The organism is Streptomyces sp. NBC_01508 (genome assembly GCF_045040315.1).
Taxonomy (GTDB): Bacteria; Actinomycetota; Actinomycetes; order Streptomycetales; family Streptomycetaceae; genus Streptomyces.
This window is the reverse complement of record NZ_CP109419.1, coordinates 2,754,731-3,671,329: the sequence shown is the minus strand read 5'-3', so window position 1 is coordinate 3,671,329 and position 916,599 is coordinate 2,754,731. Positions and strand designations below refer to the sequence as shown.

Genomic DNA, 916,599 nt, shown 5'->3' with positions numbered 1-916,599 from the left:
GCCAGGAACGTCAACTGGCCTCGTGCCCGCAGTCGTTGAACGCCGTCCCGCTCGTCCAGCGTGATCCGGGTCCGGGTGAGCCGGTGCAGCGCGACGGCGACCGCCAGGGCGACCCCGAGCGCCACCCCCTCCAGGACGCCGGTGAACACCACACCGGCCAGCGTCCCGACATAGACGGGCAGTTCGCGATTGCGCCGCACGCTGCGCACATGCGTGACCTTGACCATCTGGATACCGATGACCATGACCAGTGCGGCGAGCGAGGCCAGCGGGATCAGGTCGAGCACGGACACCAGGAAGAGGGCGGCGACGGCGACCCACAGCCCGTGCAGCATCGTCGAGTGCCGACTGACCCCGCCTGCCGCCACATTGGCCGCGCTGCGGACGCCGCCTCCCGCGATCGGTAGTCCGCCGAGGGCGCCGGATACGACGTTCGCCGCGCCCTGCCCGGTCAGCTCCCTGTCGAGCCGGGCGCGCGGAATCTGGACGTCCGGGTCCTTGCGCGCGGCCACCAGCTTGTCGACGGCGACCGCCGACAGCAGTGACTCGACGCTGCCGACCAAGGTGACGGTGAGGACGGCGGCGATCAGACCGAGCACCGGCCCGTGCGGCAGCTCGGGCAGCGTATGGCTGCTCCAGGAGGGCAGATCGACCCGGTCGAGGCTCAGCCCCGCGACGGCCGCCACCGCGGTCGCCGCCGCCACCGCCGCGAGCGCGGCGGGCACCTTCCGTACGATCCGGCCCGTACGCCCGGGGATGCGCGGCCAGGCGAGCAGGACGCCCACGGTCAGCGCGCTCACGGTGACCGCGGCCGGGTGCAGGTCGGCCAACTGGGCGGGCAGCGCGCGAACGTTGGCGACGGCGGAGCTCTGCGGGCTGCCGCCGAGGACGATGTGCAGCTGGGCGAGCGCGAGCGCGACGCCGATGCCGCCCAGCATGCCGTGCACGATCGCCGGGCTAACGGCGAGCGCGGAGCGGGCCACGCGCAGGGCGGAGAGCCCGAGTTGGGTCAGGCCCGCGAGCACCGTGATGGCGCAGGTGGTGCGCCAGCCGTACTGCTGGATCAGGGCGGCCGTGACGACGGTCAGACCGGTCGCCGGACCGCTCACCTGGAGTGGCGTCCCGCCCAAGCGGCCGACCACCAGGCCACCCACGGCCGCCGCGACGAGACCGGCCTGGAGCGGGGCGCCCGTGGCGAGAGCGATACCGAGCGAGAGCGGCAGCGCGATCAGGAAGACGGAGATGGAGGCGGAGAAGTCCGCTGCGGCGATCCGCACCCCCCGCCGCCGGCCGGGCGGGGAGTCACCGGGCGGAGTGCCGCCGTGCGGGGTATGGCCGGGCGGCGGACCGTGCGGGCGCATGAAGCCGGGGAGTCGCGACATGCGTGATGTGCGTGATGTGTGGGTGGTGCGGGCGGTGCGAAGGGCACGGGGGTGGTGGATCCGGTCTTCGCGGGTGTGGCTGCTGGCAGACATGGCTTCCCGTCCTCTCCGGGGCGGCGCGGTCGCGGGGCAAGGGGTACGCGGCCGTGGGTCACGGCGTGCAGTGGCGGGATCATCAACGCTCAGTAAATGGATCGTAATGGAGAGTAAAGATTCAGGCATGACTTTCAGGGCAAATGGGGCAAAGTTTCACCCGTGCCAGTGATTAGTCATTTTGTCCGGCTTGTCATACCGGATCCCCTCGGGTCCCAGTGCGACGTTGTCGGCGCTCGGCGCCGTGCCCGGCGTTTCGACGCTTCAACGCACAGAACCTGAGGGAAGAGGTGGGCGGATGCTGGCCGCCACGAAGAGGATCGCCTGCGGCGCGGCTGTCACGGCACTGGCCGTGGGACTCGCCGGATGTTCCGGGTCCGGTTCACCGGAACCGAAGGCCAGGACCAAGGCCGAGGGGGGTGCCCACGGAGCCAAGAAGGGACCGCCCAAGAACGCGGTACGGCTCATCGGTGACGGCTCGACGGCGTACACCGGCGCCCAGCCCGGAACCCTCAAGCCGGAGCGCCTGAAGCCCGGTCAGAAGCCGCCGCAGTTCGTGGTGTTCTCCTGGGACGGCGCCGGCGAGGACAGCCAGAAGCTCTTCTCCCACTTCCGCGAGGTGGGCAAGAAGTACGACGCGAAGATGACGTACTTCCTCAGCGGCGTCTATCTGCTGCCTGAGGGCAAGTCCAAGCAGTACAGCCCGCCGCAGCACGCCGCCGGGCGCTCGGACATCGGCTTCAACGACGCCGAGGGGATCAAGAGCACACTGCGCGAGCTGCGCGCCGCCTGGCAGGACGGCAACGAGATCGGCACCCACTTCAACGGGCACTTCTGCGGCGCGGACGGCGGGGTCGGCAACTGGTCCGTCGAGGAGTGGAAGAGCGAGATCAGCCAGGCCAAGTCCTTCGTCAAGAACTGGAAGACCAACAGCGGCCTGACCGCCGAGGCCCCACTGCCCTTCGACTACGAGAAGGAACTCGTCGGCGCCCGCACCCCCTGCCTGGAAGGGCAGAAGAACATGATGCGGGCGGCGCGGACGATGGGCTTCCGCTACGACTCCAGTGGCGTCGGCAACCAGGTCTGGCCGAAGAAGACCGAGGGCATGTGGGACATCCCGCTCCAGCTCGTCCCGGTGCCCGGCCGGCAGTTCGAGACGCTCTCCATGGACTACAACTTCATGTTCAACCAGTCCAAGACGGTCAACGGCGACCCGTCCCAGCACGAGTACTGGGGCAATCAGATGCGTGACGGTCTGCTCCAGGCCTTCGGCCGCGCCTACGACGGCAACCGCGCGCCGCTGATCATCGGCAACCACTTCGAGTCGTGGAACGGCGGCACGTACATGCGCGCCGTCGAGGAGACGATCAAGACCGTCTGTGTGAAGGACGGCGTGCGGTGCGTGACGTTCAAGGAACTCGCGGACTGGCTGGACGCGCAGGACCCCGAGACGCTCGAAAGACTGCGGGGGCTGGGCGTGGGCGAGAAGCCCAAGACCGGCTGGCAGTCGTATCTGACGGCTGCCAAGGCGCCCGCTTCACCGGCCGCCCCGGTGGCTCCGGGCTCGGCGCCGGCGCCGGCCGACGGCCCCGATTCGGATTCCGGCTCGGGCTCGGGCTCTGAGGAGGGTACGGCCGAGAACTGAGCCAAGTGCTCGGCAGGTCCGAGCGGTTCGAGCGGTTCGAGCGGTGGTACGGGCGGCACGTCGACGTGCCGCCCGTACCACCGCGCCGCTCAGCTCGGCTGCGGAACCGCCGCGTCCTCGCGGAGTACGAACGACGGGTCGACCTGTGCGGCCAGGTCCGCGCCTGTCTTCGCATTGCCCCAGCTCTCCGCGTTCTTGAGGTGGAAGTGCACCATCTGCCGCGTGTAGCGCTCCCAGTCGCGGTTCGCGTACGAATCCTCCGCCGCGTCCTCCAGGACCTGGAGCGCCACCCGGTTCTCCGCCTCCAGCAGTTCGAACCGGGCCGGGCGGCCCTTCTCCATGGACCGCACCCAGTTGGAGTGGCCGACGGTCACGAGCAGGTCGTCGCCCACCTCGTCCTGGAGGAAGTCCACGTCGTCCTGGGCCTGCACCTTGTTGCCGACGACGTTCAGCGCGATGCCGAAGTCCCGCGCGTACTCCTTGTACTGCCGATAGACGGACACGCCCTTCCGCGTCGGCTCCACCACCAGGAATGTCATGTCGAACCGGGTGAACAACCCGGACGCGAACGAGTCCGAGCCCGCCGTCATGTCGACGACGACGTATTCGTCCGGGCCGTCGACGAGATGGTTCAGGCACAGTTCCACCGCGCCGACCTTGGAGTGGTAGCAGGCCACCCCCAGATCGGACTCGGTGAAGGGGCCCGTGGCCATCAGCTGGATGTCGCCGTCGTCCAGCCGGACGGTGCGGGCGCAGGCGTCGTACACCGGGTTGGACTCGCGGATCCGGAGCAGCTGGGAGCCCTCGCCCGGAGGCGTCGTCTTGATCATCGAATCGGCGGACGTGATCCGCTGGTTGGTGCCGCGCAGATACTCCTTGATGAGCGGCAGATGCGCGCCCATCGCCGGCAGCGCGGTGGTCTGCTCCTCGTCGAGACCGAGCGCGGCCCCGAGATGCTGGTTGATGTCGGCGTCCACCGCGATGACGGGGGCCTCGTTGGCGGTCAGATGGCGGATGAAGAGCGAGGCCAGCGTTGTCTTGCCGCTGCCGCCCTTACCCACGAAAGCGATCTTCATGTTCACCTAGCGTAGTGCTCGAATTGCTGTGCGCTGTCACTTCGACCGGAGAAGACCACTCCAACGTGGGGCGTGCGCTGCGGGCGCGTAGCCTTGCTACCTATGAGTACGACAGCCCCGAACGCTTCTCCCGCTCCACGAGGGCACGACCCTCTCGTCACTCTGGGCTCCCTGCCGGGGGTCCCCGACGCGGTGGACTCGGTGCGCGCGGCGGTCGACCGGGTCTACGGGCACCGTGTGATGAGACGGCGCGGCAACGAGGTCACCTCGGAGGCCGCGCTGCGTGCCGCCCGTGGGTCGGCGGCGCTCTCCGGCGCGGACTGGGCGCTGGAAGAGGTGCGCAGGCGCAGCGACTTCGGCGCTGGGGCCGGGGCCGACGCGCTGACGGTGGGAGCGGCGCTGCGATTGACGGCCGAGGCGGGCCAACTCCTCTCCATCTGGCGGCAGTCGCCGGTGCGTGTGCTGGCCCGGCTGCATCTGGTGGCGGCCGGTGGTGCTGGTGCGGGGGCCGCGGCTGCGGAGTTCGCGGGTGAGACGGTCGGGCGGCCGAGGCTGGCCGGTGAACCGGTCGTCGAGACACCGGGGCCGGACAGTCCCGAGCCGCTGATCGAGGCCCCGCTGCCGGGCGCCGACGAGGTGGCCGGACGGCTGGAGGGGCTCTCCGAACTGGTGGTCACGGGGAGTTCGGCCCCCGCGCTCGTCATGGCCGCCGTGGTGCACGGCGAACTGCTGGCGCTGCGGCCCTTCGGCTCGTACAACGGCCTGGTGGCGCGGGCCGCCGAACGGATCGTGCTGATCGGCAGCGGGCTCGACCCCAAGTCGATCTGCCCGTCCGAGGTCGGGCACGCGGAGCTGGGGCGGGCCGCGTACGTGGCGGCGTTCGACGGCTATCTGTCGGGGACGCCGGAGGGGATGGCGGCCTGGATCGCGCACTGCGGGCGCGCGGTCGAGCTGGGTGTCAGGGAGTCGACGGCCGTGTGCGAGGCGCTGCAGCGCGGCGCGGCCTGAGCCCCGTCCGGGCGCACCTGGCCGGCCGCCGGGCGGGCTTCGGTGTGGGCTCGTCGCCGAGCGCAAATGCGGCGGTACCGCAGAGGTACCGCCGCTGGCACGTCCACCGGGTTACCAAGCGTCCTCGTAGTTTGCCCATCAGGTCGGGTACTTCGCCCGTCCCTGGTGCGGCTGGCCCGTAATCGACGGGTCGACGTCGCGTGGGTACTCGGTTTTCATGCTCGGTCCGAGGGGCCTTGTGCGTCAACAGGTCATCCTCGCGGATGTCCTTGGTCTCGCGGGCCGTTGATTCCTTTCTACTCCTGTCCGGGGAGAAGCGAAAGCCCTCGCTCCGCAACTTTACTTTTGGGTTCAAATAGGGGCGAACCGCCCGGCTGTCGTCGGCCCGCTCACGCGGAGGCCGCCTGGCGCCGCCGGCTCGCGTACCAGACCAGTCCCGCCGTGGCCGCCGCCGCACCCACCGCCGCCGCCGCGACGAGCGCCGGCCGTGGCGGCATCGAGAGGGCGGGCAGCCGCTGCTTGAGCCGGACCGGCCGATCGAAGACGAGAATCGGCCAATCACGGGCCACCGCCTCACGCCGCAGTGCCCTGTCGGGATTGACCGCGTACGGGTGGCCGACCGACTGGAGCATCGGCAGGTCGGTGACGGAGTCGCTGTACGCGTAACAGCGGTCCAGGTCGTATCCCTCGGACGCGGCGAGCGCCTTGACCGCTGCGGCCTTGGTCGGCCCGTACGCGTAGTACTCGATCTCACCCGTGAAGCAGCCGTCGGCGCCGACGACCATGCGGGTCGCCACGACCCGGTCGGCGCCCAGGAGTTCACCGATCGGCTCGACGACCTCCGCGCCGGATGTGGAGACGATCACCACATCGCGTCCGGCCGTGTGGTGGTCCTCGATGAGGGAGGCGGCCTCGTCGTAGATGATCGGGTCGATGAGGTCGTGCAGCGTCTCGGCGACGATCTCCTTGACCTGCTGGACGTTCCAGCCCTTGCAGAGCGCGGAGAGGTACTCGCGCATGCGCTCCATCTGGTCGTGATCGGCGCCGCCGGCGAGAAAGACGAACTGCGTGTATGCGGTGCGCAGTACGGCTCGGCGGTTGATCAGTCCGCCTTGATAGAAGGACTTGCTGAAGGTCAACGTCGACGACTTCGCAATGACCGTCTTGTCCAGGTCAAAGAAGGCCGCTGTGCGAGGCAAGGAGTGGTTTTCCACGAAGCCGAGCATAGGCGCCCACCATTCGGCGTAAGGTACGGCGCGTGGGTTTGCCTGAGAAGGCTCTCGGGTACACCATGGAAGTCACGGATCGTTCGCGACCGTGCTCACCTGGTCCGGCTCCTCCCCCCCCCCCGAGTCGGTCTGGGGGACGACCCCCGCTCTCCCCCCCGGCGGGGGTCGTCGCATGTCCGGACGCGTTTCTGGCGCCCGGCTTCGTGGCTTCTCCATATCCCCTTCTCTCATGGCGCTTCGCGTGCGTGGGTGTGATCCGCACTCTACTCGTCACTGTGTGTAGTTGCCAGGGCGCTCTCGGAAGTCACCGGTTCGAGCTACGGAGATATTCACAACCGGTGAGTTGTCCACAGCTTTTGAGCAAGATCCACACGTTTCTTCCGCGCGGTGCACGGTGATTTCCCACCGCGAAAGTTCGCGGTAGCCGGAATCACAGATGCCGGATCACTTCGAGATCGCTGAGAGCCCGCTCCGCGGACGCCCTTCGGGTGTCTCCGGATGGTGTGGGCGCGCGCCTTCGGCGCGACTGCGGACGTCGATCCGGGATCGCGGTAATAGGGGGTGGAGAGAATGGCTGGATTCAGGACGTCCGACCGCTCGCCGGTCGCCGAAGGGCGCCGGGCCGGGCCGCTGATCGTGACCGAGGACGTCGACCTGCTCGACGATCTGCTGCGGCTGTGCGCCGCCGCGGGCGCGGAGCCGGAGGTGCACCACACGGTGCCCGAGCGCCGGGGCGGCTGGGAGTCCGCGCCGCTGGTGCTGGTGGGCGACGACGCGGCCGTACGGTGCCGGTCCGCCACCCGGCGCCGGGACGTGCTGCTCGTGGGCCGGGACCAGGACGACCCGGACGTATGGCGGCGGGCCGTCGAGATCGGCGCCGACTGTGTGCTGCGCCTGCCCGATGCCGAGAGCTGGCTCGTGGACCGGATCGCCGATGTCGCCGAAGGGGTGGGGCGGCAGGCGCTCACCGTCGGGGTGATCGGCGGCCGGGGCGGGGCCGGGGCTTCGACGCTGGCCTGTGCCCTGGCGGTCACGGCGGCCCGCCAGGGCCTGCGGACCATGCTCATCGACGGCGACCCGCTCGGTGGCGGGCTCGACGTGCTGCTCGGTGGCGAGCGGGCGGAGGGCCGCCGGTGGCCGGATTTCGCCGCCTCCAAGGGGCGGGTGGCGGGCGGTGCGCTGGAGGAGTCACTGCCCCGGCTGCACGATCTGCGGGTACTCAGCTGGGACCGGGGCGATTGCGTGCTGGTCCCGCCGGAAGCCATGCGGTCCGTCCTCGCGGCGGCCCGCAGGCGGGGTGGCGTCGTGGTCGTGGACCTTCCGCGCCGGGTCGACGAGGCCGTGGCGGAGGCGCTGGCGCAGTTGGACGTCGGACTGCTGGTGGTGCCGGGGGAGTTGCGGGCCGTCGCCGCCGCCGGCCGGGTCGCGTCCTTGGTGGGCATGGTCCTGCCGGACCTGCGGGCGGTGGTCCGTGGGCCGTACGCGAACGGGCTGGACGACAGCTGGGTGGCCGACGCGCTGCGGCTGCCGCTCGTGGGTGAACTTCCCATGGAGCCAGGCATGTTGGCGGCCCAGGAGAGCGGGTTGCCGCCGGGGGCGAGTGCGCGGGGTCCGCTGGCGCGCTTCTGCGCCGCGTTCTGGGAGCGGGCGCTGGCGGGTGCCGGGGACGGGAGCGTGACCGCGTGAGCGCCGTGGCGCGGGCCAGGGGCGCGCAGGTCGGTGGAGCGCTCCTGGACGCCGTACGACAGCGTCTGGCGGAGAGCGGGGCCGAGCCGACCCCTGCGCGCGTGGCGGCGGCCCTGAGGGCCCAGGGGAGGCTCCTGGGGGACACGGAAGTGCTCGGCGCCGCCGAGGAGTTGAGGTGCGAGCTGGTCGGGACGGGGCCGCTGGAGCCCCTGCTGGCCGATCCCGCGGTGACCGACGTGCTGGTCTCGGCGCCCGACCGGGTCTGGGTGGACCGGGGCGGCGGGCTGGAGCTGACGGACGTGTCGTTCGCGGACGCCGCGGCCGTACGGAGGCTGGCGCAGCGGCTCGCCGCCGTGGCGGGCAGACGGCTGGACGACGCCCGCCCGTGGGTGGACGCCCGGCTTCCCGACGGGACACGGATGCACGCGGTGCTTCCCCCGGTGGCCGTCGGATCGACCTGTCTGTCACTGCGGGTCGTGCGCCCGAGGGCCTTCTCGCCCGCGGAACTGACCGCCGCCGGGACGGTGCCGCCGGGCGGCGAGCGGCTGCTGCGGGCGCTGATCGAGGCCCGGGTGTCGTTCCTGATCAGCGGCGGTACCGGCACGGGAAAGACAACCCTCCTTTCGAGCCTGCTCGGCCTGGTGGGGGAGCGCGAGCGGATCGTCCTGGCCGAGGACTCGGCCGAGTTGAGGCCCGACCACCCGCACGTGGTGCGCCTGGAGGCGCGACCCGCCAACCAGGAGGGCGCGGGCGAGGTGACCCTGGCGGACCTGGTGCGGCAGGCACTGCGGATGCGGCCCGACCGGCTGGTGGTCGGGGAGGTGCGCGGCGCCGAGGTGACCACCCTGCTCGCCGCCTTGAACACGGGTCACGAGGGTGGTTGCGGAACGGTCCACGCGAACGCCGCCGCCGACGTGCCCGCGCGGCTGGAAGCCCTCGGGACGGCCGCCGGGCTCGACCGGGTGGCCCTGCACAGCCAGTTGGCGGCGGCGCTGTCGGTGGTGATCCATCTCGTACGGGACCGGTCCGGTCGGCGCCGTATCGACGAGGTGCATGTGCTGGAGCGGGACGCGGCGGGGCTGGTGGTGCCGGTGCCCGCGCTGCGCTGGGGCGTGGACGGGTTCGCGTACGAACGGGGCTGGCCGAGGCTGCGGTCGCTGATCGGGGGTGCGCTGTGACGGCGATGGAGAGGGTGTTCCCGATCCCGGTCCCCATCAGTGTCACCGCCTTCTGTGCCGCGGTGTGCGCGGGGCTGGCGGTCTGGCAGTCGGCGGACCGGGGGCGGGTGTCGCGGCGGGCGGAGTCGCTTTTCGGCGGTGACCGGGCCGGAAGGACCGGCTCCGCTGCGGGGCGGAAGGACGCGCCGCCCTGGAAGCGCGGGGCGCGGGCGGCCCGTGAGCGGCTGATGGGACTGACGGCGCTCTCGAAGGAGTGGTTGTGTCTGCCCGTCGCCGCGGTGATCGCCCTGTGGGGCGAGTCGGTACTGCCACTGGTCGCCGGTGCGGTGGCGGTGCCGTTCGTGCGGCGTCGGCTGCGGGCCGGGGAGCGGCGGCGGGCGGCGGAACGGCGGGCCGAGGCCGTGCGGGGTCTGTGCGACGTGCTCGTCGGGGAGTTGAGGGCCGGGGCACAACCGGCCGAGGCGCTCACGACGGCCGTCCGGGCCGTCGGCCGTGAGCCGAGCGGCCCGGAGTTCGCCCTGGTGGTCGCGGCTGCCCGCTTCGGCGGCGATGTCCCGGCCGCCCTGCGCGAGGCGGCCCGGCAGCCGGGTGCGGACGGTCTCGTCGGGGTCGCGGCCTGCTGGCGGGTCGCGGTGGACGGTGGCGCGGGACTGGCCGCCGGTCTCGACCGGCTGGGTGCCGCTCTGCGGGCGCGGCAGGAGCAACGGGAGTCCATGCGGGCACAGTTGGCCGGCGCGTGGTCCACGGTCGTGGTGCTGGCGCTGCTGCCCGTGGTGGGCCTGGCGATGGGCTGGGCCATGGGCGCCGACCCGATGAGCGTGCTGCTGCACACCCCGGCCGGTCTGGGCTGCCTGGTGGTGGGCGGGCTGCTGGAGGCGCTGGGCTTCTGGTGGGCCGGGCGCATCGTGCGGGGCGCGGGTGCCGACGGGAGTGCCTGCCGGGCCGTCAACGCGAGCGCGGGCGGGGGTGCGTCGTGAACGGCCGGTTCGCGCAGGGGGATGTCCTCCACGGCATGTGGGTGGCCGCCTCGCTGCTGGCGGCGGTGGTGTCCGTGGTCCTCGCGTGGTCGGGGTGGCGGCGCGAACGGGCCGCGCGTGGGCGGTTGGTGGCGCTGCTGGCCATGGAAGCCGCGCCTGTTCGGCGGCGCGAGCGACCGGCGTACGGGGCGTGGGCCAGGCGGTGGGGTCCGCCGCTGGGGGTCGGGTGCCTCGGCTGGGCCCTGGTCGGCGGGGTGCTCGGCCAGGTGGTGGGGCTCGCCTGCGCCTACGGCGTCTGGCGCCGGCTGCGTACCCGTAAACCGGACTCCACCGCGGCCACGGACGAGGCCGTGCGGCAACTGCCTCTCGCGGCGGATCTGTTGGCCGCCTGCGTCTCGGCCGGCGCGGGTCCGCGCGAGGCGGCGGAGGCCGTGGGCGAGTCGCTGGGCGGGCCGGTGGGCGACCGCCTGGTGAGTACGGCGGCGGCGCTGCGGCTCGGGGGTGAACCGGTCGAGACCTGGGGTCGGTTCGGCGAGATACCGGGCGCCTCGGACCTGGCCCGCTGTCTGGAGCGGGCCGGTTCCACGGGAGCGCCGGCGGCGGAGGCCGTCGCCCGGCTGGCCGACGGCCTCAGGGCGGAGCGGGCCCGGCAGGCCGCCGCGCGTGCGGGCCGGGCCCAGGCGCTGATCACCGCTCCGGTGGGGCTGTGCTTCCTGCCCGCCTTTCTGGCGGTGGGAGTGGCCCCGGTGGTGATCGGCCTGGCGGCCGGGCTGCTGCGGGGCAACTGAGCTGTTCTCAACTGTGCTGATCCAACGGGAGGTTGACATGAAGATGCCGATGGGGCTGGCGGGACGACAGACGTGGCGTGTGGTGGAGGAGGCGAGCAGGATGAGCCGGCTGTGCCGCAGCAGGGTCCGGGTCGGCGGCGGCCCGCGAATCCGTACCGGTCCCCGGATCCGTACCGGCCTGCGGACGGACTCCGGAAATGTGAGCGCCGAGTACGCGATGGTGACGCTCGCCGCGTGCGGCTTCGCCGCGGTGCTCTACAAGGTGGTCACGGGTGGGTCGGTCACCGGAGCCCTGGAGTCGGTCGTCGGGAACGCCCTCGATGCGAAGTTCTGAGTCCGGGACCTCCGATCGGGGGTCGGTGACGGCGGAGGCGGCCGTGGCGGTACCGGCGCTGGTGGTGTTCGTCGCGGCGCTGCTGTGGGCACTGATGGCCGCCGCCGCGCAGATCCAGTGTGTGGACGCCGCCCGGGCGGGGGCTCGCGCCGCCGCCCGGTCCGAGCCCCCGGCCGCCGCGGTGGAAGCCGCCCGCTCGGCCGCCCCGGAGGGTGCCGAGGTCACTCTGGGGCGGTCGGACGACCTGTGGCGGGTGCGGGTGGAGGCCCCGACCCCGGGGCCCTCCGGTATCGGGCTGACGCTCGCCGCGGAAGCGGTGGCACCGGCCGAGGACACGGCGGCGGCGGGCGTGGCGGGGTCTGCGGGGGAGGTGCCGTGAATCGGGACCGGGGGTCGGCGACGGTGTGGGCGGCCATCGCGACGACCGCGCTGTGTGCCGTGTTCGCGGTGGTCCTCGCCCTGGGCCAGGCGGTTGTGGCCAGGCACCGCGCGGGCTCGGCGGCGGACCTGGCGGCGCTGGCGGCGGCCGAGTACGCGCCCCGGGGAGCGGAGGCCGCCTGCGCGCGGGCGGCCGAGGTGGCCGGGGCGCAGGGCGCGGAGGTGGTGCGGTGCGCGACAGCCGGTGACATCGCCGACGTGACCGCGCGGGCGGCCTTCGGCCCGTACGCCCCGACGGTCAGATCCCGCGCGGGCCCACCGGACGCGCTGCCCGTGCCGGTGTCTGCGCCCGTGTCTGCGCCCGCGACGCGACCGGCGACGGCACCGGCAGCCGGCCGGCCGGCCTCCGGGGCCGGGCCACCGCCCGGCAGGCCGTAGTCCGGTGGCCGGGAGCGTCCACCGGGTCGCGGGACTCCCGGGCCGCGCCGGTCCTCAGTCGCCGGACGGGCTGAGCAGCCCGCCGGGCCGGACCTGGCCCGTGACCTCGGCTCCGGCCCTGGCCGCGCGTGGGCCGGGCAGGGGCGGAGCCTCCGGCGGCGGGGGCGCCGACTTGAGGAGTTCGCCCAGGAGCCGTACGGCCGCGCGCTTGTGCAGGGGCTCGTTGCCGTTGCCGCACTTCGGGGACTGGACGCACGACGGGCAGCCCGCCTCGCACTCGCACGAGGCGATCGCCTCACGGGTCGCGGTGAGCCATTCACGCGCGGTGTGGAAGGCGCGCTCCGCGAAGCCCGCGCCGCCGGGGTGGCCGTCGTACACGAAGACCGTCGGCAGCAGGGTGTCCGGGTGGAGCGGCACGGACACACCGCCGATGTCCCGGCGGTCGCAGGTCGCGAACAGCGGGAGCATCCCGATGGACGCGTGTTCGGCGGCGTGCAGGGCGCCGCCCAGCTGCTCGGGATTGACCCGGGCCGCGTCGAGTTGGTCCTCGGTGACCGTCCACCAGACGGCACGGGTGCGCAGTGTGCGGGGAGGCAGATCGAGCTTGCTCTCGCCCAGAACCTCGCCGGTGATGAGGCGGCGGCGGAGGAAGGAGACGACCTGGTTGGTGACCTCGACGGAGCCGTAACAGAGGTGCCCGCCGCCCCACGGGATCTCGGTGTCGGTTTCGAGGACGGAGATGGTGGTGGTGTCGCGTGCGGTGGTGGAGTACGGCGGGACGGCCTCCTCGACCAGCGCGACCGAGTCCGCCAGGTCCAGCCGCTTCACCAGGTAGGTGCGGCCCTGGTGCAGATGGACGGCGCCGTCGTGCACGGCGGTGTGGGAGGCCGCTTCGTCCACCGTGCCGAGGAGCCTGCCGGTACCCGCCTCGACGATCTGGACCGGTCGGCCGCCCTCGCCCCGGATGTCGGCGAGATCGGCGGCCCGCTCGCGGCGGGTCCAGTACCAGCCGGTGGTACGCCGCCGCAGCAGGCCAGCCGTGACGAGCTGCGGCAGCAGTTCGGGCACGGCGGGGCCGAAGAGTTCCAGATCGGCCTCGGTGAGCGGCAGTTCGGCGGCGGCGGCGCACAGATGGGGGGCGAGTACGTACGGGTTGTCCGGGTCGAGCACGGTGGACTCGACGGGCTGCTGGAACAGCGCCTCGGGGTGGTGGACGAGGAACGTGTCCAGCGGGTCGTCCCTGGCGACCAGGATGGCCAGCGCGCCCTGGCCGGCCCGTCCGGCGCGGCCCGCCTGCTGCCACAGGGACGCGCGGGTGCCCGGATAGCCGGCGATGACGACGGCGTCGAGGCCGGAGACGTCGATGCCCAACTCCAGGGCGGTGGTGGCGGCGAGGCCGAGAAGCTCGCCGGAGTGCAGGGCGCGCTCCAGGGCGCGGCGCTCCTCGGGGAGGTAGCCGCCCCGGTAGGCGGCGACGCGTTTCACGAGGGAGCGGTCGACCTCGGCGAGGCGTTCCTGGGCGATGACGGAGACAAGTTCGGCGCCGCGCCGGGACCGTACGAAAGCGACCGAGCGGACGCCCTGGAGGGTCAGGTCGGTGAGGATGTCGGCCGTTTCCGCCGTGGCGGTGCGACGGACCGGCGCGCCCTTCTCGCCGTGGAGTTCGGTGAGAGGGGGCTCCCAGAGGGCGAAGACGACCTCGCCTCGTGGCGAGGCGTCGTCGGCCACCTCGTGGACGGGCAGACCGGTGAGCCGGCCGGCGGCCGACGCGGGCTCCGCGGCGGTGGCCGAGGCGAGGAGGAAGACGGGATCGGAGCCGTACCTCGCGCAGACGCGGCGCAGCCGGCGCAGAACCTGCGCGACGTGGGAGCCGAATACGCCGCGGTAGGTGTGGCACTCGTCGATGACGACGTAGCGCAGGGATCGGAGGAAGGAGGACCAGCGGGGGTGGGCGGGGAGTATCCCGCGGTGCAGCATGTCGGGGTTGGTGAGTACGTAGTTGGCGTACTGGCGTACCCATTCACGCTCTTCGACGGGGGTGTCGCCGTCGTACACGGCCGGGCGCACGCTGTTGCCGAGCGGTGCGGCCAGCGCCTTCACGGCGCGGCGCTGGTCGGCGGCGAGCGCCTTCGTCGGGGAGAGGTACAGGGCGGTCGCGCCACGGCCGTTGGGCGCCTCGGAGCCGTCCAGCAGCGTGGTGAGCACCGGCGCGAGGTAGGCGAGCGACTTGCCGGACGCGGTGCCGGTGGCGATTACGACGGATTCGCCGTCCAGGGCGTGCTCGGCGGCGGCGGCCTGGTGCGCCCACGGGTGGTCGACCCCGGCCAGTTGAATGGCGTTGATCACTTCTGGCCGGATGCGATCGGGCCAGACTGCATGTCTGCCCGCACGCGGGGGCAGGTGCTCCGTATGGGTGATGCGCGCAGCCCGGCCCGCCCCTGCGGTGAGCCGGTCCAGGACCGTACCGGGGGAGGGGCGGGAGTCCCCGCTCTCGGGCGGCCTGCCAGGACCGTGATTCGTGGCCATCGGCACCGAGTGTGTCACTGGCGTGGCGGACAATGGTCCTAAGGCGTCGTGCACGGCTGCCGGTAAGTGATTGAATGCCATCGCGGCTGGCGATACGCCCCCTGGCTCCGTCGGGAGAGACCCGAGGGGCGACCGCTCGATTGCAAGGTGCTGGAGGATCCGTGGACCTGTCCCTGTCGACTCGCAATGTGTCCGGCCCTGGTGGCGACCGTACGGTCGTCGAGGTCGGTGGCGAGATTGATGTGTATACCGCGCCCAAGCTGCGCGAGCAGTTGGTCGAGTTGGTGAACGACGGCAGCTATCACCTGGTCGTCGACATGGAGGGTGTGGACTTCCTCGACTCGACCGGTCTGGGCGTGCTCGTGGGTGGACTCAAGCGCGTGCGTGCCCACGAGGGCTCGCTGCGTCTCGTCTGCAACCAGGAGCGCATTCTCAAGATCTTCCGGATCACTGGCCTGACCAAGGTGTTCCCCATTCACACCACGGTCGATGAGGCCGTCGCCGCCACCGACTGAGTCCGGCCGGAGGCTTTCGGAAGGAAGGGCAGGGGGCACCGGGCGTCATGCCCGGGGCCACCCGAGCCCCAGATTTCGCACGCTCGTACGTCTGAGGGGGATCGCATGGCCACCGTTGAACTCCGCTTCAGCGCCCAGCCCGAGCACGTCAGGACGGCCCGTCTGGTGGCGGCTGCCGTGGCGCGCCGGGCCGGTGTCGACGAAGCAGTGTTGGACGAGGTCAGGCTCGCCGTCGGTGAGGCGTGCAGCCGCGCGGTCGGTCTGCACCGCAGCCACGGCATCACCGCGCCCGTGCGGGTCGTGCTGACCGAGGAGGAGAAGATCTTCTCCATCGAGGTCGGTGACGAGGTGCCCGCCCCGGGCACCAAGGCCGCCGCAGAGAATGTGCCGGTCTCCCGCCGGGCCGTGCTCGCGGGCGATCTCTACGAGACGGACACGGGCGACGGCGAGGACGAGATGGGCCTCGCGGTCATCAGCGGCCTCGTGGACGACGTGGAAGTGACCTCCGACGAGAGCGGCGGCACCATCCGGATGAGCTGGCCGACCGCCTCGGCGGTCGCGCTCCCCTGAATACGCGTCTGCGTACGGCCCGCGGCGGCCGGTCGGCCCATGCGGGGCGGTCCGTCTCCGAAGTGGCCGTGAGAGTGTGATCCAATTTCTTTGAGGGCCCTGCTGAGCAGGGCCTTTTCTATTCCCCGGAGATAATGGATCACCAGTCAATGCGTTCATCCCATTACGCATTTCGGAGCGCTTTTCGGGGTCCGATCATTTGCGGGTCCACAAGTCAAGGTCAATTACACGCGGCGCACTCTGTTTTGATCAGCTCCCGCTCCCTACAATCCGTCCATCTTGAGCGCTGAGCGTCAAGGAGGACGAATGGCGGGGCACATCGATCCACAACTGTCCGAGCAACTGTCCGAGCACCCCACTTCTCTCGCTGCCGCGATACTCACGGACGGCAACAGACTGATCGTGATCGTCATCGCGGTCATCGCGCTGGCGGCGCTGCTCGTCGCCCAGCGGCTGGTCCGTCAGGTGCTGGCGGCCGACGAGGGCACCGATTCCATGAAGGAGATCGCGGCGGCCGTACAGGAAGGCGCGAATGCCTATCTGGCACGGCAGTTGCGCACCCTCGGCATTTTCGCCGTCGTGGTGTTCTTCCTGCTGTTGTTGCTTCCGGCCGACGGCTGGTCGGAACGCGCGGGACGTTCGTTGTTCTTCCTGGTGGGTGCGCTTTTCTCGGCGGCCACCGGATACTTCGGCATGCGTCTGGCCGTACGCAGTAATGTGCGCGTCGCCGCGGCGGCGAGAGAGGCAACCCCGGCGGAGGGCGAACCGGAAAAGGATCTGACAGCCGTCGCGCACAAGGCGATGAAGATCGCTTTCCGCACCGGTGGTGTGGTCGGCATGTTCACGGTGGGCCTCGGCCTGCTCGGCGCCTCCTGCGTGGTCCTCGTCTACGCGGAGGACGCACCGAAGGTGCTGGAGGGCTTCGGCCTCGGCGCCGCGTTGATCGCCATGTTCATGCGTGTCGGCGGTGGCATCTTCACCAAGGCCGCCGACGTCGGCGCCGACCTCGTCGGCAAGGTCGAGCAGGGCATCCCCGAGGACGACCCGCGCAACGCGGCGACCATCGCCGACAACGTGGGCGACAACGTCGGCGACTGCGCCGGTATGGCGGCCGACCTCTTCGAGTCGTACGCGGTGACGCTCGTCGCCGCGCTCATCCTCGGTACGGCGGCCTTCGGCAACTTCGGGCTCGGCTTCCCGCTGATCGTCCCCGCGATCGGTGTCGTCACGGCGATGATCGGCATCTTCGCCGTCGCGCCGCGGCCCTCCGACCGCAGCGGGATGACCGCGATCAACCGCGGCTTCTTCATCTCCGCGGTGATCTCGCTCGTCCTGGTGGCCGTGGCGGCGTACACCTACCTGCCGTCCACGTACGCGGAGTTGGACGGAGTGAGTGCCGAGGAGATCACCTCGCACCCCGGTGACCCGAGGACGTTCGCGCTGGTCGCCGTCGCCATCGGCATCGTGCTCGCGGCGCTCATCCAGCAGCTCACGGGCTATTTCACGGAGACCAACCGGCGCCCGGTGCGCGACATCGGCAAATCGGCGCTCACCGGGCCCGCCACGGTCGTCCTGGCCGGTGTGGCCATCGGTCTGGAGTCCGCGGTCTACACGGCGCTGCTGATCGCTCTCGGCGTGTACGGGGCGTTCCTGCTCGGCGGTACGTCGATCATGCTCGCGCTCTTCGCGGTGGCGCTGGCCGGCACCGGACTGCTCACCACCGTCGGCGTCATCGTCGCCATGGACACCTTCGGACCCGTCTCCGACAACGCCCAGGGCATCGCCGAGATGTCCGGGGACGTCCAGGGCGCGGGCGCGCAGGTGCTTACGGACCTCGACGCCGTCGGCAACACCACGAAGGCCATCACCAAGGGCATCGCCATCGCCACCGCCGTACTGGCGGCGGCGGCGCTCTTCGGCTCGTACCGCGACGCCATCGCCACGGCCGTGAAGGACGTGGGGGCGAGGGCCGACGAGATGGGCCTGAGCCTGGACATCTCCCAGCCCAACAACCTCGTCGGACTGATCCTCGGCGCCGCGGTCGTGTTCCTCTTCTCGGGGCTCGCGATCAACGCCGTGTCGCGGTCGGCGGGTTCGGTGGTCTACGAGGTGCGGCGGCAGTTCCGCGAGCACCCCGGGATCATGGACTACACGGAGAAGCCCGAGTACGGGCGCGTCGTCGACATCTGTACGAAGGACGCGTTGCGCGAGCTGGCCACGCCCGGTCTGCTCGCCGTACTCACCCCGATCGCCGTGGGCTTCTCCCTCGGTGTCGGCGCGCTCGGCTCGTTCCTGGCCGGCGCGATCGCCACCGGCACGCTGATGGCCGTCTTCCTCGCCAACTCCGGCGGGGCGTGGGACAACGCCAAGAAGCTGGTCGAGGACGGCCACCACGGCGGCAAGGGCAGCGACGCCCACGCCGCGACGATTATCGGCGACACCGTCGGTGACCCGTTCAAGGACACGGCGGGACCGGCGATCAACCCGCTGCTGAAGGTCATGAACCTGGTGGCGCTGCTCATCGCTCCGGCGGTGGTGCAGTTCAGTTACGGCAGCGACGCCAACGCCGGGGTGCGCGCGGTGGTGGCGGTGCTGGCGATCGCCGTGATCGTGGGGGCGGTGTACGTCTCCAAGCGGCGCTCGGTGACCGTGGACGACGGCGGCGAAGGGGGCGACGAAGGAGGCGGATCCGTCGGCGGTACGAGCGAGTCGCCGGATCCGGCGGTGGCTTCGTAGGCGTTGCGTAGCCGGACGGTGGCTGAACGTAGCCGTCCGGCGGTCATCCGGTGGCCGCCTTGTGGTGGCGTTCTGCGGCAAGTGGCGGGCGGGCGGCGCGTTCTGACGTGTCGTCCGTCTGTCGTTCGCCCGTCGTCCGGCTGTCCTCCGCCTCGTCTCCGCGCTGCGGAGGGTGGCGGCGTGAGGGTTCTCTCCCTTGGTGCAAATGGCTGCAATAGCCCATTGATCGGACACTCGGCGTGCGGTAGTCGCCCACTTGGCGTGTATGTTCCGGGGCCGAGAGCCTTGGAAGGGACCCAATCCGGTGAACAAGAAGCTCGCAGCCGCACTGTCCGGCGGTTCGGTACTGCTCATGACGCTGTCGGGATGCAGCGACGACAGCGGCAACAAGGTCAACGACTGGGCCAAGAAGGTCTGTGACCAGGTCCAGCCGCAGCTGACGAAGATCGCCGGCGCCAACACCTCGATCCAGCAGGCGACCTCGGACAGCAGCAAGCCCGCCGACGTCCAGAAGACCGACGCGGCAGCCTTCCAGTCCATCTCGGACGCCTACAAGGCGCTGGGCGCCGCCGTGAACGCGGCGGGCGCCCCGCCCGTCGACGACGGCGAGAAGACCCAGAAGGAGGCCGTCAGCGAGCTCAACGCCACCTCCAAGGCGTACGCAGACCTGAAGGCCGACGTGGACGACCTCGACATCAAGGACCAGGCGAAGTTCGCGGACGGCCTCAAGGGCGTCGCCGACGAACTCGACAAGCTCAGCACGAGCGGTGACGAGGCGCTCCAGAAGCTTCAGTCCGGGGACGTCGGCGCGGCGATGGCGAAGCAGCCCGGCTGCCAGCGGCCGGAGACGTCCGCACCCGCCGGCTCCGGATCGGACACGGCCTCGAAGGAGCCGTCCGCGGACACGTCCTCCTGAGTGAGCCCGCCGGCCTGACGCCACCTCTGTCCTGCCGACCGATCAGAAGAACGCCCCGTCGTACGTAAGGCCCGCGACACCGCTCTCGGACGCGTATCCCGCGGCCCGGCACCCCACCCGGGGAGCCGGGCCGCAGGCGTTTGTCGGTGGCAGCGGCCACAATGGACAAGTGAGTACGACCAGCCTTCCCGCGCCCGACCACTCGCCCCGGCTCCGCGACGCCCTGCTCGCCGCCGACTTCACCGTCGACGGCCTGCTGGACTTGCTCGGCGCGCCCGCGTACGCCGCGCTGGCCCGCAGTGAGACCGTGCCCGCCCTGCGGGCCACTCGCGGCGACACCCCGCTCGAAACGCTCGTCAGACTCTTCCTGCTCCAGCGACCGGTCCCGGCCGAGCGGGCCCGTGCCGTGCTCCCCCTGGGGGAGTGCCTGGCCGGCGGCTGGGTCGTGGAGGGAGCCGCCCCGGACAGCGGTACGGGCGGCGGCGAGGGTGGCCCGGGCAGTGACGCGGGCACTGATGCGGGCGGCGCGCACGTCAGCGCCACCGTGGACGTACGGCCGTACGGCGGCCCGGAAGGAGAGGACTGGTTCATCGTCTCCGACCTCGGCTGCGCGGTCGGCGGCGCCTCCGGGGCGAGCGGCCACGGCGAGGGCGTGGTGCTCGGCGTCGGCGGGGCGTCCACGACGCTCGCCGGACTCACGGTCCGTACGCCGGTCGCCAAGGCCCTCGACATCGGCACCGGGTCCGGCATCCAGGCGCTGCACGCGGCCCGGCACGCCACCGCTGTCACGGCGACCGACCTCAACCCGCGTGCGCTGGAGTGCGCCCGGCTGACCCTCGCCCTGTCCGGGGCGCCGGCCGCCGAGCTGCGCGCGGGGTCGCTGTTCGAGCCGGTCGACGGCGAGACGTACGACCTGATCGTGTCGAACCCGCCCTTCGTGATCTCGCCCGGCGCCCGGCTCACCTACCGCGACGGCGGCATGGGCGGCGACGACCTGTGCCGGACGCTCGTCCAGGAGACGGGCGACCGCCTCGCCGCCGGGGGGTACGCGCACTTCCTCGCCAACTGGCAGCACGTGGAGGGCGAGGAGTGGCAGGACCGGCTGCGGTCCTGGGTGCCGCGCGGCTGCGACGCCTGGATCGTGCAGCGCGAGGTGCAGGACGTGACGCAGTACGCGGAGCTGTGGCTGCGCGACAGCGGCGACCACCGGGCGGACCCGGAGGCGTACGCGGCGCGGTACGACGCGTGGCTGGACGAGTTCGAGGCGCGGAAGACCAAGGCCGTCGGCTTCGGCTGGATCACCCTCAGGAAGTCGGGGTCCGAGGGGTCCGAGGGGTCCCACCACCCTTCGGTGGTCGTGGAGGAGTGGCCGCACCCCGTCGAGCAGCCGCTCGGCGACACCGTACGGGCCCACTTCGAGCGGCAGGACTATCTCCGCACACACGACGACGCCGCCCTGCTCACCGCTCATTTCGCGCTGGCCCCCGAGGTCGTCCAGGAACAGGTCGGGCTGCCCGGCGCGGAGGACCCCGAGCATGTGGTGCTCCGTCAGAACCGCGGCATGCGGCGGGCGACGAAGGTGGACACGGTCGCCGCGGGCTTCGCCGGGGTCTGCGACGGCACGCTGAGCGCCGGGCGGATCCTGGACGCGATCGCCCAACTCATGGGCGAGGACCCGGTGCTGCTGCGCGACCGCACGCCGCAGGCGATCCGGCTGCTGGTGGGGGAGGGCTTCCTGGTGCCGGTGGCCGGTTCGTGACCGGTCGCCGGACGGGCGGGTTCCGGTCCGTCCGGGGTCGATCACGGGCCGTGGCGCCGGCTGATCCCCGGGCGGACCGTTGCGGCGTGCGCCGGGGCGGGGGCCGCGTACCGGCACCCGGCGGACGCCGCGCGAGTGAACCCCCGCGCCGTTCACGCGGAATTCGCGCCAATGACGTACCGAGGTGCCAGCCTCTGCCTCCGGAGCCTCTCGGCGCCGGGAATCGAACGGGGTACGGGCATGGAGAGCGGGCCGGCGATCTTCGCGGGAGCGGCGTTCGCGCTGTTCGGAGCCGCACTGCTGGTGTGGACCGGGGCGCGCGTGCTGCACCGCGCGCCCGTGGCGCACGGTGTCAGCCCCGGGACGTCCGTCGCGCTCGCGGCCTCGGCGGGCGCGGCGTTCGTGGCCCTCGGCCTCTGGTGCTTCGGCCGGATCTGATCCCTGGCCCCTCCGGCACGGCCGATGCCCCTTCGGTGACCGGCGCGCCCGACGAGTCGTACGGTGCCGGAACGCGCCGGGATCCCGCCCGGGGTATGCCCGCCGCCGACCCCCGGGACCTGCGGTGAAGCCCTTCCCGCGGTCCGCCGCCGACCGGGTCCGTACGGCGCCCCGGCGCCGCCCCGCGCGACGGCCGTAGTGGGTCCGGGCGGCGGAAACGTCCGGACTCGGGTTACCGTTCGAGTGGCCGTTGCGGTCTTCCGCCCGTTTGACACGGGGGCGGGTTGTACCGTCACACTCCGCAGCGAAGCAGCGTCATAGCGGGTCATGTCATGCCCCGCGGTGCCGTACTGCCGTACCGCGGTAAGGCTGTACGGGCCACCGAGTGCCGACCGGAGAGAAGAGCGAAGTTGTCCCCGACCAGCGAGACCGGACACGCCGGCCGCCGACTCGTCATCGTCGAGTCGCCTGCCAAGGCGAAGACAATCAAGGGCTACCTCGGCCCGGGATATGTCGTCGAGGCGAGCGTCGGGCACATCCGCGACCTCCCGAACGGCGCCGCCGAGGTGCCCGAGAAGTACACCGGCGAGGTGCGCCGTCTCGGCGTGGACGTCGAACACGACTTCCAGCCGATCTACGTCGTCAACGCCGACAAGAAGGCCCAGGTCAGAAAGCTCAAGGAGCTGCTGGCCGAGTCCGACGAACTCTTCCTCGCCACCGATGAGGACCGCGAGGGCGAAGCCATCGCGTGGCATCTCCAGGAAGTCCTCAAGCCCAAGGTCCCGGTCCACCGGATGGTCTTCCACGAGATCACCAAGGAAGCGATCAGGGCCGCCGTCGCCAATCCCCGCCAGCTGAACAAACTGATGGTGGACGCGCAGGAGACCCGCCGGATCCTCGACCGGCTGTACGGCTACGAGGTCTCGCCGGTCCTGTGGAAGAAGGTCATGCGCGGCCTGTCCGCCGGCCGCGTGCAGTCCGTCGCCACCCGCCTCGTCGTCGAGCGCGAGCGCGAGCGCATCGCCTTCCGCTCCGCCGAGTACTGGGACCTGACGGGGACCTTCGGCACCGGCCGTACCGGCGACGCCTCCGACCCCTCCGTACTGAACGCCCGGCTGTCGGCTGTCGACGGCCGCAGGGTCGCCCAGGGCCGCGACTTCGGCTCGGACGGACAGCTCAAGTCCGACCAGGTGCTGCATCTGGACGAGGCGAACGCGCACGCGCTGGCCGCCGCCCTCCGGGACGCGTCGTTCGCCGTCCGCTCGGTCGAGTCGAAGCCGTACCGCCGCTCCCCGTACGCCCCCTTCCGTACGACGACGCTTCAGCAGGAGGCCTCGCGCAAGCTGGGCTTCGGGGCCAAGTCGACGATGCAGGTCGCGCAGAAGCTGTACGAGAACGGCTTCATCACCTATATGCGTACCGACTCCACGACGCTGTCGGCCACCGCCGTCTCGGCGGCGCGGGCGCAGGTCACGCAGCTGTACGGGGCGAGCTACCTGCCCGACAAGCCGCGTACGTACGCCGGCAAGGTCAAGAACGCGCAGGAGGCGCACGAGGCGATCCGTCCCTCCGGCGACCGCTTCCGTACGCCCGCCGAGACCGGTCTGACCGGCGACCAGTTCCGGCTCTACGAGCTGATCTGGAAGCGGACCGTCGCTTCCCAGATGAAGGACGCGGTCGGCAACAGCGTCACCGTCAAGATCGCGGGCACGTCGAGCGACGGCCGGGACGCCGAGTTCTCCGCGTCCGGCAAGACGATCACCTTCCACGGCTTCATGAAGGCCTATGTAGAAGGCGCCGACGACCCGAACGCGGAGCTGGACGACCGCGAGCGCCGGCTGCCGCAGGTCGCCGAGGGCGACGCGCTGACCGCCGAAGGGATCACCGTCGACGGCCACGCCACCAAGCCGCCGGCCCGCTACACCGAAGCGTCGCTGGTCAAGGAGTTGGAAGAGCGCGAGATCGGCCGTCCATCGACGTACGCGTCGATCATCGGCACGATCCTCGACCGCGGCTACGTCTTCAAGAAGGGCACGGCGCTCGTCCCGTCGTTCCTCTCCTTCGCCGTGGTGAACCTGCTGGAGACGCACTTCGGCCGGCTCGTCGACTACGACTTCACCGCGCGGATGGAGGACGACCTCGACCGCATCGCGCGGGGCGAGGCGCAGTCCGTGCCGTGGCTCAAGCGGTTCTACTTCGGCACCGGTGACGGTACGGACGGCGCGGGGGACGCCGCGACCGCCGCCGCTGCCGCGGGCAACGGCGACGGGGACCACCTCGGCGGGCTCAAGGAGCTGGTCACGGACCTCGGCGCGATCGACGCCCGCGAGATCTCGTCCTTCCCGATCGGCGACGGCATCATGCTGCGCGTCGGCCGCTACGGCCCCTACGTCGAGCGCGGCGAGAAGGACGCGGAGGGCCACCAGCGGGCCGACGTGCCCGAGGATCTGGCGCCCGACGAGCTGACGGTCGAGTACGCGGAGGAGCTGCTGGCCAAGCCGAGCGGCGACTTCGAACTCGGGGTCGACCCGCAGAGCGGGCATCAGATCGTGGCGAGGGACGGCCGTTACGGCCCGTACGTGACGGAGGTGCTGCCCGACGGCACCCCGAAGACCGGCAAGAACGCCGTCAAGCCGCGGACCGCCTCGCTGTTCAAGTCGATGTCGCTGGACACGGTGACGCTGGCGGACGCGCTGAAGCTGATGTCGCTGCCGCGCGTGGTCGGCACGGACGCCGAGGGCGTCGAGATCACCGCGCAGAACGGCCGCTACGGCCCGTATCTGAGGAAGGGCACCGACTCGCGGTCGCTGACCGCCGAGGACCAGCTCTTCGACATCACGCTGGACGAGGCGCTGGCGATCTACGCCCAGCCCAAGCAGCGGGGCCGGGCGGCGGCGAAGCCTCCTTTGAAGGAGCTGGGGACGGACCCGGTGAGCGGCAGCCCGGTCGTCGTGAAGGACGGCCGCTTCGGGGCGTACGTCACGGACGGCGAGACCAACGCGACGCTGCGGACGGACGACAGCGTCGAGGAGATCACGCCGGAGCGCGGTTACGAACTGCTCGCCGAGAAGCGCGCCAAGGGACCCGCCAAGAAGAAGACGGCGAAGAAGGCACCAGCGAAGAAGGCCCCGGCGAAGAAGACGGCCGCCAAGAAGGCTCCTGCCAAGAAGGCGACCGCGGCGAAGAAGACCGCGGCCAAGACGACGACGGCCGCCAAGAAGACCGCGGCGAAGAAGTCGAGTGCGTCGTCCGGGACGAAGAACGACGAGTAGGACGAGAGTGGGCTGTGCGCGCCTCCGTACGGAGGCGCGGGTGTCGTACGACCGCCGCGCGGAGACTCCACGGAGACCCGTGCGGCGGTCGTATGTTCGGGCGGGCCTCCGAGGACCCGCGGGCTCCGGATAGGCTGGGCGGATGACGCGAGCCGAGCAGCCAACGGTCGTGAGCCCCACCTCCGACTCCGACGCACTTGCCGCAGACTCACGAGAGCGTGCCGTACGAGCCTTGTTGCGCTTCCCCCCGCTACGGCGGTTGTGGGGCGCACAGCTCGTGGGCGGCATCGGCGATGCACTCGCCCTGCTCGTGCTTCTGCTGCTGTCGTTGCAGGCGGCGGTCGCCGAGGGCTCGTTCGGGACGGGATACCGGGGGGTGGCGCTCGCCGTCGCCGCGGTGTTCGGTGCCCGGATCCTTGCCACCGTGCTCTTCGGAGCCGTACTCCTCGGACCGCTCTCCGCCCTCACCGCACCGGGGTCAGGCGCGACGGCCGGCGCCGATGCCGGCACCGGTGCGGGCGCCAAGGGCGGCCCGCTGGACCGTCGCTGGACGATGATCGGGGCCGACGGCGTACGCCTCGCGCTGCTCATCGTCGCGCCGCTCTGGCTCGACTGGAGCCCCGACAACGCACTGCCCATCCTTCTTAGTACGGTCTTCGTCGCCGGCGTCGCCGAGCGCTTCTGGACGGTGGCCAAGGAGAGCGCGGCGCCCGCCCTGCTCCCTGCCCCGCCGCCGGAGGGCGACGCCGTACGCCCGGTGCCCGACCACCTCGACGCGCTGCGCCGGCTCTCGCTGCGCACCGGCTTCGTCGCGATCCCCCTGGCCGCCGCCGTCCTGCTCGTCGTCACGCTGATCGGCAACCTGCTGGGCACGGGCATCGAATGGTTCTCGCTGCACCAGGCGGCCCTCGGCAGTTACGTCGCGGCCGGTCTGTTCGCCGCGTCCGTGTCGACCCTGTTCATGCTGGAGCTGCCCGGCGGCCGCACCCCGCGCCCGCGCTCGCCGCTCGAAGGGCTGCGCCGCCCGACGACCGGAACCGGCCCCGACAAGGGCCGTACGGGCGCCGTGCCGCTGCTTGTCGTCGCCTGTGCGACCGTCGCCGCGGCCATCGCGTCCGCCGCCGCCGTCTCCGTACTGCACGCGAAGGATCTGGGCGGCGGCCCCGTCGCCTTCGCCCTCCTGATCCTCGCGCTGACGGGCGGCGTGGGCGTCGGCATCCGCGGCGCCGCGAAGGTGCTGCCCGGATTCTCCCGCCGTCGGCTGCTCGCGCTGGCGATCGCCGTCACCGGGGTCGCGCTGCTCGTCATGGGACTCGTCCCGGACACGGCGACCGTGCTGTTCTTCGCTGTGCTCGCCGGTGTGTCCGCCGGTGTCGCGGCGAAGACCGGCCACGAGCTGATCGATCAGGAGACCGAGGAGTTCCGGCGCGGCCGGCACACCGACCATCTCCAGGCTGTCGTCAGGGTCTACGTGGCGCTCGGCGCCGTGGTGGCGCCCGTCCTGGCCGCCGCGATCGGACCGCGCCGACTGGCCTCCGGAGACTTCGTCTTCGCGCACGGCGGCGCGGCCTTCACACTGATGCTGGTCGGCGCGCTGCTGCTGCCGGTGGCCGCCGTCGTACTCGCCAAGACCGACGACCGGGCCGGCGTACCGCTGCGGCGCGACCTGCGTGACGCGCTGCGCGGCGGGGCCGACCCGGCGCAGGCTCAGGCGGCGAACGGTTTCTTCCTCGCCCTGGAGGGCGGCGACGGCGCCGGGAAGTCGACCCAGGTCGAGGCGCTGGCGGAGTGGATCCGCGCCAAGGGCCACGAGGTCGTCGTGACCCGCGAGCCGGGCGCGACGCCGGTCGGCAAGCGGCTCCGCTCGATCCTGCTGGACGTGTCGAGCGCCGGTCTGTCCAACCGCGCGGAGGCGTTGCTGTACGCCGCCGACCGCGCGGAGCACGTCGACTCGGTCGTACGCCCCGCCCTGGAGCGCGGCGCGATCGTCATCTCGGACCGCTACATCGACTCCTCCGTCGCCTACCAGGGCGCCGGGCGAGATCTGGCGCCGACCGAGATCGCCCGAATCTCGCGCTGGGCCACGGACGGTCTCGTACCGCACCTGACGGTGCTGCTCGACGTCCCGCCCGAGGCGGCGCGCGAGCGCTTCACGGAGGCGCCGGACCGGCTGGAGTCCGAGCCCGCCGAATTCCATCAGCGGGTACGGGACGGCTTCCTCACGCTCGCCGCCGCCGACCCGGGCCGCTACCTGGTCGTGGACGGGGCGCAGGAGCCCGAGGCCGTCACCACCGTCGTACGGCACCGGCTCGACCAGATGCTGCCGCTCTCCGCCGCCGAGGTGCAGGCCCAGGAGGACGCGCGGAAGGCCGCCGCCGAGGAGGCGCGGCGCCGGGCCGAGGAAGAGGCGGCGCGCAAGGCCGAGGAGGAGCGACAGGAGCGCGAGCGGCAGGCACAGCTCGCCAAGCTCCGGGCCGAGGAGGAGGAGCGCAAGCGCCGCGAGCTGGAGGAGGCGCGGCAGCGCGAGGCCGACCGGCAGGCGATGGAGGCGAGGGCGCGGGCCGAGGAGGCGCGCAGGCTCGCCGAGGAGGAGCGCGTACGGCGCGAGGCCGAGGAGGAGACGCGGCGCGTGGAGCAGGCGCGGCTGCGGCGGCTCGCCGAGGAGGAGAGCCGGCTCAGGGCCGAGGCGGAGGAGCGTCGGCGCGAGAAGCAGCGCAGGGCCGAGGAGGCGCTGCTGCGGGCCGAGGAGGCGCGGCGGCTGGCGGAGGCCTCAGCTGCGGCTGCCGCGGCCGAGGCGGCGGCGGCCGAGACGTCCGCGAGGGCCGAACACGCGGAGTCGGACAGCGAGTTGACGGTCCCGACGCCGATGGTGAAGGACCCGTCGGCGGGTGCCGCCGGGGGGAAGCGGGTGGTCGCCCCGGACGACGCGACGCAGGAGGTGCCGACGCAGTCGGGCGCCGGCTCGACCGCCGGCTCGGGTGCCGGCTCGGGTGCGGACAACGACGAGACGCGGGTGATCCCGCAGGTTCCGGACCCGGCGGACTTGGCGGACCGGGCAGACGCGGCGGATCGCGCGGATCGGGGAGACCCGGCGGACCGCGCGGCCGACGAGACGGCCGTACTGCCTCCGGTACGGGACGTTCCCGAGGCGCGGCCGGCGGACCGGGCGGCCGACGAGACCGCCGTACTGCCGCCCGTACGGGACGCGGACCCGGCCGACCGGGTGCCGCCCGGCTACTTCCGGGACGACGCACAGGGATCGGCGCCCGCCTCGCCCGCCGAGCCGGGCGCGGGCGACGACCGGACGCGCGAGCTGCCGCAGGTCGATCCGGACCGGTCGGCACGGCGGCGTTCGGACTGGGCGGAGGAGACTCCGCTGGACGATCTTCCGACGCTCGCCGACGAACTGCTCGGTCCGCACGACGAGGACGACGAGACCGGTGGGACGCGCGGCGGTCGCGGTCGCTGAGAGCCGGGGCAGGGGCGAGTGGGATCGGAATGTCGGCCTCCGCCCAGGTGGGACGGGATTGTCAGACCCTGCCCCCACAATGGATCCCGGAAGTCGGCATCCGGTCCCGATCCCGGTCCGGATGCCGAAGCGCGCAACTCGGAGGTGGTGACGGCGCATGACCGTATGGGACGACCTGGTCGGGCAGGACCGCGTCGCCGAGACGCTCACCGCGGCGGCCCGTGACGCGGATGCCCGGGTCACGGCCGAGTCCTCGGGCACCGCACCGCCCGAGGCGACGAAGATGACGCACGCGTGGCTGTTCACCGGCCCGCCGGGCTCCGGCCGTTCCACCGCGGCCAGGGCCTTCGCCGCCGCCCTCCAGTGCACCAGCCCGGACCGCGCGCTGGGCGGCACACCCGGCTGCGGGTTCTGCGACGGCTGCCACACGAGCCTGATCGGTACGCACGCCGACGTCGACGTGATCCGCACCGACCTGCTCTCCATCGGCGTCAAGGACACGCGGGAGCTGGTCCGCCGCGCCCAGCTCTCCCCGGCCGTCGGCCGGTGGCAGGTCATCGTCCTCGAAGACGCCGACCGTCTCACCGAGGGCGCGGGCAACGTCCTGCTGAAGGCCGTCGAGGAGCCCGCGCCCCGCACTGTCTGGCTGCTCTGCGCCCCCTCCTTGGAAGACGTCCTGCCCACCATCCGCTCCCGCTGCCGCCATCTCACGCTCCGTACGCCACCGGTGGACGCCGTCGCGGACGTCCTCATGAGGCGCGACGGCATCGAGCCGGAGGCCGCCGCCGCGGCGGCGCGCGCCACCCAGGGGCACATCGGCCGCGCCCGCCGTCTCGCCACGGACGAACGGGCCCGCGCCCGCCGGTCCACCGTCCTCAAGGTCCCGCTGCGCGTCGAGGACATCGGCGGCTGCCTCCGGGCCGCCCAGGAACTCATCGACGCGGCGGGGGAGGACTCCAAACAGGTCGCCGAGGACGTGGACGTCAAGGAGACCGAGGACATGAAGGCAGCCCTCGGCGCCGCGCCGGGCGGCCGGATGCCGCGCGGTACGGCGGGCGTCATGAAGGACCTGGCGGACCGGCAGAAGCGCCGCTCCACGCGTACACAGCGGGACAGCCTCGATCTGGCCCTCACCGATCTGACGGGCTTCTACCGGGACGTGCTGGCGATCCAGTTCGGCTCGCGGATCGGGCTCGCCAACGAGGACGTACGGGACGCGCTCGACCGGATCGCGAGAGCGTCGACGCCGGAGGCCACGCTGCGCCGGATAGAGGCGATCGTGGCCTGCCGTCGGGCGCTCGACCGCAATGTGGCGCCACTGCTGGCGGTCGAGGCGATGACGGTGTCGCTGCGGGCCGGCTGAGCAGGCTCTGTCGGCCCGCGGGGGAGTCACCCGTACGGACACAGAAAAGGGACAGTCACCGCGCGACGGCTAGGCTCCTCGAATGGACTTCAGGCGCCTCCTCCGTCTCTCCGCCACCGGGCTCGCCGCAGCCGGCCTGCTCGTCTCCGGCTGCACCTCCGGTGGTGCGTCGTCGGGCGGGGCGTCGCCGGAGTCCGGGGCGCCGACCGAGCTGAAGAGCTTCTACGGGCAGAAGCTCGACTGGCGTGACTGTGGTGTTCCCGGCTTCCAGTGCGCCACGATGAAGGCGCCGCTCGACTACGCCGAGCCGGACGGCACCGAGATCAAACTCGCCGTCGCCCGCAAGAAGGCCACCGGCCCCGGCAAGCGCCTCGGCTCCCTCCAGGTCAACCCCGGCGGCCCCGGCGGCTCGGCCATCGACTACCTCCAGGGGTACGCGGGCATCGGCTACCCGGACCAGATTCGCGCCCAGTACGACATGGTCGCGGTCGACCCGCGCGGCGTCTCCCGCAGCGAGCCCGTCGAATGCTTCACCGGCAAGGAGATGGACGCCTACACCCAGGTCGACCAGACCCCCGACGACCAAGCCGAGAAGAACCTCCTGGCGGCCTCCTACAAGAAGCTCGCCGAGGGCTGCGAGAAGCGCTCGGCCGAGGTGCTCCCGCACGTCTCCACCGTCGAGGCCGCCCGCGACATGGACATCTTCCGGGCCGTCCTGGGCGACAAGAAGCTGTCGTACGTCGGGGCGTCGTACGGCACATTCCTCGGCGCCACGTACGCCGAACTCTTCCCCACCCGCGTCGGCCGCCTCGTCCTCGACGGCGCGATGGACCCCTCCCTGCCGGCCGACGAACTGAACCGCGACCAGACGGCCGGCTTCGAGACCGCCTTCAACGCGTTCGCGGCGGACTGCGTCAAGCAGCCGGACTGCCCTCTGGGCACCGCGTCGGCGGGTGACGCGGGCCATCGCATGAAGTCCTTCCTCAACACCCTCGACGCCGAGCCGATCCCGACCGGTGAACAGCGCGAACTCGGCGAGTCCCTGGCCACGACGGCTGTGATCAACGCCATGTACGACGAGTCCGCCTGGCCCGGCCTCCGCGACTCCCTCACCGGCGCGATGGACGGCGACGGCTCCGGGCTCCTCGCCCTGGCCGACAGCTACTACGAACGCGAAGGCGACGGCTCCTACACCAACCTCATGTACGCCAACGCGGCCGTCAACTGCCTTGACCTACCGGCCGCCTTCACCGAACCGGCCGACGTCGAAGCGGCGGTGCCCTCCTTCCAGCAGGCCTCCCCGATCTTCGGCACCGGCCTCGCCTGGGCCTCCCTGAGCTGCGCCTACTGGCCCACCAAGGCAACCGGCACCCCCCACCGCATCGAGGCGAAGGGCGCACCCCCGATCCTCGTGGTCGGCACCACCCGCGACCCGGCAACCCCGTACAAGTGGGCCCGGTCCCTCGCCGACCAGCTCTCCTCCGGCGTCCTGCTCACCTACGACGGCGACGGCCACACGGCGTACGGCCGCGGCAGCGACTGCGTCGACACGGCGATCAACACCTACCTCCTCGAAGGCACCCCACCCAAGAACGGCAAGAAGTGCTGACCACGCCCCCTCCCCGCCCACGGGCTTGGTGCGGGGCACCCCTGAGAACCCTGTAGACTTGGCGCCGCTGCTGATGCGAACCTGACCGTGCGCGGACAGACAACTCCGCAGCTTGCCGCCTTAGCTCAGTTGGCCAGAGCAACGCACTCGTAATGCGTAGGTCTCGGGTTCGAATCCCGAAGGCGGCTCCGCTTAAGCCCCAGAACTCACTCGCCGTGATCTGGGGCTTTTGCTTTTACCGGATGTGTCGGCGCTGTCGTGTGCGGTGCTCCGGCTGGCGGTGGTCTCATTTGTGCGGCACTGGGGGCGAGGGTGGTCCGGGAGTGCTGCGTCGGCTGAAAGGCGCGCGAGCCAGAGCCGGCGGGATCAGGTGTCCGAGTCTCGCCGGGTTGCCCGGGTTTCGTGTGGATCTGCTTCTTATGTCGTCACCGGTGGTGCGCCACCGGGGGAGGGCTGCCGTCCCGGCTCCTCCGTCCCCGCCAAGGACAGGGCGATGTGGAACTGCTGCTCGGCCGCGGCCTGGTGGCCCGCTGCCGAGTAGGTATGTGCGAGCCGGTGGCGGACCTCCATCTCCAGGGGCCTGCTGGTGTGCTCGGTGAGCGTGGTCAGGGCTTCTTGTTGATGGGTGATGGCCAACGGCAGGTCTCCGTGGCCGTGTTCCGCGGCGCCGAGCAGGGACAGGCTCGACGCGCGCAGTTGCAGGTCGCCGACCTCCTGGGCCAGGTCCGCCGCGCGTCTCGCCAGGCTTTTGACCTCCGTGTGGCGGCCGAGTGTCAGGTGGGTCTCGGCGATGAAGCACAGGGTTTTGCTGATCATTCTGGGGCGGCCGATCTTCTCGGCGAAGGCGAGGGAGGTGGTGTAGTACGTGAGTGCCTCCTCGTGCCGTCCCCGCTGGTGGTGGAGGGCGCCGAGGTTGCAGCTCGACATCCCGGCCAGCCAGTCGTCGTCGAGCCGGGCCGCCAGTTCCATGGCCTCGCTCAGGTGGGCGACCGCCTCCGGGACGCGGCCCAGAGCACGCTCCGCGGCGCCCAACCCGGCAATCGCGCGGGCCTGTTCGCGCGAGTCGCCCTGGTGGCGGGCGAGGCGCAGCGCGTCGACGCCCCAGGCGTGGGCCTGCTGGAAGCGCCCCTGGTAGAGGTCCGCGATGGCCATGCGGTTGCGCAGGGCGGAGGGCATCCGCCGGTCGTCGGCCACGTCCGCGCTGGGCAGTGCGAGCTCCAGGGCGGAGCGGCACTCGTGGTAGCGGCCCTGCCGGACCAGCGGGTCGACCAGGGATTCGGCGATCCAGCAGGCCTGGTCGTGCTGCCCGGCTGCGGCCGCGTAGGCGATCACGTCGAGCAGTTGGCCGCCCGCGGAGTCCAGCCACGCGTCGGCGTCCCGCCAGTTCGAGAAGGGGGAGTGGGAGACGTCAGGGCCGGTCGGGAAGCCCTCCGGGCCCCAGTCGCTGGTGATGCGGCCGGCGGCGGTGTAGAGGTGCAGTACGGCGGCGCGGGCCGCGGCGGTCTCCTCGGGTACGGCGGCGGCCAGGCGGCGCGTGTGGTCGCGTACGAGATCGTGCAGCCGGTAGCGGCTGGGCCGCGGCTGCTGCAGCAGGCTCGCGTCGACCAGGCGCTCCAGGAGGTCCTCGGTGTCCTGGCGCGAGCGGCCCAGCATGACGGCGGGCGTGAGCCCGTCGAACTCGGCGGTGGGGGACTGACCCAACGCCCGGAAGCAGCGCCGGAGTTCGGGGGTGAGCTGGTCGTAGGACATCCGGAAGGCGGCTTCCACGCTGCGGTCCTCGGCCCGGAGCTCGCCCAGGCGGCGTTCGTCGTCCGACAGCCGGCCGACCAGGTGGGCCAGTGTCCAGGACGGACGGTTCTGCAGCCGGGCCCCGGTGATCCGCAGTGCCAGCGGCAGGCCGCCGCAGCGCCGTGCGAGTTCCCGCGCGGCCTCCGGTTCCTGTCCGGCGCGCGTCCCGCCCAGCAGACGTGTGAGCAGCGTGACAGCCTCGCCCGTGTCCAGCGGCTCTACGGTGACCCGCCGGTCGGCGTCGAGGCCGGGCAGCCGCTGGCGCCCGGCCACCAGTACGCGGCTGCCCGGGCCCGCGGGCAGCAACGGGCGCACCTGTTTCGCGCTGCGGGCGTCGTCCACGACCAGCAGCAGTTTCAGGGAGCTGGTGGCCGCGCGCCAGGCGGTGACCAACTCGTCCAGTTCGTCGGGCAGTTCGCCGTCGGCGCCGAGGACGGCACGGAGCAGCTGGTGCAGTGCGCGCTGCGGGCGCAGGCTCTCGTGGGCGACGCTGTGCGCGTGCAGGTCCACGAACAGGCAGCCGTCCGGGTACTGGTCGTGCAGCGTCCAGGCGGCGCGGACCACCAGCGCGGTCTTGCCGACGCCCGCCGTGCCGTCGACGGCGGACACGGCGACGGAGCCGGCGGGCACGGGGGCGGTGAGCAGGGCGAGTTCTGTCTCCCGGCCGACGAGCCATGATGTGTCGCCGGGGAGTTCGTTGCGGCGAGGTCGTGGCGGGGACGGGGGACGCTCGGGTGCCGACGACGGTGCGGGTGCGGCTGTGGGTGCGGCTGTGGGTGGCGGAGCCGGTGTTCGTGCTGTGGCGGATCCGGCGGTGCGGGGCTTCGGCGTCCGGCCGAGCAGCATCAGGTCGTCCCGGCGCAGTACGCCTTGGTGTACCTGGCGCAGTTCCTCGCCGGGTTCCACGCCCAGCTCGTCGCGGAGCCGGTCCCGGGTCTCCTGGTAGGCGGCGAGTGCCTCGGCCTGCCGGCCGTCGCCGTACAGCGCGCGCATGCGCAGGGCGGCGAGCGGTTCGTCGTGCGGCAGCGCCGTTGGCGCGGCCAGGAGCTCGTCCAGAGCGTCCGTGTACCGGCCCAGGAGAACCAGGCACTCCGCCCGCTCATGGCGCAGGGTGCGCCGCTGCTGGGCGAGGCGCTGCCGCTCGGCGTCGGCGAACGGCCCGGGCAGGCCGGCTAACGGCTCCCCGTGGAACAGGTTCAGTGCCCGCGTACAGCCGTCGATGGCGGTGGTGAGGTTGCCCGCGGCCTTCGCCCTGCGGGCAGTGGCGGCCTGTCCGGCCAACTCGCCGATGTCCGAGCGGGTTTGGCCGGGTACGAAGCGGTAGCCACCGCGCTCGCCGCGGATCATGGATGCGGCGGGGCGGGCGCCGGGCGCGTCCAGTGTCTTGCGCAGGGGGTAGATGTAGCTGGGCAGGACCCGGCGGCCCGTGCCCGGCGGTTCAAGTCCCCATACGTCGTCCAGCAGTTGCTGGTGGGAGACGAGCGTTCCGGCGCGCAGGGCCAGCGCGACCAGCACCGCCTGACGTCGTACGGGTCCCAGATCGAGGGCCGTCTCGCCGCGGTGGGCGCGGATCGGACCGAGCAGGTCGAGGCGCAGCCGGTCCGCCGTATCCTCCGTACCTGTCGTACCCGCCGTACCCGACGTACCCGGTTTCTCTGTCGCGACCGTCGTGCCGGTCGCCTCCGCCCGATCCCATGCGTCCACGCCTGAACCGACTGTGTTCCCTGTGTCCGTGCCCACGCCGAAGTTCCCCATGGTCCCTGTAGTACCCCGTTTCCCGGCTGCGACAGAGTCCGCTGTTTCAACAGAATTTCATCGGATCTGCATTGTCTCGCGAGAAGATCCGGCACGTGGTGTCGGGTCTCGGCCGATTGTTGCTCCGGCCTGGCCCCATGGGACGGATTTCTGTCGGTTCCCGAGGCTGTAGGCCGTACGAAAGCGAGCTGCTCCATGAGTGAGGCCCCACAGGTGGACCCCCGGCTGGCCTTCGGCAAGAACCGTCCCACTCAGCCGCTCGGGCGGGGCGCGCCGGCTTGGGGACCCACGGCGCGGGGCCGCCCCGGCCAGCCGCCGCCCTCCGTCCCGCCGCAGCCGCCGGGTGGCCCTTCGGCCTGGTCGCAGCCGGTTCCGGCGGGCGGTCCGGGCAACCAGGGCCCGCGCGGCGGCCGTTCGCGCGTCTGGCTGATCGGGGGCGCCGCGGCGCTCGCCGTGGCCGTGATCGTCGGCGTGGTCGTCGCCATGTCAGGGGGCGACGACAAGGGCACCGCGTCGGGCAGACCCTCCGGCGCACCGGGAGGTGCCGCCGAGCCAAAGGTGCCGTCGGGCAAGGCGTTCACCGAGGTGCCCAAGGGGTGCGAGTTGATCAAGGCGTCCACCATCGAGAAGATCGCGCCCGGAGGCGAGTGCACGCCCGGCTTGATGGACGACAAGGACCTGGCCTCGATGATCACCAGGATGCCGAGGTGGGAGCCCCCCGGCTACGACGCTGACTATCAGAGCCTGAGTGTGACCCTAACCGTCTCCCCGAGCGCCAAGAGCGGTTACGACACCCGCAAGAAGACCGCTCTCAGTGACTTGGGGGATCTGCGCACGGTGCTGGACTCCCGGTCGGTCGGCGGGCTCGGCGAGGAAGCCTTCGTGGTCTACTCCGTCGGCACGGACGGGTCGCCGGCCCAGGCCGAGGTGATCGTCAATGAGGGCAACGCCACGCTCACCGCGGATCTCACCTACAGCCGGGATTCCTCCGACCGAACCCAGAAGCAGGCCGAGGACGACGCCATCACCGCCGCCCGTGATGTGCTGGCCTCGCTGAGCTGACGACCGAGGCAACGACGTGCACACACCCCCCAACGGCGGCATCGACTCCACGGCCGCGCGGCCCGCGCACACCGCGGTGCCGCAGTCGCCGGCCGCGGCGCTCCGGCCGTTCACCGCCGTCCCGCGACCTCCCGGCCAGGTCCCCCAGCAGCACAGCCCTGCCCGGATCGGCCCGTACGAGGTCTTCCAACTCCTCGGCGAGGGCGGCATGGGCAGGGTGTTCCTGGCCAGGTCGCCCGGATCGCGCCTGGTCGCCCTGAAGGTCATCCGGCCCGAGTACGCCGAGGCACCGGACTTCCGCGGGCGCTTCCGGCGCGAGGCCGAATCCGCCCGCCGGGTGAGCGGGTTCTTCACCCCGCCGGTGCTCGACGTGGACGCCGATGCCTCCCAGCCCTGGCTGGCCACGGCCTACGTTCCCGCGCCGTCGCTGCACGATGTCGTACGCGGCTTCGGCGTGCTGCCCGAGCCTGCCCTGCGGGCCCTGGGCACCGGCCTCGCGGAGGCGCTGCTGGCCGTACACGACGCCGGTATCGTCCACCGTGACCTCAAGCCCGGCAACGTACTCATCGCCGAAGACGGGCCTCGCGTCATCGACTTCGGCATCAGCAGGGCGGTGGATGCCACCCAGCTGACCCGGACGGGCGCCGTGCTGGGGACGCCCGGGTTCATGGCACCCGAGCAGATCGTGTCGAGCCACGAGGTCGGACCGGCGGCCGACGTCTTCTCCCTGGGCTGTGTCCTGGTTTTCGCGGCCACCGGGCGGGGCCCCTTCGGTACCGGAGGCGCGGCCGAGATCCTCTACCGGGCTATTCATCAGCCGCCCCAACTCGACGGCCTTCCCCGGGTGTTGAGCCAGCTGGTCGGTGCCTGTCTGCACAAGGACCCCGCCCGCAGGCCGCCCGCCGCGTCGGTGCTGGCGGCGCTGGGGGCGCTGGGGGCCGCCGACCCTGCCGCGCTGCTGACCGAGGGCCTGCGGGAGGACCTGGCGCGGCGGGCGGCGCACGCCGCCGTTCTGGTGGCCGCACCGCCCATGCCCACGACGTCCCTCGCCACCACTGCCCCGAGCGGGCCGAGCCGCCGCGGGTTCCTGTGGATCGCCGCGGCCGGTACCACCGTCGCGGCGGGCGCGGGCGCCGCGGCGCTGGCCGGGTGGCGGTCGAAGCCCGGCCGGACCCCGGACCGGGCCGACGCCGGCGCGGGCACCACCGGCCGGCCCGCGCCCAAGATTCCGGCCGGGCCGAAGCCCCGGTGGTCGGTCCCGCTGAAGAAGCTGGATTACGGACAACTGCGGCTCCTCGGCGACACGTTGGTGTGCTGGGACCAGCGCGGTGCGATCGCCTACGACACCGCGACCGGGAAGGAACGCTGGACGGGTTCGCTGCGCCCACCGTCCGATGTCTCGGGGGAACCGACGTGGTTGGGCGTTCACGGATCGATGCTGTTCGCCGAGGCGTGGGGCGGCGAACGCGGCTATCTGCTCGGTGTCGATGCCGCCGGCAAGCAGAAGTTCGCCCACGCGGTCACCGAGCGGACCGCCGGCGGCCAGTTCGCCGGCTTCGTCCAGAGCGTCCTGTCCGTCGCCGGTTCGGTCGCCGTCGTGGGCACCAGTGACAACGGCGGTTACGGCGTGCTCGCGGTCGATCTCGACTCGGGCAACGTGCTGTGGTCGCGCACGGTCGAAGGCAGCGACTTCCAGGCCCGCGCCGACGGGAGCCGCTGCTTCCTGCAGGACAACGGCACGCTGCGCGGACTCGGCCTGCGCTCCGGTACGGAGCGGTGGAAGGTCCGGGACGTCATCGAGCCCGGCGCCTATCCGCGCCTGGCCACCGACGGCAAGACCCTGCTCGTCACCAGCACCAAGGTGCAGGCGTTCCGCGCCGCCGACGGCGAGAGACTGTGGACGGCCGTCAACGAGACGACCACCATCAGCCCGGCCGGTGTCCGCGGCGAGCGGGCTTATGTCCACGACGGTCAGGGCACCGTGTTCGCCCTGGACACGCGCAGCGGTGAGCAGGTGTGGCACACCGCGAGCCCGGTGGACCTGACGTCCACCGGTGCCGCGCACGCCCAGGGGCCCACCGTCTCCGCGTCCGTGGTGGCCATCGCCACGTACGGCGCCGGAGACGTCCCGGGGTTCGTTGTCCTGCGCGCCTCCGACGGCAAGCCGCTCTGGGCGCACCAGCCCTCGGGGAGCGGAGCCGGGGGCAAGGAAGCCTGGCTGCTGCAGATCTCCGGCAGCACCCTGTTCGCCGCGTCCGAGACCACCCTCCACGCCTTCCGGAGCGACACCCCATGACCACGCCGACCACGCCGCCGTTCCCCTCGACGCCGTCCGCGCTTCCCCCGCAAGCCACCGCCCCCGCCTCGTACATCGGCCCCTACCGGGTGATCCGGGAACTCGGCGCGGGCGGCATGGGCCGGGTCCACCTCGCCGCGTCGCGCAGCGGCCGTGCGGTGGCCGTCAAGGTCGTACGTCCCGAACTCGCCGCCGACCCCGACTTCCGCCGCCGCTTCAAGGCCGAGGTGGACGCCGCCCGCGCGGTCTCCGGCGCCTTCACCGCGCCGGTCGTCGACGCCGACCCCGAGGGGCCGCAGCCCTGGCTGGCCACCGCGTACATCCCCGGCCCCTCCCTCACCGAGGCCCTGGACGCCCACGGGCCCATGCCCGAGCCCACCCTGCGCGTGCTCGGCGGCGGCCTGGCCGAGGCGCTGGCCGCGATCCACCGCGCCGGGCTCATCCACCGTGACCTCAAGCCGTCCAACATCCTGCTCACCCCCGACGGCCCCCGGGTCATCGACTTCGGCATCAGCCGGGCCGTCGACGCAACCGTGCTCACCGTCGAGGGCCAGGTCCCGGGCTCGCCAGGTTTCATGTCGCCCGAGCAGTCGACCGGTGGTGAACTCACCGCCGCCAGCGATGTGTTCGCCTTCGGCGCCGTGCTGGTCTTCGCCGCCACCGGCAGCCCGCCCTTCGGTACCGGCGCGGCCCACGCCCTGATGTACCGGGCCGCCTACGAGGAGCCGCGGCTGGACGGCGTCCCGCACGGCCTGCTCGACATCGTCGCCGCCTGCCTCGACAAGGACCCCGCCCGCCGCCCCACCGTCGAGCAGCTGCGGTCCCGGCTGCGCCCGGAGGCCACCGCCGGATGGCTCGGCGCGGTCGAACTGCGGGTGACCGAGGACGAGCGCACCCTGCGGGAGGCGGTACGCGCCCCGCTGCTCAGCCGCCGCCGGTTGCTGACCGGCGGCGCGGTGCTCGGCGTCACCGCGGTCGCCGGGGGCACCGCCTGGTTCCTGAACTCACGGGGCGAGGACCGTGAGGACGGCAAGGGCGGCACGGTCGCCACCCCCGAACTCGACTGGACCAAGGAGCTTCCGCGGCCCGCCATGTTCCTGAGCGCGGTGACCCGGTCCACGCTGCTGTGTAGCGAATCGGCCTTGGGCGCCTCCTTCGACCGGGACACCGGCAAGCTCCTGTGGAAGGACCTCGGAGGCCAGAACACCGATGTCCTCACCGACGAGAAGAACGTCTACACGGTACGTACCGACGGCAAGGTGCACGCTTTCGACGCCCGGTCCGGCGACAAGCTGTGGGACGCGGCCCCGGCCGGGGACAGCGCGCCCGAGCTGAACTTCTCGGACGGCGAGTTGGTCGTGACCATGAGCGGCGGACGCTTCCAGGCCCTGGAGGCGTCGAGCGGGAAGGTGCGGTGGACCTCGCCCGAGGGGGACAGAGGGTTCATGGTCGAGGGCGCCACCCCGGCGGGCGCGCTGCTCGTCTGGGGCGGCGCGTCGAAGACGTACCCGGCGGCGACGCTCGGCGGATACACGGCCCTCGACCCGGACACGGGCAGACGCGTATGGGCGAAGGATCTCGTCACCCTGTATCCACCGGTCAAGAGCAAGGTGCTCTACGGCATCGACGCCGGCATGAAGCTGCTCGCCCTCGATCCGGACAACGGTGAGACGCTCTGGAGCGCACCCACCGAACTCCCGCCGACGAACAGTGAGACGCTCGGTTTCCCGGGGTCCCTGAGCCTGAACGGGGGAACCCTGTTCTGCTACCCGAGCACCAACTTCAACGGCTCGACCCGCGGCTTGCTCGCCGCCTTCGACCCGGCGTCGGGCAAGACCCTGTGGACGGTACGGACCGCCGCCCGCGGCAACCGCGGCTACGCACGCGTCGGCGCGACCGTCTGCTACTTGGACAAGAAGGTGCTGCGCGGGATCGACGCCAAGACCGGCGCGAAACGCTGGACGGCCGGGTCGGACCTGGCTGACCTCACGCTCCTGGGCACCCTGCGCGGACTCTTCCTCGCCGCGGGCAAGAAGGGCCTGTACGCCTTCCACCCCGACACCGGCAAGCAGGTCTGGCACTACCGGGCCACCGGCGGCTCCGGCTCCTGGTCGACGCACGCCACCGGCGACCACCTGTACGCCACCTGGTCCGGCAAGCTCTTCCGCTTCTCGGTGCCCAAGGCGTAGGCGCACGCGCCCCGTCCGATGTGGCTACCGTGGACGGAGCGCCACGCGCCGGGGGCTCGGGCGCCTGGGGCTCGGACATCGGCGGCTCGGACATCGGGGGATCGAATGAGTTCGGGGGATCATATGAGTGAGGACGTCGTGCGGCGGCTCTACTTCGGGCGTGACGACGCCGAAAGCGACATCACCGTCGGCCTGTTACGTGCGGGCTTCATGCGTACGGCCGCGTACGAAGAGGCGTTGAACGGCCGGAAGATGCTGGTCATCGGCCGCAAGGGCTCGGGCAAGAGCGCCATCCGCGTACGGCTGGCGGGCGACGGCGACCGGCCGGGCGGGACGGTCGTGATCACCCCGGACGACGCGGCCGGAGACGAACTGCGCAGATTCGAGCTGCAAGGGCTGACCGGCGACACCGCCAAATCCCTCATCTGGCGGTACGTGTTCGCCGTCCACGCGGCCCGGTATCTGGTCGGCCACTACCGGGAGCACCGCCGGCGCGCCCCGGGATCGGTGAAGGCGCTGCGGAGCTTCCTCGTGGCGAACGACGAGGCGCTGGACGAGCGGCTCTACGACCGGCTGGTCAAGGGCGCCCGCGGCCTGGAGACGTCGCTGTCGCTGGAGGCGTTCGGGGTCAAGGCGGCGATGGATGTACGGGGGGCTAGTGAAGGCTCCCGCGCCACGCGCCAGTTGGAGATCCTGGAGAGCGGTGTCGCGCGGGCGTTCGCCGATCTGGACTGCGCCGGGCGGCACGCCCCGCTGCTGCTGATGGTGGACAAGCTGGAACAGGTGTGGTCCAACGACCCCGACAGCAACGCCATGGTCATCGGTCTGCTGCTGGCCGCGCAGCACACGGCCGGCGCGTACGGCGGCGCGCTGCGCTGTCTGCTGTTCCTGCGGTCGGACATCTACGACAGCTTGCAGTTCGCCGAGGGCGACAAGTTCCACGGTGACGAGATGCGGATCGACTGGACCCGCTCCGCCCTGCGCGAGATGGCGGTGGCCCGCGCCCAGGCGTCCATGGGGCCCGAGGTCACGCCCGACCGGCTGTGGCGGGAGATCTTCCCGGTGGAGGTGGGCGGTGAACCCACCTTCGACTATGTGTACTCCCGTGCGCTGCCCCGCCCCCGTGACGCCATCCAGTTCCTCAACCTGTGCCGTGACCGGGCGGTCGCGGGGGAGCACGACCGGATCCACGAGGAGGACGTGGTCGAGGCGGCCCAGCAGTTCTCGGAGTGGAAACTCGGCGACCTCGCCAAGGAATATCTCGTCAACTACCCGTATCTCTCAGCGCTGTTCGAGATGTTCCGCAACAGCGGCTATGTGGTGATGCGCAGCGGTCTCGAAACCCGCCTCGACGAGATGGCCGACACGTTGCTGCGGCAGTTCCCCGAGTACGCCGACGGCCTGTCCGGGCCCGCCGTGGTGGAGTCGCTGTACGCGGTGAGCTTCCTCGGGGTGCGCCTGGGCAACGACGTGGTGTACGCGACGGACCGGCACCGCGCGGTCCAGCCGTACGAGAACGAGTTCCACATCCACCCGTGCTTCCGCCCCGCGCTGAACGCCGTCAACGCGGTCGGTCTCCACCCGTACGAGCCGCACCACGCTGCCTCCCGCGTGGTCAACTCCTTCTCTCCCAGCCGTCAGTCACCGCGCGTCGGCGGGCTGGGCGTCGGCCGGGACTTCGGTCTGATGGAGGATCTGGTCCGGGCGTGCGACCGGATCCTGCGGCAGATGAGCCGGGCCACCTCGATGCCCGTCGAATCCCGCGACGAGGTGGCCCGCGAGGTCGGGCGGGTGATGGAGGACGCGCGGGAGTCGCTGATCCAGCTGCGCGAGGGGAGGCCCGTCGACGCCTCCCCGCATGTGCTGCGCGCGGTGAACTACCTCGAATCGCTCGCCGGGCAACTCCAGGCCAACGGCCTGGACCACGAGACGGGCACCGAGAGCGTCGCCCGGCGGGTCCAGGACGAGTGCCGCCGGCTGATCCGGATGGTCGGGGGCTCGTCCGGGGGCTCGGGGTACAGCAACTCGTAGTTCGGGAACTCGTGGTGCGGGAACTCGTGGTGCGGCAGCCCGTGGTGCGGGAACTCGTGGTGCGGCAACTCGTAGCTCGGGACTTGTGGTGCGGCTGCCCGTGGTGCGGGGCGGCGCGGAGGCCCGGCGTTCAGAACACCGGCAGCGCGCTGAGCGAGGTGCCGTCCAGGAGGAACACCCGGTTCGCGTCCGCCTCGATCCAGTAGGCGTCGGGGTTCTCGATGAGCCGGAACACCCACGGCTGCCGGACGTCGGGGGAGAGGTCGACGACGTTGATCCCGCCCGCCGTCTTGTTGACGGCGACCGACCAGAGTCCGCTGCCCTGGACGATCAGCGGGCTGGGCGGATCGCATTCGATGAGGCCCGCGTGCACCCAGTCGCTCGGTTTGCCGTCCCGCAGGTCGTAGCGCATCGGGAATTGGAGGACCGAGGCGTACACATGCTGACCGTGGATGGTCGGCGGACCCCAGGACACCTCTGAGCCGTCCCGGGGTTCGGGATTCTCGGCGGTCCAGATCTCCTTGCCGTCGAGCACGCCGAGGGTGGACAGGTTCTTGCCCGTCACGCACAGGGAGCGTCCCGACAGGGCGAGTTTGGCCCGGCCGTGCGCGCCCTGACCGGGCTGTTCCCACACGGTGCGGCCGTCGTCCGTGCCGAGGGCGACGACGCCGCCGTCCGCCGTGGCGATGACGAGGCGGCCGTGGTCGGCCAGGGCGCGCGAGGCGGCCTTCGTGCCGAGATCCGCGTCGATCCCGACGGTCCAGCGGATCTTGGCGTCGCTGCGGCCGACGGCGCGTACCCGGTCGTCCTTGGTGATCAGATACACCGCTTCGGCGTCGGCGGCGAGCAGCGACGCGGCGTCCGCGGCGCAGGTCCACTTGGGCTCGCCGGTCGACGCGACGAAGGTCTTGAGCGTGCCGTCGCGGTCGGTGGCCGCCACCAGCGCGTCGGAGAGCGACAGGTATCGCTGTTCGGCCACCGTGTCGGGCGCCGACCAGCGGACCTTGCCGTCGACGACACCGCGTGCGGCGATGCCGCCCTTCGGTGCCCCGACGACGATGACGTCACCCACGGGCAGGGGCGCGGGTGTGGTCCTGGCGAGCGCGGACTCGACGCTCCAGAGCGGGTCGGGGGTCTCGCCGAGTACGTAGTCGCCCTTCTTCGCGTCCAGGACGCGGGCCTTGGGGGCGGGCACGGCCTTCGGGATGTCGAAGGAGCTGTCGCGGTTCGCCCACCACCACGCGGCGGCGGAGCCGCCCACGGCGAGTACGGCCCCGCCGGCCGCGACGCCCGTCAGCAGCCGGCGCCGTGAGACGTCGCGCGGTGCGACGCCGCCCGGCACCGTGGTCAGCTGGTGCAGGCCGCGCTTGTGGGTCGAGATGTCCCGCGCGATCGCCCCGCTCCGCCAGGCCCGTTCGGCGCCTCGCGGCGGGGCGAAGGCCCGTGCTATCTCGGCCGGTTGGGGCCGGGCCGCCGGATCCTTGGCGAGGCAGGGGCCGATCAGCGGCTGGAGTGCGGGTGGGACGCGGTCCAGGCGTGGCTGGCCGTGCACGACCTCGTACTGCACGGCGGCGACGTGCGGGCCCTCGTAGGCGCGCTGTCCGCTCGCCGCGTACACCAGTACCGCCCCCAGCGAGAAGACGTCGGCGGCCGGGCCGACGCGTTGGCCGAGCACCTGCTCGGGCGCGCCGTAGCCGGGGGTGACCGGGGCCTGGCCGGTGGTGGTGAGGGTCAGGCCGTGTTCGGGACGGGCGATGCCGAAGTCGATGACGCGGGGGCCCGCCGCAGTGAGCACGATGTTGGCGGGCTTCAGGTCCCGGTGGACGAGGCCGGCGGCGTGGATGTCCCGCAGCGCGTGGGCCAGCGACGCCGCCAGGGTCCGTACGGTCGGATCGTCCAGCGGCCCGTGGGAGTGGACGGCGTCCTCAAGTGTGGGCCCGGTCAGGAACTCGGTGGCGATCCACGGGCGCCCGCCCTCCATCTGGGCGTCCAGCACGCGGGCCACGCCCGCGCCGGTGACGGCCCTGGCCATCTCGGCCTCGCGGACGAAGCGTTGGGTCAGATTCCGGTCGTGCGCCAGGTGCGGGTGCAGCACCTTCACGGCGGCGGAGCGCCCCTCGGCGTCCTGGCCGACGTAGACCCTGCCCATGCCTCCTTCGCCCAGCACCGCGAGGACGCGGTACGGACCCAGTCGGATCGGGTCACCGGATTCCAGGGGCTTCATGCCTGTGACGCTTTCTGTGAGTCATCGGAGGGGATACGCGGCGGTGTACGAGTCACCCAGGGCGATCAGCCGCCGGGCGGACTCATGGGCGAAGTACCGTGCCCCGGCGGCTTTGAAGGGCCGGGCCGCGGCGCCGGTCCGCAGGTCCGCGGCGACCAGTCCGGACGGTCCCTTGCCGTACACGTACGCGCTGCCGACCACGGGCGGGGTGTCGAGGTTCGCGGCGGTGACGGCGCGGCTCTTCTCCGCCCACTTCAGGGCGCCGCTGCCGGCGTCGACGGCGACCATGCCGCGGCCCTCCTGGACCGCGTACACGACACCGTCCTTGACGGCCGGCGGGCTGTACCGCGCCTCCGGGGCTCGTTCCTCGAAGCGCCAGGCCTCCTCGCCGTCGGTCAGGCGGAGCGCGACGAGCTCACCGGCCGACGGGTAGACATGCCGGCTGTCGACCGCCAAGTGGGCGCGGTTGATGGCCGGTTGGTCGCCTTCGAGGGGCCGGTCCCAGCGGGCCTCGCCGGTCAGCGCGTCGCGTACGACCAGCCGCGGTTCCCCGTCCGCGGACTGCTGGACGAGCACCAGATGCTCACCCACGACCCGGGCGGACAGGAAGTGCAGCCGCTCGGACTTGTCCGGCCGGGCGGGAAGCGGGACCTCCCAGAGCTTGTCGCCGGAATCGATGTCGACGCCGAGCAGGAACCACGTCTGGTCCTTGCCGAAGCCGGTCTTCGTGTGGCGGCCCCGGCCACCGGTCAGATAGACGGCGCCGGTCGTCGCGCAGAGCAGCTGGGTTCCGTAGAGGATCGCCCGCAGATCCTTGAGTTCGGCGAACGCCTCACCGACCGAACCGTCGGCGGTGTTGACGGTGGCGACGGTGAGCGGTTCGGCCTCGTCGAGGGTGTAGTCGGCGGTGTAGATCTGTTCGCCGTGCGCGGCCAACCGGCGTCTGAAGTAGACGTCGGGGTATTCGGGCCACTTCAGCTCTCCCGTCCGGGGATCCAGGCCCTTCACGTCGGTCTCGCCCACGACGATCAGTCCGTCCAGCATGAGCGGCGCGGGGAGGATGCGAGGTTCGGCGTAGTAGGTGTCCGCCTGCCAGAACAGGTCCCACTTGGGGGCCTTCGGGGCGTCGGCGGGCGGTGTGCGGCCGGTGGTGTCCCGACGTCCGAGCCAGGTCCAGGCACCGGCGCCGGCGGCGGCCGCGCCGAGTACCGAACTCCCGCCGAGCGTCAGGAGCTTGCGGCGGGACATGCCGGATGTCCGGGAGGCGGGCGACATCGGGGACGTGGCGGACGGGGCGCTGTTCGGACGGGTCTCGGCGAGGACGTGGGGTGGAGCCGGCAGCCGGGGCGGCATGGCGTGCCAGACGCCGCCGGCGCGGCGGGCGATCTCGATCAGCAGGGGCTCGGGGAGGCGACCGGCGAAGTCGCCCTGCGAGTAGCCCAGTTGGGCGGCGAGTTCGGTGGTGGTGGGGCGGTCGGCGGGGTTCTTGGCGAGGCAGCGGGTCAGGACCGGGAGCAGGGCCTGCGGGACTCCGGTGACGTCCGGGTCGGCGTAGCGGACGCGGTAGAGGAGGTCGGCGGGCTGCCCGCTGCCGAAGGGGCCCCGGCCGGTGGCCGCGTAGACGAGGAGGCCGGCGAGGGCGAAGACGTCCCCGGCGGAGGTGTGTTCCTGGCCGGTCGCCTGCTCGGGGGACATGAAGGCGGGCGTGCCCGCGGCGGCGCCGGTGCGGGTGAGGTGGATGTCACCGATGGCGCGGGCGATGCCGAAGTCGATGACCTTGGGGCCGTCCGCCGTGAGCATGATGTTGGAGGGCTTCAGATCGCGGTGGACGACGTCCGACGTGTGGAGCTGGGCCAGTGCCGCGCAGAGCAGGGTTCCCAGGGCGCGTACGGCGGCCTCGGGAAGCGGGCCGGCGAGGGCGACGGCGTCGTCCAGGGGCGGCCCGAGTACGTACTCGGTGGCCAGCCAGGGGGTTTCGGCCAGCGGGTCGGCGTCGAAGACCCGGGCGCCGTGGACGGGGCCGATGACCCGGGCCGCGTCCACCTCCAGGCGGAAGCGGGTGCGGAAGGCGGGGTCGGTGGCGATGGGGGCGTGCATCGTCTTCAGCGCCGCCGTACGGCCGGTGGCCGAGCGGGCGAGATAGACGGTGCCCATGCCGCCGCTGCCCAGCCGGGCGATGAGGCGGTAGCCGCCGAGCCGGTGCGGGTCGTCGTACATAAGAGGGGAGAGCATCAGCCGTCGGTCCAGGGCGGTGTGGGCGGGACGTCGGCCGCGAGTACGGCCGCCGACTGGCGTGCGAGGGCGGCCACCACGGGCGCCGGCAGGGGGATCGGGCCGGCCGTGTCCAGGACGGTGGGCCGGTGCGCCGCCGGACTCCTGGCCGACTCCAGGCCGGTGAGGACCTGGTGCGCTCGCGGGCGGCCCGCAGGGTCGCGGGCGAGGCAGGCGGTGATCAACTCACCGACGGGGGAGGGGAGTTCGCCGTCTCCGAGGACGGTGCGGCCGGTGCCCGCGTAGGCGAGTACCGCCCCCAGGGCGTACACGTCGCCCAGTGGCCGGGGCCGTCCGCCGTCGGCCTGCTCCGGGGCGAGACTGCCGGGGTCCAGCCCCGGCAGACCGCCGCGCCGCTCGCCGTCCGGGGCCGCGGCCCGTACCGCACCGAAGCAGCTCAGCCGCGGGCCCTCGGTGGTGAGCAGTACGGCGGCGGGGGACAGTCCCGCGTGCGTCACGCCGTGGGCGTGGGCGGCGGCCAGCGTCCGGGCGAGGGCGGTGCCCAGGATCCGTACGAACCGTTCGGGCAGCGGACCGCCGTGGGCGCGCAGGGCGGCCGGGAGCGGGAGGGCGGGTATGTACGGCGTCGTACACCACGGGAGGTCCGCCGTGCCGCCGACTTCCTCGACCGGCAGGAACCCCGGTATGGAGAGCTGCCGGGCGCCCTGCGCCTCGACGGCCCAGCGGGCCGGGTCGGCGTCGGCGCGCGGGAGGCAGCTGAGGAACGTGCGGTCGCCGTCGGCGCCGCGGGCGATGTAGCGGCGGGCGGGGACGGCCTGCTCGGACTCCGCGTCGAACCGGGCCAGGACGCGGTGCGGCCCGGTCCGTGGAGGGTCGTCACGGCGTAGTGGTTCCATGCGCGGACTCCCCCCGGATCCTTGCTGAGCTCTTGCACTGAGCCAGGACAGCTTACGCAGACGGTGGTCAGGGGCCGGAGGGAGGTACCGCGCCGGCCGTGGCAGGGGCCTGGGACGGCGTCGGCCCCCGGGACGGGTCCCGGGGGCCGACGGTACGTGGCTACCGTGAGTCGACGGTACGTGGCTACCGCGAGGCGCTGGTCAGTTGGAGTTGACCAGATCGTGCGCCGGCACCTTCACCGTACGCGCGCCCGGCTTGCCGCCAAGGACGACCTTGCGCAGCGCGCTGTTGTTGGTGTGGCTCGTCTCCTTGAGACGGTTCTCCGGGTTGGCGAGCACCTGGATGTAGTAGGTGCCGTTCGCCAGGTTGGTGATGTCGAAGGACTGGCCCGGCAGATCCTGGGTGTACGTGTCGCCGGAGCCGACGTCCAGCACCTCACGGACGGAGATGGAGTTCTCCTGGCCGCACGCGGTGGACAGGTCGGTGTTGTCCGGGTGCCAGTTGGCGTTCTTCACCGTGTAGTCGACGGCGTCGGTGTTCGCCAGGCAGAACGCCTCCTTGCCGCTGCGCACCTCTTCCTTCTGGTCCGCCTTCAGCAGCCGGTAGCTGGCGAAGTCGGTGAAGTGCCAGTGCTCGTGGCCCGGACGCGGGTCCCACTCCATGGTGCCGGTCGGGGTGTAGCCGACCTGCTTGCCGTCCGCGTCGTAGAAGTACTGGTAGGCGTCCATCAGCTCCTTGCCGGGCTTGCGGAAGCCGTCCACGACGAGCTGCGCGGGGCCCGCGTTCCAGACGTTGGCGCTGAAGGCGAGGTAGTCCTTGCCCTTGACCTCCTGGTCGCCGTCGCTGATCTCGATGCCGTAGGCCGGCAGCGAACGCAGGTCGGGCTTCGGGACGTCGGGGACCACCGCCTTGCCGGTCGGGCGCTTGGCGTTGGGCTCCGCGCCGGGCGCCTGGCGGGAGCCGTCCGTGCGGCCGGGGCCGTCACCGACGGGAGCCGTCGCGGCCCGCAGCGAGGACTTCTTCAGCGCCCACGGCAGGGCCGGGGGCGCGGGGACGAGCGGTCCGTGGCCCACGTTGTACGAAGGGCCGGCGCCGCTCGTCGGGGCGGCGGGGGCCGCGGGGCGCATCGAGCCGTGTCCGGCCGCGCCGCCCTTCATCTTCGACATGTCGTGACCGCTGTGGCCGGACGCCGCGCTCTTGGCGCTCATGCCGACGCCGCCCTGCTCGTTTTCCCAACTGCGCTCGCGCACCGTCAGTTTGATGATCTGCGGCTTGCTGGAGATACCGAAGAGGTCGCGGTAGCGCTTGGCCACCGACACCTTCGCGATGTACTTGCCGGCGGCGAGCTTGACCGGCGCGGACTCGTAACCGGCGTACGTGTTGGACGCCCAGCCCTGCTCGACGCCCCACACCGAACCGAGGGTGAAGGCGTTCTCCGGGCAGCTCTCCGGGTACTTCGACTTGGCGGGACCGTCGGGGTCGATGCGACCGGCCGCGTTGTTCGGGCAGTACTTCTCGGTCCTGTTGACGACGACCTTGCGGTTCGTGTCGGTGATGGTGATCTGGGCGAAGCCGGGCAGCCCCGAGAAGTCCTTCACCAGCCCGGCCGGAAGGGCCTTGGTGCTGGTCTTGCCGCCGCCCTCGTGGATGACCTGCTCGGCGACGACCGGGTCCTTGTACGACTTACGGGTCACCTTCAGCTCGAAGGGTCCGCCCTCGGACGTGAGGTAGGTCCCGAGGTCGAGGTAGACGCCCGGGTCCTCCTTCCACGAGTCGAGGGTCAGCGATTTGGTCGCGGCGATCAGGCCGAGCTTCGGCGTGGTCTGCGCCGCCGTGTCGCCGTGCGCCGCGGCCACGAGCCCTGCGGTCACGGCGAGCGCCGCGGTGGCGGCCAGCACCGAACGCCGGAGCCGTGTCTTGCGCTTTCTGGTCATCGTTCCTCGATTTCCGAGCTCTCCGAATGCCTGCGTGGACGGTGGACGAACAGCCGGCGCGAAGTACGTTCTCTGGTCGCGGAACTGTCTCCCCCGTACTGAGAGACGGGGGAGGGGCTGTGGGTTGTCTGTGAACCGGCGCGAAGTGAATCGTTGGCCGAAAGCAGCCCTCTGGCGACGGATCCGGCCATGCCACGTCCAGGAGAGGGCGTCGGGGAGAAGGCCGGCACAGGAGAAGCTCAGTCGAGGTCGCGCTCGGGCGACGACGCCCACCAGTGCACGAGCTGGTAGACCGTCGCGTAGCCCAACTCGGTGCGCAGATTGGTCAGATGGACGTTGATGGTGCGCGAGCTGTAGCCCAGGGCCGTCGCGATCTGCTGCTGGTCCTGCCCGGCGACCAGCGCGCGCAGGATCGTGCGCTGGAGCTGGGTGCTGACGGCGCTGCCCGCGGTGGCCTCCGCGGACTGCTCCGGGGCGCGCCACTCCTGTGCGAGGGTCCACTCCTGCTCAAAGGACTGGGCCAGGTACGCGCACACGGCCGGGTCCCGGACCAGCCACGCGCCGGCGGAGTCCGGGCGCCCTTTCAGATGGTCGGAGAAGAAGGCCACCTTCCGGTCGAACACGAGCACGCGCAGGAACGGCCTGGCCAGGGTGCGGAACAGCGCCCCCTGTGGCGCCAGGATGGCCACCCGCTCACGCACCGTGGGGTTGGTCCGGGCGCTCACGTGGTAGAGCGTGCGCATCGTGACCCCCCTGTTCACCGCGCTCAAGTCGCGGTTGAGCGTCTGCGCGAGGATGCGCCGCGTACGGGGGCCGGGCTGCGCGGCCAATACCTCGTGGGCCTCGACGGCCGCCTCGGTGATGTGGCGATTGACGGCGTCGATGCCCGCGATGTAGCGGGACCCGGCCCGTAACGCGGCCTCGGCCACCGACGGTTGGTGTGAACGCAGTTCGCCGAGCAGTGCCGGAATCTCGTCGAGGCGCGTGGCGGTCCGTGCCAACTCACCCTGCACGGAGGCGCGCAGACGGCGCTCCAGTCTGTCCAGACTCACGGGGACGTAGCCGCAGATCGGTTCGGCCGTGACGGCGCCCAGCGCGAGGAGGGGAGCGATCCCTGGTACGTCCCCCGACACTCTCTCGCCCGCGATGAGGCGTGCGTAGAGCGCCCGTGCCTCGGGCGGAAGGATCGAGTCGACATCGACATCGAGCGGGTCAGTGTCCGTGTCCGTGGTGGCGTCCGCGTCTGATTCCGTCGCCTTCGAGTTCATCTCAGCCGTCATCGCTTCTATGCCTTCAAATCCCGGAACTTCCGACGTCTGAACCCCCATATTTCTTGATCCGGGCTGCGGGACCAGACAGCCTAACTTCTCACCGGTCGCTCGCGCTTCGCAGGGCCAGGTCCACTCGACAGGCCCGAGAAGCGCGGACAGGCGAAGGTGAGTGCACAAGCAAGGGGGAGCCAATGAACATTCAGCTTCTGGGCTCGATCGAACTGTCCGACCGCAGGCGCGGCATTCCGCTGCCGTCCGCCCGTGCCCGCGGTTTGCTCGCGGCGCTGGCCTGGCAACCGCGCACCGTGGTCACCGACGCGGCACTGATGGAACGCATCTGGGGAAGCGAGCTGCCGGAGAATCCGCAGGACTCGATCTATACGTGCGCGAAGCGGCTGCGACGGGGTTTGGAGGCCACTGGCTTCGCCGACCGGCTGGTGCGGCTCCGTGGCGGCTATCTGCTCGACGTGAGCCCGGCGGAGGTCGACATCCACCGCTTCCGGTCCCAGGTCGCACTGGCCAGGGAAGTCGTGCGCCGTGGCCTTCTGCGTGAGGCGAACGACGCGTTCGAGTCGGCGCTGAGCGGCTGGCCCGGCACGGCGCTGGCCGACATCGAGAGCTCCTGGGCGGTGCGGTGCCGCGAGACGCTGGGCCGGGAGCGGCTGCTGGTCCAACTGGCCGCCGTCGAGGTCAAGGTGAGGCTCGGCAGGCACAGCGAGGTGGTGCCCGAGCTGTCCGAACTGACGGTCGAACATCCCTTGGACGAAGGCGTCGCGGCGCTTTTGATGATCGCGCTGCACCGCTGCGGTCTGCGGGGCGCGGCACTGGCCGTGTACGCCGACGCCCGTCGGCACCTCGTGGGCGAGCTGGGCGTCGAGCCGGGGCACGCGCTGTGGCGGGTGCACCAGGAAATGCTCGGTGAGAGCGGTGCTCCGCACGGGGGAGGGGGAGCGGACGCGGACATTGCCGCGAGCGCCGACGTGCCGGCGACGGCGTCCGCGCGGCTCCGCCTCGCCGGGTGATCTCATTCGGCGCCGGGGGGTCGCGGCAGGTCGAGGAACCCCCGCTGCCGCATTCGTTCGAGCGCCGGGGTGATCTCGGCGACCTCACGGCCCACCCGCCGCGCGAGCGCGTCCGGGGTGAGTGTCCCGTCGCACGCCTCCAGCAGGTCTCGGAGGCCGGGCGGGATGCGCGACGAGCGGACGCGGTCGCCGGATCCGGGCGCCAGTACGTAGTGGATGCGCTTCGCCACCGTGTTGCCGTTGCCGTTGCCGTCGCCGTCGCCGTCGCCCGCCCCGCCTCTGTCGTCGATGCCGATGCCGATGTCGGGAAGTTCACCGGTGTTGAGAACGTGTCGGCGGACGTCGCCGACCACGCAGCTGAAGGCGGCCAGCAGTACGCCGGGACGCAGAGCGGGACCGACCGGCGGCGATGTGCCGGTGGCGGGGGCTCGCGAGTGGGCCGGGCCGGCCGCGACCTCGTAACGGAGGGTCTCGAAGTGGATGAGGTCGCGGAGCGTGACGAGCCGCCGGAGTTGAGCGGCCGCACCGCCCTCGTACCCGATCCCGTACCTGGCCATGTCCCACAGCTTCCGGCCGAGGGCCGCGACGGCCGCCGGTGAGTCCAGCCGTTCGCCCACGGGCGTGTACTCCAGCAGTGGCCGCGCCTGGGGGAGGGTGTCCGCCACCGCGATCGACGCCGGATAGAGGGACCTGATCAGCTCCCGGACCTTGTGGCCGCCCACCCACGCCGTGACCTGGACGCCCTGCGGTCGCAGTGCTGCGAGGGCCTGGGCGTCCTCCTCGCGCAGTCCCCGGCGGGCGGCGAACTCGGCCGTGTTCTCGTGCAGTTCGCGCAGCAGGTCCGGATCGGCCAGGAGTTCCGCGAGCGCTTCCTGGAGCGAGACCGGCGCAGACGTCATCGCGTCGCCTCCGAACCGGCTCCGGAGCCCGGGCCGGCGTGGGTGTGGGTGTGGGCGTGCCGTGCCAGTACCTCCCGCGCCTTCCCGAGGTCAGCCTCGATCTCGTCGAACGCACCGGAGAATCCCGCGTCCCGCTCGATCATCACGGCGGGCGGCGAAGCCACTTGGCCCAGGAGCCGGTCCAGCAGGCCGAACACCTGGTCCCCCACCGGCGCGTCATGACTGTCGAGCAGCATGCCGCCCACATGGGCCGCGTCGCTGTTGCCCGCGAGATGCACCTGGACGACCCGGTCGAGCGGCAGCGAGTCCAGGTGCTCGGCGGCGTCGAAGCCCTGGTTGACCGAGTTGACGACGATGTTGTTCAGATCCAGCAGCAGGCCGCAGTCGCAGTGGTCGAGCACGGCGCGGACCATCTCAGCCTGGGACAGCTCGCCCGGCATCTCGATGTACGTGGCGATGTTCTCCAGCAGGAAGGGACGGCCCACCCGGTCCTGGACCCGCTGGGCGTTCGCGGCGATGGCGCGGGCCTTGGCGGCCGTACGCACGGTGGGGACGAGGTTCCCGAGGTCGATGCCGTTGTCGCGAGTGAAGCAGAGGTGGTCACTGAACCAGGGCGCGTCGACCGCGTCCGCCACCCGCGCCACGGCGTCGACGTACGCCAGGTCGAGTGGCCCGTCGGAGCCCACGGACATCTCCAGGCCGTGCGGGACCAGCACGAAGTGCTCCCGCAGCGCGACCAGTTCGGCGAGCAGGTCGTCCCGGCAGAGGTACCGGTCCGTCACGATCTCCAGCCAGTCGACCGCCTCGCGGTTGACCATGATGGCTTCGTGCAGTTCAACGCGGTGGCCCAGTCCCACTCCGAGCGTGGGCAAGGTCGTCGGCATGGGCTTCGGCGTAGGCATGGCTCTCCTGACTCTCGGTACTTTTCCCGCTCTCGGTGATCCGGCCCCGCTCCATGACGATCACCCGGTCGGTGGGCTCCAGTTGGGGAATCCGGTGCGCGATCATGACCAGCGTCTTGTCGTGGCAGTGCGCGCGGAGCGCGTCGTCCACGGCGCGAGCCGTGTCGGGGTCCAGGGCGCTGGTGGCCTCGTCCACGACGAGCATCCGGCAGGGGGCGAGCAGGGCGCGGGCGATGCCGAGGCGCTGGCGCTCGCCGCCCGAGAGACGGTGGCCGCCACCGCCGACCCGGGTGTCGTAGGTGTCGGGCAGCGAGGCCACCAGTTCGTCCAGGCACACGGCTCCGAGCGCCGCGTCCATGTCGGCGGTCGTCACGTCGTCCCGCGCGAAGGACAGGTTCTCCCGCAGCGTGCCGTCGAAGAGGGTGGTGTGCTGCGGGACGAGAACGACGGACTCCCGGAGCCCGGCCGTGCCTGTGCCCGTTCCGGTGTCGGTACCGGCACCCGTCGTGAGGTCGACCGTGCCGCTGTGAGGGGGCAGCAGCCCCGCTAGCAGCATCGCCAGGGTGCTCTTGCCCGAACCGGTGCGCCCGACAACGACGTTGACCGAGCCGGGGGCCAGATCGAGTGTGACACCGTCCAGTGCGGCACGATCGGCCCCCGCGTACCGCCAGGAGACCTCCCGCAGCCCGACCGCCAACGGCGGGCGCGAGACGCGGTGGGCCGGGGCCGTACCGGCCGTACCGTCCCGCTCCTGGAGCGGCAGATCGAGGAATTCGATGATCCGCTCGAACATCGCGACCGACGCCTGGAGACTCCCGCTCAGGCTCAACAGGCTCTGGATCGGCCCCGCGAGCCGGGTCTGGAGGATGACGAGGACCACGATCGTGCCGATCGACAGATGTGAGAACCAGGTTCCGGCGAGCCAGTACACAGCGGGGGGAACGCACGCGAACGACGCGGCGATGAAGGTGAGGGCGGTGGCCCCCGCCATCCGCTGTTCGTATGTCACGTCCCGGATCTGCTCGGCCTTCTCCACGAACCTGGCCCGCTGCCGGTGCGTACGTCCCAGCGTGCGGCCGAGCACGATCCCGCCGAGGCTCAGATCCTCGGAGACGTAACGCAGCACCGACGTGAGATGGCGCTGCCTGCGGCTGAAGAGGGAACGGCGTTTCTGGGCGTACCGGTTGTTGAGCGAGCTGAGGGCGGCGGCCAGGGCGACCGACACGACCGCGATGGGCCAGCTCAGTATCACCATCACCACCAGGGCCGACGCGAGCGTGGTGAACGAGGCGAGCAGAGACTGGGCCGTGCCGGTCAGGAAGCGGCTGACGCCCTCGATGTCGCTGACGAGCCGCGCCTGGATCCGGGACTCGCCGTGCTCGCTGTAGAAGTCGAGGCTCTGGGCGCGTGCCCGGTCGAACACATCGATACGCAGGCCCGCGGTCACGCGTTGGCCGACCCACTGGGTGAACGCGGTCTCGGCGACGCCGAAGACGCTCGTCAGCACGCCGAGGACCAGCATGGTCGAGCAGAGCAGCGCGAGCGTCCCCGGGTCGCGGTCCGGCAGGGCGTCGTCGATCACCTTGCCGATCAGCAGATGGGTCACGATCCCCAGCACCCCGACCAGCACCACCAGCAGCAGCGAGGCGGCGACCTGCCACCGGTACGGGGTGAAGCGGCCCGCCATGCGCCGTGCGACACGCCAGGTGGTCAACGGGGGCGCGGCGGACGCCTCCTCCGGCTCGCCTCTTCCAGTCAGCACGCCTCTCCCATTGCCACCATGAAGAGATGCCGGTCTGCCGGGGCGGTGTCGCGCAGCGCCCGGGTGACCGGGTTGCTCGCGCCTCCCCAGAGGGAACAGTCGAGGCCGTGGGTGCGGGCCGCCAGCCAGATCGCGTGGCCGAGGGCGCCGGCCCGTACGAGAAGTCCGGCGTACGCCGCGGGGTCGACGTCGCGGGGGGAGCCGCAGATCATCACATGGGCGGGTGCGGGAGTGTAGGCGTCGGCCAACTCCTCGATGAGGAGAGCCGATCGGGGATCACTGGTCGTGAGCGGGGTGAACCCCGAGTCCGGGTTCCAGAGGTGCGGGCCCCGGCTCAGCTCAGCCACCCGGCCCGCCGCCACCACCGTCCGCAGCCCGGCGGCGCCGTGCCGGGGGCGCGGCCACTGCCTGTCCTGCGCGAGGTGGGCACGCGCGAGTACATCGGACAGCGTCCGCGCCGCGACGGCACGTGGGGCGAATTCGCGTACGGACCGGCGCCCGCGCAGTACCTCTTCGAGCGGCTTCAGCCCTTCCGTGTAAGGGAGTTGGGCAGTGGGGGAGCCGTACTGGCCTGCTGGGTCACCGGTGCGGCCCGCCGCCGGGAGCCCGGCACGCCGACGCTCGACAAGATCGATCAGCCGGCGCTCCAGGTCGGCCTCGGCAACGAAAGGCATGGCGGCGATCCCTTCTACGCGTGGTCTTGAGGGCGGTTCCCCAGGGCGGCGACCGCGGTGACGTACTGCTCGCCGGGCATCAGATCGAGAAGGTCGGTGAAGCCGTCCGGCCAGCGGGAGGCGAAGGCCACCGGCACGCCGTGGGCGGTGAGCACGGCGCAGAGCTGTGCGGTGGCGGAGCCCGCGTCCAGGTGGGTGAGGCGGCCGGCGAACGTCTCGTACTTCTGGGCCACCCGGCTGTGCGCGGCCACCATGAACAGCGCCAGCGGGGAGCCGGCGGACAGATCCGTGCCGCGCAGGGCCTGTTGGACGGAGATCGCGTCGGGCCTGACGGCGATCAGCCCGTGCCGGGTGTCGTCGTAGCGGAAAACCGTTCCCGGCAGTCCGGGGAAGCCCGCGTCGGCGACCAGATACAGCTCCACGGAGGCGAGCGAGCCGCCGTTGGGGGCCCAGCGGGTGTGCGGGCGGCCGGTTTCCGGATCCGCGTCGGCGCGGAAGCCGCCGACGCGGGCGAGGACGTCGGCGATCAGCGCCTCGTCGAGAGGCGCGCCGGCCCGTGGCCGCCCGGGGTCGGACCGGGCTGTGGCGCCGTAGGTTCCCGGTGTGGTGAGCGAGGCGGCCGGCAGCGCGCGGCGCGGCCGGGTCATGTAACGGATGTCCGGCCGTTCGCCGGTCAGCGTCGCCCATTCGGTCAGGTCCTGGAGGGTGTCGACCGGTCGTACGGCACGGGGCGGCGGGCGCTCGACGGACCACTCGTACAGTTCGAGCGGCCACGACTCCCCGCCGGGCGTCTCCCAGCCACAGTCGGGACAGCCCGCCTCCGGAGCCACCAGGAAGCGCTCGGACGTCCAGTCGGCCAGGGACACCCTGCGTATGCCGCGTGCCGGGGAGTGCGAACTCGACCCGCTCAACAGGGCCAGCGCCTCGGCACCACCCAGACCGGCGGCCAGATCCGCGGCCACGGCGAGGTCCGCCACCGCCGGTCGGGCGGCCTCCGGCGCGCCCCACCCGATCGCCGCGCGCCCCGCCCGGAAGCAGCTCACGCACGCGGTGTGGCCGGCCAGGAACACCGGACCGACCTCCACGTGCGTCCGGTCCAGGGCGACGCGCAGGACGGGCACGCCGATCGCCGCGCCCCGCTCCGCCCACCGTTCGAGCAGGTCCGGCGGTCCGGTCCCGTCGTCGGTCGGCACCACGAGACGGCACCGGCTCTCCGCGGGAACGGCCGTTGGGTCGGCCGTTGGGTCGGTCATGGGATCGGCCCACTCGCTCAGGAACCGCGCCCCCGCCACACCGCTGACCCGGAGATCGGCCGCGACCGACTCGCCGATCCCCGGAGCCCCCACGACGGCGACCCCGCCGACGGCGAGCGCGTCCAGGTACCCGCCGACGCCGCTGTACCGCTCGGTTGGGTCCAGTGTGCGCGACAGGTAGTCGCGTACATGTGCGGGAGCCGTTCCGTACCGCGGAGGCGTGGCGTCCTCCAGCAGCCGCCGGTCCGCCAACATGCCCAGTATCTGGCGGAGTTGGGTGACGCCGAGGCCCGAATCGCGGCACAGGCCGAGGAGGGAGCGCCGACCGTCCAGCAGCGGTAGCAGACCGGGGAGCACCGTCCGGGCCGCCTTCCCACGGAAGACGTGGCGGCGCTCGCCGCCCTGGACGATGAGCCGTCCGTCGTCGGCGGTGAGCGCCAGACCGCGGCGCAGCCGTGGTTTCTCAGACACGAGTGGACTCCAAGTCCCGTACGCCGAGCAGGGATGCCAACCGGTCGCGCGGTGGCGGCGGCGCTCCGCACCGGTGGCAGCCGTGCCGGGAGACGACGGGATGACGGGAGAGAGCCAGGTTCCGCTTATCGACCCCGGTCACCCGGCCGACGTGCCCCGCCGGCCGGGACACGATGCCGTGCGCGATCGCCGCGGTGATCCTGACATGGCTGGGGAGATGACCCGAGGGGCCGAACTCCGGGTCCTTGTCGTACGCGTCGTACACGGCGCGGGTGTCCTCACGGTGTGTGTCGTGCTGGACACGTCTGTCGCTGTAGCAGCGGAAGCACGGTCCCGCGCCGGGAGCGACATAGGGGCCGATCAGCAGAGCGGGATGTTCGTCCGAGACCAGCAGCCAGGGAACGCCCGCCGCGTGGGCGAGCCCGTCGACGCGCTCGCAGAACGCGGGCGCGGGCCGCCACAGGGCCACGACGAGACAACTCGTACGGGAACGCGCACCGGCCCCGAAGACCTCGTCCACGTCGCTCGGCGCCACGGTGCGGGCCGCCCCCGGGAAGCGGGCGGCGAGCAGGTCCACCAGGTGGGTGCCGAAGTCACCGAAGCCCAACAGCGCCGTGGTGGGCGCCGAATCCGCACTCATCGTTGTCTTCCTCTCCGTTCCTTGACCGGCCGTACGGCCCGCGAGCCCCGGCACGCTGTCTGCCGAGTGAGCGCTCGGCAGACAGCGTCAACGCATTTCGGGGGGACTTCGCCGGACCTACTGCGTGGCCCCGGCACCGCCGACGCGGCAGCCGGAGGCCGATCCCGCGCAGGAGGGGCCGTTGGGACGCATCAGGCCGGACTCCTCGTAGTCCTCCGCTTCCAGTTCCAGTTCCAGCTCATCGGCCATGAGGTTTTCTCCTCTTCGTCGTACGGATCGGACAGGCCCACTCTGTTCCGTCCACCGGTCCGGCACCGGTCTGCGGCCGGTCGTCCGCCGGTCACCGGGAGACCGGTGCGGGACCGCTGCCGGACCGCTGCCGGACCGGCGGACGTCGCATGCTGATGCGGCCCCGCGGCCATGTACGCGGGTGGTCACGTACGCGAGGAGACACGCATGCCCGAGGCCGCAGAGCCGCCACCTCCGCCACCGCCGCCGTTCTCCCCACCCCCGCCGGACCTCCGGGCTCTCGACCCGCTGGTGTCGCCCTACGGCGTCGTGTCCGGCGTGAGTGACCCGCGGCGCTCGTCCCTGCTGGGACGCTCCTACCGGTCCACGGCCCACGTCGGAGACCCCGCCGGGTCGCGGGGGAAGGGCTCCGACCGGCAGGTGGTGGCCGGGGGCCGCGCGCTCGACTCCACCGGCCTGGCGCGGTTCGTCGCCCTCGCCGAAGCCGCCGAACGCTACGCGGGCTGTGACGTCCTCGGCGAGGAGCACTTCTGGGCCACTGCCCGTGACCTGGCCGGTGACCGCGTGACGGGTGACTGCCTGGAGTTCGAACGCTTCCCCACATGCTCGGCGGCGGAGTACGCCCATCCGTCCCGCCGGATCGTCCCGTTCGACCCCGACGCCCCGATCCGGTGGACGCGCGGGACGGACCTGATCACGCGCCGGCCGGTCTGGGTGCCGGCCGTGATGGCGTGTTACGGAATCACGGACCAGACCCCCGAGGAGCTGTTCAACTACCCGATTTCCACCGGCTACGCGGTCCATACCGACCCCGTCGAGGCGGTGGTGCGCGGTATCGCCGAGGTGGTGGAGCGGGACATCGTCGCGGTCCTCTGGCTCCAGCGACTGCCGCTGCCGTCACTCCCGCCCGCGACGCTCGGCGACGAGGTGTTCCGGCTGGTCGCGAACCTGGAACGGCGTTTCGTACGGCCGTACTTCTTCGACGCCACCACCGATTTGGGCGTGCCCACGGTGTACTGCGTCCTGGTCGCCGAGCACGACCGGCTGGCCCGTACCACCGTGGCGGCGGGCACCGGCCGGGGCCTCGCCGAGGCGGCGCTGAAGTCCGCGCACGAGGCCGTCGCGATCATCGAGTCCCTGCACGAGGGCGGCGACCACCCCGCGCCGGAGGAGCCGGCGGACCTGCGCGCCCTGACGGACGCCGCCCGCTACATGGCGCGGCCCGACAGGGCCGAGGCGTTCTCGTTCCTCCTCGACGACGCCGACGAACGTGTCGCGACGGGGCCGGGAGCCGAACTGCCCGCCGACCCGGTGGCGGCCCTGGACCTCCTTACCACCCGGCTCGCCGACGCGGGCGCCAGGCCGGTCGTCATGGACCGGACGACGCGAGAACTGGCGGACTGCGGGTTCACGGCCGTCAGCGTCGTCATCCCCGACCTCCAGCCGATGAGCGTCGACCCACTGATTCAGTTCAGGGGCCACCGGCGCCTGTACGAGTCCCCGGCGAGGATGGGGTACGGGGTCCGCACGGAGGCCGAACTCAACCCATGGCCGCAGCCGTTCGCGTGAGCACGACCCCCGCTCCCCGCTTCCCGCTTCCCGCGCTACCGCAGCCGTGCCGTCAGGCTGGCCCCGTGTGCCTGGTGGGTGTTCACGTCGATACGGGTGCCGCCGAGCACCCTGCGGACCCGGACCCCGTCGTCGGACGACACCGCGCGCAGCCAACGCCCGCGCACGGTGACCGAGACCGAGTCCCGCTCCGTCGTCGGGTCGGACACCGCGACCGAGAGCGTGCCGTCGCGTGACGTCCGCAGGATCACGGACGCGGCGCCGTCGATCGACAGGCGGTCGGCGCGGTGCGTGCCGGGCGTGAACGTGTTGGCGGCGAGGAGGGACAAGTCGCGGTGTGCGACGGCCTGTACGCGGGTGGTGTTGGCGACGACCGACAGCGGTCCACGCCCCCGGCCGCGCCGCCCGTGCCCCGCGCCGTACGCCTTCAACTGCCCTTCCGTGGCGTTCGGTACGAGCGCGTGCGCCATCGACAGCCGCCGCGCGCCCGCCGGCTGGCCGACCGAGAGTGAGAACACCCGCTTGGTGACCGGGGTGTCGGGGTTGGCCGTGCGCACGAGGCGGCGGCTCCTGGTGACGGTGTCGAGCGCGGCTGTCGGAAGGCCGCCCCTGTCCCCGCCCCCGTTCCCGCCCCCGTTCCCGCCCCTGTCCCCGTCCCCGTCCCCGTCCCCGTCCAGGAAGACGTACCCGACGGAGACGCCCTGCCCCGCGTCCGCGTACCGCAGCCAGGCCACCGGGCCCGGAGCCGTACCACCGCCCGACCACGACGCGCCGTCGCGGAGCCGCCCCGTCACCGTGACGGCGTCCGACGCGGCGGCGATCCTGCTGTCGAGCGTGGTGGTCACGGCGCGTCCCGCCGCGTCACCGACCCCGGCCGCCAGGACGACGATCTCGTCGTCGAGCATGAACCACGACTTGGTGGCGGTGGCGTTGCGGTACGCGACGAAGTCGTCCGGCAGCTCGCCCGCCCGCTTCGCGGCGTACGCGACGTCGTCGCCCAGCACGAGGGCGACCGCGCCGTACGCGCCGAGGCGGGCGCCCCCGGAGAGGGTGTTGGTGCCGCGCGGGAAGTAGACGTACGTGTTCTGCGACTCGGACGACGGGGTGAAGCCGCGCTCCGGGTTGTCGTACCACGCGGTGCCGTACAGCTCGGGGACCGTCCGCCGGGTCTCCTCGGGCGCGGTGACGCCCGCCAGCCGGTACGGCGACACGGTCGTGTAGTAGTCGATGCCGAAGGCCTGGGTCTGGTCCTGGCCCGCGAGGTACAGGTAGTGCGCGCCGTCGCCCTGGAACCAGGGCATCAGGTTCTCGCCGCTCATGTACTCGTACTTGCTGATCCGGTCGGAGCTGCGCGCCAGCGCGAACGCGTAACCGGGGCGCCGGTGCACGGTCTTGTCCATCGCGTTGAACGCGGTGTGGCTCTCGGCGTCCCCGAGGTCGCGGGCCGGCACGGACGTGTCGGCGAGGATGTCGGCGTAGCGGGCGACGCTGACCGGTGAGACGAAGACGGCCGGGTCGAGCGCGGCCTTCGACGTCTGCCGGACGAATTTCACGTACCCCTGGAGCGCGGTGGCGTCGGCGCCGGTGGTGTACCCCGAGAGATCGACCACGGCCTCCACGACGACGGCGACGTCCGTGTAGCCGGTCGCCGTCCGCGACACTCCGCGGCCCTTGACGACCTCCATCATCCAGCCCTCGAAGATGAGCGGGGCGAAGCCGTCGGCCACCCAGCCCTGTACGACGGCCACCAGGTCGCCGGTGCCGGTGCCGGTGGCAGTGGCAGTGGCACCGGCAGTGTCGAGGTAATCGGTGTCTTGGAGGATCTTGACGGTCTGCACGGCGCGGGTGAGCAGCACCTTGCCGTACGAGCCGGTGTAGGCGACCGAGTCGTGCTGGATGAAGGAGCCGTCGGCGTAGAAGCCGTCGGTGACGCCGTGCCGCGGGTGGTACGGATCGACCGTCGCGTACACCGTCAGCTGGTCGGCGACCGCCTTGACGACGCGTGCGTCGTCGCCGGTGACGGCGCCCTGGAGGATCCGGTTGGTGGTGATGTCGGCGAGGTTGGCGCCGGTGTGGAAGCGCGAGTCGAGGTCGACGTCGCCGTCCTTGCCGTTGCGCAGGTACGCGTCCATCGAGGCGAGGTAGGTGGCCGTCAGGTCCGGCTTGTAAGCGGCGAGTTCGTCCTTCAGCAGGACGAGAGTCTTGCTCACGCTCGCGGAGATGCCGATCTCCCAGTGGAACCAGTTGCCGTAGTAGCCCTTCGACTGGTCGCCGTAGTACGTGTCGTGGAGCAGTGCCAGGCCGTCGATGACGCGGCGCTGGACGCTCGTGTTCTCCCGGAGGTCCGAGGCGGCGGGGCCGGGGGTACGGGTGGCGAGGGCGATCTCGTACAGGTACTGGTACGAGGTGTTGAGGTTCGCGTCGCTCGTGCCGAGGGCGACGCCCTTGAACAGCTCCCCGGCCCCGGCGCCGTCCAGGGCGGCGAGGCGGGTGCGCGCCGTCGAGGTGAGGGCGGCGAGCTTGGCGGCGACCTCGGGGCGGGCGTTGGACTCGGCGGTGCCGGCGAAGATCGCGACGGTGTTGGCGAGGAGCGCGGCGTGGTTGGCGCCCGCGGTCGTCGTGGCGCTCGCCGTCGTCGTGGCGGTCCCGGTCGTCGTGGCGGTCGGCCGCGCGGCGGCCTGGGCGCGCAGTGGCGCGGCCACGGCCAGCAGGGCGGACGCGGGCAATATCGTCAGAAGGGTGCGGCGCGAGAGCTGCAAGGGAGTGCTCCAAACTCGGCCAGAAAGCGCTTGCTGCATCCAAACAACCGGGGTTGCGCCTGTCAATGAATCGGCGCCGCCGCCCGTTGTCCCAGCGGCGCCCCTTTGCCGCCCCCCCCGCTATACACGGCGTGTATACGTCGTGTGTAGAGTGGTCGCCATGTCAATCGGACACACCCTCCTCGGGCTCCTCGAATCCGGCCCCCAGCACGGCTACAACCTGAAGCGCGCCTTCGACGACTCCTTCGGCCACGATCGCCCCCTGCACTACGGGCAGGTCTACTCGACCATGTCCCGGCTGCTGAAGAACGGGCTGGTCGAGGTCGACGGCATGGAGGCCGGCGGGGGACCCGAGCGGAAGCGGTACGCGATCACCGAAGCCGGCATCACCGATGTCGAGCGCTGGCTCGCGCAGCCGGAGAAGCCCGAGCCGTACCTCCAGTCGACCCTCTACACGAAGGTCGTCATCGCGCTGCTCACCGGCCGCAGCGCCGCCGACCTGCTTGACACACAGCGGGCCGAGCATCTGCGGCTGATGCGCGCCCTGACCGAGCGCAAGCGGCACGGCGACCTCTCCGACCAGCTCATCTGCGACCACGCGCTGTTCCACCTGGAGGCGGATCTGCGCTGGCTCGAACTGACCGGCGCCCGCCTCGACAAGCTCGCCGCGGAGGTACGCCGATGAGCCCCGCGCCCAAGCCCAAGCCCACGCCCAAGCCCGAGCCCGCAACCCCGTCGTCGTCCGGGTCCCGCGCCTCGACCACCCCCGCCGCCCCCGAAGGCTCGCTGCTCACCGCGTACGACCTGCGCAAGACGTACGGCACCACCCCCGCCCTCGACGGTGCCTCGTTCTCGATCCACGCCGGCGAGGTCGTCGCCGTCATGGGGCCTTCGGGATCCGGCAAGTCGACGCTGCTGCACTGCCTCGCCGGCATCGTGCCCACCGACTCCGGGACCATCACCTACCAGGGCCGTGATCTCACCGGCCTGTCCGACAGCGCGCGCAGCACCCTGCGCCGTACGGACTTCGGCTTCGTCTTCCAGTTCGGCCAACTCGTACCCGAGCTGACCTGCCTGGAGAACGTGGCGCTGCCGCTGCGCCTGAGCGGCACCCGCCGCAAGGAGGCCGAGCGGATCGCGCTGGAGTGGATGGAGCGCCTGGAGGTCGCCGACGTACGGGCCCAGCGCCCCGGTGCGGTCTCCGGCGGTCAGGGGCAGCGCATCGCCGTCGCCCGTTCGCTGGTCACCTCGCCCCGCGTGCTGTTCGCCGACGAGCCGACCGGGGCGCTCGACTCGCTCAACGGCGAGCGCGTGATGGAGCTGCTGACGACCGCGGCCCGGTCGGCGGGTACGGCCGTCGTCCTGGTCACGCACGAGGTGCGGGTCGCCGCGTACTCCGACCGCGAGGTCGTCGTACGGGACGGGAAGACGCGCGACATGGACCACTACCTCGGTGGCGGCCAGGGCGGGGGCCAGGGCGGCGACGTGGGGTGTGCCGCATGACGCTCCTCGACCGGGAGGCGCCACCCCTCTCCCCGCCGCCACCGCGCCCGGCCGCCGCCGCGCCCACCGGCGTCCGCGCCTGGGCGCGGGACCTCGCGCTCGGCATGCGCTTCGCCGTGTCCGGCGGGCGGGAGAGCTGGGCGCGTACGGCCCTGACCGCCGTCGGGGTCGGCCTCGGCGTCGCGCTGCTCTTCGCCGCCGCCGCCGTGCCGCAGCTCCTCGACACCCGTGAGAGCCGGTCGCAGGCGCGCGACACCACGAACGCGAGCTCGCAGAAGCCCGGCAAGGGCATCACGGACACCACCTTCCTCTGGGTCGAGGCGAGCACCGAGTACCGCGGCGACCCCGTGACCGGGCGGCTGCTGCGCCCGGAGGGGGCGAACGCGCCGGCGCCGCCGGGGGTCGCGAAGATCCCCGGCCCCGGCGAGATGGTCGTCTCACCCGCGCTGCGCGAACTGCTCGCGTCGTCCGAAGGCGCGCTGCTGGCGCAGCGCCTGGACGACCGGATCGTCGGCACGGTCGGGGACGCCGGTCTGGTCGACCCCGGCGAACTGCGCTTCTACGCGGGCAGTGCGATGCTGACCGTCGAGGGCGTCGGCGTCCGGTCGTCCGGCTACGGCGTCGAGGAGTCCGCCGCGCCGTTCGATCCGATACTCATGGTGCTGGTCATCCTGCTGTGTGTCGTGCTGCTGGTGCCGGTGGCCGTCTTCATCGCCACCGCCGTCCGCTTCGGCGGCGACCGCAGGGACCGCAGACTGGCGGCGCTGCGGCTGGTGGGGGCCGATGCCAGGACGGTGCGGCGGATCGCGGCGGGAGAGACCCTGTTCGGTGCGGTGGCCGGGCTGGCGGTCGGGGCCGTACTCTTCCTGATCCTGCGTCAGGTGGTGGGCCACGTAAGGCTCTGGGGGTACAGCGCCTTCCCGGCCGACGTGACCCCGGCGCCCCCGCTGGCCCTGTTCATCGTTCTCGCCGTGCCGGTCGCCGCCGTCCTGGTCACCCAGGCCGCGCTGAGTTCGGTCGCCATCGAACCCCTCGGGGTCGTACGGAATACCGGCCTGCGCGAACGCCGGCTGTGGTGGCGGCTGTTGCTGCCCGTCATCGGCGTCGCGGTCCTCGCGTCGACCGGGAGCGTGGACGCGATGACGCAGACGGTCGGGCCGGTTCCCATCGTGGTGGGCGCCAGTTGTGTGCTGATCGGGCTCGCCGGGCTGCTGCCCTGGGTGCTCGAAGCGGTCGTCGGGCGGCTGCGCGGCGGTCCGGTGTCCTGGCAACTGGCCATCCGCAGGCTCCAGTTGAGCAGCGGTACGGCGGCGCGGGCGGTGAGCGGTATCACCGTCGCGGTGGCGGGTGCCATCGCCCTGCAGATGATGTTCGGCGTGATGCAGAAGGACTTCCTGCAGATCACCGGGCAGGACACCGAGCGGGCCGACTTCTACGTCACGAGCGAGTACGGCGACTCCGCGCTCGCGGAACGGATGGTCCAGGAGTTCCGCGAGACCAAGGGCGTCAGCGAGGTCATCGGCACCGTCGAGACCTATGTGGCCGGCACCGGCGCCCCCAGCAAGCACGGCTGGCAGCCGATTACGACCCTGACCGTGGGGAGCTGCGCCATGCTGAAGGAGATCGCCCGGCTGCCCTCCTGCCGGGACGGCGACGCCTTCGTGTCGCACATCGGCGGCGGATCGGCCGGAGCCAAGGAACAGAACGGCCGCACGGACGAGGCCGCCGTCCCCGGTGAGCGGATCGACCTGACCGGCGGCGACGGGGCACGCACGGGCAAGCCCGCGCTGTGGACACTGCCCAGGTCGGCCCGCACGGTCGTGGCCTTCCCCGACCCGATGGGCGACGTGCACGACGGCATCCTCGTCACACCGGGCGCCCTCGGCTCCCGCGACCTGCCGTCGACCACGACCAAGGCGTCCATCAAGGTCGACCCGAAGGTGCCGGACGCGGCCGAGTACGTACGCGGAACGGCGGCGGACATCGACCCGACGCTGCGGATCAACGCGCTGAAGAACCTGGAGCGCGACAAGCACTACACAAGCGTCCAGTCCGGGCTGCTCGTGGGCGGCACCCTCACGATGATGCTGATCGCGGCGAGCCTGCTGGTCTCCCAGTACGAGCAACTGCGCGAACGCAAGCGGCTGTTGTCGGTCCTGGTGGCCTTCGGCACGCGGCGCGGGACGCTGGCCTGGTCGGTGCTGTGGCAGACGGCAGTGCCGGTGGTGCTGGGCACGGCCCTCGCGGTCGCCGGCGGCCTGGTGCTGGGGAACTTCATGCTGGGCATCATCGGGAAGTCGATCGGTGACTGGTGGGTCTTCGTCCCGTACGCGGCGGTCGGCGCCGCGGTGATCATGCTGGTGACGGTGGCGAGCCTGCCGCCGCTGTGGCGGATGATGCGGCCGGAGGGGCTGCGTACGGAGTAGGCGGAGCAGGTGGAGCAGGGGGTTCCGGTGGCGGGGGCCGGGCGGCGCGCCCGGCCCCCGCGCGTGGCTACCCGCGGCTGAGCAGTTCGCGGCCGAGGGCGTCGGCCCACCACCGCTCGACCCGCTCGGGCGGCCAGCCGCGTTCCTCGGTGAGCGTGGTGTACACGTCGATGTTGCACATCGCCGCGTACACGTCGACGGCCGACGCCACGTCAAGACCCTGCCGCAGCACACCACCGGCCCTGTCGGCCCTGTCGGCCCTGTCAGACCCGTCCGACCCGTCCGACCCGTCCGGCCAGGACGAGAACACCTGGGTCCGGGTCTCGTCGGCCTGACGCCGCCCCTCGCGGTAGCCGGCCGCCAGGGCGGGCTCGGTGCGGCCCGCCTCCCGCAGGAGCAGAATCACGTCACCGGCGCGCTCGAACAGCCGGCGGTCGTAGGCCGCCATGGCGGCGAGCTGCCGCCGGGGACCGTCCGACGCCGGACCGGCTGCCGTGCCCTGCGCCGCGTCCTCCAGTTCGGCCAGCATCCGTGGCACGTCGGCCGCCAGGTCCGCCGCGTCGGCCAGGGCTCGTACGAGGCCCACCTTGTCCCCGTACGCCCCGTAGACCGTCGGCACGGACACGCCCGCCTCGCGCGCCACGTCGCGCACCGTCGTCTCCGCCCAGCCCCGCGAGACGAACAACTCCCGCGCGGCGCGGGCGATCTCGGCCCGGGTCTCCCGCGCCTGCGCCGCGCGGCGCAGCGAGTCGTAACGGCGCCGTCCTGTCTCTGCGTTCATCGATTGCCCTTTGACTTTCTGCTCTCTATATTCAATATATGACTCACCAAGTGAAAACCGGGATGCCCACCCCGGCCTTCTCGCGGATCTGCGGCTTCGCCGGTGTCGGCTTCGCCCTCCTGATCGTCCTCGGCAACGTGGTCATGGTGCCCGCCGGTCTGCCCGTGACCGGTACGGAGACGGACGAGGTGATCACGTTCTTCGGTGGGAGCACGGGCGCCGACGCCGTCGCGCTCGCGTCCGTGCTCACCCCCCTGACCTGGATCCTGGCCACGCTCTTCGGCGCTGGCGCGGTGGCCGTGCTGTGGCCGTCCGAGCGCGAGCGCGGTGAGGCCTGGTCCCTCGCCGGTCTCGCCGGTCTGGTCCTGCAGAACGGCGCCTTCGCCGCCGTCATCGCGCTCCGTCTCGCCCTCGCCTCGACGGCCGGTCGCGACGACGGCGCGACCGCGGGCCTCTGGGCGCTGCACGACGCGCTGTTCACACTCAACGGCACCTTCCTGGCGCTCGCCCTCCTCGGTCTGACCCTCGCCGGCCTGCGCTCCGGCCTCGTCCGCCGGTGGCACGGCGGGCTCGGGCTGCTCTCCGCCGCCCTGCTGTTCACCTCGGCCACCCTCACCCCCCTGGTCACCGACCACGCCGGCCCGCTCGGTCTCCTCGGCCTCACGGGCTGGCTGCTGTGGGTCGTCTGGCTCGTCGTCTACGGGATCAGCCTGGCACGTAATCCACTCGCGGCCCGGACGCCCGGTCCGGCAGGCTTCCGCAATGGAGACTCATATCTGGCCCCTGTACGGACTGCGGATCACCACCCCGCGCCTTGATCTGCGGCTCCCGGATCTGGACCGGCTGTCCGAACTGTCGGCGCTCGCCGCCGCCGGGGTGCACGACGAGGACTGGATGCCGTTCTCCGCGGCGTGGACGGACGCGAGCCCCGAAGACCGGGGGCGGGGGACCTTCCAGCACCTGCTCGGTACCGTGGCGGGCTGGACGACCCGGAACTGGTCGCTGAGCCTGGCCGTCAGCTGCGAAGGGCTGGTGGTCGGGCGCCAGGATCTGGGCGCGACGGACTTCGCGGTGACCGGCGAGGCGCAGACCGGTTCGTGGCTGGGCCGGGCGCACCAGGGGCGCGGCATCGGTACGGAGATGCGGGCGGCGGCGCTGCACCTGGCGTTCGAGGGGCTGGGGGCGCGGTATCTGACGTCGTCGGCGATGACCGACAACGCGCCGTCGCTGCGCGTCTCGGAGAAGCTCGGCTACCGCCCGGACGGGCTGGCGGTGGTGTCGGTACGGGGGACGGCCCGCACCCAGCGGCGGCTGCGCCTGGACCGTGCCGGGTGGGAGGCGCACCGTACCGTCCCCGTCGAACTGCACGGCCTGGAACCGTCGTTGGCGCTCTTCGGGGTGTAGTGGCCAGCCGGTGCGCGACGCGGGTGTGGCCGGGGGCGGCGCGCGCCCCCGGCCATGTGTCCCGTCTTCGCGGGCGTCAGCCGGCCGTCAGCCGGCCGTCGGCAGGCCCGCCCGGATCTCGCGGGCCGCCGCGACCAGGTTCTCCAGCGACGTACGGACCTCCGGCCAGCCGCGCGTCTTGAGGCCGCAGTCCGGGTTCACCCACAGCCGTTCGGCCGGAATCGCCTCAAGTCCCTTGAGCAGCAGCGCCGTTGCCTCGGCCGTGCTGGGGACGCGCGGCGAGTGGATGTCGTACACGCCGGGTCCCGCCTCGCGCGGGTAGCCGTGCGCGGCGAGTTCGCCCGCGACCTGCATGTGGGAGCGGGCCGCCTCCAGGCTGATCACGTCCGCGTCGAGATCGTCGATGGCCTGGACGATGTCGCCGAACTCCGCGTAGCACATGTGCGTATGGATCTGGGTCTCCGGCCGGACACCCCCGGTGGTGAGCCGGAAGGACTCGGTCGCCCACGCCAGATACGCGGCCCGTCCGTCCGCGCGCAGCGGCAGCGTCTCGCGCAGCGCGGGTTCGTCGACCTGGATCACCGAAGTGCCCGCCTCCTCAAGGTCGTTCACCTCGTCGCGGAGGGCGAGCGCGACCTGCCGCGCGGTGTCACCGAGCGGCTGGTCGTCCCGGACGAAGGACCAGGCGAGCATCGTGACCGGTCCCGTCAGCATGCCCTTCACCGGGCGGTCGGTGAGCGACTGCGCGTACGACGTCCAGCGCACCGTCATCGGCTCCGGGCGCGAGATGTCCCCGGCGAGGACCGGCGGGCGTACGTAGCGGGTGCCGTACGACTGCACCCAGCCGTGCCGCGTGGCGACGTACCCGGTCAACTGCTCGGCGAAGTACTGCACCATGTCGTTGCGTTCGGGCTCGCCGTGCACCAGGACGTCCAGCCCCGCCTTCTCCTGAAAGGCGAGGACGTCGCGGATCTCGGCCTCGATCCGCTCCTCGTACGCCGCCGTCCCGATCCGGCCGGCCCGCAGATCGGCCCGCGCGGTACGCAGTTCGGCGGTCTGCGGGAAGGAGCCGATCGTGGTCGTCGGCAGCGGCGGCAGACCGAGGTGCGCCCGCTGGGCGGCGGTCCGTACCTCGTACGGCTGCGAACGGCGGGCGTCCGCGTCGGTGACGGCCGCGGCGCGGGCGCGCACGGCCGGGTCGCGGGTGAGCGCCGAGCCCGCGCGGGAGGCGAGCGCGGCGCGGTTGGCGGCGAGTTCGGCCGTGATGGCGCCCGTTCCCTCGGTCAGGGCGCGGGCCAGCGTGGCGACCTCGGCGCTCTTCTGGCGGGCGAACGCCAGCCAGCGGGCGATCTCCGGGTCGATGTCGCGCTCGGCGGTCGCGTCGAGCGGGACGTGCAGCAGGGAGCAGGACGGCGCGACGTCGACGCGGTCGGCGAGGCCGAGGAGCGTGCCGAGGGTGGCGAGGGACTTCTCGAAGTCGTTGATCCAGACGTTGCGTCCGTCGACCACGCCCGCGACCAGCCGCTTGCCGGGCAGCCCGCCCACGGCCGCGAGAGCGGCCAGATTGGCGGCGGCGGCCGATCCGGTGAAGTCGAGCGCGAGCCCTTCGACGGGGGCCTTGGCGAGCACGGGCAGCGCGTCGCCGAGCCGGTCGAAGTAGGAGGCGACGAGCAGTTTCGGCCGGTCGGTCAGGCCGCCCAGGTCGCGGTAGGCGCGGGAAGCGGCGTTCAGCTCGGCCGGGGTGCGGTCCTGCACCAGCGCGGGCTCGTCCAGCTGCACCCAGTCGGCGCCGGCCGCGCGCAGGTCGGCCAGGATCTCCGCGTACACGGGAAGGAGCCGGTCGAGCAGCGTCAGCGGCTCGAAGCCGGCGGCCACGCCGGGGGCGGGCTTGGCCAGCAGCAGATACGTGACGGGGCCGAGGAGCACGGGCCGGGCGGTGAGGCCGAGCGCGAGGGCCTGCGTCAGCTCGGCGACCTGCTTGGCCGAGTCGGCGGAGAAGACGGTGCCGGGGCCGACCTCGGGGACCAGGTAGTGGTAGTTGGTGTCGAACCACTTGGTCATCTCCAGGGGTGCCACGTCCCGGGTGCCGCGCGCCATCGCGAAATAGCCGTCCAGCGCGCGGTCCTGCGCGGTGGCCCGGGCGGTGTCCCGCGAATCCCGCGAATCCCGCGAATCCCGCGAATCGTGCGGCGCGTCGTCGCCGACCGCCGCGCGGTGCCGCTCCGGGATCGCGCCGACCATCACGCTGGTGTCCAGGACCTGGTCGTAGTACGAGAAGTCACCGGTCGGAACCTCGTGGACACCGTCGGCGACGAGCTGCTCCCAGTTGGCGCGGCGCAGCCGCGAGGCCACGTCCCGCAGGGCATCGGCGCCGACCGCGCCCTTCCAGTAGCCCTCGACGGCCTTCTTCAGTTCGCGGTTCGCGCCCTGGCGGGGGTAGCCGTACACGGTGGCGCGCGCTGCCGCGGCTGCGGACTTGTCTGTCACGGAACTCTCCTTCGCGAGTTGTCCTCCTGCGATCCCGGTGACGGATCGCGGACACGAAGGGGTACGGAACCGGACGGGCCGCCCGTACGTACGCGTACGTACGCCTGCCCGCCGATAGGTACGCCGACCCGCCCACGAGGTCACCGGAATCCCCGTACGCGATCGGTCGCGTACGCACAGCGGGCAGGTCTTCGGACTCGTGGGCACGCCGGTCGGGTGCGGACACCCGGCGGACACCTACTGACCGTCGCTTCCCAGGCCCGGCACGGGCCCAGTGCTGATGACGGCGGTCGTTCCCACTCACCGCTGCGGGGCAGTCCCGGATTCTCACCAGGTTCCCTCTTGCGACGTTCCCGCCCGTCGGACGGGAACGAACCAGCTGCACCGACCAGCCTAACCCGTGCCCATCAGCTCCCTCGAAGGCTCACCAGATATTCATGAACGGCGTAATCCCCCTGCTTCCGGGGCGAGTTCACGCAACGCGCGGAAGCGCGGTACCTCCTTGACACACATAATTGGTCTAAGCCACCATCCGATTGGCCTGTACCAAGTTCAAGGGCGGTTCGCTGAGCCGGCCGAGCGATGCGCCTTCGGAGGACCCGCATGGAGCCAAGCACCCGGCCGAACAGCCAGCCGAACAACCAGCCGAGCAGTGAGCCGCGCGCCACGCCGAGTACTGCGTCCAGCACCCGGCGGAGCGCCACGTCGAGCGGCCGTCGCGACCGGCTGACGCGACTCGCGGAGTCCACGCTCCAGCCCGGATTCGTCGGCACGACCCTGCCCGACTGGGTCCGCCGCGGGATCGCCGGCGGCCTCACCTCCGTCGTCCTGTTCGGCCGGAACATCGTCGACCCCGAACAGGTCGCGCGCCTCACCGCCGAACTACGCGCGGAGAACCGCGACCTCATCATCGCCATCGACGAAGAGGCCGGCGACGTCACCCGGCTCGAAGCCTGGACCGGCGCCTCCCGGCCGGGCAACCTCGCACTCGGCGCCGTGGACGACGTGGAGCTGACCGAGTCCGTCGCCCGCGACATCGGCCGCGAACTCCACGCCGCCGGCGTCTCCCTCGACTACGCGCCCAGCGCCGACGTCAACTCCAACCCCTTCAACCCGGTCATCGGCGCCCGCTCCTTCGGCGCCGGCACGGACGTCGTCTGCCGGCACACCGCCGCCTGGATCCGCGGACTCCAGTCGGCCGGCGTCGCCGCCTGCGCCAAGCACTTCCCCGGCCACGGGGACACCTCGGTCGACTCCCACCACGGCCTGCCACAGGTCTCGGCGAGCGCCGAGGAGATCGCCGCCACCGCGCTGCCGCCGTTCCTCGCCGCGATGGAGGCGGGCGTACGCGTGGTGATGACCGGGCACCTGCTCGCGCCCGCGTACGACACCGAACTGCCGGCCACCATGAGCCCCCGCATCCTCGTGGACCTGCTCCGCGGCGAGCTGGGCTTCGACGGCCTGGTGGTGACGGACGGCATCGAGATGAGCGCGGTCACCGCCCGCTACGGCATCGACGGGGCCACCGTACGGGCCGTCAAGGGCGGGGCCGACGCGGTGTGCGTCGGTGGCGAGAACGCCGGCGAGGCCACCTTCGACCAGCTCGCCAACGCCCTCGTCCAGGCCGTGGTCGACGGCACGCTGCCCGAGGCGCGGATCAGTGAAGCGGCGGCGCGCGTCGCCGAGTTCGCCGCCTGGTCGGGCAGCCGTACGCGCGCCGTGGCCACCGACGCCGCCGCGTCCGACATCGGCCTCGTCGCCGCCCGGCGCGCACTGCGCGTGCGGACCGAGGGCGACCGGGGCTCGGTGCTCCCGCTCGTCGGCGCTCCCCATGTGGTGGAGCTGGCCCCGACGATGAATCTGGCGATCGACGGACAGACCCCGTGGGGCGTGGCGGCCCCGCTGAGCGATCTGCTGCCCGGCACCACATCCGTACGGCTGACGGAGACCGACCTGAGGGAGTCCGGCGACCTGCTGGACCGCAAGGGGCTCGACCCGGCGGCCGAGCGTTCGCTGGTCGTCGTGGTGCGGGACGCGGCGCGGCACGGCTGGATGTCGGCGGCGATGGAGCGGCTGCTGGGGAGCAGGCCCGACGCGGTGGTCGTGGAGATGGGCGTACCGAACGGCGCGGCGCCCGGCGCCGTCCACCTGATCACGCACGGCGCGACCCGTGTCTCGGGGATGGCGGCGGCGGAGTTCCTGGCGGGGCGCCGCTGACCTCGGCGGGGAGGGCGGGCGTTGGAGACCCGGGGTCCCCAACGCCCTTGCTCCGGTGGTTACCCGGCCGCGTCCGGTACGACGTTGTCGTACGGCTGCGTGATCACTTCGAGGTAGTGACCCGCCGGGTCGATGAAGTACACACCCCGGCCGCCGTAGTGGTGGTTGATCTCGCCGGGGTGCTTCCGCTGCGGATCGGCGTAGAACGCGACTTCGGCGTCCTTGATCCGCCCGAGGATTCCGTCGAAATCCTCCTCGGGCACGAGGAACGCGTAATGCTGCGGGGCGATGGATTCCTCGGGGACGGTCGCGAAGTCCAGAGTGACGCCGTTTCCGGTGTCGACCGGGATGAAGGGGCCGGATTCGGTGCCGGTCTCCAGATCCAGGATGTGCGCCAGGAATTCGGCGGAAGCCCGGTTGTCACGGGCGTGAACGATCGTGTGATTCAACTCTACGGACACAGTGGAATGCCTCCAGAGGCATCTCACGGGAACCTCCACGCCTCACCCAGCCGGTGACCGACGCGCGATGCCCACCGGGGATCGTAATGCTCGGACAACGCTGATCCAACTCGTGGGCCGCCCTGTTCGGTTGACCTCCGGGCCTGGCTCTGTCGACCAGCGGTGACGTCACTCGTCGATTTGGTCAAGATCATGCGTGTTTGGGTAGTTCCAGTGTCCACTCTCGTTGTTCGGCGGTGTCCGGGACGGCGAGGCCCCGGGCTTGTTCGAGCCGGCTCCACGCTGTTTCGGGATCGACGCCGTTGAGGATGAGGAGTGCGGCGGCGAGGAGGGACGCCCGCCCTATGCCGAAGCGGCAGTGGGTGACGATGTGTGCGCCCTCGCGCAGCCGTTCGGCGAGATTGCGAAGTGTGGGCAGAACCGTGGGGAGATCGGGGACGGTGCGGTCGGGTATGGGGATCGCGACGAATTGCAGCCCTGCGGCCGCGGCTTCTTGATCTTCCGTCTCAAGCCCGAGTTCGTCGAGTTCGAGCCGAGTGAGCGCGCATACCAGGATGTCAACACCAGCGGTGCTCAGCGCGTTCATTTCGTCCGCGAGCCAGTCCATGCCCCGGGGCTTGGCCATGGTGCTCAGTTGTCCGGGACCGGGGAGGTCGACTGTGAACAGGGATGGTCGCATGTCAGCAGCACTTTCGATCGGTGGTGTCGGTGGGTGACCGGATGGTTGGTGGCAGGGGACGACCGGGTTCGGCGCGTAGTTCACGCGGAGTTCACGCGGAGTCGGACCGTCGGGAGTGGCGACGTCGGCGAGACGCTCAAGCAGGGTGTCCAGGGCGCTCCGGCCGTCATCGACGGCGGCGCGTTCCTCATCGGTGAGCGGAATGCTCACGAGCATGCGCACGGGAACGACTGCCCGTGCTCCCGCTCCCGCAAAGCGCTCCGTCGAAGACTGACAAAGAGCGCCTGATCCTGGTGACCCCCGAGCTGGCCGACGTCCCGAGTCGCATCGTCATGTGGGTCCGCGCCAGCAACGGCATCGTCGCATCGGTTGCCGCCTATGCCCCCCACGAACGCATCTGTAACCCGCCGATGCCGCTGCTGTTCCAGCATCGCATCGGCATCGAAAACCGGGCGATGCACCCGACCTGCCTCCGAAAGCACCTCGGTCAAGCCCTGGCCAGCGCAGGTCTGACCGACGCGAGCGGCAAGCCGCTGACCATGCAGCCGCACGACTTCCGAAGAATCTTCAGCACGGACGCAGCCATGAACGGAATGTTGCCGCACATCGCGCAGCTCGTCGCCGGCCATCGCGTGATCGACACGACCATGGGCTACCTCGCGGTCTACCCCCGTGAAGTCATCGAAGCGCACCGGGCCTTCACCGCCCGCCGCCGGCCCACCCGGCCCGGCGAGGAATACCGCACGCCCACCGACGAGGAATGGGACTCCTGCCTCGGCCACTTCGAGAAGCGCAAACTCTCCATCGGCACTTGCGGCCGGGCCTTGTCCATTTCTCGCATTCATGAGCACGCCTGTTTGAGATGCACCATGCTCCGGCCCGACCCCGCCGAGCGTCCCCGGCTCGTCGAGATCCGCTACAACCTAATCGACCGCATCGCCGAGGCTGAAGACGGATACGCTTCGGCGACTGGGTAGATCGGTAGCGCAAATTTCGGGGTGCCATGAGTCGGCCGCTGCTGTTCCTCGACATCGACGGACCCCTGAATCCCTATGCGGCAAAGCCTGAGAAGCGCCCCGAGGGCTACATCACCCTCCGTGTCCCGCAGGAGAGCGGGGCAGCTGGGGAGCCTGGGAGACCGCGGACCCACAGGAGGTCACTCCGAGTATGGCTCAATCCCGATCACGGGCGAGTTCTGCTGGCTCTCGGCTATGAGATCTGCTGGGCCACAACCTGGATGGGTGACGCGAACAAGTGGATCGGACCTGTGCTCGGTCTGCCTGAACTGCCGTTCGTCGACTTCGGTCACGCCCTGCTCAACGAGCGCCCTGATGGCGTTCATTGGAAGTCTGAGCCACTGGTGGAGTACGCAAACGGCCGACCGTTCGCCTGGGTGGACGACGAACAGAGCGACGCGGATCATGCGCACATGGTTGCCAACCACCGCGCACCCGCCTTGCTCCACCACGTCAATCCGCGGATCGGTCTGCTGAACGCCGACTTCGCTACCCTCGCGGCCTTCGCAACGTCCATCGACACACCGACCGGCACTCCCTGAGTGGCAAGCAACCATGCCTAGTTCAGAGAACCCGAGACCTTGATCACTTGGGCCGCCATCACCCTTATGACCCGACGGCTCACCCGCCGGGCAGCACGGCGAACCGCACATCCAGAGATGTGGATGAAGTGGCTACCGTTCAGATTGAGATAGGTGCGGGCGGGCAGGTCGCCCAGTCACGAGGGCACTTCCGTGAACTCGCTGTCGTCCAGGTGAAGCCCGGTGAGGGCGGTGAGTTGCTTCAAGGACGCCGGCAGGTCAGTCAGCCGGTTACCACGGAGCACCAGGCTTTTGAGTGCGGTGAGATTTCCCAGCGAGGCGGGCAACTCGGTCAGCTGATTACCACTGAGGTCGAGTTTCGTGAGTGCCGTGAGTGCCGTGAGCTCGCTCAGCGACGAAGGTATGACGTTCAGGTCGAGGAAGCCGAGGTCCAATGATGCGACGCCGCCGAGAAGCGCCTCGCTGATACGTTCCTCGGCCTCCTCCAGCGCATCCATCTCTGCCATCTCTGCCATTTCCTCCAGCCCATCCTCGAGCAGTTCGTCATACTCGGACATAGCGATCCTCAGGAAGCAGCCCTCGGGAAAGTGAAGATCCGATTCTGTCACGAGGCGGCACCCTTGCACTGGGCTCACCTGCGTGGGGCGTTGGTCTGGCTTCACAGCCTCTGCCCCACCACGTGATCACGACCGAGGGCAGGTCATGGTCCCGGAGCAGGTAACACCTCGGCACGGCATGGTCGGGCTGTTACCTACTGAGTTCCGGTTTCCAGCGCGAGCCCGCGTGGCGGGCGAGGGCGTCGACGAGTGCTTGGTGCTGCTGCTCGGTCATGGGCCCGAGGGCGCAGAGCGGCAAGCGTCCTGCCGTGCCTTGAGGGGAGCGTGGGTGGACCATGCCCGCAGGGCTAATCGAGCTGATCTGCGGCTCCCTTCCTTCGGACTGAACGCTCAGCGCAATGTAGCGGGGGCCCAGCGGAACTCTGAGGCGTGCTCCAACGTGACGGCTACGACGAGGCTCCAGTCGTACACCCGGTGACCTGCGGGGCCGCCGACGGGTGTGACTTGGCGCGGGTCCCTTGTGGTGATGCCGGCAGCGTCAACACGAAGTGACCAAGGGCGCCTGTCCTTGAGCGCGCGCTGGTGCCGCCCCCAGCCCAGGGTGGCCGCCCCGAGATGCCGTCCGTACAGGAGGTAGAGCAGAATCGGGTAGAGCACAGATCCGACGCACACGGCCACCGGAATGTCAGAGAGTTGCGTGTCGTGAGGGTCGTTTGAAGTGACCAGCAGCACGAATACCAGCCACGCGTGGAGAAACGGCCATGCGAGGACGGCGAAGAGAAGCCAGTGACGTCTCAGCGAACGACGACTAGATGTCGCGTAGCTGGAAATGGGGTCCTTCCCGGTCCAGGTGATCTCGAAGGCGCCTTCGGTGGCAGCCGTCTCACCTGTAAGGATCCGGGTCGGCGGTGTCCGTGGCGGACGCTCGGTTTCGGATTCGCGCGCTGCCGTGTCGGACATGGTGGCGGAGGGCCGGAGTTGCTCCAGGCGTTCGTAGACGACTGACGCACTGTGGGGCCGTTGGTCCGGGTCGCGCTGCAGCAGCTCGGTGAGCAACTGGGCAACGGTCTCCGGCGCATCGGGGCGCAGGCTGCTCAACAGCGGCGCCTCGTCGTCGAGTTTGCGACGGATGACGGAGAGCGGGGAGCCGTCGCCGAAAGGAGGCTTGCCGGTGAGCAGGGCGAAGAGGACGCTGCCGAGGGCATAGAGGTCGGAGCGTTCGTCACCGCGCTGGTCGAGGAACTGTTCCGGTGCGCCGTAGAGGGCGGTACCGGCGGGGGCGAGCATGGAGGTGGGGACGACGGTGAAGGTGTGGGCGTGGGTGTGGGTGAAGCCGGCGATGCCGAAGTCGACGACTTTGATGCGGCTGTCAGCGGTGAGCATGACGTTGGACGGTTTGATGTCGTAGTGACGACCTTGGCCCGGTGGGCGGCGGCAAGGGCGGCGCAGATCTCCTGGGCGATCTCCAGCGCCCGCGCCACGGGCATGGAGGTCTGCTCGTGCATGTGGTGGGCGAGCGTGGTGCCGTCGATGTGTTCCATGACCAGGAACTGCAGGCCGTCATGGATGCCGCGGTCGTAGAGGGCGACTACGTTGGGGTGTTTGATCTGTGCGGCGGCCACGGCCTCGCGCTCGAAGCGATGGAGCAGGTCCTGCGCGGCGTCGTTGTCGCGTACAAGCAGTTTGATGGCCACGCTGCGGTGGAGATCGCGGTCGCGGCCGGCCCAGACCTCGCCCATCCCGCCCCGGCCAAGCCGCTCGCCCAGCTCGTACTTGCCCGCGATCAATGTGCCGCGCTCCACCTGCACTCCAATCGCCTGTGTTGTGACCCGTAGCTGACGGACACCAGTGTCACGGACCACGCCTGGAGGTGAAGGGTGGTTCCCGATGGTTGCCCGGTCGAGCACACCGACCGAGCAACCGCAGGAGTTGAACCCCTGAGGGGAGCAACTCAGGCGACATTCGAGGCGCGCAACCCGGTCAACGTTCCGGTCACAGCCCTAGGTTCTGTCCGGACAGGGCCTAGCAGGGCTTTGTTACGTCTCTGCGCACGTGGCTGTTCTGGTGGTTTCCTGCTGGTATGAGGGCTCATGAACTCGCTGCGTGGCGGAGTCGGTTGGAGGAGTTCGCCGGGGAGGTGTTCGCGCCGTAGACGCGTGCTGATCAGCGGGTGAAGGGCGGGCTGTACCTGCGGGGTCTGCTGCTGGACGGCCGTCGGAAGTCGATGCGGCCGATGGCTGGGCGGCTCGGTGTGGACCATCAGCAGTTGCGGCAGTTCATGACCTCGTCGACCTGGCCGGTGGACACGGTCCGAACCGGGTTGGCCCGGCGGGCGGTGGCGGTGGTGCGGCCGCAGGTGTGGGTGGTGGACGACCCAGGCTTCCCGAAGGACGGGACATCCTCGCCCGGGGTGGCCGGGCAGTACTCCGGCACCCTGGGGGCCTGTATTTCAATTACTGCTCGGTGAACGGGTGTTGGCGGGACACTGAGGCGTGACTGCGTGTGCGGCTGCTCAGGCTTCGGTTGTGGCTCTGAGGGCGAAGTTCGACCAGTTCCTTCCTCATCTCGATGAGCGACGCCGGCGGATCTACCTGGCCAGCGAAGCTGCCGCGCTTGGCCACGGCGGGATCGCGTTGGTGGCGGCCGCTTCTGGTGCCAGTGCGGCCACCGTCGCACGCGGGATCGCCGAGTTGTCCGGGCACCCTTTGCCATCCGGGCGGATCCGGGCTCCAGGAGCCGGCCGCAAACCGCTGACGGTCACCGACCCCGGTCTACTGCCCGCGCTCGAAGCTCTGATCGAGCCGCACACCCGGGGTGATCCGGTCTCGCCGTTGCGCTGGACCACGCTCTCACTCCGTTCGCTGGCCTCTGCGCTGACCATGCAGGACCACCCGGTCGGCGCGGCGACCGTCGGACGCCTGCTGCACTCTCTGGGATACAGCCTGCAGGGCACCGCCAAGACCACGGAAGGCGCCAGTCATCCGGACCGTGATGCCCAGTTCACGCACATCAACGCCACCGCCGCGGCGTTCCTCGAGGGCGACCAGCCAGTGATCAGCGTGGACACCAAGGCCAAGGAATGGCTCGGTAGCCGTGATCGACCCGGACGGACCTGGCGGCCAGGCAAGAACCCCATCCGTGTCGACTGCCACACGTTCATCACCAGTGACCAGCCCGTGGTCATCCCCTACGGAATCTACGACATCGCTCGCAACACTGGCTGGGTCAACGTCGGGACCGACCACGACACGGGCGAGTTCGCGGTGGAATCCATCCGCCGCTGGTGGCGGCAACGTGGACGGGACGACCACCCGGACGCCGCCCGGCTGCTGATCACCGCCGACTGCGGTGGTTCCAACGACCCCCGCCGCTGGACATGGAAGAAGCACCTCGCCGCCTTCGCCTTGGAAAGCGGGCTCGAGATCACGGTCTGCCACTTCCCACCCGGCACATCGAAGTGGAACAAGATCGAACACCGGATGTTCTGCCACATCACCGCGAACTGGCGTGGCAGGCCCCTGACCAGCTACAAGACCGTCATCGAGACGATCGCCGCCACGACCACCCGCGCCGGGCTCAGAATCGGCGCCGAACTCGACACGGGCCGATATGACCTGGGCACCGAAGTGCCACCCGCCGAGTTCCATGCGCTGCCGATCACACCCCACGCCTTCCACGGCGGCTGGAACTACACTCTGGCACCGGTCGCACCCCGGCTTCCCGAGCCGGCACCGAGCCGACAGCGGATCGATCCCGCCCTGACGGCAATGCTCAGCGACCCGGCCCTGACCGGGATGTCACGATCCGCGTTCGACCTCCTGGTCACAGTCTCGGAACCGTACTGGGACGCCTTGGCCGAGGCAGCATTCCAACGACGCTTCCACCGCCCACGCAGCTACCTCCACCCACAGATCAGCAGCCTCGACCACTACCACCGCCTACTGACTGCCCTGTTACGGCGCCGCCGAGCCGTCACCAGCACCCTTCTGGCCGAGCTCCTGAACGTCACCCGCACCAACCTGTCCAACCAATTCCAAGACGGTCACCGCCTTCTGGACCTGCACCGCATCGCGGTCACACCGCTACCCGGAACCCCGGCCCGCACCCTGTCCCAACTCCGAGCCCGCCTACCGTCACACGGCGACACCTGCGCAGATCAACTCTGACAGTTATTCAGACACAGGCCCTGGGCAAGGTCGGCAACTGCCAGATCGGGGTCAGTGTCCATGCCGCGTCCGACACCGCTTCGTGCCCGCTGTCCTGGCGGCTGTTCCTGCCCGGCAGTTGGGACGGGTCCGTGGCTGCCGGCCGGCGGGCCCGCTGCCGGATCTCCGAGGGCGAGCATCACCGGTCGAAGTGGCAGCCGGCGCTGGACATGCTCGACGAACTGGCCGCCGTCGGACTGCGGCCCGCGGTGCTGGTCGCGGACACCGGTTACGGGGCGAACGCCGACTTCCGCCACGGCCTGGAAGACCGCGGCCTGGCCTACGCACTGCGGGTCAAAGGCGAGATGACCGCCCACGCCGAGTCGGCCGTGCCGCTCCAGCCGCTTTACGGCGGGCTCGGGCCGCGTTCGCTGCCCCGCTACCGCACCCACCCGGTCAGCCTGCGCGAACACGTCCTGGCCCAGGGACGCGACAGGGCGGCCGCAGATGATACGGAGGCGGACCGGGCAGGGCCTGCCTGACGGCGCGTGTTGAAACTGGGCTCGTGGCACCATCGACGGCGCACGGCTGACCTTGCCCTTTATGCTGCTCTGCGTGGACTCCAGTGCAATAGCACCTGCCAAGGCCCGATCGCGTGCACGACAAGCGAGCGGTGTGACAGCGCTGCTTCTCCTGTCACCTTTCGGTGTTTTGCTGTTGGTGCCGGCGGACCATCTTCGGGCCGAGGCGTCTGTGCTCTGTGCCTTGGTGGGCAGCCTCGTGGGGGGCTTCATGCTTCTGGAGCAATGCCAGGAAACCCGGGTGATCCGGTGCTCGATGTCCCACATCACCGCGCAGACCTGGACCGGCCGGCGCTCGGTAGATCTCACACTTATCAGGGATGTCCGTCTGCTCACTACCTTCAGCTCCGGCGGGTCCTACCGCGCCGTCCTGGTGCGCGACCAGAACGGCGTGCGCCTGGGTCTCACCTCAACAAGGAGCAAGCGCGCTCTGGTACGTGCGCTGCGCAACGCCCCTGTTGACGGGCGAAGCAGGCCGAGAGTCAGTTCCGCGGCACGCGCGCACCTCGGCCTCGGGGCTCACCGAACTCACATGATGCATACCGTCATCAGCTTCTTGGCGCTGGTGACTTCCATCTGTCTGTACAACGGGCTCGTCCTCAAGCTCGCGGGCTTCTAGCCTCCGCCCGACGAGCCACCTGTGTCAGCGAGGTGATCCGGCTCAGTTCGCGAGCCTTCAATCCCCTTTGCAGATCGAGGTCTCCGCTGATCACGCCCCGTACGCCTGGCACGGCACCTCGCTTCGTTGTCGGCGTTTTCGAAGGCATCCGAGTACGTCCAGTACGAGGCCGATCCTCCGCCTTGCGATGCACTGCACCGGACGCCCCGGCCTGGTCCCCGAAGATCCGCCGGACAGGCCCTAGGGCGTGTTGCGAAAGTCCCGCCTGGCCGACGACGCCTGGCACGCACACTCGCCGCGTTGTCGGACTCGTCCAAGTACGCCCAGTACGAGAACGATCCTCCGCCTTGCGATCGCACGCACCAGACGCCGTCGGCCCCGCCCTTCGGGCGGACGGCGCTACTTTCGCAACACGCCCTAGCCGCTCGGGTGGCCCGGTAGCCGGGCAAGCCCCGCTTCACTTCGCGTCCGAGTACCGCTCCACCGTGGCGGTCGTGAAAGGAAAACGCACCGGCGTCTCCCCGAAGGCGATCCGGCCCGCCAGCTCGCCGGCCTCGCGGATCGCCACCGCCACCCGCGCCGCCTCCTCCCGCGGGCAGTGCACGATCACCTCGTCGTGCTGGAAGAAGACCAGCTCCGCCCGTATCCCGGCGGTCGCGCTCCGCAGCGCCGCCAGCATCAGCAGCGCCCAGTCCGCCGCGCTGCCCTGCACCACGAAGTTCCGCGTGAAGCGGCCACGCGCCCGTGCGTTCGTCGACGCGTACCCCGGCGTGAACTCGCCATCGCCGGAAGGCACTTCGTCGGACTCCTGTGGGATGCCCGCCTCGCCACCGTCCCCCGAAGCGGCCGCCGGCGGACTCGTCCGGCCCAGCCACGTCCGTACGAGCCTGCCCTCCTCACCCGCCCGCGCCGCGTCGTCGACGTACGCGACGGCCTGCGGGAACCGTCTTCGCAGGGCGGCCAGATTCTTCAGGCCGTCGCCCGACGTCTGGCCGTAGATCGCGCCCAGCAGCGCGAGCTTCGCCTGCGCCCGGTCACCGGAGAACGCCCGGTCCGACAGCACCTTGTACAGATCGTCGTCGTGCCCCGCGACCTCCATCAGCCCCCGGTCCCGGGAGATCGCCGCGAGGACGCGCGGCTCCATCTGGTCGGCGTCCGCCACGACCAGCCGCCAGCCCTCGTCGGCGACGACCGCTCCCCGTATCACGCGCGGGATCTGCAACGCGCCGCCGCCGTTGGTCGTCCAGCGGCCGGAGACCGTACCGCCCGGCAGATACTCCGGGCGGAAGCGGCCGTCCCGCACCCAGTCCTGGAGCCAGCTCCAGCCGTGCGCCGTCCAGATGCGGTACAGCTTCTTGTACTCGATCAGCGGAGCCACCGCCGGATGGTCGATCTCCTCCAGCTCCCACCGCCGCGTCGACTTCACCTGGAACCCGGCCCGTGTGAACGCCTTCACCACGTCCGCCGGCAGATCGGGCCGTACGCGCCGCCCGAACGCCTCCGAGACCTGATCGGCCAGCTCCGCCAGCCGCCGTGGCTCGCCCCCGCCCGCGTACCGCTCGCCCAGCAGCTCGTCCAGCAGGGCGCGGTGCACATCCGCCCGCCACGGCAGACCCGCCGCGCGCATCTCGGCGGCCACCAGCATCCCCGCCGACTCCGAAGCCGTCAGCAGCCGCAGCCGTCCCGGATTCTCCGCCTCGTCATGTCTGCGCTCCTGCTCCGCGTACACCTCCAGCAGCCCCTCGAACGGCACCTCCGCGCCCGCCCGCGGCTGGAAGAGCGAGGACTGCGAACCCGGCTCGGCGGCCCGCTGCGGCGGATCGGGCGGTACGGGCCCCCGCCGCAGCCGCGCCCAGGCGGCCGCCGCCGACCGGGGCTCCCCGAGCCGCCCCTCGTGGCCGAGCAGCAGCAGCTCCGCCGCCTCGATGTCGTAACACCGCTCCACCCGTACCCCGGCGGCCAGCAACCGGGGCGCCAGCTCGGCGGTGGACCGCCACACCCACCGCGTGACCTCGGGCAGCCGCGTCCGGACCGCGTCGACCAGGTCGGGCTCGCGCAGCACCGGACCGGCGGGGCGCGCGTCGGCACCCAGCGGCGCGAGCCACGCGCCACCACCCTCCGCCGGGGCCACGGCCCACCGTCCGCTCATGGACCCGAGTCTCGCAGCAGGGTCTGACAACGGGCGGTCACGGAGCTGCCGGTGTTGCCGGAACTGACCCGGGCGGAACTTTCGAGAGGCGGCCGGGGCTGTACGCGGCGACCATCGAAATGACTCACACGAATCGAAATGGCTCGTACGCAACGTGTCAATCACATCGCACCGGTTCAAGAGGAAGTGCCGAGCGCCCCGCGACGTCGGTGGGCTCGCATCTACGGAGGCTGACATGCAGGCGATCGTTTTCGAGGAGTTCGGCGGTCCTGAGGTGCTTCAGCTCAAGGACATCGAGCAGCCGCAACCGGGTCCCGGCCAGATCCGCGCGTCCGTCCGGGCGGCCGGGGTCAACCCGGCCGACGCGAAGATCCGCAAGGGCTGGATGGCGGAGGTCTTCCCGACGGCGTTCCCCGCCGTCCCCGGCAGCGAGTTCTCCGGAGTCGTGGACGCCGTCGGCGACGGCGTCATCGGACTGTCCGTAGGGGACGAGGTCGTCGGCTGGTCGATCAGCGGCGCCTACGCGCAGTACACGCTGGCGACCCTCGTCGTACCCAAGCCGGCCGGGCTGAGCTGGGACGTGGCGGCGGCGCTGCCGGTCGCGGGCGAGACGGCCCGGCGGGTGCTGGACGACCTGGCCGTCAAGGAGGGCGAGACCCTGCTCGTGCACGGCGCGGCCGGATCGGTCGGATCGATGGCCGTCCAGCTCGCCGCGGCGCGTGGCGCGACGGTCGTCGGCACCGCCTCACCGGCCAACCACGACTACGTACGGCTGCTCGGCGCCACCCCGGTGACGTACGGCGAGGGCCTGGTCGAGCGCGTCCGTGCCGTCGCGCCCCAGGGCGTGGACGCGGTCTTCGACACGGCGGGCAAGGGCGCGCTGCCGGACTCGATCACCCTGCGCGGTGGCACGGCCGCCCGTGTCATCACGATCGCCGACCCGACGGCCGCCGAGCACGGGGTGCCGTTCTCCTCGGGCGGCTCCACCCCGGAGGAGAGCCGCGCGGGCCTCGCCGAACAGGCCCGACTGGCGGCGGAGGGCACGCTGCGGGTCCTGGTGGCACAGACCTCCCCCCTGGCGGACGCCGCCCAGGTCCAGTCGGCGAGCGAGTCGGGCCACAGCCGCGGCAAGCTGATCATCAAGCCATGAGCTGACGGGCCATGCCTGTCCTCGATCACCGGACGGCCGCACGCTCGACCCGTCCGGCGGGCCTTCCCAGCCCGTCCGGCGATCGCGGGCACCGCCCACCCACCGGATCCATTTCAGGCCCGTCGGCGATCGAGGACGAACCGACGGCCACCGGCCGGACCCCGTGAACCCTCGTCGCGCGCCCCGCTCTCACTCCAGCCTGCGGATCACCCGCGCCGGGTTGCCGACCGCCAGCACCCCGGCCGGCAGATCCTTCGTGACCACGGATCCCGCGCCGACCACCGTGTTCTCGCCGATCGTCACTCCGGGGCAGACGATCACGCCACCGCCGAGCCACACGTTGTCGCCGATCGTCACGGGTGACGCCCGCTCCCAGCCCGCCCGGCGGCGCTCGGTGTCCAGTTCGTGGGTGGGCGTGAGCAGTTGGACGTTCGGGCCTATCTGGACGTCGGAGCCGACGGTGATCGGCGCCGAGTCGAGGAAGATCGCGCCGAAGTTGACGAATGTGCGCGCGCCGATGCTGATGTAGGTGCCGAAGTCGCAGTTGAACGGCGGCCGGATCCGTACTCCCTCACCCACCGAGCCCAGCAACTCGCCCAGAATCCGCCGGCGCCCGTCCGCGTCGGGCAGCTCGTTCCCGCCCGTCCCGTTGTACGCGGAGCACAGGTCGACCCGCCGCACGGTGTCCGTGCCCAGCTCCTCGTCGTCCGGCAGGTACCACTCGCCGGCGAGCATCAGCCGCTTGTTCTCGCCCATGTGGGGCCATGTCCTCTCGTCGGGCGTTTGGGAGTCCCACCACGGTAGAGCGGTGTGCCGGATCATGTGCCGTACCCCCTCAACCTGTGGACAGACACGAGACCGTGCAGGTCGCGCAGTATTTCGATATGCACAGGCTGTGGATAACCTGCCTTCTGAGACCATGGACGACGGCCCGACGTCGCGACGGTCGGGACCGGAACGATCAAGAGGCAACAGGGGCGAGGGGAGACGGTTCCATGCCGACCGCGCAAGGTACGGTCGACGGCGCCTTCGCCGCCGCGCTCTACGCCGACCCGGCGGTGGACGGCGGCAGGGGACTGGACACCGGCGCCTCGCTGCTCGCCGCCGACCCGGCGGCCGACACCGAGCTGCGCGGGCGGGGCGAGCGGTTCCTGCGCCGGGCCTGGGAGCGCGGCTGGCAGCCCGCCGACGTCGTACGGCTCGTGCGCCGCGACCTCGACGAGCCGCACGCGTGCCTCGTCGCCGAACTGATCACGGCGGAGGCCGTCCGGTACGAACGGGTGGCCCCGCGCTGGGGTGCCCAGCTCACGGAGATCGCGGCGGACCTCGAAGCCGACCGCGGGGCCGGGACGGCGCCCCGCTTCACCGACCGCTTCTCGTACGCGACCACCGCACTGGAGCTGTACCGGCTGCTCGTCGGGCTCCCGGCGATCGAAGCGGTGGGGCCGGTGCCCGGCACGCCCGTCCATCTCCCGGTGGCCGACGGCGAACCGCGCATGCTCACCCGGATCCGCGCCCTGCTCGCCAAGGCCGAGGGCACCGGCTTCCCCGAAGAGGCCGAGGCGCTGAGCGCCAAGGCGCAGGAGCTGATGGCCCGGCACAGCATCGACGAGGCCCTGCTCGCCGACCGCGCGCACCGCGGCGACGTACCGGCCGCGTGCCGGATCGGGGTGGACGCGCCGTACGAGACGGCGAAGGCGATCCTGCTCGACGCCGTCGCGTCCGCCAACCGCTGTCAGTCGGTGTGGAACAGCGGTCTCGGCTTCTCCACCGTGGTCGGTTTTGAGCCGGATCTGGAGGTGGTGGAACTGCTGCACACGTCGCTGCTCGTGCAGGGGACCGCGGCGATGACCCGCGCGGAGGCCGCCCAACGGGCTTCGGGCCGCAGGCGGACGAAGACCTTCCGGCAGTCGTTCCTCATGGCGTACGCCCACCGCATCGGCGAACGGCTCGCGTCCGCCGCCGAACAGGTCACCGCCGACGTGGCCGGTGCCGAGGCCGCCGCCGGGGCCGGCCCCGGCGGTGACTCCACACGAACGGCCGGCGGGGGAGGCCGGTTGCTGCCCGTCCTGGCGGCACGGGAGATGGCCGTCGCCGACCGCGCGGAGCGGATGTTCCCCCGGACGGTGCGCACGAGGGTGCGCGGCGTGAGCGACGGCGAAGGCTGGGCGCACGGCACGGCGGCTGCGGACCGGGCCCATGTCCCCGGTGGCGGGCGGACCCGCGGCGGTGGCGGCACCGGGGCCGCCCCGCACCGCCGGCTCCGCCCTGGAGCCTGACCGCGCCCCCGCGGACGCCACCGCCTCATAAGGAGGGTGCCGGGTTCACCTGAACTCGGCGCCCTCCTTATAAACCCGGCGCCGTCCCTATGAGGAGAAACGCCAGAAGAAAGCGGTCTCCGTCACGGCACCGGGATGTCCGTCGGCAGCCCATCGGGCAGCTCACCCGGCTCTGTCTTGGTGAGGCTGTCCTTCGTGCCGCCCTCCCACGAAAGCACCAGTTTCTTCCCGTCGTTGGAGTCGATCGACCCCATCGTGCGGTCGGTGTTCCCGTCGGCGCACTTGAGCGCGAGCATCGGCTCGCCGCCCATGTCCTGGACGTCGCCCTGGCAGATGTGCTCGTCGGCGATGAGGGCGACCTTGCCCTCCTTGACGGACAGCGCGACGGCCTTGCCCGCCGTCATCCCGGCCCAGCTGCCTTCGAGGCTGTCGGCCGTACCCCCGGCGTCCGGTGTGGCTTCGGCGTCGTCGGCGTCCGGTTCGCCGGGAGCCGGGGCGGTGGTGCCCTTGTCCTTGGCGGAGTCGTCACCGCTGTCACCGCCGCCGCAGCCGGCGAGAGTGAGCGCGACGGCGAGTCCGGCCGCGGCGACACTGGTTCGTACGAGCTTGTGCACGACGAAGTCCCCCTTCAATTCCACGACCGCGCCAAGCTACCAGGGCGGCCGCCGTATACCTCGCCGTCGAGTTCCGGACGAGTATCTGAACACTTGGCACCGAAAGGGCTTTCCATGCGTCTCATTCACTGAGGCATGCGTCGAGGCATCCGCTCGTGAGTCTGTAGTCAAGGGAACACCCCGCGTGCACGTGCATCTGCTCATGCATTGGCATGTGAACACAGCTATGATCCGAGCTAGTTGACACCTGCACCATGCAACTCGGGGAGCGTCCTGTGCACCACGCGTACAACGGCATGGCGGCCACCGAGCTTCACGGAGTCGTCTGGCACAAGAGCAGGCACAGCAATTCGCAGGGGTCCTGCGTGGAGTTCGCCAAACTGCCCGGCGGGGGTGTGGCGGTGCGGAATTCACGCCACCCCGAAGGCCCGGCCCTCGTGTACACCCGGGCCGAGATCGTGGCCATGCTGGCGGGTGTGAAGGACGGGGAATTCGATCATCTGACGGCCTGAGACCGAGCCCTCACGGTCCTCGAACCGCCCGTCGTCATTCGGTCCGCAGCCGGAACAGCGCCCAGACCACTTTGCCCTGCAGCGAACCGGCGAGCGGATGCCAGCCCCACGTATCGCTGAACGAGTCCACCAGGAACAGTCCTCTGCCGGACTCCGCGGCGAAGTCCTCGTCCGACTCGCGCGCCGTGGGACCCGCGTGGCTGGGGTCGCGCACCGCGCACACCAGCCGGGTCGTCCAGCGCATCAGATGCAGTCGTACGGGTGGCTCCTGCGGTTCGCGCGGGGTGTCCGAAGGAAGGGCGTGCCGCAGCGCGTTGGTGACGAGTTCGGAGACCACCAGCGCGACATCGTCGAAACGGTCGTCGAGTTCCCACTGACAGAGCGTCGTCCGGGTGAACTGCCGTGCCCCGCGCACCGCTTCGTAGCGGGCGGGCAGTGCGCACGACGCCGAGCTGGAGACGGCCGCGGGATCGATCGGCGGAAGCCCCTGCCTTAACGGCTCGAGCACGGTCGATCCATTCGTCCCCATGCGAGGCACTCCCCGGGATTCGCGGCCGTAGCGATACTGCGGTGGTACAGCGTCACAACACGTCAAACACGAACGAGCACGCAGGTGCGGCGAGGACCATGGTTCCCAATGCGCACAGCAGATGCAAGGGCAGATGCACGTGCACGCGCCCGAATTGGCCCAAGATGGGGCGTTCCGCGATTGTTTCTTCTGCCAACCACTTTCCCGCTCTTCCCAAAGGCTTCCCATTTCTGTAATCGAATGAGTACGGGCTGATGCGTTTGATGGCACAATCCGGCTTCTCAGGGTTCGGGGGTACTCGGAGGGCGTCGAGGGCGAAATAGTGGGAGATGGACCGTATGGGGAGGGTTGGAGACGTGACCGCAGTCGAACCGGGCGGATCCGTGGTGCGGCGCATACTGCTGGGCTCGCAGCTGAGGCGGCTGCGTGAGTCGCGCGGCATTACGCGCGAGGCGGCCGGATACTCGATCCGCGCGTCCGAGTCCAAGATCAGCCGTATGGAGTTGGGGCGGGTGAGTTTCAAGTCCAGGGACATCGAAGATCTGTTGACGCTCTACGGAGTCGCCGACGAGATGGAGCGAGGCTCCCTGATCGGTCTCGCCCGGGAGGCCAACGTCGCCGGCTGGTGGCAGAGCTTCGGCGACGTCCTGCCCGGCTGGTTCCAGACGTACATCGGACTCGAAGGTGCCGCCTCGCTGATCCGTATCTACGAAGTCCAGTTCGTGCACGGCCTGTTGCAGACCGAGGCGTACGCGCACGCCGTCGTCAAGCGCGGTATGCCCAACGCGCCCCAGGCGGAGATCGACCGCCGCGTCGCGCTGCGCCAGGAGCGTCAGAAGACGCTCGTCTCCGAGCGCGCCCCGCGCCTCCACGCGGTGCTGGACGAGGCCGCGCTGCGCCGCCCGTACGGCGACCGGGCCGTGATGCGAGGCCAGTTGGCCCATCTCATAGAGATCTCCGAGCATCCGACGGTCACGCTCCAGGTGATGCCCTTCAGCTTCGGCGGCCACGCCGGCGAGAGCGGCGCCTTCACGATGCTGCGCTTCCCCGAGTCCGATCTCTCCGACCTCGTCTACCTGGAACAGCTCACGAGCGCGCTGTATCTCGACAAGCAGGAGGAAGTCACCCAGTACGAACGCGTGATGACCCGGCTGCACCAGGACAGCCTCGGGCCGGCCGAGAGCCGCGACCTGCTGCGGGGTCTGCTGCAACTCTCCTGAACGACCGCCATCGGCCCGAAGCCGTGCGGGCAACGGGATCGGACGTATCCGAAGCTCCTCAACTCCGATGTGGCATACGTATGATGACGTGACATCAGCTTTCCGGATCTGAGGTTAGGGATTCCATGTCCTTCTTCACCGAACTCGCCCAGCAGTACATCGACGGCGAGTGGCGGCCCGGCAGTGGCTCATGGGACATCATCAACTTCAACCCGTACAACGGGGAGAAGCTGGCGTCGATCGCCGTGGCGACGGCCGACGAGGTGGACCAGGCGTACCAGGCTGCCGAGCGCGCACAGGTGACGTGGGCGGAGACCAACCCGTATGCCAGGAGGTCGGTCTTCGAGCGCGCGCTGCGCGTCGTCGAGGACCGCGAGGAGGAGATCGCCGAGGCGATCATCGCCGAGCTGGGCGGTACGCGCCTGAAGGCGGCGTTCGAGCTGCACCTCGCCAAGGAGTTCCTGCGCGAGGCCGTACAGCTCGCGCTGCGCCCCGAAGGCCGCATCATCCCCTCGCCGGTGGAGGGCAAGGAGAACCGGGTCTACCGGATCCCCGTCGGTGTGGTCGGCGTCATCAGTCCTTTCAACTTCCCCTTCCTGCTGTCCCTCAAGTCGGTCGCCCCGGCGCTGGCACTGGGCAACGCCGTCGTCCTCAAGCCCCACCAGAACACGCCGATCTGCGGCGGGTCCCTGGTGGCCAAGGTGTTCGAGGACGCGGGTCTGCCGACCGGACTGCTGAACGTGGTCATCACCGACATCGCCGAGATCGGCGACGCGCTGATCGAGCACCCGATACCGAAGGTCATCTCCTTCACCGGATCCGACCGGGTCGGCCGGCACGTCGCGGTCGTCTGCGCGAAGAACTTCAAGCGCTCCATACTCGAACTCGGCGGGAACAGCGCGCTGATCGTCCTCGCGGACGCCGATGTCGACTACGCGGTCGACGCGGCGGTCTTCAGCCGGTTCGTGCACCAGGGCCAGGTCTGCATGGCGGCGAACCGCATCCTGGTGGACCGGGCGATCGAGAAGGAATTCACCGAGAAGTTCGTCGCCAAGGTCAAGACGCTGACCGTCGGTGACCCGGCCGACCCGAAGACGATCATCGGCCCCCTCATCAGCTCCCAGCAGGCCGACGCCGTCGGCGCGCTGGTCGACCAGAGCGTCGCGGCGGGCGCGACCGCGCTGGTGCGCGGCACCGTCGACGGCCATCTCGTCTCACCGTCCGTGCTGACCGGTCTGGCCGCCGATTCCCCCCTGTTGTCGCAGGAGATCTTCGGCCCGGTCGCGCTGCTGGTGCCGTTCGACGGCGTCGACGAAGCGGTCGGCATCGCCAACGACACGCCGTACGGCCTCAGCGGCGCCGTGCACACCAGCGACATCGAGCAGGGTGTGCGGATCGCGCAGCGGATCAAGACCGGCATGATCCACATCAACGACGGCACCGTCCATGACGAGCCGATCGTCCCGTTCGGCGGCGAGAAGCACTCCGGGAACGGACGGCTCAACGGCGAGTCGATGGTCGACGCCTTCACCACGCAGAAGTGGATCTCGGTTCAGTACGGGCGCTCACGCTTCCCGTTCTGATCTTCCGTCCGACGCCGGAGTCACCCGTTCCGGTCCCCGAGTGACTCCAGCAGCTCCGCGGCCCGCCCCGCGTCCTCACTGACCTCGGTGCGCTCGTCCTGCGTCAGCTCGACGGCGGCGGCCCTGCCGAAGAAGCCGCGTGCCTCCTCAAGGTCGCCGAGGCGCTGGGCGACGTCGCCGCGCAGCACGAGGATCCGGTAGAGCTGCACGGCGGTCGGCGACGCGCCCTCCTTACGGATGCCGTCGTCGCCCGCTTCCTTGCTCACTCCGTCGCTCACTCCACTGTCCACCCCGTCGCCCGCCTCGGCGTCCCTGAGCGCGCGGTCGAGGATCTTCACCGAGGCCCCCAGGTCCTGCTTCGAGTCGGCGAAGACCATCGCCAGATGCAGGGCGCGCGCGTACGGCTCCTTCGGAGGGGGCTGATGGTGCCCGTCGCTCTCTGCGTCGTTCGGCTGCCCGATCCGGATGGTGTTGCCGCCCGGGTCCGTCATGAGGAACTGCCGCACGCCGTACGACATGTCCTTCACCGGCCCGATCCGGGGCAGCCCACGGGTCGGGATCCTTCCGTACGCCGCCTTGAGCCCGGCCCGGAAGGCGCTGTGCGTCCCGTCGACATCGTCGGTCAGTACGTAGCAGCCGCTGAACGACTCGGTGGGGTCGTACTTCTTCATCCCGAAGAACTGCAACTCCACGTCGCCGCGCTCGACGACCGCGTACGCGTAGGGGCTCTTCTGTAGGAAGGTGACCTCGAAGCCGAGTGCCGAGTAGAAGTCGATTACCGGTTGGATGGTCTGGCAGGGAAGCAGCGGGATGGTCTTCTCTCTCATACCGAGCAGTCTAGTCAAAGTTGAATAGAAAGGGTACGGCGATGTCAGCGATCCGGCTGCTGGTGCTCGGCGCGGTGCGCCTGCACGGCCGCGCGCACGGCTATCAGATCCGCAACGACCTGGAGTTCTGGGGTGCGCACGAGTGGTCGAACGCCAAGCCGGGGTCGATCTACCACGCGCTGAAGCAACTGGCGAAGCAGGGCGAGCTGCTGGCGCACGAGGTCGCGCCGAGCACGGCGGGTGGTCCGCCGCGCACGGAGTACGAGATCACGGAGGCCGGGACGGTGGAGTACTTCCGGCTGCTGCGTGAGTCCCTGGTCGCCTACGACCAGAAGATGGACGTGCTGTCGGCCGGCGTCGGCTTCATCGTCGACCTGCCGCGCGCCGAGGCCGTCGAACTGCTGAAGGAGCGTGTGCGGGCGATCGGGACCTGGCGGGCGTCGGTGACCGAGTACTACACGCCCGAGAGCGGTCCGGAACAGCTCGGGCACATCGGCGAGATCATGAACATGTGGATCAGTCAGGCCGACTCCGGGGCCGAGTGGACGCGCGGGTTCATCGAGCGCATCGAGGGCGGGGCGTATGTCTTCTCGGGCGAGGGTGACCCGTTCGTCGGAGTGATCGTCGAGCGCGAGGACAACCCGTACGCGACGGGCGTCCCCGCCGAGGGTGACGACGACTGATCCGGCGCGGAATCCCCGCTAATCAAGTTTGACTAATCTTCCCTCCAGGGATACCTTTCCGTATGTAGTCAAGTTTGACTACATGGTGCGGGGGCTGGAGGCGAAGGCATTGAGCGACGCGACAGACGCGATCGTCATGGAAGGCGTACGCAAGCGGTACGGCGAGAAGTCCGCTCTCGACGGGCTCGACCTGGTGGTGGCGCGCGGCACCGTGCACGGGGTCCTCGGGCCGAACGGAGCGGGCAAGACGACGGCCGTACGGGTACTGGCCACGCTGCTGCGGCACGACGAGGGCGTGGTCCGGGTGGCGGGGCACGACATCCGTACGGAGGCCCGAGAGGTGCGCCGGCGGATCGGGCTGCTCGGACAGCACGCGGCGGTGGACGAGGAACTGAGCGGGTGGCAGAACCTGGACATGTTCGGGCGGCTCCACCACCTGGGCGCCCGGCGGGCGGCGGCACGCGCCGACGAACTGCTGGAGCGCTTCGGGCTCGCCGGCACCGGGCGCAAGTCGATCAAGCAGTACAGCGGGGGCATGCGGCGCCGCCTCGACCTGGCGGCCTCGCTGATCACCGATCCGGCGGTGCTCTTCCTGGACGAGCCGACGACCGGACTCGACCCGCGCGGGCGCGCCGAGGTGTGGGCCTCCGTGCGCTCGCTGGTCGGCGGGGGCACGACCGTACTGCTGACCACGCAGTACCTGGAGGAGGCCGACCAGTTGGCGGACCGGATCTCGGTCGTCGACAACGGACGCGCGATCGCCGAGGGGACCGCGGACCAGCTGAAGGCGGAGGTCGGCGGCGACCGGGTCGACGTCGTCGTGCGCGACCCGGGGCAACTGGCCTCGGCGGCGCGGCTGTTCGGGGACGAGGCGACGGTGGACGAGGACCGCCGGCTGGTCAGCGTGCCCGCCGCGGACCGGATGGCGACGCTGGCCGGCGCCGTACAGGCACTGACGGCGGCCGGGATCGAGGCGGAGGACATCGTGGTGCGCAGGCCGACGCTGAACGAGGTCTTCCTGGAGCTGACGCAACGTACCAAGGAGGCCGTATGAGTACGACGAACGCCTGGGTGCTCACCGACTGCTGGACGATGACACGGCGCGAACTGGCCCACTGGCGGCGGCGGCCGGCACAGGTGGTCGTCGGGCTGATCTTCCCGGTGATGCTGCTGCTGATGTTCGGCTACTTGATGGGGGCGGGGCGCGGCGTCGACGGGGAGTACATCGGCTTCCTCGTCCCCGGAATGCTCGCGCTGACGATGGCCTTCGGGCTGGAGTCGACGATGCTGGCCGTCACCCAGGATCTGGGCAAGGGAGTCATCGACCGGTTCCGCTCCATGCCGATGGCGTCCTCGGCGGTGCTGGTCGGCCGGAGCGCCGCGGACATGCTCCAGTCGGCGGTGAGCCTGACGCTGATGATCGGGGTCGGTTACGCGGTCGGCTGGCGCTGGAACGGCGGATTCGCCGCGCTGCTGGGGGCGGTGGGGCTGCTGCTCCTGCTGCGGTTCGCGATGCTGTGGCTCGGCATCCATCTGGCGATGGTGGCGGGCAAGCCGGAGATGGTGCAGGCGGTGCAGATCCTGGTCTGGCCGATCGGTTTCCTGTCCAACGCCTTCGCCGCGCCGGAGTCCATGCCGGGCTGGCTCGGCGCCGCCGTCGAGTGGAATCCGATGTCGGCGACGGCTGCGGCGGTCCGCGATATGTCGGGGGTTCCGGGGCAGCTGAGCGGTTCGTGGGCGGCGGAGAACGCGCATCTGCTGGCGGTGTTGTGGCCGGCGCTGCTGGTCGCGCTGTTCTTCCCGCTCGCGGTACGGCGCTTCCGCGGACTCAGCCACTGACCCGACGGCGATCGGTCGGCGGCCGGCCGCCGACCGATCGCCGGGCGGGAACCTCCTCGGGCTCGGCGGTGTATCAGAGGCAGAACCGCAAGCGGCGCGTCGTGTGCCGCGGACCTCGGGGGGAATCCATGCGCAAGATCTCTACGCCCACGCGCCGGTCAATGGTGGAAGGCCGTGGCCGCCGACTTGTCCCGGCCCAAGGGGTGCGGCTGGCGCCGCAGTTCGGGCAGCAGCAGCCGCAGATCGGCGAGCAGCATCGCGGCCAGGTCGGCCGAGAATCCGTTGCGGCACACCACGCGCAGGACGGACAGATCCTCGCGGTTGGCGGGGAAGGTGTAGGCGGGCATGAGCCAGCCGTGCTCCCGCAGCCGCCGCGAGACGTCGAAGACGTCGAAGTTCGTCACGTGGGGAGCGGTGGTGAAGGCGAAGACGGGCAATTGGTCGCCGTGGGTGAGCAGCCGGAAGTCGTCCATCGCCCCGATCTTCTCGGCCAGCCCGCAGGCCACGTCCCGCGCCGCCTGCTGGACGGCTCGGTAGCCGTCCCTGCCGAGCCGCAGGAATGTGTAGTACTGGGCGACCACCTGCGCGCCGGGCCGGGAGAAGTTCAGCGCGAAGGTGGGCATTTCCCCGCCCAGGTAGTTGACGCGGAAGACCAGTTCTTCGGGCAGTTCGGCCGCGGTGCGCCAGAGCGCCCAGCCCACACCCGGGTAGACCAGGCCGTATTTGTGCCCGGAGGTGTTGATCGAGGAGACGCGCGGGAGCCGGAAGTCCCAGACGAGATCCTCGTCGAGGAACGGCGCGACCATCGCCCCGGACGCCCCGTCGACGTGGACGGGGATGTCCAGTCCGGTGCGCTCCTGGAGCGCGTCGAGGGCCGCGCAGAGTCCGGCGACGGGTTCGTACGAGCCGTCGAAGGTGGAGCCGAGCACGGCGACGACGCCGATGGTGTTCTCGTCGCAGAGATCGGCGGCGGCCTGCGGGTCGAGGTGGAAGCGGTCGCCCTCCATGGGGAGGAGGCGGGCCTCGATCTCCCAGAAATCGCAGAACTTCTCCCAGCAGACCTGGACGTTGACGCCCATCACGAGATTGGGCCGGGCGCTGCCCGGATAGCGGTCGCGGTTCTTCGCCGTCCAGCGGCGCTTGAGCGCGAGCCCGGCGAGCATGCAGGCCTCGCTGGATCCGGTGGTCGAGCACCCGACGGTGGCGGACGGGTCGGGGGCGTTCCAGAGGTCGGCGAGCATCGTGACGCACCGCCGCTCCAACTCGGCGGTGCGCGGGTACTCATCCTTGTCGATCATGTTCTTGTCCTGGCACTCCGCCATCAGCACACCGGCCTGCGGTTCCATCCAGGTGGTGACGAAGGTCGCCAGATTGAGCCGGGAGTTGCCGTCCAGCATCAGCTCGTCGTGGACGAGTTGGTAGGCCGTGGACGGCGGCATGGGGCCGTCGGGCAGCCGGTGCGTGGGCGGGGCGGACGTCATGTCGCCGATCGGGTCGGCCTCTCCGAAGAAGGGGTTGAGCGACAGCCGGCGACGCTCGGTGTGGTCGTCCGCCGGATCGTCCGACGGGCCTCTCATATTGCCCTCGGTGCGCTGCGCGCCGTGTTGGAGTGGCATCGGCTTCCCTGTCTCCCGTGGTCTCTCGCCTCAGCTGCCGAGGCCGGCCTTGATGGCGCGGGTGAATTTCACGACCCGTTCGGCCTGGACGCGGGCGGCGGTCAGCGTCTGGTCGTTCACCGGGAGGTCGCCCTGCCCGGAGATGTGCGAGGTGCCGTACGGATTGCCGTCGACGAACTTCGACGGGTGCGTGTAGCCGGGGGTGACGAGGATGCCCCCGAAGTGGTGGATCGTGTTGTAGAGCGCGAGCAGGGTCGTCTCCTGGCCCCCGTGCGGTGTCGCCGACGCCGTGAAGCCGCTGTAGACCTTGTCGGCGAGCTGCCCCTCCTGCCAGAGGCCGCCGAGGGTGTCCAGGAACTGCTTGAGCTGGGCCGCGACGTTGCCGTAGCGGGTGGGGGAGCCGAAGATCACGGCGTCCGCCCAGCGCATGTCGTCGGGTGCGGCCTCGGCGATGCCGGCGGTCGCCTCGATGTTGGCGCCCCAGGCCGGATTGGTGTCGATCGCCGCCTGCGGGGCCAGTTCGGCGACCTTGCGGAGCCGTACGGCCGCTCCCGCCGCCTCCGCGTCCTCGGCGATGGCCTTGGCCATCGTGGCGAGGGTGCCGGTGGCGGAGTAGTAGATGACGGCGACGTTCACGGACGTGGGCATGGCGGCTACCTCGGTGGTGGGGCTTCGACGGCAGGGATGTCAGGCGCGACGATACGGACAAAAGGGGTGATCGGCTCGCCGGGTGTCGGGCGGGTGGCCGTCCGGGTGGCGGTCGCCGTCCTTCACCGCAGGGCCGCGCCGTCCTGGTCGAGCTGCATCCTCGGGCGGCCGGTCACCAGCAGCCAGGCGGGCAGGGTGGCCACGCACAGCAGGGGGAGCAGGTTCGGGTCCGCGGCGAGTACGGCCGCGGTGAACAGGCTCAGCCATCCCTGCCGGGTGACGGCGAGCAGCACCCCGAGCACACCGCAGACGACCGCCACGGTCGGATGTACGGCGGGCACGAGCGCGTGGGCGCACAGCCCGAGGGAGACGCCGATGAAGACCGCCGGGAAGATCCGCCCGCCCCGGAAGCCGCAGGCCGCCGCGACCGTAAGCGCGACCGTCTTCACTCCCGCCATCAGCGCGAACTGCCCGGCCGACCAGCCGTCCGGGTCGGCGGCCAGCGTCTTCACCTCGTCCAGCCCCTTGAAGAGGGTGAGGTATCCGCCCAGCGCCCCGAGGAGGCCGAGGAGCAATCCACCGAGGGTCAGGGCGAGTACGGGACTCCCGAGGCGCCGGAAGGCGGTGTGGATGTACGGGAAGGCGTACACGGCTGCCATACCCAGAGCCGCGGCGACCGGCGCGATCACGAGCGCGGCCAGGGCGTCACCCCAGCGGGCGCCCGAATAGGCAGGCAGGGACAGATCGAAGGTCGGATGGTCGATCAGCACGGTCGTCAGCCCGCCCGCCCCGGCGGCGATCAGCGGCCCGAAGAGCTTGTCCCAGAGTGAGCCGGGCCCCGGCCGGGTCGCGAAGGTCTCCGTGAGGATCAGCGCGGCGGCCACAGGCGTGCCGAAGAGCGCCCCGATCGTGCCGGCCGCGGCCAGCGCGACCCAGAGCGCCGCCGGGGTGGTGGGAGCGGCCTTGCGGCCGAGCCAGTAGGCGAGCGCGATGTTGGCCGCGGTGATCGGATTCTCCGGCCCGAGGCTCACCCCGCCCGCCAGTGCCAGCCCGGTGGCCAGCAGCAGACCGGGCACGACTCCGGGCGGCAGCGGAGGGTCGACGAGCCCGGTCGTGGCGGGGTCGGGTCCCGCGTGCCCGTACACCTGGCGTACGACCAGGCCCACCGCGAGTCCGGTCGCCGTGAGCATCACGATCATCCAGAGGGAGGAGTGCGGGCCGATGCCGAGCGCGTCGGGGAGTCTCTGCCAGAGCACATCCTTCAGCAGCCCGGCCAGCTCACTGACCCCGAGCAGGACAAGGCTCGCGACCACACCGACGACCAGGGAGGGAAGAATCAGCGGGAGGAGCGTGCGCCCGGACGGGGCGGGCGGAGCGGACGGAGTGTCAGTGGCCACGCGCACACCGTATCGGCATAAATGCGACAAAGTGGCGCCCGCGAAAGGGAGCTTGCACCTCACGTGGCGTGAGGACTGAGGCTGATGCCGTACCGAACACCACCGGCCGACGGCGGCCCGGTGGACGGCAAAGAGCGGGGAAGGCCATGAGCTATTCCGTGGGACAGGTGGCGGTCTTCGCCGGAGTCACGGTACGCACGCTGCACCACTACGACGAGATCGCGCTGCTCTCCCCGAGCAGCCGCAGCCACGCGGGCCACCGGCGTTACGACGACGCCGACCTGGACCGGTTGCAGCAGATCCTGTTCTACCGGGAGCTCGGCTTCCCCCTCGACGAGGTCGCGGCGCTTCTGGACGATCCGGACGCGGACCCGCAGGAGCACCTGCGCCGCCGGCACGAGCTGCTGTCGGCCCGTATCGCGGAACTGCGGAAGATGGCCGAGGCCGTGGAGCACGCCATGGAGGCGAAGAAGATGGGCATCAATCTCACGCCCGAGGAGAAGTTCGAGGTCTTCGGGGACAAGGATCCCGAGCGGTACAGCGAGGAGGCCGAGCGGCGCTGGGGAGGAACGGAGGGATACGACGAGACCCGGCGGCGGGTCGCCCGCTACGGCAAGGCCGACTGGAAGCGGATGCGGGACGAGGTCGCCGACTGGGGCGCGCGCTACGAGGCCCTCATGGCGGCGGGCGAGCCCGCGACCGGCGAACGGGCCGCGGACATGGCCGAGGAGCACCGCCGGCACATCACCATGTGGTTCTACGACTGCACGCGGGAGATCCACCGGGGCCTCGGCGACCTGTATGTGTCCGACGAGCGGTTCCGGGAGTTCTACGAGTCGATGCGGCAGGGCCTGGCCGAGCATCTGCGGGAGGCCATCCACGCGAACGCCGACCGCCGCGCTTGAGTCCCGCCGCGAGCGCGGGACGGAGGGGTGGACCGGGGACGAAAGGCGCGCTTCGGTCTCGGTCCCACCGATCGCAAGCGGTGGGGGCCGGGTGGAACCTCAGTCAGGGGCAGAGCGTTGATAGCTTTGGGCAGCCGACAACCGCCAATGGCGGTTGGACGACGCTGATGCAGCGACGGCCGATTTCGACGATCGGCCGACTATCGACTCAGGAGCCCGGACCTCGTGACAACCCTTGCGCTCGGACCGAGCTGGCTCGACCCGGACTATCTGATCGGGACCTTCGGTCTGATCGGCGTCCTGGTCATCGTGTTCGCCGAATCCGGCCTGCTCATCGGCTTCTTCCTGCCGGGCGACTCGCTCCTGTTCACCACCGGACTGCTGGTGACGTCCGGCGTGCTCGGCCACCCGCTGTGGCTCGTCTGTCTGCTGATCGTGCTGGCGGCGATCATCGGCGACCAGGTCGGCTATCTCTTCGGCCGCAAGGTCGGCCCCGCGCTCTTCAAGCGTCCCGACTCCAAGCTCTTCAAGCAGGAGAACGTCGAGAAAGCGCACGAGTTCTTCGAGAAGTACGGCCCCAAGTCGCTGGTGCTGGCCCGCTTCGTGCCCATCGTGCGGACGTTCACGCCGATCATCGCGGGCGTCAGCCGCATGAACTACCGCTCGTTCGTCACGTACAACATCATCGGTGGTGTGCTCTGGGGTGCGGGCGTCACACTGCTCGGCGCCGCGCTGGGCAAGATCGACTTCGTCCACAAGAACATCGAGATGATCCTGATCCTGATCGTGGCGCTCTCGGTGCTGCCGATCGTGATCGAGATCCTGCGGGCCCGTTCCAAGTCCAAGAAGGCCGCCGCGGCCGGCCCCGCCGAGTCCGTGGATCCCGCGCGCCACACGCCGCACACCCAGCAGCCGCAGGACTTCCAGACCCAGCAGCTGCGGGTCACGCGCGACGAGTACGGCGCCCCCCGCCCGTACACCACGCAGGACGACGACCCTGAGACCCCGCCGCGCGGGCGCCACGCCAGGCGCTGACGGCACCGGCGGGAATCCAGGCCCGAGACTCAGAAGCCGCGCGTCCGCTTGGCCGCGCGGCGGCTCGATCCGCGGCCCGGACCCGGCACCTTCAGGAACAGCCGGGAGATCTCGCCGCCGAAGTTCACCCCGATGGCGATCGCCATGGCCAGCGCCGCGGCCTTGGACAGCGAGGCCAGCCCGTCGTCCACATGGTTCTGCGCGAGACCGAGCAGACCGAAGTACGTCGCCGAGCCGGGCAGCAGCGGCCCGATCGCGGCGGTGACATACGGCAGCGCCGACGCGAATTGGTATCGGGAGAACAACTGCCCGAAGAGCCCCACCAGACCGGCGGCGACCGCGGTCGCCGCCACCGGCGAGATCCCGCCGGTGACGTGCATCGCCCCGTAGACGGTCCAGGCCACGCCCCCGTTCAGGGACACCATCAGGACGGTGGACCGTTCCTGCTGGAGCAGGATCGCGAAGGCGAAACTGAGCGCCACGGCGGCGCAGATCTGGAGCACCGGCCGCCCCTCCCCGGCCTGGAGCGCCGCGTCCGGGTCGAGCTGGGCGTCCAGCTGGACGCCCAGATACAGCGCGATCAGCACCCCCATCACGATCGCGATGAAGAAGTACATGACTTCGAGCAGTCGCGCGGCGGCGGTGATGTAGTAGCCGGTCAGACCGTCCTGCACACCCGCCACCAGGGCCCGTCCCGGCAGCAGCGCGAAGAGCCCACCGGTGATCACGGCGGACGGCCGGCCCTCCCAGTTCATGGCCGATCCGGCCAGGGTCAGTGTCACGCCCATCGCGGCCGGTGGCATCGCGGCGGCCACGAACTGGTAGAACTCCGGGATCCCGCGCCCCGCGCACAGCCACGCGAGCCGGTCGCCGAGCATCGCGCCGATCATCGCCGCGACGAACACCAGCAGCCCACCACCCACCAGCACCGACGCGGAGCCCGCCAGCAGCCCGCTCGCGGCGGTCAGCGCCCACCCCGGATACGGGTGCCGGTTACGCCTGATCTCGGCCAGCCGCCGGTACGCCTCCTCCAGGGTGACGTCCGTGTCCTCGGTGGTGATGTCGTCGATGAGCGTGTACACGGCGGCGAGCCGGGTGTAGTCGGTGCCCCGCCTGCGTACGGTCCGGCTGGCCGTCACGGGGTCGTCCACCAGCGACGGCTGGTAGGAGATCGACAGCAGGGTGAAGGTGACGTTCGGCTCGCAGCGGTCGAGCCCGTACGCGCGGCTGACCGCGAACATCGCGGCCTCGACGTCCTCGGCCCCCTCGCCGCCCGCCAGCAGCAACTCGCCGATACGCAACGTCAGGTCGAGCACCCGCGGTACGGCTGGCCCGGAGTCGTCGTGCCGCTGCACGACCTCCGCCACCGGCCGGTCCCCGACCGGCATCCGCAGCAGCGTGCGCATCTGGTCCTGCCAGGGCGCTTCCTTCGTCATCCGTATGACGGGCACGCCCTCCGCGGGCGTGAACGCCTGGGGCGACCGGCGTGCGCGGTAGGTACGCGGCGGGTCGAAGGCCGACCGCTCGGTCTCCTGCGTGCTCTCCGGACTCAGCCCCTCCGGAACCGCGAACTCCGAGGTGGGGCTGTCCTCCTCGGGGGCGGGCACCTGGTCCGTCCCGGACGGCGGAGTGAAGGCGCTGTGCGCCTCGTCGGACGGCGACTTACGGTCCTGTGCCCCGTCCCGCTCGGCCACCACTGCCTTCGACCTCACTCACGCTCGTCGGTGCCGCTGCGGCACGGTTCGCACGGCCATCCGTTCAGTATGGACACGGGCGCGAGCCCGGGCGCACGCGAGCGGCGGACGGCGCACCCGTATGGTGCGCTGCCCGCCGCTCGCGTACGCCGGCTCCCGGCCCCTCAGAGCCCGGTGGCCCGTGAACCCCGGTCCGTGGGACGCGCGGTCAGTGCGCGCCGCCCTGTGCCTCAAGGCGCTTGTACGAGGCCTCGATCTCGGCCTCCGCCTCGGCGCGGCCCACCCAGTCCGCGCCCTCGACCGACTTGCCGGGCTCCAGGTCCTTGTAGACCTCGAAGAAGTGCTGGATCTCCAGCCGGTCGAACTCCGACACGTGGTGGATGTCCCTCAGGTGCTCCACGCGCGGGTCCGACGCGGGGACGCACAGCAACTTGTCGTCGCCGCCGGCCTCGTCCGTCATCCGGAACATGCCGATCGCGCGGCACTTGATGAGACAGCCGGGGAACGTCGGCTCGTCCAGGATGACCAGCGCGTCCAGCGGGTCGCCGTCCTCGCCGAGGGTGTTCTCCACGAAGCCGTAGTCGGCCGGGTAGCTGGTCGAGGTGAAGAGACGACGGTCAAGGCGGATCCGGCCGGTCTCGTGGTCCACCTCGTACTTGTTTCGCGAACCCTTAGGGATCTCGATGGTGACGTCGAACTCCACGGGTGGCTCCTCCATGATCAACACAACTGTCGGTGATGCTGCTGTCGGTGATACCGCACGTCACCGGGGCCGGCCCCAGGGCCGACCCCGGAGCCGAGCAGGATCGGCCATCGCTGGCCGGGGCATCGTGCTCGTGGCGACGCGCAGTGATTAAGTGTCCCCCACGCAGCTGTGTGATCGCGAAAGGGGCTGGTCAACCGTGCTTGAGCCGAAAGTGTGGCAGCTCACGGCAGGTTCCGCCGTGCTCGGCCTCGTACTGGCGGCCGGGGCGGTGGCCATGGCCGGCCCCTGGGACTCCGGTCAGCGTAAGGCCGAGCGCGAGTGGGCGGCCTCTGCGGGCCGTACAGGTGGCGCACATCACGACGGACGGGGCGCGAACGAACCGGCGCCCGCGCCCAGCGCCGCCGGCGTACTGGACGCACTCGGTACGTCGACCGAATCCCTGTCCGCGCCCGCCGACCTCCCCGCCGATCTCAGGAAGAGCCTCGGGCCGCTGCTCGGATCCGAGGATCTCGGACCGGCGCCCGCGGCGTCCGTGGTCGATGTCGCGACGGGTGAGCAACTGTTTGGGGAGCGCGCCGACCGGCCGATGGCACCGGCCTCCACGATCAAGATCGCCACAGCGGTCGCCGCGCTCTCCGCGCTCGGCCCCGACCACCGCATCCCGACCACTGTGGTCACCGCCGACGACGGCAAGGGCGACAACGACAAGGGCGACAGCAAGGGCGAGGACAAGGGCGACGACTCGGCGGAGATCACCCTCGTCGGCGGCGGCGACGCCACCCTCGACCGCAAGGGCCTGCGCTCCCTCGCCGAGGACACCGCCAGAGCGCTGCGCGACCGCGGCGTGCACCGGGTGACCGTCCGCTTCGACGTCTCCCTCTACACCGGACCCCGCGAACACCCGATCGGCCCCAACGACAACATCGCCCCGGTCACCGCCCTGATGGCCGGCCAGGGCCGTCTGGACAACTCGGCCCGCGACTCCTTCGGCGGCCCGGCACCGCGCAGCGGCGATCCGGCGGGCGACGCCGCCGACGTCTTCGCCGACCTCCTGCGCGACCGCGGTCTCAAGACCTCGGGGCCCCCGGCCGCGCGCAAGGCCCCCAAGGACGCCGACCGTCTCGCCGTGACGTACTCGCGCCCCGTGTCCGCCCTGGTGGAACGGATGCTGACGAACAGTGACAACGACATCGCCGAGTCGCTGGTCCGGCGGACCGCGATCGAGGCGGGCCGGCCCGCGAGCTTCGCCGGTGCCCAACAGGCCGTCCAGGCCGAGCTGAAGAAGCTGAAGATGCCCGTCGACGGCGCGCTCCTGCGCGACGGCAGCGGTCTCAACCGCCACGACAGGATCACCGCCGGCCTGCTCACCGCGCTGCTCGCCCACGCGGCCGACCCGGACCGGCCCGAACTGCGCCCCGTCCTCACCGGCCTCCCGGTGGCCGGATTCAGCGGCACGCTCCAGGGCCGGTACACCGACGCCGACGCGATCACCGGCAGTGGCCTGATCCGCGCCAAGACCGGCACGCTGACCGGTGTGAACTCCCTGGCCGGCACGGTCGTGGGCCCCGGTGGACGGCTTCTCGCCTTCGCCTTCCTGGCGGAGAAGGCCCCGGCCCCCGATACGGCCCAACGGGCCCTGGACCACCTCTCGGCGGAACTGGTGTCCTGACCGGCCCGGCCCCCGCGCGTCGACAGACACCGGCACGCGCCGGCCGGGACGCGAACAGCCCGGCCGACACCTCACCGCCATTCGGCCCGAGCACGTACGGTTGACGCATGACGAGCATCGGTGGGGCCGAGATGGTGGACTGGAATCTCGCGGTCGCGACCGCGACCCGCCTCGCGCGGCCGGGACCGGAAGTGAGCCGGGACGAGGCACGCGAGATCGTCGCCGAGCTGCGACGGCACGCCAAGGCGGCCGAGGAGCACGTGCGCGCCTTCACACGGATGATCCCGGAGGGCCACGAGCCACCGGACACCCCGGTCCTGGTGGTGGACCGGGCGGGCTGGATCAAGGCGAACGTCGCGGGCTTCCGTGAGCTGCTCAAACCCCTCCTCGACAAGATGCAGGACCGCCGGTCGAGTTCGGCGGGCGGCGTCGTCCTCGGCGCGGTGGGCGGCAAGGTGACCGGCGTCGAGCTGGGCATGCTGCTGTCGTTCCTGTCCTCCCGCGTCCTCGGCCAGTACGAGACGTTCGCCCCGCCGAGCCGCGACCTCCCTTCGGGTGACGGTGGCGGCGGCCGTCTGCTGCTCGTCGCGCCGAACATCGTCCACGTCGAGCGCGAACTGGAGGTGGACCCGCACGACTTCAGGCTCTGGGTCTGCCTGCACGAGGAGACCCACCGCACGCAGTTCACCGGCGTGCCGTGGCTCCGGGATCACCTTGAGGGCGAGATCCAGTCATTCCTTGAGGAGACGGACGTCGACCCCTCGACCGTCGTGGAACGCCTGCGTGAAGCGGCCCAGTCGCTGACCGGCAGCCGCCCCGAGGGCGAGGAGGCCGACGACGGCCGGAGCCTGGTCGAGCTGGTGCAGACCCCCGGCCAGAAGGAGATTCTCGGCCGCCTCACCGCCGTGATGTCCCTGCTCGAAGGCCATGCCGACTACGTGATGGACGGCGTCGGGCCGCAGGTCGTGCCGTCGGTGGCCGAGATCCGCGAGAAGTTCCAGCAGCGCCGGGCCAAGGGCGCCAGCCGTCTCGATCAGGCGCTGCGCAAGCTGCTGGGGCTGGACGCGAAGCTGCGCCAGTACCGGGACGGGGAGCGTTTCGTACGAGCCGTGGTGGACGAGGTCGGCATGGACGGCTTCAACCGCGTCTGGACCTCGCCCAACACCCTTCCCACGAAGGCGGAGATCGCCAAGCCGGCGGACTGGATCGCACGGGTGCACCGCAAGGCCGACTCCTAAGGAGAGCGTCGCCGGCGCGTCGCGGGCGCTCGGCGAGAGCGCGGCGAGAGCGCGTGCCGGATGTCAACGTCCACAGGTGTCCACCGGAATGGGCCAGCATCACCCATCCGAGGGACCGTGGGCGGTGGGTAGGCGTGCAATGCTCGGGGAACGGCCCGGTTCTGTCACCATCGACGCACTCTGTGTGACTGAACCCCGTCCCTACTCCGACCGAGGCACCCCCCCCAAACATCACGAAGGGCACCGGACATGGGTCCCCATCCTGCGGTCGCGGCGATACGCCTGGCGGTCCGCCGCGTACTCCACGACGTCATCACCGAATGCTCCGAATTCGAGAGCTCCGACACCGACACCGACACCGAGCGCTCCCGGCTCACCCCGCTGACCGGCGCCGACCGCGCCGCCGCGCCGCCCCCGGCCGACAGCTGGCCGCTGGTGCTCGTCGCCTGCTCCGGAGGCGCCGACTCCATGGCGCTCGCCTCCGCCCTCGCCTTCGAGGCCCGCAAACTCTCCGTCCGCGCGGGCGCCGTCACCGTCGACCACGGCCTCCAGGCCGGCTCCGACCTCCGCGCCGCCGAGGTAGTCTCCCGGCTCGCCGCCATGCGGCTCGACCCCGTCGAGTCCGTCGCCGTGACCGTGGGCCGTGACGGCGGTCCCGAGGCCGCCGCCCGGGACGCGCGCTACGCGGCCCTGGACGCCGCCGCCGAGCGGCACGGCGCCGTGGCCGTCCTGCTCGGTCACACCCGCGACGACCAGGCCGAGACCGTCCTGCTCGGCCTCGCCCGCGGCTCCGGCACCCGCTCGCTCTCCGGGATGGCCCCCGTCTCCGGCGCCACCGGACGCTACCGCCGGCCCTTCCTCCAACTCGACCGGCAGACGGCCCGCAAGGCCTGCCTCGTCCAGGCGATCCCGGTCTGGGACGACCCGCACAACGCCGACCCCGCCTACACCCGCTCGCGCCTGCGCCACGAAGGGCTGCCCGCCCTGGAGAAGGCGCTCGGCAAGGGCGTTGTCGAGGCCCTGGCCCGTACGGCGCAGCTCTCCCGCGACGACGCCGACGCCCTCGACGCCTGGGCCGCCGACGCCGAGTCCGCCGTACGGGACGACGCCGGACAGCTGGAATGCGCCAAGTTGTACGCGCTGCCGCCCGCTGTCCGGCGCCGCGTCCTGCGCCGGGCCGCCGTCGTCGCGGGCGCGCCCGCCGGGTCGCTGTTCGCCCGGCACATTGAGGAGGTCGACCGGCTGATCACGGGCTGGCGGGGCCAGGGGGCCATCAATCTGCCGGGCCGCGTCGAGGCCCAACGGCAGGGTGGCAGACTGGTCATCCGGCAGGGCTGAAGCGCTCAAGCACGACGGCTGTGTCTCCCGGGTGGCGAGTTCCGGCCTCCTGGCCGACAACGAAAGTGATGCGGGTGGACCACAAGGACATGGGCACCGACCTCCAGTCGGTGCTCATCACCAAGGAAGAAATCGACGCCAAGCTGGTCGAACTGGCCGCCAAGATCGACGCGGAGTACGTGGGCAAGGACGTCCTGCTCGTCGGCGTCCTCAAGGGCGCCGTGATGGTGATGGCGGACCTGGCGCGTGCCCTGTCCACCCCCGTGACGATGGACTGGATGGCCGTGTCCTCGTACGGCGCCGGGACGCAGTCCTCCGGTGTGGTCAGGATCCTCAAGGACCTGGACACCGACATCAAGGGCAAGCACGTCGTGATCGTCGAGGACATCATCGACTCGGGCCTGACGCTCTCGTGGCTGCTGTCGAACCTCGGCTCACGCGAGCCGGCTTCGCTGGAAGTCTGCACGCTGCTCCGTAAGCCGGATGCCGCAAAGGTCGCGATCGATGTGAAATGGATCGGTTTCGACATTCCCAATGAGTTCGTCGTCGGCTATGGCCTCGATTACGCGGAGAAGTACCGCAACCTTCCATTCGTCGGCACACTCGCCCCCCATGTGTACGGCGGCTGAGCCGGGCGCCGGGCCGGGCCGGGAACCCCCGCACCCGTCTCGCCGTTGGAGCATGGGAAGACCGGTTTACCGGCAGTCCCGTGCGGTCGCGGGTGACAATGCTGGGGTACGGTCCGAAGAACAGTCTTTTCTCACAGCGGCATTTACCTACGGGCAGGAGGGACGGGGCGTTCTCGCTCCGTATGGATGGACGTGAAGCGATACTTCCGTGGGCCGGTCATGTGGATCGTGCTGGCCGTCCTCGCCGTGGTCGTGTTGATGCAGGTCGTCGGCTCGTCCGGCGGCTACAAGACGGTGGACACCGGCGAGGTCGTCCAGGCGATCGACAAGAACCAGGTCGACCAGGTCAAGCTGACCACCGGCGACGAACAGATCATCAAGATCGACCTCAAGGACGGCCAGAAGGTCCAGGGCGGCAACAAGGTTCAGGCCAGCTACATCGGCTCCCAGGGCGCCGATCTGGCCGGCAAGCTGCAGAGCAAGTTCGAGAGCGGCGACATCAAGCAGGGCTACACGGTCTCGCCCTCCAAGCAGAGCCCGTTCGTCTCCGTGCTGCTCTCCCTGCTGCCCTTCGTCCTCATCGTCGTGGTCTTCCTGTTCCTGATGAATCAGATGCAGGGCGGCGGCTCCCGAGTCATGCAGTTCGGGAAGTCCAAGGCCAAACTCATTACGAAGGACACCCCGAAGACGACGTTCGCCGATGTCGCGGGGTCCGACGAAGCGGTCGAGGAGCTCCACGAGATCAAGGAGTTCCTCCAGGAGCCCGCGAAGTTCCAGGCCGTCGGCGCCAAGATCCCGAAGGGTGTGCTGCTCTACGGCCCGCCCGGTACGGGCAAGACGCTGCTCGCCCGCGCGGTCGCCGGTGAGGCCGGCGTCCCGTTCTACTCGATCTCCGGTTCCGACTTCGTCGAGATGTTCGTCGGCGTCGGTGCGTCCCGAGTGCGTGACCTCTTCGAGCAGGCCAAGGCGAACGCTCCGGCGATCGTCTTCGTCGACGAGATCGACGCCGTCGGCCGGCACCGCGGTGCGGGCATGGGCGGCGGGCACGACGAGCGCGAGCAGACGCTCAACCAGCTGCTCGTCGAGATGGACGGCTTCGACGTGAAGGGCGGGGTCATCCTGATCGCCGCCACGAACCGGCCCGACATCCTCGACCCGGCGCTGCTGCGCCCGGGACGTTTCGACCGCCAGATCGCGGTCGACCGCCCGGACATGCTGGGCCGGCTGGAGATCCTGAAGGTCCACCAGAAGGGCAAGCCGGTCGCCCCGGACGTCGATCTGGGCGCTGTCGCCCGTCGTACGCCCGGCTTCACCGGCGCGGACCTGGCGAACGTGCTGAACGAAGCGGCGCTCCTGACGGCGCGCGGCGACAAGAAGCTCGTCGACAACCACGCCCTGGACGAGGCGATCGACAGAGTCGTGGCGGGCCCGCAGAAGCGGACCCGGATCATGTCCGAGAAGGAAAAGAAGATCACCGCGTATCACGAGGGCGGCCACGCCCTGGTCGCCGCGGCGTCTCCGAACTCCGACCCGGTGCACAAGATCACGATTCTGTCCCGCGGCCGGGCACTGGGTTACACCATGGTCCTGCCCGACGAGGACAAGTACTCGACCACGCGTAACGAGATGCTCGACCAGCTCGCCTACATGATGGGCGGGCGCGCGGCGGAGGAGCTGGTCTTCCACGACCCGACCACCGGCGCGTCCAACGACATCGAGAAGGCGTCGGCGACGGCGCGCGCCATGGTCACGCAGTACGGCATGACCGAGCGGCTCGGCGCGATCAAGTTCGGCAGTGACAATTCGGAGCCCTTCGTCGGACGTGAGATGGGCCACCAGCGCGACTACTCGGAAGAGGTCGCCGCGCTGGTCGACGAAGAAGTCAAGAAGCTGATCGAGACCGCGCACAACGAGGCCTGGGAGATCCTGGTCGAGAACAGGGACGTTCTCGACAACCTGGTCCTCGCGCTGCTGGAGAAGGAGACGCTCAACAAGGAGCAGATCGCCGAGATCTTCTCGACGATCGTGCGGCGCCCGGCCCGTCCGGCATGGACCGGCTCCTCGCGGCGTACGCCTTCGACGCGTCCGCCGGTGCTCTCGCCCAAGGAACTGGCCCTCACCAACGGAGCGACCGGTACCAACGGCGCGATCCCCGGTCTGACGACCGGCGAGTCGGCGGCCGAGGCCGTTCCGGAGGACCGTCCGGAGAGCTGATCGCACGCCTCTCACCAGGCCCGGAATAGATGCCGCGCCCCACAGGTCTTAGCCTGATGGGGCGCGGCATTCCTGTTGCCGCGCACGGAACGGCAGAGGAACGAGGCCCAGATGACCAACCCCGTGAAGCTGGACGGCGAGGGTGTGATCGGCGAGTTCGACGAGAAGCGGGCCGAGAACGCCGTACGTGAGCTTCTGATCGCGGTCGGGGAGGACCCGGATCGCGAGGGCCTGCGCGAGACTCCGGGGCGGGTGGCCCGCTCGTACAAGGAGATATTCGCGGGGCTGTGGCAGCGGCCCGAGGACGTTCTGACGACGACGTTCGACATCGGCCACGACGAGATGGTCCTGGTGAAGGACATCGAGGTGCAGAGTTCCTGCGAGCACCATCTGGTGCCGTTCCACGGTGTCGCGCACGTCGGATACATCCCGTCGGCCGACGGGAAGATCACCGGGCTGTCGAAGCTGGCGCGGCTCGTGGACGTGTTCGCCCGCAGGCCGCAGGTCCAGGAGCGGATGACCACGCAGATCGCGGACTCGCTGATGAAGATCTTGGAGCCGCGCGGTGTGATCGTGGTCGTCGAGTGCGAGCACATGTGCATGTCCATGCGCGGGGTGCGCAAGCCCGGCGCCAAGACGATCACCTCGGCGGTACGGGGGCAGTTGCGCGACCCGGCGACCCGTAACGAGGCGATGAGCCTGATCATGGCGCGCTGAACCACCGGGATCGGGTGACCGCCTGATCCGGCTCGGGTCGGTCCGGCTCGGGTCGGTCCGGGTCAGGTCAGGCGCGGGCGGTGCCCTGGCCCTCGTCGTCGGGTCCGTCCGGCAGCTTGCAGACGCGCTCCAGGAAGAACGCGGCCGCGATCACCGCGATACCGGCCAGCACCGAGAACCCCGCGTAGTACGCCTGGTCGCGCCGGGCGGGGATGTCCAGGGAGCCGAGCAGGAAGACGCCCGTCCCGCCGTACATGCCGGCGACGAGCGCCGCGACCAGCGCGCTCGCGTGGCCGAAAACGACGGCGCGGGCCGCCATCATCGGCTCCACGCCCTTGGCGCCGGGCCGGCGCTCACGCTGGGCGCGCAGCCGGGACCGCAGCGAGAGCGCCGTCGCCGTGAGGACGACGGCGATCACCGCGAGCACGATGGGCGCGGCGAGGGGGACGCTGGGCAGGGTGCCGAGCGAGTCCCAGAGGCGCGTACCGCCCCACGACAGCACCCCGGCCACGGCGAAGAGGCCGAACAGCACCCCGATCCGCAATTCCCTCACCGCGAGAGCCGCCCTTCACCCGTACTCGTCACTGACACACATCACCGTCGCGCCCGGCACCCACTCACCGACCGGTTCGCAGAACCTAACGACTAGTCGGGCAGGCGGAGTTCCAGGTCCGCGCGTGGTTCCACGCCGCCCTGCTCGACGACGGCGAGCAGTTCGGAGACCGTACCCCGCCCGGCGAGCAGCGCTTCGGGCTCCACGTCGTGCCAGGGCACGAGCACGAAGGCCCGCTGGTGGGCGCGCGGGTGGGGCAGGGTGAGCGCCGGGTCGTCCGAGACGACGTCCGCGTACGCCACGATGTCGACGTCGATCGTGCGCGGCCCCCAGCGCTCCACGCGGACACGGTCGAAGGCCTCCTCGACGGCCTGGGCGCGCTCCAGCAGGGACGAGGGCGGCAGTGTGGTCTTCACCACGACGACCGCGTTGAAGTACGTGGGCTGGGAGCCCGGTTCGACGCCCCAGGGCGCCGTCTCGTACACCGGGGACACCGCCTTGACCCGCAGGCCCGGGGTGTCCTCCAGCGCGTCGATGGCGCCCTGAAGGGTCTCCAGCCGGTTGCCGAGGTTGGAGCCGAGGCTGATCACGGCGCGCTTCGGGTTGGACAGGGTGACGTCCGCCGCGTCGACCTGGGCCACCACCGAGGCCGGCACCGGCTGGACGGTCGGGTCGCTCTGGGGATTCATACTCGGCTCCGGGTGATGGTGATGGTCACATCGTCGAAGGGCACCGTGATCGGGGCGTCCGGCTTGTGCAGCGTCACCTCGACCTCTTCGACGCCGTCGTGCTTCAGGCACTGCTCGGCGATGCGCTCGGCGAGTGTCTCGATCAGGTCGACCGGCTCGCCCCGCACGACGGCCACGACCTCCTCGGCCACGATTCCGTAATGGACGGTCCTCGTCAGGTCGTCACCGGCCGCCGCGGGGCGGGTGTCGAGGCTCAGCACCAGATCCACGATGAAGGTCTGCCCCTCCTCGCGCTCCCGGGGGAAGACGCCATGGTGCCCACGGGCCTTGAGGCCGCGCAGCGCGAGACGGTCCACGCGAATCACTCCTGCTGTCGTTGGTCAAGTGGGGCACTATGCCGTATGCGGACGGCGGATGTCCCCGGTCGAATCTACTCGCGGGCACCGACAGGGCCTGCCCGTGGGGCCTCGGGCGCCGCGGACGGGACCCGCGGCGGGCTCCGGGCGACTGGCACCGCAGGTAGTGCCAGCGGGGCGGAACCGGCCCTCGTAAGGTCGTCTACCCACTCACGCGGGAGTTTCGTCGTCCCGCTCGTCATCGGTTTCGGCCAGAACGGGCGAGCCGTGGTGGGACCAGACCCGCCAGCCGTCGGAGGTGCGGCGGAACACGTTCGTGGCGACCACCAGCTGGCCCACGAGCGGGCCGAGCGCGCCGCTCTCCTCCGCCGGTCCGCCGCTGAGGATGTTCTCGGTGCAGGTCACGAGAGCGGTGTCGCCCGCGACGGAGACCACGACATCCGTAAGGAAGAACTGGATGTACTCGGTGTTGGCCATGATCAGCGCGTACGAGCGCAGCACCTCGCCGCGGCCCGAGAGCACCGGCCAGCCCGGGTGGACGCAGCTCACACCGGGGCTGTCGCCGTCCAGCCAGAGCTCGGACAGTTCGTCGAGGTCGCCGCGCTCCATGGCTTCGTAGAAGGCCGTGTTGAGGGCGTCGACCTGTTCCCGGTCGGTCCCGCTCGGCAGGCGCTTCACCGGGCTCCCTCGACGGCGCGTGCCACGCGGACGGCGTCGGCCGTCGCGCGTACCTCGTGCACCCGGACCGCCCAGGCGCCCTCGTGCGCGGCGATCGCCGAGACGGCGGCGGTGGCGGCGTCCCGCTCGCGTGCGGGCGGCGGGGCGCCCTCACCGGCCAGCACACGGCCCAGGAACCGCTTGCGGGACGCGGCGACCAGCAGGGGCCTGCCCAGCGCCCGCAGGTCCGCCTGGTGGGCCAGCAGCGCGAGATCGTGCTCGGCGTCCTTGGCGAAGCCGAGGCCGGGGTCGACCACCAGACGCTCGGGGGCGATGCCGCCGGCGATCACCGCCTCCATGCGCTCGCGGAGTTCGGCCACCACCTCGGCGACGACGTCCGAGTAGACGGCGCGGTTGTTCATGCCCTGGCTGAAACCGCGCCAGTGCATCACGACGAAAGGCACGCCCGCGGCGGCGACGGCGGGCACCATGGCCGGGTCCGCGAGGCCGCCGCTGACGTCGTTGACCAGCACCGCGCCGGCGGCCACCGACCGTTCGGCGACGGAGGCCCGCATGGTGTCCACGGACACCGTGACGCCCTCCGAGGCCAGGCCCCGCACGACGGGCACCACGCGCCGCAGCTCCTCGTCCTCGTCGACCCGCGAGGCGCCGGGGCGGGTCGACTCGCCGCCGACGTCCACCAGGTCGGCGCCCTCGGTGACCAGGTCGAGGCCGCGTTTGACGGCGGCGGTGGTGTCGAACCAGCGACCGCCGTCGGAGAAGGAATCGGGCGTCACGTTGACGACCCCCATGACCGCGCAGCGGTCCCACCGCGGCAGGCCGTCGACCGTGCCCCTTCCGCCCTGCGGGCGCAACGTACTCATACGTCCCACCCTAGGCCGTGTTGCGAAAGTCCCGCCCGGCCCAGGGGCGCGGTCAGGACGCGGTGATCTGGGCGACGGTCTGAAGTTCGACCTCGGTGCGGGGGATCGCGTGCGCGTCCGCGTCGATCGAGCGGCGCAGCGCCTCGTGCAGCCGGGCCGGGGTCAGCACGCCGAGGAAGCGGCCCGTCTCCTCCTTGTCGATGACGGCGATCCAGCCGGCGTCGTGCTGGAGCATCGTGGAGAACGCCTGCTTGAGCGAGGCGCCGACGGGCAGCCAGGCCTCCATCCGGCGGGCGTGCTCCCGGACGGTGCCCGAGGAGCCGGTCTGCTCGGTGGAGATCCAGCCGTGCAGATTGTCCGCGGCGTCCAGGACGACCGCCCAGCGCGCGCCCTCCTTGGAAAGCTTCGCCGCCGCGGCCCGCAGCGGGTCGTCGAGATGCAGGACGGGCGGCTGCTCCAGGTCGCCCTCCTCGATCGGGGTGACCGAGAGCCGCTTGAGGCCGCGGTCCGCGCCGACGAAGTCGGCGACGTACGGCGTGGCGGGGGTGCCCAGCACGGCGGCGGGGGCGTCGAACTGCTCGATGGTGCCCTGTCCGTAGACGGCGATCCGGTCGCCGAGCCGGACCGCCTCCTCGATGTCGTGCGTGACGAAGAGCACGGTCTTGTTGACGGCGGCCTGGAGCTTCAGGAACTCGTTCTGAAGATGCTCGCGGACGACGGGGTCGACCGCGCCGAAGGGCTCGTCCATCAGCAGGACGGGCGGGTCGGCGGCGAGCGCCCGTGCCACGCCGACGCGCTGTCGCTGTCCGCCGGAGAGCTGTTCGGGGTAGCGGTCGCCGTAGACGGACGGGTCGAGGCCGACCAGGTCGAGGAGTTCGGCGGCGCGCGCCCGGCCCTTGCCGCGCTGCCAGCCCAGGAGATGGGGGACGGTCGCCGTGTTCTCCAGGATCGTCTTGTGGGGGAACAGGCCGACCTGCTGGATCACATAGCCGATCCGGCGCCGGAGCTGGACGGGGTCGATGGTCGATATATCGTCCCCGTCCATGAAAATCCGGCCTTCGGTTGGTTCGATCAACCGGTTCACCATCTTCATGGTGGTGGTCTTGCCGCAGCCGGACGGTCCGACGAGCGTGACCAGCTCGCCCGCCGCGACCTCCAGGCTGAGGTCGTCGACGGCCGTGGTGCCGTCCGGGTACCGCTTGGTGACGTGCTCGAATCGGATCATGATTTCCCCATTGTGACGCGTCTTGTGTGAAGGCAATGTTGCTGGAATGTGGCGGCCTTCCGCGATTGTCGGTGGTCGGGGATAGGGTCGCCGAGACAAAGACACCAGACATACGTTCGGGGAGATAGGGGAGGCGGGGGTGGATGAGCGCTCAAAGCTGCCTGGCGGCGAACGAATGGATCTGCGGAGAGTATCTGCGCTCCCGTAGCCAGGAGTTGATCGATGCGACGGTCCAGCACATCTGGATCACCGTCGTCTCGGTCCTCATCGGGCTGCTTGTCGCCTTTCCGCTCGCGCTGCTCGCCCGCGGCAAACCGGCTTTCGCCGGTCCCGTGCTCGGACTGACGACACTGCTCTACACAATCCCGTCGCTGGCGATGTTCTCGCTGCTGCTGCCGTTCTTCGGGCTGTCGTCCGCGCTGGTGGTCACCGGCCTGGTGCTGTACTCCCTGACGATCCTCGTGAGGAACATCATGGCGGGCCTCGACTCCGTCCCGGCCGAAGCCAAGGAGGCCGCCCGAGGGATGGGGTACGGCTCCGGGCGGCTGCTCTGGGAGGTCGAGCTGCCGCTCGCGCTGCCCGCGCTGATGGCGGGTGTCCGGATCGCGACGGTCTCGACGATCGCGCTGACGACCGTCGGCTCGATCGTGGGGCGCGGCGGGCTCGGCAATCTCATCGAGGACGCGCTGCCGAGCCTCTTCAAGGCGCAGGTGCTCGCCGCCTCCGTGCTGTGTGTGCTGCTGGCGGTCACCGCCGACCTGCTGCTCCTCGGAGTCCAGCGGCTGCTCACGCCCTGGACGCGGATCGGTACGGGCAAGGGCCGCGCGTCACGCCCGGCGGGCACGGGCCGGGCCGGCCCGCGCCCGGCGAAGGTGGGGGGCTGACCCATGGGTGTGCTGGGAGACGCGTGGACCTGGTTGATCACCGGCTCCAACTGGTCCGGTGAGGGCGGGGCGCTGGCCAGGCTCGGCGAGCACGTGTACGTCAGCGGGGTCGCGCTCGCGCTCGCCTGTGCGATCGCCCTGCCGACGGCCTTCTACCTCGGGCACATCGGCAAGGGCGGCGCGCTCGCCGTCAACATCTCCAACGTGGGGCGGGCGATCCCGGTCTTCGCCGTGCTCGCCCTGTTCATGCTCTCCCCGCTGCGCAACGCCGGTTATGTGCCGACGATCGTCGCGCTGGTGCTCTTCGCCGTGCCGCCGCTGCTGACCAACGCCTATGTGGGCATGCGGGAGGTGGACCGCGCGGTGCTCGAAGCCGCCCGGGGCATGGGGATGTCGGGGCGCCAGCTCTTCGTCCGGGTCGAGCTGCCCCTCGCGTACCCGATGGTGATGACCGGCCTGCGGTCGGCGTCCGTGCAGGTGGTCGCCACGGCCACGATCGCGGCGATGGTGGGGCAGGGCGGCCTCGGGCGGATCATCACCGCCGGCTTCAACACGTACGACACCCCGCAGGTGGTCGCCGGCGCGCTCCTGGTGGCGCTGCTCGCGCTGCTGGTCGAGGGCGTGCTCGTGGCGGTGGACCGGGTGCTCGATCCGTCACCCGCCATCGGCGCCAACCGGGCACGGGTGCCCGGCAAGCGGGGCGGTGCCCCGGACGGTGCTCCGGACGACGGCCTCCGTACCGACGGCGTGTTCCCACGAGACGCGGGTGACCGGGTGACCAAGACCGTGTGACGACGACCCGAGTGACACGACGACCGTGTGACGACCGAACTTTCTCGGCCTCCCTGTGGGCCTCGACGAATGGTGAACTCTCATGAGCAAGACCTCACGCATGGCGGGTGCGGTACTTGGCGTTGTCGCCCTGACCGGGTCGCTCGCCGCGTGCGGCGGCGACAGCCTGGAATCGGACAGCGGCTCCGACAAGGGCTCGGGCTCCGACAAGAAGGGCTCCCTCGTCGTCGGCGCCGCCGCCTTCACCGAGTCCAAGGTGCTCGCCGAGCTCTACGCGCAGCTCCTCGGTGACGGCGGATACGACGCCTCCGTCACCACGGTGAAGAACCGCGAGCTGTACGAGCCGTCCCTGGAGAAGGGCGAGATCGACGTCGTCCCGGAGTACGCGGCGACGCTCACCGAATTCCTCAACGCCAAGGTGAACGGCGCGGACAAGGCCGTGGAGACCCCGCTCGCCTCCAGCGACCCGGCCGCCACGGTCGCCGCCCTGGAGAAGCTGGCCGAGCCGCGCGGGCTGAAGGTGCTCCCCGCCGGCAAGGCGGTCGACCAGAACGCCTTCGCCGTCACCAAGGAGTACGCCGAGAAGAACAAGCTCAAGACCCTTTCGGATCTGGGTGCTTCGAAGCTCAAGGTGAAGATCGCCGCGGGTGACGAGTGCGAGGTACGGCCGTTCTGCGCGCCCGGTCTCAAGGAGACGTACGGGATCGACGTCACCGGCATCGACCCGCAGGGTGTCGGCACTCCGCAGGCCAAGCAGGCGGTGAAGGACGGCAAGGACCAACTGGTGCTCACCACCACCACCGACGGCACGCTCGACAGCTTCGGTCTGGTGGTCCTGGAGGACGACAAGAAGCTCCAGAACGCGGACAACGTACTTCCGGTGGTCAATGCCAAGGACGCCGGTTCCAAGGAGATCGCGGACCTTCTCGGCAAGCTCACCGACGCCCTCACGACAGAGGATCTCGCGAAGCTCAACCTGAAGGTCGACGCGGAGCGCGCGAAGCCCGCGGATGTCGCCAAGGAGTATCTGGAGTCCAAAGGCCTGATCGGCAAGTAGCCGGAAGCAGAGGGAACAAGCGGGAACTGGCGTTGGGAAGTCGAGGGATGGGAGTGGAGTCGGCAACGGACGGGGAAAGATTGTCCGGCCGACCCCCATTCCCCGCCCACGCGCGGTAAATTTTGGGCCATGCCACGTGGACGCCATCGCCATTCCCCGCCCCTCCACAGGATTCTGCCGCCGTCGGCCGTGGCCGGGGCTGCCGCTCTGTGCGCCGCGGGTGCCTGGCTCCTCGCGGAACCCGTGGCGCTCCGCGGCCTGGTGGCTGTCACCGCGGCCGCCGCCGCCACCGGCGCCTATCTCATGCGCAGTTGGGACTCGGCGGCGGGCCGGCGGGTGGCGGAGCTGTTGCGCGCGCAGGCGAGCGAGGAGTGGAAGGCCGAGGAGCGAATAGCCGAACTCGAAGCCGATATCGACGAATCGCGCGAGATTCGCACCAGGCTCGACAGCAAATTGCGCGCCAAGCGGGTCGAACTCGCGAAGCTGCGCGGTGAGCACGCCGCGCTCCTGCGCCGGTACGCCACGGCGGAGACCGCGCGGGCCAGCGCGCTGGAGGGCCGGCGCCGGCTCGCCATCGAAGCGGCCCAGGAGCCCAAGGCGCTGCCCCGCGCGGGCAGTACGCCCAGCGCGGCGGTGTACTTCCGCGCCGCGCAGGCCCTGGCGGACCTGACCCGCAACGGCGTGGCGCAGCACACCGAACGGATCCTCGAAGAGGCCCGCCGGATCGAACTGGCGGAACGCGCGACCCGCGAGGCCGAGGCGGCGGCGGAGTGGGCGAAGCAGGCCGTGGCAGCCGAGGAGAAGGCCCGCGCCGAGAAGGCCGAGCGGGAGAAGGAAGCCAGGACGCGGCAGGCGGCGGAAGCGGCGGCAGCCGCCGAGCACACGAGCCCCTCGTCCAGGCTTCCGCTGAAGGCCCGGCCGACGGCGTCCCTGCCCGCCACCCGCCCCCACCCGGGCGCGTCGGCGATCGTCCCGTACAACCGGCGGCACCGGCTGCAACGGGGTCCCGAGGGAGGTTTCGACTTCTTCGGTACGCAGAAGGGCGGCCCGGCGGCGATCGAACCGCCCGCCGACGCGACACAGGACGGCCCCGCCGACCCGGCGGCCGTGGACACCGGGGCCGGACGGCCGGAGCCGGCACAACTGGAGCGGGCGCAGCGCGAGGATCTCGCCGATGTGGTCGGCGAGGAGGTTCTGGCCGTCCAGCGCAAGGCCGAGGACCGGGCGGTGGGCCAGGTCATCGACCTGACCGAGCACGACGAGACGGAGCCGCTGCCGCTGGGGCAACTGCGCAGCGCGATCGGTTCCTAGGCACCGCGTCTTCAGAGTCCCGCCGGGCCGCGCTACTTGTCGATGTCGCCGACGACGAAGAAGAGCGATCCGAGGATCGCCACCATGTCCGCGACCAGCGTGCCCGGCAGCAGCTCGGTCAGGGCCTGGATGTTGTTGAAGGACGCGGAGCGCAGCTTCAGCCGGTACGGAGTCTTCTCGCCCTTCGACACCAGGTAGTAGCCGTTGATGCCGAGCGGGTTCTCGGTCCAGGCGTACGTGTGGCCCTCGGGCGCCTTGAGGACCTTGGGAAGCCGCTGGTTGATCGGACCGGGCTCCAGGTCGGCGATGCGGTCCAGGCACGCGTCCGCGAGGTCGAGCGAGTTGTGGGTCTGGCCCAGCAGGCACTCGAAGCGGGCCAGGCAGTCGCCGTCCTCGCGGGTGACGACCTTGAGCGTGTCCTGGAGGTCGCCGTAGGCGAGATACGGCTCGTCGCGGCGCAGGTCGAAGTCGACGCCCGAGGCCCGCGCGATCGGCCCCGAAACCCCGTACGCGTGCACGGCCTTCGCCGAGAGGACGCCCACGCCCCGGGTCCGGCCCCGGAAGATCTCGTTGCCGAGGACCAGCTTGTCGTACACGTCCATCCGCGAACGGACCTCGGCGACCGCGTGCCTGGCGCGGGCCTGCCAGCCCGCGGGCAGATCCTCCTTGAGACCGCCGACCCGGTTGAACATGAAGTGCATCCGGCCGCCGGAGATCTCCTCCATGACGGCCTGAAGCTCCTCGCGCTCCCGGAAGGCGTGGAACACCGGGGTGATGCCGCCCAGTTCGAGGGGGTAGGAGCCGAGGAACATCAGATGGTTTAGCATCCGGTTCAGCTCGGCGAGCAGTGTGCGGGTCCAGACGGCGCGCTGCGGCACCTCCATGCCGAGCATGCGCTCGACGGCCATCACCACACCCAGCTCGTTGGAGAACGCCGACAGCCAGTCGTGGCGGTTGGCGAGCATGATGATCTGGCGGTAGTCGCGCGCCTCGAACAGCTTCTCGGCGCCGCGGTGCATGTAGCCGATGACCGGCTCGGCGGACCGAATCACCTCGCCGTCCAGTACCAGACGCAGTCGGAGCACACCGTGCGTGGAAGGGTGCTGGGGCCCGATGTTGAGCACCATGTCCGTGCTCTCGGCCGCGCCGCCGATGCCGACCGTCGTACGGGTGGTCTCCGTCATGGGGCCCAGTCTCTCAGAGCCGTACCGACGGGCCGCATCAGCCAGCCGAAGTCCCCGAGGCCGCCACGGGCGGTCAGTTCGGCGGCCTGGCCGGCGGTGGCGAGCGCGCTTATGTAGGAGGCGGGGTCAGTCGTGGCGAGGGAGAGCGGCGGGCGCTCACCGCTGACACCGAGGCGGTGCAGCGCCTCGCGCTGACTCAGTACGAAGGCCCCCGAATCGCCCCTCCCGCCCCCGTCGTCTGCGGCTGCCGCATCGCCCGCCGCCGCGCACGCGTCCAGCGCGACATGGGCGGTGATGTCGCAGCTCCCGTCCGGCACCGGGCGCACCTCGCGGCCGTCCCGGAACCCGGTCAGCGTCCCGAACAGCGGCCGGTCGCCCCGTACATGCGCGTAGTCGACGGCCACCGCCAGCCCCCGGTCCAGCGTCGCCACGGCGGCGGCCCACGCCTCGTCACGGGTGCGGCCGATCTCCGCCCGCGCGCCCGGCTCGGCCATCGGCCACCAACGGGTCAGCCACGCGGCGTCCGCGCCGTCGACCCGGGCGCCCGGGCGCTCCGTCCCGTCGGGGCCGACGAGGACGTGGCGCACCGTCCCGTCGGGCCCGGTCTCGGCGACGTCCACCGGCACGTTGTCCAGCCACTCGTTGGCGAACAGCAGCCCGCGCACACCGGCCGGCGGCCGGTCGGTCCACTCGACGCGCGGATCCAGTCCCGGCGGGCGCGCGGCCCGTTCGACGGCGTACGGCCTTACGGCCAGCCCGTCCGGTACGGCGGCCAGGACCCCCGTCAACAGCTCCCCGCGCCCCGCCCCGACGTCGACCAGCGCGACCTCGTCGGTGTCCAGCGCCTCGGCGGTCGCCACCAGCAGCCGCGCGACGGCCGACGCGAAGAGCGGGGAGGCGTGCACGGAGGTACGGAAGTGCCCCGCAGGACCCTCAGGGCGCCGGTAGAAGCCCTCCGGGCCGTACAGCGCGTCCTCCATGGCCGCGGCCCACCCACGCGGCTCCACGCCGCGCGGAGCCCCGTGGGGCTCGTCGCACTTACACGTCTCATCCGTCACAGGCCCAAGTCTCCACCTTGGGGAGTACGCGCCGACCGACCGGATCGGCCCTCCGGTTGACCCTTCTGCCTTTCCGGCTTCCCTACGCTGGGTTACGTGCAGCGTCTCTATGATTTTCTCCGCAGACACCCGACGGGCGTCGACAGCTTCTGGGCTGTGGTGCTCTTCGGGTGTTCCGTGCTGTGGGTGGGGGCGCAGAGGGACATCCGCGCCGAGCCGACCGTCGTGGCCCTCGTCGTCGTTCTGCTGCTGTCGCTGACCGTGGCGCTGCGCCGACGTGCCCCGGACAAGATGCTGCTGCTCACGGCCGTCCTGGGCGTGGTCCAGCTGCTGACCGACGTCAGCGTCAATCCGGCCGACTTCGCCATGCTGGCGCTCATCTACACGGTCGCCGCCCGCGGCGGCCCTCGTTGGGCCTCCCGGCTGGGGCTGATCGGCGGACTGGCCGCGGCGCCGCTGGCGACGCTGCGCTGGCCCACCACCGAGGCGGGCATCGGCGGGCAGATCTTTCTCACCGTCGTGCTCACCGTGCCCTTCCTGCTCGCCTGGGTGCTCGGCGACTCCATCCGTACCCGCCGCGCCTACTTCGCCCAGTTGGAGGAGCGCGCCACCCGGCTGGAGAAGGAGCGCGAGGCGCAGGCCAAGGTGGCCGTCGCCGCCGAGCGCGCCCGGATCGCCCGCGAACTGCACGACGTCGTCGCGCACAACGTGTCCGTGATGGTCGTCCAGGCCGACGGCGCCGCCTATGTCCTGGACACCGCGCCCGAGCAGGCCCGACAGGCCCTGGAGACCATCTCGGTCACCGGCCGGCAGGCGCTGGCGGAGATGCGTCGGCTGCTCGGTGTGCTGCGGACCGGGGACGTCAAGGAGAGCGGCGAGTACGTGCCGCAGCCCGACGTCCAGCAGATAGAGGACCTGGTCGAACAGGTGCGGTCGGCGGGGCTCACCGTGGACTTCAAGGTCGAGGGCACCCCCCGGTCGCTGCCGAGCGGGGTGGAACTCACCGCGTACCGGATCGTGCAGGAGGCCCTGACGAACAGCCGCAAACACGGCGGTCCCGATGTGGGAGCCAGCGTCCGTCTGGTCTACTTCGACGACGGGCTCGGACTCCTCGTCGAGGACGACGGGCGCGGCGCGGGCCACGAGCTGTACGTGGACGGTGGCGCGGACGGCCGGGGACACGGTCTCATCGGGATGCGCGAGCGCGTCGGCATGGTCGGTGGCACGCTCGACGCGGGCCCGCGACCGGGGGGCGGCTTCCGGATCAGCGCGCTGCTTCCGCTGAAGCCCGCGCACTGAGCCACGACCGCCGTCACGCCGCCCGCTCTTCCGCGACCGCCCGTCCCACCGACCGACCGCCCTGGACCGCCCGTCCCACCGACCGACCGCCCTAGACCGCCCGTCCCACCGACCGACCGCCCTGCACCGTCCGCCCCACCGACCGACCGCCCCGCCGAAGGAGATGGAACCCGCCGATGTCGATCCGCGTGATGCTCGTCGACGACCAGATGCTGTTGCGCACCGGCTTTCGCATGGTGCTGGCCGCCCAGCCGGACATGGAGGTCGTCGCCGAGGCGGGCGACGGAGCGGAGGCGATCGAGAATCTGCGCGGTACCGCCGTGGACGTCGTCCTGATGGACGTCCGCATGCCACGGCTGGACGGTGTGGAGGCGACCCGCCGCATCTGCGCGGAGCCCGACCCGCCCAAGGTGCTCATCCTGACCACGTTCGACCTCGACGAGTACGCCTTCTCGGGGCTCAAGGCGGGCGCCAGCGGCTTCATGCTCAAGGATGTGCCGCCGTCCGAACTGCTGACCGCGATCCGCGCCGTGCACAGCGGTGACGCGGTCGTCGCGCCGTCCACGACACGGCGGCTGCTCGACCGCTTCTCGGCCATGCTGCCGAGCGCCCGGCAGGACAGCGCGGCCAGCGGCGCCCTGGAGCGGCTGACCGGCCGCGAGCGCGAAGTCATGCTGCTGGTCGCCCAGGGCCTGTCGAACGGCGAGATCGCCGCCCGGCTGGTGCTCTCCGAGGCGACCGTGAAGACGCATGTCGGCCGCATCCTCACCAAGCTCGGACTGCGCGACCGGGTGCAGGTCGTGGTGCTCGCCTACGAGTCGGGGCTGGTACGCGCCGGGGGCGGAGCCCACTGATGCTGCTCTGGATCAATGGACCCTTCGGCGGCGGGAAGACGCAGACCGCACACGAGATCGCGCGGCGGCTGCCGGGCAGCGTCGTCTGCGACCCCGAGCATGTCGGGTTCGGGCTGCACCGCATGACGCCCGCCGGACTGCGCGGCGACTTCCAGGATCTGCCCGTCTGGCGGCAAGGGGTGCACGACGTGCTCGACCTGACCCTGCGGAAGCACGACGGCACGGTGGTCGCCCCCATGACGCTCGTCGACGACGGCTACTTCAAGGAGATCGTCGGCCGGCTGCGCGAAGAGGGGCACGACGTACGCCACTTCGCGCTGCTCGCCGAGCGGGAGACCGTACTCAAGAGGCTCGCCGAACGCGGACTCGGGCGGGGGCTCAAGTGGGAGAGTTTCGCCGTCGCCAAGCTGGACCACTGTCTGGAGAGGCTGTCCCGGCCGGAGTTCGGCGAGCACATCCGTACCGACGAAGTATCGGTCCCCCAGGTCGCCGACACCGTCGCCGCGTCGGCCGGGCTGCGGCTTACGCCGAACACCGACAGCGCGCTCCGCCACCGGCTGCGGCGCACCTGGACCGGTGTCAAGCACATCCGCCTCGGCTGAGGCCGCATCCGGAACCGGGCGTCAGCGCAGCACGCCCTCCAGGAAGTCGCTGCCGAGCCGGGCCACGATCGTCACGTCCAGCTGATGCAGCACATAGCGTCCCCGGCGGCGGGTCGTCAGCAGCCCGGCCTTGCGCATCACGGACAGATGCCGGGACACCTCCGGTGCCGTGATCCCGTACGTGTCGGCCAGCTCGCCCGTCGTGTACGAGCCCCGCGCGAGACTGCGGCAGAGCCTCATCCGCATGGGGTGCGCGACCGCCTCCATCCGCAGCTTGACCACCTCTACTGAGGGCGCGCCGCCCGACGGCTCCGGGCTGTCCACCGGGTACTGCACGACGGGCTGCCAGCCGGGCGCGTGCAGCGCGAGCAGATGCGGCCAGCCGAAGGCGGTCGGCAGGAAGGTCAGGCCCGATCCGGCGGCGCTCGTGCGGCCCGAAGTGAGCTTGTCCACGACGACGGCGGTGACCGGCCCCGTCTCCTGAAGGCTCACGGCGGACGAGACGCCGGCGACGGCCTCCGCGAGGCCCTTGCGGCGCAGCAGCTCGGTCTTGTGCCGGGCGTCGGCGGCCAGTTGGACCCGGACGCGCCGCCAGGTGTCGGCGAAGAACGCCTCGTCGCAGTCCTCCAGGAGCCGCCGTATCCACGCCCGGACGGCGGGCGGGTCGGACAGCATGCGCCGGATGAACGCGGACTGGCGCGGCCCGCGCGCCGCCGCCAGGTCCAGCACGCGCCGCCGCGTCCCGGCGTCCACCAGCGGGGACGGCGTGCCCGTGGCGTACTGACTGGCGCAGGAGATCTCCAGCGCCGCCGCCACGTACTGCTCGTCCGGCATCGTGTCGAGGTCGTCCAGCTCCTCGGCCAGCGTCTCGCGGGGACGGGCGGGCAGCAGGATGTCGGAGCGGGTGGAGCGCCACAGGAAATCCGCCTCGTGCAGCCGGTCGGCCAGCTCGGGTTTCAGACCGGCGGACGTGGACGTGACCCAGCCGTGGAGCCTGGCGTGGTGGCCGGGCTCGGACAGCGCGTGCAGGGCGGCACCCAGCTCCGCGAGCGGGGACGGTCCGAAGACGATTCGCTCGTGGGGCAGCCCGGTGATGTCGATGGTCACGCTCATGCCTCTATGCTGCACGCCCCCACTGACAACGCGGCGGACGATTGACGGCACCGGTCAATCGGCGGGCGCGGCGTCGCGCCCGCCGACGCGCCCGTTCTCCGACTTCACGCGCGCCATGAATTCCCGTACGGCTAGCCGGACATCGTCCGCCGTCCACTCCAGCCCGGCCGACCCCACCGTCACCTCCGTCATCGCCACCCCCGGCGGACCCGCGCCCGACTCGAACCAGCGGCGGAACAGCGTCACACCACTCTCCTCGGCCTGCCGCACCGCCGCCTCGTTCAGCACCCCCGCGTCGTACGGAAGCCAGACCTGGAACTGGTGCGTGTGCGGTCGCCGGGGATGTACGCGGAACCAGGGCGCCGCCGGCGGCTCCGCCCGCGCGCCCGGCACCGTTTCCGTTTCCGTTTCCGCGAAACCCTCCGCCAGCGCCGCCGCGACCACGCGTGCGTGCGCCACGTACGAGGGCAGCCTCGGCAGCTCCCGTTCGAGCCCCAGCAGCGCGGACAGCGCCGCCGGATACTGCTGGAAAAGCTGCCCTCCGTACCGATGCCGCCACACCCGCGCTTCCTCGACCACCGCCGAAGGCCCCACGAGCATCGCCCCGGACATCCCGTCCAGGGACTTGTAGAGGGACACGTACACGCTGTCCGCGAGCCCCGCGATCTCCTCCAGCGGCCGGCCGAAGTGCGTCACGCACTCCCACAGCCGCGCGCCGTCGAAGTGCACCACCGCGTCGCGCTCGCGGGCCGCCGCCACCACAGCGACGAGTTCGTCCCACGTCGGCAGCACGAACCCCGCGTCGCGCAGCGGCAGTTCCAGCATCAGCGTGCCGAACGGCTCGTCCGAGGCGTGGATCTCCGCCGCCGTCGGCAGCCGGGGCGCGGCCGTCGGGTGAACCGTACGCAGGCCACTGACGACGGACAGGGCGCCACCCTCGTGCACCTCCGGGTGCGCCAGCGGATGCAGCGCCACGGTCGCGTTCCCGGTCCGCCCCGCCCAGCACCGCAGCGCCACCTGCTGCGCCATGGTCCCGGTCGGGAAGAACGCGGCGGCCGGGAAGCCGAGCAGGGCCGCGACCCGGCCCTCCAGTTCGGCGACGACCCCGCCGCCGTACACGTCCGTCCATTCGTCCAGGTCGTAGACGGACGACGCGTCGTCCGTCAGCGCGGCCAGCCGCTCACCGACGGGCCGGTCGGCGGAACTTCGCCACAGGGTCCGTCCGGAGGTCCGCCAGGCGGCCAGCCGCCGTCGCCGTTCGTCCTGTTCGCTCGTGTCTTCCATGGGGCGATCATCGTCCACGGCGGGTGGCCGGCCCAGTGCTTTCGCCGGGGCCGCCCACAGCCTGTGGACAGTCGGGGAATGCCACGAAACGCTGGCGTAGCATGGCGAGAAATCGTCCGGTACCCGTCGCGGACTGGAACGGAAGGCCCCGCCGCGTGAACGCATCAGCAGTTCCCACCGATCCTCGTGACCCCCGGGACAGGCCCGCCCGGCTCACGGTCGGAGTCGTCGGCTCCGGCCGTGTCGGGCCGGCGCTGGCCGCCGCTCTCCAGTTCGCCGGCCACCGCCCGGTCGCCGCGTCGGGTGTCTCCGACGCCTCCAAGCGGAGGGCGGCCGTCCTGCTCCCCGACGTGCCCCTCGTGACGCCCGCCGAAGTGCTCGCCCGCGCCGAACTGGTGCTGCTGACCGTCCCGGACGACGCGCTGCCCGCCCTGGTCGAAGGGCTCGCCGAGACCGGAGCCGTACGCCCGGGGCAGCTGCTGGTCCACACCTCGGGGCGGTACGGCACGAAGGTGCTGGCGCCCGCCCTGCACGCGGGCGCGCTGCCGCTCGCGCTGCACCCCGCGATGACGTTCACGGGCACCTCCGTGGACGTCCAGCGGCTGGCCGGCTGCTCCTTCGGGGTCACGGCCCCCGAGGAACTGCGGCTCGCCGCCGAGGCGTTGGTCATCGAGATGGGCGGCGAGCCCGAGTGGATCGAGGAGGACGCCCGCCCGCTCTACCACGCGGCCCTGGCGCTCGGTGCGAACCACCTGGTCACACTGGTCGCCCAGTCGATGGAGCTGCTGAGCAAGGCGGGGGTCGAGGCTCCCGACAGGATGCTCGGCCCGCTCCTCGGCGCGGCCCTCGACAACGCGCTGCGCTCCGGCGACGCCGCGCTCACCGGACCCGTGGCGCGCGGCGACGCGGGCACCGTCGCCGCACACGTCGCCGAGCTGCGCGAGCACGCGCCCGCCGCCGTGCCGGGCTATCTGGCGATGGCCCGGACGACGGCCGACCGGGCGCTCGCCCACGGCATGCTCAAGCCGGGACCGGCCGAGGAGCTGCTGGACGTCCTCGCCGAAGGCGACCACCAGCGGGGGAGCGGCCGATGAGCCTCGAACTGGCCTCCACACGTGCGGAGCTGGACCGGTTGCCGGCCCGGCACCGCGACGCGCGGGCGGCCGTCCGACAGCAGGCACCGGACGGCCCCGGGCCGGACGGACCCGAGCCCGTAACGGCCGCCCGTACCGCCGTCGTCATGACGATGGGCGCCCTCCACGACGGCCACGCCGCGCTCGTGCGCGCCGCCCGCGCGCACGTCGGCCCGGCCGGCTCCGTCGTCGTCACCGTCTTCGTCAACCCGCTCCAGTTCGGCGCGGGCGAAGACCTCGACCGCTACCCCCGGACCCTCGAATCGGACCTGAAGACGGCCGAGGCGGCGGGCGCCGACGCCGTGTTCGCACCGTCCGCCGAGGAGGTGTACCCGGGCGGCACGCCCCAGGTACGGATCTCCGCCGGCCCCATGGGGGAGCGCCTCGAAGGCGCCGCGCGGCCCGGACACTTCGACGGCATGCTCACCGTCGTCGCGAAACTGCTGCACCTCACCCGTCCCGACGTCGCCTTCTACGGACAGAAGGACGCCCAGCAGCTCGCGCTGATCCGGCGGATGGCCCGCGATCTGAACTTCCCGGTCGAGATCGTCGGCGTGCCGACGGTCCGGGAGGACGACGGCCTCGCGCTCTCCAGCCGCAACCGCTTCCTCTCCGCCACCGAGCGCCGCACGGCGCTCGCGCTCTCCCGCGCGCTCTTCGCCGCGCGGGACCGTCTCGGCGCCCAGCACGCGCTGGGCGCCCGCGCGGAGTCCGCGCCCACGTCCGACGCCCGTGCCGCCGCCCTCTCCGCGCTCGGCGAGGCCCGTGCCGCCGCCGACGCCCACGCGGTGGCGCACGCCGCCTCCCGTACGCCGCAGGCGCGGGGCTGGGGCGCGCACGCCGTACGGTCGGCGGCCCGCGTCGTCCTCGACCAGGCGGTCCGGGACAGCCCGTCCTTCACGCTCGACTACCTGGCCCTCGTGGACCCGGCCGACTTCACCGAGGTCCCCGACGACCACACCGGCGAGGCCGTCCTCGCGGTGGCCGCGCGGGTCGGCCGGACGCGGCTGATCGACAACATCCCCCTGACGTTCGGAGCCTCCCAGTGACCGCCGAGTCCATACGGGAGCCGGGGCCCGGCCTGCCGGCCGGCATCCAGCTCACCGCGCCCGTGCCCGGCTGGTCCATCGACGCCGACGTGGTCGTGGTCGGCTCCGGCGTCGCCGGACTCACCACGGCGCTGCGCTGCACGGTGGCGGGGCTCAGGACGGTCGTCGTCACCAAGGCCCGCCTCGACGACGGCTCCACCCGCTGGGCACAGGGCGGCATCGCCGCCGCCCTCGGCGAGGGCGACACCCCCGAGCAGCACCTGAGCGACACCCTCGTCGCGGGCGTGGGCCTCTGCGACGAGGAGGCCGTACGCACCCTGGTCACCGATGGGCCCGACGCCGTACGCCGCCTGATCGGGACCGGCGCGCGGTTCGACACGTCGGAGGCGGGTGATCTCCAGCTGACGCGCGAGGGCGGCCATCACCGCCGCCGTATCGCCCACGCGGGGGGCGACGCGACCGGCGCGGAGGTCTCCCGCGCCCTGGTGGACGCGGTGCGCGACGCCTCCCTGCGTACGGTCGAGAACGCGCTGGTCCTCGACCTCCTTACGGATGAGCAGGGCAACACCTCCGGCGTCACCCTCCATGTGATGGGCGAGGGCCAGCACGACGGCGTCGGGGCCGTCCGCGCGTCCGCCGTCGTCCTGGCCACCGGCGGCATGGGCCAGGTCTTCTCGGCGACGACCAACCCCGCCGTCTCGACCGGCGACGGCGTGGCCCTCGCGCTGCGCGCCGGCGCGGAGGTCTCCGACCTCGAATTCGTGCAGTTCCACCCGACGGTGCTCTTCCTCGGCGCCGGATCCGAGGGCCAGCAGCCGCTGGTGTCCGAGGCGGTACGGGGCGAGGGCGCGCATCTCGTGGACGCCGACGGGGTCCGCTTCATGCTCGACCAGCACGAACTGGCCGAGCTGGCACCCCGCGACATCGTCGCCAAGGGCATTACGCGCCGCATGCTGGAGCAGGGCGCCGAACACATGTATCTGGACGCCAGGCACTTCGGCGCCCGGATGTGGGCGACCCGCTTCCCCACGATCCTGGCCGCCTGCCGGTCGCACGGCATCGACCCGGTCACCGAACCGATCCCGGTCGCGCCCGCCGCGCACTACGCGTCCGGCGGCGTCGTGACGGACCTGCGCGGCCGGACGACCGTGCCGGGCCTGTACGCGTGCGGCGAGGTGGCCTGCACGGGCGTGCACGGCGCGAACCGGCTGGCCTCCAACTCCCTCCTGGAGGGACTGGTGTTCGCCGAGCGCATCGCGGCCGACATCGCCACCGTCGCCACCGTCGCGGCGGCCCCCCGCCCCGTGCCGCCCGCCGTACGAAAGGCCACGACCCGCGCCCGCGAGAGCACCCTCCTGCCGCTCATCGCGCCCGAGGCACGCCTTACGATCCAGCGGATCATGTCCGAGGGCGCGGGGGTCCTCAGGTCCGCCGCGAGCCTGGGCGTGGCCGCCGAAGCCCTGGAGGCCGTGTATCAGGACGCCCTGCGCCCCGCGGACCCCGGCAAACCCGCTCAGCCGGGCGTCGAGTCGTGGGAGACCTCCAACCTCCTGTGCGTCGCCCGTGTCCTCGTGGCCGCCGCCCTGGCCCGCGAGGAGACCCGAGGCTGCCACTGGCGCGACGACTTCCCCGAGCGCGACGACGCCGACTGGCGCCGTCACCTCGTCGTACGCCTCGGTACGGGCCGCACCCTGGAGCTGAGCCGCACCGACACCTCCGCATTTCCCGCCGTACAGCCCGTAGATCCCCCCGCCCCCAGGGAGCCGTCACCGTGAGCACGCCCGAAGACAGTCCGCGCCCAGAGGCCGTGGACGTACCGCTCATCCAGATCGGCGCGCCGGCCCCGGCCGCCGGGGGCTGCGGCGACGGCTGCGGCTGTTCCGACGGCGAGGACTCCGTGGAGTGCGGTCTCGACCCCGCGCTCGCCGCGCTGCTGGCCGACGCCGGACTCGACCCGGTCCAGGTCGAGGACATCGCCCACGTCGCCATCGGTGAGGATCTCGACCACGGCGTGGACGTGACGAGCGTCGCGACCGTCCCCGCCGACGCCGTCGCCACCGGCGACTTCACGGCCCGCCGAGGCGGCACGGTCGCCGGACTGCGCGTCGCCGAGGCCGTCCTCTCCCTCGTCTGTACGGAGGACTTCGAGGTCGAGCGGCACGTCGAGGACGGCGACCGCGTCGAGGCCGGTCAGAAGCTCCTCAGCGTCACCACCCGCACCCGCGACCTGCTCACCGGCGAGCGCAGCGCGCTCAACCTCCTGTGCCGGCTCTCCGGCATCGCGACCGCCACGCGTGCGTGGGCCGACGCGCTCGAAGGCACCGGCGCGAAGGTCCGCGACACCCGCAAGACGACGCCCGGTCTGCGCGCCCTGGAGAAGTACGCGGTGCGCTGCGGCGGCGGCGTCAACCACCGGATGTCGCTCTCCGACGCCGCGCTCGTCAAGGACAACCACGTGGTGGCGGCCGGCGGGGTCGCGGAGGCGTTCAAGGCAGTCCGGGACCAGTTCCCCGACCTGGCGATCGAGGTGGAGACCGACACGCTCCAGCAGGTCCGCGAGGTGCTCGACGCGGGCGCCGACCTGATCCTGCTGGACAACTTCACCCCGGCCGAGACCGCGGAGGCCGTCGCTCTCGTGGCCGGCCGGGCCCTGCTGGAATCGTCCGGCACGCTGGTCCTTCGGAACGCCCGCGCGTACGCGGAGACCGGCGTCGACTACCTGGCCGTCGGCGCCCTCACGCACTCCGCCCCGATCCTCGACATCGGCCTCGACCTGCGTGCGGCGGGTGTCTGATGCTGCTCACCATCGACGTCGGCAACACCCACACCGTCCTCGGCCTGTTCGACGGCGAGGAGATCGTCGAGCACTGGCGCGTGTCCACCGACGCGCGTCGTACGGCCGACGAACTGGCCGTCCTCCTTCAGGGGCTGATGGGGATGCATCCGCTGCTCGGCGACGAGCTGGGCGACGGCATCGAGGGCATCGCGATCTGCTCCACGGTCCCCTCCGTCCTGCACGAACTGCGCGAGGTGACCCGCCGCTACTACGGGGACGTGCCCGCCGTCCTGGTCGAACCCGGCATCAAGACCGGCGTCCCGATCCTGGTGGACAACCCCAAGGAGGTCGGCGCCGACCGGATCATCAACTCGGTCGCCGCCGTCGAGCTGTACGGCGGCCCCGCGGTCGTCGTGGACTTCGGCACGGCCACGACGTTCGACGCGGTCAGCGCGCGCGGGGAGTACACGGGCGGGGTCATCGCGCCCGGCATCGAGATCTCCGTCGAGGCGCTCGGCATCAAGGGCGCCCAGCTGCGCAAGATCGAGCTGGCGCGACCGCGCAGCGTCATCGGCAAGAACACGGTCGAGGCGATGCAGTCGGGCATCGTGTACGGCTTCGCCGGCCAGGTCGACGGGGTCGTGACACGGATGGCGCGCGAGCTGGCCGACGACCCGGGCGAGGTGACGGTGATCGCGACGGGCGGTCTGGCGCCGATCATCCTCGGCGAGTCGTCGGTGATCGACGAGCACGAGCCGTGGCTGACGCTGATCGGGCTGCGGCTGGTGTACGAGCGGAACGTGTCGCGCATGTAGGCGCCGGGTCGGACAGGCCCGTGCCCGACCGGCAGGCCCCGGCCCCCAGCACCCGGCCCCCGATCGCCGGACGGCCCGGAAAGGGGCCGTCCGGCGGCGCCCGGTACCGCGGCCGCTGCCGACGGATCCGCGGCGGATCCCGCCGCGCCGCAGCTGTCGTGTTTAGACGATTTTGTGCGATTCGTGAGTATCGTCACCCCATGCCCACGCCCTACGGATCCCGCGGCGGCATGGCGTTCGGCGCAGACGAGCTGCGAGTGCTCCGAGGCGCCCTCGCCGTCGCCCTCCACCCCGCTCCCCTCCCCGACGAGGACGTCCAGGCCTGCCTGCGCCTCGCCGAGTCCGTGGACGAGGCGGTCCGCGAGGCCGGCCGGCTGCGCGCGTTCCTCCTCGCCGACCTCGCCCGCTACCGCGCCGCGCTTCCCGGCTCGGCCGCCGGATATCTGGAGCTGCTCCAGGACGCCCTGGCCGCCGGGTACGACCCCCGCCCGGAGGACCTCATGGCTCTGCGCACGCTGCGCCCCGCACCCGTCGCCACCGCGCTGCTCGACCGCTGTCAGCGGATCGCGGAGAACTCCGTACGGGCCCGGCTCGCCGGCCGTTCGCCCGCCGCACCCGCGCCCCGTACCCGGCTGCTGGCCCTCCAGGGGGGCCGCGCCGCCGCCGACCCGGAGCAGCCGAATGAGGAGCCCGGGAAGGCGCCGGGAAAGGCGCCGGGAAAGGCACCCGCCCCGCCCCGCCGCCCGGCGGCCCCCGGGCACCCCGCCACCGAGCGCCCGATGCCCAAGCCGTCCGAAGTCTTTCCGCCGCGCCGTAAGCCCGCGCCCCCGGCGGAGCGGCGGGCCGCCGGATAGCTACTCTGGTGCCATGGACTACGTATCCGCACTCCTGCCTCCCGTGGTGATGGCCGCCTTCTTCATCGCCCTGGTCGTGACGATCGTCAAGAGTCAGGGCGGGGACAACAAGGCGAAGGAGGACGCGGCCGTGGACGCGGCGATCGCCCGCGCCGAGGCCGTGGAGCAGCCGGGCAGCCCGTCCGGCGCCTGACGGCACCGCGCGGTAGATCAGGACGTACGACTTCCGCCAGGTCGTACGTCCTTTTTGTATCGTCAATATCCGGCTATTCGGACATCTCGCACTAGGGTGGCGATGTGCCCCGCCAATTGGGAGACCTGGAAGACGCCGTCATGAGCCGCGTCTGGCAATGGAACCGTCCGGTCACCGTCCGGGAAGTCCTCGAAGACCTTCAGCGGGAACGGTCCATCGCCTACACGACCGTCATGACCGTAATGGACAATCTCCATCAGAAGGGCTGGGTGCGCAGGGAAGTCGACGGCCGCGCCTATCGATATACGGCGGTCTCCACCCGGGCCGCCTACGCGGCGGCGCTGATGAACGAAGCCTGGTCGAAGAGTGACAACCCGGCGGCCGCTCTTGTCGCCTTCTTCGGGATGATGTCGCCGACGCAGCGCGACGCCCTGGAGGACGCGGTCCGTATGGTGCGCAGCGACCGGCCGGAAGTCACTCCCGAAGCCGTCCCGCCCGAAGCTGTCCCGCCCGAGGGCGCCGACCGAGAGCATCCCGCAGGACGATAGCGTCCAGTCATGTCCTCTGAAGTTCCGAAAACCGCGGCGAATGCCATCACCGTCCGGCGGGCCAGGACGAGCGATGTGTCAGCGGTCCGTCGTCTCGTCGACCCGTACGTGAGTGAAGGCATCCTGCTCGACAAAGCGACGGTGACTCTTTACGAGGACATCCAGGAGTTCTGGGTCGCCGAACGCGACGACGACTCGACGGTCGTCGGATGCGGCGCACTCCACGTCATGTGGGAAGACCTCGCCGAAGTGCGCACACTCGCGGTGGATCCACGGTTCCGGGGGGATGGCGTCGGGCGTCATGTGCTCGACAAGTTGTTGCAGACCGCCCGGTGGCTCGGTGTGCGGCGCGTATTCTGTCTCACCTTCGAAGTCGACTTCTTCATCAAGCACGGCTTCGTGGAGATCGGTGAGACTCCTGTCGACGGAGATGTCTACAGCGAGCTGCTGCGTTCCTATGACGAGGGTGTGGCCGAGTTCCTCGGTCTCGAACGGGTGAAGCCGAACACCTTGGGTAACAGCCGGATGCTTCTGCACCTGTGAGCGGCGGAAGAACCCGGAGCCCTATGTCCGAATCGCGCACGTTTCCCGTGTTCTTGTGCTACAGAACCTCTGCCGGGGGTTTGTGTTTTCCTGAGAAAAGCGGTTTCCTTTCGGCGTACTGCATTTTCGATGAAAGGAAAACCGGTGGCACAGAAGGTTCAGGTCCTTCTTGTTGACGACCTCGACGGTGGCGAGGCGGACGAGACCGTCACGTTCGCGCTGGACGGCAAGACCTACGAGATCGACCTCACGAACGCGAATGCGGACAAGCTCCGTGGGCTGCTCGACCCGTACACCAAGAGTGGCCGTCGCACCGGTGGTCGCGCGGCCGGTGGCCGTGGCAAGGGCCGCGCCGCCGCGGGTGGGAACAAGGACACCGCGGAAATTCGCAAGTGGGCCAAGGAGAACGGCTACAGCGTCAACGATCGCGGTCGCGTTCCGGCCGAGATCCGCGAAGCCTACGAGAAGGCCAACGGCTGAGATTTCGGACCCGTCGTTTCTCCACGAAGCAATCGGGCCCGGTGGCACTCAGCCGCCGCCGTGTCCACGAGCCGAACGAGATCGGGGACATCCCCACCCCTGTCCCCGCCTCCGGCGCTGCCTCCGGGGCCGTGTCCGAAATGGGTGAGAGCCGGCAGTGTCGGTTCCACCTCGCGTCCCGGCTCGGGGGGCCGCAGCCATACGGCGGCCCCCTGCTCCGCCCCCGGACGCCCGCCCGGCGCCCCGCCTCGCGGCGGAATCCCCGTCGGCCCCCGGGGTCCCCGAGGCCCGCTCGGCGGCCCTCCTGGTGGTTCCGGAGCGGTCATCCGGCCGTCGGCGCCCACAGCGGTCAGATCGAGCGCGATCCCGCCCCACTCCAGCCAGTCGAGCAGCCCCGGCAGTTCGTCCGCGCCGCCCGCGGCCATCAGCAGCCGCATCCGGCCCGCCACGAGTGCCACCGGCCCGGTCCCGGCCGCGCCGATCCGGCGGAGCACCGCGGCACCCGCGTCGGCTGGCAGCTCCAGGACGTCGAAGCGGAGCCCGGTCAGCAGCGCGACGGGAGGCCCGGCCTCCGTGGCCCAGCCCAGCTCGTGCTCGTACCAGAAGGCGGTGCCGCCTTCGACCGGCAGCGGCGCGCGGGGGAGCGGAACGGGGAGGGCCATGCGCGGACCAACTCCCCACCGCGGCCTTGGGTTACGCGGTGTCGTCGCGTACTCACTGTCGGTGTTCGCCGTGGGGGCGTGCGGAGGCATTCGGGAGTGCGAGGGTGTTCGCCCGTAGCGGAGGGAACCGGGGTGCGCCGCATGGAGTGTCAGTGCTTACGGGTAAGACATTCCTAGTGGGGAGGGGCGACACGCGGTTCCGGACGTCTCACGTTCGCCATCGGCGTACCGATAGCGGGGGTATCTGTCTGGCCTGCGGGAACATCGTCTCGCACCATCAGGTTGGAGCAGATGTCGGCTCTTCGTGAGGAAAGTTCGCCGTCGAGGCGGGGTGATCGCGGCGGATGTCGGCAGTTGGAATGAGCGGTCCCCGCTTGCGGGACTAAGCTGCGGAAGGACAGGGAGGGGACCGACCCCTTTACTGCCTGACCGCTCTGAGGAGCGATTAACGATGTTCGAGAGGTTCACCGACCGTGCGCGGCGGGTTGTCGTCCTGGCTCAGGAAGAAGCCCGGATGCTCAACCACAACTACATCGGCACCGAGCACATCCTCCTGGGCCTGATCCACGAGGGTGAGGGTGTCGCCGCTAAGGCCCTGGAGAGCCTCGGGATTTCGCTCGAGGCGGTCCGCCAGCAGGTGGAGGAGATCATCGGGCAGGGCCAGCAGGCTCCGTCCGGCCACATCCCCTTCACACCCCGTGCCAAGAAGGTCCTGGAGCTGTCGCTCCGCGAGGCCCTTCAGCTCGGCCACAACTACATCGGCACCGAGCACATCCTGCTCGGCCTGATCCGCGAGGGCGAGGGCGTCGCCGCCCAGGTCCTCGTGAAGCTGGGCGCCGATCTCAACCGGGTGCGGCAGCAGGTCATCCAGCTGCTCTCCGGTTACCAGGGCAAGGAGGCCGCCACCGCCGGCGGCCCGGCCGAGGGCACGCCCTCGACCTCCCTCGTCCTGGACCAGTTCGGCAGGAATCTCACCCAGGCCGCCCGTGAGTCCAAGCTCGACCCCGTCATCGGGCGCGAGAAGGAGATCGAGCGGGTCATGCAGGTGCTGTCCCGCCGTACGAAGAACAACCCGGTCCTCATCGGCGAGCCCGGCGTCGGCAAGACGGCGGTCGTCGAGGGACTGGCGCAGGCCATCGTCAAGGGCGAGGTGCCCGAGACCCTGAAGGACAAGCACCTCTACACCCTGGACCTCGGCGCCCTGGTCGCGGGCTCCCGCTACCGAGGTGACTTCGAGGAGCGCCTGAAGAAGGTCCTCAAGGAGATCCGCACCCGCGGCGACATCATCCTGTTCATCGACGAGCTCCACACCCTCGTGGGTGCGGGCGCCGCCGAGGGCGCGATCGACGCGGCTTCGATCCTGAAGCCCATGCTCGCCCGTGGAGAGCTCCAGACCATCGGCGCCACGACGCTCGACGAGTACCGCAAGCACCTGGAGAAGGACGCCGCGCTGGAGCGCCGCTTCCAGCCGATTCAGGTGGCCGAGCCGTCGCTGCCGCACACCATCGAGATCCTCAAGGGCCTGCGGGACCGTTACGAGGCGCACCACCGCGTGTCCATCACGGACTCCGCGCTGGTGGCAGCCGCGACGCTCGCCGACCGCTACATCTCGGACCGCTTCCTGCCGGACAAGGCGATCGACCTGATCGACGAGGCCGGCTCACGGATGCGCATCCGCCGGATGACCGCTCCGCCGGACCTCCGCGAGTTCGACGAGAAGATCGCGAACGTCCGCCGCGACAAGGAGTCGGCCATCGACTCCCAGGACTTCGAGAAGGCAGCTTCGCTCCGCGACAAGGAGAAGCAGCTGCTGGCGGCGAAGACCAAGCGGGAGAAGGAGTGGAAGGCCGGCGACATGGACGTCGTCGCCGAGGTGGACGAGGAGCTGATCGCCGAGGTTCTGGCGACCGCCACGGGCATCCCGGTCTTCAAGCTCACCGAGGAGGAGTCCTCGCGGCTGCTCCGCATGGAGGACGAGCTCCACAAGCGCGTCATCGGCCAGAAGGACGCCATCAAGGCGCTCTCCCAGGCGATCCGGCGTACGCGGGCGGGTCTGAAGGACCCCAAGCGTCCCGGTGGCTCGTTCATCTTCGCCGGCCCCTCCGGAGTCGGTAAGACGGAGCTGTCCAAGACGCTCGCCGAATTCCTCTTCGGCGACGAGGACGCGCTGATCTCCCTCGACATGTCGGAGTTCAGCGAGAAGCACACGGTTTCGCGTCTCTTCGGCTCTCCCCCCGGTTACGTGGGGTACGAAGAGGGCGGCCAGCTCACCGAGAAGGTGCGCCGGAAGCCGTTCTCCGTCGTCCTGTTCGACGAGGTCGAGAAGGCCCACCCCGATATCTTCAATTCCCTGCTGCAGATCCTGGAGGACGGTCGGCTGACCGACTCCCAGGGCCGGGTCGTGGACTTCAAGAACACGGTCATCATCATGACGACCAACCTCGGGACCAGGGACATCTCCAAGGGGTTCAACCTGGGCTTCGCCGCCCAGGGCGACACCAAGTCCAACTACGAGCGGATGAAGAACAAGGTCAACGAAGAGCTCAAGCAGCACTTCCGGCCCGAGTTCCTCAACCGTGTGGACGACACGGTTGTCTTCCACCAGCTCACCGAGGAAGACATCATCCAGATCGTCGACCTCATGGTGGACAAGGTGGACGAGCGCCTGAAGGACCGGGACATGGGCCTTGAGCTCAGCCCGAACGCCAAGGCGCTGCTCGCCAAGAAGGGTTACGACCCCGTTCTGGGCGCCCGGCCGCTGCGCCGGACGATCCAGCGCGAGATCGAGGACATCCTCTCCGAGAAGATCCTCTTCGGTGAGCTGCGCCCCGGTCACATCGTGGTCGTGGACACCGAGGGCGAGGGCGACGAGAAGAAGTTCAGCTTCCGTGGCGAGGAGAAGTCGGCGCTGCCCGACGTTCCGCCGATCGAGCAGGCGGCGGGCGGCGGCGCCGGTCCGAACCTGACGAAGGAAGCGTGAGCCGAGGCTGAGCCGAGCCCCGGCCTGAGCCCAGCCAGCAGGGGTGGCCCGAGACTGTAGACGGTCTCGGGCCACCCCTTTGTCGTGCCCGGTGAGGCCCGTGCGGGGCGCCGCGCCGTGACAAGCCGCACACCCCTTTCCGCGCCTACGACACGGAATAGTGGTGAAGCGGGGGATTCCGGCGGGACCTTCGGAAAGGTCCGCCTCAGGACCTTGGTCCCGAGGCCTCGGGAGGGGGCGCGGCCCGGCCGCCCACCGGGTGTGCGCCGCCCTGACGTGGGGAGAAACGGTATCCAATGCGAACATTTCGACCCGCGATGGGGAGATGTTTCAGCTCGTCAAGGGGTCGAGTTGCCGGTGTGACGGCTACGACGTGATGTCGTAGATGGGCGGTTTGGGGTGTGATGGGCGGTCGGGTTACCAAGGGATGGCAAGACACCCGGTGCCTGAGTACCGGGTCCATTGATGCCCGGAGGTTTCTCAATGTCGCAGCGCACCACGCCCCGCCAGTCCACGCTCCGTACCCGTGCCGCCGTGCTGGCCGCCGGACTCGGAGTGACGACGGCTCTCGGAGCGGGGGTCGCGTTCGCCGCGAACAGCAGCGGCGACGCCGGCACGACCCAGGCGTCGGCCGCCGCGGCCGTCGACAAGCAGGCAGTCAAGTCGGAGAAGGCGGGCTCCGCCAAGGCCGCCGACACGGCGAAGGACAAGAAGGCCAAGAGTGGTCCCACCTGGTCCAAGCCGGTCTCCAAGTACGCCCTGAGCGCCACCTACGGCACCGGCGGCGGCATGTGGGCCAGCAAGCACTCGGGTCAGGACTTCGCCGTCAACGTCGGCACGAACGTGAAGGCCGTGCACGCGGGCACCGTCGTGAAGGCCGGACCCAATGGCGCCGGTGACGGCCCCGCGTACGGCAACGCGATAGTCGTCAAGCACGGCACCGGCCAGAGCGCGAAGTACTCGCAGTACGCGCACCTGTCCAAGGTGAAGGTGCACGTCGGCCAGAAGGTCGACAAGGACCAGAGCATCGCGCTCTCCGGCAACACCGGCAATTCGAGCGGTCCGCACCTGCACTTCGAGATCCGTACGACCCCGAACTACGGCTCCGCGATCAACCCGGTGTCGTTCCTGCGCTCCGCCGGCATCACTCTGTGACGCCCTGAGCCCGCACGATCAGATCGGTGGCGACCTCAAGGATGGCTTCTTGCTTCTCCTCGGGGTCGCCTTCGACGTCTCTGAGCGCGAACATGCCGGCGTGCATCGCGAAGATCGCGGTGAAGCAGCGCACGCGGTCGGTCATGGTGCCCTCCGGCTGCTTGAGCAGCTCCAGCAGCCGCAGCATGCGGCTCTTGAAGGTCTCGCCGACGCTCAGGTCGCGCATCGTCGCCTGATTCTCCTGCATGAAGCGGAACAGGGGCGCGGCGGCGGCGAGCGCGTCGCGATCATGGGCGCGCTGTTCACCAGCAAGGTGCGGGAGGAGATGGCGGCACGTGGCCGTGACGCGGTGACGCGGCAGTCCGCGCAGCTCGACGCGGCGAGTCTGGCCAAGCTGCCGGACGCGGCGCGGGAGGCTTACCAGGTCGCGGTGGCCTCCGGTACGCACGTGGCCTTCCTGCTCGCCGGTTCGGTCGCGGTGATCGGCTTCCTGGCGGCGTTCTTCGTCAAGGAGGTCCCGCTGCGGGGCGCAGGCCCGGAGAAGGCCGGTGCGGCGGGGGACAAGGGTGTGGCTCCGCCGGACGGGACAAGGTCCCGCAGTCCGCTTAGCACATCAGCGCCAGGGGCTGTGGACGGCGGGGAGCCGTTGTCGGTGGGGCGTGCCAGCATCGAAGACGTGAACAGTACGCAAGCAGGTCAGCCACCGCAGGTGCCCCTCACGCACCTGCGTCAGCTGCGTCTCGCCAAGGACGCCATGGACCGCGACTGGGCCGGCCCCCTCGACCTGGACGCGGTCGCCGCGCACGCCGGGTATTCGCGCTACCACTTCGTGCGCGCCTTCAAGGCGGTGTACGGGCAGACGCCCGGCCGCTATCTGTCCCACCGGCGCATAGAGCGCGCCGAGGACCTGCTGCGCTCGGCGAACGTCACGGTCACCGAGATCTGCACGCTCGTCGGCTTCAGCAGCCTCGGTACGTTCTCGAAGCGCTTCAAGCAGCAGACCGGCCTCACTCCCAGTGCGTACCGCGCCGAGCACGCGGGCCGCGGAGCCGCGCTCATACCAGGGTGCTACGTACTGCTGTGGGCGGGCGGACTCCCGTCGAAGGAGCGGTCGGCGGAGAGGTCCGCGGAGAGGTCCGCGGACCTCTCCGCCGAGGTACGCCGATCCCGGGACGAGTCCTCCCCGGACGGCGATCTCCAGGACCGCAATTCTGGAGAAGCCGGCTGAGTCGCGCGCTGCCTATCGTGGCAGGACAGGCACGGCACACACCTTCCCGAGGAGCGCGTCATGATCAAGGGTCTCGTCATCTCCACCGTCTGGGTTCTCGACCAGGACCGGGCCAAGGAGTTCTACGTCGACAAGCTCGGCCTGGAGGTCCGCATGGACATGACGCTGGGTGAAGGAGGGATGCGCTGGCTGACGGTCGGGGCCAAGGATCAGCCCGACGTGGTGCTGACCCTGATGACGCCGGGCGGGGGTTCGATGGACGAGGAGTCCACCGAGGCGCTCAAGAAGCTCATCGCCAAAGGAGTGATCGGCCCCGGGGTGCTGGCCACCGACGACATCCACGGGGACTACGAGAGGCTGAAGGCCAAGGGAGTGGAGTTCCTCCAGCCGCCGGAGGAGCGCCCCTACGGCACGGAAGCGCTGTTCCGCGACGACTCGGGGAACTGGTTCTCCTTCACCCAGGCCAGGAAGGAGGGCGACCTCGACCTGGACAAGGACTGGGCCTGCTGAGCGAGCTCCGCGGCGACGCGGCCGTCAGTCCGGCAGGGTGATCATCGGGAAGCTGCCGGTCGCCGTCGGGGCGTGCTCGGGGAGCCAGAGGACCGCGACCGCGCCGCCCGTCTCGTCCGGGCCGGGCGTCAGGCCCTCCGGCGTCGCGTTGCGGAAGGTCAGCCGAGCCCCGAGGACGCGCGCCTGACCGGCGGCGATGGTCAGGCCGAGGCCATGGCCGTGCCCCGCCCGGTCGCTCGCGCCCGTACGGAACCGGCTCGGCCCGTCGCGCAGCAGCGCGTCGGAGAAGCCGGGACCGTGGTCGCGTACGCGCACCACCCGGCCCTCGACGATCACCTCCACCGGGGTGCCGCCGTGCTTGGCGGCGTTGGCCAGGAGGTTGCCCAGGATGCGCTCCAGCCGGCGCGGATCGGTGCTCACCCAGGACTCGTGCGCGACGGTGACCCGCACGTCCGGATCGAGCAGCGCCACCCGCCGGCTGACGAACTCGCCGAGCGCCACCTCCTGGAGTTCGGCGCGTTCGGAGGCGCTGTCCAGCCTGGCGACTTCGAGTACGTCCTCCACCAGCGTCCGCAGGGCCTGCGCGCGGTCGCGCACCAGCTCGGTGGGGCGGCCGGGCGGCAGCAGCTCGGCCGCCGTCAGCAGGCCCGTCACCGGCGTACGCAGCTCGTGCGCGATGTCGGCGGTGACCCGGCGCTCCGCCTCGATGCGTTCGTTCAGCGCGTCCGTGAGGGCGTCGACCGCGCGGGCCAGCTCGTCGGTCTCGTCCCGTACGACTCCGCCGACCGCCTCCCGTACGCGTACGTCCGTATTGCCCTGCGCGACCTTGCCCGCGGCGGCGGCCGCCTTGCGCAGCCGCCGTGAGAGCTGCCCGCCGATCAGCACACCCAGCGCACAGCCGCCGACGACGACACAGACCGAGCCGATCAGCAGGGCCCGGTCGAGATCCTTCATGATCGTCGCGGAGCGGTCGGCGAACTTGCTGCTCAGGGAGAGCACCCCGCTCTCCACCGGTACGGCCGCCCAGACATCGGGCGTCCCGTCCGCCGCGTCCCGCACGAACGTCGCGCGCCTGCCCTGCTGCACCTTCTTCCGCAGGTCGTCGGGGAGCGCGGGGTCGTTCAGCTTCGTACCGAACTTCAGCTCATGGGTCGAGTCGTACATCCGCTGCGCGAACAGCAGCCGCTCCAGCTGCACCTCACGCGCGTTGTCCAGCATCGAGACCTGGGCGGCGTTGTGCACGACAAGGCTCAGCGCCATCGCGGTGAGGGCGCCGACGCCCGCGATCGCGATGCTGATCTTCCACCGGACGCCGGTGCGCAGGGCGAACCGTTTCATGCCTTGAGCTTGTAGCCGAAGCCGCGGACCGTCTCGATCCGGTCCTGTCCGATCTTGGTGCGCAGCCGCTGCACATGGACGTCCACCACTCGCGTGTCACCGCCCCAGCCGTAGTCCCAGACGCGTTCGAGCAGCTTGTCACGGGACAGGACGGTGCCGGGCGCGGCCGAGAACTCGATCAGCAGCCGCATCTCGGTCGGCGTCAGCGCCACCGGCTCACCGCCTTTGCGTACCTCCATGCCCTCCTTGTCGATCTCCAGATCGCCGAAGGACAGCGCGCCCTGCTCGTCCGCCCGCTCGTGCCCGCCCAGCTCCCCGGCGGGCCCGCCGGCGTGCCCGAAGCGGCGCAGCACGGCGCGGATCCGGGCGACCAGCACCGCGCCGTCGAAGGGCTTGGTCACGTAGTCGTCGGCCCCCGCCTCCAGGCCGAGCACCACATCGATCGAGTCGGCGCGCGCCGACAGCATGATCACGGGCACGGTCGACTCGTCCCTGATACGGCGGCACAGACTGACACCGTCGAGACCCGGCACCATCACGTCGAGCAGCGCGATGTCCGGCCGGTCGGCCCGGAACGCGTCCAGACCGGACAGGCCGTCGGGCATCGCCGTCACCACGAAGCCGTCGCGCTCCAGCGCGAGTTGGGTGGCCTCGCGGATCACGTCGTCGTCCTCCACGAACAGGACATGGGTCTCCACCATGAGGCAGCTCTCAGCTCTCTCAGTTCCCGATCGTCGCGGACGGCGCGGGGGCGTCCGCGGGGCCGTTGCCGACCGCTCCGCTGTAGTTGTTGCGCACCCGGTAACGCTCGGCGAATCTCGTGTCGGCCCAGCTGTAGGTCACGACGTCCTCGCCGGACGGAAAGGACACGGGGTCGCCCTTCGCGTACACCTGGCGGGTCACCACCAGCTCACCGCGGTCGATCGTGGCGTACACGGCGGGTTCCTCGGCGACGAAGACGCTCTCGTACCGCCGCTGGTCGGACTCGCGGTAGACATACGATCCCAGACCCACCGCGTCGTCGCACGTCATCACGTTGATCACCACGTCCGGCTCGGTGCCGCCGGTCAGATTCCCGTACGAGGTGTCCACCGGGTAGGCGTCCTTGGCGCACGGCTTGAGGTCGGCCTTCACCTGCACGCTCACCTTCGGGTCCTCCCGGAGCAGGGCCACCGGGTCGATGTCCGCGGCGGGCAGGGCCGACGCCTCGGAGGTCGGCGGCGCCACGGGATCGACGGTGGCGACGGCGGCGGCGCCCTCGTCCCTGGTGCCGGTCGCGCCGGTGGAACCGATCGCGAACAGACCGAACCCGACGAGCGCCGTCAGCGCCACGGCGCCGGTGCAGGTCGTCGCGGTCAGTGTCCGGCGGCGCGCCGTGCTCGGGGCAGGCGTGCTGTCCGTGTCGCGCTTCAGGCCGCGCACCGCTCCTGCCCCCGTCCGTCGCGACGATATCCGGCCCGCTCCACAGCGTGGGCGACCGGCGTGCGGCGCTGCTCCGGCAGTCGGTTCCCCGGCTTCCGGCGCTCCGTGTCGCGGCGCTCCAGCTCCCGGGCCTCCAGCTCCTCACGGAGTTTGGCCAGCGCCCGGTGCAGCGTGCTCTTCACCGTACCGGTAGACATCCCGAGCGCCGCCGCCGTCTCCTCCGTGCTCATCTGCTCCCAGTGCCGCAGGACGACGACGCTGCGCTGCTTCGGCGCCAGGACCCCGAGGATGTCGATGAGCAGGGCGCGCTGGGCGCGCTGCTCGGAGCCGTCCTCGACGCACGGCTCGGGCAGCTGCTCGGTGGGCACCTCTTCGAGCTTGCGCGCCCGCCACCACTCCGTACGGGTGTTGATCATGACGCGGCGCAGATAGGCGTCGGCGAGCGACTTGTCGGCGATGCCGTCCCAGCGGCCGTAGGTACGGGCCAGGGCGGTCTGGAGCAGGTCCTGCGCGTCGACGGGATCGGGGACCAGCCGCCGTGCGCTGCGCAGCAGGGCCTCCTGCCGGGTGCGTACGTACTCCTCGAATTCGAGCACCTCGCCGTGCGCCATGCCAACCGCCTCCCACCCCGTGAACTGCACCGTGTACCGCGTTGCCGCCGCCCTTGGGCGGTGCCTTACGTCCCAGAAGTTACGGAGGCGTTGTCACGGGGCCGTGCGCACCAGCCCTCGGCGGGCGCACGGACGTCCATCGGTTGTGTAACGGCGGGGATGGAACGGACGAACGGCCGGCCCGGAAGGGCCGGCCGCGGCGGAGCGGGTGGTGTGGGCGGTGCGAGGTCGGGTGATACGGGGTCGGTGGTACGGGGTCGGGGGGACGGGGTCGGGCGCGGGCGCGGGCGGTGCGGTGCGGTGCGGTCAGCTCAGCGGCAGCCGGTACAGGTCGTCGGCCATCGGCTCGACCAGCCCGTCGGCCACCAGCCCGTCCAGCGCCCTGGCCCGCTGCACAGGCTCCTCCCACACGGCGTCGAGCACCGCGAGCGGCACCGGCGCCACCGCCTCGCGCAGCACGGCGAGCAGCTTGCCGCGGACCTGGCGGTCCGTGCCCGCGTACGTCTGGCCACGCCGGGCCGGCCCCTGGTGCGCCGGTTTGCCGGCCAGCCGCCAGGCGCACTGGGACGCGATCGGGCAGCGCGCGCAGTCCTCGTTCTTCGAGGTGCACACGAGCGCGCCGAGTTCCATGGAGGCGGCGGCCCAGCGGGCCGCCGTCGGCTCCTCCACGGGCAGCAGCGCGCGAGCCAGCTTGCGTTCGGCGGCCGTCGTCGCGTTCGGCGGGTACTGGATGCCGGCGGCGGCGCGTGCGAAGACGCGCCGCACGTTCGTGTCGAGGACGGCGTGCCGTTGTCCGTACGCGAACGAGGCCACGGCGGCGGCCGTGTACTCGCCGATCCCGGGCAGCGCGAGCAACTGACCGTGCTCGCGCGGTACGTCGCCGCCGAACCGCTCCGTTATCGCCAGGGCCGCCCCGTGCAGGCGCAGCGCTCGGCGCGGATAGCCGAGTCTGCCCCAGGCGCGTACCGCTTCGCCGGGCGCCTCGGCGGCCAGGTCGGCGGGGCGCGGCCAGCGCGCGAGCCACTGTTCGTACACCGGGAGCACCCGGGCGACCGGGGTCTGCTGGAGCATGAACTCGCTGACCATCACACCCCAGGCGCCCGTGTCGGGGCGGCGCCAGGGCAGGTCGCGGGCGTGCGCGTCGAACCACGCGATGACGGGGTCGTGGAGGGCGGCCGGGTCGGTGGCCGGCGCCGTAGTCGCAGAAGTGGCAGTCATGGCAGCACCGATCCTGGCACGTTCCGGGGTGGGGGTGGTGCAGCCGGCCGCTGTACGCCGGGCGTTACCGGGGGGTGACGGGGGCGTGAAGGGGGCGCGTTGGCGGTGGTTCGCGACGGGTCGGTCAGCCGGGCGGGCGGCCGGTCGTCAGCCGTCGGCCGCCCCGCCGTGCGGGAGCCGGGTGCGCTCAGGAGCGCGCGCTGTGCCGGCCCCGCTGCCGGCGGAGCCGACGTGAGCCCGCGCCCGGCCCGTGCTCCGGTCCCTGGCCCGGCCCGTGCTCCGACTCCCAGCCAGGTCCCGAGCCGTGGCCCGAGCCGTGCCCCGACACCGCTCCGGTGGTGGGTCCGGCGGCCGGTCCCGGTCCCGCGAACCAGACCACCACGCCCGTACGGCTCGTCCGCATCGTCTCGATCAGCGCCCGCGCGGGTCGCGTCAACGCCAGGACGACGAGCGTGGCCACCAGCCCGCCGAGCAGCAGCCCCACCGCCACGTCGTGCGGGTAGTGCACGCCGACGAAGACCCGCGAGAAGGCCGCGAAGAGCGCCAGCGGGAGCGTGAGGATCGCGATCCTCCGCCAGGCGATGGCGAGGGCGATCGCCGCGGCCCCGGCGATGGTCGAGTGGTTGCTGGGGAACGACCAGTCGCCGACCGGCGGACAGGCCGCCAGTGACACCGCGGCCCCGGCGACCGCGCGGCACGGCCGCTCCTCCTGTACGGCGCTCTTGAACAACTCGCTGGCCACGTAGGCGGCGGCGGTCGCCAGCGGCCCAACTACCGCCACGGCCATGGCCCGTGAGTCCGCGGACCGGGTGCGCCACCAGCTGACGAGGAACAGAACTCCGAAGATCAGGATCACGGCCTCCGTCCCTATCTCGACGAAGTGCCCTACCCAGGAAGGCGAGTCCTGGGCGAGATCGGTAATGTCGCGGTAAAGACCGCTGGTGATGGAGGGATCCATGGTCACGGACGGTACCTTCCTCGTTGCGGCTCACGCATCTCACCATCGGCGGCCGAACCCCTGACGAAAGTGGCAAGTGGGGTCACACGGGCGGCCGTCGCATGATGATGATCCGTAAAACTTGCGAGACGAGCGGCATGTGGGGCGGGAGTTGGCCCCGAACTCTCGTAGAGTTTGCGTCGTGGGATCTATGCGCAATCCGGTCGGGCCGCTTCCCTCCTCCATCTACTGGCGACGGAGGGCGGTGGCGGCGACTCTGATCGCGCTGCTCGCGTTGCTCGTCGTGTGGGTCGTCACATCCGGTGGTGACAGCGGCGGAAAGAAGCGTGACGACGGCGCCAACGGGGAATCTCCCGCGCCCTCGATCACACCGGGACCCTCCGGATCCGGCCCCGCGATCAGCGAACAGCCGGGCGGACGCGACGATACGGGCGAAACCGGCGGCAGCGGCGGCGGCGACCAGGGCGGTACGGACGCCGGCACGGGCGGCGGCGGCGACACCGGCGGCGGAGGTACGGGTGGTTCCGCGGGCACCGGCGGCGCGGCGAGCGGCGGCAGCGGCACCGGCGGCGCGAGCGGTGGCACCACCGGCGAGCAGGTACCGGTCGGATCGAGCCTCGCCGACTGCACCGCGAGCGCGCTGACCCTGAAGCTGGAGAGCCGGAAGGTCGCCTACGCGCCGGGCGAGAAGCCCACGTTCAAGATCGTCGCCACCAACGGGTCGGCCAAGGACTGCAAGGCGGACCTCGGGCCGAAGTCCGTGGTGCTGACCGTCACCGACGCCGGGAGCGACGAGATCTGGTCCTCCAAGGACTGCCCCACGGTCGGCCGCCTGCTGCTGAAGGTGCCCGCGGGCGGGACCGTCACCCGGACCGTCGTCTGGGACCTCACGCAGAGCGCCCCGCAGTGCGCCACACCGCCGCCCGGGAAGGCCAAGCCGGGCACCTACCTGGTGGAGGCGGCGGCGCAGGGCGCGACCGTGAAGCAGGGCCAGACGTCGATCCGCCTGGACAAGGACTGAGACAGCGGCTTACGTACGAAGGAGGGCCGCACCACCGCGACAACGGTGGTGCGGCCCTCCTTCGTACGTACTGGGCCCCGCCCCGTACGTCAGACGTACCGCTCCAGGATCGACGACTCCGCCAGCCGCGACAGCCCCTCACGCACGCTGCGCGCCCGCGCCTCGCCGACCCCGTCCACCGTCTGGAGGTCGTCGACGCTCGCCGCCAGCAGCTTCTGGAGTCCGCCGAAGTGCTCGACCAGCCGCTCGATGATCGCCCCCGGCAGCCGCGGCACCTTGGCCAGCAGCCGGTAACCACGCGGCGACACCGCGGAGTCCAGCGTCTCGGGCGAGCCGCTGTAGCCCAACGCGCGGGCCACGACGGGCAGTTCCAGCAGCTCGGTGTGGGAGAGCGCGTCCAGCTCGGTCATCGCCTCGGCGACCGTACGGGACCGCTTCGCCGTCGGCTCGGGCACATAGTCCCGTACGACCAGCTCGCGCTCGGGTTCGACGCCCGCGATCAACTCGTCGAGCTGGAGGGAGAGAAGCCGCCCGTCGGTGCCCAACTCGACCACGTACTCGGCGATTTCCGTGGCGATCCGGCGCACCATCTCCAGGCGCTGCGAGACCGCCGTCACGTCCCGGACGGTCACCAGATCCTCGATCTCCAGCGCGGAGAGCGTGCCGGCGACCTCGTCCAGCCGGAGCTTGTAGCGCTCCAGCGTCGCCAGGGCCTGGTTGGCGCGCGACAGGATCGCCGCCGACTCCTCCAGGACCCGGCGCTCCCCGTCCACGTACAGCGCGATCAGCCGCATCGACTGCGACACGGAGATGACCGGGAACCCGCACTGTTTGGACACCCGGTCCGCCGTGCGGTGGCGGGTGCCGGTCTCCTCGGTCGGGATGGAGGCGTCGGGCACGAGCTGGACACCGGCCCGCAGAATCTTGGTGATGTCTTTGTCGAGAATGAGTGCGCCGTCGAGCTTGCACAGCTCGCGGAGCCGCGTCGCGGTGAACTCCACGTCCAGCACGAAGCCGCCCGTGCACATCGTTTCGACGGTCTTGTCCATACCCAGGACGATGAGACCGCCGGTGTTCCCCCGGAGGATCCGCTCCAGGCCGTCACGCAGCGCCATACCGGGCGCCACGGCGCTCAGTGAGGCGCGCATCAGCGCTTCGGTGCCGGATCCACCGGAGCCACCACCGGACTTTCCGGGTGCTGCTGCCCGGTCGTTGGCTGCCACTGCACTCCTCCGGCTCGTACGGATGGGCGAGACCAGGGCAAAGTCTACCGGCGGTCCTCGCCGTCCCGTGGGGCCTGGGCGCGACCCCGGCGCGGAAGCACGCTCAGAGCGGCCCCCATGTCGGCGACTTCCGTGACCTTCATACCGGCCGGGATCTTCCCCGGGTCGGTCGGGACGAGGGCGTGCGTGAAGCCCAGACGGTACGCCTCGGCCAGTCTGCGCTGGACCCCGGTGACCCGTCTGACCTCGCCCGCGAGGCCCACCTCGCCGATCGCGACAAGATTCGTCGGCAGCGGGGTGTCGCTCGCCGCCGAGGCCAGGGCCAGGGCGATCGCCAGGTCCGCGGCCGGCTCCGAGAGCTTCACGCCGCCGACCGTCGCGCTGTAGATGTCGCGCTTGCCCAGCGCGCTGATCCGGCCGCGCTGTTCGAGCACGGCCAGCATCATCGAGACGCGGGAGGTCTCCAGGCCGGACGTGGTGCGCCGGGGGGACGGGATCTGCGAGTCGACCGTCAGCGCCTGCACCTCGGCGACCAGCGGGCGGCGGCCTTCGAGCGTGACGGTGAGACAGGTGCCGGGGACCGGCTTGTCCCGGCGGGTGAGGAAGAGGCCGGAGGGGTCGGCGAGACCGGTGATGCCCTCGTCGTGCAGCTCGAAGCAGCCGACCTCGTCCGTCGTGCCGTACCTGTTCTTGACGCCCCGCACGAGCCGCAGCCGCGCATGCCGGTCGCCCTCGAAGGACAGCACGACGTCCACCAGGTGCTCCAGCAGCCGGGGGCCCGCGATCGCGCCGTCCTTGGTGACATGGCCGACCAGCAGCGTGGACATGCCCCGCTCCTTCGAGGTGCGGATGAGCGCGCCGGCGACCTCCCGGACCTGGGCCATACCGCCGGGCGCGCCGTCGATCTCCGGCGACGCCACCGTCTGGACGGAGTCCAGGATCAGCAGCGACGGCTTGACCGCGTCGAGATGTCCGAGGACGGCGGACAGGTCCGTCTCGGCCGCGAGATAGAGGTTGTCGTCGATGGCCTTGATGCGGTCCGCGCGCAGCCGCACCTGGCTCGCCGACTCCTCGCCCGTCACATAGAGCGTGCGGTGCTCGGAGCTGGCCGCCTTCGCCGCGACGTCCAGGAGCAGCGTGGACTTGCCGACGCCCGGCTCACCGGCCACCAGCACGACCGCTCCCGGCACCAGACCGCCGCCGAGGACGCGGTCCAGCTCGTCCACGCCCGTCGAGCGGGCCGTCGCCGTCCGGCCGTCGATCTGGCCGATCGGGAGGGCCGGGGTGCTGACCCGGCCGACCGCCGTCGTCCGCACGGCGGGCGCGCCGTACTCCTCGACCGTGCCCCAGGCCTGGCACTCGGGGCAGCGGCCGAGCCACTTGACGGTCGTCCAACCGCACTCGGTGCAGCGGTAGGAGGGCCGGTCCTTGGCGGATTTCGTACGGGCGACAGCCATGGCGCCACCGTATAGGCGACCACTGACAGTCCTTACCGCGGTGGCCACTTCGCGGGCGGTGGCCGAGGTACGGGCAGAGCGGTCGTTTCACCCGTAATGATTAAAAGTAGGCAAGCGTGGGGAGAGTCGTGCGCTCCCCTGTCTACCGTCGCCGGGTGACGAGCAGCAGACTGGAGCCCCCCACATACACCACCGGCGCACACCGTGCGCCCCGTCGCGCGCCCCGATCGGAGACGCGCCGGCCGCCCGAGCGGTACGAGCCCTATCTGGACGGGCTGTTCACGTACTGCCTCTCCGTGCTGTGCGACCACGACGCGGCCACCGAGGTGTTGGGCGAAGTCCTGGCCATCTCCGAGCGCCAGTACGGGCGTTGCCCGGCGGGCGCGGGCAAGCGCGGGGCCTGGCTGTACGCGCTCGCCCGGTGGGCCTGTCTGCGGCGGCTCGGCGAGCGGCGGGGGAGCCGCCCGGGGGCGCACACGGGCCGTCGCGAGCCGGGCGGGGGCCTCGGAGCCGACACGAGGGCCGATGTACCGACGGCGGTCGCCGAGCGCCGTCGGCGTGAACTCGCCGCGCTGGCCTGGCCCGAAGCCGCCGGTACGACCCCCGAGCAGCGCGAAGCCCTCGAACTGGCCGCACGCCACCGGCTCGGCGCGGACGACGTCGCCGCCGTCCTGTCCATGGAGCCGCTGCCGGCCCGCGAACTGCTCAACTCCGCCGCCTGCGAGGTCGAACGCACCAGGGCCGCGCTCGCCGTCGTGGAGACGGGCAACTGCCCCGCCGTCGCCCAGCTCACCGGCGACGACCAGGTGCTGCTCTCGGCCGCGCTCCGCCGCGAGCTGGTCCGGCACGTGGACGACTGCCCGCGCTGCCGCCGCGCCGCCGAGCGCGCCGAGGCGGCGGGCCCCTGGCCCGGCTCGGCCGCCTCCGCACGCGCCGCCCGGCGCACGTCGTCCGGCACGCCCTCCTGGGCCGCGTCGACCGCCGTCCTGCCGCTCGTGGCGGCCCCCCGGGCAGCGGCGTACGCCGCCATGGCGAACACCCCGCGCGCCCGTGCCACCACCCCGCGCTTCGGCCGCGACGGCTTCCCCACGGACCCGAAGGACCGCGCCGCCCGCCGGGACCGGCTGCGCGCGAGGGCCGTCACCACCACCGTCGTGGCGACCGTCGTCGCCGCGCCCGTGCTCGCCCTCTGGGCCGCGTACCGGGGCGCGCCGCCGACCGGCGAGGGCCACGGCGGGACGTCGGTCAGCGCCGGTCACGCCGAGCGGCGCGGAACGCAGGGGGGCGATCCGAACGACACGTACGAGAACGCGGGCAACGCCAAGAACAGGCCCTTCGACCCCTTCGCCCCCGGCAGCCATGACCCGGACGTCTCCGTCGAGGTCGTCAGCGACGGTACGGACACCCCGTCCGGCACGCCCGGAACGGGCACGGGGCGCCTCTTGGTCACAGCGGAGTCGACCGGCGACCGGACGAGGATCACGCTCACCGCGACCGGCGGCGAGCCCGTCTCGTGGTCGGCCTGGACCAGCGCGTCGTGGCTGCGGCTGAGCCGGGCGTCCGGCACGCTCGCCCCCGGCAGGTCCGTCACCGTCCACGTCCACGTGGACCACTCGCGCGAGCCGTCCGGCCCGTGGCGCGCCCGTATCGGGCTGACCCCGTCGGGCTCGGTGGTCGCGATCAGCGGTTACGGGTCCCGGCCGCCGCCCTCGTCGCATCCGGGCGATCCCGGCCGGCCCACGCACCCGACGCGCCCGCCGTCCTCACCGCCGCCGGGCACCGGCGGCCCCGGGCCGAGCGACCCGACCGATCCCACCGATCCGACCGGCCCGCCGCCCGGCACGGGCGAGCCGACGGATCCCGGTACCGGTGGACCGAGTGACCCGCCGCCCTCGTCCGGTGACCCGACCGATCCGGGCGGCTCGGGGACGCCGCCCACGACGCCGTGAGTGCTGTCAGTGTCCTGAGGGGGCGGGCCGCCGCCCGCCGTCAGGACGCGGGCGCCGGGGCGGGGTCCGCCGGGTGCGGAGCGACGAGCGGCAGCGCGCTCGACAGCCGTACCTCGCACAGCTCGGCCAGCGCCTCGTATCCCGCCTTGCCCATCAGCTCGGTCAGCTCGGGCGCGTACGTCCGGTACACCGGCTCGCCCGCGCCGTGCGCCGACGTCGCCGACGTGCACCACCAGTGCAGGTCGTGCCCGCCGGGGCCCCAGCCCCGCCGGTCGTACTCCCCGATCGTCACCTGGAGCACCCGCGACTCGTCGGGCCGGTCGATCCAGTCGTACGTACGCCGGACCGGCAGCTGCCAGCAGACGTCGGGCTTCGTCTCCAGCGGCTCGCGGTCCTCCCGCAGCGCCAGGATGTGCAGCGAGCAGCCCGCGCCACCGGCGAAGCCGGGCCGGTTCTGGAAGATGCAGGAGCCGTCCCAGCGGCGCGTCTTGCGGGCGCCGTCGTCGTCCGTCTCCGTCCAGCCGCCGTCCGCCCCCACGTCGTGGAACTGCCACAGCTCCGGCGTGAGGCGTTTCACGTGCCCGGCGACGCGCTTCTCGTCGTCCTTGTCGGAGAAGTGCGCCCCCAGCGTGCAGCAGCCGTCGTCGGCGCGCCCCGCCTCGATGCCCTGGCAGCCGCTGCCGAAGACGCAGGTCCACCGCGAGGTGAGCCAGGTCAGATCGCAGCGGAAGACCTGTTCGTCGTCCGCCGGATCAGGGAATTCGACCCAGGACCGGGCGAAGTCGAGCCCCTTCTCGTCGGGCGGACCCTGCTCGTGCTGCTTCTTGGCGCGCCTGGCTTTGCCCGGCTTCGCCTTGTTCGTCTTTGGCACGGCTCCAGCGTATGCGTGTCGTCGCAGTAGCGTTCGCGCATGAGACTCGGAGTCCTCGACGTCGGTTCGAACACCGTCCACCTGCTGGCGGTCGACGCCCACCGTGGGGCGCGCCCGCTGCCCGCCCATTCGCACAAGACCGAGCTGAGACTCGCCGAACTGCTCGACGCGGACGGCGCGATCGGCCCCGACGGCGTCGAGCGGCTGGTGGCGACCATCGCCGAGGCGCTTCAGGCCGCCGAGGACAAGGGCTGCGAGGCGGTGCTGTCGTTCGCCACGTCCGCCGTGCGCGAGGCGACCAACGCCGACCAGGTGCTCGCCCGGGTCAAACAGGAGACGGACGTCGACCTCCAGGTCCTCAGCGGCGACGAGGAGGCCCGGCTGACCTTCCTCGCCGCCCGCCGCTGGTTCGGCTGGTCGGCCGGGAAGCTGCTGGTCCTGGACATCGGCGGCGGTTCGCTGGAGATCGCGTACGGCATCGACGAGGAACCGGACGCCGTGGTGTCCCTGCCTCTGGGCGCCGGCCGTCTCACGGCTGGCTGGCTGACCGGGGACCCGCCCGATCCGCAGGCCGTACGGGCGCTGCGCCGCCACGTGCGGGCCCAGATCGCCCGTAACGTCGGCGAGTTCACCCGCTTCGGCGAGCCGGACCATGTCGTGGCCACCTCGAAGACCTTCCGGCAGCTGGCGCGGATCGCCGGGGCGGCCCGCTCGGCCGAGGGGCTGTACGTACAGCGGGACCTGAGCCGTAAATCGCTGGAGGAGTGGGTCCCCAGGCTGGCGACGATGACCGCCGCGCGGCGGGCCGGGCTGCCCGGCGTCTCCGAGGGGCGGGCGTCCCAGTTGCTGGCCGGCGCGCTGGTCGCGGAGGCGGCGATGGATCTGTTCGGCGTCGAGGAGCTGGAGATCTGTCCGTGGGCGCTGCGCGAGGGCGTGATCCTGCGGCGGCTGGACCAGCTGCCCACGACGGAGGTCTGACTGCCCACGAGGCAGGTCTGATGCGCGCCTCCTCAAGGAGGGCCGGTGGGTGATCCCTCCCAAGGAGGGCGAGAGGGCGGGCCGTGGGAGGGCGGGCCGTCACAGGCGGCCGTGACAGGCGCCTCGGCCCGTTGCCCTCGTCACTTTCCGCTGCGCTGCCCGCGATGCCGCCTGCCCGTGCCCGTACGCTGTCTCCGTGGCAGAACCAGTGGTGCGCATCCCGGATGCGAAGGTCGCCCTGTCGACGGCCTCCGTCTATCCGGAGTCCACGGCGACGGCCTTCGAGATCGCCGGGCGCCTGGGGTACGACGGCGTGGAGGTCATGGTCTGGACGGATCCCGTCAGCCAGGACATCGAGGCCCTGCGCCGCCTTTCCGACTACCACCACGTGCCGATCCTCGCGATCCACGCGCCATGTCTGCTGATCACCCAGCGTGTCTGGTCGACGGACCCGTGGACCAAGCTCCAGCGGGCGCGGTCCGCCGCCGAGCGGCTGGGCGCCTCCACCGTCGTCGTACACCCGCCGTTCCGCTGGCAGCGTCAGTACGCCCGTGACTTCGTCTCCGGTCTCTGGCGGATGGCCGACGAGACGGATGTGCGCTTCGCCGTAGAGAACATGTACCCGTGGCGCTACCGGGACCGTGAAGTGCTCGCGTACGCCCCCGACTGGGACGTGACGAAGGACGACTACCGCCACTTCACCGTCGACCTGTCGCACACAGCCACCGCCCGCTCGGACGCGATGGCCATGGTCGACCGGATGGGCGACCGGCTGGGACACATCCATCTCGCCGACGGCAACGGCTCGGCCAAGGACGAGCACCTGGTGCCGGGACGCGGCAACCAGCCCTGCGCCGAACTGCTCGAACGGCTGGCCGGCAGCTCCTTCGACGGGCATGTCGTCATCGAGGTCAACACACGGCGCGCGATGTCCTCGGCCGAACGCGAGGCCGATCTGGCGGAGGCGCTGGCCTTCACGCGGCTGCATCTGGCGTCGGTGGGCTCGGCCGCGGGATCCGCGGCGGGACCGCCGTCCGGGTCCTCGTCCGGCTCGCACCCGGGTCCGTCGTCGGAACCGCCGTCCGGCCCGTCGCCGGCGGAGACGCGGGCGCCGCAGCCGCGGCTGTCCCGCGGCCGGCCCCGGATCCGCCGCCCATGACCGGTACGGCCCCGCGCCGCCGTGGCCGTCCCGCACGCTCGGACGCGGAGACCGGCCCCGGCGCCCGCGAGCGGATCCTGGACGCGGCCCGTGCGGAGTTCGCCGAGCGCGGTTACGACAAGACCTCCGTGCGCGGTATCGCGAAGGCGGCCGGCGTGGACCCGGCCCTCGTGCATCACTACTTCGGTACGAAGGACGAGGTCTTCGACGCGGCCATCGAGCTGTCCTTCGAACCGGCGCTGGCCGTCCCCGCCCTGCTGAGCGGCGGCAAGGAGGTCATCGGCGAGCGGCTCGCGCGCTATTTCATCAGCGTGTGGGAGAACCCGGTGTCCCGGGCCCCGCTGCTCGCGATCGTCCGTTCCGCCATGACGAACGAGGCCGCGGCGGCCCTGCTGCGCAAGTTCGTGCTGCGGCGGCTGCTGGAGCGGATCGCGGTCGAACTGGACGTACCGGAGCCCACCTTCCGCGCCGAGCTGGCCGCCTCGCACATGATCGGGATCGCGTTCCTGCGGTACGTGATCAAGGCGGAGCCCCTGGCCTCCGTGGACACGGAGGAGATCGTCAAGCTCGTCGCGCCGACGCTCCAGCGGTACCTGACCGAAGCGTGACCGAAGCATGAGCGTGGTCTGCGCGTGGTCCGGCCCGTACCGGACCGAGTCCGACCGAAAGCTGAACGGTCGTCCCGCATTCCGGACCGACTGTCCAGATCTTGGAGCAGTGGGCGTAGGCTCGAAAAAGTCATTCCCACCGAAGGATCTGCCGAAGGAGCGAGCGACGATGCCCGAGCTGAGGTCCCGCACTGTCACCCACGGCCGCAACATGGCGGGCGCACGCGCCCTTATGCGGGCGTCGGGCGTAGCGAGCGAGGACATCGGCAAGCCGATCGTCGCCGTGGCCAACTCCTTCACGGAGTTCGTCCCCGGGCACACCCACCTCGCCCCCGTCGGCCGGATCGTCTCCGAGGCGATCAAGGCCGCCGGCGCCGTGCCGCGCGAGTTCAACACCATCGCCGTCGACGACGGCATCGCGATGGGCCACGGAGGCATGCTCTACAGCCTGCCGTCCCGTGATCTGATCGCCGACTCCGTCGAGTACATGGTCGAGGCGCACTGCGCGGACGCGCTGATCTGCATCTCCAACTGCGACAAGATCACGCCCGGCATGCTGATGGCCGCGATGCGCCTCAACATCCCCACGGTCTTCGTCTCCGGCGGCCCGATGGAGGCCGGCAAGGCGACGCTGGTCGACGGCACGGTCCGCAAGCTGGATCTGATCAACGCGATCTCGGACGCGGTGGACGAGTCCGTCTCGGACGAGGACATCCTGCGTATCGAGGAGAACGCCTGCCCGACCTGCGGATCCTGTTCGGGCATGTTCACGGCCAACTCGATGAACTGCCTCGCCGAGGCCATCGGTCTCGCCCTGCCCGGCAACGGCTCCGTCCTCGCCACGCACACCGCGCGCAAGGCGCTGTACGAGAACGCGGGCGCCACGGTCGTGGACATCACCAAGCGCTACTACGAAGGCGGCGACGAGACCGTCCTGCCGCGCAACATCGCCACCCGCGCGGCCTTCGACAACGCCATGGCGCTCGACATCGCCATGGGCGGCTCCACGAACACGATCCTGCACCTGCTCGCCGCCGCCCAGGAGGCCGGTCTCGAATACGGCCTGGACGAGATCGACGCCGTCTCGCGGCGCGTCCCGTGCCTGTCGAAGGTCGCGCCGAACGTGGCGCCCGGCGGCACGTATTACATGGAGGACATCCACCGGGCCGGCGGTATCCCCGCCATCCTGGGCGAGCTGTACCGAGGCGGCCTCCTTAATGAGGACGTGCACTCGGTGCACTCCGACTCGCTGGACGAGTGGCTCAAGACGTGGGACGTGCGCGGCGGTTCACCCTCCGAGGAGGCCGTCGAGCTGTGGCACGCGGCGCCCGGCTGCAAGCGGTCGGCGACCGCGTTCTCCCAGTCCGAGCGGTGGGACACGCTCGACCTGGACGCCGAGGGCGGCTGTATCCGCTCGCTGGAGCACGCGTACTCGAAGGACGGCGGCCTCGCCGTACTGAAGGGCAACCTGGCCGTCGACGGCTGCGTCGTGAAGACCGCCGGAGTGGACGAGTCGATCTGGACCTTCGAAGGCCCGGCCGTCGTCTGCGAGTCGCAGGAGGAGGCCGTCGAGAAGATCCTCCGTAAGGAGATCAAGGAGGGCGATGTGATCGTCATCCGTTACGAGGGTCCGCGCGGCGGCCCCGGCATGCAGGAGATGCTCTACCCCACGTCGTATCTGAAGGGCCTGGGCCTGGGCAAGGCGTGCGCCCTGGTCACCGACGGCCGCTTCTCCGGCGGTACGTCGGGCCTGTCGATCGGCCACGCCTCGCCGGAGGCGGCGTCCGGCGGGACGATCGCGCTGGTGCGGGACGGCGACCGGGTGCGGATCGACATTCCGGGGCGCTCGATCGAACTGCTCGTCGGGGACGACGAGTTGGCGGTGCGGCGGGACGCGCTGAACGGTGTGTACGAGCCCGTCGCCCGCGAGCGCAAGGTCTCCGTGGCGCTGCGCGCGTACGCGGCGATGGCTACGAGCGCGGACAAGGGCGCGGTCCGGGACGTCTCCCTGCTGGGCTGACGACCCTCGACCCCGGACCCGAAATCGGCGGACCCCGGCACCCGGTGCGTGTCACCAGGTGTCGGGGTTCTCGCTGTCCACGGCGAAGACGGACCCGTCCGGCGCGCCGGCGTAGACACGGCCGGGGGCGGTGGCGGGGGCGGGCAGCGACGCCATGTAGGCGAGCCTGCCCGACAGCAGACGTGGTTTCGTACGGCCGATCAGGGTGCCGTCCGCCGTGTCGACCGTGATCAGCTGTCCGTCGGCGGCGGAGAAGTAGAGGCGGTCGCCGGCCGTCGCGACGGGGCGCGACGCGCGGGCGACGTCGGTCTCCAACTGCCAGCGCGGCTCGGTGTTCGAGCCCGTACGGGTGGTGTCGACGGCCAGCAGGGTCCCGCCGCGTGCCAGCAGGTAGGCGGTGCCGTCGCGCACGGCGAACTGCGCGTCGGCCACGACGTAGGGCAGCGGGACGCGGCGTACGGCCCGGCTCACGGGGTCGTAGCGCACGACCGCGTCCGTCATCGAGTCCGGGGCGAGCGACCTGAGGAACAGGGTGCCGCGCTCGGTGGCCACCGGCGTGAGGTTGCCGTCGAGCCGCCGCTGCCAGGCGAGTTCGCCGGTCTCCGGTTCCACGGCGCTGATGAGCGTGGTGCGGTTGTCGTCGGACGGCTCGGCGGCGTAGGTGTGACCGGTCTCCGGACTGTGCAGAGCGAGGATGGGCGCGCTGTGTCCGGGCAGCGGATGCTGCCAACGCGTCTTGCCCGTCGCACCGTTCAGCGCCTTCACCCGTCCGTCGTTCTTCACGAGCAGGACGGTGTCGCCGGCGTGGTGGACGCCGCCCTGGTAGCCGGAGACGTCCGCGCTCCACACCGGGGTGCCGTCGGCCTTCTCGTACGCGCGCAGCCACGAGTCGTGCGACGAGGTGAGGACGGCGTGGACCAGTCCGCCGGAGACGACGGGTGCCTCCGTGCTCTCGGCGCCCGCGCCGTGCGACCAGATCACCCGACCGCCGGCGGGATCGAGCCGGGCGGCGGCGACGCCGCGCGTGGAGCAGAGCAGCGTCGCCGGGGCGCCGGAGGCGACGGGTGTGTACGTACACCTCGGCGCGGTGCCGCGCTCGGCCGTGTCCCCGATGGCCGGGGCCAGCCACGGCTTGAAGGCCGCGGCCGCGGCCGCGGTTCCCGGCGCACCGGAGCCGCGCGGGCCGGAGGCGGGCGGCCGGGTGTCGCCGAATCCCTGCGCGGCCCAGAGGCCGCCGTACACGAGCACGACGATGCCGACGGCGAGGGCAGGCCACTTGGCCCGCAGGCGACGGCCGTCGACGGTATCAGGCTCGGCCGTCGCCTGCTTCGATGCCTGCTTCGTCGCCAGTTTCGGTGCCTGCTTCGACGTCGACTTCGGCGCGGGCGACGAAGCGGACTTCGCGGCCGGCGCGCGCCCGGACGACGGGTGTCCCGACGGCCCGTGCCCATGCCCGTGCGCCCCGGCGTGGGTGCGCTGTTCCCCGCCCGGCGCCGTCAACGGCCGTTGCACGCGACGCCGTTGAGCCGGTATGAAGGCGTCCGCCTCGTACGACGGCGGGCGCAGCTCCGACATGATCTCGTCCGGCGTGGGACGCTTCCGCGGGTCCTTGGCGAGACACCGCCCGACCAGCGGCGCCAGATCGGCGGGCAGGCCGACCAGATCCGCCTCGTCGTGAACCACCTGGTAGGCGACGATGTACGGACTGTCCGAGTCGAACGGCCCACGTCCGGTCGCCGCGTGGACCAGCAGCGACCCCAGCGCGAACACATCGGCCGCGGGCCCCACTTCACGCGGGCGCTGGAACTGCTCGGGCGCCATGTACGGCGGCGAGCCGATCAACTTGCCCGTCTCGGTGCGCAGATCGCTGTCGACCGGCCGTGAGATGCCGAAGTCGATGACCCTGGGGCCGTTGTCCGTGAGCAGTACGTTGCCCGGCTTGAGGTCACGGTGCACGACACCGGCCCGGTGGATGTCCCGCAGCGCCTCGGCGAGCCCCGCCGTCAGCCGGCGCAACTCGGCGGGGGCCATGGGCCCGTTGCTCTTCACCTGCTCGGCCAGGGTCGGGCCGGGGATGTACGAGGTGGCCATCCAGGGCCGCTCGGCGTCCGGGTCGGCGTCGACGACGGGCGCGGTGAACGCACCGCTCACGCGCCGTGCGGCGGCGACCTCCTGGCGGAAGCGGGCCCGGAACTCCGGGTCCGCCGCGTACTGCTGGTGCACCACCTTCACGGCGAGCCGCAGCCCCGAAGCGGAGCGGGCGAGGTGCACCACGCCCATGCCGCCGGAGCCGAGGCAGGCCTCAAGGCGGTAACTCCCGGCGTATTCCATGTGTGAGTCCCCCGTGTCGCTTCAGCGAGCGCGACTCACGGAGCCTAGTCGATGGTGCGGCTGCGGCTGAAGGGTCTTGCTAGCCTGCGCGTCGCAGAGAGTGAACATTCAACAAGATCACCAAGAGAGCACCAAGGGGGAGAACGACGATGGCTGTTGAAGAAGCGGGAGAGCCCGGAGCGGTCGAGGAGACGGGTCCGGACACCGAGGCGGGAACCCTCGCCGCGGCGGCGGCCCGCTACCCGATCGCGCCGGGATACCGCGTCAACGTGCGCTCGGGGCCGGGGACGCACTACTCGCTGGTGCGCGTGCTGCCGTACAACGCCACGATTCCGATCTACTGCCAGAAGGCGGGCCAGTCGGTGTCCGGGCCGTACGGGACGTCGAACATCTGGGACAACATCGCCAACGGCGAGTTCGTCTCGGACGCGTACGTGAAGACAGGCAGTGACGGTTACGTCGCTCCACGCTGCGCCTGAGCCCCGGCTCTCGCGCACAGGGATAATCGCCATGTGAGCCAGAGCCAGAGCAAGAGCGAGAGTAAAGGCACGATCGTGGGTACGTCCGAGACCACCGCCGCCGCAGCGGTCACGCCGTCCGTGGACGGCGGCAGCGGCGACGGTGGCCCCGGCGGTCCCCGGCCCGAGCCCATCCGCTTCTTCGGCACGACGTGGGTCGCGCACGACGGCGGTTACGCGCTCCGCCGCGTCGCCGTCGCCGTCGGCTCGCTGGCCGCCGTCTTGGGCGCGTGCTTTCTGCTGCGCTTCTCCTACGAAGGCCTGGAGATCGCGAAGGCCGGCTCGTTCGTCGGCGTCCTCGTCATCGTGATGTTCTCGGTGTGCGGCGCCATCGCCTTCCGCAAGACCTGGGAAGGCTTCTCCAAGCGCCCCGCCGACCCGGCCCGCGAGGAGGCGCTGCGCAGCCTCAAGGGCATCGGCTTCATCGGCTCGCTGATCGCGTACTTCCTGCGCTCGCTCGCCGAGGCGCCGGGGGAGCGGCTACGGCGTACCGAGTACGAGACGGCCGTCACGCGGTACGAGCGCCGGCGCACCACCCGTACAGGCAACCCGGCCGCCCGCAAGGCCAAGCGCCCCAAGCGCACCTGATCGCCGGGCGGGCCGCGCACGCGCACGCCCCCGCGCGGCGCCCGCGGACACCGCACGCGTCAGGATGAGCCCCATGACCGATCGCGCGCTCTCCTTCGACGCCGTCGCCGGCCAGTACGACGCCGCCCGGCCCGGCTGTCCGCCGGTGCTCTTCGACGCAGTCGAGGAACTGCCCGGCCGCCCCCTCCGAGGCTCCCTCGACGTCGGTGCCGGGACCGGAATCGCCACCCGCCTGCCGCGTGCCCGTGGCGCCGACGTCACCGCCGTCGAGCCGGGTCCCGGCATGGCCGAGCAGCTGCGCCGTACGCTGCCGGACACCCCGCTGGTCAGGGGTTTCGGCGACGCCCTGCCCATCGCGGACGCGTCGGTCGACCTGGTCACGTACGCCCAGTCCTGGCACTGGACCGACCCGGCCCGCTCCATACCCGAGGCCCTGCGGGTACTGCGCCCCGGCGGCGCGCTCGCCCTGTGGTGGAACGTCTCCGACCCCGCCGTCCCCCGGGTCGCCGCACAGGAACGACGGCTGCGCAGGTCGCCGGCGCGACAGCCCACAGCCCACAGCCCCGGCGGACGGCACCGCGAGGGCCTGTCCGACGCTCTGGCCCCCGTGCGGCGCGAACTGCGCTGGACGCGCACCGTCCCGCTCGACACCCACCTCGCCAGCCTCGGCGGCCACTCCCTCTTCCGGGTGCTCGGCGACGACGCCACGGCCGCCCACCTCGCCGAGGAACGCACCGAACTGCTCAAGGTCTTTCCGGCCGGATCGGTCGAGGAGGCGTATGTGGTCGAGCTGACTGTCACAGTTCGTCCCTCCGTTTCGTCCGCTGTCCGAGGCCCGTTGTCCCGGGCCTGACGCCCGGCAGGGGAGAGGAGCGCCGACGCATGGCCGAGCTGGCGGAATTCGAGCAGCAGCGCAAGAGGTTGTGGGGCATCGCCTACCGCATCACCGGATCCGTCGCCGACGCCGAGGACGCCGTCCAGGAGGCGTGGCTGCGCTGGGAACGGCTGCCCGACGGGGAGGCGGACGACCCCAAGGCCTATCTGACGACGGTCGTCAGCAGGCTCTGTTACGACCAGCTCGGGTCCGCCCGTGCCCGCCGCGAGTCGTACGTCGGGCCGTGGCTGCCCGAGCCGGTGGTCACCGAGGGCGGGCCCGAGGACCGGGTCACGCTGGACGAGTCCGTCGGGCTCGCCATGCTCACCGTGCTGGAGCGGCTGACGCCGGCCGAGCGCACCGCGTTCATCCTGCACGACGTCTTCGCCGTGCCGTTCAAGGAGATCGCGGAAGTGGTGGGCCGTACGCCCGATTCCGTACGGCAGTTGGCCTCCCGTGCCCGCCACCGGGTACGGGTCGAGACGCCCCGCCGCTCCGTCGACCGGGGCGAGCACCGGCGGGCCGTCGACGCGTTCCTGTCGGCCGTGCTGGGCGGGGACTTCGACGGTCTGCTGGAGATTCTCGACCCCGAGGTGGTGTGGCGCACGGACGGTGGCGGCAAGGTCACGGCGGCCAGACTGCCCGTCGTCGGTGGCGAGAAGGTCGTCCGCTTCACGCGGCGCCTGATGCGCGACTTCGACCACGAGACGATGTACGCCGTCGTACGGGAGGTGAACGGCTCGCCGGGTGTGGTGCTGGTCGACCCCGTCGGCGAGCAGTGCGGCGTTTTCGGATTCAACGTGCACGGCGGGCTCATCACCGAGATCGACGCCGTGCTCAACCCGGAGAAGCTGGCCCATCTCGACCTCGGGAGTCTGTGACCGCACTCACTGTTACATCCGGACGCCCCGCGTCGTCCCCCTTGTATGACACCCACCAACGCCACTTCCTCTTCCTCTGCTTACCCGGCTTCCCCCGCTTCTCCTTCTCCCGAGGGAAAGCAGCAGGTCGTCGTGGTCGGCGCGGGATACGCGGGGCTGATGTGCGCGCTGCGCGTCGCCCCGCACGCCCACGTCACCCTCGTCGACCCCGCCGACCGGTTCACCGAACGCATCCGGCTGCACGAACGCGCCGCCGGACGCCCCGACGTGACCCACCCACTCCGCACGTTCCTCCGCTCCACCGGTATCACCCATGTCGCCGCCCGCGCGGCGGCCATCGACGCCGCCGCCCGCGAGGTCCGTACCGACGACGGCCGTGTCCTCCCGTACGACCGGCTCGTCCACGCCCTCGGCAGCCGCACCCGATCCGTCGACCCCGTCGGCCCCGGCAACCGCGAACGCGCGTACACCGTCGAGTCCGCCACCGAACTGCACACACGCCTCCAGGACGGGCCCGGCGCCCTGACGGTCGTGGGCGGCGGCCTCACCGGGATCGAACTGGCCACCGAACTCGCCGAGACCCACCCCCACTGGCACGTCGGCCTTCTTACGGAGGACGTCGTCGGTCCGGGGCTCTCGGACACGGGCCGCGCCCATGTCCGCAGGGCGCTCGCCGACCGTGGCGTACGCGTCGAGGAAGGCCGCCGCGTCGCCCGCCCCGACGACATCGACGCCGATGTCGTCGTCTGGGCCGCCTCCATGACCCCCAACACCGAACTGGCGCGCGCCGCCGGGATCGCCACCGACGCCGGGGGACGCGTCGAGGTCGACGCGGCGCTGCGGTCCGTGTCCCATCCGGAGGTGTACGCGGTGGGTGACTCGGCCGCCGGACACAGCGCCACCGCCGGTTCGCTGCGGATGGGCTGCGCCGCCGCCCTGCCCAGCGGCTCGCAGGCCGCGAACTCGATCATCGCCGAACTGCGGGGCGGGGATCCGAAGCCGCTGCGCTTCTCGTACAACCTCCAGTGCCTGAGCCTGGGCCGCCGTGACGGGCTGGTCCAGTTCGTACGGGCCGACGACTCGCCCCGCGAACGTGTCCTCACCGGCCGTCAGGCGGCCTTCGTGAAGGAGGGCATCGTCCGATCCACGGTCGGCGCCCTGAAGATGGCGTCCCGCGGGCCGAAGTTGGTCGGGCGCTTCCCGGGCTTCGGGGGGTAGCCCCGGCGCTTGACGGTGGGACGCGGACGGGAGCATTATTCATCGCATGATGAATAAAGCCGAGGCTGCCATCCGCGCCCGCGGTCTCCGCGTCGTACGAGGCGAACGCACCGTGCTGCGCGACCTCGACTTCGCCGTACCGCCCGGCCGGATCACCGGCCTCCTCGGCCCCTCCGGCTGCGGCAAGTCGACCCTGATGCGCGCCGTCGTCGGCACCCAGGCCAAGGTCACCGGCACCCTGGACGTCCTCGGCCGCCCGGCCGGCGACGCCACACTCCGCGCCCGCATCGGCTACGTCACCCAGGCACCTTCCGTCTACGACGACTTGACGGTCCGTCAGAACCTGAAGTACTTCGCGGCGATCCTCGACCCGAAACGCTCCCACCGCGCCGCCCGGGAGGAGACGGTCCACCGCGCCATCGCCGACGTCGACCTCACCTCCCACGCAGATGCCCTCGCGGGCAGACTCTCCGGCGGCCAGCGCAACCGCGTCTCGCTCGCCGTCGCCCTCCTCGGCACGCCCGAACTCCTCGTGCTCGACGAGCCGACCGTCGGCCTCGACCCCGTACTCCGCCGCGACCTGTGGGAACTCTTCCACCGCATCGCCGCCGACCGCGCGGCCACCCTCCTCGTCTCCTCCCACGTGATGGACGAGGCCGAACGCTGCGACCGCCTCCTCCTCATGCGCGACGGCCACATCCTGGCCGACGACACCCCCGACGCCCTGCGCACCCGCACCGGCTCCGAAACGGTCGAGGAAGCCTTCCTCCACCTGGTCGACGAGGCCAACGCCCACGCACTTCAGGAGACCCCCCGATGACCACCTCGGCCCCGACCCCAACCTCGACCTCGACCCCGGCCCCGGCCCGGACGTCGGCCCCCGCCCTCCGCGCCTTCTCCGGCGCCCGGACCCTGGCCACCGCCGCCCGCGTCCTGCGTCAACTCCGCCACGACCTCCGATCCATCGCGCTGATGATCCTCGTCCCGTGCGTGATGCTCTTCCTCCTGCGCTACGTCTTCGACGCCGACGCCCGCACCTTTGACTCCATCGGTGCCGCACTGCTCGGCATCTTCCCGCTGATCACGATGTTCCTGGTCACCTCCATCGCCACCCTCCGCGAGCGCACCTCGGGCACGCTCGAACGCCTCCTCGCCATGCCCATCGGCAAGGCCGACCTCATCGCCGGCTACGCCCTGGCCTTCGGCGCCCTCGCCGTCGTGCAGTCCCTGCTCGCCACCGGACTCGCCGTCTGGGGTCTCGGCCTCGATGTCGTCGGATCGCCCTGGCTGCTCATGCTGGTCGCCATCCTCGACGCCCTGCTCGGCACGGCACTCGGACTGTTCGTCTCGGCCTTCGCCTCGTCCGAATTCCAGGCCGTCCAGTTCATGCCGGCGGTGATCTTTCCCCAACTGCTGCTCTGCGGACTGTTCACCGCACGCGAGAACATGCAGCCGGTGCTCGAAGGGATCTCGAACGTCCTGCCCATGTCCTACGCCGTCGACGGAATGAACGAGGTCCTGCGCCACTCCGACGCCACCGGCAACTTCGTACGCGACATCCTGATCGTCGCCGGCTGCGCGGTCCTGGTTCTCGCCCTGGGCGCGGCGACCCTCCGCCGCCGCACGGAATAGGCCCGACCGAGCTGACCGAGCTGACCGAGCGAGCTGTCCGACCCCGTCCGCCGTTCCGCCACTCGGACACCACGAGCCCGCCCCCGCCGCCGATGCGAGGATGATCCCGGATAGTCCGTACGACGGCTCGACACAGCCCACCGGCGAGGTGCCCCGCATGACCAAGACCATCGCAGTCCTCGGTACCGGCAAGATCGGCGAAGCTCTCCTCAGCGGCATGATCCGCGCCGGCTGGCGCCCCGCCGACCTCCTGGTCACCACCCGCCGTGCCGAACGCGCCGCACAGCTCCGGGACCGCTACGGTGTCGAGCCGGTCACCAACGCCGAAGCCGCCAAGCGCGCCGACACGCTCATCCTCGCCGTGAAGCCGCAGGACATGGGCAAGCTCCTCGACGAACTCGCCCCCCACGTCGCCGCCGACCGCCTGGTCATCAGCGCCGCCGCGGGTATCCCCACGGCCTTCATCGAAGAACGCCTCATCACCGGCCTCTCCGTCGTCCGTGTCATGCCCAACACCCCCGTCCTTGTCGATGAAGGCATGTCCGTCATCTCCGGCGGCAGCCACGCCACCCCCGCCGACCTCAACCACACCGAGGAGATCTTCGGCGGCGTCGGCAAGACCGCCCGCGTCCCCGAGTCCCAGCAGGACGCGGCGACCGCTCTCTCCGGCTCGGGCCCGGCGTACTTCTACTTCCTGGTCGAGGCCATGACCGACGCCGGCATCCTCCTCGGCCTGCCCCGCGCCCAGGCCCACGACCTCATCGTCCAGGCGGCCATCGGCGCCGCGGTCATGCTCCGCGACAGCGGCGAGCACCCGGTCAAGCTCCGCGAGGCCGTGACCTCCCCGGCGGGCACCACCATCAGCGCCATCCGCGAACTGGAGAACCACGGCGTACGGGCCGCCCTGATCGCCGCGATCGAAGCGGCCCGCGACCGCAGCCGCGAACTGGCCTCCGGCAACGGCTGACCACCACGCCCCCGGCGCGGCGCACGGTCAGGCGGACGCCGCCCGCACCACGTCCTGCGCCGTCACGACCTGCGCGAAGCCACCACCGTGCAGCGACACCGCAGTCGCCCGCGCCAACTCCCGCGCCGTCAACTCCCAGCCCCAGGGCCCCTCCTGGCCGAAGGTGTACGTCGCGTCCAGCGCGAAGAACACGTCGTACCCGAGATTCCCCGCCATCCGCGTCGTGGTCTCCACGCACATGTTGGTCTGGATCCCCGCCATCACCAGCTGCCCGATCCCCGCTGCCTTCAGCCACGCGTCCAGATCCGGCGTGCCGTAGAACGCGGAGTTCACGCTCTTCGCCACCAGCAGCTCCGACTCGGCCGCGCCCTTCCCCCGCCGCCGCTCCACGTACTCCTTGAAGCCGTTCCCCTCGTATCCCGGCCGCAACGGCGAACCCGGCTCCGTCGAGTCGTGTCGTGTGAACACGACCGGCCGCCCACTCGCCTGCCACGCGTCGATCAGCGCGGCGATGTTGTCGTCCGCCTCCGGGTTGTTCCGCACACCCCAGTGCTCCACCTCCTCGAATCCCCGCTGCACATCGATGATCACCAGAGCCGCGTTCTTCGCCATGTCCATGAACCTCATGCTGCCGCCGGGCACCCGCCCCTTCCACAGGTACAGAAGTCAGCGGTCGATGGTTTACTGCCAACCATGGCCGACGTCCTCGCCTCCACCCCCCAACGCATCGCCCTCCTCGCCTTTCCCGGCATCCGCGCCTTCGACATCTCGGTCATCACCGAGGTCTGGGGCGTCGACCGCACCGACCGAGGCGTGCCCGCCTTCCACCTCCACCGCCCCGCTGCCGACCCCGCGCCCATTCCCCTGCGCGGCGGGCTCACCCTCACCCCCGACCGCACCCTCGACTGGCTCACCCGAGCCGACCTGATCGTCGTCCCCGGCCTGGACGACCACCTCACCCCGGCCCCCGCACCCGTACTCGACGCCCTCCGCCGCGCCCACCACCGAGGCACGACGATCGCCGCACTCTGCGGAGGGGCCTTCACCCTCGCCCAGGCCGGCCTCCTCGACGGCCGCCGCGCCATCACCCACTGGCACCTCACCGGACTCCTCCGCGAACACCACCCCCAAGTCACCGTCGTCCCCGACGCCCTCTTCCTCCACGACAGCAACATCTGGACCTCCGCCGGCACCGCAGCGGGCATCGACCTCTGCCTCCATCTCGTCCGCACGACCCACGGTGCCGAGACGGCGGCAACCATCGCCCGCTCAATGGTCACGGCGCCCTACCGCACCGGCACCCAGGCCCAGTTCATCGAGCGGCCCACCCCTCGCAGCGACCGGGACGAGGATGCCCTCGCCTCCGTACGCGAATACGCCCTGCACCACCTCCACCAGCCGCTCACCATCACCGCCCTCGCCGCCCACGCGGGCATGTCCCCCCGCTCCTTCGCCCGCCACTTCCAGGCCACCACAGGCACCACGCCCCTCCGCTGGCTCATCGCACAGCGCCTCGCGGCGGCCCAGAAACTCCTCGAACGCACCGACCTCCCCATGGCCGAGGTCGCGGGCCGCACGGGCTTCGGCAGCGAGGTGACCATGCGCCAGCACTTCGCCGGCCACCTCGGCACCAGCCCGCGCGACTACCGCGCGGCCTTCCGTCAGCCGGCGGGCAACAGCCCGATCGCCTCGTAGGCCGCATCCACCACCGGCCGGGCCATCCCCCTGGCCCGATCCGCACCCTCCTTCAGAATCTGGTCCACATGACCGGGATCCGCCGCGAGCTCCGCATGCCGCGCCCGGACCGGCCGCAACAGCTCGACGACGGCTTCGGCTGTGTCCTTCTTGAGTGAGCCGTACGACTCGTATACACCGGCCAGCTCAGTTGGGTTCCCGCCCCCGCACGCCGCAAGAATCTCCAGCAGATTCGCCACCCCCGGCTTGGCCACCGGGTCGTACTCGACCTCGCGCCCGCTGTCCGTGACTGCCCGCGTCACCTTCTTGCGCACCACGTCCGTCTCGTCCAGCAGATAGACGATCCCGGCCCCGGAGTCGTGCGACTTCCCCATCTTCGAGCCCGGATCCTGGAGATCCATGACCCGCGCCGCCACCGGCGGATGCGTGGCCCTCGGCACGGTGAACGTCGGCCCGTAGCGAAGGTTGAAACGCTCGGCCAGGTCCCGCGTCAGCTCCACATGCTGCGCCTGGTCGTCACCCACCGGCACCTCGTCGGTCCGGTAGACGAGGATGTCCGCCGCCATCAGCGCCGGATAGGTCAGCAGCGACGTCCGCACACTCTGCCCGGCGGCCTTGGCCCGCACGGACTTCTCCTTGTACTGGATCATGCGCCGCAGCTCGCCGTCCGTGGCCGTGCACTCCAATAGATATGAGAGCCGGGTGTGCTCGCCCACATGACTCTGCACGAACACGGTGCACCGGCTCGTATCCAGCCCGGCCGCCAGCAGCAGCGTCGCCGCCTGCCGGCTGAGCCTGCGCACCCGGGCCGGATCGTGCTCCACGGTCAGGGCATGCAGATCGACGATGCAGAACAGAGCGTCGGCCCGGAACTGATCCACCTCCGCCCACCTGCGTACGGCTCCGAGGTAGTTGCCCAACGTCATATGGCCCGTCGGCTTGATCCCGCTGAAGATCCGCGTCATCTCTGTCTTCCCACTCCTGGTCGGAGCCACCGCCGTGGGGCCGGGCTCCGGTACTCCACCAGGGGGAGAAACGCGAACGGCCGCCAGAGCGGCGGCCGTTGATCGCATACGTGTCAGCAGGCCGCCGTCAGACGGCCCGCCAGCTGTAGCTACACACATGCGTGGACATGGGTGGCAGAGTACGCGGCCAGTACCCCGATGACCCGAAGTTGACACGTCCCAGGTGGGAACGTAATGTTCTCCGAGCTGTCCGACGTGAGCATCGACCCCGGTCGGTCCCCGGACGGTCATTCCGCAAGACCACTGCAATCGCGCGACATCCGGTCGCTCTCTTTTGTGTGCGCTTTTGCGAAATGAGGAATCCGCGTTCGAAGGGACGCGAACCCCGATTAGCGTCGGGGGAGTGGTTCCGCTAAAGTCTCACTCGTCGGAACGGCCGAAGGGCCGGAAAGACAAGCCCCGCTGACTGGGAATCAGGCGCCGAAAGGTTCTGATAGAGTCGGAGACGAAGGAAAGCAAGACCGAAGGGAAGCCCGGAGGAAAGCCCGAGAGGGTGAGTACAAAGGAAGCGTCCGTTCCTTGAGAACTCAACAGCGTGCCAAAAGTCAACGCCAGATATGTTGATACCCCGACCTCGTCCACTGTTGTGGATTGGGTTGAGGTTCCTTTGATAGAAACACAGCGAGGACGCTGTGAACGGTTGGCCTTATTCCGGTCGACTGTTCCGCTCTCGTGGTGTCACCCGATTACGGGTAAACATTCACGGAGAGTTTGATCCTGGCTCAGGACGAACGCTGGCGGCGTGCTTAACACATGCAAGTCGAACGATGAAGCCTTCGGGTGGATTAGTGGCGAACGGGTGAGTAACACGTGGGCAATCTGCCCTGCACTCTGGGACAAGCCCTGGAAACGGGGTCTAATACCGGATAATACTGTGCCCCTCATGGGGGACGGTTGAAAGCTCCGGCGGTGCAGGATGAGCCCGCGGCCTATCAGCTTGTTGGTGGGGTAATGGCCTACCAAGGCGACGACGGGTAGCCGGCCTGAGAGGGCGACCGGCCACACTGGGACTGAGACACGGCCCAGACTCCTACGGGAGGCAGCAGTGGGGAATATTGCACAATGGGCGAAAGCCTGATGCAGCGACGCCGCGTGAGGGATGACGGCCTTCGGGTTGTAAACCTCTTTCAGCAGGGAAGAAGCGAAAGTGACGGTACCTGCAGAAGAAGCGCCGGCTAACTACGTGCCAGCAGCCGCGGTAATACGTAGGGCGCAAGCGTTGTCCGGAATTATTGGGCGTAAAGAGCTCGTAGGCGGTCTGTCACGTCGGGTGTGAAAGCCCGGGGCTTAACCCCGGGTCTGCATTCGATACGGGCAGACTAGAGTGTGGTAGGGGAGATCGGAATTCCTGGTGTAGCGGTGAAATGCGCAGATATCAGGAGGAACACCGGTGGCGAAGGCGGATCTCTGGGCCATTACTGACGCTGAGGAGCGAAAGCGTGGGGAGCGAACAGGATTAGATACCCTGGTAGTCCACGCCGTAAACGTTGGGAACTAGGTGTTGGCGACATTCCACGTCGTCGGTGCCGCAGCTAACGCATTAAGTTCCCCGCCTGGGGAGTACGGCCGCAAGGCTAAAACTCAAAGGAATTGACGGGGGCCCGCACAAGCAGCGGAGCATGTGGCTTAATTCGACGCAACGCGAAGAACCTTACCAAGGCTTGACATACACCGGAAAGCATCAGAGATGGTGCCCCCCTTGTGGTCGGTGTACAGGTGGTGCATGGCTGTCGTCAGCTCGTGTCGTGAGATGTTGGGTTAAGTCCCGCAACGAGCGCAACCCTTGTTCTGTGTTGCCAGCATGCCCTTCGGGGTGATGGGGACTCACAGGAGACCGCCGGGGTCAACTCGGAGGAAGGTGGGGACGACGTCAAGTCATCATGCCCCTTATGTCTTGGGCTGCACACGTGCTACAATGGCCGGTACAATGAGCTGCGATACCGCAAGGTGGAGCGAATCTCAAAAAGCCGGTCTCAGTTCGGATTGGGGTCTGCAACTCGACCCCATGAAGTCGGAGTTGCTAGTAATCGCAGATCAGCATTGCTGCGGTGAATACGTTCCCGGGCCTTGTACACACCGCCCGTCACGTCACGAAAGTCGGTAACACCCGAAGCCGGTGGCCCAACCCCTTGTGGGAGGGAGCTGTCGAAGGTGGGACTGGCGATTGGGACGAAGTCGTAACAAGGTAGCCGTACCGGAAGGTGCGGCTGGATCACCTCCTTTCTAAGGAGCATCTAGACCATCGGACCCCTTGGGTCGGGTGGTCCAGGAACCATTTCGTCGGCACCTGTCCGACGGTGGTCGCTCATGGGTGGAACGTTGACTATTCGGCACAGTGAGTCTGTGGTGTTTGCGAGTACTGCCCTTTCGGGGGCGTGGAAAGTGGATGCGGTGGGTTTGCTGGGCCGGGCGCGCTGTTGGGTGTCTGAGGGTACGGGCTTTATCGCTTGTGTCTTCGGTTGCCGGCCCCGGTGAACTCACTGTGTATGCGGTGGGGTGGCGGGTGGTTGGTCGTTGTTTGAGAACTGCACAGTGGACGCGAGCATCTGTGGCCAAGTTTTTAAGGGCGCACGGTGGATGCCTTGGCACCAGGAACCGATGAAGGACGTGGGAGGCCGCGATAGGCCCCGGGGAGCTGTCAACCGAGCTTTGATCCGGGGGTGTCCGAATGGGGAAACCCGGCAGTCGTCATGGGCTGTCACCCGCTGCTGAACACATAGGCAGTGTGGAGGGAACGAGGGGAAGTGAAACATCTCAGTACCCTCAGGAAGAGAAAACAACCGTGATTCCGGGAGTAGTGGCGAGCGAAACCGGATGAGGCCAAACCGTATGTGTGTGATACCCGGCAGGGGTTGCGCATGCGGGGTTGTGGGAGTGCACTTGATCAGTCTGCCGGCTGGTCGGAGAGTCAGAAACCGTACAGGTAGGCGAAGGACATGCGAAAGGTCCGGCGTAGAGGGTAAGACCCCCGTAGCTGAAATCTGTGCGGCTCTCTTGCGTATTTCCCAAGTAGCACGGGGCCCGAGAAATCCCGTGTGAATCTGGCGGGACCACCCGCTAAGCCTAAATATTCCCTGGTGACCGATAGCGGATAGTACCGTGAGGGAATGGTGAAAAGTACCGCGGGAGCGGAGTGAAATAGTACCTGAAACCGTGTGCCTACAAGCCGTGGGAGCGTCGCTGTATGTGCTTGCGCATACAGTCGTGACTGCGTGCCTTTTGAAGAATGAGCCTGCGAGTTTGCGGTGTGTTGCGAGGTTAACCCGTGTGGGGAAGCCGTAGCGAAAGCGAGTCCGAACAGGGCGACATAGTAGCGCGCTCAAGACCCGAAGCGGAGTGATCTAGCCATGGGCAGGTTGAAGCGGCTGTAAGAGGTCGTGGAGGACCGAACCCACCAGGGTTGAAAACCTGGGGGATGACCTGTGGTTAGGGGTGAAAGGCCAATCAAACTCCGTGATAGCTGGTTCTCCCCGAAATGCATTTAGGTGCAGCGTCGTGTGTTTCTTGCCGGAGGTAGAGCACTGGATAGGCGATGGGCCCTACCGGGTTACTGACCTTAGCCAAACTCCGAATGCCGGTAAGTGAGAGCACGGCAGTGAGACTGTGGGGGATAAGCTCCATGGTCGAGAGGGAAACAGCCCAGAGCATCGACTAAGGCCCCTAAGCGTACGCTAAGTGGGAAAGGATGTGGAGTCGCAGAGACAACCAGGAGGTTGGCTTAGAAGCAGCCACCCTTGAAAGAGTGCGTAATAGCTCACTGGTCAAGTGATTCCGCGCCGACAATGTAGCGGGGCTCAAGCGTACCGCCGAAGTCGTGTCATTCGTACATGTAGCCTCAACGGGCGTGCGGATGGGTAGGGGAGCGTCGTGTGCCGGGTGAAGCCTCCGCGGAAGCGAGGGGTGGACGGTTCACGAGTGAGAATGCAGGCATGAGTAGCGATACACACGTGGGAAACGTGTGCGCCGATTGACTAAGGGTTCCTGGGTCAAGCTGATCTGCCCAGGGTAAGTCGGGACCTAAGGCGAGGCCGACAGGCGTAGTCGATGGACAACCGGTTGATATTCCGGTACCCGCTTTGAAACGCCCAGTATCGAATCAGGCGATGCTAAGACCGTGAAGCCGTCCTGGAGCCTTCGGGCAAAGGGGAGTGGTGGAGCCGTCGGACCAGACTTGTAGTAGGTAAGCGATGGGGTGACGCAGGAAGGTAGTCCAGCCCGGGCGGTGGTAGTCCCGGGGTAAGGGTGTAGCCCGAGAGATAGGCAAATCCGTCTCTTGTTGAGGGTGAGACCTGATGCCGAGCCGATTGTGGTGAAGTGGATGATCCTATGCTGTCGAGAAAAGCCTCTAGCGAGTTTCATGGCGGCCCGTACCCTAAACCGACTCAGGTGGTCAGGTAGAGAATACCGAGGCGTTCGGGTGAACTATGGTTAAGGAACTCGGCAAAATGCCCCCGTAACTTCGGGAGAAGGGGGGCCATTTCTGGTGATCATCTTTACGGTGTGAGCTGGGGGTGGCCGCAGAGACCAGCGAGAAGCGACTGTTTACTAAAAACACAGGTCCGTGCGAAGCCGTAAGGCGATGTATACGGACTGACGCCTGCCCGGTGCTGGAACGTTAAGGGGACCGGTTAGTCACATTTCGGTGTGGCGAGGCTGAGAACTTAAGCGCCAGTAAACGGCGGTGGTAACTATAACCATCCTAAGGTAGCGAAATTCCTTGTCGGGTAAGTTCCGACCTGCACGAATGGCGTAACGACTTCTCGACTGTCTCAACCATAGGCCCGGTGAAATTGCACTACGAGTAAAGATGCTCGTTTCGCGCAGCAGGACGGAAAGACCCCGGGACCTTTACTACAGTTTGATATTGGTGTTCGGTTCGGCTTGTGTAGGATAGGTGGGAGACTGTGAAGCTTGGACGCCAGTTCAGGTGGAGTCAACGTTGAAATACCACTCTGGTCGTGCTGGATGTCTAACCTGGGTCCGTGATCCGGATCAGGGACAGTGTCTGATGGGTAGTTTAACTGGGGCGGTTGCCTCCTAAAGAGTAACGGAGGCGCCCAAAGGTTCCCTCAGCCTGGTTGGTAATCAGGTGTTGAGTGTAAGTGCACAAGGGAGCTTGACTGTGAGACCGACGGGTCGAGCAGGGACGAAAGTCGGGACTAGTGATCCGGCGGTGGCTTGTGGAAGCGCCGTCGCTCAACGGATAAAAGGTACCCCGGGGATAACAGGCTGATCTTCCCCAAGAGTCCATATCGACGGGATGGTTTGGCACCTCGATGTCGGCTCGTCGCATCCTGGGGCTGGAGTCGGTCCCAAGGGTTGGGCTGTTCGCCCATTAAAGCGGTACGCGAGCTGGGTTTAGAACGTCGTGAGACAGTTCGGTCCCTATCCGCTGCGCGCGCAGGAGTCTTGAGAAGGGCTGTCCCTAGTACGAGAGGACCGGGACGGACGAACCTCTGGTGTGCCAGTTGTCCTGCCAAGGGCATGGCTGGTTGGCTACGTTCGGGAGGGATAACCGCTGAAAGCATCTAAGCGGGAAGCCTGCTTCGAGATGAGGACTCCCACCCACTTGATGGGGTAAGGCTCCCAGTAGACGACTGGGTTGATAGGCCGGATATGGAAGCACCGTGAGGTGTGGAGTTGACCGGTACTAATAGGCCGAGGGCTTGTCCTCAGTTGCTCGCGTCCACTGTGTTAGTTCTGAGACAACGAACAGTCCGTGACATCATCCGGTTGTTCAGCAGTTTCATAGTGTTTCGGTGGTCATTGCGTTAGGGAAACGCCCGGTTACATTCCGAACCCGGAAGCTAAGCCTTTCAGCGCCGATGGTACTGCAGGGGGGACCCTGTGGGAGAGTAGGACGCCGCCGAACAATCTTTAGCCTCAGTCCCCGGACCATGTCCGGGGACTGAGGCATTTCTGCGTTCAGGGACTATTTACAGTTGGCACATGAGCTATGAACTGGTCATCTTCGACAACGACGGCATCCTTGTCGACAGCGAGCCCCTCGCCAACACCATTCTCGCCGGCTACCTCACCGAACTCGGTCATCCCACCACCTACGAGGATTCGCTCCGCGACTACATGGGCGCCGCGGTGCACCGGGTGCACGATCTCATACACGAGAGAACCGGGCAGCGGTTGCCCGAGGACTTCGATGACACGCTGCACCGTCGCGTCTTCGCTGCCTTCGAGCGGGAGTTGATGCCGGTGGAAGGGGTCACCAAGGTGTTGGGGAAGCTCGCCGCCGACGGGCGGCCGTACTGTGTCGCGTCGTCCGGGAGCCATGAGCGGATCCGGGTGGGGCACCGGAAGACCGGGCTGGACCGGTGGTTCGAGCCGGAAACCGTCTTCAGCGCGCAGGATGTCGGGCGCGGAAAGCCGGCGCCCGATCTCTTCCTGTACGCCGCCGAGCGCATGGGCGTCTCTCCCGCGCGGTGCGTCGTCATCGAGGACAGCCCGCTCGGGGTCGCCGCGGCGCGGGCGGCCGGGATGGATGTGTACGCGTTCACCGCGATGACTCCGGTCGAGAAGCTGGCGGGTGCCACCGCGTACTTCTCCTCCATGGCCGAGCTCACCGAGCTTCCGGAACTGCTTGGCTGATCCATCTACCCCTGGGTAGCGGGGAGCCATACGCTGTCCGGCCATGACAGCCAAGCCGGTCAGCACAGACGTGCGGTTGAGACACGGACGGGTGTCCCTGGCGCTGAGTTTCTTCGTACAAGGGGCGGCCTTCGCCCTCCTCGTCACGCGCATCCCGCCATCCAGGACCGGTACGGGATATCCGACGCCCTGCTTCCGGCGTTTCTGGCGGCCGTGCCGATTCTCGCCGGGGTGGGCAGTGTCCTGACCGAGAAGATCGTCGCGCGGGTGTGGCCCCGAGTCGTGCTGCGGTGGACCCAGCCGGTCGTCCTGCTCGCTCTCCTCGGCCGGCGTGGCCACCGGTGATCAGGTGTGGCAGCTCGCGGGATCGCTCGGAGTGTTCGGGCTGTCGGTCGGTGCGCTCGACGCGTCGATGAACATGCTGGGGGTGCGCCTTCAACGGGCGTACGGGCGCAGCATCATGCTCGGCTTCCACGCCGCGTACAGCCTCGGCGGTATCGCGAGGGCCTCGCTCGCCTGGGCCGGCGCGCACTGGGACTTGTCGCTGCTGGTGTCGTATCTGCCGGTCGTCGTGGTGCTGGTGCCGACGGCGTTCGTCGGGAGCCGCTGGTACACGGAGGCGGAGACCGGCACGCATACCGGCACGGATGTCGCGGTGTCGACCGGCGGCGGGAACGGCATCGTCTTCAAGGCCCTTCTGCCGCTCTGTCTCGTCATGACCTTTGCCTAATTCGGCGACTCCACCGTCTCCAACTGGAGCGCGAAGTACCTCCAGGACGTCCTGGGCAGCTCCGACGAGGTCGCCACCGTCCCCTACAACGCGTACATGGTCACCACACTCCTCGGCCGCGCGGCCGGAGACCTCGGGGTGCGGCGCTTCGGGCCCGTCGCCGTCGTGCGGTTCGGGTCGATGTTCGCCGCCGCCGGGTTCGCGGTGGTCGCGTTGGCGCCCGGTGCGTGGGTGGGGATCCTGGGGTTCACCGTGCTCGGGTGCGGTCTCTGCGTCCTCGTGCCGCAGTGCTTCGCCGCCGCCGGGCGGATGTTTCCCGAGTCCAGCGACGCGGCTGTCGCCCGGCTGAACATCTTCAACTATGTGGGTTTTCTGATCGGCTCCCCCCTCGTCGGTGCGCTCGGTGACGTGTGGAGCTATCGGGGCGCGATGCTCGTACCGATGGTGATGATCCTCGTAACGCTGTTCTGTGCCCGGTCGTTCGCCGACGGGACCGCCCGATACGGTGGCGGGCATGACCGGTCGCGCACAGCTGATGTGGGATGACGCCGTAACGGGCTACAACTTCGGGGCCAGCCACCCGATGGATCCGGTACGGCTGGCACTGACCAGGGAGCTCGTGCGCGCGTACGGGCTCGACAGCAAGATGGACGTGGTGTCCGCCCCGCCGGCCGGGGACTCCACGCTGAGACTTGTGCACCAGGGGGCGTACGTCGACGCGGTACGGCGCTACTCGGCCGACCCGAGGTCCGCCGACGGTTCGTACGGCATCGGGACGGTGGACGATCCGGCCTTCGCCGGGATGCACGAGGCGTCCGCGCTGATCGCCGGGCAGTCGGTCGGCGCCGCGGAGGCCGTGTGGGGCGGCGGCACGACCCACGCCGTGAACTTCGCCGGCGGTCTGCACCACGCGATGCCCGGCGCCGCGTCGGGCTTCTGCGTCTACAACGACGCGGCGCTCGCCATCGCCCGGCTGCTGGAGCTGGGGGCGGAGCGCGTCGCGTACGTGGACGTCGACGTGCACCACGGGGACGGCGTCCAGGCGGCGTTCTGGGACGACCCGCGCGTGCTGACGATCTCGCTGCACGAGCATCCACGCACGCTCTTCCCACAGACCGGCTGGCCGGAGGAGGCGGGCGAGGGGAGCGCGGTCAACCTGCCGCTGCCCGCCGGGACGGGGGACGAGGGGTGGCTGCGGGCGTTCCACTCCGTCGTGCCCGAACTGCTGGCGGACTTCCGGCCGCAGGCGCTCGTGACGCAGCACGGGGCCGATACGCACTTCGAGGACCCGCTGGCGCACCTCGCGGTGTCGCTGGACGCGCAGCGCGCGGTGCAGGCGTCCTGTCACGAACTGGCGCACGAGTACGTCGACGAGGGCCGCTGGATCGCGCTCGGCGGGGGCGGGTACTCGGTCGTGGACGTCGTGCCGCGCTCCTGGACGCATCTGGTGGCGATCGCGGCGCACGCGCCCATCGACCCGGAGTCGGCGGTGCCGGAGGAGTGGCGGGATGTGGTGTACGCCCGTACGCGGGAGTCCGCGCCGCGGCGGATGACGGATGGGCGGACGCCGAAGTGGCAGCCGTGGGAGGCGGGTTACGATCCGGCGGATCGGTTGGACCAGGCGGTTCTGGCGACGCGGCGGGCGGTGTTTCCGTTGCGGGGGTTGTTGGCGTGAGCGGTGGGGTTGACCGGGGCCGGTGGGGTTGACCGGTGGGGTTGACCGGGGCCGCCCGGTGGGCGGTTCGTCCTCAATCGCCGGACGGGCTTGATTTGGCCGACCTGGTCGTGTCCTCAATCGCCGGACGGGCTTGTTGTGGCGGGCGTGCTTGGTGTGGTCTGCGCCGAGTCGTGTCCTCGGTCGCCGGACGGGCTTCTTGTGGCGGAGGTGCTTGGTGTGGTGGGTGGGCGGGCTTGTTGTGGGCGGCGGGAGGTTACGCCAACTGTGGGGGGTGGCAGGCGTTTTGGTCCGGTAGGGGTCCCCGTACGGAAACATCGGGGCTGTGTTGAGTACCGGAGCCTTACGGGCCCACCTGCTGGCCGCCAGACTGGCCGGCCCCGTGGCCACCACGCGGGAGCAGAGCCTGCGCAGTTACCGGCTCTTCGCCGCCCGTGATCCGCGGGCGACGCTGGGGCTCACCCCCGAACGGGCTTGGTGCGAGCGCGACTTGCTGCGGCTCATGGCCGAGCGGTGCGGGGTCTCCGGGGACCCGGCGCATGTCTTGGGCGGTGATGTCATCGACCCCGAGCGGACGTTGAGCAGCCTCGACGCCTTTGCCGCGCGGCTCGGCGCCGCCGCCGGGCGGCGGGCTCCCGTGTTGTTCGGGACCGGGCATCCGCATCGGTTGATCGGCTTCTACGCGGGACTGGCAGACGCTTTGTCGGCGGCGGGATGTCTCGTACTCACCCCGGCGAAGGGCCGATGTATCGACATAACGACCCGGTTCGGCGTACGCACTTACCACCTCGACTACGTACGGGGAGTCGCATTGGTGCGGGAATTCGAAGCGTCGCGCGCCGGGAGTGAGACCGGCGCACACAGTCATTCCCCACTCCCCGTTCGGGTTGCTCTGGACAGTGCAGCAGAGGCCGGCGGGCCGCTCCCCGAACTGGTCGTCGGGGACCACGGATGGGTCTGCGGGGCAGGTCAGTTGGGCATTGAGGCCATCGGTCTCGCGGACACCGACGATCCGGCCCTGTTCGTGGGCGAGGCGGAGGGGCGGGTGTCCGTCGTGGTTCCCGTTGACGACGGTGTGCGATCCGATTACTACCGTCCGCTGACGCGCTATGTACTCAATCGAGCGTGTCTGTCACAGTAGGCGACCGTGTGCTGCTCCTCTTCCCCACTCGTACCACCCGCCCCTACTCTGGGTGTGAGCGCACAGCGACGAAGAGTCACCGGAGGGGAAGCCGGTGCGCGTCGGTTGCGGAAGGTACAGGTGGGTCATGGCTGCTGGCAGCGAGAGGCCTCTCAACGAGGTCAAGTTCCTTACCGTGGCGGAAGTCGCCTCGGTGATGCGAGTGTCGAAGATGACCGTGTACCGATTGGTGCACAGCGGTCATCTGCCGGCGATCCGGGTGGGCAGGTCTTTCCGGGTTCCGGAGCAAGCGGTTCACGAGTATCTCCGCGAGTCTTTCGTGGGGGTCGAATCCGCCTGAGATTTCCCTCGGATTACGTCCCTCACTCGGCGACGGGTAGGCTGGGCCAACGTAGGTCGTGTGGGCCCAGACGCCCCGCACCGAGTGAAGAGAAGTGAGCGAGGGTAGTCGTGGGCTCTGTTATCAAGAAGCGGCGTAAGCGGATGGCCAAGAAGAAGCACCGCAAGCTGCTCAAGCGCACCCGCGTGCAGCGTCGTAACAAGAAGTAGGCGACAGCTGTACGTGACATCGCGGCCCTTCCACCACACAGGTGGAAGGGCCGCAGTGCGTTCCGGCCCCGCTCTGCGGTCAGCAGTCGGGTCAGCGGTCGGGTGAGTTCGGGTCAAAGATTCGCGAAGGTGCGGAGAAGAGGCTCGTGAGGCCGTCACGCGGCAACGGGGACCCGCTACGGTGACGGCTGAGGCAAGCAATGTGCTTGGGCCAGTGCTTGGGCCTGTGCTTGGGCCAGACATCAAATTCAGGGGAAGGCGCTGATCTTGGGCAAGGTCGTGCTCGTGACCGGAGTGGCCCGCCAGCTCGGCAGCCGTCTCGTACGGAGAATCCTGCGCGACTCCGACGTGGACCGGGTCATCGGCGTGGACGCCGTCACCCCCGAGCACAGTCTCGGCGGTGCCGATTTCGTCCGGGCGGACATCCGCCAGCCCGCCATAGCGCGCGTCCTTGCCGAGCATTCCGTCGACACCGTCGTGCACATGGACGTGACGGGCACGCCGCTCGGCGCCGGCGGCCGGACGGCCGTCAAGGAGACCAACGTCATCGGCACCATGCAACTGCTCGGTGCCTGCCAGAAGTCACCCACCGTCGAGCGCCTGGTCGTCAAGTCCAGTACGAGCGTGTACGGCTCCGCGCCCCGCGACCCGGCCGTCTTCACCGAGAACACCCCGCCCAAGTCCCTGCCCAGCGGCGGCTTCGCGAAGGACGCGGTGGAGGTCGAGGGGTACGTGCGCGGGTTCGCGCGCCGCCGGCCGGACGTCGCCGTGTGCGTGCTGCGCTTCGCGAACATCCTCGGGCCCACGGCGGATTCACCGCTCGCCGAGTATCTGTCGCTGCCCGTGCTGCCGACGGTCTTCGGCTACGACCCGCGGCTCCAGTTCGTCCACGAGGACGATGTCATCGACGTCCTGCGGATCGCCCTGCACGAGCCCCGGCGGTCCACGCTCAACAGCGGGACCTTCAACATCGCCGGTGACGGCGTGCTGTTGCTCTCGCAGTGCTCCCGGCGCCTCGGCAGGCCGACGGTGCCCGTGCTGCTGCCGGCCGTGACCTGGGTCGGTTCCGCGCTGCGCACGCTCGGGGTGACGGACTTCTCGCCGGAGCAGATCCGGCTGCTGACCCACGGCAGGGTCGTCAGTACGGATCAGATGCGCGAGACACTGGGATTCGTACCCACCTACTCGACGGCGGAGGCGTTCACGGACTTCGCACGTAGCCGGGGTGCCGGGCTGTTGCCGCCGGAGGCTGTCGCCGACGCGGTCGACCAGTTCGCCGCCCTCGTCAGCAAGGAGCGCATCTGACATGGCCGACGCCAAGGTCATCCCCTTCGGGGAAGAGCCCCGGTCACGGCGCGCGGCGAAGGGCGCCGCCGCCAAGCGGGCGCGGGAACGCGGCAGCTCGGCCCCGCCCTCTTCCCCGTCCTCGGCCCCGCCCTCGTCGGCAGTGGGACCAGAACCGGGATCCCGGTCGGGGTCCGGGCCGCCCTCTCTCGCGTCCGTTCCCGATCAACCCGACGGGGTCGAGGACACCATGGCCGACGCCGCACAGCAGCCCGATCCGACCCCGCCCGCCGGCCCCCCCGAGGACGAGTCCGGCGGCGGCTCCTGGGACCGGCGGCTCGCCGAGGGGCTCGCCTTCCTGCGGCGCCGGGTCACCGGTGACTACGAGGTCGACGAGTTCGGGTACGACGAGGAACTGACCGACCAGGTCCTGATGTCGCTGATCCGGCCGCTCTACGCGAACTACTTCCGCGTGGAGGTGAAGGGCATCGAGAACATCCCCGCGGACGGCGGCGCCCTGGTGGTGTCCAACCACTCCGGCACCCTCCCGCTCGACGGGCTGATGATGCAGGTCGCCGTCCACGACAACCACCCGGCCGGCCGCCATCTGCGGCTGCTCGCCGCCGACCTGGTGTTCATGCTGCCGGTCGTCAACGAGCTGGCGCGCAAGGCCGGTCACACCCTGGCGTGCGCGGAGGACGCGGAGCGGCTGCTCCAGCGGGGCGAGATCGTCGGCGTGATGCCGGAAGGCTTCAAGGGCCTCGGGAAGCCCTTCGGGGAGCGCTACAAGTTGCAGCGCTTCGGCCGGGGCGGCTTCGTCTCGACGGCGCTGCGGCACGGTGTGCCGATCGTGCCGTGCTCGATCGTCGGGGCGGAGGAGATCTACCCGATGCTCGGCAACTCCAAGACGCTGGCGCGGCTGCTGGGATTCCCGTACTTCCCGATCACTCCGACGTTCCCGTGGCTCGGGCCGCTGGGCGCGGTGCCGCTGCCGACGAAGTGGACGATCCAGTTCGGCGAGCCGATCCCCACGGACGGCTATCCGCCGGAGGCGGCCGAGGATCCGATGCTGATGTTCAACCTGACCGATCAGGTACGGGAGCAGATCCAGCACACGCTCTACAAGCTCCTCGTGCAGCGCCGGTCGGTCTTCTTCTGACCACGACCGTGTGACCACGACCGTGTGACCACGACCTTCTGGCCACGACCGTGTGACACCACACGGAAGAGGCGAGGGCCACCGGCCCTCGCCTCTCTCGCGCACACTTCCCTCGTCAGTCCGCGTTCTCCGCGTCGATACCGAGACCCGGCAGCAGGTCGGGCAGCAGCGGCGGAATCGTGACGTCCGGAGCCGGGGGAAGGCCCCCCTGGCCGGGCGCCGACGGAAGGTCACCGTCGGACGGCGGGTTGAGCAGATCGCCGGGGGCGCCGGGCAGCAGCCCGTCGTCCTCCGAGGCTCCGGGACCCGATGGGCTCGGCTTGCCCCCGCTGTCCGTACGGCCCTTGTCGGGGGCCGACTTCGACGGCGACGGGCCGTTGTCCTTGCTGCCGGATCCGCCGGGGCCGCCTGTCGTACCGCCGCCGGGTTCCTGCGAGCGCCGGTCCTTGTCAGGAGCGCGCGGCAGCAGCGACTGCAACGGGGCGACGTCCTCGTCTATGGCGTCGAACACCGAGTTGACCTGGCTTCCCACGTCGCTCAGCTGCGGTGGCAGCCGGTCCCGCAGGCCGTTCCAGATGGCGCGGTGCGAGGCGGAGAACGAGGAGAGCGTCGCGATCGACTTGATCTTGCCGTCCTTCTCGTACGCCTGTTGCAGCAGCCGGTGGCCCTCGGTGGCGTCGTGATTCATACCGTTGAGCGCCCGGCGGATCTCGCCGAGCGATTCATGGTCCAGCGCGCCGGAGCGGCCACGCTCCAGCAGCCGGCGGGCTTCGCTCAGCCGGGTCGAGGCATGGTCGAGGTAGAGACCGCCGCGGTCGGCGTCCTCGTCGGCCATGCCGAGCTTGAAGTCCTCCATGCCACGCTTCAGCCCGTACAGCGAATCACCGGGCAGGGCGTCGGAACTGGCAGCGGCCACTCCGCCGAAGGCACCGGCGGCCACACCGACGGTGAGTCCTCCGGCCGCGAGCCCCTTCGACCAGCGGGACTTGGGGCGGAGCTTCCGGAGCGGGGACGCCCGGTGGGCTCCCCTTCCCGATGTCCGCCGCTGTTCGGGCACCGTGGGTCCCGTGGACGCGGCTCCGCCCGCCGTGCCCTCCAGCACCATGGCCTCCATGGCTGCCACGAGCTGTGCCCGTTGCACCACTTTGACCTCCGCGGCCAGCGTGGGTCTCGGTAGCTCACCGAGACCGCCGGCCAGGGCCAACAGCCGCCCCTGCTCAGTCGGTTCGGCCGACGCGGCGGGCTGTTCCCCCGCCGCGCCCTGGGGCACTTGGTCTTCCAGGGCCTGGGCGAAGGCGTTCGCCCGCCGGTGTGCCGAGACATTCGCGATCACTGGCGGCACCTCCTCTCGTCATGACGATCGACTCCCCTGGGGGTTCGGAAGGTTGCACGCCTTGAGCGCATCCACAGGGAGCCTGCATCCCGCACAACGAGCGTCGCGGCACTTGGGTTACGCGCGAAAGATGATCGGACCAGTGCGTCATCGAGGCGTCACGGACGGTGAGTTGAACCGTACGCCGGTCTGTACGCCGGTCTGTACGCCGGTCTGTACGCCGGTCTGTACGCGGGTCCGGCGGCCGGTCCGTACGTCAGCCCGGTCACCGGTCCGTGCGCCGGTCCTGTCACCGGCCGTCAGCGGGCGTCCTCCGGAAGCAGCCGTGCCAGCGTGCGCACAGCCCGGTACTGCAAGGTCTTGATCGCTCCTTCGTTCTTCCCCATCACTCTGGCCGTCTCGGCGACCGAGAGCCCTTGCAGGAAGCGCAGGGTCACGCACTCCTGCTGCTGGGGGTTGAGTTTGCGTACGGCTTCGAGCAGCGCGGCGTTCGAAAGGGACTCTAGGACGGAGTCCTCCGGGCTGCGCTCCACCTCGTTGGCATCGAGCATTTCGCCGGTGGTCACTTCGAGCCGGAAACGGCTCGACTTGAAGTGGTCGGCGACCAGATTTCGGGCGATCGTGACCAGCCAGGCGCCGAAGTCGCGGCCCTGCCAGGTGAACGTGGAGATACGCCGCAGGGCGCGCAGGAAGGTCTCACTGGTGAGATCCTCCGCCGTCGCCTTGCCGCCCACGCGGTAGTAGATGTAGCGGTAGACGGTGTCGCTGTACTGGTCGTACAGCCTGCCGAACGCTTCGGCCTCGCCGGCCTGGGCGCGCTCGACGAGTTCCATCATGCGGGCGCTGTCGCTGTCCGCCGTGGGCCGGCGGACGGGGGTGGAGGCGGCGGTGGTGCTGCTGTGTCGGCTTCCCCGTCTGCCGACCGCCGCACCGCCGTTCGCCAGGGCATAGCAAGGACCAATCGGGCCGCTCACGGCAGGGGCCGCGGCGGCGTATGCGGGGACGGCGTACGCGGTGGGGACGAAGCCGCGCAAGCGGTCGATGACCGATGCGCGCAGCGTAGCCAGGCCCGAGGCGTCAACCCCGACGTGTGGGTACACGGGACTCCCAGAGGCAGAGCTTCCATCACGTTCAGTGCGGGACCGTTCACTCGTCGTGGCGACGTGTGGGGTCCGGTATGCGTCTGAGGAGAATAACGCTTCGTATAGGCAGCGCTACACCCAGTTGCTCAAATCATCGATTACGTCGCTTCTGTTACGCCTATATGGCGAATCAAGTAGCACATCGTGAGCGGTTATTGATCGTTTGGTGTCGCGATGTGTCAGCTGACGTGATCGGTGCCGGTCGATTCGGCCCCGGGTTCGAGTTCGGTGGTCCCGGAGGCCTCAGCGCCGGCGGCGGTGCAGTGCCACCGCGGCGGCCGTGCCGCCCGCCAGCGCGCCGACCCCTGCTGCCGCCGGGATGCCGACCTTGGCCGCCTTGCGGCCCGTCCGGTAGTCACGCAGCCGCCATTCGCGGTCCTTGGCGTGCTTGCGGAGCTTGCTGTCCGGGTTGATCGCGTACGGATGTCCGACCAGCGACAGCATCGGGATGTCGTTGTGCGAGTCGCTGTACGCCGCGCAGCGGTCCAGGTCGAAGTCCTCGGCCGTCGCCAGCGCCCGTACCGCCTCGGCCTTCGCCGGGCCGTGCAGCGGCTCGCCGACGAGCTTGCCCGTGTAGACGCCGTCGATCGACTCGGCGACCGTGCCGAGCGCGCCGGTCAGTCCGAGGCGCCGGGCGATGATGGTGGCCGTCTCGACGGGCGCGGCGGTCACCAGCCAGACCTGCTGCCCGGCGTCGAGGTGTGCCTGGGCGAGGGTGCGGGTGCCCGGCCAGATGCGGTCGGCCATGTACTCGTCGTAGATCTCCTCGCCGATGGACATCAGCTCGGAGACCCGGTGGCCCTTGACGATCGACAGCGCGCTGTCCCGCGCGTCCTGCATGTGCTGCGGGTCCTCGACGCCGGCGAGCCGGAACCAGGCCTGCTGCCAGGCGAACCGGGCCAGTTCGCGGCGCTGGAAGAACTTCCGTTTGTACAGCCCGCGTCCGAAGTGGAAGATCGCGGCGCCCTGCATGACGGTGTTGTCCAGGTCGAAGAAGGCCGCGGCGCGGGCGTCCCCGATGACGGGGAAGTCGGGCACGGCGGGTTCGGCGGTGTCCGCGGTGCCGGCCGGTGCCACTCCGACGCCGTCGATCTCCTGCGACGACTTGAGTCCTGCCTCTGCTGCGGCCTCACCCGCGAGCACGCTCCGTGCTGTCGCGGAGCGCTTACGGGGGGTGAGCCATCCCAGTGCGGCCATAGCGTGAGCATAGTCAGTCTGTTCGGTACTTCCGGACGCGCCGGGGTGCCGTCGGTGTGAACTCTCCGAGAAGGGGCCGGACGGGAGCCGGGAGAGGGAGCGGGGGAGGGGGACGGGGGAGAGGGGTGGGGCGGAGGGGTGGGGGAGAGGAGGCCGGACGGGACCGGGGTGGGGAGTCGGCGGGACGGCGGAGAATGGGTGTCATGAGTCCCCTCCTGCGCCGTACGAAGAAGAAACCCGCCGAGCGCGTGGTGACGCTCGTCTCCAAACCCGGCTGTCATCTCTGTGACGACGCCCGCGCCGTCGTGAGCGCGGTGTGTGCCGAGACCGGGGCGTCCTGGGAGGAGAAGGACATCATGGTCGACGAAGAGTTGCACCGCGCCTACTGGGAGCAGATCCCGGTGGTGCTCGTGGACGGCGAACAGCACACCTTCTGGCGGGTCGACGCCGATCGGCTCCGCAAGGAACTGGGGACCTGACAGAAAGACGGTTACGATCGTGGGCGCTTTGCCGAGCTTTTTCCGAAGGGCCGGGACGACCGGCTCCGGCGGGCGCGGCGAGTGGTCTCGGGGGCGTGGTCATGAGGAGTTGTACGGTTTTGCCCCCAGCATGGGTTCAACGGGCCGGTGGGTGCGAGGGTTCCAAGATCCCTCGTACGGGTCGCGTGACCCCGGTCACTCTGTACGGACAAAGCGGACACAATCTTTGTGCACGCGTTCACAAAGGCATACCCTGCACACGACGGGGCGGTCCTGGGACATACGGCCGCCTAAAGCCCCGCTCATCCCGCAGGAGCACCGTGGCAACTGGCCGAACTCACCGACCGGCGACCCGTAGCCGAGGAATCCCCGAGGCCACGGTCGCCCGGCTTCCGCTGTATCTGCGGGCGCTCACCGCACTCTCCGAGCGCTCCGTACCCACTGTGTCGTCCGAGGAACTCGCCGTGGCCGCCGGGGTCAACTCCGCGAAGCTGCGCAAGGATTTCTCGTATCTCGGCTCGTACGGAACGCGCGGTGTCGGGTACGACGTGGAGTACCTCGTCTACCAGATCTCCCGTGAACTCGGTCTCACCCAGGACTGGCCCGTCGTCATCGTCGGCATCGGCAATCTCGGCGCCGCGCTGGCCAATTACGGCGGATTCGCCTCCCGCGGCTTCCGGGTCGCCGCGCTGATCGACGCCGACCCCGAGATGGCCGGCAAGCCGGTCGCCGGGATGCCCGTCCAGCACACGGACGAGCTGGAGCGGATCATCAGCGACAACGGCGTCTCCATCGGGGTCATCGCGACCCCGGCGGGCGGTGCCCAGCAGGTCTGCGAGCGCCTGGTCGCCGCCGGGGTCACCTCGATCCTCAACTTCGCGCCGACCGTACTGACCGTGCCCGACGGCGTGGACGTACGGAAGGTCGACCTCTCGATCGAGCTCCAGATCCTCGCCTTCCACGAGCAGCGCAAGGCCGGTGAGGAAGCCGCCGCCGCCGAGGCCGGTACGCCGCCGCCGATCCGCTCCACCGCCGCGAGCCGGAAGGGACCCGACGGGGAAGTCCCCGCCGTGATGCCGGCATGAGTCTTCTGGTCATCGGTCTGAGCCACCGCAGCGCGCCCGTGAGCGTGCTGGACCGGGCGTCGCTGTCCCCGGACAGCCGGACCAAGCTCCTTCAGGACGTACTCGCCGCCGAACCGGCGACCGAGGCGGCCGTCCTCGCGACGTGCAACCGGGTCGAGCTGTACGCGGACGTGGACAAGTTCCACGCGGGAGTCGCCGAGCTGTCCACGCTGCTCGCCCGGCACAGCGGTGTCGGCCTGGACGAGCTGACCCCTTATCTCTATGTGCACTACGAGGACCGCGCCGTCCACCATCTCTTCTCGGTGGCCTGCGGACTGGACTCGATGGTCGTCGGCGAGGGCCAGATCCTCGGCCAGATCAAGGACGCGCTCGCGGGCGGCCAGGAGCTGCACACCGCCGGGCGGCTCCTCAACGACCTGTTCCAGCAGGCCCTGCGGGTCGGCAAGCGCGCCCACAGCGAGACCGGGATCGACCGGGCCGGGCAGTCGCTCGTCACCTTCGGACTCGAACAGCTCGCCGCGGGCGCGGACGTCAACACCTGGGCCGGGGGCCGCCGGGCGCTGGTCATCGGCGCCGGGTCGATGTCCTCGCTCGCCGCCGCGACACTCGCCCGCGCCGGGGTCGCCGAGATCGTCGTCGCCAACCGCACGGCGGCGCGCGCCGAGCGGCTGGTGGCCATCCTCAACGAGCCCGGCGGTACGGGAGTCAAGGCCCGCGCCGTCGACATGGGCGCCGTGGACGCCGAGTTGACACGTGCCGACGTCGTCGTCTCCTGCACCGGCGCCACCGGTCTCGTCCTGACGGCCGACGCCGTGGAGAAGGCCCTCGCGGGCGGCCGGGAACTCGCGCTGCTCGACCTCGCCATGCCCCGCGACATCGACGCCGCCGCGCACCGTGTCGTCGGCGCCCGGCTGATCGACATCGAGTCCCTGGCCGACGCGTCCGCCGACGCCCCGATGGCCGCCGACGTCGACCAGGTCAAGCGGATCGTCACCGACGAGGTCGCGGCCTTCGGCGCCGCCCAGCGCGCCGCCCACATCACCCCGACCGTGGTCGCGCTGCGCGCCATGGCCGCCGATGTCGTCACCAACGAGATCACGCGGCTCGAAGGCCGGCTCCCCGGCCTCGACGAGCGGCAGCGCGCCGAGATCACCCAGACCGTGCGCCGCGTCGTGGACAAGCTGCTGCACGCCCCGACCGTGCGGGTGAAGCAACTCGCCGGTGAGCCGGGCGGAGCCGGTTACGCGGACGCGCTGCGCGAACTGTTCGACCTCGACCCGCAGACGGTCGCCGCCGTCAGCCGGGCCGACCGGAGCGCACCCGGCGACCGCAGCGCACCCGTCGACCTGAACGCGGTCGACGTCGACAACCGAGGGCGAGTATGACCGAGAAGACACTGAGACTCGGGACCAGGCGGAGCAAGCTCGCCATGGCCCAGTCCGGGCAAGTGGCCGCCGCCGTGGGTGAGTTGACCGGGCGCGCGGTGGAGCTGGTCGAGATCACGACGTACGGCGACACCTCCCGTGAGCAGCTGTCCCAGATCGGCGGCACGGGCGTCTTCGTCACCGCGCTGCGCGACGCGCTGCTGCGCGGCGAGGTCGACTTCGCCGTCCACTCGCTGAAGGACCTGCCCACGGCGCAGCCCGAGAGCCTGACGCTGGCCGCCGTACCGCGCCGTGAGGACCCCCGGGACGTGCTGATCGCACGCGACGGGCTGACCCTCGACACGCTGCCGCACGGTGCCAGGATCGGTACGGGCTCCGCGCGGCGTACGGCGCAGCTCAACGCGCACGCCCGCAACCACGGCCTGCTGCTGGAGACCGTGCCGATACGCGGGAACATCGACACCCGCATCGGCTACGTCCACAGCGGTGAGCTGGACGCGGTCGTGCTGGCCGCAGCGGGTATCAACCGCCTCGGCAGGACGGAGGAGGTGACCGACTTCCTGTCGGTCGACTCCGTTCTGCCGGCCCCCGGCCAGGGGGCGCTGGCCGTCGAGTGCGTGGCTTCCGACCCGGAACTCGCCGCCGCACTCGCCGGTTTGGACGATCCGCTCACGCGGATCGCCGTCACCGCCGAACGTTCCCTGCTCGCCGCCCTGGAGGCCGGTTGCAGCGCACCTGTGGGTGCGCTGGCCGACCTGTTGGGCGACGGCCAGGACACGCGATTTGTCAACGAACTGCGCCTGCGTGGCGTCGTCGGCACGACCGACGGCTCGACGCTGGTGCAGTTGTCCATCACCGGTCCCGTACCCACGTCGCACGACGACGCCGTCGCGCTCGGTCGCGAACTCGCGTCCGAGATGCTCGCCAAGGGTGCGGCCGGTCTTATGGGGGAGCGAGCACTTTGAGCCCCATCGCCGACCACCCGGCCGTCCACGCATCAGGGCACGTCACCTTCCTCGGTGCCGGACCCGGGGATCCGGGTCTGCTGACACTCCGCGCCGTCGAGGCGCTTGCCGGGGCGGAGGTACTGATCGCCGAGCCGGATGTGCTCGACGTCGTACGCGCCCATGCCCGTGCGAGTGTGAGCACGCCTGAGATGACGATTGTTGACGATGCGTCAACAGCCGCTGGTATCCCAGCGATCAGGGATGCCGTCAATCTTGTCATGGAGGCCGCACGCGGCGGCAAGCGGGTCGTCCGTGCGGTGACCGGGGACCCCGGTCTCGACGGCGACACCGGCGCCGAGATGCTGGCGTGCGCCGCCGCGGGCATTCCCTTCGAGGTCGTGCCCGGTATCGCCGCCGCCGTGGGGGTGCCCGCCTACGCGGGTGTGCCGCTGCGCGACGCGCAGGGCATGGACGTCCGTTTCGTCGACAGCCGTACGGCCGGTGAGCGCTGCTGGACCGAACTCGGCGCGAGCGACGGCACGGTGGTCGTCTCGGCGACGCTGGAGACGGTCGCCGCGACCGCCGGTGAGTTCGTCGCCGCGGGCCGCAAGCCCGACACCCCGATGACGGTCACCGTCGCCGGTACGACGACGCGCCAGCGCACCTGGTCCGCGACGCTCGGCACGATCGCGCTGACGCTGAAGCAGGCGAAGGTGCTGCCGTCCGCGTCCGGGCATCAGCCGGTCATAGCCGTGGTCGGGGAGCGCAGTGCGCCCGCGCAGCGCGACCAGCTCGCGTGGTTCGAGTCGAAGCAGCTGTTCGGCTGGAAGGTGCTCGTGCCGCGTACGAAGGAGCAGGCCGCGTCGCTCTCCGACCAGCTTCGGTCCTACGGCGCCGTACCGCACGAGGTCCCGACCATCGCGGTCGAACCGCCGCGTACGCCCCAGCAGATGGAGCGCGCGGTCAAGGGTCTCGTCACCGGGCGCTACGAGTGGATCGCCTTCACATCGGTCAACGCGGTGAAGGCCGTCCGGGAGAAGTTCGAGGAGTACGGGCTCGACGCCCGTGCCTTCGCCGGGATCAAGGTCGCCGCGGTCGGCGAGCAGACCGCCGCCGCGCTGGTCGACTTCGGCGTCAAGCCGGATCTGGTGCCCAGCGGTGAGCAGTCCGCGGCCGGGCTGCTTGAGGACTGGCCGCCGTACGACCCGGTCTTCGACCCGATCGACCGGGTGTTCCTGCCGCGCGCCGACATCGCCACGGAGACGCTGGTCGCCGGGCTGATCGAGCTGGGCTGGGAGGTCGACGACGTCACGGCCTACCGGACCGTGCGCGCCTCGCCGCCGCCCGCCGAGACGCGGGAGGCCATCAAGGGCGGGGGCTTCGACGCGGTGATGTTCACCTCGTCGTCCACCGTGCGCAATCTGGTCGGCATCGCGGGCAAGCCGCACAACGTGACCGTCATCGCGTGCATCGGCCCGGCGACCGCCAAGACGGCGGAGGAGCACGGGCTGCGGGTGGACGTGCTGTCGCCGGAGCCTTCGGTGCACAGGCTGGCCGAGGCGCTGGCGGCGTTCGGCGCGCAGCGCCGGGAGGCGGCGCGGGAGGCCGGCGAGACGGTCACCCGGCCGAGCGAGCGGCGACCGGGGTCGAGGCGGCGTCGTTCGACGTAGGGGCGTACGGAGGGGACGTACGGGGTCTGTGGGGGGCTCCCGTCCACGCGGCGTAGCGTGGACGGGGTACGGCAGTGACAGCTCCTTCCGACCATGAGGCGACTCACCATGACTGTGTACGGTTCCTTCCCCGGTGCCCGGCCCCGTCGGCTGCGGACGAGCCCCGCGATGCGGCGCATGGTCGCCGAGACGCGGCTCCACCCGGCCGATCTGATCCTGCCCGCGTTCGTGCGGGAGGGGGCGGCCCAACCCGTACCCATCTCGGCCATGCCCGGCGTCGTCCAGCACAGCCTGGACACGCTGCGGAAGGCGGCCGTCGAGGCGGTGAGCGCGGGCGTCTGCGGGATCATGCTGTTCGGCGTGCCCGAGGAGGCGAAGAAGGACGCGCTCGGGACGGCCGGGACCGACCCTCAGGGCATCCTCCAGGTGGCGATCCGGGCGGTCCGCGAGGAGGTCGGGGACGATCTGGTGATCATGTCCGATCTCTGTCTGGACGAGTACACCGATCACGGCCACTGCGGGGTGCTCGACTCCGAGGGCCGGGTCGACAACGACGCGACGCTGGAGCGGTACGCGGAGATGGCCCAGGTACAGGCCGACGCGGGCGTTCATGTGGTGGGTCCCAGCGGGATGATGGACGGTCAGGTGGGCGTGGTCCGGGACGCGCTGGACACGATCGGCAAGGAGGACGTGGCCGTTCTGGCGTACACGGCGAAGTATTCGTCCGCGCTCTTCGGCCCGTTCCGGGAGGCGGTCGGCTCGTCGCTGACGAGCGACCGCAACACCTACCAGCAGGACCCGGCCAACTCCCGTGAGTCCATGCGCGAGTTGGCGCTGGATCTGGAGGAGGGCGCCGACATGGTGATGGTGAAGCCGGCCGGGCCGTATCTGGATGTGCTGGCGAAGGTGGCCGCCGAGGTGGCCGTGCCCGTCGCCGCGTACCAGATCAGTGGGGAGTACTCGATGATCGAGGCGGCGGCGGAGAAGGGCTGGATCGACCGGGACAGGGCGATCATGGAGAGCCTGACCGGGATCAAGCGGGCCGGGGCGCAGATGATTCTGACGTACTGGGCGACGGAGGTCGCGCGGGGGCTTTGAGGTCCTTGGGGGCGCCCGCGCGCTGTCGGTTGCCGGGACCGGGCGGGCGGGCCGGGGTTACCAGGTGAGGGCGTCGGCCATCGTCGACTGCCAGTAGGAGACCGACGTGGTGTCGGAGATCATCGTGCCCTTGGGGAGGGTGAGGTTCGCGGGCGAGCCCACCGATCCCGCGTTGTCGCGGCCCGAGAAGTTGACGCTGAGCTTGTACGCCGCGATGTCGGGGGAGCCGTCGCCGCCGAGTGCGATCGAGGCATAGGCCGACTCGCCGGGGGCCAGCGTGACGACCGCCTGAGGCTTGCTGTCCTCGTTGATCTGGGTGGTGGACTGGGCGTCGTCGAAGCCGAGGAGGGGCGCGTAGTAGGCGTCGCAGTTGCCGCCGCCGGCGTTGGTGGCGGTCACCAGCAGGTGGTTGATGGGGCGGGTGACCTCGGTGATGGTGACCTTGGTGTTGTCCCCGGTGCAGGGGGTGCGGGCGTCGCTGCTCTTGCCTTTGCCGCCGCCGCCGCTGTTGTTGCCGCCGTTGTTCTTGCCGCTGTCCGTGTCCGGGGTGGTGGAGTCCTGCGGCTTGCCGGTCGCCTCGGAATCGTTGGGCGCCTTGGACGCCGGCTCGTCCGTGGAGGAGTTGGACGTGGTCTGGGGCTCCGGGTTGGAGCCGACCACGTCGTCCGGCTGGCAGGCCGTGAGGGCGAGTACGGCCACGAGAGCGGTGGTGGCGGTGGCGGCGGCGGAGCGGATTCGAAGGGTGCGCATGAGGTTCTGTCTCCCGTTTCGGTGGTGCGTTCGGTAGCGGTTCAGTGGCGGTTGATGAGCACGAGCAGGACGCTTGTGCAGGCGATGAGTACGCAGACGGCCACGACATCAACGAGGCTGTCGCGGATTCGAGTTCGGATTGCTCCTCCTCGTTCGGCGGCTGCTGCACCTACCTTGCGGGGCGGCTGGAACCGGCCGCAATCGGCAGGGGACAATGAGGGAAGCTGGAATGCTCAGACGCCTGTGACCTGCGGGAACAGTGTTTCCCTGGAACGCGTTCCTGGAACGGCCGCGCACCTGTGGCGTACCGATGTGGAGGGAAACTGCGAGTGGCGACGACCGAGGCCAAGGCTTTCGCGGAACTGCTCAGCGAGCTGAAGGAGCGTTCGGGACACAGCTACGGCGTGCTCGCCGGGAAGCTCCACGTCAGTACGTCCACACTCCACCGCTACTGCAACGGCGACGCCGTGCCGGCCGACTTCGCGGCCGCGGAGCGGCTGGGGCGGCTGTGCGGGGCGACGGGCGAGGAGTTTGTGGAGCTGCACCGGCGGTGGATCCTCGCGGACGAGGCGCGACGGCGGGGCCGGGCGGCGGCGCCGTCGCCCGTTGTCCCTGCCTCTGTCGAGGACCCAGAGGATGAGGCTGTTTCTGATCCGCCGGTCGCCGAGTTGCCAGAGCCAGAAGAGCCAGAAGAGCCAGAGCCGGAGCCCGACTCCGCCGACGACGCGTCTTCTCCACGGCGCAGGAAGCGTCTGTACGTCACTCTCGCCGCCGCGGCGGTCGTCGCGGCCGTCGCCGTACCCGCCGTCGTCTTCGGCCCGCTGAACGAACCGTCGACCGATCGCTCACCCGTCGCGTCCCAGGTCTCGCAGCGCGGTGAGTCGGAGCCGGCCCAGCCGTCCGCCTCGCCCTCCGGGTCGCCTTCACCGAGCAAGTCGCCATCGGGGAAGGCCAGTCCGTCGGACTCGGCGACCGCCGCGGGCAAGGGAAGTGGCGGTGGCGGGGACGGCGGGAAGGGAGCGGTCGCCGGGGTGCCGGTGACGGTGAGCACCAAGCCGTACGCCTTCGAGGACCCGTGCAGCCAGCGCTATCTCGTGAACCGCCCCGCGACGCGGGTCCCCCCGCCCCCCAACGAGCAGGACGCGCCCGGCTGGGTGAGTGCGCTCGGCGGGGTCGCGAGCGGAAGCCAGTACATCGAGCTGGCTCTCCAGGGCACCGGGAGCGAGACCGTCGTACTCAAGGACCTGAACGTGCGGGTGGTGGCGAGCGAGGCGCCCCTCGCCTGGAACGACTTCGGCACCGGGTCCGGCTGCGGCGGCGGTGTGACGACGAGGGCGTTCTCCGTGGACCTGGACGCGGGCCGCCCCGATGTCGTACCGCAGGGCGGGCAGCGGGGCTTTCCGTACTCGGTGAGCGAGTCCGACCCGGAGGTCTTCTACGTCACCGCGAACGTCTCGGAGCACGCGGTCAGTTGGTATCTGGAACTGGAGTGGTCCAGCGGTGGCCGGGAGGACACGCTCCGCATCGACGACCACGGCAAGCCGTTCCGTACGAGCGGTGCGCAGGGGCGGCCGTCGTACGAGTATCCGCTGGGCGGCGACTCGAAGTGGGAGCCGGCGATCGAGCAGGACCCGGACCAGTATCCCTAGATGATCGATTCCATCCGTGGCCGATCGGCCACGGAACTCAGGCCGGCCGGGCAGCCTGTTGAGGGCCTGGGGTGGCCAGCTGCTCCGTGGTGGACGCCCCGTCGGTTGCCAGCCGCTGTGTGATCCGGTCGAACAAGTCCGTCAGCGGCGCACCGATGTCCTGGCCGAACTCAGTCAGCCCGTAGGTGACTTGGGGTGGCGTCGTCGGTTCGACCTTCCGCCAGACCAGGTCGTCCCGGACCAGTGCGCGCAGTGTCTGAGCGAGCATCTTCTCGCTGATGCCCTGGATGCTGTCGCGCAGCTCGTAGAACCGAAGGTCGGTGCTCCGCAAGGAGATCAGCACCCAGACACCCCACCTGCTGGTCACGTGGTCGACCACGTCGCGCGCAGGGCAGTCGGTGTGAAACACCTCATACCGATCGCCCGCCTCGGCCTGCGTCAGCTGCGCACCTTCACTCATGTCCGGAGCTTACCTCCGGGTATGTTCTTACGAAAAGTAAGTCTCTCTCCTAGCGTCAATTGCCGCAGTGCACAACGGACTAGGAGCTGAACATGATCGTGGTGACCGGAGCTACCGGGAATGTGGGCCGGCCTCTGACGCAGGCCCTGGCCAAGGCGGGCGAGCAGGTGACGGCGGTGTCACGGCACGCGGCGGCAGTGCCGGACGGGGTCCGGCACGTGCCGGCCGACTTGGCCGAGCCGCAGGGCCTCGCCCCCGCTTTGGACGGGGCGAAGGCGCTGTTCCTCCTGCTCTCCGGCGACCTGCACGCCCCCGGAGCCAGGCCGGCCGACATTGTCGGCCTGGCTGCTGCCAGCGGGGTCCGCCGAGTCGTCCTGCTGTCTTCGCAGGGCGTGGCGACCAGGCCGCTCGGCCCGTCGCGGATCGCGATGCGCGCCGTGGAGGACGCGTTGAGGGAGTCCGGCCTGGACTGGGCCGTCCTACGGCCGGGCGGCTTCGCCTCCAACGCCTTGGCGTGGGCGGAGTCCGTCCGCACGCGAGGGACGGTCGCCGCACCCTTCGGCGATGTCGGGGTTCCGATCGTCGACCCGGCGGACATCGCCGAGGTCGCGGCGGCCTGCCTGCTGGACGACCGGCACACCGGCGGAATCTTCGAGCTGACCGGGCCTGAGGTGATCACGCCCCGCCAGCAGTCGGAGGCCATCGCCGCCGCGCTCGGCTCGCCGGTGCGATTCCACGAACTCACCCGCGAGGAGGCCAGAGCCGCGATGACCCAGTCCGTGGCGCCGCAGCTCGCCGACGACACCCTGGACATCATCTCCGCCCCGAACCCCGCCGAACTGCGGATCAGCCCCGACGTGGAACGAGTCCTCGGTCGCGCCCCGCGCCCCTTCAGCAACTGGGTCGCCCGTGGCATCGACGCTTTTCGCTGAGGCACAACTCAGCTGAGGCGCCCGGGCAGCCTCGTGCCACCGCGCGATTACGAGCACTCTCCTGGGCGCTGGGATAAGTTGCCGCCATGACTGGACTTGGACCCGTGGCCTGGCCGCCGCCGGTCCCGATCAGGACCGAACGGCTCGTGCTCCGTGAGTCCGAGGCCCGGGACCGCGCGGAGTTCATCGAGCTGTTCGCGTCGCCAGAGGTGGGCACCTATGTCGGTGGCTCCCGGCCGCGTGCCGAACTCGAACGCGCGGTGCCCGCGGTGCCCGGTCGGCGCTCCGGCCTTTTCGTGATCGACCTCGACGGAGCGATGATCGGCATGATCACGCTCGATCGGCGCGACGCGGGGCGTCCGGGGCGGTCAGGGCGTCCGGGGCACGTCCGTCCGGAGGGCGGGGAGGCCGAGTTGGGCTATCTCTTCCTGCCGGAAGCGTGGGGGCGCGGGTACGCCGCCGAGGCGTGCGCCGCGGCACTCGACTGGTTCGCCGACGCGCTTCCCGGCGAGCCGGTGGTGCTCTCCACCCAGACCGCCAACGACCGCGCGATGCGCCTCGCGGCGAAGCTGGGTTTCGTCGAGGTGGAGCGGTTCGAGGAGTACGGCGCCGAGCAGTGGTTCGGCGTGTGGCCAGGCCGCGCCATGACCTGAGGCGCTTCAACTGGGCGCGGCCCGGACGGGATTGCTCTAGGCGGTGTCCGGTGTTTCGGCCGCCTCGGGCGTCTCGGACGGTTCGGCCGCCTCGGGGGCTTCCGGCGCTTCCGGAGGCTCCGCGCCCTCGTTCATGTTCGTCTCGCCGAAGATCGTGGCGTGTTCCAGCACGTCCTCGGCCGGGTCGTCGATCTGGCCGATCGAGAGCACCGTGAAGCCGCCGTTGTGCGAGTTCGTGTGGGTCTCGTCCGCGGCGGCGCCGGTGGCCGGCAGTAAGGCGGCCAGCACCGCCGCGCCCAAGACGGTCAGGGTGTGTGTGGCTTTCATCTGGTGGTAGCCCGTCTGCTCGTCGTAGCCCTCGTGGTCCGGTCTGTCTATTGGGCAGAACGGGGGCAGAAGTCACGGCTGACGGCGTGTGTCGGGACGATATTCACTTGATCGGCGTAGCAGGCGCGACGGTCAGTTGACGATGTCCGAGGTGAAGGCGGCCCAGGCGGCGGGGGCGACGGTCAGCACCGGGCCGTCCGAGACCTTGGAGTCCCGGACATGCACGGCGGCGGGGTGCGCTGCGACCTCGACGCAATTGCCGCCTTCGCTGCCGCTGTAGCTCGACTTGTGCCAGTCGTAGGCGACTTCGAGGCAGGCACCACCCTCGCTGCCGCTGTAGCTGGACTTGAACCACTCACGTGCGGTGCTCATTACTCTCCTAGCAGCCGGTCCAACAGGCCCTTCGTCTCTTCGGTGTTGAGGGCCTGCGTCCGCAGCATCGCATATTTGCGCGCCAGGATGCTGACCTCATCCGGGTCCTCGACAAAGAGGCTGCCCCGCTGGGTCTCGACATAGGCGAGATGCTGATGATCGGGTGTCTCCAGCAGAACGAACGGGCCGTCGAGCCCCGCGTGAGTGGTCCGGCCGAGCGGCATGATCTGGAGGGTCAGGCCCGGGAGGTCGGCGCTCTCCCGGAGATGGCGAAGCTGCTCCGTGTAAACGGCCGGGGAGCCGAGCCGGTCTTTGAGCACTGCTTCGCCGATCAGGAAACTGCATGTCGGCGGGACCTTGCGGTGCAGGATCTGTTGGCGTTCGATGCGTCCGGAGACGCGGGTGTTGATCTCGTCCTCGCTGTACGCGGGCACCCTGCTGCGGAAGACCGACCGCGCGTAGTTCTCCGTCTGGAGCAGACCGGGCACCACCTGGTTCTCGTACGAGGAGATGGCGATCGCCTCCTGCTCCTGATCGATGAACGCCGCCGCCCACACCGGATACCGGTCGATCTCCGGCATGTTCTCCACCGCCGTCTCCAACGCCCCCTTCGTCTGGAGCACTTGATCCAGCAGGATCGCCAGGTCAAGCTTCAGTAGTCGCCGACCCTGCTCGATCGAGGCGATCGTCTCCGTGCCTACGCAGGCCAGCTCCGCGAGTTGGCGTTGAGTCATCCCCGCCACCTGCCTGAACAGGGCCACCAGTGCGCCCACGAGCTTCATCGCCGACGCGTTCTTCCGCTGTCGCTTCTTTTTGCTGTGCATGTCCGTCCAACTCCCCGTCCCCGTGCGTACGTCACGCCTTCACAGCCCGTACGGATTCTTTGTACGGGTGCGCGTACTGCACTAGCGTAATCACAGGCAGTGACAATCGCCCCGTGAATGAGACGAGTCCACCCCCCGCCCTGCGCGAGCGCTTCTACCGCCGCGAACGCCGATCCATCCCCGCCACCAGGCAGTTCGTACGGGAGGCGGTGATCGACTGGGCGCTCGCCGACCGGCTCGACGACGTCTTGCTGTGCGTGAGCGAGCTGGCTACCAACGCCCTGGTGCACGGAGTTCCGCCGGGACGCGGCTACCGGCTGCGGCTGTGGCTGCTCGCGGACGGGGTGTTCCGTATCGAGGTGCACGACAGCGGCGACGGGCGGCCCAGTGTCCGCGAGCCGTACGGGGAGTCGGGGCGCGGGCTCATGCTCGTCGCCGCGCTCGCCGACAAGTGGGGTGTGGGGGAGCGTGATCCCGGCAAGATCGTGTGGTGCGAGTTCGTGTGATGACGGCTCACACGGTCGAATATGCGCTGGTGCGGGGGAAGTTGGGCTCGTGCCATCGGAGGATGGTCAAGAGTCGGCTCCCCCTCACCGCGTCGGTCGGCGTCGGAGTGGCGGTCATTCTCTGGGTTGCCGCTGTCGAGCCCGGACTCGGAGCCGGGTGATGCGGTGTGCCGTCCGGCCCTGAACCCCGCCTGGACCGCCGATGTGTCCTACGAGGATCCGTACTGCACGGCGCGTGCGCTGAACGTCTGCTCGTCGAAGCGGAACGAGCGGCTGTCCGGCGCCCTGCCGCTGCCCATGCCCACGGGTGTCGCGGCGGGCGTGCTGATCCATCCGCGGTCCATCATCGATGAACGGGACTCCGAGCGGCTGAGCGCACCTGAACGCATGGAGATCAGATCGGGAACAGCGGCTGACACGCCACAAATCGCCGCGCTCCACACCGGCAGTTGGCGTACCGCCTACGCGGGCATCATGCCCACCAGCTATCTGGAGGGGCCGCTGGCCGAAGAGCACGCCGGCTTGTGGCGGGCCCGACTCCTCGACCCGGGGCCGGTCGCCGACGAGACTGCCGAGACCCCCCCACCTCCTGGTGGCGGTCGACGGCGATGCGCGGACGGCCGGATTCGCCTACCTCGTTCCGCAGGCTGACGGCCGCATCCTGCTGGACAACCTCCATGTCAGACCAGGAATCATCGGTACCGGAATTGGTTGGCGCCTGCTGTGCGGAGCGTTCGCGTGGGCCGCGGCCGAGCATCCGGGACGGCCCGTCCATCTGGAAGTCCTCAAGGACAATGTCCGTGCGAGCGACTTCTACTCCCGCCAGGGCGGCCGTCCCACCGCAGAACGTACCGAGCGATTCCCGGCCGGGTTCGAACTCGCCGAGATCGAGTACACCTGGACCATCCCCGGAAACAGGGCCAGGCCCGGCCCTAATCCCACCAGAACGTCCAGGCAGGCTGGTTGAGCACCTGGTGCGTGGCGTACGCGGGCAGCGTCGTGTGCCGGCCTTGGTCGATGTTGTCCGGGCAGAACGCGAAGTGTTCCGCCGCGACCGCCTCCGCCTCCGCCTGCGTCATCGGCGGGGCGGCCACCGAGACCACCAACTGGTCGAAGGTGAGCGCCACCACCCGTATCCCGAACCGGTCCTCCCACGACCGCAGCACCGCGCACAGCCGCGCCACGTCGCCCTCGTGGTTTGTCGGTCCCAGCCAGCCGATGGCTGCCGGTATGTCCGCGCTGCGGCGGGCGGGGACCAGGGCGAGGCGCGCGCCGTGCATCCAACTGCCTTCGTCCGTAAGGAGAGAGGCCACCTCGGCCGCTTCCTTGTCGGGGTCGGCGGCCAACTCCCGCGCGGGCGCCAGGCCTGGCCACTCGCCGTCGTCCCCCGTCGTCACGTGCTCCCAGGACTCCGAGAGGACGTCCTGCGCGTCGTGGTCGCCCGGATACGACGCCGACTCCGGGCTCAGCTCCCAATCCTCCGGCCACTGCTTGCGGTGCCCGCCGTGAACGAGCAGCGGATGCAGCCCGGCCGTCCTGCGGGCGGACAGCAGATCGGCCCACGCCCGAGGGGCCGCCGGCTCGTCCGCGTACCACAGGAGTGGCTCGTGCCAGGTCCCGTCGATGGTCGCGTCGACCAGTGTGCCGGGCGGCAGTTGGAGCCCGACCGACCGTCCCGAGGGGTCGGCGGCCAGGGCGGGCAGGGGGTTGGGGAGCGTCGCCATGCAGGAGACCCTAGAGCCCGCCACTGACAACGGAGTGTCTCCCCGGGGAACTCGACGGGGGATCCGGACGGTCGACGCGCGAACCACAATCTGAGTGACGTGACCGACTCGATACCGCCGCCCTGGGTTGACGACCTCTTCCCGTTTCCCATCCCGCCCGCGCTGCGCACGCTCGTGGACGGCGCCTGGCAGCACGCTTACGCGTTCTACCTGGAGAACGACACCTACGACCACACCCTGCTGGAAACCCACTACGGCTTCATGTTCGACCTGACCAGGACTCCGCGCCCGCTCGACGGCTGGGAGGGATACCCCGAGTTCAGTGACGATTTCCGGCGGCCGTCGATACCGATGTACGCCACACCGGAGTTCGTGTCCTTCGGCGCACTGGGCGACGGTGGCGACGTCGGCTGGCTGGTGCCCGCGCGACGACAGCCGTTCCGGAGTGCCGGAGACCAGACGGTGGACCTGCGAGGCGGACAGGTCGGTCCCGCGTTCGCGCAGCGGGGGGACCAGCTCGGTGGCCGGTTCGCGTACCGTCGCGAATTCGCGTCTGGTGCCATTGGCGGCAGTTGGAACAGCGGTACAGCCGTTGGCGCCTGGAACGATCATGGGCAGGGTGCGAGCGTGCCGACCCGGTTCTCGTACGCGCGGCGGGACTTGCGCTGGGCGGGCCGGGACCGCCGGGACGCCCTGGTCGGTCGAGACTCGCTTGTGGACCAGGTTCGCCGCTCGGGGCCGGCCCCTTCCGTACGGAGGACCGGACCCTGTCGTCATACCTTGCTGCGGCATCCGGCGAGAAGGAGGGCGACCATGCCCTTGGCGTCGGCCTGGCCGTAGTCGGGGCCGGTGATGCAGAGGTTTCCGATGGCGCGCAGGAGCGTGTAGGCGGCGACACCGGGGCGAAGTTCCCCGGTGGCGGCGCATGCGTCCAGCAATGACGCGCAGGCCGGGACCAGGGTGTCGAGCATGAGGGTGTGGAGGTTCTCCAGTCCTGGGTCACCGGACCCCAGTGCCGCACCGAGGCCGTGCTTGGTCACCAGGAAGTCCACGAACGCGTCCGTCCACAGGGCCAGAGCGGTGAACGGCGAGGCGGATTCCTCAAGAAGCCGGGGCGCGAGAGCGGTGCAGGCGTCGATCTGGTGCCGGTAGACGGCAGTGACGAGATCCGCGCGGGTCGGGAAGTTCCGGTAGACCGTGCCGACACCGACGCCGGCACGGTCGGCGATGTCGCGGACGGGTGCCTGGACGCCCCGGTCCGCGAAGACCGCCGCAGCGGCCTCCAGCACGCCACTGCGGGTGCGCTGAGCCTGTGCCTGGCGTACCCCGACCGACTCCGGCACGGATGCCTCCCATTGCTCGCGGAACAATGTTCCGCTAGTTTGGCGGAACGATGCTCCGCCAAATTATGGCATTCCGGTACTCATGGAAAGCGCAGGACCCTCATGTCCTCGTCCCACTCCCTCAGCCAGCAGATCGTCTCGGTCAAGCCCATCGTTGTTCCCTCGCCCGGGCGCGGCATTGACCTTCAGGTAAAGGTCACCGCACCCCGGTCGGGCCAGAACCTGCCTGTGATCGTCTTCTCCCACGGGAACGCGTGGTCACTGGACGGGTACGAGCCCCTCGTCGACCGGTGGGCCGCCGCCGGATTCGTCGTGGTGCAGCCCACCCACCTGGACTCCCGGCGCAACGCCATCGCCTGGGACGACCCGCGCTTCGCCACTGTCTGGCGCGTGCGGATCACCGACCTGCACACAATCCTCGACCACCTCGCAGACGTCCTGGCCCAGGCCGGCCTGGAGACTCGCGCCGACCGTGAGCGCACTGCCGTGGTCGGCCACTCCTGGGGCGCCCAGACCGCGGGCGCCCTCCTCGGTGCGCGCGTGCTGGACGCGGAGGGTGTCGCGGGAGAGGACTTCTCCCACTCCGCGGTTTCGGCCGGTGCGCTGATCGGGGCGACGGGAACCGGCGACACCCTCACCCCGTTCGCCGCCGAGAACCTTCCGTTCATGAAGCCGGACTTCTCCACCATGACCGTCCCGGCCCTGGTCGTCGCGGGCGGCAAGGACGACTCGCAGCTCTCCACCCGCGGGCCGGAGTGGTTCACCGACGCCTACCACCTCAGCCCGGCGCCCAAGAGCCTGCTCAGCATCACCGAGGCCGAGCACACCATGGGCGGAATCGCCGGCGAGAAGGTCGCCGAGACCACCGACGACGACCCCGCCCGTGTCGCCCTCACGGCCGACGCGATCTCCGCCTACCTCCGCGCGGCCCTCAACCTCGACGACGCCGAGTGGACCGCCCTCAACAGCACCGCCGAAGGCGGCGACGGTACGTGGAGCCTCGTCGGCAAGTGAGCTCAGCCTGACCGCCGGGACACACTCGGCGGTCAGCGGTCAGCGGTCAGCGGGGAGCGACTGGTACCCGCTCTCGTGCGTGCTGCTGTCTGGGCCGCCCGCCCGAGTACGCGGACCGCCTCGACGTGATGGCGCCGAGCTACGAGCCCGGGTGCTACTGGTCCTTGCGGAGCAGGTCCGCGAGGCGTGACAGGCCGTCCGCCGCGTGGCCTTCGGCCACCGCGCGGTCGAGCAGCGGCTGGAACGGGGCGAACAACTCCGTGCTGACACCCTGCGCGGCGAACGTGCTCAGCAGGTTCGGGAACGCCTCCTGGTTGACGGCCAGGCTCGACACATCCGTCAGATGCTGCCCCGAGTCGATCGCCTCCGCCCACCTCGGCGCCCCGCCGAGCATCGCGCTCACCCACGGCACCAGCAACTCCGAGAACTCGGTGGCCGGGACGGACTCCGTACCGACGAGGGCGTACGCCTGCATCACGCCCGCGATCATCCCGTACATGCCGGTGAGCAGCGCCACGTCGTACAGCGCGGCCAGGCCGGGGTCGGTGCCGACGTACTTCGTGCCGCCGAACGCCGCGAACGTCTCCTGGTGGGTGTCGAAGAGGTCCCGCGCGCCGCTGTAGAGGACGTACGCGTGCGGCCCCGCGATCATCTGCGGGACGGCGATGATCCCGCCGTCGAGATACCCGGCGTCCTCCTTCGCCGCCCAGTCGGCGAGGTCGCGGGCCTGCGCGGGGGTGCCGTTGGTGAGGTTGGCGAGGGTCTTGCCGGTGAGCTGCCCGGAGAGCGGTTCGAGGACCGTACGGACGGTGTCGTACGTGGTGAGGCAGACGACCACCAGCGGGCTCGCGGCCACGGCTTCGGCGGCCGTGTCGGCGGGGGTGGCGCCCTGGGCGACCAGTGGGCCGGTCTTGGCGGCGGATCTGTTCCACACGGTCACGGGGTGACCGGCCTTGAGGAGGGCGGCGGCCAGGGCGGTGCCCATCATGCCGAGGCCGATGACGGAGACGGGGGGCTGGGGGTTGGCAGGCATGCGGGTGCTCCTCCGGGAGGCGCGAATGGTGGTCACTTCGCTTTCGATCTTCGGCCGGGGGACGTCTGCCGACAAGTACTGACTATTTTGTGCGCTACGCACCGCGAGGTAAGGAAGCGCCGACGGGAGGGGACCGGAGGCGGCAGGATGCGCGCTTCAACTTGCTTACCAGGAGCCTCAGGAGCCCGATCTTGTCCTACGCGCACCATGGCGAGCGGTTCCACGGAACGTGGTATCGGACGAGGTGGAGTACCCGGAGGTGCGGCCGGGGGTGCGGGGCACATGTCCCCGGTTGTGTCCGCCCGCGCCTGGGCCGCCTTGAGTACTGGTCAGACCACCGACGGCAGAGCGCGGGTCAGTTCCGCGCGGTCGAAGTCCGCCGGTTCGGGCTCGGGTTCGGGTTCCGGTTCCGGCCCCGGAGCCACAGCACGAGGGGTGTACCGATCGCGACGGCCGCGAACACCGCGATCAAGATCCACATGCGGGGCGGCATGGGGTCCTTGGACAGGGCGAAGGCGATGCCCGCGACGGCCCCGGCCGAGATGCCCAGTGACGGACGCCAGTCGTCGTCCCGGATGACCGTGTCCCCGAAGAAGGCCAGTAGCCACGGCATCGTCAGCATGGCGGCGAAATGCCAGCCGCCGCCGTCAGGAACGCCGCAACCTCGACGTGATGGTCCGCAGCCGAGGTACACCGACCCGGCGAGCGCCCAACCGAGCACTCCGGCAACACCCAACCCCACGAGAAACCCCAACCCCTTTTTCCCCATGGCCGGATGCTATGCGCCGGCCAAGACTTCGGGGGCCGCAACCCAGAACTACGGCAGCGGGGTGCCCGGGGCGCCTGGGGTGTCGAGCCAGAGGTGCTGTCCGGTGGGGGTGACGGTGAGCCCGTACCGGGTGCGCTCCGGCGAACCGGCGTTCTGCCACCGGCCGTACGCGCTCTCCACCTCGCTCCAGAGCCGGCGCGGGCCGTGCTGGTGGCCGGCGTACTCGGTGGCGCCCGGGACGTAGTCGACACAGGCCCACGAGCCGGTGGTGCGGTCGGCCAGCCAGACGGTGAACTCTCCGTCGGGGCCGTGGCCCACGGTGTAGCGGCAGTCGGGGACGAGGACGCCTGCGGTGAACGCGGCGTTCTCGTCGCCGAAGACGTCGCGGGGGTCGAGGCCGGTGCGTGTGGCGGTGGCCGCGGCCTGATTCCGCACGGTGGCCATCACGTCGCGCTCGGGCGCCTCCTGCCTGTTCCACATGAACGAGCAGTCGCCGACGACGGGGCCGCTCGCCGTGCCGTCCTCACCTACGGTGAGGCGCAGGAGGACGCCGTTGTAGAGCCCGGTCCCCCACGGCAGCACGATCACCCCGCCGGGCGCGGTCTGTTCCACCAGGCCGTACGGCACCGCATGGAGCGCGTAGGTGGCGATGACGCGGTCGTACGGTGCGCGGGCCGGGCAGCCTTGGCCGCCGTCGCCGGTGATGACGGTGGGGGCGCAACCCGCGTCCTTCAGGCGTGCGCGGGCGGTGTCGGCGAGGCGGGGATCCATCTCGACGGACACGACGTGCTCGTCGCCGAGCCGGGCGGCGAGCAGCGCGGCGTTGTAGCCGGTGCCGGTGCCCACCTCCAGCACGGTCATGCCGTCGGCCACCGCGAGGATGTCGAGCATGGTGGCGACGACGCGCGGCATGCTCGCGGAGCTGGAGGGCGTGAGCGCGGTGGCCGCCTCGCCGCCGTCGTCCTCGTTTGGGACCTCGTCCTCGACCTGGGTGACGAGTGCCCGGTCGTCGTAGACGAGGGCGTTCCAACTGGCGGGGGCGGTGGTGCGGTTGACCGGGTGGTAGCGACCCTCGTCGTGGATCCAGATGCGATCAGGGATGAACCGCTTGCGGTCGACCTGGGCGAACACGTCGCGCCACGACGGGCTGAGGTGGCCCGCTTCGGTCAACCGCCTGGCGAGGGTGGCGGGAGAGCTTTCGCCACTCACCTCTTCGGTGTCTCCGGACGCTTCGGGTCGCGCGGAGGAATTGGTTTGTCGGGCTTGTGCCCGTCGCTCTCGGACGGGTCGGGCTTGCCGCTGTGGCTGCCGCTCATGTCAGCTCCTCTTCAAGTCGCCGAACGTGCTGTAGGCATATGCTAGCGGAGCGTGACGAGCGTCCGTAAGGACACTTTCGAGTGGTGGTTGGCAGGCCCTACAGCCGCTCGGGCGTGCGGATGCCGAGCAGGGACATGCCCTGGTGCAGGGTGCGGGCCGTGAGGTCGCAGAGGAAGAGGCGGTTCTCCGCGACCTCCTGGGGAGGGGCCGGCCTGACGACCGGGCACTCCGTGTAGAACGTCGAGAACAGCGACGCCAGTTGGTACAGGTACGCCGTCAGCTTGTGCGGCTCGTACGCCGTCGCCGCCTCCGTCACCACCTCGCCGAACTGGTCCAGGTGCAGGCCCAGCGCCCGTTCCGCCGGGGCCAGTTCGAGCTCCGGGTGGGCGACCGGCGCGCGGTCGCCCGCCCGGCCGAAGATCGAGCGGGTCCGGGCGTAGGCGTACTGGATGTACACGCTCGTGTCGCCCTGAAGCGACACCATCTGGTCCAGGTCGAACTTGTAGTCCCGCGACGCGGATGTGGACAGGTCGGCGTACTTCACCGCGCCGATGCCCACCTCCGTGGCGCGCTCGGTGATCTCGTCCTCGGTCAGGCCAAGGCCCTCGCTCTTCTCGCGGACGACCGCCGACGCGCGCTCGACCGCCTCGTCCAGCAGGTCCGACAGCCGTACCGTCTCGCCCTCACGGGTCTTGAACGGCTTGCCGTCCTTACCGAGGACGGTGCCGAAGGCGAGCTGGACGGCCTTGACGTCGTCGTTCAGCCAGCCGGCCCGGCGGGCGGTCTCGAAGACCATCTTGAAGTGGAGGGACTGGCGGGCGTCCACCACGTACAGCAGGGTGTTCGCCTTCAGGGTCCCCACCCGGTCACGGATCGCGGACAGGTCGGTGGCCGCGTACCCGTAACTGCCGTTCGTCTTCTTGACGATCAGCGGCGTCGGGTTGCCGTCGGGGCCCTTCACGTCGTCGAAGAAGACGCACAGCGCCCCGTCGGAGCGGACGGCGACGCCCGTCTCCTCAAGGATGCGGCAGGTCTCTTCGAGCATGTCGTTGTAGGCGGACTCACCGACGACGTCCGCGTCGTGGATCTCCATGTCGAGCTTGTCGAAGACCGAGTGGAAGTAGATCTTCGACTCGTCCACGAAGCGCTGCCACTGGGCGAGCGTCCCGCCGTCACCGGCCTGGAGCGCGACGACCCGGTCGCGGGCGCGGGCCTTGAACTCCTCGTCGGAGTCGAAGACCGTGCGCGCCGCCTTGTAGAGGCGGTTGAGGCTCGACATCGCCTCCTCGCCGGAGACCTGATCCGCGCCGCTGTGGTCCAACTCGTGCGGGTGCTCGGTCAGATACTGGATGAGCATGCCGAACTGCGTGCCCCAGTCGCCGATGTGGTGGCGCCTGATCACGTTCTCGCCGGCGAACTCCAGGATCTCGACCATCGCCGCGCCGATCACGGCGGACCGCAGATGGCCGACGTGCATCTCCTTGGCGACGTTGGGCTGCGCGTAGTCGATGACCGTCGTGCCGGGGTCGGCGGCGCGCGGGACGCCGAGGCGGTCGTCGGCGGCGCGGGCGGCCAGCGTCTCGGTGATCGCCCGGTCCGTGACGGTGATGTTGAGGAAGCCGGGGCCCGAGACCTCGACGTCCTTGATCACCTCACCGGCGGCCAGCGCCTGAACGACCTTCGCCGCCAGCTCGCGTGGATTGCCCTTCAGCTTCTTGGCGAGGGCCAGCATCCCGTTGGCCTGGAAGTCCGCCCGGTCGCTACGTCGCAGCAGCGGGTCCCCGGGGCCGGCCTCCGGCAGGGCAGCCGAGAGGGCGTCCGCGATGCGCTGATCGACGGTCGAGGCGAGGGAAGTGACCGGGGCCATGGGCTGGGAGCCGTTCCTGTAGAGGGGGTGGTGAGAGGGGGCGTCTGTGAGTCCATTCTCCCATGGGGCGACAAGTCGTTTTCGCATTGTCGTAGGGGCCTGGGACAATGGCGGTCGCCGGTATCGCCGGTATCTCAGGGATCGCAGGGCCAAGCAGAAAGAAGGACGTACCGACCGTGGCTCAGAGCACCGAGACCGACTGGGTCTCCCGTTTCGCGGACGATGTCATCGCCGAGTCGGAGCGACGTGCGCCTGGCAAACCGGTCGTCGTCGCCTCCGGCATCTCCCCCTCCGGCCCCATCCACCTGGGCAATCTCCGCGAGGTCATGACACCGCACCTCGTCGCCGACGAGATCCGCAGGCGGGGCCACGAGGTCAGGCACCTCATCTCCTGGGACGACTACGACCGGTATCGGAAGGTGCCGGCCGGGGTCCCCGGGGTGGACACGTCCTGGGCCGAGCACATCGGCAAGCCCCTGACGTCCGTGCCCGCGCCGGCCGGGTCCGCGTACCCGAACTGGGCCGAGCACTTCAAGGCGGAGCTGGTCGGGTCGCTGGCGGAGCTGGGCGTCGAGTACGACGGGATCAGCCAGACCGAGAAGTATCTGGCGGGGACGTACCGCGAGCAGATCCTGCACGCGATGCGGCACCGGGGCGACATCGACGCGATCCTCGGGCGGTATCGGACGAAGGACGCGGCGAAGGGTGGTGCGAAGAAGGCGCCTCAGCAGCAGAAGAAGGTCGACGAGGCCGAGCTGGAGGCCGCCGAGGGATCGGGCGCCGCCGCCGAGGACGACGGCGCCGGGTCCGCCGGGTACTTCCCGTACAAGCCGTACTGCGGCAACGAGGGCTGCGGCAAGGACCTGACCACCGTCACGGCGTACGACGACGGGACGACCGAGCTGAGTTACCTCTGCCAGGCGTGCGGCTTCGGCGAGACCGTACGGCTCAGCGAGTTCAACCGCGGCAAGCTGGTCTGGAAGGTCGACTGGCCGATGCGCTGGGCGTACGAGGGCGTGATCTTCGAGCCGTCGGGTGTCGACCACTCGTCGCCCGGCTCGTCGTTCGTGGTCGGCGGGCAGATCGTGCGCGAGATCTTCGACGGCGTTCAGCCGATCGGGCCGATGTACGCGTTCGTGGGGATCTCCGGGATGGCGAAGATGTCGTCCTCCAAGGGAGGCGTGCCGACCCCGGCCGACGCGCTGCGGATCATGGAGGCGCCGCTGCTGCGCTGGCTGTACGCGCGGCGCAGGCCGAACCAGTCCTTCAAGATCGCCTTCGACCAGGAGATCCAGCGGCTGTACGACGAGTGGGACGCCCTGGAGCGCAAGATCGCCGACGGGTCGGTGCAGGCGGCCGACGCGGCGGCGTACTCACGGGCCACGCGCACGGCGGGCCGTGAGCTGCCGCGTACGCCGCGTCCGCTGTCGTACCGCACGCTGGCCTCCGTCGTGGACATCACGGCGGGCGCCGAGGAGCAGACGCTGCGGATCCTCGGCGACCTGGACCCGGCCGACCCGCTGACCTCCCTGGACGAGGCGCGGCCCCGGCTGGACAAGGCGGAGAACTGGATCACCAGCCAGGTGCCGGCCGAGGCCCGGACGGTCGTGCGGGGCGAGCCCGACCGGGAGTTGCTGGACTCACTGGACGAGCAGACGCGCGAGGCGCTGCGGCTGCTGCTGGCCGACCTCGACACGCACTGGTCGCTGGACGGGCTCACGACGCTCGTCTACGGCGTACCGAAGGTACTGGCGGGGCTGGCGCCCGACGCGAAGCCGACGCCCGAACTGAAGGCCGCGCAGCGGTCGTTCTTCGCCGTGCTCTACCGGCTGCTGGTGAGCAGGGACACCGGGCCGCGGCTGCCGACGCTGCTGCTGGCGGTGGGGGCGGAGCGGGTGCGGGTGCTGCTGGGCGGGTGAGCCGCGCCAGCCACTGAGCCGCGGGGCGCCTAGGGCGTGTTTCGAAAGTCCCGCCTGGCCGACGACGCCTGGCACGCACACTCGCCGCGTTGTCGGACTCGTCCAAGTACGTCCAGTACGAGAACGATCCTCCGCCTTGCGATCGCACGCACCAGACGCCGTCGGCCCCGCCCTTCGGGCGGACGGCGCTACTCTCGCAACACGCCCTAGGCGATGTGTTCGGAGTCCTGGGCGTCCAGCTCTTCCTGGTAGCGGCGCGGGTAGCCCTTCATGTAGTTGCGCATGGAACTCTCGCTCAACGGGCCGCCCGTGCGGCCCGTCACGCCGTACAAGTCCTGCAAGTAGACCGCGAGTTGGCGGGCGTTGGGCATGTCCTTGCGCTCGCTGACGTATCGCCGGAAGGCGTGGAAGTACGCCTCGTCACGGGACATGCCCTCGGGGAGCGTGGGGCCGGGGAGTTCCTCCGGCTCGGGCTCGGGCTCCGGCTCGGCTTCGGGCTCCAACTCGACCGGGGGCTGGGGGCCGAGCGCGCGGCGGTGTGGGGCCTGCTGTCGCTGTTCTTGCTGCTGCTGTCGCTGGTCTTCGTACTGCTCGTACTGCTGCTCGTCGTATTGCTGCTGCTCGTACTGCCGGGGGTCGTACATCGGGTCGTACGAGCCCTCGTACGGACCCTCCTGCGCTCGCTGGGAGGCGAACCAGGGGTTCTCCTGGCTCTGCCGCTGCTCGTGCTCCCGCGCCCACTGCTCTTCCTTCTGGCGCTGGATCCAGTCTTCTTCGGTGAGTTCGGGCGTGGGCGTGGGCGCCGGCACGGATGCGGGGAGGGACGCCGGGGCCGGCTCGATCGCCGTCGCCGTCGCGGGGGCCGGGGGGAGCAGGGCCGGTTCGATGCCGGCGGCGGCGAGGCCGGCCGGGGCGGTGTCCGCGAGGGGGACGCCGTACTTCGCGAGGCGCAGCGGCATCATCGCCTCGATGGGAGCCTTGCGGCGCCAGCCGCGGCCGTAGCGGGCCTGGAGGCGGGCCTGGTAGATGAGCCGGTCCTGTTCGAGCTGGATGATGTCCTCGTAGCTGCGGATCTCCCACAGCTTCATCCGGCGCCACAGCTTGAACGTCGGGACGGGCGAGAGCAGCCAGCGGGTGAGGCGGACACCCTCCATGTGCTTGTCGGCGGTGATGTCCGCGATGCGGCCGACCGCGTGGCGGGCCGCCTCGACGGAGACGACGAACAGGATCGGGATCACCGCGTGCATGCCGACGCCGAGCGGGTCGGGCCAGGCGGCGGCGCCGTTGAAGGCGATGGTCGCGGCGGTGAGCAGCCAGGCGGTCTGGCGCAGGAGCGGGAACGGGATCCGCATCCAGGTCAGCAGCAGGTCGAGCGCGAGCAGGACGCAGATGCCCGCGTCGATGCCGATCGGGAAGACGACCGAGAACCGGCCGAAGCCCTTCTGCTCGGCGAGTTCGCGCACCGCGGCGTACGACCCCGCGAAACCGATCGCGGCGATCAGAACCGCGCCGGCGACGACGACGCCGATGAGTATTCGGTGCGTGCGAGTGAGCTGCATCGCGGCCACCCGTTGCCCCTCCCGTCCTGGACAGCTGGCCGGACGTCTGGCTGGACGTCTGGCGGGGCACAGCCTGGCACATGTGTACGGGTGCTGTGTCCCGGGGAGCCGTGCGGCGCCGGGGAGTTGGGGCGCGAGAGGCCGGTGGGGTGGGGGGTCTGCCCTCAATTGCCGGGCGGGATCGGGTGGGCCGAGGCGCGGGTCGGGGCGCGGGTCGGGCCGGATGCCGGGCCGCGTACCGGCGGCCCGGCCGCGGCTTACTCCTTCGCGGCCGGAACCGACGCCACCGCTTCCTTCGCCGCCTTCGTCGCGCCCTTGACCAGATCCGACGCCGCCGGGGACTTGGCGCCCGCGTAGCCCGCGCCGTTGTACGTGAGCGTGATCACCACGTTCTCGGAGCGCGTCACGACCGTCGCGTAGCCGAAGGTCTCGCCCGTCTTCGACAGGCTGTAGGTGATGGTCGTCGCTTCCGTACCGACACCGGACGCCGGGGCCGCCTTCGGGCTCTTCGCGCCCTTCGTGGCCTGCGCCTTGGCGACTTCCTTCTTGTAATAGGCCGCGGCGCGGTCCTGGCCCGAGCCGATGCCCTGGTCGGAGTCGTACCGCATGAAGGAGAGGTCCAGCCAGCGGTACTGCGAGCCCTTGACGCCGTTGTCGTCCAGGCCGTTCCACGAGCAGCTGCCGCGCGTCGTGATGTCCGACGACTTGCCCGCCGAGCCCGACTTGTCCTTCGCCTCCGGCACCAGGTCCGCGGTCGTCTTCGCGGCGATCGCCTTGCACGGGTCGGCCGGCAGCGTCGTGAACTTCGCGGGGGCGACCTTGGCCGCCTTGGAGGCCGACGCAGACGGCTTGTCCTTGTCCTTGCCGCTGTCGGAGCCGGAGTCGGAGCCGGAGGAGCAGCCCGCGGCGACGATCATCACCGGGACGGCCGCGCAGGCGAGCATGCGAACGCGGTTGCGGGTGCGGGAGCGGCTGGGTCGCGAGGCTGATCGCTGCATGGTTCCTTCAGTCGGTAGTCGTACGGTCCGATCGGCCACGGTAACCGCCCGCGGCGTGACTCCGGGCCCGGGCGGCGGACTCGGCCCCGGTCGGACGCCCGGTGGGAAGGTGGCCCCGGCCCCGCTACTCGTTGAGCTGGTCGGCCAGCTTGCGGGCCAGTCCCCTGGCCTTTTCCTGGAGTTCCTTGCTGTCGGGGACCGTCGTGGAGTGGGCCGGCTGCTCCGCGTACCGCACCGTCACGACGACATTCGATGTGCGGAAGACCACGCTGACCGTACGGCGCTTGGCGGCCGAACCGGACGCGACGAAGACGTCGTCCACGAAGGCGGCGTCGGCGAGGTCGTCCAACAGGCGGGGCTGGAGACCGAGGGGCGTCGCGCTCTCGGCGGGAGTGGTGGTCGCCGTCCCGGCGTTGGGGGTCTTGCCGTCGGAAGGCGATCCGGAGGGTGATCCGGACGCCGATTCGGACGCCGATTCGGACGGGGCGGTGTCGTCGCCGGTGTCGTCGCCCGCCGTGCCGGGGTCGACGGGAGGCGGGAGGGAGGCGTCGTCCTCCTTCTTCGCGTACACCTCCTGCGCCTTGTCGGCGTCGCTCACCGCCGGGTCGTAGGACACGACGCGCTCGACATCGATCGCCAGATGGCGCGAGGCGTCCGGGGAGTCGGCCGACCACGCGCACCCGACGCGGCGGTCGGTGTCGTACGTCACCGCCGCCGTGCCCTCGTACGCCTTCTCGCGCTGCTCCTCGGGGAGCTGATCCACACCCGGCAGCAGATCCCGCAGCGTGGCGCGGTCCACTGATCCGCACGGCTCGCGCAGGGTGCGGTACTTGCCCGGAGGCGCGGTGGTGGTGGTGGGGGCACCGGCCTTGAAGTCGATGTCGGAGCCGTCGCCACCGGTGCCGGAGGTGCAACCCGCGACAAGTGTCACGAGCAGCGCCGCCAGGCCGGGTACGTACGCCTTTCGCTGCACGGTCCCGGGCTCCCTTCTACGCGATGTGTACATGAGTTCTAAGCGGTCGTACTGATGAGAACTACGCAGGTGCCGTACTGGTTCCAGGTCGGGCACAGATGGCGAGTTCACGCGAAAAGCGTTTGCCGCCGCATGGCGTGCGGTGGACACAATGTGTACCTCACGCATTGCCGTGGATGCCGGTTCGCTGTCTGGTTTGGCGGTCCTGGTTCCGGTTTTTGCTGTATCAGACTTTCGGGGGAATCGAGGAACTATGTCGTACGTGGAAGTGCCGGGCGAGAAGGTCCCCATCCGCATGTGGACGGACCCCGCGTCGGTCGAGGACGTCGCGATGCGGCAGCTGCGGAACGTGGCGACCCTGCCGTGGATCAAGGGCCTCGCGGTCATGCCGGACGTCCACTTCGGCAAGGGCGCGACGGTCGGCTCGGTCATCGCGATGCAGGGCGCGGTCTGCCCGGCCGCGGTGGGTGTGGACATCGGCTGCGGCATGTCGGCGGTCAAGACGTCCCTGACGGCGAACGACCTGCCGGGCGACCTGTCGCGCCTGCGCTCGCGGATCGAGCAGGCGATTCCGGTGGGGCGGGGGATGCATGACGACCTGGTCGAGCCGGAGGGGGTCGGGGCGAGCTGGGACGACTTCTGGGGACGGTTCGACGGAATCGCGGAAGTGGTCAAATTCCGTCAGCAGCGGGCAGTAAGGCAGATGGGAACGCTCGGCGGCGGAAATCATTTTGTCGAGTTCTGTCTCGATTCGACCGAATCTGTCTGGTTGATGCTGCACTCCGGCTCCCGGAACATCGGCAACCAACTGGCGGACTTCCACATCGGTGTGGCGCGGGGCCTTCCGCACAACCAGGACCTGATCGACCCCGACCTCGCGGTCTTCGTCTCGGACACCCCGGAGATGCGGGCGTACCGCAACGACCTGTTCTGGGCGCAGGAGTACGCGAGTTACAACCGCGCGGTGATGATGGACCTCTTCAAGAACGTCGTCCACAAGGAGTTCAAGAAGGCGAAGGTCACCTTCGATCCCGTCATCTCCTGCCACCACAACTACGTCTCCGAGGAGCGCTACGACGGCATGGACCTGCTGGTCACCCGCAAGGGCGCGATCCGCGCCGGCAGCGGTGACTACGGGATCATCCCCGGCTCGATGGGCACGGGTTCGTACATCGTGAAGGGCCTGGGCAACGAGGCGTCCTTCAACTCGGCGTCCCACGGCGCGGGCCGCAAGATGAGCCGGAACGCCGCGAAGCGGAAGTTCACGGTGCGGGACCTGGAGGAGCAGACGCGGGGCGTGGAGTGCCGTAAGGACTCCGGCGTCGTGGACGAGATCCCGGGCGCGTACAAGCCGATCGAGAAGGTCATCGACCAGCAGAAGGATCTGGTCGAGGTGGTGGCGAAGCTCAAGCAGGTGGTATGCGTGAAGGGCTGACGGGACGCCGTCCGGGGGGTGTGGGGGTACCGCGCGTCGCGGTACCCCACAGGTGTGTCACGACAGGTGTGTCACGACTCGTGCGAGTGGGCGGCCGCGGCCCGTGTCGACGCCTGGTAGGTCCGTTGGACCAGGCCGATCTCCGCGACGTTCTTCGCCAGTTCGAAGTTGAGCCAGCTCGCCACGTGCACCAGCTCCACGTTCTCGCCCCAGGGCAGGCCCTTCGTGCGGTCCGTCGAGTCCAGTTCGGCGTCGGTGAGTTGGAGCAGCTCGGTGCGCCAGGAGTCCTTCAGGGAGTGCAGCCAGGCGGTTGTGGTGTCCGCCGTGCCCGGCCAGTGGAGGGACTCGCGGGGTGGGGCTCCGGCGCCGAAGCAGTGGGTGAGGGTGGTCGTCCACCAGTAGCCGATGTGCCAGGTGAGCCAGCCGATCGAGGTGCTGGGGACCGGGTCGGGCTCCGGGACCTGCCAGTCGGCTACCCAGTCGCCCTCGGCGTTCGGGCGGACCGTCCAGCAGTCGGGGGACGGCTCCCAGAGGCAGGCCTGGTCGGTCAGGTCCTTCTGGTAGTACTCGAACAGGGCCCAGACCATGTCGAGTTGGCGGACCAGCAGGTCAACGCGGGGGACAGTCGTCGTCATGACGGCGAGCGTTCCATCGGGGCCGGGGGGCGGGCAAACGGTTTGTCGGGGGGCGGGTGCGGTGGTGTTGACTGGCGGGAGTTCTGCCGTCCGAGCCGGGAGTGCCCTCCTCATGTCCGATCGACCCAATCTGCTCGCCGACTGCGGGAGCTGCTTCGGGCTGTGCTGCGTGGCGCTGCCCTTCGCCGCTTCGGCCGACTTCGCCGTCGACAAGAAGGCCGGGCAGCCGTGCGTGAACCTGCGGAGCGATTCGCGGTGCGGTATCCATACGCGGCTGCGGGCGAAGGGCTTCCAGGGCTGCACGGTGTACGACTGTTTCGGCGCCGGGCAGCAGGTCTCGCAGGTCACCTTCGGTGGGCGGGACTGGCGCGAGGACCCTGCGACGGCGCGGCGGATGTTTGCCGTGTTTCCCGTGATGCGGCAGTTGCATGAGCTGCTGTCGTATCTGGGCGAGGCCCTGACGACGGGGCCCGCCCGCGAGCCGCACGGCGAGCTGCGCCGCGATCTGCTGGGCGCGCTCGACGCGACCGAGCGGCTGGCCGCGAGCGAGCCCGAGACCCTGCTGGAGCTGGACGTCGCCGCCCACCGGGCGGGAGTGAACGAGCTGCTGCTGCGCACCAGCGAACTCGTCCGCGCCGGGGTCCGCCGCAAGCGGATGGAGCGCAGGGGCGCCGATCTGATGGGCGCCAGGCTCAAGGGCGCCGACCTGCGGGGCGCGAATCTGCGGGGTGCGCTCCTCATCGCCGCCGACCTGCGCGGCGCCGATCTGCGGACCGCCGATCTGATCGGCGCGGATCTGCGGGACGCGGACCTGCGGGGCGCCGATCTCACCGGCGCCCTGTTCCTCACGCAGGCGCAGCTCGACGCGGCGAGGGGCGACGCCACGACCGTGCCGCCGGCCGCGCTGGCGCGCCCCTCGCACTGGTGAGCACGGTGACCCCGGGCGCGGTGACCGGCTCAGCCGCGCCGTTCCGCCGCGTGCAGGTCGCGCGCCCGTGACACGGCGTCGTCGAAGTCGCGCTGGGTGTCGTCCGACCAGTGCCGCAGGTCCGCCAGCAGGCGCGTAAGTGTCTCGCCGGGGCTGCGGCGCCAGCCGTCGCCGGACAGGGTGTACGTCTCCAGCGCCGCGCTCGCGCGGCGGACGGCGGCGTCGCGGCGGGCGTCGTCCGTCATCCGAGCTCCCGGTGCACCTTGGTGTTGGAGGCCTGCGCCCGGGGGCGTACCACCAGGAGGTCGATGTTCACGTGGTGGGGGCGGGTGACCGCCCAGGTGATGGTGTCGGCGACGTCCTCCGCGCTGAGCGGTTCGGCGACCCCCTCGTACACCTTCTGGGCCCGCGCGGTGTCCCCCCGGAAGCGCGTGGAGGCGAACTCCTCCGTCTTGACCATGCCGGGCGCCACCTCGATCACGCGGACCGGGGTGCCGACGATCTCCAGGCGGAGGGTTTCGGCCAGGACGTGTTCCGCGTGCTTGGCCGCGACATAGCCGCCGCCGCCCTCGTACGTGGCGAAGCCGGCGGTCGAGGAGAGGATCACCACCGTGCCGTTGCCGCTCGCGGTGAGGGCGGGGAGCAGGGCCTGGGTGGTGTGGAGGGTGCCGATGACGTTCGTCTCGAACATCTGGCGCCAGTCGTCCGGGTCGGCGCTGGCGACCGGGTCGGCGCCGAGCGCGCCGCCCGCGTTGGCGACCAGGACGTCGACGGAGGGCAGGCGGCCGAGCTCGGCGGCGAAGGCGTCGACGGCCGCGCGGTCGGTGACGTCGAGGACGTGGGCGGTGGCCGAGTGTCCGGCCGCGTTGATCTCGGCGGCCAGCGCCTCGATGCGGTCCTTGCGGCGGGCGGTCACGACGACGTGCAGGCCCGCGGCGGCGAGTTGGCGAGCGGTGGCGGCTCCGATGCCGCTGCTGGCTCCGGTGACGACGGCGGTGGGGATACCGGCGACGGTCATGGCGTGCTCCTCGCGCGTGTGGGCGGCTGTGGGTGAGTGACTGATCGACTCCTGGTCAGGATAGGCGCGCGGTGGGGACGGCCGGGAGCGCGGGGGTCGGGCGCAGGGCGCCGGGCGCCGCCGATGCGGGCCGGGGGCGACTCGCCACGCTGACAGTTGGTCAGGTAGCGAGGCTTGTGAGGGTATCTTCCGATTATGGGTGTAATGCGTAGAGCGATGACGGTGGTGTCCACCGCGGCCATGGCCGTGGCGCTGAGCGCCGGTTCGGGCGTCGGCCAGGGCTTTGAGCAGGTTTCTGAACGGGGTCTTGAACAGGGTCTTGAACAGGGCGGCCCTGCGGAGGCCGACGTCGCGCACCACGGGCACGTCTCCTTGTGGGGCGGGCGCCTCGTCCTGCGGCTGTCGACCGGTAACCACGGCCCCTCGGACCTGTCCGGCGCCACGGCCAGGCTCGCCTTCTCCGAACCGCTGGCCGTCGGGCAGAAACTGCCGGCCGCCTGCGTGTGGGGCGGGAACCAGGTCGTGTACTGCCAGGCGGGGCCGCTGCGGGCGGACGGGCGCGACAGCGAGTTCCTGCTCGACCTGCGGACGCTCGGCGATCCCGCCGAGGTGTCCGTGGACATCGCCACCGTGTGGAACGGCGGCGCCGACGACCTCAACCCGGACAACGACAAGCACCGCGTGCTCGTCCCCGCCACCGGCGATCTGTACATGTACTGAGCGCCGGGCTTGAGCGCCGGGCTACCGAGCGGCGCCGCGCGTGGGGCCGGGCAGTCCGCCGAATTCGCGTACGGCCTCCTCGACGATCGCCGCCAGGCGCGCGTGGTGCGCGCCGCGCCAGTAGACCCTGCCGCAGGCCGTGCACTGCGCGAACACGTCGTACGTACGCTGCGTGCCCTGCTCCAGCCGGCCCTGCACCGAGTCCTTGTCGGCGGCCCCGAGCCGGCCGTTGCACGCCGTGCAGCGGGTCCAGGGGGCGAGCGCGGGCGCGAACCGCTCCAGTACGTCCCGGAGTTGGTCGTCCGTGCGGTCGCTGTAGATATACGCCCCCGCCCAGATCTCCCGGCGCCGCAGCAGGCCCCGGTCGCGGGAGAGCATGACCCGCCGCTCCTTCGCGGAGAGCGTGGCCAGCGCCGGATCGCCGATGTCCTCGCTCTCGTACGCCGCGTCGATGCCCAGCAGCCGCATCCGGCGGGCGAGCGTGCCGAGGTGGACGTCGAGCAGGAAGCGCAGCGGCGCCCCCGGTACGCGCTGCGGCCGGGCCACCGCCCGTACCTCCACCGACTCGCCCGCCGACGGGATGTGCGACGTGGCCACCGGGCTTCCGTCGACGAGGAGTTGGCCGGCCTCGGTGAGCGGGACGCCGAGGGATTCCACGACATGGCCGAGTGTGGACGAGCCGTCCGTGGTCACGGCCGTGGGCCCGCCGCGCCGCCCGGCCGGGACGAAGACGTGCAGCTCAGGGGCGAAGGTGAGGTGGATCTCCGGTCCGTTCACGTCGTCAGCATGACATCGGGCCGGGAGGCGGGCCAGGTTTCCAAGCGAGTGCGACCGGCTCCGGTCCGCTCTACCGCGCCTCAAGGTCCAGCCGCCACTCGTTGCACCGCATCAGGTGGCCGACCGGATACTCGAAATCGCCCTCCCCGAGCAGTTCGAAGCCCACCTTGCGGCACACCGCGTTCGACGCGCCGTTGCCCACCGACGGGTACGCCATCAGACAGCGGTGCCCGCCCTCCGCCCGCGCCCGCTCCACCACCGCCCTCGTCGCCGCCACCGCGAGCCCGCGCCCCTGGAACTCACCGAGCACGCCCCAGCCCGTCTCGTACACGTCCTGCCCCTGCCAGGTGGTCTCCCAGAAACCGGTGTTCCCCACCGGCTCGCCGTCCGGCAGCAGGACGATGCGGAACATCCGGCCCTTGCCCGTCCGGTCGGCGCTCAGGGTGACGTACCGGTGGTGCCTGACGAGCAGCTGGTCCTCGGTCTCGGGGCCGCCGAGATGTTCCATCAGCTCCGGCGCGTTGGCGGCGCGCAGCAGGTCGAGATCCCCCTCCGACCATGGCTCCAGGCGCACCTGGGGTGCTTTCATCTCCATGGGACCGACTGTAGGCCGGGCCACTGACAACGGGGACCGGCAACGGGGACCGGTGATGGAGACCGGTGATGGAGACCGGCGACGGAGCGGGAGGTGGGAGCACGTGAGTTACACCGGCGTCTGGTCGGTCGGCGCCGTACCCGACGCCGACGTCGTCGCCCTGCCCCGGCGGTTCGCGCATCTCGACGAGACCTGGACCGTCCCGGCCGGCTGCGCCGACGATCTGCGCTGGTGGCTGGGTGGCGGCGACCGCGAGCCGTACTTCACCCCCGAACCGACGCCCGCCGCGCACCGCTTCGCCGCGTTCGCGCGTGGCGGCGGCCCCTCCGCGCCCGCCGTGGTGGCCATGAAGGACGCGGCGACCGACCTCCTGTACCGGGCCGAGGCCGAGGGCACCGACCCGGACGGGCTGTTCGCCGTGGCCGTACGCGAAGGGGAGCCCGCGACCGCGCTGCACCACGGTCTCGGGGCCGAGGCGTCCGCCCAACTGCCGGGCTGGTTCGGGGACTTCCTCCTCACCGCCGACGAGGTGCGGGCCGTGCTACCGGGCGCCGAGGCCGTGCTGGGCGCGACGGGGCCGCGCCGGACGGAGGTACTGGCCCGCGTCGACGCCTGGGCGTACGCCATGACCGACTCCCCCCAGGGGGAGTTCGACGCCGCCGGACTGCTGGCCGGGCCGCTGCGGGTGCTCCGGTACGCAGCCGCTCACGGCCTGGGCGTCGTCGCCGTGACCGGGAGCTACTGAACCGCTCGCGCGTACGCGGTCGGCGGCACGCCCACCGTCGCCGTGAAGTCCCGCACCAGATGCGCCTGGTCGCTGTAGCCCAACTCGGCGGCCAGCGCCGCCCAGTCGGGTTCGCCGTCCGCCTCGGCGCGCTCCAGCGCCTCGTGGATGCGGTGCCGGAGGATGACCCACTTCGGGCCGACTCCCACGTATGCGGCGAACAGCCGCTGCAACGAACGCACCGAAAGACCGGCCGCCGTCGCCAGTTGCGCCGCGCGCCGGATCGTACGGTCCTCGCCGACCAGGCCGACCACCCTCATCGCCTCGTCGGCCCCCGGGTCCGGCCGCGCGCCCAGACCCAGCAGGTACGTGTCGAGCGCGGCGACCCGCGCGTCCTCGCCGGGCGGGTCCAGGATCGCGCCGACGTCCGCGTCCGACGTGGGCAGCACCTCGGCGACCGGCACCCGCCGCCCCGACCACGCGGACACCGGCCACGCGGGCGCGAACGGCCGGAAGCCGCCGGGGCGGAACTTCACCCCGCACACCCGCCCGCGTGCCTCCAGCTTCTGCGTGAACAGCTCCAGGCCGATCCCCGCGACCTCGCCCCAGGGCGGGGCCGCGCCGAACCGCTGGAAGACCACGTTCACGGCGGGGTGCGGGACGACGTGGGATGCGTACGGCTCCGGCAGATCCCAGTCGATCAGCCAGTACAGCTCCACGTAACGGCGCAGCTCGGGCGCCGGCAGACGGCGGCGGAAGTCGACCCGCTCGAAGAGCGTGGAGGCGTCGACGATGCCTTTGGTGTCGCGCCGCGGAGCTGCCATGGCGGGATCCTATGTCGCGTTTGTTCAAGACGCGCGGGGTGCGCCCTCCGTAGCGTCGGGGCCATGGACGACAAGATCAGCACCCTCCTGGAGAGGGCCGCCGCAGGCGCTCTGCCGGTGCTGCGCGGTGTGCGCGACGACCAGCTCACCCTGCCCACCCCGTGCGCCGAGTACGACGTGCACGGCCTGCTCGACCACCTGTTCCAGGTGGTCACCAGCTTCCAGGCGCTCGCCGCCAAGGGCGAGTCCGACTTCGGCTCCCCGCCCGAGCGGCTGGCGGACGACCGGAACGAGCGCTTCACCGCCGAGATCGACCGGCTGATCGAGGCATGGGCCGCTCCGGGCGCGGAGGACGGGCTCACCGGAGCCATGAACATGCCCGCGCGGACCGTCGGTGTGATGGTCCTCGGCGATCTGATCGTGCACGCCTGGGATCTGGCCCGCGCGACCGGGCAGCCGTACGAGCCGGACGCCGCCGTCGTAAGGATGCTCGGCGTCGAGTTCGCGGCGTTGGCGCCTACGGCTCGGTCGATGGGGGTCTTCGGGGAGCCGTTCCCGGTGGGCGAGGGCGCGACGCCGTTCGCGTCGTTGCTGGCGGTGACCGGGCGGGACCCGGGGTGGGGCAGGCCGTAGGGCGGTTCGCCGGGGGGGGGCGTTGGCCCGGTCCCGCCGGGTGGATGGGTGTCCTCAATCGCCGGACGGGCTTGGTGGGGCGGGCGTTGTCTTCGTGGTGCGGGCCGTGGGTGGTGTCCTCAATCGCCGGACGGGCTTGGTGGGGTCGGGGCGTTCTCAATCGGTGGACGGGCTTGACGGGCGCGCTCGTGTGATTGCTGATTCCACCGCCGCCACGCGGTCCGCCAGCAGGCCCAGCGCCGCGACCGCCCGTGTCATGGGGTCGTCCTCCGGGCCGCCGAGTGACTGCCTCCTTACGTAGGCCGTCTTGATCTGCGCCCAGCGGTCGGCCTGTTCCGGTGTCAGGGACGACCGCAGCTCGGCCAGCCGCAGCAGATTCGACTCCGCGCCCGTGGTGAGGGTCTGGGCCTCGCCCGCGTAGTGGTCGTCGATGACGGCCGCCAGCTCGGCGTCGTTCATCACCGGGTCGATCCGCGCCGCGATCTTGTTCATGTTCCGGTACGAGCCCTGGAGCTGGAAGGGCGGTGCGGTACGCGACTCGTCCGTCCGCGCCGCCGACGCGATGTACGCCTCGTTCACGGCGATGACCGTGTCCCGGGCGGTCAGCAGATGCCGCAGGACCGCGACGACGCGCTCCAGTTCGGCGGCGGCGTACGGGTGGACCAGGGCGTCCGGCGTGGCGCCGGGGGCGCCCGCCGCGAGGCGCACCAGGACGTCGAGATCGCGCCGGTCGCGGCCCGCGAGGGGCGCGAGCACCGGGTTGGAGGTGAGCGCGTTCTCCACGAAGCTCAGCGCGAACACGTCCTCCTTGCCGGTCAGTACGTCGCCGAGGTTCCACACGTCCGCGCGGTTCGCGAGCATGTCGGGGACCCGGAAACGCCCGCCCGTCCCGGTGTACGGGTTGCCGGCCATGCAGACCGCGAACCGCTTGCCGCGCAGGTCGTACGTGCGCGCCTCGCCCTCCCACACGCCCTCGATACGGCGCTGCGCGTCGCACAGCGCGATGAACTTCTGGAGCAGCTCCGGTGATGTGTGCTGGATGTCGTCCAGGTACAGCAGTGTGTTGCTGCCCGCCGCCAGCGCGAAGTTGATCTTCTCGACCTCCTGGCGCGCGGTGGCGTTCGGCGCCTCCGCCGGGTCGAGCGAGGTGACGGCCTGGCCGAGCGCCGGCCCGTCGACCTTCACCAGGAGCAGGCCGAGCCGGTCGGCGACGTACTCCATGAGCGTCGTCTTGCCGTAGCCGGGCGGTGAGACGAGCAGCAGCAGCCCGTTGGTGTCGGTGCGCCCGCTGTCGCCGGAGGTGCCGAGCTGTTTGGCGAGGTTGTCGCCGACGAGCGGCAGGTAGACCTCGTCGATGAGGCGGTTGCGTACGAAGGAGGACATGACCCGGGGCCGGAACTCGTCCAGCCGCAGCCTGGCCCGCCCGGCGGCCACCAGGGCGGTGCGCTGCCGCTGGTAGGCGCGGAAACCGGGCACCGTGCGCTCGCGGAAGTGCCGCGTCCTCAGGAGGAGTTCGTCCAGCCGTATGGTCATCCGGCGCCCGGTGATACGCGGGTGGCTGCCGAGCAGGCCGTCGACCTCGGTGGTGAGGTCGGCCGTGGAGGCGTACCGGTCGAGTTCCGGGCAGAGTTCGACGGCCACCGCCTCGGCCAGGTCGCCCGCCTCGGTCAGGTCGCCCGTGTCGGTCCCGCCGCGTGCGGCGCCGTACGACGTGAGCCACGCCTCGACCAATTGCCGCCGGGCGGCCAGGCTGTCGTCCAGGGCCTGCTTCAGGTCCTCGTTGAGGGCGGCGCCGCCCGGCGAGCGGTGGAATCCGTCGAGCAGCGCGCGGGCCGCCGCGCCGGTGGCGAAGCCGGGCGGGCCGCTCGTCAGCTCCTCGAAGAGGTAGTCGGCGACGTGGAGGGGGTCTGCGCCGTCCGAGGCGCCGTTGGTCGTGCCTTCGCCGAACTCCCGTACCGCCGACGCCACCTCCGTACGGAAGGCGTCGATCGCGACGGCCGGTCCGAACGTCTCGCGCACGCGCGCCAGCGACACCGCCCGGCGGGTCCAGTCCTCCCGTGCCGGGGCCGGCACGCCGTGCGCCCAGAACAGTTGGGCCGCCGCGCGGGCCGCGGGCGGGTGGCGCAGCAGGCCCGCGTCGGCGTGCAGGCGCAGCAGCGCGGTGAGGACCGCTGTCGCGTCGTGGTCGTGGACACCGCGCTGGTGGCCTTCGTCGTACGCGGCCTCCGCCGCCGCGCGTACGAGCGCGGGAAGGTCGTCCGTGGCCCGGAGCCCGGCCGCGCCGTGTTCGGCCAGCAGACGGGCGGCCAGGTGCTCGGCGCGGTAGACGTCGGGGGACTCGGAGGGCAGCAGTTGGTTCCAGTACGGGCGGGTCGCCTCGAACGCCGGGTCCGTGACGGGAGCGCGGTAGTCGGTGCCGGTGAGCGTGAGCGCCGTGCGGTCGCCCTGCGGGACGAGGGTCAGCTCCGGGGTGCGGGTGTTCACCGCGAAGGTGTGGCGGCCGAGCCGGATCGTGGCGCCGCCGTCCGCGTACAGGTCGGTGCGGTCGCGCAGCGCCCGCGCCGCCTCCTGGCGGGCCGAGGTGAGCCGCCCGTCCAGCTCCTGCGCCCGCACCCGGTCGCCCAGTTCCCGCAGCTCGTCGGCCGTGCGGCGGACCTTGGCGACCATCGGGTCGGAGGCGAAGTAGGTGTTGACGGCGTCGGTGTCGGCGAGGGAGGAGAGCCGGCGGGTGATGGAGCCGAGCACGCGGACGGCCGAGTCGGCCAGCCGTTCGGCGCGCCTGGCGCGGGTGTCCTGGAGGGTCTGCCTGCGGGCCGCGAACGCCTCGTACACCTCGGTGCGCTTCGCGTCGAGTTCGGTGAGGAAGCCCTCGTACTCGACGAAGCGCGACTCCAGGTCTTCGAGCTGGAGCAGCAGCCCGGCGAGCTGTTCGTCGCAGGTCTCGGGGGTGTCGGCGGCGGCGAGCGCACCGGTCACCGACTGCCCCAACAGGGCGAACTCGGCGGCGAACTCGGCGCGGCCCTCGTGGTCGAGGAGTTCGGAGCGGCGCGCTTCGAGGGTGGCGCGGGCGCGGTTGACGCCACCGAGGACGTCCGCGACGCGCTCCAGGACCGACGTACGGACGACGGTGTCGCCGATGTCGAGTCCCGTGACGACCTCGGTGACGGTCCGCAGCCCGGCGGCGTGCTCCCGGAGGCGGTCGGCGACCGGCACGGCCTCGGCGACCGTGCTGATGGCCTCGGCGTCGGCCGTCAGGCGCTCGACCTCGGTGTGGTGGCCGGCGAAGGCGTCCTCGCGTGCGAGGAAGGCGACGGCGCGGCGCGCGGCGGCTTCGATGTCGCCCCCGGTCGCCGTGACGAGGGTGTCGATGCGGTCGGTGTCGGCGTACCGCATGTCCTTCAGCGTCACCAAGTGGCCCTGTGCGCGCCGCAGTTCGGTGAGCCGGTCCACCCAGTCGGCCGCGCTGCGCGGTGCCTCGCCACGGACGCGGCGGACGAGCGCGGTGACCTTGGCGGCGGACTCGGTGAGCGCGTCCGCGGCCTGCCGGGTCAGGGTCCGTACGGTCTCGAACTCGCCGAGCACCTGCTCGGCGGTGGCCCTGATCTCGGCCAAGAGGCCGTGCGGAGCGCCCAGTTCCGGGTCGGTCAGCCAGTGGTGGCGGTCGGTGGCGCGGGCGCAGGCGGTGGCGAGCGCGGCGTACGCGGCCGTCGTCGGGGTCGCGCCGGGTGCCGTCGTCCCGGCGACCGCGCGGGCGACCGCCAGGCAGTCCGCGATACCGCGCACGAGGTCGGCGTTGCCGACGCGGGCCAGCGGGCCGGTGCCGGCCGGGCGGGTCGCGGCGTACGTGTCGGAGACGTACGGCGAGTGCCAGAGCTGGAGCGGATGCACCCGCGCGGGCTCCGGGGCGGCGCGCAGGGTCATGAGGGTGCCGTCGTCGAAGACGGCGTACCCGCTGCCGGTCAGCGGCGCGGCGGCCTCCTTACGGATGACGTTGTACGGCAGGAGCAGGGTGCGGCCCTCGGCGCGGTCCTGGAAGACGTACAGCACGTCCTCCCCGTTGGGGGAGCGCAGCGCGCGCTCGAACTCCAGGTCCGCCGCGGGTCCGCTTCCCGTGCCCACCTCGAACGTCTTCGCGGTGTCGGTGGCCGCCAGGTAGTAGCCGCCCGGGAAGACGACGCCCTGGTCCTCGGGGAGCCGGCGGCAGGACCGGCCGATGCCGTCGAGGCGGGTGACCGTCCCGGTGAGCGTGTTGAGGACGAGATGGCGCCACGCGTCCTCCTTGTAAGGACGCACGCGCAGCAGGAGCAGCGCGCCCACGCGTGCGTGGGCGACATCGGCGTCCGCGAGGGACTGGAGGGGTTCGGTGACGGGCTCGGAGTAGATGCCCTCGGCCGTCTCGGTGTCGTCCTCGGCCTTGAGGGTGAGGGCGCCGCCGACCGTGGAGACGTACGCCTCGCCGCCGACGCGGATGTGCGGGTGGCGGCCGAGGACGTGGTCGTCACGGGTGGCGGCCGTCCACTCCATGTCGTGCGACGGCGGGAAGACATGGTCCCGGTCACCGCGTGCGTCCAGGAACCGGGCCGTGCCGTCGGTGCGCAGCGCCCAGCGCAGTACGCGGATGTCGCCGGCCTTCTCGCCCGTACGGAACACGGCCAGCAACTTGCCGCCCAGGTGGCGCAGTTGGAGCAGCCGGGCGCCGCGGTAGTAGCGGAACAGCGCGTCCAGCTCGCGTACGAAGGCGGGGTCGTCCAGCAGGCCGGGGACCGCGTCGTCGGGGAGCGGGCCGAGCGCGCGGTCGTGCAGGGCGAAGACGTCGGCGACGTCGGCGACGGAGGCCGTGGTGGTGTCGACGGCGTAGCCGAAGAGGAGCGCGTCACCGACCGCGACGATGTCGCGCGGCACGCGTGCGTGCGGCGTCCGGAGGTGTCCGGTGCCGGTGAGGCGCAGCTCGCTGGAGCCGAAGACCTCGGTGCGGCGGGAGTTGAGCGCTTCCGTGCGGAGGGCGAGTTCGCCGCCCCGCGCGGCGAGCCGGTCCCGCAGCACCTCGTAGGCGCCGGCGTCGATGCGGGTGTTGTCGCTGGTGTCGGTCTCGTTGCCGGCGGGCGCGCCCGCCTCGGGACCCGTAACGGTGCCCGTACCCGTACCCGTGACCGCCCCGTTGGCCGTCGTCGTCATCTCTGGTCACTCCCTGCGGGGTCGGCGAAGAAGAGCCGGAGCTGCCACACCCCCGTGGCGGCGGCTCCGGCCGGTCTTGGTGTCGTGCGGTCTGCGGCCGTCAGGCCTTGTTGAGCGCGCCGTTCAACTTCGCGCCGGGGTCCGTACCGGCCGAGCCCCTGCCGCTCAGCTCCGCGATCGGCAGGTCCGCGAGCCCCAACTGCTTCGCCTTGTCGAGCAGTTCACCCAACTGTCCGCTCCGCGACCCCGCACCCGCACCGGCGCCCGACGCCATCAGCTTCGTCAGCAGCGCCGACACCGTCAGATCGCGCACGCCGGCCGTCGACACGGACCCGAGCATCTTCGCCAGGTCGTCCGTGAAGCTCGCCGACCCGTCCAGCCACGGCCCCGCCAGCGTCCGCGCGGTGTCCGAGTGCTCCATGAAGCCGTCCAGGCCCTTGCCGAGCGAGATCGACGACACGAGCCGGTCGAAGAAGACGGTGTCCCCGCCGACGATGTTGATGTCCGCGCTCTCCAGCCCCGTCGCCAGGACGGCGGCCTGCGCCTCGGCGACCTGCCGCTGCGTCTCCAAGCCCGCGAGCCGCACCTCCTTGTCGGCCTCCAGGCGCAGCCGGTACTCCTCGTGGCCCCGCCCCGCCTCGTCCAGCGCGGCCATCGCCGCCGCCTTCTCGGTCAGCCCGACCGCCTCGGCGCGCAGCCGCGCCTCCGTCGCCCCGGCCTCCGCGCGCCCGGCCTTCTCGACCGCGTCGGCCTCCTTCTCGCGTACCTGCACCGCCGCCAGGCCGACGGCCGCCGTCTCGGCCTGGATGCCCTCCGCCAGCCGCGTCTTGGCCGTCGCGTCGAGGTCCGCCGACTTCACCCGCGCCTCGGCGAGCGTGATCTGCTCGGCGGCCCGGTGGACCGCAGCCTGCTCGGCGGCCTCGGCGGCCTTGATGTCCTTGACCAGCTGCTCCTGCGCCTCGGCCTCCGCCGCGATGACGATCGACTGGCGGTCGCGCTCGGCGGACTCCACGGCGCGCAGCCGCTTGATGGACTCCTCCTGCTCGGCGACCGTACGGTCCACCGCGATCCGCTCGCGGATCACCTCGGCGATCTCCCTGCGCTCCGTCTCGACCTCCTTCTCGGCCGAGATACGGGTCAGTTCGGTCTCCCGTTCGCGGGCGATGACCTCAAGGAGGCGGTCCTTCTCGATGCGCTCGGTTTCGATGGCGATGACCCGCTCGCGGTTCTTCTCGGCGACGGCGACCTCGCGCGCCTGGTTCTCGCGCTGGATGCCGAGCTGCTCCTCCGTACTGAGGAAGGCACTCTGCGCCCGCAGCCGCTCCTCCTCGCGCACCCGAGCCGTCTCGGCCTCCTCGCGGGCCCGTACGGTGTCGATCTCGCGCTGCTGCTTGATCTCGGCGTCGGCCTGGCGGCGCTCCAGCTCCAGGATGGCCTCGCGGGCGTCGACGTTCTGGCGGGTGGTCTCCTTCTCCTCGGTGCGCCGGAACTCGTTGGTGCGCACATGCTCGATCGCCGTCAGCTCGGTGATCTTCCGGATGCCCTGGGCGTCCAGGATGTTGTTGGTGTCGAGCTGCGCGAGCGGCGTCTGCTCCAGGTAGTCGATCGCCGCGTCCTCCAGGCTGTAGCCGTTGAGGTCGGTGCCGATGACCTGGATGATCCGGTCCCTGAACTCGTCGCGCTTGGTGTAGAGATCGGTGAAGTCGAGCTGCTTGCCGACCGTCTTCAGCGCCTCGGAGAACTTGGCGTTGAACAGTTCCTGCAGTGTCTCCTTGTCGCTGGCCCGCGCGGTGCCGATGGCCTGGGCGACCTTGATGACGTCCTCGGTGGTCTTGTTGACCCGGACGAAGAACGAGATCCGGATGTCGGCGCGGATGTTGTCCCGGCAGATCAGTCCGTCCCGGCCGGTGCGGGTGATGTCGATGGCCTTGACGGAGATGTCCATCGTCTCGGCCTTGTGGAGCACGGGCAGCACGACCTGCCCGGTGAAGGTGACGTCGACCTTCCGCATCTTCGAGACGATCAGGGCCTTGCCCTGCTCGACCTTGCGGAAGAGCCGGCTGACGACCAGGAGCAGGGTCACTGCGATGAGCAGGACGACGGCGATGAGCACGCCGGCGCCCAAGGTGATGGCATCCATGAGAAGTCCTTGCGTGGAGGCATGAGGGAGGTATGAGGGCTGCCTGCGGCCGACGAGGGACCGGGGCAGGCGGGAGCTGCGGTGGTGGCGGGAGCGGCGGTCAGGCGGCCGGGACGCGCGGGTCGAGCGCCGCGTCGTACGGTGCGACCCAGAAGAACTCGCCGGCGTCGTCGTAGGCGTACAGCAGCCCCGTGCTGCCGTTGCTCAGGACCGGCGCGTCGGCCTTCGCGGTGTCCGCGCGGTGCTGCCTGACCTGTACGACGGCGGTGGAGCCGTCCCGCGCGGTGACCTCGGCCTGGCCGAACCAGGCATCCACCCGCCCCGTGCGGATGGTGCAGGTCAGTCCCACGAAGTCGAGCCGGGACGGCCCGGGTTCATCGGGGAAGAGCGTGTGCAGCGGCCGTACGAGCAGCCGGGTCGCCCACCAGGCGAGCAGCGTCGCACCGGCCATGACGCCGAGGGTCAGCGCGGCCCGTACGAGACCGGACCCACCGAACGCGCCGAAGGCGCCGAAGCGGTGCAGAGTCACGGACGCGGCGAGGCTGCCGAACCACGCGAGCGCCGTCAGCAGCGAGAAGGCCACGGCGACCGGCACTCCGCCGATCCCGGCGGCGTCGAGGTCGACGTCCGAGTCGAAGCTGTCGGTCTCGGCGGCCCCGGCCAGCACCAGCAGCCAGAATCCGACGATCACGATCAGTGCGGCGGTGAACAGGAAAGTGGGGAATCCGAGTGCCGCGTCGATGAATTCACGCATTGCCGTTCCCCCCCTCGTCCGACGCTCCGCCGTCGTGCCCGACCGGACCGGCTCCGGATGCCGGAGTGCGAGTGCGCGCACTCCGGCACCGGAATCCGTCCCCCGTTTTCCGTGGTCCGATCCTGTCAGCCGACGGTCCTGACCCGCATTGCCGGATTCCGGCAATCTTTACGCTTCCTTCATGCCGGGTGCCGTCGCGGAATCGGCGTCTGACAGGGTGGACGGTGCGCGCGTTAAGAACGCGTCAGGACGGATCAGGAAGCCGGGGGCTCGGATGGCGGACCACATAGCAGGCCGGACCACGGACCAGGCGGGGTTCCACGAGTACCTGACCGGCTACGACGGGATCCTGTCGGACGTCGCGGCGACCGGGCGCCGCCTCACCCGCGACGAACTCGACTCACGCCGTGCGCTGGGCGAACAGGCCGCCGAGGCCGGACACGGTCTGCGAGCCCTCGTCAGCAGGCATCTGACCGCCACCCGCGCCGCCTGGCCCGTCTCCTCGGCCGACACGGCGTCCGCCGACAGCGTCCTGGCCGCCGTCGAGCAGGCGGTCGACGCGTTCGCCGAGGGGTACGAGCGGGCCCAGCGGCTCGCCGTACGCCGGGAGGAGGCGTCCCGGCGCGAGTTCATCGACGACCTGCTGCACGGGCGCAGCGACCTGGGCAGGCTCGCCGAGCGGGCCGGGCGGTTCGGGCTCCAGCTCTCCCACGCCCACGCGGTGGCCGTGGCGGTCGGGGAGAGCGCGTACGCGGAGACCGACCCCGTCACCCGGGGCGTCGAACTCGCCCTCGTCTCCCGCTTCGGCGACCGCAGCATCCTGCTGACCACCAAGGACGGGCGGCTCATCTGCGTCGCGCCCGCCGACCAGGGCGACGTCCTCACCTACTTCGCGAAGCAGGCGCACGCGGCGACGGACGGCGGGCGGGTCGCCATCGGGCGCGCGCATCCGGGGGCGGGCGGTGTCGTGCAGTCGTACGAGGAAGCCCTCAACGCGCACGACCTCGCCGGCCGCATGGGGCTGGACGAGCCCGTGCTGCGCGCGGCCGACCTGCTGGTCTACCCGGTGCTCAGCCGGGACCGGGAGGCGATGGGCGATCTCGTACGCGACACGCTCGGCCCTCTTACGGAGGCGCGCGGCGGCGCGGGACCGCTGCTGGACACGCTGTCGGCGTACTTCGACGCGGGGTGTGTGGCGGCGGAGGCGGCGCGGCGGCTGAATCTGAGCGTGCGCGCGCTGACGTACCGGCTGGAGCGCATACACAAGCTCACCGGGTCGGACCCGGCGCAGCCGTTCCACCGCTACACGCTCCAGACCGCGGTGATCGGCGCGCGGCTGATGGACTGGCCGGCGAACGAACTGTGACCGTTCCCGGCAGCCGCGGCGCCCAGGCACTATGGAGAGTGCCTTGATGCCTTGAGCCACTGTCGAACAGGAGGACGCACGATGGAGGAAGCGCGATGACCGAACGCAAGCCACCCGGCATCGACTTCGAGTCGTGGGTCGACCGACAGGTCCGCGAAGCGGCGGAACGCGGCGCCTTCGACAATCTGCCGGGGGCCGGAAAGCCGCTGGCGTCGGTGGACGCCCCGTACGACGAGCTGTGGTGGATCAAGGGAAAGATGGAGCGGGAGGGAATGTCCTGCCTGCCGCCGACGCTCAGACTCCGTAAGGAGGTCGAGGACGCGGTCGCCGCCGCCCATGAGGCAGCGTCGGAGGCGCAGGCGCGGCGGATCATCGCCGACATCAACGAGAAGATCCGTGGCGCGATCGCCAGGCCGCCGGCCGGGCCGCCGCTGAACAAGAAGCCGTACGACGTCGAGCAGATCGCGGCGGAGTGGCGCGAGCGCCAGTCGTAGCGCTGTCCGTCCTCAGACGCTGTTTGTCCTCGGGCGTTGCTCGCCCTGAGACGTTGCTCGTCCTCAAGCGTTGCTCGTCCTCAAGCGCTGCTCGTCCTCAAGCGCTGTTCGTCCTCAAGCGCCGGACGGGCTCGAAAGCGGCACTGCCATTCTGTTTGCCATTCCTTTACCATGATGTTCCGTCCCCCCGGCCGATCACGGCGGGACGCCCCGACCGCCCAAGAAGGAAGCAGCAGTTCCACGATGGAGCCTCCTAGTACCAGCCGTGCCATTTCCCCTCCGCTTTACCTGACCGGCGGAGCGGGGGTGGCACGGTGACCGAGATCTTCCTCCTCCTGATCGCCCTCGGACTGACCCTCGCCTGCGCCGTCTTCGTCGCCGCCGAGTTCTCCCTGACCACCGTCGAGCGCGACAGCCTGGAGCGCGCCGCGGCGGCCGGTGAGCGGGGTGCCGAAGGCGCCCTGAAGGCCGTCCGACGGCTCACGTTCCAGCTGTCCGGCGCCCAGCTGGGCATCACCGTCACCTCCCTGGTCATCGGCATGCTCGCCGAGCCGTCCATGGCCGTGCTGCTGCGCGGCCCGCTGGAGGCCGTCGGCCTCGGCTCGGCCGCCTCCGTGGTGGCCACCGTCCTCGGTGTCGTGATCTCCACGATCGTGCTGATGGTCATCGGCGAGCTGGTCCCCAAGAACTGGGCGATCTCGCGGCCGCTGGCCGTGGCCAAGGTCGTCGCGGGCCCGCAGCGTGGCTTCACCGCCGCGTTCGGCCCGCTCATCCGGCACCTCAACAGCACGGCGAATCGTTTCGTTCGCCGCATGGGCCTGGAGCCGACCGACGAGCTGGCCTCCGCCCGTACGCCGGACGAGCTGATCTCCCTCGCCCGGCACTCCGCCGCCGAGGGCGCGCTGGAGCAGGACTCGGCCGAGCTGTTCGTCCGGACGCTGCGACTCGGCGAGCTGACCGCGGAGAACGTGATGACGCCCCGCGTCGACGTCCAGGCGCTGGAAGCCGGTGCCACCGCCGCCGACGCGGCCAACCTGACATACGCCACCGGCCTCTCCCGCTTCCCCGTCTACCGCGACAGCCTGGACGAGGTGATCGGCACGGTCCACATCCGTGACGTCCTCGCCCTCGAACCGGAGCGGCGCGCCCGCGTGTCCGTCACCGAGCTCGCCAGCGAGCCGCTGCTGGTGCCCGACACCCTGACCGCCGACCGGCTGCTGGACCGGCTGCGCGCCGCGCGCACGATGGCCGTGGTCATCGACGAGTACGGCGGCACGGCCGGCGTGGCCACCATGGAGGACATCGTCGAGGAGGTCGTCGGCGAGGTACGCGACGAACACGACCCCGTCGAGACCCCCGACCTGCTGCCCGCGCCGCCGACCGAGGACGGGCTCGCGACCTGGGAGGCGGACGGCAGCGTACGGATCGACGAGCTCGCGCGGATCGGTCTCGTCGCCCCGGAGGGGCCGTACGAGACCGTCGCCGGCCTCCTCGCGGCCCGCCTCGCGCGCATCCCCGTCCAGGACGACACCGTCGAGCTGGACGGGTGGCGGCTGGACGTCCTGGACATCGAGCACCACCGCGCGGACCGCGTGCGCATCACCGAGCCGGCGCGGGTCGTGGCGGCCGAGTCGTCCGACGGCGCGGAGCCGCACGCGCGGCCGTACGCGGCGTCCGGGCGGGTGCCCCACTCCGGGGCGTCCGCCGACCGCGACGGCTCACCCGACACCGAAGACCCCTCGCGCCAGTACGCCGGAGAAGCCCGATGACCGCTCTGCAACTCGCCATCGGCGCCCTGACGCTGCTGACCAACGCCTTCTTCGTCGGCGCCGAATTCGCCCTCATCGCCGTCCGCCGCAGCCAGATCGAGCCGCACGCCCGCAAGGGCGACAAGCGGGCGCACACCGTGCTCTACGGGCTGGAGCACCTGTCGGCCATGATGGCCACCGCCCAACTCGGCATCACCGTCTCCTCGCTGGTCCTCGGTGCCGTGGCCGAACCGGCCATCGCGCACCTGCTGGAGCCCGGCTTCGAGGCGGCGCGGGTCCCCGAGGCCCTGGTGCACCCGATCGCGTTCGTGATCGCGCTCACCGTGGCGACGTATCTGCACATGCTGTTCGGCGAGATGGTCCCGAAGAACATCGCGCTCGCCGCGCCCACCAAGACGGCGCTCGTGCTCGGCCCGCCGCTGGTCGCCCTGACCCGCGCGCTGCGCCCGCTGATCTTCGGCATCAACGCGTTCGCCAACGTCCTGCTCCGGCTGATCAAGGTGGAGCCCAAGAACGAGGTCGCCGCCGTGTTCAACGACGACGAACTCGCCCGTATGGTCGCCGTCTCCAGCCAGGCGGGACTGCTCTCACCGGCCGACGGCGAACGGCTGCGGGACGCGCTGGAGCTGGGCACCCGCCCGGTCGGCGAACTCCTCGTACCACTGCGCCGGATGGTCACCGTCGACCACCGGGTGACCGCCGAACAACTGGAGCGGATCGCGTCGTCGGCCGGCTTCTCGCGGATCCCGGTCACCGGGCCGGCCGGCGCCGTCCTGGGCTACCTGCACATCAAGGACACCCTCGGCGTGGCCGACCGGACCAAGCCGTTCCCGCGCGCCGCGCTGCACGCGGTCACCCGGGTCCGGATCGACACCCCGCTGGACGACACGCTCACCGCCCTGCGGGCGGCGGACAGCCACCTGGCGGCGGTGACGGGGGAGGCGGGCACGGTGCTCGGGTTCGTGACGATGGAGGACGTGCTGGGGGAGCTGGTGGGGCCGGCAAAGTAAGCCCGTCCGGCGATTGAGGACAGAACACAGTAGCCCGTCCGGCGATTGAGGACAGAACACAGCAGCTCGTCCGGCGATTGAGGACAGAACACAGCAGCCTGTCCGGCGATTGAGGACGCCCCCGGAAAGGGGCTTGATTCGCCCTAGCGGGAGGCGCCGAGTAGGGGGCGGCCGGTGCGCAGATTCCATCGGCCGTTCCGCCCGCTCAACTCCGTGACCGTCAGCGGCTGTACGTCGATACGCCAGAACACCTGCGTCGGCGCCCCGATCGCGTGCACCGTCAGCGCGCGTACGACATCGGGCTCCGCCACCGCGAGTATGCGCGCCGAGTGGGGGCGCGCGTCGGCGCCCAGCGCGTCGAGCCAGTGGCCCAGGCGGATGTGCAGCGCCTTCAGCGACTCGCCGCCGTGCGGTGTCACCGTCGGGTCCGCCAGCCACGCGGCGACCGCCTGCGGATCCGAGGCGCTGACCTCGTCGAGCGACTTCCCGCGCCAGCGGCCCATCGCGCAGGTGCGCAGCTCGGGCAGGGGCTCCGCGGCCAGGCCGAGTGCTTCGGCGGTCTGGTGGCAGCGCACCGAGGGGGACGCGAACACCTGGTCGGCGCCCGCGCGTTGCTCGGCCACGGCGAAGGTGCCCCGTACGGCCTCGGCCTGGCGCAGCCCGGTCGAGTCCAGGGGGCCGTCCGCGAAGCGCGCCTCGCGGAGCGCGGTGCTGAGCGCCGGTGATATCAGCGTGACGCGTGTGGTCATGGGGCTCTCCAGGGTCGTGCGTTGGCGGGGCGCCGCCCGCGCGTGACGAGTCGCCCTCTTGGCCCACCTGCCCGATCGCGGTACGTTCGCGTCGATATCACGACGGCGAGACGGAAGTCCGGTGAGATTCCGGCACGGTCGCGCCACTGTATGCCGAGCAGCCACCGCCGCGTACGCGTGTCGGGGCGGCCCGGTGAGTCAGACCCGATGGTCGTCGTGCGAGCTCCACCGAACGGGACGCGAGTTCCCAAGGAGGTTGTGCCGTGGCTGAGTCCATCGTGCCCCCGGCCGTTTCGTCGCCCATCGGATCAGTGACATCCCCCCTGACTCCCCTGCCCCTGCGGGCGGTTCTGCCCTGGGCGGTCTTCGTGGGCACGCTGATGCTGGTGTTGCTGTACTTCGTCGGTGCCGAGCAGGGCGCGACGTCGGTGTTCTCCGGGGCGGGTGTGCACGAGTGGGTGCACGACGGCCGTCATCTGCTCGGCTTCCCCTGCCACTGATCCACGGACGGAGGTCACCCCCGGAGATTCGTTGTCATGCATACGTCCACCACGCGTACGTCCATCACGCGTACATCCACCGTCCGAAGTCTTCTCGTCCGCGGCATGATCGCGGGCGTCGTCGCCGGACTGCTCGCCTTCGCGCTCGCCTACGTGGTGGGGGAGCCGTCCATCGACTCCTCCATCGCCCTGGAGGAGTCGCAGTCCGCGCCGGCGCACGAGCACGCCGGCGAAGCGGAGGAGGAGCTGGTCACCCGGCCCGTCCAGTCGACCCTCGGTCTCGCCACCGGCGTCCTCGTGTACGGCGTGGCCCTGGGCGGCATCGCCTCGCTGGCCTGCGCCTTCTGTCTGGGCCGGGTCGGCCGGCTCCGGCCCCGGGCGACGGCCGCGCTGGTCGCGGGCGCCGCCTTCACCACCGTCTATCTGGTGCCCTTCCTCAAATACCCGGCGACCCCGCCCGCCGTGGGTAATCCCGACACCATCGGGAAGCGCACGACGCTGTTCTTCCTGATGATCGCGTTCAGCGTGCTGGTCGCTGTCGTCGCCGTCATCGCCGGGCGGCGGCTCGCGCCGGCGCTGGGCACCTGGAACGCGACCGTCGCCGCCGGCGGCGGCTATGTGGTGGTCATGGCCGTGGCCTGTCTGCTGCTGCCCGCCAACACCGACGCGGTGAAGGAGACCTTCCCGGCCGCGCTGCTCTGGGAGTTCAGGCTGGCCTCGCTGGCTGTCCAGGCGCTGCTGTGGACGGCCTTCGGGCTGATCTTCGGCGCGCTGGCGGAGCGCGTACTGCGGCCCGCCAACAGCCCGGACACCCCGGACACCCCGGACACCCCGGAGGCCGTAACGGGCGCGTCCGCGGCACGTACCGGCTGACGCCGGACAGTCGGCCTGGAAGCCGTCCGCCCCTTGTGCCGGCCCCTTGTGCCCGGCAGGAATCCCTGCCGGGCACAAGGCATGTATGGGCCATCCGTGTATGAGATCCGTAAAACGCGCCCCTCGGGCCGTATGGGACCCGTCAACGTGACTCGTGCCCCCGAAAAAAGAGGCTTTCCTCTAGAGGTCCACGAAATTCCGACCTCATTCAGGAGCTCACGATGGCCGATGTGGCCTTCGTCGTCACCACGATCGCGCTGTTCGCGCTGGTGACTTTCGTTGCCAAGGGGGTGGCGAAGCTATGACCGCGGAGAACATCGTCGGTCTCGTCGTCGCCGTCGCCCTGCTGGGCTATCTCGTCCTCGCCCTGCTGTACCCGGAGAGGTTCTGAGCCCTGATGAGCCCCGTCCTCGCCGGTGTGCTCCAGCTGCTCGCGCTCATGGTGGCGCTGGCCCTGGCATACCGACCGCTCGGCGACTACATGGCCGGTGTCTACTCCTCCCCGAAGCATTTGCGGGTCGAGAAATGGATCTACCGTGCCATCGGCGCCAATCCCGCCACCGAGATGCGCTGGCCCGCCTATCTGCGCGGAGTCCTCGGATTCTCGTTGGTGAGTGTCCTCTTCCTCTATCTGCTGCAACGCGTCCAAGGCGCGCTGCCCGGTTCGCTCGGCTTCTCGTCGATCGATCCGGACCAGGCTTTCAACACCGCCGCCTCGTTCGTCACCAACACCAACTGGCAGTCCTACTACGGCGAACAGGCCATGGGCCACGTCGTACAGACCGGCGGCCTCGCGGTGCAGAACTTCCTGTCGGCCGCCGTGGGCATGGCCGTCGCCATCGCGCTCGTACGGGGCTTCGCCCGCTCCCGTACCGGTGAACTCGGCAACTTCTGGGCCGACATGGTGCGCGGCACCATCCGTATCCTGCTGCCGATCGCGCTGGTCGGAGCTGTACTGCTGGTCGCCTGCGGGGCGATCCAGAACTTCGCGGGCATTCACTCCGTCGGCCAGTTCATGGGCGGCAGCCAGCAGTGGAACGGCGGCGCCGTGGCCTCGCAGGAGGCCATCAAGGAGCTGGGCACCAACGGCGGCGGCTACTTCAACGCCAACGCCGCGCACCCCTTCGAGAACCCCAACGGACTCTCGAACCTCCTTGAGATCTTCCTGATCCTGCTCATTCCCCTCTCGCTGACGCGCACTTTCGGGCGGATGGTCGGCAGCGTCCGGCAGGGTTACGCGATCCTCGCCACGATGGTGACGATCTGGGTCGTCTTCACCGCGCTCATGATGTGGACCGAATTCGCCCACAACGCACCGGCCTTCGACATCGCAGGCGGCGCTTTGGAGGGCAAGGAGACACGGTTCGGAGTCGGTGCCTCGTCCCTCTTCTCGGTGGCGACGACACTCACCTCAACCGGCGCGGTCAATTCATTCCTCTCCTCGTACACCGGCTTCGGCGGCGGAATCGCCATGCTGGGAATGCAGTTGGGTGAGATCGCCCCCGGCGGGGTGGGCTCCGGGCTGTACGGAATTCTCATCATGGCCGTCATCGCGGTGTTCCTCGCGGGCCTGATGGTCGGCCGCACACCGGAATATCTCGGAAAGAAGATCGGCATCCGCCAGATCAAATTCGCCGCGTGCTACATCCTCATCACCCCCGCCCTGGTGCTCTGTTTCACCGGCGTGGCGATGGCGATGGACACCCCGGCGAATTCGATGACGAACAGCGGCGCGCACGGATTCTCCGAGATTCTGTACGCCTATACGTCGGGCGCCAACAACAACGGTTCGGCGTTCGCCGGGCTCAACGCCGACACCCAGTGGTTCAACACCACCATCGGTATCGCGATGCTGCTCGGCCGCTTCCTGCCCATGGTGTTCGTCCTGGCGCTGGCCGGCTCGCTCGCCGAGCAGAAACCGGTGCCGATGACCGCTGGCACCCTGCGTACCGACAAGCCGCTCTTCAGCGGGCTGCTCGTCGGCACGATCATGATCGTCGCCGGTCTGACCTACTTCCCGGCGCTCGCGCTGGGACCGCTCGCCGAAGGACTCGCGTCATGAGTACTGCCACCTCCACCCCCACGCCCGATCCCGGCTCCGGCTCCGGCTCGGGTCCCTCGCGGGCGCCGCACTCCGACGTCCCGACCTCGCACCGGCCCGGCGGCGACGGGCGCGTCGGCGGCGGCCTCTTCGACCCCCGGCAGCTGGTCAAGTCGCTTCCCGACGCCCTGCGCAAGCTCGACCCGCGGGTGATGGTCAAGTCGCCCGTGATGTTCGTGGTCGAGATCGGCTCGGTGTTCACCACCGTGCTGGCGATCACGAAGCCCGGGGACTGGTTCGGCTGGGCGATCGCCGCCTGGCTGTGGCTGACCACGATCTTCGCCAACCTCGCCGAGGCGGTCGCCGAAGGCCGCGGCAAGGCGCAGGCCGACACCCTCCGCAAGGCCAAGACCGACTCCGTCGCACGGCGGATCGTCGGCCCCAACGAGGAGCGCGTCCCCGGCACCGACCTGCGCGTCGGGGACCGGGTGGTCTGCGAGGCCGGCGACATCATCCCCGGTGACGGCGATGTGGTGGAGGGAGTCGCCTCCGTCGACGAGTCGGCGATCACCGGTGAATCGGCCCCCGTCATCCGCGAGTCGGGCGGTGACCGCAGCGCGGTCACCGGGGGGACGAAGGTGCTCTCCGACCGTATCGTCATCAAGATCACAACCAAGCCCGGCGAGACGTTCATCGACCGGATGATCGCGCTGGTCGAAGGCGCGGCCCGGCAGAAGACGCCCAACGAGATCGCGCTGAACATCCTTCTCGCGTCACTCACGATCGTCTTCCTGCTGGCCGTCGTCACCCTCCAGCCGTTCGCGATCTACGCGGGCGCCGAGCAGTCGATGATCGTGCTGACCGCGCTGCTCGTCTGTCTCATCCCCACCACGATCGGCGCTCTGCTGTCGGCCATCGGCATCGCCGGCATGGACCGGCTCGTGCAGCGCAACGTCCTGGCGATGTCGGGGCGGGCCGTCGAGGCGGCGGGGGACGTCTCGACGCTGCTGCTCGACAAGACCGGCACGATCACGCTCGGCAACCGGCAGGCGGCGGCCTTCCTCCCGGTGAAGGGGGTCACCGCCGCCGAACTCGCCGACGCCGCACAGCTCTCGTCGCTGGCCGACGAGACGCCCGAGGGCCGTTCCATCGTGGTCCTGGCGAAGGAGAAGTACGGCCTGCGGGAGCGCAGGCAGGGGGAGTTGGGCCAGACCGACTGGGTGCCGTTCACGGCGCAGACCCGGATGTCGGGCGTGGATCTCGTTGACCTGGTGGACGTCGTCGGCGTCACGGACGCCACGGCGGGGGAGCCGGGGGCCGGGACCGGAGCCGTACGCAAGATCCGTAAAGGCGCGACCGGTTCGGTCGTCGCGTGGGTCGAGCAGCACGGCGGCCACGTCGCGCCGGACGCGCACACCCTCACCGACCGCATCTCCGAGGACGGCGGCACACCGCTGCTCGTCGCCGTCGAGGACGGGCGCGGGGCGCGGATCCTGGGCGTCATCCACCTCAAGGACGTCGTCAAGGAGGGCATGCGGGAGCGGTTCGAGGAGCTGCGCCGGATGGGCATCAGGACCGTCATGATCACGGGCGACAACCCGCTGACGGCACGGGCCATCGCGGACGAGGCGGGCGTGGACGACTTCCTCGCCGAGGCCACACCCGAGGACAAGATGGCGCTCATCAGGCGCGAACAGGCGGGCGGCAAGCTCGTCGCGATGACCGGCGACGGTACGAACGACGCGCCCGCGCTGGCCCAGGCGGACGTCGGCGTGGCCATGAACACCGGCACCTCGGCCGCGAAGGAGGCCGGGAACATGGTGGACCTGGACTCCAACCCGACCAAGCTCATCGAGATCGTCGAGATCGGCAAGCAACTGCTCATCACGCGCGGTGCGTTGACGACGTTCTCGATCGCCAACGACGTCGCGAAGTACTTCGCGATCATCCCGGCGATGTTCGCCGTCGTGTATCCGGGGCTGGACAAGCTCAACATCATGAACCTGTCCTCACCCGAGTCCGCGATCCTCTCGGCGGTCGTCTTCAACGCGCTGATCATCGTCGCGCTGGTGCCGCTGGCCCTGCGCGGCGTGCGCTACCGACCGATGAGCGCGGACCGGATGCTGCGGCGCAACATCGGGATCTACGGCGTGGGCGGCCTGATCGCCCCCTTCGTCGGCATCAAGATCATCGACCTGCTCATCTCCTCCATTCCCGGAATCGGTTGATGTCCATGAACACCTCATTCGGCAGCACCGCACGGCTCCTCGGCGCCGGGCTGCGCGCCCTCCTCGTACTGACCCTCGTCTGCGGCGTGCTCTACCCGCTCGCCGTCATGGGCATCGGACAGGGGCTCTTCAACCATCAGGCCAACGGCTCCGAGATCACCTCCAACGGCAAGGTCGTCGGCTCCGAACTCATCGGCCAGCGCTACGACTTGCCCCTCAAGAAGGGCGAGGAGACCCCGGCGCCCGACCTCAAGTGGTTCCAGCCGCGCCCGTCCAACGGCCTCGGCAGCAACAGCGTCAACACCCAGTACAAGCTGATCCTGTCCGGCGCGACCAACAGGGCCGGTGACAACGAGGAGTTGATCCAGTGGGTGAAGGACGCGAAGGCGGCCGTCATCAAGGACAACTCGGTGGACGGCTACAAGGTCGAGCCGTCGGACGTACCGCCCGACGCGGTCACCTCGTCCGGCTCCGGCCTGGACCCGGCGATCTCCCCGCAGTACGCCCAGCTCCAGGTGCACCGGATCGCGAAGCTCAACGGCCTGGACGTCGAGAAGGTCGAGAAGCTGGTGGACGAGCACACGGACGGGCGGATCCTGGGATTCGTGGGGGAGCCGCGGGTGAATGTGCTGGAGCTGAACATCGCGTTGAAGGCGCTTGAGGGCAAGTGAGGCGCTGCCAGGGCGAGTTACGTGTCACGTGGTGGTGCCCGCCGGTCGCGCGGGCACCACACCGTGGGGTCCGGCCCGGCGCCTGGACCCGGACTCTCCCACCGGGGGAGGGTCCACCACGAGGACGTGCGGGACGAGCGCGCTCCTCGATGACCTTTCGCGCGTCGAGCGCGAGGCCGTGCGAGCGCTGAGCCGCCTGGAGGGGCACTGGCATCGGCACTCCGCCGACCACTGGAGCTGCCGCGATGCCGTTGCCGCGTATCGGAGTCATCATCGTGACCATGGGCAATCGCCCTCGGGAGCTGGCGGCTCTGCTCGCTTCGGTGGAGAGGCAGGACGTCCCCGCGGCACGGGTGGTTCTGGTGGGCAACGCGACACCTCTCACCGAGGTCATGACGGACGCGACCAAGGTCCCGCTGGCAGAGAATCTGGGCTGCCCCGGCGGTCGCGACGTCGGGCTGGAACCGCTGCGCGACTCCGGCGATGCCGACATCGTCATCGAGCTGGACGACGACGGCCTGCTCATCGCCGACGACGTGTTCCGCACCGTCCGGTGACCGCCTTCCTCGGCGGCGGTCACGCGTTCTCGATGCCCATGCTCCGGCAGATCGGCCTGTGGCCGGCGGAGTTCTTCTTCGGGCACGAGGAGTCCGACCTGGCCCGGCGTCGGCTGCCGGTCCCGCTGGTCCCGGTGCATCTCGGGGTGTGGATCCTCCGCACCGTCGCGCGGACGCGGTCTCTGGCGGGGCTGAACGCGTGGTGGGGTGGCTTCGTCGAGGGGGTGCGGACGCCGTGCGGTCCGCGTGGGCCGATGAAGTGGCGCACGGTGTGGCGGATGACCCGGCTGGGTCGCCCGCCCATCCTCTGAACGGCCGTCCATTCGCGGGCCGCACCCGCACTACCCCGTCAACTCGCCCCAGGCCGCGGCGAGTCGGCGTACCAACTCGTCGATGCGGTCGGCAGCCAGGGCGAACGGGACGCGGATGTGGTCGTCGTGGGCGCCGCCCGGGTCGGTCGCGGAGCCCGGGACCACCTCGACGCCGTGCCGGAGCGCGACCTGGGCGAAGATCTCCGCGTCGGTGCCGCCCGGCAGCCGGGTCCACAGTGCCGCGCCGCCGGCGGGGCGGTGCCAGGTCCAGCCGGGGAGGCGGTCGGTGAGCCGGGATTCGAGGCGGGTGAGGCCGGATCGCAGGGCGGGGGCGCGGGAGTTCTTGATGTCGTCGAGGCGGGGCAGCAGCCGGGCGGCGAGCGCCTGGTCGAGGATCGGGGTGCCCATGTCCGCGAGCGCCTTGAGCCGGGCGAGCCGTTCCACCGTGCCGTTTTGACTTCGCAGCCAGCCGATGCGCAGGCCGCCCCAGACCGCCTTGGTGAGGGATCCGATGGTGAGCGTGTCCGCGCCGGGCGGGGCGAAGGCCGCGACCGGTGGGGGGTCCGGCGCGTCGGTGAGCCGGGTGTCGTACGCCAGGTCCTCGACCACCGGGACCCGGTGCCGGGCGGCGAGTTCGGCGATTCGCCGGCGGCGGGCGGTGGACATCAGGATGCCGGTCGGATTGTGGTAGGTCGGGGTGACATGCAGCAGCGCGGCCCCGGGGAGCGCCTGGGTGAGCCCGTCGAGGCGGATGCCGTCCTCGTCGAGCGGCACCCGGTGCGGTCGGGCGCCGGCGGCCAGGAACGCGTCGAGGCAACCGGGCCAGCTCGGGGTCTCGACGACGACGGGTGAGAACCTGCGTACGTACAACTGCGCGGTGAGCGCCAGCGCCTGCGTGGCGCCGGTGGTGATCAGAATCTGGTCGGGCGTGGTGGGCAGCCCCTGTGCGGTGCAGTGGCCGGCGACGGCCACCCGCAGCACGGGCAGCCCGCGCGGGTGGTACCCGGAATCGGCGAGCAGCGCGTCGAGTCCGTCCATGGCCGTCAACTCCGCCAGCGCCGAGCGGACTTGGGGAGCGGCCCCGGTCGAGGTCACCGCCAGCGAGATCATGTCGCCGGGACCGTCGACCAGCCGCTGCACCAGCGCGGTCGCGCCGCCGCCGGGCACCCGCCCGTCGGCGCCCCGCACCGGCCCGGTCCTGACGGAGATCCGGGTTCCGCTGCCCCGGCGGCTGTCCACGGCTCCCGTACCCCTCAGCTCGTCGTAGGCGGAGACCACGGTGGCCCGGCTGACCGCGAGGGCCGCCGCGAGGGCGCGCTCGGACGGCAGCCGCTCGCCGGGGGCCAGGTCGCCGGAGCGGATGCGGTCGTGGAGGGCGGCGGCGAGTCTGCCGTACAGGGGGCCGGGGCCGGTCATCCAGCTGCCGAGGATCTCCGTCAGCTCGGCCGGCTGCCAGGAACGGTCCACTTTCCCCTCCAATGGCCCGGTTGTTCTCGCCCGGGTGTCGCAAAGCTAGTGCTTCGGCACCGGATCACGCGGTACGCGGCTGAGAACAGCCGCCTCGACAAGGGAGAACACCCGGATGGACAGCAGACTGCGCGCGATCACCGATCTGTCGGTGGCGCGGACCCGAGAACTGGCCGGACTGCACGACTTGTACGACGGACAGGTCCAGGACCTGTCACCCGACGGCGTCCACCGCGCGCTGTCCGCCCTGGGCGGCGAGCCCTACCCCGATCCGCACGACGAGGCGCACGCCCGCTCCGCCGAATCGGCCGCGGCGGTGTACTTCGGGCAACTGGAGCAGCACCGCGGCAACCCGTTCCTCCATGTCGCCAACCTCGACACGGCCTGCTACGACCGCGCCTACGCCCCCGCCGACGAGCGCCGTTCGGCCCGAGCGGCGCATCTGCGCCGGTGGCCGGAGGCCGTGGACGCGGCGGTCACGTCCCTGGACCGGGTCCCGGCGCCGGTGGCGCGGGCCACGCTGCCCGCCGCCCGCGCGCTGGCGGACAGCGCCGCCGGGGACGAGCGGGCCCGGGCCGCGCACGCCCGGTTCGTGGCGCACCTGGAGCACGCCGCGGAGCACGGCGATCCGTCGGCGGCCATCGGCGGTGAGGCGCTGCGGCTGCTGATGTCGTCCGCCGAAGCCTGCGAAGTGGACCTGTCCGAACTCGCCGACCGCGCCGAGGCGGAGCGCGAACTCCTGCTCGGCATACTCCGCGCGGCGGGCGCGCCGGGCGACTCGGTACGGGAGACCGTACGCAAGGCACAGGCCGACCGGCCGCCCGCCGACCGCGTCGTCGAGGAGGCGCGGGTACTGGCCGCCGAGGCGGTGGCGTGGGCGGCGGCGCGGGGACTCGTCCCGTACGGCGACGGCGAGTGCCTGGTGCTCCCGGCCCCCGCCTCCCGCCGCCATGTGATGGCCGGCCTGCGGCCCGCGGCACCGGGGGAGCCGGACGCCGCCAGCCTCTTCCACATCACCCCGCCCGATCCCACCTGGCCCCCGCGCGAACAGGAGCAGTGGCTCTCGGTATTCAACCGCTCCTTCCTCGCCGCGTTCGTCGTGCACGAGGTCGCGCCCGGTCACCACTCGCACGGCCGGGCGCTGCGCCGGGCACGCGGCGATGTGCGCCGCACCCTCATGTCGGAGGCGTTCACGGAGGGTTGGGCGGTGTACGCGGAACACCTCGCCCTGGAGGAGGGCTTTCGCTCGCACGATCCCCGTACCGCCGTCGGGATCGCACTCTCCGGTCTGCAACGGGCCGTCAGGCTGTCCTGCGCGATCGGACTGCACACCGGTGCGATGACGGTCGAGGACGCGGAACACCGCTTCACCGAGGACGCCTTCCTCGAAGGCCCGGCGGCCCTGGCGGAGGCGCGGCGCGGGCTGTGGGACCCCCAGTACGGGCACTACACCTGGGGAAAGACCGCCATCCTCCAGGTACGTGAGCGGGCCAAGTCCCGCTGGGGCGCGGGCTATTCACCGGCCCGCTTCCACTCGGCGCTGCTCGCACTCGGCGCGCCGCCGCTCGGTCTGCTCGACACGGCAGTGGAGCGCGGCTGATGCCGACCGCGGCCCAACTGCTCGCGTTCGCCGGTGTCTCCCTCGCGCTGATACTCGCGCCGGGACCCAACCTGGTCTACATCCTGACGCGAAGCGTGGCGCACGGCCGCCGGGCGGGGCTCGTCTCGGCGGCCGGCGTGGAGACGGCGACGCTGGCGCATGTCGCCGCCGCCGCGCTGGGCGTCGCGGAACTGATCGCCCGCTCCGAGGCGGCCTTCCTGGTGCTGAAGTACGCGGGCGTCGGCTACCTCGCGTATCTGGGGATCAAGGCGCTACGGGGCTCCGCCGCCCCGGACCTGGAGGGGCAGGCCCAACCGGCGGCGCTGTGGCGGACGTTCCGGGACGGGGCGCTGGTCAATCTGCTCAACCCGAAGGTCGCCCTGTTCTTTCTGGCGTTCCTGCCGCAGTTCGCCGCTCCGGGGCCGGCCGCGCGCACGCACATGCTGGTGCTCGGCTCGGTGTTCTTCGCGATCGCCCTGGCCCTGGACGTGATCTACGCACTCGCGGGCGGCGCGGTGAGCGCGTGGCTACGGCGCCGCCCGCGCGTTCTCGACCGACAGCACTATGCGATCGGCGGCGTCTACCTCGTCCTCGGCGCGGTGGCCGCGCTGCCTGTGTCCTGACCCGTGAGGTCAACGAGTTTCTGGGCAGCGGTTGTTGAGCACTTCGGCCGAAACCCCGCGCATGGCTCACATGTACCGATAGATTCATCGACCCCCCACCAAGAACGCTCTATGCACTACTTGAGGGGACATCTCATGAGCCACCAGTACCCGCACGAGCCGCCGAACCAGCCGTACGGGCAACAGCCGCAGGGCGGGCAGTACGGGCCGCCGCAGGCCCCGCAGGCCCCGCAGGCCCCGTACCAGCCGGTCCCGCCGTATCAGCACCCCGAGCCGCCGAAGCAGCGGTCGTGGTTCGCCCGGCACAAGGTGATGACTGTCATCGGCGCGCTCGTCGCGGTGATGATCATCGGCGGCATCGCGAGCGGCGGCGGCGACGACACCGCATCCGACACGGCGAAGACGGCACCGGAGAAGCAGGCCGACGCCAAACCGGCCGACGCGGACGCGGCCGACAAGGAGAAGCCGGCCGACAAGCCGAAGAAGGATCTCTCCCAGGCCGACGAGTTCAAGGCGTTCGTCGGGAAGAGCGGCACGGGCCCGGAGAAGGCCGCCGTCAAGCACGTCACCAAGGTCCAGGGCGCCGACACCCAGACCGACATCCTCGACGCTGCCGACATCTACACCGACTACGCGGGTGGCCTGATGGGCCCGAACCAGGGCGACGCGAAGCTGCTCGCCTCCGCGTTCGCGGACTGGAAGACGTCGAAGAACGGGCTGGTCACGGTGTACGACAAGGACGGCGAACTGATGGCCAACGGCAACTTCTGACGGGGCCGGGCGACGCGGAACCGCCCCGCCGACCGGCCCCACCGCGACCATCCCCCCTCGCGGCGGGGCCTCCCCACAGAAGGGTCAGCGCAGCGCGTGTAGTAGTCGGCGACGTCCCTGCCGGGGACGCCGTCCGGGGAGAAGTTCCGGGTCATGGGGGCCATGGCGATCCGGCTGCGCGAGGTGAGTCCGCGGACCGCCAACGGGCGGGCGAGGGTGTCCGCGGTGCGGGGGGTGGGCGCGTCTGTCACAACAGGTCCTGTTCATCGGCGGTCGGGTATCCGTCGATCGGCAGCATCCGAGCTGCCTCGACATTCCCCCGCTTGGGCTGCCCGATGTGGTGCGGGTCTCCGGGGGAGGCGGCTCAGTCCTTCAGGCCGTAGAAGTGCACCGGCGAGTTCGGCCTGAAGCCGATACGCGGGTACACCGGTGCCCCGGCAGCCGTCGCGTGCAAGGTGGCGCGGGTCAGTCCGGTGGCCCGGCCGCCCTCGTACAGCGCCTTGCGGGTGACCGCCTCGCCGTAGCCCCTGCGCTCCCACGCCGGGTGCGTGGCGACGAGTACGACGAACAGGTTGCCCTCCGCTTCCACCGTCCCGGCGCACGTCACGGGAACGCCGTCGCGCATGCCCAGGTAGGCGTACACGTGCTCCTTCCACAGCGTGGAGCCGAGCAGCCCGGCCCGGCCGTCCGCCAGGGGGAAGCCGTAGGCGAGCGAGTTGAGGTCCGCGTAGGCGCGCAGGTGCTCGTCGGTACGCACGCGCACGAACGTCAGGTCGGGGTGGGCCGGCTCGGGGAGGGGGAGCAGGTCTCCGGCCATGCCGACCCCGGGGAAGGCGTACGCGAGGCCCACCCGCTCGGCCGCCACCGGCAGCGCCGAGCGTGCCTCGTCCTCAAGAAGGTCCTCGAAGATCCACAGGAATCCCGGCCGTTCCTTCGCCCGCATGACCTCCGCCGCCTGCGCCAGACGCTCCTCCAGCACCCCCGCGTCCGCGCCGACCTCGGTCGGCGTGACGCAGTTCCAGAACGGAAACCGGGAGTCGGCCCAGCGGACGGCGAGGCCCGGAAGGTCTCGTACATCCGCGTCCGGGTCCCGGTCGAGCGCCATGGCCCGCCAGACGACGGTGAGTTGCCGCATCGATTCGATCGAGTCCACGAGATCCGCCATGGGAACCCCTCACTTGGGCGAGCGTGCAAAGGAACTGTCCGAGAGGACAACGATCCCCGCCGGGTTTCGTGGTGTCATCAACGCCGCCGGTCCCCACGGCCGGAACCGGACGCGGCGGGCGGTTCCGCGACGCCGACGAACTGCCCGGCCACGGACCGGACGCGGACCGACCACCCCCGCGCGGTGAGGTCGTCGTCAAGCGTCCGGGCGTCGTGGAACACCTTCACGACGCGGTACCGGCTGCCGTCGCCGAGTCGGCGCAGCGCCGCCGGGGCGGGCTGATCCGCGAGGACTTCCTCCTCCGCCGCCACCGCAGGGCCGTCGTCGACGAAGACCGCCCGGCCGCCCGGCGCGAGCGCGGCGGCGACGGCGTCCCAGAAGTCGGGCAACCGGGCCGGTGGCACATGGGAGAGCCAGAAGGCGAAGAACACGGTGTCGTAGCGCCGCGCCGGCCGCCACGCGAAGACGTCGGCCTGAACGAACCGAACGCCGGGCGAGGCGGCGGTACGCGTACGCGCGAGGGCCAGCACCTCGGCCGCCGCGTCGACGGCCGTCACCGAATCCGCCCGCGCGGCGAGCAGCGGGGTCCACTGGCCCGTGCCGCAGGCCAGCTCCAACACATCGCCGGAGATGGGAAGTTCATCGATGACGGTCAGCAACTCCCGTAGCTCCGCCCGCTGCGTGTACGGCCGGTCGTACTCGGCCGCACCGGCCCGGTAGTAGGCCAACTGCTCGGCCAGCAGGGCGTCGTCATCCATGCGGGTTCCTCTCGTCCGGGACCGGCCGGAGCCAAGTACGCCCTCGGCTCGCCGACTTGATCGCCACGGACAGAGTTTCGGGCTTCCCCTTCGGGCAAGGTCAAGAACCGCGGGCTCCGGCACGGCCCGTCCTTGATCCGCCCCCGCTCACGACCGCAGAAAGCGGTACGGCTGATGCCCCGCCTCGTGCAGCCGGTGCGAGAAGCCCTGGCATTCGTGCAGTGAGTCTCTCCGGGGTGTTACCAGCCGTGCTCTGCCAGTGTTCCCGAGCCCTCCAGGTAGCCGAGGAGTCCTTCCTTGGGGTACTCGATGATGTCTTCGGGCAGTTCGTGGACGCCGAACCACTGGAGTGCGAGGCATTTCGCGGGTTCCTTGTTGACGGGGTCCCCGGTCCAGTCGGTGGCCTCGAAGAAGAATCCGATCCGTTCCACGGTCTCGCTCTGCCTGTGGTGCACGACGTGCACCAGCCGCAGGTGGGCCGGGTCGACCCGGACGCCGGTCTCCTCCAGCAGTTCGCGGGCGGCGCCGGCGCCGAGCGGTTCGCCCTGGTCGAGTTTGCCGGAGGGCAGGTGCCAGCGGCCGTAGCCGTAGGGGCCTCCGCGCTGCGAGAAGAGGAGCTTGTCTCCGTCGCGCAGGAGGACGTGCGTGTCGATGACGGGCTGCGCGGGGTGCGGATTCATGGTTCCTGGGGGGTGATTGGTGGTGTTGGGGCGGCTGACGTTACCGGCGGATGGGAGATCGCGTCGGCGATTGAGGTCGCGACCTCCGGGACGCTGCGGGGCAGACAGGAAGGGTCTGTGGTGACGAACATCGGCTTCGCGTCCTCGGTGCCCTGCACACACGTCATGTGCGGGCCTTCCTGATCCCACGACAGAACCCAGACACCGGAGGCCGTACGGACGGCTCGGGCGCGGGCACCGGCCGTCGTCTCGATCCAGGCGGGGTGGTCAGTCGTCAGAACGCCGGGCATGAATGCTCCTCATGGTGCGTGCGGTTGGTGCGCCGTAGCCTCTCGCGTTTGGCCGAAGGGAGGAGAGGAGATGTTGTGCTTCCGGCAGGCTGATCGGGCTCAGTGTGAGAGCGGCGTCGCTGTCGCAGCGGACGCAGTCGTGGTGGAAGTACAGGTCGAGGAAACCGCCGCCGGTGGCTGCCGCGAAGGCGGCGCCGAGTCGGCGCATGACCTGCCGTGCCTCGGGCCATTCCTCCAGGTGCCGCTCCACTCTCCGCACGGGTGCGCCGAGGAGGCGTGCGAGGCGGTCGGCCGTGGTGACGGTGATGTCGCCCAGGGCGATCCTGCCCTGCTCCACCGTGAGACCGGGGACGTCGAGACCGCGCTCGCGCAGCGCGGTACGCAGGGCGTCGGCGGTCTGGTGGAGCGGTGTTGTGTAGTGGGGGTGCGCATCATCGGTCGGGGTGCTCATGGAATCTCCGGGGAGTGCGTGAAGCGTTGTCCGATGGCGTTCAGCCCCGTACCGCGATGGCGGCGGTCAGCGCGAGAACGAGTCCCGTGACGCTGAGGTAGGTGTAGAGGACGTGGATCAGGACGGGGTGTTCGCGGCGAACGGCCTTGAGCGCGGTGAAGGAACGGGAGGCGGGCCGGTGGCTCAAGACAGGCCGTCCGGCTCCGCCGTCCGCCAACGGCGCAGGGACTCCAGCAGAAGTCGCAGCATTTCGGTGTCCGTCTTCGGGACGTGCTCGGCGACGGCGAAGCCGTACGCGGGCGGCTTCCCCTCCCACGACGCCCCCGGCACACGCCGCTCGCCGGTTCTGGAAGGGGCGCGGGGAGCGGGTACGGGTTGGGCCATCAGCCACTCACCGGCCCGACCCGCACCGTGCACCACGTGCAGGTCCCTTTGCGTCCCCAGTCGCGGGCGAAGTACGTCACGAGCCGCATGCCCCGCCCGCCCTCGTCCTCCGGACCCGCCTCCCGCAACTCCGGAGCGCCGGCGGAGTGATCATCGACCTCGATCAGCACCTCACCGGCGGTGTCACAAGTGATCCGGAGGGAAACTGAGTTGGCGGTGCCGTGAACGACCGCGTTCGTCACGATCTCGCTGACCAACAACTGCACCGTCCCGACCACGTCCCGATCCCTGACGCCCGCCTTCCCCAGCACAGCCGCCGTCACCCGACGCGCACGCTCCACATGCCCCGGATCGGCATCGAACGACATCGCAGCGTGCGCAGTCCTCATCGGCCGTCTCCAAGTCGCCGTCTCTCCAACCGCCGGGATCACCTCGGGACGAGCCGATAACCGCCGGAAGGGCAAGGCAGGAGCACGGTGTGCGAGTGGCGTCAGGAGCACGGGATTCCCTCCGAGGTCGTGGTACGTCCTCCTGGGCAAGCCGGAGGACTTCACCGTTCTGCTCCGGTACTCGGAAGCTTGCGAGTCCAGGGCAAGGCGTTTCGTGTGACGCTCGGACCGAAAGCCTGACAGCCACGTTCGGTAGTCGCGTCGTGACAAGACAACGGCGGAGGTGGCAGCTCAAGGAAGGAACTTCTGCCGAACTTCACTGGTCGGGGTGGGAGTTGGCTCAGTGCCTTTCCGGTCGGACTCAGGTGACCGCTCCTGGCAGGGACCTTGCCGGGCGTGCTGACCAGCGCTGTGGAACTCTTGCTGAACTTCGGTGCCCGTTATCAGGCTGAGGGACTGTGCGGCAGGGCATGCGCTGCCACACTGATCCGTGTGATGGAACTGAACGGGCGACCCGCAGACCCCGAGTCCCTGAAGGCCCTGGCGCTGGTCAACTACGGGCACTTCACCTCGATGCGCGTCGACAACCAGCGCGTACGTGGTCTGGCCCTGCACATGGAACGGCTTGCGCGGGACTGCCTGACGGTGTTCGACGCCCGTCTCGACATCGATCGCGTACGGGAGTACGTGCGTCGTGCCGTGAGCGGACAGGACGGGGCGTTCGTGGTCCGGGTATCGGTGTTCGACCCGGCTCTGGACATGGGGCGCCCCTCGTCGCCGGCGACCCCGCATGTCTTGGTGACCACCCGCCCGAGCGGTCCCATGCCCCTGCCGCCGCTGCGGGCGAAGTCCGTTCCGTACGTGCGCGATCTGCCCGGTGTGAAGCATCTCGGCCTGTTCGGAGCACTGCACGCCCGACGAGCCGCCCAGTTGTCCGGCTTCGACGACGCGCTGTTCTTCGGCCCCGACGACCTCGTGTCCGAGGGAGGCACCTGGAACGTCGGATTCATCGACGCGACCGGCTCTGTCGTGTGGCCCAAGGGGGACGTACTGCCGGGCGTCACCATGGCGTTGCTCCAGCAGCACCAGCACCACACCCACACCACCGCGCCGGTGGCGCTCGGTGCGGTGCGCGGGATGGAGGCGGCCTTCGCCACCAACACGAGTATCGGCGTCCGGGCTATCTCAGCCATCGACGGCATCGCGTTGCCCACCGAGCACCCGGTGCTCGCCTCGATGCGTGACACGTATCTGAGTCTGCCGGGCGACCCGGTCTGAGGAGCGGCTCGCCATGGGGGTAGTCCGCTGGACCGGACGCGAGACGAAGACACTGAGGCTGGCCTATCGCATGACGGTCCGGGCGTTCGCCGCCCGCATCGGCGTGAGCGACCGCATGGTCTCCAAATGGGAGAAGAGCGGCCTCGACGTCGTACCGCGCCAGGGCACCCAAGCAGCACTGGACACCCTGCTGTCCGTCGCCGGCACCGAGGTCCAGGAACGGTTTGCCACGCTGATCACCGAGCAGGCCGCATCGGGCGACGACGCGCGCACGGAGACACTGCTCGCGGCCGACGCACACCGCCATCAGCGCCACCCCGTGGACGGCAAGCTGATGGCGCTGGTCGAAGAAGGCATGTACCTCGCCGGAACCGGCGGGGAGACAGTGTGGCTACCGGCCTTCTGGATCGACGTCTTCCCCACGACGAACGCCGACTACGCCCGGTACCTCCGTGCCACCGGCCAGGCCCCGCCCCGGCATTGGGGCAGCGACGGCCGGTGCCCGGACAGCGTCTTCGACCACCCCGTGGTGTGGGTGACCTGGCGCGAGGCAACCGCCTACGCCGCCTGGGCCGGTAAGTCACTTCCCAGCAGCCGACAGTGGGAGAAGGCGGCCAGAGGCCCACGGGGCAACCCGTACCCGTGGGGCGACTCGGCGACCGCCGCCAAATGCAACGTCCGTGAATCCGGCATAGGACACACCACCCCCGTCAGCCGGTACCGCAGCGGCGTAAGCCCCCTTGGCGTCTTCGACCTCTGCGGCAACGTCTGGGAATGGTGCGCCACCGAAACCCGGCCCGGACGCTACGAACTCAAAGGCAGCGCCTTCACCAGCCCATTCGCCCTCGCCGCACCCTCCTCGTTCAACGACGCGTCAAGCACCATGCAGGACGACGACACAGGCTTCCGCTGTGCCACAGCGGCCCCTCCGAGTGGGAACCGGTCGCTCTGATGCGCAGTCTCGTGGAAGGACTCCACCGAGCACCCGGCTACGTCGACCTCTACGCCCACTCGCTGTGGGCATTGCTGGCGGCTCACCGGTGGCTTCCGCTCGCCTCTCCCCCTCTGGCGGACAGACTCGGCAGGCGGACGGTACAACTACTCGACGGCGGCCTGATCTCCTCACGAGCAAGGCAGGAACTGACCGCCGTGCATTACGTTTTACGCGAGAACCGCACGTGACAGACCGGAGGACACACCACATGGCCGATGACACGGGACAGGCGAAAGGCACGGCGGGTTTCCTGCTGGAGATGGGCATGCTCAAGCGTGCCAAGCGAAGTGGATGGTGGATCGCCGGAGTCAAGGACCCCGAGACGATCGCCGAGCACAGCTTCCGTGTCGCCCTCATCGGCTCGGTACTCGCCATGATGGAGGGCGCCGACCCGGCGAAGACGGCCCTTCTCGGCCTGTGGCACGACACGCAGGAGACCCGCGTCAGCGACATCCCGCACATCGGCCGCCGCTACCTGGACGCCGCCTCGAACGAGAAGGTCACCGCGGACCAGGTCTCCGCAGCCCACCCGGCCGTACGGGAGGGCGCCCAGCGCATCGTCGAGGAATACGAGAACGGCGACTCACTCGAAGTGATCTGCGCGCACGACGCCGACAAGCTCGAATGCCTGATCCAGGCCGTCGAGTACCGGGAACAGGGCTACTCGAACGTCCAAGGCTGGATCGACAGCAGCCTCCAGAAACTCAAGACCGCATCCGCTCAGGCACTCGCCGAGGCCGCTTTGAGTATGACCTCGGTGGAGTGGCAGAAGACCTACCTCCGCTGAAGCGATCGCCGTCGAAGAGTGGGCCAAGGACCCCATTTCCATGGGTGTATCCGGGCGCCATTCGCCGCATCGGCCGGCGGCGCGGACAGACGCCGGACGCATGCGACCGCTCGGCTGGTCCGTCAGCCGGGCGGTCGTGTGATCGTCTGAGCCGCTCGCAGGGCCGACGCGGTGCCCCGGCGGCCTGACAGTCCTACGTGGCCGCTCCTTCTGCTTGACCACGGCTCCCTTTTCAATTCCGTTCCCCGGACGCCCACTTGAGAAGGACGCCCGTACCCCGAGGAACGCGACCTCAGCGGCTCACGGCCACACCAAGCAGTACGGCTGGTGCCCCGCCTCGTGCAGCCGGTGGCTGAAGTCCTGCCACTCGTGCAGGAGTTGGTAGACGTTGTAAGCGTCCCGCGGCCCGCCCCGGTCCGGCACCGTCGACCAGATGAAGGCCGCCGCTCCCACCGACTCCTCGCCGATGCCGCGCAGCGGGTCCACCACCGTCATCGGAAGCTTGACCACCGCGTAATCCGGGTGCAGTACGACCAGTTCGAGCGGGGGGACCTTGTTCAGGGGCAGGCCCTGGATGCCCGTGAGGACCATCGCGGCTATCGTCTCGGGCTTGATCTTGGTGAACATGCCGCCCATGCCCAGCTCGTCGCCGCCCAGCTCCTCCGGGCGCATCGAAATGGGGACGCGGGCAGCCGTCGCCCCGTCCGGGGCGCCGAAGTACTTGTACGTCACGCCCACCCGGCCGCTCCCGCCGCCCGGAGGCCGGCCGCCGCTACCGCCGACGGGAGGCTGCGCGCGAGCCTCTCGCTCACGGCGCCGGTGCTTCCCCCGCCGGGCAGGGTCGGGCCCGAGGTCATCGGTACCCTCGCCCAGTCCGCCACCGCGATGCATATCTCCACCCGACCACTCGCAGCCCCGGCCGCGCAACCCGATCATCGTGACAGTGACCTCCCCCGCGAACGCCCGGTGAAACACCAGTCCGCGGATACATCGGAGCCTCTGACACCATGGATTGCGTGAGCTTCCCCTATGACGCCCCAGTTTCGCAGACGCTGGGGCCCTGACGCCCTTATGTAGTACGAGGAGACCGCGCGACCCGCTCATCGGTGGCCGAGATCCTTCGTCCCAGCCACCCGACCCCGAATCGCAGATCAGGACCAAAGTGTCGTATTCATACGAAGCCCCCGTTTCGCAGGCGCTTTTCGACCGTGCGTCGATCGTGACGCCCGGCGGAGTGAACTCTCCCGTCCGTGCCTTCCGGGCCGTGGGTGGTACGCCCCGGTTCATGGTGTCCGGTGACGGTCCGTACCTCACCGACGCCGACGGGCGCGACTATGTCGACCTCGTCTGCTCCTGGGGTCCGATGATCCTCGGGCACGCGCGGCCCGAGGTCATCGAGGCCGTCCAGGCCGCCGTCGCCCGGGGTACGTCCTTCGGTACGCCCGGTGAGGGCGAGGTCGCGCTCGCCGAGGAGATCGTCGCCCGGGTCGCGCCCGTCGAGCAGGTCCGGCTCGTGTCGTCCGGCACCGAGGCCACCATGTCGGCGATCCGGCTCGCCCGGGGGTTCACCGGGCGCGCGAAGATCGTGAAGTTCGCGGGGTGCTACCACGGGCACGTGGACGCGCTGCTCGCCGCCGCCGGGTCCGGCGTCGCGACGTTCGGTCTCCCCGACACGCCCGGGGTGACCGGCGCGCAGGCCGGGGACACCGTCGTACTGCCGTACAACGATCTGGCGGCTGTACGCGAGGCGTTCGCCGCGCACCCCGGTGAGATCGCCTGTGTGATCACCGAGGCCTCGCCCGGGAACATGGGCGTCGTGCCGCCGCGTGACGGGTTCAACGCCGGGCTCAAGGAGCTGTGCGCCGCGAACGGCGCGCTCTACATCTCCGACGAGGTGATGACCGGATTCCGTACGTCGAAGGCCGGCTGGTACGGCATCGACGGCGTCGCGCCCGACCTGATGACCTTCGGCAAGGTCATGGGCGGCGGATTCCCCGCCGCGGCCTTCGGCGGTCGCGCCGACGTCATGGCGCACCTCGCGCCGGCCGGTCCCGTCTACCAGGCGGGCACGCTCTCCGGCAATCCCGTCGCCACCGCCGCCGGGCTCGCGCAGCTGCGGCTGCTGGACGACGCGGCGTACGCGAAGGTCGACGCCGTGTCGGCCGAGATCCGCGCTCTGGTCACCGACGCCCTCCGTAAGGAGGGTGTCGCGCACCGGGTGCAGACGGCGGGCAACATGTTCTCCGTCTTCTTCACCGCCGACGAGGTGCGGGACTACGAGGACGCCAAGCGGCAGGAAGCGTTCCGGTACACCGGCTTCTTCCACTCGATGCTCGCCGCCGGCGTCTATCTGCCGCCGTCCGCCTTCGAGTCCTGGTTCGTCTCCACCGCCCACGACGACCGCGCCGTCGAGCGCGTCGCCGCCGCCCTGCCGGCCGCCGCCCGCGCGGCGGCGGAAGCGACCGGGACCGGAGTGAGCGCATGAGCGCCGAGACCACCGTCGTCCACGTCGTACGGCACGGCGAGGTCCACAACCCCGAAGGGGTTCTCTACGGGCGCCGCGACGGCTACCACCTGTCCGAACTCGGCCGTAAGATGGCCGACCGCGTCGCCGAGCACCTCGCGGACCACGACATCACCTATGTCGTCGCCTCCCCGCTGGAGCGCGCGCAGGAGACGGCGATGCCCGTCGCCAAGTCCCACGGCCTGCCCCTGAACACCGACGACCGCCTCATCGAGGCCGCGAACGTCTTCGAGGGCAAGACCTTCGGGGTCGGCGACGGAGCGCTGCGCTCCCCCGCCAACTGGCGTCATCTCACCAACCCGTTCCGGCCCTCCTGGGGTGAGGCGTACGTCGACCAGGTCGCCCGCATGAGGGCCGCCCTGGCCGAGGCGCGCGACGCGGCCCGCGGGCACGAGGCCGTGTGCGTCAGCCACCAGCTGCCGATCTGGATCGTGCGCAGCCATTTCGAGCGCCGCAGGCTCTGGCACGACCCGCGCCGCAGACAGTGCACGCTCGCGTCGCTGACGACCTTCACCTACGAGGGGGAGAAGCTGATCTCCGTCGCCTATACGGAGCCGGCGCGTGATCTCGTACCCGCGCATCTGCTCGCCGGCGCCAAACCGGTAAAGGGCGCGTCAAAAGCTTTCGGAGCGTAGCCGGTCAATCGCCCACGGTTCGGCGGGAAATGTCACATCCGCCGTTACGCGCACGCGGATTTGCAATCCCTGGAACCTGTGAGTTCCCTGTGCCATCTAACGTGTTGTCGTCCGCATGACCGGCGGGCGTGACACGGACGAGGGCGGAAAAGGGGAACGATATGCGCGACATGAGCCGAAGGAGCCTGCTCGGAGCGGGAATTGGGGCAGCCGCCGCAATCGGAATCGCGGGCTGCGGTACCGACAGCGGTACGTCCGGCAATTCCGGTACGGACAGCGGCGGCGCCGGGGGCGAGAGCGGCGGCACGCCGAGTGCCGGGCGGCCCAGCGAGAAGAATGTCCGGCTCATCGGTGACGGGTCGACCGCCGACACCGGAAAGCAGCCGCACCAGCCGCCCGCCCCCGTACCGCTGGAGGCGGGCGAGACCCCGCCGCAGTTCGTGATCTTCTCCTGGGACGGCGCGGGCGACGTCGGCAACGGCCTCTTCCCGCGCTTCCTCGACCTCGCCCAGGACCACGGCGCGGCGATGACGTTCTTCCTCTCCGGCGTCTATCTGCTGCCGGAGTCGAAGAAGACGCTCTACCGGCCGCCGGGCAACGCCGTCGGCGCCTCCGACATCGGCTATCTCACCGACGCGCACATCAAGGACACGCTGAAGTACGTACGCCAGGCGTGGCTCGAAGGGCACGAGATAGGCACCCACTTCAACGGGCACTTCTGCGCCGGTTCCGGCTCCGTCGGCAACTGGTCGCCGAAGCAGTGGCGCGACGAGACCGAACAGGCCATCGGCTTCGTCACCGAGTGGAAGACGAACAGCGGCTGGAAGGATCTCGATCCGCTGCCGTTCGACTACCGCAAGGAGCTGGTCGGCGGCCGTACGCCGTGTCTCCTCGGCCAGGACAATCTGCTGCCCATGGCGCGAAAGATGGGCTGGCGCTACGACGCCAGTTCGCCCGGCGGCCGGCAGATGTGGCCGGGGAAGCGGCAGGACGTGTGGGATCTGCCGTTGCAGGCCGTGCCGTTCCCCGGGCATTCCTTCGAGGTGCTGTCGATGGACTACAACATGCTCGCCAACCAGTCGAAGAATTCGACAAAGGGCGCGCCCGCGAATTATCCGGGCTGGCGCAAACAGGCCACCGAGGCATATCTCTCCGGATTCCGCCGCGCGTACGAATCGAATCGGGCCCCCTTCTTCATAGGGAATCACTTCGAGGAGTGGAACGGCGGCATATATATGGATGCGGTCGAAGACGCGATCAAGGGGATGGCGGGCAAGAAGGACGTACGGCTCGTCTCCTTCCGGCAGTTCACGGACTGGCTCGACGTCCAGGACCCGGCCGTACTCGCCAAACTCCGTACGCTGGAGGTCGGCCAGTCCCCGGCCGGCGGCTGGAACACCTTCCTCAAAACCGCCTGACGCCCGGCTCGGCAAAGGCCGGCAACGGGGCCGGCCAACGCCCTGACAGGGCGCTGACAGGGCGTTCCCCAGGAGTGAGGGGGGCGAAGAAGATCCCTCAATGGCCCATGCGAAACTTTTCACATGAACTTTGGCCGAGCCCTCCCAAGCCGCTCGAACCGACGCCCACGCGCCGCCGTTCCGGCCGTCGCGGTCGCGTCGGTGGCCATGCTCACCCTCGGGGCGTGCGGTGGCGGTGGCACGTCCGGCGGCGGTGGCGAAACCAACTTCGTGACCAACACCGGCGGGGTGCAGACCGTCGCCAAGGGCGAGCGCAAGGCGGTCAACAAGATCGCCGGTGAGACGCTCGAAGGCGAACAGCTCGACGTGGCCGACCTCAAGGGCAAGGTCGTCGTGCTGAACGTGTGGGGCTCGTGGTGCCCGCCCTGCCGCGCGGAGGCGCCGTACTTCGCGAAGGTCGCCAAGGAGACGGAGGCCGAGGGGCAGGACATCGCCTTCGTCGGTATCAACGCCCGCGACCCCAACAAGGGATCGGCCATAGCCTTCGAGAAGGACTACGGCGTCGAGTATCCGAGCATCTACGACCCGGCGGGCAAGCTCATCGTCAACGGCTTCCCCAAGGGCACGCTGAATCCGCAGGCCATCCCCTCCACGGTCGTGCTCGACCGGGACGGGAAGATCGCGGCCCGCTCGCTGAAGGCGCTGGACGAGAAGAAGCTGCGCGAGCTGATCGCCCCGCTGATCGCGGAGAAGTGATCTTGTGGAGGTTCTCGCCGCGGTGCCCGGCATGAATGAGACGGTCTTCAGCGGCGCGCTCGTGCTCGCGCTGCCGATCGCCCTGCTGGCCGGTCTGATCTCGTTCTTCTCGCCGTGCGTGCTGCCGCTCGTGCCCGGCTACCTCTCGTACGTCACCGGTATCAGCGGCACCGATCTGGCCGACGCGCGGCGCGGGCGGATGGTCATCGGCGCGGTGCTGTTCGTGGCCGGGTTCACCGCGGTCTTCGTCTCCGGCGGCGCCCTCTTCGGGTATTTCGGCGGCACCCTCCAGGACAACCGCGCGATCATCTCCCGGATCCTCGGTGTGCTCATGATCGCGATGGGCGTGTTCTTCATGGGGCTGATGCCCTGGCTCACCCAGCGTGAATTCCGCATCCACAAGCGGCCCGTGTCCGGGCTGGCCGGCGCACCCCTGCTGGGCGCGCTGTTCGGGGTCGGCTGGGCGCCGTGCATCGGTCCGACGTTCTCCGCGGTGAACATGCTGGCCTTCTCGGAGGCGACCGCCGGGCGGGGCGCCATACTGACCGTCGCGTACTGCGCCGGCCTCGGCGTGCCCTTCGTCCTGGCCGCCGTGGCCTTCCGCAAGGCCCTCGGGCTCTTCGGCTGGGTCAAGCGCCACTACGTGTGGGTGATGCGCATCGGCGGCGTGATGATGATCGCCACCGGGCTGCTGCTGGTGACCGGCGTGTGGGACGGCATCATGCAGGACATGCAGACGTGGACCAACGGCTTCACGGTGGGGATCTAGTTCCATGAGCAAGACAGAGACGACAGCGGCAGCGGCCGACGACCCGGTGGACGGCGCCTCCGACGACGCGGTGGCCGACGCGGTGGACACCTCCGGCGACGCGGTGGACGCGCCCGAGGCGTCGCTCACCCCCGAGGCCCGCGAGGCCCGCGACCTCGGCGCCGCCGGATCGCAGCTCTCCACGGCCCCCCGCGAGGAGTCCGCCATCGGCGGCCCCAGCCTCGGACCGATCGGCTGGGCGCGCTGGTTCTGGCGTCAGCTCACGTCGATGCGCGTCGCGCTGATCCTGCTCTTCATGCTGTCGCTCGCCGCCATCCCTGGCTCGCTCATCCCGCAGAACAGCGTCGACGAGCTGAAGGTCCAGACGTTCCAGGAGAAGCACGAGACGGTCACCCCGATCTACGAGAAGCTTCAACTGTTCGACGTCTACAGCTCGGTGTGGTTCTCGGCGATCTATCTGCTGCTCTTCGTCTCGCTCATCGGCTGCATCGTCCCGCGCACCTGGCAGTTCGTCGGGCAGCTGCGCGGCCGGCCGCCGGGCGCCCCCAAGCGGCTCGACAGGCTCCCCGCGTACACGACATGGCGTACGACGGCGGAGCCGCAGGAGGCCCGCGAGGCCGCGCTCGGCCTGCTCAAGCGGCGGCGCTTCCGCGCGCACACCGCCGGGGACGCGGTCGCCGCCGAGAAGGGCTACCTCCGCGAGACCGGCAATCTGCTCTTCCACATCTCGCTGATCGTGATGCTGGTGGCCTTCGCCACCGGACAGCTCTTCAAGTCCGAGGGCGGAAAGCTGGTCCTGGAGGGTGACGGCTTCTCCAACACCCTCACCCAGTACGACGACTTCAAGTCGGGCTCGATGTACGACACGGACGACCTGGAGCCGTTCAGCTTCGACCTCGACAAGTTCATCGGGACCTTCGAGCGCGACGGACCACAGGTCGGCACGGCCCGTGAGTTCGAGGCCCACGTCAGCTACACGACGGACGCGGGCGGCAAGGAGCGCAAGGCGACCATCGAGGTCAACGAACCACTGGACATCAACGGTTCGAAGGTCTACCTGATCGGCCACGGTTACGCCCCCGTCCTCACCGTCCGCGACGGCGCGGGCAAGGTGGTCTTCAACGGCGCCACCCCGCTCCTGCCGATCGACAACAACATCACCTCGACCGGTGCGATCAAGGTGATGGACGGCTACCGCGACAAGGACGGCAAGAAGCAGCAACTCGGCTTCAACGCCTTCTTCGTGCCGACGTTCGCGGGCGAGGGCAACGGCAACATGTTCTCCCAGTTCCCCGAACTGGACTATCCCGTGCTGGCGCTCACCGCGTACCGGGGCAGCCTCGGCGTCGACTCCGGTCTGCCGCAGAACGTGTACCAGCTGGACACCAGCAAGATGAAGCAGTTCAAGGACGCCGACGGCAACAAGCTCGCGCAGCGGCTGATACCCGGCGAGACGATGAAGCTGCCGGGCGGCGCGGGCTCGGTGACCTTCGAGAAGGACATCAGGCAGTGGGCGACCTTCCAGATCTCGCAGCAGCCGGGCAACGGGCTCGCGCTCGCCGGTGCGATCGGGGCCGTCCTGGGGCTCGTGGGCTCGCTCTTCATCCAGCGGCGGCGGATCTGGGTCCGCGCGGTGCGCGGCGCCGACGGCGTCACCGTCGTGGAGATGGCGGGCCTCGGCCGCAGCGAGTCGGCGAGGCTCCCCGAGGAACTGGGCGATCTGGCCCTGACGCTCAACGCGCAGGCGCCGACGGCACCGGAGCCGGAGCCGGACCCCGACCCGGACCCGGACCCGGACCCGGAGCCTGAAGCCGAGCCGGAGTCCGAAGAAGTAGCTCACGAAGCCGCAGAAGACACGTCCATCGCCGCCACTACCGGAGAGCCTGTCGAAGGGGCTGAGAAGTGATCCTCGCCGCCACCACCAACGAGAGCCTGGCGAACACCGCCAACGTGCTGGTCTATTCGTCCATGGCCGTCTACACCCTGGCCTTCTTCGCCCATATCGTCGAGTGGGTCGTGGGCAGCCGCAGCAAGGTGGGCCGTACCGCCGCCGCCCTCACCGGCACCGGCAAGACGGCCTCCGCCACCGTCCAGGTGCACACGGCGGGGAAGGAGAAGGGCGGCGGCACCGCCGTCCTGGAGCGGCCCAAGGTCATCACGCGCTCGGCGGCCGGTCGCCGCGACGTGCCCGACGGCCCCGGCGCGGCCGGCGGCACGTTCAAGGGCGACCTGTACGGACGGATCGCCGTCGCCCTGACCGCGCTCGGCTTCCTCCTTGAGGCGGCCGGTGTCGTCAGCCGCGCGATGGCGGTGCAGCGTGCGCCCTGGGGCAACATGTACGAGTTCTCCACCACCTTCTCCACGGTGGCGGTCGGCACGTACCTCGCCTTCCTCCTCGCGAAGAAGAACGTCCGCTGGATCGGACTGCCCCTGGTCACCACGGTGCTGCTCAACCTGGGCGTCGCGACGACCGTGCTCTACACCGACAGTGACCAACTGGTCCCGGCCCTGCACTCGTACTGGCTGTGGATCCACGTCTCCACCGCGATCTTCTGCGGCGCGGTCTTCTACCTCGGCGCCGTGGGCACGCTGTTCTACCTGCTGCGTGACGTGTACGAGTCCAAGATCGCCCGAGGCGCCACGGTCGGCCGCGCGTGGTCCTCCGTCATGGAGCGGCTGCCCGCCGCCGCCACGCTCGACAAGTTCTCCTACCGCGTCAACGCCGCCGTCTTCCCGCTCTGGACCTTCACGATCATCGCGGGCGCCATCTGGGCCGGCGACGCCTGGGGCCGCTACTGGGGCTGGGACCCCAAGGAGGTCTGGTCCTTCATCACCTGGGTCGCCTACGCCTGTTACCTGCACGCACGCGCCACGGCGGGCTGGAAGGGCCGCAAGGCGGCGACGCTCGCGCTGGTCGCCTTCGGCTGCTGGCTGTTCAACTACTACGGCGTGAACATCTTCGTCACCGGAAAGCACTCGTACGCGGGCGTCTGACCGCGTGACGAACGCACAGCGGCGCGTCCCCGGGCCGACCGGGGGCGCGCCGCTGCCGTACGTGAGGTGACGTGGCTCAGGCCGTCGGCGGGACGTCGTCGGCGCTGCCGCCCTTCTCGCGGCGCTCGATCTCGGCCTCACGGCGCCGCAGATCGGCCTCGCGCCGCTCCAGCTCGGCCGCCGCGTCCGCGTCCGGGGCCGCCGTTCCCGTATCCGGCTTGGTCTCGTCCTTGCCGTCCTTGCCGCTCTTGCCGTCCTTCTCAAGGGACTTGAGGAAGTCGGGGTTGTCGTCGGGCGCGACCCACCCGCCGCGACGGCCCGCCGAGCCGATACCGGCCGTGGGCTTCTTGCCCGCGATCAGCCAGGCGATCGAGCCGACCAGCGGGAAGAGCAGGACCAGCACGGCCCAGATGGGCTTGGGAATATGGCGGATGTCCTTCTCGTCGGTGGTGATGCAGTCGATGAAGGCATAGATGCTGAGAGCCAGCGGCACCAGAATCATCAGCACCCGAAGCATGGGCGGTCCCCCTGGGAGTGGAGATCGAGTACGGAGCGGTGGCCCCGGTTACAGGTCCAGGGTAGCGATTGACTTCCGCTCCCTCTCCTGAAGGATGGGGATTCCTGCCACGGTCGGCCGACCGTCTCGGTGGGTTCCCGCTTCGCTGCGCTGGGCCGGTACGAGTACCGGTCCTACCTGCGCCCGACAGGCTGACACCCCAGTCCGGCGGCCTTGGCGACGTTGACCGCCGCGTTGATGTCCCGGTCGAGGACGGCCCCGCACGCCGTGCACGTCCACACGCGGATGTGCAGGGGTTTTGGGCCGTCCTTGAAACACGCCCCAGCAGACCTGGGAGGTCGGCTCGAACCGGCCGATGCGTACGAAGGTGCGCCCGTACCGTGCGGCCTTGTACTCAAGCATCCCGACGAACGCGGACCATCCGGCGTCGTGGACGGACTTGGCCAGGCGCGTACGGGCGAGCCTCAGGCTGCGGGACCACTTCACCCGCACGTCCCCGGTCTTCGGCAAGGACAGGTCCTTGCCGGTCGTGATCTTCCACCGGGCGTTCGCGGTGAATCGCACGGCCTGCCGGTTGTCCTTGCGGGACTTGAACCGATGCGCTGGTGGAGTTCAACGGTGAGAACAACCACGTCCACCTGCTCGTGAACGTCCCGCCGAAGGTGGCGCTGTCCAAGCTGGTCAACAGCCTCAAGGGCGTCAGCTCCCGCAGGCTCCGCCAGGAATACCCGGAACTGGTCCGGCTCATAGTTCGCCGGATCCGTCGGCGGGGTCCACTGTCGACCGTGAAAGCAGTACATCGAGCAGCAGAACAATCCGCTCCAATCTGCCGGTCAGAGCACTGTTCAGAATCACTTCACCACCAGGCCGAAGCCCGGTGCACTGCGATTAGTCCCGGTAGCAGATACTGGGCGGCATGGCTTACGACGATCTTCGCTCTCTGCTCCGGGCGCTGGAGCGCGACGGCGACCTCAAGCGCATCAAGGCCGAGGTCGATCCGCATCTGGAAGTCGGTGAGATCACCGACCGGGTGAACAAGGCCGGCGGCCCCGCGCTCCTCTTCGAGAACGTCAAGGGCTCGGACATGCCCCTGGCCATGAACGTGTACGGGACGGACCGCAGGCTCCTCAAGGCGCTCGGCCTCAAGTCGTACACGGACATCAGCGACAAGATCGGCGGGCTGCTCAAGCCCGAACTGCCACAGGGATTCGTGGGCGTACGCGAGGCCTTCGGGAAGCTCGGCACGATGACGCACGTGCCGCCGAAGAAGGTGAAGCCCGGCAGCGCGCCCGTGCAGGAGGTCGTTCTCACCGGGGACGAGGTGGATCTGGACCGGCTGCCCGCGCTGTTCACCTGGCCCGAGGACGGCGGATCGTTCTTCAACCTCGGCCTGACGCACACCAAGCACCCGGAGACCGGCGTCCGTAACCTCGGGCTCTACCGGCTCCAGCGTCACGACAAGCGCACCATCGGCATGCACTGGCAGATCCACAAGGACAGCGCGAACCACTACCAGGTCGCCGCCAGGCGCGGTGAACGGCTGCCCGTCGCGATCGCGTTCGGCTGTCCGCCCGCCGTGACGTACGCCTCCACCGCGCCGCTGCCCGGCGACATCGACGAGTACCTGTTCGCGGGGTTCGTCCAGGGCAAGCGGATCGAGATGGTCGACTGCCGTACGGTGCCGCTCCAGGTGCCGGCCAACGCCGAGGTCGTCATCGAGGGCTGGCTGGAGCCGGGGGAGATGCTGCCGGAGGGGCCGTTCGGCGACCACACCGGCTTCTACACGCCACAGGAGCCGTTCCCCGCGCTGACCATCGACTGCGTGACGATGCGCAAGCGTCCGCTGCTCCAGTCGATCGTGGTCGGCCGGCCGCCGACGGAGGACGGGCCGCTGGGGCGTGCGACGGAACGGTTCTTCCTGCCGCTGCTCAAGATCATCGTGCCGGACATCGTGGACTACCACCTGCCCGAGTCGGGCGGCTTCCACAACTGCGCGATCGTCTCGATCGACAAGAAGTACCCGAAGCACGCGCAGAAGGTGATGCACGCCATCTGGGGCGCCCACATGATGTCGCTCACCAAACTGATCGTGGTCGTCGACGCCGACTGCGACGTCCACAACCTGCACGAGGTGTCCTGGCGGGCGCTGGGCAACACCGACTACGCGCGGGACCTGACGGTCGTGGAGGGACCGGTCGACCACCTCGACCACTCCTCGTACCAGCAGTTCTGGGGTGGCAAGGCCGGCATCGACGCGACGCGCAAACTCCCCGAGGAGGGGTACACGCGGGACGGCGGCTGGCCGGAGATGGTCGAGTCCGATCCGCAGACGGCGGAACGGGTGACGAAGCGCTGGCGGGAGTACGGCCTGTGACCAGTGCCGCCGAGGGAGCCGACGGACTCGTCGGGCAGGGACGACAGGGGCGTCCGGGACGGCAGGGACGGCGGCCCGGACCCGCGCCGTCCGGCTCCGGCTCCGGCAGCCGGACGCGGGCGTTCCTGCGGCTGGTGATGATCGAGCACTCGGTCTTCGCGCTGCCGTTCGCCTACATCGCCGCGCTGACGGCCATGTTCCAGCTCGACAAGAACATCCACTGGGGCCGGCTGCTGCTCGTCACGGTCGCCATGGTGGGCCTGCGGACCTTCGCGATGGCCTGCAACCGGATCATCGACCGCGAGATCGACGCCCGTAACCCCCGTACCGCGAACCGCGAGTTGGTGACCGGCGCGGTGTCGGTGCGCTCCGCGTGGACGGGCGCGCTCGTCGCCCTCGCGGTGTTCCTGGGCGCCGCCGCCCTGCTGAACCCGCTCTGTCTGGTGCTCGCACCCGTCGCCGTCGTCCCGATGGTCGTCTATCCGTACGGGAAGCGCTTCACCAACTTCCCGCACGCCATCCTCGGCCTCGCCCAGGCCATGGGCCCGGTCGGCGCCTGGATCGCGGTCACCGGCGAGTGGTCGTGGGACGCGGTCATCCTCGGTCTCGCCGTCGGCATCTGGATCGGCGGCTTCGACCTGATCTTCGGCAGCCAGGACGTCGAGGCGGACCGCGCGCACGGGGTGAAGTCCGTCCCGGCACGCTTCGGCATCCCGGCGGCGCTGTACGGCGCGCGGGTCTCGCACGCCGTGACCACCGCCCTGCTGGTCTGGTACGCGCTGGCCACCGGCGCCGGTCTGTTCTTCTGGGTCGGCCTGCTGATCGTCGCCGCCGCGTTCCTCTACGAGCACCAGGTCGTGAAGCCGAACGATCTGTCCCGGCTCAACCGTGCCTTCTTCACCGTGAACGGCTTCATCGGGATGGCGCTCTTCATCTGCGCGCTGCTCGACCTGCTCGTGCGCGGCCTGACCGTCTGACGTACCGGAGGGGGCGGTCAGGGTATGAGCGCGCCCGCCGGGCGCCGGGGGCGCCGGAACATGAACGCCGCCATGACGCCACCCACCAGCCCGAAGAGATGGCCCTGCCAGCTCACCGACGGGTTCGTCGGCAGGACGCCCCACAGCGCCGAGCCGTACATCACCAGGACCAGCACACCCACCACGATGTCCACCACGCTGCGATTGACGAAGCCGCGGACCAGCAGATAGCCGAGCAGCCCGAAGACGACGCCCGAGGCGCCCGCCGTGACGGAGTTGTCCGCGGCCGTGAGCCAGACGCCCAGGCCGCCGACCACCATGATCGTGAGGACCACGCGCAGGAAGCGGCCTATGCCGCTGAGCGCCGCGAGGAAGCCGAGCACGAGCAGCGGCACGGCGTTGGACGCCAGATGGTCGAATCCGTGGTGCAGGAAGGCCATCGGGATGACGTCGCGCAGCTCGCCCAGGTCACGCGGGCTCAGCCCGTACGTCCCCAGCGCGCCCGTCGAGGTGTCCACGGCCTCCAGGACCCAGAGCAGCGCCACCCAGCCCAGCATCAGGCCGGCCGCCGCCTTGATACGGCGCACCGCTGTCCTGTCGATGGATGAATCAGGCATGTCGCCCCCAAGAGTTCTCGTGCTCCCGTCCCTGGAACGTGCGAGGCACCGTCCCCGGTTCCTGCTTCCGGACGCCGGATAGGGTCTGACGCGTGAAACCCGGATCGGACCACGAGGACCAGCGGCACGCCGAGCGGCCCCGGCGGCCCTGGGTCGTCGGAGTCTCCGGCGCGTCGGGGACCCCGTACGCGGCGGCCGTGCTGCGCGGGCTGCTCGACGCCGGCGAGAGCGTCGATCTGATCGTCAGCCGCGCGTCGCGCCTCACGCTGCTCGACGAGACGGGGATCTCCTTCCGCGACGCGCACTGGCGGGAGGATCTGCGGACGTGGCTGGCCCGGGGGGCCGACGGCAGGCCGGACACCTTCACCCCCGACGTGTCGGACGTACGGCACTGGGCCGCCGGTGATCTGGCGGCCGGGCCGTCCTCGGGGTCGTACCCGGTCAACGGGATGCTGATCGTGCCCGCCTCCACGGCCTGTGTGGCGGGCGTCGCGCTCGGGCTCTCGAAGGACCTGCTGCAACGCGCGGCGAGCGTCACGCTCAAGGAGCGCCGCGCGCTGGTGGTCGCCGTCCGGGAGACCCCTCTGGGCGGCCAGACCCTGAAGCATCTGGTGACCCTGGACGAGGCGGGCGCCGTGGTGCTGCCCGCGTCCCCGGGTTTCTACGCGGGGGCGACGCACATCCAGGATCTGGTGGACTTCGTCGCCGGGCGGGTGCTGGACGCGGCGGGAGTGCCGCACCTGCTGTACCGCCGCTGGGAGGGGGAGCTGGGAGGCTCCCGTACGGGGCCGGGAGCACCCTAGTGCCGAGTCCGTACGGCTCCGCGGTACTGCCTTAGATTGCATACATCAATTTGCGACATTGCTGAACAATGGAAGGCTTCAGGCATATGGACGCCGTGGATAGGCAGCTCATCCAGGCCCTCAGGGAGAACGGCAGAGCTTCGTACGCCGAACTCGGCCGGCTCGTCGGGCTCTCCGGGCCCAGCGTCACCGACCGCATCAACCGGCTGGAGGCGGCCGGCGTCATCATCGGCTACCGCGCCAACGTCGACTCGGCCTCGCTCGGCCTCGGTGTCACGGCGCTCATCGGCATCTCGCTCTCCGACGCGGCCGACCACGAGGACGTCGCGCACCGGCTGCGCGGTCTGAGCGAGATCGAGGACTGCTGGTTCATCGCCGGCGACGACTCGTACATGCTCAAGGTCCGCGCCGGGGACGTCGACGGGCTGGAGAAGACGATCCGCCGTCTCGGCAGTACGAAGGGCGTCTCGCGGACCCGTACGACCATCGTGCTCTCCACGAAGTGGGAGAACCGGGTCGGCGAACTTCCCGACGAAACGTAGGCGTACGGTTGGTGGAGCCTGATAACCGGGCGTCCGGCGGACAAATGGCACACACAGTGGGAGGCGCCGCATGACTGCATCTGTCATGGATGTGGGGCTCAAGCGCGAGCTGGAGGAGAAGGTCAGGGCCGGTGAGCGGCTGACCCGTGAGGACGGCATCGCCCTCTACGAGTCGGACGACCTGGCCTGGCTGGGCGGTCTCGCGCACGAGGTGCGGACGCGCAAGAACGGCGACGTCGTCCACTTCAACGTCAACCGTCACCTCAACATGACGAACGTCTGCACCGCGTCGTGCGCCTACTGCTCGTTCCAGCGCAAGCCGGGCGAGAAGGACGCGTACACGATGCGCATCGAGGAGGCCGTCCGCCTCGCCACGGCGATGCGCGGCGAGAACCTCACCGAGCTGCACATCGTCAACGGGCTCCACCCGACGCTCCCTTGGCGCTACTACCCGCGCTCGCTCAAGGCGCTCAAGGAGGCCCTGCCGGAGGTCTCGCTGAAGGCGTTCACGGCCACCGAGATCCATCACTTCGAGACGATCTCCGGGCTGAGCGCCAGTGAGATCCTGGACGAACTGATCGACGCCGGGCTGGAGTCGCTGACGGGCGGGGGCGCCGAGATCTTCGACTGGGAGATCCGCCAGCACATCGTGGACCACCGCACGCACTGGGAAGACTGGTCGCGCATCCACCGGCTCGCGCACGAGAAGGGCCTCAAGACCCCGTGCACGATGCTGTACGGGCACATCGAGGAGCCCAGGCACCGGGTCGACCACGTCCTGCGGCTGCGTGAACTCCAGGACGAGACCGGCGGGTTCCAGGTCTTCATCCCGCTGCGCTACCAGCACGACTTCGTGGACATGCGGGACGGCAAGGTCCGTAACCGTCTCCAGGCGCGTACGACGATGGCCACCGGCGCCGAGGCGCTGAAGACCTTCGCCGTCTCGCGGCTGCTGTTCGACAACGTCCCGCACGTCAAGGTCTTCTGGGTGATGCACGGCGTGCAGACCGCCCAACTCGCCCTCCAGCACGGCGCGGACGACATGGACGGCTCGGTCGTCGAGTACAAGATCACGCACGACGCGGACAACTACGGCACGCCGAACAAGCTCGGCCGTGAGGATCTGCTCGACCTGATCCGCGATGCCGGGTTCCGGCCCGTCGAGCGCAACACGCGTTACGAGATCATCCGGGAGTACCCGGGCCCCGAGGCGGACCGGCGCGAGACGCCGCAGCCCATGCGGCTCTGACTCCCCGGTGCGTGTGCGTCGAGAAGCCCAGCTCCCCGAGCTGGGGCTTCTCGCGTGGTGGAACGGGGTTGAGTGGGTGGGTTCGTAATGGTTAGTGTGCTGGAATGCCACTTACATTCATCCTGGACCCGCCCGTTGATCCGGCCCTGCGCGACGGCATCGTCACACTCTGGACGGACGTCTCCGACGCGGGCGGCGCGGTCGGTTTCGTACCGCCGGTCAACCCCGGCGACGTACGGGCCGAGCTGGTCAAGCACCTCGCGTCGATGGCCGAGGGCCGGACCCGGCTGCTCGTCGGGTACGACGAGGCGGGTGCCGTGGCGGCCACCGCGTTCCTCAACGCCAACACCCACCGGCTGATGCGGCACTGGCTCTGGCTCTACACGGTGATGGTCCACCCGCGCCACCAGGGCAAGGGGTACGGCCGCGACCTGATGGACGCGACGGCCGACGCCGCCCGCGGCATCGACGGCATCGAGGCGATACGGCTCACCTGCCGGGGCGGCGCGGGCCTGGAGCGCTTCTACGCGTCGTGCGGCTACAAGGAGGTCGGCCGGGTGCCGGACGCGATACGGGTGGCGCCCGGCGACGACCGGGACGACATCACGATGCTGCTGCCGCTGCGCTGAGCCAACCCCCCTAAATGGGGCGCCGGGCGGCGTGCTTCACTGGACGGGTACGTCAGGACGGGTACGTCACCACGAAGAGAGAGGGCCGCTGTGACCGCCGCCAGAACGAGCGCCACGATCCGGTACACCGCGATGCGCCTGGGCATCTTCGTCGGCTGCTTCGTCGTCGTCGCCACCCTGGTCCAGTTCGGCGCGCTGCCCAAGGGTCTCGGAGACTCCAACTTCGTCTGGGTGCTGCTGCTCGCGCTCGTCATCTCCGCGCCGCTCAGCTTCATCCTGCTGCGCAAGCAGCGCGACGAGATGTCCGCGCAGATCGTCGGCAAGGTCGACGGCGCCAAGGCCAGGCTTGAGGCCAACCGGACGCAGGAGGACGGCGCGACGACCCCGTAGGGCCGTGTAGGCGCCGCGTAAGTTTCATCACACCCGTACGCCGGTCCACGACGCCTCAGCCCTCTCCAGGCTGGGGCGGCGGCGTTTGTGGGGTTCGATACCTCAAAGCAGACCTTTGAGTATCCCAAAGTCCCGGTGTTAATGTACTGAGCATGCAGACATCAGTGCGCCATCATGCCGCGAGCCTCCCGCTCGTGGCGCGCCTGCATGTCGATCTCTGCCGCTGCATGTCCGCGATCTGTAGCTAGGGCGGTCACGGCCCTGGGGCCGCCCGTCGGCCCGCGCGCCGACCCGAGCCCCGCTTCATGCGGCGGCGCCACTTCTGACGCACGGGCGCCGCACCCCCCAGTTCCACCCCTCGTCCCCGTCCCCGTATCTCCGTATGCCCAACTGGAGTGTGTCCGTGTCCGCGAATTCCGAGCCCGCCACCACCGGCAAGGCCGCCAAGGCCGCCAAGGCCGCCAAGCCGGCCGGTTCAGGCCCCGGTTTCTCCCTGCCCAAGGTCCCGTTCTGGGCCCAGATAGTCGCCGGTCTCGTTCTCGGCGTCCTGCTCGGCTGGCTCGCCCGCAGCCAGGACATCGGTTGGCTCTACACCACGCTCGACAACGTCGGCGGCATCTTCATCCAGCTGCTGAAGCTGGCCGTCGCCCCGTTGGTCTTCTTCGCGATCCTGGTGTCGATCACCAATCTCCGCAAGGTCAACAACGCCGCCAGGCTGGCCTCGCGCACGCTGCTCTGGTTCATGATCACGTCGCTGATCGCCGTCGCCATCGGCATCGTGATCGGCCTGGTCACCAACCCGGGCGCCGGCACCGGCCTCACCCCGAAGGACGGCGAGAAGCCGGACGGTTCGGGCTCCTGGATCGACTTCCTCACCGGCATCGTGCCGCAGGACGTCATCTCCCCGTTCGCCGAACTCAACGTCCTCCAGATCGTCTTCATGGCCGCCGTCGCCGGTATCGCCGCGCTCAAGCTCGGCGACCGCGCCGCGCCGATCCTCGCCCTCAGCGAGTCGGTGCTCGAACTGCTCCAGAAGGCGCTGTGGTGGGTCATCCGCCTCGCCCCGATCGGCACCATCGGCCTCATCGGCTTCGCCATCGCGGACTACGGCTGGGACCTGATCGGCAAGTACGCGACCTTCACCGCCGATGTGTACATCGGCTGCGCGCTCGTGCTCTTCGGCGTCTACCCGCTGCTGCTCGCGACGGTCGCCAAGGTCAACCCGATCCAGTTCTTCAAGGGCGCCTGGCCCGCGATCCAGCTGGGCTTCGTCTCCCGCTCCTCCGTCGGCACGATGCCCGTCACGGTACGGGTGACCGAGCGCCTGGGCGTGCCGAAGGAGTACACCAGCTTCGCCGTCCCGTTCGGCGCCACCACCAAGATGGACGGCTGCGCCGCGATCTACCCGGCGCTGGCGGCGATCTTCATCGCGCAGATCTTCGACGTCCAACTCGGCATCCAGGACTACCTGTTGATCGCCTTCGTCTCGGTGGTCGGCTCGGCGGCCACGGCCGGCCTCACCGGCGCCACGGTCATGCTGACCCTGACCCTCTCCACGCTGGGCCTGCCGCTGGAGGGCGTGGGCCTGCTGATGGCGATCGACCCGATCCTGGACATGATGCGCACGGCGACGAACGTCGCGGGACAGGCCCTGGTCCCGGTCATCGTCGCGGCCCGCGAGAAGATCCTGGACCACGACAAGTACAACTCGGCGTCGGCGTCCCCGATCGACGAGTTCGACCCCGAGCCGAGCGACCGCGAGAGCGCGGTCCCGGTCGCCGCCTGACGCGCCGACCGAACTCCGTTCGCCTCCTGGCGGCGCCCCCCGACCGAAGGGCCGGGGGGCGCCGCCATGTTGTGGCTCCGACCGTAGGCTTGAGCCGTTTCGGGGGCATGGGGGCATGGGGCGGGAGGACGGGCCACGTGGATTCAGCGGGTGCGGGGAAGAGTAAACGGATGCCGCGCGAGGTGCGCGAGCGGCAGATGATGGACGCCGCCGTGGCGACCTTCGGGCAGCGGGGCTACCGGGCGGCTTCGATGGACCAGATCGCCGAACTGGCCGGAGCCTCCAAGCCGTTGGTGTATCTGTATCTCAACTCCAAGGAGGAGCTGTTCATCGCGTGCATCCGCCGCGAGGCACCGGCTGCGAGTTCGCCCCCCGCTGCCCGGAGGCGGAGGCCGCGTGCGAGACGTGGCGGCCCGAGCCGGTCGCGCTGGACGGCGGAGGCACGGCGGCCTGCCGCAGGCTGCCGGTCACGACGGTCACGACGGATACCCACGCAACGACGGCCAGGGAAGGGAGCGTGCGATGAAGGACGTCGGAGAAGGCCACGCGCTGGCCGTGGAGGGGCTGCACAAGCAGTACCCGATGCCCGGCGGCGGCCGGCTCACCGCGGCCGAATCGGTCGGCTTCACCGTCCCCGCGGGCGGCTCGCTCGGCATCGTGGGGGAGTCCGGGTCGGGCAAGACGACCGTCGCGCGGATGCTGGTGGGTCTCGTACGTCCCGACGCCGGCACCGTACGGGTGGCGGGCCGGGTCCGCGAGCCCCGCGCACCACGCGGCAGGGCGGCCCGGCTGGCCAGGGCCAGGGAGATCCAGATGGTCTTCCAGGACCCGTACGTCTCGCTCGATCCCCGGCTGACGTCCCGTCAGTGTCTCGCCACCGCACTGCGGTCGCACGGCCGTGAGGACTCACTCGCCGACGGGCTGCTCGACCGCGTGGGGCTCGGCGCCCGCGAGGCCGGGGCGCGTCCGCACGGGATGTCGGGCGGCCAGCGGCAGCGGCTCGCGATCGCGCGGGCGCTGGCCGTCGACCCGAAGGTGCTGGTCCTCGACGAGGCGGTGGCCGCGCTGGACGTGTCCATCCAGGCGCAGATCCTCCAACTCCTGGGCGAGATACGCCGGGACGCCGGTGTCGCGCTGGTCTTCGTGAGCCACGACCTGGCGGTGGTGCGCCACATCACCGACGAAGTACTGGTCATGCGGCGCGGCTCGGTGGTCGAACAGGGCCGACGCGTGGGGTGCTGGCCACCCCGGACCACCCGTATACCCAGCGCCTGCTGGCGTCCGTGCCCCGGCCGGGCTGGGACCCGGCGGCGGTGGTGGGGGCGTAACCACCCGGACAAGGCAGGAGCCCTGCTCCCCGCATTGGACACGCGGGGAGCAGGGCTCCTTGGGTGCTGCGTAATATCCGTGCGATCTACCGACCCGGGCAACTAGGCCGGGGTTACGTTCTCCGCCTGCGGGCCCTTCGGGCCCTGGGTGACGTCGAAGTTCACGACCTGGTTCTCCTCAAGGGAGCGGAATCCGGTCGCGTTGATCGCGGAGTAATGGACGAAGACATCCGGGCCGCCGCCGTCCTGGGCGATGAAGCCGAAGCCCTTTTCAGCGTTGAACCACTTGACGGTTCCGGTAGCCATAAGCCCTCCTTGGGCCAAAGGGTTGCCCTGCTCCAGAACCTGCAAACAAGTCTGAAAACTACAAAAGCCTGCGGGTCACATGCTCCGCAGGCTCTGTACTGCAAGGGAAACCAAACTGCAACTTGCGGCGAGCCTAGCACGCGGCTCACGGGCAGCGGTAGGGGGAAAGATCACCCAAAGATCACCTCACCCGGACGTTTGAAGAGGGCTCCGGCGGGCTGACGTGGCGGGGTCCCCGACGGGGTGCCTGACGTGCGAGGGAGCCCGACACGGCCGCCTTCCCCGGCACCCCCGGGCGGCCCCGCCCGCCCCGCGGGGCTAGCCTCGCGTGTGTGGACAGCTCCCCTGAAAGCACAGCAGGCCCCGAGAGCGGCGGAAGCGATCACCCCCGCGTCCGGCCGCGCGTCGGCCACATCCAGTTCCTGAACTGCCTCCCCCTTTACTGGGGACTCGGCAGAACAGGCGCCCTCTTCGATCTTGAGCTGACGAAGGACACCCCGGAGAAGCTCAGTGAGCGCCTCGTGCGCGGAGATCTCGATATCGGACCCGTCACCGTGGTCGAATTCCTCCGCAATGCCGAGGACCTCGTCGCATTCCCCGATCTCGCGGTGGGCTGCGACGGTCCCGTCATGTCCTGCCTGATCGTCTCGCAGGTGCCCCTCGCTGAACTCGACGGGGCGCGGGTCGCCCTCGGCTCGACCTCGCGGACCGCCGTGCGGCTCGCGCAGCTCCTGCTCGCCGAGAAGTACGAGGTCACTCCCGACTACTACACGTGCCCGCCCGACCTCGGGCTGATGATGCGCGAGGCGGACGCGGCCGTACTGATCGGCGACGCGGCCCTGCGCGCCTCGCTGCACGACGCGCCCCGGCTCGGGCTGCAGGTCCACGACCTCGGGCAGATGTGGAAGGACTGGACGGGGCTCCCGTTCGTCTTCGCGGTGTGGGCGGCGCGCAAGGACTACCTGGCGCGCGAGCCCGAGACCGTGCGCCATGTGCACCAGGCGTTCCTCGCCTCCCGTGACGTGTCGCTGGAAGAGGTCGCGAAGGTCGCCGAACAGGCCGCGCGCTGGGAGACCTTCGACGCGAAACTGCTGGAGCGCTACTTCACGACGCTCGACTTCCGCTTCGGGCCCGAACAGCTCGCGGGGGTACGGGAGTTCGCCCGCCGGACCGGACCCACCACCGGCTATCCCGCCGACGCCCGGGTCGAGTTGCTGCCGTCCTGAGAAGGTGGGGGGACACACACGGGAACGGGGAGGGGACGGGATGCGGCCGCTCGACGCGGACGGGCCTCGCACCATCGGCGCGTACCGGCTGCTCGGCAGGCTCGGCGCCGGCGGAATGGGCCGGGTCTATCTGGCCAGGTCCGAAGGCGGCCGTACGGTCGCCGTGAAGGTCATCCATCCGCACTTGGCGCTGGACGAGGAGTTCCGGGCCCGCTTCCGCCGGGAGGTGGCGGCGGCCCGCCGGGTCGGCGGCGCGTGGACGGCGCCGGTGCTCGACGCCGACCCGGAGGCGGCCACCCCGTGGGTCGCCACCGGTTATGTGGCCGGTCCCTCGCTGACGCAGGCGCTCGCGACGTACGGCCCGCTGCCCGAGCGGACGGTTCGGGCGCTGGGCGCCGGACTCGCCGAGGCGCTGGGCGCCGTCCACGAGTTGGGTCTCGTCCACCGCGACGTCAAACCGTCGAACGTCCTGCTGGCCCTCGACGGCCCGCGGCTCATCGACTTCGGCATCGCCCGCGCCACGGATGGCACCGCCTCGCTCACCTCCACCGGCGTCTCGGTCGGCTCGCCCGGCTACATGTCCCCCGAGCAGATACTCGGCAGGGGCGTCACGGGCGCGGCCGACGTGTTCTCACTGGGCGCGGTGCTCGCGTACGCCACGGCCGGGGTGAGCCCCTTCCCCGGCGACTCGTCCGCCGCGCTGCTCTACAAGGTGGTCCACGAGGAGCCGGAACTGGGCTCGCTGGACGGCGAGTTGAAGGAACTGGTCGCCCACTGCCTGGCCAAGGACCCGGCCGCGCGCCCCACGCCCGCCGAGGTCGCCGCGCGCCTCGCGCCCGCGCCCGGCGGGGCGGTCGCGCTGGTGGACGCGGGCTGGCTGCCGGACCCGCTGGTACGGGAGGTCAGCCGGGCCGCCGTACAACTGCTGGACCTGGAGACCGCGCAGCCCGTACGGAGCGCGCCCGGCCCGCCGGTGCGCTGGCCCACGCCGCCGCCGCCCGACACGCTCCCGCCGTCAGCCCCGCTGGGCGAGTTCGGGCCGCCGACACAGCCGGACGCGCTCGCGCACCCGGTCGGCCCGCCCGGCCCCCGTACGGCCGACGGTGACGGCGGTCCCCACGACCCCCCGCTGTCCCTCTCGGTCACCGCCGGCCGGGCCGGGCCGCGCCACCGCAAGGTGAGCTGCACGCTCGCCCTCGCCGTGGCGGGAGCGCTGGCCGCGGTCACGCTGGGCGGGACGATGCTCATCGACCAGTTCTCGCAGTCCTCGGACAACAAGAAGTCCGACTCGGCCGACCAGGGTCCTGCGGGCACGGGGCCGAGCGCGTCGGACACGCCCCGCGGGGCCGCGCTTCCGGGCGTACCGAAGCGGTTCGTCGGCACCTGGAAGGGACCGACGACCGAGGACAACGGGCTGCCGCACGGCGACTACACGGTCGAGATCGGCGCGGGCGGGAAGGGCGAGAAGGTGCTCCGCTCGACCAGCGTCCTCTCGGTCCTCGGCGTCGAGGCCACGTGCTACGGCGTGGGCACGCTGGTGTCGGCCACCGCGGAGGAGATCAAGGTCGAGGAGTCGACCGATCCCGGCCGGCCCGGCAAGGCGGGGATGTGCACGACCACGACGGCCGCCGCCCTGACGTTCACCCTCACCGGGGACGGTGACCTGCGGTTCACCTCGCGGGAGGACGCGGCGGGCAACCCCACGGGCACGCTCAGGAAGCAGTAGCCCCCGTCCGGCGCACGCACGAGCCCGGCAGCCGGTCCGCCGGTAACCCTGGCGTACGCTGGATCGGACCGTAGACCCGCTGACACACCGCCGAAAGGTGACGCCCCGGTGACCGAGAAGGCCGACCAGCAGTCTGTCCTCGACCGCGCTGCCGAGGGTGGCCGGATCACGCCCGAAGAGGCGCTCGACCTCTACCGCTCGGCGCCCCTGCACGCGCTCGGCTCAGCCGCCGACCGTGCGCGCCGCCGCCGGTACGCCGGTACGGAGCACATCGCGACGTACATCATCGAGCGGAACATCAACTACACGAACGTCTGCGTGACGGCGTGCAAGTTCTGTGCCTTCTACGCGGCCCCCAAGGACACCGGCAAGGGCTGGACCCGTGACCTCGACGACATCCTGCGCCGCTGCGCGGAGACCGTCGAACTCGGCGGAACCCAGATCATGTTCCAGGGCGGACACCACCCCGACTACGGCGTGGAGTACTACGAGAAGCACTTCGGCGCCATCAAGGCCGCGTTCCCGCAACTGGTCATCCACTCCCTCGGCGCGTCAGAGGTCGAGCACATGGCCCGTATCTCGGACGTCACCGCGGAGGAGGCGATCCGCCGGATCCACGCGGCGGGCCTCGACTCCTTCGCGGGCGCCGGCGCCGAACTGCTGCCCGCCCGGCCGCGCAAGGCGATCGCGCCGCTCAAGGAGTCCGGCGAGCGCTGGCTGGAGATCATGGAGACCGCGCACGGTCTCGGTGTCGAGTCGACGTCCACGATGCTCATGGGCACCGGCGAGACGAACGCCGAGCGGATCGAGCACCTGCGGATGATCCGCGACACCCAGGACCGGACGGGCGGCTTCCGGGCGTTCATCCCGTACACCTACCAGCCCGAGAACAACAAGCTGAAGGGGCAGACGCAGGCGACGCTCTTCGAGTACCTGCGGCTGATCTCCATCGCCCGGCTCTTCCTCGACAACGTCGCGCACATCCAGGGCTCCTGGCTGACCACCGGCAAGGAGGTCGGCCAACTCTCCCTGCACTACGGCGCCGACGACCTCGGCTCGATCATGCTGGAGGAGAACGTGGTCTCCTCGGCGGGCGCCAGGCACCGCTCCAACCGGCTGGAGATCATCGACCTGATCCGCAAGGCGGGCCGGGTGCCGGCGCAGCGCGCCACGACGTACGAGCACCTTCTCGTGCACGACGACCCCGCGAACGACCCGGTCGACGAGCGCGTCGTCTCGCACCTGTCCTCCACGGCGATCGCGGGCGGCACCGCGCACCCGGAGCTCAAGCTGCTCGACGCCAACTGACCGGGTGGCGCTGACGATTCACCGGGCGGACCTGCTGCTGCCCGGCGCCGGGCGCGCCCCCGTGCCGGGCGGCGCCGTCCTGGTCGTGGGCGACGCGATCGAGGCGGTCGGCCCGTACGAGGAACTGGCACACGCGCGTCCCGCCGCACGGGTCAGACGGTGGCGGGGTGTGCTCACACCGGGGCTGCGCAACGAGTACGGCCCCGAACTGCTGGAGCGGGCCTACCACCCGGACCCGCGCGAGGCGGGCGAACTGGGCACCGAACCGCTCACCGGCGCCGCGCTCGCCGCGCTGGAGATGACCGAGACCCGCTGGGGCGCGAGCGCGCGGCGCGGGGTGCGGCGGATGCTGGCGCACGGGACGGTCGCGGTCGCCGGGACCCTGCGGCGGCACGCCGTGGTGGACGCCGTGGCGCGCTCGGGCCTCGGCGTCGATGAGCGGTACGCCGAACCGCCGGGGCCGCCGACGCTGGACCCGCTCACCGGCCGGCCGGCCGAGGACGCGTTCGTGCTGCCGCTGCTGGGCTTCGAGGGCCGCCAGGCCGACTTCGCCGTCTTCGGCGTGGATGTCCTCGGCGACGACGACCCGTACGCGGCGCTGGCGCGGGCGGGCGCGACGAGTTGCGTGGCCACGGTCCTCGACGGGCGGCTCGTGCACCGACGCGCGTAGGGCCTGTCGTTTGGATCTTGCTGGGCTCGCGGTCCCTGGCACGCACGCTCGCCGCGTTGTCGTCGGTCGCCCGAGTACGGCCGGGTCATCCACAACGCCGATCCTCCGCCTTGCGACGCACCGCACCAGACGCCGCGCCTGTCCTCAATCGCCGGACGGCTCAATCGAGCCCGTCCGGCGATTGAGGACAGACCGGCCACCGGACGGACCCGGCGGCGCGCCCGAGCCCGGCGCGTGGTGCCGTCGCCCGCCTGCGAGAATGGCCGCCGTACCGCGGTGGACCGCGGTGGACGGCGCACAGACAACCGAGACAAGTCAGGCGGAACGCCAGTGACCCGGGCCTCCCTGGACAAGCAGCCGCACGAAGTCGCCTCGATGTTCGACGACGTGGCGGCGAAGTACGACCTCACCAACGACGTCATCTCCCTCGGCCAGGCGCGGCTCTGGCGCAAGGAGGTCGCCAGAGCGGTCGGCGCCCGCCCCGCGCAGAAGATCCTCGACCTCGCCGCGGGCACCGCCACCTCCTCCATGCCCTTCGCCGCCACCGGCGCCTACGTCGTGCCGTGCGACTTCTCGCTCGGCATGCTCCGCGAGGGCAAGAAGCGCCACCCCTGGCTGCCGCTGGCCGCCGGCGACGCGACCCGACTGCCCTTCCGGGACGGCGTGTTCGACACCGTCACGATCTCCTTCGGCCTGCGCAACGTCCAGGACACGGACACCGCGCTGCGTGAGCTGTACCGGGTGACGAAGCCCGGTGGGCAGGTCGTGATCTGTGAGTTCTCCCAGCCGACGTGGGAGCCCTTCCGGACCGTCTACACGGAGTACCTGATGCGCGCGCTGCCGCCGGTCGCGCGCACCGTGTGCTCCAACCCCGACGCGTACGTGTACCTCGCCGAGTCCGTCCGCGCCTGGCCCGACCAGCCGGCGCTGGCCGGTCTGCTCCAGAAGGCCGGCTGGTCGAAGGTCGCGTGGCGGAATCTGACCGGCGGGGTCGTGGCCCTGCACCGCGGGACCAAGCCGGCGGCGCTCTGAGCGGGATCAGGGCCGGTCGAGCCTGAGCCGGAAGCGGTACGCCTCCCGCTTGCCGACCGGCGTCAGGAACGTCTCCTCCAGCTCCATGCCCAGGCGCCGGGCCACCGCCGTCGAGCGGTCGTTGCGGGCGTCGACCATCGCCACGACGGTGGGCACGCCCGCCGCCCGTACCCGCTCCAGCGTGGCGTGCGCGGCGGCCGTCACATAGCCCCTGCCCCAGTGGGCGCGGCCCAGCCGCCAGCCGATCTCGATCTCGCCGACCGGGCCGAACGACGTGTGCGGCCACGGCTGCGCGCCGGTGAAGCCGATGACCTCGTCGTCGGCGTCGAGCATCGTCCAGAGGCAGAAGCCGAGTTCGGCGGCGTGCGCGCGCTGGCGGGCGGTGAGCTCCTCGTACTCGGCGAGCGGCGCCGGGCCGCCGTGGAACTCCATGACGTCGGGATCGTCGAAGACCCGGTGCCACTCCCGCGCGTCCGCCTCGGTGGGAACGCGGAGTCGCACGACGGGGACCGGTCGGGTGATGTCGTTCATCGGAGCAGCCCTTCAACTTGTCGATCAACAGGCACCCATAGACTGGCACCTGTCCAGTGCCGAACACGTCCACAGTCGTCGGTACGCCATGTGGGGATCCGCCCGCCGGGTCCCACGAGCTTCGGGAGATCCCGCCGTGACCGAGCCCCTCTCCGAACACTCCGCGGACGTGATCGTCGTCGGGGCAGGCCCGGCCGGTGCCACCACGGCGTACCACCTCGCCAAGTCGGGCCTGGACGTCCTGCTGCTGGAGAAGACCGCCTTCCCGCGCGAGAAGGTGTGCGGCGACGGCCTCACCCCGCGCGCCACCAAGCAGTTGGTGGGGATGGGCATCGACATCTCCGAAGAGGCGGGCTGGCTGCGCAACAAGGGCCTGCGGATCATCGGCGGCGGCGTACGGCTCCAGCTCGACTGGCCCGACCTGGCCAGCTATCCGGACTACGGCCTCGTACGCAAGCGTGACGACTTCGACGAGCAGTTGGCCCGGCAGGCGCAGAAGGCCGGGGCGCGGCTGCACGAGCGCTGCAACGTCGGCGCCCCGATCATCGACGCGCGCACTGGCCGCATCACCGGCGTCAACGCCAAGATGGGCGAGGAGAAGACGCCCGTCACCTTCCACGCCCCGCTCGTCGTCGCCGCCGACGGCAACTCCACGCGGCTGTCGCTCGCGATGGGGCTGCACCGGCGCGAGGACCGGCCGATGGGCGTCGCCGTCCGTACGTACTTCACCTCGCCCCGGCACGACGACGACTACCTGGAGTCCTGGCTGGAGCTGTGGGACCGGCGCGGTCCGCAGGACCGGCTGCTGCCCGGCTACGGCTGGATCTTCGGCATGGGCGACGGCACCTCCAACGTCGGTCTGGGCATTCTCAATTCGTCGTCCGCCTTCAAGGAGCTGGACTGGCGCGAGGTGCTCAAGGCGTGGTGCGCGTCGATGCCGGCGGACTGGGGCTACACGCCCGACAACATGACGATGCCGATCCGCGGCGCCGCGCTGCCGATGGCCTTCAACCGGCAGCCGCACTACACCAAGGGCCTGCTGCTGGTCGGTGACGCGGGCGGCCTGGTGAACCCGTTCAACGGCGAGGGCATCGCGTACGCCATGGAGTCCGGCCAGATCGCGGCGGACGTCATCGTGCAGGCGCAGTCCCGGCAGACGCCGGGGCAGCGCGAGATGGCCCTCCAGCGCTATCCGCAGGTGCTCAAGGACACCTACGGCGGCTACTACACGCTGGGCCGCGCCTTCGTGAAGCTGATCGGCAACCCGAAGGTCATGAAGATCGCGACGCAGCGGGGGCTCACGCACCCGCTGCTGATGAAGTTCACGCTGAAGATGCTGGCGAACCTGACCGACCCGTCGGGCGGCGACGCGATGGACCGCATCATCAACGGCCTGAGCAAGGTCGCGCCCAGGTCGTAGCAACGGCCGTACGCGCGGAGGCTTACGCCGCGCCGTCGGCGCCGCTGACCTGGAACCCCTCGTCGGCGAGCGCGGCGAGTGACTTGCCGCCGCCGCCCTTCGCCCAGCTCCGCAGGGCGGCGGCGTCGGCGAATTTGCCGACGTTCGTGTCGAGCGGGGTGTCCGTGTACTGGTGGAACTTCCACGCGGCCTTTATGCGCGGCTTGCCCGCCGTCACGTAGTCCGCGATCCACAAGGCGTCGCCCGCCTCGCTCGTGGTGTCGTGGTTGAGCCAGAAGTCCCGGTTGCAGTACAGCCCCACGCGGTGGTCCGCGCCCCTGAGCCGCTGGACCTCCGCCAGGAAGGCGTCCTTCGACGCGCAACTGACGTCCGCGTCCTCCCAGTCGGCGAACAGCGGGTCGCCCGCGCGCTCGGCGGCCTTCTCCACGAAGTACTTGGCCTGGTCCTTCATGCTGCCGGGCCGCAGGAAGTGGTAGAAGCCGACGACCAGCCCGGCGTCCCGCGCGTGCGAAGCCTGCGCCGTCATCCGGGGGTTGAGGTACGAGGTGCCTTCGGTGGCTTTGACGAAGGCGAAGTCGAGGCCCTTCGTGGAGAACGACGAACTCTGGTACGACGATACGTCGACGCCCTTGACGGTCATCGGTGGTGCCTCCTGCGCGGTGCGTGAGTGTGGGGGAGAGTCTTTCTTCCTCTCCGATGCCCGTGATGCCACCGGGGCACTCTCGAACACCCCGGTCGCGAAAGGCCCGTCGGGGGTACGCCGGGGCACGGCCGGGTGCGCCGGGGTGCGCCGAAGGACCGGGGTACGTCGAAGGGCCGTCGCTCCCGGGCGGGGGAGCGACGGCCCTTCGGGTGCTGTCGGCCGGTCGGGTCAGAGGATACGGACCGCGCCGGTCGGCGGGTCCCAGTCCAGGGTCTTCTCGACCACCCCGGTACCGGAGTTCTGCGCGCCGATGAACTTGCCGCCGCCGGAGTAGATCCCCACGTGGTACGCGCTGCCCGCGGCGCCCCAGTAGAGGATGTCGCCGGGCTGGAGGTTGTCCAGGGAGACCGGGGTGCCGGACGTCGACTGCGGCTGTGAGGTGCGCGCCAGGTCCACGCCGATCTGGCGGTAGGCGGCCTGGACGAGGCTCGAACAGTCCCACGCGTCGGGGCCGGTGGAGCCCAGCACGTACGCGTCGCCGACCTGGGCACGCGCGAAGGCCAGGACGGCGGCGGCCGAGCCGGTGGCCTGGGTGGTGCCCTGCGAGGCCGGTGCGGCGGAGTTGGAGGACGCGGCGAGCGTGGTGCGCTCCTCGGAGCGCGAGGCGCGCTCCTGGGCGGCTGCCTCGGCGCGGGCGGCCTTCTCGGCCTTGGCCTTCGCCTCGGCCTTGCGCTCGGCCTCCGCGTGGGCCTTCTTGGCGGCCTTCGCCGCCTTGGTCGCGGCGGCGTCCTCCTGTGCCTGGAGTTCGAGGTCGATCGCGACCTGCTGGGTGGCGTCGGCGGACTGCGCGACGGCGCCGGCGAGGCCGGAGGTGAGCGTGGGCATCTCGATGGTCTCGGTCACCGGCTCGGCGTTGGCCGGAGCGGCGGCACCCGCCAGCGCGATGGTGCTGAGGACGCCACCGGCGACTCCGGACCGGATCGCGGTTTTCGACGCGCTTCGGCGGGGCTTCCGGTGGCTGGGTATGTGAGCGGTGTGGGACATAGGGACTATCGCTATCAGGGCTTTCCGGTTCCCTTCAAGAAACGTGTGTTGCGCCACAGTTACGTTCGGAATAGATCAATCCGCTTGGTAGCGCCCTTTATTGACGCCGTAACGGGCATAGCGGTCACTCGTGATCATGGCTGTGATCACGGGCTTTCGGTGAATCGCCCGGATTGCCCGGCACCTACCATCCGCTCGCTCCGATGGCCAAGCCCCGCTTTTGAGAAGGTTGAGTGAAGTGGCACAGGTCACAGAATGGTGAACGCCCGGCCGCCCGGGGGCTCGTGAACGCGTGCACGATGACCACTTCCGGCCATCTCCGCCGACGGCCGTCCACCTCCGTCCCCGAACCTCCCCCGGGCGGGTGGGGCGCGCGTTTATCACGGAGCCCGCGTCCATCTCCAATTTGCCGCTCCGCGCGCCGCCTTGATAGAGCCGCGCGCCCCCGACCAGCGGTGACTCTCCGCATTGTTACCTCAAGTGACCGCGTGGGCGCGTCCCGTACGGGCGTCCGCGGGCGCTCCGACACATGATCGATCGTCAGGTGGTGGAGATCACAAACTCGTTGGCCCACCCCGTGTCGCACGTCACAGACCGGGAGGCATAGGATGCGGGACAGTCCGGCTTGTGAACTGCCTCACATACGCGTGATCTTCGCGGGGCGGCGACACAGAAGCTCGGTTGAGGACCAACGGTCAGGGACGACTGGAAGGAGCGAGGAGCGTGAATGCCTACGCGCCAATCCTCGTGCTCGGCGCTCTCGGTGCCGCGTTTGCGATCTTCTCCGTGGTGACGGCCACGCTTATCGGCCCGAAAAGGTACAACCGGGCAAGACTCGAAGCGTACGAGTGCGGCATCGAGCCCACTCCGACGCCGGCCGGAGGTGGCCGCTTTCCCATCAAGTACTACCTGACGGCGATGCTCTTCATCATTTTCGACATCGAGATCGTCTTCCTTTACCCCTGGGCCGTCACCTTCGACGCGCTGGGGCTTTTCGGGCTCGTGGAGATGTTGCTCTTCGTGCTCACCGTCTTCGTCGCCTACGCATATGTGTGGCGGCGCGGCGGTCTGGAATGGGACTAAAGGCGCAGAGGGGCAACCAATGGGACTCGAAGAGAAGCTGCCGAGCGGATTTCTGCTGACCACCGTCGAGCAGGCCGCGGGCTGGGTGCGGAAGTCGTCCGTCTTCCCGGCGACCTTCGGCCTGGCCTGCTGCGCCATCGAGATGATGACGACGGGCGCCGGCCGGTACGACCTGGCCCGGTTCGGCATGGAGGTCTTCCGCGGATCGCCGCGCCAGGCGGACCTGATGATCGTGGCGGGACGGGTGAGCCAGAAGATGGCGCCCGTCCTGCGGCAGGTCTACGACCAGATGCCGAATCCCAAGTGGGTCATCTCCATGGGGGTTTGCGCGTCGTCCGGCGGGATGTTCAACAACTACGCGATCGTCCAGGGCGTCGACCACGTCGTCCCCGTCGACATCTACCTGCCGGGCTGCCCGCCGCGTCCGGAGATGCTGATGGACGCCATCCTCAAGCTCCACCAGAAGATCCAGGGTTCGAAGCTCGGGGTCAACGCGGAGGAGGCCGCCCGCGAGGCGGAGGAAGCGGCGCTCAAGGCGCTGCCGTTGATCGAGATGAAGGGGCTGCTGCGGTGAGCGACGAGCAGCGATCCGGGAGTTCTCCGGAGAACGACCAGCCGGCCGGGGACAATTCTCCCTCCGCGCGTGGTCAGGCCGCCGAGGTCATCGGCGTACGCAAGGGCATGTTCGGCACCGACAGCGGCGGCGGCGACACCACCGGCTACGGCGGTCTCGTCAGGACCGTCAGCCTGCCGGGTGCCTCCAACCGCCCCTACGGCGGTCGCGACGGTGTCTTCGACGAGATCGCCGACGAACTCGAAGGCGCGCTGGAGGAGCAGGGACTGCTCCCGGCGAACGCCATCGAGAAGACGGTCGTCGACCGGAACGAACTCACCTTCCACATCGCCCGCGAGCACCTGGTCCAGGTGGCCAGGACCCTGCGCGACGACCCGGCCCTGCGCTTCGAGCTCTGTACGGGTGTCTCCGGCGTCCACTTCCTGGGCGACAAGGGCCGCGAGCTGCACGCCGTCTACCACCTGCGCTCACTGACGCACGGCCGGCTGATCCGCCTTGAGGTGTCCGCACCGGACAGCGACCCGCACGTGCCGTCCCTGGTCGAGGTCTATCCGACCAACGACTGGCACGAGCGCGAGACGTACGACTTCTTCGGCCTGATCTTCGACGGCCACCCCGCCCTCACCCGGATCATGATGCCGGACGACTGGCAGGGCTTCCCGCAGCGCAAGGACTATCCCCTCGGCGGGATCGCCGTCGAGTACAAGGGCGCCCAGATCCCGGCTCCGGACCAGCGGAGGTCGTACTCATGACCACCCCCCATGCCACTCCCCGTGCCACCACCGAGGGCACCGTCTACACCGTCACCGGTGGTGACTGGGACGAGGTCGTCGAGACCGCGGCCAAGTCGGACGACGAGCGCATCATCGTCAACATGGGTCCCCAGCACCCGTCGACGCACGGTGTGCTCCGGCTGATCCTGGAGATCGAGGGCGAGACCGTCACCGAGGCCCGCTGCGGCATCGGCTATCTGCACACGGGTATCGAGAAGAACCTCGAATTCCGCAACTGGACGCAGGGCACCACCTTCGTCACGCGCATGGACTACCTGACGTCGTTCTTCAACGAGACGGCGTACTGCCGCGCCGTGGAGACGCTGCTGGGCATCGAGGACGACATCCCGGACCGGGCGAACATCATCCGCGTCCTGCTGATGGAGCTGAACCGGCTCTCCTCGCACCTGGTCTGCATCGCCACCGGCGGTATGGAACTCGGCGCGACCACGATCATGATCTACGGCTTCCGCGATCGTGAACTGATTCTCGACGCCTACGAGTTGATCACCGGCCTGCGGATGAACCACGCGTACATCCGGCCCGGCGGCCTCGCCCAGGACCTTCCCCCGGGCGCCGTCGACCACCTGCGCGAACTGCTGAAGACCCTGCGCAAGAACCTGCCGGAGTACGACAAGCTCGCCACCGGCAACCCGATCTTCAAGGCCCGCATGCAGGACGTCGGCTATCTCGACCTGGCCGGCTGCATGGCGCTGGGCGCCACCGGACCGATCCTGCGCTCGGCGGGGCTGCCGCACGACCTGCGCAAGACCGACCCGTACTGCGGCTACGAGACGTACGACTTCGACATCCCGACCGCCGAGACCTGCGACGCGTACGGCCGCTTCCTCATCCGGCTGGAAGAGATGCGCCAGTCGCTGCGGATCGTCGAACAGTGCCTGGACCGCCTGGAGCCGGGCCCCGTGATGGTCGGCGACAAGAAGATCGCCTGGCCCGCGCAGCTCGCGCTCGGCCCGGACGGACTCGGCAACTCGCTCGACCACATCAAGAACATCATGGGCACGTCCATGGAGGCTCTGATCCATCACTTCAAGCTGGTGACGGAGGGCTTCCGGGTCCCGCCGGGGCAGGCGTACGCCGCCGTCGAGTCGCCCAAGGGCGAACTCGGCGTGCACGTCGTCTCCGACGGGGGCACGCGCCCCTACCGGGTCCACTTCCGCGACCCGTCCTTCACCAATCTCCAGTCCATGGCGGCCATGTGTGAGGGCGGCCAGGTCGCCGACGTCATCGTCGCCGTCGCGTCCATCGACCCCGTGATGGGAGGCGTCGACCGGTGACCACCACACCGAATTCCGAGGTCAGCCTCGGAATGCCCCAACTCCCCGCCCCCGACTACCCGGCCGATGTGCGCGCCCGGCTGGAGACGGACGCGAAGGAGGTGATCGCCCGCTACCCCGACAGCCGTTCGGCGCTGCTGCCGCTGCTGCACCTCACCCAGTCCGAGGAGGGGTACGTCACCCGTACCGGTGTCCGGTTCTGCGCCGAGATGCTGGGGCTGACCACCGCCGAGGTGACCGCGGTCTCCACCTTCTACTCGATGTACCGGCGCAAGCCGTCCGGCGACTACCAGGTCGGCGTCTGCACCAACACGCTGTGCGCGGTGATGGGCGGCGACGCCATCTTCGACGAGCTGAAGCAGCACCTGGGCGTCGGCAACAACGAGACCACCGAGGACGGCAAGGTCACGCTGGAGCACATCGAGTGCAACGCGGCCTGCGACTTCGCGCCGGTGGTGATGGTCAACTGGGAGTTCTTCGACAACCAGACCGTCGAGTCCGCCAAGCAGCTCGTGGACGACCTGCGGGCCGGCGAGCAGGTCGCACCGACCCGCGGCGCGCCCCTGTGCACCTACAAGGAGACCGCGCGCATCCTCGCGGGCTTCCCCGACGAGCGCCCCGGCGCCGTCGACGCGACCGGTGGCGCGGGCCCCGCCTCGCTGATCGGCCTGAAGCTCGCCAAGGGCGAGGCCACCGTGGCCCGTACGCCGCGCTCGCCCGAGGGCGCGGGTCCGCAGGACGCACCGCCCCAGCCCGGTTCCGAGCACCTCAGCTCGCACGACGCGCCGCAGGACACCTCGGCGTCCGACCCCGCCAACCCCGCGGGCCCGGTAGACGGGGAGGGGAAGTGATGACCACAGCACCCGAGTTGAGCGACACCGGTCCGCAGAAGCTGCTGTCCCCGGTCCTGTCCGCGTTCTGGGACCAGCCCGACGCGTGGACGCTGGACACCTACCAGCGGCACGAGGGGTACGAGGGCCTGCGCAAGGCGCTCGCCATGACGCCCGACGACCTCATCGCGTACGTGAAGGACTCCGGTCTGCGCGGCAGGGGCGGCGCGGGCTTCCCCACCGGCATGAAGTGGCAGTTCATTCCGCAGGGCGACGGCAAACCGCACTATCTCGTCGTCAACGCCGACGAGTCGGAGCCCGGCACCTGCAAGGACATCCCCCTTCTCTTCGCCAACCCGCACTCCCTCATCGAGGGAATGATCATCGCCTGCTACGCGATCCGCTCGCAGCACGCCTTCATCTATCTGCGCGGCGAGGTCGTGCCCGTACTGCGCAGGCTGCACGAGGCCGTACGTGAGGCATACGAGGCGGGCTACCTCGGCAAGGACATCCTCGGCAGCGGGATCGACCTCGACATCACCGTGCACGCGGGGGCCGGCGCGTACATCTGCGGCGAGGAGACCGCGCTGCTGGACTCGCTGGAGGGACGGCGCGGACAGCCCCGCCTCCGCCCGCCGTTCCCGGCGGTCGCGGGTCTCTACGCGTGCCCCACTGTGGTGAACAACGTCGAATCCATCGCCTCGGTTCCCGCGATCCTCAACCGCGGCAAGGACTGGTTCAAGTCGATGGGCACCGAGAAGTCCGCGGGCTTCACGCTCTACTCGCTCAGCGGCCATGTCACCAGCCCCGGCCAGTACGAGGCCCCGCTCGGCATCACCCTGCGCCAACTGCTCGACATGGGCGGCGGCATGCGGCCGGGCCACCGGCTCAAGTTCTGGACACCGGGCGGCTCATCGACCCCGATGTTCACCGAGGAACACCTCGACGTCCCCCTCGACTACGAGGGCGTCGGCGCCGCGGGCTCCATGCTCGGCACCAAGGCGCTCCAGTGCTTCGACGAGACCACCTGCGTGGTCCGCGCCGTCACCCGCTGGACCGAGTTCTACGCCCACGAGTCCTGCGGCAAGTGCACCCCGTGCCGTGAAGGCACCTACTGGCTGGTCCAGTTGCTGCGGGACATCGAAGCCGGCAAGGGCGTGCCCTCGGACCTCGACAAGCTCAACGACATCGCCGACAACATCAACGGCAAGTCGTTCTGCGCCCTCGGCGACGGCGCCGCCGCGCCGATCTTCTCCTCGCTCAAGTACTTCCGCGAGGAGTACGAGCAGCACATCACCGGCAAGGGCTGCCCCTTCGACCCGGCGAAGTCCACGCTGTGGGCCGACCAGCACGCGCACCTGGAGGTGAACGCATGACAGTCACCACCTCCGCCCCCTCCGGCGGCGGCGAGGCGGCGGTCCCGCCCGAAGATCTCGTCTCGCTGACGATCGACGGCATCGAGATCTCGGTCCCCAAGGGGACCCTGGTGATCCGCGCCGCCGAACTCCTCGGCATCGAGATCCCCCGCTTCTGCGACCACCCGCTCCTCGACCCGGCCGGCGCCTGCCGGCAGTGCATCGTCGAGGTCGAGGGCCAGCGCAAGCCGATGGCCTCCTGCACCATCACCTGCACCGACGGCATGGTCGTCAAGTCGCAGATCACCTCGCCGGTCGCCGAGAAGGCCCAGCGCGGTGTGATGGAGCTGCTGCTCATCAACCACCCGCTGGACTGCCCGGTCTGCGACAAGGGCGGCGAGTGCCCGCTCCAGAACCAGGCCATGAGCGCCGGTCAGGCCGACACCCGGTTCGAGGGCAAGAAGCGGACCTTCGAGAAGCCCGTACCGATCTCCACCCAGGTGCTGCTCGACCGCGAGCGGTGCGTGCTCTGCGCGCGCTGCACCCGCTTCTCCAACCAGGTCGCCGGCGACCCGGTGATCGAGTTCCTGGAGCGCGGCGCGCTCCAGCAGGTCGGCATCGGCGTGGGCGACCCCTTCGAGTCGTACTTCTCCGGCAACACCATCCAGATCTGCCCGGTCGGCGCGCTCACCTCGGCGGCGTACCGCTTCCGCTCCCGCCCGTTCGACCTGGTCTCCTCGCCCAGCGTGTGCGAGCACTGCGCGGGGGGCTGCGCCACCCGCACCGACCACCGGCGCGGCAAGGTCATGCGGCGCATGGCCGCCGACGACCCCGAGGTCAACGAGGAGTGGATCTGCGACAAGGGGCGGTTCGGCTTCCGCTACGCGCAGCGGCCCGACCGGATCACCACGCCGCTCGTGCGCGGCGCGGACGGCGAGCTGGCACCGGCGAGCTGGCCGGAGGCGCTTGAGGCCGCCGCGAACGGTCTCGCCGCGGCGCGCGGCCGGGCCGCCGTCCTGGCAGGCGGCCGCCTGACCGTCGAGGACTCCTACGCGTACGCCAAGTTCGCCCGGGTCGCGCTCGACACCAACGACATCGACTTCCGGGCGCGCGTACACAGCGCCGAGGAGGCCGAGTTCCTCGCCGCCCATGTCGCGGGCCACGGCATCGACCTGGACGGCAAGGGGGTCACCAACACGACGCTGGAGAAGGCGCCGGCCGTCCTGCTCGTCGGGTTCGAGTCCGAGGAGGAGGCGCCCGGCGTCTTCCTGAGGATGCGCAAGGCCCACCGCAAGCACGGGCAGCGCGCCTTCTCCCTCGCCACGCACGCCACTCCAGGTCTGACGAAGTCGGGCGGCACCCTGCTGCCCGCCGCTCCCGGCACCGAGACCGAATGGCTCGACGCGCTCGCCTCGCAGACCGGCCTCGAAGGCGCGGGCACCCGCGCCGCCGACGCCCTGCGCGAGAGCGGCGCGGTGATCGTCGTCGGCGAACGGCTCGCGGCCGTCCCCGGCGGGCTCACCGCCGCGGCCAGGGCCGCCACCGCCACCGGCGCCACGCTCGTCTGGGTGCCGCGCAGGGCCGGTGAGCGCGGCGCGGTCGAGGCCGGCGCGCTGCCGACACTGCTGCCCGGCGGCCGTCCCGCCACGGACCCGCGGGCCCGTGAGGAGACCGCCGAGGTCTGGCGGGTACGCGAACTGCCGCACCGCCACGGCCGGGACACCGGCCAGATCGTCGAGGCCGCCGCGACGGGCGAACTCGGCGCGCTGCTCGTCGCGGGCGTCGAGGTCGCCGACCTGCCGGACCCGGCCCGTACGCGTGAGGCGCTCGCGGCCGTCGGCTTCGTGGTGTCGCTGGAGCTGCGTCCCAGCGAGGTCACCGACCACGCCGACGTCGTCTTCCCGGTCGCCGCCGTCGCCGAGAAGGCCGGCACCTTCCTCAACTGGGAAGGCAGGGCACGGCTGTTCGACGCGGCGCTGAAGCCCGAGCAGATGACCCGCAGGCTCGCCACGGACGACGCGCGGGTGCTGCACATGCTCGCCGACGCCATGGACGTACCCCTGGCGCTGCCGAACCTGAAGGCCGTACGCACCGAGATGGACCGGCTCGGCAACTGGGACGGCCCGCGCGCCGAACCGCCCGTCGAGTCGTCGCGTCCGCTGCCCCGGCCGGGCGCGGGCGAGGCGGTCCTCGCCGGTCACCGGCTGCTGCTCGACCAGGGCCGGCTCCAGGACGGTGACGAGGCCCTGGCGGGCACCCGCCACGCGGCGCTCGCCCGGCTCTCCGCCGCCACGGCGGCCGAGACGGGCGTCAAGGACGGCGACGTCCTGGCCGTGACCGGCCCCGCGGGCACCGTCGAACTGCCGCTCAGTGTCACCGAGATGCCCGACAAGGTCGTCTGGCTGCCGCTGAACTCGGCCGGCGGCGGTGTCCTGTCCGACACCGGCTCCCGGCCGGGCACGCTCGTCCGGATCGGCCCCGCCGAGCCGCAGGCCCCGGCGGACGCCCCGTCCGACGCACCGGAGGTGCGCGCATGACCGTCATCGACCGACTCGGCGCGGCCCCCGCGCAGAGCGTCCTCGCCGCCGAGGATCTCTCGATGTTCGGCACCGACCCGTGGTGGCTGGTGGCCATCAAGGCCGTCTTCTGCTTCGCGTTCCTGATGGTGACCGTACTGATCGCCATCGTCTGGGAGCGCAAGGTCGTCGCCTGGATGCAGCTGCGCGTCGGACCCAACCGGCACGGCCCCTGGGGCATGCTCCAGTCGCTCGCCGACGGCGTGAAGCTGATGCTGAAGGAAGACGTCGTCGTCAAGCGGGCCGACAAGGTCGTCTACATCCTGGCGCCGATCATCGCGGCGGTGCCCGCCTTCATGGCGATCGCCGTGATCCCCTTCGGCCCCGCCGGCAACGAGGTCTCGATCTTCGGCCAGCGCACCACGATGCAGCTGACCGACCTGCCGATCGCGATGCTCTACATCCTCGCGGTCGCCTCGGTCGGCATCTACGGCATCGTCCTCGCCGGCTGGTCGTCCGGATCGACGTACCCGCTGCTCGGGGGCTTGCGCTCGTGCGCGCAGATGATCTCGTACGAGATCGCCATGGGCGCGGCCTTCGCCTCGGTGTTCCTCTACTCCGGGACGATGTCGACCTCGGCGATCGTGGAGGCGCAGGCCGACCGGTGGTACATCATCCTGCTGCCGGTCTCCTTCATCATCTACATCGTGACGATGGTCGGCGAGACCAACCGCGCGCCGTTCGACATGCCCGAGTCCGAGGGCGACCTGGTCGGCGGCTTCAACACCGAGTACTCGTCGATCAAGTTCGCGCTGTTCATGCTGGCCGAGTACGTCAACATGGTGACCGTCTCCGCCGTGGCCACCACGCTCTTCCTGGGCGGCTGGCGGGCCCCGTACCCCATCTCCACGTTCTGGGAGGGTGCGAACCACGGCTGGTGGCCGATGCTCTGGTTCATCATCAAGGTCCAACTGCTGCTCTTCTTCTTCATCTGGCTGCGCGGCACGCTCCCGCGCGTGCGCTACGACCAGCTGATGAAGCTCGGCTGGAAGGTCCTGATCCCGGTCTCGGTCGTCTGGCTGATGCTGGTGGCCACGGTGCGTGCGCTGCGGAACGAGAACTACGACTTCCAGGACATCGTCCTGTACGTGGCCTCGGCCGTCATCGCCATCCTGCTGCTCTCCTTCGTCGCCGACGTGTTCAGGGACAAGAAGGAGAAGGCCGCCGCCGCGGCCGAACCACCACCGCCCCCGTTCGATCCGATGGCCGGTGGATTCCCGGTGCCTCCGCTGCCGGGGCAGACCCTGCCGCCCGTGCCGCGCCGACGCTCACGCGGTGAGCGCGAACTGGTTGTCAGTGGCGGAGTCAATACTGAGAGTGACGCGAGTGACGGAAAGGAGGCCGACGGTGCCTGACAACGCTTCCAAAGGTTCGAAGGGGGACGACCCCGGCGCGCGCCGGCTGAATCCGGTCGCCGGCTTCGGCGTGACCTTCAAGGCCATGTTCAAGAAGCGGCTGACCGAGCAGTATCCGGAGACGGAGAAGGTGACGGCGCCGCGCTTCCACGGCCGCCATCAGCTGAACCGGCATCCGGACGGCCTGGAGAAGTGCATCGGCTGCGAGCTGTGCGCCTGGGCCTGCCCGGCGGACGCGATCTATGTCGAAGGCGCGGACAACACCGAGGAGGAGCGCTACTCCCCGGGTGAGCGTTACGGCCGCGTCTACCAGATCAACTACGCCCGCTGCATTCTCTGCGGACTGTGCATCGAGGCGTGCCCCACCCGGGCGCTCACGATGACCAACGAGTTCGAGCTGGCCGACAGTTCGCGCGAGAGCCTGATCTACACCAAGGAGCAGCTGCTCGCCGGCCTGGAGGAGGGCATGGTCGAGTCCCCGCATTCGATCTTCCCCGGCACGGACGAACAGGACTACTACCGGGGCCTGGTGACCGAAGCCGCTCCCGGCACGGTCAAGCAGGTGGCCTTCACCAAGGGCGAGGTCCCGCAGGAAGGCGCCTCGGACTTCGGCGAGAACGAGCCGGCGTCGAAGAAGGTGATCGGCGGATGAACACGCTCGCCGCTTCCCTCACCTCGACCGGCGAGGCCGTCCAGTTCTGGATTCTCGGCACCGTCGCCGTGCTCGGCGCGCTGTGCACGATCCTGATGAGGCGGGCCGTGCACAGCGCGCTCTGTCTCGCCGGGACCATGATCATCCTGGCGGTCTTCTACCTGGCCAACGGGGCGTACTTCCTGGGCATCGTGCAGATCGTCGTCTACACCGGCGCGATCATGATGCTGTTCCTCTTCGTGGTCATGCTCGTCGGCGTCACCGCCGCCGACTCCCTCACGGAGACGATCAAGGGCCAGCGCTGGTGGGCCGCCGCCTGCGGGCTCGGCTTCGGCATCCTGCTGATGGCCGGCATCGGCAACGCGTCGCTGACGACCTTCACCGGACTCGGCGTCGCCAACGCCGGGGGCAACGTCGAGGGCCTGGCCTCCCTGATCTTCACCAAGTACGTGTTCGCCTTCGAGATCACCGGCGCCCTGCTGATCACGGCCTCGATCGGCGCGATGGTGCTCACGCACCGCGAGCGCACCGAACGGGCCCTGACCCAGCGCGAGATGTCCGAGCAGCGGATCCGCGGCAAGCACCTGCCGCCGCTGCCCGCACCCGGTGTCTACGCCCGGCACAACGCGGTGGACATCGCCGGTCTGCTGCCCGACGGCACCGCGTCCGAACTGACCGTCAGCAAGACGCTCAAGGACCGCGGCCAGATCCGGGACGTGTCCGGTGAGGCCATCGCCGACCTGAAGGCGCTGGAACAGCGGTCGACGGAGCGCCTCGGCCGCGAGGAGCGCCGGGACCGCGAGGACCGCGAGGAGGGCGTCACCAAATGAATCCGGTCAACTACCTCTATCTCGCCGCCCTGTTGTTCACCATCGGTGCGGCCGGAGTGCTGATCCGGCGCAATGCGATCGTCGTCTTCATGTGCGTCGAGCTGATGCTCAACGCGTGCAACCTCGCGCTCGTCGCCTTCTCCCGGATGCACGGCAATCTGGACGGCCAGATCATCGCCTTCTTCACGATGGTCGTGGCGGCGGCGGAAGTCGTCGTCGGGCTCGCGATCATCGTGTCGCTGTTCCGTTCGCGCCACTCGGCCTCGGTCGACGACGCCAGCCTGATGAAGCTCTGAGGGGTCGCTGAATCGTGGAGAATCTGATTGCGCTGCTCATCGCGGCGCCCCTGCTCGGAGCAGGTCTTCTGCTGTGCGGCGGGCGGCGTCTCGACCGGGTGGGCCATATCCTCGGCACGCTGCTGGCGGCTGCCTCCTTCGTGATCGGCGTCGTGCTGTTCGCGGACATGCTGGGCAAGGGCGGCGAGGAACGCGCCCTGCACCAGCACCTGTTCAGCTGGGTGCCCGTCGAGAGCTTCCAGGCGGACATCGCCTTCCAGCTCGACCAGCTGTCGATGACGTTCGTCCTGCTGATCACCGGCGTCGGCACCCTGATCCACATCTACTCCATCGGGTACATGGAGCACGACGAGCGGCGCCGCCGCTTCTTCGGCTATCTGAACCTGTTCCTCGCCGCGATGCTGCTGCTGGTCCTCGCGGACAACTACCTCCTGCTGTACTTCGGCTGGGAGGGTGTCGGCCTCGCGTCGTACCTGCTCATCGGTTTCTGGCAGCACAAGCCCAGCGCGGCGACGGCGGCCAAGAAGGCGTTCCTGGTCAACCGCGTCGGCGACATGGGTCTGTCGATCGCGATCATGCTGATGTTCACCACCTTCGGCACGTTCGCCTTCGGGCCCGTCCTGGAGTCCACCGGTGAGGCGAGCAGCGGCACGGTCACGGGCATCGGCCTGATGCTGCTGCTGGCCGCCTGCGGCAAGTCGGCGCAGGTGCCGCTCCAGTCCTGGCTCGGCGACGCGATGGAGGGCCCGACCCCGGTCTCGGCCCTGATCCACGCGGCGACGATGGTGACGGCGGGCGTGTATCTGATCACCCGGTCCGGCGCGATCTTCAACGCCTCGCCGGACGCCCAACTGGTGGTCGTGATCGTCGGAGCGGTCACGCTCCTGTTCGGTGCGATCGTCGGTTGCGCGAAGGACGACATCAAGAAGGCCCTCGCGGGCTCGACGATGTCCCAGATCGGCTACATGATCCTGGCCGCGGGCCTCGGCCCGATCGGCTACGTCTTCGCGATCATGCACCTGGTGACGCACGGCTTCTTCAAGGCGGGGCTGTTCCTCGGCGCCGGCTCGGTCATGCACGGCATGAACGACGAAGTGGACATGCGGAAGTACGGCGGCCTGCGCAAGTACATGCCGGTCACCTTCGTCACCTTCGGTCTCGGCTATCTCGCGATCATCGGCTTCCCGGGTCTCTCCGGCTTCTGGTCGAAGGACAAGATCATCGAGGCGGCGTTCGCCAAGGGAGGCACCGAGGGCTGGATCCTCGGCGCCGTCACCCTGCTGGGCGCCGCCCTCACGGCGTACTACATGACGCGCGTGATGCTGATGACGTTCTTCGGCGAGAAGCGCTGGCAGCCGGACGCGGACGGCAACGAGCCGCATCCGCACGAGTCGCCCAAGTCGATGACGATCCCGATGATCGTCCTCGCCTTCGGCTCGGTCTTCGCGGGCGGTCTCTTCTCGGTCAACGAGTCGTTCGTGAAGTGGCTGGAGCCGGTCACCGAGTTCGAGCACGGTCACCCGCCGATCAGCGCGGCGGCCGTCACCACCCTCACGGTCGTGGTGCTGCTCATCGGTGTCGGTGTCGCGTATCTCCAGTACGGCCGCAAGCCGGTGCCGGTCACCGCGCCGCGCGGCTCGCTGGTCACCCGCGCCGCCCGCCGCGATCTTCTCCAGGACGACTTCAACCATGTGGTCCTGGTCCGGGGCGGCGAGCACCTCACCCGCTCTCTCGTGTACGTCGACCACACCCTGGTCGACGGTGTCGTCAACGGCACCGCGGCGTCGTTCGGCGGGCTCTCCGGCCGGCTGCGCAAGCTGCAGAACGGCTACGCCCGCTCCTACGCGGTCTCGATGTTCGGAGGTACGGCAGTGCTCATCGCCGCGACCCTGCTGATGAGGGCGGTGTAATCAGATGTCGTTCCCCCTTCTGACGGCGACGGCGGCCCTTCCGGCGATCGGCGCGATCGTCACGGCGGCCGTCCCGGCCGCCCGGCGTACGGCGGCCAAGTGGATCGCGCTGGCCTTCTCGCTCGGCACGCTCGTGCTGGCGGCGATCGCGCTGGTGCGCTTCGAGCCCGGTGGCGACCGCTACCAGCTCACCGAGTCGCACGCCTGGATCTCCGACTTCGGAGTCAGGTACGAACTGGGCGTGGACGGCATCGGCGTGGCGCTCATGGCGCTCACCGCCCTGCTGATCCCCTTCGTCATCCTCGCGGGCTGGCACGACGCCGACCCCGTCGCTGTGTCCGACAGCGGCTCCGCCGCGGGCAAGAGCTCGCGCTGGCGGCCGACGCAGGGCTTCTTCGCCCTGATCCTGATGGTCGAGGCGATGGTGATCCTCTCCTTCGAGGCCACCGACGTCTTCCTCTTCTACATCCTGTTCGAAGCCATGCTCATCCCGGTGTACTTCCTCATCGGCGGCTTCGGGGACCGGGCCCACGCGGGCGGCGACGAGGCCGGAGCCACCCAGCGGTCGTACGCGGCCGTGAAGTTCCTCCTCTACAACCTGGCCGGCGGCCTGATCATGCTGGCCGCCGTCATCGGTCTGTTCGTACAGGCGGGGACCTTCTCGCTGGTCGAGATCGCCGAGGCCCGTGCCAACGGCACGCTGGACATGTCGACGGGCATGGAGAGGTGGCTCTTCCTGGGCTTCTTCGTCGCCTTCGCCATCAAGGCGCCGCTGTGGCCGGTGCACACCTGGCTGCCCAACGCCATGGGCGAGGCCACCGCGCCCGTCGCCGTCCTGATCACCGCGGTGGTCGACAAGGTCGGCACGTTCGCGATGCTGCGCTTCTGCCTCCAGCTCTTCCCGGAGGCCTCCAAGTGGGCCACCCCCGTGGTGCTGGTGCTGGCGCTGATCAGCATCATCTACGGGGCGCTGCTCGCGGTCGGCCAGCGCGACATCAAGCGGCTCATCGCCTACGCGTCGATCTCGCACTTCGGCTTCATCATCATGGGCATCTTCGCGATGACCAGCCAGGGCCAGTCGGGCGCGACGCTGTACATGATCAACCACGGCATCTCGACGGCGGCGCTGCTGCTGGTCGCGGGCTTCCTGATCTCGCGGCGCGGTTCGCGGCTCATCTCGGACTACGGCGGGGTGCAGAAGGTCGCGCCGGTCCTGGCCGGCACGTTCCTGATCGGTGGTCTGGCGACGCTCTCGCTGCCGGGGCTCGCCCCGTTCGTGAGTGAATTCCTGGTCCTGGTCGGCACGTTCAGCCGGTATCCGGTGATCGGCATCATCGCGACGGTCGGCATCGTGCTCGCCGCGCTGTACGTGCTGGTGCTCTACCAGCGCACGATGACGGGTCCGGTGAACGAGTCGGTCCGGAGCATGCCGGACCTGAAGTTCCGGGAGCTGGCGGTCGTCACGCCGCTGATCGCGCTGCTTCTCTTCCTGGGCGTCTACCCGAAGCCGCTGACCGACATCGTGAATCCGGCGGTGGAGCACACCATGAGTGACGTACAGAAGACCGATCCCAAGCCCGAGGTGGAGGCAGCCCCGTGAGTGCGACAGCTGTCCACAGCCTGTGGACAACGACGGCGGCCCAGGGGATCGACAAGATCCAGGCCCCCAAGATCGAATACGCGCAACTGGCCCCCGTGCTGATCGTGCTGGGCGCCGCCGTCCTGGGCATCCTGCTGGAGGCGTTCGTCCCGAGGAAGGGGCGCTACTACGCGCAGCTCTTCCTCTCGGTCGTCGCCCTGGCCGCCGCGTTCGCCGCGGTGGTCGCCCTCGCGGCGGGCGGATACGGCAGCACCAAGGCGCACCTCGCCGCCATGGGCGCGATCGCCGTCGACGGCCCCGCGCTGTTCCTCCAGGGCGTCATCCTGCTGACGGCGATCGTCGCCGTGTTCACCTTCGCCGAGCGCAGGCTCGACCCGGAGAGCCACGGCACCCGCGTCGACTCGTTCGCCGCCCAGGGCGCCTCGGTGCCCGGCAGCGAGGGCGAGAAGGCGGCCGTCAAGGCCGGGTTCGCCACCACCGAGGTCTTCCCGATCATGCTGTTCGCGGTGGCCGGGATGCTGGTCTTCCCGGCGGCCAACGACCTGCTGACGCTCTTCATCGCGCTGGAGGTCTTCTCCCTCCCGCTCTACCTCCTGTGCGCGCTGGCCCGCCGCAAGCGGCTGATGTCGCAGGAGGCCGCGGTGAAGTACTTCCTGCTCGGCGCCTTCTCGTCGGCGTTCCTGCTCTTCGGTGTCGCGCTGCTGTACGGCTACGCGGGCTCCGTGTCGTACGCGCGCATCGCCGCCGTCGTGGACGGCACGGTCGGCACCGTCGACCCGGTCCTCGCGGACACCATGGGCAACGACGCGCTGCTGCTCATCGGCGGCGCGATGATCCTGATGGGCCTGCTCTTCAAGGTCGGCGCGGTCCCGTTCCACATGTGGACCCCGGACGTCTACCAGGGCGCGCCCACCCCGGTCACCGGCTTCATGGCCGCCGCGACGAAGGTCGCGGCGTTCGGCGCGCTGCTGCGGCTGCTCTACGTGGTCCTGCCCGGCCTGCGCTGGGACCTGCGGCCGGTGATGTTCGGCGTCGTGATCCTCACCATGCTGTTCGGTGCGATCGTCGCCATCACCCAGACCGACATCAAGCGCCTCCTGGCGTACTCGTCGATCGCGCACGCGGGCTTCATCCTGGCCGGTGTCATCGCGATGACGGACGAGGGGATCTCCTCCGTCCTGTTCTACCTGGCGGCGTACTCGTTCGTCACGGTCGGCGCCTTCGCCGTCGTCACGCTGGTGCGCGACGCGGGCGGCGAGGCGACGCACCTGTCCAAGTGGGCGGGGCTCGGACGGCGTTCGCCGCTGGTGGCCGCGGTCTTCGCGGTCTTCCTGCTGGCCTTCGCCGGCATCCCGCTGACCTCGGGTTTCTCCGGCAAGTTCGCCGTCTTCAAGGCGGCGGCGGACGGCGGCGCCGGGGCGCTGGTCGTGGTCGGTGTGATCTCGTCGGCGATCGCCGCGTTCTTCTACATCCGGGTGATCGTGCTGATGTTCTTCAGCGAGCCGAAGGCGGACGGCCCCACGGTCGCCGTGCCCTCGCCGCTGACGATGACCACGATCGCGGTGGGCGTCGCCGTCACGGTGGTGCTGGGCGTCGCGCCGCAGTACTTCCTGGACCTGGCGAGCCAGGCGGGCGTCTTCGTGCGGTAGCCCGTACGTCCGTACAGGGGTGTACACGCGGCGGGGCCGCCACCGGGACCGGTGGCGGCCCCGCCGCGTCGTCCGCGTCGCGCGGCTCGTGGGCCGCGCTTGCCCTCAAGCGCCGACGGGCTGCTGTGCCGTGTCCTCAAGCGCCGGACGGGCTTCCAAGCCCGTCCGGCGCTTGAGGACGAACCGGCTACCGGCCGCTCACCCCGCGACGATCCGGCCGGTCACCTCGCCGAGGCCGACGCGGGTGCCGTCCGGTCCCGGGGCCCAGGCGGTGAGGGTGATCTCGTCGCCGTCCTCCAGGAACGTCCGCTTGCCGTCGGGCAGTTCGAGCGGCTCGGTGCCGTTCCAGGTCAGCTCGATGAGCGAGCCGAGCTGGTCCCGCTCGGGGCCGCTGACCGTGCCGGAGCCGTACAGATCGCCCGTACGCAGCGAGGCGCCGTTCACCGTCATATGGGCCAGCTGCTGCGCCGCCGTCCAGTACATGCCCGCGAAGGGCGGCTCGGAGAGCACACGGCCGTTGAGCGTGACCGTGATCCGCAGGTCGAAGCCGCCGGGCACCTCCTCGTCCGCGTCGTCCAGATACGGCAGCAGCTGGTGCGTACGGGGCGGGGGAGCCACCCGCGCCGCCTCCAGCGCCTCCAGAGGCGTCACCCAGGCGGAGACGGACGTGGCGAAGGACTTGCCGAGGAACGGCCCCAGCGGCACGTTCTCCCAGCCCTGGATGTCGCGCGCCGACCAGTCGTTGAGCAGCGAGAGCCCGAAGACGTGGTCGTCGAAGGCCGCCAGCTCCACCGCCGTGCCCATCGGCGACGGGGCTCCGACGACGAAGCCGACCTCCGTCTCGATGTCGAGCTTGACCGAGGGCCCGAAGACCGGAACGGGGTCGGCGGGAGCCTTGCGCTGCCCGGACGGGCGCACGATGTCCGTCCCGGAGACGACGACCGTGCCCGCGCGGCCGTGGTAACCGATCGGCAGATGCTTCCAGTTCGGTGTCAGCGGCTCGCCGTCCGGCCGGAAGATCCGGCCCAGATTGGTGGCGTGGTGCTCGCTGGCGTAGAAGTCCGCCCAGTCGCCGACCTCGTACGGCAGGTGCAGCGTGACCGAGCCGAGCGGGTGCAGCAGTGGCTCTATGTCCGGCCGGTGGGCGGGGACCGTGACCCAGGCGGTGAGCGCCCGGCGCACATCGCGCCAGGTCGTGCGCCCGGCGGCCATCAGCGGGTTGAGGCTGGGCCGGTCCAGCAGCGCGGCGTACGGGGAGCCCAGCGCGTGCGCGGCGGCTCCGGCGTCGAGCACATGGCCGCCGACGCGGACCCCGAGCCGGCGGCGCTCGGGCTCGTCGGCCGTGGTGAAGACGCCGTACGGAAGGTTGTGCGGACCGAAGGGATCGCCCTCGGCCAGTTCGAGCGGGCTCTGCTCGGGCATCGGTGCTGCCTCGCTTTCCGGATCGATGCGGGACACGTTACGTCGGTGTTGCCCGGTGACGGCAGTGATAAAAAGCGTGCAATGACCGAAAGGGCCTGAGTGGGGCGGGGTGTTGGGAGGGCCTTACCGGCGGTAGCCCGAACGGGCAGGGGGGTCGGACAAAGAGGGTCAGTTCAGGTCGTATTTACTGATCACGAACATACGGGCGGAGCCGGGAAGGCGCCCATGGTGATCGAAACCCGACCGGATACGCTGACTTGAATGACAGCAGCGACAGATCGACAATCCATGTGATCGTCAGCAGACAGGAGTACCCCTCGTGACCGTCGTCGGGCCGTTCGGGCTGAGCGTGCGGGACCCGGCTGTAGAAGCCGATGTCCTGGCCGGATTGTCGGCCGTGGAGGCGGGTCTCCTCGAAGCCACCAAGAGTGAGGTCCCTTTCATCACGGAGGCGGCGCAGCACCTGGTGCGCGCCGGCGGCAAGCGGTTCCGGCCGCTGGTCGTGATGCTGGCGGCCCAGTTCGGTGACGCGTACGCCCCCGGGATCGTTCCGGCGGCCGTGGTCGTCGAGCTGACCCACCTGGCGACGCTCTACCACGACGACGTGATGGACGAGGCGGACGTACGCCGGGGTGTGGACAGCGCCAACAACCGCTGGGGCAACTCCGTCGCGGTCCTCACCGGCGACTTCCTCTTCGCACGCGCCTCGCACATCCTGGCCGACCTCGGCCCGGAGGCCGTACGGATCCAGGCCGAGGCGTTCGAGCGGCTGGTGACGGGCCAGATCCTGGAGACGGCCGGACCACGCGACGGGCGCGACCCCGTCAGCCACTACCTCGACGTGCTCGCCGGCAAGACCGGCGCGCTGTTCGCCGTGTCGGGCCGCTTCGGCGCGCTGACGTCCGGCGCGGACGAGACGGTCACCGACATCCTCACGCAGTACGGCGAACGGCTCGGCGTCGCCTTCCAGCTCGCCGACGACGTCCTGGACATCGCCAGCGACTCCCACGAGTCCGGCAAGACCCCCGGCACCGACCTGCGCGAGGGCATCCCCACGCTGCCGGTGCTGCTGCTGCGCGCCAGGGCGCAGGCGCACGGCCACCCGGAGGACGTCGAGCTGGTCGAACTGCTGGACGGCGACCTGACCGACGACACCCGGCACGCGGAGGCGCTGCGCAGGCTGCGCGCCCACCCGGCGCTGGAGCAGGCGCGGCGGGACACCGTGCGCTATGCCGAGGAGGCGCGCTCGGCGCTCGCTCCGCTGCCCGCGGGCTACGCGAAGTCCGCGCTGCTTGAGCTGTGCGACGTGGTGGTCCACCGGGCGGGCTGAGTACGCCCGTTGGCCCGCCCCGGTCCCCCCGGTCCCCGGTCCGCCGGTCGGCGCCTGACGACGTGAAACCCCCCGTCCCCTACTGGATGGGTGAGGTCGCGGCCGCCGATTGTCATCCCGAAGCAGTACGCGAGGTTGATCCCGCGGGCTGACGCTTCCGATTAGCCGATTTGGTCTTATGGACAACACCACTCCAGACCAATACGGGTGAGAATGGCGGCAAGGGGTGGACGCGTGCAGAAGAGGACGGAAGCCGCCGACCACGGAGGTAGGGCACACATGGCACCGAACGACAGCGCACAGACCACCGGCGAGACGGGCGAGACGGGCGAGGCCAGGGACGTTCCGGCGGGCCGTCGCAGAGCGGCGCGCTATGTGGTCCCGGTCGCGGTGGCCGGTGTGGCCGCGGCGACCATCGGACTCGTCCCCGCGCTGGCCGCGTCGGGCGATCCGGACCTGCCGAAGATCAGCGCGCGGCAACTGATCGAGAAGATCGCGGCGTCCGACACCGAGCAGTTGTCCGGCACGGTCAAGATCAGGACGGACCTCGGCATCCCGTCGCTCGGCGGCCTCGGCGGTTCCGCCGCCGGGGCGCTCGCGCCGAAGGGGGCCGGGGGTGGCGAGGGCGGCGGTTCGGCCGCGGAGCCGACCGGCCGGCTGATGGAGCTGGCCTCCGGTGAGCACACCCTGCGGGTCGCCGCGGACGGGCCCGGCAAGCAGCGGGTGTCGATCCTCGACAGCGCCGCCGAGTACAGCCTGATCCACAACGCGGGTGAGGTGTGGGCGTACGACAGCGCCTCGAACGAGGCGTACCACGCGAAGGCGCCGACCGACGCGGCGAAGGGCGAGGGCGGCAAGGGCAAGGACCAGGCCGCTCCGAACGAGCTGCCCGCCGCGCCCGCCACGCCCCAGGACTTCGCCGAGCAGGCACTGAAGGCCGCGGGTGACACCACCTCGGTGACCGTGGACGGCACGGCGCGGATCGCGGGCCGGGACGCCTACCAGTTGCTGATCAAGCCCAAGCAGGACGGCTCGACGATCGGTTCCATCAAGGTGGCGGTCGACTCCAGGACCGGTACGCCGCTGAAGTTCACGCTCCTGCCGAGCGGCGGTGGCAAGGCGGCGATCGACGTCGGCTTCACCAAGGTCGACTTCTCGAAGCCGGCCGCGTCCACCTTCGACTTCTCGCCGCCCAAGGGCGCGAAGGTGACCGAGGCGGACAAGTCGAAGGCGGCGGGCAAGGAAGGGATCCACCAGGCGCCCGAGGGCGCCAAGGATCACGGGGTGGAGCCGAACGTCATCGGTGAGGGCTGGACCGCGGTGGTCCAGCTGGACACGGGCGCCAAGAGCCCGGCCGCCGGCGCGTCGAAGGACATGCCGGCCCAGGCGCAGTCGTTCATGGACGCGCTGGGCGACAAGGTCGACGGGAAGTTCGGTTCGGGCACGGTCTTCGAGACCCGCCTGGTGAACGCCCTGATGACGGACGACGGCAAGGTCTACGTCGGCGCGGTCACCAAGGACGCGCTGGTGAAGGCGGCCAACGAGGCCAAGTAGCGCGAAGCACCACGCATGGACGACCCGCCCCGTCGTACGCTCCGTACGGCGGGGCGGACCGCTGTCCGCCATCCGCCATCGGCTGTCCGCTGCCCGCCGTCCGCAGGGGGATACGGGGATACGGGCCGGGAGAAGGGAAGGGCGCGGGATGACCGTCGTCATAGAGACACGCGGGCTCAGCAAGCGCTACCGGGGCGGGCAGCTCGCCGTCGACCGTCTCGACCTCGCCGTACCCGCCGGCAGCGTCTTCGGCTTCCTCGGACCCAACGGCTCCGGCAAGACCACCACCATCCGCATGCTGATGGGCCTGATGGAACCGACCGCAGGCACCGCTTCGGTCCTCGGCCGCGCCATGCCGCGCGCAGCCAGGGCCGTACTGCCGCAGGTGGGCGCGCTGATCGAAGGCCCGGCGCTGTACGGGTACTTGAACGGCCGCGACAATCTCCTGCGCTACGACTCCGCCGACCCCACGGCCGATCCACGCACCCGGCGCGCCCGCGTGGCCGAGGCGCTGGAGCGGGTCGGGCTCACGGCGGCGGGCGGCAAGAAGACCAAGGCGTACTCGCTCGGTATGAAGCAGCGGCTCGCGCTCGCCGCCGCGCTGCTCCAGCCGCGCCGGCTGCTGGTGCTCGACGAGCCGACGAACGGCCTCGACCCGCAGGGCATGCGGGAGATCAGGGCGCTCGTACGGGAGTTGGCGGGGGAGGGCACGACGGTCTTCCTCTCCTCGCATCTGCTGGACGAGATCGAGCAGGTGTGCACGCACGCCGCCGTGATGGCGCGCGGCCGGCTGCTGACCCAGGGCACGGTCGCCGAGCTGGCGGCGGGCACCCGTGGGCGGCTGGCGGTCACGACGCCCGATCCGGGGGACGCGGCGCGGGTGCTGAGGGAGCTGGGAGTCACCGATGTGACGGTGGCCGGGGACCGGGTGACGGGGGAGCTGCCGGTGTCCGGCGAGGGGGAGCCGGTCGAGCCGGCGGAGCTGAACTCCGGGCTCGTACGGGCGGGGGTGCGCGTGCGGGCGTTCGGGGTCGAACGGGCGTCGCTGGAGGACGCGTTCGTGGCGCTGACGGGGGAGGGATTCGATGTCGCGGGTTGAGACGGCGGAAACGCGTACGGATACGGGCACGGGTACGGGCGCCGCCCCCCGCCGGGTGTCACCCCTCTGGACGTTCGGGCTCTTCCGCTCCGAGCTGACCACCACCTTCCGGCGCTGGCGCACCCTCGCGCTGCTGGGTGTGCTGGCCGCCGTACCGGTCCTGATCGGGATCGCCATCAAGATCGAGACGAGCGACGGCGGTTCGGCCGGCGGCGGGGGTGGTCCGGGCGGCCCCGCCTTCCTCACGCAGATCACCAACAACGGGCTGTTCCTGGTCTTCGCCGCGCTCGCCGCGACGCTGCCGGTCTTCCTCCCGATGGCGGTCGGCGTCGTCGCCGGTGACGCGGTCGCGGGCGAGGCGAACGCCGGCACCCTGCGCTATCTGCTGGTCGCACCGGCGGGCCGGACCCGGCTGCTGCTGGCCAAGTACGCGGCGACGCTGGTGTTCTGCCTGGCCGCGACCGTGGCGGTGGCGGTCTCGGCGCTGATCGTGGGGGCGCTGCTCTTCCCGCTCGGCGAGGTCACGACGATCTCGGGCACCCGCATCTCGTTCGGCGAAGGGCTGGTCAGGGCGCTGCTGATCGCGCTGGTGGTCGCCGCCTCACTGATCGGGCTCGCGGCGCTCGGCCTGTTCGTCTCCACCCTCACCAACAGCGGGATCGCGGCGATGGCGACGACGGTCGGGCTGGTGATCACGGTGCAGATCCTGGACACGATCCCGCAGTTGCACGGGATCCACCCGTATCTCTTCCCGCACCTCTGGCTGTCCTTCGCCGATCTGCTCCGCGAGCCCTACTACTGGGACGACGTGCTGCGGAATCTCGGCCTGCAGGGCGTGTACGCGGCCGTGTTCGGCTCGGCGGCCTGGGCGCGTTTCACGGCGAAGGACATCAGTGCGTGAGGGTGGTGCCCGTCAGGTTCCCAGCGCCCAGATCGCGTAGGCGATGGCGTCGCTGTTGCGGTTCAGCGCCGTGTCGTTGATGCTCGCCGTCGTGTCGCAGGACGAGTGGTAGCAGCGGTCGAAGGCCTGGCCCGCCGTACCGCCCCACTTCTGGACCTGGGCACTCGTCTTCGTACGCCCGGCGCCGGTGAACAGCCCGCCGACCGGTACGCCGATGCTCATGAAGGAGGCGTGGTCCGAGCGGCCGTCGCCCTCGGTCTCGATCTCCGTCGGGACGCCGAGCCCGGCGAAGTAGGTCTTGAAGGTCTGCTCGATGGCCGGGTCGTCGTCGTAGACGAAGTAGCCGGCGTTCGACGAGCCGATCATGTCGAAGTTCAGGTAACCGTCGAGCTTCGCGCGCTCGGTGGACGGCAGGTTGTTCGCGTAGTAGCGGGAGCCGACCAGCCCCAGCTCCTCCGCGCCCCACCAGCCGAACCGCAGATGCTTCGTCGGCTGGAGCCCGGCGCGGGACACCGCGAGCGCGGTCTCCAGCACGGCGGCGGAACCGGACCCGTTGTCGTTGATCCCGGCGCCCGACGTCACTGAGTCGAGGTGTGCGCCGGCCATCACGACCTGGTTGGGGTCGCCGCCGGGCCAGTCGGCTATCAGGTTGTAGCCGACGCGCCCGCCGGAGGTGAACTGCTGTACGGAGGTGGTGAACCCGGCCGCGTCCAGCTTGCCCTTCACGTAGTTGACCGACGCCAGATAGCCGGGCCGGCCGTGGGCGCGGTTGCCGCCGTTGGCGGCGGCTATCGAGGAGAACTGGGTGAGATGAGCCTTGACGTTGGCGAGGGATATGTCGGGCGCGGCGAGCGCCGTCGATGTGGTCGCGGCCGGCGCCGGTGCCGCCGTCGCGGCGGGAGCGACGGACGCGAGCAGCCCGCCGATCGCGAGCGCGCTGACGAGCACCGAACGAGCGGGGGTGGAGAGCGAGTAGAGCTTCATGGGTGGGGGGCTCCGGATTCCGTACGGGGACTGACGGAAGGTGGTGCGCGTGATGCGTGCTGCATGGTCGACGTTCGCTTGACTCAGCGTCAAGAGCGGGAATCGGACACGCGTGTTCGCACTCCGGATACTTGTGCCCCTGACCGGGTCGCGCGGCTCGTGGGCCGCGCTTGAGGACGAACCGTCTCCGCGTCACCGCCGGGGCTTGTCGGCGAACACCCAACGGTTGCCTTCCAGCGCGTCGTTGGGCTCGGGCAGCGGGCCACATCCGTGGCGGTGAGTGAAGTCGAAGGGGGTGTGGACCGATGTGGACCAGCCCTTGCTCCCCAGATCACCCGCCGAGTCGGGGCGCGGCTCGCCGTCGAACAGGTTGAGCAGGTCGATGCCGATCTGGTGCTTCGTGGCGGTGTAGAGCGGGCTGTCGCGGTAGTCCAGCAAGTTCTTTTCGAGCTTGACCTCGTACGCCAGGGCGCTGCCCCCCGCGCTCAGCCGGTGGACCGTGTCGATGAGGTACGTCTCGGCGGTGCCGGGCAGGTAGAACAGCAGTCCCTCCGCCAGCCAGACGGTCGGTGCGGCCGGGTCGAAGCCGGCGCCGGTCAGCGCCCCGGCCCAGTCCGCGCGCAAGTCGATCGGGACCGTTACCCGCGCCGCCTTCGGGGTGGCCGACAGCCCGCCGAGCACCTGGTGCTTGAAGGCCAGCACCTCTTCCTGGTCGATCTCGAAGATCACGCGGCCGGTCGGCCAGTCGAGCCGGAAGGCCCGCGAATCCAGCCCCGCCCCGAGCAGGACGACTTGGCGGGCACCGCCCTCGTGCACCGACCGGAGCAGGAAATCGTCCAGGACCCGTGTCCGCAGACCGAAGTAGCGCGCGAAGCGACCCCACAGCGGGTTCGCGTCCCCGTCCTCGACCTGTCGCGGGCGGACCGGCCAGCCCGCGGACGCCGGTGCGGCGAGCACGAAGTGCTCCGCGTACACGTCCCGCGCCAGGCTGTCGTGGCGGTGGGTCTCGATCGCCCGTGCCGCGGCGACCATGAGGGCGGTCAGACCGACGCCTCCGGCTACGCCTTCGGCGCCGGTGTTCAGATGCGCTGTGCCGGTCATACGTCCTCCGTCGGTACGAGCAGGGGCCTACAAGAAGCGAGCACGAGCAGCGAGCAGGAGCAGCGAGCAGGAGCAGCGAGCACGAGGAGCGAGGACTACGGATGCCGGACAGGAGGCGGCGCGCTCATCGCCCCGCCCCTCCGGGCCACCCCTCCGGGATCAGGACGGGTTTGACCACGCGGCCCGCTTCGCAGTCGCGTTCGGCCTCGTTGATGTCGGCGAGCGGGTACGTACGGATCAGCTGGTCGAACGGGAACCGCCCGGCCTGCCACAGCCCGGTCAGCCGCGGAATCAGCAGTCCCGGCACCGCGTCCCCCTCGCAGATGTGGGAGATCCGCCGTCCCCGGTCCAGCGCCCCCGGTTCGAGCGGCAGCGCGGTGCGGAGCCGGGCCACCAGGCCGAGGTGGCCGGTCGGGCGCAGGGCCAGGAGCGCGTCGTTGATCAGCCGGGCGGAGCCCGTGGTGTCCAACGCGTACCGGGCGCCGCCGTCGGTCAGTCGCCGCATACGGTCGGGCAGTCCGGCCGACGCGGCGTGCAGCGGGATCGCGCCCAGCCGCTCGGCGATGGCCAGCCGGTCCGGGTGCCGGTCGACGGCCACGGTCACCGCCCCGGCGGCGGTCGCCGCCATTACCGCCGCCAGGCCCACCGCCCCCGCGCCGAAGACCGCGAGGGTGTCTCCGGGGCCGGCGCCGAAGGAGTTGAGGACCGCTCCCGCGCCGGTGAGGAAGCCACAGCCGAGCGGTCCGAGCAGTTCGATGGGCAGCGCGGGATCGACCCGTACGGCGTTACGGGCCGGGACCATCGCGTACGCGGCGAACGAGGACTGGCCGAACCACCGGGGGGCCAGTTTGCCCCCGGCCGCGTCGGTGAACCGTGCCGCGTTCTCCTTACGCCCTCCGAAGAGGTTGAGGGAGGCGAAGGAGTCGCAGTAGGCGGGCGCCGCGCCCGTACAACTCCGGCAGTGCCCGCAGGAGTCGAAGCTCAGCACGACATGGTCGCCGACGCCCAGGCCGGTGTGCGGGCCGCCCGTCCCGGCCACGACGCCGGCGCCCTCGTGGCCGAGCACGGCCGGCAGCGGCGAGCGGCCGGCCGAACGGCGGACCGCGAGATCGGTGTGGCACATCCCGCAGCCCGCGATCCGCACCAGGATCTCGCCGTCGGCCGGTCCCGTGTGCAGGACCACCTCCTCAAGGGCGAAGGGGTCCTCGTACGAGCGCAGTACCGCCGCGCCGAACCTCGTCGTCATGTCTCCTCCGGCTCGTCATGTCTCCTCCGGGCGGTGCACGACGAACGGCCTGAGGTTTCCGTAGAGTCCCCACGGCCCGCCCGCGACGCCGACACCGCTCTCCTTGATGCCGGCGAAGGGCTGGGCGAGGGAGAGTTCCGCGTGGTGGTTGATCCACGCCGTCCCGCACTCCAGCCGGTCGGCCACCTCCTCGGCCCGGTCGAGGTCGGTACCCCAGACCGAGCCGCCCAGTCCGAAGCCGGTGCCGTTGGCGGCCTCGACGGCTTCGTCCAGGCTTCTGTACGGCAGCACCGGCAGGACCGGACCGAACTGCTCGTCCGTCACCACGGAGCTGGCGGGCGGGACATCGGCCAGGACGGTCGGGGCGAAGAAGTAGCCCGGCCGGTCGAGCCGGTGGCCACCGGCCGCGGCTCGGGCGCCGTCCGCCAGCGCCCGCGCCGTGTGGCGTTCGACCCTGGCCAGTTGGGACGCGTTGTTGACCGGCCCCAGCCGCGAGTCCGGGTCGAGCCCGGCTCCGACGACGACGGTCCTGGCGCGGTGCGCGAGGGCCTCGACCACCCGCGTGTAGAGCCGGGCGGGGGCGTAGACGCGCTTGACCGCCATGCAGACCTGCCCGCAGTTGCGGAACGCCGCCCAGAACAGCCGGTCCGCGATCCGCTCCACATCCACGTCGTCCAGCAGGACGGCGGCGTCGTTGCCGCCCAGCTCCAGGGTGACGCGGGCGAGCGACGCCGCCGCGCCCTGGGCCACGGCCCGTCCGGTGGGAATCGAACCGGTGAAGGTCACATGACGGATCCCCGGGTGGGACACGAGCCGGGCGCCGAGGGGTTCGTGACCGGTGACGATCGTCAGTACGTCCTCGGGGAGGGCGGCGGAGATGACGGACCCCAGCAGCCGGGTGGCGAGGGGCGTGAACGGAGAGGGTTTGAGCACCACCGTGTTTCCGGCGGCGAGCGCGGGCGCGAACTTCGCCGACGCGAGCTGGAGGGGGAAGTTCCACGGAACGATCGCGGCGACGGGTCCCAGCGGTCGCCAGCGGATCTCGCCGCGTACCGGCCGGCCGTCCCTGATCTGCTGGATCCCGGGATCCAGCGCGGCGAAGTAGCGCAGGCGGGCCGCCGTACGGGCGACCTCCGCGTACGACTCGGCCAGGGGTTTGCCCTGTTCACGCGTGAGCAGCGGAGCGAGGCCGGCCCCGGCCGCCTCCACGGCGTCGGCTGCCGCGAGCAACGCCTCGGAGCGGGCGTGGGAGTCCGTCCGCCAGCCGAGCCAGGCCTCGTGAGCCCGCCCGACGACGGCGTCCAACTCCTCCGGCCGCTGGCCGGGGGCCTCGTCGAACGCGTCGCCCGTCGCCGGATCGAGTACGGCGAAGCGCTCACGGCGGGTCGCCGGCGCGCGGCAGGGCCGACGTGTCGGCATGCCGGCGGTCAGCTCGCGGTGGCGACGGCAGCCGCCCGCTCCCGGGCATGGCGGTCCATCTCCGCCCGGAAGGCGGCCACCAGACGCGGCTGGATCCTCCCCGCGTCGCGGTCACCTCCCTCGCAGACCGCCCCGCGTACCCCCACGATGTCCGTACCGATGCGGGTCAGCACCCCGAGGTCTCCCACCTTGACGCTGCCCGCGAGGGCGGCGAGCAGACCGGCGTCGTGGGCCAGCCTGACGAACTCGGCGCAGACGTCGGGCGGTACGTGGTCGAACAGCCGCGTCCCGTCCTTGACCGCGGTGTCGAGCATGGCCGCGTCGCAGCCGGACCGGCGCGCGATGTCGGGCAGCGAGAGCGGGCCGACGCAGCCGATCCGGTGGGCGTCGGCGTACCCCGAGGCGACGACGAACGCGTCCGCCCGGTAGTCCTTCACCGCCCGGACGACCCCGCACATGACCTCGACGGCCTGCTCGGGCGTCGTGCATCCGTAGAGGCCGACCTTGATGTAGGTGGCCCCGGAGACCGCCGCGCCGAGCGCCGCCTGGGCCACCGTGCCGGGCTTGTACGGAACGTCTCCCACCGTGGCCGACACCGGCTTGTCCGCCGGGACCGCGTCGCGGATCTGTCTGATGACCCAGGGGAAGTTCGCACCGAGCGAGCCCTCGGCGGGTCTTTTGACGTCGACGATGTCGAGGTGCTCCGCCGCCTTCACACAGTCGAGGGCCTCGTCGACACCGTCGGGAGAGATGAGAAGCAACACCGTGGGTTCCTTCCACCGCATGTCCACCTGCCGAAGGACAGGTATGCGGGGTCGCCTGGATCACGTGCGGTCCGCTCATCATTTCCGCGGCCCGCGATGCCCGGGAGGGCGCGCGGACCACCACCCGGGTCACTGCCCCCACCTGCTCACGCCCCCGGCGCACGCGTCGGAGCGGCGGAATCCCCGGACCCCTGCCGGGCCGCTGGGGAACGGCTCCGACCGGTCGCACCGGAACGATTACATCCACAATCCATGATCGGGTACTGTCTGCCTGGGTGAGAGCGGCTACGGCCCAACTCGCCTTGCGGGCCTGCGAGTTGGGGCGATCTACGTGCCCGGCAGGACCGCCCACGGGGAAGGAAACAACCATGAACATCTGTTTGCTCAAGCGGTACGCAGCCGTCCTGGGCGGCGTCGCCCTGATCGGTGCGGCCGGCGTCCCGACCGCCTCCGCCGAGCCGGTGTCGGCGCAGGGCGGCCTCTACACCGTCTGCTCCAAGAAGCTGCTGCCCGACTACACGTTCTGCGCGTCAAGCGCGTCGTGGTGGTGGGGAATGAACGAGGTGATGGTCTTCGACAAGGAGGACGACGGTCACGACGCGCTGGTGCGCTACATCCGGCACGACCAGGGCACCACCGTGCGGACCGCCTGGGACCACAACTACGCCGACCCGGGCGGCACTCACGTCACCCTGCCCAATCTCGCGCCGACGACGGAGATCAGCGTTCAGGCGTGTCTGGGCGACTACGCCACGAAGACGGTGATCGAGGAGACGTGCAGCAAGTGGGGCAAGACCGTCGCCGACCCGTCGTTCCTGAACTGAGCACCTGATTGTCGGTGGTGGATGTGAACGCGAGGCGATGGAGCCGAGCCGGCCCCATGTCCGGCGAGCTGGACAACCCCGCGTAGCCCCTCACAGACAGCAGACAGCAGACAGCAGACAGCAGACAGCGGGCAGCAGGCAGCCCCGTTCGGCCAAGTGCCGTGCGGGGCTGGTTCGTTGGGGCTGTGCGGAGCGGTCCTGACAGCGCGCGCCGCGAACACGCCGGTGCGTTCAGAGCGCCGCCGCGGCCTCGGCCGCCCGCCGGTCGTAGTCCTCGCGGGCCGCCGCGATCTGGTTCTGGTGTTCTTCCGTCCAGCCCACCAGCGCGTTGATCGTCGTGTGCAACGTCCGTCCCATCGGCGTGAGTTGGTACTCCACGCGCGGGGGTACGACCGGGTGGACCGTGCGTTTCACCAGGCCGTCGCGTTCCAACTGGCGCAGCGTCACCGTCAGCATGCGCTGGCTGATGCCGTCGATCTCCCGGCGCAGTTCGGTGAAGCGCAGCGTGCTCACGTCGAGCAGGGCGATGACCAGTAGTGACCACTTGTCGCCGATCCGGTCGAGGATCTGCCGTACCTCGCAGTCCTCGCGGGTGTCCCACTGGAAGGGGTCCGCGTCTCCGTAGTCGCAGCAGCCGGCGGCGGTGGTGGTGGTCGCGGTGTCTCCGACGACGACGACGGCGGTGGCGGTGGTGGTGGCGGTGGCGGCGCCCACGGTACCCGTGGGGTGCCTCGGTGACTTCAAAGTGCCTTCTTCCATGACACCTCATGGTGCCGCAGGATCGCATTGGTTACAAGAGGGAACCGACCCTCGCGTGAGTAACCGATTCACCGCGCCTTCTGAGGAGACAGCCATGCCATCCGCCACCGCGGTCCCAGGATCGGTCCCAGCCATGTCCGCACGGGCCTGGGCGCTGCTGCTGGTCCTCTGCGGGACGATCTTCCTCGAAGGTATCGACGTTGCCATGCTCGCCGTCGCGATCCCCGCGATCCGGGCCGACCTGGACCTGTCGACCGGCGCCGCGGCCTGGGTGATGAGCGCGTACATCCTCGGTTACGCCGGGTTCACCCTGCTCGGCGGGCGCGCGGCCGACCTGCTCGGCCGGCGCCGGATGTTCCTGATCTGGCTGACGGTCTTCCTGCTCTTCTCCGGCCTCGGCGGCTTCGCCACCGAGGGCTGGATGATGATCGTCGCCCGCTTCGTCACCGGCGTATCGGCGGCCTTCATGACCCCGGCGGCGATGTCGATCATCACCACCTCTTACGAGGAGGGGCCGCAGCGCAACCGCGCCCTGCTCGTTTTCGCCGGTACGGCCGCCGGAGGCTTCTCGCTCGGCATGGTGATCGGCGGTCTGCTGACGCAACTCGGCTGGCGCTGGGTGTTCTTCGCGCCCGTGCTGCTGGCGGGTGCGCTGCTGATCGCCGCGCTGCGGCTGCTGCCCCGTACCGGGGCCGCCGCCGAGGTGCCCGTGAAGACGGCGAACGGTTTCGACATGCCGGGAGCCGCCGCCGCGGCGGGGGCGATGATGCTGCTGGCCGCCGGGGTCGTACGGCTGGAGCACGGCGGCTCCGGATGGCAGCTGACGGCGGGGGCGTTCGCCGCCGGACTGCTGCTGGTGTACGTCTTCGTCGCCGTCGAGCGCCGGTCGCCCGCCCCGCTGGTGCGGCTAGCGATCTTCCGCAGGGCGTCGATGGTCCGCGCGGACCTGGGCGCGCTGCTGTTCGTCGGCTCCTTCTTCGGCTTCCAGTTCATGGCCACGCTCTACCTCCAGGAGCTGCGCGGCTGGTCCTCGCTGGAGACGTCGCTCGCGCTGGCCCTGATGGGTCTCGACTTCGTTCTCGCCCCGACCCTCACGCCGCGCCTGGTCAACCGGTTCGGCAATACGCGGGTGGTGGTGGGCGGCTTCGTGGCGGCGATTTTGGCGTACGGGCTGTTCCTGCCGGTCGGCCTGGACTGGTCGCTCGGGCTGATGGCCCCGACGCTGGCTTTGACCGGTGTCGCCTTCGCGCTGGCGTACGGGCCGCTGGCCATCGCGGCGACGGACGGCGTCGCGCCGCACGAGCAGGGGCTGGCGAGCGGGCTGCTGTACACCTCGTCGCAGTTCGGCTCGGCGATCGGCATCTCGGCGGTGACGGCGGTGTACGGCCTGGCGTCCACGGCGGGTACGGGTGCGGAGGGGTCGCTGGCCGCCTTCCGGGCGGCGTTGGTGGTGCCGGTGGTGATGGTGCTGCTGGGACTGGTGATCACGGCGACGGGACTACGGCGCCGGCAGCCGAGCGCTCCTCAGCCGAGCGCTCCTCGGCCGAGCGCTCCTCAGTCGCCGGACGATGTGCTCGACTCGGCCCGTCCCACGGTCTTGACCCCGTCCGGCGACTGAGCACGGATCGCGGCCTGCGCCTCAGCCTCCGCTTGCGCCTCGGCCTTCGCCCCCGCCCGCCGCAGCGCCTCCGCCTTCCCCCGCGTACGCCGGGCCGTCCGCAGCGCGTCCCACGTCAGGATCGTCAACGCGGCCCACACCAGCGCGAATCCGGCCCACCGCTCGGCCGGCATCGCCTCGTGGAAGTACAGGATTCCGAGCAGGAACTGGAAGACCGGCGCCAGATACTGCAACAGCCCCAGCGTCGACAGCGGTACGCGTATCGCCGCCGCCCCGAAGCAGACCAGCGGCACGGCGGTCACCACACCGGTGGCCGCCAGCAGCGCGGCGTGCCCCGCCCCCTGCGGTCCGAACGTCGCGTCCCCGGAGGCCCCGAGCCAGAGCAGATAGCCGAGCGCGGGCACGAACAGGATCACGGTCTCGGCGGCCAGCGACTCCAGGCCGCCGAGGTTGACCTTCTTCTTCACCAGCCCGTACGTCGCGAACGAGAACGCCAGCGTGAGCGAGATCCAGGGCGGCTGCCCGTAACCGATCGCCAGCACCAGTACGGCGGCGAGGCCGACGCCGACCGCCGCCCACTGCGCGGGCCGCAGCCGCTCCTTGAGGAGCAGGACGCCCATGGCGATGGTGACGAGGGGGTTGATGAAGTAGCCGAGGGACGCCTCGACGACATGGCCGCTGTTGACCGACCAGATGTACAGGCCCCAGTTGACGCTGATCACGGTGGCGGCGATCACGAGCAGGCCGAGCCTGCGCGGCTGGCCCAGCAACTCCCGTACCCACGCCCAGCGGCGCACCACGAGCAGCGCGACCGCGACGACGACCACCGACCAGACCATCCGGTGGGCCAGGATCTCGACGGCGGCGGAGGGCTTCAGCAGGGGCCAGAAGAGCGGGACCAGACCCCACATGCCGTAGGCGACGATCCCGTACAGCAGTCCCGCGCGCTGCTCGCCGTCCGACTTCGCTGGCACTGGCACTGGCCCTCCCGAACCGCACACATCAGTTCGACGAAGGTAGCGCCGGGCGGGCCGGCCTGTCATGTCCGTATCGCCATACGGTCATGACACCGGCCCGCCCGTGGGAAAAGACGAGGCCCGGATCTCGTGGAGGACGAGATCCGGGCCCCGGGTCGTACGGACGGGCCGGCTCGGGTCAGCCGACGACCGTCCAGGTGTCGTTCCCGGCGAGCAGCTGCGACAGGTCGCCCTTGCCGTGCTGCTCGACGGCCGTGTCCAGTTGCTCGTTCATCAGCGTGTCGTAGACCGGCCGCTGGACGCTGCGCAGGACACCGATCGGCGTGTGGTGGAGGGTGTCCGGGTCGGCGAGGCGCGAGAGCGCGAACGCCGTGGTGGGGCTGGTGGCGTGCGCGTCGTGCACCAGGATCTGGTGCTCGTTGTCCGCCGTCACCGGTACGACGACGAGATCGCCGGTCGCCGGGTCCCGTACGACACCCTTGGAGTTGTCGGCCCCGAAGAGGATCTTCTCGCCGTGCTCCAGGCGGATGACCGCCTCCTGGGCGCGGTCCTTGTCCTTCAGCGCCTCGAAGGCGCCGTCGTTGAAGATGTTGCAGTTCTGGTAGATCTCCACGAGTGCCGTGCCCGGGTGGTCGGCCGCCTGGCGCAGCACGCTCGTGAGGTGCTTGCGGTCGGAGTCGACGGTCCGGGCGACGAAGGACGCCTCCGCGCCGATCGCCAGCGACACCGGGTTGAAGGGCGCGTCCAGCGAGCCCATCGGCGTCGACTTGGTGATCTTGCCGACCTCGGAGGTGGGTGAGTACTGGCCCTTCGTCAGCCCGTAGATCCGGTTGTTGAACAGCAGGATCTTGAGGTTGACGTTGCGCCGCAGCGCGTGGATCAGGTGGTTGCCGCCGATGGACAGCGCGTCGCCGTCACCGGTGACGACCCACACGGACAGATCGCGGCGCGAGGAGGCGAGCCCGGTGGCGATGGCCGGAGCGCGTCCGTGGATGGAGTGCATGCCGTACGTGTTCATGTAGTACGGGAAGCGGCTGGAGCAGCCGATTCCGGACACGAAGACGATGTTCTCCTTGGCCAGCCCGAGGTCCGGCATGAAGCCCTGCACGGCGGCCAGCACGGCGTAGTCACCGCAGCCGGGGCACCAGCGGACCTCCTGGTCGGACTTGAAGTCCTTCATGGTCTGCTTGGCCTCGGCCTTGGGGACGAGGGAAAGCAGCTCGTTGACCTCAGGCATCGATGGCCTCCTTGAGAGCCGTGGCGAGCTGTTCGGCCTTGAACGGCATGCCGTTGACCTGGTTGTAGGAGTGCGCGTCGATGAGGTACTTCGCCCGCAGGAGCGTGGCGAGCTGACCCAGGTTCATCTCCGGCACCACGACCTTGTCGTAACGCTTCAGCACCTCGCCCAGATTCCTCGGGAAGGGGTTGATGTGGCGCAGATGCGCCTGCGCGATCGGCCGGCCGTCGGCGCGCAGCCGGCGGACGGCGGCGGTGATCGGGCCGTACGTGGAGCCCCAGCCCAGCACCAGCGTGCGCGCGCCGTCCGGGTCGTCCACGGCGAGGTCCGGCACCTCGATGCCGTCGATCTTGGCCTGGCGGGTGCGGACCATGAAGTCGTGGTTGGCCGGGTCGTAGGAGATGTTGCCCGTGCCGTCCTGCTTCTCGATGCCGCCGATGCGGTGTTCCAGGCCGGGCGTGCCGGGCACGGCCCAGGGGCGGGCCAGCGTGTGCGGGTCGCGCTTGTACGGCCAGAACACTTCCGTGCCGTCGGCCAGTGTGTGGTTGGGGCCCGACGCGAACTGCACGCCCAGGTCCGGCAGTTCGTCCTGCTCGGGGATCCGCCAGGGCTCGGAGCCGTTGGCCAGGTAACCGTCCGAGAGCAGGAAGACCGGCGTACGGTACGTGACCGCGATCCGGGCGGCCTCGATGGCCGCGTCGAAGCAGTCCGCCGGCGTCCGCGGGGCGACGATCGGCACCGGCGCCTCGCCGTTACGGCCGTACATCGCCTGGAGCAGGTCGGCCTGCTCGGTCTTGGTCGGCAGACCGGTCGACGGCCCGCCGCGCTGGATCGCCACCACCAGCAGGGGCAGCTCCAGCGACACCGCCAGCCCGATCGTCTCCGACTTCAGGGCCACACCGGGTCCCGAGGTGGTCGTCACGGCGAGGGAGCCGCCGAAGGACGCGCCGAGCGCCGCGCCGATGGCGGCGATCTCGTCCTCGGCCTGGAAGGTGCGGACGCCGAAGTTCTTGTGGCGGGACAGCTCGTGGAGGATGTCGGACGCCGGCGTGATCGGGTACGAGCCGAGGTAGAGCGGCAGATCCGCCTGGTGGGAGGCGGCGATCAGGCCGTACGACAGCGCCAGGTTCCCGGAGATGTTGCGGTACGTGCCGGTGGGGAACGCCTTGGTGGCGGGGGCGACCTCGTAGCTGACCGCGAAGTCCTCGGTCGTCTCGCCGAAGTTCCAACCGGCCCGGAACGCGGCCACGTTGGCCTCGGCGATCTGCGGCTTCTTCGCGAACTTCGTCCGCAGGAACTTCTCCGTGCCCTCCGTGGGGCGGTGGTACATCCACGACAGCAGACCCAGCGCGAACATGTTCTTCGACCGCTCGGCCTCCTTGCGGGAGAGCCCGAACTCCTTCAGCGCCTCGATCGTCAGCGTCGTCAGCGGGACGGGGTGGAGCTGGTACGCCTCCAGCGACCCGTCCTCCAGCGGCGAGGTGAGATAGCCGACCTTCGCCATGGGGCGCTTGGTGAACTCGTCCGTGTTGACGATGATGTCGGCGCCGCGCGGCACGTCGGCGATGTTCGCCTTGAGCGCGGCCGGGTTCATCGCGACCAGCACGTTCGGCGCGTCGCCCGGGGTGAGGATGTCGTGGTCGGCGAAGTGCAGCTGGAACGAGGAGACGCCCGGCAGCGTGCCGGCGGGCGCGCGGATCTCGGCGGGGAAGTTCGGCAGCGTCGACAGGTCGTTCCCGAACGACGCCGTCTCCGAGGTGAACCGGTCACCCGTCAGCTGCATGCCGTCACCGGAGTCACCCGCGAAACGGATGATCACCCGGTCCAGACGGCGGACTTCCTTCTCACCGGGTACGCCGTGCGCACCAGGCACACCGGGCGTACCCGGTGTTTCGGGCACGGTGCGCTGTTCGCCGACGACGGACTCGCTCGCGTCGTCAGCCTCGTCGGCCTGCTCGGCTGGGCTACTGACCTGGCTGGTCACTGAACTGGACCTCCCTCGAGGCGGCTGCTGGGGCTGACCGGCGCGACCGGCACACCCAGGGGCCACCCTACGTTGGTAAGGGTCGCCTTCCCTGGACCGCTCGCATGGTGGACGTCGTTCTGAGACGCTTCGCTGTGGCAATTTGCCATGTTTTCTCCGCCCCCGGGCGCTCTGTGTTCATCCTGATCTGTGCCGATTCGAACTCAGTCTTTTGGACTAGGCCCTGTCCGGGGCTCTACGCGCGCCCGGTCCATGACCTCGGGGCCGGGGCACGCCGGGCCACCGGACGAGCACCGGAGGGGCACCGACCGGCTCCGTCACGAGTTCAGGTACGTCAGCACGGCCAGCACCCTGCGGTGATCTCCGACACTGGGCGACAGCCCGAGCTTCTGGAAGATGTTGCTGACGTGCTTCTCCACCGCGCCGTCGCTCACCACCAGCTGTCTGGCGATCGCCGAGTTCGTCCGGCCCTCCGCCATCAGACCCAGCACCTCGCGCTCCCGGGGGGTCAGACCGACCAGCACGCCCTGCTTACGGCTCCGGCCGAGCAGCTGCGCCACCACCTCCGGGTCCAGCGCGGTGCCGCCCCCGGCCACCCGTACGACCGCGTCCACGAACTCCCGGACCTCGGCCACCCGGTCCTTGAGCAGATAGCCGACCCCCCGGCTGCTGCCCGCGAGCAGTTCCGTCGCGTACTGCTCCTCCACGTACTGCGACAGCACGAGCACACCGATCCCCGGATGCTCCTTGCGCAACTGCACCGCCGCCCGGACACCCTCGTCGGTGTGGGTCGGCGGCATCCGTACGTCGGCCACCACCACGTCCGGCGCCGCGCCCTCGCGGGCCAGGTCGCCGACAGTCTTGATCAGCGCCTCGCCGTCCCCGACCCCGGCGACGACGTCATGCCCGAGATCGGTCAGCAGCCGGGTCAGGCCCTCCCGCAGGAGCACCGAATCCTCGGCGATGACCACTCGTACCCTGTCCTCCACGACCCTGTCGCCCCCATGTCGATGTGCGTACGCGCTCCGCGCCCGCGCTGCGGCCCCAGCATCCCAGCATTCGTATCTGCGTGGGGCGCACTGACAGGGAACTGGCAGGCAACTGATCAAACTGGGAGACGCGACTCCGGCGCACCGGACGATGTCCGGTGCGCCGCAGCCGCGCTCTGTGTCTGTCCTTCAGTCCGCCTGCCTGCCTGCCTGCCTGCCTGCCTGTCTGTCTGTCTGTCTGTCCTTCTGTCTGTCCGTCCGCCCGGCTGCCTGCCTGCCTGCCTGCCTGCTTGCCTGCCTGCCGACTCTCCGGGTGTCACTTCCGCCAGGGCAGCTCCGCCGTCACCGCCGTCGGACCGCCGACCGGCGAGTCGACGACCAGGATCCCGTCCACCGCGTCGAGCCGCTCCGCGAGACCGGCCAGGCCGCTGCCCGACGACATGTTCGCCCCGCCCCGCCCGTCGTCCGAGACCTGGAGCATCAGCCGGTTCCCCATCCGCCACACGTCCACCGAGGCGCGGCCGGCCCTGGCGTGCTTGCTGACGTTCTGGAGCAGCTCCGAGACGGTGAAGTACGCGATGCCCTCGATCGCCGCCGCCGGGCGGTACTCCAGGTCGACCTCGACCTCGACCGGCACGGTGCAGCGGGAGGCGACGGAGGACAGCGCCGCGTCCAGACCCCGGTCGGTGAGGACCGCCGGGTGGATGCCCCGCGCCAGATCGCGCAGCTCCTGGAGCGCGACCTTGACCTCGCCGTGCGCCTCGTCGACCATCCGCGCCGCCGCCTCCGGGTCCGCCAGCAGCTTCTCCTTCGCCAGCCCCAGATCCATGGCCAGGGCGACCAGCCGGGCCTGCGCCCCGTCGTGCAGGTCACGCTCGATACGGCGCAGATCGGCGGCGGCCGTGTCCACCACTACTCCGCGGTCCGACTCCAGCTCGGAGACGCGCGTCGCCAGCCGGGACGGGCCGAGCAGCCCGGCGACCAGCAGCCGGTCCACACCGGTCAGCCCGCGGTTCAGCCACGGCGAGGCGAGGACGATGACGAGACCGATCACGCTGGTGGCGGCTATCTCGAACGGGGTGTCCACATAGAAGTCGTTCGTGCCGTCACTGAAGACCGTGATGCCGTCCCGGTCCGTGTGTGCGGGGAAGACCCACTGCCACAGCGGATAGAGGAAGAGGGTCCAGCCGGTGACCGTGACGGTCACGGACGCGGCGAAGGAGAACACCGCCCACGGGAAGTGCACGAAGCCGTAGAGCAGATGCCGCCAGGACACCCCGCTCCTGAGGACAGCCCCGACCCACGACATCAGACCGGGCTTCTCCCCGCGCACGGGCAGCGGGCTCGCGACGTCCAGGCCGAGCAGGACCCGCGCCCTCGTCCGCTCGACGGCCCCCAGCGCCCGGCAGCCGATGAGCGAGGCGGCCAGCAGCGGAATGCCGAGGAAGGTCACCAGGAGCCCCGCGCTGAGCGAGATCATCGTCACCGCGTAGACGAAGAAGAGGATGCCCATCGGAAGGTTGAGGAGGAGATAGCCGAACTCCTTCCACGCGCGGCCCGTGAACGGAGCGCGCAGTGCCGGCGGGAGGGTGCGGCGCTGTGGCTGTGTCCGCGAGAGGTGGTAGTCCGTGGCCATCGTGTCGTCCGTTCTGCGAGCGGGGCGGGCGGTGCGGGTGGGTCGGGTGGTGGGCGGTGCGGCGGTGCGAGTGGGGTGGGCGGTGCTTCAGGCCGTATCCCTGTGTCTTTCTGTCTCTACTGTGTGTCTCTATGCTGGTCCGCCGGCCGCGCCCGCACCATGAGGCCGGTATCCGTCTTCACCCTGGGGTTTTCCCCACCCCCCGTGGTGCGGTTTCACACCCTCCGTACGGGGTCGGCGTCCGCCACTCGTCAGGACTTCTCCCGCTTTCGCCACGGCAGTTCGGCCGTGACGACCGTCGGACCCCCGACCGGCGAATCGAGCACGAAGAGACCGTCGACCGCGCCCAGGCGCTCCGCCAGCCCCGCCATGCCGCTCCCGCCGTCCAGCCGCGCGCCCCCGCGCCCGTCGTCCTGGATCTGGATCAGCAGCCGGTCCTTCGTCCGCCACACCTCGACACCGGCCGTGCGGGCACCGCTGTGCTTGCTGACGTTCTGGAGCAGCTCCGAGACGGTGAAGTACGCGATGCCCTCGATCGCCGCCGCCGGCCGCTCGTCCAGCTCGACGTCGACCTTGACCGGCACGGTGCAGCGGGAGGCGATGGAGGAGAGCGCCGCGTCCAGGCCCCGGTCCGTCAGGACGGCCGGGTGGATGCCCCGCGCGAGGTCGCGCAGCTCCTGGAGGGCCAGCTTCACCTCGCCGTGCGCCTCGTCCACCATGTTCGCCGCCGCTTCGGGGTCCGCCGGCAACTTCTCCTTCGCGAGCCCGAGTCCCATGGCGAGAGCCACCAGCCGGGCCTGTGCCCCGTCGTGCAGGTCGCGTTCGATACGGCGCAGATCGGCGGCGGCCGTGTCCACCACGACGCCCCGGTCCGACTCCAGTTCCGCGATCCGGCTCTCCAACTCGTCGGACGGCGAGAGCAGCCCGCGCACCATGGCCCGGTCGGCGTTGGTGAGACCGCGGGCGATGTGGGGCAGCACCGGCCAGAGCACGAAGAGACCCACCAGGGTGATCGTGAAGGTCAGGATCCCCCAGGGCAGCCGGATGAACTCGTACAGCGCGGTCCGCCAGGCCACCGGGTCCTTCAGCCCCGTCCACAGCCAGGGGAAGAACCCCTCGGTGCCGCGCGCCCGCCTCTCCCGGCGGCCGCGCCCACGGAGCGGGCTCGGCTCGTCGATCCGGACCCCCAGCAGGGCGCGCGCCCGCGCCCGTTCGGCCTTGCCCAGCAGCCGGGCACCGGCCAGACCGCCGGCGAGCCACGGCAGGCCGATCACGGTGACGGACAGGGCGACACCGGTGGGTACGGCGACCATGACGTAGACGAAGCCCGCGATCGAGACCGGCAGATTGGCGAGGAGATGGGCGATCTCCTTCCAGGTGTGCCGGTCGTAGGCGAAACGGGGCGGCGGCGGTCGTTCGTCGTCCGGGACGTCGGGGACGTCGGGGACGCTGTTACGGGCGTTCATAAGGCCCTAGCCTGCACGGCTGCGCGGGCGCACGCCATGGGGTGACTGGGGGACCCTCGGTGGGGATAACCCCACCACCTCCGCGAGGGCGGTGCGACCGGCGGGTGTGGCGGCGGCGGGTCGTCCGGCACCGGACCCGGCCATGACCCCGCCGTGACTGATACGCGACCGACTGCTTACGGTCCCTTTAGCAGGGCCTAGACTCCCGTGCGTACAGATCACGGACCAGGATCCAGGAAACACCGATCGGCGGAGCGAGGGGCGGGTGACGGACGTGCCGGAACCGACCGTTCTCGCGTCGGAGTACTTCCAGAGCTATTCGGTGGTCGGACTGCTCGCGGTCGTCGGCGTGCTCTTCGTCGCCGTGGCCTTCGGAGCGGGCCGGCTGCTGCGGCCGGTGGTACCGACGCCCGAGAAGCTGCTCACGTACGAATGCGGCGTCGACCCGGTGGGCGAGGGCTGGGCACACACCCAGGTGCGCTACTACGTCTACGCGTTCCTCTACGTCATCTTCGCCGTCGACTCGATCTTCCTCTTCCCGTGGGCGACGGTCTTCGCGGCCCCGGGATACGGCGCGACGACGCTCGTCGAGATGTTCATCTTCCTCGGCTTCCTGGCCGTAGGACTGCTCTACGCATGGAAGAAGGGCGTCCTGGAATGGACGTGACCCCCGCGACTCCCGCTGCCGCCGATCCCACCGCTGCCGCCGATCCCACCGCTGCCGCCGATCCCACCGCAGGCGCCGCGCCCGCGCCCGCCGCCGCACCGGTCGAGCTGCCGAACCCGCAACGCCTGGGCGTGCTCTCCCGGCTGGCACCCCAGCCGATGAAGGTGGTCCTCAACTGGGGCCGCCGCTACAGCCTCTGGGTCTTCAACTTCGGACTCGCCTGCTGCGCCATCGAGTTCATCGCCGCGTCGATGGCCCGCCACGACTTCATCCGGCTCGGCGTCATCCCCCTCGCGCCGGGCCCGCGCCAGGCCGACCTGATGGTCGTGTCCGGCACGGTGACGGACAAGATGGCACCCGCGGTGAAACGGCTCTTCGAGCAGATGCCCGAGCCCAAGTACGTGATCTCCTTCGGCGCCTGCTCCAACTGCGGTGGCCCGTACTGGGACTCGTACTCCGTCACGAAGGGCGTCGACCAGATCATCCCGGTCGACGTCTACGTACCGGGCTGCCCGCCACGCCCCGAGGCGCTGCTCCAGGGGATCCTCAAACTCCAGGAGAAGATCTCCCGCGAGTCGCTGGGCGAGCGTTACGGCTCCGAGGGCCACCGGCCCACCACCGCCGCGCTGCGCAGCGGGCTGATCGCGGCGCCGCCGACGCCGGGGGAGAGCGCGTGATGTCCTCCGCCGCTCCGGACGCGTACGACAGCCTTCCCGGCGGGGTCGCCGAGATCTTCGGCGCGGACGCCACGGCGGAACGCGCGTACGACCTCCTGACGGTCGACGTCCCCGCCGACTCCTGGCTGACCGCGCTCGAAACCGCCCGTGACGCGCTGGGCTGCACGTACTTCGACTGGCTGAGCGCCGTCGACGAACCGGGCACCGGCTTCCGCGTCGGGGTGCACGTCGCCTCGGTCGAACGCCGTTCCGTGCGGCGCCTGTTGGTCCGTACGACCGTCCCGCACGAGGCCGCGGTGCTGCCGACCGCCCTCGGGGTCTACGCGGGCGCGGGCTGGCACGAGCGCGAGACGTACGAAATGTTCGGCATCTCCTTCACCGGCCACCCCAACCTGGTGCACCTGCTGCTGCCCGAGACCTTCGAAGGACATCCGCTGCGCAAGGACTTCGTCCTCGCGGCCCGGGTCGCGAAGGCGTGGCCGGGCGCGAAGGAGCCGGGGGAGTCCGCGCCGGGACACACCGGACCCAAGCGGCGCCAGATGCTGCCGCCCGGCGTACCGGACCCGAACGAATGGGGTCCACTCAAGGGCCAACTGCCCCCGGCCGCCGCCCGCCCGGCCCGCACACCCCGCGCGGCGGGCGACCGCCCGCCCCGCCGCACCCGCAGCGCCGCGGACGGCTCCGCGACCCAACAGCCCGCCGCGCCCGCGCCGAATGCCGCCCCGGCCCCTTGGCACGACCCGCGCCCGGCGTTCGACGCTCCGCCGACGGACCAGCGGACGACAACTCCGCCGGCAGAACCGCCGGCAGAACCGCCGCCGGGGCCGACGCCGGAAGGCGAACCGATGCCCGCGCCCGAGGGCGGGCCGACACACGAGCCCAAGTCGGCGCCGGAGGCGACTCCGGACGGCGACCCCGATGCCCGCGAGGGTTCCGCCGACGCCGACGCCGACGCCGACGCCGACGCCGACGCCGACGCCGACGCCGACGCCGACCCGGACCCCGACCGCCCCGGAGGAGACGCGTGAACGACGTGCTCGATGTCGCCATCCGGCTGGTCATCGTCTTCGCCGCCTTCCTCGTCCTCCCTCTCGTCGTCGGACAGACCGAGCACAAGGTCATGGCCCACATGCAGGGCCGCCTCGGCCCCATGTACGTCGGCGGTTTCCACGGCTGGGCCCAACTCGTCGCAGACGGCGTGAAGTTCGCGCAGAAGGAAGACATCGTCCCGGCCGCCGCCGACCGCCGGATCTTCCAGCTCGCCCCCGCCGTCGCCCTGCTGCCCTACCTCCTCGTACTGCTCGTGATCCCGATCGGCCCCCAGGAGGGCGCGGTCGGCGAGATCGTCGACGCGGGCATCTTCTTCGTACTCGCCGTGATGGGCGTCGGCGTGCTCGGCTCGCTCATGGCGGGCTGGGCGTCGGCCAACAAGTTCTCCCTGCTCGGCGGGTTGCGCACGGCCGCCCAACTGCTCGCGTACGAACTGCCGATGCTGCTCGCGGCGGCCTCCGTCGCGATGGCGGCCGGCACCGTCTCGCTGCCGGGCATCCTGAACGCCTTCGAGTGGTGGTGGCTGCCCTGGCAGATCGTCGGCGCCCTCGTCTTCTTCGTCGCCGGCCTCGCCGAACTCCAGCGCCCTCCCTTCGACATGCCGGTCGCGGACTCCGAGATCATCTTCGGTGCCTACACCGAGTACACCGGTCTGCGCTTCGCGCTGTTCCTGCTCGCCGAGTACGCGGGCATCGTCGTCCTGTGCGGACTGACCACCGTCCTGTTCCTGGGCGGCTGGCACGGCCCGTTCGGCGGCGACGGACTCGGCTGGCTCTGGACCCTCCTCAAGACGTTCCTCCTCGCCTTCGTCGTCATCTGGCTGCGCGTCAGCTATCCGCGGCTGCGCGAGGACCAGCTCCAGAAGCTCGCCTGGACCGTGCTCATCCCGCTCGCCCTCGCCCAGATCGCCCTCACCGGCATCGTCAAGGTGGTGATCCAGTAAGTGCCTCCGATCCCCGGTAGCGGCCTGGCCAAGGGGCTGGCCGTCACCCTTCGTACGATGACCAGGAAGACCGTCACCGCGCGGTATCCGGACACCCAGCCCGAACTCCCGCCCCGCAGCCGCGGCGTGATCGGCCTGTTCGAGGAGAACTGCACGGTCTGCATGCTCTGCGCCCGTGAGTGCCCCGACTGGTGCATCTACATCGACTCCCACAAGGAGACACTTCCGGCCGCCGCCCCCGGCGGGCGTGAGCGCAGCCGGAACGTCCTCGACCGGTTCGCCATCGACTTCTCGCTCTGCATGTACTGCGGTATCTGCATCGAGGTCTGTCCTTTCGACGCGCTGTTCTGGTCACCGGAGTTCGAGTACGCGGAGACGGACATCCTCGAACTCACCCACGAGCGGGACAGACTCCGCGACTGGATGTGGACCGTGCCGGCCCCGCCCGCCCTCGACCCGGGCGCCGAGGAGCCGAAGGAGATCGCCGCCGCCCGCAAGACGGCCGACAAGCTCGCGGCGGCACAAGCCGCCACACCGCAGCAGGAGCAGCAGCACGAGCAGCAGCGGGAGGGCGGCGAGTGACCCCCCTCGCGTCCGCCCTCGCGGCAGCCCCCCTCGCAGCCGCCCATCCCGGCTTCCTGTCCCCGACCGGCGTCGAGATCGCCTTTCTCCTCGTCGGTCTCGTCACCCTCGGCGCGGCCGTCATCACCGTCACGACCAAGCAGCTGGTGCACGCCGCCCTCTGGCTCGTCGTGGCGCTCGGCGGCCTGGCCGTCGAATACCTGCTGCTGACGGCCGAGTTCATCGCCTGGGTGCAGGTCCTGATCTATGTCGGTTCCGTCGTCGTCCTCCTTCTGTTCGGTCTGATGCTGACGAAGGCGCCCATCGGCCGCTCCCCGGACGCGGATTCGGAGAACCGGTGGGTCGCGCTCGCGGTGGCGCTCACCGCCGCCGCCGCGCTCGTGTGGGTGGTCGTCGACGCGTTCCGCACGACCTGGATCGATCTCGACGGCCCCGCCCAGGGGTCCACCGAGGTCACCGGCCAATTCCTCTTCCGGCACTGGGTGCTGCCCTTCGAAGCGCTCTCCGTCCTGCTGCTCGCCGCGCTCATCGGCGCGATCGTCCTGTCCCGCAAGAGCGACGCCGCTCGCGGCAAGGAGCAGCGCTGATGCATCTCGCCTATCCCGCCGTGCTCGCGGCGCTGCTCTTCTGCACCGGTCTGTACGGGGTACTCGCCCGCCGCAACGCGATCCTCGTCCTCATGTCCGTCGAGCTGATGCTCAACGCCGTCAATCTCAACCTCGTCGCCTTCGACGTGTGGCTGCGCGACACCCTGCACGCCGGCCAGGCCCTCACTCTCTTCGTGATCGCCATCGCCGCCGCCGAGATCGGCATCGGCCTGGCGATCGTGCTGATGGTCTACCGCAGCCGCGGTACCTCGGACGTCGACCGGCTCCGCGACAGCGTCGAGAGCGACGCGACCGACGAAGCCGCCCGAGAGGCGGCGGCCGAATCCGCCGAAGCCCAAGCCCAAGCCGAAGCCCAAGCCCAAGCCGAAGGCCAAGCCCAAGCCGCCGCCCGGGCAGAGAAGGCTGAGGCCACCGCGTGACCACGACCACCCTCGCCGTCCTCGTCCCGCTCCTGCCGTTCCTCGGCGCGGTCGCCGGACTGCTCCTCGGCCGTACGGCCCCCGGATTCGTCCGGCCCCTGGCCGTCCTGCCGCCGCTCGCCGCCGCCGTACTCGCCGCGCTCGTCGCCGTACGCCAGAGCGACGGGCACGGCGGCACCCGCCCACCGATCGACGCCGCGACCCAGCTCACCCCGACCGGCTCGGTCCCGATCGATCTCGCCCTGCACATCGACGGCTTCGCCGCCCTCGTCGCGATCCTCGTCGGTGCCGTCGCGACCTGCGTGCAGATCTACTCGACGGGCTATCTGCGCGACGACCCGCGCTACCCCTCGTACGCCGCTCTCGTCTCCCTCTTCACCTCCGCGATGCTGCTCGTCGTCTACTCCGGCGACCTGATGGTGCTGCTGGTCGGCTGGGAGATCATGGGCATCTGCTCGTACTTCCTGGTCGGCCACTACTGGGAGACGCCCGAGGCGCGCGCCGCCTCCCTGAAGGCGTTCCTGGTCACCAAACTCGGTGATGTCCCCTTCCTGCTCGGTCTGTTCGCGCTCGCCGTCGACACCGGCACGTTCCGGATCACGGGCGTCCTGCGGGCCGTCGGCAACGGCGGGCTCGACCACCCCACCCTGATCGCCCTGCTGCTGATCGCCGGTGTCGCGGGCAAGTCGGCCCAATTCCCGCTGCACACCTGGCTGCCCGACGCGATGGCCGGTCCCACCCCCGTCTCCGCGCTGATCCACGCGGCGACGATGGTCGCCGCCGGTATCTACTTCGTGGCCCGTCTCCTCCCCGTCTTCGCCGCCTCCGCCGCGGCCCTGCTGGTGCTCGCCGTCATGGCCGCGATCACCATGGTCGGCTCGGCGATCGCCGCCCTCGCGCAGGACGACATCAAACGTGTCCTCGCCTACTCGACCATCGGCCAACTCGGCTACATGTCGGGCGCGCTGGCCGTGGGCGACCGGGGCGCGGCCGTCTTCCACCTCATCTCGCACGGCGCCTTCAAGGCGCTTCTCTTCCTCGGCGCCGGCGTGATCATCCACGCCGCCGGCACCAACTCGCTCGCCGCCATGTCCCGGATGGGCGGCCTCGCCAAACGCGTCCCCGACGCCTACTGGACGATGACGATCGCGCTCCTCGCGCTCGCCGCCATCCCGCCCTTCGCCGGCTTCTTCTCCAAGGAAGCCGTCCTCGTCGCCGCCGAACACACGGCGCTCGGCAAGTCCGACATCGCCCCGGACGTCGCGGGCTGGACCGTGCTGGTCGCCGGTCTGCTCACCGCCCTCCTCACCGCCGCCTACGCCTCGCGCCTGTGGCTCCTCGCCTTCCGCGGCCGGGGCGCCGAAGCCGCCGACCACGGCAGGCAGCCCCTGTCGATGAACTCCGTCCTGTGGGTGCTCGCCGTCCCCTCACTCGCCTTCGGCCTGACCGTCGGCCTCATCGCCCCCTGGCTGGACGCCGAGAGCCTGACCCCGACGATCACCACCTCCGTCCTCGGCACAGGCGTCGCGCTCGTCGGCGGACTGGTCACCTACGGCGCCTGGAGCCACACCACGGCACTCGCCGCGCGCACCCCCATGGGTGCCGTCGCCGCGCACCCGGACGCCGAGCCCGCCCTCTCCGAGGTCGAGGCCATGGCCAGCCACACCGCCGCCTACGGCAACATCGCCTCGGCGCCCGACCCCGCCGACCCCGGCCGGCTCCTGCTCGGCAGACTCCACCGCCACGCCGCCGCCGGCTTCCACCTGGACGCCGTCTACCGCACCCTCTTCCAACGCCCGGTCCAGGGCGCGGCCCAACTGGTCCGCTTCCTCGACCGCGAGGTCGTCGACACGTACGTACGCGGGGCGGGCACCGGCACCCGCTGGCTCGGCACCGCCGTACGCGGCGCGCAGACCGGCAATGTGCAGACCTACCTGGGCGCCCTGCTCGCCGGAACGGTCGTCCTGGCGATCGCCGCCGTACTCGTCGCCGCCGGAGCGTGAGCCGTGATCGATATCAGCCCGTCCGTGATGCAGTTCCTTCTCGCGTTCATCGTCGTCGCCCCCCTCCTGGGCGCGGCGGCGGCACTGCCGCCCGCCCCGCCCGGACTCCGGGGCACCGGCCCCGACCAGGCCGTACTGCGCCACGGCGTGACCGTGACCGGCGCGATCCTCATCGCCGCGATCGTCCTCGCGCTCGGCTTCGACCACGACCAGCCGTCGAGGATCCAGGCCACGACGGACATCAGCTGGATCCCGGCACTCGACGTACGGATCCATCTCGGCATCGACGGCATTTCCCTCCCCCTCCTGGTCCTGACCGCGCTGCTGACCTTCCTCTGCGCGCTCTACAGCTACTTCAAAATGCCGACGGGTCCCTCCCCGAAGGCGTTCGTCGCCCTGCTTCTCGTCCTCGAATCCGGCACCCTCGCCACCTTCGCCGTCCTCGACCTGCTGCTCTTCTTCCTGGCCTTCGAGATGGTGCTCATCCCCATGTACTTCCTCATCGCCCGCTGGGGCGGCGAGGAACGCCAGGCCGCCGCCTGGAAGTTCATCCTCTACACGCTGCTCGGCTCCGTGGTCATGCTGCTCGGCCTGCTGCTCGTCGGGCTGCACGCGGGCACATTCGACATGGTGGCACTCGCCACTGACAACGGCCGTGGACTGAGTACATCCGTGCAGGTCACCGCCGTTCTGGCGATCGGGATCGGCCTCGCGGTCAAGACCCCGATGTGGCCCTTCCACAGCTGGCTCCCGGACGCCCACACCGCCGCCCCGACCGTCGGATCCGTGCTCCTCGCCGGAGTCCTGCTCAAGATGGGTACGTACGGGTTCGTCCGTATCGTCCTGCCGATCGCGCCCGACGGGATGCGGACCTTCGCGCCGTACCTCGCCGCCCTCGCCGTCACCGGCATCATCTACGGCTCCCTGGCCTGCCTCGCCCTCGCCCGGCAGGGCGCGGGCGGCGACCTCAAGCGCCTGATCGCCTACTCCTCCGTCGGCCACATGGGCTTCGTGCTCCTCGGCATCGCGTCCATGACCCCCACCGGCGTCAACGGCGCGCTCTTCGCCAACGTCGCCCACGGCCTCATCACCGGCCTGCTCTTCTTCCTGGTCGGCGCGCTCAAGGACCGCTACGGCACCGCCGACCTCGACACCCTCGCCGGCGCCACCGGCGCGGCGCTGTACGGCCGCGCACCGCGCCTCGGCGCCCTGCTCGCCTTCGCCGCCGTCGCCTCGCTCGGCCTGCCCGGCCTCGCCGGATTCTGGGGCGAGATGCTCGCGATGTTCGGCGCCTTCGACCCCGCGCCCGGCCTCAGCCGCCCCGCCTTCGTCACCTTCACGGCGATCGCCTGCTTCGGCACCCTGCTCACCGCCGCGTACCTGCTGATCGTCGTCCGGCGCGTCTGCATGGGCGCGACCCACCGGCCCGCGGGAGCGGAAGAAACCGGCCCCACCCCCGAACTCGCCGACGTCCAGGGCTACGAACTCGCCGCCTGGACCCCGCTCGTCGCCCTCACCGTCCTGGCCGGCCTCTGGCCCGCCGTCCTCCTCGGCCTCACCGACCCGGCCGTGCAGAAGCTTCTCGCAGGAGGCAAGTCGTGACCGTGGCCGCTGCCCAGGACGCCGCCGACAGCGCCGCCGGCCTCGTCCAGTCCGTCGACTGGCTCGCGATCGCGCCCCCGGCCCTCACCGCCGCCGTCGCACTGATCGTCCTGGTCGCCGACCTGTTCCTGCCGGACCGCCGAAAGCCGCTCCTCGGCGCCCTGGCCATCGCCGGCCTCGCCGCCGCGCTCCTCCTGCTGATCCCGATCCGGGCCGGCGACCGGTCCACCTTCTGCCTGACGGCCGACGCCGACGTGTGCAGCTACACCGCCGACCACTTCACACTCGTCATCCAACTCCTGGTCCTCGGCGGCGCCCTGCTCACCGCCCTGCTCTCCGTCACCGAACTCGGCGGCGGCCGAAAGCCCCGGGCGGAGAAGCTCCCTGCGGGCGAATTCTGGTTCCTGCTGCTCGCCTCGGCGGCCGGCGCCGCCCTCCTGCCCGCCGCACGCGACCTCGCGACCCTCGTCGTCGCCCTCGAAGTCGCGACCCTCCCCGCCTTCGCGCTGGTCGGCCTCAAGCGCGGCGACCGCCTCTCGTCCGAGGCGGCCCTGAAGTTCTTCCTCTCCTCCGTGGCGGCCACCGCCGTCATGCTGCTGGGCGTCAGCTTCGTGTACGCCACCACCGGCACCCTGCACCTCACCGAGATCGCCACCCGGCTCGACGACGTCCCCGGGACGCTCGAAACCCTCGCCTCGGCGGGCGTCGCCCTGACCCTCGTCGGCTTCGCCTTCAAGGCCGCCGCCGCGCCCTTCCACTTCTGGGTCCCCGACACCTACGTCGGCGCGCCGCTGCCCATCGCCGCGTACCTCTCCGTCGTCGGCAAGGCCGTCGGATTCTCCGGCCTCATCCTGGTCACCGTCGTCGCCTTCCCCAGCCACTCCGACGTCTGGGGCCCGGTCCTCGCGGTGCTCGCCGCGCTCACCATGACCGTCGGCAACGTCGCCGCGCTGCGCCAGTCGGCCACACGCGCCCGGAGCGCGGTACGCCTCCTGGCGTGGTCGTCCGTCGCCCAGGCCGGCTATCTCCTGGTGCCGATCGCGGCGGCGGCGTACGCCGGCACGGACCAGATCGGCTCCACCGTCGCGTACGCCCTGATGTACGCCGTCGTGAACCTCGGCGCCTTCGCCGTCGCCGCCCTGGTCGCCCGTACGAAGCCCCTGAACCGCCTCTCGGACTACCGCGGCCTCGCCTCCGAGCGCCCGCTCGTCGCCCTCGCCATGGGCTTCTTCCTGCTCTGCCTCGCCGGACTGCCGCCCGGCGTCGTCGGCCTCTTCGCGAAGGTCACCGTCTTCTCCTCGGCCGTCGACGCGGGCCTCGGCTGGCTGGCCGTCGTGATGAGCGTCAACGTCGTCATCGCGCTCTTCTACTACCTCCAGTGGACGGCGGTCCTCTTCCGCGCCCCGGAGACGGCACGGGAGGGAACCGCGGAGGAAGCCCCGGAGGCCGAGCCGGCGCCCCCGGCCGCCGGGCCGGCCCTCCAGCCCGCCGGCCTTCTGGTCGCTTCCCGTGCCCCCGTCCCCGTGCTCGCCGCGATCGGCCTGACCACCGCCGCGGGCATCGCCCTGTCGGGAGCGCCCCAACTGGTCCTGCGCTTCGCGGCGACAGGCCTCTTCTGAGGCACGCGCCCCACCACACGCCTCAAGGAGGCGGCGCCATCCGCCCCCGCCGCCACCCGTACGGCGTACACCCCCGCGCGGGCGCGCCGGGGAACCCGTGACCCCCGCCTGGCGTTGACCAGTGAGGAAGGGTCCACTGGAGAGTGGAGCAGCATCACGTAAAGGGTTCCCCTGCCGCACGATTTGGAGGGCGCTCCGTGCACCGCCGGCACAACGGGTTGAGGACCGCCGCACTCCTCGGGGGACTGTCCGCACTCATCATCGTCATCGGCAGTATCTTCGGCCGGACGGGGCTGATCGTCGCGGTCGTCGTCGCGCTCGCCACGAACGCGTACGCGTACTGGAACAGCGACAAGCTGGCACTGCGCGCCATGCGTGCGCGCCCGGTCAGCGAGTTCGAGGCGCCGAAGCTCTACCGCATCGTGCGTGAGCTCTCCACCACCGCGCGCCGGCCGATGCCACGGCTCTACATCTCGCCGACGCAGGCCCCCAACGCGTTCGCCACGGGCCGCAATCCCCGTAACGCGGCCGTCTGTTGTACGGACGGGATCCTCCAGATCCTGGACGAGCAGGAGCTGCGCGGAGTCCTCGGCCATGAGCTGAGCCATGTCTACAACCGCGACATCCTGATCTCCTCCGTCGCCGGCGCCCTCGCCTCGATCGTCATGTTCCTGGTGAACTTCGCCTGGCTCATCCCCATCGGCCGCTCGGACGACGACGAGGGCCCCGGCCTCGTCGGCATGCTGCTCGTCATGCTCCTCGGCCCGCTGGCCGCCTCGGTGATCCAGCTCGCGGTGAGCCGTTCGCGGGAGTACGAGGCGGACGCGTCCGGCGCACAGCTCACCGGCGATCCGTTGGCCCTCGCGAGCGCCTTGCGTAAGCTTGAAGCAGGTACGAAGCAGCTGCCGTTGCCGCCAGAGCCACGGATCGAGACGGCGAGCCATCTGATGATCGCTAATCCGTTCCGACCGGGGCAGGGTGTATCGAGAATGTTCTCCACGCATCCGCCGATGGCGGAGCGGATCGCCCGACTAGAGCAGATGGCAGGTCGCCGCCCATGAAGACAATCCTCAACATCATCTGGCTCGTCGTAAGTGGCTTCTGGCTGTTCCTCGGTTACATGCTCGCCGGACTGCTCCTGTGCGTCACGGTCATCGGTATCCCCTTCGGGGTGGCCGCGTTCCGGATCGGTGTCTACGCGCTGTGGCCGTTCGGCTACACGACGGTGGAGCGCCGCGACGCCGGGTCACCGTCGTTCGTCGCCAACGTACTGTGGCTGGTCCTGGCGGGCTGGTGGCTCGCCCTCGGCCACATCTTCACGGGGATCGCGCTGTGCGTGACGATCATCGGCATCCCGCTGGGCATCGCCAACTTCAAGCTGATCCCCGTCTCGCTGCTGCCCTTCGGCCGCGAGATCGTCCGTACGGACCAGGCGTTCGCGGGCTGGTGACCCCAGGGGCTCCGTAGAGCGCCCGGTAGGCCGTACCCGCCTCCGTACGGAGGCGGGAGCGGCAAGCCACCCCGCAGCCGTGTACGCCCGCGAGCGGCCGGCCACCCGACGCCCAGCCCGCCGGTCGGCGCCTGAACGCGCCCGGCCGCTCGCGGGCGTACACGTATGTCCCGCCCGAGGCGGGGTAGTCGACGGCCGCTGTGTCGTGCGTCGCACGCGATCGATCTCCGCAACCACGCCTCGCCCCACGGACGTCTTCCCGCGAAACGCGGCACCGAAGAACGGCAGCACCGCAGATCACCGCACGAAAGGCAGGTCCACGGCATGACCATCGTCAGCTGGCTCCTCCTCGGACTCCTCGCCGGAGCCGTCGCCAAGATCCTGCTGCCCGGCCGGGACCCGGGCGGCGTGGTCGGCACGACCCTCATCGGCATCGCGGGCGCCTTCGTCGGCGGCTGGATATCGTCCCGCTGGCTGGACCGCCCGATCACCAGCGACTTCTACGACGGCGCCACCTGGGCGGCGGCGATCGGCGGCTCACTGGTGCTGCTGATCGTCTACCGTCTCCTCTTCGGCCACTCCCGCTCCCGCTGACCTCCCGCTGACCTCCCGCTGCGGGATCAACCTCCGGCAACGCCCCACGGGGCGCGTACGGCCGCCTCCGCGCCCGTACGAGCGGGACGCGACGACGGCCGTACGGGCCCGGCCAGTTGGTCAGCGGTAATTCACGTACTGGAGCGCGAACTCGAAGTCCTGCCCCTTCAGCAGCGCCTGTACGGCCTGGAGATCGTCCCGGCTCTTCGAACTGACCCGCAGCTCGTCGCCCTGCACGAGCGCCTTGACGCCCTTGGGGCCCTCATCGCGGATGATCTTGGCGACCTTCTTCGCGTTCTCCTGCGAGATGCCCTCCTCGATGGAGGCGAAGATCTTGTACTCCCTGCCGGACTGCTGCGGCTCGCCCGCGTCCAGCGCCTTCAGCGAGATGCCCCGCTTGATCAGCTTGGACTGGAAGACGTCGAGGATCGCGGTGACCCGCTCCTCGGTGTTGGCCTGCATAAGGATCTTCTCGCCGGACCAGGCGATCGAGGCTCCGACGTTCTTGAAGTCGTACCGCTGGGAGACCTCCTTCGCGGTCTGGTTGAGGGCGTTGTCGACCTCCTGCCGCTCGACCTTCGAGACGATGTCGAAACTGGAGTCGGCCATGTCCTGTGGCTCCTTGTATCGGGTGCTGGAAAGGGTGCCGCGACTCATGCCGCGACCGATGCCGAAAGTACGGTTGGGCTCCCGCAAAGCCTAGCCATCTCCACCCGCTCCCGGCCTGATCAATCCGGTGGCGGAGCACCCCCGGGCATCGGGTATCGTTTACGTCGTTGCCACGGAGCGGCGCACACAGCGCCCACCCCACGGCGACATCCCATGGCGGTGTGCCCGAGTGGCCAATGGGAGCGGACTGTAAATCCGCCGGCTTAGCCTTCCCAGGTTCGAATCCTGGCGCCGCCACACGGAAATGATGGCCCCCGGCCTGCGGAGACGCGGACCGGGGGCCATCTTCGTAGCTGTCAGTTCGTAACCGTCGGTTCGCGGCAGTCAGGTCAGGCGGACGGCGCGGCGCTCCTCACCGCTTCCGCCACCGGTACCGCGCCGCTGATCAGTTCCAGCGTCAGGCCCGCCGTCGCCGGCGTCTCCACCAACTCCGCCAGTGTCGCGGCCACATCGTCCCGTGGCACCGGGCCGCGTCCCGTTGACGGCGCGAGGTTCACCAGGCCCGTGCCCGCGTCGTTGGTGAGCATTCCCGGACGCAGGACGGTCGTGTCGAGACCCGGCTTGGACAGGACGTAGCGGTCCGCCGCGCCCTTGGCCCGCAGGTAGTGGTCGAAGACGTCGTCGCCCTCGTGGTCCGCGTCGGCGCCCATGGACGAGACGATCACGTAGCGCCGTACGCCCGCCTGTTCGGCCGCGTCGGCGAAGAGGACCGCCGCGCCCCGGTCGACGGTGTCCTTGCGCTCGGTGGAGCTGCCCGGTCCCGCCCCGGCCGCGAAGACCGCCACGTCCGCGCCCTCCAGCGCGGCGGCGGCCTCGTCCGGCGAGGCCGACTCCAGGTCGAGCACGACGGCTTCGGCGCCCGCCTTCCGTAGATCCTCCGCCTGTTCGGGTTTGCGGATGATGCCCGCGACCTCGTGGTCGCGGGCGGCGAGCAGCCGCTCAAGCCGCAACGCGATCTGACCGTGTCCTCCGGCGATGACAATTCGCATACCCACGACCGTACGTCCGGCAGGCCGCCGGCGCGCGCACACCACCTTCGTAGGAGGAGCGATTCAGGAGGGGCGATTCCAGCCGGTGCCGCCGGCTTGCGGCCGACAGTTCACGGCCGTCCCTGTCGCGGCAGGTCCAGCGCGACGGCCACCGCCGAGTCGCAGTACTCCCGCACGGCGTTCGTCCGGGCCACCACCCGGCCCCGGTGGATGACGATCCTGCTGTACGCCAGCGACAGCACCCCCTCCAGCCGCTCCCCGCGCACCGCCAGCAACTCGGCCGGAAAGCCCGCCTCCACCCGCACCTCCGGCAGCCGCATGGCCTCCCGCGCGGCCGTGCTCACCGCCTCGTACGCCTCCGCCGCCCGCAAGCCTCCTTGGGAGGCCAGCAGATACGCCGCCTCCAGCGGATCCCCGCGCCCCACCGGATTCGCCACGTCCCGCACGGCGCCGCTGCCGGCCGCCACCCGCACACCGGCCGCTCGCAGCAGCCGCACGGGAGCCACGCCCCGCTGCTCCGTGCCGCCGCAGCCCCCCTGGGGCAGACAGACGACCGTCACGCCCGCCGCCGCCAACTGGTCGGCGGCCCGGCCCGCGACGTGCGCCGGCAGCCGGGAGAGCCCGGCACAGGGCCCGACGGAGACGCCGGGCCGCAGCCCGCCGGCCATCGCCGCCAGGCGTGCGAGACGGGCGGGGTCGCCGCCGTCCGTATGAAGGTCGACGGGACAGCCGTGCTCGGCGGCGACGGTCAGCACCGCTTCCACGTATCCGGTCGGATCGGGGTCGAGGTCCGGGCAGCCGCCCACCACGCCGGCGCCCATCTTCACCGCGTCCCGCAGCATCGCGAGCCCGTCCGCGCCCGCGACCCCGGTCAGCAGGCGCGGCACGGCGACGACCGTCAGATCGCCGAGCCCGCGCAGCGAGCGCCGCGCCCCGAGCACCGCCCCCAGGGGCGCCAGCTCCTGAGCGTCACCGATCCGCACATGCGTACGCAGCGTGGTCGCCCCGTGCCCGACCTGGAGCAACGCGGCCTCGGTCGCGCGGCGCTGGACGTCCTCGGGGTCGTACGAGACGGGCCTGTCCGGAGTGACGGCGCTCAGCGCGGTGTCGCTGTGCGCGTGCGGCTCGGCGGGGGCGGGAAGGAGCAGATGCCCGTCGAGGTCCACGGACGCGCCGAGCGCGGTGAGACTGCCGGCGGTGCCGACTGCCTCGATCCGGCCGCCGCTCAGCCGTACGTCGACGGCACGGCCGTCGGTGAGCCGGGCCCCGCGCAGCAGCAGCGCGGTGGCGTTCGCCGTGGAGCCGTCCGGCGGCTGCGGCTGGCTGTCGGGCATCGCGCTCCTGGGTGGGGCTCCTGGCGGGGCTGTGGGGCTCTGGGGGCGCCGGCGTGCAAGATCACGCAGCGCGGGTCGAGCCTAGAGGCGCCCCGGTCGGCCTTCGAGGAGGAAGGGAATAGTCGTACCGGCGTGGCTCTCCCTGGTGTACGGAGACGTACGGAACACCTCCCGAGCCTCTTCCAGCCCCTTCCCGACTCCCGCCCGAGCCCCCTCCCGAGCCCTTCCCGACCCCCTCCCCGCGACCGCCCCGAGACGGAAGGGACAGGTGGGACGAGAGGCCGGGAAACGGATTTGGGTGATCGGCGACGGACCGTGTAATGTCTTCATCGCTCGCCCCAATAGCTCAGTCGGTAGAGCGTCTCCATGGTAAGGAGAAGGTCTACGGTTCGATTCCGTATTGGGGCTCTGGTGTTCGGCACTCCTCGCCTTCGGGCGAGGGGGTCCGACATCACAGCGGTGTAGCTCAGTCGGTAGAGCAAGCGGCTCATAATCGCTGTGTCACCGGTTCAAGTCCGGTCACCGCTACACACGGTAGCCGATGGTGGGGACGATCCTTCGATCGGCTACTCTTTTATGCGTTAACCCGTCAATCTGTCCGTCCAAGGAGCACTCACGTGGCTGCCACCGACGTCCGCCCGAAGATCACGCTGGCCTGCGTGGAGTGCAAGGAGCGGAACTACATCACCAAGAAGAACCGGCGCAACAACCCGGACCGTCTTGAGATGAAGAAGCACTGCCCTCGTTGCAACTCGCACACGGCTCACCGCGAAACGCGCTGAACCAGGCTCGTACCCGAGGCCGTCCCCTTAACGGGGGGCGGCCTCGTGTCGTTTGCCGTGCCCCATCCATAGTTGTGCACCAATTCATCAGGGCAGTCTCATCAGGAGGGAACGAGTCCAATGGCGCTCGACCAGTCCTTCGTCGGGCGGATCTATCCGCCCACCGAACCGTACGAGGTCGGCCGGGAGAAGATCCGCGAGTTCGCCGAGGCGGTGGGCGACGCCAATCCGGCGTACGCCGACCCGGACGCGGCGAAGGCGCTCGGCCATCCCGATGTGATCGCCCCGCCGACCTTCGTCTTCGCGATCACCTTCAAGGCGGCGCGCGAGGTCATCGCGGATCCGAAGCTCGGTCTCGACTACAGCCGGGTGGTGCACGGCGACCAGAAGTTCGCGTACACCCGTCCCGTACGGGCGGGCGACCGGCTGACCGTCACCTCGACCATCGAGGGGATCAAGTCGATGGCGGGCAACGACATCCTCGACGTCCGCGGCGAGGTGCACGACGAGGCGGGTGCGCATGTCGTGACCGCGTGGACCAAGCTGGTGGCGCGCGCCGCCGAGGGGGAGTGACGCCGATGGCCACGCAGATCGCCTACGAGGACGTCGAGGTCGGTACGGAGCTGCCGACCGGGACCTTCCCGGTCACCCGGGACACCCTGGTGCGGTACGCCGGCGCGTCCGGGGACTTCAACCCGATCCACTGGAACGAGAAGTTCGCGCTGGAGGTCGGGCTGCCCGACGTCATCGCGCACGGCATGTTCACCATGGCCGAGGCGATCCGGGTGGTGACCGACTGGGTGGGGGACCCGGGGGCCGTCGTCGAGTACGGCGTGCGCTTTACCAGACCCGTCGTGGTTCCCAACGACGGCACGGGCGCGGTCGTAGAGGTGAGCGCCAGGATCGGCGACAAGCTCGACGGCAACCGCGTGCGCGTGGATCTCACGGCGACCAACGAGGGCAAGAAGGTGCTGGGGATGTCCCGCGCCGTCGTCCAGCTGGCCTGAGCGGATGATTCCCCATCGCCGGACGGGCCGACCGGGTCCGGCGGGAGCCCACCCGGTACGGGAGTCGGCGGCCGAGGAGAAGCGCGAGACGGCGGCCGTCTGACCGCGTCCCGCGCGACGCGTCCGGATCCGGAGACGAATCGTCTCCGGATCCGAACGTACTCTTGTGCCGTGCAGGAACTCCACGACGCCCCCCTCGCCCCCCTGACCACCTTCCGCCTCGGTGGCCCCGCCGCCCGGCTGATCACCGCCACCACCGACGCCGAGGTCGTCGCGGCCGTGCGCGAGGCGGACGACGCGGGCACACCGCTCCTGATCATCGGCGGCGGCAGCAATCTGGTCATCGGCGACAAGGGCTTCGAAGGCACCGCGCTGCGGATCGCGACCCGCGGCTTCGACCTCGCGGGTACGGCGCTGGAACTGGCCGCCGGCGAGACCTGGACCGACGCCGTCGCCCGTACCGTCGAGGCGGGACTCGCGGGCATCGAGTGCCTGGCCGGCATCCCCGGCTCGGCCGGCGCCACACCGATCCAGAACGTGGGCGCGTACGGCCAGGAGGTCTCCAGCACCATCACCGAGGTCGTCGCCTACGACCGGACCACCGGCGAGACCCTGACCCTCGCCAACGCCGACTGCGGGTTCTCGTACCGCCACAGCCGCTTCAAGGAGCACCCCGGGCGCTATGTCGTCCTGCGCGTGCGGTTCGCGCTGGAGGACGCGGGCGGGCTGTCGGCCCCGCTCAAGTACGCCGAGACGGCCCGCGCCCTCGGCGTCGAGCCCGGCGACCGGGTCCCGGCGGCCACCGCCCGCCGCACCGTCCTCGAACTGCGCGCGGGCAAGGGCATGGTGCTCGACCCGGCGGACCACGACACCTGGTCGGCCGGCTCCTTCTTCACCAACCCGATCCTCGACGACGCCCAGTTGGCGGCCTTCCTCGCCCGCGCGGCGCGGCGGCTGGGCGCGGACGTCACGCCGCCCGCGTTCCCGGCGGGGGAGGGCCGTACGAAGACCTCCGCGGCCTGGCTGATCGACCGCGCGGGCTTCACGAAGGGGTACGGCGCGGGCCCGGCCCGCATCTCCACGAAGCACACGCTCGCCCTGACCAACCGGGGCGACGCCACCACCGAGGATCTGCTCGCGCTCGCCCGGGAGGTCGTCGCCGGGGTGCGCGAGGCGTTCGGGATCACCCTGGTCAACGAGCCGGTGACGGTCGGCGTCAGCCTCTGAAGCGCCCTGAGCGCCCTGAGCCGTGCTGCCCGGACCGCAGGCCCGCGGCCCGCAGCCCGCGGCCTCAGTACGCGACTCCCACCGCCCGCTTCACCACCGCCGGGTCGTCCACCATCGCGAGCATCGCGTGCGCCACGTCGGCCCGCCCGATCTTGCTTCCGGCGCGCGGGTTCCCGTCGATCACCGTGCGGTAGACGCCGGTCACGGGCCTGTCCACCAGCTGGGGCGGCCGGACCGCCGTCCAGTGGGCCCCGCTGCGCGCCAACTCCTCCTCCATCCGGGCCAGATCGTCGTAGACGGGCTTGAGCACGACCTTCACCACCCCCAGGGCGAGCTTCCCGAACAGCGGTTCGTCGCGCGGCACGGGACCGACCGGGGCCGCGCTCACCACGACCAGCCGGCGCACCCCCGCCGCGTCCATCGCCGACAGGATCGAACGCGTCACCGGCGCCGCGATGCCCGCGGCCTTGCGGCTGCTCGGCCCGATGCCCGACAGCACGGCGTCCCGGCCCGCCACGGCGGACCGCAGCTCCTCCGGGTCGTCGAACGTCGCCGCCGTGTACACCTCCAGCCCGTCACCGGTCACGGTGAAGCGCGCCGGGTCCCGCACCACGGCCGTGACCCGGTGCCCCGCCGCCAGCCCCTGCCGGACGACCTCCTGGCCGATTCCGCCGGTCGCACCGAAAACGGTGAGCTTCATCGCCGTCGCCTTCCCTCGTGGGTGAGTGTTCACTTACCTCTAGGGTGAGTAGGTACTCACCCCGCCGTCAAGCCGCGAAACGGACCACCCATGAAACCTGCGCGGGCCCGCATCCTCGACGCCGCGGCCGAGCGGATGGCCACCATCGGCCTGGCCCGCGCCACCACCAAGGAGATCGCCCGCGCGGCCGGCTGCTCGGAGGCCGCCCTCTACAAGTACTTCGCCGGCAAGGAAGACCTCTTCCTGCACGTACTGGACGAGCGGCTGCCCCGGCTCGGCCCCCTCCTCGGCGAACTGGCGAAGTCCCCCGCCGAAGGCGGGGGCGGCGGCGGACGAAGCGTCGAGGAGAACCTCGTAGAGGTCGTCCGCCAGGCCGCCCTCTTCTACGAGGCCACCTTCGCGATCGCCGCCTCGCTCTTCGCCGAACCGGCTTTGCTGCGCCGCCATGCCGAGGGCGTACACGCACTGGGCGCCGGCCCGCACATACCCCCGCGCGCCCTCGCCGCCTATCTGCGCACCGAGCGCGACGCCGGCCGGATCCGCGCCGACGCCGATCCCGACGCCGCGGCGGCGCTGCTGCTCGGCGCGTGCCAGCAGCGGGCGTTCCTGTGCGGTTTCCCCGGCGGCGAACCGGTCGCACCCGCCGAGGAGTTCGCACCCACCGTGGTCCGCGCGGCGCTGCTGGGTCTCGCCCCGTAGCGAACGACGGCGCCTCCTTAAAGAGGTCAGCCGTGCAGCAGCCACCCGTCGATCCCCGCCAGCAGTTTGTCCCGCGTTCCGGCGGGCGCCGCCGAGCCCCGTACCGACTGACGGGCCAGCTCCGCCAGCTCGGCGTCCGTGAACCCGTGGTGCCTGCGTACGAGTTCGTACTGCGCCGCCAGCCGCGAGCCGAAGAGCAGCGGGTCGTCGGCGCCCAGCGCCATCGGCACCCCGGCGTCGAACAGCGTCCGCAGGGGGACGTCGGCGGGCTTCTCGTAGACGCCCAGCGCCACGTTCGACGCCGGGCACACCTCACAGGTCACCCCGCGCTCGGCCAGCTTGCGCAGCAGCCGCGGGTCCTCGGCGGCCCGTACGCCGTGCCCGACCCGGGTCGCGCGCAGATCGTCCAGGCAGTCCCGTACGGACGAGGGTCCGCTCAGCTCACCGCCGTGCGGCGCCGCGAGCAGCCCGCCCTCCCGGGCGATCGCGAAGGCCCGGTCGAAGTCCCGCGCCATGCCCCGGCGTTCGTCGTTCGACAGGCCGAACCCGACGACGCCGCGGTCCGCGTACCGCACGGCGAGCCGGGCCAGCGTGCGGGCGTCCAGCGGGTGCTTCATCCGGTTCGCCGCGACCACGACGCGCATGCCGAGCCCGGTGTCCCTGGCCGCCGCGTCCACGGCGTCCAGGATGATCTCCAGCGCCGGGATCAGCCCGCCGAGCAGCGGGGCGTACGAGGTGGGGTCGACCTGTATCTCCAGCCACCCCGAGCCGTCCAGGACGTCCTCCTCGGCGGCCTCGCGCACCAGCCGCTGGATGTCCTCGGGGGAGCGCAGACACGACCGGGCGATGTCGTAGAGCCGCTGGAAGCGGAACCAGCCCCGCTCGTCGGTGGCGCGCAGCTGGGGCGGCTCGCCGCCGGTGAGCGCGTCGGGGAGGTGGACCCCGTACTTGTCGGCGAGCTCCAGCAGCGTCGTGGGCCGCATCGAGCCAGTGAAGTGCAGATGCAGATGGGCCTTGGGCAGCAGCCGGATGTCGCGGACGGCACGGTCGTCACGCGGGGGGCCGGAAACGTTCTCCATCCATGGATCTTGCCGTACTCACGCGGACTGCGGGAGTCCCTTTCCACCTTCGGGTCGTGGCCCGAACGAAAGCCCGAACGGAAGAACGGGCCCCCGGACGGCACCGGGGACCCGTATCTCGTCGGCGACTCTCAGTCGCGGGCCTCGGCCAGCAGCTTCTGGAGCCGGGCCACACCCTCGACCAGGTCCTCGTCGCCCAGGGCGTACGACAGCCGCAGATACCCCGGCGTACCGAAGGCCTCACCCGGTACGACCGCGACCTCGGCCTCTTCGAGGATCAAGGTGGCCAGGTCGACCGAGGTCGCCGGGCGCTTGCCGCGGATCTCCTTACCGAGGAGCCCCTTCACCGACGGGTACACGTAGAAGGCACCCTCGGGCTCCGGGCAGAGCACACCCTCGATCTCGTTGAGCATCCGTACGATGGTGCCCCGGCGCCGGTCGAAGGCGGTCCGCATCTCGTCCACCGCGTCGAGGCTGCCGGTGAGGGCGGCCAGCGCGGCGGCCTGCGACACGTTGGCCACGTTCGACGTCGCGTGCGACTGGAGGTTGGTCGCGGCCTTCACCACGTCCTTGGGGCCGACGATCCAGCCCACCCGCCAGCCGGTCATCGCGTACGTCTTGGCGACACCGTTGACCACGACGCACTTGTCGCGCAGCTCCGGCAGGATCGCGGGCAGCGAGGTGAACTCGGCGTCCCCGTACACGAGGTGCTCGTAGATCTCGTCCGTCATGACCCACAGACCGTGCTCGACGGCCCAGCGGCCGACTGCCTCGGTGTCCTCGCGGCTGTAGACGGCACCGGTCGGGTTGGACGGCGAGACGAAGAGCACGACCTTCGTACGCTCCGTGCGCGCCGCCTCCAACTGCTCGACGGAGACCCGGTAGCCGGTGGTCTCGTCGGCCACGACATCCACCGGGACACCGCCGGCCAGCCGGACCGACTCGGGGTACGTCGTCCAGTACGGCGCCGGGACGATGACCTCGTCGCCCGGGTCGAGGATCGCGGCGAACGCCTCGTAGATCGCCTGCTTGCCGCCGTTGGTCACCAGGACCTGGGCGGGGTCGATCTCGTAGCCGGAGTCACGCAGTGTCTTCGCGACGATGGCGGCCTTCAGCTCGGGGAGCCCGCCGGCCGGGGTGTAGCGGTGGTATTTCGGGTTGTGGCAGGCCTCACTCGCGGCCTCGACGATGTAGCCGGGCGTCGGGAAGTCGGGTTCACCCGCACCGAAGCCGATCACCGGCCGGCCCGCGGCCTTGAGGGCCTTGGCCTTGGCGTCGACGGCGAGGGTGGCGGACTCGGAGATTGCGCCGACTCGGGCGGAGACCCGGCGCTCGGTCGGAGGAATTGCAGCGCTCATGCGGGCCATGGTCCCAGAACCCCCGAGAGCCGGGCGCCGGGGTTTCACCGACCGGACAACGCGTGCACAGAGAGTGGACAGGTTCGGACAAGAGCCGGTCCGGTGTTACCTGTTCGACGCCGGGCGCCCGAGCACGTACACTCACTGGTCGTTGGCCCTCACCCGCCACCACCGATCCGGGCACACCGTGCTCCCGGTCGGATGCGGTAGGTTGGGGAAAACGCAAAGGGTCGTAGCTCAATTGGTAGAGCACTGGTCTCCAAAACCAGCGGTTGGGGGTTCAAGTCCCTCCGGCCCTGCTACACACTCCTCCGCCAGGATGTGTGCGCATGTACGTACTTCAATGCACCGCCGTGCGGCTCCACCGGGCGCGGCACGGCCACGACCCGGAATCAGGTGAGAGAGCGTGACGGACGCCGTGGGCTCCATCGACAAGCCTGATGCTGACGATGACGAGACCGCAGAGTCAGGCAAGAAGACCCGCAAGGGTGGCAAGCGCGGCAAGAAGGGCCCCTTCGGCCGTCTCGCGCTCTTCTACCGTCAGATCGTCGCGGAGCTGCGCAAGGTCGTCTGGCCGACTCGCAATCAGCTGACGACCTACACGACTGTCGTGATCGTCTTCGTCGTCGTCATGATCGGTCTGGTGACCGTGATGGACTACGGCTTCCAGAGAGTAGTCAAGTACGTCTTCGGCTAGAGCCGCGGAGGCGGAGGGCGCCCACAGGCGTCCCTTTCCGCATGTTCCACCCATCGTGAAGCCAGGAAGAAGCAGCCAACGTGTCTGACCCGAACCTGAACGACGCCAACGAGGCGGTCGAGTCCCGTGCGGACGAGACCGACATCGTCGAGGCGGCGGACGCTGTCGAGCCAGACCAGGCCGAAGCCGCTGACGCCGCGGCCGGCGAGCCGGCCGAAGAGGCTGCGCTGCACATCGAGGCCGAGGACGACGCGGAGCCGGAGGCGGAGTCCGCTCCCGCCGAAGCCGAAGCCGAAGCCGACGAAGCGACCGACGCGGAGGACGCCGAAGCCGCCGAAGACGGCGACGACATCGAGCTCGTCGAAGAGCCCGCCGCCGCTGCCGACCCGGTCGCCGCGCTCCGCGAGGAGCTGCGCACCCTGCCCGGCGAGTGGTACGTCATCCACACGTACGCGGGCTACGAGAAGCGCGTGAAGGCCAACCTGGAACAGCGCGCCGTCTCGCTCAACGTCGAGGACTTCATCTACTCGGCCGAGGTGCCCGAGGAAGAGATCGTCCAGATCAAGAACGGCGAGCGCAAGAACGTCCGCCAGAACAAACTCCCGGGCTACGTCCTGGTGCGGATGGACCTGACGAACGAGTCCTGGGGCGTCGTACGGAACACCCCCGGCGTCACCGGCTTCGTCGGCAACGCCTACGACCCGTACCCCCTGACGCTGGACGAGATCGTCAAGATGCTCGCCCCCGAGGCCGAGGAGAAGGCCGCACGCGAGGCGGCCGAGGCCGAGGGCAAGCCGGTGCCGTCCCGCAAGGTCGAGGTCCAGGTGCTGGACTTCGAGGTCGGCGACTCGGTCACCGTCACCGACGGCCCGTTCGCGACGCTCCAGGCGACGATCAACGAGATCAACGCCGACTCGAAGAAGGTCAAGGGCCTCGTCGAGATCTTCGGTCGCGAGACTCCGGTCGAGCTGAGCTTCGACCAGATCCAGAAGAACTGACGCGCGGTTCCGCGCGCTCGTAAGCCACTTCCGACCAGGTCAGACAGGCTCTCGCAGGCGGGTTTCGCCCGCTCGTGGGAGACGGTCTGACCTGCTCGGTTTTTGGCCGTGCAGCTATACCCGTTATCGTTGCGCGGTATGCCCGCATCCGGATGACCGGATGACTGGGCCGGAACACTCTCACTAGGACCCGGAGAGAGCAATGCCTCCCAAGAAGAAGAAGGTCACGGGGCTCATCAAGCTCCAGATCTCGGCCGGCGCGGCCAACCCGGCGCCGCCGGTCGGCCCCGCGCTGGGCCAGCACGGCGTCAACATCATGGAGTTCTGCAAGGCCTACAACGCCGCGACCGAGTCGCAGCGTGGCATGGTCGTGCCGGTGGAGATCACGGTCTACGAGGACCGCTCCTTCACCTTCATCACCAAGACTCCGCCGGCCGCGAAGCTGATCCTCAAGGCCGCCGGTGTGGACAAGGGATCGGGCGAGCCGCACGTCAAGAAGGTCGCCAAGCTCACCCGCGCACAGGTCCGTGACATCGCCACGGCCAAGATGCCCGACCTGAACGCCAACGACCTGGACGCCGCCGAGAAGATCATTTCTGGCACCGCCCGTTCGATGGGCATCACGGTCGAGGGCTGAGACCGGCCCGGCGGGCCCGCTCGGGCGCGCCAAGTGGAAGGGCCATGCGCGGCCCGTACCACGAACTCCACACCTGAATGAATCACCAGGAGCAGAAGTGAAGCGCAGCAAGGCACTCCGCAACGCGGACGCGAAGATCGACGCGGAGCGTAACTACCCTCCGCTCGAGGCCGTCCGTCTCGCCAAGGACACCAACACCTCCAAGTTCGACGGCACCGTCGAGGTCGCCATGCGTCTGGGCGTCGACCCGCGCAAGGCGGACCAGATGGTCCGTGGCACCGTCAACCTTCCGCACGGCACCGGCAAGACCGCCCGGGTCCTGGTCTTCGCGACCGGTGACCGTGCCGAGGCAGCGCGTGCCGCGGGCGCCGACATCGTCGGCTCCGACGAGCTGATCGAAGAGGTCCAGAAGGGCCGTCTCGACTTCGACGCCGTCGTCGCCACCCCGGACCTCATGGGCAAGGTCGGCCGGCTCGGCCGCGTCCTCGGCCCGCGTGGTCTGATGCCCAACCCGAAGACCGGCACCGTCACCCCCGATGTCACGAAGGCCGTGAACGACATCAAGGGCGGCAAGATCGAGTTCCGCGTCGACAAGCACTCGAACCTGCACTTCATCATCGGCAAGGTCTCCTTCGACGAGACGAAGCTGGTCGAGAACTACGCCGCGGCGCTGGAGGAGATCCTCCGTCTCAAGCCGTCGGCCGCCAAGGGCCGTTACATCAAGAAGGCCGTCATGGCGACGACGATGGGCCCCGGCATTCCGCTGGACGCCAACCGCACTCGTAACCTCCTCGTGGAGGAGGACCCGGCCTCCGTCTGAAACTGACGGCGGTCGCGTTCACGCGTGTCAAGAGCCGGTCCCGGCACCTCTGTTGAGGCGTTGGGGCCGGTTTTCGCATGCGCGGGCTGTCACATATGTGGGTTACGGTTCAACCAAGAACATCGAAAAAAGGGGTGGGGTATGACCATGTCGGCATGGGGGCGTGTTGGCGTCTCGCTGACGGCAGTGGCCGTTGTAGCGGGTGTGGCCGGCTGTCAGAGCGGTGACTCGGACACGAAGAAGACCGGGAGTTCCGCGGCCAAGGGCGATGAGCCGCAGTCGCGTTCGTCGGTGACCGAGGTCCTGACGGCTGCGTACGAGAAGACCGCGGCGGCCAAGTCGGCCAAGGTCAGCATGACGATGTCGATGCCCGAGGGCGCGGCGGGGGCCGCGGCAGGCGACATGGAGATGACCGGCGTCATGGGGTGGGACCCCATGGTGATGGACATGACCATGACCGGCTCGATGATGCAGGACGAGCCCGACGCCCCGGACGAGATCCGGATGGTGTGGGTCAAGAACGCGATGTACATGGACATGGGCGCCGAGGCGGCCAAGGACATGGACGGCAAGCGCTGGATGAAGCTGGACCTGGCCGCGGCGGCGGAAGCCTCCGGCGACCCGGCCGCCGCCAAGGAGCTCACCGGCGGCATGGAGAACATGAACCAGGACCCGGCCCAGCAACTCGCGCTGCTGCTGGACTCCCCGAACGTGAAGCACGTCGGCTCCGAGAAGATCGACGGGGTCGAGGCGCAGCACTACAAGGGCACGCTCACGGTCGCCGAGATGATGGAGTCGAACGAGGGGCTCGACGTGCTCAGCGCCAAGGAGCGCAAGGACCTGCTCGCCAACATCGAGAAGTCCGGCATCAAGGGGTACGACACCGAGGTCTGGGTCAACAAGGACAACTACCCGGTGAAGATGAACGTCGCCATGGACACCCCGCAGGGCGAGATCAAGATCGACGCGCGCTACAGCGACTACGGGGCCAAGGCCTCCGTCCAGACGCCGCCGGCCGGCGAGACCGTCGACCTGTTCGAGATGCTGGGTGACCTCGGCGCCGAGGCCGGCGCCGGTGCGGACGGCTCCGGGGCCTGATCCGGAAGTCCGACCCAGGGATCGACCCACGAATCCGGTCCGGGAATTCCCTTTCCCGGACCGGGTTTACGGTCCCGTTCGACGGATTTGCCTGACGGCGACCCCGTCACGTACTCTTCACAGGAAGCCAAAGACCGCTGGTCGTCGCCGTGCTCTCGTAAGAGGGTGAGGCGACCGAAGGATCCGCTGGAAGCGGACGACCCGCGTAGGTGACCGAGGAGAGTTCCCGGGTTCGTCCCGGTCGAGCTACGCCCCGTGCGCCTGCGCCGGGGCGTTTCGTCTTGTTCAGCCCCTTCTGAGCGGTCCTCATCACCCGGAAGGAGGCCGACGCTCATGGCAAGGCCCGACAAGGCTGCCGCGGTGGCCGAGCTGACGGAACAGTTCCGCAGCTCGAACGCCGCAGTGCTGACCGAGTACCGGGGTCTCACCGTGGCGCAGCTCAAGGAGCTGCGCCGTTCCCTCGGTGCGAACGCCCAGTACGCCGTGGTGAAGAACACGCTGACCAAGATCGCGGCCAACGAGGCCGGGATCAACACGCTGGACGACCTGTTCGCGGGTCCGACGGCGGTTGCCTTCGTCACCGGTGACCCGGTGGAGTCGGCGAAGGGTCTTCGTGACTTCGCCAAGGACAACCCGAACCTCGTCATCAAGGGCGGTGTCCTTGATGGCAAGGCGCTCAGCGCCGACGAGTTCAAGAAGCTCGCGGACCTTGAGTCCCGCGAGGTGCTGCTCGCCAAGGTGGCCGGTGGAATCAAGGCGTCGATGGCCAAGGCCGCGGCGACATTCCAGGCCCCGCTGTCGGAGTTCGTCCGCACCGCGGACGCCCTTCGCGCCAAGCGTGAGGCTGAGCAGGGCGGTGCCGGTACGCCGGCTCCCGCCGAGGCCGACGCCGAGTAGTTCGGCGCCGCGTCGCAGCGGGCCCGTACGCCCGCCGTCATATACATCCGGCACCTGCCGAAATTAGTGGAAGGACCGCCACCATGGCGAAGCTGTCCCAGGACGACCTGCTCGCGCAGTTCGAAAACCTGACCCTCATCGAGCTCTCCGACTTCGTCAAGGCGTTCGAGGCCAAGTTCGACGTCAAGGCCGCCGCCCCGGTCGCCGCCGCTGCCGCCGGTGGTGCCGCTGTCGCCGCCGAGGCCGAAGAGGTCCAGGACGAGTTCGACGTCATCCTCACGGGTGCCGGCGAGAAGAAGATCCAGGTCATCAAGGTCGTGCGTGAGCTCACCTCGCTGGGCCTCAAGGAGGCCAAGGACCTCGTGGACGGCGCTCCCAAGCCCGTCGTCGAGAAGGTCGCCAAGGAGGCCGCCGAGAAGGCTGCCGAGTCCCTCAAGGCCGCCGGTGCCTCCGTCGAGGTCAAGTGAGCTCGTAGGACCCCGCTGACACCCGTCTCAGGGAGCCGTGAGGCCGCCCGCGAGCCGAAGTGACAGCGACCGCGCCGCGAGGCGCACAGCGTTGACGAGAAGGGCGGTCACCCGTACGGGTGACCGCCCTTCTGCGTTGCCGCGAGGGGTTCCTTGCTCTTCGGCCGGCTGCGAGTATGGTGATCATCGCCGTGCCTTCCGTACGACCGGTGACGATCCGTACGGGGCGGGGGGCCTTGACGAACCGCACGCAGCGCGCAATTCTCAGGACGCGTCGCCATATCGATCCGAATCCGAGGCATGGATCGGCGACGAAGAGGGCAGGATCGATGTGCGCCTACGGCGTGGGTCTGTACGCAGTTGAGACAAGGTGTTGAGAACAACGAGGGTCTCGCAAAACCCGGCCTGGACATCAGTGTGCCAAGTGGCTACACTGACCCTTTGCGCTGCCTGTTAGCTGCTCCCTGCCCGTCACCAGGGGCACCCCCATGCATGACATCGTCGGCTGATCAGCCCTTTCGGGGCTAGTCGCCTGCTGTGTCCAGCTCGGGACCGGTACGCGCGTAGTGAGTCCGAGCCCTCGGAAGGACCCCCTCTTGGCCGCCTCGCGCAACGCCTCGACCACGAATACGAACAACGGCGCCAGCACCGCCCCGCTGCGCATTTCCTTTGCAAAGATCAAGGAGCCCCTCGAGGTTCCGAACCTCCTCGCGCTGCAGACCGAGAGCTTCGACTGGCTGCTCGGCAACGCCGTCTGGAGGGCTCGTGTCGAGGCTGCTCTGGAGAACGGCCAGGACGTCCCCAGGAAGTCGGGTCTGGAGGAGATCTTCGAGGAGATCTCCCCGATCGAGGACTTCTCCGGGTCGATGTCGCTGACTTTCCGCGACCATCGCTTCGAGCCTCCCAAGAACTCGATCGACGAGTGCAAGGAGCGCGACTTCACGTACGCGGCCCCGCTCTTCGTCACCGCCGAGTTCACCAACAACGAGACCGGCGAGATCAAGTCCCAGACGGTCTTCATGGGTGACTTCCCGCTCATGACGAACAAGGGCACCTTCGTCATCAACGGCACCGAGCGTGTCGTGGTGACCCAGCTGGTGCGCTCGCCGGGTGTCTACTTCGATTCCTCGATCGACAAGACGTCCGACAAGGACATCTTCTCTTCCAAGATCATCCCGTCCCGGGGTGCCTGGCTGGAGATGGAGATCGACAAGCGCGACATGGTCGGTGTCCGTATCGACCGCAAGCGCAAGCAGTCCGTGACCGTCCTGCTCAAGGCTCTCGGTTGGACGACCGAGCAGATCCTGGAGGAGTTCGGCGAGTACGAGTCGATGCGCGCCACCCTGGAGAAGGACCACACCCAGGGCCAGGACGACGCGCTGCTCGACATCTACCGCAAGCTGCGTCCGGGCGAGCCCCCGACCCGCGAGGCGGCCCAGACGCTGCTCGAGAATCTTTACTTCAACCCCAAGCGCTACGACCTCGCGAAGGTCGGCCGCTACAAGGTGAACAAGAAGCTCGGCGCGGAAGAGCCGCTGGACGCCGGTGTGCTCACCACCGACGACATCATCGCCACGATCAAGTACCTGGTGAAGCTGCACGCCGGTGAGACCGAGACGGTCGGCGAGAGCGGCACGCAGATCATCGTCGAGACCGACGACATCGACCACTTCGGCAACCGCCGTCTGCGCAACGTGGGCGAGCTCATCCAGAATCAGGTCCGTACGGGTCTGGCGAGGATGGAGCGCGTCGTACGTGAGCGCATGACGACCCAGGACGTCGAGGCGATCACGCCGCAGACGCTGATCAACATCCGGCCGGTCGTCGCCTCCATCAAGGAGTTCTTCGGCACCAGCCAGCTGTCGCAGTTCATGGACCAGAACAACCCGCTCTCGGGTCTCACCCACAAGCGCCGTCTCAACGCGCTCGGCCCGGGTGGTCTCTCGCGTGAGCGGGCCGGCTTCGAGGTCCGTGACGTGCACCCGTCGCACTACGGCCGCATGTGTCCGATCGAGACGCCGGAAGGACCGAACATCGGTCTGATCGGCTCCCTCGCCTCGTACGGCCGGGTCAACCCCTTCGGCTTCATCGAGACGCCGTACCGCAAGGTAGTCGAGGGCCAGGTCACCGACGAGGTCGACTACCTGACCGCCGACGAGGAGGACCGCTTCGTCATCGCCCAGGCCAACGCGACGCTCTCCGAGGAGATGCGGTTCACCGAGCCGCGCGTCCTGGTCCGCCGTCGTGGCGGCGAGGTCGACTACATCCCCGGCGACGACGTCGACTACATGGACGTCTCGCCGCGCCAGATGGTGTCGGTCGCGACCGCGATGATCCCGTTCCTGGAGCACGACGACGCCAACCGTGCCCTCATGGGCGCGAACATGATGCGCCAGGCCGTACCGCTGATCACGGCCGAGGCGCCGCTGGTCGGCACCGGCATGGAGTACCGCTGCGCGGTCGACGCGGGTGACGTCATCAAGGCGGAGAAGGAAGGTGTGGTCCAGGAGGTCTCCGCGGACTACATCACCGTCGCCAACGACGACGGCACGTACACCACGTACCGCATCGCCAAGTTCTCCCGCTCCAACCAGGGCACCTCCGTCAACCAGAAGGTCGTCGTCGCCGAGGGTGACCGGGTCGTCGAGAGCCAGGTGCTCGCCGACGGTCCCGCCACCGAGCAGGGCGAGATGGCGCTCGGCAAGAACCTCCTCGTGGCTTTCATGCCGTGGGAGGGCCACAACTACGAAGACGCGATCATCCTCAGCCAGCGGCTGGTCCAGGACGACGTCCTCTCCTCGATCCACATCGAGGAGCACGAGGTCGACGCCCGGGACACCAAGCTCGGCCCGGAGGAGATCACCCGGGACATCCCGAACGTCTCCGAAGAGGTCCTCGCGGACCTCGACGAGCGCGGCATCATCCGTATCGGTGCCGAGGTCACGGCCGGAGACATCCTCGTCGGCAAGGTCACGCCCAAGGGTGAGACCGAGCTGACGCCGGAGGAGCGCCTGCTCCGCGCGATCTTCGGTGAGAAGGCCCGGGAAGTCCGCGACACCTCGCTGAAGGTGCCGCACGGCGAGACCGGCAAGATCATCGGTGTCCGCGTCTTCGACCGCGAGGAGGGCGACGAACTGCCTCCGGGCGTGAACCAGCTGGTCCGCGTCTACGTCGCACAGAAGCGCAAGATCACCGACGGTGACAAGCTGGCCGGCCGGCACGGCAACAAGGGCGTCATCTCCAAGATCCTGCCGATCGAGGACATGCCCTTCCTTGAGGACGGCACCCCGGTCGACATCATCCTCAACCCGCTCGGCGTCCCGTCCCGCATGAACCCGGGACAGGTCCTCGAAATCCACCTCGGCTGGCTCGCCAGCCAGGGCTGGAAGGTCGAGGGCAGCGAGGACTGGATGGAGCGGCTGAAGGTCATCGGCGCCGACGAGGTCGCGCCCGGTACCAACGTCGCGACACCCGTCTTCGACGGTGCGCGCGAGGACGAGATCTCCGGTCTCTTCGAGGCCACGATCCCGAACCGCGACGGCGAGCGGATGGTCAAGGCCTCCGGCAAGGCCAGCCTGTTCGACGGCCGCTCCGGTGAGCCGTTCCCCGAGCCGGTGTCCATCGGCTACATGTACATCCTCAAGCTCCACCACCTGGTCGACGACAAGCTCCACGCCCGCTCGACCGGTCCGTACTCCATGATCACCCAGCAGCCGCTGGGTGGTAAGGCCCAGTTCGGCGGCCAGCGCTTCGGTGAGATGGAGGTGTGGGCGCTGGAGGCGTACGGCGCCGCTTACGCCCTCCAGGAACTGCTGACCATCAAGTCCGACGACGTGACCGGCCGCGTGAAGGTCTACGAGGCCATCGTCAAGGGCGAGAACATCCCCGAGCCCGGCATTCCCGAGTCCTTCAAGGTGCTCATCAAGGAAATGCAGTCGCTCTGCCTCAACGTGGAGGTGCTGTCCTCGGACGGCATGTCCATCGAGATGCGCGACACGGACGAGGACGTCTTCCGTGCGGCGGAGGAGCTCGGTATCGACCTGTCCCGGCGAGAGCCGAGCAGCGTCGAAGAGGTCTGACGGGCCGGCCGGCCGGATCCCGTATCCGGCCGGCTCTCCCCGGACCCCTCAGACCATCTGCTGAAGTGCCCCGTATTTCTCGCTCACGCGAGGGGGCTCGAACCCCCGAAAGAGGGATTGACGACAAGTGCTCGACGTCAACTTCTTCGACGAGCTGCGGATTGGCCTCGCCACCGCGGACGACATCCGGACCTGGTCCCACGGCGAAGTGAAGAAGCCGGAGACCATCAACTACCGCACGCTCAAGCCCGAGAAGGACGGACTCTTCTGCGAGAAGATCTTCGGCCCCACCCGGGACTGGGAGTGCTACTGCGGCAAGTACAAGCGTGTCCGCTTCAAGGGCATCATCTGTGAGCGCTGTGGCGTCGAAGTCACGCGCGCCAAGGTGCGCCGTGAGCGGATGGGCCACATCGAGCTTGCCGCTCCCGTCACCCACATCTGGTACTTCAAGGGCGTCCCGTCGCGTCTGGGATACCTGCTCGACCTCGCGCCGAAGGACCTTGAGAAGGTCATCTACTTCGCCGCGTACATGATCACGTTCGTGGACGAGGAGCGCCGGACGCGCGACCTGCCCTCGCTGGAGGCGCATGTCTCCGTCGAGCGTCAGCAGGTCGAGAACCGTCGTGACTCCGACCTCGAAGCCCGCGCCAAGAAGCTTGAGACCGACCTGGCCGAGCTGGAGGCCGAGGGTGCCAAGGCCGACGTGCGCCGCAAGGTGCGCGAAGGTGCCGAGCGTGAGATGAAGCAGCTGCGCGACCGTGCGCAGCGCGAGATCGACCGTCTCGACGAGGTGTGGAGCCGCTTCAAGAACCTCAAGGTCCAGGACCTGGAGGGCGACGAGCTGCTCTACCGCGAGCTGCGGGACCGCTTCGGCACGTACTTCGACGGCTCGATGGGCGCCGCGGCGCTCCAGAAGCGCCTGGAGTCCTTCGACCTGAACGAAGAGGCCGAGCGGCTCCGCGAGATCATCCGTACCGGCAAGGGCCAGAAGAAGACCCGTGCGCTCAAGCGCCTCAAGGTCGTCTCCGCGTTCCTGCAGACCAGCAACAGCCCCAAGGGCATGGTGCTGGACTGCGTGCCGGTGATCCCGCCGGACCTGCGTCCGATGGTGCAGCTGGACGGTGGCCGCTTCGCGACCTCCGACCTGAACGACCTGTACCGCCGCGTGATCAACCGCAACAACCGCCTCAAGCGTCTCCTTGACCTCGGTGCCCCCGAGATCATCGTGAACAACGAGAAGCGGATGCTCCAGGAGGCCGTCGACGCGCTGTTCGACAACGGCCGCCGCGGTCGCCCGGTCACCGGTCCCGGCAACCGGCCCCTGAAGTCCCTCAGCGACATGCTGAAGGGCAAGCAGGGCCGTTTCCGCCAGAACCTGCTCGGCAAGCGGGTCGACTACTCGGCCCGTTCCGTGATCGTCGTCGGACCGCAGCTCAAGCTGCACCAGTGCGGTCTGCCGAAGGCCATGGCGCTGGAGCTCTTCAAGCCGTTCGTGATGAAGCGCCTGGTGGACCTGAACCACGCGCAGAACATCAAGTCGGCCAAGCGCATGGTCGAGCGTGGCCGCACCGTCGTGTACGACGTCCTCGAAGAGGTCATCGCCGAACACCCGGTGCTGCTGAACCGTGCTCCGACCCTGCACCGCCTCGGCATCCAGGCCTTCGAGCCGCAGCTCGTCGAGGGCAAGGCCATCCAGATCCACCCGCTCGTCTGCACCGCGTTCAACGCGGACTTCGACGGTGACCAGATGGCCGTCCACCTGCCGCTCTCCGCGGAGGCGCAGGCCGAGGCCCGCATCCTGATGCTGTCCTCGAACAACATCCTCAAGCCGGCCGACGGCCGCCCCGTCACCATGCCCACCCAGGACATGGTGCTCGGCCTCTTCTTCCTCACCACGGACGAGGAGGAGCGCGAGGTCATCGGCGAGGGCCGGTCCTTCGGCTCCAGCGCCGAGGCCACGATGGCGTTCGACAACCGGGAGCTGTCGCTCCAGGCGAAGATCGACATCCGCTTCCCGGTGGGCACCATCCCGCCGCGCGGCTGGACCCCGCCGGTAGGCGAGGACGGTGAGGTCAACGCCGACTGGCAGCAGGGTGACCCGTTCCGGCTGCGTACGACCCTGGGGCGCGCGCTCTTCAACGAGCTGCTGCCCGAGGACTACCCGTTCGTCGACTACTCGGTCGGCAAGAAGCAGCTCTCCGAGATCGTCAACGACCTCGCCGAGCGCTACCCCAAGGTCATCGTGGCGGCGACGCTCGACAACCTGAAGGCGGCCGGCTTCTTCTGGGCGACGCGTTCCGGCGTCACCGTCGCCATCTCCGACGTCGTCGTGCCCGAGGCGAAGAAGGCCATCGTCAAGGGCTACGAGGAGCAGGACGAGAAGGTCCAGAAGCAGTACGAGCGCGGTCTGATCACCAAGGACGAGCGCACGCAGGAGCTCATCGCGATCTGGACCAAGGCGACCAACGAGGTCGCCGAGGCGATGAACGCGAACTTCCCGAAGACGAACCCCATCTTCATGATGGTGAACTCGGGCGCTCGCGGAAACATGATGCAGATGCGTCAGATCGCCGGTATGCGTGGTCTGGTGTCCAACGCCAAGAACGAGACGATTCCCCGTCCCATCAAGGCGTCCTTCCGTGAAGGCCTGTCCGTGCTGGAGTACTTCATCTCCACGCACGGTGCCCGTAAGGGTCTGGCCGACACCGCCCTGCGTACCGCCGACTCGGGTTACCTCACCCGTCGTCTGGTGGACGTCTCGCAGGACGTCATCATCCGCGAGGAGGACTGCGGCACCGACCGCGGCCTCAAGCTGCGGATCGCCGAGCGCGGCGCCGACGGTGTCCTGCGCAAGGCGGAGGACGTCGAGACGTCCGTGTACGCGCGGATGCTCGCCGAGGACGTCGTCGTGGACGGCAAGGTCATCGCGCCGGCCAACGTCGACCTGGGCGATGTCCTGATCGACGCGGTCGTGGCGGCCGGCGTGGAGGAGGTCAAGACCCGCTCGGTCCTGACCTGCGAGTCCGCGGTCGGCACCTGTGCCTTCTGCTACGGACGTTCGCTGGCCACCGGCAAGCTGGTCGACATCGGTGAGGCGGTCGGCATCATCGCCGCCCAGTCCATCGGTGAGCCCGGCACCCAGCTGACGATGCGTACCTTCCACACCGGTGGTGTGGCGGGCGACGACATCACGCAGGGTCTGCCGCGTGTCGTCGAGCTCTTCGAGGCCCGTACGCCCAAGGGTGTCGCGCCGATCTCCGAGGCCGCGGGCTCCGTCCGCATCGAGGAGACCGAGAAGACGAAGAAGCTCGTCGTCACCCCGGACGACGGAAGCGAGGAGACGCCGTTCCCGATCTCCAAGCGCGCCCGTCTGCTCGTGGGCGACGGTGACCGCGTCGAGGTGGGCCAGAAGCTCACCGTGGGTGCCACCAACCCGCACGACGTGCTGCGGATCCTCGGTCAGCGCGCGGTCCAGGTCCACCTGGTCGGCGAGGTCCAGAAGGTCTACAACTCGCAGGGCGTGTCGATCCACGACAAGCACATCGAGATCATCATCCGGCAGATGCTGCGCCGTGTGACGATCATCGAGTCCGGCGACGCGGAACTGCTGCCGGGCGAGCTCGTCGAGCGCTCGAAGTTCGAGACGGAGAACCGTCGCGTGGTCACGGAAGGCGGCCACCCGGCCTCCGGCCGTCCGCAGCTGATGGGTATCACCAAGGCGTCGCTGGCCACCGAGTCGTGGCTGTCGGCGGCGTCCTTCCAGGAGACGACCAGGGTCCTGACCGACGCGGCGATCAACGCCAAGTCGGACTCCCTGATCGGCCTCAAGGAGAACGTCATCATCGGAAAGCTCATCCCGGCGGGTACGGGTCTCTCCCGCTACCGCAACATCCGGGTGGAGCCGACCGAGGAGGCCAAGGCGGCGATGTACTCGGCCGTGGGCTACGACGACATCGACTACTCACCGTTCGGCACGGGCTCCGGCCAGGCCGTTCCGCTGGAGGACTACGACTACGGTCCGTACAACCAGTAAGAGAGTCGCTTGACCGACCGGAGGGCGGTCACCCCGTTTCGTACGGGGTGGCCGCCCTCCGGCGTGTCAGGAATGCCGTTCGCCGTGCCGCCGCAGGGCGTGCAGCCGGGCCCGGCTGTCCGGGTGCGAGGCGAGCAGCCGCGCCAGGAAGGCCGACGGACCGGTGGTCAGGTCGTCCTTTGTTCCTGTTCCTTCCGTGGCGAGCGGGCCACTGAGCAGTGCCGTCAGATGAGGCTTGAGCCCGAGGCCGCTCGCGTACCGGTCGGCCCGCAGCTCCGCGTTGCGGCCGACGGCGCGGATCAGGAACGGGGCGGCGACGAGGAGCAGGATCAGACCCTTGGTGATCACGACGGTGAACACCACACCGGCGACGAGAGTCAGGATGATCACCTCTGCGATGATCCGTGACCGCTCACGCGTTCGCACGACGATCACGTGGAGTAGACGCCAGGCGAGCCGACCGGGCAGTGAGTACCAGTACGCCAGCAGCGCCGACCAGGCGTGACCACCCACATGATGGCCCAGCTCGTGCGCGAGGACGGCCGCGAGCTGACCGTCGGGAAGTCGTTCCACGGCATGGCTCGTGACGCTCACGATATGCCCGCCGGTCGCCGACGCGTTGATGTCGCAACTCTCCTCGACCCAGAGTGTGTACGCCGACGCGTCCACACCGGCGCGTGCGGTCACCTCATGCCACAGCGGTGTCAGCCGTGCGAGTTCCTTCTCGGTGGGGTGGTGCATCCCCATGAACAGACGCGCTATCACGTTCTCGGCCGGGTGCCAGAAGGCGAGAGACCCGCTCACCGACCACAGACCGGCCCCCACCCAGGGTGAGAGAGCGGTGAGCTGCCCCAGGACGAGCGAGACGGCGATCACGATCAGCAGACTGAACAGCGCGTTGGGTATGTGCAGTGCGAGATGTACGGCCGTGGCGGCGTCGATGCCACGGCGCCGGGTGCTGATGTGTACACGGCCCTCGTGCCGTCCGAGGGGAGCGGAGTCGCGATCACCGCCGGGTGCTGTCACGGCTCACTCCTCTCCATGCCTGTGCCCGTGTCGTGGGTGGAGGGAACGGCCTTCGAGTCGTTGGGGGACCGGCCCGGGGAGGGCTGCGTCAGCACCCGGTTGATGGTCTCGGCCACATGCTCCTTGGGCTCCTCCATCTGGTAGCGCTCCAGGCCGTGTTCGCTCAGGATCTGGTCCACCAGATGGAGTTGGTTCGCGACCAGGTCCGTCTGCTCCTTGCGTAGGTTCTCCATGACCAGAGCGGTGTCCTGCGGGTGTTGGACGAGATGCAGGACCAGCATCGCGACCCCACCCTTCGCCAGTTGTTCCTCGTAGAATTTGATCCGCTCGCCGGCCATCCGCCGCTCGTACTCCTGGGCTTCGAGATCCCTGCGCAGTGCCTCCATCCGGATCCGGTGCTCAGGAGGCGTGGCGGACGCCTCGTGGTGGGCGGTGCGCAGCCGTTCGCTCTGGGAGCGTTCTCCTTGATCCGTGTGAAGCCGCACGGTGCAGTGGACGGTCAGTCCCTCCGTCGCGGCGAGTGGTGGCGCGCTGCTGAAGGACTGCTGGACCGCTGTCTCGGCCGCGCGGACCGAGTGGATCTGATGCAGACGGCTGGCCTGTCGCAGGATGTGTCCCAGGCGTGGTCCCAGCAGTGCGGGCACGTCACGTACACCGCAGTCGATGACTGCGGCCGGTTCTGTCACCTGCCAGGTGAGATCGGCGACCGCCTCGAACTGGAAGGCGTCGATCGCGCTGGGAAGGGAGAGTTCGACGCGTACAGGGTGAAGTCCCATGTCCACCTCGTAGAGAGCGATGTAGTGCTTGGTGGTGGCATCGCTACGCCGGGGGCGGTGAGGCGGCAGGAAGGTGTCGTACGTGCCCTGGGCGGTGACGAGCACCAGTGCGTGGTCGACGCGGGTGCGCGGGCGCCGCCTGGCGTACTCGAAGCGCGAGAGTTGCCGGACGGTGCGTACGGGATCCTTGAGGCCATGGCTCGGCACCGGTGCCGCAGGCCACTCGGACGGCGGTGGGATGTGCGTCATCGGGGTGCTCCTTGAGGGAGGGACGCACCTGGGACAGCGACCAGGAGTCGTTCGGCGACGGGTCCGCCGTCCGCCCTCGACACGGTGCGCAGCAGGTGTCCCAGACGGGCGCACTCCGCCGGATCCTGGGCGAGGTCCGACAGGAGGACGGACAGTGCTCCCTCCACGTCAGGCGATCGTTCGGCGAATCTGATCCACTCACCCATGGTCTTCAGCGCCTGATCCGTGTGCTGACGGTCGTTGAGCGCGGTGCGCCACAGCCCTGTCAACTCATGCGCCTCGGTGGGGTTTTCGTCCAGCGCGTCGCGGTACCACTCCAGGATGAGTGGCCGGGCCCGCGCGTCGTCGCCGACTTGTGCGCAGGCGAGCAGGAAGGCGCCGAGCAGCGGACCGCGGACCGCGTGATCGCTGCCGACCAGTTCCGACAATTCGGTGAGGACGGGACCTCGGGCGGCGAGCAGCAGGAGTTGGACGGCCTCGACCAGTTCGAGCAGTTCTTCGTTCTCCTCTCCTTCCTCCCGGTCCACCCGGTCCTTCTGACGGCCCTCGTTGCGGCTGTACTCGCGAGTGGCGGTGATCAGTGCCTTCATGGCCTTCTCGCGCAGTACCGGCCCAAGAAGCCCGTAGGCGCGGATGGCTGTCCACCGGCGGTTCTCGTCCTCCCCGACACACCAGTCGTGCAGGATCTCCGGAATGGCCGGCGTCTCCAACAGATGAGCGAGCGTGAGCGTGTTCGCGGCGGCCAGTCGCGAGCCGTACTTCTTCCCACCGGCCCAGGGTTCGACGAGATGGGCCAGACCGGACGAAAGGTCGGACTTGGTGAGCACGGCCGCCGCGGCAGAGGCTCTTGTACGGACCAGGGGCCGGCCGTCTGCGGCCAGGTCGCGGAGCCAGGAGACGAGTGCGGGTCGGGCCGACGGGTAGAGCAGCCACGCCGTGTCCAGCAGTCGGGCCGGTATCTTCCGGTCCTTGAACGCGGCCATGTACTGGTCGACGGAGCCCCAGGCGGTGGTCTCGGTCGACTGGTAGCCGCGCGCTCTGGCCAGGTTCAGACGGGTCTGCCGTGAGCTTCCGAAGACGGGGACGCCTTCCGGGCTCCCCGGATTCTCGGTCCTGTTGAGGAGCGTGAAGAGTCTGTCGCCCAACTCCGCGGCCAGCGCGTACGGCGCCTGATCGAAGACGCTCAGCGAGATGAGAAAAGCCTTGTCCCGCAGATGAGTGGTGTCCCCGGTGAGCCACGACTCGATCTGGGCCTGTGTGGTCTCCTCACTGAGGGACGTCAGTTGTTCCTCGGGTGTCGTTCCTTGGGCGACCGCGACGAGATGCCGGGCGAAGTCGGTCGCCTCGACCGGCGTATGGTCCCGGCTGAGAAAGGTACGCACCGGTGCCAGGTCTCTCACGCGCTCCCAGCCGGCCACGCCCGCGTGTGAGAGGACATGCGCTTCGAGCACCTCCCGCGCGCACGGTGGTTCCCAGGCCACATGGTCCACGTCTCGGGGTGCGGACGATTCGGCCACGGTGATCACCAGATGGCTGTGGCTGGAGACCAACTGTTCGCGGATGGCAAGCAGATGGGTCTCTTGGAGAGGCCGGGTCCTGCTGACCATGATGTCTGCCAGCAGATAGCCGGCGGACGTTTCAAGGTGATCGCGCACCGAGGCCGGTGAGGTCTCGGGAGCCAGCGACCGGATGTGGCCGAGCCCCAGACGGTGGAGCAGCATCAGCGCCGCCGCGCGACGACCGGTGGCAATGCCTCCCGAAAGGATCACGAAGTGGTCGTCGCGCAGTCGCGACAGCGCGTCCGCGAAGCGGGGACCCTCGGCGAAGACGAGGGAGAGCTGAGCCAGCGTGTTCGCGGGGATCTCACCGGACAGGGGCTGTGGCTCGGCGTAAGCACCATAGGTGCCGACCTGGATATTGACGTTCCCGTGGACCTCGCCGCCCGTCAGGCCGTATTGGCTGCCGTGGATGAGTTCGCCGCCCCGGCTGCCGTGGACGAGCCCGCCGGCCAGGTCGCGCGGGCTGTGCTCGATGAGATCCCGCCTGGCGGCCCAGGCCGGTGGGCGCTGGTCCGTATCGGCGTCGGTCTTCTCCTGCTTCTCCTCCTCACCGCCTCCGGCGGGCTTCTCGTCGTCGGTGGTCTTCTGGGGATCGGTCTGACTCACCGCTGATCCTTCCGGGGCCGGCGGTCGAGGGAGATGTTGAGGTCCCCGTGGTTGGTGCCACCGGCGATGCCGTACTGGTCGCCCATGATCTGCGTGGAGGCGGGAGTACGGGGTGATGTCGGGGCGGCATTCGCGGGGGCGGCATCGCTGCCCGGGGCGGCGGTCGACTCCGGCGTATCGCCGCCGCCTTCCTGCTCCGGGCCGGCCGAGGGGACCGGTCCGTACAGCCAGGCGGAGAGGAGCCCGTTCTTGCTCTGCGGTGTGATGTGGCTGAAGTCCTCGGGCCGGATGCCGGGATGGCCGTGTCGCACGATCCCCTGATGCACCGAGTCGGACACACAGAGCGCGAAGTCGTCGGGGCGTTCACGCAGTGCGTTCCGCAGCAGTGTCGCGTCGAGCAGTCGGCAGGCGTGGTTGAGGTCTGTGCCGACCCATCCCTCGTGGGCGTCGATGGCGACGTATCCGGTCGCCAGGACGGCACGCAATCGGATCTGGGCACTGCGGGAGGCCTTGCGATTGGTGTCGCGGAGTTGGACCGGTACTTCGGTGAGCAGTGTCCGCAGCAGAACGCTCACCGGTGCGTTGGCGTCGATCAGTTCCATCACGGAGTCGCCGCGGTCGGCGCGCTGGCGCAGGCCGGAGCCGATGCCGGCGGCGTCCAGGGTCTGATCGGCGATGTTGTAGAGCATCCGGCGCAGGTATGCCTGCTCGACATCGTCCCGGTCGCTGTAGCGCTCGATGTCCAGGAGCAGGATGGTCCGGTTCACGGGGTTGTTCATGGTCACCTCTCGGTCGGTTTGCCGAACAACGGCAGACTGGCCGGAGCGGGAGATGAACGGTGAGGGCGTATGACGCTGACGAAGTGTGACCGTGTGCACAGACGGCGCCGGGGTCCCTGTTGGGTCAGCCGCTTCCGCCCACCCGGCGCAGGACGTCCGGGCGCAGGATGGTCAGTGTGCGTCGGCCCGTCACGATGACCTCGCGCTCACGTAACTCTTTGAGGAGGCGCTGCACCATCTCCCGAGAAGCACCCACGGAACCCGCGAGTTCCATCTTGCTCAGCGGTACGGCCAGTTCGATGCCTGCCGGAACGGGGCGGCCGTGTGTCCTGGCCAGCTCCAGCAGCAGCGCGGCAAGACGCTCGCGTACGGTCAGTGAGGCGAACTCCAGTCGTCTTCGGTCGCCGGCCCGACTGCGGTCGCTGGTGAGTCCCAGGAGTTTCAGCATGGCCTCGGGCCAGTCCGCCAGGTACTTCTGGAACCCGTCGTGGTCGATCACGGCCGCCCGTACCGGTTCGAGGGCGGTGACGGTGGCCGAGCGTGGTCTTCCCGTGAGGGCCGCCGACTCTCCGATGATGTCCCCGGGGCCGCGCAGGGCCAGGAGCATCACATAGCCGTTGGGAGCGGTAGCGGTGACCTTGGTCCAGCCGTTCAGGACCAACAGGATGTGGCTGGACGGCTCGTACTCGCGCAGCAGCTCCGCGCGTGGGGCGAAACGCATTTCGCGCCCCAGAGTGAGCAGGGCGTCGCGCTCCGTCTCTTCGAGCCTCGCCAGAAACGGGACCCTGTCGTCGAGGCCGTCGTCGCCGGGAGTCGGCACACGTACCATGGCCGCCTCCCGTCCCTCGTCTGGGCCGCAGGAATCAACGTACTGAAGACATCGTCCGCCAGGGCGGGAACGGCCAACAGAGCCCTGGTGGCAAGGATCCCAGGCGCAGGAATCCGGTGCCGATCCAGCCCGCCGGCATTTGTTTTGACCGGAGTCGATGAGGTAGGTACGCTCAAGCCTTGTGCCTGGGGTGTGCCTGGGCTCCTGTGCGTGTCCTCAACCGCATGGCGAGTCCGTACAGAGGCCACCGCAATCTGCGCTTTCTCCGCCTCCAGCGGGATCTCGCAGTGTTCGACACACCCGACCGCGTGGGTCGGTGAGTGTTCCAGGTTAGTTTTACTAACGGCACACAGAAACCGGAGAAGTAGTGCCTACGATCCAGCAGCTGGTCCGGAAGGGCCGGCAGGACAAGGTCGAGAAGAACAAGACGCCTGCCCTTGAGGGCTCCCCTCAGCGCCGCGGCGTCTGCACGCGTGTGTTCACGACCACCCCGAAGAAGCCCAACTCGGCCCTGCGGAAGGTCGCGCGTGTGCGACTGACCTCCGGCATCGAGGTCACGGCTTACATTCCGGGTGAGGGACACAACCTGCAGGAGCACTCCATCGTGCTCGTGCGTGGTGGCCGTGTGAAGGACCTGCCGGGTGTTCGTTACAAGATCATCCGCGGTTCCCTGGACACCCAGGGTGTCAAGAACCGCAAGCAGGCCCGCAGCCGCTACGGCGCCAAGAAGGAGAAGTAAACAATGCCTCGTAAGGGCCCTGCCCCGAAGCGCCCGGTCATCATCGACCCGGTCTACGGTTCTCCTCTTGTCACGTCGCTGATCAACAAGCTTCTGCTCAACGGCAAGCGTTCCACCGCCGAGCGGATCGTGTACGGCGCCATGGAAGGCCTCCGCGAGAAGACCGGCAACGACCCGGTCATCACGCTGAAGCGCGCGCTTGAGAACGTCAAGCCGTCTCTTGAGGTCAAGTCCCGCCGCGTCGGCGGCGCCACCTACCAGGTGCCGATCGAGGTCAAGCCCGGTCGCGCCTCCACCCTCGCGCTGCGCTGGCTCGTCGGTTACTCCCGCGCCCGTCGCGAGAAGACCATGACCGAGCGCCTCATGAACGAACTGCTCGACGCCTCGAACGGCCTCGGCGCTTCGGTCAAGAAGCGTGAGGACACGCACAAGATGGCCGAGTCCAACAAGGCCTTCGCGCACTACCGCTGGTAGTCAGCGCCCACATCGAGACCGAGAGAAGATTGAGCCTTATGGCCACCACTTCGCTTGACCTGGCCAAGGTCCGCAACATTGGGATCATGGCCCACATCGACGCGGGCAAGACGACCACCACAGAGCGGATCCTGTTCTACACCGGTGTGAGCTACAAGATCGGTGAGGTCCACGACGGCGCTGCCACGATGGACTGGATGGAGCAGGAGCAGGAGCGCGGCATCACGATCACGTCTGCCGCGACGACCTGCCACTGGCCGCTCGACGATGTCGATCACACGATCAACATCATCGACACCCCGGGTCACGTCGACTTCACCGTCGAGGTGGAGCGTTCGCTCCGCGTCCTCGACGGCGCTGTCACCGTGTTCGACGGCGTGGCGGGCGTTGAGCCGCAGTCCGAGACCGTATGGCGTCAGGCGGACCGCTACGGCGTGCCGCGTATCTGCTTCGTCAACAAGCTCGACCGGACCGGCGCGGAGTTCCACCGCTGCGTCGACATGATCTCGGACCGCCTCGGCGCGGTTCCGATCGTCATGCAGCTTCCGATCGGTGCCGAGATGGACTTCAAGGGCGTCGTCGACCTCGTGTCGATGAAGGCCTTCGTCTGGTCCGCCGAGGCGACCAAGGGCGAGATGTACGACGTCGTCGACATCCCGGACACGCACACCGAGGCGGCCGAGGAATGGCGCGGCAAGCTCCTTGAGGTCGTGTCCGAGAACGACGACGAGATGATGGAGCTGTACCTGGAGGGCCAGGAGCCCACCGAGGAGCAGCTGCACGCGGCGATCCGCCGTATCACGCTCGCCTCCAAGGGCGCGGCCGACTCCGTCACCGTCACGCCTGTCTTCTGTGGTACCGCGTTCAAGAACAAGGGCGTTCAGCCCCTGCTCGACGCGGTCGTGCGCTACCTGCCTTCCCCCCTCGACGTCGACGCCATCGAAGGCCACGACGTCAAGGACCCGGAGAAGGTCATCTCGCGCCGCCCGTCCGACGACGAGCCGTTCTCCGGCCTCGCCTTCAAGATCGCGAGCGACCCGCACCTGGGCAAGCTCACCTTCGTCCGGATCTACTCCGGGCGCCTGACGGCCGGCACAGCGGTGCTGAACTCCGTGAAGGGCAAGAAGGAGCGCATCGGCAAGATCTACCGTATGCACGCGAACAAGCGTGAGGAGATCGAGTCGGTGGGCGCCGGCGACATCGTCGCCGTCATGGGCCTGAAGCAGACCACCACCGGTGAGACGCTGAGCGACGACAAGAACCCGGTGATCCTGGAGTCCATGGACTTCCCGGCGCCGGTCATCGAGGTCGCGATCGAGCCCAAGTCCAAGGGTGACCAGGAGAAGCTGGGTGTCGCCATCCAGCGGCTCTCGGAGGAGGACCCCTCCTTCCAGGTTCACTCGGACGAGGAGACCGGCCAGACCATCATCGGTGGTATGGGCGAGCTTCACCTCGAAGTGCTTGTCGACCGCATGCGCCGCGAGTTCCGCGTGGAGGCGAATGTCGGTAAGCCGCAGGTCGCGTACCGTGAGACGATCCGCAAGACCGTCGAGCGTATCGATTACACGCACAAGAAGCAGACCGGTGGCACCGGTCAGTTCGCGAAGGTGCAGATCGCGATGGAGCCCATCGAGGGCGGCGACGCGACCTACGAGTTCGTGAACAAGGTGACCGGTGGCCGTATCCCCCGTGAGTACATCCCCTCGGTGGACGCGGGTGCCCAGGAGGCCATGCAGTTCGGCATCCTGGCCGGCTACGAGATGGTGGGCGTCCGCGTCACCCTTCTCGACGGTGGCTACCACGAGGTCGACTCCTCCGAGCTCGCCTTCAAGATCGCCGGTTCGCAGGCGTTCAAGGAGGGTGCCCGCAGGGCGTCGCCCGTACTGCTCGAACCGATGATGTCCGTCGAGGTCACCACGCCCGAGGACTACATGGGCGATGTCATCGGCGACCTCAACTCCCGCCGTGGCCAGATCCAGGCCATGGAGGAGCGCAGCGGCGCTCGCGTCGTGAAGGGCCTCGTGCCCCTCTCGGAGATGTTCGGCTACGTCGGAGACCTCCGCAGCAAGACTTCGGGTCGCGCAAGCTACTCGATGCAGTTCGACTCCTACGCCGAGGTTCCCCGGAACGTCGCCGAGGAGATCATCGCGAAGGCCAAGGGCGAGTAGCTCGTCCCGAGCACGCTTTAGGCTTGTCACCGGCAAGCCCTGGGGCCACCGGACACCGCGTACGGGAAACCGCGCGAGGTGCCCGGTGCCCCGGGCCCCGGCATCCCAGCAAAGATCACCTGGCGCCGATGAGTAAGGCGTACAGAACCACTCCAGGAGGACCCCAGTGGCGAAGGCGAAGTTCGAGCGGACTAAGCCGCACGTCAACATCGGCACCATCGGTCACATCGACCACGGTAAGACGACCCTCACGGCCGCCATTACCAAGGTGCTGCATGACGCGTACCCGGACCTGAACGAGGCCTCGGCCTTCGACCAGATCGACAAGGCTCCCGAGGAGCGCCAGCGCGGTATCACCATCTCCATCGCGCACGTCGAGTACCAGACGGAGTCGCGTCACTACGCGCACGTCGACTGCCCCGGTCACGCGGACTACATCAAGAACATGATCACGGGTGCGGCGCAGATGGACGGCGCCATCCTCGTGGTCGCCGCGACCGACGGCCCGATGCCGCAGACCAAGGAGCACGTGCTCCTGGCCCGCCAGGTAGGCGTGCCGTACATCGTCGTCGCGCTGAACAAGGCCGACATGGTGGACGACGAGGAGATCCTTGAGCTCGTCGAGCTCGAGGTCCGTGAGCTCCTCTCCGAGTACGAGTTCCCGGGCGACGACCTGCCGGTCGTCAAGGTCTCGGCGCTCAAGGCGCTCGAAGGCGACAAGGAGTGGGGCCAGACCGTCCTCGACCTGATGAAGGCCGTCGACGAGTCGATCCCGCAGCCCGAGCGTGACGTCGAGAAGCCGTTCCTCATGCCCATCGAGGACGTCTTCACGATCACCGGCCGTGGCACGGTCGTCACCGGCCGTATCGAGCGTGGTGTGCTCAAGGTCAACGAGACCGTCGACATCGTCGGTATCAAGACCGAGAAGACCACCACCACGGTCACCGGCATCGAGATGTTCCGCAAGCTGCTCGACGAGGGCCAGGCCGGTGAGAACGTCGGTCTGCTCCTGCGTGGCATCAAGCGCGAGGACGTCGAGCGCGGCCAGGTCATCATCAAGCCCGGTTCGGTCACGCCGCACACCGAGTTCGAGGCCCAGGCCTACATCCTGTCGAAGGACGAGGGTGGTCGTCACACCCCCTTCTTCAACAACTACCGCCCGCAGTTCTACTTCCGTACGACTGACGTGACCGGCGTCGTGACCCTCCCCGAGGGCACCGAGATGGTCATGCCGGGCGACAACACCCTCATGACGGTCTCGCTGATTCAGCCGGTCGCCATGGAGGAGGGCCTGAAGTTCGCCATCCGCGAGGGTGGCCGGACCGTGGGCGCCGGCCAGGTCACCAAGATCAGCAAGTAGTCGCTGGTCGGACCTGGTAGCTCCCACACGAGCAACCAAGAAGTGGGCCCCGCACCGAAGTTGGTGCGGGGCCCACTTCTTTTTTCAGAGCCGCCGTGGACGCGCGGTCAGCGACTCTCGCCGTGCGGCGCCGTGCGCCGTGCGGTAGGCGGCCGGGGTGACGCCGTACGTACGGGTGAACCATCGGGTGAGATGGGCCTGGTCCGCGAATCCGGCCTCGACGGCGGCCGTCGACGGTGTGACGCCCTCGGCCAGCAGCGCACGGGCACGGCGCAACCGCAGATCGCGTTGATAGTCGCTGGGCGCGAAGCCGTACGCCGCGCGGAAGCCCCTGTACAGCGTGAAGCGGCTGCACCCGGCCACCCGCGCCAGCTCGTCGGCACTGATGTTCTCGGCGAATCGCCGCCGCAACAGGCATCGGGCCCGCCCCATGGAGGCCAGGTCCACCCGGCCCGGTCGGCCCGCCCGGCCCGTCGGGAGAGGTGCCGGCTTCGTCGCGGCCTCGCGGGTCAGGGACAGTACGGCGGCGGTGAGGCGTTCCTCGACGACCAGCCGGGAGGCGTCCTTGACGACCGCGCTGTGGAGCCGGGCCACGGCTCGGGTCAGGGCCGGGTCGTCCACCACGGGGGCGTCGAACAGCGGCAGTTCGGCGTGGCCGGGGCCGGGGCCGGGGGTCGCGTCGGCGAGCACGTCCCGGACAAGATCCTCGCCGATGTGGAGCATCCGGTAGCGGTAGCCGTGGTGGACGGCGGACTGTCCGTCGTGCGGGTCGTCCGGATTGAACGCCATGACGAGTCCGGCCGCGCTGACGTGCCGTTCCCCCCTGCACGTGAATGACTGCGCTCCGTCGTCGGTGACTCCGAAGGAGTACGTGTCGTGGGCATGCACCGGATAGGCGTAGTGCTCGAAGCGGGCGCCCATGGCCTCCAGCGCAAGCCCGGGAACCCGCCAGTAGGCGGCGCGTTCTCCGGAAGACGTCATGTCCCCATGGTGCATGTCCCCATGGTGCCGCACGAACGTTCAAGCCCCGGGCCTGACCGAGGCGCACCCTGGAAACCGCCCCCGCCACCACTGCCGCCGCCACCACCGAAGGAACGACAAGAATGACCGGGAACGCCTCAGCAGCACCGACGAGCCACGGGACGGAGCGGGTCCGCCTGGCCGTCTACACCGGATTCGCGCTCACCGGACAGGCCCCGAGCGTGCCGGAACTCGCCGAATCCACCGGACTCGGCCCCGACCAGGTGCGTCAGGAACTGCGCACCCTTCACGTACGTCATGATCTGGTCCTGAACCCGCAGGACAACGACAACGTCGTGATGGCCCACCCCTTCGCGTCCCTGCCGCTCGGCTTCTCCGTCATGGGGGCGCACACCCTGTGGTGGGGTGGCTGCGCCTGGGACTCGTTCGCCCTGCCCCATCTGCTCCTGGAGGAGCCCGACGTCCTGGTCGCCACCCGCTGCCCGGCCTGCGACGCCCCGCACGCCTGGGTGGTCGGCCGGGAGGCACCTCCGAAGGGCGACCAGGTGGCCCACTTCCTCACCCCCATGCGCCGGGCCTGGGACGACATCGTGCACACCTGCGCCAACCAGCGACTGTTCTGCTCCACCGACTGTGTCGACACCTGGCTGGGGAGGACGGACCAGGAGCGTGGCCACGTCATGGATCTGGGCACCCTGTGGCACTTCGCCAGTGACTGGTACACCGGACGCATGGACCCGGGCTACACGCGCCGCGACCCCGCCGCCGCCGGCGCCTACTTCGCCGGGGTCGGGCTGCACGGCTCGTTCTGGGGGCTGCCTGACTGAGCCGGCCCCGCGCACCCGGGCCATATTCGTTGGAGTGTGTTCCGCCGTGCTTCTAGGGTTGCCGGGAGAGAGGTCACGGGGCGGCGGGGGAGTGCGGGAGAGTGGTGGGCATGCGGACGGCGTATCCGAGGACGCCGCATGTGGCGTGGTCGCCCGGCGTGGGCTCCGATGATGTGCGGGTCGGGGATCTGGGTGGGTTGCGGGGGCGGGAGGTTGTCGTCACCGAGAAGCTGGATGGGGAGAACACCACCCTGTACGGCGACGGGGTGCACGCCCGGTCGTTGGACTCCGGGCATCATCCGTCGCGGGCTTGGGTCAAGGCGTTGCAGGGGCGGATCGGGGGATTGATCCCGGCCGGGGTGCGGGTGTGCGGGGAGAACATGTACGCGCGGCATTCGATCGCGTACGAGGATCTGGAGAGCTGGTTCTACGGTTTCTCCGTGTGGGACGGCGAGTGGTGTCTCGGCTGGGACGAGACCGTGCGGTTTCTGCGGCGGCTGGGGATCCCCGCGCCGCCCGTGTTGTGGCGGGGTGTCTTCGACGAACGGGTGCTGCGGAAGCTGAAGTTGGACCCCGCGCGGCAGGAGGGGTTTGTCGTACGGAGCGTGGAGGGCTTCGTACGTGAGGAGTTCGGGAAGCGGCTGGCCAAGTGGGTTCGGCCGCACCACGTACAGACCGGTACGCACTGGATGTACGCCGCCGTCGTGGAGAACGGGCTCGGGGCGCGTGCCGCGTTGTGGGACGTGCGGTCGGGTGGGGCTGTGGACGCCGGGGCGGTGGCGCGGGCCGTGGGGATGGCGGGGGACGAGGACGCCGCCCAGGAGGTTGTGGGGGAGGTGGTCGGGAAGGTCGTGGCGGAGGTCGTCGGGCGGCTCGACGGCGCGGGGCGCTTCGGGGACGACCGGCTCAGTGGTGTGCTCGCGGCGCTCTGTCACGACGTGCCGCGCGGGCGGCTAGCGGGCGCGCTCGTCGCGCCGCTCGGGATGGCGCAGGCCCGGCGGGTCGCCGATCTGGTGGGCCTGTATCCGGCGCTCCACCGGCCGTTCCCCGACGACGAGCGGCGCGGCGGGCTCGCGCGGCTGGCCGTCGCCGCCGACCTGGGGGTGCTGCACGCCGTCGCGGGTGCGCTGGCGGAAGGGCCGTCGCGGGAGCAGGTCGAGTGGTCCGCGCTGATCGCCGAGGAGGCGGGGCTGCTGGACGGCGGGGAGGCGTTGGCGGCGCTGGCGGCGTTGCGTACGGGGGTCCGTGGCGCGCTCGAAGGGCTTGGGGCGGATGTCGCCGAACGGTGTTGGGCGCACGCGCGGGACCTGTGGGTCGAGGGGCGTATCGGTTCGGTGGAGGAGGCGGTGGCCGCGACCTGGCGGTGGCGGTCCGGGGACTTTCCGCGGCTGATCCACCTGGTGGGGCCGTCGGGGAGCGGGAAGAGCACCTTCGTAGGGGTAATGGCCGGGGTCGGGGCTGGGAACGGGGTCGGGGCGCGGATCTCGCTCGACGAGCTGCGGGAGTCGCGTGGCTCGCGTGCCGATCAGCGGGGCAACGGGGACGTGCTGCGGGACGGTCTCGACCGGCTCGACCGGGCGCTGGCCCAAGGAGGCACGGTCGTGTGGGACGCCACCTCGCTCAACCGGCAACAGCGTTCCCTGGTCGGCGCGTTGGCGCTGCGGCGCGACGCGTTCGTCACGCACGCCGTGCTGCTCGTCGACGAGGCGGAGCTGGTCAGGCGCAACGCCGTACGCCCGCACCCGGTGCTGCCCGACGTACTGACGGGACAGCTGCACCGCTTCGTACCGCCGTATCCGGGGGACGCGCACCGGACGTGGTACGTGGGGGCGGGCGGCGACATAGAAGACGTGGACAGCGTGGACAGCGTTGAAGGCGGCGTGTGATGCGGACCAGTGATCAGCTGTACAACCAGGTGCGTTGGGACCCGCGCTTCGACCCGGCGCGCTTCGTCTTCGGCGTCCACCGGCGCGGGATGAGCCCCGGACGGATCCCGCTGCCCGCGTTCGTGCCCGGCGGTGACATCCCGTGGCACCGCGTGCTGTTCGTGGAGGCGGACGGCGAGGTGATCTGGGACCGGGCGACCGGCGTCGACCGTATCGACACGACGGACGCGGGGCGGGTGCGGCACACGCGGCTGCTGCGGGCGCCGTTCTTCACGGCCTGCACGCCGTACGCGTACGGCCCCGAAGGCTGGCGGCCCGTCCAGGCCCACCGGTCCGTCCGGTCCGCCCAGTCCGTGTCGTCGGCCGCGACCGCCTCGCCGCGCGTGTTGACCTGGAACACCCTCTGGGACCGCTACGACAGCGACCGCGTCCACACCGCCGCGCGGCGCCCCCTGCTGCTCGCCGCCCTGGAGGAGTCGGACGCCGATGTCGTCGCGCTCCAGGAGGTCGAGCGCGAACTGCTCGTGATGCTGCTGAACGCGCCCTGGGTGCGGGCGAGTTACACCATCGGCACCGACCCGGACGGGCGTGATGTGGAAGACGCCGGGCTGTTGCTGCTCAGCCGGCTGCCCGTACGCGAGGCGGGGCGCCATGTCCTTGGCCGGCACAAGGCGCTCGCCGCGCTCACGGTGGAGACCGCCGCAGGCCCGCTCGTCGTGGCCGCCACCCATCTGAGCAGCGACCACTCCAAGGACGGCTCGGCCCGGCGCCGTACCGAACTGGCCGGCATCGCGGAAGGGTTGGGCGGTATCGACGCCGACCTGATCCTGCTGGGGGACTTCAACGACGGCTCCGGTGGGGACGGCGGACCGGCCGCCGCGCTCGGGCTGCGTGATGCCTGGAGTGAGGTGTACGGCTCCGAGGACAGCACGCCCACGTTCGATCCGGTCGCCAATCCGCTGGCCGCGGTGGCCTCGCTGTCGGGGCGCGCCGCGCGGCTCGACCGGGTGCTGCTGCGGGGGAGCGCGGTGGTGGCCGGGGCCGCGCTGCGCGGTGATACGCCGGACGCGAGCGGGCTGTTCATCTCGGATCACTACGGGGTGGAGGCCAATGTCGTGGTGGGGGAGGGCAGTTCGGGCGTGGACGCACATGACGAACATGACATGCGCGACATGCGCGACATGCGCGACGCGCTCGACGTGGCCGGCACCGCTCGTACCGCTGTCGCCTGGATACCGCCCCGCGAACTGTGGGCTCCCCTCCAGGCCGTACGGCAGGAGCACGATCCGCAGGTCGACCGCTGGCCGCCGCATGTGAACCTGCTCTTCGGCTTCGTCCCGGAGTCCGACTTCGAGCGCGCGGCCCCGCTGGTCGCCGCTGCCGCCGCCGAGACCGTGCCCTTCGCGGCGCGGCTGGCCGGCGTACACACCTTCGGGCACCGCGAGGACGCCACGCTCTGGCTCGACCCGGCGGCGGACGGTGAGGGTCCCTGGGCGGAGCTTCGGGAGGCCCTGGAACGGCGGTTCCCGCGCTGCGGCGGGCGGCGGGCGGAAGGCTTCACACCGCATCTGACCCTCGGGCGGAGCCGCGACCCGCAGCGAGTCGCGGCGGGCATCGAGGCCGGGCTCGGTGAAGTGACCTGCGGTGTGGGCGAGTTGGTGTTGCTGTCGCGCAGGGGCGACGAGCCGATGCGGGTACGGGCGACGGTCGCGCTCGGTACGGGCGAGATCAGCTGGGCATCGGAGGACGCGCCGCCCGCCGAAGCCGCCAGGGGCGCCTTGGACGCCCACGCCGACGACACCGCGCGGCTGCTCGCGCGGACGCTGGCCGAGGGCGTCGTACACGTCACCGGCTCCCGCCGGATGGGCTGCGCGTCCGCCGGGGCGGATCTGGATCTGGTGGCGGCGCTGCCCGGCGCGGCACCGGACATGGAGGAGATACGGCGGCGGGTGACGGCCGCCCTCCCGGCCGGCGCGTCTGCCGTACGTGAGGTGGTCGGCGCACGCGTACCCGGACTCCGGTTCACGGTAGGCGAGTTGGGGGTCGATCTGGCGGTGGTCGCGACCGGGGAGATGGAACCGGCCGAGGCGGTGGATCGCCGTGCCGAACTGGGCGAGGCGGCGGCCGTCGCGCTGAGCGCGGTGAGCGACGCGGCGGCCGTACGGGACGCGGTCGGCGACCGCCACGACGCCTTCGCCGGGCTGGCGGGGGAGGTGAAGTCGTGGGCCGGGGCGCGCGGGTTGGACTCGGCGCCGTTCGGCGGGCTGCCCGGTCTGGCGTGGGCGGTGCTGGCGGCGCGCACGACGCGCGAAGCCGGGAGCCTGGCGGGGGACGACCTGCTCAGGCACTTCTTCGGGACCTGGGCCGCCTGGGACTGGGGCGTACCCGTCGGCCTCACAACAACCCTCCCCGGTAACGGAGTTACTGCCCCGGTCACCATCCTGACCCCCACCGGGCCAATTCGGAGCTGCACCGAACAGGTCGGCCCCGGCCACCGCGACCTGCTGGTCCAGGAGCTGTACCGGGCCTGGGAAATCCTGGAGGCCGACGGCTCCCCGCGCGCCGCGCCGGCGGCGCCCCCGCCACTGCACCGCAGGCACGCCGCCTGGGCGGTGGTGACCGTAAGCGCCGGTGCCCGCCCGCACACCCTGGGCCGGTTCCGGGGCCGCGTACGGGCGTTGCTCACCGCGCTCGAAGCGGCCGGGGTGCGGGACGCGCACGCCTGGCCGCGGCCGTTCGTGGCGGACGGCGGGGCGGATGCCGCGTACCGGGAGGCCCGGGAGGCGCGCGAATCCGTCACGTACGCGATCGGCCTGGGCGCCGACCCGCCGGACGCCGCCGCGCTCGCGGCGATCGTGGAACCGTGGGGCCGTGGTCTGCGGGACGTGGATGTCGCGTGGGCGCGGGGCGGCGACGTACCGACACTTCACTGAGCGGCGGCGGCGACGACGGCGGCGGCGGCGTCGTTGGCAGCGGCGGCGACCGGGCAGCCACCCCGGGAATCGGACAGCCCCAAGGCGTTGCCCCGACCGTCACGGCGTAGATACACCGAGACCTGGCGACCGCGTTCACTGACGACCACGATCCGGCGTACGCCCAGCATGGCGTCTCCTATCTCCCGCGGACTGCCCTCCATTCCTTTCAAGGTGCCGGACTCCAGTGGGCCGGCCCCGGGCCTCCCGGGACGCGGGCCGCGCGGTCGGCCCCCGGCTGGTTGTACGACACGGTGTGCGTGACGATCCGCCCGCTCGGCAGCCGCTCGCGCGTCCGCTCCAGATAGCCCGCCGCCTCCAACTCCCGCAGCGCGGAGGCGACACGCGCCTCGCTCTCCGGGAAGCGGGCCGTCAGGCACTTGATGCCGATCTGGGCCCCGGCGGGCAGCGACTGGATGTGAACGGCGAGCCCGATCGCGACGAGGGTCGGCTCGCGGTGCTGCGCGAGGTGGTTGCCGACGATCGTGTACCGCTTCGTGAGCCGGGTGTTGGCGTGCACGACACCGGATCGGGCGACGGGCCGGGGAACTGAGGACGAGGCGCGCGAGGGCGCGCTAAGGTGCTGAACATCCATCGGGAAGGTACTGCTTCCTGGGTGGTGAGGCCCTCGCTCGGGATGCCAGTCCCGGCCGGGGGCCGCTGTATGTGGTTGAGCTTGCGCCGCGAGCATATGCCCGCCAACCGGTACGAAATCCAGCCCAGTTGAACGAGTTCACCCGTGTGGGTGACGGGAGGCTGGTGGGGTCGGGAAGGGTTCTTTCTCTCCAGGTCATTGAGAGTTCTTTACGTCGTACGCCACCGCGTCGCGGCCCACCGGGTCGTGGACCTCCAAGTCGCGGTCCTCCACGACCCGGTGGGGATCGAAGGCCTCAATCGCCCGGACGAGCCCATCGGCAAGGCCCTGACGCAGTTGGGTGCGAGACAGACTGGGCTGGACGTGGCCGGGTGCGGGCGCGGCGGCGCAGGGGAGAACCCGACAGGATCGAGGCTCAGTACCAGGACACCGCCGCCGTCGATGGCCAGAAGACGGAGAAGTGATCCGGGGCATGGGCCTTGCGACATTGAAGGCGTTCAAGCCGGCCGATTTCGAGGACGCCGCAGGCGGGTACCGGGCGACAGGCGCAATGGCCACCGCGGCCAAGGACACGGTTGACAACCAAATCCGCGCGAGGATCCGTGACCAGCTCAAGGGCGAAGCGGCGGACGCCGCTCTGCGCGCGCTCCGTGAGCTGTCGAAGAACTTCCACTACACGCGGAGCGAATGCGGGCTCGCGAGTACCGCGTTGAACGGCTTCGCGTTCGAAATGGCGGCGGCCAGAAGGAAGTTACGGGCGGCCCTTGAAGATGCGCACGCCGGCAAGTGCGCGGTGGACGCGAGTGGTGCGGTCACCTATCCGCCCGGCGACAAGGAGCAGGACGGCAAGGTCCCGGCCGGCGGCACGGTGACGAGCGGGGCAGGCGGCCCGACAAACCCCATGGCGTCGGCGCTGGACCGCCAGGCGGCGGCCATCCACCCGAACCCGAATTTTCGGCAAGGCGTCCCCGTACGCGGACCGCATCGCGGACGCCCTGGGGGAAGCCACGGAGGCGGACGCGTATCTCGACACCATCGCGCCGCCGCGTCGATGAAGGTGGCCCCCGGCTTCGCCCACCGGTTGGCGTCCGACGGCTTCAGTGAGGTGGGTGCGCGCGGGTACCACTACCGGATCCTGGCCGCGCTGGACGAGTTCGGGGTGGCCAGCCAGGCCGAACTCGGTCGCCGGTGCAACATGGACCGCAGTGGCGTCGTGGCGGCGATCAACGAACTGGCCGAGCAGGGCTGCGTCGAGCGGACACCGGACCCGGACGACCGAAGGCGCAACAGGGTCACCCTCGCCACGGCCGGCCCTCGGCAACTGCGACGCCTGGACGAAGCGCTCGACCGGGTGCAGCAGGACGACCTGTTGGAACCGCTTTCGGCCGACGACAGGCAGGCCCTGACCCGCCTGCTGACCCGGCTCCTCACGCATCACCAACGGGCCTGGGGTCTGTCGTTTGGATCTTGCTGGGCTCGCGGTCCCTGGCACGCACGCTGTCCGCGTTGACGACGGAGGAGGGAGGCACGGCTCCCGCCCTGCCTCCCTCCTCCGCCTTGAGATCGCACGCACCAACGTGACATCGGCCGCTACCGCGGCGGGCGCTCCCTGAGCCGGCCTGATCCAGTACGCCTGGGGTCTGTTGACGCGGTTCGACTCGCCCGTCGCGCGTGCGCACCAGCACACCGCCGGCCTTCGACCACACCGCACACCTTCAGTCAGTGCGGCACGGCCGAAGGAGCGCCCTCAGCCTTCGGCGCGGCGGCGGTAGGTGTTGATCAGGACGCCGGACGGCGTCTGCTGCGAGGCGGTGAGCGTCAGGCTGCGCGGGCCCTCGCCATCGGCGAAGAGCCGCTTCCCGCCTCCCAGGATGAGAGGAAAGACCAGCAGCCGGTACTCGTCGACGAGGTCGTGCTCGATCAGCGTGCCGAGCAGTTCTCCGCTGCCCAGCACCACCGTCTCGGTCTCGGACGCGGCCTTGATACGGCTGACCTCCTGCGCCAGACCGGCGCCCAGGACGGTGGTGTTGGCCCACCCCGGGTCCTTGAGCGTGCGGGAAGCCACGTACTTGGGCATCGCGGTCATCGCCGCCACCGCGGGGTCGTTCATGTCGGCATACGGCCACGTGGCGGCGAAGATCTCGTACGTCCTGCGGCCCAGGAGCATGCCTCCCGCGCCGGCCGTGGCCTCGCTCATGAACCGCTCCACCACCTCGTCGACATAAGGCAGCACCCAGCCGCCCTGATCGAACCCACCGTCGCGGTCCTCGTCCGCCGAGAGGACCGACTGTATGACGCCGTCCAGCGATACGAAGTTGACCACGGCCAGCTGTCCCATGTTCTGCTCCCATTCCATGTACTTGCTTTCACCGATGTTGACCGTACCCAGGGGCGGAACTCATCGGTCCCGGTGAGACCGTGCCCGTCCCCCTGTCCGGTGCCGTTCCGCATACGACCAGGTCACCGCGGTCATCAGGGCAGGGATGGCGAACAGCGGGGCGAAGGCGAGCCACCGGACGGTCAGAGCCGTATCGCTCGACAGGTACGTCTGGCTCTCGACGGTGAAGGCGACCACGAGTTGCCACAGCGCCACCAGGACCAGGACACCCGAAGCGGTCCATGCCAGTGGGGCGAGGGTCCGGGGGCGCGGCGGCTGCCACCGGTCGCTGACGAGCGGCAGCGGAAACGGAGCGGCTGCCTCGGCGAGTACGGAGAGGCCGACGACGTACGCGATGCCCCATCCCGCGATGTCGAAGATGTCCCGCGGCACCTGATCGCTGTAGCCCACAGGAACACCGCAGGCCATGGCGGACTGCCTCCCCTATGGGGGGGCGACCGCAGGGGGAGGACCCGAGGAGATGGGGCCCACCGGGATGCGCCGAGAGCAACGACTACTTTGCCGATCCGGGGTTTTCGCGCTTGTGGGCGTTGAAGCGCGCCTTCTTCTGGCGATTCCCGCACGTATTCATCTCGCACCATCTGCGGGTGCGACTTCGGCTGGTGTCGAAGAAGGCCGCTTGGCAGGTTGGCGATGAGCACAAGGCCAATCTTCCGTCTCGTTCGCCTGTGATGATGCTGATCGCGTCGGCGGCGATGACGCCCAGGGCGTCCTCCACGGACGAAGTCGGGCCGAGTCGCCACTGCCGATTGCCCTCGGGCGTCAGGACAGCCGAGGCCCGACCCTCAGTGCTGCGGTCATTGATGACCTGGACGGCAGAGACGGGGAGGGGGGCCAGGCGCGCGGCCGCTGTCGCGGCGGCGTGAATTGATTCCCTCAGTTCCCGAGCGTGTGCGAGCTGGGCGGTGGTGCAGGACTCCACGGCGAGGCCACTCACCGCCAGCCAGTCGACGAGTCGGTTCGGCGTGGGAATGCGTTCCACAGCGGCCCCACAACGCTCGGTCAGGGTCGCCGTGAAGCTGGTCGCCAGCACCTTACCGAGACGGAAATCAGGGAACTGAGCAGGCATGGAACCACCATAGCTGGTTGCGCGCCCACATCGGGGTCTGTTAGAACCGTCATAGCCGGTTCCGACCTGTCGCAAGCAGGTTCGCCCGATGACCAGGAGGTCTCATGTCCACACACTGGTGCGCCACCGACGCCGCAGCCGCCATTGATCGCGGCGTTGTCACCACGTCCGCCCACCCCGGCGGGGGCATCTCATGAACCGTCCGGCCGGCGACGTGCAAGCGTTTGAAGCCCACGCGACTGACGCCGACCTCGACGATCTACGGGCGCGGCTGGCCGCGGCGCGGCTGCCGGAAGCCGAGACGGTCCACCGCGCCGCGCCCGGCCCGCGCCGATGGGAACAGGGTGTTCCTCTTGCCGACCTCGCGGACGTCGTGCACTACTGGCGCACCGGGTACAACTGGCGGTCGTTCGAAGCGCGCCTCAACCGGATCGGCCAGTTCCGTACGACCATCGATGGTCTGGGGATCCACTTCCTGCACCGCCAATCCACCCGCGCGGACGCCACCCCGCTGATCTTGACGCACGGCTGGCCGGGCAGCGTCGCCGAGTTCACCCATGTAGTGGACGAACTGGCAGACCCGAAAAGCGCGGACGCGCCGGCGTTCCACGTCGTGGTCCCGTCGCTGCCCGGTTTTGGCTACAGCGACAAGCCGGCCACCACCGGGTGGGGAACCGAGAAGATCGCGGCCGCCTGGGTGGAGCTGATGGGGAGGCTCGGTTACGGCAAGTTCGCAGCCCATGGCGGCGACTGGGGAGGTGTGATCACCACGATCCTCGGCGGCAGGTTCCCGCAGCACGTTCTCGGCATCCACACAACGCTCGCGCAGGCACCGCCCGGGTTGACAACGGACCGGCTGACGGCGGCCGAGCGCGAATGGACCGAGGAAACCCGCGATTTCTGGCTCCACCGCGCGGCGTACGCGAAACAGCAGGCGACCCGACCGCAGACCATCGGGTACTCGCTCGTCGACTCACCGGTCGGGCTTCTCGCCTGGATCCTTGACAAGTTCGCCGAGTGGACAGATACCGAGGACAGCCCGTTCGAGACGATTTCCAGAGACAGCATTCTTGACGACGTCACCCTGTACTGGCTGACACGGACCGGCGCGTCGGCAGCCCGCATCTACTACGAAAGTCACAACTCGCTCGACCCGGAACTCCGGGTCGACGTCCCGTCGGCAATCAGCATGTATCCCCGCGACATCGAGAAGTGCCCGCGCGCCTGGGCGCAGGAGCGGTACCGACAGATCGTCCGATGGAGGTCGCCCGAAACCGGCGGACACTTCCCGTCGCTGGAGGTGCCCGAGTATTTCGTCAAGGATCTGCGAGAAGGGCTCACGGCGGTGCTGGCCGCCAGGGGCAGTTGGTGATGACGTGGTCGACCCGGAGGGGCCGCCACGGGAGCCACGCCTTAGGGCGTGTTGCGAAAGTAGCGCCGTCCGCCCGAAGGGCGGGGCCGACGGCGTCTGGTGCGTGCGATCGCAAGGCGGAGGATCGTTCTCGTACTGGGCGTACTTGGATGAGTCCGACAACGCGGCGAGTGCGCGTGCCAGGCGTCGTCGGCCAGGCGGGACTTTCGCAACACGCCCTAGATGGCGTACGCGCCCGTGCCCGGCCTTCCGTGTTCGCGTGCGTACGGCGTGAAAGCCACCGCACCGACCCCGCGCACCGTGGTGTGCGGGCCCAAGGCCATGGGACTCAGGCCCAGTTGCTCCGCGAGCTGCGGTGCGAGGTACGCGGCGAGGTCCGTCCACTCCTCGTCGTCGGCCCCAACGTCCCCCACCGGGGTGATGCCCTCCTCCACGCAGGCGGCGCGCTCCTCGGGCAGGGGCTCGCCCAGGGTGAACCCCGCGCCGTCGTCCTCCCAGCAAGAGCCGAAGCGGCGTACGGCGTTCCCGTCCTCGGCGACGAGCCAGCCCGAACCGCCGCCCTGCTCACCGAAGTAGTACGCCTGGGCCCGGCCGTATCGGCGGCTCAACTCGGTGACGGCATGCAGCACGTCCTCCGCCCGTTGCGGATCGACGGGGTTGCACCAGGGGCCGAGCACCAGGGTCCATCCGTCCACCTCCGGGGTGACGTAGACCCTGCCGTGTTCGGCGTAGTCGTGGCTGTCGTGCGCTCCGACGCTCAGTCCCAGCTCGAACGTCGCGGGCCTCGCCTCGAAGAGGCCGAGCAGCTCCACGATGCCTTGCTGGTCGCCGGTGGGGACGGCTATCCAGGACGTGAAGCAGGTGTCCAGGGGCCGGGCCCGCTCGTCACGCACCTTGATCCGGATCAGCCGTTCCACGGCGGCGCGGTCCGCCGGCGACAGCGCCTCCTCGCCGCCGGTCGCGGCGAGGGCGGTCAGGGCGCGCGCCCGAAGCCGGCCCGGCCCATGATCACGCACCCGGCGCAGGGGCTCCTCGACGCCCGGCCCCAGCATGGTCAGCACCCACTCGGCCCGCTGAGCCACCTCCGGGTCGGGGTCCGCGAGCAACGGGATCAACGCGTCGATCACGAGGCCGTAGTCCACGCCGGGATTCGGCTCCCGGCCGAAGGCCACCGAGCACGCGGACTGGATTCCGAAAGCGGCGGAGCCGCGTACCCTCGCGGACGGATGGGACAGCGCCCCTATATACCGGTCGACCGCGCCGAACCGGGTGAACACCCGGCTGACGCGACCGCGCGACTCGTCATCCGTCGCGGCGGCCAGCGCCGCCAGCACCTCGTCGAAGGCGACCGACCCGATCCGCTCGGTCAGCACGAACTCGATGTCCCAATGCCGGACGGGTGACGTCTCGTCCAACAACTCATCGAGCAGGGGCCGCACGGCCGCGAGGCCCCTCGCGGCCAGACTCTCCCGCGCCGCCTCCCGTCGGTCGGGGTCGGCAAGGGCCTTGATCGCATCCACCGCGGTCTCCTCCTCGGGCGCGAGCGCGCTGTTCCAAGGACCCATGGTGGTGCATGGCACTGACAGTCCGCGCCCGCGAGACAGGGCCGACCGCGGGGTGCGGCCGACCCTGCCGGGGCGTGTCCGCGGGGGTGGGGGCTACTGCGTCGCGAAGATCTCCTCCGCGGCGCCGGCGATGATGGCGCGGCCGAGCCACTGCTTCAGAAGTGCGAGGTCGTCGCAGCTGGTGATGCGCTCTCGGGCTTCTTCGGGGACGTCGATGCCGCGCAGTTCCAGGATGAAGAGGATGTCTTCGGTCCGTGCTTGGACCCGCCCCTCCGCCCGCCCCTCCGCCCGCCCCTCCGCCCGCCCCTCCGCCCATGCCTCCGCCCAGTTTTCCTCCGAGAGCAGCGACTTGTAGAAAGAAAGGTCGCGGGCCATCAGGTGCCGCCGTGCGGGTGCTGTGTCCTGCTCAGTGGGCTACGCATCCGAGAAGAGATCTTCGGCGGACGGCGTAGTGATGGCGCGGCCGAGCCAGCCGAGCAGGGTCTCGGTGTCGTCGCAGCCGGTAATGCGCTCTCGGACGTCTTCGGGGACGTCGATGCCGCGCTGTTCCAGGATGAAGAGGATGTCTTCCGCCCGGCTTTCGACTCGGCCCTCGTCCCGGATTTCCTCCGAGAGCGGCGACTTGTAGAAAGAAAGGTCCACGGCCACCAGTTTCCTCCAGAGTGCTGCGGCGGGCAGGTTTCCCAGGCCCTGTGAGATGAGTTCGGCAATCGGGTTCTTGACGTTGTCCGGGGTCTCCCGCAGCGCGGTCGTCATCGCTTTGAGTATGGCACCGTGGTCCCGATCGGCACCGTGCGTAATGAGTGCCAGCATGGCGAGCGCCAGGTCCTTTCGGACCTCGGCCGCGTCGGTGATCACCGGCATGTTGTGCGGACCAACCACCAGCGGGCGCAGGGTCAGCGCTGCCCACTGCGGGAGGCCGATGTCGACGGGACGCGCGGCCCATTCAGCCGTGGCGCGGTCCTGGCAGACGACCAGCAGTACGGGCGGCAACCGGTACTTCGTGTGCAGATACGACAAATAGTACGCCCAGCTTGCGGGCTTGGCCGGGTCCTTCTTTCCTTGAGCCTCGATTGCGAGGAGATAGGACGCGCTGTCCTCGGTCTCGACCCGTAACAGCGTGTCCACACGCCGCTCGACGGGCCGGGCCTCGGTGAGGTCCGTGGGCATGACGGTGACCCCGGCGAGTAGGCCGAAGTCGACCCCAAGCACTTCGGAGACACCGGAGAGGAGATCGGGATGCTCCTGAAAGATGCGATGCATCGTCTCATGGGGCGCGCTGACCATGCAGGTTCCTGTGGGGTGAGTGAGTGGAGTTTGCCTCTGGCACATGCCAGGACTTCTATTCCGCTGAGCATAAACAGACAATCCTCCCTGGGTGTAGCTCAGTTGGGCATATTCACCCGCAAGGGTGAGGTCGCCCGTACGAGGTCCAGCTCCGCCCACACCGTCTTGCGCGGCACCGGCCCCGATGTCACCCCCCACCGGTCCGCCAGCACCTCGACCAGCAGCAACCCCCGCCCCGACTCGTCGTCCGGGGACGGTAGTTGGGGGTGGAGGCCGGGGAGGTGGTCGCCACGGGTGTCGGTCACCTCGATACGGAGTACGCGCCCGTCGTCCGTCCTGCGCAGCTCCAGCAGGAAGTCCCGCCCGGACAGCCGGCCGTGCGTGGCCGCGTTGGTCGCCAGCTCGGCGGTGATGTGTTCCGCCGTCTCGATCGTTTGGGGCAGCAGATCCCAGGCGAGCAGATGTGCGGTGGTGAGCCGGCGGGCGAGACGGGCGCCGCGTGGCGTGGGGGACAGGAGTACGCCGAAGTGGCGGTCCGAGAGGCCGAGTTGAGTGGATTTCTGATTCATGTCACTCAGCGTGGCGGTCCGTGCGTACGCTGAACAGCGATGACTCCGGTACGTAGGGTGACTGTCCGGAGCTCGTCCAGTGCTGTCCAGCCTGTCCGAAGGGGGCAGCGGTACCAAGCAGGCGGGTGTGCGGTGAGCGAGGAGCCCAAGAACGAGACGGACGAGCCGGGTTGGGAGGTCGACCCCGACGACGAGTCGGGCGCGGCGGTCGTCGCGGCGGTGGGCAGGCAGCTACGGCTCCGCCGCGAGGCGGCCGGCCTGCGGGCGGCGGAGTTCGGCCAGGCGATCGGCTACGGCGAGGACCTGGTCTACAAGGTCGAGGCGGGCAAGCGGATTCCCCGGCAGGAGTATCTGGACAAGGCGGACAGCGTGCTGCGGGCGGGTGGGCTGATCTCCGCGATGAAGGAGGACGTGGGGGAGGTCCGGTATCCGAAGAAGATTCGGGACCTGGCGAGGTTGGAGGCGCGGGCGGTCGAGTTGCTGTCGTACGGCAGTCACGCACTGCACGGTCTGTTGCAGACGGAGGCGCACGCGCGTGCGCTGTTGGGGACGCGGCGTCCTACGTACTTCGCGGATGAACTTGACCGGATGGTGGATGGTCGAATGGCTCGGCAGTCCATCTTTGGCCGGTTGCCCGCGCCCGAACTCAGCTTTGTCTTGGAAGAGGTAACCCTGCGGCGTCCGACCGGAGGGACACTGGTGCAGCGCCAACAGCTCGAACGCCTGCTGGAGGTTGGGGAGATGCGGAACGTCGAGATCCAAGTGATGCCGACGAACGCCTGGGAGCATCCAGGAACGGGCGGGCGGATTCAGGTGCTCAAGTTCGGCGACGGTTCTGCCGTCGGCCGCACCGACGACGAGTACGGTGGCCGACCGGTTTCCGACCCGAGGCGGCTCCGGATCCTGGAACTGCGTTATGGCATCATCCGGGCTGGGGCTCTCACACCGGGGGAGTCGATGGCCCTCATCGAGCGAGTGCTGGGAGAGACATGATCCGCAAGTCCTCTACCGGAGAATCCGGCGAACCTGTCTGGTTCAAGAGCAGTTACAGCGACACGAGCAACGGCAACGACTGCGTCGAGGTCGCAACAGCGCCCCGCACAGTCCACGTCCGTGACTCCAAGACCCCCCAAGGCCCCCGCCTTGGCCTCTCACTCACCGCGTGGGCGAGCTTCGTCGCGTACGCCTCGGAGCGCTGAACTTCAGTTCATCCGCCGGAACGCCGTCACGAGCAGCGTGTCAGCGATGCGCGGACCGTTCCTGGCGGCCGGTAGCCGGTCGATGGTGATCTCGGTGAACCCGGCCTCGTCCAGGATCTTCGTCCACACGTGTTCCTGGAGCACCCAGCGGCGTATGACAGCTGCTTCGCCCTCGGGCGTCTTCGCCGGAATGTCGGCAGCCACGACATCGGTCTCGGCCGGGTCGCCGTTGAGGTAGTGGGCGAGGGTGGAGAACACCAGTCGCCCACCGGGTCGCAGAGCGGCGGACATCGCTTGGAACAGCTTGCGCGGCTCGGTGAAGTCGATGGCTCCGAAGACGCTGTACAGCACGTCGTAGGCGTCCGGCGCCGCGCGCAGGTGCGCCACCACATCGGCGTGCACCAGGTGTAGGTGTGGCGCGAGGTGCGCGTACAGTTCGCTGGCCATGGCGTGCTGCGCGGCCGAGGCGTCGATCGCGACAACCTTGCCGGGCTGGTGAACGACCGCCAGGTGGGCGGCCTGCCGGGCAGACCCGGCGCCGAGGTCGGCGACACATCGGCCGGTGAGATCTCCGAGGGCTTCCGAGCCGGGCCCGCCGTCCTGGCTCCAGATCCAGTGGAAGGTCTCGGGGACGGCGCGATCACGCTCGATGCGGGTGCGGCCGTAGTGGTGCCAGAGGTCCGTGGTTGTCACCCGCCTCATCGTGGCGGGCGCCGGGCGGTGGCGGGCCGGTTCGCCCGAATCTCACCCGCGCGGGCCTCGGCGCCCCTGGCCGGCCAGCGGGGCACCGAGGGAATCGGGAGCGGTCAGTGCGAGTCGCTGCCGGGGTGGCACGGACCGCACTTCGCGGAGCGTCACGTCACGCGTGCTGCGGCATCTCGTCCTTCAGTGTCGACCGGATCTGGGCCCGTAGTTCCGCCGTGTTCTCGTGGCCGTGGACCGATGCCGCGTGTTCGCTCGCGGCGCGGACCACCTCGTCCTCCTCGCCCGTGATCGCGAGGGTGCAGTTCGTCTCGCTCGGGAAGTCGCGGCAGTCGATTACCTTGCGCATGACGCACCTCCACCTACCAGTGTCCTCCCGTGTCCTCCCGTACGGGAGGGCGAGAGTGGCCCCGGTCACATTCCCCAGCGCGCCCGCGTCAGCCCAGCGGTTGGCCCGTCACCCCGTGGGGTACGCTCTCGGGCCGCGATTGGCCAGGGCTCCGGGCCATATGGCACACTGCACAGGTTGCTCGGTTGAGTGCCGATGCTGCGCGCCTCCCGCCGGGGGGACCGGAAGCGAGTCCCACAGTACTCGTCGCCCCATCTGCCTCTCACGGCAGCGCTGAGGCGGACGTACGGGAATCTTCCGGGAAGTGTCAGCGCGGTACCGACCAGGCACCCGGTGGGGTTTCTCCCCCGGCTCGCGGTTATCAGGCCCGCACCCCTTGGCAGGGAAATCCTTCGGGATTTCTAGGTGAAGGGAATGCGACACGCCCGACCGCGTGGGTCGGAGAGAAGCGGTGCGCGGCAAGGCGAGCGCAGTGCACAGCCCGACCGGGTCCAGAGCGTTTCGAGAGACAGGACTACTGAGTAGCCATGGCGGGACAGAAGATCCGCATCCGGCTCAAGGCCTACGACCACGAGGTCATCGACTCTTCGGCGAAGAAGATCGTCGAGACGGTGACTCGCACTGGTGCGTCGGTCGCGGGCCCGGTGCCGCTGCCCACTGAGAAGAACGTGTACTGCGTCATCAAGAGTCCCCACAAGTACAAGGACTCGCGCGAGCACTTCGAGATGCGCACGCACAAGCGCCTGATCGACATTCTCGACCCGACGCCCAAGACCGTTGACTCGTTGATGCGCCTGGACCTTCCGGCCGGCGTTGACATCGAGATCAAGCTCTGAGAGGCGCGGAAGAGATGGCAAAGCAGATCAAGGGTGTCCTGGGCGAGAAGCTCGGCATGACCCAGGTCTGGGACGAGAACAACCGTGTCGTCCCGGTGACCGTGGTCAAGGCCGGACCCTGCGTTGTAACCCAGGTCCGTACGAATGACTCCGACGGCTACGAGTCGGTCCAGATCGCCTTCGGCGAGATCGACCCGCGCAAGGTGAACAAGCCCCTCAAGGGCCACTTCGCCAAGGCCGACGTGACCCCCCGCCGCCACCTGGTGGAGCTCCGCACCTCCGACGCGTCCGAGTACACGCTCGGCCAGGAGGTCACCGCCGCTGTGTTCGAGTCCGGCGTCAAGGTTGACGTCACGGGCAAGAGCAAGGGCAAGGGCTTCGCCGGTGTCATGAAGCGTCACAACTTCAAGGGACTCGGCGCCGGTCACGGTACCCAGCGCAAGCACCGCTCCCCCGGTTCCATCGGTGGCTGTGCCACCCCGGGCCGTGTGTTCAAGGGCATGCGGATGGCCGGCCGGATGGGCAACGAGCGGATCACCACCCAGAACCTCACCGTTCACGCCGTTGACGCGGAGAAGGGCCTGCTCCTCATCAAGGGCGCGGTCCCCGGTCCGAACGGCGGCCTTGTCCTGGTCCGCACCGCGGCGAAGGGGGCCTGAAGACATGAGCAGCACCATTGACATCATGTCGCCCTCGGGCGACAAGTCCGGAAGCGTTGAGCTTCCGGCCGAGATCTTCGACGCCAAGGTCAGCATCCCGCTGATCCACCAGGTCGTCGTCGCGCAGCTGGCCGCCGCCCGTCAGGGCACGCACAAGGTCAAGCGCCGTGGCGAGGTCCGTGGTGGTGGCAAGAAGCCTTACCGCCAGAAGGGCACCGGCCGCGCCCGTCAGGGTTCGACCCGTGCGCCGCAGTTCGCCGGCGGTGGCGTCGTACACGGCCCCACCCCGCGTGACTACTCGCAGCGGACCCCGAAGAAGATGAAGGTCGCCGCCCTGCGCGGGGCCCTCTCGGACCGGGCCCGCAACGCTCGTATCCACGTCGTCTCCGACGTGGTCGAGGGCGCGGCGTCCACCAAGGCCGCCAAGACCCTGCTCGGCAAGGTCAGTGAGCGCAAGCACGTGCTCCTGGTCGTCGAGCGGAGCGACGAGGCCGCGTGGCTGTCCGCGCGCAACCTCCCCGAGGTCCACCTGCTGGACCCGGGACAGCTCAACACGTACGACGTGCTTGTCTCCGACGACGTGGTCTTCACCAAGGCCGCCTTCGAGTCCTTCGTGTCCGGCGGGGCTGCGCGACAGACTGCCGACACCGAGGGGAGCGAAGCCTGATGGCGGAGATCACCAGCAAGACCTTCACGGACCCGCGTGACGTTCTCGTCAAGCCCGTGGTGTCCGAGAAGAGCTACGCGCTGCTCGACGAGAACAAGTACACGTTCATCGTCGCGCCCGGCTCCAACAAGACCCAGATCAAGCAGGCCGTCGAGGCGGTCTTCTCGGTCAAGGTCACCGGGGTCAACACGATCAACCGGCAGGGCAAGCGCAAGCGCACCCGCACCGGTTTCGGCAAGCGCTCGGACACCAAGCGCGCCATCGTGACCCTCGCCGAGGGCGACCGTATCGACATCTTCGGCGGCCCGACTTCCTAGCGGGAGTCGGATCGAATCGAAGTCCGGAATATTCCGAGGACTGAGAAATGGGTATCCGCAAGTACAAGCCGACGACCCCGGGCCGTCGTGGCTCCAGCGTCGCCGACTTCGTCGAGATCACGCGGTCCACGCCGGAGAAGTCGCTGGTCCGCCCCCTGCACAGCAAGGGCGGCCGTAACAACGCCGGTCGTGTGACCGTTCGACACCAGGGCGGCGGCCACAAGCGCGCATTTCGCTTGATTGACTTCCGTCGTCACGACAAGGACGGCGTGCCGGCCAAGGTCGCGCACATCGAGTACGACCCGAACCGCACCGCGCGCATCGCGCTCCTGCACTACGCGGACGGCGAGAAGCGCTACATTCTCGCGCCGCGTGGCCTGACGCAGGGCAGCCGTGTCGAGAACGGCCCGTCCGCCGACATCAAGCCCGGCAACAACCTGGCGCTGCGCAACATCCCGGTCGGTACGACCATCCACGCCATCGAGCTGCGTCCCGGCGGCGGCGCGAAGTTCGCCCGTTCCGCGGGCACTTCGGTCCAGCTGCTGGCGAAGGAGGGCTCCATGGCCCACCTTCGTATGCCGTCCGGAGAGATCCGGCTGGTCGACGTCCGCTGCCGCGCCACCATCGGTGAGGTCGGCAACGCCGAGCAGTCGAACATCAACTGGGGCAAGGCCGGCCGTATGCGCTGGAAGGGCGTCCGCCCGACCGTCCGCGGTGTCGCCATGAACCCCGTTGACCACCCGCACGGTGGTGGTGAGGGCAAGACTTCAGGTGGTCGCCACCCGGTCAGCCCGTGGGGTCAGAAGGAAGGTCGTACGCGTTCGCCGAAGAAGGCGAGCAACAAGTACATCGTCCGCCGCCGCAAGACGAACAAGAAGCGCTAGGAGCGGGTTTAGATGCCGCGCAGTCTCAAGAAGGGGCCCTTCGTCGACGGCCACCTCATCAAGAAGGTGGATGTCCAGAACGAAGCTGGCACCAAAACCGTCATCAAGACCTGGTCCCGTCGCTCGATGATCATCCCGGCAATGCTGGGCCACACCATCGCGGTGCACAACGGCAAGATCCATGTCCCGGTGTTCGTCACCGAGTCGATGGTCGGCCACAAGCTCGGCGAGTTCTCGCCGACTCGCACCTTCCGCGGCCACGTCAAGGACGACCGGAAGTCGAAGCGCCGCTAAGGCGGGGTGGAAACGACTATGACTCACACCGAAGGGACAACCATGGAAGCCAGGGCCCAGGCGCGGTACATCCGCGTCACGCCCATGAAGGCCCGCCGCGTGGTGGACCTCATCCGTGGCATGGATGCCACGGAGGCTCAGGCGGTCCTGCGTTTCGCCCCGCAGGCCGCGAGCGTGCCGGTCGGCAAGGTGCTTGACAGCGCCATTGCCAACGCCGCGCACAACTACGACCACCCGGACGCCACTTCGCTGGTCATCAGCGAGGCGTACGTGGACGAGGGTCCGACCCTCAAGCGGTTCCGGCCGCGCGCCCAGGGGCGTGCCTACCGGATCCGTAAGCGGACCAGCCACATCACCGTGGTCCTCAGCAGCAAGGAAGGAACCCGGTAATGGGCCAGAAGGTTAACCCGCATGGGTTCCGGCTCGGCATCACCACGGACTTCAAGTCCCGCTGGTACGCCGACAAGCTGTACGCGGACTACGTCAAGGAAGACGTCTCCATTCGTCGCATGATGACGAAGGGGATGGAGCGTGCCGGTATCTCCAAGGTGGAGATCGAGCGCACCCGTGACCGCGTTCGCGTGGACATCCACACCGCACGTCCGGGCATCGTCATCGGCCGCCGCGGCGCCGAGGCCGACCGTATCCGCGGCGAGCTGGAGAAGCTGACCGGCAAGCAGGTTCAGCTGAACATCCTTGAGGTCAAGAACCCCGAGGTGGACGCTCAGCTGGTGGCCCAGGCCGTCGCCGAGCAGCTGTCCTCGCGTGTCTCCTTCCGTCGCGCCATGCGTAAGAGCATGCAGTCGACGATGAAGGCCGGCGCCAAGGGCATCAAGATCCAGTGCGGTGGCCGCCTCGGCGGCGCCGAGATGTCGCGCTCGGAGTTCTACCGCGAGGGCCGCGTGCCCCTGCACACGCTCCGGGCGAACGTGGACTACGGCTTCTTCGAGGCCAAGACGACCTTCGGCCGTATCGGCGTGAAGGTCTGGATCTACAAGGGCGACGTCAAGAACATCGCCGAGGTGCGCGCCGAGAACGCCGCGGCGCGTGCGGGCAACCGTCCGGCCCGTGGTGGCGGCAACGAGCGTCCCGCCGGCCGCGGTGGCCGCGGTGGCGAGCGTGGCGGCGGTCGTGGTGGCCGCAAGCCGCAGCAGGCTCCCGGCGCCAGTGAGGCCCCCGAGGCTTCAAAGGCTGCTGTGACGGCTGCTCCGGCCGCGGAGGCCGCGCCCACTTCTACCGGCGGAACGGAGGCCTGACCGAAATGCTGATCCCCCGTAGGGTCAAGCACCGCAAGCAGCACCACCCGAAGCGCAGCGGAATGTCCAAGGGTGGCACGCAGGTTGCGTTCGGCGAGTACGGCATCCAGGCGCTGACCCCGGCATATGTGACGAACCGTCAGATCGAGGCCGCTCGTATCGCGATGACCCGTCACATCAAGCGTGGCGGCAAGGTCTGGATCAACATCTACCCGGACCGTCCCCTGACGAAGAAGCCCGCCGAGACCCGCATGGGTTCCGGTAAGGGTTCTCCCGAGTGGTGGATCGCGAACGTCAAGCCCGGTCGGGTGATGTTCGAGCTGTCCTACCCGAACGAGAAGGTTGCCAAGGAGGCGCTGACCCGCGCCGCCCACAAGCTTCCGATGAAGTGCCGCATCGTTCGGCGCGAGGCAGGTGAGTCGTGATGGCGGCCGTTACCAAGGCGTCCGAGCTGCGTGAACTGGGTGGCGAGGAGCTTGTCGCCAAGCTTCGCGAGGCCAAGGAAGAGCTGTTCAATCTCCGCTTCCAGGCGGCGACCGGTCAGCTTGAGAACCACGGCCGGCTGAAGCTGGTCCGGAAGGACATCGCGCGGATCTACACCCTGATGCGTGAGCGCGAGCTGGGCATCGAGACGGTGGAGAGCGCCTGATGACTGAGAGCAACGTGACTGACACGACCGAGAAGAGCGACCGCGGATTCCGCAAGACCCGCGAGGGTCTGGTCGTCAGCGACAAGATGGACAAGACCGTCGTCGTCGCTGTCGAGGACCGCGTGAAGCACGCGCTGTACGGCAAGGTCATCCGCCGTACGAACAAGCTCAAGGCGCACGACGAGCAGAACGCCGCCGGGATCGGCGACCGTGTCCTCCTCATGGAGACCCGGCCGCTGTCCGCGACGAAGCGCTGGCGCATCGTCGAGATCCTTGAGAAGGCCAAGTAGTCCAGGCCGAAGTAATCCCTCCCAGGGCATTCCCTAGGAGTAGTTCCGCCAGGCTCGGTGGGGTTCGGCCCTGAGAAGGACGGACCCCGCCGGGAACCGGCAGACGATCAGGAGATAGACGTGATCCAGCAGGAGTCGCGACTGCGTGTCGCCGACAACACTGGTGCCAAGGAGATCCTTTGCATCCGTGTTCTCGGTGGCTCGGGTCGCCGCTACGCGGGCATCGGTGACGTCATCGTCGCCACCGTCAAGGACGCGATCCCCGGTGGCAACGTGAAGAAGGGTGACGTCATCAAGGCGGTCATCGTTCGCACCGTGAAGGAACGCCGCCGCCAGGACGGCTCGTACATCCGCTTCGACGAGAACGCCGCCGTCATTCTGAAGAACGACGGCGACCCTCGTGGCACCCGTATCTTCGGCCCGGTCGGCCGTGAGCTGCGCGAGAAGAAGTTCATGAAGATCATCTCGCTCGCGCCGGAGGTGCTGTAAGCATGAAGATCAAGAAGGGCGACCTGGTTCAGGTCATCACCGGTAAGGACAAGGGCAAGCAGGGCAAGGTCATCGTGGCCTACCCCACGCAGGACCGTGTCCTCGTCGAGGGTGTCAACCGGGTCAAGAAGCACACCAAGGCCGGCCAGACCGCGCGTGGTTCGCAGACCGGCGGCATCGTAACGACCGAAGCCCCCGTTCACATCAGCAATGTTCAGCTGGTCGTGGAGAAGGACGGCAAGAAGGTCGTTACCCGCGTCGGCTACCGCTTTGACGACGAGGGCAACAAGATCCGCGTTGCCAAGCGGACCGGTGAGGACATCTGATGACGACCACAACCGCACCGCGTCTGAAGCTGCGCTACCGCGAGGAGATCGCCGGCAAGCTGCGTGAGGAGTTCTCCCTGGAGAACGTCATGCAGGTCCCCGGTCTCGTCAAGATCGTGGTCAACATGGGTGTGGGCGACGCCGCCCGCGACTCCAAGCTGATCGAGGGTGCCATCAAGGACCTCACCACGATCACCGGCCAGAAGCCGGCCGTCACCAAGGCCCGCAAGTCGATCGCGCAGTTCAAGCTGCGCGAGGGGCAGCCGATCGGCTGCCACGTCACCCTCCGCGGTGACCGCATGTGGGAGTTCCTGGACCGTACGCTGTCGCTCGCGCTGCCGCGTATCCGTGACTTCCGCGGCCTGTCGCCCAAGCAGTTCGACGGCCGTGGCAACTACACCTTCGGTCTCACGGAGCAGGTCATGTTCCACGAGATCGACCAGGACAAGATCGACCGGGTCCGGGGCATGGACATCACCGTGGTCACCACGGCGACCAATGACGACGAGGGTCGTGCCCTCCTTCGTCACCTCGGCTTCCCGTTCAAGGAGAACTGACCGTGGCGAAGAAGGCTCTGATCCAGAAGGCCGCCCGCAAGCCGAAGTTCGGCGTGCGTGGCTACACCCGCTGCCAGCGCTGTGGGCGTCCCCACTCCGTCTACCGCAAGTTCGGCCTCTGCCGTGTCTGCCTTCGTGAGATGGCACACCGCGGCGAGCTGCCGGGCGTCACCAAGAGCTCCTGGTAATTCCGCTACCTCAGCGTCGAGTTGAAGTACGGAACCAACCAGGGCTCTCGGTAAGTATCTGGTCGGCGGAAGCCCCGCTCCACATGCCGTAGGCTTGGGGGGTTGGGCGTCCGCCGCCCGTAACGCACGCGGGCCACAGCCCGCTTAGCAATACTTACTACGCCGTAGGTCCCCGCACCGCACCCGTCCCGCCACTGAGTGGGGAGAGGGATGGCGCATACAGGAAACCCCGGCGAGAGAGGCCGAAGGCCAATTCATGACCATGACTGATCCCATCGCAGACATGCTGACCCGTCTGCGTAACGCGAACTCGGCATACCACGACGACGTCGTGATGCCGCACAGCAAGATCAAGTCGCACATCGCGGAAATCCTCCAGCAGGAGGGCTTCATCACCGGCTGGAAGGTCGAGGACGCCGAGGTCGGCAAGAAGCTGACTCTTGAGCTGAAGTTCGGCCCCAACCGCGAGCGTTCGATCGCGGGCATCAAGCGCATCTCGAAGCCGGGTCTGCGTGTGTACGCCAAGTCCACCAACCTGCCCAAGGTGCTCGGCGGCCTGGGCGTGGCGATCATCTCCACGTCCCACGGTCTCCTGACCGGCCAGCAGGCAGGCAAGAAGGGCGTAGGTGGGGAAGTCCTCGCCTACGTCTGGTAGTCGGGAACGGAGGAAAAGCTCATGTCGCGAATCGGCAAGCTCCCCATCCAGGTTCCCACCGGTGTGGACGTCACCATCGATGGCCGTACGGTCGCGGTGAAGGGCCCCAAGGGGACCCTCTCGCACACCGTCGCAGCGCCGATCGAGGTCACCAAGGGCGACGACGGCACCCTCTCGGTGCTGCGCCCGAACGACGAGCGTCTGAACAAGGCCCTGCACGGCCTGTCCCGCACGCTGGTGGCGAACATGATCACCGGTGTGACCCAGGGATACAGCAAGGCGCTCGAAATCAGCGGAGTCGGCTACCGCGTCCAGGCGAAGGGCTCCAACCTGGAGTTCGCCCTGGGCTACAGCCACCCCGTCGTCGTCGAGGCCCCTGAAGGCATCACCTTCAAGGTCGAGTCCCCGACCAAGCTCAGCGTCGAGGGGATCGACAAGCAGAAGGTCGGCGAGGTCGCGGCGAACATCCGCAAGCTGCGGAAGCCCGACCCGTACAAGGCCAAGGGCGTCAAGTACGCGGGCGAGGTCATCCGCCGCAAGGTCGGAAAGTCGGGTAAGTAGCCATGGCATACGGTGTAAAGATCGCGAAGGGCAAGGCCTACAAGGCCGCTGCCATCAAGCGCCGGCACATCCGCGTACGCAAGAAGGTCTCGGGCACGGTAGCGCGCCCCCGCCTCGTTGTGACGCGTTCCAACCGCCACATGGTGGCTCAGGTCATCGACGACATCGCGGGCCACACGCTCGCTTCGGCGTCGAGCCTGGACACGTCGATCCGCAGTGGCGACGGCGACAAGAGCGCCCAGGCACAGCAGGTCGGTGCCCTGGTCGCCGAGCGCGCCAAGGCCGCCGGCGTCGAGGCTGTCGTGTTCGACCGTGGTGGCAACCAGTACGCCGGGCGGATTGCCGCTCTGGCTGACGCCGCCCGTGAAGCCGGGCTGAAGTTCTAAGCCCCGGTTCCGGAGCTAGCGGACGTAACAGAGAGAGGTAAATCCAATGGCTGGACCCCAGCGCCGCGGAAGCGGTGCCGGTGGCGGCGAGCGGCGGGACCGGAAGGGCCGTGACGGTGGCGGTGCCGCCGAGAAGACCGCGTACGTCGAGCGTGTCGTCGCGATCAACCGCGTTGCCAAGGTCGTCAAGGGTGGTCGTCGCTTCAGCTTCACCGCGCTGGTCGTGGTGGGCGACGGTGACGGCACCGTAGGTGTCGGTTACGGCAAGGCCAAGGAGGTGCCGGCCGCCATCGCCAAGGGTGTTGAGGAGGCCAAGAAGCACTTCTTCAAGGTCCCCCGTATCCAGGGCACCATCCCGCACCCGATCCAGGGTGAGAAGGCGGCGGGCGTCGTCCTGCTCAAGCCCGCGTCCCCCGGTACCGGCGTCATCGCCGGTGGCCCGGTGCGTGCGGTACTTGAGTGCGCCGGCGTCCACGACATCCTGTCGAAGTCGCTCGGTTCGTCGAACCCGATCAACATCGTGCACGCGACCGTGGCGGCCCTTCAGGGTCTGCAGCGTCCCGAGGAGATCGCGGCCCGCCGCGGTCTGCCCCTTGAGGACGTCGCTCCCGCGGCTCTGCTGCGTGCGCGTGCGGGAGCGGGTGCGTAATGGCCCGTCTCAAGATCACGCAGACGAAGTCGTACATCGGCAGCAAGCAGAACCACCGCGACACCCTTCGTTCGCTGGGCCTCAAGCGGCTCAACGACACGGTTGTCAAGGAGGATCGTCCCGAGTTCCGCGGCATGGCCAACACCGTGCGGCACCTCGTGACGGTTGAGGAGGTCGACTGACATGGCGGAGCAGAAGCCGCTGAAGGTCCACAACCTCCGTCCCGCCCCCGGAGCCAAGACCGCCAAGACCCGTGTGGGCCGTGGCGAGGCGTCCAAGGGTAAGACGGCCGGTCGTGGCACCAAGGGTACGAAGGCCCGTTACCAGGTTCCGGCACGCTTCGAGGGCGGGCAGATGCCCCTCCACATGCGGCTGCCGAAGCTGAAGGGCTTCAAGAACCCGTTCCGTACCGAGTACCAGGTCGTGAACCTGGACAAGCTGGCCGAGCTCTACCCGCAGGGTGGCGACGTCACGGTGGCCGATCTGGTCGACAAGGGTGCGGTCCGCAAGAACAGCCTCGTCAAGGTCCTGGGCCAGGGCGAGATCTCCGTAGCGCTGACGGTTTCGGTTGACGCCGCTTCCGGCTCCGCCAAGGAGAAGATTGCCGCCGCCGGCGGCTCCGTCACTGAGCTCGTCTGAGACGACTCGGACGAGTTGATGGACTGAACATCCAACCGGGGATGCCTCTCATAAGGGGCATCCCCGGTTGGTCGTTCCTAGGGAAGCAGGTACGCCGGTAAGGTGGCGTGCACTGTTGCTGTATGAACCCGGGGGTCCGCCCCCGGACCCTGAGCCACGCGGACTCTCCGCAGGGGTGGTCGCGTGGCTTTTTGCCTGATATGTATCCGTCGATCCTCAAGACCGTCACCCTTGACGCGCGAGCGCGGGGGTCGCAGGAGGCACCGTGCTCACCGCGTTCGCCCGGGCGTTCAAGACGCCCGACCTGCGCAAGAAGCTGCTCTTCACGCTGTTCATCATCGTGCTGTACCGGTTCGGGGCACATATCCCTGTACCGGGCGTCAGTTACGAGAATGTCCAGACGTGCGTCGACGCAGCGCAGAAGGGCAATAACAGCCTGTTCGGGCTGGTGAACATGTTCAGCGGCGGAGCGCTGCTGCAGATTACGATCTTCGCGCTCGGCATCATGCCGTACATCACGGCAAGCATCATCCTGCAGCTGCTGACCGTGGTCATCCCCCGACTCGAAGCCCTCAAGAAGGAAGGGCAGTCCGGCCAGGCCAAGATCACTCAGTACACCCGATACCTGACAGTCGCCCTCGCGGTGCTCCAGGGCACCGGTCTGGTGGCAACCGCCCGCAGCGGCACCCTCTTCAGCGGCTGCCCGGTCGCCTCGGAGATCGTTCCGGACCAGTCGATCTTCATCACCGTCACGATGGTCATCACGATGACCGCCGGTACGGCCGCCGTCATGTGGCTCGGTGAGATGATCACCGACAAGGGCATCGGCAACGGCATGTCCATCCTGATGTTCATCTCCATCGCCGCCGGCTTCCCCGGCGCGCTGTGGGCCATCAAGGAGAGCGGCAAGCTCGCTCAGGGCTGGATCGAGTTCGGCACGGTCATTCTGATCGGCTTCGTGATGGTGGGGCTCGTCGTCTTCGTCGAGCAGGCGCAGCGCCGGATCCCCGTCCAGTACGCGAAGCGGATGATCGGCCGCAGGTCCTATGGCGGTACGTCCACTTACATCCCGCTGAAGGTCAACCAGGCGGGTGTGATTCCCGTCATCTTCGCGTCGTCGCTGCTCTATATCCCGGCGCTCGTCGCGCAGTTCTCCAGTCAGCAGTCCGGCTGGAAGACCTGGATCGAAGCCCACTTCATCAAGGGTGACCATCCGTATTACATCGCGACGTACTTCGTCCTCGTCGTGTTCTTCGCCTTCTTCTACGTGGCCATCACGTTCAACCCCGAAGAAGTCGCGGACAACATGAAGAAGTATGGTGGCTTCATCCCGGGTATCCGGGCCGGTCGACCTACTGCCGAGTATCTGAGTTACGTACTCAACCGGATCACTTGGCCGGGCTCGCTGTACCTCGGGTTGATCGCTCTCGTCCCAACGATGGCGTTGGCAGGCTTCGGCGGCGCGAACCAGAACTTCCCGTTCGGCGGGACAAGCATCCTGATCATCGTGGGTGTGGGTCTGGAGACCGTGAAGCAGATCGAGAGCCAGCTCCAGCAGCGTAATTACGAAGGGTTCCTCCGCTGATGCGAATCGTCCTCGTCGGACCGCCCGGTGCCGGCAAGGGAACGCAGGCTGCGTACCTCGCCGAGAACCTCTCCATTCCGCACATCTCCACCGGTGACCTCTTCCGCGCCAACATCAGCCAGGGCACCGACCTCGGCAAGCGGGCGAAGAGCTTCATCAGCGTCGGGGACCTGGTCCCCGACGAGGTCACCATCGGGATGGCGCTGGAACGGATGGCTCAGCCGGACGCCGAGAACGGCTTCCTTCTGGACGGCTTCCCCCGCAACGTCTTCCAGGCCGAGGCGCTCGACAAAGCGCTCACGGCCGAGGGGTTGCGCCTGGACGCCGTGCTGGATCTGGAGGTCGACGAGGACGAGGTGGTCAAGCGGATCGCCGGTCGGCGCACCTGCCGCAACGACAGCTCGCACGTCTTCCACCTCACGTACAGCCCGCCGAAGAAGCAGGGTGTGTGTGACGTGTGCGGCGGCGAGTTGTACCAGCGGGACGACGACTCCGAGGAGACGGTCCGCACTCGGCTTGAGGTCTACCACACGCAGACCGAGCCGATCATCGACCACTACCGGGAGCAGGGACTCGTGGTCACCATCTCCGCGCTGGGCAAGGTCGCCGAGGTGACCAAGCGCGCGATGGCGGCACTTGAGGAGGGTGGCCGGGCCGCGTAGGTCCGGTTCGCCACGCGTTACCACACGCGTCACCACGCTTCACCACGTACGGCACAGTGATACGGCCGGGGCGCCCCGAGGGGCACCACGGCCGTACTGCTGTTCCGGGGACTACCGTAGATGTCCCGGCACGGACGTCGCCGGGGCAAACGTTTCATCGAGCAAGTGAGGCAGGCCGCCGTCATGGTGGAGATCAAGACCCCCGAGCAGATCGCGAAGATGCGTGAGGCGGGGCTGGTCGTCGCCGCGATCCACGCGGCGACCGGCGAGGCCGCGGTGCCCGGCGCGACCACGAAGGATCTGGACGAGGTCGCCCGCAAGGTACTCGCCGACCACGGCGCGAAGCCCAACTTCCTTGGCTACGGCGGGTTTCCCGCGACGATCTGCACCTCGGTCAACGAGGTGGTGGTGCACGGGATCCCGGACACCAAGACCGTACTGAAGGACGGCGACATCATCTCCGTCGACGCCGGCGCGATCGTGGACGGCTGGCACGGCGACGCGGCCTTCACCGCGTTCGTCGGGGGCGGTCACGCACCGGAGTTGATCGAACTCTCCCGCGTGACGGAGGAGTCGATGTGGGCCGGGATCGCCGCGATGCGGGTCGGGGCGCGGCTGGTCGACGTCTCGCGGGCGATCGAGACGTACATCCGCCGCCAGCCGAAGCCGGGCGGCGGCAAGTACGGCATCGTCGAGGACTACGGCGGCCACGGCATCGGCACCCAGATGCACATGGACCCGCACCTGCTGAACTACGTCTCGCGCAAGCGCGGCAAGGGACCGAAGCTGATCCCCGGGTTCTGTCTGGCGATCGAGCCGATGGTGTCGCTCGGCACGCCGCACACCGAGGTCCTGGCCGACGAGTGGACGGTCATCACGACCGACGGCACCTGGTCCTCGCACTGGGAGCACTCGGTCGCGCTGACGGAGGACGGCCCGCTGGTCCTCACGGCGGTCGACGGGGGCAAGGCGAAGCTGGCGGAGCTGGGAGTCACGGCGGCGCCGGATCCGCTGGGGTGACGTATCTGAGGCGCCCCTGGCGCCGAGCCCGCGAGCGGGGCGTCTGGAGGATCAGTTCCGCCGGCGCGAGCAGGCACCCCGGCGCGTTTGGGGGATCAGGGGATTGATGATCTCCGAGGGTGGGCAAACTCCACGGATTCGTCTTTTCGAGGGCCCTGTCGTAGACTGACGCGTCGGATCTGGTGTACCCGTGTGTCCACATACGGCGGTCCAGAATCGATCAAGGTAGCCGATTCGAAGGGCGAAGCGTGGCCAAGAAGCAAGGTGCCATCGAAATTGAGGGCACCGTGATCGAGTCTCTCCCGAACGCGATGTTCAGGGTGGAGCTCCAGAACGGTCACAAGGTCCTCGCGCACATCAGCGGCAAGATGCGGATGCACTACATCCGAATCCTTCCCGATGACCGGGTAGTGGTGGAGCTGTCTCCCTACGACCTGACGCGTGGCCGGATCGTCTACCGGTACAAGTAGATCTTGCCTCACCCCTTTCCCGGGGTGCCGGCACTGACCCGGAGAACCTCACACCATGAAGGTCAAGCCGAGCGTCAAGAAGATCTGCGACAAGTGCAAGGTGATCCGCCGTCACGGCCGGGTCATGGTCATCTGCGACAACCTGCGCCACAAGCAGCGCCAGGGCTGACGTACGACCCCCAGCACCTCGCAGTACTTCGCGCGACGCGAGCGAACACGTATATACGCAGTGTCCGACGTCATCCGCACCAGCTGATGGCGCCGACACCTCCGGCGGAGGCCGGGGACCCGGAGAGAGCGCAACAGTCCGGGAAAGTCACTGCGGAAGACCTCCGACACCACACAGGAGCCATGAATGGCACGCCTCGCAGGCGTTGACCTCCCGCGCGAAAAGCGCGTCGAGGTCGCCCTCACCTATGTCTTCGGCATCGGGCGCACCCGGTCCAAGGAGACCCTCGCCGCCACCGGCGTGGACCCCAACGTGCGCGTCCGCGACCTTGCCGAGGAAGACCTCGTCAAGCTCCGCGAGTACGTGGACGGCAATCTCAAGACCGAGGGTGACCTCCGTCGCGAGATCCAGGCCGACATCCGCCGCAAGGTCGAGATCGGTTGCTACCAGGGTCTGCGTCACCGTCGCGGCCTGCCGGTCCACGGCCAGCGCACGAGCACGAACGCCCGTACCCGCAAGGGTCCGCGTCGCGCCATCGCCGGCAAGAAGAAGCCGGGCAAGAAGTAGTCCTCAGCGGACGCTCACCAGCGGTCTTCGCTGTAGGACCGACCACCTCCCGTAGGAGTAATAGATGCCCCCCAAGGGTCGTCAGGGCGCTGCCAAGAAGGTGCGCCGCAAGGAAAAGAAGAACGTCGCTCATGGGCACGCCCACATCAAGAGCACGTTCAACAACACCATCGTCTCGATCACGGACCCCTCGGGCAACGTGATCTCCTGGGCCTCCGCCGGCCACGTCGGCTTCAAGGGCTCGCGCAAGTCCACCCCCTTCGCCGCGCAGATGGCCGCCGAGTCGGCCGCCCGCCGCGCGCAGGAGCACGGCATGCGCAAGGTCGACGTCTTCGTCAAGGGTCCCGGCTCCGGCCGTGAGACCGCGATCCGCTCGCTCCAGGCCACCGGCCTGGAGGTGGGTTCGATCCAGGACGTCACCCCCACCCCGCACAACGGCTGCCGCCCTCCGAAGCGTCGCCGCGTTTGATCCTCTGTACCCCTAGGGGGTACGGATCACGGGCGGTACGGGGCCATTGCCTCGTGCCGCCCGTACCCTTGTTCTGTTGGCATCAAATAGTGGGTGCCAAGACTGGAGGCATTTTCCATGCTTATCGCTCAGCGTCCGTCGCTGACCGAAGAGGTCGTCGACGAGTACCGTTCGCGATTCGTCATCGAGCCGCTGGAGCCGGGTTTCGGCTACACGCTCGGTAACTCCCTGCGCCGTACGCTCCTCTCCTCGATCCCCGGTGCCGCGGTCACCAGCATCCGGGTCGACGGGGTCCTGCACGAGTTCACCACCGTGCCGGGCGTCAAAGAGGACGTCACCGACCTCATCCTGAACATCAAGCAGCTCGTCGTCTCCTCGGAGCACGACGAGCCGGTCGTGATGTACCTGCGCAAGCAGGGTCCCGGCCTGGTCACCGCCGCCGACATCGCGCCCCCGGCCGGTGTCGAGTGCCACAACCCGGACCTCGTCCTCGCCACGCTGAACGGCAAGGGCAAGCTGGAGATGGAGCTGACCGTCGAGCGCGGTCGCGGCTACGTCTCCGCCGTCCAGAACAAGCAGGTCGGCCAGGAGATCGGCCGTATCCCGGTCGACTCCATCTACTCGCCGGTGCTCAAGGTCACGTACAAGGTCGAGGCGACCCGTGTCGAGCAGCGCACCGACTTCGACAAGCTGATCGTCGACGTCGAGACCAAGCAGGCCATGCGCCCCCGTGACGCCATGGCGTCCGCCGGAAAGACGCTGGTCGAGCTGTTCGGCCTGGCGCGCGAGCTCAACATCGACGCCGAGGGCATCGACATGGGCCCCTCGCCGACGGACGCGGCGCTCGCCGCCGATCTCGCCCTGCCGATCGAGGAGCTTGAGCTCACCGTTCGGTCGTACAACTGCCTCAAGCGCGAGGGCATCCACTCCGTGGGTGAGCTCGTGGCGCGGTCCGAGGCGGACCTGCTCGACATCCGCAACTTCGGCGCCAAGTCGATCGACGAGGTCAAGGCGAAGCTGGCGGGGATGGGTCTGGCGCTCAAGGACAGCCCGCCCGGATTCGACCCCACCGCCGCGGCGGACGCGTTCGGCGCGGACGACGACGCGGATGCGGGTTTCGTGGAGACCGAGCAGTACTAGGGCGTGTTGCGAAGGTAGCGCCGTCCGCCCGAAGCAACGCGGCGAGTGCGCGTGCCAGGCGTCGTCGGCCAGGCGGGACCTTCGAAACATGCCCTAGGATCCCGGGCTCGGGGGTGGGGCTTGTCCTCAATCGCCGGACGGGCTTGATTTTGCCGGGCGCCGTCGTTCACCGCGACGCCCGGCGGAGTAGACACTTCCGTGGGGCGACCGCCTCGCGGGAACTGACATCGGTACCTGATACGGCCGGTGCAGATATGAAGGAGTAACACCATGCCGAAGCCCGCCAAGGGTGCCCGTCTGGGCGGCAGTGCCGCGCACGAGCGGCTGCTTCTCGCGAACCTCGCGAAGGCGCTGTTCGAGCACGGCAAGATCACGACGACCGAGGCCAAGGCCCGCCGCCTGCGTCCGGTCGCCGAGCGTCTGGTCACCAAGGCGAAGAAGGGCGACATCCACAACCGTCGCCTCGTTCTTCAGACGATCACGGACAAGAGCATCGTGCACACGCTCTTCACCGAGATCGCCCCGCGGTACGAGAACCGCCCCGGTGGCTACACCCGCATCACCAAGATCGGCCCCCGTCGTGGCGACAACGCCCCGATGGCGGTCATCGAGCTGGTCGAGGCCCTGACCGTGGCGCAGAAGGCCACCGGTGAGGCCGAGGCCGCGACGAAGCGCGCCGTCAAGGAAGACGCCCTCAAGAAGGACGCGCTCTCCAAGGAGGACGCCCCCGTCGAGGACGCCAAGCCCGTCGAGGCCGAGGCCAAGGACGAGCCCAAGGACGCCTGAGCGTCCTGACGACTGTCCAGCCGGCGAACAGGCCCGCTCCCTCACGGGGGCGGGCCTGTTCCGTTTCGAGAGGAGCTGCGGGTGAGTGAGGACATCGAGGGGGCGGCGCCCGGGTTCGTGCGGGTGCGGCTCGACCTTTCGTACGACGGGAAGGACTTCTCCGGGTGGGCCCGGCAGGCCACCCGGCGGACCGTCCAGGGGGACATCGAGGACGCGCTGAAGGTCGTGACGCGGTCCGGGGAGACGTACGACCTCACCGTCGCGGGGCGCACCGACGCGGGCGTGCACGCGCGGGGGCAGGTGGCGCACGTCGATCTGCCCGCCGAGCTGTGGGCCGAGCACCGGGAGAGGCTGCTGCGGCGCCTCGCGGGGCGCCTGGCGCACGACGTACGGGTGTGGAGGGCCGAGGAGGCGCCGGCGGGCTTCAACGCGCGTTTCTCGGCGATCTGGCGGCGGTACGCCTACCGCGTCACCGACGATCCCGGCGGGGTCGACCCGCTGCTGCGCAGCCATGTCCTGTGGCACGACTGGGCGTTGGACGTGGACGCGATGAACGCGGCGTCGGCGGGGCTGCTCGGGGAGCACGACTTCGCCGCGTACTGCAAGAAGCGCGAGGGCGCGACGACCATCCGTACGCTCCAGCGGCTGGAGTGGGAGCGGGACGCGCACGGCGTCGTCACCGCGACCGTGCGGGCCGACGCGTTCTGCCACAACATGGTGCGCTCGCTGGTCGGCGCGCTGCTGTTCGTGGGCGACGGGCACCGGCCCGTTCAGTGGCCCGCGAAGGTGCTGGCCGCCGGGGTGCGGGACTCGGCCGTGCATGTCGTACGGCCGCACGGGCTCACCCTGGAGGAGGTCGGCTACCCGGCCGACGACCAGCTCGCCGCGCGCAACCGGCTGGCCCGCAACAAGCGGACCCTGGGCGGCGTGGGCGGCGTCGGCGGTGCCGCGGGCGGCTGCTGCTGAGACGGGCCTGAGGCGCGTACGGGGCCGGACCCGTACGCGCCTTCCGGTGGTCAGTCCAGCGCGCCCTTGATCTCCTTCTCCAACCACGGGGTGACGAACGCGAGGCCGGCGTCCGTGAAGTGCACGTCGTCGCCGCGTGGGTAGAGGCGCAGGCCGGCCGGAGTCTTGTCGCGGCATCTGCTGGTGTCGCAGAGCAGACCGTCGAAGTCCATCAGCACGACCTTGTCGGACGGGTCCTCGGTGAACTCCCGGACGGCCGTGTTGTAGCACTCGCCCCAGTCCGATGTGATCACGCCGTTGTAGCCGCGCTCGTTCATCAGCAGGATCCGCGCCTCCGGTGCCTGGCTGGTGATGACGGAGACGGCCTCCTTGAGCTGCTTGGTGTAGCGCGAGCGGTAGGCGGCGTCGCAGGGGGTCAGCCACTTCCCGTCGATCTGCTGCTCGGCCGCGTCCCACGCCACGTGGAGGAGCGCCACGTCGGGTTTGCTGTTCGCGAGCTGGTCCTTCCAGTACGTCTTCCAGGCGCGGCACGAGTCGAAGTTGTCGAACACCTTGTCGTTCCGGTCCCGGACGCGTTCCGGGGACATGACGCCGCAGCCGGGCTGGCCGCCGTCCACCACGGCGTACTGACTGCCGTGCTGGCTCAGCGCCGTCGCGAAGTCCTCCGCCATCGAGTCGCCCAGCGTGAGCACCAGCGGCTTGCCGTCCGGGCGCATGTTGTCGGCCACGTAGGTGGGGAGGTAGTACGCGCCGGCGCCGATGACCAGGAAGCCGACGGTGAACAGCGGTACGGCGCGGGCCGGGCGCCAGTCGCGTATCCGGTACTGCTCGGTGGTGTAGTGCATGATCATCGACAGCAGCCAGGTGAGCCCGGTGCCGAGGATGAAGAGCGCGTAGGGCCGCATGTCGGGCCAGGCCATCAGAAGCAGCCAGTACACCGGCAGATGGAGCAGGTACAGGCTGTAGGAGATCTGGCCGATCTCCATCAGCGGCTTGAAGGAGAGCAGCTTGGCGAGCGGGCCGCGGTCCGTGCACAGCACCGCCGCCAGTACGGCCACCAGCAGCGCGACGACGGCCAGCCCGCCCTCGTACAGCCACGGTTCGTGGTACGTGCTGACCTTGACGCTGACGTACAGGATGGCGGCCAGCGTGAGGATCTGGACCACGGACGCGAGCGTGATCGCGAAACCGTTTCCGGCCTTGGCCCTGCCCCGGTCCTTGCCCCGGCTCCGGTCTTCGGAGGGCGAGGGTGAGGACGCGGAGGCGGCCGTTCGGCGCTGGACGAGCAGGACGACGAAGGCCGCCAGGGCTCCGGCCATGAAGGCCACCGCACGGGTGTGGGTGGCGAGGTAGAGGAAGTCGGTGTTCTCGCCGTTCCACAGGGCGGGCGCGACCAGCGCGGACCCCGCGAACAGCAGCCCGATCAGGATGGCGACCGGCAGTACGCGGCGCCGGAAGACGGCGAAGGCCACGATCAGGACCAGCGGCCACACCACGTAGAACTGCTCGGTGATGCTGAGCGACCACATGGCGGACAGCGGCCGGATCGCGCCGAACTGGTCCCAGTAGGCGTCGCCGCGGGCGATCTGGTCCCAGTTGGCTATCTGGAGGAGGGAGCCGAGGGCCTGGCGGGAGAGTTCGGTGGCCTCCTTGAGCGGGCTGGTGAGGTAGGAGATGCCCACCACGACGGCGAGCGTGATCATCAGGCCGGGGAACAGCCGCTTGAAACGGCGGGCGTAGAACCGGCCGAGGCGGATGCGGCCGGTGCGTTCGACCTCGCGGATCAGGATCAGGGTGGTGAGGAAGCCGGACAGGACGAAGAACGCGTCCACGCCGAACAGGCCGTTGCTGAACCAGTTGGTGTGGTAGAGCAGCACGGACAGGATCGCGATTCCGCGCAGACCGTCCACCGCCGCGAAGCGCGTCTTCAGGGCGGGCGGGGGCGGGGGTGCGGGGGCGGGTGCGGGTGTGGGTTCCGGCTCGGGGTCCGGCTCCGCCGGCGGGGCCGGTTCCGGTTCCGTCCACTGCGGCTCCGTCCAGGGCTGCGGCTGCGGCTCCTCCTCCTGCCAGTGGTTATCGGGCACGTACCCCTGGGGGATGTACGGGGCGACCGGGAACTGCCCCTGCTGCGGCACCTCGTTCACGTACTGCTGAGGGGGCGGCGGCCCGTACGGCGGTGGCCCGTACGACGGCTGCTCGCCGTACCCGTACCCGTACCCATACCCGTACGGGTCGGGCTGGTCAGCGGGCGGCTGGCGATGCATGCGGTACTCCAGAGGAGGCGAGAGATTGCGCGGTGCACGGGATCGGTGCCGCGGACGTTCTGACGGCTTCGGCGGCCAGCGTCGCTCCACAGCCGATCCGCAGGCCGGAGGGCAGTTCGTTGCCCGCGCCGATCGTGGCGCCGTCCCCGACGACCACGGAGTCGAGCACGCAGTCCGCACCGACCACGGAGTGCCGGCCGATCACGCTGCGGTGGACGCGGGCGCCGGCGGCGATCCGGGCTCCCGGCAGCACGACACTGCCGTTGACCACCGCTCCCGCCGCGATGTGGGCGCCCTCGCCGACCACGGTGCCCTCGCCGAGCACGGCGTCCGGGTGGACATCGGCGCCGTCGAGCACCAGGGCTTCGCCGACGGGACCCGGCAGGGCGGGGGAGGGCACGACGCCGCGTACGAGATCGGCGGAGCCCTTCACGAACGCCGCCGGTGTGCCCAGGTCGAGCCAGTAGGTGTCGTCGACCACGCCACGGACGAACTCTCCGGAGGCGAGCAGGCCGGGGAAGGTTTCACGCTCCACGGAGACCACCCGGCCGTCCGGGATGCGGTCGATGGCGGAGCGTGTGAAGACGTAGCAGCCCGCGTTGATCTGGTCGGTGACGAGCTGATCGGGGGACTCGGGCTTCTCCAGGAAGGCCAGCACCCGTCCGTCCGCGTCGGTCGGGACGAGTCCGAAGGCCCGCGGATCGGGCACCCGCGTCAGATGCAGGGTGACGGCGGCTCCGGACGCCCGGTGGCCGTCGCGCAGGGCGGCGATGTCCAGGCCCGAGAGGATGTCCCCGTTGAACACCAGTACCGGCTCGTCGGGTCCGCCGCGCAGCCGCCGCGCCGCGTTGCGGATGGCTCCTCCGGTGCCCAGCGGCTGATCCTCGGTCACGTACTCCAGGTGCAGGCCGAATCTCTCTCCGTCGCCGAAGTACGGCTCGAAGAGTTCGGCGAGGTACGAGGTCGCGAAGACGACCCGGCCGACCCCCGCCTCCGCGGCCCGTGCGAGTTGGTGGGCCAGGAACGGCACACCGGCCACGTGGAGCAGCGGTTTCGGGGTGTGGCTGGTCAGTGGCCGTAGCCGGCTCCCCTGGCCGCCGACGAGAAGAATCGCCTCAGTCATGTGATGTGGCCTGCCTTGTGTCGCGTAACGAGTGGTCGGGGTGTGGGGGGATCACCTCAGTGGCACAGCGGGTGTGGGGAGAGAACAGCGGCGTGGGGTGGTGGGGCGGGGTGGGGGAGGGGCGTACGTCAGCGCCGGTCGGTGGCGGCGGTGGCGGCGGCGCCCGGCCCGGCGTAGTCGGATGTGAAGCACGCCTTGATGGCCTTCTCGGAGGCCGGGCGGCCGGCGAAGTCGAGCCGGGAGGCCGTCTTGTCGTCGGGGGCCGTGTTGGGGTCGTCCTGGAAGTGGATGGACCACCAATAGACGCCGCCCATGCGCCGTTGCTCGACGACGCGGCACACCGCCTTGTACCAGTTGGCCTGGACCTTGAGGTTGACGGTGTCCTTCGTGTAGAAGTCGCCGGGCGCGTGGTAGGCGCCGTCCATGGCACCGATGCCGGCCTCGGCGATCACGATCTTGGGGAGAGGCCCGGTGGACTTCTTGTCCAGCCAGGTGTTCCAGCCGTCCACGAGCGTGTCGACCGACGCGCTGTCCGGCACCTTGATGGGGAAGTAGGCGTCCACGCCGAGATGGCTGACGGGCATGTCGATCCGGCCGCGCACGTAGTTGTCCCAGTTGGCGTCGTACGAGATCTCACCGGAGAACTTCTTCTCGGCCGAGCCGACCAGGGACGACCAACCGGCCTCGCCCTCCATGGAGTTGAGTTCGGTGCCGACCACGAAGGTCGTCGCCTTCCGCTTCTCGGCGGTCTTCAGGTACGGCGTGAGGAAGTCCTCGTACGAGGCGAACCAGGCGGACCGGGACGCGGGGTCGATGTTGCCGCGCCAGCCCTTGGGCGGCTTGAGGGACTTCTCGTCCATCAGGGGCCGCACCGTCACCCGCAGTCCCGCCTCCCGGAACACCCTCAGGACCCGGTCCACGCGCTGCGGCGACGGCGTTTTGGGGCCGGCCGAGAGGGTGTTGGACGTCGGGCCCCCGGTGTAGAAGGGGAAGGAGAGCGACACCGAGTTGGCGCCGAGCCCGATGAGGTACTTCGCCTGCTTGCGCGCCTGGCCCTCGATGAACTCGTCGGACTGTGACTTCGGTTCGTCCTCCCAGTAGATCTGTACGCCCCACTGGGGCATCCCCGGCTTCCAGACCTTGGCCACCCGGTCCACGCGTGTGCCGTCCAGGTCGGACGAGCCGCCGGCGATGTCGTCGGTGGCGCCGGGCGCCTTCGGATCCGCGGTGTCCGCGCCGGAGCCGGAGTCCGCGTCGAAGACGATCTCGGGCAGGGCCGAGCCGGACTCCCAGCGCACCGGGTGGTCGCCGATGAACAGCGGCGTACCGGCGACGACGGCGATGACGGACAAGGGGAACAGGGCCAGCATGGGCAGGCGTGAGCGCTTCATCGGGGTGGCTTCCGTGCGTCAGGCGCGGCGGCGGGCGCACGCGTCGGGCGGGGCGTCGGGTGGGGATCGGTCCGGGGCCGATCGGAGATCGATCGCGGATCGGTCGGGGCGTCAGGCGGGCTTGGCGATCACGACGAACTTGTTCTCCTCACGGCGGAGGAACTTCAGGAACCCCTTGAACCCGCCGACCCCCTCCAGCACGGAGAAGACCGGTATGAGCCCGATCACGACGATCGGCTCCCACCACTTGCGCCGCCCGTTGGCCGACGCGATCGCGTTGAGCCGCAGCCCCTCCCAGTAGGTCCAGATCACATACGCGAAGTTGAGGGCCCACAGCACGGTGACGGACTGGGTGATGGGCGAGGTGTTGAGATCGCCCACGAGCAGACCGATGCACAGGACGGCGACGATGTGCTGGATCGGGCCGAGAATCCAGGTCGCCACGCAGATCGCGAGAAACCAGCGGTAGCGCAGCGGGATGGTGCGGTTGAAGCAGAGCGCCACGAGGCCCCAGGCCCACCGGTCGCGCTGTTTGACGAAGTCCCTGGCGGTGGCCGGCGAAGCGCCGTAGCAGCGTCCGTTGAACCAGTCGCTGCGCCCCGGGTAGAGACGGCAGAAGTTGAGGGCCAGCTGGGCGTCCTCCACGATCGCCTTGGGGCCGAAGTCCCAGCCGATGGTCGCCTCGATCGAGGCGCGCAGCACGAGCAGTTCGCCGTGTACGCCGGCGGCCGGGGTGCCGAGTCCGGTCAGCGCGCGGAAGCGCGCGATGTCGTCGGCGGGGCGGACCGCGTCGGCGAGCCAGGTGAACAGGTTCACCGCGTTCTCGCGGGGATAGGTCAGGATGCCCTGCGCCATGTGCTTCTGGTGCTCCGGCGCCGCCCTGCGCTGGCGGTTGATGAACTGCGCGAGCGAGGTGGCGGTGTCGGGGCCGACCCCTGTGTCGTCGTCCATGTGCAGGACCCACACATGATCGAGGGCTTCACCCTCCTCGATCCGCAGCTCGTGGGAGTAGTGGTTGGCGCGGGCCTTGAACCGGGTGCCGTTGGGGGTCGCGTACGCCTTGGGCACGGTCACCACCCGGATCAGGGGGTGCGACTCGCTCAGCCGGCGGATCGTTTCTGTGGCTTCGCAACCCTCCTCCGTGAGGACATCGACCCGCATGTACGGGAAGAGTTCGGGAAGGTGCTCCACGTACGACAGGACGGACCGCTCCAGCGCCGGATACGTGTCGTGCCGCCCGATGGTCGGCACGAGGACGATCAGGAAGTCCTCCTCGACCGGGGCGGGCGGGACCATCGTCGCCCGGCGCTTCACCCGGCGGCGAATCAGCCAGGCGCCCTGGATCCCCACCATCACACCCACCACCGGCAGGGACCACACGATGGTGAGTGCCCAGCTCAGGGGCGAGGTGCTCGGCTTGAACGACCACAGCCCGAACAGGAGCAGCAGCGCGAAGGGCACCAGGAAGGGCAGGAGTCCTGGCTTCCATTCCGCGGTTCGCTGCTGGAGTTTGGTGTTGAGACGGGAATGCGACGACCCCCCACCGACATACGTCGATGCCATGACGGCTCAGCCTCCGTTGAGTGGACCGAGCGTCGAGCGGTGAGGCCGGGTGTGACCGGGCAGGCGTCATCGCCCCGTCCCGGTCAGTCCGGCTTGGGCCCCCCCAACGCCTTCGGTGACATGTCGACCGATCAGGCACCCCCCAGCGCCTGTTCCATCACACAAAGCACACATGCTTTCACATTTGACCGAGACGTCAACACATCGAAGCTGAAATGCGCCCGATAGGTGACCAACATGTGTTTTTTATGCCGGGGGAGGCGAGTGGAGGGCGCGGCGAAACCGCGCCCCCGGTCGCCGAGATGGCGGTGAGGGCGGTGACGGCAGTGGTGGCGGAGACGGCGGAGTGGGCGGAAATGACGCGGCGCGCGCCGGGCTACTGGTCGACGGGTGCGGTGGCCGCCGCCGACGCCTGCGTCTCGCCGCGCCGGCGGATCTGCAGGAAGGTGAACTCCGCGACGTCGTCCCCGGTGGTGAAGACGTCCTTGTCGCCTTTCACGACGTTCTTGCCGTTGGTGAAGCCGCCGACCGTGAAGTACACGTACCTGCCGTACGAGTTGGTGGTCTTGCGGCAGATCGCGCCGCCCCGGCAGAACGTCGGAACGCCCGCCCCGGAGAGCGAGGCCAGCCCGCCGCTCGCCTCCTTCTTCGCCTTCAGCGCCTGCGCCTCGGTGGAGAAGACGGCGACGCCGACGGTCACCGCCGTGCCGCCACGGGTGTACGTGGCGCGGATGACCTGGTCGCAGGTGTTGGCGGCGAGGATCGAGCCGAGGGTGCCCTGGGTGGCGCCCGCGCAGTTCGTGGTGCGGTCCGTCGGGCCCTTGGCGTAGCCGCGGTCGCCCATCGTCAGCTTCGAACCGGGGAAGAGGGTGTCGGGGCCGAGCGGCAGCTTGTCCTTGTCCTCGGAAGAGATGAAGTCCTTCGGGTCCGGCGGCGGCAGCGGATCGGCGTCGGAGAAGGACGGCTCGGGGGCGGCGCTCTCGCTGGGCAGCTCGGGCGGCGCGGGCAGCTCGCTCGTGTTCTTGTCGTTCGCCCGGTCCCCGCCGTCGCCGTTCATGGACACGACGGCGGTCGCGACGATCGCCGCGACGGCGGCGGTCGCGAGCGCGCCGCCACCGATCAGCGTCCACCGCCTGCGACGCGTCCGCTGTGCCGAGGCGTCGGCGAGCGCGGCCCAGTCCGGTGTCTGCCCCTGCGGGTCCCGCGATCCGTACGGGTCCTGTGGTGGGGGCGGTCCGTAGGGTCCCCCTTGACCAAAGCTCATGGCGGGAGTTTAGACGGCGGACGGCGGGTTCCGGTTCGGGGGCGGGAGCGGAAAACGGTTGGGAGAGTGCGGCCCCGGCCGCGACAATGCGAAGCATGGGACATCTGGAGGCCGCACACCTGGAGTACTACCTACCGGACGGACGGGTGCTGCTCAACGACGCCTCGTTCCGGGTGGGCGAGGGCGCCGTCGTGGCGCTCGTGGGAGCCAACGGCGCGGGCAAGACGACACTGCTGCGGCTGATGGCGGGGGACCTCCAGCCGCACGGCGGGACGGTCACCGTGTCCGGCGGCCTCGGCGTGATGGAGCAGTTCGTCGGCTCCGTACGGGACGAGCGCACCGTCCGCGACCTGCTGGTCTCCGTCGCCCAGCCGCGCGTCAGGGACGCGGCGCGGGCCGTGGACACCGCCGAGACCGCGATCATGGAGCGCGACGACGAGGCCGCGCAGATGGCCTACGCGCAGGCGCTGAGCGACTGGTCGGAGGCGCGCGGGTACGAGGCCGAGACGCTGTGGGACGTGTGCACGGTCGCGGCGCTCGGCGTCCCGTACGAGAAGGCCCAGTGGCGCGCGCTGAAGACGCTGAGCGGCGGCGAGCAGAAACGGCTCGTGCTGGAGGCGCTGCTGCGCGGACCCGACGAGGTGCTGCTGCTCGACGAGCCGGACAACTACCTGGACGTACCCGGGAAGCGGTGGCTGGAGGAGCGGCTCAAGGAGACCCGTAAGACCGTGCTCTTCGTCTCCCACGACCGGGAGCTGCTGGCGCGCACCGCCCAGCGGATCGTGAGCGTGGAGCCGAGCCCTGCCGGGTCGGACGTATGGGTGCACGGCGGCGGCTTCGGTACGTACCACGAGGCCCGGCGCGAGCGCTTCCTGCGCTTCGAGGAGATGCTGCGCCGCTGGGAGGAGCAGCACGTCAAGCTGAAGGAGCTGGTCCGGTCCCTGGGGCAGAAGGCCAAATACAACGACGGCATGGCGTCGCGCTACCGGGCCGCCCAGACCCGGCTGCGCAAGTTCGAGGACGCGGGGCCGCCGCAGGAACCGCCGCGCGAGCAGGACATCCGGATGCGGCTCAAGGGCGGGCGGACCGGGGTGCGGGCGGTGACCTGCGCCGGGCTTGAGCTGACCGGGCTGATGAAACCGTTCGACCTGGAGATCTACTACGGGGAGCGGGTCGCGGTCCTCGGGTCGAACGGCTCGGGCAAGTCCCACTTCCTGCGGCTGCTGGCCGGCGACACCGTCGCCCACACCGGGCAGTGGAAGCTCGGCGCGCGGGTGGTGGCCGGCCACTTCGCGCAGACGCACGCGCACCCCGAACTGCTGGGGCGCCCGCTGGTCGACATCCTGTGGACCGAGCACGCGAAGGACCGGGGCGGCGCGATGAGCGTGCTGCGGCGCTACGAGCTGGAGCGGCAGGGGGACCAGCCGTTCGACAAGCTGTCGGGCGGGCAGCAGGCGCGCTTCCAGATCCTGCTGCTGGAGCTGAGCGGCACGACGGCGCTGCTGCTGGACGAGCCGACGGACAACCTGGACCTGGAGTCGGCGGAGGCCCTTCAGGACGGGCTTGAGTCGTACGACGGGACGGTGCTGGCCGTGACGCACGACCGCTGGTTCGCGAAGACCTTCGACCGGTATCTGGTGTTCGGGTCGGACGGGGTGGTGCGGGAGTCGGTGGAGCCGGTGTGGGACGAGCGCCGGGTGGCGCGGGCGCGGTGAGGCTCGCGGGGGTGGGGGCGCCTGCGGCGGGCCTGCTCCCCTACCCGCCCCTTCCCGAAACCGGGGCTCTGCCCCGGACCCCGGTTTCGGGGCTCCGCCCCGCGCCCCGCTCCTCAAACGCCGGAGGGGCTTGGGTTGGCGCCGGAGGAGCTGGGTTGGCGGCGGAGGGGCTTCGGGCGCGGGCCTCGTTTTGACCCGTACGGCGCACCCTGGGTATCCTTCTGGTTCGTTATGCGTATTGGCTTGTTCATTCTCACGTGAGAGGCCCTTACGCCGGTCCACCGGGCCGATGATCCAGCGGCAGGCACGGGTTGCGTCCCCGTACGTCTGCCAGGGCTGTCGTGATCGTCCGGGTGGCCTTGTCAGGTCTCACTCACTGAAGAAGCGAAGGCTACGACCGTGCGTACGTACAGCCCCAAGCCCGGCGATGTCACGCGCCAGTGGCACATCATCGACGCGCAGGACATTGTCCTGGGCCGTCTGGCGACTACGGCAGCGAACCTCCTCCGGGGCAAGCACAAGCCGATCTACGCCCCTCACATGGACATGGGCGACTTCGTCGTCATCATCAACGCCGAGAAGGTCCACCTCTCCGGCAACAAGAAGACCCAGAAGATGGCGTACCGCCACTCCGGCTACCCGGGTGGTCTGCGTTCCGTCCGCTACGACGAGCTGCTGGCGAAGAACCCCGAGAAGGCCGTCGAGAAGGCCATCAAGGGCATGATCCCCAAGAACACCCTGGGCCGTCAGATGCTCTCGAAGCTGAAGATCTACGCGGGGGACCAGCACCCGCACGCTGCCCAGCAGCCGGTCCCGTTCGAGATCACCCAGGTCGCGCAGTAATTCCGGCCACCGCCTAAGACGAAAAGAAATCTGAGGAACATCGTGGCCGAGACCACTGCAGAGACCCCCGTGGACGCCCCCGAGGCGGAGGAGACCTTCGAGGCGGTGACGACCTTCGAGTCGGAGACCCCCGTCGAGGGCGAGTACACCTCCGAGTCGCTGGCTTCCCGCTTCGGCGACCCCCAGCCGGCCGCCGGCCTGGGCCGTCGTAAGAACGCCATCGCCCGCGTCCGGATCGTTCCGGGTACCGGCAAGTGGAAGATCAACGGTCGCTCGCTTGAGGACTACTTCCCGAACAAGGTTCACCAGCAGGCTGTCAACGAGCCCTTCAAGGTGCTTGAGCTCGACAACCGCTACGACGTCATCGCCCGCATCTCGGGTGGCGGCGTCTCCGGCCAGGCCGGCGCGCTGCGCCTCGGTGTGGCCCGCTCGCTGAACGAGGCGGACGTGGACAACAACCGCGCCCCGCTGAAGAAGGCCGGCTTCCTGAGCCGCGACGACCGCGCGGTCGAGCGCAAGAAGGCCGGTCTCAAGAAGGCCCGCAAGGCGCCGCAGTACAGCAAGCGCTAAACGCTCGCTCGGCCTTACTTCGCCATGGCCCTTACGGTCGTACCGCGTATGTATGGCATATGTTCGCCCCGGCGGCACTCTGTGCTGCCGGGGCGTTCGTTGTTTGTTCGTTTTCCGGGCTCTTCGGGGCATTTTTCTGAGCACTTTTCGGAGGGACAGCTGTGGGACGACTCTTCGGCACGGACGGTGTGCGCGGCCTCGCCAACGGGGATCTGACGGCGGAGCTGACGCTCGGTCTGTCGGTCGCGGCGGCGCATGTGCTCGCCGAGGCGGGCACGTTCGAGGGCCATCGGGCGACAGCGGTGGTCGGGCGCGACCCCCGTGCGTCGGGTGAGTTCCTGGAGGCCGCCGTGGTGGCGGGTCTCGCGAGCGCGGGCGTGGACGTCCTGCGCGTCGGTGTGCTGCCCACCCCCGCGGTGGCGTATCTCACCGGGGCGCTGGGTGCCGACCTCGGCGTGATGCTGTCCGCGAGCCACAACGCCATGCCGGACAACGGCATCAAGTTCTTCGCGCGTGGCGGCCACAAGCTGGCCGACGAGCTGGAGGACCGGATCGAGGCCGCGTACCTGGAGAACACCGTGCACCGCACCGGTGACCCGTGGGCGCGGCCGACCGGCGCGGGCGTGGGCCGGGTCCGTACCTACGACGAGGGCTTCGACCAGTACGTCGCGCATCTCATCGGGGTGCTGCCGAACCGGCTCGACGGGCTCAAGGTCGTCCTGGACGAGGCGCACGGCGCCGCCGCCCGGGTGTCGCCGGAGGCGTTCACGCGGGCCGGCGCGCAGATCGTCACGATCGGCGCCGAGCCGGACGGGCTGAACATCAACGACGGCTGCGGGTCCACCCACCTGGAGCTGCTGAAGGCCGCGGTCGTCGAGCACGGCGCGGACCTCGGCATCGCGCACGACGGCGACGCCGACCGCTGCCTCGCCGTGGACGCCGCGGGCGAGGAGGTCGACGGCGACCAGATCCTGGCCGTGCTGGCGCTCGCGATGCGCGAGGCGGGCACGCTGCGCGGCGACGCGGTGGTGGGGACGGTGATGTCCAACCTCGGCTTCAAGATCGCGATGGAGCGGGAGGGCATCACCCTCGTACAGACGGCCGTCGGCGACCGGTACGTACTGGAGTCGATGAAGGAGCACGGCTACGCGCTGGGCGGCGAGCAGTCCGGGCACGTCATCGTCCTCGACCACGCGACGACCGGCGACGGCACGCTGACCGGCCTGATGCTGGCGGCGCGGGTGGCGAGCACGGGCCGGCCGCTGGCCGACCTGGCGGGCGTGATGCGGCGGCTGCCGCAGGTGCTGATCAATGTGCGGGACGTGGACAAGTCGCGCGTCACGACGTCGGCGGAGCTGGCGACGGCGGTGGCGGAGGCCGAGCACCAACTCGGTTCGACGGGGCGGGTGTTGCTACGGCCCTCGGGTACGGAGCCGCTGGTACGGGTGATGGTGGAGGCGGCCGACATCGAGCAGGCGCGGGCGGTGGCGGGACGGCTGGCGGACGTGGTGAAGTCGGCGCTGGGGTAGGGGAGTTGGGGTAGGGCACGCACCGGGTCCTGTCCGCCGGACAGGACCCGGTGCGTGCCCAGCAGGTCTTTCAACGCCGCAGCCGTCGGCCGCTTGGTCTCCTGGCGCGAAGCAGGTGTGCGCCCCTTACGGTTTGTTCTTCGGCGTAGCGGAGTTCAGGGCGTAGACGTGGTTGCGGTCGCCCACGTACACGGTGCCGTCGGAGACCACCGGGGACGAGAAGATCTCGTCGCGGGTGGCGTAGGACCACTTCTCGTTGCCCGTGACGGCGTCCAGCGCGTAGACTTTCTTGTCGTTCTCGCAGCCGACGTACACGATGCCGTCAACAACCGCGGGCTGTTCGGAGACTGCCCCTTCGGCACGGAACTCCCACCGCTTGTCGCCGGTTGCCGCGTCGAGGGTGATGAGGACACCTTCATCGTTGTCGGTCACGCTATTGCCAACGAGATACCTCGCGTACACGACGCCGTCCGCCACCCTGAGTGAGGGGCCACCGCTCGGCTCCGGTTCGACTTCGAGGACGGATTCCCACTTCTTCTTGCCGTCGGTCGCGTCCAGAGCGTACACAGCCTCGTCACTGCCGACGTAGACGACGCCGGCCTTCACGACCGGCGAGCCGTGGTCGCCACCCTCACTGAACTTCCATTTCTGCTTTCCGGTGGCCGCCGCAATGGCGTACACACTATGGAAGTTGGCGATGTACACGACGCCGTTGGCCGCAGCCGGTGCGGTGAGCGAGTTCGAGAAGGAGAAGTCGTCGTCGCCGCCGTCGTCGAACTTCCATTTCCGCCTTCCGGTCCGGGCGTGAACGGCGTACAGGTTTCCCTCGTCGCTGAAGCTCTCAGTGCTCTTGCTGCTGACGAACACGACCCCGTCCATCACCACAGGGTCCATGTAGACCGGGGCTCCGGTGGCGAAGGCCCACTTGCGCTTGCCGGTGGCCGCGTCGAGGGCGTACAGGCTGTAGTCCCCGCTGCCCACGTACACGACTCCGCCGGCCACCACAGGTGACGCGTAGATCGATCCACCGGTGGTGTGGACCCACTTCTCGCGACCGGTGGCCGCGTCGAGGGCGTAGAGCTTCCCCTCGCCGCAGCCGGCGTAGACCGTTCCATCGGCGACCGTGGGCGAGGAATCCAAGCCGTCTTTGGTGGCATACCGCCAACGAAGCCGGGGATCACGGAGTTTGGCGTCCGATGTGGTGGACGGCTTGGAGGAACCGGTGGCCCCGGGGGACTTGTCGTCGGAGGAGCCCTGGTCGAGGAGGGTGAGTGCCGCGGTGGTGCCGGAGGCCGCGACGCCTGCGCCGACGGCGAGGAGGAGGGCGGTGCGGCGGCTGATGTGGGGTGTGGAGGGGACCGCCGGGACTGATGTCGGGGCCGGGGTCGTCTGTGTCGGCCGTTCTGCTGTCGACATCCCCTCTGTGCTGGGCCGTTCACTCAGCATTCGCCAGACCTCGGCCGCCGACGCCGGCCGGTCGCCGGGGTCCTTCGCGAGCAGGGCCAGAACGAGTTCGTCCACCGCGGCGGGGACTTCGCTCTGGGAACAACTAGGCGCTTCGGGAGGGGTGTTCAGATGGGCGGCCATCATCGCGACGGGCGCGGTGGCCTGGAACGGCGTGTTGCCGGTGAGGAGTTCGTGCAGCACGCAGCCCAGTGAGTAGAGGTCGGAACGTGCGTCGGCCGGCTGGTCGCCGAACCGCTCCGGCGGCATGTAGGCGACAGTGCCGATGACCTTGCTCGACTGCCGGGTGGACGCCACGTACCGCGCGATGCCGAAGTCGAGGACCTTGATCCGGCCGTCCGGTGTGAGCATGAGGTTCGCGGGCTTGAGATCCCGGTGCACGATCCCGGCGGCATGGGCGGCGGCCAGGGCCGAGGCGGTCTGTGCCGCCCAGTCCAGTGCCGTGGGCACACCGGGCGGCCCGTCGTCGTGCAGCACGGTGAACAGGTCCCGGCCGTCGAGATACTCCATCACCAGGTAGAGGGCGCCGTCGTCGGGGTCCTGGCCCAGGTCGTAGACCGTGACGACACCCGCGTGGCTGAGGCCGCCCGCGGTACGCGCCTCGCGGAAGAACAGATCCACCCCGGCGGCGTCCCGGCGGTCGTGCGGAAGCAACTTGACCGCGACGCGCCGCTCGATGACCCGGTCGCGGCCCTCCCAGACCTCCCCCATGCCTCCGCGCCCGATGAACGCCACCAACTCGTAACGCCCTCCCAGGACCCGCGCGCTCACTCAATTCCCCCTGTCTGGACGCCTTCGCGACGTTATGTACGTCCGTACGGCACGACATGCCTCTGCCCCTGAAGATCCCATACCGAGCGGTCGTCCGGCCACCGATCCCATCCTGCTGCTCCAAGCAGGCGCGGGCGGTGCGGGGCGGCCGGCGGATGTGGTGAAGTCGGCTCTGGAGTACGGGAGTTGGGGAAGAGGGGGGATATGCGGGAGGGGTGGGGGCGTCAGGTGGGACGGGTGAGGTCTTGCCAGGGCGCGTCCTGATGAGTAGGACTGTCCGCGTGGGTGATCGTCGGCTTCGAATCACCGAATCGGATCACCGGATCACCGGAACACCTGGAGCCGCACGACCCCCGCCCCCTGACCCCCGCAGGAGAAGGAGCTACTCATGAGCCGTGCCCCCGCGCAGAACTCCGGGCCGAGCCGTCGCCGGGTCCTTGGCGGAGCGGCCGGGCTGGCCGTCGCCGCGGCGGGGCTGCCGTCCGGCACCGCGTTCGCGGCATCGGCGCCGACTCCGTCCGACGAGGCCCGCTGGCGTAGACACGCCGCCCGGGTCACGATCACGCGGGACGACTGGGGCGTCGCGCACATCGCGGGCGAGAGCGATGCCGACGCGGTGTTCGGGATGATGTACGCCCAGGCGGAGGACGACTTCAACCGGATCGAGCGGAACTACCTCGTCGCCCTCGGCCGTCTCGCCGAGGCCGAGGGCGAGAGCGCGATCTGGCAGGACCTGCGCCAGCGGCTGTTCCTCGACCCCGAGGAGCTGAAGAAGCAGTACGCGAAGTGTCCGGGGTGGCTGCGCACATTGATGCGGGCCTGGGCAGCCGGACTCAACTACTACCTCGCGACGCACCCCGAGGTGCGTCCACGCGTGCTCGACCGGTTCGAGCCGTGGATGCCGTTGAGCTTCTCGGAGGGCAGCATCGGCGGCGATATCGAGTCGGTGCCGCTCAGCCGGCTCGAAGCCTTCTACGGCGGGCGGGACGTGCCGATCACCGACGAGGAACGCGGGCTGCCGCTGCGTGAACCCACGGGGTCGAACGGGATGGCCATCGCGCCGAGCCGCACACGGGACGGTCACGCGCTGCTGCTGATCAACCCGCACACCAGCTTCTTCTTCCGCGCCGAGCAGCATGTGACGAGCCGTGCGGGGCTCGACGTCTACGGTGCCGCCACCTGGGGGCAGTTCTTCATCTACCAGGGCTTCAACGAGCACACGGGCTGGATGCACACGACGAGCGGTGTCGACAACATCGACGAGTTCGCCGAGACGGTCGTGACGGGGGCCGGCGGAACCCGCTCCTACCGCTACGGCGACGAGCTGCGCCCCGTCACCACGAAGACGATCACCTTGTCCTTCCGTACCGCGACGGGCGGGCAGGAGGAGCGCGACTTCACCACGTTCGCCACCCACCACGGCCCGATCGTGCGCGAGGCGGACGGCAAGTGGATCGCGTGTGCGCTGATGAACAGGCCCGTCGAGGCGCTCAAGCAGAGCTTCCTGCGCACCACGACGCGGAACTACGCGCAGTACCTGAAGGTCGCGGGTCTGAAGGCGAACAGCTCGAACAACACGCTCTTCGCGGACTCGAAGGGTGAAATCGCCTTCCTGATGCCGCAGTTCATGCCGGTGAGAGACGATCGGTTCAACCATCTCAAGCCCGTCGACGGCAGCGATCCGGCGACCGACTGGCGTGGCCTGCACAGCCTGGCCGACATGCCGCAGGCCGTGAACCCGAAGACCGGCTGGGCGTTCAACACCAACAACTGGCCCTGGACCGCGGCCGGCGCCGACAGCCCCGACGCGGCCGACCATCCACGCTACTTCGACCGCGTCGGCGAGAACCCGCGCGGGCCACAGGCGGTCCGGGTGCTGACCGCACGCGACGACTTCACCCCCCGGACACTGATCGAGGCCGCCTTCGATCCGTACCTCACCGCCTTCGCGCGGCTGGTGCCGGGGCTCGTCGCCGCGTGGGACCAACTGCCGTGGCACGACGGGCGGAAGGCGAGGCTGGCCGGTCCGATCCGCCTGCTCCGCGACTGGGATTACCGGTGGGCCGCGGAGTCGACCGCGACCTCGGTGGCCGTGTTCTGGGGTGAGGACATGTGGGCGCTCACGTCCCAGGCGGCGGTGGAAGCCGGGATGTCGGTCTGGGACTACATCGCCGACCGCGCCACGGACGCGCAGCGGCTCGGGGCGCTCGACACCGCGACGGGGCGGCTGAGCCGGGACTTCGGCAGCTGGCGGGTGGCGTGGGGAAGGATCAACCGCTACCAGCGCAACGACGGTGCGATCGTGCAGGAGTTCAACGACGCGAAGCCGAGCATCCCCGTGCCCTTCACCTCGGCGCGGTGGGGCTCCCTCGCCTCGTTCGGCGCCAAGTCCTATCCGGGAACGAAGCGTTACTACGGCACCAGCGGCAACAGCTTCGTGGCGGTGGTGGAGTTCGGGCCGCGCCTGCGCGCCTGGGCGGTGACGGCGGGCGGGGTGAGCGGAGATCCCGACTCGCCACACTTCGACGACCAGGCCGAACGCTACGCGAGCGGGCACCTGCGGCCCGTCTACTTCTATCCCGATGACCTCAAGGGCCATGTCGAGCGGAGGTACCGGCCCGGCAGGTGACCGGTGCGGTGGGCGGCCGGTGCGGTGGGCGGCCGGTCCGGCAGGTGACCGGCCGCCGGGGGACGTACCGCCACCCCCCCCGTACCGCCAACTCCCGCACCATCGGCCGACTACCCTATGGATACGCCGCGTTGCCCGTCGTGGCCGATTGAGGAGGGAACCTGTGTCATCGCCCTACGCCCCCAAGTACGCTGCCGCCGGTGATGTGAGCGCGGCCCTCATGATGGTCGACTCCCGGCTCAAGGCCGTCCATGACGGCAGGACCGAGACCGACGCCGAGCACCGGGAGCTGATCAACCAGTACGCCGCGTCGCTGGGCCCCGGCGGGGTCGATGACATGCTCGACGGCGCGTGCACGCTCATCTATGTGTACATGGAGTGGCTGCGGAAGGCTCACGAGGAGCACGACAAGGACGTCATCGAGTACGTGGTGCCCACCCTCGTGAACACGATGCGCAGGATGCCCAAGAGCGTCCGCCCCGAGGCCATCCCGACCATGGCCGGCCTGGTCATCGCGGCGGGCACCGGCCTGAGCCCCAACCTGTGGCGCAAGCAGTACGGAGACTGGACCAAGGAGGAGATGACTCCCCTGGAGGTCACCGTCTTCCTGCTCGCGGAACACATCAACCGCATCACCGAGGACCCCGACTACGCGACCCGTCTGATCACCGAGGCGCTGTCCAGCGGGGAGGAGGACTGACGCGCCGCGTCCGTCGGTGGTGCGCCGTCCGGCCGGGCCGCCCGGGGCGTACGCGCAGCCGTAGGCGAGGGACGCGAGGAGCGCGGCTGTTGTGAGGGTGGTCATGGCCGCGTCCAGCAGTGCCTGACGGCGGTCCGGCATCACCGGGTGATGTCCGTACGGGCAGGAGTACGGGGCTGGCGCGGGCACTGGGGTACGCAGACCCACAGTCGGAACACGAAGCCCCAGTAGCGCACTTCACCGAGTACGCGGCCCCTCGCGCCCAGGCGGCGTTCGCACCGTACGCAGTCGATGGCCATCTGCTGCCGGGGCGTGAGCCGGGCCGGATCGGGCAGGCCGTTCCCATTGCCCGGGGGCTCGTTCACTCCCCGCCGTCCATCTCCGGGCGCAGTTCGACCCAGATCCGCTTTCCCCACCGCAGAATCTCGGTCCCCCACCGGTCGGCCAGCGCCTCGACCACGACGAGCCCGCGCCCGTCCTCCTCGCTGTCGTCCGCGACCCGGAGTGCGGGCGCGGTACGGGACTTGTCCACGACGGCCACCCGTACCCGGTCGCGCTCGGGCAGGGAGACGATCACCCGCACCAGGTGACTGCCGCTGTGCCGTACGGAGTTGCCGACCAGCTCGGACACGACGAGCGCTGCGGCGTCGGCGAGCCCCGGCAGCCCCCAGGCGGCGCACGCGGCACTCACCAACAGCCGTGCCCGGCGGGCCGATTCGGGTGCGCAGGGCATGGTCTGGCTGTAGGCGGGGTGACCGAGGGAAGAGGGGATGACCGGGGAGGGTTCCAGGGCGGTCCTCAGGCGTGGGCCTCGGGGGGCGGCGGGGCGGGCGGGGTTGGGGCGGGGAAGTGGCATGGGGGCTCCCGGCGGCGGTTCTCTTCCTTGGGTTGGTTACCGTTGGTGACTGCTTAGTCACTCGGTAACTCGGTTCAGCGTGGGGCGTGCCGCGTGGGGTGGGCAAGTTGATGCGGGAAATCCGCGCGTATTGGTATATGTGATCGAACGAGGTAAAGCCTGTGCAAGCGGGACTTGAGGCGTGACACTCGTATCACGCACTGTGATGAGGCAGGCTTGACCCTCAAGGAGGCACGCTCGTGGCAGCACCCACAGGACCGACGGTCCGGCGCATTCAACTCGGTTACGAGCTGAAGCGGTTACGGGAAAAGGCCGGATTCACCCTGGCTCAGGCGGTGGAGGGGTTGACGTTCTCGCCGTCCAAACTGCACCGCACGGAGGGCGGAGCGACCGGTCTGCCCAAGGTGCAGGACCTGAAGGACCTGCTCGAACGGTACGGAGTCCACGACGAGGACGACGTGAACTTCTTGGTGGAGGTTCACCGGGACTCACTCAACCGGGGTTGGTGGTCCACCTATCGCAGCGTCCTGCCGTCCGGCATGGGCATGTACATCGGCCTGGAGAGTGGTGCCCGCAGTAGCCGCACCTGGCAACCCCACGTGGTCTTCGGCCTGTTGCAGACCGAACGCTACGCACGGGAGATGTTCCTCAACGCGAAGCCGGTAGACGAGACGACGACCGAGTTCGTGGAGCGTCACATCGAGATCCGTATGGGGCGGAAGGAAGCTCTGACCCGCAGGGAAAGCCCGCTGGAGCTGTGGTCCATCATGGACGAGGCAGCTCTGCGAAGAGTGGTGGGCAGTCCGGAGGTGATGTGTGAGCAGTACGAGGAGATCATCAACCTCACTCGTAGCGACAACGTCACCGTCCAAATCCTGCCGATGAGTTCGGCGGCCTACCGGACCGGGACCGACTTCAGTCTGCTGGACCTCGGAACCGCACTGCCCACGATTGTCGAAGTGGACGGCCATGGTGGCCCGACCCTCAGTGACAAGGACACCAACATCTGGTCCTTCACCCGCAGGTTCGACGCCCTGCGTGCGGGCGCCCTCTCCCCGAGCGAGACACCCGCCTTCCTGCAACGACTAGCACGGGAGATCTGACTATGACTCACCGCACGGCACTCGAAGTCGCCCCAGAGGGGGCCTGGTTCAAGTCTTCCTACAGCAACAACGAGGGCGGCGTATGCGTCGAGGTCGCCGACCTCGCCCGCACCGCCCAGGTCGGCATCCGCGACTCCAAGCACAAGACCGGACCCGCGCTCGTCGTCCCGGTCGGTGCCTGGGCGGAGTTCGTCGCGGAAGCTCAGTACGGCTTCTGACGGCGGATCGGGTTTCGCGTCCTCTTCCACAGGGCCTTCTGGATCAGGAGCGTGAGCGTCCCCGCCAGGGCGATGCCGCCGAGGTTGATCAGGAGCTGTTCGCTGGAGCCCCACACCTGGCCGAGGTCCCCGTAGCCGAGAGCGACCGCGGCGTTCGCGGCGGCGGGGACCGTGGTCACCGAGATGGCGACGCCGACCAGCAGGCCCGACTTCGCCGACGTCAGCGAGAGCATGCCGGCCACCCCGGCCAGGATCGCGACCACGAACGAGAACGGGTCCGGCGCGTAGATGAAGGCGGTGCTCGGGCGGGGCCCCTTGAGCATGGACTCGTGGAACAGTCCGAACGCGTTCATCAGCAGGCTGAAGCCGGTCGTCAGCACCATCGCGGCGGCGAACCCGACGAGCAGCGCGACCAGTGAGCGCAGGGCGAGCCGCGCGGAGCGCCGTACAACCGCCGTACAGATCCCGGCGAGTGGGCCGAACTCCGGTCCCACGGCCATCGCGCCGACGATCAGGATCGCGTTGTCCAGCACCACACCGCAGGCGGCGATCATCGTCGCGAGGGTGAGGAAGGCGAGGTAGGTGAAGGAGAGGGTGGACTCCTCGTGGGTCGCCTCCGCCAACTGGTCCCACAGCACGGCGTCCGCGCCCTCGCCCGGCGCGTCGTCCTCCGCCTTGTCCGCGTGGCGGGACAGCGACAGCGCGATGTCCTCGACGGCGATCGAACCGCTCTCGTCGATGCCGAGGTCGCACAGCGCGGCGATGAGCCCGTCGCCCGCCTCGCGTGCGACGTCGCACAGGACGAGATCGCCCGCCGGGTCGCGGGCGGCGTCCGGGACGACGACCAGGTGGGTAGTGCCGACGGTCTGTTCCACCGTACGTACGACCTGGTCGGTCAGGTCGGCGGGGACGATCAGGCGCAGATGCAGCACGGTGGCTCTCAGACGCTCGCTCAGAGCTTGCGGAGTGACAGGCGCTGGACCTTGTGGTCCGGGCCCTTGCGGACGACCAGAGTGGCACGGCCGCGGGTGGGCGCGACGTTCTGAAGCAGATTGAGGCGGTTGACGGTGCGCCAGGTGGTGCGCGCGTAGTCGAGGGCTTCGTCCTCCGAGACCTGGGTGTACTTGCGGAAGTACGAGGACGGATTCTGGAACGCCGTCTCGCGCAGCTCGCGGAACCGGTTCAGGTACCAGCTCTCGATGTCCTCGGCCCGCGCGTCGACGTACACGCTGAAGTCGAAGAAGTCGGCGAGCCCCACGCGGGTCCGGCCGTCCTGGCCGGGGAGGGCGGGCTGGAGGACGTTCAGGCCCTCGACGATGAGGATGTCCGGGCGCCGCACGGTCAGCCGCTCGCCCGGCACGATGTCGTACTTCAGATGCGAGTAGACGGGCGCGGTCACCTCGTCCTTGCCGGCCTTGATGTCGGCGACGAAGCGGGTCAGTGCCCGGCGGTCGTACGACTCCGGAAAGCCCTTCCGCGACATCAGCCCGCGCGCCCGCAGCTCCTCCATCGGCAGCAGGAACCCGTCGGTGGTCACGCGTTCCACGCGCGGGTGCTCGGGCCAGCGGGCGAGCAGCGCCTGGAGGAGCCGCGCGACGGTCGACTTGCCGACGGCCACGCTCCCGGCGACCCCTATGACGAAGGGCGTGCCGCGCTGGGCGCCGTGGCCGTTGCCGGCGTCCCCGAGGAAGGTGTTGAGTGCGCCGCGGAGTTGGCCGGTGGCCTGCACATACAGGTTGAGCAGCCGGGAGATCGGCAGATAGACGTCCCGCACCTCATCCAGATCGATGACGTCCCCGAGCCCACGCAGCCGCTCGACCTCCTCGGCGCTGAGCGGCAGGGGCGTCTTGTCCCGCAGCGCGCTCCACTCGGCGCGGCTGAGGTCGACGAAGGGGGTCGGCCCGTGCTCGGCGCGCCGCTGGACGCTCCGTGAGGGTGCTGGCGAAGGCGGTTTGATCACGTCGCCATTGTCGGGGGTGGGGGGTGGTTGTGGAGGGTGGGGTGGGTCACCTGGGGCATGTGGCGCGTGGGGCGCGTGGGACAGACCGAGTGAGGCGTGAAGATTATGTGACCACCTCGTGACCAAACGTGTCTGATCATGTCGGACTTTGTGGTCTTGATGGCCTTCCATTTGACGCGTTGACTGCTGACTTCGGTTCCTGGGGAGGGGCGGCAGACGTCGTGCGGAGCAGTAGAGGTCGTGTGCGGAGATGGATCGCCGGTCTGACGATGCTGGGATGCGTCGCCATATCGGCGCCGGGTCTTGAGGGCGGGAGCGCGATGGCCGCTGAGGCGGCGTGCTCCGGCGGCGGTACCGGATCCGACTACAACGGGGACGGCATCAGGGACACGGCGATCGCCGATCCCGAGGCCACGGTGGAGGACAAGGCGCGAGCCGGTCAGGTCACGGTGGTCCACGGCGGGGGGAAGGGCGTGACGGTCGTGTCGCAGAACAGCGCCAACGTCGCCGACAGCGCCGAGGCGGGGGACCGGTTCGGCTACTCCCTGGCGACGTACGACGCCGATCAGGACGGCTGCGACGATCTGGTGGTCGGTACTCCGTACGAGGATGTCGGCACGGTCCGCGACGGCGGCTACCTCCAGATCATCTACGGCTCCACCACCGGAATCGGTCAGGGCAAGGCGAGCAAGGCGTTCGTCCAGGGAGCGGACCAGCCGCTGGGGGGCGCGGCCGAGGCCGGGGATCTGCTCGGTTACGCGGTGGCGTCCGGAACGTCTTCGACCGGCATCCCGTACATGGTCATCGGCGCCCCGGGAGAGGACGGTGTGGGGGGTATGGACGTCGGCTTCCTGCACTACGTCAGTGGGACCTCCTACCAAGTGGCGAACGTGAGTCAGGAAAGCCTCGGGGTATGGGAGGACGCCGAGCCGCAGGACCGTTTCGGCGCATCGTTGGCGGCGACCGACCGCTACTTCACCGTCGGTGTGCCGGGGGAATCGGTGGAGGGCAAGACCTTCGCCGGTGGCGTATCGGTGTTCAAGCCGTCCCTCAACACCGAGGGGATTCCCGCTCCCGTGTTCGGCTTCTCGCAGACACGCGCGCCCGGCTCCGACGCCTCGGCCGAGGCCGCCGACCGCTTCGGCACCTCGCTCGCCATGGTCGCCAACAGGACGGCCGCCGAGACGGCGCCGACCGGTGCCCTGCTGGCGGTCGGCGTACCGGGGGAAGACGTGGGTGACCTCGTCGACGCGGGCGGTGTGGCGCTGTACCGCGTCAATCCGAACAGCACCCTCACCACGGTGAACGGCCTGCTCGATCAGGACTTCACCGACGTGGCAGGAGCCGCCGCGCCGGGCGACTTCTTCGGCCAGGACGTCGCGCTCGTCAATACGGCGCCGACCCAGGTCTCCTCCGCCACCACCGTGAAACTCGCCGTCGGCGTGCCGGGCAACGAGTCCTCCGGTGAACACCTGGACAAGGGGGGTGTGCAGGTCTTCCCCGCCGTCGCCGCCGCGGGCGCCTCCGATGTATGGCGGGAACCGGGCGACGGCATCCCGGTGGATCCCGCGCACCAGATGTTCGTCGGCACAAGTCTCGCGGCCACGCCGGCCGGGGTGCTGGTGGGCGTCGCGTACGAATCCGGCCAGGCACCAGGCGCGGTGTACGGGTTCGGTTGGACCGCCGCGGGCGACGCCGCGCCGTCGCAGACCTTCAAACCCGGTGAGGCCCCAATCCCGGCCGGTGGAGTGGCGTTCGGGGCCGAGATCCGGTGACGCGAGGACGATTCGGTGCGCTACGGAATTCAGGGGTGGGGATGAGTACGGCGACGAAGAGAAGACGTGCGTGGCGGGCCGCGACCGTGGTCGGAGCGCTGACCGCGGTACTGGCGGGAGGAACCGGGGCGCTGCCCGGAGACGGGACCGCCGCCGCGGCGGCAGTCGACAACGCTGTCGCGGAGGCCGGCAAGCGCGGCGACGCACCCACCGAGGAACTGGCGAGTGCCGCCGCCGAGGCGGAGGGGACTCGTATCGAAGTCACCGGACTGCGCCAGGAGCGGCGAGAAGTCTTCGCCAATCCGGACGGCTCGTTCACCGCTCAGGAGTACACGCAACCGGTACGTACCATCCGGGACGGCGCCTGGGTTCCGGTCGACGGCACTCTGGTGCGGAACGCGGATGGCGACTGGTCGGCCAAGGCATCCACTGTCGGACTTGAGTTCTCGGGCGGCGGAGACGGTCCGTTCGCCCGGATGACCAAGGCGGGACGGGAGTACGCGTTGACCTGGCCGTCGGGAGCCTTGCCGGTCCCGACGGTCGAGGGCACCGTCGCGACGTACAAGGACGTCCTTGACGGGGTCGACCTCGCCGTGCGTGCCGAACCGGAAGGCTTCGGCCACTACTTCGTCGTCAAGGACGCTCAGGCGGCGAACGATCCGGAACTGGAGCGGATCGATCTCGGGCTGACGCTTCGCGGGCTGACGGCCGAGGGAGGCGAGGACGGTGTACTGCGGGCGATCGACAACACCGCCGGTGGCACGGTGTTCGAGGCCGGCCGGCCGGTGATGTGGGACTCCTCGGCCACGCCGGAGGGGCCCGGCGGTCAGATGGGCGGGGATGTGCCGGCGAAGGCGGCGGGCCCTCGCACCGCAGCAGGCGCCCAGGAGGCCGCGCTCGATGCCGGCCGCGCCGGCCGAACCGCACCTGTGGGCCTCTCCGTCACCGACGACCGCCTCACGCTGGCACCGGACCAGGACCTGTTGCGAGGCGCCGACACCGTCTATCCCGTCGTCATCGACCCCACACCGAAGACCACGTCGCGCACCGGGTGGAGCGGCGTGATGTCGGGGATGCCGTCCGAGCGGGACTGGAAGTACTCGGGCAGCGCCGGTGTCGGCAAGTGCCCGATCAACTACAACCCGACCACCTGCGAGAACATCGGAGTACGGCGGCTCCTCTACACCTTCCCCACCTCGTTCTACGCCGGTAAGCAGGTCATCAGCGCCCAGTTGTCCGCCCGTGTCGAGCATGTGTACTGGGCGGACGCCAAGGCCGAGCCCATCGATCTGTACCGGATCGGAGGGAAGAACCGCGCCATCACCTCGGCCACGAACTGGTCCAACTCCACGGACGAATGGTCCGACTATCTGCTGACCATGGACAAACAGATCTCGCCGACCACCTGCTCCGGCGCCGCCAACCTTCATTTCAGCAACGGGGAGTTGCTCGACGAGATGCAGGCGGCGGCGGCCGACTCCTGGTCGAGCATCTCCCTCGGACTGCGGGCCAAGGACGAGAGCGACTACCCGGGCTGGAAACGCGTCTGCGGCAACACCTATCTGAGCATCCAGTACAACACCCCGCCCAAGCAGGTCGACTACCGGCTGATGTCCACCAACCCCGGCGGGAAATGCACCTGGGGTACCGGGCGCAAGTACACCGATGTGCTGCCCCAGCTCCGGGCCGAAGCACGGGACCCCGACCAGACGTCGTCGCGCTCGGACCCGGTGAAGATGCAGTTCCGGGTGGCCTGGAAGAACGCCGCCGGTACGGAACTCACCTATACCTATGACACCGGCTTCAAATCGCCGACCGCGGGAACCGCCTTCGTCCACACCATCACTCAACGGCCCTCGGGCCAGCCCCAGATCCCGCAGAACGCGGTCATCTACTGGGAGGCCCGTGCCAACGACGGGGACGGCTGGGGACCGTGGAGTTCGACGGGAACGACTCAGCGCTGCGAGATCGTGTGGGACAGCACCCGCCCGAAGGCTCCCCGCGTCACCTCCGCCGAGTATCCGGCGGACGAGGCGTGGCACCACGGCGTAGGCACCTCGGGCGGATTCACCTTCACGGCCGCCGACAAGGATGTGAAGGAGTTCCGGTACGCCTTCGACGGCTCACCGCTGAAGGCCGTGGCGGCCAGTGGCGGTACGGCTTCGGTGAACTGGATGCCGGAAAGCGCCGGACGCCACTGGGTGACGGTCGAGGCGTACGACGCCGCGAACAACTCCAGCGTCCCCGCCCAGTACGAATTCCTGGTCACCGACGGCAAACAGGCGGCCGGTCAGTGGAACCTCGCCGACGAGGCCGACACCCAGAGCGTGCACGACGAGACGGGCCGGCATCCCGCCGTTCCGGGTACCGGCGTGACCTTCGGAGTGCCCGGTCCCGGCGGCACCGCTGACAGCGCGGCACGGTTCGACGGGACGGCCGAAGGCTACCTCGACGCCTGGGGCACCGTGATGGACACCGGCCGCAGCTTCACGGTCAGCGCCTGGGTCCGGCCCACCGCGCTGGACCGGGACATGGCGGTGGTGAGCCAGGACAGCACCGGCGAGCCCGGGTTCGTCCTCGGCTACGACGCGACCGAACGGGCGTGGGCCTTCTCCACGCCGGACCTGGACGTCGAGTCGATGAGCCGCTGGCAGGCCACCGCGAAGGGCTTCGACGTGGTCCAGGACGAATGGACCCTCCTGACAGGCGTGTTCGACGCGTCCGCCGCGGCCGGGCCCGAACTGCGCGTCTACGTAGGCGGTACGGAGGCGGGCACGGCGGCACGCCACACGGTGTGGTCATCGCTGCGGAGCCTTCAGATCGGCCGGGCACTGGCCAAGTCCGGCTACCGCGACCACTTCGAGGGTGATGTGGCGGAGGTACGGGCGTACGACCGGGTGCTGCCGCAGAGCCAGATCGCCCAGTTGGGGACCGTGAAACCGGAACGCGAGGCGTACTGGCCGCTGGACGAGGCCGCGGGCGGCAAGTCCGCGAACGTACAGAGCGGCGGTGAGCCGGTGACGTTGCACGGCGACGCGAGCGTGTACCGCCCTGCGGATCCGCTGTTCGACGAAGCGGCGCTGGTCGGTGACGGACATCTCGCCCTCGACGGTGCCGGTGACTGGGGCGCGTCCGCGACAGCGGTGGTGGACACGTCGAAGAGCTACACCGTCGCGGTACGGGCGCACCTGACCGCCGTCGACGGCACGGCCACCCAGACGGTTCTCTCGCTGCCCGGAGCCAAGACCGACCGGCTGGCCGTCCGTTACCAAGGGGCCACCGGGCTCTGGGAGTTGGCGGTCACCGACGCCGACAGCTCCACCGCCGCCGTCACCACGGTGGCCGATGACGTCGTGCTGCCCAGCGCGGACGGCTCCGGCCAGCATCTCGCCGTGGTCTTCGACGCGCTCACCCACGAGATCCGTCTCTATATCGACGGCCAGTTGACGGCCACCGCTGTCGGGTTCGACCACACGACCTGGGTCTCTTCGGGCGGACTCCAGATCGGGCGCTCCGCGCAAGGCAGCGGCCGTGACTACTTCGCCGGGGCCTTGGACGAGGTCAGGGCGTACGCGGGAGTGGTTGATCCCATCGGTGTCTCGCGTATGAACCGGCTGCTCGGCGATTCGAATCTGTAAGTGCTGAAGTCCGTCGGTCCCGGGGCCGTTTCGGCTCGGCCCCGGCACCGACGGACCCACGACGCTCCCACCTGCCCTGAGCTCGACCGACGTGTCCTTACGGAGTTGTGTGATGTCTCTGCGTGGTCGCCCGCTTGCCGCTCGTATGCCCCGCCACACGGTCGGCGCTGTGGTGCTCGGCGTGCTGCTCGCCCTGTCGGCGAGCACCGTGCAGGCACTGCCCGCCGAACCCGGGACGGCGAAACCCCCTGGAGTCCAGGAAGACGCCGACCCCGCGACGGGCAAGAACGCCACGACCGAGCCGCGTCCGGCCGACCCGGTGGCCAAGGCCGCGGTGAAGCGACTCGGCGCGGCCGAACTGCCCGTACGCGACGTGGCCACGGTCGCCGTGGCCGACGGCACGCCCGTCAAGGTGGGCGGGCTGCCGGTGACGCTCGCCGACGTACCCACCGGATCGGGCGCGAGCGCGAAGAGCGGCCGGGGCGCGGCCACGACGTCTCCCGCCGAGGCGAGGGTGGAGGTGCTCGACCAGGACCGGGCCGGGCGGCTCGGCGCGGCAGCCGTCGTCCGGATCAAACCCACGGACGCTCCCACCGGGCCGTCCACGGTGCGGATCGCCGTCGACTACTCCGCCTTCGACGAGGCGTACGGCGGGAGTTACGGCTCACGGCTGAGGCTCGTCGAGCTTCCCGAGTGCGCGGCCACGCACGACCTGGGCACCGACGAGTGCGACGGGCGTCCCAAGGTCCTTCAATCCGTCAACGACTCGGACGCCAAGTCGCTCCGCGCGACCGTCACGCTGGCCGATCCGGCGACCGCGGAGCCGGTGAAGTCCACGGCGACCGCCCCCGGCGCACGGATGGCGGAGGCGGACGCGGCCGGCTCCACCGTTCTCGCTCTCCAGGCGGGCGACTCGTCGGACAAGGGCGACTACAAGGCCACCTCCCTTTCCCCGTCGGCCAGTTGGTCGGTCGCCAAATCGTCGGGCGGATTCTCCTGGGACTATCCGCTGCGCGCGGTGCCCACGCCCGGCGGTCTCACCCCCACGGTCGGACTGGGTTACTCCTCGCAGTCGGCCGACGGCCGAACCTCCGCCACGAACAACCAGGGTTCCTGGATCGGCGAGGGCTTCTCCTACGAGCCGGGATACATCGAGCGGTCGTACAAACCCTGTGCCGACGACGGGCACAAGGAATCCGCCGAACAGTGCTGGGCGTACGACAACGCCACCGTGATGCTGAACGGTGCGGCCTCTCAGTTGATCAAGGACGACACCACCGGGAAGTGGCACTTCGCCGCCGAGAACGGCAGCAAGATCGAGCAGCTCACCAACACCGATCGCACCACCGGCAACGGTGACAACAACGGTGAGCACTGGAAGATCACCACGGCGGACGGCACTGAGTACTCCTTCGGCCTCAACCGCCTGCCCGGCTGGACCTCCGGCCAGGAGGAGACACGCTCCACCTGGACGGCCCCGGTCTTCGGCGACGACTCCGGCGAGCCTTGCTACCAGGCGACGTTCACCAGCGCCCACTGCAAGCAGGGATGGCGGTGGAACCTCGACCACGTCAAGGACACGCACGGCAACGTGCTGTCCTATTTCTACGGCGCCGAGACCAACCGCTACGCGCTCAACGGCAAGACCGATGTCAACGGAACCGAGTACGACCGCGGCGGCTACCTCAAGCGGATCGACTACGGGCAGCGTGACGGACAGGTGTACGCCGCCAAGGCGCCGGCCCGCATGGTGTTCGACACCTCGGAGCGCTGCCTGAAGACCGCCGACTTCGACTGCGCCGAGTCGAAGTTCACCGACGCCAACGCCAAGTACTGGCCGGACACACCAGTCGACCGTCACTGCAAGTCGGCCACCAAATGCGCCGCGAGTCAGTCCACCGCCACCTTCTGGACCACCAAGCGGCTGACCGGCATCACCACACAGATGCGCAGCGGCGCCGACACCTACACGGATGTCGACGCCTGGACGCTGACCCATACGTTCACCGACAACGGCGACGACACCAAGACGCTGTGGCTGTCGAAGATCGACCACGAGGGCCGTGTCGACGGCAGCGTCAAACTGCCGTCCCTGGAACTCCAGGGGATCCATCTCACCAACCGCGTCGACAGCGACGACGACAACATCGACGCCTTCCACCGGTTCCGCCTTCAGAGGGTCCTGAGCGAGACCGGCGCCCAGTTGGACGTGACGTACGCGCCCACCGAGTGCACGGCCGGCGCCCTGCCCAAGCCCGGTGAATCCACCAAGCGCTGCTATCCCGTCGTATGGGCGCCACCCGGCAGCATCGACCCGAAGACCGACTGGTTCCACAAGCACGTCGTCAAGCAGATCACCGAGACCGACCGCACCGGTATGGGCGACGATCTGGTCACGCGGTACGACTACCAGGGACCTGCGGGCTGGCGGCACGCCGAGCCGGACGGCATCACCGACGAGAAGTATCTGACATGGGGTCAGTGGCAGGGGTACGGCCAGGTCGGTGTCGTCAGCGGCAACGGTCAGACCATGAAGAGCCGCGTCGACTACACGTTCCTTCAGGGGCTCGACGGAGACAAGAAGGCCGGCGGCGGCACCCGTACCGAGCAGGTCACGGACTCCTCCGGTACGGCGTACACCGGTCACAAGGAGTACACCGGCTTCCAGATCGAGGCGCAGACTTTCGACAAGGGCCGGGTGATCGCCAGAGCGATCACCGAACCGTGGAAGCACGACACCGCCACCCAGACCAAGTCCTGGGCCACGACCAGGGCGACCCTCGTCAAGGCGAAGACGACCCGTGGCTACAGCCTGCTCTCCACCGGTGCCTGGCGGGCGACAAAGTCCGTCCAGCACTTCGACACCGACACCCCCACCGGGCGCGTGGTCCGCACGGAGGACTTCGCCGACCTGGCCACGGCGGCCGACGACTCGTGCAGCCGGCTCTGGTACGCGGACAACCCGACGGAGAACATCTACGAACTTCCCTCGCGCAGCGAGGCCGTCTCCGTCGACTGCTCCGCCACACCGGACCGTAAGACGCAGGTCCTGGCCGACGAGCGCACGTCGTACGACTCAGGGGCCTGGGGCGCCGCCCCCACCAAGGGTGACGCGACCAGGACCGAGCGTCTGACCTCGCACAACGGCACGACCGGCACCTACCAGGTCACCGGTACGACCACGTACGACGCGTTCGGCCGGGCGACCGCCCAGGGCGACACGGCCGGGACGAAGACCACCACCGAGTACGTCGACGTCAACGGCCTGATCAGCCAGACCAAGGTGACCAACGCTCTCGGGCACGTCACGACCACGGACTTCGCGCCCGCCTGGGGCATGTCCTCGGGCCAGACCGACCCCAACGGCAAGCGCACGGACCTCGCGTACGACGCCCTCGGCCGGCTGACCTCCGTGTGGCTCCCCGACCAGCCGAAGCGCACGATCCCGAGCATCAAGTACTCGTACGCCGTCAGCCGGGACAAGCCCGTCGCGATCAAGACCGAGAAGATCGAGATCGGTGGCACCTACGGGGTGGAGTACCAGCTCTACGACGGTCTGCTGCGGCCACGTCAGAAGCAGACCGAGGGGCCGGAGGGCACCCGCCTGGTCGGAGACGTCTTCTACGACGGAACCGGAAAGCCCAAGGCGACCAACGAGACGTACAACGCGCAGGGCGCGCCGTCCGCCGAGCTGCTGACGGTGGCCAATGGCGAAGTCGGCGCCCAGTCCGTGTTCGCGTACGACGACCTCGGGCGGACCACCGCCGAGATCTTCCAGGTCGCCGGTGTCGAGCAATGGCGTACGACCACCGTCTACGACGGCGAGCTCACCCATGTCGACCCGCCGACCGGGCAGGTTCCGGTGACCACCGTCAAGGACGGTCAGGGCAGAACGGCCGAACTGCGGCACTACCGTACGAACACTCCGCTGCCCGCCGGCCCGGGTGCGCAGTACGACACCACCAAGTACACCTACGACCATGCCAGTCGGCTGAAGACGGTCACCGACGCCAAGGGCAATAGCTGGGGCTACACGTACGACCAGCTCGGCCGCGTGATCGAGAACGTCGATCCGGACGCGGGGAAGTCCACCACCGCGTACGACGCCCTGGACCGTCCCGTCGCCACGACCGACGGCCGGGGCAAGAAGATCTCCACGGTCTACGACAAGCTCGACCGGCCACTGACCACGTGGGAGGGCGAACCGACCACCGGCACGAAGCTGACCGAGACCCGCTACGACAAGGCCGGCTGGCTCGGCCAGGCCTATGCCGCACTCCGGTACACCAGCGCCACGGAGTACTTCGCGTCGGTCGTCCAGTCGATGGACGCGTTCTACCGTCCGCTTCAGACCGCGTACTCGGTGCCGGCGTCCGAGGGCGTGCTGAAGGGGATCTACACCTTCAGCACGAGCTACAACCGTGACGGCACCGTCCAGGGCAACGGGATGCCCGCAGCCGGTGGTCTGCCCGCCGAGAGCACCGACATCCGGTACGACGAACTCCAGCGTCCGACGACCCTCACGGGCGCGACGACCTACGCGTCCGCGAGCTACGGGCCGACCAGTCGGCTCAAGCAGTTGACGCTGGGCGCGGACCAGAGGGCCTGGCAGACCTTCTTCCACGAGAAGGGCACCGAGCGGCTGACGACTTCCGTCGTCGACATCGAAGGAATGACAGGACCGGCGAAGAGGTCCGACTACTCCTACGACCAGGCCGGCAACGTCCTGTCGATATCGGACACGGCCGGGCCCTCCCCCGACACCCAGTGCTTCTCCTACGACACCTCGCAGCGGCTGGCCGAGGCATGGACCCCGGCGGCGACCGGGACGGCGGCGGAGGGATCGGGAACGGTCGGCGGTCAGTTGGGCGGGAAGACGCCGACGGCGTGCTCCGCGGCACCGGGAGAGCAGCCGCTGGGAGGACCGGCCGCGTACTGGAAGTCGTACAGCGTCGACGCGATCGGCAACCGGACCAAGGAAGTCATTCACGACACAGGGCTGAACGCCGCCAAGGACACCACCCGCACCTACACCTACGGCGAGGGACCGGCCGGACCGCACGCGCTCACCAAGGTCGTCGACAACACTCCCACCGGTGACCGGCAGTCCACCTTCACGTACGACGCCGCCGGGAACACCACCGAACGTACGGTGGGCGGCGACACCCAGAGGCTGCGCTGGAACGACTCGGGCGAACTCATCAGCACCGCCGAGGCGGACGGCAAGGAGACCACGTACCTCTACGACGCGAGCGGCAACCGGGTGGTGCGCCGCGACGCTTCGGCGACCACCGTCTACCTGCCGGGTATGGAACTCAGCCTCCCCAAGGGTGGCACCAAGGTCGAGGCGACTCGCTACTACTCCCTCGCGGGCCAGACGGTCGCCGTCCGGGAGGACGGCGGAGGTCTGTCCTATCTCACCGCCGACCACCAGGGCACCAGCGGCCTCGCCATCGACGCGACCACCGGCGCGGTGTCGCAACGGCGCTTCGACCCCTTCGGCGCGGAGCGCGGTGAGGCGGGTGGCACGTGGCCGGGTGAGAAGGGCTTCGTCGGGGGAACGATCGACGCGCAGAGCGGTCTGACCCACCTCGGGGCGCGCGAGTACGACCCCGCTCTCGGCAAGTTCATGTCGGTCGATCCGGTGATCGACTACACGCAGCCCGAGCAGATGAACGCGTACGCGTACGCGCACAACAGCCCCGTCACCCAGTCCGACCCGACGGGTCTGGCCCCCGACGACTGCGCGATGACAGGCGTCACGTGCAAGCCCAACGGGGACGGCAGTTGGGTGGTTGGCGGAATCACTCCCCAGGGCTCGGCGGAGAAGGCGGTCGCGTCAGCCGAGGAACAGCAGTCGCAGGCCAAGCAGCGTGTGGTGCAGTCCGCGACAGCGCTGGTCAAAATCGTTCGTGCGCTCATCGGTGTGGACGCGGCCCTGGACTGCTTCTCCAGCGGCGACATCGGCGCGTGCGGCGAAACGCTGCTCAATATCGCGGGGAGCTTCGCGGGAGGGCTGGCCGGCAAGGTCCTCGCCAAATACGGCGTGCCGTGGAAATGGGCCGACGGCGCCAGACTCGCCAAACGAATAGTCGGCCTGGTCGGCGACCTCATCGGCGGGGTGAAGGACTACTTCAAGACCTCCAAGGCGGTCGACAAGGCGAAGAGCGCGCTCGCCACTGCCCGTGAGAAGGCCAAGGCCGCGGCGGGCAAGGGGAAGTCGGCGGACGGGCCGGGGTGTGCCACCGGCAAGGAACACAGCTTCCTGCCGGGCACGGACGTCCTGCTCGCGGACGGCACGACCAAGCCGATCGAAGACGTCGAACTCGGCGACAGGATCACGGTCACGGACCCGGAGACGGGCGGGACGACGACCCGCGAGGTCGTCGGCACGATCGTCACCGAGGACGACAAGCACTTTGTCGACCTGACGATCACGACGAAGACAGGGAAGACCGGGAAGACCGGAAAGGCCGGCGAACTGTCGGCCGCGTTGGTCTCAACGACGACGCACCCGTTCTGGGTCGAATCCGAGCGGGAATGGATCGAAGCCGGCGACCTCAAGCCGGGAATGACGCTCCGCACACCGGACGGCGACACGGCGACGGTCGAGGCGACGCGCGATTTCGACCAGCGGCAGCGGACGCACGATCTGACCGTCAGTGACATCCACACGTACTATGTGCTGGCCGGGGCAACGCCGGTCCTCGTGCACAATTGCAGTGGCGGCACGACCGTATACCGTGGAGTTTCGGAAGTGAGCGGCGAGACCGGCAGCCCAAACCCTGGTTTCGATGATGCTGTGGAAGGAATTGCAAGGCCGCGTGGTGGAGACTCGACACCTGAAATGCACCACCTCGGTATGACAGATAGTGACTACACAAGCTGGACCACTAGTCCCGCTGCTGCTATTCGGGCAGCTACTAAGGGTGGTGGTAACGGAGTTGTGATCAGGGCTACTGTCCCCAGCGCGCGTCGGCATGTTCACGTAAACGATCAACCGTGGGCGGAGCGTGACCTTCGTGGCGAGGCCGAAGTAATTATTCAAGGAGTCATGCGCGGTGAGGCCAGGGCGGCGTGGCCCGGCGCACGACTGGAAGACCTCGGGTTCGGGTAAATCGGATCTGGTGGGCGACGCCTGTGGGAGTCGCCCACCAGTGAGTTCCAATGGAGTCATCTTGGCGAGTTTGCGAGAGGTGTCCACTTCGAAGGTTGTGGAACTGCTTCAAGAGAGCGAGTGCAGGTCGTTGGCCTTGCTGCCATATTCCGTGGTACCAGAAATGTTTGAGGGAGTGTCCGACGATATTCGTGTTGGAGTCGGACCGAGAGCTACGCTTCGAGGAACGTATCGAGATCGGTACTCCACATTGGAGGACTTCCGAAAGAACAGATTCGGATGGAATGACTTCTTTACGGTTCTCGATGGTGATGGTCCTCCGGTCGGCCTGTTCGCCATCCGACGGGGTGGGTGGAGTTTTATTGCTCTTACTGACGAAAATGTGGAGGTCGTTCTTGCGGCTTTGGTTGCACCGCCTCATTCCTGTGACTGGCCGAATGGTGCCGAACTTTCCTGACGGGCCCGGAATGTGTCCTGGTGCTGGAAGCGCAGAGGAGACCGCGTCATGAAAACTTGGTGGCGCGAGATCGGTGCAGCGGACAAGCGTCGTCCAGTTTCCCCGTGACGCACGGCGAGAGGGTGAGCCTCGGTGAGAAGGGCAACCCCAGGCTTTCGAGGAGCGTGGCACGCAACTGATCGCCGGTGGCCGGTGGGCCGGGGCACCGAATTCGGAAAGCTCTCCGCCGCCGCCGACATGTGGAAGTCGAAGGCGGGGGAATTCGAAAAGGTCGAGAAGCGCTATCGGGACAGTGTCCAGAAAGTCACCCTCGGTGATGTCTGGCAGGGGGAGAGCGCGGACGCTGCCTCCTTGAACTTCGCGGCCACCCGGTACGAGTACCAGGCCGCCCAGACTCAGGCGAAGGCGACCGCGACACTGCTGCGTAACGCGCACGACCAGTTCGTCGAGTTGAAGAAGCAGTTGGAGACCGGCATCAGTCATAGCCGGGCGTGAGCGAGGCTGAGTACGCCTGCGTCGAGCCGAAGACGCTGGTGTGGAAACTCGCCGAGATGGTGAACCTCCAGCAGTCCCCGGCCGGGCGCGACGCGGCTGTCTCCGTTGTCGAGACGACCATCGGCACCGTCGAGGCGGGTCTCTCCGTGCTGGAACGTGAGGGCCCCGTACGGTCCGCCGCCGATGAGCGCGAGGTGATCCGGCAGGGCCTGGAGACGGGCGGCGGCCTCGCCGAGCCGGTGCTGTCGCTCGTCGCCGAGCTGATCTCCGAACTCCGGTCGAGCTGGCGTCTGACCTCGGCCTGGAAGGCCCACCCCGAGGACCGGGGCGGAGCGCAGACGCGCTCCTTCGCCGTCTGGGACTGCGGACCCCTCGGCTACTGGCTGCGGGAGTTGCCGAGCGAGCCCGTGCCCGAGGAGCGGATCTCTCCGGCGAGCGCCTTCAGGCTCGTCCGCGTGGACGCCAAGACTATCTGGGCGCGGATTGCCGACCTCCTGCCCGACCAGGACGAACTCCGGCACGCTGCGGCACGTTGGCCGGACCCGGACCAGGGCTGAGCGCAGGGCCGAGCGCGGGGGCAAGCGGCGTCGGTATAGCCTTCTTCGTCATGCGCATATCAGCTCGCGGGTCCGTCCTCGGGGCCGTCGCTCTCAGTGGTGTCCTTCTGCTTGCCGTCACCGGTTGTTCGTCCGACTCCGGCGAGGGGGTTGGTGGGTCGCCGTTGCTCGGTGGGCTTGCGGCTCTGGGCGGCGGCAGCGAGGACAGGCAAGTTGCCTATCTCGATGCCGCCGCCGTACGGGAGTTGAGCAAGGCGGGCTCGGAGCGGTTCAACCTCGTCGCGCAGCCCGGTGGGGCCTTGCTCAACTCGTACGGGGCGGCTCCGTGGGGGGAGAGCCTGAAGGTGACGCAGATCGACACCTCGGTCGACACCGACGAGGCGGGTCACTGGGAGGGGGCGTTCGACGCGAAGGCCATCGCCAAGTCGCTGGAGGCTGAGGGCTATAAGAAGAGTGAAGGGGATGGCGGCGGCGAGGTGTGGACGGACTCCGGGAAGTCGGGGATGGCGTTCCAGGTCTCGGAGGACGAGATTTCCTACTCTTCCAAGGGCTTCGACTCGAAGAAGGGTTCCTCCCTCGCCGACAACAAGGACTACCGGCGCGCTGCCGAGTGCCTGGGCGACGTCTACCGCGCGGACTTCAGCCGCCTTGAGTCCGGCGACCCGGTGCGGCTGGCCGTCGCCGGTCAGCGGGCGACCTCGGCCGCGAAGAACACCGAGGTGCTGTGTTTCGTTGTCAAGGACGACGAGACGGCCGAGCGGCTGGAAGCCAAGCTGAGGTCCGTCGTCAGCGACGAGGCACCGAAGTTCGACGGTACGAAGGTGACCGTGGAGAAGGGTGAGCGGCCCGTGGTGCGCGCGGTCGTCCCGGACACCGCCGAGCAGCGGCCGGGGCGGCTGGTCGTGTCCGATGTAGAGCTGTGGATGGCCGTCTCCGACCTCTGAGCCGGCCGGGGCGGTCAGGTGCGGCGGCGGAGGGCGAACAGGGCCGTGCCCGACGCCAGGACCACGACGCCCGACAGGACGTTCACCAGGACGCGGTGCGAGGATTCCGAGGACACGCTGGCGAAGACGTTCGCGGCGAGGGCGATGACGAGTACGAACCAGAGCAGCGGCTTCAACGGTTTCTCCGTAAGGGTGAGGGGGTTTTCCCGGTGGTGGGCACCACGATGCCGTGGGCGGGGGCGTCGGGGAGGAGGGCGGTGTCCCGGATCCGTGGTGCGGTGCGCTGTACCACCGAGGGGGTGGCCGCACCGTCGTGCGGCGGCGGTGGGGCTCGTAGCCTGGGGTGATGCGCGAGACACTGCGGAGTGCCGGGGCGGCCTTGGGGCAACTGCTCGTGACGTTCGGGCTGGCCCTGGTGGCGCTGATGTTTCTGCCCCTGCTGCTCTTCACGGCCGTGCTGACCCTCCTCGTCGTCGGTGCCGGTGTGCTGCCCGAGAGCGTGGTGCTGATGCGGCGCTTCGCCGGTGTCGAGCGCCGGCGGGTGCGGGACTGGACCGGGGAGGTGGTGCCGGAGGCGTACGAGCCGCTGACCGGGGGGCTGCGTGAGCGTGTGCGCACCGCCGTGGGCGACCCCGCGACGCCCCGCGAGCTGCGCTGGCTGGGGCTGTACTTCCTGTACGGCACGGGCGGCTGGCTGGTGGCCATGCCGTTGTGCGTCGTCGGGGTGGTCGTCGACGGGGTGCTGTACATGGCGGGCGGGCGCCCCGCCGTACTGCCCCTGCTGACCCGCATGGTCGACCGGGGTGCCGGCCTGTCGCGCCGGCTCCTCACTCCCGCCCCCGGCGGACGTCTCGCCGAACGGGTCGAAGAACTGACCGTCACGCGCGCCGGCGCGGTCGCCGCCCACGGTGCCGAACTGCGCCGTATCGAACGGGACTTGCACGACGGCACCCAGGCCAGACTCGTCTCCCTGTCCATGCGCATCGGGCTGGCGCGGCGCGCGTACGACGCCGATCCCACGCGCGGCAGGGCGCTGTTGGACGACGCGCAGGACCAGGTCGAGGCGGCGTTGGGTGAGTTGCGGCACGTCGTACGCGGCATCCACCCGCCGATCCTCACCGACCGGGGGCTCGTCGGAGCCGTACGGGCGCTCGCCGCCGCCAGTGGGCTCCAGGTGGTCGTGGACGTCGCCGAAGGCGCGGACGGGCCACGCGCGCCCGCCGCCGTCGAGGCCGCCGCCTACTTCGTCGTCGCCGAAGCCCTGACCAACGCGGCGAAACACAGCGGCGCCGAGCGCGCTACCGTCGAACTCGCACGGGGACCGGGTGTCCTGCGTATCGGCGTACGGGACGAAGGGCGGGGCGGCGCCGACGAGCGAGGCGGAACGGGCCTGCTGGGGATCCGGCGCCGGATCGCCGCGCTGGACGGGACGGTGCGGGTGAGCAGCCCCGCCGGCGGTCCCACCGTGGTGGACGTGGAGATCCCGAACCCCTGAGCAGGTCTTGGAGTCGCAGTGCGCGTAGTGATCGCGGAGGACAACGCCCTCCTGAGAGAGGGCCTGGTCCTCCTGCTGACCTCGGCGGGGCACGAAGTCGTCGGCGTAGCCGTGACAGGACCGGAGATCCTGCCCGCGTTGCTGGAGCACCGGCCGGACGTGGCGGTGCTCGACGTACGGATGCCGCCCGGCTTCCGCGACGAGGGGCTGCGCGCCGCGCTCGCCGCACGCGAGGCGATCCCCGGACTGCCGGTGCTGGTGCTGTCCCAGTACGTCGAGGAGACGTACGCGGCCGAACTGCTGGGCGGCGGCGCGAGCGGCGTCGGCTATCTGCTGAAGGACCGGATCGGCCGCGTGGACGCGTTCCTCGAAGCGCTGGAGCGGGTCGTGGCGGGCGGTACGGCGCTCGACCCCGAGGTGGTGACCGAGCTGCTGACGCGGCGGCACGACGATCCGATCGACTCGCTGACGCCCCGGGAGCTGGAGGTGCTGAAGCTGATGGCCGAGGGGCAGGACAACACGAGCATCGCGGCGGCGCTGGTGGTGTCCGACCGGGCGGTGGGCAAGCACATCGGGAACGTGTTCGCGAAGCTGGGGCTGCCGGCGAGCGACAGCGGGCACCGGCGGGTGCGGGCCGTCCTGGCGTATGTGAACCGGGGCAGTTAGCAGGGGAGTCGGGCGCCAGTGGTTGGGGGCCGAGTGGGGCGGTGCGGTGCGGGGTGGGTGCGGGCCGGGTGGGTGGGTGGGCGCGGGCCGGGTCCGTCCGGCGGCCGGTTCGTCCTCAATCGCCGGACGGGCTTGACTGTGGCGGGCGGGGTGTTCTTACGTGGCGGGAACGGGCTTGATTCGGCGGGCGGGCCTATTGAGCCCGTCCGGCGGTTGAGGACACCGCCGGGTACCGGCCCCGCAGCGCCCCGCGCGTCGGGAGCAGCGTCGCCGACGTCGTCGTCGCGGCCACCACCGCCACGATCAGCACCGCCTGCCCCGGCGGCAGCCACGGCAGCCTCCCCGCCGCCGACAACGCGAACGCGGACAGCGGCAGCGCCGCCGTCGCCACGCCCAGGAACAGGCCCGCCGTCGCCGTGGCCGCCGACTCCAGCCAGAGCATGCGGCGCAGCCGGCGGCGGTCGGCGCCGGCCAGGCGCAGTTGGCGCAGTTCGGGGCCGCGCCCCACGGAGATCAGGGCCAGGGTGCTCAGTACGGCGATGACGGTGAAGCCCCCGATGGTCGCCACGACCACCCCCGTGAGTACGTCACCCAGCGCCTGATCCTCCGCCCGGACCAGCTCCGGTGCGGGATCACGCTCCACCCGCGCGCCCGGGAGCGCCGCCTTCAGCGACGTGGTGACGCGGGCGGCCGAAGAGCCGGGCGTGCCCGACGCGCCCGGCGCGAGCGTGGTGAGGACGCGGAGCGCCGGCGGCGCCGACATGTGGCCGGTCAGCTCCTCGTACGAGAGCAGGAAGTCGCCCAGCGCCAGCGCCCGTTCGTATGTCGCGACGACGCGCAGCCGCGCCTCGGTGCCGTCCCCGAAGCGGAGGCGTATGTGGTCGCCGGGCCGTACGCCGAGCGTCCGCGCCCGGTCCGCGCCGACCGCGACCGTGCCCGGCCGCAGGCCGTCCGTCGTGCCCTCCCGTACGTCCGGGTCGATCGTCCGGGCGAGTTGGCGGGGTGTGACGCCGAGGACGGGCAGGCGTTCGAGGCGGGGCTCGCCCAGCTCCTTGCCCGCCAGGACGACGGTCCCGTGGGCGACGGCGGTGGCCGCCGTGACGCCGGGGAGCCGGCGGATCCGTTCGACGGCGTCGTACGGCGCGGTCCCCGCGCCCACCGACACCGCGAGATCCGCCCGCCCCGCGCCCCGTGCCTGCGCCTGCGCCTCGTGCCCGAGCGTCGCGCCGCCGCCCAACTGCACGACCACGAAGGCCGTGACCAGGACGACGGGGGTGATGGCGGCGCCCAGTCGCGTCGCGTTCGCCGTACCGGCCGCCGCCGCCAGGCGACCGCCCACGCCGAGCCGCCGCAGGGGCGCGCCCAGTACCCGCATCGCGCCCCGCGCGAGCCACGGCCCGAGCAGCGCGCAGCCGATCACCATCGTCAGGGCGGCCGCCGAGGCAGCGGCGGCGGCAGCGGCGCCCTGCTGGAGCGCGCCGGCCCCTGCCGACGCCGCCCCGATGCCGAGCAGCACACAGCCCGCGATCTGCCGCGCCCGCCCCGGCTCCTCCTCCCGCAGCGCCTCGGCGGGGCGGGTCCTCGCCGCCCGCGCGCAGCAGCCGAGCGCGGTGAGCCAGGCGATGAGCACCGTCAGAGCCGCCGTCACGAGGGGCGCGGCGGCCAGCCACGGCGGGAACGGCAGCTCCAGGCCCGCCGGGAGCGCGTCGCGCCGGGCCAACAGGCCGCGCAGCGCCAGATACGCGGGCACCGCGCCCACCGCCCCAACTGCCGCCGCCAGGACCGCGATCCGCCGGACCTCGCGGCCGACGGCGCGCCGCAGCTGCCAGGGTGTGGCGCCGACGGCGCGCAGCAGCGCGAGTTCCCGGGCGCGCTGGCGCAGCGCCTGCGACACGGTCGACGTCACGACGAGGACGCCGACGAGCACGACGACGGAGGCGAGCGAGGCCAGCACTTGGAGCAACGGCGTCCGCGCGGGCGCGGCGGCCAGGAACTCCGCCTCGCCGCGCCCGTCGCCGGTCAGCACGCGCAGGGCCGCCGGATCGCCGTCCGCGCGGTGCGGTGCGGAGGTGTCACGCAGCCCGGCGGCGTCCACCGCGTGGCGTACGCGTGCGTGCAGGACGTCGTCCGGTACGCCGCTGTCGCCGAGGACGCCGATGGCGTCGATCTCGCCGGGGCGACCGGCCAGGCGGTGGGCCTCGGCGCGGGAGAAGTACACGGAGGGGCGGCTGTCGGGTGTGCGTGCCTCGGCGGTGACTCCGGTGACTCCGGTGACCGTGTACGTCGTGGTGGATCCGTTCGCGGGGCGGTTCGCGGGGCCGTTCGCCGAGCCGTTCGCGTACGTCACCTCCAGCCGGTCCCCGACCCGCGCAATCCCGTCCCCGACCACGATCTCCCGCGCCCCGGTGGGTACTTGGCCCGCCGACAGCCGTGCGGACGCGGACGCGGACGCGGAAGTGGACGCGGATGCCAGGCGGGTGGCCTCCCACGGACGGCCGGTCACCCGCGCGCCCCGCACCGTCACCGGGAAGGCCAGGTCCGCGATGGCCGCGCGCACGCCCGGCACCTTCCGTACGACGTCCAGGGCGCGCGCCGGCACCCGTACCCGCTCGGTCAGCCCGGCGCGCACCGTCCGCGACTCGCTGCCCCACGGCTTCGCCGTGTACCGGGTGCTCTGGGCGCCCGCCACCACCACATCGGCCTGCGCGTACCGCTCCACCCGCGCGTGGCCCAGCGCCGCCGAGCCCACGGCCAGGCCGAGCGCCCCCAGGAGCAGGGAGCAGAGCGTCAGGGCCGCGAAGACGGCGGCCCACGCACGGCGGTTCGTACGCGCGCCACGGGCGGCCAGCAGGGCCACCACCGGAGGGTGTGTCACGCCGCCACCCCCTGCTCGCGCTCCTGCTCGCGGTCCCGCAGTCCGCGCATCACGCCCAGCACCGTCCCGGCGTCCGGTGCGTCGAGCGTGTCGGTGATCCGCCCGTCGGCGAGGAACAGCACGCTGTCCGCCCACGCCGCCGCAGCCGGATCGTGGGTGACCATCACGACGGTGCGGCCCTCGTGGTCCACCGTGTTCCGCAGCAGGGCCAGCACGCCCCCCGCCGTCAACGGGTCGAGCGCGCCGGTCGGTTCGTCGGCGAAGACGATCTCCGGGGCCGTCACCAGCGCGCGGGCGACGGCGACCCGCTGCTGCTGCCCGCCGGACAGCCGCCCCGGTGTGTCCGCCGCGCGCCCGGCCAGTCCGACGACGGCCAGCGCCTCCCGTATCCGCGTGTCCGGAACGTGCCCGCCCGCGAGCAGCAGGGGCAGCGCCACGTTCTCCGCGACGGTCAGCGACGGCACGAGATTGTGCGTCTGGAAGACGAAACCGATGCGTTCGCGCCGCAGCCGCGTCAACGCGGCCTCCTTGAGCCCGGCCGGATCCGTGCCCGCGATCCGGACCGTCCCGCCCGTGGGCCGGTCGAGACCGGCGGCGCACTGGAGCAGCGTGGACTTGCCGGACCCCGAGCGCCCCATCACCGCGAGGAACCGCCCGCGCGGCACGACGAGGTCGACGGGCCCCAGGGCGCGTACGCCGTTCGCGTACGCCCGGCTCACGCCTTCCAGCACAAGTGCGTGCGCGTGTGCGTGTGCGTGCGTACGCGCCGCGCCGTCGTACGAATCTCTGCCGAACACCGACAGCCCCGCCTCTCAGTGGTTCCTACGAGCCACTGAGAACGCTAGGGACGAGGACGCGACCGGCCGAGAGAGCACGCCCCCGTCTCCGGGGTACAGCCCGCACCACCACGAGCCGTCAGTCCGTGGCGACCCGCCCCCGCCCCCGCCTCCGCCGTCGCTGTCGCCACGCGCTCGCCAGTTGGCCCGCGATGTAGCACGTCGCGACCGTCGACAGCGACGCCCGGAACCACCCGATGTCCGGTGACCACCACGCGTACGCCATGACCGGCACGAACAGCAGCAGCGCGGCGACGCGCAGCACCCACCAGCGCGGTCGGCGCGGCAGCGTCGGACTGGCGGCCGGGTCGGCCGCGAAGGCGTGCGCGATGCCCGTGAAGAGGCCGCGGCGGGCCAGGATCTGGGTGCCGGCGACGGTGGTGAGTACTTCGTCGCGGGTGCCGAAGCCGGGCGGGAGCGGGGGCAGCCGGAGGGCGGTGAGCAGGGCGGACTGGCGGTCGGCCGGGGTGTCCGAGCCGCGCAGGAGGTTGCTGAGCGGGCGGAGGTCGGAGACGCCGTACGCCGTGGCCAGGGTGGTGGCCGTGGCCGTGACGGTGGCGTGGTCGGGGACAGGACCCGCGGGGTCCCAGTCGTGGTCGGCGACCATCTTGCCCCGCTGGAGCAGCGTGAAGCCGTAACGGTCGCCGGTCCGCCGCAGGATCAGCGCGGGCCAGGGTTCGCCGGTCGTGAAGTTGTCGGCGGCGGACACGAGCCGGTCCGTGCCGAGGAGTGTGGCGCGTACGCCGGGTTGGGGGTCGGCGGCGAGTTCGACGTACGAGGACGAGGACCGCCCCGGCACCGGGGCTATGAGCAGCGGGATACCGCAGAGCAGGGCGGCTTTGGCGACGGTCTGCGGTGGGGCCCCGACCAGCGCGAGGCCGTGCGGGGTGGTGGAAGAGTCAGGGGAGGCGGGGGAGGAGACGCGGGTCGCGGAGACGGGCTCGGCCGAAGGCTCGGCCTCGGCCTCCGCCTGGTACATGGCGGCCTTCGCCGGCAGCTCCGGCCGTGAGAAGAACGGCACCTGCCCCGCCACCCGGATCCGCACCCCCGCCCGGTACTCCAGGAACTCGTCCCGCGCGTCCCCGAGATACGCCCACGGAATCTCCGTCGCGTGCGCCCCCACCGCCCGGAACTCCTCCAGCGCCTCCCCCGGCCGGTCCGCCAGCACCAGCATCAGCGCCAGATGGTTGCGGATCCCGGCCACCTCCGGATCGCCATGCGGATACGCGCCCGACCGCTCCAGCGCCCGTTCCAGCGCCGCGTCGATCCGCGACCGGTCGATCCGGTCGGCCTTCGCCGGCGTGCCGGTGCTCACCACGTCGTACTCGACGGCAGCCAGCAGCGGCAGCGCGTGCAGCTTCGAGCCCGGCAGGGCGTGCTCCGCCGCGCGCTCGGCGAAGTCGAACATCTCCTGGTGCGAGCCGTACCACTTGTCGCACAGGTACTGGAGCGCCGAGAGATGGCAGCCGTAATGGTGCGGCGCGCGGGCGGTCGCCTCCGCCCAGTACGCGTCGAAGACCTCGCGCGGCGCCTGGCTGCCCCGCGCGTGCGTGAGCGCGACCTGCCACGGCACCGGGTCGGTGGGGTTCAGCTCGGCCGCCGCGCCGATCACCGGCACCGCGTCGTCGAGCAGCGCGAAGAACGCCTGGAACTGATCGCGCGAGACGCCGCTCGCGCGGGCGCCCGTCCGTATCTCCCACGCCTGCTGGACGCGGTGCTCGGCCTTCACCAGTACGGCGTCCGGATCCCGCGGCGACTCGGCGAGCCACGCGTCCAGCCAGCCGGGGTTGTGCAGCGCGCTCTCGGCCAGCCTCGGCACGTAGCCGCCGCGCCGTTTCCACTCGGCGCCGACGCGGGTCGCCGCGAGCAGGTCCCTGGCCGGGGTGTGGTCGCCCGCGTACGCCGCGGTGAGCGCGGCGCGCAGCCCGGGCGTCGGCGGGTCGAGGACGACGGCCGCGTCGGGGGGCAGGTGCGCGCCGACGGCGGCCCCGTGGCGGAGTACGCGCGGCAGGGTGATCAAGGCGCGTAGCGTCGCGGTCATCGTCACGGTCACCCATTGAAAGCGGTCGAGGTGGCCGCCACCAGAGGCTTCCGGTGACAAAGCCGTATCGCACGGAGCAGTGGGGCGGAGTGGTCGTCCCACTACCTTGGGATCGCTGCCAGGGTCGGGAGGATCCTTTCGAGATCTTCGGCTGCTGCTGTGTAGAAGTCTTGAACAGTCGTAGTGATGTCGGCCATCGCTTCAATGAAGTCGCGAGCGTACGGTCCGGATCCCCGGATCAGACGGGCGGGCGTCATCATCCAGTTCATTTCATTCGGCAGACGCAGTAAGGCTTCTGATGGCCGATCAGGCCCGCGTCCTCTTCCTCCGGGTCCTCTTCCAGAGACCTCTGGATCAGGCAGCGTGAGCGTCTCCGCGAGGACGAGTCCGGGCCGCCGTCGAATTCCGTCAGCTCGATCGCGCACAATGCCTCACCTCGCGAACTCGCTCAGGAGATCACTTGAAATCCCTGTCTATGGATCGAGGTTACGTTCCGACGATTTCCGGGAAGCAATTTTCCTGGATTACTGCTTCGATGAATTCTTCAGGAGGGAGATAATGGTGGTCGATTACGTAGTGGTATACAAGATTTGGAGCTATAAGGATCCGACCGTCTGAATCAATGACGCGCACCTCGGCGGAGCCGAGTGAGATTTTTTGATTGTCCATTTCGATCACGCAGGGATACGGAATGCGAACATCGTGAGGAAGTGTGCAAGAATGCCACCCTCGCGTTCTTGCGCGGGGGTGGCTTCGGATGATTCGAATGAGACTTCTCTTGAATTCTTCGGACGTCTCGCCGACTCGAAATTCAATTCCACTCTCCAGCCAGCCGACATTGAGAGCTGGTGAAGATCTCGGGATTTCCTCCTGGAGGTAGGAGTAAGGAGTGAGATCCTCGTAGTGAGTCACAAAAATTCACCATTATTCGATATTACTCGACGACGGATCGGCAGGCGGCCCAGTGTACCATTCCCATGTTTTCTTGTATTAGTTGGGAGAGATAGTAAGGGTTGTCCACGGTAAGGTTTCTCGGTAGCCCTAGGATGCTCAATGTGTCCGGAGGGTAAAGTGTGTAATCTGGGAGCTTCTCTCCAGGCCCATAAATCTCAAGCGGATTTGCGTGTTTTGTTCCTGTTTCTATTTGATTTCCGAGCCAGTCGGAAATTGGTTCACCGTGACGCGAGTACATGGAAATACTCGTCCCCTCCGGGACGATGACAGGCATACCGTCGCCTGCTTGTATTCCGCCATGGCCGCTGTATACAAACTGATTGTCCGGGCGTCCCAGCTTGCGGACGTCTTGAAGAGTTCCAGAAGCTTCAGCCACGAAGCTCGGGGCCGTGCCGGATCGCTGATTTGAGTCGCTTCTGCCGGGACATGGATTCAGGCCGAAACGGTCTACTTGGCTGTGTGGATTTTCGACATAGGTTGCGGGATTGGGTGCCGGGGTGAGGCCGAGGGGGTCGGGGGTGAGGTAGCGGGCGGTTTCGGGGTCGTAGTGGCGGAAGTAGTTGTAGTGGAGCCCGGTTTCGGGATCGAAGTATTGGCCGGGGAATCGGAGGGGGGTATAGGCGCTGCTTGAGGAGTTCCAGGTGGTGGTACCCCAGAGGGTGGTGCGGGTGTGCCAGGCTATGCCGCCCTGTTCGTCCACGAGTTCTGTGGGGGTGCCGACGAGGTCGGTGATGATGCTGAGGAATCGCTGGTCGACTATTTCTTGTGGTGCGTGCGCGGCGGTAATGCGCTCGGTCTGGGCGATGGGGTGCAGGCCCTGGTGGTCCCAGGTGAGGGTGACCGGATCCGGCAGCTCCGCTGATGTGGTGGTCTGCTCGCAGAGAGTCGTGCCGTCCCAGGTGAAGTTCACCTGTTCCTCGACGGTGGTGCCGTCCGCAGCGAGGCGCTGCTTTGCTGTGCGGCGGCCGAGTGGGTCGTAGAGGTAGCGCCAAAGTGTGCCGTTGGGGGTGGTGACCGAGGTGAGGTGGTCTTCGGCGTCCCAGGTGTAGCGCCAGGTGTCGGGCTTGCGGGAAAGGCGAGTCTTTTGGCGGAGGGTGATGCGACCGAGCGCGTCGTGTTCGTAGCGGACGTTGCCGGCTCGGGTGAGGCGGGTTCCGGCGTAGACGCGTGGGCCGGTGGCGTCCGCACCGGGGTGGGTGGAGGGCCAGGAGGCGGTGGTCTGGTTACCCGCTTCGTCGTAGGTGTAGTGCTCCGTCCAGTTCGCGGCCTGGACGGCGGTGACGCGGCCTGCCGGGTCGAGGTCGAAGTGGCGGGTGCCGGCGAGGTGGTCGTCTATGTCGGTGAGGTGCCCGTCCGCCCGGTAGTTGTAGGCGCGGTGCTGGAGGAGACCTGCGCTCGGGCCGTGCAGGGACTGGCCGGTGAGGCGGCCGGTCGTGTCCCACTGGCTGGTGAGGGTGATGGTGTCGCCGATATGCCGGGTCAGTTCGTTGCCCACGGCGTCGTGTTCGAAGGTGAGTGTGCGGCCGGAGGTGGTGAGTGCGGCTCGGCGTCCTGACGCGTCGTAGGCCCAGGTGCTCACCGCGCCGGATGGGGTCGTCCGGCGGATGCGGCGGCCCAGTGAGTCGTGATCGTAGGTGAGCGTGCGCCCGTTGACCGTCTCGGACCTGAGGCGTCCGAAGCGGTCGTGAAGGTAGGTGACAGTCGCGTCCGGGCCTTCCGCTTGGGCCAGTTGGCCGGCGAAGTCGTAGGCGAACGTGGTGACGGTTCCGTCGGCGTCCTTGGCGACGACTCGGTCCTGTTCGTCCCGCTCGTAGCGGACGGTCCGGCCCAGCGAGTCGGTGCGCGCGGTGAGGCGGCCTGCCGGGTCGTAGTCGTAGGCGAGGGTGCGGCCGTCGAAGTCGGTTTCCGATACGAGGTGGCCTGCCGCGTCATATGTGTAGTCCCAGGTCAGACCCTGAGGGTTGAGCACGTTGAGTAGGCGTAGCTCGGTGTCGTGCTTGAACTCGTAGCGCACCTTGTCGGGGCCGGTACGGGCTGTCATGAGGTCGAAGTGGGTGTACTCGAAGCGGGACACCGCACCCATGGCGTCGGTGTGGCTGACGCGGTTGCCCTCGCCGTCGTACATCCACGATTGCTCACTGCCGTCCGGCTCGATGCGGCGGGCCAGCTTGCCTTCTGCCGTCCATTCCAAGCGCGTTGTGGCACCGAGCGCATCGGTGAGGGCAACCGCCCGGCCGAAGGCGTCCCTTTCGCAGCGCGCGACCGCTTCCAGCGGATCGGTGATCTCGATGGGCAGGCCTGCCTCATCGCACCGGATGCGTGTGGTGTGGCCCGCTGAGTCGGTGACCGAAGTCGCGCGGCCTGCTTCATCGTATGTATACCGCATGGTGGAGCCGGACCCGTCGGTGACCGAGGTGCGGTTGCCCCGCTTGTCGAACGTCTGGCGCACCGACGTCCGGTCCGGGCGCGTCACCCTTACGGGCAGGCCGAGTTCGTTGTACGCGGCAGTGGCTTCGCGTCCGTCCGGCCAAATGACGGAAGTGAGATGGCCCGCGTCGTCGTATTCGAAGCGTGTGGTGCGCCCGAGTGGGTCGGTTCGGGAGAGGAGCCGGTTGTAGCGGTCGTGTTCGAAGCGGGTGGTCGCACCCAGTGGATCGATCTCGGCGACCACCTGGTAGCTGTCGTTGATGACGTAGCGGTGGACTGCTCCGCTGCTGCTGGTGACGGTGGTGACGCGCATCCCGCTCTCGGGATCGGTGCTCTCGTAGTCCAGGCGCAGGGCCATGTGCCCTGCGGCGCCGCCTTCGGCTGTGCACCGGTCCTGATCGTCGTAGGCGTAGTCGTACCGGCTGTTGTTGGTGTCGGTCCAGGATGTGACCCGCCCGTGGTCGTCGTACGCGAACTGGAGCGGGAGTCCTGAGGAGTTGATGACCTCGGTGAGGTGGCCGTCGGTGTAGTGGTAGCGGAGGATTTTCTGGTCGGTGCCGTCCGGGGCGGCGCCGACCAGACGCAGTGCGGTGATCCTGCCCTCGTGTGTGCTGAGCTTGAGGTGGTATCCGGCGCCGTGGACGATGTCCGTCGGAGCGCCCCCGTCGTCGTACTCGAAGGTGATCCAGTTGCCGTTGCGGTCGTCGATCTGTGCCAGGAGCGCGAGATTCGCGCTGTGGCCGGTGAAACGCCAGACCCTGCCGGTGTCCGGATCGGTGATCGTGTAGTCCCCGGCGGTGTCCAGGTCGAGGGGCCGGCGTGGGCCGTGGCTGGGCATGACCGGTACACCCGGCGCGGGGTGTGGGTAGGACAGCAACAAGCCGTCCTCGCAGACGAAGACGATCCCTTCGGAGTCGATCTCCAGGCGCTGGTCGGCGGTGGACGACCAGGACGGTCCGAACCACCGCCCCGCGCGGTAGTCGGAGGCGACCCTGCGGCGGAACACCAAAGGAAGAGTGCCCGGCAGAGCGATGTCCGTCTGCGGCAGATACATCGTTCCGGTAGCCATGTCGACCGGATCGGACGGCCCGTTCTCCACCGCCTCGTTGGGCCGGGACGACTTCGCCGGATCGTCGACACCCCTGCGCGCGGCGCTCTCGGCCCCATCGGTCGCCCCGTGCCGCAGGCCGCCTTTGATCAGGCCGCCGCCCTTGGTGCCGGCCAGTTCGGGGACGAGCCGGCCGAGGAATTCCGAGGGGTCGCCCTTGGCGGAGTCCAAGGCGTTCTTCAGGGCCCTGTCCGGGTTGGCGACGGTGGAGACGAGGCCGGCGAGCGTCGTGTTGACGCCCTTGTTGTACTCGGCCGGGTGGGTCAGGTTGTACGCGTCCGTCGGGTTGACCGAGCGGACGAAGTTCAGCAACCCCGCGGTGCCCTTGACGATGCCGCCGGCGAAGTGCGTCAGCTCCAGACTCTGCCCGACCCCGAAGTCCATGAACTCCCGCTTCGCCCGGTCCAGACCGGTGGGTTCCTTCGGAGCGTGCGCCATCGCGGCGGTGACCGCTGCCTTCGCCGCCTCGGCCGCGTCGTTACGCGCCCGCCTGGCACCCTCCAGGATCTCCCGCGCATGCCCACGCTTCACCGCACCCGGATCGGAAAACTCCCCCGGATGGGGAAGGGGAGCGTCGCTGTTGCGCGCCGCGTTGTACGCGTCGGCCTTCTTGTTGAACGCAGCCGCCGCTGTCTCGTAGTCCGCCTTGCCTTCCTTGAACAGGGCGATCGCCTCACCGGCCTTGCCCTGCGCACCGGTGACCGCCTGCGCATACGTCTCCAACGCCGTGGCCGCGGCCTCGAACGAGTCCGCCGCACGCAGCCAGTCGGTCGGCAGCGTCTCGAACTTCACCCGGAAGGCATCGGCGCCCTCACCCTTCCAGTGACCGGAGTCGAGCTTCTTCATCCCGCCGCCGACGAGATCGAATGCCTTCTGGAAGTCCCTGAGGTTCTTCACCGCCGCGCTGATCTTCTCCGGCCTGCCGTGGATCAGCTCGTTCGCTTCCCCACTCTGCCCGAGCTGCTGCTCGCCGACTTCCGCTCCGAGCGAGGAAGCGGTCTCGTCCCCCCAGTCCTCGACCGCGTCCGCCCACTCGTCCGCTCCGACCTTCTCCAGACCCGAGCCGACGACATCGGTTCCCTTGTCGATGCCCTCACCGACAAGTTCCTTGCCCTTGTCGACCAGCTTGCCGGCACCGTCGACAAGGTCGCCGCCGATCTTTCCCCAGTCCGTCATCAGCGACTCTCCCCCTACCGCGGCTGCTCGGCCTGATCAATCGTCTCTCGCGACGGGTCGAACCGCTCCTTCAGCTCCTCGTCCACCGCCGCCCGGATCTCCGGATCGAGGAGTCCGCCGTGTTCCATGGAGTCGAGTGCGGAGTCCTCCGCGTCGTAGATGGTGTTCTGCCAGGTCTGCTTCACCTCGGCGTCGGCCTCGGCCATCGACTCCGCGCTGAAGTCCGGGTTGTCGAACGCGGACTGAGTACTGATCGTGTCCCAGCTCATACGCTTGACCTCGTCCTCGGACAGGTGCGGATTGCCGTTCAGGGAGTTCACACCGATCTTGATCGAGTCCTTCACATACTGCTCCTGCTCCGCGTACGAGCCCGCTGACAACCCCACCCCCTGCGCGAAGCCGTTCCCCTTCAGCGTCAGCGCCCGCACACCCCACTCCCACCGGTCGCAGAACGTCCCGAACTCCGACGCCAGCCCACCGTGCCCCAACTCCAGCCCCGACAAGGCAAGATCCGAAAACCCACGCCCCGTCGACGCCTCACCGATCATGCCGAGATCCTTCAACTCCGCATGCGCCAGATCAATCCCCTTCACGATCGCGGCCAACGCCGCCGGCGGCACCTCAAGACCCGGACCCTCCCCGCTCACCGCATCCCCCCGGCATCCACCGCGACCGCGTCCGGCACAATCCCCGCCACCGGCGGGAACAACACCCCGCCGTCCTCACTGCCCGCATCCAAAGCCACCCCCGCAGGCCCCGGCAGCAACGGCACCACCACATCCAGCAACCGCGCACCCAACACCGCCCGGTACACCCACTCCCGCCCGGCATCCCCCCGCGCCCGCGCAAACCGCGCCAACGCCCCCTCGTCCGAGAACGCACAAACCCAACGCACCCCACCCTGCTCCGCCGACCACAAATCCCCCTCGGCATCCAGCGGCACCAACACCGCCGAACGCCGAAACTCACCCAGCAGCACAGCGAACTCACGCCGCGCGACGGCCAATTCATCCACCGACACCGGGCCGGGCGCCGAGTCGACGTCCTGAGGCGCGGTCGGTCGCTCCGCCTCGGGCCAGTCAATCAACTCGGTCAGTCTCGACGGGCGGCCAGACCCCAATATCTCTCCCCCGTTGTCACGCATAGTTGAGAGGCTGTCACGGGAGAGATTCCGCGTGCAAGCTCCTCGCCTCAGCCGGTCCGCGCCGCCGGAAAGTCGCCCGCGAGCGCTCCCGGGACCTCGGGACCGGCCGCCGTAGGCTGCCGCCCATGTGCGGAATCGTGGGATATGTCGGCGGACAGTCGGCGCTCGATGTGGTCATCGCCGGTCTCAAGCGGCTTGAGTACCGGGGCTACGACTCGGCCGGTGTCGCCGTCCTCGCCGACGGGTCACTGGCCTCGGCCAAGAAGGCGGGCAAGCTCGTCAATCTGGAGAAGGCGCTGGTGGAGGGGCCGTTGCCGAGTGGCACCACCGGTATCGGGCACACCAGATGGGCCACCCACGGCGGTCCGACCGACGCCAACGCCCACCCGCACGTCGACAACGCGGGCCGTGTCGCCGTCGTCCACAACGGGATCATCGAGAACTTCGCCGCCCTGCGCGCCGAGCTGACCGGCCGCGGGCATGACCTCTCCTCCGAGACGGACACCGAGGTCGTGGCGCATCTGCTCGCCGAGGCGTTCTCGTCCCGCGGCGAGCTGGCCGCGTCGATGCGGCAGGTGTGCGGGCGGCTGGAGGGCGCGTTCACGCTGGTCGCCGTGCACGCGGACGAGCCGGACGTGGTCGTGGGGGCGCGCCGTAACTCGCCGCTCGTGGTAGGTGTGGGCGACGGCGAGTCGTTCCTCGCCTCCGACGTCGCCGCCTTCATCGCCCATACGCGCTCCGCGATCGAGCTGGGCCAGGACCAGGTGGTGGAGCTGCGCCGCGACGGTGTGACGGTGACGGACTTCGACGGCGCGCCCGCCGACGTGCGTTCGTACCACGTCGACTGGGACGCGTCGGCCGCCGAGAAGGGCGGCTACGACTACTTCATGCTCAAGGAGATCGCCGAGCAGCCCAAGGCCGTCGCCGACACCCTCCTCGGCCGTATCAACGCCGAGGGTTCGCTGACCCTGGACGACCTGCGCATTCCCTCGCGCGTGCTGCGCGCGGCCGACAAGGTCGTCATCGTGGCGTGCGGGACCGCCTTCCACGCCGGGCTGATCGCCAAGTACGCCATCGAGCACTGGACGCGGATCCCGTGCGAGGTGGAGCTGGCGAGCGAGTTCCGTTACCGGGACCCGATCCTGAACACCCGTACCCTCGTCGTCGCGATCTCGCAGTCCGGCGAGACGATGGACACGCTGATGGCGCTGCGGCACGCCCGCGACCAGGGCGCCACGGTCCTCGCCATCTGCAACACCAACGGCTCGACCATCCCCAGGGAGTCGGACGCCGTCCTCTACACGCACGCGGGTCCCGAGGTCGCGGTGGCGTCGACGAAGGCGTTCCTGACACAGCTCGTGGCCTGCTATCTCGTCGCGCTGTATCTGGGGCAGCTGCGCGGCACCAAGTATGGCGACGAGATCCGTGCCGTCATCCGCGAACTGTCGCGCATCTCCCACGAGGTCGAGCGCGTACTGGAGACGATGGAGCCGGTACGGGCGCTGGCACGCTCCCTCGCCGACAAGCGGACGGTGCTCTTCCTGGGGCGGCACGTCGGCTACCCGGTGGCGCTGGAGGGCGCGTTGAAGCTGAAGGAGCTGGCGTACATGCACGCCGAGGGCTTCGCGGCGGGCGAGCTGAAGCACGGGCCGATCGCGCTGATCGAGGAGGATGTGCCGGTGGTGGTCGTCGTACCCTCGCCGCGCGGGCGTTCGGTGCTGCACGACAAGATCGTGTCGAACATCCAGGAGATCCGGGCGCGGGGAGCGCGGACGATCGTGATCGCGGAGGAGGGGGACGAGGCGGTGGTGCCGTACGCGGACCATCTCATCCGTATTCCGGTGACGCCGACGCTCCTTCAGCCGTTGGTCTCGACGGTGCCGTTGCAGGTCTTCGCGTGCGAGCTGGCGACGGCGCGCGGCAACGAGGTGGACCAGCCGAGGAACCTGGCGAAGTCCGTGACGGTGGAGTGAAAGGCGGAACGACGCGGTGATCATCGGGGTGGGGATCGACGTCGCGGAGATCGAACGCTTCGCGGCGTCCATGGAGCGCACGCCGGCCATGGCCGAACGGCTCTTCTCGCAGCGCGAGTTGCTGCTGCCCGGCGGCGAACGGCGCGGTATCGCCTCACTGGCGGCGCGCTTCGCGGCGAAGGAAGCGCTCGCGAAGGCGCTGGGCGCGCCGGGCGGGCTGCGCTGGACGGACGCCGAGGTGTACGTCGAGGAGACCGGGCAGCCGCGGCTGCGCGTACGCGGGACGGTGGCGGCGCGGGCGGCGGAACTGGGCGTACGGGCCTGGCATGTGTCGCTCAGCCATGACGCGGGGATCGCGTCGGCGGTGGTGATCGCGGAGGGGTGACGCCCCGCGGTTTGCGGCAGACTCGGTGCCATGCGTACTGCGTACAGCGTTGAGACCGTACGGACCGCCGAGCGGGAGCTGATGGACCGGCTGCCCGAAGGCGTACTGATGCAGCGGGCGGCGGCGGGGCTGGCCGCCGCGTGCGCGGATCTGCTGCGGCGGCGGGGGCGGGTGTACGGCGCTCGGGTCGTCCTCCTCGTCGGCAGCGGCGACAACGGCGGCGACGCCCTGTACGCGGGGGCCCGCCTCGCCCGGCGGGGGGCCGGGGTCTCGGCGGTGCTGCCGGCGGCGGGGCGCGCGCATTCCGGTGGGCTCGCGGCCCTGCTGGGCGCGGGCGGGCGGGTCGTGGACGACCCGTTCGACGTACTGGCCGCCGCCGATCTCGTCCTGGACGGCATCACCGGCATCGGCGGGCGCGGCGGGCTGCGGCCCGACGCGGTGCCGGTGGCGCGGGCGGCGCGCGGTTCGGACGCGGTGGTCGTGGCCGTCGACCTGCCGAGCGGCGTCGAGGCGGACAGCGGCGAGGTGGTGGGGGAGGCGCTGCGGGCGGACGCGACCGTCACCTTCGGCACGTACAAACCGGCCCATCTGATCGACCCGGCACACGAGTACGCGGGCGCCGTACGGCTCGTCGACATCGGGCTCGGCGCGGTGCTGCCCTCGGTGCCGGAACTGGAAGCACTCCAACACGCGGACGTGGCAAGGCTGTTGCCGGTGCCGACGGGCGAGAGCGACAAGTACCGGCGCGGCGTCGTCGGCGTCGTCGCCGGCTCGGCGCGCTATCCGGGCGCGGCGGTGCTCGCGGTGGCGGGCGCGCTGCACGGCGGCGCGGGCGCGGTGCGGTACGTGGGCGGCTCCGCCGGGGACGCGGTGATCGCCCGCTTCCCCGAGGTCCTGGTCCACACCGGCCCGCCGGCCGAGGCGGGCCGCGTCCAGGCGTGGGTGGTCGGCCCCGGCCTGGGTGACGAGCCGGGCGTACGGGACGCGCTGGCCTCCGACGTCCCCGTCCTCATCGACGCGGACGGCCTGCGCGGGCTGGACGCCGCCACCGTACGGGGGCGTACGGCCCCGACGCTGCTCACCCCGCACGCGGGGGAGGCGGCGGCGCTGCTGGAGGTGCCCCGCGAGCAGGTCGAATCGGCCCGGCTGGCGTCCGTACGCGAACTGGCCGCCCGCTACGGCGCGACGGTCCTGCTGAAGGGCTCCACGACCCTGATCGCCTCCCCCGACACCTCGCTCCCCGTCCGGGTGAACCCCACCGGCACCCCGTGGCTGGCCACGGCGGGCAGCGGCGACGTCCTCTCGGGCCTGACGGGCTCCCTGCTCGCGGCGGGCCTCACGGCGCGGGACGCGGCGTCGGCGGGCGCGTATCTGCACGGGCTGGCGGCGCGCGGGGCGGCACGGGGGGCGCCGGTGAGCGCTTCGGGTGTGGCGGCGGGGGTGCGGGGGGCGTGGCGGGACGTGATGGCGGAGGGGTGAGGGCGCCCGGAATCCGGCCCGGTTTCACTTCGCCATGGAGACGTCGTGCCGAAAGAGTCCGACTCCGTGTTCAGAGCCGTACGCCGCGAACTTGCCGGACAGGTACCGGAGTTGCTGGACGCAGCGCGACGCGCCGATCCGTGTGGCGAGGGTGAGGGAACGGCGGCCCAGTTCAGCGGCCTCCTGGACCTCGCCCCGCGCCAGCAGGCTTTCCGCTTCGTAGCCGAGGAATACGGCCTTCGTCTTGTCGCGGGCGGGGGCAGGAGACTGACACCCTGGGTGATCTGATCATGCGCACGGCGTGGCCGGCCGAGATCAATCAGGCATCTGCCGGTGTCCACCGCCAGATCGGCCTCTATGTTGGCGCTTCGTTCTGTCTCACGAAGCACGCGGTGATGTTCGCGTAACTGCTGTCTCAGGGGGTTCAGTGAAGCGCACCAGCACTTCAACGGCCATCGGTCTGCAAGGAGCCGACATCTCCTTCCGCCAGTCGACGCCGGAGGCCGTGGGTCTTCCTCCACCGGACTGCGCAGGCTCGGACATCCGGTCCGTGGCCCTTCGCCGCGTCGGCCGTGTTGGAACGGGCGGGAGCATACGACGGCAAGTGCTTCGTCCTTGGCCCCGACGGTTCGTACGACGTCCAGTTGAACCGGTTCGGGCGCGAACTCGACAGCTGGGGGGTGCGGTCGGACAACGGGCACGAGGGTTACATGCGCGACATCATGCTGTACTGCCGGTTCCTGCACGAGTCCCGGGGAGGGAAGTCGATATGGGAGACGGACAGCGCTGATCTACGCGCCTACAAGGTCGTCCGGATGCGGATGGACAACGAGAACTCGATCAGCGCTGCCACGTGGCGCCGGTCCATCGCGGCTCTCGACAAGTGGGTGGAGTGGTCCCTGTACGAGGAGCTGCTGGATCACGAGCCGTTCCGGTACATCGACAAGACGGTCATGACGCCGCAGGGCCTGAAGCGAGTACGGGTCAACGCCGAGTACGACGTGGACGACGGCCAAGAGCCCCTGCACATCGTGCAGTTCGTCGACCACCTGCTGTGGCGCAACGTCGGGCTGCTGGGCGAGCTGCCGGACGGCAGACCGGACCCGAAGCGGCGTGAGCGACACGGTGAGCGCAACGCGCTGTTCGCCGACTCGCTCGTCGCCCGGTGCCGCTGCACAACATGTGTCTGCACTGCCCCAATGCCCGACGGTCGGCGGTGCACTTGCCCCGGCTCACCACAGCACGGGACCAAGCTCTGACTGTGTTGGACCTGCCCAAGAAACAACGCAAGGCCCTGCCCCGGCTGCACTCGCTGATGGAGGCGTTCGAGCGGCTGATGCACGGGCTGCCCGAGGTCACCGACGGCAAGATCACGATCGTCAATCTGTGCACCGAGGCTGGAGTCTCCCGCGCCTCCTACTACCGCTCGCCGGTGGCGGAGGCGGTGAAGGAGATCCTGGAAGCGCCGCAGACCCGCCGCCCGGAACCGGAGGAACTGCGGGCGGAGGTATCCCGGCTGAAGAAGGCGGAGCGTGAGCTTCGCAGCGAGCATGCCGCCGAGGTCCGCGAGCTGAAGGACACCGTGGTCACCTACGCCAACCAGATCCAGGTTCTGGCATTGCGCAACGCCGAGCTGGAGACCCAGAATGCCCGCCTCCTCGAACGGCTGCGGCAGTCCGGGGACAACGTCGCGGTCCTGCCGGCCCCGAGCCTTCCTTCGCCCTGACCGGGCGCGTCACCTGCCAGTTCGCGCGGCCTTCAGCGGTGTGACTAATGTGTCGCGCGCCAGGGATATGCGTCCTGCCCCGGGGAACACGATCCTCCCCGGAACGGGGTGCATGGACCTTTGTCCTGGCAGAGCACACGGTCCGGGCGAGTGGGTATGCGAGCAATCTGGTGATGCGCGAGCTGGACGAGACGGCCGGCGGCGGCCCGATTGGGGCCCGCCTGGCCGCCTGGCGCCGCCACCGGGAACTGACCGGGGGTGACCTCGCCTCCCGCACCGGCCTGGGGCTCGATTACCTCGCCGGGCTGGAGACGGGCCGGGAGTGGGTCGACCGGCGCGGGCCGCTGGCGGCCCTTACCGCCGCCTTGCGGCTGGATGTTGCGGACCTGACCGGGCAGCCCTACCCGCCCCGTGGGGAGGAGCACGCGACCGTGCGGGCGGTCGCCTTCCACCTGCGGCGGCGCTTGGTCCGCCCGCACCCGGGTACGGCCCCCCTGGTACTGCTGGAAGAGCTGGCCGCGCAGATCCGGGCCGCCGCGGATGCCGAGGCGGCGGGCGATGAGCACCGTCTCGCGCTTGCGCTGCCGGACCTGATCGAGGCGGCGGACTGCGCGCTGGCCACCGCCGTGGGGCCGGGGCGGGGAGAGGCGGTGCGGCTGCGTGTGGCGGCGCATGTGCTGAGTGCTGGCCTGCTGCGGCGCCTAGGCTACAAGGACCTGGCCTGGATGCTGCTGCACCGGGCCCGCCCCGGCATCCGCGAACCGCTGCCAGTGCTGGTTGAGGAGATACGGCTGCTGATCGACCTCGGTTTGCCGGAGTATGCGCTGGCCCGCGCCGAACGCGCCGAGGACGCCGGAGCCGACTGGGAGCTGCCGACACTGGCCGCCGTCGCCCAGGCCATGGCCGGACGCCGCCCGGAGGCCGAACGCCTCCTTACCACGGCCGCCGAACGGGCCGCCGACGCACGGGAGTCGGCCCTGGTGATCGCAGCCCGCGCCGCCGTCGCCGCCGAAGTGGGCGACGCGGCCGAGGCTGCCGACCACGTACGCGCGGTGGATCATGCCGCACTCGACGGCGCCCACCGCTCCAGTCTGCTGGTGGCCGCCGCGGCGGCCGAGGCACGCCAGGATCGTGCCGACCAGGCCGCCGTCCGACTCGTCGAGGCCGACGCGGCGGCACCTCTGCGGCTGCGGCTGGACCCCTTCGCCCGGGACCTGGTCGCCGCGCTCACCGACCGCACCACCGATCACACCGCGGCGGTGCGGGATCTGGCCGAGCGGGCCGGGCTGCGGTGATCCCACCCGTCTGGCGGGAATGACCCGTGGGGGCGGCAGGCTCGTCCTACGCTACGGCTGAGGCACGGGAGTTGAGGCGGGGGCGATGAACGAGGAGCAGGCCGTCAGGATCGGCAAGCGTCTGCGCTCGGCCCGCCGCCAGCGCGGGATGAGCCTGCGCAACCTCGCGGGCCTGGCCGGGGTGTCGGTCGGCTATCTGTCGATGGTGGAGAACGGCCAGCGGCTGCTGGACCGCTCCAGCCTCATCACCTCCTTCGCCGAGGCCCTGCAGATCGCCCCGTCCGAACTGACGGGCCAGCCCTTCGCCCCGGTCGACCCGCATACCAGCGCGGCTCACGAGGCGATCCCCGCCCTGCGGCTGACGCTGATGGGCCTGACCATGGCCACCCCACCGGACCGCCGCCCACCGGGGGTTCCGGCGGCGGTGTTGACCGAACGGGTGGTTAAGGCCAACCGGCTCTATCACGGGGCCGAATACGGAACCCTCGCGGCCGGGTTGCCGACGCTGCTGGCCGACCTGCACGCAGCAGCCGAGGCCGCCGACGGCGCCGCCCGCCGCGAGCTGCTGAAACTGCTGGCGGACGCCTACCATCCAGCCTGCACCCTGTTGCTGAAAAACCTCGGCTACACCGACTTGGCGTTCATCGCGGTGACCCGTGCCGCCGACGCGATCGCGGAGTTGGACGACCCGGTCTACTCCGCGCTGTCCGGCTTCTTCCACACCCACGTGCTGATGGCCGCCGGCAGCCCCGCCCAAGCCCTGGCACAGGCCACCGCCGCTGCCAATGCCCTCGAAGCGCACCTGACGAGCCCTGACGCCCATGCGCTGCTCGGTGAACTTCATCTGATCTCCGCCACCTCGCTGACCCAGGACAGGCAGCGGCCCGGCAATACTTGCGCCGAGGAGGCCCGCGGCCATCTGGCGGAGGCCGCCAAGCTGGCCAGCCGCACCGGGGAGACGCGGGCCTGGCACCTGAACTTCGGCCCCACCAACGTCGGCATCCACAAGGTGAGCCTGAACACCGACCTCGGTCGGCACGGAGCGGCCGTCACCGCCGGGGACGTGGTCCATCCCGAGACGCTGGCGGAGGCTCCGGGACGGCAGGCCGCCTTCCACGCCGACCTGGGCCGGTCGCTGGCCCATCTGCGAGGCCACGAGGCCCAGGCGGTCGCTGCCCTGCTGACCGCCGAGAAGATCGCACCGCAGCGCATCCACGCCAACGCACCGGTGAGGAACACCGTCGAGTTCCTCACCGACCGGCAGCTGCCCGCCCACGCGGCGCGGGACCTGCGGGGCCTGGCCCACCGCATCGGCTTGCCTCTCTGACCAGCGGCTCTCCCTGATCCCGCTGAGCACATAAGTCCATACGCGGCCGGGACGGTCGGTACGTGACTTCTGCGCGGACGCCGTGCGCGGTTGAGCACGTTGGTCTGTACGCAACTCCCGCACCCGAGCCGGCGTTGCCCGCCGTCCGACCTGGATCCGGGATCGTGGGTTCACCGTCGTGAACACCTCTGCGTGCTGGGGCTCTTACTTTGGTCACGGTCCGGGCGGCTGCTGCTCGGAGGGAGGGTGGGTCCCGCGATGTCCAGCACTGTGATGCGCCATGACTTCCAGGTGATCCCCGAGGCCGAGTACGCCCCGCTGGCCCGCCGCGAGACTGCCAAGGTCCTTGCTGACTGGGGCATGACCGAGGAGGTCGTGGGCACCGCCTGCCTGATCATCAGCGAGCTGGTGACGAACGTGGTGCAACACGCGGCTGTACTTTCACCCACCGCCTCGGTCACCCTCGCTGTCGAGGAGCAGGCTGCGCTGGTGCTGGCCGTCGCGGATGCCCACCCGCTCAAGCCGAAGCCGCTGCCCGCCGCCCACGACTTCGGTGGCCGCGGCCTGTTCCTGGTCGACGCCCTGGTGAGGGAAGTCCACGGCAGAGCCGAGGTCCTCCCGGAGACCGCCACGGGCGGCAAGCGGATCGTCATCCGTCTTCCCTTGGCTCCCGTTGCGGCCTGATCCGCCTTCGGCGCCCGGACGACAGCAGCAGCGCCCGAACGACACTCCGAGAGTCCCAAGAGAGAAGGAACCTCCGCGTGTTCATCGACATCCCGAGCCAACTCGAAGCCGCTCTGATCGACCGTTCTCTCCCGCCCTGGGAACTGGACGGTTCGTTCCTGGCGAAGTCCACCATGGAGGAGTACCGGGCCGAGCTGACGGCCACCCCGCGGTTCGAGGAGACCGCCGCGACGCTGCGCCACGCGCTGACCGGGGAGGGCGGCGGATACGCCGTGCTGCGCCTGGGGAACCTCGCCAAGGCTCTGGGGACCGGCGACCGGTTCCGGCGGCTGGCGAGGGCCTTCGCGGCCGAGGTGGCCGCCCCTTTCTCGCCCTTTCCGCGGTGGCCCCTGTGGAAGGACATCGGGGTCAAGGTCGGCAAAGACCCTGGCAAGTCCAGCGGCATCGGGTACAACGCGTTCCACATGGACCTGGTGAACGCGACCCGGCCCCCGGAGTACACCACGCTCCTGTGCGTCCGCCCCGACCCGCTCGGCGGCGGCCCCAGCATCCTCTCCGACGCCCACGCGGCGGTGTCGCGGCTGTCGGAGAACAGCCACGCCTTGCTGGCCGAGACGGCCTACAACTACGGGACCTTCTTCGACCTGCACGGCGTGGGCGAGGAGTTCAAGCCGTTCCCGATCCTGGACGGCTCCGATCCGGGCGGGGGGTTCGTCCGGTTCACCGCCAAAATGCTGGAGCGGTCTCCGCTCGACCGCGCGCACGCCGAGGCCGCCCGTGAGCTCGCCGAGGAGCTCGTCCGGGGGCAGGTCTCCTTCATGCTTCAGTCCGGGGACTACCTCATCGTGAACCAGCGCCGCTTCCTGCACGGGCGGGAGACGCTCCACAGCGGTCAGGAGACCGTCCCTGACGCCGACAGGCGGCTGCTCCTCCAGTTGTTCCTGCGTGCTCAGGCCGACGACGGCCTGGCCGCGTAGCTGGGAGACGGCACCGATGACCCGCCGAGTCCCGCCCCCCCGGTTCAGCTCCCGAGCACGCGGCGCGCCCACGGGGCCGAGCCCGGCCGGGCGCCCGCGGAAACGTTCGCGCACCGGGCTCCCCGGGCCCGTGCCGGGAGCTAGATGCGCGAGTTGCGCAGCGACTGCCAGACGGCTCCCGCCAGTGCTCGCGTTGCCCGCGGGACCGACAGATGCTCGTGCTCGCGGTACAGCGACCAGTTGTACTGCACGAGGGAGAGTTTGTTGGAGGACAGGGATCCCGCCTGGTGGGCCCGGTAGATCGCCAGCGGTTCGTCCAGGCCCCGGGCGTCAGCGCCGTCCCGCATGATGCTCAGCCACAGTGCGTAGTCCTGGCGTTTGCGCATCTCCGGCATCAGCCTCGTGCCCATGACGTTGCGGTCGTACATGGCGGTGAGGGCGCCGATGTGGTCCTGGACCAGCATCGCGCGGTAGTCCACGTGCTCACGCGCCGCGCGAATCACCCGGCCGTTCGGGACCCAGTCGGTGCTCTCGCCAGGGTAGGCGGCGTCCATCTTGTAGTACGAGGTGAACGTCAACGGTGCAGTGCCTTCCGCGGCGAAGGCGAGTTGCTTCTCGGTCTTCTCCGGGAGCCACATGTCGTCGCTGTCGAGGAATGCGATGTAGTCCCCGCGGGCTCGCTCGATCGCGAGGTTGCGGGCCCGGCCCGCGCCTCCCCGCTCAGGTGCCGACTGGGGCAGGACGCGCTTGTCCTGCGCGGCGAACTCGCGCAGCAGGTCCATGGAGCCGTCGGAGGACTGGTCGTCGGTAACGAGCAGCTCCAGGTCGCTGTGGGTCTGAGTGAGTACCGATCGGACGGCTGCGCCGAGGGTGGCCGCCGAGTTGTACACGGGCATGACGACGGACACCAAGGGCACAGCGCTTCTCCTTGCAGACCAGGAATGACCGGTCCATTCAAGCACCGCCACTGAGTAGGAGCTGCCATGCAGATCGTTGTCGCGGGTCAGGGCTACGTGGGTCTTCCGCTGGCCGTACGTGCCGCAGAGGTGGGGCACCGCGTTGTCGGCTACGACGTGGACGCGCACCGCGTCCAGCAGCTCGCCGCCGGTCAGTCCTACGTGGAGGATGTGGCATCCGACCGGCTGCGCGCGGTGCTGGACTCCGGGGTCTACTCCGCGGCCGCCGACGCTGCCGCACTGGCCGGCTTCGACATCGCGGTGATCACCGTGCCGACCCCGCTGCGAGACGGCGTGCCGGACCTGACCTACATCGAGACCTGCGCCCGGACCTTGGGCGGGCACCTGCGCCCCGGTGCGACCGTGGTTCTGGAGTCCACGACCTATCCCGGCACCACCGAGGAACTGCTGCTGCCGATCCTGGAGGAGGCATCGGGCCTCAAGGCCGGGGAGGACTTCCAGGTCGGGTTCAGTCCCGAGCGCATCGCCCCGGGGAACAAGCGGTTCTCGTTCGAGGGAACGCCGAAGGTGGTGTCCGGGATCGACGCCAAGTCACTCGATGTGATCAAGGCGTTCTATGACGGCATCTTCCAGACCACGGTTCCGGTGTCCGGGCCCAAGGTTGCCGAGCTGGCAAAGCTGCTGGAGAACACCTTCCGGCTCGTCAACATCTCGATGGTCAACGAGTTGGCGACGCTGACCGAGCGCCTCGACGTGAACATCTGGGAGGCGATCGACGCCGCCGCGACCAAGCCCTTCGGCTTCACGCGGTTCACCCCAGGGCCGGGAGTCGGCGGGCACTGCCTGCCCGTCGACCCGCTGTTCCTCTCGTGGAAGATCCGGGAAAGCCTCGGCATCCCCTTCCGGTTCGTGGAACTCGCCGACGACGTAAACCGCCGAATGCCGGACTACGTCGTCCAGCGCGTCGTGGAAGCCCTCGACAAGCGCGGCATGACCATCGTCGGCTCCCGGGTTCTGCTGCTCGGCCTGACCTACAAGTACAACGCCACTGACCTCCGGAATTCGCCGTCGGCGCGCGTGGCCGAGCTCCTCATCACCCTCGGCGCTCAGGTCCGCGGCGCCGACCCGAACGTCCCGGACAGCGACACCGGCAAGCTGAACGTGCGCCGGGTCGACGCGAGCCCGAAAGAGCTCGCGGCCTCCGATGCGGTAGTGCTCCTCATGGACCACACGCGGTTCGACCTCGCCATGATCGAGGAGCACGCGCCCTACGTTCTCGACTGCCGAAACCGCCTGGCTGGAGCGAACGTCGAGACCCTGTAGCCCTCGAACTCCCCCCGCTTGCCGCTTCCACCAGAGGAGTTCTCGTGCGCGACGAATGGGAGCACGCCCACACGGACTACACCCGGCCCGCGCAGCGTCACACCCCTGTCTCGCTGGCCGAAAGCGAAGGTGACTGGCGCCGCTACCTGGAAAGTTCCACCCCCAACGGCTGGCTTATCCAGCACAGTGCGATGACCGAAGCGCTCGTCAGCGGACAGCCGATGTACTTGCTGCACACCACCAGGAACATCGACGCCATCCGCACCAGCGGGGAGTTGCACGTCTCCACCGGATGCCTGGTCGGGGCCCTGTACTGCTCGCCTCTCTCTCATCAGCGCCAGGGGCTGCGCCCGCACAACCTCGGCGCCTACCTGATGCGGACGAAGCCCTTCACCACACCCATCGTCATCGAGGTCACCCCGGACGCCCCGATCCCGCCAAAGGGCGTGGACTACCTGCACCTCGGGGCCATCCATCTGCGCACCTACCTGCGCTACCAGAGCTTCCTCTCCCCGGCAGAGAACGACCAGCTCGACCGCGCCCTGCTGGCCGGGCTGCGCGCCGCAGCCGTGTTCCTGGACCTCGCCCTGCGCAACGCGGCCGGCCGTGCTACTCCGGCGCGCGAGTTCATCGACCAGTTGTCCGGTGCCGTGGCCCACGTGCCGTTCCTCGGCTACCTGTACTTCGAGGTGCTGTCTGAGTACCTGATGCTCCACTCCGCCACTCCGGAGACCAAGACCTACGCGCAGGCCGGAGAGCTGAACAACTGGCTCTACAAACGGCTCGCCTTCGCCGCCGTGGACGGCATGGACCAGTTGTTCGACCTGGCCCGGTTCAACCCGCGTCATCACCGGCTCGTCCAGCTCATCGCGGGCTTGGAACCGGCTCTCGGCCCGGGAGTCGACGAGTACGTCCGGCGACGACTGTCCCACCTGTTCGCCCGGACGGCACTGCACCCGTCCCAGGATGCGGCCTCGTTCACCTTCCAAGGCGCTGATCTCAGCACCCTCCGGCATGCAGCGCCTGGACTGGTCGGCCAGATGATCTTCCGCGAGATCCGCTACATGTCCCGCTACCAGCAGCTTTACCACTGCTTCGAGAAGGCCAAGGCTCTTGAGGCATGGGACTACTGGAACAACGAGGGCATACCCACACCCTTTAATGGAACCCTCCCCAAGGGGGAGATAGGCATAAACCCCGCCTACCCCAGGTCGGCAGTCAGGGTATGGACGGCAGAAAGAGACAGGAAGGGCTGCCTGCATCCGGCCAAGGAAGTCAGGGCCATCCTCACCCCGCACCTGGCGTCGTGGTGGGCGCCGCCCCGCCGGCCCGGAAGGAAGATCGCCACCGCTGACCTACGAGTCGAAGTGGCCCGGGGAACCCAATCCCCACTCTCCACCCCCCGGTCATCCAGCAACGGGATCTCCGCATGACCACCAGAACGCTGAACATCGCGACCGGCATCAACCGGGCTTCCATGCCTTCGTCCGGAAGCCTGATCCTCGTCAACGATCTGTACAGCGCGATGCCCGGCACCCATACGACCTTCCTGGGCAGGACACCGGTCGATCAGACGTGGAAGGCCCCGTTCGATCACCTGATCACCCTCTCCACGGCGAAGCGCCCTCAAGGCCCCGGCTTCGATCGCTACGTCGACGAGCTGACGCGCGAAGTCGGGTCGCTCATCGAGCAGATCCAGCCGGACGCCATCCACGCTCAGTACCTCGGGTTCGCACTCAGCCTGGCCTTCACCCGGACCGCCGGCACCGTCCCGATCATCGCCATCGCCCACGGTCCCGACGTGATGATGGCCGAGCACAGCACACCGGAACGCGAGGCCATGAACGAAGTCGCAGCCGCAAGCACCGCGATCGTCACTCCGACCTCCGCCCTCGCCAACCGTATCGACCGTCTCACCGACCGCCGATTCACCGACCGCCTCACCGTCATCCCGTGGGGCATCCGACTGCCCGATGCCCCACTACACCGTCAACCGCCCACTAGAACCGGGCCCCTTTCTCTGGTGCATGCCGGTCGCCTGGACCACAACAAGTCGACGATCACCGCCGTCGAAGCCCTCGCACTCACCGATGAACCGCACCACCTGACCGTGATCGGCGACGGGACCTCACGCGAGCAACTGGAACAGCGGACGTACCAACTCGGGCTCCGAGACCGCGTTCGGTTCGAACCCCTTTTGTCCCGCGCCGAACTGTGGCGACGACTGCCGGACTTCGACGCCTTTGTCTTCACGACCAGGGGGCTGGAGGCTTTCGGGCTCGTCCTCATTGAGGCCCAAGCTCACGGACTTCCGGTTGTCTACTCCGACCTTCCCGGTGTGAGAGAAATCCTCGGCAGCACAGGCGTTCCCTACACCTCAGGCGACCCGCGCTCGCTGGCCGTGGCCCTGGACGAGATAGGCCAGGACTTCCACCGGCGCAAGGCCCTGACCAAGACGGCTCTCAATAACGCGCGCCGATACGACATCACTACTACCGGCCGCCAGCTTCGCGAACTGACGCTCCGCGTTACCTCCTAACCGCAATGTTTCGAGACCGACCCAACTCCTCGACCACAAGGACGCCTTCGAACGCGACCTGCGCCAGGCACTCACCGAGTTCAGACCCGACGGCGTCTTCGACAAAGTCGTACGAACCAAATCCATTATTGCCACCCGTCTCTGACCAGCCGTCCGTCTGCTGCTCGGCCACGACTCCTTGTCACGCGGCCAGGCAGTAGTAGCGACGTCTTGAGACACTCCCGTGCTGGAACAGGCTGACAGACCGCATAACGGCCTGGCTCATCCAGGCGCACCATCCGGGTGCCTCCTCCGTGGTCGAGTGGAGGAGTCTTTCGGCCCGCGCGAGTTCGCGGTAGCAGTCCCGGGCTTCGCCCAGCAGCACCAGCGCCCGATCCGCGCTTTCCTGCAACTACGCGGTCGGCCGCTACATCGACCCCGACGGACGAGGTGAGAGCGTCCTTGTCGGCTACAGCAAGAGCAGCATGCACTCCGAACGATCCATTGGATATCCCCTCCTCCACAATGACAAGCAGAAGGGCCTCAAGAAGGTCGACACCGTTCATCACGCCAACGACTACGACCAGTCAGTATCCCGGCACAGACGAGACGCCGAACACCAGGACGACATGGAGGAGCTCAAGTCCCGCCACGGCCGGTAGAATTGATCACCAGAATTCACCCAGAAACGCAAAGGTCCCCGCATGCACTTCGCCGTGACACCGGACGAGGTACTCACAGCATTCGGCCTGTCGGGCGTTGTCTACTTCCCCCGCTACAAGGCGGCGCACAGTCATCTCGATGACCGAACGGCGCTCTTCCTGAGTAGCGTCGGGCTCCCGGACGCCGAGTGGTTCATGTCCAAGGCCGGCCTTACCGAGGCCGACTCCATCAACCTCGCCGAGTGGTACAGCGACAAGGGGGGAGTCCCCGACGAGTGCCGCGACTGGCTGGTGCTCGGGCTCTTCGCCGAGACCACGCTCGCGCTCGCACCGGACAGCGGAACCGTCCACTCACTCGGCGACGGCGAAACGCAGCTGGTGTACGCCCCGATCCACCGCGACGTCGAATCGCTCGTCTACACACTCACGAGGTTCGAGAGCGTGCGCCGGCAACTCGCGTACGACACTGAGGACGTCGAGGCGCGCATGGACGCCTTGCGTACCGAGATCTCCGGGTTCGATCCGCTGCCCTTCGAAGATGGCGAATCGCAGTGGAACCTCGCCCTCGAAGAGGTCATCGACGGCATCTGGTAAGGAACTGGCGGCTCAGCCGCAGAAGGGACTGCGACGCGTTCCGCATCGCGAGTGGGGGGCAACTCCCGTTCTTGTGTGGCCCTGTTGGCGATCCGCTGCCACCGTCGTCGGGCAAGTTGGTGAGGGCGTCGCTCACGGCGTCGTGCCATCCGGGGGCGTCGGCGGTCACCTTGTCGGCAAGCGCTCTGGCGGCTTCGGTCCATGTGGACGCGGCGGTCGTTCGTTTGAGGGAGACTGCCAGGACGAGAACGGGTTTCGCCGTGGCACCAAGGATCGGTGCCGCTGTCGGAGCCGGCTTTGTTTCCGTCACCGTTGCTGGTCTCCGTCTGTGTCTCCGTGGGTGGTGCGGGATCAGCCGCCTCAAGACACCAACACCGGGCCGTGGCCGCCCGTTACGGCAGACTTGTGGTTCTGCCGAGCTCGCACAGGTAGGCCGCCGCATCGCGGATCTGGCCTTCGTTGAAGACTCGTACGCCTGCCCGTATCAGCAGTGCGGTGGTCACGCCGTGGCCGGGTACGCGCTTCCCCGTATAGCTTCCGTCGTGGATCCGAAGACTCCCGCAGGACGGGCTGGATTCCTTCAGCAGCGCGACTCGGGCACCGGCCTCACGGGCCGCCTCCACTGCCCGGTGGGCGCCGACGACGAAGTGCTCGGTAACGTCCTCGCCGGTCTCGGTGAGCACCTTGGCGGCGCCGTCCAGAACCGCCGCGCCGTCACCGCCGACGATCTCTGCCGGCAGGCGTGGCACGGGCAGGCCGCCGGATACCTCGGGGCAGAACGCCACCACGCGTCCCTCGGCACGCCAGCGCGTGACGTGCTCGTCGTCCACACGCTTGGCACTGCCGTCGTAGCGCACGCGGCTGCCCAGCAGGCAGGCGCTCACCAGAATCCGTTCCACCACTCCACGGTACGGCACCCGGAGCAGCACCTGGCCAGTGCGCCAAGCCGGCCGACTCGGCGTCGGTGACGTACTCGCGCTCCATCAGCGTGCCGTCTCCGCAGGAGATGGAACAGGACGGGGTGATGCCGAGGACATGTAGGCGCACGGGCTCAGCGTGTGCCGCGTCACCACGTCGGCGTACGGCATCAAGAGCGCGTGTCGGTAGGGCACTTGGTCGACAGGTCAATGCTCCCCGGATTCGTGGACGCGCGCTTCTGCGTCGCGGAGCAGGCCGGGGGCCAGGCGGCGGTGGACGGCTGACAGCGGGGGCCATATCGCCCGGCCGGGGCGGCGGCTGTAGTGCAGGAAGGTGCTCAGTGACACCTGGCCGGGGGGTGATCGGACGACCAGGGCGCAGGCCAGGCACCAGGACGCCGCCTCAAGCCGGATCCAGCGGCGCGCACTTCCTGGCCGCCGGCCACGGTGAGTTCACCCGGTCCCAGGTGCTCGGCCGGGCTGCCGATCTGCTCCTCGGCCGGCCGCGTACGCCACGGCTACGGGAGGTTGGCGACGGTGACGTGTCGTAGTTCGCGGTGGAGGCGGGTGGCGAGGAGGTTGGGGTGTTGGGGTTGGCTGTAGGGGTGGAGTGTGTCGTTGTCGGAGGCTTGCCAGCCGTGGTCGGTGAGGCGGTAGAGGGTGCCGGAGACTCCGTAGAGGTGGGGTTTGCGGACGCGGAGTACGGCGTGTTCGGTGCGGCGCAGGAACGGGCACTGGCGCAGGGAGAGTTGGACGTGCGCGGCGCACAGCGGTGGCATGGAGGTGATGGACTTCTCCGGCCAGGTCGGGGGTGAGTCCTCGCGTCGCCAGTCGATGAACAGCCAGCCGTCCCGGTCGCGTTGGGCGGGCTGGGCGCAGATCTGGCACAGCATGCGTTCCATGCAGGCGCGTTGGCGGGCCGGGTGCATGGAGTCGTAGAGCACGCGCCCCGGCGGTCCGGGGGGTTCTTCCATGCGGATCCACAGGTTGCCGTGGCTGTCGCGGTCCCCGGGGCGGGTGTGCCTGTACGCGAGCCGGGGACCCCTCGCGGTGAACTCGACGCTCAACTCAGCCTTGCGCGGACCTACATCGGTGCTGCGCGCGGCGACGTACGGGATGGCGGGCGGCATCGCTACGCCTCCTTGCCGGCGGCGGCGAGGCAGGCCGGGCAGTTCACGGCGCGCAACCACACGTCCGTGACCCCGCCGGGTTCGCCTGCCCCGCACACCGCGCGGCGGGCGTGCTCGTCAAGTACCCGCAGTCTGTGCACGGTTCGCACGTCGTCCCCGACCGTGCCGGCGACGATGTCCGCCCTGCGGCCGGCGCTCACAGCACCGCCCCCCGGCGACGGGCGTTGCGCCGCGCGATCTCGGCGTGAAGCTGTTCCGTGGCGGATTTCGGACGTAGGTTTACGGGCTCCGCCTTCCGCCGGGGCCTGCCACAGAGCGGGCGCGGGAGGCAGTGCGGGCCGGTGATCCCTCGGAACACCCCTACGCGGTCAGCGTGGTTGATGCCGACCGGGAGCGTGCCGAGGAGCGGGGTGTTCGGAGGGTGCTGTACGTCCAGGGGGACGCTCTGTCCGGGCATGAGCCGTTCCTCTCCGTAGCTGTTCCACTACCAAGGCGGCTCATCGTGACCTAGAGTTGCAACCCCTTCAACTAGCTGTGACTGAAGGAAGAGGAGAGGTGCGTCATGGTCAACCGCAAGGAGCTGAACCCGGACAGCTCGCCGATGGCCGCTTTCGGTGCCCGTATGCGACGGTTCCGCGAGGACCGTGGGTGGAGTCAGGAAGGGCTGGCCGTACATCTGTCATATTCCAGCCAGCATATTTCCGCAGTTGAAACTTGTCGGAAGCCGCCTACTCTTCCCTTCGCGCGAGAGCTCGACCGCGCCTTCGGCGCCGCCGAAACGGTCGACTCGTTCGAGCGTGAATGGCGCGACATCCGTCACGGGTCGCTGCTGGAAGGCTTCCCGGAGTACGTCGGGCATGAGGGGCGGGCGGCTGAGATCCGGTTGTTTCAGATTGGGATCGTCCCCGGCCTGCTGCAGACGCCCGCATACGCAAGCGCGCTGGCGAACGGTGATGTACGTCGGGGCAGCATCACCCCTGAACAAGCGGCCGAACGCGTCTCCGTTCTGGCAGAGCGTCAGGCGACTCTCGTACGCCGTCGGCCTCCAACGCTCCTTGTGGTGATGGACGAGAGCTGCATCCGGCGTCCAGTCGGCGGTGCCGAGGTGATGAGTGAGCAGCTTGAACGCCTCGTGGAATTCGCTGCGTTACCGAACAGCATGCTCCAAATCGCCCCGTACGCCATGGGCGAGCGACGACCGTTCAATCTGCCGATCAACTTGCTCACGCTGCTGGACCGGACGGTGATCGCGTACGCGGAGTCCCATACGCAGGGCCACTTGGACCGTGAATCCGCCTTCGTGCTACCGGTGTTGTCGGACTACCATCAGTTGCAGGCCGAATCGCTGTCGCAGACAGAATCCGTGGCCATGATCAATGAGGTACGAAAGGGCATCCCGTGACGACCCCCCGCTGGTTCACGTCCTCCTACAGCTCCAACGGTGGCGACTGCGTCGAGGTTGCCGCCAACCTCGTTGCCGTAGGCGGCATCGTCCCCGTCCGTGACTCCAAAAACCCGTGCAGTCCCGTACTCGCCTTCCCCGTCGGCTCGTTCGCCTCCTTCGTGGCTGGCGTCAAGGCCGGAGAGTTCCGCTCCGTCTGAAGCAGACCGCCCCCAATAGGCATCGGCCGTACACGGCCCGCCCCCACGCGGGGGCGGGCCTGCCTTGCGCGTTCTGCGGTGTTGTCGCCGGACAACCGATCGAGAGGGACCCCGTGGCCGGCTATCTCGCCGTACTCACCACGACGGCCGCCCGGTACGGCGAACTCGCCGCGCACATCAAGAGCGTGCACGACTACGACACCCCCGAGATCATCGTGACGCCGATCGCCGGGGCAGTACCTCGCGTGGCTGAAGTCGGAGACGAACAGCTAGTGCCCCTCCCGGCGAGCAGTTCGCCGCGCAAGCTCACAGCAGCCGAACTCGTGGTCGGCAGCCGCTCGGCAAGCGCGGCGAGCCGCTGCCGACCGAGGGTCGCCTCAGCCTCTCGCGTCACCGCGAGCGCCTTGCGCGCCATCTCCGCGCCCCGCTCGACCTTGCCCTGCGTCACATGGCGAATGTCACGCCCACATCAGGAGTGAGTGAGGGTGACGTGCCGGTCTGGATGGTGCGTTCGATCACCCGGCGGTGCCGGCCCGGCCGTCCGGACGGCTCGATGCCGCGGGGGGCGATGCGTGAGACGTTCACCGATGGCCGAGAACATGATCGACGTGACAGGTAGGAATTCCCCTACCTATAGTGTGGCCATGAACATCACACATGCCACAGTCGTCACCGTTCCCGTCGCCGACCAGGAACGGGCGAAGGATTTCTACGTCTCCACCCTCGGCTTCCAGGTGGTCGTCGACCAGCGGATGGGCCCGGTGCGCTGGCTCCAGGTCGCCCCGCCCGGAGCGCAGACCGGTTTCACGCTCGCCACCGCCGAGCAGGGCTTCACACCCGGCAGTTCGACCGGCATCGTCCTGGAGACCGCCGACCTGGACGGCGACTGCGCCGCGCTGGTCGGAGCCGGTGTCGCCGTCGAAGGCCCTACCGACCTGCCCTGGGGCCGCCAGGCCACCCTCGCCGACCCGGACGGCAACAGCTTCGTGCTCGCCGCCCGCTCCCCGGCGCGAGCCTGACCGGCCGTGCCCACCACCGAGGTCCACCAGGACCAGGTCTTCGCCGCCCTTGCCAGCCCGGTACGGCGTACGGTGCTGCGGCTGCTGAGTGAGGGCGGCCCGCAGTCGGTGAACGACCTCGCCCGCCACTTCGACATGACCCGCCCGAGCTTCTCGGAGCACCTGCGGGTACTCCGCGAGGCCGGGCTGGCCACCGAGAGCAGGTCGGGCCGTCGGCGGCTGTACCGGCTGGAGGGCGCCGCGTTGTACGAGGTGCAGGAGTGGCTGAACCCGTTCGAGCGGTTCTGGCGTGACAAGCTCCGCAGTCTCTCCGACGTGCTCGACAACCTGGACCACGATGAACCATGACCGACGACCTGACCGACGACCTGAGCGATGACGATCCGACCACCGTGCGCGTCGACCAGTTCCTCCCGCACCCGCCGGCCAAGGTGTGGCGGGCGCTGACCGAACCGGACCTGATCGCCCGATGGCTGATGCCCGGCGACTTCCGGCTCCAGGTCGGCCACCGCTACACCATGCAAGCCCAGCCCATGCCGGGCACCGGTTTCTCCGGCACCGTCGAAGCCGAAGTCCTCGCCTTCGAGCCGACGCGCATGCTGCGCATCCGCTGGCGCGACGCCGACCCCAACAGCCCCAGCCGCGCGGACTGGACCATCACCTGGACCCTGGAGCCCGAAGGCCGAGGCAGCCGTCTGTTCCTCCTGCACGAAGGTTTCGACCCCGACAGTCCGCCGCAACAGCGCGCCCGAGGCCTCATGGGCGGCGGCTGGCGCACCCACACGATGCGGCGTCTCGGCGAGGTCCTGCAACGCCTGCCAGCGCCATGACCCCCCGCCGCTTCCCATGACTGCCGCTTCCCACGACAGGAACATCCGCATGTCCGACATGGCGAACCGCTACGCACTCCTCGCCGACGCCTTCCTGACCCGCGTCCGCGCCGTCCCCGAGAATCGGTGGGACAACAGAAGCCCGTGCCGGGGGTGGACGGCCCGCGACGTGGTCGCCCACGTCATCAACGGACATCGCGGCATTCTCGCCGCCGTCCACCACACCCCACCCACCCCCGCCCACGGCGTCCTCCTCTCCCCCATGGGTGATGCCCCCGCCGTCGAGCCGGGCGCCGACCTGCCCACCGCCTTCGCCGCCTGCCGCGACGGCCTGCTCACCGTCCTCCGTGACCCCGCCCTCGCCGCCCGGCCCCTGCCCGGTGGCCCGCTCGGCCCCGTGCCGGTGGAACAGGCCGTCGACGTGATCGGCGCCCTGGAACTGCTCGGCCACAGCTGGGACCTGGCCCGCGCCACGGGGGGCGACGAAACCCTCGACCTCCACGCCGTGACCCGCACCCACACCGCACTCACCCGCCACCACCAAGCACTGCTGGCCACCGCCGCCTTCGACCCCGCCATCCCGGCACCCGAAGGCGCCGACGCCCAGACCTCGTTCCTGTGCTTCATCGGCCGTAGCCCCGAAGCGTGAATCTCTGCCGGGGAGTTCCGCTCCGTCCGCTCCGTCCGCTCCGTCCGAGCCGTCCGGTCAGAGCGGCCGGTCGCGGGGGTTGCGGAGCAGGGTGGCGATCAGGGCGGCGCCGACGGCCAGCAGCGCGGCGGCGACCGTGAGGGCGAGGGTGAAGCCCTCCGTCGCGGCGTGTTGTTGGCTGGTCGAGTCGGCCAGGGCGTCGCTGTGGCGTGCCGCCAGGGTGACCAGGACCGCCAAACCCACCGCGCCGCCCACCTGTTGGACGGAGGTGAGGACGGCCGAGCCGAGGCCGGCGTTCTCCTCGGTGGTGCCGCTGACCGCGGCGACCGTCAGGACCGGCAGGCTCAGGCCGCAGCCGAGGCTCGTGACGAGCATGCCGGGCAGCACACCGGCCAGGTAGCTGTCGCCGGGTGCCAGGCCGGACAGCAGCAGTAGTCCGGCCGCGCAGATCAGGAAGGACACGACGAGGGTCCAGCGCGTCCCGAACCTGGTCACCGCACGCGAGGCCAGCCACATGCCCGCGAGGATGCCCGCGCCGTAGGGCAGGTAGGCGACGCCCGCCGTGAGCGGGTCGTAGCCCAGGACGGTTTGCAGGTGGATCATCAGCAGGAAGGCCATCGCGTAGAAGGCGGCGGAGAACAGCATCGTCGTGCCGTTGGCGACGGCGCGGGTACGGTCGGCCAGGAACGACAGCGGCAGCAGTGGATCGGGCGTGCGTGACTCGACCACGACGAACGCCACGGCCAGGACGACGGCGAGGAGCAGCGGCCCGACGACGGCCACGTCACCCCAACTCGTCTCCCCGGCCTGAAGCAGACCGTAGACGAGGGCCAGTACGGCGCCGGTTCCCAGCGCCGCACCGGGGACGTCCAGCCGCGCCCGGTGGGTGGCCCGGCTCTCGGCGACCAGGCGCGGGAGCAGGATGAGGGCCAGGGCGGCCACGGGCAGGTTGATCAGGAAGATCCAGCGCCACGAGGTGAGGCCGGTCAGCGCACCGGATATCACCAGGCCCATCGTGCCGCCCAGACCGGCGATGCCGCCCCAGATGCTGAGCGCCTTGGTGCGCTCCCGCGTACCGGTGTACAGGAGGGTGATCAGCGACAGCGCGGCCGGGCTCGCCATGGCCGCGCCCGCACCCTGGACGAACCGCCCGACCACGAGTTGCCAGGGCTCCTGGGCGATGCCGCAGGCGAGGCTCGCGACTCCGAACAGGGCCACGCCGCTGAGGAAGACGCGGCGGCGGCCCAGCAGGTCGGCGGCCCGGCCGGACAGCAGCAGCAGCCCGCCGAAGGCGAGGAAGTAGGCGTTGACGACCCAGGCCAGGCCCGCGTCGCCGAAGCCGAGTTCGTCGCGGACGGTGGGGAGGGCGACATTGACCACGGTGTCGTCCAGGACGAGCATGAACTGCACGAGGCACAGCACGATCAGCGCCGGCCGGCGGCGCCCCGTGCCGGTGGCGAGGGTTGACTCTGTTGTCATGACGGCGTCCTGCGGTAGCGCCCGTGGCGCGGATTGATCAACATGCCATGACGTTATGAACCCCGCCCCCTTGGCCACAATCCGCTATGGGGCCATGGTGTATCGCCTTGAGGACATACGCTGGGGGCATGACCAAACCCGCTTCATGCGCCGCCCCGACCGGGGTGGGTGCGATCACCGTGGGCAACTTTCCGTTGTCGGCGGGAGAGTGGATCCCCGCGCACAGCCATCCGCAGCACCAGCTGGCCTGGACACGACGCGGTGTGCTCGGCGTCGCCGTGGACGACACGTACTGGGTCCTGCCGCCCACCCGTGCGCTGTGGCTGCCCATGGGGGTCGTCCACCGGACCGGTGCCACCCGCGACGCGGTGCTGCGCAGCCTCTATCTGAAACCGGACCGGTGCGCCCTGCGATGGACGGAACCCACGCCGGTCGCCGTCGACGGACTGCTGGCCCACCTCATCGACCACCTCAACCGGCCGGAACTCGCCGACGACGCGCGACTGCGGGCCGAGGCGGTCGTGCTGGATCTGCTGCGCCCGCTGCCGACCGTGCCCATCGACGTGCCACATCCCGTCGACGCACGCGTCCGCGCCGTGGCCGACGAACTGCTCGCCGATCCCGCGGATTCGCGGAGCCTCGACGCGTACGCACGGGTCGTCGGGGTGAGCCGGCGCACCCTGACACGGCTGTTCGCCCACGACACGGGCATGAGCTTCGACCGCTGGCGCACCCATGTGCGGCTGCGCGCCGCCCTGCCGCTCCTCGCCGAAGGCCAATCCGTGTCCCGGGTCGCGCACGCCGTGGGTTACGCGACACCGAGCGCGTTTCTCGCGGCGTTCCGCCGGACCGTCGGCACGTCCCCGGGGCAGTACCTCAACGGCGACGCCGTCACCGAGACATCGGATACGAGCGCACGCTAGGGCGTGTTGCGAAAGTCCCGCCTGGCCGACGACGCCTGGCACGCACACTCGCCGCGTTGTCGGACTCGTCCAAGTACGCCCAGTACGAGAACGATCCTCCGCCTTGCGATCGCACGCACCAGACGCCGTCGGCCCCGCCCTTCGGGTGGACGGCGCTACTTTCGCAACACGCCCTAGGCGCATATACGGTTGGTCCGAAGTGCGTCAACACCCCTGATGGAGCGGAGAAGATGGCCGGAGTTCCCGTGATCGCGGCCGACGGTGCGACGGTCACGCTGGGCGAGACCACGCTGCTCGCGCCCACGACGTTCGAGGTGCCGCCCGGCGAGTTCTGGTGTGTCACCGGCGGCAACGGCTCGGGCAAGACCACCCTTCTGCGTGCCTTCCTGGGCAGTCGGAGTCTGACGGCCGGCACGTGTTCGGTACGGGGCGAGGCCGTCGACCTGGCGAAGCCCGCGCACCGGCGTCTCGTGGCCTCGCTGGTCGAACAGGTCCCCGTCGCCCGGGACATGACGCTGCGCGAGCAGGTGACACTCGTCGCCGCCTCCTGGTACGGCAATTCCCCGAGCACCGCCGAACGCGCCGGCGAGGTCGTCGAGCGGCTGGGGCTGTCCTCGCTCGGCGAACGGTTTCCCCACCAGATCTCGTCCGGACAGTTCCAGCTCTTCAGCCTCGCGCTGACTCTGGTCCGTCCCGCCGATGTCGTGCTGCTCGACGAGCCCGAGCGTCATCTCGACAGTGACCGCGTGGAGTTGGTGGCCACACTGCTCACCGAGCGGGCGAAGGAAGGCACGGCCTTTCTGGTCGCCACCCACGAGGCGGCCCTGGTGGAGGCACGCGACGGCCGCGTGGACCTGGGATGACGGCGACGGCCGGGATGACGGCGCGGGGCGTCGCGGCCCCCGAGTCCGATGCCAGGGGCCGCGTGCACGCCGTACGGCAGCGGTACGCCCGGCGCGGCGGCCGTGCCACGGTGCGGGGACGCGCTTACACCGCCTATCTCGTCGCGCTGTTCACCGTCTTCTACCTGGTGCCGGTCTTCCACGCCGCGAGCACGTCGCCGGGGTTCGTCTCCGTGGGGTCCGCCGCCCGGGCGACGCCCGTGGCCTGCGCCATCGCGGTGGCGGTGTGCTGGAGCGCCCAACTCGTCGGCCGGTTGTGGGGACCGCTGGTGCTCCAGCCCTTCCTGCTGCACGTGTTCATGTCCACGGACATATCGCCGACGTACTACCTCGGCACCATCGCCCGGCGCCGACTGGCGTACGCGGGCGCGGTCACGCCGCTGACGGCGTGCACGGCGGCGTATCTCACGACCGACCTGTTCGACCACCTCGACACCGCGCTGCCGGGTCTCGCGGTCGCGGCGGGGGTCGGTGCCGTCGCCGCGGTGGGCTGGCTGTGGGGCCAGGTCCGGTCGGTGCCCGGCAATCTCGTGCTCGCCGCGGCGGCGGGCGTCGTGGCACTCGCCATCACCGTGCTGAGCCGGCTGGCGCCGGACGGCGGCGGCGCCCCGTGGCTGCTCGCCGGCGTGCTGGCGACCACGGCCGTGGCCCTCGGGCGGGCGGCCTTCCGGTCGATCCGTACGGTCGAACTCACCCGGCTCGCAAGGGAGTCGGCCCGCGCCTCCCAGGCCCAGGCGTACGCGTGGACGGGCACGCTCCACCACGCGCTCGACCTGTACCGGCCGGAGCCGCGCGGGCTCACCTCCGCACTGATCCGCCCGGACGGACGGCTGCGCGGGTATCTCGCCCAGGGCGCGGTCCGAGCGCTCCGCGCGCCCGGTCGCGCGAGCGCGGCGGTGCTGTTCCTGCTGGCCGGCGGTGCCGCGCTGACGCTCGGGGCGGCCGGGGCGGCCGGGGCGGCCGGGGTGGCTGGAGCGGCTGGAGCGGCGGTGTGGTTGTGGGTGGCCGGATCGGTCTGCGTGTACCTGGGCTCCGGGTGGGTGGGCGAGACCTGGCGCGGCCTGCGCGACGAGTTGACCCTGGCCCCGCTGCTCGGCGAGTGGTGGGGCGGCACGCTCACCCGCGCGCTGGCGTGGCCCGTCGCCGCCGTGACGGCCGGCGCGGGTCTGGGAGGCGGCCTCGCGCTCCTGACCCCGTGGGCACCCCACGGCGCGGGCCGCCCGGTGAACACGCTCCTGCTCGTCGCGGGGTCGCTGACGCTGGTGCTCGGTGCCAGGTTCCTGCGCGAGATGAAGCTGCAACTGCCGCTCGAACTGCTGCTGCCGATCATCACGCCGCTCGGCGATCTCTCCGGGCTGCGCGTCGTGGCATGGCAGTTCGACGGCGTCATCGCCGTGGCGGTCGGCATCGCCGTGCTGAACGCGGTCCCGTCCGCGCCCGGCGCGACCGCGCTCGCGATCGGCCTGGCCGCGTGCTGCGTCTGGGCGGGCCTGCGCCGGACCGGCTGGGCGCACCGGGGCCTGCTCTCCCGCCTCCGCCGCGCGTAGCACGTCTTCCAGCACGAGTTGAGGCGCGGGATACGGCGCGGGATACGGCACGAGTTACGGCACGAGTTACGGCACGGGTTACGGCACCGGTGATCTCATCTCGACCATGGCGGGCAGAACTCCACATGGATCTGGTCCCGTTCACGCGCGTCGAGGTCCGGCCAGTGATAGAGGGACCGGCAGACGTGGTAATTGCATCCGCCGGAAAGATACAGCTCTGTCGCGGCGGCGGGAGGGCCTTCTTTCGTGACGGCGAAAATGTGCGGAGCCGATTCCCGGAACGCCGCCGCACCGCCTGTCAGGAACAACGTCTCGGCGTGGACGTGCTGGTGGAGCAGATTCCTGTTCGCCGGATCGCTCGGAGCCGCGTACTCGATCTCAGGGGTGTCAGCCGGCAGTTCCCCCTCCGGCAGGCTCGCGGTGCGTACTTCGCGGGGAGCGTTCCCCGCACGCATGCGCGCCCGCAGCTCCTTCCACCGGGACGGCCGGAACTGCACTGCCCGGTGGGCCAGTACGAGGTCGAGCGGCGTCTCGCCCCACTCATCGCCGTAGGCGCCCCCGAACTCCTTCGCCGGGGCGCGCGTCGGCAGGTAGACCAAGGACCGCGGGGAGCGCGCGGCGAGCAGCCACAGGGCGCCGATACGCCGGCCGTCCGCCCGGTCTACATACATGTTGTACTGGTTGGTGCCGTATCGGTAGAGCGCTCCGTTCCTCAGCGGTCCGAAGGGGCTGATCACCCGGTATTCCTCGCCTCCGAGCCGCACCTTGTGGACGTTGATCTTCAGGCGCAGGCTCCGCCGTGTGAGTGCGGCCCTCGACGCGGTCATCCAGTCGTCTCCCCCGTGTGGATGTGCCCCCGGACCCGCCCGGACCCTCCCAGGGAGGTCGGCGGGCTCTGAGAGACTGTGTGTGATGACCGGAACCGTACCCACCTCGCCCCTTCGCGCCCGCGCCGAGATCGATCTCGGGGCGCTCCGTGGCAATGTCCGTGCCCTGCGGGCGCGGCTCGCGCCCGGTGCCGATCTGATGGCCGTCGTGAAGTCCGACGCGTACGGGCACGGCGCGCTGCCCTGCGCGCGGGCCGCGCTCGACGCCGGGGCGACCTGGCTCGGCACCGCCACGCCCCACGAGGCGCTGGCGCTGCGCGCCGCCGGGGTGACGGCGCCGATCCTGTGCTGGCTGTGGACCCCCGGCGACCCCTGGCGCGCCGGCGTCGAGGCCGGTCTCGACATGTCCGTGTCCGCGATGTGGGCGCTGCGCGAGGTGACCGACGCCGCGCGGGAGGCCGGGCGGGTGGCGCGGATCCAGCTCAAGGCCGACACCGGGCTCGGCCGCAACGGGTGCGCGCCCGCCGACTGGCCCGAACTCGTCGCCGCCGCCCGTGCCGCCGAGGCCGCGGGCACCGTCCGCGTCACCGGCCTGTGGTCGCACTTCGCGTGCGCGGACGAGCCCGGCCACCCGTCGATCGCCGCGCAGCTCGACGTGTTCCACGAGCTGGTCGCGTACGCCGAGAAGGCCGGCATCGAGCCCGAGGTCCGGCACCTCGCGAACTCCCCGGCCGCCCTCACCCTCCCCGAGTCGCACTTCGACCTCGTACGGACCGGCATCGCGCTCTACGGCATCTCGCCCGGCCCCGAGCTGGGCACCTCACGGGAGTTGGGGCTGCGGCCCGTCATGACGCTCACCGCGTCCGTGGCGCTGGTCAAGCGGGTCCCGCAGGGGCACGGCGTCAGTTACGGCCACCAGTACCGCACCTCCGCCGAGACCACCCTCGGCCTGATCCCCCTCGGGTACGCGGACGGCATCCCGCGCCACGCGTCCGGCCGGGGGCCCGTGCTCGTCGGCGGGGCGGTGCGGCGGGTGGCCGGGCGGGTCGCGATGGACCAGTTCGTCGTGGACCTCGGGGCGGGACCGGACGCCGACGCCGTCCAAGAGGGCGCGCCCGCCGTCCTGTTCGGGACCGGGGACGGGGGTGAGCCGACCGCCGCCGACTGGGCGGAGGCGGCCGACACCATCGCGTACGAGATCGTGACCCGTATCGGTCCCCGCGTTCCCCGCGTCCATCTGAACGGGCACGAAGACGGGCGCGAAGACGGACAAGGAGCGGGACGTTGAGCGAGAACAGCACCGCGAGCGACGTGGTGTCGGCCGCAGCCGGCGCCGGAGGCAACTGGCGGCTGGCCGGTATCGCCGGTACGGCGATAGGCGTGATCGCCGCCGGTGCCGCCGCGGGCGTCGCCATCGAGCGGATGACCGTCGGCCGCGGCATGCGCAAGAAGGCGCGGCTCGCCCTCGACTCGACGGGGCCGTACGGCGCCCTGCGCGGCACCCCCGGCACGGCCCTCGCCGACGACGGCACCGAGCTGTACTTCGAGGTCGACGACGTCGACCCGGAGACCGGCGCGGGCACCCCGCGCCGCCGCAGGCTCTTCGGCCGCAAGGCCCCGGCGCCCGTCACCGTCGTCTTCAGCCACGGCTACTGCCTCAACCAGGACTCCTGGCACTTCCAGCGCGCCGCGCTGCGCGGTCTGGTGCGGACCGTCTTCTGGGACCAGCGCAGCCACGGCCGCTCCGGCCGGGGCGCCGCGCAGCAGGGCCCGGACGGCGTCCCCGTCTCGATCGACCAGCTCGGCCGCGACCTCAGGGCGGTCATCGAGGAGGCCGCGCCGGAAGGGCCGCTCGTCCTCGTCGGCCACTCCATGGGCGGTATGACGATGATGGCGCTCGCGGGCCACTGCCCCGAACTCGTACGGGAGCGGGTCGTCGGCGCCGCGTTCGTCGGCTCCTCCAGCGGCAGGCTCGGCGAGGTCAGCTTCGGGCTGCCGGTGGCGGGCGTGAACGCCGTACGCCGCGTACTGCCCGGCGTACTGAAGGCGCTCGGCTCGCAGACCGAACTGGTCGAGCGGGGGCGGCGGGCCACCGCCGATCTCTTCGCCGGGCTGATCAAGCGCTACTCGTTCAGCTCGAAGGACGTGGACCCGGCCGTCGCGCGGTTCGCCGAGCGGCTGATCGAGGGGACGCCGATCGACGTGGTCGCTGAGTTCTACCCGGCGTTCACCGAGCACGACGAGTCGGCCGCGCTGCCGGTCTTCATGGATGTCCCGGTGCTGGTACTGGCCGGGGACCGCGATCTCGTCACCCCCAGCTCGCACAGCGAGGCCATCGCGGACCTGCTGCCGGACTCCGAGCTGGTGATCGTGCCCGACGCGGGCCATCTGGTGATGCTGGAGCACCCGGAGGCGGTCACCGACCGGCTCGCCGACCTGCTGGTACGGGTGGGGGCCGTCCCGGCAGCCACTAACGTGGGTTCGTATGGAAGCACCGCTGGAAGCGCCGGACAGCCCGGCAGCTGAGACCCGTATCCGCGTCACCGCGCGTATCACCGTCGACTCACCCGAGCGGATGAGCGAGTTGGGCTGCGGGCTCGCCGCTCTGCTGCGCCCCGGCGACCTGGTGATGCTCACCGGCGAACTCGGCGCCGGGAAGACGACGCTGACCCGTGGCCTGGGCGCCGGGCTCGGCGTACGCGGGGCGGTCACGTCGCCGACCTTCGTCATCGCGCGGGTGCACCCCTCGCTGACCTCCGGGCCGCCGCTCGTGCACGTGGACGCGTACCGGCTCGGCGGCGGTCTGGACGAGATGGAGGATCTGGACCTCGACGTGTCGCTGCCGGATTCGGTGGTGGTCGTGGAGTGGGGCGACGGGAAGGTCGAGGAGCTGTCGGACGACCGGCTGCGTGTGGTGATCGACCGCGTCGTCGGGACCGTGGACCCACTGGCCGAGGAGGACGACCGGCGCGAGGTCACCCTCACCGGCATCGGCGCACGCTGGGCGGACGTGGACCTGGCCTCGCTGGGCGCCTGAGAGATCCGTGCTTTCCGACAAGACGTCGGTAAACTGTTGCGTGTGCCGTGCGGCGCGTGGTCACATGGTAAACGAGATTTGGTTAGGTCTACCTAACCGAGCTTGCCCCCGGAGCCTCAGGAGGCATCCATGCCGGCATCAGAGAGCACCGGAGCGCGACCGTCGGAGCCGACGATCCCGTCTCCCGATCCGTCTCCCGATCCGTCGTCCGTGTCGATGAGCGACCTGCTGGCGTCGTGCGCGGCGGCCAGTGCCGTATCGACGCCGCCGACCGGGACGGCCCGCGACGACACGGACGACGAAGCCGATGAAACCGGCGAAACCGCCGAAGCCGCCGCATAGCGCTACGGGACGACGACGACCTTCGAACCGATCGTCGCGAACGTCCACATCGCGTCGCCGTCCTCCGGCGTCATCCGCACGCCGCCCGTCCTCAGCTCCGGGTCCGGGCTCGCCATCGTCCCGTCGACCGCCGAGCTGAACCCGATCGCGACCTGGTCCACGTTCGCGAACCGCACCACGTGCTCGATGTCCACGCCGTCCGAGCCGGTGATCTTCCCGGACCGTGATGTCACCTGGTACGTCCCGGGCGGCGGGCTCACCGTGCTCGGCATGACCTCGAAGGTCCGCGGCTTCTGGCTCGGCTCGCCCACCAGCCACACACGCTTGTCGTCCAGCGCGTAGACGACGCGGAGACCGGTGCCCGACTTCGCGGGCACCGCGTGCGTGTCCTTCTTCTTCTCGGGCGCGGGGGCGGCGGAGGCCGAGGAGCCGGGCTTCTTGGGCGCCGCGAACTGGTCGGGCACGCTCGCCGACGCCTGGTACGCGAGGAAACCGACAGTGGCCACGGCGAGCGCGGTGAGCCCGGCCACGAATCCCGAGCTGCTCCTGGACACCTTGATCCACCTCTCGTACGTACGTCTGCGTGGTGACGGTAGCAGCAGGCGGGAGAGGGGGCGGGGCGCCGTGCCCGGCTCCGGGGCCTCTCCGGGGAGCCGTAGGCTGTTTGTGTGCTCCTGCTCGCCGTTGATACCGCCACGCCCGCCGTCACCGTCGCCCTGCACGACGGTGTCTCCGTCCTCGCCGCCGAGAGCCAGGTGGACGCGCGCCGGCACGGGGAACTGCTGCTGCCCGCCGTCGACCGCGTCCTCGACCGGGCGGGTCTCGCGCTCGGCGCCGTCACGGACCTGGTCGTCGGCGTGGGACCCGGCCCGTACACCGGACTGCGCGTCGGGCTCGTCACGGCCGCCGCCTTCGGCTCGACCCTCGGGGTGCCGGTGCACGGGCTGTGCACGCTGGACGGACTCGCGTACGCGGCTCAGCTGGACGGACCCTTCGTGGTGGCGACGGACGCGCGCCGCAAGGAGGTCTACTGGGCGCGGTACGCGGACTCCCGTACGCGGCTGACCGAGCCCGCCGTCGACCGGCCCGCCGACATCGCGGCGGAGCTGGCCGGACTGCCGGTCGTCGGCGCGGGCGGCGTGCTCTACCCGGACGCGTTCCCGGACGCCCGGACGCCCGAGCACCAGTCGGCCGCCGCGCTCGCGTCCCTCGCCGCGGAACGGCTCGCGGTGGGCGGTGCGGCGGGTGACGGTGAAGGGTTCCTGCCCGCGCTGCCGCTCTATCTGCGGCGGCCCGACGCGCAGGTGCCCAAGAACTACAAGGTGGTCACTCCGAAGTGACCGATGCGACAGATGTGACCGACCCGACCGCCGGGAGCGACCCGACCGCCGCCAGCGACGCGACCGCCGCGACCGAGCCCGCGCTGCGCGAGATGCGCTGGTGGGACATCGAGGCCGTGCTCGCCCTGGAGTACGAGCTGTTCCCCGAGGACGCCTGGTCGCCCGGCATGTTCTGGTCCGAGCTGGCCCACGCCCGCGGCCCGGCCGCCACCCGCCGCTACGTCGTCGCCGAGGCCGCCGACGACGGCCGGATCGTCGGCTACGCCGGACTCGCCGCCGCCGGTGGCCTCGGCGACGTACAGACCATCGCCGCCGCCCGCGACCAGTGGGGGACCGGGCTCGGCTCGCGACTGCTCACCGATCTCCTCCAGCACGCCACCGCCTTCGAGTGCGAGGAGGTGCTGCTCGAAGTGCGGGTGGACAACCCCCGCGCGCAGAAGCTGTACGAGCGCTTCGGCTTCGAGCCGGTCGGCTTCCGCCGGGGCTACTACCAGCCCGGCAATGTCGACGCGCTCGTCATGCGCCTGTCACTGCTGGACGGCCCGTACGGACAAGGAACTGAGACCCATGGCTGACGAACCCCTCGTCCTCGGCATCGAGACCTCGTGCGACGAGACGGGCGTGGGCATCGTCCGCGGTACGACGCTGCTCGCCGACGCCATCGCCTCCAGCGTCGACGAGCACGCCCGCTTCGGCGGCGTCGTGCCCGAGGTCGCCTCCCGCGCGCACCTGGAGGCGATGGTGCCGACCGTCGAGCGCGCCCTGAAGGAGGCGGGGGTGAGCGCCCGCGACCTCGACGGGATCGCGGTCACGGCCGGTCCCGGACTGGCCGGCGCGCTGCTGGTCGGGGTGTCGGCGGCGAAGGCGTACGCGTACGCGCTGGGCAAGCCGCTCTACGGCGTGAACCACCTCGCCTCGCACATCTGCGTCGACCAGCTGGAGCACGGGCCGCTGCCCGAGCCGACGATGGCGCTGCTGGTCAGCGGCGGGCACTCGTCGCTGCTGCTCGCGCCGGACATCACCGCCGACGTACGCCCGATGGGCGCGACCATCGACGACGCGGCGGGCGAGGCGTTCGACAAGATCGCCCGCGTGCTCCAACTCGGCTTCCCCGGCGGCCCGGTGATCGACCGGCTGGCGCGCGAGGGCGACCCGGGGTCGATCGCGTTCCCGCGCGGACTGACCGGCCCGCGCGACGCGCCGTACGACTTCTCGTTCTCCGGGCTCAAGACGTCCGTCGCCCGCTGGATCGAGGCGAAGCGCGCGGCGGGGGAGGACGTGCCCGTACGGGACGTGGCCGCGTCCTTCCAGGAGGCGGTGGTGGACGTGCTGACGCGCAAGGCGGTGCGCGCCTGCAAGGACGAGGGCGTGGACCACCTGATGATCGGCGGCGGCGTCGCCGCCAACTCCCGGCTGCGCGCGCTGGCCGCCGAGCGGTGCGAGCGGGCGGGCATCCGGCTGCGGGTGCCCCGGCCCGGCCTGTGCACCGACAACGGGGCGATGGTCGCCGCGCTCGGTGCGGAGATGGTGGCGCGCAACCGGCCCGCGTCGGACTGGGACCTGTCGGCGGACTCCTCGCTGCCGGTGACCGAGACGCACGTACCGGGGCACCGGCACCATGGCCACGATCACGTGCACGAGGTCAGCAAGGACAACCTGTACTCATGACGGTCGCGCTGATGTGGGAGGCCAAGGCCGCCGCCGGGCGGGGCGCCGAACTGCTGGAGTGGGTACGGTCGCGGGCGCTGGCCCCCGCCCCGCAGCGCCGCGAGACGCTCACCGCGCCCGGCGGCCGGGTGCTGGTGATGACCTGGTGGGACGCCCCGTACGGCGCGGAGCTGCCCGAAATCCCGGAACCGGCTGATGAGTTGGTGGCACGGGCGGTCCACCGCTGGCGGTTCGAGACGGCGGACTGAGACGGCGGGCTGAGCCAGTGGTGAGCCGGCGGGCTGAGTCCAGCTCGTCCGCCAACACCCCAGCCGGTCCGGCGCTTGAGGACAACAGAGAACTTCCAGGAAACATCGCGGCGTGTGTCGATCCCGGCCCCGCCCGTTCGACGCAAGGGTGAGCGGCGGGGAACACCCCGCCCACGCACACCGAGGAGTCACCATGCCGCGCTTCATGACCCTGATCCACATCGACGAGTCCAACCTGCCCGCCGAAGGCCACAGCGCCGAGCTGGGCGAGCGGATGGGAAAGCTGGCCGAGGAGATGAACAAGGCCGGCGCCATGCTGGAGACCGTCGGGCTGCACCCGTCCGCCGAGGGCACCCGGGTCACCTGGTCGGGCGGGAAGCTGTCGGTCACCGACGGGCCCTTCACCGAGTCCAAGGAGGTCATCGGCGGGTACTCGATCGTCCAGGCCAAGACGCAGGCCGAGGCCGTCGAGTGGGCCAAGCGGTTCCTCCAGATCCACGAGGACTACTGGACCCTGACCGCCGAGACCCGCCAGATCGGCGAGTAGTACCGCTGCCGCGTACCGCCCGCGAGCCGTTTGCCGTCCGCCCGCCCCGGTGTTCTCATGGGTGGCCGTGACGGCAGACAGCGGCAGTGGCAGCGGCAGTGGCAGCGGCAGCGGCAGCGCGGGCGCGGTGGAAGCGGTCTTCAGGATCGAACAGTCGAGGATCATCGCCGCGGTCGCCCGCGTCGTGCGCGATGTCGGCATCGCCGAGGAGTTGGCGCAGGACGCCCTGGTCGCCGCGTTGGAACAGTGGCCGGAGTCGGGCGTCCCGGACAATCCGGGAGCCTGGCTCATGGCCACGGCCAGGCGCCGCGCCATCGATCTCGTACGCCGCCGCGAGACGTACGCGCGCAAGCTCGCCGAGGTCGGCCGCACCCTTCAGGACACGGCACCGCCGCCCGAGCCCGCCGACGCCGACGACATCGACGACGACCTGCTGCGGCTCGTCTTCGTCTCCTGCCACCCCGTCCTGTCCACCGAGGCGCGCGTCGCCCTGACCCTGCGGCTGCTCGGCGGACTCACCACGGACGAGATCGCCCGCGCGTATCTGGTGCCCGAACCGACCGTCGCCCAGCGCATCGTGCGCGCCAAGCGCAGCTTGGCCAAGGCGGGCGTGCCCTTCGAAGTGCCGTACGGCGCCGAGCGCGACGCGCGGCTCGCGTCCGTGCTGGAGGTCATCTACCTCGTCTTCAACGAGGGTTACTCCGCGACCGCCGGGGACGACCTGCTGCGCCCCGGCCTCTGCGAGGACGCGCTGCGGCTCGCACGCGTACTGGGCGGGCTGATGCCCAGGGAGCCCGAAGTGCACGCCCTGGCAGCCCTGTTGGAGCTCCAGGCGTCCCGTACGGCCACCCGTACCGGACCCGACGGCGCGCCCGTCCTGCTCGCCGACCAGAACCGCTCGCGCTGGGACCGGCTGCTGATCCGCCGCGGCGTCGACGCCCTGACCCGGGCGAGCGCGCTGGGCGGCGCCCCCGGCCCGTACGCCCTCCAGGCCGCGATCGCCGCGTGCCACGCGGGGGCGGTGACGTACGAGGACACGGACTGGGCCACGATCGCCGCGCTGTACGGGCGACTCGCCGCGCTCACTCCCTCGCCCGTCGTGGAGCTGAACCGCGCCGTCGCCGTCTCGATGGCCGAAGGACCCGAGGCGGGGCTGGCGCTGATCGACACGCTGGCGGCGGAGCCCGCGCTCAAGGGCTACCACCTGCTGCCGAGCGTGCGCGGGGATCTGCTGGCCAGGCTGGGGCGTACGCGGGAGGCGCGGGCCGAGTTCGTACGGGCGGCCGGGCTGACCCGCAACGAACGGGAGCGCACGCTGCTGGAGGAACGGGCCGCACGGACCCGGTGAGTTGGCCGAGTCCGGTCGGATCCCGGTCGGATCCCGGTCGGATCCCAGCCGAATCCCAGCCGAATCCCCGCCGAGTTCCGGCCGGATCCCGTACGGCGATAATCTCGCCGCATGTCTCGCCGTACGCCCACGCTGCCGCCCCCACCGCCCCCCGTACACATACGCACCTGGCCCGACGGCCGGGCGATGCTCGCCGACCGGGCCGGCATTCTCGGCTGGCTCGTGGGGCGCAGCATGGGGTACGCGCGGCTCGCGCAGTTCCTGCTGCTCGTGGCGGCGGTGCAGTTCGGCTGGCTGATCGTGGGCGAGGTGCTGCGGACGCTGGACAAGGGGATGCCCGATCCGTTCAGCCTGATGCTGGGCGCGTTCCTCGCGGCGTTCGGCCTCGGTGTGATGACCGCCGCCGGGATCGTCCTCGGCCTGCTGCTGCGCCGGGACGCCGCGATGCGCCGGCTGACGCACCAGTGGGCGGCGCTGGGGAGCGACCCGGTGGGCGACGCGCGACTGCGGCTGCCGGGTGTGAGCCTGTGCTGGCTGCTGATCTCGTTCCTGGCCGGGGCCTTCGGCCTGTGGCTGGCCGTGGAGACGCCCGCGACCGCGCGCCGGGGCGAGGACACGTACGCGGAAGTCGCGTACGTCATCGGCGCGGGCACCCTGTTCTGGATCGCCGGGCTGATCGGCGTGACGAAGGCGGTGGCGCACTACCGGTGGGCCGTCCGGCTGGTCGCCGCCAAGGTCCCGCGCCGCCGCGAGGATCCCGCCGGGTAATCCCGGCCCGGCCGGCGGTGATCACGGGCGGTAGCATCCGCGGATGCCCCGCACGCCGCTGCCGCCCCCTCCGCCGCCCGAACATCTGTGGTCCTGGCCCGACCACGAATCGCTGCTCGCCGAGCGGGCCCGTGCGATGGGTGAGTTGCAGCGGCGGGGACTGTCCTTCGCGCGGCTGGCGCTGCTCTGGTCGTACGGGCTGATCGCGACGCTGGGGTGGATTCTGGTCAGCCTGGGGCTCGGCGCTTTCGAGGCCCGGAACGCGGACTATGTCACCGGAGTGGTCGAACTGGTACTCGGCCTGTTCTTCCTGATGCCCGCCGTGATCGGCGTCGGATTCGACCTCGCCAGGGACCGCACCGTACGCGGCAGGCTCGATGCCTGGGCCGCGCTGCGGCCGGATCCCGGGAACGACCACCGGCTGCGGGCCGGCGGCCGGAGCGCCGGGTGGCTGGGACTGTCCGTCGCGCTGTGCCTGATCGGGCTCGTACTCGCGTTCACCGGCGTCGGGCAGCCGGGTTCCGGGGGCATCGGAGAGACGGCGTATCTCATCGGGACCGGTGTGATCGCGCTGGTCATCGGCGGGCTCGGCGTCCTGCGGGTGAGGGGCCACCAGCGGTGGGCCGGGAACGTACTGAGCCCCGTGTCCCTGCGGGAAGGCGGCGGCGCCCACCGCTGAAACCGTGAAAACCGGTGCGTTACGGGACGCGAGTGGCGCTTGTTGTCCGGATGTGTCCCGAAGTAGCCCCCCGGGCACTGAGGCCGTTCCTACGCCATCCGCTCTATCCTGTAGGGACGCATGCGCCATTTCATGGGGTGAAGGGGCGGCGGATGAACTGGCTGTGGTGGATATTCGTCTTCTTCATGGTCGGTGGCTTCAGCTGGGTCGCCGATACGGGCCGGAGCGCACTGCGCACCCGGCATGAGCGAAGAGTGGAGCGTCTCAAGCTCGTCGAGGGCGGCCGGCTGGCCCTTGAGGAGTCACACAAGCCGCCGGAGCCCGTCTGCGGGTGCGCGCACCATCTCGCCAAGCACGACAAGCAGGGCAAGTGCCACGAGAACGTGGAGGTGGCGACGGCCTGGGACGAGAACAAGAAACCGAAGCGGTACGAGCTGGCGCGGTGCAACTGTCAGCAGTACGTCGGCCCGCAACCGCTGTCGCAGATCTACGCCGACGACATCACGGACCTGGACGCCCGGATCCTGGACGCCCAGCTCAAGGCTTCCCAGCCGAAGGAGCCCAAGGAGCGGGAGGAGCGGGAGGAGCCGAAGAAACCGGACCTCGGGAAGGACGTGGACTGACCGGCGGCGGGGCAGGGCCTCAGCCGGGCGTGCCGTCGACCGCCGCGAACAGCACCACCGGCTCCTCGGCATCTTGCTGCCCCACGCCGACGGCGACCGTACGCCCGCCCACCCGCCACGCCTGAAGGTCACCGAAGTAGCCCAGCTCGCACAGGGACGCGTAGAAGGGCGCCACCGCCTCCCCTGCCAGATACCGGTTTGCGTACTCGGCCGACTCGACGGTCCGGTGCGCGCCCCACCGGGCGTCGAGGGCGTGCACGACGCCCCAGAGTTCGGTCTCGTACGCGTCGAGGACGGCGTCGTGGAGCGCGTAGTCCTCGTCCTCGTAGAAATCGGGGCTGACCCGCAGCGCGACGATCGCGAAATCCGCCCCCGAGCCGGACCGGCCCGCGTCCACGCCGTCCGACCAGGGCGGGTCGTACGGCGCGGTGGCGAGCCTTACGACGGCGGCGGTCCGCGCGTCGACCGCCGCCTTGAAGCCGAGCGCGTCGGCTCCCGCCGCCTCGGAAGTCCCGGAAGTCCCGGAAACGCCTGAAGCCCCCACCGCCCCTGAAGCCCCCGCCGCCCCCGAGGTCACAGCTTCGGCCGGTCCGCCGGGGTGGGCAGCGGCTCCAGCGCCCCCGCGTCGGCGAGCGCCTTGTGCGCGGCGAGCACCGCGTCCGTGGTGTCACCGATTTTCAGTACGACTCCGCCCGACCCGGCCTCCAGGCGTGGCGCGGCCAGGTCGGCGGGCACCCGCGCGGCCCGGTTCGCCGACAGGAAGACGGACCAGCCGCAGCGCGGGTGCGAGGCCCGCAGGCCGTAGGCGGACTTCAGGGCGCGGAACAGCTCGCGGTCGTGGGTGCTTCCGGTGTCCGCGTCCCAGACCCCGGCGACGGCGGCCAGCGCCTCCGGGAGCCGGTCCGCGAGCGGCGCGGCGGTGTCGGGGGAGCCGGGGGAGCCAGGGGAGCCGGGGGAGCCGGGGAAGAGCAGCAGTGTCGCGCTGAACGGGGTGTATCCGTCCGTACCGCCCGCCGTCACCTTGAGCTGCGCGTACCCGCCGTCCGGCCGCCGCGCCACGACGACGCCCGTGCGGCCGATGATGTCCGCGTCGTCGTGCGGGTTCGCCGCCTCCAGGGCCGTGGCGAGGGCGTCGACGTCGCGCGGTACGGGCTCGCCCGGCGTGGCGCCGTCGGTGTCCCACCGCCAGTCCGCCAGGTCCCCGCCCGACAGCTCGGTCAGCCGTTCCAGCAGGGCCAACCAGCGGCCGGCCAACTCCTCGCAGGACTCGGGCCTGGGTCCCCAGGACGCCTTCACAATGGTCTCGCTCGCCATGCCCGTCACTCCCGACACTCCGATCGTGCTCCCGCGCCTCTGCGCCTCTACGGCTTCCAGGGTGTGTGTACGACGTCCACGTCCACCCCGGCATCGTCGAACGCCTTCTGCGCGGCATCGGCGGCCTGCTTGTTGGAGAAGTTCCATTCAACCGGCTTGCCGTTCGCCGCCCGCGTCTGGCGCCGCGCCTGTTCGACCCACTTCGTGGCCTGTGCGGGTTCCAGGGTGCCATCCGGGCGGACCTTGCCCCCGTAGCCGAACTTCGCCTCCTTGTACTTCTGCCCGGCGGAGTCCCAGCCGTCGAAGTCGACGTCGCGGCCGGTGTCCGGGTCCTTCACCCCGTACTCCTTGCCGCGCTTCACCCCGGAGACCTGCTCCTGGAACCGCATCCAGCGCTCCATCGCCGGGCCGTACGCGACCGACTTCTTCGTCTTCCACTTGCCGTCGCCGAGATCCTTGGAGCCCTTGCGCGGGTTCTTCAGATCGCCGTACCAGGAGGGCTTCTTCCACTTGGCGACGGCCTTCTTGCCGGCTTCCTTCTTGGCCGCCTGCGCGGCGGCGGCGTCCTTCTTCGCCTGCTCGGCGGCGTCGATCTCCTCCTGGCTGGCGCCGTCGCACTTCTTGTCGGCCGGCAGGAGTACGGGGACGCCGTCCGCCCGGTGGACCGCCACGGTCCGACCGGCGGCGTTGACCCCGCCACTGAGGGACGGCCGCTGGGCGCCGGGGCCGCCCGGCCCGCCGGAACCGCCCGGTCCGCCCGGGAGCCGGTCGCCGATCGGGCCCGAGCTGATCAGACAGCCCTTCTCCGCCAGCTCCTTCTGGGCGTCGTCGGCGTGCTTCCGCGCCTCCTCCGCCGCCTTGTCGGCGGCCTTGACGTCGCCCTTCTCCGCCGCCTTCCGGGCCCGGTCGGCCGCCTCGCTCGCCTTGTCGGCGGCCTTGCCCAGTTTCCCGAGCTTGCCGAACTTCCCGACCTTGCCGACGACCTTCGCCGCGTTGTAGCCGGGGATGAAGAGCGAACCGACGTTCCACACGACGTCGGTGACCGCCCGGGTCTTCTCGCCGTTGTTCCACCGGTCGCGGACCTCGTCGCCGACGAACAGGTCGTCGCCGACCTTGAGGCCCGTGTTCACGGACGCGCCGCCCCAGTCGGTCAGCGCGTCGAAGTAGTCGCCCTTCTTCCACTTGTCGCCGGCGTCCTTGGCGTCGTCGGACCACTTGTCGGCCAGGCTGCCGCCGTAGTCCTTGAGGCCGTCCAGGGTGCCGCCGGGGTCGGTGACCAGATCCCAGACACCGGTGACGTCGCCCCAGACGCCGTCCACGAAGACGCCCTTGACGACCTGGGTGCCCCGGTCGGCGGCGCAGGAGAAGAAGCCCCAGCCTCCGCAGTCCTCCTTCTTCTCGCCGTCGCCCCCGTCACCGTCGTCGGCGGCGTCCTCGTCGCCCTCCCAGCCGGGTTCGTCGGCGGCGGCGTCGTTGCGGTCCTCGTCGGTCTCGACGCCCACGGGGGTGGTGGTGCCGTCGTCGCCGTTCTGCGGATCGCCCGGGTCCTCGGGACCGCCCGGACCGCCCTGGTCGCCGCCGGGATCCTCCTGGCCGTCGCCCGCCTCGACCGAGTCGCCGTCGCCGGCCGGGCACGCCGCACCCGTGATCGAACAGACCGCGGACCGGAGGCCGTTGGAAATCTGACCGCCGACGCCGCTCGCCGTGAGCCCGACGATGATCGCGGCGACGAGGACGAACAGTCCGACGTATTCGAGCGCCGTCTGCCCCCCGTCGCTCCGCCACTTGATGAACCGGGCGAACGAGAACGGCCGGTGCTCCGCCCGCCGTTCCGCGTCGAGCCGTATCCACTCCCGGCTCTCGGGGCGGCCCAGGAAGACCAGGACCAGTACCGGCAGCACGAGTTGGGTGAAGCCCTGGAACGAGCCCTCGGTGATGTTGGAGATGCCGCCCAGAACCAGCCACGCCTGTACGGCGATCAGGGCCCGCCACTCCCACACCCCGCCGGTCCACAGCCGCCGCGACAGCAGCCAGCCGGCCGTGCCGGGCGCCGCCGCCCACACGGTCAGACCGATGAGTCCGGCGTCCACCGCGTCCGCGGCGGCGGCCGAGAGCAGCAGGCCGATTCCGCCCAGCACGGTGAAGCCGAAGAGCGCTTGGATCAACCACCAAGCGATGTGGAGCGGTTGAGGCATGTCGCGCCGCCCGGCCGGGCCGGGCGGCGTCCACGCGCCGTCGTACGCCGGTGAACCCCCGTAAGAAGCCATTCCTCGCCCCAACCGCCTTCACGAACCGTGGCGTTCAGGCGGCACGCGTCAGGCCGCCCCCACAGCGGAGCTTATGACCTGAGCACATCAGAAAGCTTGGGCCCAGGGGCCCAAAACCATCCCAAATGCGTTCTGCCGCAAGCCGATTCGCGAAGATCTGCCGGACAAGGGCTATGGCGTCGTCGTGTGGATCAGGCCGGGTCGCCGAGCAGCATCGTCGGCGCGCCCGCGACCCGGGTGAGGAAGACCGTGGCCGATTTCCGCCCCTGGAGCTTCATCTTCCGCCGCAGCTCCTCCGGTTCGACCGGCGAGCCGCGCTTCTTGACCGTCAGGATGCCGATGCCGCGCTCGCGGAGCAGGGCCTTGAGCCGCTTGAGGTTGAACGGCAGCTCGTCGGTGATCTCGTACGCCGTCGCGTACGGCGTGGGGCGCAGCTCGTCCGCCGTGATGTACGCGATCGTCTCGTCGATCAGCCCGCCGTCCAGCTCGTCGGCGGCCTCGGCGACCAGATGGGCGCGGATGACGGCGCCGTCCGGCTCGTACAGGTAGCGGCCGACCTTCCGGACCCGCGGGTCGGGCAGACCGCGGCCGGTCAGGGTGAGTCCGGCGGGGAGCAGGGTGGCGCGCCGGGCGCCGGGCGTGATCGCGCCCGGACCGGACCCGCCACCGGTTCCGCCACCGGATCCCGTACCGCGCCCCGAGCCGGTCGCGTCGTGCCAGAGCACCGCCTCCTTGACGTCGCCGCCGTCGGAGATCCACTCGGCCTCGAAGTCGTCGGGGACCAGCTCGTGCGGGATGCCCGGTGCGATCTTGATGCCGCCGACACCCACCGCACGTACCGCCTCGATCGCCCAGGACAGTGGCGGCGAGTACGCCTCCGGGTCGAAGATCCGCCCCCTTCCGCCGCGTCTGGCCGGGTCGACGAAGAGGGCGTCGGGGGCCGGCCCGGAGGCCGGGGCGTACGTCATGACGTCCGCGCACACGACCGTCGCCGACGGGGCGTCGGGCGCCAGCGTACGGACGTTGTGCGCGGCGATCTCGCAGGTCGCGGGGTCACGGTCGACCGCGGTCACGGCGAACCCCGCGCGGGCCAGCTCGATCGCGTCGCCGCCCACGCCGCAGCACAGGTCCGTGATCCGCGCCGGGCGGCCCGCGTCCCCGAGGCCGATGTCCCGGAACCGGCCCGCCCGGTGGGCGGCGACCGAGGTACGGGTGGCCTGCTCGACGCCGTGCGGCGTGAAGTACATGCGGTACGCGTCCCGCTCGCCGAACTTCGCGACCGCCCGCTGCCGCAGCCGGGCCTGCGCGAGGGCGGCGGTGACCAGTTCGGTGGGGTGGTCGCGGCGCAGCCGGGTCGCCAGGGTCAGTTCCCGCGCCGGGTCGTGGTCGCGGAGGGCGGCGAGCAGGGCCTGGCCCTCCTCGGAGAGGAGTTGGGTCAGCGGGGAGGGGGTGCGGTCGGTCACCCGGCCATTGTGGGCCAGCCGGGGGACCGTCGGCGCTCCCCGGCGGTGTCGGCCGGGCGCGTGGACCGGGCGCTGACAGGATGCGGCGCCATGCAACTAGTAAGACAAAACGAAGAAAAGGCCGCAGAACGGCCGAGAAGGCATCCGGCCGGACGGGCACGCGCGGTCGTCGCCGTACTCCTGATCGCCGCACTCGGCTCCGCCTGCGCGGCGGAGTCCGGCGACCGGGACGGCGGCGGTGGCAGCCGCAGCGGGGACGGCGGTGGCGGTGGCGGCGGACCGGTGGAGTCCGCCCCCGTGAAGCCGGGCCGGGCCGGACCCGGCCCGGGGACCGGCGCCGCGGAGAAGGCCGAGACCACCGCCGTCGTCAAGGCCCAGGCGCTGCGCGCCGTCGCCGCGAAGAAGTGGAAGCTCGCCAAGACCCCGCTCGCCGCGCCCGCGCCGCCCGCGGTGAAGCCCCGGATCACCACCCGCAAGGGCTTCGAGGTCACGGACGGCGAAACCCTCCCGCCGGTCTTCACCAACGTCCCCACCAAGGACAAGGTCGTCTTCCTGACGATCGACGACGGCGCCGAGAAGGACCCCGAACTGCTGCGGATGATGACCGAGCTGAAGATCCCGTACAGCGCCTTCCTCAGCGACTACGTCATCAACGACGACTACGCCTACTTCAAGAAGATGCAGGCCCGGGGCGTCTCCCTGCACAACCACACCCTCACCCACCCCTACCTCCCCGGACTCTCCTACGAGGAGCAGAAGCGGGAGATCTGCGGCCAGCAGGAGAAGATCGAGAAGCGGTACGGCAAGCGGCCCGAACTCTTCCGGCCGCCGTACGGCAACTACAACGCCGGCACCCTGCGCGCCGCCAAGTCCTGCGGCGTCAAGGCGGTGCCGCTGTGGTCGTCCGAGGCGTTCCCCGACCACATGGAGTGGCGCGAGTGGGACCGCGACCTGCACGCCGGCGACATCGTCCTCACGCATTTCCGGGGGAAGGAGGACTGGAAGGGCTCGATGCCCGACATGATCCGGCACGTCATGAAGACGATCACGGACAAGGGTTACGCGGTGGCGAAGCTGGAGGACTACGTCTAGGGCGTGTTGCGAAAGTAGCGCCGTCCGCCCGAAGGGCGGGGCCGACGGCGTCTGGTGCGTGCGATCGCAAGGCGGGGGATCGTTCTCGTACTGGACGTACTTGGATGATTCCGACAACGCGGCGAGTGCGCGTGCCAGGCGTCGTCGGCCACAAGCCCTGGTAGCTCCGCTGCGAGGACTTCCGGCCGCCTTGCGATCGCACGCACCGGACGGCGCTCCTTCCGGGGCAAACACTGCCGGTCACGGCGCTGGCACGGGCCCCGGTCGGTCGATCTCACGCGCCGGACGGGCTCGATCCGCCCGTCCGGCGGAGGCTTCCCGGGGGCTCGACTGGCACTCAGCTTGACCGAGTGCTAACCGCGGTCATAGTGTCAGGCCTGGCACTCCCCACTGGAGAGTGCCAATGCGTGACAGGACAGGTCCGGCACCCGCGACGACGGATCATGCCCGGTCACGCCACCCAGACAGTTAACCCCGTGAGATCTCCGAAGGGGGAGGTCGGATCGTGACGACCGCCAGCTCCAAGGTTGCCATCAAGCCGCTCGAGGACCGCATTGTGGTCCAGCCGCTCGACGCAGAGCAGACCACGGCCTCTGGCCTGGTTATTCCGGACACTGCCAAGGAGAAGCCCCAGGAGGGCGTCGTCCTGGCCGTCGGTCCGGGTCGCTTCGAGAACGGCGAGCGGCTTCCGCTCGACGTTTCCGTCGGCGACGTCGTTCTGTACAGCAAGTACGGCGGCACTGAGGTGAAGTACAGCGGCGAGGAATACCTCGTCCTCTCGGCTCGCGACGTGCTCGCGATCATCGAGAAGTAATTCCACACAGTCTGCTGTGAACTGCGCCCCTGGCCCCCGCATCGCCGGGCGGTCCGGGGCGTAGTTCGTTGTTCGTTCGAGAGGACAAGAGAAAGCTCCCATGGCGAAGATCCTGAAGTTCGACGAGGACGCCCGTCGCGCCCTTGAGCGCGGCGTCAACAAGCTTGCCGACACGGTGAAGGTGACGATCGGCCCCAAGGGCCGCAACGTCGTCATCGACAAGAAGTTCGGCGCCCCCACCATCACCAACGACGGCGTCACGATCGCCCGCGAGGTCGAGCTCGACGACCCGTACGAGAACCTCGGCGCCCAGCTCGTGAAGGAGGTGGCGACCAAGACCAACGACATCGCGGGTGACGGCACCACCACCGCCACCGTGCTGGCCCAGGCGCTGGTCCGCGAGGGCCTGCGCAACGTCGCCGCCGGCGCCTCCCCGGCCGCCCTGAAGAAGGGCATCGACGCCGCGGTCGCCGCCGTCTCCAAGGAACTCCTGGACACGGCCCGCCCGATCGACGACAAGTCCGACATCGCCGCCGTCGCCGGGCTCTCCGCCCAGGACTCGCAGGTCGGCGAGCTCATCGCCGAGGCGATGGACAAGGTCGGCAAGGACGGTGTCATCACCGTCGAGGAGTCCAACACCTTCGGCCTGGAGCTGGAGTTCACCGAGGGCATGGCCTTCGACAAGGGCTACCTCTCGCCGTACATGGTGACCGACCAGGAGCGTATGGAGGCCGTCCTCGACGACCCGTACATCCTGATCAACCAGGGCAAGATCGGCTCCATCCAGGACATGCTCCCGCTGCTGGAGAAGGTCATCCAGGCGGGCGGCTCCCGGCCGCTGCTGATCATCGCCGAGGACGTCGAGGGCGAGGCGCTTTCCACCCTCGTCGTCAACAAGATCCGCGGCACGTTCAACGCCGTCGCGGTGAAGGCTCCCGGCTTCGGTGACCGCCGCAAGGCCATGCTCGGCGACATCGCCACCCTCACGGGCGCGACCGTCATCGCCGAGGAGGTCGGCCTCAAGCTCGACCAGGCCGGTCTCGACGTACTGGGCTCCGCCCGCCGCGTCACCGTCTCCAAGGACGACACGACGATCGTCGACGGCGGTGGCGACAGCGCCGAGGTCGTGGGCCGTGTCAACCAGATCAAGGCCGAGATCGAGTCCACGGACTCCGACTGGGACCGCGAGAAGCTCCAGGAGCGCCTCGCGAAGCTGGCCGGCGGCGTGTGCGTGATCAAGGTCGGCGCCGCCACCGAGGTGGAGCTGAAGGAGAAGAAGCACCGTCTGGAGGACGCCATCTCCGCGACCCGCGCCGCGGTCGAGGAGGGCATCGTCTCCGGTGGTGGCTCCGCCCTGGTGCACGCCGCCAAGGTGCTGGAGGACGGCCTGGGCAAGACGGGCGACGAGGCCACCGGTGTCGCGGTCGTCCGCCGCGCCGTGGTCGAGCCGCTGCGCTGGATCGCCGAGAACGCCGGTCTTGAGGGCTATGTCATCACCGCGAAGGTCGCCGAACTCGACAAGGGTCACGGCTTCAACGCCTCGACCGGCGAGTACGTCGACCTGGTGAAGGCCGGCGTCATCGACCCGGTCAAGGTCACCCGCTCCGCGCTGGAGAACGCCGCTTCCATCGCCGCGCTGCTCCTGACGACCGAGACCCTGGTCGTCGAGAAGCCGGCCGAGGAAGAGGGCGACGCCGGTCACGGTGGCCACGGCCACAGCCACTGACGTCCGTAGAGCGGCAGGACACGCGCCCGAGGCCCGGCGCCCCTTCGGGGGAGCCGGGCCTCGGCGCGTTCCGCCGTCCTACGCCGAGTGCCCCAGCGACGCCGGGTGTACGGGATCCTCGAACGGCAGCCCCTTCACGTACCGTTCCACCTCGTCCAGCGCGTGATCCGTCATCCGGTGGATCTCGCCGCCCAGCGAGCCCGCCACGTGCGGGGTCAGCAGCACATTCGGCAGGTCGTACAACGGCGAGGCGGGCGGCGGCAGTTCGGGATCCGTCACGTCCAGCACGGCGTCCAGCCGGCCGGCGACCAGATGCGGCAGCAGCGCGTCCTCGTCGATCAGCGAGCCGCGCGAGGTGTTGATCAGCGTCGCCCCGTCCGGCATCGCCGCGAGCTGCGCGGCGCCGATCATGTGGCGGGTGGCGGGGACCTGCGGCGCGTGGACCGACACCACATGGCCGCGTGCGCAGAGTTCATCGAGCGGCACCGGTTCCACGCCGAGCGCCGCGGCCTCCTCGGCGCTCACATACGGGTCGTACAGCAGCACGTCGAAGTCGAACGGCCGCAGCAGTTCGATCACCCGGCGGCCGATCCGGGACGCGCCGACGATGCCGACCGTACGGCGGTAGTTGCCCGCCCGGCTCAGCTCCTGGTGCCAGTCGTGCGGGGCGCGTACCTCCCGGTAGCGGTGCGCCGAGCCGAGCACCCGCTTGCCCGCGAAGAGGATCGCGGCCAGCGTGTACTCGGCGACGGGAAGCGCGTTGGCCCCGGCCGCCGAGGCGACCGTGATGCCCCGCTCCCAACAGGCCTCCGTGACATGGTGCTTGACGCTCCCGGCCGCGTGCACGACGGCGCGCAGCCGGGGCGCGGCGGCCAGCACCTCGGCGGTGAGCGGGGGCGCGCCCCAGCAGGTGAGCAGCAGTTCGGCGTCCGCGAGCGCGGAGGCGACGGCGGGGTCGAGACCGGGACCCGCCAGGGTGTCGGCGACAAGCCGCGGATCGGTGCGTACGAGGCCGGTCAGCCGGGCGAGACGAGCGGGGGTGAACAGCCGTTCCGCGATGTCCGGACTCATGGAGAGCAGTGCGGCCGGCCGATTGTCAGTGGCATCGTGCATGGTGGAAGTCGCTCTCCTCGTGGTCGGTCGATGGCGACGAGTCTGCCGTCGATACATCCGCCGCGGCAGGCCGGAGCTACCGCGGACCGTACTTGCGCCCCGTCTTCGACGTGATCCCGCCGAGCAGCCCGCGCGGCGCGAGCTTCACCGCGCCCATCAGCGCCTTGTAGCGCGGGTCGGGTACCGACACCGTCTTGCCGCGCGCCAGGTCGGCCAGCGCCGCCGTCACCAGCTTGTCGGCGTCCAGCCACATCCAGTTGGGGATGTTGTCCGTCCCCATCCCCGCCCGCTCGTGGAACTCCGTCCGCGTGAAGCCGGGGCACAGCGCCATCAGCCGCACCCCGGTCCCCGCCAGATCCCGCGAGGCGCCCTGGGTGAACTGCACGACCCACGCCTTCGACGCGCCGTACGTCCCGCGCGGCACGAACGCGGCCACCGACGCCACGTTCACCACACCGCCGCGCCCGCGCTCCTTCATCCCGGTGACCGCGGCCGACGTCAGCCGCAGCACCGCCTCGCAGTGCACCTTCAGCATGGTCAGCTCGTCGGCCATCGAGACGTCGAGGAACCGGCCCTTGTTCGCGAACCCCGCGTTGTTGACCAGCAGATCGACGGGATGCTTGCGGTCGCCGAGGCGCTTCTCGACCGCCGCGATGCCCTTGTCCGTGGCCAGGTCGGCGGTCAGCACCTCCGCCTCGATGCCGTGCAGGTCGTGGAGTTCGGTGGCCTGGCGCTGAAGGCGTTCGGTGTCGCGGGCGACCAGCACCAGGTTGTGGCCGCTTCCCACCCCGCCGGACTGGGCGGTGCCGCCCGCCGCCAGCCGCCGCGCGAAGGCGGCGCCGATCCCCGCTGTCGCGCCCGTAATCAAAGCAGTCGTCATATGCGGCACGTTAGACGGTCGCGCGACCGGCGCGAGCGACCGTCCCAGGGAGCACCCCTTACACGGCCCTCACCCGCCGCGCCGTATCGCGGTGCCACTCCCGCGCCACTCCCGCGCCGCTCCAGCCCTACGCCGCGCCGTCGCCGTACTTGGCCACGTACTCCCGCGCGGTCCTCAACTCCTCGGAATGCAGGGCCTCTCCGGCGGCCAGCAACCGCGGCAGCAGCTCGCGCTCCGTCGTCACGGCCCGGAAGGCGAGCGCCACCGTCACGTCGTGGCCGGGCCGGTGCACGATCTCGATCGCGTCGCCCGACCGGATCTCGCCGGGCTCGACGACCCGGAAGTACGCGCCGGTGACGCCCTGTCGGGTGAAGCGCCGCACCCAGCCCTGCTCGCCGAGATGGCCCGCGAACGTACGGCACGGGATCCGGCCGCTGGTCGCCTCCAGTATCAGATCCGGGCCGACCCGCCAACGCTCCCCGACCAACGTCCCGTTCAGATCGAGACCGGACGTCGTGAGATTCTCGCCGAAGCCGCCGTTGGCCAGCGGCCGGCCCAACTCCCGCTCCCAGAAGTCCAGATCCTCCCGCGCGTACACGTACACCGCCTGTTCGCTGCCGCCGTGGTGGCGCAGATCGCAGACGGCGTCCCCGGCGACACCGCTGGCCCCGGTGCCCTTCCGGCCGGGGTCGCGCACCGCGACCGGGCCGTCCACGGGGCGCTTGTCGATGCCGGTCGCGCCGCCCGGCGCGTCCGTGTACTCGGCGGCCGTGGGCCGCCCCACATTCACGGTCAGAAGCTTCATGACCAGCACGCTAACCCCGCCGCGGAGTCCGTGCCTCTCAAATGTTCCGCCCCGAATTTCTCGGTATCTCCAAGTTTCACTTATGTTTGGAGGGTGATCGAAGCCCGCCATCTCCGTGTCCTGCGCGCCGTCGCCGCCACCGGCTCGTTCTCCGCCGCCGCCCGGGACCTGGGATGCACCCAGCCCGCCGTCAGCCAGCAGATGAAAGTCCTCGAAGCGTCGGTCGGTACGACCCTGCTGATCAGGACCAGCCGCGCGATGCGGCTCACCCAGGCCGGCGAAGCGCTCGTACGGCACGCCACGGGCATCCTCTCGGGGCTCACCGCCGCCGAGGAGGAGGTCGCCGCCATCGCGGGCCTGCGCGCCGGGCGGGTCCGGCTGGTCTCGTTCCCCAGCGGCAGCTCCACCCTGGTCCCCACCGCACTGGCCGCCCTGCGCGCCGCCCACCCGGGCACGCGCGTCTCGCTCGTGGACGCCGAACCGCCGCGCTCCGTCGAGATGCTGCGCGACGGCGACTGCGACGTGGCGCTGGCCTTCCGCTACGACTCCACCGGCGGCGACGACGAGTGGGACGATTTGGTCGTACGGCCGCTGCTCACCGACCGGTTGGTGGGACTGCTCCCCGAGGGGCACCGGCTGGCCGGGGCCGCCTCCGTCGCCATCGGCGACCTCGCGGACGAGTCCTGGATCGCGGGCTGCCCGCGCTGCCGTCACCAACTGGTGGACGCCTGCGAGAGGGCGGGCTTCACTCCCCGTATCGACTTCGCGACGGACGACTACCCGGCGGTGATCGGCCTGGTCGGGGCCGGGCTCGGGGTGGCGTTCCTGCCGGAGCTGGCCATGGAGTCGGTGCTGCCGAAGGCCGCTCGTACGGTCACCGTCGAGCCCGCCGTCCGGCGCGAGATCGTCGCGCTCACCCTGCCCGATCTGGCGCGGGTCCCGGCGGTGGCGGCGACGCTGGACCAACTGGAACGGGCCGCTTCGCGCTGACGCCCCTCCTGAGGAGGCTTCCCGCCGACGCCCCCTCTTACGGAGGCTTCCCGCCGACACCTCTGTAGGAGGGCGTCGGCGGGGACGGCGTCGGCGGGAGGTGTCGGTGGGAAGCGTCGGTGGGAAGTGTCGCCGGGAAGCGCAGGAACGTTTCTGCGTTGTTCTGTCGCGGGTCAGGCGCGACCCGACCCGCTCGTCCCCGAGGTCGCGATCAACCGGGTGCGGGCGCGCCCCATCAGTTCTTCGCGTTCGTCCTCCGTGAGCCCGCCCCACACGCCGTACGGCTCCCGCACCGCCATCGCGTGCGCCGCGCACTGCGCGCGGACCGGGCATCTCATGCAGACCTCCTTGGCCGAGGTCTCGCGGGCGCTGCGTGCCGCGCCCCTCTCTCCCTCCGGGTGAAAGAACAGCGAACTGTCGACGCCGCGACAGGCCGCGAGGAGCTGCCAGTCCCACAGATCTGCGTTCGGTCCGGGAAGGCGGGAGAAATCTGCCATTGCTCATGTCCCCTTGAATCCGTGGAGGCGGATACGGGCCGCCAGGGCCTGTCTTCGGGTCAGGCTCCAGGGCGCGTGGGATGCGCCCCAGGGCGCCGGGTGCGAGCCCGACGCGCTGACCACATCGTGCTCACGACCGTACATCTCCTGTGTAAGTAGATGTAAATATGACTCATTGCGAATCTAGCCACAGACACCAGCAAAAGGGAAGAAATGGCGCTAAATGGGGCATAGCTCAGAGTGATCGAACGATGACCTGCGAGGCTCTGCTCTGTGTGCGCCCCCTCACGTAGAGTGCCGAAGGCGATTCCGGACCCGTAACTCTTTCGAGTGACCGTCGTTGAGTGGTCGAGGCGGTTGAAGGAACAAGCGATCGGGCACATGTCCGATGGCGTCAATCGCACAGGTGACCACATGTACTCAGCCTGGAGGCTCAAGGTGACGCGCATCAGCTGCGGAGGGCGGCCATGACATCCGTCCTCGTCTGCGACGACTCCCCGCTTGCCCGAGAGGCGCTTCGCCGCGCGGTTGCGACCGTGCCCGGCGTCGAGCGCGTGACGACCGCGGCCAACGGAGAGGAAGTCCTCCGCCGCTGGGGCGCCGACCGCTCGGACCTGATTCTGATGGACGTACGCATGCCCGGTCTGGGCGGTGTCGAGACCGTCCGCCGGCTGCTGTCCGCCGATCCGGGCGCCCGGATCATCATGCTCACGGTCGCCGAGGATCTGGACGGTGTCGCGCTCGCGGTCGCCGCCGGTGCCCGCGGCTATCTCCACAAGGACGCGTCCCGCGCGGAGTTGCGCGCGACGGTCACCCAGGCGCTCGCCGACCCGACCTGGCGGCTCGCCCCGCGCCGGCTCAGGTCGGCCGAGATGGGCGCCGCGCCCACGCTCACGGCGCGCGAGATCCAGGTGCTCGAAGGCATGAGCCACGGCCGGTCGAACGCGGAGATCGGGCGTGAGCTGTTCCTCTCCGAGGACACGGTCAAGACGCACGCCCGGCGGCTGTTCAAGAAGCTCGGCGCCTCGGACCGCGCGCACGCCGTGGCTCTCGGATTCCGCTGGGGTCTCGTCCGCTAACGCCTGGTCGCAGCGGTTGCGGACAGCTCGTCCGGACAGTCGCGGAACCCCGTCTGCCGTGCGGCGGGCGGGGCGGCGGAGCGGGTCACCGTGCCCGTACGCCACAGTTTCCCGCCCGATGCCGCATCCTTGAGTTGTGGAGTTCCTCGGGGACGAGTCGGGCGAGCGGAAGGGGAGGGCGCGGGAGATGAGTTCCGGCGCACCTGCTCATAACGCTTCGGTGCACAACTATGAACGCGGTGCCACGGATCAGCGGCGGCCGAGGCACGATGGTCGGATGCGCGAGGACGAGACCACGGTGATCGGTGCGCTCGTTCACCGTGCCGTCGAGGGGGACGGGCAGGCCACGCACGATCTCCTGGCCCATGTGCACCCCCTCGCGCTGCGCTACTGCCGCACCCGGCTGAACCGACTTCCCGGTGACGCCCGCCACTTCGTGGAGGATCTCGCGCAGGAGGTCTGCGTCGCCGTCCTGATGGCGCTGCCGCGCTACAAGGACACCGGCAGGCCCTTCGAAGCCTTCGTCTTCGCCATCGCCGCGCACAAGGTCGCCGATCTCCAGCGGGCCGCCATGCGGCACCCGGGCTCGACGGCGGTGCCCTCGGACGAGATGCCCGAGCGCCCCGACGACTCCCTCGGCCCGGAGGAGCGCGCGCTGCTCAGCAGTGACGCCGAGTGGGCGAAGAAGCTGCTCGCCAACCTCCCGGACAACCAGCGCGAGCTGCTGGTGCTGCGGGTCGCCGTGGGGCTGACCGCCGAGGAGACCGGCCAGATGCTGGGGATGTCGCCGGGCGCCGTACGGGTCGCGCAGCACCGCGCGCTCAGCAGACTGCGGGCGCTCGCCGAGCAGTAGGGCACCGCCCGTGGCCCTGATCACGGTGACCGATCACGGTGACCGTGGAATGAGACCCCCGCGACGCCCGTTAGCATGGACATCCGCACCGATCAAGGCCATCTGGGGAAGGTGTCATGACTGCAAACGTCGACGGAGTGCCCGAGAAGTTCGCGACGCTCGGGCTGACATACGACGACGTGCTGCTGCTGCCGGGCGCCTCGGAGGTGCTGCCCAACCAGGTCGACACCGCGTCCCAGGTCTCCCGGAACGTGCGGGTGAACATCCCGCTGCTCTCGGCGGCCATGGACAAGGTCACCGAGGCGCGGATGGCGATCGCGATGGCCCGCCAGGGCGGTGTCGGTGTCCTGCACCGCAACCTCTCCATCGCCGACCAGGCCAACCAGGTCGACCTCGTGAAGCGCTCCGAGTCCGGCATGGTCACCGACCCGATCACGGTCCACCCGGACGCCACGCTCGCCGAGGCCGACCAGCTGTGCGCGAAGTTCCGCATCAGCGGCGTCCCCGTCACCGACGCCGCCGGCAAGCTCCTCGGTATCGTCACCAACCGCGACATGGCCTTCGAGTCGGAGCGTGGCCGGCAGGTGCGCGAGGTCATGACCCCCATGCCGCTGGTCACCGGCAAGGTCGGCATCTCCGGCGTGGACGCCATGGAGCTGCTGCGCCGCCACAAGATCGAGAAGCTGCCGCTGGTCGACGGCGCCGGCATCCTCAAGGGCCTCATCACCGTCAAGGACTTCGTCAAGGCGGAGAAGTACCCGAACGCCGCCAAGGACGCCGAGGGCCGGCTGCTCGTCGGCGCCGCCGTGGGAGCGAGCCAGGAGGCGCTGGAGCGCGCCCAGGCGCTGGCCGAAGCCGGGGTCGACTTCCTCGTCGTCGACACCTCGCACGGCCACAGCGGCAACGCGCTCAGCTGGATGTCCAAGATCAAGTCGAGCGTCGGCGTGGATGTCATCGGCGGCAACATCGCCACCCGTGACGGCGCCAAGGCGCTCATCGACGCCGGTGTCGACGGCGTCAAGGTGGGCGTCGGCCCCGGCTCCATCTGCACCACGCGTGTGGTCGCCGGTATCGGTGTCCCGCAGGTCACGGCGATCTACGAGGCGGCGTCCGTCTGCATGGCCGCCGGTATCCCGGTGATCGGCGACGGCGGCCTCCAGTACTCGGGCGACATCGGCAAGGCGCTCGCCGCGGGCGCCAGCACCGTCATGCTCGGCAGCCTGCTCGCCGGGTGCGAGGAGTCCCCGGGCGAGTTGCAGTTCATCAACGGCAAGCAGTTCAAGTCGTACCGGGGCATGGGCTCGCTCGGCGCGATGCAGTCACGTGGCCAGGCCCGCTCGTACTCCAAGGACCGCTACTTCCAGTCGGACGTCTCCTCGGACGACAAGCTCGTGCCCGAGGGCATCGAGGGCCAGGTGCCCTACCGGGGCCCCCTCGGCGCCGTCCTGCACCAGCTGATCGGCGGGCTGCGGCAGACCATGGGCTATGTGGGCGCGGCCTCCATCGACGAGATGGAGCGCAAAGGGCGGTTCGTGCGGATCACCGCGGCGGGTCTCAAGGAGAGCCACCCGCACGACATCCAGATGACGGTCGAGGCACCGAACTACACCAGGCACTGAACCCTCCCGATGCCGCCGGTGGCCACTCACCGGCGGCATCGGTGTGTCGGGGATACTGGAGCCGCAGACGCAGAGGAAAGGCCCACACATCGTGACTGAGATCGAGATCGGCCGCGGCAAGCGCGGACGCCGCGCGTACGCCTTCGACGACATCGCCGTCGTCCCCAGCCGGCGCACCCGCGACCCCAAGGAGGTCTCGATCGCCTGGCAGATCGACGCCTACCGGTTCGAGCTGCCGTTCCTGGCCGCACCCATGGACTCCGTGGTCTCGCCGAGTACGGCGATCCGCATCGGTGAGCTGGGCGGTCTCGGCGTACTCAACCTCGAAGGGCTGTGGACCCGTTACGAGGACCCGCAGCCGCTGCTGGACGAGATCGCCGAGCTGGACGAGGCGACCGCCAACCGCAGGCTCCAGGAGATCTACGCCGCGCCGATCCAGGAAGAGCTGATCGGGCGGCGCATCAAGGAGGTGCGCGACTCGGGCGTGGTCACGGCCGCCGCGCTCTCGCCGCAGCGCACCGCGCAGTTCTCCAAGGCCGTCGTGGACGCCGGGGTGGACATCTTCGTCATCCGCGGTACGACGGTCTCCGCCGAGCACGTCTCGGGCGCGGCCGAGCCGCTGAACCTGAAGCAGTTCATCTACGAGCTGGACGTCCCGGTCATCGTCGGCGGCTGCGCCACGTACACCGCGTCGCTGCACCTGATGCGCACCGGCGCGGCCGGGGTGCTGGTGGGCTTCGGCGGCGGCGCCGCGCACACCACCCGTAACGTGCTGGGCATCCAGGTGCCGATGGCGACCGCGGTCGCGGACGTGGCCGCCGCCCGGCGCGACTACATGGACGAGTCCGGCGGCCGGTACGTGCACGTGATCGCGGACGGCGGTGTCGGCTGGTCCGGCGACCTGCCGAAGGCCGTGGCGTGCGGGGCCGACGCGGTGATGATGGGTTCCCCGCTGGCGCGGGCGAACGACGCGCCGGGCAAGGGGCACCACTGGGGCATGGAGGCCGTCCACGAGGACGTGCCGCGCGGCAAGCTGGTGGACCTGGGGATCGTCGGGACGACCGAGGAGGTCCTGACCGGCCCCTCGCACAGCCCGGACGGCTCGATGAACTTCTTCGGCGCGCTCAGGCGGGCGATGGCGACGACCGGTTACAGCGAGCTCAAGGAGTTCCAGCGCGTCGAGGTGACGGTCGCGGACTCGCAGCACAGCCGCTGACACCGGCCACAACGCAAGACGCGGGTGCCCCGGACCGCACACGGTCCGGGGCACCCGTGTGTGCGGCCTCTTCAGGAGGCGGACTTCTTGGCGCCCGAGAACGCCGCGAACGCGGCCAGGGCGAGGAAGAGGAACGTCGTCACGTCCTTGCTCTCGTTCCACGCCTCGGTCAGCAGACTGAAGTTGTCGAACAGCATGTCCGTCACCGGCACACCGAACTCGTCGGCCCCGATGATCGCCATGCCGAAGATCTGCCCCAGGTAGACGGCGGCCAGCGCGAGTACGGCGCTGACCACGCCGAGGATCGGGTTACGGCCGCCGACCTTGCCCGCGACCCAGCCGATGACGAAGCCGACGGCGAGCGCGGCGAAACTGATCTCGTTCTCGATGGCACCGGCGATGCCGCCGTAGATCGCGGCGGCGACGATCGCGGCACCGACCGCGGCCCCCAGACCGAGACCCACGTTGTCGCGGACCGGCGGGGCCGGGGCGAAGGGGTTACCGGGGCCGCCGGCGAAGGGGTTGCCGGGGCCGGGCGGGACGGGGCCGCCGGCGAACGGGTTTCCGGGCGGCGGAACGGACTGGCTCATGTGAAGGATCCCCCCAGGGAATGCCCGCACCGTTGTGCGAGCGCCCTGGACCATAGCAGTCCGCCACGACACCGCCGTAGGCAATTGCCTCGCGGTGCGGTACGGGTGGGCCGCCGGCTCAGAGCCGGTGCGCCGCGCCCGCGGGGCTCGCTCCCCGGGTGTCGAGCAGCAACTGCGCCTTCACGGCGAGCCCTTGGAGGTCGTACGTGCGGTGGTGCTGGAGCAGGAGCGTCAGGTCGGCGTGCGCCGCGGCCTCGTAGAGGGAGTCGGCGCGCGGCACCGGCAGATCGCGTACGCGCCAGTCGGGGACGTAGGGATCGTGGTAGCTGACGGCGGCGCCGAGGTCCATCAGCCGGCAGGCGATCTCGGTGGCCGGCGAGCTTTCCTGGTCGGCGTGGTCCGGCTTGTAGGTGACGCCGAGCAGCAGGACGCGGGCGCCGCGGGCGGACTTGCCGTGTTCGTTGAGGAGCGTGGCGCAGCGCTGGATCACGTACTGCGGCATGCGGGTGTTGATCTCCTGGGCGAGGCCGACCATCCGCAGCGGGTGGCCGGGGGTGCGGCCCGCGTGCGGGAGGTAGCTGGGGTCCATGGGGACGCCGTGGCCGCCGACGCCGGGGCCGGGGCGGAAGGCCTGGAAGCCGAACGGCTTGGTCTCGGCGCACCGGATGACGTCCCAGAGGTCGACGCCGAGGTCGTGGCAGAGCACGGCCATCTCGTTGACCAGGGCGATGTTGACGTGCCTGAAGTTGGTTTCGAGGAGCTTGACGGTCTCGGCCTCGCGCGGTCCGCGCGCCCGGACCACCTTGTCGGTGAGGCGTCCGTAGAAGGCGGCGGCCGATTCGGTGCAGGCCGGGGTGAGTCCGCCGATCACCTTGGGGGTGCCGGCGGTGCCGTGGGTGCGGCGGCCCGGGTCGAGGCGGCTGGGGGAGTACGCGAGGTGGAAGTCGCGTCCGGCCCGCAGCCCGGAGCCCTCTTCCAGGATGGTGCGCAGGAACCCCTCCGTGGTGCCGGGGCCGGCCGGTGATTCGAGCAGCACGGTGGTGTGCGGGCGCAGCCGGGCGGCCAGGGCGCGGGCGGCCTCGCCGACGGCGCTGAGGTCGAGGGTGCGGTCGGGGCCCAGCGGGGTGGGCACGCAGATGACGGCGGTACGGACCCGGCCCAGCTCGGTCGGGTTGGTGGTGGGCCGGAAGCCGCCGGAGAGCATACGGCGTACGTCGGACGCGGTGAGTGAGCCGTCGACGGGGGTGCGGCCGGCGGCCAGCTCGGCGACGGGGCGTGGATCGGTGTCGTAGCCGATGGTCTCGATGCCGGCGGCCACGGCGGCCTGGGCGAGGGGCAGGCCGAGATGGCCGAGTCCGATGACGGCGAGGTCTGCGGGCATGTGGGCCGTCCTTTCCCATAACCGGAGGGGACAGAGGGCGCAACCCGTGTGGACAGAACGAGCGAGCGCAATGTCAGACTAGGCGTAAATATGACCGATATGCGTCATTACATGGCCGTACATGGTGGGACATGTCGGCGGATTTTGCGGGCCTGATCCGATCTTCGGCCGGTGTTGTCCACAGGCGGTGGCTGAAGTCGGTGAGTCCGGACAGAATCGAAGAGCCCGAACAACACGGGGGCGACGGGAGGCACAGCGGTGAGGACAGCGACACTGGGACCGCAGGAGCGCGCCACGGCTCTGGCAGGGATGGCCGAGCGCGAGTTGGACGTGTTGGTCGTGGGCGCGGGCGTGGTAGGCGCCGGGACCGCGCTCGACGCCGTGACCCGCGGACTGTCGACGGGGCTCGTCGAGGCGCGCGACTGGGCCTCGGGCACATCGAGCCGGTCGAGCAAGCTGATCCATGGCGGACTGCGCTATCTGGAGATGCTCGACTTCGGGCTCGTCAGGGAGGCGCTCAAGGAGCGCGGACTGCTGCTGGAGCGGCTGGCCCCGCATCTGGTGAAGCCGGTGCCGTTCCTCTACCCGTTGCGGCACAAGGGCTGGGAGCGGCTGTACGCCGGATCGGGCGTCGCGCTGTACGACGCGATGTCGTTCTCGTCGGGCCACGGCAGGGGACTGCCCACACACCGGCATCTCTCCCGCCGCCACGCGCTGCGGGTGGCCCCCGCGCTCAAGAAGGACGCCCTGGTCGGCGCCTTGCAGTACTACGACGCGCAGATGGACGACGCGCGCTACGTGGCCACCCTGGTGCGTACGGCGGCGAGCTACGGCGCGCGTGTCGCCAGCAGGGCCCGCGTGGTCGGCTTCCTGCGCGAGGGCGAGCGGGTCGTCGGCGCCCGTGTGCGGGACGTGGACGGCGGCGGTGAGTACGAGATCCGGGCGAAGCAGATCGTCAACGCCACCGGGGTGTGGACGGACGACACCCAGGCGCTGATCGGCGAGCGCGGACAGTTCCACGTCCGGGCGTCGAAGGGCATCCACCTGGTCGTCCCCAAGGACCGTATCCACTCCTCGACCGGACTGATCCTGCGGACCGAGAAGTCGGTGCTCTTCGTCATCCCGTGGGGCAGGCACTGGATCGTGGGCACCACCGACACCGACTGGGACCTCGACAAGGCGCACCCGGCGGCCTCCAGCGCGGACATCGACTATCTCCTCGAACACGTCAACTCGGTCCTCGCTGTGCCGCTGACCCGTGATGACGTGGAGGGGGTGTACGCGGGGCTGCGCCCGCTGCTGGCCGGCGAGTCCGACGCGACGAGCAAGCTGTCGCGCGAGCACACGGTGGCGCATCCGGTGCCGGGCATGGTCGTCGTCGCGGGCGGCAAGTACACGACGTACCGGGTCATGGCCAAGGACGCGGTGGACGAGGCGGTGCACGGGCTGGACCAGCGGGTGGCGGCCTGCGTGACCGAGGACACCCCGCTGCTCGGCGCCGAGGGGTACCGCGCCCTGTGGAACGCGCGGGCGGGGATCGCCGCGCGGACCGGACTCCATGTGGTGCGCGTGGAGCATCTGCTCAACCGCTACGGGGCGATGGTCGAGGAGCTGCTGGAGCTGATCGCGGCCGACCCCGGCCTCGGCGAGCCGCTGGGCGCCGCCGAGGACTATCTGCGGGCCGAGGTCGTGTACGCGGCGTCGCACGAGGGGGCGCGCCATCTGGACGACGTCATGACGAGGCGGACGCGTATCTCGATCGAGACGTTCGACCGGGGGACGCGCAGTGCGCGCGAGTGCGCGGAGCTGATGGCGCCGGTGCTCGGCTGGGACAAGGGTCAGATCGAGAAGGAGGTCGAGCACTACCGGAAGCGGGTGGAGGCGGAGCGCGAGTCGCAGCGCCAGCCGGACGACCTGACGGCGGACGCTGCACGGCTGGGCGCGCCGGACATCGTGCCGCTGTGAGGTGACCTTGGTGGGGTCCGTCGCGAGGTCGGTCGTGGGCCGGTTGTATGCCGGTCGTAGGCCGGTCATGAGGTGCGTCGCGAGGCGCGTCGTGATGTACGGGGCTGTTCTGGAGGGGCGTTTGAGGTGATGTGAGGCGGGTGGGGCGCCCGATGCGATCTTTCGGAGGATTGTTTCGGGCACCCCTGTTCGAGCCCCGAACGAGGGCGTGACCAGCGGTGCGATCCTCCGCACCACGCCCAACGGCCCCGCTCCGGGCTCCGCTTGGGCCGTCGTCCCGGCGGATGGCGGACCCGGGAGCATCGCATGCGCCGGAGTGAGGGACAATGGAGGCTCTGTCAGGGCGCGTTACTGCGCTGCGCGTGGGCAGGCGTAGGGCCTGTCCTCAAACTGGCGTCGTCCGCCCGGAGGGTGGGCCGGGCGGCGTCTGGTGCGTGCGATCGCAAGGCGGAGGGTCATCCTCGTACGGGGCGTACGGGGCCGACTCCGACGACGCGGCGAGCATGCGTGCCAGGCATCGCCCGGCAGGCGCCAGTTCGAAGACAGGCCCTAGCGCGGGCGGACACCAGGGATCGCAGAGGGGACGCATGGCGGAGGCGGAGCAGTCACGGGACACGGCGCGGGAGCCCCAGCACGAGAAGGACGGTACGGCCGGGAAGGCCAAGACCGGGGGCGGGGCCGACGGGAGCCCCGAGGGACGTCTCCTCGCCGGACGGTACCGGCTCGGCGAGGTGCTCGGCCGCGGCGGAATGGGCACGGTCTGGCGGGCCGTCGACGAGACACTGGGCCGTACGGTCGCCGTCAAGGAGCTGCGCTTCCCCACCAGCATCGACGAGGACGAGAAGCGCCGGCTGATCACGCGCACGCTGCGCGAGGCCAAGGCGATCGCCCGTATCCGTAACAACGGTGCGGTCACGGTCTACGACGTCGTGGACGAGGACGACCGGCCGTGGATCGTCATGGAGCTGATCGAGGGCAAGTCCCTCGCCGAGGCCGTCCGCGAGGACGGCCTCCTGACCCCGAGGCGCGCCGCCGAGGTCGGGCTCGCGGTCCTCGACGTGCTGCGCTCGGCACACCGCGAGGGCATCCTGCACCGGGATGTGAAGCCGTCCAACGTGCTGATCTCCGAGGACGGACGCGTCGTCCTCACCGACTTCGGCATCGCGCAGGTGGAGGGCGATCCGTCGGTCACCTCGACGGGCATGCTCGTCGGCGCCCCCTCGTACATCTCGCCGGAGCGCGCCCGTGGCAAGAAGCCCGGCCCCGCCGCCGACCTGTGGTCGCTGGGCGGGCTGATCTACGCGTCGGTGGAGGGCTGCCCGCCGTACGACAAGGGGTCGGCCATCGCGACCCTCACCGCCGTCATGACCGAACCGCTCGACCCGCCGAAGAACGCGGGCGCGCTGGAAGAGGTCATCTACGGTCTGCTGGCCAAGGACCCGGCGCTGCGGCTCGACGACGCCGGCGCGCGGGCGCTGCTCCAGGACGTCATCGACACCCCCGACTTCTCGGAGTTGCTCGAGCCTGCGGCCGACGCGACGCGGGTCGTGGCGTTGCCGCCGCTTCCCCCGGAGCCCGCGCCCCGGGCCAAGGGCAGGACGAAGGACGCCGCCGCGAGCGCAAGCGTCGCCGGTGGCAGGACGAAGCCGGGCAAGGCGGTGGGTGCCGGCGCGGGAGCCGTGGGCACGGCCGCGGCGACCACGTCGCCGTCCGCACCCGCGGCCGCACCGGGCGGGGACACCGCACGGACCACGGCCACGCGGGCGTCGCTCACCGACGTCGTCCCGCGCCGCACGCTGATGATCATCGCGGGGGTCGTCGTGCTGGCGATCCTCGCCGTCGTCCTGGCCGTCGTTCTCAACGGCGACTCGGACGCGAACGCCAAGGGCGACGCGGGCAAGGACGACACCGCCGCGTCGGCCGGGGCCACGGCGGGTGGCGACGGCGCCGGAGACACGGCGGGCAAGGACAAGCAGGATTCGGCCAAGGACACCGGTGGCGACAAGCCCTCGGACGGCCAGTCGTCGGACGACGGCTCCGGCACGGACAACTCGGGATCGGGTTCCGACGGTGCTGACTCCGGCTCCGGTCCGGACGGCAAGGGCGTGCCCGAGGACTTCAAGACGGTGACGGACAAGCAGTTCCGCTTCTCCATGGCGATGCCCGAGGACTTCAGGCGCAACGGTACGGCCGGTACGAGTTCGGGCGGCATCTACAACGAGGACGGCGGATTCCCGCGTGTCCAGGTCGACTTCAACGCCAAGCCGACCGGCGACGCGAAGCGCGCCTGGGAACAGCTCGAAGGCCAGATAAAGGGCACCATGGGCAACTACAAGCGCCTGGGGATCCAGTCCGTCCAGTTCAACGGCTATCCGACCGTCGCCGACTGGGGATTCGAACGCGACCAGGGCGGCGAGCGGATGCGGGTGCTCAACCGCGGCTTCAAGGTGGACGCCACCCACGGCTACGCGATCATGATCACCTGCAAGGCGAGCGAGTGGGACGACGACGAGTGCCGGACGCTCCGTGAGACGGCGTACAGCACTTTCAAGCCGACAGGCTGACGGAGAGTCACGGCACGAGAGCGTTGCGGATGTGTCGCGAATGTGCCGCGATGGCGAGAACTCGTCGGCGGTACAACCCGTTCCGGTGATTGATGCGACTGTCGGTGAGGCGGCCCGCGTTCTGACCGGAACGGGCAAGGGCCATGACGGGCCCGGTGTGCCGGGGCGTACGGGCCCGGGTTGCCGGGAAGGTTAAGGCCCGGGTTGCCATGACCCGGCGCCATATTGGTCCGCGGCCACGTATCGTGAGAAGTCGCGGACCGTACGCAGTCACAATGGGCCGGTAAACGACCGGAATTGGCGGTTTCGCGAGGTCTCCGAAGATCCGGGGACCCAGGGACAGCGCGCGTGTGGGAGGCGTCGTGGACGACTACGCGGGACGGGTGCTTGCCGACCGCTACCGCCTGCCCCTGCCTCCGTCCGACGAGTTCGATCTCGTCGAGACGCGTGCGTTCGACACGTACAGCGGGCAGGAAGTCCTCGTCAGGCAAGTGCCGCTGCCCGAGGTCGTGGACGCCGAGATGGTCGACCCGGACGGTGCCGCGACCACGCGGCGGGTCTCGGGCCGTACGACACGCAGGCCCACGGACCCGGCGGTGCGCCGCGCCATCGACGCCGCGCAGAGCGCCGCCCAGATCCCCGACCACCCGCGGCTCGACCAGGTCTTCGACGTCTTCGCCGAGGGCGGGTCGCTGTGGATAGTGAGTGAACTGGTCGCGGCCAGGCCGCTGGCCGCCCTGCTCGCCGAGAAGCCGCTCAACCCCTACCGCGCGGCCGAGATCGCCTCGGACGTGCTCACGGCCGTACGGGTGCTGCACGCCCACGGCTGGACCCACCGGAACATCACCATCCGCACGGTGCTCGTCTGCGACGACGGCCGTGTGGTGCTCACGGGCCTGGCGACCGGCGCGGCCGAGGAGGCGCTCTGCGGCTACATGCCGGTGCCGCCGGCGCCCGAGGAGGGCGGTTTCGAGGCCGGATACCGGCCCGTCGGTGAGATCCCCGGGCCCGTCCCGGGCGCCGGGCAGGCGCCGGATCCCGAGTTGGGCACGGGCACGGACGGCGGCGCCGGGACAGCGGGCGTACCGGACGGCGGTGCGGATGTCGTGGGTATCCCGGGCGGCCGGACAGGCACCTCCGAGGCCCTGCCGCCGGGCACCGGCGCGCTGGGCGTACCGGTGGGACCCGCGTCGCCGGGTCGCGCGGCCCTGGAGACGGCCCGCTCGGCGGACGGTCCGTACGGTGACGGTTCGTACGGCGATCAGTCGTACGGCGACGGTTCGTACGGTGACCGGTCGTACGGCGAAGTCCCTTACGGTACGGACGCGTTCGGCCGGCCCGACGTGGGCCACCGTCCGGACGGCACCGGCACCGGCACCGGCACCGGCACCGGCACCGGCACCGGCACCGGCACCGAGGACGGCTCGGACGGCGGCGACGGCCGGGACGCGCCCGGCGGTACGGGAGCGGCCCCCGTCGTCCCGTACACCGGACAGCCCGCCCTGCCGGCCACTTCCTCCCGCAGCGGCCCGGCCGACACCCGCGCCGCGCGGGCCGGGGCCATCGCCGCCTATCGCGCCGGAGCGCGCGCCGCGGCCCGTGTCACCGAGGACCAGCAGCGCGACAGCGGCACCCTGCCCGCCCAGCGCCCCGTGCGTCTGCCGGACCCCTCGGCCCCCACAGGCCGAAGCGATTCCCCGGACAGCGCACCGAGCGGCCCCTCGCAGGACGAGAACCGCGACCCCGACTGGTGGGCGATGCCGCCCCGCGAGATCGACCCGCCGGGGCGCGAGACGTACGACGACGCGGCCGACGCCGGCCGCGACACGGATGACGACGACCCCCGCCCGCCCCGCCGCGTCGAACTGGCCGGCACCTGGCACGACGGCCCCTCGGGCGCCGGTGACGGCTCCCGCCCGCTGTCCGCGGGCGGGAGCACGGGCGCCACCGGCTCCGGGAGCGGCGGAGCAAGTGGCGGCGGCAATTGGCACGCCTCGGGCACCAGCGACGCCATGCGCGCCGACGCCCAGCGGCACGCGTCGAACCTGCCCGCCGTCGCCGGACCCGCCGTTCCCGCGGGCCGCTGGGACGAGGTCGTCGCGGGCGGTACGACCCCGGCGTACCGGGGCCCCGCCACCCCGCTCGCCGCCGAACGCGCCCGCCAGGCACGGATAGCCGTCGTCGGCGCGGTCACCGAGCGATGGGCACCCGAGCAGGCGGGACCGGTGCACGAGAACTGGCAACTGGCCCCGCCCATCGGCCCGTCCACCGACCTGTGGGCGCTGGGCGCGCTCCTCTACCGCGCCGTCCAGGGCCACGCCCCGTATCCGGAGGAGAACGCGGCCGAGCTGGTCCAGCTCGTCTGCGCCGAACCGCCCGCGTTCGCCGAGGAGTGCGGCCCGCTGCGCCCCGTGGTCGAGTCGCTGCTGCGTCAGGACCCCACGGAGCGGCCCGACTTCGAGGAACTGCGCGGCTGGCTGCGCTCGTTGGTGCGTTCGGCGCCCGAGCCCGACGCCGGTCTCGACGTGGTCGCCGTGCCGTCCGTGGACGAGCGGCTGCCCATCGTGCGCCGCAGGGGCGAGCTGGTCCGCAAGCGCCGGGGCTGGGGCCGTGGCGGCGACGCCGGCCGGCACCGTCACAAGAAGGGCAAGGAGCGAAAGGAGAAGGGTAAGGAGAAGGGTGGCGGCAGGTCCGCCGAGCAGCGCGGCGCCGCACGCGCGTCGCACAGCGAGGCAGAGGCATACGTCGAGCCGCGCCACGAGCCGCGCCATGAACCCCGCCGCGACCACCCGGAACGCGCTTACGGCGAACGGGACCACCGCGACGAGGACTTCGGCGACAGGGAGTACCGGGAGCCGCGGCAGAGGTCGAACGGTGGCGGTTCGCGCGGCCCGCGCGGGCCGCGTTCGCTCGGACGCATCCTGCTCTTCCTGATCCTCGCGCTGATGATCGCGGCCATCGCGTTCGCCGTGATGTTCCTGCCGAAGGCCGACGAGCAGGGGTCGCGGAGCGGCGCCGGGTCGGATCCGAGCGCGCCCGCGACACCGGGTCCGCGGAATCCCGACACCACCCCGGACAACGACAACGGCAACGGCAACGGCAACGGCGCCGACCAGCCGGAGGACCCCAACTCCTCGACGCCGCAGAGCTCCGGGCCGCCGGCCGACCTCGCCGACGGCTACGTCCTGCGCAAGGACGGCGAGGGTTTCGAGATCGGCGTGGACAAGAGCTGGCAGCGCAGCCCGATCAACGACAGCGGGCAAGTCCGCTACGGACGGGGCGACTTCACACTCATCGTGGTGCCGGGCCGGGACAGCGTGGCCGACAACGGCGACGACCCGCTTGCCTACCAACGGGAGAAGGAGCGGGAGTTGCAGCCGTTCCGGGACTCCTCCTGGGCCACCTCCACGGGGCTGCGCCGGATCGATGTCGGCCAACAGCCCATGGCCGAGGGCCAGTTCACCTGGCAGAACAGCAGCGGCCAGGAGGTCTACGTGCGAAACCTCGCCATGATCGTCAAGGGTGACTACCACGTCATCCAGGTCATCGGTCCGGAGGACGAGCGGGACAGGGTCTCCGAGATCTACCAACAGGCCATCGGCTCCTACCGGATCACCGGCTGACGGACCGGTCCGACCACCACCCGCACGTGTCACGGTGCGGTTTCGGCGGCGGGCCCAGGTTCCCTGTCGGCGCGTTCGCTCCGTAACCTGTCCTTCCGAGGAACAGGCGGGAGCACGTGGAAGATCCTGAGAAGACGCGCGAGGGGCTGGTGCTCGCCGGCCGCTACAAGCTGGGCGAGACCATCGGCAGCGGTGGGATGGGCCAGGTGTGGCGGGCCCACGACGAACTGCTCAACAGGACCGTCGCGGTCAAGGAGTTGACGGCGGCGTTGTACGTCACGGCCGCCGACCGTGTCGTGCTGCACGCCCGCACCCAGAAGGAGGCCAGAGCCGCGGCCCGGATCAGTCACCCCGCCGTGGTGACGGTCCATGACGTGCTCGACCACGGCGGCCGGCCGTGGATCGTCATGCAGTACGTGGACGGCCCGTCGCTCGCGGACGCGCTCACCCCCGACCCCATCACGCCGCGCGAAGCGGCCCGGATCGGTCTCCAGGTCCTCGGCGCGCTGCGCGCCGCGCACGCGGCCGGGGTGCTGCACCGCGACGTCAAACCCGGCAACGTCCTGCTGGCGCGGGACGGGGGCGTACTGCTCACGGACTTCGGGATCGCCGCCATCGAGGGCGACTCGACCATCACCCGGACCGGTGAGATCGTCGGCTCCATCGACTACCTGGCGCCCGAGCGGGTGCGCGGCAACGATCCGGGACCGGCCTCCGACCTGTGGTCGCTGGGTGCGACGCTGCACACGGCGGTGGAGGGGACCTCGCCGTTCCGCCGCACGTCGGCGGTGGCCACCATGCAGGCGGTGGTCGTCGACGACCCGCCCGCTCCCGTACGCGCCGGGCCGCTCGCGCCCGTGATCGCCGCGCTGCTCCAGAAGGACCCCGAGGTCCGCCCGGACGCCACCGCGACCGAGCGGATGCTGCGGGAGGTGCTGGACGGACGGCAGGCCGAGCCACGGCCGACCCCGGCTGGGCCGCCCCCGCAGGCCCAGCACCCGCACACGCCACCCCCGCGGGGCCGGCAGCCGCACGGCGCGGCGCCGGACCCCTCGCCGTACGGGCAGACACCGCCGCGGGCGTACCCGCAGGTGACCGAGCCCCTCCAGCCGCCCGCCGGGAAGGGCCGTTGGCGTGTCGTGCTCGCCGCGGTCTTCGCCGCGACGCTGATCGGCGGCGGCGTGGGCTACTACGCGATCGAGCGCGGCAACGGCAACGGCAACGGCGGTCCGGGCACGAGCGCCGGCGCGAACCCGGACCCGGGTGCCACCTCCTCGGACGACGGCAAGGATCAGAACGGGAACGGCGGCGGCGGAGACGGGGACGGCACCGGCACCGGTGACGAGGCCGACGAGCCCTCCGGGGAAGTCCCGCCCGGCTGGAAGCGGATGGACGATCCCGCGGGCTTCAGCGTCCTCGTCCCCGAGGGCTGGGAGCGGCGGGCGAACGGCGACCAGATCGACTACACCCCCGACGACGGCGTCCACTTCCTGCGTATCGCCGTGGACACCTCACCGGATTTCACGAACCCGTTCCACCACATGAAGGACATGGAGAAGGGCGTCGACGGCCTGCCCGGATACCAGCGGATCACGCTGAAACCCAATACCTTCCGAGGCCAGACGAAGGCCGCGCTGTGGGAGTTCACCTGGACCCAGACGGACGAGAAGGAGGTGTACGTCGGGCCGCGCCGTGCGATCGACCAGATGTACTTCTCCGCCGACGGCTCGACCGAGTACGCGCTCTACATGTCCGGTCCCGTCGAAGACTGGTCCACCACCCGGTCGCAGTTCGACACCATGCTGGGCGGCTGGCAGGCGGACGGCGCGGGCGGATGAGCGACCAGCCGAGCGGAGTCGTGATGTCACGGCTCTGCACCCGCTCCCGCCCTCAGGTGGATATCGCGACGCGCCTTCCGTAAAGATGTGCTCATGACGAACGACGGGGGACGCGCGAACGAGCCCACCAGCTACGGACTCCAGCCGCCGCAGCCGCCGCAGCAGCAGCCGTATCAGCCCCACCAGGGGCCGCCGCCCCAGGTGCCGCCCCAGGCTCCTCCCCACGGCGCTCCCCACGGCAGTCCCCACAGCGCCCCCCAGGGCTCCCCGTACCAGCAGACGCAGGCTGTCCAGCACACCCCCATGGAGCCCGACCCGTCGGTCGGACGCCTGCTGGGCGGTCGCTACCGCCTCGTCTCGCGGCTCGGACACGGCGGCATGGGAACGGTCTGGCTGGCGCACGACGAGATCGTGGACCGGGACGTCGCGGTCAAGGAGCCCCGCGTTCCCGAGCATCTGAGCGCCCAGGAGCGCGACACCGTCCACCGGCGGATGCGGCGCGAGGCCAGCTCGGCGGCCAGGATCGACCACCCCTCGGTCGTCACCATGTACGACGTGGTCGTCGAGGACGACAAGCCGTGGATCGTCATGGAGCTGGTGCGCGGCCAGTCGCTCGCCGACCGTCTCCAGGAGGGCACGCTCGACCCGCGCGAGGCCGCCAGGATCGGGCTCGACGTACTGAACGCGCTCACCGCCGCCCACGAGGCCGGTGTGCTGCACCGCGACGTGAAGCCGGACAACGTCCTGCTCGGGCGCGGCGACCGCGTCGTGCTGAGCGACTTCGGCATCGCCCAGGTCGAGGGCCAGCAGGGGCTCACCGAGACCGGGGCCTTCGTCGGCTCACCGGAGTTCATCTCGCCCGAGCGGGTGCTCGGCCAGCGCCCCGGACCCGAGTCGGACCTGTGGTCGCTGGGCGTCGTGCTGTACGCGGCGGTCGAGGGCATGTCCCCGTACCGCCGCTCGCACATCCCCGCGACGCTCCAGGCGGTGCTCTCCGCCGAGCCGCAGACGCCGGCCCGCGGGTCGGGTGCCTTCGGCACGATCGTGATGCAGTTGCTGCGGAAGGACCCGGCGGCCCGCCCCGCCGCCGCCGAGGTGCGCGCGGTGCTGGAGTCCGTGGCGCGTCCGCCGCAGCTGTCGCCGGAGGCGACGAGGCTCTACCAGAACGCGGGCACCGGCAGCACCGCCGCCACCGGAGGTGGCAGCAAGTGGGTCCCGCCGGTCCTGCACCGTAACCGCCCGGCGCAGTACGGCCTCGGCGGCGGTGTACTCGCGGTGGTGCTCGCGCTGGTGCTGATCTTCTTCAACCCGTTCGCGGCCGACGAGCTGCCGGAGGGCTGGGAGGTCCGCTCGGAGGTGGAGATCCTGGACGCCAAGATCGCCGTCCCGTCGGACTACCGGCGCTTCCAGGAAAGCTTGACCGAAGAGAGCAGGGTCGGCTTCAGGGATCCGAGCGGTGTCTTCACCATCTCCATGGACCAGGTCCAGAAGACTCCGGACAACGAGGTGCTGCCGCCCGAGGAGCCGGCCTGGGCGACGTACTACAGGGACGGCGGCGAGAACGGTACGGAGATCAAGGACGCGGACTTCAGGGGCGAGCCGAAGTCCACGTTCGCGGGCTCGGACAAGGCGTTCGAGAACATCGTCGACTACACGCAGTACAGCGACTCGTCCGAGGATCCGATCCGCTACCGCTACCACGAGCTGATCGTTCCCGGCACCAAGGATGTGCACTGGCGGCTCCGGGTGGCGATGCCCGCCAAGGGAGACGCCGTGAAGGACGGCGAAGAACTCTTCACGAACATCGTCAAGCACCTGGTGATCGAGAGCAGCTACCTGCCCTGAGCGCCTGATCAGGGCTTATGCGGCCAGCGATCACTGGCACGTTTGCCGCCGGTCGCCGGGCGAGCGGCGGGCGGGCGGCGAAAAGGTGTTACCCGCGGGTACCCAAAGCTCCGGATGCGGCATACCCTCGCCCTCATGACGGACTCACAGGCCCCCACGACCAACCCCGTGGCTCCGGTGCCCGCCGGCGTGCGCACCGCCGCCGACGTGGTCACTCCCGAAGTGCTCGCACAGCTCGTCCGGGGCGTCGTGGGCTCCGGACGCACCGCGAACCACACCCCCTCCACCGGCGAGAAGCTGGCCGACCTGCCCGAGTCCACGCCCGAGGACGTCGCCGAGGCCTTCTCCCGCGCCCGTGTCGCCCAGCCCCTCTGGGAGGCGACCTCCGTACGAAGGCGGGCCGCCGTCCTGCTCCGCTTCCACGACCTCCTGCTGGAGCGCCAGGCCGAGGTGCTCGACCTCGTCCAACTGGAGACCGGCAAGGCGAGGCTGCACGCGCACGAGGAGGTCCAGGCCGTGGCCGTCGCCGCGCGCCACTACGGGCGCAAGGCCCCCTCGTATCTGCGGCCGCGGCGGCACACCGGCGTCGTACCCCTGCTCACCAAGGTCACCGAGCAGCGCCTGGCGCGCGGTGTCGTCGGGCAGATCTCGCCCTGGAACTACCCGCTGGAACTCTCCGTCGGCGACGCCCTGCCCGCCTTCGTCGCGGGCAACGCCGTCGTGCTGAAGCCCGACACCGAGACCGCGCTCACCGCGCTGTGGGCGCGCGACCTGCTGGTCGAGGCCGGACTCCCGGCCGGGGTGTTCCAGGTGGTGCTCGGCGAGGGACCCGTCATCGGGCCCGAGGTCGTCGAGCGCGGCGACTACGTCTCCTTCACCGGCTCCACGCGCACCGGCCGCGAGGTCGCGCAGCGCGCGGCGAGCCGGCTGGTCGGCGCCACCCTCGAACTCGGCGGCAAGAACGCCATGTTGGTCCTGCACGACGCCGACATCGAGAAGGCCGCGGCCGGTGCGGTACGCGCCTGCTTCGCCACCGCTGGCCAACTCTGCATCTCCATCGAGCGGTTGTACGTCCACGAGTCGGTCGCCGACACGTTCGTGGCACGATTCGTCGCCCGTACGAAGGCGATGCGCCTCGGCAGCGCGCTCGCGTACGGCGCGGACATGGGCTCGCTCGCCGGTGAGAGCCAGCTCCGGACCGTGACCAGCCATGTCGAGGAGGCTGTCGCCAAGGGCGCCACGGTCCTCGCGGGCGGCGTGGCGCGGCCCGACATCGGACCGTACTTCTACGAGCCCACCATCCTGGAGGGTGTCGAGCCGCCGATGTCGGTCTGTACGGAGGAGACCTTCGGACCGGTCGTCTCCGTCTACCGGTTCGGCGACGAGGACGAGGCCGTCGAGCTGGCCAACTCCACCGCGTACGGCCTCAATTCGAGCGTGTGGACGCGCGACGGCAGGCGCGGGCACGCGGTCGCCGCCCGGCTGCGCACCGGCACCGTCAACATCAACGAGGGATACGCCCCGGCGTACGGCAGCGCCCAGGCGCCGATGGGCGGCATGAAGGAATCCGGCCTCGGCCGCCGGCACGGCGCCGAGGGCATCCTCAAATACACCGAGGCACAGACCGTCGCGCAGCAGCGCGTGCTGCCGATGGCTCCGTCTATGGGCATGGACGACGAGAAGTACGCGGCGTTCATGACCAAGAGCCTGCGCGCGCTCAAGGTCTTCCGGCTGCGCTGATCCGAGCCGGATCGAAGAAGGGGAGTCGATGTCACGGGACACCTGTGTCTCCGGCCGGGACGACGGCCAAGGAGAGAACGACGGCTTCGACTACGACGTCATCGTCGTCGGGTCCGGCTTCGGCGGCGCGGTCTCCGCGCTGCGGCTGACCGAGAAGGGATACCGCGTCGGCGTCCTCGAAGCCGGCCGCCGCTTCACACCGGGCACCCTGCCCAAGAACTCCTGGGACATCAAGAACTACCTCTGGGCCCCCGCCCTCGGCCTCTTCGGCATCCAGCGGGTCCATCTGCTCGGCAATGTCATGGTCCTCGCGGGCGCCGGTGTCGGCGGCGGCTCGCTCAACTACGCGAACACGCTGTACGTGCCGCCGAAGGCGTTCTTCGAGGACAGACAGTGGGCCGGCATCACCGACTGGCAGGCCGAACTCGCCCCGTACTACGACCAGGCGCAGCGCATGCTCGGCGTCCGGCTCAACCCGGCCATGACCCCCTCCGACGTCCATCTCAAGGCGACCGCACAGGCGATGGGCGTGGGCGACACCTTCCATCTGGCACCGGTCGGTGTCTTCTTCGGTGACGGCCAGGACGCCGACGGTACGGCGCGGGCCGAGCCGGGCGCGTCCGTCGGTGACCCGTACTTCGGCGGCGCGGGACCCTCCCGCACGGCCTGCTCCCAGTGCGGCGAGTGCATGACCGGCTGCCGCCACGGCGCCAAGAACACCCTCAACGAGAACTATCTCCACCTCGCCGAACAGGCCGGCGCGGTCATCCGCCCCATGACGACCGTCGTCGACATCACCGAGGACCCGGACGGCGGGCACCGCGTCGCGACAGTCCCCACCCACCGGCGCAAGTCGGCGCCACGGATGCTGACGGCCTGTCATGTCGTCGTGGCCGCAGGGACGTACGGGACGCAGACGCTGCTGCACACGATGAAGGACCGGGACCGGCTGCCCCGGCTCTCCGGCCGGCTCGGTGAGCTGACCCGTACCAACTCCGAGGCCCTGGTGGGCGCCCAGACCACCGACCGGCGCTACCGCGGGAAGCACGGCGCGGGAGCCTCGCGCAAGGCGGACTTCACCCGGGGTGTCGCCATCACCTCCTCCTTCCACCCGGACGCCAACACCCATGTGGAGCCTGTCCGTTACGGCAAGGGCTCCAACGCCATGGGCTCGCTCTCGATCCTCCAGGTCCCCTACAGCGAGAGCGGGCGCCGGATCGCCGGCTGGCTCGGCTCCATGGTCAGGCACCCGGTCCGCGCGGCCCGTTCGCTCTCCAACCGGCACTGGTCGGAGCGGACCATCATCGGCCTGGTGATGCAGTCCGTCGACAACTCGCTGACCACGTACCGCAAGCAAGGCGGCGTCGGAAAAGGCCTGTTGACGGCACGTCAGGGCCATGGCGCCCCCAACCCGAAGCAGTTGGCGCAGGCCACCCGGACCGCGACCCTGCTCGCCGAGGAGATCAACGGCTTCGCCGGCTCGAACGTCGGCGAGCTGATGGGCACTCCGCTCACCGCGCACTTCCTCGGCGGCTGCCCCATCGGCGCCGACGCGGAGCACGGCGTCATCGACCCGTACCACCGGCTGTACGGGCACCCGGGCATCTCGGTGGTCGACGGCTCGGCGGTCTCGGCCAACCTCGGCGTCAATCCGTCCCTCACCATCACCGCGCAGGCCGAGCGCGCGATGTCCTTCTGGCCCAACAAGGGGGAGCGGGACCCGCGTCCGGAGCAGTCGGCCGGGACGGCGTACGTACGGCAGGAGGCAATCGCGCCGAAGTCACCGGCGGTCCCGGCGTCGGCCTTCGGGGCGCTGAAGCTGCCGTTCCTCGGGATACCGGCGGTCCCGCCGAAGAAGACCCCGTAGCCGGTAGCCGGTAGCCGGTAGCCGGTAGCCGGCAGGCGGCAGGCGGATTTAGGCGGCAGGCGTGATGGCCAACAAGGAGGCGCTGCACCCCCCTCCGAGTGCAGCGCCTCCTGTCATGCGGTCCCGCTCTGTCGACGCGTGTTACGCGACGGCGTCACCTTTGCGGCGACGGAGCGCGAACAGCACACCGCCACCCGCGACGACGGCCAGTCCGGCCGCCGCGCCGATGGCCGGCAGCATGGAGTTGGCACCGGTCGCGGCGAGGTTGCCGTTCGCGGCGGCGGGCAGCGCCTTGGCGCCACCCTGCGGCTTGACGTCCGCGGGGCTCTTGCCGTCCTCGGGCTTGGCCGGCGGGACGGGGCCGGGCTTCGAGTCCGCCGCCAGAACCTCGAAGCTGTACCACTTCTCGTCGAGCGAGCAGTTGAAGTCCTCGTCGACGGAGACCGCGAAGGCGATGGCGACGGCGGAACCGGCCGGAGCCTTCGCCGAGATCTTCAGACGGAGCTTGAGCGAGTAGGTCTCGCCGGCTTCGACATCGAGGCTCCCGACGATCGAACCGCCGTCCGCGAGATCTTCGTTGACCCATTCCGTGCCGTCGAAGTACTCGAACTGCGCGTACTTCGACGTCAGGTCGGACTCGAAGAAGTCCTGGGCGTCCTTCTTGTACAGCACGACGGCACCGAGATCGATCATCGCGGTGGTCTCGCCGTTCGTGTTGTCGAGGTTCAGGTTGAACTCCTTCCACCCCGAACCGGCGACGATCTTGCTCGGGAGGCCCGAGAGCGAGGTCGTGAAGTCGGCGTCGGCGCACTCCTCGTCGGGAGGTGTGGGCTCTTCCTCACCCTCGCCGGGCGGGGGCTCCTCTTCGCCGTCGCCCGGGGGAGGCTCTTCCTCGCCGTCGCCGGGAGGCGGTTCTTCCTCGCCGTCACCCGGCGGGGGCTCCTCTTCGCCGTCGCCCGGGGGAGGCTCTTCCTCGCCGTCGCCGGGAGGCGGTTCGACCTCTCCGTCACCGGGGGGAGGCTCGACCTCTCCGTCACCGCCGGGCGGGGGCTCTGCTTCACCGTCGCCGGGAGGCGGCGGGTTCTCGTCGTCGGAAATCGTTCCGGTGGTGCCGGTGGTGCCGGTGGTGCCGGTGGTAACCGTGTCACCCTCGGCCGCGTACGCGGCAGGCGCCGCCAGGAAGGCGGCAGGGGCTATGACGGCGGTCGCTGCTGCGACGGCCATAGCGCGGCGAAGCTTCATGAAGACCTCAGTGAAGTCCGGCGCACCGCGGACAGGCGGTGCGGAGGCTAGGGGTCCTCCGACGTGGGGTACGGGTGACCGTTGTGTCGCATAGGAGACCTGTGACCTGGGGAGATGGTTGCCCCTTTACTCACAGAATATTTATGTGGCACGCGTCACACGGTCATGCCCCGGTGGGCGGCCGGGCGCGACAAGAGCCCCACGGGCCCGGTCCGAAGCGAATCGGACGGGCGCCTGTGGGGCCCTTGTCGTCGGCACCGGCGGCGTCAGGGCGGCGCGCCGGTACCGGATCGCGGCGCTGGGGGGGGTGAGCGCCGCGAGTACGGGACGGTGGACGGGGGAACGGAGGGAGCGGGCCGGGCGGTTGTGCGAACGGTCTGGACACGGGAGGGAGCCGTATCCGTATGCGGTCGGCGCCGGGCGTCCCCGGAGCCGACCGCTCTTGGTGTGACCGGGCATGCTGTCCCCTGCCGACCGGTCACTCGGCGCTGAGGCGAGGTCCCACGACGTACCAGCGGTACGTCACACGCCCCAGCGAAGCCACGCGTGGTTTGTTCGGGCCCGCCCCTGGCTGGCACGGACATCGGGACCAACGAAGGCCCGGCGGGTCCGGTCACGCGCCGTACGGGTGAGGATGCGCCCGAACCCATGTCCGTACCGTCGGGCACCCCGCCCGGCGCGCCGCCCGTGCCCGCTCAGATCCGGCCGCGCGACAGCTCCAGCAGCGTCATCGCGAGCGAGGTGCCCGGCGTGCCCAGCGCGTCCCTGAAGCGGCTCAGGATCTCGTTCTCGCGGGAGAGGTTGACCCGGCGTCCGCCGGAGGCGATACGCGCGTCCTGGATGACGGCCGAGACGGCGATGCGTTCCTGGACGAGACCGATGATCCGGTCGTCGAGCGCGTCGATGCGCTCACGTGCGCCGTCGATCACGGTCGCGGCCTCGTCGGTGCGGGCGCCGGTGCGTTCGGTGACAGTCATGAAGGGCTCCTCTGTACGAAGGGGGAGACCCGGGGCGACGGACAACCGGCCCGGACAACGCAGGACGCCCCGGGCCTTGTCGGCCCGGGGCGCCTGGGAAGTCGCTTGTCAGCTCAAGCGGAACGACCATGGCAGCCGGACGGGCCGGTGCCATAGGTAAAGACGAAGGTCGTGTGCTCGCGCATGGGGGTCAGTATGCCGGAGGGGTCCGGGAGGCCCGTGCGGGGGTTCGGATGCTGAGACGAAAAGCTGTCTTCGCCCCCCGTTAGAATCGCCGTACCGAACCCCTTCACCGCCGGAAGGCCGCGCCCGTGCCAGCAGTACCCCCCGCCGCCCCCGACGCCGTACTCGTCGTCGACTTCGGCGCCCAGTACGCCCAGCTCATCGCCCGCCGCGTCCGTGAGGCCCGGGTCTACAGCGAGATCGTCCCCTCGACGATGCCGGTGGCCGAGATGCTGGCCAAGAACCCCAAGGCGATCATCCTCTCCGGCGGCCCGTCCTCCGTGTACGCGGAGGGTGCCCCGACCGTCGACCGCGCGCTCTTCGAGGCCGGGGTCCCGGTCCTCGGCATGTGCTACGGCTTCCAGCTGATGGCGACGACGCTCGGCGGGACGGTCGACAACACGGGCTCGCGCGAGTACGGCCGCACCGAACTGCACGTCTCCAAGACCGCCTCCACCCTCTTCGAGGGCACCCCGGCCGAGCAGCAGGTCTGGATGTCCCACGGCGACGCCTGCTCCGCCGCCCCCGAGGGCTTCACCGTCACCGGCTCCACGGATGTCGTACCGGTCGCCGCCTTCGAGAACGACGAGAAGAAGCTGTACGGCGTCCAGCACCACCCCGAGGTGCTGCACTCCACGTACGGCCAGCAGGTCCTGGAGCACTTCCTCTACCGAGGCGCCGGCATCGAGCCGACGTGGACCACCGGCAACGTCATCGAGGAGCAGGTCGCCGCGATCCGCGAGCAGGTCGGCGGCAGCCGCGCGATCTGCGCACTGTCCGGCGGCGTGGACTCGGCCGTCGCCGCCGCCCTCGTACAGAAGGCGATCGGTTCGCAGCTGACCTGCGTGTACGTCGACCACGGTCTGATGCGCAAGGGCGAGACCGAGCAGGTCGAGAAGGACTTCGTCGCCGCGACCGGCGTGCAGTTGAAGGTCGTCGACGCGGCGGACCGCTTCCTGGCCGCGCTGGCCGGGGTCGCCGACCCCGAGCAGAAGCGGAAGATCATCGGCCGCGAGTTCATCCGGGTCTTCGAGCAGGCCCAGGCGGACATCATCGCCGAGGCCGAGGCCGAGCCCGGTGCGCCGGTCGAGTTCCTCGTCCAAGGCACGCTCTACCCGGACGTGGTCGAGTCCGGCGGCGGCAGCGGCACCGCGAACATCAAGTCGCACCACAATGTGGGCGGACTCCCCGAGGACCTGGAGTTCTCCCTGGTCGAGCCGTTGCGCCAGCTCTTCAAGGACGAGGTCCGGATGGTCGGCCAGGAGCTGGGCCTGCCGGACGAGATCGTCCAGCGCCAGCCGTTCCCGGGACCGGGCCTCGGCATCCGTATCGTCGGCGAGATCACGCGCGAGCGCCTCGACCTGCTGCGCGAGGCCGACGCCATCGCCCGCGAGGAGCTGACGGCGGCCGGCCTCGACCGCGACATCTGGCAGTGCCCCGTGGTGCTGCTCGCGGACGTCCGCTCCGTGGGCGTCCAGGGCGACGGCCGCACGTACGGCCACCCGATCGTGCTGCGCCCGGTCTCGTCGGAGGACGCGATGACGGCGGACTGGACCCGGATGCCGTACGACGTACTGGCGAAGATCTCCACCCGCATCACCAACGAGGTGGCGGACGTGAACCGGGTGGTCCTGGACGTGACGAGCAAGCCGCCGGGGACGATCGAGTGGGAGTGACCCCTGCGGTGGGGTCTTCAGGTCAACGCCGGTGCCGTCGCTCATTCGTTTGAGTGGCGGCATTGGCATATGCCCTGGGTAGGCTGCTTGGAGAGGTCAGACTCCGTCGCATGGGAGTAATCATGAGCGCCGCACCTGAACACGGTCTCGAACCGCGCTACCAGTGGCCGATCCCGCCCGCCCAGGGCTGGACCGCAGACGATCTCGACCGGATTCCCGGCCTCCCGCCGCACACTGAGCTGATCGACGGGAGCCTTGTCCTGATGAGTCCGCAGCGGAAGTTCCACACGCGCACGATGTGGCTGCTGGAGAACTCGCTGCTCAGCCAGGTTCCGGACGATCTGGACGTCGATCGTGAGATGACGGTGAAGCTCGGCCGCAAGGACCGGCCCGAGCCGGACATTCTCGTCTACCGCGCCGACGCCGACACCGGCCCCGAACAGACTTGGTACCACCCGGCGGACGTGGTACTCGTCATCGAGGTGGTCTCGGACGATTCCGTCGAGCGTGACCGTGACGTGAAGCCTCGTAAGTACGCGGCCGGAGGCGTGCCGTTCTTCTGGCGGGTCGAGGAGGAACACGGTCTCCCCGTTGTCTACAGCTTTGAACTCGACCCGGCTACACAGGTCTATGCCCCGACCGGTATCCATCGCGGGCGCCTGGAGCTGAAGCTCCCGTTCCCGATCGACATCGATCTCACCTCGATCGACCGTCGCCGTCGCTCCGGCGGCAGCGACGGATAATTCGTTCGCACCGCGCCGACCGCGCGTGTGAATCTCTCGACCATGTCCGACCACGACGAACTCCACGCCATCCTCGCCGCCCCCAACAACCCCCTCCTGACCTGGAACGCCCCCCTCTCCGAAGAGCACGCCCGCTCCCTCGTCGACGCCTGTGCGGTGCCGGACGGTGGGCGGGTGGTCGATCTCGGGTGTGGCTGGGGCGAGTTGCTGCTGCGCCTGGTCGACGGGGCTCCCGGCAGTACCGGTGACGGTGTGGAGAAGGACCCCGTCGCCGTGGCGCGCGGGCGGCGGCTCGCGCGGGAGCGGGGGCTGGACCAGCGGGTGACGTTCCATGAGGGTTCCGCCGACGCGTGGACGGAGACCGGCTACGACCTCGCCGTGTGTATCGGGGCCGTGCACGCCTGGCCCGGCACGACCCGTGAGGCGCTGCGCGCACTGCGCGCGAGTGTGCAGCCCGGTGGGCGGGTGCTGTTCGGGGACGCGTACTGGATCCAGAAGCCGACCGCCGTCGCCCTGAAGGGACTTGGCGACGCCGAGGAGGACGAGTTCGTCGGCTCGCTGGACGACCTGGTCCGGGCCGCCGCCGACGCGGGCTTCGCCCCGCTCCGTACGACGGTCGCCGACCAGCGCGAAATGGACGTCTTCGAGTCCAACGGCCGGGCCGGCTGGGGCGAGCGCTGGGCGCTCGAAAACCCTGGCCACGCACTGCACGCGGCGGCCCGTGCCACCGCCGCCGGGCACCGCGAGGGCTATCTCGGCGGCTACCGGGGGTACTTCGGCTTCGCGTATCTCGTGCTCGGCGTCTGACACCCTCTCGGATACGGCACAATTCCCAGTCACAGCAAGGAAGTTCACCCACAAGATCCATGGGTGCGGGGCGGGGAAGGCGGCATGCGGCGTGGCGGTGCGAGTGGCGGGACAAGGCACCCACGGCGGGGGTTGTACCTGCGGGAACTGCCCCCATGGGGCGCATGAGGGGCACCGGCGCGCGGTCGCGGCCTTCCTCGTCAAACGGGAGGAGTTCGCGGCCGGTCACGGCCTGCCCGCCGCGCTCGCCCACTCCCCGGGCGCGTCCAGGCAGTGGGTGTCCGACGAACTGACCCAGTCGGCCCGCGCCGTCGCCGACCGCAGCCGCGAGGCGGGCGACGCCTGGCTGCACGCCGTGTGGCGGCACACGCTGATCGTGGTGTGGGGCACCGTCGCGGTGTTCGCGCTCGCGCTGGCCGGGACCGCGATCGGCGCGGGCTGGACCGTCGCCCGTACGGCGGGGCTCCTCGCCGCCCTCGCCGTGGCCGGGTTGCTGACCGGCGCGGCCAGGCTGCACCGTACGCGCGGCGGCCTCCTCGCCCCGGTCATCGGCGAGGACAACCGGCTGTCGACCTCCCGCACCGTCGCCTCCGCGTGGGTGCTGCTGCTCGTGTTCGCCGTGCTGGTGCTCGCGCTCCAGCTCGCCGGGGCGTCCGGCCACGACGCCCGCGACGAGCTGATCGCCGGCCTCGAACTCGCCCGTGGCGCGGGCATGTTGACGGTGCTGGCCGTGGTGTGCGCGATCGCCGTCGTCGTACGCCGTGTGGTGGGCGTACGCGTCGCGGACCGGCGCCTGCAGAAGGTACGGGCCGAGCGTCCGCGCCTCGCCGACCTGCTCTGCGACGACGCCGGGCGCGGCAGCTTCGCCGACGTCCAGTACGCGCTGGTGACGGCCGTCGCCGTACTCTTCTCGGCGGTACGCCTCGCCCGCCGCCCCGAGCAACTGCCCGACCTCCCATGGGCGTTGGCCCTGCTGGTGACGGTCTCGGCCGCGACGTACTTCGCCGCGAAGTGGGCGGAGGGCGGTCGCCCGGTGGTGCTGTCGGTCGTCCGGGCCAGGGAGGCCGGGGACCTGGACGCGCCGATCCGCACGGGTGACGACATCGAGATCCGGGGGACCGGCTTCGTGCCGCCGGGCGGGGGCACGCCGGACCGGCTGGGCGCGATGGTCGTACGGATCGGGCCCGTCCATGTCCACGTACCGCTGGTCCCGGTCCCCGGCGGCTTCCGGAACCCGTCGGACACGGTGCTGACGGTGCCCGTGCCGGTGGACGTCGAGCCGGGGCGCCTCGATGTGCGGGTGGTGACGGCGGCGGGCGTCGAGACCAACCGGGTGCCGATCGACGTCCTTGACTGACACCGCCGGCGCGGGCCGGGGGACCCGCTGAGCGTGATGTCCGTCCCATCCGTATCCATGCGCGAGTCACGCGGGGACAATCGAGCCCTGCGAGCGACGTGGGCGGCGGAAGGGCAGGGCACGCGATGGCGCACGGATACCGGACGGACACCTACGCAACGATCGGAGGTGAGCGGCAGGGCTGGAAGGACACGGCGACGAAGTACGCCCTGCTGCCGCTGCGGATCTTCCTCGGCGTGACCTTCGTCTACGCCGGACTCGACAAACTCACCGACAGCGCCTTCATGTCGGCGAACGGGCCCGGCTCCGTCGGCGAGCTGATGCGGAGCGTGCGCGACAGCTCCGCCGTACCCGCGCTCGTCGACCTGTCGCTCAAGAGCCCCGAGGGCTTCGGATACGCCATCGCCCTCGGCGAACTGGCCGTCGGTCTCGGCACCCTCGCCGGACTGCTGGCCCGGCTCGCGGCGCTCGGCGGCGCCCTGATCTCGCTGAGCCTGTGGCTGACGGTGAGTTGGCAGTCGGAGCCGTACTACTACGGCAACGACCTCGCCTACCTCATGGCCTGGCTGCCGCTCCTGCTTGCCGGGGCCTCCGTGTTCTCCCTGGACGCCGTCCTCGCCGACAGGCGGCGCCGAATGCGGTAGTCCACCATCGACACGGCGGACGCCAGGAAGAGACCGCCGCAGACGAACGGGACGACCACGAACCACGGGGCGTCCCACCAACCCCCCGCGTCACCGGCGAACACGGTGGCCGCGCCCATCACCGCCAGGCCGGCCACCAGCCTGCCCGGTTTGAACTCATGCAGCAGCACGGGTCACCTCCACCTGTCCGACGCCGACTTCGAGCCGGAGGTCCAGTGTGCCTGCGGGCTTCACGCCCTTGGGCGGGGCCACCGTACGGGTCCGCTCCTGTGCCGGTGCGAGGTCGATGTCGTTCTTCGGCTCGCCGGGGAGCTGGATGTCGCCGAGCCCCGCCTCCGCGCGCACCTTCAGCGTCACGTCGCGCGGTACGACGACCCTCAGCTGCCCGGCGCCGACCTCCGCCCTCGTACGGAGGGTCTTGCCCGCCGGGACGTCGACACCGGCCAGGTCGAGTGTCCCGACGCCGGTGCCGAGTTCGTACGACGGCGCCACCGAGGCGACGGCCGCCGGGCGCCATGTCGTACGCACCCACTCCGTGCCGATGTCCTTCGGGATGGCCGTCGCGCCCGCGAGCAGTCCGGCGGTGAGCACGCTGAGGAAGATCGTGCCGAAGCCCGTACGCCCCAGGAAGGCGCTCACGGCGAGACCGAGACCGAACACCCCGAGCGCGGCGGCGAAGCCGATCTGGAGGCTCGTACCGAGCGGGTTGACGTCCCACGACTGCCCCAGGGCGACGCTGCCCGCGAGCAGCGCCAACAGGAAGACCGTGCCGCCGATCCCGCGCGGGCGGTCCTGGCGCCCGCGCGACGACCCGGACGGCTCGCGCCCGCCCGCCCCCCGGCGCGACGCGCCGCCCCCGCCGGTCCGGCCGGTCCCGTCGTCCTCGTCGTCCGGACCCCACAGATAGCCGGGCGGCCCCGTCGGCCCCGTCGTGCCGTCCTTGACGATCGGGTCGCGCCACCACGACGGACTGCCCGGCGTCGGCGGCGCCTTCGTCTCCGGGGGCGCCTCGGCCACGGCCGCCGCCGTCCCCGGGTCGAGCGGGCCGCCCTCCCGCGCGGTGGCGCACCGCCGCTGGGACCAGACCGCCGCGCCGATCACCGCGATCGACAGCATCGTGGCGAAACCGAGCGTGCCGCCGTTGTTGAGCATCGACAGGAACAGGCCGCAGCCCACCAGCGCGAGCAGTACGGCGATCAGGGAAGCGCCGTCGACACGGCCCGACAGCAGCCGGCGCAGCTCGTTCTCGTCCTCGCCGTCGAGCGGGACCAGCAGCCAGGCGAAGCCGTAGAAGATCAGCCCGATGCCACCGGTCAGCGTCAGCACGACGATGACGATCCGGAAGACGACCGGGTCGAGGTCGCAGTAGCGTCCCAGCCCGCCGCAGACGCCCGCGACGACCTTCTGCCGCGGCGCGCGCACCAGCTGCGGAGGTGTCGGCTGCGTCGGCGGCGTCGAGGTGTGCGGCACGGACTGAGTCATACGTCCATGGTGACCGCCCGCCCGCCCGGTCTCCACCCGTGCCGACCCTGGCCCGTCCCTGATATTGGACGCCGCGCGTACCAGGGTCGGCCGGGGGATCTCAGGGTCGTTCTCGGGGCCGCTCTCAGGGCGCAGCCCTGATGCCACGGCCCACACTGTCGTGTGACCATCGGTGGCATGCCGGTCGCCACGCCCACCCCACCCCCGTCCCCGTCGTCGTCCTCCTCCTCCGGGGGAGCGCCGGGCGCGTCCCGGAGCCGCAGCCGGGCCTCGGGGACGGCACCCGGGGCCGACGAGCAGCCCCTGCGCAAGCTCTACCGCAGCGCGGACGGCAGATTGCTGGGCGGCGTCGCACGCGGGCTCGCGGGCCATCTCGGGCTGCCGGTCGGCTGGGTGCGGCTCGTCTTCCTCGCCCTGTTCCTGGCCCAGGGGCTCGGCGCGCTGCTGTACGCCATCTTCTGGATCGTCGTCCCGCTCGGCGTCGGCGGCACCCCCAGCCGGACCCGCCCGCTGTTCGAGACGACGGACGACGGGCGGCGGCGGCTCCGTAAACCCGACCGGGGACAGACCTTCGCGCTCATCGCGCTGTTCGTCGTCGGCACCGTCTTCGTCGCGAGCGCGGACCTCGGCCGCGGCGGCGCGGGCAACTACATCTGGCCGACACTGCTCATCGGCGCCGGTGTCGTCCTGGTCTGGCGCCAGGCCGACAACGCCCGCCGCGCGCAGTGGGCGTCGCTGTCGACGGACAGCAGGCGCCGCAGGATCTTCCAACTGGCGCGCGGGCTGGCCGGTGTGGCCCTCGTCGGCATGGGCCTGACCGTCTTCATGGTCGTCCGCGGCTCGGCCGCCCAGCTCGGCAACGTCCTGACGGCGGCCATCGCCGTCGTGGCCGGAGTCGCGCTGCTCGCCGGCCCCTGGCTCGTACGGATGACCCAGGACCTGTCCGACGAGCGCCTGATGCGCATCCGCGCCCAGGAACGCGCCGAGGTCGCCGCGCACGTCCACGACTCCGTCCTGCACACGCTCACGCTGATCCAGCGCAACGCCGACGACGGGGGCGAGGTCCGGCGCCTGGCCCGTGCGCAGGAGCGGGAGCTGCGCGCCTGGCTGTACAAGCCGGAAGGCACCGGCAAGGACGAGGAGAACGAACCCGACACCGTCGCCGAGGCGGTCAAGGCGACCGCCGCCGAGGTGGAGGACTACCACGGCGTACCGATCGAGGTCGTGGTGGTCGGCGACTGCCCGCTCGACGAGAAACTGACCGCACAGATGCAGGCAGCACGCGAGGCAATGGTCAACGCCGCCAAGTACGGTGGCGAGGGCGGCGCCGTGCAGGTCTTCGCGGAGGTCGAGGGCCGGACGGTCTTCGTCTCCGTACGGGACCGGGGGCCCGGGTTCGACCTGGACGCGGTGCCGGACGACCGGATGGGCGTACGGGAGTCGATCTTCGGCCGGATGGAACGCAACGGCGGTACGGCGAGGGTGCGTTCGGCGCCCGACGGGGGCACGGAAGTGGAGCTTGAGATGGAGAGGGCGGCGGAGGCATGACCGGGACGAGCGGGACGAGCGGGACGAGCGGACCGAGCGGGACGAGCGGGACGAGCGGGACGACGGGCGGCACGAGCGGCGAAGAAGAGGTTCCGGCCAGGCACGTGCGTGTGGTGCTGGTCGACGACCACCGGATGTTCCGCACCGGCGTACAGGCCGAGATCGGGCAGACCGCGACCACGGGCGTGGAGGTCGTCGGCGAGGCCGCCGACGTCGACCACGCCGTCACGGTCATCACGGCCACCCGCCCCGAGGTCGTCCTGCTCGACGTCCACCTCCCCGGCGGCGGCGGCGTGGAGGTCCTGCGCCGCTGCGCGCCGCTGATGGCGGCGGCCGAGGACCCGGTGCGCTTCCTGGCGCTGTCGGTGTCCGACGCGGCGGAGGACGTCATCGGTGTGATCCGCGGCGGTGCGCGCGGTTACGTCACCAAGACGATCACCGGCACCGACCTGGTGGACTCGGTCTTCCGCGTCCAGGACGGCGACGCGGTCTTCTCACCGCGGCTGGCGGGCTTCGTGCTCGACGCGTTCGCCTCCACGGACGCGCCGCCGGTGGACGAGGACATGGACCGCCTCACGCAGCGCGAGCGCGAGGTGCTGCGGCTGATCGCGCGTGGGTACGCGTACAAGGAGATCGCGAAGCAGCTCTTCATCTCGGTGAAGACGGTCGAGTCGCACGTCTCGGCGGTGCTGCGCAAGCTCCAGCTCTCCAACCGGCACGAACTGACGCGGTGGGCGACGGCGCGCAGGCTGGTGTGAGCGCGCTTCCGTAGGAGGCGCGGGCCGTTCAGCTTGAGCAGAGCCATTTCGTGACGTACTCCCGGCCGTCGTGCCGGAGCACGCCCCGGACACACTCGCCGCGTGCCGTGTCGAGCGTGCCGGTGGCCGTGGTGACGCCGTCCTTTGTACGGAGGGTGCCGAACCAGCCGGGGAACGCGGTGATCCGCGGGTCCTTGCGCTGGTAGCCGAGTTGGAAGGTGGCGGCGGCGGTGTCGTCGCCACCCGCGCCGTGCCGTACGTAACGCGTCGTGAATGTTCCCTCGCCGCCCACCGGGCCGCCCTCGACGCAGAGCCGGCCGCCGGTCAGGTCGCCGCAGCCCTCGGGGGTGACACCGACCGGGGCCAGGACGAGCAGCGCGCCCAGGGTGAGCGCGGTCGCGCGGGCCGCCCGTCTGTGTCTCATGGCGTCATCGTCGTGCGACGGGTGCGGCACGGCACCCGGGCTTGGGCCGGGTGGGGGCCTCCTGGGGAGGGTTACGCGGGGCGGGCGGCGCCCGCGAACGGCATCTCGTCGATCGGGGCCAGCCGCACCGCGGCGCCGGGCCGAGGGGCGTGGATCATCTGCCCGCCCCCGGCGTAGAGCCCGACATGCGAGATGCCGGAGTAGAAGAACACCAGGTCGCCCGGTGCGAGCTGGGAGCGCGAAACCCGTTGGCCCACGTTGATCTGGGTGTACGTGGTGCGCGGCAGAGAGACTCCGGCGGCGCGCCAGGCGGCCTGCGTCAGCCCCGAGCAGTCGAACCCGTCGGGCCCGGTCGCGCCCCACACGTACGGCTTGCCGAGTGCCCCACGCGCGTACGCGATCGCGGCGGCGGCACGGGAGTTGGGCGCGGTGGCCGAAGCCGGGCGGCTCTGTGAGCGGTCGGCGCGCGGATCGGCCGACCCGGTGCTCTCGGCGTACCGGGCGCGCTCGGCCGCGGTGAGCCGGTCGAGCAGCTTCCCGGCGTCCGCGAGCTTCTTCTCGACGGTCGACTTGTGGGTGGCCAGCTCGGACTGACGGCTCTTCAGGACGGCGAGCTTGCCGTCGGCCTTCGTACGGAGGCGGCTGATGTCGCCGAGTTGGGCGCGCATCCCGCTGACGGCTCGGGCCTGTTGGAAGCCGGCCCGTTCGGCGAGCGCCGCCCCGCGCAGATACTCGTCGGGGTCGGAGCTGAGGGCGAGCTGTACGGCGGGGTCGAGGCCGCCCGCGCGGTACTGGGCGGCGGCGATCGAACCGAGCGCGTCGCGCGAGACGTTGAGCCGCTCCGTGCGCCGGGTGGCCTCGTCGCGCAGTTTGTCCAGCGAGGCGCGCGCCCGGTCAGCCTTCTCCTTCGCGCCGTTGTACTTCTCGGTGGCGGCCTCCGCCTCGTGGTAGAGCTTGTCGACCTCCGTCTTCACCTGCGCCGGGGTGAGCCGCGGTTCGGCGTGCGCGGGGCCTTCCAGCCCGGTGGCCGTCGCGGCCCCGGCGAGCGCGAGAGTCGCCGCCGTACGGCCGTACGGGCCGCTGAACGGCCGGTGCTTGGATCGTCGGGGTCGGCGGTGCGCTGCCACGGGGGCGTCCACATCCTTCGTTCCACGTGGGCCCGGATGGCCCGTACGGGAAAGGACGGTAGGCGCGCGGGTCACGGACGTGCGCCGTCATGGCCGCTATTGCCCGCAGGTGGAAGATCACCGGCGGATTGTGGTCGCTTCTCTTACCTGCGTCGGGTCACTTCCCGGCAGGACATGACCGTTCCGACGACACCGACCGCGCACCGGCCGCGCACCGGCCGCGCACCGGCCTCGGCGGTGGTCAGGTCCGCCTACGACCGCGTCGCCGTCCCGCATCCCCCGTCCACGCTCCCCGTCCGCTCGGTCACCGGCCCGCTGCGGTCGTAGGGATCCACCGCGGCACCGCCATCGGTGGCCCGCCGCTCGGTGCCGTACTCGGGGACGAGGTATCCGGTGGGGGCGTCGCAGCCGCCGTTGGTCATGTGGGCCTTGTACGAAACGAGGGAGAAGGTCCCCCGCTCGGTGATCACCTTCGCGGGATCGTCCCAGTTCAGCACCGTCTCGCGGCGCACGATCGTGCGCGCGACCTCGTCGTCGCCGCCGCTGTCCGCCGCCGCCCGTGTGACCGGGTAGACGTACGTGACGTCGGCGGTCACCTGAAGGGCGCCGCGCTCGCCCTCCCGGTAGCTGATCCGGCCCCGCGTCTTGACAACGTCCCCGACGACACGGGTGTGCTCCTTGTCGAACCGGCTGAAGAGCAACAGCGGGTCGTTCTCCTCGCTCGGCGCGCGGAACGAGGTCGCCAGATAGTCCTGGACGTCCTTCTGATGCGGATTGATCAGCGCGATCGCCTCCGCCGGCCGCGCGCCCCGCAGCACCGCCGGATCCAGACCGGACGCGGCGAGGAAGTCACGGCTCCGGTCGAGCGCGTCCTTCACCTGCGCCTCGCTCATCCACCCCGTCGCCCTGGCGGCGGGCAGCGTGATCCCGGCCGTCCCGCTGTCCCAGCGCGCCGCGGGCGACCCCCTGAACGGTTCGTCGAGCGTGGGCAGCCCGGCCGGTTCCATGGGCGGTGCCTGGTCCGGGCGCTCCGACTCCGCGGCGAGCGGCCCTCCGGCCCCGCCGTCATCGCCGAACCACCCGGTGACCCGCCCCGGATCCAGCGCCACGGCCAGCAGCGCGACCGAGGCCAGCAGCCCGACGACGTACCAGCCCTTCAGCCGCCTCGGCCGCCGGGCCGGCCGGTGCGTGCGCCACCCCTCCGGGGGCGCGGGCTCCTCCCGCAGCCGCCGTGTCACCATCCGGGCCCGTGCCGAGGGCTCCTTGGGCGCGTCGGGCACGCCGTCCGCCGACTCCCGCAGGAATCGCTCCCACTCCTCGTCGGACGTGGACGAACCGCCCTGATCCCCACCCGCGTTCATGCCGGACTCCTTCTGTCACCACCACGGTGTCGGTACCACCGCGACGGCCCCTCCCCAGGGACATCTGTCGCATGATCGCATAGGGGGTCGAAGGGAGCCCCGAGGAGCAGCCGGCCCGGAAACAGGGGCCAACGGGCTCAGGCCGGGCGCACGCTGCCGTAGATCGGCATGTAGTAGATCGACTCCTCACGGACGTTCGCGCCCGGCTTCGGCGCGTGGATCATCTTGCCGTCGCCCTGGTAGATGCCGACATGGCTGATGTCGTCGTAGAAGAACACCAGGTCGCCGGGGAGCAGATCCGCCGTGGCGACGCGCTTGCCGACCTTGACCTGGTCCCAGGTCGTACGCGGCAGCTGGACACCCGCCTCCTTCCAGGCGGCGGCCGTCAGCCCCGAGCAGTCGTACGAACTGGGGCCGGTGGCGCCCCACACGTACGGCTTGCCGATCTGCGCGCGGGCGAACGCGAGCACTTTCTCGGCCTTGGCCGCGTACGTACCGTCCGTGTCCCCCGTGCCCGTGCCCGTGTCGGTGCCGCCGCCGGCGGCGGGCGGCTGTTCCTCCTGCCGCGCCTCCTCCTGGCGCTTGCGCTCCGCCGCCTCCTCCTTGGCCTTCGCCTCGGCCTTGCGGCGCGCCTCCTGCTCCTTCTTGCGCTCCAGCTCGGCGAGGACCGCCTTCTCCTCGGCCGTCAGCTCCGACAGCAGCGACCGCGCCGCCGCGAGCTTGTTCTGGACCCTCTGCTTGCCGACCTTGAGCGACGCCTGCGACTCAGTCAGCGTCTCCAGGCTCTTGGTCGCCTTGGCGCGCTGCTTGGCCGCGGACCGCTGCTCCTTCTGGAAGTCCTCGACGGCCCCCTGCTGGCGGTCCGTCAGCCGGTCCATCAGCTGGGTCTGCTCGAAGTACGACTGAGGGCTGTCGGCGAACATCAGGGCGGCCGTGGGACCGACCGCGCCCGCGCGGTACTGCGCCGCCGCATACGTACCGAGGGCGCGCCGCGCCCCGTTCACCTTGTCGGCGCTCTTGGCGACGTCGTCCAGCACTCGCTCGACCGACTTGCGCTGCGTGTCGGTCGCTTCCTTCGCCTTGTTGTACTGCTGCGTCGCCGTCCCGGCCTGCCGGTACAGGTCGTCGACCTTCTTCTGCACCTCTTCCACCGAGGGCTTCGGCTCGGCCGGCGCGGCGGTGGCGCTCTGCGTCGACAGCAGCGTGACCGAGGCGAGCGCGGCCGTCGTGAAGCCGACGGCCGGTGTGTTCCCGCGCAGTGCGGTGCGCGTGCGCGATTTGCGATGCGACGCCAAGGTCGACATCTCCTTCCGTGGACCGCCTACCGGGTTAGCTGTCGGGTTCGGGCGGAACGGAAGGCTGCCCTACGGGCCGGGAATTACGGCCCGATTCACCCCGGTCGAACATGGTGGGTCCCCGGTTCCGGGCTGCTGTGCGCAGGCCCGGATTCGGCGCAGGCCGCCCGCTCGGCGCTGATCGCCGACGGAGTACGGACCGCCTCGGCGAGCACGCTAGCCAACCTGTGGTGCCGCTGTGAAGGTCGATGGCCGATATGCCCGATACATTTTCGTGACCTTTCGCGTAAACGTTCCTGGGCGGCCCCGCGAGGCCATGTGGCGGCGGGCTGTCAGTGCGGCACCCTAGACTCGGGAAGCGATGAGCAGCCTCTTTGACGACAGCTTCCTGGCGGACCTCCAGCCCTCGGCCGATGAGCCTCCGCCGCCGCCCGAGGACACCGCGCCGGAGCAGGTGCCCGACGATCTCTTCGGAGGGAAGTTCGACGTGCCCCCGCCCAGGGATCCGTACCACCGCGACGGCGCCCCGCGCACCGTCGTGGACCCGGCGGCGCTGCTCGAAGGGCTGAACGACGAGCAGCGCGCCGCCGTCGTGCACACCGGATCGCCGCTGCTCATCGTGGCCGGAGCGGGCTCGGGCAAGACCCGGGTGCTGACCCACCGGATCGCGTATCTGCTGGGCACCCGCAGTGTGCATCCGGGCGAAATACTGGCGATCACGTTCACCAACAAGGCCGCGGGCGAGATGAAGGAGCGCGTCGAGCAGCTCGTCGGACCGCGCGCCAACGCCATGTGGGTGATGACGTTCCACAGCGCCTGCGTGCGGATCCTGCGCCGCGAGTCGAAGCGGCTCGGCTTCACGTCGTCGTTCTCGATCTACGACGCGGCCGACTCCAAGCGCCTCATGGCCCTGGTCTGCCGCGATCTGGACCTGGACCCCAAGCGCCACCCCCCGAAGGCGTTCAGCGCCAAGATCTCGAATCTGAAGAACGAGCTGATCGACGAGGAGACGTTCGCCGGTCAGGCCACGGACCCCTTCGAGAAGACGCTGGCCGAGGCGTATCGGATGTATCAGGCGCGGCTGCGCGAGGCCAACGCCCTGGACTTCGACGACATCATCATGACGACGGTCCATCTGCTCCAGGCGTTCGGGGACGTCGCCGAGCACTACCGCCGCCGGTTCCGCCACGTCCTGGTGGACGAGTACCAGGACACCAACCACGCGCAGTACACCCTGGTGCGCGAGCTGGTCGGCCCCTCGGGCGAGGGACACGACCCGGCCGAGCTGTGCGTCGTCGGTGACGCCGACCAGTCCATCTACGCGTTCCGGGGCGCCACGATCCGCAACATCCTTCAGTTCGAGGAGGACTATCCGGACGCCAAGACGATCCTGCTGGAGCAGAACTACCGCTCCACGCAGACGATCCTCAGCGCGGCCAACGCGGTCATCGAGCGCAACGAGAGCCGGCGGCCCAAGAATCTCTGGACGAACGCGGGCGCGGGCGCCCGGATCACCGGGTACGTGGCGGACACCGAGCACGACGAGGCGCAGTTCGTCGCCGACGAGATCGACCGCATGACGGACGCGTCGGAGGCCAAGGCGGGCGACGTCGCGGTCTTCTACCGGACGAACGCGCAGTCGCGTGTCTTCGAGGAGATCTTCATCCGCGTCGGCCTGCCCTACAAGGTCGTCGGCGGTGTGCGCTTCTACGAGCGCAAGGAGGTCCGCGATGTGCTGGCCTATCTGCGCGTGCTCGCCAATCCGGAGGACAGCGTCCCGCTGCGCCGGATCCTGAACGTGCCCAAGCGGGGTATCGGCGACCGCGCCGAGGCGATGATCGACGCGCTCTCGCTGCGGGAGAAGATCTCCTTCGCGCAGGCGCTGCGCCGGGTGGACGAGGCGTACGGCATGGCGGCCCGCTCGTCGAACGCGGTGAAGCGCTTCAACACGCTGATGGAGGAGCTGCGTACGGTCGTGGAGTCCGGCGCCGGTCCGGCGACGGTCCTGGAGGCCGTACTGGAACGGACCGGCTATCTGGCGGAGTTGCAGGCGTCGACCGACCCGCAGGACGAGACGCGGATCGAGAACTTGCAGGAACTGGCCGCCGTGGCGCTGGAGTTCGAGCAGGAGCGGGCGCAGGCGGCCGGGGCGGACGACACGACGGCAGCCGCCACGGGCGCGGGCGCGACGACGGCCGCGGACACGGCTGCCGACGCGACCACGGCCGCCGACGCGACCACGGCCGCCGACGCGGATGAGGCGGCTGCCGACGCGGACGCGCCGCCCGCCGCCCCCTCCGGCACCCTCGCCGAATTCCTGGAGCGGGTCGCGCTCGTCGCCGACTCCGACCAGATCCCCGACGAGGACGAGGACGGCTCCGGTGTCATCACGCTGATGACGCTGCACACGGCGAAGGGACTCGAATTCCCGGTCGTCTTCCTGACGGGCATGGAGGACGGCGTCTTCCCGCACATGCGCGCACTCGGCCAGGCGAAGGAGCTGGAGGAGGAGCGCAGGCTGGCGTACGTCGGCATCACCCGCGCCCGCGAACGGCTCTATCTGACCCGGTCCTCGATGCGCAGCGCGTGGGGCCAGCCCTCGTACAACCCGCCGTCGCGCTTCCTGGAGGAGATTCCGGGCGAGTATCTGGAGTGGAAGCGCACCGGCCCGATGGCCGCCCCCGCCGGACCGACGTCGGGGATCACGTCCTCGCTGTCCGCGTCCCGTGCACGGTCCGGCCCCGCCGGCTTCGCCACGCGGCGCGCGACCGAGAAGCCGGTCATCTCGCTCGCGGTGGGGGACCGGGTCACGCACGACCAGTTCGGGCTCGGGACGGTCGTCACGGTGACGGGGTCGGGCGCCGACGCGCAGGCGACGATCGACTTCGGTGACTCGAAGCCGAAGCGGCTGCTGCTGCGGTACGCGCCGGTCGACAAGCTGTAGAGGCTGTTGCTGTTCGCTGTTGAGGCGCGACGGCGCCGGGACAGCCGGATGCGGCGGGCCGAGGAGGCCCGCCGCTCCCGACTAAATTTTGAGGCCGTGGCCGCGGAACCAGGGCAGCGGGTCGATCGCCGAGCCGCCGCCCGGTCGTACCTCGAAGTGCAGGTGCGGACCGGTGGAGTTGCCCGAATCCCCGGAGTACGCGATCACATCACCGGCCTTGACGGAGCCGGAGCGGATCTTCGTGCTGCTGAGGTGGCAGTACCAGGTCTCGGTGCCGTCGGCGGCGGTCACGATCGCCATGTTGCCGTAGGCGCTGTTGAATTGCGTACGGACGGTGCCGTCCGTCGCCGCCATCACCGGAGTGCCGTACGAGACGGGGAAGTCGATCCCCGTGTGCATCGACATCCAGTTGACGCCGGCCTGGCCGTAGTACGCGCTGAGAGCGTGATTGGCCACGGGGATCGCGAACTTGGGGCGGGCGGCCTCGCGGGCCGCGGCCTCCGCTTCGCGCTTCTTCTTCTCCGCCGCCTGCCGTTCCTTGAGGTCGATGCGCTCCTGGGTGCGGCTGGCGCGGTCCCCGAAGTCACGCGCGTCGGCGTCGAGAGCGGCGAGTTGGGTGTCGAGCTTGTTGTTGACCGCGGCGGGTTTGACGGCCGGCGCGTCCGCGGCGCTGATCGCGGTCGAGTCGTCCTTGGTCTCCTCGGCGCCGAGTCCGCCGACCGACGCGGCGGCGATACCGGCGACGCCCATCACACAGGCGGAGGGCACGGCGACGGTCAGCAGAGCCGAACGCTTCGCCGGTGTACGGCGCCTGCCACGGCTGCCTCCGGCCGCCCGGCGGACCGGGCGGGGGGCGATGGTCGCGGCGGTGGCGGTGGCGCCGGCCGCGGCACCGACGAGTTGGTCCGCGTGTTCGGAGTGTTCGGAGTGGTCCGAATCGGGCTCCCGCTCCGATTCCGACACCTGTTCAGGCTCCGGACCGGGCGTGTCGTACTCGTGCTCGCTCTCGGGCCGCGGGTACTCGCTCGGTACGTACTCGCCCGGCGTGAACTCCGGCTGCTCGTAAGCGGTTTCGTGCTGGTGCTCGACCTCGGGCTCGTACGTCGCCGGGTCGTAGGACTCGTACGTCGTGGTGTCGTCGTAGTACGGAGCGGGAGCCGGGGCATCGGTCTGGAACGGTACGTCCGGCTGGACCGCCGCCGCGCCCGAGTTCCAGGCGGTGGCGTCGTACGCGCCGGTGTCGGCGACGGGCGCGGCCCACTGGTCGGCGGGGACGCTCTGGCCGGCCGGGTCGTATCCGTAACTGGCCGTCTGGTTGGCCTCGTTCCAGGCGCTGGCGTCCCACTGGCCCGTCGTGTCGTACGACTGCTGGGGCTGCTGAGCCTGCTGGGGCTGTGCCGCGTACGCGTCGTACGGCTCGTACTGGGCTTGGGGTGTGTGCGGCGGCTGCGTCGCGTAGGGGTCGTAACCCGCGTTCCACTGTGCCGAGTCGTACTGACCGCTGTTGTCCGCCTCGTAAGTGACCGTGCCCACCGGGCTCGTGTCCGGAAGCGCGCCGAAGAGGGGGTCACTGTCGAAGCTGCCTGTGGAGCAGCCGTCGTGGGCGGCGTATCCGGCGTGGGGGTGCTGGTCGTTCACCAACTTCTCTCTCGCCTCGGCAGCAGAACCAGGCTCCTGGGGCCGCCTTGACGAACGGTGGGACCCAGAAGGGAAAGCAGTGGCCGCGACTGTACCCGGCGGTATGCGACGGCGACAATCTTCGGCGGCTTCCGGCCGCTCTGGAAACGGGCATTCGGCCGTCTTTCGGCGAACCGCGGACACACCTTTGGCTCTACGTTCGAAACGCGTTCGATTCGAAGGGTGTCGGTGAGGTGTCGAACCGACATCGAAATGAATGTGAACGCAACCAATTTCGATGCCGACGTTTGGGCCGTGGCTCGATCTCCACGCGATCCTCACGCCACCGATATCGCCCCGTCTGTCCGATCTCCCGCCCGTTCCGTGCCGCTTCCTGTCCATTCGGCCGACTCTGCAAGGTCTGCCGGCTCGTTGTCGTCGTGCTCCAGGACGTACCGGATGCCCGCGGCGACGGCCGGGTGCACCGGCAGCGCGAGGTGGCCGATACCGGTCACGCCCACGTTCTGCGCGATGAGGTCGGGATGGTCGACGCGGGCCGCGTCCACCGGTGACATGACCTGGTCGAGATCGCTCCAGAAGCTGACGAACCGGGTCCGGCAGCCGGGCGCCGGCTCCCGCAGCTCCTCGATCAGGTCCGAACCGGGCCGCATCTGCCGGACGACGGGATGCGCGCTCGCCAGCGGGACGGCGGCGGTGCCCGCGTGGGGCGTGCCCATGGTGACCAGGGTCCGTACCCGGCTGTCGCCGCTCAGTCGCTGTACGTAATACCGGGCGATCAGGCCGCCGAGGCTGTGGCCGACGATGTCGACCTCCCGGTGCCCCGTACGGGCACAGACCTCCTCGATATGCCGTCCCAGCACTTCGGCCGCCAGCCGGATGTCGCTGGTCAGCGGCGAGAAATTGAGGGATTCGAGATGGCGCCAGCCGTGCCGGGCCAGTGAGCGGCGCAGCAGGACGAAGACGGAGCGGTTGTCCACGAATCCGTGCAGGAGCAGGACCGGCCGGCGGGAGCGGCCCTCGGTGGGCAGGGTGGCCGTCTCGGGCGGCAGGCCGGGGGCCGGGCGTTCCTTGGTGATGCCACCCGGATAGAGGACCAGATGCCCGGCGAGGATCGCCAGCTCAAGGGCGGAGGCCCGCAGGAGGGTGACGGGCAGCTCCCAGGCCGCCGGCCGCCGCACCACGGACGGAAAGGGTGAGAAAAGCTCGGAGAAAGGCGGGATCTTCATTGACCTACCTCCCTACGCCACACGGGAAGCGGCTCCCTTGCGGCTCCCGTGCCGGGTGGGGCCGGCACGACGCAGAGTGAACATGTCCCAATGTGTGATTTCCCCCTCCCCGGCCGCCGCGAAACAGCGGGGTGCGAGATGCTGGGGATAACGTTCGTTCACCTCTCCGTCCCTCGCCGGTACGGGGACCCGTGCCAATGACGACGTAGTCGGTATGTGGAGGCAGTGATGGGTGTGACCGGTCCGATCCGTGTGGTGGTGGCCAAGCCGGGTCTCGACGGCCACGATCGCGGGGCCAAGGTCATCGCGCGAGCGTTGCGGGATGCGGGCATGGAGGTCATCTACACCGGGCTGCACCAGACGCCCGAGCAGATCGTGGACACCGCGATCCAGGAGGACGCCGACGCGATCGGCCTGTCGATCCTGTCCGGCGCGCACAACACGCTGTTCGCGAAGGTCATCGACCTGCTGGAGCAGCACGACGCGCTGGACATCAAGGTCTTCGGCGGCGGCATCATCCCGGAGGCGGACATCGCGCCCCTGAAGGAGAAGGGCGTGGCGGCGATCTTCACGCCGGGCGCGACGACGACGTCGATCGTCGACTGGGTGCACGCGAACGTCCGGCAGCCGGCGGGCGCGTAACGCGGGGGCGCCGGGGGCGGCCGGGTCGCCCGGGGCACGCGGCCGGTGGGCCGCGCTTGCCCTCAAGCGCCGGACGGGCTGAGGGGCCGGTCCGGTATCTCGGGGCCACCCGTCAGTTCCGCCATCATCGCGGCGCGCAGCCGCAGGGTGGAGACCAGCCGCTGGAACGCCTCCGACCAGTAGCCGCCCGCTCCCGGTGACGCGCCCTCCGGTTCGTCCGGGGTGGCGGTGAGGATTTCCAGGCGGGGCGCCTCCGCCGGGTTCAGACAGCGTTCGGCCAGGCCCATCACACCGCTGAAACTCCATGGGTAACTCCCGCCGTCCCGCGCGATGTCGAGCGCGTCGACGACCGCGCGGCCCAGCGGGTCCGACCACGGCACCGCGCAGACCCCCAGGAGCTGGAACGCCTCCGACAGGCCGTGCGCCGCTATGAACTCGGCCACCCAGGAAGCCCGTTCCGTCACGGGCAGGGTGGCGAGCAGCTTCGCCCGCTCCGCGAGCGACGACGCCCCGGGGCCGATCGCCGGGGACGCGGCCGGTGGTCCCAGCAGGGCGCGGGCCCAGCGGGCGTCGCGCTGCCGGACGGCGGCGCGGCACCACGCCGCGTGCAGCTCGTCCGTCCAGCCGTCCAGGACCGGCAGCGTCACGATCTCCTCCGGCGTACGGTCCCCCAGCCGGCCCGGCCAGAGCGACAGCGGTGTCGCCTCCACCAACTGACCCAGCCACCACGACCGTTCGCCCCGCCCGCTGGGTGGCGTCGGGCTCACCCCGTCGCGTTGCATGTCCGCGTCGCACTCGTGCGGCGCTTCGACGATGACGGTCGGGTCCGCGGGGCCGCCGGTGCGGTCCAGGCTCACGCACGTGGCCGCCCGCGCCGCCATCCGCGCGGCCAGCGCGGAGTCCGGCAGCGCGGACAGCAACTCCGCCGCCGTCGCGCGGACATTGCGGCTGCGGTCGGACAGCGCCTCCTCAAGGAAGGGCTCGTCGCGGTCGGAGAGTCCGGACCGCAGCGAGTCGAGGAACATCAGCCGGTCCTCGGCGCGCTCCGTCGACCACGTCGTGGCCAGCAGCGCCCGCGCGGCGTTCGTGTCCTGCGCGCGTACGGCCGCCAGCAGCGCGACACGCTCGGCGAAGAGCCCCTGCTCCCACAACTGCCTTACGGCTTCGGTGTCCTGGGAGCCGGGCAGGACGGCGCCGCCGGACGCGCCGCGCAGGGCGAACTTCCAGTCCGGGTTGAAGCGCGCGAGCCAGAGCCCGCGCGGTCCGGCGAACGCGAGGGCGTGCGGGCGCAGGTCGTTGCGCCCGCGCGCCGCGTCGAGCAGCGCGGGCAGCGCGGCGGCGGGGGCGCGGTAGCCCTGGTCGTTCGCGGTCGCGAGCCACTGGGGGAGCAGTTCGGTCAGATCAGGGGTCGTACCGCGTCTGCCTCCCGTACCGGCGGGGGCCGAGCGGTCGGCCAGCAGTTGGGCGAGGCGCCTGCTCGCGGGCTCGGGCAGCGCACGGCGGTCGTCGTGCGGCGCGGGCTCCGGCCGGGCGCCGGCGCGCGCCGGGAGCAGCCCCGCCCGCCGCCGCAGTGTGTGGAGCGCGGCGGCGGCCAGCAGCGCGCCGGGCGCGTCCTGGCCGGGCGCGACGACCTCGGCGGGCGGGGTGCGGCGGTCGGTACCGAGGAGGGCGGACGTGACGAGGTCTTCCCAGGGGGTGGTGCCGGTCATTGGATGCCTCCGTCGTACGTATAGATACAGATATAGAGGGGGACGGGTGGAGGGCCATGGTGCGGACCCGGTGCGTTGGTCAGGTTGCGCGGCTTGTGGCCCGCGCCTGTCCTCAATCGCCGGACGGGCTCAAAGGAGCCCGTCCGGTGGGCATTTCAAGCCCGTCCGGCGCTTGAGGACGTACCCGACACCAGGGACCGGTCATGTCAGGCGGACCGTCTCCGCAGAGCCCGGTGACCAGGCGGCGAGCGGGGTGAAGCCGCGATGACCGCACTCGCCGAAGACCGTGACCGGGCCGCCGCCGGAGAGCGCCACCAGCTTCCACAGGCCCGGCCGCGCGAGCGAGGCGGGTGCGATCGGCAGGGCCGACTCCCCGGCGGCGTCGGCCAGTTGCCACCCGTTCCCGTTCCCGTACCCGGCGGCCGCCCCGTCCGGGACCGGTATGACGTCCGTCAGCGTCACCGGCCACGACTCCAGCCACGGATCCTCCCGCAGCGCGGCCCCGTACGCCTCCACCCCGGCCATGGTCGTCCCGCCCGGCGGGGGCGTCCCGCCAGGCTCGGGGATGCCGACCTCCTCGCCCAGATCGGCCCGCAGCTGCCCCGCCCCCGCGTGCGGCGTCAGCTCCGCCTCGATCACCAGGCCCACCGGCAGGGCCGGTTGCGGCGAACGGCCCGCCGCGCCGAAACCGAGCACCAGTGCCGTACGCCCCGACTCCCGCCCGTACAGCCAGATCCGGCGCGTGGTGATCTTGCCGTCCGACGTGTCGTACTGCGCGAGGACCAGCCAGTGGTCCTTGACCGGTGGGCCGTCGGCGGGGGAGGGGAGCCCGACCCGCGTACGGACCGTCGTCGCCAGCGGCGCGGGCAGCCGGTCGATCCCCAGCCAGCCCAGATCCAGCAGATGCAGCAGCGCCGACTCTTCGAGCAGCCGCACCGGCCAGCCCGCCCCCGAGCCCGGGATCGAGCCCAACTCCCGCACCCGCGCCGCCAGTCCGGGCGCCTGCGCGTCCACCATGCGCGCGGCCGTCTCCTCCCACAGCCCGTATCCCGACTGCTCGACCGCCGCCAGCCCGCCGCGCAGCAGGTCCGTCAGCCGCTGCTCAAGCTCCCGCGCGCCGCCGGTGATCCGGGCCGCCCTGCGCTCCGCCCGGCGCCTGGCCGCCTCCGGATCGGCCGGCCCGGCCGCCTCGTCCTTCGCCTTCTCCTTCCGCTCCTCGCTCCGCTTGCGGCGGCCCCCCAGCCACTCCTCCGCCCAGTCGGGCGCCTGGCCGTCCCCCACGTCCGCGACCGTCCTGACGGCCGACACCCCCTCGGCCGCCCACAGCAGCAGCAGCCCCAGCGCGTGCTTGCACGGGAACTTCCGGCTCGGGCAACTGCACTTGTACGCGGGCCCTTTCGTATCTATCACCGTCTGATACGGCTTCTTGCCGCTCCCCTTGCACAGACCCCACACGGCCCCCTCGCCGCTGCTGCCCGCGTCCGACCACGGCCCGGCCGCGCTCAGCCGGACCCCCGCCTTGCGTGACGCGTCGTCAGGCGCCAGAGCCAGCACCTGATCCGCCGTCCAGCGCACCCCCGCTTCATCCATGCCCACGACGTTAGGCCGCCCCACTGACAATCGGCTCTGACCTGCGGAAACGGTCGATTGTCAGTGGCATGGTGCACGGTGGATCCCACACCCGGTCGACGATCTTCAGGGGGATCCATGACCATGCCCGAGACGAGCGCGACGACCGCCGAGACGGTCCGCGAGGCCGTCGGCGCCGAGGTCCTGCGACCGCACGCCGAGGACGCCTTCGCCGGCGAACTCAGAGCGCTCGCCGCCGCCGACGACCGGCCCCGGCCGGTCAGATGGCGGCTGTCGCCCTGGGCCGTCGCGACGTATCTCCTCGGCGGGACGCTCCCGGACGGCACGGTCATCACGCCGAAGTACGTGGGCCCGCGCAGGATCATCGAGGTCGCCGTCACCACACTGGCCACCGACCGCGCGCTGCTGCTCCTCGGTGTCCCCGGCACCGCGAAGACCTGGGTGTCCGAGCATCTGGCCGCGGCCGTCAGCGGTGACTCGACACTGCTGGTGCAGGGGACGGCGGGCACGCCCGAGGAGGCGATCCGCTACGGGTGGAACTACGCGCAGTTGCTCGCCCACGGCCCGAGCCGCGACGCGCTCGTGTCCAGTCCCGTCATGCGGGCCATGGCGGAGGGCATGACCGCCCGGGTCGAGGAGCTGACCCGGATCCCGGCCGACGTGCAGGACTCGCTCATCACGATCCTGTCCGAGAAGACCCTGCCGGTCCCGGAGTTGGGGCAGGAGATCCAGGCCGTCCGCGGGTTCAACGTGATCGCCACCGCCAACGACCGCGACCGGGGGATCAACGACCTGTCGAGCGCGCTGCGCCGCCGCTTCAACACCGTCGTCCTGCCACTGCCGGCCACCGCCGAGGCGGAGGTCGACATCGTCTCGCGGCGCGTCGACCAGATCGGGCGCTCGCTCGACCTGCCGGGCGGCCTCGAAGGCATCGCCGAGATCCGCCGGGTCGTCACGGTCTTCCGCGAATTGCGCGACGGCGTCACGGCCGACGGGCGTACGAAGATCAAGTCCCCGTCCGGGACGCTCTCCACGGCGGAGGCGATCTCCGTCGTCACCAACGGCCTCGCGCTCGCCGCGCACTTCGGCGACGGCGTGCTGCGCCCCGGCGACGTCGCGTCCGGCATCCTCGGCGCCGTCGTCCGCGACCCGGCCGCCGACCGGCTGATCTGGCAGGAGTACGTGGAGACGGTCGTGCGCGAGCGGGACGGCTGGAAGGACTTCTACCGCGCCTGCCGAGAGGTCGGCGCATGACGACGCCGGTCCAGGACACGGCCGCGTCCGCCGGTACCGCCCCGGCGGGCCGGGCCGGCGCGACCCCGGCCCGGCCCGGCGGGAGCGGGCCGTTGCTGCTCGGCGTCCGGCACCACGGGCCCGGTTCGGCCCGCGCCGTACGGGCGGCGCTCGACGCGGCGGCGCCGTCCGCCGTCCTGATCGAAGGCCCGCCCGAGGGCGACGCGTTGGTGCCCCTCGCGGGGGACCCCCAGATGCGCCCGCCCGTCGCGCTGCTCGCCCACGCCGTGGACGATCCGGGGCGCGCGGCGTTCTGGCCGCTGGCCGAGTTCTCCCCGGAGTGGGTCGCGCTCCGCTGGGCGCTCGCCCACGACGTCCCGGTCCGCTTCATCGACCTTCCCGCGACGCACTCGCTGGCCTTCACGGACGCGGACAGGAACGCGGACGGCGGGACCGCCTCCGAAACCGGCCCCGAAACGGAACCCGGCGCGGATCCCCACGCCCCCGCCCGGGCCGCCCTGCGGATCGACCCGCTCGCCGTCCTCGCCGAAGCCGCCGGCTACGACGACGCCGAGCGGTGGTGGGAAGATGTCGTGGAGCACCGCGACGGTGCCGACGAGGACCCGTTCGCGCCGTTCGCCGCCGTCGGCGAGGCGATGACCGCCCTGCGCGAGGCGTACGGGGACGGCGGGCACCACCGCGACCTGATCCGCGAGGCGTACATGCGCATTCAACTGCGCGCGGCGCGAAGGGAGTTCGGCGACGACCGGGTCGCCGTCGTCTGCGGGGCCTGGCACGTGCCCGGACTCGGCGCGAAGACCACGGCCACCGCCGACCGCGCCCTCCTCAGAGGACTGCCCAAAGTCAGGTCCGAGATGACCTGGGTGCCGTGGACCCATCAACGGCTGGCCAGACACAGCGGATACGGCGCCGGCATCGACTCCCCGGGGTGGTACGGACACCTCTTCGGCGCACCCGACCGCCCCGTGGAGCGCTGGCTGACCAAGGTCGCCGGTCTCCTCCGCGAGGAGGACCAGCCCATCTCCTCCGCCCATGTCATCGAGGCCGTCCGGCTCGCCGAGACCCTGGCCACCATGCGCGGCAGGCCGCTCGCCGGGCTGACCGAGACGACCGACGCGATCCGTGCCGTCATGTGCGACGGATCGGACGTGCCGCTCGCACTCATCAGGGACCGGCTCATCGTCGGGGACGTCCTCGGCGAGGTCCCCGACGCCGCGCCGGCCGCGCCGTTGCAGCGCGACCTGATCCGCCTCCAGCGCTCGCTGCGGCTGAAGCCGGAAGCGCTGGAGCGCGAATTGGAGCTCGACCTCCGTAAGGAGACGGACGCCGGGCGCAGCAGGATGCTGCACCGGCTGCGGCTGCTCGGCATCGGCTGGGGCGAACCGGCCGCCGGGCGCGGCGGCACCGGCACGTTCCGCGAGAGCTGGCGGCTGCGCTGGGAGCCCGAGCTGTACGTACGGGTCGCCGAGGCCGGGGTCTGGGGCACCACCGTCCTCTCGGCGGCCACCGCCAAGGCCGAGTCGACGGCGCTGGAGGCGACCGCCCTCGCCGACGTCACGGCCCTGGCCGAACAGTGCCTCCTGGCCGAACTGACCGACGCCCTGCCCGTGGTGATGAACGCCCTCGCGGACCGCGCCGCGCTGGACGCCGACGTCGCCCACCTCGCCCAGGCCCTGCCCGCACTCGCCCGCTCGCTGCGCTACGGAGACGTACGGTCCACCGACACGGTGGCGCTCGGCGACGTCGCCGCCGGGCTCGCCGAGCGGATCTGCGTCGGACTGCCGCCCGCCTGCGCGGCGCTCGACGCGGACGGCGCGGCCGAGATGAGAGGCCACCTCGACAGCGTCCACACCGCGATCGGCCTGCTGCCCGACGCCCCCGGCCGCCCCGCCGGGGACCTGTCCGGGCGCTGGGGAGCCGTGCTGCGCAAACTGGCCGCGCGGGACACCGTGCCCGGCCTCATCCGGGGCAGGTCCGCCCGGCTGCTCCTGGACGACGGGCGCCTCCCCGAGGACGAGGCGGCGCGCCTCATGGGCCTCGCCCTGTCGCCCGGCGCCCCGCCGGCCGACGCGGCGGCCTGGATCGAGGGGTTCGTCGGGGGAGCGTCCGGCGGCGGCATGCTCCTGGTCCACGACGAACGGCTGCTCGGCCTCGTGGACGCCTGGCTGACCGGGGTGCCGGACGGCTCGTTCACGGACGTGCTGCCCCTCCTGCGCCGTACGTTCTCCGCGTACGAACCGGGAGTGCGCCGCACCCTCGGCGAGCTGGTCCGGCGCGGACCGGCGGGCGGCGGCGCGCGGACCGACCGTACCGAGGCGGCGAGCCCCGGCTTCGGCGCCGGTCTCGACGAGACCCGCGCGGACGCGGTCCTCCCGGTCCTGCGCCTCCTCCTCGGCGGACCGGCGCCCCAGGACCCGCGGTCCGGCCCTGAGCACGCCAACGCCAACGACGACACCAACGACGACACCAGCGACAACGACCTCGCGGGGGTGGCCCGATGACCATGGCCGGCACGACGGACGACGCGGCCGACGAGCGGCTGAGGCGCTGGCGGCTGGTGCTCGGCGGCGACTCCGCCGACGGCACCGGGCGCGCGCTCACCGGCCAGGACGCCGCGATGGACGGCGCGTTGACCGCTCTGTACGGAGGCGACGGTGCCACCGGCCCGTCCAGGAAGAGCGGCGGCAACCGCTCCGCCGGGCTCGGCGCCTCCGCCCCCTCGGTCGCCCGCTGGCTCGGCGACATCCGCACGTACTTCCCCAGCTCCGTCGTGCAGGTCATGCAGCGCGACGCGATCCAGCGGCTCGGGCTCGCCGCGCTCCTGCTCGAACCGGAAATGCTGGAGGCCGTCGAGGCGGACGTCCATCTCGTCGGCACGCTCCTCTCGCTCAACAAGGCCATGCCGGAGACGACCAAGGAGACGGCGCGCGCCGTCGTACGGAAGGTCGTCGCCGACATCGAGAAGCGGCTCGCCACCCGCACTCGCGCCACGCTCACCGGCGCCCTCGACCGCTCCGCGCGGATCAGCCGGCCCCGCCACCGGGACATCGACTGGGACCGCACGATCCGCGCGAACCTCAAGAACTACCTGCCGGAGTACGGCACGGTCGTCCCCGAACGCCTCATCGGATACGGCCGCGCCTCGCAGTCCGTGAAGAAGGAGGTAGTCCTGTGCATCGACCAGTCCGGGTCGATGGCGGCGTCCGTCGTCTACGCCTCCGTCTTCGGCGCCGTCCTCGCCTCGATGCGCTCCATCTCCACCCGCCTCGTCGTCTTCGACACCGCGGTCGTGGACCTCACCGACCAACTGGACGACCCCGTCGACGTCCTGTTCGGCACCCAGCTCGGCGGCGGCACGGACATCAACCGCGCGCTCGCCTACTGCCAGTCGCGGATCACCCGGCCCGCCGACACCGTCGTCGTCCTGATCAGCGACCTCTACGAGGGCGGTATCCGCGACGAGATGCTGAAGCGGGTCGCCGCGATGAAGGCGTCCGGCGTTCAGTTCGTGGCGCTGCTCGCGCTGTCCGACGAGGGCGCGCCCGCCTATGACCGTGACCACGCGGCGGCCCTCGCCGCACTCGGCGCCCCGGCCTTCGCCTGCACCCCCGACCTGTTCCCGGAGGTGATGGCGGCGGCGATCGAGAAGCGCCCCCTGCCGATACCGGACACCGCCTGAGTGCGCCTGTGACAGGTATCACCGCCCAGGGGTGATCTGTGATTTAGGGGTCCACGGCCCTCGGGGATAACCTGCGAGACGGACATGCCGCGCGGGACTGACGCCTGCGCCTTCCTTGTGACAAGTGCAGTCACGTTGCCCATCGCGGCACGCCCACGCAGATTACGAACCGCGATCACTGCGAATCTCAGAAGACAGACAAGGGACGGACGCGCGTGGACCTGTTCGAGTACCAGGCGAGGGACCTCTTCGCCAAGCACGGTGTACCGGTGCTGGCCGGTGAAGTCATCGAAACGCCTGAGGCGGCGCGCGAGGTGACCGAGCGTCTCGGCGGCAAGGCTGTCGTCAAGGCGCAGGTCAAGGTCGGTGGCCGAGGCAAGGCCGGCGGCGTGAAGCTGGCCTCCGACCCGGCCGACGCGGTCGCCAAGGCCGACGCCATTCTGGGCATGGACATCAAGGGCCACACGGTCCACAAGGTGATGCTGGCCCAGACGGCGGACATCGCGGAGGAGTATTACGTCTCCTTCCTCCTCGACCGCACCAACCGCACCTTCCTGGCCATGGCCTCCGTCGAAGGCGGCGTGGAGATCGAGGTCGTCGCCGAGGAGAACCCCGAAGCGCTCGCCAAGATCCCGGTCGACGCCAACGAGGGCTGCACCCCTCAGAAGGCCGCCGAGATCGTCGCCGCCGCGAAGTTCCCGGCCGAGATCGCCGACCAGGTCGCCGACGTCCTCCAGCAGCTGTGGACCGTCTTCATCAAGGAAGACGCCCTGCTCGTCGAGGTCAACCCGCTGATCAAGTCCGGTGACGGCAAGATCATCGCGCTGGACGGCAAGGTCTCGCTCGACGAGAACGCCGACTTCCGCCAGCCCGACCACGCGGCCCTTGAGGACAAGGCGGCGGCCAACCCCCTCGAAGCCGCCGCCAAGGCCAAGAACCTCAACTACGTCAAGCTCGACGGCGAGGTCGGCATCATCGGCAACGGCGCGGGGCTCGTCATGAGCACCCTCGACGTCGTCGCGTACGCGGGCGAGGCCCACGGCGGCGTGAAGCCCGCCAACTTCCTCGACATCGGCGGCGGCGCGTCGGCCGAGGTCATGGCGAACGGCCTGGAGATCATCCTCGGCGACCCGGACGTCAGGTCCGTCTTCGTCAACGTCTTCGGCGGCATCACCGCCTGCGACGAGGTCGCCAACGGCATCGTGCAGGCCCTGGAGCTGCTCAAGTCCAAGGGCGAGACCGTCAGCAAGCCCCTGGTCGTGCGCCTCGACGGAAACAACGCGGAGCTGGGTCGCAAGATCCTCTCGGACGCCAACCACCCGCTCGTACAGCGCGTGGACACCATGGACGGCGCGGCCGACAAGGCCGCCGAGCTCGCGGCTGCGAAGTAAAGGTAAAGGTCACCAACACCATGGCTATTTTCCTGACCAAGGAAAGCAAGGTCATCGTCCAGGGGATGACCGGTGCCACCGGCATGAAGCACACCAAGCTCATGCTCGCTGACGGCACCAACATCGTCGGCGGAGTCAACCCGCGCAAGGCCGGCACGTCCGTCGACTTCGACGGCACGGACGTCCCGGTCTTCGGCTCCGTCAAGGAAGCGATCGAGAAGACCGGCGCCGACGTGTCGGTCCTCTTCGTGCCGCCGGCCCACGCCAAGGCCGCGGTCGTCGAGGCCATCGACGCCGAGATCCCGCTCGCCGTCGTGATCACCGAGGGCATCGCGGTGCACGACTCGGCCGCCTTCTGGGCGTACGCGTCGAGCAAGGGCAACAAGACCCGGATCATCGGCCCGAACTGCCCCGGTCTCATCACGCCCGGCCAGTCCAACGCCGGCATCATCCCGGGCGACATCACCAAGCCCGGCCGCATCGGTCTGGTGTCCAAGTCCGGCACGCTGACCTACCAGATGATGTACGAGCTGCGGGACATCGGCTTCTCGTCCGCCATCGGCATCGGCGGCGACCCGGTGATCGGCACGACGCACATCGACGCCCTCAAGGCGTTCGAGGCCGACCCCGACACCGACCTCATTGTGATGATCGGCGAGATCGGCGGCGACGCCGAGGAGCGCGCGGCCGACTTCATCGCCAAGCACGTGACCAAGCCGGTCGTCGGCTACGTCGCGGGCTTCACGGCGCCCGAGGGCAAGACGATGGGCCACGCCGGCGCCATCGTCTCCGGCTCGTCGGGCACCGCGGCGGCCAAGAAGGAGGCCCTTGAGGCCGCGGGCGTCAAGGTCGGCAAGACGCCGACCGAGACGGCCGGTCTCGCCCGAGCCATTCTCGCGGGCTGACACGGACTGACTCTTGGCGGTCGGTTCCGGTACGGTCTTGCGGAGTACGGCAGTTGTACCGCTGCACAACGCGCGTGGGCCCGCACCTTTCAGGTGGTGCGGGCCCACGCGCGTGCTCGTTGCGCGTGCTCGTTCCGCGTGCGCGACAGGGTTCGCGCGTCAGGGGATCCGGGGCAGCAGCCGCTCCGGCCCGTTCATGGGCACGGCGCGGAGCTTGGCGCGCAGCTTCAGATCCTGTTCGCTGAGCTTCTGCGGCCCCATCGGCACCGGGACGCCGCCGACCCGCTGGCCGGGCGCGGGCATCGGTTCGTACCGCGTCGGCGCCGTGACGGCCGTGAAGGCCGTCGCCCCCACGATCAGCACGGTGACGGCGATCGCGACCCGCGTCCAGAACGTGGCGCGGCGCTCGCTCCCCAGCCGTACGGCGGACGCGGTCGCCACGGCCGGCGCCGACACCGTCGCCGCCAGTTCGCGCAGCCGCTCGTGCAGGACCGCCGGCTCCCCCAGCTCGGGCAGTCGCTCGGCGACCGCCTCACGCGCGTGCAGCAGCCGGTTAGCGGCGGCCGGTGTGGTGGCCTCGGTCTCGGCGGCCGTCTCGGGCAGGTCGAGCCCCAGCCCGTCGTAGAGCAGCAGCGTGCGCCGGTACATCGCCGGCAGGTCGAGCAGCGCCCCGCGCAGCGCGCGTCCCTCGCGTTCGCCGGTGGCCGGGTCCGGGTGCCGGTGGGCGCGGCGGAACCGGTGCCAGGGCGATGTCGCGTAGTCGTACGCCGCCACCCGCACCCAGCCCGCGGGGTCACGGTCGACGGCGACCTCGGGCCACCGGTGCCAGGCCAGATGGAAGGCGCGCTCGACGGACTCCTGGGCGAGCGTGCGGCGCCCCGTGAGCAGATACGTCTGGCGTACGAGGGCGGGGGCGGCGTACGCGTACAGCTCGTCGAAGGCCTGGGCGGGCGTGAGACCGGCGGCCTCGGCGGCGGCTGCCCCGGCCAGGGCCTCGGCCTTCTCCTTGCGGCGCTGGGCGTTCTGCCGGGAGCGGCCGTCGGCCTCGACCGCACGGACGGGGCGGCGGTTGAGCGGCTTCTTGCGTGAGGGCGAGGGCGAGGTCGGCGCGGGCGACGACGGGGGCGCGGTCGGCGGAGGTGACGGCGCGGGCGCGGGTGACGGCTCGTCTGTAGGAGGGGTGTCGGCGGCCGGGGTCTGCGCCTGCGCAGTGGTCTCCGGTGCCGTCGTGGAGGCCGCTGCCGGCTGGCGCGCCGGCTCCTGCGCCGGGGAGCTCCCCGAGTCCTTCGACCGCCTCTTGCGCTTCGAACGCTTCTTCTCGTCGAGCTCCGCCGCGTACGCCGCCAGCAGCCGCGCGTACGCCTCGCGCTTGCGCCCCTGGGGCGTCGTACGCCCGGTCTCCCACGATCTGACCGTCGCCCGGGTGACCCCCACTGCGGTCGCGACCTGCCGCTCGGTCAGTTCCTTGGCCTCGCGCAGCCTGCGCCGCTCCTTGGGGGAGGGAAGCGGGGGCACCGAGGAGGTACGAGTGGTGCTCTGCGTCATGAAGAACTCCCCGCAGCACTGTACTGGCCGAAAAAGTACATAAACGTATATTGAGCGACACAACGGCTATCCGCCTGTTACGCGCTTTAAGCGCGTGTCGTTGGGAGCATGACGCCGTGACCCAAGTGAGCGAGCGCAGCACCACGTTGTCCTCGGCCTCGGCCGCCGAACGGGGCCGGGCCGCCGCGCTGACCGCCGCGTTCCTCCGGGGAGGGCTCGCGGCCGGCCTCGGGCTCGGAGCCCTCGCCGTTCTGGTCATCGCGGCCTGGATCAGCTCGCCGTACCCCGACAGCGGCGCCGGCGGAGCGCTGCACATCGCGGCGGCGCTGTGGCTGCTGGCGCACGGCGCGGAGCTGGTGCGGCCCGACACGCTCTCCGGGGTGCCCGCGCCCGTCGGAGTCGTCCCCCTGCTGTTCGTGGCGCTGCCGGTGTGGCTGGTCTACCGGTCGGCGCGCGACGCGCTGGAGCCGGACGAGGGCCGGCCGCAGCTCACGGCGCTCGGCGCGATGTGCACGGTCGCGGGTGGATATGTGCTGGTCGGTATCGCCGTCGTGGTCTACGCGCGGGGCGGGCCGCTCTCCACGGACACCCTCGGTACGGCGCTCAAGCTGCCCGTCCTGCCGGTGCTGTCGGCCGCCGCCGGGGTGTGGGTGGCGAGCGGCCGGCCGCTCGGTCCGCTGCTCGACCGGCTGCCCGGCCGCAAGGCGTCGGACACGTCGGACACGTCGGGCGTGGCAGGGGCGGCAGCGGCGGCAGCGGCGGTGGGGGCTGCCGGGATGCGGCGCCGGGCCGTCGTCGTGATGCGGTCGGCGACCGCCGGGGCGGCCGTGCTGCTGGGCGGTGGCGCGCTGCTGGTCGCGTGCTCGCTCGCGTGGCACGCGGATGCCGCGCAGGCGTCGTTTCCGCAACTGGCGGCGGCCTGGTCCGGACGGATCGCCGTACTGCTGCTGACCCTCGCCCTGGTCCCGAACGCGGCGGTGTGGGGCGCCTCGTACGCCCTCGGCCCCGGCTTCGCGCTCGGTACGTCGGCGACGGTCACCCCGCTCGCCGTGACGGGCAGCCCCGCGCTGCCGCCCTTCCCGCTGCTGGCGGCCGTGCCCGCCGAGGGGCCCGGCACGGCCGTGACGTGGGCGGCGGGGATCGTGCCCGTGCTGGCCGGGGTGGTGATCGCCTGGTTCACGGTACGAGTCGCCGCGCCGCCCTACGCCGAACGGGACGAGGCGTGGAGCGCACGCGACACCGCGCTCGCGGCGGCGGTCGCCGGGGTCGGGTGCGCGGTGCTGATCGCGGCGCCGGCCGCGGTCGCGGGCGGGCCGATGGGGACGGGGCGGCTGGTGGAGTTCGGACCGGTGTGGTGGCTGACCGGGGTCGCCGCGCTGGCCTGGACGGTGGGCATCGGGGTACCGGCGGCGCTGGCGGTACGGGCCTGGCGGGTGCGGGTGCGGCGCGGGACGGACGTGGTGGACGTGGCGGATAAGCCGGAAAAGTCGAACGAGTCGGAAGTGGGAGAGGTGGGAGAGGTGGGAGAGATGGACGCGACGGGTGAGAGCGCGGGCTCGGTGGATGTTCCGCCGGACGTTTCGCCGGACGCCCCGGTGGACGCGACCGCGGCGAAGGCCGCCTGGTGGCGACGGGTGCCGTGGCGGCGGGCAGGGGTGCCGCCCGAGAAGGCCGCGGACGACGGGCCGGGGCCGGTGGAGCACGAGAACGGGGGCGGCGGGGACGGTCCGCCCACACTGGACGGCGCCCACCAGACGCACGAGCCGTACGACTTCCTGCCGATGGACGCGTGGCACGACCGGGACGCGCAGGAGGCGCGCTGGGCGGCGATCAAGCAGGCGTCCGGCGGACTGATGGCCGACTTCCCGCCGAGCCCCGGCCCGTCCGCACCTGGAACCGACCCGAAGCCCGACCCGAAGCCCGACCCGAAGCCCGAGCCGGGACCGAAAGCGGCCGACTGACCGACACCACTCGACCGACACCACTCGAACGAGCGGCGGCCCCGCCCCTCCCGAAACCGGGAAGGGCGGGGCCGCCGCCGTGTGTGCCGCGTGCCGCTCGGTTACTTCTGGACGCCGAAGATCGGGACCAGCGAGTCGGGAAGCTTGTCGTTGCAGGCCAGTTGGCCCGTCTTGGTCAGCGCGTCGTTCACGCAGGTGTAGTAGTCGCGGTAGACCAGCTGCACGGAGAACGTCGCCGCCACGACCAGCAGCGCGATGGACGCCGCCACGATCCCGCTCACCGCGACGGTCGTCTGCGGCTTGTGCGACGTCGTGCCCGGTGCCGGTGCCGGTGGTGTGCCGGTGGTGGCCGGCGCGGGAGACGCCGTACCGGAGTCCGAGCCGGAACCGGAGGTCGTCGTACCCACGTCCGAAGCGCGCGCCGCCGAGCCGCGCGCCGCCGTGCCGTCGACCGACGGACGCGGCACCGGCGCCTTGGCCCGCAGCGAACTGATGCCCCAGTAGAGCGCGAGCGCCCCGAGGAGCAGAGCGATCTCCGGGAAGTCGAACAGGGCGAAGAAGAAGGCCCACATGCCGCCGAGCAGTGCGTACCGGGCGCGGCGCTGGAAGGGGTCGGTCGGGTCCCAGCGCAGGCCGCCCTTGCCGGGCCGGCCGTCCGGACCGTCCTGGCCGCCGGGGCCGTTCTGCCCGCCACCCGGTCCGTTCTGGCCACCGGGCCTGCCACCGAAACCGCCCGACGAACGGCCCGGCTGACGGCTGCTCCACTGGCTGCCCCAGGACGAACGGTCACCGCCCGACGACTGGTCGTCCGGCGTACCGCCACCGTTCTGGGGCTGGCGCGGCTGCCACGGCTGATCGGGCCTGTCCTCCGGCGGCGGCGCGAACGGGTTGTCTTCCGAGGACCCGGAGGACCCGGAGGACCCGGACCCGGAGGACCCGTCGGCCCCCGAACTGCCGGACGATCCGGACGATCCGGACGGTCCGGTGGATCCCGAGGACCCGGAAGAGCTCCCCGCCCCCGAAGTTCCGTCCGGCCCCGAAGAACCCTCAGGCCCGGAGGATCCGGCGGACGAGGACTGGCGTTCCCGCAGCAGAAGCACCGGCCCTGTGGGCTGCGGGACATTGAGTGCCGTGCGGTGTCGTCGGTCCGGCATCTGGTGAACGTCTTCCCCTCAGACCCTTGGCGCAAGGGGTCTTGTGTCGTATGGCCCATCCGGGAGACAGGTCCGTGTCCCCAGACGCTACCTCCCGGCCGCGCCCCCGTCCCCCGGGGGCCGTTCGGTGTGCCGGTATCGTTGCTGACGGTCGGCTCCTTCGTAGAGTTCCCCGATACGGCAGGCACGATTCGTTCGTACGACCACACAAACCCGCATGACCCGCACGACCCGCGAGGCTGTGCTCGCTTCCAGAAAGGCGTTCCGCCGTGGCCTCCCCGCCGTCCCCGCCCGCCCCCGACGACCCGGTAACCCCGCCGGAACCCGGCTCCCCGGTCGAATTCGGCTCTCCGGCCCGGCTCGTGGTCCTCGTCTCCGGTTCCGGTACGAACCTCCAAGCCCTGCTCGACGCCATCGCGCACGATCCACGGGCGTACGGAGCCCGCGTTGTCGCCGTCGGCGCCGACCGGGCGGCCATCGCCGGTCTGGAACGGGCCGAGCGCGCCGGGGTGCCGACGTTCGTCTGCCGGCTCAAGGACCACGCGACGCGCGACGAGTGGGATGCCGCGCTCACCGAGGCCACCGCCGCGTACGAGCCCGATCTCGTCGTCTCGGCCGGCTTCATGAAGATCGTCGGGAAGCGGTTCCTGGCGCGCTTCGGCGGCCGGTTCATCAATACCCACCCCGCCCTGCTGCCCAGTTTTCCCGGTGCCCACGGGGTGCGTGACGCGCTCGCGTACGGGGCGAAGGTCACCGGTTGCACCGTCCACTTCGTCGACGACGGCGTCGACACCGGCCCGGTCATCGCGCAAGGCGTGGTCGAGGTGCGGGACGAGGACCACGCGGACGGTGGCGCCGCTCTCCATGAGCGCATCAAGGACGTCGAGCGACGGCTGCTCGTCGATGTCGTGGGGCGTCTCGCCCGGCACGGCTACCGCATTGAGGGACGAAAGGTAACAATCCAGTGAGCGTCGAAGAGACCGCCGGACAGACCGCCGGACAGACCGCCGAAGAGGTCGTCGAAGAGGTCGCCGGAGGTACGAAGCGGCCCATCCGCCGCGCGCTGGTCAGCGTCTACGACAAGACCGGCCTGGAGGAGCTGGCCCGTGGACTGCACGCGGCCGGCGTCACGCTCGTCTCGACCGGTTCCACCGCCGCGAGGATCGCCGCCGCCGGTGTACCCGTCACCAAGGTCGAGGAGCTGACCGGCTTCCCGGAGACCCTCGACGGCCGCGTCAAGACGCTGCACCCGCGCGTCCACGCCGGCATCCTCGCCGACCAGCGGCTGGCCGCGCACCGCGAGCAGCTCGCCGAACTGGACATCGAGCCCTTCGAGTTGGTCGTCTCGAATCTCTATCCCTTCCGCGAGACCGTCGAGTCCGGGGCCACTCCCGACGAGTGCGTCGAGCAGATCGACATCGGCGGCCCGTCCATGGTCCGCGCCGCCGCCAAGAACCACCCGTCCGTCGCCATCGTGACCAGCCCCGCGCGGTACGGGGACGTCCTCGCGGCCGTACAGGACGGCGGGTTCGACCTGACGACGCGCAAGCGGCTCGCCGCCGAGGCGTTCCAGCACACCGCCGCGTACGACGTGGCCGTGGCCTCCTGGTTCGCGGCCGACTACGCCGCCGCCGATGACTCCGGGCTCCCAGACTTCATGGGCGCGACGTACGAGCGCAAGAACGTCCTGCGCTACGGCGAGAACCCGCACCAGCCCGCCGCGCTCTACGTCGGCGGCGCCGGTGGCGGGGGTCTCGCCGAGGCGGAGCAGCTGCACGGCAAGGAGATGAGCTACAACAACTACACGGACACCGACGCCGCGCGCCGTGCCGCGTACGACCACACCGAGCCCTGCGTGGCGATCATCAAGCACGCCAACCCGTGCGGCATCGCGATCGCCGGCGACGTCGCCGAGGCGCACCGCAAGGCCCACGCGTGCGACCCGCTGTCGGCGTTCGGCGGGGTGATCGCCGTCAACCGGCCGGTCTCCGTCGCGATGGCCGAGCAGGTGGCCGAGATCTTCACCGAGGTCATCGTCGCGCCCGGCTACGAGGACGGCGCCGTCGAGGTGCTGTCCCGCAAGAAGAACATCCGGGTGCTGCGCTGCGAGGGCGGCCCCTCGGCCCCCGTCGAGGTGAAGCCCATCGACGGCGGCGCGCTGCTCCAGGTCGCCGACCGCCTCCAGGCCGCCGGCGACGACCCGTCGACCTGGACGCTCGCGACCGGCGACGCCCTGTCGGACGCCGAGCTGCGCGAACTGGCCTTCGCGTGGAAGGCGTCCCGCGCGGTCAAGTCCAACGCGATCCTGCTCGCCAAGAACGGTGCGAGCGTCGGCGTCGGCATGGGGCAGGTGAACCGAGTGGACTCGGCGAAGCTCGCCGTGGAACGCGCGGGAGAGGAGCGGGCCCGTGGGGCGTACGCGGCCTCGGACGCGTTCTTCCCGTTCCCCGACGGCCTGGAGATCCTGCTGGCCGCGGGTGTCAAGGCCGTGGTGCAGCCGGGTGGTTCGGTACGTGACGAGCTGACGATCGAGGCGGCCGAGAAGGCGGGCGCGACGATGTACTTCACCGGGACACGGCACTTCTTCCACTGAGGTCGCGTGATGTGTCGTGCGGCGTTGTCGTGCGGGCGTTTTCCGTGCTGAGGTGGCCGCCCCCCGTCGCCCCCGTCGCGCCGGGGGCGGCCACCGTACGTGCCGCCGTCCGTCAGCCGTGGACGGCGCTCGCCTTGTTGTCGAAGGTGCCGAGGGACGAGGCGTAGGACTTGCCCGACAGAGACACCTGGGTCCCCGTGCCATCGGTGTACCGGGCCAGCGAGGCGCTGTCACGGGACTGGTTGTTGCGCCAGGACGAGGTCCTGTTGTCGAAGCCGTAGTTGTCCAGGTTGTGCCAGTACTCATCGCTGAAGATCAGGCGCTTGCCCCCACCTTCCGTGAACTGGTACAGGCACACCCAGTCGTTCGCGCACGCCGGGAGTGCCCGCGCGCCGCGCTCGTCGGCACGCGCCGCCAACGGGTCGGTGGCGCGGTTGTAGCCGGTCGCCCGGTCGGCGGCTTCCGTCGTGTCGTAGCAGCGGACGTCGTCCGCAGCGAACACCGCGCACGCCTGTGCGCCCTGCCACCCGGCGGCCAGATTGATGCTGCGGCCCTCGAATGTGGCCCGGACCCCCTGGTCGGCCGCGGGTCCGGCCTGTGCCGTCCCGGCCATGCCGGTGAAGGCGAGCGCGGCGCCGATCGTGAGTCCCGCCACCGCTGTACGGATCTTGCGCATGGTTGCTCCTCCCGCACCACCGGTCCGGTGGTGCTTCCCCGTCGCGCCGCCCCTTGGCGGCACGACTTCATCGTTCCGCGGGAGGCTCGGAGGAGGTACCTCAGATGTAGCAGGGTGGGCCACCGAGGCTCAACGGCTCAGCAGCACGGCAGCACGGCAGCTCAGCTGCTCAGTGGCTCAGCAGTGCTCGACCCAGCGGTGGGAGAGCGGGGCGTAGGTGCCCTTCAGATTGCCCTGCGCGTTGACCGACGTACACCCTGTCCGCCGGGTCGGCCGGGTGCGGTCGAACCCCGTGGGGACCCAGTCGGCGCCCCGGTAGTACGCGACGGCGTCCCGCCTCTTCGACTCCTGGTCGTTGTTGAAGATCGACCTGACCGGGCTGTCACGGGTCCACGCGCAAGTCTCCCGGCCGGTCAGCCAGTTCTTGTCGTCCCCCTTCCAACTGCACAGCTCGCCCTTGCCGTTGCGCTCGTTGAAGAAGCAGACAGAGCCGGCCGGGCAGCGCTCGTACCCCTGGCTGTCGGGCGTCTCGCGCGCCGTCGCCAGATAGGCCGTCGCGGCGAGCACGGCCGCCCCGATCGTGCCCGCCGCCGCGATGTTGCGACGGCGTCCGGGGCGTCGCGGGCGCAGCCGGGGCAGCCGTGGTGCGCGGGAGGTGCCCGTGGCCCGCTCCGCCCGGCGGAGCAGGGAGGCCGCGTCGTGCGCCGCGCGCCCTTCGTGGGTGCGCGCCAGACAGTCCGTGACGATCTCCCGCCAGGGGCCGGTCAGTTCGGGCGAGAGCCGTAACTCCTCATCGCCGCGCGCATAGCGCAGCAGTGTCTCCTGACGCGCGGCACGGGTGGCACCCGGCAGCGGCATGGTGCCCGTCAGGACGAGATGGGCGAGGACGCCGAATGCCCAGATGTCCGTGCTGGGGCGGGTCTGCCTGCCGCGCTCGCTGATCTCCGACCACAGCAGCTCGGGCGGTGTGTAGTCGGAGGTGGCGAAGAGGGGGGAGTAGGCGTGCGTGCCCTCCAGCTCCGCCGCGAGATTGAAGTCGCCGAGGCGGACGGTGCCGTCGGCCATCAGCAGGACGTTGCCCGGTTTGATGTCGCCGTGGACCCATCCCGCGTGGTGGAGCTGGTGCAGTCCCTCGCAGATCTGGGTGAGGAGCGTGGGTCCGGCGGCGAGGCGCGGGCTGCGGGCGAGCAGGGTGTCGAGGGAGCCCTCGGCCCGCTCCAGGACGAGCACGGTGGCGCCGTCGAGTTCGGCTGATTCGGACGATCCGGGGGCCGAGACCGTCAGCGCCTCGTACATCCGGATCAGCCGTGGGCGCTTCAGCTTGCGGTACGTCTCCAGCTCGCGGTGGGTGAGGTCCTGGAGGTGGCGTAACTGGCGCGGTGTGCGGGTGCCGGTGGGCAGGAACTTGAGCGCCGCGTGGGCGGGGAGGGTGTCGTCCGTCGTGTTCGTGGAGTCGGTGGTGTCCGTGGTGTCCGTCGTGCGGCTGGCCGCGTACACACTGCCGAAGGCTCCCGACCCGATCGGTTCACGCACCTCCCAGGCGCCGACACGGAAGCCGTACGGGACGCGGACGGCCAACGGCTCCCGCCTCATGTCGCCACCGCCGACGGTCTCGCCCCGGCGGCGGTCCGCGCCGCCGCCCCCACCTCCAGCACGGTCAGCTCCGCCTCCCGTACGAGATCGAACCGGAGCGCGAGCGAGACCAGCGACTCCTTCTTGCCGTTCAGCCGGGGACCGCAGGCCGCCGACTCCGGGGGCTGCTTCAGCCGGAACTTGACCGCCAGGTAGTCGATGTTCCACTGAACGGCCGTGCGGCTCGCCGTCGGCCAGACAGGGCGCAGCCGGTCAACGACCTGGCCGGCCGTGGGCGGCGGGGCGTGCGGCGCGCCGCGCAGCCGCGCCTCGCAGAGCGCGGCGAGCACGAGGAAGTAGCGCTTGGTGCGGTCGAGCGGGAACGCGTGCGTGGTCGGCTCGCCGCCGTGGTGACCGGTGGGCTCGTCGGCGTAGTCGTGGCGCGGCGCCCAGATGTCGAAGCTCAACAGGGCGTCGGCGGCGGGCAGGACGATTCTGGAGAACTCGAACGGGATGGGCGCCTCTATCCGGCCCGGCGCGATCTTGATGTGCTCCCCGGCGCCTTCCGGATTCTCCACGACATACGTGGACGTACGGCTGAGATTGCTCAGCGTCCAGTAGGAGCCGGCGGCGGTGATCTCGCCCGCCGTGCGGGACACGCCGGGATGAAGGATGGTCAGGAACTCGGCCGGGCGGCCGGGGGAGTCCGCGAGGGTGCCGCGGCCGAACCCCAGTGTCTCGCCGGGAGCGAGTCTCATCTGCTCGTCCGGACCCGAGGCGTCGTCCGGCACGACGATGACGCTGTACATCGCGCCGTTGCCGTTGCCGTTGCCGTTGCCGTTGCCGTTGCGGTTGCCGTTGCGGTTGCCGTTTCCGGTAGCGCCGTGGCCGCCGCTGCCGTATGTGATGCTCATAGTGATCCTTCCCCCGATGGATTCCCTTTCAGGATAGAAAGCCCCGGGGGTCAGCGTCATGGCCTTGGCGACCATCCGCCACCGCGTGTCGCCGACAAACGCCAGAAGGCCGTAAACCCCGTCGACACGAAGGGAGTTACGGCCTTCTGGCATGAGCGCGGTCACTCGCGCGTGGCGCGAGCGCGGTGCGGGTCAGTAACGCGGGCGGTTGAACCATGCCGACGCCTGCGCGTTCACCATCGAGGCGAGGATGATTCCGCCGATGGCGAGGCTGATGATGCCGCCGACCGCGCCGGTCGCCTGACCGGACGTGAAGTTGGCGAGCGAGCCCAGAATGATCAGTGACGCGTAGACGATCGTGCAGACACGGATCGCCGTGCCGCCGCTGGAGAACTTCACCGCGAGGAAGATGGTCACACCGGCGATGACCAGCAGCAGGACGACCCCGATGAACCCGATACCGGCGAGGGCGTCACCGGAGTCGGAGTCGGCCACGTCCGAGACGGCGGCGAGGGCGATGGCGAAGATGATGCCGCCGATGATCTGGAACCCGGCCATGATGTACATGAGGACGCGGGCCGCCGTCATCAGTCCCGGCATGGACTGCGGGACACCCGTCGGACCACTGGGGTAGCCGTACCCGGGCTGGACCGGGGGAGCCTGCGGGTAGCCGTAGTTGGCCGGCGGCGGCTGCTGGGGCTGGCCCTGCTGCGGGTAGCCGTAGCCCGGCTGGCCCTGGGGCTGCTGGCCCTGCTGTCCGTAGGGGTTGTTCGGGTCGCCAAAGCTCATGGCGGGATTCCTCCGTTGGTGACGCGGGGACATCGCGGATCCGAGGGAGGTACGTCACAAAACCGAGCGGTTTGCCCCCCAACACCGACCGCTTGCTGCGCCGCTCATCGTGCGGTTCGAACGGACTTTTTGTCCAGTCGGATTTCCGAGGTGTTGTGCAAGTGCAACCTGGGAGCGCGTCGTTGATCTTGGCCCCCGACGTCGCGCAGGGCTCCGCGCCGATGTCGTACGTGACCTTGGATTGGAACAGCGGCGGGGTCATCCGCGAAGATGGACGCATGACCGCCCAAATTCTCGATGGCAAGGCCACCGCAGCCGCGATCAAGTCCGACCTGACCGGCCGCGTGGCGGCCCTCAGGACGCGAGGCATCACCCCCGGTCTCGGGACCCTGCTCGTCGGGGACGACCCGGGCAGCCGTTGGTACGTCAACGGCAAGCACCGCGACTGTGCCGAGGTCGGTATCGCCTCGATCCAGTGTGAGCTGCCCGACACCGCCTCCCAGGAGGAGATCGAGGCAGTCGTACGCGAACTCAACGCGAACCCCGACTGCACGGGCTACATCGTCCAACTCCCGCTCCCCAAGGGCATCGACACCAACCGTGTCCTGGAGCTGATGGACCCCGAGAAGGACGCCGACGGGCTGCACCCGATGAGCCTCGGCCGGCTGGTGCTGAACGAGACGGGGCCGCTGCCGTGCACCCCGTACGGCATCATCCAGCTGCTGCGCGCGCACGGTGTCGAGATCAAGGGCGCGCATGTCGTGGTCGTCGGGCGCGGTATCACCGTGGGCCGCTCGATTCCGCTGCTGCTCACCCGTAAGTCCGAGAACGCGACCGTGACGCAGTGCCACACCGGCACCCGTGATCTCTCCACGCATCTGCGGCAGGCCGACATCATCGTGTCGGCGGCCGGGGTGCGTCACATCATCAAGGCGGAGGACGTCAAGCCGGGCGCGGCCGTCCTCGACGTCGGCGTCAGCCGCGACGAGAACGGCAAGATCGCGGGCGACGTCCATCCGGGCGTCGCCGAGGTGGCAGGGTGGATCTCCCCGAACCCCGGCGGAGTGGGCCCGATGACCCGCGCGCAGTTGCTGGTCAACGTCGTCGAGGCGGCGGAGCGCGCCGGAAGCGGAAGCGGGAGCGGAACGTGAAAGGGGCACCCATGGGTGCTGGTACGAGTGCGGGTGCCGAGCCCGGCGGAGCCGAGGGCGCCCCGGCCGATCCGGCCGATCCGGCCGGCGTGTCCGTGGAGGGTGCCCAACATGGGGACGGGGCGGACGGAGAGGGCGAGGCCGCTGCGGACCCCAGCACCTCGCGGCGCTTTCCGACCGTCACGCGGGACACCGCGCGCCCCGAGGGCGGCGGCCGTGCCGCCCCCGGCGACGCCCCCGCCCCCGCTCGTCAGTGGCCGCTGCTCACCGTGCTGGGCGCGATCGGGCTCGGGCTGCTGATCGTCGGGCTCGCGCCGTTCGACCAGTCGTTCCGCATCGGCACGATCCTGGTCGGTGTGGCGTTGATCACCGGGGCGATCCTGCGGCGGATCCTGCCGTCGGTCGGCATGCTCGCCGTACGGTCGCGCTTCACCGACATGGTGACGTACGGCCTGTTCGGCATCGCGATCGTGCTGCTGTCGCTGATGACGCAGCCGAAGCCGTGGCTGGAGATCCCGTTCCTGGAGGACGTGGTCCACTCCACGGTTCCGTAGCCCGCGCGGAGACAGCGGCGGACGCCGCAGACGCGGAAGCGGACGCGGCAGACACAGAAGACGGCGCCCATCCCCTCCCCCGAGTCAGGACGGGCGCCGTCGGCATGTGGCCAGAGTCATGGACGCGCCAAACGGGATCAAGGGCCGGCAGATGCCTGTGGCATGGAAGTGACCATTCCGCCATGGTGTGATCGCCGCGCAACGGATGCGAGACTGGGAAGCGGAGTCGTGGACGGCGCGCGAGGGGGCGCGGGGGACTGTCGCGAATGCTCCGGTGCACTCCCATTTCTGGAACTGACACCCCGGATCCGCGCATCCCTTCGGGTAGTCGTCGGCCGGCGTGGGGGCGCGGGCACGGCGGAGCACATTCAGGAACGTCCGGGGGGGACAAGGGGGGAAGTAATGCCTCGTTGGAAGGCACTGCCGGAGGAGCTCGACCCGCAGGTCAGGGAGTTCGCGACGCAGCTGCGCAGGCTGGTGGACAAGAGCGGCCTGAGCATCGCGGCGGTGGCGGACCGCACCGGTTACAGCAAGACGTCGTGGGAGCGGTATCTCAACGGCCGGCTGCTCGCGCCCAAGGGCGCGATCGTGGCGCTCGCCGAGGTGACCGGTACGAATCCGCTGCATCTCACGACGATGTGGGAGCTGTCGGAACGGGCGTGGAGCCGTTCCGAGATGCGTCACGACATGACGATGGAAGCGATCCGGATCTCCCAGGCGCGGGACGCGCTCGGTGAGTTCGGCGGCGACGTCGGCCCCGGCCGGGCGGGCGCAAGCCGCCCCGGCGGACGTACGGCGACACCGCCCGGTCCAGGTGCGGGTCCGGGCGGTGTACCGGGCGCGCGTACGGGACCGCACTCCGGCGCGGGTACGGGGCCGGGTCCGGCAGCGGGCGCCGGCGCGGGACCGCACGCTCCGGGTGGACCCGACGCGCCGGCCGGCTCCGGCGGCTCCGGCGGCTCCGGCGGCTGGCTCGGCCCCGAGTACGCCGGCGCGAACCGGCCCCCGACCGGCGTCCCGTCGTCGGCCCCGTCCGGCTCCCCCGACCAGGGAAGCGGAAGCGGCGGACGCGGCGGGAGCGGCGGACGCGGCGGGAGCGGTCGACGCCGGACCGCGATATTCGTGGCGGCCCTCGTCGGCGCGCTGCTGGTGATAGCCGCGGCCGTACTGCTGACCGACCTCGGTGGTGGCGGCGACGGCAAGAAGTCGGTCGCCGAGTCCCCATCGGCGAAGCCGACCACCAGCGCACCCGAACTGCCCGCAGGAGTGAAGTGCGCCGGCGGCGACTGTACGGGCGAGGATCCCGAACTCATGGGCTGCGGCGGCGAGTTCGCCGAGACCTCGACAACCGTGACGGTCGGCACGGCGGTTGTCGAGGTCCGCTACAGCGAGACGTGCGGGGCGGCCTGGGCCCGTGTCACCGAGGCGGCACCCGGTGACACGGTCGAGATAGCGGCCGACCGGGGCGAGGGTAAACCCCAGACCGGCACGGTCAACGGTGACAAGGACGCCTACACGCCGATGGTCGCGGTGGCCACCGCCGACGAGGCGAAGGCGTGCGCGACGCTCACGACGGGCGTGGAGGGCTGCACACCGGCGGGCGAGTGAGCGCCGCCGCCGGAGCGCCGCCGCCGGAGCGCCGCGCGGGTCGCGGCGTCCGGCGGCACCGCGGGCCCGCGCGCCGCGTCGGGGCGGTGGAAGCGGCTGCCGACCGCGCGGGTGACGGTCGGGGAGGGCGGTGGCGGCACCGCCCGCGCCCCGTCGCGTCCCGCTCCCGCCCCGTCGGATAGCCTGATCGGCGGTTGTCTCTTCACGCCAGGACACGATTGACCCGTCGTCGGAGAGATGGCCCGCACCAGGGGCAGGGCCGCCCCTGCCGCCCGCCGTTCCACCGCTGTCCAACGGAGACCGCCATGACTCGCACTCCCGTGAATGTCACCGTCACCGGCGCAGCCGGCCAGATCGGCTACGCGCTGCTCTTCCGCATCGCGTCCGGTCAACTGCTCGGCGCGGATGTGCCGGTCAGCCTGCGCCTCCTGGAGATCCCGCAGGGCCTGAAGGCCGCCGAGGGCACCGCCATGGAGCTCGACGACTGCGCCTTCCCGCTGCTCCGCGGCATCGAGATCACCGACGACGCGAACGCCGCGTTCTCCGGCGCCAACGTCGCGCTGCTCGTCGGCGCCCGCCCCCGTACCAAGGGCATGGAGCGTGGCGATCTGCTCTCCGCCAACGGCGGCATCTTCAAGCCGCAGGGCAAGGCCATCAACGACAACGCCGCGGACGACATCAAGGTGCTCGTCGTCGGCAACCCGGCCAACACCAACGCCCTCATCGCGCAGGCGGCGGCCCCCGACGTACCGGCCGAGCGTTTCACCGCGATGACCCGCCTCGACCACAACCGCGCCATCTCGCAGCTCGCCGCGAAGACCGGCGCGCAGGTCACGGACATCAAGCGGCTGACGATCTGGGGCAACCACTCGGCGACCCAGTACCCGGACATCTTCCACGCGGAGATCGCGGGCAAGAACGCCGCCGAGACGGTCAACGACGAGCAGTGGCTCGCCGACACCTTCATCCCGACCGTCGCCAAGCGCGGCGCGGCGATCATCGAGGCGCGCGGCGCGTCCTCGGCGGCCTCGGCCGCCAACGCCGCCATCGACCACGTCCACACGTGGGTCACCGGCACCCCCGAGGGCGACTGGACCTCCATGGGCATCCCGTCGGACGGCTCGTACGGCGTCCCGGAGGGCATCATCTCGTCCTTCCCCGTGACCACGAAGAACGGCGTGTACGAGATCGTCCAGGGCCTGGACATCAACGACTTCTCCCGTGCGCGCATCGACGCCTCGGTGAAGGAGCTGACCGAGGAGCGCGACGCGGTCCGTGAGCTGGGCCTCCTCTGAGCGGTGACCGGTAGGCGTCCTCGGACGCGTACGTAGTACGACAGAGCTCCCGGCAGCCGCGCACCCGGCCGCCGGGAGCTCTGTCGTGCCCGGGACCGGGCGCCGACCGCCGTACCCCGCGCCGTACTCCCGCCATACACGCCGCTTTGCGCGCCGTCCAACCGCCTTACAACCGCCTTACAACCGACGGGTGTTGATTTTCCGTTCGGCGCCACCGGCGGCGGCTCCTTCGCGCACACTGAGTGCATGAACGGATACGGAGAGGGGCTGCCGGCGTACCGGACCATCCGCATGACGGTGCAGGAGGGTCCGATCGCGGCATTCGCCGACGAGGAGGCGTGGCGGGCGCGGGAGCGGTACCCCACGATCGTGGGCATGGGGCTGCCGGCCTTCGTCGCCGCGCGGGAGTCGGAGCAGGGCGGCTGGGAGATCCTGGCCGCCGCCGGGGACACCCCGCAGTCTGTCCGCGACTCCCTCGCCTCGCACTTCCGCCGGCTGGCCAAGGAGGCGGCGGACGCCGGGCGCGCGGGGGACCGCAAGAAGTACCGCGCGGCGTACGAGAAGCTCGACTGGGTCGCGGTGGACGAGCTGAAGGTGCTCGGGACGCGGTATCGCGTGGTGCGGGTGGAGCAGTTCATCCGGCTGGGTCCGGACGGGCCCGAGCCGCCGAGGCCGTCCGACCCGGACCCGGGCGAGGTAGGGGAGGCGAACCGGCTGCCCGGCCGGGTCAAGGGGTTCGTCATCGATCCGTACACCGGTACGGGGATGGCGGAGGGCCTGCTCAAGTTCGACCTGATGCAGTTCGTGCTGAAGGCCGGGGCCGCGCCGCCCGAAATGCGCGGGGATTCGCTGCGGGCCGTCGAGACGCATCCGGGCGGGGTGCTGCTGCCCGCGGAGTTCGCGATCGCCGAGTGCGGCAAGGACGGGCAGTGGAAGCCGCACTCCGGTGCGGCGTCGAGTCCGCAGGCCGCGCGGGACAGGCTGGCGGTGGACTTCCGCGTCATGGCGCCGATTCAGCAGAAGCTGAGCGAGGCGGAGCAGGAGGAGTACGCGCGGGCGGCGGACCGGCTGGACGAGAAGCGTGGCGCGGGGATCGCGGTGGGCGGGCGGCGGTACCGGGTGGCGCGGGTGGAGCAGTTGGTACGGATCGGGCCCGACGGGCCTGAGGGGCCGCGGCCTTCCGACTTCGACCCGGATCCGCCGATCGAGGCGCATACGAAGCAACTGCGCGAGCAGGGCCTGCTGGACGAGGGCGACGAGGACGTGCCCGTCGAACTGAACGAGGAGATGCGGGAGATGAAGCGGCTGATGGACAAGGAGGGGGCGCGGAAGGCTGCGAGGAGAGCGGCGCGGAAGGCGGAGAGGGCCGCGAACCCTCCGGTGCCGGGGCAGCCGGGGCAGTCGGGGCCGGACATGTCCTGACGAGGCGTCGCTAGTCCTCGATCGCCGGCACCTCAAGCCCGTCAGGCGATTGAGGACTGAACGCGCAGCCCCGTCCGGCGAATCGAGGACGAAACCGGCCACTGGGCGGGACCCGGTGAACGGTGGGCGGTGCCCGTCGAACACCAAGTTGCGTCCAATGTCGGCGAGTTGACCCCCAGTTTCCCCGTTGTTTCGTCATGGACATGGTTACATCGCGCCCTTTCCGGGGGACCATTCCCGCGTCGGTCATCGCGCGTAGACCCGTGCGGCGACCGCGCCGCTCGCTCTGAGGGAAACTCCGTGTCAACCGGACGCGGAGTGTCAACACCCGTCTCCCCACCGGAGGTTTCGAAATGCGCCGACGCCTGGCCATGCCGCTCGCCGCCCTCGCTCTCGTTCTCCCCGCCACCCTGATGTCGGCGAGCCCGGCCGCCGCCGCGCCGGCCGACAAGCCGCAGGTGCTGAGCGGTTGGACGCAGACCAGCGCCGCCAGCTACAACGCGTGGGTCTCCGCACGCGGCAACCAGGGCTCCTGGTCCGCGTACGGCTTCGACTGGTCCACGGACTACTGCTCGTCGTCGCCGGACAACCCCTTCGGGTTCCCGTTCCAGACGTCCTGTGCGCGCCACGACTTCGGCTACCGCAACTACAAGGCGGCCGGTTCCTTCGACGCCAACAAGGCGCGGCTGGACAACGCGTTCTACTCCGACCTGAAGCGGGTCTGCGCCGGGTACTCGGGCGCGACGAAGACCTCCTGCGACGGCACGGCGTGGACGTACTACCAGGCGGTCAGCATCTTCGGGCGCTCCGCCGCGGTCGACGGCACCAAATCGGTCGTCTGACCGCGGGCACCGTGGCGGCCCGAGCCGCCGTGCCGACCGAGGGCCCCTCGTTCCCCCTGGTGAGGGGTCCTCGCGCTGTCCGCCGCCGTGCGCGGCCAGGTCTGTCACGAGTGACCCTGAACACTTTCGGCCATCGAACGCGCATGCTTCCCCCGTCCCTGGGCAGGGGCCCAGATCGCCAGTTGTTGCTGGTGGTGGTGTATATCGGGAACGGAAGGCCAAAGGCGAAGTGTCGGCACAACAGACTATTTTTGTGGACGGAGAGTGGCGCAAAGCTGTCTCCGGTGCCACACGGGAGATCATCGACCCCGCCGACGCCATGCCGTTCGCGGTGGTGTCCGAAGGCGGGGCCGAGGATGTCGATGCCGCAGTCGACGCCGCGCGCAGGGCCTTCGACGGGGGCGCGGGGGTCTGGCCACGTACGCCCGTCGCCGAGCGCTCCGCGCTGCTGCGGCGGGTCGCCGCCCTGCTGCGCCGGGACCGGGAAGCGCTCGGGGCGCTGGAGAGCCGGGACGCGGGCAAGACAGTCGAGGAAGGGCGGGTCGACGTCGACTGTGTCGCCGACGCCTTCGCCTACTTCGCCGATCTCGTGACGAACGAGGGCGGCGGCCGGGTCGTGGACGCCGGGTCCCCGGACGTCCACAGCGTCGTCGTGCACGAACCCGTCGGTGTCTGCGCCCTCATCACCCCCTGGAACTACCCGCTCCTCCAGGCGAGTTGGAAGATCGCCCCGGCTCTCGCCGCGGGCAACACCTTCGTCGTCAAGCCGAGTGAGATCACCCCGCTCAGCACCGTCGCGCTCATCGACCTGCTCACCGAGGCCGGTCTGCCGCCGGGTGTCGCCAATCTCGTGACCGGCGCCGGTGACCCCGTCGGCGCCCGGATGGCCGAGCACCCCGAGGTGGACCTGGTGTCCTTCACCGGCGGACTGGCCAGCGGTACGAAGGTGATGCGGGCGGCGGCGCCCGGCGTGAAGAAGGTCGCGCTGGAGCTGGGCGGGAAGAACCCGAACGTCGTCTTCGCCGACTCCTGCGCCACCGACGAAGGTTTCGACACCGCCGTCGACCAGGCCCTGAACGCCGCGTTCATCCACAGCGGCCAGGTCTGCTCCGCCGGTTCGCGCCTCATCGTCGAGGAGCCGCTGCGCGAGCGCTTCGTCGCCGAACTCGCCCGCCGCGCCGCGAAGATCCGGCTCGGCCGGGGCACCGGCGACGGCGTCGAGTGCGGACCGCTGGTATCCGCCGGGCAGTTGGCGAAGACCGAGGAGTACGTCGCGACCGCCCTGGCCGAGGGCGCCGTGCTGCGGGCCGGCGGCAAGCGCCCCGAGCCGGGTGAACTCCGTCCTGCCGCAGGGTACTTCTACGAGCCGACCGTCCTCGACCAGTGCCACCGCGAGATGCGGGTCGTCCGCGAGGAGGTCTTCGGTCCCGTACTGACCGTCGAGACCTTCCGTACGGAGGACGAGGCCGTCGCGCTCGCCAACGACACCGAGTACGGCCTGGCCGGCGGGGTCTGGACGGCGGATCCCGGGCGCGCCCGGCGCGTCGCCGGGCGGCTGCGGCACGGCACCGTCTGGATCAACGACTTCCACCCCTATCTGCCCCAGGCCGAGTGGGGTGGCTTCGGCAAGTCCGGCATCGGGCGCGAGCTGGGTCCCGCCGGGCTCGCCGAGTACCGCGAGGCCAAGCACATCTACCAGAACCTCGCGCCACGGCCGGTGCGCTGGTTCGCCGGCTGACCGGCCGCCGGACGGGCCAACCGCCTGCTGGCCGGCCGCCGGAAGGGCCGGCCGCCTGCTGACCGATCGCCGGACGGGCCGATCGCCGGAAGGGCCGACCGACCGCCGCACGGCCGAGTGTCATTACGCCTCAGCCTCATTACGGCTCACATACGGCTCATTACGCGCAAGAACCTTGAAGCACCCTAGGAAGTGGAGTAGACGACCCCCATGGCCGAATACGACGCCGAACACGACGCCGCATACGACTACGTCGTCGTCGGAGGCGGCACCGCGGGATCGGTGATCGCCTCCCGCCTCACCGAGGACCCCGACGTCACCGTCGCCGTCATCGAGGGAGGGCCGTCCGACATCGACCGGTCCGACGTGCTGACGCTCCGCCGCTGGATGGGGCTGCTCGGCGGCGAGCTGGACTACGACTACCCGACGACCGAGCAGCCGCGCGGCAACTCCCACATCCGGCACAGCCGGGCCCGGGTGCTCGGCGGCTGCTCCTCGCACAACACCCTGATCGCCTTCCGGCCACTGCCGTCCGACTGGGACGAGTGGGCCGAGGCCGGGGCCGACGGCTGGGACGCGGCGTCCATGGAGCCGTACTTCGGGCGGCTGCGCAACAACATCGTGCCGGTGGACGAGCGGGACCGTAACCCCATCGCCCGCGACTTCGTCGACTCCGCGCAGGCGGCGCTCGGCGTCCCGCGCGTGGAGGGCTTCAACAAGAAGCCCTTCCACGAGGGCGCCGGCTTCTTCGACCTCGCCTACCACCCGGAGAACAACAAGCGGTCGTCCGCGTCGGTGGCGTATCTGCACCCGTTCCTGGACCGGTCCAACCTCCGTCTGCTGCTGGAGACCTGGGCGTACCGGCTGGAGTTCGACGGCACCCGCGCGACCGGCGTACGCGTACGGGCCGCCGACGGTACGCAGTCGTACGTACGCGCCCGGCGTGAAGTCCTCGTCTGCGCCGGCGCCGTCGACACCCCACGGCTGCTCCTGCACTCCGGCATCGGGCCGCGCGCCGACCTGGAAGCACTCGGCATCCCCGTCACGCACGATCTGCCGGGCGTCGGCGAGAACCTGCTCGACCACCCCGAGTCGGTCATCGTCTGGGAGACCGACGGGCCGATCCCCGAGAACTCGGCGATGGACTCCGACGCGGGCCTCTTCGTCCGGCGCGACCCGGACGGCGACGGCCCGGACCTGATGTTCCACTTCTACCAGATCCCGTTCACGGACAATCCCGAGCGCCTGGGGTACGAACGTCCCGCGCACGGCGTCTCGATGACGCCGAACATCCCCAAGCCGCGCAGCCGCGGCCGGCTCTTCCTCACCAGCGCCGATCCCGAGGTCAAACCGGCCCTGGACTTCCGCTACTTCACCGACGAGGACGACTACGACGGCCGCACCCTCGTGGACGGCATCCGGATCGCCCGGCAGGTCGCCGCCGCGGAACCGCTCGCCAACTGGCTGACGCGTGAGGTCTGTCCGGGTCCCGACGTCACCTCCGACGAGGAGCTGAGCGAGTACGCGCGCAAGTGCGCCCACACGGTCTACCACCCCGCCGGTACCTGCCGGATGGGCGCCACCGACGACGAACAGGCCGTCGTGGGACCGGATCTGACGATCCGTGGGCTTTCCGGGATCCGAATCGCTGACGCGTCCGTCTTTCCCACCATGCCGGCCGTGAATCCGATGATCGGGGTCCTGATGGTCGGCGAGAAGTGCGCCGAACTGCTCGCCGCATCGGCCCGGTCGGCCGTATCAGCCGTATCTGCCGAATCGCACGACGACGCAGCGGGACCAGCCGCTGACACAACCGCACCGGGAGGTGATGCGTGATGACCGCCACCGAACCGGTCTTCTCCGTACGCGATCTGTGGAAGGTCTTCGGACCCAAGGCCGATCGAATACCGGGTAACAAGGAGTACGCGGCCCTGTCCGCCGACGAGTTGAGAGCGCGCACCGGCTGCACGGCCGCCGTCCGCGACGTCTCCTTCGACGTCCACAAGGGCGAGGTCTTCGTCGTGATGGGCCTCTCCGGCTCGGGCAAGTCGACCCTCGTACGCTGTCTGACCCGGCTCATCGAGCCGACCAGTGGTCAACTGACCATGGACGGCGAGGATGTCATCGCCATGGACAAGAACCGGCTGCGCGAACTGCGCAGGCACCGCGCCGCGATGGTCTTCCAGCACTTCGGTCTGCTGCCGCACCGCTCCGTACTCGACAACGTCGCCTACGGCCTGGAGATCCAGGGCGTGAGCCGCACCGAACGGCGCGCCAAGGCCGCCGCCATCGTCGCCAAGGTCGGCCTCGCCGGCCTTGAGGACCGGCGCCCCGGCCAGCTCTCCGGCGGCCAGCAGCAGCGCGTCGGCCTCGCCCGCGCGCTCGCCGTCGACCCCCAAGTCCTGCTGTTCGACGAGCCGTTCAGCGCACTCGACCCGCTGATCCGCCGCGACATGCAGGAAGAGGTCATCCGCCTGCACCGTGAGGAGGGCCGCACCATGGTCTTCATCACCCACGACCTGAACGAGGCGCTGCGCCTCGGCGACCGCATCGCGCTGATGCGCGACGGCGGGATCGTGCAGCTCGGCACCCCGGAGGAGATCGTCGCCAACCCGGCCGACGAGTACGTACGCGACTTCGTCCGCGACGTCCCGCGTGAGCAGGTCATCTCCGTACGCCGCGCCATGCGCCCCGCGCGGGACGGCGAGGGCGCGTCGGGCGTCGCCCTGAAGCCCGACACGCTGGTCTCGGACGCGATCGAGGCCGTCGCCCGCAGCGGCGAGTACTGCCGGGTCGTGGACAACGGCCGGACGCTCGGCGTCGTCGGCTACGAGGAACTGCTGGCCGTCGTCGCCGGACTGGACGACGACGAAGCGGAACCCAAGGAGGTGGCGGCGGTATGAGCGCCGCTCCCAATCCGCTGTTCGAGAAGACCGACAGGACCGACAAGACCCGGCGGGACGCGGGTGGCGCGAGCGACGCGGACGACGTACGTACGGCAAAGGCCGCCGCGTCCGACGGCGCCGCCCCCGGCCCGTGGGCCCGCCTCGCCGGCAACCCGCGGGCGATGCTGCTCATCGCCGCCGTCCTCGTCGCGATCGTCAGCGCCGCCGTCACCGGCAGCGGAGCCTGGCCGGCCGATCTGACCGTCGACATACGCTCGCCGCTGGACGACCTCAACCGGTGGCTCGTCGACAACCGCACCACCCACCCCCTCTTCCTCTACTTCCTGCTGCACATCAGCAACGCCGCCGAAAGCTCGGTCGACGGGGTGTTCAGCCTCCTGGAGAGCCTCGGCTTCATCGGTGTGACGGTGGCAGCCGTACTCATCGCCTGGTACGCGGGCGGCGCCCGCCCGCACCGCCGCGCGCTGCGCACCGCCGCCACCGCGCTCGCCACCTTCGCGGTGATCGGGCTGCTCGGCATGTGGGAACCGGCGATGGAGACGCTGGCCCTGATGATCGTCGCCGTCACCGTCGCGGCACTCGTCGGCGCGCTGCTGGGGCTCGCCGCCGGACTCTCCGACCGCTGCCAGCGCGTGCTGCGGCCGGTCTTCGACACCATGCAGGTGCTGCCCGCCTTCTCGTACCTGCTGCCGTTCGTGCTGCTCTTCGACATCGGCATCCCGTCGGTCTTCGTCGCGACCGTCATCTACGCCGCCCCGCCGATGGCCCGGCTCACCGCGCTCGGGCTGCGCGGCGCGGACGCCGCCGCACTGGAGGCGTCCGCCTCGCTGGGCGCGAGCCCCTGGCAGCGGCTGGTGACGGCGCGGCTGCCGCTCGCCCGCAAACAGATGCTGCTCGGCCTCAACCAGACGATCATGATGTGTCTGTCGATGGTCGTCCTCGCCTCGATGATCGGCGCGGGCGGACTCGGCGACGAGATCTTCACGGCGCTGTCCACCGTCGACGTCGGCCTCGCGCTGCCCGCCGGAATCGCCGTCGTCCTGCTGGCGATCTGGCTGGACCGTACGACGGCGGCGGCCGGTGAACAGCTCGAAGACCCGGCCGCGGCGCACCGCCCGAAGTGGTGGGTGCTCTGGCCCGGCATCGTCGCGGCCGTCGGCGGCGGCGCGGTGCTCGGAGCCGCGCTCGGCCGCAAGGAGTGGCCGGAGGCCTGGACCGTCGCCATCAGCGAACCGGTCAACACCGTCGTCGACTGGATCGAGCGCGAACTCGGCTCCGGCGTACCGGTGCTGGGCGGCACCCTCACGTGGTCCGAAGGCTTCGCGAACTACGTCATCAACCCGGTGCGCGACGCGCTGCTGGCCACGCCCTGGTGGGCGCTGCTGCTGGTGGCCGGTGTGCTGGCGCTGCGGACCGGCTGGAAGGCCGTCGTCACGGTGGTGCTGTCACTGGCCGCGATCGGCGCGATGGGGCTCTGGGACCGCTCGCTCGACACGCTCTCGCAGGTGCTCGCCGCACTCGTGGTGACCCTGCTGCTCGGCTTCGCCATCGGCATCCTCGCGGCGCGCGTCGAACGGGTCGAGCGGGTGATCAGGCCGGTGCTCGACATCATGCAGACGATGCCGCAGTTCATCTATCTGATCCCGGTGATCGCGCTGTTCAGCGGTGGCCGTACGGCGGCCGTCGCCGCGGCGGTCGTCTACGCGCTGCCCGCCGTCGTACGCATCACCACCCAGGGCATCCGGCAGATCGACCCGTCGGCCCTGGAGGCGGCGCGCTCGCTCGGCGCCGGTACGGGGCAGCAACTGCGTCAGGTCCAGCTGCCGTTGGCACGTCCCGCCCTTCAACTAGCCGTCAATCAGGGCGTGGTGCTGGTCCTGGCCATCGTCGTCATCGGCGGCATGATCGGCGGCGGCGCGCTCGGCATCGACGTGGTGAAGGGCCTGGCCAAGGGCGATCTGGGCCTCGGTATGACGGCCGGTGTCGCGATCGTGTGCCTGGGGCTGCTGCTGGACCGGATCTCGCAGCCGAGCGCGGCGGCGAAGGAACGCGCCCTGGTGTGAACGCCGCGGCCGGCCGGCCGCAGGTCGTACTGCTCCGTAGCCCGTAGCCCGTAGCCCGTAGCCCGTAGCCCGTAGCCCGTAGCCCGTACGACAACTGAATCCATAACTGAAACAGCGACAGAAAGAACAACGACGTGACCCACAGCAAGCGGATAAGCACCACCCTGGTAGCCGGAGTCGGGGCGCTCGGCATGCTCGCGCTCAGCGCGTGCGCCGCCGACACCGAGAAGAAGTCGGCCTCCGACGAGATCACCCTGACCGTGCCCTCCTGGGTCGGCGCGCGTGCCAACGCCGAGGTCGCCAAGGTGATCATGGAGAAGGAGCTGGACGTCAAGGTCGAGCTCCAGCAGCTCGACGAGCCGGTCGCCTTCGACGCGCTGAACAACGGCAAGGCCGACGCGATCCTGGAGGACTGGGGCGGCTCGCCGAAGAAGGAGAAGCTGTACGTCGAGGACAAGAAGACCATCGTCAAGGGCGGCGACCTCGGTGTCGACGGCCACATCGGCTGGTTCGTCCCGAAGTACTACGCGGACGCGAACCCCGAGGTCACGGACGCGAAGAACCTCAACAAGTTCGTCAAGGACTTCAAGTCCGCGAACAGCGGCGACATGGGCGAGTTCCTGGGCGCGGCGCCCTCGTACACGACGTACGACGAGCACATCGTCAAGAACCTCAAGCTGAATCTCAAGATCAAGGAGACGGGCAACGAGGCCGCCCAGATCAAGGAGATCCAGCAGAAGTACCGCGACAAGGAGCCCTTCATCACCTACTGGTGGGACCCGCAGTGGCTCAACGCGGACATCGACCTGGTCGAGGTGGAGCTGCCCGCGTACGAGGAGGGCTGCAACGTCCCGGAGACGGCGACGGCGTGCGCGTACGACAACACCCCGCTCCAGAAGTACCTCAACGCGGACTTCGCGAAGGACGGCGGGGACGCCGCCGAGTTCATCAAGAACTTCAACTGGAAGACCGAGGAGCAGAACGAGGTCGCGAAGGCGATCGCGAAGGACAAGATGAGCGGCCCGGACGCCGCCGAGAAGTGGGTCAAGGAGAACAAGTCGGTATGGGAGGCCTGGCTCCCGAAGAAGTAACCCGTGCGGGGCGGCCCGGAGAGATCAGGCTCCGGGCCGCCCGTGCGCGCGCAGGTACCTCAAGACTGGCTCAACTCTCTTGAGCCGGCCGATCCGGGACGGACAGTATCCGAAGATGAAGCGATTCGGACAGAACAAAGAGGAGTTCACGGTACTCGTCGTGCGCGAGGCCGACGAGGTTGCCGAGGCGGTGCACAGCGCGCTGAGGACCGCCGGTCCCGAGGAACGGCCTGGGCTGGAGCGCGCGGCCGCGCTCCTCGCCGCCGCGAAGGAGACCACCGACAGTGAGCTGCGGGGGAGTTGGGCGCTCCGGAAGATCACCGAGGCCGGTGTGCGGGGGCGCGCCGACTCGGTGCGGGCGGTGAAGGCGCTGCGTGAGGCCGAACCGGGGCTGAGCCTCCTCCAGGCCGTACGGCTGTCGCAGGAGGCCGCCGCGCTGGAGGACGAGGAGGACCACGGGCGAACCGCCTGACGGGCGAGAGGCGTTGGGGCTGGACGTGGTGGGGGCTGGACATGGCGGGGGAGTGTTACGCGGACTCCCGCACCACCAGCGTCGGAGTGAAGATCATCGAGGGCGGCGGGCCGCCCGGCGCGGCGATCTGCTTCAGCAGCAGCCTGGCCATCTCCGAGGTCATCTCCTCGACCGGCTGACGCACCGTCGTCAGCGCCGGATCGCAGGTCAGCGCCGCGTTGCTGTCGTCGAAGCCCACCACGGCCACGTCGTCCGGCACCCGTCTGCCCGCCCGCAGGAGCACCGGCAGCGCGCCCAGGGCCATCAGGTCGGAGGCGATGAACACCCCGTCCAGGTCCGGGTGTTCGGCCAGCAGCCGCCGCATCGCCGCCGCGCCGCCCGAGTGCGTGAAGTCGCCCTCCGCGACCGCCACGTCCTCGATCCCGTACATGGCCATCGCCGCCCGGAACCCGGCGAGCCGCTCCCGCCCCGCCGGCATGTCCTGCGGCCCCGCGACCGTACCGATCCTGCGCCGCCCCAGCCCCGCCAGACGCCCGGCGGACAGCCGCGCGCCCGCCGACTGGTCCGCCTCGACGTAGGTGAGCGGCGACGGCTGTCCGGGCCGGCCCGCCAGCACGGCGGGCAGCCGCGTCTCGTGGACCAGTCGGGGCAGCGGATCACCGGCGTGCGAGGAGATCAGGACGATGCCGTCGACGTGGCCCTGGCGCAGATACGAGAGCAACTGGCCGCGGGAGGCGGCGTCGTCGGCCAGCATCAGCACCATCTGGACCCCGGCCGGCCGCAGCACGTCGAGCAGCCCGCCCACCACCCGGCCGAAGTACGGATCCGAGAACATCCGCCCCACGAACGGCTCGGCCACCGAACGCCGTTCCCGCTCGGAGACCACCAGCGCGACCGAGTCGGTTCGGCGGGTCACCAGGGAGCGCGCGGCACGGTTCGGCACATAGCGCGTGGTGGCGATGGCCTCCTCGACGACCGCGCGCAGCGCGGGATCCACCGTGGTCACTCCGTTGATCACGCGCGACACCGTGGCGCGTGAGACGCCTGCCACGGCGGCCACGTCCTCCAGGGTCGGGCGCGCGGGCGGGGTGGCGCCGGCAGTCATGCAGCCTTTATAGCGGTTGGTACTTCGGCGCCCGGGGTGGGTTCGCGGGCTGTCGGGAGGGGGCCACGGCGCGGCGTTGCGGGGCGGCGCGTTCGAGACCGGCGAGTTCGCCTCGCCTCGCCTCGCCTCGCCTTGCCTTGCCCCGCCTCGATGAGTGTGGCGGCCTCGGAGCGCGACACCTGGGCGGAGTGCTCCAGATGGTCGCGGATCTGCACGGCGAAGACCTTCTCGAAGGCCGCGCCCTCGGCAGCCCCGGCTCCGTCAACGGCGTTCGCACACTGCCGAGTTCGGCGCGTTGCGTTGTGGTGCCGTGTGGCTCAGGCGCGCAGGCGCGCCGCGCCCTCCCGTACCGCCGCCATCGCCTGTCGCTGGAGCCCCGGACCGAAGGTGATGCGCGTCGCGCCGAGCTTGCCCAGCTCCGACAGTTCCGCCGTGCCGCACGGCGCCGCCCCGACGTTGACCGGGCCGGTGATCCCCGCCCGGAGCGCCGGGATCGCCTCGCGCGGGGCGCCGATCGGGTACACGCAGTCCGCGCCGGCGGCCACGTACAGACGGGCGCGGGCGATCGCCTCCGCCGGGTCGCTGACGCCACGGATGAACGTGTCGACGCGGGCGTTGACGAACAGCCGGTCCCCGGCCGCCGCCCGGACCTCGGCCAGCCAATCGGCGTGCCGGCGCGGGTCGTTGAGGCCGCCGGCGGCGGAGTCCTCCAGGTTGCAGCCCACGGCGCCCGTGCCGAGCAGGCGCTCGACAAGCTCGGCCGGGGCCAGCCCGTAGCCGCCCTCGATGTCGGCGCTGACGGGCACGGCCGGGTCGGCCGCGGAGACGGCCCGGACGATACGGGCCACCGCCGCGAACATCTCGTCCGGTGGCGTTGCGCCGTCCTCGTAACCGAGCGAGGCGGCGACCCCAGCGCTCGGTGTGGCGAGTGCGGGGAAACCGGCCTCGGCGTAGACGCGGGCACTGCCCGCGTCCCACGGCCCCGGCAGGACGAGCGGGTCTTCGGCGGCACGGTCGTGATGCAGGGCGCGGAACGTGGTCAGAAGCGTCATGGCTGATGCGTATCCCGGGTGAGGAGGCGGATTCGGCAGGCGGAGGACGGCGGATGGTGCGCCGGGTCCGGCCGGTGGCCGGTCTGCGCGCGGCCGACAGATCGCGAGACCCGGTCGCCGCTCCCCGGCCACCGCGTCACCGCGCCAGGGGTCACCCCTTGCGCGCCGCCGGGGTGTAGTAACCGGGGGGCAGCCTCGTCGCCACCCCGAACCGGTTCCAGGAGTTGATGACCGTGATCGCGGCGATCAGATACGCCAGTTCGGTCTCGTCGAATTGCGCCGCCGCCCGGCCGTAGACGTCGTCCGGCACGAAGCCGTCCGTCAGCACGGTGACCGCCTCGGTGAGCTCGATCGCCGCGATCTCCTTCGGCGAGTAGAAGTGGCGCGACTCCTGCCAGGCGCTGAGCTGGATGATCCGCTCCACCGACTCCCCGGCGGCGAGCGCCGCCTTCGTGTGCATGTCCAGGCAGAGCGCGCAGTGGTTGATCTGCGAGGCGCGGATCTTCACCAGTTCGTACAGCACCGGGTCGATGCCCTGCCCGATCGCCTTCTCCAGCCCGCGCATCGCCGTGAAGACGTCCGGAGCGAGCTTCGCCCACGCCATACGGGGCTCGTGTGCGGGGACGCGGTCGTGCGGGTGGGCGTGGTTCGGGTCGCTGTCGTTCGTCTTCATGGAGACGACGCTACGCGTCCGGTGGCGCAGCGGTATGGTCCACTTCCATGACCGATTCATGGGCCAATGAGGCGAGCGGCGAGGAGCCGGCCGGGGAGCGTGCGGGCAGCGGGAACCGTCAGCCCACCGCTGTCACGGTCGGCGCCGACCTCCATCTGGAACTGCGCGGTCCGGGACTCCGTACAGGGCTGATGGACGCCCTGCGCGAAGCGGTCCGCAACGGGCGGCTGACTCCCGGCACCCGGCTGCCCTCGTCCCGTACGCTCGCCGCCGATCTGGGCATCGCGCGCAACACCGTCGCCGACGCGTACGCCGAACTCGTCGCCGAAGGCTGGCTCGCGGCGCGGCAGGGCTCGGGGACGCGGGTCGCGCGGCGCGCCGCGCCGCGCACGCGGGCGCCGAGCGGCCCGCAGGCCCTGCCGGTGAGCCGCAGGCCCGCGCACAATCTGCGGGCCGGCTCACCCGACCTCGGGTCCTTTCCGCGCGGCGAATGGCTCGCCGCGGCCCGACGGGCACTGACAGCGGCGCCGCACGAGGCGTTCGACTACGGCGACCAGCGCGGGCGCGTCGAACTGCGTACCGCCCTCGCCGACTATCTGGCCCGGACACGGGGGGTGTACGCGGACCCGGAGCGGGTCGTCCTGTGCTCCGGTTTCGTCCACGGTCTGACGCTGATGGCTCAGGTACTCGCGGCCCGGCGGGGGAGTGCGGGGGCTCGCGGCGGCGCCCGGGCGAGGGCTCGGGCGGTGGCTCGGGCGGTGGCCGTCGAGTCGTACGGGCTCGACTTCCACCGGTCCGTCCTCACCGGCGCCGGGCTGCGCACCCCCGCGCTCGCGATCGACGAATTCGGCACCCGCACCAAGGAGTTGACGGCCGGGCGGGGCGGCTTGCGGGGCATCGACGCGGTGCTGGTGACTCCCGCGCACCAGTTCCCGACCGGTGCCGCGCTCCATCCCGACCGGCGCGCGGCGGTGGTGGACTGGGCGCGCGGCGCGGGCGGGCTGATCCTGGAGGACGACTACGACGGGGAGTTCCGCTACGACCGGCAGCCCGTCGGCGCGCTCCAGGGCCTGGACCCGGAGCGGGTCGTGTACATGGGTACGGCGAGCAAGTCGCTGGCCCCAGGGCTGCGGCTGGCGTGGATGGTGCTGCCCAAGGTGCTGGTGGGGGAGGTGATCGAGGCGAAGGGCGAGGTCGCGGCGGTGCCGAGCGCCATGGACCAGCTCACGCTCGCCGAGTTCATCTCCTCCGGTGCGTACGGCCGTCATGTGCGCTCCATGCGGCTGCGCTACCGGCGGCGGCGCGACCAACTGGTGGAGGCGCTGGCCGAACACGCGCCGGAGTCACGGGTGACCGGCATCGCCGCCGGGCTGCACGCCGTGGTCGAACTCCCGCCGGGCACCGGCGAACGCCCCATGATCGATGCGGCGGCCCGGCAGGGCCTGGCGCTCCAGGGCCTGTCCGGCTTCCGGCACCCGTCGGTCCCGCCGGGGCGCGACGCGCTGGTCGTCGGCTACGGCGCCCCGACGGACAGCGCCTGGGCCGGCGCACTGGCCGCGCTGTGCCGCGTGCTGCCCTAGGGCATGTTGCGAAAGTCCCGCCTGGCCGACGACGCCTGGCACGCGCACTCGCCGCGTTGTCGGAATCATCCAAGTACGTCCAGTACGAGAACGATCCTCCGCCTTGCGATCGCACGCACCAGACGCCGTCGGCCCCGCCCTTCGGGCGGACGGCGCTACTTTCGCAACACGCCCTAGGTGGTGGAGCACGCTCAGCTGCGTGGGGTCGGCGCACTGTGACGGGACGGGTGATCGTGGCGACAACGATCAAGTCCGGCTGCCCGCGCCCGTCCCGGTCTTCGTGTCCACCCCGGCCTCGCCGAAGCGGGCCAGCGCCAGCGCGCCCGCCACCGCCACGGCGAAGCCGACGACCGCTAGCCAACCCAGCCCGGCGCGCGTGCGGTCACCGAGCCAGACGACACCCACCACGGCCGGGCCGATCGTCTCGCCGATCACCATGCCCGCCGTCGCCGTCGTCACCGAACCTCGTTGGAACGCCGACGTCAGCAGCAGGAACGCGGCCCCGCCCCCGAGCAACAGGGCATATACCGCAGGGTTGGTGACCAGCTCGCCCGGAGTGAACCCGTCGATGAGCCGCACCGACACCTCGACCACCCCGAACCCCGTCCCCGCCCCGAACCCGAGCACCAGCGCCCTGGACCGGTCGGGCAGCCGGCCGGCCACCGCGCCCGCAAGCAGGACGGCTGCGGCGACCCCCAGCATGGCCGGGCCCAGCGCTGCCGGTCCGCTCTCCGTGCCCTCGGCCCCCGACGACAGACCGAGCAGCGCGAGCCCGGCACAGACCACGCCGACCGCTGCCCACTCGGCGCCGGAGAGCCGTACGCGCAGCAGCCGGGCCGCGACCACCGCCGTGACCGCGAGACTGGCCGCCAGAGCCGCGCCGACGGCGTAGATCGGCACGGAGCGCAGCGCGACGATCTGGAGCACGAACCCCAGCCCGTCCAGGGCGAGTCCGGCCAGATATCGCCACTGCCGCAACGCGCGCAGCAGCAGCGCGGCGTCCACGCCCGAGCCGGTGCCCGGTTCCGCCGCGCGGGCGGCGACGGCTTGCAGGACGGAGGCCGTGCCGTAGCAGACCGCTGAACCGAGCGCGCAGATCATCCCAAAGAGCACAAAGGGAATGTAGTTGAGGAGAGTTCATGGACCGGCTGTCCGGCGTGGCGGCCGGGCATCTAATGTTTGCGGCGAGCACGAGATTGACGGGTCGACGGATCGACCGGCAGACGGGGGAGGACGGGGCCATGGCCGCCGTAAAACAACGCAGGCTGCGGTCGAGCACGGTCGTGCTCGGCGGTATGGGGATACTCGCACTGACGATCACCTCCTGTGGTTCGGAACCGGACCGGCGCTGCGCCGACCGGAGCACCTATGAGGAGCTTTCCAGCTCCGACTGCGACAGCACCGGCAGCGGCTCGTACTACTACGGCGGCAAGAGCAGCAACGGCTTTGTCCAGGACGGCAGTTTCGACAAGTCGACGGTCGACCGCGGCGGCTTCGGCTGCTCGGGCACCGGCGGCGGCTGAGCGGGCGTCGGCGCGCCATGATGCAGCGTCGGACCATCGAGCCACGCCCCGGCTGGCAGCAGACGGTCGAGGAGCAGGGGCTCGTCTATCCGCTCACCCGCTACCCGGACGACTCCCTGCGTCCGTACTGGGACGAGAGCGCCTACTACGTCTTCTCCCTTCCCGAGGTCGAGACCCTCGAAGTCGTCGTCGAGGAACTGCACGCCATGTGCCTCGCCGCCGCCGAACACATCGTCAAGAACGACCGATTCGCCGATCTCGGCATCACCGACCGCCGACTGGCCGCGCTGATCGCCGAATCCTGGCGCCGCCGGGACGAACTGCCCTCCATCTACGGCCGGTTCGACCTCCGCTACGACGGCACCGGCCCGGCCAAGATGCTGGAGTACAACGCCGACACCCCCACCTCCCTGGTCGAGGCCGCCAGCCCGCAGTGGTTCTGGATGGAGGAGCGCTTCCCGGGCGCCGACCAGTGGAACTCCCTGCATGAACGGCTCATCGAAGCCTGGCGCCGCCAGGCACACCTCCTTCCTCCGGGACCCCTGCACTTCGCCCACTCCGACGGTGACGAGCTGGGCGAGGACCTGATGACCGTCGCCTATCTGCGTGAGACGGCCCAGCAGGCGGGTCTCGACACCGAGGCCCTGTCCGTCGAACAGATCGGCTGGGACAAGCTGACTGGCCGCTTTGTGGACGAGCGACTGCGGTTCATCCGCAGCTGCTTCAAGCTGTATCCGTGGGAGTGGCTGACCACGGACCGCTTCGGCCCCCAGGTGCTCGACACCCTCGACAACGGTGGCGGCACCGGCAGCACCTGCTGGATAGAGCCCGCCTGGAAGATGCTGCTCTCCAACAAGGCGCTGCTGGCGATCCTCTGGGAGCTCAACCCGGACCACCCGAACCTGCTGCCCGCCTATCTCGACGGACCCCGGGAACTCGCCCTCGACGGCGGTTACGTTTCCAAGCCCCTGCTCGGCCGCGAGGGCGCCGGGGTCACCGTCCACGAACCCGGCCACCCTCCGGTCGTGCGCCAAGAGGCCTGCTGCTACCAGGAGTTGGCGCCGCTGCCCGATTTCGACGGCAACCGGGTCGTGCTCGGCGCCTGGGTGGTGGAGAACGAGGCGGCGGGCCTCGGGATCCGTGAATCGGCGGGCCCGATCACGGACGAGTACGCCCGCTTCCTCCCCCACGTCATCCTGTAGACCAGGGACCAGGGACCAGGGGCTGGTGGCCGGCGGTGTGTACGCCGGTCACCGCCCCCACCCCCGTCAGCCACCGCTACCGGGTCAGGACAGCCCGCAACTGCTCCAGGCCCCAGTCCAGATCCTCCTTGCTGATCACCAGCGGCGGGGCGATCCGGATCGTCGACCCATGGGTGTCCTTCACCAGCACCCCCCGGTCCATCAGCTTCTCGGAGATCTCCCGCCCCGTGCCGTACGACGGAGAGATGTCCACGCCCGCCCAGAGCCCCCGGCCGCGCACCGCCTCCACCGCGCCGCCGGTCGCCATCAGCCCCAGTTCGTGGTGGAGATGATCGCCCAGCTCCGCCGCCCGCTGCTGGTACTCACCGGTGCGCAGCATCGCGATCACCTCAAGGGCCACCGCACACGCCAGCGGATTCCCGCCGAACGTCGAGCCGTGCTCCCCGGGCCGGAACACCCCGAGGATCTCGGCCGACGACACGACGGCCGACACCGGCACCACCCCGCCGCCCAGCGCCTTGCCCAGCACATACATGTCGGGCACCACGCCCTCGTGCTCACAGGCGAAGGTCTTACCGGTCCGGCCCAGACCGGACTGGATCTCGTCGGCGATGAACAGCACGTTCCGCGACCGGGTCAGCTCACGCACGCCCGCGAGATAGCCCGGCGGCGGCACCAGCACCCCCGCCTCGCCCTGGATCGGCTCCAGCAGGACGGCGACGGTGTTGTCCGTCATCGCGGCGTCGAGCGCGGCGAGATCCCCGTACGGAACGATCTCGAAGCCCGGCGTGTAGGGCCCGTAGTCCGCGCGGGCCTCCTGATCGGTGGAGAAGCTGATGATCGTGGTCGTACGCCCGTGGAAATTGTCGGCCGCGACGATGATCTTCGCTGTGCCGTCCGGTACCCCCTTCGTCCGATAGCCCCACTTGCGGGCCGTCTTCACGGCGGTCTCCACCGCCTCCGCGCCCGTGTTCATCGGCAGCACCATCTCCATGCCGCACAACTCGGCGAGCTGGGTGCAGAAGTCGGCGAACCGGTCGTGGTGGAACGCCCGCGAGGTGAGTGTCACCCGCTCCAACTGGGCCTTGGCGGCGTCGATGAGGCGTCGATTGCCGTGGCCGAAGTTGAGCGCCGAGTAGCCGGCGAGCATGTCGAGGAAGCGGCGCCCCTCGACGTCGGTCATCCATGCACCGTCCGCCGAGGCGACGACGACGGGCAGCGGGTGGTAGTTGTGCGCACTGTGCGCCTCCGCAGAGGCGATGGCACTCTCCGTTGTCGCCACGGGTTCTCCGTTCGGTCGGTCGAGACAAGCCATCCGGTCAGGACGCGGGGGCGCCCCTGTTTCTATCGTCACTCGCCAGTGTGGACGAAGAAACCTTGCCTCCGGCGTGCCCCGGGAGACAACCCCGCAGGCGGGTCGGGTTGGATCACATCTCCAGCAGCTGCCTGCGCGGACCCGCCTCCGGCCTGTTCCCGCCCCGTCCGAACGGCGGCCGGGGCAGTCGCCCCGCCAGCGGACGCAGCACCAGGCCCAGCACCACGCCGGCCCCCAGCGCCGGTATCGCCCACCACCAGCCGTCCGTGCCCCCGGAAGACGCCCCCGCCGCCGCGGCCCGCTGCTGGTCCTTCGCGGGCGTATCCGCCGCGCCGGCCGCACTGCCGTCCCTCTCGCCCATGACGCCGAACTTCTTCAACAGCGCGCGCAGCGCGGCCGGGTCATACGCCTTGTGCCATACGCCGGTGTCCAATCCCGACCTGTCCGTCGACGTGTATATCCAGACCGTCGAGGCGTCCGCGCTCGGATACACGCGGTCCAGCCGCCAGGGATCCACATCGTGGGCCATCCACGTCACATTGATCTGCCGGGAGCCCATCGCCGATTCCACGGACGGCGGGGGCTTCTTCTGCCCCTTCGGCAGCCCTCCCATCCCTTCGCTGCCGAGCTCCGTCGACAGCGCCTCGTACTCCCCGTCGCTGAAGTAGAACGAGGCCGTCTCCGCGCTGTCCGGGGAGGCGATCAGCACGCTCGTGGGACCACCGGCCACCGCGCTCGGGGCGAACGCCCAGGTCAGCGCCGTGACCGCGATCAGAGTTGCCAGGGCACGCCCGAGCCGTCCGACCGTGCTCGTACATCGAAGTCGCATGATTCCCCCTGCCGACGCCCGGCCCGGACCGTCCGGACCGCCTTCGCGTCACTTCCTGTACACCGCCCGAGCCGGACCGGTTCCCACTTCACCGCACCTTCTTCGGTCAGTCTCTTCGGTCAGCGCATCGACTGGGCGACAGCCGTCGCGCGCTCCACCGACGACACGCCCTCCAGCCGCAGCGTCAGCCGCTCGTCGGTGCTCCCGCTCCGGCCGCCGACCTCCCACAGCAACGTCGGACCCGCCGTCCGCGCCGACTGCGTCCAGCCCGCACCCCGGCCGTCGATCATCCGGAATCGCAGGAGATGAGGATCGGCGAACCACAGGCCCGTCGACTCGTTCACCTCCCCGGCGTTCAGCAGCACCCACTCGGGCATGTGCCGGACCTGCTTCGAGAACCCCATGTCCAGACCGGCCGGGAACTCGTCCAGCCGTATCGTCCGCCCCCTGGAGTCCGTCCAGCACAGACTCACCACCGGACGGCCCGCCGACACCGTGTCCAGCGACACCCGGTCGGGGGCGCCGAGCTCGGCCGGGATCCGTGGTGTGAACCCCGCCCGCCGCTCCACTTCCTCGATCGGCACCGGATTGGCGCAGCCCGGCACCGGCGCGCTCGGACGGGGTGTCGCCGCCGGGTCGTACCGCACCTGGACCCCGCCGAAGTCGAACCAGTCGGCCACCGCCGCCCGCACCGGCGGCGTCAGCACCAGCGCGACCAGCAGTCCCGAGAGACCGGCGGCCAACGCGCGCCACCTGCCGCGCGGCAGACGACGGAGCCGCGCCACCCGAGCCGCCCACCCGGACACCCGCGCCCGCGCCCGCGCCGGGGTCGGGGTCGGAACGGGCGCCGCGTCGGCGAGGAGCTGTGCCAGCACACGCTCGGCCATCGTCTCGCCGTCGACATCCGGGACCCGCATACCGCGCCCCAGCTCCCGCAACTCCTCGGGAAGATCGTCACGTTCGCCGTCACTCATGCCCGCCACCTCCTCTCTCTCCCGAGCCCGAGCCCGCCCCAGACCGCGGCCCCCGCTCAGAAGCGGACGCGGGCGTGGGCGCCAGCAGCCCGCCCATCAGTTTCAGCGCGCGACTCAGCCGGGACTTCACCGTGCCCCGCGGCCAGCCCAGCGCCTCCGCCGTCTCCGCCTCGTTCATCTCCAGCAGATAGCGGCACGCCACCACATCGCGGTGGTCGTCGCTCAGCTCGTCGAGCGCCGCCCACAACTCGGCGCTCCGCTCCTCCCGCACCGCGGCCACCGCGGGATCGGCCGATTCCGGTATCAGCGGCTCACCCCGCAGCAGCGCCGCCTCGCGCCCCGCCACGGCCCGCAGCCGGACCGCCGACCGCACGGTGTTCCTTGTCTCATTGGCGACGATCCGTATCAGCCAGGGCCGGAACGGCGCACCGTCCTTGAAGCTCCCCAGGGACAGATACGCCTTGATGAACGCGGACTGCACCACGTCCTCGGCTTCCGCCCCCGCGCCGCAGGCCACCGCCACCCGGAGCGCGATCCCCGTATAGGCGCGCACCAGCTCCGCATACGCCTCCCGCTCCCCGGAACGCACACGCGCGATCACAGCCGATTCATCCGCAACCGTCAGGATGCGGCCCCCCTCCAGGGTCCCCTCCCGTGTCCTCACACCCTTGATACACCGGTCACCGCAGATCCGTTCCCGGCCTGTCCCGACCTGTCAGTGCCACCTGAGAGAATGTTCTACATGGCCACTCGTCCTCGCGCGCTCTCCGGCATCCAGCCCACCGCAGGCTCGTTCCATCTCGGGAACTACCTCGGTGCGATCCGGCAGTATGTGGCGCTGCAAGAAACCCACGACGCGTTCTACATGGTCGTGGACCTGCACGCGATCACCATGCCGCAGGAGCCCGCCGACCTGCGCGCCAACACCAGGCTCGCGGCGGCGCAGCTCCTCGCGGGCGGTCTCGACCCGCGACGCTGCACGCTGTTCATCCAGAGCCATGTGCCCGAACACGCCCAGCTGGGCTGGGTGATGAACTGTCTGACGGGCTTCGGCGAGGCGTCGCGCATGACGCAGTTCAAGGACAAGTCGGCCAGGCAGGGCGCCGACCGCGCCACCGTCGGACTCTTCACGTATCCGATCCTCCAGGTCGCCGACATCCTGCTCTACCAGGCGGACTCGGTCCCGGTCGGCGAGGACCAGCGCCAGCACGTCGAGCTGACACGTGACCTCGCCGAGCGGTTCAACACCCGCTTCGGCAGTACGTTCACGGTCCCGAAGCCGCACATCGTCAAGGAGGTCGCGAAGATCTACGACCTCCAGGACCCGTTGATCAAGATGAGCAAATCGGCGTCCACGCCGAAGGGCCTGGTCAATCTGCTGGACGACCCCAAGGTCACCGCGAAGAAGATCAAGAGCGCCGTCACCGACACCGGCACCGAGATCCGCTTCGACGCCGACGCCAAGCCGGGCATCAGCAATCTCCTCACGATCTTCTCCACGCTCACGGGCGCGAGCGTCCCGGACCTGGAGCGGAGATACGAGGGCAAGGGGTACGGCGCCCTGAAGGTGGACCTGGCCGAGGCCGTGGTCGATTTCGTCACACCTTTCCGCAGCCGCACCCAGGAGTATCTGGACGATCCGGAGACGCTGGACTCGATCCTGGCCGAGGGTGCCGAGAAGGCCCGCGCGGTCGCCGCGGAGACTCTGGCCCAGGCGTACGACCGGATCGGTCTGCTGCCCGCGAAGCACTGAGCGGGTACTGAGCGGGACCGGGCAGGGGTCCGCCGACCACGGCTCGCCCGCCCCGGCCGGCCGTCGGCGCCGTACCGCATGCGCGCCGCCCGCGTACTGCTGACCAAGGACCCTGGCCAGGCGGGCGGTGTGGGCGCCACACTGGCGCAGGGACGGAATCGGCCACACCCTCGGCGCGGCCACACGAGCCGCACCACGCACGACCTTCACGACAGTCACATCCGCACCAAGGACCAAGCACGTGGCAGCACCTTGCAGCACGTAGCAGCAAGCACCAAGCACCAAGCGACACCCGCACACACACGGACTGAGGAGAACGACGTGGGGACCGTAACGCTCGGCGTTTCGATCGCGGTCCCGGAGCCGTACGGCAGCCTGCTCCAAGAGCGCCGTGTGGGCTTCGGTGACCCTGCCGCGCACGGCATCCCCACGCACGTCACGCTCCTGCCGCCGACCGAGGTCGACGCCGCGACGCTGCCCACCGTCGAGGCGCATCTCGCCTCGGTCGCCACGGCGGGCCGCCCCTTCCCCATGCGGCTCTACGGCACGGGCACCTTCCGCCCGCTGTCGCCGGTCGTCTTCATCCAGGTCGTCGAGGGCGGCTCGGCGTGCACCTGGCTCCAGAAGCGGGTCAGGGAGGCGTCGGGGCCGCTGGTACGGGAGCTCCAGTTCCCGTACCACCCCCATGTGACCGTGGCGCACGGCATCTCCGAGGAGGCGATGGACCGGGCGTACGCGGAGCTGGCCGACTACACGGCCGGCTGGAGCTGCGCCTCCTTCGGCCTCTACGAGCAGGGCGCGGACGGCGTGTGGCGGATGCTGCACGAGTACGCCTTCGGCGGTGGTACGGAGATCACGGGAGTGCCCTCGCAGAGCACCCCCGTCGACCTGCCCGCCACCTCGTCCCTCCGCCAGTAGCCGGCGTCAGCCCCCGACCCGACCCGACCCGACCCGACCCGACCCGGCCCGACCCGGCCCCCAGCCCCGGCCGGCCCCGACCCAGCACCAGCCCCGGCGCCGGAAACACGGCTCAGACCGGCAGCCGCCGGAAGAGCGGCCTCGGCAGATGCCGCAGCACCGACATCGCCACCCGCAGCGCCCCCGGCACCCACACCGTCTCCGAGCGGCGCCGCAGCCCCAGTTCCACGGCCGCCGCCACCGCCTCCGGCGTGGTGGCCAGCGGAGTCTCCTCCAGCCCGGCCGTCATCCTCGTCCGTACGAAGCCGGGCCGCACGACCATCACATGCACACCCGTGCCGTACATCGCGTCCCCGAGCCCCTGCGCGAACGCGTCCAGGCCCGCCTTGCTCGACCCGTAGATGAAATTGGCGCGCCGCGCCCGCTCGCCGGCCACCGACGACAGCACCACCAGCGAACCGTGCCCCTGCGTCTGCATCGCCGCCGCGCACACCAGACCGGCCGAGACCGCCCCCGTGTAGTTGGTCTGCGCGACTCGGACGGCGGCCGGCGGATCGGCCTCGTCGTGCGCCTGGTCGCCGAGTACGCCGAAGGCGAGCAGCGTCATGTCGATGTCGCCCTCCGCGAAGACCTTGCCGAGCACTTCCGCGTGCGAGGCGGGGTCGAGCGCGTCGAAGTCGACGGTGCGGACGTCCGCGCCCTGGGTACGCAACTGCTCGGCCGCGGTGTCGAGCGCGGGTGACGCGCGGCCGGCCAGCCAGACCGTACGCGTACGGCGCGCGATCAGCCGGCGCGCCGTGGCCAGCGCGATCTCGGACGTCCCACCGAGGACGAGCAGGGACTGCGGGATGCCGAAGGCGTCCTTCATGGTGCTGTGCTCCTTGCAGCGAGGGGTGCGGGGTGCGGGGATGCGGGTGTGCCTCACGCAGGCTGAGACGAGGCCCGAAGCGAGGACCCGGCCGTCAGATCGAGAGACGGCGGGAGAGATCGGAGACGAAGACACCGCGCGGGTCCAACTCGGCCCGTAGCGACCGGAATTCGTCCAGTCGCGGATACATCGCGGCCAGCAGTTCGGGCCGCAGCCGCGAGTCCTTCGCGAGAGCGACCCGGCCCCCGGCGGCGGCGACGTCCTCGTCCAGTTCGTCGAGGAAGGGGCCCAGGCCGGGCAGCCCGGTGGGGATGTCCAGCGAGAGCGTCCAGCCGGCCATCGGGAAGGACAGCCAGCCGGGATCACCCGCGCCGAAACGCTTGAGCACGGCGAGGAAGGAGGGGCAGCCGCGCCGGACGACGCGTCGCACGATCCGGGTCAGGGCCTCTTCCTGGCCGTGTCCGACGGCGAACTGGTACTGGACGAAGCCGCCGCGCCCGTACACCCGGTTCCAGCGCGGCACGCCGTCCAGCGGATGGAAGAAGGCCGGGATACGACGGAGTTCACCGGTCCGCCGGTGCGGCGCGCCCCGGTACCGGAGCTCGTTGAAGAGCCCGACCGCGGTGCGTCCCAGCAGCCCCTCGGGTACGTAGGAGGGCGCGGCGGGCAGCCGGCCCGGCCGGAAGGCGAGCGGCTGTCTGCGGGCGCGACCGGACAGCGCGTCGAGTGGCGTGTGGTCACCACGGATGAGGACGGAGCGTCCCAAGGAGGAGCCACGGGCGAGCAGATCGATCCAGGCCACCGTGTAACGGTGGCGGTCTCCGGACGTGTTGCCGGTCGTGTTGCCGGACGCGGTGTCGGACGTGTTGTCGGACGCGGTGAGACGGGCCATCAGATCGTCAAGGTCCGTGGCGCGTTCGGTGTCGACGGACATCAGCGAGGTCTCGACGGGGTGCAGCCGGAAGGCCGCCGTAAGGATCACTCCCGTCAGCCCCATACCGCCCGCCGTCGCGTCGAACAGGGGCGTGCCGGGCACGACCGTACGTACGGCGCCGTCGGCGGTGAGCAGCTCCAGCGACAGCACGTGGCGGGAGAACGAGCCCGCCACCGGGTGGTTCCTGCCGTGGATGTCGGCGCCGATCGCCCCGCCGACCGTGACCTGGCGGGTCCCGGGCGTCACCGGCACGAACCAGCCACGCGGCAGCAGCACCTCCATCAGCCGGTGCAGGCTGATCCCCGCCTCGCACACGACAATCCCGGCCTCGGCGTCGAGGGAGATGACGCGGTTCAGGGCGGTCATGTCGATGACGGAGCCGCCCGCGTTCTGCGCCGCGTCGCCGTACGCGCGGCCGAGGCCGCGCGGGATGGAGCCGCGCGTACCGCAGTCGCGTACGGCGCGGGCCGTCTCCTCGTGGGAACGGGGCCGTACGAGACGGGCGGCGGCCGTGGGGGCGGTACGGCCCCAGCCGGTGACGGGGACGATGTCGTCGGTGAGAGGGTCGGCGATCTCGGCAGACATGGTCGAGACGGTATCGCCCTAAACGTCATTCTTTGCGCTGTAAGCCGTATTCGCTGCTGTACTCGTATGAATGGGTGGTTCGTTGGATGGTTCGGCGGGTGTCGTCGGACGGCGACGTGAGAATCGGCATCCGGGGTACCCGACCGTTGGCTTTCCGATCCGAGGGCAGGTCTCCGTCATGGACTGGCTGAAGAAACTCCCCGTCGTCGGCCCGCTCGTGGCCCGGCTGACGCTGACGCACGCCTGGCGTTCCTACGAGACCCTGGACCGGGCCCACTGGTCCCGGCTCGCGGCGGCGATCACCTTCATCAGCTTCCTGGCGCTCTTCCCGCTGATCACCGTGGGCGCGGCGATCGGGGCAGCGCTGCTCAGCCAGGACCGGCTCGACCGGCTCCAGCGCAAGCTCACCGACCAGGTGCCCGGCATCTCCGACCAGCTGGATCTGCACGCGCTGGTCGCCAACGCGGCGACGGTGGGGCTGGTGGCGGGCGCGCTGCTGCTGTTCACCGGCATCGGCTGGGTCGGCTCGATGCGGGAGTGCCTGCGCGCCGTATGGGAGCTGGACGACGCGGAGGACGGCAACCTCTTCGTACAGAAGGGCAAGGACGCGGTCATCCTCGTCGGGCTCGGCGTCACCGGTCTCGCCTCGATCGGCGCGTCGGCCCTCGGCTCCACGACCGTCGGCTGGACCGCCGACCGGCTCGGCATCCCGGAGGGCGGCGCGGGCGGGGTACTGCTCCAGATCGCGGCGATCGCCGTGGCGGCCGTCGCGGGCTTCCTCATCCTGCTGTACGTGCTGACGCTGCTGCCCGGCGTGCACCCGCCACGGCGCCGGCTGGTCGTCGCCGCGATCATCGGCGCGGTCGGCTTCGAACTGCTCAAGCTGCTGCTCGGCGGCTATGTGCGGGACGTCGCGGGTAAGAGCATGTACGGCGCGTTCGGGGTGCCCGTCGCGCTGCTGCTGTGGATCAACTTCACGGCGAAGCTGCTGCTGTTCTGTGCCGCCTGGACGGCGACGCCGAGCAAGGCGGAGCCGGTGGGTGGGGCTGTGGCCGGGGAGCGTTGACCGGGTCCGTCCGGTGGCCGGGTTTGTCCTCAATCGCCGGACGGGCTTGGGGTGGGTTCCGGCCGGTGGGTGGTGTCCTCAATCGCCGGACGGGCTTGAGATGCCCGCCGGACGGGCTTGGGGTGCCCGCCGGACGGGCTTGGGGTGCCCGGCGGACGGGCTTGGGCTGGCCACCGGACGGTTTGAGGTGGGCGGCCACACGGCCTAGCGGCGCGGCAGGCGCTTGACCAAGTCCGGGAGCGGCCAGCGGCGGTTCACCAGGAAGACGGCCGCCGCCAGCAGCAGCAGCGCGCCGCCCGTGATGGCCACCGCGATCTTCATCCCGCTCGACCCGGACGACGCGGAAGCCTTGTCGCCCAGCGAGGCCTGGTCCGTCCCGGCGCTGCCGCCCGCCTCGCCCTTGTCGCCCGAGTCCTTCTGCCCCACGGCCTCCTTGTCGGAGCGGCCGTCGGCGGACCGGGGTTTCACCAGCGCGCCGACCGGCTTGACCTTCCCGGCGGCGGTGAAGCCCCAGTCCAGCAGTCGGCCCGTCTCCTGATAGACCGCCAGGCTCTCCTTCTCGGACGGATTCATGACCGTGACCAGCAGGACCCGGCCGTCGCGTTCGGCGACACCGGTAAAGGTCGAGCCCGCGTTGGTGGTGTTGCCGTTCTTGACTCCGGCGATGCCCTTGTAGGGCTCCAGGCCGGAGTCACCGGTCAGCAGCCGGTTGGTGTTCTGGATCTCGAAGGTCTCGCGCTTCGGGGCCTTCTTGCCCTTCTTCGCCTTCTTCTCCTCGCCGGGGAACTGCACCCTGACGGTCGAGGAGTACTCCCGGAAGTCCTTCTTCTGGAGTCCGGAGCGGGCGATCAGGGTGAGGTCGTACGCGCTGGAGACCTGGCCCTTCTCGTCGTAACCGTCCGGCGAGACGACATGCGTGTCGTTCGCCCCGAGATCTGCGGCGTGCTTGTTCATGTCGGCGACCGTCTTGGGGACGCCACCGTTCATCTCGGACAGCACGTGCACGGCGTCGTTGCCCGAGCGCAGGAACACGCCCATCCACAGGTCATGGACGGTGTACGTGCTCTCCTCCTTGACCCCGACGAGGCTGCTGCCCTCGCCGACGCCGGCCAGGTCGGCGTTCGTCACCTTGTGGGACTCGGTCTTCGGCAGCAGCGGCAGGACCGTGTCGGCGAAGAGCATCTTCAGCGTCGACGCGGGCGGCAGCTGCCAGTGCGCGTTGTGCGAGGCCAGTACCTCGCCGTTCTCGGCGTCCGCGACGATCCAGGATCGGCCGGTCAGCTTCTTCGGCAGGACCGGCACGCCGGGGGCGAGATTCACCTGGGTCCCGGGCTTGCCGAGAAGGGAGCCGCCGACCGTCGACATGGCCGCTGGTGGCTTCGGCTGCTTGTCCTCGGACTTCGCCGCGTTCGCGTCGTCCGCCAGGACGGGCGCGGCGGTCAGGATGGGCAGCAACGCGGCGGTGAGGACCGTCAACACGGCCTTTTTCAATGCGGACACGGTCGAGAACGTACATGGCCTGGCCGGTGATCCGAACACCGACGGGTGGACCCGCCGCTTCCGCCGCTGGGACAGACCACTTTCCGGCCACCGGCCCCCGGCGGGCAGCCCCCGGCGAAGCGACGGGGAGGGCTGCGGCGATACTGGAACCATGAAGCTCAGCCGCCCCGTGTCCTGGTTCCTGCTCGCCTTCGGGGTGTGGAGCTGGTTCATCTGGATCACTTTCGTCAAGAATTTGTGGCAGGACGGCAGCGGACTCGCCTTCGACGACGCCGGTGACCCCACGGGCTACTTCTGGGTGCATCTGCTGCTCGCCATTACGTCCTTCCTTCTGGGGACGGGAGTTGGGGCGGTGGGGTTCCGTGGAGTCCGCGCCTGGCGGCGCGAGTCGAGCGACGAGTTGAGCGGCGAGTCGAGCGGCAAGTTGAGCGGCAAGTTGAGCGGCGAGTTGAGCGGCGAGTTGAGCGGCGAGTCGACGTCCGAGCCGCTGCCCGATTCGAGGAACGAACCCGGCGACGAGCACGTAGTACAGAGACAGCGACAGGGATAAAGGGGATCGGCTCGTGATCGTCGTGGTTGTTCTGGTGGCGCTCGCCGCCGTCACGCTGGTGGCGGGCGCGCATTACTACATATGGCGGCGCCTGGTCCGCGACACGACCGTGGCGGGGGGTACGGCCCGCAAGGCGGGCACCGCCGTGATCATCATGCTGCCGGTCCTCGCCGTCGCCGGTGTGGGGGTGGGCCGCGCCGAGACACCATTCGCGCTGAAGCAGATCCTCGGCTGGCCCGCGTACATGTGGCTGGCGACGCTGCTGTACCTGCTGCTGGCACTGCTGGTGGGCGAAGCCGTACGGCCGCTGCTGCGCCGGGTGCTCGACCGCCGGGCGGCGGCAGCGGCCGGTACGGCCCCGGAGACGGCCCCCGTCGAGGAGCCGGCGACCGTCGGCGCGCCGTCGGCCTCGAACGCGCCGCCCCCCTCCAGCCCCGGCCCCGGCGCCGGTACCGACCACACGGCCGCCCCGGCCACCGCCCCCTCCCGGCGGCTCTTCGTCTCCCGCGTCGTCGGCGGCGCCGCTGCCGCCGCCGCGCTCGCCACCGTCGGATACGGCACGGCGAACGTGCTGCGCGGCCCCAGCGTCAAGCGCGTCACGGTGCCCCTCGCGAAGCTGCCCCGTGCCGCGCACGGCTACCGGATCGCCGTCGTCAGCGACATCCACCTCGGCCCGCTGCTGGGCAGGGCCCACGCGCAGCGCGTCGTGGACACCATCAACTCCACGAACCCCGATCTCATCGCCGTCGTCGGCGACCTGGTGGACGGGACCGTCGCCGACCTCGGCCCGGCGGCCGAGCCGCTGGCCGGGCTGAAGGCCAGGCACGGCTCGTACTTCGTCACCGGAAACCACGAGTACTTCGGCGACGCGGGCGAATGGGTCGACCACGTAAGGGAGTTGGGCCTGCACCCGCTGGAGAACGCCCGGGTGGAGATCGCCGGGTTCGATCTGGCGGGCGTCAACGACATCGCGGGCGAGGCGGAGGGCGAAGGCCCCGACTTCGCGAAGGCGCTCGGCGGCCGTGACCCGGCGAGGGCTTCCGTACTCCTCGCGCACCAGCCGGTCGTCATCCACGACGCGGTCAAGCACGGCATCGACCTCCAGCTGTCGGGACACACCCACGGCGGCCAGATGTGGCCGGTGAACTACATCGCGCAGGCGGCCAACCCGACCCTGGCCGGTCTTGAGCAGTACGGCGACACCGCGCTCTACGTGACACGCGGGGCCGGGGCGTGGGGTCCGCCGGTGCGGGTCGGGGCGCCGGCGGACGTCACCGTCGTGCAGTTGGCTTCGCGCCAGGCGTGACGCGTCGGGCCGGGCGCCAGACCCTCAGTCATAGAAAGGCGACCCTGGTGCCCTGGCTGGCGACCCAGTCCCAGAACGACTCGTGGCAGCCGACCTCGTCCCCGTCCTTGAACGACCAGGACACGACGGTCGGGGACCCGGCATCGTCCAGGACGTCGAGGTCGAACAGGAACGCCTCGTAGTCGGTCCAGCCGGCGCGTCGAGCCGGCGGTGGGCCAGGCCGTCACGTTCTCGGTCGAGGACGCGGAGCGGGACGGCTACCGCAGGCGCGCGGTGACGGTCTGGCTCGAAGGCACCGAAGGCACCGATGGCACCGATGGCACCTCGCACACCTCGTCGCTACATGCTGCTGAGTGAACGGGCGTAGCCCACCTGCCCCATGATGATCTGGAAGGAGTCCGGACCGGTGGCCGGGACCATGGTCGAGTGGTGCTTGCCGCCGCTGGTCACCATCACCTGGATGAAGCCGGTGGTCTTGCGCTCCTTCATCAGCAGGAAGAGCAGACCGAGCAGACAGAAGAGGAAGAAGACGACCGCCAGGACGATGGCGTGCGCCGGGATCTTCTCCTCCGTACGCGACATGTCCGTCGCGTTCCACACCGCGCCGCGCAGCGGCAGCGTCCCGGCCGGCGTCACGATTCCGTGGTTCATGACGGTGATGTCGCCGATCGACACCAACGGCGCGCCGCCGCCCACCGGAACGAGCTGCCCGGCCTGCGTCGGGTCGTAGCCCGGACCGCCCGCGCCGGGATAGCCGTACCCGGGCGCCGGGGCGGGGTTCGGGTAGCCGTAGCCCGGCTGGGTGGGACCCCATCCGTAGGCGCCGTCCCCCTCCGGATTCGGGTTCGGATTCGGCTGGCTCATGTCTCCCCGCTTCCCTGCTGCTGCTTGGTCGGACTGAATCCTGGCACAGAAAGGACCCGTCCCGTACGGGCCGTTACGGCTTTGTACGGAAACGGGCCCCCACCCGACAGGAACGCGCGAAGCGCGTGCGCCGGCCGCTCAGAAGCGGCGCGTGATCAGCGCGCGCTTGACTTCCTGGATCGCCTTCGTGACCTCGATACCGCGCGGGCAGGCGTCCGTGCAGTTGAACGTCGTGCGGCAACGCCACACGCCGTCCTTGTCGTTGAGGATCTCCAGGCGCTGCTCGCCCGCCTCGTCACGCGAGTCGAAGATGAAGCGGTGCGCGTTGACGATCGCCGCCGGGCCGAAGTACTGCCCGTCGTTCCAGAACACCGGGCACGACGACGTGCACGCCGCGCACAGGATGCACTTCGTCGTGTCGTCGAACCGCTCGCGGTCCTCGGCCGACTGAAGCCGCTCGCGCGTCGGCTCGTTCCCGGTGGTGACCAGGAACGGCATCACGTCGCGGTACGCCTGGAAGAACGGGTCCATGTCCACGACCAGGTCCTTGAGGACCGTGAGCCCCTTGATGGCCTCGACCGTGATCGGCTTCGCGGCGCCCGTCTTCTTGTCGAACGACGTGATGTCCTTGATCAGCGTCTTGCAGGCGAGGCGGTTCCTGCCGTTGATCCGCATCGCGTCCGAGCCGCAGATCCCGTGCGCGCAGGAGCGCCGGAAGGTCAGCGAGCCGTCGACGTCCCACTTGATCTTGTGGAGGGCGTCGAGCACCCGCTCCTTGGGGTCGATCTCGATCGAGAAGTCCTCCCAGCGGGACTCGTCGGAGATCTCCGGGTTGAAGCGGCGGATCCGCAGCGTGACCGTGATGTACGGCGATGCCGCGGATTCGGCCTCGACCTTGTCCATGAGGGGAGTTGCCATCAGTACTTACGCTCCATCGGCTGGTAGCGGGTCTGGACGACCGGCTTGTAGTCGAGACGGATGGACTCGGTGCCGTCGTCGCCGACCTCGCGGTACGCCATGGTGTGGCGCATGAAGTTCACGTCGTCCCGGTTGGGGAAGTCCTCGCGGTAGTGACCGCCGCGCGACTCCTTGCGGGCGAGCGCGGAGACGGCCATCACCTCGGCCAGGTCGAGCAGGTTGCCCAGCTCGACGGCCTCCAGCAGATCCGTGTTGAAGCGCCGGCCCTTGTCCTGGATGGACACGCGCAGATAGCGGTCACGCAGCGCGCCGATCTTCTCGACGGCCGTGCGAATCGTTTCCTCCGTACGGAAGACCATGACGTTCGCGTCCATGGTCTCCTGGAGCTCGCGGCGGATGTCCGCCACCCGCTCGGTGCCCGTGGAGTCGCGCAGCCGCTCGATCTGCGTCTGGACCAGCTCGGCCGGGTTCTCGGGGAGTTCGACGTGCTCGTGCCTGGCCGCGTACTCGGCGGCGGCGATCCCGGAGCGCTTGCCGAAGACGTTGATGTCGAGCAGCGAGTTGGTGCCCAGCCGGTTGGCGCCGTGCACCGACACGCACGCGACCTCGCCGGCCGCGTACAGACCGGGCACGACGGTCGTGTTGTCCCGCAGCACCTCGCCCTGGACGTTGGTCGGGATGCCGCCCATCGCGTAGTGCGCGGTGGGCTGGATCGGGATCGGGTCCGTGTACGGCTCGATGCCCAGATACGTACGGGCGAACTCGGTGATGTCCGGGAGCTTGGCGTCCAGCTGCTCCGGCGGCAGGTGCGTCAGGTCGAGGTAGACGTGGTCGCCCTCGGGACCGCAGCCGCGGCCCTCGCGGATCTCGGTGTAGATCGACCGGGAGACGACGTCGCGCGAGGCGAGGTCCTTCATGACGGGCGCGTACTTCTCCATGAAGCGCTCACCGTCCTTGTTGCGGAGGATGCCGCCCTCGCCGCGGGCGCCCTCCGTAAGGAGGATGCCCATGCGCCAGATGCCCGTGGGGTGGAACTGGAAGAACTCCATGTCCTCCAGCGGCAGCCCGCGCCGGTAGCAGGCCGCCTGGCCGTCGCCGGTGAGCGTGTGGGCGTTGGACGTCACCTTGAAGAACTTGCCGGTGCCGCCGGACGCGTAGATGACCGACTTCGCCTGGAAGACATGGATCTCACCGGTGGCCAGCTCGTACGCGACCACGCCCGCCGACGTCTTGACGCCGTCGATCTCCACGATCAACTGGTCCAGGACGTAGAACTCGTTGAAGAACTCCACGCCCTCCTTGACACAGTTCTGGTAGAGCGTCTGGAGGATCATGTGGCCGGTGCGGTCCGCCGCGTAGCAGGACCGGCGGACCGGGGCCTCGCCGTGGTTACGGGAGTGGCCGCCGAAACGGCGCTGGTCGATGGTGCCGTCCGGCGTCCTGTTGAACGGCAGACCCATCTTCTCCAGGTCCAGGACCGCGTCGATGGCCTCCTTCGCCAGGATCTCGGCGGCGTCCTGGTCGACCAGGTAGTCGCCGCCCTTGATCGTGTCGAAGGTGTGCCACTCCCAGTTGTCCTCCTCCACGTTGGCGAGCGCGGCGGCCATGCCGCCCTGCGCGGCGCCCGTGTGGGACCTGGTGGGATACAGCTTCGTCAGCACGGCGGTACGGCTGCGCTTGGTCGACTCGATGGCCGCGCGCATACCGGCGCCACCGGCGCCGACGATGACGGTGTCGTACTTATGGATCTTCATTGCTCTCGTCAGCCCCGGCTTTAGCGGATGTTCGGGTCGAAGGTGAAGATCACCAGCGTGCCCAGCAGGATGGTGAACGCCGTCGCGGTGTACAGCAGGCCCTTGAGCCACAGGCGCGTGTTGGGCCGCTCCGCGTAGTCGTTGATGATCGTGCGCATGCCGTTGGCGCCGTGCAGCATCGCCAGCCACAGCATCAGCAGATCCCAGGCCTGCCAGAACGGGGACGCCCAGCGGCCGGCCACGAAGGCGAAGCCGATCTTGGTGACGCCGCCGTCCAGCACCAGCTGGATGAGCAGATGGCCGATGACCAGGACGACGAGGACGACGCCGGACAGCCGCATGAACAGCCAGGCGGCCATCTCGAAGTTGCCGCGGGTCGACTTCGGGGTCTTCGCGGTGCGCTTGCGCGGCGGCTCGATGAGCGGGGCCGGGTGGTCGACGTCGAAGACGCTCACGCCCTCGACGGGACTGATCGCGGCGGTGGAACCGGTCGCGGTGGTGTCTGCGGACATCGGTCAGCTCCCCCAGAGTTCGCGTGCGGCGTGGCCGAGCACGGGGTAGATGGCGCCCAGCATCAGGACGAGCCAGACACCCACGACGGACCAGAGCATCTGCTTCTGGTAGCGCGGGCCCTTGGACCAGAAGTCCACGGCGATCACCCGAAGGCCGTTGAGCGCGTGGAAGAGGACGGCGGCCACGAGGCCGTACTCCATGACTCCGACGAGGGGCGTCTTGTAGGTCGCCACGACGTCGTCGTAGGCCTCGGGGGAGACGCGGACGAGTGCGGTGTCCAGCACATGGACGAACAGGAAGAAGAAGATGGTGACGCCGGTGACTCGATGAGCCACCCACGACCACATTCCTTCCCGGCCGCGGTACAGCGTTCCTGCCGGCACGGAAAAGCCCTCCGGGAGCGGGGATCGGGGCCGGCCGCCATCTTCTACTCGATGAAGCACAGTGGTGTCGGTCGTGCCCGGCCGGGTACGGTCCACCGGCCGCTGGCCATCGTAGCGACGCTTTGTCGGTTCGATTGCCCGGGGGCCTGTCGGTGTGATCAAACAGGCAGTCAAACAGCCACGGACGGGCTATCCGGACGGCCGTAGTCGTTCGATTCCTGCGGAAGGCGGGGTGCGGGCGGCCCGTCGGCGACGAGGCGCGCGACCCGGGAGCGGGCGAGCAGGCGCAGTTCGTCGGCGGCGACGGCGCGCTCCTCGTCGGGGTCGTGGGCGAGCCGCTCGCGGATTCCGGTCAGCACCTGGTTCAGGCGCTCCGCCGGGCGGTAGCGGTCGAGGCTGATGACGAACGCGTGGCCGAAGCTGCTCTCGTACGCGGCGTGCGCGGCCCGCAGCGCGGTCCGGGCGGCGTGCGGCGCCGCGTGGTGCGGGTCGGCCGACGTCTCGTCCGCCGGCGTCTCGTCGGCGAGTGCCCCGGCGAGATCGGTCCGGGACAGGTCGTAGCTCGCCTCGTCGGCGGCGGCGAGGAGCGCGTCGACGGTCGGATACGGGCGGTGGTCGGCGAGCCGGCGGGCCCAGTGGCGGTTTCCGCAGCAGGCCAGCAGGGCCCGCTCGACGGTGTCGGCCGGGGCGGTGTTGAAGCGCGTCAGGCCGGCGGGGGAATCGCTGGACAGCGTGGGCTCCTCGGACGCGGCGTCACGACTCGGGTGGCCGAAGCGGTACGAGGCCGAAGCGGTGACAGGAGTAGTGGGCGAGATGGTGGGAGGTGAGGGGGCAGCGGTGGGAAGCGGGGGCAGAAGTGTTGGGAGATAAGGGCGAGACGGATGTTTCGCAACGCTATCGATGGTCGGTGACCGATGCCCGACAGATGCGCGAATTTCACTCGGACGGGACAGCTCCGGCTCGCGCGATGGACGCGGACATGGGACGTTCGCCCTACTTCCTTCCTCTATCTCCATGCAAGGGATGATCACGGATGAGGTGGAACTCCCCAGGAACGCTGGTGGGCGGCGCGGCCATAGTGGCGGCGGCCGTCACCCTCACGGTGGTGGCCTGGCCGGGCGCCACCACCCCCGACCGCGGCGCGCCGGCGGGATCGGCGACCACACCGCCGGCCGCCGCCAGATCCGAGGCGTCGTCGGCACGGTCCGACACCCGCCCGGCCGCACCCACCCCCTCCGGCGGCTACGCGCTCTCGAAGGCGCCGCGCGCCGTGCCCTCGGTACGGCAGTTCGAAGCGGCCCGCGGCCCCGGCTGGCGGCCCTCCGGCGGCAGCGCCGTCGTGATCGCGAAGAACAGCGGCAAGCTGGCCGACGAAGGGCAGCTCCTCGCCAAGGAGCTGAAGATCGACTACCGGGGCGCCGTCGCGGCCGAGGCCGGTGACATCGAGCTGGCCCTGGAGTCCGGCAAGCAGGCGGGCCCCGAGTCGTACACCCTCACCACCCGTGACGGGCGGGTGCGGATCGCCGGGCCGGACGAGGCCGGGGTCTTCTACGGCACCCGTACGCTCAAGCAGTCGGTGCGCGCGGACGGCGCGATACCCGAGGGAGTCGTCAAGGACCGGCCCGACCGCCCGCAGCGCGGATTCAACCTGGACATGGCACGCAAGTACTACACCCCGGGCTGGATCGAGAACCGGCTGCGCGAGATGGCCGACCTCAAGCTCAACCAGTTGGGCCTGCACTTCTCCGACGACCAGGGCTTCCGTATCGCGTCCGACACACACCCCCGGATCGTCTCCGAGCAGCACCTCACCACGGCGGAGGTCCGGCGGATCATCGCGCTCGCCGGGCAGTTGCACATCGACGTCGTCCCCGAGATCGACTCGCCGGGGCACCTGGGCGCCGTGCTGGCGGCCTACCCCGAGCTGCAACTCCGGGACGTGAACGGGAAGATCAGCCGGGGGTCCATCGACATCTCGAAGCCCGCCGCCGCGAAGCTCATCGACGAACTGCTGCGCGAGTACGACACGCTGTTCCCCGGGCCGTACTGGAACATCGGCGCCGACGAGTACCAGGCGCTGGTGGTCGCGAACCCCGAGGCGTCCTTCCCCCAACTGGCCGCCGCCGCACGGAAGAAGTACGGCGCCGACGCCAAGATCCAGGATCTCGCGACCGGTTGGATGAACGACCGCGCGGCCACGGTCCGGCCCAAGAAGAAGGACGTCCAGGCGTGGAACGACGGCTTCTTCGCCGGCGGCGTCGTCAAGGCCGACCAGAACCTCCAAGTCCTCTACTGGACCGGCAAGGAGATCGGCGCGCGGCCCCCGCTGGACTATCTGCGCGAGGGCCGGCCCGTGGTGAACCTCAACGACGAGTACCTCTACTACGTACTCGGCCAGCCGAACGACTTCGTGTACCCGACCGGCCGGCGGATCTTCGAGCAGTGGACCCCGCTGGTGCTGCGCGGTACGGAGCCGGTGCCCGCGCGGTACTCGAAGCAGATCCTCGGCGCGCGGTTCGCGGTGTGGGGCGACATCGCGAGCGCGCAGACGCAGGACCAGGTGGCCGCCGGGATCCGGCTGCCGCTGGCGGCGCTGTCGCAGAAGGTGTGGAACCCGGTGAAACCGGGGCTCACCTGGGCGCAGTTCGAGGCGCTGGCGAACAAGGTGGACGGGTAGGCGCGCTGGTGTCTTCACTTCGATCGCCGGATGGGTGGGGAGCCCGTCCGGCGATTGAGGACACAGCGCGTGACCCGTTCGGCGATTGAGGACATAGTGTGTCGCGCAGGGTGCTTCCGCGCGTACCGACCGACATTTCTGAGCCACCAGTGACGTATTTCAGCCGCCGGGCGCTGTAAGGAGCAGTATTCCGCCCGCGACGGGAGACGTGAATGAGCCTGGTGGAACTGATAGTTCAGGCGGATGAGCGGGGCCTCGCCGCGAGCGGGGTCGCCTGCCTCGACCGCTGCCTGCCCCTGCTCGCCGACGAAGGCGAGGCGCTGCGCCCCCTCTGGTCCGGTATCGCAGACGGCGAGCAGAACTGGGCCCCGCGCCTCGCGGCGGCCAGGGAGGCGCTGGAGGCGGCCGTCATCAGCGACGAAACGGCCGTCCTCGTACGGAAGATGCTCGCCGCCGCACCCTCCGAGTGGGCGGCGGAGCCGCTGCGCGGCTGGTCGGACAGCTGCTCCGTCGTGGCGCTGGGGATCCATCAGCAGTTCGACGTGGTGGGTGACCGGGTCGTCGGCGCCCCTGGCACCAGCACCGCCGGCGCGTACAGCGGCTGGGTGGAGCGCTGCCGTACGGGAGCGGCCGCCGGAGCCGAAGAGCAGCCCGGCGTAGGGCAGTTCGTCGCCGGGCCACTGGTCTCCGGTGAACTGCGCCGCCAGATCCAGATCCTGGAGATCCTGGCCGAGACCGCCGGCGCGGCGGGGCTGCGCCAGGCGCTGGATCTCTCGACGGAGGGTCAGCGGGTGCTGCGGGCCGTGGTCTCGCGCCGGGCGAGGGCCGGGAGTTGACGCCGGGGGCTGACGCCGCGAGCTGACGCCGCTCGGAGCCGTACGGGCACGGGGGCGTCCAGTCCGTACGCGCCCCCAGGGCCGCTCTCAGCGCTCGGTGGGAGATCCTTCCCGCGTGCAGACGGTTGTCGCCGCCGTCGAAGTACACCCGGTCGCCGGTCACGGTCGCGTCGGGGTTGCCGGACGACCGGCGTGTCCTGGCCCGGGACTCGCCGGTGCGGGCGTCGGCGGCGTGCAGTGTGCCGGCTTCGGTGCTGAAGAGCACCGAGCCGTCCAGTAGGCCGTGCGGTTCGGGTTCGCCGTCGGTGTGCTCCGTCCAGAGCGGTTTGCCGGAGCCGGGGGCGACCGCGTGCACGTCTCCGTAGCTTGTGGGGTTGTCGTTGTTCTCCCCGGTGCCCCCGAGGACCACTCCGTCGGTGACCAGCGGCGGTTCGAGTCACTGCACGCTCTGGACGTCCGGTTCGTAGGTTCACAGCCGGGTGCCCCGAGAACCGCCTGCCGTACGAGTTCGGCCGGGCCGTAAGCCTCGGAGGCCAGCTTGTAACCGATCTGCATGGTGTTCCTCGTTTCCTCAAGAGCCGACAGCGGCGTACCCGCTCAGAGGTACCCTCCGGCTCTTGCGCGTAACGCCCGCGTCCGAGTGGGGCACCACTTTCGCGGCGAGCCCCTGCGGGACAACCTCGCGGCTGAGGGCGGACTGCTCGTCGGTCTGCGGGCGTGTCCAGCCGTCAGAGAGAAACGACCACGCCGGGCCGGGCGTGCCACGCACCATAAGGGCGATTCCGACGCTGCTCGGTCCAGCGGTGGTGTGCTGGTCGACCGGGCGGAGGTCGGGCCTCCGCCTGCGGGGCGGCACGGTAGCGGTGGCGGTATCGCGTTCCTCGGTGTGGGGTTGCCACTGGAGGGCATCCGTGAGGTGTTCCAGGAGCCCGCAGGCAAGGGGTCGGTATCAGAGAGGGAGGCACCGGTGAAGAAGAAGCAGAAGCTGCCGCTCGCCTACAAGCCCGTCGGGTTCGCCCTCGGCTGGGTGGGCGGAACGGTGGCCGGGCTCGCCTTCCAGAAGACGTGGAAGGCGATCCGGCACGAGGACGACGCACCCGACGCGCTGGACCGCGACCGGGGGTGGGGCGAGGTGCTGTTCGCCGCGGCCGTGCAGGGCGCCATCTTCGCCGTGGTACGCAGTGCCGTGGACCGGTCGGGCGCCAAGGCCATCGAACGGGCCACCGGCACCTGGCCGACCACGGACAAGGCCGGCCGCGACTGACGGCGTCCGCCGTCCCGCCGGGTGCGCGCGAGGGGGGCGCTTCGACGCGCCCCGGGCACGCGGGACGAGGACTTCGGTCAAGCCAAGAACCAGAGGGCTCGGGAGCAAGGCCGAGCTCCCTTCAGGAGAGTGAGGCACCCTCGTGGCACGCGCGGCGATCTTCGACGTTGACGGCACCCTGACCGACACGAACTACCTCCACGTCACCAGTTGGTGGCAGGCGTTCCGTGGGGCGGGCCACCAGGTGGCGATGTCCGACATCCACCGGGCGGTAGGGCTCGGCTCCGGTGACCTCATCGCCCATCTGCTCGGCGACAACCGCGACCGCGACGGGGATGAGGCGATCAGCGCCGCGCACAGCACGCTGTACGGCACGTACTTCGGCCGGCTGACGGCCTTCGGATCCGCCGCCGATCTCCTGCGACTGCTGGCAGGACAGGGCTGGACGAACATCCTCGCCTCCTCGGCGACCGGACCCGAACTCGACGCCCTGCGACGGGCGATCGACGCCGACGACGTCATCGCCGGAACCGCGAGCGCGGACGACGTATCGCAGGGCAAACCGGCACCCGACCCCGTGCGTGCCGCGCTGGACCTCGCCGGGGTGCCGGCGGAGCATGCGGTCTTCGTCGGAGACGCCGTGTGGGACATGGAAGCGGCGGCGAAAGCGGGCGTACGGAGCGTCGCGGTCCTGTCGGGCGGTATTGCGCGCGACGCGCTCGAAGCCGCCGGGGCCGGCGAGGTGTACGAGAACGTCGCCGATTTGCTGGCCCGGCTCGACAGCAGCGTCTTCATGGGCCTGGATTGAACAACGACCGGGCGACAGCGCAGGGGGTCCGTTGTCAGGCGTCCGGCAGGTCCCGTTTCTCCAGCGGGTGGACGGCGGGTCCCTGGCGGACCGCGCCGTCGACGTCGAAGCGCGAGCCGTGGCAGGGGCATTCCCAGACCGTCTCGGCGTCGTTGAAGGCCACCAGGCATCCCAGGTGCGTACATCGCGCGGACACGGCCCGGGCGACACCGGCCGAGTCCCGGTAGACCGCGCAGCGCTGCCCGTTCACGCGTACCACCGCGCCCGTGCCCGGCGGGATCTCCGCGACCGAGTCGACGTGGGTGGTGTGCAGCCGGTCTCCGGCGAAGTGCCTGGCGACATGGGCCTGTTGCTTCAGCAGGGCGGGCGCCTCCCGCAGTGTGCTCTTGAGCCTGCGCGGGTCGTACAGGGCGGCCCACTGCGGCTCTTCGCCGATGATCAGGCCGGTGAGAAGCCCGCCGGCCATGACGCCGCCGCTCATGCCCCAGCCGCCGAATCCGGTGGCCACGTATGTGTGGCGGGAGCCGGCGTGAAAGGGACCGACGAGGGGGATGGTGTCGGAGGAGTCGTTGTCCTGGGCCGCCCAGCGGTAAGCCGTCTCACCCACGGGGAAGCGGGCGTGCATCCAGGCGTCCAGACGCCGGAATCCCTCGCGGGGATCGCCCGTGCCGGGTGTGAAGCTTTCCCCGGTGACGATGAGCAGCCGGTGTTCCTCGTCGAGCGGCGCGGTGCGCACCGATCGCTTGCCCTCCTCCTGTGTGATGTACATGCCGGTCGGCGCGATTCCGGCCGCGATCGGGGCGGCGACCACCAGTTCCCTGCGAGGGGAGAGCCGCGCGAAGGCCAGCGCCCTGTCGAAGACGGGGAAATGGGTGGCGAGGACCACGTCGCGGGCCGTCACGGTGTGCCCCGACTCGACGGTGACCCGGCAGGGGGAGCCTTCCGACAGGCCGGTCGCACGGGAGCGTTCGTAGATCTGGCCGCCCTTGGCCCGGAGGTCCGCGGCGAGGGCGAGCAGGTACTTACGGGGGTGGAACTGCGCCTGCGCGTCCACCCGCACGGCGCCGCTCACCTCGTACGGCAGCTCGGTGCGTTCCACGTAAGTCGCCGCGAGTCCGGCCGCTGCGGCTGCCTCGGCCTCGGCCTTGAGCGCGGGGACCGCGGCGTGCTCCGTGGCGTAGGTGTAGGCGGGCGCGCGCTCCAAGTCGCAGGCGATGCCGAGCCCGGTGACGATCCCGGCCACCCGTTCCACCGCGCCCCGCTGCGACAGCGCGTACAGCCGCGCCGCGTCTTCGCTCCGTGTCCGGCGCAGCCGGTCGTAGACCAAGGTGTGCAGCGCGGACACCTTGGCCGTGGTGTATCCGCTCACCCCGGCGGCGATCCGATCGGCCTCCAGAACGGCGACCGTCCGGCCGGCGCCGGCCAGTTCCCACGCCGTGCTCAGGCCGGCGATGCCGCCGCCCACCACGACCACATCGACGCTGATGTCCTCGTTCAACGCCGGGTGGTCGGTGGCACCGGCGGTCGCCATCCAGAAGGATTCGTCCTTCCCCGGCAGGGGCTGCGAGTCGGTCATGTCAGCCTTTCCAAAAGGTCGGTCGCGACAAGGCGCAGTCTGATCCGGCGCCATGGCAACTCTGTTCGCGAGGCGAGCGACAGGCACTTCGGCACCCGCCGGTCGGGTTACTCGCTTCGTTGGTCCCCCATGTGCCGCGCGATGTCCGCGTAGGGAGGTCCGGAAGGTGCTGGGACTCCTCGAACTGCGGTGCGCCGGTCAGGGCCCGTATTTCCCAGGTGACCTGGTTGAGATCCTGGTTGTTGAGGACCGCCACGATCAGCCGGGGGTCCGGCCACTCCTGGTAGTACGTGGCGGCGGTGAGCACATCATGCCGTTCATCTGCGTGGCGCCGTCGCCGACGAGCGCGATGGCCGGCCGGTCCGGGTGGGCGGACTTGGCGCCGATGGCGTACGGCACGGCGGGCCCCACGGTGGCCAGGGTCCCGGACGGCGAACCGCGCATGCGCCCGCGCAGCAGCCGATGCGGTGTCCAGCGGGTAACCGCGGGTAACCGGCGGAGTGCGGGCGTAAACGTCACCTGAACCACGCACCCGTGGGCCAGCGGCGGCGCCGAGGACAGCGCGCTGAGAGTCTTCCTCGCGATACCGAGCGCAGTCCCGGGCTCCCCGACTCTGTGATCATCCGGTGCGGACCACGGAGGCAGGGCGGCGCGTCGTCGAAGTCTTCCGAGCGCCGCCCTGCCTCCTGTCCGACTCAGCGGCCGACGGCCTTGCGTAGTTGCTCCTTGTTCATGGACGAGCGGCCTTCGACGTTCTTCTTCCTGGCCTCCGCGTAGAGCTGGTCCCTCGTCGGGCCCTGGGGACCGCTGTGGGATCGCTCGCCCCCGCGCTGCGAGGCGGACTTGGGGTCACGGGTGGAGGTTTTGCTCGCGGACCTGGCCTCGCCCGAGCGGGCGCGTTCCTTGTTGACCGTGCGCGAGGCGATCTCCTTCGCGCGCCCTTCCGGCGTGCCGCGCTTCTCGGCGCCTTCCTTGATGTGTTCGTACTGCCGTTCTCGCTTGGGACTGGATCCTGCGGGCACGATGTGCCTCCCTTGTGGTCCTGTTCGGTGGGACCGCTATGGGTACCCCCGTGCCCACCGGTTCTCACACAGGTGAACGGGTGCCCATGAGGTCGTCTCGCATACGTGCCGTTCCCGACGCGGTGACGGCAGACTGGGCTGGTATGACCCACGCACAACGACGAACTGCCGGACCGCACACGGACGAGCCCCGCTTCCCGCCCCAGGAGTACGAGCAGCGGGTGGCCGTCACCCGTGGCGCCATGGAGCGGCACGGGCTGGACGTCTTGCTGGTCACCGCGCCGGAGGACATCCACTATCTGTGCGGCCTTGATCATCAGGGCCACTTCGCCGTGACCGGACTGGTGGTGCCCCTGGACGGTGAGCCCGTTCTGGTCGAGCGGGCGATGGAGGCGGCGACCGCCGCCGCCCAGACGAACGGCGTACGGCATTACGGCTACGAAGACGCCACCGATCCGGCCGACGCACTGCTCGCCGCACTCACCCAGGCCATCGGCGACGCGCACCGCGCTCCGCCCGCGGCCGTCGGTTACCAGGCCGACTCGCTCAGCCTGCCGCCCGCCGTCTGGGACCGGCTGCGCACCGCAGGCGGTCTCACCTGGAAGGACTTCGGCGCGCAGGTCAGCGCGCAGCGCTTCGTGCACACCGAGCGGGAGATCGCCCTCGTCCGCGACGCGGCCCGGCTGTCCGACACCGCCATGGCCGCCGGCCTGGCCGCCGCCACCGCCGGCGCCCGCGAGAACGAGATCGCGGCGACCGTCTACGACGCCATGCTGCGCGCGGGCGGTGACCTGCCCGCCTTCGCGCCCCTCGTACGCGCTACCGACCGCCTCGACCAGGAGCACCTGACCTGGTCCAGGCGGACGCTCGGCCCCCGCGACGCCGTCTTCCTCGAACTCTCCGCCGCGCGGGGCCGCTACCACGCACCCCTGGCCCGGCTCCGCCATCTCGACCCGGCGGGTGCCGTGCGCGACACCCGGGCGGCCGAAGCCTCTCGCACGGCGATGAGTGTCCTGCGTACGGCGCTGCACCCCGGCAACACCGCGGAACAAGTCTTCCGTGCCTGGCACTCCGCGATCGAGTCGGCGCTCGGGGGACCGTACGAGCGACACCACTGCGGCTACCTCATCGGTATCGGCTTCCCGCCCGGCTGGATGGGCGGCAGCCGGACCCTGCGCCCCGGCAACACCATGGAGCTTCGGGCCGGAATGACGTTCCACATCCAGTCCTGGCTCCTCGGCGGGGAGTTCGGCTCCCACGCCTACTCCGACACCGCCCTCGTCACGGACAACGGCTGCGAAATCCTCACCCGTACTCCTCTGACCGACTGAGGCCGCGCGGTACATACGCGCCGACGCCCCCGGTCCCGGGGCCATCCGGGGGGTGTCAGGTGTCGTCCTCGATCCTTATGGCCTCCTTGAGGCTGTGCACCGCCGTACCGGGCTTGCCCTCCTGCGTCTCCAGGAGTGCCGCCGCTATGGCGTCCAGCTTCAGTTGGATGGCGTGCTCCGCGCGGCGCTCGGAGTTCTTCAGCAGGGCGAGCAGCAGCAGCGTCACCGCGGTCATCGACTCGCCGGCGAGCAGCAGCCAGGTCACCTCCAGCTTGGCGAAGTGCGCGCCGATGACGATGCCGACGAGGACCATACACACACCGAAGAACGCCGGTGAGCTGGTGAAATTGGAGGCGTACTCGGCAAGGCGGGCGAACCGTCCGGGCCTGTCGCCGCCACGGTCCGCAGGGTGTTGAAGCGTCATGCGCCCGACCGTACACACGTCCTTTCGCCGCCGGACGGGATCGGACAGCCGCTCGGCCGTCGGCCGCGCTGTGTTTCGTCTCACGCATACGTTCGGATCCGAGGGGCACCCGCACTGACATCACGAACGATGGCCGACCGAATTGAACCGGACGGCGCGGACGGGAAGTCCGGCCGGGCGACGTATGACAGGTGGGGAAATGTCTACGACGGACAGCAAGGACGGCGAAGAGAAGCAGGCGCGTATCGACGTCTCCACGGCGATGCGAAAGGCCGCCGGACAACTCGCCGAACTGCTCAAGTGCGAGCCCAGCTCCGTGTCCTCGCTGAAGGCCACGGACGACGGGTGGACCGCTGACGTGGAAGTCGTCGAGATCGAGAGGGTCCCCGACACCACCAGCGTCATGGCCTCCTATCGCGTCTCCCTCGACGGTCAGGGTCAACTCGTGGGCTATGAACGAATTCGCCGGTATTCGCGGGGCCAGGTCGACCGCTGAGTCGTAGGCCAACCGTGATCGGACCGGACCATGTGTCTCAACTCATTGGAAGGAAGGTCGACGATGAGTCTCGTGCAGCAGAGCAACTCCACCAACGCGAGTGGAAGCGGATCTGGAAATCTCTACGACGTCCTTGAGCTGATTCTCGACAGGGGGCTCGTCATCGATGCCTTCGTTCGCGTTTCGATCGTCGGTATCGAGATCCTCAAGATCGACGTTCGTGTCGTCGTCGCCAGTGTCGACACATATCTCCGATTCGCCGAGGCGTGCAACCGACTTGACCTCGAATCGGGCCGCAAGGCACCGACGCAGCTCACCGACATCGTCGGTGACTCCGTCGAGAGCGGAGCCAAGGGGAAGTCGAAGGGTGCGCTGACGGGCGCGGTCGAAGCCTTCACCGACTCGTTCCAGAGCGGTCGTTCGGACTCCGGCCCCGAGGACGACGACAAGGAGAAGGAGAAGCGGCCGGCACGCAAGGCCGCTTCGTCCAGCAGTCGCCGCACCACCCAGCGCCGGGAGGAATAGCCGATGCCCACGTACATCTACGCCATCACCGCGGCCGACCACCCGCTCAGGCTGGACGGCCTCAACGGCGTCGGTGACCCGCCGTCCGCCCTGCGGACCGTCAAGACCAAGGCACTTGGTGCCGTCGTCAGTGATACGCCTCCGGACCTGCGGGCCAAGCGCCGTGATCTCGTCGCGCACCAGAGCGTGCTGGAGCGGCTGATGACCGACGGCGCGGCCCTGCCGATGCGGTTCGGTCTCGTCGGTCCCGACGACGAACAGGTCCGCACCGCACTGGAGGAGGAGCGGGAGAGCTACACCGCCCGCCTCACCGAACTCGACGGGCGCCTGGAGTACAACCTGAAGGTCTCGCGCGAGGAGCAGAGTCTGCTGCGCGAAATACTCAACGAATCCGACGAAGTGCGCCGACTGAGTGAGTACACACGGGAGAACCCCGCCGCGCAGGACGAGAAAGTCGCGCTGGGGGAACTCGTATCCCACGAGATCCAGCGCCGCCAGAGTGCTGTGGCGAGCGAATTGCTCACCGCGCTGACTCCGTCGGCGGAGCGCAGTTCCCAGGCCGACCCCACCAAGGCTCATTTTCTTAATGTGTCCTTTCTGGTGAAGCGTGACGAGGCGGCGGTGTTCTCGCAGGCCGTGTACGAAGAGGCGCAACGCCGGGGTGACGACTACGAGTTCGCTCTGAACGGACCGCTGCCCCCGTACAGCTTCGTCTGATATCCGCAGGCTCGACCGACTCCCACTGATCGGAGGATCCGCCATGGGCCTCATCACGCAGATTCTCACCCTGCCGCTCGCACCCGTGCGAGGCAGCGTCTGGGTTCTCGATCAGGTGGTGCTCGCGGCGGAACGCGAGTACTACGACCCCGATCCCGTGCGCAAGGAATTGGCCGATCTGGAGAAGGAGCTGCTGAGCGGCGGTATCAGCGAAGAGGAATTCGACCGGCGCGAGGATGAACTGCTGGACAGGCTGGAGGAGATCGAGGCACACCAGCGACGTCTGAGGGCCAATCCCTGACACGGGGAGAATGAGGTGCAAGAGAGATGACAGGCAACGCCAAGATAGGTGTCGCCCTGGTGGGTGGATACCTGCTGGGACGCACGAAGAAAGCCAAGATGGCCATCGGCCTCGGGATGTTCCTGGCCGGGAAGAAACTGAGCTTCGATCCGAAGCAGCTCGGTAGACTGGTGGCGAACTCACCCGTTCTGGGCAGTCTCAACGACCAGGTCCGCAAGGAACTGGTGGATGCCACGAAGTCGGCCGCCACCAATGCCCTGACCCAGCGGGCCTCAGGTCTCGCCGACTCCCTTCACCAGCGGACACTGGGCCTTGAAGGCAAGGATGATGGCGGGGACGGCGGCGAGGACACGCGTGCCGACGACCGCGAGGACGACGACCTGGATGAGAACGACCGGGACGTCCGCGACGATGCCGACGAGTCGGACGACGAGCCGGCGCCGCGCCGTAAGCCGGCCGCCAAGCGGTCCGCCAAGCCCGCGGCCAAGGCCGCGTCCGGAGCCCGCGGGACCGCCTCGGGCCGTACCGGAGCCGCACGAAAGAAGACCGCCGCCGGAGCGCGGAAGCCCGCTTCGTCGGCCGGCCGCAAGGAGCGGGGTGGCGGCAATGGCTGACTCGACCCTCACCAGGTTCAAGGACGACGTGGCGAAGAATCCGGCCACCGACCGTCTCAAGGAAGAGCTTCAGAACTACCTCAAGGCACGTGCGACGCACGCCGTCACCAATCTCGGACAGCGGCTCGGTGAAGGCGTCGGCAAGCTGGCCGACCCGAAGAACGGTCCCGGCGGAGCGGTGAAGAGTCTGGCCAAGGGCGGCCAGGCACTCGGCGAGGGCAAGTCGCCCGCGCAGGCGGCCATGGCGACCGGTACCTCACATCTGAAGGACACCATCAAGGACAAGGTCAAGGGTCTGTTCGGCAAGGGGCGCAAGGGTGGCGGCGGCAAGTCGAAGAGCGTCACCATCACCGAGGACATCGACGTAGGCGTACCGGTGCGTGAGGCGTACGACCAGTGGACGCAGTTCCAGGAGTTCAGCACCTTCGCCAAGGGTGTCGTGAGTGTCGAGAAGGCCGACGACACCAGCAGCAACTGGAAGGTGAAGGTCGCCAAGTCCACGCGCAGTTGGAAGGCGAACGTCACCGAGCAGGTGCCGGACGAGCGCATCACCTGGACGACCGAGGGCGCCAAGGGCACGGTCAAGGGCGTGGTGACCTTCCACGCCATCACCGACAACCTGACGCGGGTGCTGCTGGTTCTCGAATACTTCCCCAAGGGGCTGTTCGAGAAGACCGGCAACATCTGGCGCGCCCAGGGCCGCAGGGCCCGTCTCGACCTCAAGCTCTACCGCAAGTTCATCATGATGCGCGGCGAGGCCACCGACGGCTGGCGTGGCGAGATCCGCGACGGCGAGGTCGTGCTGGAGCACGACGAGGCCGTCGAGGAGGAAGAGGCCCGCGAGCGGGAAGAGGGTGAGGGCACCGAGGAGAGCGCGGACGCCCCGGAGACCGAGGCCGACGATGAGTACGCGGACGAGGAAGACGAGGAAGAGCTTCCCGAGGAGGACCAGGAGGAGCGTGCCGAGTACGACGAGGACGCTCCCGCCGAAGAGGCTCGCGCCGACGAGGACGCCCCCGTCGAGGACGGATACGAGGACGAGGCCGTCGACGAAGCGGAGGAAGAGGAAGAGGAAGAGGAAGAGCCGGCCCGGCGTCCCCGGCGCCGTACCGCCTCGGCGGGTCGCTGACAGACTCCGCCGCCAGCACAGACAGGGCTGATTCCAGTGTCCGATTCACTGGCCGGCCGTATGGGGACGTCCTCCGGAGTGTCTCCATACGGCCAGCAAGGGTCTTCCGCCAATCTCGCCGACATCCTTGAGCGTGTCCTGGACAAGGGCATCGTCATCGCCGGTGACATCCAGATCAATCTGCTCGACATCGAACTGCTTACCATCAAGCTGAGGCTGCTGGTCGCGTCCGTGGACAAGGCCAAGGAGATGGGCATCGACTGGTGGGAGCACGATCCCTCGCTCTCCTCCCGTGCCCGGCCCGCGCAGTCGGTGAACGGCGCCCACAGCTCCGACGGCTCGTCCTCGGTCGAGGGCGCCTCCGAGCCGCTGGCGCTGGAGAACGCACAACTACGCGCCGAACTGGCCGAGTTGCGCGCGGCGGTGGAAGACAAGGAGAAGCGGTGAGCAGCACCGACGCGAACTCCACGGTCCCGCCGATGAGTTACGTCTACGCGGTCACCCGCGGCGGGGCGGCGCTGGACTCCGCCCTGTCCGGCCGCGCCGGGCTGCGCGGCGGCTCGTTGCGGACCGTATCGGCCGGAGATCTCGTGGCCCTGGTGTCGTCGGTGCCTCACGACGCCTTCGATACGGATGGTCTCCGCGCCCAGATGGAGGACATCAAGCAGCTCGAAGTGCTGGCCCGCACGCACCACGCCGTGGTCGAGGCCGCCTACGAGAGCGCGACCGTCCTGCCCATGCGGCTGGCCACGGTGTATCTGGACGACACGCGGGTGACCGAGATGCTGGCCGAACAGGCTGTGGAATTGGGTGACTTGCTCGCGCGACTCGAAGGCCACGTCGAACTGGGCGTCAAGGTCTACGCCGACCCGCGCGAGGCGGCCACGGCGAGCGCGGCTGCCACGGCGGGGAGCGAACCCACGCCGGTCAGCCCCGGGCGCGCGTACCTGCAACAGCGCCGGACGCAGCAGCGTAACCACCGCGACGCCTACCGGGCGGCCGGGACGGTCGCCGCCGAGGTGCCCGCCCGGGTGGACGGGATCGTCCGCGCCCGGCTGGCGCACCGGCCGCAGCAGGGAGACCTCGCCGCGGGCGGGGGCGAGAACATCGCCAACGACGCCTATCTGGTGGAGGCGTCCCGCGTCACCGAATTCCGGGCGGCGCTCGCCGGGCTCTTTGACGACGTTCCCGGCGTACGTGTCGAGATCACCGGCCCCTGGGCGCCGTACTCCTTCGCGACACCGCTGCCGGCGGAGGACGGTGAACGACGGTGAACGGTGAACTGAACGAGGCCCTGCCGACCGTCGGGTTCGCCGAGACGCGAGACCGAAGGCCGCCAGGCGGTTTGGACGGCCCGGACGATTCCATCGAATCCCTTGCCGGACGGCAGGTCGCGCTCATCGATCTGCTCGACCGGTTGCTGACCGGGGGGGCGGTCCTGACCGGAGATCTCGTACTGTCCGTCGCCGATGTGGACCTCGTGCACATCAATCTGCGGGCGGTCATCCGCTCGATCACGCCCGACGGACCGGCCCCGTGGTGAAGGACCGCAAGAGCCCGGCGCCGGGGACGCAGAAGGAGACTCACGATGGCTGACACCACCCGCGGCGACGACTTGCAGGAGGTCGCAAGCGCGGCGGCACGGGCGTTCGATCTCGTACCGACGGGGCCCGACGACCCGGCGCTCCGCGACGGCACCGCACAGCGTCTCGCAACCGACCCGGACACGGTGGAACGAGACCTGATCAAGCTGGTTCTCACCATCGTCGAATTGCTGCGTCAGCTCATGGAACGTACGGCGCTGCACCGGGTGGACCAGGGTGATCTCCGGGAGGACCAGGAGGAGCGCATCGGTATGACGCTGATGATTCTCCAGGACCGGATGACCGAACTCTGCGAGCGATACGACCTGACCATGGAAGATCTCAATCTGGATCTCGGTCCTCTGGGTTCCCTGCTGCCTCGCGATTCGGGCTGACTCACCCTCGGGTGTTTTGGGCCCGATCGAGCGGCAACACGAACGTCATGACTGCAGAGAGCGAAGCAAACAAGGACGCCAACGGTGCGGCAGGAAAGGTGAACGCGACCGCCAAGTCCGCCGCCACCAAGGGCCGGCAGACGGCGAAGCGCACCACCGCCCCCGCAAGAAAGACCGCCAAGGCCGCGGAGAGCCGCGCGAAGACAGGCTCGGCCGTCGCGGCCTCGAACGCCAAGGAGTCGGGGCGAGCCGCCGAGAAGTCCGTTGAGAGTGGTGTGCGTTCGGCGGGCGACGCCACCAAGCGTGCCGGCCAGGCAGCCGCCACCGGCTGGGAGAGCGGACAGCAGGCTGTCCTCGCCACAGCGGGCAAGGCGGTCGCCACGGCCACCACCGCCTGGACCGTGATCAAGCACCGCAAGGCCATAGCGGCGGGCGCCGCGGCGGGAGTTGTCGGCTTGGCGGGCGGTGCCTTCGCCCTGGGCCGCCAGACGGCCAAGCCGCACGGAGGTCCCTTCACCCGTCTGACGGGTGGCAGGCTGTGACCTTCGGACTGCGGCCGGTCTGACCGCTACTCCTCGTTCTCCCCCTCCTGGTCCTCGGGGCCGCCGTCTCCCGCCTCGTCCTCTTCTTCTTCCATGGCCTCTTCGTGGGTACGGACGACCTCGCCGTCGCGGATCTCCCCACGCCACGCCTCAGGCTCCTCGTCGGTGAGCGTCACATAGCGCTGGAAGTTCTTGAAGTCGAGCCGCAGACGGCGGCCTTGAGCTCGCCAGATGTTCCCGGTCTTCTCGAAGAAACCGGACCGGTAGTACTCGACCAGATGTTCGTCACCTTCGCATCCCCACTGCCCGGCCGACCGCCACCACCCGTCAGGTCCTTGGCCCTGTCGACCACCGAGTCCTTCACGGACTTCGCCTTCTCGGAGACCGTGGCACCGGCTGGTGATTCGCCGTGCGGGATGCGGGAGCCGATCGCGGGCAACTGTCCGCCGTTCTCCGCGACATCCGTCAACTGCCCTGTCAGGTCGGTCAGTTTGCCGCCCACCCGTTCAACGGCGCGCCCTACTTGGGCGCTGACGTAGGTCGAGCCGGGCCGTAAGGCCGTCGAGGACCCGGTCGAGCCCGTACGCGAAGTCGTCGTCGCGGATCTGCTGCGGGTGCACATCCTGCTGGGCGGAGCTTCCCTCGCGCAGCCGCGGGTGTTGCCGCGTGGCTTCGTCGAAGGCCGGGCGCAGGCCCGCCACCCATTCCTGCTCGGTCTTGCCGCTGCGTGCGATCAGCGAGAGGTACGCGGCCTCGGAGGTCGCGATCCCGATGACGTATGCCGTGAGCGTCCCCGCGGCCTGGTTCTTCTCGTCCGTGGGGAAGCCCGCCGCCTCGAACTGCGCGAGCAGCCCCGATGCCATCCGCATGGCGTTCGGGCCGATGTGGACGAGGCCGACCTGGCCGAGTTCAGGGGCGATCCAGGGGTGGCGCAGGCTCATCGCCCGCAGACCGGTGGCGGTGCGGGTGACGGCCGCGCGCCACTGGGTGCGGCCCGCGACGGCCGGTACTTCCAGCTCTCCGTAGACGTCGTCCACGACCAGCTCGATCAGCTCGTCCTTGTTGGCCACGTGCCGGTAGAGGGACGTGGCCGCAGCGTCCAGACGGGTGCCGAGCTTGCGCATGCTGAGCGCATCGATGCCCTCCGCGTCCAACAGCTCGATCGCCGCAGCCACGATCTGCTCGCGGGTCAGCTGCTCCCGCTGCGTGCGGCGCGGACGGGTCCACACCGATGCGGTCGGCTTCTCGTCGGCTGGCATACGGCCCTCATCCCTGCTCGTCCCGCTGTTCCTCCCCCACGGTAGCGCACGCTGTACGCATCTTGCGTACGATGTTCTCTTGTGCGTACAGTGTTCGCATCGAAGAACGTCGTACGCATCGGGTGGGAGCAAGCATGTCGAAGAACGTGAGCTGGGACGAGCAGGGCAACTGGGACGCCAAGGGTGATTGGGGGAGTCGGGACTCGGCGGGCCAGAAGCTGGACCTCGCCCACTGGCAGGCCCGCCTCGACGAGCTGCGCGCGAAGCACCACGTCCCGGCCGCGTCGCTGGCAGTCCTCGTCGACGGGACCGTCCACGAACTGGCCAGCGGCGTACTGCACCGCGGAACGGGCGTGGAGGCGACGACCGACTCGGTCTTCCAGATGGGCTCGATAGCGAAGGTCTACACCGCCACCCTGATCATGCGGCTCGCCGAATCAGGTCAACTGGACCTGGACGCGCCGGTCGTGGACGTACTGCCGGAGTTCTCGGTCGCCGACCCCGAGGCGACCAGGGCGATCACCGCGCGCCAACTGCTCAGCCACACAAGCGGGCTCACTTGCGACTTCAGCCACGACAGCGGACGCGGTGACGACTGCCTCGCCAAGTACGTCGAGGCCGCGAAGGACGTGGCGCTCGACTGCCCGCCCGGCACCGCGATCTCGTACAGCAGCGTCGGCTACAACGTGCTCGGCCGGATCGTCGAGGTGGTAACCGGCAAGGTCTGGGACGAGGCGCTGAAGGACCTGCTCCTGGCCCCGCTCGGCGTCACGCACACCATGACGCTGCCCGAGGAAGCGCTGCGGTTCCGAGCGGCGATGGGGCACCTGGGCGAGGCGGGCCAGGACCCGGACCCGGCACCGTCCTGGGACCTGATGCCACGCTCGGCGGGCCCGTACGGCAGGGTCATCGCCACGGCTGGAGACGTCGCGCGGCTCGCGCGGATGCACCTCAACGGTGGTGTGGCGCAGGACGGCTCACGCGTGCTCTCCGAGGAGACGGTCGCGCTGATGCAGCGCCGGGTGGTGGACTCCCCCGACAAGTGGACGGTCAGCGCGGACGGTTGGGGCCTGGGCTGGACGCTGTACGACTGGGACGGCGTCCAGGGCTACGGGCACGACGGCGCCTCCATCGGGCAGTACGGTTACCTGCGCGTGGTGCCGTCAGCGGGCGTCGCAGTCGCGCTCCTCACCAACGGCGGAGGTGCGCGCGAACTGTACGCGGCGCTCTACAGGGAACTCCTCGCCGAGCTGGCCGGGGTGACGATGCCGGAGCCTTTCGCCCCGCCGGCCCAGCCGCCCGTGGTCGACTTCGCGCCGCTCGTCGGCACGTACCGGCGCGAGGGCGTGGTCATCACCGTGACCGAGCAGGACGGCGTGGGGCACGCGGTGTACGAATTCGTCGACGGCATGAAGGACTTCTCCAAACCCCTGGAGATCGATCTGGTGCCGGTGATGGAGACGGTCTTCGCCGGTACCGGGGTGGGCGCGGCGTTCAGCGAGGGCTACATGCCCGTAGTCTTCTCCACGCTGCGGGACGGCACGTGCTGCGTCTACATCGGCATGCGCTGCAGCCCCAGGACCGCGAAGGTCCGGTCCGCCCACGCCCGCAGCTACGTCCAATGACCGTCGGTCGGGTTCAGGTCCGCCCACTTCACGCGGCACGGATCGTCGCCGTGCTTCGCGAAGTCACGGCCTGCGGCTCGCCGTCGCGGAGTTGGACCGCGGCGCGTTCCCAGTCGCCCTCGTGACTGTTGCCAGGGACCAGGCTGTTGTAGGGGTAGAAGAACCAGTACACGTACGCCGAGCGCGCCGGGTCGGTGTTGTGCTTGTGATACTCCCAGTAGGCCGGTGCGTCCGGAGGCTTCGTATCGCGTTGCGTCTTGGGCGGGTCGAGATACAAACGCGCGCCGGCCTCGGTGGTGGCACGCCCCGCTCCCAGCAGCCTGTTCCCGGGGCAGGCCCGGGGCAGCCCACCGGCGTCGACGAGGGTTTTCCCACCTCGACATCCGGGTGGCGGTAGGGCTTGCCGCCGGCACGGTTGCCCAACCGCTTCGGGGCGACGGGATCGGCCACCGGTTTCTCGTCACGGCAGAAGCCGTCGTGGTCGTAGCGCAGCACCGACTGCTGGATTTACTGCGTCGCGTCCACCGGCCTCAGCGACTCCCTCTCATGGAGCTTTACCCGCGGCGCGAACTTGGCCGCAGCCGTCGCGGACCCACCCGAGGACTCGCCCGTACGGTCCTTCGGCTCCTCGGGACCGCACGCGACCAGGGCCACAGAGGCCGATACCGCCACGCCCGCCATCACCCGCATGCGAACCCTCGTCGATCCCACCGGGCACCGCCGGTCGCCGGACACCGGTCGGCAGCTCGTCAGCATTCACGCGGAATCGGCGCAACGGTTCCACTGCGCGCAACCACCCCGCCCCGTAGGGTGATCGTCCGGGGTCGGGCCCGCCCGGAAACGCATCCAGGGATCACACGCGGTTCACCACCAGTGCCGCTCCGGGACCGGGACCGGACCCCTGACGTCTAACCGAGGAGGACTGACGGAGCAGTCACCTCCTGGGGGCAGCACGCGATGAGCAGTGATGGGGGCGCGGGCCGGCCGCCGGCGCAGAGGATGACGTTCCTGGGCCTGTTCAACGGACGCGGAGTTCGAACCACTCGACACCTCCTCGGAGTACCAGGGTTCCAAGATTGTCTGGAAGGGATTCCGGGGCGGCTGGGACCTGACGTTCCGTGACGGCACGGTGTGGGTGTTCCCGCAGTACGCGCCGCTGAGGGAGATCCGGGACCGGCACGGGAACAGCACCATGCTGTCCCGCCTGAACGGCAACAAGGGCGAGATCACCCGTATCACCAGTCCCGGCGGAAAATGGATCTCGCTGACCTACGACCCCCTGCACCGCCGTGTCACGTCCGCGCAGGACAACACGGGCCGCACCACCTCGTACCTGTATGACGGCGTGGGCCGTCTGGAGACGGTGACGGATCCGGCGGGCAAGGTCAGCCGGTACACCTACGACGGCGCGTCGAACCGGGTCAGGACGGCGGTCGACGCACGTGGCATCACCTATATGACGAACACGTTCAACTCGGACGGGAGGGTGGCGGAACAGACACTCACCGAGGGCGCGAAGTACACGTTCGCGTACACGCAGAGCGGGGCGGGGAAGGTCACCTCGGCGAGTGTGACGCAGCCGGGTGGTTCGGTGCGGCGGGTGGAGTTCGACGCGGACGGCTACGGCGTCAAGGACACCGAGGCGAACGGGAGTTCGCTGGCGCGGAGCACGCAGTACCACCGGGGTCCGAGGCACCGGATCGACGCGGTGAGCGATCCGTACGGTCGGCGTACGGAGCTGGCGTACGACGCGAACGGCTACGTCACCCGCACCACCGAACTCGCCGGCACCGCGCAGGCACGCATGTCCGGCACAGCCGTCTACAACGGCCCGTACGACCAGCCCACCTCTGTTACGGACCCGTTGGGCAACACGACGGTGTTCGGCTATGACGCGGCGGGTGATCTGCGGACGGTCACCGACCCGGAGAACCGGCGCACGGCGTTGACGTACAAGCCGGACGGCCAGATCGAGACGGTCACCGACGCGTCGGGTGCTGTCACCGAATACATCTACCGCCACGGCGAGTTGATCTCCGTGAAGGACGCGGAGGGCCGCACCGGGGGTCAGTTCCTGGACGCGGCGGGCCGGCCGACGGCCATGACGGACGAGGCGGGTTCGCGAACGGCACTGACGTACGACGCGCTGAACCAGACACGGAAGATCACCGATCCACTGGGCCGCCGGTCGACGTCCCTGGACTACGACGACAACGGCAACCTCACCACGCTGACCGACGCCCGCCAGAACAGCACCACATGGGCGTACGACGACGCGGACCGTACGAAGTCGGTGACGGATCCGCTGGGCGCGCAGGCGTTGTTCGGATACGACCCGGCGGGCCGGCTGACGAAGGTCACCAGCCGCTCGGGTCAGGTCGCGACGGCCGAGTACGACGTGCTGGGCCGGGCGAAGAACACCAGGTACGGGGTGAACGCGGCGGGAGTGGCCGAGTCCACGGCCACATACGCCTACGACGCCGTGGACCTCCCGAAGACGGTCACCGACACCCAGGCCGGTACCGAGACGTTCGGCTACGACGTGTACGACCGGCTGAAGACGGCCACCGGCCCGACGGGCACGGTGGGTTACGACTACGACGCGGTGGACCGCCGCAAGGAGATGACGGCGGCCGGGACCACCACCGTCTACGGCTACGACACCTCCAGCATCCTCACCTCCGTCACCTCGGGCCAGCAGGCGGTGAGCTTCGGCCTCGATGCGGTGGGCCGGGAGAAGACGGCGACCCTGCCGGGCGGCATCACCCGCACCACCACACTCGACAAGACCGGCGTGGTCTCGGCGATCAACTACGCCCGCGCCGCGACTGCCGTCGGCGACCTCACCTACACCCGCGACACCCGGGGCCTCCAGACGGGCCTGACGGGCAGCCTGGCCTCCGTCGCCCTCCCCGCCGCCGAGACGGGCGCGGTGTTCGGCAAGGACAACCGGGTCACGTCCCAGGGCGGACGCTCGTTCACCTACGACGCCGACGGACAGCTCAAGTCCGACGGCAGGCGCACGTACAACTGGAACGCCCGCGGCCAGCTGTCGGGCGTGCAATCGGCCACCGGCGGCCCCGCCGGCCTCTTCGGCTACGACCCGCTGGGCATCCGCAGCTCGAAGAAGCTCGGCGACGCGACAAAGAAGTACCTGACCGACGGCTCCAACCCCCTGGTGGAACAGGACGGTACGGGCGCGACGAAGGCGACCGTCGCCACCTCCGGCCTGGACGAATACCTGACCCGCACGGAGAACGGCGCGACCCAGGTCTACCTGACCGACGCGCTGGGCACCGTCGTGGGCCTGGCGAACACGGACGGCACGGTCGCCACCAGCTACACCTACGACCCCTACGGCCAGCCCACCACCACCGGTACGGCCTCGACCAACCCGTACACCTTCACGGGCCGCGAGTCCGACGGCACCGGCCTGCTCCACTACCGCAACCGCTACTACGACCCCGAGACCGGCCGCTTCATCTCCCAGGACCCGATCGGCCACGCCGGCGGCACCAACCTCTACCAGTACGCACTCAGCTCCCCGACGACCTACACCGACCCCACCGGCAACACCCCGATGCTCGCCGGCTGCGTCATCGGCGGCCTGAGCGAGGCAGGCCTCGACTGGCTGGGCCAACGCCTCTCCGGCCGCAAGGTCAACTGGGGCCAGGTCGGCACCTCAGCGGCACTCGGCTGCGCCGGCGGCATGATCGGCAAAATCAAGTGGGTAGCCCCGGCCAAGACCTGCAAGATCGGTAACAGCTTCACGGCCGACACCCCGGTTCTCCTCGCGGACGGCACCCGCAAACCGATCAAGGACATCCAGATCGGCGACCAAGTCCTCGCCACCGACCCGGAAACCGGTGAAACGGGCCCCCGCCCAGTAACGGCCCTGTTCAAGGGAACCGGCGACAAACAACTGGTCGATATCACCCTCGACACCGGCAAAACCAGCACCCTCACTGCCACAGACGGTCACCCCTTCTGGGTCCCCGCCCTCGGCCGCTGGACCGAAGCCGACGACCTCACCACCGGCCAATGGCTCCAGACAAGCACCGGCACCTGGACCCAAATCACCGCCATCACCCACCACACCAAATCAACGACGGTCTACAACCTCACCGTCAACGACATCCACACCTACTATGCGCTGGCGGGGGCCACCCCGGTACTCGTGCACAACGTCAACGAAGATGTGCTCTGCAATTTGACTCTTGGGCCATCCATAAAGGGTAAGAAAGCAGAAGGAGTGACCGCTGAACGCGGTGACAAGGTTCTTGCTCACGAGCAGCGGATGATGAACGAGTTCGGTGACCGAAATGGTTGCGCTTCATGCGGAGCGAACAAATCGGGACACAAAGATGGTCACTGGACCGGTGGCCATAATCCGCCGAATAAGATTGCGCCCAACGGTCCGTGGACTCTGTATCCGCACTGCAAGGCATGTTCTAGGCAGCAAGGTGGGATCGTGCGCACGATACTCAAGGAGTATTATGACTTCCCGGTGTGGAAACCATGACAGTGGGTGGATTCAATGATGCTTTTCGCCTCGTGTGCGACGAGATTTGCGCATGGCCTTGTTGTTGCTGCTGCACCCGGGAGCGTCGACACGCATGAAGGTTGGGACCCTGCGATCGATTTGGTTCACGGAGGTACGGACTCCCTGTTCATCTCGATCCAGCAAGCCGTCAGTGGTCCAGCATCCGTCCGATGTGTGCAAGGTCCTTACCGGCCGAGCGGAAAAGTTCTTGCGTACTCGGGAGAATTGATACTTCCTCAGGCATCTCTTGAGATCTCGGATCCGAATGAATCGGTAAAGTTGCTGATTCCCGTTCCGAATGTAGAAAATCAAGTCGGCGTCTACGGGGACGGTACCGATGAGCCTGATGAGGTAGTGATCGTTCTAACTGGAAATAAATCTTGGTAACGAGAGAGTCGCGTCGAGTTCCTTCTCGGCGCGACTCTTTTCGTCCTGCGAGGTCGCATACCTGGAGTGGTGCACGAAAGCGCTTCTAATAGTGTCCGTTTGTCTCCGATCGATTCTTGGTCTGCTGCTTTTTGTGCTTGTTGAGGGAGTGAGCGCAAGTGGTGGGCACGGTGCAGCATTCGGAGGTGCTCGGCTTGGTGGGGAGGCGGAGGATGCCGGTGCGTGTGTACCGGCGGTAGGTAGGTCATGATGGTCCGTCGCTCGTCTGAGCGATTGCTACCTGGAGTGGAGGGATGTGCCGTGCGGCGTAGGACGTTGGTGGTTTCCGGGGCGGCGGCTGGGCTCGGTGCTGTGGGCGCAGGTGCGGGTGCAGTTCGCCTGAGGGGTGGTTCATCGACGGCCGATGAGCACTCCGGCGCGGAAGTGCATACCGCTGCGTCACGTGTGCTGGGAGTGCATCAGCCGGAGACCAGCGAGGGGTTCGTCGTCCTTGATCAGGGCCGGCCTGGAGAGGGAAAGGGAAATGCGGTAAGGGCGCTGGTCAGGGAGGTGCGGTCTGTCGGTCGGGGTGACGTCGCCGTCGGGTTTGGGCTGGGGGCCTCGTTGTTCGAAGGCGACCGGGCGGGGGCGCCTCGGCAGTTGAAGGTGATGCCCTCCTTCCCAGGCGATCTGCTGGATCCGGTGCAGTCGCACGGCGACCTTCTTGTGCGCGTCTCGGGGGAGGACGCCGCAGCGGTGCGGAAGGTCGTGGAGAGCGTCAAGGCCGTTGCTACCAAGGCTGATTGGGTCGTTCGTTGGGGCATTGACGGGTTCCGTGCGGAGAATCGTGTCGAGGAGGGCCGGGGGCTTGCCCGTAATCCGTTTCATTTCACCGAGGGGTTCGGGAATCCTGAGTCCGAGCGGGTGGTCGCCGACCGGGTTCTCGTCCGGGAGGGGCAGGGGGAGCCGGAGTGGGCCGTCGGCGGGAGTTATCAGGTCGTGCGCGTCATACGCTTCGCTACCGAGTTGTGGGACAAGGACTCGGTGCACGAGCAGGAGCGGATTATGGGCCGTCGGCGCGACGGGAAGTGGCTGGACGGGACGCCTGTTGGTGAGGAGCCGAACTTCGCCGCCGATCCGAAAGGCAGGCAGACGCCGCTCGACTCGCACGTACGGCTTGCCGCCTCCGACCGCCGCAACCCGCCCCCACTCGTGCGCCGCAGCTACAGCTACGACCGCGGTGACGGTGACACTGGGATCATCTTCAGCTGCTTCCAGCGGGATCTGGCCAGAGGCTTCGAGGCGGTTCAGAAACGGCTTGAGGGTGAGGCGCTGGCGAAGTACGTTCTCACCACCGGCGGCGGCTACTTCTTCGTACCCCCGCCCGGCGACGCCTGGATCGACGCCCTGAGTTAAAAGATCAGTTGGTCGAGTATTTGTTCAAGCCTGTGAGGGCCGCCATCCCCTGGCCTGTTGGACGCACAAAGAGCCTCTGAATAGGCACTCCGTGGCCTGAGTGGAAGCCGCCCGTTTCTGGCCGCTGTTGGTCACGCGGCCAACCCGTCGGGTCGGCCGCGCGGGCCGGCGCCGCCTGGCTATATTCACGAGTCGTGGCTCTGGCTCAGGTTGTGTTTGCGCCGTGAAGCGCTGTTGGTTCGAGTGGAGATGAAAGACCTGCACCAACTGCCTGTCACAGCAGGTGGGTTGAAGCTGAGGGCAGCCTGATCCGGGTGATGCCGGGGAGAGTGAGAGCGGCCCTGACAAAGCCGGCTGGAGGAGAACAGCGCCGCCGACAGCGTCCGACTCACCCCCGACCACATCGCCCGTCTGCAGAATCTGACGCCCGCGTCCGGCGCTCGCCATGCCGAGCCCGACATGGCCGTGATCGACCTTTAGAGAAGGCGCCGGGCGAAGAACTCCCCGCACACGCTCCACCGGCTGAGTCGTTCTGGCTCGACCAGGTGTCGACGGGGAGGACCGGGCACCCGAACCCCCCAATGAAGCAGGGGCGACCCTCGCGGCACGGATCGGCCGTACCGCGATCGAAGACGAACGAATGGAATTGGACATCGTGCGGAGCAAGATGATTCGTGTCGGCATCATCGGAGCCGATACGAAAGCGAGTTGGGCGGGGGCCATCCCACATTCCCGCACTCGCGGCGCAGCCGCAGTTCTCCCTGGAGGCCGTGGCGACCCGGCACGAAGAGAGCGCACGTCGCGCCGCCGAGACCTTCGGTGCCAAGCGGTGGTTCGCGGACCCCTACGAGCTCATAGGCGACCCCTCGATCGACCTCGTCACCGTCGCGGTGAAGGTCCCGGCCCACCGAGAGTTGGTGCTCGCCGCCCTGGCGTCGAACAAAGCCGTATACGCGGAGTCCCCGCTGGGCACGACCGTGGCCGAGGCACAGGAGATGGCCGAAGCGGCCGGTTCGCTGCACACCGCGATCGGTCTGCAAGGCCGGCTCAATCCATCGGTACGCCGCGCGGCGGAAATGATCGCGCAGGGGCGGCTCGGGCGACTGCTCTCGGCGCGGGTCACCGCGACCACATTCGGGAACGGCCCGGAGTCGGCGAGCGCCTACGAGTACTTCGACAAGGCGGCGGCGGGTGCCGGCTTCCTGACGATCGCGGCGGGCCATGTCCTGGATGTGATCGAGACGGTTCTCGGCGACATCACCGAGATCGACGCACGCACGGAACTCCTCTGGCCGGAGGTCAAGTTGGTCGACACCGGCACAACGACCGTCCGGGAGGTCCCGGATCATCTCGACGCCATCGGGAAGACCGCGTCGGGCGCCCCGGTCGGGGTGCAGATCCTGGCCGGCGTGCCCGTACCGGACGCCCACTTCGGTATTGGAAGTCCGTGGATCGGACGGCTGGTTGAAACTGACCGGCAGTCACCCCGCGGGCGTTCAGGTCGGCGACCTCGTGCTGTCGTCGAACGTGGACTTCACCCCGCCCGACAGCCCCGTCGCCACCGGCACCGGGCCCACCGCCGCCGAGATATGGACGGGTGCGTCCATCAACGTGGGCGAGATGTACGCCAGCCTCGCCCGCGACATCGCGAGCGGGACCCACCACACCCCGGGGTTCAAGCACGCCGCCCACAACAGCCGCCTGATCGACCGGGTCGGCCGGGCCGCGCGGACCGGTGCCCGTCAGTGACCCAGTGGGCGGCGGCGCAGCGCACTGGCCTGGGGAGGTTCGGGTGAACATCCAGACGCGTTGGTCACGCTGCTGGTCACGGAACCCATTCGGACTCGGCTTCCTGCCTGGTCAGAGAGCCGCAACTGGAGAGGACGACCGGGGCCGCCACCCCCCACAGGAGAGGCCCCGGTCGTCGTCCGGCGGGGACGCTGTGCGGCCCCGTACTCATGTCAGCGCCGGGAGAGCGTTTTCTGTCACACCGGGGGTGGTCGGCAAGTTGTTGCGGGTTGTACAAATTATGGACTTGGGCATCAGGGAGGCCGTAGCGTGCAGGAGCGCGTGGGGGCGCGCGGCAGTGACCAGCTGCGATTCAAGACAGGTTGTGTGGAGTGCTGGGGGACGACGCGGAGCTCACCGCCGCGGTGCTCGCGGCACAGGACGGGAACGAGAACGCCTTCCGGACTGTGTACCGCGCCGTGCATCCGCGGTTGTTGGCCTACATACGAACGCTCGTCGGCGAGCCTGATGCCGAGGACGTGGCTTCTGAGGCCTGGCTCCAGATAGCCAGGGACCTTGACCGATTCAGTGGCGACGCCGACCGCTTCCGTGGCTGGACCGCGCGGATAGCCCGTAACCGCGCACTCGACCACATACGGATGCGTGGCAGGCGCCCGGCGGCCGGCAGTGACGAGACGGAGCTGGCCGGCAAGGCCTCCGATTCGGACACCGCCGACGAGGCGATGGAGGCCCTGTCCACCGGGACGACGATGGCGTTGATCGCCCAACTGCCGCAGGACCAGGCCGAGGCCGTGGTGCTGCGTGTCGTGGTCGGGCTCGACGCGAAGAGCGCGGCGCGGACGCTCGGCAAGCGGCCCGGGGCCGTACGGACGGCGGCCCACCGCGGACTCAAGCGGCTGGCCGAGCTGCTGGGCGCCGAAGATCCGGAGAACCCGGGACACCGGGAGAGCCGAGCGGACCCGGTGGGTATGGACGGCGCCGACCGCCGCGTCGGGCACGGTCCGGAGCTGGGATCCGTACCGCCGCAGCGTGGCCGACACCAGGGTGCTCCCGAGCCGGCCGGTGTGACGCATTCGCCGGCGGGGACGCAGAAGGACATGTGATGGCGCACGAGCGTGAGACGTGGCTCGACCACGGCGCCGCGGAGCTTCTGCTGCGCGGCAGGCCGGTCGAGACCACCGACATACACGCCCAGGCGCAGGCCGACCGGCTCGCCAGGGTTCTTGAGGAAGCCGCGCCCGAGGGGGCGGCTTCCGCCGAACTGCCCGGTGAGGCCGCCGCGCTCGCCGCGTTCCGGCAGGCCGTCGGGACGGCGGTCGGGGCTGCGGGACGCACCGCGTCGCCGGACGTCGACGCCGACGGCATCGGGACCGTACGGCTCGGACCCGAGCGCCGTGGGGTACGCCTCCCGAGGTTCGGGCGGCCGCTGCGGCTGGGCATGGTCGCCGCCATGGCCGGATGCGCGATCAGCGGGGTGGCCGCAGGTGCCGGTTATCTGTACGCGCCCTCCGCGGGCGAGGGTCCGCCACGGCCGGCCGACTCCGTCTCGGGCGCCGTGACACCGGAACCCCTCGCGTCCGAATCGCCGGGCGACAGCAGCCCCCCGGCCGCCCCGGACGACACGCCGGGCAGCCCGCGTACGGACTCGGTCCCGCCCGGTGCCACGGGCAGCTCCGGCGATACGGCGGACAAGGGCAAGGGCCACGAGAACGACAAGGGCGACAAGGGCGACAAGGGGCAGGCGTCCACGGACGACGGCCGGAACGGCGGGCACGACGACGAGAAGTGGTACGCCAAGCTCGTCCAGGCCTGCCACGACTACCGCAAGGGCGCGATCGCCCCCGGTAAGAAGAAGCTCCTGGAGGACGCGGCCGAGGGGCCGCAGGGCGTCACCCGCTTCTGTAACCAGTTGTTGAAGGACGGCCTGGACCGTGGCGGTCATTTCGACGACGACGGCGGCGGCGACGACGACAACGGTGTCACCAGCGGCAATACCGGCGGCAACGGCCCGCACAGCGGCGGCCCCACCGATGGCAGTACAGGTGGCGGGACAGGCGGCGGTACCGGTGGCGGGTCCGCTGGGCCGCCGAGCGGATGGCCGGGCGGCGAGTACGGCGAGACCATCGGCGTTCAGCTCCCGGAGGCGGGAACGGGCCTGGACAGCGACTCCGACGCGCCCTCCGACACCGACACCGACACCGATACCGACACCGGCGAAGGCGAATCGGGTTTTCCGGCCCTCGTCCCCGACCTCTCCGCGCCGTAACCACCCGCGATTTTCAGCCAGGATCGGCACCCCGGATCCGGGTGTGACGTTTTTTCGCACCGTGACGCAGTAAAGAGTGAGCCGACTGGTCATCGGCCGCGTCAGAGCCGGGGTTCCCCCCGTACCTTCGGCTCGACGCACAGTTGGCGCGGGCGGGATACGTTCCCCCGGTCCCGCCCGCGCCTCTCACCCTCCCTCTCACCCCTCCCGTGGGTCCTCGTTCTGGCGTGAAAGCTCAACTTCCCCACGAGTGAACTCCAGTGGCATCATTTCGTCCGCATCGAACCTCTGATCGGATGGAGCGATACGCATGAGCGACAGAAAGAGCACCTCCAACAGCGACGATCTCCTCGTGTCGGTGGAGGAGATGGGGAACGTGCACAACCGCGCCTGTGCCGGCCCGCTCGACGTCACGGCGAGCGACATCGCCTGGAACATCATCTGGCTGAACACCGATACCGAGATCGTTCCGCGCATCTGAGACCCGACTCGCAGGCCGGACGGCAACGGGGCCGCGACGCAGACGCAGCGAGGTTGCGCGGCCCTCGTGCCGAGCCGCCCGAGCCGCCCGAGCGGCCGTCGTCGCCGTTCACCGTGAGGCATCAGGAGGGGCAGTGGAACACAGTCTGGTCGCCGGTATCGAAGCGGCGTTGGGGTGGGACGGGCCGGGCCGGGTCGGCACCGGATTTGCCCGGGGCAGCCTTCCCGAACCGGGTCTGGCCACACGCCTGTTGACCCCCGCCCGGCTGCTGGACCTGCTGATGCGCAGGAGCCTGGGAAGTCCGCAGATACGTTGCTTCCGGGACGGCCAGGAGCTGCACCCCGGCCTGTATCTGAGCCAGGACGTGGGCGGCGCGGGCCAGGACGCCAACCTGGTGAACATGCGCCATCTCGGGGTTCTCCTGAGCGAGGGCGCGACGATGGTGCTGGACCGGGCGAACGTCTTCGACCCCACGCTCGAAGTGGCCTGCCGGGCCGTTCAGTGGTGGTCGGGCGAACGGATCTCGGTCAACATCTACCTCACCACGAACAGCACCGACGGCTTCGGCCTGCACTGGGACGATCACGACGTGCTCGCCATCCAGCTCTCGGGCGACAAGGACTGGGAGGTACGGGGCCGGAGCCGCGCCGTACCGCTCTACCGCGACGCCGCCCCGAACCACGAGCCCAGCGAGGAAACCCTCTGGGCCGGCACCATGAACCCCGGCGACGTCATGCACATCCCGCGCGGCCACTGGCACCAGGCCGGCCGCGGCGGTCGCGGCTCGGGCCACAGCCTGCACATGACGCTCGGGTTCACCACCCGGACCGGCGCGGACTGGCTGGCCTGGCTCGCCGACTGGTCCCGCGAGAACGAGCTGTTCCGCCGCGACATGGACGTCTCGGCCGACTCGGGGCAGCACCGGGAGCTTGTCGAGGCGGCTGTCCGGCACATCGGGTCCCGCAGCCCCGCCGACTTCCTTCTGGCACGGGAGCAGAACGTCGCGCCGCCCCGGCACGTGCCCTTCCTGCCGGCGTTCGGGGATCTCGAATCCGTCGTCTGCGTCAGCGAGTTCCGTCCCCGGGTGCGTGATCTGGGCGAGACGGTCGAGGTGCTGTCGTCCGGGAAGAAGCTGACGTTCAAGGCCAAGGCCCTGCCCGCGCTGCGGCTGCTGCTGAGCGGCCGGCCGGTCCATCTGGAGCAGGCGGCCGACACGGTGGGCGACGAGGTGTACCAACTGGCGGAGATCCTGACGAAGCACGAGTGGTGCGCGCCGCTGACACCCGAGTTGGCCGCGGGCCTCTCGGGTCTCGTCGCGGACGCGACCGCCTGACGGGGCTCATCGCACAGCGGGCCGCGTCCGTCAGGCCGCGGCCCGCTCCCCGCTCGCTATCCGTAGCCGCTCGCTACCAGTAGACGACGACCTTGTCGCCGGTCCGCACCTGCTCGAAGAGCGACGCGATCTTCTTCTCGTCCCGTACGTTGACGCACCCGTGCGACGCCCCGGTGTAGCCCTGGGCCGCGAAGTCCGCCGAGTAGTGCACCGCCTGGCCGCCGCTGAAGAACATCGCGTACGGCATCGGGGTGTCGTACAGCGTCGAGACATGGTGCCGGGACTTCCAGCCCACCTTGAACACGCCCTCGCGGGTCGGTGTGTACTGCGAGCCGAACCGGACGTCCATCGTCGACATCACCTTCCCGTCGATCATCCAGGACAGCGCCCGGCTGGTCTTGCTGATGCAGAGCACCCGGCCCGTCATGCACCGTTTGTCCGGCTTGGGGGCGGGCTTCTCGGCGGCCGGCGGGCGCAGTTGGGCGGCGGTCGGCTTCTTCGTCATCCCGAGCAGCTTCTGCCAGGTGACGGTGTCGGTCGTGCCGGTGCGCGGCAGGCCGCGCTTGGCCTGGAAGGAGGAGACGGCGTCGGCCGTGACCGAGCCGTAGTAGCCGGTGGGGGCGCGGTTGAAGTGGGCGATCTGCCGCAGCCTGGCCTGGAGTTCGCGTACCTGGTCGCCCTCGGCGCCGTTCGCCAGCACGGTCTTCGGCTTCGGCGGCGCGGGCTTCTCGGTCGCGCTCCTCGACGGCGCGGCGGACGGGGTGGCCGGCGGCTTCGACGCGGTGGCCGGCTTGTCCGACGGCGTTGTCGACGCCGGTCCCGCCGGCTCGATGCGGACGCCGGTGCCGCTGCCGCCGCCCGGCTTGTCGTCGGTCCCGCCCGCCGGATCGGTCACCACCTGGGCCGAACAGCCGACGGTGAGCGCGAGCACGGCACCGGTGGCGAGCGCGACGCGGAGCGCGGACTTACGCGGCGCGGCGGAATGTGTCCGCGTTGATGATCTGGGCAACTTGGTCCCCCTGTCTGCCACTGAGCTGCTGAAGATGGCGAGTATGGCGAGTACGGCGAGTACGGCGAGTATTCGTTGAGCCGGGCCGTTGAGCTGGTCTCTTGAGCTGGTTCCTTGAGCTGGTCTCGTGAACTGGTCCGTTGAACCGGCACGTATCTCCGTAAGACAGCTCAGGCCCCGTTCCGGTTGCCCGGACGAGCGCGTCTTCGCGTAAAAACTTCCCGGCGGTGGAATTTCACCCCGGTGGCCCGCGAAAGGAAAGCACGTCCCGACCGCAGAGCCTTCCCGACAAACACCGTCGCGCGCAACCACGCGAAACCAGCAGCCCGAACGGGACCGGAAACCGGCCCCCGACACTTCCCATGGCTCATATCGCCGTGCCGACGCCGCCCGCATGATGGACGCGACGGCAACCCTGAGCAGGAGCGACGGAGGCGGAGCGGATGGGACACGAGCCCGGCGACGAGGGATCGACGCGGCGTACGGAGAGCGGTGTGCCGGTCGAGCCGGTCTACGGCCCCGAGGCGCTGGCCGGCTGGGACCCGGCCGAGCGGCTCGGCGAGCCGGGCTCGTACCCGTACACCCGAGGGGTGTACCCGTCGATGTACACCGGCCGGCCGTGGACGATGCGCCAGTACGCGGGCTTCGGCACCGCCGTCGAGTCCAACGCCCGCTACCGGCAGTTGATCGCCCACGGCACCACCGGCCTGTCCGTCGCGTTCGACCTGCCGACTCAGATGGGCCACGACAGCGACGCGCCGATCGCGAGCGGTGAGGTCGGCAAGGTCGGGGTCGCCATCGACTCCATCGACGACATGCGGATCCTCTTCGGCGGCATCAGGCTGGACCAGGTCTCCACGTCGATGACGATCAACGCACCGGCCGCGCTCCTGCTGCTGCTCTACCAACTGGTCGCGGAGGAGCAGGGCGCACCGGCCGCCACGCTCACCGGCACGGTGCAGAACGACGTACTCAAGGAGTACATCGCGCGTGGTACGTACATCTTCCCGCCGAAACCCTCACTGCGGCTGATCGCGGACATTTTTCAGTACTGCCGGACGGAGCTTCCCCGCTGGAACACGATCTCGATCTCCGGATATCACATGGCCGAGGCGGGGGCGACGCCCGCGCAGGAGATCGCGTTCACGCTGGCGGACGGTATCGAATACGTCCGTACGGCCATCGCCGCCGGAATGGACGTGGACGACTTCGCGCCCAGGCTCTCCTTCTTCTTCGTCGCGCGTACGACCCTTCTCGAAGAAGTGGCCAAATTCCGTGCCGCCCGCCGCATTTGGGCCAGGGTGATGCGCGAGGAATTCGGCGCGAGGAATCCGAAGTCGCTGATGCTCCGCTTCCACACCCAGACGGCGGGCGTGCAACTGACCGCGCAACAGCCCGAGGTGAACCTCGTGCGGGTGGCGGTCCAGGGGCTGGCCGCTGTCCTCGGCGGTACGCAGTCGCTGCACACGAACTCCTTCGACGAGGCGATCGCGCTCCCCACGGACAAGTCGGCGCGGCTCGCGCTGCGTACGCAGCAGGTGCTCGCGTACGAGACCGATGTCACCGCGACCGTCGACCCGTTCGCCGGTTCGTACGCCGTCGAGCGGATGACGGACGACGTGGAGGAGGCGGCGCTGGCGCTGATGGCCCGCGTCGAGGATCTGGGCGGTGCGGTCGAGGCGATCGAACGCGGCTTCCAGAAGGGCGAGATCGAGCGGAGCGCGTACGCCGTCGCCCGTGAGACGGACAGCGGGGAGCGTGTCGTGGTCGGCGTCAACCGCTACCGGATGGACGCGGAGGAGCCGTACGAGCCGCTGCGTGTCGACCCGGCGATCGAGGCCCAACAGGCAGCCCGGCTGGCGGCGTTGCGCGCGGAGCGCGACCAGGGCGAGGTGGACGCGGCGCTGGCGGAGCTGCGGCGGGCGGCTCAAGGAGAGACCGAGAACGTGCTGTACCCGATGAAGCGGGCGCTCAAGGCGCGGGCGACGGTGGGGGAGGTGTGCGACGCGCTGCGGGAGGTGTGGGGCTCGTACGTCCCGGCGGAGACGTTCTGACGACCGGTCACCGCCACCACACGAGGGTGGGCGGTCACGGACGGGAATCCCGTCCGTGACCGCCCACCCTCATGTGTGCGGACGGTGTGTGCCGACGTGTGTGCCGCTATTCCTCGTCCGTCCCCTTCTCGGGCCGGGTGTCGCCCACCTCCTGCGTGGCGGCTCGCAGCACACGCATGTGGAGGATGTCGCCGATGAACAGGTCGTAGATCAGCACCCCGATCACGCCGCCGATCAGCGGCCCGACGATGGGAATCCACCAGTAGTGGCTGAAGGCCCCCGCCAGGCTGCCCGGCATCGCCAGATCCCCCCATCCCGCGGCCCAGGCGAGCAGACGCGGGCCGAGGTCACGGGCCGGGTTGATGGCGTAGCCGGCGTTCGCTCCGTAGGACATGCCGATCGCCGCGACGGCGAATCCGATGATCAACGGGCCGAGGTTGGCCTTCACGGCGGTGTTGCGCAGGTCGACGACGGCGACGATGAACATCACCAGGAACATCGTGCCGACGATCTGGTCGATCAGCGGTCCCCAGATGCCGCCGTTGAAGTACGGCGCCGGGAACGTGCCGAAGATGGAGAACGACGCGAGCGTGTGACCATCGGTCTTCGGACCCTTCATCGCGGCGTCGAAGGTGTTGATGGCGTCGTGGTAGACCCCGTAGACCAGCGCGGCGCCGACGAAGGCCCCGGCGAGCTGCGACAGCATGTACGGGATGACCTTCGCCCAGGCGAACTTGCGGCGTACCGCGAACGCCAGGGTCACCGCCGGGTTGATGTGCGCCCCGCTGACGCCGCCCGCCACGTACACACCGAAGACCACGGCCATCGCCCAGCCCCAGGTGATCAGCAGCCAGTCGCCGGCGCTGATGAAGAACGTGGTGGGTCCCTCCGTGCGCCCCGAGCCGGGGAGGGCCGCGACCGCCATCGCCACGACACCGCACCCGAAGGCGATGAGTACGAACGTGCCGAGGAACTCTGCCAGGCATTCGCCTCCGAGAGTCGCTCGACGCCTGAATCGAGCGGGCTTGATCAGGGGTGAGATCTCTACGGCCATGGGTCCTCTTAGACTGTCGTCCGGTGCGCCGAAACGCGGCTGGGTCCCCTCCCTGCGATCGCACCCTAATGTCAGGTGGTCGGGTGAGCGTGGCAACGACGCGCCCACCCGACCAGCCGTCGGTCCCGCCCGACCAGGCGTGACGCGGCGGCCCCGGAAGGACGCACGACGCACGGACGGACCAGGCGCGGACAGACCGGGCGCGGACGGACCAGGTCGAGGACCGTCTAGGAGCCCGCGCCCCTCAGGCGGCGCAGGATCGTCATCAGGTCGTCCGGCGGGACGATGGAGAAGCTCATCGTCGCGTCGTCGATCTGCGTCAGACAGGTCACGGTGCCCTTGTGCCACCAGTAGATCCGGGGCGAGAGCGGCCCCGGGTTGTCCTGGTACGCCCCCAGGCCGAACGAGGCCAGATCGTTGATCGCGCCGACCGCGTGTTCGTCCTCCAGCGGGTGGAAGACGAGGAAATGCCGGCTGGGAACGGTGAACAGGGCACCCTCGTCAGGGAGTTCGCGACCGGTCAGGGTGCGTGCCAGATCGCCCAGGACCAGCGCCTTGCTCGCGACGAACATCGACCCGCCCGTCACCAGATGCAGGGTCGCGCCGCTGTCCGCCCCCACCACGTCGTGGTCGACGGGCTCGCCGAGAAGATGGGCGCGCCCGGCGGAGCGCAGCTCCTCCAGACCGGCGCGGGCGACGTCCCCGTCGTCCAGCAGCCGCAGGGAGTCGGGCAGGTCCAGTGCGAGGGCTTCGAGCAGTCCGGCCGCCACCGGACGCAGGTAGCTGAAGGACGCCGCCGCCTCGGCCGGGATGGCGTCGTCGGGTATGAGCCGCAGACACACGCGCCCGAGTATGTCCTCGGCGCCGGCGTCCGCCGAACGTGTCGCGTTGTCCAGGGCGTCGAAGTGGTGCTCCACGAGCTGGGGCCAGGCTCCGGGCTCGGCGCGGCGGCACAGCTCGGCGAGGTTGTAGAGCGAGCGGGTGCCCCGGTCGGCGTGCACGGTGTCGCCGCTGACGGTCACCGAGTCGCCCTGGCGGGCGTGGTACTGGCGCACCAACTCGCGCAGATACTCGGCCTGTTCGGTGGTCAGCGCGGGCAGGTGGGAATCGAAGGAACTCATGGGCCAAGTCTAATTACGAAGTCTCCCCACCGAGCTTCGCCAGCCACGCGCCGAGCCCCGTCGCGTCCTCGCCCGCCCAGCCGATGTAGCCGTCCGGGCGGACGAGGAAGAGCCCCTTGCCGTACGCCTCGTACACGTCCTGGTGCCGCAGGTGCCGCACGTGCACCAAGTCGCCGTCCAGCGGGGGCAGTTCGGCGTCCGTGCCGATGACGAGCAGGGTGAGGTGCGGCCCCCGTGCGCCGTTCGCTCTCGTACGTGTCGAGCAGCGCGGGCGCCGCACCGTACCGGATCACCGCTCCCAGCTTCCAGCCCAGGTTGTACGCGTCCTGGATGCTGGTGTTGAGCCCTGGCCGCCCGCCGGTGAGTGGATGTGGGCGGCGTCGCCCGCGAGGAAGACCCGGCCGACGGCGAAGCGGTCCGCGAGCGCGGCGCGCGGCCGTAAGTCCGAGGACCAGCGGACCTCGGTGACGTCCGCCTCGGTGAGATGCGTACGCGCGGCGACGAGGGACCGTACGCCCGCCGCCGAGGTGTCCGGCGTGGAGCCGTCCTTGAACTGCGCGGTGAGCTGGAAGTCCCCGGTGCCCGGCAGCGGGCAGACCGACAGGTAGGAGCCGTCTGCGCCGACGAAGAAGTGCCAGTTCAGCCGGTCCAGCGCGGTGGGGATACGGACGTCGGCGACGAGCATCGGCGCCGGGTCGACGCTCTCGCCGGTCATCGCGACGCCGAGCAGTCCGCGTACGGTGCCGCGCCCGCCGTCCGCGGCCACGGCGTACCGGGCGCGGATCGGAGCCGGTCACTTGACAGCGTCGCCGTCACCCCGTCCGCGTCCTGCGCCAGCCCGGTCAGCGCCGTACCGAAGTCGACGCTCCCGCCCAGCTCGGTCAGGCGCGCGAGGAGGATTTCCTGGGTGCGCCACTGCGGGACGAGCCAGGGACCGGCGTACGGCGCCGACGCGGTCGGCGCGACGTCCTCGAACATCCGGTGCTCGCCCTGCCGTTGACCGTCCTGCCAGACCATGCCGACCGGCGCGGGGCCGCCCGCCGCGAGCATGGCGTGGATGACGCCGACGTCGTCAAGTACCTCCAGGGTGCGCGGCTGGACGCCTTTGCCGCGCGCTCCGGGGAAGAGGTGGTCGGCCTGCTCCACGACGCGTCCGGAGATCCCGCGTCGCCGCAGGTCGCAGGCGAGGGCGAGGCCGGTGGGCCCGGCGCCGACGACGAGTACGTCCGTTTCCATGACCGTCTCCTTGTCCCCGGACAACGACACCAGTCGTCCGCCGCGCGCTGACCTGCGGCGACTGGCTTGATTGGCAAGGGATCTACGTGATGGCGCCCTTGTCCGTCGACACCGGGACGTCGCGTCGTCGCCCGCCGGACAGGGCCTAAGTTGCCCCTCGCGGCAAGGTTTGCCCCGTCGCGCCGCCCAGCACGCACGCTCGCCGCGTTGGCCACAAGTCCTGGTAGCTCCGTTACGCGTTGCCGGCTGGCGACGGCATCAGCGGCCCGGCCGTCGCCGACCTGCGTCGGCGCCAGTACGCGTACGTCAGGATGCCGAGCATGGGGCCCCACAGGACCAGAGGGACGTAGGAGGCGTAGAAGTAGACGGTCTCCCAGCCGCCGGCCTTGCTCGGGAAGTTGGCCGGCGGTGGATCGCCGTTGGTCTTGGACTGGGTGACCGTGGTGATGATCGCGATGACCGTGAAGACCAGGGGCAGGATCGTCGCCCCGATCGTGGCCGGGACGACCGCGGCGGCCGTCGGTACCCGCCGCCCACCCAATCCCGGCATCCAGCGTGGGAACACCTCGCCCGAGGAGCAGGCCATGGGTCCCGACCCGGCCTCGGGCGAGGGCGCGGGCGCGGGGGGTGCGGAGGGCTACGACCTGGCGGCCCGCGCGGAACGCCTCGCCGGTCACCCGCTGGCGGCGGCGGCCGGCTTCGAGCTGTTCGGCGACCACGACGCGGGCTTCGAAGCGGGGCTGGCGGCGGTGGTGGCGGGGGTCGGTTCACTCGTGGAGTGACAGCTCCGCCCAGACGGACTTCCCAGGCCCGTTACGGTGCTTGACCCCCCAACTGTCCGCGAGCGCGGCGACGAGCGCGAGCCCTCTGCCATCGGGCGACTCCGGGTCCGGTTCCCGGACCTCGGGCCAGTCGGGCGAGGCGTCGTGCACCTCGATGCGCAGCGTGTCGGACATCCGCAGGTACCACGTCTCGATCTCCCGCCCCGGCGAAACGCAGGCATGGCGCCCCGCGTTGGTCAGTAGCTCGGACAGCACGAGCACGGCCGACTCTTCGAGTGGCGCAAGCCCCCACCCGGCGAGCGCCCTCCGCAACTCCCAGCGCGCGAGCCCGACACAGCGCGGGTGGCGACTCCAGCGGAGCACCACCGAATCTCCGAGGCCGGAGTTCATTCGGCCACCTCCCTAAGTTGCTCTCTGTGATGTTTCACTTACAGAGTGGGGTGGTTGCCGCTAGCCTGGAAGGGTTTCGATCTTGACAACGTGTGCTTCAAGGAAGGGAGTTGATCGCATGCTGGAGGAACGGGTACCGCGTAGTCCCCGGGAGAAGTACGGGGCGGAGCTGCGGCTGCGACGTATGGCGGCGGGCATGACACAAGAGGCGTTGGCGCAACGGGTGGTGTGCTCACCGACGCTGATCAGCCACTTCGAGGCGGGGCGACGGTTGCCGAGCCCGGCGGACGCGAAGCGGATCGATCAGGCGCTGGGGACGGACGGGTTCTTCGAGCGGTGGTTGGAGGACCTGGACGCGAAGTTCGCCCAATTCTTCTCCGCTGTGGCGGAGTTGGAGAAGCAGGCGGTCGAGATCCGTCATTGGGGTCTCACTCTGGTGCCCGGCCTGTTGCAGACCGAGGCGTATGCGCGTGCGGTGTTCCGCTCGTACGACCCGAACTACCGGACAGAAGAGGTTGACCGCAAGGTGGTCAACCGGATGGAGAGGGCTCAGATCCTTGAAGGGGTGTCAGGCCCCGTAGTGTGGGAGCTGCTGGACGAAGCCGTACTGCGACGTCATGTCGGCGGGGCGGTCACGATGGCCACTCAACTGAGCAAGGTCGTCGCGATGGCCGAGACGGGACGGCTGCGGCTGCATGTGCTGCCCTTCGGGGCAGGGGAACACGCCTTGTTGGAAAGCTCGCTTGAACTGATGAGCTTCGAGGATGCCGCGCCAATCGCTTACGTTGAGGGTCTGAACACCGGGAACCTGATGGACGATCCGGCCCTGGTGAGCAAATGCCAGGCGGCGTACGATCTGGCCCTGAGTGACGCGTTGTCGCAGAAAGATTCACTGGCCCTGGTCCGGGCCGTAGCGGAGGAATACCAACATGGTGCGCAGTGAGCGCTTCACGGGGTGGCGCAAGTCGAGCTACAGCGGTGGCAGCAACGGCAGTTGCCTCGAAGTCGCGGACGGCCACCCCGTCGTCCCCGTCCGGGACTCCAAGCTCGCGCACGGCCCCGCGCTCGTCTTCCCCGCCGCCGGCTGGTCGTCCTTCGTATCCGCCGTGAAGACTGGGACTCTCACCCACTGAGGTCTCCGTCTGTTGCCGGGGGTGAACCCTGCCCGCCGCGAGGGTCGGATCCGGTACGCGAGGCCAGCCTCTAGGCTTGTCGCCCATGGCTGAACTCACCTTGCTACAGACTGCTGAAATACCCTTCGGCGCGCTCACGGACTTTCACCTCGTCACCACCCCTGCAGGGCCACTGCTGGTGGGAACCCATCCGGACGGGGCTTGTACATGGGATCCGTTGCGGGACCGGTGGGCGGTGCACCGGCTTGACAGCCCGTGGCAGTCGGGGGAGCAGGACGGCCCCGCCGTACCAACAGCCTTGCGTGCAATGGTCGTTGATGGGCGGATCGTCGTCGGCGGAGGCGCGGACGGGCTGCGGTTCGCGCTGTGGGATCTGGAGACCGGCGCGGTCCGGGTCTTCGCCGAATACGACGACTTCGACGTGGACGCGGTCGGCACGCTGGAACTTCCCGGACGGTCACTGTTTCTCGTCTCCCCCGACGCGGAGGCCGTTGCCCTGTGGGACGCCGACGGCAGTGGCACCGGGGAACGTACCGCCGAACTCAACGCCAGATGCGATCGCACCGCGGCGACAGGGGTGCTCGGTCAACGGCCCGTACTGGTCAGTGCCGACGAAGACGGTGGTCCCATCCAGGTGTGGGATCTCAACGACCGTGCGCGCCTGGTGGGGTTCGACTGGGCACTGGAAACCGAGGAGGGCGAGGAGACGTTGTTGGCTGTCGGTCTGGCGAACGTGGGCGGTGAGCGGTGTGATTGGCATGGACACGGCGGAACTCGGGATCGTGCCGTTCGGCGCCCCGTTGCGGATTCCGCCCGCCAACGGATTCTGGATCTTCGACAGAAGGCTCGTCATCGTCGAGGACTGGCACGCCGAGCTGTGGATAGACGACTCCGCCGGTCTCGCCACCTACGAGCGCGTCTGGGAATCGCTGCGGTCGTCCGCCGTGTACGGCGCCGACGCCCAGCACGTCATCTCCCGCGTGCGGCGCGAACCGTACCCCTGAGACGTCCGCCGCCGGCCCGAACATGGTTCGGGCTCGTGGCGTTCCTCCCGCCGACGCGGTCAGTTCACCTTCCCGTCGCGCGGGTTTCCTAGCCTGTCGCCGACCCGCAACCTGATCGCGGGCAGACAGACGCTGGGAGCACCATGACGAAGGTCCGCAACCGATGGCTCAGGCCGCGCGACGGGGACGGTCCGGCCGGGCCGGCCGATGGGGGCGGGCAGGTGCCGGGTCGGGGGGACCGGATCGCGCCGACCGAGCTGGACGTGTGTCTGCGGGCCTGCGCCGTGCACAGCGGGAAGGTGGTCGGCAGCCTCGACCGCAGGCGCGCCGAACTCGCCGAGAAGCTGCGCCTCGTGCTCGCCGTCCACGCGACCGGCGCCGGCGACGGCGCCCCGGCCGGGCCCGCCGCCGCGCCGCTCATCCGGCGGGCGGCCAAGAAGGTCGTCGCCGGGGCCGCCGCCACGGGCTCGCTGAGCGGCGAGCTGCTGGACGCGCTGCTGGCCGTCGGCAACAAGGCCCTGGAGTGCGGGTACGCCGACGAGTTGAAGCTGTCGCTGCTCATCAGCGACGCCGTGCTCACCCAGCGCAAGAACTCGCGGGCCGGCTGGCGGCTGCGCGCCCGCACGCTGGAGGCCATGGGCGACGAGCCGGCGACCGTCGCCGCGTACGAGCGCTACCTCGCCCTGACCGAGGAGGACGGCTTTGGTGTCGCCCCCCGGATCGCGGGTCTGCGCACCGGCGGTGCGAAGCAGGACGAGATCCTGCGACTGCTCGAACGCGGCTGCCCCCAGGCGTCGGTGTACGCGGACGGCCCCGCCACCGACATCTGGGCGGACGGTGTAGCACTGCACGAAGCGGGTGACCGGGCGGGCGCCGAGGCGCGGTTGATCGGCGCGCTGCTCGCGATGCGAGGCGACGGCAGCCCGGTGACGGACCTTCAGGTGTCCATCGGGCAGTACCTCGACCTGCGGCTCTCGCATGGCGGTCCCGTCGAGGAGACTCGCCAACTCGCCGTGCTCTACGGCGAGATGCGCCGCAACCGGCAGCGCGGACCGGTGCCCGACCCCACCTTCGGCGACGTCCAGTGGCTCACGCTCGGCGAGTTCCGCAACCAGATCGCCGGCCGGTCCATCTGCCTGATCGCCAACTCCCAGAGCGTCGGGCGCGGTTCACTCGGCCCCGAGATCGACGCGTACGACCTGGTGGTCCGCTTCAACTCGTACAAGATCGACGCGGCGGCCACCGGCAGGCGTACCGACATCCACACCTCCATCCACAAGCATGGCTTCAACTGGGACCAGAAGGTCACCACCCGGCTGATCTTCGGCGGTCTGGGCAACGACTGGAAGAACTCGCTGCGCAACCGGCTTGTCCCCGGCGCCCAGACCCACGTCAACGACGAGTCGCTGCGCTGGCCGCTGCGCAACATCGGCCGCGTCGGCAACGACGCCTGGCCCGCCATCCCCACCAGCGGCTTCAACATGCTCTGGCTGCTGGACTTCCTGGACGTCAGCCCGAAGCTCGACCTGATCGGCTTCGACTTCTACGAGAGCGGCGCCTACCGACTCAAGGAGGCGATGCGGATGCCCATCACGTCCGTGCACGAGTACACCAGCGAAAAGGCGTGGGTCATGGAACGCGCCCAGAGCGTGACCGACACAAGGATCTCCCTGCGATGACCGCCACCCCCGCCGCGCCCCTCTCTGCCAACGCCTCCAGCTCCAACGCCCTCACCGGCAAACGACGCCTGGCCTTCGCGTCCTTCGTCGACGAGAACTATCTGCCCGGCTTCCTGGCGCTGCTGCGCAGCCTCGCGCTGTCCAACCCCGGTGTGTGCGAGGACTTCGTCGTCCTCCACGACGACCTGCGGCCCCAATCGGTGGCCTCCATAAGGGCGTTGCACCCACGGATCCGCTTCCACCGCGTCGACGCCGCCCGCTACGACAGCTACGAGAAGGGCGACCAGGACAACTACCTGGTCCGCAAGGCGTACTTCATCCTCGATGTCTTCCGGCTCCGCGACTACGACACGATCATCACCCTCGACACCGACATGGTCGTCCTCGGTGACCTCTCCGAACTGCTCCAACTGCGCGAAGGACTCGCCGCCGTACCGCAGTTCTTCTACGGGCAGCACAAGCTCAACAGCGGACTGCTCGTCATCCAGCGCGAGTATCTGAGCGACGAGTTCTGCGCCCGCGTCGACGCCACCGGACGCAGCGGCGACTACGAACTCGACAAGCACGACCAGGGCATCCTCAACTCCGTGCTCGACGGCGACTTCGTCCAGCTCGACTCGCGCTACAACTTCGTCAAGCGGCGGCTCTCCGGCGACAAGCCCGTCCCCGACGACACCGCGATCCTGCACTTCACCGGACGCCACAAGCCGTGGCAGGGCGGCGAGGCCGGATACACACAGGCAGAGGACCGCTGGCGCGAATTCGACCTGACGGACGCGGAGTTCCACGCCGCGTACATGGCCGTGGCCGGCCCCCTGCACCATGACCTGGTCGTCGCGTACGGCACCGAACACGTCGCCCGCACCGGGGACGTCGAGAGCGCCCGCAAGGTCGCGCACGCGCACATCAACGCGGGCGGCTTCCAGGAAGCCGCCGACATCCTCGGCAGCGTGCACATCCCGGTCGACGACACCTGGCCGCACGAGGTGCTGGGACACGCCCTGATGAGCGTCTCCCGGTACGAGGAGGCCAAGGTCCAACTGCACCTCGCGGCGGGCTCGCCCGGCCGCGCCGCGACGTCCTTCGGGCGCCTCGCGCAGATCGCCTGGATCCACGGCGACGACGCGGCGGCGCACGCGTACGCCATGCGGGGGCTGGCCGTCGACCCCACGCACCGGCCCAACCGGCTGATGCGGCTGCGCACCCGGGACCACGGTCTGCCCGCCCCGCACGAAGGCACTCCCGATGACCAACTAGCCCAACTCGCCCATGTCGCCTTCTACATGCCGCAGCAGGGCAACGCCGGCGACAAGCTGCTGCCCGAGTCCGTACGGCTCGCGGTCGGCACCAGCACCGGTCCGCGCGACGGCGCGGACAGCGGTGCCGACACCGAGACGGGGCCGCGCCGCTGGTACTCGATCCACGCCCACCGGCTCTTCGACAAGGCCGCGCTGGAGCGCGTCAACGAGCGGCGCGGCCTGGTCATCGGCGGCGGCGGACTCTTCATCCCGGACACCGCGCCGAACGGCAACAGCGCCTGGCAGTGGAACGTCCCCGACGAGCACCTGACCGCCATCGACGTACCGATCATCGTGTACGCGGTCGGCTTCAACGCCTTCGACGGCCAGTCCTACCGCGCCGGGCGCTTCAACTCCTCCCTGCGCCAACTCGTCGAGCGCAGCGCCTTCTTCGCGCTCCGCAACCACGGCTCCATCGAGAAGGTCCGCGCGCTGCTGCCGGCCTCGCTCCACGACAAGGTGCGCTTCCAGCCCTGCCCGACCACGGTCACCCGCCAACTGGTCGACGGCTGGAGCGACCCGGCCGCCGGGCAGCGCGAGAACACCGTCATGATCAACGCCGCGTACGACCGGGCGGGGCTGCGCTTCGGCCACGACTACGGGCACTTCCTCGCCGAGATGGCGAAGGCGGTACGCGCGCTGGGCGAGCACACCGAGGTCCAGTGCGTGGCGCACTCGCTGGACGACGAGAAGATCGCGTTCGACCTGCGGCGCGAGCACGGGATCTCGCTGCCGGTCATCCCGATGTACGACTTCGACAACGACGCGATCAGGGACACGTACGCCCGTACGAAGCTGGTCATCGGCATGCGCGGCCACGCGGGGATGATCCCCTTCGGCTGCGGCACGCCGATCATCTCGCTGATCTCGCACCCCAAGATGGCGTACTTCCTGGCCGACATCGACCGGCCGGAGTGGGGCGTCTCGGTCCACGACAAGAACCTCGGGGCGCTGCTCACGGAGCGGGCGCTGGGGCTGCTGGCCGACCACGCGGGGGCGGTGGCCGATGTGCACGGCAGGCAGCGGGAGTTGTGGAAGGTGACGCAGTCCAACGCGGCGGATCTGCGGGGGATCCTGGGAGCGTGATCCGCCGGGCCGCCCGTCCGGCGGACGGTCTGTCCTCAGTCGCCGGACGGGCTGCTGCGCTGTGTCCTCAATCGCCGGACGGGCGCAGAGGCTTCAGTAATGCACCTGCGTCGGAAACGTGGCCGTGGGGCTGAACAGCGCCGCGTACGCCTCCTCGTGGTGTCTGCGGTGGCGGCCCGACCTGTTCGCCTCGGCGGCGGTCTGGGTGGACGACGGGGTCAGCATCCCGTTGTCGGCCAGGGCCTGTACGCGCAGCAGCAACGCACGGATGTCCAGGCCCAGTTCGCCGGCCACCGTCTGGAGGTCGAGACCGGACTGCCAGCTCCAGAGCAGCACCGAGTCCATGCTCGACGACCAGACCACCGGGTTGCTCTCGGCCTCGGACGTGTGGAGCACGGGCGAGGCCGAGTCCTGGTGGTAGGCCATCTCCTGGAGCGGGCTGCTCTCGGTGCGCGGATGCGGCAGGTGGACCTCTGTCGGAGACCCCTGCGAACCCTGGTGCTGCTGATACATCTGGGGCGCCTGCGTGTGTTCGATGTACTGCTCCTCCGCCGGCTGCGCGGGCGGCGCCACCGGCTGCGCGGTGGCCGCCTGCGTCTGTGCCTGCGGAATCGGCTGCGTGTGCGCCTGCGGGTAGCGGTCCAGCAGCTCTTCGGCGACGCTGCGGGCGTCGCTCTTGCCGACCGTGCGCCGCGCCAGCCGTACCTCGCGTTCGTTCAGTCCCATCAGGTCCGCTACGGCCCCGTCGTTGCCGACGGTGACGGCGAACGCGGCGAGCGTCCGGCTCCGCTCCGCCTGCGCCCCGTCCAGTACGGCCTGGGCCTGCCGCACCTGCTCGTCGCTCGCGCAGAAGGCTTCGGCGAGGACGCTGTTCCGATCCCAGAGTTCACGTGGTTCCACGCGGGTAACAACGCGGGCGAGGCGGAAGAGAATGCGACTTTCCGTCAATTACCGCCAAATGGATCAATGGGTCGCTATCTGCCGAAAGGGTGAATCGGGCTCTCAATGCCCTCAAACGCCGGGCGGGCTGGGGTGTTGTCCTCAAGCGCCGGACGGGCTGGAGGTGCCCGCCGGGTGGGGTTGGACGGGTGCTGCCCGGTGGGTGGGTGTCCTCAAGCGCCGGACGGGCTGGGGGTGGCCGCCGGGTGGGGTGCCCGCCGGGTGGGGTTGGGCGGGTGCTGCCGGGTGGGTGGGTGTCCTCAAGCGCCGGACGGGCTGGGGGTGGCGGCCGGGCAGGGTGTCTGCCGGGCGGGGCTGGGGGTGGCCGCCGGGTGGGGTTGGGCGGGTGCTGCCCGGTGGGTGGGTGTCCTCTCAAGCGCCGGACGGGCTGGGGGTGGCCGCCGGGTGGGGTGCCCGCCGGGTGGGGTTGGGCGGGTGCTGCCGGGTGGGTGGGTGTCCTCTCAAGCGCCGGACGGGCTGGGGGTGGCGGCCGGGCAGGGTGTCTGCCGGGCGGGGCTGGGGGTGGCCGCCGGGTGGGGTTGGGCGGGTGCTGCCCGGTGGGTGGGTGTCCTCTCAAGCGCCGGACGGGCTGGGGGTGGCCGCCGGGTGGGGTGCCCGCCGGGTGGGGTTGGGCGGGTGCTGCCGGGTGGGTGGGTGTCCTCTCAAGCGCCGGACGGGCTGGGGGTGGCGGCCGGGCAGGGTGTCTGCCGGGCGGGGCTGGGGGTGGCCGCCGGGTGGGGTTGGGCGGGTGCTGCCCGGTGGGTGGGTGTCCTCTCAAGCGCCGGACGGGCTGGGGGTGGCGGCCGGGCAGGGTGTCTGCCGGGCGGGGCTGGGGGTGGCCGCCGGGTGGGGTTGGGCGGGTGCTGCCCGGTGGGTGGGTGTCCTCTCAAGCGCCGGATGGGGCTTTCAGGCGCGCAGGCGCAGCACCGCCCGGCGCAGGCGCCTCGCGCGGCGCACCACGCGCCGCGCCGTCGCGTTCTGCGGGATGCGGACGAGCTGCGGGCCGACCGCGCCCGGCAGCCCGAGCGTGGTCAGCCGGCGGCGCTTGAAGTACCGCAGCGTGTGCGGGTCCAGCCGTCCCGCCAGGAAGCTCTCCGCCGCCGGCCGCAGCTCCGGGTGCATCTGCGGTTGCATCACGAAACCGACGGCCGCGACCAGCTCGGCGGGGTTCGGCTCGGGCCGGTACGTACCGCCGTCGTCCGGCCGGCCGACGCTCGGGCCGTCGTCGTCCAGCGGCGGGACCAGCGCGTGCACCAGCGTGACCGGCACCCGGTTGCTGTTCTGGTACGGCGAGAGCCGGCCGAGCAGCATATCCGTGCCCGTGCGGGCCACCGGGATACCGAAGAACGCCGACGCCGTGAACAGCGCCGTCGAGAAACACCCCACCACCAGCGCCGGCTTCAGCCGCCGGTACAGCACCTCGGCGAGCACCGGGGCGTCCAGCACGGTCAGTTGGGCGCCCAGCTTCGACGCCTCCTCCTCCAGCCGGCGCGACCAGAGCACCGGCGCGGTGGGGTGCGGCTTGAACACCACACGCGTGTGCCCGAGTTCGACCGCGCCCCGCACCATGCGCAGGTGCAGCTCCTCCTCCTCGTGCTCGCTGATGATGCCCAGCGCGGCGAGGTACTGCCCCAGCAGCAGCGCGGGTCGTACGGCGGGAGTCCCGAAGTCCTCCGCAGTGTCGCCCAGTTGGTCCAGCACCCGCAGGAAGTCCGGCGTCGGCACCGCCTGCGACGGGACGCCGAACTCGGTGAGCAGCAGCGGCACCAGGCCCGGTACGAGATCGAGGTGCAGCAGCCTGCGCACCCGCGCGCCCACCTGGAGGTCCAGCCGGTTGCGGGTGGGGCCGTAGCTCATCAGCCCGTCCGCGTACACCTCGATCCGGGCGGCCGTGAAGATCTCCGCGAGTGTGAGCGCGGGGCTGACCTGGATCGATTCGAGGACCAGCTCCACCGTGTCGTCGCCCAGGCCCCAGGCGAGCCGCAGATGGCGCTCCCAGATAGGCAGGTCGTCCGGCCGGGGGACCCAGCCGCCGGGATGGAACGGCGCGATCGTCTCGTTCCACGACAGCACCGAGTCGAAGCGGTGGCGCAGCCGCTCGAAGCCCGGCATCTCGTGGACGGCCGGGGTGAGTTCGGGCGTACCGGCGTTGTTGCTCACGACCAGGACGCTCCGGTCGGCGGCCTGGAAGAGCCCCGCGTCGATCGCGGCGGCCAGCGTGGCGGCGCCGTACAGGGTGGAGGCGTAGAAGACGCGCGTCGTACGGCGGTGGGAAGAGGTCGTCATCAGGCCGCCGCCTTCCCGGCCGCGCCCTGGCGCCTGCGCGGTCCGCGCAGTCTGCGCAATTGGGTGGAACGGTCCAGGTCCATCGAGTTCAGCGCTTCTCCCAGTACGTCCTGCGGCAGCCGTTTCATGGCGGCTGCGCTCATCGCGCGCAATTGCCGCGCCACGGCCGGTTCGAACCTTTCCCTCGCCCCCAAGTGGTGCGAAATGATGGCCAGATAAGTCCTTACGGCCTTCAGCAGAAAACGCTCACCCTCGCGGTCCGCCGCCGTTTCCTCGACGACCTGGTCGAATGCGCGGATGAAATCCAGCTGCCGTACGTCGCCGATCTGGGTGAGCGACGAAGCGACCCCGCGCCGGTAGAAGATCCCGAGCAGCCCCACGGCGGCGAAGGAATCCGCCTCCCGGTGCAGCCGCCAGATCCACGGCCGGTCCTCGGCGGTCCGCAGCCCGTCCGTGAAGTGCAGCAGCCCCCGGTCGGCCAGGCGCCGGTGGTAGATGCCGGCCCAGGCGTACGCGTAGTCCACGGACGTGGTCCGGTCGGCGGGCAGGATCGTGTCGCGCGGCTTCAGGACCTCACCGCGCGGGCCGACCGGGACCCGGTGCGCCGTCCGCGCCCTGCCGGTGAACTGGACGTGGTCCGTACGGACGAAGTCGCAGCCCAAGTCCTCGATGGTGGCCAGCAGTTGCTCGTAGTAGCCCGGCGCCACCCAGTCGTCGCCGTCGAGATAGGTGACGTATTCACCGCGTGCGGCGTCGAGCCCGGTGTTGCGCGCGGTGGCCAGTCCGCAGTTCTTCTCGTGTCTGAGCAGGACCGCGCCGGGCAGCTCGCGCTCCGCGCGGCGCAGCAGCTCCGGCGTCCCGTCGGTCGAGCAGTCGTCGACGAGCAGGAACTCGAAATCGTCTCGCGCGTTCGCGACAAGGCTTCGGAGGGTTTCGGTGACGTATGTCCGCACGTTGTAGAACGGCACGACGACAGAGAGCTTGACCACCCCGGTGACGTTAGGCGGCGGCCCGTCATTCGTTTCGACTTCCGCGAGGATGCGAGATGAACGACGGATGGCGGAAGGGTTGACCAAGCCCGTTCCCGATCCGTCCCCGGGCCATTTCGCTCTCCGTCGACCCGCTGTTAACCATTTATTGCCGCTGCGTTGGGCCGCCAAGCTCCCTGCCTTCCTAACGTCCAACACGTGCCATCACGTACCAGCAAAGCGCTACGGGTCGCCGTGCTCGCCGACTCCGACACACGGTGGAAGTGGGGCGCGCTGACCGCGCGCCGCATCGCACCCGACGACCGCGACATCGAGCTGAGCGGCTTCCTGCTGCGCGGACGAGCCACGCCCACCGCCCGCCAGCTCGCGGAGGTGGGGGCCGAGGCCGACGCGCTGCGCGAGATGACAGGCACCGAATTCCTGGACGTGCTGCGCGCGGAGCCGTACGACGTCATCGTCCTCGCCCTCGTCGGCGGCGCCGTCCAGGCGATGCTGCACGGGATATCCGCGCTCGGGCTGCCCGACCGGCCCGCGCTCGTCACCGGCTACGTCGGCGTCGTCTACGAGAAGCTGTCCGACGGGCTCCTGCTGCGCCACGGCGCCGACCTCGTCCTCGCCAACTCCCGCCACGACGCGCAGCGTTTCCGCGCCGTGTACGACGGGGTGGGCGCCGGGTCCGACTCGGTGACCGAGGCCGCGCTGCCCTTCCTCGGCGGCGCGCGGTACGCCCCCGAAGAGGGCAGGGACACCATCGTGTTCGCGGCCCAGCCGTCCGTCCCGCTGACCCGCGCCGACCGCGCGTACCTGCTGCGACGGCTGGTCGAGCACGCCAGGCTGCACCCGCGCCGCGAAGTGCTGCTCAAGCTGCGCAGCCGCGTGGGGGAGCAGACCACGCACGTCGAGGAGTACCCGTACCAGCGCCTCGCCGAGAGGCTGCCCGGCGGCCTGCCGCCCAACTTCCGCCTGGTGTACGGGAACATGGGCGAAGTCCTGGACGGCACCGACCTGCTGGTCACCGTCTCGTCGACGGCGGCGCTGGAATCGCTGCACCGTCGCGTCCCCACCGCGATCCTCACCGACCTCGGGATCCGCGAACCGCTCGGCAACCACCACTTCATCGGCTCCGGCTGCCTCGCCTCCTGGGACCAACTCGACGGCGGGCAGCGGCCGAAGGCCGACCCCGTGTGGGCCGACCGGCAGGGCGTCGCCGCCGACGGTTCGTACGCCTCCGCGTTCGACGCGGCCCGCGAACGCGTCGCGAAACTGCTGGCCGACGGCGAACTGCCGCCGATCACCCCGTACTACACGGCGACCACCGCACCCGGCTATCTGCCGGGCCTGCTCGCCCGCTACCACCTGGCACCGGACGGCACCCCGCTGACGGAGGCCAGCCGCGCCGCGACCGCCGGGACGACCGGCGTACGGCGCGTGGTCCGCGACACGGTCCGCGCGGCGGCCCGCGGCGCCTACCGGCACGGCGTCCAGCGCGTGGCCCCGGCGATCCGCCGGATGGGCGAGCTGTGACGGGGCGCGGGGTGACGGGGCGCGGGGTGGCGGTGGGCGGGGCGCTGACCGGTGCTGTGGCCGGAGAGGTTCACCGGGTCCGTCCGGTGGGCCGGTTCGTCCTCGATCGCCGGACGGGCTGGATCGGTTCGGGCCGTTGGCCGGGTTGTCCTCAATCGCCGGACGGGCTGGATGTGCGGCCCGTTCCCGCGCGGAAGACGGCCGCCCAGGGCCTGGCCGCGCGGAACCCGGCTGCCTGGAACCCGGCCGCCCGGACCCCCGCGCCCCACAACCGGCACCACGCAGCGAACCAAGGAGACCCGTCCATGACCGTCCTCGCCGTGATCCCCGCCCGCGGTGGATCCAAGGGCGTCCCCGCCAAGAACCTCGCACAGGTCGGCGGCGTCCCCCTCGTCGTACGGGCCGTCCGCGCCTGCCGCGCCGCCCGCCAGGTGACCGACGTCGTCGTCTCCACGGACGACCCGGCCATCGCCGACGCCGCCCGCGCCGCCGGGGCCGAGGTCGTCCTGCGCCCGGCCGCCATCGCCGGCGACACCGCGACCAGCGAGGCCGCCGTCCTGCACGCCATGGACGCCTACGGCGCCCTGCGCGGCACGGCGCACCGTACCGACGTCGTCCTGCTCGTGCAGTGCACCAGCCCCTTCATCACCCCCGGCGACCTCGACGGCGTCGTGTCCGCCGTCACCGAGGCCGGCGCCGACAGCGCGCTGACCGTCGCGCCCACCCACGGCTTCATCTGGCGCGCCGAGAGCGACGGCTTCGGCGTCAACCACGACAAGTCGAACCGGCCCCGCAGACAGGACCGCCCCCAGGAGTTCCTGGAGACCGGCGCCGCCTACGCGATGCGCGCCGACGGCTTCCGCGAGGCCGGACACCGCTTCTTCGGGCGTACGGAACTCGTCTCCACCGACCCCGAGCGGGTGCTGGAGATCGACGACCCGCACGACCTTCAGCGCGCCCGCGCACTCGCGCCGCTGCTGGACACCCCCGCGCTCCCCGGCCGCGCCGACATCGACGCGGTCGTCCTCGACTTCGACGGCACCCAGACCGACGACCGGGTGCTCGTCGACTCGGAGGGCCGCGAGACCGTCGCCGTACACCGCGGTGACGGCCTCGGCATCGCCGCACTCCGCCGCGCCGGCCTGGAACTGCTCATCCTGTCCACCGAGCAGAACCCGGTCGTCGCCGCACGCGCCCGCAAACTGCGCGTGCCGGTGCTCCACGGCATCGACCGCAAGGACCTCGCACTGAAGCAGTGGTGCGACGAGCACGGGATCACCCCCGAGCGGGTGCTGTACGTCGGCAACGACGTCAACGACCTCCCGTGCTTCGCGCTCGCCGGCTGGCCGGTGGCCGTCGCGAGCGCCCACGACGCGGTACGCGCGGCGGCGCGTGCCGTCACGACAACACCCGGCGGCGCCGGGGCGATCCGCGAGATCGCCGGCTGGCTCCTCGGTCCCGGTCTCGACGTCAGCACCCCCACGAACCCCCCACGTCCCATCACCGTCATCTCGACCAGCTAAGGACCCCCCAATGAGCACCAACTCCCGCCTGCGCACCCTCGGCACCCGCTCCGCGGGTCCCGGCCGCCCCGTCTACGTGACCGGCGAGATCGGCATCAACCACAACGGCGACATCGACAACGCGCTCGCGCTGATCGACGCCGCCGCCGAGGCCGGCTGCGACGCCGTCAAGTTCCAGAAGCGCACCCCGGAGATCTGCACCCCGCGCGACCAGTGGGACATCGAGCGGGACACCCCCTGGGGCCGGATGACGTACATCGACTACCGCCACCGCGTGGAGTTCGGCGAGGCCGAGTACGCCACGATCGACGCGCACTGCGCGAAGCGCGGCATCGACTGGTTCGCATCGCCGTGGGACACCGAGGCCGTCGCCTTCCTGGAGAAGTTCGACGTGCCCGCGCACAAGGTCGCCTCCGCGTCCCTCACCGACGACGAGCTGCTGCGCTCCCTGCGCGCCACCGGCCGTACCGTCATCCTCTCCACGGGCATGTCGACGCCGAAGCAGATCCGGCACGCGGTCGAGGTGCTGGGCAGCGAGAACATCCTTCTCTGCCACGCCACTTCGACCTACCCGGCCAAGGCCGAGGAGCTGAACCTGCGGGTCATCAACACCCTCCAGGCCGAGTTCCCGAACGTGCCGATCGGCTACAGCGGCCACGAGACCGGTCTCCAGACCACCCTCGCCGCCGTCGCCCTCGGCGCCGCCTTCGTCGAGCGCCACATCACCCTCGACCGCGCCATGTGGGGCTCCGACCAGGCCGCGTCCGTCGAACCGGGCGGCCTCACCCGCCTCGTCCGCGACATCCGCACCATCGAGGCGTCCCTCGGTGACGGCGTCAAGAAGGTGTACGAGTCGGAGCTGGGCCCGATGAAGAAGCTCCGCCGCGTCACCGGCGTCGTCGCCGAGGCCGCGCACGACGCACAGCCCGTGGCGGTCTGACAGCCATGAGCCGTCCCGCCGAGGTGTGCGGCCCGTCCCCTCACGCCATCGCATTCGTGGAGAGCCCGGTCCAACTCCTGAACGTGCTGGAGTGGGCGCGGGCGAGCGCCACCGGTGCGGAACTCACCGTGGTCGTCCTGTCGCCCACCGATCCCATGTCACGCGGCCAGCTGAGGCGGATGGCCGAGCTGGCCCGTGACGCGGGCTTCACCGTGCGCTGGCAGGAGGCCCGCGGCGGCGCGGGCGCGCCGCTGCGGACGATACGGGAGCTGGCTCCCCTGCTGCGCAAGGCGGAGCGGATCGTCATCGGGGACCCGTTCTCCCGCTACGTACAGCTCCTGCTGACCCTCGTCAGCAGCAAGGAGCTGACCGTCGTGGACGACGGGACGGCGACGATGGAGTTCATCGCGCAACTCGTGCACGGCGAGCCGCTGGTGCGCTGGCACCGGCGCGGCGGCCGGCGCGGACCGCGCGAGCTGGCGCTCGCGCCGGTCTCCGCCGTCGCGCGGCGCCGGCTCACGCCGTCGCGCACCCGCGGCGTCGAGGTTTTCACCTCGATGCCGGTTCAGGCCCCGGAGGGCATCACGGTCACGGCCAACACCTTCGAATGGACCAAGGCCACCTTCGGGCCGCCCCGGATCACCAAGGGCGCCGACATGGTCGGCACCTCGCTCGTCGAGACGGGCGTGGTCGACCTGGAGCGGTACGTGACGGCGGTCGGCTCGCTCGCCCGCACCCACGGCGCGACACGGTACTTCGCGCACCGCAGGGAGAGCGTGGAGAAGCTGCACCGGCTCGCCACGGAGACGGGCCTGGAGATCGTCCGCCCCGACCTCCCACTGGAGTTGATCGCCCGGCGCGGCCCGATCGGTTCGACCGTGCTCAGCTTCCCGTCGACGGTCGTCCACACCCTGCCGCTCGCGCTCGCCGGCACGGGCGTGCGGGTGGCGGTATGGGACATCGCCCCGGAATGGCTGAAGTCCACCGCTTCCCCCCGCGCCCAGGGCTTCCTGTCGGGCGTCACGGGAACGGCGAAGGACGTCCACCGGCTGCCGAGGCTGCCCGCCTCCGCGTGAGGGGGCGGGCAGCCGCCCAGCCCGGCGGCTACGAGGCCGGGATGAGCGACGGCTTGGCTTTCAGCCCGCCGTTTTCCTCGCAGCCGAGTTCCCTGGCCATGGCCATGGCGAAGGAGTGGGCGACGGTTGCGTAGGCGTTCTTGAGGGGGCGCACATCCCCCTCGGCCTCCGTGGGCATTGCCTGTGATCGCGCCCAGACACTGACATGGTCGGGGAATTCGCGAGACTCGTCCTTCGGCGAGCAAGGGAACGTGACGAACGCGGAGTCGTGAGCCGCACCGGCTTTCTCGCCCATGGGAAGCCTGGTGAATTTCAGGGCGGTGTCTTCCTTCGGAGGTGTGCTGCTCAGTCTCCAGACGACGCGAATCTCAGCGGCCGGGCCACCGGATTCGGGACGCGGATAAATGCTGCAGACTTCTCCGGTTCCGGAGCCCACGGGTGCGGCCTCGCGGGTCAACTCCCCGGCTGCGGCGGCGACAGCGGATTCCCCGCCGGTGGGAGCGAACAAGGTCGCACCGGTGATGACTTCGAGTGCACCGACCGCGGCCTTGTTCACGGCTCCCACGGCGCACAGTTTGTCGGCCGTCACGGACTCGTCGGCCGCGTTCCTGTCCGTCTCGTCGGATCCGCCGCAGCCCACGGCCCCGAATCCCAGGGAACCGGCCACGGCCACGCAGAGGAGCCCGTACGTGCTCCGGCGGGTGGTCATCATCAGCATCTTTCTCCGTAGACGTCGTGGTGACGGTGGACGGGTGCCTTCAGCCGGTTTCCGGGTCGTGGCCCTGCTGTGCGGCGCGACTGTTGCCCTTTTCATAGCCGGCCAGTTGGGATTCGGTGAGATCAGCGCCGAACTTGCCCTCGGGGTCTATTCCATTCCGTGCCAGGAATTCGTCCATCGGTGCCATGGCCCGACCTTCACCGGAGAAATAGATCGCGCGCCTTTCGTTTTCGTTCAATTCCTTGACCTTGTCCTCGTTCTCGTCCACCGATTTCTCGGAGATCGCACCGACGATCTGGCTGACGGTCCCTTCGACCAGGGGTGGGCCGGTGTCCGACGCGAGCGGGATGAGGACCGCAGCCGCGCCCACCGCTGGAGCGGCGGGCAGGAAGGCGACAGCAGCGCCAGCCCCGACAGCCGTCCCGAATTCGATCAAACCAGCGCGTTTGGCAACCGCCTTCTCGAATTCCTCATGGCTGTCGAGGTTGTCGGCTATCACCTGGTCGGCGCGTGTCTGGTCGAGCATGCCCTGCACCTCGGAGCCGACACGGATGGCGGTCCTGGCACCTCCTTCATCGACCCCGCCCGGTCCGACCTGAGCCTCCAGCACGCTGCGGGTGTAGACCTGCTCGGCGGTGGAGAGCGTGGCGTAAGCGTCGGGGTGCTGACCCACGGCGCTGAGGAAATCGCGGACGGTGCTCTCGCCGTCGCCGCCGGGGGGATAGTCGAAGTCGATGCGGCCTTCCGTCGGCCCCCCGCTGAAGACGCTGCCCGGGCCGGTGCCGGCCAGGGCCCAGTTGATGTCGTTGATGTACCCCGCGCCCATGGTGCCGAGGCTGTCCGCCAGCGCCTCCTGCTCCTTGAGCAATTCCGGGTCAGAGCCGTACTTCTCCATGACCGTCCGCATGATCGCCGCGTTGTCCGCGTCCCGGACGACATCGCCGTCCGGGTGTCCCGCCGGGTAGCCGAGGGTCGCGGCCTCCAGCGCCCTGCCCAAAGCGTCGGGCATGTGGTTCTTCGGGGTGCCAGCTGGGTTGTGCTCGTTGGTGTCGGGGAAGCCCTCCCACTTCTCTGTGCCGAAGAAGTCGAGGTAGTTGGCGATAGGGGTGTCGTCGGCCTTTCCGAGGTCGGCCGTCGCGCCCTTGTTGACCGTGCCGTCCTCGTTGTACGCGGTCGGGGGGTCGGTGAAGAACTGCTTCGCCGCGTCCGGGCTGTTGCCGAGGGCCTCCAGCATGGCGGTCATCGGGTCGTAACCCGCGCCGTTGACGCCGGAGGGGTTGAACGGGTTCGTCAACGTGCCCATCCCAAAGGGACTGAACTGGTACGGGTTCTTCTGATGGAGCTGTGCCACGTGTTCGGCCATCGGGTTGAGGAACTTCGGGTCGTAGTTCCCGCTCCGCATGATGCCGCCGAGGAGTTGGTACCCGTAGGCCCCGTTGGAGTCGCCCTTGTACAACGGGATTCGTTCCGTGCCCATCTTGCGGAGCTCCGGGCCCCACTCCGCGGTGAACGCCCTGTCGTGGGAGGCGGTGGCCAGGTTCAGCCCCAGGTTTCGCTGGAGTTCCTGTACGTCCTTGAGCCGTTGGCCGTCGACCTTGCCGTAGGTGGACGTGTCGGTGGCGAGCGCGCCGAAGAACGCGAGGGACTTCTCCGGGCCGAGCTTCTCGTAGAAGTTCTTCGAGAACTCGACGGACTTGCTGTTGTCCGCCAGCAGTTCGTTGAGCGCCTGGAGTTCGGTGTGGGTGAGGCCACGGCCCTTGCCGGCCAGGGCGGCGGCCCGTGCGGCCTCCTCCTGGTCCAGCTTGGTGTACGTCGGGCCGCTGAAGTCCTTGCGGTCGGTGACGTTGGCCTCAAGGGCGTTCTTGAACGCCACGTCGGTGTCGTCGCAGTTGTCGACGATGCGGTCGATCTTCGCCTGCCAGGCGGCGATGTTCCGCTTCTCCCGCTGGAGGATCTCCTGGTAGCCCGGGTCATGGGCGCGCTGATACGGCGTGAGCTCCTGGATCGAGTTCCGGTGGGTGACCTTGCCCTTGGCGTCCACGTGGATGCCGGCCGCCGGCCCCTCGTCGTCCCGGATGTTCAGCAACTGGTCCCTGGCGGTCTTGATGGCCGCGTAGCCGTCGTCAAGGATCTGCGTCACGCCCTTGGCCTCGGCAGCGGCGTCCGTGAACTCCTTGGCCGTCTTGGCGATGAACTCCTTGGTGACGCCCGCGTTGACGCCCTGCCACGCGGCTCTGTTCGCCGCGGCCTTCATGCCGTCCTGGGCATCCTCGGCCAGCCCGTCCAGCATGGCCTTCATCGCCTCCCATTTGTCGGCGGCGGCCTTCAGCTTCGCCACCGGGGCGTTGATGATGTCCTCGTACGTCAGCATGCCGAACGTCCCCCGTCGTTCCCCGCGTGTGGTGCGTCACTTCATGTAATCCGTCAGTGCCGAGATCGTGGCGATGTCACCCTCGATCTTCACCTCGTCCTCGGCATGCTGACACGGTCCGGTTGGGCCGAGGTCGGTGGCGCTGCCGCTCTCGGGGCCGCTGAACAAGTCATCGGAGACGTGGTCGGCGGTACGGGGCGAGGCCGGGGCGCTGAGGTGCTGGACAGGCAACCGTGGCCCTGCGGTCGCTTTGCGACGAAGTGGCGTCGGGCCGGAGAGTGCGGCCGTCAGACCTCGCCTCACCCGTGCACACCTACTCCCGCTCACCGGTTACGTGGCCGCAGGCACTACGGAGGGAATGACGGGGGGCGTTGTGCACCCCATTTCTTCCGTCACCGACTGAGCGAACGCCCTCAGCAACTCCCACCGGAGTTCCGCTCCGAGGCTCGCACCCGACACGTCGAACTGGAGCGGCAGGTCGGACGACTGCGACGCAGTTGCTCCGTGCACCGCGCATGCCGCGAGCAACTGCATTCGGGCCGGCCCAGGCTCCGGTGCCACATACACCAATTTGTTCACCTGACGCCACGTCCGGCTGTTCTTCGGATCATTCAGCAACCCGAGTGAGAGAACGGACCACTTCACCGTTGCATCAACGGTGCCGCTGTTCTGGTCTCCCTCGAACGCATCCATTCGGCAACCAGTGTAGGAGTTGTGCAGCAGATCCGACTTCTGCCACTGCTTCGCCTCCCGTACCAGACCGTCCACGAGTACATCCGCCTGAGGTGTTCCGCTCACCTCGACATCGCTTCCGCTCATCGTCTTGACGGCCGCTTCCACGTTCCCGGCACCGAGCAACGACTTGCACCGCCCCAGTTCCGGGGATTCTGCGCGGTCCTCGCCCCCGGAACATCCCGAAAGAAGACCGCCGATGACCAGAACCGCGATGGCGGTGAGCCGGTTCGGGTTGCGCAGCATCATCACTTGACCCTCCCCTGATCGCTGGCCGCGATTTTGCCGTTCCCGTAATAGGTCTCGATATCCAAGGCAAGCTGCCGCTTATCGTGTGCCGACATGCCGACGTCGTCCGCGTAGTTGAGCAGGGGGGTAACAGCGCCTTGCTCCCCTACAGCCTTGAACTTGTCAATCCCTGTCAGGGCGTCGTCATTGTTGTCATATTCGCGCTGCTTCAGGTAGTCCATCGTCTCGCCGGCGTATCCGGTGTCAATTGCCGCAGTCGCGGTATCCATGACGAGAGGAACTGCCGTAGCGGCTACTACGCCTGCGGCGGGACCCAGGACTACCGCAGTACCGACACCCACCACAGCGCCTACGCCGGAACTGACCCCGAATTTCCTCCACTCGGCATCCTTTTCCATCTCAAGTATTTTGGCATCCTCTTCGCCCTTGAACTGTTGATGAATTCCTTCAATGCGCGATTCATCGAGGATCCCATGTACCTTTGCCCCGTTGGATCCGAAGATCAATGCGGAATCCTGGTGCTCGGATCCGAATGTCTTCAGCCCGCTCGCCTCGTAGACCTGTTGTGCTGATGACAACGACTTCCAGCCCTCTTCATCGGCTGCCACCACAACCATGAACCGGCGACTCGCGGCTTCGCCGAAGTCGGTCCGCCCGGAACCATCACTGCTGTTTGCGAACAGCGAGTCACGCCCGAGTTCGTCGCCGACCGACCCGAAGTTGTACGTGGAGTAGTTCAGGTCGTCGATATATGCGGCACCCATACGCCCCAGGTTGTCCTTCAGCGCTTCGTGCCGACCCAGCAGACCCGAATCCGAACCGTAACTGTCGATGACCTCCTTCATGATGCCCGCCGTCACCTCGTCCCGCTTGAGCGTGGGCGAGGGATCGTCCCAGGCGTGTCCGGTGGTCGCCGCCTCCAGTGCCTTCCCGAGCGCGTCGGGCATGTACTTCACGGACTTCTCCTGGTCATCGCGGTCATGACCCGTGATGTCGAAGAACGGGTCGTAGTCCTCGTTCTGGAAGTAGTCCAGGTAGTTGGTGATCGTCTCCCCGTCCTTGTTCTTGCCCAGGTCGGCGGTGCCACCTTTCGGGGTGCCGTCCTCGTTGTAGGCGGTGGGAGCGGCGGAGAAGAACTCCTTCGCGGCCTCCGGGCTGTGCCCCAGGGCCTCCATCATGCTGATCACCGGGTCGTAGCCCGAACCGTTGACACCCGAGGGGTTCAGCGGATTCTCGGGTCCGGGCAGCCCCTTCGACCCGTAGAAGAATCCGTGGTCCTTCTGCCGTAGCTGGATCACGTGTTCGGCGATGGGGTTGAGGAACTTGGGGTCGTAGTTCCCGTACCGCATGATCCCGCCGAGCAACTGGTACCCGTACGGCCCGCTGTTGTCGTACTTGGACAGCGGAATGCGTTCCGTGCCCATCTTGCGGAGCTCCGGGCCCCACTCCGCGGTGAACGCCCTGTCGTGGGAGGCGCTGGCCAGGTTGAGCCCCAGGTTCTTCTGGAGTTCCTGGATGCCCTTGAGTCGGCCCTTGTCGACCTGGCCGGACCGGTAGGTGTCTGTTGATAGCTGGCCGAAGAACGCGAGGGACTTCTCCGGGCCGAGCTTCTCGTAGAAGTTCTTCGAGAACTCGACGGACTTGCTGTTGTCCGCCAGCAGTTCGTTGAGCGCCTGGAGTTCGGTGTGGGTGAGGCCACGGCCCTTGCCGGCCAGGGCGGCGGCCCGCGCGGCCTCCTCCTGGTCCAGCTTGGTGTACGTCGGGCCGCTGAAGTCCTTGCGGTCGGTGACGTTGGCCTCAAGGGCGTTCTTGAACGCCACGTCGGTGTCGTCGCAGTTGTCGACGATGCGGTCGATCTTCGCCTGCCAGGCGGCGATGTTCCGCTTCTCCCGCTGGAGGATCTCCTGGTAGCCCGGGTCATGGGCGCGCTGATACGGCGTGAGCTCCTGGATCGAGTTCCGGTGGGTGACCTTGCCCTTGGCGTCCACGTGGATGCCGGCCGCCGGCCCTTCGTCGTCCCGGATGTTCAGCAACTGGTCCCTGGCGGTCTTGATGGCCGCGTAGCCGTCGTCAAGGATCTGCGTCACGCCCTTGGCCTCGGCAGCGGCGTCCGTGAACTCCTTGGCCGTCTTGGCGATGAACTCCTTGGTGACGCCCGCGTTGACGCCCTGCCACGCGGCTCTGTTCGCCGCGGCCTTCATGCCGTCCTGGGCATCCTCGGCCAGCCCGTCCAGCATGGCCTTCATCGCCTCCCATTTGTCGGCGGCGGCCTTCAGCTTCGCCACCGGGGCGTTGATGATGTCCTCGTACGTCAGCATGCCGAACGTCCCCCGTCGTTCCCCGCGTGTGGTGCGTCACTTCATGTAATCCGTCAGTGCCGAGATCGTGGCGATGTCACCCTCGATCTTCACCTCGTCCTCGGCATGCCGCGCCTTGGTGAAGTCCAGATGGTTCGAGATCCGCGCACACGCGTCCAGCAGCGTCTTGAGGTGGGTCTGCCACCGGTCATTCACCTTGAGCAGCGCGGAACCACTGGTGAACTGCCCGTTGGTCAGCGCGATCGCCGCGTCGTGGGTGGCGGGACGCGCGTGGTCCCCGTCCTTGGAGAGCTGGACCCGCAGTTTGTACGCGTCGTTACCGATACGGCCCAGGTCGTCGCGGTTGACCACCAGATCGCCCTGACTTCCGTTCCCGGGTGCCCCGGGAGCCTGATTGAGTCGCATCTCGGTGGACTGTCTGCCGGCCGCGTCCGACTTCAGTCGTTCCCACTCGTCCCACGCCATCTGTGGCGTCCTTCCTCCGAACTCGCCCTCAAATGAAGCCCTTTGAATCCCTCCGGCGCAACGTAGCAATCGGAGAAGGACGGTTACAACGGGTTCCGGGCCGGTGGCGGCGAGTCGCCGGCAGCCGTATGTCCACAGCGGCCCGTCGCCGCCCGGGGCCGCGTGCGCCGGCCATAGCGGGAGGAGCCGGACGGGTATACCCGCCGCGTTCCGCCGCTATGCCATCCGGGCCCGGGTTTCTTCCTCTGAGTGGCTGAATTTTTGTTGATCGTCGGGCAGCCGCCCCCTCGGGGGGCCTACCCTTCAACAGGTGAACCAGTTGATGTCCCGCGAGTCCGAAGCCGACCTCTCCGGTGAGTCCAGCGCGGCGGCGCTGCCCGGCACGTTGTCCGAAACACTGCGTACCGAGCTGATCGCCTTCCGCCGCGACATGCACATGCACCCGGAGCTGGGCAACCAGGAGTTCCGTACGACCGCCGCCCTCAAGCACCGCCTGGAGCAGGCCGGCCTCGTACCGCAGGTGCTCAACACCGGCACCGGGCTCTTCTGTGACATCGGCACGCGCGACGGTACGAGCGCCACCTCCGGCGTACGCCCCATGCTCGCCCTGCGCGCGGACATCGACGCACTGCCCATCCCGGACACCAAGGCCGGGGTGGCCTACCGCTCCACCGTGCCCGACCGGGCGCACGCCTGCGGGCACGACGTGCACACCACCGCCGTTCTCGGCGCCGGGCTGGTTCTCGCCGAGCTCGACCGGGAGGGGCGGCTGCCGCAGCCGGTGCGGCTGATCTTCCAGCCCGCCGAGGAGGTGCTGCCCGGCGGCGCGCTCGACGCGATCGAGTCCGGGGTCCTGGAGGGTGTCGGCCGGATCATCGCGGTGCACTGCGACCCGCGCGTGGACGTCGGCACCATCGGCCTGCGCACCGGCCCGATCACCTCCGCCTGCGACCGGCTGGAAGTCGCCCTCGACGGCCCCGGCGGCCACACCGCCCGCCCGCACCTGACCACCGACCTGGTCACCGCCGCCGCGAAGGTCGCCACCGAGGTGCCCGCGCTGCTGGCCCGCCGGGTCGACGCCCGGTCCGGGCTGGCGCTCACCTGGGGCCGGATCGCCGCCGGGCACGCCTGCAACGTCATCCCGCAGCACGCGGAGCTGTCCGGCACCGTCCGCTGCCTGGACCTGAAGTCCTGGCGCGAGGCGCCGGACCTGGTGCACGCCGCGATCGACGAGATCTCCGCGCTCTACCACGCCAAGTCGCAGATCAACTACGTACGCGGGGTCCCGCCGGTCGTCAACGACCTGGTGACGGCCGAGCTGCTGCGCGACGCCCAGACCGCGCGCCGCGGCGCGCAGTCGATCGAGGACACCGAGCAGAGTCTCGGCGGCGAGGACTTCTCCTGGTATCTGGAGCAGGTCCCCGGCGCGATGGCGCGGCTCGGCGTACGGACTCCGGGCGACAGTGCCCGGCGGGATCTGCACCGGGGGGATTTCGACGCGGACGAACGGGCGATTCAGGTCGGCGTGGAGCTTTTCACCGCCGCCGCGCTGATCGACGGCGACCGTTCGTAACCGGCCGTGTGCCTTCGCGTAATCGGACGTCGCGGCGCTGTTCGCGACGATCCGATAACGGCTGCCGTACAGCGCTTTATATGACATCTACGCGCGTTACGATCGCGGCGAAACCAGCGCCGGAAGAGGCGCTTAGGTCGCTTTGAAGGAGCCTCCCTTGCGCCGGATCACCAGGATCGCAACCGTGGGCGTCGCATCCGCGGCGCTCGCGCTCACCGCCACCGCGTGTGGCAACACCTCCTCCTCGGACGCTGCGTCCGACTCGAAGGAGAAGAAGGTCGCCATCGCGTACGACGTCGGCGGCCGCGGTGACCAGTCCTTCAACGACGCCGCGTACGCGGGTCTGGCGAAGGCCGAGAAGGACCTCAAGGTCAAGGGCAACGACGCCGAGCCGTCCGACGGTGAGTCGGACGCCGACAAGGTGCAGCGCCTGACCGAGCTGGCCCGTTCCGGCAACAACCCGGTGATCGGCGTCGGCTTCGCCTACGCCCCGGCCATCAAGAAGGTCGCCCCGAAGTTCCCGAAGACGACCTTCGGCATCATCGACGACTCGTCGGTGACCGGTAAGAACATCGCCAACCTCGTCTTCAACGAGGAGCAGGGCTCCTACCTCGCCGGTGTCGCGGCGGCCAAGGCCACCAAGTCCAAGACCGTCGGCTTCATCGGCGGTGTCGAGACCCCGCTGATCAAGAAGTTCGAGGCGGGTTACGCGCAGGGCGTCAAGGACACCGACCCCTCGGTGAAGGTGCTCTCGCAGTACCTGACCCAGCCGCCGAACTTCGACGGCTTCTCCAAGCCGGACCTCGGCAAGGCCGCGGCGCAGGGCCAGCTCGACAAGAAGGCCGACGTGATCTACGCGGCGGCCGGTCTGGCCGGCTCCGGCTCGATCGAGGCGGTCTCGGCCGCCGGCAAGTGGAGCATCGGTGTCGACTCCGACCAGTACAAGCAGGCCGGTCTCGCCCAGTACAAGGACAGCATCCTGACGTCGGTCACCAAGGACATCGCCGACGCGGTGTTCGACCTGATCAAGTCGGTCGAGGACGGCAAGCCGCAGAACGGTGAGATCCGCTACGGCCTGGACAAGGACGGCGTCGGCCTCACCGAGTCCAACCCGGCCTACGTCAAGATGACCGAGGTGACCGCCGCGGTGGACAAGGCCAAGCAGGACATCGTCGACGGCAAGATCACCGTCAAGTCGGCTCCGTAGCCGTCTCGTGCACGGGGCCCGGAGTGGCGGCGATCGGCCATCGCCACTCCGGGCCCGCTGCTCTCCGTGTGGTTCTCCGTAAAGTTCTCCGCAGGGTTCTGCCCAGGGCTCTCCGTAAGGCTCCCCGTAAGGTTCGCCACAGGATTCTCCGCAAGATCTACGCTCACGATTCGGCAGCGCTACGCGTGTAGACGCCTCTCTGGCGCGATAGCTTCACCCCCGCCCTGCCCTCCGTCCCGCCCCAGCTCCTTTCCGGCCAAGGAGAGTGCGTCATCAACGCGTCCAGCAGTCCCCCCGCCGTAGAACTGCACGGCATCACCAAGCGGTTCCCCGGCGTCGTCGCCAACCACGACATCGGCATCACCATCGGCAAGGGCACCGTCCACGCCCTCGTCGGCGAGAACGGTGCCGGCAAGTCGACCCTGATGAAGATCCTGTACGGCATGCAGAAGCCGGACGAGGGCACCATCACCGTCGACGGCACCCAGGTCACCTTCAACAGCCCGGCCGACGCCATCGCCCGCGGCATCGGCATGGTGCACCAGCACTTCATGCTGGCCGACAACCTCACCGTCCTGGAGAACGTCGTTCTCGGCGGCGAGAAGCTGCACGGCATCGGCCAGGGGGCGCGGAAGGCGATCAACGAGATCTCCGACGCGTACGGCCTCGGGGTCCGCCCCGACACCCTCGTCGAAGACCTCGGCGTCGCCGACCGCCAGCGCGTGGAGATCCTCAAGGTCCTCTACCGGGGCGCCCGCATCCTCATCCTCGACGAGCCCACCGCGGTCCTCGTCCCGCAGGAGGTCGACGCGCTCTTCGACAACCTGCGGGAGCTGAAGGCCGAGGGCCTGACGGTCATCTTCATCTCGCACAAGCTGGGCGAGGTGCTGTCCGTCGCCGACGACATCACCGTCATCCGGCGCGGTACGACCGTGGGCACGGCCGACCCCGCGAGCACCACCACCAAGCAGCTCGCCGAGCTGATGGTCGGCAGCGAACTCCCCTCGCCCGAGACCCGCGAGTCCACGGTCACCGACGTACCGGTGCTCACGGTCGCGGACCTGCGCCTGACCGCCACCGACTCCGACGGAGTCGTCCGCGACGTGCTCTCCGGGATCGGCTTCACCATCCACCGCGGCGAGGTGCTCGGCATCGCGGGCGTCGAGGGCAACGGCCAGACCGAGCTGATCGAGACGCTGATGGGCCTGCGCGACGCGGACGGCGGCGTGGTCACCCTCGACGCCGCCGACATCTCGCACGCGCCCACCCGCAAGCGCCGCGAGGGCGGTATCGGCTACATCCCCGAGGACCGGCACCGGCACGGGCTGCTGCTGGAAGCGCCGCTGTGGGAGAACCGTATCCTCGGTCATGTGACCGAACGCCCCAACAGCCGGGGCGGACTCCTCGACCCCAAGGCGGCGCGCGCCGACACCAAGCGCATCGTGGTCGAGTACGACGTCCGCACCCCCGGTATCGACGTCACGGCCGCCTCCCTCTCCGGCGGCAACCAGCAGAAGCTGATCGTCGGCCGCGAGATGAGCCACACCCCGAAGCTGCTGATCGCCGCCCACCCGACGCGCGGCGTCGACGTCGGCGCGCAGGCCCAGATCTGGGACCAGATCAAGGCCGCCCGCCGCGACGGGCTCGCGGTGCTGCTGATCTCCGCCGACCTGGACGAGCTGATCGGGCTCTCCGACACCCTGCGCGTGATGTACCGCGGCAGGCTCGTCGCCGACGCGGACCCCGCGACCATCACCCCGGAGGAGCTGGGTACCGCCATGACCGGCGCCGCCACCGGCCATCTTGAGGCAGCCCCGGAGGACGAGGCCCGATGAAGAAGTTCGACAAGGACCGGCTGATCCTGGGCCTGGCAGGCCCGGTGCTCGCGCTGGTCGTCGCCATCGCCCTCACCACGGGGGTGCTGCTCGTCTCGGGCACCAACCCGTGGGAGCCGTACCGGATCATGTTCGAGTCGGCGAGCTACGTCGACGTACAGGTCCTGATCATCAACCAGGCCGGTACGTACTACCTCGCCGCGCTCGCCGTCGCCGTCGGCTTCCGGATGAACCTCTTCAACATCGGGGTCGACGGCCAGTACCGCCTCGCCGCGATGATGGCGGCGCTCGTCGGTGCCAGCGTGAATCTGCCGGGACCGTTCCAGATCGCGCTCATCGTCATCACGGCGATGCTCGTCGGCGCCTTCTGGTCCGGCATCGCCGGCATCCTCAAGACCACCCGCGGGGTGAGCGAGGTCGTCTCCACGATCATGCTCAACTCGATCGCCACCAGCCTCGTCGCCTGGCTGATCCTGCCGAAGAACTTCGGTGAACAGCCCCCCGGTTCCAACAACCTGACGACGGGCGAGATCCCGGAGTCCGGCTGGTTCCCCGGAGTGTCCATGGGCGCCGAGGCCGGTGAGATCTACGGTTTCACCTTCGTCGCCGCGCTCTGCGGTGTCATCTACTGGTTCGTCCTCGGCCGCACCCGCTTCGGCTTCGACCTGCGCGCCACCGGCGCCAGCGAGAGCGCCGCGCAGGCGTCCGGCGTCGACGCCAAGAAGATGGTCCTCACCTCGATGCTGATCTCCGGCGCGGTCGCCGGCCTGGTCGGTATGTCGACGCTGCTCGGCGACACCCACACGTACAGCCTCGACTTCCCCACCGGTATCGGCTTCACCGGCATCACCATCGCGCTGCTGGGCCGCAACCACCCGCTCGGCATCGCGTTCAGCGCGCTGCTGATCGCGTTCCTCGACAAGTCGTCCGCCTCTCTCGACCAGTACGGGTACGAGAAGGAGATCGCGACGATCATGCAGGGCCTGATCGTGATCTCGGTCGTGGTCAGCTATGAGCTGGTCCGCCGGTACGGGCTCCGCCGCCAGCAGCAGAAGGTCGGCGAGGAACTGGCGGCGGGTGGCGCCATCCGTACAGAGGCCGACTCCGATTCCGACGCCGGCTCCGATTCCGTATCCAAGAACGACAAGGGGGCTGCCCTGTGAGTACCAGCACCGTCACCGCAGCGAGTGCGGCTCCCAAGAAGGGCGGCGGGCGGCGCAAGCTCACCCTCCCCGTCATCCTGCTGATCATCGCGGGCGCACTGGCCCTGATCTCCCTGGTCCGGCTGATCAGCGGCGCGGAGGACATCACCTCCGTAGGACAGGTGGCCGGCGCGCTCGAACTCGCCGTCCCCATCGGCCTCGCCGGACTCGGCGGCCTGTGGGCCGAGCGCGCGGGCGTCATCAACATCGGCCTCGAAGGGATGATGGTCCTCGGCACCTGGTTCGGCGCCTGGGCCGGATTCCAGTGGGGCCCCTGGGTCGGCGTCCTGTTCGGCATCCTCGGCGGGGCGCTCGGCGGTCTGCTGCACGCGATCGTCACCGTCACCTTCGGCGTGAACCACATCGTCTCCGGTGTGGCCATCAACATCCTCGCCGTGGGCGTGACCCGCTACCTCTCCAACTTCACCTTCGCCGACGAACCGGGCGGCTCCTCCAAGCAGTCTCCACGCATCGACTCGATCACCGAGATCACCATCCCGGGACTCGCCGACGGGCTGGCAGATCTCCAACAGAAACACTGGTTCCTGATCTCCGACATCGCCGGAGTGCTCGGCGGTCTGGTGACGGGCCTGTCCCTGCTGACGATCGTCGCCCTGCTGCTGATCCCCGCCACCTGGTGGATCCTGTGGCGTACGTCCTTCGGACTGCGGCTGCGCTCCTGCGGCGAGAACCCGATCGCCGCCGAGACGCTCGGTGTCAACGTCTACAAGTACAAGTACATCGCCGTCACCGTCTCCGGCGGCCTCGCCGGACTCGGCGGCGCCTTCCTGGCCATCGTCGCCACCGGCATCTACCAGGAGAACCAGACCGGCGGCCGCGGCTACATCGGTCTCGCCGCGATGATCTTCGGCAACTGGATGCCGGGCGGCATGGCGCTGGGCGCCGGGCTGTTCGGCTTCACCGACAGTCTCAAGCTGCGCGGCGGCGCCGAGAACGTGCACGCCATGCTCCTGCTGCTGGCGATCCTGCTGGTGCTCGTCGTGGGCTGGCAGCTCTACAAGCGCAAGTACGTCTCGGCGGTCATCTCGGCGGTCGTCTCCGCGCTGCTGTTCACCTGGTACGCCCTGACGGACCAGGTCCCGAGCCAGTTCGTGGACGCCGCCCCGTACGTGACGACGCTGCTCGTCCTCGCCCTGTCCGCGCAACGGCTACGCATGCCCAAGGCCAACGGCATGATCTACCGCAGAGGCCAAGGCACATGACCGGCACCGCCGCCGATGACGGCGGCGTGGACTGGGAGGCCCTGCGCGCGGCGGCCCGGGACGCCATGTCCCGCGCCTACGCGCCGTATTCGGGCTACGCGGTCGGCGCCGCCGCCCTGGCCGACGACGGCAGAACGGTCACCGGCTGCAACGTCGAGAACGCCTCGTACGGCCTCGGCCTGTGCGCCGAGTGCGGGCTCGTCTCCGCGCTCCACACCTCGGGCGGCGGCCGGCTCACGCACTTCACCTGCGTGGACGGCGCGGGCGCGCTCCTGGTGCCGTGCGGCCGGTGCCGGCAGTTGCTGTACGAGTTCGGCGGCCCCGGACTGCTGCTGGACACCCCGGAGGGGGTCCTCCCGCTCGCCGAGATGCTGCCCCAGGCCTTCGGCCCGCAGCACCTCACCCAGAACGTCTAGAACGTCTGAACGTAAGGAAACCCATGGACGTCATCTCCGTCATCCGTACCAAGCGGGACCGCGGCGAGCTGAGCCCCGAGCAGATCGACTGGGTCATCGACGCCTACACGCGCGGTGACGTCGCCGACGAGCAGATGTCGGCCCTCGCCATGGCGATCCTGCTCAACGGCATGAACCGCACGGAGATCGCCCGCTGGACCGCCGCCATGATCGCCTCCGGCGAGCGCATGGACTTCTCGTCGCTCTCCCGCCCCACCGCCGACAAGCACTCCACGGGCGGCGTCGGCGACAAGATCACGCTGCCGCTCGCCCCGCTGGTCGCCGCCTGCGGCGCGGCCGTTCCGCAGCTCAGTGGACGCGGCCTCGGCCACACCGGCGGCACCCTCGACAAGCTGGAGTCCATCCCCGGCTGGCGCGCCCGTATCTCCAACGCTCAGATGCTGGCCGTACTGGACTCCGCCGGCGCCGTGATCTGTGCCGCCGGTGACGGACTGGCCCCCGCCGACAAGAAGTTGTACGCGCTCCGCGACGTCACCGGCACCGTCGAGGCGATCCCGCTCATCGCCTCCTCGATCATGTCCAAGAAGATCGCCGAGGGCACCGGCTCACTCGTCCTGGACGTCAAGGTCGGCTCCGGCGCCTTCATGAAGACCGTCGAGGACGCCCGCGAACTGGCCTCGACCATGGTCGGCCTCGGCACCGACCACGGCGTGCGCACCGTCGCACTGCTCACCGACATGGCCACCCCGCTCGGCCGCACCGCGGGCAACGCCCTGGAGGTACGCGAGTCGGTCGACGTCCTCGCGGGCGGTGGCCCGGCCGACGTCATCGAGCTGACGCTCGCCCTGGCGCGCGAGATGCTCGACGCCGCCGGTCTGCCGGACGCAGACCCGGCCAAGGCGCTCGCCGACGGCTCGGCCATGGACGTCTGGCGCCGTATGATCGCGGCCCAGGGCGGCGACCCGGACGCGGCGCTCCCGGTGGCGCGCGAACGCCAGGTGATCACCGCGCCGTCCTCCGGTGTGCTGACCCGCCTCGACGCGTACGACATCGGCGTCGCCGCCTGGCGCCTGGGCGCGGGCCGGGCCCGCAAGGAGGACGTGGTGCAGGCGGGCGCCGGCGTCGAGCTGCACGCCAAGCCGGGGGACACCGTGACGGCGGGTCAGCCGCTGCTGACGCTGCACACCGACACCCCGGCGAAGTTCGACTACGCGCTGGAATCGCTGACGGCGGCGTACGACATCGCCCCGTCCGGTACGGCGTTCACGCCGGCCCCGATCGTGCTGGACCGGATCGCCTGACGGGTTGTGTGTTCCGTCCTCAAGCGCCGGACGGGCCCAACTGGGCCCGTCCGGCGGGCATTTCAGGCCCGTCCGGCGCTTGAGGACAGAACCGGCCCACCGGCCGGACCCGGTGAGCGACTGCGATGAGTTCCGGACGTCGCCCCGGTCTCATTGGACGTGGAAGCCACCAAGACGATCCTCCTCGCCCTGCGCGGACCGATCACCGCGGCCGACGTCCCGCAGCTCTGCGACCAGTTGGCCGCACGGCTGAGGGACAGCGGCGCCACCGACGCGGTCTGCGACGTCGGCGCGCTCGGCCGCCCGTCCGTCGCCACCGTGAACGCCCTGACCAGACTGCAACTCGTCGCTCGCAGAGCCGGTTGCCGGATGCGGCTGCGCGGCGCCGGGCCCGAGTTGCTTCTGCTGCTGGAGCTCGTCGGCCTGACGGACGTCGTCCGGGCCGACGGGCCGCCCCGCGGCGGCCCGGTCGAGACGGGCCCCGACCCGCCGCTCGTCAGAAGGCCGTGAGGCTCTGCTCCGCCCAGATCGTCTTGCCGGTGTACGTCTGGCGGGTGCCCCAGCTCCGCGTGAGCTGCGCGACCAGGAGCAGGCCGCGGCCGCCTTCGTCGGACGTACGGGCCCGGCGCAGATGGGGGGCGGTGCTGCTGCCGTCGGAGACCTCGATGATGAGGCTGCGGTCGCGGATCAGCCGAAGGCGGATGGGGGCTTCGCCGTACCGGATCGCGTTGGTGACCAGTTCGCTGACGACCAGTTCGGTGACGAACGCCGCGTCGTTCAGGCCCCAGACGTCCAGCTGCCGGCAGGCGTCCTTCCGGGCCTTGGCGACGGCGGTGGCGTCGTGCGGCACGTCCCAGGTGGCGACATGGGCCGCGTCCAGGGCGCGGGTACGGGCCATCAGCAGTGCCACGTCGTCGGCCGGGCGGTCCGGGTCCGGGAGGAGCGCGCGGAGCACGTCGTCACACCGGTCCTCCAGGGACGGGGCCGGCCGGGCCAGTACTTCGCGCAGCGTGTCGAGACCATGGTTGACGTCACGGTCACGGGCTTCGACCAGACCGTTGGTGTAGAGCGTGAGGACGCTGCCCACCGGCAGTTCCAGCTCGGTGGCCTCGAAGGGGAGACCGCCGAGCCCCAGCGGTGGGCCGGCGGGGATGTCGAGGAACTCCACGGCCCCGTCCGACCTCGCCAGCGCGGGTACCGGATGCCCGGCACGGGCCAGCGCGCAGCGCCGGGTGACCGGGTCGTAGACCGCGTACAGACAGGTGGCGCCGATGCCGCCGGTCGGATCCTGCGCGCTGTCGGCCTCGGCCGCCAGGTGGATGACGAGATCGTCCAGATGGGTCAGCAGCTCGTCGGGCGGCAGGTCGACATCGGCCAGGGTGCGCACGGCGGTACGCAGCCGTCCCATGGCGGCGGAAGCCTGGATGCCGTGACCGACCACGTCACCGACGACCAGGGCGACGCGGGCGCCGGAGAGCGGGATCACGTCGAACCAGTCACCGCCGACGCCCGCCCGCGCGCTGGCGGGCAGATAGCGGGAGGCGACCTCGACCGCGACCTGCTGGGGGAGCCGGCCAGGCAGGAGACTGCTCTGGAGGGTGAGCGAGGTACGGCGCTCGCTGCTGTAACGGCGGGCGTTGTCGATGCACACAGCGGCCCTGCCGGTGATGTCCTCGGCCAGCAGCAGGTCGTCCTGCTGGAACGGCTCCTGGTGCCGGTGCCGCCAGAAGGTGGCGACGCCGAGGGTGATGCCGCGGGCCCGTATCGGCACGGCCAGCACCGAATGGAAGCCGTACTTCCGCACCCGCTCGGCCTGCTCCCGGGCGTCGTGCTCCCACGCGGCCAGCGCGGCGGGGGTCAAGGCGCGGATCAGCGACCGGCCCGTGGCCAGCGACTCGGCCGCGGGCGAGGTGTCCGGGCAGGTGGTCACCGTTCCGGGCCGGACCACGGCCTCGGGGATGCCCTCCAGGACGGACTGGGCGGCGACCCGGCGCAGCCTGACGGGGCTGCTCGGCGGGCCGGTGGGAGGGTCTTCGCCGCCTTCGACGGAGGGGAGCAGGTCGACGGTGACGAAGTCGGCGAACCGCGGGACGGCCACATCGGTGAGTTCCCGCGCGCTGCGGGCGAGATCCAGACTGCTGCCGATACGGACACTGGCCTCGTTGAGCAGGGCCAGCCGCTCCCGGGCCAGGTGCTCCTCGGTCGTGTCCTGCCCGACGACGAGCACCGCCCGCGCCGTCCCTCCGTTGCCCCGGACGGGGACGAGGGACAGCGTCCAGACGCTCTCGCCCTGGTGGCCCGACAGCTGAGGCGAGACCTGCACCTGGTCCGGCCTGCCGGTCTCCAGCACTCGGCGCATGAGCCGCTCCGTCCGGATGCTCCACGGGCCGGCCACGATCTCCGACACGAGCAAGCCCCGCATCGTCTCTTCGGACAGACCGACGACACGTTCCATCTCCGTGTTCGCCAGGCGCATCCGCAGGCTGGTGTCGTAGAGCGCCAGGGCGGCCGGGGACTCGGCGAACGCCCACTTCAGCAGCGCGTCGTCCTGGGCGGGCGACGGCCGGTGGGTCAGGGCGCAGACCAGGAACCACCCACCGTCACCGTCACCTTCACCGGCACCGTTGTCGCTGTCCGGCTCCCGGTGGTGGGCCAGCAGATTCACCGTGAGGCGGTGGCCGTCCTGGTGGCGCAGCGCCACCTGCCCGTTCCACCTCGGGAGCGTCTTGAGGGACCGTACGGTCCCGGCGTCCGGTTCCTCGGCGAGCAGCCCGCCCGCCGGCCGGCCGACGATCTCCTCGGGCGGGTAGCCGAGGAGCCGCCGGGCTCCCTCGCTCCATCCCGTGACCGTGCCCCGCGGGTCCACGCTGACTCTGGCCGTGGCCGCCGCCGCGACCGGATCCTCCGGCCACGGCCCCCAGTCCTCGCTGGCGGTCCCGGATCGCGTCATCGTGCCCTTCCCGCCGTCACCTCGATCCTTCCACCATGAGCCGCGCCCGCGCCGGGAGCAAACGCAGCCGCTGGTGCGGTGGCCGGGTCGCGCGGCCCACCGGGCGGACCCACCGGGCGGACCCACCGGACGGACCCACCGGACGGACCCACCGGACGGACCCACCGGACGGACCCGGTGGGCGGACCGGTGGGTGGCCCACCGGACGGACCGGGTGACCCTTCCTAGCTCGCTTCCTTCTCCAGCCGCGCCGGGAGGTCGAACAGCGGGAACCACCGCTCGGTGTCCAGGAACGAGGTGATCCCCGTGACCTGGCCCCCCTCGATCTCGATGACCATCAGCGCCCACGGCACATACCCGTCGCCGTCCGGGCTCGGGTGGTAGTGCGCGAACGCGGGCGTGCCGTTGGCGACCGTCGCCACCAGCTTGGAACCGCGGCAGATCTCGCCGACACCGAGCATCCAGCCCGCGATGTCGTCGTGCCCGCGCAGCCACAGGTCGTACGGGGGCATGGAGAGCGTCGCGTCCTCATGGAGGAGCGCGGTGAGCGCCTTCATGTCGTAGCCCTCGAAGGCGGCCACATACCGCTCCAGGAGCGCTTTTTGCTCCTCGTCGAGCGGGTTCGCCGCGTCGGTCGCGGCCGGTTCCGACTCGGCGATCGTCGCGCGGGCCCGCTGGAGCGCGCTGTTGACCGAGGCGACCGTCGTCTCCAGCAGCTCGGCGACCTCGCTCGCCTTCCACGCCAGCACCTCGCGCAGGATCAGCACGGCACGCTGCTTCGGCGGCAGATGCTGGAGCGCGGCGACGAAGGCGAGCCGGATCGTCTCCCGCTCCACCGCCGTCTCCGCCGGGTCGACCACCGACGGCAGCACCCGGCCGTCGGGCACCGGCTCCAGCCAGGTGACCTCCGGGCGTGCGTTCAGCTTCGCCTGGGACACCGGGGTCGCCTCCGTCAGATCCATCGGCCTGGCACGGCGGTTGCCCGCGTTGAGCATGTCGAGGCAGACATTCGTCGCGATGCGGTAGAGCCAGGAGCGCAGCGACGAGCGGCCCTCGAACTTGTCGAAGCTCCGCCAGGCCCGCACCATCGTGTCCTGCACGGCGTCCTCGGCCTCGAACGCGGAGCCCAGCATCCGGTAGCAGTAGCCGGTCAGCTCGGTCCGGTGTTTCTCCAGCCGGGAATCAAGATCCTGCGTCGTGGCCGTATCACTCATCGATGGTCACCCCAGTAGCCCCCTTCGAACCCATTCCCCCGGAAGCTACCCCAGCCCACTGACAATCGGCACGGTACGGCGGAAACTGCCTGGTCCAGCCCATGCCCCCAGCCCCGTTCGAGGGTGCCCGGCCCAGGGACAGCCCTTAGGGCGTGTTGCGAAGGTCGCGCCGTCCGCCCGAGGGGCGGGGCCGACGGCGTCTGGTGCGTGCGATCGCAAGGCGGAGGATCGTTCTCGTACTGGACGTACTTGGATGATTCCGACAACGCGGCGAGTGCGCGTGCCAGGCGTCGTCGGCCAGGCGGGACTTACGAAACATGCCCTAGCGGCCGGCCGCCACCACCGGGGACCGTCGCGCCACGCGGGCCGCGTGTGTCCCGTACAGCGTCACCGAGACCACACCCAGCACCGCGAGCAGTCCGAGCGCCACCGTCGCACCCCAGCCGCCGGTGTGGAACGCCACGGCGCCCAGCGTGCCGCCCGCGCTGCTGCCCACGTAGTACGCGCTCTGGTAGAGCGCCGACGCCTGCGCGCGGCCCGTCTTCGCCGTGCGGCTCACCGCCGACGAGGCGACCGCGTGGCCCGCGAAGAAGCCCGCCGTGATCAGGACCAGGCCGAGCAGTACGGCGCCGAGCGAGTCGGTCAGCGACAGCAGCAGCCCCGACGCCGTCGTGCCGACCGCCAGATACAGCGCGCCGCGCCGTCCCAGCCGCGCCACCAGCTTCCCGGCCGCCGCCGAGGAGACCGTACCGACGAGATAGACCAGGAAGATCGAACCGATGACACCCTGCGGGAGGTTGAACGGCGCCTCCACGAGCCGGAATCCGATCGCCGTGTAGACCGCGCCGAACACGGTCATGAAGAGCGCGCCGATCGCGTACAGCCTGCGCAGCAGCGGGTCGGCCAGATGAGCGCCGACGGTCCTCGCCAGCGCCCGCGGGTTCAGCGTCCCCGGCGTGAAGTGGCGGGCCCTGGGAAGCAGCAGGCGGAAGGCCACCGCGCACACCAGGGCGATCAGTCCGACCGCCGCGAGCGCGGCCCGCCAGCCCCACAGTTGGCTGATCCAGCCGGCCACGATCCGCCCGCTCATGCCGCCGATGCTGTTGCCCGCGACGAACAGTCCGATCGCGCCGACCAGGGCCTTGGGCCGTACCTCCTCCGCGAGGTACGCCATCGCGGAGGCGGGCAGCCCGGCCAGCGCCGCGCCCTGGACGGCGCGCAGCGCGATCATCCATTCCAGGTTCGGCGCGAACGGTACGAGCAGTCCGACGGCCACCGCGACCGTCAGTGAGGCGGTCATCAGGGTGCGCCGGCCGAAGCGTTCGGACAGCGCGCTGAGCGGCAGGACGAACAGCGCGAGCGCCCCGGTGGCGGCCGACACCGTCCAACTGGCCTGCCCCGCCGTCACACCGAAGTCGGCGGAGATGGCGGGCAGCAGCGCCTGCGTGGAGTACAGCAGCGCGAAGGCGGCGACCCCGGCGGCGAAGAGCCCGAAGCTCATACGGCGGTAGCCGGGGCGGCCGGGGGTCAGGGATTCGGCGGGCGCGGGCGCCGTGGACGCGGAGGCGAGGGCACCCGTGGTGACGGGCGCCTCGGTACTGAGGTGGGGCATACGACGAACGTACGGACACCGATCTCATGCGTCCAATGCATGGAATTGTCATAATCGTTCCCATGGTGCATCAACGCAGGCCCAGGCCCCGGCTGTCATCGGGCAGTTACGCACAAGACACCGTCCCGTCGAACGCGGCACCGGCCGGACCGCCGGGCACACCGCCCACCGCCGGCCTCGACCCCGAGTCCTGGTCCGCGCTACTGGCGCCCCGCCTCGCCCAGTTCGCGGGCGTCGCGCGCCACGAACACGTCACCCGCGCCGCGCACGACATGAACGTCCCGCAGTCCACGCTGTCGCGCGCCATGGTCCGGCTCGAACAGGACCTGGGCGTCGCGCTGTTCGCCCGCAAGGGCCGTACGGTCTCGCTCACCCCCGCCGGCCGCGCCTTCCTCACCTCCGTGGAAGGCGCGCTCGCCGAGGTGGAGCGGGCGGCCGAATCCGTACGGGCCGACGCCGACCCCGCGTCGGGCAAGGTCGCCTTCGGCTTTCTGCACACGATGGGCTCCGAGACCGTCCCCGAACTGATCCGCGCCTTCCGCGCCGACCATCCGCGCGTCCGCTTCCAACTCGTCCAGAACTACGGCGAGGCGATGCTCGCGGGCCTGCGCGCGGGCGAGTTGGACCTCTGCCTCACCTCCCCGGTCCCCGAGGCGCCCGACCTGGTGGCCCGCCGCCTGGACGAACAGCGGCTGCGCCTCGTGGTCCCCGACGACCACCGGCTGGCCGGCCGCCGGCGCATCCGTCTCGCCGAGGCGTCCGACGAGACGTTCGTGACCCTCGAACCGGGTTACGGGCTGCGCCGGATCACCGACGACCTCTGTGAGGAGGCCGGGTTCCGGCCGCGTGTCGCCTTCGAGGGCGAGGAGGCCGAGACGCTGCGCGGCCTGGTCGCGGCGGGTCTCGGCGTCGCGCTGCTGCCGCCCCCGGCGGTGGCCCGCCCCGGTGTCGTGGAGCTGACGGTCACCGCGCCGCGCGCCGTCCGCGAGGTCGGTGTCGCCTGGCTCGACGGCCACCCCGACACCCCGCCGGTGGCGGCCTTCAAGCGCTTCCTGCTCTCGCGCCGGGGCCATCTGCTGCCCGACTGACCCGAGTTGACGCCTCCCACGGCCGAGCCGCCCACGGCTGAACCCCCCACGGCGGGACGCCTACGGCCGCAGCGACCGCCCGAAGCCCGCCGCCAGTGGCATCCGCAGCCCCAGCGGCGGCGGCGCGGCCAGCGCGTCGGCGACGGGCCGCGAGTACGTACGCGAGAGCAGCGCCCCCAGGACGAAGTCCGTCGCCAGCGCCAGGACTTCGCCGTGGTGCTGGCGCAGCGCGTGCCCGTCCGAGTGGACCTCGAAGCGGCAGGTGTGCCGGTTGGCCTTCCGGGCCCGCTCCGCCAGCCGGAGCGACAGATCCGGGTCGCTGCGCTCGTCGTTGGTGCCGTGCACGATCAGCACCTGCCTGCCCGCCAGTTGGGCCACCGGCTCCGGCTCACCGCCCGCCGTCCCGTCCGGCAGCCAGGGCGCCATCGCCAGCACGGAGCTGACCGCCGGATGCCCGGCGGCCCGCAGCGCGGCCCGCCCGCCCATGCCGTGCCCGGCCAGACAGACCGGCACGTCGCCGTAGCGCCGTACGACCTCGTCCACCGCCCACCCGGCGTCCGCCGAGAGCTGCGCGTCGGCGCCGTTCCAGCCGCGCGAGCGGTAACGGACCAGATGCACCAGCAGCCCCTCGCCGGCGCCCGCGCGGGCCAGCGTCCGCGCCAGCGGCAGCATCGACGCGTAGGCGAGGGCCGAGGGACCGCGTGCGGACACCGGTTCGCCCGGCGGCAGTACGAGCACCACCCCGCCCACCTCCGGTGGGGCGGTCGGCGCGGAGACCGCCCGCCCCAGCCGTGCCCGTGCCTGCGTACGGCGCCCGCGCGCCCCTGCGCCGCGCCCCGGCGTGCGCCCGCCGAGGCCGGGAACTGCCCGCTGTCCCATGGCAGAACAGTCTCAGAAGGTGAGGTGTACGCCACCCGTACACACGGTCACTGTTACGTATCGGCGAGAGGTGATCTACGCGCGTAGGCGTTAGGCTGCCCAGATGACGAGCCAGACCTACCGACCGCCTACGGCCGACCAGATCCGCCGCGCCCCCAAGGTGCTCCTCCACGACCATCTCGACGGGGGCCTGCGCCCCGGCACGATCGTCGAGCTCGCCCGCGAGACGGGCTACGAGGGCCTTCCCGAGACCGAGGCCGACAAGCTCGGCCTCTGGTTCCGCGAATCGGCCGACTCCGGCTCGCTGGAGCGGTATCTGGAGACCTTCGCGCACACCTGCGCCGTCATGCAGACCCGCGACGCGCTCTTCCGGGTCGCCGCCGAGTGCGCCGAGGATCTGGCGCGCGACGGCGTCGTGTACGCGGAGGTGCGCTACGCCCCCGAGCAGCACCTGGAGGGCGGCCTCAGCCTCGAAGAGGTCGTGGAGGCCGTCAACGAGGGCTTCAAGGAGGGCGAACGGCGCGCCCGCCAGGCAGGCCGCCGGATCCGCGTCGGCGCCCTGCTGACCGCGATGCGGCACGCGGCCCGCGCCCTGGAGATCGCCGAACTCGCCAACCGCTACCGGGACTCGGGCGTCGTCGGCTTCGACATCGCCGGCGCGGAGGCGGGCTTCCCGCCCACCCGCCACCTCGACGCGTTCGAGTTCCTGAAGCGCGAGAACAACCACTTCACCATCCACGCGGGCGAGGCGTTCGGCCTCCCGTCGATCTGGCAGGCACTCCAGTGGTGCGGCGCCGACCGGCTCGGCCACGGCGTGCGCATCATCGACGACATCGAGGTCGCCGCCGACGGCTCGGTGACACTGGGCCGGCTCGCCTCCTACGTACGCGACAAGCGCATCCCGCTGGAGCTGTGCCCGAGCTCCAACCTCCAGACCGGTGCCGCCTCGTCGATCGCCGAACACCCCATCGGCCTGCTGCGCAAACTGCACTTCCGGGCGACCGTGAACACGGACAACCGGCTCATGAGCGGGACCAGTATGAGCCGTGAATTCGAGCTGCTGACCGAGGCGTTCGACTACACGCTCGACGACATGCAGTGGTTCTCGGTCAATGCGATGAAATCAGCATTCATTCCTTTCGATGAACGACTGGCCATGATCAACGACGTGATCAAGCCCGGATACGCCGAGCTGAAATCCGAATGGCTGTTCACGCAGACCGCCACGACCAGCGAGTCTCTGGGCTGAGCAATCCGATCAACGCCCCACGGAAGCGGACGGAAGCGGGCCGGGACACACTGTCCGGCCCGCTTCCGGGTGTTTGCGGGCGGTGCGCGGCGATGACTAACTTGCAGGGCCGCTCACATTCCCCATTCCCCAAGGGACGTAATTCCTCATGAAGCAGTCCGCTGCCAAGACCCTCGGCGTCGCCGCCCTCGGTGCCGCCTTCGCCGCCACCGCCGCCGGTGGCGCGTCCGCCGCGCCCGCGGTTCCGGACGCCGGCGCCGCCCTGGACGGTGTCACGCAGAACCTGCCGACGGAGTCCCTGACCGCCGGCCTCCCCGACGGGACCTCCGAGGGCCTGACCGCCGCCCGCGGCGCGGTCGGCAGCGGCGTCGGTACGATCCAGCAGACCGCCCCCACGGCCCTCTCCGCCGTCACGGCCGCCAACCCCCTCACGGGCCTGCTGGGCGGCCTCCCGGTCGGCACGCTGCCGCTGGGTTAGGTCCTGCCGCCAATCGCTCGCGGCGGGACACTTGTTGTGCCCTCGATCGCCGGGCGGCCCGCACCCGCGGCCCGCCCGGCGATCGCGTACGAACCGCCGCTACCAGGCCGTGCTCGCCGCACGCCTCTCGTTCGGCAGGAACACCCACAGCGCGATGTACAGCAGGATCTGCGGGCCGGGCAGCAGACACGAGGCCAGGAAGATCACACGCATCGTGGTCGCGGAGGTGCCGAAGCGCCGTGCCAGCGCCGCGCACACTCCACCGATCATGCGTCCCTGACTCGGGCGGGCAATCGCGGACATGATGGGCTCCTTCGCGAGTCCGTCGAGGGAGCCTCCTGATGTGCTCCCGATGACTCCATGGTGGCCCGGAGCGACCGGACAGAGCATCGCTCTACGGGGCGATGCCGACCCTTGAAATCGTCGGGGTCGTCCCCTGACTCCCCTGACTCCCCTGAGGAGCCTCTTCCCGCAGGCTGCTTCCGGGTGCGGCCCCCGTGCCCCGCGCCGTCCTCACCGGCGACGGGCCGCCCCGCCCGCGCCCGCTCCGGCGGCGCAGCCTCGCCCGTCCCGCCGGGACGACCAGCAGATGCGCGACCCCGACCCCGACCGTGTTGAGCAGCAGCGAGTCGATGTCGACGACCTGGCCGGGGACCCCGGTCTGGAGCAGTTCGATCCCCATCGAGATCAGCGCCCCGGCCGCCAGCGTGCGGGTCAGCGAGGCCAGTGGGGAGACGGTCACCCTGCCCCCCGCCATGGGAAGGAGAACTCCGAGGGGTGCCAGCAGCAGGAGCCCTTCGCCGATCCGGCGGACCGCCTGGAACGGCCCGAGGGCGAGATCGGCCTTGATACCCGCGAGCGGCTCGAAGTTCGCGGCGGTCATCCACGGCACGTCCAGCGGGCGCAACGTCAGCCACGCGACGAGCAGCAGATGCACGAGGAGGAGGATGACCCCCGCCACGCGGAAACGGAAAGCGGCACTGCCGCCCGAACCTTGGCGCTGCACGATCCCCAAGACGCGGCCACCGCCGGGATCGGTTCCGGGGAGTTCCAAATGGACGGCCACGTGAGACGGGTGTCACCCGCGGGACGTCACCCGGCTCCGTACACCGGGCGCACCCGGTGCGGCCGACCCCGCCTCCTCAGGAAGCGGACGGCAGCGGACCCGTCGTCGGCACGGCCGACTCCGGGCTGCGCTTGGTGTCGTCGTCGCACCGGTAACCGCGAGCCTCGTAGGTCCCCGGCCCGCCCAGTACCACCGAACCGTCCGTGGCCGCACCCTCGGAGAGGGTGCACACGATCTGCGCCAGCGCGGCCGTCGGCAGATCCTCCGGCTGCCGGCTCAGCCGCAGCGTCCCCGGCGGATCGCCCGCCCGAACCTCGGATACCAGCAGGGGCCCGCGTACGTACGTCGTGAAGCCCGCCTCCCGCTCCGTGTCCGACGGCTGCTCCAGCAGCTCGTCCAGGAGCGCCTGAGCCACCCGCACGGGGTCGCTGTTCCCCTTCTCGGCCGGCAGCGACGCGGCGCGCTCCACCGGCGTCAGCTCGGACGCGCACACCAGGTAGACCCTGACCGTGACCCCCGGCTGCGCCTGGGTGGTCAGATTCCCCTCCTGCACCTCGCACGGCACCCGGGAGGGCGCGTCGCCCGCGTTCACCGGCACCGTGGTCGTCCTGATGCCGCAGCCCGTCACGGAGCCCGCCAGCGCGAGCGCCCCCGCGAGTACGGCCAGGGACCGGCCCGCCGGTGTCCTCGACCTCACCGGGCCCCGCCTCCCTCTCCCCGTACGTCCCCGTGTCCGTCGTCGAAGTCCTCGGAGAACTCCTCCGATATCTCGTGCGGCAGCCGCAGGACGAACACCGCGCCGCCGTCGGGGGCGTTGGCCGCCGTGATGTCTCCTCCGTGGATGTGCGCGTTCTCCATCGCGATGGACAGCCCCAGACCGCTGCCCTCGGACCGCGGCCGTGACGCGCTCGCCTTGTAGAAGCGGTCGAAGACGTGCGGCAGTACGGCCTCCGGAATGCCGGGGCCGTTGTCCCGTACCTCGATGACCAGCTCCTGGCCGACCGTACGCACCGACACCCGTACCGGCGAACCGCCGTGCTTGAGCGCGTTGCCGATCAGATTCGCCAGGATCACATCGAGCCGGCGCGGATCGAGGCTGGCCATCATGCCGCGCGGCGCGTCCAGCTCCACCGCGTCCAGCCAGGCCCGCGCGTCGATACAGGCGGTGACCTGGTCGGCGACGTCCACGTCGTCGAGGACGAGCCGGGCGGTGCCCGCGTCGAAGCGGGTCACCTCCATCAGGTTCTCCACCAGGTCGTTCAGCCTGCGCGTCTCGCTCACGACCAGTGTCACGGCGGGCGCGATCATCGGGTCGAGGGTGTCGGCCTCGTCCTCAAGCACCTCGGTCACCGCCGTCAGCGCGGTCAGCGGGGTGCGCAGCTCGTGCGACATGTCGGCGACGAAGCGCCGGCTGGACTCCTCCCGCGCGCTCATGTCGGCGATCTTCTTCTGGAGCGAGACGGCGGCGTTGTTGAACGTCCGCGACAGGTCGGCCAGTTCGTCCGTCCCCGTCACCCGCAGCCGGGTGTCGAGCTTGCCCTCGCCGAGCTGCCGCGCCGCGTCGCCGAGCCGCTGTACCGGCTTCAGCACGGTCGTCGCCGCCGCCTGCGCGAGCAGCGCGGACCCGACGAGCGCCAGGCCCGTCGCGATCGCCAGCGACCACGCCAGCGCGTTGAGATCCTCCCGCTCCTGCTCCAGCGAGAGGAAGACGTAACCGGTCGGCCCACCGCCGACGATCCGGGTGCCGCCGACCAGGTAGGGGGTCTGTCCGCGCTGTGTGCGCTGCCAGAACATGTGGTACGGCGCCGAGTTGCCCGTCGTGATCTTCTGCCGGTTGTTCACCGCGGTCCGCAGCGACCGGGGCACGTCGTCCAGCGTGAACGCGTCCTGGTCGGAGACCCCGGCCACCGGCTTGTCCTCGGCACGCTCGCCGACCAGCAGCACACTGAACCCCGAGCCGCTGCTCTTGGCCATCCGCTGCGCCGTGTACTCCAGCTCGGGCTGGGTCGGCCGCAGCGGCAGTTGGGCGGCCTTGTCCCGCATCTCCTGCTTGAAATCCTTGAGCGCGGCGTCCTGCGTACGTGACAGCACCGACTCGCGGTTGAGCCAGTAAGCGATGCCGGACGCCGAGACGGCGGCGGTCAGCGCGACGGCCCCGAAGACGACGATCAGGCGCAGCCGCAGACTCGTCCAGCGCAGCCCCGTGAGGAACGCCCTCTTACGCGTACGCCGCCCGGCCGTGGCGTCCACGGCCCCCTCGTCGGAGCCGTCCGGTCCGTCCGTTCCGCCCGCGGCGGCCGACCGGTCCGGTCCGTCCGCGAGCGCGCCGGCCGTGTGTTCCTCGCTGCTCACGAAGGGGCGTCCAGCCGGTATCCCACGCCTCGTACCGTACGGATCAACGTCGGCGACGACGGCACGTCCTCCACCTTCGCGCGCAGCCGCTGCACACACGCGTCGACCAGCCGCGAGTCGCCCAGATAGTCGTGCTCCCACACCAGCCGCAGCAACTGCTGCCGGGACAGGGCCTGTCCGGGCCGCCGGCTCAGCTCCAGCAGCAGCCGCAGCTCGGTCGGCGTGAGCTGGAGATCGTCACCGTTCTTCGTGACGGTCATCGCCGAACGGTCGATGACCAGGCTGCCGAAGGTCGCCGAATCGGTCGACTCCCGCTCCCCGCGCCGCAGTACGGCCCGGATACGGGCGTCGAGCACCCGGCCCTGCACCGGTTTCACCACATAGTCGTCCGCACCGGACTCCAGCCCGACGACCACATCGATGTCGTCGCTGCGCGCGGTCAGCAGAATGATCGGCAACTGGTCGGTCCGCCTGATTCGACGGCATACCTCGAAACCGTCAATACCGGGCAGCATCACATCCAGAACGATCAAGTCGGGCCGCTGTTCTCGCAGCAGATTCAGGCCGTCCTCTCCCGTCGCCGCAGTGGCCACTCGGTGGCCCTGGCGTGACAACGAGAGTTCGAGGGCCGTGCGGATGGCGTCGTCGTCCTCGATCAGCAACAGGAAAGGCACAGAGGTCATTCTGGCCCATGGGGGGACCACAGTTCGACAGTCGGAGCGCTCCCACAGTTCCACCACATCTTCCGCCAAGATCCAGAACCCCTGTGACAGGCCTGTGACAGTCGGCGGACAGGCCCATGAAACTGGCCCGGCAATCTCTTGGGCAGACGGAAAAGTCACAGACTCCAGCCGACGGGGGGCGCGAGATGAACTCACTGCACAGCACGGCCTCAAGCGCAGTAATCACGCGTCTCCACGACGTCACACGGAGCACCGAGAAGTCCGGCGCCGTGAACGGGCGGGGGTGCGTTCGCGGCGCCGGGCGTCAGCATCGGCCGCCGTACATCGCGGTGGTCGACGCGGCGCGGAAGTCCGCGGCGGACGGCGCCAAGACGCGGGGGAACGAGGGCGCGGCGCACGGGGAGACCACGGGGGAGCGCACCGGGGGTACGGAGGCCACGGACGCCGAGACGGCGTTCACCGCCTACGTCCAGGAGCGCCGGGCCTCCCTGTACGCGACCGCCTACCACCTGACCGGCGACCGCTTCGAAGCGGAGGATCTGCTCCAGAGCGCGCTCTTCTCCACGTACCGCGCCTGGGACCGGATCAGCGACAAGGCGGCCGTCGGCGGCTATCTCCGCCGCACGATGACCAACCTGCACATCAGCGCCTGGCGCCGGCGCAAGCTCAACGAGTACCCGACGGAGGAGCTGCCCGAGACGGTCGGCGACACCGACGCGATGCGCGGCACGGAGCTGCGCACGGTGCTCTGGCAGGCGCTCTCGCGCCTTCCCGAGACGCAGCGCACGATGCTGGTGCTGCGCTACTACGAGGGCCGCACCGATCCCGAGATCGCGGACATCCTCAACATCAGTGTCGGCACGGTGAAGTCGAGCATCTGGCGGTCGCTCCGCCGGCTGCGCGAGGACGAGGTCCTCAGCTTCGGACGTGACGAGGAAGAATCCTTCGGCGAGCTGGTGGCCTGAAGGCAACGGGGGACGCAACACCCGGGGGACCGGGGGGAGTAACACCGGGGGAGGGGCTGTCGTCTCGGGGGAGACGGCGGGAACGACCACGGGGGCAGGGGGCACGGGGGTGCACCGCAAGGAGGACCGGACAGGCTGGGGGGCCTGTCCGGTCCTCGCGCGTTCCAGGGGGTCTCTCAGCCGGCGCGGGGGCTCGTCCCGCTGCTCAACGGCCGCTGTTCGCCCGGCGGACGGGCACGGCCGGGTCGGTCGTCGCCGTACGGGGCCGGGTGCTGCCCGCCGCGGCGTTGGCGATCCGGCCCAGCGCCTCCGCCTTCGCGCACGGATACGCCCCCAGCGCCGTCTGCCGGCCGACGATGCCGCGCTCCGCGCGCATCAGCCGCCAGCCGCGCCGCAGCAGGAACGCCACCGGCTTCCGGCCCTCGCGCAGATCCCGCAGCAGCCGGCGGCGGAACGTCGTCGACGGGCGGCCCCGCAGGCACAGCGCGTCGGCCAGCACGCCCAGCTCCTCGCAGCGCGCCACGACGTCGGCCGCGAAGATGCCCTCGGCGACGAAGAGCTGCGTACGCCCGATGTCGAGCTCCTCGGTGTCGACGCGGGAACTGGTGGCGATCGAGTACACCGGGACGGTCGTACGGCCCGTACGGCACAGCTCCAGGATGGCGGCGACCGCCGCGTCCGCGTCCCAGGACAGCGCGGAGTCCCAGTCGATGTCCGTGCTGCCCGTGACCAGCGGCAGCGTCGGGTCGTCGCCTTCTTTGTAGAAGTCGTCGAGACGGAGCACGGGCAGACCCGCGCGGGCGGCGAGTGACGACTTGCCGGAGCCGGAGGGGCCCGCGAGCAGGACGACGCGAGCGGAGGCGGTTCGGTGGGGACTCACGGGACACCAGTCTGAGGCATACACCCGCGCAGGGGACCCCCGCCTGCGGTGTTGGTATCGAGCGTCACATCTCAACTACTGTGCGTGCCATCCCCATTACTCGTCATTGCTCGTCCCTCTCGCCCAGGCAGGAATCCCATGGCACGTCATTCAGCTCCCACCTCCCGGCGCCGCGCGCTGCTGCGCGCCGGGCTGACGCTCACCGCGGCGGGCGCGGCGATCGGACTCGGCGGCGCGGCGCAGGCGGCGCCCGCCGCGCCCGTGCCCGCGTCGGGGCCCGACAGCGCGCTCGCCGAAGCCGGTTCGGCGGCCGGTGCGGGGCTCGCCGGCGCGCTCGGGCACACGGCGGCCGGGGGCCTCGGGCCGATCAAGAACCTCCAGCTCAACCCGCTGGCCAACACGGGCGTCGACCCGCTGGACAACGCGGTGGGCACGCAGGTCGCCGACTTCAAGCCGCTGTCGACGGCGGCGGTGACGGACTCGGTCACCCAGGGCGGCGGCCTGAAGGACCTGCCGCTGGTCGGACCGGCGACGGGGCTGCTGCCCGGCTGAGCGGCGGGTCGGAGCGCTTGGGGTCGGAGCGCTTACGTAAGGAGGCCCGGCCGTCGTCGTGACGGCCGGGCCTCCTTACGTAGGCGGGTGCGGGGACGGGTCAGTAGCCGGAGCCCGACGCGCCCAGGCTGCCCGTGGGGTGCCAGACCGTCTTCGTCTCCAGGAAGGCCGTCAGGCGCCCGGTGCCCGGGTCGGCGGAGAAGTCCACCGGGTGCGGGCGCAGTACCCGCTTGAGGTTGTCCGCCGCCGCGATCTCCAGCTCCTTGGCCAGGGTCTCGTCGGCGCCGTGCAGATCGATGCCGTTGACGTCCTGGTGCGAGGCGAGTGGGGCGGCCAGCTCCGCCGTACCGCCCGAGAGGATGTTGACGACGCCGCCCGGCAGGTCGGAGGTGGCCAGCACCTCGCCCAGGGACAGCGCGGGCAGCGGGGAGCGCTCACTGGCGATCACGACCGCCGTGTTGCCGGTGGCGATCACCGGGGCGACGACCGAGACCAGACCGAGGAACGACGAGTCCTGCGGCGCGAGGACCGTCACCACGCCGGTGGGCTCGGGCGTCGACAGGTTGAAGAACGGGCCCGCCACGGGGTTGGCGCCGCCCGTGACCTGGCCGATCTTGTCCGTCCAGCCCGCGTACCAGACCCAGCGGTCGACGGTCGCGGCCACGACGGCCGCCGCCTTCGCCTTCGAGATGCCCTCGCAGGCCGCCACCTCGGCGGTGAACTGCTCGCGGCGGCCCTCCAGCATCTCGGCGACGCGGTAGAGCACCTGGCCCCTGTTGTAGGCGGTGGCGCCCGACCAGCCGCCGAACGCCTTGCGGGCGGCGGAGACCGCGTCACGGGCGTCCTTGCGGGAGGACTTCGGCGCGTTGGCCAGCCACCTGCCCTTATGGTCGGTCACCTCGTACACCCGGCCGCTCTCGGAGCGGGGGAACTTGCCCCCGACGTACAGCTTGTAGGTCTTGAAGACGGACAGCCGCTCGGACTGTCGCTCGGACTCAGACATCGAGATACGCCTCCAGGCCGTGGCGACCGCCCTCGCGGCCGTACCCCGACTCCTTGTAGCCGCCGAAGGGCGAGGTCGGGTCGAACTTGTTGAAGGTGTTGGCCCACACCACGCCCGCGCGGAGCTTGTTCGCGACGGCGAGGATGCGCGAGCCCTTCTCCGTCCAGATGCCGGCGGAGAGGCCGTACTGCGTGTTGTTGGCCTTGGCGACGGCCTCGTCCGGTGTGCGGAACGTCAGTACGGAGAGCACCGGCCCGAAGATCTCGTCACGCGCGACGGTGTGCGCCTGCGTGACATTCGTAAAGAGGGTGGGTGCGAACCAGTAGCCGGACGAGGGGAGTTCGCACTCCGGCGACCAGCGCTCGGCGCCCTCGGCCTCGCCCGCGTCGGCCAGCGTCCTGATCCGGGCCAGCTGCTCGGCCGAGTTGATGGCGCCGAGATCCGTGTTCTTGTCCAGCGGGTCGCCGATACGCAGCGTGGAGAGCCGGCGCTTGAGCGAGTCCAGCAGCTCGTCGTGGATCGACTCCTGGACCAGCAGGCGCGATCCGGCGCAGCAGACCTGACCCTGGTTGAAGAAGATGCCGGTGACGATGCCCTCGACGGCCTGGTCGATCGGGGCGTCGTCGAAGACGATGTTGGCGCCCTTGCCGCCGAGTTCGAGCGTGACCTTCTTGTCCGAGCCCGCGACCTGCCGGGCGATGGCCTTGCCCACGGCGGTCGAACCGGTGAAGGCGATCTTGTCGACGTCCTCGTGCCCGACCAGGGCGGCGCCCGCGTCGCCGTATCCGGGAAGGATGTTGACGACACCGCGCGGGAGACCGGCCTGGCGGCAGATGTCCGCGAAGAACAGAGCGCTCAGCGGGGTCGTCTCGGCGGGCTTCAGGACCACCGTGTTGCCCGTGGCGAGCGCCGGGGCGATCTTCCAGGCGAGCATCAGCAGCGGGAAGTTCCACGGGATGACCTGGCCGGCGACGCCCAGGGGACGCGGGTTCGCCCCGTAGCCGGCGTGGTCGAGTTTGTCGGCCCAGCCCGCGTAGTAGAAGAAGTGCGCGGCGACCAGGGGGAGGTCCGCGTCGCGGGTCTCGCGGATCGGCTTGCCGTTGTCGAGGGTCTCCAGGACGGCGAGTTCGCGCGAGCGCTCCTGGATGATCCGGGCGATCCGGAAGAGGTACTTGGCGCGCTCGGCGCCCGGCAGCGCCGACCACTTCACGAACGCCTTACGGGCCGCCTTCACGGCCCGGTCGACGTCCTCCGCGCCCGCGCGGGCGACCTCGGACAGCACTTCCTCGGTGGCGGGGGAGACCGTCTTGAAGACCTTGCCGTCGGCGGCGTCGGTGAACTCGCCGTCGATGAACAGGCCGTAACTCGGCGCGATGTCGACGACCGAGCGCGACTCGGGGGCCGGTGCGTATTCGAAAGCCATGGAGTATCAGTCCACCGTCACGTAGTCGGGGCCGGAGTAGCGGCCGGTGGAGAGCTTCTGGCGCTGCATCAGCAGGTCGTTGAGGAGGCTGGAGGCGCCGAAGCGGAACCAGTGGTTGTCCAGCCAGTCCTCGCCGGCGGTCTCGTTGACCAGCACGAGGAACTTGATCGCGTCCTTGCTGGTGCGGATGCCGCCGGCGGGCTTCACGCCGACCTGGACGCCGGTCTGCGCCCGGAAGTCCCGTACGGCCTCCAGCAGCAGCACCGTGTTGGCCGGGGTGGCGTTGACGGCGACCTTGCCGGTCGACGTCTTGATGAAGTCCGCGCCGGCGACCATGCCGAGCCAGCAGGCGCGGCGGATGTTGTCGTACGTGGACAGCTCGCCGGTCTCGAAGATGACCTTGAGGCGGGCGGCGCCGCACTCGGCCTTCACGGCCACGATCTCCTCGTACACCTTCAGGTAGCGACCCGCGAGGAAGGCGCCGCGGTCGATCACCATGTCGATCTCGTCGGCACCGGCGGCGACGGCGTCCCGTACGTCGGCGAGCTTCACCGCCAGGGCGGTACGGCCGGCCGGGAAGGCGGTCGCGACGGAGGCGACCTTCACATCGCTCCCGGCGAGTGCGGCGACGGCGGTGGCCACCATGTCCGGATAGACGCAGAGCGCGGCCGTCGTCGGGACGGTGCGGTCGGTCGGGTCCGGGTGCAGGGCCTTGGCGGCGAGCGACCGGACCTTGCCCGGGGTGTCGGCGCCTTCGAGGGTCGTCAGGTCGATCATCGAGATGGCCAGGTCGATGGCGTACGCCTTGGCCGTCGTCTTGATCGAGCGCGTACCGAGCGAGGCGGCGCGCGCCTCCAGGCCGACGGCGTCGACGCCGGGCAGTCCGTGCAGGAACCGGCGCAGTGAGCTGTCGGACGCGGTCACGTCGGCGAGGGGGGCACCGCCCACGGCGGAGCCTGTGGGCGAGGGTGCAGTCGTGGGCATGGTCACCACCTGAGCATATCTACGCGCGTAGCAGCATGTACAGGGGGTCCGCTGCCGAGGCTCGGCGGGCGTTGTGCCGGGAGTGTCGGTGGCGTACGGCAGAATCGAAACCATGACGAGTCCCGATCAGCCCTCCGAGCCGGCCTACGCAGAGCGCGTCTTCCGGTCGCCCGCCGCCATCGCGGGCGGTGTGCTGCTGCTCGCGCTCGGCGCCTGGATCGGGATCGACGCGCTGATCCGGGGCCACGGCAGGACGCCGTGGCTCGCGCTCGCGGGCCTGCTGCTCGCCGTGCCGCTCGTCGTGGCCTTCACGATGCGGCCCGCGGTGTTCGCCGACGACGACCGGCTGCGCGTCCGGAACCCGTTCCGGACGATCGTCGTGCCGTGGGGTTCCGTGGCCGATGTGCGGGCCGGGTATTCGAGCGAGGTGTTCACGCGGGACGGCGCGAAGTATCAGCTGTGGGCGGTGCCCGTTTCGCTGCGCAAGCGCAAGCGCGCGGCGCGGCGGCAGTCGCAGACCGCGCACGACGACCCGCACAGCAGGACGTCGGTGAACGCGGACGTGACCGACGCCCGCGCCCGGACCGCGGGCGCGGACCACACGGTCGCGGGCCTGCGCGACCAGGCGGAGCGGTGCGCGTCGCGCGAGACGGCGCAGGGTGCGCCGCAGGTGCGCTGGGCGTACGAGGTGATGGCACCGGCGCTGGCGGGCCTGGTGGTGCTGGTGGTGCTGCTGCTCACGACGGGCTGAGGTGTGGTGGGTGGGCGGTTGGTTCGACCGGGTCCGGCCGGTGGCCGGTTCGTCCTCAATCGCCGGACGGGCTTGATTCCGCCGACCGGTGGGTGGTGTCCTCAATCGCCGGACGGGCTTGAAGTAGCCGCCGGGCGGTGAAGCGTTCGCCGCAGATGAGGTAGGCGGTGCGCCCGGTGACCCATGCCTCGTGGGCGGAGTGGACGCGGTCGCGTTCCGGTCCGGGGCAGAGGGTGTCCGTCTCCCCGAGCGTCGCCCATCGGTACGCGGTCGCTCCGGTTTCGGGTTCCGCGTCGTCAGGCGCGGTGAGCGGGACGATATCGATACCGAGGGGGATCTCGCCCCCCTTGAAGACGACGTCGATGCCTTCGGCCTCCGTCACACCTCTGGGTACGTGGTCCACGACAAGGATTTCCTCGGGCGATGAAGCGATCGGGAGGCCGGTTTTCTCCGCGACTTCACGCGCGTACGCCTCGTGCAGGAACTCGTCGTCCTGGATGTCGCCGCCCGGCAGTCGCCAGAAGTCCTGACGGTGCCCGGGTCGGTCGTAAGACGCGAGCAGGACGGTCAGTTGGCCGTTGACGTGCCGGGTGAAGAATCCGGCGACGCCGGTACGGCGGCGGGGCGGCCCACTACGGTCGGGTTCGAAGTACACGTCACCACACCTGTGTTGTTGACCGGGAATGGAGCGGGCCGTCGTCGTCGAGGTTCGCTTCCAGAGCGAAGACCAGGCCCTTGCCGTTCATCGTTCTGACGACGGACCATCCGGGCGCGAGGAGATCGAGCAATTCCAGCCCCCTGCCGTGCTCTTCCCATGCGCTGTACGGGAGGCGGACGGGCCGAGTCTCGCTCCGGTCGTGCAACTCGATCTGGATCGCCCCGCCGAGCGGAGCGTGGCAGATCAGATCGAACCCGCCGTCACCGGCGTGCAGCACGGCGTTGGTGGCGGTCTCGCTGACCAGCAGTTTGACCACGTCGTGGTCGATCCAGGGGAAGGGCGCGTAGGCGCGGGTCGCTATGGCGCGGGCGAGAGATACGGCGACCGCTGTGCAGGGGTAGTGCTGGACTGCCAGGACGTAACCACGTTGATCCATGACCCATGCCTTCCGGCGCGCAGGACGAGGACTACACGCTGCGGTTGTGTGTGTTCGCGGCGTGCGTGACTGAGTGTGGTGCATACTCACGTCGGTATGCAAGCTGCTGCTTTGGATTCACCCCTGAGGGGCTGTGGGGGCGTGTGGTCGCGCTACTCTGATGGCAAGGAAAGCCAGCAGGTGACGCCCGTTTGGGCCGCGACTCCAGGGAGCGAAGTGTCGATGAGCGGCAACGTCAACGCTCTTACCGCCCTTCGGGATTTCGGTGACGAGCTACGACGCCTCCGGGTGGGGGCTGGCTTCAAGACTCAGGAGTTGGCGGCAGCGAAGCTCAAGTGCTCGCAGAGCAAGGTCAGTTACGTTGAGGCCGGCAAGCGGTGGCCGGATGACGATCTGCTCAAGAAGATGTTCCGGGTGTATGGAGTGGACGCGCACCAGCAGACCCAAATCAAGGCCACCATTCGAGCGGGGCAGTCCCTCGGTCGGCCATGGTGGGACACGGCCGCATCCCGGGACGTCTTCACCCGGGGGGCCACGCAGTTGTTCGCGCTGGAGGAAGCTGCCGAAGTCATCTGGGTTCACTCCGGTACCTATGTTCCTGGACTGCTTCAGACGCGGGGCTATATCGAAACGCTCTTTGAGTTCGGTCAGAAGGCCGAGAGCGCTGCCCACCGTCGGATCTTCACCGAGGGGCGACTCAAGAGGCAGCAGGTGCTGGCGAGGAAGTGCCCGCCCACGGTTAACGCTTTCGTTCTTGAAGCCGCTCTTCGCGCGGTCGTCGGTGGGCCTGATGTCATGCGGGAGCAGCTTGGACATCTGCGTTCCGCTGCTCAGCGGCCCAATGTCACGCTGCGGGTGGTTCCCTATTCTGCCGGTGTCGCCGCGACTCTGGGAGCACCGTTCCAGGTCTACGACTTCCCGGGAGCAGAGAAGCGAAGCGTCGCCGTTCGTGAGACTTCACGTAGTGATGAGGTCGCGGACGAGGCCAGTGAAGTCGAGCAGATGCGCAGTCGATTCGCTGATTTGGCTGCGGTGGCTTGCGGCCCGGAAGAGTCCGTGCAACTCCTACAAGAAATCGAGAGGGAACTGTGAACCGAGGCAAAGATGACCTCTACGCTGCCGCGCTCGACGGTGAGTGGGTCAAGTCCAGCCGGAGCGCTGGTAATGGCGATGCCTGTGTGCGCGTCATGAAGATCGACGGTGGCGCTGCCCTTGATGACTCCAAGAGCCCTCACCGTCCCGCGCTGCGTTATACCGATGAAGAGATGCGGGCGTTCATCCTGGCGGCCAAGGGCGGCGAGTTCGACTTCCTGCTGGACACGTAGCCCGCTTGCGTCCTCCAGCGCGCCCGCCGCGCTGCCCGGCGCCACTGGCGCCGGGCAGGAGGAGTCGCGTTGCCCCGGATCAGAGGGTGAAGGTGGTGATCACCCGTCCGAGGGAGCCACGGCAGCCGTTGCCGTATTCGTGCGCGTATTCTCCCGCCGTGACTGACGCCGTGCTGAGAGTCCCCGTCGCCGTACGTGACCGCCTCGCGGTCATTGCCGAGTCCCGGGGTACGTCGATTCGTCAACTGCTCCAGGAGTTCGCGGAGAGCACTCTCATCGACGAGGAGCGGCGGGAGCGGGCGGAGCGGACTCGGGCTTACCTGGCCGAGAACTTCGGTGTCGAGGTGACGGACGAGGAGAGCGCCGCGATGGGGCGCAGGCTCCGTGAGCAGTACACCCGACAGGAGTTTGTGCGGGCTGCCTCCGCGTGATTCGGCACCATCCCGTGCTGGACGGCCGGGTTCAGATTCCGGCCGCCGTCGCCACGTCCCGCTTCAGGGACGCCAGTAGCTCCGTTCCCCGGGTCCGGGCCGCAGGCAGGTCCGCCGCCTCCCCGACCGGGATCACGACCTCCAGGTAGCATTTCAGCTTCGGTTCCGTACCGCTCGGGCGGACGATCACCCGGGCCCGGTACGTACCGTCCAGGTGGTAGCGCAGGCCGTCCGTCGGCGGGAGGCCCGGCGTGCCCGCCGAAAGGTCCTCGGCCGAGACGACCGTCAGGCCGCCCGCGAGAGCCGTCGGCGGGTGGTCGCGCAGCCGGCCCATCGCCTCCGTGATCAGCGACAGGTCCCGCACGCGCGCCGAGAGCTGGTCCGTGGCGTGCAGGCCGTGCGCGAGCGCCAGGTCGTCCAGGAGGTCCGCGAGGCCCCGGCCCTGCTCCTTCAGTTCGGACGCCAGCTCCGCGACGAGCAGCGCCGCCGTGATGCCGTCCTTGTCGCGTACGCCGTCGGGGTCGACGCAGTAGCCGAGTGCTTCCTCGTAGCCGTACCGCAGGCCCTCGACGCGGGCGATCCACTTGAAGCCGGTGAGCGTCTCCTGGTAACCGACACCCGCCGCCTCCGCGATCCGCCCGAGCAGTGACGACGACACGATCGACTCGGCGAAAACACCTCCCGCGCCCTTGTTCACCAGGTGCGCGGCCAGCAGCGCGCCCACCTCGTCCCCGCGCAGCATCCGCCAGCCGCCCTCCGCGTCCGGGTCCGGGACGGCCACCGCGCAGCGGTCGGCGTCCGGGTCGTTGGCGATGACGATGTCGGGGGCGGCGCGGCGGGCCGTGGCGAAGGCCAGGTCCATCGCGCCCGGCTCCTCCGGGTTCGGGAAGGCGACGGTGGGGAAGTCCGGGTCGGGATCGGCCTGTTCGGCCACCGGTACGGGCGCGGGGAAGCCGGCCCGCGCGAACGCGGCGTTCAGCGTCTCCGTACCGACCCCGTGCAGCGCCGTATGGACCACGCGCGCCGTGCGGGGCGATCCGGCGCTCAGGACGGCGTCCGTGCGCTCCAGATACGCGTTCAGCACCTCGTCGCCGAGGATGTCCCAGCCGTCCTCGGGGCGCGGCACCGAATCGAGCGGGCCGACCGCGTCGATCTCGGCCGCGATCTCGCCGTCCATGGGAGGCACGATCTGGGAGCCGTCGCCCAGGTAGACCTTGTAGCCGTTGTCCTGCGGCGGGTTGTGGCTCGCGGTGACCTCGACCCCGGCGACGGCGCCGAGATGCCGTATGGCGAAGGCCAGTACCGGCGTCGGCAGCGGACGCGGCAGTACGGCGGCGCGCAGCCCCGCACCAGTCATCACGGCGGCGGTGTCGCGGGCGAAGTCGGCCGACTTGTGGCGGGCGTCGTAGCCGACGACGACGAGGCCGCCGCCCTGGCCCGTGGCCTTGAGGTACGCCGCGAGACCGGCGGCGGCGCGGATGACCACCGACCGGTTCATCCGCATCGGCCCGGCGCCCAGCTCGCCGCGCAGCCCGGCCGTGCCGAACTGGAGCGTGCCGCTGAACCGTTCCGCGAGCGCGTCCAGGTCACCGGAGTCGACGAGCTTGCGCAGCTCGTCGCGGGTGTCGCTGTCCGGGTCCTCGGCCAGCCATGCCTCGGCCCGCGCGACGAGATCCTGCTGCACTGGGGGTTTCCCTTCCTGGGTCCGCTCGGAGGTCGGTCGTACGGAGATCGTACGGAGGCCGTACGGCAGGCGCTCAGATGCGCTCAAGCACCCGCGCCAGCAGGGCGCCCATCTGCGTGGCCGAGTCGCGGCCCGCCTGGAGCACTTCCTCGTGGTTCAGCGGCTCGCCCGACAGGCCCGCCGCCAGGTTCGTCACCAGCGAGATGCCCAGCACCTCGGCGCCCGCCTCACGCGCGGCGATGGCCTCCAGCACGGTGGACATGCCGACCAGGTCGCCGCCCATCACCCGGACCATGTTGATCTCGGCGGGCGTCTCGTAGTGCGGGCCGGGGAACTGGACGTACACGCCCTCTTCGAGGGCGGGGTCCACCTCCTTGCACAGCGCGCGCAGCCGCGGCGAGTACAGGTCGGTGAGGTCCACGAAGTTCGCGCCGACGATCGGCGACGCGGCCGTCAGGTTGATGTGGTCGCTGATCAGTACCGGCTGTCCGGGGCGCATGCCCTCGCGCAGCCCGCCGCAGCCGTTCGTCAGGACGACGGTCTTGCAGCCGGCGGCGACGGCCGTACGGACACCGTGTGCGACGGCCGCGACGCCGCGACCTTCGTAGTAGTGCGTACGGCCCAGGAAGACCAGCGCGCGCTTCTCGGCGATCGCGTAGGAGCGGATCGTCCCGCCGTGGCCGGCGACGACCGGTGGAGGGAAGCCCGGCAGCTCGGTCACCGGGAATTCGGCCTCGGGTGCTCCCAGCGCGGCGACGGCGGGTGCCCAGCCGGAGCCCATCACCAGGGCGACGTCGTGGGTCTCGGCGCCGGTCAGCTCGCGCAGGCGCACCGCGGCTGCGGAGGCGGCGGCATGGGGGTCGGCAGATCCGTCGGCCGTGGCCGGGATAACAGATGCGTTCACGCGGAAGAGGGTAACCGGTTTGGCCCTACGCGCGTAGATGATCGAGCGTACGGTCTTCGGATCGTTGTGTTGTCGTTTCCGACGAATGCGCGGGTCAGCCGCCCGCGACGGGACTCTCCGTACGGAGGCGGTGCCGGTCCGTAGCGAGGCGGTGCCGCTCCGTACGGATGCCGTGCCCGTTCAGCACGCGCGCTTGCGCAGTTCCATCACGTAGTCGTGCGGCGCCCCGGCCGATTCGGCCGCCTCGGCCAGCTCGCCGAGATAGCGCGCGGAGGGCAGCCCGCCCTCGTACCCGTTCAGGACGTACAGCCAGGCCGGCTCCTTGCCGTCCAGCGTGTCCACGCGCACCCGCATCCGCCGGTATATGTCGAGGCCGACGCCCTCCCAGCGGTCCATCGAGTCCTCGTCCATCGGCGCGATGTCGTACAGCGCCACGAAGACCTGCGACCGGGGCGCCTCCACGAGGGTGACCAGCGCACCCTCCCAGCCCATCTGCTCCCCACCGAAGGTGAGCCGCCAGCCGTTGAGCCAGCCGGTGCCGCGCAGCGGGGAGTGCGGGGCGCGGCGGGACATCAGCCGCGCGTCGAGGTTGCCGGCGTACGCGGCGTAGAGCGACATGGGGACGAGGGTACGGGAGGGACGCGCGTGCCCGGCGAATCACACGGGCGCGGGGCGCTGGGCGCCCGCGGGGAGGGAGCCGGGGAGGGGCCGGGGGAGGGACCCGGGGCGAAGCACCTTGATGCGTGCGGGACAATGGCGTACGTACTGCATCCTCCGGGGGCTCCCCGGACTCCCGGCCGGGACGGCAGACGGGTCGGGTCGACAACGCGAGGCGGACTTTTTCGTGACCCGGATCGTGATCATCGGCGGCGGACCCGGCGGATACGAGGCGGCCCTGGTCGCCGCACAGCTCGGCGCCGAGGTGAGCGTCGTGGACTGCGACGGCCTCGGCGGGGCCTCGGTGCTCACCGACTGCGTACCGTCCAAGACCCTCATCGCGACGGCCGAGGTGATGACCACCTTCGACTCCTCCTACGAAGAGCTGGGCATCATCGTCGCCGACGACACCCCGCCGCTCGAACAGGCCGCCCGCGTCGTCGGTGTGGACCTCGGCAAGGTCAACCGGCGGGTGAAGCGCCTCGCGCTCGCCCAGTCGCACGACATCACGGCCTCCGTCACCCGGGCCGGCGCCCGCGTGCTGCGCGGCCGGGGCCGGCTCGACGGCCGGCAGGCCACCGACGGCTCCCGCCAGGTGATCGTGACCTCGGCCGACGGCTCCGAGGAGTCGCTGACCGCCGACGCCGTACTGATCGCGACGGGCGCGCACCCGCGCGAGATCCCCGACGCGCTCCCCGACGGCGAGCGGATCCTCAACTGGACGCAGGTGTACGACCTCGACGAGCTGCCCGAAGAGCTGATCGTGGTCGGATCCGGTGTCACCGGCGCCGAGTTCGCCGGCGCGTACCAGGCGCTCGGCTCCCGCGTCACGCTGGTCTCCTCGCGCGACCGGGTGCTGCCCGGCGAGGACCCGGACGCCGCCGCCGTACTGGAGGACGTCTTCCGGCGCCGCGGCATGAACGTGATGTCGCGCTCGCGCGCCTCGTCCGCCAAGCGCGTCGGCGACCGCGTCGAGGTGACCCTCGCCGACGGCCGGGTCATCTCCGGCACGCACTGTCTGATGGCGGTCGGCGCGATCCCCAACGCCGAGGGCATGGGCCTGGAGGAGGCCGGGGTCCGGGTCAAGGACTCGGGCCACGTCTGGACCGACCGGGTCTCGCGTACGTCCGCGCCCGGCGTCTACGCGGCGGGCGACGTGACCGGCATCTTCGCGCTCGCCTCGGTCGCCGCGATGCAGGGCCGGATCGCGATGTACCACTTCCTCGGCGACGCGGTGGCCCCGCTCAACCTCAAGACCGTCTCGTCCAACGTCTTCACCGATCCGGAGATCGCGACCGTCGGCTACAGCCAGTCGGACGTCGACAGCGGGAAGATCGACGCGCGGGTCGTCAAGCTGCCGCTGCTGCGCAATCCGCGCGCCAAGATGCAGGGCATCAGGGACGGTTTCGTCAAGATCCTCTGCCGTCCGGGCACCGGGATCGTCGTCGGCGGTGTCGTCGTCGCACCGCGCGCCAGCGAGCTGATTCACCCCATCTCGATCGCGGTCGACAACAATATGACCGTCGAACAGATCGCAAACGCTTTCACTGTCTACCCCTCTCTGTCGGGTTCGATCGCCGAGGTGGCACGGCAGTTGCACAGCCGTAAGAGCGAGGACGAGGGTTGATCCAGGTCATGGGCGTGTGCGGGGGTCGAAGCCGCGCTCCTATACCACTTGGGGTCGTCCTGTACGTACACCTTCCGCATTTCGGCGTGAACCGCTGAAAGCAGACGGCCGTTGGGGTTACTGTCAGTTCCGTGTTCGCTGCAGAACGTCGCCAGTTAATCCTCGAAATGGTGCGCGCCAACGGAGCCGTGTCGCTCCGTGAGCTCGCCCGCGTCGTCCAGACCTCCGAAGTGACCGTACGGCGGGACGTGCGTGCGTTGGAGGCCGAAGGACTCCTCGACCGCCGGCACGGCGGTGCGGTACTGCCGGGCGGATTCACGCGAGAATCCGGCTTTCCGCAAAAATCCCATCTCGCCACGGCGGAGAAGACGGCCATCGCCGATCTCGCCGCGAGCCTCGTCGAAGAAGGCGAAGCCGTGGTGGTCGGCGCCGGTACGACCACGCAGGAGCTGGCCCGCCGGCTCGCGCGGATCCCCGGACTGACCGTCGTCACCAACTCCCTGCTGGTCGCACAGGCGTTGGCCCATGCCAACCGGGTCGAGGTCGTCATGACCGGCGGCACCCTGCGCGGTTCCAACTACGCGCTGGTCGGCAGCGGTGCCGAGCAGTCGCTCCAAGGGCTGCGGGTCTCCCGCGCGTTCCTGTCCGGGAGCGGGCTCACCGCGGAGCGCGGCCTGTCCACCTCCAACATGCTCTCGGCCAGCGTGGACCGCGCGCTGGTGCAGGCGGCGGCCGAGGTCGTGGTCCTCGCCGACCACACCAAACTGGGCACCGACACGATGTTCCAGACAGTGCCGACGGACGTCATCACCCGGCTGGTCACCGACGACCCGCCCGCGCACGACGACCGCGCGGCGACCGAACTCCAGGCCCTCGCCGACCAGGGCGTGCAGATCACGGTGGCGGGCGGGGCCGCGGGATCGGGAAACGGCGGTGACGGGGTCCCGCCGGGGCGCCAGCCCCGCCGGGACACCCCGCTGCCGGGCCAGCGCCGTACGCACGGGGCGGCCGGGCCGCAGCCGCTGCGCAGCGCGTCGTCGTCGGCCGGATCGCTCGCCGAGCAGCCGGGCGAGCGGGCGCGCGTCGCGGATCTGCGTCGTCGCTGACCGATCCCAGGACGGGCCGGCCGCCGGGCGGGGGCCGGGTCCGCCCCGCTCACCCAGCGTGTTCGCCGGGGGCCGCCTCACGGGTGCCTTTCAGGCCGGTCAGCGTCAGCGTCAGTAGCCGGTCGGCCAACTCCCGGTCGTCCGGCGCCTGTTCGGCGGCGAGCGCGATGGCGTTCGTCAGCTGCATCAGGTCGTCGATGGACGTGTCCGCCCGTACGGCCCCACTCACCTGCGCCCGTACGAGCAGCACCTCGCCCGCCGTACGGAGCCCCGCGCTGCACTGCGTCAGAGCCGAACTCGCGTCGTGCGAGGCGGACATGAGCGCGCGGGACAGGCCCCGGTACTCACCCGCGTGCGTGATGAGCGCGCGCAGCCAGGCCACCAGCGCGTGGCAGGGCCGCTCGGCGTCGGCGAGTTCGCGCGAGCGGGCGAGCAGATCGGTGAGCGCTTCCTGGAAGACCGCGTTCATCAGGGCCTGCCGGGTGGGGAAGTGCCGGTACAGCGTGCCGATACCGACCCCGGCGCGGCGCGCGACATCCTCCAGCGAGGCGTCGGTGCCGTGCTCGGCGAACGCGGACCGGGCCTCACCGAGCACCCGCTCGTAGTTGCGCCGCGCGTCGGCCCGCATGGGCCGGGGCGGCGCGTCACCGCTGCTGGCCATCGCGGTCCTTCCTGTCGCTACGGGTGGAGGCCGGGCCGGGGAGCCGTGGCCCGTGTCGTGCTCCAGGATGCCACCGCGCCGGGGCCGCCCGCGTACGACGACGGCCCCGCCGGTCATGCCCGACTGTTGGTCGGTCATGCCCGGCGGGGCCGTCGGTGAGGGCGTTGGTCAGTCCTTGATCTCGCAGATCATGGCGCCCGAGGTGAGCGAGGCGCCGATCTCGGCGGTGAGGCCCTTGATCGTGCCCGAGCGGTGGGCGTTGAGGGGCTGTTCCATCTTCATGGCCTCCAGGACGACGACGAGGTCGCCCTCGGTCACCTGCTGGCCCTCCTCGACCGCGACCTTCACGATCGTGCCCTGCATCGGTGAGGCGAGGGTGTCGCCGGTCGCCGCCGAGCCGGCCTTCTTCGTGGCGCGGCGCTTGGGGCGGGCACCGGCGGCGAGGCCCGTGCGGGCCAGGCTCATACCGAGGCTGGAGGGCAGCGAGACCTCCAGGCGCTTGCCGCCGACCTCGACGACGACGGTCTCGCGGCCCGGCTCGTCCTCGGTGTCCGCGTCGGTGGGGGTGAAGGCGGGGATCGTGTTGACGAACTCGGTCTCGATCCAGCGTGTGTGGATCGTGAACGGGTCCGCGGTGAAGGCGGGGTCGACCACCACGGCGCGGTGGAACGGGATGGCCGTGGCCATGCCCTCGACCTGGAACTCACCCAGCGCACGCGCGGCGCGCTGGAGGGCCTGCTCGCGGGTGGCGCCCGTGATGATCAGCTTGGCGAGGAGGGAGTCCCAGGCGGGGCCGATGACCGAACCGCTCTCCACACCCGCGTCGAGCCGTACGCCGGGGCCGGTCGGGGGCCGGAAGACGGTGACGGTGCCGGGGGCGGGCAGGAAGCCGCGGCCGGGGTCCTCGCCGTTGATGCGGAACTCGATCGAGTGGCCGCGGACCGGCGGGTCGTCGTAGCCCAGCGCCTCGCCGTCGGCGATGCGGAACATCTCCCGTACGAGGTCGATGCCGGTGACTTCCTCGGTGACCGGGTGCTCGACCTGGAGGCGGGTGTTGACCTCCAGGAAGGAGATCGTGCCGTCCGTGCCGACCAGGAACTCGACCGTGCCGGCGCCGACATAGCCGGCTTCCTTCAGGATCGCCTTCGACGCCGCGTACAGCTCCGCGTTCTGCGCCGGGGAGAGGAACGGCGCCGGGGCCTCCTCCACCAGCTTCTGGTGGCGGCGCTGGAGGGAGCAGTCACGGGTGGAGACGACGACCACGTTGCCGTGCGTGTCGGCCAGGCACTGCGTCTCCACATGGCGGGGCTTGTCGAGGTAGCGCTCCACGAAGCACTCGCCGCGGCCGAACGCGGCCACCGCCTCGCGCACGGCGGAGTCGTACAGCTCGGGGACCTCCTCCAGGGTGCGGGCGACCTTCAGGCCGCGCCCGCCGCCACCGAAGGCGGCCTTGATCGCGATGGGCAGGCCGTGCTCGCGGGCGAACGCGACCACCTCGTCCGCGCCGGAGACCGGGTCGGGGGTGCCCGCGACCAGCGGGGCGCCGGCGCGCTGGGCGATGTGCCGGGCGGCGACCTTGTCACCCAGATCGCGGATCGCCTGCGGCGGCGGCCCGATCCAGGTCAGCCCCGCGTCCAGCACCGCCTGCGCGAACTCGGCGTTCTCCGAGAGGAATCCGTAACCGGGGTGGATCGCGTCCGCACCGGAGTCCTTGGCGGCCTGGAGGACCTTTGCCATGTCCAGATAGCTGGCCGCGGGAGTGTCACCACCCAGCGCGAACGCCTCGTCGGCCGCCCGCACATGCGACGCATCCCGGTCCGGATCGGCGTACACGGCCACCGAGCCGATCCCGGCATCCCGGCACGCACGAGCAACACGGACAGCGATTTCGCCACGATTGGCGATGAGCACCTTGCGCACGATGGCTCCCTCCTGGAAACAAGCTGAGTTTAGGGACTGCCGACACGACCGATCGACCCGTCCCCAAGGGTGAGCTTGCCCACACGCAGTGTGATCCGAGGCCCACTCAAGTCGCGAAATTCCTTGTGACGCCAGGGTACGCCGGGACTCCAAGCCGCACAGTAATCGCCGTATGTGGCCAAGGTCTCTGTCAGGGAGCCCCGGCGCGTCTCGTGAATCTTTGTTGAGTTCCCACTAACGCCTGCCGGATTCTTTGCCTCTGTCCGGGGCCTTGTCCGGGGGTTTACCGGTGAGTAGCCTTCCCGGTGCCGCACGTACTTGAGGTAACAGGGGAAGAGGGTGGGTGCCGTGGTGCGCAGACCGGTGGCATGGGTGGCCGCGATCGTGCTGCTCGCGGAGGCCGTCGGCTTCGTTTTCGTCAACGGTCTGATGGCCACCGTTGTCGACAACCAGCAGATGTCACTCGCCGGACTCGACCCGGACGCCATGTCCACCGGAACGTGGGCGGCGGGCTTCGCCCTCGGCCTCTACCTGGTCGGGTGCGCGGCCCTGCTGGTGCGCGCGGCGATCACGGACCGGGGGTTCGGCCGGGTCGCGCGGTTCGTCCTGATCGCCTGCGCGGTCCTGCACGGGGTGCTCGGCGCGCTGGCGGTCGGCCTGGTGGGCTGGACGGCGTTCCTATTCATGATGGTCGTGCTGGCACTGATCGTGCTGCCGTTGGTCGCGTACGGGGAGAACGGGGAGGCCGGGGAGGCCGGGGAGGAGACCCGGGAGAGCGGGGAGACCGCGCCTCGGACAGCTCCGGCCGAGGCCGGCCCCTCCGCCGCCTGAACGCTCACGCGTCGGGCGTGCGCGCCCACAGATCGGTGATCGCGACACCGTGCTCCGCCAGCAACTCGCGCAGCAGCGGCATCGACAGTCCCAGCACATTCCCGTGGTTGCCGTCGACCGAGTCGACGAACGGCGCCGAGAGCCCGTCCAGTGTGAACGCCCCTGCCACGTACAGCGGTTCACCCGTCGCGACGTACGCGGCGATCTCCGCGTCCGTCGGCCGGCCGAACCGGACCGTGGTCGAGCCGGTCCCGGACACGGCGCGCCCCGGCACCGTGTCGATCACGCAGTGCCCCGTCCGAAGCACCCCCGACCGGCCGCGCATCGCCTTCCAGCGCGCGGTGGCGGCCTCGGCGTCGGCGGGCTTGCCGTGGGCCTCCCCGTCCAGCTCCAGTACCGAGTCGCAGCCGACGACCAGCGCACCGGCCGCCTCCGGCAGCGCGGCCACGGCCGCGGCCTTGGCCTCGGCCAGCACCCGCGCCAGGTCGGCGGGCGTGGCGGCGGAGATCGCGTCCTCGTCGACGCCGCTGACGATCACTTCGGGCGCGAGACCGGCCTGCCGGAGCAGTCCGAGACGGGCGGGGGACGCGGAGGCGAGGACGAGGCGGCGGCGCTGATCGGTCATGACGAGCAGGGTAGCCACCCGCCCCTCGCGCCACACCGCCGGTTCCGGAGGGCGGGGAGTCAGCCGGTCGCGGTGGCGCCGGGCCTCCTCCGTGTCCGGGAGGCCCGGGTCCGCCCGCTGGAGGTCGAGGCTGTCGACGTACCAGCAGCCGTGGCCCGGCAGCAGGGCGGGCGGTTCGGCACTGCCCGCCGGACGGGATCGGTTCAGCGGACCCCGGCGAAGAGCATCGCGAGAACCATCGCCAGCGCCAGAATCACACCGGCGCGGCGCATCATCGCCTGCATGTCCCGCATGTCCTTGGGAGGTTCGTTCTCAGGATCAGACCAGAGCATGCCTTCGATCCTGCGGGTGCGGCGGCCGGGACGCCTGAGTACCCGTACTCAAGCCTCCCGGCCCACGGCGTCCTGGGGCATGTTTCGAAAGTCCCGCCTGGCCGACGACGCCTGGCACGCGCACTCGCCGCGTTGTCGGAATCATCCAAGTACGTCCAGTACGAGAACGATCCTCCGCCTTGCGATCGCACGCACCAGACGCCGTCGGCCCCGCCCTTCGGGCGGACGGCGCTACTTTCGCAACACGCCCTAACCCGGCCAGTACGTACGCGCCCACGCCCGGGGACCCGGGCGGCGGGGCTCGCGGCGGGCGATGCGGGCCGGGTCCGACCAGCTCGGCGGGGGCGGCGCGGCGCCCGGCGCGGGATCGGACCCGGCCGCCGCGCGGGCCCGGACCACCGCGAGTGCGGCGGCCAGCTCCTCGGGGGTCGGATTGCCTCGTACGACCTTGATCATGCCGTCCTCCTACAGAGGGATGTTGCCGTGCTTCTTCGGGGGCAGGCTCTCCCGCTTCGTACGCAACTGCCGCAGGCCCTTCACCAGATGCGCCCGGGTCTCGGACGGCATGATGATCGCGTCTACGTAGCCGCGTTCGGCCGCGACGTACGGGTTCAGCAGCGCGTCCTCGTACTCCGCGATCAGACCGGCGCGCGTCGCCTCCTGGTCGTCGGCGGCGGCGATCGTACGCCGGTGCAGGATGTTGACCGCGCCCTGCGCGCCCATCACCGCGATCTGCGCCGTCGGCCAGGCCAGATTGAGATCGGCGCCCAGGTGCTTGGAGCCCATCACGTCGTACGCGCCGCCGAACGCCTTCCGGGTGATCACGGTGATCAGCGGGACGGTCGCCTCCGCGTACGCGTAGATCAGCTTGGCGCCGCGCCGGATGATGCCGCCGTACTCCTGGTCGACACCCGGCAGGAAGCCCGGCACGTCCACGAACGTGACGACCGGGATGTTGAACGCGTCGCAGGTGCGCACGAACCGCGCCGCCTTCTCGGACGCGTCGATGTCCAGACAACCCGCGAACCGCATCGGCTGGTTGGCCACGACGCCGACCGGATAGCCCTCGACCCGGCCGAAGCCGGTGATGATGTTCGGCGCGAACAGCGCCTGCGTCTCCAGGAATTCGGCGTCGTCCAGCACATGCTCGATGGCGGTGTGCATGTCGTACGGCTGGTTCGCCGAGTCCGGGATGAGCGTGTTCAGCTCCAAGTCCTCTGCGGTGGGCTCCAGTTCGGCCACTTCCGGGAAGGCGGGGGGCTCGGAGAGGTTGTTCGACGGCAGATACGACAGGAGCGACTTCACGTACTCGACGGCGTCCTTCTCGTCACCCGCCATATGGTGCGCGACACCCGACGTCGTGTTGTGCGTCCGCGCCCCGCCCAGCTCCTCGAAGCCGACGTCCTCACCGGTGACCGTCTTGATCACGTCCGGTCCGGTGATGAACATGTGCGAGGTCTGGTCGACCATCACCGTGAAGTCGGTGATAGCCGGGGAGTAGACGGCGCCGCCCGCGCACGGACCCACGATGAGGCTGATCTGCGGGACGACACCCGACGCGTGCACGTTGCGGCGGAAGATCTCGGCGAACAGGCCGAGCGCGACCACGCCCTCCTGGATACGGGCGCCGCCGCCGTCGTTGATGCCGACGACCGGGCAGCCCGTCTTCAACGCGAAGTCCATGACCTTGACGATCTTCTCGCCGTACACCTCGCCGAGCGAACCGCCGAAGATCGTGAAGTCCTGCGAGTAGACGCAGACCGGGCGGCCGTCGACCGTGCCGTAGCCGGTCACGACACCGTCTCCGTACGGACGGTTCTTCTCGATGCCGAAATTGGTCGAGCGGTGCCGGGCGAACTCGTCCAGCTCGACGAACGACCCCTCGTCGAGGAGCAGGTCGACCCGCTCGCGCGCCGTCAGCTTGCCCTTCGCGTGCTGCTTCTCCACCGCCCGCGCGGAGCCCGCGTGTGTGGCCTCCTCGATACGGCGCTGAAGGTCCGCGATCTTGCCCGCGGTGGTGGGGCCGTGCTCTGTTCCGCGGGCGATTTCCGGCTCGGACATGGGGATGCGGCTCCCTGCGGGTCAGTCTGGTGCGGCTCGGCGTGTGGCTACTGATCCGTAGCGTATCGGCGAGCCAGGCGTTCGGCAGTGCGTCGTTGACCACACCTAGGGTTGCCCGCATGACGGAGCACAATGCCGCGGGCAGCCGCTGGACCGACCTCGAACGCCCGCCGCTGAACACCACCGCGCTACGGCGCGGGCTGATCGTGCCGGGGCGCCTGTGGACGTCGCTCGACGTCGTCACGGCGACCGGCTCCACCAACTCCGACCTCGCCGCACGCGCGGACACCCTCCCGGAAGGCGCGGTGCTCGTCGCCGAGGAGCAGACACAGGGCCGCGGCCGGCTGGACCGCGCCTGGTCGGCGCCCGCCCGGTCCGGGCTGTTCCTGTCCGTACTGCTGCGGCCGGGACCGGACGTACCCGTGGAGCGCTGGGGGTGGCTGCCGCTGCTCACCGGCGTCGCGGTGGCGACGGCCGTCGCGCGGGCGGCGGGCGTGGACACGGCGCTGAAGTGGCCCAACGACCTGCTGGTGACGGTGGGCGGCGCGGGCGCCTCCGGCGCGGTGGGTAAGGAGGAGCGCAAGGCGGGCGGGATCCTCGCGGAGCGCGCGGGGGACGACGCGGTGGTCGTCGGCATCGGCCTGAACGTCACCCTCACCGAGTCGGAACTGCCCGTCCCCGGCGCGGGCTCGCTCGCCCTCGCGAACGCGGTGTCCGTCGACCGCGATCCGCTGCTGCGGGCGGTGCTGCGCGGCGTGGAGCGGTGGTACGGCGCGTGGCGGGACGCGGCGGGTGACCCGGCGGCGTCGGGACTCCAGGAGGCGTACGTGGCGGGCTGCGCGACGCTGGGGCGCGCGGTGCGGGCGGAGCTGCCGGGGGAGCGGCAGCTGGTGGGTGACGCGGTGGCGATCGACGGTGACGGGCGGCTGGTGATCGCGACGGAGGGTGGTGGGCGGGAGGCGGTGGGGGCGGGGGACGTGGTGCATTTGCGTGCGGCGTAGGTGGCGGGGTTGGTTGTACCGGGTCCGCGCCTTGTGGGCTCGTGGGTGGTTGTCCTCAAGCGCCGGACGGGCTGGGTGGTTGAGGTGGGCCGGGTTGGTTGGACCGGGTCCGCGTGGTGGCGGGGTCCGTCCGCAATCGCCGGACGGGCTTGGGTGGTTGCGGTGGTTGCGGTGGTGGCCGGGGGCCGTTCCGGGGTCATGCCCGGACGGCATGATTTACGGCGTCCAGCGGTCTTGAGAGAGGTACCGGCCCGGGTTGCGCCACACATCACGCCGTCCGGACACACCCACCCGCGGGCCCCGGAACCCCGCCCACGGCCGACAACCGCAACCACCAAGCCCGTCCGGCGCTTGAGGACAACGACCACCGGGCGGAACCGGCAGACGCAACCCCAGCCACCCCGCCGGACGGCACCCCCGCGGCCCCGACCTGCCGTATCGTTGAGGCGACCCATGACAGATCGGCAGGGCAGTGCGCAGGGAACGGGCAGGAGGCGGCTGGTGACGGTCGACGACACGACCTCCGGTGGGGACGAAAAGCCGCCGTCGGACCCCTCCGGTCACCCCACCCCGCACCACGCCGTCGACCACACGGCCGAGCCGACCGACGACCCCCTCGCGATCCGGCTCGAACAGCTGATCCTCGGTGCCGAGCGCCGCTACACCCCCTTTCAGGCCGCCCGCACCGCCGGGGTCTCGATGGACCTGGCGTCCCGCTTCTGGCGGGCCATGGGCTTCGCGGACATCGGCCAGGCGCGGGCGCTCACCGAGGCCGACGTCCTCGCGCTGCGCCGTCTCGCCGGTCTTGTCGAGGCCGGGCTGCTGAGCGAGCCGATGGCGATCCAGGTCGCCCGGTCGACCGGGCAGACCACCGCCCGCCTGGCGGAGTGGCAGATCGATTCCTTCCTCGCCGGTCTCACGGAGCCGCCCGAGCCCGGGATGACGCGGACCGAGGTCACGTATCCCCTGGTCGAGCTGTTGCTCCCGGAGCTGGAGGAGTTCCTGGTGTACGTGTGGCGGCGCCAGCTCGCCGCTGCCACCGGGCGGGTCGTCCAGGCCGCCGACGACGAGGAGATGGTCGACCGCCGGCTCGCCGTCGGCTTCGCCGACCTCGTCGGTTTCACCCGGCTGACCCGCCGCCTCGAAGAGGAGGAGCTGGGAGAGCTGGTCGAGGCGTTCGAGACGACCTGCGCCGACCTCGTGGCCGCGCACGGCGGCCGGCTCATCAAGACCCTCGGCGACGAGGTGCTGTACGCCGCCGACGACGCGGGCACGGCGGCGGAGATCGCGCTGCGGCTCATCGAGACCATGACGCACGACGAGTCGATGCCGGCGCTGCGCGTCGGTATCGCGTTCGGCACGGTCACCACCCGGATGGGCGACGTGTTCGGCAACACGGTCAATCTCGCGAGCCGGCTCACCTCGATAGCTCCCAAGGACGCCGTCCTGGTCGACGGCGCGCTCGCGGAGGAGCTGATCCGGACGGGCGACACCCCCGCGTCCGAGGCGGAGGCGGCGGAGGAGGCCGCGACCGCCGAGAAGGACGGCGAGGAGCCGCCCTCGTACCGCTTCGCCATACAGCCGATGTGGCAGCGGCCGGTGCGCGGGCTCGGCGTCGTGGAGCCCTGGCTCCTGACGAGACGGCCCAAGCCGGAGCACTGACCCTTCGGCGCCCGCGCGGTCGCCGCCTATGATCCCGGTCAACGATCGTTGACCGGAAGCGGGTGGATGCGGTGGGCGCGGAGAGTGACCAGCGGTTCGGGGAGTACGTCGCGGTGCGCAGGCACGGGCATGTGGCCGAGCTGGTGCTCGACCGGCCCAAGGCGATGAACGCGGTCTCGACGGAGATGGCCCGCTCCATCGGCGCGGCCTGCGCGGTGCTCGGTGCCGACCGGGACGTCCGGGTCACGGTCCTCACCTCGACCCACGCGCGGGCCTTCTGCGTCGGCGCGGACCTCAAGGAGCGGAACTCGCTGAGCGACGCCGAGCTGGTACGCCAGCGGCCGACCGCCCGCGCCGCGTACACCGGCGTCCTGGAACTGCCGATGCCGACCGTCGCCGCCGTGCACGGCTTCGCCCTCGGCGGCGGGTTCGAGCTGGCGCTCTCCTGCGACCTGATCGTCGCCGACCCGACGGCGGTCGTCGGGCTGCCCGAGGTCTCGGTGGGCGTGATCCCCGGCGGCGGCGGTACGCAACTGCTGCCGCGCCGCGTCGGGGCCGCCCGCGCGGCCGAACTCATCTTCACCGCACGGCGGTTGGCGGCGGGCGAGGCGCATGAGCTGGGCCTTGTCGACCAGCTCGTGGAGGAGGGTGCCGACCGCACCGAGGCGCTGGCGCTGGCCTCCCGTATCGCCGCGAACTCGCCGGTCGGACTCCGGGCGGCGAAGCGCGCGCTACGGCTCGGGCACGGGCTCGATCTGCGGGCCGGCCTGGAGGTCGAGGACGCGGCGTGGCGGTCGGTGGCCTTCTCCGGGGACCGTAGGGAGGGTGTCGCCGCGTTCAACGAGAAGCGGAAGCCGCAGTGGCCCGGTGAGTAGCCCCCGACTTGCGGACGGAGAGTGACGACCTCTCGCTCCGAGTGATCAAATCACCCCAAAGCGACCTAAGGTGGGGTGATGGGAGAGGACGTACGGCTACGAGCCGTGGTGGAGCTTGCCCAGGCCATGGCCTCGGCGCACACCCCGCACGAGTCCTGGCGGGCCGCCGCGCTCGGCGCGCGTGACGCGCTGGCCGGCAGCTTCGCAGCGCTGTCCGTGTGGGAGCGGGACCTCGGGCAGCTCAAGGTCCTGGTGAACGCGGGGGGCCTGGCGGAGGGGGAGGAGGAGTTCCCGGAGGACGAGTCGTATCCCGTGCACCGGTTCCCCGAGATCGCGGAGTTCCTGCACGAGCGGTGGGCGGGCGGCGGCGAGCCCAACGCGTGGGTCGAGACGGTCGAAGGACCGGCCGCAGCCGCCGGTGCGCCCGGCTACTGCCACCAGCGGGTCGCCGCGCTGCGCAGGCGTGGCCGGGGGTGCTGCGTCGTCGCGCCGATCGTGCTGCACGGGCGGGCGTGGGGGGAGTTGTACGTGGCGAGGCCGCTCGGGGAACCGGCCTTCGAGCGCGCCGACGCGGATTTCGCGACGGTCATCGCGTCGGTCGTGGCGTCCGGGATCGCGCAGACGGAACGGCTCGAAGAGGTCCGCAGGCTGGCCTTCACGGACCCGCTGACGGGGCTCGCGAACCGCCGCGCGGTGGACATGCACCTCGACGAGGCGGTCGCGCGGCACCGTACGGACGGGTCGGTCGTCAGTCTGGTCGTCTGCGACCTCAACGGCCTCAAGCGGGTCAACGACACGCATGGCCACGCGGTCGGTGACCGGTTGCTGGAACGGTTCGGCTCGCTGCTCTCCCTGTGCGGGGCACGGCTGCCGGGAGCGCTGGCCGCGCGGCTGGGCGGTGACGAGTTCTGTCTGCTGACGGTGGGGCCGGAGGCGGACGCGGTGGTCGAGGTCGCCGACGAACTCTGCCGCCGGGCGGCGGAGTTGGAGCTGGGCGAGGGGGTGGCGTGCGGGGTCGCCTCGACGGGCGACGCGATCGGGCCGCTGCCGTCGGCCCGCCGGCTGTTCCGGCTGGCGGACGCGGCGCAGTACCGCGCGAAGGCGGCGCGGTCGGTGGGGCCGGTGGTGGCGGGGCGGGACGGCGGGGTGGTCCGGCTTGCGGACGAGCCGCCGGGGGCGCCTTCGGGGGAGCGGAGGCGGTTCCGGGGGATGACGCGTGGTGGGTCGTCCGGCTGAGCGGGGGTGCGTTTGCCGGTTCCGCCCGGTGGTCGTTGTCCTCAAGCGCCGGGCGGGCTTGCGGTGAGTTGCGGTTGTCGGTCGTGGGCGGGGTGCGGGGTCTGCGGGTGGGTGTGTCCGGACGGCGTGATTTACGCCGCGTGCAACGCTCGTTGGACCCGACGGGACCGGGTTGTCCACGCGACACAAATCAGCCTGAGTGTCCGAACACACCCACCCTCCGCCCCCGTCCCCCGGCCACCGCCGCAACCACCCCGGCCCGTCCGGCGATTGAGGACAACCACCCACCGGCCCGCAGGCGCGGACCCGGTCCAGCCAACCCGGCCCACCGCAACCACCCAGCCCGGCCGGCGCTTGAGGCCAGAACGACCACCGGCCCGCAAGGCGCGGACCCGGTACAACCAACCCGGGCACCTCCTAGTGACACGTTGAGTTTCAATCCGTACGCTCCTGAATATGGATATGCACACAGTCGTCGTGGGGCCGTCCGGCACCACCGCCGAGGACGTCGTCGCCGTCGCCCGCGGCAACGCCCGCGTCGAGCTCTCCGCCGACGCCCTCGCCGCGCTCGCCGCGGCCCGCGAGATCGTCGACGCGCTCGCCGCCAAGCCCGAGCCCGTGTACGGCGTCTCCACCGGCTTCGGCGCGCTCGCCAGCCGCGCCATCGGCCCGGATCTGCGCGGGCGGCTCCAGCGCAACATCGTGCGGTCGCACGCCGCCGGCATGGGGCCGCGCGTCGAGCGTGAGGTCGTGCGGGCGCTGATGTTCCTGCGGCTCAAGACCGTCGCGTCCGGGCACACCGGCGTACGCCCGCAGGTCGCGCAGACCATGGCGGACGTGCTGAACGCGGGGATCACGCCCGTCGTCCACGAGTACGGCTCCCTCGGCTGCTCCGGCGATCTCGCGCCGCTCTCGCACTGCGCGCTGACCCTGATGGGCGAGGGTGACGCGGAAGGACCGGACGGTGTCCTGAGGCCCGCAGGCGAGCTGCTGGCCGCGCATGGCATCACGCCCGTCGAACTGCGTGAGAAGGAGGGGCTCGCGCTCCTCAACGGCACCGACGGCATGCTCGGCATGCTGGTCATGGCCCTCGCCGATCTCCAGCGGCTCTACACCTCCGCCGACATCACCGCCGCGCTGACCCTGGAGGCCCTGCTCGGTACGGACAAGGTCCTCGCCCCCGAGCTGCACGCCATTCGCCCGCACCCCGGCCAGGGCGCCAGCGCCGACAACATGTCGCGGGTGCTCGCCGGGTCCGGGCTGACCGGGCACTTCCAGGAGGACGCGGCGCCGCGGGTGCAGGACGCGTACTCCGTGCGCTGCGCCCCGCAGGTCGCCGGCGCGGGCCGGGACACCCTCGCGTACGCCCGGATCGTGGCCGATCGCGAACTGGCCTCCTCCGTGGACAACCCGGTCGTACTGCTGGGGGGTACCTCCCAGGCCGAAGGCTCTGGGGGAGGCCGTGTGGAGTCCAACGGCAACTTCCACGGCGCACCCGTCGCCTACGTCCTGGACTTCCTCGCGATCGTCGCCGCCGACCTCGGCTCGATCGCCGAGCGCCGCACGGACCGGCTGCTCGACAAGAACCGTTCGCACGGTCTGCCCGCCTTCCTCGCGGACGACCCTGGTGTCGACTCGGGCCTGATGATCGCCCAGTACACGCAGGCCGCTCTGGTCAGCGAGATGAAGCGGCTGGCCGTCCCGGCGTCCGTGGACTCCATCCCGTCGTCGGCGATGCAGGAGGACCACGTGTCCATGGGCTGGTCGGCGGCGCGCAAGCTCCGTACGGCCGTCGCGCATCTGACGCGCATCGTCGCCGTCGAGCTGTACGCGGCGACCCGCGCGATCGAGCTGCGTACGGGCCTGATGCCCGCGCCCGCCTCCCGCGCCGCCGTCGAGGCGCTGCGCGCGGCGGGGATCGAGGGGCCTGGCCCGGACCGGTTCCTGGCGCCGGATCTCGCGGCGGCCGAGGCGTTCGTGCACGAGGGCCGGCTGGTGGCCGCTGTGGAGCCGGTGACCGGCCCGCTGGCCTGAGCCTGAGCCGGGGGGACGTACGAGGAGGGGGCCGCCCGGCAGCCGGGCGGCCCCCTCCTCGTACCGCTTCAGAGCGCGGTGCGCGCGCTCCTGCGCACCGAGTGCGCGACGAATGCCGCGCCCACGCCCAGGAACACCGTCCCGCCGATCAGGTAGGGCGTGGTGTCCACGCCCGTTCCCGTGTCGGCGAGGGTGAGCCCGGCCGGGTCCTGCTGGGCCGCTGCGGCGGACTGCTGCTGACCGGTGCTCTGCTCGTCCGTGGCGTTCGCCGAGGGGACGAACCACATGGCGCAGAGCAGGATTCCGGCGGCTATGGCCGTCAGCAGCGGTCGGCGTACGACGGACACGTACACGTAATCGATCTCCCTTGGGAAGACGCCGAATTGGCTGGGTGCGCCGATGCTAGTGAAAGCAGCGGGTCGCGGGAAAGTCACCTGGGGCAAGAGGCTTACGCTCCGGTTATGAGCACTCCTGAGACATCCCGTTTTGTCCGACTGCACGTCGAATTGGTGCTGGAAATCAGCGACTCGGAAGAGCTGGCCACCGCCGCGCTGACCCGTATCGCGGCGGACGACTCCCTGCCGGACGAGGAACGTGACCATGCCAGGTCGGCGGTGCGGGACGACGAGGCCGAGGCGCTGGCGTATCTCGTGGAGCCGTCGGATCTGGTCGGCGACGTACCCGGGGTGGAGCTGGCCCAGGCCTCGTGGAGCAGTGAGCAGATCGACTACGACCCGGAATCCGTGGAATGGGATCTGGACGAGGACGAGGACGAGCGGGGGGACGAGGGTGGCGGTGAGGACGACGGGACGGACGGCGACAAAGGTGACGCGGAGGGCGTCGGCGGCGGGGAGATCGGACGCCCCGGCGGGATTTAGCGCGCGAGCGTGACACCCTTGGCCCCGGGGCGCGGTCGAATGCGAACCGGGGCTTCACATATGCGCCACTCCTGTACATCCCGAACCGCGAGTGGCGTTGCCCACATCTTCGTCCGATGTGGAACCGGGTGGACCGGTAAGGGTGTTCTTAAAGGTCAACGGCAGGGAAGCGGCGACGATGGAGAAGCGTGTGATGACGAACGGCAAGCGGCGCAAGGGCCTCACGGCCGCGTCCGCACTGCTCGGCGGAGTGTTGGTGCTCTCGGCCTGTAGCGGTGGCGACGGTGATAAAGACTCCGGAGCCGAGCGTTCGAAGGATTCGCAGGCGCAGGTGGACGAGGCCGCGGCGAAGGACACGTCGGAGGCCCAGATAGCCATCTCGCCCAAGAACGGCGCCGACAACGCGGGTATCAACAACGACGCGAAGGTCACCGTCAGCAAGGGCACGCTCACCAAGGTCGAGATGACCACCGCCGACGGGGCCGCCGTCAAGGGCACGCTGGCCGCCGACGCGAAGAGCTGGAAGCCGGACGGCCAGCTGGAGCGCTCCACGACGTACAAGATCACCGCCACGGGCAAGGACTCCAAGGGCCGTGAGGCCCACGAGAATTCGTCCTTCACCACCGTCTCGCCGAACAACAGCTTCATCGGCAACTTCACGCCCGAGGACGGTTCGACCGTCGGTGTCGGAATGCCGGTCTCGCTCAACTTCGACAAGGGGATCACCAACAAGGCCGCCGTGCAGGGCGGGGTCACCGTCACGTCGAGCAGCGGCCAGGAAGTCGTCGGCCACTGGTTCAACTCGCAGCGCCTCGACTTCCGTCCCGAGCAGTACTGGCAGGGCGGCTCCACCGTCACCCTGAAGCTGGCGCTGGACGGTGTCGAGGGCGCGGACGGCGTCTTCGGGGTCCAGCAGAAGACGATCACCTTCAAGGTCGCCCGTAACCAGGTCTCCACGGTCGACACCAAGACCAAGACCATGACCGTCCAGCAGGATGGCAAGACGATCAGGACGATCCCGATCTCCGCAGGCTCCTCGGAGAACCCGACGTACAACGGTCAGATGGTGGTCTCCGAGATGTTCAAGGAGACCCGGATGAACGGTGCGACGGTCGGCTTCACGGACGACGACGGCAAGGGTGAGTACGACATCAAGGACGTCCCGCACGCGATGCGGCTGTCCACGTCGGGGACCTTCATCCACGGCAACTACTGGGGCGACGACTCGATCTTCGGCTCGGCCAACACGAGCCACGGCTGCGTCGGCCTGAACGACGCGAAGGGTGCGAACGACCCCAACCAGGCGGGCGCCTGGTTCTACGAGAAGTCGATGGTCGGTGACGTGGTCATCGTCAAGAACTCCCCGGACAAGACCATCGCGCCCGACAACGGCCTCAACGGCTGGAACATGAACTGGGCGGACTGGAAGGCCGGCTCCGCCGCCTGATCCAGCCCTGCCCTTCCGCTCCGTCAGGCGTCGTTAAAGGAAAGCAAAGGCAAGCAGAAGCAAGCAGAAGCGAGCACCCCCGGACGGAATTCCGTCCGGGGGTGCTCTGTTTCTCCGCGTATTTACGCAGACGTCACGACGGCCCTCCTCCTCGCGTGAAAGTGGCCCGACCGGACTCTGGTTGGGCCACTTCTCGTTCCCGAGGGCGGCCGGCTGGTGATCGCCCCCCGCCTCCATCGGCCCCCCGCCCCCCGCCCTCCCCCGTCTCCCGCAGACCAAGATCGACTGTCAGTGGTGGGTGAGACGATCGGTGCATCGAGCCGGGAAGCCGGAAAGAGGGGGAGCTGTCATGTCCGTAACTCAGAACTACATCAACCACGTTGCTCTTGTCCTGGATGCCAGTTCGTCCATGTCGCACCTGAGCGGCAAGGTCGTCGAGGTCGCCGACCAGCAGATCGCCTATCTGGCCCGCCGGTCGAAGGAGCTGGACCAGGAAACGCGCGTCACGGTGTACGTGTTCGCGAACACGGTGGAGTGCGTCGTCTACGACAAGGACGTGCTGCGGATGCCGTCCCTCAAGCAGCTCTACCGGGCCAGCGGCATGACCGCTCTGCTCGCGGCCACGCTGAAGTCGCAGAGCGAGCTGGCCCAGACCGCCCAACTCTACGGCGACCACAGCTTCCTGACGTTCGTCCTGACCGACGGACAGGAGAACGCGAGCCACCGCTGCCCCGACGCCCCCGCCACGGATCCTCGGGAACTGGTCAATGCCGTGGCCGGGCTCACCCGGACGCAGGCGGACAACTGGACGCTGGCCGTCCTGGTGCCGGACCAGATGGGCAAGCGCGAGGCCATGCAGTGCGGCTTCCCCAAGGACAACATCGCCATCTGGGACGCCACGAGCACACAGGGTCTGGAGGAGGCCGGGCAGGTCATCCAGCAGGCGACCGAGAACTTCATGGTGGGGCGTGCGAAGGGCATCCGAGGGTCGCGGGCGGTGTTCTCCACCGGTGCCGACGCCGTCAACAAGGACACCATCAAAGCAGCCGGCCTCACCCCGGTGAAAGCATCCGAGTACCAGCTGATTCCGGTCGCCCGCGAAGCGGGAATCCGGGAGTGGGTCACCGAATGCGGACACACCTACCGCACCGGCTGTGCGTTCTACCAGCTCAGCAAGTCGGAGAAGGTCCAGGCGGGCAAGCAGATAGCGGTGCTTGAGAAGAAGACGGACCGTGTCTACACGGGACCGGCGGCCCGCAGCCTGCTCGGCCTGCCCGCCACCGAGGTCCGCGTCAAGCCGGACCACAACGACGACTTCACCATCTTCGTCCAGAGCACCAGCGTCAACCGCAAGCTCGTCGCCCACACCCGGCTGCTGCTCATGATCTGACGCCGGTTCTCCAGGTGAGCCCCGCCGGTTCCCCGGGTGAGCCCCGCCGGCCCGACTGGCGGGGCTCACCTCACCGCTCAGGGCCGGGCTGAGATCCGGGACATGGTCGACGTGTAGCCGCCTCCGCCGGGGTAGACCCAGTCACCGGTCGCCGTGGTGCCGTCGGCGCTGAACGTGCCCTCGTAGTAGGCCGGGCTCCCCTTGGCGCCGGCCCAGATGGTCAGCTTGTCGCCGGTCAGTTCGTAGACGTAGTCGAAGGTGTTGCCGTTCGAGTCGTAGTACCGCGACACCACGTCCGTGCCGGCCGGTTCGCCGAACGGGCGCAGGTTCCCGATCAGCTCCATGCCGGTGACCGGCTCGCCGAACTGGGTGAGTTCGACGTGCTGGATCAGGAAGAAGCCGCCGGGCATCCACTCGTACCGCACGGTTCCTTCGGCTCCGCCGGTCACCGACCAGGTGCCGACCAGGCGGTCGAGGGCCGTCAGTTCGGTGCTCGGCGGGTTGGTCTCGGACATCTCGTTCTCCTTGCTCGGTGGGTTCTCGCGGCTACCTCGGAACCGCCTGCCTGTTCTCGACATCCGAGATCTGTGGCCTGGATCATATTCGGGAGATGTCGAGATCCGGGGGGTGGCCACGAGGTAGCCGCGAGAACCCACCGGGAAGGAAGTCATGACCACCACAGCAACCACCACCACAGTCACCGCCGGGGCCCCCGCGCCTTCGGCCGCTCGCTCCACGCGCCGGCTGCTGGTCGCCGGTGCTCTCGCCGGGCCGGTCTTCGCGGCGTCGGCGGTACTCCAGATCGTCACCCGTGACGGTTTCGACATCACCCGGCACCCGATCAGCCAGCTCGCCACCGGCAGCCTCGGCTGGATCCAGATCACGACATTCGTACTCGCGGGACTCGGCGGTCTCTCGCTGGCCATCGGCATCGGACGCACCGCCCGCGACGGATTCGGGCGCCGGGCGCTGCCCATCTGCGTCGGGGTGTTCGGTATCGGTCTGATCGCCGCGGGCGTGTTCCCCATGGATGCGGAGAAGGGCTTCCCGGTCGGCACGCCGGACCGGCCGGTCGCCGAGATGTCCTGGCACGGTGTCGCGCACTCGGTCTCGGCCGCCGTGGCCTTCACCGCCCTGGCCGTCGCCGCGGTCGTCGTGACCGTACGGTGCGTACGCCGCCGGTCCGTCGTCCCGGCCGTCCTGAGCGGTGCCGCCGCTCTCGTCCTGCTCCTGCCCATGTCACCGGAGCGCATGAGCATCCAGATCGCCGTCAACGGTCTGGTCGGCTTCACCTGGACAACCGCCTTCGCGCTGTCCCTGCGGCGCACACGCTCTGAGCTGCCTTAACATCGGCCGAACACGACCGGAGAATGATCCACCATGAAATATCTGCTGCTCGGCTACACATCGGCCGCCGCGTGGGACGCATCGACCGCCGACGCCCCGTCCCCGGAAGCACTGGCCGCGTTCGCCGTGTACCAACGGTTCGAACAGGAGCTGATCGAGAGCGGCGAGCTGGTCGGCACCGAGGGCCTCGGCCACCCCGCGGTCAGCACCACGGTCCGCCGGACGCCGCAGGGCATGGTGGCGACGGACGGGCCGTTCGCCGAGCTGAAAGAGGTCCTTGCCAGCTTTGCCGTCATCGACGTGGCCGGCCGGGAGCGGGCCGTGGAGATCGCCTCCCGGATCGTCGACGTGCTGGGCGAGCCGATCGAGATCCGGCCCATCATGGGCGAGGACTTCACGGCATGACCGGCCGTCGTCCCCGGCGTGGCCCGGTGCGGGCACCGCGCCACGCGGGCCGATGAGCGACGGGCCGATGAGCGACGGGCCGTTGAGCGAGCGGTCGGGCAGCACCGTGGATCTGGAGACACTGCTGCGCGCCGAAGCCCCGCAGGTCCTCGGCGCGTTGGTACGGCGCTTCGGCCGCTTCGACACCGCCGAGGACGCCGTCCAGGAGGCGCTGCTCGCCGCGAGCCGGACCTGGCCGGCCGAGGGTGTGCCACAGGATCCGCGCAGTTGGCTGATCCGGATCGGCTACCGGCGGATGGTCGACCTGCTCCGCTCCGACGGGGCGCGGCGTCGGCGCGAGCGGGAAGTCGGGGCGGCCGAACTGGCGATGCGGGAAACGGACCGCCGGGCGGACCCCGCGCGTGAGACCGACGACGGCCTCACGCTCCTGCTGCTCTGCTGCCACCCGGCGCTGAGCCAGACCTCCCAGGTGGCGCTCACACTGCGCGCCGTCGGCGGCCTGACGACCGCCGAGATCGCGCACGCCTACGGAACGGCCGAGGCCACCATGGGAACGCGCATCAGCCGAGCCAAGGAGCAACTCACCCGCGCCGGAGCCCGCTTCACCCCGCCGACCGCCGCCGACCGGGACAGCCGGATGGCCGCCGTCATGCGGGTGCTCTACCTGATCTTCAACGAGGGCTACACAGCCTCCACCGGCGAGGAACTCGCCCGTACCGACCTGACCGGCGAGGCGATCCGGCTGACCCGGACGCTCGCCGGCACCGTCCCGGACGACGCCGAAGTGACCGGCCTGCTGTCGCTGATGCTGCTCACCGAGTCACGGCGCGCCGCGCGCACCGGCGACGACGGCGAACTGCTGCCCCTGGACGAGCAGGACCGGTCACGGTGGAACCGCGGCCTCATCCGCGAGGGCACCGAACTGATCGACGGCGTCTGGAACCGGCGTGAGAAGGGTCCGTACCAACTTCAGGCGGCGATCGCGGCCCTGCACGCGGCCGCCGGGACCCCGCAGGAGACGGACTGGCCGCAGATCGCGATGCTGTACCTGTGGCTGGAACGGCTCACCCCGACCGCGCCGGTGCGGCTGAGCCGGGTGGTCGCGGTGGCCCAGGCGTTCGGGCCGGCCAGAGGGCTGGCGCTGCTCGACGATCTCAACCGGCGCCACGGACTGGACGAGGACCCCCTCACTCGGCAACGGGAACGCGCGGTACGTGCCCACCTGGTGCAGATGACCGGCGACACGGGCGTGGCGACATCGCTGTACCGCGAGGCCGCCGGCCTGACGGACAACAGGGTCGAACGACGCTATCTGCTCGACGAAGCCGACCGCCCGGTGGAGAGGGGCGAGGACGACCACGCCTCCCAGCGGGCCGCCCCACGCGACCCTGACGGGTGACGGCGCACCGAGGCACGGCGGGCTTCCGGTGATACGTACGTCGGCTGCTCCTGCTCCGGGCCGACCCGTCATCACGGGCCGACCCGTCATTCCGACCCGTCATCCCGGGCCGGCGGCTCCGGGATCGCCGGGGTGGTGTGCCGGTGAACTCCGGGCTCGGAGGGCCGCGACTTCGTTCCGTAGCTCGGTCAGTTCCCGGTGCAGTGCCTGGATGGCGACGATGGCCACTCCGTTGGCATCGGTGCAGCAGATCGTCCGGTCGTTCTCACCGACCTCGAACGCCTTCCACCAGTCCTGCGCCATCGGGCCCAGGTGGCGTACGTGTGGCGGGTCCCAGTGGTACCGCCATGTGCTGACCGGCAGTTGTGTCAACCGCTCCAGCACCTGGTAGCCGTTGACCGGGTCGCCGCCACGTACCGCACCCGACACGGCGTCGGACGCCAGACCGGCCGCGGAAGCCCCCTGCCGCGGGCGCGTCCTGGCCAGGACCGGCCTCCATGTCCTGGTCAAGGACCCTTTCAGCCGACGGTAGTTCATCGCTCCCAGACCACCGCGGTGACGTCGGTCTTCAGCCCGCGATCCGAGAAGAGCAGGCTGCCCCCACCGCCGCGGTTCTGCGGGCTGTCCACCGGCAGCTGGACCAGACCGCTGCCCAGCCCGCTGCCGTAGGCCGTCACACCGGCCGCCGTGACCGCACGGCCCTTGTTGATCATCGTGGTGTCGTAAGCGGCATTGCCGGCCGCCAGAATGTTCGTGCTCGCGACGGCCGGAACGCTCAACGCGCCTGTACCGGCAGCCGCCGTGGCGGTCAGCACCAGCAGACGGCGGGCAACGTGCTTCCTGGACATCGGGCATCCTTCCGGCCGGGACGCCGACTGCGTCCGCGACACCCCTAACGGCCCAATGCCCCCGAAAGGCACGTGGCTTTCCGGGCCTCTTCCGCCCCCATGCCCTAGGGCGTGTTTCGAAAGTCCCGCCTGGCCGACGACGCCTGGCACGCGCACTCGCCGCGTTGTCGGAATCATCCAAGTACGTCCAGTACGAGAACGATCCTCCGCCTTGCGATCGCACGCACCAGACGCCGTCGGCCCCGCCCTTCGGGCGGACGGCGCTACTTTCGCAACACGCCCTAGCGGCGATCCCGTCCGCGGGTCCCCGCGATCGGAGTTCCGTGGACTCCTGAGCAACCCGGGGCGGGGGAAGCCGGTCTCACTGGCCGGGAAGCCCGCACAACTCGTGGGCGCGGGACGGGTAGTGAGCGTAGGTTCGGATCATGCTGATGACTCTGGGAACCCCGCCGTCGGAGGCGGAGACAGACGCCTGGCATGACGTGATCGCGGCTGCCCATCTCCAGGACGTGCCCGCGTCCGTCCCGGAACCGGGCCGCACCGAGACCGCCGGGAAGCTGCGCGTGGAGTCGCCCAACGGGCGGATGCTCCACCTGGTGTGGGCCGCGCCCGACGGATCGTACGACGGTGTCGCGACGCTGCTGCTGTTCACCGAGGAGAGCAACCGGCACACCGCCTTCCTCGACGCCCTCGTCGTGCGTCCTGAGGCCAGACGGCGGGGCGTGGGCGGGCAGTTGTGGGGTGCGATACGGGCCGAACTGACCGCCGACGGGCGCAGTTCGGTGTCCACCATGCTCGAACTGGGCGGCGCCGGTGAGGCGTTCGTCGACGGGCTCGGCTTCAGCAAGGTGCTGCCGCTGGCCTGGTACGTGCAGCGGGTCCGGGAGGCGCACGCCGAATTGCCGCAGCCGCGACTGCCCGACGGCTACCGCTTCGCGGACTGGGAGGGTGTCGTACCGGACGCGCTGGCCGACGAGTTCGCGCGGGCACACGACGTGATGCGGGACGCCCCCAGCGGCGGCGTGGACGAGCAGACGCCGAGCTGGGACGCGGAGCGGGTACGGGGCGCGGCCCGGCTCATCGACGACCGGGGCGGCATCATCCTCACCTCGGTGGTGCTGGCGGAGGCGGACGGTACGGGTACGGGCGCGGCGGACAGTGCGGGCGGTACGGGCGGTGCGGGTACGGGCGTCGGGAGTGTCGCCGCGTACACCGAACTCGTCCTGCGCGACCCGTCGCACACCCGGGCGCTCCAGTACGACACGGTGGTCGTCCCGGAGCACCGCGGGCGCGGACTCGGCCGGGCGGTCAAACGCCGTCTGCTGAGCACCCTTACCGAACGCCATCCCGGAGTACGGGAGATCAGCACCAGCGTCGCCGACGACAACGCGCCGATGCTGGCCGTGAACGCGGCGCTCGGCTACCGGCGGGAGCGGCCCGCCGGGATCTTCCAGGCCAAGTTGTAAGTACCCGGCGGGCGTTGAGCGCTGGGCGTGGCCCGTGTCAGCTGCCGGCCACCACCCTCCCCGCCCGCAACTCCAGCCGCTCGCCCGCGAATCCGCTCCGGAACCGCCGGTCGTGCGAGACCACGACCACGGCGCCTCCGTAGGAGGCGAGCGCCCGCTCCAGGTCCGCCACCAGGCTCAGCGCCACATGGTTCGTCGGCTCGTCCAGGATCAGCAGATCGGCCGGGACCGTCAGCAGCCGGGCCAGTTCGAGCCGGCGCCGCTGGCCCACCGAGAGCCCGGCCACGGGCACGCTCAGATCCTCCTCGCGGAACAGCCCGAGAGCCAGCAGCTCGTCGGTGTGCTCCTCGGGCAGCCCCCGGCGACCCGCCGCGAACGCGCCCAGCAGGGAGAGCCGGGAGTGTGCTGTCGCGGTGGCCAACTCCTGGGCCAGATAGCCGACATGGCCTGTACGGTGGGCGGTCCCCGCGTCCGGCGGGAGATCCCCGGCCAGCACCCGCAGCAGCGTGGTCTTGCCCGCGCCGTTGGGCCCGTCGACCAGCAGCCGCGCCCCCGCCTGCACCTGGAGCGCGTCCACCCGCAGCCGGTCCCCGACCACGACGCCGGACAGCTCGGCCCGCACACCGATGGCTCCGGTGGTGGCCGGGTCGCCCGTGAACATGAGCGGTTCCGGCGGCGCGGGCACCGGATCCCGCTCCAGCCGCTCCAGCCGTACCCGCGCCGCCCTGACCTGCCCGGACAGCTTCGCCTCGTGCGAACGGCGGTGCTTGCCGAAGCCCTGACCCGGATCCTTCCCGGTGGCCGCGAGCCGCTGCCCGGCGGCGGCGACCTGCTCCTTCGTGCGGGCCAGATCCGCCACGTACTCCTGGTGGTCCTGCTCCCAGCGCTGCCGCGCGGCGGCCCTGGCCCTGCGGTAGCCGGTCCAGCCGTCGCCGTACCGCGTCACGGCGCGGGTGTCCCGGTCGACCTCCAGGATCGTCGTCGCGACGCGCTCCAGGAACGCCCGGTCGTGGGTGACGGCGACCACCGTGCCCCGGTGCGCCCTGAGTTGGTCCTCCAGATAGGTCAGGGCCCGCAGATCGAGATGGTTGGTCGGCTCGTCGAGCAGCAGCAGTTCGGGCGCCGACGCCAGGACGCAGGCCAGCGCCACGCGGGACTGCTCGCCACCGGAGAGCGACCCGAGCGGGCGCTCCCGGCCGATGTGGGCGAGCCCGAGTCCGTGCAGGGCGGCGTCGACGCGGGCGTCCGCCGCGTAGCCGTCGCGGTCCTCGTAGGCGGTCAACAGATCGCCGTACGCGGTCAGTTCGGCATCGGACGGCTCCGTGGCGCCGGCGAGTGCGGCTTCGGCGGCCCGGATCCGGCGTTCCAGCTCCCGCAGATCCGCGAGGGCCGCGTCGACGGCGGCCTGGACGGAGCGGTGCGGGTCGAGCCCGAGGGTCTGGGTGAGATACCCGACCCCGCCGGGGAACAGGACGGTGACCTCACCGCCGTCCGGCCGCTCGGCCCCGGCCAGCAGCCGCAGCAGGGTGGACTTGCCGGAGCCGTTCTCCCCGATGACACCGGCCCGCTCACCGGGCCGTACGGAGAGTGACACCTGATCGAGGACGGTCCGGTCGCCGTACGACTTGGAGACGTCTTTCATCGACAATTGGGCGCGTTCGCGCATGGTTCTTCCCTGAAAGTGACATGCCCGCGAAGATGCGTACGCTTCGGCGCGCGGCGGGGCTGATTGATGTCGGTCGGGCGAGGTGACGGGGACGCCGGCGGTCCGTGGGAGGGACCTGGGCCAGGGCGTCCGTGCCCGGAATCAGCGGAAGAAGTAGTACGAGTACAAACCCATGCGGTCGAGTGTAACGAGGGGCGCCCGAAGGCGCCCGGCAATACTTCCGGCGCCGCTACAGCTTCGCGGCCAGCTCGAAGGCGTGGGCCGACACCCACGTGTACGCGGCCCGCACGTCGTCCACCACACCGCGCTCGCGCAGCGCGGCCATGGCCGGATCGCCCTGGTCGGCGGACTCGTCGATGCCGCGCCAACAGCGGTCCTGCCACCACAGGATCGTACGGACGATGCCGTCGCGGTCGTCCAGGCCGTAGGCGTCGCAGACCAGCGTGATCCGGCGGGCCGCGTCGGCCACGTCCGGCACGCGGGGGCCGAGGTCCAGATACTGCCAGCAGACGTGGGCGACATCGTGAATACGGTCGCCGGGGGCGGCCAGGTCCCAGTCGATCAGGGCCACGGGCAGCCCGTCGGCATCGTCGGCACAGACCGTGTTCCCGGGCGACAGGTCGTTGTGGCACACGACTTCGCGCCCGTCGGCGAGCGGCGATCCGGCCGTCAGGTCGTGGAACTCCCGTACGAGCCCCGCGACCCGCGCCAGCCGCGCGTCCGACACCGGCAGGGCCACCTGCCCCTCGACGTACTCCAGTACCTCGCGCCCCTGCTCGTCCACACCCCGGTACCGGGGCGCCCCGCCCCAGCCCCGCTCCTCGAACAGCCTCAGCAACTCCCTGGTGAACGCTGCACGTTGGCCGGACACCGGACGTGAGCGCCGCACGGTGTCACCGACACGTACGACCTGATTGATGAACCCGCCGGACAACTCACCGGGCAGAGGAGTCTCTTCCATACCTCCCACGATGCCAGGGTCCCGCCGCACGGAACGAGGGGACGTGGCCCCCGAGCCGGGGCCTGAGCCTGACGTCGGGTCGTCGGCTCGTCGGAGGTAGTTCGAAAGTCGTTTGTATCCGCTTGTCGGACGCGCCTACCGTCCGGCTCATGATCCGGATGGCGAATGACGAGTTGCGCGGCTACCAGGTGGGACCGGTGAACGCCGGGCTCTGTGAGCTCACGGTGAGGGACGACCGAGAGAACATGCTCGAAGGGACGCCGTACCTGCACCGTCGCTTTCGTCTGATGGGCATCGAGAAGGCGATGGCGCAGACGCCGCATCTGTATGTGCACGACCTCGACAAGCTCCGGGCCGACGTGGAGGGGCGGGCCGAGGAGTGGCTGCCGCGAGAGGTGGTTCGTGCTCGGCTGACATCACGGTGGACGCCCGAGGGCGTGACGGAGTTCGGGCATACGGCGCTCTCGGTGATGTGGTTTCAGACGACCGCGCAGGATCCCTTCTCCCACCTGGCCACGATCGTGCGTCCCCTCGACTGGACCGCGCTTGCCAGGTTCGTGCCCTTCGAGGACTGAGGGGCTGAGGACTGAGGACTGACCGTAGGCCGTAGGGCCGCCGGTTCAGACACCCTTGCGGATGCGGGCGCGCGCCTCCGAGCCGCGGATCGCCTTCGTACGGGTCGCGATGAAGAACTCCGCCGGATCGCGGCGGGAACGCCAGGGGAGCGCGTTCACATAGCCGTCGACCAGCCGGAACTGGTCCAGGGCCTCCTCGTGCCTGCCCTGCCGCGTCAGGAAGTACGCCAGCAGGTGCCGCGCCTCCGGCAGGCGGGGGTGGCCCGGGGGCGCGGCCTCCGTGTCCGCCAGGGCCGCGTCGACCAGGGCCGTCAGACGCGGGTCCGTGTAGTCACGCGGAGCCGCGGTGGAGTCGTGGTGGTCGAACCAGGCGATCAGCGGGAACGCCGTCATCAGCGTCCCCACCGGCGCGTCCGCCGTGGCCTGCGCGGCGAACTCGCGGGCCAGCTCCGCCGAGCCGTGCCAGCGCGCGCTCCAGAACTGGATCGCGGCCTCGTGCGCCCCGTACAGCGGCGCCGACGTGGGGTGCGGGGTGCGGGCCGTGATCTCCGCCCACAGCTCGCGCATCTGCTCGGGGCCGTAGCCGACGCCCAGCGCCGTACGGATCTCGACGATGTACGGCGACGGGTCGTCCGGCCCGAGCTCCGCCGCGCGGGCGGTGTCGGCGCGGGCCTGCGGCAGCAGCTCGTGGAAACGGTCCGCCTGCTCGGGGGTGGTGTGCTTGGCGTACGGCGAACCCCGCAGCACCCACGCCCGCGCGACCGTCGCCGACGCCTGGACCAGCTCCGCGTCCGCGTCGGGAGAGTCGTCGGGGCGGCTCGCGCGCCAGCCCCGCAGCCAGGAGTCCTTCCGCGCCGCGGCCTCGCCCAGCACCCGCGCGTAGAGCGCCCGCCGCTCCCAGTCCCGCTCCCGCCCCGTCGCGCCCAGCACCCCCGCCGCCACCTCCCACCGCCCCGCCCGCACCTCGGCCAGGGCATGCTCCAGGGGCGCGTCCGGCCCGGCCAGCTCCGTGTTCTGCCGGTCCCTGGGCAGCAGCCCCAGCTCCGCTTCCGTACCGACGAGCGAGGACACGCTCCGGCGGGCCTTCAGCCAGAACCAGATGCCGAACGCGAAGAGGACGAAGGGCAGAACGCGTGCCATGGGATGGCCCCCAGGGTTACGGAGAACAGGTGAAGACGTGGTGTGGGGGATCTGCGGAGTATGCACCACCCCAGGTCAGCGGGGCAATGGCGCCTTTTGGTCAGGCGGCACCGGCACCGGCACTGGGCGGGGCCTGGCCTTGGAAGGCCTCGCCTCGCCTCGCCCCGCCCCGCCTCGGCGCGGCTACTCCGGTTTCCAGTAACGGAAACCCGAACCTCTTGCGCCGTGCTCGCACAAACAGGAAGCATGAGACACCGCAACCGATCCTGGCAGGGGGAATTGCGTGAGGGTAAGGAAGCTTGTGACAGCCTGCGAACACGGGGATTGCCCAGCGCTGTACGCGACGGACCAAGACACCTTGCTCGTGCAGGGTGGAGTACCGACGGGCCACGGGTTGAAGATTCCGGCGCACGAAGCCCTGGTCGAGATCCCGATGGAACTCATCCGGAAGGCAGTACGTGATCAGCTCATCTAGCAGCCTGACAGAGCGCTTCAAGGAATTTGAACGGGAAGCCTTCCGGCTCGAAGTTCTCGCCGAGTACAACATTCCTTCGAGCGCCAAGAACCTTGAGGCGTTTCTTGCCGGAAAGCCTCAGCCGGCCAACTACAACGCCGGTTGGGTGGAAACGGTACGGACTGCCTCGCAAGCCGGGAAGCGAATGTACCGAGTGCACATCGTTTCTCGCCCGCTTACCGACTACCTCCGCTATGAACTGGGGTGGGGGTACATGGCGAACATGGCGGGCGGGGAAGAGTTCTTCATCCTCGACACCACGGAGCAGCCGAACCCGTTGGAAGATGCGCCGGATTTCTGGATGTTCGACGAAACCGGGCCGGTCGTCATGCGGTACGACGAGACTGGAGCGTTCGTGGGCCCTGAGTTCTTGACCGAGGAGCGTGCAGAAGAGTTCATCGGCTATCGGGATACAGCTCTCGCGCATGCTGAGCCCTTCCCCGAGTGGTGGGCAAAGCACGGAGGGTGAACAAGGCAGAACTTGGCGCGGCGCTGCGGGCCTTGCGGCAGGCATCCGGGAAGGAGGCCAAAGCCGTCGCCCGCGGCGCAGCCATGTCTACACCCAAGCTGTCGAAGATCGAAAACGGACATGTGGCAGCGAGTGTTGTTGATGTGGAGCAGATCCTCATAGCCCTTGGAGTGTCGGCCGAGGTCAAAGCCGAGTACATGGCTGCCGCCCGCGCTCAAGCAACTGAGGCAACGGCATGGCGACTGTACCGACGGCTGGGTTACCACCGGAAGCAGGAACAGATTCGAACCCTGGAAGCGTCGATGACACTTCTTCGCCTCTTCCAACCGTCACTGGTTCCCGGTCTCTTGCAGACCCCCGAATACATGAGGGCCGTATTTCAAAGAAAACGGCTCAGTGAGGAACAATTGACCCGGACTGTCGGCGCACGAATCGACCGGCAACGGGTCCTCTATGACACCACGAAGACCCTTCGATTCATCATCACAGAATCTGTTCTTCGCTGGCGCTTCGTTCCTTCAGTGATGCTGGCGGGCCAGTTGGACCGGATTATTTCCGCCTCGCGCCTGCCGAACGTAGACGTCCAAATTGTATGCCTCGATGTTCCCCAGTCCGACGTACCGGGGCATTCATTTGTTATCCGCGACGACCGTATGGTCACGGTGGAAACCACGCATGCGGAACTCGTCGTCACCGACCCGCGTGATGTGGCGCTGTACGTCGACAAGTTCGAGCGATTCGCTTCCGGGGCGCTTTCCGGTGATGCCATGCGAGCCATGTTGTCGGGTATGAGGGACGACTTCTTGCGTGAACAGGAAATCGGCTAGAGATGGCCGCCTCCCGGCCCGAAGATGCGTCTATGCCGATGAACGAAAGACAGCCTGCCCCCCAAGGGTGGCGCATGGACCCCATCCCAAGCCGGCCCGCCTATAGGGACCATGAGGAGAAAATCCGGATTCCTGTCTGGCTCACGAAGAACGGCCGGCACGTCACGGACACAGAAATGATCCTGTTGCCGTCCGAGGCCGAACTGCTCCGCGAGCGCTTGACCGAGGCGATGGGCAGCACACGGTCTCACCTGCACGGACTGCTGATGGACAGCCCTTCCACGGTGCTCGCGCCCGGCGCAACGCTCGTGCACAAGACAGCTTGACCAACGGTCCATATCCAGGGAGGAAAACCATGGCTCAGTACGAATTCCGGACCGCCGCCGCGTGTGGCGGACCGTGCACCGAGGGATGCGTGGAGGTGGCGACCTGTCCGGCATCGTCGCGCTTCGGGACACCAAGACCGAGGCGGTCATGCAGTTCACGCCGCAGGAGTGGAGCGACTTCCTGAGTGGGGCCAAGCGCGGGGAGTTCGACGTCTCGCTCTGACTCGCCCCGAGAAGCCAACGGCCCCCACCCCGCCGCAGTGGCGGAGTAGGGGGCCGTCTCCAACTTCATGAACGGGAGCCCCGTTGCACCATCATGGCTACCTCTGGGTCGGTGAAAAGGCACGCTTCGACACCGAGAGCACGCGTCGCCCGGCCACCTCGCTGGTAGAGCCCACGCCGACGGGTCCCCCGGAGGTTCTGGAGCGGTACCGGCATGCTGTCGCCGAGTTCGCCGTGACCGACGTCCCCCCGATCGAAACGGCCCTGTGGCTGAAGAAGCCGTCCAAGCTGATCCGGGGAACGTGGGAGGAGCCCAAGGACGCGGCGGGCTGGCTCGGTCGTCAACTCGCCGAGTACGCACCACGGTTCGCCTCGGAGCAGGACGCCGCCCAGGTGGCCCCGCGTACCGCCTCGGCGGTCGATCGGCTGGGGCAGGGCGGGGACGTGTCCCTGGGGTACTACCTGCGGAGGCCGTACTTCCTGAGCGTGTCCGTGGTGACGTGCTCCCCCCAACCGCGCGGCACCTGATCTGGTCTGCCCGGCACATTGAGCGGCAGCGGCCCCCGGCTCAGGCCCCGAGGTCGTCGAACTCGCCCGCCTTGACACCTGCCAGCCAGGCAGCCATCTCGGTGCGGGTGAAGAACACGGTGCCGGCTTCGGGGCTCTTGCTGTTACGGACGGCGATACGTCCGTCCGGAAGCGCGGCGGCCTCGACGCAGTTGCCCCCTGTGTCGCCGCCGCCTCCCGAGAACGAGCTTTTGCGCCATTGGGCACGCTCGGTACGTTCGGTCCCCGCACGGCGGCCGGGACCTGCCAGCTCTTCCCGTTCACTCAAAGCTGCTCATCCTCTCGGCGATCAGGTTCACGGAGTCGGCCCGGGAGAGTGCCAGCTCGGTGAGGATCCCGAACCTCAGTGTGCACCTTCGTACATGCTCACGATCCTCGATGTAAAACATCCCCGCCTGGCCTTCGGCGTAGCCGAAGTCCGGAATCGGCTCCGGCAGCGTCAGGAGGGAGAAGGGACCCTCAAGCCCTGGGCTCCCGCCCGCGTTCAAGGGCAGCACTTGGAGGGTGGTGTTCGGGGATTCTGCAGTGTCGAGCAGCTTCTGCAACTGCCCGCGCATGACACTCGGTTCACCGATCACACGCTCCAACACGGTCTGGTCCATGACGAAGTGCAGGTTCAGTGGGGACTTCCCCGCGCAGCACGTGTTGCCGGATCATCCGTGCGGCCACTCGGCGTTCCCGCTCCTCCGCTGAGTGCTGCGCGGGTGCGACCGCGTTCATCTGGAAGGTCCCTCGGGAGGGCGTCATCGGCCCCGGGGGTGTGCCTCGTTCAGGCGGCCCGGGGCAGGCCGGGGATCTGGTGGCAGGTGGTGAAGCGTTTGGCCATTTCCTGCCGGTAGTCGGGTGCGATGATGGGCATCGACGGGGGATGGGACGGGTGGTGGCCATGGATGATGATTCGTACGCGGCGGGCAGCGAGCTGGTCCTTCGGATGGAGGCGTCCGACGAGACCAGGAGCACCCTGCTGCGCAGAGCCGTTGCCGCGCTGGGCCAGTTCGCCGGCGAGGGCTTTCAGCCGAAAGGTGCCCGCAGTACGCGCTTCCTCAACGGGGAGGGAGAGGCTGGGATGGTCGCCCTCAAACATCCTGCTCACTCGGCACTCAACTCCTGGGTTCATGTGAGTCTCGGAGATTTCGAGCCGGATGGCGGCGGCACGATCTTCTTGACGGCCCACCTGGACGAGCCGGGGGACGTTCTCCAGCAGGAATGGGAGATGGCTGTCGCCCTGACATCGCAGCTCGTGGTGGGCCTCGGCCCGAGCCTCGCGCATCTGACGGCGTGGCACATCGACGGGTACGGGCAGATCTACCCGTCTATCGGCCTTCGGCCCGGCTCCGGCCTGCCGGACGAGTTCGGGCCGTGGACCTATGTCTCCGGTAAGGGGCTCACCGACGAGGTCCGCGTTCGACTCGCGGCCCTGCCCGCATACGCTTCCCGGGCGTTCGGCGACGGCTGGCTGGTGAGGGCGGTCGAAAGTCCCGGTGCCGAGCCGACCGAACAGTTCTGGGACGCGCTGAAGGAACTGGACACCGAACCGATCACCTACCGAGCGGCTCGTCTCGCCGCCGCTTGATCGGTTGGAGCCGCGGCGGGAGCCTGTCGAGGCGGACCGGGAGGTCTTGAACGCGAACGCCGGTCGGCTGGCACTGCACGTCGCTTGGGCGGTCGATCGGCTGGGGCGGGGCGGGAATGTGTCCCCTGGGGTACTACCTGCGGAGGCCGCACTTCCTGAGCGTGTCCGTGGTGACGTGCTCCCCCAACCGCGCGGCACCTGATCTGGTCTGCCCGGCACATTGAGCGGCAGCGGCCCCCGGCTCAGGCCCCGAGGTCGTCGAACTCGCCCGCCTTGACACCTGCCAGCCAGGCGGCCATCTCCGCGCGGGTGAAGAACACGGTGCCGGCTTCGGGGCTCTTGCTGTTGCGGACGGCGATACGTCCGTCCGGAAGCGCGGCGGCCTCGACGCGGTTGCCGCCTCCGCCGTTGCTGCCTCCGGAGAAGCTGCTCTTAAGCCACTTCGCGTACGTCGGCGCGTCTGCCTGTGACATCCGGTCACTCCTCTCGCCCCGTCTCACTCGTACGACTTCATCGCTTCGGCGATCACTCTCATGGAATCGGCACATGAGAGGGCCAGCTCGGTGAGAATCCCGAACCGAAGTGTCCACACCCGAACATGGTCTCGATCCTCGATGTAGACCATACCCGCCGGACCTTCGGTGTAGCCGATGTCAGGGATGGGGTCCGGCAAGGTCAGGACCGCGAACGGACCTTCCAGGCCCGGGCTTCCGCCCGAGTCGCGGGGGAGGATCTGGAGAGCCACATTCGGGTTGTCCGCCGTATCGAGCAGCTTCCGCAACTGACCGCGCATGACTGCCGGGGTTCCCGATGACGCGGTCCAGCACAGCCTGGTCGATGATGAAGTGCGCACGTGGCGGCGCCCCTTGACGCAGCACGTGCTGACGAATCATCCGAGCGGAGACCCTGCGCTCCAGCTCCTCTGGCGAGTACGTTCCCGGCGACACAGCGTTCATGACCGCACGGGCGTAATCGGGAGTCTGCAACAACCCGTGCAGAAGCTGTGGTTGGAAGTCCCGAAGGGCGACCAAACCTCCCTCGATGCTGAGGGGCGGCTTCACGGCATCGGGCAGCTCGCTGCCGAAGCCTGCCCACCACCCTTGTTCCGAGGCGGTGGCGGACAGCTGAACGAGATTGGTGCGCAGTTCGGTATCGGTGACGCCCTACGCGTCCAGAAGCTGCTCGGCCTCCCGAGGCTTGACGCGGTGCACGCGGGTCTCGATGCGCGAGAGCTTCGCGGCGGACCAGCGGCCCGCACCCTTCTTGAGTTCGCCGACTGCCTGCTCCTGGGTGAGCCCGGCTCGTTCACGCAGACCTTTCAGTGAGTCGGCGAGCTGCCAACGACGCACCACAGATGACCCGTTGGCCTGGCTCTGCGTCATGTCTGATGCCTTCCTGCCGTCTTCGTCGCGCGCTGCCTCTGGTGACCCGTTCGAGGGAAAAATGGAAGACCCACTATTTCCGCATCACCCATTCCCGCGTGATGTCACGTATTGAAGCGTCACCGTCACGTTCAGTGGGAGGCCATGATGTCAGTCGACAACGCCGCACGCCCCTCGGCCGTAACCCTCGTACCACCGCTCACCAAGGCCGAACTGGACACTCTCGCCGATGAGTTGGTGTACGACACCGCACCCCGGCTGTTCGCCGTAGTCCAGTCCTACGAGCCCGCGGACGGCGCGAGCGACGAGGCCGACGCGTGGGTCGCCGCCTGGGGGCTGGCGTTCGACGGGTGCGCCGAGATCGTGAGCGCGGGCGGCGGCATCCGGATGCGGGTGTGTTCGCCGGACCGGGCCGTGCGGAGGTTCGGCCGGGGGCGGGCGGACCTCAGTGCGCGGCTCGTGTGGGTGAAGCAGCCGTCCGGCGATTGAGGACGGACAACCCCTACCTGGGCAGCGTCGCCGGGTTGCCCCCGTTCGCCTCGTAGCCCGCCACCGCCAGTGCCCGGTACAGCGCGTACATCTGCGCCGGGTCCTCGTTGTGTGTCCACGGCGTCGCGCCTACGTGGCCGTCCACCCGGACGATCTGGTGCATCGCCTCCGACCAGCGCTCGGCCCGCACCAGGAAGACGATCAGCAGGTGTCGTACGTGGGCGAGCATCGGGTCGTCGGGGCGGGCCGCGTGGACCGCGAAGAGTGCGCCCTCCATCGCCTTCGACACCACCGCGCTGCGGTAGAAGTCCCGTACCAGCGCGATCTCCGGCAGGTGCTCGTACACCGCGAACAGCGGCAGCGCGGCCAGCAGTGAGCCCTTCGGGGCGCGCGCCGCCGAGGCCGTCGCGAAACGGTCCGCCTCCGCGCGTGAGCCGTGCCACTTCTCGCACCAGTAGTGCAGCGCCGCGAGATGCGCGCCCATATGGTCCGGCGCGCGGTCGATGACCTTCGCCCACAGCTGGTCGAACCGCTCGTGCGGATAGCCGAGGCCGCGGGCCACCGCCAGCTCGACGATGTACGGCACGGGGTCGCCCGGTGCCAGCAGTGCCGCGTCGCCGCAGACCGAGCGGGCCTCCTCCAGGATGATCCGGAAATCGTCCGTGCCCACCGCCGACGAGCGCCACGCCTGCTGCACCAGGAACTCCGCGTGCACCTGCGCGCCGCCCGCGTCCTTCGGCGACTGGGCGCGCCACGCCCGCAGCCACGCGCCGCCCACGCCGGGCTTCTGCTGGAGTTCCAGCGACGCCGCGCCCGCGAAGGCCTGGACGCGCTGCCAGCGCACCTCGCCCTCCTTGGCCGTCCCGGCGAGGAGCTGTGCCGCCGCCCGCCAGTCCTGGGTGCGCTGGACGACGTCGAGTACGTCGAGCAGGTCCTGGTCCGGTCCCGGGAGCCGGATGTCCAGCTCCTCCTGGCGTACGAACGCGTACGCGTCCGGGTCGGCGGCGTCGGGCGAGCCGGGCTCGACCTGGCGGATGCCACCGCGGCGGCGCCGCGCGAACGGGCCGACGACGGCCGCGACCATGCCCATCGCGATCAGGAACCAGAGAATCTCCATGCGTTCCATTGTCCCGGACGCCGACAGCTCTCTGAGCCGGGTCCGATCCGGCTACCCTCGGGCCTCATGAGCGACCAGCACAGCTTCGAGACGATCGCCATCCACGCGGGGAACACTCCTGATTCCCTCACCGGCGCGGTCGTCCCCCCCATCTATCAGGTGTCCACGTACAAGCAGGACGGCGTGGGCGGACTGCGCGGCGGCTACGAGTACAGCCGCAGCGCCAACCCCACGCGTTCCGCGCTGGAGGTGAATCTGGCGGCCCTGGAGGGTGGCCGGCGCGGGCTCGCGTTCGCGTCCGGTCTCGCCGCCGAGGACTGCCTGCTCCGTACGCTGCTGTCGCCGGGCGATCATGTGGTGATCCCCAACGACGCGTACGGCGGCACCTTCCGGCTCTTCGCGAAGGTCGTCTCGCGCTGGGGCGTGGAGTGGTCGGTGGCCGACACCTCGGACCCGGCGGCGGTACGGGCGGCTCTGCGGCCCCGTACGAAGGCGATCTGGGTCGAGACCCCGTCGAACCCGCTGCTCGGCATCAGCGACATCGTGGCCCTCGCCGAGGTCGCCCGCACCGCGGGCGCGAAGCTCGTCGTGGACAACACCTTCGCGAGCCCCTACCTCCAGCAGCCGCTCGCCCTGGGCGCCGACGTCGTCGTGCACTCGACGACCAAGTACATGGGCGGTCACTCGGACGTCGTCGGCGGCGCGCTGGTCACCGCCGACGACACGCTCGCCGACGAACTCGCCTACCACCAGAACGCGATGGGCGCGATCGCCGGTCCGTTCGACGCGTGGCTGGTGCTGCGCGGCGTGAAGACCCTAGCCGTCCGGATGGACCGGCACAGCGAGAACGCGACGCGCGTCGCCGAGATGCTGGCCCGGCACCCGAAGGTCTCGAAGGTGTACTACCCGGGCCTGCCCGAGCACCCCGGGCACGAGATCGCCGCCAAGCAGATGAAGTCCTTCGGCGGCATGGTGTCCTTCCAGGTCACCGGCGGTGAGCAGGAGGCGATCTCGGTCTGCGGCCGGGCGAAGGTCTTCACGCTGGGGGAGTCCCTCGGCGGTGTCGAGTCGCTGATCGAGCATCCGGGACGGATGACGCACGCCTCGGCGGCGGGCTCCCCGCTGGAGGTGCCGGACGACCTGATCAGGCTGTCCGTCGGCATCGAGTCCGGTGACGACCTGCTGACGGACCTTCAGCAGGCCCTCGCCTGAAGGGAGTTGGCCCGGCGGGCCGTCACCAGCCTTCCAGCGGTGGCGTCTTGTCGGACGGCGGGACCGACCACGGCTCAACGGCCCACGCCCACACCGTGAACGCGAGCACGGCCACCACGACGAGCAGCCAGAACAGCAGGCGCCCGGCGCGCCTGCGGTTCAGGACGCGGGTGCCGAGGGCGGTCGCGCGGGCCGTCAGGTCGACGGGGACCGGCGGATGCGGCAGGTCGAGCATCCGGCGGACCTCGTCCTCCTTACGGCTGTGGCCGCTCATCGCGCGGTCTGCCGGGAGAGCAGGGCCAGCAGCGACAGCGGCCAGGGCGGCGCGGGCCGCCGGGCCGGTGCGGGCCGGCGCATCGCGGCGACCGCCCGCGCGCAGATCGCGCGCACCCGGTCGACCGGCAGTCCGACCAGCGCCGCCGTCCGCTCCTCGGCGACCCCCTCGTACAGCCGCAGCACCAGGATCAGCCGCTCCTGCGGGCCGAGCCGGCCCAGCAGGCCCTCGCCGGTGCGGGGGTGGTGCCGCCAGGCGCCGCGTGCGTAGCGGGTGACGATTTCCTGGCGGGCGCGGTCGTACGGGTCTTCGCCGCGCAGCCGGTCCCAGTCCGCGTACGTACGGGCCAGGGCGGCCGTCAGCAGTTGTTCGGCGCGTGGCTTGGCGTCGGCGGGCTCACCCGTCAACAGCGTGGCGGCATGCAGCAGTCGGCCTGCCGCGCCCGCGACGAACGCCTCGAACTCCCGGGCGCGACGGCGATCCGTACCCGACTGCCGTCGTTCTCGCACACCTCATATGAGGACAGAGCCGGGCCCGGGTCAAGAGGCCGGCGGCTCCATGCCGGACGGTTCGGCGACCGGGGCCGCCCGGTGCGCGGCCGGTTCGGCGGACGCGGGGCCCGACTGCCGTGCCGACAGGGCGGTGTTGAACCGGGTGAGGAGCGTGCAGAACGAGTCCCGTTCCTCCTCCGTCCAGCCGTCCGTGACCTGCGACATCAGCTCGCGGCGCGAGGAGCGGACCTCTTCGAGGCGGTTCAGCCCGCGCACCGAGAGTTCCAGGACGACGGCGCGGCCGTCCTCCGGGTGGGACGTGCGTTTGACCAGGCCGGTGTCGACGAGCGGCGCGACCTGGCGGGTGACGGTGGAGGAGTCGATGCCCATCCCGGCCGCCAGCGCCTTGACGCCCATCGGGCCTTCCAGATCAAGCCGGTTGAGCAGCAGGTAGGCGGCGCGGTCCATGGAGTTGCGCACCTGGCCGACGCCGCCGAGGCGGGTCTGTTCGGCCCGTCGGGCGAAGACGGCCACCTGGTGCTGAAGTGCGTCGAGGAGTGGGGCTTCGAGGAGTGGGGCTTCGGCGAGTGGGGCTTCAAGAAGTGCGGCGTCGTCAGCCGTGACGACGGATTCGGTACCGACGGAAGGTGCCGGTGCGGACTCTAAAGGTGCGGAGCCGGAGGGGTCGGAACCGGAGGGTTCGGAGCCGGAGCCCGGGGAGGCCGACACAGCGGAAGTCATGTCCTGAGTAGGGGGCATGGCTGGGGCTCTCTCGTGCGGTGGTCGGTTGGTGGGGGACAGAGTACGCGGCCCCGCCCTTGTCCGTACCAGCCCCGCGTAAACCTGTGGACGCCCCCGGGTCCTGTCTTGTGGATCTTGCTGGGCTCGCGGCACCACCGCGACATCGGCCGCCGCGCGGCGGGCGCTCCCCGATCCAGTCTGATCCACAGGACAGGACCCGGTTCCGAGCGGCCGACCCGTCGATGAGCTGCGAGACTGACGGTCATGACCTTCGGTACGTCTCGTCCCACCGGATCATCGCCTTCCGCTTCTCCGCGCGGCTCCGCGCCCGCGCTGATCCTCGACGACATCCGCGGGGCACGGAAGATGCTCGCCGGGGTGGCGCGGATGACCGCGATGGAGGGCAGCCGGCATCTGACGCACCTGGTCGGCGCCCCGGTCCACCTCAAGTGCGAGAACCTTCAGCGCACCGGGTCGTTCAAGCTGCGCGGCGCGTACGTGCGTATCGCCGGCCTCTCCCCCGAGGAGCGCGCGGCCGGTGTCGTCGCCGCCAGCGCGGGCAACCACGCGCAGGGCGTCGCGCTCGCGTCGACCCTGCTCGGTGTGCGCTCCACCGTGTTCATGCCGGTCGCGGCGCCGCTGCCCAAGGTCGCCGCGACCCGCGAGTACGGCGCCGAGGTCCGGCTGCACGGTCAGGTCGTGGACGAGTCCCTGGCCGCCGCGCGGGAGTACGCGGCGGAGACCGGCGCGGTCTTCATCCACCCCTTCGACCACCCGGACATCATCGCCGGACAGGGCACGGTGGGCCTGGAGATCCTGGAACAGTGCCCCGAGGTACGGACGATCCTCGTCGGTCTCGGCGGCGGCGGCCTCGCCGCGGGCATCGCGCTGGCGGTGAAGGCGGTGCGGCCGGACGTGACGGTGATCGGCGTACAGGCGGAGGGCGCCGCCGCGTATCCGCCCTCGCTGCGGGCCGGGCGGCCGATGTCGATCGACGAGCAGCAGACGATGGCGGACGGCATCAAGGTGGGCCGGCCGGGCGAGATCACGTTCCCGATGGTCCGGGACCTGGTCGACGAGGTGCGTACGGTGTCCGAGGACGAGCTGTCCAGCGCGCTGCTGCTCTGCCTGGAGCGGGCGAAGCTGGTGGTGGAGCCGGCCGGGGCGAGCCCGGTGGCCGCGCTGCTGAGCACCCCCCGGGCGTTCCGGGGGCCGGTGGTCGCCGTGCTGTCGGGCGGCAACGTGGACCCCTTGCTGATGCAGCGGATCCTGCGCCACGGAATGGCGGCGGCCGGGCGCTATCTGGGGCTGCGGCTGCGGATCACCGACCGGCCGGGGGCGCTCGCGACGCTGCTCGGGGTGCTGTCGGTGGCGGACGCGAACGTGCTGGACGTGAGTCACGTACGGACCGATCCGCGGCTCGGGCTGACGGAGGCGGACGTGGAACTGCGTCTGGAGACCAAGGGTCCGGAGCACTGCGCGGACGTGGAGGCGGCGCTGCGCGAGGCGGGTTACACGATCCTGGGCTGAGCCGCCGACCACCACCTGGTCACCTTTACGTAGGGCTTACGTAAGTGTCTTGCCTATCGCGATGTATCGCGTTAACGTCAGGGTCTGCTTCCGTCGCCTTAGGCTTTCCCGCAGCACGGATCGCACCATTTGTACGCATGTACACAACTCTGGGAGTACCCCTATGCCAGGCGCCATCTACGCCGAAGGCCTGGTCAAGACGTTCGGCGACGTACGAGCACTGGACGGCGTCGACCTCGACGTCCCCGAAGGCACGGTCCTGGGCCTGCTCGGCCCCAACGGCGCGGGCAAGACCACCGCGGTCCGGGTGTTGACGACCCTGCTCCAGCCCGACAGCGGCAAGGCCGTCGTCGCGGGCATCGATGTGCTCAAGCACCCCAACGAGGTGCGCGGGAACATCGGCCTCTCCGGCCAGTTCGCCGCCGTCGACGAGTATCTGACCGGCCGCGAGAACCTGCAGATGGTCGGCCAGCTCTACCAGCAGAGCGCCCGCGCCGCGAAGGCCAGGGCCGCCGAACTGCTGGAGCGCTTCAACCTCACCGACGCCGCCGACCGCACCGCCAAGACCTACTCCGGCGGCATGCGCCGTCGCCTCGACCTCGCCGCGGCGCTCGTCGTCTCCCCGCCGGTGATGTTCATGGACGAACCGACGACCGGCCTCGACCCGCGCAACCGCCAGCAACTGTGGGGAATCATCGAGGAGTTGGTCGCGGGCGGTACGACGCTGCTGCTCACCACGCAGTACCTCGAAGAGGCCGACCACCTCGCCCACGACATCTGCGTCATCGACCACGGCAAGGTCATCGCACGCGGCACCGCCGACGAACTCAAGGCCCGCACGGGCGGCGAGCGCGTCGAGGTCGTCGTCCACGAACGCGACCAGATCACCCCCACCCACGACGTACTGGCCGGCTTCGGCAAGGGCGATGTGATGGTCGCCCAGCACACCCGCAAACTCACCGTCCCGGTCACCGGTGGAGCGAAACTGCTCGCCGAGATCATCAGGGAACTCGACGCCCGGGGTGTCGAGATCGACGACATCGGGCTGCGCCGCCCCACCCTCGACGACGTCTTCATCTCGCTCACCGGCCACGCGGCCGAGGAGGTCCAGGAGAACGGCGACGGACCGGCACCGGCCAAGGAGCCGGGCGCGACAGCGAGCACGTCACGGAGCGCGCCGGCCGGCGGGGCGGCGAGCACGACCACGGACCCGAAGGAGAGCGCCAAGTGAGCGCCGTAACCGAGGCCGCGCCCAAGGCCCTCGCCCCACGCCCGCGCGGCGGCATCGTCCAGTCCGTACGCGACTCGCTCGTGGTCGCCAAGCGCAATCTGATCCGGATGACGAGGATTCCCGAGGTGGTCCTTTTCGGGATCATCCAGCCGGTGATGTTCGTGGTCCTCTTCACGTACGTCTTCGGTGGCTCGATCCGAGTCGGCAACAGCACCAGCGCTGACGTCTACAAGAACTTCCTGATGGCGGGCATCTTCGCGCAGACCGTCACCTTCGCCACCGCCGGATCGGCCGCCGGTATCGCCGACGACATGCAGAAGGGCCTCGTCGACCGGTTCCGCTCGCTCCCCATGGCCCGCGGTGCCGTTCTCACCGGCCGTACGGTGGCCGACCTCGTACAGACGGCCATCACTCTGTTCGTCCTGGCGATCGTCGGGCTGATCGTGGGCTGGCGTCCCGGCACGGCGGAGCCGACCAACGCGGGGAAGATCCTGGCCGCCTTCGGCCTGCTGCTCCTGCTGGGATACGCCTTCACCTGGATCGGGGCGCTGATCGGTCTCTCCGTACGCACCCCGGAGGCGGCGACCTCGGGCGGGATCATCTGGCTGTTCCCGGTCACATTCGTCTCGAACGCGTTCGTGGACTCCAGCCAGATGACCCCCTGGCTGCGACACGTCGCCGACTGGAACCCCTTCAGCGCGGCGGTGCAGGCGGCTCGCACGTTGTTCGGCGATCCCGGCGTGTCCCAGTCCAGCGCTTGGCCCATGCAGCACTCGGTATGGGCGACGCTCATCTACTCCGCATTGATCGTCATCATCTTCCGCACCCTGTCGGTACGTAAGTACCGTCGCGCGGCCGGTTGACCACGCCTCCGCGAGCAAGCCCCCTCTCAATGGGCGAATTCGAGGGGGCTTGCGAGTGAGGAGCATCAGCCCGGCGCGGCCCGGCCTTGATCTCTCGGGCCAGTTGGCCATCAAGGTGTTTGGAGTGATCCCACTTCGTTCGCGGGCTCGTCGAGCCAGAGGGTGTGCGCCCCGTCCGTGTCGACGCTCAGGCCGTAGCGGTCGACGCTGGGGCGGCCGGCACCCACCCAGTGGGTGAGAAGGGGTTCCAGCTCGGCCCAGAGGTCCCGCGGGCCGTCATGTTCGAGCTTTGCCGTCCGAACGTCGAGTGGAGTGACGCGCGCCCAGGACGATGTGTTCGGCTCCCAGAGACAGCGGATCTCCTGGCCCTTGTCGTTCTTGAGGATGATCGTCTTGACAGTTGGGTGCGCGAGGGACGGAAGGAACTGAGCGATCTCGGCCCCGAGGCCGATCGGGAGGGAGATCTCCCGCTCGTAGCCGGCGTATGTCGTGGTCAGGTCGGTGAGTTGCTGGGGCGTGGCGCCGAGGGTGCCCGTGTCCGGCCGGGCCGCCATGAAGGCCGCCAGTTCGGGGAGGAACCGGCCCTCTGCGCGGTGATCGCAGTCGATGGTCAGGCGTGCGATGCCGTAGCCGACGTTGGCGACGATGACACCGCCGGGGCGGACCTGTTCCCGCCATGCGTCGGGGATGCGGCCGACACCGCAGGTGGCCAGCAGGCGGTCGTACGGGGCGTGCTCGTCGCAGCCGTCCAAGCCATCTCCGACAATCACCGTGGGCATGTGGTCGGACCTGCCGAGCCTGTCCCGCGCCAGGCTCACGAGGTCGGGGTCGACATCGAGCGACACAACGCGGTCGTCACCCAGGCGGTGGGCCAGTAGCGCGGCGTTGTATCCGGTGCCCACGCCGATCTCCAAGACCTTGTTGCCGTCCACCACGTCCAGGGCTTCGAGCATTCGGGCCATGAGGGAGGGGCGCGTGGAGGAGCTGGTGGCGACACCAGTCGCGTCGAACTGCGTAAGCAGCGAGGTGTCCCGGTAAGCCGCAGTGGGCCACATCGGATCAGCCTGGTCGTACGCGTGCAGGCTCCCCTCGGTCCGCACGGTGAACTTGGGCACGAAGAGGTGCCGCGGGACGCTGGAGAAGGCGGCGATCCAGCGCTCGGAATGCAACGACCCGGCGGCGGTGAGCTGGTCCGTCATCAGGCGGCGCAGCTCGTAGGCGGACGGGGTGGCGGTGCTCATGGGGCGCCTTCCAGTAGGTCAGCAAGTGCTTGGGTGATGGGGGTACGAAGCTCCGGGACGAACGCCCACTGGCCATTCGGATTCAGGTCGATCAAGTGCCACTCCCCGCTCTGGTCAACGAGGAAGTCCATGGCGGCGTAATGGAGGCCGAATGTGTTCAGCAACTTGCGAACGCCGGACGCGATGCCACAGGGCACCTCGCAGAGCTCGTAGGTGTGGCTGGCGTAGTCCGTACGGATATCGATGCGTGCGGCCTTCGACGAGGTATGGATCTTCGCCGCGAACATCCGACCGGCTACGACGGTCAGGCGAACCTCGTACGCCTTCGGTATCCACTCCTGGAACTGGTGAGCGGTGAAGCAGACAGCGTCCGTGATCTCTGCGGCACTCACCCTGGTCGTCCACAAGGCGTACGGGTCGCCGCCGATGCCGCTGGCGCCCTGAGTGCCGAGGGCTTTGTACGCGGCCACCCGGCCAGGCAGATTCCCGACGAAGGCGCGGGCCTCGTCCGGGTGGTTGGTGATCCGCGTCTCGGGAATGCTCAAGCCGCACCGAGCGGCCGTTGCCAGGGCAACAGGCTTGACACCCGCGACGGCGTTGCGCCTCGGATGATTCAGCCAGGCGCATTCCAGTGTCGCCAGCAAGCCGCCGAGGCCGGCACGGGCCTCGGCGGCTGCCCATTGCACATCGTCGCCCGACAGGTCGGGGTGGAAGCGGTGTTCCGACGGACGCCGGTAGTAGACGGAACGAACGCGACCGAAGTCCAAGTCCCGGTGCGAGCCCCGTAACCCCCCGTCCCAGTTGGCCCGGCGGGGGCCGATGCGTGCTGCCAACTTCAGGTTCTCGGGGAAGTCTCCGGGATCAAGTCGGTGTACGGATACACCTCGACCGGTGAGTTCCGCGATGACGAGATCAGCAGTCGCGTCTTTGGGGCCAGTAAGAACCAGGACAGTCATCGGTCAAATCCTTCGCTCAGTCAGCCGGTTTGTCAGTCGGTGTCGTTGGCCTTCTCCTCGTCGAGCTGGCTGTCCTCCGTGGTCTGAGCCACCGTTTCGAGGCTGGAGGCCATCGACGGGGCGTGAATGAACGGCTCCCCACCGTCCACCGTCACGCTGATCTGCCTCTCCTGGCAGAGGCGCAGCGCGGGCCACACCCCGGCGCTCGGACGAACCGGCACCGCCTTGGTCAGCCCGAAAGGGCGAACCGCCCCCGCGGCCGGTTCGGCGAACGTGTGGTCCATGACCTGACTGGTGGTCATCTGGTACTCCTTCGTCTCGTGAGATCTGCTTCGTCTGGCCGGCGTCCGGGCGGAGCCAGCAGTCATTGCTTCGAGCCGCCGGGACTACTTGTTCCCGTTCTTTTTCTTTGCGGCCTTCTCGGCGGCTCGGCGCTCTGCGCGGTTGCCGGTCGCACTGGGCTGGACACCCTGAGTCTTGGACTTGCGAGTGGTCATGCCGTCACTCGCTCCTCCGACGCCTACGTTGCGCTTGAAACGGACCAACTGATCTCCTTCCATCGCGGGTAAACCCGGCCCGGCTGGACCTGTCCTTCTTCGGGGGATGGCATCAGCCGGGCCGGGCGCTGAACCCGCCTCCTCTGGGGCTTGACCACAGCGCGGGGCGCGCGGACGGGCCTTCTACCCAGGGAGACGGGAGTCGAGGTTGGCGTCTTTGGCCGTGACGTACTGCCAGACCATGCGGTCGAGTTCGTCAAGGCACCAGGAGCAGGCGAACAGCGGAGCGTGGGCTCCACCGGACACAACCGGGCCGATCCAGATCACCGGAAGGCCAACGCGACGGCACCACAGCCAACATGCGCCCAGAATCCACTCCCTGCCATCGTCGGGGCGGGAGGGGACGGGGCGACCATCCGCCGGGTAGACCGTCAGGCCATTCGGCATCATTCGGGTCAGCCTCCCTGCCAGATCGCAAGAACCAACGCACTGCCGAGAGCCAGCACACTCACCATGTAGGCCACCTGCTGTGCCTTCTGGTTCACGTGCCCTCCTCCTCCGCCGGGGGCTCCGGCTCGACCGGCGGAAGGCCCGACGGCACGAGATACAGCCTTCGCGACTCGGCCAGCTTCGACAGCGAACTTCGGGGGTCGCGAACGGGGAGCGGCGGAGCCTTCGGCTCACTGGCCATGGAACTCAGCCCCACCCTGCTGGTCGGCGTAGGTCTCGACGAATTGGGACGTCAGTTCCGCCACATCCCGCATGTACTGCCACGCCACGACAGTGGGGTCGTCGCTCGTCGGCCGGCGGTCGACACGAAGCAGTCGGTACGCGGTCTGGTACATGCCCCGAACGGCTGCGTCGAGATCAAAGTTGAGATCTTCGCCAAGCAGGAGTTCGAGCATCCCGACAAGTGCTGCCGTGGTGGAGGCAATTCGAGGGCGGGCATCCCGCGAGACGGGCATCTCTCGGGCGGCTGACACGGTATCGCGGATCGTCCCCACGTCGATCGCGTAAGCCTTGGGGCTGGAGGGCTCGCCGATGGCTGCACTTCCAGCGCCGCTGGTGGCCTTGGGCTCGTACGTCTCGGCCTGTGTTTTCGCCTGCGACTCGATGCTCGCGCTGAACTCCTTGCTTGGAGTTGTAGTTCAAGACGATCGCTGGGTTCACTCCGGTTACTCGCCCGATCGCCCTCTGTAACAAGTGAACTGCGCAGGACCAAGATCGGTTCACACAGAACTTGCACAACGGAAGTGCCGGAGAGCGCAGTTGGGGGAACGGACCCCTTGACGTGGGAAGGTGAGGTGCATGGAGAGCACAAGCGCTGGCGAGAACATCGCCGTACTTCGCAAGGCGCGGGAGATGTCGCAGGCTCAGCTCGGTCGAGCCTCGTTGCTGAGCGTTTCCTACCTCAGCAAGATCGAGACCGGTCTCAGGCCGGTCACGCCGCCTGTCGCAGCAGCCTGCGGGAAAGCCTTGGGTGTTACCACGGCCCGCATCTACGGTCAGCCTTTCCGCGACCGCCCCCGCACGGAGGCCGAGCGCCTTGATGCGCTGCGAACGGCGGTGCGTCGGCACACACTCCCGAAGGAAGACGTGCCAGACCCCGAGGCGCTGGCCAGCGACCTGAAGAACGCGGCACATCTTCGGGCGGAGGCTCAGTACCTCGGATTGCTCGACGTCCTGCCGAAGTTGCTTGGCCAGGCAACGGCGACAGCCTTCGCCGCTGGTGGCGACGCTGTCGCCTGGGGGCAGGTCGCCGACCTCTACGGATGTGCCTACGCCGTTGCTCACCGGCTCGGGGAGCCCGACCTTGCGGACGTGATCGTTTCGCGGCAGCAATGGGCGGCGCACCAGACGTGGAATCCGGACGCGGAGGCCGCGGCGGCGTGGAACGAGGCCGGCACCTACCAGTCGGCCGGCCACTACGATGACGGGCTCACCATCGTGGACCGCGCCATCGTCCAGTACGAACGTCTCGACAGCAGCACCTCCGCCCGCGCGGTCGTCCTTGGTTCACTCCACCTGCGGGGGGTGGTTCTCGCCTCTCGGCACAAGGACGCTGCCGCCACGGAGGCCCACCTGGTTCGGGCTCGCGATCTTGCTGCCAAGCTCCCCCAGGCCGGCGATGTGCTCTTGCACAACCTGACCTTCGGGGCAGGAAACACCGCGCTGTACGAGCTCGCTGCCCACATCGAGTTGGATCAGCCAGATCGGGCGGTGAACATGGCGACGCCCCTCCTGAGCAAGCCGCCAGTGGGATTGAAACCAAACCGCATCGGCCGACTTCACATCGACGTAGCGAGGGCACGACTGGCCGTTGGAGATGTGGCCGGCTCCGAAGAGTCTCTGAAGACAGCCTTCAAGGTGGCGCCGGAGATGACGGAGGTGCACCCCATGAGCCGAGAAGTGCTCAGGGTTCTCTTCGTGATGCATCAGAGGACGCGGCCGGACTTGATGGCGATGGCCAAGCGAGTTGGGCTGACCGACTGAGCTCGTCGCTCTCAACGGGCGCCACTGGAACGACAGAAGACCCCCCAGCCGCGAGGCCGGGGGTCTTGGTCTTGCCGAGTCGGCCAGCCAGCCTTTTGGCGAGCTTCGCTTGCTGTTTCATCAGCTTCGTCTGCTTCTTGGTCTGCTTCTTCGTGGCCTTGGTGTAGGCCGCGGTGCGCTCCTTGTCGGAACGGAAGTCGACCGCCCCGAGCGTCGACAGCGACATGACCTTACGAGTAAGACCCATTTTCTCCCCCTTGCCTTCACAGATGGAAGATCATGCAGGCCCTACGCCGACCTCACGATCGTGACAGCGGCAACCCAACGACCGACAGGCGAGCCCTGAACGCGCCCGCGAATCGAGCGAGTTGAGGCGACGCTCGTACGATCTCGCCCTCAGGGTCGGCAGTTGCACTCAAGCCGTTGGGCCGCCTACGATTCTGAGACGTGTCGTATCTACCCGCGTCATCCCGGTTGACCAGAGTCCGGTCATCGCAGGGCCAAGTTGCGGGCGACACGAGCATATGAGTCGGCACTTGAAGCTCTGGCCCCTTACAAGGGCGTCTCAGCGCCCCCTCTGTACGTGCTCCCGCCGATGCACGTGACCGGCGTGGTCGACGACCAGTACACCGCCAGCCGGGCGGCAAGCGGTGGTCGGGAGGGCTGTGACTACGTGAAACATGACGAGGTTGCGGGCTGTGATCACTCGAAGACTGGAGAACTCCCTTCCCGGAGATGATCATCGGGCTGATCCAGCCCATCATGTTCGTGGTGCTCTTCACCTACGTCTTCGGCGGCTCCATCAACATCCCCGGCGCCCCCGCCGGCAGCGCCCAGGCCTACCGTGAGTTCCTGATGGCGGGCATCTTCGCGCAGACGGTGACCTTCGCCACCGCGGGCGCGGGCGCGGGCATCGCCGACGACATGCGCAAGGGGCTGATCGACCGGTTCCGCTCACTGCCGATGGCACGCGGCGCGGTCCTCACCGGACGTACGCTCGCCGACCTCGTACAGACCGCCCTGACACTCGTCGTCCTCGCGGCCGTCGCCCCTGTTCATCGGCTGGCGCACCCACGAGAACATCGGCAGCGTGCTCGCGGGCTTCGGGCTGCCGCTCTTCCTCGGCTACGCGTTCTCCTGGATCGGCGGGCTGATCGGGCTCATCGTCCGTACGCCGGAGGCGGCCACGTCAGGCGGGCTGATCTGGCTCTTCCCGCTGACCTTCATCTCCAACGCCTTCGTACCGGTCAACGGCATGCCCTCGTTCCTTCAGCACATCGCGGAGTGGAATCCGTTCAGCGCGACCGTGCAGGCGGCGCGTGAGCTGTTCGGCAACACGATCCCGGGCCGGCCGGCCTCGGTGACCGGCGCGTGGCCGATGGAGCATCCGGTCTGGGCCTCGCTGATCTGGTCCGCCCTGATCATCGTGGTGTTCCGCACGCTGGCGGTACGGCGCTACCGCTCCGCCACCGCGTAGTCCGTACCTCTTGGCTCGTACCTCTGGCTCGTTACTCCGTCCTGATCCACCGGCCACGGGGGTGCCGGTGGATCAGGACGGACAGATACGACCGGTGAAGCGCCCTAGCTAGCCCTGGTAGGGCTTGGCGGCCAGGATCTTCACCGACGCCTTGTTGCCGTTCGGCAGCTCGTACTCCGCGTCGTCGCCGACCTTCTTGCCGTTCACGCCCACGCCGAGCGGCGACTGCGGCGAGTACGTCTCGATGTCGGTGCTCGCGTACTCACGCGACGCCATCAGGAACGTCAGGGTGTCGTCCTCGTCGCCGTCGAAGGCGATCGTCACGACCATGCCCGGCTCGACGATCCCGTCGTCGGCGGGGGCCTCGCCTACCTTCGCGTGCTCCAGGAGCTGGGTCAGCTGGCGCACCCGCAGCTCCTGCTTGCCCTGCTCCTCCTTGGCCGCGTGGTACCCGCCGTTCTCCTTCAGGTCCCCCTCCTCGCGGGCAGCCTCGATCTTCTGGGCGATCTCGACGCGGGCGGGACCAGACAGGTGATCCAGCTCGGCCCGGAGCTGGTTGTACGCCGCCTGGGTGAGCCAGGTGACGTTCTCGCTGGTCTGGGTCACAGGTGCTCCTCGTAGGTACAGGTACTGGGAATACAAAGCAACGCCCTACTCAGAAGGATGGTCCTTCTCGGGTGGGCGAAACCACGAGCCTAACAATTCCGCGGCGCGTGGGCAGGACGAAAGGCGTCAGAATCACATCGGCGCAGGTCAGCGCCGTGAACCGGGGCCGAAGCCGGGGAGGGTCAGTGCCGGATCAGGTCGGGCCGCGGGCGGCCGGGCGGGAATGGACCGCGGGCGCGCTCGTCAGCCACGGTCAGCCGCCGTCCGGTGTGCACCCGACGAGCTCCGCGCTTGTCGCGCTCCTGGTCGTACGGATGGTGATGACCTCGTCGATCCGGGTCTCGGGACCCTCGACGCGGACGTCCTTGCGGCCCACCTCGGCGCCGTCCTCCGCGCGTGAGCGCAGCAGGCACGAGCCGGCCGCGTTCCGGTCCTTGCGGACTTCGAGATGCGCCTCGACCCGGGTGTCGGAAACCCGCTTGAATTTGATCAGCTCGCCCGAGACACTCTGGCCTGCCACATAGTCGTAACCGAACCAGCCGACGAGCGCGAGCAGGCCGACGCCGAGCACCGAGCCGACGATCTTGAGCTTGCGGTCCGCCCGCTCGTCCGACGAGCGGCTGTAACGGCCTTCGGGAAGAACCGGTGGGCGTACCGCGGTCATGATCTTTCCTCCCCGGAATTTTCCGTGCCTCGATTCCGTCACTATAGAAGCCGCCCGACGCGACATATCACTGAGGACCGAGTCTTGACTGACCAGCTGCGATTGATGGCCGTGCACGCCCACCCCGACGACGAGTCGAGCAAGGGCGCGGCCACCATGGCCAAGTACGTATCCGAGGGGGTGGACGTGCTGGTCGTGACCTGCACCGGTGGCGAGCGCGGCTCCGTCCTCAACCCCAAGCTCCAGGGGGACGCCTACATCGAGGAGCACATCCACGAGGTACGCAAGAAGGAGATGGACGAGGCCCGCGAGATCCTCGGCATCAGACAGGCGTGGCTCGGTTACGTGGACTCGGGCCTGCCCGAGGGCGACCCGCTGCCGCCGCTCCCCGAGGGCTGCTTCGCGCTGGAGGACGTCGACGTGGCGGCCGGCCGGCTCGTGCGGATGATCCGCGAGCAGAAGCCGCAGGTCATCACGACGTACGACGAGAACGGCGGCTATCCGCACCCCGACCACATCATGACCCACAAGATCTCGATGGTGGCCTTCGATGCGGCGGCCGACGCCGAGAAGTACCCCGAGGCCGAGTTCGGCCCGGTGTGGCAGCCGCGGAAGCTCTACTTCAACCAGGGCTTCAACCGTCCCCGTACGGTCGCGCTGCACGAGGCGCTGCTGGCGCGCGGTCTGGAGTCCCCGTACGGGGACTGGCTGAAGCGCTGGGAGGAGTTCGGGCGCGACGAGCGGACGCTGACCACGCATGTGCCGTGCGCCGACTTCTACGAGATCCGTGACAAGGCGCTCATCGCGCACGCCACGCAGATCGACCCGGACGGGGGCTGGTTCCGGGTGCCGATGGACATTCAGCGGGAGGTCTGGCCGACCGAGGAGTACGAGCTGGTGAAGTCGCTCGTCGATACCTCCCTCCCCGAGAGCGACCTCTTCGCGGGCATCCGCGACAATGCCTGATATGTATGCGACCCAGGCAGTGACGCAGCTCGTCCCGCTCGCGAAGGAGCTGGACGAGAACAAGGTGACGCCCGGCGCCCTCGGCTTCGTCGTCTTCGCCGTGATGGCGTGCGCCGTGTGGCTCTTGATGAAGTCGATGAACCGCCACATGGGCAAGGTCGACTTCCCGGAGGAGCCGGCGGACGGGGCGGAGCCCGAGGAGGCGCGTGCGGCGTCGGTGGGCGGCCGGCGCACGACGTAGGGCGCGGGCGCACCCGTACCCCGCCTTCACACTCCCGCAGACCGCCCCTTCGGGGCGCGTGGTCAGCGGGAGTGTCCGGCTTTCCCGACGCGGGTGGGCGCGGGCCGGTGACCGGGATCAGGCGGGTGCCGCCTCCACCGGGACCCCCATCACCTCGCGTGCGTGCCGGCCCGGCACCATGCCCAGGCGCCACGCCTGCCAGCCGTCCTCCAGCGTGACCCCGCGCTCCAGCATCACCGCGAACGTCTCCGCGCACTCCTCCAGCTTGCCGTCGCGCGACGGGTGCCGGGCCGCCGTCAGCTCGGCCAGCTCCTGCTCCGCCACCACGGACCCGACATCGACGCCGCCCGCCGAGCCGTACGGCAGCAGCGTGCAGCGCAGGAAACGGGCCCAGTCGGCGCCGCGGTGGTCGCCGTACGAGGTGAACAGCGCCACCGCCTCGTCGCACAGCGTCAGCGCCTGGACCGCCTTGCTGTTGCCCGCGTCGATGATCGCCAGCTCCAGACAGGTCCACGCCTCGCCGTGCGCGACACCGATCCGGCGGAAGTCCGCGCGGGCGTCGACCAGCAGTTGCCGGGCGAAACCGGAGTTGCGGAGATTGCCGGTCTGGGCGGCCCGCTGGTCGCGGGTGACCCGGCCCGAGTGGTGCCGGGCACAGGCCAGTCCGTACACGTCGCGCATCCGGGAGAACATCGAGCGCGCCCGCTCCAGTTCGCGTACCGCCTGCGCGGTGTCGCCGCACTCCTCCAGCGCCTGGCCCAGGTAGTACAGCGTCCACGCCTCGCCACGCGCGTCCTCGTTGTCCCGGTGGCGGGCCAGGGCCTGGCGCAACTGGTCGGCGGCCGACTCCGGTTCGCCGTCCACCAGCCGGCCGCGGGCCAGCTGGGTCAGCGCCCACGCCTCGCCCCGGCCGTCGCGGGTACGCCCGTACAGCTCCAGCGCCTGGCTCAACTCCCCCTCGGCGCGCCGCACATCACCCAGCCGCAGACACACCTGGCCGAGCTGGAAGTGCGTCCACGCCTCGCCGTGCAGCGACTCGCCCGCGCGGTGCAGGGTGAGCGCCGTCGCCAGCAGCCCGACCGCCTCGGTGAGATTGGCGCGGTCGCGCTCCACGGCCGCCAGCGCGTGCAGCGTCCAGGCGCGGTCGGTGCCGAGTTCGGCCGGGGCCTGGAGGTCGAGCGCCTCGCGCAGCTTCGCCGACGCCTCGTTGAGATTGCCCTGGTGGTGCAGGGTGATGCCCAGCGAGCAGAGCGCGCGGGCCACCCCCGCGTCGTGATGCGCCTCGCGGTACAGGTCGACCACGGACGTCAGGGTCGTCCGCGCCTTGTCCAGCTCACCGAGCTGCCGGGCCGCGATTCCCGTACGCCACTGCACGGAACGGGCCAGCAGCCCCTGGTCCACCGCCTGCGTCAACTCGCTGATCTCACCGAGCCGGTAGAGGTCCCCGCGCAGCAGGCAGTAGTCGCAGAGCGCGCCCAGCAGACTCAGTACGGCCGCCTGGTCGACGCCCTCCGCGTGCCGCAGCGCGGCGGTGATGAAGCTCGACTCGTCGTCCAGCCAGCGCAGCGCGGCCTCCAGCGAGGAGAAGCCGTGCCCGCCGAACTGGTCGGCGCGCGTGGACGTCTTGCCGTCGACCAGCCGGATCACCGAGTCGGCCAGCTCCGAGTAGTTCTGGATGAGCCGCTCCTGCGCGGCCGTACGGTCGGCGGCCTCCTCCTCGTCCAGCAGCCGCGCGAGCGCGAAGTTCCTTACGACGTCGTGCAGTCGGTAGCGGCTCGCGCGTACGTGGTCGATCAGACCCGCGCGGGCCAGCACGGTCAGCAGCCGCTCGGCCTCCTGCTCGTCGGCGCCCAGCAGCGCGGCGGCGGCAGCGGCGCCGAGCGACGCGCGCCCCGCCAGCGCGAGCCGCCGCAGCAGCCTGCGCGCCTGCTCGCTCTGGTCGGTGTAGCGCAGCCACAGGGCACGCTCGGCCGGGTCGACCGGGCCGTACGCCTCAAGATCCGTGGCCAGTTGGTACGACGTACGCGAACCGAGCGACGAGCCCGCGACCCGCAGCGCCAGCGGCAGACCGCCGCACAACTCACCGATCCTGTCGATGGTCTGGGCGTCGTACGGGCCGCCCACCGGCTCCTCGCCCGCGGCGCGCAGCAACTCCTCGCAGCCCGCGCCGTCCAGGGCCACCACCGGCAGCTGGTGCACCCACGCCGGGGTGTCGGGTGCCAGCTCCACCGGCTGACGGGCCGTCACCAGCACCAGGCTGTCGGAGCGTTCGGGCACCAGGGTGCGGATCTGCTCCGCGTCCGAGGCGTCGTCCAGCACGATCGTCACCGGCAGGCCGGTCAGATGCTGGTGGTACAGCTCGCTGAGGCGCCGCACCTGCTGCTCGGCCGACGACCTTTCACGGAAGAGCAGTTGCTCACGGGGCGCGCCCAGCCGGTTCAGCAGATGCAGCAGCGCGTCCCTGGTCGACAGCGGCGCCTCGCCCGCGTCGCCGCCCCGCAGGTCCACCACGCACGCCCCGCGGAACTGGTCCCGCAACTGGTGCGTCGCCCGCACCGCGAGCGTGGTCCGGCCGGACCCGGGCGCCCCGTACAGCACGACGACCGTCGGTTTCGTCTCCGTCGACGCGCGGGCCGCGTGCACCCAGCGCGCTATCTGCCCGATCGCCTCGCGGCGGCCCGCGAACGGGCCGTCGGACTCGGGGAGATGGCCGAACGACTGCTCAAGGACGCTGCGTCTGCGGGCGGCGGCGCTGCGGTCGGCGCCGCGCAACCGCGGGACGACGGTGGGCTTCTTGGTCGTACGCCGCGTCGCCTGCGTCAGCACCCGCTGCTGGTCCAGATACGGGCGGATGCCCCGTACCTCCAGCGCCGTCAGCCATTGAAGCCTCAACTGCTCGCTGTCGCCCGGCTGTCCGGCGGCCCCGGCACGTCCGGCCGGACGCCCCGCCGATGCCACCGTGGCGACGCCCGTCGCCGCACCGACGACCGCGACGATCACGCCCGTGCCGACGGCCGTGCCGGTACCGGTTCCGAGCCCGACATCGGCGGCGACGGCGGAGGCGGCGGCAACGCCCGCCACCAGCAGGGGCGTTCGCAGCGCGCCCCCGCCCAATCGCTCGGCCAGGGTCCGCCGTTCGGCGTCGGCCTGGTCGAGCGCCGCCTCGTACAGCGCGTACTCGTCCTTGGCGGACTCCGTCATGACCTCCAACGCGCCCCGCCCGCGCGACAGGAGGACGTTGCCGTCGATCCGACCGCCGGAGCGCCGCACCTCTTCCTCCACGGCGCGTACCAACAGCCTCTCCGCCTCGGTCCGATGGCTGTCCCGCATATGCGTCCCCCTCCGAGAGCATCCGGTGCTGTGGCGAACTCCGCGTCAGTGTCCTGCGCGGAGCGCGCGAGCGCGAGGCGGCCTGCCGGGCCCGCGGCGGCCAATGTCGCCGGTCCGCGAAGGGTGCCTACGCGCGCATCTGATGCGTACGTGTGCCCGTACTTCCGCGTACGGGTGCCTGTACGTCTTGCCCGCGCGGCGCCTGTGTTACGCCCGCGGCGGAAAGAGCCCGGTCAGGAGCCTCGGTGCGTGGCCCGGGGGAGGGGCCCGGCTTACGCTCGGACGGCCGGTGTGGTGCCGGCTGCCGTACCGGAGCGGAGCCGGTCCACAGCTGACGGAGGAATCCATGGGTGAAGGCGTCCTGCGTGCCGTTCCCGGTCCGGGCCGAGGTTCCGGCCACGGCCACGGCCCCGGACACGGTTCCGGACACGGCCCCGGCCGGGACAACAAGCCCGACGAGCCGCTGATGCGGGACCTCGTGGGGGCCGCGCTGCGCCGGGCCCGGCTGCGGCAGGGCCGCACGCTGCGGGACGTCGCCGACCGGGCGCAGGTGTCGCTGCCGTATCTCTCGGAGATCGAGCGCGGGCGCAAGGAGCCGTCGTCCGAGGTGCTGGCGGCCGTCTGCCGCGCGCTCGGCCTGCACTTGGTGGACCTGGTGGGCGCGCTGCACTCCGACCTGTCGACGCCGTGGGGCGCCGCCACCCCGCGCCGCGACGCCGGCCGCCGGGACGGCCGGACGATGGCCCTGGCGGCATGACGCGTCGAGGCCAGGCGCGTCGTGGCCAGGCGCGTCGTGTCGGTCACCGCCGGCCCGCGCGGCTGTCGGCGCACGATCCGCCTCCCCCGTGCGGGGGAGGCGAATCACGGACCCGGCGCCACGTACGGTCTCAGCGCCCGCGCTCCGCCAGTTCCCGGGTTGTGATCACGCCGTCGACCAGGCCGTACTCCTTCGCCTGCGCCGCCGTGAAGTACTTGTCCCGGTCCGTGTCCTCCCGCAGCCGCTCCACGCTCTGCCCCGTGTGGTGCGACAGGATGTCCTCGATCTCGGCCCTGGTCCGCAGCACCTCGGCCGCCTGGATCTCCAGGTCCGCCGCCTCGCCCTGCCCCTGGGTGGACGGCTGGTGCAGCAGCACCCGCGAGTGCTGGAGCGCCGTCCGCTTGCCGGGCGCGCCCGCGGCGAGGAGTACGGCGGCCCCCGACCCCGCCTGGCCGAGACAGACGGTCGCGACGTCCGCCCGGACGAACCGCATCGTGTCGTAGATCGCGGTCAGCCCGGTGGCCGAGCCGCCGGGGGAGTTGATGTAGAGGTGGATGTCCAAGTCGCCGCTCTCGTGGTCGAGATGGAGCATCTGCGCCATGATCACGTTCGCGACGCCGTCGTCGATCGACGTGCCGAGGAAGATGATCCGCTCGGAGAGCAGCCGGCTGAACACGTCGTAGGAGCGTTCGCCGTTCGGTGTCCGCTCGACGACGACGGGGACGGTGTACTGCCCGCTCATGCCGTCGCCCCCTGGGTCGTGGTGCCCGCGGGTCCGAAGCCGAACCCGCTCGCCGCGTCCCCGCCCAGCTCCGCCACACCGCGTACGACACGGTCCACGAAGCCGTACTCCTTCGCCTGCTCCGCCGTGAACCACCGGTCCCGGCGCTGGTCGGCCGCGATTGTCTCCAGACTCTGGCCGCAGTGCTCCGCGATCAGCTTCTGCATGGTCAGCTTGGTGTACGCGAGATTCTCGGCCTGTACGGCGATGTCGGCCGCCGTCCCGCCGAGCCCGCCGGACGGCTGGTGCATCATGATCCGCGCGTTCGGCAGGCTGTAGCGCTTGCCGGGTGTCCCCGCGCAGAGCAGGAACTGGCCCATGCTGGCGGCGAAGCCCATCGCCAGGGTGGCGACGTCGTTCGGGATGAACCGCATGGTGTCGTAGATGGCCATCCCGGCGTGGACGGAGCCACCCGGGCTGTTCACGAACAGGATGATGTCGCGCCGGGGGTCCTCCTGCGACAGGAGCAGCAGTTGGGCGCAGATCCGGTTGGCGATCGCGTCGTCCACCTGTTCACCGAGCACCACGATCCTGCCGTGTTGCAGGCGGCCGGCGATCCGGTCGTCGAACGGCACCGCGGCGGTCTCCGCCGCCGCGAGCCGCGGAACGGTCGAGAGCATGTTTCCTCCATGACCCGGCTCCCGACGGCGGGTGCTCACCCGCCTCGGCCGGTCCTGACCACCCTGCGGACGCGGCTCCGGCGGAAGCGAGTGATTCTGCCGTGCGGAGATCTGCTGCCGGCAGACCGGGGGCGACCACCGGAGGTGCCGCGGTGGCGGTCGCGCGTACTCGCCGCTCCGTCTTACGCATCGCGCGTAGATGTGCAATCTTGGCCGCGTGACCGGCAGTGCCACCCGCGCGAGCGTCAACTGACGCTCTTTCAGGTTGAGTTGAGTTCTCGTGTGGATCGGTGCGAGTCGGCATGCTACGCGCGTAGTTGACCTCCCCGCCCCCACCGAAGAGGAAATTACAGTGAACAGGACCCTCAGAAGCGCCGCCATCGGCACCTCCGCCCTCGCCCTGGCGTTCTTCTCGTTCCCCGCGCTCGCACAGGCCGCCCCCGCCGACGCCAAGGCCCCCGTCGGCGCGCTCGCCAAGCTCAGCCACGGCACCGCCGCCGCGCAGCTGGGCAACGCCGGAATCGGCATCCGCTCCAGCGGGGGCTGTTCGGACCGCAACAACCCCACCTGTACGTCTCTCGACCAGGTGAACTCCGCGACGATCCAGGGCGCGATCACCCTCAAGGGCGCCACCGGCTGCGCCATGACCGTCACCGGCGGCACCGAGACCGGCCACGCGGCGGGCGCCTACAGCCACTGGAACGGCTACAAGCTCGACTTCGCCATGTCGAGCTGCCTGACCAACTACATCACCGGCACGTTCACGTCCATCGGCGGCGGCAAGTGGCGGTCGGGCTCCGGGAACATCTACTACAACGAGGTCAACCACTGGGACGTGACCTACCACAACTGCGGTGGCTGCTGACCGCGTCCACCCCGCCGTGTGTCATCCCGCAGGGCGCTCCCTCGCGCACGGGGGCGAGGGAGGCGCCCTGTGGGAGGTGGCCTACGGGGCCAGGTGCGCGGTGTCGTCGCGAGTAAATGAACTGGCCCTGTGCGGTGGGTAGTTGATAGCGTCACCTCGTGAAAAGCACTTCCATACGCAAGCGCGTACTCGTCGCCGCGGCACTGGCCGTGGCCTTCGTCGGCGCCTCATCGACGCTGTCCACCGCATCGACACCGTCCCCCTCCGAGACGCCGTCCACCGTCGCGGCGGCCAACACCCACTGGCGGTTCACCAACCAGGTGACCGGTGACTGCCTCGCCGGAGAGGCTTCGGGGGCCGTCACGCTCGCCGGGCCCTGTAACAGGAGCAAGCATGAGTGGGACTGGATCACCAGCGACAGCTGGGAGGGCGGGAACCTCCTCATGAACGCCGAGACCGGGCTCTGCCTGACGACCAACTACAAGCCCTCGCAGACCAGGGTCTGGTCGAGCACGTGCGACAGCAAGAACCCGGGGCAGCGCTGGCGCTGGGACACCCAGGACCGCGGCATCTGGGCCGCCAAATGGGACACCCGGCTGCGCGGCGCCCCCGGCGCGACGACCGTTCACACGGACGTCCCGCAGGGCACGCGTGACCAGTGGTCGGCGTTCATCTTCCAGGTCTGACCGACCGAGGACTACGGGGCCGCGGGCCGCGCCGACCGATGAAACGGCCGGCGCGGCCTCCACCGGGCGGAAGCCGCCGGCGCACGGGGCGAACGGTCCACGGCGGAGCCGCCGCAGTCGGCGAGCTTCGCCGCCGGATCGACCGCGATCCGGCCCGTCGCGATCCGGCCCGTCGCGCGCCGGTGCGGGACTTGGCCGTCAGATGGTTCCCAAGTCCACGGTTACGGGGAAAGGCGCGGCAGCCTTGATCACGCCGGTGAACATCTCGCCGTCTCGGTATGCCTTGGTGGCGGGGTCGAGAACGTAGGTGTAGATGATGGGGACACCGGTTGCGGCCTGCTCGATGCGCCAGTAGAAGGGAATGCCCGACTTGGCGTACTGGTCCACCTTCACGATTCGGTCGGTGGTCTCCGAGCCGGGCGATACGACCTCGACGACCAGGAGTACGTGTTCGGGGCGGGTGGGCGTGAGGTCGATGGTCTCCGCCCGGTAGACGACGACATCCGGACGCCGGTTGGTGAGCGGAACGTCCTGCAGGCGGACGTCGAAGTCCGTGTCGGCGTTCCAGTCCGGGCCCGCGGCGGCGTCCAGGGCATTGGCCAGGATCCGGGCCAGCCGGTTGTGCCGCTTGGAAGCACTCGGGCTCACTACGACCATCCCGTCCACGATCTCAATGCCGGCACACTGTTCCTCGGACCAGGAGTCGTACTGTTCCGCGCTGATCTGCGTATGCATCCACGCGGGCGCCACCATCTCGGCGGTCACGGTGTACCTCCTTCGAGGAGCCTCAAACAGTTCCAGCGCCGTTGGGGCCAGCCTACTGTCCTGTGATGCCGAGACGCCCGTTCTCAGGTGGTGCGGGCGCACAGCGCGCCGCTGGAGGGAGCCCCGGGCCCGGTGCGCCGGGGCCCGGCCCGCCGTGGGCCAGGATGGGGGCATGGCCAACCGACTCGCGCATGCCACGTCCCCCTATCTCCTCCAGCACGCGGACAACCCCGTCGACTGGTGGCCCTGGGAGCCCGACGCCTTCGAGGAGGCCCGGCGGCGGGACGTGCCCGTCTTTCTGAGCGTGGGGTACAGCGCCTGTCACTGGTGCCATGTACTCGCCCACGAGAGCTTCGAGGACGAGGCGACGGCGGCGTACATGAACGAGCACTTCGTGAACATCAAGGTGGACCGCGAGGAGCGGCCCGACGTCGACGCCGTCTACATGGAGGCGGTGCAGGCGGCGACGGGTCAGGGCGGGTGGCCGATGTCGGTCTTCCTCAACGCGGCGGGGGAGCCGTTCTACTTCGGTACGTACTTCCCGCCCGTGCCCCGGCACGGCATGCCGTCCTTCCGGCAGGTCCTCGAAGGTGTCAACTCCGCCTGGACCGACCGGCGTGAGGAGGTCGGCGAGGTCGCCGGCCGGATCGTGGGAGAGCTGGCCGGGCGCTCCCTCGCGCACGGGGGCCACGGCACACCCGGCGAGGAGGAGCTGGCCCAGGCGCTGCTCGCGCTGACGCGGGACTACGACGAGAAGCACGGCGGGTTCGGCGGGGCGCCCAAGTTCCCGGCGAGCATGGTGGTGGAGTTCCTGCTGCGCCACCACGCCCGTACGGGGGCCGAGGGCGCGCTCCAGATGGCGTCCGACACGTGTGAGGCGATGGCGCGCGGGGGGATCTACGACCAGCTCGGCGGCGGGTTCGCCCGCTACTCGGTGGACCGGGAGTGGGTCGTCCCGCACTTCGAGAAGATGCTCTACGACAACGCGTTGCTGTGCCGTACGTACGCGCGGCTGTGGCGTACCACCGGATCGGATCTGGCGCGGCGGGTGGCGCTGGAGACCGCCGACTTCATGGTGCGTGAACTGCGCACCGCCGAGGGCGGGTTCGCCTCCGCGCTGGACGCGGACAGCGACGACGGACATGGAAAGCATGTCGAGGGCGCGTACTACGCGTGGACCCCCGAGCAGCTCACGGACGCGCTGGGTGAGGCCGACGGCGAGTTCGCCGCCCGGTACTACGGCGTGAGTGACGAAGGCACCTTCGAGGAGGGTGCCTCCGTCCTCCAACTCCCGCAGGGCGAAGGCGTGGTGGACGCGGCGCGCGTCGATTCCGTACGCGGGCGGCTCCTCGCGGCCCGCGACACCCGGCCCCGCCCGGAGCGGGACGACAAGGTCGTCGCCGCCTGGAACGGGCTCGCGATCGCCGCGCTCGCCGAGACCGGCGCGTACTTCGAACGGCCGGATCTCGTCGAACGCGCGACCGAGGCCGCCGATCTGCTCGTGCGGGTGCACATGGACGAGACGGCGCGCCTGGCCCGTACGTCCAAGGACGGCCGCGTCGGCGCCAACGCCGGTGTGCTGGAGGACTACGGCGATGTCGCCGAGGGCTTCCTGACGCTGGCCGGGGTGACCGGCGAGGGTGTGTGGCTGGACTTCGCCGGGTTCCTCCTCGACACCGTCCTCGACCAGTTCACCGGCGAGGGCGGGGCGCTGTACGACACGGCGCACGACGCCGAGCCGCTGATCCGCAGGCCGCAGGACCCGACCGACAACGCCACGCCGTCCGGCTGGACCTCCGCCGCCGGAGCCCTCCTCTCGTACTCCGCCCACACCGGCTCGGAGGCCCACCGCACGGCCGCCGAGGGCGCTCTCGGCGTCGTCAAGGCGCTCGGACCGCGTGCGCCGCGCTTCATCGGCTGGGGCCTCGCCGTCGCCGAGGCGCTGCTCGACGGGCCGCGCGAGGTCGCCGTGGTGGGGCCGCGCGGCGACGCGGCGACCGCCGCGCTGCACCGTACGGCGCTGCTGGGGACGGCGCCGGGCGCCGTCGTCGCGGTCGGCGAGCCGGCGGGTGACCAGGAGGCGTCGGGTGAAGACCAACAGGCTTCCGGTGGAGGGGAGTTCCCGCTGCTGGCCGGTCGGCCGCCGGTCGGCGGGCGGGCGGCGGCCTACGTCTGCCGGGGCTTCGTCTGCTCGGCGCCCACGACCGAAGTGGACGTACTGAAGGAGCAGTTGACCGTACGGGTGTAGCAACGGCCGCCCCCATAGGCACAGTTCGGGCTCTCTGTGAAGCATGCAAAATCGGACGTATTCATGGAGTTCATCGAATTGAGCCCACTGTCGTCACACTTCCCCCTTATCTTCATCACGAAGGACGCACGCAGTAATTACGCATGGGGGGCATGCGTACAGGGTGAAACCGGGGGGACCGGCGGCCAGGGGGGCCTTGCCGCGGTTCACCCTTGGCCGAGGGGGGCCATGTGGTCACGTCCGTACTCGTCGCTGCCATTTCGCTGGCGCTGTTCTGGATGGCGGCGTTCACGTTGTGGTGGCAGATGCATGCCTGGCGTACGCCGGAGACGCTGGCGGCGACACGATTCGACCCGCCTGACGGGGGGCCGGCGCGCTCGTTCTCGCTGCTCCTGCCCGCCCGTCACGAACAGGCGGTTCTTGAGCACACGATCGAGCGGCTGCTGTGCTCCAGCCACACCCGATTCGAGATCATCGTCATCGTCGGGCACGACGACCCCGGGACCGCGGCGGTCGCCGAGCGGGCGGCGGCCCGCGATCCCGGCCAGGTCCGGGTCGTCGTCGACACCCACCTGTCGAAGAACAAGCCCAAGGCGCTGAACACGGCGCTGCCGCACTGCACCGGCGAGGTGGTCGGGGTCTTCGACGCCGAGGACCAGGTCCACCCGGAACTGCTCACCCATGTCGACCACGCCTTCCGCTCCACCGGCGCCGACGTCGTCCAGGGCGGCGTCCAGCTGATCAACTTCCACTCCAGCTGGTACAGCCTGCGCAACTGCCTGGAGTATTTCTTCTGGTTCCGCAGCCGGCTGCACCTGCACGCCCAGAAGGGCTTCATCCCGCTCGGCGGCAACACCGTCTTCGTCCGCACCGACGTCCTGCGCGCCGCCGGCGGCTGGGACCCGGACTGCCTCGCCGAGGACTGCGATCTGGGCGTACGGCTGTCCAGCGCCGGCAAGAAGGTCGTCGTCGCGTACGACTCCGACATGGTCACCCGTGAGGAGACGCCCGACTCGCTGGTGTCGCTGCTGAAACAGCGCACCCGCTGGAACCAGGGCTTCCTGCAGGTCTACCGGAAGAACGACTGGCGCCAACTGGCCACACGCGGACAGCGGTTGCTCGCCCGCTACACACTGATGACCCCCTTCTTCCAGGCGATATCTGGCGTCGTCATCCCGCTCAACGTGGCCGTCGCGCTCTTCCTCGACGTGCCCGTCGGGGTCGCCTTCATCACCTTCCTGCCGGCCGTCACCGCGCTGATCACGTTCGTGTTCGAGCTGGTCGGGCTGCACGACTTCGGCAAGCAGTACGGACTCAAGGTCCGGCTCACGCACTACCTCAAGCTCGTCGCCGGCGGCCCCTTCTACCAGGTGCTCCTCGCCGGCGCGGCCGTCCGCGCCGTGTGGCGCGAGCAACGGGGCCGCCGTGACTGGGAGTTGACCAGCCATGTGGGCGCGCATCTCACCCGACAGGCCCCAGAGGCCCGAGAGACCCGAGAGGACATCCACGCGTGACCTCGACCCTCCCCGTGGAGGCGACGGAACCGGCCACCGGCCGGACCACCGACATCGCCCCCGCGAAGATCGGTCCTGCCCCGAGACCTGTCGCACCCGTCGCCGACGACGTCCAACGGCGCTTCGACAACGGGCACTTCGACAGAAGGCCGTTGGACAAGCAGCGCTTCGACAAACGACGGGTGCTGATCCGGCCCGTCGTCCGCTTCCGCTCCTCGCGCGCCGATCTGGTCCTCTGCGCGGCCCTGCTCCTGGTGATCATGGCCGTCCAGGGCTGGAACATCCAGCACTACCCGACCCTCAGCGACGACGAGGGCACCTATCTCGCCCAGGCGTGGGCCGTCCAGCAGGGCGACGGACTCGCCCACTACACCTACTGGTACGACCACCCGCCGCTCGGCTGGATCCAGATAGCCGCGCTGACCTGGCTGCCCTCGCTCGTCGCGCCCGAATCGATGACCGTCGGCACCATGCGCTTCGCGATGCTGCTGGTCAGCGCGGCAAGCGCCGTACTGCTCTACATACTGGCCAGGCGCCTGTGGCTGCCGCGCTGGGCCGCCGCACTCGCGATGGGGCTCTTCGGGCTCTCGCCGCTCTCGGTCGTACTGCAACGGGAGATCTTCCTCGACAACATCGCCGTCATGTGGATGCTCCTCGCCTTCTGCCTGGCGGCGTCGCCCAACCGGCATCTGTGGCACCACTTCGCCGCCGGACTCGCCTCCGCCGTCGGGGTACTGACCAAAGAGACGATGCTGATCGTGCTGCCCGCCGTGCTGGTCACGATGTGGCGCCACGGGCACCCCGACACCCGTAAGTTCGCGGTCACCGGAGCCATCACCGCCTGCGCGGTCATCGGCCTCTCGTACCCCCTCTTCGCCCTGCTCAAGGGCGAGTTGCTGCCCGGCGAGGGACATGTGTCGCTGTGGGACGGCGTCACGTACCAGATGGGCAGGCCCGGCTCCGGCTTCATCCTCGACCCCGAATCCGGCTCGCACGGCGTGCTCCGGTCGTGGCTCTACTACGACCGGGTGCTGCTGTTCGGCGGGATGGCCGGCGCGCTGTGGCTGCTCCTCACCCTCCGCTGGTCCGTCACCGCGCGGGCACTCGCCGGACCCGCGCTCGCCGTCGCGATCCTGACCGCCATGGCGCTGCGCCCCTCCGGCTACCTCCCGGCGATGTACGTCATCCAGGGGCTGCCGTTCCTGGCCCTGATGCTGGCGGGCGGCGCGGCCAGTGTCGCGCACGCGCTGCTGCGCCGAGCGCGCCGGCCGGACGAACCACGGGGGCTGACCGCCGTACGGTGGACGGCCGTCGCCGCGCTGGCCGTGGCCTGCGCCGCGTATGTCGCGCCCCGCTGGTACGACGGCAACCGCACCGCCCTGACCGCCGACGCCAACGCCCCCTACCGGGCCGCCGCCTCATGGATGGCCACCGAGGTGCCCGACCCGGCCGGCACCCGGGTCCTCGTGGACGACGCGATGTGGCTGGACCTGGTGCACGCCGGATACCGGCCGGGGCTCGGCGCCATCTGGTTCTACAAGGCCGACCTCGACCCCGCCGTGACGAAGACGCTGCCCGGCGGCTGGCGCGACATCGACTACGTCGTGGCGTCCCCGACCGTCCGGCGCGACGCCGTCGACCTGCCGCGCGTGCGCGACGCACTCAACCATTCGAAGGCCGTGGCCGTCTTCGGGGACGGTGCGGACCGCATCGAGATCCGGCGGATCGTGAACGTGGTGGGCGAACGATGAGCATTCTCCCTGTCCCTCCCCGGGGGTCCGGTGAACTGGGCGATCCGGCCCTGGAGTCGGCGCTGGAGTCGACCGCGGTGGCCGAGCCCGGCGCCGTCACCGTCATCATCCCGACCTTCAACGAGGCGGCGAACGTAGGGGAGTTACTGCGGCGGCTGACCCGGTCCGTACCGTCCAGACTGCCGTGCGAGATCCTCTTCGTGGACGACTCGACGGACGGCACCCCGCAGGCGATCGCCGAGGCCGCGCGGGACTGCCCGTTCCCCGTCGCCGTCATCCACCGGGACGAACCGGTCGGCGGCCTCGGCGGCGCGGTCGTCGAGGGACTGCGCGCCGCGGGCTCCGAATGGATCGTCGTCATGGACGCCGACCTGCAGCATCCGCCGTCCCTGGTACCGGAGTTGGTCGCCGCCGGCGAGCGGTCGACCGCCGACCTCGTGGTCGCCAGCCGGTACGTCCATGGCGGCAGCCGGGCCGGACTCGCCGGCGGCTACCGCGTCGCCGTCTCCCGCGCCGCCACCTGGCTGGCCAAGGGCCTGTTCCCACGCCGGCTGCGCGGCGTCAGCGACCCGATGAGCGGCTTCTTCGCGATCCGGCGCGGCGCGGTCACGGCGGACACGGACACGCTGCGCCCGCTGGGCTACAAGATCCTGCTGGAACTGGCCGTACGGTGCCGGCCGCGGCGGGTCGCGGAGGTGCCGTTCGTCTTCGGTGACCGGTACGCGGGCGAGTCCAAGTCGACGGCCAGGGAGGGGATGCGGTTCCTGCGGCATCTGGTCGAGCTGCGTACGGCGTCGCCACTGGCCCGGATGGTGGCCTTCGGGCTGATCGGGCTCACCGGCTTCGTACCGAACCTGCTCGCGCTGTACGGGCTGACAGGCGCCGGGATGCACTATCTGCCGGCCGAGATCGTCGCCAACCAGTTCGGGGTGGCGTGGAACTTCGTCCTCATCGAGCTGCTGCTGTTCCGCGGCCGGCGGTCCCACCGGCACTGGGCGGACCGGGTGGGGCGCTTCGCGCTGCTCGCCAACGCCGATCTGCTGCTGCGGATACCACTGATCGCCCTGTTCGTCGCGGAGTTCGGGATGGCGGTCATGCCCGCGACGGTGCTGGCGCTGCTCGCGACGTTCGTGCTGCGGTTCGCGGGGACGGAGACCCTGGTGTATCTGCCGAAGCGGGGGTGGGGGCGGTCACGCCCGAAGGCCCGTCCGGCGCATCCGGATCTCCCCGCCCGCGACGGGAGAAGCGTCCGATGACCTCCTTCCGCAGGCCCCCGGCGCGGGGCAGCCGCCGTACCGCGCTGCTCGCCGTCACCGCCATGACCGCCGGGCTGCTGCTGAGCTTCAGCGTCCAGCAGCCCGCCACCGCCGGTCCCAACCTCGTCAAGAACCCCGGCTTCGAGAGCCCCGGCGGGGGCGGCGGCGCCGCGCTGCCGGACTGCTGGTCGCCGTCAGGATGGGGCGACAACGACTTCACCTTCGCCACCGTCCCCGACGCGCACAGCGGCACGAACGCGCTCAGGGTCGAGCTGACCCGGCGCGTCGACGGCGACCGCAAGGCGCTGGTCACCGAGTCGGCGGCGTGCGCGCCCGCCGTTCAGGAGGCGAAGCAGTACGACCTCTCCCTCTGGTACAAGTCGACGACACCGGACACGGCGATCACGCTCTTCCGGCACGACACGACGGCCGGCTGGCAGTACTGGACCGACCTCAAGACCCTTGATCTGAGCGCCGGTTACCAGCGCGCGGAGGTCCGCACCCCCGTCGTACCGCCCGGCACCGACCGGATCAGCTGGGGCGTCTCCGTCTTCGGCACCGGCAGCGTCACCACGGACGACTACGGCATGGAGGAGGTCACCGTCCCCGCGCCCGACCCCGACTGCACGGGCACGGCCGCCGACTGCGCGGACGGCCGCTGGGAGGTGCTTCAGACGGAGAATCCGGTGCGTTCGATGCACTCGGTGGTCCTCAACAACGGCAAGGTGCTGCTGATCGCCGGTTCCGGCAACGACCCGGAGAAGTTCGAGGCCGGGACCTTCACCTCGGCGGTGTACGACCCCGAGGCCGGGACGTACAAGACGATCCCCACCCCCGTCGACATGTTCTGCTCCGGGCACGTCCAACTGTCCGACGGCCGCGTGCTGGTGATGAGCGGCAACAAGGGCTATCCCTCGGCGGACGGCACCGTCGGCTACCAGGGCTACAAGGACTCGTACATCTTCGACCCGGCAACTGAGGCCTACAGCAGGACGAATGACATGAACGACGGGCACTGGTACCCGTCCGCCACGATCATGGGCAACGGCGACGTGCTGTCCTTCGGCGGGCTGCGCGAGGACTCGACCGGCTCGGTGACGGCCGACCGGTGGTCGGCCGCCGAGGAGAAGTGGCTGCCGCAGTGGCAGGTCAACCAGACCTGGTCGTACTGGGGTCTGTACCCCGCGATGGTGCTGATGCAGGACGGCCGGCTCTTCTACACCGGCAGCCACACCTTCGGCAACGGCACACCCGGCACCGGCTCCTCGATCTACGACTACGACGCCAACACCATCACGGACGTGCCCGGTCTGCGGAACAAGGACGAGCGCGACCAGTCGGTGAGCGTGCTGCTGCCGCCCGCCCAGGACCAGAAGGTGCTGACCATCGGCGGCGGGAACATCGACTCCAACCCGGAGGCGAACCGGCTCACCGACATCATCGACCTGAAGGAGCCGAACCCGGCGTACCACGCCGGACCGCCGCTGCCGCAGGGCACCGTCGACATGGGTGCCCCCGGCGGGCCGCAGCCGCAGACCGGCGACCAGGGCAAGATGTACGGCTCCGCGGTGCTGCTGCCGGACGGCAAGGTGCTGGAGACGGGCGGCGGACTGCACAACCGGGCCAACCCGGTCTTCTCGACGTCGGTCTTCGACCCGGTGACGGAGACGTACGACACGGTGGCCACCGACCCGGAGCCGCGCGGCTACCACTCGTCGGCGTTCCTGCTCCCGGACGGCCGGGTGATGACGACGGGCGACAACCCGGGCAACAACTCCTGGAACCACCAGGTGTCGCTCTACACACCGCCGTATCTCTTCAAGGGGCCCCGCCCGGAGATCACTTCGCTGATCGACCCGGAGTGGAACTACGGCGACACGCAGCGGATCACCGTCGACCGGCCCATCACCAAGGCCGAGTTGATCCGGCCGGCGGCCGTGACGCACTCCTCGGACCCCAACCAGCGGTTCGTGGACCTGCCGTTGACGGTCGACGGGAACGGACTCACCGTCGACCTGAATGTGACGGGCAACCCGAACATCGCGCCGCCGGGCTGGTACATGCTCTTCGCGGTCGACGCGAACGGGGTCCCGTCGGTGGCCGAGTGGGTGAGACTGGGCGGCCCCGCGGCACTGGCGGACGCACCCGCGCACGGTCAAGTGCACGACTTCGCGGGCGAGTTGGCGAAGCCGGCCAAGAAGCCCGCGAAGAAGCGGAGTTCGGCGCCGGTGAGCCCGCAGATCTCGGGCTGCGACCGGCACTACGGCTCGGGGAACGTCTGCGTCCCCACGGTCTTCCCCGAGACGGTGAAGGCGACGAAGAAGAAGACGGTGACCGCGGCCCGCTGCGACTGGCTCGCCGCGAACGGCTACGGCCCGCTGAAGGTCAACGGCCAGGACGACCCACTGCGGCTGGACCCGGACGGCGACGGGCGGGCGTGCGCCTGAGGAGCCCGTACCGCTCCACCAACTGCCGGGCGGCGGCAGGCCGGGTCACTGAGCCCTACTCGCTCAGCCCCACAACTCCCCAGCCCCGCCCGGCGGTTTCGGAAAGGACGCGGCCCCACTGGCCCAGCAGGTCGGCGAACTCGTCGAAGTCGGCGACCCAGCCCTGGGAATCGGCGGCGTGCTCGTCGAACGCCTCGCGCAACCCGCCGATGCGGGGCCGCACCCGTTCCCACGTCGTGGCCAGTTCCCGCACGCTGTCCGGCGACCTCGCGAGCAGCACGCCGTACGAGACGGCGGGGTCATCGTGGAAGAAGCCCGCGTCCACGTGCCCCGCCTCACCGTCCAGCCCTCCCCAGACCAGCCCGACCAGCAAGGTGTCCAACTCGGCCCGCGTGAGCGGGTCGGCGTGCTCGCGTACGGACTCCCACCGCTTCCCGGCCCAGAAGTGCGGCTTGTACGAACCGAGGGTGCCCCGGAATTCGTAAACGGCGAAGAAGGCCCCGCCGGGCCCCCGCGGCCACTCCCAGTCGCCCTCGACAACCGGCGCGTCGTGATCCCACAGCCCCGTCTCGTCGGCGTACCACGCACGCCTCAGCCGCGACAGCCGCTCGCCCGGGGGAACCTCACCCAGCCATGACCAGTCGGCGGCCAGCACATTGATGTCCAGCCCCATACGGGCGAGCGTACAGATCCCCCGATTCGCCGCCCCGGCCAGGCGGGACTTTCGAAATACGGCTTAGTACTGCAACGGTCACGCCGTTGCAGTACTAGAGGGCCAGGCCGCCCTTGAGCGTGTCCAGCGCGCGGTCGACGAGCGCGACCAGATCGTCCCTCTGGCCGTGCTCGGCCCAGTAGATCGTCACCTCGCGCAGCGCCGCCATCACGGACGCGGTGAAGACCCGCACCTCCAGGTCGCTCTCCGCGCGCCCCGTGCGGTCCGCGACCGCGCGGGTCAGCAGGAGGGAGGTCTCCGCCATCGTCTCGGTCATCCTGGCCCGTACGGCGGGGATCTCCAGCATCAGCCTGCTGCGCTGGGACATCTCCTCGGGCTGGTCGGCCAGGATCGCCTCGACGGCCTGCCGCAGCACCGCGCGCAGCGACTCCAGCGGCGTCTCGTCGGCGGGGCGGGCGCGGACGGCCGCCTCCATGACGGGGTCGAACTCGTCGGTGAGGACGATGTCTTCCTTCGTCGGGAAGTAGCGGAAGACGGTGGAGGGGGAGACCTCGGCCGCCGCCGCGATCTGCTCGATCGTGGTCGCCTCGTAGCCCTGTTCGGCGATGAGCCCGTACGTCGCCTCGCGGATCGCGACGCGGGTCTTGAGCTTCTTGCGTTCGCGCAGGCCCGGACGGGACTGCCGCGCGTCGTCGGGAGGGCGAGGTGTGGAGGCGGCCATGCCGTTCATTGTCGGGCATCCGCCGGTACGGTCACCACGCCGTCGCCCCCACCGGTCTGCTCGGTCCCGGGTTCCGTGCGAGCGCGCCGGTCCGGCTGCGGCACCGCGACGAGCAGCGCCGCGACGAGCAGCGCCGCCAGGAGTGCCGGTCCCGGGAGTACCGGTCTCATCAGGAGTGCTGGTACGCCACCAGCGAGATCCCGACGTAGTGCACGACGAACGCGGCGAGGGTCAGCGAGTGGAAGACCTCGTGGAAACCGAACCAGCGCGGTGACGGGTTGGGGCGCTTGAGTCCGTAGATCACGCCGCCCGCGCTGTAGAGCAGCCCGCCGACGATGATCAGGACAAGGACGACCATCCCGCCCGTGCGCATGAAGTCGGGCAGGAAGAAGACCGCGGCCCAGCCCATCGCGATGTAGCAGGGGGTGTAGAGCCAGCGCGGCGCGCCGACCCAGAAGACCCGGAACGCGATGCCCGCCGCCGCCGCGATCCAGACCGCCCAGAGCAGCGTCCGGCCGGTGGAGTCGGGGAGCAGCAGCATGGTCAGCGGGGTGTAGGTGCCCGCGATGATCAGGAAGATGTTGGCGTGGTCGAGCCGGCGCAGTACGGCTTCGCCCCGAGGTCCCCAATTGCCGCGGTGGTAGACGCCGCTGACGCCGAAGAGCAGACAGGCCGTGGCGACGTAGATCGCGCAGGCCACCCGCGCCTTGGTGGAGTCGGCCAGCGCGATCAGCACGATTCCCGAGATGACGACGGCCGGGAACATCCCCATGTGCAGCCAGCCGCGCATCATCGGCTTGGCCGGGATCGGCAGCTGGATCCCGGTCGGTCCCCCTTCGGGTGGTCGGGGGTTCGCGAGCGAGTCGGACGCGGGAGAAGTCATGCGCTCATGCTACCTACGGGACCGTAGGTTCCGGATGGGTGCCGTCGGCCCACCACTCCGCGGACCGAGAGTGGTGATGCTCACGTGGGCGGCCCTCTGGACAGATGGGCGCGGGAGTCGGATGATCAAATGAGTGCGGTCGGCACCGGATGAGCGGTATCGAAGCGTCCGGGTCGCAGCCCCCACGGGGCATTTACACCTACAAACCCTCATCAAGGAGTAACCGTGGCGCGCGACGCAGGGCTTTCCAGCGGAGACCCCCTCAATCCGGAACCCGTGGCTCCCACCGCCCCGACCGGCCACCAGGAGCTGTCCTCCTGGGTCGACGAGATCGCGGCTCTGACCCAGCCGGACCGGGTGGTCTGGTGCGACGGCTCGGAAGCCGAGTACGAGCGCCTGTGCGAAGAGCTGGTGGCGAAGGGCACGTTCATCAAGCTCGACCCGATCAAGCGCCCCAACTCGTACTACGCGGCCTCCGACCCCACCGACGTGGCGCGCGTCGAGGACCGCACCTTCATCTGCTCCGAGAAGGAGTCGGACGCCGGCCCCACGAACAAGTGGAAGGCCCCGGCCGAGATGCGTGACATCTTCACCGGCGACCAGGGCGTCTTCCGCGGCTCGATGCGCGGCCGGACCATGTACGTCGTCCCGTTCTGCATGGGCCCGGTCGGCTCGCCGCTCTCCGCGATCGGCGTCGAGATCACCGACTCCGCGTATGTCGCGGTCTCCATGCGCACGATGACGCGCATGGGGCAGCACGTCCTCGACGAACTCGGCGACGACGGCTTCTTCGTCAAGGCCGTCCACACGCTTGGCGCGCCGCTCGCGGCCGGCGAGGCCGACGTGCCGTGGCCGTGCAACTCCACCAAGTACATCTCGCACTTCCCCGAGGACCGGGAGATCTGGTCGTACGGCTCCGGCTACGGCGGCAACGCGCTGCTGGGCAAGAAGTGTTACGCGCTGCGCATCGCCTCCGTCATGGCGCGCGACGAGGGCTGGCTCGCCGAGCACATGCTGATCCTCAAGCTGACGCCGCCGCGCGGCGAGGCCGAGGCCCCGACGTATCTCGCCGCGGCCTTCCCTTCGGCCTGCGGCAAGACCAACCTCGCGATGCTGGAGCCCACCATCTCCGGCTGGACAGTCGAGACGATCGGCGACGACATCGCGTGGATGCGGTTCGGCGAGGACGGACGGCTGTACGCGATCAACCCGGAGGCGGGCTTCTTCGGCGTCGCGCCCGGCACCGGTATGCACACCAACGCCAATGCCATGAAGACGATGTGGGGCAACTCCGTCTTCACGAACGTCGCGCTCACCGACGACGGCGACGTGTGGTGGGAGGGCATGACCGAGGAGCCGCCCGCGCACCTCACGGACTGGAAGGGCAACGACTGGACCCCGCAGTCCGGCACCCCGGCCGCCCACCCCAACGCCCGCTTCACCGTGCCCGCCGGCCAGTGCCCGATCATCGCGCCCGAGTGGGAGGACCCCAAGGGCGTCCCGATCTCGGCGATTCTCTTCGGCGGGCGGCGCGCCTCCGCCGTACCGCTGGTGACGGAGTCGTTCAACTGGCAGCACGGCGTCTTCCTCGGCGCGAACGTCGCCTCCGAGAAGACCGCCGCAGCCGAGGGCAAGGTGGGCGAGCTGCGCCGCGACCCCTTCGCGATGCTGCCGTTCTGCGGCTACAACATGGGTGACTACATGGCCCATTGGGTCAAGATCGGCGCCACGGCGGTGGCTCGGGGTGAGGAGTCCAAGCTCCCGAAGATCTACTACGTCAACTGGTTCCGCAAGAACGACGCGGGCAAGTTCGTCTGGCCCGGCTTCGGCGAGAACGGCCGCGTACTGAAGTGGATCGTGGAGCGCCTGGAGGGCAAGGGCGACGGCGTCGATTCCCCGATCGGCATCCTCCCGGCCAGGGGCGCCCTGGACACGGCCGGCCTCGACCTCTCGGACGCGGACCTGGACTTCCTGCTCACGGTCGACAAGGAGGTCTGGCGCGAGGAGGCGTCCCTGATCCCCGACCACCTGAACACCTTCGGCACGCACACGCCGCCGGAACTGTGGGAGGAATACGAGGCGTTGGTGACCCGCCTGTCTTCCTGACCGCCGCCCTCCGCACCCCTGCCCACCCTCTGACCACTCTCCGAGAACGGCCCCTGGAGCCCATCCCTCACGGCTCCGGGGGCCTCGGTGCGTACCCGAAGTGCTGACGTCCGCCGGCCGCGGGGTGGCTCGTACGACGATCGGAGCGCGCTGTCACCCCGCTGCACGGCGCAACCACACGGATGGGTGACTGCGCTCCGTACAGGTACCGGGTCAAGATCGAATACATGAATTCCTCCTTGATCCGCCGCGCGTGTGCCGCGGCCGTGGTGCTGGCGACGACGATGGCTCCCGCGGTGGCGGCCCAGTCGGACGACACCGCCGTACGGTCCGACACCGCCGCGCGGTCCGCCGCCGGGGCGCAGGCGCGGCTGCTGGGCGAGAAGATCGTTCCGCGCAAACTCTCCTTTCGGAACACGACAGTTGGCGGACTGTCCGGCATCGACCGCAATCCGTGCACCGGCGAGTACGTCTTGATCAGCGACGACCGCTCGGTCCTCCAGCCCGCCCGCTTCTACACCGCCGCGATCAAGGTGGACGGCGCCGGGGTGCACTCCGTCGACTTCACCGGCACCCACCCCTTCCTCCAGCCGGACGGCTCGGTCTACCCACCGGCGAGCGCGGGTGACGGCAAGGTCGTGGACCCGGAAGAGGTACGGGTGGACCCGCGGAGCTGCCGGTACTGGTGGGCACAGGAGGGCGACCGGCCGAACTCCGCGAGCAGCCCGGTGATCCAGCCCTCGATCCAGTTCGCCAACCGCTCCGGTGCCTACCGCGGCGAACTGCCCCTGCCGGCCAACTACCGCGTGAGCATGGAGGATCGGGGCCCCCGGCGGAACAAGGCGATCGAAGCGATCACGTTCGGGGACAAGGACCGCGTGCTGACCAGCGCGGTCGAGGGCCCGCTGCTCCAGGACGGCCCGGAGCCCGACCTGGAACGCGGCGCGCTGATCCGCGTCACCCAGCAGAGCCGGAAGGGCTCCGTGCTGGGGCAGTTCGCGTACCCCCTGGAGAAGATCTTCACCGCGCCCGACCCGTCCAGCCCGTGGCCCCCGGACACCGGCGTACCCTCGATCCTCGCCTTCCCCGAGGACCCCAGCCGCTACCTCGTGCTCGAACGCACCTGGGTGGCGGGCGCCGGATACAAGATCCGCGTGTACGACGCCACCACGCGCGGCGCGACCCAGGTGCGGAACATGGACTCCCTGGCCGGCCAGAAGGTCGTCCCGATGCGCAAGAAACTGGTCGCGGACTTCCACGACCTGGGCCTGTCCACGGTGGACAACACCGAGGGCATGACCTGGGGCCCGACCCTGCCGGGCGGCGAACGAACGCTGCTCCTGGTCAGCGACGACAACTTCGCCGACGACGGGGTCACCCAGGTGGTCGCGCTCGGCATCCGCGGGTAACCGGTTACGGCACCTCCTGCGAACGGGCCGCGGATTCGCTCTGCGGCCCGTTCGGCCCGTTCGGCCCGTGCGCCGCACTGGTGAGAACGCCGCTCGGCGACCGCCCCGTAGGCCACCTGGGCGGTCGCCTTCGGCCCGCACCTGGCCGGTGGCCGGTCGATCCACGGCTTCTGCCGGGCTACGCGGGCGCTTTCCCGACTGCCAGCAAGTGGGAGCTGGCGGCGAGAAGTTCGGGGTAGGGCTCGGCCATCCGCGCCGCCGTCAGAACGGACTCGAAGAGATCTTCACTCGGGTCCGGGCCGGCGTGCTGCTCCACCGCCTTGAGGATGGACCACGCCGGTCCCTCGATCCCGAACACCGCCACGTCCACCAGGCCGGCGTCGCGCAATTCGTCGGCGAGTTCTTCGGCGCGGTGGAAGTAGGCCAGGGTGAAGCCGCGCTTGCCGTCGTGGACAGCGGTGTGGAGGATCGAGGAGATCGCCGTCTGCATCCGCTCGGTGTGCAGATGTGCGAAGGCGGTGTGCTCGAAGAGCGAGGAGTACCTGTTGATCGCCCCGGCGGCCACGAGTCCGCCGGGCCGCACCACCCGCCGCGCTTCGGAGAGGGCCTGACGCCGGTCGGCCGCGTCGGGGAGATGGTAGAGCGGCCCCAGCACCTGCACCACGTCGTAGCTGGCATCCGTAGCCTCCAGTGCGCGAGCGTCGCCGAGCGATGCGGGGCAGACTTTGGCCGCTTGTTCGACATGCCGGGCGACCGGATCAATCAGGTCGACGTGATACCCGTCATCGACCAGCCACCGAGCATGGACGCCTGTGCCACCTCCTACATCCAGCACGTGGGCGGGCGCCGGTGGGAGGAAGCGGCGTAGGAGTTCCCGAGTTCGCAGCAGTTCGAGCCGTCCGTCGGCTGACATGCTCAGCCGGGCACCCTCGTCGATGACCTGGGAGTAGAAGTGCTCGATCTCTGGTGCGAGTTCTGGCGTCGGCATGTACTTCAGTATCATCTGCACCGGTGGACCAGTCCAGCACAGTGGACGACAAGGGGAGCGATGGCGCTGCTGAAGTACGAGGAGATCGCGGAATCCCTGCGCAGCCGAATCGCGTCAGGGGAGTTCGAGTCCGGCGAGACCCTGCCGTCCGGGCGTGATCTCGCGGAGCAATGGTCGGTTTCACGAGCCACTGCCGTCAAGGCTATGGACGTCCTGCGGAGCGATGGCCTTGTGGAGGCCAGGCAGGGTACGGGATTTGTCGTTGCCGAGACCCCCGTTGCGCGAGCTGCGGGTGCCCGCCGGGCCGGATCGACGCGCGTGACCGGTGGCATGCCGTTCCTGCGCGTGGGTGAGCCCGACTGGGTCGCGCCGCCGGCACACGTGGCTACAGCGCTCGGAATGGACGCCGGGGTGAAGGCCCTGCGCCGGGTGCGCGTGTTGCAACTGCCGGACGGCAGCCCTCATAGCTATATGCAGGCGTGGTTCCCGCCCGACGTGGCTGAGCCGTCTCCGCGGCTGACTCAGACGGCCCCGATCGCGGAAGGAACGACGCGGTACGTGCGTCGGCAGACCGGCCGGTTCCCCGTGGAGGGGGTGGATGTGATCACGGTGCGCCTGGCGGTGGAGGAAGAGGTCTCACACCTTGCGCTCCCGGAACCGACCGCGGTGGCTGTAGTCCTGCACACGGCCTACGACAAGGAACGGCGCCCGCTCGTCTGCGAGGAAGGTGTCACGCCGGGTGCACTCTACGAACACGCGGAGACGTACACGATGTAGCGGCATCAAACAGGAGAACTGGGCCGGTGGACCGGCCCAGATTTTTTGTGCCCAAGGCAGCCCTCTAGCTGGGCAAATGCAATGACCCCGCTCTGAAGCGGAATCCGTGGCACTTGACTGGACCGGTCCACCGGTCCACAGTCATTCGCGTAGTGCTTGTTCTCCCTCACGCACAGTGCCGGTGGGTCGTTCACTGAGACGCGGCTGCCTGTACCTGACCCCCCACCAACCCGAGGCCCTGATGAATGTGACCGCCACCGCTCGCCCCACACCCACCGGTCATCCCGGCTACACCCAGACCCTGCCGTGCACAGCGCGAAGCGCCGGCCAGGCCCGATCGCTCGTCCGCACCGCACTGGGGGCCTGGGGCCCGGAACACCTCGCCGACACCGGGGCTCTGGTCGTGACGGAACTCGTGTCCAACTCCGTTACACACACGCGTACTTACTCGATTCGTGTGACCGTCTCGCGGCCCAGCGAGACATTCGTGCGTATCGCGGTGGCGGACAACTCGATGACGATCCCGATGCTTCGGACGACGACCGGCGACCACGAAGAGACCGGGCGAGGGCTCGCGATCATCGACGCGCTGACCTGGCGGTGGGGCACGGACTTTCTCCCTGGGGGAAACGGGTCTGGGGCGACCTGAGGTGCGAGGCCGGCGAATGACCGAGGCGAAGTCCTGGGTGGGCGACCACGTACGCGACGAAGTCTCGGGTCGGCTGGCGATCCTCACCGACGTCCGCCGAGGCGACTACGTACTGCGGCCGGTGCAGGGTCCCGGTGAGTGGATCGCCGAGGATCCCACCCGGCTCCGGTTCATCGCGCCAGCGACCCTGCCGCAGCGTACACCCGAAAAGAGGGGATCGGACAGCGCCGCCGAAATGGACGCCCTCATTGGCGCGGGTGCCTTCTGGCGCCTGGCGCCCGAGTGGGTCCCGCGCGACGGATACGCGACGCCGAGCCCCGCTGTACTACGGGAACTGGAGGCCGGGTTGAAGCGGCAGGCGCAGGTCCCCGTGAGCGAGGTACCCGCGGAATCCCGTGGGACTGCCGAACAGGCCAAGGAGGAAGAATGACGCAGACACCCGCACCGTGGGGCACGCGGCGAATGGGGCCGTACGCGGCCATCACCACGGTCCCGCTGTACACGCCCATCATTGACCCCGAAACGCAGATCGCGGTGATCGTGGACGAGTCCGGTCGGACGGTCGAACTGGGCAGTCACGGCACCAGCACCAGCGGCCTGACGCCCACCATGACCACCCCCGGTGGCGGGTCCGGTCCGGGCGGTGCGGCAGTGGCAGGCCGCCGGCGAACCCCACCAGGAGGGCTTCGGTATCACGGTCTCGGCCGCCGGTCAGCGAGTGTGGCTCGGCACCGAGGACGGGCCCGGCTGGAACCTGCCGATCTGATCGTCAGTGGGCGGTGGTCAACGGCTGCGAGGAGCGGAGCGCCGCCGTGTGGGCGTCCATCCGTTCCGCCGCGAGGATCGCCGCCACCGTGTCGGCGCGTGACGCGGCGACCACCAGCGCCCGGCCCGCCAGGGCGAGCGCGCGCCGGTGCAGGGCGGTGGGGGAGTCGGTGGTGGGTGCGGTGGTGCGGACCGGCGGGGTGCCGCGCAGGCGGGTCACCTGCTGGGCGACCAGGGTGGCCGCGCGGCCGAGTCCGAGGTCGTCGGTGACGGCCAGCAGTGCCGCGAGGTGGCCGGCGAGCTGGATGTCCAGCTCCTCCTCACGGGTGCGGTGCGGGAAGTCGGTGTCCGTGCCGGCCATCGAGTGGACCGACTTGGTGCGGATCGGCTCGTACATGGGGATGGTCTCCTGGCGTCGTCAGGAGACCATCTTACATTGGAATCAGTCTAAAGTTGAGTCGAGTCGAGCCACTGGTTCTACGGCTGCGAGTAGCCGTCCAGGAAGTTCCCGATCCGCGTCACCGCGTCCGCCAGCTCCTGCGCCGCCGGGAGCGTCACGATCCGGAAGTGGTCCGGCTCCGGCCAGTTGAAGCCCGTCCCGTGCACGACCATGATCTTCTCGCGCTGGAGCAGGTCGAGGACCATCTGCCGGTCGTCCTTGATCTTGAAGACCTTCGGATCGAGCCGGGGGAAGAGGTAGAGCGCGCCCTTCGGTTTGACGCAGGTGACGCCCGGGATCTGGGTGAGCAGGTCGTACGCCGTGTCCCGCTGCTCCAGGATGCGCCCGCCCGGCAGGACGAGATCCTGGATCGACTGCCGGCCGCCCAGCGCCGTCGCCACCGCGTGCTGCGAGGGCATGTTGGCGCACAGCCGCATGTTGGCCAGGATCGTCAGGCCCTCGATGTAGGAGGTCGCGTGCTTCTTCGGGCCGCAGACCGCCAGCCAGCCGGAGCGGAAGCCGGCGACGCGGTAGTTCTTCGACAGGCCGTTGAAGGTGAGGGTCAGCAGGTCGGGGGCGATGGCGGCGGTCGGGGTGTGGGTCGCGCCGTCGTACAGGATCCGGTCGTAGATCTCGTCCGAGCAGACGATCAGGCCGTGCCTGCGGGCGATCTCCGTGAGCCCGAGCAGCATCTCGTCGCTGTAGACCGCGCCGGTCGGGTTGTTCGGGTTGATGATCACGATCGCCTTGGTGCGGTCGGTGATCCTGCGCTCGACGTCGGCCAGGTCCGGCATCCACTCCGCCTGCTCGTCGCACCGGTAGTGCACGGCGGTGCCGCCGGCCAGCGAGACGGAGGCGGTCCACAGCGGATAGTCCGGCGCCGGTACGAGGACTTCGTCGCCGTCGTCGAGCAGCGCCTGCATCGACATCTGGATCAGCTCGGACACGCCGTTGCCGAGGTAGATGTCCTCGACGTCCAGCTCGATGTTCTTGGTCTGGTAGTGCTGCATCACCGCGCGCCGCGCGGACAGCAGACCCTTCGCGTCGCCGTAGCCGTGCGCGTCGCCGAGATTGCGCAGGACGTCCTCAAGGATCTCGGGCGGGCACTCGAAGCCGAAGGCCGCCGGGTTTCCGGTGTTGAGCTTGAGGATGCGGTGGCCTGCTGCCTCCAGCCGCATCGCCTCGTCGAGGACGGGACCCCGGATCTCGTAACAGACATTGGCGAGCTTGGTTGACTGGATGACCTGCATGACGGCGAGCTTACGGCCGGGTTTCGCGAGGTGCCTGGTGTTTTTGCCCACCTCGGTCCGCACTGTGAGACGGGGCGGGGCGTGGACGCCCGGCGGGGCCCGCGTTTTGTTGAGGCAGTCTTCACCGGAGATCCCCAGGAAGTTCACCCGGTGAGCGGAGGTTCACACAACGCTGGGCGCTCATGAAGAAGCGGAGCACACTCCTCGCCCTGGCCACCGTCACCGTGCTGGCCGCCACGACCGCACTGCTCCCGTCCGCCCTGGCCACCGGCTCGCACGGGAAGCCGGGCGGCGACCGATCGGGCCGCGGCGGCACGCTCGACCTCACCCTCCTCGGCCGCTACGAGAGCGGCAGGTACGACGAGGGCGGCGCGGAGATCACCGCGTACGACTCCCGGACCCGCCGGGTCTTCACGGTCAACGCGCAGGCCGGCACCGTCGACATCCTCGACATCCGCGACCCCGCCGAGCCCCGCGGGACCGGGCAGCTCGCCACCCCCGGCGCCAACAGCGTCAGCGTCCACGACGGTCTGGTCGCCGTCGCCCAGCAGGCCGGGACCAAGACGGACCGGGGCACGGTCGCGTTCTTCCGCGCCTCCGACGGACACAAGCTGGAAGAGGTACGGGTCGGCGCCCTGCCCGACATGGTGACGTTCACCCCCAAGGGTGACCGCGTCGTCGTCGCGAACGAGGGCGAGCCCGACTCGTACTGCCCGCCGGGCGGCACCGCGCCCGCCGGTACCGACCCGGTCGGCTCCGTCGGCGTCATCGATCTGGACCGGGGGCGCGGCGGGGAGCTTCGGCGCGCCACCGCGCGCACCGCCGGTTTCGGGAAGTGGGACGGCAAGAAGGAGGAGCTGACCCGGGAGGGTGTACTGATCTACGGCCCGAACGCCTCCGTCAGCCAGGACATCGAGCCCGAGTACGTGGCGGTGTCCCAGGACGGCCGCACCGCCTGGGTCACCCTCCAGGAGAACAACGCGCTCGCGCTCGTCGACCTGCGCCGCGCCGAGGTCCACAAGATCGTCCCGCTCGGCGAGAAGGACCACTCCGAGCCCGGCAACGGCCTGGACGCCTCCGACAAGGACGGCGGCGTCAACATCCGTACCTGGCCGGTCGAGGGCCTCTACAAGCCCGACGCCATCCAGGCCTTCACCGCACGCGGCGGCTCGGGCGGTGGCTCGGGCGGCGCCGAGTACACCGTCAGCGCCAACGAGGGCGACGCCCGCGACTGGGGCTGCTTCGCCGAGGAGGTGCGGGTCAAGGACGTCGAGCTGAACCCGAAGGCGTTCCCGGACGCCGCCGCGCTCCAGAAGGACGACGCGCTCGGCCGTCTCAACATCACCAGCACCTCACCGCGCGACAGCCGGGGCCGGGTCACCGAGCTGAACTCGCTGGGCGGTCGTTCGGTCTCCGTACGCGACGCGCGGGGCCGGCTCGTCTGGGACTCCGGCGACGGCCTGGAGCAACTGACGGCGAAGGCGTTCCCGAGGAACTTCAACACCGACCACGCCGTGAACGCCCCCGACAGCCGCAGCGACAACAAGGGCCCCGAGCCGGAGGGCATCACCACGGGAACGGTGCGCGGTACGACGTACGCCTTCGTCGGTCTGGAGCGGCCCGGTGGCATCGCGGCGTACGACCTGAGCGACCCGCGCCACCCGAAGGCCGCCGGATACGTCAACTCCCGTGATTTCGCGGGCGATCCGCAAGCCGGTACGGCGGGGGACCTGGGACCGGAGGGCGTGCTGTTCGTCGCGGCGAAGGACAGCCCGACCGGTGACGCGCTGCTGGTGGTCGGCAACGAGGTGAGCGGGACGACGGCGATCTACCGGGTCGGTAGTGCGTAGATCGGTAGCGCGTAGATCGGTACCGCGCGGGGGATCAGCCGGCGACCGCGCGCAGCGCGCCCGGCCTGCGGCCCGCGAGCGCGTCCAGCGCGGCGGCGGTGGCGTCGTCGGCCGGCAGATGGACGACGAGGTGGAAACCGTGCCCGTCGGGCAGCTCCAGCGTCTCGCCCGTCAGCCGTAGCTCGCCCGCAGCGGGATGCGTCAGCCGATGCGTCCCGGTGTGCTCGGGCGCGCGCAGGGGCAGCTCCCAGCGCTCGGTGAACTCCGTGCCCGCCAGCAGGGTCAGCTCCTCGACGAGCGCCACGAGGTGCGGGTCGTCCGGCATGCAGTCGGTCCGTACGCGGGCGATCTGCTCGTCGGCGGCGCGCTCCCACCGCGGGTACGCGGCGCGGGCCCGCGGATCGGTGAACAGGAACCGGGGCAGGCTCGGCACGGGCGGGTCCAGCAGGCCGACGGGGCCGAAGAGCCGCTCGTAACCGCCGGTGCGCGCGACCACCTCGCCCAGCCGGTTCAGCAGCACGGCCGGCGCGGGCTCCAGCCGGTCGAGCAGCGCGCGCAGCGTCGGCCGCACCTCCCAGTCGGGCGGGCGGGTGGCGCCGAGGCAGAGCTTGATCGAGCCGTTCGTCACCTTCACGGCGTGCATCAGCTCACCGCGCGCCTCGACGGACAGCCGCAGCGCGTCGGCGAGCGAGGCGAGGATCTGCGGGGACGGGTGGCGGTCCCTGCCCTGCTCCAGCCGGGCCAGGTACTCGACGCTGATCCCGGCGAGCATGGCCAGCTCCGACCTGCGCAGACCGGGCGTACGGCGCCGGCCGCCGCCCGGGAGGCCCACGTCGGCGGGTGTCACGCTCTCGCGTCGCGTCCGGAGGAACCGGCCAAGCTCACTGTCGCTCACACCAGGCAATGTACGCCCGGACGCGGAGGGGATCGTAGCCCTCGCGGTACCAGCCTGGGCCCGGCCTTCCTCCCGGCCGCGGGTGCGCGCAGGGTGGGTGACCGGACGGGGTCGCCGAGTTTCGCGGCTCCCGGGCCGCGCCCGTCCGCCACCCCGTACATCTTTCGAGAGGTCCCCGTGTTCATCGCCTATGCCGTCGTCGGCATCCTGCTCGCCGCCGCGCTCAGCGCCTCGGCGTTCGCCATGGTCACCCGCCACGAGACGATCGTCGCCTCGATGACCGGCCTCGGCCTGCCGGAATCCTGGCTGCCGCGCCTCGCCTCCCTCAAGGCGGCCGGCGCGCTGGGTCTGCTCGCCGGTCTGTGGGTGCCGTTCCTCGGCGCGGCTGCGGGGGTCGGTGTCGTCCTGTACTTCGCCGGCGCGGTGATCTTCCACCTCAGGGCGAAGGACTACGCGATCGCGGTGCCGGCTGTCTTCGTCGTGCTGGCGGCCGGCGCGGTGATCCTGCGTATCGCGACCGCCTGAGGTCAGGGAGGTCGCGGAGGCCTCACGGTGTACGGCGTACCGACCGTCCCGCCAGGACGTCCGTGCGCCGTCCGTCCTCGATGACGAAACGGCCGTCGATCAGCACATGCGGGATGCCCACCGGAAGGGTGCGCGGCGACGCGAAGGTCGAGCCCGCCGCCACCGTCCCCGGATCGAAGAGCACCAGGTCCGCGCGGTAGCCCTCGCGGACCAGACCCCGGTCCGTCAGGCGCAGGCGGGCCGCCGGGCGCGAGGTCAGATGGGCCACGCACTCCTCCAGCGACAGCACGCCCAACTCCCTGGCGTACCGGCCCAGATACCGCGGGAAGGTGCCGTACGCACGCGGGTGCGGCTTCGCGCCCTGGAGGATCCCGTCGCTGCCGCCGGTGTGCACGCGGTGGCGCATGATCTCCCGCACGTTCTCCTCGTGCCCCACGTGCTGGAGGATCGTCGAGCCCAGCCGGTCGTCGATCAGCAGCTTGCGGGCGGTCAGCCAGCCGCTCTCGCCGCGCAGCCGCGCGGTCTCGGCGATCGTCCGGCCGACATGCGCCGTGAGGGCCGGATCAAAGACTCCGGAGATCTCGATGGTGTCCCACTCGATGGGCACACCGTGGCAGCCGTCCGCGCCGATCTCCTCCATGTGGTGCCGGATCTTCTCGGCCGTCGCCGCGTCGCGCAGCCGTTGGAGGATCGCGTCCTGGCCGCCCGCGCTCGCCCAACTGGGCAGCATCGCCACGAGCGTTGTACAGCCCGGTGTATAGGGATAGGTGTCGAGCGAGATGTCGGCGCCGTCCTCCAGCGCCCGGTCCAACAGGGCGATCAGATCAGGTGCCTTGCCCTTGTTCACGCCGAAGTTCATGGTGGCGTGGGCGAGATGGAGCGCGCAGCCGGCGGTGCGCGTGAGGTCGACCATCTCCTCGTACGCGCGCAGGGCGCCCGCGCCGTAACTGCGGTGGTGCGGGCAGTAGTAGCCGCCGTATCGGGCCACCACCCGGCACAGTTCGGTGAGTTCGGCGTCGTCCGCGTACATGCCCGGTGTGTACGTCAGCCCGGACGACATGCCGACGGCGCCCTGCTCCAGGGACTCGGCGACCAGCTGCCGCATCCGGTCCAGTTCGGCCGGGGTCGCCGGGCGGTCGTCCTGGCCGACCGCGTACATACGGACGGTGCCCTGCGGCACGAGATAGGCCGCGTTGACGGCGATGCCCCGGCCGTCGAAGCCGTGGTCGAGCCGGTCCAGATACTCGCCGACCGATCTCCAGTCGAAGTCGACCGACGTGTCGCCGGGGGCGCCGCCGTTCCAGCCGGTGATCGCCCGGCGGACCTCGGCGAGCGTCGTGTCGTCGACGGGGGCGTACGACAGCCCGTCCTGGCCGATCACCTCAAGGGTGACACCCTGCGCGGCCTTCGCCGAGTGGTCGGGGTCGCGCAGCAGCGCGAGATCGCTGTGCGCGTGCATGTCGATGAAGCCGGGGGCGAGGGCGAGACCGGCGGCGTCGAGGACACGGGCGCCGGACAGCGGCGCGCCCGCACCCGGCGCGTGCCGCCGGATCTCGGCGATACGGCCGTCGGTGAGGCCGACGTCCGCCCGGTAGGAGTCCTGGCCCGTGCCGTCGATGACACGTACGTCCCGTATGACGAGATCCATGACTGGCCGCTTCCGCAAGGTCGTAGGGGGTGCCGGCGGGCCGGCCGGGTTGGGGGCCGGCCGGGTGGGTGGGACCGGATCCGTCCGGTGGCCGGTTCGTCCTCGATCGCCGGACGGGTTCGTTCTTCTGACGACGCGTCAGAAGAACGTGCGGATGAAGTCCGTGACCGTGCCGTCCGCCTCCGTCAGGGGGATCAGCTGCCACTTGTCGAACGACGTGCACGGATGCGAGAGGCCGAACCCCACCCAGTCGCCCACCTCGATCACCGCGTCGGGCGACGTGTGCAGCTTGCCGTGCTGGTCGGACAGGCCGGTGACCGTGATGCCGCGCGCCGGGCGGATCTCGCCGGTGCGCGCGTCGCGCACCACCTGCGCCTCCGGGAGGTCGAGGTCGTACGCCGCGTCCCGCTTGCCCGCGTTGACGAACGCCTGCTCGGGCGACGGGCGCGAGACCACCTGGCCCCAGAGCCGGAACGCCGGCTGGAGCGCGCCCTCGGCCGGGATCCGCTTGAAGGGGGTCAGCCGCTTGTAGTGGCCGACGTCGTGGGACACGTACGCGCCGGAGCGCAGCAGCTTCAGTACGGGGCGGGACAGCACCGGGATCTCGGCGAAGACCTCCGCGACCGCGTCGAACCACGCGCTGCCGCCCGCGCTCACCACGATCTCGTCCACGGTCCCGGAGAACCGGCCCGCCGCGTCGAACTCGGCGGCCAGCGCGGTCAGCCGGCGCAGCCACGCGCGGACGGTGTCGTTGTCGGCGTGCGGCACCTCGCCCTCGTAACCGGCGACCCCGACCAGCCGCAGCGTGTCGGTGGCGGCCACCGCGTCGGCGACCCGCGCGCACTGAGTCTCCTTGCGCGCGCCGGTCCGCGCGCCCTCGCCCGCGCCCAGCTCCACGACGACGTCGACGGGGCGTGAGCCGCCCGCCGCCCGCAGCGCCTCGTCCATCAACTCGACGCCGCGCACGGAGTCGACGTAACAGATGAAGCGGAAGCCCGGGTCGCCGTCCAGCTCTGCGGAGAGCCAGCGCAGCGCGGCCGCGTCGACGACCTCGTTGGCGAGGAAGATCCGCTGGATGCCGAACGCCCGGTAGACACGCACCTGGTGGGGCAGCGCGGCGCTGATCCCCCAGGCGCCGTACTCCAGTTGGCGCGCGAAGAGCTGCGGGGACATGGATGTCTTGCCGTGCGGGGCGAACGCGAGGCCGTGCCGCTCGGAGTACGTCTGAAGGAGCGCGAGGTTGTGGGTGAGGGACTCGGCGGAGAGGGAGAGGACCGGCGTGGTGAACCCGCCGGTGAAGAGGTTGCGGCGCTCGGCGGCCAGCTCGGCGACCGTCAGGCCCTCGGCGTCGGGCGGCAGCCCCTTGAAGCGGTGGTCGAGACGCTCGTTCCTCAGGTGCTCTTCGCTGAGTCGTCCGGCGACCGCCATCGGGCCTCCTCCATCTATCCCGTTGCAACATGTGCAACACCCATTGCGTATATCGCTTGACGCTGTCTAACATCCGAGCCGTTGCCGGGTCAATGATGAGCCCCGGCACCCCGGCCGGTGAAGGCCGTCGACCCTGACGAACGAGGAGCCCCGAGTGCCCGCACCGGTAGCAGCGGACCCGACCAGCCCCGGCGACCCCGGTGCGCCCGGTGCCCCCGTCGAGGCCGTCTGCCTCGGCGAGTCCATGGTCACCTTCCTGCCCTCGCACCCCGGCCGCCTCGCGGACGTCCCCGCCTTCACCCGCACCATCGGCGGCGCCGAGTCCAACGTCGCCTGCGCGCTCGCCGCCGCCGGACACCCGGTGAAGTGGATCAGCCGCGTCGGCTCCGACGGCTTCGGCGACCATCTCGTGGAGGCGATCGGCGCGTACGGCGTGGACACCTCCGCCGTACGCCGCGACGCGGCCGGCCGCCCGACCGGCATCTACTTCCGTACCGCCACCGACCGCTCCACCACCGCCCACGAGGTCGCCTACTACCGCGCCGGATCGGCCGCCTCCGCGATGTCCCCGCGGACGATGGACCGCGCCGCCCTGTGGTCCGGCCGCGTGCTGCACCTGTCCGGCATCACGGCCGCGCTCTCGGACGACTGCCGCGCCCTGATGCGCGAGCTGTCCGAGCGCCGCCCCGGCCGGCCGCTGCTGTCCTTCGACGTCAACCACCGTCCCGCGCTCTGGCGCGAGGCGACCGGCCCCGACTCGGGTCCGCGCGTGCTCCTCGACCTCGCACGCGGCGCCGACCTCGTCTTCGTCGGCGACGACGAGGCCGCGCAACTGTGGGACCTGCACAGCCCCGAGGCGGTCCGCGCGGCGCTGCCCGAGCCGGCCGTCCTGGTGGTGAAGGCGGGCGCGGACGGCGCGACCGCGTTCGTACGGGACACGGCGGGCGGTGTACGCGGCACCGGGACCGGCACCGGGACCGGCACCGGCTCCGGGACCGGCACCGGCACCGGCTCCGGGACCGGCACGGACACCGTCACGTCCGTACCCGCGCTGGCCGTCGACGTCGTGGCACCCGTCGGCGCGGGCGACGCGTTCGCCGCCGGCTTCCTGTCCGCGACCCTCCGGGACCTGCCGACCGCGGCCCGGCTGCGCCACGGCCACCTGATGGCCGCCGCCGTACTCACCGACGCCGGCGACGTCTGCGTCCCGCCCGCCCGCGCCCACGCCGACCGCCTCGCCGCGCTGGACGACGCGGCGTGGGGGGCGCTGCGACTCGGCCCCGGCTGGACGGGCACCGCCACCGGCACCGCCACGGACGGCGCCACGCGGCAGGAATCGGTACCCACCACATGAGCCAGACCGTCGACCGCGCGCTGAGCATCCTGCCGCTCCTCGCCAAGGGCCCCGCCGACCTCGGACAGGTCGCCGCGCGCCTCGACGTCCACAAGTCCACCGCCCTGCGGCTGCTGCGCACCCTGCACGAGCACGGCCTCGTCTACCGCCAGCAGGACCAGCGCTACCGCCTCGGCGCCCGGCTCTTCGCGCTCGCGCAGGAGGCCGTGGAGAGCCTGGACGTACGTGAGATCGCCCACCCGCACCTCACGGCGCTGGGCGAACAGTGCGGGCACACCGTCCATCTCGCCGTCATCGAGGACAGCGAAGTCCTCTACATCGACAAGGTCGAGAGCCGCTACCCGGTCAGGATGTACTCCCGGATCGGCAAACCGGTCGCCGTCACCGTCGCGGCCGTCGCCAAGCTACTCATCGCCGACCTGTCCGAAGCCGAGCGCCGCGCACTCGCCGAGCGGCTCGACTTCCCCATGTACACCCCCCGTTCGATCCCGAACGCCGCCGCTTTCCTCAAGGAGCTGGCGACCGTACGCGAACAGGGGTGGGCCACCGACCTCGGCGGCCACGAGGAGTCCATCAACTGCATCGGGGCCCCGATCCGCGGCGCGGACGGCCGGGTCGTCGCCGCCATGTCGGTGTCCGCGCCGAATGTCGTCGTCACAGCCGATGAACTCCTCGCCCTGCTCCCGCTGTTGCGCCGCACCGCCGACGCGATCAGCCGGGAGTACTCAGGAACCGCGCACCATCCGGCATCCGTATCCCCTGCTCTTCGGAAAGAGATCTCATGAGCGACCAGACCGCGAAGACCGCAGTCGTCCCCACCACCCACGCCGCGCCGCCGGCCAAGTTCTCGCACGGTGTGCGCAAGGGCAACATCCTTCAGGTGGCCGGGCAGGTCGGCTTCCTCCCGGCGGTCCCGGGCGAGGCCCCGACCGTGGCGGGACCGACCCTGCGCGAGCAGACGCTCCAGACCCTCGCCAACGTCAAGTCGGTCCTGGAGGCCGGCGGTTCGGGCTGGGACGACGTGATGATGCTGCGCGTCTATCTCACGGACGTCGCGCACTTCGCCGAGATGAACGAGATCTACAACACCTACTTCGAGGAGCAGAACCTCAAGGACGCGCCGGCCGCCCGTACGACGGTGTACGTCGGGCTGCCCGCCGGACTGCTCATCGAGATCGACGCGCTGGCCGTACTGGGCTGAACCGGCCCCCGGACCGGCCGGCCGTCACCCCGCGACACCGCACGGTGCGGCGCCCCCGTACCCCGTACCTCATGGGCGCCGCACCGTGATCCCCCCTGCCCGAAGACCCCGCCCGAAAGCCCTGCCCGAGAGTTCGCCCCACACGTTCTGATGCACGGAACACGAGGTCCCCCCACATGCTGCTCGCCGCCGAAGCACCCCCCGCGCCCGAGGCCCCGCCCCGCACCGGCGGACTGCTCCTGCTGATAGACGGGACGGCCGGTCTGCTGACCGTCGCCGTCCTCGGAATCGTTCTGCTCCTCGTCCTGATCATCAAGGTCAGGCTCCAGCCGTTCGTCGCCCTGCTCGGGGTCTCCATAGCCGTCGGCCTCGCCGCCGGACTGTCCGTGACCGAACTCTTCGGCACCGTCCAGAAGTCGGCCGCCGTCTCGATGATCGAGTCCGGCATGGGCGGCATCCTCGGCCATGTCGCGATCATCATCGGACTCGGCACGATGCTCGGCGCCATCCTCGAAGTGTCGGGCGGCGCCGAGGTGTTGAGCACCCGGCTGCTCAACCTCTTCGGCGAGAAGCGCGCCCCGCTCGCGATGGGCGTCACCGGTGTCGTCTTCGGTATCCCGGTCTTCTTCGACGTCGGCATCTTCGTCCTCGCGCCGATCGTGTACGCGGCGGCCAAGCGCTCCGGCAAGTCGATCCTGCTGTACGCGATGCCACTGCTCGCCGGCCTGTCGATGACCCACGCGTTCCTGCCCCCGCACCCCGGCCCCGTCGCCGCCGCCGGTCTGTTCAACGTCGACCTGGGCTGGGTCATCCTGATGGGCGTCGTCGTCGGCGTCCCGGCCGTGATCGCCGCCTGGGTCTACGCCGCGTGGATCGGCAAGCGCCTGTTCGTCGACGTACCGCAGGACATGGTCGAGGCCGCCGCCGAGGCCAAGAACGCCGTCGCCGCCGAGCAGGAGGCGTCGGGCGTCACCCCGCCGGAGAGGCCGGTCGCCCTCGGCACGGTGCTCGCGATCATCGGCACCCCGCTGGTCCTGATCCTGCTGGCGACGTTCTCCTCCATCGCCCTGGACCCGAGCACGCTCCGGTCGGTCGTGGAGTTCTTCGGCCACCCCTTCGTGGCGCTGACGATCGCGCTGCTGCTCGCCTACTACCTGCTCGGCATCCGGCGCGGCTGGTCCCGCAAGTCGCTGGAGACCGTCTCCACCGCGTCCCTCAAGCCGGTCGGCAACATCCTGCTGGTGGTCGGCGCGGGCGGTGTCTTCGGAGCCGTACTCAAGGGCAGCGGCATCGCGGACGCGCTCGCCGACACCTTCAACGACGTCGGTCTGCCGGTCATCGTGCTGGCGTGGCTGATCTCGGTCGTGCTGCGCGTCGCCCAGGGGTCGGCGACGGTCGCGATCGTCACCACGGCGGGCATCGTCGTACCGCTGGTCGACGGCCAGGACATGTCGCAGGCGCATCTCGCGCTGATCATCATGGCGATCTCGGCGGGCTCGATCTTCGCCTCGCACGTCAACGACGGCGGCTTCTGGATGGTGGCCAAGTACTTCGGCATCTCCGAGCGCGACACCCTGAAGTCGTGGACGGTGCTGGAGACGGTCCTGTCGGTGGCCGGATTCGTGGTCGCGGCGCTGCTCAGCCTGGTGATTTAGGTACCGTACGGCTCCATGTACCCACAATCGAACCCGCATCCGAACCCGTATGCGAACCCGCAGCCGACCCCGAACCCGAACCCGTACTTGAACCCGCCACCGCAACCACCCGCGCAACCACCCGCGCAACCGTACCCGTACCCGTACCCGTACCCGTATCCGCAACCGCACGAGAACCCCGAATTCCTCGCCGCCGACAGCCGCAGCGGCATCGTCGTCGACGAGAACGGCGTGACGTTCGACTTCGAGGGCCAGACCGCCGAGTTCCCCTGGGCGGAGATCCAGAGCGTCCACTCCAAACCGGGCGGCGGCCACCGGCTGATGGTGGCCGTCGTGCTGCCCGGCGGGAAGTTCTACGAGTGCGGGGTGAAGGCCCGTAACCGCGTGGCGCTGGACCACTGGTTCCGCGACCTCGGTTACGTACTCCACGTCTATCTCGGCCGCCGGGACAATCCGGCCCCCTGGACCCCCTGAACGAGGTGGTCCCGGCGGCCGGAAACGGAACCGAGACCGCCGCCCCCCTTGCGCGATCTTCACCGTGCCGCTTTGGTGACCCGAGTCACTTACGGGGACGAGCGCGGAGGTCGACGCATGGCAGATATCACCGACAGCGGTACGGCTGCGAGCAAGTCCGGCCCGCGTAAGTCGAGTTGGAGGTACATCGGTCCCGGCATCGTCGTCGCCGCGACCGGTGTCGGCGCCGGCGACCTGGTCGCGACCCTCATCGCGGGCAGCAAGTTCGGCTACACGCTGCTCTGGGCGGCCGTCATCGGCTGTGTCGTCAAGATCTCGCTCGCCGAGGCCGCCGGCCGCTGGCATCTCGCCACCGGCCGCACCCTGTTCGAGGGCTGGCGCAGCCTCGGGAAGTGGACCACGGTCTACTTCGCGGTCTACGTCGTGGTCTGGGGCTTCGTCTACGGCGCGACCGCCATGTCGTCCAGCGCCCTGCCGATCGTCGCGCTCTTCCCCGACGGTCCCGGTCTCAAGACGTGGGCGGTGATCACGGGCCTGATCGGCCTGGTCTTCGTCTGGTTCAACCAGTACGCCGTCTTCGAGAAGGTCATGACGGTCCTGATCGGCATCATGTTCGTCGTGGTGGTGTACGTCGCGATACGCGTCGCGCCCGACATCGGCGCGAGTTTCGCCGGTCTCCTGCCGGTGCTCCCCGACGGTTCGCTGCTCTACACACTGGGCCTCATCGGCGGTGTGGGCGGCACGATCACCATGGCCGCGTACGGGTACTGGGTCAACGCCAAGGGCTGGACCAACACCGGCTGGATGAAGGTGATGCGGCTGGACAACCGCGTCGCCTACCTCACCACCGGCATCTTCGTCATCGCGATGCTGATCGTCGGCGCCGAGCTGTTGCACGCCTCGCAGATCGCTCTCACCAAGGGGGACCAGGGGCTGGTGGATCTCGGGGTCATCCTGGAGGAGCGCCTCGGAGCCACGACGGCGAAGCTCTTCCTGGTCGGCTTCTTCGCGACGTCCTTCTCGTCGCTGATCGGAGTGTGGCACGGCGTCAGCCTGATGTTCGCGGACTTCGTGGAGCGCTGGCAGCTGGACCGCAAGGGTGCTCCGGCCGACGAGGGAACGGTGGCCGAGCTCGCGGCGGGCAGGCGCGAGCGGTCGCTGCCGTTCCGCGCGTATCTGCTCTGGCTGACGTTCCCGCCGATCACCCTGCTCTTCCTGGACCAGCCGTTCGGCCTGGTCGTGGGCTACGGCGTGCTGGGCGCCTTCTTCATGCCGTTCCTGGCGCTCACGCTGCTGTGGCTGCTCAACTCCTCGCGTACACCGGCGGAATGGCGCAACGGCAAGCTGAGCAACACCATGCTGGCGGCGGGCGGGCTGCTGTTCGTCGTGCTGTGCGTGCAGCAGTTGCGCGACCTGCCCTGGTAGGGGGAGAACACGCGGTGGCGCCGTCGGGGTCCGACGGCGCCACCGGTCTGTGAGGGGTACGGAGGATTTCGGAGGCTTACGGCAGGCCGTGCACGTGCGGGCCGACCGTGTTCGACCAGGCGTTGCCGGCCGTGGCGTCCCAGTTGGTGGACCAGGTCATCGCGCCGCGCAGGCCCGGATAGGTCTTCGACGGCTTGAAGTTGCCGCAGCTGGTGCCGCGCGTCAGGCAGTCCAGCGCGTTGTTGACGACACCGGGGTCGGTGTAGCCGCCACCCGCCGCCCTGGGCGAGGCCGGCAGGCCGAGGCCGACCTGGGAGGGGTCGAGGCCGCCTTCGAGCTGGATGCAGGCGAGGGCGGTGAGGAAGTCGACCGTGCCCTGTGAGTAGACCTGTCCGTCGCAGCCGAGCATCGAACCGCTGTTGTAGTACTGCGTGTTGACGACGGTCAGGATGTCCTTCACGGCCAGCGCCGTCTTGAAGTACTCGTTGGACGTCGACTGCATGTCGATGGTCTGCGGCGCCATCGTCAGGACGAAGCCGGGTCCCGCCTGACCGGCGATCGACTTCAACGCCTGAGTCATATAAGTGGAGTTGAGGCCGTTCTCCAGGTCGATGTCGACGCCGTCGAAGCCGTACTCGGTCATCAGCGCGGACACGGACGTGGCGAAGGCGTTCGCCGACGCGGCGTCGTTGACCGAGACGGTGCCCTTCTCGCCGCCGATGGAGATGACGACCGACTTGCCCGCGGCCTGCTTGGCGGCGACGTCGGCCTTGAACTGGGCGTCGGTGTAGCCGCCGAGACCGGCCGAGTCGAGGGTGAAGTCGACCTGTCCCGGTGTGCCGGTCGCGTCCGCGAAGGCGACGGCGATGATGTCGTAGTCGTCCTGGACCTGGGCCAGCGTCTGGACGGTGGCGCCGTTGTTGAAGTTCTGCCAGTACCCGGTCACGGCGTGGGCCGGTACGGCGGCGGGGGCGGCGGCGGCCGGCGCGGGCTCGTTCGCGGCGTTGGCCGTGGGTACGGCCAGTCCGGCGACGGCGAGAGCGCCTGCTACGGCGAGGACTTGGAGCGTGCGGGGGGTGCGGGGTCGCGCATTCCTGTGCACTGCATGGCCTCCGTGGGGGGAGATGTGGGGGGAGATGTGGGGGAGCGTACGGAACGGTGGCCACCGTTTGGATGTACAAACTGGTCCAGACCATTGGCCTTGTCAAGGGTCCGGACGTGATGGGCCGTCTCCGGCCCGGATCCCGCAGCAGCGCCGCCGGGGGAGCGGCGGCGCTGCTGGTCTCTGTGTGGGGGATCGTGGGGTTCGTTACGCCATGCCTACGGCAGGGCGTGGACGTGCGGGCCGACCGTGTTCGACCAGGCGTTGCCGGCCGTGGCGTCCCAGTTGGTGGACCAGGTCATCGCGCCGCGCAGGCCCGGGTAGGTCTTGGCCGGTTTGAAGTTGCCGCAGCTGGTGCCGCGCGTCAGGCAGTCCAGCGCGTTGTTGACGATGGTCGGGGAGACGTATCCGCTGCCCGCGCCACGGGTGGAGGCCGGGACTCCGAGGCCGACCTGGGAGGGGTCGAGGCCGCCTTCGAGCTGGATGCAGGCGAGGGCGGTGAGGAAGTCGACGGAGCCCTGTGAGTAGACCTGTCCGTTGCAGCCCAGCATCGAACCGCTGTTGTAGTACTGCGTGTTGACGACGGTCAGGATGTCCTTCACGGCCAGCGCCGTCTTGAAGTACTCCGTGCCGGTCGACTGCATGTCGATGGTCTGCGGCGCCATGGTCAGGACGAGCCCGGGGCCGGCCTTGGCCGAGAGCTGCCGCAACGCCTTGGTCATATAGGTGGAGTTGATGCCGTGTTCGAGGTCGATGTCGACGCCGTTGAAGCCGTACTCCCGCATCAGGGCGTAGGTGCTGTCGGCGAACGCCGTCGCCGTGGCGTCACTGTTGATCGTGACGTTGCCCAACTCGCCGCCCACCGAGATGATCACGGATTTGCCGGCGGCCTTCTTCGCGGCGATGTCGGACTTGAACTCGGCGACCGACGAGTAGCCGAGGGCCGGGGCGAGGTTGAAGACGATCTGGCCGGGCGTGGTCGTCGAGTCGGCGAATGCCACGGCGATGATGTCGAACTGCGCCTGTACGTCCCGGAGTTTCTGGACGGTGGCGCCGTTGTTGAAGTTCTGCCAGTACCCGGTCAGCGCGTGCTTGGGGACGCCGGGGCCGCCCGGGTCGCCGCCGCCCGGTGAGGTCCGGCCGCTGACGGCCGTGGACTTCGCGGACTCGCCGACCGCGTTGGTCGCCGAGACCTGGAACTGGTACGAGGTGGCGGCCGCCAGCCCGGTCACGGTCGCCGAAGTCCCGGTCGCCGTCTGGACCTTCGTACCGTCCCGGTAGATGTTGTAACCGGTCGCGCCGGTCACCGCGTTCCAGCTCAGCGCCACCGAGGAGGCGGTCACGGCCCCGGCCGCGAGCCCGGCGGGAGTGCCGGGCGCCTGCGGGTCGGGGTCGCCGCCCCCGCCGCCGTCCGGTCCGAAGACGGACACGTCGTCCACGACGTACGCGCTCTGCCCGTACCAGCCGTGCGTGTACACGGTCACCGCACGCGTCGACGCGCCGGTCCTGAAGGTCGTGGTGAGCTGCTTCCAGCCGGTCTCACCCGGTGTCCAGGTCGACACGTCGGTGGTCCCGGTGCCGCTGGCCCCCAGGTACGCGTACCCGCCCTGCACCCACGCGCTCAGCGTGTAGGTCGAGTTGGGCTGCACGGCCACGGACTGCGAGCACCTGGCGTTGTCCTGCCCGGCGGGCGTGCCCTTCAGCGCGCCGGTACCGCTCCGTACGGGAGACCCGACGGCGGCCCCGGTCCCGCCGGAGCAGGACCAGTTGGTGAGCCCGGACTCGAAGCCGGCGTTCTTGGCGACATTGATGTCGGCGGCCTGGGCGACGCCGCCCAGCGCGCCCACACTCAGGGCCCCGGCGGCCACGACGGCCACCACCCCACTCAGCCAGCTCCGCGCCCGTCCCCCGAGAGGGTGCCGCGCTCCGGATCGGGATCTGGGTCTGCGTCTGCCGTCGGGTACGCGTTCCACTTGATGCCTCCGCTGGGGGTGTCGGGTTGGAGGTACGGGTCAGGAACGGTGGCCACCGCGCTTGGCGGTAAAAATGGTCCAGACCATTCGAGTTGTCAATACCTCTGACAGGAGATTCCGGCAGCGGGAGGATTCGCTCAGTGACGGTCGGAAGCGGGCGGAGGGTGAGGCGCCGGGGTGAGCAGGCGGCGGTATGTGGCCAGAGGAGTGCCGGGCGGGTACCGGGTGTGGGACAACCGGGGGCGGCGGTGGTGGGGGGAGCTGTACGAGCTCTGCCCCGACCGCCTCCTCGACGAGCTGAACGGCGCGGCGGACCCCGGGCGGATCACCGCGCTCCTCAAGCACTACCGGGCGCTCAGGCGGTAGTTGAGTGTGCTGCCCTCAATCGCCGGACGGGCCGCACACGCGGCCCGTCCGGCGATCGAGGACGAACCGGCCACCCGGACGGACCCGGCCAACCACCCCGGCCAACCGGCTAGTCGTCCTGGAGCCGTTCCGCCGCGTACCCCGCCACGACCCCCACCACCAGCACCGCGTTCGACATCAAGATGCCCTCGGCCGCCAGGTCCTGCCACTGCATCACCATGTTCAGCGCCTGCGCGGCCACCCCGACCGCGCAGACCGCCAGCACGTGCTGGACCTTCGTGTCGCGGAACGGCTCGCGGTGGCACCGGCCCGCCGCCCAGGTGGCCAGGGCTATGCAGAGCGCGTTGGGGAGGTGGATCAGCATCAGTCTGCCGTTGAAGGTCTCCAGGTTCTCCGAGGTGACCAGGTGGTCGTTGACCAGCGTGGTCTGGAGGTACTCCGTCAGGAGCAGGACGACGATGCCGGCCGCCCAGGCGCGTGCGAGCGCGAACACCGCCGCCCCGCGACCCTCGTCCCGCGGGGCGGATGCCCCTGGGTAGTAGCCGTACCTCGTCATCGCCAACCGCCTCCGTGAGTGCTCGTGCTGTCGGTCCGGGGGCGGGAACCTGAATCCCGCCCTCTCAGACCACCGTGAAAAGAAGAACCGCCGTGAAGCCCGCCGCCGCCAGCCCGCAGCCCGCGACCAGCACCCCGTACTGGAGCACCGGCGACCAGTGGCCGCGGCCCGCGACCGTCGCGGTGCGTTCCGGGGCGGCCGGGTCGTACGCCACCGTGACCGGGTCGCCGACCCGTATCGACCGGCTCGCCAGATCCTCGAACTCCAGCTGCCGGCCGTCCGGCGTACGGAAGGCGAAGAAGTGCCGCTGCGCGTCGGAGCGGTTGTAGGGCTCCTGCTCGATCCGCACACAAGTGCCTTCTGCCCGAATTCCCTTTCGCAGCGCCCGATTCACGCCCGAAAGGCGACGCGCGTAGTGCGTTGCCAGCCAGCCGAAAAGCAGAATCATGCCGCCGAGGAAAAGGTAATCGCCGCCCGGAACGTCCATGGTGGACCGCCTAATTGACCGTGATCGAGTCGATGATTTTCTTCAGGTCGCCTTTGCTGAGTCTGCCTTTGACCGCGTCGACACGTACGGCGTACGTCTTGTCGCCGGCGTCCAGGCCCGCGATGATCACGCCGGCGACCCGCGTGCCGGCCTTCGGATCGAGCACCCCGCCCGGAGTCCCCGCACCGGAGTCGGCCGCCGAATCCTTCTGGGTGAATTCGAAGTCGATCCGCCGGGCCTCTTCCTCGCCGTCCGGGCCGGAGACCTTGATCTCCTCCTGCTTCCCGAGCGTCGAGCCGAGCGCGACCCCCGCCTCGGCGCCGATCGCCGCCTCCTCCACCGAGTCGGCGTCCGTGAAGTCGAGCTGCACGGTGATCATGCCGATGGTCCCGCTGTTGTCGGAAAGCGTCGCCGCCGCCGCGTTGTACTTGCTGCGCTCTGCGGCGCTCTGCGGCTCGAACGCCGGCGGACGCGCCACCGTGACGGCCGGGGTCTTGAGCGTGCCCCAGCCCTCCGGCACCGTGCCGCTCCTGGCCTGCGTGCCGCACCCCGCCGCGAGCAGGAGCGTCGCGAGCGCGGCGGACGCGGTCGCGAAGGCCGCCCGTCCGCCGGGGCCGGCCGTCCTGTCTCTCGTCTTGCCGTTGTTGCCGCTCATGGCGTGTGTGCTCCTGTCCCCGGGATCAGTTCGCACAGTAGCTGTACGGGACATAACTGCGGTTGTTCCCCTGCGGCGCACCCAGGAACTGCGCGTCGTTGAGGTTCTCCTCCTTCTTCTCGGTGGAGACCGAGAAGCCGAAACTCAGACCCAGGTTCAGCTCGAACCCGTACTCCGCGGCATCGGTCTGGCCGGTGTAGGTGTTCTTGCTGGACAGGCCCTCGTCGAAGAGGAGCCGGCCGAACGGGTCGTCCGCGCCGGGTCGCTTCGTCGGTGCGTGGTCGTCAAACATGTACGCGAACGGCGCCGTGTTGTCGCCGGTGCCGTCGAGCCACGCCTGCGCGATCGCGCGCTGCTTCGCACCCTCGGCGCCCGGCTTGAGGACGACGGAGTTGGTGACGACCTCGATACCCGTCTCGTTGTCGGTGCCGCTCACGCCGCCGCTGCCGCCGCGCTTGTCCTTGTCCGTCTTGCCGTTGTCGCCGCCGACCGTGACGCCGTCCTTCGTGGCGCCCTTCTCGACGGTGCGCGTCATGTCGATACGCAGCAGCTCACCGGTCGTCTTGTCGTGGCTGACCGTGATGGTGCCGGTCTGCGTGGTGGTCGCGCTCGAATCGCCGCTGATGGGCCCGGCCTCGTAGCCGGCCTTGCCCGAGTACTCGATGGCGGCGCTGTACGTGTACGCCTTGAGGTTCCGGTAGTTGTTGTCGGTCCAGGTCACCTCGGGCGAGAACTTGAAACTGCCGCCGAGCGTCGCGCCGAGCTTCTTCTCGTCACCCGCCGACAGCTTCATACCACCGGCGGCACTGGCCTCCAGACCGACCTTGCCGTAGCTGATGTGCCGGTCGCCGAGCTTCTTGTCGATGCGCTTGCGGAGCTGCTCCTCCTCGTACATCGGACCGCTGTCGAAGAAGTACGCGATGCTGTTGCCGAGCCCGCCGCCGCGCGAGTTGGCGTGCCGGTTGGTCAGCTCGTACGTCTTCAGATCCTCGATGTCCTCGCGGAACTTGGCCGCGTCCTCCTCGCTGTCGAAGACCCAGGTGTCCCCGTTGGTCACCTTGATCCCGGCCCCCAGCTCGACGCTGTCCGAGCCGAACTTGCCGACCTTCGCGCCCGGCTTCCAGTCCTTCTTCGCGGCGACGGACGCGGCGTCGGTGAAGGTCATCATCACCTGCTGGTCCTTGTCGTCGACCTTGCCGTCCTTGTTCACGTCGCTCTTGGACTGGAAGGTCTGCTGCTGGAAGCCGTACTCCTCGCCCCACTCGATGAACAGCAACTTGCCCTTGGCGCCTGCCTTGTCGCTGATCGAGGAGATCTGGCAGAGCGGCGGCTCGTAGTCGGCATCGGTCTTGGGGGCGGCCTGGTTCTCCTTGCCGTTGCCGGGGCTGCACGGTCCGAACGTCACCAGGCACTTCAGCTGTTCGGCGATCGTCCCGTCCACACCGGTACCCACCAGTGCTCCCGCGACGGCGGCCACGACCACCACCATGCCCACGTACTCGGTGGCCGAGGTGCCGCGGTCGCCCCGTGGACCTCCGCGTACCGGTTCCCGTCTCATCCGACCGTCCCCCTCGGTGACCGCACAGCTCTTTCGTATGCGGAATCGGATTCGGAGCGTACGGAGGGTCCGGACCCGGTGGCGTGGGTCCGTGGACCCAACCCGGACCCAAAGAGGACCAGTTGTCTGGTGGGTGCTGTTGGCGTCGGCTAGTTTCGAGTTCAAATGAAACATGGGTTAACGCCTGACTGCTTCGCCCGATTTTGGTGGTGCCTACGATGTACGGGCCGTATCACTGACATCGGTGAGGTGTTCTCTGTGCCCTAAGTCGTGGATAAAGTGCTGACCAGTAGTCGCAGTTGAAGTCGGAGGACTACACGCAGGGCGGCCCGAACCGGGGCCGCCGAACACCGAGCAGCGGTACCCAGCAGGACGAGAACCGCGGCCGCCGGAACTCCGGCGGCCGAGCCGAACGGGGATTCAGGTGTCAACCGCCATAGCTGTCACCAGTCATGACCTGGTGCTGCCGCCCACCGACCAGCAGACGCCCACCGCGGCTCTGTTGCAGGCCCCCGATGCCCAGCCCCTGGAGGCTGCGCTCGCGGACATGCAGGTGCTGGTGGAGCAGCACGGTTATGTCGTCGCGGTGTATCCCGCCTCCATCCCGGTGGCGCACGAGCGGCGGCTGCACACCGTCCGTTCCGTACTGGAGAGCGACCGCATCGCCCTGCTGAAGCTGGATCTTCCGCCGCTCGGTCTCGCCGTACTCGTGCGGCAGCTGCGGCAGTTGTCGATATGCGACTTCAGCGCGGGGGTCGTCGCTTCGGCCGCCCGGCTGCTCTCGCACTACATCCACGCGGGTGCCGTCCTCAACTCGGTCACCAAGCTCGACCGTGTCCCGGTCAGCCTCAAGTCGCACGCCAAGTCCTGGGTGCCGGGCTCCCAGTTCGGCGTCCTGGCCAACCCCGATCCCCAGCTGATCAAGATCGGTTCCGGCGAGCTGACCGGCCCCGAGTTCGGCACCCAACTCCTGGTGGGAAAGGGACAATTGCAGACGGACTGGGTGACCGCGACACTCGCGCCGGCCTGGCGCGTCCAGGGTGTCCAGGAGATGGCGCTCCTCGCGGATTCCCCCCGCTGGTGGGGTACGTCCAAGATGATTGAATTCGCGGCGTTCCTGCCGGACATCTCCGTTCTCTACCAGCTGGTCTCATCCGTACGGCGAGAGGTCTGTTCCTGGTGCGGTCTCGAACTCATCGGTGATCGTTGCGGTTTCTGCTCGGCTCCGCTCTCCCCGGCAGAGAACCAAACCAACGGTTCAGGTGTCCTGAATCAAGGAACACCAACACGCCACGGGTCCTAACCCGCCCGCCAGGCGGTCCGTACGGGCCGGAGGTGGTGGCCGGAACCGCACGGCCACCCGCCCCCACCTCCTCCTCGTCACCGTGTCCGCCCCGTCAGTCCCCGTCCCACGTCTCCGAACGAGGTTGTCCCGCTCATGAATTCACGGCAACGCCGCGGCATCATTCTTCTGCTCCTCTCCGTCCTCTGCGCCTTCGGCGCCTTCGCCGGCGTGCTCTCGGTGATCAGCGACGTGAATTCGAAGGTCGGACCGGAGGTGCCCGCGTACCGGCTGAAGGCGGATGTCGCTCCCTACACGGCGCTGGAGGAGGGGCAGTTCGAGAAGATAGAGATGCCCAAGCGCTGGCTGTCGGACAACGCGGTCACCGACCTCGCGCTCGTCAACGGAAAGATCGCGGTCACCCAGCTCAAGAAGGGGTCGCTGCTCCAGGACGACATGATCGTCAAGCGGCCCGCGCTCGCCAACGACGAGCAGGAGATCGCGATCATGATCGACGCCGCGACCGGCGTCGCGGGCAAGATCAACGCGGGTGACCTGGTCAACATCTTCGCCACCTTCGCCGCCGAGAACGAGGGCGGCAAGGCGGAGTCCCGGATCATCGTGCCCAACGCCAAGGTCATCGACGTCGGTTCACTGACGCCGCTGGAGCCCAAGGAGGACGACCGGGGCAGCAACACCGGCCCCAAGTCGGCCGTCCCGATCACCTTCGCCCTCAAGACCAAGGACGCCCAGCGCGTCGCCTACGCCGAGTCCTTCGCACAGCACGTACGCCTCGCCCTGCTTCCCGACGACAGCCCCACCACGCTGCGCCCCGGGGAGAGCACCTACACCCTCGAAGGGGACAAGTGAGGGACGAATGACGACCAGAATCCTTCCGGTCGTCGGTGATGCCGACGCCGCCCGATCAGTCACCACCCTGCTCAGCCAGCTCCCCGACGCGGAGCCGGCCGGGCCGGTCGGTGATTCCACCTCGCTGATCGACACCCTGGCCAGGCTGGCCGCGGAGTCGATCGACGAACTGCCGGAAGTGGTTCTGGTACATGAGCGGATCGGTCCCGTCCCAGCTCTTGAGCTGATCCGGGAGGTGGCTCTGCGCTTCCCGGCGGTCGGGGTCATTCTGGTCACCGCCGACGCGAGCCCCGGCCTCTACTCGGCCGCGATGGACTCGGGCGCGCGTGGACTGGTCGGACTGCCCCTGTCGTACGAGGAACTCGCCCAGCGCGTCCAGGCGGCCGCCGCCTGGTCCGTGGGCGTACGGCGCCATCTCGGCCACGGCGGGGACGTGTTCACCGGTCCCGGTGGCACCGTCGTCACGGTCAGCGGGGCGAAGGGCGGCGTCGGTACGACGGTGGCCGCCGTCCAACTCGCCCTCGCCGCCAAGGCGTCGGGCAGGACGGTGGCGCTCGCCGACATGGACCTCCAGGCCGGCGACGTCGCCTCCTACCTGGACGTGCAGTTCCGCCGCTCGATCGTGGACCTCGCCACCATCCAGGACATCTCGCCCCGCGTGCTCCAGGACGCGGTCTTCACCCACCACACCGGCATCGGGCTGCTGCTCGCGCCGGGGGAGGGGGAGCGGGGGGAGGAGATCAACGACCGTTCCGTACGCCAGATCGTCAGCGCGCTCCGTAACCGCTACGAGGTCGTGATCATCGACTGCGGCACGCAGACGACGAGCGCGAACGCGGCGGCCATCGAGATGGCCGACACCACCCTGCTGCTGACCACGCCGGACGTGGTGGCGGTCCGGGCGGCCAAACGGATGGTCAAGCTCTGGGACCGGCTCCAGATCCGCAAGGCGGAGGAGACGACGATCGTGGTGAACCGCTACATGCGGAACACCGAGATCCAGCCGCCGCTCATCGAGAAGATCACCAGCACCAAGGTGTCGCGGGTGGTCATCCCGGCGAACTTCAAGGAGCTGCACGCGGCGGTCGACGCGGGCCGGATGCAGGACCTTGAGGCCAAGTCGACGGTGAAGCAGGCGCTTTGGGGGCTCGCGGGTGAGCTGGGACTGGTGAAGACTCCCGAAGGCGCGGAGAAACAGGGGAAGTTCAAGGGAGACCGGGGCTCGGTCGGAGTGCGACGCGGACGATCCAAGTGACCGGGACGGCTGCGGGGACCAGAGGGATGACGAGGCTGAGGGGGCACGTTGAACCATGAGCAATCCACAGATACGGAGAGACAGGCGCGGGGTACTCGGTGGCCACGGGGCGCGGAACGTGGGCGGGGCTCGCGGCGCACTCGGTGACCGCGGACAGGCCGCCATCGAGTTCACCGGGATGGTGCCGATCATCCTGGCCACCGCCGTGCTGCTGTGGCAGGCCGCACTGGTCGGCTACACCTTCTCCCTCGCGGGCAACGCGGCCGACGAAGCCGTACGGGCCGGGACCGTGGCCGACTCGGTGACGCGTACCCAGGCGTGCCGGGAGGCCGGCGAGAAGGACCTGCCGGACGCCTGGGACTCCACCATCGTCTGCCGGACGGACGGCGATCTCGTGAAGGCGGAGGTCGACCTCGAAATCCCGTTCCTCTTCCCCGGTTCGCTCAATCTGGGGTTCACCACCGTCCCGGGCCGGTCGGCCGCCGTAAGGGAGAGCTGACGATGCCGAAGCGATTCCCGCGCACCGAGGCCCAGTTGACGACCAGGACCGGGACCGGGGCCACGGTCAGGACCAGGACCAGGGCCACGGTCAGGACCACGGCCGAGGACAAGGGCCAGGCGGCCATCGAGTTCGCCGGCCTCATCACCCTGCTGCTCCTCGTCGGCCTCGCCGCCATACAGCTCGGCATCGCCGCGTACGCCGTCCAGCAGGCCGGCACGGCGTCCCGCGCCGCCGCCCGCGCCGCCTCTCAGCAAGACCCCGGTTACGCCGAGGTCGGCAGATCCTCCATGAGCGACTGGCTGGGCGAGAACGCGGACATCGGGCCGGCGAAGTACTTCGGCGACGAGATCACGGTCACCGCCGAGGTCCCCGTCCCGTCGATCGTGCCGCTCTTCGACTTCCCCGAAGCCAAGAGGAGCGCCACGATGCCCCGCGACTGACCGAGGCAGCGCACCCGCACCACCCGAGCACCACACCAGCACGACCAGGGAGTTGAGGACATGAGCCTGAGGGCGCGCATCAACAGCCCCGAGCCGACGAACGGGCTGAGCGAGGAGAGCCTGCTCGTCGGCGTGTACCGGGGCAAACTCCTTGAGGAGATCGACCTCGCGGAGATGTCCGCCCTGGCCGCGGCCGAGCGCCGGGCGAGGCTCGAACGGGTCCTCGGTCACATCATCAGCCGCGAGGGCCCCGTGCTCTCCTCCGGCGAGCGCTCCCAGCTCATCCGCCGCGTCGTCGACGAAGCCCTCGGCCTCGGCATCCTGGAACCCCTGCTCGAAGACGCCTCCATCAGCGAGATCATGGTGAACGGCCACGAGCAGGTCTTCGTGGAGCGCAGCGGCCGGCTGGAGATGCTGCCGATGCGGTTCACCTCCAACGAACAGCTCATGCAGACCATCGAGCGCATCGTCTCCACCGTCAACCGCCGCGTGGACGAGGCGAATCCGATGGTGGACGCGCGACTGCCGTCCGGCGAGCGCGTCAACGTCATCATCCCGCCGCTCTCCCTGAGCGGCCCCATCCTCACGATCCGCCGCTTCCCCCGCGCCTTCACCCTCCAGGAGATGATCGCCCTCGGCTCGCTGGACGACCAGATGATGATCCTGCTGTCCGGGCTGGTGCGCGCGAAGTTCAACGTGATCGTCTCCGGGGCCACCGGTACCGGCAAGACGACCCTCCTCAACGCCCTGTCCGGCCTCATCCCGGACGGCGAGCGCATCGTCACCATCGAGGACTCCGCCGAACTCCAGCTCCAGCAGCAGCACGTGATCACGCTGGAGACCCGCCCCGCCAACGTGGAGGGCAAGGGCCAGGTCACCATCCGTGACCTCGTCCGCAACTCCCTGCGTATGCGCCCCGACCGCATCATCGTCGGTGAGGTCCGTGGCGGTGAGACGCTCGACATGCTCCAGGCGATGTCCACCGGCCACGACGGCTCGCTCGCGACCGTCCACGCCAACAGCGCCGAGGACGCGCTGATGCGACTCCAGACCCTGGCCTCCATGTCGGAGGTCGAGATCCCCTTCGTGGCGATCAAGGACCAGATCAACAGCGCCGTCGACGTCATCGTGCAGCTGACCAGGCACTCCGACGGATCCCGCCGCATCACCGAGATCGCGATCGTCGACTCGCACGGCCGTGAGGAGTACCGGATCGTCTCGGTCTGCCGCTACCTCGCCCAGCCCATGGCCGCCGACGGCCGGATCCATGGCCACTTCGAGTACTACCCGCTGCCCCGCCGCATCGCGGAGCGCCTCTACATGCGCAGCGAACCCATTCCGCCCGCCTTCGGCGTCGCCGAGTCCGAGGAGCAGCTCGCGCTCCGTAAGTCGGCCGCCTGACCGCGGGATCGCCGGCCACCGGCGCCCCGCCACCGTCCCTGCCCGCCGCTCACCCAGAAGGTCCCCGCACGACATGGATAATCTTCCGCTCCTGACGATAGGCATCACACTGCTCACGTGTGTGCTCGGCGTCATCGGCGTGCACGTCTACTCGGCGGGCAAGGCCCAACGGCAGGTGCTCGTCGACCGGATGTCCCAGACGGGCCAGATGGCGGCGATCGGCGGCCGGCGACAGCGGTTCACCGGCATCGACCGGCGGCTGCGCAGGACCGGCATCGGCAAGCGCGTCGAGCGCAAGATCGCTGTGACCGGCCTCGATCTGACGGCGGGCGAATACGCCGTCTACGTGGTCGCGGGTCTGCTCGCCCTCTACTTCGTCGTCGGTGCCGTCTTCGCGCCGTTCTTCGGTGTGCTGGCGGCGCTCGTCGGCGTATGGGGCGGCAACGCGTTCCTGAACTGGCAGCGGGTCAAACGGACCGAGGCCTTCATCAACCAGCTGCCCGAGCTGACGCGCGTGCTGGCCAACGCCACCCAGGCGGGCCTCGCGATGCGTACGGCCCTGGTCATGGCGGCCGAAGAACTCGACAACCCGGCCGGCGAGGAACTGCGCAAGGTCGCCGACCAACTGGCCGTGGGCCACTCCCTGGACGACGCGCTCGGCGAACTCGCCGAACGGCTGCCCTCCCGTGAACTCGTCGTCCTCGTCACCACGTTGATCCTCTCCAGCCGCGCCGGCGGCCAGGTCGTCAGCTCGCTGCGCAACCTCACCGAGACGCTGGAGGAGCGCAAGGAGACCCGGCGAGAGGTCAAGACGATGCTCTCCCAGATCCAGGTCACCGCGCTCGCCGTGCCGATGCTCGGCCTCGGCTTCCTGCTGATGATCAACGCCACGACCCCCGGTGCCCTCGACAAGATGACCGGTTCGGCTCTCGGGCAGTTCGGCACCGTCCTCGCCTTCGGCCTCTACGCCGTCGGCTTCTTCTTCATCCGCCGCATGTCCCGCATCCAGGTCTGAGAAAGGAGGGCACACACGTCATGGAACTACTGCTCTCGGCCCTCATGGGGCTCGCCGTCTACGGCGTCTTCCACGGCATCCGGCTCTACCGCGCCGACGCCAAGCTCCCCGGCGACCTGGCCGTGGCCCTGGAGATCGGCGCCAGCCGCACCACCGCGGTGGGCTCCGGCATCGACCGTATGGGCATGCGCTACGCCCCGTCCGTACTGCGGATGATGGGCCCCAAGCGCGTCGACGCGCTGCGCCGCCGACTCGACATGGCGGGCAACCCCGGCGGTATGACGGTGGACCGGTACGCCGCCCGCCGGGCCGTCTACGGCGCACTCGGCACGATGGCCGCGCTCTCCCTGGTCGTACGCGGCCAGACGGTCATCGCGGTCGTCGCCTTCGCCTACGGCATGGTCTGGACCGACGTCATCATCCGCAGCGCCATCCGCCGCCGCCGCGCGGACATCGAGCGCACCCTGCCGGACTTCCTCGACGTCCTGGCGGTCGTGGTCTCGGCGGGCCTCGGATTCCGCCAGGCCCTGGAGCGGGTCGCGGAGAAGTACAAGGGTCCGTGGTCGGACGAACTGCGCATCACCCTGCGCCAGATGGACATGGGCGTGGGCCGCCGCGAGGCGTTCGACCAACTGCGCAAGCGCAACGCCTCCGACCAGGTGTCGATGTTCGTCACCGCGCTCCAGCAGGGCGAGGAGCTGGGCGCGCCCATCGTCGACACCCTGATCCAGATCGCCAACGACATGCGCCGCACGGACGCCCAGAACGCCCGGCGGAGCGCGGCACAGGCCGTCCCGAAGACCACGCTCGTCGTGACCATGGTGATGCTTCCGGCCACCATGATCCTGATCGTCCTCAGCTTCTACTACGGTTCCGGCGTGGACTTCGCGGAGATCCTCTCCGGAGGCTGAGGCGGCGCGTGCGCCGGACACCGGACCCACACCGAGAGACCGAGACACCGAGACACCGACACACACCCGAGCGGGAGGTGACCTCCATGGCCCCACGGACCACGACTCTGACCGGTGGAATCCGCAGCGAGATCCCGAGTTCGGCGACCACGCCGAACCACATCCCGTCGCTGCCGATCCAGGTCAACGCCCTCCAGGCGCTGTGCCGTCAGACGTTCGGCTTCCGGATGGCGATGATCGTCCTGGCCGCGCCGTTCGCCCTCGACCGCACCGCGGCGGGACTCGCCACCTGGCTCGTCGGCTCCTCCGTGCTCGTGACCTTCATGGTGTCGTACGTCCTGCTCCGGGACTGGGAACGGTTCGGGCCGATCCTGCTGCGCCACCCCTCGCTGCTCGCCATAGACATGCTGTTCGGCGCGCTGCTGCTGGTCACCGCCTCACCGGACTCCACCCTCGCGTACGTCACCATCTGTACGCCGCTGCTCGCCGGACTGGTCTACGGCTGGCGCGGCGCCACCCTCTTCGCGGTGCTCCAGTCCCTGATCGTGGCCGGCGCCTACGCCGTCAACGCCGAGGTGGAGGTGGCCTTCAACGCGCTTCTGCTGCCCGGCCTGTGCGTCATCGCGGGGGCGATCGGCAGCACGCTGCGCAATCTGATGCTCGGCTTCGGCACCGCCAGCCAGGCGCTCACCGAGGCCCGCGCCCGGCTCGCCGTCACCGGCGCGGTCGAGGAGGAACGGGCCCGGCTCGCCCGCGAGATGCACGACTCGGTGGCCAAGACCCTGCACGGTCTGGCCATGGCCGCCGACGGGCTCGCCAGCACCGCCGACCGCATGGACCCGCTCACGGTCAAGCACCAGGCGGAACTCGTCGCCCGCTCGGCCCGCCGCGCAGCCGCCGAGTCCCGCGAACTCCTCTCCGACCTGCGCCGGGAGTCCGGCCTGGACGGCGGCGTCGACGTCGTCGCCGAACTCCGGGCGCGAGCCGAGGACTTCACCCGGCGCCACGGTGTTCCGGCGTCCTTCCGCCGGCTCGGCGCGACGGTGATGCCGCCCATCCCGCACGCCGTGGCCAGACACGCGCTGACCATCGCCACCGAGGCCATGGAGAACGCCAAGCGGCACGCGCACCCGACGTACGTCGACGTATCGGCGGGCGTGGTACGCGACGTGCTGCGCATCAGCGTGTACGACGACGGGCAGGGCCTGCCCGAGGGCACCTCGCTCGAAGACCTCAGGCGGGCGGGCCACTTCGGCCTCGTCGGCATGGTGGAACGCGCGGCGTCCATCGGGGCCCGGATCCGCATCGGCAGAGGCCGGGCGGCGAAGGGCACGGAAGTACGGCTGGAACTCCCGCTCAACGCTCTGGGCCTGCCCCGGAACGGACAGCCGCAGCAACCCGCACCACTGCTCAACTGATCCGCTCGCACCTCGCACCTCGCACCTCGCACCTCGCACCTCGCACCACCCGCACCACCCGTACCAACCCACCGTTCCCACCATGGAGAGGAGGCCGCAGCCATGCCGGACGACGTCTCACGGAGTTCCGGGCAGCACTGGACGCAGCAGTCGCACGTATCGCAGCACTCGTCCTCGCACGCCACACCGCTCAGCTCGGAGCACACCGCAGGAGTCCCCTCGTCAGCACCGCCGGCGGCATCCGGAGGGTTCCCCGCCCTTCCGGCGTCGATGCCCACGGCGCCCGCGCTGCGTGTCGTGATCGCCGACGACAATCCGGTCGTACGGGCGGGTCTGACCGTCCTGCTGTCGGGCCGCGACGACATCGAGGTCGCCGCGGAGGCGGCCGACGGCCGCCAGGCATACGAACAGACCGTTCAACACCGTCCGGACGTCGTCCTGTTGGACGTCCGGATGCCGGGTGTCGACGGGATCTCCGCCCTGCCGCACCTGGTGCGGCTCGCACCGGTGCTCATGATGACGTACAGCCGGGAGAGCGAGATCGTCCATGAGGCGCTGCGGCTGGGCGCGGGCGGCTATCTCGTCCACGGCGAGTTCACGGCCGACCAACTGGTCGCCGCCGTAAGGGACATCAAGCAGGGCCGGGCACACTTCACACACTCCGCGTCCAGCGCGCTGCTGGCGAGTGTGCGCGGCGGCGGTGGCGCGGACCCGGGCGCCGGAGCGCTTCCCGAGGGACTCGGCACGGCGTTCACCGGCCCCGGCTACCAGCCCGCGCAGCCGGGTCATTCATCTGCGAACGCACACGCCGGTCATGGGCATCCGCCGTACGTTTCTCCGACAAACCGTCAAGTAACACCCGGAGATCGAGAGTTGAACCGGCAACAATTTGCTCCAGGGCCTTCGCTTTCGCAAGCGAATGTGGCACATTCTCCTCAAGGACAGGCGATGCCGGGGATGCCCGGCGCAGCCGGGCCGACCGGGTCACCGGAGGGCCTTTACTCGGAGCTGAGCCAGCGGGAGGTGGAGATCATGGACCTGATCGCGTCAGGAATGACCAATCAGCAGATCGCCTCCGCCTGCTTCATCAGCCAGAAGACCGTCAAGAACCACATCAACCGCATCTTCGCCAAACTGAACGCGGGAAGCCGGGGCGAGGCAATCGCCTTCTGGCACGGGGCACGAGGGGGGTCGGCCGGTCGTGGCTGAGCGTGCTGAGGGCCGTGCGGGCCGTGCCGGTCGTCGCAGGGGGATTCGGGCCCAATCCGTTGATTGGGCCCGGAGTTGGGCCTTGGGACCTATGTCGTGGGGTGTTGGGGCGTCGTATGTTTCTCATGTCGCCAGCGAGTCCGGCCGGGAGGAAGCCGGAAGCGTGGGCGGCACCAAGGATTCGTACGAGTCGGCCGATATTCGGCCGGCCGGCACCGAAGGGGATTCTCATGTCGAACGTCACGCTGAAGGCCGCCACCAACGTGAAGCTCTACGTCGGTACGTGGGCGAACACAGCGGTCACGGCGATGAAGCGTCGCAGCGACAGGGGTCAGGGCGCGGTCGAGTACGTGGGCGTCATCGTCCTGGTGGCGCTGATCATCGCCGCGATCGTGGGCTCGGGTGTCGCGGAGGACATCGGCACCGGTCTGTCGGACACGGTCACCGAGATCCTCAGCGGCGAGGGGTGATCCGCACTCGTTGCGAGTCAGGGCAGGCCGCTCCCATCTATACAGCGATGGTGGCCGGCCTGCTCTTTCTCGCGCTCGCGTTCTTCGCGGTCGGTCAGGCGGGCGCCACACGTAACGGCGCCCAGTCCGCGGCGGACGCGGCAGCACTCGCGGCGGCCCAGGAATCCCGGGACCAGTTCCGAGAAAACCTCCTTGGCAACCTCTTCGAGCCCGGCTACCTGGACGACATCTTCAACGGCCGTCCCCTCGGGACCTTCAACGGCTGTGCGGCAGCCGGTCGGTTCGCCGACAAGAACGAGGCGAACCTGGACACCAGCAAGCTCTCGGGCGGCTGCACAGTGACGGGTGACGGCAGGTGGGCCTTCAGGGTCGACGTCGTCACCAAGGAGCCGATGGGGGACAGCGTCCTGCCGGGCACCGAGGACAAGAAGGCCGAGGCGCACGCCACGGCGGTCGTCGTGCCTCGATGCACCTTCGAGCCGGCGGAAGAAGACGGCGTGCCCGAAGAGGAGCCCGAAGAACCTGGTGAGCCCGGCGAGGATGAGGAGGAGCCCGTTTCCCTGGGCAAACTCTTCTGCGATGGCAAACCGGGTCTGAGTATCGACCCGGTGGATTTCGTGCTGCCTGACATGTCTGTCCTGTTCTCCGTCCGACTGGCCGAGGACTGACCGCGAGTGAACGCAAAGGAACAATCACTGATGAATATGCGGCATGGAACGAAGGCCCGGAGGGCTGCGGGAAGCGCCCTCGCGGCCGTGGCGCTGACCGTGTCCCTGACGGCGTGCGGCGGCGGAGACGACGGCGGGAGCGACGAAGCGGGCAAGTCCTCGTCCTCCGCGCCGGCCGCCGACAAGTCGCAGGACGACGGCGGGAACACGGTGCCGGACACCAGCCAGACGCTGGCGACCGTCAACGGCAGCGATGGATTCCAGGTCGTCATCCACACCGCCGCGCGTGACGAAGGTGGATTCCTCACCGTCACGGGCACGATCAAGAACACCGCGGACAAGAATCAGGGCGTTCCCATCGAGTGGAACGGCAAGGAAAGCAAGGTCCAGCGGACAGGCCGTTCGCTGGCGGGCTTCACCTTGATCGACAAGGCGGAGAAGAAGCGCTACTACGTGCTGCGGGACACCGATGGCCATCCGCTGACGAGTACCGGTATCAGCCGCGTAGAGAGCGGTGCCAGCGAGACGTTCTTCGCCCAATTCCCCGCCCCGACGGACGGGACGACACAGGTCGACCTCCAGATGCCCACGATGCCCACCGCGACGATTGAGATCTCCTGATGCGGGCCATGACGCCGCGCACGGGCAGGTCTCGCGTACGACCGGCAGCGACAGCCGTCGCCGCGGCTGTTCTGTTCACCAGTGTGCAGTTGACCATGGCTTCCAGTGCTTCGGCTGACGAGACGCCCAGTACCCCACCGGGCACCGAGTCGACTCTTCCGCCGCCCGAGGTCGATGCCAATAGCCCCGGTCTCAAGCTCCGTGACGGCGCGACTCTGGCTCCGGCGAAGGTGTTGCCCATCATTTCGGTCGTCGAGTCCGAGGGTGGCGAAGAGCGCCGCGAAGACACCAGCGAGAGTGTGAAGTTCGCGCTCCAGGCCGAGGTTCTCTTCGGCAAGGACAGCGCCAAGCTCTCCGGCGCGGCGAACTCGCGGATCGCCGCCGTCGCCGCGGAGATCGAGAAGCAGGGCGCCAAGAAGGTCCGCGTCTTCGGCTTCACGGACAACCTGGGCTCGGCCGCCCATGGCGACGTGCTCTCCAAGCAGCGCGCCGAAGCCGTGCACGGAGTCCTGGAGAAGGAGCTGGCCGCCGCCGGCATCACGTACGAGATCCGGGGCTACGGCGAGCAGTTCCCGATCGCGGACAACAGCGATGAAGAGGGCCGCAAGAAGAACCGTCGCGTGGAGGTCTCCTTCCCGCGCGGTGAGGCCGACAGCTCCCAGAACTGATCGCCTCGCACGACGCAGCGCTGCCCCGGCCGTCCACCGCTCGGACGACCGGGGCAGCGCTGTGTCGCGTCGGCACACAGGCACCGTCCCGGGGTGGGGCCCAGTCCGTTGTTTGGGCCCGGGGTTGGGTCTTGGGGCCCATGTCGTGGGGTGTTGGGGCGTCGTATGTTTCTCATGTCGCCAGCGAGTCCGGCCGGGAGGAAGCCGGAAGCGTGGGCGGCACCAAGGATTCGTACGAGTCGGCCGGTGTCCGGCCGGCCGGCACCGAAGGGGATTCTCATGTCGAACGTCACGCTGAAGGCCGCCACCAACGCCAGGCTCTACGTCGGTACGTGGGCGAACACCGCTGTCACCGCGATGAAGCGTCGCGGCGACAAGGGTCAGGGCGCGGTCGAGTACGTGGGTGTCATTGTCCTGGTGGCGCTGATCATCGCCGCGATCGTGGGCTCGGGTGTCGCGGAGGACATCGGCACCGGTCTGTCGGACACGGTCACCGAGATCCTCAGCGGCGAGGGATGATCCGACCGACTCGTTGAGTGAGTGAGTACAGGGCAGGCCGCATCCATCCCCGGCCAGGGTGGTGGCGGACCTGCCCTCTCGCGTTCCCGGGGACGCGAGGCACCCTGCTTTGAGCCCTCTGTTGGGCCCTGGGGCCCATGACCCGGCCCGATTCGGCGTCGTAGCGTCGCGGGTATGTTGCCATCGGGGGTAGTACGTCGGGTTCGTCAGATCCGTCGTCGGGTGCGGCGGGTTCTGCCGCGTACCGACGTCCGGTTGATGGGCGCTCTGCGCAGGTCACAGCGGGGCCAGGGGGCCATCGAATATGTCGGCCTGATCGTCGTGGTCGCGGCGATCGTGGGCGCTTTGGTGGGTACGGGCGTGGGGCCGGCGCTCGCTGACGGGATCAGTACGCAGGTCTGCAAGATCACCGGTGGTGGCGACTGCGGTGGTGGCAGCGACAGCGTCGCTGAAGGCGATCAGGACGATCAGGGCGGTGAGGAAGTCCCGCCCGGTGAGCCCGCGGCGGAGGATCCCGCTTCCGACACCGGCAACGACAGTGGTGAGAAGTCGCAGGCGGAGCTGGACTACGAGGCCGCGCTGAAGGAGCTTCAGGACGCCCAGGCGGCCGAGAAGAGTGACAGCGACAAGGCGAAGGAAGCGGCGAAGGAGCTCGCCAAGATCCTTGCCGATGAACTCGGCATCACGGACGCCCTGGACTGCATCACCAAGGGCGACATGGGCGCCTGCACCGAGACGCTGATCAACGTGCTGACGAGTGTCGTGGGCGGGGCCGTGGGCAAGTTGGCCGCGAAGTACGGCGCTCCATGGAAGTGGAAGAAGGCCGTCGAGCTGGTCAAGAAGCTCAAGAAGCACGGCGGTGACCTGTACGACGGTCTCAAGGGCCTGATCAAGAACCGCAAGCGCGTCGATCAAGCCCAGGACAGACTTGACGACGCGAAGCGGAAACTCGACGCCGAGAAGCCGAAGAAGCCCGACGAGAAGCCCGACGACAAACCGGACGACAAACCGGAGACCTGCGCCGTCAAACACAGCTTCCTGCCGGGTACGCCGGTGCTGCTGGCCGACGGCAGCCGGATGGCGATCGACAAGCTCAGTGCCGGGATGCGGGTCGTCGCGACCGACCCGAAGAGCGGCCGGAGTGAGGCCCGCGCGATCGAGCGGACGATCACCACCCACGACGACAAGGACTTCACGCGCCTGACGGTCCTCACGGACTCGGGTGCCGAGGTGCTGACGGCGACCGACACGCATCCGTTCTGGCTGGCGGACCGTCAGCGCTGGGCGGACGCGGGTGACATCAAGGCCGGGGACGGCCTCCGTACCCCCGCCGGCACGTCTGTGCGCGTCACCGACGTCGACCGCTACACCAAGCGGCAGACCACGCACGACCTCACCATCAACGGCATCGCCACGTACTATGTCGTCACAGGCGACACACCGGTCCTGGTGCACAACAACGACTGGTGCACCGATGAGGAGCGACTCGAAGACGCCGGCGACATCGCCAACGGGCACGCGGGCGACAAGCACGCGACGGACTTCCCCGGCGTATCGCCGAAGGAGCTGGGCGACCTCGCCACCGACGTCATGACGAATCCGTCGCGGACCAAGCCCCTGGGCAGCGGTCGGAAGGCGTATCTCGGCAAGGACGGCACGACCATCGTGATTCATGATCCGATGCACCCGGACGGCGGAACGATCTTCCGCCGGGACCCGGCATCACTGGACGACTACTGGGCGGAGCTGAACTGATGGCGGGAGACGAAGTGGCGGCGAGCGCGCTGCTCGCCGAGGACGAGACGGCGCTGCTGCGGCGGGCGCTCCTGGAGTGGGGCGGTCCCGCCCGGTGCGGCGATCAACTCGCCGTCGGCATGGGCTTCGAGAGCGCGCGTGACCTGTTCGGCCAGTGTCCCCGGCTGCGCCGCGCACTGGCGGACGACGTGCCCCTCGCCCCGGTCGACTGGGCGCGGATCCTGCTGGCCGTCGAGATCGTCTTCATCAGCGACCTGGCGGGCACGGGCTACGAATGGTCGACCACCACCGGACTCAGTGACGAGACGACGATCCAGACGCTGCGGTCGATCCAGCGGAAGCTCGGACGGACCGTCAGGCCGTACTACGGGCGCACCCCGAGCGACGCGTGACGTTCCCGCGGAACCGCGCGGCCCACTCCCGTAGTCCTGTATGAGCAGAGGCTGACGTACTGGGGGAGTGGGTCGTGCATCGTTTGCGGCACAAGTTGCGCAGGGCGGCTCTGCCGCGCACGGGGGTGCGATTGCTGGGTGCGTTACGCCGGTCGCAGCGGGGCCAGGGGGCCATCGAGTACGTGGGTCTGGTCGTCGTCGTGGCGGCGATCGTGGGCGCTTTGGTGGGTACGGGCGTGGGGCCGGCGCTCGCTGACGGGATCAGTACGCAGGTCTGCAAGATCACCGGTGGTGGCGACTGCGGTGGTGGCAGCGACACCGTCGCGGAAGGTGACCAGGACGATCAGGGCGGCGAGCAAGTCCCGCCCGGTCAGCCCGCCGTGGACGACCCCGCCGTGGACGACCCTGCGGCGGAGGATCCCGCGGCGGAGGATCCCGCTTCCGACACCGGCAACGACAGCGGTGAGAAGACCCAGGCCGAGTTGGACTACGAGGCCGCGCTGAAGGAGCTTCAGGACGCCCAGGCGGCCGAGAAGAGCAACGGCGACAAGGCGAAGGAAGCGGCGAAGGAGCTCGCCAAGATCCTTGCCGATGAACTCGGCATCACGGACGCCCTGGACTGCATCACCAAGGGCGACATGGGCGCCTGCACCGAGACGCTGATCAACGTGCTGCTCAGCGTTGTCGGCGGGGCCGTGGGCAAGCTGGCGAAGAAGTACGGCGCTCCATGGAAGTGGAAGAAGGCCGTCGAGCTGGTCAAGAAGCTCAAGAAGCACGGCGGTGACCTCTACGACGGTCTCAAGGACCTGATCAGCAACCGCAAACGCGTCGGCGAGGCCCAGGACAGACTTGACGAAGCGAAGCGGAAACTCGACGCCGAGAAACCGAAGAAACCCGACGAGAAGCCGGGCGACAAACCCGAGAACTGCCCCGTCAACCACAGCTTCCTGCCGGGTACTCCGGTGCTGCTCGCCGACGGCAGCCGCATCCCGATCGAGACCGTACGGACCGGCCAATGGGTCACCGTCACCGAGCCGTCCAGCGGCCTGACCACCGCCCGTCGCGTCGTCCGTACCATCACCACCCACGACGACAAGGACTTCACCCGGCTGACGGTCCGCTCCGGCTCGGGCACCGCGGCCCTTACGGCCACCGACACCCACCCGTTCTGGCTGAGCGACCAGCGGCTCTGGGTGGACGCCGGGGACATCCGGCCGGGCGCGACGTTCCGTACGTCTGCCGGTGGGGCGCTCCAGGTCCTGGATGTCGACCGCTACACGCGTCAGCAGACGACGTACGACCTGTCCGTCGAGGGCATCCACACGTATTACGTGGGTGTCGGCGCCCGGGAAGCCCTCGTCCACAACAATGACCCGTGCGACAACCCGGATTACGACCCGGATCCGAAGTACGGCATCACGCAGAAGAAGCACGGGGAAATCGACGACCGCTACGGCATCGAGGTCGCGGATGGCGTGGACTACAACGTCCAGCGCATCAAGTCCAAGGACCGGCCGGTGGAGGGCGAGACCCCCGAGAAGACCGCGAAGCGGCTCAAGAACGCCGATGACCACATCATTCCGGGCACGAACGGCGATCCGACGAAGATGGCCGAGTACTTCGCGCAGTTCCGGAAGAAGGAATTCACCCATCACGACTCCCGGCCGCCGGACCCCGACAACCCCAATTCTCAGGGGGACGCTCTCTACGATGAAAAGAGGGGCGTTGTGATCATCAAGAACGGCACGATGATCCACGGCTACAAAATGACCCAAGAAAAATTCGACGAGCTCTACACCGAGGGAGCGAAGCGCAACTGATGATCAACGAGGTCGAGATCCGGCGCGGCCGGGAGAACGGACAGTACGTCCTGATGGTGGACGACCGTCAGTTCCATCTGTTGCGCCGGGCGGTCATCGTCTTCTCGTACGAGGAGGAGTCCGCCGTCGTCCGGGCAATCGTCACCGGCTCCGAGGACGTCATACTCGCGGAGCCGCTCCAACTGGACGCGCGTTACGGCGATGTGGTGCCGGGACCGGTGGAGCTGACGTTCGCGCAGCTTCACGCGGTGTACGGGATCCTCACCTCGCTGCCGACCGTCGACTGGGCCGAGGAAGAGTTCGTCGAGCGGGTCGGGGACTTCCGCGAGAGCGTCCTGCGGATGGCGCTTGTCCTGCGCTCGGGGCTGCTCAGCTCGGGGCTGCCGGTATGAGGAATCGGGTGCCGGTCAGCCGTACCGGCGGCGGCCTGGAAGCTCGCCTCGCGCCTTCTCAGCTTGAACTGCTGCGCCGCGCCACTGAGGCGTTCGACGTGCTCGTTCCCGACCCGCAGGAGCGGCGGTTCGTCCTGGGCGAGGGGGGCGCGGGCCTGGTGGCGCTGTTCGCCGTCGAGCACGACCCGAATCACTCCCTGTCCCTGTCCGCGACGGAACCCCAACTGCGCGCGGCACACGCGCTGTTGACGACGCTGCTGGCCATGGTCCCGTCGGAGCGCGCCTTCATGGAGCGGGTCGGCTTCTTCCGGGAGAACGCGGCGGGCGTGGCCCTCGGCCTGCGCCGCGGCGTCGGCGCGGCGACGCCCGCGGAGCCGGACGCGTCGGACACGTCGGACACGTCGGCCCGGTCGGACGCGTCGGCCGGGTCGAGGGAGCCGGGGGAGTGACGTGCCGGCCCTGATCGCAGATCCGACGCGCGGCAGCCGAGGCCGTCTTCCGCTCGCTGCCCGGGACGACACCACGCCCGTGCGAGGGGTTGGGTCCATGGACCCATGTGACGTGGCGCGAGGCGCTGTTAGCGTGCAGTACCGGCCAGTAGAGAGCGAACGGGGATTCCAATGAGGACGCGCACCGCAGGTACGTCACGGCGGACCGGCACGGTCGCCGCGCTCGCCGCGCTCGTGCTGGGGCTCACCACTGCCTGCGGCGGCGGGGGCGGTGGTGGCGGCGACGACGCCGACAAGCCGAAGAAGCCGGACACCGCGGCCAACACCACGGCCGAACCGAAGGACCCCAAGGACCCCGGCCAGGTCTCGGAGCCGCCGGCCCTGGAGGAGCAGCCGAAGTCCGTCGACCCGAAGGTGAAGGGCGTCGGCGCCGGTGGCGGCAAGGAGTTGACCAAGGCCGAGCTGGACACGGCGGTGCTCGCCACCGGCGACGTGTCGACGTTCACGGTCGCCCCCATGGACGCGCCGCCCGCGCAGGGCGAGAGCGCCGACAAGCCCGCTTGCGCGCCGCTCACCGCGATGATCAACGGCAGGCCCGAGCCCGCGGCTTCGGCGGCCGTCTACCGTCAGCTCGTCGGCGCGAAGACCGGCCGCCCCGCCATCTCCGAATTCCTCACCACCCACGGGACGCAGGGTGCCACCACCCTGCTCAGCCGGCTGAACGACGCGGTCAAGGCCTGCGAGGGCGGCTTCAAGGGAAGTGGCGCGGGCAGCCCGTCGACGTACTCCGCCGTCGAACGGCTCGACGCCCCCAAGACGGGCGACGACACCCTCGCGTACCAGGTGACGGGTGACTTCGAGGGCGATCCGGTGCCGCTGGTGTTCCATGTCGTACGCGTGGGCGGCACCGTCGCGACCTTCTACACCGCGAACTTCGAGGGCGCGAAGACCCCGGAGATACCGTCCATCCTGCTCGCGACCCAGGCGGCCAAGCTCAAGTAGCCGCTACGTGTGCACACTCAGCCGTACGCCGGGACGCACACCCCACCGCTCCATCGCCCCCGCCTCCGACTCCAGCACGTGCCGCGCCCGGAGCCGGGGCAGCGGCATCCGGCCGGGCTTCAGCGTGTGGACATGGACGACCCTCAACTCCTTGTCCAGATAAGCCACATCGATCGTGAAGCCCATCCGGAACGTGTGAACGCTGCCGCACGGCGTGATCAGCAGCGCCCCGTCGAGCCCGGTCCGCCCGAGCAGGCCGCGCCGCCGTGTGCCGTACGAGGCCGCGATCTCCAACTCCACCGGCTCGTCCCGGCCCTCGACCGTCAGCCTGCCCTTGCCGTTCTGCCATTTCCCCATGGCGGTAGACCCTACGACCACGCCCCACGGCTTCCGGCCGCGAAGGCCGGATGTGGGCCCTGGGGCGGCCGGATATGGGTCCCAGGGCCTATGGCCCGCGCCGTGGTCCACTCTAAGGTCGACCCTGTGTACGCCACGCTGATCGTTGTCGCCGTCCTCTGGGGCTCAGCCACCGGGTTGCTCCTGCCGCGTGCCGCGTACCGGCTCTCCGTCGAGCCGGAGGACGCGTACCGCGACACCTGCGGGGCCGGACACCCGATCATCGGGCCCGCGCGGGGGTGGCTCGGCACGGCGGGCTGTGCGACCTGCGCGGCGGCGGGCATCGTGGTGCCGGCCGAGGGTGCGGCCGTACGTACGGAGGCCGGCGAGGCCGCCACCACGAGTGACGCCGGCACCCCCGTCACCCCCGTCGACGGCGGAGCCGCCCGCACCGCCGACATCGGCTCCGACGCCGGCACCCCCGACCCGTCCGCCGCACCCCGGCCCGTCCTGCGCGGCGCGCGCTACGTCCCCTCCGTCCCCGTCATCCTCGTCACCGCCCTCGTCTGCGGCGCGCTCGCCGCCGCCACCGGGCCCCGCCCCGAACTCGCCGTATGGCTGCTGCTCGCGCCCTTCGCCGTACTGCTCGCGCTCGTGGACCGCAACGTGCACCGCCTCCCCGACCAGCTGACCCTGCCGCTCGCGGCGGCGTCCGCCGTGCTGCTCGGGATCGCCGCGCCGCTCCCGCACGACGGCGGCTCCTGGCCGACCGCGCTGCTGGGCGGACTCGTGCTGGGCGCCTGCTACTTCGTCCTGTTCCTGATCAACCCGAACGGCATGGGCTTCGGCGACGTCAAGCTCGCGCTCTCGCTCGGTGTCGTGCTTGGCTGGTACGGCTGGCTGGTGCTGTTCGTCGGCGCGTTCGCCGGGTTCCTGCTCGGGTCGCTGTACGGGCTCGGACTGATGGCCCTGCGCCGCGCGAACCGTAAGTCCGCGATCCCCTTCGGCCCCTTCATGATCGCCGGGGCGCTGCTCGGCGTACTGCTCGGCGCCCTCGCCGTCTGACCCGGCCGGCCACCGCCGGACACCGCGCGTGAAATGCGTTCGCGGCCGGTACGGGGCTCCTGCGACCATCCCCTGATGCGCACTTTTGACGACCTGATCGCCGAGGCCGACGCCGTCCCCGTCGACGGCTGGGACTTCTCCTGGCTCGACGGACGGGCGACCGAGGAGCGGCCTCCGTGGGGCTACGCCCGTGCCATGGGCGAGCGGCTGGGCCGCGCCACCGCCGCCCTCGACATCCAGACCGGCGGCGGTGAAGTGCTCGCCTCCGCCCCGAAGTTGCCGCCGCTGACCGTGGCCACCGAGTCATGGCCGCCGAACGTCGCCCGCGCAACCGCGCTCCTGCACCCGCTCGGCGCGGCCGTCGTGGGCGACGGCAACGAACCGCCGCTGCCCTTCGCGGACGCGGCGTTCGACCTGGTCGTCAGCCGCCACCCGGTGAAGGTGTGGTGGACGGAGATCGCCCGCGTCCTGCGGCCCGGCGGCACCTACTTCTCCCAGGAGGTCGGCCCGGCCAGCGTCTTCGAACTGGTCGAGTACTTCCTGGGACCCCTGCCGTCCGACAGCTACACCGCTCGCGACCCCGAACTGGCCAGGGTGGCGGCCGAGGCGGTGGGGCTCGACGTGGTGGATCTGCGAACGGCCGCGCTGCGCACCGAGTTCCACGACATCGGCGCCGTCGTCTACTTCCTGCGGAAGGTCATCTGGATGGTGCCCGGCTTCACGGTCGACCGGTACCGCGACCAACTCGCCGCCCTGCACCGCCGTATCGAGACCGAAGGCCCCTTCGTGGCCACCACGACACGCTTCCTGATCGAGGCGGTCAAGCCCGGCTGACCGGGCCCGCCCGCGCGCTCGTGCACTCCCCTGCGGGGGAGTACTACCCTCCGGGGAAGTAACTGGTGTCTGGCGAGGAGTTGGCAGTGGAGCGACGGCCCGGGAATCCCTACCTCTGCGGTCTCGACGCGGCGGTCGACGTCGTCGGCGGCAAGTGGAAGCCGATGATCCTGTGGGCGTTGGACGCCGCCGGCGTGCTGCGCTTCGGCGAACTGCGCCGGCACGTCGACGGTGTCAGCGAGAAGGTGCTCATCCAGCAGGTGCGCGAGCTGGAGGCCGACGGCATCGTGCGGCGCGAGGTCTACCGGGAGGTGCCGCCGCGCGTCGAGTACTCCCTCACCGAGCTGGGGCAGGAGCTGAACACGGCGCTCGCTCCGCTCGGCCGTTGGGGCCACGACCACATGGACGTCATCGTCGCGAACAAGCAGAACAATCAGAAGAAGCAGAACAATCAGAAGAAGGAGCACCAGGGGGAAGCGGCGGCGAAGAGCGTCGCCGTCTGAACCCCGGCGTCAAGCCGGCGCCACTCCCGTCATCCCTCTCCGGAGTACTCCCAACGGGTGGCGACTTCTCGCCATTCCCTGACCCCGAACAGCGCCCACAGCCCCGCTGTCCTGGGCCTTTCAGGTGTTCTCCGCACCAATCCGGCAACTCCGGAGCGTAGCGACGGCTGCCCGTGGCGCGCAGCATCACTTACGAAGGGTTATGGTGGAAACCCCCCCTCGGGCCGGTCCGTATCCCCCCCACGGACCGGCCCGTTTTTTCTTGACCGCGCCGCCGTCAGCCCCGCCCGGCCCAGATGTTGGTGCCGTCGGTGTCCACGGCGAAGGCGTCGATCTCCGTCAGCTCGTCGGCCGAGAGCGTGGCCCCGGACAGCGCAGCGACGTTCTCCTCCAGCTGCTTCACGCTGGACGCGCCGATCAGAGCCGACGTCATCCGCTCGTCGCGCAGCACCCAGTTGATCGCCAGCTGCGCCAGCGACTGCCCGCGCCGCCGCGCGATCGCGTCGAGCCCGTTCAGCCTGCGCACGACCTCGTCCGAGAGCAGGTCCGGGTCCAGGGACTTGCCCTGGGTGGCCCGCGAACCCTCGGGAATCCCCTTGAGGTACTTGTTCGTCAACAGGCCCTGCGCCAGCGGCACGAAGGAGATGCAGCCCATCCCGGCCGCCTCCAGCGTGTCGAGCAGACCGTCGTCCTCGATCCAGCGGTTGATCATCGAGTACGAGGGCTGGTGGATGAGCGCGGGAACGCCCATCTCCTTCAACAGCCGGGCCGCCTCGGCGGTCTGCTCCGCCTTGTACGACGACACACCCACGTACAGCGCCTTCCCCTGCCGCACCGCGGACGCCAGCGCGCCCATCGTCTCCTCAAGAGGCGTGTGCGGGTCGAAGCGGTGCGAGTAGAAGATGTCGACGTGGTCGACGCCCATCCGCTTCAGGGAGGCGTCCAGCGACGACGTCAGATACTTGCGGGAACCCCATTCCCCGTACGGGCCCGGGTGCATCAGATATCCGGCCTTGGTCGAAATGACCAACTCGTCGCGGTAGGCCGAGAAGTCCTGCGCGAAGATCTTGCCGAAGTTCAGCTCGGCCGACCCCGGCGGCGGTCCGTAGTTGTTCGCCAGGTCGAAGTGTGTGACGCCGAGGTCGAAGGCGCGGCGCAGGATCGCGCGCTGCGAGTCGAGGGTCCGGTCGTCACCGAAGTTGTGCCAGAGGCCGAGGGACAGCGCGGGCAGCTTCAGACCGCTGCGCCCGCTGCGCCGGTACTCCATGGAGTCGTACCGGTCGTCGGCTGCGAGGTAAGAGGGGAATTCAGTCACGCGTCCTTCCCTATCACGGACTTGTGACAGCCCGGGTTGGGCCGTCGTACCGCCCGCGCAGTAATGTGACGGCTTCGGGTGCCAGGGGCGGTCCCCTTTTGCGCGGACGGCCCTCCCCGCGGTGGACGGGCGGCCTCGCGGGCCGCCTGGCGGGCGGTCCCCATCAGAAATCGAAGAGGTGGACTCAGTGAACTTGCGCGACCTGGTGTACAGGCTCTACGCACGCCGGGTGGAAAGGCGCCTCGATCACACCCAGGTGCTGCCCAAGCACATCGGTGTCGTTCTCGACGGGAACCGCCGCTGGGCCAAGGCCTCCGGCGGTACGACGGAACAGGGGCACAAGGCCGGCGCCAGCAAGATCCAGGAGCTGCTGGGCTGGTGCGACGAGACGGACGTCGAGGTGGTCACCCTGTGGCTGCTGTCCACGGACAACTTCGAGCGCGCCGACGACGAGCTGATCCCGCTCCTCGGCATCATCGAGAACGCCGTGCGCGATCTCGCGGCCGACGGCCGCTGGCGGGTCCACCACGTCGGCACGATGGACCTGCTGCCCGCCCGTATGCAGACCGTCCTGAAGGAGGCCGAGCAGGCCACGGACGGCAACACCGGAATACTGGTCAACGTCGCCGTCGGCTACGGCGGCCGGCAGGAGATCGCCGACGCCGTCCGCTCCCTCCTGCTGGACCACGCGCGCAAGGGCACCTCCTTCGAGGAGCTGGCGGAGATAGTCGACACGGATCTGATCGCCTCGCACCTCTACACCCGCGGCCAGCCCGATCCCGACCTGGTGATCAGGACGAGCGGCGAGACGCGTCTCTCGGGCTTCATGCTCTGGCAGAGTGCCCATTCGGAGTACTACTTCTGCGAAGTCTTCTGGCCGGCCTTCCGCAAGGTCGACTTTCTGCGTGCTCTGCGTGACTACGCGGCGCGACACCGCCGCTACGGCGCCTGAGCCCGCCCCGTAAGCCTTCGGATACCCCTCCCCGGAATCCCCGCACGCCCCCCGTACGCCCCGCCGAGCGGCGTGCGCCGCCGGTCGGCCGTCCCGTCGTCCGAGGTTCACGCGCTGTCCGCCCCGCGTCGTGGCATGGCGGCGGGCGTTCGAGGGAATACCTCTCCCAGGTCGACGTCCGAGCAGAACCGTCAGAAATGACGGCGGGCGTCGAATCTCAGCGGTCGGCCCAGCCGTCCGCCCGGGAGGCCCTTTGCACCAGGACGATCGTACGGTGACACGTACGGGAGCCGTGGAGGGCCGGTCCTCGGCCCGCGCACTTGGGCCCGAGTCCGGTCCGCCGTCCGCCGTCAGGCGGGCGACCACAGCCCGTGACGCCGTCGCATCCCGACCTCGTCCGAGGGGGTACGTCCTTCCGTGGTGACCAGCACAAAGCGCCGCATGCCCGACAGGCGCACCTATGTTCTCGACACCAGCGTCCTGCTGGCCGATCCGAACGCCATGTCCCGCTTCGACGAGCACGAAGTCGTGCTGCCGATCGTGGTGATCACGGAGTTGGAGGCCAAGAGGCACCATCCGGAGCTCGGATACTTCGCCCGGCAGGCCCTGCGCCTGCTCGACGACTTCCGTATCCGGTTCGGCCGCCTCGACGCCCCCATCCCGCTCGGCGACCTGGGCGGCACGCTGCGCGTCGAGCTCAACCACTCCGATCCCGGCGTCCTTCCAGCCGGCTTCAGATTGGGGGACAACGACTCGCGGATTCTCGCGGTGGCGCGCAACCTCCAGGCCGAGGGGTACGACGTCACCGTCGTCTCCAAGGATCTGCCGCTGCGCATCAAGGCATCGTCGGTCGGACTTCTCGCCGAGGAGTACCGCGCCGAGCTGGCCATCACCGATTCCGGCTGGACCGGTATGAGCGAGATGGCGCTCTCGGCCGAGCAGGTCGACCTCCTCTTCTCCGAGGAGACGCTGTACGTGCCCGAGCTGACCGAGCTGCCCGTGCACACCGGACTGGTCCTCCAGTCCGACCGCGGCAAGGCGCTCGGCCGCGTCACCCCCGAGGGCAATGTGAAGCTCGTCCGCGGCGACCGGGAGGCCTTCGGGATCCACGGCCGCAGCGCCGAGCAGCGCATCGCGCTCGACCTGCTCCTCGATCCGGACATCGGGATCATCTCGATGGGCGGCCGTGCGGGCACCGGCAAGTCGGCCCTGGCCCTCTGCGCGGGCCTGGAGGCGGTCCTGGAGCGCCGTCAGCACAAGAAGGTGATGGTCTTCCGGCCGCTGTACGCGGTCGGCGGGCAGGAGCTGGGCTATCTGCCGGGCACCGAGGCCGAGAAGATGAGCCCCTGGGCGCAGGCGGTGTTCGACACGCTGTCGGCCGTCGCCGGCCGTGAGGTGATCGAGGAGGTGCTGGGGCGCGGCATGCTCGAAGTGCTGCCCCTGACGCACATTCGCGGCCGGTCGCTGCACGACGCGTTCGTCATCGTCGACGAGGCCCAGTCGCTGGAGCGGAACGTACTGCTGACCGTTCTCTCCCGTATCGGGGCCAACTCCCGTGTGGTGCTGACCCATGACGTGGCGCAGCGCGACAACTTGCGGGTGGGCAGGTACGACGGAGTGGTCGCCGTGGTCGAGAAGCTCAAGGGTCATCCGCTCTTCGCGCATGTGACCCTCAACCGTTCCGAGCGTTCGCCGATCGCCGCGCTCGTGACCGAAATGCTGGAGGAAGGTTAGTTCTCCGCCTGAATGCGGCAGTTGGCGCCGCCCGGCAAGGCCGCAAGAGCCTAGCCGGGCGGCGCTGTGTCGCGCCGCCATTTCCGTGAAACTGGTGTGGCAAACGGGGTGTGAGCTATCCCACTCAACGAAGAATTGCCTTGCCGTGTCGGCGTCGGGCAGAGTCTTGCTTCCGTCAGGCCCCGCATACGACACACGTGCATCTTCAGGGATGCGGAACCACCACAACTCAACACTTGACGTCGTATGCCGCCCGCGTTTCATCCGGTGCTTCCGCCATGGGAGTTGCCGACCGGGCCCGTGTCTCCCGTGACGTGCGGTACGGAGACCAGTGCCAGGGGCACGATTGCATCCGTGAGGTCACGTACACGGACGCTGCTGGAAGGAAACCGTGTGAGCCGGATCTCGGTCCGGGGATTCGCCGTGGCATCAGCTACAGCGGTCACCACCGTCGGCGCAGTCGTGGGAGTCGCTTCGGGCGCTCCCCAGACCTCGGACGACAATTTCGAGGCGACCGCAGCTGACACGACGCTCCTCGCAGACATCCCCGCGGGTCAGCACGCCCAGGTCCAGACCGCGTCATTGACGCAGCAGGCCGACGCGCAGGCCAATGCCGCCGACGTGGCAGCGAAGAAGTCAGCCGAGGAATCGGCTCGTATCCAGGCGGCCAAGGACGCCGAGGCGAAGAAGGAAGCCGCCGAGGAGAAGGTCGCGCAGGCGGCCGAGGCGAAGAAGGAGAAGGAACGCGCCAGCCGCTCGGCGACGCGTGACTCCGCCGACTTCTCGGTGCAGAGCTCGTACTCCGTCGGCGAAGTCCAGGCGATGGCCCGCCAGATGATCCCCGGCGACCAGTTCCAGTGCTTCAGCAACATCGTGGACCACGAGTCCACCTGGAACTACAAGGCGCAGAACCCGTCGTCGGGCGCCTACGGTCTCGTCCAGGCGCTGCCCGGCACCAAGATGGCATCCGCCGGCGCCGACTGGCAGACCAACCCGGCCACGCAGATCAAGTGGGGCCTGAACTACATGAACGACCGCTACGGCAGCCCGTGCGGCGCCTGGTCGTTCTGGCAGGCCAACAACTGGTACTAGACGTACCCCGTTCTTCCCCCCGGCGGCCGGTTTTCCGGCCACCGGCGCTCAACCTTGTGAAGCCCCTCCCCGTCCTACGGTGAGGGGCTTTGCGCGTGTACGGTCAGGCAGTACGACTCCGGGGAAGAAGGATTCAGCATGTCGAAACTGCCGGGGTGGCTCGGCCGGGTCGGAGCCGAACTGACCGAGCTGGGCGAGCGGTTGGGGGAACGCAGGGCCGAAGCCGCGGGGGACGACGGGGAGCCCGGACAGGGTCCGGTACGCGAGAGCGTCCCGCCCCCGCCGGACTACGCGCCCAGCGTGGCGGCCAACCCGGAGCCGGTGGCCGCCATCCCGTGGGGCATGCGGGTCGCCGCCGAGGCCGCCTGGCGGCTGCTCGTACTGGCGGGCATGCTCTGGGTGTTGATGAAGATCATCAGCGCCGTACAGCTCGTGGTGATGGCCTTCGTCGGCGCGCTGCTCGTCACCGCGCTCCTCCAGCCCACGGTGGCCAGGCTCAAGAAGTGGGGCCTGCCGCGCGGGCTGGCCACGGCGGTGACGGCCATCTCGGGCTTCGTCGTCATGGGCCTCGTCGGCTGGTTCGTGGTGTGGCAGGTCGTGGACAACATCGACGTGCTCTCCGACCGGGTCACCGACGGTATCGAGGAACTCAAACGCTGGCTGCTCAACAGCCCGTTCCATGTGACCGAGCAGCAGATCAACGATCTCGCGAAGAGCCTGAGCGACGCGATCGGCACCAACACCGAGGAGATCACCTCCGCCGGCATCCAGGGCGTGACCGTCGTGGTCGAGCTGCTGACCGGGATCCTGCTCGCCGTGTTCGCCACCCTCTTCCTCCTCTACGACGGCCGCCGGATCTGGGAGTGGTCGCTCAAGCTGGCGCCCGCGGCGGCGCGTCCGGGCCTGGCCGGCGCCGGGCCGCGCGCCTGGCGCACGCTCACCGCGTATGTGCGCGGCACGCTGATAGTCGCGCTCATCGACGCCGTCTTCATCGGTCTCGGGCTCTACATCCTCGATGTCCCGCTGGCCGTGCCGCTGGCCGTCTTCATCTTCCTCGGCGCGTTCATCCCGCTCGTCGGCGCGGTGATCTCGGGCGCGCTCGCCGTGGTCGTCTCGCTGGTCACCCAGGACGTGTTCACGGCGCTGATGGTGCTGGTCGTCGTCCTGGCCGTGCAGCAGATCGAGGGCCACATCCTCCAGCCGTTCATCCTCGGCCGGGCGGTGCGTGTGCATCCGCTCGCCGTCGTGCTCGCCGTCGCGACGGGCGGACTCGTCGCGGGCATCGGCGGAGCGGTCGTCGCGGTGCCGCTGGTCGCCGTCACGAACACCGTCGTCGGCTACCTGCGCGCGCACAGCCAGGAGAAGGCGCTGCGGAGCACTCCAGGGCCGCACGGTGCCACGGCGCACGACATCGCGCCGACGCCCGCCCCGACCGCGCCGCCCACGACTCCGGCGGACCCGGCCGCCGGTCCGGCCGCGCCGGGCTCCGACGCGGCGCCCACCGAGCCCCGGAACGGCCAGGAATGATCTCCGAACCGGAGCTTGAGGGCGAGCCCTCGACGCCGGTGCCGGGGCCGCCGCCGACACCGGCGTCGGTCCCCGCGCCGCGAGCCCCGGACCACGGCCCTGAGACGCTGGACGCCGACGGCCCGCCCCTGATCCCGGGGCCGCCGCCGCGCCAACGCCCGTGGGTGTGGGGCCTGGCCGGTGTGCTGGTGACGTCGGCGTTGTGGTCGGGCGGCCTGTGGGCGTACGACAGGGCGGGACCGGACCTCCAGGGCTACGAGGTCAGCCGCAACCTGTGTCTCGACGCCGAGTTGTCGGCGCTGTCCGCCGGCGTGGGCAGGAAACAGGACCCCTTCGCCGCGGTGAGCGAGGACACGGCGCTCGACCAGGCCGTCTGCACGGTCAACCTCGTACCGAAGCGGTCGAAGCGGCCGGAGGGGACCGAGGGCCACCCGGCGCCGACGGTGCGGGCGTACGCCGACATCACGTACACGCTGCACAAGAAGACCGATCCGGGGCCGCAGTTCGACGCGTCCCTGATCGCCCCGACCGGCCAGGGGGCGGGGAAGCGGACCCTGAAGCTCGTCCCCGGCGTGGGGGAGCGGGCCTATCTGGTGAGCCAGGCCGAAGGCGACACCCCGACGCTGGAAGTCCTCGACGGGCAGGCCGTGCTCTCGCTCTCCGTAGGCCACATGACCGACTACAACGACGTCGACCCGCTGGACTCGGACTTCGAGATCGACGACGAGGCCGTCGTGCACCTGGGTGGGCTGGAACCGGCCATGGTCGAGGACATGCTGGCGCTGATGGACGCGCTCAAGAAGAACTGACCCGCGGCAGTCGGTCCGTCGTCACCCGTCGCGTCACCCGTCGCCCAGCGCGTCCAGGACGGTCTCGGCGTCGAGCGTCGTCCCCACGGCCTGGATCACGGCCGCGATCTTGATGCCCTCCTGGATCGTCTCGCGGTCCACCTCCAGCCTCCGCAGCGCCCGTTCGTGCGCGTCCAGGCACAGGCCGCAGGCGTTGACCGCGGAGACCGCGAACGACCAGAACTCGACGTCGGCCCTCTCGACGCCCGGATGACCGAGGGCGGTCATCCGCAGACCCGTGCGCAGCTCACCGTACGCGGGGTCGGACAGCAGATGCCGGGTCCGGTGGAACACGTTGTTGACCGCCATGAGCGCGGCGGCCGACCTGGCGGCCGTGTACGCCTCGGCGGACAGCCGGGACCTGGCCTCGGGCGCCAGTTCGCGCAGCACCCGCGCCGAGCGGGCGGCGATGGCACAGGCCAGCACCGTTCCCCACAGGCGCTGTTGGGTGAGTCCGCCGTGGTCGAGGATCGCGTCGAGATTGCGCCGCAGGTCCCGGGCGTAGTCGGGAACGGAGGCCTTCAGCGCGTCGAGTGACATCGGGTTCTCCTGGGACGAGGACAGAGGCTGCGGGTACGGCTACGGTGCGCGGTCGGCGGGGGTGCCGGGGGTGCCGGGGGTGTCCGGATCGCGTCCGTCCCCGGGCTGTCGCGGAGGTTTCGTGGCCTTCGGCGGCCTGCCCCGGCGCGGGATGGGCCGCGCGTCGCCCGGGAGCCGGCCCCCCTCCGCCAGGGCCCGGCGGAGCAGGAACTCGATCTGCGCGTTGGCGCTGCGCAGTTCGTCGGACGCCCACCGTGCCAGGGCGTCGTACACCGCCGGGTCCAGGCGCAGGAGAACCTGCTTGCGTTCGGTCACTGGTAGAGCGTGCCCGTGTTCACGACCGGCTGTGCGGCCCGGTCACCGCAGAGCACGACCAGCAGGTTGCTGACCATCGCCGCCTTCCGCTCGGAGTCCAGCTCGACGATGTCCTGCTCCTGGAGCCGGGTGAGGGCCGCCTCGACCATCCCGACGGCGCCGTCCACGATCAGCCGGCGCGCGGCGACGACCGCGCCCGCCTGCTGGCGCTGGAGCATCGCCGAGGCGATCTCGGGGGCGTACGCGAGGTGGGTGAAGCGGGACTCGATGATGTGCACACCGGCCGCCTCGACCCGGGCGTGCAGTTCGACGGCGAGCTTCTCGGTGATCTCCTCGGCGTTGCCGCGCAGGGAGAGACCGTCCTCGTCGTGGGCGTCGTACGGGTACTCGATCGCGATGTGCCGGACGGCCGCCTCGGTCTGGGTGGAGACGAACTCCAGGAAGTCGTCCACCTCGAAGAGCGCCTGCGCGGTGTCCTCGACGCGCCAGACGACGACCGCCGCCAGCTCGATCGGGTTGCCGTAGGCGTCGTTGACCTTCAGGACGGCGGTCTCGTGGTTCCGTACGCGGGTCGAGATCTTGGCGCGTGAGGTGAGCGGGTTCACCCAGCGCAGACCGTCGACGCGGATCGTGCCGCGGTAGCGGCCGAAGAGCTGGACGACGCGGGCCTCGCCGGGCGCCACCATGTTCAGTCCGGACATCGCGAAGAACGCGGCGATCGCGAGGACGACGCCCAGCACGATCAGCGCCACCTTCCCGCCGGTCGCCGTCAGCGTCGCGCCGACCAGGATGAGGGCGATACCGCCGGCCGTACCGATCAGCCCGAGCAGCAGCGCGAGGCCGCCGCCGATACTGCTCGCCTGGAATTCCCGGACCCGTGGCGCGGGCATCTCGGGTAGATCGTCCACCACTGGAGTGCTGGTCGTAGGCATGACTGGTCCCCGTTTCCGCGGTTTTCGCGCCACTCGGCGCCGCTAGCATTGTGATTACACATTAACGTGCTTCGCAACCCTTGGCGCCTGTCGTGAGTCGGTTCCTCTGAGACAGGTGCTGATTGTCACGTCGGATACGACCGGATCGGGACTCTTTGTCACAGGGGACGGTGTTAGCTTTCTGAGCTGATTCCGGCAACTGGGACAAGTGACCCGGCGGACGAGGCCCGGCGGGGCGAGACCCGAGAGCGGAGCGACTGAGCGATGGGCCGAGCGGACGCGCGACAGGCCCGGCAGCGTGGAGCGCGCCGGGCGAAGAAGGCCGGCGGTATACGTGGCTTCTTCACGTTGAAGAAACTGCTCGGTACGTTCCTCGGGCTGTGCCTGCTCGGCATGGGCGCGTTCGCCGTGATCTATTTCCTGGTCCCGGTGCCGACGGCCAACGCCCAGGCCGAGATGCAGAGCAACGTCTACAAGTACAGCGACGGCACGGTCCTGGCGCGGACCGGCGAGATCAACCGCGAGATAGTCGGCCTGGAGAAGGTCCCCAAGGACGTCCAGCGGTCCTTCGTCGCCGCCGAGAACAAGTCCTTCTACAAAGACTCCGGCGTCGACATCAAGGGCACGACCCGCGGCCTGGTCAACACCCTCTCGGGCAAGGGCAAACAGGGTGGTTCGACCATCACCCAGCAGTATGTGAAGAACTACTACCTGGACCAGGACCAGACGGTCACCCGCAAGCTCAAGGAGCTGGTGATCTCGCTGAAGGTGGACCGGCAGATGACCAAGAGCGAGATCCTCGCCGGATACATGAACACCAGCTACTACGGGCGGGGCGCGTACGGCATCCAGGCGGCGGCACAGGCGTACTACGGCGTCGACGCGGCCAAGCTGGACGTCGCGCAGGGCGCCTATCTGGCGGCGCTGCTCCAGGCCCCCAACCAGTACGACTGGACCCTGGCCTCGCAGTCCACCAAGAAGCTCGTCACCGAGCGCTGGAACTACGTCCTCGACAACATGGTCGAGGAGAACTGGCTGGACGGTGCCGAGCGCGCCGGGCTGAAGTTCCCCGTACCGCAGAAGCCCAAGCCCGCCCCCGGCGCGGAGGGGCAGGCCGGCTACCTCGTAGAGGCCGCCAACAGCGAGCTGGAGCGGCAGGGCGTCACCAAGGCGGACATCGACGCCGGCGGCTGGACCATCACGCTGAGCGTCGACAAGAAGCGGCAGAAGGAACTGGTCGGCGCGGTCGACAAGGAGTTGGAGTCCAAGCTCGACCGCGAGAAGAACAAGGTCGACGCGACCGTGCAGGCGGGCGCCACGTCGGTGGACCCGAAGACCGGCGCGGTCGTCGCGCTCTACGGCGGGGTCGGCGCCACCAAACACTGGATCAACAACGCCACACGCACCGACTACCAGCCCGCGTCGACCTTCAAGCCGGTGGTGCTCGCCTCGGCGCTGGAGAACAAGTCGAAGACGCAGGACGGCGACCCGATCGGGCTCCGCACGGTCTACGACGGCACCAGCAAGCGGCCGGTCGTCGGCAGCGACACCCCCTTCTCGCCGCAGAACGAGGACGACGTCGACTACGGCGACATCACCGTCCAGGAAGCCGCCAACGACTCCGTCAACTCCGTCTTCGCGCAGATGGTCGTCGACGTCGGCCCGGCCGAGGTGAAGAAGACCGCGCTCGATCTGGGCATGCGCGACAAGAACTTCCCCGAGCGGCCCGCGATCACGCTGGGCACGATGGAAGCGTCCACCTGGGAGATGGCGGGCGTGTACGCGACGCTCGACAACCACGGTGAGAAGGTCACGCCGTCGATCCTGAAGTCCGCCGAGCACAAGGACCGCACCGTCGAACTGCCCGAGCGGATCGGCGGCCAGGCGGTCAGCCGCGAATCCGCCGACACCGTCACCTCGGCGCTCACCGGCGTCGTCAAGAACGGCTCGGCGCACGAGGCGGACACCGGCGCGTACGAGGCGGCGGGCAAGACCGGTACGTCGGAGGACAACAAGTCGGCGTGGTTCGCCGGCTACACGCCCGAACTCGCCACCGTCGTCGCCCTGTTCGGCGAATCGACCGCCGAGGGCGGCGGCCAGGTCACCCTCACCGGCACGGCCAACTCGGGCCGCGCCAACGGTGGTGGCTTCCCCGCCAAGATCTGGGCCGACTACACCCTGGGCGCGCTCGACGGCGGCTCGGACGCGTCGTTCGACCTCGATGTAGCCAAGGACACCTACCGCCCGCCGGAGCCCCCGGCCGACCCGACGCCCTCCGACGAGCCGGCGGACGACGACCCGACGACCCCGCCGCCGTCCGACGAGCCGGACCCGGGCGACACCGAGACCACCCCGCCGCCGTCCGACCCCCCGACGACCACCGAGCCGCCCGTCCCGCCGACGGAGCCGGGCGCCGACTCCGGGGGCGGTGGAGACACCGGTGGCACCGACGGAGGCGCCGACACCGGCGGTACCGGGGGCTCCGCGGGCGGCGCCGACGGGGGCGGGGGCGGCCAGCGTCCGCCCGCGCCGTAAGCCTGTCCGGACGGGCCGCGAGCGCGGCCCGTCCGGCGCGCTCGCTCAGCCGCCGTTGACCTTCGCCGCGATGCGGTCGCCGACGTTCTTGTCGATGTTGCGCCAGTACTGGAACGCCCGGTCGAGGACCGGCCGGCTCACGCCCTGGAGCAGATGACCGGAGACGTTCGACACCAGCCGGTCGCGCTGCGCGTCGTCGAGCACCTTGCGGACCTGGGCGCCCGCCTGGCCCCAGTCGTCGTCCTCGCGGCGCTTCGTGTACGCCTCACGGACCATGTCGCCCGCCGCCGCCCAGCCCGCCGGGTCGCCGTAGCGCCGCGTCTCGGCGGCCGGGCCGCCGTACGAGTTCGGGGCGTACGGCATCGCCGCGTTCGACGCGAGGTACCGCATCGGGCCGTCCTTGGCGTACGAGTTCACCGGCGAGTGCGGCCGGTTGGGCGGCAGCTGCGCGTAGTTCGGGCCGATCCGGTACCGGTGCGTGTCCGGGTACGAGAAGAGCCGGCCGAGCAGCATCTTGTCCGGCGAGGGGCCGATGCCCGGCACCATGTTCGACGGCTCGAAGGCGGCCTGCTCGATGTGGATGAAGAAGTCGTCCGGGTTCTTGTTGAGCGTCATCCGGCCGACATCGATCAGCGGGTAGTCGCCGTGCGGCCACACCTTCGTCAGGTCGAACGGGTTGAAGCGGTAGTCCGCCGCGTCCTCGAACGGCATGACCTGGACCTTCAGGCTCCAGGTCGGCGCGTTCCCCGACTCGATCGACTCGTACAGATCCCTGCGGTGGTGGTCCCCGTCAGAGCCCGCCATCGCGTCGGCGTCCGCCTGGGCGAGGTAGCCGATGCCCTGGTCGGTCTTGAAGTGGTACTTGACCCAGAAGCGCTCGCCGCCGCCGTTCACCCACATGTAGGTGTGCGAGCCGTAGCCGTTCATGTGGCGGAAGGACTTCGGGATGCCCCGGTCGCCCATCAGCCAGGTCACCTGGTGCGCGGACTCGGGTGACAGGGTCCAGAAGTCCCACTGCATGTCGTTGCTGCGCAGCCCGGTGGCCGGGTGGCGCTTCTGCGAGCGGATGAAGTCCTGGAACTTGATCGTGTCGCGGACGAAGAAGACCGGCGTGTTGTTGCCCACCAGGTCGTAATTGCCGTGCTCCGTATAGAACTTCAGGGCGAAGCCGCGGGGGTCGCGCCAGGTGTCGGGAGAGCCCTGCTCACCGGCGACCGTCGAGAAGCGGGCCAGCATCTCGGTGCGCTTGCCCGGCTGGAAGAGGTCGGCCTTGGTGAACTGGCTGACGTCGTGGGTCACTTCGAAGACGCCGTACGCGCCCGCGCCCTTGGCGTGGACCACTCTCTCGGGGACCCGCTCCCGGTTGAACTGCGCCATCTTCTCGATGAGGTAGTGGTCCTGGAGCAGGATCGGGCCGTCGGGACCGACGGTGAGCGAGTTCTCGTCGCTCTCCACCGGGATGCCGGCGTTGTTGGTCGTGTACGGGGCCTTGGGCGTCGACTCGGTCACGAGCGGCCTCCCGTCGGTAGAGGGTTCCCGCGGCGGGAGTACGGCGCCACGGGACGACAGCGGTCGTACCGACCGCCTGCCCCAGTGAAACCCGCCGACACATCGTCGGCAACATTTGACGTCAGCCGCCGGTGGAGACCGGACCGGGCCGGTCCAGGCGTCGGAATCGACGCCCGAACCGGCCCGGACAGGCCCCGCACAACGCCCTACGGACGCGTCGAGATCTCGAACCAGACGACCTTGCCGGTGGACAGCCGCGTCGCGCCCCAGCGCCTCGCCAGCCGGTTGACCAGGAACAGGCCCCGGCCACCCTCGTCCGTGTCACGGGCCCGGCGCTGGCGCGGCAACTGCGGCGAGTCGTCGCCGACCTCGCAGCGCAGCACGTCGGTGCGCAGCAGCCGCAGCGTGACGGGCCGCTCCGCGTACCGCACCGCGTTGGTCACCACCTCGCTGATCAGCAGCTCGACCGAATCGCTCAGCTCCTCCAGGCCCCAGCGCGAGAGCGCGCGTCTGGCCAGGCGCCTGGCCCGTCCCGGCGCGGCGTCCTCCGGCTCCAGGAACCAGTACGCGACATCGCTCGGCGCGATCCCGTCGAAGCGGGCGGCCAGCAGCGCGATGTCGTCGTCGCGGTCGCCGGGCCCCAGCACGTCCAGCACGTCGTCGCACAGCGCCTCCAAAGGAGGCGAGTGGTCCGGGCCGGTGAGCTGCGCCGTCGCGGCGAGCCGCTCCCGCAGTTGCTCGATGCCCGTCCACACGTCACGCAGCCGCGACTCCACGAGGCCGTCCGTGTAGAGCAGCAGCGTGGCACCGGCCGGCGCGTCCAGTTCGACGGCCTCGAAGTCCACCCCGCCGACACCGATCGGGGCACCGGGCGGCACCCGCAGCACCTCGGCCCGGCCGCCCAGGTGCAGCAGTATGGGCGGCGGATGGCCGGCGTTGGCGATGGTGATGCGGTGCGAGACCGGGTCGTACACCGCGTACAGGCAGGTGGCCATCCGGTCGGTGCCCAGCCGCTGCGCCTGCTCGTCCAGGTGGTGCAGCACCTCCTGCGGAGGCAGGTCGAGACCGGCGAGGGTCTGCGCGGTCGTCCGGAGTTGGCCCATGATCGCGGCGGAGGTCATCGAGTGGCCCATGACGTCACCGACGACGAGGGCGACGCGGCTGCCGGGCAGCGGGATCGCGTCGTACCAGTCGCCGCCCACCCGGGCCGTCTCGGCGGCGGGCAGATAGCGGGAGGCCAGTCGTACGCCCGTGGGCTGCGGCAGCCCCTCCGGGAGCATCGTGCGCTGGAGCTCGTCCGCGATGTACGCCTCGCGGCCGTACAGCACCGCCTTGTCGATGCCGAGCGCGGTGTGCGTCGCGAGCTGCGCGGCCACCAGCAGGTCGTTGGGCTCGAAGGCCGGGCGGTCGGGCCTCCGTAGGAAGACGGCGGCGCCGATGACGCGCCGCCTGCCGCGCAGCGGGGCCAGGATCGCGCGCCGGCCACCGGGCACGGCCATCTCGTCGCCCAGCAGCTCCGGCAGCGCCACGCGGGCGGCGGCGGAGTCGCCGAAGACCGGCCGGACACCGCGCAGCACCTCGGAGAGCGCGCCGCCGGACGCCACCTCGCACAGCTGCGCGGCGGGCATCACATCCGTCTGCGGGTCCAGGACCGGCACCCGGCCGGCCTCGGACTCCGGCAGCTGGATTCCCATGGCGGCGGTACCGGCCACGCCCGTGCTCTCGCCGCCCTCCTCGGTGAGCCGCAGCCGGTCCGTACGGCGCAGCCTCAGTACGAAGGGCGAGATCGGGCGCTCGTCGCCGACGGGCAGCGGGTCGCGGAGGTAGACGAGTATCGCGTCGGAGAACGTCGGGACGGTCGCCCGGCACAGACCGAGCACGATCTCGTCCAGGTCGATGCCCCGCGCGATACGACGGGTCGCGGCCCCCACGAAGCGCAGCCGGTCGCCCTCGCGCCGCGCGGCGCCCACCGGGTCCTGCGGCGACGCCGCCGAGGGCACGGGGGCCCGCTCGGCCGCGGGCGTGGGCGGCGACGGCACCGACGGCTGCGGTACGGCGGCGGACGCCTCCTGCCGTGGCCGGGTACGTTCCTGGGACCGGGCAGCCACGGGCTGCCGGCCTTCATGGGAGGTGGGATGCTCCGTCACGCGTGGGATTCCGTCCGTCCGGGCCGGTGGTGCGAGACAACCGATTCGACTGGCGATGCCACCCTTGTGCAGGGTGTCCCGGGTCTGTGCCCGCAGGGGCCTTCGCGGCCGGACCGCCCGGAGTGCCCGGACCGCCCGGACACCGGGACCTTCCGCCGGAAACTCCCCGCGCGGGGATCGCGAGCACGGATGCCAGGGCGGCAGGCGTCCTGCACGGCTCCACCCCCTCGGTCAGGTCCAGCGGCTGATGTGCGGCTGTCCTACGGCTGTCTGCGGCTTGTCGGGCCTGTGGGCTCGTTCGTCGTGCGAGTCGTTCCCGCGTGTGTCGTACGTGGTGCGGCTCGATGGTCCAGCGATATGACTCTAAGTCAGCTCCGTTGCCCCGCACGCGCGTTGCTCGGGCGCGGCCCTGCGGAGGACGATCCTACGTTTGAACCCTGGGGGCGTATCAAGGGTCTCACGACGTCGGCGAACCCGTCCCGGTGATCACCAGGTCGGTGCGGCCACCTGCCGTTCTGCCTCATCTGGTTCGAACCTTCGCCGGTTCGGGGGCCCGGTCCCAGCCCGGCGGCAGCTCGGGCACCGACCACCGGGGGTCGGGCCGCCAGTTCTCCCAGCCGTCGGAGAACGGCGCGCCCCACGCCTTGATCATGTCGACCGCCGCACTCCCGGCCTCCCGGACGCGCAGCGCCTGGCCCGCGTCCAGCAGCCCGGCCCGCTGGGCCTCGGCGAACTCGTCCTCGTCCCGCCAGAGCCAACTGCGGTCCGGATAGACCGAGATGTCGAGGAAGTGGTCCTCGGAGTCGATGCCGCCCGCCCAACGCACGCGCGGCTCCTCCAAGTTCACGTACCAGCTGCGGAACTCCCAGCCCTGTTCCCAGAACAGCCACACCGACCACGGCTCGTCGGGCCTGGCCAGCTTCAGCACACCCGTGCCCTCCCAGTGGGCGCGGGCCGTGGTGCGCGGCGCCGTGTACCGGGTGGCGAGCGGTTCGTGGTGCACGGGCGTGCCGTCGGCGAGCACCGGCTTCACGCACTCGGTGCCCGGCGCCATCCACACGGCGAGCAGGTCCTCGGTGTCCTGGACGACGGTCACCGGGCGGCAGATGTGCACATGGTGAGAGCCGTTGTCCCGGTAGCGCCAGAGAATCCGCTCGCCCCGGTCCCAGTGTCGAATGCCGTCCGCACCTGTCATGCGCAGATCTTAGGGCGGAGCCGGCGCGGGCGCTGTGAGGTGCGTCCGGACGGCTCGATCCTGTCGGCTCCGATCATGGCCCGGCCCCAGGGAGGGGCGGACCGGACCGGCCTTACGGGCGCGTCATCCGCAGCACGTCCAGCGCCTCGTCCAACTGCTCCAGTGTGAGGTCGCCGCGTTCCACATAGCCGGACTCCAGCACCACCTCGCGGATCGTGCGCCGCTCGGCCAGCGACTTCTTGGCGACCTTCGCCGCCTCCTCGTAGCCGATGTACTTGTTCAGCGGGGTGACGACGGAGGGGGACGACTCCGCGTACCGGCGGGCCCGCTCCACGTTCGCAGTGATGCCGTCGACGGTGCGGTCCGCCAGCAGCCGGGAGACGTTGGCGAGCAGCCGTACGGACTCCAGGAGGTTCCTCGCGATCACCGGCAGCATCACGTTCAGCTCGAAGTTCCCCGCCGCCCCGGCCGTGGCGACGGTCGCGTCGTTGCCGGTGACCTGGGCGGCCACCATCAGGACGGCCTCGGGGATCACCGGATTGACCTTGCCCGGCATGATCGACGAGCCGGGCTGGAGATCGGGCAGATTGATCTCGGCCAGCCCGGTGCGCGGCCCCGACGCCATCCAGCGCAGGTCGTTGGAGATCTTCGTGAGCGAGACGGCGACGGTACGGAGCTGGCCCGAGGTCTCCACGAGCCCGTCCCGCGCGCCCTGCGCCTCGAAGTGGTCCCGGGCCTCGGTCAGCGGCAGCCCGGTCGTGCGGGCCACCTCGGCGATGACGGCGGCCGGGAAGCCGGGCGGGGTGTTGATGCCGGTGCCCACCGCCGTACCGCCCAGGGGCAGCTCGGCCAGTCGCGGGAGAGCCGATTCCAGCCGCTCGATCCCGTACCGGACGGCCGCCGCGTAACCGCCGAACTCCTGGCCCAGCGTGACGGGCGTCGCGTCCATCAGATGCGTACGGCCCGACTTCACGACGTCCGCGAACTCCCGCGCCTTGCGCTCCAGGGAGGCGGCGAGATGGCCGAGCGCCGGGATCAGATCGGCGGTGACGGCGGCCGTCGCGGCGATGTGGATGCTGGAGGGGAACACGTCGTTGGAGCTCTGCGAGGCGTTGACGTGGTCGTTGGGGTGCACGTCGCGGCCCAGCCGCTCGGTGGCGAGCGTGGCGATGACCTCGTTGGCGTTCATGTTGGACGAGGTGCCCGAGCCGGTCTGGAAGACGTCCACCGGGAAGTGCGCGTCCCAGCGGCCATCGGCGACCTCGGCCGCCGCGCTCCGTACCGCCTCGGCGATGTCCGGGTCCAGCACGCCGAGTTGGGCGTTGACGGTGGCGGCGGCGGCCTTGATACGGGCCAGGGCCTCGATATGGGCGCGTTCGATGGGCCGGCCCGAGATGGGGAAGTTCTGTACGGCCCGCTGGGTCTGGGCGCGCCATTTGGCGTCCGCCGGGACCTGGATCTCGCCCATCGAGTCGTACTCGGTGCGGTGACCCGCGCCAGTGGTCGGTGTGTCCGGGTGCGTGCCCGCGTCGCTCGTCATCGTGGTGGTACCTCCTACAGAAGTTGAGCAATTGTCTTGTTCAGAGTGTTCCCAAGTCTCTTACCGACCAGTAGAAACCCCTGGTAACACTGAGATCGGGGAGGCCATGCACCGTACGAGACCCACCTTCCGAAGTACCGTCGCCACGCTCGCCGCATTCGCGACCGTCGTCGGCGGACTCGTCGCACTTACCCCCGCGGCCCAGGCGTCGGCTCCCACCGCCGCGCCCGCGGCCGCCCGCGCGTCCACCCCGCTGCCGCCCGCCCTGGAGGAGATCCGCGCGGCCGAGGCCACCCGTCTCTACGGCGACCCCGCGGAGCGCCCGCTCGACCAGCGCAAGACGGGACTCGTCTCGCTCGGCGACAGCCAGATCTCCGGCGAGGGCGTCGGCACCTACGAGCCGGGCACGGACGGGCCCGACAACTGGTGCCACCGGTCGCCCGACTCGGCCATCCACCGCACCGGGATCGCGGCGGACGTCACGTACAACGTCTCCTGCTCCGGTGCCTCGACCGTCAACGTCCGCGTCGGTGGCACGGCGCAGTACGCCGACGAGCTGGTGCAGAGCGACAGTCTCGCCGTCAAGGCGCGCAACACCAAGATCAAGATGGTGCTGCTGGTGGCGGGCGCGAACGACGATCTCCAGTTCGGTCCGGTGATGACCGACTGCGTGGTGCGCTGGTTCACCCTCCAGGGGCCGTGCGCCGACAAGTACCGGGCCGGCTGGCAGGCGCGGGTCGACGGACTCGTCCCGAAGGTCGAGTCGACCGTGGCCGACCTGCGGGGCGTCATGCGCGACGCGGGGTACGCCGACGGTGACTACAAGCTCGTCGTGATGGGCTACCCGGGGCCGCTCGCCCCCGACTTCCGCGACAATCCCCACTTCCCGGGGAAGATCCCCGGCGGCTGCACCGTCTCCGACGAGGACACCGCCTGGGCCCGGGACGGCGCCGTCCCCGCGTTCCAGAGCGGCATGCGGAAGGCGGCGAACAACGCGGGCGCGGTGTATCTGGACAACTCGCGGCTCTTCCACGGCCATGAGGTGTGCACGGACGACGACTGGGTGCGGGGTCTGTACGTCGACATCACCAACCCCTTCCCGCCGAGCGCGAATTCGGTCCGGCAGTCCTTCCACCCGAACGCCGCCGGACACCTCGCCTTCGCGTCGTGCCTGACCCAGCTGTACGACTCGGGTCTGCGCGAGGCGAGTTGCGCCGATCCGGCGAGTACGGGGCGGCCCGCCCTCCAGCCGGGCGGCTGGGACGACGCGTTTCAGCCACTGAAGAACGCGGGGACCGGCTCCTGCGTCGACGTGAGCGCGTCGAAGACCCGCAACGGCTCCAAGGTCACCGGCTACGGCTGCGGCGACGGCCGTAACCAGGGCTGGTGGTACGACACCGGCACGGGCGCCGGCGCCCGGTCGCTGCACAGCGAGCTGAGCCACGACCGCTGCCTCGACGTCCCGTCGGGCACGTACCGCGCGGGCGCCGCGCTCTCCCTGTGGGACTGCCACGGTGGCGAGAACCAGAAGTTCGTACGCGAGGCGGGCACCATCCGCCCGGCGTCGGCGGGCACGCTCTGTCTGACCCTGGCGTCGGAGCGGGACCCGCTCCGGCTCCAGAACTGCGACGGGTCGGCGAACCAGCGCTTCGTCTGACCGCTCCACAACGCTCCACAAGCCGCTACGCGCGTGCGCCGACGCGCGTAGCGGCTTGGCAGTGGCTTCCGGCCGCCTTCGGGCGGCTCCAGCGGCTTCGGGCCGCCTACGCGAGGCCGGGACCCCGCACCGGGATGCTGGTGAACGTCGGCGCCGGCGCGGGCTCGGTGAAGAAGTCGTTGCCCTTGTCGTCCACGACGACGAACGCGGGGAAGTCCTCGACCTCGATCTTCCAGACCGCCTCCATGCCCAGCTCCTCGTACTCCAGGACCTCCACCTTCCGGATGCAGTCCTGCGCGAGCCGCGCCGCCGGGCCGCCGATCGAGCCGAGGTAGAAGCCGCCGTGTGTGCCGCACGCGTCGGTGACCTGTTTCGAGCGGTTGCCCTTGGCGAGCATGACCTTCGAGCCGCCCGCCGCCTGGAACTGCTCCACGTAGCTGTCCATCCGCCCCGCCGTCGTCGGGCCGAACGACCCGGAGGCGTAGCCCTCGGGCGTCTTGGCGGGTCCCGCGTAGTACACCGGGTGATCCTTCAGGTACTGCGGCATCTCCTCGCCCGCGTCCAGCCGCTCCTTGATCTTGGCGTGCGCGATGTCGCGCGCCACGACCAGCGTTCCGGTCAGCGAGAGCCGGGTCTTGACGGGGTGCCTGGTCAGCTCGGCCAGGATGTCGTCCATCGGCCGGCCGAGGTCGATCCGTACGACGTCGTTCTCGTCGGCCCCGTCCAGCTGCTCGTCCGTGGTGTCGGGCAGGAAGCGCGCCGGGTCGGTCTCCAACCGCTCCAGGAAGACCCCCTCGGCGGTGATCTTCGCGGTCGCCTGGCGGTCCGCCGAGCAGGAGACGGCGATCGCGACCGGCAGCGAGGCGCCGTGCCGCGGGAGCCGTACGACACGCACGTCGTGGCAGAAGTACTTACCGCCGAACTGCGCCCCGATACCGATCTTCTGCGTCAGCTCGAAGACCTTCTCCTCCAGCTCCTTGTCACGGAAGCCGTGACCGGTGGGGGAGCCCTCGGGGGGCAGCTCGTCCAGGTAGTGCGCGGAGGCGTACTTCGCCGTCTTGAGCGCGAACTCGGCGGACGTGCCGCCGACGACGATCGCCAGGTGGTACGGCGGACAGGCGGCCGTACCGAGTGAACGGATCTTCTCCTCCAGGAACTTCATCATGGAGGTCTCGTTCAGGACGGCCTTCGTCTCCTGGTAGAGGAACGACTTGTTGGCCGAGCCGCCGCCCTTGGCCATGAAGAGGAACTTGTAGGCGCCGCCGTCGGTCGCGTACAGCTCGATCTGCGCGGGCAGGTTCGAGCCGGTGTTCTTCTCGTCCCACATGGTCAGCGGGGCCATCTGCGAGTAGCGCAGATTGAGCTTCGTGTACGCGTCGTAGATGCCGTGCGACAGGGCCGCCTCGTCGCCGCCCTCCGTAAGGACGTGCTGCCCGCGCTTGCCCATGACGATGGCCGTGCCCGTGTCCTGGCACATGGGCAGCACACCGGCGGCGGCGATGTTGGCGTTCTTCAGGAGGTCGAGCGCCACGAACTTGTCGTTCGACGACGCGTCCGGGTCGTCGACGATCCTGCGCAGCTGGGCGAGGTGGGCCGGGCGCAGATAGTGCGAGATGTCGTGCATCGCCTCGGCGGCGAGCGTGCGCAGCGCCTCGGGAGCGACCTTGAGGAACGTACGGCCGTCGGCCTCGAAGGTGGAGACGCCGTCGGCGGTCACCAGGCGGTACGGCGTGGTGTCCTCTCCCAGAGGGAGCAGATCGGAGTACGCAAACTCTGGCATTTCGGCCATTCCTCACTCGACGGGCGGCGGCTGGCCTTCGTCGGACAGCGCGCCTCTCAGCGTAAGACGTGGCGCGCGGGCGGACGGGGTGAGGTGAGACTCAGTAGGAGGCGGCGACGGGCGGGCGACGGGGGTCGTGGACGGGGGCGGGAGCGCGGCTCGGGAGTATGGCTCGGGAGTGCGCGTCGGGAGTGCGGCTCGGCCAACCCCGGCGGTGTCGCCCCTAGTCGCGATCTATCGCGTTTCGCTACTCTGGTGTCGTGGACCTCGAAAAGCACCCCCAGAAGCCGGTCGCGCCGGTGGAGCCCCACGCCGGTATCCGGGCCTCCGACGCCGACCGGGACCGGATCGCCGACATCCTCAGGGAAGCCCTCGCGCTCGGTCGCCTGGATGCCGAGGAGCACTCCGAACGGATCGACGCCGTCTACCGCGCCAAAACCATGGGCGAACTGGAGCCACTGGTCAAGGACTTGCCGGCGACACCCGGCGCCACCCGGCCCGCCGCCGCGGCGCAGACGTACGGCCCCGACGACGAGACCGAGCCCGCCGAGACGATGGTGGCGATCTTCAGCAGCTCGACCCGCAAGGGCCGTTGGCGGGTGGGCCGCCGTACGAATGCCTTCGCGCTCTTCGGCAGCATCGAGATCGACCTGACCGAGGCGATCTTCACCCAGCGGACGACCGTGATCAACGCGACCGCCATCTTCGGCTCGATCGAGGTCCGGGTCCCGGAGAACATCTCCCTGCGCGGCGGCGGCACCGGCGTCTTCGGCAACTTCGAGGTGCGCACGCTGGAGGGCGCCGACGGGGATGCCCCGGTCGTGGTCGTCAACGGCTACTCGGTCCTCGGCAGCATCGAGGCCAAGCCGAAGCGCGGCAAGTTCATCGCGGACCTCAACAGGCGGCTGCGCAAGCATCTGGGCCAATGACCGCCGTTCTGCGGGCTGTTGATCCGTTCCGCTTCGGGTTCCGCTTCGGCCTGCGGTCAGGTCCGGTCGGGTGCTGTCAGGGCGGCCACCGGCCGGTCCGGGGCGGCGCTTCCGCGGTTCCGTACGGCGTTCCGCGGGTCGTATCCCAGTGCCACTCAGTGCTTAGGCGTGCGCACAGCGGGTAGGGACTGCTGCATCGTCTCTCGCTCGCGAAGCCGTCGTCAGGAGTGGACCGTGCTGCCATTGCCGCATCAGCCCCTGCAGGTCGCCGCCGTACCGCCCCAGCGGAGTCCCGCTCGGGAGGATCAGGCCGGACCCTGGCATTCGGAGGCGGTGTGCCGCCGGGACGAAGCCGGGTTGTTCTTCGCCCCCTCCAAGGAGCCGACGGCCGCGAGGCTGGCGCGTGAGGAGGCCGCCAAGCGGGTCTGCGCCCGCTGCCCGGTGATGGTCGACTGCCGGGAACACGCGCTGCTCCAGCCCGAGCCGTACGGGGTGTGGGGCGGCCTCACCGCCGCCGAGCGCCGGGTGGTCCTGGCGCGCCGCAGGCGGCGCGAGATCGAGCTGCGGAACGCGGCGTCGGCCTCGGGCCGGATCGCCGCGGCGGGCTGACCGCAGTCCCGTTCGACCGGATGTGACCGGGGCGCCCCCCGCACATGGGGAGCGCCCTGGCTTCACGCGTACCGCACGCCTGCTGGGAACCGCGTACCGCTACTTCGCGCGGTCGAAGTCGATCGTGCTGTAGGCGCGCAGCTTCGACAGCCGGTGTGTCGAGTCGATCTGCCGGATCGTGCCGGACTTGGACCGCGTCACCATGGACTGGGTCGTCGCGGTCTCCGAGCGGTACCGCACCCCGCGCAGCAACTCGCCGTCGGTGATGCCCGTCGCGACGAAGAACACGTTGTCGCCGCTGACCAGGTCGTCCGTCGACAGCACCCGGTCCAGATCGTGCCCGGCGTCGAGCGCCCGCTGCCGTTCGGCGGCGTCCTTCGGCCAGAGCCTGCCCTGGATGGTGCCGCCGAGGCACTTGATCGCGCACGCCGAGATGATGCCCTCGGGGGTGCCGCCGATGCCCATCAGCAGGTCGACGCCGGTGCCCTCGCGTACGGCCATGATCGAGCCGGCCACGTCGCCGTCCGAGATGAACTTGATCCGCGCGCCGGTCTCGCGGATCTCCTTCACGATGCCGTCGTGGCGGGGGCGGTCGAGGATGACGACCGTGACGTCCTCGGGGGACGAGTTCTTGGCCTTGGCGACGCGGCGGATGTTGACCGAGACGGGGGCGTTGATGTCGACGAAGTCGGCGGCCTCGGGCCCGGTCACCAGCTTGTCCATGTAGAAGACCGCCGACGGGTCGAACATGGTGCCGCGGTCGGCCGCCGCGAGGACGGCGATGGCGTTGGGCATGCCCTTGGCGTTGAGCGTGGTGCCGTCGATCGGGTCCACGGCGATGTCGACCTCGGCGCCGGTGCCGTCGCCGACCCGCTCACCGTTGAACAGCATCGGGGCTTCGTCCTTCTCGCCCTCGCCGATGACGACGACGCCGTTCATCGAGACGGTCGAGACGAGGGTGCGCATGGCGTTCACGGCCGCGCCGTCCGCGCCGATCTTGTCGCCGCGTCCGACCCAGCGGCCGGCGGCCATGGCGGCGGCCTCGGTGACGCGTACGAGTTCGAGGGCCAGGTTGCGGTCGGGGGCCTCCGGAGAGACCTCCAGCGGCGACGGGAGTTGATGCTCGGTCATCGGAACGCACCTTTCTGCACGGCGACGGCCGGAATGAGGGTGCTGCGACTCTAGCGGTACGTCGACAAAATGAGCAGAGGGGCCCACGTATGAGCGTGAACCCTGGATGCGACGATGGGGAGGTGGCAGGTATGCGAGGCAAACAGACGGTACGGGGCATGTTCCTGTCGATGGCGGTCATCGTCGCCGTCGCCGGGGCGTTCTATCTGATCAACCCGCACGACGAGAACGCGGATCCGCTCAAGGCGGTGGACTACCGGGTCGAGTTGGTGACGGCGCAGCGCGCGGCACCGTACCCGGTGATGGCGCCGAAGGGCCTCCCGAAGACCTGGAAGCCGACATCGGTGTCGTACGTGCGGCAGGACGGCAACGCGTGGCATCTCGGCTTCCTGGACCCCGACCGTGAGTACGTCGCGGTGGAGCAGTCGACGGACCCGGCGGGGAAGTACATCGCCGACGTCACGCACGACGCCGAGGACACCGGGAAGAGCTCGCGGGTGGGCGGCGAGACCTGGCAGCGGTGGGAGGGGCCGAAGTACGACGCCCTGGTCCGCACCGCCGAGGGCGTGACGACGGTCGTGACGGGTACGGCGCCGCACGAGCGGCTCGTCGAGATGGTGGAGGCGCTGGAGCCCGGCAAGTCCTGACCGGCGCGGGACACGAGGAGGCCGCCGCTCCTTCCGGGGGCGGCGGCCTCCTCGCGCGTGGCCCGGGCGACGTGACTCAGACGTGGCTCGTGCGTGGCTCAGACGGTGGTGACGACCTCGTCGAAGGGCAGGCGCGGGGCGCGCGGGCGCCAGGCGTCCTCGCCGGGCTTGCCGATGTTCACGACCATCAGGGGCGTGTGGTCGCCGTCCAGGAATTCCTTCTGGACGCCGGCGTGGTCGAAGCCGGTCATCGGGCCCGCGGCCAGACCGGCGGCACGGACGCCGACGATGAAGTACGCGGCCTGGAGCGCGGCGTTCATTCCGGCGTTCCGCTCACGTACCGGGCGCTCGGAGAAGAACGCGTCCTTGGCGGCGGGGAACACCGGGAAGAGATGGGGGAGTTCCTCGTGGAACTCGTTGTCCGCGGCGAAGATCGCGGCCAGCGGGGCGGTGGACGTCTTGGGCTTGTTTCCATCGCTCATGTGCTGGACGAGGCGCTCGCGGGCCTCGGCGGAGCGGACCAGGACGACGCGCAGCGGTGTCTGGTTGAAGGCGGTGGGGCCGAACTTCACCAGGTCGTAGATCGCCTGAATCTGCTCTTCGGTCACCGGCTCGTCGGTGAACGTGTTGGCGGTATGGGCCTCACGGAAGAGGAGATCCTGGGCTGCGGGGTCAAGGGCGAAAGACATGGGGGCGTACCTTCCGGGACGGGCGGACCGACCAAATGATCGATCAAACAACGCCGCCAACGTACGCCTCGATGTATTAACTTTCAACTAAAACCAGGGCTGTGGTGACTCGCCTCACACACTGTTGACAATGGGAGCGCCCGGTCGATCTTCTCGGCGGACGGCCGACGGCGGACGGCCGAGAAGATCGACCGGCGACGGCCGCTTGCCTCAGGCCGCTTGCCTCAGGCCTCGTGGTCCGGCGCCGGGTCCGGGTCCGGGTCCGCCAGCGAGGCGTCGAGGCGGGCCCGCGCGCCGTCCAGCCAGCGGCGGCAGACCTTGGCCAGCTCCTCGCCCCGCTCCCACAGGGCCAGCGACTCCTCCAGCGTCGTACCGCCGGTCTCCAGACGGCGCACGACGTCGATCAGCTCGTCCCGCGCCTGCTCGTAGCCGGGCGCGTCCGCGCCGGCGGCCGTTGCTGTCCCGCTGTCCGTCTTGGCCATGTGATCCACCCTATGTGCGGTCTACGACAACGAATACGTGAGGAAAGGCATGCGCGAGTACGGGCCGAAGCCGCCCCACGGGGCTCATTCGCGGACCCGCACCGTGAACTCGCCCTCCGCTACCCTGGCCCGCAGCTCCTGGTCCGCCGAGACCTCCGCCGAGGAGCGGACGACGGCCCCGTCCGGCCGCTGGAGCACCGCGTACCCACGCTCCAGCGTCGCCGCCGGCGACAGCGAGACCACACGTGCGCGGGTGTGCGACAGCTCCGAGTCCGCGCGGTCCAGCAGATGCCGCAGCACCCGCCGGCTGCGGTCGACCAGCGCGTCGATCTCGCTCTCGCGCTCGTCCACCATCCGGTGGGGCCGCTCCATCACCGGCCGGGCCAGCGCGTGGGCCAGCCCACGCTCCTCCCGGTCGAGCAGCCCCCGCACCGTCCGCAGCGCCCGGTCCCGCAGCGCCCGCACCCGGTCCAGCTCCTCACCGACGTCCGGCACGGCCTTCTTGGCCGCGTCCGTGGGCGTCGAGGCCCGTACGTCGGCGACCAGGTCCAGCAGGGGCGAGTCGGGCTCGTGGCCGATCGCCGACACGACGGGCGTACGGCAGGCGGCCACCGCCCGTACCAACTGCTCGTCCGAGAACGGCAGCAGATCCTCCACGCTGCCCCCGCCACGCGCCACGATGATCACGTCGACCTCGGGCAGGTCGTCCAGCTCCTTGACCGCCTGGACGACCTGACTGACCGCGTTGACCCCCTGCACGGCGGTGTTGCGGACCTCGAAGCGGACGGCGGGCCAGCGCCGCCGCGCGTTCTCCAGGACGTCCCGCTCGGCCGCCGAAGCCCGCCCGCAGACGAGCCCGATCAGCTGCGGCAGAAAGGGCAGCGGGCGTTTGCGATCGGCGGCGAACAGCCCCTCGGCGCCCAGCGACTTCTTCAACTGCTCCAGTCTGACGAGCAGTTCGCCGATGCCGACCGGCTTTATCTCGGTGGCCCGCAGCGACAGCTGCCCCCTCGGCGCGTACCACTCCGGCTTCGCGTGCACCACGACCCGCGCGCCCTCCGACACGACGTCGGCGATCGCGTCGAAGACCTGCCGGTAGCAGGTGACGCTCACCGAGATGTCGTACGACGGGTCGCGCAGCGTCAGGAACACGACCCCGGCACCGGGCCTGCGCGACAGCTGGGTGATCTGTCCCTCGACCCAGATGGCGCCGAGCCGGTCGATCCAGCCGCCGATGAGGCGCGACACCTCGCCGACGGGCAGCGGGGCGTCCGCGGACGTGTTGAGAGCCATGCGGTCGAGCGTATCGGCCGCCTCCGACAACGCGGCCCACATCGGGAACGGTTGAGGACGCACGGGACGCACGGGAGGCACGGGAGGCCGTGCGCAACCCGAGGCCCGTACGGGGACTATGAAGCCTTGGGAGTCTTCGGGGGACTCGGGGGACTCGGCGCGACCGTGCCGCGACGCCACTGGATCGCGAGCACCACCAGCCCCACCGCCAGCCAGATCGCACCCACCACCTGCGCCGACCCCGCCGCCTCCACGATCACCGCGACCAGCACACCGGCACCGACCACCGGCAGCACCACATGCGCCAGGATCCGTGGCGGGCCCTCCATCCGCCGTACGGCGTACCAGCCGACCACCGACGCGTGCAGCAGGATGAACGCCGTCAGCGCCCCGACGTCGACCACCGACACCAGATGGTCCAGCCCGTCGTCGCGCCTGGCCGCCCACACGGCGGCGATCAACGTCACCACCGCCGCGAGCAGCAGCGCCACGCGAGGCGTACCCCCGTCCGTACGGGACAGCAGTCGCGGCAGCCGCCGCTCCCGGCCCATCGCGAAGAGCAGCCGGCCGGCGGCGGCCTGTCCCGCCAGCGCGGCGAACGCGGCGCCGATCGCCTTGCTCACCGCGACCAGGTCGTGCAGCCACGTTCCCACGGAGGCGTCCACCGCGTCGTAGAAGGCCGACCCCTGCTTGGCCGGGTCGGCGGCCAACTCCGCCGAGCTGAGCGGTTCGAGGAGCGCCACGAGATAGGTCTGCGCGACGAACAGCACACCGGCGAGCGCCAGACAGAACAGCACGGCCCGCGCCACCTTCCGCGAACCGCCCGTCACCTCCTCCGCGAAGGAGGCGATCGCGTCGAAGCCCAGATACGACAGCACGGCGACCGACACCGCGCCGAGCACCGCGGTCATGGAGAAACCCATGTCGCCGGTGAACGGCGACAGCCAGCCGCGCGTCGCCCCGTCCCGTACGAGCACCACGATCGCCGACACCACGAACACCATCAGCACCACGATCTCCATCGCGAGGACGAAGAAACCGACCCGCGCGGCGGCCCGTACGCCCCAGAGATTGAGCAGCGTGGTGATCACGACGGCGAGCCCGGTCCAGATCCACCGGTCGACGGAGGGCACCAGCGCCTCCATCGCGATACCGGCGAAGAGATACGCGACGGCCGGGATCAGGAGGTAGTCGAGCATCGCCATCCAGCCGGCGATGAACCCCGGCCCCTCGCCGAGCCCCTTGCGCGCGTACGCGAAGACCGAACCGGCCTGCGGCGCGACCCGGATCATCTGCGCGTAACTGAAGGCCGTGAAGGCCATGGCGACGGTCGCGAAGACGTAGACGAGCGCCACGGCCCCGTGCGACTTGGCGTCGAGCGTGCCGTACACACCGACCGGGGCCATGGGCGCGATGAAGAGGAGCCCGTACACGACGAGATCTCGGAACCCCAGCGTCCGCCGCAGCCCGCCCACCGCGTCCGCGCCACCGCCGGAGCCCCCGCCGCCCGTCAGCGGATCCGTACCGCCCGCACCGCTCGTACCGTCCGAATCGCCCGCGCCGCTGTCGGCCATCGCGTCCCTCCGTCGATCACGTAGGCCCAGTCTCGGCCCGGCCGGTGATCTCCCGCCTCTTCTGGGCGGCCTTACGATGGTGGGCATGACTGCTACGCCCAGCCCGACGCCCGCCGCCGGCCCGAACGCGGACGCCGCGCGCCGCGCGGGCAAACGCGTCCTGCTCGCCGCGCCCCGTGGTTACTGCGCGGGCGTGGACCGTGCCGTGATCGCCGTGGAGAAGGCCCTGGAGCAGTACGGGGCTCCGATCTACGTCCGGCACGAAATCGTCCACAACAAGTATGTCGTGCAGACCCTTCAAAGGAAGGGCGCGATTTTCGTCGAGGAGACGGCGGAGGTCCCGGAGGGATCGATCGTCATGTTCTCCGCGCACGGCGTGGCCCCCGTCGTCCACGACGAGGCCGCGGACCGCAAGCTCGCGACCATCGACGCGACCTGCCCCCTGGTCACCAAGGTCCACAAGGAAGCCGTGCGCTTCGCCAGTGAGGACTACGACATCCTGCTGATCGGCCACGACGGCCACGAAGAGGTCATCGGCACCTCCGGCGAGGCCCCCGACCACATCACGCTGGTCGACGGACCCGACGATGTCGCCAACGTCGAGGTGCGCGACGAGTCCAAGGTCGTCTGGCTCTCCCAGACGACCCTCTCCGTGGACGAGACGATGGAGACGGTCGACAAGCTCAAGGAGAAGTTCCCGCTGCTCATCGCGCCGCCGAGCGACGACATCTGCTACGCCACGCAGAACCGGCAGATCGCCGTCAAGCAGATGGGCGCCGACGCGGAACTGGTCATCGTCGTCGGGTCGAAGAACTCCTCGAACTCGGTACGGCTGGTGGAGGTCGCCCTCGGCGCCGGCTCCCGCGACGCCCATTTGGTGGACTCCGCCGACGAGATCGACGCGGCCTGGCTGGAAGGCGTCACGACGGTCGGCGTCACCTCCGGCGCGTCCGTCCCCGAGATCCTGGTCGAAGGCGTCCTGGAATGGCTCACGGGGCACGGCTTCGCCGACGTCGAGATCGTCAAGGCCGCCGAGGAGTCGATCGTCTTCTCACTGCCCAAGGAACTCCGCCGTGACCTGCGCGCGGAGGCCGCCGGCCTGGCCGAGAAGTAGGGCGACGGGGTCATCTCCCCGTAACGTTGCGTCCATGAACGTCTTCGGAGTGGACATCGGCGGCTCTGGCATCAAGGGCGCGCCCGTGGACCTGGAGCGCGGTGAGCTGGCAGAGCCGCGTCACAAAGTGCTCACGCCACAGCCGGCCACGCCCGACGAGGTGGCCGGCTGCGTCGCCGAGGTGGTCGAGCACTTCAGCTGGTCCGGCCCGGTCGGCATCACCTTCCCGGGAGTGGTCACGGGCCCGGTCGTCCGCACGGCCGCGAACGTCGACAAGCGCTGGATCGACACGGACGCCGGCGAACTGCTCGGCAAGCGGCTGAATCTGCCCGTCACGATCCTCAACGACGCGGACGCGGCGGGCGTGGCCGAGATGACCTTCGGCGCGGGCAAGGGCCGACAGGGCACCGTGTTCCTGCTGACCTTCGGTACGGGGATCGGCAGCGCGCTCTTCATCGACGGCAAGCTCGTCCCGAACACCGAGCTGGGCCACCTGGAGCTGAACGGCCACGACGCGGAGAGGCACGCGTCGACGAAGGCCAAGGAAGACCACGACCTGAGCTGGCACCACTGGGCGCACCGGGTGCAGAAGTATCTGGCACACGTGGAGATGCTGTTCTCGCCGGAACTGTTCATCATCGGCGGCGGCGTCAGCCGCAAGGCGGACAAGTTCATCCCGCTCATCGAGGGCGTCAAGGCGGAGATCGTTCCGGCGCGGCTTCAGAACAACGCGGGCATCGTGGGCGCCGCGATGACGGCCGCGGCCCGCTGACCACGGACCGCCGGACGCGCCGCCCCCTGAGCGGCCCGTCCGGCGCTCTGCTGCCGGACCCTAGACGCGGCGGGCGACGGCGCTCGCGGCGCTGCCGCCCGACCTCCCCGCGCTCGCACCGCGGGTGGCCGCCGCGTCGCGTGCGCGCTGTCGGCGGCCCATCTGGCGGACCTTCCGTACGGAGGCGATGACCCCGGCGACGAGCGTGCCGCCGTACAGCCAGCCCGCCTGTACGGCCAGCGCGGTCACGACGGCCATCGTCTGCCCGCCGAATCCGCCGGTCCCGCCGGAGATCGGCAGGGTGCCGAAGGCGAAGGCGATCGGCACGCTGATCGGGGCGGTCACCAGGTCGGCGGTCCGCACCCAGAGCGCCGTCAACGCGCTGACCGGCAGGAACAGCACCCCGTAGACCAGGGGCTCACCGTCGAACAGCAATTGGTCCAGGCACCCGATCAGAAGCATCGCGGCGGCGGCGAAGAGCCCGGCGCCCAGCCCCGTCAGCCGGGGATTCGGCAGTCTGCGCAGGGTGAGCACGACAGGTGGCACCCGGCGCGTGGTCGGTGCGGGAACCCGGTGGACGGCGGCGGCCTCGGCGACGGCGCCCTGCGGGCTCAGAGGGCTCTGCGGCGGCCGTGGCCGGCGCTGGGGGGGACGTGTCCTGTGCTGCTCCACCGGAACAACCTAGGTCGCATGGCTGTCGGATTCAGGCGATGGACACGCCCTTTGGGCGACCTTGGCGTTGCGTTCGACGGACGCCGGGCGTGTCGCGCCGGCGGGTGCCGCCATCTGCCGTACCGACTGCCGTCGGCCGCCGGGACGGCCCGCCCGTAAACTGGGGGATCGGCCCCTCTCCGGGCCGTACAGGCCACCCCGGCCGTACAGGCTCCGCCAGTCCTCACTTCAGGAAGTCGCCAACGTGTCGCTCACGATCGGAATCGTCGGTCTGCCGAATGTCGGCAAGTCGACCCTTTTCAACGCCCTGACCAAGAACGACGTGCTGGCGGCCAACTACCCGTTCGCCACGATCGAGCCCAACGTCGGCGTCGTCGGCGTCCCCGACCCCCGGCTCGCCGTCCTCGCCAAGATCTTCGACTCGCAGAAGATCCTCCCGGCGACCGTCGACTTCGTCGACATCGCGGGCATCGTGCGTGGCGCGTCGGAGGGCGAGGGCCTGGGCAACAAGTTCCTCGCGAACATCCGCGAGTCCGACGCGATCTGTCAGGTCATCAGGGCCTTCAAGGACGAGAACGTCGTGCACGTCGACGGCAAGGTCTCGCCGAAGGACGACATCGAGACGATCAACACCGAGCTGATCCTGGCCGACCTCCAGTCGGTGGAGAAGGCCGTCCCGCGGCTGACGAAGGAGTCCCGTCTCCAGAAGGAGAAGGTCGCCGTCCTGGCGGCGGTCGAGGAGGCCCAGAAGATCCTCGAAGCCGGCACGACGCTCTTCGCCGCGGGCATCTCGGCGGGCACGGAGAAGGGCCGGCTCCTCCACGAGCTGCACCTGCTGACCACCAAGCCCTTCCTGTACGCCTTCAACGTCGACGAGGACGAACTGGTCGACGAGGACTTCAAGAACGAACAGCGCGCCCTCGTCGCCCCGGCCGAAGCGATCTTCCTGAACGCCAAGATCGAGTCCGAACTGATCGAACTGGACGACGACGAGGCACTGGAACTCCTCCAGTCCATGGGCCAGGACGAGCCCGGCCTCGCCACCCTGGGCCGCGTCGGCTTCGCGACCCTGGGCCTCCAGACGTACCTCACGGCAGGCCCGAAGGAGACCCGCGCCTGGACGATCAAGAAGGGCGCGACGGCTCCCGAGGCGGCCGGCGTGATCCACACCGACTTCCAGAAGGGCTTCATCAAGGCCGAGGTCATCTCCTTCGCCGACCTGGTGGAGGCGGGCTCGGTCGCCGAGTCCCGCGCCAAGGGCAAGGCCCGCATGGAAGGCAAGGACTACGTGATGCAGGACGGCGACGTGGTCGAGTTTCGCTTCAACGTCTAATACGTTCAGCGAAAGGCCGTCTGACTTGCGGTGGAGCGGGTTGGGCGGCCTTTGCGGTCCGCATAGAGTCCGCAGCGTTTGACGTGTATTCGATACAGCCCTGGCGGATCCCGTTACGCTCCGACACGTGGTCGCCGGGATGGCGAGCCGACCAGGCAGAGTATGGAAACGAGTAGTGATCGAGTGGGGTTGAGTGCGGTCGGTGTGGGGGAGCAGGAGCTTCCGATGCCATTGACACTGGGGGAACTGGAGTCGTATCTGGCGAAGGCGGCTGATCTACTGCGGGGCAGCATCGATCAAGCGGACTTCAAGGCGTACATCTTCCCGTTGATGTTCTTCAAGCGGATCAGCGACGTGTACGACGAGGAGTATGCCCACGCGCTGGACGAGTCTGGTGGCGACCATACGTATGCGGCGTTCGAGGAGAACCACCGGTTTACCATTCCCGATGGGTGTCACTGGGCAGACGTGCGCGCACGCACCGAGAACGTCGGTGAGGCGCTCAAGACCGCCTTCCGCGGGATCGAACAGGCCAATCAGGGCACGCTCTACGGCATCTTCGGCGGCGCGACTTGGACTAACAAGGACAAGCTCCCGGACAGCAAGCTGATTGACCTGATCGAGCACTTCTCGATCAAGGACCTTTCGATCTCCCAGGCCGCCCCCGACGTGCTGGGGCAGGCCTACGAGTACCTGATCAAGCGGTTCGCCGACCAGTCCAACAGGAAGGCAGGCGAGTACTACACGCCGCGCGAGGTGGTCGCTCTGCTAGTCAACATCCTCGACCCCCAAGAGAACGAGACAGTCTACGATCCGGCCTGTGGCACCGGCGGCATGCTGATCGAGGTTATCCAGCACATCAAGGTCGGCGGCGGTGACCCGAAGACTGTGCTCGGCAAGCTGTACGGCCAGGAGAAGGTGCTCACCACCTCCGCGATTGCTCGGATGAACCTGCTGCTGCACGGCATGGAGGACTTCCACGTCGAGCGTCGCGACACGCTGCGCGACCCTGCCTACTTTGACCACGGCCAGTTGGCGCGGTTCGACTGCGTGATCGCCAACCCACCGTTCTCGTTGGAGAACTGGGGCCACGAGCAGTGGGCGAGCGACCCCTGGGGGCGCAGCGAGCTGGGCGGGGTGCCGCCGAAGGGGTACGCCGACTGGGCCTGGGTCCAGCACATGCTCACCTCCGCCGCACCCGCCGGTGGCAGGGTGGCGGTCGTCCTCCCGCAAGGCGCCCTGTTCCGCCAGGGAGTTGAGGGCCGCATCCGCGAGCACCTCGTCAAGGCCGGGTTCGTTGAAGCCGTCATCGGCCTGGCGCCCAAGCTGTTCTACGGCACCACGCTGGCCGCGTGCGTACTGATCCTGCGTCGCCAGCGCCCCGCTGAACAGCAGGACAAGGTGCTCTTCGTCAACGGAGATCTGCTCTTCAAGCGCGGCCGCAACCAGAACACGCTCGAGCTTGACCACGCTGAGACCCTTCTGAGGGCCTACCGGGAGTACGCCGACCAGCTCGGCGTGGCCGCGGTCGCGACCCTGGACGACATCGAAGCCAACGGCTGGAACCTGCACATCCCGCTGTACGTCGAGCCCGCCGACACCGGCGAGCAGATCAACCTGGAGCAGGCCTTGGCGAATCTGGACACCGCGCACGCGAAGGCCCGCGAGACCCGCGTAGAGCTGGAGGCCGAGCTGGCGAAGTGGGGGCTGGGCGTATGACCACGACGAACCCGAAGCGGATTACCCAGCGGGAATTGGAGTCCTACCTGTGGGGCGCCGCAGTGCTGCTGCGGGGGCTGATCGACGCTGGCGACTACAAGCAGTACATCTTCCCGCTGGTCTTCCTCAAGCGTCTATCCGATGTCTACGACGAGGAGCACGCTGCCGCCCTGGCGACGTACGGCGAGGAGGAGCTGGCCGGCCTTCCGGAGAACCACCGCTTCGCTATCCCCGACGGCGCCCACTGGTCCGCAGAGCCTCCTTGCCGCCCTCCTGATCGAAGACACGGCGGATGTCACGCAGCAGCCGCGTCTTCAGCGTCGTCTGCTCGTCCTGGACCACCTCGTTGCGCGTCATCGCCAGACAGGCGGCACGTGCCCGCGCGGGCACGTGCCCACTGGCGAGGTCGGCGACGATGACGAGCGGCTCCCAGGTGTCGGCGGCGCGGTCCTCGACGGGCATCTTCGGCACCGCGCCCGCGACGGTGCCGCGCTGCGGGACCAGCCAGTCGGCGAGCCGGTCGCGCAGCGCGTGCAGTTCCGGTACGGAGTATCGCGATCGGAACGGGGTGATCCGCTCACCCGGCTTGCGCTTCTGCATGCGGATGACGACCGCCCGGTCCATGATCGTGTCCGGCAGGTCGCCGATACCGGCCAGCGCCGCCATGGCGAAGGTGGGGAACGCGGTCGGCTTGTGCTCCGGCCCGGAGATCCGCCAGGCGGGCCGGTTGCGCTGGTGCCCGGCGTTCAGAAGGCCGCGTAGATCCTCCTTGTCGCCCGCCTTGGGGCCGAAGATGGTGTCGGCCTCGTCCACCAGCAGCGTCGGCGGGTTCTTGCCGATGACGCGGAAGACGACGGCGGGGGAGGTGTTCACCGTCATCATCGGCTGGTGGACGGTCTCGTAGAGAACGTCCAGGAGACGGGACTTGCCGCACCCCTTGGTCGGCCCGACCACCGCCAGCCGTGGCGCGTGCTGGAGGCCCGGCTGGATGTGGGAGGCCGCGACCCAGAGCGTGACGGCGGTCAGGGCCTCGTCGCTCGGCAGCACCACGTACCGCCCGATCGCCGTGCGGAGGTCGTCCAGCAGCTCGCTGCCTTCGCCTGCCGCCCCGCCGCTATCTTGGGTTTCTGGTCCGCCTGGAGCAGGATCGCCTGCGCTGTCCGACGCGGTTGTCGGGGCACCGGCCTGAGCAGGCCGCAAACCGGGTGTACTCCGATTCGGAGCATCGGAGGTCGCGCCTCCCGTGTCGGGGCGTGGTTCCGTCCGCTCCTCGCGGTTCCGAGGCAGACCCTGGCCCGGGATCGCGATCGGTGGCCAGGCAACACCGGATGCCGTCGAGGTGGCGGGGGACGTAGGGTCCTTCATAGATGTTCCTCTCGGGTGGGGGCGAGACGGGCAAGGTCTCGCCCCCGACCAGTTCGTTCAGGGATGGGCGACGTGCAAGGGGTTCTCCGGCCCTCGGCGTAGGCGCGCCGAGGGCCTTTGCTGTGTCCGGACGGGCCGGCGGCTCATGAGGCCAGGCCCCAGTCCTCTCCGCCGTCGATCAGCGCGCGCTCGTAGCGCAGCAGTTCGGACTCGGGGTAGAGCACTCGCTTGCCGACCTTGATGCCGCGCGGTCCCTTCTGGAGATGGCGCCAGTAACGGACGGTGCTTTCGGCAGTGCGGTAGCGCTCGGCGACCTCGGCGGTGGTCAGGTATCGCATGCATCCCCATTCGGCTAGGTAGCGATTCTATCTGCATAACCTGTACCTCATGATCGGCGGTTAGCCAAACCGGGAAGTCCATGTTTCAATTCGGATAGCGATGGTCGCGATGGAGGTTCGATGGCAAGCGAGAAGGCCGAGGGCGGCGAAGTGCCGCTGCTCTACAGCGAAGGCAACGTGGCCGGCCGCGTGGCCCTGGAGCGCGAGGTCAGAGGGTGGAGCACGACCGAGCTGGCCGAGCGGGTGACCAGAGCGGGCGTGAAGATGAACCAGACCGCCGTGTGGCGCATCGAGAACGGCTCACCCCGCCGCCGGATCAACCTCGATGAGGCGCTCGCCTTCTCCCGCGTCTTCGAACTGCCCCTCGAAGAGCTCATGTCACCGCCCTTGGAAGGGCTCGACAGCGACAGCCGACGGCTCGTCCAGGAAGCAGTAGAAGCGTTCTACGAAACTTGCGACGCCCGCGACCGCCTGCACCGCGCCGTGGTCGCCGTCGCCGACCACATCAAGGCACACCCCGACAGCTCACGCGCGATCAACGAGCAGTGCCTCCGCCTCATGGGCGACGAGCGGGACGCTCGCACCCTCACCAGCGACATCGAGGACGGCGGCCACTACTGACAACCCGCACGAAGGAGAAGCCACTTGGCGAACATTCAGAAGCGACCCAACGGCAAATGGCGTGCCCGCTACCGCGACCTCGACGGCAAGGAGCACGCCCGCCACTTCGACCGCAAGATCGACGCCCAGCGCTGGCTCGACGAAGTCACGACCAGCGTGGTCACCGGGCAGTACGTCGACCCGCGCTCGGCGAAGAAGCCCTTCAAGGAGTACGCGGAGGAGTGGCGGGCCAGCCAGCCGCACCGGCCGTCGACGGCCAAGGCCGTAGCCCAGCACCTGCGTTGCTACGCCTACCCCGTCTGGGAGAAACGGGCACTCGGCGCGATCAAGCCCGGTGACGTGCAGAGCTGGATCACCAGCCTGACGACCACCCACAAGCTCGCCGCGAGCACGTCCCGCACCGTCTTCAACACGGTCAACACCGTCTTCCGGGCAGCGGTCCGCGACCGCATGATTCCGCACAACCCCTGCACCGGCGCAAAGCTGCCCTCCGTGCCCCGGAAGAAGGTGGTGCCGCTCGCGGTCGAGCAGGTACGGACGCTGGCCGAGGAGATACCCGGACGCTACAAGGGCCTCGTCCTGCTGGGCGCTTGCACAGGGCTGCGCCCCGGCGAGCTCTTCGGCCTCCAGCTCCGGCACGTGGACCTGCTGCACGCTACCGTCTCGGTCGAACAGCAGATTCAGCAGACCGCCAAGCACGGCGTGTACGTCTGCCCGCCCAAGACCGCTCGATCACACCGCACGGTCCCGCTCCCCCGCATAGCGGTGGATGCGATGAAGGCCCACCTGCGGGACTTCCCCGCCGATGGGCCCGAGAGCTGGATCTTCACGGCGCCGCAGGGCGGGCCCGTGGTCTACACGCACTTCATGGACGGGTCCTGGCGGCCCGCCTGTGCGAAGGCCGGCATAGCGAAGGGCACCGGACCCCACGCCCTCCGGCATCACTACGCCAGCCTGCTGATCAAGCACGGCGAGTCCGTGAAGACGGTATCCGAGCGCCTCGGCCACACCAACGCAGCCATGACGCTGAACATCTACACCCACTTGTGGCCCGACTCCGAGGAGCGGACCCGGGCGGCCGTCGACAAGGCGTATGCGGACCGCCCTGCGGACGGCGAGGCGCCTGGCCCCTGAAGCGTTGTAGCGGCTACCCCCGCCGCTGACTGAAGCCGCTGGTGTACATGGCAACGGGGCCGGCGGCCGGTCGATGAGACCGCCAGAGCTCCGGCGCTTCTAGTAGTACTCCCGGATGTATCCCAGTGCCTTCCCAAAGACATCCTGGTCCCGGATCTTGAACTTGATGTAGAGCGCCTTGCGAAGCGCCTGTTGAACGAGGCGATCGCCTTCGTTGGTGTCCTGCCAACCGTCAAAGCGAACGGTACGGACGACGGAGTCGACCTCGTCGACGACCGTTTCGGCGGTGATCGGGGTCTCCTCACCCTTGAGCGACTCGAAGAGGTCGGTCAAGGCGGCCTTTCCACGCTCCTCCCGGGGCACCTCAGCGGCGACCTTCTCCGCTGCGACCGTGTCACGCGCCAGCGCGAAGAGCTCCTTGAGGAACTCCAGAGATGCCTGCTGAGAGTGGGTGTACTTCTCGCGCAGAGCGTTCAACCGCTGGCCAAGCTCGACGAAGGCCGGGTTGCCGACGTGCTTGGCAATGCGGGCGGTGATCCATTTCTCGACCTCGACGGGGTCGATGTCCTTGCGGTTGCCGGCCATCAGGTCCTCGATAACCTGCGCATCGAGGACGATGGTGTCCAGGTCGGTGCGGGGGACTTCGACAGTGACGTGCTCGTTTATGAGGTCAAGGGTCTTGGCGCCCAGCGTGTGCCAAACCAGTCGGCCAGTGACGTCCGTGGGTTGCACGGACTGGTAGACGTCGGTCAGCCAGCGGTAGACCGCTTCGTATTCGGACAGGCTCGAGTCCGGGGACAGGGTCTCCCACAGCTGGGCAACGATGCTGTACGCGGCTCCGAAGGCGTCGCGGGACTCATCGGAGTCGATCGCGGTCTGCGCCTGGATCAGGCCCTCATAGCCGCCGACGGTGCGGTCGACGCCCGGAAAGAACGCCAGAGCAGCCTCGATCGCAGGGCCGAGTTGCTCGCGGAGTACAGCGATGTTGGAGATGACCTGCTGGACAGACTTGTCGTCGAACTCGAAGGCCTTGGCAACGTCGTCGAAGATGCCTAGGTAGTCCACTATCAGGCCGTGGGTCTTCGCGGGCGGGTAGACCCGATTGGTGCGGCAGATCGCCTGGAGCAGGGTGTGCTCGCGCAGTGGCTTGTCGATGTACTGGGCGTAGAGGATCGGGGCGTCAAAGCCGGTGAGCAGCTTCGCGGTCACGATGATGATCTTCAGCGGGTCGGCCGGGTCGTTGAAGCGGGCGGTGATCCGCTCCAGCTCCTCACGGCCCGGGGTCCACTGCTTCCACGTCGGCCTGTCGCTGCGGCCGGCGGACATCACGATCGTGGACACGTCCGACCCGAGCAGACCGTCGAGCTCTTCCTTATACGCCACGCAGGTGGCCTTGTCGTAGACCACGACCTGCGCCTTGAAACCCTGCGATGCGACCTTGGCGGTGTAGTGCTCGGCAATGTCAGCGGCGACCTTGCAGACCCGGGCAGGAGCCTTGATCAGCGCCTCAAGGGAGGCGGCCTTCTTCGACAGGGCGGTGCGGTCCTCCTCGCTGAGCCCGTGGCGGTTAGCGAGCTCAGCGAAGGCCGTGGTGATCGCTTCCTCGTCCAGGTGGATCTCCGAGAGGCGTGGCTCGAAGTGCAGCGGCAGGGTTGCGCCATCCCGGATGGAGTCGGAGAAGGAGTAGCGCGAGAGATACCCGTACTCGTCGGCCCCGGAGCCGAACCACATGAACGTGTTTCGGTCGCGCTTGTTGATCGGGGTCCCGGTCAGCCCGAACAGGAACGCGTTGGGCAGCGCCTCGCGCATCTTGCGGCCGTAGTCGCCCTCCTGGGAGCGGTGGGCCTCGTCGACCATCACGATGATGTTGTCGCGCGCGTCCAACACGCCCGGGGCCAACCCTGACACGCTTGCCGGTGTCTTTGGTGATGGCGAGTGGACCAACAAGGACCTGCTCCCCGACGCGACCCTCTCGGACCTGATCGAGCACTTTTCGGCAAAGACGCTGTCGGTGGCGAACTTGCCCGAGGACGAGCTCGGACAAGGTTATGAGTACCTGATCAAAAAATTCGCCGACGACTCCGGCCACACTGCCCAGGAGTTCTACACGAACCGCACTCTGGTGCACCTGATGACGCTCATGCTCGAGCCCCAGCCCGGCGAGTCCGTGTACGACCCGACATGTGGTACCGGTGGCATGCTCATCTCCACCGCAGCCGAGGTCAAGCGGCAGGGGAAGGAATGGCGGAACCTGCGTCTGTACGGCCAGGAGCTCAATTACGGCACCTCTGCCATCGCCCGCATGAACCTGTTCTTGCACGGCGTCACTGACAGCCGCATCGCTCATGGCGACACCCTCACTAAACCTGCCTTCCTCAGTGCACAGGGCTTGCAGACCTTCGACGTCGTCCTGGCCAATCCGCCCTATTCCATTAAGGCATGGAACCGCGCTGCGTTTGCCAAGGATTCCTACGGGCGCAACATGTGGGGCCTACCGTCCCAGGGGCGCGCCGACTACGCCTTCTTCCAACACATCGCCAAGAGTCTGGACCCCACCACTGGGCGTTCGGCAATCCTGTTCCCCCATGGAGTCCTGTTCCGCCGTGACGAGGCCACTATGCGCGAGCGGCTTGTTAAGTCCGACCTAGTTGAGTGTGTGCTCGGCCTCGGTGAGGGCTTGTTCTACAACTCCCCGATGCCGGCCGTCGTCATCATCCTGCGGTCGCGTAAGCCCGTTGAACGGCAAGGCAAGATTCTCTTCATCAACGCCCTCCACGAGGTCTCCCGCGAAAAGGGGCAGGCATTCCTGCGCGAGACGCACCAGCATAAAATCCTCGATGCCTACCGTGGCTTCACAGACCTCAAGCAGTTCGCGACGGTGGCCACTCTGGATGATATCGCCGCTAAGGGCTTCAGCCTGGCCATTCCGACGTACGTTGAGGGCGCCAAGGACAGCAGCGTGGGAGAGCATATCGATTTCGCCGAAGCTCTCGCTGCTTGGCGTACTGCTGCGGAAACCTCTGACGCGGCCTTCGCCGATATCCTGTCCAAGATGCGAACGGAGGCCTTGGCATGAGCCTGGCCCTCGACAGGACCACTTGGAAGCGCTTCACTCTCGGAGAGGTAGTCCGGCATGTCACTGACCGGGTCGACGCCGATACTTGTGGTCTAAAGCGGTTCCTCGCTGGCGAGCACATCCCGAGCGGCAGCCTCTCGATCACGAACTGGGGTGTTATCGGGCGCGATCCGATTGGGCCGATGTTCTACAAGCGCTTCAAGCCCGGCCACGTCCTCTATGTATCCCGACGAACATACCTTCGCAAGGTCGCCGTCCCGAAATTCGAGGGGATCACAGGTGAGAAGACCTTCGTACTTGAGACCCTTGACGAGAGCCTGCTCCTCCAGGAGTTCCTTCCGTTTGTTCTCTCGGCTGAGAATTTCCATGCATACGCCATCGCCCACTCGCGTGGCTCGGTCAACCCTTATCTGAACTGGGGCGAGCTCACTGCGTATGAATTTGACCTCCCTCCAATCGATGAACAGCGGCGCCTCGCAGGCCTAGCCTGGGCCGTCGAGCGCCATCGTCTGGCCGTCGCAAAGTCGAAGGTAAACGCTGCTGCCGCAGCAGACGTGTACTTCTCCGAGATGCTAGCCAGGCATGCCGCAGAGACGGTGCCAGCGCCGGACCTCATTGACGAAATGACGGTGGGCGTCGTTGTCCGGCCAACCCAGTACTACACCGATGATCGAGTGGCAGGAGTTCCTGCTCTTCGGGGTCTCAACGTCCGGCCCGGCGGATTCGACCTGACGGACCTCGTGTATTTCCGTCCCGAAAGCGCCGCAGATCTTCGAAAGTCCACACTGCGGGAAGGCGACGTCGTCGTGATCCGAACGGGCCGCCCTGGGGACGCGGCTGTCGTGCCGAGCGAGGTCGTAGGGTACAACTGCATCGACCTGATCATTGTCAGACCTGGGCGACACATCGACTCGAAGTTCGTCGAATTGTTCCTGAACTCCGGTTATGGGCGCGCTCAGATCCTGCGCAGGTCGGCCGGAACTGCGCAGCAGCACTTCAACGTAGGCGCTCTCAAGAAGCTTCGGATCCCGGTTCTCTCTCTGGATGAACAGAGAGTGCTTGTGAGCGCAACGGCGGAGATCCAGTCAGTCTCGAACCGCTTCGCGGATGAGCTAGCCAGCCTGCGAGCCATGCGGGATGCGATGCTCAACAACGTCTTCGGAGTGGCCGAGTGACCTTCAACGAGGCGAACACGGTGCGCGATTTCGTCCGGGATCTCATGACCTCAGTCGACGTGCGGTTCGTACCGGGAAGTCATCTGCCGCGACGCACCGATGAGGTGTTGTTGGAACAGCAGGTGCGTGAGGCGTTAATCCGTCTCAACCCGAGCATCGAGGCGGATCCGCGTCTGGCCGATGAGGTGATTTACCGACTGCGCGCGATCCTGGTCTCCGCGCGCGACACGCCAAATCCAGTGGTGGCGAACGAGGAGTTCGCGGCATGGCTCACAGGGCAGAAGTCGATGCCGTTCGGGCACGACGGCGAGCATGTGACGGTCAGGCTGATCGACTTCGACCACCTCAGCGACCACAGTGCGAACGACTGGACCGTCTCCACCGAGGTGACCTACGGGGTCGGACGACTGGAGCGGCGCTTCGACCTGGTGATTTGGTGCAACGGGTTCCCCCTCGTTGTGGGGGAGGCGAAGTCGCCGGTGCGGTCGGCGTACTCCTGGATCGACGCTGCCGCGCAGGTCAAGGAGGACTACGAGGTCAACGTGCCGGCGTTCTTCGTACCAAACGTGCTCAACTTCGCCACTGAAGGTAAGGACTTCCGCTACGGCTCGGTCGGGATGCCGGTGGAGTTGTGGGGGCCGTGGCGGGCGGATGAGTCCGGTGACGACCATACGCCGGTGAAGATAGGCCTCTCGGCGGTCAAGGAGGCGGTCGAGGGCGTTCTGGATCCGGACGCGATCTTGGACTTCCTGCGGTTCTTCACGCTGTTCGCGACCGACAAGAAGCACCGCAAGATCAAGGTGATTGCGAGGTACCAGCAGCTCCAGGCGACCAACCTGATCGTGGAGCGGGTGCTGCACGGGCAGATCAAGCAAGGGCTGATCTGGCACTTCCAGGGGTCAGGTAAGTCGCTGCTGATGGTGTTCACTGCGCAGAAGTTGCGCGCAACGGCGGGGCTGACCTCGCCGACGGTGATCATTGTGGTCGACCGGATCGACCTAGACACCCAGATCACCGCGACGTTCAACGCCTCGGACGTACCGAACCTCGTCTCGACGGAGTCCCGCAAGGAGCTGCAGGAGCTCCTGGCTGCGGGCGCGCGGAAGATCATCATCACCACGATGCCATGACCTGCTCGCGGTCCTCATCCAGGACGCCGAGGCCCCGTGGGCCGAGTACGGCACTAAGGGGTTGAACGCCTACCACCTGGCGAATCTGCTGCGCGACTTCGGTATCAGCCCGGCCAACTACCGGTTCGAGAACGGCAGGCAGGCCAAGGCATACGCCCGCAACCAGTTCGTGGACGCATGGGCCCGCTACTGCCCCGACCCTGCCCCGTCGGCACCAACCGCCGAGGTCCCGGCACATCCGACCCGGGGCAGGCCGCCCGCCCCTCCGTCCGGGGCGCTGTCCACCGGCCCGCCGGGAGGGCCCGCAGGCCCCAGGCCCACTCGCTGACACCAGGTCCGCATCAATCCGTCGCATCCGTCCCCGCGCAGGTCAGCGCGGGGACGGATCTCCTCGCCGTTACGGATCACTCCGTACCTGCGGCCCTCTCCGTACCAGTGCTGACCAGCCACGCGACGGATGCGACGGATGCGACGAAGCTCCACCCCCACGACTGACGGAGCACCACCATGCCCGAATCGAACGCCGACGACACCACCCCCCGCCGCCGCAGGAAGCTGTTCAGGCTCACCCGACGACCAGCAGCAAGCTGGAGCGAACGAGCCTCTAACGAGGCTTCGTCCGCGCTTGCCCCCGCCTCAGGGGTGGCGGAGGACAAGGCCGAGCGCCAGGGGGCGCCCGAGCCGGAGGAGAGGGTGGCTGAGAGCTCCTGCCAGCCTGCTGCCGACTCCGTTCCTCGCAGTACGCCGGCCGATGTCCCACCGCTTGTCGAGCAGCCCTCCTGGCGGGACCTCGACGCGCCCGTCCTGCCCGCGCAGATGAACCGCAAGCGCACCGTGGAGAAGCGCGACCAGGAGAAGACCATCCGCTTCACGCGCACCGCGGTCCAGGTGATCAGCGCCGCCGCTCACCAGCGCGGTCAGAGGTTCGCCGGATTCGTCGGAGACGCGGCCCTGGCTGTTGCGCAGGGCAAGGCGGGGCTGGTCGGCAGTCCGGAGGACGATCCTCTCCGCCCGCTGATCGAGGCCGTCGAGGCGCACACGGTCGCGCTGAACCGCATCGGCGGCAACCTCAACCAGATCACCGCAGCCATCAACCGAGGAACCGTGCCCGAGCGCGCCGAGGCGGTTCTGGACCGCGTCGAGCAAGCAGCACAGAACAGCTTCCACCTCATGGACCAGCTCCTGACGAACGGCACGGCTCATGGTTCCTGACGTCTCCACCGGTTCCGACAGCCGCGGACTGATCGCCTACCTCTTCGGCCCCGGCCGCCGCGACGAGCACACCAACCCCCACATCGTCGCCGCCTGGGACATGGCCGGTGCTCCCGATCCCGGCCGTGACCCGGCAGCCACCTACTCCCAGCTCGCCAGGCGACTCGACCACCACGTCGACCTCCGCACTCGCGAGCTGGGCGGCAAGAAACCACCTCAGCACGTCTGGCACTGCCCTGTCCGCACCGCGCCCGGCGACCGCTACCTCACCGACGCCGAATGGGCCGAGGTCGCCCGCCGCGTTGTGCACGCCACCGGCATCGCCCCCGAAGGCGACGAGAGGGCCTGCCGATGGATCGCGGTGCGCCACGCCGACGATCACATCCACATCATGGCCACCACCGTCCGCGCCGACGGCCGCCGCCCCCGCACCCACCAGGACGGCCGACGGGCCCAAGCCGAGTGCCGCAAGATCGAGACCGAGTACGGCCTGCGCCGCCTGAAGTCCGGAGACCTCACGGCCCCCCGCGCCCCCACCGGCGCCGAACGCGCCAAGGCCGAGCGCCAGGGCCAGACCGTGACGGCACGGCACTGGCTGCGCGAGCGGGCGTACGCGGTCGCCGCCGCCGTGCATACCGAGGCCGACTACTTCACGGTGCTGCAGTCCCTCGGCATCAAGGTCAAGACGCGCCTCGGCCCCGAGAGCGGCGACGTGATCGGCTACAGCCTCGCCGCACCCGGCGACACCAACAGTGCCGGTGAACCCGTCTGGTACGGCGGCTCGAAGCTCGCACCCGACCTCTCCATCAACCGCCTCCGCGAACGCCTCCCCGACCAGGAGATAGCTCACCGACCCAGGTTCGCGGCAGACCCTGCCGAGCCGTGGCGGCACACCATCGCCGCGATACAGACGGCGCACACCGCCCTCGACTCCGATGACGATGCCACCGCCCAGGCCCACCTCGCCGCCTTCGGCGACGCCCTCTACAACATCGCCAGCGCCACACCCGGCCCGCACCGGGCGGAACTACGCGCAGCCGCCTCGGCGTTCAACCGAGCCCGCCGATCCGCTACCCGCGCGGATCACCAGGCCGCTACCGCCCTGCGCCAGGTCGCTAAGGAACTCGTCTACGCCTCCAATGAGCCCGGCGGACTCGCCGTCGCCCTGCTCTTCGCCACCGTGTACCTGGCCCGCGCCGCCGCCAAGTGGCACGAGCAGCGCGGCCACGAACAACAGGCCGCAGCGGCCGAAAAAGCCTTCCGCCACCTCCAGGCGGGCTATCAGCAGGCAGCCGCACCCGTCTTGGCGGACTTGGCCCGCCGCGCACCACGAGCCGCGACCGCCAGCCGCTACGAGCAGGACGTTCGTGCGGCCCTCCCCGACCACGCCGACCGGATCCTCGCCGACCCCACTTGGACCGCCATGACCACAACCCTCGCCCACGCCGAGACCGCCGGCCACAACCCCCGACGCCTCCTGGCCGAGGCGGGCGCCCAGCGGGAGCTCGACAGCGCCGAGCACCCGGCCGAGGTTCTCGCCTGGCGCATCACCGCTCAGCCGAACAGGAGGACGCAAGCAGCTCACAGTCGAAGCATCATCAGCGGAACATCGCCCATGCCCCCTGTCCCACACCCTCCGGCCGCACCAGCGGCTATGAGTCTCGAAGGGCGCAGTCGACACCGTTGACCCCGCTATCGCTCGATTAGGCGGAACGTTGTACCGGTCGGCCTCGCACTCAGGTGAGGTCGACCGGCGAACCACGCTTCAAGAACAGATCCACTCCTCACTGGGCAGTGCGTGCCACAGGTCGAGCCAGTCGTAGAGCAGGAAGAGGGGGCGGGTCAGGACGACCTCGTCGGCTGGCTGGGAGCGGATTGCTAGACCGAGGTCGGCGAAGACCGGATCGCCAGCGACGCTGTACGCCAGGCTGCCAAGCCGTGTTGTGCGGTGGACCAGCCAGTTCTCCACGTCAGAAGGGACGCAACCGGTCAGCGGGGTAGCGTCCAGCCTCACCTGGGGGCCGGTGAGGGCGTCGGCGGCGACGCACCCCAGGTGGTCGTCATGGAAGAGGGCCCTGATCCCGTTCTCGGTGAAGTCTGCGTATTTGAGTTGCTGGTCCTCACCGTGGTGGGAGTAGGACACGACAGCAGGTCCTTCGCCGAGGACGTGGGTGATCTCCTCCAAAGTCATCCCAAAGTGCAGGGGGCCGACTCCTACGTATGGCGTGAACGTCCACTCGGCGCGCTCCTTCTCCCGGGCAATCCGCCACGGGCCGCGGTACCCTGCCTCGCTCCCCGGGACGGCCACGGGCGGCTCGGGCGTCGGCTCGTGCGGGGCGGCCGGTATGGGCGCGGTCCGGTCCTCTCGCCGGTGACCGAATCGTTCCGGAGCCGCGGTGTCCCCGGGTTGCTCTTCCAGCCAGCGGATCGCCTGCTCCTGGTCTCGGCCGAATGGGTCCTCCGCCAACTCGCCTGCCCGGTCCAGGGCTGCGTGGCGCTCCTCCTCCGCAGTGACGAGACCGGTGACATCCTCTCCCCAGGCGGCCAGCCGTTCCCGGGCGATCCACCGGTAGTACGAGTCCGCGCTCACGGCAAGGACCTCGCGGATGGCGGGGGCGTATCGGGGTACGGACGAGGTGAGGGCGGGGTCGGCCAGGAGCAGGGCTGAAGCCGCAAGCGCGGCCTCCCTCACCAGTGGATCGTCGTCGTCGCAGAAATCCGCGATGCGGTCGTGGAGTATTGGCCTTGCCGCACGGGCGGCAGCCAGATCTTGCGCCGTGCCAACGCCGTCTTCGACGTCCAGGCGGGCGATGTCGGCGAACGAAGCAAGCCAGTTCAGCAGTTCGGCGCGAAGCGACCGGCGGCCGACCCTGCGCTCCCACCGGTCTTCGGCGAGGGTGCGCGGATCGTCAAGAAGACGAGCGAGGACCAAGGCCGCCGGAGCGGTCGCCGGAGAAATTTGCTGCCGATTGAGGAGCAGCCGATACAGGTCCTCCACAGCCCGCACCCGGCGGGCCGGGTCGGTGGCGAGCACAGCGCCGAGGATGTCCGGTGTGTCACGCACACTGTGCTGGCCCGTACAGACGTGCGGCAGCTCCTCCCAGGCGATGTAGGGGAGTTCAGCCTGTGCTGTGGGTGGCAGGGAACCGGCGGGAGTATCAGGAAGGTCCGGGGTTGTTTCGTTGATCACGGCCGCAGTGTTCCAGCCGACTCCGACATCAGCGGTGCCGATCCCCGCCAAAGACCGCAGACGGCAGACGCTCGAGCAACACGCTGGTGCCCTCGCTGCTCGTGGCAGCAAGGGCATCAGTCGTCAGACGGCGCGGGCTGTGGGTAACTGCGAGACCCACTTCGTCACCTTGGTCAGATGCTCGGGCTGCAGCCCGAGGCGTGGGTCGGGCTGAACGATGAGGGTCGGCGTTCCCCTGGAATTGCGCTCCGCCGCCCAGCCGTGGTCGAGGCTGGTGAAGTCGTCGTCGATCCAGACGGCGGGAGCTTTGCCGAGCCAGGTGTCGACGTGGTCACGTTTCCAGAGGTAGCCGTCGGGGTGACTGGTGGTGATCTGCGGGCGAGGCAGGTCGAGGTAAGGGAAGTCGGGCAGCCCTAGAAGAGGGCCGATGATCGTGGTGGCGTCCCTGCGCCAGCTCGTGCACCACACCGGGGTGATGAGTCCGCTGGTCAGGAGGTCGGCGAGAATGCTGCCCTGGCGAGGGTCGAGCCAGATGGGGACAGGGTCGTCTGGGTGCCGGCCGGTGGGCAGGACGGTGTGGCGGACGTGGGTGGGCGGGATGCTGCCGTCGGGGGCCGGGAACGGGATGAGGACGCCGTCGATGTCCAGGAGCAGGTAGGGCAGGGACATTGATGCCTCCGTCGGTCAGCGTTTGCGGGCGGTAATCAGGAGGGTGGTGGGCCACGGGTCGCGGCGCGGGTGTCGCAGCTCCTGCGTTGATGTGATGCTCAGGCCGGTCCGGGAGAGGTGTGCGTTCCAGCGGCGGGCGTCGAACTCCCATCGGGCGAGGGGCAGTCGGGTGCGGTCGGGCATGGTGACGTAGTCCTCGCGCGGACGGTCGTCCGTGGATGGATGTCTTCCGGCCCGTGCCGGGTGAGGGACGGAGAAAGCCAGGACACCACCCGGTTCCAGGCGCCGGGAAACTGTGGCGAGGAGGAGCTCGGGGGCGACGAGGCCGACGGCGCCGAAGACGGAGTAGATCGCGTCGAAGGTCTGGCCGGTGGCCTGAAGGTGGTGCAGTGCGTGGCCGGCGGCGAAGGTTGTGCCGTCGATGTGGCTGTAGTGGGAGCGGGCGCGGCGTACCTGGAGGCCGATCAGGTCCACGCCGGTGGTGCGGGCCTGGTGGTGTTTCGCGAGGTGGGCCACGTTGTGGCCGGGGCCGCAGCCCAGCTCCAGGACGCGTTTGCCGCACAGGTCCCGGCCCAGGATCTCTGCGCCGGGACCGATGCCCGCGTGGGTACTCCATTCCATCCGGGCCGGTGCAGTGAGGGCGTGCGCGGGGGCAGCGGCTGTGCGCTGGGCTGCGTGGGCGTACCAGGGGGAGACCTGGGCGAGCACCTAGACCTCCAGGAGTTGGACCACATCGCCCAGGTGGCGGCGGACGACGGGGATGTACGCGGGGTCCTTGGCCGGATCGTCGATCCAGCGAATGGCCTGCTCCATGAACCACTCCACGGCCCACATGCGATGCCAGCCCAGGGCCCATGCCTCTGCGGCCAGGCCGCCCCGCGCGGCGAGGGCGTCCTCATGACCGCCTGCGGTGACGTACTGCTCCAGGAACACCCGCATGCGGAAGGGGCTCGGCACGTCGGTGGTGCCGTGGTACGAGGCGAGGTCGATAAGGCCGGGTCCGGTGAAGGCACGTGCGAAGTCGAGGAGGCGCCAGCCGTTCTCCCCGATGTGGACGCTCGTGGGGTGGAACTCGGAGTGAACCCAGCCGAACGGGTCGAGCGTCGCCCCCTGGACACGGGCCTCGGCCGCGGCGGAGATCTTCCCCAGCGCGGTCTCGATGTCATCGCAGTCCGTCCATCGGTCGGCTTTCCGCAGCCGCTGGAGGTGATCGAGGGCTCGGCCGGGCAGAGCTGCGAGACCCGCCCCATCGAGGAGCGGCAGACCACCCGCCGGGCGGGCGGCATGGAGCATGACGGCGGCGGCGATACCGTCGAGGTCGTCGGCTTCCCGTACAGGGGTGCCGAGGTCGTCCATGAGCATGCCGAGCCACTTGTCCTGCATGGCGGTGGCGTGGAGGGCGGGGACCGGGAGCCCGCGGTGGTATGCCGCCCGCAGGGCCTGGGCCTCGCGATCGAAGGGCTCCTTGGCGTACTTGAAAACGGCCGTGGTGCCGTCGGGGAAGGTGACACGTTCGACGCCGGACATGCCCCAGATGCGAATCTCGGCACGTTCGGGGAGGGGCTTGCCGACGAGGGTGCACAGGTCGTTTAGCAGGGTGGCGGACAGGCTCTGATCCATGGAGGTCTCCAAGGGGGTTGGAGGGCTCCGGGGCGGGCGCGCGCGAGCTGGCCCGCCCCGGAGCCGTACGGGGGGCAGGGTTACTCGGCTGCAGCCACGCGGTGGACGTAGACCTGCTCGATCCAGCCCGTCTTGAACTCGGCAAGGTCGTCACGGAAGTTGGCCATCGAGGCACCGTAGGGCGCGACGACGCCGCCGGACTGGTCCGGCACGGACTGGCAGCCGTGCACGAGCCGGCCACCGAGCGCCGCATGGGCCTTGATGGACTCGATCCGTCGGTGCTCGTTGAACCAGCCGCCGTGGTAAACCTCGTCCAGCATTCCGCCCGTCGCCTCGTCCAGGTCGAAGACGACGGAAGTGGCGGCAGGGAAGAACCAGCACGGGCCGACGTTGGAGATGTGCCCGTTCAGCTCGACCTTGTTGAGCGCCATCAGCGTGGCCGCCTCGCGCAGCATGCGCAGGTGGTCGGCGGTGATCTGCGGCATGCCGAGGCCGGCCAGGTGCTCCTCGCGGAAGAGGTACGAGTACACCCCATACGCCGTCGCCAGCACGCGGGCGGCGTCGGAGGTGGACTCGCCGTGGTTCTTGATGAAGTCGAGCGCGAGCTGTTCGACCGCGCTCTCGGTGGTCTCGTCCACGTCGAGGAGCTGGGCCTTCACCAACTCCCAGTCGGCGACGAGCCAGGTGCTGGACTCGAAGCGGAAGAAATACTCGGCCGGATCGATGGTGATACGCCGGCCGTCCACCTGGATGCCGGGCAGGCGATTCCAGCGCGGGTCGAAGGCGTCGGGCAGCTCGACCGTGATGGTCGCGGTGTCGATGGTGGTCACCGTGTCTCCGTCTCTGATCGTCCGGGCCAAGGCATAGGAATGCCCGAACCCGTTGGGGCGTACGGAACTTGGGAGCCGCCCGGCCCGCGATGCCGTGAGTTGAGCGGCTGTCGATAAGTGAACCGCCCGCTACGCAGAGTGGGTACGGTGTGACCGAGGTCAAGCGGTATACACGGTTTACAGATCCGGAGCGGAGGCGATCGTGCCGGCACCGACCAGCGCCAACTCCCGCCTGCGCGACACGATCAACGCCACCGGGTGCACGTATGACGCGCTCGCCAAGGACGTACGCCGCATCGCCGCCGAGAACGGCGAACTGCTCCAGACGAACAAGTCGGCCATCTCCCACTGGGTGGGCGGTGCCCGCACGCCGACCGGCCAGTACCTCGCCGAAGCCCTCTCACGGCGGCTGGGCCGCGTCGTCACCCGAACCGAGCTCGGCCTCCACTCACCCGACACGGAGTCGCCACCAGACACCGACCCCGTCACCGCGGTCACCGACCTCGGCCGTGCGGACGTCGAGCGCCGCCGCTTCCTCGCCATCGCCGCCTTCACCACGGCCGGCGTGGCCATGCCGCTCCTGCACGACCACGAAGCCACCTCGCGGATGCTCCGTGCCCGCACCGCACGCTCCCTCGTCGGAAGCGACGACATCGACGTCGTACGACAGATCACGGCAGCCTTCAGCGCCGCCGACGAACGGCTCGGCGGCGGGCACGGCCTGACCACAGTCACCGCGTACCTCGCCGACACGGCAGCCCCCATGCTGCGCGGCCGCTTCCCCACAGACCTTACGCCAGGCCGCCTTCGGCGCCGTCGCCGAACTCGCCTACCTCGCAGGGTGGAAGCACCACGACCTTGGACACGAAGGCGCTGCCCAGCGCTACTACCAGGTCGGCTACCAGCTCGCCTGCGAAGCCGACCCCCACGGCCATGCCGCCTGGATGATGCGCGCCCTCGCCCACCAGTCCCTCAGCCTCAAGCAACCCCACCACTGCGTGGACCTCGTCAAAGGAGCCCTCACCTGCGCCCTCGGCCACGTAGACGGCCAGACGGAAGCGCTCCTCCACATCACGCACGCCCGCGCCTACGCAGCCGTCGGCGAGAACCCATTGGCCGCCCGAGCTCTCCTCGCCGCCGAAGACGCCCTCCTACGTGAAGACGGGCCCCAGCCCAGCTTCTCCCGCGTTAGCGGCCCAGCAGCAGGCACCGTGGCCAGCCACACCGCCCGCACCCTGACCGACCTCGCCGACCACATCGGTACGGAACAGCAGCACCGCGACGCGCTCACCCGCTGGGACCCGGAGAAGTACAAGCGCGTCCACGCCCTCACCCACGCCGACCTCGGCGACAGCCTCGCCGCCCAGGCCCGAGCCGACGAAGCGGTCGCGGCCTGGACCCAGGCCCTGGTCCTCATGGAGGGCATGACCTCAGACCGCACCCGCAAGGCGATCACCTCGATCCGCTCGACGCTCGCGATCTACCAGCGCCGCCGCGTCCCCGGCGCCGCAGATCTCGCCCGCCGAGCCCGCGAGGCCCTCGCTTAACATGCCCAACAACCTGCCCGACGAAGGGAACCCCGTGGCTCAGCAGACCGACAACCGCCCCCCAGCCCTCAAGCCCGCGCTCAACTCGATGACGCTGCTGGTCGCGGCCGTCATCGTCCACGACAAGGCCACCAACCGCGTCGTGCTCCTCCAGCGCAGCGAGAACGCCAAGTTCGCCCAGGGCCTGTGGGACCTCCCCGTCGGCAAGAGCGAGCCTGGCGAGCCCATCACCGAAACGGCGGTCCGCGAGCTCTACGAGGAGACGGGCCTCACGGTGAAGCCGGAGTCCCTCAAGGTCGCCCACATCATCCACGGGCGCCTGGGGCGTCGAAGCCCCCAACGGCTTCCTCACGGTCGTCTTCGCCACCTACGAATGGACGGGCGAACCCGAAAACCGCGAACCCCGCAAGCACGCCCAGGTCCGCTGGGTCGCCGCCAACGCCATCCCGGAAGCGTTCGTCGAAACCACCGCCAGTGCTCTTCATCAGTACTTGGATGGCAGTGCTCAAGTATCACTTGACGGGTGGGACTGAGCCCACGGATCCCAAGCGGGCAAATCCCGTATCAACCGATGACGACAGGGGAGACGCAAGGTGCCGGGGCCATCCGCATCACAGCATTCGATCAGAAAGTGCGAGCAGGAGTGGCTCCAAGGGGTGTCGCACCTGAGGCTGGGCGACCGGGACGCTGCGGCTAAGTCGTTTCACGCGGCCGCCACGCACGACCCGCTTGCCGCCGATGCCTGGCTGGGACTTCACGCAACGGGGCAGCTCCAGGGACAGGCGATCGAGGCCATGCACGGCCAAGCCCAGTCCTTCGGCACCATGCGCACAAGGTTCCAGGCCCCGTTGTCCTCTCGGTTCCAGATCGGGACGTACGTCACCTTCCGTCTGGAGACGTCCCGCGACCTGTGGCTCGCGCGGGCAGCGAAGTTCTTGGACGACGGCCTACTCGATGAAGCATGGAACATGCTCTCCCACGCTGTGCTCGATTGCGACGAGACCCGTTTCGTCTGCGCACGTTACGCCGTCCTGAAGAAGGACTGGCCACTCCTTCTGACCTTTGCTGAGGGAATCAGGGACTCCTTCCTGCGGGATGAGTCGCAGCTCTGTGTTGCAGCCAGCCTCATCGCCCAAGGCGTCTATCACGAGGCGCTCAACGTGCTGAATCCACTACCGCAAGCCCTTGCCGACAATGCTGGCTTCCTCGGGGAAACTGCCTATCTGCGTGGCCGTGCGTACGAGCAGCTCGGCCGGGCGGAGGAAGCTCTGAAGCAGTTCCAGACAGCCTTCCGGTACAGCCCGACCTTGGGAGATGTGGCTCAGCGAGCGAAGGTGGTTGCCTCGCCTGCTGCGCGTGTGCCCGCCCAGGCTGTTGGGGCTGTGCGGGCAGAGAGTGACGGCTCCTCCGATGTCACCTTGAGTGAGGGCGAGCGTTCGACGTTGTTGGACGAGGCGATGACCGAGCTGGACGAGATGGTTGGCCTCGCTCCAGTGAAACGCCAGGTGCGCAGCCTTTCGGCACAGCTGAGAATGGCAGTGGTGCGCAGAAATCAGGGCCTGGCTGCGGCGCCAGCTCCACAACACTTGGTATTTGCCGGGCCGCCCGGTACAGGCAAGACCACGGTGGCCCGCGTCGTCGGCAAGGTCTTCGCCGGGCTCGGTCTGCTGGCTCGAGGCCACGTCGTCGAGGCCCAGCGCGTTGACCTCGTGGGACAGCACCTCGGAGAGACGGCGATCAAGACGTCTAAGATCATCGACGAGGCTCTGGGCGGCGTCCTCTTCATCGACGAGGCATACGCACTGTCCAACACCGGGTACTCGGGCGGTGACGCCTTTGGTAAGGAAGCCCTGCAGGTGCTCCTCAAGCGAGCCGAGGACGACAGGCACCGTCTGGTTGTGGTCCTTGCCGGGTATCCGAACGAGATCGCCGAGCTCCTATCGGTCAACCCGGGTCTCGCCTCCCGGTTCAATACGCGGGTGGACTTTCCCGCCTATTCAGCAGACGAACTTGTGCTGATCGCGGAGTCGTTCCTGCGATCCCAGGGGGACGCCCTTACTGACGAGGCTGCGGTTGCGCTGCGCACGTCATGTGAGCTCGCCGTCGCCAGCGGGTTGATCGACCGTCTCGGCAACGGCCGCTTCGCGCGGGAATTCGCTCGGAAGGCCGCCGCGGAGCGGGATCTGCGGATCTACGACTTGCATGGCAGCTCCGGAGTCCCGTCGCAGGGCGAGGTCACCACGTTGCATGTGGGTGACGTCATGGATGCGTACCACGAGCTCACTCAAGACGTTCCGCTAAACCGGTGACTGAGCAGTTCCGGCTGTCCCGCAGTCCGCAGGTAGTCCGCAGGACACCCGAAAGTGACCATCGGGGGTCAACGCAAACAAACGGCGAAAATGCAGGTCAGTGCCCTGGTCGGGGCTCCGCCGCAGGTCGGGATCGGCCTGCAGACGTTCCGCTTCAACGTCTGACGCCTCACCTGGCACCCCACCGCTTCGTCGGCCTGACGGACAGTTGGGCGTGGGCGCCTCCGGAACTGTTGGGGTGATGTCCCGCGTCTGTGGTCGGTGTGACGACACGATCGGGGACAGCGAGTACACGGATGGCGCGGGCGACGGACGGCTGGGCGGGCTGCCTGGCCGTTGTCGCCGGCTTTGTCACGGGGGTCGTCGCATGGGGCGTCGGTGCGGCGCCCGGTCTGCGCGGAGCCTTCGAGGATGAGCGGGACTGGAGCCTGCTCTACCTCGACGGCCCGGTGGTGATCTTCGGCACGCCTGCCCTCGCGCTGGGGGTCTGGGCCCTGGTGGGTGGTGTGCTGCGGGCCCGGGACCGGACGGCGGCGGTGGCCGTGGTGCTCGTGCTGGCGGCCGTCGCCTGGGGGTGCGGGGAGTGGCTGGAGTGGCGTACGGATCGGTTCACGCGTGATGAATCCTGGTGAACGAACGTGACTTCGGCGAGGTTCCAGGAGGGGGAATCTCGCGGTGGGCATGATGGCTGTCGGCGTGACCGGCCGGCCACGCGTCACCAGGCCGTGCTGAGGGGGTGCACGACATGTCGAATCCGGAACCCCGCCACCACGGGGACAAGGGCGAGGTCAACGCGGTCTTCCGGCGGCCCGCGAGCACCCCCGCCGACGTGCGGTCCCCGTCGGGCGGTGAGACGCACTTCGTGGCGTCCGAAGAGCGCATGGTCTTCTTCATCAAGCACGACACGAACTGGGTGGACTGACGGCGTCGGGCGGCGAGGTGGCGCCACGGCGAATCGACCTGCCCCCCCGAGGGACTTGAGGGGGACGGGCGGTGTGGCAAAGGCCCTGCGTAACCCCCTCGTCGTCACTCCAGGTAAAGCCATGGCTCATGCTTGCGGTCAACAACCAGCGATTGCCAGGGTGTTGCCGTCTGTCAACCTGTTGGGAGTGGCCCGTGGCATTCGGTGAGCAGCCGGCCTATCTGCGCGTCGCGAGTGATCTTCGGCGGAAGATCGTCGACGGTGCTCTGCCGCCGCACACCCGATTGCCGTCCCAGGCCCGTATCCGCGAGGAGTACGGCGTCTCGGACACGGTCGCCCTGGAAGCCCGCAAGGTGCTGATGGCGGAAGGGCTCGTCGAGGGCCGCTCCGGGTCGGGCACCTACGTCCGCGAGCGGCCCGTGCCGCGGCGCATCGCCCGTTCCGGCTACCGGCCGCCGTCCGGCGCCAACCCCTTCCGGCAGGAGCAGGCCGAGGACGGGGCGCGCGGTACGTGGGAGTCGAGCAGCGACCGGGATGCCGTGGCGCCGGAGATCGCCACGCGCCTCGGCATAGAACCCGGCGACCCGGCGATGCGCACGCGCTACGTCTTCAGGGATGCCGGGGAGCCGATGATGCTCTCCACCTCTTGGGAGCCCCTGGAGGTCACGGGGCGCACGCCGGTGATGCTTCCTGAAGAGGGGCCGCTCGGGGGCAGCGGGGTCGTGGAGCGGATGGCGGCCATCGGCATCGTGGTGGACAACGTGGTCGAGGAGGTCGGCGCGCGCCCGGGGCTGGCGGAGGAGCTCCTGTCGCTCGGCGGTGTGCCCGGCCACGTGGTGATGGTCCTGGAGCGGACGTACTACGCGTCGGGCCGCGCGGTCGAAACGGCAGACGTGGTGATTCCGGCCGACCGCTACCGCATCGCCTATCACCTTCCGGTCAGATGACGGTCCGGTGAGCACCGGCTGATCGAGACGTCGCTCTCGTTCGCCCGGCACCATGGCGTGCGCCTCAACAGGGCTTCGGGCATGGGGAGATGGCGGGCGTGTACATGTGTGCGGCTTCGGTGGCGCCGAATCTTCTTGGCCAGATGTGTACCTTTTTGTGCAAACACGCATCCGCTGAGTGAAGGTCAGGCGTAGGCTCGGGCATATGCGGATTGGGGTTTCCAGGAGATCGTCCGAGTGGTGTGGGCCGTTGGCGGGAGGGGTGCGATGACCGACGGCGGCGCTTTGCTTCCCTGGCTGGTCATACGTCAGGACGACAACGGAAACCGGTACCGCGTGGGCAGGTACGCCACGAAGGACGAGGCGCAGAAGGTCGCCGACAGCCTCGGCATCAACGGCCACAAGCAGCTCTACTGGGTCGAACGTCTGGCGTAGACCGGCCGCTGACCTCGTCGGCTCCCGACAGTGACCCCCCGTCCGACGCGCCTCGTCCGTCGCGTTACGCTCCGGCGCATGAGTGAGGGCGGAGCTGCAACGGTCTTGATCGACACAGTCGCGTGGGTCCGAGTGGAGCAGGGCAGGATCCTCTGTGCGCGTTCCCGTGGGAAGGATGTGTTCTACATCCCCGGCGGCAAGCGCGAAGGCACGGAGACCGATCTGGAGACCCTGCTGCGCGAGGTCGAGGAGGAGCTGGCCGTGGCCGTCCTGCCGGTCACGACGGCCCATCTGGGTACGTACGAGGCCCAGGCCCACGGTCAGCCCGACGGCATCCTCGTCCGGATGAGCTGCTACTCCGGCGACTACCGGGGTACGCCGGCTGCCAGCAACGAGATCGAGGAGATCCGCTGGCTCTCCTACGGCGACCGGGCCCTCGTGGCCCCCGTCGACCAGCTTCTCTTCGACGATCTGAGGGCCTCGGGCGAGCTGACATGAGCCTCCGTCAAGATAATTCCTCTCGAACTTCGGGTATGTGCTGATTAACCCCCCTATAAAGGGCATGGGTCTCCCGTCAGTCTGGGGAAGTGGTCGGCTTGATCGAGGCGGAGAGCACCTACGCCGAGTGGACCTTCCCTGCCGAGCCGGATGCCGTACGTACCGCACGCCACGCGGTACGCGACACCCTCGATGTCTGGCGTCTCGACCGACCCGTTCGCGACTCGGCCGTCCTGCTGGTCAGTGAGCTGGTCACCAATTCCCTTCAGTACGCGTCCGGCCCGATCGGTGTCAGGCTGGCTGTTGTTCCCATGGGCACCGCAGGCCTCACCGGTACCGCGCTGCTGGTGGAGGTGTCCGATCCGCTCCCCGATCCGCCGACCGCACGCTCTGCCGGCCCTGACGACGAAGGGGGTCGGGGGCTCCAACTCGTCGCTTGCTCCGCGTGCCGCTGGGGTACGCGCCGGGGGAAGGCGGGTAAGACGGTGTGGTTCGAGCTGCCACTCCTTGGTTAGGAGTGTGGAGGGACAACGATCACGTCGGTCTCGGCTCAAAGAGAACGAGACTGTGCTGTGATCGTGAACGCCGTACCTGTCAGGGCCGTAGTGCTGAATACTGCGGGGATGGCCGGTCCGGTGCGTGAGCTGGAGGGGACGGTCGCGTGAGCGAGATACCTGGAACGGCGGACGGCGTCGTGTGGCAGAGCAGTCCGCCCGGCTCGATCTATGACTACATAAGAGTCGCTTCCTTCTCGATCGGCCCCGACGGGCTGGTCGACCAGTGGAGTCTGCGAGCCGCCGAGCTGTTCGGGGTCGCCCCGGACGAGGTCAGGGGCAAGGATCCGGTCGAGGTGTTCGTACCCTCCGACCTGCGTTCGCGAGGGCGCAACAAGATCGCGGAGATCCTGGACGGCAAGGAGTGGACCGGGCTGGTCCCGTTCCAGGTGCCCGGAGAACGTGGCCTTCACGGTCTCGCCGAGGTCTATGTGATGCCCAGTGAGACCGAGAACGGTGAACGGGCCGCGCTCTGCATCGTCGTTGACGTCCGTGCGCTGCGCCAGATCGAGACGGACCTTGCCTCGTCGCAGGCCGTTTTCGGCCAATCTCCTTTCGGTTTCCTGCTGTTCGGCACAGACCTCACCGTCCAGCGGGCCAACCAGCGCTTCGCCTCGGTCTTCGGCGGCACGGCTGACGACCACCGCGGGCGCACCGTCCACGACTATCTCTCCCGTCCCGAGGCCGATCGGTTGAACGCCTCTCTCAAGCGCGTCCTGGAGACCGGCGAATCCGCCACCGACATCCAGATAGTCGGCGTCGCCCCGGGCGGCAAGGAACGCAGGCACTGGTCGATCAACCTGTACCGCGTGCTCAGCGGAGCCGGCCGTACCATCGGGGTCGCCGGACTCGGCAGCGACGTCACACGCCGTCAGATCGCGGCACGTGAGGCCGCGAGCGCCCGCCGCAACCTCGCGATCCTCAACGAGGCGAGCGCCCGGATCGGCAACTCCCTCGACCTGGAGACCACCGCCAAGGAACTCCTCGGCGTCGCCGTCCCCGGCTTCTGCGACCTCGCGTCCGTCGACCTCTACCAGGGACTGTTGACCGGGGACGAGGCCCCGCCCGGACGCGGCGGCTCCTCCGGCTCCGAGTCCGGCGGTGGCAGCGCCACCCTGCGTCGCGTCGCCTTCGCCAGCGCCGTCGCCGACGCACCCCTGCTCGGGGCCGACCTGACGGGTGAAGGCGCGGTCGAGCCTCCTTCGGTCGGCGCCGTCCACCGGTACCCCTTCAACTCGCCCTGCGCGAACGCCTTGCGCACCGCCCGGGTCCAGACAGTTCCCGGCGGGGCCGGCAGCCTCATCCAGTCCACCTTCGCGGTGCCGATGGTCGCGCACGACACCGTCGTCGGACTCGCACAGTTCTCCCGGACCAAGGGCAGCGAGCCCTTCGGGGAACGGGACCGCGCCCTCGCCGTGGAACTCGCGGCACGCGCCGCCGTCTGTATCGACAACGCCCGCCTCTACCGGAGGGAGCACGAACGCGCGCTGATACTGCAGCGCAGTCTGCTCCCGCCCGGCGACCCCGAGGCCGCCGGACTGGACATCGCCTGCCGCTATCTGCCGGGCAACACCGCCACCGAGGTCGGCGGCGACTGGTTCGACGTCATCGAACTGCCGGGCCACCGCACCGCGCTGGTCGTCGGCGATGTCATGGGACGGGGACTGCGCGCCGCCGTCGCCATGGGCGAGCTGCGCACCGCCGTACGCACCCTGGCCCTGCTCGACCTGGAGCCCGCCGAAGTCCTCTCCGCGCTGGACGAGATCGCCCGCGGCCTCGGCACGCCGAGCGGCGCTCAACAGGCCTCTCGCGTCGCCCACAAGTCGCGGGACGCCGACCTCTCCGAGGTGTATCTCGCGACCTGCGTCTACGCCGTCTACGACCCGGTCACCCGCCGCTGTACCTTTGCCAACGCCGGACATCCCCCTCCCGTGCTTGTCGAACCCGGCGAAGAGGCGCTGCTCCTCGACGTACCGCCCGGCATGCCCCTCGGCGTCGGCGGAGAGCCGTTCGAACAGATCGAGGTCGAACTTCCCGAGGACGCTCTCCTCGCGCTCTACACGGACGGCCTCGTCGAATCCCGCGACCATCCGATCGACGAAGGGCTGACAGCCTTCCGCCGGGCGCTCACCAATCCCGTACGGCCCCTGGAAGACGTCTGCGACCACGTACTCAACACGCTCGACACCCGGCACGGTGAGGACGACATCGCGCTGCTGATGGCCCGTATACAGGGCCTGCCCACCGACGCCGTCGGCGACTGGCAACTGCCGCGCGAGCCTCGCTCCGTCGGCCGCGCCCGCGAGGTCGCCCGCGCCCAACTCCACTCCTGGGGCCTCGAACCGCTGGTGGACACCGTCGAACTGCTCGTCAGCGAGCTGGTCACCAACGCGATGCGCTACGGCGAGGGCGAGATCAGGCTGCGGCTGCTCCGGGACCGCACGCTCGTCTGCGAGGTGTGGGACGCGGGCCTCGTACAGCCGCGCAGACGGCGGGCGCGCGACACCGACGAAGGCGGTCGCGGACTCCAGCTGGTCGGGCTGCTCAGCGCGGCCTGGGGATCGCGCCGGACCCCACGCGGCAAAACGGTCTGGTTCGAACTCGCCCTGCCCGACGGGGACTCGACGGCGGAGCCCACCGTCGAACAGCTCCTCAGCATGTTCTGACCCCGGACCGCGTCCTCCGGCCGGCCCACGAGAACAGGTCGGCCGGGCCGTGCCCGTCATGCGCGCCGGCGGAGGCGGAGGCGTCAGCCGCTCTTCAGCGCGGCCAGCCGTGCCTCGATCTCGGCGGTGTCCCCGAGGCCCTCCAACTGCTCGAACTGGGCGTCCAACGACGAGTCGGCCAGCTCCTGCTTGCCCATCGCCCTGGCCTCCTCCCGCCGCACCTTGTCCTCGAACCGGCCCAACTCGGTCGTCGGATCCAGCACATTGATGTTTTTGACCGCGTCCATCATCTGATTCCGGACCTGCGCCGACTTGGACCGGGCCACCAACTCGTCGCGCTTCGACCGCAACTGCGCCAGCTTGGCCTTCATCTGGTCCAGCCCGGACTTCAGCTTCGCGACCACCTCCGTCTGGGACGCGATCGTCGGTTCGGCGGTCTTCGCCTCGCTCTCCGACTGGAGCTGACGGCCGAGCGCCACCTTGGCCAGCCCGTCGAACGTGTCGCCATCCCCGCCCCGGCCAGCCGAGCGCAGCTCGTCGGCCTTCCTGCTCGCGGCGAAAGCCTTCTCGCCCCACTCCCGCGCCGCGTCCACATCCTCCTGGTGGTCCAGCTCCATCAGGCGCAGATTCCCGATCGTGACGGCCACCGCCTCCTCCGCCTCCGCGATGTTGTTCGTGTAATCGCGGATGAGTTGGTCGAGCATCTTCTGCGGATCCTCGGCCTGATCCAGCAAGTCGTTGATATTGGCCTTCGCCAGCTGGGTGACACGGCCGAGAATCGTCTGCTTGGTCATCGCGCTGCTCCTTCTTCGCCTGATGGACAAGGGGAATCGCGTCAGAAACGGCCGCCGCCGCCCATCCGGCCGCGCGTGCCACCGCCCCCGAAACTGCCAGGACCAGCACCACGGCCACCTCCATGCCCTCCGCCGAAACCGCCGCCAAAGCTGCCACCCCCACCACGTCCGCCTCCGCCGCCGAACAGGCCGCCGAGGATGATCCCGCCGAGCACAGCACCGCCGAGCCCGCGTCCTGCCCCTGATACACCGCCGGGGCCGGACCGGTTCCCGAACGACCGCACATCCTGCTCGGCGAGGCTCTGCGCCTGCCTGGCCAGACCGTCCGCGTGCTGAGCCTCGGCCAGCGCGCCCGGCGCATCGCCCAGCTCCGACAGCGTTCCGGCCTGCTCAAGCCGCCGCTGGCCCTCCGCCAGCCGGGTACGGGCCTCGATGCCCACCGCGCCGCGATGTGTCGTGATGTAGTCGGTGGCCGCGCCGACCGCCGAGCGGGCGCCGAGCAGCGCCTGATCGAGCAGCGCCCGCGCCCGGCGTCCACCCTCCTCGCGCTCGCGCGCACCCGCGAGGGCTTCGTCCAGCACCGCGTCCGCCTCCTCGACCCTGCGCAGTGCGTCGATCGGGTCGTGCGGACCGGCGGCCTGCTCGCGGCGCACGTCGGCCACCACCGCCTCGGCACGCGCGATCCGCCCCCGCAGATCGGCGGTGGACGAGCCTTCCGCCGTACCTTCGAGCAGACCGTGTGCGTCCGCCAGGTCCGTCTCCGTCTCGGTGAGTGAGCCGGGGAGTTTGCCCGCGGCCTCGGCGAGTTCGAGCGAGCGCCGCTCCACCGCGTCGACCAGGGTCGTCACCTGCCCGACGGCGCTCTCCGCCGCCCGTACATGCACCGCCGCGCGGCCGTTGTCGCCCGACTCGATCGAGCGGCGCGCGTCCCGCAGATTCCTCGTCGCGAACACCAACCGGTCGTCGGCCTCTTCGACAGCGCTCCCGACCGGAGCCGAAGCCGACGCCGCCGCGTACCGTTCGCGCATCGCGGCCAGGGTCGCGGCGGCCGTGGCGGTCCTGCCGGCCAGCTCCCGGAACGCGGCCTCGGCGGCGGCCAGCGCCTCCGGGGCATGGCGCTCCATGGCGCGCAGCCGGTCGAAGTCCGCAGACTCGGCGTCCAGCCGGCTGTTGGCCTCCGTGCACCGGGCGACGATCTCGTTAAGCATGCGGCGCCGGGTTTCGTCGTCCTCCGGGAACGCGTCGTCGATCTGCTGGCGCAGCCGGAAGGCGGCCGTCAGCTCGCCCTTCGCGTACGTCACGGCGTCCTGGAACGGTCGCGCGGCGTCCTCACCGAACTGTGCCGTGGCGAAGCCGAGTTCCTCCTGGCTGGTGCGCACGGCGTCGTCCGTGTCGACGAGGGCCAGTCCCGCCCGCTGGTCGAGCTCCGGCAGCGGAGTCTGCGGCGACTGTCCCGGCTCCCCCCATCCTTCCTGCCCGCCCTTCGGTGTCGTACGGGTTGAGGCGCGCCGCTTGCGCTTGACATAGGCGTACGCGGCGAGGGCTCCCGCGCAGCCCACCAGGACGACAGGCAGGACGAGAGCGCTGCCCGATCTGTTGGAGGCGACGTCGGCGCCGGGGTCCGCCGGTCCGGGAGTGATGGCGGGCGTGGGGACGGCCGCACCGGCGGCGACCGCCCGGTAGCCGTTCGCCGCTCCGATCGCCGCGCCCGCCCAGTCGTTCTCCCGGAGAGCCGGTTCGACGGCCGTTCTCGCCACCTCGGCGAGCCGGTCCTCTGTAAGAGGACCGTCGGCGGCGGCGGAGTACGCGTACTGCTGGTCGTGGGTGGCGACGGCGAGCAGGATGTCGTCGCGGCCGAGACCGTTCCGTTCGGCGGTCGCGTCCGCCCAGCTCTGCCCGGTCCGGCCCGAGAAGTCCGGCACATAGGTGACGAAGAGCTGGATACGGCTGTCGTCGTAGAGCCGGTCGAGGGATGCGGTGACCGCGCTCTCGCGGCCGTCGAGGGCATCGACCTTGTCGGTGATCTGACCCTGGCGCGAGAGGGTGAGCGGGTCTTCGGCGCGGGCGTGAGGCGACGCGGCGGGCATCAGCAGCCACCCCGCTGTCACCAGCAGGGCCACGAGGCTCCGACCGGCTGTTCGAGCCCGGCTACGGCTTGCAGTCCGTCTCACATTTGGGAGGCTATGTCCGGCCTCGGTCGTCCGCGACCGGACCGGTGCGCTGCCTGTGGAGGCGTGTGAAGTGCCGGGCCCGGCACCGTTGCGACCGGCGCCACGCCCAAGGCGGCGCCGGTCGGTCACGGGATCCGGTGCGCGAATCAGATGCTGAAGCGCTCCTTGGCCAGCATCGGACGGATGCGCGAGGCGAAACCGCCGGTGCGGAAGGGGCGCTGCAACAGACCGGGGCTGAGTTCCTGGGCGAGAGCGGCGGCGATCATGCCTTGATCGAGAGCGAGGGTCGAGCCGCTGACATGCCCGCTCCCCACATTGACCGAGTCCCGGAAGCCGTAGCCGTCGTCGTACGCGCCGAAGTCACCCGCGATCGCCTTGAGGTTGGCGAGGGCCTCCGACCGTGCGTAGGGGAGGGCGAGGAACGAGGCGTGCGGTGTCACGACCCCATTGGTATAGGCGGCGGCGGGCGGCAGCGGCTCACCGTGCGTGACATAGGTACGGTCGGTGTTGGAGGCGTACCCGTCGATGTTCATGCCGATCGCGTCCACGCCGTACTCCTGGTACCCGCCTTCGGGCACCTCGGAGGGTGAGAACCCCCAGTAGCCGTACTCCGCCTCCTCCAGGCCGTGCTCGATCTGGGAGCGGACGAAACGCCGGTGCGTGGTGCCCCAGGAGCGGGGGGACCACTCCGGCTCGGGCACGAACAGCGGCACCATCAGGGCCTCGAACATCGAGCCGCCCCAGGTCGGGACCAGCTTGCGGCCCCGGTAGGTGTAGTGCCCCTGCCAGAGACGTACGCCGTCGATCGTGTCGTACGCTCCGCCGGGCGGCTGCTCCTGGCCGTGTTCGGGAAGCATCGTGCGGAACATGTGCCAGTAGTGGTCCGAGGGAATACTGCCGTCCGCGATGCCGAGGTAACTGGCCATGCGCGGCTCGGTGTTGAGTGCTCCGTAGTGGTGGGCCGTCGGCTCACCGGTGTCGGTCCAGAAGCCGCCGCGCAGCTGGCCGGGGTTGGCCACCGGGTCTGCGGCGTCGTACGGCGTGTAGAAGTACGACCAGTCGGCGGTGGCGAGGAGCTTGCCGACCCGGCGCCGCAGTCGGCTGTCCGCGTCGGCGGCGATGAGCAGGCCCGTCACGAGCCACGCGTTGTCGACCGAGGAGAGGAAGGGACGGACCGGGTCGCCGGTGCCGGGCCAGTTGGTGAGCACCGAGCCGTCGTGGGCGTCGTACCAGTTCAGCCAGAAGCCGTGGTGGCGTTCGAGCTTCTCGACGGCGGTGACGGTGAGGTCGAGCCGGCGGCGCAGGGTGTCCTGGTCGATGACGCCGAGTCCGGCGGCGGCGACGGCGGACCACAGCCCGCATCCGATGTTGGTCGGCGAGGTGTTCTGCGAGGGGACGGGCCCGCCCGGCGCGTCGAGGTCGATCTTGTCGGCGGCGAGACCGATGTCCGTCGTCATTGCCTCGATCGAGTGATACGTATCGCGGAACCAGCGGCGCAGCAGCGGTGTATCAGAGGCATGAACAACACGAGCACGCGACGCGGCTGCGGTCGGCGCGGATACGGCGGGTGTGGTGACGGCTCCGAGGGACAGGGCGGTGGCCCCGGTTCCCGCGGCGGCGAGAAACGTACGACGATCCATGAGAGTCCAGCTCCCCTTGGCAGATGTGGAGTTGTGGCCGGGGCCGGTGCCTGGGCCAGGTCTTTGGCCGCCGCCATGGCCAGAGGTATTACCGGAGGTCCGGCCATGGCGGCGGTGCTGGCGCGGGGGCCGACGGCGGTCAGGTGCCGCCGACCCCCGGGACTGTGGGGGCAATCAGGTGCGGGTGAGGCGCAGGAAGCGGATGCCCGGATTGGGGAGATCCACGGTCAGCTTCGCCGTGCCCGCGTCGTCGGCGACCACGGGCACGAGGGGTACCACAGGAAGCTCGTCGGCGGACCGCAGCTTCGCCCACTGGGGATCGTCGGGCCAGTCACCGCCGCCGAGGTCGTTCCAGACGGCCTGGATGTTGGCGTGCTGTTCGTCGACCCGGCGGGAGAGCGCGGTGTAGGTGGCGCCCGGCTCAAGTCCATTGATCCGCACGGTTGCCGTACGGTCCAGCAAGGCGGCGCCGTCGATCTTGGACTGGTCGAGCGTGCCGTTCCAGAACAGGACATCGACGGTGGAGCCGTCGTCCGCGCGGGTGGCCAGGGACTCCACGAGCGCCTCGGCGCCGTCACCGCCGACCGTGGCGGGGATCCGTCCGCCGGCCAGTTGGGAGAGGAGATACAGCGCCCAGAAGCGCGGCTTGCGCAGATTGCCGATGGTGAGCAGACCGAATCCGCCGTGGAAGAGCCGGGGCGGCCAGCCCAGCTCCTCGAACTGGTCGGAGGCGACCCAGTAGGCGAGCGCGTCGGTGGACGACAGGGCGCTCTTCATGCCGCGCAGGACGAACGGAGCGGCGAAGACGGAGTCGCTGACCCGGTGGAAGTGGGTGGGGGTGACGCCCCACTCCGTCCACAGGATCTCCGGCTCGGGCCTGCCGGTCGCCTCGGCGAACGCGCGGGTCATCGGACGGAAGTCCAGCGGAGCGTTGCCGTAGGTGTGGGTGGAGATGAAGTCGACGGGTACGTCGCGTTCCTGGCAGTACTCAAGGAGCGCGCCGACCCAGCCGGCCGCGGCGGAGGACGGGCCGCCGACCTTGATCCGCTCGTCGACGCCCTTCACGGCGCGGACGGCGACTTCGTAGAGCCGGTGGTAGTCGTCCTGGGTGCCGTTCCAGAAGACCTCCAGATTGGCCTCGTTCCAGACCTCGAACTCCCAGCCCGCGACGGTGTCCCTGCCGTACCGGTCCTGGAGGTGGACGGTCAACTCGCGGCAGAGATCGCCCCAGTGCTCCCACACGGCGGGCTTGGACACCAGAGCCTGATAGTCGAAGACCGTGTAGTGCGGATCGACGGCGAGTTCCTTGGGCATGAAGGAGAGTTCGACGACGGGCTGGAGGCCAGTGGCCAGGAAGCGGTCGTAGACGGTATCCAGGCCGGAGAAGTCGAAGGAGCCGTCCTGCTGGACGGTCAGCGTCTCCGGGAGGAAGGTGCCGTGCGCCCGGACGGACCGGACGCCGATCTCGTCGCGGACGATCCCCAGGGCCTGCGCGTACTCCTTCGCGACGTCCGAGCGGCCCGCACCCGGCTTGTCCCAGGTCAGCAGCGAGAAGTGCTCGGCGCCGATCATCCTGTTCCAGACCCCGGGGAGGGGCATGGGGGGTGCCGCCGCGTCCACCGTGACGGTCACTGGGGCGGGGCTGGATCCGGCGGCTCTGGCGCAGCCGGGGGCCGCTTCGGAGAGGGCGCCTGCCCCGCTGTCGGACCAGGTGGCGACCTTGTAGAAGTAGCCGCGGCCCGGTTCGGCGAGTGTGTCGGCGTACGGGGGGTGGGGCACGGCGAGTACATCGCCGCCGAGGTGGTCGAGCGGTTCATAGGGACCCTCGACGGAGTCGGCGCGGTGCACGAGATACCCGAGCGCGCCCGCCACCGGCCGCCAGTTCAGCAGCACATGGCCGGTGCCGTCCTCGGCGGACAGGCCGCCGGGGGCGGGGAGTTCCCCGATGCCGGTGAGCCGCCTATCGCTGGGCTTCCCGATACGGGTCTCCCAGTCGGCGCGAGCGGTGGACTTCTCGGTCATGGTGGTACAAACCTTTTCGTCGATGAGTGCGCGGCGGTAGAGCGGCGGCTTCGGAGCCGCGGTACGCGTCGGGAAGTGCGGAGGCGGCGGCTACTTCATGCCGGTGGTGGCGAGGCCCTGGGTGAAGTGCCGTTGCAGGACGATGAAGACCAGCAGCACCGGCAGGATGATCAGGAGGGAGCCGACCATCAGCATGCCGTTGGAGCCGTCCGACTGGTTGGGGTCGGTGGCGAAGGTGGCGAGGGCCACCGGGAGTGTGTATTTCCCCGGGTCGTTCGTCGCGATCAGCGGCCAGACGAAGTTGTTCCAGGAACCCAGGAGGATGAGGATCGAGAGTGTCGCCAACGCCGGTTTGACCAGCGGCATCGCGATCCGCCAGAAGATGTACCACTCGCCGGCGCCGTCGATCCGGGCCGCTTCCAGCAGTTCGTCCGGCAGCGACTGCATGAACTGCCGCATCAGGAAGACGCCGAAGGCCTGGGCGGCGAACGGCAGCACCAGACCCGCGTAGGAGTCGATCAGTTGGAGCTTGCTCATCAGGACGAAGAGCGGAAGCAGCATCAGGTTGCCGGGCACCATCAGGGCGCCGAGAACCAGCGCGAAGACCTTGTTCCGCCCGCCGAACCGCAGTTTGGCCAGTGCGTAGCCCAGCATCGAGCAGAACACCAGATTGGAGACGGTCACCAGGACTGCCACAGTGAGGGAGTTGAAGAAGTAGAGCTGGATGTCGAGACGGTCGAGCAGTTCCCCGAAGTGCTCCAAGGTCCACTTGGTGGGGATCCACACCGGTGGGCTGGCGGCCAGATCACGGTCCGTCTTGAAGGCCGACAGACCCATCCACAGGAAGGGCGCCGCCATGACCAGCAGACCGATCGAGAGCAGCACATAGACGCCGGACTTCTTCAGCCGTCCGCCGTCCGACTGCGGGAGGCCGCCGTCGGTCCTGGGGCCGGACCAACTCGACCCCTTGGAGTCCTTCGGGTTCTCGGGGCCGGCGGGTGCGGAAGGCGGGGGCGGGGTGGTGCGCGCGGCGCTCATTTCGTGTTGTCCTTCAGCAGACGGAGCTGGAGCACCGTGATCGCCATGATCACGACGAAGAGCACGTACGCCATGGCGCTCGCGTAGCCCATGTGGAAGAAGTTGAAGCCCTCGCGGTACATGGACAGCGACACGGTGAGCGTGCTGTCCGAGGGCCCGCCCTGCGTCATCACGAACGGCTCCTCGAAGACGTTGAGATAGCCGATGGTCGTGATGATCGTGGTGTAGAGCATCGTGGGGCGCAGCAGCGGCACGGTGATGCGGCGGAACTCCTGCCAGGTGCTCGCGCCGTCCAGCCGCGCCGCCTCCCGTACGTCGGGCGGTATCGCCTGGAGGCCCGCGATGAAGAGCACCATGACCGTGCCGAGGTTGCGCCAGACGGCCATCACGATCAGCGAGGGCATGGCGAGTGCCTCGGAGCCGAGGAAGTCCGGTGCTGTCAGGCCGACTTCGGAGGCGAGGCCCGCGATCAGTCCGTCGGACGGGTCGAGTACGAAGCGCCAGACGACGGCGATCGCGACGATGCTGGTCACGACCGGGGCGTAGAAGCCGACCCGGAAGAAGGTGCGGGCCCGGTCGATGCCGTTGTTGAGCAGGACGGCGACGACCAGCCCGAGACCGACGGTCAGCGGTACGCCGACGACCACGAAGTACGCGGTGTTGAAAAGGGCCTTGAGGAACTTCTCGTCGTCGAACAGCTTCGTGTAGTTCTCAAGGCCGATGAACTCCGCCGAGAGAGGATCGGTGACATTGCGCAGGCCGAAGTCCGTGAAGCTCATGACGAGCGTCGCGACGATCGGCAGAGCCATGAAGATGGCGAAGAGCACCAGGAAGGGGGTGGAGAACAGCCAGCCGGCCATGTTCTGCACAGCGACGGGCTGCCGCTTGCCGCGGTTCCGGCCGCCGGGTGGGGGGTGTGCCCCCGGCCCGGTCTTCACCGGGGCCGCTTCCGCGGCCGGTTCGGTCGTGGTGCTCATGACGACTACTCCACAAGCCCTTCGATCTCGGACTGGGCCTTCTTCGCGGCGTCCTCGGCGGAGGCCTTGCCCTGGGTCACCTGTGAGATGGCGTCGTCGGCCTTCGAGGAGATCTCCGTCCACTGGGGCAGGGTCGGCCAGGACTTGGCGGTCTCCATCTGCTCACGGAAGACCTTGAAGTTGGCGTCGTCGGCGAGTTCGCCGGAGTCCCAGGCGCTGGTGTTGGCCGGCAGGTCGCCCGAGCGCTTGAACCAGTCCTTCTGGCCCTCGGTACCGGTGAGGTAGCTGAGGAATTCCTTGGCGGCTTCCTTGTGCTCGCTGTCCTTGGATACGACGAGGCTGGAGCCGCCGGCCATGGAGACCGAGCCCTGGTCGGCCGGGACCTTCGCGATGGCCCACTTGTCCTTGAGGTCCGGGTAGTTGTCGTTGATGCCCGCCATGGTCCAGGGGCCGGAGTAGAACATCGGGACGTCGCCGCTGTTGAAGTCCGTCAGGACCTCGTAGCCGGGCTGGAAGCCCTTCGTGGTGAGCCCCTTCTCGAAGTACGTGCCGTACTCCTTGAGGGCCCTGACGGTCTCGGGGCTGTCCATGGCGGCCTTGCCGTCGTCACCGACGATCGAGCCGCCGGCCGAGTACAGGAAGGGGTACCAGTTCTGCACGGTGTCCAGGCCGCTGGACTGGAAGTAGACGCCCCACTTCGTGCCGGCCTTGTCCTGGAAGTCGGTGGCCGCCTGCTGGAGTTCCGGCCAGGTGGTGGGGGCCTTGGTGATGCCGGCCTTCTTCGCCAGGTCGGTGCGGTAGTAGAGGACACGGGTCTCGACGTACCAGGGGACGCCGTAGGTCTCGCCGTCCGCGACACCCTGTTCCCAGGCGGCCGGAAAGAAGGCGTCCTTCTTGAAGGTCTTGGTGTCGACCGGTTCCAGGACGCCGAGTTCGACGAACTCGCCCATGTAGCTGCTGCCCATCTGCGTGACGTCCGGCAAGGTGCCGGCGGCAGCGGCGGAGACGAGCTTCTGGTGGGCGACGTCCCAGCCGATGGGGGTGACCTTGACGGTGATGTGGGGGTTCGCGTCCTCGTACACCTTGGCCACGTCGGCGAGCTTCTCGCCCTCGGCGCCCATGGCCCACACGGTGAGGGTCTGCTTCTTGTCGGCGGCGACCCCTGCGCCTCCCGAGCTGCCGCATGCGGTGATGCCGGCGGCCATCGTGAGAGCGATGGCGGCAGAGGCGGTTCTGGCGGTGCGATGCACGGACGGCTCCTCCTTGAGCTCACCTATGTATGCGCTGCCTGTAAGCGCATACATCACTCTGCTCCAGGCGTTCCGAGAACCGCAAGAGGGGCTTTGGTCACACTCGTGCAACATGTGGGACATCCGGAATCTTCGCCTCCGCAGGCTAGATGGGCACTTTGCGTCGCGGAAGTGGCTGTGTTGATTCCGATTGTGGTCATCGGTGGCGAGCCGGGGTTGATGTCGCGCTCATGTCTGAGTTCGAGCACGGCCATCCCTTCGACCCGGCCTACGGCCGGACGCTCGACGAGCTGCTCGACATCCCGGCGCCTGCCCCTCAGGACGGATTCGACGCGTACTGGCAGGACCGCTTGGACGGCTGCCGGATCCTCGGGGTGTCCTACACCTCGGTCGGCGGGCTGCGCCTCGGAGGCTGGCTGGTGCTGCCGTCGCAGGGGGCGGCCGAGCACGGCTTCGTGATCGGGCACGGTTACGGCGGGCGCCAGGAGCCGGGTGCCGATGTGCCGCTTCCGTTGCCCCGTAGCGCCGCCATCCTGCCGTGTGTGCGGGGGATGGGCTCTCGCAGTCGGCGTCCCGGGATTCCCGGTGAGGCCGCCGGGCATGTGCTGCACGGCATCGAGTCACGCGGGACGTATGTGATCGGCGACTGCGTGGCCGATCTGTGGTGCGCGGCGTTGGCACTGCTGGAGCTGGTGCCGGAGCTGCGGGCGGGTTCCGGCCCGGCGTCGGAGGGGATGCCGGGCGGCGGCGCGCGGCTGAGGTATGTGGGAGAGAGCTTCGGGGGCGGGCTCGGGGCGCTGGCGCTGCCGCGGGACGACCGGTTCGACACTGGGCAGTCGACGGTGCCGACGTTCGGGAATCATCCGTCGCGGGTGACGCTGCCGTGCGTCGGGAGCGGGGAAGCCGTACGGGCGTACCGCGAGGAGCATCCGGAGGTCATGGACGTTCTCACGTACTTCGACGCCGCGACGGCGGCCAGCCGGATCGGGGTGCCGATGATGGTCGCGCCCGCGCTGTTCGATCCGGCGGTGCCGCCGCCGGGGCAGTTCGCCGTGTACCACGCCCTGCCCGAGCCGTGTGAGCTGCACGTTCTGCGGGCGGGGCACTTCGAGTACGTGGGTGAGGGTGCTGACACGGCGGCGCTGGCGGAGGCCCGCCGCGGCTTCTTCGCCACCGGCTGAGCTGAGCGGAGCGGGGGCGGGGCTGGGCCGGGCTGGGCCGGGAGGCGCTGGAAAGCCCGTCCGGTGGCCGGCTCGTCCTCAGCCGCCGCAGCCGCAGCTGCCGCGGCGGGCCACCGAGACCGGAAGCATCAGGGAGACCGGGGGACGGGTGGGGTCGGAGAGGCGATGGATCAGGAGTTCCACCGCCTCCTCGCCCAAGCGGCGCATCGGCTGGCGGACCGTCGTCAGGGGCGGGCGGACGATCCGGCTCAGCGGGATCCCGTCGAAGCCGGTCACCGCGATGTCGTCGGGAACCCGCACCCCGCGCCGTTCCAGCGCGTGCAGCGCGCCGATCGCCATCTGGTCGTTGGCGAAGAGGATCCCCTGCGGCCGTTCGTGCCCGGTGGCGCGGTCCAGCAGGGCATCGGTCGCCCGTTCGCCCTCCGCCTGCGTCATCATCCCGGCGCGCAGGTCCGGCTCGTCGGCGACCGGGAGGCCCGCCTCCCGGCAGGCCTCCTGATAGCCCCGGAACCGCGCCTGCGCGTCCGGTGATTCACGGTCGCCGCCCACGAAGGCGAGCCGGCGCAGCCCGTGGTCGCGGATCAGATGACGGGCCAGCTCGCGTTCCCCGTCGGAGTTCGCCACCTCGATGTGGTCGAGGTGGTCGATCTCGCGTGGCCCGGCCAGCATCACCACCGGCAGCCGCCGCGAGATCACCTCAAGGTCCTCGGTGGGCACGGTCCTCGCCAGTACGGCGAACCCGTCCACCCGTCCCGCGACCTTGGCCACCAGGCTCTCCGGCCCGCCCACCAGCGAGGCGGCGATCAGCAGCGCGTACCCGTGCCGCCGTGCCGCCCGTTCCATGCCGCGGATGATCTGGTCGGAGTAGAGCATCACCGCGGAGTCGTCCGCCTCGGCGTCCGCCTCCGCGTCGGTCTCGGCGTCCGGGTCCGCGTAGTCGGGGAAGCAGAGCCCGAGGACGCCGGTGGTGCGGCTGGCCAGGCCCCGGGCGTTGCCGCTCGGTACGTATCCGAGGGTGCGTGCCGCCTCCAGTACGCGGTCCCGGGTCTGGGCGCGCACGGAGTCCGGGTTGCGGTAGACCCGCGAAACCGTGGCAATGGAGACGCCGGACCGCTCGGCGACGTCGTACACCGTGGGGGCACTCACCCGATCCGACCGCCGCTCTCGCCGTTCTGGCTTCTGACGGGTGGCGCTCTACGTGGCCACTCCCGCTGCTTCCGCTGCTTCCGCCACTCCCGCTGCTTCCGCTGCTGTGTAAGCGCATTCACTCTAGGGCGCCGGTCTGTGCACGAGCAAGGTCACCCCCCTCAAGGCGGTCCCCGGTCTTGCCCGTGGCGCGCCCCGCCGTGCCCCGCAGCGCCACGACCGAGAAGACGGCGGCCCCCACCATGACGACGCCCGCGCCCACCGACGCGAGTGCCATCCCCTGCGTGAAGGCGTCCCGCGCCGCCGCCAGCACGCTGTCGGCCGTCTCGGCCGGGAGCCGGGCCGCAGCCGCCGCCGCGCCGCCCAGGGTCTCCCGTACGGCGTCGGCCTCGGCGCCCGGCAGCGCCGCTGTGACACTCTCCGGCAGGGCGTCGGCCATGTCCCGGCTGTAGACCGCGGCCCCGACCGAGCCGAGGACGGCCATCCCCAGCGCCCCGCCCAGTTCCTGGCCCGATTCGAGTACGGCGGCGGCCGAGCCCGCGCGCTCCGGCGGGGCGGCGCCGATGGCGAGTTCGTTGGCGAGGGTCATGGCGGCGACGAGACCGCCCACGTAGAGGGCGCCGGCTGTGAGGCAGAACCAGAGGTCCGAGTCCGGACGGATCCGGGTCAGCCAGAAGAATCCCGACGCCGAGACGACGAAGCCACCGCTCATGACGTACGCGCGGTCGACACGCTGCGCGAGGTACGCCGCCAGCGGCGCCGCCACGACCACTCCCGAAGCCGGTACGAGGCTCCACATCGCGGCCTCGAAGGGGCTCAGCCCCAGCACGGACTGGAGGTACTGGGTGAGGAACACCGCCATGCCCACCGTGGCGAACATCGCGAGCAGATTCGCGAACACCGGCCCCCCGAAGGCCCGTCGCCCCAGCAGTTCGAGGTCGATCATCGGGTGGGCGAGACGCTTCTGGCGGCGTACGAAGACAAGGCCGAGCAGCAGTCCCGCGGCGACGGCGAGGGCGGGCACCGGCGCGAACCCGTGCCGGGCCCACTCCTTGATGCCGTAGATGACCGTGAGCAGGGCGGCGAGCGAGAGCACCGCGCTCACCAGGTCGAACGGTTCACGCGATCCCTCGGCGGCGGATTCCGTCCTGGACTCCGGTACCAGGAACGGCACCAGCATCAGCAGCAGCACCATCGCCGGCAGGTTGATCAGGAAGATCGAACCCCACCAGAAGTGCTCCAGCAGCAGCCCGCTGACCACCGGCCCGAGCGAGATGCCGGTGGTCATCACGCCCGTCCAGATCGTCACGGCCCGGCCGCGCTGCTTCGCGTCGTGGAAGAGGTTGCGGATCAGCGCGAGTGTCGAGGGCATGAGGGCGGCGCCGCCGAGCCCGAGCAGCGCGCGTACGGCGATGAGGGCGTCGGCGGAGTGCGCGTACGCGGCGGCGACCGAGGCCGCGCCGAAGACCGCCGCGCCCGCGAGCACCAGCTTGCGGCGGCCGATCCGGTCACCGAGCGCGCCCATGGTGATGAGCAGCCCGGCGAGTACGAAGCCGTACATGTCGAGGATCCACAGCTGCTGCGTGGCGCTGGGCTCCAGATCCTGGCTGACGAAGGGGATCGCGAAGTAGAGGATCGAGATGTCCATCGAGACGAGGAGCAGTGGCAGCATCAGGACGCCGAGGGCGATCCATTCCTTGCGGCCCGCGAGACCGGGTGTGTTCGAGTTGTCCATGGCCGGTACGTAATCGGCTGCGCGCGTACGCGGCAAACCGCTGCCTAGTGCACCGGCGCTGATGTCCTGTACACAGGGGGAATGAGCATCCCCAGTGCACTAGTACGGTAGGGGTCATGTCCGTCGACCCGCCCTACCTCCGTATCGCGGCCGAACTGCGCCGCCGTATCGCCTCCGGGGAGCTGGCGCCCGGTGACCGCGTGCCGTCCACCCGCCGTATCACCCAGGAGTGGGGCGTCGCGATGGCGACCGCGACCAAGGCGCTCGCCGCGCTCAACCAGGAGGGTCTGGTGCGGGCGGTGCCCGGCGTCGGCACGGTGGTCGCGGAGCCGGACCGCAGTCGCGGCCGCGGCCGTGGTACGGCCCCCGGCCAGGGCCTCAGCCGTGAGCGTGTCGTGCGCGCGGCCATCGCGCTGGCCGACGCCGAAGGGCTGGGCGCGCTGTCGATGCGGCGCGTGGCGACGGAGTTCGGTACGTCCACGATGGCGCTGTACCGCCATGTCCCCAGCAAGGGCGAACTGGTGCGGCTGATGTCCGAGGCGGTGTTCAGCGGCGGGCCCTCGGGGCCCGCGCCGGCCGGCTGGCGGCCGAGGCTGACGCGCGAGATCCGGTGGCTGTGGAGCCAGTACGTGCGCCATCCCTGGCTGGCCCGTGCCATGGCGGGGCTGACCCGGCCGACGGCCTCACCGCACGCGATGAGTTACACGGAGCGGGTGTTGACGATTGTGCGCGGGCTCGGCCTCACGCCGCACGGGATGATCCACACCCACCTGGCGCTGCTCGGCTACGCCCAAGGTGTCGCGATGGCCGTCGAGTTGGAGTCGCAGGCGCGGCAGGACACGGGGATGACGGCCGAGGAGTGGATGGCGGGGAACGACGCGCGGATGGAGTCGATCCACCTCAACGGCGAGTATCCGGTCATGTCGAACCTCTTCGGGGAGGGGGAGTTCGACCTCGAACTCGGCGCGCTCTTCGAGTTCGGGCTCGAACGGATGCTGGACGGCATCGAGTCGCTGGTCGCGCGGGCGCCCGAGGGGTAGGGCCGACCCGGAGCGTTCACCGGACGGCGCCGGACGGGCTTGCGGCCCGTCCGGCGCTTGAGGTCGTTACCGGTACGCGCGGTACCCGGTGCTCAGCTGTTCGTACGGCGGCGGATCTTGTCGCCGAGCCAGACCAACGGGTCGTACTTCTTGTCCGCCACCCGCTCCTTCAGCGGGATCAGCGCGTTGTCCGTGATCTTGATGTTCTCGGGACAGACCTCAGTGCAGCACTTGGTGATGTTGCAGTAGCCGAGCCCGTGTTCGTCCTGCGCGGTCCGCTTGCGGTCCAGGCCGGTCTCCTCGGCGGCGTCCAGCGGGTGCATGTCCAGCTCCGCGACCCGCATCAGGAAGCGCGGCCCGGCGAACGAGGTCTTGTTCTCCTCGTGGTCCCGGACGACGTGACAGGTGTCCTGGCACAGGAAGCACTCGATGCACTTACGGAACTCCTGTGAGCGTTCCACGTCCACCTGCTGCATCCGGTACTCGCCCGCCGCCACTCCCGGCGGCGGCACGAACGCCGGTACCTCCCGCGCCTTCTGGTAGTTGAAGGACACGTTCGTCACCAGGTCCCGGACGACCGGGAAGGCACGCAGTGGGGTGACGGTGATCGTCTCCTCGCGGGTGAACGTGGACATCCGCGTCATACAGAGCAGTCGCGGCCGGCCGTTGATCTCCGCGCTGCACGAACCGCACTTGCCCGCCTTGCAGTTCCAGCGCACCGCCAGGTCGGACGCCTGCGTCGCCTGGAGGCGGTGGATGATGTCGAGGACGACCTCGCCCTCGTTCACCTCGACGGCGAAGTCCTTCAGATCGCCGCCCTCGGCGTCGCCCCGCCAGACCTTGAACTTGGCCTCGTACGACGTCGACGCGGTCGCCGCGGCCGACGCGCCCGGTGACGGGGACGGGACGGACGGGGCGGACGCGGCGGACGCGGCGACCGAGCTGGATGAGTCGGACGAGCCGGACGCGGCGGATGTGCTCGGAGTCGGAGTCGTGCTGGCACTCACTCGTGGAGCTCCTCTTCGGCGAGGTACTTGACCAGCTCTTCCTTCTCGAAGAGGTCGAGCAGGTCGGGACGGATGGGCTCGGTCGTCTTCCTGGAGAGGTCGATCCGGCCACGCGCGGGGTCCGTCGACGGGTCCCGCGCCGAATCGTTCAGCCGGCAGATCAGATTCACCCGCCGCCAGTCGAGAGCCATGCCGGGCCAGTCCTCGCGGGTGTGACCGCCGCGGCTCTCCGTACGCTCCAGCGCCGACAGGGCGATGCACTCGCTGACCAGCAGCATGTTCCGCAGGTCGATCGCGAGGTGCCAGCCGGGGTTGAACTGCCGGTGGCCCTCCACCCCGGCCCTCGCCGCCCGCAGGCGCAGCTCGCCCAGCTTCGCCAGCGCCTGCTCCATCTCACCCTCGCGCCGGATGATGCCGACGAGGTCGTTCATCGTCTGCTGGAGCTCCTGATGGACGGTGTACGGGTTCTCCGGCGCCCCACCGCCTTCCGCCTCCTCCGCGCCGAAGGGTCGCAGCGCCTCGGTGGCCGCCGCGTCGATCTGGTCCTCGTCGAGGACGGGCCGTGTGTCGAGCCCCGCCGCGTACTCGGCCGCGTGCAGTCCGGCCCGCCGGCCGAAGACCAGCAGGTCGGAGAGTGAGTTGCCGCCCAGCCGGTTGGAGCCGTGCATCCCGCCCGCGACCTCGCCGGCCGCGTAGAGACCGGGGACCCCCGGCGCGGCGGCGGAGTCCGAGTCGACGGCGATACCGCCCATCACGTAGTGACAGGTGGGGCCGACCTCCATCGCCTCCGCCGTGATGTCGACGTCCGCCAGTTCCTTGAACTGGTGGTACATCGACGGCAGTCGGCGCTGGATGACCTCGGGCGACATCCGGGTGGACACGTCCAGGAACACGCCGCCGTGCGGCGAGCCCCGGCCCGCCTTGACCTCGGAGTTGATGGCACGGGCCACCTCGTCACGGGGCAGCAGTTCGGGCGGGCGCCGGTTGTTGTCCGGGTCCTCGTACCAGCGGTCGCCCTCTTCCTCGGACTCCGCGTACTTCTCCTTGAAGACGTCCGGGATGTAGTCGAACATGAACCGCTTGCCTTCGGAGTTGCGCAGCACTCCGCCGTCGCCCCGTACCGATTCGGTGACGAGGATGCCCTTCACCGAGGGCGGCCAGACCATGCCCGTCGGGTGGAACTGCACGAATTCCATGTTCAGCAGCGGGGCACCGGCGAGCAGCGCCAGCGCGTGCCCGTCGCCCGTGTACTCCCACGAATTCGACGTCACCTTGAAGGACTTGCCGATGCCGCCGGTCGACAGGACGACGGCGGGGGCCTCCAGCACGAAGAAACGGCCGGACTCGCGCTCGTAGCAGAACGTGCCCGAGACCCGTTCGCCCTCCTTCAGTACGGAGGTGACGGTGCACTCCTGGAAGACCTTCAACCGGGCTTCGTAGTCACCGAATTCGCGGAAGTCCTCCTGCTGGAGGGCGACGATCTTCTGCTGGAGCGTACGGATCAGTTCGAGGCCGGTCCGGTCGCCGACGTGCGCGAGACGTGGATACTCGTGCCCGCCGAAGTTGCGCTGCGAGATCTTTCCGTCCGCCGTGCGGTCGAAGAGCGCGCCCCAGGTCTCCAGCTCCCAGACCCGGTCCGGCGCTTCCTGTGCGTGCAGCTCCGCCATCCGCCACTGGTTGAGGAACTTCCCGCCGCGCATGGTGTCGCGGAAGTGGACCTGCCAGTTGTCCCCGGAGTTCACATTGCCCATGGAGGCGGCGATGCCGCCCTCGGCCATCACCGTATGGGCCTTGCCGAAGAGTGACTTGCAGATGACAGCGGTACGGGCGCCACGCTCACGCGCCTCGATGGCGGCCCGCAGACCCGCTCCGCCCGCGCCCACCACCACGACGTCCCACTGCTCGCGTTCGAGTTGCGTCATTGCTGAAGGCTCTCCCTAGCACTAAAAGAGGCGCGGATCGTCGAAGACCCCGCTCGCGAGCAGATACACGTAGAAGTCGGCGAGGGCGACGCTGATCAAGGAGGCCCAGGCGAGCTGCATATGACGGTGATTCAGCTTCCCGACCCAGCCCCACAGCCGGTAGCGCACCGGATGCTTGGAGAAGTGCTTCAACTTGCCGCCGATGACATGGCGGCAGGAGTGGCAGGAGAGGGTGTACGCCCAGATCAGCACGATGTTGACGACCATGAGGATCGTGCCGAGGCCCATGTGGCCCCACTCGTAGTCCGAGTTCCGGAAGGCGAGCACCGTGTCGTAGGTGAGGATGACCGCCACCGGCACGGCCGCGTAGAAGAAGTACCGGTGGATGTTCTGGAGGATCAGCGGGAAGCGGGTCTCGCCGGAGTACTTCTTGTGCGGTTCGGCCACGGCGCAGGCGGGCGGCGAGGCCCAGAAGCCCCGGTAGTACGCCTTGCGGTAGTAGTAGCAGGTCATTCGGAAGCCCAGCGGGAAGATCAGGATGATCAGCGCGGGGGACAGACCCCACCAGCTGCCGAAGATCTCCAGGTTGGGGCCGCCCTTCATCGGCTCGCAATTCTCCGCGAGACAGGGCGAGTAGAACGGCGAGACGTACGGCGCCGCGTAGTAGTGGGCGTTGCCGAACGCCCGCCACGTCGAGTAGATGACGAAGGCGAGCAGCCCGGCCGCCGTGGCGGCGGGGGCCAGCCACCAGCGGTCGGTCCGCAGATGGCGGGCGGCGATGGCGGCACGCGAGGTGTCGTGCACGCCCGTGTTCAGTTGGGGTCGTTCCGTGCCTGTTGCCAACGAAAACTCCGTATGGAGATGGAGTGGGATCGGGTGGGGGGTCGAAGGGCCGGGCGAGCGATGGCGGGTGCGGTGGTGCTGTGGTGCGGCGGTGCGGCGGTGCTGTGGTGCGGCGGAGCGGTACCGGTGGCGTGAGGTGGTCCGTCGATATGGCGACAGACCCGCTAGGGGGCGCGTCGGTCCCGTAGGCCCAGACCCTCGTCGTCCGAGTCCGTCCACAGAGCCGCGTCGTAGGGCGCGTCCGGGATGGTGACCACTTCCGGACGGTCCTTGGGCGCGGGCCTGGAGGGCGGGGGCGGTACGGCTTCGTTCAGCCGGCCGACGGTCCGCTCCAGATCCGCGACGCGTTGGACGAGCTCATCGATACGACGGTGGACTGCTGTCAGATCTTCCGGCTGGGACATGACGTGCCCTCACTTCCGCAGGGGAGCGATGCCATCGGTAACGCGCCTGCGAGTGTCGCTCCTCACATCCCCGCTTGTGAAGGGACGTGCAGGGATTCCCGGCGCATACGTGAGCCGTGCGCTCCGCGTCGTTGATGTCGCGCCCCTTATTTTCGCCCTTTCGGCGGGTCTGTGTCCTGGTTCCCGTTGAGCCGTTCGGGTGGGCTTCGCGTTCCGGGCCGCCGTGTCGCCGCGATCGCCGGGAATCGGTCCTCTTCAGTGGGCGGGCAATAGGTGTGATCATCTCTAAATTCCACAAACAGGACGAAGAGGTAGAAGCCATGTCCCAGGTCGGCGCCCCACGCGGGAGGACATGCTCCCGGACCACCCGCTCCGTCGCACTACTCACCACCGGCGTGCTCGCCCTGCCCGCGCTCGCCTCGTGCAGCTCGGGCGACGAGCGGAGCGAGGCTCCGGCCGCCGCTCAGGACGTCGGGCCGGCGGCGCGGGACCGGATCGCCGACGGGGGCACGCTGCGCTGGGCGGTGGACACGGTGCCCACGACCCTCAACACCTTTCAGGCCGACGCCGACGCCGCGACGTCGCGCATCGCCGGAGCCGTACTGCCCTCACTCTTCACGCTCGACAAGAGCGGCCGTCCGCAGCGCAACCCGGACTATCTGGAGTCCGCGAAGATTATCGAGCGCGAGCCCAAGCAGGTCGTGCTCTACAAGCTCAACCAGCAGGCGGTGTGGAGCGACGGACGGGAGCTGGGCGCCCCGGACTTCGTGGCCCAGTGGCGCGCGCTGAGCGGCAAGGAGTCCGCGTACTGGACCGCGCGCAACGCGGGATACGAGCGGATCCAGAAGATCGAGCGCGGCGCGAACGACCTTGAGGTCAGGGTCACCTTCAACAAGCCGTACGCCGACTGGAAGGCCCTCTTCAGCCCGCTGTACCCGAAGGGTGTGATGGGGGCGCCGAACTCGTTCAACGACGGTGCCCGCGCCAAACTCAAGGCCACGGCGGGACCGTTCCAGCTCAAGGAGCTGGACCGCGAGGACCGCGAGGTGACGCTCGTCCGCAATCCCCGCTGGTGGGGCGCGCGGCCGAAGCTCGACACCCTCGTCCTGAGCGCCGTGCCGCGCGACAAGCGCGCCGCCGCACTCGCCGCGGGCACCCTCGATCTGGCCGAGATCGACAGCCCGGTGGCGGAGCGGATCAATCAGGCGGCCCGCGACAACAAGAGGGGCACCGGCGCGGGGCCGCAGTCCGGAGTGGCACCGAAGTCCGGGACGGAGCCGCAGTCCGGGACCGGGCCGCAGTCCGGAGCGCAGGGTCCCGGCGCGGAGATCACCGCCGCGTCGGCGATGCGCTCCTGGGCCCTGGCGAACGGCTCGGACGAGGAGAAGGCCGAGGCCGCGCAGAAGTCCCGCGCGAAGATGAACACGGCGATCGCGAAGTACGGCCGGGAGCAGCGGGGGCTGCGGGCCTATGTCGTACGGAAGTCCCTGGAGCCGGCCTTCACCCAGTTTGCGCTCAACGGGGAGACAGGACCGCTCTCCGACGAGCGGGTACGGCGTGCCGTGGCCCGCGCGCTCGACCGCAAGGAGCTGGCCGAGGCCGTACTCAAGCCGCTCGGCCTGCCGGCGAACCCGCCCGGCAGCCACCTGGCGCTGGCCGGACAGCACGCGTACGCAGACAGCAGCGACGCGCTCGGGGACCAGGACACGCAGGAGGCGCAGGCGCTGCTCGCCGACGCGGGCTGGACGGTGGGCGGTGTGCGGAAGACGGACGCCGGTACGAAGGCCGGGAGCGAGGCCGACGCCGACGGCGACAAGGAGAAGGACAAGGACAAGGACAAGGACAGCGAGAAGGACACGACCGAGAAGAGCGGCGGGGACGTAGAGAAGAAGGACAAGGACAAGGAATCCGACGCGCAGGATTCCGGTTCCGGTTCGGACTCCGAGAGCGCCTCCGACGAGGGCGCGTACATCGTCGGTGACAACAAGCCCGGACGCGGCGCCCCCGTCTCCGAGAGCGGTACCCGCGTCATCGCCCCGGCCCCCGCCGCCGCCTTCCAGGGCGCGGTCCTGACCCGGCAGTCCGAGTCCCTGGAGGACTCGGACGTCAACGCCCAGGACAGGCGGCCGGGCGGCATGGCGGGTGCGTACGCACCGCAGGGCACGGCGGCCCCGTCCGCTTCGGCTTCCGCTTCGGCCTCCTCCTCGGCCCCAGCTTCCGACTCGGCTTCCGCTTCCCCCCTGCCCGGTCCCCTCGGCAAGGACGGCAAGCCCCTTACCCTGC

Annotated in this window: 834 protein-coding genes, 5 tRNA genes, 3 rRNA genes, 28 pseudogenes and 3 riboswitches (2 of these 873 only partly in view); of the genes and pseudogenes, 532 read left to right on the top strand and 338 right to left on the bottom strand. The window is 70.1% G+C overall.

Annotation, left to right across the window (positions count from 1 at the left end):
- A protein-coding gene (locus OG700_RS16745) for a SulP family inorganic anion transporter (protein WP_405614303.1) crosses the window boundary here: on the bottom strand, positions 1–1,475 show its 5' portion. 1,180 nt of this gene lie to the left of the window's left edge; the window shows 1,475 of its 2,655 coding nt (coding positions 1–1,475); its start codon is at positions 1,473–1,475; the stop codon falls past the left edge of the window.
- A gap of 298 nt (positions 1,476–1,773) precedes the next feature.
- On the opposite strand from OG700_RS16745, the gene OG700_RS16740 reads away from it, so the two are divergent.
- Positions 1,774–3,120, top strand: coding sequence for a hypothetical protein (locus OG700_RS16740; protein WP_405614301.1), 1,347 nt, complete (start codon positions 1,774–1,776; stop codon positions 3,118–3,120).
- Between the two features lie 89 nt (positions 3,121–3,209).
- Here the strand turns inward: OG700_RS16740 and OG700_RS16735 are convergent, their stop codons facing one another.
- Entirely contained in the window at positions 3,210–4,196 is a 987-nt protein-coding gene (locus OG700_RS16735) for an ATP-binding protein (protein WP_405614299.1), read from the bottom strand.
- A 102-nt stretch (positions 4,197–4,298) separates the two neighbouring features.
- Here OG700_RS16735 and OG700_RS16730 point away from each other — a divergent pair, with 102 nt between their 5' ends.
- On the top strand, positions 4,299–5,204 hold the full coding sequence (locus tag OG700_RS16730; protein WP_405614297.1) for an oxidoreductase: 906 nt from the start codon (positions 4,299–4,301) through the stop codon (positions 5,202–5,204).
- A gap of 389 nt (positions 5,205–5,593) precedes the next feature.
- On the opposite strand, the gene OG700_RS16725 is transcribed toward OG700_RS16730, so the two are convergent.
- Positions 5,594–6,430, bottom strand: a complete 837-nt coding sequence (locus OG700_RS16725; protein WP_405614295.1) for an HAD family hydrolase — start codon at positions 6,428–6,430, stop codon at positions 5,594–5,596.
- Between the two features lie 573 nt (positions 6,431–7,003).
- Between OG700_RS16725 and ssd the strand changes: the two genes are divergently transcribed.
- Genes ssd through OG700_RS16690 form a run of 7 tightly spaced genes read left to right on the top strand, consistent with a single transcriptional unit; the run spans position 7,004 to position 12,212 of the window.
- Entirely contained in the window at positions 7,004–8,119 is a 1,116-nt protein-coding gene (gene ssd, locus OG700_RS16720) for a septum site-determining protein Ssd (protein WP_405614293.1), read from the top strand.
- 5 nt (positions 8,120–8,124) lie between these two features.
- Positions 8,125–9,297: a TadA family conjugal transfer-associated ATPase gene (locus tag OG700_RS16715; protein ID WP_405621762.1), complete on the top strand. Its 1,173-nt coding sequence runs from the start codon at positions 8,125–8,127 to the stop codon at positions 9,295–9,297.
- Between the two features lie 5 nt (positions 9,298–9,302).
- On the top strand, positions 9,303–10,274 hold the full coding sequence (locus OG700_RS16710) for a type II secretion system F family protein (protein WP_405614291.1): 972 nt from the start codon (positions 9,303–9,305) through the stop codon (positions 10,272–10,274).
- Positions 10,275–10,309: 35 nt separating this feature from the next.
- Positions 10,310–11,062 (top strand): type II secretion system F family protein, encoded by a 753-nt coding sequence (locus OG700_RS16705; protein WP_405621760.1) that lies wholly within the window; start codon positions 10,310–10,312, stop codon positions 11,060–11,062.
- A gap of 37 nt (positions 11,063–11,099) precedes the next feature.
- Positions 11,100–11,396 (top strand): DUF4244 domain-containing protein, encoded by a 297-nt coding sequence (locus OG700_RS16700; RefSeq protein WP_405614289.1) that lies wholly within the window; start codon positions 11,100–11,102, stop codon positions 11,394–11,396.
- Positions 11,383–11,775 (top strand): TadE family type IV pilus minor pilin, encoded by a 393-nt coding sequence (locus OG700_RS16695; protein ID WP_405614287.1) that lies wholly within the window; start codon positions 11,383–11,385, stop codon positions 11,773–11,775. Before OG700_RS16700 ends, OG700_RS16695 begins: the two co-directional genes overlap by 14 nt.
- Positions 11,772–12,212: an Rv3654c family TadE-like protein gene (locus tag OG700_RS16690; RefSeq protein WP_405614285.1), complete on the top strand. Its 441-nt coding sequence runs from the start codon at positions 11,772–11,774 to the stop codon at positions 12,210–12,212. Before OG700_RS16695 ends, OG700_RS16690 begins: the two co-directional genes overlap by 4 nt.
- 54 nt (positions 12,213–12,266) lie before the next feature.
- On the opposite strand, the gene OG700_RS16685 is transcribed toward OG700_RS16690, so the two are convergent.
- On the bottom strand, positions 12,267–14,819 hold the full coding sequence (locus OG700_RS16685) for a DEAD/DEAH box helicase (RefSeq protein ID WP_405614283.1): 2,553 nt from the start codon (positions 14,817–14,819) through the stop codon (positions 12,267–12,269).
- A gap of 80 nt (positions 14,820–14,899) precedes the next feature.
- Between OG700_RS16685 and OG700_RS16680 the strand changes: the two genes are divergently transcribed.
- The 11 genes from OG700_RS16680 to OG700_RS16630 all read left to right on the top strand — a co-directional run bounded on the left by OG700_RS16680 (position 14,900) and on the right by OG700_RS16630 (position 31,573).
- Positions 14,900–15,253 (top strand): STAS domain-containing protein, encoded by a 354-nt coding sequence (locus OG700_RS16680; RefSeq protein WP_003967428.1) that lies wholly within the window; start codon positions 14,900–14,902, stop codon positions 15,251–15,253.
- A 105-nt stretch (positions 15,254–15,358) separates the two neighbouring features.
- Positions 15,359–15,823: an ATP-binding protein gene (locus OG700_RS16675; RefSeq protein ID WP_405614281.1), complete on the top strand. Its 465-nt coding sequence runs from the start codon at positions 15,359–15,361 to the stop codon at positions 15,821–15,823.
- Between the two features lie 306 nt (positions 15,824–16,129).
- Entirely contained in the window at positions 16,130–18,559 is a 2,430-nt protein-coding gene (locus tag OG700_RS16670; RefSeq protein WP_405614279.1) for a sodium-translocating pyrophosphatase, read from the top strand.
- 304 nt (positions 18,560–18,863) lie between these two features.
- Positions 18,864–19,475 (top strand): small secreted protein, encoded by a 612-nt coding sequence (locus OG700_RS16665; protein ID WP_405614277.1) that lies wholly within the window; start codon positions 18,864–18,866, stop codon positions 19,473–19,475.
- Positions 19,476–19,644: 169 nt separating this feature from the next.
- The gene (locus OG700_RS16660; protein ID WP_405614275.1) at positions 19,645–21,234 is read left to right on the top strand and encodes a methyltransferase; all 1,590 of its coding nucleotides are present in this window, start codon (positions 19,645–19,647) and stop codon (positions 21,232–21,234) included.
- A gap of 240 nt (positions 21,235–21,474) precedes the next feature.
- Positions 21,475–21,672, top strand: a complete 198-nt coding sequence (locus OG700_RS16655) for a hypothetical protein (RefSeq protein ID WP_405614273.1) — start codon at positions 21,475–21,477, stop codon at positions 21,670–21,672.
- A 410-nt stretch (positions 21,673–22,082) separates the two neighbouring features.
- Positions 22,083–24,944 carry a type I DNA topoisomerase gene (gene topA, locus OG700_RS16650; protein WP_405614271.1) on the top strand — a complete coding sequence of 954 codons (2,862 nt, stop codon included), beginning with the start codon at positions 22,083–22,085 and terminating at the stop codon, positions 24,942–24,944.
- 142 nt (positions 24,945–25,086) lie between these two features.
- Entirely contained in the window at positions 25,087–28,413 is a 3,327-nt protein-coding gene (gene tmk / locus OG700_RS16645; protein ID WP_405614269.1) for a dTMP kinase, read from the top strand.
- Positions 28,414–28,570: 157 nt separating this feature from the next.
- Complete coding sequence (locus OG700_RS16640; RefSeq protein WP_405614267.1) at positions 28,571–29,776, top strand: DNA polymerase III subunit delta'; 1,206 nt, start codon at positions 28,571–28,573, stop codon at positions 29,774–29,776.
- Positions 29,777–29,858: 82 nt separating this feature from the next.
- Positions 29,859–31,385 (top strand): alpha/beta hydrolase, encoded by a 1,527-nt coding sequence (locus tag OG700_RS16635; RefSeq protein ID WP_405614265.1) that lies wholly within the window; start codon positions 29,859–29,861, stop codon positions 31,383–31,385.
- A gap of 114 nt (positions 31,386–31,499) precedes the next feature.
- A tRNA-Thr gene (locus tag OG700_RS16630) sits at positions 31,500–31,573 on the top strand.
- Positions 31,574–31,802: 229 nt separating this feature from the next.
- On the opposite strand, the gene OG700_RS16625 is transcribed toward OG700_RS16630, so the two are convergent.
- Positions 31,803–34,877, bottom strand: coding sequence for an AfsR/SARP family transcriptional regulator (locus OG700_RS16625; protein WP_405614263.1), 3,075 nt, complete (start codon positions 34,875–34,877; stop codon positions 31,803–31,805).
- Between the two features lie 246 nt (positions 34,878–35,123).
- On the opposite strand from OG700_RS16625, the gene OG700_RS16620 reads away from it, so the two are divergent.
- From OG700_RS16620 to OG700_RS16605, 4 genes are all read left to right on the top strand, one after another.
- Positions 35,124–35,990, top strand: a complete 867-nt coding sequence (locus tag OG700_RS16620) for a hypothetical protein (protein WP_405614261.1) — start codon at positions 35,124–35,126, stop codon at positions 35,988–35,990.
- A 16-nt stretch (positions 35,991–36,006) separates the two neighbouring features.
- A complete protein-coding gene (locus OG700_RS16615) occupies positions 36,007–38,286 on the top strand; it encodes a protein kinase domain-containing protein (protein ID WP_405614259.1) in 2,280 nt (759 codons plus the stop codon).
- Positions 38,283–40,475: a protein kinase domain-containing protein gene (locus OG700_RS16610; RefSeq protein WP_405614257.1), complete on the top strand. Its 2,193-nt coding sequence runs from the start codon at positions 38,283–38,285 to the stop codon at positions 40,473–40,475. The genes OG700_RS16615 and OG700_RS16610 overlap by 4 nt, the downstream gene beginning before the upstream one ends.
- Before the next feature lie 123 nt (positions 40,476–40,598).
- On the top strand, positions 40,599–42,506 hold the full coding sequence (locus OG700_RS16605) for a P-loop ATPase, Sll1717 family (RefSeq protein WP_405614255.1): 1,908 nt from the start codon (positions 40,599–40,601) through the stop codon (positions 42,504–42,506).
- 130 nt (positions 42,507–42,636) lie between these two features.
- Here OG700_RS16605 and OG700_RS16600 read toward each other — a convergent pair whose 3' ends face one another.
- From OG700_RS16600 to OG700_RS16580, 5 genes are all read right to left on the bottom strand, one after another.
- Positions 42,637–44,730 carry a protein kinase domain-containing protein gene (locus OG700_RS16600; protein ID WP_405614253.1) on the bottom strand — a complete coding sequence of 698 codons (2,094 nt, stop codon included), beginning with the start codon at positions 44,728–44,730 and terminating at the stop codon, positions 42,637–42,639.
- Between the two features lie 21 nt (positions 44,731–44,751).
- On the bottom strand, positions 44,752–46,962 hold the full coding sequence (locus OG700_RS16595; RefSeq protein WP_405614251.1) for a protein kinase domain-containing protein: 2,211 nt from the start codon (positions 46,960–46,962) through the stop codon (positions 44,752–44,754).
- Positions 46,962–47,858: a serine/threonine protein kinase gene (locus tag OG700_RS16590; RefSeq protein ID WP_405614249.1), complete on the bottom strand. Its 897-nt coding sequence runs from the start codon at positions 47,856–47,858 to the stop codon at positions 46,962–46,964. Before OG700_RS16590 ends, OG700_RS16595 begins: the two co-directional genes overlap by 1 nt.
- 201 nt (positions 47,859–48,059) lie before the next feature.
- The gene (locus OG700_RS16585) at positions 48,060–49,793 is read right to left on the bottom strand and encodes a lysyl oxidase family protein (protein ID WP_405614247.1); all 1,734 of its coding nucleotides are present in this window, start codon (positions 49,791–49,793) and stop codon (positions 48,060–48,062) included.
- A 239-nt stretch (positions 49,794–50,032) separates the two neighbouring features.
- A complete protein-coding gene (locus tag OG700_RS16580; RefSeq protein WP_405614245.1) occupies positions 50,033–51,073 on the bottom strand; it encodes a LuxR C-terminal-related transcriptional regulator in 1,041 nt (346 codons plus the stop codon).
- Positions 51,074–51,255: 182 nt separating this feature from the next.
- Here OG700_RS16580 and OG700_RS16575 point away from each other — a divergent pair, with 182 nt between their 5' ends.
- Positions 51,256–52,086 carry a BTAD domain-containing putative transcriptional regulator gene (locus tag OG700_RS16575; RefSeq protein WP_405614243.1) on the top strand — a complete coding sequence of 277 codons (831 nt, stop codon included), beginning with the start codon at positions 51,256–51,258 and terminating at the stop codon, positions 52,084–52,086.
- 2 nt (positions 52,087–52,088) lie between these two features.
- Here the strand turns inward: OG700_RS16575 and OG700_RS16570 are convergent, their stop codons facing one another.
- From OG700_RS16570 to OG700_RS16540, 7 genes are all read right to left on the bottom strand, one after another.
- The gene (locus OG700_RS16570; RefSeq protein ID WP_405614241.1) at positions 52,089–52,985 is read right to left on the bottom strand and encodes a hypothetical protein; all 897 of its coding nucleotides are present in this window, start codon (positions 52,983–52,985) and stop codon (positions 52,089–52,091) included.
- Positions 52,982–53,869: a DUF692 family multinuclear iron-containing protein gene (locus OG700_RS16565; protein ID WP_405614239.1), complete on the bottom strand. Its 888-nt coding sequence runs from the start codon at positions 53,867–53,869 to the stop codon at positions 52,982–52,984. Before OG700_RS16565 ends, OG700_RS16570 begins: the two co-directional genes overlap by 4 nt.
- Positions 53,820–55,649, bottom strand: a complete 1,830-nt coding sequence (locus OG700_RS16560) for an ABC transporter ATP-binding protein (RefSeq protein WP_405614236.1) — start codon at positions 55,647–55,649, stop codon at positions 53,820–53,822. The genes OG700_RS16565 and OG700_RS16560 overlap by 50 nt, the downstream gene beginning before the upstream one ends.
- Entirely contained in the window at positions 55,643–56,323 is a 681-nt protein-coding gene (locus OG700_RS16555) for a nitroreductase family protein (protein ID WP_405614234.1), read from the bottom strand. Before OG700_RS16555 ends, OG700_RS16560 begins: the two co-directional genes overlap by 7 nt.
- 14 nt (positions 56,324–56,337) lie before the next feature.
- Positions 56,338–58,047: a hypothetical protein gene (locus OG700_RS16550; protein ID WP_405614232.1), complete on the bottom strand. Its 1,710-nt coding sequence runs from the start codon at positions 58,045–58,047 to the stop codon at positions 56,338–56,340.
- Positions 58,040–58,687 (bottom strand): TOMM precursor leader peptide-binding protein, encoded by a 648-nt coding sequence (locus OG700_RS16545; RefSeq protein WP_405614230.1) that lies wholly within the window; start codon positions 58,685–58,687, stop codon positions 58,040–58,042. The genes OG700_RS16550 and OG700_RS16545 overlap by 8 nt, the downstream gene beginning before the upstream one ends.
- A gap of 117 nt (positions 58,688–58,804) precedes the next feature.
- Complete coding sequence (locus OG700_RS16540) at positions 58,805–58,936, bottom strand: hypothetical protein (RefSeq protein ID WP_405614228.1); 132 nt, start codon at positions 58,934–58,936, stop codon at positions 58,805–58,807.
- Positions 58,937–59,143: 207 nt separating this feature from the next.
- Here OG700_RS16540 and OG700_RS16535 point away from each other — a divergent pair, with 207 nt between their 5' ends.
- Positions 59,144–60,505: a YcaO-like family protein gene (locus tag OG700_RS16535; RefSeq protein WP_405614226.1), complete on the top strand. Its 1,362-nt coding sequence runs from the start codon at positions 59,144–59,146 to the stop codon at positions 60,503–60,505.
- A 35-nt stretch (positions 60,506–60,540) separates the two neighbouring features.
- On the opposite strand, the gene OG700_RS16530 is transcribed toward OG700_RS16535, so the two are convergent.
- Complete coding sequence (locus OG700_RS16530) at positions 60,541–63,264, bottom strand: polysaccharide lyase family 8 super-sandwich domain-containing protein (RefSeq protein WP_405614224.1); 2,724 nt, start codon at positions 63,262–63,264, stop codon at positions 60,541–60,543.
- 160 nt (positions 63,265–63,424) lie between these two features.
- On the opposite strand from OG700_RS16530, the gene OG700_RS16525 reads away from it, so the two are divergent.
- The 3 genes from OG700_RS16525 to OG700_RS16515 are packed head-to-tail and all read left to right on the top strand — an operon-like array spanning position 63,425 to position 67,193.
- Positions 63,425–63,949: a PadR family transcriptional regulator gene (locus OG700_RS16525; RefSeq protein ID WP_405614222.1), complete on the top strand. Its 525-nt coding sequence runs from the start codon at positions 63,425–63,427 to the stop codon at positions 63,947–63,949.
- Entirely contained in the window at positions 63,946–64,767 is an 822-nt protein-coding gene (locus OG700_RS16520) for an ABC transporter ATP-binding protein (RefSeq protein ID WP_405614220.1), read from the top strand. The genes OG700_RS16525 and OG700_RS16520 overlap by 4 nt, the downstream gene beginning before the upstream one ends.
- Positions 64,764–67,193: an FtsX-like permease family protein gene (locus OG700_RS16515; RefSeq protein WP_405614218.1), complete on the top strand. Its 2,430-nt coding sequence runs from the start codon at positions 64,764–64,766 to the stop codon at positions 67,191–67,193. Before OG700_RS16520 ends, OG700_RS16515 begins: the two co-directional genes overlap by 4 nt.
- A 67-nt stretch (positions 67,194–67,260) precedes the next feature.
- On the opposite strand, the gene OG700_RS16510 is transcribed toward OG700_RS16515, so the two are convergent.
- On the bottom strand, positions 67,261–67,974 hold the full coding sequence (locus tag OG700_RS16510; RefSeq protein WP_405614216.1) for a TetR/AcrR family transcriptional regulator: 714 nt from the start codon (positions 67,972–67,974) through the stop codon (positions 67,261–67,263).
- A gap of 38 nt (positions 67,975–68,012) precedes the next feature.
- Here OG700_RS16510 and OG700_RS16505 point away from each other — a divergent pair, with 38 nt between their 5' ends.
- Complete coding sequence (locus OG700_RS16505; protein WP_405614214.1) at positions 68,013–68,792, top strand: DUF4386 family protein; 780 nt, start codon at positions 68,013–68,015, stop codon at positions 68,790–68,792.
- Entirely contained in the window at positions 68,737–69,378 is a 642-nt protein-coding gene (locus tag OG700_RS16500) for a GNAT family N-acetyltransferase (RefSeq protein WP_405614212.1), read from the top strand. The genes OG700_RS16505 and OG700_RS16500 overlap by 56 nt, the downstream gene beginning before the upstream one ends.
- An 87-nt stretch (positions 69,379–69,465) precedes the next feature.
- Here the strand turns inward: OG700_RS16500 and metE are convergent, their stop codons facing one another.
- Entirely contained in the window at positions 69,466–71,865 is a 2,400-nt protein-coding gene (metE, locus tag OG700_RS16495; RefSeq protein ID WP_405614210.1) for a 5-methyltetrahydropteroyltriglutamate--homocysteine S-methyltransferase, read from the bottom strand.
- A gap of 164 nt (positions 71,866–72,029) precedes the next feature.
- A riboswitch (cobalamin riboswitch) is annotated at positions 72,030–72,260 on the bottom strand.
- A 208-nt stretch (positions 72,261–72,468) separates the two neighbouring features.
- Between metE and OG700_RS16490 the strand changes: the two genes are divergently transcribed.
- A complete protein-coding gene (locus tag OG700_RS16490; RefSeq protein WP_405614208.1) occupies positions 72,469–74,082 on the top strand; it encodes a glycoside hydrolase family 3 protein in 1,614 nt (537 codons plus the stop codon).
- Positions 74,083–74,141: 59 nt separating this feature from the next.
- On the opposite strand, the gene OG700_RS16485 is transcribed toward OG700_RS16490, so the two are convergent.
- A complete protein-coding gene (locus tag OG700_RS16485) occupies positions 74,142–74,543 on the bottom strand; it encodes a VOC family protein (RefSeq protein WP_405614206.1) in 402 nt (133 codons plus the stop codon).
- A gap of 190 nt (positions 74,544–74,733) precedes the next feature.
- Positions 74,734–75,222: a tyrosine protein phosphatase gene (locus tag OG700_RS16480; RefSeq protein WP_405614204.1), complete on the bottom strand. Its 489-nt coding sequence runs from the start codon at positions 75,220–75,222 to the stop codon at positions 74,734–74,736.
- Between the two features lie 293 nt (positions 75,223–75,515).
- On the opposite strand from OG700_RS16480, the gene OG700_RS16475 reads away from it, so the two are divergent.
- Both OG700_RS16475 and OG700_RS16470 read left to right on the top strand, forming a co-directional pair.
- Positions 75,516–76,199, top strand: a complete 684-nt coding sequence (locus tag OG700_RS16475) for a hypothetical protein (RefSeq protein WP_405614202.1) — start codon at positions 75,516–75,518, stop codon at positions 76,197–76,199.
- 26 nt (positions 76,200–76,225) lie between these two features.
- Positions 76,226–76,780, top strand: a complete 555-nt coding sequence (locus OG700_RS16470; RefSeq protein ID WP_405614200.1) for a hypothetical protein — start codon at positions 76,226–76,228, stop codon at positions 76,778–76,780.
- A 176-nt stretch (positions 76,781–76,956) separates the two neighbouring features.
- Here the strand turns inward: OG700_RS16470 and OG700_RS16465 are convergent, their stop codons facing one another.
- Together OG700_RS16465 and OG700_RS16460 are read right to left on the bottom strand one after the other, a co-directional pair.
- Complete coding sequence (locus OG700_RS16465; protein ID WP_405614198.1) at positions 76,957–77,337, bottom strand: leucine-rich repeat domain-containing protein; 381 nt, start codon at positions 77,335–77,337, stop codon at positions 76,957–76,959.
- A gap of 390 nt (positions 77,338–77,727) precedes the next feature.
- A pseudogene (locus tag OG700_RS16460) lies at positions 77,728–79,076 on the bottom strand (serine/threonine-protein kinase).
- 425 nt (positions 79,077–79,501) lie between these two features.
- Between OG700_RS16460 and OG700_RS16455 the strand changes: the two are divergent.
- The 4 genes and pseudogenes from OG700_RS16455 to OG700_RS16440 all read left to right on the top strand — a co-directional run.
- Positions 79,502–79,804, top strand: a pseudogene (locus tag OG700_RS16455) (transposase); the annotation flags it as partial.
- Between the two features lie 25 nt (positions 79,805–79,829).
- Positions 79,830–81,275, top strand: a pseudogene (locus OG700_RS16450) (ISAzo13 family transposase); the annotation flags it as partial.
- Between the two features lie 92 nt (positions 81,276–81,367).
- Positions 81,368–82,024 carry a transposase gene (locus OG700_RS16445; RefSeq protein ID WP_405621758.1) on the top strand — a complete coding sequence of 219 codons (657 nt, stop codon included), beginning with the start codon at positions 81,368–81,370 and terminating at the stop codon, positions 82,022–82,024.
- Positions 82,025–82,157: 133 nt separating this feature from the next.
- On the top strand, positions 82,158–82,682 hold the full coding sequence (locus OG700_RS16440) for a hypothetical protein (RefSeq protein ID WP_405614196.1): 525 nt from the start codon (positions 82,158–82,160) through the stop codon (positions 82,680–82,682).
- A 457-nt stretch (positions 82,683–83,139) separates the two neighbouring features.
- On the opposite strand, the gene OG700_RS16435 is transcribed toward OG700_RS16440, so the two are convergent.
- Entirely contained in the window at positions 83,140–84,831 is a 1,692-nt protein-coding gene (locus OG700_RS16435) for a bifunctional 3'-5' exonuclease/DNA polymerase (protein ID WP_405614194.1), read from the bottom strand.
- 235 nt (positions 84,832–85,066) lie between these two features.
- On the opposite strand from OG700_RS16435, the gene OG700_RS16430 reads away from it, so the two are divergent.
- Positions 85,067–85,981 carry an NADP-dependent oxidoreductase gene (locus tag OG700_RS16430; protein WP_405614192.1) on the top strand — a complete coding sequence of 305 codons (915 nt, stop codon included), beginning with the start codon at positions 85,067–85,069 and terminating at the stop codon, positions 85,979–85,981.
- A 189-nt stretch (positions 85,982–86,170) separates the two neighbouring features.
- Here the strand turns inward: OG700_RS16430 and OG700_RS16425 are convergent, their stop codons facing one another.
- Complete coding sequence (locus tag OG700_RS16425; RefSeq protein WP_405614190.1) at positions 86,171–86,737, bottom strand: sugar O-acetyltransferase; 567 nt, start codon at positions 86,735–86,737, stop codon at positions 86,171–86,173.
- Between the two features lie 239 nt (positions 86,738–86,976).
- Between OG700_RS16425 and OG700_RS16420 the strand changes: the two genes are divergently transcribed.
- The gene (locus OG700_RS16420; RefSeq protein WP_405614188.1) at positions 86,977–88,260 is read left to right on the top strand and encodes a DUF2786 domain-containing protein; all 1,284 of its coding nucleotides are present in this window, start codon (positions 86,977–86,979) and stop codon (positions 88,258–88,260) included.
- A gap of 122 nt (positions 88,261–88,382) precedes the next feature.
- On the opposite strand, the gene OG700_RS16415 is transcribed toward OG700_RS16420, so the two are convergent.
- A complete protein-coding gene (locus OG700_RS16415) occupies positions 88,383–88,898 on the bottom strand; it encodes a hypothetical protein (RefSeq protein ID WP_405614186.1) in 516 nt (171 codons plus the stop codon).
- A gap of 251 nt (positions 88,899–89,149) precedes the next feature.
- Between OG700_RS16415 and OG700_RS16410 the strand changes: the two genes are divergently transcribed.
- Complete coding sequence (locus tag OG700_RS16410) at positions 89,150–89,386, top strand: DUF397 domain-containing protein (protein ID WP_405621756.1); 237 nt, start codon at positions 89,150–89,152, stop codon at positions 89,384–89,386.
- A gap of 34 nt (positions 89,387–89,420) precedes the next feature.
- On the opposite strand, the gene OG700_RS16405 is transcribed toward OG700_RS16410, so the two are convergent.
- On the bottom strand, positions 89,421–89,915 hold the full coding sequence (locus OG700_RS16405) for an ATP-binding protein (protein WP_405614184.1): 495 nt from the start codon (positions 89,913–89,915) through the stop codon (positions 89,421–89,423).
- A gap of 338 nt (positions 89,916–90,253) precedes the next feature.
- Here OG700_RS16405 and OG700_RS16400 point away from each other — a divergent pair, with 338 nt between their 5' ends.
- On the top strand, positions 90,254–91,135 hold the full coding sequence (locus tag OG700_RS16400) for a helix-turn-helix domain-containing protein (protein WP_405614182.1): 882 nt from the start codon (positions 90,254–90,256) through the stop codon (positions 91,133–91,135).
- A gap of 125 nt (positions 91,136–91,260) precedes the next feature.
- Complete coding sequence (locus OG700_RS16395) at positions 91,261–92,718, top strand: aldehyde dehydrogenase family protein (RefSeq protein ID WP_405614180.1); 1,458 nt, start codon at positions 91,261–91,263, stop codon at positions 92,716–92,718.
- A gap of 20 nt (positions 92,719–92,738) precedes the next feature.
- On the opposite strand, the gene OG700_RS16390 is transcribed toward OG700_RS16395, so the two are convergent.
- On the bottom strand, positions 92,739–93,545 hold the full coding sequence (locus OG700_RS16390) for a bleomycin resistance protein (protein WP_405614178.1): 807 nt from the start codon (positions 93,543–93,545) through the stop codon (positions 92,739–92,741).
- A gap of 41 nt (positions 93,546–93,586) precedes the next feature.
- Here OG700_RS16390 and OG700_RS16385 point away from each other — a divergent pair, with 41 nt between their 5' ends.
- The 3 genes from OG700_RS16385 (at position 93,587) to OG700_RS16375 (ending at position 96,067) form a co-directional block, all read left to right on the top strand.
- On the top strand, positions 93,587–94,228 hold the full coding sequence (locus tag OG700_RS16385; RefSeq protein ID WP_405614176.1) for a PadR family transcriptional regulator: 642 nt from the start codon (positions 93,587–93,589) through the stop codon (positions 94,226–94,228).
- 136 nt (positions 94,229–94,364) lie between these two features.
- Positions 94,365–95,282, top strand: a complete 918-nt coding sequence (locus OG700_RS16380; RefSeq protein WP_405621754.1) for an ATP-binding cassette domain-containing protein — start codon at positions 94,365–94,367, stop codon at positions 95,280–95,282.
- Positions 95,279–96,067 carry an ABC transporter permease gene (locus OG700_RS16375; protein WP_405614174.1) on the top strand — a complete coding sequence of 263 codons (789 nt, stop codon included), beginning with the start codon at positions 95,279–95,281 and terminating at the stop codon, positions 96,065–96,067. Before OG700_RS16380 ends, OG700_RS16375 begins: the two co-directional genes overlap by 4 nt.
- Before the next feature lie 158 nt (positions 96,068–96,225).
- On the opposite strand, the gene OG700_RS16370 is transcribed toward OG700_RS16375, so the two are convergent.
- The 3 genes from OG700_RS16370 to OG700_RS16360 all read right to left on the bottom strand — a co-directional run bounded on the left by OG700_RS16370 (position 96,226) and on the right by OG700_RS16360 (position 99,728).
- Complete coding sequence (locus OG700_RS16370; protein ID WP_405614172.1) at positions 96,226–97,683, bottom strand: glutamate decarboxylase; 1,458 nt, start codon at positions 97,681–97,683, stop codon at positions 96,226–96,228.
- 30 nt (positions 97,684–97,713) lie between these two features.
- Positions 97,714–98,331, bottom strand: coding sequence for an NAD(P)H:quinone oxidoreductase (gene wrbA, locus OG700_RS16365; protein ID WP_405614170.1), 618 nt, complete (start codon positions 98,329–98,331; stop codon positions 97,714–97,716).
- 122 nt (positions 98,332–98,453) lie between these two features.
- The gene (locus tag OG700_RS16360; protein ID WP_405614168.1) at positions 98,454–99,728 is read right to left on the bottom strand and encodes an ion channel protein; all 1,275 of its coding nucleotides are present in this window, start codon (positions 99,726–99,728) and stop codon (positions 98,454–98,456) included.
- A 146-nt stretch (positions 99,729–99,874) separates the two neighbouring features.
- Here OG700_RS16360 and OG700_RS16355 point away from each other — a divergent pair, with 146 nt between their 5' ends.
- Positions 99,875–100,633: a MerR family transcriptional regulator gene (locus OG700_RS16355; protein ID WP_405614166.1), complete on the top strand. Its 759-nt coding sequence runs from the start codon at positions 99,875–99,877 to the stop codon at positions 100,631–100,633.
- Positions 100,634–100,858: 225 nt separating this feature from the next.
- Positions 100,859–101,668, top strand: coding sequence for a DedA family protein (locus OG700_RS16350; RefSeq protein WP_405614164.1), 810 nt, complete (start codon positions 100,859–100,861; stop codon positions 101,666–101,668).
- Between the two features lie 29 nt (positions 101,669–101,697).
- Here OG700_RS16350 and OG700_RS16345 read toward each other — a convergent pair whose 3' ends face one another.
- Positions 101,698–103,365 (bottom strand): threonine/serine exporter ThrE family protein, encoded by a 1,668-nt coding sequence (locus OG700_RS16345; protein WP_405621752.1) that lies wholly within the window; start codon positions 103,363–103,365, stop codon positions 101,698–101,700.
- 205 nt (positions 103,366–103,570) lie between these two features.
- Positions 103,571–104,065 carry an inorganic diphosphatase gene (locus OG700_RS16340; protein WP_003968257.1) on the bottom strand — a complete coding sequence of 165 codons (495 nt, stop codon included), beginning with the start codon at positions 104,063–104,065 and terminating at the stop codon, positions 103,571–103,573.
- Between the two features lie 199 nt (positions 104,066–104,264).
- On the opposite strand from OG700_RS16340, the gene dacB reads away from it, so the two are divergent.
- The 6 genes from dacB (at position 104,265) to folE (ending at position 111,873) form a co-directional block, all read left to right on the top strand.
- Entirely contained in the window at positions 104,265–105,737 is a 1,473-nt protein-coding gene (dacB, locus tag OG700_RS16335; protein ID WP_405614162.1) for a D-alanyl-D-alanine carboxypeptidase/D-alanyl-D-alanine-endopeptidase, read from the top strand.
- 107 nt (positions 105,738–105,844) lie between these two features.
- A complete protein-coding gene (locus tag OG700_RS16330) occupies positions 105,845–106,975 on the top strand; it encodes a zinc-dependent metalloprotease (RefSeq protein ID WP_405614160.1) in 1,131 nt (376 codons plus the stop codon).
- Positions 106,976–107,224: 249 nt separating this feature from the next.
- Positions 107,225–108,313: a tRNA lysidine(34) synthetase TilS gene (gene tilS / locus OG700_RS16325; protein WP_405614158.1), complete on the top strand. Its 1,089-nt coding sequence runs from the start codon at positions 107,225–107,227 to the stop codon at positions 108,311–108,313.
- Positions 108,314–108,381: 68 nt separating this feature from the next.
- On the top strand, positions 108,382–108,942 hold the full coding sequence (gene hpt / locus OG700_RS16320; protein WP_405614156.1) for a hypoxanthine phosphoribosyltransferase: 561 nt from the start codon (positions 108,382–108,384) through the stop codon (positions 108,940–108,942).
- A gap of 186 nt (positions 108,943–109,128) precedes the next feature.
- Positions 109,129–111,156: an ATP-dependent zinc metalloprotease FtsH gene (ftsH, locus tag OG700_RS16315; protein WP_405614154.1), complete on the top strand. Its 2,028-nt coding sequence runs from the start codon at positions 109,129–109,131 to the stop codon at positions 111,154–111,156.
- A 111-nt stretch (positions 111,157–111,267) separates the two neighbouring features.
- Entirely contained in the window at positions 111,268–111,873 is a 606-nt protein-coding gene (gene folE, locus OG700_RS16310) for a GTP cyclohydrolase I FolE (protein WP_405614152.1), read from the top strand.
- Positions 111,874–111,940: 67 nt separating this feature from the next.
- On the opposite strand, the gene OG700_RS16305 is transcribed toward folE, so the two are convergent.
- From OG700_RS16305 to OG700_RS16280, 6 genes are all read right to left on the bottom strand, one after another.
- A complete protein-coding gene (locus tag OG700_RS16305; protein WP_405614150.1) occupies positions 111,941–112,426 on the bottom strand; it encodes a DUF3180 domain-containing protein in 486 nt (161 codons plus the stop codon).
- Positions 112,427–112,518: 92 nt separating this feature from the next.
- Positions 112,519–113,115, bottom strand: coding sequence for a 2-amino-4-hydroxy-6-hydroxymethyldihydropteridine diphosphokinase (gene folK, locus OG700_RS16300; RefSeq protein WP_405614148.1), 597 nt, complete (start codon positions 113,113–113,115; stop codon positions 112,519–112,521).
- The gene (folB, locus tag OG700_RS16295) at positions 113,112–113,471 is read right to left on the bottom strand and encodes a dihydroneopterin aldolase (RefSeq protein WP_239064983.1); all 360 of its coding nucleotides are present in this window, start codon (positions 113,469–113,471) and stop codon (positions 113,112–113,114) included. The genes folK and folB overlap by 4 nt, the downstream gene beginning before the upstream one ends.
- 210 nt (positions 113,472–113,681) lie before the next feature.
- Positions 113,682–114,140 (bottom strand): nuclear transport factor 2 family protein, encoded by a 459-nt coding sequence (locus OG700_RS16290; RefSeq protein WP_405621749.1) that lies wholly within the window; start codon positions 114,138–114,140, stop codon positions 113,682–113,684.
- Positions 114,141–114,145: 5 nt separating this feature from the next.
- On the bottom strand, positions 114,146–115,012 hold the full coding sequence (gene folP, locus OG700_RS16285; protein WP_405614146.1) for a dihydropteroate synthase: 867 nt from the start codon (positions 115,010–115,012) through the stop codon (positions 114,146–114,148).
- A 52-nt stretch (positions 115,013–115,064) separates the two neighbouring features.
- Complete coding sequence (locus OG700_RS16280; protein WP_405614144.1) at positions 115,065–116,237, bottom strand: ABC transporter ATP-binding protein; 1,173 nt, start codon at positions 116,235–116,237, stop codon at positions 115,065–115,067.
- A 143-nt stretch (positions 116,238–116,380) separates the two neighbouring features.
- Between OG700_RS16280 and OG700_RS16275 the strand changes: the two genes are divergently transcribed.
- The 4 genes from OG700_RS16275 (at position 116,381) to OG700_RS16260 (ending at position 120,281) form a co-directional block, all read left to right on the top strand.
- Entirely contained in the window at positions 116,381–117,121 is a 741-nt protein-coding gene (locus OG700_RS16275) for an ABC transporter permease (protein ID WP_405614141.1), read from the top strand.
- A gap of 3 nt (positions 117,122–117,124) precedes the next feature.
- Positions 117,125–117,913: an ABC transporter permease gene (locus OG700_RS16270; protein ID WP_405614139.1), complete on the top strand. Its 789-nt coding sequence runs from the start codon at positions 117,125–117,127 to the stop codon at positions 117,911–117,913.
- An 82-nt stretch (positions 117,914–117,995) separates the two neighbouring features.
- Entirely contained in the window at positions 117,996–118,970 is a 975-nt protein-coding gene (locus OG700_RS16265) for a glycine betaine ABC transporter substrate-binding protein (RefSeq protein ID WP_405614137.1), read from the top strand.
- Positions 118,971–119,099: 129 nt separating this feature from the next.
- Positions 119,100–120,281 (top strand): hypothetical protein, encoded by a 1,182-nt coding sequence (locus OG700_RS16260; RefSeq protein WP_405614135.1) that lies wholly within the window; start codon positions 119,100–119,102, stop codon positions 120,279–120,281.
- A gap of 32 nt (positions 120,282–120,313) precedes the next feature.
- Here OG700_RS16260 and OG700_RS16255 read toward each other — a convergent pair whose 3' ends face one another.
- Positions 120,314–121,465 carry an NADH-quinone oxidoreductase subunit D gene (locus tag OG700_RS16255; protein ID WP_405614133.1) on the bottom strand — a complete coding sequence of 384 codons (1,152 nt, stop codon included), beginning with the start codon at positions 121,463–121,465 and terminating at the stop codon, positions 120,314–120,316.
- Complete coding sequence (locus OG700_RS16250; protein ID WP_405621747.1) at positions 121,462–122,445, bottom strand: SAM-dependent methyltransferase; 984 nt, start codon at positions 122,443–122,445, stop codon at positions 121,462–121,464. Before OG700_RS16250 ends, OG700_RS16255 begins: the two co-directional genes overlap by 4 nt.
- Before the next feature lie 174 nt (positions 122,446–122,619).
- Between OG700_RS16250 and OG700_RS16245 the strand changes: the two genes are divergently transcribed.
- The 3 genes from OG700_RS16245 to OG700_RS16235 all read left to right on the top strand — a co-directional run bounded on the left by OG700_RS16245 (position 122,620) and on the right by OG700_RS16235 (position 125,278).
- A complete protein-coding gene (locus tag OG700_RS16245) occupies positions 122,620–123,822 on the top strand; it encodes a sensor histidine kinase (protein WP_405614131.1) in 1,203 nt (400 codons plus the stop codon).
- A gap of 176 nt (positions 123,823–123,998) precedes the next feature.
- The gene (locus tag OG700_RS16240) at positions 123,999–124,676 is read left to right on the top strand and encodes a response regulator (protein WP_405614129.1); all 678 of its coding nucleotides are present in this window, start codon (positions 123,999–124,001) and stop codon (positions 124,674–124,676) included.
- A complete protein-coding gene (locus OG700_RS16235) occupies positions 124,676–125,278 on the top strand; it encodes an AAA family ATPase (RefSeq protein ID WP_405614127.1) in 603 nt (200 codons plus the stop codon). The genes OG700_RS16240 and OG700_RS16235 overlap by 1 nt, the downstream gene beginning before the upstream one ends.
- A 21-nt stretch (positions 125,279–125,299) precedes the next feature.
- Here the strand turns inward: OG700_RS16235 and OG700_RS16230 are convergent, their stop codons facing one another.
- Both OG700_RS16230 and OG700_RS16225 read right to left on the bottom strand, forming a co-directional pair.
- On the bottom strand, positions 125,300–126,391 hold the full coding sequence (locus tag OG700_RS16230; RefSeq protein WP_405614126.1) for a DUF5937 family protein: 1,092 nt from the start codon (positions 126,389–126,391) through the stop codon (positions 125,300–125,302).
- Positions 126,392–126,445: 54 nt separating this feature from the next.
- On the bottom strand, positions 126,446–127,675 hold the full coding sequence (locus OG700_RS16225; RefSeq protein ID WP_405614124.1) for a threonine aldolase family protein: 1,230 nt from the start codon (positions 127,673–127,675) through the stop codon (positions 126,446–126,448).
- 155 nt (positions 127,676–127,830) lie between these two features.
- Between OG700_RS16225 and OG700_RS16220 the strand changes: the two genes are divergently transcribed.
- From OG700_RS16220 to OG700_RS16175, 10 genes are all read left to right on the top strand, one after another.
- Positions 127,831–128,769 (top strand): Rossmann-like and DUF2520 domain-containing protein, encoded by a 939-nt coding sequence (locus OG700_RS16220; RefSeq protein WP_405614122.1) that lies wholly within the window; start codon positions 127,831–127,833, stop codon positions 128,767–128,769.
- Positions 128,766–129,857 (top strand): pantoate--beta-alanine ligase, encoded by a 1,092-nt coding sequence (gene panC / locus OG700_RS16215; RefSeq protein ID WP_405614120.1) that lies wholly within the window; start codon positions 128,766–128,768, stop codon positions 129,855–129,857. The genes OG700_RS16220 and panC overlap by 4 nt, the downstream gene beginning before the upstream one ends.
- Positions 129,854–131,632, top strand: a complete 1,779-nt coding sequence (locus tag OG700_RS16210) for an L-aspartate oxidase (protein ID WP_405614118.1) — start codon at positions 129,854–129,856, stop codon at positions 131,630–131,632. Before panC ends, OG700_RS16210 begins: the two co-directional genes overlap by 4 nt.
- Entirely contained in the window at positions 131,629–132,651 is a 1,023-nt protein-coding gene (nadC, locus tag OG700_RS16205; protein WP_405614116.1) for a carboxylating nicotinate-nucleotide diphosphorylase, read from the top strand. The genes OG700_RS16210 and nadC overlap by 4 nt, the downstream gene beginning before the upstream one ends.
- Positions 132,651–133,448 carry a type III pantothenate kinase gene (locus tag OG700_RS16200; RefSeq protein WP_405614114.1) on the top strand — a complete coding sequence of 266 codons (798 nt, stop codon included), beginning with the start codon at positions 132,651–132,653 and terminating at the stop codon, positions 133,446–133,448. Before nadC ends, OG700_RS16200 begins: the two co-directional genes overlap by 1 nt.
- Positions 133,449–133,678: 230 nt before the next feature.
- Positions 133,679–134,302 carry a hypothetical protein gene (locus OG700_RS16195; protein WP_405621745.1) on the top strand — a complete coding sequence of 208 codons (624 nt, stop codon included), beginning with the start codon at positions 133,679–133,681 and terminating at the stop codon, positions 134,300–134,302.
- A 13-nt stretch (positions 134,303–134,315) separates the two neighbouring features.
- Positions 134,316–134,495, top strand: coding sequence for a hypothetical protein (locus OG700_RS16190; RefSeq protein WP_405614112.1), 180 nt, complete (start codon positions 134,316–134,318; stop codon positions 134,493–134,495).
- A 104-nt stretch (positions 134,496–134,599) separates the two neighbouring features.
- On the top strand, positions 134,600–135,043 hold the full coding sequence (locus OG700_RS16185) for a BlaI/MecI/CopY family transcriptional regulator (RefSeq protein WP_405614110.1): 444 nt from the start codon (positions 134,600–134,602) through the stop codon (positions 135,041–135,043).
- 9 nt (positions 135,044–135,052) lie between these two features.
- Complete coding sequence (locus OG700_RS16180; RefSeq protein WP_405614108.1) at positions 135,053–135,586, top strand: amino-acid N-acetyltransferase; 534 nt, start codon at positions 135,053–135,055, stop codon at positions 135,584–135,586.
- Positions 135,587–135,730: 144 nt separating this feature from the next.
- Positions 135,731–136,066 carry an Lsr2 family protein gene (locus OG700_RS16175; RefSeq protein ID WP_023539576.1) on the top strand — a complete coding sequence of 112 codons (336 nt, stop codon included), beginning with the start codon at positions 135,731–135,733 and terminating at the stop codon, positions 136,064–136,066.
- On the opposite strand, the gene OG700_RS16170 is transcribed toward OG700_RS16175, so the two are convergent.
- Complete coding sequence (locus OG700_RS16170) at positions 136,045–136,728, bottom strand: SCO3374 family protein (RefSeq protein WP_405614105.1); 684 nt, start codon at positions 136,726–136,728, stop codon at positions 136,045–136,047. The genes OG700_RS16175 and OG700_RS16170 overlap by 22 nt on opposite strands.
- Positions 136,729–137,179: 451 nt before the next feature.
- Between OG700_RS16170 and OG700_RS16165 the strand changes: the two genes are divergently transcribed.
- Both OG700_RS16165 and OG700_RS16160 read left to right on the top strand, forming a co-directional pair.
- Positions 137,180–139,708: an ATP-dependent Clp protease ATP-binding subunit gene (locus tag OG700_RS16165; RefSeq protein ID WP_383641072.1), complete on the top strand. Its 2,529-nt coding sequence runs from the start codon at positions 137,180–137,182 to the stop codon at positions 139,706–139,708.
- Between the two features lie 483 nt (positions 139,709–140,191).
- A complete protein-coding gene (locus OG700_RS16160) occupies positions 140,192–140,863 on the top strand; it encodes a M23 family metallopeptidase (protein WP_405614103.1) in 672 nt (223 codons plus the stop codon).
- Here OG700_RS16160 and OG700_RS16155 read toward each other — a convergent pair.
- Positions 140,853–141,146: pseudogene (locus OG700_RS16155) on the bottom strand (TetR family transcriptional regulator); the annotation flags it as partial. The gene OG700_RS16160 and the pseudogene OG700_RS16155 overlap by 11 nt on opposite strands.
- 471 nt (positions 141,147–141,617) lie before the next feature.
- Here OG700_RS16155 and OG700_RS16150 point away from each other — a divergent pair.
- Both OG700_RS16150 and OG700_RS16145 read left to right on the top strand, forming a co-directional pair.
- Positions 141,618–142,091 carry a helix-turn-helix transcriptional regulator gene (locus OG700_RS16150; RefSeq protein WP_405621743.1) on the top strand — a complete coding sequence of 158 codons (474 nt, stop codon included), beginning with the start codon at positions 141,618–141,620 and terminating at the stop codon, positions 142,089–142,091.
- 60 nt (positions 142,092–142,151) lie between these two features.
- Complete coding sequence (locus OG700_RS16145) at positions 142,152–142,601, top strand: VOC family protein (RefSeq protein WP_405614101.1); 450 nt, start codon at positions 142,152–142,154, stop codon at positions 142,599–142,601.
- Positions 142,602–142,625: 24 nt separating this feature from the next.
- On the opposite strand, the gene cseC is transcribed toward OG700_RS16145, so the two are convergent.
- From cseC to OG700_RS16115, 6 genes and pseudogenes are all read right to left on the bottom strand, one after another.
- A complete protein-coding gene (gene cseC, locus OG700_RS16140; RefSeq protein ID WP_405614099.1) occupies positions 142,626–143,939 on the bottom strand; it encodes a two-component system sensor histidine kinase CseC in 1,314 nt (437 codons plus the stop codon).
- Complete coding sequence (cseB, locus tag OG700_RS16135; protein ID WP_405614097.1) at positions 143,936–144,640, bottom strand: two-component system response regulator CseB; 705 nt, start codon at positions 144,638–144,640, stop codon at positions 143,936–143,938. The genes cseC and cseB overlap by 4 nt, the downstream gene beginning before the upstream one ends.
- Positions 144,641–144,659: 19 nt before the next feature.
- On the bottom strand, positions 144,660–145,361 hold the full coding sequence (locus tag OG700_RS16130; RefSeq protein ID WP_405614091.1) for a hypothetical protein: 702 nt from the start codon (positions 145,359–145,361) through the stop codon (positions 144,660–144,662).
- On the bottom strand, positions 145,349–145,972 hold the full coding sequence (locus OG700_RS16125; RefSeq protein ID WP_405614089.1) for a SigE family RNA polymerase sigma factor: 624 nt from the start codon (positions 145,970–145,972) through the stop codon (positions 145,349–145,351). The genes OG700_RS16130 and OG700_RS16125 overlap by 13 nt, the downstream gene beginning before the upstream one ends.
- 306 nt (positions 145,973–146,278) lie before the next feature.
- Positions 146,279–147,190, bottom strand: a complete 912-nt coding sequence (locus tag OG700_RS16120; protein ID WP_405614087.1) for an A/G-specific adenine glycosylase — start codon at positions 147,188–147,190, stop codon at positions 146,279–146,281.
- 352 nt (positions 147,191–147,542) lie between these two features.
- Positions 147,543–148,148: pseudogene (locus OG700_RS16115) on the bottom strand (phosphatase PAP2 family protein); the annotation flags it as partial.
- A 244-nt stretch (positions 148,149–148,392) separates the two neighbouring features.
- On the opposite strand from OG700_RS16115, the gene OG700_RS16110 reads away from it, so the two are divergent.
- Positions 148,393–149,169, top strand: coding sequence for a hypothetical protein (locus OG700_RS16110; protein WP_405614085.1), 777 nt, complete (start codon positions 148,393–148,395; stop codon positions 149,167–149,169).
- 89 nt (positions 149,170–149,258) lie between these two features.
- On the opposite strand, the gene disA is transcribed toward OG700_RS16110, so the two are convergent.
- Together disA and radA are read right to left on the bottom strand one after the other, a co-directional pair.
- The gene (disA, locus tag OG700_RS16105; protein ID WP_078075735.1) at positions 149,259–150,392 is read right to left on the bottom strand and encodes a DNA integrity scanning diadenylate cyclase DisA; all 1,134 of its coding nucleotides are present in this window, start codon (positions 150,390–150,392) and stop codon (positions 149,259–149,261) included.
- A 44-nt stretch (positions 150,393–150,436) separates the two neighbouring features.
- Positions 150,437–151,849: a DNA repair protein RadA gene (gene radA, locus OG700_RS16100; protein WP_405614082.1), complete on the bottom strand. Its 1,413-nt coding sequence runs from the start codon at positions 151,847–151,849 to the stop codon at positions 150,437–150,439.
- Positions 151,850–152,004: 155 nt separating this feature from the next.
- On the opposite strand from radA, the gene OG700_RS16095 reads away from it, so the two are divergent.
- Positions 152,005–153,798, top strand: coding sequence for a BACON domain-containing protein (locus OG700_RS16095; protein ID WP_405614080.1), 1,794 nt, complete (start codon positions 152,005–152,007; stop codon positions 153,796–153,798).
- Positions 153,799–153,838: 40 nt separating this feature from the next.
- Here OG700_RS16095 and OG700_RS16090 read toward each other — a convergent pair whose 3' ends face one another.
- Positions 153,839–154,669, bottom strand: a complete 831-nt coding sequence (locus OG700_RS16090; RefSeq protein ID WP_405614078.1) for a hypothetical protein — start codon at positions 154,667–154,669, stop codon at positions 153,839–153,841.
- Between the two features lie 39 nt (positions 154,670–154,708).
- On the opposite strand from OG700_RS16090, the gene OG700_RS16085 reads away from it, so the two are divergent.
- The 4 genes from OG700_RS16085 (at position 154,709) to ilvD (ending at position 159,434) form a co-directional block, all read left to right on the top strand.
- On the top strand, positions 154,709–155,647 hold the full coding sequence (locus OG700_RS16085) for a Ppx/GppA family phosphatase (RefSeq protein ID WP_405614076.1): 939 nt from the start codon (positions 154,709–154,711) through the stop codon (positions 155,645–155,647).
- A gap of 196 nt (positions 155,648–155,843) precedes the next feature.
- Positions 155,844–156,806 (top strand): sugar phosphate isomerase/epimerase family protein, encoded by a 963-nt coding sequence (locus OG700_RS16080; protein WP_405614074.1) that lies wholly within the window; start codon positions 155,844–155,846, stop codon positions 156,804–156,806.
- Complete coding sequence (locus OG700_RS16075) at positions 156,803–157,414, top strand: TetR family transcriptional regulator (protein WP_405614072.1); 612 nt, start codon at positions 156,803–156,805, stop codon at positions 157,412–157,414. The genes OG700_RS16080 and OG700_RS16075 overlap by 4 nt, the downstream gene beginning before the upstream one ends.
- Before the next feature lie 169 nt (positions 157,415–157,583).
- Positions 157,584–159,434 carry a dihydroxy-acid dehydratase gene (gene ilvD, locus OG700_RS16070; protein WP_405614070.1) on the top strand — a complete coding sequence of 617 codons (1,851 nt, stop codon included), beginning with the start codon at positions 157,584–157,586 and terminating at the stop codon, positions 159,432–159,434.
- A gap of 51 nt (positions 159,435–159,485) precedes the next feature.
- Here ilvD and OG700_RS16065 read toward each other — a convergent pair whose 3' ends face one another.
- Positions 159,486–161,765 carry a serine/threonine-protein kinase gene (locus OG700_RS16065; protein WP_405614068.1) on the bottom strand — a complete coding sequence of 760 codons (2,280 nt, stop codon included), beginning with the start codon at positions 161,763–161,765 and terminating at the stop codon, positions 159,486–159,488.
- A 149-nt stretch (positions 161,766–161,914) separates the two neighbouring features.
- Here OG700_RS16065 and OG700_RS16060 point away from each other — a divergent pair, with 149 nt between their 5' ends.
- The 8 genes from OG700_RS16060 (at position 161,915) to proC (ending at position 168,443) form a co-directional block, all read left to right on the top strand.
- Positions 161,915–162,244, top strand: a complete 330-nt coding sequence (locus tag OG700_RS16060; protein WP_405614066.1) for an SH3 domain-containing protein — start codon at positions 161,915–161,917, stop codon at positions 162,242–162,244.
- 120 nt (positions 162,245–162,364) lie between these two features.
- Positions 162,365–162,871, top strand: coding sequence for a hypothetical protein (locus tag OG700_RS16055; protein ID WP_405621741.1), 507 nt, complete (start codon positions 162,365–162,367; stop codon positions 162,869–162,871).
- Positions 162,872–162,935: 64 nt separating this feature from the next.
- Entirely contained in the window at positions 162,936–163,724 is a 789-nt protein-coding gene (locus OG700_RS16050; protein ID WP_405614064.1) for a class I SAM-dependent methyltransferase, read from the top strand.
- 29 nt (positions 163,725–163,753) lie between these two features.
- Positions 163,754–164,626, top strand: coding sequence for an RNA polymerase sigma factor SigJ (gene sigJ, locus OG700_RS16045; RefSeq protein ID WP_405614062.1), 873 nt, complete (start codon positions 163,754–163,756; stop codon positions 164,624–164,626).
- Between the two features lie 132 nt (positions 164,627–164,758).
- Positions 164,759–165,844 (top strand): NAD(P)/FAD-dependent oxidoreductase, encoded by a 1,086-nt coding sequence (locus OG700_RS16040; RefSeq protein ID WP_405614060.1) that lies wholly within the window; start codon positions 164,759–164,761, stop codon positions 165,842–165,844.
- 46 nt (positions 165,845–165,890) lie between these two features.
- Complete coding sequence (locus OG700_RS16035) at positions 165,891–166,664, top strand: ABC transporter ATP-binding protein (protein WP_405614058.1); 774 nt, start codon at positions 165,891–165,893, stop codon at positions 166,662–166,664.
- Positions 166,661–167,476, top strand: a complete 816-nt coding sequence (locus OG700_RS16030) for an ABC transporter permease (protein ID WP_405614056.1) — start codon at positions 166,661–166,663, stop codon at positions 167,474–167,476. Before OG700_RS16035 ends, OG700_RS16030 begins: the two co-directional genes overlap by 4 nt.
- Before the next feature lie 157 nt (positions 167,477–167,633).
- Entirely contained in the window at positions 167,634–168,443 is an 810-nt protein-coding gene (proC, locus tag OG700_RS16025) for a pyrroline-5-carboxylate reductase (protein ID WP_405614054.1), read from the top strand.
- A gap of 27 nt (positions 168,444–168,470) precedes the next feature.
- Here the strand turns inward: proC and OG700_RS16020 are convergent, their stop codons facing one another.
- The gene (locus tag OG700_RS16020) at positions 168,471–169,061 is read right to left on the bottom strand and encodes a cysteine hydrolase family protein (protein WP_405614052.1); all 591 of its coding nucleotides are present in this window, start codon (positions 169,059–169,061) and stop codon (positions 168,471–168,473) included.
- Between the two features lie 75 nt (positions 169,062–169,136).
- Between OG700_RS16020 and OG700_RS16015 the strand changes: the two genes are divergently transcribed.
- Positions 169,137–170,138 (top strand): GlxA family transcriptional regulator, encoded by a 1,002-nt coding sequence (locus OG700_RS16015; RefSeq protein WP_405614050.1) that lies wholly within the window; start codon positions 169,137–169,139, stop codon positions 170,136–170,138.
- On the opposite strand, the gene trpS (OG700_RS16010) is transcribed toward OG700_RS16015, so the two are convergent.
- On the bottom strand, positions 170,105–171,103 hold the full coding sequence (trpS, locus tag OG700_RS16010) for a tryptophan--tRNA ligase (RefSeq protein WP_405614048.1): 999 nt from the start codon (positions 171,101–171,103) through the stop codon (positions 170,105–170,107). The two genes, OG700_RS16015 and trpS (OG700_RS16010), sit on opposite strands and share 34 nt — an antisense overlap.
- 759 nt (positions 171,104–171,862) lie before the next feature.
- On the opposite strand from trpS (OG700_RS16010), the gene OG700_RS16005 reads away from it, so the two are divergent.
- The 11 genes and pseudogenes from OG700_RS16005 (at position 171,863) to OG700_RS15955 (ending at position 184,304) form a co-directional block, all read left to right on the top strand.
- Positions 171,863–173,386, top strand: a 16S ribosomal RNA gene (locus OG700_RS16005).
- Positions 173,387–173,713: 327 nt separating this feature from the next.
- A 23S ribosomal RNA gene (locus OG700_RS16000) occupies positions 173,714–176,837 on the top strand.
- A gap of 81 nt (positions 176,838–176,918) precedes the next feature.
- Positions 176,919–177,035, top strand: a 5S ribosomal RNA gene (gene rrf / locus OG700_RS15995).
- Together the 16S, 23S and 5S rRNA genes form the textbook arrangement of a ribosomal RNA operon.
- Before the next feature lie 77 nt (positions 177,036–177,112).
- Entirely contained in the window at positions 177,113–177,766 is a 654-nt protein-coding gene (locus tag OG700_RS15990) for an HAD family hydrolase (protein WP_405614046.1), read from the top strand.
- A 43-nt stretch (positions 177,767–177,809) separates the two neighbouring features.
- A pseudogene (locus OG700_RS15985) lies at positions 177,810–179,042 on the top strand (MFS transporter).
- Complete coding sequence (locus OG700_RS15980; protein ID WP_405614044.1) at positions 179,011–180,171, top strand: acetoin utilization protein AcuC; 1,161 nt, start codon at positions 179,011–179,013, stop codon at positions 180,169–180,171. The pseudogene OG700_RS15985 and the gene OG700_RS15980 overlap by 32 nt, the downstream one beginning before the upstream one ends.
- Positions 180,172–180,496: 325 nt before the next feature.
- Complete coding sequence (locus OG700_RS15975; RefSeq protein ID WP_405614042.1) at positions 180,497–181,312, top strand: phosphatase; 816 nt, start codon at positions 180,497–180,499, stop codon at positions 181,310–181,312.
- A 127-nt stretch (positions 181,313–181,439) separates the two neighbouring features.
- Positions 181,440–181,652 carry a helix-turn-helix domain-containing protein gene (locus OG700_RS15970; protein ID WP_014046653.1) on the top strand — a complete coding sequence of 71 codons (213 nt, stop codon included), beginning with the start codon at positions 181,440–181,442 and terminating at the stop codon, positions 181,650–181,652.
- Between the two features lie 110 nt (positions 181,653–181,762).
- Complete coding sequence (locus OG700_RS15965; RefSeq protein ID WP_003948845.1) at positions 181,763–181,861, top strand: 30S ribosomal protein bS22; 99 nt, start codon at positions 181,763–181,765, stop codon at positions 181,859–181,861.
- A 267-nt stretch (positions 181,862–182,128) separates the two neighbouring features.
- Positions 182,129–183,166 carry an NAD-dependent epimerase/dehydratase family protein gene (locus OG700_RS15960; RefSeq protein WP_405614040.1) on the top strand — a complete coding sequence of 346 codons (1,038 nt, stop codon included), beginning with the start codon at positions 182,129–182,131 and terminating at the stop codon, positions 183,164–183,166.
- 1 nt (position 183,167) lies between these two features.
- On the top strand, positions 183,168–184,304 hold the full coding sequence (locus OG700_RS15955; RefSeq protein ID WP_405614038.1) for a lysophospholipid acyltransferase family protein: 1,137 nt from the start codon (positions 183,168–183,170) through the stop codon (positions 184,302–184,304).
- 115 nt (positions 184,305–184,419) lie between these two features.
- Here OG700_RS15955 and OG700_RS15950 read toward each other — a convergent pair whose 3' ends face one another.
- The 3 genes from OG700_RS15950 to OG700_RS15940 form a co-directional block, all read right to left on the bottom strand.
- Positions 184,420–185,637 (bottom strand): DUF5667 domain-containing protein, encoded by a 1,218-nt coding sequence (locus OG700_RS15950; RefSeq protein WP_405614036.1) that lies wholly within the window; start codon positions 185,635–185,637, stop codon positions 184,420–184,422.
- Between the two features lie 299 nt (positions 185,638–185,936).
- Positions 185,937–186,737 carry an ECF subfamily RNA polymerase sigma factor, BldN family gene (locus OG700_RS15945; RefSeq protein ID WP_405614034.1) on the bottom strand — a complete coding sequence of 267 codons (801 nt, stop codon included), beginning with the start codon at positions 186,735–186,737 and terminating at the stop codon, positions 185,937–185,939.
- A gap of 285 nt (positions 186,738–187,022) precedes the next feature.
- Positions 187,023–187,976, bottom strand: a complete 954-nt coding sequence (locus OG700_RS15940) for an HAD family hydrolase (protein WP_405614032.1) — start codon at positions 187,974–187,976, stop codon at positions 187,023–187,025.
- A 203-nt stretch (positions 187,977–188,179) separates the two neighbouring features.
- Between OG700_RS15940 and OG700_RS15935 the strand changes: the two genes are divergently transcribed.
- From OG700_RS15935 to hemB, 6 genes are all read left to right on the top strand, one after another.
- Entirely contained in the window at positions 188,180–188,455 is a 276-nt protein-coding gene (locus OG700_RS15935; protein WP_405614030.1) for a glutaredoxin family protein, read from the top strand.
- A gap of 320 nt (positions 188,456–188,775) precedes the next feature.
- Positions 188,776–189,540 (top strand): redox-sensing transcriptional repressor Rex, encoded by a 765-nt coding sequence (locus OG700_RS15930; RefSeq protein WP_069629975.1) that lies wholly within the window; start codon positions 188,776–188,778, stop codon positions 189,538–189,540.
- Positions 189,537–190,925 carry a glutamyl-tRNA reductase gene (locus tag OG700_RS15925; RefSeq protein ID WP_405614028.1) on the top strand — a complete coding sequence of 463 codons (1,389 nt, stop codon included), beginning with the start codon at positions 189,537–189,539 and terminating at the stop codon, positions 190,923–190,925. Before OG700_RS15930 ends, OG700_RS15925 begins: the two co-directional genes overlap by 4 nt.
- On the top strand, positions 190,922–191,890 hold the full coding sequence (gene hemC / locus OG700_RS15920) for a hydroxymethylbilane synthase (protein ID WP_405614025.1): 969 nt from the start codon (positions 190,922–190,924) through the stop codon (positions 191,888–191,890). The genes OG700_RS15925 and hemC overlap by 4 nt, the downstream gene beginning before the upstream one ends.
- Positions 191,887–193,542, top strand: coding sequence for a uroporphyrinogen-III synthase (locus tag OG700_RS15915; RefSeq protein ID WP_405614023.1), 1,656 nt, complete (start codon positions 191,887–191,889; stop codon positions 193,540–193,542). Before hemC ends, OG700_RS15915 begins: the two co-directional genes overlap by 4 nt.
- A 108-nt stretch (positions 193,543–193,650) precedes the next feature.
- A complete protein-coding gene (gene hemB, locus OG700_RS15910; protein WP_405614021.1) occupies positions 193,651–194,640 on the top strand; it encodes a porphobilinogen synthase in 990 nt (329 codons plus the stop codon).
- A 57-nt stretch (positions 194,641–194,697) separates the two neighbouring features.
- Here hemB and OG700_RS15905 read toward each other — a convergent pair whose 3' ends face one another.
- Positions 194,698–195,390: a DUF4232 domain-containing protein gene (locus OG700_RS15905; RefSeq protein ID WP_405614019.1), complete on the bottom strand. Its 693-nt coding sequence runs from the start codon at positions 195,388–195,390 to the stop codon at positions 194,698–194,700.
- 329 nt (positions 195,391–195,719) lie between these two features.
- Between OG700_RS15905 and OG700_RS15900 the strand changes: the two genes are divergently transcribed.
- A complete protein-coding gene (locus OG700_RS15900) occupies positions 195,720–197,039 on the top strand; it encodes a helix-turn-helix domain-containing protein (protein ID WP_405614017.1) in 1,320 nt (439 codons plus the stop codon).
- Positions 197,040–197,076: 37 nt separating this feature from the next.
- Here OG700_RS15900 and OG700_RS15895 read toward each other — a convergent pair whose 3' ends face one another.
- Positions 197,077–197,499, bottom strand: a complete 423-nt coding sequence (locus OG700_RS15895) for a winged helix-turn-helix transcriptional regulator (protein WP_405614015.1) — start codon at positions 197,497–197,499, stop codon at positions 197,077–197,079.
- A 92-nt stretch (positions 197,500–197,591) separates the two neighbouring features.
- On the opposite strand from OG700_RS15895, the gene OG700_RS15890 reads away from it, so the two are divergent.
- Both OG700_RS15890 and OG700_RS15885 read left to right on the top strand, forming a co-directional pair.
- Positions 197,592–198,431 carry an SDR family oxidoreductase gene (locus OG700_RS15890; protein WP_405614013.1) on the top strand — a complete coding sequence of 280 codons (840 nt, stop codon included), beginning with the start codon at positions 197,592–197,594 and terminating at the stop codon, positions 198,429–198,431.
- 86 nt (positions 198,432–198,517) lie between these two features.
- On the top strand, positions 198,518–199,084 hold the full coding sequence (locus OG700_RS15885; protein ID WP_405614011.1) for a GNAT family N-acetyltransferase: 567 nt from the start codon (positions 198,518–198,520) through the stop codon (positions 199,082–199,084).
- 36 nt (positions 199,085–199,120) lie between these two features.
- Here OG700_RS15885 and OG700_RS15880 read toward each other — a convergent pair whose 3' ends face one another.
- The 3 genes from OG700_RS15880 to OG700_RS15870 all read right to left on the bottom strand — a co-directional run bounded on the left by OG700_RS15880 (position 199,121) and on the right by OG700_RS15870 (position 200,607).
- The gene (locus tag OG700_RS15880; RefSeq protein ID WP_405614009.1) at positions 199,121–199,411 is read right to left on the bottom strand and encodes a hypothetical protein; all 291 of its coding nucleotides are present in this window, start codon (positions 199,409–199,411) and stop codon (positions 199,121–199,123) included.
- A gap of 132 nt (positions 199,412–199,543) precedes the next feature.
- Positions 199,544–199,783 carry a DUF397 domain-containing protein gene (locus OG700_RS15875; RefSeq protein ID WP_405614007.1) on the bottom strand — a complete coding sequence of 80 codons (240 nt, stop codon included), beginning with the start codon at positions 199,781–199,783 and terminating at the stop codon, positions 199,544–199,546.
- Positions 199,783–200,607 (bottom strand): helix-turn-helix domain-containing protein, encoded by an 825-nt coding sequence (locus tag OG700_RS15870; protein WP_405614005.1) that lies wholly within the window; start codon positions 200,605–200,607, stop codon positions 199,783–199,785. Before OG700_RS15870 ends, OG700_RS15875 begins: the two co-directional genes overlap by 1 nt.
- A gap of 113 nt (positions 200,608–200,720) precedes the next feature.
- On the opposite strand from OG700_RS15870, the gene OG700_RS15865 reads away from it, so the two are divergent.
- The 3 genes from OG700_RS15865 (at position 200,721) to OG700_RS15855 (ending at position 202,080) form a co-directional block, all read left to right on the top strand.
- Positions 200,721–201,113 (top strand): ATP-binding protein, encoded by a 393-nt coding sequence (locus OG700_RS15865; RefSeq protein ID WP_405614003.1) that lies wholly within the window; start codon positions 200,721–200,723, stop codon positions 201,111–201,113.
- A 165-nt stretch (positions 201,114–201,278) separates the two neighbouring features.
- On the top strand, positions 201,279–201,764 hold the full coding sequence (locus OG700_RS15860; protein WP_405614001.1) for a hypothetical protein: 486 nt from the start codon (positions 201,279–201,281) through the stop codon (positions 201,762–201,764).
- Complete coding sequence (locus tag OG700_RS15855; RefSeq protein WP_405613999.1) at positions 201,706–202,080, top strand: GNAT family N-acetyltransferase; 375 nt, start codon at positions 201,706–201,708, stop codon at positions 202,078–202,080. The genes OG700_RS15860 and OG700_RS15855 overlap by 59 nt, the downstream gene beginning before the upstream one ends.
- On the opposite strand, the gene OG700_RS15850 is transcribed toward OG700_RS15855, so the two are convergent.
- Entirely contained in the window at positions 202,046–202,837 is a 792-nt protein-coding gene (locus OG700_RS15850; RefSeq protein WP_405613997.1) for a DUF4253 domain-containing protein, read from the bottom strand. The two genes, OG700_RS15855 and OG700_RS15850, sit on opposite strands and share 35 nt — an antisense overlap.
- Before the next feature lie 99 nt (positions 202,838–202,936).
- Between OG700_RS15850 and OG700_RS15845 the strand changes: the two genes are divergently transcribed.
- Positions 202,937–203,677 (top strand): hypothetical protein, encoded by a 741-nt coding sequence (locus OG700_RS15845; protein ID WP_405613995.1) that lies wholly within the window; start codon positions 202,937–202,939, stop codon positions 203,675–203,677.
- Here OG700_RS15845 and OG700_RS15840 read toward each other — a convergent pair.
- Positions 203,611–204,180 carry a TetR/AcrR family transcriptional regulator gene (locus OG700_RS15840; RefSeq protein ID WP_405613993.1) on the bottom strand — a complete coding sequence of 190 codons (570 nt, stop codon included), beginning with the start codon at positions 204,178–204,180 and terminating at the stop codon, positions 203,611–203,613. The two genes, OG700_RS15845 and OG700_RS15840, sit on opposite strands and share 67 nt — an antisense overlap.
- A 102-nt stretch (positions 204,181–204,282) precedes the next feature.
- Between OG700_RS15840 and OG700_RS15835 the strand changes: the two genes are divergently transcribed.
- Positions 204,283–205,194, top strand: coding sequence for an alpha/beta hydrolase family protein (locus tag OG700_RS15835; RefSeq protein WP_405613991.1), 912 nt, complete (start codon positions 204,283–204,285; stop codon positions 205,192–205,194).
- A gap of 154 nt (positions 205,195–205,348) precedes the next feature.
- Here the strand turns inward: OG700_RS15835 and OG700_RS15830 are convergent, their stop codons facing one another.
- From OG700_RS15830 to argS, 4 genes are all read right to left on the bottom strand, one after another.
- Positions 205,349–206,227: an NAD(P)-dependent oxidoreductase gene (locus tag OG700_RS15830; RefSeq protein WP_405613989.1), complete on the bottom strand. Its 879-nt coding sequence runs from the start codon at positions 206,225–206,227 to the stop codon at positions 205,349–205,351.
- Positions 206,228–206,582: 355 nt separating this feature from the next.
- Positions 206,583–206,849 carry a hypothetical protein gene (locus OG700_RS15825; RefSeq protein ID WP_405613987.1) on the bottom strand — a complete coding sequence of 89 codons (267 nt, stop codon included), beginning with the start codon at positions 206,847–206,849 and terminating at the stop codon, positions 206,583–206,585.
- A 195-nt stretch (positions 206,850–207,044) separates the two neighbouring features.
- On the bottom strand, positions 207,045–208,205 hold the full coding sequence (locus tag OG700_RS15820; protein WP_405613985.1) for a methyltransferase domain-containing protein: 1,161 nt from the start codon (positions 208,203–208,205) through the stop codon (positions 207,045–207,047).
- Positions 208,206–208,410: 205 nt separating this feature from the next.
- Complete coding sequence (gene argS / locus OG700_RS15815; protein ID WP_405613983.1) at positions 208,411–210,180, bottom strand: arginine--tRNA ligase; 1,770 nt, start codon at positions 210,178–210,180, stop codon at positions 208,411–208,413.
- A 107-nt stretch (positions 210,181–210,287) separates the two neighbouring features.
- On the opposite strand from argS, the gene lysS reads away from it, so the two are divergent.
- Positions 210,288–212,099 (top strand): lysine--tRNA ligase, encoded by a 1,812-nt coding sequence (lysS, locus tag OG700_RS15810; protein ID WP_405613981.1) that lies wholly within the window; start codon positions 210,288–210,290, stop codon positions 212,097–212,099.
- 206 nt (positions 212,100–212,305) lie between these two features.
- Here lysS and OG700_RS15805 read toward each other — a convergent pair whose 3' ends face one another.
- From OG700_RS15805 to OG700_RS15795, 3 genes are all read right to left on the bottom strand, one after another.
- Complete coding sequence (locus OG700_RS15805; protein ID WP_405613979.1) at positions 212,306–213,667, bottom strand: DUF2637 domain-containing protein; 1,362 nt, start codon at positions 213,665–213,667, stop codon at positions 212,306–212,308.
- 248 nt (positions 213,668–213,915) lie between these two features.
- A complete protein-coding gene (locus OG700_RS15800) occupies positions 213,916–214,656 on the bottom strand; it encodes a DUF3558 domain-containing protein (protein ID WP_405613977.1) in 741 nt (246 codons plus the stop codon).
- Positions 214,657–214,780: 124 nt separating this feature from the next.
- Positions 214,781–215,629: a DUF3558 domain-containing protein gene (locus tag OG700_RS15795; RefSeq protein ID WP_405613975.1), complete on the bottom strand. Its 849-nt coding sequence runs from the start codon at positions 215,627–215,629 to the stop codon at positions 214,781–214,783.
- 253 nt (positions 215,630–215,882) lie between these two features.
- Between OG700_RS15795 and OG700_RS15790 the strand changes: the two genes are divergently transcribed.
- Entirely contained in the window at positions 215,883–217,064 is a 1,182-nt protein-coding gene (locus OG700_RS15790; protein ID WP_405613973.1) for an RtcB family protein, read from the top strand.
- Positions 217,065–217,135: 71 nt separating this feature from the next.
- Here OG700_RS15790 and OG700_RS15785 read toward each other — a convergent pair whose 3' ends face one another.
- Complete coding sequence (locus OG700_RS15785) at positions 217,136–217,699, bottom strand: DinB family protein (protein WP_405613971.1); 564 nt, start codon at positions 217,697–217,699, stop codon at positions 217,136–217,138.
- A 112-nt stretch (positions 217,700–217,811) separates the two neighbouring features.
- On the opposite strand from OG700_RS15785, the gene OG700_RS15780 reads away from it, so the two are divergent.
- The gene (locus OG700_RS15780) at positions 217,812–218,627 is read left to right on the top strand and encodes a pentapeptide repeat-containing protein (protein ID WP_405613969.1); all 816 of its coding nucleotides are present in this window, start codon (positions 217,812–217,814) and stop codon (positions 218,625–218,627) included.
- 29 nt (positions 218,628–218,656) lie between these two features.
- On the opposite strand, the gene OG700_RS15775 is transcribed toward OG700_RS15780, so the two are convergent.
- On the bottom strand, positions 218,657–218,872 hold the full coding sequence (locus OG700_RS15775) for a hypothetical protein (RefSeq protein ID WP_405613967.1): 216 nt from the start codon (positions 218,870–218,872) through the stop codon (positions 218,657–218,659).
- Positions 218,869–219,645 (bottom strand): SDR family NAD(P)-dependent oxidoreductase, encoded by a 777-nt coding sequence (locus tag OG700_RS15770; RefSeq protein ID WP_405613965.1) that lies wholly within the window; start codon positions 219,643–219,645, stop codon positions 218,869–218,871. Before OG700_RS15770 ends, OG700_RS15775 begins: the two co-directional genes overlap by 4 nt.
- Before the next feature lie 204 nt (positions 219,646–219,849).
- On the opposite strand from OG700_RS15770, the gene OG700_RS15765 reads away from it, so the two are divergent.
- A complete protein-coding gene (locus OG700_RS15765) occupies positions 219,850–220,365 on the top strand; it encodes a hypothetical protein (RefSeq protein ID WP_405613963.1) in 516 nt (171 codons plus the stop codon).
- Between the two features lie 21 nt (positions 220,366–220,386).
- Here the strand turns inward: OG700_RS15765 and OG700_RS15760 are convergent, their stop codons facing one another.
- Positions 220,387–221,142 carry a Mut7-C RNAse domain-containing protein gene (locus tag OG700_RS15760; protein WP_405613961.1) on the bottom strand — a complete coding sequence of 252 codons (756 nt, stop codon included), beginning with the start codon at positions 221,140–221,142 and terminating at the stop codon, positions 220,387–220,389.
- 70 nt (positions 221,143–221,212) lie between these two features.
- Entirely contained in the window at positions 221,213–221,737 is a 525-nt protein-coding gene (locus OG700_RS15755; protein WP_405613959.1) for a GNAT family N-acetyltransferase, read from the bottom strand.
- A gap of 103 nt (positions 221,738–221,840) precedes the next feature.
- Here OG700_RS15755 and OG700_RS15750 point away from each other — a divergent pair, with 103 nt between their 5' ends.
- Positions 221,841–222,482: a hypothetical protein gene (locus OG700_RS15750; protein ID WP_405613956.1), complete on the top strand. Its 642-nt coding sequence runs from the start codon at positions 221,841–221,843 to the stop codon at positions 222,480–222,482.
- On the opposite strand, the gene OG700_RS15745 is transcribed toward OG700_RS15750, so the two are convergent.
- A complete protein-coding gene (locus OG700_RS15745) occupies positions 222,476–223,285 on the bottom strand; it encodes a DUF6597 domain-containing transcriptional factor (protein WP_405613954.1) in 810 nt (269 codons plus the stop codon). The two genes, OG700_RS15750 and OG700_RS15745, sit on opposite strands and share 7 nt — an antisense overlap.
- Before the next feature lie 63 nt (positions 223,286–223,348).
- Between OG700_RS15745 and OG700_RS15740 the strand changes: the two genes are divergently transcribed.
- Positions 223,349–223,918: a TIGR03086 family metal-binding protein gene (locus OG700_RS15740; protein ID WP_405613952.1), complete on the top strand. Its 570-nt coding sequence runs from the start codon at positions 223,349–223,351 to the stop codon at positions 223,916–223,918.
- Positions 223,919–224,074: 156 nt separating this feature from the next.
- On the opposite strand, the gene OG700_RS15735 is transcribed toward OG700_RS15740, so the two are convergent.
- From OG700_RS15735 to OG700_RS15725, 3 genes are all read right to left on the bottom strand, one after another.
- Positions 224,075–229,093, bottom strand: a complete 5,019-nt coding sequence (locus tag OG700_RS15735; protein WP_405613950.1) for a DNA repair ATPase — start codon at positions 229,091–229,093, stop codon at positions 224,075–224,077.
- Between the two features lie 100 nt (positions 229,094–229,193).
- Complete coding sequence (locus OG700_RS15730; RefSeq protein WP_405613948.1) at positions 229,194–231,233, bottom strand: flotillin family protein; 2,040 nt, start codon at positions 231,231–231,233, stop codon at positions 229,194–229,196.
- A 100-nt stretch (positions 231,234–231,333) separates the two neighbouring features.
- Positions 231,334–231,987, bottom strand: coding sequence for a hypothetical protein (locus OG700_RS15725; protein WP_405613946.1), 654 nt, complete (start codon positions 231,985–231,987; stop codon positions 231,334–231,336).
- Between the two features lie 274 nt (positions 231,988–232,261).
- Here OG700_RS15725 and OG700_RS15720 point away from each other — a divergent pair, with 274 nt between their 5' ends.
- From OG700_RS15720 to OG700_RS15705, 4 genes are all read left to right on the top strand, one after another.
- Positions 232,262–233,353: a PucR family transcriptional regulator gene (locus tag OG700_RS15720; RefSeq protein WP_405613944.1), complete on the top strand. Its 1,092-nt coding sequence runs from the start codon at positions 232,262–232,264 to the stop codon at positions 233,351–233,353.
- A gap of 95 nt (positions 233,354–233,448) precedes the next feature.
- A complete protein-coding gene (locus tag OG700_RS15715; RefSeq protein ID WP_405613942.1) occupies positions 233,449–233,847 on the top strand; it encodes a DUF1992 domain-containing protein in 399 nt (132 codons plus the stop codon).
- A gap of 314 nt (positions 233,848–234,161) precedes the next feature.
- Positions 234,162–235,616, top strand: coding sequence for a hemolysin family protein (locus tag OG700_RS15710; RefSeq protein ID WP_405613940.1), 1,455 nt, complete (start codon positions 234,162–234,164; stop codon positions 235,614–235,616).
- Positions 235,613–236,626: a hemolysin family protein gene (locus OG700_RS15705; RefSeq protein WP_405613938.1), complete on the top strand. Its 1,014-nt coding sequence runs from the start codon at positions 235,613–235,615 to the stop codon at positions 236,624–236,626. The genes OG700_RS15710 and OG700_RS15705 overlap by 4 nt, the downstream gene beginning before the upstream one ends.
- Before the next feature lie 143 nt (positions 236,627–236,769).
- Here the strand turns inward: OG700_RS15705 and OG700_RS15700 are convergent, their stop codons facing one another.
- Positions 236,770–237,375, bottom strand: a complete 606-nt coding sequence (locus tag OG700_RS15700) for a histidine phosphatase family protein (RefSeq protein WP_405613936.1) — start codon at positions 237,373–237,375, stop codon at positions 236,770–236,772.
- A 112-nt stretch (positions 237,376–237,487) separates the two neighbouring features.
- Positions 237,488–237,579: riboswitch (cobalamin riboswitch) on the top strand.
- A gap of 74 nt (positions 237,580–237,653) precedes the next feature.
- Between OG700_RS15700 and OG700_RS15695 the strand changes: the two genes are divergently transcribed.
- From OG700_RS15695 to OG700_RS15665, 7 genes and pseudogenes are all read left to right on the top strand, one after another.
- Positions 237,654–237,875: a CbtB domain-containing protein gene (locus tag OG700_RS15695; RefSeq protein ID WP_405621739.1), complete on the top strand. Its 222-nt coding sequence runs from the start codon at positions 237,654–237,656 to the stop codon at positions 237,873–237,875.
- A gap of 36 nt (positions 237,876–237,911) precedes the next feature.
- Positions 237,912–238,748 carry a CbtA family protein gene (locus tag OG700_RS15690; protein ID WP_405613934.1) on the top strand — a complete coding sequence of 279 codons (837 nt, stop codon included), beginning with the start codon at positions 237,912–237,914 and terminating at the stop codon, positions 238,746–238,748.
- 301 nt (positions 238,749–239,049) lie between these two features.
- Positions 239,050–239,139, top strand: coding sequence for a K(+)-transporting ATPase subunit F (gene kdpF / locus OG700_RS15685; RefSeq protein ID WP_078075662.1), 90 nt, complete (start codon positions 239,050–239,052; stop codon positions 239,137–239,139).
- 6 nt (positions 239,140–239,145) lie between these two features.
- Positions 239,146–240,810 (top strand): potassium-transporting ATPase subunit KdpA, encoded by a 1,665-nt coding sequence (kdpA, locus tag OG700_RS15680; RefSeq protein WP_405613932.1) that lies wholly within the window; start codon positions 239,146–239,148, stop codon positions 240,808–240,810.
- Positions 240,807–243,017 carry a potassium-transporting ATPase subunit KdpB gene (gene kdpB, locus OG700_RS15675; protein WP_405613929.1) on the top strand — a complete coding sequence of 737 codons (2,211 nt, stop codon included), beginning with the start codon at positions 240,807–240,809 and terminating at the stop codon, positions 243,015–243,017. Before kdpA ends, kdpB begins: the two co-directional genes overlap by 4 nt.
- A 5-nt stretch (positions 243,018–243,022) precedes the next feature.
- Entirely contained in the window at positions 243,023–243,688 is a 666-nt protein-coding gene (locus OG700_RS15670; RefSeq protein WP_405613927.1) for a potassium-transporting ATPase subunit C, read from the top strand.
- Between the two features lie 245 nt (positions 243,689–243,933).
- Positions 243,934–244,556 (top strand): annotated as a pseudogene (locus tag OG700_RS15665) (glycosyltransferase family 2 protein).
- A gap of 30 nt (positions 244,557–244,586) precedes the next feature.
- On the opposite strand, the gene OG700_RS15660 reads toward OG700_RS15665, so the two are convergent.
- Positions 244,587–246,023 (bottom strand): PLP-dependent aminotransferase family protein, encoded by a 1,437-nt coding sequence (locus OG700_RS15660; protein ID WP_405613925.1) that lies wholly within the window; start codon positions 246,021–246,023, stop codon positions 244,587–244,589.
- Between the two features lie 115 nt (positions 246,024–246,138).
- Between OG700_RS15660 and OG700_RS15655 the strand changes: the two genes are divergently transcribed.
- The 3 genes from OG700_RS15655 to OG700_RS15645 all read left to right on the top strand — a co-directional run bounded on the left by OG700_RS15655 (position 246,139) and on the right by OG700_RS15645 (position 249,017).
- Positions 246,139–247,623, top strand: a complete 1,485-nt coding sequence (locus OG700_RS15655) for a DUF885 family protein (RefSeq protein WP_405613923.1) — start codon at positions 246,139–246,141, stop codon at positions 247,621–247,623.
- Complete coding sequence (locus tag OG700_RS15650) at positions 247,623–248,246, top strand: LysE family translocator (RefSeq protein ID WP_405613921.1); 624 nt, start codon at positions 247,623–247,625, stop codon at positions 248,244–248,246. Before OG700_RS15655 ends, OG700_RS15650 begins: the two co-directional genes overlap by 1 nt.
- 135 nt (positions 248,247–248,381) lie before the next feature.
- Complete coding sequence (locus OG700_RS15645; protein ID WP_405613919.1) at positions 248,382–249,017, top strand: hypothetical protein; 636 nt, start codon at positions 248,382–248,384, stop codon at positions 249,015–249,017.
- A gap of 53 nt (positions 249,018–249,070) precedes the next feature.
- Here OG700_RS15645 and OG700_RS15640 read toward each other — a convergent pair.
- The 8 genes and pseudogenes from OG700_RS15640 to OG700_RS15605 form a co-directional block, all read right to left on the bottom strand.
- Positions 249,071–249,268 (bottom strand): annotated as a pseudogene (locus OG700_RS15640) (12-oxophytodienoate reductase); the annotation flags it as partial.
- 113 nt (positions 249,269–249,381) lie between these two features.
- Positions 249,382–250,182, bottom strand: a complete 801-nt coding sequence (locus OG700_RS15635) for a GNAT family N-acetyltransferase (RefSeq protein ID WP_405613915.1) — start codon at positions 250,180–250,182, stop codon at positions 249,382–249,384.
- A gap of 77 nt (positions 250,183–250,259) precedes the next feature.
- Positions 250,260–250,940 carry a class I SAM-dependent methyltransferase gene (locus tag OG700_RS15630; protein WP_405613913.1) on the bottom strand — a complete coding sequence of 227 codons (681 nt, stop codon included), beginning with the start codon at positions 250,938–250,940 and terminating at the stop codon, positions 250,260–250,262.
- Positions 250,941–251,179: 239 nt separating this feature from the next.
- A complete protein-coding gene (locus tag OG700_RS15625; protein ID WP_405613911.1) occupies positions 251,180–251,620 on the bottom strand; it encodes an NUDIX domain-containing protein in 441 nt (146 codons plus the stop codon).
- A 267-nt stretch (positions 251,621–251,887) separates the two neighbouring features.
- A complete protein-coding gene (locus OG700_RS15620) occupies positions 251,888–252,361 on the bottom strand; it encodes a hypothetical protein (protein ID WP_405613909.1) in 474 nt (157 codons plus the stop codon).
- A gap of 40 nt (positions 252,362–252,401) precedes the next feature.
- The gene (locus OG700_RS15615; protein WP_405613907.1) at positions 252,402–252,548 is read right to left on the bottom strand and encodes a hypothetical protein; all 147 of its coding nucleotides are present in this window, start codon (positions 252,546–252,548) and stop codon (positions 252,402–252,404) included.
- Entirely contained in the window at positions 252,545–252,745 is a 201-nt protein-coding gene (locus tag OG700_RS15610) for a hypothetical protein (protein ID WP_405613905.1), read from the bottom strand. The genes OG700_RS15615 and OG700_RS15610 overlap by 4 nt, the downstream gene beginning before the upstream one ends.
- Positions 252,745–253,113, bottom strand: coding sequence for an ATP-binding protein (locus OG700_RS15605; protein WP_405613903.1), 369 nt, complete (start codon positions 253,111–253,113; stop codon positions 252,745–252,747). The genes OG700_RS15610 and OG700_RS15605 overlap by 1 nt, the downstream gene beginning before the upstream one ends.
- A gap of 513 nt (positions 253,114–253,626) precedes the next feature.
- On the opposite strand from OG700_RS15605, the gene OG700_RS15600 reads away from it, so the two are divergent.
- From OG700_RS15600 to OG700_RS15590, 3 genes are all read left to right on the top strand, one after another.
- Complete coding sequence (locus tag OG700_RS15600) at positions 253,627–254,412, top strand: aminotransferase class IV family protein (RefSeq protein WP_405613901.1); 786 nt, start codon at positions 253,627–253,629, stop codon at positions 254,410–254,412.
- 13 nt (positions 254,413–254,425) lie between these two features.
- Entirely contained in the window at positions 254,426–255,364 is a 939-nt protein-coding gene (locus tag OG700_RS15595) for an SUMF1/EgtB/PvdO family nonheme iron enzyme (protein ID WP_405613899.1), read from the top strand.
- A 250-nt stretch (positions 255,365–255,614) separates the two neighbouring features.
- Positions 255,615–256,193 carry an HD family hydrolase gene (locus OG700_RS15590; RefSeq protein WP_405613897.1) on the top strand — a complete coding sequence of 193 codons (579 nt, stop codon included), beginning with the start codon at positions 255,615–255,617 and terminating at the stop codon, positions 256,191–256,193.
- A gap of 300 nt (positions 256,194–256,493) precedes the next feature.
- Here the strand turns inward: OG700_RS15590 and OG700_RS15585 are convergent, their stop codons facing one another.
- Positions 256,494–257,084, bottom strand: coding sequence for a hypothetical protein (locus OG700_RS15585; RefSeq protein ID WP_405613895.1), 591 nt, complete (start codon positions 257,082–257,084; stop codon positions 256,494–256,496).
- A 271-nt stretch (positions 257,085–257,355) separates the two neighbouring features.
- On the opposite strand from OG700_RS15585, the gene hemL reads away from it, so the two are divergent.
- From hemL to ccsB, 7 genes are all read left to right on the top strand, one after another.
- Positions 257,356–258,678, top strand: a complete 1,323-nt coding sequence (gene hemL / locus OG700_RS15580; protein ID WP_405613893.1) for a glutamate-1-semialdehyde 2,1-aminomutase — start codon at positions 257,356–257,358, stop codon at positions 258,676–258,678.
- Positions 258,675–259,352 (top strand): histidine phosphatase family protein, encoded by a 678-nt coding sequence (locus OG700_RS15575; protein WP_405613891.1) that lies wholly within the window; start codon positions 258,675–258,677, stop codon positions 259,350–259,352. Before hemL ends, OG700_RS15575 begins: the two co-directional genes overlap by 4 nt.
- 161 nt (positions 259,353–259,513) lie before the next feature.
- Positions 259,514–260,770: a hypothetical protein gene (locus OG700_RS15570; RefSeq protein WP_405613889.1), complete on the top strand. Its 1,257-nt coding sequence runs from the start codon at positions 259,514–259,516 to the stop codon at positions 260,768–260,770.
- 123 nt (positions 260,771–260,893) lie between these two features.
- Positions 260,894–261,526, top strand: coding sequence for a TlpA family protein disulfide reductase (locus OG700_RS15565; RefSeq protein ID WP_405613887.1), 633 nt, complete (start codon positions 260,894–260,896; stop codon positions 261,524–261,526).
- A 31-nt stretch (positions 261,527–261,557) separates the two neighbouring features.
- Positions 261,558–262,295, top strand: a complete 738-nt coding sequence (locus OG700_RS15560) for a cytochrome c biogenesis CcdA family protein (RefSeq protein ID WP_405613885.1) — start codon at positions 261,558–261,560, stop codon at positions 262,293–262,295.
- 4 nt (positions 262,296–262,299) lie between these two features.
- Positions 262,300–264,201 carry a cytochrome c biogenesis protein ResB gene (locus OG700_RS15555; RefSeq protein ID WP_405613883.1) on the top strand — a complete coding sequence of 634 codons (1,902 nt, stop codon included), beginning with the start codon at positions 262,300–262,302 and terminating at the stop codon, positions 264,199–264,201.
- Entirely contained in the window at positions 264,198–265,289 is a 1,092-nt protein-coding gene (ccsB, locus tag OG700_RS15550; protein ID WP_405613881.1) for a c-type cytochrome biogenesis protein CcsB, read from the top strand. Before OG700_RS15555 ends, ccsB begins: the two co-directional genes overlap by 4 nt.
- A 76-nt stretch (positions 265,290–265,365) precedes the next feature.
- On the opposite strand, the gene OG700_RS15545 is transcribed toward ccsB, so the two are convergent.
- The gene (locus tag OG700_RS15545; protein WP_405613879.1) at positions 265,366–265,806 is read right to left on the bottom strand and encodes a PLD nuclease N-terminal domain-containing protein; all 441 of its coding nucleotides are present in this window, start codon (positions 265,804–265,806) and stop codon (positions 265,366–265,368) included.
- Positions 265,807–265,854: 48 nt separating this feature from the next.
- Positions 265,855–266,409 (bottom strand): annotated as a pseudogene (locus OG700_RS15540) (zinc ribbon domain-containing protein); the annotation flags it as partial.
- Here OG700_RS15540 and OG700_RS15535 point away from each other — a divergent pair.
- The 3 genes and pseudogenes from OG700_RS15535 to mqnP form a co-directional block, all read left to right on the top strand.
- Positions 266,409–266,538 (top strand): annotated as a pseudogene (locus OG700_RS15535) (transposase); the annotation flags it as partial. The pseudogenes OG700_RS15540 and OG700_RS15535 overlap by 1 nt on opposite strands.
- Positions 266,539–266,722: 184 nt before the next feature.
- Entirely contained in the window at positions 266,723–268,180 is a 1,458-nt protein-coding gene (locus OG700_RS15530) for a menaquinone biosynthesis decarboxylase (RefSeq protein ID WP_405613877.1), read from the top strand.
- Positions 268,177–269,157 carry a menaquinone biosynthesis prenyltransferase MqnP gene (mqnP, locus tag OG700_RS15525; RefSeq protein WP_405613875.1) on the top strand — a complete coding sequence of 327 codons (981 nt, stop codon included), beginning with the start codon at positions 268,177–268,179 and terminating at the stop codon, positions 269,155–269,157. Before OG700_RS15530 ends, mqnP begins: the two co-directional genes overlap by 4 nt.
- A 17-nt stretch (positions 269,158–269,174) precedes the next feature.
- Here mqnP and OG700_RS15520 read toward each other — a convergent pair whose 3' ends face one another.
- Positions 269,175–269,774 carry a rhomboid family intramembrane serine protease gene (locus OG700_RS15520; protein ID WP_405613873.1) on the bottom strand — a complete coding sequence of 200 codons (600 nt, stop codon included), beginning with the start codon at positions 269,772–269,774 and terminating at the stop codon, positions 269,175–269,177.
- A gap of 92 nt (positions 269,775–269,866) precedes the next feature.
- On the opposite strand from OG700_RS15520, the gene OG700_RS15515 reads away from it, so the two are divergent.
- The 9 genes and pseudogenes from OG700_RS15515 (at position 269,867) to OG700_RS15475 (ending at position 276,501) form a co-directional block, all read left to right on the top strand.
- Positions 269,867–270,577, top strand: coding sequence for a UbiX family flavin prenyltransferase (locus tag OG700_RS15515; RefSeq protein ID WP_405613871.1), 711 nt, complete (start codon positions 269,867–269,869; stop codon positions 270,575–270,577).
- An 86-nt stretch (positions 270,578–270,663) separates the two neighbouring features.
- A complete protein-coding gene (locus tag OG700_RS15510) occupies positions 270,664–271,119 on the top strand; it encodes an Lrp/AsnC family transcriptional regulator (protein WP_405613869.1) in 456 nt (151 codons plus the stop codon).
- Between the two features lie 85 nt (positions 271,120–271,204).
- Positions 271,205–272,368 carry an aminofutalosine synthase MqnE gene (gene mqnE, locus OG700_RS15505; RefSeq protein WP_405621737.1) on the top strand — a complete coding sequence of 388 codons (1,164 nt, stop codon included), beginning with the start codon at positions 271,205–271,207 and terminating at the stop codon, positions 272,366–272,368.
- A 104-nt stretch (positions 272,369–272,472) separates the two neighbouring features.
- Positions 272,473–272,997, top strand: a complete 525-nt coding sequence (locus OG700_RS15500; protein WP_405613867.1) for a GNAT family N-acetyltransferase — start codon at positions 272,473–272,475, stop codon at positions 272,995–272,997.
- 90 nt (positions 272,998–273,087) lie between these two features.
- A complete protein-coding gene (locus OG700_RS15495) occupies positions 273,088–273,387 on the top strand; it encodes a DUF4229 domain-containing protein (protein WP_405613865.1) in 300 nt (99 codons plus the stop codon).
- A gap of 403 nt (positions 273,388–273,790) precedes the next feature.
- Positions 273,791–275,173 (top strand): dicarboxylate/amino acid:cation symporter, encoded by a 1,383-nt coding sequence (locus tag OG700_RS15490; protein ID WP_405613863.1) that lies wholly within the window; start codon positions 273,791–273,793, stop codon positions 275,171–275,173.
- 107 nt (positions 275,174–275,280) lie between these two features.
- Positions 275,281–275,532, top strand: a pseudogene (locus tag OG700_RS15485) (helix-turn-helix domain-containing protein); the annotation flags it as partial.
- A complete protein-coding gene (locus OG700_RS15480; RefSeq protein WP_405613861.1) occupies positions 275,508–275,699 on the top strand; it encodes a hypothetical protein in 192 nt (63 codons plus the stop codon). The pseudogene OG700_RS15485 and the gene OG700_RS15480, both read left to right, overlap by 25 nt.
- Positions 275,696–276,501 (top strand): annotated as a pseudogene (locus OG700_RS15475) (ABC transporter ATP-binding protein). The gene OG700_RS15480 and the pseudogene OG700_RS15475 overlap by 4 nt, the downstream one beginning before the upstream one ends.
- Positions 276,502–276,603: 102 nt before the next feature.
- On the opposite strand, the gene OG700_RS15470 reads toward OG700_RS15475, so the two are convergent.
- On the bottom strand, positions 276,604–276,807 hold the full coding sequence (locus OG700_RS15470; RefSeq protein WP_017948713.1) for a cold-shock protein: 204 nt from the start codon (positions 276,805–276,807) through the stop codon (positions 276,604–276,606).
- Positions 276,808–277,139: 332 nt separating this feature from the next.
- On the opposite strand from OG700_RS15470, the gene OG700_RS15465 reads away from it, so the two are divergent.
- The 5 genes from OG700_RS15465 to OG700_RS15445 all read left to right on the top strand — a co-directional run bounded on the left by OG700_RS15465 (position 277,140) and on the right by OG700_RS15445 (position 282,769).
- Positions 277,140–278,033 (top strand): menaquinone biosynthetic enzyme MqnA/MqnD family protein, encoded by an 894-nt coding sequence (locus OG700_RS15465; protein ID WP_405613859.1) that lies wholly within the window; start codon positions 277,140–277,142, stop codon positions 278,031–278,033.
- A gap of 40 nt (positions 278,034–278,073) precedes the next feature.
- On the top strand, positions 278,074–279,759 hold the full coding sequence (locus OG700_RS15460; RefSeq protein ID WP_405613857.1) for a serine/threonine-protein kinase: 1,686 nt from the start codon (positions 278,074–278,076) through the stop codon (positions 279,757–279,759).
- A 108-nt stretch (positions 279,760–279,867) separates the two neighbouring features.
- Positions 279,868–281,067, top strand: coding sequence for a cyclic dehypoxanthinyl futalosine synthase (mqnC, locus tag OG700_RS15455; protein WP_405613855.1), 1,200 nt, complete (start codon positions 279,868–279,870; stop codon positions 281,065–281,067).
- A 10-nt stretch (positions 281,068–281,077) separates the two neighbouring features.
- On the top strand, positions 281,078–281,737 hold the full coding sequence (locus tag OG700_RS15450; RefSeq protein ID WP_405621734.1) for a hypothetical protein: 660 nt from the start codon (positions 281,078–281,080) through the stop codon (positions 281,735–281,737).
- Positions 281,738–282,067: 330 nt separating this feature from the next.
- Positions 282,068–282,769 carry a demethylmenaquinone methyltransferase gene (locus OG700_RS15445; RefSeq protein WP_405613853.1) on the top strand — a complete coding sequence of 234 codons (702 nt, stop codon included), beginning with the start codon at positions 282,068–282,070 and terminating at the stop codon, positions 282,767–282,769.
- Between the two features lie 6 nt (positions 282,770–282,775).
- Here the strand turns inward: OG700_RS15445 and OG700_RS15440 are convergent, their stop codons facing one another.
- Positions 282,776–283,300, bottom strand: a complete 525-nt coding sequence (locus OG700_RS15440; protein ID WP_405613851.1) for a GNAT family N-acetyltransferase — start codon at positions 283,298–283,300, stop codon at positions 282,776–282,778.
- Positions 283,301–283,436: 136 nt separating this feature from the next.
- On the opposite strand from OG700_RS15440, the gene OG700_RS15435 reads away from it, so the two are divergent.
- A complete protein-coding gene (locus OG700_RS15435) occupies positions 283,437–284,720 on the top strand; it encodes a geranylgeranyl reductase family protein (protein ID WP_405613849.1) in 1,284 nt (427 codons plus the stop codon).
- Between the two features lie 22 nt (positions 284,721–284,742).
- Here OG700_RS15435 and OG700_RS15430 read toward each other — a convergent pair whose 3' ends face one another.
- On the bottom strand, positions 284,743–285,360 hold the full coding sequence (locus OG700_RS15430) for a glycoside hydrolase family 25 protein (RefSeq protein WP_405613847.1): 618 nt from the start codon (positions 285,358–285,360) through the stop codon (positions 284,743–284,745).
- Between the two features lie 231 nt (positions 285,361–285,591).
- Positions 285,592–286,407 carry a C40 family peptidase gene (locus OG700_RS15425; protein WP_405613845.1) on the bottom strand — a complete coding sequence of 272 codons (816 nt, stop codon included), beginning with the start codon at positions 286,405–286,407 and terminating at the stop codon, positions 285,592–285,594.
- 723 nt (positions 286,408–287,130) lie between these two features.
- Between OG700_RS15425 and OG700_RS15420 the strand changes: the two genes are divergently transcribed.
- Genes OG700_RS15420 through nuoN form a run of 14 tightly spaced genes read left to right on the top strand, consistent with a single transcriptional unit; the run spans position 287,131 to position 303,188 of the window.
- Positions 287,131–287,490 carry an NADH-quinone oxidoreductase subunit A gene (locus OG700_RS15420; protein WP_405613843.1) on the top strand — a complete coding sequence of 120 codons (360 nt, stop codon included), beginning with the start codon at positions 287,131–287,133 and terminating at the stop codon, positions 287,488–287,490.
- A gap of 19 nt (positions 287,491–287,509) precedes the next feature.
- Entirely contained in the window at positions 287,510–288,064 is a 555-nt protein-coding gene (locus tag OG700_RS15415; RefSeq protein ID WP_405613841.1) for a NuoB/complex I 20 kDa subunit family protein, read from the top strand.
- Entirely contained in the window at positions 288,061–288,816 is a 756-nt protein-coding gene (locus OG700_RS15410) for an NADH-quinone oxidoreductase subunit C (RefSeq protein WP_405613839.1), read from the top strand. The genes OG700_RS15415 and OG700_RS15410 overlap by 4 nt, the downstream gene beginning before the upstream one ends.
- A complete protein-coding gene (locus tag OG700_RS15405) occupies positions 288,813–290,135 on the top strand; it encodes an NADH-quinone oxidoreductase subunit D (RefSeq protein WP_023539433.1) in 1,323 nt (440 codons plus the stop codon). The genes OG700_RS15410 and OG700_RS15405 overlap by 4 nt, the downstream gene beginning before the upstream one ends.
- Before the next feature lie 32 nt (positions 290,136–290,167).
- Positions 290,168–290,986 carry an NADH-quinone oxidoreductase subunit NuoE gene (nuoE, locus tag OG700_RS15400; protein ID WP_405621731.1) on the top strand — a complete coding sequence of 273 codons (819 nt, stop codon included), beginning with the start codon at positions 290,168–290,170 and terminating at the stop codon, positions 290,984–290,986.
- Positions 290,986–292,341, top strand: a complete 1,356-nt coding sequence (gene nuoF / locus OG700_RS15395) for an NADH-quinone oxidoreductase subunit NuoF (RefSeq protein WP_405613837.1) — start codon at positions 290,986–290,988, stop codon at positions 292,339–292,341. Before nuoE ends, nuoF begins: the two co-directional genes overlap by 1 nt.
- Complete coding sequence (locus OG700_RS15390; RefSeq protein ID WP_405613835.1) at positions 292,338–294,857, top strand: NADH-quinone oxidoreductase subunit G; 2,520 nt, start codon at positions 292,338–292,340, stop codon at positions 294,855–294,857. The genes nuoF and OG700_RS15390 overlap by 4 nt, the downstream gene beginning before the upstream one ends.
- A complete protein-coding gene (gene nuoH / locus OG700_RS15385) occupies positions 294,854–296,251 on the top strand; it encodes an NADH-quinone oxidoreductase subunit NuoH (protein ID WP_405613833.1) in 1,398 nt (465 codons plus the stop codon). Before OG700_RS15390 ends, nuoH begins: the two co-directional genes overlap by 4 nt.
- A complete protein-coding gene (nuoI, locus tag OG700_RS15380) occupies positions 296,244–296,903 on the top strand; it encodes an NADH-quinone oxidoreductase subunit NuoI (protein ID WP_405613831.1) in 660 nt (219 codons plus the stop codon). The genes nuoH and nuoI overlap by 8 nt, the downstream gene beginning before the upstream one ends.
- Positions 296,900–297,733, top strand: coding sequence for an NADH-quinone oxidoreductase subunit J (locus OG700_RS15375; protein WP_405613829.1), 834 nt, complete (start codon positions 296,900–296,902; stop codon positions 297,731–297,733). The genes nuoI and OG700_RS15375 overlap by 4 nt, the downstream gene beginning before the upstream one ends.
- Positions 297,730–298,029, top strand: coding sequence for an NADH-quinone oxidoreductase subunit NuoK (nuoK, locus tag OG700_RS15370; RefSeq protein WP_064070011.1), 300 nt, complete (start codon positions 297,730–297,732; stop codon positions 298,027–298,029). The genes OG700_RS15375 and nuoK (OG700_RS15370) overlap by 4 nt, the downstream gene beginning before the upstream one ends.
- Positions 298,030–298,043: 14 nt before the next feature.
- Positions 298,044–299,939 (top strand): NADH-quinone oxidoreductase subunit L, encoded by a 1,896-nt coding sequence (nuoL, locus tag OG700_RS15365; RefSeq protein WP_405613827.1) that lies wholly within the window; start codon positions 298,044–298,046, stop codon positions 299,937–299,939.
- Between the two features lie 4 nt (positions 299,940–299,943).
- Positions 299,944–301,539: an NADH-quinone oxidoreductase subunit M gene (locus tag OG700_RS15360; RefSeq protein ID WP_405613825.1), complete on the top strand. Its 1,596-nt coding sequence runs from the start codon at positions 299,944–299,946 to the stop codon at positions 301,537–301,539.
- A complete protein-coding gene (nuoN, locus tag OG700_RS15355) occupies positions 301,536–303,188 on the top strand; it encodes an NADH-quinone oxidoreductase subunit NuoN (RefSeq protein ID WP_405613823.1) in 1,653 nt (550 codons plus the stop codon). The genes OG700_RS15360 and nuoN overlap by 4 nt, the downstream gene beginning before the upstream one ends.
- A 198-nt stretch (positions 303,189–303,386) precedes the next feature.
- On the opposite strand, the gene fahA is transcribed toward nuoN, so the two are convergent.
- A complete protein-coding gene (fahA, locus tag OG700_RS15350; protein ID WP_405613821.1) occupies positions 303,387–304,610 on the bottom strand; it encodes a fumarylacetoacetase in 1,224 nt (407 codons plus the stop codon).
- Positions 304,611–304,929: 319 nt separating this feature from the next.
- Here fahA and OG700_RS15345 point away from each other — a divergent pair, with 319 nt between their 5' ends.
- The 4 genes from OG700_RS15345 (at position 304,930) to OG700_RS15330 (ending at position 309,494) form a co-directional block, all read left to right on the top strand.
- Positions 304,930–305,940, top strand: a complete 1,011-nt coding sequence (locus OG700_RS15345; RefSeq protein ID WP_405613819.1) for a polyprenyl synthetase family protein — start codon at positions 304,930–304,932, stop codon at positions 305,938–305,940.
- 279 nt (positions 305,941–306,219) lie between these two features.
- Positions 306,220–307,494 (top strand): LolA family protein, encoded by a 1,275-nt coding sequence (locus tag OG700_RS15340; RefSeq protein WP_405613817.1) that lies wholly within the window; start codon positions 306,220–306,222, stop codon positions 307,492–307,494.
- A 148-nt stretch (positions 307,495–307,642) separates the two neighbouring features.
- The gene (locus OG700_RS15335) at positions 307,643–308,593 is read left to right on the top strand and encodes an ATP-binding cassette domain-containing protein (RefSeq protein WP_405613815.1); all 951 of its coding nucleotides are present in this window, start codon (positions 307,643–307,645) and stop codon (positions 308,591–308,593) included.
- Positions 308,580–309,494 carry an ABC transporter permease gene (locus tag OG700_RS15330; protein WP_405613813.1) on the top strand — a complete coding sequence of 305 codons (915 nt, stop codon included), beginning with the start codon at positions 308,580–308,582 and terminating at the stop codon, positions 309,492–309,494. The genes OG700_RS15335 and OG700_RS15330 overlap by 14 nt, the downstream gene beginning before the upstream one ends.
- Before the next feature lie 21 nt (positions 309,495–309,515).
- Here OG700_RS15330 and OG700_RS15325 read toward each other — a convergent pair.
- From OG700_RS15325 to OG700_RS15305, 5 genes and pseudogenes are all read right to left on the bottom strand, one after another.
- Positions 309,516–310,478 (bottom strand): annotated as a pseudogene (locus OG700_RS15325) (M28 family metallopeptidase); the annotation flags it as partial.
- 192 nt (positions 310,479–310,670) lie between these two features.
- On the bottom strand, positions 310,671–311,579 hold the full coding sequence (locus tag OG700_RS15320; RefSeq protein ID WP_405613811.1) for a class I SAM-dependent methyltransferase: 909 nt from the start codon (positions 311,577–311,579) through the stop codon (positions 310,671–310,673).
- Positions 311,580–311,703: 124 nt separating this feature from the next.
- On the bottom strand, positions 311,704–312,825 hold the full coding sequence (locus OG700_RS15315) for an NAD(P)-dependent alcohol dehydrogenase (RefSeq protein ID WP_405613809.1): 1,122 nt from the start codon (positions 312,823–312,825) through the stop codon (positions 311,704–311,706).
- 15 nt (positions 312,826–312,840) lie between these two features.
- A complete protein-coding gene (locus OG700_RS15310) occupies positions 312,841–314,244 on the bottom strand; it encodes an aldehyde dehydrogenase family protein (RefSeq protein WP_405613807.1) in 1,404 nt (467 codons plus the stop codon).
- Between the two features lie 8 nt (positions 314,245–314,252).
- The gene (locus tag OG700_RS15305; RefSeq protein ID WP_405613805.1) at positions 314,253–315,008 is read right to left on the bottom strand and encodes a (5-formylfuran-3-yl)methyl phosphate synthase; all 756 of its coding nucleotides are present in this window, start codon (positions 315,006–315,008) and stop codon (positions 314,253–314,255) included.
- Between the two features lie 368 nt (positions 315,009–315,376).
- On the opposite strand from OG700_RS15305, the gene OG700_RS15300 reads away from it, so the two are divergent.
- A complete protein-coding gene (locus OG700_RS15300) occupies positions 315,377–315,832 on the top strand; it encodes a hypothetical protein (RefSeq protein ID WP_405613803.1) in 456 nt (151 codons plus the stop codon).
- A gap of 231 nt (positions 315,833–316,063) precedes the next feature.
- Here the strand turns inward: OG700_RS15300 and OG700_RS15295 are convergent, their stop codons facing one another.
- Positions 316,064–316,591, bottom strand: a complete 528-nt coding sequence (locus tag OG700_RS15295; RefSeq protein WP_405613801.1) for a winged helix-turn-helix transcriptional regulator — start codon at positions 316,589–316,591, stop codon at positions 316,064–316,066.
- Between the two features lie 133 nt (positions 316,592–316,724).
- On the opposite strand from OG700_RS15295, the gene OG700_RS15290 reads away from it, so the two are divergent.
- Positions 316,725–318,209: an MFS transporter gene (locus OG700_RS15290; protein WP_405613799.1), complete on the top strand. Its 1,485-nt coding sequence runs from the start codon at positions 316,725–316,727 to the stop codon at positions 318,207–318,209.
- Here the strand turns inward: OG700_RS15290 and rarD are convergent.
- From rarD to OG700_RS15260, 6 genes are all read right to left on the bottom strand, one after another.
- A complete protein-coding gene (gene rarD, locus OG700_RS15285; RefSeq protein ID WP_405621728.1) occupies positions 318,146–319,120 on the bottom strand; it encodes an EamA family transporter RarD in 975 nt (324 codons plus the stop codon). The genes OG700_RS15290 and rarD overlap by 64 nt on opposite strands.
- A gap of 244 nt (positions 319,121–319,364) precedes the next feature.
- Positions 319,365–320,423 carry a 2-oxoacid:ferredoxin oxidoreductase subunit beta gene (locus OG700_RS15280; protein WP_405613797.1) on the bottom strand — a complete coding sequence of 353 codons (1,059 nt, stop codon included), beginning with the start codon at positions 320,421–320,423 and terminating at the stop codon, positions 319,365–319,367.
- On the bottom strand, positions 320,416–322,407 hold the full coding sequence (locus OG700_RS15275) for a 2-oxoacid:acceptor oxidoreductase subunit alpha (RefSeq protein ID WP_405613795.1): 1,992 nt from the start codon (positions 322,405–322,407) through the stop codon (positions 320,416–320,418). The genes OG700_RS15280 and OG700_RS15275 overlap by 8 nt, the downstream gene beginning before the upstream one ends.
- A 317-nt stretch (positions 322,408–322,724) precedes the next feature.
- Positions 322,725–323,396: a LuxR C-terminal-related transcriptional regulator gene (locus OG700_RS15270; protein ID WP_405613793.1), complete on the bottom strand. Its 672-nt coding sequence runs from the start codon at positions 323,394–323,396 to the stop codon at positions 322,725–322,727.
- Between the two features lie 316 nt (positions 323,397–323,712).
- Positions 323,713–325,032, bottom strand: a complete 1,320-nt coding sequence (locus OG700_RS15265; RefSeq protein ID WP_405613791.1) for a sensor histidine kinase — start codon at positions 325,030–325,032, stop codon at positions 323,713–323,715.
- Positions 325,033–325,283: 251 nt separating this feature from the next.
- Positions 325,284–326,498 (bottom strand): sensor histidine kinase, encoded by a 1,215-nt coding sequence (locus OG700_RS15260; RefSeq protein ID WP_405613789.1) that lies wholly within the window; start codon positions 326,496–326,498, stop codon positions 325,284–325,286.
- Positions 326,499–326,763: 265 nt separating this feature from the next.
- Between OG700_RS15260 and OG700_RS15255 the strand changes: the two genes are divergently transcribed.
- The 13 genes from OG700_RS15255 to OG700_RS15195 all read left to right on the top strand — a co-directional run bounded on the left by OG700_RS15255 (position 326,764) and on the right by OG700_RS15195 (position 338,712).
- Positions 326,764–327,165 carry an NADH-quinone oxidoreductase subunit A gene (locus OG700_RS15255; RefSeq protein WP_023539403.1) on the top strand — a complete coding sequence of 134 codons (402 nt, stop codon included), beginning with the start codon at positions 326,764–326,766 and terminating at the stop codon, positions 327,163–327,165.
- On the top strand, positions 327,156–327,842 hold the full coding sequence (locus OG700_RS15250; protein ID WP_405613787.1) for an NADH-quinone oxidoreductase subunit B: 687 nt from the start codon (positions 327,156–327,158) through the stop codon (positions 327,840–327,842). The genes OG700_RS15255 and OG700_RS15250 overlap by 10 nt, the downstream gene beginning before the upstream one ends.
- Positions 327,842–328,870, top strand: coding sequence for an NADH-quinone oxidoreductase subunit C (locus OG700_RS15245; RefSeq protein WP_405613785.1), 1,029 nt, complete (start codon positions 327,842–327,844; stop codon positions 328,868–328,870). The genes OG700_RS15250 and OG700_RS15245 overlap by 1 nt, the downstream gene beginning before the upstream one ends.
- Positions 328,867–329,835 carry an NADH-quinone oxidoreductase subunit H gene (locus OG700_RS15240; protein ID WP_405613783.1) on the top strand — a complete coding sequence of 323 codons (969 nt, stop codon included), beginning with the start codon at positions 328,867–328,869 and terminating at the stop codon, positions 329,833–329,835. The genes OG700_RS15245 and OG700_RS15240 overlap by 4 nt, the downstream gene beginning before the upstream one ends.
- Complete coding sequence (locus tag OG700_RS15235) at positions 329,836–330,417, top strand: NuoI/complex I 23 kDa subunit family protein (RefSeq protein ID WP_405613781.1); 582 nt, start codon at positions 329,836–329,838, stop codon at positions 330,415–330,417.
- Complete coding sequence (locus OG700_RS15230) at positions 330,414–331,004, top strand: NADH-quinone oxidoreductase subunit J (RefSeq protein ID WP_405613779.1); 591 nt, start codon at positions 330,414–330,416, stop codon at positions 331,002–331,004. Before OG700_RS15235 ends, OG700_RS15230 begins: the two co-directional genes overlap by 4 nt.
- Positions 331,004–331,444, top strand: coding sequence for an NADH-quinone oxidoreductase subunit NuoK (gene nuoK / locus OG700_RS15225; protein WP_405613777.1), 441 nt, complete (start codon positions 331,004–331,006; stop codon positions 331,442–331,444). The genes OG700_RS15230 and nuoK (OG700_RS15225) overlap by 1 nt, the downstream gene beginning before the upstream one ends.
- Positions 331,441–333,447 carry an NADH-quinone oxidoreductase subunit L gene (locus tag OG700_RS15220; RefSeq protein WP_405613775.1) on the top strand — a complete coding sequence of 669 codons (2,007 nt, stop codon included), beginning with the start codon at positions 331,441–331,443 and terminating at the stop codon, positions 333,445–333,447. The genes nuoK (OG700_RS15225) and OG700_RS15220 overlap by 4 nt, the downstream gene beginning before the upstream one ends.
- Positions 333,448–333,450: 3 nt before the next feature.
- A complete protein-coding gene (locus OG700_RS15215; RefSeq protein ID WP_405613773.1) occupies positions 333,451–335,049 on the top strand; it encodes a NuoM family protein in 1,599 nt (532 codons plus the stop codon).
- Between the two features lie 2 nt (positions 335,050–335,051).
- Positions 335,052–336,668, top strand: coding sequence for an NADH-quinone oxidoreductase subunit N (locus OG700_RS15210; RefSeq protein ID WP_405621725.1), 1,617 nt, complete (start codon positions 335,052–335,054; stop codon positions 336,666–336,668).
- 197 nt (positions 336,669–336,865) lie between these two features.
- A complete protein-coding gene (htpX, locus tag OG700_RS15205) occupies positions 336,866–337,729 on the top strand; it encodes a zinc metalloprotease HtpX (protein ID WP_405613771.1) in 864 nt (287 codons plus the stop codon).
- Positions 337,726–338,118 (top strand): YccF domain-containing protein, encoded by a 393-nt coding sequence (locus tag OG700_RS15200; protein WP_405613769.1) that lies wholly within the window; start codon positions 337,726–337,728, stop codon positions 338,116–338,118. The genes htpX and OG700_RS15200 overlap by 4 nt, the downstream gene beginning before the upstream one ends.
- Positions 338,119–338,442: 324 nt before the next feature.
- Positions 338,443–338,712: a GlsB/YeaQ/YmgE family stress response membrane protein gene (locus OG700_RS15195; RefSeq protein ID WP_405613767.1), complete on the top strand. Its 270-nt coding sequence runs from the start codon at positions 338,443–338,445 to the stop codon at positions 338,710–338,712.
- Positions 338,713–338,832: 120 nt separating this feature from the next.
- Here the strand turns inward: OG700_RS15195 and OG700_RS15190 are convergent, their stop codons facing one another.
- Positions 338,833–339,321: a YajQ family cyclic di-GMP-binding protein gene (locus OG700_RS15190; protein ID WP_405613765.1), complete on the bottom strand. Its 489-nt coding sequence runs from the start codon at positions 339,319–339,321 to the stop codon at positions 338,833–338,835.
- Between the two features lie 215 nt (positions 339,322–339,536).
- Between OG700_RS15190 and OG700_RS15185 the strand changes: the two genes are divergently transcribed.
- Positions 339,537–339,618 (top strand) — tRNA-Tyr (locus tag OG700_RS15185).
- Between the two features lie 92 nt (positions 339,619–339,710).
- Here OG700_RS15185 and OG700_RS15180 read toward each other — a convergent pair.
- Together OG700_RS15180 and OG700_RS15175 are read right to left on the bottom strand one after the other, a co-directional pair.
- Positions 339,711–340,370 carry an SDR family oxidoreductase gene (locus OG700_RS15180; protein WP_405613763.1) on the bottom strand — a complete coding sequence of 220 codons (660 nt, stop codon included), beginning with the start codon at positions 340,368–340,370 and terminating at the stop codon, positions 339,711–339,713.
- 110 nt (positions 340,371–340,480) lie between these two features.
- Positions 340,481–341,704: an amidohydrolase family protein gene (locus OG700_RS15175; RefSeq protein ID WP_405613761.1), complete on the bottom strand. Its 1,224-nt coding sequence runs from the start codon at positions 341,702–341,704 to the stop codon at positions 340,481–340,483.
- A 335-nt stretch (positions 341,705–342,039) separates the two neighbouring features.
- Between OG700_RS15175 and OG700_RS15170 the strand changes: the two genes are divergently transcribed.
- From OG700_RS15170 to OG700_RS15145, 6 genes are all read left to right on the top strand, one after another.
- Positions 342,040–342,112, top strand: a tRNA-Thr gene (locus OG700_RS15170).
- 47 nt (positions 342,113–342,159) lie between these two features.
- Positions 342,160–342,232: transfer RNA gene (locus tag OG700_RS15165), tRNA-Met, on the top strand.
- Between the two features lie 89 nt (positions 342,233–342,321).
- The gene (gene rpmG, locus OG700_RS15160) at positions 342,322–342,486 is read left to right on the top strand and encodes a 50S ribosomal protein L33 (RefSeq protein WP_003956487.1); all 165 of its coding nucleotides are present in this window, start codon (positions 342,322–342,324) and stop codon (positions 342,484–342,486) included.
- A 120-nt stretch (positions 342,487–342,606) separates the two neighbouring features.
- Entirely contained in the window at positions 342,607–343,059 is a 453-nt protein-coding gene (locus tag OG700_RS15155) for a MaoC family dehydratase N-terminal domain-containing protein (protein ID WP_405613759.1), read from the top strand.
- Between the two features lie 5 nt (positions 343,060–343,064).
- Entirely contained in the window at positions 343,065–343,493 is a 429-nt protein-coding gene (locus OG700_RS15150) for a MaoC family dehydratase (protein WP_405613757.1), read from the top strand.
- A gap of 171 nt (positions 343,494–343,664) precedes the next feature.
- The gene (locus tag OG700_RS15145) at positions 343,665–344,720 is read left to right on the top strand and encodes a UDP-N-acetylmuramate dehydrogenase (protein ID WP_405613755.1); all 1,056 of its coding nucleotides are present in this window, start codon (positions 343,665–343,667) and stop codon (positions 344,718–344,720) included.
- A 64-nt stretch (positions 344,721–344,784) separates the two neighbouring features.
- Here the strand turns inward: OG700_RS15145 and OG700_RS15140 are convergent, their stop codons facing one another.
- Positions 344,785–345,420 (bottom strand): NAD(P)-dependent oxidoreductase, encoded by a 636-nt coding sequence (locus OG700_RS15140; RefSeq protein WP_405613753.1) that lies wholly within the window; start codon positions 345,418–345,420, stop codon positions 344,785–344,787.
- A 90-nt stretch (positions 345,421–345,510) separates the two neighbouring features.
- Between OG700_RS15140 and OG700_RS15135 the strand changes: the two genes are divergently transcribed.
- A complete protein-coding gene (locus OG700_RS15135) occupies positions 345,511–346,119 on the top strand; it encodes a TetR/AcrR family transcriptional regulator (RefSeq protein ID WP_405613751.1) in 609 nt (202 codons plus the stop codon).
- A gap of 26 nt (positions 346,120–346,145) precedes the next feature.
- Here OG700_RS15135 and OG700_RS15130 read toward each other — a convergent pair whose 3' ends face one another.
- Together OG700_RS15130 and OG700_RS15125 are read right to left on the bottom strand one after the other, a co-directional pair.
- On the bottom strand, positions 346,146–347,198 hold the full coding sequence (locus tag OG700_RS15130) for an adenosine deaminase (RefSeq protein WP_405613749.1): 1,053 nt from the start codon (positions 347,196–347,198) through the stop codon (positions 346,146–346,148).
- A 131-nt stretch (positions 347,199–347,329) separates the two neighbouring features.
- Complete coding sequence (locus tag OG700_RS15125) at positions 347,330–348,556, bottom strand: pyridoxal phosphate-dependent aminotransferase (protein ID WP_405613747.1); 1,227 nt, start codon at positions 348,554–348,556, stop codon at positions 347,330–347,332.
- 226 nt (positions 348,557–348,782) lie between these two features.
- Between OG700_RS15125 and OG700_RS15120 the strand changes: the two genes are divergently transcribed.
- The 10 genes from OG700_RS15120 to OG700_RS15075 all read left to right on the top strand — a co-directional run bounded on the left by OG700_RS15120 (position 348,783) and on the right by OG700_RS15075 (position 362,282).
- A tRNA-Trp gene (locus OG700_RS15120) sits at positions 348,783–348,855 on the top strand.
- Positions 348,856–348,962: 107 nt separating this feature from the next.
- Positions 348,963–349,253, top strand: coding sequence for a preprotein translocase subunit SecE (secE, locus tag OG700_RS15115; protein WP_405613745.1), 291 nt, complete (start codon positions 348,963–348,965; stop codon positions 349,251–349,253).
- Between the two features lie 80 nt (positions 349,254–349,333).
- Complete coding sequence (gene nusG / locus OG700_RS15110; protein ID WP_405613744.1) at positions 349,334–350,251, top strand: transcription termination/antitermination protein NusG; 918 nt, start codon at positions 349,334–349,336, stop codon at positions 350,249–350,251.
- A gap of 202 nt (positions 350,252–350,453) precedes the next feature.
- A complete protein-coding gene (gene rplK / locus OG700_RS15105; protein ID WP_405613741.1) occupies positions 350,454–350,888 on the top strand; it encodes a 50S ribosomal protein L11 in 435 nt (144 codons plus the stop codon).
- Positions 350,889–350,985: 97 nt separating this feature from the next.
- On the top strand, positions 350,986–351,708 hold the full coding sequence (gene rplA, locus OG700_RS15100) for a 50S ribosomal protein L1 (protein ID WP_405613739.1): 723 nt from the start codon (positions 350,986–350,988) through the stop codon (positions 351,706–351,708).
- 141 nt (positions 351,709–351,849) lie between these two features.
- Positions 351,850–352,806 carry a DUF6612 family protein gene (locus tag OG700_RS15095; protein ID WP_405613737.1) on the top strand — a complete coding sequence of 319 codons (957 nt, stop codon included), beginning with the start codon at positions 351,850–351,852 and terminating at the stop codon, positions 352,804–352,806.
- Positions 352,807–353,139: 333 nt separating this feature from the next.
- Positions 353,140–353,703 carry a 50S ribosomal protein L10 gene (gene rplJ, locus OG700_RS15090; RefSeq protein ID WP_078075571.1) on the top strand — a complete coding sequence of 188 codons (564 nt, stop codon included), beginning with the start codon at positions 353,140–353,142 and terminating at the stop codon, positions 353,701–353,703.
- An 83-nt stretch (positions 353,704–353,786) separates the two neighbouring features.
- A complete protein-coding gene (gene rplL / locus OG700_RS15085) occupies positions 353,787–354,170 on the top strand; it encodes a 50S ribosomal protein L7/L12 (protein WP_405613734.1) in 384 nt (127 codons plus the stop codon).
- Positions 354,171–354,766: 596 nt separating this feature from the next.
- On the top strand, positions 354,767–358,249 hold the full coding sequence (gene rpoB, locus OG700_RS15080) for a DNA-directed RNA polymerase subunit beta (protein WP_405613732.1): 3,483 nt from the start codon (positions 354,767–354,769) through the stop codon (positions 358,247–358,249).
- Between the two features lie 127 nt (positions 358,250–358,376).
- Positions 358,377–362,282: a DNA-directed RNA polymerase subunit beta' gene (locus OG700_RS15075; RefSeq protein WP_405613730.1), complete on the top strand. Its 3,906-nt coding sequence runs from the start codon at positions 358,377–358,379 to the stop codon at positions 362,280–362,282.
- A 66-nt stretch (positions 362,283–362,348) separates the two neighbouring features.
- Here the strand turns inward: OG700_RS15075 and OG700_RS15070 are convergent, their stop codons facing one another.
- From OG700_RS15070 to OG700_RS15050, 5 genes are all read right to left on the bottom strand, one after another.
- Positions 362,349–363,308 carry a M48 family metalloprotease gene (locus OG700_RS15070; RefSeq protein ID WP_405613728.1) on the bottom strand — a complete coding sequence of 320 codons (960 nt, stop codon included), beginning with the start codon at positions 363,306–363,308 and terminating at the stop codon, positions 362,349–362,351.
- Positions 363,305–364,333, bottom strand: a complete 1,029-nt coding sequence (locus OG700_RS15065; protein WP_405613726.1) for a hypothetical protein — start codon at positions 364,331–364,333, stop codon at positions 363,305–363,307. Before OG700_RS15065 ends, OG700_RS15070 begins: the two co-directional genes overlap by 4 nt.
- On the bottom strand, positions 364,330–366,498 hold the full coding sequence (locus OG700_RS15060; protein WP_405613724.1) for a hypothetical protein: 2,169 nt from the start codon (positions 366,496–366,498) through the stop codon (positions 364,330–364,332). Before OG700_RS15060 ends, OG700_RS15065 begins: the two co-directional genes overlap by 4 nt.
- Positions 366,495–367,277: a hypothetical protein gene (locus tag OG700_RS15055; RefSeq protein WP_405613722.1), complete on the bottom strand. Its 783-nt coding sequence runs from the start codon at positions 367,275–367,277 to the stop codon at positions 366,495–366,497. Before OG700_RS15055 ends, OG700_RS15060 begins: the two co-directional genes overlap by 4 nt.
- 124 nt (positions 367,278–367,401) lie before the next feature.
- Positions 367,402–368,106 carry a Crp/Fnr family transcriptional regulator gene (locus OG700_RS15050; RefSeq protein ID WP_405613720.1) on the bottom strand — a complete coding sequence of 235 codons (705 nt, stop codon included), beginning with the start codon at positions 368,104–368,106 and terminating at the stop codon, positions 367,402–367,404.
- 367 nt (positions 368,107–368,473) lie between these two features.
- Here OG700_RS15050 and rpsL point away from each other — a divergent pair, with 367 nt between their 5' ends.
- The 4 genes from rpsL (at position 368,474) to tuf (ending at position 372,847) form a co-directional block, all read left to right on the top strand.
- Positions 368,474–368,845, top strand: coding sequence for a 30S ribosomal protein S12 (rpsL, locus tag OG700_RS15045; protein WP_003948652.1), 372 nt, complete (start codon positions 368,474–368,476; stop codon positions 368,843–368,845).
- Between the two features lie 3 nt (positions 368,846–368,848).
- On the top strand, positions 368,849–369,319 hold the full coding sequence (rpsG, locus tag OG700_RS15040; protein ID WP_023539364.1) for a 30S ribosomal protein S7: 471 nt from the start codon (positions 368,849–368,851) through the stop codon (positions 369,317–369,319).
- 38 nt (positions 369,320–369,357) lie between these two features.
- A complete protein-coding gene (gene fusA / locus OG700_RS15035; protein WP_405613717.1) occupies positions 369,358–371,487 on the top strand; it encodes an elongation factor G in 2,130 nt (709 codons plus the stop codon).
- A gap of 166 nt (positions 371,488–371,653) precedes the next feature.
- The gene (gene tuf / locus OG700_RS15030; protein ID WP_023539362.1) at positions 371,654–372,847 is read left to right on the top strand and encodes an elongation factor Tu; all 1,194 of its coding nucleotides are present in this window, start codon (positions 371,654–371,656) and stop codon (positions 372,845–372,847) included.
- 84 nt (positions 372,848–372,931) lie between these two features.
- Here the strand turns inward: tuf and OG700_RS15025 are convergent, their stop codons facing one another.
- Positions 372,932–373,828, bottom strand: coding sequence for an AraC family transcriptional regulator (locus OG700_RS15025; protein WP_405613715.1), 897 nt, complete (start codon positions 373,826–373,828; stop codon positions 372,932–372,934).
- Positions 373,829–373,950: 122 nt separating this feature from the next.
- On the opposite strand from OG700_RS15025, the gene merB reads away from it, so the two are divergent.
- From merB to OG700_RS15010, 3 genes are all read left to right on the top strand, one after another.
- Positions 373,951–374,655, top strand: coding sequence for an organomercurial lyase (merB, locus tag OG700_RS15020; protein ID WP_405613713.1), 705 nt, complete (start codon positions 373,951–373,953; stop codon positions 374,653–374,655).
- Between the two features lie 110 nt (positions 374,656–374,765).
- Positions 374,766–376,541, top strand: a complete 1,776-nt coding sequence (locus OG700_RS15015) for an RNA ligase family protein (protein ID WP_405613711.1) — start codon at positions 374,766–374,768, stop codon at positions 376,539–376,541.
- A complete protein-coding gene (locus OG700_RS15010) occupies positions 376,541–379,474 on the top strand; it encodes a poly(A) polymerase (protein ID WP_405613709.1) in 2,934 nt (977 codons plus the stop codon). The genes OG700_RS15015 and OG700_RS15010 overlap by 1 nt, the downstream gene beginning before the upstream one ends.
- Here the strand turns inward: OG700_RS15010 and OG700_RS15005 are convergent.
- Positions 379,468–379,677 (bottom strand): hypothetical protein, encoded by a 210-nt coding sequence (locus OG700_RS15005; protein ID WP_405613707.1) that lies wholly within the window; start codon positions 379,675–379,677, stop codon positions 379,468–379,470. The genes OG700_RS15010 and OG700_RS15005 overlap by 7 nt on opposite strands.
- Before the next feature lie 5 nt (positions 379,678–379,682).
- Positions 379,683–380,033, bottom strand: coding sequence for a hypothetical protein (locus tag OG700_RS15000; protein ID WP_405613705.1), 351 nt, complete (start codon positions 380,031–380,033; stop codon positions 379,683–379,685).
- Positions 380,034–380,568: 535 nt separating this feature from the next.
- Between OG700_RS15000 and OG700_RS14995 the strand changes: the two genes are divergently transcribed.
- A complete protein-coding gene (locus tag OG700_RS14995) occupies positions 380,569–381,618 on the top strand; it encodes a MarR family winged helix-turn-helix transcriptional regulator (protein ID WP_405613703.1) in 1,050 nt (349 codons plus the stop codon).
- 237 nt (positions 381,619–381,855) lie between these two features.
- On the opposite strand, the gene OG700_RS14990 is transcribed toward OG700_RS14995, so the two are convergent.
- From OG700_RS14990 to OG700_RS14980, 3 genes are all read right to left on the bottom strand, one after another.
- Entirely contained in the window at positions 381,856–382,446 is a 591-nt protein-coding gene (locus tag OG700_RS14990) for a dihydrofolate reductase family protein (RefSeq protein ID WP_405621722.1), read from the bottom strand.
- Positions 382,447–382,506: 60 nt separating this feature from the next.
- Complete coding sequence (locus OG700_RS14985; RefSeq protein WP_405613701.1) at positions 382,507–382,896, bottom strand: hypothetical protein; 390 nt, start codon at positions 382,894–382,896, stop codon at positions 382,507–382,509.
- A 103-nt stretch (positions 382,897–382,999) separates the two neighbouring features.
- Positions 383,000–383,575, bottom strand: a complete 576-nt coding sequence (locus OG700_RS14980) for a CGNR zinc finger domain-containing protein (RefSeq protein WP_405613699.1) — start codon at positions 383,573–383,575, stop codon at positions 383,000–383,002.
- 193 nt (positions 383,576–383,768) lie between these two features.
- Here OG700_RS14980 and OG700_RS14975 point away from each other — a divergent pair, with 193 nt between their 5' ends.
- Positions 383,769–384,947: an epoxide hydrolase gene (locus OG700_RS14975; RefSeq protein WP_405613697.1), complete on the top strand. Its 1,179-nt coding sequence runs from the start codon at positions 383,769–383,771 to the stop codon at positions 384,945–384,947.
- 218 nt (positions 384,948–385,165) lie between these two features.
- Here the strand turns inward: OG700_RS14975 and OG700_RS14970 are convergent, their stop codons facing one another.
- The 4 genes from OG700_RS14970 to OG700_RS14955 all read right to left on the bottom strand — a co-directional run bounded on the left by OG700_RS14970 (position 385,166) and on the right by OG700_RS14955 (position 388,368).
- A complete protein-coding gene (locus OG700_RS14970; RefSeq protein WP_405613695.1) occupies positions 385,166–386,467 on the bottom strand; it encodes a HEAT repeat domain-containing protein in 1,302 nt (433 codons plus the stop codon).
- A 138-nt stretch (positions 386,468–386,605) separates the two neighbouring features.
- Positions 386,606–386,887 carry a hypothetical protein gene (locus OG700_RS14965; protein ID WP_405613693.1) on the bottom strand — a complete coding sequence of 94 codons (282 nt, stop codon included), beginning with the start codon at positions 386,885–386,887 and terminating at the stop codon, positions 386,606–386,608.
- Between the two features lie 39 nt (positions 386,888–386,926).
- Positions 386,927–387,799 (bottom strand): hypothetical protein, encoded by an 873-nt coding sequence (locus OG700_RS14960; protein WP_405613691.1) that lies wholly within the window; start codon positions 387,797–387,799, stop codon positions 386,927–386,929.
- 98 nt (positions 387,800–387,897) lie between these two features.
- Positions 387,898–388,368: an ATP-binding protein gene (locus OG700_RS14955; protein ID WP_405613689.1), complete on the bottom strand. Its 471-nt coding sequence runs from the start codon at positions 388,366–388,368 to the stop codon at positions 387,898–387,900.
- Positions 388,369–388,500: 132 nt separating this feature from the next.
- Here OG700_RS14955 and OG700_RS14950 point away from each other — a divergent pair, with 132 nt between their 5' ends.
- Positions 388,501–389,361 carry a helix-turn-helix domain-containing protein gene (locus OG700_RS14950; RefSeq protein WP_405613687.1) on the top strand — a complete coding sequence of 287 codons (861 nt, stop codon included), beginning with the start codon at positions 388,501–388,503 and terminating at the stop codon, positions 389,359–389,361.
- Complete coding sequence (locus OG700_RS14945) at positions 389,358–389,567, top strand: DUF397 domain-containing protein (RefSeq protein WP_405613685.1); 210 nt, start codon at positions 389,358–389,360, stop codon at positions 389,565–389,567. The genes OG700_RS14950 and OG700_RS14945 overlap by 4 nt, the downstream gene beginning before the upstream one ends.
- Positions 389,568–389,570: 3 nt before the next feature.
- Here OG700_RS14945 and OG700_RS14940 read toward each other — a convergent pair whose 3' ends face one another.
- Together OG700_RS14940 and OG700_RS14935 are read right to left on the bottom strand one after the other, a co-directional pair.
- Positions 389,571–390,269: a methyltransferase domain-containing protein gene (locus OG700_RS14940; RefSeq protein WP_405613683.1), complete on the bottom strand. Its 699-nt coding sequence runs from the start codon at positions 390,267–390,269 to the stop codon at positions 389,571–389,573.
- Between the two features lie 157 nt (positions 390,270–390,426).
- Complete coding sequence (locus tag OG700_RS14935) at positions 390,427–390,618, bottom strand: DUF1059 domain-containing protein (protein WP_405613681.1); 192 nt, start codon at positions 390,616–390,618, stop codon at positions 390,427–390,429.
- A 527-nt stretch (positions 390,619–391,145) separates the two neighbouring features.
- Here OG700_RS14935 and rpsJ point away from each other — a divergent pair.
- From rpsJ to truA, 31 genes are all read left to right on the top strand, one after another.
- Positions 391,146–391,454: a 30S ribosomal protein S10 gene (rpsJ, locus tag OG700_RS14930; RefSeq protein ID WP_003948644.1), complete on the top strand. Its 309-nt coding sequence runs from the start codon at positions 391,146–391,148 to the stop codon at positions 391,452–391,454.
- A 14-nt stretch (positions 391,455–391,468) separates the two neighbouring features.
- Complete coding sequence (gene rplC / locus OG700_RS14925; protein ID WP_381904643.1) at positions 391,469–392,113, top strand: 50S ribosomal protein L3; 645 nt, start codon at positions 391,469–391,471, stop codon at positions 392,111–392,113.
- A gap of 4 nt (positions 392,114–392,117) precedes the next feature.
- Positions 392,118–392,780: a 50S ribosomal protein L4 gene (gene rplD, locus OG700_RS14920; protein WP_405613679.1), complete on the top strand. Its 663-nt coding sequence runs from the start codon at positions 392,118–392,120 to the stop codon at positions 392,778–392,780.
- Entirely contained in the window at positions 392,780–393,097 is a 318-nt protein-coding gene (rplW, locus tag OG700_RS14915) for a 50S ribosomal protein L23 (RefSeq protein ID WP_078075546.1), read from the top strand. Before rplD ends, rplW begins: the two co-directional genes overlap by 1 nt.
- Before the next feature lie 47 nt (positions 393,098–393,144).
- Entirely contained in the window at positions 393,145–393,981 is an 837-nt protein-coding gene (rplB, locus tag OG700_RS14910) for a 50S ribosomal protein L2 (protein WP_023539343.1), read from the top strand.
- A gap of 12 nt (positions 393,982–393,993) precedes the next feature.
- On the top strand, positions 393,994–394,275 hold the full coding sequence (gene rpsS / locus OG700_RS14905) for a 30S ribosomal protein S19 (protein WP_112447747.1): 282 nt from the start codon (positions 393,994–393,996) through the stop codon (positions 394,273–394,275).
- A 42-nt stretch (positions 394,276–394,317) separates the two neighbouring features.
- Positions 394,318–394,665 carry a 50S ribosomal protein L22 gene (gene rplV / locus OG700_RS14900; RefSeq protein WP_364605559.1) on the top strand — a complete coding sequence of 116 codons (348 nt, stop codon included), beginning with the start codon at positions 394,318–394,320 and terminating at the stop codon, positions 394,663–394,665.
- The gene (rpsC, locus tag OG700_RS14895; protein WP_405613676.1) at positions 394,665–395,531 is read left to right on the top strand and encodes a 30S ribosomal protein S3; all 867 of its coding nucleotides are present in this window, start codon (positions 394,665–394,667) and stop codon (positions 395,529–395,531) included. The genes rplV and rpsC overlap by 1 nt, the downstream gene beginning before the upstream one ends.
- A gap of 5 nt (positions 395,532–395,536) precedes the next feature.
- Complete coding sequence (rplP, locus tag OG700_RS14890; RefSeq protein ID WP_023539339.1) at positions 395,537–395,956, top strand: 50S ribosomal protein L16; 420 nt, start codon at positions 395,537–395,539, stop codon at positions 395,954–395,956.
- Positions 395,956–396,180, top strand: coding sequence for a 50S ribosomal protein L29 (gene rpmC / locus OG700_RS14885; protein WP_078075545.1), 225 nt, complete (start codon positions 395,956–395,958; stop codon positions 396,178–396,180). The genes rplP and rpmC overlap by 1 nt, the downstream gene beginning before the upstream one ends.
- The gene (gene rpsQ, locus OG700_RS14880; protein ID WP_405613673.1) at positions 396,180–396,470 is read left to right on the top strand and encodes a 30S ribosomal protein S17; all 291 of its coding nucleotides are present in this window, start codon (positions 396,180–396,182) and stop codon (positions 396,468–396,470) included. The genes rpmC and rpsQ overlap by 1 nt, the downstream gene beginning before the upstream one ends.
- Positions 396,471–396,590: 120 nt before the next feature.
- Positions 396,591–396,959 (top strand): 50S ribosomal protein L14, encoded by a 369-nt coding sequence (gene rplN / locus OG700_RS14875; RefSeq protein ID WP_023539336.1) that lies wholly within the window; start codon positions 396,591–396,593, stop codon positions 396,957–396,959.
- A 2-nt stretch (positions 396,960–396,961) separates the two neighbouring features.
- A complete protein-coding gene (gene rplX / locus OG700_RS14870) occupies positions 396,962–397,285 on the top strand; it encodes a 50S ribosomal protein L24 (RefSeq protein WP_023539335.1) in 324 nt (107 codons plus the stop codon).
- Positions 397,285–397,842, top strand: coding sequence for a 50S ribosomal protein L5 (gene rplE / locus OG700_RS14865; protein WP_023539334.1), 558 nt, complete (start codon positions 397,285–397,287; stop codon positions 397,840–397,842). Before rplX ends, rplE begins: the two co-directional genes overlap by 1 nt.
- 2 nt (positions 397,843–397,844) lie before the next feature.
- Positions 397,845–398,030 carry a type Z 30S ribosomal protein S14 gene (locus tag OG700_RS14860; RefSeq protein WP_405613670.1) on the top strand — a complete coding sequence of 62 codons (186 nt, stop codon included), beginning with the start codon at positions 397,845–397,847 and terminating at the stop codon, positions 398,028–398,030.
- Between the two features lie 256 nt (positions 398,031–398,286).
- Entirely contained in the window at positions 398,287–398,685 is a 399-nt protein-coding gene (gene rpsH, locus OG700_RS14855; protein WP_382561741.1) for a 30S ribosomal protein S8, read from the top strand.
- Positions 398,686–398,706: 21 nt separating this feature from the next.
- Positions 398,707–399,246 carry a 50S ribosomal protein L6 gene (rplF, locus tag OG700_RS14850; RefSeq protein ID WP_405613668.1) on the top strand — a complete coding sequence of 180 codons (540 nt, stop codon included), beginning with the start codon at positions 398,707–398,709 and terminating at the stop codon, positions 399,244–399,246.
- A gap of 2 nt (positions 399,247–399,248) precedes the next feature.
- A complete protein-coding gene (rplR, locus tag OG700_RS14845; RefSeq protein WP_405613666.1) occupies positions 399,249–399,632 on the top strand; it encodes a 50S ribosomal protein L18 in 384 nt (127 codons plus the stop codon).
- Between the two features lie 46 nt (positions 399,633–399,678).
- Positions 399,679–400,281 (top strand): 30S ribosomal protein S5, encoded by a 603-nt coding sequence (rpsE, locus tag OG700_RS14840; protein WP_078075538.1) that lies wholly within the window; start codon positions 399,679–399,681, stop codon positions 400,279–400,281.
- Positions 400,281–400,463 carry a 50S ribosomal protein L30 gene (gene rpmD, locus OG700_RS14835; protein ID WP_185299084.1) on the top strand — a complete coding sequence of 61 codons (183 nt, stop codon included), beginning with the start codon at positions 400,281–400,283 and terminating at the stop codon, positions 400,461–400,463. The genes rpsE and rpmD overlap by 1 nt, the downstream gene beginning before the upstream one ends.
- 1 nt (position 400,464) lies before the next feature.
- Positions 400,465–400,920 (top strand): 50S ribosomal protein L15, encoded by a 456-nt coding sequence (rplO, locus tag OG700_RS14830; RefSeq protein WP_405613663.1) that lies wholly within the window; start codon positions 400,465–400,467, stop codon positions 400,918–400,920.
- A gap of 265 nt (positions 400,921–401,185) precedes the next feature.
- On the top strand, positions 401,186–402,505 hold the full coding sequence (secY, locus tag OG700_RS14825; protein WP_405613661.1) for a preprotein translocase subunit SecY: 1,320 nt from the start codon (positions 401,186–401,188) through the stop codon (positions 402,503–402,505).
- Positions 402,505–403,167, top strand: coding sequence for an adenylate kinase (locus tag OG700_RS14820; RefSeq protein ID WP_405613659.1), 663 nt, complete (start codon positions 402,505–402,507; stop codon positions 403,165–403,167). Before secY ends, OG700_RS14820 begins: the two co-directional genes overlap by 1 nt.
- A 183-nt stretch (positions 403,168–403,350) precedes the next feature.
- Entirely contained in the window at positions 403,351–404,187 is an 837-nt protein-coding gene (map, locus tag OG700_RS14815) for a type I methionyl aminopeptidase (RefSeq protein WP_405621719.1), read from the top strand.
- Positions 404,188–404,435: 248 nt separating this feature from the next.
- Complete coding sequence (infA, locus tag OG700_RS14810; RefSeq protein ID WP_014047798.1) at positions 404,436–404,657, top strand: translation initiation factor IF-1; 222 nt, start codon at positions 404,436–404,438, stop codon at positions 404,655–404,657.
- 55 nt (positions 404,658–404,712) lie between these two features.
- The gene (rpmJ, locus tag OG700_RS14805) at positions 404,713–404,826 is read left to right on the top strand and encodes a 50S ribosomal protein L36 (RefSeq protein ID WP_003956441.1); all 114 of its coding nucleotides are present in this window, start codon (positions 404,713–404,715) and stop codon (positions 404,824–404,826) included.
- 186 nt (positions 404,827–405,012) lie between these two features.
- Positions 405,013–405,393: a 30S ribosomal protein S13 gene (rpsM, locus tag OG700_RS14800; RefSeq protein ID WP_164252337.1), complete on the top strand. Its 381-nt coding sequence runs from the start codon at positions 405,013–405,015 to the stop codon at positions 405,391–405,393.
- Between the two features lie 64 nt (positions 405,394–405,457).
- Positions 405,458–405,862 (top strand): 30S ribosomal protein S11, encoded by a 405-nt coding sequence (gene rpsK, locus OG700_RS14795; protein ID WP_003956432.1) that lies wholly within the window; start codon positions 405,458–405,460, stop codon positions 405,860–405,862.
- A gap of 117 nt (positions 405,863–405,979) precedes the next feature.
- Positions 405,980–407,002 (top strand): DNA-directed RNA polymerase subunit alpha, encoded by a 1,023-nt coding sequence (locus tag OG700_RS14790; RefSeq protein ID WP_078075533.1) that lies wholly within the window; start codon positions 405,980–405,982, stop codon positions 407,000–407,002.
- A gap of 270 nt (positions 407,003–407,272) precedes the next feature.
- Positions 407,273–407,788 carry a 50S ribosomal protein L17 gene (gene rplQ, locus OG700_RS14785; protein ID WP_405613656.1) on the top strand — a complete coding sequence of 172 codons (516 nt, stop codon included), beginning with the start codon at positions 407,273–407,275 and terminating at the stop codon, positions 407,786–407,788.
- Positions 407,789–407,869: 81 nt separating this feature from the next.
- Positions 407,870–408,754 carry a tRNA pseudouridine(38-40) synthase TruA gene (truA, locus tag OG700_RS14780; RefSeq protein WP_405613654.1) on the top strand — a complete coding sequence of 295 codons (885 nt, stop codon included), beginning with the start codon at positions 407,870–407,872 and terminating at the stop codon, positions 408,752–408,754.
- 50 nt (positions 408,755–408,804) lie between these two features.
- Here truA and OG700_RS14775 read toward each other — a convergent pair whose 3' ends face one another.
- The 5 genes from OG700_RS14775 to OG700_RS14755 form a co-directional block, all read right to left on the bottom strand.
- Positions 408,805–411,018, bottom strand: a complete 2,214-nt coding sequence (locus OG700_RS14775; protein ID WP_405613652.1) for an acyltransferase family protein — start codon at positions 411,016–411,018, stop codon at positions 408,805–408,807.
- Entirely contained in the window at positions 410,996–412,141 is a 1,146-nt protein-coding gene (locus tag OG700_RS14770; protein ID WP_405613650.1) for a sugar phosphate nucleotidyltransferase, read from the bottom strand. Before OG700_RS14770 ends, OG700_RS14775 begins: the two co-directional genes overlap by 23 nt.
- A 128-nt stretch (positions 412,142–412,269) precedes the next feature.
- On the bottom strand, positions 412,270–413,532 hold the full coding sequence (locus OG700_RS14765) for a glycoside hydrolase family 113 (protein WP_405613648.1): 1,263 nt from the start codon (positions 413,530–413,532) through the stop codon (positions 412,270–412,272).
- 111 nt (positions 413,533–413,643) lie between these two features.
- Entirely contained in the window at positions 413,644–415,095 is a 1,452-nt protein-coding gene (locus tag OG700_RS14760; protein WP_405613646.1) for a glycosyltransferase family 2 protein, read from the bottom strand.
- A 376-nt stretch (positions 415,096–415,471) separates the two neighbouring features.
- Positions 415,472–416,359, bottom strand: coding sequence for a hypothetical protein (locus OG700_RS14755; protein ID WP_405613644.1), 888 nt, complete (start codon positions 416,357–416,359; stop codon positions 415,472–415,474).
- A gap of 95 nt (positions 416,360–416,454) precedes the next feature.
- Here OG700_RS14755 and OG700_RS14750 point away from each other — a divergent pair, with 95 nt between their 5' ends.
- The 4 genes from OG700_RS14750 to glmM all read left to right on the top strand — a co-directional run bounded on the left by OG700_RS14750 (position 416,455) and on the right by glmM (position 421,016).
- Complete coding sequence (locus OG700_RS14750) at positions 416,455–418,074, top strand: ABC-F family ATP-binding cassette domain-containing protein (RefSeq protein ID WP_405613642.1); 1,620 nt, start codon at positions 416,455–416,457, stop codon at positions 418,072–418,074.
- A gap of 399 nt (positions 418,075–418,473) precedes the next feature.
- Positions 418,474–418,917 carry a 50S ribosomal protein L13 gene (gene rplM, locus OG700_RS14745; RefSeq protein ID WP_354609322.1) on the top strand — a complete coding sequence of 148 codons (444 nt, stop codon included), beginning with the start codon at positions 418,474–418,476 and terminating at the stop codon, positions 418,915–418,917.
- A gap of 42 nt (positions 418,918–418,959) precedes the next feature.
- The gene (rpsI, locus tag OG700_RS14740) at positions 418,960–419,487 is read left to right on the top strand and encodes a 30S ribosomal protein S9 (RefSeq protein WP_405613639.1); all 528 of its coding nucleotides are present in this window, start codon (positions 418,960–418,962) and stop codon (positions 419,485–419,487) included.
- Positions 419,488–419,648: 161 nt separating this feature from the next.
- Positions 419,649–421,016, top strand: a complete 1,368-nt coding sequence (glmM, locus tag OG700_RS14735) for a phosphoglucosamine mutase (RefSeq protein WP_405613637.1) — start codon at positions 419,649–419,651, stop codon at positions 421,014–421,016.
- A gap of 126 nt (positions 421,017–421,142) precedes the next feature.
- On the opposite strand, the gene OG700_RS14730 is transcribed toward glmM, so the two are convergent.
- Positions 421,143–423,251, bottom strand: a complete 2,109-nt coding sequence (locus OG700_RS14730) for a PQQ-binding-like beta-propeller repeat protein (RefSeq protein WP_405613635.1) — start codon at positions 423,249–423,251, stop codon at positions 421,143–421,145.
- 388 nt (positions 423,252–423,639) lie between these two features.
- Here OG700_RS14730 and OG700_RS14725 point away from each other — a divergent pair, with 388 nt between their 5' ends.
- Complete coding sequence (locus tag OG700_RS14725; protein WP_405613633.1) at positions 423,640–425,880, top strand: penicillin acylase family protein; 2,241 nt, start codon at positions 423,640–423,642, stop codon at positions 425,878–425,880.
- A 163-nt stretch (positions 425,881–426,043) separates the two neighbouring features.
- The gene (locus tag OG700_RS14720; protein WP_405613631.1) at positions 426,044–426,580 is read left to right on the top strand and encodes a hypothetical protein; all 537 of its coding nucleotides are present in this window, start codon (positions 426,044–426,046) and stop codon (positions 426,578–426,580) included.
- A gap of 140 nt (positions 426,581–426,720) precedes the next feature.
- On the opposite strand, the gene OG700_RS14715 is transcribed toward OG700_RS14720, so the two are convergent.
- Together OG700_RS14715 and OG700_RS14710 are read right to left on the bottom strand one after the other, a co-directional pair.
- On the bottom strand, positions 426,721–426,945 hold the full coding sequence (locus tag OG700_RS14715; protein ID WP_405613629.1) for a hypothetical protein: 225 nt from the start codon (positions 426,943–426,945) through the stop codon (positions 426,721–426,723).
- Positions 426,942–427,313, bottom strand: a complete 372-nt coding sequence (locus OG700_RS14710; RefSeq protein ID WP_405613627.1) for an ATP-binding protein — start codon at positions 427,311–427,313, stop codon at positions 426,942–426,944. The genes OG700_RS14715 and OG700_RS14710 overlap by 4 nt, the downstream gene beginning before the upstream one ends.
- Before the next feature lie 362 nt (positions 427,314–427,675).
- Here OG700_RS14710 and OG700_RS14705 point away from each other — a divergent pair, with 362 nt between their 5' ends.
- Positions 427,676–428,539 (top strand): helix-turn-helix domain-containing protein, encoded by an 864-nt coding sequence (locus OG700_RS14705; RefSeq protein ID WP_405613625.1) that lies wholly within the window; start codon positions 427,676–427,678, stop codon positions 428,537–428,539.
- A gap of 2 nt (positions 428,540–428,541) precedes the next feature.
- Positions 428,542–428,757: a DUF397 domain-containing protein gene (locus tag OG700_RS14700; protein ID WP_405613623.1), complete on the top strand. Its 216-nt coding sequence runs from the start codon at positions 428,542–428,544 to the stop codon at positions 428,755–428,757.
- Here the strand turns inward: OG700_RS14700 and OG700_RS14695 are convergent.
- Both OG700_RS14695 and coaA read right to left on the bottom strand, forming a co-directional pair.
- On the bottom strand, positions 428,742–429,689 hold the full coding sequence (locus OG700_RS14695) for a DUF389 domain-containing protein (protein ID WP_405613621.1): 948 nt from the start codon (positions 429,687–429,689) through the stop codon (positions 428,742–428,744). The genes OG700_RS14700 and OG700_RS14695 overlap by 16 nt on opposite strands.
- 20 nt (positions 429,690–429,709) lie before the next feature.
- Positions 429,710–430,714: a type I pantothenate kinase gene (coaA, locus tag OG700_RS14690; protein ID WP_405621715.1), complete on the bottom strand. Its 1,005-nt coding sequence runs from the start codon at positions 430,712–430,714 to the stop codon at positions 429,710–429,712.
- Positions 430,715–430,959: 245 nt separating this feature from the next.
- On the opposite strand from coaA, the gene OG700_RS14685 reads away from it, so the two are divergent.
- The 6 genes from OG700_RS14685 (at position 430,960) to OG700_RS14660 (ending at position 445,700) form a co-directional block, all read left to right on the top strand.
- Complete coding sequence (locus tag OG700_RS14685) at positions 430,960–432,492, top strand: integrin alpha (protein ID WP_405613619.1); 1,533 nt, start codon at positions 430,960–430,962, stop codon at positions 432,490–432,492.
- 41 nt (positions 432,493–432,533) lie between these two features.
- The gene (locus OG700_RS14680) at positions 432,534–436,130 is read left to right on the top strand and encodes a LamG domain-containing protein (protein ID WP_405613617.1); all 3,597 of its coding nucleotides are present in this window, start codon (positions 432,534–432,536) and stop codon (positions 436,128–436,130) included.
- Positions 436,131–436,242: 112 nt separating this feature from the next.
- Entirely contained in the window at positions 436,243–443,247 is a 7,005-nt protein-coding gene (locus OG700_RS14675) for an RHS repeat-associated core domain-containing protein (RefSeq protein ID WP_405613615.1), read from the top strand.
- A 649-nt stretch (positions 443,248–443,896) separates the two neighbouring features.
- Positions 443,897–444,199 (top strand): hypothetical protein, encoded by a 303-nt coding sequence (locus tag OG700_RS14670; protein WP_405613613.1) that lies wholly within the window; start codon positions 443,897–443,899, stop codon positions 444,197–444,199.
- On the top strand, positions 444,196–444,756 hold the full coding sequence (locus tag OG700_RS14665) for a hypothetical protein (RefSeq protein WP_405613611.1): 561 nt from the start codon (positions 444,196–444,198) through the stop codon (positions 444,754–444,756). Before OG700_RS14670 ends, OG700_RS14665 begins: the two co-directional genes overlap by 4 nt.
- Positions 444,757–444,806: 50 nt before the next feature.
- Complete coding sequence (locus OG700_RS14660; RefSeq protein WP_405613609.1) at positions 444,807–445,700, top strand: hypothetical protein; 894 nt, start codon at positions 444,807–444,809, stop codon at positions 445,698–445,700.
- A 14-nt stretch (positions 445,701–445,714) separates the two neighbouring features.
- Here the strand turns inward: OG700_RS14660 and OG700_RS14655 are convergent, their stop codons facing one another.
- Positions 445,715–445,876 carry a hypothetical protein gene (locus OG700_RS14655; protein WP_405613607.1) on the bottom strand — a complete coding sequence of 54 codons (162 nt, stop codon included), beginning with the start codon at positions 445,874–445,876 and terminating at the stop codon, positions 445,715–445,717.
- A 170-nt stretch (positions 445,877–446,046) separates the two neighbouring features.
- Between OG700_RS14655 and OG700_RS14650 the strand changes: the two genes are divergently transcribed.
- Both OG700_RS14650 and OG700_RS14645 read left to right on the top strand, forming a co-directional pair.
- A complete protein-coding gene (locus OG700_RS14650) occupies positions 446,047–447,195 on the top strand; it encodes a sensor histidine kinase (RefSeq protein WP_405613605.1) in 1,149 nt (382 codons plus the stop codon).
- A gap of 18 nt (positions 447,196–447,213) precedes the next feature.
- On the top strand, positions 447,214–447,861 hold the full coding sequence (locus OG700_RS14645) for a LuxR C-terminal-related transcriptional regulator (RefSeq protein WP_405613603.1): 648 nt from the start codon (positions 447,214–447,216) through the stop codon (positions 447,859–447,861).
- Positions 447,862–448,054: 193 nt separating this feature from the next.
- Here OG700_RS14645 and OG700_RS14640 read toward each other — a convergent pair whose 3' ends face one another.
- From OG700_RS14640 to OG700_RS14615, 6 genes are all read right to left on the bottom strand, one after another.
- On the bottom strand, positions 448,055–450,736 hold the full coding sequence (locus tag OG700_RS14640) for an FtsX-like permease family protein (protein WP_405613601.1): 2,682 nt from the start codon (positions 450,734–450,736) through the stop codon (positions 448,055–448,057).
- The gene (locus tag OG700_RS14635; RefSeq protein ID WP_405613599.1) at positions 450,733–451,533 is read right to left on the bottom strand and encodes an ABC transporter ATP-binding protein; all 801 of its coding nucleotides are present in this window, start codon (positions 451,531–451,533) and stop codon (positions 450,733–450,735) included. Before OG700_RS14635 ends, OG700_RS14640 begins: the two co-directional genes overlap by 4 nt.
- A gap of 118 nt (positions 451,534–451,651) precedes the next feature.
- Complete coding sequence (locus tag OG700_RS14630; protein ID WP_405621712.1) at positions 451,652–453,613, bottom strand: hypothetical protein; 1,962 nt, start codon at positions 453,611–453,613, stop codon at positions 451,652–451,654.
- A gap of 934 nt (positions 453,614–454,547) precedes the next feature.
- Positions 454,548–459,278, bottom strand: a complete 4,731-nt coding sequence (locus OG700_RS14625) for a putative T7SS-secreted protein (protein WP_405613597.1) — start codon at positions 459,276–459,278, stop codon at positions 454,548–454,550.
- 14 nt (positions 459,279–459,292) lie between these two features.
- Positions 459,293–459,925 (bottom strand): hypothetical protein, encoded by a 633-nt coding sequence (locus OG700_RS14620; RefSeq protein WP_405613595.1) that lies wholly within the window; start codon positions 459,923–459,925, stop codon positions 459,293–459,295.
- Positions 459,922–460,422, bottom strand: a complete 501-nt coding sequence (locus OG700_RS14615; protein ID WP_405613593.1) for an SseB family protein — start codon at positions 460,420–460,422, stop codon at positions 459,922–459,924. Before OG700_RS14615 ends, OG700_RS14620 begins: the two co-directional genes overlap by 4 nt.
- A 125-nt stretch (positions 460,423–460,547) precedes the next feature.
- On the opposite strand from OG700_RS14615, the gene glmS reads away from it, so the two are divergent.
- From glmS to OG700_RS14570, 9 genes are all read left to right on the top strand, one after another.
- Positions 460,548–462,395 carry a glutamine--fructose-6-phosphate transaminase (isomerizing) gene (gene glmS / locus OG700_RS14610; protein ID WP_405613591.1) on the top strand — a complete coding sequence of 616 codons (1,848 nt, stop codon included), beginning with the start codon at positions 460,548–460,550 and terminating at the stop codon, positions 462,393–462,395.
- Between the two features lie 16 nt (positions 462,396–462,411).
- Positions 462,412–462,780 (top strand): holo-ACP synthase, encoded by a 369-nt coding sequence (locus OG700_RS14605; RefSeq protein WP_405613589.1) that lies wholly within the window; start codon positions 462,412–462,414, stop codon positions 462,778–462,780.
- Positions 462,781–462,810: 30 nt separating this feature from the next.
- A complete protein-coding gene (locus OG700_RS14600) occupies positions 462,811–464,259 on the top strand; it encodes an NAD(P)H-hydrate dehydratase (protein WP_405613587.1) in 1,449 nt (482 codons plus the stop codon).
- Positions 464,260–464,903: 644 nt separating this feature from the next.
- A complete protein-coding gene (locus tag OG700_RS14595; RefSeq protein ID WP_405613585.1) occupies positions 464,904–465,518 on the top strand; it encodes a site-specific integrase in 615 nt (204 codons plus the stop codon).
- A gap of 2 nt (positions 465,519–465,520) precedes the next feature.
- Positions 465,521–465,985: a hypothetical protein gene (locus OG700_RS14590; protein ID WP_405613583.1), complete on the top strand. Its 465-nt coding sequence runs from the start codon at positions 465,521–465,523 to the stop codon at positions 465,983–465,985.
- Positions 465,986–466,158: 173 nt separating this feature from the next.
- Positions 466,159–467,280, top strand: a complete 1,122-nt coding sequence (locus OG700_RS14585; RefSeq protein WP_405613581.1) for a helix-turn-helix domain-containing protein — start codon at positions 466,159–466,161, stop codon at positions 467,278–467,280.
- A gap of 85 nt (positions 467,281–467,365) precedes the next feature.
- Positions 467,366–468,607 carry a helix-turn-helix domain-containing protein gene (locus OG700_RS14580; RefSeq protein WP_405613579.1) on the top strand — a complete coding sequence of 414 codons (1,242 nt, stop codon included), beginning with the start codon at positions 467,366–467,368 and terminating at the stop codon, positions 468,605–468,607.
- Positions 468,608–468,865: 258 nt separating this feature from the next.
- Positions 468,866–469,291 (top strand): ATP-binding protein, encoded by a 426-nt coding sequence (locus tag OG700_RS14575; protein WP_405613577.1) that lies wholly within the window; start codon positions 468,866–468,868, stop codon positions 469,289–469,291.
- 77 nt (positions 469,292–469,368) lie between these two features.
- Positions 469,369–470,268 carry a TauD/TfdA family dioxygenase gene (locus OG700_RS14570; RefSeq protein WP_405613575.1) on the top strand — a complete coding sequence of 300 codons (900 nt, stop codon included), beginning with the start codon at positions 469,369–469,371 and terminating at the stop codon, positions 470,266–470,268.
- A 140-nt stretch (positions 470,269–470,408) separates the two neighbouring features.
- Here the strand turns inward: OG700_RS14570 and OG700_RS14565 are convergent, their stop codons facing one another.
- The gene (locus OG700_RS14565; protein WP_405613573.1) at positions 470,409–471,185 is read right to left on the bottom strand and encodes a glycosyltransferase family 2 protein; all 777 of its coding nucleotides are present in this window, start codon (positions 471,183–471,185) and stop codon (positions 470,409–470,411) included.
- 66 nt (positions 471,186–471,251) lie between these two features.
- On the opposite strand from OG700_RS14565, the gene OG700_RS14560 reads away from it, so the two are divergent.
- From OG700_RS14560 to OG700_RS14540, 5 genes are all read left to right on the top strand, one after another.
- A complete protein-coding gene (locus tag OG700_RS14560; RefSeq protein WP_405613571.1) occupies positions 471,252–472,508 on the top strand; it encodes a nucleotide sugar dehydrogenase in 1,257 nt (418 codons plus the stop codon).
- A 44-nt stretch (positions 472,509–472,552) separates the two neighbouring features.
- Positions 472,553–473,941 (top strand): hypothetical protein, encoded by a 1,389-nt coding sequence (locus OG700_RS14555; RefSeq protein WP_405613569.1) that lies wholly within the window; start codon positions 472,553–472,555, stop codon positions 473,939–473,941.
- A complete protein-coding gene (locus OG700_RS14550) occupies positions 473,938–475,047 on the top strand; it encodes a glycosyltransferase family 4 protein (protein WP_405613567.1) in 1,110 nt (369 codons plus the stop codon). Before OG700_RS14555 ends, OG700_RS14550 begins: the two co-directional genes overlap by 4 nt.
- 464 nt (positions 475,048–475,511) lie before the next feature.
- Positions 475,512–475,688: a hypothetical protein gene (locus OG700_RS14545; protein WP_405613565.1), complete on the top strand. Its 177-nt coding sequence runs from the start codon at positions 475,512–475,514 to the stop codon at positions 475,686–475,688.
- A gap of 42 nt (positions 475,689–475,730) precedes the next feature.
- Positions 475,731–476,282: an SUKH-4 family immunity protein gene (locus OG700_RS14540; RefSeq protein WP_405613563.1), complete on the top strand. Its 552-nt coding sequence runs from the start codon at positions 475,731–475,733 to the stop codon at positions 476,280–476,282.
- Between the two features lie 392 nt (positions 476,283–476,674).
- On the opposite strand, the gene OG700_RS14535 is transcribed toward OG700_RS14540, so the two are convergent.
- The 3 genes from OG700_RS14535 to OG700_RS14525 all read right to left on the bottom strand — a co-directional run bounded on the left by OG700_RS14535 (position 476,675) and on the right by OG700_RS14525 (position 478,529).
- Positions 476,675–477,181, bottom strand: coding sequence for a DUF523 domain-containing protein (locus OG700_RS14535; protein ID WP_405613561.1), 507 nt, complete (start codon positions 477,179–477,181; stop codon positions 476,675–476,677).
- A 536-nt stretch (positions 477,182–477,717) separates the two neighbouring features.
- Positions 477,718–478,329: a hypothetical protein gene (locus tag OG700_RS14530; protein ID WP_405613559.1), complete on the bottom strand. Its 612-nt coding sequence runs from the start codon at positions 478,327–478,329 to the stop codon at positions 477,718–477,720.
- A gap of 2 nt (positions 478,330–478,331) precedes the next feature.
- A complete protein-coding gene (locus OG700_RS14525) occupies positions 478,332–478,529 on the bottom strand; it encodes a hypothetical protein (protein WP_405613557.1) in 198 nt (65 codons plus the stop codon).
- A 362-nt stretch (positions 478,530–478,891) separates the two neighbouring features.
- Here OG700_RS14525 and OG700_RS14520 point away from each other — a divergent pair, with 362 nt between their 5' ends.
- The 7 genes from OG700_RS14520 (at position 478,892) to OG700_RS14490 (ending at position 482,429) form a co-directional block, all read left to right on the top strand.
- Positions 478,892–479,731 carry a Scr1 family TA system antitoxin-like transcriptional regulator gene (locus tag OG700_RS14520; RefSeq protein ID WP_405613555.1) on the top strand — a complete coding sequence of 280 codons (840 nt, stop codon included), beginning with the start codon at positions 478,892–478,894 and terminating at the stop codon, positions 479,729–479,731.
- Entirely contained in the window at positions 479,728–479,931 is a 204-nt protein-coding gene (locus OG700_RS14515; protein ID WP_405613553.1) for a DUF397 domain-containing protein, read from the top strand. The genes OG700_RS14520 and OG700_RS14515 overlap by 4 nt, the downstream gene beginning before the upstream one ends.
- Before the next feature lie 113 nt (positions 479,932–480,044).
- Positions 480,045–480,410: a divalent cation tolerance protein CutA gene (cutA, locus tag OG700_RS14510; protein WP_405613551.1), complete on the top strand. Its 366-nt coding sequence runs from the start codon at positions 480,045–480,047 to the stop codon at positions 480,408–480,410.
- Between the two features lie 165 nt (positions 480,411–480,575).
- A complete protein-coding gene (locus OG700_RS14505; RefSeq protein WP_405613549.1) occupies positions 480,576–480,950 on the top strand; it encodes a VOC family protein in 375 nt (124 codons plus the stop codon).
- A 6-nt stretch (positions 480,951–480,956) separates the two neighbouring features.
- Positions 480,957–481,298, top strand: coding sequence for an ArsR/SmtB family transcription factor (locus OG700_RS14500; RefSeq protein WP_405613547.1), 342 nt, complete (start codon positions 480,957–480,959; stop codon positions 481,296–481,298).
- Positions 481,295–481,780: an SRPBCC domain-containing protein gene (locus OG700_RS14495; protein WP_405613545.1), complete on the top strand. Its 486-nt coding sequence runs from the start codon at positions 481,295–481,297 to the stop codon at positions 481,778–481,780. Before OG700_RS14500 ends, OG700_RS14495 begins: the two co-directional genes overlap by 4 nt.
- Before the next feature lie 49 nt (positions 481,781–481,829).
- Positions 481,830–482,429, top strand: a complete 600-nt coding sequence (locus OG700_RS14490) for a TIGR03086 family metal-binding protein (RefSeq protein ID WP_405613543.1) — start codon at positions 481,830–481,832, stop codon at positions 482,427–482,429.
- Between the two features lie 57 nt (positions 482,430–482,486).
- Here the strand turns inward: OG700_RS14490 and OG700_RS14485 are convergent, their stop codons facing one another.
- Entirely contained in the window at positions 482,487–483,908 is a 1,422-nt protein-coding gene (locus tag OG700_RS14485) for an MFS transporter (RefSeq protein ID WP_405613541.1), read from the bottom strand.
- A gap of 128 nt (positions 483,909–484,036) precedes the next feature.
- Between OG700_RS14485 and OG700_RS14480 the strand changes: the two genes are divergently transcribed.
- The 3 genes from OG700_RS14480 (at position 484,037) to OG700_RS14470 (ending at position 487,280) form a co-directional block, all read left to right on the top strand.
- Positions 484,037–484,831 (top strand): helix-turn-helix domain-containing protein, encoded by a 795-nt coding sequence (locus tag OG700_RS14480; RefSeq protein ID WP_405613539.1) that lies wholly within the window; start codon positions 484,037–484,039, stop codon positions 484,829–484,831.
- 230 nt (positions 484,832–485,061) lie between these two features.
- Positions 485,062–485,694 carry an ATP-binding cassette domain-containing protein gene (locus OG700_RS14475; protein ID WP_405613537.1) on the top strand — a complete coding sequence of 211 codons (633 nt, stop codon included), beginning with the start codon at positions 485,062–485,064 and terminating at the stop codon, positions 485,692–485,694.
- Positions 485,691–487,280: a hypothetical protein gene (locus OG700_RS14470; RefSeq protein ID WP_405613535.1), complete on the top strand. Its 1,590-nt coding sequence runs from the start codon at positions 485,691–485,693 to the stop codon at positions 487,278–487,280. Before OG700_RS14475 ends, OG700_RS14470 begins: the two co-directional genes overlap by 4 nt.
- Positions 487,281–487,375: 95 nt before the next feature.
- Here OG700_RS14470 and OG700_RS14465 read toward each other — a convergent pair whose 3' ends face one another.
- Positions 487,376–488,107 carry a hypothetical protein gene (locus OG700_RS14465; protein ID WP_405613533.1) on the bottom strand — a complete coding sequence of 244 codons (732 nt, stop codon included), beginning with the start codon at positions 488,105–488,107 and terminating at the stop codon, positions 487,376–487,378.
- An 85-nt stretch (positions 488,108–488,192) separates the two neighbouring features.
- On the opposite strand from OG700_RS14465, the gene alr reads away from it, so the two are divergent.
- From alr to OG700_RS14445, 4 genes are all read left to right on the top strand, one after another.
- Positions 488,193–489,395 (top strand): alanine racemase, encoded by a 1,203-nt coding sequence (gene alr, locus OG700_RS14460; RefSeq protein WP_405613531.1) that lies wholly within the window; start codon positions 488,193–488,195, stop codon positions 489,393–489,395.
- On the top strand, positions 489,392–490,633 hold the full coding sequence (locus OG700_RS14455) for an alpha/beta fold hydrolase (protein ID WP_405613529.1): 1,242 nt from the start codon (positions 489,392–489,394) through the stop codon (positions 490,631–490,633). The genes alr and OG700_RS14455 overlap by 4 nt, the downstream gene beginning before the upstream one ends.
- Entirely contained in the window at positions 490,593–491,144 is a 552-nt protein-coding gene (tsaE, locus tag OG700_RS14450; protein WP_405613527.1) for a tRNA (adenosine(37)-N6)-threonylcarbamoyltransferase complex ATPase subunit type 1 TsaE, read from the top strand. The genes OG700_RS14455 and tsaE overlap by 41 nt, the downstream gene beginning before the upstream one ends.
- Positions 491,145–491,360: 216 nt before the next feature.
- Entirely contained in the window at positions 491,361–491,486 is a 126-nt protein-coding gene (locus OG700_RS14445) for a hypothetical protein (protein ID WP_405613525.1), read from the top strand.
- A gap of 2 nt (positions 491,487–491,488) precedes the next feature.
- Here the strand turns inward: OG700_RS14445 and OG700_RS14440 are convergent, their stop codons facing one another.
- Positions 491,489–492,016 (bottom strand): L,D-transpeptidase, encoded by a 528-nt coding sequence (locus OG700_RS14440; protein ID WP_405621709.1) that lies wholly within the window; start codon positions 492,014–492,016, stop codon positions 491,489–491,491.
- A 138-nt stretch (positions 492,017–492,154) separates the two neighbouring features.
- Between OG700_RS14440 and tsaB the strand changes: the two genes are divergently transcribed.
- The 9 genes from tsaB (at position 492,155) to OG700_RS14395 (ending at position 498,707) form a co-directional block, all read left to right on the top strand.
- Positions 492,155–492,826 carry a tRNA (adenosine(37)-N6)-threonylcarbamoyltransferase complex dimerization subunit type 1 TsaB gene (tsaB, locus tag OG700_RS14435; protein WP_405613523.1) on the top strand — a complete coding sequence of 224 codons (672 nt, stop codon included), beginning with the start codon at positions 492,155–492,157 and terminating at the stop codon, positions 492,824–492,826.
- 92 nt (positions 492,827–492,918) lie between these two features.
- Entirely contained in the window at positions 492,919–493,401 is a 483-nt protein-coding gene (rimI, locus tag OG700_RS14430) for a ribosomal protein S18-alanine N-acetyltransferase (RefSeq protein WP_405621707.1), read from the top strand.
- On the top strand, positions 493,394–494,494 hold the full coding sequence (gene tsaD, locus OG700_RS14425; protein WP_405613521.1) for a tRNA (adenosine(37)-N6)-threonylcarbamoyltransferase complex transferase subunit TsaD: 1,101 nt from the start codon (positions 493,394–493,396) through the stop codon (positions 494,492–494,494). Before rimI ends, tsaD begins: the two co-directional genes overlap by 8 nt.
- Positions 494,491–494,742, top strand: a complete 252-nt coding sequence (locus OG700_RS14420) for a hypothetical protein (RefSeq protein ID WP_405613519.1) — start codon at positions 494,491–494,493, stop codon at positions 494,740–494,742. The genes tsaD and OG700_RS14420 overlap by 4 nt, the downstream gene beginning before the upstream one ends.
- A gap of 193 nt (positions 494,743–494,935) precedes the next feature.
- A complete protein-coding gene (locus OG700_RS14415; RefSeq protein WP_405613517.1) occupies positions 494,936–495,289 on the top strand; it encodes a YciI family protein in 354 nt (117 codons plus the stop codon).
- 67 nt (positions 495,290–495,356) lie between these two features.
- The gene (locus OG700_RS14410; protein ID WP_405613515.1) at positions 495,357–496,637 is read left to right on the top strand and encodes an RNA polymerase sigma factor; all 1,281 of its coding nucleotides are present in this window, start codon (positions 495,357–495,359) and stop codon (positions 496,635–496,637) included.
- 111 nt (positions 496,638–496,748) lie between these two features.
- The gene (locus OG700_RS14405) at positions 496,749–497,405 is read left to right on the top strand and encodes a hypothetical protein (protein ID WP_405613513.1); all 657 of its coding nucleotides are present in this window, start codon (positions 496,749–496,751) and stop codon (positions 497,403–497,405) included.
- 43 nt (positions 497,406–497,448) lie between these two features.
- The gene (locus tag OG700_RS14400; protein WP_405613511.1) at positions 497,449–498,084 is read left to right on the top strand and encodes a hypothetical protein; all 636 of its coding nucleotides are present in this window, start codon (positions 497,449–497,451) and stop codon (positions 498,082–498,084) included.
- Positions 498,085–498,236: 152 nt separating this feature from the next.
- Positions 498,237–498,707: a hypothetical protein gene (locus OG700_RS14395; RefSeq protein WP_405613509.1), complete on the top strand. Its 471-nt coding sequence runs from the start codon at positions 498,237–498,239 to the stop codon at positions 498,705–498,707.
- Between the two features lie 19 nt (positions 498,708–498,726).
- Here OG700_RS14395 and OG700_RS14390 read toward each other — a convergent pair whose 3' ends face one another.
- From OG700_RS14390 to OG700_RS14375, 4 genes are all read right to left on the bottom strand, one after another.
- Positions 498,727–499,251, bottom strand: a complete 525-nt coding sequence (locus OG700_RS14390) for a hypothetical protein (protein WP_405613507.1) — start codon at positions 499,249–499,251, stop codon at positions 498,727–498,729.
- 29 nt (positions 499,252–499,280) lie between these two features.
- Positions 499,281–500,021 carry a hypothetical protein gene (locus OG700_RS14385; RefSeq protein WP_405613505.1) on the bottom strand — a complete coding sequence of 247 codons (741 nt, stop codon included), beginning with the start codon at positions 500,019–500,021 and terminating at the stop codon, positions 499,281–499,283.
- Positions 500,022–500,068: 47 nt separating this feature from the next.
- The gene (locus OG700_RS14380; protein ID WP_405613503.1) at positions 500,069–502,186 is read right to left on the bottom strand and encodes a Tox-REase-5 domain-containing protein; all 2,118 of its coding nucleotides are present in this window, start codon (positions 502,184–502,186) and stop codon (positions 500,069–500,071) included.
- Between the two features lie 293 nt (positions 502,187–502,479).
- Positions 502,480–503,751, bottom strand: coding sequence for a THUMP-like domain-containing protein (locus tag OG700_RS14375; protein WP_405613501.1), 1,272 nt, complete (start codon positions 503,749–503,751; stop codon positions 502,480–502,482).
- A 90-nt stretch (positions 503,752–503,841) separates the two neighbouring features.
- Between OG700_RS14375 and OG700_RS14370 the strand changes: the two genes are divergently transcribed.
- From OG700_RS14370 to groL, 3 genes are all read left to right on the top strand, one after another.
- The gene (locus tag OG700_RS14370) at positions 503,842–504,843 is read left to right on the top strand and encodes a polysaccharide deacetylase family protein (protein WP_405613499.1); all 1,002 of its coding nucleotides are present in this window, start codon (positions 503,842–503,844) and stop codon (positions 504,841–504,843) included.
- A 505-nt stretch (positions 504,844–505,348) separates the two neighbouring features.
- The gene (gene groES / locus OG700_RS14365) at positions 505,349–505,657 is read left to right on the top strand and encodes a co-chaperone GroES (RefSeq protein WP_185028083.1); all 309 of its coding nucleotides are present in this window, start codon (positions 505,349–505,351) and stop codon (positions 505,655–505,657) included.
- A 100-nt stretch (positions 505,658–505,757) separates the two neighbouring features.
- The gene (gene groL, locus OG700_RS14360; RefSeq protein WP_405613496.1) at positions 505,758–507,383 is read left to right on the top strand and encodes a chaperonin GroEL; all 1,626 of its coding nucleotides are present in this window, start codon (positions 505,758–505,760) and stop codon (positions 507,381–507,383) included.
- Positions 507,384–507,461: 78 nt separating this feature from the next.
- On the opposite strand, the gene OG700_RS14355 is transcribed toward groL, so the two are convergent.
- The 3 genes from OG700_RS14355 to OG700_RS14345 form a co-directional block, all read right to left on the bottom strand.
- Positions 507,462–508,496, bottom strand: a complete 1,035-nt coding sequence (locus tag OG700_RS14355) for a hydroxyacid dehydrogenase (protein WP_405613494.1) — start codon at positions 508,494–508,496, stop codon at positions 507,462–507,464.
- Between the two features lie 76 nt (positions 508,497–508,572).
- Positions 508,573–509,376, bottom strand: a complete 804-nt coding sequence (locus tag OG700_RS14350; protein WP_405613492.1) for an SDR family NAD(P)-dependent oxidoreductase — start codon at positions 509,374–509,376, stop codon at positions 508,573–508,575.
- A gap of 127 nt (positions 509,377–509,503) precedes the next feature.
- The gene (locus tag OG700_RS14345) at positions 509,504–510,181 is read right to left on the bottom strand and encodes an MOSC domain-containing protein (protein WP_405613490.1); all 678 of its coding nucleotides are present in this window, start codon (positions 510,179–510,181) and stop codon (positions 509,504–509,506) included.
- Positions 510,182–510,274: 93 nt separating this feature from the next.
- Here OG700_RS14345 and OG700_RS14340 point away from each other — a divergent pair, with 93 nt between their 5' ends.
- Positions 510,275–511,171, top strand: a complete 897-nt coding sequence (locus OG700_RS14340; protein WP_405613488.1) for a LysR family transcriptional regulator — start codon at positions 510,275–510,277, stop codon at positions 511,169–511,171.
- 173 nt (positions 511,172–511,344) lie between these two features.
- Here the strand turns inward: OG700_RS14340 and OG700_RS14335 are convergent, their stop codons facing one another.
- A complete protein-coding gene (locus tag OG700_RS14335; protein ID WP_405613486.1) occupies positions 511,345–511,668 on the bottom strand; it encodes a WhiB family transcriptional regulator in 324 nt (107 codons plus the stop codon).
- Between the two features lie 467 nt (positions 511,669–512,135).
- On the opposite strand from OG700_RS14335, the gene OG700_RS14330 reads away from it, so the two are divergent.
- The 4 genes from OG700_RS14330 (at position 512,136) to OG700_RS14315 (ending at position 516,435) form a co-directional block, all read left to right on the top strand.
- Entirely contained in the window at positions 512,136–512,747 is a 612-nt protein-coding gene (locus OG700_RS14330) for a response regulator transcription factor (protein WP_003948568.1), read from the top strand.
- 277 nt (positions 512,748–513,024) lie between these two features.
- Positions 513,025–513,600 (top strand): sigma-70 family RNA polymerase sigma factor, encoded by a 576-nt coding sequence (locus OG700_RS14325; RefSeq protein ID WP_405613484.1) that lies wholly within the window; start codon positions 513,025–513,027, stop codon positions 513,598–513,600.
- A 116-nt stretch (positions 513,601–513,716) separates the two neighbouring features.
- Positions 513,717–515,219 carry an IMP dehydrogenase gene (guaB, locus tag OG700_RS14320; RefSeq protein ID WP_405613482.1) on the top strand — a complete coding sequence of 501 codons (1,503 nt, stop codon included), beginning with the start codon at positions 513,717–513,719 and terminating at the stop codon, positions 515,217–515,219.
- A 91-nt stretch (positions 515,220–515,310) separates the two neighbouring features.
- A complete protein-coding gene (locus OG700_RS14315) occupies positions 515,311–516,435 on the top strand; it encodes a GuaB3 family IMP dehydrogenase-related protein (RefSeq protein WP_405613480.1) in 1,125 nt (374 codons plus the stop codon).
- A 71-nt stretch (positions 516,436–516,506) separates the two neighbouring features.
- On the opposite strand, the gene OG700_RS14310 is transcribed toward OG700_RS14315, so the two are convergent.
- Entirely contained in the window at positions 516,507–517,025 is a 519-nt protein-coding gene (locus tag OG700_RS14310; protein ID WP_405613478.1) for a hypothetical protein, read from the bottom strand.
- 118 nt (positions 517,026–517,143) lie between these two features.
- A complete protein-coding gene (locus OG700_RS14305; protein ID WP_405613476.1) occupies positions 517,144–518,406 on the bottom strand; it encodes a nucleotide sugar dehydrogenase in 1,263 nt (420 codons plus the stop codon).
- Positions 518,407–518,664: 258 nt separating this feature from the next.
- On the opposite strand from OG700_RS14305, the gene OG700_RS14300 reads away from it, so the two are divergent.
- The 7 genes from OG700_RS14300 (at position 518,665) to OG700_RS14270 (ending at position 533,848) form a co-directional block, all read left to right on the top strand.
- Positions 518,665–520,371: a glycerol-3-phosphate dehydrogenase/oxidase gene (locus tag OG700_RS14300; protein WP_405613474.1), complete on the top strand. Its 1,707-nt coding sequence runs from the start codon at positions 518,665–518,667 to the stop codon at positions 520,369–520,371.
- 587 nt (positions 520,372–520,958) lie between these two features.
- Positions 520,959–522,935 (top strand): serine/threonine-protein kinase, encoded by a 1,977-nt coding sequence (locus OG700_RS14295; protein ID WP_405613472.1) that lies wholly within the window; start codon positions 520,959–520,961, stop codon positions 522,933–522,935.
- A 362-nt stretch (positions 522,936–523,297) separates the two neighbouring features.
- A complete protein-coding gene (locus tag OG700_RS14290) occupies positions 523,298–526,558 on the top strand; it encodes a protein kinase (RefSeq protein ID WP_405613470.1) in 3,261 nt (1,086 codons plus the stop codon).
- Positions 526,559–526,674: 116 nt separating this feature from the next.
- Positions 526,675–528,396, top strand: a complete 1,722-nt coding sequence (locus OG700_RS14285; protein WP_405613468.1) for a serine/threonine-protein kinase — start codon at positions 526,675–526,677, stop codon at positions 528,394–528,396.
- Positions 528,397–528,489: 93 nt separating this feature from the next.
- The gene (locus OG700_RS14280; protein ID WP_405613466.1) at positions 528,490–530,241 is read left to right on the top strand and encodes a serine/threonine-protein kinase; all 1,752 of its coding nucleotides are present in this window, start codon (positions 528,490–528,492) and stop codon (positions 530,239–530,241) included.
- Positions 530,242–530,376: 135 nt separating this feature from the next.
- Positions 530,377–531,981, top strand: coding sequence for a succinic semialdehyde dehydrogenase (locus tag OG700_RS14275; protein ID WP_405613464.1), 1,605 nt, complete (start codon positions 530,377–530,379; stop codon positions 531,979–531,981).
- Between the two features lie 28 nt (positions 531,982–532,009).
- Positions 532,010–533,848: a GMC oxidoreductase gene (locus OG700_RS14270; protein ID WP_405613462.1), complete on the top strand. Its 1,839-nt coding sequence runs from the start codon at positions 532,010–532,012 to the stop codon at positions 533,846–533,848.
- Positions 533,849–533,989: 141 nt separating this feature from the next.
- Here OG700_RS14270 and OG700_RS14265 read toward each other — a convergent pair whose 3' ends face one another.
- Together OG700_RS14265 and OG700_RS14260 are read right to left on the bottom strand one after the other, a co-directional pair.
- Positions 533,990–535,072, bottom strand: coding sequence for an LAETG motif-containing sortase-dependent surface protein (locus tag OG700_RS14265; RefSeq protein WP_405613460.1), 1,083 nt, complete (start codon positions 535,070–535,072; stop codon positions 533,990–533,992).
- A gap of 713 nt (positions 535,073–535,785) precedes the next feature.
- Positions 535,786–536,067: a chorismate mutase gene (locus tag OG700_RS14260; protein ID WP_405613458.1), complete on the bottom strand. Its 282-nt coding sequence runs from the start codon at positions 536,065–536,067 to the stop codon at positions 535,786–535,788.
- Between the two features lie 311 nt (positions 536,068–536,378).
- On the opposite strand from OG700_RS14260, the gene guaA reads away from it, so the two are divergent.
- The 5 genes from guaA (at position 536,379) to OG700_RS14235 (ending at position 541,516) form a co-directional block, all read left to right on the top strand.
- On the top strand, positions 536,379–537,965 hold the full coding sequence (guaA, locus tag OG700_RS14255) for a glutamine-hydrolyzing GMP synthase (RefSeq protein ID WP_405613456.1): 1,587 nt from the start codon (positions 536,379–536,381) through the stop codon (positions 537,963–537,965).
- A gap of 122 nt (positions 537,966–538,087) precedes the next feature.
- Positions 538,088–538,708 (top strand): Uma2 family endonuclease, encoded by a 621-nt coding sequence (locus tag OG700_RS14250; RefSeq protein ID WP_405613454.1) that lies wholly within the window; start codon positions 538,088–538,090, stop codon positions 538,706–538,708.
- 42 nt (positions 538,709–538,750) lie between these two features.
- On the top strand, positions 538,751–539,515 hold the full coding sequence (locus tag OG700_RS14245; RefSeq protein WP_405613452.1) for an SAM-dependent methyltransferase: 765 nt from the start codon (positions 538,751–538,753) through the stop codon (positions 539,513–539,515).
- 91 nt (positions 539,516–539,606) lie between these two features.
- Complete coding sequence (locus OG700_RS14240) at positions 539,607–540,872, top strand: hypothetical protein (RefSeq protein ID WP_405613450.1); 1,266 nt, start codon at positions 539,607–539,609, stop codon at positions 540,870–540,872.
- A 125-nt stretch (positions 540,873–540,997) separates the two neighbouring features.
- The gene (locus OG700_RS14235; protein ID WP_405613448.1) at positions 540,998–541,516 is read left to right on the top strand and encodes a DoxX family membrane protein; all 519 of its coding nucleotides are present in this window, start codon (positions 540,998–541,000) and stop codon (positions 541,514–541,516) included.
- Between the two features lie 156 nt (positions 541,517–541,672).
- On the opposite strand, the gene OG700_RS14230 is transcribed toward OG700_RS14235, so the two are convergent.
- Positions 541,673–542,998 (bottom strand): PspC domain-containing protein, encoded by a 1,326-nt coding sequence (locus OG700_RS14230; RefSeq protein ID WP_405613446.1) that lies wholly within the window; start codon positions 542,996–542,998, stop codon positions 541,673–541,675.
- A gap of 177 nt (positions 542,999–543,175) precedes the next feature.
- On the opposite strand from OG700_RS14230, the gene OG700_RS14225 reads away from it, so the two are divergent.
- Complete coding sequence (locus OG700_RS14225; RefSeq protein ID WP_405613444.1) at positions 543,176–544,546, top strand: PspC domain-containing protein; 1,371 nt, start codon at positions 543,176–543,178, stop codon at positions 544,544–544,546.
- A complete protein-coding gene (locus OG700_RS14220) occupies positions 544,543–545,304 on the top strand; it encodes a LuxR C-terminal-related transcriptional regulator (protein ID WP_405613442.1) in 762 nt (253 codons plus the stop codon). Before OG700_RS14225 ends, OG700_RS14220 begins: the two co-directional genes overlap by 4 nt.
- 28 nt (positions 545,305–545,332) lie before the next feature.
- Here OG700_RS14220 and OG700_RS14215 read toward each other — a convergent pair whose 3' ends face one another.
- The 4 genes from OG700_RS14215 to OG700_RS14200 form a co-directional block, all read right to left on the bottom strand.
- Positions 545,333–545,728 (bottom strand): hypothetical protein, encoded by a 396-nt coding sequence (locus tag OG700_RS14215; protein WP_405613440.1) that lies wholly within the window; start codon positions 545,726–545,728, stop codon positions 545,333–545,335.
- Positions 545,729–545,799: 71 nt separating this feature from the next.
- On the bottom strand, positions 545,800–546,855 hold the full coding sequence (locus OG700_RS14210) for an NlpC/P60 family protein (protein ID WP_405613438.1): 1,056 nt from the start codon (positions 546,853–546,855) through the stop codon (positions 545,800–545,802).
- Positions 546,856–547,106: 251 nt separating this feature from the next.
- Positions 547,107–548,216: a hypothetical protein gene (locus OG700_RS14205; protein WP_405613437.1), complete on the bottom strand. Its 1,110-nt coding sequence runs from the start codon at positions 548,214–548,216 to the stop codon at positions 547,107–547,109.
- Between the two features lie 137 nt (positions 548,217–548,353).
- Complete coding sequence (locus OG700_RS14200) at positions 548,354–549,520, bottom strand: NlpC/P60 family protein (RefSeq protein ID WP_405613435.1); 1,167 nt, start codon at positions 549,518–549,520, stop codon at positions 548,354–548,356.
- A riboswitch (cyclic di-AMP (ydaO/yuaA leader) is annotated at positions 549,519–549,680 on the bottom strand. (Overlaps the previous gene by 2 nt.)
- Positions 549,681–549,872: 192 nt before the next feature.
- Between OG700_RS14200 and OG700_RS14195 the strand changes: the two genes are divergently transcribed.
- Positions 549,873–552,455 carry an ATP-dependent DNA helicase gene (locus OG700_RS14195; protein ID WP_405613433.1) on the top strand — a complete coding sequence of 861 codons (2,583 nt, stop codon included), beginning with the start codon at positions 549,873–549,875 and terminating at the stop codon, positions 552,453–552,455.
- 81 nt (positions 552,456–552,536) lie between these two features.
- Here the strand turns inward: OG700_RS14195 and OG700_RS14190 are convergent, their stop codons facing one another.
- Both OG700_RS14190 and OG700_RS14185 read right to left on the bottom strand, forming a co-directional pair.
- Entirely contained in the window at positions 552,537–554,093 is a 1,557-nt protein-coding gene (locus OG700_RS14190; RefSeq protein WP_405613431.1) for a peptidoglycan DD-metalloendopeptidase family protein, read from the bottom strand.
- A 317-nt stretch (positions 554,094–554,410) separates the two neighbouring features.
- Positions 554,411–555,319, bottom strand: coding sequence for an esterase/lipase family protein (locus tag OG700_RS14185; protein WP_405613429.1), 909 nt, complete (start codon positions 555,317–555,319; stop codon positions 554,411–554,413).
- Positions 555,320–555,547: 228 nt separating this feature from the next.
- Here OG700_RS14185 and OG700_RS14180 point away from each other — a divergent pair, with 228 nt between their 5' ends.
- A complete protein-coding gene (locus OG700_RS14180) occupies positions 555,548–555,961 on the top strand; it encodes a cobalamin B12-binding domain-containing protein (RefSeq protein ID WP_405613427.1) in 414 nt (137 codons plus the stop codon).
- A gap of 62 nt (positions 555,962–556,023) precedes the next feature.
- Here OG700_RS14180 and OG700_RS14175 read toward each other — a convergent pair whose 3' ends face one another.
- Together OG700_RS14175 and OG700_RS14170 are read right to left on the bottom strand one after the other, a co-directional pair.
- Positions 556,024–557,670 carry a DUF5691 domain-containing protein gene (locus OG700_RS14175; protein ID WP_405613425.1) on the bottom strand — a complete coding sequence of 549 codons (1,647 nt, stop codon included), beginning with the start codon at positions 557,668–557,670 and terminating at the stop codon, positions 556,024–556,026.
- 201 nt (positions 557,671–557,871) lie between these two features.
- Positions 557,872–559,260 carry an SWIM zinc finger family protein gene (locus OG700_RS14170; RefSeq protein ID WP_405613423.1) on the bottom strand — a complete coding sequence of 463 codons (1,389 nt, stop codon included), beginning with the start codon at positions 559,258–559,260 and terminating at the stop codon, positions 557,872–557,874.
- Positions 559,261–559,377: 117 nt separating this feature from the next.
- Here OG700_RS14170 and OG700_RS14165 point away from each other — a divergent pair, with 117 nt between their 5' ends.
- From OG700_RS14165 to sucD, 5 genes are all read left to right on the top strand, one after another.
- On the top strand, positions 559,378–560,514 hold the full coding sequence (locus tag OG700_RS14165; RefSeq protein ID WP_405613421.1) for an AAA family ATPase: 1,137 nt from the start codon (positions 559,378–559,380) through the stop codon (positions 560,512–560,514).
- Positions 560,511–563,015 (top strand): DUF5682 family protein, encoded by a 2,505-nt coding sequence (locus tag OG700_RS14160; protein ID WP_405613419.1) that lies wholly within the window; start codon positions 560,511–560,513, stop codon positions 563,013–563,015. Before OG700_RS14165 ends, OG700_RS14160 begins: the two co-directional genes overlap by 4 nt.
- Positions 563,016–563,017: 2 nt before the next feature.
- Positions 563,018–564,193 (top strand): VWA domain-containing protein, encoded by a 1,176-nt coding sequence (locus OG700_RS14155; RefSeq protein WP_405613417.1) that lies wholly within the window; start codon positions 563,018–563,020, stop codon positions 564,191–564,193.
- Between the two features lie 215 nt (positions 564,194–564,408).
- Positions 564,409–565,584 carry an ADP-forming succinate--CoA ligase subunit beta gene (gene sucC, locus OG700_RS14150; RefSeq protein ID WP_405613415.1) on the top strand — a complete coding sequence of 392 codons (1,176 nt, stop codon included), beginning with the start codon at positions 564,409–564,411 and terminating at the stop codon, positions 565,582–565,584.
- A gap of 20 nt (positions 565,585–565,604) precedes the next feature.
- Positions 565,605–566,489 carry a succinate--CoA ligase subunit alpha gene (gene sucD / locus OG700_RS14145; protein WP_405613413.1) on the top strand — a complete coding sequence of 295 codons (885 nt, stop codon included), beginning with the start codon at positions 565,605–565,607 and terminating at the stop codon, positions 566,487–566,489.
- A 159-nt stretch (positions 566,490–566,648) separates the two neighbouring features.
- On the opposite strand, the gene OG700_RS14140 is transcribed toward sucD, so the two are convergent.
- Positions 566,649–568,034 (bottom strand): helix-turn-helix domain-containing protein, encoded by a 1,386-nt coding sequence (locus OG700_RS14140; RefSeq protein WP_405613411.1) that lies wholly within the window; start codon positions 568,032–568,034, stop codon positions 566,649–566,651.
- Between the two features lie 116 nt (positions 568,035–568,150).
- On the opposite strand from OG700_RS14140, the gene OG700_RS14135 reads away from it, so the two are divergent.
- A complete protein-coding gene (locus tag OG700_RS14135) occupies positions 568,151–569,995 on the top strand; it encodes a DUF6350 family protein (RefSeq protein ID WP_405613409.1) in 1,845 nt (614 codons plus the stop codon).
- 101 nt (positions 569,996–570,096) lie between these two features.
- Here OG700_RS14135 and OG700_RS14130 read toward each other — a convergent pair whose 3' ends face one another.
- A complete protein-coding gene (locus tag OG700_RS14130) occupies positions 570,097–571,149 on the bottom strand; it encodes a hypothetical protein (protein ID WP_405613408.1) in 1,053 nt (350 codons plus the stop codon).
- Between the two features lie 362 nt (positions 571,150–571,511).
- Between OG700_RS14130 and purN the strand changes: the two genes are divergently transcribed.
- On the top strand, positions 571,512–572,117 hold the full coding sequence (gene purN, locus OG700_RS14125) for a phosphoribosylglycinamide formyltransferase (RefSeq protein WP_405621704.1): 606 nt from the start codon (positions 571,512–571,514) through the stop codon (positions 572,115–572,117).
- An 83-nt stretch (positions 572,118–572,200) separates the two neighbouring features.
- Positions 572,201–573,742 carry a bifunctional phosphoribosylaminoimidazolecarboxamide formyltransferase/IMP cyclohydrolase gene (gene purH / locus OG700_RS14120; RefSeq protein WP_405621702.1) on the top strand — a complete coding sequence of 514 codons (1,542 nt, stop codon included), beginning with the start codon at positions 572,201–572,203 and terminating at the stop codon, positions 573,740–573,742.
- Between the two features lie 112 nt (positions 573,743–573,854).
- On the opposite strand, the gene OG700_RS14115 is transcribed toward purH, so the two are convergent.
- From OG700_RS14115 to OG700_RS14100, 4 genes are all read right to left on the bottom strand, one after another.
- Positions 573,855–574,418, bottom strand: coding sequence for a peptidase inhibitor family I36 protein (locus OG700_RS14115; RefSeq protein ID WP_405613406.1), 564 nt, complete (start codon positions 574,416–574,418; stop codon positions 573,855–573,857).
- 177 nt (positions 574,419–574,595) lie between these two features.
- Positions 574,596–576,011 (bottom strand): protein kinase domain-containing protein, encoded by a 1,416-nt coding sequence (locus OG700_RS14110; RefSeq protein ID WP_405613404.1) that lies wholly within the window; start codon positions 576,009–576,011, stop codon positions 574,596–574,598.
- Complete coding sequence (locus OG700_RS14105; protein ID WP_405621700.1) at positions 576,008–576,799, bottom strand: FHA domain-containing protein; 792 nt, start codon at positions 576,797–576,799, stop codon at positions 576,008–576,010. Before OG700_RS14105 ends, OG700_RS14110 begins: the two co-directional genes overlap by 4 nt.
- A gap of 297 nt (positions 576,800–577,096) precedes the next feature.
- Positions 577,097–577,693: a hypothetical protein gene (locus tag OG700_RS14100; RefSeq protein ID WP_405613402.1), complete on the bottom strand. Its 597-nt coding sequence runs from the start codon at positions 577,691–577,693 to the stop codon at positions 577,097–577,099.
- 278 nt (positions 577,694–577,971) lie between these two features.
- On the opposite strand from OG700_RS14100, the gene OG700_RS14095 reads away from it, so the two are divergent.
- The 12 genes from OG700_RS14095 to OG700_RS14040 all read left to right on the top strand — a co-directional run bounded on the left by OG700_RS14095 (position 577,972) and on the right by OG700_RS14040 (position 592,835).
- Complete coding sequence (locus tag OG700_RS14095; protein ID WP_405613400.1) at positions 577,972–578,844, top strand: bifunctional methylenetetrahydrofolate dehydrogenase/methenyltetrahydrofolate cyclohydrolase; 873 nt, start codon at positions 577,972–577,974, stop codon at positions 578,842–578,844.
- Between the two features lie 11 nt (positions 578,845–578,855).
- A complete protein-coding gene (locus OG700_RS14090) occupies positions 578,856–579,398 on the top strand; it encodes a DUF3017 domain-containing protein (RefSeq protein WP_405613398.1) in 543 nt (180 codons plus the stop codon).
- Positions 579,399–579,800: 402 nt separating this feature from the next.
- Positions 579,801–581,006, top strand: a complete 1,206-nt coding sequence (locus OG700_RS14085) for an XRE family transcriptional regulator (RefSeq protein WP_405613396.1) — start codon at positions 579,801–579,803, stop codon at positions 581,004–581,006.
- Positions 581,007–581,311: 305 nt separating this feature from the next.
- Entirely contained in the window at positions 581,312–582,301 is a 990-nt protein-coding gene (locus OG700_RS14080) for a malate dehydrogenase (RefSeq protein WP_405613394.1), read from the top strand.
- Between the two features lie 246 nt (positions 582,302–582,547).
- Positions 582,548–583,723 carry a DUF5954 family protein gene (locus OG700_RS14075; RefSeq protein WP_405613392.1) on the top strand — a complete coding sequence of 392 codons (1,176 nt, stop codon included), beginning with the start codon at positions 582,548–582,550 and terminating at the stop codon, positions 583,721–583,723.
- Positions 583,724–584,076: 353 nt separating this feature from the next.
- Positions 584,077–584,565 (top strand): phospholipase, encoded by a 489-nt coding sequence (locus OG700_RS14070; RefSeq protein WP_405613390.1) that lies wholly within the window; start codon positions 584,077–584,079, stop codon positions 584,563–584,565.
- 229 nt (positions 584,566–584,794) lie between these two features.
- Positions 584,795–586,303, top strand: coding sequence for an aldehyde dehydrogenase family protein (locus OG700_RS14065; RefSeq protein ID WP_405613388.1), 1,509 nt, complete (start codon positions 584,795–584,797; stop codon positions 586,301–586,303).
- A 210-nt stretch (positions 586,304–586,513) separates the two neighbouring features.
- Entirely contained in the window at positions 586,514–588,139 is a 1,626-nt protein-coding gene (locus OG700_RS14060) for a GMC family oxidoreductase (protein WP_405613386.1), read from the top strand.
- Positions 588,139–589,206 (top strand): glycine betaine/L-proline ABC transporter ATP-binding protein, encoded by a 1,068-nt coding sequence (locus tag OG700_RS14055; protein WP_405613384.1) that lies wholly within the window; start codon positions 588,139–588,141, stop codon positions 589,204–589,206. The genes OG700_RS14060 and OG700_RS14055 overlap by 1 nt, the downstream gene beginning before the upstream one ends.
- Positions 589,203–591,272: an ABC transporter permease subunit gene (locus tag OG700_RS14050; protein WP_405613382.1), complete on the top strand. Its 2,070-nt coding sequence runs from the start codon at positions 589,203–589,205 to the stop codon at positions 591,270–591,272. The genes OG700_RS14055 and OG700_RS14050 overlap by 4 nt, the downstream gene beginning before the upstream one ends.
- A gap of 134 nt (positions 591,273–591,406) precedes the next feature.
- On the top strand, positions 591,407–592,363 hold the full coding sequence (locus OG700_RS14045) for a glycine betaine ABC transporter substrate-binding protein (RefSeq protein WP_405613380.1): 957 nt from the start codon (positions 591,407–591,409) through the stop codon (positions 592,361–592,363).
- Positions 592,364–592,478: 115 nt separating this feature from the next.
- The gene (locus OG700_RS14040; protein ID WP_405613378.1) at positions 592,479–592,835 is read left to right on the top strand and encodes a hypothetical protein; all 357 of its coding nucleotides are present in this window, start codon (positions 592,479–592,481) and stop codon (positions 592,833–592,835) included.
- Between the two features lie 55 nt (positions 592,836–592,890).
- Here the strand turns inward: OG700_RS14040 and OG700_RS14035 are convergent, their stop codons facing one another.
- From OG700_RS14035 to OG700_RS14025, 3 genes are all read right to left on the bottom strand, one after another.
- Complete coding sequence (locus tag OG700_RS14035) at positions 592,891–593,940, bottom strand: LacI family DNA-binding transcriptional regulator (protein ID WP_405613376.1); 1,050 nt, start codon at positions 593,938–593,940, stop codon at positions 592,891–592,893.
- 317 nt (positions 593,941–594,257) lie between these two features.
- The gene (locus tag OG700_RS14030) at positions 594,258–594,992 is read right to left on the bottom strand and encodes an isocitrate lyase/phosphoenolpyruvate mutase family protein (RefSeq protein WP_405613374.1); all 735 of its coding nucleotides are present in this window, start codon (positions 594,990–594,992) and stop codon (positions 594,258–594,260) included.
- A 151-nt stretch (positions 594,993–595,143) separates the two neighbouring features.
- Positions 595,144–595,665, bottom strand: coding sequence for a carboxymuconolactone decarboxylase family protein (locus tag OG700_RS14025; protein WP_405613372.1), 522 nt, complete (start codon positions 595,663–595,665; stop codon positions 595,144–595,146).
- A gap of 47 nt (positions 595,666–595,712) precedes the next feature.
- Here OG700_RS14025 and OG700_RS14020 point away from each other — a divergent pair, with 47 nt between their 5' ends.
- Positions 595,713–597,245 (top strand): PLP-dependent aminotransferase family protein, encoded by a 1,533-nt coding sequence (locus tag OG700_RS14020; protein ID WP_405613370.1) that lies wholly within the window; start codon positions 595,713–595,715, stop codon positions 597,243–597,245.
- Between the two features lie 246 nt (positions 597,246–597,491).
- Here OG700_RS14020 and OG700_RS14015 read toward each other — a convergent pair whose 3' ends face one another.
- Entirely contained in the window at positions 597,492–598,346 is an 855-nt protein-coding gene (locus tag OG700_RS14015) for a hypothetical protein (RefSeq protein ID WP_405621698.1), read from the bottom strand.
- Positions 598,347–598,486: 140 nt separating this feature from the next.
- On the opposite strand from OG700_RS14015, the gene OG700_RS14010 reads away from it, so the two are divergent.
- A complete protein-coding gene (locus OG700_RS14010) occupies positions 598,487–598,768 on the top strand; it encodes a hypothetical protein (RefSeq protein WP_405621696.1) in 282 nt (93 codons plus the stop codon).
- Positions 598,769–598,788: 20 nt separating this feature from the next.
- Entirely contained in the window at positions 598,789–599,970 is a 1,182-nt protein-coding gene (locus OG700_RS14005; RefSeq protein ID WP_405621694.1) for a glutathionylspermidine synthase family protein, read from the top strand.
- A 76-nt stretch (positions 599,971–600,046) separates the two neighbouring features.
- Here OG700_RS14005 and rocD read toward each other — a convergent pair whose 3' ends face one another.
- The 4 genes from rocD to OG700_RS13985 all read right to left on the bottom strand — a co-directional run bounded on the left by rocD (position 600,047) and on the right by OG700_RS13985 (position 603,752).
- Positions 600,047–601,252 (bottom strand): ornithine--oxo-acid transaminase, encoded by a 1,206-nt coding sequence (gene rocD, locus OG700_RS14000; RefSeq protein WP_405613368.1) that lies wholly within the window; start codon positions 601,250–601,252, stop codon positions 600,047–600,049.
- A gap of 145 nt (positions 601,253–601,397) precedes the next feature.
- Positions 601,398–602,114 carry a hypothetical protein gene (locus tag OG700_RS13995; protein ID WP_405613366.1) on the bottom strand — a complete coding sequence of 239 codons (717 nt, stop codon included), beginning with the start codon at positions 602,112–602,114 and terminating at the stop codon, positions 601,398–601,400.
- A 119-nt stretch (positions 602,115–602,233) separates the two neighbouring features.
- On the bottom strand, positions 602,234–603,088 hold the full coding sequence (locus OG700_RS13990; RefSeq protein WP_405613364.1) for a hypothetical protein: 855 nt from the start codon (positions 603,086–603,088) through the stop codon (positions 602,234–602,236).
- Positions 603,081–603,752: an RNA polymerase sigma factor gene (locus tag OG700_RS13985; protein ID WP_405613362.1), complete on the bottom strand. Its 672-nt coding sequence runs from the start codon at positions 603,750–603,752 to the stop codon at positions 603,081–603,083. The genes OG700_RS13990 and OG700_RS13985 overlap by 8 nt, the downstream gene beginning before the upstream one ends.
- A gap of 69 nt (positions 603,753–603,821) precedes the next feature.
- Here OG700_RS13985 and trpS (OG700_RS13980) point away from each other — a divergent pair, with 69 nt between their 5' ends.
- A complete protein-coding gene (trpS, locus tag OG700_RS13980) occupies positions 603,822–604,841 on the top strand; it encodes a tryptophan--tRNA ligase (RefSeq protein ID WP_405621692.1) in 1,020 nt (339 codons plus the stop codon).
- Between the two features lie 321 nt (positions 604,842–605,162).
- Positions 605,163–605,759 carry a 2'-5' RNA ligase family protein gene (locus tag OG700_RS13975; protein ID WP_405613360.1) on the top strand — a complete coding sequence of 199 codons (597 nt, stop codon included), beginning with the start codon at positions 605,163–605,165 and terminating at the stop codon, positions 605,757–605,759.
- A 112-nt stretch (positions 605,760–605,871) separates the two neighbouring features.
- Here OG700_RS13975 and OG700_RS13970 read toward each other — a convergent pair whose 3' ends face one another.
- On the bottom strand, positions 605,872–606,627 hold the full coding sequence (locus OG700_RS13970) for a decaprenylphospho-beta-D-erythro-pentofuranosid-2-ulose 2-reductase (RefSeq protein WP_405613358.1): 756 nt from the start codon (positions 606,625–606,627) through the stop codon (positions 605,872–605,874).
- A gap of 94 nt (positions 606,628–606,721) precedes the next feature.
- Positions 606,722–608,146: an FAD-binding protein gene (locus OG700_RS13965; protein WP_405613356.1), complete on the bottom strand. Its 1,425-nt coding sequence runs from the start codon at positions 608,144–608,146 to the stop codon at positions 606,722–606,724.
- Positions 608,147–608,324: 178 nt separating this feature from the next.
- Here OG700_RS13965 and OG700_RS13960 point away from each other — a divergent pair, with 178 nt between their 5' ends.
- Complete coding sequence (locus tag OG700_RS13960; protein ID WP_405613354.1) at positions 608,325–609,212, top strand: YihY/virulence factor BrkB family protein; 888 nt, start codon at positions 608,325–608,327, stop codon at positions 609,210–609,212.
- 204 nt (positions 609,213–609,416) lie between these two features.
- Here OG700_RS13960 and OG700_RS13955 read toward each other — a convergent pair whose 3' ends face one another.
- Positions 609,417–610,688: a D-alanyl-D-alanine carboxypeptidase family protein gene (locus tag OG700_RS13955; protein ID WP_405621690.1), complete on the bottom strand. Its 1,272-nt coding sequence runs from the start codon at positions 610,686–610,688 to the stop codon at positions 609,417–609,419.
- A 175-nt stretch (positions 610,689–610,863) separates the two neighbouring features.
- On the opposite strand from OG700_RS13955, the pseudogene OG700_RS13950 reads away from it, so the two are divergent.
- The 3 genes and pseudogenes from OG700_RS13950 to OG700_RS13940 all read left to right on the top strand — a co-directional run.
- Positions 610,864–611,100 (top strand): annotated as a pseudogene (locus OG700_RS13950) (SCO4848 family membrane protein); the annotation flags it as partial.
- 175 nt (positions 611,101–611,275) lie between these two features.
- Positions 611,276–612,568 carry a metallophosphoesterase gene (locus OG700_RS13945; protein ID WP_405613352.1) on the top strand — a complete coding sequence of 431 codons (1,293 nt, stop codon included), beginning with the start codon at positions 611,276–611,278 and terminating at the stop codon, positions 612,566–612,568.
- A gap of 210 nt (positions 612,569–612,778) precedes the next feature.
- Positions 612,779–612,925, top strand: coding sequence for a hypothetical protein (locus OG700_RS13940; protein ID WP_405613350.1), 147 nt, complete (start codon positions 612,779–612,781; stop codon positions 612,923–612,925).
- On the opposite strand, the gene OG700_RS13935 is transcribed toward OG700_RS13940, so the two are convergent.
- The 6 genes from OG700_RS13935 to OG700_RS13910 form a co-directional block, all read right to left on the bottom strand.
- A complete protein-coding gene (locus OG700_RS13935) occupies positions 612,908–613,432 on the bottom strand; it encodes a hypothetical protein (protein ID WP_405613348.1) in 525 nt (174 codons plus the stop codon). The genes OG700_RS13940 and OG700_RS13935 overlap by 18 nt on opposite strands.
- A gap of 138 nt (positions 613,433–613,570) precedes the next feature.
- Positions 613,571–614,350: a succinate dehydrogenase iron-sulfur subunit gene (locus tag OG700_RS13930; protein ID WP_405613346.1), complete on the bottom strand. Its 780-nt coding sequence runs from the start codon at positions 614,348–614,350 to the stop codon at positions 613,571–613,573.
- Positions 614,350–616,104 (bottom strand): succinate dehydrogenase flavoprotein subunit, encoded by a 1,755-nt coding sequence (sdhA, locus tag OG700_RS13925; protein ID WP_405613344.1) that lies wholly within the window; start codon positions 616,102–616,104, stop codon positions 614,350–614,352. The genes OG700_RS13930 and sdhA overlap by 1 nt, the downstream gene beginning before the upstream one ends.
- A 20-nt stretch (positions 616,105–616,124) precedes the next feature.
- Positions 616,125–616,616, bottom strand: a complete 492-nt coding sequence (locus tag OG700_RS13920) for a succinate dehydrogenase hydrophobic membrane anchor subunit (RefSeq protein WP_405613342.1) — start codon at positions 616,614–616,616, stop codon at positions 616,125–616,127.
- Between the two features lie 3 nt (positions 616,617–616,619).
- Positions 616,620–617,000 (bottom strand): succinate dehydrogenase, cytochrome b556 subunit, encoded by a 381-nt coding sequence (gene sdhC / locus OG700_RS13915; protein ID WP_405613340.1) that lies wholly within the window; start codon positions 616,998–617,000, stop codon positions 616,620–616,622.
- A gap of 170 nt (positions 617,001–617,170) precedes the next feature.
- Positions 617,171–618,016 (bottom strand): 2-oxo-4-hydroxy-4-carboxy-5-ureidoimidazoline decarboxylase, encoded by an 846-nt coding sequence (locus OG700_RS13910; protein ID WP_405613338.1) that lies wholly within the window; start codon positions 618,014–618,016, stop codon positions 617,171–617,173.
- Between the two features lie 17 nt (positions 618,017–618,033).
- Between OG700_RS13910 and OG700_RS13905 the strand changes: the two genes are divergently transcribed.
- Together OG700_RS13905 and OG700_RS13900 are read left to right on the top strand one after the other, a co-directional pair.
- Positions 618,034–619,677, top strand: a complete 1,644-nt coding sequence (locus OG700_RS13905) for a beta-N-acetylhexosaminidase (RefSeq protein WP_405613336.1) — start codon at positions 618,034–618,036, stop codon at positions 619,675–619,677.
- A gap of 212 nt (positions 619,678–619,889) precedes the next feature.
- A complete protein-coding gene (locus OG700_RS13900; RefSeq protein WP_405613334.1) occupies positions 619,890–620,513 on the top strand; it encodes a hypothetical protein in 624 nt (207 codons plus the stop codon).
- A 124-nt stretch (positions 620,514–620,637) separates the two neighbouring features.
- On the opposite strand, the pseudogene OG700_RS13895 reads toward OG700_RS13900, so the two are convergent.
- Positions 620,638–620,868, bottom strand: a pseudogene (locus OG700_RS13895) (PQQ-binding-like beta-propeller repeat protein); the annotation flags it as partial.
- 612 nt (positions 620,869–621,480) lie between these two features.
- Here OG700_RS13895 and OG700_RS13890 point away from each other — a divergent pair.
- Together OG700_RS13890 and OG700_RS13885 are read left to right on the top strand one after the other, a co-directional pair.
- Complete coding sequence (locus OG700_RS13890; protein WP_405613332.1) at positions 621,481–621,777, top strand: DUF4235 domain-containing protein; 297 nt, start codon at positions 621,481–621,483, stop codon at positions 621,775–621,777.
- A 142-nt stretch (positions 621,778–621,919) separates the two neighbouring features.
- Positions 621,920–622,585 carry an HAD family hydrolase gene (locus OG700_RS13885; protein WP_405613330.1) on the top strand — a complete coding sequence of 222 codons (666 nt, stop codon included), beginning with the start codon at positions 621,920–621,922 and terminating at the stop codon, positions 622,583–622,585.
- 34 nt (positions 622,586–622,619) lie between these two features.
- Here OG700_RS13885 and OG700_RS13880 read toward each other — a convergent pair whose 3' ends face one another.
- The 3 genes and pseudogenes from OG700_RS13880 to OG700_RS13870 form a co-directional block, all read right to left on the bottom strand.
- Positions 622,620–624,161 carry an FAD-dependent oxidoreductase gene (locus OG700_RS13880; protein WP_405613328.1) on the bottom strand — a complete coding sequence of 514 codons (1,542 nt, stop codon included), beginning with the start codon at positions 624,159–624,161 and terminating at the stop codon, positions 622,620–622,622.
- Positions 624,162–624,286: 125 nt separating this feature from the next.
- Positions 624,287–624,620, bottom strand: a pseudogene (locus OG700_RS13875) (thiamine pyrophosphate-dependent enzyme); the annotation flags it as partial.
- 236 nt (positions 624,621–624,856) lie between these two features.
- Positions 624,857–625,183 (bottom strand): plasmid stabilization protein, encoded by a 327-nt coding sequence (locus tag OG700_RS13870; protein ID WP_405613326.1) that lies wholly within the window; start codon positions 625,181–625,183, stop codon positions 624,857–624,859.
- A 143-nt stretch (positions 625,184–625,326) separates the two neighbouring features.
- Between OG700_RS13870 and OG700_RS13865 the strand changes: the two genes are divergently transcribed.
- The gene (locus tag OG700_RS13865) at positions 625,327–626,514 is read left to right on the top strand and encodes a M24 family metallopeptidase (protein ID WP_405613324.1); all 1,188 of its coding nucleotides are present in this window, start codon (positions 625,327–625,329) and stop codon (positions 626,512–626,514) included.
- A 55-nt stretch (positions 626,515–626,569) separates the two neighbouring features.
- On the opposite strand, the gene OG700_RS13860 is transcribed toward OG700_RS13865, so the two are convergent.
- Positions 626,570–626,938, bottom strand: a complete 369-nt coding sequence (locus OG700_RS13860; protein ID WP_405613322.1) for a low affinity iron permease family protein — start codon at positions 626,936–626,938, stop codon at positions 626,570–626,572.
- A gap of 199 nt (positions 626,939–627,137) precedes the next feature.
- On the opposite strand from OG700_RS13860, the gene OG700_RS13855 reads away from it, so the two are divergent.
- The 11 genes from OG700_RS13855 to OG700_RS13805 all read left to right on the top strand — a co-directional run bounded on the left by OG700_RS13855 (position 627,138) and on the right by OG700_RS13805 (position 633,240).
- Positions 627,138–627,434 (top strand): gas vesicle protein, encoded by a 297-nt coding sequence (locus OG700_RS13855; protein WP_405613320.1) that lies wholly within the window; start codon positions 627,138–627,140, stop codon positions 627,432–627,434.
- A 63-nt stretch (positions 627,435–627,497) separates the two neighbouring features.
- Positions 627,498–627,959 carry a gas vesicle structural protein GvpA gene (locus OG700_RS13850; RefSeq protein ID WP_405613318.1) on the top strand — a complete coding sequence of 154 codons (462 nt, stop codon included), beginning with the start codon at positions 627,498–627,500 and terminating at the stop codon, positions 627,957–627,959.
- 3 nt (positions 627,960–627,962) lie between these two features.
- A complete protein-coding gene (locus tag OG700_RS13845; RefSeq protein ID WP_405613316.1) occupies positions 627,963–628,676 on the top strand; it encodes a GvpL/GvpF family gas vesicle protein in 714 nt (237 codons plus the stop codon).
- Between the two features lie 43 nt (positions 628,677–628,719).
- Positions 628,720–628,977, top strand: a complete 258-nt coding sequence (locus tag OG700_RS13840) for a gas vesicle protein GvpG (protein WP_405613314.1) — start codon at positions 628,720–628,722, stop codon at positions 628,975–628,977.
- 26 nt (positions 628,978–629,003) lie between these two features.
- Complete coding sequence (locus OG700_RS13835) at positions 629,004–629,591, top strand: hypothetical protein (protein ID WP_405613312.1); 588 nt, start codon at positions 629,004–629,006, stop codon at positions 629,589–629,591.
- Entirely contained in the window at positions 629,584–630,720 is a 1,137-nt protein-coding gene (locus OG700_RS13830; RefSeq protein WP_405613310.1) for an SRPBCC family protein, read from the top strand. Before OG700_RS13835 ends, OG700_RS13830 begins: the two co-directional genes overlap by 8 nt.
- Before the next feature lie 36 nt (positions 630,721–630,756).
- Positions 630,757–631,167 carry a gas vesicle protein gene (locus OG700_RS13825; RefSeq protein WP_405613308.1) on the top strand — a complete coding sequence of 137 codons (411 nt, stop codon included), beginning with the start codon at positions 630,757–630,759 and terminating at the stop codon, positions 631,165–631,167.
- A complete protein-coding gene (locus OG700_RS13820) occupies positions 631,164–631,994 on the top strand; it encodes a GvpL/GvpF family gas vesicle protein (protein WP_405613306.1) in 831 nt (276 codons plus the stop codon). Before OG700_RS13825 ends, OG700_RS13820 begins: the two co-directional genes overlap by 4 nt.
- 71 nt (positions 631,995–632,065) lie before the next feature.
- Positions 632,066–632,263 (top strand): gas vesicle protein, encoded by a 198-nt coding sequence (locus OG700_RS13815; protein ID WP_383636032.1) that lies wholly within the window; start codon positions 632,066–632,068, stop codon positions 632,261–632,263.
- Positions 632,264–632,308: 45 nt separating this feature from the next.
- A complete protein-coding gene (locus tag OG700_RS13810) occupies positions 632,309–632,698 on the top strand; it encodes a gas vesicle protein K (RefSeq protein WP_405613304.1) in 390 nt (129 codons plus the stop codon).
- Positions 632,699–632,745: 47 nt separating this feature from the next.
- Entirely contained in the window at positions 632,746–633,240 is a 495-nt protein-coding gene (locus tag OG700_RS13805; protein WP_405613302.1) for a hypothetical protein, read from the top strand.
- A 26-nt stretch (positions 633,241–633,266) separates the two neighbouring features.
- Here OG700_RS13805 and OG700_RS13800 read toward each other — a convergent pair whose 3' ends face one another.
- The 3 genes from OG700_RS13800 to OG700_RS13790 are packed head-to-tail and all read right to left on the bottom strand — an operon-like array spanning position 633,267 to position 634,499.
- Positions 633,267–633,416: a hypothetical protein gene (locus OG700_RS13800; protein ID WP_405613300.1), complete on the bottom strand. Its 150-nt coding sequence runs from the start codon at positions 633,414–633,416 to the stop codon at positions 633,267–633,269.
- The gene (locus OG700_RS13795; protein ID WP_405613298.1) at positions 633,413–633,742 is read right to left on the bottom strand and encodes a hypothetical protein; all 330 of its coding nucleotides are present in this window, start codon (positions 633,740–633,742) and stop codon (positions 633,413–633,415) included. Before OG700_RS13795 ends, OG700_RS13800 begins: the two co-directional genes overlap by 4 nt.
- Positions 633,743–633,746: 4 nt before the next feature.
- Positions 633,747–634,499: a TetR/AcrR family transcriptional regulator gene (locus OG700_RS13790; RefSeq protein ID WP_405613296.1), complete on the bottom strand. Its 753-nt coding sequence runs from the start codon at positions 634,497–634,499 to the stop codon at positions 633,747–633,749.
- A gap of 134 nt (positions 634,500–634,633) precedes the next feature.
- On the opposite strand from OG700_RS13790, the gene OG700_RS13785 reads away from it, so the two are divergent.
- Positions 634,634–636,124 carry a serine hydrolase domain-containing protein gene (locus OG700_RS13785; RefSeq protein ID WP_405613295.1) on the top strand — a complete coding sequence of 497 codons (1,491 nt, stop codon included), beginning with the start codon at positions 634,634–634,636 and terminating at the stop codon, positions 636,122–636,124.
- 28 nt (positions 636,125–636,152) lie between these two features.
- Here OG700_RS13785 and OG700_RS13780 read toward each other — a convergent pair whose 3' ends face one another.
- Positions 636,153–636,401, bottom strand: coding sequence for a hypothetical protein (locus OG700_RS13780; protein WP_405613293.1), 249 nt, complete (start codon positions 636,399–636,401; stop codon positions 636,153–636,155).
- 858 nt (positions 636,402–637,259) lie between these two features.
- On the opposite strand from OG700_RS13780, the gene OG700_RS13775 reads away from it, so the two are divergent.
- From OG700_RS13775 to OG700_RS13740, 8 genes and pseudogenes are all read left to right on the top strand, one after another.
- On the top strand, positions 637,260–640,646 hold the full coding sequence (locus OG700_RS13775; protein ID WP_405613291.1) for an RHS repeat-associated core domain-containing protein: 3,387 nt from the start codon (positions 637,260–637,262) through the stop codon (positions 640,644–640,646).
- Between the two features lie 852 nt (positions 640,647–641,498).
- Positions 641,499–642,449, top strand: a complete 951-nt coding sequence (locus tag OG700_RS13770; RefSeq protein ID WP_405613289.1) for a Dyp-type peroxidase — start codon at positions 641,499–641,501, stop codon at positions 642,447–642,449.
- A gap of 674 nt (positions 642,450–643,123) precedes the next feature.
- Positions 643,124–643,813 (top strand): annotated as a pseudogene (locus tag OG700_RS13765) (Gfo/Idh/MocA family protein); the annotation flags it as partial.
- A gap of 100 nt (positions 643,814–643,913) precedes the next feature.
- Positions 643,914–644,198, top strand: coding sequence for a hypothetical protein (locus tag OG700_RS13760; protein WP_405622270.1), 285 nt, complete (start codon positions 643,914–643,916; stop codon positions 644,196–644,198).
- A 371-nt stretch (positions 644,199–644,569) separates the two neighbouring features.
- Positions 644,570–645,301: an RNA polymerase sigma factor gene (locus OG700_RS13755; protein ID WP_405613287.1), complete on the top strand. Its 732-nt coding sequence runs from the start codon at positions 644,570–644,572 to the stop codon at positions 645,299–645,301.
- Positions 645,301–646,464, top strand: a complete 1,164-nt coding sequence (locus OG700_RS13750; protein ID WP_405613285.1) for a hypothetical protein — start codon at positions 645,301–645,303, stop codon at positions 646,462–646,464. Before OG700_RS13755 ends, OG700_RS13750 begins: the two co-directional genes overlap by 1 nt.
- Before the next feature lie 310 nt (positions 646,465–646,774).
- The gene (locus OG700_RS13745; RefSeq protein WP_405613283.1) at positions 646,775–646,945 is read left to right on the top strand and encodes a hypothetical protein; all 171 of its coding nucleotides are present in this window, start codon (positions 646,775–646,777) and stop codon (positions 646,943–646,945) included.
- A 133-nt stretch (positions 646,946–647,078) separates the two neighbouring features.
- Positions 647,079–648,278, top strand: coding sequence for a JmjC domain-containing protein (locus tag OG700_RS13740; protein ID WP_405613281.1), 1,200 nt, complete (start codon positions 647,079–647,081; stop codon positions 648,276–648,278).
- Between the two features lie 73 nt (positions 648,279–648,351).
- Here the strand turns inward: OG700_RS13740 and OG700_RS13735 are convergent, their stop codons facing one another.
- Complete coding sequence (locus OG700_RS13735) at positions 648,352–649,287, bottom strand: L,D-transpeptidase family protein (protein WP_405613279.1); 936 nt, start codon at positions 649,285–649,287, stop codon at positions 648,352–648,354.
- Positions 649,288–649,730: 443 nt separating this feature from the next.
- Here OG700_RS13735 and OG700_RS13730 point away from each other — a divergent pair, with 443 nt between their 5' ends.
- Positions 649,731–651,341: a methylmalonyl-CoA mutase gene (locus tag OG700_RS13730; RefSeq protein WP_405613277.1), complete on the top strand. Its 1,611-nt coding sequence runs from the start codon at positions 649,731–649,733 to the stop codon at positions 651,339–651,341.
- Positions 651,342–651,447: 106 nt separating this feature from the next.
- Here the strand turns inward: OG700_RS13730 and OG700_RS13725 are convergent, their stop codons facing one another.
- From OG700_RS13725 to OG700_RS13700, 6 genes and pseudogenes are all read right to left on the bottom strand, one after another.
- Positions 651,448–652,395 carry an MIP/aquaporin family protein gene (locus OG700_RS13725; RefSeq protein ID WP_405613275.1) on the bottom strand — a complete coding sequence of 316 codons (948 nt, stop codon included), beginning with the start codon at positions 652,393–652,395 and terminating at the stop codon, positions 651,448–651,450.
- Between the two features lie 227 nt (positions 652,396–652,622).
- Positions 652,623–653,516, bottom strand: a complete 894-nt coding sequence (locus tag OG700_RS13720) for a hypothetical protein (RefSeq protein WP_405613273.1) — start codon at positions 653,514–653,516, stop codon at positions 652,623–652,625.
- Between the two features lie 13 nt (positions 653,517–653,529).
- A complete protein-coding gene (locus OG700_RS13715; RefSeq protein WP_405613271.1) occupies positions 653,530–653,796 on the bottom strand; it encodes a hypothetical protein in 267 nt (88 codons plus the stop codon).
- 10 nt (positions 653,797–653,806) lie between these two features.
- A pseudogene (locus OG700_RS13710) lies at positions 653,807–654,282 on the bottom strand (FAD-dependent monooxygenase); the annotation flags it as partial.
- On the bottom strand, positions 654,228–654,752 hold the full coding sequence (locus OG700_RS13705) for an FAD-dependent monooxygenase (protein WP_405613269.1): 525 nt from the start codon (positions 654,750–654,752) through the stop codon (positions 654,228–654,230). The gene OG700_RS13705 and the pseudogene OG700_RS13710, both read right to left, overlap by 55 nt.
- Positions 654,753–654,984: 232 nt before the next feature.
- Entirely contained in the window at positions 654,985–655,302 is a 318-nt protein-coding gene (locus OG700_RS13700; RefSeq protein WP_405613267.1) for a hypothetical protein, read from the bottom strand.
- A 34-nt stretch (positions 655,303–655,336) separates the two neighbouring features.
- On the opposite strand from OG700_RS13700, the gene OG700_RS13695 reads away from it, so the two are divergent.
- Entirely contained in the window at positions 655,337–655,534 is a 198-nt protein-coding gene (locus OG700_RS13695) for a hypothetical protein (protein ID WP_405613265.1), read from the top strand.
- Here the strand turns inward: OG700_RS13695 and OG700_RS13690 are convergent.
- Positions 655,520–655,924, bottom strand: coding sequence for an ATP-binding protein (locus OG700_RS13690; RefSeq protein ID WP_405613263.1), 405 nt, complete (start codon positions 655,922–655,924; stop codon positions 655,520–655,522). The two genes, OG700_RS13695 and OG700_RS13690, sit on opposite strands and share 15 nt — an antisense overlap.
- A gap of 118 nt (positions 655,925–656,042) precedes the next feature.
- Between OG700_RS13690 and OG700_RS13685 the strand changes: the two genes are divergently transcribed.
- The 5 genes and pseudogenes from OG700_RS13685 to OG700_RS13665 all read left to right on the top strand — a co-directional run bounded on the left by OG700_RS13685 (position 656,043) and on the right by OG700_RS13665 (position 662,124).
- Entirely contained in the window at positions 656,043–656,867 is an 825-nt protein-coding gene (locus OG700_RS13685) for a Scr1 family TA system antitoxin-like transcriptional regulator (RefSeq protein WP_405613261.1), read from the top strand.
- Positions 656,854–657,057: a DUF397 domain-containing protein gene (locus OG700_RS13680; RefSeq protein WP_405613259.1), complete on the top strand. Its 204-nt coding sequence runs from the start codon at positions 656,854–656,856 to the stop codon at positions 657,055–657,057. The genes OG700_RS13685 and OG700_RS13680 overlap by 14 nt, the downstream gene beginning before the upstream one ends.
- Before the next feature lie 740 nt (positions 657,058–657,797).
- Positions 657,798–658,061, top strand: a pseudogene (locus tag OG700_RS13675) (Scr1 family TA system antitoxin-like transcriptional regulator); the annotation flags it as partial.
- A gap of 143 nt (positions 658,062–658,204) precedes the next feature.
- A complete protein-coding gene (locus tag OG700_RS13670; protein WP_405613257.1) occupies positions 658,205–659,740 on the top strand; it encodes a hypothetical protein in 1,536 nt (511 codons plus the stop codon).
- Entirely contained in the window at positions 659,737–662,124 is a 2,388-nt protein-coding gene (locus tag OG700_RS13665; RefSeq protein WP_405613255.1) for a glycosyltransferase, read from the top strand. Before OG700_RS13670 ends, OG700_RS13665 begins: the two co-directional genes overlap by 4 nt.
- A gap of 93 nt (positions 662,125–662,217) precedes the next feature.
- Here OG700_RS13665 and OG700_RS13660 read toward each other — a convergent pair whose 3' ends face one another.
- From OG700_RS13660 to OG700_RS13650, 3 genes are all read right to left on the bottom strand, one after another.
- Complete coding sequence (locus OG700_RS13660) at positions 662,218–663,024, bottom strand: hypothetical protein (protein WP_405613253.1); 807 nt, start codon at positions 663,022–663,024, stop codon at positions 662,218–662,220.
- 945 nt (positions 663,025–663,969) lie between these two features.
- Positions 663,970–665,349 (bottom strand): polysialyltransferase family glycosyltransferase, encoded by a 1,380-nt coding sequence (locus OG700_RS13655; RefSeq protein ID WP_405613251.1) that lies wholly within the window; start codon positions 665,347–665,349, stop codon positions 663,970–663,972.
- Positions 665,349–666,338, bottom strand: coding sequence for a glycosyltransferase family 2 protein (locus OG700_RS13650; protein WP_405613248.1), 990 nt, complete (start codon positions 666,336–666,338; stop codon positions 665,349–665,351). Before OG700_RS13650 ends, OG700_RS13655 begins: the two co-directional genes overlap by 1 nt.
- Positions 666,339–666,536: 198 nt before the next feature.
- Here OG700_RS13650 and OG700_RS13645 point away from each other — a divergent pair, with 198 nt between their 5' ends.
- From OG700_RS13645 to OG700_RS13630, 4 genes are all read left to right on the top strand, one after another.
- Positions 666,537–667,862: a DUF6716 putative glycosyltransferase gene (locus OG700_RS13645; protein ID WP_405613246.1), complete on the top strand. Its 1,326-nt coding sequence runs from the start codon at positions 666,537–666,539 to the stop codon at positions 667,860–667,862.
- A gap of 305 nt (positions 667,863–668,167) precedes the next feature.
- Positions 668,168–669,385, top strand: a complete 1,218-nt coding sequence (locus OG700_RS13640) for a cytidylyltransferase domain-containing protein (protein ID WP_405613244.1) — start codon at positions 668,168–668,170, stop codon at positions 669,383–669,385.
- A gap of 10 nt (positions 669,386–669,395) precedes the next feature.
- Positions 669,396–670,325, top strand: a complete 930-nt coding sequence (locus tag OG700_RS13635; protein ID WP_405613242.1) for an N-acetylneuraminate synthase family protein — start codon at positions 669,396–669,398, stop codon at positions 670,323–670,325.
- 5 nt (positions 670,326–670,330) lie between these two features.
- Positions 670,331–671,401 (top strand): hypothetical protein, encoded by a 1,071-nt coding sequence (locus OG700_RS13630; protein WP_405613240.1) that lies wholly within the window; start codon positions 670,331–670,333, stop codon positions 671,399–671,401.
- Positions 671,402–671,429: 28 nt separating this feature from the next.
- Here the strand turns inward: OG700_RS13630 and OG700_RS13625 are convergent, their stop codons facing one another.
- From OG700_RS13625 to OG700_RS13600, 6 genes are all read right to left on the bottom strand, one after another.
- A complete protein-coding gene (locus OG700_RS13625) occupies positions 671,430–672,068 on the bottom strand; it encodes a hypothetical protein (protein WP_405613238.1) in 639 nt (212 codons plus the stop codon).
- Between the two features lie 91 nt (positions 672,069–672,159).
- Complete coding sequence (locus OG700_RS13620; protein WP_405613236.1) at positions 672,160–674,490, bottom strand: hypothetical protein; 2,331 nt, start codon at positions 674,488–674,490, stop codon at positions 672,160–672,162.
- Positions 674,491–674,526: 36 nt separating this feature from the next.
- The gene (locus OG700_RS13615; RefSeq protein ID WP_405613234.1) at positions 674,527–674,721 is read right to left on the bottom strand and encodes a hypothetical protein; all 195 of its coding nucleotides are present in this window, start codon (positions 674,719–674,721) and stop codon (positions 674,527–674,529) included.
- A 99-nt stretch (positions 674,722–674,820) separates the two neighbouring features.
- Positions 674,821–675,471: a hypothetical protein gene (locus OG700_RS13610; RefSeq protein ID WP_405613232.1), complete on the bottom strand. Its 651-nt coding sequence runs from the start codon at positions 675,469–675,471 to the stop codon at positions 674,821–674,823.
- Positions 675,471–677,789, bottom strand: coding sequence for a hypothetical protein (locus OG700_RS13605; RefSeq protein WP_405613230.1), 2,319 nt, complete (start codon positions 677,787–677,789; stop codon positions 675,471–675,473). Before OG700_RS13605 ends, OG700_RS13610 begins: the two co-directional genes overlap by 1 nt.
- A 36-nt stretch (positions 677,790–677,825) precedes the next feature.
- On the bottom strand, positions 677,826–678,254 hold the full coding sequence (locus OG700_RS13600; protein WP_405613228.1) for a hypothetical protein: 429 nt from the start codon (positions 678,252–678,254) through the stop codon (positions 677,826–677,828).
- A gap of 322 nt (positions 678,255–678,576) precedes the next feature.
- On the opposite strand from OG700_RS13600, the gene OG700_RS13595 reads away from it, so the two are divergent.
- The 8 genes from OG700_RS13595 (at position 678,577) to OG700_RS13560 (ending at position 687,521) form a co-directional block, all read left to right on the top strand.
- The gene (locus OG700_RS13595; protein WP_405621688.1) at positions 678,577–679,827 is read left to right on the top strand and encodes an amidohydrolase; all 1,251 of its coding nucleotides are present in this window, start codon (positions 678,577–678,579) and stop codon (positions 679,825–679,827) included.
- A gap of 157 nt (positions 679,828–679,984) precedes the next feature.
- A complete protein-coding gene (locus tag OG700_RS13590; RefSeq protein ID WP_405613226.1) occupies positions 679,985–681,034 on the top strand; it encodes a BMP family protein in 1,050 nt (349 codons plus the stop codon).
- A 305-nt stretch (positions 681,035–681,339) separates the two neighbouring features.
- Positions 681,340–682,869 (top strand): ABC transporter ATP-binding protein, encoded by a 1,530-nt coding sequence (locus OG700_RS13585; RefSeq protein ID WP_405621685.1) that lies wholly within the window; start codon positions 681,340–681,342, stop codon positions 682,867–682,869.
- A complete protein-coding gene (locus tag OG700_RS13580) occupies positions 682,866–684,032 on the top strand; it encodes an ABC transporter permease (protein WP_405613224.1) in 1,167 nt (388 codons plus the stop codon). The genes OG700_RS13585 and OG700_RS13580 overlap by 4 nt, the downstream gene beginning before the upstream one ends.
- Positions 684,029–685,294 (top strand): ABC transporter permease, encoded by a 1,266-nt coding sequence (locus OG700_RS13575; protein WP_405613222.1) that lies wholly within the window; start codon positions 684,029–684,031, stop codon positions 685,292–685,294. The genes OG700_RS13580 and OG700_RS13575 overlap by 4 nt, the downstream gene beginning before the upstream one ends.
- Positions 685,291–685,710, top strand: a complete 420-nt coding sequence (locus OG700_RS13570; protein WP_405613220.1) for a cytidine deaminase — start codon at positions 685,291–685,293, stop codon at positions 685,708–685,710. The genes OG700_RS13575 and OG700_RS13570 overlap by 4 nt, the downstream gene beginning before the upstream one ends.
- Positions 685,711–685,733: 23 nt before the next feature.
- Positions 685,734–687,011: a thymidine phosphorylase gene (locus tag OG700_RS13565; RefSeq protein ID WP_405613218.1), complete on the top strand. Its 1,278-nt coding sequence runs from the start codon at positions 685,734–685,736 to the stop codon at positions 687,009–687,011.
- Positions 687,012–687,170: 159 nt separating this feature from the next.
- Positions 687,171–687,521, top strand: a complete 351-nt coding sequence (locus OG700_RS13560; RefSeq protein ID WP_405613216.1) for an STAS domain-containing protein — start codon at positions 687,171–687,173, stop codon at positions 687,519–687,521.
- On the opposite strand, the gene OG700_RS13555 is transcribed toward OG700_RS13560, so the two are convergent.
- The 3 genes from OG700_RS13555 to OG700_RS13545 all read right to left on the bottom strand — a co-directional run bounded on the left by OG700_RS13555 (position 687,508) and on the right by OG700_RS13545 (position 692,787).
- Entirely contained in the window at positions 687,508–689,961 is a 2,454-nt protein-coding gene (locus tag OG700_RS13555; RefSeq protein ID WP_405613214.1) for a SpoIIE family protein phosphatase, read from the bottom strand. The two genes, OG700_RS13560 and OG700_RS13555, sit on opposite strands and share 14 nt — an antisense overlap.
- A gap of 224 nt (positions 689,962–690,185) precedes the next feature.
- The gene (locus OG700_RS13550) at positions 690,186–691,175 is read right to left on the bottom strand and encodes a sigma-70 family RNA polymerase sigma factor (protein ID WP_405613212.1); all 990 of its coding nucleotides are present in this window, start codon (positions 691,173–691,175) and stop codon (positions 690,186–690,188) included.
- 322 nt (positions 691,176–691,497) lie between these two features.
- On the bottom strand, positions 691,498–692,787 hold the full coding sequence (locus OG700_RS13545; RefSeq protein WP_405613210.1) for an MFS transporter: 1,290 nt from the start codon (positions 692,785–692,787) through the stop codon (positions 691,498–691,500).
- A 62-nt stretch (positions 692,788–692,849) separates the two neighbouring features.
- Here OG700_RS13545 and OG700_RS13540 point away from each other — a divergent pair, with 62 nt between their 5' ends.
- Entirely contained in the window at positions 692,850–693,875 is a 1,026-nt protein-coding gene (locus tag OG700_RS13540) for a LysR family transcriptional regulator (protein WP_405613208.1), read from the top strand.
- A gap of 60 nt (positions 693,876–693,935) precedes the next feature.
- Here OG700_RS13540 and OG700_RS13535 read toward each other — a convergent pair whose 3' ends face one another.
- Positions 693,936–694,616 (bottom strand): alpha/beta hydrolase, encoded by a 681-nt coding sequence (locus OG700_RS13535; protein WP_405621683.1) that lies wholly within the window; start codon positions 694,614–694,616, stop codon positions 693,936–693,938.
- A gap of 241 nt (positions 694,617–694,857) precedes the next feature.
- On the opposite strand from OG700_RS13535, the gene OG700_RS13530 reads away from it, so the two are divergent.
- Both OG700_RS13530 and OG700_RS13525 read left to right on the top strand, forming a co-directional pair.
- Positions 694,858–696,003 carry an adenosine deaminase gene (locus OG700_RS13530; RefSeq protein WP_405613206.1) on the top strand — a complete coding sequence of 382 codons (1,146 nt, stop codon included), beginning with the start codon at positions 694,858–694,860 and terminating at the stop codon, positions 696,001–696,003.
- A gap of 148 nt (positions 696,004–696,151) precedes the next feature.
- Positions 696,152–696,481, top strand: coding sequence for an ATP-binding protein (locus OG700_RS13525; protein ID WP_405613204.1), 330 nt, complete (start codon positions 696,152–696,154; stop codon positions 696,479–696,481).
- A 99-nt stretch (positions 696,482–696,580) separates the two neighbouring features.
- Here OG700_RS13525 and OG700_RS13520 read toward each other — a convergent pair whose 3' ends face one another.
- From OG700_RS13520 to afsQ1, 5 genes are all read right to left on the bottom strand, one after another.
- Positions 696,581–696,784, bottom strand: coding sequence for a PspC domain-containing protein (locus OG700_RS13520; RefSeq protein WP_405613202.1), 204 nt, complete (start codon positions 696,782–696,784; stop codon positions 696,581–696,583).
- Between the two features lie 91 nt (positions 696,785–696,875).
- Positions 696,876–697,487, bottom strand: coding sequence for a VanZ family protein (locus OG700_RS13515; RefSeq protein WP_405621680.1), 612 nt, complete (start codon positions 697,485–697,487; stop codon positions 696,876–696,878).
- Between the two features lie 136 nt (positions 697,488–697,623).
- The gene (locus OG700_RS13510; RefSeq protein WP_405613200.1) at positions 697,624–698,244 is read right to left on the bottom strand and encodes a hypothetical protein; all 621 of its coding nucleotides are present in this window, start codon (positions 698,242–698,244) and stop codon (positions 697,624–697,626) included.
- Positions 698,241–699,899 carry an ATP-binding protein gene (locus tag OG700_RS13505; RefSeq protein WP_405613198.1) on the bottom strand — a complete coding sequence of 553 codons (1,659 nt, stop codon included), beginning with the start codon at positions 699,897–699,899 and terminating at the stop codon, positions 698,241–698,243. The genes OG700_RS13510 and OG700_RS13505 overlap by 4 nt, the downstream gene beginning before the upstream one ends.
- Positions 699,896–700,573 (bottom strand): two-component system response regulator AfsQ1, encoded by a 678-nt coding sequence (afsQ1, locus tag OG700_RS13500; RefSeq protein WP_023539102.1) that lies wholly within the window; start codon positions 700,571–700,573, stop codon positions 699,896–699,898. The genes OG700_RS13505 and afsQ1 overlap by 4 nt, the downstream gene beginning before the upstream one ends.
- A gap of 194 nt (positions 700,574–700,767) precedes the next feature.
- On the opposite strand from afsQ1, the gene OG700_RS13495 reads away from it, so the two are divergent.
- Positions 700,768–701,547 (top strand): SigE family RNA polymerase sigma factor, encoded by a 780-nt coding sequence (locus tag OG700_RS13495; protein WP_405613196.1) that lies wholly within the window; start codon positions 700,768–700,770, stop codon positions 701,545–701,547.
- 205 nt (positions 701,548–701,752) lie between these two features.
- Here the strand turns inward: OG700_RS13495 and OG700_RS13490 are convergent.
- A pseudogene (locus OG700_RS13490) lies at positions 701,753–702,495 on the bottom strand (uridine kinase).
- Positions 702,496–702,565: 70 nt separating this feature from the next.
- Between OG700_RS13490 and OG700_RS13485 the strand changes: the two are divergent.
- A complete protein-coding gene (locus OG700_RS13485) occupies positions 702,566–702,979 on the top strand; it encodes a hypothetical protein (protein WP_405613195.1) in 414 nt (137 codons plus the stop codon).
- 100 nt (positions 702,980–703,079) lie between these two features.
- Here the strand turns inward: OG700_RS13485 and OG700_RS13480 are convergent, their stop codons facing one another.
- The 3 genes from OG700_RS13480 to deoC are packed head-to-tail and all read right to left on the bottom strand — an operon-like array spanning position 703,080 to position 706,389.
- Positions 703,080–703,982, bottom strand: a complete 903-nt coding sequence (locus tag OG700_RS13480) for an aldehyde dehydrogenase family protein (protein WP_405613193.1) — start codon at positions 703,980–703,982, stop codon at positions 703,080–703,082.
- Positions 703,975–705,405, bottom strand: coding sequence for an aldehyde dehydrogenase family protein (locus tag OG700_RS13475; protein ID WP_405613191.1), 1,431 nt, complete (start codon positions 705,403–705,405; stop codon positions 703,975–703,977). Before OG700_RS13475 ends, OG700_RS13480 begins: the two co-directional genes overlap by 8 nt.
- A 6-nt stretch (positions 705,406–705,411) precedes the next feature.
- Positions 705,412–706,389 carry a deoxyribose-phosphate aldolase gene (gene deoC, locus OG700_RS13470; protein ID WP_405613189.1) on the bottom strand — a complete coding sequence of 326 codons (978 nt, stop codon included), beginning with the start codon at positions 706,387–706,389 and terminating at the stop codon, positions 705,412–705,414.
- A 112-nt stretch (positions 706,390–706,501) separates the two neighbouring features.
- Here deoC and OG700_RS13465 point away from each other — a divergent pair, with 112 nt between their 5' ends.
- Entirely contained in the window at positions 706,502–707,140 is a 639-nt protein-coding gene (locus OG700_RS13465; RefSeq protein WP_405613187.1) for a PH domain-containing protein, read from the top strand.
- Between the two features lie 55 nt (positions 707,141–707,195).
- Here the strand turns inward: OG700_RS13465 and OG700_RS13460 are convergent, their stop codons facing one another.
- A complete protein-coding gene (locus OG700_RS13460; protein ID WP_405613185.1) occupies positions 707,196–707,795 on the bottom strand; it encodes an NUDIX domain-containing protein in 600 nt (199 codons plus the stop codon).
- Position 707,796: 1 nt separating this feature from the next.
- Positions 707,797–708,234, bottom strand: a complete 438-nt coding sequence (locus OG700_RS13455; protein WP_405613184.1) for an ATP-binding protein — start codon at positions 708,232–708,234, stop codon at positions 707,797–707,799.
- Positions 708,235–708,456: 222 nt separating this feature from the next.
- Between OG700_RS13455 and OG700_RS13450 the strand changes: the two genes are divergently transcribed.
- From OG700_RS13450 to OG700_RS13440, 3 genes are all read left to right on the top strand, one after another.
- Entirely contained in the window at positions 708,457–709,326 is an 870-nt protein-coding gene (locus OG700_RS13450; RefSeq protein WP_405613182.1) for a Scr1 family TA system antitoxin-like transcriptional regulator, read from the top strand.
- Entirely contained in the window at positions 709,323–709,559 is a 237-nt protein-coding gene (locus OG700_RS13445; RefSeq protein WP_405613180.1) for a DUF397 domain-containing protein, read from the top strand. Before OG700_RS13450 ends, OG700_RS13445 begins: the two co-directional genes overlap by 4 nt.
- A 158-nt stretch (positions 709,560–709,717) precedes the next feature.
- The gene (locus OG700_RS13440) at positions 709,718–709,990 is read left to right on the top strand and encodes a hypothetical protein (RefSeq protein WP_405613178.1); all 273 of its coding nucleotides are present in this window, start codon (positions 709,718–709,720) and stop codon (positions 709,988–709,990) included.
- A gap of 31 nt (positions 709,991–710,021) precedes the next feature.
- On the opposite strand, the gene OG700_RS13435 is transcribed toward OG700_RS13440, so the two are convergent.
- From OG700_RS13435 to OG700_RS13425, 3 genes are all read right to left on the bottom strand, one after another.
- Positions 710,022–711,674 (bottom strand): phospho-sugar mutase, encoded by a 1,653-nt coding sequence (locus OG700_RS13435; protein WP_405613176.1) that lies wholly within the window; start codon positions 711,672–711,674, stop codon positions 710,022–710,024.
- A 73-nt stretch (positions 711,675–711,747) separates the two neighbouring features.
- Complete coding sequence (locus tag OG700_RS13430; RefSeq protein WP_242573663.1) at positions 711,748–712,578, bottom strand: purine-nucleoside phosphorylase; 831 nt, start codon at positions 712,576–712,578, stop codon at positions 711,748–711,750.
- A 180-nt stretch (positions 712,579–712,758) separates the two neighbouring features.
- Complete coding sequence (locus tag OG700_RS13425) at positions 712,759–713,196, bottom strand: gamma-glutamylcyclotransferase (protein ID WP_031229841.1); 438 nt, start codon at positions 713,194–713,196, stop codon at positions 712,759–712,761.
- 226 nt (positions 713,197–713,422) lie between these two features.
- On the opposite strand from OG700_RS13425, the gene OG700_RS13420 reads away from it, so the two are divergent.
- Both OG700_RS13420 and OG700_RS13415 read left to right on the top strand, forming a co-directional pair.
- The gene (locus OG700_RS13420; RefSeq protein WP_405613173.1) at positions 713,423–714,862 is read left to right on the top strand and encodes an NAD(P)H-quinone dehydrogenase; all 1,440 of its coding nucleotides are present in this window, start codon (positions 713,423–713,425) and stop codon (positions 714,860–714,862) included.
- A gap of 167 nt (positions 714,863–715,029) precedes the next feature.
- The gene (locus OG700_RS13415) at positions 715,030–715,968 is read left to right on the top strand and encodes a DeoR/GlpR family DNA-binding transcription regulator (RefSeq protein ID WP_405621676.1); all 939 of its coding nucleotides are present in this window, start codon (positions 715,030–715,032) and stop codon (positions 715,966–715,968) included.
- A gap of 49 nt (positions 715,969–716,017) precedes the next feature.
- On the opposite strand, the gene OG700_RS13410 is transcribed toward OG700_RS13415, so the two are convergent.
- Positions 716,018–716,596, bottom strand: a complete 579-nt coding sequence (locus OG700_RS13410) for a TetR/AcrR family transcriptional regulator (protein WP_405621674.1) — start codon at positions 716,594–716,596, stop codon at positions 716,018–716,020.
- 201 nt (positions 716,597–716,797) lie between these two features.
- Positions 716,798–718,549, bottom strand: a complete 1,752-nt coding sequence (locus OG700_RS13405; RefSeq protein ID WP_405613171.1) for an acetyl/propionyl/methylcrotonyl-CoA carboxylase subunit alpha — start codon at positions 718,547–718,549, stop codon at positions 716,798–716,800.
- A gap of 339 nt (positions 718,550–718,888) precedes the next feature.
- Here OG700_RS13405 and OG700_RS13400 point away from each other — a divergent pair, with 339 nt between their 5' ends.
- The gene (locus OG700_RS13400; RefSeq protein WP_405613169.1) at positions 718,889–719,380 is read left to right on the top strand and encodes a hypothetical protein; all 492 of its coding nucleotides are present in this window, start codon (positions 718,889–718,891) and stop codon (positions 719,378–719,380) included.
- Between the two features lie 4 nt (positions 719,381–719,384).
- Here OG700_RS13400 and OG700_RS13395 read toward each other — a convergent pair whose 3' ends face one another.
- The 4 genes from OG700_RS13395 to OG700_RS13380 all read right to left on the bottom strand — a co-directional run bounded on the left by OG700_RS13395 (position 719,385) and on the right by OG700_RS13380 (position 722,398).
- On the bottom strand, positions 719,385–720,005 hold the full coding sequence (locus tag OG700_RS13395; RefSeq protein ID WP_405613167.1) for a Maf family protein: 621 nt from the start codon (positions 720,003–720,005) through the stop codon (positions 719,385–719,387).
- 203 nt (positions 720,006–720,208) lie between these two features.
- Positions 720,209–720,337: a morphogenic membrane protein MmpB gene (gene mmpB, locus OG700_RS13390; RefSeq protein WP_405613165.1), complete on the bottom strand. Its 129-nt coding sequence runs from the start codon at positions 720,335–720,337 to the stop codon at positions 720,209–720,211.
- Between the two features lie 249 nt (positions 720,338–720,586).
- A complete protein-coding gene (locus tag OG700_RS13385; protein ID WP_405613163.1) occupies positions 720,587–720,793 on the bottom strand; it encodes an acyl-CoA carboxylase epsilon subunit in 207 nt (68 codons plus the stop codon).
- A 9-nt stretch (positions 720,794–720,802) separates the two neighbouring features.
- The gene (locus tag OG700_RS13380) at positions 720,803–722,398 is read right to left on the bottom strand and encodes an acyl-CoA carboxylase subunit beta (protein ID WP_405613161.1); all 1,596 of its coding nucleotides are present in this window, start codon (positions 722,396–722,398) and stop codon (positions 720,803–720,805) included.
- Between the two features lie 119 nt (positions 722,399–722,517).
- On the opposite strand from OG700_RS13380, the gene OG700_RS13375 reads away from it, so the two are divergent.
- The 5 genes from OG700_RS13375 (at position 722,518) to hutH (ending at position 729,206) form a co-directional block, all read left to right on the top strand.
- Entirely contained in the window at positions 722,518–723,399 is an 882-nt protein-coding gene (locus OG700_RS13375) for a biotin--[acetyl-CoA-carboxylase] ligase (protein WP_405613159.1), read from the top strand.
- Between the two features lie 501 nt (positions 723,400–723,900).
- Positions 723,901–725,061 (top strand): adenylate/guanylate cyclase domain-containing protein, encoded by a 1,161-nt coding sequence (locus OG700_RS13370; RefSeq protein WP_405621671.1) that lies wholly within the window; start codon positions 723,901–723,903, stop codon positions 725,059–725,061.
- Between the two features lie 71 nt (positions 725,062–725,132).
- On the top strand, positions 725,133–725,936 hold the full coding sequence (locus OG700_RS13365) for an enoyl-CoA hydratase/isomerase family protein (RefSeq protein ID WP_405613157.1): 804 nt from the start codon (positions 725,133–725,135) through the stop codon (positions 725,934–725,936).
- A gap of 78 nt (positions 725,937–726,014) precedes the next feature.
- Positions 726,015–727,172: a diguanylate cyclase domain-containing protein gene (locus OG700_RS13360; protein WP_405613155.1), complete on the top strand. Its 1,158-nt coding sequence runs from the start codon at positions 726,015–726,017 to the stop codon at positions 727,170–727,172.
- 456 nt (positions 727,173–727,628) lie between these two features.
- Entirely contained in the window at positions 727,629–729,206 is a 1,578-nt protein-coding gene (gene hutH / locus OG700_RS13355) for a histidine ammonia-lyase (RefSeq protein WP_405613153.1), read from the top strand.
- A 68-nt stretch (positions 729,207–729,274) separates the two neighbouring features.
- Here the strand turns inward: hutH and OG700_RS13350 are convergent, their stop codons facing one another.
- On the bottom strand, positions 729,275–729,553 hold the full coding sequence (locus OG700_RS13350) for a hypothetical protein (protein ID WP_405621669.1): 279 nt from the start codon (positions 729,551–729,553) through the stop codon (positions 729,275–729,277).
- Between the two features lie 114 nt (positions 729,554–729,667).
- Between OG700_RS13350 and OG700_RS13345 the strand changes: the two genes are divergently transcribed.
- From OG700_RS13345 to OG700_RS13335, 3 genes are all read left to right on the top strand, one after another.
- Positions 729,668–730,084 carry a hypothetical protein gene (locus tag OG700_RS13345; protein WP_405613151.1) on the top strand — a complete coding sequence of 139 codons (417 nt, stop codon included), beginning with the start codon at positions 729,668–729,670 and terminating at the stop codon, positions 730,082–730,084.
- A 178-nt stretch (positions 730,085–730,262) separates the two neighbouring features.
- Positions 730,263–731,531: an Ig-like domain-containing protein gene (locus tag OG700_RS13340; RefSeq protein WP_405613149.1), complete on the top strand. Its 1,269-nt coding sequence runs from the start codon at positions 730,263–730,265 to the stop codon at positions 731,529–731,531.
- Positions 731,532–731,880: 349 nt separating this feature from the next.
- Positions 731,881–732,921, top strand: a complete 1,041-nt coding sequence (locus tag OG700_RS13335; RefSeq protein WP_405613147.1) for a vWA domain-containing protein — start codon at positions 731,881–731,883, stop codon at positions 732,919–732,921.
- 77 nt (positions 732,922–732,998) lie between these two features.
- On the opposite strand, the gene OG700_RS13330 is transcribed toward OG700_RS13335, so the two are convergent.
- Positions 732,999–733,436, bottom strand: coding sequence for a hypothetical protein (locus OG700_RS13330; protein WP_405613145.1), 438 nt, complete (start codon positions 733,434–733,436; stop codon positions 732,999–733,001).
- A 154-nt stretch (positions 733,437–733,590) separates the two neighbouring features.
- Here OG700_RS13330 and OG700_RS13325 point away from each other — a divergent pair, with 154 nt between their 5' ends.
- The 3 genes from OG700_RS13325 to OG700_RS13315 all read left to right on the top strand — a co-directional run bounded on the left by OG700_RS13325 (position 733,591) and on the right by OG700_RS13315 (position 736,072).
- Positions 733,591–734,268, top strand: a complete 678-nt coding sequence (locus OG700_RS13325) for a DUF998 domain-containing protein (RefSeq protein WP_405613143.1) — start codon at positions 733,591–733,593, stop codon at positions 734,266–734,268.
- A gap of 33 nt (positions 734,269–734,301) precedes the next feature.
- The gene (locus OG700_RS13320) at positions 734,302–734,673 is read left to right on the top strand and encodes a YciI family protein (RefSeq protein ID WP_405613141.1); all 372 of its coding nucleotides are present in this window, start codon (positions 734,302–734,304) and stop codon (positions 734,671–734,673) included.
- 67 nt (positions 734,674–734,740) lie between these two features.
- A complete protein-coding gene (locus OG700_RS13315) occupies positions 734,741–736,072 on the top strand; it encodes an RNA polymerase sigma factor (protein ID WP_405613139.1) in 1,332 nt (443 codons plus the stop codon).
- A 99-nt stretch (positions 736,073–736,171) separates the two neighbouring features.
- Here the strand turns inward: OG700_RS13315 and OG700_RS13310 are convergent, their stop codons facing one another.
- Both OG700_RS13310 and OG700_RS13305 read right to left on the bottom strand, forming a co-directional pair.
- Positions 736,172–736,582, bottom strand: a complete 411-nt coding sequence (locus OG700_RS13310; RefSeq protein WP_405613137.1) for a tail fiber domain-containing protein — start codon at positions 736,580–736,582, stop codon at positions 736,172–736,174.
- Between the two features lie 23 nt (positions 736,583–736,605).
- On the bottom strand, positions 736,606–736,920 hold the full coding sequence (locus OG700_RS13305) for a hypothetical protein (RefSeq protein ID WP_405613135.1): 315 nt from the start codon (positions 736,918–736,920) through the stop codon (positions 736,606–736,608).
- A gap of 425 nt (positions 736,921–737,345) precedes the next feature.
- Here OG700_RS13305 and OG700_RS13300 point away from each other — a divergent pair, with 425 nt between their 5' ends.
- Entirely contained in the window at positions 737,346–738,386 is a 1,041-nt protein-coding gene (locus OG700_RS13300) for a GNAT family N-acetyltransferase (RefSeq protein WP_405613133.1), read from the top strand.
- Between the two features lie 37 nt (positions 738,387–738,423).
- Here the strand turns inward: OG700_RS13300 and abc-f are convergent, their stop codons facing one another.
- Both abc-f and OG700_RS13290 read right to left on the bottom strand, forming a co-directional pair.
- Complete coding sequence (abc-f, locus tag OG700_RS13295; RefSeq protein ID WP_405613131.1) at positions 738,424–740,052, bottom strand: ribosomal protection-like ABC-F family protein; 1,629 nt, start codon at positions 740,050–740,052, stop codon at positions 738,424–738,426.
- A gap of 229 nt (positions 740,053–740,281) precedes the next feature.
- Positions 740,282–741,013, bottom strand: a complete 732-nt coding sequence (locus OG700_RS13290) for a phosphotransferase (protein WP_405613129.1) — start codon at positions 741,011–741,013, stop codon at positions 740,282–740,284.
- Positions 741,014–741,162: 149 nt separating this feature from the next.
- Here OG700_RS13290 and OG700_RS13285 point away from each other — a divergent pair, with 149 nt between their 5' ends.
- Positions 741,163–741,588, top strand: coding sequence for a hypothetical protein (locus tag OG700_RS13285; RefSeq protein ID WP_405613127.1), 426 nt, complete (start codon positions 741,163–741,165; stop codon positions 741,586–741,588).
- A gap of 45 nt (positions 741,589–741,633) precedes the next feature.
- On the opposite strand, the gene OG700_RS13280 is transcribed toward OG700_RS13285, so the two are convergent.
- Positions 741,634–742,728, bottom strand: a complete 1,095-nt coding sequence (locus tag OG700_RS13280; protein WP_405613125.1) for a hypothetical protein — start codon at positions 742,726–742,728, stop codon at positions 741,634–741,636.
- A 283-nt stretch (positions 742,729–743,011) separates the two neighbouring features.
- On the opposite strand from OG700_RS13280, the gene OG700_RS13275 reads away from it, so the two are divergent.
- The 6 genes from OG700_RS13275 (at position 743,012) to OG700_RS13250 (ending at position 745,614) form a co-directional block, all read left to right on the top strand.
- On the top strand, positions 743,012–743,203 hold the full coding sequence (locus tag OG700_RS13275) for a hypothetical protein (RefSeq protein WP_405613122.1): 192 nt from the start codon (positions 743,012–743,014) through the stop codon (positions 743,201–743,203).
- Positions 743,187–743,711 carry a DUF6879 family protein gene (locus tag OG700_RS13270; protein WP_405613120.1) on the top strand — a complete coding sequence of 175 codons (525 nt, stop codon included), beginning with the start codon at positions 743,187–743,189 and terminating at the stop codon, positions 743,709–743,711. Before OG700_RS13275 ends, OG700_RS13270 begins: the two co-directional genes overlap by 17 nt.
- On the top strand, positions 743,708–744,538 hold the full coding sequence (locus OG700_RS13265) for a helix-turn-helix domain-containing protein (protein ID WP_405613118.1): 831 nt from the start codon (positions 743,708–743,710) through the stop codon (positions 744,536–744,538). Before OG700_RS13270 ends, OG700_RS13265 begins: the two co-directional genes overlap by 4 nt.
- Positions 744,539–744,612: 74 nt before the next feature.
- On the top strand, positions 744,613–744,864 hold the full coding sequence (locus OG700_RS13260; RefSeq protein WP_405613116.1) for a hypothetical protein: 252 nt from the start codon (positions 744,613–744,615) through the stop codon (positions 744,862–744,864).
- Positions 744,865–744,949: 85 nt separating this feature from the next.
- The gene (locus tag OG700_RS13255) at positions 744,950–745,087 is read left to right on the top strand and encodes a DUF397 domain-containing protein (protein WP_405613114.1); all 138 of its coding nucleotides are present in this window, start codon (positions 744,950–744,952) and stop codon (positions 745,085–745,087) included.
- Between the two features lie 83 nt (positions 745,088–745,170).
- Positions 745,171–745,614 carry a hypothetical protein gene (locus OG700_RS13250; RefSeq protein WP_405613112.1) on the top strand — a complete coding sequence of 148 codons (444 nt, stop codon included), beginning with the start codon at positions 745,171–745,173 and terminating at the stop codon, positions 745,612–745,614.
- A 40-nt stretch (positions 745,615–745,654) separates the two neighbouring features.
- On the opposite strand, the gene OG700_RS13245 is transcribed toward OG700_RS13250, so the two are convergent.
- Both OG700_RS13245 and OG700_RS13240 read right to left on the bottom strand, forming a co-directional pair.
- A complete protein-coding gene (locus OG700_RS13245; protein WP_405613110.1) occupies positions 745,655–745,921 on the bottom strand; it encodes a DUF397 domain-containing protein in 267 nt (88 codons plus the stop codon).
- Entirely contained in the window at positions 745,914–746,273 is a 360-nt protein-coding gene (locus OG700_RS13240; protein WP_405621666.1) for a DUF5753 domain-containing protein, read from the bottom strand. Before OG700_RS13240 ends, OG700_RS13245 begins: the two co-directional genes overlap by 8 nt.
- A gap of 266 nt (positions 746,274–746,539) precedes the next feature.
- Here OG700_RS13240 and OG700_RS13235 point away from each other — a divergent pair, with 266 nt between their 5' ends.
- Complete coding sequence (locus OG700_RS13235; protein ID WP_405613108.1) at positions 746,540–747,226, top strand: hypothetical protein; 687 nt, start codon at positions 746,540–746,542, stop codon at positions 747,224–747,226.
- 242 nt (positions 747,227–747,468) lie between these two features.
- Here the strand turns inward: OG700_RS13235 and OG700_RS13230 are convergent, their stop codons facing one another.
- The 4 genes and pseudogenes from OG700_RS13230 to OG700_RS13215 all read right to left on the bottom strand — a co-directional run bounded on the left by OG700_RS13230 (position 747,469) and on the right by OG700_RS13215 (position 748,608).
- Positions 747,469–747,699, bottom strand: coding sequence for a DUF397 domain-containing protein (locus OG700_RS13230; protein ID WP_405613106.1), 231 nt, complete (start codon positions 747,697–747,699; stop codon positions 747,469–747,471).
- Between the two features lie 23 nt (positions 747,700–747,722).
- The gene (locus OG700_RS13225) at positions 747,723–748,079 is read right to left on the bottom strand and encodes a DUF5753 domain-containing protein (protein WP_405613104.1); all 357 of its coding nucleotides are present in this window, start codon (positions 748,077–748,079) and stop codon (positions 747,723–747,725) included.
- Positions 748,051–748,287 (bottom strand): annotated as a pseudogene (locus OG700_RS13220) (Scr1 family TA system antitoxin-like transcriptional regulator); the annotation flags it as partial. The pseudogene OG700_RS13220 and the gene OG700_RS13225, both read right to left, overlap by 29 nt.
- 102 nt (positions 748,288–748,389) lie before the next feature.
- Positions 748,390–748,608, bottom strand: coding sequence for a helix-turn-helix domain-containing protein (locus OG700_RS13215; protein WP_405613102.1), 219 nt, complete (start codon positions 748,606–748,608; stop codon positions 748,390–748,392).
- 147 nt (positions 748,609–748,755) lie between these two features.
- On the opposite strand from OG700_RS13215, the gene OG700_RS13210 reads away from it, so the two are divergent.
- Positions 748,756–749,097, top strand: coding sequence for a hypothetical protein (locus tag OG700_RS13210; RefSeq protein WP_405613100.1), 342 nt, complete (start codon positions 748,756–748,758; stop codon positions 749,095–749,097).
- A gap of 13 nt (positions 749,098–749,110) precedes the next feature.
- On the opposite strand, the gene OG700_RS13205 is transcribed toward OG700_RS13210, so the two are convergent.
- Positions 749,111–750,214, bottom strand: a complete 1,104-nt coding sequence (locus OG700_RS13205; RefSeq protein WP_405613098.1) for a hypothetical protein — start codon at positions 750,212–750,214, stop codon at positions 749,111–749,113.
- Positions 750,215–750,280: 66 nt separating this feature from the next.
- On the opposite strand from OG700_RS13205, the gene OG700_RS13200 reads away from it, so the two are divergent.
- Entirely contained in the window at positions 750,281–751,426 is a 1,146-nt protein-coding gene (locus tag OG700_RS13200) for a cystathionine gamma-synthase (RefSeq protein WP_405613096.1), read from the top strand.
- Between the two features lie 22 nt (positions 751,427–751,448).
- Here the strand turns inward: OG700_RS13200 and OG700_RS13195 are convergent, their stop codons facing one another.
- The 3 genes from OG700_RS13195 to OG700_RS13185 are packed head-to-tail and all read right to left on the bottom strand — an operon-like array spanning position 751,449 to position 752,725.
- Entirely contained in the window at positions 751,449–751,700 is a 252-nt protein-coding gene (locus tag OG700_RS13195) for a hypothetical protein (protein ID WP_405613094.1), read from the bottom strand.
- Positions 751,697–752,209 (bottom strand): sigma factor-like helix-turn-helix DNA-binding protein, encoded by a 513-nt coding sequence (locus tag OG700_RS13190; RefSeq protein WP_405613092.1) that lies wholly within the window; start codon positions 752,207–752,209, stop codon positions 751,697–751,699. The genes OG700_RS13195 and OG700_RS13190 overlap by 4 nt, the downstream gene beginning before the upstream one ends.
- A 30-nt stretch (positions 752,210–752,239) precedes the next feature.
- A complete protein-coding gene (locus OG700_RS13185) occupies positions 752,240–752,725 on the bottom strand; it encodes a MarR family winged helix-turn-helix transcriptional regulator (RefSeq protein ID WP_405613090.1) in 486 nt (161 codons plus the stop codon).
- A gap of 3 nt (positions 752,726–752,728) precedes the next feature.
- Here OG700_RS13185 and OG700_RS13180 point away from each other — a divergent pair, with 3 nt between their 5' ends.
- The 4 genes from OG700_RS13180 (at position 752,729) to OG700_RS13165 (ending at position 756,556) form a co-directional block, all read left to right on the top strand.
- Complete coding sequence (locus OG700_RS13180) at positions 752,729–752,857, top strand: hypothetical protein (RefSeq protein WP_405613088.1); 129 nt, start codon at positions 752,729–752,731, stop codon at positions 752,855–752,857.
- A gap of 441 nt (positions 752,858–753,298) precedes the next feature.
- Positions 753,299–754,462 carry a threonine ammonia-lyase gene (gene ilvA, locus OG700_RS13175; RefSeq protein WP_405621664.1) on the top strand — a complete coding sequence of 388 codons (1,164 nt, stop codon included), beginning with the start codon at positions 753,299–753,301 and terminating at the stop codon, positions 754,460–754,462.
- Between the two features lie 163 nt (positions 754,463–754,625).
- Positions 754,626–755,693, top strand: a complete 1,068-nt coding sequence (locus OG700_RS13170; protein ID WP_405613086.1) for an ATP-binding cassette domain-containing protein — start codon at positions 754,626–754,628, stop codon at positions 755,691–755,693.
- Complete coding sequence (locus tag OG700_RS13165) at positions 755,690–756,556, top strand: ABC transporter permease (protein WP_405613084.1); 867 nt, start codon at positions 755,690–755,692, stop codon at positions 756,554–756,556. Before OG700_RS13170 ends, OG700_RS13165 begins: the two co-directional genes overlap by 4 nt.
- A 110-nt stretch (positions 756,557–756,666) precedes the next feature.
- On the opposite strand, the gene OG700_RS13160 is transcribed toward OG700_RS13165, so the two are convergent.
- The 5 genes from OG700_RS13160 to OG700_RS13140 all read right to left on the bottom strand — a co-directional run bounded on the left by OG700_RS13160 (position 756,667) and on the right by OG700_RS13140 (position 760,254).
- The gene (locus tag OG700_RS13160; protein WP_405613082.1) at positions 756,667–757,797 is read right to left on the bottom strand and encodes a methyltransferase domain-containing protein; all 1,131 of its coding nucleotides are present in this window, start codon (positions 757,795–757,797) and stop codon (positions 756,667–756,669) included.
- Complete coding sequence (gene tgmB / locus OG700_RS13155) at positions 757,794–758,753, bottom strand: ATP-grasp ribosomal peptide maturase (protein WP_405613080.1); 960 nt, start codon at positions 758,751–758,753, stop codon at positions 757,794–757,796. The genes OG700_RS13160 and tgmB overlap by 4 nt, the downstream gene beginning before the upstream one ends.
- A gap of 32 nt (positions 758,754–758,785) precedes the next feature.
- Positions 758,786–759,055, bottom strand: a complete 270-nt coding sequence (gene tgmA, locus OG700_RS13150) for a putative ATP-grasp-modified RiPP (RefSeq protein ID WP_405613078.1) — start codon at positions 759,053–759,055, stop codon at positions 758,786–758,788.
- 736 nt (positions 759,056–759,791) lie between these two features.
- Positions 759,792–759,941 carry a hypothetical protein gene (locus tag OG700_RS13145; RefSeq protein WP_405613076.1) on the bottom strand — a complete coding sequence of 50 codons (150 nt, stop codon included), beginning with the start codon at positions 759,939–759,941 and terminating at the stop codon, positions 759,792–759,794.
- A complete protein-coding gene (locus OG700_RS13140; RefSeq protein ID WP_405613074.1) occupies positions 759,931–760,254 on the bottom strand; it encodes a hypothetical protein in 324 nt (107 codons plus the stop codon). The genes OG700_RS13145 and OG700_RS13140 overlap by 11 nt, the downstream gene beginning before the upstream one ends.
- A 304-nt stretch (positions 760,255–760,558) precedes the next feature.
- Between OG700_RS13140 and OG700_RS13135 the strand changes: the two genes are divergently transcribed.
- Both OG700_RS13135 and OG700_RS13130 read left to right on the top strand, forming a co-directional pair.
- Complete coding sequence (locus tag OG700_RS13135) at positions 760,559–761,743, top strand: helix-turn-helix domain-containing protein (RefSeq protein WP_405613072.1); 1,185 nt, start codon at positions 760,559–760,561, stop codon at positions 761,741–761,743.
- A 720-nt stretch (positions 761,744–762,463) separates the two neighbouring features.
- Positions 762,464–763,220 (top strand): annotated as a pseudogene (locus tag OG700_RS13130) (ABC transporter permease); the annotation flags it as partial.
- 108 nt (positions 763,221–763,328) lie between these two features.
- Here the strand turns inward: OG700_RS13130 and greA are convergent.
- Positions 763,329–763,826 (bottom strand): transcription elongation factor GreA, encoded by a 498-nt coding sequence (gene greA / locus OG700_RS13125; RefSeq protein ID WP_405613070.1) that lies wholly within the window; start codon positions 763,824–763,826, stop codon positions 763,329–763,331.
- Between the two features lie 253 nt (positions 763,827–764,079).
- A complete protein-coding gene (locus OG700_RS13120) occupies positions 764,080–764,490 on the bottom strand; it encodes a DUF4307 domain-containing protein (RefSeq protein ID WP_405613068.1) in 411 nt (136 codons plus the stop codon).
- Between the two features lie 84 nt (positions 764,491–764,574).
- Here OG700_RS13120 and mca point away from each other — a divergent pair, with 84 nt between their 5' ends.
- Together mca and OG700_RS13110 are read left to right on the top strand one after the other, a co-directional pair.
- The gene (gene mca / locus OG700_RS13115; RefSeq protein ID WP_405613066.1) at positions 764,575–765,456 is read left to right on the top strand and encodes a mycothiol conjugate amidase Mca; all 882 of its coding nucleotides are present in this window, start codon (positions 764,575–764,577) and stop codon (positions 765,454–765,456) included.
- A complete protein-coding gene (locus OG700_RS13110) occupies positions 765,449–765,697 on the top strand; it encodes a hypothetical protein (protein ID WP_405613064.1) in 249 nt (82 codons plus the stop codon). Before mca ends, OG700_RS13110 begins: the two co-directional genes overlap by 8 nt.
- 117 nt (positions 765,698–765,814) lie before the next feature.
- Here OG700_RS13110 and OG700_RS13105 read toward each other — a convergent pair whose 3' ends face one another.
- Positions 765,815–769,027, bottom strand: a complete 3,213-nt coding sequence (locus OG700_RS13105) for a tetratricopeptide repeat protein (protein ID WP_405613062.1) — start codon at positions 769,025–769,027, stop codon at positions 765,815–765,817.
- Positions 769,028–769,373: 346 nt separating this feature from the next.
- Between OG700_RS13105 and OG700_RS13100 the strand changes: the two genes are divergently transcribed.
- Entirely contained in the window at positions 769,374–769,784 is a 411-nt protein-coding gene (locus OG700_RS13100) for a helix-turn-helix domain-containing protein (RefSeq protein WP_405613060.1), read from the top strand.
- Between the two features lie 130 nt (positions 769,785–769,914).
- On the opposite strand, the gene OG700_RS13095 is transcribed toward OG700_RS13100, so the two are convergent.
- Both OG700_RS13095 and OG700_RS13090 read right to left on the bottom strand, forming a co-directional pair.
- Positions 769,915–770,526, bottom strand: a complete 612-nt coding sequence (locus OG700_RS13095) for an ATP-dependent Clp protease proteolytic subunit (protein ID WP_405613058.1) — start codon at positions 770,524–770,526, stop codon at positions 769,915–769,917.
- Positions 770,523–771,185, bottom strand: a complete 663-nt coding sequence (locus OG700_RS13090; protein ID WP_405613056.1) for a ClpP family protease — start codon at positions 771,183–771,185, stop codon at positions 770,523–770,525. The genes OG700_RS13095 and OG700_RS13090 overlap by 4 nt, the downstream gene beginning before the upstream one ends.
- A gap of 352 nt (positions 771,186–771,537) precedes the next feature.
- Between OG700_RS13090 and OG700_RS13085 the strand changes: the two genes are divergently transcribed.
- Complete coding sequence (locus tag OG700_RS13085) at positions 771,538–772,050, top strand: hypothetical protein (RefSeq protein ID WP_405613054.1); 513 nt, start codon at positions 771,538–771,540, stop codon at positions 772,048–772,050.
- 158 nt (positions 772,051–772,208) lie between these two features.
- Entirely contained in the window at positions 772,209–772,736 is a 528-nt protein-coding gene (locus tag OG700_RS13080; protein WP_405613052.1) for an RICIN domain-containing protein, read from the top strand.
- 198 nt (positions 772,737–772,934) lie between these two features.
- On the opposite strand, the gene OG700_RS13075 is transcribed toward OG700_RS13080, so the two are convergent.
- Positions 772,935–773,501 (bottom strand): Uma2 family endonuclease, encoded by a 567-nt coding sequence (locus tag OG700_RS13075; RefSeq protein WP_405613050.1) that lies wholly within the window; start codon positions 773,499–773,501, stop codon positions 772,935–772,937.
- A gap of 172 nt (positions 773,502–773,673) precedes the next feature.
- On the opposite strand from OG700_RS13075, the gene OG700_RS13070 reads away from it, so the two are divergent.
- The 5 genes from OG700_RS13070 to OG700_RS13050 all read left to right on the top strand — a co-directional run bounded on the left by OG700_RS13070 (position 773,674) and on the right by OG700_RS13050 (position 782,717).
- Positions 773,674–775,749, top strand: coding sequence for a thioredoxin domain-containing protein (locus OG700_RS13070; protein ID WP_405613048.1), 2,076 nt, complete (start codon positions 773,674–773,676; stop codon positions 775,747–775,749).
- 230 nt (positions 775,750–775,979) lie between these two features.
- Entirely contained in the window at positions 775,980–777,263 is a 1,284-nt protein-coding gene (locus OG700_RS13065) for a glycosyltransferase (protein ID WP_405613046.1), read from the top strand.
- 152 nt (positions 777,264–777,415) lie between these two features.
- Positions 777,416–779,014, top strand: coding sequence for an ArnT family glycosyltransferase (locus OG700_RS13060; RefSeq protein WP_405621662.1), 1,599 nt, complete (start codon positions 777,416–777,418; stop codon positions 779,012–779,014).
- Positions 779,011–780,270 (top strand): glycosyltransferase, encoded by a 1,260-nt coding sequence (locus OG700_RS13055; protein WP_405613044.1) that lies wholly within the window; start codon positions 779,011–779,013, stop codon positions 780,268–780,270. The genes OG700_RS13060 and OG700_RS13055 overlap by 4 nt, the downstream gene beginning before the upstream one ends.
- A 62-nt stretch (positions 780,271–780,332) precedes the next feature.
- Positions 780,333–782,717: a galactose oxidase-like domain-containing protein gene (locus OG700_RS13050; protein WP_405621659.1), complete on the top strand. Its 2,385-nt coding sequence runs from the start codon at positions 780,333–780,335 to the stop codon at positions 782,715–782,717.
- 55 nt (positions 782,718–782,772) lie between these two features.
- Here the strand turns inward: OG700_RS13050 and OG700_RS13045 are convergent, their stop codons facing one another.
- The 4 genes from OG700_RS13045 to OG700_RS13030 form a co-directional block, all read right to left on the bottom strand.
- On the bottom strand, positions 782,773–783,390 hold the full coding sequence (locus OG700_RS13045) for a hypothetical protein (protein WP_405613042.1): 618 nt from the start codon (positions 783,388–783,390) through the stop codon (positions 782,773–782,775).
- Between the two features lie 94 nt (positions 783,391–783,484).
- The gene (locus tag OG700_RS13040) at positions 783,485–784,111 is read right to left on the bottom strand and encodes a TetR/AcrR family transcriptional regulator (protein ID WP_405613040.1); all 627 of its coding nucleotides are present in this window, start codon (positions 784,109–784,111) and stop codon (positions 783,485–783,487) included.
- A gap of 5 nt (positions 784,112–784,116) precedes the next feature.
- Entirely contained in the window at positions 784,117–784,281 is a 165-nt protein-coding gene (locus OG700_RS13035) for a hypothetical protein (protein ID WP_405613038.1), read from the bottom strand.
- On the bottom strand, positions 784,281–784,904 hold the full coding sequence (locus tag OG700_RS13030) for a hemolysin III family protein (protein ID WP_405621657.1): 624 nt from the start codon (positions 784,902–784,904) through the stop codon (positions 784,281–784,283). Before OG700_RS13030 ends, OG700_RS13035 begins: the two co-directional genes overlap by 1 nt.
- Positions 784,905–785,270: 366 nt before the next feature.
- On the opposite strand from OG700_RS13030, the gene OG700_RS13025 reads away from it, so the two are divergent.
- Positions 785,271–787,100, top strand: a complete 1,830-nt coding sequence (locus tag OG700_RS13025) for a phosphoenolpyruvate carboxykinase (GTP) (RefSeq protein WP_405621654.1) — start codon at positions 785,271–785,273, stop codon at positions 787,098–787,100.
- Positions 787,101–787,327: 227 nt separating this feature from the next.
- Positions 787,328–788,509 (top strand): esterase-like activity of phytase family protein, encoded by a 1,182-nt coding sequence (locus OG700_RS13020; RefSeq protein WP_405613036.1) that lies wholly within the window; start codon positions 787,328–787,330, stop codon positions 788,507–788,509.
- Between the two features lie 178 nt (positions 788,510–788,687).
- Here OG700_RS13020 and OG700_RS13015 read toward each other — a convergent pair whose 3' ends face one another.
- Positions 788,688–789,497 (bottom strand): class I SAM-dependent methyltransferase, encoded by an 810-nt coding sequence (locus OG700_RS13015; protein WP_405613034.1) that lies wholly within the window; start codon positions 789,495–789,497, stop codon positions 788,688–788,690.
- A 60-nt stretch (positions 789,498–789,557) separates the two neighbouring features.
- Between OG700_RS13015 and OG700_RS13010 the strand changes: the two genes are divergently transcribed.
- The 5 genes and pseudogenes from OG700_RS13010 (at position 789,558) to OG700_RS12990 (ending at position 791,689) form a co-directional block, all read left to right on the top strand.
- Positions 789,558–790,274, top strand: coding sequence for a GntR family transcriptional regulator (locus OG700_RS13010; protein ID WP_405613032.1), 717 nt, complete (start codon positions 789,558–789,560; stop codon positions 790,272–790,274).
- A 241-nt stretch (positions 790,275–790,515) separates the two neighbouring features.
- The gene (locus OG700_RS13005) at positions 790,516–790,923 is read left to right on the top strand and encodes an ATP-binding protein (RefSeq protein ID WP_405613030.1); all 408 of its coding nucleotides are present in this window, start codon (positions 790,516–790,518) and stop codon (positions 790,921–790,923) included.
- A gap of 16 nt (positions 790,924–790,939) precedes the next feature.
- Positions 790,940–791,353, top strand: coding sequence for a hypothetical protein (locus OG700_RS13000; RefSeq protein ID WP_405613028.1), 414 nt, complete (start codon positions 790,940–790,942; stop codon positions 791,351–791,353).
- Positions 791,350–791,505, top strand: a pseudogene (tgmA, locus tag OG700_RS12995) (putative ATP-grasp-modified RiPP); the annotation flags it as partial. The gene OG700_RS13000 and the pseudogene tgmA (OG700_RS12995), both read left to right, overlap by 4 nt.
- A 61-nt stretch (positions 791,506–791,566) precedes the next feature.
- Complete coding sequence (locus tag OG700_RS12990; RefSeq protein ID WP_405613026.1) at positions 791,567–791,689, top strand: hypothetical protein; 123 nt, start codon at positions 791,567–791,569, stop codon at positions 791,687–791,689.
- A 3-nt stretch (positions 791,690–791,692) separates the two neighbouring features.
- Here the strand turns inward: OG700_RS12990 and OG700_RS12985 are convergent, their stop codons facing one another.
- Both OG700_RS12985 and OG700_RS12980 read right to left on the bottom strand, forming a co-directional pair.
- Entirely contained in the window at positions 791,693–792,085 is a 393-nt protein-coding gene (locus OG700_RS12985; RefSeq protein WP_405613024.1) for a hypothetical protein, read from the bottom strand.
- An 80-nt stretch (positions 792,086–792,165) separates the two neighbouring features.
- On the bottom strand, positions 792,166–793,377 hold the full coding sequence (locus OG700_RS12980; protein ID WP_405613022.1) for a pyridoxal phosphate-dependent aminotransferase: 1,212 nt from the start codon (positions 793,375–793,377) through the stop codon (positions 792,166–792,168).
- Positions 793,378–793,559: 182 nt separating this feature from the next.
- On the opposite strand from OG700_RS12980, the gene OG700_RS12975 reads away from it, so the two are divergent.
- Positions 793,560–795,227, top strand: a complete 1,668-nt coding sequence (locus OG700_RS12975) for a choice-of-anchor I family protein (RefSeq protein WP_405613020.1) — start codon at positions 793,560–793,562, stop codon at positions 795,225–795,227.
- A gap of 34 nt (positions 795,228–795,261) precedes the next feature.
- Here OG700_RS12975 and OG700_RS12970 read toward each other — a convergent pair whose 3' ends face one another.
- On the bottom strand, positions 795,262–796,122 hold the full coding sequence (locus OG700_RS12970) for a helix-turn-helix domain-containing protein (protein ID WP_405613018.1): 861 nt from the start codon (positions 796,120–796,122) through the stop codon (positions 795,262–795,264).
- A gap of 177 nt (positions 796,123–796,299) precedes the next feature.
- Between OG700_RS12970 and OG700_RS12965 the strand changes: the two genes are divergently transcribed.
- A complete protein-coding gene (locus OG700_RS12965; protein WP_405613016.1) occupies positions 796,300–796,647 on the top strand; it encodes a DoxX family protein in 348 nt (115 codons plus the stop codon).
- Between the two features lie 22 nt (positions 796,648–796,669).
- Here the strand turns inward: OG700_RS12965 and OG700_RS12960 are convergent, their stop codons facing one another.
- Positions 796,670–798,295 carry an amidohydrolase family protein gene (locus tag OG700_RS12960; RefSeq protein ID WP_405613014.1) on the bottom strand — a complete coding sequence of 542 codons (1,626 nt, stop codon included), beginning with the start codon at positions 798,293–798,295 and terminating at the stop codon, positions 796,670–796,672.
- Between the two features lie 138 nt (positions 798,296–798,433).
- Entirely contained in the window at positions 798,434–799,723 is a 1,290-nt protein-coding gene (locus OG700_RS12955; protein ID WP_405613012.1) for an amino acid deaminase, read from the bottom strand.
- A 244-nt stretch (positions 799,724–799,967) separates the two neighbouring features.
- Between OG700_RS12955 and OG700_RS12950 the strand changes: the two genes are divergently transcribed.
- From OG700_RS12950 to OG700_RS12925, 6 genes are all read left to right on the top strand, one after another.
- A complete protein-coding gene (locus OG700_RS12950; RefSeq protein ID WP_405621652.1) occupies positions 799,968–801,077 on the top strand; it encodes a sugar kinase in 1,110 nt (369 codons plus the stop codon).
- A complete protein-coding gene (locus OG700_RS12945) occupies positions 801,074–801,862 on the top strand; it encodes an IclR family transcriptional regulator (protein WP_405613010.1) in 789 nt (262 codons plus the stop codon). Before OG700_RS12950 ends, OG700_RS12945 begins: the two co-directional genes overlap by 4 nt.
- A complete protein-coding gene (locus OG700_RS12940) occupies positions 801,859–802,278 on the top strand; it encodes a RidA family protein (protein WP_405613008.1) in 420 nt (139 codons plus the stop codon). Before OG700_RS12945 ends, OG700_RS12940 begins: the two co-directional genes overlap by 4 nt.
- A gap of 176 nt (positions 802,279–802,454) precedes the next feature.
- Positions 802,455–803,933 carry a GntP family permease gene (locus OG700_RS12935; RefSeq protein WP_405613006.1) on the top strand — a complete coding sequence of 493 codons (1,479 nt, stop codon included), beginning with the start codon at positions 802,455–802,457 and terminating at the stop codon, positions 803,931–803,933.
- Between the two features lie 15 nt (positions 803,934–803,948).
- Entirely contained in the window at positions 803,949–804,407 is a 459-nt protein-coding gene (locus OG700_RS12930; protein ID WP_405613004.1) for a hypothetical protein, read from the top strand.
- Between the two features lie 117 nt (positions 804,408–804,524).
- Positions 804,525–805,832, top strand: a complete 1,308-nt coding sequence (locus tag OG700_RS12925) for an Nramp family divalent metal transporter (protein WP_405613002.1) — start codon at positions 804,525–804,527, stop codon at positions 805,830–805,832.
- Positions 805,833–805,908: 76 nt separating this feature from the next.
- Here OG700_RS12925 and OG700_RS12920 read toward each other — a convergent pair whose 3' ends face one another.
- Both OG700_RS12920 and OG700_RS12915 read right to left on the bottom strand, forming a co-directional pair.
- The gene (locus OG700_RS12920; protein WP_405613000.1) at positions 805,909–806,934 is read right to left on the bottom strand and encodes a chitinase; all 1,026 of its coding nucleotides are present in this window, start codon (positions 806,932–806,934) and stop codon (positions 805,909–805,911) included.
- A gap of 218 nt (positions 806,935–807,152) precedes the next feature.
- Positions 807,153–808,907, bottom strand: a complete 1,755-nt coding sequence (locus OG700_RS12915) for a chitinase (RefSeq protein WP_405612998.1) — start codon at positions 808,905–808,907, stop codon at positions 807,153–807,155.
- Positions 808,908–809,084: 177 nt separating this feature from the next.
- Between OG700_RS12915 and OG700_RS12910 the strand changes: the two genes are divergently transcribed.
- Positions 809,085–809,273 carry a hypothetical protein gene (locus tag OG700_RS12910; RefSeq protein WP_405612996.1) on the top strand — a complete coding sequence of 63 codons (189 nt, stop codon included), beginning with the start codon at positions 809,085–809,087 and terminating at the stop codon, positions 809,271–809,273.
- A gap of 109 nt (positions 809,274–809,382) precedes the next feature.
- Here OG700_RS12910 and OG700_RS12905 read toward each other — a convergent pair whose 3' ends face one another.
- From OG700_RS12905 to OG700_RS12890, 4 genes are all read right to left on the bottom strand, one after another.
- Entirely contained in the window at positions 809,383–809,829 is a 447-nt protein-coding gene (locus OG700_RS12905) for a hypothetical protein (protein ID WP_405612994.1), read from the bottom strand.
- A gap of 64 nt (positions 809,830–809,893) precedes the next feature.
- Entirely contained in the window at positions 809,894–810,277 is a 384-nt protein-coding gene (locus tag OG700_RS12900) for a DUF3592 domain-containing protein (RefSeq protein ID WP_405612992.1), read from the bottom strand.
- A gap of 49 nt (positions 810,278–810,326) precedes the next feature.
- The gene (locus OG700_RS12895; RefSeq protein WP_405612990.1) at positions 810,327–810,971 is read right to left on the bottom strand and encodes a hypothetical protein; all 645 of its coding nucleotides are present in this window, start codon (positions 810,969–810,971) and stop codon (positions 810,327–810,329) included.
- 25 nt (positions 810,972–810,996) lie between these two features.
- The gene (locus OG700_RS12890) at positions 810,997–812,529 is read right to left on the bottom strand and encodes a hypothetical protein (protein ID WP_405612988.1); all 1,533 of its coding nucleotides are present in this window, start codon (positions 812,527–812,529) and stop codon (positions 810,997–810,999) included.
- Between the two features lie 424 nt (positions 812,530–812,953).
- On the opposite strand from OG700_RS12890, the gene OG700_RS12885 reads away from it, so the two are divergent.
- The 21 genes from OG700_RS12885 (at position 812,954) to OG700_RS12785 (ending at position 831,588) form a co-directional block, all read left to right on the top strand.
- Positions 812,954–813,832 (top strand): hypothetical protein, encoded by an 879-nt coding sequence (locus OG700_RS12885; protein WP_405612986.1) that lies wholly within the window; start codon positions 812,954–812,956, stop codon positions 813,830–813,832.
- A 135-nt stretch (positions 813,833–813,967) separates the two neighbouring features.
- On the top strand, positions 813,968–814,681 hold the full coding sequence (gene cpaB / locus OG700_RS12880) for a Flp pilus assembly protein CpaB (RefSeq protein WP_405612984.1): 714 nt from the start codon (positions 813,968–813,970) through the stop codon (positions 814,679–814,681).
- 7 nt (positions 814,682–814,688) lie between these two features.
- A complete protein-coding gene (locus tag OG700_RS12875; RefSeq protein WP_405612982.1) occupies positions 814,689–815,936 on the top strand; it encodes a CpaE family protein in 1,248 nt (415 codons plus the stop codon).
- 55 nt (positions 815,937–815,991) lie between these two features.
- Positions 815,992–816,435, top strand: a complete 444-nt coding sequence (locus OG700_RS12870) for a TadE family protein (protein ID WP_405612980.1) — start codon at positions 815,992–815,994, stop codon at positions 816,433–816,435.
- Between the two features lie 2 nt (positions 816,436–816,437).
- Positions 816,438–816,878, top strand: a complete 441-nt coding sequence (locus OG700_RS12865; RefSeq protein WP_405612978.1) for a TadE/TadG family type IV pilus assembly protein — start codon at positions 816,438–816,440, stop codon at positions 816,876–816,878.
- Positions 816,879–816,938: 60 nt separating this feature from the next.
- Positions 816,939–818,279 carry a CpaF family protein gene (locus OG700_RS12860; RefSeq protein ID WP_405612976.1) on the top strand — a complete coding sequence of 447 codons (1,341 nt, stop codon included), beginning with the start codon at positions 816,939–816,941 and terminating at the stop codon, positions 818,277–818,279.
- Positions 818,280–818,352: 73 nt separating this feature from the next.
- A complete protein-coding gene (locus OG700_RS12855) occupies positions 818,353–819,294 on the top strand; it encodes a type II secretion system F family protein (RefSeq protein WP_405612974.1) in 942 nt (313 codons plus the stop codon).
- Between the two features lie 20 nt (positions 819,295–819,314).
- Complete coding sequence (locus OG700_RS12850; protein ID WP_405612972.1) at positions 819,315–820,205, top strand: DUF5936 domain-containing protein; 891 nt, start codon at positions 819,315–819,317, stop codon at positions 820,203–820,205.
- Between the two features lie 86 nt (positions 820,206–820,291).
- Entirely contained in the window at positions 820,292–821,623 is a 1,332-nt protein-coding gene (locus tag OG700_RS12845; RefSeq protein ID WP_405612970.1) for a sensor histidine kinase, read from the top strand.
- 102 nt (positions 821,624–821,725) lie between these two features.
- Positions 821,726–822,832 carry a response regulator gene (locus OG700_RS12840; RefSeq protein WP_405612968.1) on the top strand — a complete coding sequence of 369 codons (1,107 nt, stop codon included), beginning with the start codon at positions 821,726–821,728 and terminating at the stop codon, positions 822,830–822,832.
- A gap of 230 nt (positions 822,833–823,062) precedes the next feature.
- Positions 823,063–823,302: a hypothetical protein gene (locus OG700_RS12835; protein ID WP_405612966.1), complete on the top strand. Its 240-nt coding sequence runs from the start codon at positions 823,063–823,065 to the stop codon at positions 823,300–823,302.
- A 47-nt stretch (positions 823,303–823,349) separates the two neighbouring features.
- Positions 823,350–823,970, top strand: a complete 621-nt coding sequence (locus OG700_RS12830) for a pilus assembly protein TadG-related protein (RefSeq protein WP_405612964.1) — start codon at positions 823,350–823,352, stop codon at positions 823,968–823,970.
- A gap of 30 nt (positions 823,971–824,000) precedes the next feature.
- Positions 824,001–824,591, top strand: coding sequence for a hypothetical protein (locus OG700_RS12825; RefSeq protein ID WP_405612962.1), 591 nt, complete (start codon positions 824,001–824,003; stop codon positions 824,589–824,591).
- Between the two features lie 8 nt (positions 824,592–824,599).
- Positions 824,600–825,259 (top strand): OmpA family protein, encoded by a 660-nt coding sequence (locus tag OG700_RS12820; protein ID WP_405612960.1) that lies wholly within the window; start codon positions 824,600–824,602, stop codon positions 825,257–825,259.
- 279 nt (positions 825,260–825,538) lie between these two features.
- Positions 825,539–825,778 carry a hypothetical protein gene (locus tag OG700_RS12815; RefSeq protein ID WP_405612958.1) on the top strand — a complete coding sequence of 80 codons (240 nt, stop codon included), beginning with the start codon at positions 825,539–825,541 and terminating at the stop codon, positions 825,776–825,778.
- A 258-nt stretch (positions 825,779–826,036) separates the two neighbouring features.
- Positions 826,037–827,533, top strand: a complete 1,497-nt coding sequence (locus OG700_RS12810) for a polymorphic toxin-type HINT domain-containing protein (protein ID WP_405612956.1) — start codon at positions 826,037–826,039, stop codon at positions 827,531–827,533.
- Positions 827,533–827,925: a hypothetical protein gene (locus OG700_RS12805; protein WP_405612954.1), complete on the top strand. Its 393-nt coding sequence runs from the start codon at positions 827,533–827,535 to the stop codon at positions 827,923–827,925. Before OG700_RS12810 ends, OG700_RS12805 begins: the two co-directional genes overlap by 1 nt.
- Positions 827,926–828,056: 131 nt before the next feature.
- Entirely contained in the window at positions 828,057–829,745 is a 1,689-nt protein-coding gene (locus OG700_RS12800) for a Hint domain-containing protein (RefSeq protein ID WP_405612952.1), read from the top strand.
- Complete coding sequence (locus tag OG700_RS12795; RefSeq protein ID WP_405612950.1) at positions 829,745–830,137, top strand: hypothetical protein; 393 nt, start codon at positions 829,745–829,747, stop codon at positions 830,135–830,137. Before OG700_RS12800 ends, OG700_RS12795 begins: the two co-directional genes overlap by 1 nt.
- An 8-nt stretch (positions 830,138–830,145) precedes the next feature.
- Positions 830,146–830,586 (top strand): hypothetical protein, encoded by a 441-nt coding sequence (locus OG700_RS12790; protein WP_405612948.1) that lies wholly within the window; start codon positions 830,146–830,148, stop codon positions 830,584–830,586.
- A 171-nt stretch (positions 830,587–830,757) separates the two neighbouring features.
- Positions 830,758–831,588 carry a hypothetical protein gene (locus tag OG700_RS12785; protein ID WP_405612946.1) on the top strand — a complete coding sequence of 277 codons (831 nt, stop codon included), beginning with the start codon at positions 830,758–830,760 and terminating at the stop codon, positions 831,586–831,588.
- Positions 831,589–831,591: 3 nt separating this feature from the next.
- On the opposite strand, the gene OG700_RS12780 is transcribed toward OG700_RS12785, so the two are convergent.
- On the bottom strand, positions 831,592–831,945 hold the full coding sequence (locus OG700_RS12780; protein WP_405612944.1) for a DUF192 domain-containing protein: 354 nt from the start codon (positions 831,943–831,945) through the stop codon (positions 831,592–831,594).
- A 126-nt stretch (positions 831,946–832,071) separates the two neighbouring features.
- On the opposite strand from OG700_RS12780, the gene OG700_RS12775 reads away from it, so the two are divergent.
- From OG700_RS12775 to OG700_RS12765, 3 genes are all read left to right on the top strand, one after another.
- On the top strand, positions 832,072–832,989 hold the full coding sequence (locus OG700_RS12775; RefSeq protein ID WP_405621649.1) for a prepilin peptidase: 918 nt from the start codon (positions 832,072–832,074) through the stop codon (positions 832,987–832,989).
- A gap of 33 nt (positions 832,990–833,022) precedes the next feature.
- Positions 833,023–833,823 (top strand): class I SAM-dependent methyltransferase, encoded by an 801-nt coding sequence (locus tag OG700_RS12770; protein ID WP_405612942.1) that lies wholly within the window; start codon positions 833,023–833,025, stop codon positions 833,821–833,823.
- 86 nt (positions 833,824–833,909) lie between these two features.
- The gene (locus tag OG700_RS12765; RefSeq protein WP_405612940.1) at positions 833,910–834,326 is read left to right on the top strand and encodes a winged helix-turn-helix transcriptional regulator; all 417 of its coding nucleotides are present in this window, start codon (positions 833,910–833,912) and stop codon (positions 834,324–834,326) included.
- Positions 834,327–834,603: 277 nt separating this feature from the next.
- On the opposite strand, the gene mgrA is transcribed toward OG700_RS12765, so the two are convergent.
- Complete coding sequence (gene mgrA, locus OG700_RS12760; protein ID WP_405612938.1) at positions 834,604–835,641, bottom strand: L-glyceraldehyde 3-phosphate reductase; 1,038 nt, start codon at positions 835,639–835,641, stop codon at positions 834,604–834,606.
- 187 nt (positions 835,642–835,828) lie between these two features.
- On the opposite strand from mgrA, the gene OG700_RS12755 reads away from it, so the two are divergent.
- The 5 genes from OG700_RS12755 (at position 835,829) to OG700_RS12735 (ending at position 841,755) form a co-directional block, all read left to right on the top strand.
- On the top strand, positions 835,829–836,593 hold the full coding sequence (locus OG700_RS12755; RefSeq protein ID WP_405612936.1) for an isoprenyl transferase: 765 nt from the start codon (positions 835,829–835,831) through the stop codon (positions 836,591–836,593).
- A 417-nt stretch (positions 836,594–837,010) separates the two neighbouring features.
- The gene (locus tag OG700_RS12750; RefSeq protein WP_405612934.1) at positions 837,011–838,327 is read left to right on the top strand and encodes a PhoH family protein; all 1,317 of its coding nucleotides are present in this window, start codon (positions 837,011–837,013) and stop codon (positions 838,325–838,327) included.
- 393 nt (positions 838,328–838,720) lie between these two features.
- A complete protein-coding gene (locus tag OG700_RS12745; protein WP_405612932.1) occupies positions 838,721–839,419 on the top strand; it encodes a transglycosylase SLT domain-containing protein in 699 nt (232 codons plus the stop codon).
- Between the two features lie 138 nt (positions 839,420–839,557).
- A complete protein-coding gene (locus tag OG700_RS12740; protein WP_405612930.1) occupies positions 839,558–840,946 on the top strand; it encodes an AI-2E family transporter in 1,389 nt (462 codons plus the stop codon).
- Positions 840,943–841,755 carry a hypothetical protein gene (locus OG700_RS12735; protein ID WP_405612928.1) on the top strand — a complete coding sequence of 271 codons (813 nt, stop codon included), beginning with the start codon at positions 840,943–840,945 and terminating at the stop codon, positions 841,753–841,755. Before OG700_RS12740 ends, OG700_RS12735 begins: the two co-directional genes overlap by 4 nt.
- Before the next feature lie 33 nt (positions 841,756–841,788).
- Here the strand turns inward: OG700_RS12735 and OG700_RS12730 are convergent, their stop codons facing one another.
- The 3 genes from OG700_RS12730 to OG700_RS12720 are packed head-to-tail and all read right to left on the bottom strand — an operon-like array spanning position 841,789 to position 843,581.
- Positions 841,789–842,334 carry a carboxymuconolactone decarboxylase family protein gene (locus OG700_RS12730; protein ID WP_405612926.1) on the bottom strand — a complete coding sequence of 182 codons (546 nt, stop codon included), beginning with the start codon at positions 842,332–842,334 and terminating at the stop codon, positions 841,789–841,791.
- A gap of 39 nt (positions 842,335–842,373) precedes the next feature.
- Positions 842,374–842,649, bottom strand: a complete 276-nt coding sequence (locus OG700_RS12725; protein ID WP_405612924.1) for a hypothetical protein — start codon at positions 842,647–842,649, stop codon at positions 842,374–842,376.
- The gene (locus OG700_RS12720; protein ID WP_405612922.1) at positions 842,646–843,581 is read right to left on the bottom strand and encodes an SPFH domain-containing protein; all 936 of its coding nucleotides are present in this window, start codon (positions 843,579–843,581) and stop codon (positions 842,646–842,648) included. Before OG700_RS12720 ends, OG700_RS12725 begins: the two co-directional genes overlap by 4 nt.
- A gap of 264 nt (positions 843,582–843,845) precedes the next feature.
- On the opposite strand from OG700_RS12720, the gene OG700_RS12715 reads away from it, so the two are divergent.
- A complete protein-coding gene (locus OG700_RS12715; protein WP_405612920.1) occupies positions 843,846–846,116 on the top strand; it encodes a transglycosylase domain-containing protein in 2,271 nt (756 codons plus the stop codon).
- Between the two features lie 45 nt (positions 846,117–846,161).
- On the opposite strand, the gene OG700_RS12710 is transcribed toward OG700_RS12715, so the two are convergent.
- The 4 genes from OG700_RS12710 to OG700_RS12695 form a co-directional block, all read right to left on the bottom strand.
- Entirely contained in the window at positions 846,162–847,625 is a 1,464-nt protein-coding gene (locus tag OG700_RS12710) for a catalase (RefSeq protein ID WP_405612918.1), read from the bottom strand.
- Between the two features lie 206 nt (positions 847,626–847,831).
- The gene (locus tag OG700_RS12705; protein ID WP_405612916.1) at positions 847,832–849,772 is read right to left on the bottom strand and encodes a SpoIIE family protein phosphatase; all 1,941 of its coding nucleotides are present in this window, start codon (positions 849,770–849,772) and stop codon (positions 847,832–847,834) included.
- A 520-nt stretch (positions 849,773–850,292) separates the two neighbouring features.
- On the bottom strand, positions 850,293–850,967 hold the full coding sequence (locus OG700_RS12700) for a DUF402 domain-containing protein (protein WP_405612914.1): 675 nt from the start codon (positions 850,965–850,967) through the stop codon (positions 850,293–850,295).
- Between the two features lie 112 nt (positions 850,968–851,079).
- A complete protein-coding gene (locus tag OG700_RS12695; protein ID WP_405612912.1) occupies positions 851,080–852,507 on the bottom strand; it encodes a class II fumarate hydratase in 1,428 nt (475 codons plus the stop codon).
- 106 nt (positions 852,508–852,613) lie between these two features.
- On the opposite strand from OG700_RS12695, the gene OG700_RS12690 reads away from it, so the two are divergent.
- The gene (locus OG700_RS12690) at positions 852,614–854,164 is read left to right on the top strand and encodes a ricin-type beta-trefoil lectin domain protein (RefSeq protein WP_405612910.1); all 1,551 of its coding nucleotides are present in this window, start codon (positions 852,614–852,616) and stop codon (positions 854,162–854,164) included.
- Positions 854,165–854,270: 106 nt separating this feature from the next.
- Here the strand turns inward: OG700_RS12690 and OG700_RS12685 are convergent, their stop codons facing one another.
- Entirely contained in the window at positions 854,271–855,953 is a 1,683-nt protein-coding gene (locus OG700_RS12685; RefSeq protein ID WP_405612908.1) for a fumarate hydratase, read from the bottom strand.
- Positions 855,954–856,204: 251 nt separating this feature from the next.
- On the opposite strand from OG700_RS12685, the gene OG700_RS12680 reads away from it, so the two are divergent.
- Both OG700_RS12680 and OG700_RS12675 read left to right on the top strand, forming a co-directional pair.
- Positions 856,205–856,873 carry a DUF1707 domain-containing protein gene (locus tag OG700_RS12680; protein ID WP_405612906.1) on the top strand — a complete coding sequence of 223 codons (669 nt, stop codon included), beginning with the start codon at positions 856,205–856,207 and terminating at the stop codon, positions 856,871–856,873.
- Between the two features lie 234 nt (positions 856,874–857,107).
- Positions 857,108–857,482: a WhiB family transcriptional regulator gene (locus OG700_RS12675; protein ID WP_405612904.1), complete on the top strand. Its 375-nt coding sequence runs from the start codon at positions 857,108–857,110 to the stop codon at positions 857,480–857,482.
- A 99-nt stretch (positions 857,483–857,581) separates the two neighbouring features.
- On the opposite strand, the gene glpX is transcribed toward OG700_RS12675, so the two are convergent.
- Positions 857,582–858,613 (bottom strand): class II fructose-bisphosphatase, encoded by a 1,032-nt coding sequence (gene glpX / locus OG700_RS12670; protein WP_405612902.1) that lies wholly within the window; start codon positions 858,611–858,613, stop codon positions 857,582–857,584.
- Between the two features lie 131 nt (positions 858,614–858,744).
- On the opposite strand from glpX, the gene OG700_RS12665 reads away from it, so the two are divergent.
- Positions 858,745–859,260 carry a DUF4245 domain-containing protein gene (locus tag OG700_RS12665; RefSeq protein ID WP_405612900.1) on the top strand — a complete coding sequence of 172 codons (516 nt, stop codon included), beginning with the start codon at positions 858,745–858,747 and terminating at the stop codon, positions 859,258–859,260.
- Positions 859,261–859,358: 98 nt separating this feature from the next.
- Here OG700_RS12665 and OG700_RS12660 read toward each other — a convergent pair whose 3' ends face one another.
- The 4 genes from OG700_RS12660 to OG700_RS12645 form a co-directional block, all read right to left on the bottom strand.
- Positions 859,359–859,949, bottom strand: coding sequence for a malonic semialdehyde reductase (locus OG700_RS12660; RefSeq protein ID WP_405612898.1), 591 nt, complete (start codon positions 859,947–859,949; stop codon positions 859,359–859,361).
- Between the two features lie 224 nt (positions 859,950–860,173).
- Positions 860,174–860,431, bottom strand: coding sequence for an exodeoxyribonuclease VII small subunit (locus OG700_RS12655; protein ID WP_405612896.1), 258 nt, complete (start codon positions 860,429–860,431; stop codon positions 860,174–860,176).
- A gap of 84 nt (positions 860,432–860,515) precedes the next feature.
- On the bottom strand, positions 860,516–861,724 hold the full coding sequence (gene xseA / locus OG700_RS12650) for an exodeoxyribonuclease VII large subunit (protein ID WP_405612894.1): 1,209 nt from the start codon (positions 861,722–861,724) through the stop codon (positions 860,516–860,518).
- Between the two features lie 116 nt (positions 861,725–861,840).
- The gene (locus tag OG700_RS12645; protein ID WP_405612892.1) at positions 861,841–863,298 is read right to left on the bottom strand and encodes an APC family permease; all 1,458 of its coding nucleotides are present in this window, start codon (positions 863,296–863,298) and stop codon (positions 861,841–861,843) included.
- Between the two features lie 85 nt (positions 863,299–863,383).
- On the opposite strand from OG700_RS12645, the gene OG700_RS12640 reads away from it, so the two are divergent.
- Both OG700_RS12640 and ppgK read left to right on the top strand, forming a co-directional pair.
- Positions 863,384–864,412 carry a 4-hydroxy-3-methylbut-2-enyl diphosphate reductase gene (locus OG700_RS12640; RefSeq protein ID WP_405612890.1) on the top strand — a complete coding sequence of 343 codons (1,029 nt, stop codon included), beginning with the start codon at positions 863,384–863,386 and terminating at the stop codon, positions 864,410–864,412.
- A gap of 34 nt (positions 864,413–864,446) precedes the next feature.
- Positions 864,447–865,184, top strand: a complete 738-nt coding sequence (gene ppgK / locus OG700_RS12635; protein ID WP_405612888.1) for a polyphosphate--glucose phosphotransferase — start codon at positions 864,447–864,449, stop codon at positions 865,182–865,184.
- Positions 865,185–865,244: 60 nt separating this feature from the next.
- Here ppgK and OG700_RS12630 read toward each other — a convergent pair whose 3' ends face one another.
- Positions 865,245–865,856, bottom strand: a complete 612-nt coding sequence (locus OG700_RS12630; RefSeq protein WP_405612886.1) for a DUF6542 domain-containing protein — start codon at positions 865,854–865,856, stop codon at positions 865,245–865,247.
- A 244-nt stretch (positions 865,857–866,100) separates the two neighbouring features.
- Here OG700_RS12630 and ychF point away from each other — a divergent pair, with 244 nt between their 5' ends.
- The 3 genes and pseudogenes from ychF to OG700_RS12615 all read left to right on the top strand — a co-directional run.
- Complete coding sequence (gene ychF / locus OG700_RS12625) at positions 866,101–867,189, top strand: redox-regulated ATPase YchF (RefSeq protein ID WP_405612884.1); 1,089 nt, start codon at positions 866,101–866,103, stop codon at positions 867,187–867,189.
- A 225-nt stretch (positions 867,190–867,414) separates the two neighbouring features.
- Positions 867,415–868,908 (top strand): N-6 DNA methylase, encoded by a 1,494-nt coding sequence (locus tag OG700_RS12620; RefSeq protein ID WP_405612882.1) that lies wholly within the window; start codon positions 867,415–867,417, stop codon positions 868,906–868,908.
- A pseudogene (locus OG700_RS12615) lies at positions 868,905–869,099 on the top strand (type I restriction-modification system subunit M N-terminal domain-containing protein); the annotation flags it as partial. The gene OG700_RS12620 and the pseudogene OG700_RS12615, both read left to right, overlap by 4 nt.
- 55 nt (positions 869,100–869,154) lie before the next feature.
- Here OG700_RS12615 and OG700_RS12610 read toward each other — a convergent pair.
- A pseudogene (locus OG700_RS12610) lies at positions 869,155–870,273 on the bottom strand (DUF3631 domain-containing protein); the annotation flags it as partial.
- Between the two features lie 143 nt (positions 870,274–870,416).
- Positions 870,417–870,611 (bottom strand): helix-turn-helix transcriptional regulator, encoded by a 195-nt coding sequence (locus OG700_RS12605; RefSeq protein ID WP_405612880.1) that lies wholly within the window; start codon positions 870,609–870,611, stop codon positions 870,417–870,419.
- Positions 870,612–870,731: 120 nt separating this feature from the next.
- Here OG700_RS12605 and OG700_RS12600 point away from each other — a divergent pair, with 120 nt between their 5' ends.
- Both OG700_RS12600 and OG700_RS12595 read left to right on the top strand, forming a co-directional pair.
- The gene (locus OG700_RS12600) at positions 870,732–871,232 is read left to right on the top strand and encodes a helix-turn-helix transcriptional regulator (protein ID WP_405612878.1); all 501 of its coding nucleotides are present in this window, start codon (positions 870,732–870,734) and stop codon (positions 871,230–871,232) included.
- A 24-nt stretch (positions 871,233–871,256) separates the two neighbouring features.
- Complete coding sequence (locus OG700_RS12595; RefSeq protein ID WP_405612876.1) at positions 871,257–872,366, top strand: tyrosine-type recombinase/integrase; 1,110 nt, start codon at positions 871,257–871,259, stop codon at positions 872,364–872,366.
- Between the two features lie 99 nt (positions 872,367–872,465).
- On the opposite strand, the gene OG700_RS12590 is transcribed toward OG700_RS12595, so the two are convergent.
- On the bottom strand, positions 872,466–874,253 hold the full coding sequence (locus OG700_RS12590; RefSeq protein WP_405612874.1) for a UvrB domain 3-containing protein: 1,788 nt from the start codon (positions 874,251–874,253) through the stop codon (positions 872,466–872,468).
- Between OG700_RS12590 and OG700_RS12585 the strand changes: the two genes are divergently transcribed.
- The 6 genes and pseudogenes from OG700_RS12585 (at position 874,231) to OG700_RS12560 (ending at position 880,646) form a co-directional block, all read left to right on the top strand.
- The gene (locus tag OG700_RS12585; protein ID WP_405612872.1) at positions 874,231–875,442 is read left to right on the top strand and encodes a class I SAM-dependent DNA methyltransferase; all 1,212 of its coding nucleotides are present in this window, start codon (positions 874,231–874,233) and stop codon (positions 875,440–875,442) included. The genes OG700_RS12590 and OG700_RS12585 overlap by 23 nt on opposite strands.
- The gene (locus OG700_RS12580) at positions 875,439–876,617 is read left to right on the top strand and encodes a hypothetical protein (RefSeq protein ID WP_405612870.1); all 1,179 of its coding nucleotides are present in this window, start codon (positions 875,439–875,441) and stop codon (positions 876,615–876,617) included. The genes OG700_RS12585 and OG700_RS12580 overlap by 4 nt, the downstream gene beginning before the upstream one ends.
- The gene (locus OG700_RS12575) at positions 876,614–877,747 is read left to right on the top strand and encodes a type I restriction endonuclease (RefSeq protein WP_405612868.1); all 1,134 of its coding nucleotides are present in this window, start codon (positions 876,614–876,616) and stop codon (positions 877,745–877,747) included. Before OG700_RS12580 ends, OG700_RS12575 begins: the two co-directional genes overlap by 4 nt.
- A pseudogene (locus OG700_RS12570) lies at positions 877,737–878,075 on the top strand (DUF3631 domain-containing protein); the annotation flags it as partial. The gene OG700_RS12575 and the pseudogene OG700_RS12570, both read left to right, overlap by 11 nt.
- A 314-nt stretch (positions 878,076–878,389) precedes the next feature.
- Positions 878,390–878,959 (top strand): hypothetical protein, encoded by a 570-nt coding sequence (locus tag OG700_RS12565; RefSeq protein ID WP_405621646.1) that lies wholly within the window; start codon positions 878,390–878,392, stop codon positions 878,957–878,959.
- Positions 878,949–880,646, top strand: a complete 1,698-nt coding sequence (locus tag OG700_RS12560; RefSeq protein ID WP_405612866.1) for a relaxase/mobilization nuclease domain-containing protein — start codon at positions 878,949–878,951, stop codon at positions 880,644–880,646. Before OG700_RS12565 ends, OG700_RS12560 begins: the two co-directional genes overlap by 11 nt.
- A 78-nt stretch (positions 880,647–880,724) precedes the next feature.
- On the opposite strand, the gene OG700_RS12555 is transcribed toward OG700_RS12560, so the two are convergent.
- The 6 genes from OG700_RS12555 to OG700_RS12530 all read right to left on the bottom strand — a co-directional run bounded on the left by OG700_RS12555 (position 880,725) and on the right by OG700_RS12530 (position 885,610).
- Complete coding sequence (locus tag OG700_RS12555; RefSeq protein ID WP_405612864.1) at positions 880,725–882,149, bottom strand: hypothetical protein; 1,425 nt, start codon at positions 882,147–882,149, stop codon at positions 880,725–880,727.
- 123 nt (positions 882,150–882,272) lie between these two features.
- Complete coding sequence (locus tag OG700_RS12550; protein WP_405612862.1) at positions 882,273–882,818, bottom strand: HAD domain-containing protein; 546 nt, start codon at positions 882,816–882,818, stop codon at positions 882,273–882,275.
- A 15-nt stretch (positions 882,819–882,833) separates the two neighbouring features.
- The gene (locus OG700_RS12545) at positions 882,834–883,526 is read right to left on the bottom strand and encodes a class I SAM-dependent methyltransferase (RefSeq protein ID WP_405612860.1); all 693 of its coding nucleotides are present in this window, start codon (positions 883,524–883,526) and stop codon (positions 882,834–882,836) included.
- Entirely contained in the window at positions 883,527–884,438 is a 912-nt protein-coding gene (locus OG700_RS12540; RefSeq protein WP_405612858.1) for an aminoglycoside phosphotransferase family protein, read from the bottom strand. It abuts the gene before it with no gap.
- A gap of 80 nt (positions 884,439–884,518) precedes the next feature.
- Complete coding sequence (locus OG700_RS12535; protein ID WP_405612856.1) at positions 884,519–885,268, bottom strand: hypothetical protein; 750 nt, start codon at positions 885,266–885,268, stop codon at positions 884,519–884,521.
- 177 nt (positions 885,269–885,445) lie between these two features.
- Complete coding sequence (locus OG700_RS12530) at positions 885,446–885,610, bottom strand: hypothetical protein (protein ID WP_405622268.1); 165 nt, start codon at positions 885,608–885,610, stop codon at positions 885,446–885,448.
- On the opposite strand from OG700_RS12530, the pseudogene OG700_RS12525 reads away from it, so the two are divergent.
- From OG700_RS12525 to OG700_RS12480, 10 genes and pseudogenes are all read left to right on the top strand, one after another.
- Positions 885,564–886,815: pseudogene (locus OG700_RS12525) on the top strand (tetratricopeptide repeat protein). The gene OG700_RS12530 and the pseudogene OG700_RS12525 overlap by 47 nt on opposite strands.
- 1 nt (position 886,816) lies before the next feature.
- A pseudogene (locus OG700_RS12520) lies at positions 886,817–887,348 on the top strand (NUDIX domain-containing protein).
- 123 nt (positions 887,349–887,471) lie between these two features.
- Positions 887,472–889,124, top strand: coding sequence for an AAA family ATPase (locus OG700_RS12515; protein ID WP_405612854.1), 1,653 nt, complete (start codon positions 887,472–887,474; stop codon positions 889,122–889,124).
- 296 nt (positions 889,125–889,420) lie between these two features.
- Positions 889,421–889,756, top strand: coding sequence for a hypothetical protein (locus OG700_RS12510; protein WP_405612852.1), 336 nt, complete (start codon positions 889,421–889,423; stop codon positions 889,754–889,756).
- 113 nt (positions 889,757–889,869) lie between these two features.
- Positions 889,870–890,046: a hypothetical protein gene (locus tag OG700_RS12505; RefSeq protein ID WP_405612850.1), complete on the top strand. Its 177-nt coding sequence runs from the start codon at positions 889,870–889,872 to the stop codon at positions 890,044–890,046.
- A gap of 194 nt (positions 890,047–890,240) precedes the next feature.
- The gene (locus tag OG700_RS12500; protein ID WP_405612848.1) at positions 890,241–890,993 is read left to right on the top strand and encodes a GntR family transcriptional regulator; all 753 of its coding nucleotides are present in this window, start codon (positions 890,241–890,243) and stop codon (positions 890,991–890,993) included.
- 267 nt (positions 890,994–891,260) lie between these two features.
- Positions 891,261–891,428 (top strand): SPOR domain-containing protein, encoded by a 168-nt coding sequence (locus tag OG700_RS12495; RefSeq protein WP_405612846.1) that lies wholly within the window; start codon positions 891,261–891,263, stop codon positions 891,426–891,428.
- Between the two features lie 78 nt (positions 891,429–891,506).
- On the top strand, positions 891,507–891,926 hold the full coding sequence (locus tag OG700_RS12490; RefSeq protein WP_405612844.1) for an NUDIX domain-containing protein: 420 nt from the start codon (positions 891,507–891,509) through the stop codon (positions 891,924–891,926).
- A gap of 89 nt (positions 891,927–892,015) precedes the next feature.
- A complete protein-coding gene (locus OG700_RS12485) occupies positions 892,016–892,441 on the top strand; it encodes an ATP-binding protein (RefSeq protein ID WP_405612842.1) in 426 nt (141 codons plus the stop codon).
- Between the two features lie 146 nt (positions 892,442–892,587).
- Positions 892,588–895,146: a SpoIIE family protein phosphatase gene (locus OG700_RS12480; protein WP_405612840.1), complete on the top strand. Its 2,559-nt coding sequence runs from the start codon at positions 892,588–892,590 to the stop codon at positions 895,144–895,146.
- 83 nt (positions 895,147–895,229) lie between these two features.
- Here OG700_RS12480 and OG700_RS12475 read toward each other — a convergent pair whose 3' ends face one another.
- The 7 genes from OG700_RS12475 to OG700_RS12445 form a co-directional block, all read right to left on the bottom strand.
- Complete coding sequence (locus OG700_RS12475) at positions 895,230–895,940, bottom strand: PspA/IM30 family protein (protein ID WP_405612838.1); 711 nt, start codon at positions 895,938–895,940, stop codon at positions 895,230–895,232.
- Between the two features lie 41 nt (positions 895,941–895,981).
- Positions 895,982–898,027 carry a TPM domain-containing protein gene (locus tag OG700_RS12470; protein WP_405621643.1) on the bottom strand — a complete coding sequence of 682 codons (2,046 nt, stop codon included), beginning with the start codon at positions 898,025–898,027 and terminating at the stop codon, positions 895,982–895,984.
- A 230-nt stretch (positions 898,028–898,257) separates the two neighbouring features.
- Positions 898,258–899,751, bottom strand: a complete 1,494-nt coding sequence (locus OG700_RS12465; protein ID WP_405612836.1) for a glucoamylase family protein — start codon at positions 899,749–899,751, stop codon at positions 898,258–898,260.
- Between the two features lie 174 nt (positions 899,752–899,925).
- Positions 899,926–901,773 (bottom strand): GH39 family glycosyl hydrolase, encoded by a 1,848-nt coding sequence (locus OG700_RS12460; RefSeq protein ID WP_405612834.1) that lies wholly within the window; start codon positions 901,771–901,773, stop codon positions 899,926–899,928.
- Positions 901,774–901,863: 90 nt separating this feature from the next.
- Positions 901,864–902,811: a carbohydrate ABC transporter permease gene (locus OG700_RS12455; protein WP_405612832.1), complete on the bottom strand. Its 948-nt coding sequence runs from the start codon at positions 902,809–902,811 to the stop codon at positions 901,864–901,866.
- On the bottom strand, positions 902,808–903,788 hold the full coding sequence (locus OG700_RS12450) for a carbohydrate ABC transporter permease (protein WP_405612830.1): 981 nt from the start codon (positions 903,786–903,788) through the stop codon (positions 902,808–902,810). The genes OG700_RS12455 and OG700_RS12450 overlap by 4 nt, the downstream gene beginning before the upstream one ends.
- Positions 903,789–903,793: 5 nt before the next feature.
- Positions 903,794–905,038: a sugar ABC transporter substrate-binding protein gene (locus OG700_RS12445; protein ID WP_405612828.1), complete on the bottom strand. Its 1,245-nt coding sequence runs from the start codon at positions 905,036–905,038 to the stop codon at positions 903,794–903,796.
- Positions 905,039–905,268: 230 nt separating this feature from the next.
- Here OG700_RS12445 and OG700_RS12440 point away from each other — a divergent pair, with 230 nt between their 5' ends.
- Positions 905,269–906,219, top strand: a complete 951-nt coding sequence (locus tag OG700_RS12440; RefSeq protein ID WP_405612826.1) for an acetylxylan esterase — start codon at positions 905,269–905,271, stop codon at positions 906,217–906,219.
- Positions 906,220–906,297: 78 nt separating this feature from the next.
- On the opposite strand, the gene OG700_RS12435 is transcribed toward OG700_RS12440, so the two are convergent.
- Together OG700_RS12435 and OG700_RS12430 are read right to left on the bottom strand one after the other, a co-directional pair.
- Positions 906,298–907,365, bottom strand: coding sequence for a LacI family DNA-binding transcriptional regulator (locus OG700_RS12435; RefSeq protein WP_405612824.1), 1,068 nt, complete (start codon positions 907,363–907,365; stop codon positions 906,298–906,300).
- 118 nt (positions 907,366–907,483) lie between these two features.
- The gene (locus tag OG700_RS12430; protein WP_405612821.1) at positions 907,484–909,100 is read right to left on the bottom strand and encodes an MFS transporter; all 1,617 of its coding nucleotides are present in this window, start codon (positions 909,098–909,100) and stop codon (positions 907,484–907,486) included.
- A gap of 116 nt (positions 909,101–909,216) precedes the next feature.
- Between OG700_RS12430 and OG700_RS12425 the strand changes: the two genes are divergently transcribed.
- The gene (locus tag OG700_RS12425) at positions 909,217–910,140 is read left to right on the top strand and encodes a TetR/AcrR family transcriptional regulator C-terminal domain-containing protein (protein ID WP_405612818.1); all 924 of its coding nucleotides are present in this window, start codon (positions 909,217–909,219) and stop codon (positions 910,138–910,140) included.
- A gap of 92 nt (positions 910,141–910,232) precedes the next feature.
- Here OG700_RS12425 and OG700_RS12420 read toward each other — a convergent pair whose 3' ends face one another.
- The 4 genes from OG700_RS12420 to OG700_RS12405 all read right to left on the bottom strand — a co-directional run bounded on the left by OG700_RS12420 (position 910,233) and on the right by OG700_RS12405 (position 914,316).
- The gene (locus OG700_RS12420; protein WP_405612815.1) at positions 910,233–911,147 is read right to left on the bottom strand and encodes a succinate dehydrogenase/fumarate reductase iron-sulfur subunit; all 915 of its coding nucleotides are present in this window, start codon (positions 911,145–911,147) and stop codon (positions 910,233–910,235) included.
- Positions 911,144–913,069, bottom strand: a complete 1,926-nt coding sequence (locus tag OG700_RS12415; RefSeq protein WP_405612812.1) for a fumarate reductase/succinate dehydrogenase flavoprotein subunit — start codon at positions 913,067–913,069, stop codon at positions 911,144–911,146. The genes OG700_RS12420 and OG700_RS12415 overlap by 4 nt, the downstream gene beginning before the upstream one ends.
- Before the next feature lie 21 nt (positions 913,070–913,090).
- The gene (locus tag OG700_RS12410; protein ID WP_405612809.1) at positions 913,091–913,912 is read right to left on the bottom strand and encodes a hypothetical protein; all 822 of its coding nucleotides are present in this window, start codon (positions 913,910–913,912) and stop codon (positions 913,091–913,093) included.
- A gap of 164 nt (positions 913,913–914,076) precedes the next feature.
- The gene (locus OG700_RS12405) at positions 914,077–914,316 is read right to left on the bottom strand and encodes a hypothetical protein (RefSeq protein ID WP_405612806.1); all 240 of its coding nucleotides are present in this window, start codon (positions 914,314–914,316) and stop codon (positions 914,077–914,079) included.
- 320 nt (positions 914,317–914,636) lie between these two features.
- Here OG700_RS12405 and OG700_RS12400 point away from each other — a divergent pair, with 320 nt between their 5' ends.
- Positions 914,637–916,599: the 5' portion of an ABC transporter family substrate-binding protein gene (locus OG700_RS12400; protein ID WP_405612803.1), read on the top strand. 635 nt of this gene lie beyond the right edge of the window; 1,963 of the gene's 2,598 nt are visible here — the first part of the coding sequence; it begins with the start codon at positions 914,637–914,639; the stop codon falls past the right edge of the window.

Coding starts and splice junctions, on each gene's coding strand:
- OG700_RS16740 (WP_405614301.1), top strand. CDS start 1,774: ATGCTGGCCGCCACGAAGAGGATCGCCTGCGGCGCGGCTGTCACGGCA.
- OG700_RS16735 (WP_405614299.1), bottom strand. CDS start 4,196: ATGAAGATCGCTTTCGTGGGTAAGGGCGGCAGCGGCAAGACAACGCTG.
- OG700_RS16730 (WP_405614297.1), top strand. CDS start 4,299: ATGAGTACGACAGCCCCGAACGCTTCTCCCGCTCCACGAGGGCACGAC.
- OG700_RS16725 (WP_405614295.1), bottom strand. CDS start 6,430: ATGCTCGGCTTCGTGGAAAACCACTCCTTGCCTCGCACAGCGGCCTTC.
- ssd (WP_405614293.1), top strand. CDS start 7,004: ATGGCTGGATTCAGGACGTCCGACCGCTCGCCGGTCGCCGAAGGGCGC.
- OG700_RS16710 (WP_405614291.1), top strand. CDS start 9,303: ATGGAGAGGGTGTTCCCGATCCCGGTCCCCATCAGTGTCACCGCCTTC.
- OG700_RS16705 (WP_405621760.1), top strand. CDS start 10,310: ATGTGGGTGGCCGCCTCGCTGCTGGCGGCGGTGGTGTCCGTGGTCCTC.
- OG700_RS16700 (WP_405614289.1), top strand. CDS start 11,100: ATGAAGATGCCGATGGGGCTGGCGGGACGACAGACGTGGCGTGTGGTG.
- OG700_RS16695 (WP_405614287.1), top strand. CDS start 11,383: ATGCGAAGTTCTGAGTCCGGGACCTCCGATCGGGGGTCGGTGACGGCG.
- OG700_RS16685 (WP_405614283.1), bottom strand. CDS start 14,819: ATGGCATTCAATCACTTACCGGCAGCCGTGCACGACGCCTTAGGACCA.
- OG700_RS16675 (WP_405614281.1), top strand. CDS start 15,359: ATGGCCACCGTTGAACTCCGCTTCAGCGCCCAGCCCGAGCACGTCAGG.
- OG700_RS16670 (WP_405614279.1), top strand. CDS start 16,130: ATGGCGGGGCACATCGATCCACAACTGTCCGAGCAACTGTCCGAGCAC.
- OG700_RS16655 (WP_405614273.1), top strand. CDS start 21,475: ATGGAGAGCGGGCCGGCGATCTTCGCGGGAGCGGCGTTCGCGCTGTTC.
- tmk (WP_405614269.1), top strand. CDS start 25,087: ATGACGCGAGCCGAGCAGCCAACGGTCGTGAGCCCCACCTCCGACTCC.
- OG700_RS16640 (WP_405614267.1), top strand. CDS start 28,571: ATGACCGTATGGGACGACCTGGTCGGGCAGGACCGCGTCGCCGAGACG.
- OG700_RS16635 (WP_405614265.1), top strand. CDS start 29,859: ATGGACTTCAGGCGCCTCCTCCGTCTCTCCGCCACCGGGCTCGCCGCA.
- OG700_RS16620 (WP_405614261.1), top strand. CDS start 35,124: ATGAGTGAGGCCCCACAGGTGGACCCCCGGCTGGCCTTCGGCAAGAAC.
- OG700_RS16610 (WP_405614257.1), top strand. CDS start 38,283: ATGACCACGCCGACCACGCCGCCGTTCCCCTCGACGCCGTCCGCGCTT.
- OG700_RS16605 (WP_405614255.1), top strand. CDS start 40,599: ATGAGTGAGGACGTCGTGCGGCGGCTCTACTTCGGGCGTGACGACGCC.
- OG700_RS16600 (WP_405614253.1), bottom strand. CDS start 44,730: ATGAAGCCCCTGGAATCCGGTGACCCGATCCGACTGGGTCCGTACCGC.
- OG700_RS16595 (WP_405614251.1), bottom strand. CDS start 46,962: ATGCTCTCCCCTCTTATGTACGACGACCCGCACCGGCTCGGCGGCTAC.
- OG700_RS16590 (WP_405614249.1), bottom strand. CDS start 47,858: ATGGAACCACTACGCCGTGACGACCCTCCACGGACCGGGCCGCACCGC.
- OG700_RS16585 (WP_405614247.1), bottom strand. CDS start 49,793: ATGACCAGAAAGCGCAAGACACGGCTCCGGCGTTCGGTGCTGGCCGCC.
- OG700_RS16580 (WP_405614245.1), bottom strand. CDS start 51,073: ATGACGGCTGAGATGAACTCGAAGGCGACGGAATCAGACGCGGACGCC.
- OG700_RS16575 (WP_405614243.1), top strand. CDS start 51,256: ATGAACATTCAGCTTCTGGGCTCGATCGAACTGTCCGACCGCAGGCGC.
- OG700_RS16570 (WP_405614241.1), bottom strand. CDS start 52,985: ATGACGTCTGCGCCGGTCTCGCTCCAGGAAGCGCTCGCGGAACTCCTG.
- OG700_RS16565 (WP_405614239.1), bottom strand. CDS start 53,869: ATGCCGACGACCTTGCCCACGCTCGGAGTGGGACTGGGCCACCGCGTT.
- OG700_RS16555 (WP_405614234.1), bottom strand. CDS start 56,323: ATGCCTTTCGTTGCCGAGGCCGACCTGGAGCGCCGGCTGATCGATCTT.
- OG700_RS16545 (WP_405614230.1), bottom strand. CDS start 58,687: ATGAGTGCGGATTCGGCGCCCACCACGGCGCTGTTGGGCTTCGGTGAC.
- OG700_RS16540 (WP_405614228.1), bottom strand. CDS start 58,936: ATGGCCGATGAGCTGGAACTGGAACTGGAAGCGGAGGACTACGAGGAG.
- OG700_RS16535 (WP_405614226.1), top strand. CDS start 59,144: ATGCCCGAGGCCGCAGAGCCGCCACCTCCGCCACCGCCGCCGTTCTCC.
- OG700_RS16525 (WP_405614222.1), top strand. CDS start 63,425: ATGTCAATCGGACACACCCTCCTCGGGCTCCTCGAATCCGGCCCCCAG.
- OG700_RS16520 (WP_405614220.1), top strand. CDS start 63,946: ATGAGCCCCGCGCCCAAGCCCAAGCCCACGCCCAAGCCCGAGCCCGCA.
- OG700_RS16515 (WP_405614218.1), top strand. CDS start 64,764: ATGACGCTCCTCGACCGGGAGGCGCCACCCCTCTCCCCGCCGCCACCG.
- OG700_RS16510 (WP_405614216.1), bottom strand. CDS start 67,974: ATGAACGCAGAGACAGGACGGCGCCGTTACGACTCGCTGCGCCGCGCG.
- OG700_RS16505 (WP_405614214.1), top strand. CDS start 68,013: ATGACTCACCAAGTGAAAACCGGGATGCCCACCCCGGCCTTCTCGCGG.
- OG700_RS16500 (WP_405614212.1), top strand. CDS start 68,737: ATGGAGACTCATATCTGGCCCCTGTACGGACTGCGGATCACCACCCCG.
- OG700_RS16490 (WP_405614208.1), top strand. CDS start 72,469: ATGGAGCCAAGCACCCGGCCGAACAGCCAGCCGAACAACCAGCCGAGC.
- OG700_RS16480 (WP_405614204.1), bottom strand. CDS start 75,222: ATGCGACCATCCCTGTTCACAGTCGACCTCCCCGGTCCCGGACAACTG.
- OG700_RS16470 (WP_405614200.1), top strand. CDS start 76,226: ATGAGTCGGCCGCTGCTGTTCCTCGACATCGACGGACCCCTGAATCCC.
- OG700_RS16465 (WP_405614198.1), bottom strand. CDS start 77,337: ATGTCCGAGTATGACGAACTGCTCGAGGATGGGCTGGAGGAAATGGCA.
- OG700_RS16435 (WP_405614194.1), bottom strand. CDS start 84,831: ATGAGCGGACGGTGGGCCGTGGCCCCGGCGGAGGGTGGTGGCGCGTGG.
- OG700_RS16430 (WP_405614192.1), top strand. CDS start 85,067: ATGCAGGCGATCGTTTTCGAGGAGTTCGGCGGTCCTGAGGTGCTTCAG.
- OG700_RS16425 (WP_405614190.1), bottom strand. CDS start 86,737: ATGGGCGAGAACAAGCGGCTGATGCTCGCCGGCGAGTGGTACCTGCCG.
- OG700_RS16420 (WP_405614188.1), top strand. CDS start 86,977: ATGCCGACCGCGCAAGGTACGGTCGACGGCGCCTTCGCCGCCGCGCTC.
- OG700_RS16405 (WP_405614184.1), bottom strand. CDS start 89,915: ATGGGGACGAATGGATCGACCGTGCTCGAGCCGTTAAGGCAGGGGCTT.
- OG700_RS16400 (WP_405614182.1), top strand. CDS start 90,254: ATGGGGAGGGTTGGAGACGTGACCGCAGTCGAACCGGGCGGATCCGTG.
- OG700_RS16395 (WP_405614180.1), top strand. CDS start 91,261: ATGTCCTTCTTCACCGAACTCGCCCAGCAGTACATCGACGGCGAGTGG.
- OG700_RS16390 (WP_405614178.1), bottom strand. CDS start 93,545: ATGAGAGAGAAGACCATCCCGCTGCTTCCCTGCCAGACCATCCAACCG.
- OG700_RS16385 (WP_405614176.1), top strand. CDS start 93,587: ATGTCAGCGATCCGGCTGCTGGTGCTCGGCGCGGTGCGCCTGCACGGC.
- OG700_RS16380 (WP_405621754.1), top strand. CDS start 94,365: ATGGAAGGCGTACGCAAGCGGTACGGCGAGAAGTCCGCTCTCGACGGG.
- OG700_RS16375 (WP_405614174.1), top strand. CDS start 95,279: ATGAGTACGACGAACGCCTGGGTGCTCACCGACTGCTGGACGATGACA.
- OG700_RS16370 (WP_405614172.1), bottom strand. CDS start 97,683: ATGCCACTCCAACACGGCGCGCAGCGCACCGAGGGCAATATGAGAGGC.
- wrbA (WP_405614170.1), bottom strand. CDS start 98,331: ATGCCCACGTCCGTGAACGTCGCCGTCATCTACTACTCCGCCACCGGC.
- OG700_RS16355 (WP_405614166.1), top strand. CDS start 99,875: ATGAGCTATTCCGTGGGACAGGTGGCGGTCTTCGCCGGAGTCACGGTA.
- OG700_RS16330 (WP_405614160.1), top strand. CDS start 105,845: ATGACGAGCATCGGTGGGGCCGAGATGGTGGACTGGAATCTCGCGGTC.
- tilS (WP_405614158.1), top strand. CDS start 107,225: ATGGGTCCCCATCCTGCGGTCGCGGCGATACGCCTGGCGGTCCGCCGC.
- hpt (WP_405614156.1), top strand. CDS start 108,382: ATGCGGGTGGACCACAAGGACATGGGCACCGACCTCCAGTCGGTGCTC.
- ftsH (WP_405614154.1), top strand. CDS start 109,129: ATGGACGTGAAGCGATACTTCCGTGGGCCGGTCATGTGGATCGTGCTG.
- folE (WP_405614152.1), top strand. CDS start 111,268: ATGACCAACCCCGTGAAGCTGGACGGCGAGGGTGTGATCGGCGAGTTC.
- folK (WP_405614148.1), bottom strand. CDS start 113,115: ATGAATCCCCAGAGCGACCCGACCGTCCAGCCGGTGCCGGCCTCGGTG.
- folP (WP_405614146.1), bottom strand. CDS start 115,012: ATGAGTACGTTGCGCCCGCAGGGCGGAAGGGGCACGGTCGACGGCCTG.
- OG700_RS16280 (WP_405614144.1), bottom strand. CDS start 116,237: ATGATCCGATTCGAGCACGTCACCAAGCGGTACCCGGACGGCACCACG.
- OG700_RS16275 (WP_405614141.1), top strand. CDS start 116,381: ATGAGCGCTCAAAGCTGCCTGGCGGCGAACGAATGGATCTGCGGAGAG.
- OG700_RS16270 (WP_405614139.1), top strand. CDS start 117,125: ATGGGTGTGCTGGGAGACGCGTGGACCTGGTTGATCACCGGCTCCAAC.
- OG700_RS16265 (WP_405614137.1), top strand. CDS start 117,996: ATGAGCAAGACCTCACGCATGGCGGGTGCGGTACTTGGCGTTGTCGCC.
- OG700_RS16260 (WP_405614135.1), top strand. CDS start 119,100: ATGCCACGTGGACGCCATCGCCATTCCCCGCCCCTCCACAGGATTCTG.
- OG700_RS16255 (WP_405614133.1), bottom strand. CDS start 121,465: ATGACGGAGACCACCCGTACGACGGTCGGCATCGGCGGCGCGGCCGAG.
- OG700_RS16250 (WP_405621747.1), bottom strand. CDS start 122,445: ATGGAGGACGCGCTGTACGGCCCGGAGGGCTTCTACCGGCGCCCTGAG.
- OG700_RS16240 (WP_405614129.1), top strand. CDS start 123,999: ATGTCGATCCGCGTGATGCTCGTCGACGACCAGATGCTGTTGCGCACC.
- OG700_RS16235 (WP_405614127.1), top strand. CDS start 124,676: ATGCTGCTCTGGATCAATGGACCCTTCGGCGGCGGGAAGACGCAGACC.
- OG700_RS16230 (WP_405614126.1), bottom strand. CDS start 126,391: ATGAGCGTGACCATCGACATCACCGGGCTGCCCCACGAGCGAATCGTC.
- OG700_RS16225 (WP_405614124.1), bottom strand. CDS start 127,675: ATGGAAGACACGAGCGAACAGGACGAACGGCGACGGCGGCTGGCCGCC.
- panC (WP_405614120.1), top strand. CDS start 128,766: ATGAGCCTCGAACTGGCCTCCACACGTGCGGAGCTGGACCGGTTGCCG.
- OG700_RS16200 (WP_405614114.1), top strand. CDS start 132,651: ATGCTGCTCACCATCGACGTCGGCAACACCCACACCGTCCTCGGCCTG.
- OG700_RS16195 (WP_405621745.1), top strand. CDS start 133,679: ATGGCGTTCGGCGCAGACGAGCTGCGAGTGCTCCGAGGCGCCCTCGCC.
- OG700_RS16190 (WP_405614112.1), top strand. CDS start 134,316: ATGGACTACGTATCCGCACTCCTGCCTCCCGTGGTGATGGCCGCCTTC.
- OG700_RS16180 (WP_405614108.1), top strand. CDS start 135,053: ATGTCCTCTGAAGTTCCGAAAACCGCGGCGAATGCCATCACCGTCCGG.
- OG700_RS16170 (WP_405614105.1), bottom strand. CDS start 136,728: ATGGCCCTCCCCGTTCCGCTCCCCCGCGCGCCGCTGCCGGTCGAAGGC.
- OG700_RS16165 (WP_383641072.1), top strand. CDS start 137,180: ATGTTCGAGAGGTTCACCGACCGTGCGCGGCGGGTTGTCGTCCTGGCT.
- OG700_RS16160 (WP_405614103.1), top strand. CDS start 140,192: ATGTCGCAGCGCACCACGCCCCGCCAGTCCACGCTCCGTACCCGTGCC.
- OG700_RS16150 (WP_405621743.1), top strand. CDS start 141,618: ATGGACCGCGACTGGGCCGGCCCCCTCGACCTGGACGCGGTCGCCGCG.
- OG700_RS16145 (WP_405614101.1), top strand. CDS start 142,152: ATGATCAAGGGTCTCGTCATCTCCACCGTCTGGGTTCTCGACCAGGAC.
- cseC (WP_405614099.1), bottom strand. CDS start 143,939: ATGAAACGGTTCGCCCTGCGCACCGGCGTCCGGTGGAAGATCAGCATC.
- cseB (WP_405614097.1), bottom strand. CDS start 144,640: ATGGTGGAGACCCATGTCCTGTTCGTGGAGGACGACGACGTGATCCGC.
- OG700_RS16125 (WP_405614089.1), bottom strand. CDS start 145,972: ATGGCGCACGGCGAGGTGCTCGAATTCGAGGAGTACGTACGCACCCGG.
- OG700_RS16120 (WP_405614087.1), bottom strand. CDS start 147,190: ATGACTGCCACTTCTGCGACTACGGCGCCGGCCACCGACCCGGCCGCC.
- radA (WP_405614082.1), bottom strand. CDS start 151,849: ATGGCTGTCGCCCGTACGAAATCCGCCAAGGACCGGCCCTCCTACCGC.
- OG700_RS16085 (WP_405614076.1), top strand. CDS start 154,709: ATGAGACTCGGAGTCCTCGACGTCGGTTCGAACACCGTCCACCTGCTG.
- OG700_RS16075 (WP_405614072.1), top strand. CDS start 156,803: ATGACCGGTACGGCCCCGCGCCGCCGTGGCCGTCCCGCACGCTCGGAC.
- ilvD (WP_405614070.1), top strand. CDS start 157,584: ATGCCCGAGCTGAGGTCCCGCACTGTCACCCACGGCCGCAACATGGCG.
- OG700_RS16065 (WP_405614068.1), bottom strand. CDS start 161,765: ATGGAATACGCCGGGAGTTACCGCCTTGAGGCCTGCCTCGGCTCCGGC.
- OG700_RS16060 (WP_405614066.1), top strand. CDS start 161,915: ATGGCTGTTGAAGAAGCGGGAGAGCCCGGAGCGGTCGAGGAGACGGGT.
- OG700_RS16050 (WP_405614064.1), top strand. CDS start 162,936: ATGAGCCCCATGACCGATCGCGCGCTCTCCTTCGACGCCGTCGCCGGC.
- sigJ (WP_405614062.1), top strand. CDS start 163,754: ATGGCCGAGCTGGCGGAATTCGAGCAGCAGCGCAAGAGGTTGTGGGGC.
- OG700_RS16035 (WP_405614058.1), top strand. CDS start 165,891: ATGATGAATAAAGCCGAGGCTGCCATCCGCGCCCGCGGTCTCCGCGTC.
- OG700_RS16030 (WP_405614056.1), top strand. CDS start 166,661: ATGACCACCTCGGCCCCGACCCCAACCTCGACCTCGACCCCGGCCCCG.
- proC (WP_405614054.1), top strand. CDS start 167,634: ATGACCAAGACCATCGCAGTCCTCGGTACCGGCAAGATCGGCGAAGCT.
- OG700_RS16020 (WP_405614052.1), bottom strand. CDS start 169,061: ATGGACATGGCGAAGAACGCGGCTCTGGTGATCATCGATGTGCAGCGG.
- OG700_RS16015 (WP_405614050.1), top strand. CDS start 169,137: ATGGCCGACGTCCTCGCCTCCACCCCCCAACGCATCGCCCTCCTCGCC.
- trpS (WP_405614048.1), bottom strand. CDS start 171,103: ATGACGCGGATCTTCAGCGGGATCAAGCCGACGGGCCATATGACGTTG.
- OG700_RS15990 (WP_405614046.1), top strand. CDS start 177,113: ATGAGCTATGAACTGGTCATCTTCGACAACGACGGCATCCTTGTCGAC.
- OG700_RS15980 (WP_405614044.1), top strand. CDS start 179,011: ATGACCGGTCGCGCACAGCTGATGTGGGATGACGCCGTAACGGGCTAC.
- OG700_RS15970 (WP_014046653.1), top strand. CDS start 181,440: ATGGCTGCTGGCAGCGAGAGGCCTCTCAACGAGGTCAAGTTCCTTACC.
- OG700_RS15955 (WP_405614038.1), top strand. CDS start 183,168: ATGGCCGACGCCAAGGTCATCCCCTTCGGGGAAGAGCCCCGGTCACGG.
- OG700_RS15940 (WP_405614032.1), bottom strand. CDS start 187,976: ATGGCCGCACTGGGATGGCTCACCCCCCGTAAGCGCTCCGCGACAGCA.
- OG700_RS15935 (WP_405614030.1), top strand. CDS start 188,180: ATGAGTCCCCTCCTGCGCCGTACGAAGAAGAAACCCGCCGAGCGCGTG.
- OG700_RS15925 (WP_405614028.1), top strand. CDS start 189,537: ATGAGTCTTCTGGTCATCGGTCTGAGCCACCGCAGCGCGCCCGTGAGC.
- hemC (WP_405614025.1), top strand. CDS start 190,922: ATGACCGAGAAGACACTGAGACTCGGGACCAGGCGGAGCAAGCTCGCC.
- hemB (WP_405614021.1), top strand. CDS start 193,651: ATGACTGTGTACGGTTCCTTCCCCGGTGCCCGGCCCCGTCGGCTGCGG.
- OG700_RS15905 (WP_405614019.1), bottom strand. CDS start 195,390: ATGCGCACCCTTCGAATCCGCTCCGCCGCCGCCACCGCCACCACCGCT.
- OG700_RS15895 (WP_405614015.1), bottom strand. CDS start 197,499: ATGAGTGAAGGTGCGCAGCTGACGCAGGCCGAGGCGGGCGATCGGTAT.
- OG700_RS15890 (WP_405614013.1), top strand. CDS start 197,592: ATGATCGTGGTGACCGGAGCTACCGGGAATGTGGGCCGGCCTCTGACG.
- OG700_RS15885 (WP_405614011.1), top strand. CDS start 198,518: ATGACTGGACTTGGACCCGTGGCCTGGCCGCCGCCGGTCCCGATCAGG.
- OG700_RS15880 (WP_405614009.1), bottom strand. CDS start 199,411: ATGAAAGCCACACACACCCTGACCGTCTTGGGCGCGGCGGTGCTGGCC.
- OG700_RS15875 (WP_405614007.1), bottom strand. CDS start 199,783: ATGAGCACCGCACGTGAGTGGTTCAAGTCCAGCTACAGCGGCAGCGAG.
- OG700_RS15870 (WP_405614005.1), bottom strand. CDS start 200,607: ATGCACAGCAAAAAGAAGCGACAGCGGAAGAACGCGTCGGCGATGAAG.
- OG700_RS15850 (WP_405613997.1), bottom strand. CDS start 202,837: ATGGCGACGCTCCCCAACCCCCTGCCCGCCCTGGCCGCCGACCCCTCG.
- OG700_RS15835 (WP_405613991.1), top strand. CDS start 204,283: ATGTCCTCGTCCCACTCCCTCAGCCAGCAGATCGTCTCGGTCAAGCCC.
- OG700_RS15830 (WP_405613989.1), bottom strand. CDS start 206,227: ATGCCTGCCAACCCCCAGCCCCCCGTCTCCGTCATCGGCCTCGGCATG.
- OG700_RS15825 (WP_405613987.1), bottom strand. CDS start 206,849: ATGCTGACGATGCCGTGGCTACTGGCCTTCTTCGGGGACACGGTCATC.
- argS (WP_405613983.1), bottom strand. CDS start 210,180: ATGGCCCCGGTCACTTCCCTCGCCTCGACCGTCGATCAGCGCATCGCG.
- lysS (WP_405613981.1), top strand. CDS start 210,288: ATGGCGGTCGCCGGTATCGCCGGTATCTCAGGGATCGCAGGGCCAAGC.
- OG700_RS15800 (WP_405613977.1), bottom strand. CDS start 214,656: ATGCAGCGATCAGCCTCGCGACCCAGCCGCTCCCGCACCCGCAACCGC.
- OG700_RS15790 (WP_405613973.1), top strand. CDS start 215,883: ATGTCGTACGTGGAAGTGCCGGGCGAGAAGGTCCCCATCCGCATGTGG.
- OG700_RS15785 (WP_405613971.1), bottom strand. CDS start 217,699: ATGACGACGACTGTCCCCCGCGTTGACCTGCTGGTCCGCCAACTCGAC.
- OG700_RS15780 (WP_405613969.1), top strand. CDS start 217,812: ATGTCCGATCGACCCAATCTGCTCGCCGACTGCGGGAGCTGCTTCGGG.
- OG700_RS15775 (WP_405613967.1), bottom strand. CDS start 218,872: ATGACGGACGACGCCCGCCGCGACGCCGCCGTCCGCCGCGCGAGCGCG.
- OG700_RS15770 (WP_405613965.1), bottom strand. CDS start 219,645: ATGACCGTCGCCGGTATCCCCACCGCCGTCGTCACCGGAGCCAGCAGC.
- OG700_RS15765 (WP_405613963.1), top strand. CDS start 219,850: ATGCGTAGAGCGATGACGGTGGTGTCCACCGCGGCCATGGCCGTGGCG.
- OG700_RS15755 (WP_405613959.1), bottom strand. CDS start 221,737: ATGGAGATGAAAGCACCCCAGGTGCGCCTGGAGCCATGGTCGGAGGGG.
- OG700_RS15745 (WP_405613954.1), bottom strand. CDS start 223,285: ATGGCAGCTCCGCGGCGCGACACCAAAGGCATCGTCGACGCCTCCACG.
- OG700_RS15740 (WP_405613952.1), top strand. CDS start 223,349: ATGGACGACAAGATCAGCACCCTCCTGGAGAGGGCCGCCGCAGGCGCT.
- OG700_RS15735 (WP_405613950.1), bottom strand. CDS start 229,093: ATGACGACGACGGCCAACGGGGCGGTCACGGGTACGGGTACGGGCACC.
- OG700_RS15730 (WP_405613948.1), bottom strand. CDS start 231,233: ATGGATGCCATCACCTTGGGCGCCGGCGTGCTCATCGCCGTCGTCCTG.
- OG700_RS15725 (WP_405613946.1), bottom strand. CDS start 231,987: ATGCGTGAATTCATCGACGCGGCACTCGGATTCCCCACTTTCCTGTTC.
- OG700_RS15720 (WP_405613944.1), top strand. CDS start 232,262: ATGGCGGACCACATAGCAGGCCGGACCACGGACCAGGCGGGGTTCCAC.
- OG700_RS15715 (WP_405613942.1), top strand. CDS start 233,449: ATGACCGAACGCAAGCCACCCGGCATCGACTTCGAGTCGTGGGTCGAC.
- OG700_RS15705 (WP_405613938.1), top strand. CDS start 235,613: ATGACCGCTCTGCAACTCGCCATCGGCGCCCTGACGCTGCTGACCAAC.
- OG700_RS15700 (WP_405613936.1), bottom strand. CDS start 237,375: ATGACCACACGCGTCACGCTGATATCACCGGCGCTCAGCACCGCGCTC.
- OG700_RS15690 (WP_405613934.1), top strand. CDS start 237,912: ATGCATACGTCCACCACGCGTACGTCCATCACGCGTACATCCACCGTC.
- kdpF (WP_078075662.1), top strand. CDS start 239,050: ATGACCGCGGAGAACATCGTCGGTCTCGTCGTCGCCGTCGCCCTGCTG.
- kdpA (WP_405613932.1), top strand. CDS start 239,146: ATGAGCCCCGTCCTCGCCGGTGTGCTCCAGCTGCTCGCGCTCATGGTG.
- kdpB (WP_405613929.1), top strand. CDS start 240,807: ATGAGTACTGCCACCTCCACCCCCACGCCCGATCCCGGCTCCGGCTCC.
- OG700_RS15670 (WP_405613927.1), top strand. CDS start 243,023: ATGAACACCTCATTCGGCAGCACCGCACGGCTCCTCGGCGCCGGGCTG.
- OG700_RS15655 (WP_405613923.1), top strand. CDS start 246,139: ATGGACAGCAGACTGCGCGCGATCACCGATCTGTCGGTGGCGCGGACC.
- OG700_RS15650 (WP_405613921.1), top strand. CDS start 247,623: ATGCCGACCGCGGCCCAACTGCTCGCGTTCGCCGGTGTCTCCCTCGCG.
- OG700_RS15645 (WP_405613919.1), top strand. CDS start 248,382: ATGAGCCACCAGTACCCGCACGAGCCGCCGAACCAGCCGTACGGGCAA.
- OG700_RS15635 (WP_405613915.1), bottom strand. CDS start 250,182: ATGGCGGATCTCGTGGACTCGATCGAATCGATGCGGCAACTCACCGTC.
- OG700_RS15630 (WP_405613913.1), bottom strand. CDS start 250,940: ATGGATGACGACGCCCTGCTGGCCGAGCAGTTGGCCTACTACCGGGCC.
- OG700_RS15625 (WP_405613911.1), bottom strand. CDS start 251,620: ATGAATCCGCACCCCGCGCAGCCCGTCATCGACACGCACGTCCTCCTG.
- OG700_RS15620 (WP_405613909.1), bottom strand. CDS start 252,361: ATGAGCACCCCGACCGATGATGCGCACCCCCACTACACAACACCGCTC.
- OG700_RS15610 (WP_405613905.1), bottom strand. CDS start 252,745: ATGGCCCAACCCGTACCCGCTCCCCGCGCCCCTTCCAGAACCGGCGAG.
- OG700_RS15605 (WP_405613903.1), bottom strand. CDS start 253,113: ATGTCGTTCGATGCCGATCCGGGGCATGTGGAGCGTGCGCGTCGGGTG.
- OG700_RS15595 (WP_405613899.1), top strand. CDS start 254,426: ATGGGGGTAGTCCGCTGGACCGGACGCGAGACGAAGACACTGAGGCTG.
- OG700_RS15590 (WP_405613897.1), top strand. CDS start 255,615: ATGGCCGATGACACGGGACAGGCGAAAGGCACGGCGGGTTTCCTGCTG.
- OG700_RS15585 (WP_405613895.1), bottom strand. CDS start 257,084: ATGCATCGCGGTGGCGGACTGGGCGAGGGTACCGATGACCTCGGGCCC.
- OG700_RS15575 (WP_405613891.1), top strand. CDS start 258,675: ATGAGCGCCGAGACCACCGTCGTCCACGTCGTACGGCACGGCGAGGTC.
- OG700_RS15570 (WP_405613889.1), top strand. CDS start 259,514: ATGCGCGACATGAGCCGAAGGAGCCTGCTCGGAGCGGGAATTGGGGCA.
- OG700_RS15565 (WP_405613887.1), top strand. CDS start 260,894: ATGAACTTTGGCCGAGCCCTCCCAAGCCGCTCGAACCGACGCCCACGC.
- OG700_RS15560 (WP_405613885.1), top strand. CDS start 261,558: ATGAATGAGACGGTCTTCAGCGGCGCGCTCGTGCTCGCGCTGCCGATC.
- OG700_RS15555 (WP_405613883.1), top strand. CDS start 262,300: ATGAGCAAGACAGAGACGACAGCGGCAGCGGCCGACGACCCGGTGGAC.
- OG700_RS15545 (WP_405613879.1), bottom strand. CDS start 265,806: ATGCTTCGGGTGCTGATGATTCTGGTGCCGCTGGCTCTCAGCATCTAT.
- OG700_RS15530 (WP_405613877.1), top strand. CDS start 266,723: ATGGCTTACGACGATCTTCGCTCTCTGCTCCGGGCGCTGGAGCGCGAC.
- OG700_RS15520 (WP_405613873.1), bottom strand. CDS start 269,774: ATGCCTGATTCATCCATCGACAGGACAGCGGTGCGCCGTATCAAGGCG.
- OG700_RS15510 (WP_405613869.1), top strand. CDS start 270,664: ATGGACGCCGTGGATAGGCAGCTCATCCAGGCCCTCAGGGAGAACGGC.
- mqnE (WP_405621737.1), top strand. CDS start 271,205: ATGGATGTGGGGCTCAAGCGCGAGCTGGAGGAGAAGGTCAGGGCCGGT.
- OG700_RS15500 (WP_405613867.1), top strand. CDS start 272,473: ATGCCACTTACATTCATCCTGGACCCGCCCGTTGATCCGGCCCTGCGC.
- OG700_RS15470 (WP_017948713.1), bottom strand. CDS start 276,807: ATGGCTACCGGAACCGTCAAGTGGTTCAACGCTGAAAAGGGCTTCGGC.
- OG700_RS15460 (WP_405613857.1), top strand. CDS start 278,074: ATGCGGCCGCTCGACGCGGACGGGCCTCGCACCATCGGCGCGTACCGG.
- OG700_RS15440 (WP_405613851.1), bottom strand. CDS start 283,300: ATGAACGACATCACCCGACCGGTCCCCGTCGTGCGACTCCGCGTTCCC.
- OG700_RS15430 (WP_405613847.1), bottom strand. CDS start 285,360: ATGACCGTCAAGGGCGTCGACGTATCGTCGTACCAGAGTTCGTCGTTC.
- OG700_RS15425 (WP_405613845.1), bottom strand. CDS start 286,407: ATGTCCCACACCGCTCACATACCCAGCCACCGGAAGCCCCGCCGAAGC.
- OG700_RS15415 (WP_405613841.1), top strand. CDS start 287,510: ATGGGACTCGAAGAGAAGCTGCCGAGCGGATTTCTGCTGACCACCGTC.
- OG700_RS15405 (WP_023539433.1), top strand. CDS start 288,813: ATGACCACCCCCCATGCCACTCCCCGTGCCACCACCGAGGGCACCGTC.
- nuoE (WP_405621731.1), top strand. CDS start 290,168: ATGCCCCAACTCCCCGCCCCCGACTACCCGGCCGATGTGCGCGCCCGG.
- nuoF (WP_405613837.1), top strand. CDS start 290,986: ATGACCACAGCACCCGAGTTGAGCGACACCGGTCCGCAGAAGCTGCTG.
- OG700_RS15390 (WP_405613835.1), top strand. CDS start 292,338: ATGACAGTCACCACCTCCGCCCCCTCCGGCGGCGGCGAGGCGGCGGTC.
- nuoH (WP_405613833.1), top strand. CDS start 294,854: ATGACCGTCATCGACCGACTCGGCGCGGCCCCCGCGCAGAGCGTCCTC.
- OG700_RS15375 (WP_405613829.1), top strand. CDS start 296,900: ATGAACACGCTCGCCGCTTCCCTCACCTCGACCGGCGAGGCCGTCCAG.
- nuoK (WP_064070011.1), top strand. CDS start 297,730: ATGAATCCGGTCAACTACCTCTATCTCGCCGCCCTGTTGTTCACCATC.
- OG700_RS15360 (WP_405613825.1), top strand. CDS start 299,944: ATGTCGTTCCCCCTTCTGACGGCGACGGCGGCCCTTCCGGCGATCGGC.
- fahA (WP_405613821.1), bottom strand. CDS start 304,610: ATGCCCGAGCAGAGCCCGCTCGAACTGGCCGAGGGCGATCCCTTCGGT.
- OG700_RS15340 (WP_405613817.1), top strand. CDS start 306,220: ATGGCACCGAACGACAGCGCACAGACCACCGGCGAGACGGGCGAGACG.
- OG700_RS15335 (WP_405613815.1), top strand. CDS start 307,643: ATGACCGTCGTCATAGAGACACGCGGGCTCAGCAAGCGCTACCGGGGC.
- OG700_RS15330 (WP_405613813.1), top strand. CDS start 308,580: ATGTCGCGGGTTGAGACGGCGGAAACGCGTACGGATACGGGCACGGGT.
- OG700_RS15320 (WP_405613811.1), bottom strand. CDS start 311,579: ATGACCGGCACAGCGCATCTGAACACCGGCGCCGAAGGCGTAGCCGGA.
- OG700_RS15315 (WP_405613809.1), bottom strand. CDS start 312,825: ATGACGACGAGGTTCGGCGCGGCGGTACTGCGCTCGTACGAGGACCCC.
- OG700_RS15310 (WP_405613807.1), bottom strand. CDS start 314,244: ATGCCGACACGTCGGCCCTGCCGCGCGCCGGCGACCCGCCGTGAGCGC.
- OG700_RS15300 (WP_405613803.1), top strand. CDS start 315,377: ATGAACATCTGTTTGCTCAAGCGGTACGCAGCCGTCCTGGGCGGCGTC.
- OG700_RS15295 (WP_405613801.1), bottom strand. CDS start 316,591: ATGGAAGAAGGCACTTTGAAGTCACCGAGGCACCCCACGGGTACCGTG.
- OG700_RS15290 (WP_405613799.1), top strand. CDS start 316,725: ATGTCCGCACGGGCCTGGGCGCTGCTGCTGGTCCTCTGCGGGACGATC.
- rarD (WP_405621728.1), bottom strand. CDS start 319,120: ATGTGGGGTCTGGTCCCGCTCTTCTGGCCCCTGCTGAAGCCCTCCGCC.
- OG700_RS15280 (WP_405613797.1), bottom strand. CDS start 320,423: ATGCCTGAGGTCAACGAGCTGCTTTCCCTCGTCCCCAAGGCCGAGGCC.
- OG700_RS15265 (WP_405613791.1), bottom strand. CDS start 325,032: ATGGCCACGGACTACCACCTCTCGCGGACACAGCCACAGCGCCGCACC.
- OG700_RS15260 (WP_405613789.1), bottom strand. CDS start 326,498: ATGAACGCCCGTAACAGCGTCCCCGACGTCCCCGACGTCCCGGACGAC.
- OG700_RS15250 (WP_405613787.1), top strand. CDS start 327,156: ATGGACGTGACCCCCGCGACTCCCGCTGCCGCCGATCCCACCGCTGCC.
- OG700_RS15245 (WP_405613785.1), top strand. CDS start 327,842: ATGTCCTCCGCCGCTCCGGACGCGTACGACAGCCTTCCCGGCGGGGTC.
- nuoK (WP_405613777.1), top strand. CDS start 331,004: ATGCATCTCGCCTATCCCGCCGTGCTCGCGGCGCTGCTCTTCTGCACC.
- OG700_RS15200 (WP_405613769.1), top strand. CDS start 337,726: ATGAAGACAATCCTCAACATCATCTGGCTCGTCGTAAGTGGCTTCTGG.
- OG700_RS15195 (WP_405613767.1), top strand. CDS start 338,443: ATGACCATCGTCAGCTGGCTCCTCCTCGGACTCCTCGCCGGAGCCGTC.
- OG700_RS15190 (WP_405613765.1), bottom strand. CDS start 339,321: ATGGCCGACTCCAGTTTCGACATCGTCTCGAAGGTCGAGCGGCAGGAG.
- OG700_RS15180 (WP_405613763.1), bottom strand. CDS start 340,370: ATGCGAATTGTCATCGCCGGAGGACACGGTCAGATCGCGTTGCGGCTT.
- OG700_RS15175 (WP_405613761.1), bottom strand. CDS start 341,704: ATGCCCGACAGCCAGCCGCAGCCGCCGGACGGCTCCACGGCGAACGCC.
- OG700_RS15155 (WP_405613759.1), top strand. CDS start 342,607: ATGGCGCTCGACCAGTCCTTCGTCGGGCGGATCTATCCGCCCACCGAA.
- OG700_RS15150 (WP_405613757.1), top strand. CDS start 343,065: ATGGCCACGCAGATCGCCTACGAGGACGTCGAGGTCGGTACGGAGCTG.
- OG700_RS15140 (WP_405613753.1), bottom strand. CDS start 345,420: ATGAAGCTCACCGTTTTCGGTGCGACCGGCGGAATCGGCCAGGAGGTC.
- OG700_RS15135 (WP_405613751.1), top strand. CDS start 345,511: ATGAAACCTGCGCGGGCCCGCATCCTCGACGCCGCGGCCGAGCGGATG.
- OG700_RS15130 (WP_405613749.1), bottom strand. CDS start 347,198: ATGGAGAACGTTTCCGGCCCCCCGCGTGACGACCGTGCCGTCCGCGAC.
- OG700_RS15125 (WP_405613747.1), bottom strand. CDS start 348,556: ATGAGCGCTGCAATTCCTCCGACCGAGCGCCGGGTCTCCGCCCGAGTC.
- rplK (WP_405613741.1), top strand. CDS start 350,454: ATGCCTCCCAAGAAGAAGAAGGTCACGGGGCTCATCAAGCTCCAGATC.
- OG700_RS15095 (WP_405613737.1), top strand. CDS start 351,850: ATGACCATGTCGGCATGGGGGCGTGTTGGCGTCTCGCTGACGGCAGTG.
- rplJ (WP_078075571.1), top strand. CDS start 353,140: ATGGCAAGGCCCGACAAGGCTGCCGCGGTGGCCGAGCTGACGGAACAG.
- rplL (WP_405613734.1), top strand. CDS start 353,787: ATGGCGAAGCTGTCCCAGGACGACCTGCTCGCGCAGTTCGAAAACCTG.
- OG700_RS15065 (WP_405613726.1), bottom strand. CDS start 364,333: ATGACGCACATCCCACCGCCGTCCGAGTGGCCTGCGGCACCGGTGCCG.
- OG700_RS15055 (WP_405613722.1), bottom strand. CDS start 367,277: ATGAACAACCCCGTGAACCGGACCATCCTGCTCCTGGACATCGAGCGC.
- OG700_RS15050 (WP_405613720.1), bottom strand. CDS start 368,106: ATGGTACGTGTGCCGACTCCCGGCGACGACGGCCTCGACGACAGGGTC.
- rpsG (WP_023539364.1), top strand. CDS start 368,849: ATGCCTCGTAAGGGCCCTGCCCCGAAGCGCCCGGTCATCATCGACCCG.
- fusA (WP_405613717.1), top strand. CDS start 369,358: ATGGCCACCACTTCGCTTGACCTGGCCAAGGTCCGCAACATTGGGATC.
- OG700_RS15025 (WP_405613715.1), bottom strand. CDS start 373,828: ATGACGTCTTCCGGAGAACGCGCCGCCTACTGGCGGGTTCCCGGGCTT.
- merB (WP_405613713.1), top strand. CDS start 373,951: ATGACCGGGAACGCCTCAGCAGCACCGACGAGCCACGGGACGGAGCGG.
- OG700_RS15015 (WP_405613711.1), top strand. CDS start 374,766: ATGCGGACGGCGTATCCGAGGACGCCGCATGTGGCGTGGTCGCCCGGC.
- OG700_RS15010 (WP_405613709.1), top strand. CDS start 376,541: ATGCGGACCAGTGATCAGCTGTACAACCAGGTGCGTTGGGACCCGCGC.
- OG700_RS15005 (WP_405613707.1), bottom strand. CDS start 379,677: ATGGAGGGCAGTCCGCGGGAGATAGGAGACGCCATGCTGGGCGTACGC.
- OG700_RS14990 (WP_405621722.1), bottom strand. CDS start 382,446: ATGGGACAGCTGGCCGTGGTCAACTTCGTATCGCTGGACGGCGTCATA.
- OG700_RS14980 (WP_405613699.1), bottom strand. CDS start 383,575: ATGCCTGCTCAGTTCCCTGATTTCCGTCTCGGTAAGGTGCTGGCGACC.
- OG700_RS14975 (WP_405613697.1), top strand. CDS start 383,769: ATGAACCGTCCGGCCGGCGACGTGCAAGCGTTTGAAGCCCACGCGACT.
- OG700_RS14965 (WP_405613693.1), bottom strand. CDS start 386,887: ATGGCCCGCGACCTTTCTTTCTACAAGTCGCTGCTCTCGGAGGAAAAC.
- OG700_RS14960 (WP_405613691.1), bottom strand. CDS start 387,799: ATGGTCAGCGCGCCCCATGAGACGATGCATCGCATCTTTCAGGAGCAT.
- OG700_RS14955 (WP_405613689.1), bottom strand. CDS start 388,368: ATGAATCAGAAATCCACTCAACTCGGCCTCTCGGACCGCCACTTCGGC.
- OG700_RS14945 (WP_405613685.1), top strand. CDS start 389,358: ATGATCCGCAAGTCCTCTACCGGAGAATCCGGCGAACCTGTCTGGTTC.
- OG700_RS14940 (WP_405613683.1), bottom strand. CDS start 390,269: ATGAGGCGGGTGACAACCACGGACCTCTGGCACCACTACGGCCGCACC.
- OG700_RS14935 (WP_405613681.1), bottom strand. CDS start 390,618: ATGCGCAAGGTAATCGACTGCCGCGACTTCCCGAGCGAGACGAACTGC.
- rpsJ (WP_003948644.1), top strand. CDS start 391,146: ATGGCGGGACAGAAGATCCGCATCCGGCTCAAGGCCTACGACCACGAG.
- rplC (WP_381904643.1), top strand. CDS start 391,469: ATGGCAAAGCAGATCAAGGGTGTCCTGGGCGAGAAGCTCGGCATGACC.
- rplD (WP_405613679.1), top strand. CDS start 392,118: ATGAGCAGCACCATTGACATCATGTCGCCCTCGGGCGACAAGTCCGGA.
- rplW (WP_078075546.1), top strand. CDS start 392,780: ATGGCGGAGATCACCAGCAAGACCTTCACGGACCCGCGTGACGTTCTC.
- rplB (WP_023539343.1), top strand. CDS start 393,145: ATGGGTATCCGCAAGTACAAGCCGACGACCCCGGGCCGTCGTGGCTCC.
- rpsS (WP_112447747.1), top strand. CDS start 393,994: ATGCCGCGCAGTCTCAAGAAGGGGCCCTTCGTCGACGGCCACCTCATC.
- rplV (WP_364605559.1), top strand. CDS start 394,318: ATGGAAGCCAGGGCCCAGGCGCGGTACATCCGCGTCACGCCCATGAAG.
- rpsC (WP_405613676.1), top strand. CDS start 394,665: ATGGGCCAGAAGGTTAACCCGCATGGGTTCCGGCTCGGCATCACCACG.
- rplP (WP_023539339.1), top strand. CDS start 395,537: ATGCTGATCCCCCGTAGGGTCAAGCACCGCAAGCAGCACCACCCGAAG.
- rpmC (WP_078075545.1), top strand. CDS start 395,956: ATGGCGGCCGTTACCAAGGCGTCCGAGCTGCGTGAACTGGGTGGCGAG.
- rpsQ (WP_405613673.1), top strand. CDS start 396,180: ATGACTGAGAGCAACGTGACTGACACGACCGAGAAGAGCGACCGCGGA.
- rplX (WP_023539335.1), top strand. CDS start 396,962: ATGAAGATCAAGAAGGGCGACCTGGTTCAGGTCATCACCGGTAAGGAC.
- rplE (WP_023539334.1), top strand. CDS start 397,285: ATGACGACCACAACCGCACCGCGTCTGAAGCTGCGCTACCGCGAGGAG.
- rpsH (WP_382561741.1), top strand. CDS start 398,287: ATGACCATGACTGATCCCATCGCAGACATGCTGACCCGTCTGCGTAAC.
- rplF (WP_405613668.1), top strand. CDS start 398,707: ATGTCGCGAATCGGCAAGCTCCCCATCCAGGTTCCCACCGGTGTGGAC.
- rplR (WP_405613666.1), top strand. CDS start 399,249: ATGGCATACGGTGTAAAGATCGCGAAGGGCAAGGCCTACAAGGCCGCT.
- rpsE (WP_078075538.1), top strand. CDS start 399,679: ATGGCTGGACCCCAGCGCCGCGGAAGCGGTGCCGGTGGCGGCGAGCGG.
- rpmD (WP_185299084.1), top strand. CDS start 400,281: ATGGCCCGTCTCAAGATCACGCAGACGAAGTCGTACATCGGCAGCAAG.
- rplO (WP_405613663.1), top strand. CDS start 400,465: ATGGCGGAGCAGAAGCCGCTGAAGGTCCACAACCTCCGTCCCGCCCCC.
- OG700_RS14820 (WP_405613659.1), top strand. CDS start 402,505: ATGCGAATCGTCCTCGTCGGACCGCCCGGTGCCGGCAAGGGAACGCAG.
- map (WP_405621719.1), top strand. CDS start 403,351: ATGGTGGAGATCAAGACCCCCGAGCAGATCGCGAAGATGCGTGAGGCG.
- rpmJ (WP_003956441.1), top strand. CDS start 404,713: ATGAAGGTCAAGCCGAGCGTCAAGAAGATCTGCGACAAGTGCAAGGTG.
- rpsM (WP_164252337.1), top strand. CDS start 405,013: ATGGCACGCCTCGCAGGCGTTGACCTCCCGCGCGAAAAGCGCGTCGAG.
- rpsK (WP_003956432.1), top strand. CDS start 405,458: ATGCCCCCCAAGGGTCGTCAGGGCGCTGCCAAGAAGGTGCGCCGCAAG.
- OG700_RS14790 (WP_078075533.1), top strand. CDS start 405,980: ATGCTTATCGCTCAGCGTCCGTCGCTGACCGAAGAGGTCGTCGACGAG.
- rplQ (WP_405613656.1), top strand. CDS start 407,273: ATGCCGAAGCCCGCCAAGGGTGCCCGTCTGGGCGGCAGTGCCGCGCAC.
- OG700_RS14775 (WP_405613652.1), bottom strand. CDS start 411,018: ATGCATCGCCAGCCGCCCGCTGACCAGCCCGACCCGTACGGGTATGGG.
- OG700_RS14770 (WP_405613650.1), bottom strand. CDS start 412,141: ATGACTGAGGCGATTCTTCTCGTCGGCGGCCAGGGGAGCCGGCTACGG.
- OG700_RS14765 (WP_405613648.1), bottom strand. CDS start 413,532: ATGAAGCGCTCACGCCTGCCCATGCTGGCCCTGTTCCCCTTGTCCGTC.
- OG700_RS14760 (WP_405613646.1), bottom strand. CDS start 415,095: ATGGCATCGACGTATGTCGGTGGGGGGTCGTCGCATTCCCGTCTCAAC.
- OG700_RS14755 (WP_405613644.1), bottom strand. CDS start 416,359: ATGAGCTTTGGTCAAGGGGGACCCTACGGACCGCCCCCACCACAGGAC.
- OG700_RS14750 (WP_405613642.1), top strand. CDS start 416,455: ATGGGACATCTGGAGGCCGCACACCTGGAGTACTACCTACCGGACGGA.
- OG700_RS14725 (WP_405613633.1), top strand. CDS start 423,640: ATGAGCCGTGCCCCCGCGCAGAACTCCGGGCCGAGCCGTCGCCGGGTC.
- OG700_RS14710 (WP_405613627.1), bottom strand. CDS start 427,313: ATGCCCTGCGCACCCGAATCGGCCCGCCGGGCACGGCTGTTGGTGAGT.
- OG700_RS14700 (WP_405613623.1), top strand. CDS start 428,542: ATGACTCACCGCACGGCACTCGAAGTCGCCCCAGAGGGGGCCTGGTTC.
- OG700_RS14680 (WP_405613617.1), top strand. CDS start 432,534: ATGAGTACGGCGACGAAGAGAAGACGTGCGTGGCGGGCCGCGACCGTG.
- OG700_RS14675 (WP_405613615.1), top strand. CDS start 436,243: ATGTCTCTGCGTGGTCGCCCGCTTGCCGCTCGTATGCCCCGCCACACG.
- OG700_RS14660 (WP_405613609.1), top strand. CDS start 444,807: ATGCGCATATCAGCTCGCGGGTCCGTCCTCGGGGCCGTCGCTCTCAGT.
- OG700_RS14650 (WP_405613605.1), top strand. CDS start 446,047: ATGCGCGAGACACTGCGGAGTGCCGGGGCGGCCTTGGGGCAACTGCTC.
- OG700_RS14630 (WP_405621712.1), bottom strand. CDS start 453,613: ATGACCGCGACGCTACGCGCCTTGATCACCCTGCCGCGCGTACTCCGC.
- OG700_RS14625 (WP_405613597.1), bottom strand. CDS start 459,278: ATGACGGACTGGGGAAAGATCGGCGGCGACCTTGTCGACGGTGCCGGC.
- OG700_RS14615 (WP_405613593.1), bottom strand. CDS start 460,422: ATGCGTGACAACGGGGGAGAGATATTGGGGTCTGGCCGCCCGTCGAGA.
- glmS (WP_405613591.1), top strand. CDS start 460,548: ATGTGCGGAATCGTGGGATATGTCGGCGGACAGTCGGCGCTCGATGTG.
- OG700_RS14600 (WP_405613587.1), top strand. CDS start 462,811: ATGCGTACTGCGTACAGCGTTGAGACCGTACGGACCGCCGAGCGGGAG.
- OG700_RS14585 (WP_405613581.1), top strand. CDS start 466,159: ATGCGCGAGCTGGACGAGACGGCCGGCGGCGGCCCGATTGGGGCCCGC.
- OG700_RS14580 (WP_405613579.1), top strand. CDS start 467,366: ATGAACGAGGAGCAGGCCGTCAGGATCGGCAAGCGTCTGCGCTCGGCC.
- OG700_RS14575 (WP_405613577.1), top strand. CDS start 468,866: ATGTCCAGCACTGTGATGCGCCATGACTTCCAGGTGATCCCCGAGGCC.
- OG700_RS14560 (WP_405613571.1), top strand. CDS start 471,252: ATGCAGATCGTTGTCGCGGGTCAGGGCTACGTGGGTCTTCCGCTGGCC.
- OG700_RS14550 (WP_405613567.1), top strand. CDS start 473,938: ATGACCACCAGAACGCTGAACATCGCGACCGGCATCAACCGGGCTTCC.
- OG700_RS14545 (WP_405613565.1), top strand. CDS start 475,512: ATGCACTCCGAACGATCCATTGGATATCCCCTCCTCCACAATGACAAG.
- OG700_RS14540 (WP_405613563.1), top strand. CDS start 475,731: ATGCACTTCGCCGTGACACCGGACGAGGTACTCACAGCATTCGGCCTG.
- OG700_RS14530 (WP_405613559.1), bottom strand. CDS start 478,329: ATGCCGCCCGCCATCCCGTACGTCGCCGCGCGCAGCACCGATGTAGGT.
- OG700_RS14520 (WP_405613555.1), top strand. CDS start 478,892: ATGGTCAACCGCAAGGAGCTGAACCCGGACAGCTCGCCGATGGCCGCT.
- OG700_RS14505 (WP_405613549.1), top strand. CDS start 480,576: ATGAACATCACACATGCCACAGTCGTCACCGTTCCCGTCGCCGACCAG.
- OG700_RS14495 (WP_405613545.1), top strand. CDS start 481,295: ATGACCGACGACCTGACCGACGACCTGAGCGATGACGATCCGACCACC.
- OG700_RS14490 (WP_405613543.1), top strand. CDS start 481,830: ATGTCCGACATGGCGAACCGCTACGCACTCCTCGCCGACGCCTTCCTG.
- OG700_RS14485 (WP_405613541.1), bottom strand. CDS start 483,908: ATGACAACAGAGTCAACCCTCGCCACCGGCACGGGGCGCCGCCGGCCG.
- OG700_RS14480 (WP_405613539.1), top strand. CDS start 484,037: ATGACCAAACCCGCTTCATGCGCCGCCCCGACCGGGGTGGGTGCGATC.
- OG700_RS14475 (WP_405613537.1), top strand. CDS start 485,062: ATGGCCGGAGTTCCCGTGATCGCGGCCGACGGTGCGACGGTCACGCTG.
- OG700_RS14470 (WP_405613535.1), top strand. CDS start 485,691: ATGACGGCGACGGCCGGGATGACGGCGCGGGGCGTCGCGGCCCCCGAG.
- OG700_RS14465 (WP_405613533.1), bottom strand. CDS start 488,107: ATGACCGCGTCGAGGGCCGCACTCACACGGCGGAGCCTGCGCCTGAAG.
- alr (WP_405613531.1), top strand. CDS start 488,193: ATGACCGGAACCGTACCCACCTCGCCCCTTCGCGCCCGCGCCGAGATC.
- tsaE (WP_405613527.1), top strand. CDS start 490,593: ATGGAAGCACCGCTGGAAGCGCCGGACAGCCCGGCAGCTGAGACCCGT.
- OG700_RS14445 (WP_405613525.1), top strand. CDS start 491,361: ATGAGCGACCTGCTGGCGTCGTGCGCGGCGGCCAGTGCCGTATCGACG.
- rimI (WP_405621707.1), top strand. CDS start 492,919: ATGCGCTGGTGGGACATCGAGGCCGTGCTCGCCCTGGAGTACGAGCTG.
- tsaD (WP_405613521.1), top strand. CDS start 493,394: ATGGCTGACGAACCCCTCGTCCTCGGCATCGAGACCTCGTGCGACGAG.
- OG700_RS14420 (WP_405613519.1), top strand. CDS start 494,491: ATGACGGTCGCGCTGATGTGGGAGGCCAAGGCCGCCGCCGGGCGGGGC.
- OG700_RS14415 (WP_405613517.1), top strand. CDS start 494,936: ATGCCGCGCTTCATGACCCTGATCCACATCGACGAGTCCAACCTGCCC.
- OG700_RS14405 (WP_405613513.1), top strand. CDS start 496,749: ATGTCTCGCCGTACGCCCACGCTGCCGCCCCCACCGCCCCCCGTACAC.
- OG700_RS14400 (WP_405613511.1), top strand. CDS start 497,449: ATGCCCCGCACGCCGCTGCCGCCCCCTCCGCCGCCCGAACATCTGTGG.
- OG700_RS14395 (WP_405613509.1), top strand. CDS start 498,237: ATGAACTGGCTGTGGTGGATATTCGTCTTCTTCATGGTCGGTGGCTTC.
- OG700_RS14385 (WP_405613505.1), bottom strand. CDS start 500,021: ATGGCGAGCGAGACCATTGTGAAGGCGTCCTGGGGACCCAGGCCCGAG.
- OG700_RS14370 (WP_405613499.1), top strand. CDS start 503,842: ATGCAACTAGTAAGACAAAACGAAGAAAAGGCCGCAGAACGGCCGAGA.
- groL (WP_405613496.1), top strand. CDS start 505,758: ATGGCGAAGATCCTGAAGTTCGACGAGGACGCCCGTCGCGCCCTTGAG.
- OG700_RS14355 (WP_405613494.1), bottom strand. CDS start 508,496: ATGCACGATGCCACTGACAATCGGCCGGCCGCACTGCTCTCCATGAGT.
- OG700_RS14350 (WP_405613492.1), bottom strand. CDS start 509,376: ATGACGACTGCTTTGATTACGGGCGCGACAGCGGGGATCGGCGCCGCC.
- OG700_RS14345 (WP_405613490.1), bottom strand. CDS start 510,181: ATGAAGCTTCTGACCGTGAATGTGGGGCGGCCCACGGCCGCCGAGTAC.
- OG700_RS14335 (WP_405613486.1), bottom strand. CDS start 511,668: ATGGCAGATTTCTCCCGCCTTCCCGGACCGAACGCAGATCTGTGGGAC.
- OG700_RS14330 (WP_003948568.1), top strand. CDS start 512,136: ATGACATCCGTCCTCGTCTGCGACGACTCCCCGCTTGCCCGAGAGGCG.
- OG700_RS14325 (WP_405613484.1), top strand. CDS start 513,025: ATGCGCGAGGACGAGACCACGGTGATCGGTGCGCTCGTTCACCGTGCC.
- guaB (WP_405613482.1), top strand. CDS start 513,717: ATGACTGCAAACGTCGACGGAGTGCCCGAGAAGTTCGCGACGCTCGGG.
- OG700_RS14310 (WP_405613478.1), bottom strand. CDS start 517,025: ATGAGCCAGTCCGTTCCGCCGCCCGGAAACCCGTTCGCCGGCGGCCCC.
- OG700_RS14305 (WP_405613476.1), bottom strand. CDS start 518,406: ATGCCCGCAGACCTCGCCGTCATCGGACTCGGCCATCTCGGCCTGCCC.
- OG700_RS14295 (WP_405613472.1), top strand. CDS start 520,959: ATGGCGGAGGCGGAGCAGTCACGGGACACGGCGCGGGAGCCCCAGCAC.
- OG700_RS14280 (WP_405613466.1), top strand. CDS start 528,490: ATGACGAACGACGGGGGACGCGCGAACGAGCCCACCAGCTACGGACTC.
- OG700_RS14275 (WP_405613464.1), top strand. CDS start 530,377: ATGACGGACTCACAGGCCCCCACGACCAACCCCGTGGCTCCGGTGCCC.
- OG700_RS14270 (WP_405613462.1), top strand. CDS start 532,010: ATGTCACGGGACACCTGTGTCTCCGGCCGGGACGACGGCCAAGGAGAG.
- OG700_RS14265 (WP_405613460.1), bottom strand. CDS start 535,072: ATGGCCGTCGCAGCAGCGACCGCCGTCATAGCCCCTGCCGCCTTCCTG.
- OG700_RS14260 (WP_405613458.1), bottom strand. CDS start 536,067: ATGACTGTCACCGAACGCACCGGCGCCCGCACCGACGAGGCCGCGACC.
- OG700_RS14250 (WP_405613454.1), top strand. CDS start 538,088: ATGAGCGCCGCACCTGAACACGGTCTCGAACCGCGCTACCAGTGGCCG.
- OG700_RS14245 (WP_405613452.1), top strand. CDS start 538,751: ATGTCCGACCACGACGAACTCCACGCCATCCTCGCCGCCCCCAACAAC.
- OG700_RS14235 (WP_405613448.1), top strand. CDS start 540,998: ATGGCGCACGGATACCGGACGGACACCTACGCAACGATCGGAGGTGAG.
- OG700_RS14230 (WP_405613446.1), bottom strand. CDS start 542,998: ATGACTCAGTCCGTGCCGCACACCTCGACGCCGCCGACGCAGCCGACA.
- OG700_RS14225 (WP_405613444.1), top strand. CDS start 543,176: ATGCCGGTCGCCACGCCCACCCCACCCCCGTCCCCGTCGTCGTCCTCC.
- OG700_RS14220 (WP_405613442.1), top strand. CDS start 544,543: ATGACCGGGACGAGCGGGACGAGCGGGACGAGCGGACCGAGCGGGACG.
- OG700_RS14215 (WP_405613440.1), bottom strand. CDS start 545,728: ATGAGACACAGACGGGCGGCCCGCGCGACCGCGCTCACCCTGGGCGCG.
- OG700_RS14205 (WP_405613437.1), bottom strand. CDS start 548,216: ATGAACGCGGGTGGGGATCAGGGCGGTTCGTCCACGTCCGACGAGGAG.
- OG700_RS14200 (WP_405613435.1), bottom strand. CDS start 549,520: ATGTCGACCTTGGCGTCGCATCGCAAATCGCGCACGCGCACCGCACTG.
- OG700_RS14195 (WP_405613433.1), top strand. CDS start 549,873: ATGAGCAGCCTCTTTGACGACAGCTTCCTGGCGGACCTCCAGCCCTCG.
- OG700_RS14185 (WP_405613429.1), bottom strand. CDS start 555,319: ATGAAGATCCCGCCTTTCTCCGAGCTTTTCTCACCCTTTCCGTCCGTG.
- OG700_RS14180 (WP_405613427.1), top strand. CDS start 555,548: ATGGGTGTGACCGGTCCGATCCGTGTGGTGGTGGCCAAGCCGGGTCTC.
- OG700_RS14175 (WP_405613425.1), bottom strand. CDS start 557,670: ATGACCGGCACCACCCCCTGGGAAGACCTCGTCACGTCCGCCCTCCTC.
- OG700_RS14170 (WP_405613423.1), bottom strand. CDS start 559,260: ATGGATGAAGCGGGGGTGCGCTGGACGGCGGATCAGGTGCTGGCTCTG.
- OG700_RS14165 (WP_405613421.1), top strand. CDS start 559,378: ATGACCATGCCCGAGACGAGCGCGACGACCGCCGAGACGGTCCGCGAG.
- OG700_RS14160 (WP_405613419.1), top strand. CDS start 560,511: ATGACGACGCCGGTCCAGGACACGGCCGCGTCCGCCGGTACCGCCCCG.
- OG700_RS14155 (WP_405613417.1), top strand. CDS start 563,018: ATGGCCGGCACGACGGACGACGCGGCCGACGAGCGGCTGAGGCGCTGG.
- sucD (WP_405613413.1), top strand. CDS start 565,605: ATGGCTATTTTCCTGACCAAGGAAAGCAAGGTCATCGTCCAGGGGATG.
- OG700_RS14140 (WP_405613411.1), bottom strand. CDS start 568,034: ATGACGCAGAGCACCACTCGTACCTCCTCGGTGCCCCCGCTTCCCTCC.
- OG700_RS14130 (WP_405613408.1), bottom strand. CDS start 571,149: ATGCCGGACCGACGACACCGCACGGCACTCAATGTCCCGCAGCCCACA.
- OG700_RS14115 (WP_405613406.1), bottom strand. CDS start 574,418: ATGCGCAAGATCCGTACAGCGGTGGCGGGACTCACGATCGGCGCCGCG.
- OG700_RS14110 (WP_405613404.1), bottom strand. CDS start 576,011: ATGAGGCGGGAGCCGTTGGCCGTCCGCGTCCCGTACGGCTTCCGTGTC.
- OG700_RS14105 (WP_405621700.1), bottom strand. CDS start 576,799: ATGTACAGCGTCATCGTCGTGCCGGACGACGCCTCGGGTCCGGACGAG.
- OG700_RS14100 (WP_405613402.1), bottom strand. CDS start 577,693: ATGAGCTTTGGCGACCCGAACAACCCCTACGGACAGCAGGGCCAGCAG.
- OG700_RS14095 (WP_405613400.1), top strand. CDS start 577,972: ATGACCGCCCAAATTCTCGATGGCAAGGCCACCGCAGCCGCGATCAAG.
- OG700_RS14090 (WP_405613398.1), top strand. CDS start 578,856: ATGGGTGCTGGTACGAGTGCGGGTGCCGAGCCCGGCGGAGCCGAGGGC.
- OG700_RS14085 (WP_405613396.1), top strand. CDS start 579,801: ATGCCTCGTTGGAAGGCACTGCCGGAGGAGCTCGACCCGCAGGTCAGG.
- OG700_RS14080 (WP_405613394.1), top strand. CDS start 581,312: ATGACTCGCACTCCCGTGAATGTCACCGTCACCGGCGCAGCCGGCCAG.
- OG700_RS14075 (WP_405613392.1), top strand. CDS start 582,548: ATGAACGGATACGGAGAGGGGCTGCCGGCGTACCGGACCATCCGCATG.
- OG700_RS14070 (WP_405613390.1), top strand. CDS start 584,077: ATGCGCCGACGCCTGGCCATGCCGCTCGCCGCCCTCGCTCTCGTTCTC.
- OG700_RS14060 (WP_405613386.1), top strand. CDS start 586,514: ATGGCCGAATACGACGCCGAACACGACGCCGCATACGACTACGTCGTC.
- OG700_RS14055 (WP_405613384.1), top strand. CDS start 588,139: ATGACCGCCACCGAACCGGTCTTCTCCGTACGCGATCTGTGGAAGGTC.
- OG700_RS14050 (WP_405613382.1), top strand. CDS start 589,203: ATGAGCGCCGCTCCCAATCCGCTGTTCGAGAAGACCGACAGGACCGAC.
- OG700_RS14040 (WP_405613378.1), top strand. CDS start 592,479: ATGAAGCGATTCGGACAGAACAAAGAGGAGTTCACGGTACTCGTCGTG.
- OG700_RS14035 (WP_405613376.1), bottom strand. CDS start 593,940: ATGACTGCCGGCGCCACCCCGCCCGCGCGCCCGACCCTGGAGGACGTG.
- OG700_RS14030 (WP_405613374.1), bottom strand. CDS start 594,992: ATGACGCTTCTGACCACGTTCCGCGCCCTGCATCACGACCGTGCCGCC.
- OG700_RS14025 (WP_405613372.1), bottom strand. CDS start 595,665: ATGAAGACGAACGACAGCGACCCGAACCACGCCCACCCGCACGACCGC.
- OG700_RS14020 (WP_405613370.1), top strand. CDS start 595,713: ATGACCGATTCATGGGCCAATGAGGCGAGCGGCGAGGAGCCGGCCGGG.
- OG700_RS14015 (WP_405621698.1), bottom strand. CDS start 598,346: ATGATCTGCGCGCTCGGTTCAGCGGTCTGCTACGGCACGGCCTCCGTC.
- OG700_RS14010 (WP_405621696.1), top strand. CDS start 598,487: ATGGCCGCCGTAAAACAACGCAGGCTGCGGTCGAGCACGGTCGTGCTC.
- OG700_RS14005 (WP_405621694.1), top strand. CDS start 598,789: ATGCAGCGTCGGACCATCGAGCCACGCCCCGGCTGGCAGCAGACGGTC.
- OG700_RS13995 (WP_405613366.1), bottom strand. CDS start 602,114: ATGCGACTTCGATGTACGAGCACGGTCGGACGGCTCGGGCGTGCCCTG.
- OG700_RS13990 (WP_405613364.1), bottom strand. CDS start 603,088: ATGAGTGACGGCGAACGTGACGATCTTCCCGAGGAGTTGCGGGAGCTG.
- trpS (WP_405621692.1), top strand. CDS start 603,822: ATGTTCTACATGGCCACTCGTCCTCGCGCGCTCTCCGGCATCCAGCCC.
- OG700_RS13970 (WP_405613358.1), bottom strand. CDS start 606,627: ATGAAGGACGCCTTCGGCATCCCGCAGTCCCTGCTCGTCCTCGGTGGG.
- OG700_RS13965 (WP_405613356.1), bottom strand. CDS start 608,146: ATGTCTGCCGAGATCGCCGACCCTCTCACCGACGACATCGTCCCCGTC.
- OG700_RS13960 (WP_405613354.1), top strand. CDS start 608,325: ATGGACTGGCTGAAGAAACTCCCCGTCGTCGGCCCGCTCGTGGCCCGG.
- OG700_RS13935 (WP_405613348.1), bottom strand. CDS start 613,432: ATGAGCCAGCCGAATCCGAACCCGAATCCGGAGGGGGACGGCGCCTAC.
- OG700_RS13930 (WP_405613346.1), bottom strand. CDS start 614,350: ATGGCAACTCCCCTCATGGACAAGGTCGAGGCCGAATCCGCGGCATCG.
- sdhA (WP_405613344.1), bottom strand. CDS start 616,104: ATGAAGATCCATAAGTACGACACCGTCATCGTCGGCGCCGGTGGCGCC.
- OG700_RS13920 (WP_405613342.1), bottom strand. CDS start 616,616: ATGTCCGCAGACACCACCGCGACCGGTTCCACCGCCGCGATCAGTCCC.
- OG700_RS13910 (WP_405613338.1), bottom strand. CDS start 618,016: ATGGAGATAGAGGAAGGAAGTAGGGCGAACGTCCCATGTCCGCGTCCA.
- OG700_RS13905 (WP_405613336.1), top strand. CDS start 618,034: ATGAGGTGGAACTCCCCAGGAACGCTGGTGGGCGGCGCGGCCATAGTG.
- OG700_RS13900 (WP_405613334.1), top strand. CDS start 619,890: ATGAGCCTGGTGGAACTGATAGTTCAGGCGGATGAGCGGGGCCTCGCC.
- OG700_RS13880 (WP_405613328.1), bottom strand. CDS start 624,161: ATGACCGACTCGCAGCCCCTGCCGGGGAAGGACGAATCCTTCTGGATG.
- OG700_RS13865 (WP_405613324.1), top strand. CDS start 625,327: ATGACCCACGCACAACGACGAACTGCCGGACCGCACACGGACGAGCCC.
- OG700_RS13860 (WP_405613322.1), bottom strand. CDS start 626,938: ATGACGCTTCAACACCCTGCGGACCGTGGCGGCGACAGGCCCGGACGG.
- OG700_RS13855 (WP_405613320.1), top strand. CDS start 627,138: ATGTCTACGACGGACAGCAAGGACGGCGAAGAGAAGCAGGCGCGTATC.
- OG700_RS13850 (WP_405613318.1), top strand. CDS start 627,498: ATGAGTCTCGTGCAGCAGAGCAACTCCACCAACGCGAGTGGAAGCGGA.
- OG700_RS13845 (WP_405613316.1), top strand. CDS start 627,963: ATGCCCACGTACATCTACGCCATCACCGCGGCCGACCACCCGCTCAGG.
- OG700_RS13840 (WP_405613314.1), top strand. CDS start 628,720: ATGGGCCTCATCACGCAGATTCTCACCCTGCCGCTCGCACCCGTGCGA.
- OG700_RS13835 (WP_405613312.1), top strand. CDS start 629,004: ATGACAGGCAACGCCAAGATAGGTGTCGCCCTGGTGGGTGGATACCTG.
- OG700_RS13830 (WP_405613310.1), top strand. CDS start 629,584: ATGGCTGACTCGACCCTCACCAGGTTCAAGGACGACGTGGCGAAGAAT.
- OG700_RS13810 (WP_405613304.1), top strand. CDS start 632,309: ATGGCTGACACCACCCGCGGCGACGACTTGCAGGAGGTCGCAAGCGCG.
- OG700_RS13805 (WP_405613302.1), top strand. CDS start 632,746: ATGACTGCAGAGAGCGAAGCAAACAAGGACGCCAACGGTGCGGCAGGA.
- OG700_RS13790 (WP_405613296.1), bottom strand. CDS start 634,499: ATGCCAGCCGACGAGAAGCCGACCGCATCGGTGTGGACCCGTCCGCGC.
- OG700_RS13785 (WP_405613295.1), top strand. CDS start 634,634: ATGTCGAAGAACGTGAGCTGGGACGAGCAGGGCAACTGGGACGCCAAG.
- OG700_RS13750 (WP_405613285.1), top strand. CDS start 645,301: ATGGCGCACGAGCGTGAGACGTGGCTCGACCACGGCGCCGCGGAGCTT.
- OG700_RS13745 (WP_405613283.1), top strand. CDS start 646,775: ATGAGCGACAGAAAGAGCACCTCCAACAGCGACGATCTCCTCGTGTCG.
- OG700_RS13730 (WP_405613277.1), top strand. CDS start 649,731: ATGGGACACGAGCCCGGCGACGAGGGATCGACGCGGCGTACGGAGAGC.
- OG700_RS13725 (WP_405613275.1), bottom strand. CDS start 652,395: ATGGCCGTAGAGATCTCACCCCTGATCAAGCCCGCTCGATTCAGGCGT.
- OG700_RS13720 (WP_405613273.1), bottom strand. CDS start 653,516: ATGAGTTCCTTCGATTCCCACCTGCCCGCGCTGACCACCGAACAGGCC.
- OG700_RS13705 (WP_405613269.1), bottom strand. CDS start 654,752: ATGGAAACGGACGTACTCGTCGTCGGCGCCGGGCCCACCGGCCTCGCC.
- OG700_RS13700 (WP_405613267.1), bottom strand. CDS start 655,302: ATGCCGGGATTGGGTGGGCGGCGGGTACCGACGGCCGCCGCGGTCGTC.
- OG700_RS13695 (WP_405613265.1), top strand. CDS start 655,337: ATGGGTCCCGACCCGGCCTCGGGCGAGGGCGCGGGCGCGGGGGGTGCG.
- OG700_RS13690 (WP_405613263.1), bottom strand. CDS start 655,924: ATGAACTCCGGCCTCGGAGATTCGGTGGTGCTCCGCTGGAGTCGCCAC.
- OG700_RS13685 (WP_405613261.1), top strand. CDS start 656,043: ATGCTGGAGGAACGGGTACCGCGTAGTCCCCGGGAGAAGTACGGGGCG.
- OG700_RS13680 (WP_405613259.1), top strand. CDS start 656,854: ATGGTGCGCAGTGAGCGCTTCACGGGGTGGCGCAAGTCGAGCTACAGC.
- OG700_RS13670 (WP_405613257.1), top strand. CDS start 658,205: ATGACGAAGGTCCGCAACCGATGGCTCAGGCCGCGCGACGGGGACGGT.
- OG700_RS13665 (WP_405613255.1), top strand. CDS start 659,737: ATGACCGCCACCCCCGCCGCGCCCCTCTCTGCCAACGCCTCCAGCTCC.
- OG700_RS13655 (WP_405613251.1), bottom strand. CDS start 665,349: ATGACGACCTCTTCCCACCGCCGTACGACGCGCGTCTTCTACGCCTCC.
- OG700_RS13640 (WP_405613244.1), top strand. CDS start 668,168: ATGACCGTCCTCGCCGTGATCCCCGCCCGCGGTGGATCCAAGGGCGTC.
- OG700_RS13635 (WP_405613242.1), top strand. CDS start 669,396: ATGAGCACCAACTCCCGCCTGCGCACCCTCGGCACCCGCTCCGCGGGT.
- OG700_RS13630 (WP_405613240.1), top strand. CDS start 670,331: ATGAGCCGTCCCGCCGAGGTGTGCGGCCCGTCCCCTCACGCCATCGCA.
- OG700_RS13620 (WP_405613236.1), bottom strand. CDS start 674,490: ATGCTGACGTACGAGGACATCATCAACGCCCCGGTGGCGAAGCTGAAG.
- OG700_RS13610 (WP_405613232.1), bottom strand. CDS start 675,471: ATGATGCTGCGCAACCCGAACCGGCTCACCGCCATCGCGGTTCTGGTC.
- OG700_RS13605 (WP_405613230.1), bottom strand. CDS start 677,789: ATGCTGACGTACGAGGACATCATCAACGCCCCGGTGGCGAAGCTGAAG.
- OG700_RS13600 (WP_405613228.1), bottom strand. CDS start 678,254: ATGGCGTGGGACGAGTGGGAACGACTGAAGTCGGACGCGGCCGGCAGA.
- OG700_RS13595 (WP_405621688.1), top strand. CDS start 678,577: ATGTCCCGCGAGTCCGAAGCCGACCTCTCCGGTGAGTCCAGCGCGGCG.
- OG700_RS13580 (WP_405613224.1), top strand. CDS start 682,866: ATGAAGAAGTTCGACAAGGACCGGCTGATCCTGGGCCTGGCAGGCCCG.
- OG700_RS13570 (WP_405613220.1), top strand. CDS start 685,291: ATGACCGGCACCGCCGCCGATGACGGCGGCGTGGACTGGGAGGCCCTG.
- OG700_RS13565 (WP_405613218.1), top strand. CDS start 685,734: ATGGACGTCATCTCCGTCATCCGTACCAAGCGGGACCGCGGCGAGCTG.
- OG700_RS13555 (WP_405613214.1), bottom strand. CDS start 689,961: ATGACGCGATCCGGGACCGCCAGCGAGGACTGGGGGCCGTGGCCGGAG.
- OG700_RS13550 (WP_405613212.1), bottom strand. CDS start 691,175: ATGAGTGATACGGCCACGACGCAGGATCTTGATTCCCGGCTGGAGAAA.
- OG700_RS13545 (WP_405613210.1), bottom strand. CDS start 692,787: ATGCCCCACCTCAGTACCGAGGCGCCCGTCACCACGGGTGCCCTCGCC.
- OG700_RS13540 (WP_405613208.1), top strand. CDS start 692,850: ATGGTGCATCAACGCAGGCCCAGGCCCCGGCTGTCATCGGGCAGTTAC.
- OG700_RS13530 (WP_405613206.1), top strand. CDS start 694,858: ATGACGAGCCAGACCTACCGACCGCCTACGGCCGACCAGATCCGCCGC.
- OG700_RS13525 (WP_405613204.1), top strand. CDS start 696,152: ATGAAGCAGTCCGCTGCCAAGACCCTCGGCGTCGCCGCCCTCGGTGCC.
- OG700_RS13520 (WP_405613202.1), bottom strand. CDS start 696,784: ATGTCCGCGATTGCCCGCCCGAGTCAGGGACGCATGATCGGTGGAGTG.
- OG700_RS13495 (WP_405613196.1), top strand. CDS start 700,768: ATGAACTCACTGCACAGCACGGCCTCAAGCGCAGTAATCACGCGTCTC.
- OG700_RS13485 (WP_405613195.1), top strand. CDS start 702,566: ATGGCACGTCATTCAGCTCCCACCTCCCGGCGCCGCGCGCTGCTGCGC.
- OG700_RS13480 (WP_405613193.1), bottom strand. CDS start 703,982: ATGTCTGAGTCCGAGCGACAGTCCGAGCGGCTGTCCGTCTTCAAGACC.
- OG700_RS13475 (WP_405613191.1), bottom strand. CDS start 705,405: ATGGCTTTCGAATACGCACCGGCCCCCGAGTCGCGCTCGGTCGTCGAC.
- deoC (WP_405613189.1), bottom strand. CDS start 706,389: ATGCCCACGACTGCACCCTCGCCCACAGGCTCCGCCGTGGGCGGTGCC.
- OG700_RS13465 (WP_405613187.1), top strand. CDS start 706,502: ATGACGAGTCCCGATCAGCCCTCCGAGCCGGCCTACGCAGAGCGCGTC.
- OG700_RS13455 (WP_405613184.1), bottom strand. CDS start 708,234: ATGGATCAACGTGGTTACGTCCTGGCAGTCCAGCACTACCCCTGCACA.
- OG700_RS13450 (WP_405613182.1), top strand. CDS start 708,457: ATGAGCGGCAACGTCAACGCTCTTACCGCCCTTCGGGATTTCGGTGAC.
- OG700_RS13425 (WP_031229841.1), bottom strand. CDS start 713,196: ATGTCGCTCTACGCCGCGTACGCCGGCAACCTCGACGCGCGGCTGATG.
- OG700_RS13415 (WP_405621676.1), top strand. CDS start 715,030: ATGGTGCGCGCCAACGGAGCCGTGTCGCTCCGTGAGCTCGCCCGCGTC.
- OG700_RS13410 (WP_405621674.1), bottom strand. CDS start 716,596: ATGCGGGCCGACGCGCGGCGCAACTACGAGCGGGTGCTCGGTGAGGCC.
- OG700_RS13395 (WP_405613167.1), bottom strand. CDS start 720,005: ATGACCGATCAGCGCCGCCGCCTCGTCCTCGCCTCCGCGTCCCCCGCC.
- mmpB (WP_405613165.1), bottom strand. CDS start 720,337: ATGCTCTGGTCTGATCCTGAGAACGAACCTCCCAAGGACATGCGGGAC.
- OG700_RS13385 (WP_405613163.1), bottom strand. CDS start 720,793: ATGATCAAGGTCGTACGAGGCAATCCGACCCCCGAGGAGCTGGCCGCC.
- OG700_RS13380 (WP_405613161.1), bottom strand. CDS start 722,398: ATGTCCGAGCCGGAAATCGCCCGCGGAACAGAGCACGGCCCCACCACC.
- OG700_RS13375 (WP_405613159.1), top strand. CDS start 722,518: ATGACGGAGCACAATGCCGCGGGCAGCCGCTGGACCGACCTCGAACGC.
- OG700_RS13360 (WP_405613155.1), top strand. CDS start 726,015: ATGGGAGAGGACGTACGGCTACGAGCCGTGGTGGAGCTTGCCCAGGCC.
- hutH (WP_405613153.1), top strand. CDS start 727,629: ATGGATATGCACACAGTCGTCGTGGGGCCGTCCGGCACCACCGCCGAG.
- OG700_RS13345 (WP_405613151.1), top strand. CDS start 729,668: ATGAGCACTCCTGAGACATCCCGTTTTGTCCGACTGCACGTCGAATTG.
- OG700_RS13340 (WP_405613149.1), top strand. CDS start 730,263: ATGGAGAAGCGTGTGATGACGAACGGCAAGCGGCGCAAGGGCCTCACG.
- OG700_RS13335 (WP_405613147.1), top strand. CDS start 731,881: ATGTCCGTAACTCAGAACTACATCAACCACGTTGCTCTTGTCCTGGAT.
- OG700_RS13330 (WP_405613145.1), bottom strand. CDS start 733,436: ATGTCCGAGACCAACCCGCCGAGCACCGAACTGACGGCCCTCGACCGC.
- OG700_RS13325 (WP_405613143.1), top strand. CDS start 733,591: ATGACCACCACAGCAACCACCACCACAGTCACCGCCGGGGCCCCCGCG.
- OG700_RS13320 (WP_405613141.1), top strand. CDS start 734,302: ATGAAATATCTGCTGCTCGGCTACACATCGGCCGCCGCGTGGGACGCA.
- OG700_RS13315 (WP_405613139.1), top strand. CDS start 734,741: ATGAGCGACGGGCCGTTGAGCGAGCGGTCGGGCAGCACCGTGGATCTG.
- OG700_RS13305 (WP_405613135.1), bottom strand. CDS start 736,920: ATGTCCAGGAAGCACGTTGCCCGCCGTCTGCTGGTGCTGACCGCCACG.
- OG700_RS13300 (WP_405613133.1), top strand. CDS start 737,346: ATGCTGATGACTCTGGGAACCCCGCCGTCGGAGGCGGAGACAGACGCC.
- abc-f (WP_405613131.1), bottom strand. CDS start 740,052: ATGCGCGAACGCGCCCAATTGTCGATGAAAGACGTCTCCAAGTCGTAC.
- OG700_RS13290 (WP_405613129.1), bottom strand. CDS start 741,013: ATGGAAGAGACTCCTCTGCCCGGTGAGTTGTCCGGCGGGTTCATCAAT.
- OG700_RS13285 (WP_405613127.1), top strand. CDS start 741,163: ATGATCCGGATGGCGAATGACGAGTTGCGCGGCTACCAGGTGGGACCG.
- OG700_RS13280 (WP_405613125.1), bottom strand. CDS start 742,728: ATGGCACGCGTTCTGCCCTTCGTCCTCTTCGCGTTCGGCATCTGGTTC.
- OG700_RS13260 (WP_405613116.1), top strand. CDS start 744,613: ATGGACCCCATCCCAAGCCGGCCCGCCTATAGGGACCATGAGGAGAAA.
- OG700_RS13255 (WP_405613114.1), top strand. CDS start 744,950: ATGCGTGGAGGTGGCGACCTGTCCGGCATCGTCGCGCTTCGGGACACC.
- OG700_RS13235 (WP_405613108.1), top strand. CDS start 746,540: ATGGATGATGATTCGTACGCGGCGGGCAGCGAGCTGGTCCTTCGGATG.
- OG700_RS13230 (WP_405613106.1), bottom strand. CDS start 747,699: ATGTCACAGGCAGACGCGCCGACGTACGCGAAGTGGCTTAAGAGCAGC.
- OG700_RS13215 (WP_405613102.1), bottom strand. CDS start 748,608: ATGACGCAGAGCCAGGCCAACGGGTCATCTGTGGTGCGTCGTTGGCAG.
- OG700_RS13210 (WP_405613100.1), top strand. CDS start 748,756: ATGTCAGTCGACAACGCCGCACGCCCCTCGGCCGTAACCCTCGTACCA.
- OG700_RS13205 (WP_405613098.1), bottom strand. CDS start 750,214: ATGGAGATTCTCTGGTTCCTGATCGCGATGGGCATGGTCGCGGCCGTC.
- OG700_RS13200 (WP_405613096.1), top strand. CDS start 750,281: ATGAGCGACCAGCACAGCTTCGAGACGATCGCCATCCACGCGGGGAAC.
- OG700_RS13195 (WP_405613094.1), bottom strand. CDS start 751,700: ATGAGCGGCCACAGCCGTAAGGAGGACGAGGTCCGCCGGATGCTCGAC.
- ilvA (WP_405621664.1), top strand. CDS start 753,299: ATGCTCGCCGGGGTGGCGCGGATGACCGCGATGGAGGGCAGCCGGCAT.
- OG700_RS13170 (WP_405613086.1), top strand. CDS start 754,626: ATGCCAGGCGCCATCTACGCCGAAGGCCTGGTCAAGACGTTCGGCGAC.
- OG700_RS13160 (WP_405613082.1), bottom strand. CDS start 757,797: ATGAGCACCGCCACCCCGTCCGCCTACGAGCTGCGCCGCCTGATGACG.
- tgmB (WP_405613080.1), bottom strand. CDS start 758,753: ATGACTGTCCTGGTTCTTACTGGCCCCAAAGACGCGACTGCTGATCTC.
- tgmA (WP_405613078.1), bottom strand. CDS start 759,055: ATGACCACCAGTCAGGTCATGGACCACACGTTCGCCGAACCGGCCGCG.
- OG700_RS13145 (WP_405613076.1), bottom strand. CDS start 759,941: ATGGCCAGTGAGCCGAAGGCTCCGCCGCTCCCCGTTCGCGACCCCCGA.
- OG700_RS13135 (WP_405613072.1), top strand. CDS start 760,559: ATGGAGAGCACAAGCGCTGGCGAGAACATCGCCGTACTTCGCAAGGCG.
- OG700_RS13120 (WP_405613068.1), bottom strand. CDS start 764,490: ATGACCGCGGTACGCCCACCGGTTCTTCCCGAAGGCCGTTACAGCCGC.
- OG700_RS13110 (WP_405613064.1), top strand. CDS start 765,449: ATGCCTGATATGTATGCGACCCAGGCAGTGACGCAGCTCGTCCCGCTC.
- OG700_RS13105 (WP_405613062.1), bottom strand. CDS start 769,027: ATGCGGGACAGCCATCGGACCGAGGCGGAGAGGCTGTTGGTACGCGCC.
- OG700_RS13100 (WP_405613060.1), top strand. CDS start 769,374: ATGGGTGAAGGCGTCCTGCGTGCCGTTCCCGGTCCGGGCCGAGGTTCC.
- OG700_RS13095 (WP_405613058.1), bottom strand. CDS start 770,526: ATGAGCGGGCAGTACACCGTCCCCGTCGTCGTCGAGCGGACACCGAAC.
- OG700_RS13090 (WP_405613056.1), bottom strand. CDS start 771,185: ATGCTCTCGACCGTTCCGCGGCTCGCGGCGGCGGAGACCGCCGCGGTG.
- OG700_RS13070 (WP_405613048.1), top strand. CDS start 773,674: ATGGCCAACCGACTCGCGCATGCCACGTCCCCCTATCTCCTCCAGCAC.
- OG700_RS13055 (WP_405613044.1), top strand. CDS start 779,011: ATGAGCATTCTCCCTGTCCCTCCCCGGGGGTCCGGTGAACTGGGCGAT.
- OG700_RS13050 (WP_405621659.1), top strand. CDS start 780,333: ATGACCGCCGGGCTGCTGCTGAGCTTCAGCGTCCAGCAGCCCGCCACC.
- OG700_RS13045 (WP_405613042.1), bottom strand. CDS start 783,390: ATGGGGCTGGACATCAATGTGCTGGCCGCCGACTGGTCATGGCTGGGT.
- OG700_RS13040 (WP_405613040.1), bottom strand. CDS start 784,111: ATGGCCGCCTCCACACCTCGCCCTCCCGACGACGCGCGGCAGTCCCGT.
- OG700_RS13035 (WP_405613038.1), bottom strand. CDS start 784,281: ATGAGACCGGTACTCCCGGGACCGGCACTCCTGGCGGCGCTGCTCGTC.
- OG700_RS13030 (WP_405621657.1), bottom strand. CDS start 784,904: ATGATGCGCGGCTGGCTGCACATGGGGATGTTCCCGGCCGTCGTCATC.
- OG700_RS13020 (WP_405613036.1), top strand. CDS start 787,328: ATGAATTCCTCCTTGATCCGCCGCGCGTGTGCCGCGGCCGTGGTGCTG.
- OG700_RS13015 (WP_405613034.1), bottom strand. CDS start 789,497: ATGCCGACGCCAGAACTCGCACCAGAGATCGAGCACTTCTACTCCCAG.
- OG700_RS13010 (WP_405613032.1), top strand. CDS start 789,558: ATGGCGCTGCTGAAGTACGAGGAGATCGCGGAATCCCTGCGCAGCCGA.
- OG700_RS13005 (WP_405613030.1), top strand. CDS start 790,516: ATGAATGTGACCGCCACCGCTCGCCCCACACCCACCGGTCATCCCGGC.
- OG700_RS13000 (WP_405613028.1), top strand. CDS start 790,940: ATGACCGAGGCGAAGTCCTGGGTGGGCGACCACGTACGCGACGAAGTC.
- OG700_RS12985 (WP_405613024.1), bottom strand. CDS start 792,085: ATGTACGAGCCGATCCGCACCAAGTCGGTCCACTCGATGGCCGGCACG.
- OG700_RS12980 (WP_405613022.1), bottom strand. CDS start 793,377: ATGCAGGTCATCCAGTCAACCAAGCTCGCCAATGTCTGTTACGAGATC.
- OG700_RS12975 (WP_405613020.1), top strand. CDS start 793,560: ATGAAGAAGCGGAGCACACTCCTCGCCCTGGCCACCGTCACCGTGCTG.
- OG700_RS12960 (WP_405613014.1), bottom strand. CDS start 798,295: ATGGATCTCGTCATACGGGACGTACGTGTCATCGACGGCACGGGCCAG.
- OG700_RS12955 (WP_405613012.1), bottom strand. CDS start 799,723: ATGGCGGTCGCCGGACGACTCAGCGAAGAGCACCTGAGGAACGAGCGT.
- OG700_RS12950 (WP_405621652.1), top strand. CDS start 799,968: ATGGTCACCTTCCTGCCCTCGCACCCCGGCCGCCTCGCGGACGTCCCC.
- OG700_RS12945 (WP_405613010.1), top strand. CDS start 801,074: ATGAGCCAGACCGTCGACCGCGCGCTGAGCATCCTGCCGCTCCTCGCC.
- OG700_RS12940 (WP_405613008.1), top strand. CDS start 801,859: ATGAGCGACCAGACCGCGAAGACCGCAGTCGTCCCCACCACCCACGCC.
- OG700_RS12935 (WP_405613006.1), top strand. CDS start 802,455: ATGCTGCTCGCCGCCGAAGCACCCCCCGCGCCCGAGGCCCCGCCCCGC.
- OG700_RS12930 (WP_405613004.1), top strand. CDS start 803,949: ATGTACCCACAATCGAACCCGCATCCGAACCCGTATGCGAACCCGCAG.
- OG700_RS12925 (WP_405613002.1), top strand. CDS start 804,525: ATGGCAGATATCACCGACAGCGGTACGGCTGCGAGCAAGTCCGGCCCG.
- OG700_RS12905 (WP_405612994.1), bottom strand. CDS start 809,829: ATGACGAGGTACGGCTACTACCCAGGGGCATCCGCCCCGCGGGACGAG.
- OG700_RS12900 (WP_405612992.1), bottom strand. CDS start 810,277: ATGATTCTGCTTTTCGGCTGGCTGGCAACGCACTACGCGCGTCGCCTT.
- OG700_RS12895 (WP_405612990.1), bottom strand. CDS start 810,971: ATGAGCGGCAACAACGGCAAGACGAGAGACAGGACGGCCGGCCCCGGC.
- OG700_RS12890 (WP_405612988.1), bottom strand. CDS start 812,529: ATGAGACGGGAACCGGTACGCGGAGGTCCACGGGGCGACCGCGGCACC.
- cpaB (WP_405612984.1), top strand. CDS start 813,968: ATGAATTCACGGCAACGCCGCGGCATCATTCTTCTGCTCCTCTCCGTC.
- OG700_RS12875 (WP_405612982.1), top strand. CDS start 814,689: ATGACGACCAGAATCCTTCCGGTCGTCGGTGATGCCGACGCCGCCCGA.
- OG700_RS12870 (WP_405612980.1), top strand. CDS start 815,992: ATGAGCAATCCACAGATACGGAGAGACAGGCGCGGGGTACTCGGTGGC.
- OG700_RS12865 (WP_405612978.1), top strand. CDS start 816,438: ATGCCGAAGCGATTCCCGCGCACCGAGGCCCAGTTGACGACCAGGACC.
- OG700_RS12860 (WP_405612976.1), top strand. CDS start 816,939: ATGAGCCTGAGGGCGCGCATCAACAGCCCCGAGCCGACGAACGGGCTG.
- OG700_RS12855 (WP_405612974.1), top strand. CDS start 818,353: ATGGATAATCTTCCGCTCCTGACGATAGGCATCACACTGCTCACGTGT.
- OG700_RS12850 (WP_405612972.1), top strand. CDS start 819,315: ATGGAACTACTGCTCTCGGCCCTCATGGGGCTCGCCGTCTACGGCGTC.
- OG700_RS12845 (WP_405612970.1), top strand. CDS start 820,292: ATGGCCCCACGGACCACGACTCTGACCGGTGGAATCCGCAGCGAGATC.
- OG700_RS12840 (WP_405612968.1), top strand. CDS start 821,726: ATGCCGGACGACGTCTCACGGAGTTCCGGGCAGCACTGGACGCAGCAG.
- OG700_RS12835 (WP_405612966.1), top strand. CDS start 823,063: ATGTCGAACGTCACGCTGAAGGCCGCCACCAACGTGAAGCTCTACGTC.
- OG700_RS12830 (WP_405612964.1), top strand. CDS start 823,350: ATGGTGGCCGGCCTGCTCTTTCTCGCGCTCGCGTTCTTCGCGGTCGGT.
- OG700_RS12825 (WP_405612962.1), top strand. CDS start 824,001: ATGAATATGCGGCATGGAACGAAGGCCCGGAGGGCTGCGGGAAGCGCC.
- OG700_RS12820 (WP_405612960.1), top strand. CDS start 824,600: ATGACGCCGCGCACGGGCAGGTCTCGCGTACGACCGGCAGCGACAGCC.
- OG700_RS12815 (WP_405612958.1), top strand. CDS start 825,539: ATGTCGAACGTCACGCTGAAGGCCGCCACCAACGCCAGGCTCTACGTC.
- OG700_RS12810 (WP_405612956.1), top strand. CDS start 826,037: ATGGGCGCTCTGCGCAGGTCACAGCGGGGCCAGGGGGCCATCGAATAT.
- OG700_RS12805 (WP_405612954.1), top strand. CDS start 827,533: ATGGCGGGAGACGAAGTGGCGGCGAGCGCGCTGCTCGCCGAGGACGAG.
- OG700_RS12795 (WP_405612950.1), top strand. CDS start 829,745: ATGATCAACGAGGTCGAGATCCGGCGCGGCCGGGAGAACGGACAGTAC.
- OG700_RS12785 (WP_405612946.1), top strand. CDS start 830,758: ATGAGGACGCGCACCGCAGGTACGTCACGGCGGACCGGCACGGTCGCC.
- OG700_RS12780 (WP_405612944.1), bottom strand. CDS start 831,945: ATGGGGAAATGGCAGAACGGCAAGGGCAGGCTGACGGTCGAGGGCCGG.
- OG700_RS12770 (WP_405612942.1), top strand. CDS start 833,023: ATGCGTTCGCGGCCGGTACGGGGCTCCTGCGACCATCCCCTGATGCGC.
- OG700_RS12740 (WP_405612930.1), top strand. CDS start 839,558: ATGTCGAAACTGCCGGGGTGGCTCGGCCGGGTCGGAGCCGAACTGACC.
- OG700_RS12735 (WP_405612928.1), top strand. CDS start 840,943: ATGATCTCCGAACCGGAGCTTGAGGGCGAGCCCTCGACGCCGGTGCCG.
- OG700_RS12730 (WP_405612926.1), bottom strand. CDS start 842,334: ATGTCACTCGACGCGCTGAAGGCCTCCGTTCCCGACTACGCCCGGGAC.
- OG700_RS12720 (WP_405612922.1), bottom strand. CDS start 843,581: ATGCCTACGACCAGCACTCCAGTGGTGGACGATCTACCCGAGATGCCC.
- OG700_RS12715 (WP_405612920.1), top strand. CDS start 843,846: ATGGGCCGAGCGGACGCGCGACAGGCCCGGCAGCGTGGAGCGCGCCGG.
- OG700_RS12700 (WP_405612914.1), bottom strand. CDS start 850,967: ATGACAGGTGCGGACGGCATTCGACACTGGGACCGGGGCGAGCGGATT.
- OG700_RS12695 (WP_405612912.1), bottom strand. CDS start 852,507: ATGACGAGCGACGCGGGCACGCACCCGGACACACCGACCACTGGCGCG.
- OG700_RS12690 (WP_405612910.1), top strand. CDS start 852,614: ATGCACCGTACGAGACCCACCTTCCGAAGTACCGTCGCCACGCTCGCC.
- OG700_RS12685 (WP_405612908.1), bottom strand. CDS start 855,953: ATGGCCGAAATGCCAGAGTTTGCGTACTCCGATCTGCTCCCTCTGGGA.
- glpX (WP_405612902.1), bottom strand. CDS start 858,613: ATGACCGAGCATCAACTCCCGTCGCCGCTGGAGGTCTCTCCGGAGGCC.
- OG700_RS12665 (WP_405612900.1), top strand. CDS start 858,745: ATGCGAGGCAAACAGACGGTACGGGGCATGTTCCTGTCGATGGCGGTC.
- OG700_RS12660 (WP_405612898.1), bottom strand. CDS start 859,949: ATGTCTTTCGCCCTTGACCCCGCAGCCCAGGATCTCCTCTTCCGTGAG.
- OG700_RS12655 (WP_405612896.1), bottom strand. CDS start 860,431: ATGGCCAAGACGGACAGCGGGACAGCAACGGCCGCCGGCGCGGACGCG.
- xseA (WP_405612894.1), bottom strand. CDS start 861,724: ATGGCTCTCAACACGTCCGCGGACGCCCCGCTGCCCGTCGGCGAGGTG.
- OG700_RS12645 (WP_405612892.1), bottom strand. CDS start 863,298: ATGGCCGACAGCGGCGCGGGCGATTCGGACGGTACGAGCGGTGCGGGC.
- OG700_RS12640 (WP_405612890.1), top strand. CDS start 863,384: ATGACTGCTACGCCCAGCCCGACGCCCGCCGCCGGCCCGAACGCGGAC.
- ppgK (WP_405612888.1), top strand. CDS start 864,447: ATGAACGTCTTCGGAGTGGACATCGGCGGCTCTGGCATCAAGGGCGCG.
- OG700_RS12620 (WP_405612882.1), top strand. CDS start 867,415: ATGCCATTGACACTGGGGGAACTGGAGTCGTATCTGGCGAAGGCGGCT.
- OG700_RS12605 (WP_405612880.1), bottom strand. CDS start 870,611: ATGCGATACCTGACCACCGCCGAGGTCGCCGAGCGCTACCGCACTGCC.
- OG700_RS12600 (WP_405612878.1), top strand. CDS start 870,732: ATGGCAAGCGAGAAGGCCGAGGGCGGCGAAGTGCCGCTGCTCTACAGC.
- OG700_RS12585 (WP_405612872.1), top strand. CDS start 874,231: ATGTTGTCGCGCGCGTCCAACACGCCCGGGGCCAACCCTGACACGCTT.
- OG700_RS12580 (WP_405612870.1), top strand. CDS start 875,439: ATGAGCCTGGCCCTCGACAGGACCACTTGGAAGCGCTTCACTCTCGGA.
- OG700_RS12560 (WP_405612866.1), top strand. CDS start 878,949: ATGGTTCCTGACGTCTCCACCGGTTCCGACAGCCGCGGACTGATCGCC.
- OG700_RS12550 (WP_405612862.1), bottom strand. CDS start 882,818: ATGTCCCTGCCCTACCTGCTCCTGGACATCGACGGCGTCCTCATCCCG.
- OG700_RS12540 (WP_405612858.1), bottom strand. CDS start 884,438: ATGGATCAGAGCCTGTCCGCCACCCTGCTAAACGACCTGTGCACCCTC.
- OG700_RS12530 (WP_405622268.1), bottom strand. CDS start 885,610: ATGGCCGACTTGTTCGTCTGGAGCAGTTCGCCGTTCTCGGCGGCGATG.
- OG700_RS12510 (WP_405612852.1), top strand. CDS start 889,421: ATGGCGCGGGCGACGGACGGCTGGGCGGGCTGCCTGGCCGTTGTCGCC.
- OG700_RS12505 (WP_405612850.1), top strand. CDS start 889,870: ATGTCGAATCCGGAACCCCGCCACCACGGGGACAAGGGCGAGGTCAAC.
- OG700_RS12495 (WP_405612846.1), top strand. CDS start 891,261: ATGACCGACGGCGGCGCTTTGCTTCCCTGGCTGGTCATACGTCAGGAC.
- OG700_RS12490 (WP_405612844.1), top strand. CDS start 891,507: ATGAGTGAGGGCGGAGCTGCAACGGTCTTGATCGACACAGTCGCGTGG.
- OG700_RS12475 (WP_405612838.1), bottom strand. CDS start 895,940: ATGACCAAGCAGACGATTCTCGGCCGTGTCACCCAGCTGGCGAAGGCC.
- OG700_RS12470 (WP_405621643.1), bottom strand. CDS start 898,027: ATGCCCGCCGCGTCGCCTCACGCCCGCGCCGAAGACCCGCTCACCCTC.
- OG700_RS12465 (WP_405612836.1), bottom strand. CDS start 899,751: ATGGATCGTCGTACGTTTCTCGCCGCCGCGGGAACCGGGGCCACCGCC.
- OG700_RS12460 (WP_405612834.1), bottom strand. CDS start 901,773: ATGACCGAGAAGTCCACCGCTCGCGCCGACTGGGAGACCCGTATCGGG.
- OG700_RS12455 (WP_405612832.1), bottom strand. CDS start 902,811: ATGAGCGCCGCGCGCACCACCCCGCCCCCGCCTTCCGCACCCGCCGGC.
- OG700_RS12450 (WP_405612830.1), bottom strand. CDS start 903,788: ATGAGCACCACGACCGAACCGGCCGCGGAAGCGGCCCCGGTGAAGACC.
- OG700_RS12440 (WP_405612826.1), top strand. CDS start 905,269: ATGTCTGAGTTCGAGCACGGCCATCCCTTCGACCCGGCCTACGGCCGG.
- OG700_RS12430 (WP_405612821.1), bottom strand. CDS start 909,100: ATGGACAACTCGAACACACCCGGTCTCGCGGGCCGCAAGGAATGGATC.
- OG700_RS12425 (WP_405612818.1), top strand. CDS start 909,217: ATGTCCGTCGACCCGCCCTACCTCCGTATCGCGGCCGAACTGCGCCGC.
- OG700_RS12415 (WP_405612812.1), bottom strand. CDS start 913,069: ATGACGCAACTCGAACGCGAGCAGTGGGACGTCGTGGTGGTGGGCGCG.
- OG700_RS12405 (WP_405612806.1), bottom strand. CDS start 914,316: ATGTCCCAGCCGGAAGATCTGACAGCAGTCCACCGTCGTATCGATGAG.